The organism is Hanstruepera neustonica, assembly GCF_002895005.1.
Taxonomy (GTDB): domain Bacteria; phylum Bacteroidota; class Bacteroidia; order Flavobacteriales; family Flavobacteriaceae; genus Hanstruepera; species Hanstruepera neustonica.
In genome coordinates, this window is record NZ_POWF01000001.1 from 1 (window position 1) to 922,746 (window position 922,746).

The window sequence follows — 922,746 nt, forward strand, 5'->3', positions numbered from 1 at the left end:
TAGGTAGATAAAGAGAGAGGATTATCATTGTTGACGGAATCTAAAGTTCCAACGTATAACATAACCTTAATTCTCTCTTTTGTTCTTTCTGATTATATAATAAATTTAGTGATTTGTAAACTTAAGAAGTATAGCAACTTAAAAATCGCTTAAGATCATTTATAATTTTCGGCAAGTTTTTCCAACTCATGATACCAGTCCTCGCCAAACTTTCGAATGAGGGCTTGCTTCACAAATTTATAAACAGGAACCTGCAACTCTTTACCTAGCGTACAAGCATCACTACATATATGCCACTTTTCATAATTTACCGCCGAAAACTCTGAATAGTCCTTAACGCGTATTGGATACAAATGGCAGGAAACAGGTTTCTTCCAATCAATCTCTCCTTGGTTATAAGCCTCCTCAATAGCACATAATGCGGTTTTATTTTCATCAAAAATCACATAAGCACAATCAGCACCATCAATAAGTGGTGTTTCAAAATCGCCATTTTCAGTCGTAATAAAAACACCTTGTTCTTCAATTGCTTGTATACTCTCCTTACGAAGCAGCGGTTTTACTTTTGGATATATTTCCTGCAACTTATCGGTCTCACTTTTTTCCAATGGCGCACCAGCATCCCCATCAATACAGCAAGCGCCTTTGCACGCCGAAAGATTGCAGACAAAGTCTTTTTCAATAATATCCTCTGAAACGATTGTTTTTCCTAGTTGAAACATGTTGCAAAAATAGCCAAACTTTGCATTTAAAAACTATTGAAAATCATATATATTAGACTACTTTTGCCGAAAATTTAAAACCCATTGATTATGGCACTAGATATTAAAGAGATATTTACGGCATTTATGATACTATTTGCCGTAATTGATATTATAGGGAATATCCCCATTGTCATAGATTTAAGAAAAAAGGCCGGTCATATACAAAGTGAAAAAGCATCCATTATTGCCGGTGTTATCCTAATTCTGTTTTTGTTTTTAGGTCAGACTATTTTGAAGCTTATTGGTATTGGTGTAAACAGCTTTGCCGTAGCTGGTGCCTTTATCCTTTTCTTTATTGCTTTGGAAATGATTTTGGGCATTACACTTTACAAAGAAGATGAAAGCACTGCTATGACGGCTACTGTTTTTCCGTTGGCATTTCCGCTGATTGCTGGACCGGGAAGTTTAACAACTTTGTTATCTTTACGTGCAGAGTTTCGCGTTGAAAATATTATTGTAGCTGTTATTTTGAATGTTATCATTATTTATATAGTGCTCAAAACATCAGCGAAAATAGAGCGATTGATTGGTCAGAATGGCATCAATATCATTCGAAAGATATTTGGAGTTATCTTGTTAGCCATTGCCGTAAAACTTTTTGCACATAACATAAAAGCCTTATTTGTTTAGTCATGAAAATTATTTCAATTATCATTTCCGTTTTAGCTATTGTTCTTATTATTTACAATGCCACCATGATTAATTTAAATGAGCCGTTCCAAGGAAATAGTTTGACAGCTATAATTACCATATTGACTGCCTTATGTGCAATTTTGTTGCTTCAAATCCTCTTGATTTCCAAAAAAATTGAGGCTAAATCAAAAGGTAAGAAATAATGTTTGATGTTTTAATTATTGGTGGCGGTGCATCTGGTCTATCCTGTGCTTTAGTTTTAGGTTCTGCCAAAGACAAAGCTTTTGCTCAAGATAAAAAAATAGGCATTGTAACCCATCAAAAAGCATCTCATTTACAAACCGCCTTGTTTAACAATGTATTGGGGTTGTCGCCAGGTACAACAGGTGCATCTATTTTAGAAAGCGGCAAAGACCAATTACATGACTTATATCCACAAGTGGTACAAATCAATGGTGAAAAAGTATTAGAAATTATGCCACAAGGACACCAGTTTCAAATAACTACCAACAAAAATCAATACCAATCCAAAATTGTTGTTGTGGCGGCTGGATATACTAATATGTTACGAATAAAAGGTTTGGAACCATACATAAAACCTCATCCAAGAGCTAAAGCTGACAAGAACAGAATATGGTTGGAAAACAAAGACCATCTTATTACTGACGGATTGTATGTTACCGGAACTTTAGCCGGTTGGCGCAGTCAATTTGCCATGGCTTGTGGAAGTGGTGCGCATGTAGCTACAGATATTTTGACTCTTTGGAACGATGGTGAACACACCAAAGTTCATGACAAAGTACTCAATTAGTTTCCTGATCTAATTTGATTACCTCTTCAATCATAATGTCGCTTTGATTTAAAACCTCATCAAAGGCGCCATTACCATATAATTGCGAAGCTAAAGTTGCTTTGATATATTGTTTGACCTCGTCGTTGTAGGCCACAAAAGTAATATTGGCTTTGGTTTTAAAATTGAGATAGTCCTGGAATGCCAAAACCAAATCGTCACTCACAACAAATGATGAGATGAAATTTTCTCTCGAATAATCGTTATAAGCATCTCGATCTTTTTCAAGTTCCTCAAAAACAAAATTGCTAATGAACCCTCTGCGTTTTAGAAATGTTAGGGTTTCATTTTGCATGCTCATATCTAAAGGCACAAAAACATCTGGAATAATTCCTCCGCCACCATAAACGACTTTCCCTTTGGGTGTTGTAAATTTCAAAGAATCGGCCACCTGAATTTTTTCAGGATCCAAGAATTCCCCTCTATTCAATCTCTCAAAGTAATCATCATAATAATCCTTATTGCCATTTTCATAAGACCGTTGAATAGATCTACCTGTGGGTGTATAATAACGAGACACTGTTAATCGCACCGCACTACCATCTCCCAATTCCATTTCACGCTGTACCAAACCTTTACCATATGAACGACGACCAACAATAGTTCCTTGATCATTATCTTGCAAAGCCCCAGCAACAATTTCACTTGCTGAAGCCGAGTTTTCATCAATTAAGACATATACTTTAGCATCTTCAAAATCACCTTTTTTAGTCGCATAGCTTTTTTCAATTTTACCACGTTTGTTTTTGGTGAACAGAATCAACTTATCATCTTCCAGAAACTCATCAACAATCTGTTCGGCAACACTTAAAAATCCACCAGGATTTCCCCTTAAATCAAGCGCTAAATCCCGAACGCCTTGCTTCTTTAACTTTTTGAGTTCTTGTGAAAACTCTTTATACGTAGATTCAGCAAATCTGTTTATTTTAATGTACCCTAATGTTTCTGTCAACATGTATGCAGCATCTACACTTCTTATGGGAATATGGTCTCTTTTTACGGTAAACTTCAATACTTTAGACTCGCCTTTTCTAATAACACCCAATTCTACTTTAGAATCTATAGGGCCCTTTAATTTATTGACAACATCAGTATTGCTTAAATCTTTCCCAAAAATGGAGTCGCCATCAGCCGTGATAATACGATCGCCACCTTTGATGCCAGCCTTATCACTGGGGCTTCCTTCAATGGCTCTTATGACCGTAATGGTATCCTTGTAGGTGTAAAAACTAATGCCAATACCCACAAAATCACCTTTCATATTTTCAGAAACACGCTGCATGTCTTCTTTAGGGATATAAACAGAATGCGGATCTAAATTTTCAAGAATGCCATTAACAGTGACATCAACAATGCTATCGGTATTGACTTCATCAACATATTCATAATCGATATAGTCAATAAGCCTATTAAGTTTATCCTTTTTACTGTTCGATGAAAATAATCTATCTGAAGTATCTGAAAAATTCAATTTTCCACCAATAAAAATACCAGCTGCAACACCGATACCTAATAACAGTGGTAAATATTTTCTTTGAATTTTCATTGTGAATCTAGATCTTCAATTAATTTTAAATCAATTCCTGCTTTTTTAAGAAACCGCAAACCAGAATCATCTTTATAAGCCTTGCTGTAAACTACTCGGATTATTCCGGCTTGATGAATCAGCTTACTACATTCCTTGCATGGAGACAACGTGATATATAACGTCGCACCAATACAGGATTGCGTTGACGCTGCTACTTTTAATATGGCATTGGCTTCAGCATGCAAGACATACCATTTGGTATAGCCTTCGTCATCCTCACAAAAATTTTCAAAGCCAGTTGGCGTACCATTATAACCATCGGAAATAATCATTCTATCCTTTACAATTATCGCACCAACCTGTTTACGCTTACAATAGGAAAGCTTTCCCCATTCTGTTGCCATTCTTAAATATGCTCTATCATATTTAAGTTGTTTCTTTTCTTTCATATGCATGAATCCTTATAACGAATATAATGGGTTCGTATTTTAATTACAACCAGAAGATTGAAGATTTATGAAAACTTTAGGTTATCCTAAAAAATCACTGCCCAGAATCATAGGAATGACCAGTCCAACGACTATGGCCGAAACCACCATAATCCAGTCTCTTTTGGAAAATCTGAAAACGGTTTGCATGACATAGCCCAGAAACAAAACAATAAAGACAATAATAACTTGCGCTATTTCGATTCCCAAAGCAAACTCCAATAAGGTCACCAATTTATTGTCTGCCCTGCCAACTAAAATTTGGAACTCTCGCGCAAAACCTAAACCGTGTACGAGTCCAAAAAATAAGGTTGAAAAAAATAAAACACCCACGCGTTCTTTTTGGGCACCTTTACCCGCTGTAAAGACATTGAACAATGCCACAATCATAATAGTTACTGGAATCAAGAATTCAACCAACTGCCCATTAACACTCACTACATTATAAGCCGCTAAAACTAAAGACAAGGTGTGTCCCAATGTAAATAATGATACTAAGAGTAATACGCGTTTCCAGTCTTTAAATATATAGGGAACGGTTAATACGATGAGAAATAACACATGGTCATAGGCATTGATATCAAGAACATGATTAATGCCATACTCCACATGGAACCAAAAATTTTCAAGCATTGTTTATGTAGTTTTTAGGGTGAGCTCAAATATACAACATTAAACCAATTGATTGAACAATTAACAATTAATGAATATATTAGTAACAATATTTCCTTTAACAACCAAAAATGAAAACTCTAAACTCGCTCCTACTTACAATAGCCCTCTTTTTTAGCCTAAATAGTTTTGGACAAGAGGAAGAATCGGAAGGTTTTAAACATCATTCCATTTCGGTACTGTTGAGTCATTCCGTAGTTTTTGAGGGTGTTGAAAACGGTAGTAAAAAAGCCATTTCTTTACCCTCTTGGGCTTTGAATTACAATTACAGCTTTAATGAAAAATGGGCCATTGGGCTGCATAATGACATCATTATTGAAAATTTTAATATTGAAAAAACCAAAGACAGCGAAGTTATTGAAAGAAGCACACCTATTGCTTCCCTTCTTGTTGGAACTTACAAAATAACCAAAGGCATGGGCATTGAATTGGGAGGAGGTATGGAGTTTGAAAAGAATGAAAACTTTGTTCTTGCCAGAATTGGTGCTGAATATGGCATTGAAATTCCCAAACTCAATTTGGAAGTCTTAATAGGATTTGATTACGACATCATTTTTGATGCCTACAATAGTATAAATCTGGGAGTCGGTATTGCCAAACGGTTTTAAAATAAAAAAGGGAACAATATCTATTGTTCCCTTTGTACTCAAGGTGGGAATCGAACCCACACTTCCGAAGAAACTGGATTTTGAATCCAGCGCGTCTACCAATTCCGCCACTTGAGCGATTGAGATTGCAAAATTATAAAATAAAATAGTATTAGCAATTAAAAATACTAGCTTTTATGCTTTTGCAGTTGAAATAAATTCCTAAATTTGCACCTCGTTTAGCAAAACCGATTTAAATAGCTATCAAACAATAGATTATCAATGACCGTTGTAGATACACAAGCCAAAATTTTCACTTGTACACAAAGCAAGGTATTAGCTCAAAATATAGCTGATGCTTTTGGTATTAGTATGGGTAATGTGATCACCTCAACTTATAGTGATGGTGAATTTCAACCATCCTACGAAGAATCTATTCGTGGCGCGCGTGTCTTTATTATTGGTTCAACGCATCCTGGCCCTGAAAATTTAATGGAAATGCTATTGATGATTGATGCAGCAAAACGTGCTTCAGCCAGACATATCACAGCGGTTATGCCTTATTTTGGTTGGGCAAGACAGGACAGAAAAGATAAACCTAGAGTGCCAATTGCAGCTAAATTGGTTGCTAAAATGTTAGAAACTGCTGGAGCAACTAGGATAATCACCATGGATTTACATGCTGATCAAATTCAAGGGTTCTTCGAAAAACCCGTTGATCACTTGTTTGCATCAACCATCTTTTTACCTTATTTAAAAAGCTTAAATCTCGATAATTTAACGGTAGCCTCACCTGATATGGGTGGTTCAAAAAGAGCCTATGCTTATTCGAAAGCCTTGGAAAGCGATGTCGTGATTTGTTATAAGCAACGAGCCAAAGCCAATGTGATTTCACACATGGAATTAATTGGTGACGTAACTGGTAAAAATGTAGTTTTGGTAGACGATATGGTCGATACAGCTGGTACACTGACTAAAGCTGCGGATTTAATGATGGAACGTGGCGCTTTGAGTGTTCGTGCCATTTGTACACATCCTATTCTATCAGGTAGTGCCTATGAGCGTTTGGAAAACTCAAAACTAGAGGAATTAATTGTAACCGATTCTATTCCTTTAAAACAAGAAAGCAGCAAAATACGCGTATTGAGCTGTGCAGAACTATTTGCTGAAGTCATGCAAAATGTGCATTACAACAAGTCAATTAGTTCTAAATTTATCATGTAATTTTAATAATTAATTTAAATAAAAATGAAGTCAATTACAATCAACGGATCTCAAAGAGAAAGCGTGGGCAAAAAATCAACGAAAGCCTTACGTAATGCTGGACAGGTACCTTGCGTGTTATACGGAGGTGACAAACCAGTGCATTTCTCTGCTGATGAAATCGCATTTTCAAAACTGGTATATACGCCTAACGCGCATACAGTTGTGATTACTATGGATAATGGTGAAAGCTACAACGCTATCATGCAAGACATCCAATTCCACCCAGTAACTGATAGAATTCTACACATCGATTTCTACCAATTACACGAAGGAAAACCAATTACTATGGAAGTTCCTGTACACTTTGTAGGAAATTCAAAAGGTGTTAAAGCTGGTGGTGTTTTACGTAAGAACTCTCGTAGATTACGTGTTAAAGCTTTACCCAAAAACTTACCAGATTTCATTGAAGTAGATATTACTCCAATGAAAATTGGTAATAAATTATATGTTACTGCTTTAGAAAACGACCTTTACAAAATTATGCATACTGATAACACAGTTGTTTGTCAAATCAAGCGTGCAAGAGCTGCTATGGCACTTGCTACATTGGAAGATGATGAAGAAGAAACTGAAGAAGGTGCAGAAGGAACTGAAGCAACTGCTGAAGGTGCAGATGCACCAGCGGCTGAAGCTTCTGAAGCTCAAGAATAGATTTCATTCACATGAAATGACTAAAAAGCATTCTGATTATTCAGAGTGCTTTTTTTATTTTTACAAAAATTACAACCATGTGTCATTTCATTTGGAAGCTATTTAGAAAAGACAAAAACATCTCTCATATTGAAGAATCAGATCCCATGAAAAAGTTTTTGATAGTTGGATTAGGAAATATTGGTGAAAAGTATGCCAATACGAGGCATAATATTGGCTTCAAGATTTTAGATTTTCTAGCTGAAAAAGAAGACTTAAAATTCGAAACCCAAAAATTGGGTGATATTAGCACCTACAAATTTAAAGGCCGTACGTTTATTTTACTCAAGCCAAGCACTTATATGAATTTGAGTGGCAAAGCTGTTTTATACTGGCTAACAAAGGAGAAAATTCCAATGGAAAATTTATTGGTCATTACGGATGATTTAAACCTCCCGTTTGGCAGTATCCGGCTTAAGACCAAAGGTAGTGATGGTGGCCACAATGGTTTAAAGGATATTCAGGATAAATTACAAACCACCCAATATAATAGATTTCGATTTGGAATAAGCGATACTTTTAGTAAAGGTAGTCAAGTAGATTATGTATTAGGTGAATGGAATGAAGAGGAAAACAAAAATTTACCTGAAAGACTTGAAAAATCTCTTGAACTCATTAAGTCGTTTGGAACAGCCGGTGTAAACAATACCATGAACACTTTTAACGGAAAATAAAAAAGGGCGTTTAAAAACGCCCTTTTTTAAATATTCATCATTGAATTATTCAATAATTATCTTTCTGATGGTTTGTTTATCGCCATCATTTACCTTTACTAGATATACGCCCGACTGCGCATTATTGAGGTTTATAACTTCATTGAAATCTCCCGAATTACCAAATTGCTTGGTATATACTGAACGACCTCTAATATCAAAAACGGAAATATTGATATCATTATTTGAAAATGAATTTAGTTTAATGGTAAACGATCCGTTATTCGGATTTGGATAAAGTACAAACTCTTCGAAACTATTTTCATCAACTGATAATGGTGGCGCTGTACAGATTTCCAATGTCCATTCGCTTAACTGACCACCATCTTGATTAAATGCATCAACAATATGCAATGTCCAATCGCCAGCAGCATCTTCCCCATTAAAAGCCGAAAGAGCTTCTGTTGGAACATAAGTATTCCCATTACCAATGGGTGGCCCAGCGACACAAGGTATTGCTCCTGGAGACGCATCATCGTTAAAACCAAAATTAAAGTTGTCTAAATCATTACAAATACCTCCAACAAGCTCCACTTCAGTTCCAGCTGGGCTAATCAATGTGAAAGTCAAATCACTCACCCAAGTGTGAAGCCCTGTGATATTAATGACATTAACATCAGTTATTTCTCCACCTTCTGAAACATTTATAATGGAAGTGTATTCTAAACCAGCTCCAACAGGCGAAATTGAAACAGGTGTATCATTCGTTAACGAAGAACAGCTTGGACAGTTTTCTCCAGAGACAACAGAGATATAATCTGTTAAAGTAATCGTATCCGTACCAAACTCATTGGTAACTTCCAGTGTCACATCATAAGTGCCGTCTACACTATAAGTAATTGTAGGGTTCTGGTCATTGGATGTTGCTGGTGAACCGCCTTCAAAAGTCCAAGTCCATGACGTTGCTGCTGGAGCTGTTTCATCCATAAACATCACTGTATTTTCCGAGTCTAAACAAATTATAGTTACATCAGAACCAAATGCTGCAATTGGTGGGCCAGGTAAAGCCGGCAAAGTATAACCGCATGCTGTCAATCCAGCATGGATAGCATTAATTTGAGGGGTTGTGTAATTTAAATTCAGTGCTGCTTGATATACTGCATTGGCAGCATCATTTTGATTCGTTCCGCCATTAGTCATGCCTAAACCTTCATAGAAAATTTTATCCATTTCTTGTTGACCAATCTCATCCCAAACGGTCATTAAACAGGTCGCCCAAATTTGACCATCTGTGTGAATTTGACCAACTAAGCCTCCTGGATAAGACGCACCATAATCAGTAGTACGCCCAGGCCAGCACGGATTATGGCCGTCCCAATTAAATACATAATTCCAAGCGGCATCAGTTGAAGTCCAGTAGCCATTGGCAATACTTACACCTCTATTATAAGATTGTGCAACATAATCACCACAGCCTTCGCTCAATCCGTCTACTTGAGATAAACCACCACTTGTTACCCAATCATGTAATCCATGTCCCAATTCATGATGAATAACATCTGAATCTTCGGCATCATCAACACATCCTTCTCCAAAAGAGAGTCGGCCTGCCCCTCCTGTATAATATGAATTATCAGCTCCGCCAGCTCCATGAGGATCATATTGAACGCCTCCAGAATATTGATAAGGCATAACATCACAACCCAGTGTGTTATTGATGTAATTCATTAAATAGTCAATGTGATAGTAAACATTTACAGGCTCAAAACCTTGGTCTTGTCTATTAAAATTGAAATTAGGTGAATTTTGAGTAAATAGTCCTGTTGATGGTGAATCAAAATCAATAATCTCGGCACGTGGTCCAACCAAAGAGTAAGTACTTCCAGAAAGTGTGATGTCATTTAATGTCACACTAAATCTAGCGGCATCTAATGATGCGTTAGTAGCATCGTTACCATCTACATACTGTCCGCCGTAGGCAACGGTATTAGATGTCAAGGGGTCTGGATTAAAGACCATTCCTGTCCCGTTAACACGTCTTCTAAAATCTCTACTTTGATTGTGTTCACAATTTTCATCACAGTTTTCATCACAATCATGAGAACCAGTGTCATGGTCACATAAATAATGATTCTCATCTACAACTTTAAAAATCTCACCCGATTGAGCATCCACATACACGTGCCACTCCCCTAAAGGATCAGTTGCCGAAATAACTATCTCATATGCCAATCTTGTAATTTTCGAGTTCTTGTAAACCACTACCCTACTATCACTAAAGCTTATTGAGCTCACCACATTTAGGTAATTATTAGCTATTTGAAATGCAGTATTTACCGAAATACTTGGATTCAAATTACTTAATTGAACATCTGGTTGATAGGTATTCATAACATAAACCACCTCGTTTTCTGGTGAAATGGTAATGGTTACCTCATTTTTGTTTACAGGATAGTTTCCTAGATACTGTCTATACCTCACAACCGAACCCGCATCAGTGATTCTAGTTGCATGATGCCGTAAGTTTCCAAGCTCACTATTGGGAATTCCAAGTTTTTTGGATTCATGCTGTAAATAATACATAGCCATGGATTCTGGTGAACCTTGAGGTACCTCATAATTCAAGCCATAAAGTGCTACCGGAAAACCTGAAGCTAAATTATAACGGCCAGAGTTTCTAATTTCTGTTTCAATTTTTTCATCTACTTCAAGACTTAATTCAACAGAGCGCTTTGGCATCGGTTTTTGTGCTAATAAGGCTTGTGTAAAAGAAAAAATCAATGTGAAACACAATAGATTTCTACATAATTTAATTGAAAAGGTAGTTGTTTGCATTCGTGAATAGTATTAAGTTATTTTGAAAAGTTGAAATTAGTAAAATTGACAATATTATTCATTCCTAAGACAGGTTTTTTGTTAAAAAATCCGATTTATAGCTTAATAACGGTCAAATGATTAAAAAATAAGCATATAGAGACCTCATATCCTAGACTTTTTTGTATTTTTAGAGCTAAAATTTTCCTGAAATTAATAACTTAATAATTATGAAAAAAATTACTTTAATCAAACTACTATTTATACTCTTCTGTATTCCTGGTTTTTTGGTTGCTCAACAAAAAAATTCTTATGAAAAGTGTTTAACCGACGCTTATAATGCTGAAATGCTGCAAAACTACCCAAACATGATGGGTAGCGAGTCATTCAGACAGCAGCTAAACACAAAGATTGAGGAGTTAAGTAACTCGCCACAAAGACGCGTCGTTATTGAAATACCATTAGTTGTCCACGTTTTACATAATGGTGAACCAATAGGAACTGGAGCCAATATTTCAGATGCTCAAGTACTTTCTCAAGTTACTGTAATGAATGAAGACTTTAGACGTATAATGGGCACACCAGGTTACAATACTCATGCCGATGGTGCCGACGTTGAAGTTGAGTTCGTAATGGCCCAACGTACGCCAGATGGTTGTCCTACAAACGGTATTAATCGTGTTAATATTTGTCAGGATGGTACCAATAGTGCAGCTATAGACTCTTGGAAAGCACAAACTATTTGGGACCGTGATTTATACATGAACATGTGGTCATCTAAATATGTCGGTGACATGGCTGGTATATTAGGATTTGCGCAATTCCCAGGTGGTAGTGCTGCCACAGATGGTGTTAGTGCCGGTCATACTTATTTTGGAAGTTCAGATTATGATGATGGGACATTTCAATTAAGTCCTCCTTACGATAAAGGCCGAACCATGACACACGAAGTTGGACACTATTTAGGATTATTCCATACATTTCAAGGTGGTTGTAATGGTGGCGATCAGGTTGCCGATACACCAGCTGTTGACAACCCAAACTTTGGTTGTCCAACAGGACATGAGTCTTGCGGCACTATTGATATGATTGAAAACTATATGGATTATACCGATGACACTTGTATGAACATTTTTACAAATGGTCAAAAAGCTAGAGTCCAAGCTGTATTGGCTGGAGTTAGATCTGGGTTAGCGAGTTCAAATGGCGCTACGCCGCTACCTGATGTAAATGATGATGGTGCTATTGCCGTAGCCTCTGTAAATCCAGCAACTTGTGGTCCTGAATTTACGCCTTCAGTGAGAATAACCAATTATGGGACTGCAACCATGACATCAGCAACAATTAGTTATGATGTAGATGGCGGATCATCAGAAAATTACAACTGGTCAGGAAGTTTGGCAGCAGATTCTTCAGTGGATGTCGAATTACCAACTATTATGTCTACTGCAGGTGATCATACATTTAATGTTAGCATTTCCAATCCTGGTAATGCGCGTTCATGCAATGATAATGCTAGCACTTGTATTACCTTGAATGATTCACCAATGATAGCGGCAACAACGCAAGTTCATTTGGAATTGACTACAGATAATTATTGTGAGGAAACTTCATGGGAGTTCAGCAATCAGGATGGTGTTGTGTTGTATTCTGGCGGTCCTTATGTTCAAAATGTCCAAGATAATACCACATTTAATTATGACTTTGATGTCATGGACGGAGAATGTTACTCTTTTCAAATTTTTGATGCTTATGGTGATGGTATATGCTGTGATTTTGGAAATGGATCTTACCAACTAACAACTGATGATGATACAGTGCTAATATCTGGAGGTGAATTTGGAGATGATGAAAGATTGAGTTTAACAGCTCAATCCTTAAGTGTTGATGAGTTTACTATCAATAATATTAGCCTTTATCCTAACCCAACTTATGGTGTTTTAAATATTTCTGTCAGCAACAATGAATTGCCTGATTCTTATCATATTTATAACATGTTAGGTCAAACGGTTGCGACCAAACAAATTTCATCAAATGCGGATTTAAGCATTAATTCATCGCAATTAAGCAATGGTATGTATTTTGTTAAAATCATGAAAAATGATGCTTCAGTAACATTGCCATTTATTAAGGAATAAATTGAAAAAATGATAATTAAAAAGAGGATTGGTTTATTAATCAATCCTCTTTTTTAATTTTGTAGAAACAAATTTTAGATTTTGAAAATTATCAAATCGCTTGAAAAAGGCGAATCAAAACATAAATCCGTTGTGACAATAGGTACTTTTGATGGTGTGCATATTGGTCATCAAAAAATTGTAAAGAGGCTCATAAACACGGCCAAAAGTCATGATTTAAAATCTGTTATTCTTACTTTTTTTCCACATCCTAGAATGGTCATTCAAAAAGATGCCAACATTAAATTGTTGAATACCTTGAAAGAACGGGAAACCATTTTGGAAAACCTAGGGTTGGATATACTCTTCATTAAAAATTTTACTGTTGAATTTTCAAGGTTAACAGCGGAAGATTTTGTCAAAAACATCCTAGTTGACCAACTTCAGGCACAAAAAATCATCATTGGTTACGATCATCATTTTGGCAGAAACCGATCTGCAAATATTGATGACTTAAGAACATTTGGCGAGCACTATAATTTTGATGTAGAAGAAATTTCGGCACAAGATATTAATGATGTTTCTGTGAGTTCAACTAAAATTAGACATGCATTGCAAGAAGGAGATATCAAAACCGCCAATCTCTATTTGGGATATAATTATATGCTTACAGGAACTGTGGTCAAAGGAAGAGGGCTTGGTAAAGAACTGGAATTCCCAACAGCTAATTTACATATTGATGAGGACTACAAGCTCATTCCAAAACAAGGTGTTTACGTTGTAAGTTGTCTCTTTGAAGAAAAGCGATTATATGGTATGATGAATATTGGCACAAATCCAACCATTGACAATACCAATGACCTATCTATAGAAGTTCATTTTTTTGATTTCAACAAATCAATTTATAACAACATTATTCAAATTGACATTTTACACAGGTTGCGAGATGAAAAAAAGTTCGATTCTTTAGAATCCTTAAAAAATCAACTAAAACTTGACCGAAAAACAGCACTAGTATTTTTAGAATCCTATGAACATTAACCATTTTCTTTTTAAGCAAGTTGACAACAGTCCTTTGATTGTTTTTAGGATGATATTTGGCCTCTTGTGTTTTTTAGAATCTGTTGGAGCCATTTTAACTGGGTGGGTCAAAAAGACACTTATTGATCCTGAATTCACATTTACTTTTATTGGTTTTGAATGGTTACAGCCATTACCAGGTTATGGCATGTACATCTATTATATTATCATGGGTGTTTTTGGACTATTCATAATGTTAGGTTATAAGTACCGTTTTAGCGCCATTATGTTTACCATCATGTGGTTGGCTACCTACCTCATGCAAAAATCATCCTATAACAACCATTACTACCTATTAATTCTTTTGAGTGCTATTATGGCTATTTTACCAGCTGATAAATATGCCTCAATTGATGCAAAAAACAACCCAGCTAAAAAGAAAATTTCAATGCCCAATTGGTGTAAGGTTGTTATCATCCTTCAAATGTTCATTGTATATACTTATGGCTCCATTGCAAAGCTATATCCTGATTGGTTAGATTTGACCGTCATGGAAATCCTGATGAAAGGCAAGCAACATTATTATATTATTGGAGATTTACTGCAAGAAAATTGGATACATTATTTTTTGGCTTATGGCGGCATTTTGTATGATGGTTTAGTCATTCCATTATTGCTCTATAAACCAACACGAAAACTAGCTTTTGTAGCATCTATTTTTTTCCATTTGTTTAATTCCATCGTTTTTCAAGTTGGTATTTTTCCATATCTGTCATTGGCGTTTACCCTGTTCTTTTTTGATTCCAAAACCATAAACAGACTATTCTTAAAAAGCAAGCCTTATTATTCTGAAAACAAATTGGAAATTCCTAAATACAACAGCACCTTAATTGCTGCTTTTTCAGTTTATTTTATTATTCAGATTCTCTTACCAATAAGACATCATGTTATTCAGGATAATGTTTTATGGACCGAAGAAGGCCACAGAATGTCTTGGCGTATGATGTTACGGTCTAAATATGGTTACGTCAACTATTATGTAGTCGACAAAAAAACAAACAACACTACAGTAATCAATTTGAATGATTATTTAACTAAAAAGCAACAGAGACCTGCTAGTACAAAACCAGATGTTATTTGGCAATTCTCTCAACGGTTGAAAAAAGAATATGCCGCAAAAGGTCAAGACGTTTCAGTGTTTGTTGATTGCAAAATTAGTGTCAATGGTCGTCCATTTTCGCCACTTATTGACAAAGAAGTGGACTTGGCGGCTGAAGATTGGTCGGCATTTAAACATAGTCAATGGATTTTACCTTCAAAACTCGATTAAATATATAGGCAATTCCTTAAATTTGCTTCTTAATTCTTCGCAGCTATTTAAAGCGAAGAGGAACTTAAAATTTAGTGCATGTTACAAGTACCTTTTATTAGAGAGAACAAAGAATTCGTCATTGAACGCCTAGCGGTTAGGAACATGGATGCTTCGCAAATGGTAGCAGAAGTAATTGAATTGGATGAATCAAGAAGACAAATCCAAACGGAACTAGATAATACTTTGGCCGAAGCTAATGCGATTTCAAAAGAAATTGGCATGCTCTTTAAGAAAGGTGAAGTCGATAAAGCTAATGCTTTAAAAGCCAAAACCACCGATTTAAAGGAGTCTTCTAAAGACTTGTCTGAACAATTAGCAGCAAAAACGGATGCTCTAAATGAGTTATTATACAAAATACCAAATATCCCTCATGAGTCTGTTCCCAATGGAAATTCAGATGCCGATAATGAGGAGGTTTTTAGGGAAGGTGCTGTTCCAAAACTTCATGATGACGCTTTACCCCATTGGGAATTGGCTAAAAAATATGACATCATTGATTTTGAATTAGGTAACAAAATCACTGGTGCTGGCTTTCCTGTTTACAAAGGAAAAGGAGCCCGATTGCAACGTGCATTAATACAATACTTTTTAGATAAAAATACAGATGCTGGATACACCGAATATCAATTACCTCATTTAGTCAATGAGGCTTCAGGTTTTGGCACTGGTCAATTACCTGACAAAGAAGGGCAAATGTACCATGTCACGGAAGATAATTTATATTTAATTCCAACAGCCGAGGTACCAGGAACTAACATTTTTAGAGATGTTATTCTCAATGAAAATGAGTTGCCAATTGGTATTACAGGATATACACCTTGTTTTAGACGTGAAGCCGGGAGCTATGGAGCCCATGTTCGAGGTCTTAATAGATTACATCAATTTGATAAGGTTGAGATTATACGAATTGAACATCCTGATAATTCCTATAAGGCGTTGGACGGAATGATTGAACACGTTAAAAGCATTCTGAATGAACTTAATTTACCATACCGTATTTTAAGGCTTTGTGGTGGCGATGTAACATTCGCTTCTGCTCTCACTTATGACTTTGAAGTGTTTTCAACCGCTCAAGATCGTTGGTTAGAGATCTCTTCAGTTTCAAATTTTGAAACCTTTCAGGCCAATAGATTGAAATTACGTTTTAAAAATTCAAATGGCAAAAAAGAATTAGCGCACACCCTTAATGGCAGTTCTTTGGCTTTACCACGAGTACTCGCGGGTATTTTAGAAAACTATCAAACAGAAAAAGGCATTCTAATTCCTGAAGTTTTAATTCCTTATACAGGATTTTCTATAATTGATTAATTGTAGTCTTTTTCTTTCTTTTTTGTCTTGTTTTAAGCGTTAAAATCGTTGAAATGCAAAAAAACTGTGTTGTTTGACGATTTTTTCCTCATTTTCTTTGTTTATTAAAAAATAATTTAGATGTTAGTAGTCCCAAAACTAAAAACCTACTTAATTATGAAAAATCTTAAACGAATTTTTCTTCTAATGGCGCTAGCCTTTATAGCGAGTAAAGTTTTATTTTCAGATTTCGATTTTTCTGAAAAGACGACCATAAATCCTATAGCTTCAATAGCTTCCAAATAAAAACAATAACATAAAGATTGCCCCAATCAAGTAATTGAATCATGTTATAAATTAACAATGATTAATAGCACATTTTATCTGGTTGGTAAATGCCTGAAGAACCTTCAGGCATTTTTTTTTATAAAAACATTCACAATATCTCGTAGCCAGTTTTGTTATATTTACAAAAAGTAAGTGCATGAAAGCCCTATTCCTATTTCTTTTTTTAATATCAACCAGTCTCTTTTCTCAAGAAGATTTACTGGCAAAAGAATATTTCAAAAACGGGGAGTTTGAAAAAGCGTTAGCTTCATACCAAGCCTTATACAAAAAGACTCCCAACAACAACAATTACTTTGTTGCTTTGATTAAATCGCATCAACAATTGGAACAATTGGACGAGGCTGAAGCTTTATTAAAAAACCAGATTTCTAGAATTACATACCCTGCTTTATATGTTGAACTTGGCTATAACTACCAATTAAAAAACGATATTGAGCAAGCCAATATTAATTATAACAAGGCTATTTCTTTTGTTGATGATAATCCAAATTATGCTTTCTCCATTGGTAAATATTTTGAAGACCGATCGCTTTTAGAACGTGCAGTTGCCACCTATGAAAAAGCTATGTCGCTCAAAGCCGACCTAAACTTCAATTCGCAATTGGCCAAAATTTATGGTGAACAGGGTAATGTGGAGAAAATGTTTGAAAGCTACCTGAATTTCATTGAGTTTAATGATACATACATCAATTCGATCAAGCGCGCTTTTAATGAATTTATATCTGAAGACAGCGAGAATGAAAGCAACCAAATCCTCAAGAAAATATTGCTTAAAAAAATCCAGCATAATCCAGATTTAATGTGGAATGAGCTATTAAGTTGGTTATTTATTCAACAAAAAGATTACAAGAAAGCATTCGCCCAAGAAAAAGCAATTTTCAATAGAAAGCCTGAAAGTCTTAACAGAGTTGAAGAATTAGCCTTTATAGCTGTAAATGACGAGGAATATGATATAGCCCAAGAAATCTTTGTTTATATCACAGAAACTGCTCAAGACCCTGAAACGCAAATTGCCGCACATGATAATTTGCTTCAAATTGAAGCTAAAACAAGTAACGATTTGAATAGCCTTGAAAAAAAATACCTCTCACTATTTGACACTTTTGGCAGGTCATTGGGCACATTAAATTTACAAATTTCATATGCTCATTTTTTAGCATTTTATGTGCACGAACCTCAAAAAGCTAGTACATTCTTAAAATCATCTTTAGGTTTACCTCTAACTGCGCTGGAAGAAGGAAAGGTAAAGTTGGAATTAGCCGATATACTTGTGTTTGAAGAAAAGTTCAACGAAGCACTGATTTACTACTCGCAAATTCAACGTAATTTAAAAAACAGTACCTTATCACAAGAGGCTAGATATAAAGTAGCCAGAACCAGTTATTTTAAAGGTGATTTTAAATGGGCCGAATCGCAATTAAAAATTTTAAAGTCATCAACATCTCAACTAATTGCCAACGATGCGTTGGACCTCATGCTACTCATAACCGATAATAAATTTGAAGATTCAACCCAAACCGCATTAAAACTTTATGCTAAAGCCGATTTGTTAGCCTTTCAAAACAAAACAGATGACGCCATTCAGGTTTTAGATCAAGTATTAATTGAGCACAAAGGCACTACCATAGAAGATCAGGCTTTGTATAAACAAGGTAAATTGCTGGAATCAAAAAATGAATTCACTAAAGCTGAAACCAATTATCTAAACATCATCACAAACTATAAAGACGATTTATTGGCTGATGATGCTTACTTTGCTTTAGCTGAACTCTATGAAAAGCGATTGCAACAACCTGAAAAAGCCAAAGAATATTACGAGCAAATAATCTTCAACTATGAGGACAGTATTTATTATGTAGAGGCTCGTAAAAAGTATAGAATGTTACGTGGTGATGCCATCAATTAAATGATCATGATTATTGCCAAAACAAAACGGCTCATTATTTCAGAATTTAAAGTTGAGGATGCACCTTTTTTTCATCAACTTCTCAATACACCCAAATGGATTGCCTATATAGGAGATAGACATGTTAACACGATTGAAGATGCCAAAAAATATCTACTTGACAAAATAATTCCAGCTTATAACAAACAGGGCTTTGGCTTTTACAAACTTGCCCTTAAAGACAATGGTCTTGCAATTGGTACTGCTGGTTTAGTTACAAGACCGCGTTTGGATTTTCCAGACATAGGTTTTGCTTTACTCCCTGAATTTGAATCAAAAGGATTTGGTTATGAGTCATCAGTTGCTATTTTAGAGTTAGCCAAATCAAAATTTAATTTAAAAAAAGTTTTAGGTATTACTTTAGAGCATAATAAAAACTCGATCAAACTCTTGGAAAAACTTGGCCTTGAATTTGAAAAAAGGATAAAACCTTTTGAAGATGATGAGGAACTCCTGTTATTTGCAAAAGATTTAAGCTAATTTGTCATTCCTGCGAAGGCAGGAATCTATTATTTACAATATTATGATAATATATAACGTAACGGTAAACATTGACGAAAGTGTTCATGACGAATGGCTACATTGGATGAAGTCAGAACATATCCCTCAAGTATTGGCTACTGGAAAATTTAAGGAAGCCAAATTGACCCGTGTTTTGGTTGAAGAAGAAAAAGGTGGAGTTACCTACTCTACTCAATATAGAGCTTTCTCAAGAGAGTCTTTAGATGATTATTACAAATATGATGCTGAAACTTTGCGTAATGATGGATTGAAGCGATTTGCAGATAAAATGTTGGCTTTCAGAACTGAATTGGAAATCATTGATGAATTTACGGTAAACTTTGAATAATGTCAGTAAAAGCAAAAAAACATCTCGGACAGCATTTTTTAAAAGATGAAAATATTGCTCAAAAGATTGCCAATACATTATCTTTTAAAGGCTATAACCATGTATTGGAAATAGGTCCCGGAATGGGTGTTTTAACCAAATATTTGCTTGAAAAGGACGTTACAACACATGTTATAGAAATAGATACCGAATCTGTTGAATACCTTAAAGCAAACTATTTGAACCTTGCTAGTCGAATTATTGAACAAGACTTCTTAAAATATGATTTAACACAAGTTTTTAATGACGAACCCTTTGCCATAACTGGTAATTTCCCTTATAATATTTCATCACAAATTGTTTTTAAATTATTGGAAATGCGTGGTCAAATTCCAGAGTTTTCAGGTATGTTCCAAAAAGAAGTTGCCCAAAGAATTTGCTCCAAAGAGGGTAGCAAAGTATATGGTATCCTCTCGGTTTTAACACAAGCTTTTTATGATGCCACTTATCTGTTTACTGTTCCTCCATCTGTTTTCAATCCACCTCCAAAAGTTGATTCTGGCGTATTACTGTTAAAACGAAAAGAAAACTTCACACTCCCGTGTGATGAAACCCTATTTTTCAAAGTTGTAAAAACCAGCTTTCAACAACGTCGCAAAACGCTTCGTAACAGTTTAAAAACATTCAATTTGTCAGATAATTTAAAAGCAAATGTTATATTTGACAAAAGGCCAGAACAATTAAGCGTTTTAGAGTTTATTGAGCTGACTTCGCTTATTGAAAACGATTAAATTCCTTGGTAGAAGAAAACGAAAACATACAATTTCAATTGACCGACGAACTCATTGAAAAGGTTGAAATCCTAATCGAAGAACAAGACGATAAGGAACTAAAATCCCTTTTTAAGGAGTATCACTATGCCGATATAGCTGAAATTCTTGATGAACTTAATCAGGATGAAGCAGTCTATGTTATTAAGCTTTTAGATTCCGAAACCACTTCGGATGTTTTAATGGAGTTGGATGAGGATATTAGGGAAAAGGTCTTAAGAAATCTATCAGCCAAAGAAATTGCTGAAGAAATTGAGGAGCTCGACACCGATGATGCTGCCGATATGATTTCCGAACTTCCTGAAGAACGTCAAGAGGAAGTCATCTCAAATATTGAAGATGCCGAACACAAGGCAGAGATTAAAGAGCTGTTGGCCTATGATGAAGATACAGCTGGTGGTCTTATGGCCAAAGAGCTGGTAAAAGTTTATGAAACTTGGACCGTTGCTGGTTGTATGCGCAGAATACGAGGTCAGGCTAAAGACGTCACACGAGTTCATTCTATTTATGTGGTTGACAAAGAAGACAAACTCATAGGCAGGCTTTCACTAAAAGATTTGATTACAGCTAAAAGCGATCAAAAAATTGCAGAAATATCAAACTCCAACGTTGATTGGGTCCATGTAAAAGATGACGTTGAAGATGTAGCAAAAATTATGCAGAAATATGATTTGGAAGCTATTCCTGTGGTTGATGAAAACCAAACGCTTTTGGGTCGTATTACCATTGATGACATTGTCGATGTTATTAGAGAAGAGGCAGATAAAGACTACCAGTTAGCGGCTGGTATTTCACAAGATGTTGAAGCCGATGATAGTATTCTTGAATTAACCAAAGCACGATTGCCTTGGCTTGTTTTAGGTCTTTTTGGTGGATTGGGCAGTGTATTCATTATGAAAGGATTTGAACATATTATGTCTACTGTCCCGTCTCTATTTTTCTACACACCTTTAATTGCGGCCATGGCAGGAAATGTTGGTGTACAGTCCAGTGCCATTATTGTTCAAGGTTTGGCTAATGATAGCGTCAAAGGGAGTTTGCTAAACCGTCTGTTAAAGGAAATTGGTTTGAGTCTCATCAATGGGCTGGCCTTAGCCCTATTGGTAATACTATTTGGGTTTATTATTGGTCAAGACACTGTAGAAAGCGTTGCTATTGCTGTTTCTATGATGTCAGTTATTGTTGTAGCAGCCTTAATAGGAACGTTCGTGCCCATTATTCTGGATAAGCGTGGTATTGATCCAGCCATAGCAACTGGCCCTTTTATTACGACTAGTAATGACATTTTAGGTATTTACCTGTTCTTTGTTTTAGCAGGTCTGATAATTGGATTCTAACCATGAAAATTCTTCATTTAGATACAAATCATCCCTTATTATTAAATCAGTTACATGAATTAGGGTTTGAAAATACTGAAGACTATACATCTACCAAACATGAAATTGAATCAAAAATACACAACTACGATGGCATTATCATTCGCAGTCGATTTACCATTGATAAACAATTTTTGGATGCTGCCAAAAAGCTCAAGTTTATTGGTCGCGTTGGCGCTGGTTTAGAAAACATAGATTGCGTGTATGCAGAAAAAAAAGGTATTTATTTAATTTCTGCTCCAGAAGGCAACCGCAATGCCGTTGGAGAACATGCACTCGGTATGCTATTGTCATTGTTCAACAAACTCAACAAAGCCGATCAAGAAGTACGGCAAGGCAAATGGCTTCGTGAGGAAAATCGTGGTGTGGAGTTGGATGGAAAAACTGTTGGAATCATTGGATATGGTAATATGGGAAAAGCCTTTGCCAAAAAACTCCGTGGTTTCGATACCACAGTTTTATGTTACGATATTCAAGATAATGTGGGTGATGAAAACGCCCAACAAGTAACACTAGCCGAACTACAAAAACAATCCGACGTGGTTAGCTTACATACACCTCAAACCGCTTTAACCACTAATATGGTTAATACGGAATTTATTAATGGGTTTTCAAAACCGTTTTGGTTTATCAATACCGCACGAGGAAAAAGCGTTGTAACCTCTGATTTAGTTTCGGCCTTAAAATCCAGGAAAATTCTTGGTGCTGGATTAGATGTTTTGGAATACGAAAAGTCTTCTTTTGAAAGTGTCATGTCAAGCGCAGTCGAGACATCTCAACCTCTTAAATATTTAATTCAGGCAGAAAATGTCATATTAACTCCGCATGTGGCAGGATGGACAGTTGAAAGTCATAAAAAACTAGCTCAAACCATCGTTGATAAGATTAAAGCTAAATTTTGCTAACTTTCTAACATGAAAAAAACAATTGTTGTTTTTGGTTTATTCATTTTAGCATTACTCTCCCTCTTTCAATTGAGTAAATATTCTGTAGTTTCTGGTGACATGAAAATTGAAAATGCCATTGCCATTGTAGCTATTATCTTCTTTTTTATTGGAGTTTATATTCACAAAAAAAGTTTCTCTAAAATTGAAAAAGAACCAGAAGACATTGATATTACCAAAATCAAAGATCTAGATATCACTAAAAGAGAATATGAAGTTTTAAAATTTATTTCAGAAGGCTTATCGAATAAAGAGATTGGTGATAAATTATTTGTTTCCGAAAGCACTGTAAAAACGCATGTTTCCAATATTTTGGTAAAATTGAATGCCAAACGAAGAACACAGGCCGTTAAAATTGCCAAGCAATATCAAATTATTTAAATTCCTTATTTTAGACAAAAGTATGATGCTTTTGGTACTTTAGTATGACCTGTTTTTAAGGCAACCCAGCTACTTTTGACTATCATTTTAAATTAATTCAAATTATGAAAAAAACAGTTTTAAAGTTTGGAAGCTACGGTTTTTTAGTTGGTATTTCATTCTTCCTTTTGGTATTTTTACTAGGTGATAACCTTTCCTATTCCATTCAAGAAGTCATTGGTTATACCTCTATGATAGCCTCTCTATCATTTATCTATTTTGGCATCAAACACTATCGTGACAAAGTTAATAATGGAGTCGTTAGTTTAGGAAAAGCCATTTTAATAGGACTCCTTATTTCTGTTTTTGTTGGAATAGGTGTCGCTATAATTGATTATATCTACACAACTGTTATCAATCCTGATTTTGCGACAGAATATTTAGACAAAACTTTAGCAACTAAGAAAGAAACGCTCTCGCCTGAAGCATATGAAATTGAAAAATTGAAACTTACCGAACAAATGGAAGCCTATGGAGGTTCTGGATTTATGGCATTCATTATGTTTGCAACAGTTATTATGATAGGATTTGTAATATCGATAATTTCAGGGCTAATTCTTCAACGTAAACAATAAAAATTATATATATGACATTAGGAGCATTTTCAATGAGTTTAAGCGTCAAAGATATTCACGCTTCCAAAACGTTTTATGAACACCTAGGGTTTTCTGTTTTTGCAGGAGATATCGAAAAGAATTATCTTATCATGAAAAACGGCAATGCATTGATAGGATTATTTCAAGGCATGTTTGAGCAAAATATTTTGACCTTTAATCCCGGTTGGGATGAAAACGCCACGAAATTAGACTTTTTTGACGATGTCAGAGACATTCAAAAGCACCTCAAGGGGAATAGCATAAAATTGGAAAGAGAAGCAGATGAAAATACCTCTGGACCAGCAAGTATTGTTATGTTTGACCCAGATGGAAATACTATATTAATTGATCAACACGTATAATTATGCAATACAACGCAAAATCAGTAAACGATTATATAAGTCAAGTACCTGAAGACAGACAGGCTGCATTAAAGAAATTACATAAAACCATAAAGAGCAATTTACCTAAAGGCTTTGAAGAAGGTATACAATACAAAATGCCTGCTTTTTATGTACCACACAGCATCTATCCTGATGGCTACCATTGTACTCCTAGCGAACCATTACCATTCATGAGTTATGCTTCACAGAAAAACTCGATAAACTTATACCATAGCGGGATATACGCAAGTCCTGAACTGTATAATTGGTTTGTAAATGAATACCCCAAATACAGTAAGAGAAAATTGGATATGGGTAAAAGTTGTATTCGGTTTAAAAAAGTTGATGACATCCCCTTCGATTTAATTGCTGAATTATGTAAAAAAATGAGTGTTGATGAATGGATTGAGCTCTATGAAACTAACTTAAACAAGAAAAAATGAAAAATCGGGTAACTGGGATTGGTGGTCTATTTTTTAAAACCAAAGACCCAAAAGCAACCAAAGAATGGTACAAAAAACATTTAGGCTTCAACACCGATGATTACGGCTGCACATTTTGGTGGAAAGATAAAGCAGGTAATGATTGCTCGACACAATGGAGTCCGTTTTCTGAAGACACCAAATACTTTGAGCCTTCCAAAAAAGATTTTATGTTCAACTATCGTGTGGAGAATCTAAAGGAATTGTTAGAAATCTTAAAACAAGAAGGGGTGACAGTTGTTGGTGATATGGAAGAATATAGTTATGGGAAATTTGGTTGGATTTTAGACAACGACGGGAACAAAATTGAGCTATGGGAACCCGTTGATAAAGCGTTTCAGTAGTTTATTCTTCCTGCTGTTCAGATATCTTACGTTCTAATTCAGCCTGAAATTCCTCCATAACAGGTTTTACAGTACTTTCAGGCAAATCTGCTATTTTAATGTACATGAGGCCATCTACTGAATTATTAAATAGTGGATCCACATTAAAAGCAACCAACTTGGCATTTTGCTTAATATATTTTTTCAGCAAAACAGGTAACCTTAATGCACCTGGTTCCACTTCATCAATGATTTTGTCAAACTTGTTTAGATCGGCTTCGGCTTCATCAAACACAAAATCCTTATCGGCATCTTTTAACTGAACCTTGAATTCCTTTTTCGGATGTACATATTGAGCCACATATGGGTCATAGTAATGTGACTTCATAAACTCAATCATTAACGATTTTGAAAAATTGGTAAACTGGTTACTAATACTCACGCCGCCAATTAAGTATTTATGTTCTGGATAACGCAAGGTTGTATGAACAATACCTTTCCAAAGTAGGAATAATGGCATAGGTTTTTGTTGGTAATCCTTGATGATAAATGCACGTCCCATTTCTATGGACTGACTCATCATTTTATACAACTCGGGTTCAAACCTAAATAAGTCCTGCAAATAAAATCCATCGATTCCATACCTTGAGAATATTTCAGAACCCAAACCCATTCTATAGGCTCCAGCAATGAGATTTTGGTCACCATCCCATAAAAACATGTGATGATAATAGGTGTCAAAGGCATCTAAATCTATGGCTTCATTGGTTCCTTCTCCTACTTCTCTAAACGTAATTTCACGTAAGCGCCCAATTTCTTGAATAATGTTTGGGATTTTTTTTGCTGGTGCCAGAAACACCTCATAATTTTTACTTTGTAGTAAACGAAAATCACCTTCACGTAAGGCCTCTACCTCTTTAACCATTAATGCCTGGTCAACCTGTCCTACAATTCGCTTAGGAGGTTTAGGCAATTTTAAGGTCGATGAAATATTACTCAACAAATTCCCTTTTTCATCAAATGAGTTGGATAGCATATATGTTTTCTTTCTTAAAAATTCAGAAAACGATTCCAATGACTCATGTTCTTTTTGATCGGCAACAGAAATAGGTTTTCCTATTCTAACCTTAATAGTTCGTCGTTTTTGAGTCAGCAACTCTGAAGGTAATTTAGCAGTTCGGAATGTATCGCTGATTTTTGACAGTTTGTAAAACAGTTGACTGTTCTTTCCATGAAAATAAATTGGCACTATGGGCACTTCGGCTTTGTGAGCCAGTTTCATCGCAGCTTCTTCCCATGGCCTATCAACCAGCAGTTTTCCATCTTTATAAGTTGATACCTCTCCTGCAGGGAAAATCCCCAATGGATGTCCTTCACGTAAATGTAAAATGGCATTCTTAAAACCTGCAATACTAGATTTAGCATCTTTACGATCCTCAAAGGGATTCACAGGCATGATATAAGGTTTTAAGGGTTCTATTCTATGCAGCAGAAAGTTGGCAATAATCTTAAAATCCTTTCGTTGTTCCAACATCAATTTTAGGAGTAAAATACCATCAATCCCTCCTAAAGGATGATTGGAAACCGTAATATAAGCACCATCTTTAGGCAAACGTTTTAAATCCTCTTCGGGAATTTCAAATTTTATTTGAAACTCTTCCAAAATGGCATCCAAAAATTCAAGATCAGACAAATGCTTGGTTCGATTATAAATAGAGTTGAGAGTTGAAATCTTTAAGACTTTCATCAAAATCCACCCAAAAAATGTTCCTATAAAGCCATACTTATCCATCTGAATGGCAGCAGCAACTTCCTTGGCGGTAACTAATCCTTTTTTAGGTTGATTTGTCATGAATACAAATGTAGTTATTTTGTTTATTTAGTTACCATTTGCATAGTCTCTTGTGTTAATTGCTTCAATAGCACCTCTTTGTCTTTTTCCAATTTTTGAATGGCAGCTTCATTATAGTGCCTTATGGTATACAAAGACACGTCTTCGTAGCAATTTACTTTAAATTTCGCTTTTAAATGTTGAAGAAGCTTCTCCAAATTATTGTATCCATTATCAAAACAAACCGAAAAACTAATAGCCGAGTTTTGAATAACATCAACTTTCATTTTGTACATGTGTAACAAGTTGAATATGTCACTAATATTTTCCTCAACGATATAAGAAAAATCCAATGACGATAACGACACCAAAACTTGATTCTTTTTAAGGATGAAGCAGGGTATTTCAGGCTCAATACCTTCTCCTTTAGCAACCACAGTTCCATTATTTTGTGGGTTTAAAAACGATTTGACATGCAAAGGAATTTCCTTTCGTTGCAGTGGTTGCAACGTTTTTGGATGAATCACTGAAGCCCCGTAAAAGGCTAACTCTATCGCTTCACGATAAGATATTTTGTGTAATAATTGGGCGTTTTCAAAGTATCTAGGGTCTGCATTGAGAACACCTGGCACATCTTTCCAGATTGTCACGCTATCGGCATTAAGACAATAAGCAAAAATAGCAGCGGTATAATCACTACCCTCTCTCCCTAAAGTAGTTGTAAAGTTATTGGGATCACTACCCAAAAACCCTTGTGTAATATTCAAACTACTCTTTTTAAAATTTTCAGTAATAAGGCTTTGTGTCTTTTCCCAATCTACATTAGCTCTTCGATAATAATTATCAGTCTTGATGAACTCCCGAACATCCAACCAATTATTCTTTAAACCCATTTCATTTAAAAACTCACTTACAATGGTTGTAGAAACCAACTCACCAAACCCTATAGTTTGATCATAAACATAATTGTAATCTGGCGATTTATTGCGGTCAAAAAATGAAGCCAGTTCATCAAATAAACGAGATACTTTTTTGAAAACAGAATGATTTTCATTTTCAAACAAGTCCAATAAAATGGCATTATGATATTTTTTTACATCCTGAATAGAGCTCTGTAACGCCGATTTATTTTTGAAATAATTATCAATAATAGTTTCAATGGCATTGGTTGTTTTGCCCATGGCAGAAACTACAATCAGCGTTTTTGAATGTCCTGTTTCATTCAATACATTCAATAAATTTCTTACACCTTCAGCATCTTTAACTGATGCTCCACCAAATTTAAATACGCGCATATTACAGGTTTGATAAATACGTTTTTATTGCAGATTCGTTTAAGTGTACCACATCCCAATCACGTTTCACATCTGCTCCTTTTTCTTCATAAAATTTAATAGCGGGTTCGTTCCAATCCAATACTTCCCAACAGATGCGCTTTACGCATAGTTGATTACCATATTTTACAACTTCATCCAAAAGTAATGTCCCTAAACCATTGCCTCGCATGTTTTCACTGACTATCAAATCTTCCAAATGCAATACATTGCCTTTCCAAGTGGAGTATCTTGTATAAACCAAAGCCATTGCTTCAATACGCTCTTCAAACTCAGCAACAAAGCATTGAAAAAGCGGTTGTTCTCCAAACCCATCTTCTTCCAATTCTTTTAATGAAATTTCGACTTCATGAGGCTCTTTTTCAAAAACAGCAAGTTCGGTAATTAATTCCAAAACCCTAGCCATATCGCCTTTATGTGCCTTTCTTACCTTAAATTTCATTTGTAGATTTTACGTCAAAGATAGCTTTTTATCTGATATTTAAATTTCCGAAAACGTTGTAGTTTATCAAAAAATCCGATATTTGCACAAACATCAACATCCTGCATATTTATGTCTCAAAAAAATCAAACTTTAGGTGAATTTATCATTGAAAACCAGGCATCATTCAAATACACCTCAGGGGAGCTTTCCAGATTAATAAACTCTATCCGCCTAGCAGCTAAAGTTGTTAATCATGAAGTAAACAAAGCTGGTTTGGTGGACATTATTGGTGCTGCAGGTGAGACCAATATTCAAGGTGAAGACCAACAAAAGTTAGATGTTTATGCCAATGATAAGTTCATTCAAACCCTCACAAACCGAAATATAGTTTGTGGCATTGCCAGTGAAGAAGAGGATGATTTTATTTCTATAAACAGCCAGGATGAGAACAACAATAACAAGTATGTTGTTTTAATTGACCCATTGGATGGTTCATCTAATATAGATGTAAATGTATCTGTTGGAACTATTTTTTCAGTTTTTAGACGCGTCACCCCAGTGGGAACTCCAGTTACCATTGAAGACTTTTTGCAAAAAGGCAATCAACAGGTTGCAGCTGGTTATGTGGTTTACGGAACCTCAACCATGTTAGTCTATACAACGGGTGCAGGTGTGAATGGTTTTACCTTAAATCCAGCCATTGGCACTTTTTATTTATCACATCCTAATATGCAGTTTCCTGAAAACGGAAAAATTTACTCCGTAAATGAAGGTAATTACATCCATTTCCCTCAAGGCATTAAAAATTATATTAAATATTGCCAAATGGAAGAGGGTGACAGGCCCTACACGTCTCGCTATATTGGATCTTTAGTCTCTGATTTTCATAGAAATATGATTAAAGGCGGTATTTATTTATATCCAAAAAGTTCAAAGGATTCTAATGGTAAGCTTCGTTTATTGTATGAATGCAATCCTATGGCTTTTTTAGCAGAACAGGCTAATGGCAAAGCCAGTGATGGTTTCAACAGGATTTTGGATATTCAACCTGAAGAGCTTCACCAACGGGTACCTTTTATTTGTGGTAGCAGAAATATGGTTGAAAAAGCCGAAGAATTTATGAGAATGGCCCAATAAAAAAATGCGAATCATTGGATTCGCATTTTCAAACTTATGAATAGAACATTATTTGTTCATATTTCTTATCTCTTCAATAAAGGTATCTAAATCAACACCATTACTAACTAATATTAGTGCCTTATCTACTATATACTTCACGTTTTCAGGAGAGAAACCTAAACCAATACCTATTTTACGTAACACCATGCTTTCATGTTCACCGTGAATATGATCGACATGTACCATACGAGCCAAATCATATAGTCGTTCCAAACGTCTGTCATAAGATGTTGGCGGATTAATAGGGTGTGATTGGTAATCCTTTAAAATTTCCTTGTATGTAGTTTCACTGATATCTAAATTTCGTGCCAAACGGTCTAAAAACGCCTTCTCCTCATCAGTAATTATTCCATCATCCATAGCTACCCTAACAATCGCAGCAAAATGATCTTCATTACGTTTTTTAAACCCACTATCAAATAAATCTAAAATTGACATATATTCTTGTTTTGTAAAGTGGTGCAAACTTACATATTTTTCTTTTTTTCTAATAAGAAAAAAACCTTAAAATAAGTTCTCTCTGTCAATTTTTTAAAATTATTATCAACCAGAGTAAATATTACTTTAATAATAGTTTTAATCCCTAAACTAGGGAACAAAATTTTATATTTGCACAAAATAATTTGACTTGAGTAAAACAAACCTCTCGCAAGTATATAATCAGGCTTTGCAGATGCAAAATCTGCGACATGCTATTGCCAAAAATGAAAGTCGAACCCATATTAAAGGACTTGTAGGGTCTTCGGTTTCATTTGTTTTTACGGAACTTTTTAAACAAGCCGAAAAACCATTTTTACTCATATTTAATGACAAAGAAGAGGCTGCCTTTTATCTTAATGATATTGAATTATTATTAAATGACAAAGATGTCCTTTTTTATCCCGGAAGTTACAGACGTCCATATCAAATTGAAGAAACAGATAATGCTAATGTCCTGTTGAGGGCCGAAGTACTTAATCGCATAAATTCAAGAAAAAAACCGGCTATTATTGTAACCTATCCAGATGCCCTTTTTGAGAAGGTTGTTACGAGACGTGAGCTAGAAAAAAACACCTTAAAAATTTCTGTCAACGATCAATTATCTATTGATTTTGTGAATGAGGTCCTATTTGAATACAAGTTCAAACGTGTTGATTTTGTAACCGAACCAGGAGAGTTTTCCGTTCGTGGTGGAATTGTCGATGTATTCTCTTTTTCCCACGATGAGCCTTATCGTATTGAGTTTTTTGGCGATGAAGTTGATAGTATTCGAACATTTGATGTAGAGTCTCAACTGTCGACCAATCAAATCAAGAAAATTAGTATCATTCCAAATGTTGCCAACAAATTTTTGGAAGAAAGTCGTCAAAGCTTCTTAAAGTATATAGCTCAAAAAACAGTTGTCTTTACTAAAAATGCCGAACTACTATTTTCAAGAATAGATGATTTTTATGAAAAAGCAGAGGAAACTTTTAAAAGCCTTTCATCTGAAATAAAACATGCAGAACCTTCAGAATTATTTTGTAATTCCACGTTGTTAAAGCAACAACTAATGGACTTTAACTTGGTTGAATTTGGTCCTTCAAGTGTGTTGACAAATAATACAAATAGCCAACCAGTTGTATTCAATACAACACCACAACCGGCCTTTAATAAGCAATTCAGCCTACTAATTGAAGACCTTAATGTAAATCATGATAAAGGATTCACAAATTATATAGCTTGTGTTAGTGAGCAGCAGGCTAAACGTTTTCACGATATTTTTGATGATGTAGAAGAAAACGTTCATTATAAAACGATTGTTCTATCTCTTTTTCAGGGATTTGTAGATCATGATAATAAAATAACCTGCTATACAGACCATCAAATATTTGAACGATATCACAAATTTCATTTAAAAAATGGCTATGCCAAAAAGCAGGCTATCACTTTGCGTGAATTGACCAATTTGGAAATAGGTGATTATGTAACCCATATCGATCATGGTATTGGTAAGTTTGGTGGACTACAAAAAATTGATGTTGAAGGTAAAAAACAGGAGGCTATTAAATTGGTTTATGGTGAACGCGATGTTTTATATTTAAGCATCCACTCCCTACATAAAATCACCAAGTTTAATGGTAAGGACGGTAAGCCTCCAAAAGTTTATAAGTTAGGCAGTAAAGCATGGAAAAATCTTAAACAAAAAACCAAATCAAGAGTTAAAGAAATTGCCTTTAACCTGATAAAAGTTTACGCCAAACGAAAGTTGAAAAAAGGCTATCAGTACAATCCAGATAGTTATATGCAACATGAATTGGAAGCCTCTTTTTTATATGAAGATACTCCAGACCAAATTACATCGACAACCGATATTAAAGCCGATATGGAAAGTGAGCGCCCTATGGATCGCTTGGTTTGCGGTGATGTCGGTTTTGGTAAAACAGAGGTTGCCATCCGTGCTGCTTTTAAAGCCGTTGATAATGGTAAACAAGTGGCTGTGTTAGTGCCAACAACCATTTTAGCCTATCAACATTCCAGAACATTCAAGGAGCGACTAAAAGATTTTCCAGTAACAGTTGACTACCTCAACCGTTTTAGAACAGCCAAAGAAAAAAGAGAAATTCTTGAAAACCTGGAAAAAGGGACTATTGATATTATCATTGGAACCCATCAGTTAGTGAGTAAAAATGTGAGGTTTAAGGATCTGGGATTATTGATTGTTGATGAAGAACAAAAATTTGGGGTTGCAGTAAAAGAAAAACTCAAAACCATCAAAGAAAATGTTGATGTACTCACATTAACAGCCACACCTATTCCAAGGACTTTACAGTTTAGTCTCATGGCTGCTCGAGATCTTTCTGTTATTACCACACCTCCACCAAATCGCTATCCTATAGAAAGTCATGTCATCCGTTTTAGTGAAGAAACCATTCGAGATGCCATTACTTACGAGATTCAACGTGGCGGACAAGTTTTCTTTATACACAACCGCATAGAAAACATCAAGGAAGTTGCAGGCATGATTCAACGATTGGTACCAGATGCTAAAATTGGTATTGGACATGGTCAGATGGAAGGCAGAAAATTAGAGCATTTAATGTTAGCATTTATTAATGGAGAGTTTGATGTTTTGGTCAGTACAACCATTGTAGAAAGTGGTTTGGATGTTCCGAATGCCAATACTATTTTTATTAATAATGCCAATAATTTTGGCTTGAGTGATTTACATCAAATGCGTGGTCGTGTAGGACGAAGTAATAAAAAGGCGTTTTGTTATTTTATTACACCTGAATACTCTGCTATGACCAACGATGCCAGAAAGCGTATCACCGCTTTAGAACAATTTACTGAATTGGGCAGTGGTTTTAATATTGCCATGAAAGATTTGGAAATTCGTGGTGCTGGTGACTTATTAGGGGGAGAACAAAGTGGGTTCATCAATGATATTGGCTTTGACACCTATCAAAAAATATTAAACGAAGCTATTGAAGAACTTAAGGAAAATGAATTCAAGGATTTATATAAAGATGATGGTAAACCAAAAACCTATGTAAAAGACATAACCATTGACACGGACTTTGAGTTGTTATTCCCAGATGATTATGTCAATAACATTACTGAACGCCTAAATCTTTATACACAACTCAATAATGTTAAAACCGAAGAAGAACTAAGCGCTTTTGAAAGTGAACTCATTGACCGTTTTGGTGAATTACCGATACAAGTAGTTGATCTATTGAACAGCGTTAGAATAAAATGGCTAGCCACTAAAATGGGATTAGAAAAAGTGGTCATGAAAAAAGGCAAGCTTATTGGCTATTTTATTCATGACCAAAAAAGTGCTTTTTATCAAAGTCCGCAGTTCACCAAGGTTCTTCAATTTGTACAAACGCATTCCAATACTTGTAAAATGAAGGAAAAACAAACCAGAAATGGGCTTCGTTTATTATTGACTTTTGAAAATATACCGTCAGTTAAGAAAGCTTTAACGGCTTTAAAACCCATTATGGATTAGTTTTTGTTACATTCGATTAACATCCAATAGAAACATTTGGTATTATGAAAAAATGGCTTTTAATAATTTCGATTCTTCCCCAATTCCTTTTAGCACAACACAGTATCAGAGGCACATTTTCTCCTGCTGAAGAATTTACCTATGCTTTTCTTTATAAAAACACACCCACAGGTGCTGACTATATCGATCGCGCCAAGTTAAAATCCGACGGTTCATTCTCAATTGAAATGGACGAAAATTCAGAATCTGGAATTTATAGAATAGTTTATGCCACACCACCTGAAGACAATAATTTCAATTTTTTCTATGATGGTAAAGAGAATGTTGTTTTGAAATATGATTTAGAAACCGGGTTGACCTTTATTAGCTCCAATGACAATATGCTTTGGGATCGCTATTTATCGGATATCAGTAATATTAATGGACAAATAAGTGACTACTACACATCGGATAATCCTAATCAAAAAACCATTGAATCTATTTTCAAAAATTTAAGCGATACTCAATTAGCTTATGAAGAAGCCGCTAAAAATTCCCAAGTACTAGCGTTTATAAAAAGTAACAGAACCTATATCCCAAGCTCTTTTGAAAATATCAACACCTACTCCCAAAACCTAAAAGAGCACTACTTTGATAACATAGAATTTGATAATCTTTTATTACAATCCTCTGAATTCTTAACCGAACGAGTAATGGCATATATGTATGCTATGCCAGCTGATATCGATTCTTACAATCAGGCTATCGATGATATTGTTATTGCCATTGGAGATAATAGTGTTTCTAAAATGAACATCTTGGAAGCCATTTGGACAAATATGATGGGAGCTGGAAACGATGCAGTTGCCAATTACATTAGCGATTCCTATTTAATGTCATTGGCTATAAAAAACAACAATGAGTTACTCCTGGAAGTTTTACAAGAATATAAGAATACAGCTATTGGTAATAAAGCTGTAGATTTTGAATTCACTTATTTGGTTGATGACAAGCCTATTGAAACCAGCTTATATGAATTGACTGAATCAGATAGATACTTACTTATTTTTTGGAGCAGCACCTGTAGTCATTGTTTGGATGAATTGCCCAAAGTTAAAACATTGATGGATCAATATCCGGAAATTACTGTGATTGCTTATGGTCTTGAAAATAGTGTTAGAAACTGGAAGAAAACCATAGAAAGCTTCCCTAATTTCTTACACACATATGATTTAAGTAAGTGGGAAAGTCCTGTAATTAAAAATTATGCAGTACATGCAACGCCAAGTTTTTTTATACTGGATAAAAATAAAACCATTGTTGCTAAACCTAATGATGTTGAAGAATTACGGACGTTTTTAGAAAACTAAAAATGATAAAAGGCATTTTTTCGGTGTTCAATTTGATACTTCTCACCTTCTTTAACGATAGCAATAATATCAAACCGGACTTCGACCTCCAAATCATTTACGATAATATATTCGTCAACAGCTTTAACAAGATTTTTTATTTGTTTGGGCTTTACAAAATCTTGAGGGTCGCCGAAATTAACAGACGACCGGGCCTTTACTTCAACTATAGCTAGTATATCTTGTTGTTTAGCAATAATATCAACCTCTGCTTTATCAAAACGATAATTCCGTTCAACAATATCATAACCGTTTTGCACTAAGAAATCAACTGCCAATTGCTCCCCTTTTTTTCCTAATTCATTATGCTGCGCCACTATTTATTATTTGAATTATATGTTATAAATATAACCCTAAATAAACTAAAAAAGGCACATTCTAAATGTGCCTTTTTTACAAACTATGTAGATTATTCTATGTCGGTTGATTGTCTCCGTCTCCACCGCCATCATCGTCATCGTCATCATCGTCTGAAGATGTACAAGTTGATAAATCGAATTCAGAATACATCGCCCAGCTGTTACCTGAAAACTCGTTTCCTTCAGCCCAAGCCGTTTCACCTCCAGTAGGCCCTTGAACTTCAGCATGTGCTGCAAAACAATAATTGTCTCCTACTTCGGTAATTGGAATAATGTAAACGACTTCATGGTCGGTTGCAGAATAGGGTTCTGTAAACTCAAAGTGGCCAATCTGTGGATTGCCTGAACCATTTGTTGGAACCCAATCTTCGTCACACACACCAATACTTAAATGAGTGGTTCCTATGGTCCAATCGCCATTAGTGGTATAAGTTACCACCAAATTATCGCCAACTACATCAATAGTTACTGAACCCGCCGAATGATGCTGACCCGCTATTAATTGTGTATATACACAATGTTCACCATTATCACTGTCTGGTGCGTCATTAGATTGTACAATTTGAGTTTGCTTGGGTTTTGCCTTTTTTAATTGGTCATCTTCCAGTTGTTCATTGGTGCAGCCAACAAAAACTAAAAAGCATATAACCACAAGTGTAGTTAATTTTTTCATGATTTTGTAGATTTAGGGTTAAGTCTTGGAAAGGTAATAAGCTTTGCGGAGAACAGCACAAAAAAATCGCTGAACTACATAAAAAAACAATAAATTAAAGTATTTTCTTACGTTATTCGATGAATAACATTAATTGAATAGCCCTTTAGTCAAAAACTACAGTTGACATCTCACTGGTAACTTTTAACTGTACCCTTCTACCTAAAATCAAAGCCCGATTATCCTTTTCATGCCCTGCAGGCATATTAAATGCAATAGGGAATTTATATTCAGACAACGCATCCAAAATCAATTGTTCTACAGAACTTCCCCAAAGGGTTGTGTTTTTACGAAGTTTGCTCATATCGCCTACCAAAACACCTTTGCAGTTATCAAAATAACCTGCACGTTTTAAGCTTTGCAACATGCGATCAATATGGTATTTATACTCACCTATCTCTTCAATAAATAAGATTTTTCCAGAGGTATCTATACTGGTATTCGAGCCCAACATGGTATGCAACATGGTTAAATTGCCGCCAACCAATGGACCAGTAGCTTCACCTACTCGATTATAACTTGACCCTTCTAAAGTATACGTCAATGATTCTCCAAAAATGGCTTTTCTAAAGGTTTCTATGGATTCTGAAATGTCATTTAAATCATCTGTCAAACTGGTACACATTAACGCATGAATGCTCTCAAAACCAGCATTGTGGAATTGATTGTGCAAGGCTGTAATATCACTATAGCCTATTAACCATTTTGGATGTTCTTTGAATTTGGTAAAGTTTAATTTATCTAAAATACGCACCGTTCCATAACCTCCTCTCGCACACCAAATGGCTCTTATACTAGGGTCGTCCATAGCTTTCTGGAAGTCTTCACAGCGTTCAGCGTCCGTTCCCGCAAAATGGTTGTCTTGGCTAAAAACATGTTCTCCTACCAATGCATGCAAACCCCAGCTTTTAAGCAAATCAACAGCTTGTTGTACTTCCTGTTGTCTGTTTTTTAAAATGCCTGATGGCGCAACGATGGCAACTGTATCTCCTGCTTTTAAATAGGGTGGTCGTATCAAAGTTTCTTGTTTTAAGTTGTTAGAATCATCAACTCGTATTTGTTCTTTCTCTCCCAAAAAAAGAAGACAACATAAGCTAATTATTAAGGTGATTTTTGACATATTGTAAATGTACATTTTTTTTCAGAAACGCATGTAAATTGCGTACTTTTGTGGCTTCAGAAAACGATACAAGATGTCAAAACGATATACGATAACTGCAGCATTACCTTACACAAATGGCCCCATTCATATTGGGCATTTAGCCGGTGTATATGTGCCTGCCGATATTTACGCACGCTATTTAAGATTAACAGGTCATGATGTTGCCTTTATTTGTGGTAGTGATGAACATGGTGTACCAATCACCATTAAAGCAAAAAAAGAAGGTGTAACCCCTCAAGATATTGTTGATAAATACCATGCCATCATAAAAAAGTCATTTGAAGATTTTGGGGTATCTTTTGATAACTACTCGCGTACATCAGCTCAAATTCATCACGATACAGCCCAGGAGTTTTTTAAAACCTTGTATGATAAAGGTGAGTTTATTGAAGAGGTCACTGAACAGTTGTATGATGAAGAAGCCAACCAGTTTTTGGCCGATCGCTTTGTAACAGGAACCTGTCCTAAATGCGGTAATGAAGAAGCTTATGGCGACCAATGTGAAAAATGCGGAACCAGTCTGAATGCAACCGATTTGATTAACCCAAAATCAGCCATTACTGGAAACACGCCGACACTTAAAGAGACCAAGCACTGGTTTTTACCATTGGACAAGCATGAGGATTTCCTAAAAGAATGGATTTTAAAGGGTCATAAAAAAGATTGGAAACCCAATGTTTATGGACAAGTAAAATCTTGGATTGATGATGGTTTACGTCCACGTGCAGTAACACGCGATTTGGATTGGGGAATTCCTGTTCCTGTAGAAGGTGGTGAAGGCAAAGTACTTTATGTCTGGTTTGATGCACCCATTGGTTATATTTCGGCAACCAAAGAATGGGCTGAACGCGAAGGAAAAGACTGGGAACCCTACTGGAAAGACAAAGACACCAAGTTGGTTCACTTCATTGGAAAAGATAATATTGTATTTCACTGTATTATTTTCCCAAGCATGCTAAAAGCTGAAGGAACCTATATTTTACCAGATAATGTGCCTGCTAATGAATTTTTGAATTTAGAGGGTAATAAGTTGTCAACTTCAAAAAACTGGGCGGTTTGGTTACCAGAATATTTAGAGGATTTTCCTGATAAACAAGATGTATTGCGCTATGCCTTAACAGCCAATGCACCAGAAACCAAGGATAACGATTTTACCTGGAAAGATTTTCAAGCCCGAAACAATAATGAATTGGTGGCTATATTCGGAAACTTCATCAATCGGGTCGTGGTTTTAACCAACAAATACTACGATGGTGTTGTTCCACAACCATCAGATTATACAAGTGTAGACGAAGAAACACTTGCTGCTGTCAAAGCCTATCCAGACGTTATTGCCAGTTCTATAGAGCGTTACCGCTTTCGGGAAGCTAGTCAGGAACTCATGAATTTAGCTAGACTCGGAAATAAATATCTAGCCGATGAAGAACCGTGGAAAGTAATTAAAGAAGATGAAGCCCGAACCAAAACCATTATGTTTGTGGCATTACAAATTGCTTCAGCCTTGGCTACCTTGAGCGAGCCTCTTTTGCCATTTACTTCAGAAAAATTGAAATCTATACTTTGTCATTCCGCACTTGATGCGGAATCCACATGGAGTACTGTTGCATCAAAAGACATATTACTTCCTGCTAGCCATAAAATTGGTAAAGCAGAATTGCTCTTCAGTAAAATTGAAGATTCTGAAATTGAAAAACAATTAGACAAACTAGAAGCAAGCAAAAAAGCTAATGAAGCTGCCAATAAAGTGGCCGAACCTCAAAAAGAGGAAATTACCTTTGATGATTTTACCAAATTGGACTTGCGTGTAGGCACCATTGTTGAAGCCGAAAAAATGCCGAAAGCCAAAAAGCTTTTAGTCTTAAAAGTTGATACAGGTATTGACACAAGAACCATAGTTTCTGGTATTGCAGAAAGCTTTACAGCCGAAGAAGTTATAGGCAAAAAGGTAACTGTTTTAGTGAATTTAGCACCAAGAGCATTACGTGGCGTGGAAAGCCAAGGTATGATTTTAATGACTGAAAACGCTGAAGGCAAATTGGTGTTCGTAAATCCTGATGCTAATCAAGACGTTGCAAACGGTTTACAGATAAGTTAATGTCGATGTTTGATTATATTATTAAAAACACCAGCTTACCAGAAGTTGGTGTAAAAAACACCATTCAATTACTTAACGATGCCTGTACCATTCCGTTCATTTCACGTTACCGAAAAGAAGCCACAGGCAATCTAGACGAAGTTCAAATTGGCGAAATAGTTAAATTCAAAGAGCAATTTGAAACTTTAGAAAAACGCAAGGCCACTATTTTAAAAGCTTTGGAAGAGCAAGGTGTTCTAACTCCAGAACTTCAACAAAAAGTTGAATCTGCACCTGACCAAACAATATTGGAAGATCTTTATCTGCCTTATAAGAAAAGTCGTAAAACAAAAGCCGATACAGCACGAGAGCAATGTTTAGAACCCTTGGCAAAAATTATCATGAGTCAAAAAACTAATGATTTAGAATCAGTAGCTCATCGTTATATAAAAGGCGATTTAAATTCTGTTGATGATGCTTTGGAAGGTGCCAGACATATTATTGCCGAATGGATTAATGAACGTACCGATGTAAGAAACAATATTCGTTATCAATTAGAACGTTTTGCTACCATTACGACTAAAGTTGTTAAAAAGAGAGAAGCAGAAGACGAGGCTCAAAAATTTCGCGATTATTTTGATTGGAGTGAGTCCTTAAGTCATATTCCTTCACATCGCTTACTGGCTATTTTACGTGCCGAAAACGAAAGTTTTATTCGTGTGAAAATTGAAATTGATGATGATCGTGCTTTAGACAAAATATTTCAGCGTATTATAAAATCTAATAATGCGTGTTCCGACCAAATTGAAATTGCTATAAAAGATGCTTACAAGCGCTTGTTGTTACCGTCATTGAGTAATGAAGCACTTCAAAATGCTAAAGAAAAAGCCGATGAAGCCGCTATTACTGTTTTTGCTAAAAACCTGAAACAATTGTTGTTGGGTTCGCCATTAGGAGAAAAGCGGGTTTTGGCCATTGACCCTGGTTTTAGAACGGGCTGTAAAGTAGTTTGTTTAGATGCGCAAGGACAATTAAAACATAATGAAACTATTTATCCGCACCCACCAAAAAACGATAGCACAGGTGCGATAAAAAAAATAAGCACACTTGCCGAAGCTTATAAAATTGAAGCCATTGCTATTGGTAATGGAACTGCTTCGCGTGAAACAGAAGCACTCATCAGACGTATTCGCTTTAAAAATGATATACAAGTTTTTGTGGTAAGTGAGGCTGGTGCCAGTATTTATTCCGCTTCAAAAATTGCCAGAGATGAGTTTCCAAATTATGATGTTACCGTAAGAGGCGCTGTTTCTATTGGACGGCGTTTACAGGATCCCTTGGCTGAATTGGTGAAAATTGATGCGAAGTCCATTGGCATCGGACAGTATCAACATGATGTTGATCAAACCAAGTTAAAAACCCAACTCGATACTGTTGTTGAAAGTTGTGTGAATGCTGTTGGTGTCAATCTCAATACGGCCAGTAAAAGCTTGTTGAGTTATGTATCTGGAATTGGCCCTAAATTAGCAGAAAACATTGTGAATTATCGCGATGAGCATGGAGCGTTTTCTTCCAGAACCGAATTAAAAAATGTTCCGCGTTTAGGTGATAAAGCTTTTGAGCAAGGTTCAGCATTCTTAAGAATTAAAGATGCTCAAAACCCGTTGGATGATTCTGCTGTGCATCCTGAAAGTTATCATATTGTGAAATCCATCGCAAAAAACGAAGGGAAACGTGTGTCAGAACTTATTGGGAATTCAAGCATTTTAAAAAGCATTGATTTAAAAGTCTATTGTACGGATAGCACAGGATTACCGACACTTCAAGAAATTGTAAAAGAACTGGAAAAACCAGGTTTGGATATCAGAGAACAAGCCAAGGTGTTTACTTTTAATCAGAACATCAAAACCATCAACGATGTTCAGGAAGGACAATTACTTCCTGGTATTGTGAACAACATAACCAATTTTGGTGCTTTTGTTGATATTGGTATTAAAGAAAGTGGTCTAATTCATATATCTAATCTTTCTGATGGTTTTGTAAGCGATGTTAATGCGCATATTAGTTTGCATGAACAGGTGATTGTGAAAGTACTGGAAGTTGATATTCCAAGAAAACGCATTCAATTGAAACTACACAAATAGGGGTCTAATTTAAATTTATTCTATCCCCTGAATTCCTTAACTTTACGTAAAAAGGAAGATATTATGTTATCAAAAAAAATAGAAAAATCCCTAAACGATCAAATTAGAGTTGAAGCTGAATCGTCTCAAATCTATTTGGCTATGGCTTGCTGGGCTGAAGTGAAAGGACTTGAAGGTGTTGCTGGTTTTATGTACTCGCAGTCTGACGAAGAACGAGCGCACATGCTTAAACTAGTTAGATATGTAAACGAACGTGGCGGACATGCGCATGTGTCAGCATTAAAAGCGCCAAACGTCACCTTTATATCATTTAAAGAAATGTTTGAAAAGTTGTTTGAGCATGAAGTCATGGTATCAGAAAGCATTAATGAACTCGTTCATATTGCTTTACAGGAAAAAGATTATTCAACACACAACTTCCTTCAATGGTATGTTAGTGAACAAATTGAGGAAGAAGCCATGGCTCGCACTATTCTTGACAAAATAAACATGATTGGTAATGACAAAGGTGGTTTGTATTTATTTGATAGAGATATTCAGCAATTAACCGTTAGTACGGCAGCTTCAGACAACCCAGAATAATTTTAACAATTAAGTTTATTTAGAATTAATAAAAATAATTATTTTTGCCTTGTATTTCTCAAGTTAACATCCGTTGGGCAAAAAGAAAAAAGAAAAGAAACAGCAAAAAAAAGCTTTAAAAACCTTACACAAAGCAGGTATTATCAATGCCAATAAGGTAAAAAGCAAATGCTGTGAAAAGTATAAAAAAGGTGAACAGAAGCGTTGTGGTAAATGTCCTTGCTTCGATTTATTTCAGAAAGTAGCCTAAATTTTTACAAATCCTGAATTATAATTATTATTCTTAAGCCGAATTCCTACTGGCGTTAATATTTCCGAAAAGCGAACGAGTTACTAATTTTTCAAAAACCTCAATTTCTTCTTTGGCTTCCGGCTTTGCTTTTTGCAGTTCCTGAATTTTCTTGAGTGCATATTGTTGAATAGTTAACAACGGTAACACAATAGACTCGCGAACATCAATTGACGCCTTTCCGGCTGGTTCTTCTTCCATAAGAACCTTATACCCCGTCAGTTTGAGTATGAGGCGTTTTGAGGTTTCATATTCTGCATATATAATTTTCCAAAACTCCCCAAATTCTGGATCATCAGCCATATACTTGGTCAAATCAAAAAATGATTTGGATAAGGACATCATACTATTTTCAATTAAGGTTTTGAAAAAACTGGAACTCTGATACAATTGTTTTACTTTATCAAATGTTCCTGAATCTTCATAGTGTTTCAGTGCTGTACCAACGCCGAAAAACCCAGGAACGTTTTGTTTTAACTGGCTCCAACTTCCTACAAAGGGTATGGCTCTCAAATCAGAAAACACCAGTTCAGACGATTTTCCTCGTTTTGATGGACGACTCCCAATATTGGTTTTAGCATAATATTTTAAAGTACTCATACGCTCTAAATAGGGCAAGAACATGCTATGACTTTTGAAATCTGAATAGGCCTTGTAGCTTCTTTCAGCCAAATCATTAATTATTTTTCTATTTTCAGGTGACATGGCCAAATTACTTTCGTTCAGGCGATTGTAAATACCGGAACTAATTAATTGCTCCAAATTGTATTGTGAAGAATCCAACGTACCAAAATTGGAGCTAATGGTTTGCCCTTGAATGGTCAACTGCACCTCCTTATCTTCAATCGTAGGGCCTAGCGATGCATAAAACTGATGTGTCTTACCGCCACCACGAGCTGGTGGTCCTCCACGACCATCGAAGAAAATAACCGTTACGTCATACTTTCTAGATACTTCGGTCAGGCGTTCTTTAGCTCGATAGATACCCCAATTAGCCATAAGATAACCACCATCTTTAGTACCGTCCGAAAATCCTAACATGATAGTTTGTTTGTTACCACGCTTCTTTAAATGAGCAGCATAATTTGGATTTGTATACAACTCTTCCATCACTTGAGGCGCATTTTCCAAATCTTCAATAGTTTCAAATAAAGGCGCAATATCAACGGTTAAATCATCATGAAAGGCCACTAATTTAAGCATGGCAAACAATTGCATGACATTTAAAGTTGTTTGATTATTACTAATAATATATCGGTTTGCAGCGCGCTCACCATTGGTGTCTTGAATGGTTTTTATAACTTTAATTGTCTGTAACGTTTTTAAAACATCGTCATCATCAAAAAGGTTTAGGTCTATTTTGCCTTTAATTTTGGATAGCACTGCAACTTGTTCTTTTTGGGTAAGGTCATGGTAATTTTTCGGAAAAATATTACTACCATGAGCAATTAAGCTATCAACCATGCTGGTAAATACGGCATCATGCGCGCGACTATCCTGACGAATATCTAATGCAGCAAAATGAAACCCGAACAAATGCACTTTGTTGATGAGACTAGAGACATCAGAAACGAACAATGACTGATGTTTATCTATTAATTCCGTTTTTATCTCCTGAAGCTCTTCTTTAAATTTGGATAGCGTCAGGACATTATCCATATTGGAACCAAAGCTTATGGCATATAATTTTTGCTCTAATAAGGTAATACGATCTTCGATACCTTTAAAAGTCAAACGTCTTTTCAGTTTTCTGACATCACGATAGTAATTTTTTAAAATGGTTTGTTTTAATCTCGTCGCTACTTTTAGAGTAATCTCTGGTGTTACATAAGGATTACCATCACGATCGCCTCCTGGCCAAAAACCAATATTTATAATATCGTTTTCAATGAACTCGTCATCAAAAATATTTTGTTGGATGTAGTCAAAAATGCTTCCAAAGGACTTGTAAAATACTTTTTCCAAATACCATATTAAACTCACGGCCTCGTCATAAGGCGTTGGTTTTTTATGCTTAAAGAAAGGCGTTTTACCTAATTGAGCCAACAGGTCGTTTATTTTAAGTAAGTCATTTGTTTTTATAGCATTATCCAAATCGGTAATAATACCCAAAACAGCACCAGGATAAAACTGGGTTGGATGCGCTGTCAATACAATGCGAACCTTAAAAGCCTTAAGATAATTACGTAATTGTTCCATTTTACCTTCTGAAGCAGCCGTTTCCTTTAAACTTCGTAAGGTTCCAATACCATCCATGTTATTGACTATAGGAAAGGCAGCATCTTCAATGGCATCAAATAAAACCACTTGACGTTCGATATATTGGATAAATCGAAACAATAAATTAATTTGACTTTCAGCCGAACGTCTGGCTTGATATTTTTTAAAAAACGTTTCAACTATGGTCGTAGGATTATCTCCCTGTTTAAATCCCAATTCACACGTTTCATGAAAAAGTGGTAATAAAGCTCCAGTCTTCGTAACCGAATCGAACGGAAGCGTCATAAAAATACTATTGTATATCTGAAATTTAGACAGCACATTTTGCTTAAAACGAACTAATTTTGGTGACGTTGGCATGACCTTGTTTTTCATAAAAATACTAAAGGATTTTCAAAAATGTAAGGCTTCTCAAAAGATTTACGAATAATTCAACCATAAACTGTTTTAAATAAAAAAAGAGCCTTGATAAGGCTCTTTTTTTTGGAATGCTCTAGAAGTTTTACTTTCCTAACATGAGCAATTCACTGCAAATTATCTCGGTCATGTAGCGTTTATTACCATCTTTATCTTCCCAAGATCGATTTGTCAATTTCCCTTCTACAGCTATTTCCTGACCTTTGGTAATATAGTTTTCAACCACTTTTACCAACCCACCCTTCACAACGATATTATGCCTCGTTGCTTACTACTTTTGTTAGCCTTATTAATATTAAAACCACAAATTTCTGGTAATGTGCTTCTTTTTAAATCTTTTTATTTACTTTTGTTAACCATATGGTTAAACTTAATGGTTAAATTATGGCAAAACATAAAGACAATAAAACTGAAGAACAAATATTAGAAGCAGCACAAAAAATATTTCAATCTAAAGGAATGGATGGTGCCAGAATGCAAGAAATTGCCGACAAAGCAAGCATCAATAAGGCAATGTTACATTATTACTACAGAAGCAAGCAACTCTTGTTCGAGGCTGTATTTAAAAAGGCCTTCTCTTTATTAGCACCACAGCTCAATGCTATTCTTAATGATGACTCTTCATTAGAAGATAAAATCAAAAAGTTTACACACAATTATATTAGTTTTATTATAAAACACCCTTATTTGCCAAACTTCATTATTCAGGAACTTAATAGAAATCCAAAATTCATTGAGAAAATAAAGAAAAATGTTGCTTTTCCGAACATTGATAAATTTAAACTTCAAGTAAAAAATGAAGTGAAAACTGGCAATATTGTTCCAATAAATGCCGAACAATTGTTCATTAACATACTGTCCTTAAATATATTTCCTTTTGTAGCCTCTCCATTAATTAAAGCATTTACAAATGTTGATGACAAGGCGTACAAAATGTTATTGGAAGCTCGAAAGAAAGAAGTATCTGATTTCATTATTAATGCCATAAAAAAATAAGCTTATGAAAGCCATATATCTATTCGGACTCTTTTTTCTAACAACGATTTTTGGTTATACCCAAAACACCATTAGTCTAAATGAATGTTATGAAGGTTTGAAAACAAATTACCCTCTCGTTAAACAACGTGCTATTTTAGAGCAACAAAAGGAAGTTGAACTTTCGGCTATTAGAGCAAAGACATTGCCACAGCTTAATCTTAATGCCCAGGCGACCTATCAGAGTGATGTTACAGAGGTTCCTTTGCCAAACACTGGCATAGAACCCTTGAACAATGATCAATATCGAGCTACCCTTACGGCTAACCAATTGATTTTTAATGGCGGAAAAATTAAAGCGTCACAAGGTTTGCAAAATATTATTACCGACAGAAAGCAACAAGAGGTTGAAGTCAATGTGTATCAGCTAAAGCAGCGTGTAAACCAATTATATTTTTCAATTCTTTTGATTGATGAGCAAAGAGCATTGCTGAATATTAGGGAACAGCAATTGAACAGTAAGCTAAATGAAGTAAAATCGGGAATAAAAAATGGTGTGTTATTGCCTACTTCTGATAAAGTCATTGAAGCTGAATTGTTGAAAATTTTTCAACAAAATCAAGAAGCAACCAACAATAGATCAAAGTTGATTGCATCCATATCTTCATTGATTGGGTTGCCCATTTCAGTTGAAACGGTGTTTCAAAAGCCCTTGATTTCAATAAATGCAAGTTCAGAATTAAACAGACCAGAATTAGGATTGTACGGTCTGCAAAAACAAGAAATACAACAACAACAAAACATACTATCCAAATCATTGGTTCCTGAACTCAATGGTTTTGCAACCGGTGGTTATGGTAATCCGGGATTGAATATGTTGGAAAATGATTTTACCTCATACTACATCGTTGGTTTAAAGTTAAACTGGAATGTATTTGACTGGAATGGCAATAAAAAGCAAAGACAGGCACTGGATTATTCAAAAGAATTAATAAATAATCAAGAGGAGGTTTTTAAACTGAATACCAACACTGCTTTGAATGAGCAACTTAAAGAAATTGAAACGCTTGAAAGCAGCATTGAAATTGATGAACAGCTTATTGACTTACAACAGGAAGTTGTGAACACTTCGGAATCCCAACTAAAGAATGGCATAATCACCACCTCTGAATATATTACAGAACTCACCAAATTATACGAAGCAGAAAATTTATTCAACCAACATAAAACACAATTGGAATTAGCCAAAGCCAATTACAATACCCTAAAAGGAGACTCAAAATAAAAGAACAATGAAAAACATAAGAACAATACTAATTGCCCTAACCATAACAATGCTTTTATCCGCTTGCAATGACAACGATAGTAAAGCCGATGGCTATGGTAATTTTGAAGCTACTGAAATCACCATTTCGGCAGAAAATAATGGAAAGCTTATTCAGTTTAACTTAAACGAAGGTGATGTGCTACAAAAAGAACAGTTAATTGGTTATATAGACACCATCGCACTTACATTAAAACGGGAACAGTTACAGGTTTCAAAAGCAGTAATTGGTTCAAAATCTAAAGGTGTTTTATCACAAATTGCCGTTTTAAATTCAAAATTAAAAACAGCTAACACCAACAAAACTAGAGTAGAAAATTTAATAAAAGACAACGCAGGCACGCAAAAACAATTGGATGATGTGGTTGGTGAAATAGATGTGATTAAAAACCAAATAAGAAGTGTAGAAATACAGAATGCACCAGTTGTTAACGAGTTGAAATCTATTGATGTCCAAATCAAACAAGTTGATGACCAAATTCAAAAAAGCAAAATCATTAATCCAATAAACGGAACGGTTTTATCTAAATATGCTGAATCCAATGAGATTGTATCTTTTGGAAAACCACTCTATAAGATTGCCGATTTATCGACTATGGAACTACGGGTTTATGTAAGCGAAACCCAATTGGCGAATATTTCCATAGGGGAAAATGTAAGTGTCAAAATCGATGACCAAGATGGAATGAAAACCTATGACGGAAAAGTTAGCTGGATAGCCTCGGAAGCGGAATTTACCCCAAAAATTATTCAAACCAAAGAAGAACGTGTTGCCTTGGTCTATGCGGTAAAGGTGCAAGTAAAAAATGATGGTAGTTTAAAAATTGGAATGCCAGCTGAAATGTGGTTAAACACAAAATCAAATCAATAAATATTAAACTAGAAATTATGAATAAAATAATAATCATACTCATTGCAGCATCACTGCTTTTTACAGGTTGTAAAGACCAACCCAAAGAAAGTAATTCAACAAAGGAAAATGAAGCAGAACTTACGGAACAACATACTGAAAGAAAAGCATTTGGTAATGACTGGATGCAAGAAATAAAAATGAATAATGGGGTTAAATGGACTGCGAATCCTGAAACAAATGAAGGTGTAGTTAGAATGCAATCCGTATTAACAACTAGTAACCCAAAAGAACTGAAAGATTATCATATGGTTGCCAATGTACTGAATGATGAGAAAAACTTTGTTGTAAAAGAGTGTACTATGAAAGGACCTTCGCACGACAATCTGCACGTATGGTTGCACCCACTAATAGAAAAAATTGATGCCTTAAAAGAAGTGAAAACTTTGGAAGAAGCACAGGATATTTATAAGAGCATTGAGGAAAATGTAAATGCTTATGACTATTATTTCGAATAAATATGGGTATTTCTGTTTCCAACATAACAAAATCCTATGGTAAGGTAACCGCATTATCAGATATTTCTTTTGATGTAAAACCTGGTGAACTTTTTGGACTTATAGGACCTGATGGTGCAGGAAAAACTACGTTGTTCCGCATCCTAACTACCCTTTTGATAGCAGACAAAGGGCAAGCTACGGTAGCAGGTTATGATGTGCTTAAGGAGTACAAATCGATTAGAAACAGTGTTGGCTATATGCCTGGACGCTTCTCATTGTATCAAGATTTGACGGTAGAGGAAAACCTTAATTTCTTCGCTACCATATTTGGAACAACCATCGAGGAAAACTACGATTTGGTCAAGGATATTTATGTGCAAATAGAGCCCTTTAAAACACGGCGCGCTGGAAAACTTTCAGGTGGAATGAAGCAAAAACTGGCATTGAGCTGTGCGTTGATACACAAACCAAAAGTATTGTTTTTGGATGAACCTACCACTGGTGTGGACCCAGTGTCGAGAAAGGAGTTTTGGGAAATGCTTAAACGGTTACAGAAAAAAGACATCACCATTCTGGTATCTACCCCTTATATGGACGAAGCTGCTTTATGCGACCGTATTGCATTAATCCAAGATGGCAAAATCCTGCAAATTGATACACCAAACGCTATAGTCAGTCATTTCCCTAAACCTTTATATAATATTAGTGCTAATGATATGTATGGCCTTATTGAGAGTTTAACAAACTACAAACACACGTACAGTATTTTTCCTTTTGGGGAGTTTGTGCACTATACCGACAAGCGTGACACAATGGATATTGAACGTTTAAAAACCTATTTGGAGTCACAAAACCTTACAGATATTCACATAGAAAAAACACAACCTACCATAGAAGATACGTTTATGGAATTAGCGAAATAATGAAAAACAAAAACGTCATAGAAGTAGAAAATTTATCCAAACTGTTTGGTGATTTTGCTGCGGTAAACAGCATCAGTTTTCACGTTAAGGCTGGCGAAATATTTGGCTTTTTGGGAGCCAATGGCGCAGGCAAGACCACAGCGATAAAAATGCTGATTGGAATTTCCTCACCTACTTCGGGAAAGGCAACAATTGCTGGATTTGATGTATACAAAGAAGCCGAATCTATTAAAAAAAATATTGGCTATATGAGTCAAAAATTCGCCCTGTATGATGACTTGACCGTAAAAGAGAACATCACATTCTTTGGCGGAATTTATGGCCTATCTAAAAAACAAATTGACCGAAAAAGATGTGAATTGGTTGACGAGTTAGGGCTACAGGAAGTTGCAAACAGTCTTGTGAGTTCACTGCCCTTGGGATGGAAACAAAAATTGGCGTTTTCGGTTTCCTTGTTGCACGACCCCAAAATTGTTTTTTTAGATGAACCGACTGGAGGCGTAGACCCTATTACCCGACGTCAGTTTTGGGAAATGATATACAAAGCCGCTCACAACGGAACTACCATTTTTGTAACAACCCATTATATGGATGAAGCCGAATACTGCGACCGCGTTTCCATAATGGTCAATGGTAAAATTGAAGCCCTTGATACACCAAAAAAATTGAAAGCGCATTATAAAACGGACACAATGAACGATGTGTTTTTAAAACTAGCTAGAGGATGAAACGATTTGTAGGTTTTGTACGAAAAGAGTTTTATCACATATTCCGTGATAAACGTTCCCTGTTTATATTGTTTGGAATGCCAATAGCCCAAATTTTATTGTTTGGTTTTGCGATTACCAACGAAATCAACAATGTGAATATTGCCATTTTGGACCAAGCCAATGATGTGACATCAAAAGAAATCATCAATAAAATTGCAGCTTCAAAACACTTTAGCATTGTAGATATCATTCAAAAAGAATCATCGATAGAATCTATATTCAAAAAAGGTAAGGTAAAAGCCGTGCTTCAATTTGAAAACAACTTTGGGAACAACCTTATTAAAGAAAAACAGGCCAATGTACAGGTGCTAACCGATGCCACAGACCCTAATATGGCAAATACCATCAGTAATTATATTTCGGCCATACTTAAAAAGTATCAACAAGAACTAAACAAGAATACCACCATAGATTACCAAATTGTACCACAAAGCAGAATGGTTTATAACGCCGAATTGAAAAGCGTTTATATGTTTGTTCCTGGTGTGATGACGGTTATTTTGATGTTAGTTTCTGCAATGATGACATCCATTTCTATAACTAGGGAAAAAGAACAGGGTACTATGGAAATATTATTGGTCTCGCCTTTAAAACCCTTTCAGGTCATTATTGGCAAAGTGTTTCCATACATATTCCTATCGGTTATCAATGCCATTGTTATTGTGTTGTTGAGCATTTTCGTCTTTAATGTGCCCGTAAATGGCAGTTTGTTCCTTTTAGGAATTGAAAGTGTGCTGTTTATTATCACATCATTGGCGTTGGGGATTTTAATTTCAACCATATCGGCAACACAGCAAACCGCTATGATGATTTCCTTAATGGGCTTGATGTTGCCCACCATATTGCTTTCAGGATTTATTTTTCCTATAAGTAGTATGCCCTTACCGCTTCAGGTTATCAGTAACATTATACCTGCAAAATGGTTTATCATTATTGTAAAAGGGATTATGCTAAAGGGCATTGGGATTGGTTTCATTTTTAAAGAAACGGCCATTCTTGTTTTGATGACGTTATTGTTTATAGGTATAAGCGTGAAAAAATATAAAATCAGATTGGAGTAAGATGAGCATAATATTTTACATCATACGAAAAGAGTTTAAGCAAATCTTTAGAAATAAAGGAATGCTACCCATCATATTTATTTTGCCTGTACTGCAATTGATTATTTTATCCAATGCAGCGACCTACGAGATAAAAAACATACAATTTGGATATGTTGATGCTGATAACAGTAGCATATCAAGAAGGTTGATAGAGCAGTTTCAAGCTTCGACATATTTCAATGTTTCAGAAAGATTTTCTTCAGAAAAGGAAGCTTCACAAGCAATGCAGGAAGGTACAATAGATGCCTACTTGAATATACCAGTGCATTTTGAAAGGGATTTACAAAAAGACAAAACAAATGCAATAGGTGTGTTTGTTGATGCCATAGATGGTTCAGCAGCGGGAGTAATCAATGTTTACATCTCTCAAATCATACAGAGTTATAACAAGAATATTGCGATGGATTTGATACAGATTTCAGATTCTGTACAGAAACCAAATAGTATAGATAGTATTCCTTTATTCTGGTACAATCAGACCTTGAACTATAAAACATTCATGGTGCCTGGTATTTTGGTTTTGCTTGTTACAATGATTACCCTGTTTTTATCTGGAATGAACATTGTTAGGGAAAAAGAAATAGGCACCTTGGAACAAATCAATGTAACGCCTATAAAAAAGTATCAATTTATAATAGGCAAACTATTTCCATTTTGGGTTCTTGGTATGGGGCTTTTGACCATTGGTTTAATTCTAGCTAAAGTTATTTTTAATGTACCTATGATAGGAAACCTGGGGCTGCTCTATGCTTATACTTCGGTTTACATATTGGTGATTTTGGGAATGGGATTGTTCATCTCAAACTTCACCGATACACAGCAGCAAGCTATGTTTATTGCGTGGTTTTTTGTAGTGATATTCATATTGATGAGTGGATTGTTCACACCTATTGAAAGTATGCCAAAATGGGCACAGATACTTACGGAATTTAATCCTGTGAAGTATTTTGTGGAAATCATACGAATGGTAATGCTTAAAGGCTCTGGTTTTACCGATATCCTTCCTTTAGCCATAAAAACATTGGCCTATGCAATTCTAATGAACGGTTTGGCAGTTTGGAGTTATAAAAAAACAAGTTAAAACTTAATTAGAATAACAAATATAGAAACAACAAGATTTTTAAGAAATAGGATTTAAACAGACACGTAAGAACACAAAAAATAGAGGCTATCAAATGATAGCCTCTTAAAAGACTATTTTCCAAGCATTAGCAACTCATTTACAACAACTTCGGTTACATAATGTTTCTTACCATCATTATCATCCCAAGAGCGGTTAGTTAATTTGCCTTCAATAGCAATTTCTTTCCCTTTGGTAATATAATTTTCAACAACTTTCACAAGACCATTTTTTACTACTACTGGATGCCAGTAGGTACGCTCTATCTTGTTTCCTTGTTTGTCTTTATAGCTGTCATCTGTTGCTAAATTAAATCTTGCTATTTTACCACCATCTTCAAAAGTGATAATTTCTGGATCTTGTCCTAGTCTACCTATAAGTTGTACTTTATTTTTAAGTGAGTTCATAATTTTCAATTTTTAAAGGATTATGAATTCGTGGGTCATAGCCCATAAATTCGATTATTTTTTGAATGTTTTTTGGAGTAGGTTTGGTTTTACCATACTCCCATTTGTATATAGTTGATTCGTAAACGTCGAGCTCTAAAGACAATTCAAAAGCAGAATAGCAATGTGCCATTCGGTACTGCCTTATGTAGTCTCCAAAAGAGGCTGGATTTACGGGATAGCCCTTAGGCAGTGGCTTTGGGGCGGTTAATTCGATGTCGCAAATGGTCAACGACGTGGTGCCAGTAAGCGCGTTCAATTTTTTGACCATTTTTGTCCTTGTAGCTATCATCCGTAGCTATTGAGAATTTGGCCATTTTGTTACCATCTTCAAAATTTACTATTTCTGGGTCTTGTCCCAATCTACCAATCAACTGTACTTTGTTTCTAAGCGTGTTCATAATTTAAATTTTTAATGTTAAACAGTTAATATTATCGAGTTCTTATGTTTCGACATGGCAAAGATGCGACGGCTTGCAAATATTAGTCGGTAATTACATGTTTAAATTCGTTTGTAAATGTTTGTTGTCGTTTGTAAATGAATAATTTATTATATATTTAGGCATCTATATTACTGCTATGGTGAGACTTTTAAGCTATTTATATCCTATTACAAGAAAAGTGAAATCTGATACTAATGGTATGTTGGAAATTACTTGGTACAACGGAAAAAAACTGTTGAATTCAAAAAATGCCAATTATTCTTATGGTTCCTTACAGGAAATTTTAAAATTTGGTTTGGAGCAAATTGACATGACACGGATTAAATCGGTCTTGCTTTTGGGGATTGGTGGTGGTAGTGTCATTCAAACACTTCGTGATGATTTCAACTATCAAAATATTATTACCGCTGTAGATATTGATTCAGAAATCATTAAAATAGCTTTAGAAGAATTTAACCTGCAATCAGACAACAATTTGGAAATTGTTTGTGAGGATGCTCTGGAATTTGTACAAAAAAATTCCAATCAATTTGATTTAATAATTATTGATTTATTTATTGATACAGAAGTTCCAGAGCCATTTTATGAACCTTCCTTTTGGGAAGAAATTTTAAAAATAAAAACCACATCTGGGACAATACTTTTTAATGCTTCACTCGAAAAATCCATGACTAAAAAGTTGCAACAGGTCATTAGCTTTTTAAAATCGCGCGTTTATAAAGTTGATGTTTTTGAAGCCGTCAATAACACGAATACTGTCGTAATAACTAAATCCATATAATCTGTTAAATGGTATAATTATTATCTTTAAGCAATAATTTAAAGTATGAAAAAACAACTTTTATCTCTAGTCCTGCTTTTTTGCCTAACCATTGGCTATTCACAAATCACTGAAAAAATTACCCTAAACGATTCGGTTATTGGCTATTTAAAACAGACGGTTCAAAATACGCAACTACCAGGTATCAACTTTTCAATTATTGACAATAGAGGAAAGATTAAAAACTATTCTGAAGGTTTCTCGGATATTGAAGAACAGGTTCCATTAACCACTAGCCATTCATTTTTTTCTGGCAGTATTGGTAAGACCTACGCAGCTACATTAGTTTTTAAATTAGTTGAATCTGGGGATATTGACCTTAAAAAAGCTTATTTGGATTATTTCCCAGACACCGATTGGCTCAATAATCTTCCGAATATAGACGACATAACGGTAGAGATGTTGTTACAGCATACTTCTGGGTTGCCACGCTATGTCTTAAAACCTGAAATATGGAATACATTCCATGAGGATCCCAATAAGATCTGGTCTTATGAGGATAGATTATCCGTTATTTTTGAAGATGAACCTCTACATGAGGCTGGTAACGGATGGGCCTATTCAGATACCAACTATATACTACTAGGTATGCTTATTGAAAAGATAACTGGTGAGAATTACTACGATTTGGTCAAAAATCAGATTTTAAAACCACAACATCTCTCACACACCTACCCTTCCCTGCAACGAAAAATTACCAATTTGGCAATAGGTTATTCGCGCATGCCTCCTGCTTTTCAGGTTCCAAACAAGACCGTTACCGACAAAGAATACTTTATTAACCCACAATTTGAATGGACAGGTGGTGGCATGGCATCAACCACTGAAGATTTGGCAAAATGGGCCAAGCTCTATTATGAAGGTGTGCTGTTAAGTAAAAATAGTTTAGTAAATATAACTACTCCAAATCCTAATGGAAAATTGGTTGAAGGCACAAGTTCGTATGGCATGGGAAGCTTTATCTATCAAACCGATCATGGTGAAGCCTATGGACATACTGGGTTTATGCCTGGATTTAATTCTATTTTCATCTATTATCCAAAATATGGTATTGCAGCTGCCATGCAGATAAACTGCGATTATGCTGGTGGTGTCATCAATCTAAATGACTTTATGGATGATTTAATTGCTATTTCCCTAACAAAATAAATATTAGTGATATGCAAAAACAGTGTCTAGAATGTGGTGAAAAAATAGTAGGTAGAGTTGATAAAAAATTCTGTAGTGATGCTTGTCGTAACTCCTATAACAACCGAATAAACAAGGATAGCAAAAACCTCATCAGAAATACCAATAATCGACTTCGAAAAAACTACCGCATTCTGGAGGAATTAAATCCTGATAAAAAAACAAAAACGTCTCGAGCAAAATTGATAGAAAGAGGATTTGACTTTAACTACTTCACCAGTATCTACACCACCAAAGTTGGCACTGTATATTACTTTGTTTACGACCAAGGGTATTTACCATTGGAAAATGATTATTACGCTTTGGTTAAACGGGAGGATTGATTGTTTCACCCTCACTCTATGCTAAATAACCCCCAAATCAAATCCGCATAATAAACGTCTATGATATTTTCTTGATGAAAATCAATCTATTATTCATGATTATACAATGAATATCCATGAAAATATTTGTCGGCATAAACTTACGCATTTAGTTGAATGTTAGAATTTTAACATTTATATTTAAAATTTTAATTACAACTCATGAAGCAACTACTACTTTTTTCTACTTTTTTTATTGGAATTTCTTTAGGCTTTGGTCAACAGAGTAAAATTGATAGTTTAAAACAAAATCTATCTATAAATATCGATGATGGTGAAAAATTAAAAACTTATAAGGACTTATTTTTAGTAGTATTCAATAGCGACAATTTTCATGAATTAGATTCAACCTTAATTCAAAACATGAATGCCTTGTCTAAAAAAATGAACGATAAGGAAGCGGAAATTAAGAGTTATATGCTATTTGTTTCCCATTTTATGAGAAATGAAAACTTCGAAATAGCTGAAAATTATTCTAACCTCCTTGAGGTAAATATCGGTAGATTTGAAGACTTAAATTTATATTACCAAGTTCAAAACTTAAGAGGTAGAATGTATCATCACTTTATGAATTATGATGCTGCAATTGATATTTACCAAAAAGCTATTAGTAAATTTAATAAGCAGCCTAAAGGAGAAATAATTTTTGATTTATACTCAAATATAGCCAGTTCCTATAGGAATAACAATCAGCTTAATGAAGAAACTGACGCATTAATAAATGCAATAGAATTTTCTGACTCAAATTCAAATAAAGAAAATCAAGCATATTCACGTTATAGTTTAGCTTGGGCCTATTTGAATAGAGCAAATTATTCAAAAGCTATCGATTATTTTAAATCAGGTATTGATATTATTGAGAAAGAAAAGATAATAAAATATAGATATTTTCATAATGGACTAGGATTAGCCTATTCAAGATCAGGACAATTTGATTTAGCACTTAATCATTATTTAACTGCTCTTTCTTTTTTTAAAGATACAAAAAATGTTCGTTTTGAATTTGATACATTAAATAATATCTCTGCTTTATTTACAAGAATGAACAAGCCTTCTAAAGGAGAAGAATATGCTAGGTTAGCTCTTGAAATAGCTAATAATTTAAAACACCCAATAGCTATTTCAGCTGCTAAGCAAAATCTCGCAGCTTCATTAAAAGATTTAGGTAAATATAATGAAGCGGAGCAGTTGTTTCTCGAGTTATTAAAAGATACTTTAAGTTTTAAAAATAATGATATACACTTCAAAAATTCTCTATTCTTAAACCTCTCCGACATATATTACAATACTAATAATTATAAAGATTCTTATATCTTTTTAAAAAAGAATCTTGCTCTGTCAGACTCTATTAATAAACAAAACCTAGATTCAAAATTTTCAGATATAGAAACCAAATACCAAACTGAAAAAAAAGAAAAAGAAAACCTTCAACTCAAAGCTGATAATACTGAACAAGCATTACTTACCCAAAAAGCCAATGCCCGAAACTGGATATTAGGGTTAGGAATCTTACTATTGAGTGTTTCTGCATTCTTTATCTGGAGGCGATACAAAGCAGAAGCCAAAGCCAAACAAATCATTAGTGACCAAAAAGACGAAATAGAACAACAAAAAAACATGGTAGAGACCTTGCAAAAGGAGTTGCATCATCGTATGAAAAACAACCTCTCGTTTATAGATTTATTTATCAATCTTGCTAAAGGACGTTTTGAAGACAAAGCCTACCAAAACAAACTTAACGAACTTCAAAACCGTATGCGCAGTATGTTTGAAGTACACAAACAACTCTTTAAAAAGGATGATGTAACTTCTGTACAGGCAAAAAATTATATCGACACATTGGTTGAAAATGTGAAACAAGCTTATGAGAAAGACAGTGTAACTATTACCAATACAACTAATGAAAACGAAACGCTTTTAGCCAACATCTCTTTTCCTGTTGGGTTAATAGTAAATGAATTTGTTACCAACTCTTATAAATATGCTTTTGAAGACCAAAAAGAAGGCACCATACATATTGCCTTAACCTCTCAAGACAATGTATATAAACTAGTACTTAAAGATAATGGCAAAGGCTTACCAAAAGATTTTGATATTAATGCATTGGATTCTTTTGGCCTGGAAACCATTCAATTATTAATCAAAGAGTATGGTGGTACATTTACCATTGATGGTTCCAATGGTGTTGCTATGAACATAACCTTACCCAAAACTGCTGCATAAATGAAGACAAAAGCACACATTTTAGTTGTTGAAGACAAAGCACTCATCTACAAACGCCTTAAAATGATCTTGAAAGAGCATCATTATTCAGTTGATGATTACGCACCAAGTGTTGAAGAAGCTATTGGCAACATTAATAAAAAAAGACCTGATTTGGTGCTATTGGATATAGATTTACAAGGCGAACATAACGGTATTTACCTAGGTAACTTACTTAAAAAAGAATACAATATTCCATTTATCTATGTAACCGATTTGGATGACGACCAAACCTTTTACGAAAGCCTTCAAACCAAGCATGATGACTTTATCCCTAAAAAGGATATTAACCTTACCGAAGAAGAGCCTATTGTCATACAGACCAAACCTCATCTTGACAAGAAGCGACTCATTCGTTCCATACAAACCATTTTACAAAAGCAAACTGAAAACCAACAACCTTTAAGAGAGGGTATTATGGGGCTTATTGGTTATCTGGAAGATATAAAAGAATTAGATAAAAGCAGAGTAACTAGAGTGCCTGTAAAGTATGAGGACATTATCTTTTTTACTGTAAAACCATTTATAAATGAAAACGAAAAAGAAGAAACCTTAAGAGCCAATTATCTTTGGTTTAAAACCAGAAATGGCGAGTATTTTTTCTTAAAAACGTCGCTACGAGATATACAAAAAACCTTGCCTTATTATTTTGTGAGAATCAATGAAAGTTATATTGTAAACATTGCTCCAGATGTTCTAAAAGGTCGAATTAATGGTTCAAGACTATCTATACAAAACCAAGAATTCACAATAAAAAATACGTACAAAGAAGAAGTAAAATCACGATTGGAACACTTTTACTATTAGTAGGATAAAACCAATTTCCACTAGGTATCTTAAGATTATCACTATAATTTTTTATTAGTTATAAAGTGTTGCATTTTAGCATGAGAATCCTAAATCTTGTTAAGATGAAAAAACAATTACTCTATTTTTTTACTTTTTTTTATTCCCTTTATTCTTTGGCTCAAGTATATAATGGAGACCTAACAATAAGCAGTCAATCAGAAATAGATAGTTTTAACTATTCTGAAATTACAGGAACTCTAACCATTGAAGAAACTACCACTGGTGACATAATCAATTTAAACGGATTAAGTATACTTACTACCATTGATGGTGGGCTGTCAATTACAAACAATACATCATTAAGTTCTCTGAATGGTTTAGATAACCTCACATTTATAGGTTCAGGGCCTATTGATGCGCTTGGAAATGGAATAGGATTAAATATTGTAAACAATAATACTTTATCATCAATAGCATCTTTAACAAATGTAACTTCAATCGGAAGTAATTTAACTATAACCGATAATCAATCATTACTTAACCTACTGGGGTTAGAAGGTATAACCTCAATAAGCGGAAATATCAGTATTTCTAACAATACTAATTTGAATACTTTAAATGGGTTAAATAACCTTACATCAGTTAATCAAGGTTCGGGATTCTTTAGCGGTTACCTCACTGTAGAGAATAATAGCTCTATAACAACATTACAAGGTTTAGATAATTTAAGCTTTGTGCGCGGTAATTTGAGGGTGTTAAACAATAGCTCTCTCATTAATCTCAATGGTTTAAATTCATTAACCACAACTAGCGCTACAAGTGTTATCTCAATTGGTTCCAATAGTTCATTAACAACACTACAAGGAATACAAAATCTAACAGAAATAGGATCAATAAGTATATATAACAATAATTCATTAGTGTCACTAAATGGTCTTCAAGGTTTGGTTAATATTTCAGGTTCAATAGCAATATTGAGTAATTCTAATCTTTCTTCATTAGATGGCTTAAATAATTTAGCTTATGTGGGTGGCAGTTTAGAAATAGGGAATGCAGAGCAAAATGGCGGTTATCCTATACCAGGGAATGTATCACTTATGTCTCTAAATGCTTTAAGTAACCTTACTATTATTGGAGACAAGTTAACAATCACAGGATGTGATTCACTAATATCATTAGATGGACTAGAAAACATCCATACAATTCAGCAAGATGAATATTGGACTACTGAAACTCGATTACAAATAGGCAGTAATTTAACTGTTCAACAACATCCTACCTATGCTTATTATTATAATCCTCAGTTAACGGATTATTGCGGAATCCAACGTTTAATAACTCTAGGAGAAATTGCAATTCCTACTGATTTTATTATCAACAATAATGCATACAACCCAACACTTGCAGAAATAGAATCATTAAATTGTACATTACCAGATCCGTTGGAAACAGTTTTTAAATGGAGGACAGCAACTAACAATGGTGGTGTTTCAATAACCGAAACTATTAATGGTGTTACTGTTGCATTTATAGGAGATGATCTCTCAATTGTTGACGTTAGTGGTTATAGCCCTGGAGCTTATATTGGAGGAGGATATGACAACGTCATAAGAGCTTCAGTTACTTCTAGTGTCACTTTTATTTTTAGTGAAGCTGTAGATATTGTTTCTATTTTAACCTCAAGAAGTAATTATCCTGTAAACCATATTTTCACTCCTACTGGGGGAAGTAATAATGTAGTCACTACAACATCAACAGCTTATCCAAGCACAGTTAATTTAAATTGGGAAAATGTTACATCATTTACTGTCTCTACTGATGCAGCATCATTTGGATTTGATAATTTAAGAATTATTAATGACAACTCACTTTCAGTAAATGATTATGAGATTAATAATATAAAACTATACCCAAACCCAACCACAGACTACATAAAAATACAAAGCAATTTTGATATTAATTCAGTAGAAGTTTACTCGTTACACGGTCAAAAAGTGTTGCATGTTGAAAAGCAAAAAACAATAAATATCAGTTTATTACCAGAAGGTATTTACTTCTTAAAAGTAAAAACAAATAAAGGGGAAATTACAAAAAAGGTGGTTAAACGCTAGTTGTTTATTACTTGCTATTAATCAGTTTAAATTAAAATATATTACATTTTCATTTTGTTTTATATAAATCTATGAGTTTATTAACTTTATAATAAACTCTACACTATATGAAATATTTATTATCGCTAATATTAATGTGCTTTTATGGTTCTGTCTCTTGTCAGATAAACTTTATTGATATTACCCCTTTTGAATCTGAAAACAACCCAGTGTTAACTGGAAAAGTTGGCAAAGTTAGAATTGCAACGGATGATTTTGGAAATACACTTTTACTAACTTCTGGAATTATTTCAAATGAATCTGACCCACCAGCTTATCAAACCACTTTATACAACCTAAATACTTTAACAGAAATCAACACTCCATTATTAAATATTGTAAATGGTGATATGGAGTTTTTAGATGCCAATGCAGATGGTTGGTTAGATATTGTTATGTCTGGAGGTATAATTGGTGTAGGGAATAGTGCGAAAATCTATATAAATAATGGTAACAATACGTTTTACGAATCTACTCAATATATTAGACCACTTATAGTTGGGAATATTTCTATTGTTGATATTGATGATGATGGAGATGATGACATGTTTTTTGATGGTAGCCCAGGACCTCCATTTAATTTTTCAGATGCCTATATAAGTAATGGAAATGGTACTTTTAATAGAATTGAAGATTCTCCAATTGGAGCACCAAATTTTAAGAGAATAATGCACCCATCTACGTCACAAGAAGTTATTGCCTATGCTGGCAAAGACCATATTTACACTGTAGATGGAAATTTGACACCAACTATTCTTTATACTTATTGTGATTGCACTTTTGGGGATGCTAAATTAGGAGACTTAAACAATGATAGCTTTATTGATGTTGTAATTCCTGTTTACAATAGTGATAGTATAGAACTCAAATTCTATTTAGGGGCTTCTAATGGTGTTTTTACCGAAATAAACTCTGGTTTATCATGGGAAAAGGTAAATGTCCCTGAAAATGGAACAGATTTTAGTTATGAATTAGTGGACGTTGACCAAGATGCTGATTTAGATATTTTTACTACGTTTAAAAAGTTGCCTGAAACAGATGACCCAAATGAAGAACTACCAACTATGAGTGTTTTTGAAAACAATAATGGTACTTTTTCATTATCATTTAATTTTTCTGAAACACTTGAAAGTATTGCTATGGTTACTCATGATATTGACGCAGATTCAGATTTCGATCTTATCTTTATGGGAAAAATTATAGGTTCTAACCCCTGGGATTTGCAATTAAACGTTTTTGAAAATAACTCACAAACCTTATCAGCAATTGAAAACGTAGTAGAAACTATTAAAATTTACCCAAACCCAACCACTGACTTCATAAATATACAAGCCAATTTTGATATTACTACAATAGAAGTATACTCTTTTCAGGGTCAAAAAGTATTATCTGTTGAAAACCAAAAAACTATAAATATTCGTTCATTACCTAAAAGCATCTACTTTTTAAAATTAAAAACAGTTAGAGGAGCCTTCACAAAAAAAATCATTAAACAATAAACATTTATATTATGAAAACTTTTTTTAAATCAATAGTACTTAGTGCTTTTTTTCTTATGGTTGGAACCTCTAAAGTGTTTGGTCAATCATGCAGAGAAATAATTTCTAATGAATATGATGCCGATACAGATATTGAATATTCACAATTAATTGGAGGAATTATTTATGACGATAAAGCTAAAAGTGTTATGACAGGCATACAAGACATTGTAGCACTATACGCTGGAAAAACCATTGATGGCGAGTTGTTGGTTTACATGCAACATACAAGATATGTAGATAGCCATAAAACAAATGCTAGGGACAACTTGTCAATTGGCAAAGACAAGGAGGTAATTATTATAGGTAGCTTTGGAAAAATAACCTTAAATGCACTTAAAGATCAAAGTCCTACTTCTGAAGACAAAGCTATGAGCGGCTCAACAAAAAACAAAATATGTCAAGTATATCCAATTACAGCTGAAGACCTTGAAAAACTATGTTCTGGACTTATAAACACAGTCATTGTTAATTATGATACTGCACCTAAACTCATCAAAAAAATTAAAGAAAAAGACGCTAAAAAACATTTAAAATATTGGGCTTGCTCACCTAAAGAACTAAATAAATAATTGCTTTAGTATTATTTATAGTTGTAGTGTTTGCTATTAATTGAAAAAAAGGCCTCGAAAAAAATTACGAGGCCTTTTTTTCTGCTTATTTCCAGTTTTGTCCTTTTAGTTTTATAGCTGCTTTCAAAATGTCTTTTTGACTTATCTGTCCGACCAACTTGCCATTTTCAACTATTGGGAAGCGTCTAATTTTAGAGTCTAAAAACTTTTTGGCGGCATCAAATACGTTCATATTACCATCTATGGTTTCTACATGTTTTATCATGCGTTTTTCAACCGTGTCTTGTTCCATAGGCATGTTGTAATATCGACTATCACTTATTTGTTTAAGACAGTCACCTTCAGATATAATACCAACTAATTCGTTTTTGTCATTAACAACAGGACCTCCAGAGATTCTGTTATTAATTAGCGATTCAATAACCTCTTCCACAGATTGCTCTGGTTTAAATGTTATTAAATTGCGAGTCATATAATCACTCACCTTAAATGGCGCATCCAACGTAGAATTTTGTTGCTGCTTTCTTGCACCTTGAAAACTTTTTATACCCATGACGTTAGCTTTTTATTTTACTAAATATACTCATTTTGTAGCAGTAATCCTAAAGCCATAAAACAAGTTTAAAGTACCTTTAAAATTGTGTACATTTATATACAAACAAACTAAACAGTTGTTATGTTTAAAAAATTCATTGCTTTTTGCTTAATTGCCCTAGCTGTCTATTGGAGTTTTCGGGTTTTACTTCCAAGCCAAATCTCAAATTTAGACACCCCTGATTCTGAATTTTCAACTGACCGAGCACTAGTCCATTTGAAAGAGATTTCCAAAGCGCCGCATTATCTGGGAAATGAAGAACATACACGTGTTCGCGATTATATTATCACCCAATTGGAAAATTTGGGCTTGGAAACTGAAGTTCAAGAAGGATATTCCATGAGTCAATGGGGTAATCTATCAAAACCTAAAAATATTCTAGCAAGAATTAAAGGACATGATTCTGGTAAGGCCTTGTTATTGCTTACCCATTATGATAGCAATCCGCACTCATCATTGGGTGCCAGTGATGCGGGTTCTGGTGTAGTCACTATTATTGAAGGAATTCGAGCTTTTTTACATGTTGGCAAAGAGCCAAAAAATGATATTATCATTCTGATTTCTGATGGCGAAGAATTGGGACTCAACGGTGCCGATATTTTTGTCAATAAACATCCATGGGCAAAAGATGTGGGATTGGTTCTCAATTTTGAAGCCAGAGGCAGTGGTGGTCCAAGTTATATGCTTATTGAAACCAATCAAGGAAATGCTAACCTCATGAAAGATTTTGTAGCAGCTAACCCTGAATATCCTGTGGCCAATTCTTTAGCCTATAGTATTTATAAAATGCTTCCTAATGATACAGATTTAACGAGGTTTCGTGAAGATGGTGACATTGACGGTTTCAATTTTGCCTTTATTGATGATCATTTTGATTATCATGCTGCCATGGATTCTTATGAACGGCTCGATAGAAATACCCTAGAGCACCAAGGTTCGTATTTAATGCCGTTATTGAATTACTTTTCTGATGCCGATTTAGACAACCTAAAAAGCAATGACGATTACATTTATTTCAATGTGCCTTTATTTAAAACGGTTATCTATCCTTTCTCTTGGATTTTTCCAATGCTCACTCTAGCTATCATATTTTTTATTTTCCTAATTATTTATGGATTTAAAGAAGAGCGGCTTTTAGGCACCCAAATTGGTAAAGGTTTTATAGCTTTTTTAATCTCTTTGATTCTATCAGTACTAGTTGGATTTTTTCTTTGGAAACTTCTGTCGATACTATATCCACAATACTCGGAAATGTTGCATGGCTTTACCTATAATGGTCATAGTTATATCGCTGCATTTATTTGCTTATCGCTAGCTATTTCATTTTATATCTATCATAAGTTTTATCAACAGGAACATGTTGCCAGTTTATTAATAGCACCACTTTCTATTTGGTTGCTGATTTGTGTTGGTGTAGCCTTCAAGTTGAAAGGTGCTGGTTTTTTTATTATCCCGCTGCTTTTTGGCTTATTAAGCCTTCTAGTTTTAATTCGTCAAAAGCAACCCAATTTAATTTTAATGGCGCTTTTATCGTTTCCCGTCATCACTATTATGTCCCCACTTGCAAAAATGTTTCCTGTAGGCCTCGGACTTAAAATTTTGTTTGTTTCCTGTATGGTAGTTGTGCTTATTTTTGGTTTGCTGGTTCCCGTTTTTGGTTTTTTTAAACATAAAAACAGACTGTCCGCCTTATTCATGATTGGATCAATATGGTTTCTTGTTTCAGCGCATATCAATTCTAAATTCACTGAAGATTCACCAAAACCTAATAGCCTACTATACGTTTTAGACTCGAATAGCAATTCGGCTGTTTGGGCTACTTATGACAACTTATTGGATGATTGGACCAAAAGTAAACTTACCGATCAGCCTGAACCTGCTTTAGAACTCCAAAAAAATACTATTGGCAGCAAATACAAATCGGGTTTTACATTTCTTAAAGCTGCCCCTGTTTTTCAAATTTCTGAACCAAAAATTGAAATAACTCATGATACCATTGTTGATGGTTTTAGAAGACTTGCTGTTTGTTTTATATCAAACAGACATGCCGAGCGCATTGAAGTGTTTTCAGATTCAACATCTATTTTTAAACAAGCGACCATTAATGGTGTTGCTGCAAAAATAACCGATTCGACGAACACGGTTTTTAATGAGCGCTTTAATAATAGGCTCTTTAGTTATTATGTAGCTGACAATGAGCCATTGGATATGATTTTTACTGTTCCAATTAATCAAACAACCCACTTACAGTTTTATGAAGCAACCTATAATCTCGTTGGAAACTCGTTGCTTGGTGTCAAAAGCCGAAACAACAATATGATTCCTAAACCTTTTGTACTCAATGATGCCATTGTTATAAAAACAGCCTTGGATATAAAATAATTAGCATTGTTTTAAGAGTTTGGTTAGCTATTTTTTATAGTTTTGACCGATTATTAAAACTATAGTTATGAAACAATTGATTCTCATATTTGTTTGTGTTTTTTCTATACAACTTCAAGCACAAACCAATCAAGAACTCATAAGTCATTATGAGGCTTATTACAAACAAATGAAAAACCAAGGTGATGTACAAGGTGTTATCAATGCCTTGACTCATTTAAACATTTTAACGCCTAATCAAGCTAGACAAGATACATTGGCTATGATATACATGAGCGAAGGAAAATATGTTCAAGCATTAAACACCATAGGAATAGATCATAAAGTTGACGATTCAGATATTGCTGTTGAAGTTAAAGCTGTGTCATTAAAATCCTTGAATGAGTTTGAACGCTCGGCTATTCATTTTGAAGAGTTGTATAAAAGAAACCCAGAAGTTTCTGTGGCTTATGAATTAGCTGAGGTGTATTTACAAACCCAAAAGTTACCAGAGGCCATGAAATATACTGAAATTGGGTTGAGTAAATCTCAAGATAATATGGGTAAAACCTTCTATGAAACCCAACAACCTTATCAGGTACCCATTAAAGCTGCATTTATGTACTTAAAGGCCTTGATTAAATTCAATGAGAATAAAGCTGCAAATATCGATATGGCTGTTGATATCTTGGATGAAGCTTTAAAAATCGCCCCGAATTTCAATTTAGCACAGTTGAGCAAAAATGCGTTACTACAGCAAAAACAACAACCACCCAAACAAAACTAAACAATAAAAAAAGGGCAGTTTTTACTGCCCTTTTTTTTACTCGTTTATCTATCTAATTACCAAATTCTCACTCTATTTTCAGGAGCAATATACATACTATCGCCTTCTTTAATATTAAACGCTTCGTAGAAAGCATCAACATTCAATAAAGGTTGTACAGCACGATTCATTCCAGGAGAATGTGGGTCTGTTTTAATTCGAGTCTTTAGAGCATCGTCACGCATCTTAATTCTCCAAACGGTTGCCCAACTCATAAAAAATCGTTGTTCAGGTGTAAAACCATCAATGTTTTCTGGTCTGCCCTCCTTTTCAAAAGTCATTTGCAGCGCATCGTAAGCCGCTAAAACACCCCCTAAATCACCTATATTCTCTCCAAGGGTAAACTTCCCGTTAATGTGTACATCCGGTAATACCTCAATAGCACTGTACTGATCTGCCAGAGCAGAACCCAATGCTTCAAATTGTTCCAAGTCTTCATCAGTCCACCAATTATTCAGGTTCCCATCTTTGTCATATCGAGCACCTGAATCATCAAAACTATGAGAAATTTCATGACCAATTACAGCTCCAATTCCTCCATAATTTACCGCATCGTCCGCCTTAAAGTTGTAAAAAGGTGGTTGTAAAATAGCAGCAGGGAATACAATTTCATTGTAAGCAGGATTAAAATACGCATTGACAACTTGCGGTGCCATATACCATTCCGACTTATCAACCGGCTTGCCTAATTTATCAAGATCCTTTTTAAAGTTCCATTTATTGGCATTTAGTGCATTTTGCAAATACGATCCTCCTTCTTCTACACTGGTAATTTCTAAATCCGAATAATCTTTCCACTTATCTGGATAGGCAATCTTGATTTTTGTGGCACGTAATTTTTCAATAGCCTTTTGCTTAGTTTCTTCACTCATCCAATCTAGCTTATTGATTCTGTTTTCAAAAGCTAAAATGACATTTTTAATCATGTTTTCGGCTTTTGTCTTGGCTTCAGGTGGAAACATTTTATCAACGTATAACTTTCCTAAAGCTTCACCAATAGTTCCATTAAGAGAACCTAATGCACGCTCGTCTCTTGGGCGTTGCTTTTTGGCACCATTTAGTTCTTTTCCGTAAAATTCCCAATTGGCCTCCTCAATATCAGTACTCAAAGATCCTGCAGCATTTCTAAAAGCTTTCCATCTTAAATAAGCTTTCCAGTCATCAACATTCCCATCAGCTAATACTTCCTGCAATCTGTTGTAATACCCTAAATCCCCAATAATTACTGTATCAATTTCTTTAACACCAATGCCTTCAAAAAAGTTTTTCCAATCTACAGCTGGCACCATTTCCTGAACCTGGTTTATCGATCTTGGATTGTAACGCTTTCTGGCATCTCTTCGATCTACCTTATCCATTTTAGCTTCAGCCAAACGGGTTTCAAAGGCTAAAATTTGCTTGGCTTCTTCATTAGCTTGCACTTCATCATCACCTAAAAACTGTAACATTCTTGTAATATGCTCTACATACTTTTCCCGCTTTTCTTTAGAATCTTCATCATCTTTTACATAATAATCTCTATCAGGTAACCCAGTGCTTCCGCCGCCCAAAAATCCAACATTTCTATTGCTGTCTTTAGGGTCAGAGCTAACTCCAAAACCATATAAACCACCGCCTCCAATAGGCTCAACTTCTATCATATAGTTTTGTAAATCATCCAAATTCTTAATGGCGTTAATTTTAGCCAAATAAGGCTCTATTGGTTTTATACCTTGTTCATTTCTGCCCACTGTATCCATAATTGTTTGATAAAAATGGACTGCTTTTTCTTGGTCAGATCCAGGTAAAATTTGGATTTTCTCTATGTCTTTGTTGTCGGACATAGCCGCTTCCAAAATACTCAAAGCATCAGCATCTGTTTTCTTTCTCAATTCAGAAAAACTCCCCCAGTTTGATCGATCATCTGGAATTTCATTAGTGTCCAACCAATTACCATTAACATAGCGAAAAAAATCTTCATTTGGTTTTACGGAAGTATCCATATAGTCCAAATTAATTCCAGGAACCACTTCTTCCTCTACCAAAGCAGTTTCTTCTTTTGGTTCATTTTTACAAGCTATTACACTCAAAAATGTAACGGCACTTAAAAATGTGATTCTTTTAAAGTTAGTATTCATAAGTTTGTGTTTGTATTAATTGGTACAATTTACTATTATTTCAATTTTCGAATTTCCTACTTAACATATATTAACAAAAGATTAATAAAAAAACCGTTTAAAGTAAAGACTTAAAACGGTTTTTATATCTATTAAACACAGAAATTAGTTTGTCAATATCAACTTTTTAGTAGTAGTCGTATTCGAGGTATTTATTTCTAAAAAATAAACACCTGAAGCAAACGATCTTAAATCAAGTTGATAAGAATCAGAGCCTGAACTTAACTTGCGATTACTTAATATTTGTTTGCCTGAAATATCATAAACATTCAAATCAAATAATTCTGATGTCACAGTTTTAATGTTAAATATACCATTTGATGGATTAGGATAGATTACAAATGAGCTATCATTAAATTCTCCGGTACTTAAGGTTCCCCTGACAACAAAATCATCTACAATAGCGCCTTCAAAATTTACAGCCGCATCTGAATGGAACACGATTCTAAATTGAATATTAGTTTCTGAACTGAAGGCTGACAGGTCGTGAATGTATTCGGTCATAAAAGGATTTGTTCCCGTCCATTGTGCCCCAGGACAATTAAAACAAGTGTTGTTCTCTCCAGCAGTTGTATTACTGTTGTACCAATTAGGATCATTAGATGACCCTAAAATATTCCAAGTGTCTCCTGAATCGATTGAATACTCAACATATACAATATCCCAATCACGCTCCAATTGAAATGCCATAAAAAAGGATAGTTCTGGACTTGTAAGATTTGATAGGTCATAACAAGGTGAAACTAAATAACTCTTAATACCATCTCCATGATTACCTGACAAGTTTGTCCCGTATACTTTTGTTCCAGATTCAGTAGTATTTAAAACGGTACCTGTTGGTAAACCTCTTTGCCAGTATTGAGTAGATGTTCCTTCATCAATAACCAACATATCGTCTTCATTATTTTCAAAGGTGTTAACATTATTTGGAGTACCTGTTTCATTAGCATAAATATTAAACGTTGCCGAATCATTATTTACAATATAAGCGTCATTAACTATAGTCGTGTTGACACTAAAACTATGTACACCACTTCCTAATGAAAAACTTGGAATATCTATGGTTGCAGATTCACCTGAACTTATATTTCCAAACCAATCAAAACCAGAACTTACGCCGTCAATATAATAAGTAACAGCAACCGTATTGATTGGATTTAGTCCATTATTCTCAACCACAACCTGTGCAGCAACATTGGTTTCACAATCGATGGTAGAATTAATACCTGTAACTTCAACTAATTTAACATCATTATTTGCCAAAAGAATTGGAATACCTGATTGCCAAATACCTCTACCATATGTTGAAGCTGTTATAATGTTATCAAACACGTTAATTTCTAAATCTGTTACCGTAACATTTGGTAAATTATTGTTGAATAGTTCCCAAGTTAATGTCGAGTCATCATATCTATAAACCCCAAGACTTGTGGCCAAAAACAATGGATTCAAACTGTTGAGTCCTTGATGTTTGATACAGTTTTTTGTAACTCCTGGTAAACCAGATGAGATGTTTGTAAAATTTAATCCTCCATCAATTGATTTATAGACGTTAGATGCTGTCGTAACATAAACAATACTATTATCTGTATTGTTTACTTCAATAGAAGTAATATTGGATGGAAACGTTTCTATAGATGTAAACGTTATACCGCTATTTGTACTTTTTCGCAACGTCGCATTGGTAGCCACATAAATATTGTTAGGATCAATCTCATCTATTTCCAATCTATCAATATTAGTTCCGAAACTTGTGGAAATTGCAGACCAGTTTGAGCCTGTCAATTTATACAAACTAGAAAAGCCAGCATATAATTCACTGTTCTTGCTCATGGCTAATGGCGTTACCCAATTACCTTGCTCACCTGATGGACCTCCTACTTGACCATTTAAACTTGCTCCTGAAGTTGAGGATATGTTTAAACTCCCCCCAAATTGTACAAACCCATAATATATGTCAGAATTATTTGGGTCAATGGCAGTATCCATACCGTCCGCTCCATAGTAATTTTGCCACAGATTATTATTGTAGGCATGACCACCATTATCTTGAAGTCCTCCTACCATTTTAGACGATGTTTGTTTGGAAACAGCTATTTTATAAAACTGACCAATTTGCATCCCAGCTGTTAAATCGGTAAAATTAACTCCAGAATCTGCTGATTTATAAAAACCTCCATCAGTTCCTGCATATAGTTCACCATTATAAAAACGCAAAAAATGGATGTCGGCGTGCGTATAAGCATCAGAAAAAGGCGCATTCCAATAATTAAGTTTTTGAAAAGTCTGTCCACTATTCATGGTTCTCCATATATTCAATACGCCAACATAAACCTCATCTTCATTGGTATCAGAAACACTCATCGCCATATCATACCAAGCTTGGGTGCTTTCAAAAATATCACCTACCGAACCTTGATTAGCAACTAATGTAAAATCTTCACCTTGATTGGTTGATTTATATAATCCTTGAAAACTACTAGAACCACCGGCTGACAGCAAATAAACAACATTAGGATTATCAGGGGTAACATCAATAACGATACGTGATGAAGATGCCGGTAAACCATGACCTAAAATTATATCAAAGTTTTCTCCTCCATCAGTTGATTTAAAAAAATTACTTGATGAAACAGCATAGATTATATCTGGATTGATTGGATTTATTTTAATGTCACGAATATTTAAACCTGTTGTTCCATTGGAAGAACCACCAACATTTCTATTCCTCCAATCATTTCCACCGTCTGTAGTCTTATAAACGCCATTATTCGTTGCAACCCAAAGAATATTTGAATTTGTTGGGTGCATATAAATGTCGTTCATAGAACTAGGCGTATTTCCAGGATTTAAATCTGTGGTTGTCCAAGTATCTCCACCATCAGTAGATTTCATAACACCAACACTAAACGAGTCACTAGCATCATCATCGCCAGTGGCTATGTATATAATATCCGAATTACTATGATCTACAGCAATGCCTGAAACTCCAATTTGTGGCAAATTGTCGGTGGTAGTGGTCCAAGTAGCTCCTGAATCAGTTGACTTCCAAAGACCGCCTGCTGGCGCCCCAACATAATAGGTGTTAGGATTATTTGGATCGACCATAATGGCATTTACTCTACCTTGACCTGAAGACCAAGACCCAGTATTGGTGTGCGTAAATGGCCCTAAAGGTATCCAATTACTCTCATCAACTCTTCGGGTTCTTAATTGTGTGTCTTTTTGGGATTCCCAAGTTGCCCATAGTTCAGCAGAAGTTGGCAATGTTCCATCTTCTTTTACGAAATTTTCCCAGTAGTTTTTCCAACGCATGAACGGTTTAAAACCGCTTCCCTTAACATTAGGGTCTCTAGTTTCCCAATATGCGTCAAAGGCATCAACAATTTCTTGAAAAGTAACAGGGTTTGAACCTCTTCTTTCTTCAATGTTTAAATCCTTCATCCAAGGCGCATCCTGATTAAATTGGGCTTGTACAAATGAGATTGAAAGACCGAACACTAAAAATAAAATCTTTTTCATAGTAATGATTTTGACTTAAAAAGTTATAGTAAGAAAAAGATTGCTATTAATCTAATTCCTTAAAAATGACCATATTCAATGTGAATTTTGGTAGCCAAAAATAAAATAAAAATTCATTTTTGTGACGAAATTGGGTTATTTAATTTGGTCTTTGAATATTTTGAGATTCTTTTTCTAGCTTCTTGTTCATTTGCAAATTTAGATGGGAAAAAGCCGTCAAAAATTCCTGTAGGACTTCCAGCATCTGCTTTTTTTCAACATTTGAGAGATTAACTGTGCTTTCTAACTTAAAAACTTTTGTCTCCAAAGCAATAACTCTTGAAAAAACTTGAGGTGAATTTATGCTCTCTGGTATTGTGGTTTTTAATTCTTGCATCAATGTACTGACTATCTCATTATTATCCCTAAAAAAAGAAAAATTGGCGTTTTTGACATCCTTTACAATACGTTCCAGTTCATTGTATTTTTCCCAACCTCCAATCTCTTTCAGAACTTTAGCATCAGGTAAAAACTCTATAAATCTAATGTTGTCAACATCTTGTTTAGTAATTAATTCATATGATTTGCTTTCATCTTTAGCTGATGTTTGCTCCACCGAATCCTGACAAGCAAAAAGACAAATGATTAAAAAAACACTAATTATTTTCATGATGTTATTCCAATTATTCTGCAAATATATTGTAATTAATATGTTTTACTTTCAAATTAAACGAGTTACTCAAAATAAAGTATGGTATTTTAAGTTAAATTTGTGAACCCGTTATTATTTCTTATTAAATTTGACACTCTAAAACACGATACTTTTTTAAATGAATCCTAAAATCCTCATAATTGGTGCTTGTGGTCAAATAGGTTCTGAATTGACTCATAAACTTCGAAAAATTCACGGTGATGACCATGTTATTGCTAGTGATATCAACTATGGCAATTTAGATGTGGTTAATTCTGGGATTTTCGAGATTTTAGATGCCCAAGATTATTCTAGCATGAAAATATGTGTTGAAAAATATCAAATCAACACGGTGTATTTAATGGCTGCTATGTTAAGTGCAACAGGAGAAAAATATCCCATGAAGGCTTGGGATTTAAACATGGATTCACTTTTTAATGTGTTAAATCTCGCAAAAAACAAATTCATTCAAAAAGTATTTTGGCCTTCAAGTATTGCTGTTTTTGGACCTACAACCCCAAAAGAAAACACACCGCAATACACAGTAATGGAACCGACTACGGTTTATGGAATTACCAAACAGGTTGGTGAGCGCTGGTGCGAATATTATCATAATAAATATCAAGTAGATGTAAGAAGCATTCGCTATCCTGGAATTATTAGTTGGAAAACCTTACCAGGTGGTGGTACAACGGATTATGCTGTTGATATTTACCATAAGGCTTTAGCCGACAACCATTACGAATGTTTCTTATCTGAAAACACCGAACTTCCTATGATGTATATGGATGATGCCATTGATGCGACCATAAAAATCATGGATGCTTCACCAGAAAACTTAACTATTCGTTCGTCTTATAATTTGGCAGCCATTAGTTTTACGCCAAAAGATGTTGTAAAGTCCATTCAATCTCATCTTAAAGACTTTACCATTACCTATGAACCAGATTTCAGACAGGAAATTGCCGATTCTTGGCCAAAAAGTATTGATGATAACTATGCTAGAAGAGACTGGAATTGGCAACACAATTTTGATTTGGAGGCTATAACCAAACTAATGATTACCAATCTCAAGAAGCCCATAAACCAAGATTAGCATTTAAAAAAAAGGGCTTCAAAAATACGTAGTTCATCGTATGTTTATTGAATTAAAGTTGTTATATTTTGGCCTTAAAATCAATAATCTATTATCATGAAAAAATTATTACTTATTGCAATTCTTTTGGTTTCAACTACTATTCAAGCACAAAAATCAAAAGTCTTAGAGGGGGATTGGAAAAATCTTAAAGGAATTTCTGCTTACAATTTAGAATTTGAATATGAGAATCTTGAAATACCAAAGTATGATTCTGAAGAGGATTTCCTAAAAGATAAAATGGCTAAACGAGAAGAAAAAGAACCTGGCGCTGGAGAACGTTTCAAAAAAGCTTGGTTTGCTGACAGAGAAGAACACTACGAGCCTAAATTTGCTGAATCATTTAACAAAAGATGGGACGACAAAGAAGTTGTTGTTGGAAGAGACATGGCAAGTGCAGACTACACTATGAAAATTCAAACGACATTTTTATACCCTGGTTATAATGTTGGTGTTATGAGGCAAAACTCAAAAGTTGATGCTATAATTTCGGTTTATAAAAATGACGCTCCAGACACTATTTTGTTTTCAGTAAAATATACCAAAGCCGAAGGTAATGCTGCCTTTGGAAATGATTATGATTCTGGAGTAAGAGTTGGTGAAGCTTATGCAAAAATGGCAAAAACTTTTGCTAAAGAATTGAGCAAAAAAGCTAAATAATTTCTTTCAAGCTTAAAAACTCAAAAAATAAAAGCGAGTCCTTAAACAGACTCGCTTTGCTCTTTACCCATATTAATTAGATGTGCCATTGTTCTAACCACACGATCGTGTTTCTTAACAAATGGGTTAGATTGATCCCAAACATAACCTGCCAAGACAGCACATATTTGTTTTTTGACTTCAGGATTTTCGGGTCTATGGAAAAATAAAGTTTGTAAGTTTCCAGTATACCATTCCTTAACATATGTAGCAAAAACATCTACCCCTGCTTTAATGTAACCTTCATAATCTTCTTTCCAGTCAACTGATTCTCCTTGTAGTTCTTTGGCTATCAATTTGGAAGCCTTTAAGGCTGATTCCGTTGCAAAGGTTACACCAGATGAAAACACCGGATCTAGAAATTCAGCACTATTACCAGTAAGTACAAAGCCTTTTCCATAGAATTTTTTTACAGCTTTTGAATAATTTCTAATACTTTTAGGCTCAAAAAGCAGTGGTGCATCTTTAAAGCGCTCATAGTAATAATCTGAATGCTTCAACATGTCTATTAATCGTTCGGAAGAGGTGCCTTCGAAGGAATCTATAAATTCATTTTTACCTACAAAACCCAAACTGGTATTTCCATTTGAGAATGGGATGACCCAAAACCATGTATCCTTATCTAAAACATCAAAGGTAATTAAGGTGCCTTCTGTTCCTTCTGGTCTGTTTATGTCTTTAACATGTCCAAAAATAGAGGAGTGTTCTGGTATGGAGGATGGTTTGTCTAAATCCAATAATCTGGGCAAAACACGTCCATAACCACTAGAATCTACAATATATTTAGCATGCACATGATAGCTTGCTCCTGTTTCGTCTTTCACTTCAGTAACCGATGAACCATTTTCGGCAAATTGAACATCAACCACTTCATGCTCAAAGGAAATATCAACACCCCATTTCAATAGTTCATTGACCAACGCCGAATCAAAATCGGCTCTGGGCACTTGCCACGTCCAGTCCCAACCATCGGTATGTTTTTTGCTAAAATCAAAATTACAGACAATGTCACCTCTTAAAAATCGAGCTCCAGCTTTTACTTCAAAGTTTTCAGCTTTCAAACAATCCAAAAGGTCCACCTCTTCAAAATGATCCATACATCTTGGCAATAAACTTTCGCCAATTACAAACCTCGGAAATTTACTTTTTTCAACGACCTTGACATTAAGCCCTTTTTTGTGTAAATAAGCTGCCGCAACCGAACCAGATGGACCAGCTCCAATGATTAAAACGTCTATGTTTATATCCTGCATAGGTATAGTAGTATAAATTGATTAATTATTATAAATTTGCACTCCAACTAAACTGATTCATTTTCAGTTGTTCAAATATAATACTAAAAGCATACATGTTAAAATTTAAGGGCAAATTAGGAATCGATGATTTTTATAAAGTCATTTTTGAAAATCAGCCTATTCAAATTGAAGATGACGTAAAAGAACGCGTTGAAAAAAGTTTTAACTTTCTTAAGGAATTTTCTGAAAACAAAGTCATTTATGGAGTAAACACTGGGTTTGGTCCAATGGCTCAATACAAGATAAAAGATTCTGAACGGATTCAATTACAATATAATTTAATTAGAAGTCACGCTTCAGGAACTGGTCAGCCCATTGCACCAATATATGTAAAAGCTGCTATGCTAGCTAGATTGAACACGTTGTCTTTAGGACATTCAGGTGTTCATATTTCTGTTATTGAATTAATGGCAGAACTCATTAATAGAGACATTACACCGCTTATCTATGAACATGGAGGTGTTGGTGCTAGTGGTGATTTGGTTCAATTGGCACATCTAGCATTGGTACTTATTGGTGAAGGTGAAGTGTTCTACAAAGGAGAGCGCTTGGCTACCAAAACAGTTTTTGAAAAAGAAAACCTAAATCCAATTTCAGTTGAATTACGTGAGGGACTGGCTCTAATGAATGGTACATCGGTCATGACAGGTATTGGTATTGTAAATACCATTAAAACCCGAAGTTTATTGAATTGGATGACTTCCTGCTCCGCAGCCATTAATGAAATTGTCAAGGCTTACGATGACCATTTGTCTTTTGAATTAAATCAATCTAAAAAACATATTGGTCAGCGAAAAATTGCTGAATCCATGCGTGAACACCTCAAAGACAGTGGTCTAACAAGAAAACGTGAGCATCATTTGTACAGCAAGAATGAAGATGTTTCGGTTTTTAAAGAAAAGGTACAGGAATATTATTCACTGCGTTGTGTACCACAAATTTTAGGGCCTGTTTTAGACACCCTTAATTCCGTTGAAACTATTTTAATAGAAGAAGTTAACTCGGCTAACGACAATCCTATTGTTGATGTAGACAAAAAACATGTTTATCATGGTGGAAATTTCCATGGTGATTATGTATCGCTTGAAATGGATAAATTGAAAACCGTGGTCACTAAATTAAGTATGCTTTCTGAACGTCAATTGAACTATTTACTGAATGCGCGTTTGAATGACATGCTTCCTCCATTTGTCAACCTAGGAAAATTAGGATTGAATTTTGGTATGCAGGGAGTTCAATTTACGGCCACTTCTACAACAGCTGAAAACCAAACGCTTTCCAACCCCATGTACGTTCATAGTATTCCAAATAACAATGATAATCAAGACATTGTTAGTATGGGTACCAATGCTGCTTTAATGACCAAAAAGGTTATTGAAAACGCCCATGAAGTTTTGGCTATTGAATTAATAACTATTATTCAGGCTATTGAGTATTTAAAAGTTCAAGGGCAAGTTTCATCAAAAACTAAAGTCATGTATGATGAAATCCGAAATTTAGTCCCTATATTTACTAATGACGTTATTATGTATCCTTATGTTAACAAGGTCAAAGAGTATATAATGAATCATTAATATAAAACGCTATTAATCATGAGAAAAAATTGTCTGTTATTAATATTTCTAATATCGGTTTTAACAAGTTTTGCCCAAGAATTGGCTTTGGCTAAACAAGATGGTAAATTTGGTTACATCACAAAAACAGGGGAATGGCACATTCAACCAAAATATAAAGTTGCAAAAGACTTTTCTGGCGATTATGCCGAAGCGATGAACGACAAAAAGCAATGGGGTTTTATAAACCGTAAAGGCGAATGGGTTATTGAACCTTCATTTGACAAAACTAAAGAATTCAACTCTGGCATAGCTGTTGTTCTTAAAGATAAAAATTGGATCTATATCAATGCTAAAGGCGAGCAAGTGCTTACAAATATTTCATCAGATAAAATCTACGATTTTAATGAAGGTTTTGCTATTGTGCGTGAAGGAGATTATGTAGGTTTTATGAATACTGAAGGTAAAATAGTTGTTGAGCCAAAATTCCAAAAAGCTTTCAATTTTGAAAACGGATACGCTAAAGTTCGTGAAAACGATAAATGGGGACTAATTGACACTTCTGGAAACTACCATGTTAAAACAGAATATGATGGTATCAGCAATGTTTACAATGGTCAAATTGTTGCCAACAAAGGCGAGACTTACGGTTTAATTATTAATGGAGAATTCAAGGAAGTTTCTGGTGCTCAAAAAATATGGGACTTCTCTGTAAACGGTGAGAATACTTATGCTAAAATGAATGATAAAATAGGTTTTATCGACAATAAAGGTAATTGGATTGTACAGCCAACTTACGACAAAGTTCGTGGGTTTGTTAATGGATTAGCTCCAGTTTCTTCTGACAAAAATTGGGGTTATATCAACACATCTGGTGAGGTTATCATTCCGCTGAAATATAGAGATGCTGAAATTTTTAGTGAAGATGGATTAGCACCTGTAAAAGTTGATAAACTCTGGGGCTTCATTAATACTAAAGGCGAAATGGTTATAGAAGACAAATACGATATTACTGCTGGAGGTTTTTCAATATTTCAAAAAAACAATCCTAAAGGCTTTTTTGATGGATTGGCTCGAGTTAAAGACGGAAAAACGTGGGTTTATATAAATACCAAAGGTGAGGTTCTCAATAACATGACCTTTGAAAATTTAGAACTATTTAAATAAAAAATAAAAACAAACGTATGAAGTGTGCCCTAGTAACTGGTGGGTCAAGAGGTATTGGCAAAGCTATATGCATTCAATTAGCAAAAGATTCAGACTATCATATTTTAATAAATTACAATAGTAATAAAGAAGCTGCTTTAGAAACCTTGAAAAGTGTCGAGGCCGAAGGCAATACAGGAGAAGTCATACAGTTCAACGTATCAGACTCCGAATCGGTTAATAATGCTTTGAATAATTGGCAGGAAAATAATAAAGAGGCTACAGTAGAAGTTATCGTAAACAACGCTGGAATCACCAAAGACGGCTTGTTTATGTGGATGCCTAAAGAAGATTGGGACAATGTGATTAACACATCTTTAAACGGTTTTTACAACGTAACCAATAACCTCATTCAAAAATTGCTACGCAACCGTTACGGCCGAATCATTAATGTAGCTTCCGTTTCAGGAGTCAAGGGCACTGCAGGGCAAACCAATTATTCCGCTGCCAAAGGAGCCTTGGTAGCAGCAACCAAAGCATTAGCCCAAGAGGTGGCCAAACGAAAAATTACTGTAAATGCTATTGCACCTGGATTTATAAAATCTGATATGACTTCTGATTTAGATGAAGCCGAATTAAAAAACTTAATTCCTATCAATCGGTTTGGCGAGCCTGAAGAAGTTGCCCATGCTGTATCGTTTTTGGCATCTGAAAAAGCGTCTTATATTACGGGAGAAGTTATTAATATTAATGGAGGGATTTACTCATAATTAATTTATAAATGAATCGTGTTGTTATTACCGGAATGGGAATTTACTCTTGCATAGGTAAAAACCTTGAGGAAGTAAAAAACTCATTGTATGAAGGAAAATCTGGAATAAAAATTGACGAAGAACGGATACCATTTGGTTACCGATCGCCATTAACGGGTATGGTTGAAAGACCTAACTTGAAGAGTGATTTATCAAGAAGGCAACGCGTTAGCCTTGGTGAAGAAGGAGAGTATGCCTATGTGGCTACTATTGAAGCATTAAAAAATGCTAAAATTGATCAGGATTATATTGATGCAAATGAAGTTGGTATTTTATATGGGAATGATAGTACTGCGCAATCTGTTATAGAGTCCATAGACACTATAAGAGAAAAAAAGGACACCACTTTAGTGGGTTCTGGTGCTATTTTTAAAGGGATGAATTCATCAGTAACCATGAATTTGTCGACTATTTTTAGACTTACAGGCATAAATTTCACAATTAGCGCTGCCTGTGCCAGTGGTTCACATTCTATTGGAATGGCTTATCAACTAATTAAAAGTGGACTTCAAGATTGTGTGATTTGCGGTGGTGCTCAAGAAATCAATAAATTGGCTATGGGTAGTTTTGATGGTTTGGGAGTATTCTCTCTTAACACAGAAAATCCAGAACAAGCCTCAAGACCATTTGATTCATCTCGAGATGGTTTAGTGCCAAGTGGTGGCGCAGCTACGTTAATTTTGGAGTCTTATGATTCAGCAGTAAAAAGAGGCGCACCAATTTTAGGTGAAATTATTGGATATGGATTTTCATCAAATGGTGATCATATATCTACACCTAATGTTGAAGGCCCTTCGCGAGCTATGTTAAAAGCCATTAAGCAAGCCAACATTAATCCTTCGGATATATTCTATGTCAATGCGCATGCTACATCAACACCTGTTGGCGATGCCAACGAAGCTCGTGCCATCGTAAATGTATTTGGCGAAAATGGCCCTTACGTTAGTTCAACGAAATCCATGACTGGTCATGAATGTTGGATGGCTGGTGCCAGTGAAGTTATTTACTCCATGCTTATGATGCATCATGACTTTATTGCACCAAACATTAATCTTAAACAACCAGATGAAGCAGCTTCAAAATTAAATTTAGTCAGCAAAACGCTAGATAAAAAATTTGATGTATTTTTGTCAAATTCTTTTGGATTTGGGGGAACCAATTCTGCATTAATAATTAAAAAATAATAGAGAGGTGATGGTAAAAGAAGTTATTATTGAAAAGATAAACGACTTTCTTATTGATGAATTTGAAGTTGAGCAAGATGATATTGCACCTGAAGCTAACTTAAAAGATACGCTTGAACTTGACAGTTTGGACTTTGTGGATCTTGTTGTGGCCGTAGAATCTAATTTCGGTGTAAAACTAGTGGGTGAAGATTTTGTAAATGTCAAGACACTTCAGGACTTCTACGATCTTATTGAGAATAAATTAAGCTAAAATTACGCACATATATTTATGGCTGCTGAATGGCAAGGAAAATCTAGAGGTACAGTTCTAGGATACAAGATATTTGTATTTTTCATGAAGAACCTCGGACTTCGAGCAGCATATTTCATTCTTTATTTTGTAGCGGCCTATTTTTGCCTTTTTGCAATGGATAGTTCTAAAGCTATTTATTATTACTTCAGGCATCGATTGAAATATTCAAAATTACGAAGCCTTATAAGCATCTACAAAAGCTACTATGTTTTTGGTCAGACTATTATTGACAAAGTTGCCATTTCCTCCGGTCTACGAGACAAATTTACGTATGAGTTTGATGGTATAGATTTGATACGGGAAACCATCAGGCAAAAAAAAGGTGGTGTGCTCATTAGTGCGCATGTCGGGAACTTTGAAATAGCCGAATTCTTTTTTGGGGAATTGGAAGAAAAAACTTCTATTAGTCTACTCACAACTGATGTTGAACATACGGCAATTAAAGATTACATCGAGAGCGTTACCAGTGAGTCTAGTATTAATCTGATAATCATAAAAGAAGATTTATCGCACATTTTTGAAATTAATGCCGCTTTGGCAAGAAACGAAATTGTTTGTATCACTGGTGATCGTTATGTGAAAGGCTCGAAGTATTTATCGCAAAACCTTTTAGGGGAAGAAGCTCGTTTTCCTGCAGGTCCATTTCTATTGGCCTCACGATTAAATGTTCCTGTGCTATTTGTTTATGTTATGAAGGAAACAACAAGCCATTACCACCTTTATGCCAGAAAAGCCAAGGCAAAAAAACGGGATGCCAAAAAATTGCTTGAAGAATATACAGAAAGCGTATCTTGGATGTTGAAAAAATACCCACTTCAGTGGTTTAATTATTTCGACTTTTGGAATTCTAAAAACAAATAAATGAAATCGGTTTTAGTTATACATTATTCGCAATCAGGACAACTTACGGAAATCGTAAATAACATTACAAATCCTATTAAAAACAATAATACCGATGTTACTCATGTAACCATTAAAATGAAAGAACCTTTCCCATTTCCTTGGAAAAAGAAAGAGTTCTATGGTGCTTTTCCAGATACCTTTAAACAAATTCCTCAAGAAGTTGAAAATATCCCTGACCACGTTTTAAATAAAAACTACGATTTAATCATCTTGGGTTATAGCATTTGGTATTTAACCCCTTCATTGCCAACAACATCCTTTTTACATACGGAACAAGCCAAACAGCTTTTTAATAATAAGCCTGTTATCACAGTAATAGGTTGTAGAAATATGTGGATTATGGCGCAGGAAAAGATGAAGAAAAAACTCAAGTCTTTAAATGCAAACTTGGTAGGAAATATTGTTTTGGCTGATAGGCATATTAATCACATTAGTGTCATCACCATCGCACAATGGATGTTTTCAGGAAAGAAGGAACGTTTTTTAGGTATTTTTCCTAAACCTGGTGTTTCTCAAAAAGACATTGATGAGTCGGTGAAATTTGGCCCAATTATTTCCAAGCATTTACAAAAAAATGATTTTCAAAACCTTCAAAAAGAACTTTTAACAGAAAATGCAGTGAAAATAAAGCCTTTTTTAATTACTGTTGACAAACGTGCCAATGTGATATTCTCAAAATGGGCTAACTTTATACATGCCAAAGGCGATAAAAATACACCAAAAAGGCAGTTTTGGGTTAAAATCTTTAATTATTACCTATTATTTGTCATTTGGTTTATTGCACCTATAGTTTTTATCTTATTTTTGTTGACTTATTTACCTTTGTATGGTAAAATTAAAAGAGATAAAGTATATTACGCATCTGTTGCATTAAAATAGAAGGCACTGAAAATGAACGAAGTTTACATAACCAAAATATCGAAGTTTTTACCTAATCGCCCAATCAGTAATGATGAGATGGAAGATAAGCTTGGCACTATTAACGGTAAGACCTCCAAAGGTCGTCGTATTGTGTTACGTAACAACCAAATTAAAACGCGATATTATGCTATTGATGACAATGGAAACATCACTCATAACAATGCCCAACTGACAAAGGAAGCCGTAATGGGTTTATGTGATGACAATTTCAAAGCCGAAGATATTGAACTATTATCATGTGGCACTTCTAGTCCAGATCAAATTTTACCTTCCCATGCAGCCATGGTTCATGGTTTTTTAAAAAATGGTAATATTGAAATAAATTCAGCTTCAGGCGCTTGTTGTTCAGGAATGAATGCTCTAAAGTTTGGTTATCTATCGGTAAAATCAGGACAAACTCAAAATGCTGTCGCAACAGGATCGGAACGTACCTCTACTTGGATGAAGTCTGATACGTTTGAAGAGGAGTTGAAATATTTAGAAACACTTGAAGAAAATCCTATACTTGCTTTCAATAAAGATTTTTTAAGATGGATGCTTTCAGATGGTGCGGGAGCTTTTCTATTAGAAAATAAACCAAAGGGCGAACAACCTCTCAAGATTGAATGGATGGAGGGTTATTCTTATGCTTATGAAATAGATGCTTGTATGTATGCAGGTGCTGATAAATTGGATGATGGTTTCTTAAAACCTTGGAGTGAATACCCTTCTGACCAATGGAGTAAAAAATCGCTGTTTGCCATGAAACAAGATGTCAAACTGCTTGGTGAACACATATTGGTAAAGGGTGTTGATAGTCTAAAAAAGGCATTAACAAAACACAATTTAAAGCCTACCGATATTGACTATTATTTACCACATATTTCTTCCAACTTCTTTAAGGACAAACTCTATAAGGAAATGACCGAGCAAGGTGTTGAAATTCCTTGGGACAATTGGTTTATGAATTTAAGTAAAGTTGGTAATGTGGGTGCTGGATCTATTTACATCATGCTTGAAGAATTGGCTCATTCAGGTAAGTTAAAAAAAGGAGATAAAATATTGTTATCTGTTCCTGAAAGTGCTCGTTTTGCCTATTCCATAGCACTTGTAACTGTGTGTTAAAATGAAAGCCAACAATTTTCCAATTCTTGATATTTCAAATTTAATTCCTCAAAAAGTTCCTTTTGTTATGGTAGATTCCCTTCAGGATTTTACCAATGAAAAAGTAGTTTCAGCATTTAAAATAATTCCAAGTAATCTCTTTGTTGAAAACAATCATCTTGGTGAACCTGGACTAGTGGAAAATATGGCGCAAACTGTTGCATTACATACAGGTTATGACTATTTTTTAAAAGGCGAACAAGCACCAACAGGTTATATTGGATCCATAAAATCTGTAACGATTCATAAACTTCCAAGTATCAATGAGGTAATTCGAACTGAAGCGACTATTTTACATGAATTCATGGGAGTCACGATGGTTTCAGTGTCTGTTTTTAATGCTGAAGGTCAAGAAATTGCTTCGGGTGAAATGAAGACTGTAATTGCAGGCTAATGAATTACCAAGACATCGATATCACTAATTTTTTACCACATCGTAAACCGTTTTTAATGGTCGATAATGTATTGTCAATTGATGACAAGCATGTTTCCACATCTTTCACCATTAAAGATGATTGTATCTTTATTGATAATGGGGTTTTCAATGAAGCCGGGATGACTGAAAATGCTGCACAAACCTGTTCCTCTATAGTAGGTAAAGGTTATTTTCAAGATGATGATGTTCTAGGAGAGCGCACTAAATTAATAGGTTTTATTAGTGCTATAAAGACGCTTCAAATAAGTAGATGCCCTAAAGTAGGAACTACCATTGAAACCTATGCCAAAATTAATTCCAAATTAGCAACAGACCAATATGTTATGTGTTCCATAACGTGTTCAATATCTCAAAACCAAGAAGAATTATTATCTTGTGAAATGAATTTATTTATTCGTGAAATACATTAATTTTTATGAAGAAAAATGAAGTCCCTCAAGATAAAAGTAACTTAGAATCTGCGAATTTCAAAGAACTTTGTTATGCCGTTGATGAAAATGGTGAATACACTACTGTAAATAGTACCGGTTGGGATCCGAAAACCATTGCTTTGGACAATGCCATTGAAGAAATTAATGCTCGTGTTGCTGATGCAAAAAATCGCGTCCAAAACAATCAGACTAGTCCTATCGAATACTATATGGAACTGCACAAAATGGATATCAATATTTTAGCAAGCTATGTTGGTATTTGGAAATGGCGTGTAAAAAGACATTTTAAGCCTTCTGTATTTAAAAAACTATCTAATAAGATACTTCAAAAATACGCTGATATATTTGAGGTTAGCGTGGAACAACTTAAAAAATTAGAGCATGGAAATTAAATTTACACATCATCAGTCAGCTCATTGCGAAAATGGTGTGGTTTCAAATTTAATGAAGCACAATGGTTTCAATATCAGTGAACCTATGGTTTTTGGTATAGGTTCAGGTCTGTTGTTTTGCTACATCCCGCTATTAATGGTCAACCATGCTCCGGCTATCACCTATCGTGCCATGCCAGGTTTTATTTTCAAACGTTTTGCTAAGCGTGTTGGAATTAAAATTAAGCGTGAAAAATTTAAGGACCCTAAAAAAGCCAAAACCCGACTAGATGAAAATTTAAACAAAAATAACCCTGTTGGACTTCAAGTAGGTGTGTACAATCTGGCATACTTCCCAGATGAATATCGTTTTCATTTTAATGCCCACAATTTAGTGGTATATGGTAAACAAGATGACACTTATTTAATCAGTGATCCTGTGATGGAAGGTGTCACAACCCTAACCGACAAACAACTAGAAAAAGTGCGTTTTGCCAAAGGCGCATTTGCACCAAAAGGACACATATATTACCCAACCGATTTTCCAAAAGAATTGGAATTGGAATCGGCTATAAAAAAAGGGATCAAACAAACGTGTAGAGAAATGCTGGCTCCAATGCCCATTGTTGGTGTAAAGGGTATTCGCACCATTGCTAAACTCATTCGCAAATGGCCAAAAAAGAAAGGGGTTAAAGTAGCCAATCATTATTTAGGTCAAATAGTGAGAATGCAGGAGGAAATTGGAACCGGTGGCGGAGGCTTTCGATATATTTTTGCGGCGTTTTTACAAGAGTCCAGTAAAATTTTAAACAACGATAAACTAGCGGAACTTTCGAAAGAAATGACTCAAATTGGAGATTTATGGCGTGATTTTGCGGTTGATGCTTCAAGAATTTATAAAAATAGAGCGGCAAAAACCGATGGATACAATGATGTAGCAGACCAATTGGATATTATTGCTGATAAAGAAGAGATTTTCTTTAAAAAATTGAAGAAAGCCATATAAGATGATTCAAATTGAACAGATTTCTAAAAAATATAAAGGCTCTGATAATTTCTCGGTTAGTAATTTAGATTTGTTCATTCAAGAGAAGGAAATTTTTGGCCTTTTGGGTCCTAACGGTGCGGGTAAAACCACGCTCATTTCTATTCTTTGTTCTCTAATTAAACCTACATCCGGTAGCTTTTCTATAAATGGCCTTACCTATCAAAAACATAAGAACCAACTTAAACAGCTTATAGGTATTGTTCCCCAAGAATATGCACTTTATCCAACTTTAACGGCCTTTGAAAATTTGAAATACTTTGGCAGTATGTATGGACTTAAAGGCAAAAGCCTGGATAATAAAATTAATGCAGCCTTGGAACACTTGGGTCTATTGCCCTTTGCCAACAAGCCCATAGATACCTTTTCTGGTGGTATGAAACGGCGTGTCAATTTAATAGCCAGTATTTTACATGATCCTAAAGTTTTATTTTTAGATGAGCCAACCGTTGGTGTTGACGTTCAATCAAAAAATGTTATTATTGGATTCCTTCAAGATTTGAACAAAAAAGGAACCACCATAATCTATACGTCACATCACTTAAATGAGGCAGAATCTTTTTGTACACGAGTTGCCATAATAGACCACGGTAAAATCATTACGAAAGGTAAACCAGCCGAACTTATTAATGAACACCATGGCACACATAATTTAGAAGATGTGTTTTTAAGATTAACCGGTAAAGCTTTACGAGACCATGCATAAACTCTGGGCCTCGACATACAAGGAATTTCTGTTGCTTACCAGAGACATTGGTGGAATTGCTATTCTATTTATTATGCCCTTGGTTCTAATTATAACCATAACGCTTATTCAAGACAGCACATTCAAAACAGTATCTGATGTTAAAATTCCTATTCTATTAGTAAACAATGATAACGGAAGTGTTTCAGAAACCATTAAAAATGGTCTTTCAGAATCAAATGCATTTGAGGTCATTCTAAAATCCAATGAAAATGAAGCGAAGGAATTGGTGTTTTCAGGTAAATACCAAATGGCCATTATCATTCCCAAAGACTTATCTTCCGATTTAGATAAAAAAGTCAATCAAAACGTTGATGGAATCATTTCCAAATTTGGACTGGAGGAAGAAACGGAAATAGAACCTCTTGAGATTCCAAACAAAGAAGTCAAGCTTTACTTTGACCCAGCCACACAGGTATCGTTTAAATCTTCTGTGAAAAATGGTATTGATAAAATGATTTCGAAAATTGAAACGCAGACCATCTATAAGGCTTTTCAAGAACAAATCTCCGACGACCCATCAGAGGTTATTTTTGAAACTGATAATTTCATCACCTTTACAGAAATTTTACCCCAAGACGGCGATAAGGACATTATTCCAAATTCTGTACAACACAATGTGCCAGCTTGGACATTGTTCGCCATCTTCTTTATTATCGTACCGCTATCCATAAACATTGTTAAGGAAAAAAGCCAAGGGACTTTTGTAAGGTTGCGAACGAATCCTGTTTCATATGCAACTGTACTTGGCGGAAAAACAATTGTTTACCTCATTGTTTGCCTGATTCAATTTGTTTTAATGTTGCTTGTTGGAATCTATTTATTCCCAGCAATTGGATTACCAACATTGGATATTTCCGGGAGATTACCATTACTGTTTATTGTTGCAACTTTTGCTGGTTTGGCTGCAATTGGCCTAGGTTTATTATTGGGAACCATTGCAAAAACACAAGAACAATCGGCTCCCTTTGGTGCTACTTTTGTGGTTATTCTTGCTGCAATAGGTGGGGTTTGGGTTCCTGTATTTATTATGCCAAAGTTCATGCAGATTTTATCAAATATTTCTCCCATGAATTGGGGTCTAAATGCATTTTACGATGTATTTTTACGGAACGGTTCGTTACTGGACATCCTTCCCGAGTTGTTACTGCTACTCGCATTTTTTCTGGTAACTATTTTAATTGCTATTGCTTATAATGAAAAAAAGAACGCTGTCTAAACATAAAGAAATATCACATACTAGCCAGGTTCGCGTGCGCTTTGTAGAAACAGATCCTTTGGGTATTGTTTGGCATGGAAATTATATTCAGTATTTTGAAGATGGTAGAGAAGCCTTTGGAAGACAGCATGGCATATCCTATTTGGATCAAAAAGAATTTGGCTTTGCTACCCCTATTGTAAAATCAAGTACAGACCATAAGTTACCGCTACGCTATGGTGATGTAGCTACCATAAAAACAATTTACGTTGACAGCCCTGCGGCAAAAATGGTGTTTCGATATGAAATATACAATCAAAATGAGGAACTGGTTTGCACTGGCGAAACCGTTCAGGTTTTTGTCGATAATATTGGTGAAGGTGATTTGGCGCTTACTGCTCCTGAATTTTTTATGGATTGGAAAAAACGTGTTGGCTTGCTAGATGACTGATATCTACGTTTCACATAATAATACTCTATCATCATTAGGCTTTACTAGTGAATCTGTTGTGAAAAATATTCACAACGAGGTTTCTGGACTTCAATATATTGATGACCAAAGTATATTACCCGAACCTTTTTATACGTCATTAATTCCAACAGAAAAACTAAATCAAGAATTCAACCATTTAAATCCTCAAAAAACATATACCCGTTTGGAGAAGATGATGATAACATCATTAAGCAAGGTCATCGCTTCTTCAAACGTAGATTTAAATAATCGTGTTGGTCTAATTATTTCAACAACCAAAGGTAATATTGATGCTCTTGATAACAACAATCCGTTTCCTGAAGAACGTGCATATTTGAGTGAATTAGGAAAACAAATTAAAGATTTTTTTAATTTTAAGAATGATGCTATTGTTGTTTCAAATGCTTGCGTCTCCGGGATTTTAGCTGTTGCTATTGCCAAGAGATATATTGAACAAGGTGTTTACGATCATGTGTTTATTGCAAGTGGTGACGTAATTACCGAATTTATTCTTTCTGGATTTAATTCTTTTCAAGCATTAAGTAATGCGCCTTGCAGACCTTATGATGCTCATAGAACTGGAATCAATATTGGAGAGGTTTCTGCTAGTGTACTAGTGACAAAAGAGTCCAAAAATTTACCTGATGAAACTGTAAGAATAATAGGAGAAGGTTCTTGCAATGATGCCAACCATATTTCTGGTCCTTCAAGAACTGGTGAAGGTCTTTATAGAAGTATACAATCGGCTTTTTCTCAAACAACCATTTCAGTTAATAACATTGACTTTATTTCTGCTCATGGAACAGCCACGCTTTTTAATGACGAGATGGAAGCTTTGGCTTTTAATCGAATGGCATTGGGGCAAGTTCCCCTAAACAGTTTAAAAGGCTATTTTGGTCATAGTTTAGGAGCATCAGGATTAGTAGAGACTATTGTTGGTATGCATTCCTTGAAAAATAATACGTTATATAAATCTTTGGGTTTTGAATCCTTAGGAGTAACAAAACCTATTAATATTATAAAACAAACAACTGAAAAGACATTACAAACGTTTTTAAAAACAGCCTCTGGTTTTGGAGGCTGCAACACGGCCGTAATTTTTCAAAAAATTTATTGAAACTAATATGTCTACACAAAACCTAAAAGCCATAAATGCTCTAGAGGAAGCGCACAAAATTGCTTTTGCTCCATTTATATTTCAAACCGTGGTTTCTTTAAGAAAACTTGGTGTTTTTGACCTGATCTTCGAAAGTAGAAAAAAAGGTGGAATTACAAAGGAAGCCATTGCTGAAACATTGAGCTTAAGCGTGTATGGTGTTGGTGTGTTGTTAGAAATTGCTGAATCGTCCAATATTGTTGTACAAGATGATTCCGAGAGATTTAAGTTAACAACTATCGGTTATTTTTTAGCCTATAATGAGACTGTTAATGTCAATATCAACTTCGCAAATGAAGTTTGTTATAAAGGCATGTTTCATTTAGACGAGGCTATTAAAACAGGTAAACCAGAAGGTCTAAAAGAACTTGGTAACTGGAAAACGATTTATGAAGGCCTTTCGCAGCTGACCCCTTTAGAACAAAAATCGTGGTTCGAATTTGACCATCACTACTCGGATGATATCTTTGGAGACGCATTAAAAATCATATTTCAAAAGAATCGTAAATCCATTTTGGACATTGGTGCCAACACTGGAAAATTTACCATTCAATGTTGCAAACATAATGATACGGTCAATATGACTATGGTTGATCTTCCTGGCCAGTTAAACGTGGCGTTGAAAAACGTAGAAAAAGAAGGATTTCAAAACCGCGTAAAGGGCCATCAAATAGATTGGTTGTCCGAAAACCCTAAACTTCCTAGTGGCGCAGATACTTTTTGGCTTTGTCAATTTTTAGACTGTTTTTCTAAAGACGAGATTTTAAAGGTGCTTCAAACCTGTGTAGAAGTCATGGATGACAATGCCGAACTTATAATCGTCGAAACCTTTACTGACAGACAACGATTTCAAAGTGCTAAATTTATTTTAGAAGCAACATCCTTATATTTTACAGCTTTGGCTAATGGCAACTCAAAAATGTACAAAGCTGAAGAATTTATTGAAATTGCTGACAAAGCTGGTTTAAAACTCAATGACGATGTAGCATTGGGCGAATATCATACGTTGTTCACATTTACTAAAAAAGTTTCATGAACACTGATTTTTACATAAAATCTTACTGCAGAATAAAAGATAATACGGTTTCTTTAAATGATTCTGTTCTTTTTAATGATGCATCGAAATCATTTATAGATTTTATTAAATCGGCTTACAAAAATCAAAATACCAAGTATCCCAAATTTTTTAAAATGGATAACTTGAGTAAACTCGCTTTTTTGGCTGCTGATGTTTTACTGAAAAATGAAAATCTCAAATTGGAAAATGATAATAATATTGCTATTGTTTTTTCCAATAGGGCTTCTAGTTTAGATACCGATAGAAAACATCAAGAATCCATTCAAAATAAAGAAAGTTACTACCCTAGCCCAGCAGTATTTGTTTACACACTACCTAATATTTGTATCGGTGAGATAAGTATCAAATATAAACTGTATTCTGAAAATAGTTTTTTTATCTTTGACAACTTTAATGCTTCGCATTTACTAACGTACTCAAATAGTTTGTTATCAAGTAACAAAGCCCATGAAGTATTGTGCGGGTGGGTGGAATTTGATGGAGAAAATAATTACGAAGCCTTTTTATATTTAGTTTCAAAAACAGGAACTATAAAACATACTGAACAAAACATAATAACATTATATAATACATAATTATGGATGCTTTAAAACAAGAATTAAAAGAAAATATAATTGAGCAATTGAATTTAGAAGACATGTCTCCAGAGGATATTGCAAATGACGATATGCTTTTTGGTGATGGTTTAGGTTTAGATTCTATTGATGCACTGGAGTTAATTGTCATGTTGGATAAAAGTTATGGTATCAAATTAACTGACCCTAAAGAAGGTCGTGCGATTTTTGAATCGATTGATACTATGGCTGCTTATATCACAGAACACAGAACCAAATAAGTCGTTCATTTGAGTAAAGGGGTTGCTATAACTGGAATGGGAATTATTTCTGCCATTGGAAACAATGTGGCAGAAAACTACCATGCACTTATTAACGGTAATAAGGGGATTTCCCGTGTTAAAAAAATTAAAACGAACCATGTCAATGATATCATGGTTGGTGAAATTGCATTTACCAATAGTGAATTTGAACAACAACTCCATTTAAGTTCAGACAACAATTATTCAAGGACTGCTTTCCTTGGCGTTGTGGCCGCAAAGGAAGCTATTAAAAATGCCGGAATAACCGATATTAATGCTTACAAAACTGGATTGGTTTCAGCGACAAGTGTTGGTGGCATGGATATGACAGAACGCTATTTTTATGATTATCTTGAAAATAAAGCCACGCAAAAATATATCGAAGGACATCATGCTGGTGATTCTACACAAAAAATAGCAGAACAACTAGGCATTGAAAAAAGCTTGGTTACAACTATTAGTACTGCTTGTTCTTCGGCTGCTAATTCCATTATGCTTGGTGCGCGATTAATAAAATCAGGCTTATTGGATCGTGTAATTGTTGGAGGTGCCGACTGTTTATCAAAGTTTACAATCAATGGATTCAAGACGTTAATGATATTATCAGATACCTACAATACGCCTTTTGATGAAAACCGAAAAGGTTTGAATTTAGGTGAAGCTGCCGCTTTCTTGGTATTGGAATCTGATGCTGTCGTACAGGCAGAGAATAAAACTGTTTTGGCCTATGTAAAAGGTTACGGCAATGCCAATGATGCCTATCACCAAACAGCATCTTCAGATAATGGTGATGGCGCATTCCTAGCAATGGAAAAAGCATTAAAAGTAGCCGACTTTACTCCAGCTGATATTGATTACATCAATGCACATGGTACTGCAACTGGCAATAATGATTTATCAGAAGGTCGTGCTATCATTCGTGTTTTTGGAGAGCATGTTCCTGATTTCAGTTCTACTAAAGCCTACACAGGACACACACTAGCTGCGGCTGGAGCGATTGAAGCTGTGTATTCGGTTTTAGCACTTCAAAACAATGTAGTTTATCCCAATCTGAATTTTGAAACGCAGATGAAGGAATTTGATATGACACCACAACTTGAGTTAAAAGAAAAGCCTCTTAAAACAGTTATGTCCAATTCGTTTGGATTTGGTGGCAATTGTTCAACTGTTATATTTTCTAAAGAACAATAATGAAGCAAGTCTATATAAATAGTATTGGTTCCATTTCAGGTCAAAAGACATTTGACAATAATGAATTTTTGAATGACATTGTTGATTATGAAGACAACGTTATTTCTGTTATAGACCCTATTTATAAAGACTACATTCCTCCTGCTGCTGCAAGACGTATGGCAAAAGGTATTAAAATGGGTGTTGTAGCATCAAAAATAGCTTTACAAGATGCAGGTTTAGAAAATGTTGATGCCATTATAACTGGAACTGGAATGGGCTGTGTGCGTGATTCCGAAAAATTCGTGAGTGCCATAATTGATAATGACGAGCAATACCTAACCCCAACATCATTTATTCAGTCAACACATAATACCGTAGGTGGACAAATTGCATTGGAATTACAATGTAAAGGATATAATTTTACTTACGTACATGGAAGTAACTCATTTGAATCTGCGCTTTTGGATGCTAAACTTCAATTGGAAAATAACGAAGAACACAATATCCTTGTTGGAGGCGTTGATGAACTTGGAGATCATACCGTTACCATTCACAAACTCATCAACCATATAAAACCGCATGCAGTTAAAAGTTCTGAACTTTTAAAATCAAATTCGGTTGGAGCAGTTTTTGCAGAAGGTGCTAATTTCTTTGTATTGTCAAATGAAAAACAAGCCTCTTCTTATGCTGAAGTTACTGCAGTAAAACTCTTCAACACGCTCACAAAAGCTGAAATAACAAAAGCTGCTACTGATTTTTTAGCTGAAAACAACCTTGAGGTTTCAGATATTGATATTCTAATTCTGGGTAACAATGGCGACATTGAGCATGATGGTTATTATCATGAATTGCAATCAGGTCCATTCAAAAACACGCAACAGGTTTATTACAAACATCTCTGTGGTGAATTTAATACTGCATCGTCATTTGGTTTTTGGTTAGCTTCCAAAATTATAAAAACCCAATCTCTTCCAGAAAGTGTAAAGCTAAACAACATTAAACAGGCATCTTTTAAAACTATATTGTTGTACAACCAGTATCGTGGAGAAAACCATAGTTTCACCTTACTAAAACAATGCTGAATTTTAGGTCAGTAAATATCACAACAGGCATTCTTTTTGTATTATTTATTTGCTTACATTTCCTAATTAACATGTCTTTTTGGTGGCTTCTTCCAATCGGTCTGGCCTGGTTGGTTTTAACCATTTTGGGTTCAGGATTAATAGGTTGGAATTACCATTTAAAAACTCTAAACAACAATCCAAACGCCAATAATATTGCCATTACCTTTGATGATGGTCCAAACCCTGATTTCACACCTAAAGTTTTAAAGGTATTGGAAACGTACCGAGCAGAGGCAACATTTTTTTGTATTGGTAAGCACATAGAATCACATCCAGATATTATTAAAACCATTATTGAACATGGTCATACAATAGGTAATCATACCTATTCACATGCAAATAACTTTGGGTTTTTTAATACTCAAAAAGTAATTGCTGAATTACAAAAAACCAATACTATTGTCAAAAATGTGTTGGGTATAACCCCATGCCTATACCGTCCTGCCTTTGGCGTAACAAATCCCAAAATAAAAAGAGCAGTTAAACACTTACATTTAACTACTATTGGATGGAACAGACGCTCTTTTGATACTACCAACCTCAACGAAAATCAAATTTTTAATCGCATAACAAAAAACCTAAAAAAAGGCGATGTTATTTTGCTTCACGACACGAGTGAAAAAACAATCAGAGTTTTGGAACGGTTATTGTTATTTTTGCAAGAGAAAAACCTACAGTCTGTAACTGTAAATGATTTATTTAATGTTAAAGCCTATGCGTAAAATCTTTTTCATTCCATTTTTTTTGATTTCGGCAAATTTTTTTGCCCAATCCCCTATGAATAGTCAAGAGGCAGCCGCTTTAAAAACTTTGGTTAAAACCAGAGCAGCCACTACTAAAACTATTACAAGTGATTTTACCCAATCAAAGCATTTGGATTTTTTGGATAACGATGTTGTAACCAAAGGACAATTGGCATTCAAATCGCCAAATTTGATTAAGTGGAGTTACGTAGATCCTTTTAAGTATTCCGTTATCTTCAAAAATGAAACCTTATACATTAATGATGAAGGCAACAAAAGTAATATTGATATTGGTTCCAATCAGATGTTCAAACAACTAAATAAACTCATCATAAATAGTATTAAAGGTGATATGTTTGATGATGAGACGTTTTCAATCGAATACTTTAAAAACGATCATTCTAGTTTGGTTCAGTTTGCATCCAAAGACAAAAAGTTATCAAAATACATCAGTGCTTTTCATATAACCTTCAATAGTAATGGAGATGTTGAACAGGTGAAAATGATTGAACCTTCGGGTGATTATACCAAAATAGTTTTTTCCAACAGAGTGTTAAATAATTCGATTAATGAAGCTGTTTTTTCTAATTAGTTTCTCCTTATTGATATTGGGCTGTGGATCATACCCTAAAAAGCAGGGCTTCAAATTAGACACCACATCTCAAAGGACTCTAGTAAACCCGTATTTCTCCAATAATGAAATTGACTATGTTTACAAGGCTAAAATTGAGGTTTACGATAGACAGTTTGGCGGTCTGCTGATTATCAAAAAAATTAATGGGCTTGAGCATCGGGTTGCTTTTACCACTGAAATGGGCAATAAACTATTTGATTTTTCTTTTTCTCAAAATGATTTCAAAGTCAACTATATCGTTGATGACTTCGACAAAGGTTTGCTGATTAAAATTCTAAAACAAGATTTTAAAACCCTAATTACCGAATCCTTGAGCAATGAAATGTTCTATAAAAATAACTTTCAGAATGTTCATGAAACCACTTTATACAATAAAAAGCATTTTTACTTTTTTGACATTGGAAAACTTGTTAAAATTAACCGTGTAAAAGGCACAAAAGAAAAAGTATCTTTTATCTTTTCAGATATTAGTGATAGTATTGCAAAACAAATAGAAATAATACATTATAATATTCAACTTAAAATAACCCTGAAATCAATAAAATAATGAAGAAACTCGTGCTATTAATGGTAGTTGCTATGACAACGGCCACAACATTTTCACAAATAAAAGTGAGACCAGGTTTTAGAGCTGGTTTAAATGCCTCAAAAATTACCAATTTAGAAAATGTCAATAGAAAAGTTGGTGTCAACGCTTCCATGTTTGTCAATTTACATTTATCACGTTTTTATGAATTACAGCCTGAATTAACTTATTCTAATCAAGGTTGGTCGCGAGATAGTTATAGATTTACTGACCCTTATAATGATATAACATACAATGTAAACAGTGAGGATGTTAGCACACATTATATTGGTATCGCATTAACCAATAAATTTTTTATGTCACCTAAAATAGGGCTTCATGTATTGCTTGGTCCTGGTATGGAATTTAATGTTTCTGACAACTTACCATATGATACGATTACTCCAATTGATTTAACATTGTTTGCAGGTATTGGATATGAATTTCCATTTGGTCTTGGTTTGGAAGCCAGATACAAACAAGGTCTTATAGATGTCAGAGATGGTTATTATGACGATTATTATAATAATGGTTATTATGAAGGCGAATACTATAACGGAAAGAACAAATTGAATTCCGTTTTTCAGTTTAGTGTGTTTTACAAATTTGCTTGGTAATGTTGCTAGAAAATTTTTATACAGTTAATAATTTAGCAATTGCAGATGGTTCTGCAACTGCTAATATCACTATTAACAAAAATCATGAAGTCTTCAAAGGTCATTTCCCTGGAAATCCAGTAACGCCAGGGGTTTGTATGATGCAAATCATTAAGGAATTAACGGAACAGGCTGTCAATGAAAAACTCTTTATGCAGTCATCCAGCAATGTGAAATTTATGGCAATTATAAATCCTGAAGTAAATCCAGATCTTGATCTAACCTTAACAATTTCTGAAGAGGATGGACTTTTTAAGGTCAAGAATATCACCAAATTTGAAGATACGGTTGCCTTAAAACTTTCAACAACTTTTCGAAGAAAGTAATTCTGATGAAACCTATAATTTCCATATTGTTTTTGATATTATCTATGAGTTTTCAAGCTCAAGAGATGTCTATCGTTCGCGAAAGTTATAAGGTTGCGGCACAAGACAAAACACATTTGGAATCGTTTTACGACATGATGGAACCAATAACCAAAAGTGATCATGTTGCTCTTGTGGCCTATAAAGGAGCTGCTTTGGCATTGCAAGCCAAATATGCCAAAACCATAAAGGAAAAAAAAGATGGGTTTATAGATGGTGTGAGCTACATTGAGTATGCCATTGAAAAAGAACCCAATGCCATTGAACCACGATTTGTAAGATTAGGCATTCAAGAAAATGCGCCTAAAATTTTAAAATATCGTAATAATATTGAAGAAGACAAGGCATTTCTATTAAAACAATTTGAGCATATTGGATCAAAAAATCTCAAGGGGCATATTAATGATTATATTTTGCAGTCAAAATTGTTTACTGAAGAAGAAAAAGAAAGTATCAAAGAATAAGTCAACTGCACATTGGTTATTTACTTTTTTTGGCGGTAATTACTTTTAGGATGATGAAAAAAAGCAGTAATTTTGATTTTATAATTTGAAATGCTTGCTATTGCGTGCAAAACACCCTCATTCAACAAAAAATTATTGATTTAAAGGTATGTGTGCTTATTCCCACATACAATAACGAGCGCACCTTAAAACGTGTACTTGATGGTGTATTGGAAATTACCAATCAGGTTATTGTAGTCAACGATGGCGCAACTGATTCTACAGCACAAATACTCCAGCCCTATCAAAATATAACCCAAGTTCATTTTTCCGAAAATCAAGGGAAAGGGAAGGCTTTAAGGGAAGGCTTTAAAAAAGCTCAAAAACTTGGTTACGAATATGTCATCACAATAGATTCAGACGGTCAGCATTTTCCATCGGATATACCAAATTTTGTCAATGCTTTAGAAACTTCAGAAGACGAGGCACTTTTACTAATAGGTTCTCGTAATATGAAACAAGAAGGCGTGCCTAGCAAAAGCAGCTTTGGAAACAAATTTTCCAACTTTTGGTTTTGGTTTGAGACAGGTATCAAACTTGATGACACGCAATCGGGTTTTAGGTTGTATCCTCTTAAGGTTTTAAAAAATATAACTTTTTACACCTCAAAATTTGAATTTGAAATTGAAGTGATTGTAAAATCGGCTTGGCGTGGAGTTACTGTGAAAAACATCCCAATTCAAGTGCTGTACGACGAAAAAGAACGGGTATCGCATTTTAGACCATTTAAGGATTTTACACGTATCAGTATTTTAAATACCTGGTTGGTAATCGTTATGCTTTTTTATATCAAACCTCGAGATCTTTATAGAAAATTCAAACGCAAAGGAGTTAAACGCTTTTTCTTTGAAGATTTTTTGGGAAGTGGCGATTCGGCTAGAAAAAAAGCGCTCTCCATAGCATTGGGTGTTTTTATAGGTTTATCACCCTTTTGGGGATTTCACACGGTTATAGTCATTTTTTTGGCCATTTTCTTGAGATTGAATAAAGCCATTGCATTTGCCTTCTCCAATGTCAGTTTACCACCTTTTATTCCGTTTATTTTATATGCTAGTTTTGAGTTTGGTCAATATATTCTGAATGTTGATTATGGTTATTCAAAACAAGAACTTGTTGATAATTTTGATGTGCTTAATCATTTAAAAGCCTATATTATTGGAAGTTTCTCCTTGGCTGTGGTTTGTGCAACCGTTTTGGGGCTATGCGGTTATATATTTTTCTTAATTTTTGACAGAAAGCATGTTGTTTTAAAAAATGGGTGATTTTTTTTATCACATATACCAATCCATTCAATCCAAAAAGATTATTGGTATTGCTGTTTTTTTGACCATAATTTCCCTTTTGGGGTGGTTAGCCTCCCGAATAAGCTTTGAAGAAGACATTACCAAATTAATACCTACAACCAAAGAAAACTCGGATGCCCAACGTGTTTTAAAAACTGTCAATTTTGCTGATAAAATTATTGTAAACATCAAGCGTGAAGGTCAAGGTTCCGTTGATGATTTAACCGAATATGCTTCGCAGTTTATTGATAGCCTATCAAAGAATAGCAATAATTACTATACCAAAATTCAGGGTAAGGTTGAAGATGAAACCGTGTTGAACACGTTAGACTTTGTTTATAACAATTTACCCTTATTTCTGGAAGCTCAAGACTATGCTGAAATTGAAAACAAACTTCACAAAGACAGTATTGATAATATTACCAGAAACAATTATAAAACGCTTATTTCGCCATCGGGCTTTGTAACCAAGGAAACAATACTAAAAGATCCTTTGGGATTATCTGTTATGGCCTTAAAAAAGCTTCAGCAACTAACCTTTGGTAATTCGTTTTCCCTACATAATGGATTTTTATTAAGCCAAGACAAAAAGCATATTCTGTTATTTATCACACCAACCCATAAGTCTAGTGAAACTGCTGAAAACACGCTTTTTTCAGAACAACTTTACCTCTTACAAGATCAATTGAATTCTGAATTTAATGGTACTGTTTCCAGTGAATATTTTGGTGGTGCATTAATTGCTGTTGCCAATGCTAAACAGATTAAAGGTGATATCCAACTAACCGTTTCCATAGCCATGAGCATCCTCTTATTGATACTCATTGTTTTCTACAGAAAAATTACGTTGCCATTAATTTTGTTTATACCTACTGTTTTTGGTGGTTTATTGGCTGTAGCCCTATTATTTATTATTCGCACCAAAATCTCTGCAATTTCTCTTGGCATTGGTTCCGTTTTATTGGGAGTGACGTTGGATTATTCTCTACATGTACTAACTCACATCAGAAATAACAATGACACTAAAGCACTATACGAAGAAATCACCAAGCCCATATTAATGAGCAGTTTGACCACTGCCCTAGCTTTTTTATGTTTGTTATTCTTAAATTCTCAAGCCCTTCAGGATTTAGGCATTTTCGCTGCTATTAGCGTCCTGGGAGCATCATCGTTTGCGCTTGTTTTTATTCCACAAGTGTATAAATCTAATGGTAATCTTTCCAACAAAAAAACACTTATAGACAAAATAGCCCATATTGATTTACATAAAAAGCAATGGCTTATTATAACCGTGGTTATATTCTTCTGTATTAGTTTCTTTACCTACAATAAAGTTGGTTTTAACAATGATTTGTCGAAACTTAATTATGAGCCACCTGAAATGATGGAAGCTCAAAAAAGGTTGGATGCTTTAACCAATATCGCTTCTAAATCGGTTTATTTGGCAGCTTATTCTGAAAGTGAACAAGAGGCTATTCAGATTAATGATAGTATATACACCAAATTAACCGCCTTAAAGTCTCATCATGATATTGTTGACTTTAGCTCTATTGGTGCCATTATACAATCAGAAACAGAACAAGCCAAACATCTAAAGGTTTGGAATGATTTCTGGACCGACCAACGTAAAGAATCTCTACAAAAAAATCTCATTGAGAGTGGTCATATCTTGGGCTTCAAACCATCAACATTTCATACTTTTTATGAGCATTTGGATTCTGAATTCAGTCCGCTTTCTGTTTCCGATTTTTCGGCACTGGATGTGATTAATATTGATGATTACATTAATACTGAAAACAATTTTACCACTGTAACCTCCCTTGTCAAATTACAAAATGAAAAGACGGAGGACTTGGTCAATAGCTTTAAAGAAACCAATCAAACTTTGGTTATTGACCGTAAACAAATGAACGAAACCTTTTTGGGTAACCTGAAAAATGATTTTAATAGCTTGGTAGGCTATTCCTTAATTGTTGTTTTACTCATTCTATTCCTTTTTTATAGAAGCCTCTCACTTACTTTGGTAACTAGTATTCCCATTGCGCTAACTTGGTTGTTAACCATTGGTATTATGGGGCTTGTTGGAATTGAGTTTAATATTTTCAATATCATCATATCTACGTTTATTTTTGGTTTAGGAATAGATTATAGTATTTTCATTACCAATGGTTTGCTGAAAGCCTATCAAACCGGCGAACAGGTTATTGCAACCAATAAAACTTCCATAATTCTATCGGTAATTACAACCATTTTAGGTGTTGGTGTTTTGATTTTTGCTAAACATCCTGCATTATATACCATTTCGTTGGTATCTATAATTGGAATTCTTTCCGCTATGTTGATGGCTTTCACAATCCAACCATTATTGTTCAAATTATTTATTGGTAGTAAAAGTAAACGTCCAATATCCTTGCGCTTATTAATACATTCCTGTTTGTCATTTGGGTATTATGGTATTGGTGGTTTTGTGCTATCGATGTTGAGCCTTATTCTGATTCCATTAATTCCGATTAGCAAAAAAGTTAAAATGGCGTGGTTTCATAAAACCATTTCGGTATTCATGAAATCCGTTTTATATTCAAATCCTTTTGTTTCCAAAAAGATTATCAATACTCACAACGAGACATTTGAAAAGCAATGTATCATAATTGCTAACCACACATCATTTCTGGATATATTGGCGATGGGTATGTTGCATCCTAAAATCATATTTTTGGTAAACGATTGGGTTTATAAATCGCCCATTTTTGGCAAAGCGGTACAATTGGCAGGCTTTTATCCTGTTTCCAGTGGGATTGAAAATGGATTGGAGCATTTAAAGAAAAAAGTGGAACAAGGCTACTCGCTTATGGCTTTCCCCGAAGGAACTCGTTCCAATACCAATAAAATTAGGAGATTTCATAAAGGTGCTTTTTTCTTGGCCGAACAACTCAACCTAGATATCGTTCCGGTATTGATACATGGAAATTCTGAAGTGCTTCCTAAAGGTAGCTTTATAATTAAAGATGGCAGTATCACGCTTAAAATATTGGAAAGGATATCGACTTCCGATACTAGATATGGAACCACCTACAAAGAACGCACCAAGCAAATTAGTCAATATTTTAGATCAGAATTTAATTCCTTAAGAGAAAAGATAGAAAATGACACCTATTTTCATCCTATCGTTTTGGAGGATTTTAGATACAAAGGCGATCAGTTATATAAACATGTAAAACGCGACCTCAAAGAGCATGCTTCGGAATATAAATTCTTAATGGATACTATTGATGAGCAGGCAAATATCGTTCACCTCTCAAAAGATTGTGGCCAATTGGATTTTCTGTTATCTTTAGACAGCCCAGACCGAAAAATAACGACGTATATTGAAGATTCACTGGTTCGGGAAATTGTTGCCAATAGTTATATCAGTAATACACATTATAAAATAACGGTAGCCCAAACAAAAGCGGAATTATCATCAAATATTGGTGATACCTTAATTTTAAACACATCGGAAAACATTGAAAATTTATTCGATAGCTTGTTGACGGACACTTTTGAAAATATTATTTTGTTGCATGAAAGTCAGAGGTATTATTTGAATGTTTTAGAATCAAAATCATTCAATATTATTTCTAAAAACACTAATTATACTATTTTAAAAAATAAACACTAAATGAAAGCGCATTACGATGTTGTAATAATTGGAAGCGGATTGGGCGGATTGGTATCAGCCATTATTCTTGCCAAGGAAGGTTACAGTGTTTGTGTGCTTGAGAAAAATCAACAGTTTGGTGGTAATCTCCAGACCTTTGCAAGAGACAAAACCATATTTGACACAGGTGTTCACTATATTGGTGGTTTAAGCGAAGGTCAAAACCTGCATCAGTATTTTAAATATTTAGGTATCCTTGACGGGTTAAACCTAAAAAAGCTTGATGAAAACGGATTTGACATAATTACCTTTGAAGGTGACAACAAGGAATATAGACATGCACAGGGTTATGATAATTTTGAACGTGTTTTAATTGAAGAATTCCCTGATGAGGCTGAAGCTATTAAAACTTATTGCAAGAAATTAAGAGAGACTTGTAATAAATTCCCTCTTTACTCGCTTAAAAAAGGTAAGCCTTATTATGACGATACCGAAATTTTTCAATTACCCGCTAAAGGCTATATTGATTCACTAACTGATAATGTTAAACTCCGCGGTGTTCTGGCAGGCTCAAATTATTTGTATGCTGGTGATAGTGAACGAACTCCTTTTTATGTCCATGCTTTATCAGTTAACTCTTATATTGAAAGTGCTTACCGCTGTATTAATGGAGGTAGTCAAATTACCAAACAGCTCATTAAAAAACTCAAGGAGCATGGTGGTGAAACCTATAAACGCCACGAGGTTATTAAATTTGGATTTGATGAAGAAAGCAAAAAACTAACTTCTGCCATATGCACCAATGGAAAAGAAATTTTTGCTGATATGTTCATTTCCAATATTGAACCAAAATTAACCCTGAAATATGTTGGTGAAGATAAATTCAAAAAATCCTATACCAATCGAGTCAATCAAATTGAGAGTACTATTGCAGCCTTTAGTTTATATTTAGTTTTAAAGCCTAATTCTTTCAAATATCAAAATAGGAATTTTTATCATTTTAAGTATCCGGATCGTATTTGGGACGCACAAGATTATACTGAAGAATCTTGGCCAGAAGGTTATATGATGTCTATGGGTATTAAAAAAGATATGGATGAATATGGAGACAATATAACCGTTATGACCTATATGCGTTATGAAGAAATGACGCCTTGGATTGATACTTTTAATACAGCTGCCAATAAAAATGAGCGTGGTCAAACCTATGAAGATTTTAAAGCTGAAAAAGCCGAAAAGCTCATTGTAGAACTAGAGAAAAAGTTTCCAAATATTAGAGATTGTATCCAAGAGGTTTACACCTCAACGCCGCTTTCCTATAGAGATTATATTGCATCAAACAATGGATCGATGTATGGCTACGTGAAAGATGTCAATAGACCCATGCAATCGTTTATTTCACCTAAAACTAGAATACCTAATTTGATGTTTACTGGTCAAAGTATTAATATGCATGGTATTTTGGGTGTTACCATTAGTGCTATCATAACCTGTTCTGAAATTGTAGGAAAGGATTATTTATTGGATAAAATTTTAGAAGCCAATACCGAAGAAAAAATAATGTAATATGGCAGCTATTAAAACACAGCCCATAACTCGCATTGAGGAAATCTCTAAAGAAGATTTCATCAAGTATTATTACAAGCCTCAAATTCCAGTTTTAATTGAAGGCTTAACAAAAGATTGGCCTGCCTATAATAAATGGAACATAGAATATATTCAAAGCCTGGCTGGTGATCAAATTGTTCCGTTGTACAATAATGAACCAACAAAGGGAAAGCAAAAATCGGCGGAACCAACTACCGAAATGAAGCTCTTTGACTATTTAGAGCTCATTAAAACCAAACCAACCGATTTACGAATCTTCTTTTATGACCTTATGAAAAAGATGCCTGTATTGGCTGAAGATTTTGATTATCCAGATATAGGGCTCAAATTTTTTAAGCGATTACCCGTTATGTTCTTTGGAAGTAAAGGTTCCAAGGTATTGCCTCATTATGATATGGATTTGGCAGATTTAGTACATTTTCATTTTCATGGCAATAAAAAAGTGGTACTTTTTGCGCCTAGTCAAACGAAATATCTTTATAGAGTTCCCTATGCGGTACATAATGTAGAAGCTATTGATTTAGACAATCCTGATTTTGAAAAATATCCTGCATTAAAAAACCTTGAAGGCTTGGAAATTGAAATGAAACATGGCGATGCACTTTATATGCCGAGCGGTTATTGGCATTATATCACCTATTTAAACGGTGGTTTTTCCATGACGTTGCGTGCTTTTTCAAAAAAGCCACAAGTACTATTAAGAATGTTATACAATGTGTTTTTTATGAGGCATTTTGAGAATAAAATGCGAAAATGGAAAGGCCAAAAATGGATTGATTACAAAGACCAAAAGGCTGTTAGAAGAACCAACAAACTAGTTTCAAAATAATAGAATCATGTCTCTAAAAAAAAATGTTGTTGGTCTTTTTGTACTATGTATTCTTACTTCCTGTGGTGTTTCCAAATCATTGGAAGACGTTCCTGACGTTAGTCATTATAACCAAACCAAACCTGAAAGAATAGCGACTTCCGATTCCACCTATAAAACATCAAATGCCTTCATTACTGGAAATAAGTATGGCCAATGGGAATTGTTTGCTGCTGGAGATCCTTATCAAATTGGATTGCAATCAGGAGCCGTAAGTCAGGAACTTTTTGAAGAACAGGAACGCGCATTTTTGAGTAAGGTTGATGAAATTGTCCCCTCAAAGTTTAAACAATATTTACTCCGGAAAGTTGTGGCTTGGTATAATCGGAAAATGTACCAACATGTGCCGGAAGAATATAAAGCTGAAATTTTAGGCCTTTCTAAATATGCTGGTGATGACTATGACTATGTAGCCGATGATTATTTGAGAATGCTCTATTTACATAGCGCTCATGACATTGGTCATGCCTTACAGGATTTGGCATTGGTTGGCTGTTCTTCGTTTGCTGCTTGGGGAGAAAAAACAGAAGATGGGCATTTGATCATTGGACGGAATTTTGATTTTTATGCTGGCGATGCCTTTGCCAAAAACAAAATCATTGCTTTTATGCAGCCTACCAATGGTCATAAATTTATGTCCGTTACTTGGCCAGGAATGATTGGCGTTGTTTCAGGTATGAACGAAAAAGGATTGACAGTAACCATCAATGCTGGAAAATCGGATATTCCTTGGTCTGCAAAAACACCCATTTCCATCTTAACGCGTGAGATTCTGCAATATGCTGCAACAATTGATGAGGCTATTGAAATTGCCAAAAAGAGGCAGGTTTTTGTTTCCGAATCTATTTTCATTGGTAGTGCCGCAGATAATCGTGCTATAACTATTGAAGTGTCCCCTGAAAACTTTGGAATCTATCAAGTAGACAATTCCAATGAGTTGATTTGTTCCAATCATTTTCAAAGTGATGCCTATGCCAACGACAAAAATAACATCAAACATAAAGCTGAAAGCCATTCACAATATCGTTATGAGCGTATGGAGGAGCTAATAAATGACACTCCAAAGCTCACACCGAAAGTGGCCGTAGACATTTTAAGAAACACCAAAGGCTTGGATGACGAATCCATCGGTTATGGCAATGAAAAGGCATTGAATCAACTATTGGCACATCACGGTATAGTATTTAAACCCCATGAACGCCTGGTATGGGTTTCGGCAAATCCTTATCAATTAGGAGCCTTTGTGGCTTATGATCTCAATACAGTTTTTCAGGAAGCGCCAAAAAACAGTTCTGGAAAATCGCTTCACAATGAAGTCCTGACTATTGAAGCCGATCCATTTCTGTATACCCAAGCCTATAAAAACTATGAACGAAACCGAATTTTAAGTCGCGAGATTTCTAAAGCGATTAAAAATGAAGAAAACGTTACCCCTGAAACATTAAAAGAGTTTCAACAAACCAATCCTGACTATTGGGAGGTGTACTATATTATCGGTAAGTATAACTACGAGAAGAAGTACTACCGAGCCGCTTTAAATGCCTTTGAAATGGCAAAAACCAAAGAAATAACGACGATTCCAGATAGAGAACAAATTGATTTATATATTAAAAAAATTAAAAGACGATTGAACGAATGATTCCAGAAATAGAACTAGCGTCTAAAGAAACTATTAAAAGCTTTCAAGAAGATAAATTGCGTGATTTATTGGCTTATTTGAATAAAAATTCCGCGTATTATCAAGATGTTTTTAAAGCTCACAACATTGATGTTTCTAAAATTAAGAAACTGGAAGATTTAAGTCAGATTCCTGTTACAACAAAAGATGATTTACAACATCACAATGATGACTTTTTGTGTGTGCCCAAAGAAGATATCATTGATTATGTAACGACATCAGGAACATTAGGCGATCCTGTTATTTTTGCGCTTACTGATAACGATTTAAACCGTTTAGCCTACAACGAAGCCATTTCATTTGCCTGTTCCGGAGTTACCAAAACAGATGTCATGCAGTTAATGACTACTATTGACAGGCGCTTTATGGCCGGTCTTGCCTATTTTTTGGGTTCCAGAAAATTAGGCGCTGGTATCATTCGCGTGGGTGCTGGGATTCCTGAATTACAATGGGACTCTATTTTAAAATTTAAACCCACCTATTTAATAGCGGTACCGTCTTTCTTGCTGAAACTTATTGAATATGCCAAACAACATGATATTGATATCAATCAATCGGGTGTAAAAGGTGCCATTTGCATTGGTGAACCTTTGCGGAATCAAGACTTTACCTTAAATACATTGGCACAAAAAATTACGGATGACTGGAACATTGAGCTCTATTCAACCTATGCCTCAACTGAAATGAACACGGCCTTTAATGAGTGTGAAGCCCAACAAGGAGGCCACCATCATCCAGAACTTATTATAGCCGAAATTTTGGATGATGACAATAATCCCGTTGCCGATGGCGAAATTGGTGAATTGACCATCACCACCTTGGGTGTGGAAGGTATGCCGTTGTTACGTTTTAAAACAGGCGACATGGTAACAGCTCATACCGAAGCCTGCTCATGCGGCCGAAACACCATGCGCTTGGGTCCAGTGGTTGGTCGCAAAAAACAAATGATAAAGTATAAGGGCACAACCTTATACCCACCTGCCATGGATAATATTCTAAATGACTTTACTGAAGTTCAAGCCTATGTTATAGAAATATCTAAAAACGCTATTGGCACTGATGAAATTTGCATAAAAATAGCCTCAAAAAACCCAAATATTAAGTTGCTATCCAATATCAAGGACCACTTTCGGGCCAAGTTACGGGTTTCTCCTACCATTGAATTTCATGATAAGGAAACCATACAAAAATTACAATTTCCCGTTATGAGCCGAAAGCCAATTTTGTTGATTGATAAACGGAAACAGGATTAAAACCCTAAAAACTAATTCTAAATTAGAATATGTTGACATGAGAGACAAAAATAAGAATAGTTTTAGGCAAAATATTAGAGAGATTGATGAAGCTGTTTTAGATGCAATAAAGCTTATGTCTAAAGTTGATGATAAAGAGAGGCTCGATTCTCTTAAGTTAGGACTTTTATCTGACTTAATTGAAAAAACTATTTCACATTATTCAGTTGGAGATAGCAAAGAGATTGTTAGCCAAGCATTGTCTCAAACCATTGTTGCCTTTGTTCAAGGTTTTAAGTTTGATGATGGTTATGGAGATATGGATACTTTGATTTGGTTAGTTAGCTTGGCTATTTTATGTGATATTGACATTGAAAACTTTAAAAAAATTACTTCAATAATTCAAAGGGACAGTGTTAATGATAAACTATTGAATTTTCTTATTAAATCAAAAGACCCTGATTGGCTAGCTAACAGTAATAATTATATACAGGAACATCCTTATAAATCTATTGATAGTTTGTTAAATGAAACAAATGACAATGTAGCTGTTCAAAAAATAAAAGCATATTTAGATGTAGTGTGGTATAAAGGTCACGATGAATCCTATTGGCATGATAGCCATAAAGACTCTCTAAATTTATATTTTGGGTATTGGGCTTGGGAGGTTGCTGCTGTAGTTAAAATATTAGGTTTTAATGATGAAGAGCTCCAAGATCAAAAATACTATCCATATGATGCTGTACATTGGTAGAAAATAGTTTCATTATAAAAAATCCCCATCGAAAATTTATAGTTTCCCATAATTAACCGAAAACCATTGATTTTTGCTGTTATAGAGTTGTTAAATCCCTAAAATCTTACGAATAAATTTGTAATTTAAAGAAATTTTCAAATTATGAAATGGGGTCCATTTTGGTTTCTATGCTTGTTATTTGCAACATGCTTTAAAGTTCAAGCGCATCCTTCTTGGGGCATTGTTGTTGACGATAATGGCTGTATTTACTTTGCTGATGTCATGCACAATGGCGATGGTACGCTTTGGCGTTTAGATCCAAATTCTTTAGACCTTGAAGCTGTTTTTACCAACTTTCATGCGCATCAAATATATCTTAACAAAGACAATGAAATAATTGCTGGAATTGCCAAATGGCGAACTGGTGAAATTGAAGGCGAAGGCCATAATTATCTTTTCAAGTATGAGCAGAATGTCAAACAATTAGACACATTATTATTTACAGATGATTGGGATGAATATCATGGTCAAGTATTTGCTGTTTCTAATGACTTAAAACAGGTATATTTTGCATTTAACAAACAAATACATTTAAAAACTTTAAGTGGACAAACATCACCGTTGTTATCAAGAAAATTTGAACGAATTAGCACCTTAACCACCGATTCGGATGATAACCTTTGGATAACTGATTCAAAGTATAAAAATGGTGCCTTATTTAAATGGTCTGAAAAAGAAGGTTTAATTGAAATAGCCAACAATTTAATGCCTCAAAATCCCAAAAATCCTATTTTTAGCGAAACAAATCATCATTTATTTTATGGAATTTCTTTTGACAGTTCTGGCAATCCTCTGGTTACTGAAAATGCCAATCGAACCATTCTATCCATTAATAAAAATGATGAAGTGAAAACTGAATACACTTCCGAATTATATTGGAGCCCAACTGGTGTATACTATAAAGATGACCATTACTATATTATGGAAACAGGCTATAATAAAAAACACTTGGGTCCAAGAATTGTTATAGCTGATAAAAATTTTAAACCGTTACGGGTTTTGGAAATTGACTTTTCAAAAAACCAACTGAAAAACTAGATGGAAAAATCCAACGAAATAGCCAATAGGTTTAGAGAAGTCATTCTAAACGGAACTTGGATAGCCAATACCAATTTCCAAGATCAGCTTTCCAATGTCACTTGGCAACAAGCCCTAACAAAAGTAAGCTCATTAAATACCATAGCGCTTTTGGCTTTTCATATCAACTATTACATAGCTGGCGTTTTACATGTTTTTAAGGGTGGAAATCTTGAGATTCGAGATAAATACAGTTTTGATATGCCAGAGATCACTTCAGAAAAGGATTGGAATACTTTAAAGGAATCCCTGTTTCAAAATGCCGAAGCCTTTGCAAAATATGTTGAACAAATGAGTGATGAAAAACTAAACAGTGTATTTGTTGACCCTAAATATGGTACCTATCGCAGGAATATTGAAGCGCTTATTGAACATAGCTATTACCATTTGGGTCAAGTATCTTTAATCAAGAAAATGATTTTAGAAAAGACCAGCTAATACTACCTAATCACTTCTCTAACAATTCAAACTCAAAATTTACAGCGACTTCGTTAGATAGTTTATTACTGACAATTTTTGGGATATCTATTTTAAAATCGGATGCTAATACATTAAAGTTTCCCGTAAGTTTCAAGATATTGTCTAATTCCGTTAGGGTTACTTTAATATCCTTTAAATATTTAGAAACGCCGTGAAATGTTAAAGTTCCATCAATAGTATAAGTGCCTGATAATTTGTTACTCGAGAAGTTTTTGAATGTACCTTTAAATGTCGCTTTTGGATAGGTATTGGACTCGGCATAATTTTCATTAAAATGCTCTTCCATTAAAGCATTTTTTAACCGAAATCCTTTTACTAAAATCAACGCAGCAAACTCACCGTTTTCCGAGTTCAAGATGGCTGTTGTTGATGCATTGGTAGCTTTGACCTCCTCAAAAGAAGGGACGGAAGCTTCAAAAGTTACGCTTCCTGTTTTGGTCATATACTTGCTTTGAGCCTGTGTAAGTAATGCAAAACCCAAGAGCATAATACATACAATTTTTTTCATAGTTCTCTTTTTATTATTCTTCCTGAAGGCCTTCTGCTTCCCATAATATAACCGTATCGATTAAATTTTGGGGTAATCTGGGTCCTCCAAAAGGCATTAGAAATCCTAAATTATCGGATGATATTCTATCTATCAATCCTCTATTTTCAACAGCATCTCTGACGTTTTCGTAAGTAATGAGCGCCATTGGCGCGCCATTTTCTGGAGGGTTTGAATGACAACTAATGCAATTATTATCAATAATCGATTTTACATGGTCTACATATGTTACCGTATCATCAGGTAAAACTGTTTGCTCTATCAAGTCTTCCTCACTGACTGATGTACAGTTAAAAAGTGTCAAAACTCCTATTCCTATTGTGAAAATTATACTGTTTGGTTTCATACTATTTGATTAAAAAACACGACTTAAGTTAAATCCAAAATAAATATCACCTTCACTCCAATCACCAGTAGACTGACCAAGGAATGTACTAGTATTCATAGGCTGTGCATTGGTAAAATGCATTTGAAAAACGTGTCCACCCGTTTCCAAATCAATACCAATAGATAATGGATTTCTAAATGGTGAATTGGAAGCTCTATTTAAATGCCATCCATAATCAGCATTCAAAGACCAACGCTTACCTAACTTATAACGCCCACCAAAACCTAGTGCAAACTGCGAATTATCTTGATTGTTAATCATAACATAGTTATCGTGGAAAAACGTAGGTGCGATTTCTAAAGACAACTTTTCACTCATTTTTCTTGAAACCAATATTTGAGCAGTATATCCCAAACGATGTTTGAATTCCAATTTTGGTAAATTGTTTTTATCCAAAGCCGTGTTAATCAGAATAGAATTAAAGCCAACTACAGTAAACGGAAAGCCATTATTTTCTTGCCTTAAAATGCGATACTTGAGAGAGCCTTCATAAATCTTTTGATAGGAACTTCTAGAAATGCCTATGTTAAAGCCATCTGATATTCCATATATAAAATTTAGTCGCGTAACGGCATCATCTAAACCAAAAAACGTGTCAAACCCATTTTCAATACTTCCGAATCTATGAGCTACTACCAGCGTAAACTCCTTTTTGGCTACCAATTTGGTTGACTCAAAATTGACGATTTTTAATCCTTTGAAAGCTGCTGTTGTATAGGAGCTAACCACCGAATCAGAATCTATTTCATCAAGCAAATCTTCTTGAGCCCAGGAAACACTTATGGAAAAAACACATATTAGGAACCATAACGTTTTCATAACCTGATTGAAAATGAAATTTGACACGCAATTCATCACTATTGAATGATTAATCTTTTTGTAATGGTATTTTCTTCAAATTCCAAACGGATTAAATACATACCGGATCCTATTCCAGAAACATCAATATCTAATTCTTGATTTGAATTTGCGAGAGCTCTATTAAAAACCAATTTGCCTGTTAAATCAACTATCTTCAATTGGCCATTAGTAAACCCGTTTGGCAAACCAATCGTTAAATTGGTATTTACTGGATTCGGAGTTAACCTAACAGATGCACTGTTAAATTCATCAACACTTAAACCTTGCTGCACGGTAATAACACCAGACATGCTTCCTGCACCATGTACTCCGCAAAAATATGGATTGGTACCTTCAACCGTAAATGTATATGAATACGTCATCCCGTTTCCAGTAATCACACCACTATTAAAAGTTTCAGTACTTCCATTTTGATTTTGAACCGTGTGTGGTACATCATCCGTCCATGTCCATCTCACAGTATCGCCAACATCAATAGTCAAATCAGCTTCTGGACTGGTAAAGTTTCGCTCCCAAATAAGATCGTGGGTTGTTTGAGCTTGCATTCCAATTGTTAATACAATGGCAAGCATAAGTAATCTTGTCTTCATAATTTTTGGTTTTAATTAATTAATAATATGGCATTGGTCTAGTTTAACTTCTTTGAGTAAATCATCATAGCCCAAAAACCGTCCTTTTATTGATATGTTTTTTGCGTTTTGTAGTTTGGTATCTATTTTATCTGGAAATTGGCAAAACACCGAATTATCCAGTACAATCGCATGACTCTCTATTTGAGTAGCGGTGCCAGAAACTGTAATTGTCTTATCCAAATACTTAGATTCGGAATCTTCTGAATTAACTTGAAATTCCTCTAAAATTTTTTTGGAAGAAACTGAAAAAACAGATGCTTCAGACTGAATATCTCTATGATCTTGATACACATAATTATATCCTAGAACTCCAATAAGAATGAGTAATAATATGAAAATGCTCCACTTACGCATGAGTAATGTTTTTAAAAACTGCCCCAACTATGTTCCAAATTGGAGCAGTCAGCTATTAATCAATAATTTGGGGGCAAATAAAGTAGGCTGTATTATTTGTTTTTTTAATTACGTTCAAAAGTCAAGGTGTCAGTACCACCATTTCCGCCGCTAATATCACGTAATTGTATTCTATTATCCGTGTGAGAAACGATGTCCCAATCGTCGTTAAGGTCTTCAAAATCATTAGTGTCAGGAACATTGAACATGATATTAAAATCAATATCATCGTTGCTATCATCATTACTATTACTGTCCGTTACAGACCAGTTCCCAGATTCTGAATTGTTACCATTACTTGCTGAAAGAGCTCCGTTTGTACCAAACGTAAAATTGTAACCAGTAAAGTTGTTGGTTTCATCTTGTCCAGAATCAATGAAGCTTGTTATTCGCCAAGTTCCAGATTGAGCTTGAGTAACCACTTGTTGAATTACAACATTATTATTTGGAATAATATTACCGCCATCATCATCTGATGAACACGATGTTAATATTATTGATAAACCAAATATCAACATCACTCCGTTTAAAACTGCTTTTTTCATAATTTTTGCTTTTTAATTGATAATTATTCTAAGTTAATTGCAAGTGCTTTCATATCGCAATCTATCGTCATCTCCTACACGAAGATCTACTTTAGTTTCACCACTTGAGTCTTGTATTTCATGAAGTCCCCAATTATTATTACATAATGGTAATGTAGGTATATCTATAATAACCGTTATCTCATTTCCTGAACCTTCTGTTGACCAGGTTCCATAATAGTTGTTAGAATTATATACAGAAGTTATGGTTCCATCACTCAAAAAGTTAAAAACATAACCGTTGTAGGTATCATCAAAATCGTCACCATTTCGTTCTAGTTTATCTACAATCCAATTACTACAATTGATTAAAATATCTTCTAATTGATTCGTGGTACACCCGTTACAATCATCATCATTATAATCATAGTCATCATCTTCATCACAACTATCTGAAAAGGTATTAATTGTTGACTCCAGCTCCATTAAATTATTAACGGTTATTTGAGTCCCATCAAAAAGAACCATTGAAATTGGAAATGCAATTGCCACAATATCATTGCTGTCAATATTTTCAATAAACTCATACAGCTCGTAGTCATTTTGAAGGGATACAGTATTGATTAGCTCATTATTGGTATTAAAAACCGACGCTCCAATTGGGTATATAAAATCAAGACATTCAATATCATCATCAATAATATTCTCGCCATTACAATTAGAAGCGTAATTTGATAATTCCGAATAATCATTAATAATGACTTCCGTAAAATCTGTTAGAGTAATGGTTATCGGATAAGAAAAGAAAATGGTATCCACATCCGTATCCGATTCCTCAAAAATGATTTCAACAATATTCAGGTCGCTGTCATTGTTTATGACCAATTCCTGACCATTTACCGTAACTGTTACTGGCAATTGAATATTGAAACAATTGGCATAATCTAAAATATTGTCGTTAGACCCATCATTTAAAGCCGTAAATTTCATCAGGTTGGCCACATTTGAATTGGGTACCAAAGTGTTTTCTGGTGGAGATTCTATGCGCTCCAATTCTTCTTTTCTACAGCTGGTCAATAAAACCAAAGCTGACAAGACGAACATTAAATAAGATTTTAAAGGCTTCATATTCTTGATTTGTTATTTGTTAATAAAACAACTCTATATTTAAAACTCCTGAAAAAAATTTAAAAAAAATCAAAATCTGCGTTTAGTTCTTTTAAATCAGTCATTGTTTTTAATAAACTATTATAACGAGAGTAGGTTATCTGATATCGGTATTTATTAACTTTTTGATTGGGATTATAATTTATCAATGTTTGTAAATGCTCCAATTTTTCTTTGTAGAAAGCTATTTCTCTTGCTTTAACGATAGCTGTAAAATATAGAAAGGATTTAGTATTTGATTTTCGAGTTTGCAATGCTTATATATAAATTAATAGTTTAGTAGAAATGGTTCTTTTGTCCTAAAGAATTTACTAATACAACAATAACTATCTAAAATCTCCTGAAAAAAAATAAAAAAATCTATACATTAGGAGCGATTAAAACATTGTATGCCGAAAGAACTTCACGAAAATATATGTAGCGACACGGTTTTTGAACAGATTTATAATAAATATTCCAAAGACTTAAATGACTTTTTGTTCTACAAGTATGGTGCCGCCTTAAATCCGGCAGACAAAGCTCAAGATGCCTTTATAAAACTTTGGGACAATTGTAAAAAGGTAAGCTTTAGCAAAGCTAAATCATTCTTATTTACGGTAGCCAATAATTTAATGCTGAATGAAGCAAAGCATCAAAAAGTCGTTTTAAAATACCAAAAAATACTACCCAATAATACTACCCATGAAACACCTGAATTTTTATTGGAAAAAGAGCAATATTTAGAACGCTATAAAGCGGTACTGGAAAGTTTAAAAGAAGAGCAACGAATCGCTTTTTTATTGAATAAAGTTGAAGGGAAAAAACATAGTGAGATTGCCGATATGTTGGGAGTAACTCAAAAAGTGGTTGAATATAGAATTTACAGTGCTTTTAAAATTTTAAAAACCGAATTGGAAAATTTTTCAATAAAATAATCAGGAGAAATGTGGATTAAGTTGTTTAATAGTAAATGCGGATCATTTTATGGAAAATGAACAGTTAATAAAAAAATGGCTGAATAATGAATTAACCACTGAAGAAGAAGCAATCTTCAAGGGCTCTGCTGACTATTCTAAAAATCAAGCTATTATTGATGATGCACAAGCATTCAAAGCTTCAAACTTTTATCAATTAGAAGATTTTGCCAGTTTCAAAAAGCATTATAATGAGAACCAAAAAAAGAGCAAGCAATTAAATTGGAAATTACCTTTTTTAAGAATTGCGAGTGTTATTGTTATAGCATTATGTGTCTATTCTGTTTTTTATTTTAACAATACAACCCAAATAAAAACCCTAGCTGCTGAAAAGACGACTTTTGAACTTCCCGACGCCTCAAGCGTTACCTTAAACAGTGTTTCAGAAGTTTCCTTTATTAAACGTAACTGGGATTCCAATAGGTCATTGCATTTAAAAGGTGAAGCTTTCTTTAAAGTCTCTAAAGGGAAAACTTTTGATGTTATTACATCAGCAGGTACAGTTACAGTTGTTGGCACACAGTTTAATGTCAAACAGCGTCAAAATTTCTTTTATGTTGAATGTTATGAAGGTATTGTAAGTGTGACCTCTGACACGATTACCAGAAAGCTTCACGCTGGAGATTCATTTAAAATTTACAACGGTTCATTTTCTGAAGATCATTCCGATTTCATGGAGCCAAGGTGGATTGACAACTCCAGTACATTTCATGCCATTGCCTTAAAAGATGTACTCTCTGAATTGGAAAGACAATATAATTTAGAAATTACCCATCAAAACGTTGATATAGAAAAATTATTTACTGGTACCTTTACTCATAATAATTTAGAGCAAGCCCTTATTTCCATCACACAACCCATGAATTTAAACTATGAAGTAAATTCTTCCAATCGTGTTGTACTGTATGAAAATAAGGATTAAACTTTTTTTTATTGGTACCATAGTCTGCTTGCTACAGTCCTTTCAGGGTTTCGCACAAAATGAAACAGACACCATGTTATTGCACGATGTCCTTGAGGCAGCAGAAAAAAAATATGGAGTCCAGTTTAATTATGCCGAGGATGTAATAGCAGGCATTCATATTTCGCCACCTGCCGATGATTTATCTATTGAAGATTTAATCATTTTTTTAGAAACACAATCGAAACTAATCTTTTCAAGATTGAATGATTCTATTATATTGATAAAGCATCATCCTAAAAATCTACTTTGCGGCTATATCAAAAGTTCTATTGATAATTTGCCCATTCCATTAGCCACCCTTCAAAAAGGAACAAAAGGTATTGTAGCCGACAACAATGGCTATTTTGAAATTTCAGATTATAAACCAGATGATTCCTATGAAATTCGAGCTCTAGGCCATAAAAGCATGATCTTGAATTTACAGGATTATGATTTAAACAGTTGCTTTACCTTACTTCTAGAACCTGACATTCAAGCGTTATCTGAAATTTTCATTTCAAACTATATCACTAAAGGAATTAGCAAACTCAATAATGGGTCCTTTAATATTAATATTGAGGAGTTTGAAATTTTACCTGGTTTGATTGATGCCGATGTTCTAAATTCGGTTCAAGCATTTCCAGGCATCCTAAGTGTATCTGAAACAGTTTCTAACATTAACATCCGTGGCGGATCGCATGATCAAAATCTTATTTTATGGGACAATATCAAAATGTACCAGTCAGGTCATTTTTTTGGACTCATTTCCATGTATAATCCTCAAATAACACAAAACGTTTCATTATTTAAAAACGGAACCGATGTTGCTTTTTCTGATGGTGTTTCTGGAACCATCGCTATGTACACTGAAAAAAAATTGAATAAAACATTTAACGGCAGTATTGGTATCAATTTAATTGATGCCAATGGATTTGCCGATCTCCCTTTAGGCAAAAAATCGTCCTTGCAAATAGCCGCCAGAAAATCCATAAGTGATTTTACAAAAACCCCTGCTTACGATCAGTTTTTTAAACGTATTTCTCAAAATAATGAATTACAAAATGACATAAACTCTGATCAGGAATTTGATTTTTATGATGCATCCCTGCGATGGATTTATAAAATTAACGACAAAAATGAATTAAGGCTTAACTTTATCAATGTTTCCAATAATTTAGTATTCAACGAAAATGAAATTGTCAATACCGTCGAAACCTCACGGGAGAGCAGTGTTTCTCAAAGTAGTATAGCAGGTGGGTTACAATATTTACGAAAATGGAATTCTAAATTCAATACGACACTTGAAGTTTATGAAACAGATTATAAACTAGAATCCATTAACGCCAACATTACAGAATCACAACGCTTTTTACAAAAAAATCAGGTTTCTGAAACTAGTGTCAAATTAATAGCTGAGCAAAAACTTAACGAGAAATCTCATGCAACCTTTGGTTACCATTTTACCGAAACCGAAGTCACCAATTTAGATGATGTTGATGTTCCAAGATATAAATTACTAGTTTCTGAAGTATTGAGGGAGCATAGTGCGTTTGCCAAACTTAATTGGAAAACCTTAAATAAAAAAACACATGTGGATTTAGGGTTTCGGTATGCCTATTTAGATGAGTTTCAGAAACATATTCTGGAACCCAGGTTGAGTGTGACTCATAAGCTTTCAAATAGTTTGTCCATTGAAGCACTTGGCGAATTCAAGCACCAAAACACCTCCCAAATAATTAACTTTCAAAACGATTTTTTAGGGGTTGAAAAAAGACGTTGGCAATTAACAGATAATGACTCCATTCCAATAATAAAAAGCAAACAGTTATCACTAGGAATAAACTTTGATAATAATGACTTTTTGTTAAGTGTTGAGGGATACTATAAAAAAGTCAATGGTATAACCTCTCAAAGCCAAGGTTTTCAAAATGATTTTGAGTTTGCCAAAACATCAGGTAATTATGAAGTTTATGGCATTGACTTTTTGACAAGAAAGCGTTTTGATGCATTCAATTTATGGTTAAGTTACTCCTATATGGATAACAAATACCATTTTAAAGAGCTTTATGAAGATGGGTTTCCAAGTAATTTTGATATTACACATGCCATAACATTTGGGTCTTCCTATACAATAAATAAATTTAAATTGGCAGCAGGTTTGAATTGGCGAACCGGAAAGCCATTAACAGAACCCATTGATGGTAATGATGTTGTCAATAATACAATAAACTATGCCGCTCCTAATTCTTCATCATTGGAATCCTATTTTCGAGTAGATTTATCGGCACTTTACTATCTCGATATTGGGAAAAAATTAAAAGGCCAATTTGGAGCTTCAGTTTGGAATGTATTCGGAAAGGACAATGTCATCAATAGATACTACCGATTAAGCAACGTAAACCTTGTTGAGATAAACGAACTGTCTTTAGGTTTTGTTCCGAATGTATCCGCTAGAATTCTATTTTAAACTTACTTGAAATCACAACGTAGTACCTCTCAAAATAAGTTCTGTTTTTATTAAAACTTTCCGTTTTTTAGATTCTCTTTTTTCGAGACTATCAATTAACATATTAACTGTAGTGCTCCCTATTTTTAAAGGATGCTGTGATACGGTGGATAATTTAGGTTCAGAAAAAGGCAGAATATTGTTACCCGAAAACCCTATTATGGATATATTTTTAGGAACCTGTTTTCCAGATTTTAATGCCTTATGAAGTGCGATAACACCCGATGTATTATCTATAGCTATAACCCCATCAATATCCATGTTTTGCATCAACAAGGATTCAATTTTTTCTTCGTTGTCGTCATCCAAGTCATAGGACGCTACTATAGGATCATTAGTATAATGTTTTGATTCCGACAATGCATCTAAATATCCTTTAATTCTCAACTTGCCGACACTCAATTCGGATATATTACTTAATAAAGCAATCTTTTTTCTCCCTTCATTAAGCAAATGTTTGGTGGTTGTATAAGAGGACTCATAGTCATTAATAATTACCTGCATGCATCCCACGTCGTTCAGTACGCGATCAAACATAACAATTGGTATATTCTGTTTTACCAAGTTTTCAAAATGTTCTTTGCTGTCATTTGTTTGGGTCTCTTCGGCTACGGATACAATAAATCCATCTACGCTTCCGTGGGATAATACTTCAAGACTCTTTATTTCCTTTTCATTCGATTCGTTTGATAAGCATGTAATGATATTGTAACCTTTTTTTGAAGCTTCTTTTTCAATTCCGAACAACACTTGAGCAAAAAAGTGATTTAAAATATTTGGTATGATAACCCCTATAGTTTTAGTTGCACTTCTTTTGAGATTTAAAGCTAATTGATTAGGCTTATAATTATATAATTGGGCCAATTCTTTAACCCTCTCAATAGTTTCTGCGCCAATCTCATCACTATTATTTAGTGCTTTTGATACAGTCGAAACCGATACATTTAATTCTTGAGCTAATTGTTTTAAAGTGACCATAATTTTTAAAAAAAGGTGCGCTAAAAAACGCACCTTAAATTACCTAACTATTTACTAATTCACGAATAAATTACTGTTTAATTAGTTTAATACTTTTTGATCCATTAATAGTATTGATTGTTGCAAAGTATAGACCCGCTGGTAAACTTGAACCATCTATTATAGCTTCAGAAGCATTTGGATTTAAACTCATAGCTTGTCTTCCATGAATATCAAAAACCTCAATAGAATTGATTTCTTGATTATTGGTTTTCACATTCCAAACGTCTAGTGTTGGGTTAGGGTAAATACCTATTTCTGATATATTTAATTCAGGAGTACTTAAAGATTCAACTTCTGAAAAGTATACATTATCAATAAAAAAGTCGAATGTCCCTACTGGTTGACCAGAAAATATTAATTGTTGAATTGAATTTCTTGATGTTAACAAATTCGCTGAATTTGTAACCAACGATGGATTAGCAAAATCATCTAAATCAATATCCAAACTTACCCATTGTCCTTGTGCTATGTTATAAGCTAACTCCCCTTCAACTGTACCAGCATCTAAATCTACTAATTTAACTCTGAAAACTGTTGCATTAGGTGACCACACATCCACATGGAAAAAGTTCATAGATGTTGCATCAACTGCATCAGCTCCATAGAATTCTACACCAACGAAATCTGCATCAATGTACCTCTTACATTCCGAACCTGGCCCATCAACTTGAACATTATCTGTGTATGTACTGGTACTCCAAGCTGATCTCCATGAACTGACATTCACATCAGTTGTATATGTATTGCTGTACATATTAATAACTTGACTTTGCAAAGGAGTAGGTACTGGCGCTGCTACTGTAGGTTCGGTTGGTATACATGGAGCGCAATCTGGGCCACCACAATCAACTCCAGTCTCGTTACCATTCTGGATACCATCATCACATGTTGGCACACAAGGGTCGCAATCTGGACCACCACAATCAACTCCAGTTTCCATACCATTTTGGATACCATCATCACATGTTGGGATAACGCCAATTTGAACTATATTGTCAATATACCAAACTCCTCCATTTCCAGTTCCAACTGTTGTGCAAGAACCCCCTTCACATGAAGGATCGTAATTGGGCTGTATTACTAAAATAGGATATTGCTCCATACCTGTCAATCCAGGTTGATCACTAAAATCAAATGTCACATCTGTCCATACTCCAGCATTAGCAATAACAACATCTCTATTATAAGTTGGTTCACCGTTCAAACCGTTTTGAATTTGAAATCGAATACTTTGATTGGCTATCGGAGCCCATACTTGCATTGTAAATTCAGTACCGTTAGCTAAATTGATTAACGGCAATCCAGGAGTTTCGAAACCAATTCCTCCAAACCAATCTGCATTATCAGGTTTATTAATTTCAAGAACCCTCATAGTGGTATTAACACCAGACATATCAGGATTAACGATGTTGGCATATACAAGATTACCAAATTGAAATTGAGGTAGTTCACCACTATCTTCAAAATCATAAAGTGTAGTTTGTCCTACAACAATAGTGGTCGCAATTAAAAAGATTAAAAAAGTAATTTTTTTCATAGTTTAATATTTTAGTTGTTAATTATTCAAAAATCTAAAGTCAAAAAATGTAATTTATCAAAGATACCCTCTTAAAATTGTATTATTCGCATTTGTTACCGCTACAAAAAACATACAATCAAAAAAAAACTATATCTAGTTTAAAATCAATCCAGAATGCAGAATCAATAGGATGTTTCACGTATTCAGGTTTTTCATTAGATTTTTATATTTTTAGAATGTATAGGTCATGTTGTGGTGATTATATGATATGTTGGGTTAATTTTGTCTAAATGCTTTTAACTTTTATCTTAATACAACATTAAAAAAGCACTATGGCCATTTATAAGTTATTAAAATTTTAAGTTTTCGCTTTTATCCCAAAGTCCCCAATATGCACCAACATCTCCTTCATCCCCTACTTTCCAAGACTCATCAAACGATGAGAAGTAGAAAATGAGAATATCATTTTCTTTTGTCCAATTTATAGTGTCAATAAAATACTTCATAGCGGCTCTATCGCCTGCGACCGCACCTTTTAAACTTCCTCCTTCACTTGGCCAACCAGTCTCTGTAATTATGATTGGTTTCCCTTTTGCTGCATCCACAACTTGACCATACATAGCCTGCATATGACCTAAAGCATATTCTATAGGACAGCCTTCCCAATACGGATATAAATTGGTTAAAATAACATCTGAATGCTCAACCAATTCAGGGTGTCTTGAAAACTCATAATAAGCATCCACATATCCAACTGGAATATCCAGACCTGATAAAGCGTCTTTAACACGTCTTATATAAACTAGCAACTCTTCTAATGTTAAATCATTGCGATAAAGCACTTCATTACCTACAGCTGCCACATCAACATGACCAGCTCTAGCAAGTGTAATTAAGCCCTCAATTTCTTTTTCATTATCCTCCATGTTATCTCCTAACCAGGCTCCAACAAGCGTGTTCAAGCCATGTTTTTTGGCAGCAACTGGGACATGCTCATTTCCTTCAACACATGAAAATGATCGGATAGCCTCAACATACGGTTTTAAAATTTGTACACGACGATCAACCTGCTCAAAACTAATATCATCACCTGGTTGTTGTCCATCTTCATACATACTAAAGCATATGCCATGAAACCCATCATTAATGGTTTTTCGCCATAAATCTTTTAAGGCTTCAAGTGATAATTTTGACGCATCAATTCCTACAGTGTTTTTTTGACTATAGCCCTTGTATTTGTAATATGATTCTCTTCTATACGACATATATTTAATTCATTAAAATTTATAACTCACCCCGTCTTTCAACAAGTTGCGCTTTTATTTCTCTTGCTCTATCCTCAGTTAGACTATACTTCCACATGATCCAAATAGCTATTGCCGCTGTAACTGATGGAATAATAATATCCGCAATTCTTAAACTATGCATTGTTTCAGCTGTTTGGGTTTCGGCATCAGAAATAAAACCAACAAGCTTTAATACTAAACCTCCCAAAAATAAAGCGATGGATTGACCAATTTTCACCATCCACCAATATATAGCGCCAAAAGTACCTTCTTTTCTAGGCATGCCATTTTCTAATTCATCCAAGTCGCACACATCGGCAGTCATACTCATCATTAAGGTAAATAAACCTCCTAAACCAAAGGCTATAAACGGAATAGGTATGAAAATTAGCCATGGTGACCCTTGACTTGTATCAATACTAAACCAGGTCATGCCAACACTTTCCAAAAATGGATTTATGGCTTCAAACAAAGAAGCTACTCCAGTATTTAAAGATTCACCAAACCCTGTTTGGTTAAACTTTTCGTTTAAGCCATTGTCAAATCCCCACCATTTCATAATATATCCAATAATGGATATCACTGTTGAAATTATAAAGGCTTTTCGTTTTCCCCATTTATTGGCTATTGCTGAAATAATAGGAATTACAACAAACGCCGTAATAACAGCTGTTATGGTTGAAAACCAAGCTGGCCACGTACCTGCTTCTCCATAACTGCCATTGTACATGTAAAAAACAATAATATAAACGCTAAAAGCAGCTACCATTTGAAAGCCATTAAAAACCAAAAAAGTAGCTCCACATAGTTTCATAAAAGGTTTGTTTTTAGAAACTTGAATAATACTTTGCCATAGCTCTTTTAAGTTTTTAGCTAATGTCTTTAAATTGATGTCCTTTCTGTTTTTCATGTGAGCTGCATCAATTCCTCTACAAAAAATAGCTGGTAATACACCTAACACAACACAAACCAAACCAACAATGATTGATAAATGCCTGACTCCTATATCTTGAGATTCATAAATCTGTGGATCAGCAATAATGACCCAAAACCAAGGTACAATCATCCAAGCAATTTGTCCCATAGTGTTTGAAAATGCCATTAATCGTGTACGCTCATTATAATCTGAAGTCATTTCATATCCCAAACCAACCAAAGGTGTAGCATACATGGTATTACCTACCAAAAACAAAATAGACAAGATTAAGAAGTACCAAAAATTATAAACTTGAGAATTTTCAGGAGACATTTGCCAAGTTAAGGCAAACAATAAACCGCTTAAGATAGCGCCAATAAATATATAAGGTCTTCGTCTTCCCCATTTTGACTTTGTATTGTCTGAAATAAAGCCCATAATAGGATCGGTTATGGCATCGAAAAATCTGGGTAGAGCTCCTAAAATTCCAGCATAAAGCGGATCCATTCCAAAGGCAGTCAACAAAAAAAACATGAAGAAGCCTAATGCTCCAGGCAATAAATTCAAAACAAAATGTCCTGCACCAAATGCAGCTTTTTGTCCAATTGGTACTTTGTCTTTAGCAGCGGTTTTATAATGTGACATAACTTTTGGTTTTGATTTGTGTTTAGTATTTATCTATTACAATGGTTTGCAAAGCCTGTGGATTGATTTGTAAATTCACAAGATTACCATTTAATTCAAGCGTATAGTGTTTAGGTTTGGTTTCTGGATTAAAAACAACAAGTGCTAAAGATTGGTTAGGGTTTTCAACAGCGGTAACCAATAATGACTTATCTGAATTATCAATATGAATTACCTTTGCACCAGGCCTGATATATTTACTAAAATGTGCCATGACATAATACAATGGCGTGAAATAGACTTCATCTGCCTGTGGGTCTACAATAACTGGTGCAACACACCAATTTTCAAACCAATTTGGGCCTCCTTGTCTATCGAGAACCATATTCCAATCTACCCAGCCATCAACCCAATTGTTCAGGCACCCAATAATATCTCTGGCATAACGATTTACAGGAGCATACTTTGGGTGCAGGTATTTTTCATCTTCTGCTGCCCAATCCCAGCCCCAATCTGTGGCTTCTTTTTTCCAATACCAAGCATCATCTTTCCATTTTGGTACTTCGGAATCCACACAACCTTCTGTTTCAATTAAGAATTTGTTTGGTGCTTTTTGATGTGCATATTGCAAGGCTACTGGAAATACTTCATAGGTGCTTTCGTACCAATGAATGGCCGTTCCGTCAAAATATTTTGAAGATGCTTCTGTGGCATACATAACATCTACCCATTCTTTTAAACCAGCTCTATTTTGATCGTAACCTAAAATTTTCACATCTCTTTTCCCCTCTGCTTCTAATTTTGGTCCTAAATGATTCTGAACAAAATCTGTTTCTTCAGCTGGGTTAAAATGCATACTTTCCCAGTTATTACCATTACCATGTGGTTCATTTACTGGCGTAATTCCCCAAATATCAATTCCTTCAGCTTTATAGGCTTCTAAATACTTATTAAAATACAAAGCAAATGCGTCATAAAACTCTGGTAGTAATTTTCCGCCAACATATTTTTTATTGTCTTTCATCCAAGGCGGAGCAGTCCAAGGTGAGGCTATGATTTTAAACCCATCTTTTGAAGTGGCCATAGCGTCCTTTATCATAGGAATAAGATCTTCTCTATCTTCTTCAATAGAAAAATTAGTTAATTCTAAATCTCCTTCATCTGGTGCATAGGTGTAATTATTTAAAGAGAAATCGCACGAAGCTATATGGGTTCTCGTTAAAGAATAGCGTGCACCATCTTCAGAAAAATAGGCATCTAACACTTTTTTTCTATTAGCTTTACTGAGCTTGTTTAATAAATATGCTGAAGATTCTGTAAATGAACCTCCAAACCCAGTGATGGTTTGATATTTCTTTTCAGGGTTTATTTTTAATATGGCCGAAGAATCAGCGGTTTCAAAATCTTGGCGTTTGGTTAGTTTGTTTCCACTAGCGGAAGTTTCATAAACCTCAACTTTTAAAGTCTTATTTTGTTTTTCTTGATTACAACTAACCATAAACCCTAAAAAAAGACAAGCCATTATATAGCCTAGTGATTTCATATTCATTTGTTTTCATTTCTAGCGACTATCGATGAGCCATTAATTCTTCATGTGATGGCGGCACCAAAACATCAACCATTAACGATTTGTATTCACCGTTGTAGGTTTTTGAAATTGCATTGCCATTTCGGGTTAAACCTTTAAAAACACCTTTGTCTACCAACTCCCAAATGGGATATTTGGCTTGACCATCTATTGTAAATAGCCCAAAATGATTTTCAGATCCCTTTGGATTATGGGCATCTTTCCATTTTTCATTGAATGCTTCAAAATAAAAGCAGGAAATGTTATTGTTATTTGTCCATTCCCTTATTTGCCTGTAATAAAGCCCTTGTTTATACTCATCAGTGGCTTTAGAACCATTTGGTCCATAATGACCGTTAGACACGCTGGCCCAGCCTGTTTCTCCTATATGTATGGGTTTGGTTATGCCTAAACTTTTTACATAATTAGAAACACTATCATATTGTTTTTTTGAAAATTGAATAGCCCGTTTCATGGCTGCATTAATTTTTTCAATACTGGATAATTCTGTTTCATCTTCAGGAACTACCCAAAATTGTGGGTTATAATGCGTATTATGATATGGGTAAGTGTGCATTGAAATATAATCAACGGCTTCAATTAATTTATTTAAATCCTCATTATGATATTGGCTATCACCTCCTCCCCAAGATGCAAAATCATCGGAGCTTGTTATCCATAAATCTTTTGGAAGTTTATCTTCCTTTTTCAAGTCTTGTAAATGGGTAACCCATTTTAAAATGACATGAGGCTGCACATAGTAACTTGTTGCCCATTTTACCATGGCCTCATTACCTACAGCTATAATTTTCACTATATCAGGAAATGCATTTGCTAATTTTACGGCACGTTCAATTTCTCCTGCATTGTTGGGACTTTCTATATCGTGATTGGGAGCTTGATCTGTCCATGCATTTAAACAGTCTATCCAAGCACCTAGCATGACGTACATTTCAAAATTTGGGTCTTCAGATTTTAACTCTTTAATAGCCTTCAATACGTTAGGCGCATGATCTAGTTGTACGTTGTAGGTACGTAAAATTTTAATTCCCATGGCAGACAATAGTCTCATATCATTTTTAAGCTGCTTAATGGTTGGCTGACTATCTCTGGATATCTCTCTGTAACCACCATAGGATATTGCTAGATATTCTGGATTACCCAAAATATCTTTTGCTGTTAAGTTCTTCACTTTTTTCACAGGTACTGTATTGCTCTTTTTTGGGTTTGAATCATTACATGAAAACATAACTATTGATAAACAGAAATAGATGATATGTAATGATGTTATTTTCATTGGTTTTTATTCTTTTAAAGAAACTAGTATATAGTTTATTTCACCTTTTCTTTTAAAGACGCTCTCACTTGATTTTATATCCATAATTAGAGAATCAAAGACTTCTGATTTACCATTGTTTTTGACTACTTCAATAGAACTTTGACTAGATAGTTTATATACGATAGGCACTTGACAATAGGTGAAGCAAATAGATTTTTCATCGACAGGCAATTTTTTGATTTCGTTATTCAGTGCTGTGTAAACAAAGGTTTTAGGTTCTTTTAAGAATTCATTGCCTCTTAATAGTTTAGGGTTGAAGACTATTTTTCCGTTTTCCACAAAAACACCTAATTCACCAAAACGACATAGAATATCTTCTTTTACTTGACCTGTCATTCCGGGTTGTTGAGCGCCTTTCCCTAAAGGTGTATGCGAATATGGATCTGTTGGAAGGGCTCCATATAGTTTTGGCGATTTGTGAACACCAATACCTTCGTTAATTTCATAGTAATGGTCCAACAAGCCTCCAATAGTCACTTCACTCTCACCATCTTTGTACGCTTTCAAACTGGTTTCTTGAACTGCCAACAATAACTTTGATACCATGTGCCAGTAAATGGAACCAAGACCTTCATATCCAAAAAATGTTCCCGAACGTCCTGTAAACGCCTTATGATTAAACAGTTCTTCATAGGTGTTTAAAAGTAAGGTTCTGTCTTTTTTAACAAGTGCTTCATACTTTTGTGGTAACGCATCAAGAGCTTCCTTCAATCTATCTGCATTATTAAAGTTGCCATTAAAATGGTAACTATTTAAAACATCTTGTTGAATAATCTGCTTATTTCCATCCTTGAGTAATTGTTGCAACAATTGAGACTGCTCAACAGCTTGTTTAGGTAGCTTATTTTTTTCAAAAAATCCTGGAAGCTCCTTGTTTGGATATAATAAATAACTATACTGATCTGGCCTGAACAAAGCACTAGCTTTTAAGGCGTTTAAAACTTCTAACGATTGCTCTCCAGAAATATAACCTGAACTTAAAACAGCTACTTGTCCTTCCAGCATTTCTGGTAAATATGAAATTGCTATTTCAGAATCACCTTTAACAGTCATTAAATTGTAAGCGTGATAGAGTTTGTCTTCACGTTGATTGGCGTTGATAGAATGCTCAAGATAGGCATTGGATAAATCTAGAAACTGTGAAATACTAGCATTAGTTATGTTGCCTTTATTTCCTGAAAATCCGTTATCGTAAATTTTCAATCTAAAATCACTTCCGGCTTGACCTAGTCCATCTAGCACCAATTTTCTATCGCTATCTGAAAAACCAGTGTTTAGGTGATTTTTAAAATCATTAAAAGTGTTCAGTATTCCATCAAAAAACACTTTTAGTTCTTCTGAAACTTCAAAAGATTCGGTTTCAGTATTTGATACTATGTTTTCAAAAAAGCTAATGAATCGTCTCAAATAATATAGCGTAACCATAGAAACACCGTTTCCTACCAAGGCATTATTGGCATCGTTCCATTCCGGTCTTTGCGTATTCATCCAAATACCGCCTTCAGGTATAAAATTGGACAATTTTGCCAAAACAGTTGCCAAAAGCTTTTCCATTAAATTAGCCTTACAGATGTCTTTTGTTTTATCTCTCAACAAAGCGCCATCAGCTCCAAACTCTTCACGTAAGTGATGTATTTCGGCATCAAGTGCATCATTAAAAACAATGGTGTCTTTTGGGTTTTTTAACAAATCTGAATAAGCTTTTATCTTGTATGGTACGTTGGCATACACAAACATATTCTCATTAAAATAAGTAGCTAATTTATGTGGATAATGACTTTCTATAATTTCTAAAAACTTGAGGAGGTAAATAATTTGGTGGTCTCCCCAATAACCTATGTAAGACCATGGATCATCTGGCTCAATAGTTTCCCAATCAAAACCATCTTTTGTAACTCTGTAAGGATTGTACCCATCAAAGGTTGTTGCATTTAAGAATTTATGAATCATACCTTCAATAAATTCTGGATACGCATGTGCTAGGGCTTCCCAATTCTGAAAGATATCACGCCAATTGCCTTCGTAGTCTAAAATTTTGGAACCATCAACCTCACTTCTTGTGTTAATTGAAAACTGATTCCATGGACGACTTGGATCGCCATGTCTTCTACTGAATTTTAATGGTAAATATTCATAACAAAGCCTTTTAAAATCACTGTTATTATCAGCGTTTGCGAGACCTTTTAGGTGTTCCAGACTAAAGGTTTCTGGTAAACTATTTAATGCATGCGCCTTTTCTTTATAGACCTGTTTATTCGCTTTTTGTAAATATGGTATAACGTCGGTTTTTTCAATTTGATAGTTGTCGTCAAAAATACCTCCACGCATAATGTTGAATAAGGTATTTGAGAAATGACGCGCATTGCGCAACTTGTTTCTGCTTAATTGCATGGCATCAGATGCTCCTGCCAATTCTAACAAGTGCTTGGTACCTAAATCAACATTCTCTAAAACTTGAGCTCTTAAGTCAACCTCATTTTTTATTTTTTCAGAAATACCAACCACATCACTAATGCTTTGGTTAACATTGGCAACAAACAACCAATCTTGTTTCTGTCCTGGCTCCAAGTTAAGATCAGTAGAAATAAAATAGGCGCCTTTTTCGGCTTTTACATCGGTTTCATTTTGAATAGTTTCGCCTCTTCTAAATCTATCCAATTGTAAAGACGAAAGAAGATATTTTGGTTTTTCAAATCCTAAACTCCAAACGGTATTTGCCTTTAAGGCTTCGCTAGGTTCAGCCTTGTCAACTATTATGGCACTTAAAGCGAATATGCCGATTCCTGTTTCTTCTTGCAACTCACTACGCTTGTAGGCATCAACCAAATTACTGTAACTATTTTGTAGGTCTGACCCAACTCCGAAAGGAATTAAATTTTGAAGGCCATCTAAAACACCAATTTTCACAATAGCGCTTGAATGATTAACTAGCTTTGATTTTTTAATAAACCCAAACGTATTACTGGTACACCACTGATAGCTAAAAGTCAGTTCTAAATCATGGTTAATTTCTTCAAAAACCACTTTATTACCATATTGATTTTTGTAGACATTTCTTTGAATATTATAAATACCATAGTACTTGCTTGAAAAAGGCTCCCATACATGAACATTTCCGTTTTTATTGGCTTGCAGTATGGTTTTGCTTCCGGTGGTTTCAGCAGATTCTGTTATTTTATCATCCGTGTAATATGGAAACAAAGCATGATTGGCATCTTTTCTTCCTGCCGAAAGACCGCCATTACTTGATATAAACATCCAATGATTGGAATTACTGATGAGACTCATAAAAAATGGTCTCATTTTATCTGAATTGGAAATTTTATAATATACCTCACCTTCAAAATTTATTAATTCACCTGTAATCTCTTCTTCTTTAAAAGAAGCCTGATTATTGCCGATATAAATTTTGTTGGAATTCATGCTTGTTTTTCTTACTTCTAAATTTTGATTGTTAGTTAAAATTTTTGTTGTCATAGTAGTGTTTTAAACCTACTGAATTACTGCTAGTAGGTTAGATTGGTCATTATAAAATTTGGGTGTGCTTTAAAAGGTCGAGAGGTTTACCCGACCTTTAATTAAATATGTTAACGGGTTTTTTTATTGATACACTCGAACGTAGTCCACATACATAGTCTGTGGGAAAACCGTATTGTCGTTTGGAGGTCCTCCATAATTACCACCTACTGCAACATTCATGATTATGTAAAACGGTTGGTTATCAAAAATCCAAGGACCAGGAACATCCTCTGGTGTTATTTGATTGTACAACACATCATCTACATAAAAGTTAATGTATCCTTGACCCCATTCAATACCAAAGACATGGAAACCTGTATCAAACCTATCATTTACTAAATCGTAAGCTTTTGATATAGATTCTCCTGCTGAATATCCAGGTCCGTGTACTGTTCCATTTATAATAGTTGGTTCACTCCCTCGGTTTTCCATGATGTCAATCTCGCCACAGGCTGGCCATTCAACCACATCAGAATTTGAGCCTAACATCCAAAAGGCTGGCCACATACCTTGTCCCCATGGTAACTGAATGCGGGCTTCAAAACGTCCGTATTTTTTTTCAAATAAATCTTTAGTTTGAATTCTGGCCGAAGTAAAACCTGAACCTTCATAAGATTCCTCACGAGCAGTAATCATCAGCATACCATCTTGAACAGTAATATTTTCAGGTCTATCGGTATAATACTGTAGTTCATTGTTTCCCCAACCAGGTATTCCTTGTTCAGAACCATTGCCTATGTCGTAATTCCACTTACTGGTATCTATTGGTCCATCTGTATTAAACTCATCTTGCCATACCAGTTGATTTAAGGTAGTAACCGTTTGGGTGTCATCTGTAGAACAACCCAAAAACCCAACTAGGACAAATAGAATAATAATATATTTTGATTTTTTCATCTTTCTATGGTTTCTTTTTATTAGTCAATTACCTTCAAATCGTCATAATAGTAAGTGCTACCATCTCCAGCCAAACCTGGTACAAATTCAAAAAACACAACTATTCTAACATAATCTACAGAAGGATTATATAAACCACTAAAGTCCCACTCCAGTTCTTCCCATTCATTTAAAGTGGTTGTAGATGCATCCAATTCTATTCCAGCCGTATTATTCTGGTCTTCTAATCGAACACGGATAGGTATACCACTTTTAGGTGATAACACTTTCATTCTAAACTTTTGTGATGTTGAAAAGTCCATTGGTGAATCTAAATTCAAAAACGTCCCCGCAAAAAATTGAGCGCCAGGTGTTTTTATAGATCTCATTACCAATGACGTTGGGTTTATTCCGCCAGTCATTGGATTGGCTTCTATGGATGAGTCTGCACCTTCAAACCCTTCAAAATCATAAACCAAACTGGTAGATTGGAAACCGACAGGTAACGCCACTTCGGTTGCTGCAGAATCGTCAACTGGTGGTGTTGGGTCAACAACCTCTTTGTAATAATAAATGTTGTCTACATAAATATTTGATATGGTAGGGACATTAGCACTATTATTTGAAATAAAGAAAATTAATCCTAATTCTGATCTGCTTGCCAATCCTGTAAACTCTCCTAATGGAATATCATAGCTTCCCCAACCATTAGAAACTAAATCAGAAGCTGGGATTACTACCGAGCCCGAAGTTTCGTTTGCAGTTTGTACACCATTAATTAATTGTACTCTTAATTGGTCTCCTGGATCCAAGGCCTCGTTTACATTAATATCTACGTGCATGTGCGTCATTTCAGTAGCATTGACAGGAGCTACATTTAAGAATGTCCCAATACCTACAAAATTCAAATCGGTGTAGTTGATAACTTGGTCGCCATTTATATCAATTGGTGGTGCTCCTCCTTGAGTGGTTTGTCCATCACCATTAAAAAACCCGTTGTAATAGTCTACAGGTACATTGTCATAGGCATCACTAAAAACAGATATCACATTTTCAGGTGCTACGTCAGGAACTGGAGCCGTTTCAAATTCGCCCAAAGAAATAATAGTTAATGAACCTTCTGCATCTACACCATTAATTGATGCTGTAATCATTGCTGTACCCGAACCAACAACAGAAACAAAGCCAAATTCATCTACAGTTGCCACGCCAGGATTAGAAGAGGTAAAATCAAAATAGGATGGTGCTGCCAAAACGGTTTGGTCTTGTCCGTTTCCTAGATTAAAGGTTTGTGTTAAACCTGTTAGTGGTCTGTTTGCGCCAATAAATGTTTCTGACACAATATCTTGACCATTTAAAATTGCCGGTCTAGGTTGTGCCACAGTTCCTAATCTTTCAAACCTAATTTCATCTAACCAAATGGTATATCCAAAACCATTAGTGGCTTGTGTTCCTGCAGCATATCTAAATACACCTCGTTCTTCTACTAACTTTGAAGGGTCTGGAATGGGAACCACATACTTGTTCCAACCCGTTCCAATACTCACTCCAACAATAGATGCTTGGTATTTATTATCAATAAAATCTTCACCAAATCCTATGGCATCCAAGCTCACCCCTTGAGAAGCTTTGGCATAAAACGTTAAGGCATCAAAGCCTGTTAAATCTCTTCCCGCGCCATCAACTCTTAAAATAGCACCAGCATAGTTTCCTTCTGGATCATCTGCATTAGGCACACTAATTTCAATTGAGGTATTTCCTTTGTAAGTTTCTGTACCATCAAATGAGACAGCATCAGGTTTAGAACCGTTATAAGGGAAATAAAAATTACTTCCTAGAGCTATTGGTCCATCAGTAAAAACAGCTCCTTCTTTGGAAAACCCAGCTAAAACGGCATCATCGGATAAATCGCGTTCACAACCTGCCAAAACCAATAATACCAAGGTTAAAAGCAGTGTGTTTTTAAAATAATTGTATTTTATATTTTTCATAATCTTAATATTATTTGCCTATGTTAATATGAATATAGGTTCTAATTTCCCATTCATCGCCATCTGGAAAACCAACTGGACTTAAAATAGGTAAAGTTGAAAACCCTTCCACAGCTGCAGGAGCATATCTGTTAGAATATTGGTCTAGAGTACGGTATGTTCCTCTAATCCCTATTTGTGTGTTTGGGAGTATAAACCAATCTGGTTTGCCAAGGGTTGTAGATAAATCAAGCATCACTTGAACAGGGAATGTTAAGTTAAAATCGCGATGGTAATCATAAGGTCCCCAATCATTAAATTTTGATGAGTACACTAATTTCAATTTTTTATAAATAACCCTAACATCACCTCCATAGCGTTCTATTAATCTGGCGTCACTACCATTTGCTTGGGCATTTCCGAAATATAAGTTCGCTATTATCCCAAAATCTGAATGCATTTTAGAAACAATTCTAGTATTAGATTCCCATAGGTCTTCTGCTGGTGCAGCACCAGGGAATGCAAACGTTGTTCTTCCGTCAGGTAAAATACCAATTGCCGCATCTTGTGATGTAGGTAAATGACGGTAAACAAAACCCGTACTGAAAGCGAACTTGGCATCTTCTTGTCTGTCATTGTCCCACTGATACATCCAGGTACCTGGAGTAGGGTCAAAGGTCAAAAGTAACTCACCGCCTACTGTTTCTCTATTTGCTCTTACTGCAAACGGGTCATCCTGAATGTTTCTCAATCTTCCTGGTGCTCCAACATCTCCTGGCATTGGATCTACCAAGGGTTTTTGCCATAAGAAATTAGGAGCTACTTGCAAGTTTCCAAATGAATAGGTAAACCCTGTTAAAAAGTTGGTTTGGTTTCCACTGCCAGAATCCTTTAGTCTCCAACCTGTGAATGTTTGAGTGGCATCTGCTCCTCCATTAGCAACCAATCCCATAACGGCTCCTTGTGCATACCAGTTAAATCGCCCTTGAGAATAAGTGATTTTGGCTTTTCCTCCCCAATTATCTTTACCACTTATTTCATCTTCATAAACGGTATAGTTTCCTGGCTCACCTACAGCATATTGAAACTTACGTCCATTTAAAGGTTGACCTCCCCAAATTCCACCAATTTCAAGACCTACATTTCCTATTTTGGTTTTAGCATACAGGGATGCCCTTCTAGTCTGTGGTAATGGTACTGCAATAGATGATACTGCTTGAGGCGCATCATCAATATCATTATGAAAAACAGCAGCAACATCAAATTTACCTAAGGTTCTTTCATATTTTAAAAGAAATGCCGGGTTAGCTCCCCACCATAACTGTGGCCCAAAAGCGGCCTTTAGCCCTTTTAGAGATCCTTTGGCATCAATTTCCATACCTGAAATCTCACCATTATAAATGTCTAAATTTGGACCATAATTGGCTTCGGGATATAACCCAAAAAAGTCTCCCTCATATTGCCAATGATAGTGATTGGTTCTGTAAAACCCTCTTAAATCAAAGTTTTTGTGGTTCCATTCATACTCTGCACTATACACTTTTACGCGCTCAATATCTGAAAGTTCTAAATCACCATCAGTCGTATTTACAGCACGTCTTCTAGCTCTATTTTCGTAAAATATTTCATCAATTGGATTTTCTGCCACATTACCAACAATGTTCACATTCACTTCTGCCCGCATATTTGCTGTTGGATTGGCCTCAACACCTACATAAAAAGATTGCATATGATCAAACCCTAATTCATCTGGGTAAACAAGTTCATCTTCGCTGGCTTGATCAGGAGTGGTTATTAAACTTCCGCCAGTATTAAAGGTGGTGAATTCTGCTCTCAATTGACTGATTCCTAGTTTTTGAGAACTTTGTGATTGAAGTGCTGCCTTGTCTCCTCTGGCTCTTAAAACAGCATCCATTATTTGTATATTCTTGAAATAGTTATTAAGGAATTCTGGGGTCATTCCTTCATCATATGGGTTTAATTGGTGAGCTTCCTTAAGTGTGTAGTAAGCTGCACGTGGGTAAAGTTCATATAGTCCTCTTTCGCTTGTTGGGCCTTTAGCACAAATTCCAAACCACTCTTCATTCATGTTGTTTTCACCTGGTGCCAAATCATGAGGATAACCACCATTGGCCCATGAAGCATTGCTGTCATGCAGGTCAGCATTCTCTCTGTCATCAAAACCATATTTCCACCAACCATCGCTAAATTGAAAGGTGAAACCCCCAATTGAAATACCTGTTTTACCGAGACCTGCAGCATGTTCATAAATCTCTTTCCAATTTCCTAACATGTAGTAAGCCTGCATTTTTTGGTCTTCCTTCTTTTCTATTTCATTGAAGGCGTCTGCACCAAATTCTGTGAACAATAAAGGCATATCCAATTTTTCTTTGACTACATCGAACATATCCGTAAAGGAAACGCCTCGATACGTGTTTGTACCATAAATATCTACGTCTTTACATTCTTCGGCAATAATATCTATAAACAAAACATCTCCGTTACAAATTGCTACTGGGTGTGATGTGTCTGCTGCCTTCATGCGTTTGGCAGCTTCATTCATTAATCGGTACATAGGCCTTCCTCTTTTTTCACCTATATATTCCTTTTCCTTCTCATCATCTGGAAAATCTTCGGTTTCTGCACCTTGCCAAAACAAACCATAGTTGTTTTCATTACCAAGTAGGTACATGAGCAGACCTGGTGTGTTTTTGTATTCATTAACCAAAGCATCCACTTCAGATAAAAGGTGTTCTTGTGTTTTGGGATCGTCATAAATGGTTATAGGCGTCCAAACACCATCAAGGGTTAATCCGTAGCGTCCAAATGAATGGTTAAGCATGGTGTAAATGCCATACTTTTCATAAATATATTTAATCCATCTGGCTGGTACACCAGTGTATTGTCTAATTACATTTACGCCCATGTTTCTTAACAAGGACATTTCTGTGTCAAGACCTTCTTTAATAATGTCGTCTGGGTTTTCCCAAAATCTGGCATCTACGGTGTTTTTTCCAATGGGAATGTAATCCCAATTCATACCATTGACAATAAAGTCTTTACCGTTAACCATCAAACGCATTCCGGAAGCATCTTTTTTGACCGTGACCATGTTTTGCTGCGAAAAGCTAAAACAGGTAAAAAAGAAAAGAATTATTCCTGCTAGATTGTTTCTCATATTTTCAAGTTTTAGTTTGGCTAGTGGTATGAATTAATGGATTAAGAATTAGTTAGATTTTCATTACACCAAATACCACAATTGTAAATTTAACCTTTGATAATATGAATTTGGCAATTTCAACCCCAACAAAAAACATACATTTCAAAAAAAACACCCAAAAATTATCAAATCAATAACATTATCCCGTAAAAACAGCATAAATTGTAGTGTCTAGCATAAGGAATACAGGAAAAAATAAGTTCTCCTAATCACAAATGTTGTGGTAATGTATAGTTAAAAACAAAGATTGTTGTATATCTACAAATCCAAGATGTAGTCCGTTAAGCTAGTTTCATGCTCTAATTCCATTTTTTTACGCAAACGATATCGCTTTACTTCAACGCTTCTAACAGAAATATTTAACAAAGGTGCTATTTCCTTTGAAGAAAGATTCAGTCTTAAATAAGCACATAATCGAAGATCATTGTGTGTCAAGGATGGGTGCTTGGACTTCACTTTTTTTAAGAAATCTTTGTCAGCATTATTGAAGGCTTCTTCAAAAAACTCCCAATCGTTTGTATTGTTGATATTTCTATCAATCAATCTGATTACGGGATTTAGCTTCTTGTCAGTATTTATTTTCTTTAACTCTTCCTTAATATTATTTAAAAACTCGTTTTTCTTTATTAGACTCATTGTTGAAATTGCCAACTCACGATTTTTATTTTCAATATCTTGAGTTAAACTGTCATTCTTGAAATTAACTATTTGCTGTTGGTTTTCAAGTTCTTTCAGTTCCAGATCTTTTTGGGTTTGCTCCAGTATTTTCTTTCTTTGGTTTTTATAGTATGCCCTGTAAGTTAGATGGATTGTCAAAAGCATAATGATACCACTAATGGTGTAAATTGCTATAAACAGATTTGAAAGATACCATGGCTTTTTAATTTGAAAGTTAAATGAAGCTGTATTTATGGTTTCAACATTTCCAATTTTTCCTCTAACTTTAAAAATATAATCACCATGAGGCAAGTTTTCAAAAAAATGAAAATTTTCTGGAGACCAATCACTCCAGTTATTATTATATCCCTCTAAAAAATATTGATATCGCTTTTCAGAATATTTGAAGTATTCTGGAATACTAAATGAAAAATAAATATTATTGGTTTCATTATTAAATATTGATGATCCGTTAAGAGAAACTTTCTTCATTTCGGAATCAAGTGCACCAACTTCAACATGATTAATATGTATATTGAATTTATCGTCAGCCTTTAGTTTTGATAAATCAATTATTAAATAACCATTTGAAGTTCCTAGCAAATAATGGTTATCATATAAATAACTAATATTCTCATATCCATTCTTATCATTAATAAGTTTTTTAGGTAACGGAATCGTTATTAGCTCCGGAATATTACTAAATGAATCAAAATCAAGAAAGGCTAGATTGTGCTTTGAGAATCCCCATAATTTATTTTTTTCGTCTACAACAAGTTTACCAGATGTATACTCAATTTCATTATACAGTTTTGAAAAAATAGAATCTTTAAAAAATCCATCTTTTAAATTATCATATTTAAAGACACCACTTTGATTTGCATAGAAAACAGACTCTTTATATTGGATCAACCCGGAATTAAGATCTTTTTCAAAATCTGGTTCTTTGTCAACTTTTATAGTTTCCTTAAAAGTTGAATCCAATTCAATTTTAAAAACACCCTTATATTCATGACTTACAAAAACCTTACTGGCAATTAATTCAAAGTACCTGGAAGAAATATCGAATCCTTCAATTTTATTCCGAAAACGCCAATCACCATCTTCCCTTTCCAAGATATTTAGTCCGTCATAGGTTCCTTGAATCAATAGGTTTGGATTATCTTGAATTGATTTAACAGCCCATGTGCCTTGGGTGTTGGGAATCAAAACAGCTAGATTATTATCTTTAATAACAAACGTGCCTCGATCATGGCCACAGAATAACTCACCATTGATTTCCGACAAACCCCAAACTTGTCCATTTGTTTCTGGAATAAGTAAAAACTCTTCGTTACTAGCAATTCTCCTATAAAATAATCCTTGATTTGTCCCTAAATAAATATTATTGTTAAATACAATTGACGCATAAATAGTTCCTAATTTGCCTGAATAATCATAATATATCTCATAAGGCGAATTACTTTTTATAAAATTGATGCCGTTATCTAATCCAAGCCAAATATTATTATCAATATCTTCAATTATTGAAAGAACGGTATTATTTTGAAGCCCCCTAGTTTGATTAATATGGTAAAGGAATTTCCCGTCGTAGTCAAGAGCAATCAAGCCATCAGAAATGGTTCCTAGTAAAATAGTTTTGTCTTTTAATATATCAGCTGAATAGACTGTAATGCCCTTAAGGCTATCACTATATTCAATATCCCATAAACTGAAATCACCTTCATTGAAATAATAGAAACCTTTCCTTTCTGTTAAAACCAAATAACCGTTGTTATAATCAAACATATTTACAACTCTGGACTCCAAAATTTCAGGTGAATCAATAAATAATTCTGAAGTGCCATTTTCAATTTTAAAAATACCCTCTCCAAATACCTGATAGAAAACTTGGTCATCAATATTGTACATTTTAACAATGCCCGATTTTGGCTCCACAACATCAAAGCTTTCGTCTAGAGTATTGTATATGTATATTCTGTCCAGTGATTGAAATAATACCCAGTTTTTTATGTTAATGATTTTCCAAAATTCTTCATCCTCAATGATGCTTTCAAGTTTATTGGATAAAGATTTGTAGATTAATGTTCCTGTTTCGTCTTTAGCCCAATAGCCAAATTCCATGTAACTACCAGTATATACTCGGTCCCCAACAACATGAACAGATCTCATGACAGTTTCATTAGGTGTTTGATAAAAATTCCATGTAGCCCCGTTATACTCTAATAAACCTTTATTATTGGCTACATAAATATATTTGTTGGGTGATTGTGAAATATCCCAATTTTGATTATCAGCATCATATGCTTGAGGCGTAAAGCTTTCTATTGGTGGCAGTTCTTGAGCAAAAATATTCCCATACAATAGAAAAAATAGCATTAACACTATTTTAGATGAATATCCCATATCGTTACTTAAATCCTTTTATTTATACAATATACGAAGAATGTATAGTCAAAATTAAAAAAAATTAAACCTATACAGGTTACAATAATGAGCTAATAATCCTTTTGATGTCATTCAAAAAGTAAGACTGGAATTCTGGCGCAAAAGAAGATCAAATTCTTAATAGAATTGTAAACCTTTATATTAAAAACCAAAAAAGCCTCTACATTTCTGTAAAGGCTTTCTGTTGTTAAGCTCCCCCTCTTGGGCTCGAACCAAGGACCCTTTGATTAACAGTCAAATGCTCTAACCAACTGAGCTAAGGAGGAGTGTTATTCGCTTTTGCGAGCGCAAATATAAAGTATTTATTAGTTTCTACAAATATATTATTTAAAAAATCTCCCTAAAAATTAATTAAATATCGCTTTGTAAATATCGTTGCCATTGGCAAACAATACCAAAGCAATTAGTAGAATGAATCCAATTAACTGGGCATACTCCAAAAACTTATCACCAGGCTTTCTGCCAGAAATCATTTCATACAATAAAAACATGACGTGACCTCCATCCAAAGCTGGAATAGGCAATAGATTCAGAACACCCAACATAATCGATAAAAAGGCTGTAATGGCCCAAAAAGCTTTCCAGTTCCACTTCGCTGGGAACATATTGCCAATAGCTGCAAAACCACCAACTTGAGTGGCTCCTTTTTTAGTGAAAATATATTTAAACTGCGCCAAATAATCCTTAATAGTCCAATATCCTAACGACGTTCCTTTTACAATACTTTCTCCAAAGGAATACGATTTGTGATGTGACGCCACATAGTTTTCATCGGTTGCCGAAGTCATAATACCAATGGTGTTGTCTTCACTCGGAACAACATTCAATGAAATAGAGTCCGTTCCTCTCTCAACTAAAAGTTCAATAGACTTCCCTTGACTATCTTTAAGATTATAGCTTAAATCGGAGAAATATTGAGTAGGGTTACCATTGATACTAATAATGCGATCGGTTTCCAATAACCCAGCTTTATCTGCTGGCGAATCAGGAACTATTGAATCCAATCGAAATGGCATTCGTGGTGTCATGGCAGGTAAATCACCAGCTTCAAATAATTGGGTGCCTATATCTTCCGGAACAGTAAGTTCGGCTAATTCTCCAGAAGTTCTTTCGACGGTAATATTTGAAATATCTCTAAATAACAAATAGGCATTGATGTCGGTGACTTCATTAAAAGGTTTTCCATCCACAGATACTATCTTATCACCTTGTTGAAAGCCATATTGTTCCATGGTTTTAGTAACTCCAAAACCGTATTTTATATCGTCTTTGTTAGAGTATTCTGTTCCCCAAACAAAAAGAATCATCATATAAATGATAAATCCTAAAATAAAATTGACAATCACTCCGCCAAGCATGATAATCAATCTCTGCCAAGCTGGTTTTGTTCGAAATTCCCAAGGTTGTGGTGGTTGTGCCATTTGCTCCTTGTCCATGCTCTCATCAATCATTCCGGCTATTTTCACATAGCCTCCAAGAGGTAACCAACCAATACCATAAACGGTTTCGCCTATTTTCTTTTTGAATAATGAAAACTTGATGTCAAAAAACAAATAGAATTTCTCAACACGGGTTTTAAATGCCTTTGCAGGGATAAAGTGTCCTAACTCATGTAAGACTATAAGGATAGACAGACTTAAAAATAATTGAGCTGCCTTAATTAATATCACACTCATAAATTGCGGTTTCTTTTAAATAACGCACAAAAGTAGTGTTTTTATGTGCAACTATGAAAAGAGAAACATAATTGATTATTCTTTTACAACTCTTTTAACAATGACACCTTTATTGGTATATAATTTCAAGAAATATAGCCCATCACTCAAAGTATCAACCATAATAATGCTGGGACTATCCAGAGACAAAACTTTTTGCCCCAAAGTGTTATAAACTTCAACATTTGAAATGGTTACTTTTTCGGGTTTTTGAATAGTGATATAGGATTCCGTTGGATTTGGATAAATTATCAACGCTTGATCCAATTCATAATCTGAAATACTCAACGTTATATTATTGTTTTTGGAAATGATATCGAATTCAGGGTCAAACAATACATTACTGACCTCAAAATTTACCGTTTCCAAAAATGTTTCGCCATCGAATGAATTGTTCAAAACCAAATCCAGATTCTCGCCTCCAGTGCCAACCAATCGAATGGGTACTGGTGCTTCAAAAAAATCAACCGAAGCATCACTTTGTGTCTGATTAATTTGAATTAAAACCTGATTTCCGCTTGCTGGACTAACATCAATGGTATAGCTCGGGTATCCCTGATTATAAACCCAGTCGTTAAAAAATTCTGTCAAATCTTCACCTGAAGCTGCTTCCATTTTCGTCTGATAATCGGGAGTTTTGGCATAGGCAAAAGCCAGTTCTGGTGTTGCCAAATAATCTTGCATACCTTGATAAAATTGGGCATCACCAATTTTTTTTCGTAACATGTGCAACACCATGGCACCTTTGTTATAACTCAAACGGCTGCTGAAAATTCTATTCACACTGGTCGTATCGGCATCAGATAAATAAACAGCTCCTGATGGCGATGATGTTATTGAGCTAATACGTTGTTCTTTCCAATTTCTGAAAGCCCCATTGCCATCAAAATCTTCAATGACTAATCCTGATAAATAGGTAGCAAAACCTTCGTTTAACCAAATATCCTTCCAGCTGCCACAGGTAATTTTATTGCCAAACCATTGGTGAGCCAACTCATGGGCTATCAAACCACGGCTAAAACCTCCCATAAACGATACAGTCGTGTGTTCCATACCACCACCCCAACCAAATTGGGCATGACCATATTTTTCATTGGCATAAGGGTACTCTTCAAACAAGTTAGAGAATAAATTCATAATATCCACGGTGACAGGAGTGCTGGCTTGTGCCGACGCCAGGTTTTCTGGATATACATAATTTACAATTTCAAATGGATTACCATTATTTGGTACCGTATGAGAATACACTTCATAATTGGTAACGGCTATTGCGACTAGATACGCAGGTATAGGATAACGATGCTTATATCGGGTTGTCTTGCTATCACCATCTATTATTTGACTTAATTCCACACCATTGGAAACAGCTATGTATTCTTCATTCGAGGGATTTAAAGTTGGTGTCGTTAGATACACATCGATACTGTCAATTTTATCAATCAAATCTTGTTTACAGGGCCACCAACCTTTGGCTCCATAAGGCTCGGAGAGGGTCCATATAATGGGGTCACCACTATGTGTAGTTTGAGCAAATGAACCAAAACCAGAACTAATGGGATTGCCTGAATAACTGATGGTCAATGAGTCCAATACCCCTAAATTTTGAGTTTGCGGCAAGGTGATGACAACCTCATCATCCGCATTTTGAGAAAACGATAAGCTAGATCCGCGTTGCAATACTTCAGAAACAATCATATTATCTGTCAACTCAAAGGTAACTTGTGACAAGTTTTCCTTGGCTTCAAAATAGGTAGTAACTTGTCCGGAAATGGATGCCTGACTGGGATCGATATCAAATTCCAGACGATGGTATTTAATATCATAATTCCCAGTATTCATGTTTCTGGAATAGTTTTGCGACATACGTCTCATGGCCGCCTTGGCTTCCGCTTCTGAAATGCTTGTTAATTCCCGATCAAAATTTTGCGAAAAAGTAGTGCTGGTCCATAAAACAATGAGTAAAGTATATAATATTTTCATAGCTAACTATTTGGATTATACAAAAATACAATAATCATCACATCTTTAAGTAACCAATGTCACACATGCTAAAGAATTTATGTTGTAATTTTGCATCATAAAATATGACCATGCTTTCCTTTTTTAAAGACTATAAATATTTTGCTATAGTTTTTGCCATATTATCAATTATAATCATTTCCATTATTTTTAATATTCTGGATGTGGAAAAACCGCTTCCAGTTTACCAACCTGCAATGGTAAATTCGGAGTTGGTTGATACCTCTTTAATTGATGTCAGAAAATATCATAAAATCGCTGATTTTAGCCTGATAAACCAGAATGGAGAGACAATCACACAAGACGACTACAAAGACAAAATATACGTGGCCGATTTCTTCTTTACAACTTGTCAAACCATTTGCCCAATTATGACGGATCACATGTATTACATACAAAAGGAACTTAAAAATGATGCTGACGTGATGCTGCTTTCTCATTCCGTGACACCAGAAATTGACTCCGTAGCACAATTAAAAAAATATGCATTACGGAAAGGTGTTGATGACAGTAAATGGAATTTGGTGACAGGTGATAAAAAACAAATTTATGATTTGGCTCGTAAAAGCTATTTAGCTGTAAAGGATTATGAATTTGGCGGTCAATATGATATGATCCATACCGAAAACTTTATGCTCATTGATAAAAAGCGTCAAATCAGAGGTTTTTATGATGGCACCAATCCAAATGAAATTACCAGATTGATTGCCGATATAAAAAAGCTCAAAAAAGAATATGAATAGTTTTTAGTCAACTATTTTTTTACCCTGATATTTTACTTTATTTTTGCTTCTTTAAAATCAATCTAAATAAGCTTGCAGGTTACTTTAGCAGATATAAAGAGAGGCGAAAAAGGCATAATTACTGATGTCTCCTCCATCCACATTCCCTTAAAATTATTGGAAATGGGATGCTTGCCTGGCAATTCTGTGGAGCTTGTGCAAGTTGCTCCATTTGCCGATCCTATGTATTTAAACATTAACGGTAGCCACTTGGCCATACGAAAAGAAACGGCTATTCATATCTTAATTGAAATTTCCAATGGGTAAACAAATTAATGTCGCACTTATTGGAAACCCAAATACCGGAAAAACCTCTGTTTTTAATGCCCTCACAGGTTTAAATCAAAAAGTTGGCAATTATCCGGGTATTACTGTAGAAAAAAAAGAAGGTATTTGTAAGCTTCCACGAGGCGTCAAAGCCCATATCATTGATTTACCAGGGACTTATAGTCTTAACGCCTCCTCACTCGACGAGAACGTCGTTATCGAATTGCTATTAAATAAAAATGATAAGGATTTTCCTGATGTAGCTGTTGTGATAAGTGACGTGGAAAACCTTAAACGAAATCTACTATTATTTACGCAAATAAAGGATTTGGAAATCCCAAGCATATTGGTAATCAATATGGCCGACCGAATGGCTTACAAGGGGATTTCTTTAGATATTCCCTATTTGGAAAAGCAATTAGAAACCAAAATAGCCCTTATTAGCACTCGAAAAAACCAAGGCGTAAAAGAACTCAAGGAATTAATTGCCAATTATAAAGATCTATCTGTTAAGCCTTGTTTGAATGCTTCTGAAATTGACGTCGAATATTTCAATAACCTGCGAGAAACATTCCCAAATCAACTCCTTTATAAATTGTGGCTGGTTATTACCCAGGATGTCAATTTTGGTAAGACTGATAGAAATGAAATTGATGCCGTTGCCAACTTCAAAACCAAATCCAAAAGCGATTTAAAACGGTTGCAGCAAAAAGAGACGATTAAACGCTATCAATTTATAAATGACACCTTAAAAAAAGGGCAGAAAATTGATTTAAGTACTGCAAAGGACATACGTATTAAACTCGATAGGGTGTTAACCCACAAAGTCTGGGGCTATCTCATTTTTGGTGTTATTTTATTGACCATATTCCAAGCGATCTACGACTGGTCAAGCATCCCAATGGATTTTATTGACAGTTTATTTGCCTCATTAAGTGAATGGACCAAAAATGCATTGCCAGCTGGAGCTTTCACCAATTTAATAGCCGAAGGGATTATTCCTGGTTTAGGAGGTATTGTCATTTTTATTCCTCAAATCGCCTTCTTATTTCTCTTTATTTCAATTTTAGAAGAAAGCGGTTATATGAGTCGTGTTGTGTTTTTAATGGATCGCATCATGCGACGATTTGGTTTAAGCGGAAAAAGTGTCGTGCCACTGATTTCAGGGACTGCCTGTGCTATTCCAGCCATTATGGCAACCCGAAATATTGAAAGTTGGAAAGAACGGCTTATAACCATTTTGGTCACACCTTTCACAACATGTTCTGCCAGATTACCAGTTTATTTAATAATCATTGCGTTGGTTATACCAGAAGGGCGCATTTTAGGGTTAAGCTATCAAGCTTTGACTTTGATGCTTTTATATTTAATTGGATTTGGGACAGCTATCTTATCGGCTTACATTCTGAATAAGGTTTTAAAAATAAAAAGCAAGACGTTTTTTGTTGTAGAAATGCCTAATTATAAATTGCCTATGTTTAAAAACGTGGCTCTGACAGTTTTGGAAAAAACAAAGTCATTCGTATTTGGAGCCGGTAAGATTATTCTGGCTATTTCAGTTGTTCTGTGGTTTTTGGCATCTTATGGTCCTGGCGAAAACTTCAATAATGCTGAAACGATTATTACGAATGAATATGCTTCTCAAAATCTTTCTGATGACGAATTACAACAGCATATTGCATCCTATAAATTGGAACATTCCTTCATCGGAATTACAGGTCGCGCCATTGAACCTGTTATCAGTCCATTGGGATACGATTGGAAAATAGGCATTGCCATAGTTAGTTCCTTTGCTGCCCGTGAAGTGTTTGTAGGTACATTGGCAACCATTTACAGTGTTGGTAGTGATGAGGAGGAAACTATAAAAAACAGAATGGCCGGTGAAATTAACCCCATCTTAGGTGGCCCACTATTTAACTTTGCATCAGGAATTTCACTGTTACTCTTTTATGCTTTCGCCATGCAATGCATGAGTACTCTAGCAATAGTTAAACGTGAAACCAATACCTGGAAATGGCCCATATTGCAATTGGTTATTATGAGTAGTTTTGCCTATATAGTAGCCCTAATAGCTTATCAATTATTAAAATAATTGCCTATGACAACTATAATTCAAAATATTCTTGTGGTGGTTGCTTTAATAATTGCTGTGGTATTTCTCATTGGAAAATTCATCTATAGTCCTCAAAAAAAGACCTCCAAAAATTGCGACTCCAACGATTGTGGTTGTCATTAATAAAAAGTCCCATTTTAATTTTTTGTAAAAAACTATTTTTAAAATAGTTACACCACTTTAAATGTATTTTAAGTTCAAATTTGAATTAAAAAATCGCCATTAAACCCGATTTTAATTTAAAAATTGATTACCAGTACTTTAATTAAAAAAAGTAAAACTATTACTTAAATAGGAAAATTAATCTTCAACTACTAATTGCAGGGTATAATCTTCCTTTTTAATTTTTTCTCCAAAAATGGGATACGGCATGAGGTTAAATCCTTTAACTATTATGCGATCATCAGAAATCAAAACTGGCAATTCATTCATTAAATACGTCGTTGGGGTAATTTGGATGACTTTCTCCTCTATAAACTCATGTCCGTCATAAATAGCTACCAGAACTTTAGCTTCCCCTGCCCTAACGCAATTGACATTTTTAGGACACCTGGAATCATTGATGACATCCTTGAACTCAACACTTATATTTTTGGAAATTAATTGCTTCCCAAATTGCAATTTGGTAACAATTATTGGGGTTTCAACTTGTGTGCTATCTTGAGCAAAACTTGAACTAGCAAATAAAATTGTTATAAAAAGTGCCAAATGCTTCATGCTGTTTGTTTTGGTTAATCTGTACTGAAATCGTGCCAAAAAGTAAAATATTTTGCTCATTTACATGTTTTAACTATATTTGAATTTTATTTTAAGCTTACTTAAAAATATTTTAAAGTATTTATAAATGTCAACAGCAGTCGAGAATTTCATTAAAGCCATCTACAAAAATGATAAACATGATGGTAATGACACCAAACCTGGTAACATTGCTAAAAAATTAGGCATATCAAATGCGGCGGCAACCGATATGGCCAAAAAATTAGCATCCAAGGACCTTCTAAATTACGAAAAATACCAAGAGCTTCGACTTACAGAGAAAGGCTCTAAAATGGCATTAAATATCGTGAGGAAGCATAGGCTTTGGGAGTCTCTTTTATTTAAGCTGTTCGATATGTCCTTACATGAAATTCATCGTGAAGCTGAATTATTAGAACATCAAACATCCGATTTTTTGGCTAATAAGATAAGTGCCTATTTAGGCAATCCAAAGTTTGATCCGCATGGTGATCCCATACCCAATGAACATGGGGAAATCACAACAGTCGATAATTCCATTCAATTATCACAAACACAAGCAGGAAAATCGTACATCATTTCTCGATTGATGAGTGACGACAAAGAGTTTTTTGATTTTTGTGCGTTGCATGGGTTAAAATTTGGCAATAGAATTATGGTCACCAATCAATTCCAAAACAATAAAATGACCCAGATTTCAATTAATTATAATACGATCCTTTTAAATGAAGATTTCACAAACATCATCTATGTCAATGAAATCAATTAAGAACATATCATTATTCCTTTTATTGAACACTTCTACACTTTTGAATGCTCAAGAAAAGGAGAGTACCATCGAGACAGATCGGCCTGATATGACGGAAGCCTCCAGTACTGTTCCAAAAGGATTTTTGCAAATTGAAACGGGAGCTTTCTATGAAACTTTTAAACAAAATCAAGTCAAAACCCAAAGTTTTACTTATAACACAACATTATTGCGTTATGGAATATTCAATACTTTTGAACTGCGATTGGGTTGGGATATTCAAGAGATAACAACTACTGTTAATGGTAAAAAATTAAATCCAAACATTTCAGGATTAAATCCAATGTTGTTAGGCATGAAAGCTTATATAACAGAAGAAAAAGGATGGATTCCTGAAATTAGCCTAATAGGTCATATTCATTTGCCCTTTACTGCCAGTAAAGACTTCAAACCTGAAACCACCAGCGTAGATTTCAGGTTTTCGTGTTCACACAGCTTAAGTAAGTCATCTAGTCTTGGATATAATTTTGGTATTGCCTGGGAAGATGATGCTACAGAAGCAAGCTATATATACACATTAGCATACGGCCACAGTATTTCAGAAAAATTTGGTGTTTTTGCAGAACTTTATGGTGATTTACTTGAAGACAATAAAGCGAATCATTTATGGGATGCCGGAATAACCTATTTAGTTTCAAATGATTTTCAACTGGATATGTCTTTTGGAACAAGCATTACGGAAGGCCAGGATTTCTTTATCAGTGCTGGAGCCAGTTTTAGATTACCAATAATAAATAACTAGTATGAAAAACATCATAATAATATGCATTATCAGTTTGACATTTTCAGGTTGTAAAGACACCAATAAGCAAAATGACAAACTCAATGTAGTTACGACAACTTCCATGATTACCGATTTGGTTTCCAATATTGGAGGTGACGCTATAAATCTTCAAGGCCTGATGGGAAGCGGTGTTGACCCACATCTATACAAGGCAAGTGAAGGTGATGTTACTAAATTGGTAAACGCCGATTTAATTTTTTACAATGGGCTTCATCTGGAAGGCAAGTTGGTTGAAGTTTTTGAGAAAATGGAACATCAAGGGGTTAAAACCATTGCCATATCTGATACCTTGGACAAAAATACCTTGATTGGTTCTGAATATTTTGCATCAAATTATGATCCACATATTTGGTTTAATATTGAATATTGGGAACAGGTCACAACTTTTGTTGTGCATAAGCTGTCAGAAGCCATTCCATCAGAAAGCAGTGTTTTTGAAGAAAATGGGCAACAATATCTTGACAAATTAAAAGAGTTGAAAGAAGAGATTACCAACACTATTTCAAGTTTGCCAAAAGAAAAACGTATTCTGGTTACCGCACATGACGCCTTCAACTATTTTGGTAAATCTTTTGATTTTGAGGTAGTTGGACTACAAGGTCTTTCGACCGCAACAGAAGCTGGTGTTCAAGATGTACAAAAATTAGCTACCTTTATTATTGATAATCAGGTGAAGGCCATATTTGTCGAAAGCTCTGTTCCAAAGCGAACTATTGAAGCGCTTCAGGCAGCAGTAAAATCAAAAGGCCATGATGTTAAAATTGGTGGTACTTTATATTCGGATGCTTTAGGAAATGCTGGAACTGTTGAAGGTACCTATATCGGTATGTTTAAATACAATGTAAATACCATAGTTAACGCACTAAAATAATGCAAAAAATTGCTGTTCAAGTAGATGATTTAACTGTAGCTTATAACTACAAACCAGTCCTTTGGGATATTGATCTTGAAATTCCCGAAGGTGTGCTCATGGCCATTGTAGGACCTAATGGCGCTGGCAAATCGACACTTATTAAATCCATTTTAGGAATTTTGAAACCCATTGCAGGAAGTATCAGTATTTATGGGAAGCCTTACGAAAAGCAGCGCTCTCTTGTGGCTTATGTCCCCCAAAAGGGAAGTGTTGATTGGGATTTTCCAACAACCGCTTTAGATGTCGTTATGATGGGAACCTATGGTAGTTTAGGGTGGGTAAAACGTCCTGGTCAAAAAGAAAAGAAAGCTGCATTAGAAGCTCTCGAACAGGTTGGTATGTTACCATTTAAAAACAGACAAATAAGCCAGTTATCAGGTGGTCAGCAACAACGGATATTTTTAGCGCGCGCTTTAGTTCAGGATGCATCCATTTACTTTATGGACGAGCCCTTTCAAGGGGTTGATGCCACGACAGAAATTGCCATTATCAATATTTTAAAAGCCTTACGCAAAGCCAATAAAACAGTGGTTGTTGTGCATCATGATTTGCAAACGGTTCCGGAATACTTTGATTGGGTGACTTTTTTAAATGTAAAAAAAATAGCCACAGGACCTGTAAAGGATATTTTTAATGATGATAACCTAACGAAAACTTACGGCATTAACTATAAAGTCAGTATACAGAAATAATTCAATTTTTAAACTATAGACTTTCAAGAATACATAGAGCTCGTTTTTAACGATTACACATTACGAACAATCACCCTTGGTACAGCTATCCTTGGTGCCGTTACGGGGATGTTGGGAAGTTTTGCTGTTTTAAGGAAACAGAGTTTATTGGGAGATGCCATATCGCATGCTGCATTACCTGGAATAGCTATAGCCTTTTTGCTGACTGGTACTAAAGACAGCAATATTCTCTTGTTGGGGGCTTTAGGAAGTGGATTGATAGGAACCTTTTGGATTCGTGGTATCATTAATAAAACACACTTGAAATCAGATACCGCATTAGGGCTTATTTTATCTATTTTTTTTGGTTTTGGTATGTTATTATTGACATTTATTCAAAAACAGCCCAATGCTAACCAAGCAGGGCTTGATAAATATTTGTTTGGTCAGGCAGCAACATTGGTTGAAAGCGATGTGTGGCTAATGGCTTTGATAACGGGATTATGCCTATTGGTGCTAGTGCTATTTTGGAAAGAATTCAAAATCTTGTTATTTGATAAAGACTACGCCAATACACTAGGCTTTAATACCAAAACCATTGACATTCTGATAACGTCATTTATTGTTTTGGCTATTGTTCTAGGATTGCAAACTGTAGGTGTTGTTTTAATGAGTGCCATGTTGTTAGCCCCTGCCGCAGCTGCAAGACAGTGGACAAATAAATTGGGAACCATGGTCTTTTTAGCCGCCATTTTTGGAGCATTTTCCGGAGTGTTTGGCACAGCAATTAGTGCTACACAAAACAACTTATCTACTGGTCCAGTTATTGTTATTGTAGCTTCTGTATTTGTCATGTTTTCTTTTATTTTTTCACCTAATCGTGGCTTGTTATTCCGGCAAATTCGGTTTATCAAAAACCGTCGTGATTTAGAGCTCCATAAAACTTTAGCTTTTATGTATCATATTGCTAAAAGTCACGAGAATATTTCGCATCCGCACACCATCAAAATATTAAACGATTTCCAAGGGTATACTAAAAGCACCTTAAAAAAATTAGTAGATAAAAACTACGTGACGTTGCAAGGTAATATGTGGAGCTTGACTACCGAGGGATTTGATACGGCTGCTAATTTATACAATCAACAACTTAAAAAAGATGAGTAGCGCACAAATTGAAATACAAGTTATAGCCAGTTTGGTAGCAGTAGCATGTGCTATCCCTGGCACATTTTTGGTACTCCGGAAAATGGCCATGATTAGCGACGCTATCAGCCATTCTATATTGCCTGGTTTGGTTATTGGCTTCTTCATTACCCAAGACCTCAACTCCCCTATGTTAATATTATTAGCTGCAGTGACAGGTGTTTTAACGGTTGTTTTGGTCGAACAAATTCAGAAAACTGGGCTTGTTAAAGAGGATACAGCAATTGGTTTAGTGTTTCCAGCATTATTCAGTATTGGGGTAATTATGATTGCGAAAAATGCGAATGATGTGCATTTGGATGTTGATGCTGTTTTGCTTGGCGAACTCGCTTTTGCTCCTTTTGATAGACTCATTGTTTCTGGTGTGGATATTGGCCCTAAATCTTTATGGATTATTGGTGTGATACTTTTGATAACCATAGCATTACTTTTTGCTTTTTTTAAAGAATTAAAATTAAGCACCTTTGATGCTGGATTGGCCACATCATTAGGATTTTCTCCTGTAGTTATTCATTATGGATTAATGACTGTATCGTCAATAACTACGGTTGGTGCTTTTGATGCCGTTGGTGCTATATTAGTCGTTGCCTTGATGATTGCTCCAGCCGCAAGTGCCTATCTTTTGACAACTGACTTGAAAAAAATGCTGTTATTGTCAATTGTTTTCGGAGTTTTCAGCGCCATATCAGGTTATTGGGTTGCGCATTGGTTAGATGCCTCAATTGCTGGCTCTATAACCACCATGTTAGGCTTACTGTTTTTAATTGTTTATTTATTTGCGCCTAGTAAGGGCTTGATAGCCGTTATGTATCGCGAAAAGCAACAAAAAATTGAGGTATCACTCCTGACATTTTTATTACACCTAAAAAATCACACCGAAGAAAACGAGCGCCATGTCAATCATCTCCGAGAACATATTAATTGGCAAAAAATCCGTGCTAAAACGGTTGTAGATTTAGCATTAAAAAACAACATGATTACCATAGATAATCATATTGTTTCCTTAACTGAAAAAGGGGACGAGTTTACTTCTCAAGCCATAGACTACATCATTACCAATCAAGATACCCAAATTGAAGATATGAAAGATGACTTCTTTTTGTTTCGTGGTTAATTTACTTTTTGATAAAATTTCTTTTTACAATCCAGAAAACATCTGACTTAAAGAACTTTAATGAAGTGGGAACTACCTTATCTGATTTGTCCCTTGGAGACTTAACGATAAATCGTGCTTTCGAATTATTAAAATCAAGAGTATATTTCTCAACAATATCCGATTCTGAAACAAGGAAGGTTACTATTTGATTTTCCAATTTCCATTTTCCTTTTCCAAATGTATTCCGCTCTGGAGGAACACCGCCTTCATGCTTATCATATTCATGAAAAGTAAAAGTACCATCAGCATTTAAAATTAAAATGTCTTCAATTACCGCATTGCTAGTAGCTAATTTAAACTCATAGGTTCCTTCAATGGCAATATTTTGGGAGTATGCAGATATAACTACAAACGTAAAAAACAAGGATAGTAGAACTTTCATAATGTTGGTTTAGAGCATCGAAACTTCAAGAATTATGCCAACAGTTACTCTTGTATATCATTCCTGTCGTCTGCTTGAAGAGTATTTTCCACCATTTCAATATCCTGTTTTTTGTATGTGCTGGGATGGTCCATAATCCCCAACTGGGAATCAGGATTTTCTTTGGTATTAATAGATAGTTTAATGATAATATAAGCAATGACAAAAATGGCTATGGTTCCAACTAAATAGTACATATTAAAATCCTTTTTCTTTTTGTAATTGCTCGTAAGCCTGTTGCACCTGTCTGAATTTTTCTTCAGCGCCCTCTTGATGTTCCTTGCCCAAATGAATCACTCTGTCGGGATGGTATTTTTTAGCCATTTTTCGGTAAGCTGCTTTAATTTCAGTTACTGATGCATTTTTATCAATTTCAAGGATTTTGTAAGCATTATCAGTACTGTTATAAAACATCGCTTTAATACTTTCATAGTCTCTGGAACTTATTCCCAAATAACCTGAAATAGTATGAATCTGATTGACTTCAGATTGGGTAACATGACCATCTGCTTTAGCAATTCCGAATAAAAAATGGAGCAACTGCAAGCGCGATGGGTGATCCATCATTTGCCGAATTTGCATACAGACCTGACGAACAGGTATTTGCTGCTTATTGATGTTTTTGAACAATTTAAAGGCATGATTGGCACGTTCTTTACCATACATCTGTAAAAATTGTTGTCTTACAAAATCCAATTCACGTTGGTCTTGTTTACCATCAGCTTTGATGACTATAGAAGATAAAATCAGTAAGCTAACCTCAAAATCACCTGATTGGGTCCTGACGTTGCTTCTGTTGGAACCTTGTGTTCTCCTATATTGTTCCTGTCTAAAAATAGTTTCCTTTCCATTACCTGACATGGCATCAACTACACCACCCAATGCCATACCAATTATGGCACCTATTGGTCCACCAAACGACCAACCCAAAGCTGCTCCTATCCATTTAGAAAAACTCATTCTATCATAAATTTTATTTATCCGTAAATATACTATTTGTTAGTAGAAAGCTTATCGAGTTTGTTACACAATTGGTATCTTTGCACTACATTAAATTATAATCATAAAATTAAAATATATGTATCCAGCAGAATTAGTAAAACCTATGCGCGAAGATTTAACCAATGTAGGTTTTGAAGAATTACAAACTGCCGATGCCGTTGATAGTGCTCTGGCTAAATCAGGTACTACCCTAGTAGTTGTCAATTCGGTTTGTGGTTGTGCAGCAGCCAATGCCAGACCAGGTGCACGTATGAGCTTACAAAACTCAAAACGTCCTGACCATATTGTTACCGTATTTGCAGGAGTCGATAAAGAAGCGGTTGAAAAAGCTCGTGAATATATGGTACCATTTCCTCCAAGCTCGCCAAGTATGGCTTTGTTTAAAGATGGTGAATTGGTTCATATGTTGGAACGTCATCATATAGAAGGTCGGCCAGCAGAGCTTATTGCAGAAAATTTAATTGATGCCTATAACGAACATTGTTAAAAGCAACTAGTAAAAAATAAGACCACGATTTTATCGTGGTTTTTTTATGCTTTAGACTTATTGGTTAATTTTGTAGTTCTAAATTTAATTGACATGCGAAAATTGTTAGCATACCCGCTTACTGTTCTTTATGCAATTGTTTTCTTGCTAACACTTTTAATTTTTCATCCAATACAGTGGTTTTGTTTCAATGTTTTAGGCTATCAGGCTCACAAAATCAGTGTGGATTGGCTGCAGTTCTTTATCTTAAGATGCCTCAATGTATTAGGAACACGTTTTACGTTCCAAAATGATTTTAATATACCAACCAATAAACCTCTAATTATTGTCGCCAATCACCAGAGCATGTATGACATTCCACCTATAATTTGGTATATGCGTCAACATCATCCTAAATTCATAAGTAAAAAAGAACTAGGAAAAGGTATTCCAAGTGTCTCTTACAATCTGCGTCATGGCGGTTCTGTTTTAATTGATAGGAAAAACCCAAAACAATCGCTTCCTGCGATTATGAAATTTGGCGAGTATATTGAAAAAAACAAACGTGCTGCCGTTATTTTTCCAGAAGGGACCAGAAGTAAAAATGGCAATCCCAAACCCTTTCAAACCAAAGGTCTTGATATGTTATTCAAAAAAATTCCTTCGGCTGTAATAGTTCCTATAACAATCAATAACTCTTGGAAAATGTTACGTTATGGGAAGTTCCCTATGGGCATAGGGAATCATATCAAGTTTAAAGTACAACAACCTATTGTCTTGAATGATTATTCAGGTAATGACCTTGTAAAACATATTGAAAATCAAATTGTAAAAGACATTATTAATGAGTAGCACGGCAATTATAGAAAAAACTAAAGCTTTTGTAGAGGCTGAATTAGCAAATGCTGAAGGTGGACATGATTGGTTTCACATACAGAGGGTACATAGTAACGCCTTAAACATCTGTAAAACAGAATCTGTAAATGTTCTAGTGGTGGAATTGGCTGCTTTACTTCATGATATAGCCGATAGCAAATTTTACAATGGTGATGAAACTATTGGGCCCAAAAGGGCTAGGGAATTTTTATTTAATGAAAATGTGTCCTCGGAAGTTATTGAACACGTAGTAAACATTATTGCCAACATGTCTTACAGTAAATCTCTAGAAGGAAAAATACCATTTACGTCATTAGAGCTTCAGGTCGTTCAAGATGCTGATCGTTTAGACGCCTTGGGAGCTATTGGAATTGCTAGAGCTTTTAATTTTGGTGGTTTTAAAAATCGAGCACTTTATAATCCAGATATAAAACCTAATCTGAATATGAGTAAAGCAGAATATAAAACCTCTACGGCTCCAACCATCAATCATTTTTATGAGAAATTATTGTTGCTTAAGGACATGATGAACACGAAAACTGGTAAAGCACTCGCTGAAAAACGCCATAAATTCATGTTGCAATATCTTGAACAATTCTATACTGAATGGGATGGAAGACAATGACATAAAATACCATACCATTGAAGGTCTTCCAAAAAATGACTTATTAGATGAAATTCTATGTTTATATCAAGACATTTTTAGTGATGCTGATAGTAAATTCTTCATTGAGAGAATACAGCAAGAATTGAATGTGTTTTCTGTTTTAGCTTTTAACAATGGCAAACTCATTGGTTTTAAAATTGGTTATCCTAAAAACCAAGAAATATTTTACAGCTGGATTGGTGGTGTAAAAACCCAATATAGAAGCCAAGGAGTCGGAAAAACTCTGGCAGAACTTCAAGAAGTACATGCCAAACATTTCGGTTTTCAAAAACTTCAAACCAAATCTATGAACCGTTTTAAGCCCATGATGATATTAAACTTAAAAAATGGGTTTAACATTACTAAAGTTTACACAAACGAAAAAGGACAGACCAAAATTGTTTTTGAAAAAGACCTGATTTAAAATAGTTTTAACTGCCCTTCTTTATATTGTTCGTGAAGTGTTGTATTTAATTTTGGCATGGCTTTGTCCTTAAAGTATTTGTGCCTAGCCAATTTAATTAAATCATGAATCTGTTTCGCTATTTCGCCTTCTCCTCTCATACGCTTGCCAAACCGTGAATCGTTTAGTTTACCACCATGACAACTTTCAATTTGATGCAATACTTTATCAGCACGATCAGGCATGGCTTTTTTAATCCACTCTGTGAAAATTTCACCTATGGCACCATTTAACCTTACTAAAGTATGCGCAATGGACAAGGCTCCAGCCTCTTGTACTTTTTTTGCCATAGGCAAAATTTCATGACTGTTTATGGATGGTATTATTGGCGCCAACATCACATTAACGGGAATCCCATTTTCTGAGAGTACTTTAACAGTTTCTAAACGTTTTTTAATAGTAGCTGTTCTTGGTTCTAAAACACGTCTTGTTTCTTCGGATAATGACGTGATGGATATATTAACCGCAATTAAATTGTCATTTGCTAATGCTTTTAAAATATCTAAATCTCGAAGTATTAGTGCATTTTTGGTGATGATCCCCACTGGATGTTTATACTTTAAAAACACTTTCAAACATTCTCTGGTTATTTCAAACTGTTTTTCGGCTGGTTGATAACAGTCTGTGTTTCCTGACATCACTATGGGAAAGGCTTTCCAGTTTTTTCGCTTGATAAATGCTTCCAATAGTTTTGGCGCATCTTTTTTTACCAATATGCGTCTTTCAAAATCCAAGCCCGCACTATAACCCCAATATTCATGACTGTTTCTGGCATAGCAATACACACAGCCATGCTCGCAACCTTGATACATATTCATGGAATATCCCATGCCTACATCTGGACTGGTAACTTTATTGACTATAGTTTTTGGAAAAACAGGCAGGTATAAGGTTTTATTCTTGTCAGCTTGTTCACCCTCCTTGGCACAATACTCTAGAAAATCGTCACGGAGCTCGTGGCTTAATTCAAAAAAACGATTGGGTACATTGTGCTGCGCACCACGCCCTTTTAGGATAGACTTGGGATTCATTTAGCTAATAAATTGTGTGATTATAAAACCTGACACATTAAAATTAGCCATTTTTTAACCCAAAAAATGTTAAAGTAAATTTAGGTTATCAACAAAAAGCAAATGCAACTAATTATTTATATCTCTTAAAGGGTTTCCTTTCTCTTCAAGATATTTTTCTGCTATCAACCGTGAACCAATAACATTTAGATGATAAAAGTCTCTGTAAACTATTTGATTGTTTACTTCATAATCACATTTACCATCATCACACATAACATCTTTTAAATCAATAACTGTAACGGATGGAAATCTTCTTTTGATTTCATTTACAATATGTCTTTCTGCATTTTTGGAATATGGAATTAATAAATCCTCTTTCGGAAATTGAACGCCTATTTTGGTTTTATTCAATTTCATTTTATGAATATTCATTTCACTTGTCATGCCCAAATGATCTATAATCACAACCTTTTTTTTCAATGCTACCAATTCTTCTATGGCTTCAAGCATTCGATTATAATTTTCTGAATCAATTTTTATAGCGCTCCAAAATGCGGCTACACAAATAACATCTAATGTTTTGGCGTATTCAAACCGTTCGTTTGCAAAGTCATCGCCAAAATTATTTGGTAAATCTAAATTCCGCAATAAGGGATATCCTGGAACCGAGCTAACATTAAAATATAAATTGGCGTCTTTTGCTAAAACATCAAGAAAGAAACCCGTATGACAGGCAAAAGAATCGCCTATCAAAATACCATCAACCTTATTTTTGGTTGTCCCTATATTACATGCTTCAAAATTTCCAACTCTTAATTTATTATAACAGCCAGACCTTACCTCGTTTGGAAAGTTCTCTCGTTTATCAAACTCTGTTAGATTAGGGAACCTATTGGTAAATCCATCATTACCATCAATGACACCATAAATCAAACTAGCAATAATTAAGCTTGGTAATAAAATATATAATAAAGCCTTTGAAAATGTATATTTGAATTTATACCGAAAAGGTTGTTCAACAAACTTCCATGAAAAATACGATAACAATATTGTAGCTGCAATAATACTTAAAACCATAGATACTGTTAACTCATAACCCAAGTACTTCATAAAGACTATTATTGGCCAATGCCATAAATACATGGAGTAGGACAGCAGCCCTAAAAACACCATGCTCTTTAACTCCAATAAATTATTAACAACCCCTTTCGAATCCTTTTCTTTACCCGTCAAAATGACTAACACAGCACCTAAACAAGGCCAAAAGGCATTAAGACCTGGAAAAACACTCATTTTTGTTAGTACAATAGACGGTATAATCACTAATAAAATTCCTATAATTGAAATGATGTGATTTGTTGGTTTTGAAAATTTTGGAATTCGGTCCCACAATATGGCTAAAGTCCCCCCCATTAAAAGTTCAAAAAATCGAGCCGGCAATAAATAATAGGCCATTGACTTGTCCAATCCAGTCATATAGATAGATAACAGAGTAGTTCCTATCAAAAGCGCTATCACTGCATATGTTATATTCTTTACATTTAAAAAACGGTGAAGGATATACAGTAAAATAGGCCAAATGATATAATATTGCTCCTCAACAGACAAAGACCATGTGTGGAGCAATGGCATAAGTTCCGTGTTTCCAACAAAATAATTGTTGTTGGCAGACCATAAATAGAAGTTATTGGTGCTCAACATGGTATGTAAAACTGTTCGCGAATAACTTTCAAAGTCATCAGCAAACAAAAACAAATATGCTGGTATCGTTACTACTATTAAAACAAAAATCAAAACAGGTATAATCCTTTTGATTCTTCTTAAATAAAATTCTTTGAAAGAAAACGAGTTATTGGAAATTTGTTTGTTTATGGAGCTCGTTATCAAATAGCCTGAAATCACAAAGAATATATCAACACCAATAAACCCACCGGTAAATAATGTAGAATCTACATGATATAGTATTACTAGAAGTACCGAAATTGCCCTTAAACCGTCAATATCTGGGCGATAGGTGATAATTTTACTCATTTATTAATTTACTCTGAAATATTATACGCTTTACACACAGCATGACCTTAGACAAGAGATTCTAACTGAAAATGTGAAACTTAAAATCGGGCAAAAATAGTATTTTTCTGATTAAGAAATCAGTACGTCTTTTTAGACGGCTCAAAAGAGTTGATTTTTCCTGATATTGTAATCTAAACCAAAATGGGATATTAACAGACTTGACTTTGTAAATTAAAAAAACGAACTTCGTTAACGTCTGATATAGACAATTAAAAAAGTCCATATCAAGATAGTTAAACGAACTTGTAAATTACTCTCCTGGAAAATCAGCTTGGCGCTTTTCTAAAAAGGCTGTAGTACCTTCTTTGAAATCAGCAGTGCCAAAACAGTTTCCAAATTCTGAAATTTCAACATCAAAACCATTTATACCATCTTGATAATTGGCATTAACGGCTTTAATAGCGCCTTTAATGGCAACCGAGGAGTTGCGCATAATCTTACCAGCGATTTTTTCAGCCAATGGTATCATTTCTTCCTGTGAAGTCACATGATTTACCAATCCGTAACCATGAGCCGTTTGCGCATCAATCATTCCTGCAGTCATGACCATTTCCATAGCACGACCCTTGCCAACCAACTGCGGTAAACGCTGTGTACCGCCATAACCTGGAATAACCCCTAATGACACTTCGGGTAATCCCATTCTGGCATTGTCACTAGCCACTCTAAAATGACAGGCCATTGCCAATTCCAAACCACCGCCTAATGCAAAACCATTTACAGCAGCAATTACGGGTGTGCCCAAGTTCTCTACAAAATCGAATAACAATTCCTGACCTTTGGCGGCCAATTTGCCACCATTTTCAACATCAAAATCGGCAAATTCAGAAATATCAGCTCCTGCCACAAATGCTTTTTCACCACTTCCTGTTACAATAATAACCTTAACGGCCTTATCTGAATCAGCCGCTTTAAAGGCCTCATGCAATTCTTGAATGGTCGCTTTGTTCAGCGCATTTAATTTATTAGGTCGGTTAATGGTAATGTAGTTTATGCTGTTTTCGGTTTTCGATAAGATGTTTTCGTAAGTCATTTTTGATTTTGTTTTGGATTTCTGTCTTTGTAGAAACGATAATTATGCTATTCTTTAGGGAAGGTTACTTTAAATGTCGTGCCTACACCTTCTTGTGATGTAAAGGTAATATTTCCATTATAAGTTTCCACAATATTTTTTACCATGGCCAATCCGAGTCCCATGCCACTGGTTTTGGTGGTGAACTTGGGCTCAAATATTTTAGATTTGTTTTTCTCTGAAATACCTCTACCATTGTCGGAAACAATCACATTTACCATATCGCCTTCACTATTGACCTCAACGATTATCTGTGGTGTTTTATTGCTGTTTTCGGGAAATGCCTGAATACCATTTTTTACTAAATTGGTAACCACACGAATGAGCTGGGTTCTGTCGAACTTGGCAATAATTTGGTCATCACTTGCTTTAAAGATAATATAATCTTCATTAAAAATATCCAATGCCAACTTCACAATTTTAACCACATTTAAAGTTTCATTCTGTTGTGCAGGCATTTTGGCAAAATTTGAAAATGCCGAGGCAATGGAACTCATAGTGTCTATTTGCTGAATCAAGGTTTTACTGAACTCATCTACTTTTTTGGTAATATTCTCATCCGTTGGGTCAAACTTTCTTTGGAAACTCTGAACACTCAATCGCATGGGTGTTAGCGGATTTTTGATTTCATGAGCCACCTGTTTGGCCATTTCGCGCCAAGCTTGTTCACGCTCACTGGTTGCCAATTTTACAGCACTTTCTTCCAACTCATCAATCATGCTATTATAGGAGTTAATAAGCGCCTCAATTTCTTCACTTGAAGCTCCTATATCTATCTTCTCATTTCGTTTCTCGAAACGGGTCTTACTCATAAAATCACTAACAGTCTTAAGTGATTTGGTAATGTATTTTGAAAGAAAATAGGCCAATACCACCGCTATGATGAGCATAAGCACATACGCATAACTCAAACGTTCCAAGAATTCGTTAAGTTCCTTATTTAAAAAATCGTCGTCTTCTAAATAGTGTAAATTTAAGATGGCCAAAGGTTTAAATTTCTTATCCGTAATAATGGAATAGGACGATAAATAGCCTTCTTCATTCTCAATGGTTTTATTCACATATCTGTGATCCAAGGTATTGGAAACCGTATTTAAGATATTGGCATCCAAACATTTTGGAATGGAATCGGCTGCAAAACTAGCTTTGGACGATTTTATCAAACCACCCTCTAAATCATAGAGATTGATTTCCATATTATGAATAGTGGCAATCTCATAAATTTCGTCCTTAAAAATAAGTGGGACATTTTCAGTAGTGACAGGATAAGTAGTCTCCTTGATAGTATACTCAATACTTGAACGGATGTTCTCTTCCTTGCGCTCTAATCTATCCTGGTGATAATCTCGAGCTTCTTCATTGTATTGATAAATGGTAACACCCGCAATAAGTACTGAAGCTAGTAGTACCAGTAGAATCATGGCAATGAAAATGCGAAATCGTAAAGACAGTTTACCTAGTTTCATAACTGTTTTGTAGTTGCCTAAATATAGCAATAATCAAGCCAATACATTTTAAGCATCTGGATTTTTACTTCTGATGTTTTTGTAAATTTTAAATCCAAGCATCAGTAGCATTCCTAAAACGAAAATTCCAATAACACCAAAAATCCAATTAAATGCGCTTTTCAAAATCACCAAGAATACAACGGCAAACAAAATAAAGGTGGCACCTTCATTCCATAGTCTCATAAAATTAGACGATTTACAAACCTCATCACGCTGCAATTGTTTATAAAACTGATGGGTTTTTAAATGGTAAATAATCAATAAGACCACAAATCCTAATTTAACATGCATCCACGATTGCTGCAACCACGATGGCACTAAAATAAGTAACCAGACTGCAAAGGCTGTCGCTAAAATAGCCGATGGCCATGTTATGATATTCCATAAGCGTTTGGCCATAATCTTCAATTGTTTTCCTAAAATTTCTTTTTCGGGTGATGGTTTATGAAAGGCTTCAATTTGATAAACAAACAATCTTGGAATGTAAAATAATCCAGCAAACCAGGTAATGACAAAAATGAGGTGAAGGGATTTGATGTAGTTGTAGTACTCCATTAATCTTCAATGAATAAATAGTTTAACTGTTTATTATTAAATGCCGTGTTAAAGGCTTTTATTTCTTCTGAAACCAATACATTAAAAGCTTTTAATTGTTCTTCAATTTTTGCAGATAATTCATTTTTTACGGCAAGATCTTGATCTGTTGGTGCAAAATCTCCCATGCTAACCAAAGCATTTAAATGGCCTAATTTATTAGTTAAACGAATGGGGAAATTCAAAGGATCTTGGGCACTTTGATTTTTAGTTTGATATAGTGCTTTTTCAATTTCTGAAAATTGCTCACGTAGTGTCTTTGACTTTTCAATTAATTCTAGTACTTGCTCATCATCTTTATATTGCGATTCAAAGGCAGATAATTGCTTATCAATTTTACGAATCTTTTTTATGGTTTTATGAGACTCATCCAAGGTTTTGTTTACATCTGTAATAAAATCGAATTGTGCTTTCATATCCTCTAGGGAGCTTTCAGACCTGGGATCTGCTAAAATTGTAAAAGGTTTTGATAACACCTCATCATTAACTTTTAACTCTACTTTATAATTTCCAGGCACAGCTTGCGGACCAGATAAACTCGTCCACCATAAAATCATCCCATCTAATTTTTCGGCTCCATCATAAGTCATGTTCCAGTTAAACTGATTCATACCTTTTTTAACTTCTAACTTGTCTTCTTTTTTGTTTTTTGTACTAAACGTTTTAATGGTATCACCTTTCTGGCCGAAATAAGTTAAACTCACCTCATAATCTTCCTTGTAATCTTTCAAATTGAAATACGTCATTACACCTTTTGGGTGATTGGTTCCGGCTGTTTTACTGCCTGATCGTCCTGCGCCATCCATTCTGTAGGAGTCTTTTGGTTTAAACAAGAAATTATTATCTGTATTTGAACCATAAAGCTGATGTAAAACACTTAAATCATCAATTATCCAAAGACTTCTTCCTTGTGTAGCCACAATTAAATTATTATCCTTAATGGCTAAATCGGTTATAGGAACAATAGGTAAATTTAATTGAAACGGTTGCCAGTTTTTCCCATCATTAAACGAGATATACATGCCTGTTTCGGTTCCTGCGTATAACAGGCCTTTTTGTTTTGGATCTTCTCGGACAACTCTCGTGAAATGTTCAGGATCTATACCATTTGTGATTTTTGTCCACGACTTTCCGTAGTCGGTTGTTTTGTATAAATACGGTTGAAAATCGCCAGTTTTATATTTTGTTCCTGCCACATAACATGTGCCTTCGTCAAAGGCACTAGGTTCAATACTATTAATCATCATCCATTCAGGCATCCCTTTAGGTGTAATATTTTCCCAAGTTTCGCCTCCATTTTTGGTAATATGAATAAGACCATCATCACTACCAACCCAGATTAAACCTTCTTTCAAAGGCGATTCTTGAGCTGCAAAAATGGTACAATAATATTCCACTCCTGTGTTGTCTTGAGTGATTGGTCCTCCAGACGATTTCATTTTTTCAGGATCGCTTTTGGTTAAATCTGGACTAATAATCTTCCATGATTGGCCTTCGTTTTCTGTAACATGACCATACTGCGAAAACGTATATAACCTATCTGAATTATGTCTTGAAAATATAATTGGAAAATTCCACTGAAAACGATATTTCATCCCTTCAGCTCCATATCCCATAGGATTATCTGGCCAGACATTTATTGCTCTAACCGTTCCCTTTTTATGATTAACACGCGTTAAAAATCCGCCATAACTTCCACCATATACAATATCATTATCATCAGGGTCTATAGCGATATGTGCCGATTCTCCACCTGCAGTACTTTCCCAATCGTCTTCAGTAATAGACCAACCATCTGTTCTATGTGGAATTCTTACAGTAGAATTATCTTGCTGTGCTGCATAAATGCGATAAGGAAAATGATTGTCTGTAGTAACACGATAAAACTGTGAGGTTGGCTGATTATGATAGGTACTCCATGTTTCGCCGCCATCATAAGTTACCTGCGCACCGCCATCATCTCCAATTATCATGCGATTTGGATTTTCGGGTGCAATCCACAAATCATGATGATCACCATGTGGAGCATTATACATGTCGAAAGACTTTCCGCCATCTGTACTTTTGTGATAACGTACATTTAAAACATAAACCACATCAACATCCTTGGTGTCGGCATACACTCTTGTATAATACCATGCGCGCTGTCTTAATTTACGTTCGCTATTCACTTGATTCCAAGTTTCACCGCCATCATCACTCCGGTATAATCCACCTTTATCTTTGTTTTCAACCATGGCCCAAATACGCTGATTATTTACTGGAGACACAGTTACACCAATAATACCGAGGGTATCCTTTGGAAAACCTTCGTTCAAAGAAATCTCTTTCCAAGTTTCGCCTTTATCAGTGCTTTTCCATAACGCAGATCCTTCGCCTCCAGAACTTAAACTGTAAGGTGTACGTTGTACACGCCATGTTGACGCATATAAAATTCTTGGGTTTGTAGGGTCGACCAATAGATCAACTACACCAGCATGTTCATTTACAAACAAGGTCTTTCGCCATGTTTTTCCACCATCTTCACTTTTGTAAACACCGCGTTCAGAAGTCGGTTTATAGATATTTCCTAAAACACCTGCATAAACTACATTATGGTCACTTTGATCAATAGCAATTCGAGGAATATGTCTTGACTTTTCCAGTCCAGTCTGTTCCCAAGTTTTTCCAGCATCAACACTTTTCCATATCCCGTATCCTGAAGAGACATTGCCACGAACTGTTTTTTCTCCACCTCCAGCATACAACACATTTGGATCACTTTTCGAAACTGAAATAGCTCCTATACTTCCACCAAAAAAACCATCTGAAATATTTTCCCATGTACGTCCACCATCTGTTGTTTTCCATACTCCACCTCCTGTTGCTCCAAAATAAAATAAGTTTGGTTTATTGGGAACACCTGCTACAGCTGCACTTCTTCCACCGCGAAACGGTCCAAGCAAACGATACTCTAAAGCATCGTACTGCGATTCTTCAAATGTTTGCGCTTCAATATTAACAGGTACTAACAGTAGGCATAAAATAACTAATAACAATCGCATAATTTTTTTTGGTTTTGGTTAATGAGGACTAAAAATAAGGATTATTAAGCACTAATCTATTTCGATTATCAGGTTTCGTTTTATTTCTCTATTTAAGAAGTACGCCGTAACAATGGTTGCTAAAACATCGGCTAATGGGAATGACATCCAAACACCTAATTCACCATAAAATATTGGTAATATGAAAATGAGTGGAATAAAGAAAAACCCTTGTCGCGTTAATGTGAGCAGAAGAGCAGGTATTGCTTTACCCACAGCCTGAAAATAAGCTGCGCCAATAAGTTGAATCGCAATAATGGGAGTAGCTGCAAATACCCAACGCATGGCACTTGGTGTTTGAGCAATAACTTCTTTATTGGATGTAAACATTCGCGTAATGGTTTCCGGGAAAGTCATCAACAATACAAAAACAATCGTTGCCAGTACAACAGCATATTTTATAGCCGTATTTATGGTTACTCGCACCCTATCATACTTTTTGGCGCCATAGTTAAATCCTGCAATAGGCAAAAATCCTTGTGTTATACCAAATACAGGAAATAAAGCAAACATGAGCATCCTTCCAACAATCGCATAGGCCGTAACCGAAGTTTCTCCACCAAGCTCAAATAGAATGTTATTCATAAACAAATAGGTTATACTCACAACTGCCTGACGTGCCATGGTTACAAATCCCAATGAACTGATTTCTTTTACAATGGGAAAGTTTAGTCCAAAGTGATGCCATTTAATTTTTAGTTCAGAATTGTCTGATAAAAAGAACCAAAGGATAAAAGCAAAACACAACAAATAAGATCCCGTGGTTGCCCAAGCGGCACCAGCCATACCAAAATCCAAAACGTTAATAAAAAGATAGTCCAAAAGCAGATTCCCAACCGAAGGAATCATCATGGCATACATGGCAAATTTAGGCTTGCCTTCTGCCCTGATAACGGTATTCCCCATCATACACAGTGCTAAAAAAGGCACCCCATAGAGAACAATTTTATAATAGATTTTTGCCGGTTCAAAAATATTTCCCTTACCGCCAAATGCCGGAATAATATCATTGACATAATACAAGCCAAAGGCTATCATGGTTACTGTTAACAATAAGGTTAGGGTTAGCTGATTTCCAAATGTTTTTAGAGCTTTATTGTTATCATTGGCCCCTAATGCCCTTGAAATTATTGAAGACCCTCCAACACCTATACTCATTCCTAAAGCGGCAATAAAAAATGACACAGGAAGCACCACATTTATAGCAGCTATAGCGGTTGAGCCTATCCAGTTTCCTACGAAAATTGTATCCACTAGAATATTAAGCGACATGACCAAAATCCCAATAGAAGCTGGCACAGCTTGTTTAATCAACAGCTTTCCAATAGGCTCGATGCCTAAATCTACAGAAGTGGTTTTTTTCATTCAGATAAAATGGTTTCAGACATGGCCCATTCGTTAATCCATTCGGCTAATAAATTCACCCAGGCATCATCATCATTTAGACAGGGTATGGTTGTAAATTCACTCCCTCCCATTTCATGAAAAATCTCTTGACCTTCCATAGCAATCTCTTCAAGGGTTTCCAGACAATCACTCACAAATGCTGGCGTCACAATAGCCATATTCTTGACACCTTCCTTTCCTAACCTTTCTATTGTACGATCCGTATATGGTTGTAACCATGGGTCAAAACCTAATCGTGATTGAAAACTGGTTGAATAGGTGCCTTCTTGTAAATTGAGCTTTTCGGCGACCAAACGTGTTACCTCAAAACACTGATGTCGATAACAAAACTCATGGGCTTTTGACGGTGTTTTACAACAACTCCCATCAATTTTACAGTGCGATTTGGTCACATCGCTTTTACGAATATGACGTTCTGGAACACCATGGTAAGAAAACAATAAATGGTCAAAAGTTTTACCTTGAAGGTGGTGCCTAATCGAATTTGAAAGCACCTCAATATATTTTGGTTTATTGTAGAAAGCTGGTAAATCAGTCACTTCCAAATTAGGGAAATGCGACTTTCTAACTTCTTCTGCCAACACCAAAATAGTTTCTGTTGTGGCCATCGCAAATTGTGGATATAAGGGAATTAATAACACCTCATCAACACCTTTATCCACTAATTCTTGAAATCCTTTTTTTATGGTCATACTGCCATATCGCATCGCTAAAGCAACTGGAAAAGTAACTTGATTTTGAACTTTCGCTTTTAATCGCTCCGATATTACTATAAGCGGAGAGCCCTCATCCCACCATATTTTTTTGTATGCCGCTGCTGATGCTTTTGGACGTGTATTCAAAATAATACCTTTAACTAAAAGGTTTCTGGCCCAAAGTGGTACATCAATCACCCGCTCATCCATTAAAAACTCTCCGAGATATTTTTTGACATCTTTGGGATTGGGACTATCTGGCGAACCCAGATTTACTAATAATATTCCTTTCATTTAATTTTTACTTAAGAAAAATACCCTATGACGATAGGGACATAATATACTTTTTAGGTGTGGTTCCATATTTCTTTTTAAACGCAGCTATAAAATGGCTGGCTGTACTGTAACCTACACGTAAACCTACTTCATTAACATTGTGGTCACCTGACTCTAATAATTTTCTGGCCACTTCCATCTTATAATCAAACAAAAAACTGAACACAGAGTCTCCGTAAATTTCCTTAAATCCTTCTTTTAATTTTTTGAGACTTAACTGAATTTCATCAGCTAATTCCTGTAAAGTTGGTGGTTCTGCCATTCTTGATATAATAATATCTTTAGCTTTTCTGATTTTTATGACGTTGGCTTCGTCTGCCAAAAAAGGGCATTGTTCAACACTGCCTTCTTCAGTACGATTAAAAAACAAACTTAGTAATTCGTAAGCCTTGCCTTTAAAATATAGGTTCTTTATAGAGCTGTTAAGATTGAAGTTTATTAATTGATTAAGCACGATAGTCATAGAAGGTGTTATCGTGCCATCTTTATAATACTTTTTGTCACGGTTATCATCGCTTAAAAATGTAATATAGTCCGCTTCTTGTGAAAACAATCGATGAAATTTTGTTATTGAAATAACCAGTGAAACCAGCCACGAATTTGGACTGACATCTAAATGAATGGGTAAATCGCGTTGCGGATTATACAATAACAATGAGGTTTCTTCCTTTATAGACAAAGTATAAGTGCCCTGATTAAACTGAAAAGCACAATTACCTTTGACACAAAAATGAAACTGTATATAGCTACTATCAATATCGCGTTCAACAGTTTTTACTTTATCTTCCTCATTCTTAAAGGTTAACACGATGAAGCCGTCGTCAACTTCCGTTTCTTCAAAAGAACCTCTTGCGGTATTTTTTATTTGATTATTATCCAACATAAAATCTTTGTTATTTAGAATAATTCTAAACAAATAGTTTTGAATGTATTACTATACCTGCAAAAGTATGACATTTATCATATTATATTGAAAATAACAATCAAAAAACGACAAACGATACTAAAAGTTCTTTTGGCGTTATTTTTATAGCTATGAGCATTTTATTTTTGCTTGGTAAATTCCAAGTCAGGTGATGGAGCAATACAACATTTCAAAAGGGAGTTCCTTTTACGCCATTGGTTTGAGCTATAAAAAAGCTGATGCCGAAGTGCGTGGACACTTTAGTTTGGACCAACAAGGAAAGACAAATCTCTTGATTCAAGCTAAAAAAGAAGGCATTGAAAGCCTCGTTGTGGTGTCAACCTGTAACCGAACCGAAATTTACGGATTTGCCCAGCATCCATTTCAACTTATTAAATTGCTTTGTGACAATACCAAAGGTACGGTTGAAGAGTTTCAAAACGTTGCCTTTGTTTACAAAAACAAAGAAGCCATCTCTCATATTTTCAGGGTTGGCTCTGGTTTAGATAGTCAGATTTTAGGAGACTTCGAAATTATTGGGCAGTTAAAACAAGCGGCTATAGCATCCAAAAAAGAAAATCTTTTAAATGCCTTTCAAGAACGCTTGGTTAATGCCGTTATTCAGGCCAGTAGACGCATAAAAACTGAAACTCAAATCTCTAGTGGCGCCACATCTGTTTCCTTTGCTTCGGTGCAATATATATTGAATACAGTAAGTGATATTTCCAATAAAAACATCTTGCTATTTGGAACCGGAAAAATTGGTAGAGACACTTGTGAAAATCTGGTTAAGCATACCCAAAATTCAAAAATAACCTTAATAAACAGAACAAAAGATAAAGCTGAAGCCATTGCTGGTAAATTTGATTTAGTTGTTAAGGATTATGAAGATTTAAAAGATGAAATTCAAGCAGCTGATATTTTAATAGTTGCCACAGGAGCCCAAAATCCAACTGTTGACAAACATCTTATTCAAAACCATAAAGGACTTTTAATATTAGATCTTTCCATTCCAAAAAATGTGAATGGAAATGTAACGTCGTTACAGAATATTGAACTCATTCATCTAGATTTTTTGTCTAAAATTACTGATGATACGCTGGAAAAAAGAAAACAAGATATTCCTATAGCAGAACAGATTATTAATGAAGTAGAATCTGAATTTAATGCTTGGCTAGATACCCGTAAATTCGCACCAACTATCAAAGCCTTAAAAAACAAACTTCAAGATTTTAAATCGGCTGAACTGGATTTACAACGGAAAAAAATGGCTAACTTTAACGAAGAGCAAGCCGAAATTATTAGCAACAATATTATTCAAAAAATAACCAATCATTTTGCCCATCATTTAAAAGATGATGCCATTTCTACTGATAATAGCCTAGAGCTTATAAAAAAAGTGTTTCAATTAGAAGAAACTACCCATCATGTCTAGAACAATTCGAATAGGTACTCGCGATAGTGAGTTAGCCTTATACCAAGCTCAATTGGTTAAACAACAACTTGAAAATTTAGGCCATCAAACCCAATTGGTTCCCGTAAAATCTACGGGAGATATTGTTTTGGACAAACCGCTTTATGAGTTGGGGATTACCGGGATTTTTACGAAAACGCTTGACATAGCCATGCTCAATCATGACATTGACATTGCTGTACACTCGTTAAAAGATGTTCCAACTATATTACCAAAAGGTATTGTTCAGGCCGCTGTTCTAAAAAGAGGTAATGTTAGGGATACCCTTGTTTTTAAACATAATGAAGAGTTTTTAGGTGCCAAAGATGCGGTTATTGCGACAGGCAGTTTACGTCGTCGCGCCCAATGGTTAAACCGATATCCAACACATAAAGTTGAGAACTTAAGAGGCAATGTCAATTCACGCTTACAAAAATTAGAAGATAATGAGCATTGGAATGCCGCCATATTTGCAGCAGCAGGTATTGGGCGTATAGGACTTCGTCCTGAAAATGCCATTAATCTACACTGGATGATTCCAGCACCAGCGCAAGGCGCTATCATGGTTACAGCTCTAGAAGAAGATGAAGAAATAAAGGCTATCTGTTCAGAACTCAACCATGAGGAAACGGAGATATGCACCACTATAGAACGTGAGTTTTTAAACAATTTGGAAGGCGGTTGTACAGCGCCTATTGGTGCACTGGCTACTATTAAAGATGATGAAGTTCATTTTGAAGGCGTCCTATTAAGTAAAGACGGATCTAAAAAAATTGAGGTCAAACGATCAGAAAAATTAGGGAAGCACCAAAAGATTGCCCAATATTGCGCTGACTATATTCTTGAGCGAGGTGGAAAACGACTTATGGATAGTATCAAGCATTCTGATGTAAAAACAAAAATATACTCTACCAAAACCCTCACTGACGGTCAGTTGCAATTGTTTCATGAAAACATAGCTGTTGATAGTTCTGATTTTGTAAAAATCAGCTTAAATAGAATAAAGCCTCAAGTGGTTAGAAAGCCCATACAAAATGTTGTCATAACCAGTAAAAATGCTGTTGAGGCCTTACTGCATAATTTTTCAGCACCAGAATTGCAGTTTGAAAACATCTATTGTGTTGGTAGACGCACAAAACAACTAATTGAAAATCGTATAGGACCCGTCAAACATGCTGAAAAGAATGCCAAAAAGTTAGCAGAGTATTTAGTTGAATACATGGAAGGAACCGAAGTGACTTATTTTTGTAGTGACATCCGATTAGATGGCTTACCAAGCATTTTGGAAGACAATAATATATCAGTGGTTGAAGTTGAAGCCTATCAAACCAAACTTGACGCCATTAAACTCCCTAAAACTGTTGAAGGCGTTATGTTTTATAGCCCTTCAACCGTTCAAAGTTACAGACAGGAAAACAATGCCGAATTGATAGCCTTCTGCATAGGAGAAACAACAGCCAAAGAAGCCAAAAAACATTTCAAAGACATACGTGTTGCCAAAGTTCCAACTATTGAAAGTGTTATTGAATTGGTAAACGAACATTATATATAACAGCTGTCATTCCTGCTAAAGCAGGAATCCAGTAAAAGCCATAATAATTTAAAAAGATTCCTGCCTTCGCAGGAATGACAAAAATGATAAAAAACGATTTATTTTTAAGAGCCTTAAAAGGCGAAACGGTTGAAAGACCTCCTGTTTGGATGATGCGACAAGCTGGTCGCTATCTGCCGGAGTTTATGGAAATTAAAGCAAAATATGATTTCTTTACACGTTGCCAAACACCAGAATTAGCTAGTGAAATCACAGTACAACCTATCAGAAGGTATGGTATGGATGCGGCTATATTGTTTAGTGATATTTTGGTTATTCCTCAAGCCATGAACATTGAGGTCCAAATGAAGCCTAATTTTGGTCCCTATTTACCGAATCCTGTTCGCTCTCAAAAAGATGTGGACAACGTTATTGTTCCTGATGTTACGGTAGCGTTGGATTATGTTTACCAAGCTATAAAAGCTACCAAAGAAAAATTAAACGATGAGATTCCATTAATCGGTTTTGCAGGTTCACCTTGGACAATTTTATGTTATTGTGTTCAAGGGCAAGGCAGCAAAAACTTTGATAAAGCCAAAGAATTTTGCTTTACCAATCCTGTTGCAGCACATCAGTTATTGCAAAAAATCACTGACACTACTATTGCTTATTTAAAAGAAAAGGTGAAAGCAGGTTGTAATGCCGTTCAAATATTTGATTCTTGGGGAGGTATGCTCTCACCAACAGATTATCAAGAGTTTTCTTGGCAATATATCAATCAGATTATTGAAGCACTGCATGAGGATGCGCCTGTTATTGCGTTTGGAAAAGGTTGCTGGTTTGCACTAAATGAGATGTCAAAAAGCAAAGCATCAGCATTAGGGGTTGACTGGACCTGTTCGCCTAGAAATGCACGCTATTTAACTGGTGGAAATATCACATTGCAAGGAAATTTTGATCCAACACGATTGTTTTCTCCACCAGAAGAAATCAAGAAGATGGTAACCCAAATGATCCATGAGTTTGGTAAAGACAAATACATCGTAAACTTGGGTCATGGTATTCTACCTAACATTCCGTTAGACCATGCCAAAGCCTTTATTGATGCAGTAAAAGAATACGAAATTTAAGTTTTGATTGTTAGTTTCGATTCATATTATATAGATATCATTCAAGAAAAAGATGCCTGGTCTATTTGTGATTTTGTTGTTTCCAATGAGGATCGTTTAAAACGCTTTTTTCCACAAACCTTATATCAAAATTTAACACCTAATCTTGCCAAATCATTTGCAACAAAAAAAGTAAAGCAATTTTCAGCAAATGAAGAGCTCGTATACCTTCTAAAAGAAAAAAAGTCTCATCAATTAGTAGGAATAATTTATATCAAAGAACTTGATTGGGAAATAAAACAAGGTGAATTTGCATACTGTATTGGTTATCAATTTGAAGAAAAAGGAATAACCACTAAAGCTGTTAGACTGCTTTCTGAGTATGCATTCAAAACTTTAGGCCTCAAAACACTACAAATTATAGTAAACAAAAGCAATATCTCTAGTATCAAAGTAGCAACCAATAATAATTTCACTTGGAAAGAAACATTATTAAAAGAATACACACCCCCAGGTGAAGACACTCTTGATATGGAGTTATATGAATTATACCATGAAAGATAAATTCTATCAATATATACAAGATTTACAAGATACTATTACTTCTAAATTAGAATCTATTGATGGCTATGCTCAATTTCAAGAAGATATTTGGAAGCGCCCTGAAGGCGGTGGCGGAAGAACACGCGTGATCGAAAATGGTGATGTATTTGAAAAAGGTGGCGTCAATATTTCGGCAGTCCATGGCGAACTACCTGAAACCATGCGTAACCATTTTGGGGTTTCTGAAGCCAACTTTTTTGCCTGTGGGTTGAGTTTGGTTTTGCATCCCAAAAATCCATTTGTGCCTACTGTTCATGCTAATTGGCGCTACTTTGAAATGTATAATCAAAATGGTGATATTGTTGATCAATGGTTTGGTGGCGGACAGGATTTAACACCATATTACTTGTTTGAAGAGGACGCCAAACATTTTCATCAAGTTTGTAAAACGGCTTGTGACAACCACAATCCCGATTTTTACAAAACCTATAAGACTAGATGTGATGAATACTTTTACAATTCGCATCGAAATGAAGCTCGAGGCATTGGTGGTTTGTTTTTTGATTATTGCAAAACTTCCGATGTCATGTCAATGGAAAAATGGTTTAACTTTGTTAGAGAAGTTGGTGACAGTTTTTTAGAGGCTTATGTCCCTATCGTTGAAAAAAGAAAAGATTTACCCTTCACAAAAAAACAAAGAGATTGGCAGGAAATACGTCGCGGTCGTTATGTTGAATTCAATTTGGTTCATGATAAAGGCACCTTGTTTGGCTTAAAAACCAATGGTCGTATTGAAAGTATATTAATGAGTTTACCCCCACATGTACAATGGATTTATAATTATCAACCAAAATCAGGAAGTGAAGAAGCAAAACTTCTTGAAGTTTTAAAACAACCAAAATCATGGGTATAAAATATGTTGTTTTTGTTTTTGTATTGCTTTGTTGTAATGCTATTGTGTTTTCTCAAACAGAAAATGATTCCATTGTTTATGATATCCAAACAGAATACATTGAAAAATTCCCGAATAGAATAACTGCTAGACTGTTTTATGTAAACACTTCCAATTCATTAAAAGTGAATGACAGAAATTCTGATCTCTATTTTAATTTAACACCCAACAAACAAAACCGCATTGGTGCTTCAGTATCCTTTCGTTCCCTGACTATTTCGTATTCATTTGCACCTAATTTTTTAGCCGAAAATAAAGACAATGAGAATTCCAAGCTTTTCAATCTTGATTTTAGAAATTATTTTGGAAGACACTGGATGCAAACTTTAGACCTTTATCAAGCAAAAGGTTTTTACCTAGAAAACAGAGATATTAATTTATATTTTCCTAGAATTAAATCTTTTAAAATTGGTGGAGCTACTTCTTACATTTTCAATGAAAACTTCTCGTTTAGAGCCATTGCGAGTCAAGATGAAAAGCAATTAAAAAGCACGGGCAGTTTTATTCCAAGAATTGTCTATTATTATACCAAATTGAATATAAGAGGTGAAGACAACTCAACCGATACTGAACTACATACTTTTGATATCGTCTTTGCCCCTTCATATTACTATAATTTTGTGCCAACAAAAAACTTATTTATATCGGCTGGTGTTTCTGCAGGAATTGGGCTCAACTATTCTAAAAATGAAGACAACAACCATATTCAAGACGATGAATCATTAACATCATTGACGACTGAATTAAATTTTAGAGGCTCTCTTACCTATGATATTTCCAGTTTTTATCTCGGCACACATTACAATTATTTAATTCTAAACCACAATACAGATAGGTCGTCCTATGTAAATGACAACATCCCTTTCTTCCAAATTTTTGCAGGCTACCGTTTTAGAGCTCCTAAAAAACTGGTGAGAAAAGCTGATGATATAAACGAAAAAATAAAGTTGTAAAATCTAAATATGTATCCATTAAGAAGAAACAGACGCTTAAGAACCAAAGAATCCATAAGAAGTTTGGTTCGTGAAACCATTATTACACCAAATGATTTTTTGGTTCCTTTATTTGTGGTTGAAGGCAAAGGCGTAAAAGATGAAATTGCTTCTATGCCTAATTATTATCGGTACAGTTTAGATTTATTGGAACAAGAAGTAAAGGAACTTTGGAGACTTGGGTTAAAATCGGTTTTATTATTTGTTAAAGTGCCTGATAACTTAAAAGACAATAAAGGAACTGAAGCGCTAAATCCAAACGGATTGATGCAACGTGCCATAAAAACGGTCAAAAATGCCTGTCCTGATATGTTAGTCATGACTGATGTGGCTCTAGACCCTTATTCATCATATGGCCACGATGGTATCGTTGAAAATGGCCTTATTGCAAATGATGATACCGTTGCTGTTTTAGCGGAAATGAGTTTATTGCATGCCAAAGCTGGTGCTGATCTTGTAGCACCAAGTGATATGATGGATGGTCGCATTTTAAGTATCCGGGAAGCTTTAGAAGAGGAAGGGTATTACAATACGGGCATTATGAGTTATTCGGCTAAATATGCTTCTGCATTTTATGGACCTTTCCGTGATGCGCTCGATTCTGCTCCTGTTGATATGGCTAATGTCCCTAAAGATAAAAAAACGTATCAAATGGATCCTGCCAATCGTTTTGAAGCCATCCGAGAAACTGAAATGGATATTGATGAAGGCGCCGATATTGTGATGGTTAAACCTGGTTTGTGCTATTTAGATATTGTCCGAGAAATTAAAAACGAAGTAGATGTTCCTGTTGCTGTATATCAAGTTTCAGGTGAATACGCTATGGTAAAGGCCGCTGCCGAAAAAGGTTGGTTAGATCATGATGCCGTGATGTTAGAGCAAATTACCGCCATTAAACGTGCTGGTGCTGATATTATAGCATCATATTTTGCAAAGGATATTGTGAAATTGATTTCGTAAATTAGCTTCAACTTAATATCATTTTAATGAGTGCATTAATTTTCTGGGCAACTATTTCCATTTTCTTTTCTTTTTTATGTTCCATTCTCGAAGCTGTGCTTTTAAGTGTAACACCTACTTTTATCAATGTCAAAAAACAGGAAGGTAGAGCCTACGCTCAAACATTGGAGGAGCTTAAAAAGGATGTCGATAAACCTTTAATTTCTATTTTAACTCTTAATACCATCGCTCATACTTTGGGAGCCATGATGGTGGGTATTGAGGCTGAAAAATTACCTTATAAAATTGAAGTTTTTGGAATCAATACAGTTGGTGTCGTTTCGGCTATTATGACCTTGCTCATCTTAATTGCTTCAGAAATTATTCCCAAAACTATTGGTGCTACATACTGGAAACAGTTGGCTAATTTTACATCTAAAGCCCTAACCGTTTTAATATTCCCTTTAAGATGGACAGGGATTCTCTGGCTTTTGCAATTAACAACTAAACTTATTGGTGGCAAAGGCCATCATGGTAGTGTTTTGAGTCGTGAAGATTTTCACGCCATGACCAGTTTAGCCGAAGAAGAAGGTGTTTTTCATGAGTCTGAAAGTAAGGTCATAAAAAATATGCTGACCTTTAAAGAAGTTCAAGCCAAAGATGTCATGACTCCTAGAACGGTCATGTCCATCGAAGATGAAAACCAGACCATTGAGTCTTTTTTTAGGAAAAACGCCAATATCAAATTTTCTAGAATTCCTGTTTTTACTAATAATACTGATAATATTACAGGTCTTGTTTTAAAAGATGAAGTTTTTAAAGAAATGGCCTTTGGTAATGGCGATAAGCCTCTTACAGAAATTAAACGAAATATTATTGTTATTAACCGCACCATGCCAATTCCAAGATTGTTTGAGCAATTAGTGGAAAGTAAAAACCACCTAGCTTTGGTTGTAGATGAATATGGCGGTGTTAGTGGCTTGGTAACCATGGAAGATGTTATTGAAACTCTTTTGGGCATGGAAATCATGGATGAAAGTGATGATGTTCCTAATTTACAGCAACTGGCCAGAAGAAGTTGGGAAGCTCGTGCTAAACGTATAGGCTTAATAGAGGATGAAGATCCTGAAGACGAATTAAATGGATAGTTGTATCATAGCGTCACCACTAGGGTTCACGAGAATTATTGGTGATGATGATGGCATTGAATCTATTACTGTCTTGAATTCAGAAGAAATTGTTTCAGATGTTATCCCAGAAAGTTTAGAGGATTGCGTGTATCAACTTCATGAATATTTCAATGGTGAGCGTCAATCATTTGACATAAAATTAAATCCGCAAGGCACCCTTTTTCAAAAACAAGTTTGGGATGAACTATTGAATATTCCTTATGGTAAAACCATTTCATATTTAGAACTCACCAAAAAATTAGGTGACATAAAAGCCATTCGAGCCGTTGCTAATGCCAATGGTAAAAATCCGCTATGGATTGTGGTACCTTGTCATCGTGTTATTGGTAGTGATGGGAGCTTAACAGGATATGCTGGTGGATTACACAGAAAGCAATGGTTGTTGGAGCATGAAAGTCCATATAAACAACAATCGCTTTTTTAATAATCATTTTTACTATATTTAGTTTTCTAAAACTACTACATGAAATTTTTAAAAAAACTACTTAAATGGGTTGTTATTGTTTTTGCACTAATCGTTGCTGTACTTTACATTACGGATACTGATTACTTACTTAAAGCCGTTAGAACGATATACCTGAAAGGTTATACAACAGCTTATCTAGAAGATTATAAAGAATTTGATAATGCCATTATTGAAAATGGCACACCACAGCCTTGGCCAAACCACAAGGACTATAATTCGGTTGAAGAAACCGAAGCCTTAAAAAAAACCAACGTCCAAAATGGAACTATAGCCTATGTTATCATTAAAAATGATAGTATTTGGTTTGAAAACTATTATGACGGTTTCGGACCTAATTCAAAATCCAACTCATTTTCCATGGCAAAAAGCTATGTGTCTGCTATGCTGGGTAAAGCCATCATGGATGGTTATGTAAAAAATTTAGATCAACCTATTTGTGATTTTATACCAGAGTTTTGTGAAGACAAAAACGAAAAAGCTTCAAAAATAACCGTAGGTGATTTATCGTCCATGGCATCAGGAACCAATTGGGACGAACGTTACTATTCACCATTTTCAATCACCACACGAGCTTATTTTGATGACGACTTAGATAAAGTAATGTTAGGGTTAGATGTGGTACGAGAACCGGGAACTGGATACAAATATGCTAGTGGTGACACCCAAATGCTAGCCATGGTTTTAGAACGGGCAACTGGTAAAAAACTATATGATTACTTAACTGAAAGTTTTTGGAAACCTCTTGGATCTGAAAACGCTACATTGTGGCAAGTCGATAGCGAAGAACATGACATGGTAAAGGCCTATTGTTGTATAGCCAGTAACGCTAAAGATTTTGCAAGAATGGGGAAACTCTACAAGGATTATGGTAAATGGAATGGACAACAGCTATTGGATTCTGCATTTATTGCCAAATCTGTAACGCCTCGTTTTGAAGCTAGTCCAGAATATGGTTATGGCTGGTGGCTTAAAAAAATGAATGGAAAATCGTTTTTTATGATGCGTGGCCATTTAGGACAATATGTAATTGTTGAACCCAATGATAATGTGATTATTGTACGATTGGGTCACTCAAAAGGTCCGGGTGACGCTATTGCTACTTTTACACCAGATATCACGACTTATATCGAAGAGGCTTATAATATGTTAGAAAAAAATTAAACATGATTAGTAAATTAAATCTTGAAAACATTCTGTTTTTGGACATTGAAACGGTTCCAGAAACACAGCACTTTTCAGATTTAAACGAGACCAAACGAATGCTTTGGGAAGCCAAATCACAATATCAGCGTAAAGATGATTTTACCGCTGAAGAATTTTATGATCGTGCTGGTATTTGGGCCGAGTTTGGCAAAATAATATGTATTTCTGTAGGGTATTTTAAAATGCAAGGCGATATCAGAACATTTCGTGTCACCTCATTTTATGGTGATGAAATTAAAATTCTGAAAGACTTTAAAAACCTCCTTATAACGCATTTTAGCCAAAATAAACACTTGCTTTGTGCCCACAATGGTAAGGAGTTTGACTTTCCTTATATAGCCAGACGTATGATCATTCATAATTTGGAATTACCCTATAAACTGAACTTGTTTGGTAAAAAACCATGGGAAGTACCGCATCTCGACACATTAGAACTATGGAAATTTGGTGATTACAAAACATATACATCCTTAAAATTATTGACCAATGTCTTGGGAATACCTTCGCCAAAAGATGATATTGATGGCAGTGAAGTTTACCGTGTATTTTATGAAGAAAATAATATAGATCGCATAATTACATATTGCGAGAAAGATACGATAGCGGTTGCGCAAATATTTTTACGATTGCGAGGTGATGAATTACTCCACGAGAACGAAATAATTCAATTATAAAAAAAGTCCAGATTTTGAATCTGGACTTTTTTATTAATCAATGTTTATTTATTAGTTAATAATAATTTTCTGCGATTTACTGATGGAATCACTTTCCAACTGTATCACATATACGCCAGAAGCTACATTATCAGCATTTATTTCATTTAAAGTTGAACCTCCTTCCAGTGTCGAAGTTACAACTAATCTTCCTTGAATATCATAAACTTTAGCAACAGTAACTTCGTCCAGATGTCCTTTAATGACGATTGTTTTAGGATTGCTTTGAGTAAAAATAATCAGCGTATTAGAATCAAACTCTGGGTTTGACAACGTTTGTGATTCAAAATGTAAAAAATAACGTCCAAGTCCAGACAATGAACTTGATACAGAAAGTATATAGTCAGAATCGTTTAACAAGGTAAATGTATTCAAAACTGTATCTTCTAAATACAGATTAATGTTTTCCGGCAATGTATTACTTTCAATTCCAACCACTATTTGTTGTCCTTGAGCAGCATTGATTCCCAGAGGAAAAACAATATCTTGATTGAATTCATCATACCCAACCGATTGAATAGCTATGTCATTACCTTCATGCCCTTCTACTAATGCAGAATAAATAGCGAAATTTGGTGCTGTCCCGTTAAAAACAGTGGCATCATAACCAACATCCATGGCTCTTGTAGCGAAATCTGTAAAATAAAAATCAGTATAAAAGCTATCTGTATTATTTGACATTTGAAGTCTTAAATAAGCTAAATCATTTCTTTGACTATTTCTACCAGAAATAAAATCGTCGCTTGAGCCAATGGTACGACTACTTGGTGAAAATGAAACGGTTCCTCCCCCAACTTTAGAGGATACTAAAAATCCTTGCCCAGGAGTAATTAATGCATTCGGGTTTGCTAAAGCATAAGCTTGATTCCAAATGACCCATCCATCTGACGCATCGCCATCATATCCATAAACAGCTGCACTTGTAGCCAGTAATTCAGAAACATTATCATTTAAAAAATCTGAAAGTCTAATATAGGATGGGTAAGGATTCCCAACCAAATTCCATTCGGGATATACCGTTCCGGAATTAATAATTCCAACATTAACAACTCCGGTGTTTACCGTTCCGCTAAAAGTAAACGTGCTATTATTAGTTGATGCAGCTCTATAGCCCACTCCAGGATCTAGAGTAATGGCTGCTTCGGCCGGAACATTGGTGTCATAAGTCAAATAGGATTCTGTGACCTTATCAAATGGCCCAAAAAGTTTCTCTGATGGGTTAGATGGATTTGAAAATATATTAGCATTTAATGACGCAAAGTCTCCAAAAGTCTGACCTGTAACTGGTGCAGAAATTAAATCATTCCCACCTGAACTAGCATTAATATTAACGTGGCGCTTGTAAGACACATTTCCAGAAATACTACCATTTGTGATTAGGCTTGAATATTGATTTGATATCGAATTAAGCACCAAGCTACCATTATTGGTTAAATCTCCATTTAAAATTATGGATCCCGTTTCTAATACTTCTAAAGCTGCGCCTGAATTTACAGTTAAATTATTTAAGTCAACATCCGAACCAATATTGTAGGATCCATTGTAAATCAATGCATTGTCAGAACCTGTTAAATCAGAAGGCGCATTTGGAATCCAAACACTATCCATAAATAATAGGCCATCGTATTTCAAATTAATGGTATAATCTTCTACTTCTCCAAAATCAAAGGATTCGCAAGATGTTGGGACACCATTATACTTCATAGATACTCTCATTCTAGTGCTTTCTTCAAAAGCTATATCATCAGGCACCGTAAAGGTTCCACTAACTGGTGTATTTTGAGTAATTGGTTGCGACCAAACTAACTCGCCTGCATCATCAAAATCCCCATCATAATTGTAGTCTATCCAAACGGCATAACCTTCATTGTAAATCGTTCCAGTCCAAACTGGGGTTACGGTAATTGTGTATTGTGTGCCGCTTAATAAATCAGTACTGATACTTGTGAAATCAGAATAACCAACACTTGTTGTGCCAGTTCCGGATACATTATCAATACTCGCTAGTTGAACACGACCAATATACTCGTCTACTGTGCTATTACCATTTGAATCGCAATAAACAGGTATAATATCATCCAATATTTCTATATGGTCAATGGCCATATCGCTTCGAAAACCTCCTCCTGTAGTACCAATAAATCTAAATTTTACGTTGCTTCCAACATAACTGCTTAAATCGATAAAATGATTAAACCATTGATTTCCTTGATTACCGCTTAAGGTAAAAATATTGGTCCAATTGGATCCATCATCAACCGATATTTCCAAATCCAATGTTCCCATATTTGATCCATACATATGATAATAAAAAGAAAAATATGCTTCAGTAAGACCAGACAAGTCATAACATGGACTATTAAGAATAGCTGTAGCGTTTGGCCCTAAATTTCCGCCGCCATTAGAAGCCTCTGTATAAAAATAATTTCCTCCTCCCGTAATATCATCGGATGGACCGGTGTTACCAGACTGGGTACCATTAGCATCTAATGTCCAGTTACCATCATCGCCAGTAGCTTGGGTCCAATCCCCTATTCCAGCATCGAATGTTTCCAAATAGGGGTACGTGTTAATTATAGTTCCTGTACATTGCGGTGCTTGGTCCGTAGTAAACTGCCATATTGGTGACCAATTACCATTAGCACAGTTATTTATAGCTCTAACTCTCCAATAATAATCGGTATCATAAGATAGTCCAGAAAGCGATACCGAGGTATTAGTGAGCCCTGTTTGAGAGGACACCACATTAGATAATCCAGAGTCTGTTGCAACAACTAACTCATAAGAATCACTATTGGCAACAGCATTCCAACTTAAAGTGGGTGAAGTGCTCACTGCCAATTGTCCGTTGGCAGGTGCTATCAATGTAGTTGTACTTAATACACCTGGAGAAATAGTATAGCTTATGTCAAATGTTCTAGTAATTCCACCACCATCACCGGTAATTGTTATCATATAAGTACCAAAAGCAGCTGTTCCAGGGTCTAGAGTCAATATCGAACTACCTGTAGGGGTCACGGGATTCAATGAAAAGCTTTCAGAAGCACCTGAAGGTAAGCCTGTTGTAGATAGTGTAACAGGGGTGTTAAACCCTAAAAAAGACGTCAAATCTATTGTGTAGTCAGCTGTAGCAGGAGTACAAGACTCATTACTATCTGGTGACACCGCCATAGAGAATGTTGGTGTTGATAAATTAATTGTAAAATTTGCATTGGAAATATCGAAGAAAATATGGTTTGAACCTCTCACCATAATTCTATTTTGTGTCCCAGGGTTATTTGGAACAACTATGTCATGTGAACCATCATTTGCAACGCCAGTAGCCAATGTTATTGGATAGGTATCGCCTCCATCAGTTGATAGAAAGATATCCACATTAGCGGCATTAATACCATTTCCTGTCGTTCCAGCAACATTCCATGTTACAGTTTGTGTAGTCCCAGCATCCCAAGCAACATTAGTATTTGGCGCTGTTACAACAAAAGGACCAGCAGCAGTCGTGACATTAACAACCATATCATCACTTTCATTTGCACCACCTCCAGCAACGTTGTCTCTTACCGTTAATCTAAAATTTAATGCTCTACTCACATTTGGAACAGCCTCCCATTGCCATGATGTTGCTCCAGTTTTTACAGTCTCTAACCTTGGGAAATAACGCTTATTGTCTGTTACAGGCTCATAAGCTCGGAAAGCGACACCTGTAGTGGCTGTAGTACTTGGATAAGTTGTTGAGGCATTATTCTCATCCATTTGTTCCCACGAATAACTTAATACATCTCCTGCATCAGCATCTGTTGCGGTACCTTCTAACACAAAAGGGGTTGCTCTTGGTATGGTATAGTCTGACCCGGCATTTACGACTGGCACAGCGTTCCCTGTGTTGGTATTGGTTTGACAGCTGGTACTTTTTATATAATCCGTTACTTGCTCAATTGACACCGCATGAAAGTTTGGGTGAACATTAGCTTGAACATCGGTTGCTCCTGTAATACCGGCATAACTCATGATGGTAGAGCCACTTCCTGGTTCAACTTGGACATTGGTTCCTTCGTTTCCACCAAAGGTCCATGTATGATTGGCTCCGAACTGATGCCCCATCTCATGAGCCACATAATCTACATCAAAGAAATCTCCTTCTGGAACAGCAGCAGATGTCCAACCACTACCCTTTTGATTATTAACACATACGCAACCAATACATCCCGCATTTCCGTTATTCTGAAGGTTCGCGAATAAATGACCTATATCATAATTGGCTTCACCAATGACACTTGTTAATGTAGACTGAAGTTCACTATTATAACTTCCAGTTGTATTACCGTAAGGGTCGGTAGCAGTATTTGTATAAATGACATCATCTGTGTTTGCGATAAGCACCATGGTTACGTTAAAATCCACTTCAAATATACCATTCACCCGAGTCATCGTATTATTGATGGCTGCCAATGCCAATGGTTTAGTTCCGCCGTGATAGTTTGTATATTCGCCAGTAGCGGAAACAGCCAATCGATAGGTTCTTAAAATAGAATCATCGGCGTTGTTTCTAAATCCATTGTTGGAGTCATTTAACAGTCTATTAGCGCTTTCAACAACCGAGCACTCAAACGCATCATTATAATTTAGTTTATCTTTTCTTTTGAAAACGACATACTGTGATAAATCATCAGAAAACACTTCTATAAATGTTGCTGGTTTATTAGCAGAAATAATCATTCCTTGAAAGCCAAGAGGTGATATGCTAAATCTCAAAACCGCTGAAGGATCTTCAATTCCTTGACCTGCATAGGATCTGATTTCAGGGTATCTTGCTTGTAGTTCTGGACTAAAAACAGAAGCTTCTATTATTCGAAAATTTTCCAATTTCCCTTCAGAATTAGGGAATGTAAGAACAATATTTGAATTAAGACGATTACTCCCTCTTTTAGGAACATTCGTTAAACTTGCTTTTAAGCCTTCAACATCCAAAGTGAATATATTTGGATTTTGAATTTGTAGTTTTTCTGTATTAATTAATGCCGGTTTTGAAGTAACTGTTTCATTCCATAATTGCCGCTTTTGAGAATAGGCAATCGTCATGTTAACCAATACTAGTAATAGGAAAATTCTTTTCATATCTAATGCTTAAGGTATATTTTGGTGCAATAAATTTTAACTGCTAAAATAACTATTATTTTAATATATAAAATATTGATTTTAAATCTTTAGCGTAGAAATCTATTAGCACTTATTGTTTTATGAATTTTTTAATTGATAAATATTTTCCATTATTCAATTCAATAAAATATAATCCAGAACTCAATAATGATACATCAATACTACCTGTTGAATTTCCTGAAATCAGAACCTCCCCAGAAATATTTCTAATATGATAATTGAAAGCATCTACTTCTCCTATTTTCACTGTCAATATATTTGCAGTAACTGGATTTGGATATAGCTTCACATTTTCAAAATGGCTTGTATCTGTTCCTCTTGATTGTTGCACTTTTAAACTAGACTCATTCCTTCCTGTAATAGTAATTTGATCAACATAAATCTGTTCATTTTTTTTGGATGCCGCAGATTGGAATCTAAATCCAGCATTAGAAGCAAAATTGTATTGAGTTGATGAAATAACAACTGTCGCATTATTAAATGAATTGTTATTGTATCCAGAACCTACTATAAAATTAGCAGCTACTACCCAAGTGGATCCATCAAAATAGCTAAAAATTAAACTTTCGCCGTTATTAAGACCGTTGACATAAAAATAAAGATCTATCTCTATCTCCGAAAAAGGTGAGGTATCAATATTTGACAGCGTCATTGCCGAAGAAATCCCAGAATTATCTCGCAATCTCATGGAGTAACTGCCTTCGTAAGAATAGCTCGAAGATACCCTAGAACAATCATTTCCGCCTTCAACCCAACCGTCAAGGCCTGTTTCAAAATAACCTTGATTTAATATAACGTCACTTGGAGGACATATTGGGCAATAAGAACCTCCACAATCAACTCCTGTTTCATCACCGTTTTGAATACCGTCATTACATGTTGGCGCCGCTAATGTTGTTTCATTAACTGAATTACTAGCAGAGGAAGAATTCCCTGCTGCATCTCTAGCTACAACATAAAATGAGTAGGTGGTATTTTCACTCAAACCAGTAGCTAAATAAAAAGTTCCCCAAACGCTATCAATAAAAATTCCATCTTGATAAATATCGTAGCCATCAACTCCAATATTATCTGTGGATGCATTCCAAGATAAATCAGTAGTCGTTTCTGTAGTATTAGAAGCCGAAAGTCCAGTCGGTGTACTTGGTGCTACAGTATCTACAAATGCTTCTGTAGTTACATTCACTGTATTGCTAGCATTAGAAGCGTTCCCTGCTGCATCTCTGGCAATAACATAAAATGTGTAAGCAGTACTTGGACTTAATCCTGCAACCTGATATGTAGTACCACTTACATTTGCAATAAAACTTCCATCTTGATAAATATCGTAACCTGAAACTCCAACATTATCGGTGGCAACATCCCAACTCAAATCTGTTGTAAAGGAAGTAGTATTATTTGCTGTTAAATTTGTTGGTGCTGAAGGTGCTTGCGTATCTGGCGGGTCCAAGGTTGTGATATTCTCTGAATTACTTGCAGAGGAAGCGTTACCTGCTGTATCTCTAGCAATGACATAAAATGAATAACCCGTGCTTGGTGTTAACCCAGTAACCTGATACGACGTCCCTGATACGTTAGTGACAAAACCTCCATTTTGATACACATCATATCCAGTAACCCCAATATTATCGGTGGAAGCATTCCAAGTTAAATCGGTGCTCGTTTGAGTGGTGTTTGAAGCCGTTAAATTAGATGGCACACTAGGTGGTGTCACATCGGGTCCTGACAACATTCCCAAGATAATAACTTGGTCTATGTAAACCTGATCATTCTTTCTTTGAGCATCACACTGAATTCTAAATTGTGCGTTAGCCGGTAAATTGTATTGTGATGCATCCAATGTAAATGACGCCGAATAGAATGAGTTATTACTAAAATCAACTCCAGAAGTATATGTCGCCAATGTTGACCATGATGACCCATTATAGTATCGTAACCAAAAATCTTTGCCATTCTCCATACCGCTGGCATAATAATAGAAACTAATAGTCACCTCATCATAGGAACTTAAGTCAAAAGTTTGTGAAGTCATTGCTGAAGAAACTCCAGAACCATCTCTTAATCTAACCGAATAACTGCCTTCATAAGAATAAGACGTGGCTGTTCTCGAGCAATCATTTCCACCTTCTACCCAATCATCCATTCCCGTTTCAAAATAGCTAGCGCTAACTGTAACATCATTTGTTGTGGTGAAATAAATGGAATTGCTATAAGGTGACGAGCTAGAATTACAATTACTTCTTACCTGAACTTCATATTCGGTAGCTGTCACTAATCCTGATAGATTTACGGAATTAGTATTGGTGTTGATTGTATTCCAATTTGAAGATCCAACTGTTCGGTATCGGCAATCATAATTTGAGCTACTTGGGCTATCCCAACTTACGGTGGCTGAATCAGATTGGACATTGGATGCATTTAATCCTGATGGGGCTGTTGAAGCTAACGGATTCAACAATATATCACTAATAGTAACTGTTTGATAATTTGAAATACTTTGATTTGCTAACGTAAAGGATTGATAACAATCAGCTTCAAATAAGATATCATATGTTCCTGCAATGGTTGGTCTATAAAAATCCCCATAAGGTAATTCTGTTATTGTATGTGAATTGACTGCATCATGCCCTACCAGCGTAATTTTAGCCTCAATGGGATTATTGGTTGCGGCATCTCTCACAACACCTCGAAAACCATAAGTGCCTTGTTCTAAATAATCCAATAAAGCTTCACGGTTATAATTCCAATGATCATTTAATTGAGATGCTGGAATTGTTTTTGTATTGGATAATTCAATGGTTGTCTCTTTACATTGTTGATAGTAATTCATATAATCTTGTCTTCCCCCTTCAACGCGATACCAATCCGCACCGTTGGTTACGCCTGGAAAAACATAGTTGGTATACATGGCATCCATATAGCCATTAGGGCTGTTATTTTGACAATTTTCAGCATATTCTTGACTTATCAAAAAGAACCAGGCGTCATCTGGATGTCGTGTATATGTATTATCCCATGGATAATTGACAACTTCTGTACCACCGTGAAAATTGGCGGACAACACAAAATGATAATTATCTGCCAAAGCCATAAAATGTTGCGTCTCTAGTTCATAATTTGAATTTCCATCAGGATGCGCACCGCCAATATTATCTGGATAATTTCGGTTTAGATCCCATCCATTGTCATTAGCGCGTCTCGCATTAGCAACCGATGTGTTTGTAGGATCTCCATAATAAGTACCATCGGGATTGGCGCTTGGATTAATCCAAATTTCTGTAGTATCCAATAAATTCTTTACTCTTAAATGGTCAGGATGTCCGGTATCATTATAAACTGTCAATAAATAATTGATTAGCTCTAACATCATTGGGTATCCTGCAATTTCATCACCATGCATAGATGAGGTGTACATCATCCTAGGCTCTTGTTCATTCGTAGAAACATTGGCAGAAATCTTGGCAAATAACAATCTTTTGTTTCCACCTCCAACACCTTCTGTTGTTCCACCAATATCAACTATCTGACATAAACTTGGGTAAGTCGTTTCAAAATCCTGCATTTGTTGTGCATAATCTGAATAGGTGGGGTAAGCAGTTAATGGAAATACCAGGGTGGATACCAATCTTTGATTGGGAGGTACTACAACTTGATTAGACATGAGTTGTGGGCCAATGATGTTATCAGCATCTTCTACAAAATATTCAATACCACTTTCTTGAAAACGTCTAAACTGCTGGGTATTTGCCCAAGCATAAACTGTTTTAGATCTGGGATCATAATTCAAAATTGACAATTGGTTCGTCCAATTCTCAATTTCAGAGACATCATTAATTTTAAAACTAAAGTTAACTTCGCCTTTTTGACTTAAAAATTCTTCGGCTTTTGCTCTGGAGTTATTTTGTGAGAACACAAAAGACATACTAAACAAAAGAACAATAAGGGTAATTTTTGCTTTCATTATTTGGTTGGATTTATTCACTAAAATTAATGTTTTTATCAAAAAAAATTTTAACCCTCACAATGACTTGTTAACATGTTATGAAAAAAATATAGAAATGATTAATGCTTGCCGTCATTTGAATTTTATATATTTAAAATATGCCTATAACACCAATTTTAACCGTATCCGATTTATCAATTTCTTTCTTTAGCAATGGTATTGGAAAAGAAATTATCCACAATATTTCCTTTGACCTAAGCCCCAATGAAATTCTTGGAATTGTGGGAGAGTCAGGATCTGGAAAATCGGTATCATCACTGGCAATTCTTGGTTTACTTCCCAAAAAAATATCAAAAATTACTTCAGGAACAATTAATTTCAACGCTACAGACTTAACGAAATTAGCATCAAAAGAGCTTCAAGTAATTCGTGGGAATAACATCGCCATGATATTTCAGGAACCTATGAGTTCCCTTAACCCTTCTATGAGATGCGGAAAACAAGTAGCTGAAATTCTACTACAACATACCTCATTAAGCAAGGAAGATGTAAAAAACGAAACGCTACAACTATTTGAAAAAGTAAAACTTCCAGATCCAGCGCGTGTTTTTAAAGCGTATCCTCATGAAATATCAGGTGGACAAAAACAGCGTGTCATGATTGCCATGGCCATAGCCTGTAAGCCAAAAATTTTAATTGCAGATGAACCAACCACGGCATTGGATGTGACAGTTCAGAAAGAAATTATCTTGTTATTAAAGCAGCTTCAAAAAGATGAGGGCATGAGTATTATTTTTATTAGTCACGATTTGGCTCTTATCTCTGAAATTTCTGATAGGGTCTTGGTCATGTACCAAGGTAACATTGTCGAGCAAGGATTGGTTATTGAAATTTTTAAATCTCCAAACCATACTTATACAAAAGCATTGATTAATTCTAGACCAAACCTACAGGTCAGGTATAAAAGGCTTGCTACCATCAATGATTATATGAACGACACTGTTAACCATGACGTAATTACTACCAAAGAACGTCAAGAAACACATAAAAAATTATACTCCAAGCCGCCTCTTTTGGAGGTTATAAATCTTGAAAAGGAGTATATTTCAAAATCGGATTGGTTTTCGAGTCCTCATAGCTTTAAGGCTGTAAACAATGTTAATTTTAAACTTTACGAAGGTGAAACTCTGGGGCTTGTTGGTGAGTCTGGTTGTGGTAAATCAACTCTGTCTAATGCTATTTTACTTTTAGACAAAGCCACAAAAGGGCGTATTTTATATAAAGGAAATGACATTAGCAATCTATCAAAAGCCGCTACTCGTGAATTGCGAAAAGACATTCAAATTATTTTTCAAGATCCCTTTGCATCATTAAATCCCAGAATCCCTGTTGGAAAAGCGATTATGGAACCCATGATGGTTCATGGTATAGGCAAAAGCACATCTGAAAGAGAAACTCTGGTTTATGATTTACTCGACAAAGTAGGATTGGATTCTTCTGTTTTCAATAGATATCCGCATGAGTTTTCAGGGGGTCAAAGGCAGCGTATTGGAATTGCCAGAGCTATAGCACTTGAACCAAAATTAATTATTTGTGACGAATCCGTTTCGGCTTTGGATATTTCAGTTCAGGCTCAAGTTTTAAATTTACTCAGCGATTTGAAGGATAATTTTGGTTTTACCTATATTTTCATTTCTCATGATCTGGCAGTTGTAAAATACATGTCAGATAATTTAATTGTAATGAATAGTGGCAAGATAGAAGAAATGGATGATGCTGATATTATTTACGCTAACCCACAGAAAGATTATACCAAAAAACTCATTCATGCCATCCCAAAAGGTTTATAGCATAAACAACTTTTTAGTTAAATAAATTAAGCTTTTAAGGAATTGTTTGGTTCTATGAATTTTTGCACTCAAACCCATTTTATAAGTAGGTTGTTCAGGTAGATTTGAGGCAAAATTCATAACGTAGGTTTTATGGTAGATTTGGGTTTTTCTTCAAACTTAAATTATAATAGATTTGGGGAAATTATAATTCAAATTTTAAAAAAGTTGGTTAATCAGTTCATTAAATTTGGGACTGCTAATATGTAACTTATTTTTAATAAATACGCTTAAATACATAATTAATCGATAAAATGCATTAAATTTTAACATTTAACTTGTTTTAAAGTCTTTTTTCTTACATTTTTATAATAAAAAAAGCCGTGTTAAATGCACGGCTTTCCATTATATTATATAAATATGTTAATTGATACTAATTTTTAATAACCATTACAGGAATATCACCTTCAACAATTAAAGTCCCTTCTGTGGCTTTTTGGATGTCTTCAACAGAAACACCTGGTGCACGTTCCAATAATTTAAAACCTGAATTAGTAACTTCAAGAACTGCCAAATTGGTTACTATTTTTTTTACACAGCCAACACCAGTCAATGGTAAGGTGCATCTCTTCAATAATTTAGATTCACCAGCTTTGTTGGTATGCATCATAGCCACAATAATATTTTCGGCACTGGCTACCAAATCCATAGCGCCACCCATACCCTTCACCATGCGTCCTGGTATTTTCCAATTAGCAATATCACCATTTTCAGCAACTTCCATAGCACCTAAAATAGTTAGGTGAACATGCTGTCCGCGAATCATTGAAAAACTCATAGCCGAATCAAAAAAACTGGCTCCGGGCAAGGTAGTAATGGTTTGTTTTCCCGCATTGATAATATCAGCATCTTCTTCGCCTTCAAAAGGGAAAGGCCCCATTCCCAAAACACCATTTTCACTTTGAAACTCAACTTCTATATCATCTCGCACATAATTGGCAACTAACGTAGGAATACCGATTCCTAAATTTACATAATAACCGTCTTGAACCTCTTTTGCTATACGTTTAGCAATTCCATTTTTATCTAAAGCCATAATTAATCTCTTTTTCTTACTGTACGTTGCTCAATACGTTTCTCATACTTTTCGCCTTGGAAAATACGTTGCACAAAAATTCCTGGAATATGGATTTGATTAGGATCTAACTCGCCAACAGGCACCAACTCTTCAACTTCAGCAACCGTAATCTTTGCAGCACCACACATATTAGGGTTAAAGTTTCTGGCTGTTCCCTTAAAAATCAGGTTTCCTGCTGCATCTCCTTTCCAAGCTTTTACAAAGGCAAAGTCCGCTTTAAAAGCATGTTCCAAAACATACATCTTGCCATCAAATTCACGAGTTTCTTTCCCCTCAGCGACTTCTGTTCCAAAACCTGCTGGTGTATAAACAGCCGGAAATCCAGCTTGAGCTGCGCGACAGCGCTCGGCTAAAGTACCTTGTGGAATGAGTTCTACATCCAATTCACCACTTAACATTTGACGTTCAAATTCATCATTTTCACCCACATAAGATGATACCATTTTTTTTATTTGATGCTGGTGTAGCAGTAAGCCTAAACCAAAATCATCAACACCAGCATTGTTAGATATACAGGTCAATCCTTTAACACCCAATTTCACTAATGCTGCTATAGCATTTTCAGGAATACCGCTCAACCCAAAACCACCAAACATGCAGGTCATATCATTAGCTACTCCAGCTATGGCTTCTTGCACACCTGATACTTGTTTATTAATCATTTTTATTCATATTTTGAAGTCGAAAAATACAAAATAAAAAAGCCATTCGAAAGTGAATGGCATTAGATTTTTGAAATGTGAAATAACCTTAAAAATCTAGCTCATCAGGGACTTCTTCACTTGGCAAGTTGTCGCTTGCTTCTTGTTCATAAGTTTCACAATCTACCTCAATAGCAAGCTCTTTTGGTCTTTCAAATTCTGCTTTAGAAATATTAAGTGTATCATCTTCATAACAAGCCTTCATATATACTGCCCAGATAGGTAATGCCATGGCTGCACCTTGACCATAGGTTATAGATGAAAAGTGTGCAGCACGATCTTCTGCTCCCACCCAAACACCAGTAACTAAATTTGGTACCATACCCATGAACCAACCATCACTTTGGTTTTGCGTCGTTCCCGTTTTACCTGCAATTGGGTTTTTAAACTCATAAGGATAACCCGTGACTATTTCGCGGTAATCTGCTCGATAGGAATCGGCTCCTTTGGTGCGCAATCGCACACCAGAACCACCTTCTGTAACACCTTCCATCAACTTCACAGTTACATAGGCCGTTTCTTCACTAATAACATCACGAGATTCTGGAGTAAATTGATACAAAATAGTGCCATTTTTATCCTCAATATGGGTTACCATTACGGGTTTAGTGTAAACCCCTTTATTTGCGAACGTTGCATAAGCTGCAACCATTTCATAAACGTTTAAATCGGCAGTTCCCAAGGCAATAGAAGGTACTGGTGGAATATTGGATTCTACTCCTAACTTTTCTACCAAATCGATAACCGGTTGTGGACCTACCTTATCAATAAGCCTTGCCGTAATTGTGTTCACTGAATTGGCCAAGGCTGCTTTAAGAGTTAACTCGCCACCATAAACACCATCAGAATTTTTAGGTGTCCAAGGTTCCAAGGTTCCATGACGACCCGCTTCTATAGTAATTTGGGAACGCGGCATTTTATAACACGGTGATAAATGTAACTGATCAATAGCGGTTGCATAAACAAATGGCTTGAAAGTTGAACCCACTTGTCGCTTTCCTTGATTGACATGATCATACTGAAAATGCTTATAATTCATACCACCAACCCAAGCTTTTACATGGCCTGTTTTAGGGTCCATTGACATCATTCCTGGGTGTAGAAATGATTTATAATATCGCATGGAATCCATAGGCTTCATGATAGTGTCTATTTCACCCTTCCATGAAAAAACAGTCATATTAGTTGGTTTATCAAACGAAGCAATAATTTCCTCTTCAGATTTACCTTCTGTTTTCATGACTCGCCACCGCTCCGATTGACGCATTCCGCGTTTCATCAAGGCATCTATTTCACTATTGCTTAATTCCAGAAATGGTGCTGTTGGATTTCGGTCTGGTGTATTTTGATGATCAAATTCTGCTTGCAGTCGCGGCATGTGTTGTTGTACAGCATCTTCAGCATATTGCTGCATACGGGAGTCAATAGTTGTATAAACTTTTAAACCATCTCCATACAAGTTGTATTTTTCGCCATCAGGTTTTGGATTGTTTTTAATCCAGTCCTTCATGAATCCATCTAAATATGCCCGAAAGTAAGTTGCAATTCCGTCTCTATGAGATTGTGGTGAATAGCGCAAGCCCAGATCCAAAGCTTGAAGAGAATCTTTAGTTTCTTCAGAAATATAATCATACTTCTCCATCTGATAGAGCACTACATTTCTTCTATTTCGAGTACCAACTGGATTACGATGTTCTCTTGGATTATAAAGTGATGAATTTTTAAACATCCCTACCAACATAGCCGATTCTTTAATATCCAATTCATTAGGCTCTTTATCAAAATAAATACTAGCTGCCGAACGAATACCATCAGCATTATTGCCAAAATCATAAATATTAAAATACATAGCTATGATTTCCTCTTTGGTATATTGACGTTCCAAACGTATGGCAATAATCCACTCTTTAGCTTTTTGTAATACCCTTTCAATAATATTTGAAGAGCCTTCACCGTGAAATAACTGTTTGGCCAATTGTTGTGAAATAGTACTGGCTCCTCCTCCACTACCCAATTTGACTACTGCCCTCAAAGTTCCACGTGCATCAATTCCAGAGTGTTCAAAAAATCGTGCATCTTCAGTTGCGACCAAAGCATCAACTAAATGTTTTGGTAGTTCATCATACCCTACTGGTGTTCGGTTATCATTAAAATAAAACTTACCCAGCGTTTTTCCATCAGAAGATATAATTTCTGTAGCTAAATTTGTTTTGGGGTTTTCTAAAACCGTATGGTCAGGCATTTCGCCAAAAACGCCCCAAGATGCCAATAAAAAAATTAGCACAACAAATAAAATGCCACCTAAAAACAATTTCCAAAACCATCTTACATACCTCTGGAAATCTTGTGTTTGATTTGTTTGTTTCTTTTTAGCCATGAATTATTACTCTAATGGTTTTTCAATTCTAAAACCAACATCCGTTATGCCTTGCAAATTATCCATGCCATCTACCTTACCATTTTCGCGCATAGCCTGTTGGATTTTAATAGTGTACTGACCTGCTTCATTAAAAACAACACCTTCCTTATACCAGAGTTTATTTTCTTTTACATCGGTAAAACCTGTTCCTAGCAACTCACCATTTGGTTCTGCCATTTTATATTGCAGGGTATCCTTGATTGTTCTACCATGAGGAAAATTCATCTCGACAATCAAATATAAATTACTAAACTGGTAATCGTTATTGTTTCTTAAATTAACAAATAAATTATATGGATTTATGGTGTCTGGAGGGTTGATTTTAAAACTAACAACAGAATCTTTGTGCCATTCATTTGGCAATGATTTATAAACATCATAAACCCGATTAGAGTCACAAGAAAAGACCACCAAAAGGCATAACACAACAAATATTATATTATTTCGCATTATTTTTTTTGCTTTGAGGTTTGCGTCTTCTTTTGTTGCTTCTTTTATTTTTACGTTTATTTTTGTGTTTTGGACTATCAAAACGTGTTAAACTATCTTGACCAACAACGTTTTCAAATTCTGTTTTAGTATTTTCTATTAAGTCTGAAGCATATTCCTCGAGGCTAGTTACTTTCTTTTTTTGCTTGTTAAGGGCTATTATTTCATTGGCTTGATCGGTTGTGATTTTATGCCAATTCATCCACTCGCCCTCATAAGCATACCACATATGTCCTTTGAAAATATCTGTTTTTTGACAAACAGCAACTCCTTTTTCAGTTTGAAGTTTAATTTCTGTTTTAGGAAAATCTTTAAGCGCATCTAAATAGGTGTCCAACTCGTAGTTTAAACAACATTTTAGTTTGCCACATTGGCCAGCCAATTTTAATGGATTTAATGACAGCTGCTGGTATCTTGCGGCCGAAGTGCTAACCGAACGAAAATCAGTTAGCCAAGTTGAACAACATAATTCACGTCCACAGGAACCAATACCTCCCAGCCTGGATGCCTCCTGACGAAAACCAACCTGACGCATTTCAATTCTGGTCTTAAACTCTTTCGCAAAAAGTTTGATTAGTTCTCTGAAATCCACACGATCTTCAGCCGTATAATAGAATGTAGCCTTGCTGGCATCACCTTGAAATTCAATGTCCGATATCTTCATTTGAAGTTTTAGGTCAATAGCAAATTGTCTGGCTTTGACTTTCATAGGCTCCTCTCTATCCCTTGCATCGGACCAAATATTAATGTCCTTTTGCGAGGCCTTACGATAAATTTTAAATGCTTCAGGGTCATCTTCAGACAATTTTTTACGCTTCATTTGAACACGTACCAATTCACCCGTAAGTGTTACCATGCCAACGTCATGTCCATATTCGGCTTGCGTTGCTACGACATCGCCAATGCTTAATGTGAGGTTCTCGGTATTTTTATAGTATTGTTTTCTACCATTCTTAAAACGAACCTCCACCCAATTGAAAGGTTCAATTCCATCTGGTAGCGACATATTAGCCAACCAATCAAAAACCGTTAGTTTATTACAACTGTCCGTTCCGCATGTTCCATTGTTCTTACATCCTTTGGGTTGACCATCTTTCCCCGTTGCACACGTTCCACAAGCCATACATTTTTGGTATATATAGATTCTGAACACTAAAGTTCAGAAGATAATTAATATTGAAATTTAAAACGTAAAGATAAGATTATTCTAAAGACTTTAAAACGCAAAAGTTTAATTGAATTCTATTTCATAATTCAGTCTATTGGACAAGGTCTTTAGGGTGTCTTTTGATTTAAAAATATTTGAAAAAAGTGTGTTGCTCCAACCTATTTTCTTTGAAAAATCATTGAAAGTTTCCTGTTTCCAATTAAATCCTTCTTTCCAAAATTTTTGAGGAGAAACGTAACAAAAGGTATAGTCAAATATTAAGCTAGAATCGTTTAGGGCTTTTTTATCAGGAATATGATCTGGTGCCAAAAGCGTGATATTATTCTTTTTGCAGTTTTCTCTAATACAATTGATTAAGTCAGGATAGTCTTCTCGAAGGGAATCTAGGTCAAAATCATTGTACTCTGTATTTCCAATTTTTTGAATGGGCCTTATCTGAAGAATGTCAAAGCTTTCACCATTAAAATGCTTAAAGAAATCCTTCAGCTCATAGAAATTGTCCTTATTAAACGTATAATTGATACGAACCCTAAAGTTGTATTGAGCTTTTAGCTTTTGAAACGCCTTGAATGCGTTGTGGAACTTTTCATAACTCGCCTTTTTCATGAAGCTTTCATAGCTTTCTTTTGTCACACCATGAAGGGAAATAGTGAACTCATTTAAACCTGCTTTTAGCAAGCTTTCTATTTTTTCTTCATCCAACAAATTGGCATTAGTGGTCAATGATATGTAAGGAACTTTAAACGTCTTACCCAAAGTAACAATGTGTTCCAAGTTTTTGTATAACGTAGGCTCTGTACCACAACCTATTTGAAGTTTTAATGCTCTCTTAAAAATGGCATTGGCCACTTGATCAAGCTCTTCTTCTTTAAATTGACCTTTTAAAGTTTTAACATAATCTGCATCCGTAAAGTAACACATTTTGCAACGTAAGTTACAGGCCATAACGGGGTCAAGGTTTACAGCTAAATATCGCCTATTAAATTTATGTAACAGAAAAAGCCCCAGAAACTTAATTCTGTGGCTTTTTATTTTTCTATTTAACTGTAGCAGCTTGTAAATATCCATCTAGCTCTTTTTGTCCAATACCTCAAAGATGTTTCGTAAATCTTTTTTAAAAGGTAAATGATCTGCACGACCTTTTTTGAAAATATCATTGCTATTCCCTTGGCCTTTGCGTAAAGCTTTTTGCTCTTCATAAGGCAATCTGTTTATTTCCATACAGTTGGTTGAGCAACAATTCTCCATTTTTTCTTTACAACTATCACATTGAATGAATAACAAATGGCAGGCCTCATTGGCGCAATTGGTATGTAAATCCGCTGGCTCGCCACATTGATGGCACTGGGCAATGATATCATCAGAAATGCGTTCTGAACGCCTTTGATCAAAAACAAAATTTTTCCCAATGAATTTGTTCTCCAGTCCTTGTTCCTCAACTTGACGAGCATAATTGATGATGCCTCCTTCCAATTGAAAAACATTTTTAAAACCTTTATGCTTGTAATAGGCACTTGCTTTTTCACAACGGATGCCTCCTGTACAATACATAACCAACTTTTTATCCTCTTTGTGTTCTCGTAAATCTTCTTCAATAATATCCAATGATTCTCTAAAAGTATCCACATCAGGTGTAACCGCATTCTTAAAGTGTCCTATTTCACTTTCGTAGTGGTTTCGCATATCAACCAACACAACATCAGGATCTTCAATGAGCTCATTAAATTGTTCTGCTCCAACATGTATCCCTTTGTTGGTCACATCAAATGTTTCGTCATTCAATCCATCAGCGACAATCTTGTCGCGAACCTTTACTTTCAGTTTTAAAAAGGCAAAATTATCATGCTCAATAGCGACATTCAATCTCACATTTTCTAGAAATGAAATGGTGTCTAAATGTTCTTTGAAATCATTGAAGTTTTCTGCCGGAACTGATAATTGTGCATTGATACCTTCGGTAGCGATGTAAATTCTACCGAGCACATCCATTTTGTCCCAAGCAAGGAACATGTGATTTCTAAAAAGTTCAGGGTTTTTAATTTTGGCGTATTTATAGAAAGAGATCGTCAAGCGGTCTTTTCCCGCTTGCTCAATTAAGGCTGCTCTTTCTTTAGCGCTTAAGTTATTGTACAGTTGCATGCTATACGAATTTTTAAGGTTAAAGATTTATTTGCTGCAAAAGTACATATTTAATATGAATTCTGATTTTAATGACAGTCCATAAAAAAAGCGCTCTGATTTCAGAACGCTTTTAGTAGACTAACTCGTTATTAATATTTTTTCATTCTTCTAAATCAAAAAACATAATAAGAGCTAACCTCCATCGGCTTTACAGCTACTGTTTATAAATACAACAACTGAAACGCCTAATGCCTTGTTAATTAAAGTTTTCTTAATAAATTTCATCTGTACAATTTTTTAAATGTTAAAAAGAGCAGACAAAATTAATCGCACAAAATACGATTGATTTCATAGCAAAAGTTCCCCACTTTATATAGTAGATGCAAAAAGTGCAAAAAGGTTGCGTAAGATTATTGAAAAAATTAAAACTTATCGTAATTTAGCTGACCTATCTAATTAAAAATACAACAACAAATGAGCAGTGAAAAAGATGCAAAACTAAAAGCGTTAAAGCTAACTTTAGACAAGCTAGATAAGGCCTATGGCAAAGGAACAGTAATGAAAATGAGTGATCAGGCGGTGGTTGATGTTGATGCCATACCTTCTGGTTCTTTAGGTTTAGATATTGCACTGGGTGTAGGCGGTTATCCAAGGGGACGCGTTATAGAAATTTATGGTCCGGAATCTTCTGGTAAAACCACATTAACACTTCATGCCATTGCTGAAGCTCAAAAAGGCGGTGGTATTGCAGCTTTTATTGATGCCGAACACGCATTCGATAGGTTTTATGCTGAAAAATTAGGTGTTGATATAGACAACCTAATTATTTCGCAACCTGATAACGGTGAACAAGCATTGGAAATTGCTGATAATTTAATTCGCTCGGGAGCAATTGACATTGTCGTCATTGATTCTGTGGCAGCCCTAACCCCTAAAAGCGAAATTGAAGGTGAAATGGGTGATTCCAAAATGGGATTACATGCCAGATTAATGTCACAAGCCTTAAGAAAGTTAACTGCCTCCATTAGTAAAACAAATTGTACGGTTATTTTTATAAACCAATTGCGAGAAAAAATTGGGGTCATGTTTGGCAATCCTGAAACAACAACTGGTGGGAACGCCCTTAAATTTTATGCCTCTGTTAGAATAGACATTAGACGTTCTACCCAAATAAAAGAAACTGATGGGAATGTAACTGGTAATAAAACTCGTGTAAAAATTGTAAAAAACAAAGTAGCTCCACCATTCAAGACTGCGGAATTTGATATTATGTACGGCGAAGGTGTTTCCAAAGTTGGAGAAATATTGGATATTGCTGTTGATCTTGAAATTGTTAAAAAGAGTGGTTCTTGGTTTAGTTATGACGAAACAAAGTTGGGTCAAGGGCGAGATGCCGTAAAAGCCCTCATAAAAGACAATCCGGAGCTTATGGATGAGCTTGAAAGCAAAATTAGGGAGGCGCTAAAGTCCTCATAATCAAAAAAATCCCAAAAATTTGGGATTTTTTTTATTTTTTGACGCAACCTTTTTGCACTTTTTGCATCTATAGAGTGAACATGTGATTTAAACATTTAATAATACCATGAAAAAAATAGTTGTTTGTTTGTTGTTTTTATTGGCACTATCCTGTAGTATTGACGATGGAATGCAGGAAGTTTCATTTGTGATTTTGCCTGTTGAAAATGCCATTCTTCCAACAGAGTTTGAGCGTAATGAAACTTATGATATTTATCTTGAGTATTTACGACCCACATCATGCCACGGATTCAATGATATTTACTATATGAGTGAATCCAATGAAAGAACAGTTGCTATTGTGGCAAATTATTTTCAGGGGAATTATACTTGTACAGATATCGATGCCCTAACAGAAGCCTCATTTAGATTTAAGGCCACAACCGAAGATTCCTATGTCTTTAAATTTTGGCAAGGTGAAGATGAAAACGGAGAAGATCAATATTTGATTGTTGAGGTTCCTGTTATAGATTAAAGTTAGTGTTTAATTAATATTCATGTCATGTGAGTTTAAAACAACTCATAATTAATTGTAGTAAAAATGATACTAAAGCGCAAAGTGAACTATATCAACTCTTTTCGAGTAAATTGTTTTCGATATGCTTAAAGTACTCAAAAAACTATGCGGAGGCAGAGGACAATCTGCAAGATGCTTTTTTGACTATTTTCAATAAAATAAGTCAATATGATAACAAAGGTTCTTTTGAAGGTTGGTTAAAACGGATTACTATAAACACTGCTCTGCAGCGTTATAGAAATCAAGGTGTTTTTGAAATAATTAATGAAGAGTTAATTGAAGATGTTGAATTGGACATTGAAGATGATGATTTGACTATAGACTTTTTGTTAAACATTATTCAAGAGTTACCAGACCGTTATAGATTGGTGTTCAATTTATATGCACTTGATGGTTATTCACATAGTGAAATAGCCGAAATGTTGAATATTTCGTTGGGAACATCAAAATCAAATTTAGCAAGAGCTAGAAAGTTGTTAATAGAAAAAATTGAAATTTTTAAAGCGAGTTTAAATTCGCAATCATTGTAATGAGTGATAAAAAACATATCGATAGGATTTTTCAAGAAAAATTGAAAGATTTTGAAGTGTCTCCTAAACCAGAACTTTGGGATAACATTCAAAGCAAGTTAAATTTAGAGAAAGACGAGCCTAAAAAAATTATTCCAATATGGATGCGTATTGTTGGAATTGCTGCGCTATTGGCATTATTGTTTACTATAGGTTCATTTGTGTTCAACAGTGCTGATCTTATTTCAAGTGAGCCCAATCAAAATACTGTTGATACCAATTCACAAGAGCCCTTTAATGAGAATTCTCAAAACAGTCAAACTGATAAAGACAATCAATCAACAAAAAGTGGCAACGAAAACGACCATTCAGTTGAAGATAATTTAGATTCTCAATTAGCGCCTTCATTTTCTACAGACAAGGAATCTATTGCTAATTCTTCAAAAGAGTCTGTAGCTTCTGATATGGTTGATTATGAGGATGAGATAACAAATGATAGCCCAAGCACCAATTCAAACCAAAATGGTTCTAGTTTGAATTCGTTTTCTAAATCTGATGTTGCTGTTTCAAAATCTGAAGCGGGTAAAAACAATATTGAAAACTCATCAAATTCAACAGTCAATAATCATTCTGTGGAAATATCTCAATTAGAAAAATCATCCAAAAATGCTGTTGTTTCTAATTCAACCAACGCTACTGATAATTATCTTGACAAAGGAACTCAAGAAGCAACAGACAATAACCAGAAAAACAAAACCACATCTAATAATCTTGAAATATTAAATTCTAAAAATAACCCCCAAGTTTCTTCTAGTGTTAATAAAGCCAATTCGGCTGTAGCTCAATCTAATTCAAACCCTGAATTGGATAAAAATGCTGTTGAAAATGCTTTAGAATTGGAAAAAACTCAAGAAGCTGTCGTTTTTAACGCTATGGAAAATGACACACCTCATAATGAAAAAGAAAAAGAGGACAATCAAAAAGTTGGTGATTCGCTTGCAGCAAGCGAATTGCCATCTATTGAGGAAGAAATTGCTCAACTAGACAACATTAGTGAAAAAGAAGAAGAAAAAGAAGAATTGGTAAACAGGTGGCAAGTTGCTGCTAATATTGCTCCTGTTTACTATAATTCTCTAGGTAAAGGATCGCACATTGATGAGCAATTTGTATCAAATTCTAAAAGCGGTGAAGTAAATACTAGTTATGGCGTAAATGTCAGTTATGCCTTAAGTAAGAAACTGTCTGTAAGATCTGGCGTTAATTCACTTAATTTAAGTTATGATACTGACAATGTTATTTTATATGAAACTCCAAATAGCAACACCAATAATCCTAATACTAATCCATTAAGAAATATCAATTTAGCGCCTCAAAGTCAGTCTTTAAATGCCTTTAGTGCCGACAATTTAGGCGTTCAACAGGTGTTTGATGAATTATACAATGCTGCCATAAGCCAAAGATTGAGTTATTATGAAGTTCCTGTTGAATTGGAATATAAACTAGTCAATAATCGTTTTGGATTTAATATCATTGGCGGTGTTAGTACGTTCTTTTTAGATGGCAATGAAGTCTATTCAGAATTTGAAGAATACAAGACCTATATTGGTGAAGCCAATAATGTGAACAACGTGAGTTTTAGTACCAATTTAGGTATTGGTATCAACTATAAATTTTCTGAAACATTTAAATTTAATTTGGAGCCTACCTTCAAATATCAATTGAATGGATTTGAAAATACCTCTGGTAATTTTAGACCCTACATAATAGGTGTTTATACTGGATTTAGTTATAAATTTTAGTTTTTTAGTTGGTTAGATTGGTTGTTTTTTCAACGCTCTTTGAAAAAGCAATGATGAACAAAAAACCGCTCTGTGCCAAGAGCGGTTTTTTATTTTTGGCCATTTTGCAATGTGTTAAGTATAATCGTTCGCACTTGAGAATTCAACTTTTTGGTGTCTTCAATTTTAAAGCCTTTAGTTTCAATGAACTCTTTCCCAATAACGCGCATTTTACCGGGTCCTCCGCTAAAGAAAGTATAAGAAAAGCGTTGTTTGTTATCCAAAAAAATAAAAGGTGCTATAGGAATTTGATGATTAATGGCTAACCTAAAAGCACCATCTTTAAAATCATCTAAAATAATGGATTCATCTGGCACACCACCTTCTGGAAAAATACAGATACTTAAACCTTGTTTTAAACGTCTTTGAGCTCTCAAAAAAACGGCTTTTCTGCTTTTTTCTGAACTTCTATCAACTAAAATACAAGTGCGTTTGTAAAAAAACCCAAATAGTGGAATCTTGGCCAATTCTTTTTTACCAACAAAAACAAAAGGGTTTTTGGTAACCACAAGCATCAACATGATATCGGCCATAGAAGTATGATTGGCAACAAACATATAACTTGCATTCTTTTGTGTTTTTTGCTCTTGCTTGATACTGATTTTGAATCCCATTCCTATTAAAATAAAATAAGCCCAAAATCGCGCAAGTTTGAAGAAGAATGGATACCATGACTCTTTAAGTATCGAAATGAACAATAAAGGAAACAAAATAATTATGGGTAACGCCACCAAAATATAGAACCAAATACGATATAAAATCCAGAATAGATACTTGAATACAATCATAAGGTTCAAAACTACTTAAATAAATTGAGCTATTATACTAAAAAAATTACCTTTGCTTTAGGTTTAATCAATAACAAGACATGCTGCTGTGGCATTAAATATCTATGGCTAGAATTTTAACAGGAATACAAAGTACAGGCACTCCACATTTAGGTAATATTTTAGGGGCTATTATGCCCGCAATTGAAATGGCGAATAATCCTGAAAATGATTCGTTTTTGTTTATTGCTAATTTGCACACACTCACGCAAATTAAAAATGCCGAAGAATTACGACACAATACCTATTCGGTTGCCGCTACCTGGTTAGCTTTTGGTTTAGACATTGATAAAACCGTGTTTTACAGACAAAGTGATATACCTCAAGTTACTGAATTGGCCTGGTATTTAAGTTGTTTTTTTCCATATCAACGGTTAACACTGGCACATAGTTTTAAGGATAAAGCGGATAGATTGGAAGATGTAAATTCGGGTTTATTTAATTACCCGATGTTAATGGCCGCAGATATTTTATTGTACGATGCCAATATTATTCCGGTAGGTAAAGACCAATTACAGCATATTGAAATGACTCGTGATGTTGCATCCCGTTTTCATGCCAAAATGGGTGAAACTTTCGTATTGCCTGAAGGCAAAATACAGGAAAACACCATGCTTATTCCAGGTACCGATGGTGAAAAGATGAGTAAAAGTCGTGGAAACATCATCAATATCTTTTTAGACGACAAGAAACTGCGCAAGCAAATCATGTCTATAATGACAGATAGTACCCCTTTAGAAGATCCTAAAGATTGGAAAACCTGTAATTGTTTTGCTTTATACAGCATTCTAGCTTCTGTTGAAGATGTTGCAAAAATGAAAGCCAATTACGAAGCTGGTGGTTATGGTTACGGTCATGCTAAACAGGCGCTTTTTGAATTAATTGTTGAAAAATTTGCTGAACCTCGCGAACGCTATAATCATTATATGGCAAACCTAAACGAAATAGATAAGGCCTTACATGTTGGGGCTCAAAAAGCAAAGCTTGTGGCTGATGATGTTCTAAACCGTGTTCGTGAAAAAGTTGGGTATTAAATAGCGTAAATAAAAGAGCTTTTTTACCTTTCAGAACCATTGTCTATTTCGCTTCGGTGTTCTTTTACCTAAAACAATATGTATTACGAAAGACATCGTTATTTGCCAAATAGAAAAGATAACAATATTCTTCTCGAAAACTTTAAAGTATGGAATTAAATATCCGACTACTAACAATAATATAATTGAAAGAGTTATATAAACCTTTTTAGTTTTAAAGTTACCATAATTAAATATAAAAGAATAAAGTATAAGAAGAGAAACTGGAGCTATAATATATGCTGAAATTAAAAGTGATAAAACATTGGCTAAATCCTGATTAATTAAACTCATATCACTTGAAAACAAGCCAAAACTCAAAAAAGCTATTAGAAAAGAGAGAAATGAAAAAAGAACACACAAAACAACCCCAAGAACTTTATTTATTTTGATAGTTTGAAAATTTGACAAACCCATAATTAACCCAAACGTAATAGTTGTGTATTCTAAATTTGACTTTAGTAAGAACACGCAACCTACGCAAATGAGTGACGATAATATTATTCGATATTCTGTTTTATTAATCATATTGAAAATGCCAAAGAAATTAATAATCAGCGTTTAAATAACCTCAAAATATTTACCTGGTAAGGGTCTAACAACACCGTTTAGTTCCATATTTAATAATAAACTGGCTACCTTAAAAATGGGCAATCTACATTCGAGTGCAATGATGTCCAGTTGTTGTTTGTCAGCTTTTAAATAATTATAAATGATTTTTTCTTCATCGGTTAATTCAACGAACAATTGCTTTTGAACAGTAGGTTTCTCTTTATTATCCAACTCCCAGTTCAACATATATGGAATATCCAATGGACTTGATAATAAGTGTGCCTTTTGAAACTTAATCAGATTATTACACCCTACGCTTTGCTTGTCAGTTGTACGCCCAGGAACAGCAAACACATCACGATTGTAAGAATTGGCAATATCAGCAGTAACCAAACTACCTCCTTTTTCTGCTGATTCGATTACGATGGTTGCTTCACTTAAGCCAGCAATGATGCGGTTACGTTTTAAAAAATTATTCCTGTCAAAGGCATCACTGCTCCAAAAATCGGTAAAAAAACCTCCATGCTTTTTAATATCAGCAACGTATTTTTTATGAACTTTGGGATATATCTGATTCAATCCATGTGCAAGACAGCCAATAGTTTGCAAATTATGTTTTAGAGCTGCTTTTTGAGCTGTAATATCTGTTCCATAGGCAAAACCAGAAACTATAACTGGATTAAAAACAGACAAATCTTCAACCAGCGTGTTACAAAAATCAATTCCAGAAGTGGTGATTTTCCGTGTACCAACAATACTAATTATGTGTTGGTTTTTTAGTTTTATATTTCCAGATTGAAACATTAAAATAGGACTATCTATACAATGCTTTAATCGCTCTGGATATTCAGAGTCCGTGAAATAAAGACAAGTGATGTCATTGTCTTTAATAAACAATAACTCATCTTCAGCTGCAGTAAAATGCTCCTTGTTAAATAAATCGCTTATAACAATGGTTCCAATACCGTCAATTTTTAATAGGTTTTGCTTTTTTTCTTTAAAAACAGCTTCAACCGAACCGCAGTGATTAATCAGTTTTTTAGCCGTTATATCACCAATGTTCGGGACATGTTGTAAAGCCAGAATGTGAATGAGTTCGTTGTCCGTCATTATTAAACAGTTGATTTAGAAAATACAAGAAAAGAAATTTTAAGATGTTAATAAATAGTCTGAACCTAATTTTGTCCGCCTTCAAAATTTTTTAACTTTGTTTTAATGCAATTAGAGCCTTACATAAGCGATTTACTGTACCGATACGAATGTGTGACTATTCCTGATTTCGGATCGTTTTTAACCCGTAGAGTTTCAGCAACAATTCACGAATCTACACATACGTTCTATCCGCCAAAAAAAATCCTATCGTTTAATGAACAAATTCAAAAAAACGATGGCCTTTTGGCGCATTATATTGCTGATGTTGAAAAAATACCATACGAAGAAGCAACCAAAAAAGTTCAAAAGCGTGTTAAGTATTTAAAATCCTTTTTAATTGAAGGCGAAACGGTCGATTTTCACAATATTGGCAGTCTCTCATTAAACCAAGAAGGCAAAATACTTTTTGAACCGTCATATCATTTAAACTATTTAACGGATGCTTTTGGTTTATCTCAATTTGTATCTGAAGATGTCAAGCGTGAAAGTTACAAAGAAACCGTTGAAGAAATCGAAAAAGTTGTTCCAATTGCTGTAACTCCTGAACGACGTCATTCTTCAAGCTTAAATACCAAGCGTCCTTACTTAAAATATGCTGCGGTAGCACTCATTGCCTTAACCATTGGCGGTCTAGGAGCATCAAAATTTTATGTAGATAATATCAATGAGCACAATCAATTGGCTCAAGAACATGCCAATGAGCAATTAGAACATAAAATCCAAGAAGCTACCTTTGTTATTGATAATCCACTACCTGCTGTTACACTCAACGTTACGAAACAATCAGGCAATTACCACATTATTGCTGGGGCCTTTAGAATTGAAGAAAACAGTGATAAGAAAGTAAGCCAATTAAAGGAACAAGGTTTTAAGGCTCGAAAAATAGGCGTCAATAAATATGGCCTTCATGAAGTGGTTTATGCCAGTTATGAAGACCGCTTGGAAGCTTTAGAGGCCTTGCGAACTATTAAACGTACGCACAATTCAGATGCTTGGCTTTTAGTTAAGGAACTTGACTAGCCTTTAAATAGCATTATTATAACATTATTGCTATAATCATATCCCTTTTTCAACGTACCTTTGCACTTCATTAAAACAGTGGATGATGACAGCAAAAACACCCGAGCAAACAAAAACTATTATGACTGACTTGGTTTTACCAAGTGAGACCAACCCTTTGAATAATTTATTTGGAGGTGAGCTTTTGGCTAGAATGGATCGTTGTGCCAGTATTGCTGCAAGGCGTCATAGTCGTCGTATTGTGGTCACAGCTTCTGTAAACCATGTGGCATTTAATCGTTCTGTGCCTCTAGGAAGTGTTGTAACGGTTGAAGCGAAAGTATCCCGAGCTTTTAAAACTTCTATGGAAGTCTTTTTGGATGTTTGGATTGAGGACCGCGAATCTGGATTGCGCACTAAAGCTAATGAGGCCATCTACACATTTGTAGCTGTGGATGAAACGGGACGACCTGTTGAAATTCCTGAAATTACTCCTGAAACCGATTTGGAAAAAGAACGCTATGCAGCGGCTTTAAGACGCAAACAATTAAGTTTGGTTCTTGCTGGTAAAATGAAGCCTAAAGATGCCACGGAGTTAAAGGCACTGTTTGAGTAATATAATATTTAAGCACAGCCTAAATTTTGAATATCGTCAATGACCCATTTTTTGTTAATTTTTTTTACAAAAACTCGATAACTGCATCCACAAAGTTTACCACAATAAAAACCTACATGCAAAAAACCATAGGTTTTTTCTTTATTAAAATAAATTTGATACAAGTTAAGTTCACCTGAAAATTTATGTAAATGCCTTTGCTCTTTATTAGGATATTTTTCCCAATCAGCATTTTTTAGTCCCTCTAAAGATTCTCTGAAATCGGACTTATATTTCAAATCATATCCAACTGGCATTTCAATGTTTGAAACATCAATTTTAAATGATGATTTAATACATTGCGTATCAAAATTTATATTATTATGCCTAGATATAAGTTTGTCTTTTTTAGAATATTTAGCAACAGTATCAGAAACAATAACTGTTAATGGAGCAAAATCTGTAGTATCTAGATAAACTTTATGGTTTTCAACAGCTTGACGAAACGCTTCATCCATTTCTTCCTTATCTTTATACTTCCTTGTATGTTCATTGTTAGCGGCTCCTTGTATGTAAGGAGGTGGCGGCGGAACAAACATTTTCCTATGATCCTTAAAAGTTTTATCAACCAATTTAGGAAAAATATCTTGATAGACTTGTTGTTCTAGTATAGACCCTTCTTCAAATTTGTTTGAGCATGATAAAAGAATAAATAGAACAAAAAAACATGATAAATAGTCCTTCATAGATTTGGTTCTATTATTACATCCTATAAATCCATTCTGCGGGATTTACGGTTTTGGTTTCTTTGAAAATAGAGAAGTTTAAAATGGTTTCGCCACTGGACGGATTTGTAAATACTTGCCCAATGGTTTCTTTGGTAGAAACTTTATCGCCTTTTTTGACATAAATTTTAGCCATATTGGAATAGGCCGTGATATAGTTACCATGCTGAATTAAAACTGTTGGATTCCCATTTTTTGAGGTAATGATTCGCATAACCTCACCATTAAAAATGGCGCGAACATCTGCATTTTTTTCAGTGGCAATACGCACGCCATTACTTTGAATAGTCACATTTTTTACAACTGGATGCGGTTGTTTTCCATACCGAACCTTGACCACACCTTTTTCAACGGGCCAAAGTAATTTGCCTTTATTGGACACAAAGTCTTTAGCCAATGCTTTGGCTTCGGGTGTTAATGCAAAACCACTTGAAGCGGTTGTTGCTTTACCCGCTTTTTTGTTTGAAGCTGCAATGGCTTCACGGATAATTTTCTCTATTTCACGATCAATTTTTTCTGCTTCGCGTTGTTTAGCACGTATTTGTGCTGTGTAGTTACTTAAATTCTTATTTATGGCAGCCATCAATTCACGTTGTTGCCCCAGCTCTTTCTCCAGCTCCCGCTGTGCCACACGATTCTCCTCAATAAGTTTTTGCTTATCGGCTTTTTGTCGTAATAAATCGGTGTTGATTTCTTGCAATTCAGCTGTTTTAATCTTTATCGCTTCGCCTTGTTCTTTTTGGTAATTAGCATACTGATTTAAATACTGAATGCGTTTATAAGCTTGCTTGAAATTGGTGGAAGACAATAAGAACATGACCCGACTTTGTTCACTTTTACTCTTATAGGATTTGACAATCATTTTAGCATAATTATCCTTGAGTGTTGCCAATTCATCACGCAATTCTGTTATTTTATTTTGATTGTCGTTTATTTCACGTGTTAATAAATTCGCCTGCTGATTAGTAACTAATATTAAATTCTTTCGCACACTTACTCGGTAGTTTAAGTCCTCTATAAGCGTGGTTTGAGACTTTTTCTTGTTCTTATCTTTAAAAAGCAATTCATTGATCTGCTTGATCTCGTTTCGCAACTCATTGCGCCTTTCTTCCAGTTCCAACTGCTTTTTGCTTTGTGAAAAACAAAGTGAGGTCATTAGACTAAAAATGACCAAAAAAAGAATATGTGTTTTAGATGTGCGCATAAATTACTTAAGAATTATTTCATCAAAACCAGAAGGGATTTTAAAGGGATAACGTAAATCTTCATTTAAACTTACCGATTTAAATGCCATTTCTATAATAGTTTCTTGATCTCCTTCTAAAGCAATTATTTTCATGTTTTCAGGTAAGCTTTGTTTATTGACTTCTTGATAGTTTAAATAATCTATTTCTAAAAAACGAGATTCTGTAGCTTGTGACAATTGTTGAGAATCCATTTTGAAATGAGACGGGTTGATGATGTAAAACAATTCGAATAAACTTAATTGATTTTTTGGTTGAAACAAATAGGCATCATTATGGATGGACATATCATAAGTAGCCTTGTCCAAGTCAAATATAGCATTCCCAAGCAACAAGTTTTGTAATTTTTTAAAATCTAATTCTGTGCCCAATATATCACTTAAATAACTGTAGTCTCCATCAAAATAAGTATTGTCCAATTTGTTATAAAAACTAACTTTATTGGGTGTGATTTTAGCTCGAATTAAATTTAATGCCGAATTTATCCAAATTACCTCATCTTTCAGCATTCTTAAGGTTACGGTATGTGATTGTGATTTGTTCTCTTGCGTGTAAACCACTTTTACTTTGGACTGAAGTGTCTTAAAATTAGCCGATTTTTTAGCATTGGCCTTAATAACTTCTTTTGATGATAATCCGAGGTTTTTTTCACCACTAGTCAATCCTTTAGAAGACTTGCATCCTACTAAAACAATAAAAAAGGCTAAAAAAACAGCAGCAATATTAATACGCATGTTCATTAATTTGAGGATTCTAATTGTTTTGCTTTATCACTAAACGTTTTTGCTTTAACAGTATTGTTAAGTTGCGTATATGCTATACTGATTTGTTGGTAAAAGTCCGCTTCCATTTCTGGGTCTTCGATAATATAATCTAATCCTGTTTCTAAAGCTTCCAAAGCTTCTTTTGGTTTTTTTAATTCATTTAATGCAACACCATGAATCAAATAGAACAATGGCTGCGACGGGAATTTTTCCAATGTTTCACGGCTCATGGATTCTGCTTCTGTATAGTTCTTCAAATCTAAATGAAGTAGCAGCACATTTCGTAAAATACCAAAGTTATCACCATCCAATTTAAGGGCTTTTTGATAATAATTAAGGGCTTTATCCTTTTCTTCTTTTTTGAGGAAATATTGTGCTAATTCCAAATAGGATGTTCCATTATTGTCATCTGTTATAATGGTAGTCGTTTCTACAAGATCATCTTCGTATTCGGGGTTTTCTGAAACAAATTTTACAAAATCAGCCAATACCATCATTTTTGCATCCGGTCTGATTCGTGTACTCTTAAGTACTATCTTCATAGATTCAATGGCTTTTTCTGCATCCTGATCATCTAAATAAAACTTATAAAGTGCTAAATGAACTAATTGGGAGTTTGGCTTTATTTCCAATAATTTTTTGGCAGTTTCAAAGGCCTTTTCCTTTTCATTGTTTTCGCTGTACCTATAAATTAGAGCCAAATAGTTTGATTCTTCATCGGGATTATCCTCTACTCGATCCTCCAGATTTTCAATTTGTTCTTTTTTTCTACCGGTAGCTTCATAAATTTGGTTTCTTATAATATCCCTTGTCATTGAAAGGCCTAATTCTGCATCCATTTCATCTAAAACCTCTAACGCTTCATCATACTTTTTTGTTTTCACATACAAGGTCGCCAAGTCTTCTTTGTAGTCCGGATGGTACTTAACTAGTTGTTTTACCGTTTTTATGGCATTATCATAATCATCTTGTTGGGCATATACATCGTACAACTCATCCAGATACCATTCATTGTCTGGCTCTATTTTAACTGCCTTCTTCAGGGCGTCTTCAGCTTCGCCAAAATTTTTGAGTTTGTTATAATTTTTACCCAATTCATAATAGAAAACCGACTGTGAATCGTCTATCTCAATACACTTTAACAAGGCTGTTACAGCTCGGTCATAATTTTCAATACCTTTTTGTTTCAATGCTTCAAAAAAATACTCCTGCTCTCGGTCTTCTACTTCACCTAGGTCATCATCAGGTGTTTTGTTGTAATCTATTTGGGCAAAGTGGATTTGTGGGACCAATAAAAGTCCTATAAAAAAGATAAAAATGTAGGTTTTACGTTTCATATATGAGGTTATTCTTCATAATCAAGAACAACAATTCAAAATTTATTCCAAAACAGAATAATCACCAATACTAACTTTCGAAAAGTTACCATCAAATTGTACGTGATTTCCAATCATGGCTTCGTCTAAATTAGCATTTTTAATTGTTGTGTGGCTTTGAATTAAGCTATTTTTAACGGTTGAAGACTCAACAATTGTGTCATCACCTATTGATACATATGGCCCAACGGTTGAATCCTTTAAAACAACATTCTTGCCAATATAGCAAGGCTGTACAATTTTAGAATTTTCAATTCTTAAGCTAGCATCTATTAACGCTTCACTATCCTCTTGAAGAAATCCAAGCATTCTGGCATTGGTCTCAATAGTAACTGCTTTGTTTCCGCAATCCATCCATTCATCTACTTGACCTGTTTTAAAAATCTTCCCTTTTGCCATCATGCCTTTAATACCGTCATTGATTTGATATTCGCCACCATTGACAATATTGTTGTCTAAAACATGTTGTAATTCATTCTTTAAAACGCCAACATCCTTAAAGTAGTATATCCCTATAACTGCCAAATCACTGACGAAGAATTTTGGTTTTTCGACCAATTCGGTTATTTCATTTTTATCATTTAGATTAACAACACCGTAAGCTTCTGGCTTATCAACTTGTTTAACCCAAATTACGGCATCGGCATCTTCATCAAGATTAAAATCCGCTCTTATCAACGTATCGGCATACGCAATAACTGCAGGGCCTGACAACGACTCTTTAGCGCACATAATGGCATGACCTGTACCTAAAGGTTGATCTTGTCTATAAATTGTAGGCTTTGCGCCAAGTGAATTGGCCAAATTGTTGAGACTTTCCACAACATCATCGCCAAAAAAAGCGGGATCCCCTAAAACAAAGGCAATCTCTTCAATGGGTTGATTAATAACTTTAGCTATGTCTTTTACCAATCTGTGAACAATTGGTTCACCTGCAACAGGAATTAACGGTTTTGGAACGGTTAAACTATGAGGTCTTAATCTAGATCCTCGTCCTGCCATGGGTACTATAATTTTCATAATTTTGTTTATTTTATTTTGTTCCTGTACTACCAAAACCGCCTTCTCCTCGCGCTGTTTCGGATAAATTCTCAACTTCTTGCCATTCTGCTCGTTCGTGTTTGGCAATTACCAATTGGGCAATGCGCTCACCATTATTTATGACAAAATCTTCATTAGATAAATTAACCAGTATAACACCTACTTCACCTCTATAATCAGCATCTATAGTGCCTAGTGCATTTAAAACTGTGATTCCCTTTTTTGCCGCCAATCCGCTACGCGGTCTAACTTGTGCCTCAATACCAACTGGTAATTCTATAAACAGACCTGTGCCAACAATGCTTCTCTCTAATGGTTTCAGGATTCTGGGTTCTGAAAGGTTGGCGCGCAAATCCATTCCTGCAGATGCTATAGTCTCATAATGCGGTAACTCGTGATTAGATTTATTAATGATTTTAATTTTCATGGTTTTCTATTTCTGATTGTAATAAATTGATAATTGACCCCATTTCTTCTTGTAAAGCTGGACCTTCTGTAAAGATATCTCTCATATAGCTGTAAATATATACCACTAAATTTTCATATTTATCTGACTCAATTAATTGAATCATTTCCTGCTTGTATTCCATTTGTTCAATTTTGGAACTTTTGTCAATATTATGAGCAATTGAAAAATTGATTTTTGAATTATCGATTTGAAAAGGATAAAGATTTCTTTGAGTAAACGACATAACATTTGTTTCTTCTTCCCTATAATCATTTAATAAATCTTGAAATCTGGCAATTTTAAGTTTTAATGAATCATTGGAAATCAGTTCAATTTTCCCCGAATTAATAACCGAATTATAAATGCCTTGAAACGGATTAAAGGTGTAATTAGTGCCAATGCTACGATTCAGGCTTCTTAAGCTGTCCAAAGATAATTCTCTTAGATTAGAAGCCAACATGGTTTCAATTCCCTTTTTTCGGTTTAAATGAAATTTATAGGCTCTATCAAAATTATTAAGGTTTTCATTAAACTCTTTAAGAAGGCTTTTAAGTACTTTTAATTCCTCTTTTTTCAATTCACGGTTGTTGTTCCAGTTACTCACTTGAAGTGCCAACAGAATACCAATCATCACTAAAATAATCTCGCCAACAGCATACTTTAAATAACGACCTGTCTGGTTCTCATTGATAAGTTCTTTGCGTATTTTATTGAAGAATTTAATCACGTGTTTCTATTATCTAGTTAAGAGTTGTTTGATTTGATTCTTTTCAGAAAAACCTACAATAATCAAAAATACAATTAAGAGTGAAATGCCCACAGTGTAATTGTATCTAAATTGATAAAAACTAACAAATGAAAACACCGTGGAAACTAAAAGGTATAGGCTTATTTTCTTGAGATTATATGGAATAGGATAATATTTTTTTCCGAAATAATAAGATAAAAGCATCATGCTTGCATAAGCTGACAAGGTTGCAATTGCAGAAGCTTTGAAACTCAAAGTTTTTATAAAAAGTATGTTTATTGCTAAAGTTATAAGTGCTCCAACTACAGAAATATAAGCTCCGAATTTTGTTCTATCAGTGATTTTATACCATACTGATAAATTGTGATATATCCCTAAACAGAAGTTGGCTAACAGAATTATTGGGACTACCCACATGGCTTCCCAATAGGCTTCACTTCTAACAATAAAAGGTTTAATTAAATCGGCAAAAACAACTACGCTCAAGAAAATGACAGAACCTGCAGCCACAAAAAACTCTAAAATTCGAGCATAGTTTTTTTGAGGGTTTTCTGAATTGGCATGGCTGAAAAAAAATGGTTCTATACCCAGTCGATAAGCTGTAGCAAAAAGTGTCATAAACAACGCTAATTTGTAACAGGCTGAATACATCCCGATGTGGGTATCCGCAATATTATTTGGCAACAGTTCTTTTAATAAAATACGATCAAATGTTTCATTTATTGAAAAAGCTACGCCTGCAATAAGTACTGGGTAAGCATAACGCATCATACTTTTCCAAAGCTTGCTGTCAAAGGTAAATTTGACCTTAACATAAAAAGAAGCCATTAATAGCAACGTTAATGCGCTGGCTATTAAGTTTGCAATGAAAATGTAACTTATTTCAAAATTTGGCTTGTAAATATTTCCGAAAATATTGCTTTCGCTAGCTAAATCTTGTAATGCCAATAAAAAGAACAGATTGAGTCCAAGATTTACAGCTACATTAAGAATTTTAATGACCGCATAACGCATGGGTTGTTGCGTGGCTCGCAACCAAGCAAATGGAATAATAACCAAGGCATCCAACAAAAGAATCCAAATAACAAGTTTGATATATTTCACATGAATATCAATAAAATTAGCTATCTGATTTTGAAACATCATAGCCACTATAAAGAAGCCTAAAGAGGAAATTATCAATGATACGGTAGACGTTCCAACAACCCTTTCCTTGTCTTGCTCTTTATTATAATAACGGAAAAAAGCTGTTTCCATTCCATAGGCTAAAATAACGTTGAATAAAACAAACCATGAAAAAATGACGTTTACTTGACCATATTCTGCTACAGATGATAGCACTCCTTGAGTGGTGTATAAAGGCACCAACAAAAAGCTCAACATTCTTGGTAGTACAGTTGCCAAACCGTAAATAAATGTTTGCTTAAAAAGTCTTTTTAATGCGGCCAAAAGCTATTGTTTATTCTGCTAAAAGTACGTTTTTAGTTAACGTAAACCAAAGAGATTGGTTATTCTTCATTAGGTGGAACTCGAGGATAGTATTCTGCTTGTTTTTCAATCAGATTTTTAACCTTGAAATACTTGACCTCATTTTTTTCAATATAACTCAAAACACATTCCGTTAACTCCAGTTTATAGGGAAATATATTTCCGTATTCATCAAGTTTGTTACCACTCATATTGAGGTCGGGCTTTCTATTCAATGCTGTTTCAAATGATGCTATATAACCCATTTTTCCTTGTTCCAGTTTAGCCTTTAATCCTCTAAAAAAAGCACTGTCAAAAACTACATGCTTTTTGTTTTCCTTTACTGGCAAATACAAGTGATATCCTGATCCACCTCCTTGAACACCAGCTACCCATTTTTGAAAGAAGACATCGCCCAAAACAAAGGACGGTTTGTCTTCTAATTTGACTATTCCTTGTTGCGCTTTAGCTTTAGAACTCGAACATTGAGTGATGGTAATTGTCGCAAAAACTAAACTGAACGAATAGAGTATGACGTACTTGATTTTCATGGTGTTACATAATAGAATTATAAATATACAATTTCAAAATTAATGTTAGAAAAATCTAATTTGTTATAAAGTCAGATAAAGTAATATATTTGTTAAGATTCATTATTGAATAGATCAAAGCCTGAATTTACCGTTTCCTGTTTTATTCACCCGAAATTTTATAAATGATTTCTCATAAACATAAATGTATTTTTATTCATATTGCAAAATGTGCAGGATCAACTGTTGAAAATGCTTTTGGTGTTGATATTGCCGATCAAAGCCAAAACAATCATAAGAATTTTTTTGGTTGGGATGACAAAAACAAACTTTACTTGCAACATGCTACTCCACAAGAACTATTATCTTATGGCTTAATTGATGAAAATACATGGAATAACTACTATAAATTTGTTATTGTTCGTAATTCTTGGGATAAATCTATTTCTGACTATTTCTGGATGTTAAGAAAAGAGTTTTTAAAAGGAAGCTTTATTAAATATTTAAATCGATCAGGGAAATTCAAAAAAAAACTAACCGACAATTCCAACAGTGAGTATCGTGGAGATCACTTAACTAAACAAATTGATTACTTTAAATTAAATGGCAAATTTATTAAATACGATAAAGTTCTGTTTTTTGATCAATTAAAAACAGGGTTACCCGAAGTTGCTAAAGATTTAAGTTTGCCTATAGATTTTTTTGACAAAAAAATAAACGCTAATCCTGAAAAAAAACACTACTCAAAATATTATTCTTACAGAATGATAAAGAAAGTAAAGAAAATTTACGGGCAAGATATCAAGTTTTTTGGATTTAAATTTGATGATAAAAGAAGCTTCAAAGAAAAAGTTCTCCTCTTTTTAAAACTAAAAAACCCCACAAACATGTGAGGTTTTTTAAAGTCTTTTGTTTTATGCCCTAATTGTTCAAGGCTTCGGCACCACCAACGATTTCAAGAATTTCATTAGTAATGGCTGCCTGACGTGCTTTGTTATAAGTTAATTTCAATTGATCTCTCAATTCTGTTGCATTATCGGTTGCTTTGTGCATAGCTGTCATACGTGCACCGTGCTCACTGGCAAATGAATCTCTGATAGCTTTAAATAATTGTGTCTTTAAAGATTTAGGAATTAATTGCTCCACAATCTCCAATTTTGAAGGTTCAAAGATGTAATCTAAATTAACATTAGCATCGCTTTCAATTGGCACAATTGGTAAAAATTGTTCAGTGATAACTTCTTGAGTGGCTGCATTTTTGAACTTGTTGTAAACCACTTCAATTTTATCAAACTCTCCTGCAACAAATTTATCCATCAACATTTCAGCAATTTCGGCAACATTATCAAAACTCAAATCATCAAAAACAGCACTATTGTTAGAGATAACCTTGTTAGTCTTTTTAAATGCATCATTGGCTTTTTTACCAATAGTTACATAAGAAACCTCTTGGTTGGCATACTTGTTTGATGACAACCTACTAACTTCTTTAATAATATTGGAGTTAAAAGCACCTGCCAAACCTCTATTTGACGTAATCGCAACAATTAAAACCTTGTTGACCTCACGTTGTTCAGAAAATTTGCTTCCAGAGTCTGCATCTAAAGTAGCACTCAAACTTTGTAAAAGCTCGGTTAACTTATCTGCATAAGGACGCATGGCAGTGATAGCATCTTGTGCCTTTTTCAATTTAGCAGCTGATACCATTTTCATGGCACTGGTAATCTGCATGGTTGAAGACACCGATGATATTCTGTTACGTATTTCTTTTAAATTTGCCATATTTAGTCTTTAGTTATTAGTGGTTAGTCTATAGTCTTGTTGACTAACGACTAAAGTCTAGTTATGCTCTATATTTTGCTGATAATTCTTTAGCTACAGTCATTAAAGTATCTGTAACTTCATCAGTTAATTTACCTGCTTTAAGAGTTGCTAAAGCGTCACTGTGCTTCGCCTTTAAAAACTCAATAAAATCACGCTCAAATTCCTTTACTTTCTCAACAGGAACGTCTCTTAACAAGTTTTTAGAACCTGCATAAATAATCGCAATTTGATCTTCAACTGTATATGGATCGTTTTGAGCTTGTTTTAAAATCTCAACGTTACGCTTACCTTTTTCAATAACATTTAAAGTAGCTGAATCTAAATCAGAACCAAACTTCGCAAATGCTTCCAATTCACGGAATTGAGCTTGATCTAATTTTAATGTACCCGCAACTTTTTTCATGGATTTAATTTGAGCGTTACCACCAACACGAGATACAGAAATACCTACGTTAATTGCTGGACGAACACCCGAGTTAAACAAATCACCATCCAAGAAAATCTGACCATCCGTAATAGAAATTACGTTTGTTGGGATATACGCTGATACGTCACCCGCTTGCGTTTCAATGATTGGTAAAGCTGTTAACGAACCACCACCTTTAACCATTGGCTTTAAGGTTTCTGGTAAATCGTTCATTTCTTTTGCAATAGCATCGTCATTAATAACCTTTGCAGAACGCTCTAATAAACGTGAATGTAAGTAGAAAACGTCTCCAGGATACGCCTCACGTCCTGGTGGACGACGTAATAATAAGGATACCTCACGATATGCAACCGCTTGCTTTGATAAATCATCATAAATGATTAACGCTGGACGACCAGTATCTCTAAAATACTCCCCAATTGCAGCACCTGCCATAGGCGCATATACTTGCATTGGGGCTGGATCAGAAGCATTGGCTGCTACAATAGTTGTATAAGCTAAAGCACCTTTTTCTTCCAATGTTTTGGCGATGTTAGCCACTGTAGATGCTTTTTGTCCTACAGCAACATATATACAATATACAGGTTCACCTGCATCATAAAATTCTTTTTGATTTAAGATGGTATCAATACAAACTGTTGTCTTACCAGTTTGACGGTCACCAATTACCAACTCACGCTGACCTCTACCTACAGGAATCATCGCGTCGATTGACTTAATACCTGTTTGTAGTGGTTCAGTTACAGGCTCACGATAGATAACACCAGGTGCTTTACGCTCTAATGGCATTTCATAAGTTTCACCAGAGATAGGTCCTTTACCATCAATTGGGTTTCCAAGTGTATCAACCACACGACCAACAATACCTTCACCTACATTGATAGATGCAATAAGATTGGTTCGCTTAACAGTAGATCCTTCTTTAACGCCTTTAGAATCCCCTAATAATACAATACCAACATTGTCTTCTTCAAGGTTCAATACAATTCCTTCTAAACCGCCTTCAAACTCTACTAACTCACCGTATTGAGCATTTGATAGTCCGTAAGCACGTACAATACCATCACCAACAGTTAATACTGTTCCTACTTCGTCTAATGAAGCCCCTGCTTCAAAACCTGAAAGTTGTTGTTTTAAGATTGCTGATATTTCAGCTGGTTTTACTTCTGCCATCTTTATTTAGATATTAGATGTTAGATGTTAGATGTTAGACACCTATTCTAACAATTTTTAATTTAATTTCCTATTTTAATATTTACTCCAGAGCCACTATTATTGTCGCTCTCCTTAATAATAATTGTTGAATTATTTAATCTATCAGAATAAGGTGTTCCAAGCTTTTCAATCAGCCTATCTATTCTTTCATCATTCAAAGAACCATCTTCATTTACTACTTTAGCATTGAATAAGTCTGAAATAATACCTTTATAAGTTCTTCCCCTTATTTCATATTTCAAATCTTTTCCTAAAAAAATCACTTCATTATATGTTAGGTTTCCATCTGGATTAGATTGGGTTCTAGCTTCTTCTCCGGGAACTTTCACTAATTTTATAAAAATAATTTCTTCTTCACTAGAATTATACAGTGAACAAATACCATCAAACATACCACAATCTTGGTAGGTCAACCATTGTTCTCCATCAACTAAAACATTACCTTTTTTAAGCTTAACTTTTTGCGCCAACACATTAGTTGAAGACGTTAAAATAAGCATTACGATAACAGCTTTAATTAACTTCATAATAATTAGTTTAACGCAAATTCTCTTTTTAACTTATTCAATTTATTGGCAATACTTGCGTTGTACTGAATATCACCAACACGTAAAATGAAACCACCTAAAATGCTTTCATCTATTATGTTTTTTACTTCAACCTGTTTGCCTGTAAGCTCTTTAACTTTAGCAAGTACCTTAACCTTTAAATCATCGGTCAATGGAACTGCAGTTGTTACTGTGGCTATTTGAGTTCCTTGCAATTCGTCGAATAGGCGATTGTAATTCACTGCTACAGCTTCTAATAAGGAAATTCGCTTATTAGCAATTAAGGTATCTATTAACTTTCCTGTAAGCGCATTAGTATTATTAAACACTTGCATCAACACCGATTTCTTAACAGAAGACCTCACAACAGGACTTTGAAGCATGTCACGTAAGTCTTTATTTTCTGCAACAGTCAATGCAACCGCTTTCATATCCGCGTTTACAGCTTCGGCATTATTCTGCTCCGATGCCAAACTCAATATTGCCTTTGCATAACGTATTGCTGCTCTTGTACCTGCCATTTGGTATTAGTTTAAAATTGCTTCACCCAACATGGATTCAACTAACTGAATTTGTTTGTCTTTGTTAGACAACTCTTCACGAACAACCTTTTCAGCAATCTCTAAAGATAATGTTGCTACGTGGTTCTTTAATTCAGACATGGCTGCTTTTTTCTCACTTTCAATAGCTGCCTGGGCTTGTTCAATGATTTTATTTGCTTGAGACTGCGCCTCGTCTTTGGCATCCGCTATCATTTTAGTCTTGATATCTCTAGCTTCTTTTAACAACGCTTCACGTTCTGCACGTGCTTCGTTAAGTATACGCTCGTTGTCAGCATGTAAGTTTTCCATTTCCTTGCGAGCGTTTTCAGCTGAAGCTAAAGCTTTTTTAATACCTTCTTCTCTGTCTTCAACAGCGCCAAGAATAGGTTTCCATGCAAATTTTCTTAAAATGAAAAGCAAACACAAAAATGTTATTGCTGTCCAAAATACCAATCCGAATCCAGGTGTAATTAAATCCATTTCTTTTTTGTTTTAAATAACTTAAATTTTAAAATATTGAGGCAACCAACCGTTACCTCAATATTTAAGTAATCATTAAACGATTAACGCTGCTACAACGCCGAATAACGCTACCGCTTCTACGAAGGCTGCTAAAATTAATGCAGAAGATTGAATCTTACCGTGCATTTCTGGTTGACGTGCCATAGCTTCCATAGCAGATCCACCAATTTTACCAATACCTACACCAGCTCCAATAGCTGCTAAACCAGCTCCAATAGCTGCAATTCCAGTAATAGTCATAATAATAAAATTTAAATTAATTAATGATGCTCTTCTTCGGTTGCCATACCAAAATATAATGCTGACAACACCGTAAATATATATGCTTGTATTGCTGTAACAACTATTTCAATAATCCCAATGAATAATGAGAATGCCACTGAAACTGGAGCAACCGCAACTGTTTTAAAAATAAAAATTAAAGACATTAACGCTAAAATGATAATGTGTCCTGCTGTAATGTTAGCGAACAAACGAATCATAAGTGAAATTGGCTTTGTGAAAATACCTATCAATTCAATAGGCATTAAAAATATCTTCATCGGAACAGGAACTCCTGGCATCCAAAATATATGTTTCCAATAGTTTTTGTTTCCGCTAAACGTTGTAATAATAAATGTAAAAAGTGCTAATGTCATGGTAAAAGCAATATTACCACTTAAGTTTGCACCATTAAGAATTGGTATTAAACCAAATATGTTGTTTATCCATATAAAGAAAAATACAGTAAGCAAATACGGCATGTATCTTCTATATTTCTTTTCGCCTATCATAGGTTTTGCAATTTCATCTCTTACAAAAACCACTAATGGTTCTATGAAACCAGCAATTCCAGTTGGCACATTATCTTCAGACTTTCTATAGCGTCTTGCAGTACCAATAAAAATTAGCAACAACACCAAAATAGACACCCACATCATAAACACGTTTCGCGTAATAGAAAAATCAAGAGGCGTAACTGCATTGGTTGGGTGGTGTTCTGCATCAAATTCAACAGCATCTTCACCAGCATTTAATTGGTAAATTTTTTCATGAGATTTAACGAATTTCATACCATTCTTTTCTACAATAGTATGACCAGTATCATCATGATGAAATTCGCTAGACATAAATGTTACCAATCCATTGTCAGTCCAAAGTATAATAGGAAGGGGAATTGAGATGTCTTTTTGGTTCTCTTTTCCTTCATGTAAAGTAATGATGTGGAATTCATGTGCATCCTTAACGTGATGCATGATCATGTCCTTTGCATTAAATTCTTTATCTTCTTGAGTATCTGAATTTTCATTGGCAAAACCACTCAATGATGTTGCTAAAAACAATGCAGATAAAATGGCGCTTTTAAAGGTGTTTAATGTCATTATATTTTGCTTAAAAATACCTTGCTTTAAATTCCGTGCAAATGTACGTACATTATATTAATTGTCAAACAATAATTTCATGATTATTTTTTGAGCAAATTTCAGCAAAAAAGAACGTCTTATTAAGGGCGTTTGTTCAGGAATTTGGTGAGCGAAAAAACTTCAAAAAACAAATACAAAAAGTATGGGATAAAAAAGTTGAACACATCGGGTTGTTTATTATCCATTTCGGACAATAATAAAGGCAATAAAAACAAAATAGCTAAAACCATTTTTAAAAAAGTACTCATCATAAAGGTGTTAAAAATATCTGTTTTCCCTTTTGAGTATTTATAATTGATGATGGTATAAAGTGCAGTCGTAATGATAAAATGAAAAACATAAACTTGCCAAATTGGGAAGAAAAATGTTATGCCCTCAGCAAAATGAGATAGTAAATAAGTATGCGCGCCATACAAAATGAGTGTAAAAATCACATTTTGTATTAAAAAAGACATTTGTCTGCTATTGAATGATTGTGCCATTAATTGTCGTCTTTTGAGTTTGCAATAATACGTCTTATTACAAAAACAATAGCCAATATTACTGAAGATAATGATAGAATTATAGCGTAGAGATTGTGTTCGTTGGGAAATTTATCGTCCAATTTAACGCCTATAAAACTGCCAATCCCAATAATAGCAAACATTTGAATGGCTATGCTGGAATATTTAGCATAGGTGTTAAGCTGTTTGCCCTTGTTGTTTTGGCTTTGATTCTTGGAGTTCACCTTTATTAAACTCTTTTACGGCACCCTTCATGGTGCAATTAACATTAAATGTGGCACCAGGTTCAACCGCTAACTTGCCCAGAACCACTTCACCTTCAATGTGGGCTGTAGATTTTAAAGTCAACGTTCCTGAAAGTGTTAACTTGCCAGAAAACTTTCCCTCAAAATAAGCATCGGTTCCAACAAGAGTTCCTTTTACAAAACCTGATTTTCCTACAACTATTTTTCCTGGTGAACGTAGGTTGCCTTCTACATTTCCATCAATTCTAAAATCGCCATCACTCACCAAATCACCAATTACTTTAGTTCCTTGCGCAATAATATTCTGGTTAGAAGTGCTTTCCGTAGGTAGTCTATCTTTTTTGTTTTCTGAAAACATAACTTTTGGTTTAAAATAATTATTCTATACTCAAGTACTCATCCATATTCTTATGAACCTGAATGATTTTGTAGTTGGTTGATGAAGCTGCAAAATGCTGATGAATTATTTTATTCTTTTTCCGTTCTTCTAATGCACTAGCATAGCCCATTGCACCTTCTTTGCTTGTGAGTCCATGCACAACAACAAATGTTGTGTTTGGATTATAAACATCTACAGACAACGATAAATCAAAGACATTAACGGTTTCTATTTCCTTTTGAAGTTTTTCGGTAAAGTCTTTTATTTCATCTTCGGATGGTTCATTGAAATAATACACGATTTTAAAATTCTGTTCATCAGGATTGTCCACAAACTCTTTAGGGCTTAATTTTGGAAATAGCTCGTCAGTAATTACTTTAGCTTGAGCACCCTCCGGTGTATTGGCATAAGTGTAGGCAATGTACCCAATAGCTTTACTGTATTCCTCAAATCCATACAAGCGCCCCATAGCGTTTGCCTTCAGGAGTTCTAATTTAGGGACTATTTTTTCACCTTCAAAAATTGTTATGAATTTGTTGGTTTCATCAACAACAACTTGATATTCCTGATCTTCCAGTTTTTTGTACAGGCGGTTATAAACATGTTCAGGATTGCTATCGTCTTGAGCCAAAGCTGACTCTGGATTTAAGAGTATAGCCGCATACCGTGAATCTGGATAGTTTGTAATAATATCATTTTTGATGTTTGCTGCTTGATTGTCATATCCTTGTAAATCGTATATTTTATATAAATTATACTTAGATGGAAGAATTAATTTCTCATCAGGCTCCATACCTAAAAGCGTTTGGAATTTATCTTTTGACAAATCGTACTCCTTGAATTTCTCTTTATAGATTAGCCCTAACTGATAATAAGCTAAATTTCTTTCGGCTTTGATACTATCTATTTTCACTTGTTCGCTTGGAATTTGAGCCATATAAAATTCTGGATCAAAAAGCTCACTATCTTCTTCTGTTTTGGCTAATTCCAATGCTTGATTTCCTTTGGAAGATTTCATTAAACTACCCCATCGCCAATTGTCTTGAAGCTCTCTATCGCCCCAAATCTTTCTAAATTGATTTTTTCCGTAGGAAATAGTGGATGTATTATAAAAATAAAAAGTCGGCACGCCTCCAGGATTTGGCCCGCCAACTGGTCTAACGCCTCCAGAAGATCTGCTATCCGTATTACCAAAAGACTTACCATTTGCTTGTGCTCCTTTTTGAGAATCTGTTTTAACACCAAATGAATTACTGGTTTTGGCAGTAATTAAACCCTGATTTCGTTCAGCCAATTCCTGTCTTTCCTTCTCTTCTTCTGCTGCTTTCTTTAAAGCTTCTGTATATTCTGAAAAATAAGCATTTCTCTCTGTTTCAGACATGGCGGCCAATCTCAAAATACTATCGTTTCTGAAAGCCATATCTTCATAAAGAATTACATCATCAAGATTGTCTCTTTTACGTTTAATAACACGATAGGGCTTGCTATTTTCCACCATATTGAACATGGTACTGTCGTAATATGCTCCAGCTATTCTATATTCTGTATAATCAAAAAAGATATCCCCTAAAATTTCATAATTTTTAGAAACCAGTATCTGATCTGATGAGTTCGTTCTCAATGATTTGTTGTAGTATTCAACGGCCAAAGAATCAGATGCGTTTTTTAAATGATATTCACCAATTTGATGATAAATTTTGCCCAAAAACGGCCTGTTTTCTCGGTTCTCTTCTAACTCATGAAGTAACTCGAGCAGTGCAACTTTATCCTCATTGTCAAAGTCGAAGTTTTTAGCTTTTCCAACATATGCGGCAATCAAATAAGCTCTTGGTGTTTTTCTGTTTAATTCAATGACCTTGTCGAAAGCTAAATTAGCGCTGTCTTTATGGTTCAATCTATTGTATAATTGCCCTTGAATAAATCTATAACGCCCTCTTTCATCATGACTTTTGGTTGCCTTCGCCGCAGTTTCCAGTCGCCAAACAGCACTGTCTAACGCTTTGATATTGATATAGGCTTGAGCCATCATGGAAGTGGCGTCTGCTAAATCCTGACCCTCCAGTTCTTCCTGAAACATCAAGGTTTTAAGGTTTTTGATTGCCAATTCATTATTGTCCAATCGAATGTTTGTTTTTTCACGCCAAATTCTAGCATGATTTATATTATCACTGGCTGGATATTTATATAAAATATAGTTAAATGCTTGTAATGCTGGCACGAAACGTTGATCGAAATAACGTGCTTTGCCCAACAGCAAATAAGCCTCGTCAATTTGTGGGTTTTTTTCCTTCCCGTTGATGTTCATGCCATGCTTTTGAACAGCCTTAATAGCTTTCTCCTCAGCACGTTCAAAATTTTCATTTCTAGATTGACCGGGCAGCATGACCTCTTCAGAAATCTGCATGCGCTCTATTGGTAAAATCTCCCAATAGTTATCATCATAAGATTCATTGACTGTTCTTCTTCCTTCCTCTAATGCCAGATAACCATTATAAAGCGTGTTGTATTCCGCTGTTACTGCATGGTAATTTCGACTTAAAAAACTGTCTTTTTTACGTGAGCAACTTACGAATACAAGAGTGGAAAGTACTATTCCTGCAATAATTTTGAAAGATGTTTTCAACGTTGGCGTGTTTAACCTTATTAACTATAAACTGCTATTATTATTATGCAGAAAGGTAAAAATAAGCATCTTTTTGAATTATAGCATATTTTTAAAGGACTTTTACTTGATATTAAGGATAACACCGTTAAACAGCAAAAAGGTTCCGGTAGAAAGGTTTATTGAACGGCTTCACCAGAAAAGTGGGCTTCCAACTCTTTTAATGTTTCTGCGCTCGTTCTTAAATCTTTGACGATTTCGCCTTTTTCCAAAACTACAATGCGCTCACAAACATCGGTTACATGCAGCAAGTCATGGCTGGATATTAAAACCGTGATTCCTTTTGTTTCTGCTAAATTTTTGATAATACCTTTTAGTCTAATTTGAGTTGTTGGATCCAGATTTGCAAAGGGTTCGTCCAAAATAATGACTTCAGGATTTCCAATTAAAGCAGCCACAATACCGGCTTTTTTCTGATTTCCTTTGCTTAAATCACGAAGGTATTTTTTCTGACCTAGAATTTCACCATGGAAAAAGTCCTGAAATTGACTAACAAGTTTATCAACATCCGCCTTATTCTGTCCGCGTAATTCGCCTATGAAGTAAAAATACTCTTCGGCAGTTAGGTAGCCGATTAAAAAGCTTTCATCAATAAAAGCTGAAGTAAATGGCTTCCAGTCTTCACTTTCATGCACCAAAACGTTATTGTTTTTTATATGTCCCGTAGTTGGTTGAATGAGGTCCAGCAACAAACTAAAATAAGTTGTTTTGCCCGCGCCATTATTGCCAACCAAACCGAAACTTTGGCCTTTGGGTATATCTAAATGATCAATATTTAAAACAAGATTGTTATTGTATTTTTTTGAGAGGTTCGAGGTTATTATCATAATTTAATTTTTTTCTTTATAAGCTGCTAAAGTTTTATACTTTTCGGATTTGTAGATTTTTTCTATTATTTGAAATACTTTATTTTTAAATAAAAAGCCAAGTAATCCAAATATTGCAACCAACAGAAATCCTAAAACTTCGCCATGCAAAAAATGCCCTAAAGCATATATGACCATTGGTAACAATAATTTTGGAATTGTAAGAAGAAGTGTCTTAACATTAAAGGCTTTTTTGTCTCCAAATGCTTTTTTGTTTGATGTTAGATCTATAGGTGTTTTTATGTAGGCTCCACCCCAAAGAACAATATGGGAATTAACTCCCAAATTGTAAATAGCGCCAACGACTACAGCTGCATAAGCCTGCCATCCAAAATATAAGTAAAATGATGCTAAAATGGTGGTAACAATAGTAGCAATTACCATCAGAAACCATTTAGATTCTAAATATTCACGATATCTGATATTTTGACTCATCATTAATGGATAATAAGCACTATCCCAACTTGGAACAAATTGACCAAAACTGAACAGAAAGCCTCCCGACACAAATATTCCAGCGAATATCCTCCAAAAAGGACCGTCGTATGCTTCAATAGATCCCGTGAAAAACAAAAGACCATAAAAAATAAAAATAACACTCATCAGGACGGTTGTTTTAGATCGCTTGTTTCTTTTTATTAGCCTAATATCATTTTTGAGAAAGGTCGAAACACTTCCAAAACGGTCTAACCAAATCATGTTGTCCGTTTCGGCTATAGCTACTTTTTTGGCCAACCCAGCATCCAGATAGAAATTTTTTCTGAAATATCTGAAAGCCATCTTATAAAGAATGAATGCAAAAACTAAAGTAATTATTGACAAATAAGGCGTGTCATAAAACTCCTGAAAAATAGGAGCTGAATAAATTGTTATATCAAAAACATTGTAATAAATAGATGCTCCTAGAGCAATTAAAATAATAGCTACTGAATAGAAAACTGCATCTTTGTTGTTTACAAAAATATTTATGAAGTTATTACAATAAAAGAGGCCTAAAATTGCCAAATGCCAACCAAGAACATTTATAAAAGGGTGGCCTTCAAATATCAAGACAATTGAAAAAGGAATAAAAAAGAAGGCATGTACAACGTTAAAAAATGAAATCATAGTTTTATTGATTCCAAAGGATACAACCTGATTTTTCGTAAGAGGTAAATATAATAATGGCTTAATATTTAGTATGGGCATTTTTTGTAAAAAATAGCGCATAACCAAATCAGCTAGCAGATAAAAAATCAAACCCCTGTTTATGACCTTTAACGGATTAACCTTTATTTTTTCTTCTATAATATAATAGGCAAAAACTCCTAATGCCAAAAAGTATAATATCGCAAAAAACGCCCCTACAAACATTAAGATTTTTAGAATGAGATTCGTTTTAAATGATGCGGAACATATAAAGGATTTCCACTCTAAGTTTATAAACTGTTTTACCATAGTTTTAAGTTGGGATTTATTTATTAGTAATATTAAAGCACTTTTTGTTACAATCCAAACTACATTGCTAGTACTATTTCTTATTTTTGTCCAAAATAACATTTAGATGTCTCAATTCCATACACTCAAAATAAAAGAAATTCAAAGAGAAACCGAAAAAGCCGTTACCATCAGCTTTGAGGTACCCGAAAATTTAAAAGAAACTTTCCGTTTTAAAGCGGGTCAATATATCACTCTTAAAACATTTATTGACGGTCATGAGGTAAGGCGTGATTATTCTTTATGTGTCCCACCTAAAAGCAACGAACTAAAAGTTGCTGTAAAGGAAGTTACAGATGGTACTTTTTCCTCCTATGCCAACAAGGAATTAAAAGCTGGGGATTCATTGGACGTAGCGCCACCAAAAGGGCGTTTTATTTTTGAGCCTAACGATAAAAAAACCAAGAATATAGCCCTTTTTGCAGCTGGCAGTGGTATTACACCTATTTTAAGTATCGTTAGATGCGCTCTAGAGGAAGAGGTGCAAAGCAAAATTATTTTGGTCTATGGTAATAAATCTACCAAAGACACGATGTTTCTTAAAGAGCTTTTGGAATTACAACATCAATTTAAAGACCGATTTGCCATTCAGTTTGTGTTCAGTCAAGCCGATGAGGATGAAGCCATTTTTGGAAGAATCGAAAAAAGCACCGTCAATTTTGTGATGAAAAACAAGTACAAGCATATAGATGTTGATGCCTATTATTTGTGTGGGCCTGAAGGCATGATTCATGCTGTTAAAGATGTACTAACCGAACACCAAGTGGCTCAAGACCGTATTTATTACGAATTGTTTAAAGCTGCAAAATCTGATGAAACGACCTCAACAAATGGCGTTGCTGATGGAAATACTAAAATTACGGTAATTGTAGATGACGAAGAAACTTCATTTGAAATGTCACAAAAACAAACGATTCTTGAAGCGGCTTTGGACGAGGATTTAGACGCGCCTTATTCCTGTCAAGGAGGCATTTGTAGCAGTTGCTTGGCTAGAATAAAAGAAGGCGAAGCGACTATGAGACAAAATAACATTCTGACTGATAACGAAGTGGCCGAAGGTTTGATTTTAACATGCCAAGCTCATCCTACAACCCCAACTATTGTGGTGGATTATGACGATATTTAAACACTAAAGTAAATTAAATTCTTCTAGTATGAGGGCTAATCCGATTATAATAAGCCCAATGCCAGTAGTTCTAATTTTAAATGTAAGACCTCCTTGTTCTGATAGTTTTTCTTGATAATATTTAATCACAAAAAAACCTAAAGCAATTAATAATAGTCCTAAAACAATGTTCAAATAATCCATCAAACTTTAATAAATTTATTTAAATCAAACTCCTTACTTTTTCAACTATCGTTTCTACCGAAATGCTTCCTGCCGGTTGTTTGTAGTCTTCAGGGAATTTATTGCCGTAGATGGATGTGGGAATCTTTGGATATTGGTTTCTATCGGCCAACAAACAATACGATTCTGGTTGGTTAAAAGGTGCGAAACCCGCATATGGATGCGTAACACCCCAAATGGTAATGGTCTTTACACCCATCATGGCGGCCAAATGTGCATTGCCAGAATCCATGGACAACATAACATCTAAATTGGAAATCACGTCCAACTCTTCATCTAAAGTTAGTTGACCAGATAAATTAACAATGCCTTTTTCTTTGGATTCAAAATAGCTTAAAATCTGTGTTTCCTTTTTGCCTCCACCGAACAGCAAAACATGATACTCTAAAGATAATTTTTCAATGACTTGCTGCATTTGTTCCAAAGGGTACATTTTACTTTCGTGAGCTGCAAATGGCGCAATGCCAATACGTTTTTTATTCGGAGTCCCAATAAGTTTTAAACAGTTTTCACTTAAGGGCGCTGGTTTGGGAAGCGTAGGATTACTTAAATCAATAGGATATCCAAACGCTTTAAAAACATCCGCATAGCGTTGATGCGTAGTTTTCAGCTGTTCGAATATTTTACCTTTCACTAGCGCTTTTTTTTCTTTCCGCCCTTTGTGAATTGTAACTACTTTTCGGATTCCTAACATGGGTTTTAGAACTTTACTTCGCAATACTTTGTGTAAATCGGCAACAGCATCAAATTGTTGTTTTTTAAGTGCCTTAGCTAATTTGTAGAGTCCAAATAATCCTTTGTGATTGCCTTTTACATCGGCTGGAAAAACCGTGACATTTTCTAAATCTCTAAAAAAGGGAGCAAAGAATTTTCTAGTTAGAATGGTAATTTTTAAATGAGGATATTGATTTGTTAGCGCCCTTAAAACAGGAACTGTCATGGCAACGTCACCCATAGCTGATAACCTAATGACCAATATGTGGGTGGGTTTTGACATAGTATTTCAAAAAAGGATTCCTGCGACTAGTAGGAGGTATTACTTCTGCGAACGTAAAACAGGATTCAATTCGTCGTCATTGTACATTTTCATTTGCTTGTAAACTTTCATGTACTTATCGCCATTTTCAATATCGTCTAATAAAGTATCAATAGCAGTAGATAAATCAACTCGTTGTTCCAACAAAACATCCAATTTTTTTTGACAAGCTTCTCTATGAGATTCTGAAGCATCCTCTCGAGTCGCCTCTTCATTCATGTGATAGATCTTCAAAGCTAAAATAGATAGCCTATCTATTCCCCAAGCTGGACTTTCAGTATTAATAGTCGCATTGACTTTAGGAGTGACATCTTTATATTTTTCCAAAAAATAACTGTCAATGTATTCTACCATATCCGTACGGTCTTGATTAGAAGCATCTATTTGACGCTTTAATTTTAAGGCAGCAACAGGATCTATTTGCGGATCACGAATAATATCTTCATAATGCCATTGTACCGTATCAATCCAGCACTTTCTATATAACAAATGCTCCAGTAAATTGGAATCTTTGTCATATGGGTTTGTAAATGCTTGGTCTACAGTATTTATAATATGGTATTTCTCAATTACCTCCTGAAAAATTTTATTAGCCTTTTCTGTGAACATGATATCGTAATTTAAAACGCAAATATAAACCTATTTATTAACTTTACCTCTCACATAAAAACCAAAACAATCATGCATGTTCATAATCTTTCGGAGCAAAATTCTATTCTAAACACCTTCATTGCCGAAATGAGAAACATTAGTGTACAAAAGGATAGTATGCGATTTAGAAGAAATATAGAACGTGCTGGTGAAATATTGGGTTACGAATTAAGCAAGACACTCGATTATCAATCTTCTGAAATAACGACACCTTTGGGAACGGCAAAAGAAAACCTTCCCAACAATGATATTGTTTTATGTTCGGTTTTGAGAGCGGGAGTGCCAATACACAATGGTCTGCTCAATTATTTTGATAAAGCTGAAAATGCCTTTATTTCAGCTTACAGACATCATAAGCATAACCCTGAAAGTTTTGAAATTATTGTTGAGTATTTAGCTTGCCCAAACCTAGAAGGCAAAACATTAATTCTAGCAGATCCAATGTTGGCAACAGGACAATCAATGGTAGCGACTTTTGAGGCATTAAAGCCATTCGGTACTCCAAAAAATATTCATTTGGTTAGTGTTATTGGCGCCAAAGCAGGTGTTGATTATTTATCAAAACACTTTACAAAAGACACCCATTTATGGATAGCTGCTATTGATGACACATTAAATGATAGGGGATACATTGTCCCTGGTTTGGGTGATGCAGGTGATTTGGCTTTTGGCGAAAAACTACAGCATTAACGATACAAAGGGAGCTATAATTAAAATCCAAATTAGTACTTCTCGAAACCATTTCTCCTTGATCAACTCAATATAATTGGCCACAATAATAGATAATGGAGCAATTAAAAATAAAAAGTCTGCGCCTGATTTATTGGGTTTTAAAATAATTATTGCTAAAGCAATAAACGCTGCAATAAGTATTAAAATATAAGAGGCTTTATAGTTTTTGGATTTAGATTTTAGATTTTTCAAATAGAATAACAGTGACCACAAGAAATAAGTAAAATAAACAGTGGCTGCAATTATTATTTGGTTAGAGTTTAAAGTGCTAAAATCAAAACTAATCTCTGGCACGTAATAACCTATGGGCATAATGGGCTGATTCAATACAAGTGCCAAAGAAAACCCTATTATGAATACTGTTAATATCCCCAAAAATGGAACTATCCAGTTTTTAACATCCGAAATCTTATAAATAAACAATGCAGCAAAAATTAAAATATAGAACAACGAAGCCCAAAAACTCAAGAGGGTTGCCAACGTTATCCAAAAAGCTGCATCAAACAATTTCTTTTTTAAATATTTTTTAGATCTAATACTGATTATTCTGCGCAATGCAAACAATATAAAAAGATTCGCAATTAACACTTGATATTCCAAAAAAGCTTGGGGAATCTGAATAATTAACAAACAAAAGAGTAATAAATGGTAACTGTTCTTCTTTGTTAGGTTATTCTTACCAATCAAAAAATCAAAAATAAATAATGAGAAAAAGCACACAACAAACAATAACATTTGCTTTAGAAAGCCTGAAAGGCTAACTTCATAACCAGAAGATAAAATAACCGTTGACACAAAAACAATGAGTAATGCCAACACAATTATTACAAAGTGAATAGGTTTTGCTTTACTAAAAAACTTGGCAATCATCTATTTTGTTGAAACTTAATTTAGCAATAACCCTTCCTGATTCAAAGATTAAATACTAATATTCTGTTTGAATTATAAAATTTAAAATGAAAATATGTAATTTTGTGCAATAAATATATTGATAATACTTTGTTTGCTCAATTAGAGCCCTAAAATTTTATATATGAAAGATTTCTTTTACGCTATTCAAGACTTGTTCGTTAATGTATTATTTGCACCTTTTGATGCCTTAAGAGCGTTAGAACTTGATAATTGGTTTGCTGCAAATATCATGTCTTGGATGTTTATGTTGATAGGTTTTGTTGCTTTTACTTATTGGATGATCCAATTAAAAAAGTTTAACGATAACAATGAAGAAGATAAGAGTATTACTTCTCACTCATATCTATAGATCAAAACCAATATCTTTACGATAATACATCTTATCAAAATGTAGTTTCTCAATATTTTGATAAGATTTTTTTATAGCCTCTTGATAGGTTTTACCATAACTGGTTATAGCCATAACGCGTCCGCCTGATGTGACTATTTTATTATCATCACTTAATGTGGCTCCGGCGTGAAAGACTATAGAATCTTGCACTTGATCTAAACCAGTAATTTCCTTCCCCTTTTCGTAAGCCTCTGGATAACCTCCTGAAACCATCATGATAGTTGTAGCTGCACGTTCATCAATTTCAATATCAATTTCGTGTAGTGTTTGGTTTGATATGGCGTTAAAAATTTCAACCAAATCATTTTTAAGTCTTGGTAACACGACTTCCGTTTCTGGATCTCCCATTCTCACATTATACTCAATGACTTTTGGCTCGTTGCCAACTTTTATTAGGCCAATGAAAATAAATCCTTTATACGGTAAATTATCTTTCTTTAATCCATCAATAGTAGGTTTTACAATACGTTCCTCAATTTTATTTAAAAATTCTGGAGTTGCAAATGGCACAGGAGAAATAGCTCCCATACCACCAGTGTTCAATCCCGTATCACCTTCTCCAATGCGCTTATAATCTTTAGCTGTTGGTAAAATTTTATAGCTCTTACCATCAGTTAAAACAAAACAACTTAACTCAATGCCATTCAAAAACTCCTCAATCACAACACGACTACTAGCAGCTCCAAATTTTGAATCTACCAACATATTTCGTAATTCAGTTTTGGCTTCTTCCAAATCATTCAAAATTAAAACCCCTTTTCCTGCTGCCAAGCCATCTGCTTTTAAAACATAAGGTGGGTTTAAAGATTCTAAAAAGGCACATCCATTCTCAACCATATCTTTATCAAATGCTTGATAAGCCGCGGTTGGAATACTATGGCGCATCATAAATTCTTTGGCAAACTGCTTGCTTCCCTCTAATTCGGCTGCGGCTTTTTGAGGTCCTATAACCGGAATGTGTTTTAATTCAAAATCATTTAAAAAGAAATCATGAATACCAAGTACTAGTGGGTCTTCAGGGCCAACAACGACCATGTTTATTTCGTTGGATAGAACTGTCGATTTTATAGCTGGAAAATCCGTTACCTTTAGGTCGATATTAGTCGCTATTTTAGCGGTTCCAGAATTACCAGGAGCAACAAATAGATTTTTACAAATTGTACTTTGGGCTATTTTCCAAGCAAAAGTATGTTCCCTTCCACCGGAACCAAGTATTAGAATATTCATGTTGTTGTTGTTTGGCGCAAAAATAATTGCTTTTGCGGTTAAAAAATAATTAGTTTTGAAAAAAGTATTTGATGTCCATATATAAATCATTTTTAAACAGTATTCTATTGCCTTTCGGTGATATGCTAACAGGTGGATACTATTTAAAATATCTTAACGAATGGAAAAAATACGATACACTTTCCGAAGAAGAATTAATTGCTTTACAAAGTGACCGTTTGAAAGAAATCCTGCATTACGCTCAAGAGCACGTACCATATTATAAAAATATTCATGGTTCAATAATTTCCGATTTTCCAATTTTAACAAAATCAATCTTAAGAGATCAATCTTCGAATCTAGTGTCTGATGAATTCAATATTCAGACTTTAGACAAGCATCATAGTAGTGGTAGTTCAGGCTTACAGTCTTTTACCTATATGTCCAAAGAACATACCTTTTACTTACGAGCATTACAAACGCATTGGTGGACTTGGAGTGGATATCAGGTCGGAGACAATTTGTTGCAATTTGGAATTTCTCAAAAACGAACACTATTAAAAAAACTAAAGGACATATTTTATAGATGCACTTATGTTAAAGCTTTTGGTTTATCCGAAACCGAACTAAAAACCATTCTATTTAAAATGTCCAAAAAGAAACGGGTTTTTGTTGCTGGCTATCCATCCGTAATTAATCAATTGGCTAAAACTGCAATAAAAAATCAGGTAAAATCCAATATTGTTGGTGTCATTTGTTTTGGAGATAAGCTCTTTGATAATTATTATGATAATATAATTGAAGCCTTTGGTTCAAGTTGTAAAATTATAGACACTTATGGTTGTGCTGAAGGACTGCTTATGGCGTGCAAAAGTGATTTAGATTATTACTATACCATGTCTCCACATGTTTATTTGGAAATTGTAGATGATAATGGTAAAGACGTTCCAGATGGAACTATGGGTCATGTTTTAGTTACTTCGCTCACAAACAAAGCCATGCCTTTGATACGCTATAAACTTGGAGATTTAGCTATCAAGATGGAAAACAATAAATACCCCAGCAATAGGCCTTTTAAGTATCCTCTTTTAAAAAAAGTGGTTGGAAGAGAGACCGATATTGTTAAAACTACGAAAGGAATTACCCTCAACATTCACAGTTTTACTGGTGTTTTAGAATATTTCCAAGAAATTAAACAATATAGGATAATTCAAAACAATTTAGAAAGTATTGAAATTGAATATATTGTTGATAAGAACTACAATTTTAATGTTGGCATTTTGGAGAAAATCAAAAACAAACTCAATGCTCTAACAAAAAATTGTCTTACCATAAATTTTGTCGAAGTCACTGAAATACCCTCCACAAAATCAGGAAAACCTCAAATCATAGAATCCAATTTGAAATCTATATAAATGAAAGATCTTCTGATTATAACAAATTATTTTCCTCCAGAAACAGGTGCTGCTTCCAATAGGATATTTCATTTAGCTTCAGGTTTGAAAAAGAACAACTTTAATGTTTCAGTTTTAACGCCTTTACCCAATTACCCAAATGGTAGAATCTTCGAAGATTTTCGTGGAAAATTTAGCTCATCATCCAATGAAAATGGTATTATAGTAAAGCGTCTTTGGATTTTTGCCAGTAACTCAAAGAACCCATTACTGCGTTTATTAGCCATGCTTTCTTATAGTTTTAGCTTGGTTTGGTATTTTCTTTGGAATAAGATTCCAAAAACGGTTATTGTTCAGTCTCCGCCTTTATTAGTAGCGTTCACTTGTGTGTTGTTTTTAAAATCAAAAAATAGAAAATTAATTCTCAATGTCAGCGATCTTTGGCCACTTGCAGGATATGAATTAGGGGTTTTTAAAAAGAATTATGGTTATAAATTACTTGAGAAAATTGAAAGACATAATTATAAAAAAGCCGATTTAATTTTAGGGCAAAGTGAAGAAATATTAAGTCATGTAACCGCTCTTATTCCCGACAAACAAACCTTTTTATATAGGAATTATCCAGATTTTGAAACTCCTCCAAATCTTTTTAAGGTGTCTGAAGGCCAAAAAATCAAACTTGTTTATGCAGGATTGCTAGGTATCGCTCAAGGAATTTATAAACTTTGTCAAGAATTAAACTATGATTCTATTGAATTTCATATTTATGGTGCTGGTGCAGAAAAGGAAAAAATAGAATTGTTCGTTAACGAAAATAAAAGCCTCCCTATTTTCTATCATGGAGAAGTAACCCGAAAACAGCTACATAAAGAGTTATTGGATTATGATCTCGTTATAATTCCATTGCTAAACAGAATTTATGGTTCTGTGCCTTCAAAGATTTTTGAATATGCCAAATTGGGAATGCCTATGTTGTATTTTGGTGGCGGCGAAGGTGAAGATATTATTAAGAAATATCAATTGGGTTGGATTGCTGAATCTGGAAATTATTCAGAGCTTAACAAGCAATTGGGAAGTATTACGAAAAAAGATTTATCTATTGATTTGAGAAAACGTATACTTGAAACTTCATCCGAAATTTTTAATTTTGAAAATCAGTTGAATAAGTTAAAAGAAGTCATTTAATAAGCTTTTTCTTCTCCTTTTATTGTGTTTATAAAAGTTTGTATTATTATTTTTAAATCTAATAAAAGCGACCAGTTTTCAATATAAAAAATGTCGTATTTGACTCTTCCGATAATATCCTTATCTGTTTCAACCTCACCCCTAAAGCCACTTATTTGAGCTAATCCAGTAATGCCTGGCTTCACAAAATGTCTAACCATAAACTTATCTATTTTTTTTGCATACATATTGGTGTGACTGACCATATGAGGTCTCGGGCCCACTACTGACATATCGCCAAATAAGACATTGTAAAATTGAGGTAATTCATCAATACTAGTTTTTCTAATAAACTTACCAATTTTTGTCACTCGCTGGTCACCTCTTGTAGCTTGATATAAGTGCGCATCTTTGTTAGGAGTCATTGATCTAAATTTATAGCAGTCAAATTCCTTATAATTAAATCCGTTTCTGGATTGTTTAAAAAACACAGGGCCTTTGGATTCTAGTTTAATGAAAATTGCCACAATAGGCGTCAACCAAGAAAGAATAAAAATGATAACAAAAGAGGAGAATAAAATATCAAATGCCCTTTTAAAAAACTGATTTACCGAATCCTCTAGAGGAATATCCCTTAATGATAGAATAGGTATATAGTCATAATATTCATATTTCAATTTTTTAGAGTATATATCCTTATTATCAGGTAAAAACTTCAGAATTTTGAGATTATTGTCTGCAAAACTAATTACCTTATCCATTTGACTATTTGATAATTCTGAAATTGAACAATATATCTCATCGATTCTTTCTTTTAGGATGAATTGAAAACATTCATTCAAATCAAATGAATTCTTGTCCTTTAAATTGAATGTTTTTTTGTGTTTGTAACCATATTCTGGATTTTGGTTAAAAAAATTCTCCAAAGCAGTTGTTTGCTTGTTTCTTCCCAATATTACTGTTACTCGGTAGTTGCCTCCTAAAGCGGTTCTATATTTTTGAAGAAGATAATAGAGGGAAAACTTAAATAAACTAATAAACGTAAAAGCTGTTAGTACGTATTTCAGAACAGTGTAGGGGTGAATATTTAATTCATGATTTAGTCCAGAAAAGGCAAACACAAACATTCCAAACAACGCCATCTGCCTAAAAATCAATGCTACAATAGTGATTTCTCGCGTATATCTATATACTTCATAAAAATTTGAGAAAAGAGATAATATAATCCAAGAAATGATTGTTATAGGTACAAATATGATTGGGTCAACTGCTTTTAAGAAAAATAATATTGCCAATGTGTTTAGAATGCTCAAATCAATTAAATACGAAATGAGCCTTAAATAACCCGAATAACCTCCTTGGCCAAATCTATGCATTTATCTCTTAATGTGGTTTGAAAAGTCTTTGTGTTCACTTTTTCTCAACTCTTCCTCTGACAGCCCTTTAAAATAATCAAAGGTTTTTTTCATGCCTTCTTCCCGATCAACTTTAGGTGACCAATCCAAAAGCTTTTTTGCAAGCGATATATCAGGTTGGCGCTGCATAGGATCGTCTTTAGGCAAATCTTTAAATACAACTTTTTGGTCGGTGCCAGTAAGTTTAATTATTTCAAAAGCAAAATCCTTAATCGATATTTCATTTGGATTACCAATATTTACAGGATAAGAATAATCGCTAAACATCAATCTAAAAATTCCTTCAACTTGATCATCTACATAACAAAAAGAACGTGTTTGGGATCCATCTCCAAAAATGGTTAAATCCTCTCCACGCAAAGCTTGTCCCATAAAAGCAGGAATAACCCTGCCGTCATTGAGCCGCATTCTAGGGCCATAAGTATTGAATATTCTAACGATTCTTGTTTCTAAACCATGAAACCTATGATAAGCCATGGTGATAGACTCCTGAAAACGTTTGGCTTCATCATAAACGCCTCTTGGACCAATGGTATTAACATTGCCATAATAGCTTTCGCTTTGAGGATGAACTAATGGGTCTCCATAAACTTCAGAAGTTGAAGCAATTAGTATTCTAGCATTTTTAGCTTTAGCTAAACCCAATAAATTGTGCGTACCCAACGAACCTACTTTTAAAGTTTGTATTGGGATTTTCAAATAGTCTATGGGGCTTGCCGGCGAAGCAAAATGTAATATGTAATCTAGTTCACCATCGATTGAAACAAAGTTTGTTACATCATGATTAATGAACTCGAAATTAGGGTTTTCTAACAAATGATCGATGTTTTTATGATCCCCTGTTATAAAATTATCCATTCCTATTACATAAAATCCTTCAGCTATAAATCTATCGCATAAATGTGATCCTAAAAATCCTGCTGCTCCTGTAATTAAAACTCTTTTCATATTAAGGTCTTCCTATTGAATAATAATCCAATCCATATTCTGCTGGATCTTTAGAATCATAAAGATTCCTGCCATCAAAAATCACTTTATGATTTAGTTTTTCTTTTATTTTATCAAATCTTGGCGTCCTAAATATACTCCATTCTGTACAGATTATTAGTGCATCTGCGTCTTCAAGTGCCTTGTACATATCTGTTGAAAATTCAATTTTATCTCCTAGTTTTCTTTTCACATTTGGCATAGCTTCTGGGTCGAAAGCTTTAATCTTGGCACCTGCATCAAGCAATTCATTGATTATATATAAAGAAGGTGCTTCCCTGATATCGTCAGTTTCCGGTTTAAACGCCAATCCCCAGACTGCAAATGTTTTGTCTTTAACATCATTATTAAAAAATGCATTAATTCTAGGTACCAAAATGGTTTTTTGATTTTGGTTTACATTAATTACCGCATCTAATATCTTAAAATCATAGTTCGAGTCCTTTCCTGATTTATGCAAGGCCTTAACATCTTTTGGAAAACAGGAACCGCCATATCCAATACCTGGAAACAAGAATCTTTTCCCTATTCTGGAATCGGTTCCCATACCAATTCTTACTTTATCTACATCGGCTCCTACTTTATCACAGAAGTTAGCTATTTCGTTCATGAAAGTAATTTTTGTGGCCAAAAATGCATTGGCCGCATATTTTGTGAGCTCCGCAGACCTTTCATCCATGATAATTATCGGATTTCCGGACCTAACAAAAGGCTTATATAGCGTCTGCATAATATCTATTGCTCTTTGAGATGAGGCTCCAACAACAATACGTTCAGGTTTTAAGAAATCATCAACCGCAAATCCTTCTCTTAAAAATTCAGGATTAGAAACAACATCAAAGTCAACCGAGCTATTTTCGGCAATTGCTTCCTTTACTTTATCAGATGTTCCAACTGGAACGGTGCTTTTATCAACTATAACCTTATACTCGGTCATTAATTTTCCTATGTCTTTAGCAACACCAAGAATATATTTAAGATCGGCAGATCCATCTTCGTCTTCTGGTGTAGGAAGAGCCAAAAAAATAACCTCACCATGGTCAAGACCCTCTTGAAGTGATGTGGTAAACTTTAGCCTATTGGCCTTAATGTTTCTTTCAAACAAAACATCCAAATGTGGCTCATAAATTGGAACCTCTCCGTTTTGCATTTTTTTTACCTTCTGTTCGTCAATGTCAACACAAAGTACTTCATTGCCAGTTTCGGCCAAACATGTACCAGTAACCAAGCCTACATAGCCTGTTCCTATAACAGATATTTTCATATTATGAATTTAATTTTTTGTAAAAATAGAAAACCATTTCAAGATTATGTCGTAAATATAATACTTGTTACAATGTATTTTGAATAATTAAGCCTAACTTTGTCATAAATCAGGTATCGAGTAAATGAATGAAAACATATAAGATTATAGAGTTTTTCTTGTCAAAAATTAAAAAAGAAAAACACACTTTATCTTACCCCTTTTCATTACGGGAGTTCTTAACGATTATGTCATCAAAAGGCACCTCTGCCATTCGAGGGGTTTTTCTAATTAAGCCATTTTTAAAAAAGTCTAAAGGAATTGTTTTTGCCGAAAGTGGTGCAAGAATACAATTTGGGCATAAGATTAAAGCTGGTAGTGGTCTAAATTTAATGAAAAACTCTTTGATTAATGCATTAAGTTATGACGGTGTTACAATTGGTGATAATTTCACGTTAGGTAAGTACGCTGTTATAGAATGTACTGGTGTATTAAGAAACGTTGGAAGTTCTTTAAAAATTGGAAACAATGTTGGTATCAATCATTATTGTTTTATTGGTGTAAGAGGTGATATTGAAATTGGTGATAATGTTATTTTTGGTCCTAGAGTCAATATTTTTTCAGAAAATCATAATTTTGAAGACATTGATGTACCCATAAAAAACCAAGGCGTTACAAAAGGAAAAACCATAGTTGGTAATGATGTTTGGATTGGAGCCAATGTATCCATTATGTCTGGAGTAAAAATTGGAGATGGCTGTGTTATAGCTGCTGGAGCAGTTGTTACCAAGGACATCCCTGCGTTTTCAATCATTGGGGGTGTACCTGCAAAAATTATAAAAAATAGAAAAGAAAATTATGAGTAAAGCTAAATTACCTACGGATGTTTCCATTATTACAACTTACAGATGCAATATGGCCTGTAAGATGTGTGATATTTGGAGAAACCCAACAGATAAAAACAAGGAAATTACTGCCGAAGATTTAGAACGCTTACCTAATTTTAAATTCACTAACATTACTGGTGGTGAGCCCTTTATGCGTAAAGATATAGAGGATATCATTGAAGTTATGTACCGCAAAAGTGATCGTGTGGTTATTTCTACCGCAGGTTGGCATACCAACAAAATTGTGAAAATGGCAGAACGCTTTCCAAATATTGGTGTCCGTGTGAGTTTGGAAGGGATGCAAGAAATTAACAACGACCTTCGTGGACGCGAAACAGGCTTTCAACGTGGACTTAAAACTCTCAAGGATTTGCGTGCCATGGGTATTAAGGATGTTGGTTTTGGAATGACGGTTTCTAACTATAATTCACATGATTTATTGAATCTTTATGATTTAAGTAACGAACTTAAAATGGAGTTTGCTACGGCAACATTTCACAACTCTTTTTACTTTCATAAAGACGACAACTTTGTAACCAACAAAGATGTGGTTATTGAAAACTTTGAAAAGCTTATTGATAAGCTGCTACAATCTAACAATCCGAAAAGCTGGTACAGAGCCTTCTTTAATTTAGGTCTTATTAACTACATAAAAGGCGGTAAACGTATGTTGCCTTGTGAAGCAGGAACAGTAAATTTCTTTATAGAACCTTATGGTGATGTTTACCCTTGTAATGGACTAGAAGAAAAATACTGGAAAGAAAGTATGGGTAATATTCGAGACTTTGATTCTTTTGAAGACTTATGGTACAGTGAACAGGCCGAAAAAGTACGTGGATTGGTAAGAACCTGCCCTAAAAACTGTTGGATGGTGGGTACTGCAGCTCCTGTAATGAAAAAATACATACAACACCCAACCAAATGGGTGGTAAAAAACAAAATTAAAAGCATGCTAGGCAAACCTGTTTGCAAGGACCACATACCACATTACGATGTTGGTCAAGATCCTCTGCAAGGTGATTTGAGGGTTCCTGAAAAATCCAAATAAAACATTGTTGCTTTTAATTTTTTAGAAATTATTGAATTAACATGAGGATAACTGTCCTTGGCACACGTGGTATTCCCAGTATATTGGGTGGTGTTGAAACACATTGCGAACACTTGTACCCACGCATTGTTGAAGAGGGACATCGGGTAACCATTATCACCCGAAAACCTTATGTGGCTGACTCATCCATAACAACTTACAAAGGGATAAAGCTTAAACATTTATATGCTCCCAAGCTAAAATCTGTTGAAGCTATTACCCACACCTTGCTAGGCGTTTTTTACGCAGCTATAAAAAGACCTGATATTCTACATATTCATGCTGTAGGTCCAATGATTTTAACTCCTGTAGCTAGATTATTTGGGTTAAAAGTTGTTGTGACCAACCATGGTCCTGACTATGACAGACAAAAGTGGGGCAAACTTGCCAAGGCCATGCTTAAAATGGGTGAACGGTTAGGAACAAGATTTGCAAATCAAGTAATTGTTATTTCTAATGTTATCAAATCCATTTTAAAGGAAAAATACCATCGTAATGATTGTAATCTAATATATAATGGTGTTATCATTCCCCAGATAACTACCCGAACGAATTATATTTCAAGCCTGGGATTAGAACCTGATAACTATATCATTGCTGTGGGCCGATTTGTTGAAGAAAAAGGATTTCACGATCTCATAGATGCCTATATTAGGAGTAACATTCAACAGAAATTGGTTTTAGTTGGTGATGCAGATCATGAAACTAAATACAGCCAATCTCTAAAGGAAAAGAGCATTGCTAATAATATTGTTCTAACGGGTTTTATAAAAGGAGCGGAACTCAATGAGGTCTTTTCTCATGCCAAACTGTTTGTAATGCCTTCCTATCATGAAGGGCTTCCTATAGCCCTACTGGAGGCATTAAGTTATAATTTAAATGTGTTGGTGAGCGATATCCCGGCAAATCTTGAAGTGAATTTACCAAATGAAAATTATTTCAAAACAGGTGATGTAGAGGAATTGAGCTCCAAACTTCGTTCAAAGCTAAATGACAATCTTATAAAAAGAGATTATTCACAACTTCTTCAAGCAAAATACAATTGGGATATAATTGCCAAAGATGTTATTAGAGTTTACGAAAAGGTACTCTAAAATAAACTTTTACAACTGACCTATAATTGATATCAACCGGAATATCAATTCTTCAAAGTCATCATTTAAATCAAAATAGGCCTCTGTATCTTGGTCTTTTTTTAACCTTGCTAAAACTTCATGAGTTTCTTCTTTTAGGTTTTCTCTTGTTAGAGAATCATCTGAAACAGATTCAAATTTAGCCTCTAGAGCTTCGACTTCTTCAGTATATATGTTAATAATATCCATGTGTAAATTTTTAAACCTTAAACAAAGAACAAAAATAAAATATTCTAAAAACTAATCAGGTTCTTTTTTATAAAAGCATGTTCCAGATTATTGGCCTCTTTGGATGATGAAGAACATCCATGGCCATCGCATGGATCTATATATATGTTTTTGTTTTTGTTTTTTATTGAATTAAACAGCTTAACAGTAGTCTCTTTTGGAGTAATAGTATCCGTTTCTTGAGTTCTCATAAATACTGGCACATTAATATTATCAGCAAAATTTAATGCATCAAAATAAGATAATGTTTCGTGGAGCTCTTCCAACTTCCATTCTTTCATTTTAGCTTCGTGAATCCAAATTTTCATTGGCCATTTGGTTTTATCATAGTTCAACATATCGGTTAGAAAAGGAAAATTAGAAATACACATTGTTACTTTAGGGTTTAATGCTGTTGCCGCAATCGCCAATGCGCCTCCTTGGCTACCTCCTTTAACAATAATATTACCATCTCCTTCAGGAATGGTATGAGCATAATCTACAATTTTTACAGCATCCAAATAGGCGCCTTTGTAAATAAAGGTATTCTTATCTTCTAATCCTTTGGTCAAATATCCCTTAAATTTTATTTTATCCGTACTTAATCCTTGACCTCTTATATCTACAACAATATTAATATGGTCCTTTTGAGAGAGAAACCATTTTTTTGAAGGTTCATCTTTATTTGGATTGCCTTTTCCAAATCCAAAAAAATTAATAAATACAGGATATTTTCCGGGTTTTTTTGGAATAGATACCCAAGCATAAATAGTGATATCTTGATAGGATTCTATAGCCTTTAATGAAAGTTCCTTGCTGCCTAAAACGGTGTCTTTTATAGTCCTAACTTCTATTTCATTCCCAAGTTCACTTACAGATGTCTTCCAGAACTCATCAAAATCCGCAGGTTTTTGTACTGGTTTATAACAAGAAGAAATATTAAATAAAATAAAGAATAGTAAGAGCTTAAATAGTTTCATTCGTTTTAAAGCTTTCGGTTAACAATAAGGGAATTAATACAGCATAGATTTGTACCCCATACTGCCTATCCAAAATACATTCCACCGTAGAAAATAAAAAAATAATTATAAAAATAACATGAGCAAATTTGCTTTGTAATTTCAGATTTTTTAGATAAATCATAAATGCTATTAAAAGGATTACAATTCCAAAAATGCCGTTTGTAAGATAAAACTCTATAGGTTGACTATGCGGATTAAATCCGTAGGTTCCTAAAGCGGCTTCTGAATAATTTTCTGCAAAATAAACATCCTTTTTATCCTTATAAAAATCGCCAATCCCTATTCCAAAATAATAACTTTGAGTTTTATCAACCGCTTCAAAAGTATTACTCCAAAGTTTTAATCTTGGCGATTTGTCATAATCCAGACTTCTTTGAAATTTGTTCAAAACACTTTTGTTAAATAACAAAAAGGTGGAAGATAATATAGCGATAGCAATAAATGATAAGACAAATTGTTTTCGTGAAAAATGAGAGTACAAATAAAAACAAGCCGCCAAAAAATAGGAAATGTAAACTATTCGTGATGTGGTTAACACAATTGCAAGAGTAAATAATAATACAACCAACCATTTAAATAGCTTGTTAGAAATAATTTGATACTCAAGAACCGATAGGAGAGCAATTAAAACTAATACCCCAAAATAAGGGTGTTGTATGATTGTAATGAAATGGACAAAATCAGTTTTAAATAAAATATCCTGATCAAAATACTTTACACCATTATAAAATGTCACACCACAAGCAATCAGAGAGGCAACAACCAATAATTTAAATCCATTTATAATCTGGGGTTTTTCGATTTTAAGGCTTAATAACATGAAAGGAACTACGATAATAGGTAGTCTTAAATTTAGATATCTTAACCCACTGATAATGGCTTCAGAATTAAAAAAGGAAATTACAGTTAACAAATACGGCACTACGCAAACCATGTATAATTTCCAATTAATTGCCTTCAAAGTGATTTCACCATTAAGATATCCAATTACAAAGAATGCCCCAGCTATACCCAAGAGAATATTCGATAAAGCAAATGAAAAAAATGCCATGCTTAAATAGAGCATCAAAGTGACAAAAACGGCCTCGTTGAGGTTTATATTTTTTATAGTTTTGCCGACTGCTTTCACTTTTCTAACAGTTTTTTATAAACCTTCAAAATTTTCTTTATATGTATGTCCTTGGATAAATACTTAGAATAGTATTCCAAAATATTTTTCTTCATTTCTGATGTGGTAATTTTATCTATTTCTAGTAATTTAGTTTTTGCCTCCTCAAAATTAGAGAAATCTAACAGCCATCCTGTTTTACCATCATCAATTAAATCTTTAAACCCACTATGATTTGAACCTATTACAGGAGTGTTAAGTGCAAAGGATTCAATAATAGTCATTGGGCAATTTTCGAACCATTTTGAGGGTTGAATCACATATTTTGCCTCCTCTACAAAACCAAAAAGTTCTGAACCATATTTCGGACCTACAAATTCAATATTATCAATAGATTTAATTTTCATTGCAACCTCATCCTCTAATGGACCTTTTCCAATTAAAACCAACCTAAATTGAGTATCCTTAAATAATTCAATAAGTTCGAGAACACCTTTTTCTTCTGAAATCCTGCCAAAGTACAAATAATAATTTTTGCTATTCACACCGCTGTTTGGATCAACAATATCAGTAAAATTAGGTATTACAGTAATGTCTTTCTTTATGCGTTTTTTAACTAGTTCTGCCAAAAAATTACTTGGGCTAATGTAAAAATCAATATGTTTTTCATAATATCCCAAAGAATGATACAACATGCTCTCTGCTGCTCCAATAGTGCTTTTAAGAATAGAGCCATCAAAACACTTATCTTTTATACAGTTAAAAAAAGAGCCTTCTACACACTTTGTACAAACTTCATTTCTTTGAAAATTGAAAAGCCTGTGATAGGGGCATATCATCTGACTATCATGTATAGTCTGAACAATTGGGATTCGTCGTTTCTTTATTTCAGGAAGAATACTTGGAGATAGTTGAAAATTATAATTGTGTATATGAACAATATCGGGTTTAAAAGCGTCTAAAACTTTTCCTATTTTTTTTCTGTTGCTACTTGAATATATTGTTCCGGCAATAGATTTAACTTTAGCTATTGCTCCTTGTTTATTATAATCAACCGTGTCAGCCAAAAGTTCTTTAGGAAAATCATTCACATCATTATCATCAGCATGCATCCCCCAATATTTGACCTCAATGTTATTGTCTTTTAAGGCTTTGGAAAGTTGGAACATATAAGTTTCTGCTCCACCAACTGTTTTAAGAAATTTATTTATTTGTAATACTTTCACGAGAATTGACAGTGTTCATTACCAACGCAAAATAAGCAAACATCACCACAGCTCTTTGTTGAGAAAATATGGAGTCAGATGTACTGTCTATTAATAACAGTAATAGTCCCAAAATTAAGCTCAAATGAGTAAAATAAGATGTATTGGCGATATTTGATTTTACATTATTTAAAAATAGCATTAAATAATTATAAACTATAAAAAACATACTGATTAAACCAAAATATCCAAATTGCCCCAATACCATGGGCCAATATTGATCGGCTACAAAATTCCAATAGGATCTTTTTATGCCATATACATTACTGATACCATACAAATCATAAACCCATGAGTAATACGCACCCGAATAGTACGAAGAAAAGGTTCCAAATCCGGTACCTAAAGGAAAATAATCAAAGCCAATAATAAAACTATAATATAAAATCACTGCACGAGACCAGGCCTCATCAATGTTTTCAAAAGAAAAATACAATTTAATTTTTTCTCTAAATAGAAATGCTAATACTGTTAATAACAATGCAATTGACCATAAAAAAACTGGTTTTGGTGTTTTAATTAGTTTTTTCCCTTGGAATAATAATATTATAACGAAAAAGACAAAGCCAAAATATTTGACTCTTAATGATAAAGCTCCAATGAATAACACAAAAAACAACAAACCAAGTCGTTGTTTTTGATATTTAGATAAAAGTAGAAGAAAAATAAATGAAAACGCGAAAGCATATCTCGAGGTATGCTTGAAAAACAATTCTATGGATTGAATACTAAACCTGTTTTCTCTGGGATAAATTTCAAATGCAATATCTAGAACAATAATAAAAACGAGAATATAAAATGCCTTTTGGGCGTAACTAGTGATTTTATCTAATACTGTACTAGATGACATTGAGTCGCTCAAAAATCGAATTGCAAAATAAACAACAAAAGCTTTTGTCACGTTAATGGCATCTGCAAATATTGCGACAGCATTTGTGCAATACCCTTTATAACAAGTATAGGCATTTGAAAGAAATCCGATAAATATAATTAGGATAAGCGACAGTATAATAAAATATTCTTTTCTAAATAACCTAAACCTCTGTTTGATGATTATTTGATAACTAATTACAAAGAAAGACAGCAATCCTAGAAACTCATCAAAAAAACCAAGTAGCCTTGAGAAGGCGTCATACAAGAAAACTAAAAATAAAATAGCAAATATTAATATGCTTTCTATTAGACTTGACTTTTTTATTTTCAGAACCATCTGTTATTGTTGTTTTCCAAATCAATTATTATGCTCTGGCATATCACCCACTTTTATAGTCTTTGTAGCTTCACCTTTTCTTAAAGCTCTCCAAAAAGCTATTCTCACTTTTATTAATTCAATAAGTCTCTTGGGTAATCCAATCGCCAAATCAATACCCGTCCAAATGAAGGTTAATAGCTTTCTGTCATTCTTTATCAGATCATAATTATAATCTATAAGTGAATGTCCGGCCATAGCTTGATAAATTAGTTGTTCTTTTTTTGTCAAATTACGTTTCCATTTATCAGTATTTTTATTGTCTATTGCCTTAAAAATTAGCTCTGAATGATGCTTTCCAATATATTTATTACTAGAAAGATGAAAGTCTATCATTGATTGTTCAAAATCAATTTTTAAAAAATCGCTAATTTCCTTGAGATGAAATTCTGGTTTTTGAACCAAATCTTCATATCTAATCAAATAAATTTTGTCTTTAGGTATTTTTCTTAATGAACGTTCTACTAAACCATGTTTTATCTTCCAGTCTAATGCCATTACCGCTGGATGCGATTTTGATGGGTCCATTTTACGCCAACTGTAAAATACATCTCTCCCATCCCTTACTATATGAATAAATTTTGCTTTTGGAAACAAATCATAAAGTAATTCCATTGAGCCAAAAAACAAACTTTTATCTCCCCATTTTTTCTTCTGTTCATGTTGAGCATAGGAAGAATATATGATTTCCATCAATTCTTTGACTGTTATGGATTTCTTTTCTGAAATAGCATTTAAAATATCTTTTTTGTCGAAATTCCATAATTGGAATTGTTCATTCTCTCTTAAATATGAAACTAATTTCTCTTTTTTTTTGCCTCTAATTTTCCGATTTACCCAACTTCTTTTTAGTATAGGTTTCAAGAAACTAGCCTCTTCTGGAATTGCTATTTCAGAATGTGCATTTAACAATAATCGCAAAAGTGTTGTTCCAGACCTCTGAACTCCAACTATAAAAAAAGGGATGTTATTGTTGCTTTCTATTTCCAATTTTCGAGATTTCGATTCAATAATTTTTCTAATTTGACAATATCCTCTTTAAAAAAAGAATTTAAAAGTTTTTTTTCCTCTAAAAACTTAATGTTATCATTTTTTGTTAAAGACCCTGCTTTTTTGGGTTTAGTATTCCAGTTTAAAAAAGCTAACTTTAAGTTTGTTCGTTTATGAACAGGTAAAATTGGATCAATAAATCTATCAATAAAAAACTTCTTAATATTGCTTTGGTTATATAATAAATTATGCATCCATTTATGCTTTACTTCTCCTGTCACATTAACTTTCTTAAGCTCTGCTTTAAATTGTTCATCAACTTCCAAAAACCTAAAAATACTTTGCAATACATTATACGGGTTCTCTTGCAAATCTTCATAAAATAATACCAGAACTTGATCTTTTTCGAATATTGAAAAAATATATTCTAACTGCTCTGCATATAACCCATGTGCCTTGTAGGTAAAGTTGTTTTTCTCTCTTTGACTTCCATTTGCTCTGTCTTTCTCTTTATACAATGCTTCCTTAAAAGAAAGTCTTTCTAAATTTAACTTTTTAAAATAATTGTAAGCTGAAATAGCTCTATCTGTCGGGTTTCGAAGTACGCAAATTAATTTTGCCTTGGGATTAAAAGAATATATGTTTTTTATTGCCTCTGGGTAAAACATATAATTCACATAGCCCTGAAGAATGATTTTTTGAAAATTGTATCCTTCTCTGTAATATTCTTTCTGAAAAGCCATGATTTCCTTTTTTGAATGATTGTTTTCTAAAAAAAAGGGATGGTCTTTTAAAGAACTTGGACCACAAATTTCAGGGTGTTGTGACATCCAATAATATAGCGAAGAAGTGGCAGCTTTTTGTGCTCCAATAATAAATGTATTCGGTTTTACCATATATCTTTAATGGAATGAAAAATAACTTTTAATTTTTAGTTTTTTCTTCAAATAAAAAGCCCCTGCTAAATTCCAAAAAGCAATACTAATCACAGTTGATATTGCAGCGCCTAAAGCCCCATAAACAGGGGTCAGTAAAAAATTTAACACTAAATTAATTATAAGCGCAATAAAAACAATGTTTTGATATTTTTTTTGATAACCTGTCATTTGCAAAATTATCCCAACGGACCCTGAAAACGAATTTACTACCTGACCAATGCATAAAATAATTAAAACTAGACTACCAGACACAAACGCATCGCCGAAGGTGCCTAAAATAAATCGATGAAAAATCAAAATTACAATTACTATTACGGTTGTTATAATAAAATTAAGTTTTGTAGAAAAGCGTATTAAATTTTCAAACTTATTCTTTTCATTGAGTTTATAATAAGTTGCTATTTTAGGGGCAAGGATAGAATTAATGGCCTGAAGTGAAAAACTTGTAATCATAGCAATTTTCAAAGCAACATTATAAACCCCTATCGTCTCATCTGATGCATATATTCCTAATACTAATGTGTCAGACCATCCTAGAAATACTATAATGGCACCAGAAAACATCATTGGAATAGCATCTTTAATAAAAATCCAAGAATTTGAATTCGTTTTAAATCTTATATTCTCAAATTCTCTCATTACCAAATAGAAGCTATAAACTGCTAAAAAAAGAACACCAAAAAAATGCGCCCTTATAGCATTTAAGCTATCATTTGATTGATAGATTAATAATATAAAGATTACAAGTGAAAACAAAAACCTCCCTGGGTTATTGAAAAAGGCAAATAAATTGTTCTTTTTAATAGATCTAAAAAACCCTGCACAAATCAAAACGACGGACCAAAAAGGAATGGTTAAGCACACCCAAAAAATATATGGGATTAATTGGGGCTTACCAAACAAGTCAACACAAATAAGATTTTTAAAACCAAACAAAGTAATGGAAATTAGTGACGAGAAAATTATTGCCTTGAACAAAACTTTTAAAAATATTCCGGAATCAAAACTATTTTCCTCCAACGAGAAAAATGGTATCAAATTCATATCAATCCCCAATCGACCAAAAATACTCAAGCACATTAATAATGTAAAGCTTAATGAAACTAAACCATTAACTTCTGCTCCATATTCATGAGCGATAATATAAGTAAAAATATATCCAGCTATTATTCCTAAAACACGAAGTAGTAAAAAGTTAAATCCTTTGTCAACAATTTCTTTAAAGTCTTTGTCGAGTAGATTTTTATAGAAATTATAAAGTGTTTTGATAACCCTTTGAATTAAAATATTTAATTACCTTCTTTTTGTAATAGCTTATTAATAAGTATTCTTTTAGCAGATATTACGGGGTTGTGCTTATTGTCAACCTTCTTGGTTTCAATAGTAAAATTGTCTTTTTTGAATGAAACAAACTTGTTATAGCGCATAAACTCATCAAAATTATTAGCATCAACAACTATCGATTTTTGACCATACTTGAAGGTAATAAAATTAAATTCAACCTCCTTCTCTTTCTTGCCAAGATTAATTAGAATAAAATTTGAGATGTTTTTGTTACCAAAATTTGCCTTGAGTTTTTCAAATCCTGTTGAGGGCGGAATAGCTTCTACTATTTGAATATTTTTTTTCTGAAATTCGTCTACCTCAATATTATTTACCAATACCTTAAAATCATCTTCAACCGATGTTTTTAACTCAAGAACAATTTCAAAATCTTCTTTTGTTTCTAATTTTTGAGGCTCAATTTCTGGAGCCTTATTGTTTCTAGCACAAGAAAATAGCACCAATGTTATTATAAAGACTGTGATTCTATTCATAATCATAAATTATACAATCATTCCAGCCGCAACAGTTTCATTAGTGGCATCATCAACGAGAATGATACTTCCTGTTGTTCTGTTTTCTCTGTATGAATCAACCATTAGGGGCTTTGTGGTACGAATTTTAACTTTTGAAATATCATTCATACCCAATTCCTTATCGTCCATATTTCTCTCTAGGGTATTGATGTCATATTTATACACCACTTCTTTTATCATAGCCTTTTGTTCATTTGAAGTGTGTTTGATAGTATATTTTGCTCTTGGTTTAGCAGAATCGTTGTGCAACCAACACAGCATGACTTCCAAATCTTGAGAAGCTTCAGGCTTGTTATTCGATCTCACAATCATATCGCCTCTACTGATGTCAATATCATCCTCTAAAGTTATAGAAACAGACATTGGTGCAAAAGCCTCTTCCAATTCGCCATCTAAAGTATCTATTGATTTTATTTTAGAGTTAAATCCAGATGGCATAATTGTGACCTCATCGCCCTTTCTAAAGACGCCACTAGCAACTCTTCCGGCATAGCCCCTATAATCAATAAATCCGTCACGTTGAGGTCTTAAAACGGTTTGTACAGGGAAGCGCGCATCCACCTTGTTGATGTCGCTACTAATATGCATGGTCTCTAAAGTGTGTAATAGCGGTGCTCCTTGATACCAATCCATGTTTTGCGAACGATTAACCACATTATCTCCTAATAACGCACTAATAGGAATGAAACGTACATCCTTTACCAACATTTTAGATGAAAACTCTTCAAACTGTTCAATGACTTTATTATAAGCTTCTTCAGAAAAATTTACTAAATCCATTTTGTTAATACAAACGATTACATGCGGTATCTGAAGCAATGATGCTATAAAAGAATGTCTTCTAGTTTGTTCTATAACGCCATGTCTGGCATCAACTAAAATAATTGCTGCATTAGCTGTTGAAGCCCCTGTTACCATGTTGCGAGTATATTGAATATGGCCAGGCGTATCAGCAATTATGAATTTTCTTTTAGGAGTTGTAAAATATCTATAAGCCACATCAATGGTAATGCCTTGTTCGCGTTCATCCCTTAACCCATCAGTAAAAAGTGCCAAATCAACACCTTCGTGTCCTTTTTTCTTACTAGTGTTTTCTATTGCCTGTAATTGGTCCTCAAAAATTGATTTCGAATCATATAATAAGCGTCCTATGAGTGTACTTTTTCCATCATCTACACTTCCTGCAGTAGTAAAACGTAATAATTGATTGTTATCTAACATGATAATTTTAAATGAGATACTGAATCCTTCGAAACTTCGGTACAGTATTACAATTAATAAATTTGATTAAAAATACCCTTGTCGCTTTCTGTCTTCCATCGCAGATTCCGAGCGCTTGTCATCGCTACGGTTACCACGTTCTGTTTGACGCATACCAGAAACTTCATCAGCTATCTTTTCCAAAGTATCGGCATCAGATTCAATACCACCTGTAATGGTAATATCGCCTAAAGTTCTGAAGCGAATTTTTTTGGTGACTATTTCTTCGTGATCTTCTAAAACGAGAAACTCGGAATTCGGAATCCAAGATTCTTGGCGCCAAACCACCTCGCGCTCATGAGCAAAATACAATGATGGAATCGCTATATTCTCTCTTTTGATGTAATTCCAAACATCCATTTCGGTCCAATTACTTATTGGGAAAGCCCTAAAATGTTCGCCCTCAAAATGTTTGCCGTTGAAAATATTCCACAATTCTGGTCGTTGATTTTTAGGATCCCATTGCCCGAAATCATCCCTATGCGAAAAAAAGCGTTCTTTGGCTCTTGCTTTTTCTTCATCACGACGTCCACCGCCAATAGCACAATCTATTTTATTGGCTTCAATGGCATCTAATAACGTTGTAATTTGTAAAGCATTTCTTGTGGCATTTTTACCGCGTTCTTCCGCAACACGACCTTCATCAATAGATTCCTGAACAGAACCCACAATTAATTGAACACCTAATTCCTTGATGATATCGTCCCGAAACTGGATAGTTTCTGGGAAATTATGGCCTGTATCCACATGCATTAAAGGAAATGGTATTTTTGCTGGATAAAAAGCTTTTTTAGCCAAGTGTGTTACCAATATGGAATCCTTTCCTCCAGAAAATAAAATTACAGGGTTATCAAATTGTGCCCATACTTCTCGCAAGACAAAAATGGCCTCGCTTTCTAATTCGTCTAAATAATTTAAATAATACTTACTCATTTTCGAGCTGTAATTTTGGTCTTATGTAATCTAATATCTGCTTTACGGCTTGTTCAACAGATACGTCTTCTGTTTTGATTTCAATATCCGGATTTTCAGGTGCCTCATAAGGGGCTGAAATTCCAGTCATGTTTTTTATTTCACCAGCACGAGCTTTCTTATATAAACCCTTTACATCGCGGCGCTCACATTCTTCTACGCTGGTGTTGATATAAATCTCAACAAAGTTAACATCTTTGACGATACTTTTAATGTTATCTCGGTCTTTTTTGTAAGGTGACACAAAGGCTGCTAAGGTGACAATACCTGCATCAACCATTAGATTAGCCACTTCAGCAATTCGTCTGATGTTTTCCGTTCTGTCTTTTGGTGTAAACGTTAAATCATTATTGATGCCTTTTCTAATATTATCGCCATCCAAAGTATAGGTGTTTATTCCTTGTTTAAACAATTCCTGCTCAACAACATTGGCTATTGTTGATTTTCCAGACCCAGAAAGGCCTGTAAACCATAACAAAAAAGAATTGTGATTTTTTGCCTTCTGTCTATCTTCTTTTGAAATTTGATAATCGTGAGGAATAATATTGTCTTTCATGATTTCTATTTATTTCTGTCTGATAGGCCATAATTAATTCTATACCAAACACGTTCATGCAGATAATACAATAGCATTTTTGTTATCACTTCTGCCAGACCTATTTTAAGACCTGTCAACGGATTTCCCGTTACTATCCATGCCAATGTCATAGTATCTATGGTTCCAACCAATCGCCATGTAACTGTTTTGGCTATATGCCTTTTGTTACTTTCTAAAACTTTTCCGTCTTTGGTCAAATTCACCCTAAACCACAATCGTTCATGGAGATAATATAATAACATTTTTGTGATGACCTCATAAACACCTATTTGAAGACCTATAAAGGGATCGCCAGAAAGAATCCATGACAAAACAATAGTGTCCAGTGTTCCAACCAATCGCCAAGTAATAGTTTTTGCAATATGCCTTTTATGCGAAGCTGCTGCCATACCTATTTACTCACAAGAAAATAACTATTTAATAAATTTTCTTTGTTATAGCTTAAAGATTTGTTGGTTTCTTTCGAAATGACCTGTATGCCAACTGCATTGCAAATGGCATGACCAGCAGCGGTGTCCCATTCCATCGTTGGGGCGTACCTTGGGTAAACATCTGCGTTTCCTTCAGCCACTAGACAGAACTTTAATGAGCTGCCTTTAGAAACTATTTCAACTGACTTACCAGAATTTTTTATTTGATCTATAAAATCTAAAGTTTCTTGATTCATGTGTGAACGACTTCCAACTACTTGAATCGTTTCCGATTTCGAGTTTTTGGGCTGTAATGTATTAGAATTTTTAAAAACTTCATCAATACTTGAGTCATGAGAGTTTAACTCCGCTTTATAGGCTTTGCCTTCGCTAACAACAGCATAATACAAAATCTTACTTGCTGGCACATAAATCACTCCCATTATAGGAGCGCCTTTTTTCACATAGGCAATGTTAACGGTGAACTCACCATTTCTTTTTATAAACTCTTTGGTGCCATCAACAGGGTCAACAACCCAGCAATCATTCCATTGTTTTCTTTCACTGTAATCTATTTGCTTGTTTTCTTCACTAATAATTGGAATGTCAGTTTTTATTAAATAAGAATTAATAACATCATTTGCATTTTTATCGGCTTCAGTTAGAGGTGATTTATCATCCTTTAATTCTACATTAAAAGTTGTATCGTAAACCTGCATGATTGCTTTTCCTGCTTTTAGTGCCGCTTCGATGGCTATTGTTAAGTTTTTTTTATTCATTTAGTTTTGATATGGCTTTTGTTAAGCTTGTTTTCCAATTTTCTATATTAAATCCTAATGTGTTTTCAATCTTACTGGTGTCCATGACACTATAACTTGGTCTTTTGGCATCAGTCTTAAAATCAGTTGAAGGGATGGGCTTTACATTAATATTTCTTCCTGCCAACTCAAATATTTTTTTGGCAAAACCATACCATGATGTTTCTCCTTTATTGCAAAAATGGTAAAGTCCATAATCGTCTATGTTATTTTTTATAATGTACATAACAACATCGGCCAGGTCTTTGGCATATGTTGGTGATCCTATTTGGTCATCAACAACGCTAATCTCACTCCTGGTTTCGGATAGTTTCAACATGGTTTTCATAAAATTTCTTCTATGCTCCGAATACAGCCAACTGGTTCTAATTACATAATGTTCTTTTAGGGTTTCGCTAATTTTCTGCTCTCCTTTTAATTTGGAAAGTCCGTAAACATTTATGGGATTTGTGATATCTGTTTCTTTGTAGGGTACTTTTTTGCTTCCGTCAAAAACAAAATCAGTTGAAATATGGATTAGTTTTATGTTGTTGTTATTGCAAGCTATTGCCAAATTTTCTGCCCCCTTCTCATTGACCTCAAATGCTTTTTGTTGCTCTGATTCCGCTAGGTCAACATTTGTATAAGCTGCACAGTTAATGCACCAGTCTATATTGTTTTGGCCAAAAAAACTATTTGTTTTTTCAGAATTGGTAATATCGAGTTTGGAATGGTCGGCAAAAATAAAGTTAATTTCAGGATAATTGGTTTCAAGATCTCTAATGCATTCTCCTAATTGACCTCCGGATCCTGAAACTAAAACTGTTTTCATAGAGTTTGGTTGAAATTTATATCAGTTAATTGATTTCGGCTAACTTTAAAACAGGTAATTCTAAATCTTTGTCTGAAATTATTAGGCTTTCTTTAGGCAACTTCCAATCAATATTTAAATTAGGATCATTAAACAAAATTCCTCTTTCCGAAAGTTTATCATAATAATTATCACACTTGTAAGAAAAAATAGCGGTTTCGCTCAAAACAACAAAACCATGAGCAAATCCTCTAGGTACAAAAAACTGCTTTTTGTTTTCTTCTGACAACAAAACAGATACGTGCTCACCAAAAGTAGCTGAATTCTCTCTAATATCAACTGCTACATCAAGTACACTCCCTTTTATGACCCTCACTAATTTAGCTTGAGCATGATTCCCGATTTGATAATGCAATCCTCTTAAAACACCCTTTGTTGAAAATGATTCATTATCTTGAACAAAGTTGACATCAAGCCCTGTGAGGTCATAAAATTTTTCTTTGTTAAAAGATTCAAAAAAATAACCCCTTTTATCTTCAAAAATTTTAGGCTCAATTTCAAAAGAGCCTTTTAGTTTTGTTTCTTTAATATTCATTTTCTTGAATTCAATAATCCTAAAAGATTTTTGCCATAACCACTTTTAAGTAAAGGCGTGGCTAAATCTTTAAATTGTTCTGGTGTAATATAACCCATTTCAAATGCAGCCGCCTCAATTGATCCTATTTTGAGGCCTTGCCGCTCTTCAATTACTTCAATAAATTGAGAAGCTTGCATGAGAGATTGAAATGTTCCCGTGTCAAGCCAGGCTGTTCCTCTATCTAATATACTTACACTTAATTTACCTTGCGATAAATAAGCCTTGTTTACATCGGTTATTTCAAGTTCTCCCCTATGACTTGGTTTAATATTCTTGGCAATTTCAACAACAGAATTATCATAAAAATAGATACCTGGAACAGCAAAATTGGATTTAGGTTTTTTGGGTTTTTCTTCAATTGATATGGCTTGTCCCTCTTTATCAAACTCGACAACTCCGTACCGTTCAGGATCATGGACCCGGTAGGCATAAATAATTCCACCTATTGGATCGTTATTGCTTTGTAAAAGTTTTGCAAGTCCTGTTCCGTAAAAAATATTATCGCCTAATATTAATGCTACTTTTTCATTACCAATGAAGTCAGCCCCAATAATAAATGCTTCTGCAAGCCCATTTGGGTTTTCTTGCACAGCAAATTCAAACTGACAGCCATATTTGCTTCCATCCCCTAATAAGTCCTTGAACAAGGGTAAATCCTTTGGTGTTGATATAATTAAAATCTCACGGATTCCAGAATACATAAGTGTTGAAAGCGGATAATAAATCATAGGTTTATCATAAATAGGCATCAACTGCTTACTTATAGATAACGTTAACGGGTGTAGCCTTGTTCCTGATCCTCCTGCTAGTATAATTCCTTTCATTCTTTGTATTGTTTTTCATAATAGGACTGGTAGGCACCAGAAGTTACGTTCTCTAGCCAATCTTTGTTTTCTAAATACCAGTCAATTGTTTTTGACAATCCTTGTTCGAACGTAACCGAAGGCTCCCAACCTAATTCCTTGTTTATTTTGTTGGCGTCTATCGCATATCGTAAATCATGCCCTGGCCTATCTTTAACGTAAGTTATCAATTTCTCTGAAGTTCCATTTTTTCGGTTTAACTTGACATCCATTTGTTGACAAAGCAATTTTACTAAATTAATGTTCTTCCACTCATTAAACCCGCCAATATTATAAGTTTCTGCATTTTCTCCTTTATGAAAAACCAAGTCTATTGCTTGAGCATGGTCTTGAACATACAGCCAATCTCTGGTATAGTTTCCATCTCCATAGACAGGAAGTGGTTTATTGTTCAAAATATTGTTAATGAACAGCGGTATTAGTTTTTCGGGAAATTGATTCTCCCCATAGTTGTTGGAACAATTAGAAATAACATATGGAATCCCATATGTTTCTCCATAGGCTCTAACAAAGTGGTCCGAGCTTGCTTTGGATGCAGAATAAGGAGAGTTAGGGTCATAGGGAGTAGTTTCTTTAAATAATCCTGTCTCCCCTAAAGTTCCATAAACCTCATCAGTGCTTATGTGATAAAATCTTTTATCGGCAAAATTGTCTTTCCATAAATTTTTAAAGGCATTCAGTAAAACCATAGTTCCAATCACATTAGTTTTTACAAACGCCAAAGGATCTGTAATGGATCTATCCACATGAGATTCGGCTGCTAAATGAATAACCCCATCAAACCTATATTGGTCAAACAATTTATTGATTTCTGATTCGTTTGTAATATCTGTTTTTAGAAAAGTATAATTTGCGCTTTTTTCAACATCTTTGAGATTCTCAAGATTCCCCGCATAGGTTAAAGAGTCTAAATTGTAGATGTGATAATCTGGATAACTATTTAAAAATAATCTTACAACATGAGAGCCAATAAAACCCGCTCCTCCGGTTATTAAAATTGATTTTTTATGCTTCATATTGAACGACAAATCGAACTAGTTTTCTTGTTAAATAAATAATACACAACAACACAAATCCAAGTGCTGGCAAAACAACTTTATATCTTTGATACCATTCCAAATCTATTTTACCTACTTGTTGAAAACTTGATATTACATCAAAAAACACATCTTCCTCAACTTTTTGTTTATCAAGTTCTTTAAGTTCGTTTCTCAATCTAATTTCAGTATTTAAAAGTTCAAACTCCCTAGTTTGTGTTTTGTCCTTGTTTAAGGTTAGTCCCTCTCCGCCAATTGTTATTTCGGTTGGAGCTGTTCTGGACTCTTCTTCAAGCACCTTTATGTAGACATCTTGCAAAGAAGCCACTTCTTCCAACTGCTGCATTATGTTTTGTTTCTGAATGGTTATAAGAGAATCTCTTTTTTTCATCTTTTTTTCAGAATATTTGTTTGTAAAAGACCCGTTCAAGCCTTCTTCTAGCTTTGGGAAAATATCTTTTTTTGATGAATAAACTTTTATTTCAAATAAATCTCCAGCATATATGCTTCGGTTTTCAATGAAATCTTCAAAAGTTATTTTTACTGCTCTAGTGCTATCAATTGATTTTAAAAAGTTTTCGTATTGTATTAATCTCTCATTTTCGGTTTCTGGCCCAGGGCTTATTTCAAAACTTGAGATTTGCTCAACTTCATCTTCTTGTAAATTAAAAACATTGGAAAGTATCCCATATTCTTCATTTTCAATCAAAGCATTGTAGTAATCTATGGTGTTAACCAACTGATATTTTGAATCAAAATACGGTTTAACCAACATGCTTGAAGAATATAGTTTGGGCTTAAATTTATCTAATGCGTACCCTAGAATACCTGCAATCAATATGGTTATTACAATAATCTTAAAATTTACAATGATCGGTTTAATAGTAAATATCACTAAAGAGAAAAGACTCTTTAATATTGAATAAACAAACTTAATTAAGCGATCAAAAGCTTTGCCTATCATTTTAAATAGCTGGCCTAAATCTACCTCATCATTGGTATTTAGGGGTTGTTTGTTATCGTTCATATATGAGTTAGTTGTTAAATATTTGTTGTAATATTTTCCTGGTTATTAAGTATGTGGGTTTCACACCTGAAGTGCCTAGTCCTCCTGATGCCAATGTGCTTCCTGTTTCTAGTGGGTTATCACTGGCGTAGTAAGCATAACGTACTTTAACGTTTGGATTAATAGCTTTCCTGATTTTCGAAGCGGCCTGAATCGCCTTTTGATAATGGGCCCCTTCCATTTCAAGACCAATGACGCTCCAGGTTGAATTGAAAAAGAATTTCAAAATATCTTTATTCTGTAATGAAGTTCCTAAAACTGTAATCATGGCTCCTTCGTATACATTAACACCATTTCCTTCTAAATCTGCTTTCTGTAATTCATTTTTAAAAGGGTAGTTGTCTGCTGTGCCTTCAAATATATGTGCGGTGGGTATCATAATATCTCCTTTGCCTCCCTCTAAAATTCCAGCTTTACCCATGATGGAAATGGAAGAAACATTTAAAGAAATATTCTTGTTGCCTGATTTAACTGGCTTTAAAAGCTCGTCAATAGTTTCATATGCTTGTTCCCCAAAAGCGTAGTCCATTACTAAAATAACCGGTTGTTGATCTTTCTTAGGTTTAGATTTGTTTGTTTCCAGCCCTAGATTGGAAACATCTATCCTGTTAGCATCAAATATCTGAACGTCAATATTTGTTCCAGATGAATCTGGGATATAAATCATTCCATTCTGCAACGCTTCTTTGGTTACTTTATTGCGTAATGTTTCATTTTCTTTTTTGCTCAAATCTTCATACGCTCCAAAAATGCCTTTTTTGGCAATAATCGCCTTCAGAGGGTTCACGGCAAACAATGTGTTCATAACACTATGCATATTTGCACTGATAACATGTATGGGCCTGTCAATTAGATTATTCTTTAAAAGGGTGTTTTTTATATTGTCTGCCCAAATTTCACCATGAATATGATGTCCTAAACGCTCTCTTAAAACAGGGCTGAATGTAACGGTTCTTTTATTGTTGTTAACAATTTCTTCAATGGCTAGTTTACCCAACCAATAAACAATGTGTAACAGTCTTTCGGGTTGATCTTTTAAACTAAACTGATTATAAACTTGACTCAATTCATTAAAAGTTCTTCCAAGAATATTCGCTGTATGAGTTATTGCTACTTCTCGCTCATTTTGTGTTAATTTAGTTTTTGATAGAACAGCTTTCTCTAGTTTAACCCAATCTCTTGTTGTATTACCATTTTCATCAATGAGTACTCTTTTACTTATTTTATGCGACTCAATGAACAAAAAAGTTAAATGGGTTAAAATATCATAGATTTCGGATCGACCTCGAGTAATTTCAATGTTCATTTGTTCCTCATCAATACGATAGCAATTTCGGCGTCTTTTAGGTGGTATTATGGCTTTAAAGTGTGAATTACTGTAGCCCTCATCACTGGTCAAATTAATAAATGTACATTCTTCAATACCTTGTGGTAATCTATCAATAACATACAACAGTCCGTCTAGTTCCGCTTTATCATCCGCAATAGAGCCATAAATTTCTGGCCGTAAAAGTAATAAAGCCTCACGAAGTGTCTCTCCCGAAACACCCATAGGTTTATAAAAGCCTCTATTAAACAAATGCCTCATGGTAATATACATTCTTTCAATGGCATTCGAGCTTTCTTGGGCTCTCGTTCTAGCATGAAGTTTCTTATTACTCATAGAAAAATTTTAGTCCCCAAATATACTATTATTTAGTCAAACCAAGCGCCAGCAATTGGTCTGCTATTTTTCGATCATTCGATAATCTTGGAAGCTTGTTTTGTCCTCCCAATTTACCAATGGATTTCATGTATTCCTGAAAACCATTTTCCGTTACTTGAGTAATTTTTAAAGGTCTTAAAACGTGTCCAGAAATTAAATCAAAATAATAGCTGTTTTGGTTCTGTAATGCTTGATCAATTCTTAGCTCCAAATCTTGTATATGGTGCATATCACCATCAAACTCAATAAACCATTCGTGGTATGGTAGCCCTTCATCAGGATTAATTTGTGGGGCAACAGTAAATTCAGAAACTTGAATATTGGTGTTCTTTAATCCTTCTTTCAGAGCCTCTTCCACTTCCTTACCAATAACATGTTCTCCAAAAGCAGAAATGAAATGCTTGATACGTCCTGAAACAACAATTCTATATGGTTCTGTAGATGTAAACTGAACCGTATCACCAATATTATATGCCCAAAGACCTGCATTAGTTGAAATAATCATGACATAATTTTCTCCGATAACAACATCTTTAATCGTTGACCGTTTTGGGTTATCATCAAAAAACTCATCTGCTTTTATAAATTCATAAAATATTCCTGAATCTAACTGGAGCAACATCCCTTTATCTCCTTGCTTGTCCTGAAACGCAAAAAAACCTTCGCTTGCTGGATAAAGCTCAATGCTGTCCACCTTTCTTCCAATTAAACTTTCAAACTTGGCTCTATAAGGGTCATAATTCACGCCGCCAAAAATGAATAAATTAAAATTCTTGAAAACATCACCAACTTTTTTTCCAGTACGTTCCTTAATTTTTTCAAAATACATTTGTACCCATGATGGAATTCCAGAAATAATAGTCATGTTTTCATTTAGGGTCTCATTCACAATAGCATTAACCTTTTCGTCCCAGTCTTCAATACAATTGGTTTCCCAAGATGGCATTCTGTTTTTTTGAAGATATTTGGGCACGTAATGGGCTACTATTCCTGATAATCGACCCAATTGAATGCCATTTTTCTCATCAAGTATTGGACTGCCTTGTAAAAAAATCATCTTGCCATCAACAAACTTACTGTTGCCTGTTTCGGCAATATACATTAGTATGGCATTTCTGGCAGCACTAATGTGATAAGGCATACTATCATTGGTGATAGGAATATATTTGGACCCTGATGTGGTACCTGCTGTTTTAGCAAAATATATGGGTTTATCCTTCCATAAAATATCTTTTTTGCCAGCGACTACCAAATCTATATAACCCCTTAATGCCTCATAATCCCTTACAGGCACTCGTTTAATGAAGTCGTCATGTGTTTTGATGTTTTCAAAGTCATGGTCTTTACCGAATTGTGTGTGCTTAGCTTCTTGAATAAGCATTTCAAACACCTTATTTTGAGTCTCAATTGGATTTGATGCCCATTTGTTTATTTGTTTGGACACACGTTTTGCAAATGGTTTTGCTAGAACAGATTTAAGTGAAAACATTAATTAAAATCTATGAAATTTGTTGGATTAATTGGGTAGCCATTACTCCAAAGTTCAAAATGTAGATGTGGTCCCGTTGTCAATTCTCCAGTATTACCGGTTGTGGCAATAACTTCTCCTGCCAAAACTAAATCGCCTTGTGATTTTGTTAAAAGTGCATTATGCTTATAAACTGATATCAAGCCTTGACTATGTTCCAATATCATCACGTATCCTGCTTCAGTGGTCCACTCTGCAAAAATTACTGTTCCATCTGCTGTTGCCTTTACAGGCGTATCACTTTCAGTTACAATATCAACTGCAAAATGTTTTTCTTTGGCGTCGTATTCTTGAGAAATAGAACCTTTAACTGGCGGAAACAAAATAAAGCTAGAACTTAATTTAGCTGATTCAAACAAGTTATACTTGTCTTCCTTTTTTACTTTTTCGCGTAAAATAGAATCTTCTCTAATGGGTGTTAAATTGATGTTTTTAGCTTCAATTTTGGTGGCTTCAATTATGGAATCTCTATTGAAATCAACCGTGCTTACCTCGCCATAAAGAACTTTTTTTATGGAAGAAAAATACTGTTCGTTTACAGCAATGACTTGTTGTAAAGAATCTGTTTTATAATTTAATTCCGTAGCACGTTTTTTTAATTCAGTAGATGAATAGCCTGGAATATATTCTCTCAAGGGTGTGAACGCTATTAGAATGGTTGTTGCAACAATCAGGAAAATGGAAAGCAAGGACATTAAAACAAAAACGTTAAGCCTGGTTAGTTTAAGTGACAAGCGTTCCTCAAAAGTGTCCTCGTTTAAAATGACCAAACGATATTTGTTCAGTAATTTTTTAGTAAACTTTTTTGGCTTCTTTTTGGTTTTGCTCATAAGTCTTACAAAATTAAATAAAATTATGTCATCACTTGTTTCACTTAACACTAAAGTTAGGGATTAAACGCTGTTATTAAAGTTTAATTATTAACTTTGTAGCATAAATATTTAAGCAATGATTTCATTAAGTATATTTTTAGCCCCTGGACCATGGCAAATAGTTTTAATTGTTGTGGTTGTATTGTTGTTGTTTGGTGGTAAAAAAATCCCTGAACTAATGCGTGGTTTAGGAAGTGGTATCAAGGAATTTAAGGATGCCAGTAAAGAAGACGATAAAGACAAAAAGGAATAACTTTTTTAAACAAAAAGCCCAACTTTAAAAGTTGGGCTTTTTTTATGCTCAATAATCCAGCTATTTGAATTTAATGGATTTAATAATAGATTCCAATTCAAACATATAATCCCTTTTTTCAACTGATGGTGCAAATGCAAAACCTTCTACTACCAGTTGCCTGTTGTTTTCTGGGTCATTGATAATGTAATTCACGAATGGGCCAGACATAAACGCGTTTTTAACATCCCAAAGTCCTTTAGTTTCAAACGCTTCTTTATCGTCAATTTGGGTTTTGGATAAAAATGGTGTATAGGCGTTTTCTGTTGCCATGTAGGAGCCATCCACTGGTCCAGGAATATGCACTTGACCAACAGAATCCCTGATTTTAATAATTTGATTAATCAAACTGTCGTTTTCAACAATGCTGCCATAAGACAATTCATAAAGCATCAGGTTTGTTGTACCGGTTGTAATATCCTTTCTGATCCAATAAAAATTATTGTCTTCCTTGGCAATTCTATAAACTGATGGAAATTCAATATCTATTCCCAGTTTTTCTTTTATGTCGTTATTCTTATGTAAAGATTGTTTAGTCCGTCTTTGGCGTTCTTTTATTTCTTCGTTTTTAAACGATTCAACCATCCTTTGTGCATTATCATGAATCTGGTTGATAATATCTTCATTGGTTTTTCCCATTACTACAATGAGTCGTTGGGGTTTTGCAAAAACATTTTTGGCTATCTTAACATCAGCCTGATCTCCTTTTTCAATTTTTAAAACAATCCTACTTCTGGTTGCAAAACCTGAAAAGACCGATGGTGGTATCTGACTTAAAATAAAGAGTGGCTCATCTTGATTCAGTCCGTGAACAGGTGCAGCAAAAACATCTCTAATGGCTTCGCCAACATTCCCTTCCCACAATTCGTGATCTACTACTACAGATAAATTATTGATATTTCCTGATGACTCCGATAATAATTTAATGTTTTTTTTATTTCCATCCTGGCATGAGACTACCATTACAAGAACCATAATAACAAATAAAATTTTTCGCATAATCTAGTTTTTAAGAAGAAGCTATCCCTTGGATACTTTAAGCTTCATTCCTGGTTTTAAATTGTTACCACTAATATCGTTCCATTCTCGAATATTTTGGACAGAAACTCCTGGAAATTTTTGAGATATGCTCCAAAGTGAGTCGCCACTTTTAACTGTGTAGATTTTTGAATCACCCTTAGGGACTGATTTTGAGACTGTTGAAGAAGATGATTGGTTAACTGCAACGGGGGTTCTTGGATAAATAGTTAACCGTTGACCTATTTGTAAATTGTTGCTTCGCAAGCCATTCCATTGCTTAATTTGACTAACCCTTACTCCATATTGTCTAGCAATTTTCCCTAAATAATCTCCTGATCTAACACGATATCGAATTTTACTGTCGCTATCAAAAAATTGTGGTAATGGTTTTTCCCTTGCGTCAAATTCAGCTTGGGCAGAAGCATAAATGGCCTCTTCATTATTAACAAACAAACCTATTGCCGTTCGCGGTAATCTCAATGAATAATTCTCTCCTTTTATGTATGGAATAATGTCTAGTTTGTATGATGGATTCAAAAATTGCAGTTCTTCCATATTAACTCCAGTAGCTTCGGATACCTGATCCAAGGTTATCATTTGCTTAACCACAATAGTATCTGTTTCTATATGGTGAAATTTAGGCTTTTCATAAACCAAGCCATGTTCTTCAGCATATTCAAAAATATACATGGTAGCCAAGAACGCTGGCAAATAACCTGCGGTTTCCCTTGGTAAATTATGACGTATATTCCAATAGTTTTGGTATCCACCAGATCGTCTAATGGCTTTTGATACATTTCCTGGTCCAGAGTTATACGCAGCCAGTGCCAAATCCCAATCACCAAAAATAGTATACAAAGATGCCAGGTATTTAGCCGCAGCAGTGGTAGATTTAATGGGGTCTGAACGCTCGTCAACATAACTACTTACATTCAGACCATAATATTTTCCCGTAGTAAACATAAACTGCCAGAGACCTGTTGCGCCTACTCGAGATCTAGCCCTAGGTTTTAATGCGGATTCTACAATTGCTAGATATTTAACTTCTAATGGCACATCATTGTTATCCAATTCCCTTTCAAACATGGGGAAATAAAAATGGCTCAAACCAATCATTCTTTCAAAATATTGTCTCCTATTTTTTAAAAATGACTTTATAACACTTTCCAATGATGGATTGTATTCAATATTAAACGGAGTTTTTGCATTTAATAAGGCCAATCGGGCTTTTAACGTGTCTGTTGGAAGGTCTGGATAGTACACTTCGTTATACTCTAATTCTGAAACCGTATTATAAATGGTGTCAAAAAGTGCATTACTATACAATTCTTCTAGCCATTTTTGATCGAGTTGCGCTGCTAGTTCATGGTCTTCAAGTACACGTGATTTTAATGAATCAGGAGTTATGGCTATGTTTTTTTGATTGAAGTTTTTACCGTCAACTATACTATCTGCCGAAAATTCTTTTTTTGGAATTAATTTATCTTGGGCAACACCCTTACCAGATATGGTGTCTTGAGCCACAAGACCGTTAGATATAATTAAGAAGAGACTGATGAATGTAGGTAAACGCATGGTTATAATTTTATAAACCTTTAAAACGAATTTGCATTTGTTTTCTTATAAAAAATCAATTTAAGATGGTTTAACTCAATTTGAGACTGAAATAAATATACTAAATTATTCCAATATCGCAGCAATTCCAGGAAGGGTCTTCCCTTCGAGGCTTTCTAACATGGCGCCTCCTCCAGTGCTCACATAGCTTACCTTATCTTCAAAATCGAATTGTTTTACTGCGGCTACTGAATCGCCGCCGCCTACTAAAGAAAACGCACCGTTTGCAGTGGCCTCAGCAATGGCGTGCCCTAATGCTATAGTGCCTTTGGCAAAATTTGGCATTTCAAAAACTCCCAAAGGACCATTCCATAGAATAGTTTTAGAATCCTTAATTACTTTGGCAAACAATGCTTCAGTATGTGGTCCAACATCAAGACCCATCCAACCATCAGGGATTTTATCCACATCACAGGTATTTGTTTGGGCTTCATTGCTGAAACTGTCAGCAACAATAGCATCAACAGGCAAGTGTACCTCAACATTTTTTTCTTTAGCCTTTTTTAAAATATCTCTTGCTAAATCCAATTTATCGTCTTCAACCAGTGAATTTCCAATTGCACCTCCCAGCGCTTTAATAAAAGTAAAGGTCATTCCTCCTCCAATTATTAAATGATTTATTTTATCCAAAATATTGTCAATAATGGTGATTTTTGAAGATACTTTAGCGCCTCCTAATACAGCACAAACCGGTTTCTCTCCAGATTCCATCACTTTTTTAATACTTTCTATTTCTTGCTCGAGTAAGTAACCAAAACATTTATTGTTCGGAAAGAATTGTGCAATAATCGTTGTTGAGGCATGAGCTCTATGGGCCGTTCCAAAGGCATCATTTACATAAATATCACCTAATTCTGAAAGCTGTTTCGCAAACGCAACATCACCAGCAGTTTCTTCATCGTGAAATCTTAAATTTTCTAACAATAAGATTTCACCAGGTTTTAAATTATTAACAGCTTCTTTTGCTATTTCGCCCACACAATCTTCAGCAAATTTAATTTCTACACCTAAAACATCTTCAGCTTTATTAATGATGTGCTTTAATGAATACTTTTCTTCTTTACCTTTCGGTCTGCCCAAATGAGACATTAAAACACAACTGCCACCATCTTCCAAAATCTTAATAATAGTCGGTTTGGCTGATTTAATTCTGGTGTCATCGGTAACGTTGAAGTTATCATCTAATGGAACGTTAAAATCTACGCGAATAATGGCCTTTTTATTATTAAAGTTGAAGTCGTTGAGGGTTTTCATAGTTTCATTAATTTGATTGACAAATATAATTTTTTCAATTCACAAAAACAGCAGTAAATCTGTTATCTTTACCACATGTTATTCAGTGAAATTCTTGGTCAAGAACACATAAAAGCCCATTTAATTCAAAGTGTTAACAATGGTCGTGTTCCACATGCACAACTATTTGTGGGTCCTGAAGGAAGTGGAACGTTACCAATGGCAATTGCTTATGCTCAATATCTTTTGTGTCAAAATACCGGTAATGACAATACTGGCGGAAATGAGGCCTGCAATCTAAAGTTTAAAAACCTGACACATCCTGATTTACATTTTGCTTTTCCCGTGGCTACTAATGGTATCGTAAAAAAGCACCCTGTTTCCAATAATTTTTTAACTGATTGGCGTGAATTGTTGAATGAACAGCCTTATGGGAACTTGTTTGACTGGTACAAAAAAATTGATATCGAGAAAAAACAAGGACAAATTGGTGTTGATGAAGCCCAAGAAATTGTAAAATCATTATCCCTAAAATCTTATGAGGGTGGTTATAAGGTTATGATTATATGGATGGCTGAAAAAATCAATACACAAGCGGCCAACAAGCTATTAAAACTCATTGAAGAACCACCAAATAAGACTGTTTTCATTCTGATTGCTGAAGATGAAGAACAAATTATCAATACTATTTTATCGAGATGTCAAATATTACATTTTCCACCGCTTGCTGAAGAAATTATCAAGCAGTCGCTCATCAAGAAATACTCACTAACCGAGGATATTGCCGGAAAAATAGCCCATGAAGCAAATGGCAACTATAATAAGGCTTGTGATTTGGTTTACCATGATACCGAAGACACTCAATTTGAAGAATGGTTTGTTTTTTGGATTCGGAGCGCATTTAAAGCAAAAGGCAATAAAAGCGCCATACATGATTTAATCTCCTGGAGTGAGGATATTGCTAAAACTGGTAGGGAAACCCAAAAACAATATTTACAGTTTTGTATAAACTTTTTCAGGCAGGCGCTGTTAATCAATTACAATGCGCAAGATTTAGTTTACATAGAAACCAAGATAGATGATTTTAAATTAGAAAAATTTGCGCCTTTTGTCCATGGGAATAACATCTTGGATATTTCAGAAGAATTACAGGATGCTATTTATCATATAGAGCGTAATGGGAATTCAAAAATTATTCTCACGGATCTTTCCATAAAATTGACACGTTTACTGCATAAAAAAGCCAGTTAAAAACTGGCTTATAAATTCTGGAATTTTGTTTGTTATTTCTTGATGTAAGCATCATTCAGTCCATTCAAAATAACTTCAGAAATATTGTTTTCTTCCACACCATATAAAACACTTGAGGCGCCATCACTAGTTCCAAGTATATAAGTATAGTTGTTGTCCTTTCCGTATTTTTTAACGAAGGTTTTAACTTTAGAAATTAATGAATCTATTTCTGTTTGACTTTGACTCGCAATTTGCTGCTCCTCCACCTGAAACTGTTGTTGAAGCATTTGTTGCTTTTGCATTAGTAAATCATATTCAGCTTGGGCGTCATTTTGTGAGATTGTTTTAGCCTTTAGCTGAAATGCTTGAAATTCCAACTGCAATGCTTTGCTCACGCTATCGCGTTTTTTATTATATTTTTCAATTTTAGATTTATATTTGGTTTCAATATCCTTACGTTCTTGATATTCATTTATTACATAACTATTATCTACAAATGCAATTTTATCTTGATTACAAGATGCCATTAAAATTACCAGGATAAGTCCAAAAAATAAGTTTTTCATAATGTTAAAATTTTCAGGAGGCAAATGTAAAAAGTTATTTGAACAAATTAATCGGACAGCAAAAAATTTAACTATAATCAATCTTTATAAACATTGTTATGTTTTATAATTAAAAACTATTAAAAATCAATCTGTTTAAGCCTGTTTTTAGAGTGTTTTGCGAATCGGCAATACATTTTATCGCTTCTAGGCAAATCTCTCATTAAAATGCGTGAATTTTGATTTTAGGTGTTTTTTAAGATATAAATGTGCGATGAGTATTGTTTAGTGAACAGTCCTTCTGCATTTGAATACAAACCAATAAAAAATGCTTTGAATAAATTCATACTTCCTGTTTTAAACTTTTCTGACAAAAGACTCACATAAAAAGAATCAAAAAACATAGGTTTTGTATCAATCAATTCTATATTCACATTGCCAAACAATTTTGAAACAGCCTTTTTGGAAAAATGCCAAAGGTGTCTGGGAACATCATAAGCCGCCCAAAAAGATTTATAATGTTTAGCATCATAACTTTTAAAGTTAGGAACAGCTACAACGACAATTCCGTTTGGCTTCAACAAACTTTTTATTTGATTTATATAATTTTCTAAATCTGAAACATGTTCTAAAACATGCCACAAGGTAATAACATCAAATTTATGATCAATCTTAAATAGAGTTTCAGAATCAAATACATGGTTATTAGTTTTATCATTGGCTATTGCCCTTGCCTTTTCATTAGGCTCTATGCCATAAATATTCCAACCGTTTTCAAAGGCTTTGTTTAAAAAATCACCCGTACCACAGCCAATATCCAATAATTCTTTATCATTTCCTTGATTAAACTTGTTGATGAGTCTAACCTTTTTTCTTAATGCAAATTGACGAACAACATGATAAGTTTTTTCAAACAAGTTTCTTTTGGAATCCGTATGTGAAATATACTCCTCACTTTGATAATAACGATTCAAATTATTTTCTTCTGGCTTTGGATATGTTTCCAACATATCATATTCCGCATTGTATAACAATTGAAATGATTCTCCAGAAACTGAATAATCCAACAACTCTAAAAACAAGTTTTTATCTTTCATTTTGGAATTGTTCCACGTGAAACACTAACGGCCCATATATACTAAAAGAACTGAAACATCACTGGGAGAAACGCCGCTAATTCGTGAAGCTTGTGATATGGTTACAGGTTGAATTTTACTTAATTTCTCCCTGGCTTCCATACTCATGGACTTTAGTTTAGAATAGTCAAAATCCTTCGGGATTTTGATGTTTTCCAGCCTATGCAATTTATCTGCATTATTTTTTTCTTTTTCTATGTAACCAGAATATTTAACCTGAATTTCTGTCTGTTCAATAATTTCTCCATCTAATTCATTATCCAATATGTAATCATTAACAGATTGGACTTTGCGCATATCATCAATGGTAATATTCGGTCTAGCAAATATTCTAAACATCTTATCCGATTGCTTCATTAGTGATGAGTCATTCGCTTCCAAAATGGGATTTATCTCTTCTGGCTTTACACTTGTTTCTCTAAAAAATTCAACAAAATCAGAAGAAGCTTTTTGCTTTTCTTCCATACGCCTCACACGTTTTTCAGATGCTAAACCAATTTCAAAACCTTTAGGCGTGAGCCTAAAATCAGCATTGTCTTGGCGTAAAAGTGTTCTATATTCAGCACGAGAAGTAAACATACGATAGGGTTCTTCTGTGCCTTTGGTAATCAAATCATCGATTAACACCCCAATATAAGCCTCGCTTCTAGATAAAGTAAATGCTTCTTTTTCTTGAATTTTCAAACTAGCATTGATCCCTGCAATCAAACCTTGAGATGCTGCCTCTTCATAACCTGTTGTGCCATTAATTTGACCAGCAAAGTACAAACCATCAATGAGCTTAGTCTCAAGCGTATGTTGTAACTGGGTAGGTGGAAAATAATCATATTCAATAGCATAACCTGGTCTAAAAAACTTAACATTTTCAAAACCTGACACCGATCGTAATGCTTTAAATTGAACATCTTCCGGTAAGGATGTAGAGAAACCATTTACATAAACCTCAACCGTATTCCAACCCTCAGGTTCTACAAATAATTGATGCCTGTCTTTATCTGCAAACCGATTAATTTTGTCTTCAATAGAAGGGCAATATCTTGGGCCTAAACTTTTGATTCGACCGTTAAACATAGGCGATCTATCAAATCCTTCACGTAATAAATCGTGTACCTCAGGACTGGTATATGTCATATAACATGACCGTTGTTCCATAAGCGGTTTGGTTACATCTAAAAAGGAGAATTTTTGCGGGTCATCATCACCTGGTTGTTCAACCATTTTAGAGTAATCCAAAGATCGACCGTCTACTCTAGGTGGTGTTCCTGTTTTCATTCTGCCTGAATCAAAACCCAATTCAACTAATTGTTCCGTAATTCCTGTTGCAGCCTTTTCTCCAGCTCTACCTCCTCCAAAATTTTTATCTCCAATGTGGATTAAACCATTTAAAAAGGTGCCATTAGTTAACACGACAGATTTACCCCTAACCTCTATTCCTAAAGATGTTTTCACACCCACAACTTTATGGTTCTCGATTAATAAACCAGAAACCATTTCTTGATAAAAATCCAAATTAGGTGTCTTCTCTAGCAACAAACGCCAATCTTCAGCGAAACGCATTCTATCACTTTGAACACGTGGACTCCACATAGCAGGTCCTTTGGATTTATTCAGCATTTTAAATTGAATAGCCGATGTGTCGCTTACAATACCGCTATAGCCACCTAAAGCATCTATCTCCCTAACGATTTGACCTTTAGCTATTCCTCCCATTGCTGGGTTGCAGGACATTTGGGCAATGTTTTGCAGGTTCATAGTTATGAGCAATGTCTTACTACCCATATTAGCGGCAGCAGCAGCAGCTTCACTACCGGCATGACCAGCACCTACAACAATAACATCATAAACATCATTAAACATAACTATCCATTTATATTACTTTGTTCCACGTGGAACAAAATCCATTTTTTTTAAGTGTGCAAATATACGATGAATTACTGAATTTCAGACAAAAGCCCTAAGTAGTGATTTTCCTTTGAGCGCATTAAAGATGCTTGATTTTCTGTTTTGTCTTTATAGCCACAATAATGTAACACGCCATGAATCATGACTCGGTGTAATTCGTTATCAAATGTTACATTAAAATCATTTGCGTTATCAGCAACTCGTTCAGTTGAAATATAAATATCCCCTTGTAATATTTTTCCTACCGTGTAATCAAAGCTTATGATGTCTGTAAGTGTATCGTGGTCCAAAAACTCCACATTAATCCTATGTAGGTAATCATCATTGCAAAAGATATAATTTATTTCACCCAATTTAAATCCTTCTGCCTTTATTGCTAAAGTAACCCACTTAATCAGTAGCTCTTGATTATGTAAACTAAAATCATTTTCGAAATTAAAGCTAATCATCCTTTTGCTTAAAGTATTCCTGTACTTTCTTTTTATAAACCGGCTGCAAAGGTAATGTCTCTCGGTTTAATATTTCGGTAGTATTAAAATATTCTTTAGCTTTTGGTATTTGATTGGTAGAATTGTTTTTAAAGTTTTCCTGATTCGTTTTGGATTGTCGTTTAGTATCTTGCCCTTGTTGAAACGTAGCGTTTTCCAATTTTAATAATTGGTGCTGTAAATTCATCATTTTCTGAAGCGTTTGATTGGTAAACCCTTTATTTAATAAATCCAACTCTATTTCTTCCATTTGTCTTAAAAGCCCATTGCCAACTCCAGTTTTACCTTCTTTGGCCAATTTGTCCTCGAGGGCTTGTCTAATTTGTTGCTGTTGTTGGTATATTCTAAATAGTTCGCCGTTCAGTTCTTCAGATCCCTCTCCTTGACCCAATTTATTGCCTTCTTGACCTTCACTGCCCTCTTGTCCACCTTGTGACTGTTTGCCTTGTTCCCCTTCCTTATCACCATCTTCGCCCTCTTTACCTTTCTCACCTTCATTCGGTTTGCCAGACTCGCTTTTTTTCATCCCCTCTTGCATTTGCTTATTCAACTCTTCTTGGCTCATGATAATATCTGGCAAGCCTGGTTCGGGTTGACCGCCACTCCCCATGCCACTTCCTTGCATCTGCATTTGCATGCTATTTAATATGTCGCTTAAGAAATCAGCTAAATTATTCGCGGCGGTTAAGGTGTATTGTTGGTTAGCAACACCTTGATATAGTCGGTTTTCAGAAAACTGATCCAACGATTTGTCAATATTAAAAAACACCTCTGAAATTTCCTTGTTAATGCGTTCGGAAATTTTAGGTTGCCGTAATGACAAGGCAAATAAGCTATCGTCAATATGGGAAAAATGTTCCTTTAAACTATTTTGTTTTACCAAATAGCCAGCATATTTGTTATGATTTACCTCAATACTTTTAAATTGATTCATCAAGTTTTCTTGGTCAAAAGAAAATAACACCAAATTGTCCAGAATTTGCCGAAGCATTTCCATGTCTTCTTGCATCTGTTCGGCGCCACCCATTTGCATAGCCATCTGCATTTGCTCACTCATCTGTTTCATTTTTTGGGCTGCTTGCTTCTGTTTCTTTTTGGCGTTTTGCTGATTCTGACTAGGAGATTGTTCTTGGTTGTCACCTTTCTCCTTGTTTTCTTCTTGAGCGTCCTGTTCTTCCTGTTTTTCAAGTTGCTCTGTTGCCTCTTTTTGGTCTTCCTGTATAGCTTCTTCCTGTTTTTTGTCTTGAGGCAAATCAATAGGTTGTTTGAGCTCTTTGTTCTCTTTTTGGAGTTCGTCTAATTGCTCTTGAAAGTCATCAAAATTTTTGTTCAACTCCTCTTGAGACTCTGAGTTGTTTTTGTCTTTGTCTTCTTCTGATAGTTTGTCCTGCTCTTCAGCTAATTTATCTAACTCTTGTTGAAGCTTTTCGAGTTTTTTAGACACATAATAGCGTTTTGTGAGTTCTAAAAGTTGCTCCAAGCTTCTTTTTTGGTTCTTGTTCTGCTTGGCTAATTTTTCAAGTTTGTCGGTTAGCTCTTCTTTGTTTATTTTTTCTTGAAGTTTTTCAAGCTCCTCCAATAACTTCTCATCTTCTTTGAGTTGTTGTTCATTTTCTTCAAGTCGTTCTTTCAGGTCTTCTTTAAATTGGTCTTGTTCCAGATTATCCCTTTGAAACTCTTCTAAATTTTCTTTTAATTTTTTATTGAAGTTTTGCATCATTTCTTCCTGCTGTTTCTGCCTTTGGAGGAAATTCTCAAGCTTCTTTTTATCATTAAAATTAAGTTCCGACTTTTCTTTTTGAGTTTTAGAAAATTCCTCTAACTCCTTCTCCCTGTCTTCAATTTTTTCTAAAGATTTGTTTAAATCATCAATTGTTTCGTTTTGTTGTTCCAACTGTTTTTGTTCTTCCTCATCTTTGGTGAGTTTTCGGTAATAATAAACACTGCTCTTGGTGCTTTTAAAGTTGCTTAAGGCATCATTATCAAAAACTTGAAAAAATAACTCATAACCCTCACCTTCCTGTAGTTGCAAATCATTTGGAAATGCCGAGATAAATTCGCTAATATTAGACTTGGCAATAGGAATATCTACCTTTTTGATTTCATCACTATTGCTAATAGGATAATAGACTAATTGCAGCTTGCTTAAACCATAATCATCGGATGCTTGTCCATAAAAATAGAGGCTCTGCTGGTCAATACTGTCCATCTGCATTTCAATATTCAATTCAGGATAGCTGTCTTTGATTACCTCAATGCTAAATGAGAGTTTTTCATAATCCTTCAGTAGCTTATTACTGGTGCTAATAGCGTAATCCATATTAGCGTAAACACTTTTTGACGCAGCATATTTGCCTAATCCATCAGTTTGGAAGTTTAAAGTGTCTTTAGCTACTAGTGTCACGTTATCAGTTGCCTTGGTGTGCAATTGCCAGGTTATTTTCGTTCCTTGCGGTATTGTAGCATTACCAGTACCTTTTAATATATCTTGAGATTTCTTTATGTAATTTGGATAGTCCAAAACCATTTCAAAGTCCAATATCTCGGGTACTTCGGCAACTGTGAGCGTATATGTTTTAGACCGAACGTCATTGGCTGACAACTCAAAATTGATACTGCTTTTGGGTCTTGTAAAAACAAATTCGAATTCCCCTATTGCTTTTTGTTGTAAAAAATAAGTCTCACCATTGTAGCTTATTTTAGCGTTTTCAGGAATTTTTGTGCCTGCCGTCCTGACCGATAAAGTAAAATCTTCGTTTTCCGTAGTTGTCAAACTATCATTTACAACAAAAAACTGAAAAGGAGCTGGTGGTTCATAGGCGGTTTTATAATCAACAACACGCTTGTAGCTGTCGCTAAACCAATTAAATTTGCCCGAAACCAAAGAGATTACTATGATTAGTATTGGAATGGCGGCATATTTTAGATACTTACGGTTTTGTTTGAAATTAATAGCAAATTGAAACGGCACGGGCTGTAGCTCCACAGATTTTTGATCAATACTAGCTAACAACAACTCGGATTCTGTATTGCTTTGATTGAGTTGCAGCACATTAAGTAATTTATCATTAACCTCAGGAAAATGTTTTCCAATTATTTTGGAAGCTTCAATATAGTCTATGCCTTTTTTAAACTTAAATAATTGCGCTAACGGGAATAGAATAAACTTTACAAATAAGGCGGTTTCAACAGCGATAAATACCCAGAACAATAGCGTTCTTAAACTCGGGCTTAGCCAAAAAATATATTCTACAAATAAGGTAAATAAAAAGTACAACAACCCAATAGCTACAAATAAAATACCGCCTTTTATGAGTTCATTGGTGTAGTACCTCCTAATAAAAGACTCTAACTTTTCGGTTATGTTGTCAAAATTTGCCACGCTGCTATCTAATTAACTTACTAATCTACAATTTTATTTTAATGTACAATTCCTTATTTTTATAAGGTTGTGTTAATTTAGAGGAAACTGGCACATTTATAGATTAAAAATGAAAGATTTAAAATATTTAGCCGCACTTTCCATTCCTGTTACAGCGGTTATTGGTTTGCTATATCAAGGGTTTTGGATGTTTTTGACACCCGTTTACTCGTTTGTTATTATTCCTATTTTGGAACTCTTATTGCCCCAGAACAACCTTAATTATTCTGAAACTGAAATAGCGGATAAAAAACTAAACAAATTGTTTGACTGGATGTTGTATTTAAATCTTCCCATTGTATATTTTATATTAATTTGGTCTTTGATGACGGTGAAATCCTCACCTTTGGAAACTTACGAATTTATTGGGTTGACATTGAGTTTAGGAATGGTATTAGGCACCAATGGTATCAATGTCGCTCATGAACTGGGACATAGACAAACTACCAACGAGCGCTTTATTGGTAAAGCATTACTCCTGCCCTCATTATACATGCATTTTTATATTGAACACAACTATGGGCATCATTTACATGCGGCTACCAAAGAAGATCCTGCCACGGCACGATACAATCAAAATGTTTATTCTTTTTGGTTAACATCTACCATCGGGCAATATGCAAGTGCCTGGCGCATTCAAATGAAATTACTTAAAAACAACAATCAATCCTTCTTTTTAGTTCAAAATGATATGCTTTGGTATACTGTTTTCCAGTTTTCATATTTAATTACCGTATTTATACTTTTTGGAAGTGTTGGTCTTTTGTTTGTTGTTACGGCAGCTGTTACAGGGTTTTTACTGTTGGAAACCGTCAATTACATCGAACACTACGGATTATTGCGACTCAAAACAGAATCTGGTCGCTATGAACGTGTAAAACTAGTTCATTCATGGAATTCGAACCATGTGGTTGGCCGAATAGTCCTGTATGAACTAACCAGACATAGTGATCATCATTATAAAACATCTAAAAAATATCAAATTTTGGAATGCTCTGAAGAAAGCCCACAAATGCCTTTTGGTTATCCTACCTCAATGGTCTTGGCGCTTATACCGCCACTATGGTTTAAAATTATGAATAAACGGGTTCCTAAAGAAATGATTTTAACCTGAAAGCCTACTAAAAACTAATTAAGATTTTATCTTTGCGCAAAATATTTTTGCATGAGTCAGCCTATAAGAGTGCGTTTCGCACCAAGTCCAACCGGACCTTTACATATTGGTGGTGTTCGCACTGCTTTATTCAATTATTTGTTTGCTAAAAAACATCAAGGAACCTTTGTGCTTCGTATTGAAGATACCGATCAAACCCGCTATGTTGAAGGAGCTGAAGACTATATTGTTGAATCCTTGAATTGGTGTAATATTCCTTTTGATGAAGGGCCTGGTAAAGAAGGCTCGTTTGGGCCATATCGACAAAGTGAGCGTAAACATTTATACAAACAATATGCCGATGAGTTGGTAGCAAAAGGAAAGGCTTATTATGCTTTTGATACTGCCGAACAATTGGATGCGCACAGAAAAGATCATGAAGAACAAGGGAAAACCTTTATTTATAATTGGCATAATCGTGAGAAAGGGCGTTTGGTTAACTCGCTAGTACTTTCTAAAGAAGAAACCCAAACCAAACTAGATGCTGGTGAGGATTACGTAATTCGATTTTTGTCTCCTCAAGACGAAACCCTGCATTTAAAAGATATTGTTCGTGGTGATATCCAAATTGATACGAACATTTTAGATGACAAGGTCCTGTTCAAAAGCGATGGTATGCCCACCTATCACTTGGCCAATATTGTGGATGATCATTTAATGGAAATTACACATGTTATCCGTGGTGAGGAATGGCTACCGTCTTTAGCCTTGCACTATCAACTCTATGAAGCCTTTGGATGGCAAGCGCCTGAATTTGCACATCTTCCGCTAATTTTAAAGCCAACAGGCAAGGGCAAGTTAAGCAAGCGTGATGGTGATAAATTAGGCTTCCCCGTATTTCCGTTGGCTTACAAAGACCATAAAACAGGTGATATTAGTCGTGGCTATCGCGAGGATGGTTATTTTCCTGAAGCGGTAATAAATTTTTTAGCATTATTGGGCTGGAATCCTGGAACCGAGCAAGAGATTTTCAGTCTTGAGGAACTCATCCAGACATTCGATTTGGAAAAAGTCAATAAATCTGGAGCGCGTTTCGACCCAGACAAAACCAAATGGTTTAACCATCATTATATGCAAGAACAACATGATGATGTTTTGGCTAAAGATTTTAAAGCCATTCAGCCGGAATTGGAAACTATTGATGTAAACTATGTTTCTTTAGTTGTCGGGCTTATAAAAGAACGTGCTAACTTAATAACCGATTTTTGGGAATTAAGTTACTTCTTTTTCGAAACACCAACCGAACTAGATGAAAAAGCCGTTAAAAAAGCTTGGAAGGATGATTCGTCTGAAGTCATGTCACAAGTTTTAAGTCTTGTTGATTCTGTTGCTGACTTTACTGTTGAAAACCTTCAAACAATCATAAAAGGCTGGATAACTGAAAACAATATTGGCTTTGGTAAAGTTATGATGCCTTTACGATTAGCTTTGGTGGGTGATCTCAAAGGCCCTGATGTGTTTGAAATTATGTTCTTGATTGGAAAAGATGAAACCAAACGCCGCATTGAGAATTTGGTGAATACGTTGTCATAAAAAAGAGCCATAATGGCTCTTTTTAGTTTAATATTATTTCTAAATCGAAATCATTAACGAAAACACAAACATCGATTGGTTGCCTTTAAACTTACTGATATTATTACCGACATTCAGATTGTTATCATTCAGTTTATTAAACGTATTTAAAAACCCATAGATATAGGCTGCTTTTATTCTAAAGTGACTGATTCCCGCAGACAACCCAACGGTACCGTCAATGTTAAACTTTGATATGTCTGAAATGTCTTTAGCTAATAGTCCGCTGGATTCGTAATTCTTTATTACGTATATCTCTTTATCATCATCTTTCAGCTCCATGTCTCCATTGTATTGTAACATCGGGCCTATATCAAAAGTTAGATAAGGACCAATTATCTTAACATGCATGAGCAATGAGATTTGCGCTGTAAAAATTTTATAGTCAATAAACTCTTCACTTGTTAGTAAGGGCGATCTGGCGGCAATACCCACATTGTTTTCAGCTATTTGAATCATATAACTCATGTTGTACCACTTGTGCGGTAAATCAACTGTTGCCGATCCGGCAATGGCCCAACCATTACCCGCTTTGGTTTCAAAATTATCTGTTTGAAAATCGAATTGGGTTAAGCCTCCCGAAATTCCAATCCCATTTACAATAGGAACGGTACCATGAGGTCTTCGTCTTTGTGCGTTGATATTTGTAACAAAAGTGGTTGTGAAGGCTACTAATAAAATAAGTCGTATAAATTGCATGCTATTCATATGTGATTGCAACAAATATAACTTAAATTAGTAGAACTTATTTTTAACATTTAAAAACAATTAAACATGTCTCCAGTATTTCTTATTCCTTTTCTATTAATTGTATTTCTCCTATTAATATCATTTTTTACTGTGAAGCAACAATCTGCTGCCATCATTGAACGCTTTGGTCGTTTTCAAAGTATCCGTCATTCTGGTCTACAAATGAAAATTCCACTAATAGATCGTGTTGCTGGGCGATTGAGTTTAAAAATTCAACAATTGGATGTGATTATTGAAACTAAAACTTTGGATGATGTATTTGTACGTCTAAAAGTTTCTGTTCAATACATGGTTATAAAGGAGAAGGTTTATGATGCTTTTTATAAGCTCGATTATCCGCATGATCAAATTACCAGTTATGTGTTTGACGTAGTTCGTGCCGAAGTGCCTAAAATGAAGTTGGATGATGTGTTTGTGAAAAAGGATGATATCGCTATAGCGGTCAAAGCTGAATTAAACGATGCCATGTTGGAATATGGTTTTGATATTATTAAAACCCTTGTTACGGATATTGACCCTGACTCTCAAGTAAAAGCAGCTATGAATCGGATTAATGCATCGGAGCGTGAAAAAATAGCGGCCCAATACGAAGGGGATGCCGCCAGAATTCTGATTGTTGAGAAAGCCAAAGCCGAAGCTGAAAGTAAGCGCTTACAAGGTCAGGGAATAGCAGACCAAAGACGTGAAATTGCACGTGGTTTGGAAGAGTCGGTTGAAGTGTTAAACCGTGTGGGTATCAATTCTCAAGAAGCATCTGCGTTAATAGTCGTTACACAACATTATGACACCCTTCAATCCCTTGGAGAAGAAACCAATAGTAACCTTATTTTATTGCCTAACGCACCACAAGCCGGCAGCAATATGCTGAATGATATGGTAGCTAGTTTTGCGGCCAGCAATCAAATAGGTGAAGCTATGAAAGAAGCCCGAAATAAAAAGAAAGAATAAAACTTATAAAAGGCCTCAACTTTAGTTTGAGGCTTTTTTAATGCTTGCTTATCAGTTGTTTTAGGCTCTCCAGGTAATCCTCAAGTTCTTTTCGGTCCACCTTTGGGTGTTCCATATTGGGTATAGTTATGGGGTTTTCATCTAAATATTGATATACTTCAGGGTAATTTGTTTCAATATCCCGAATTAACCTAGCTATTTCGGTGAGTAACTCTTGTGTGCTTTTCATATTCCTTATCCTATAAACAATTAAAATACTGAAAACTAAAGGGATATCAAAGTTTCCTCCTGTTAAATAAATAGTAAATTACTTAAAGGGGTGTCGTTCCTGCCACTCTGTCGAAGGGTTCATAAACTGGAAAATATATTTTAAAAGAGTGTTCAGTAACCAATTAGTGTGTTTTAAGTACATTACCATTTTTAGGGGTTTGGCTCCTATGGAACTTTTAATTTCCATGGCTGTTCTGGCATAGACTATGTGTTTAAATTTATTTTCTATACCATATTGAGCCATATCATACAACATGTTAAGATATAACTGGTTTTTATACTGATACGCGGTATCATATCCCAAAAAATACGTTTCCAAATATGGTTGGTTTAAAATAAGGGAATAAAAACCTATGAGCTCATTCTTAAAATAATAACCATAAACCTTGAATTGGTCCCCAAGTTGTTTTTTGTAAATCAGGAAATGGTCCTGTGGTAGAATAAACGTATTAATTCTGGCATTGTCCGATACATTCTTATACAGCTCATACATGCTTTTTGATTGCTCTTGAATAGCATTTATATCCAATTCCCGTTTTATTATCTGTCTAGACTTCTTTCTTGCTGTTTTATAACGGTCTCGGTATTTTTTATGAAGATTTCCAATATATTCGTCAAACGTTTTCCAGTGGCTTCGTACATCCATAATCATATTGGGCTGTACCGAAACTTTAGTAAGACCAAAATTTGACAAAACAGTGCTGTAATCATGAATGGTTTCATTGAGAAAATAGTCTTTCATCAATACTGCCCTGATTTTTTTGCCGTGTTTTGATCTAATGTGTGTTTTCAAATCGTTTAAAGCTTCAAACAAACACTTCAAGAAAGTATCGTAAGGCATTTTCTGGGTATCAAAATAAATACCGTGCTGCCCAGTGTGTGTGATATTTCCAACCACCAAAATATTACCTTTTAAAATCCTGGAAATGACATTTTTAAAACGTTCCTGAAAACAGGAGTCCTTATGATTTCTGAAAATATCATTGAGATAAAGTTGTACCCGCTGAACTAGCGCTATTCCAATTAATACATCATCGTTGTAAAACCCGATGTAATATGAGGAAATGTTGTTAGGTGAAGCCTTTTCTAAAGCTTGTAAATAGTTTCTTTGGAGATAAATATCATGAGGCCCAAGCGAGTCCCAATCATTTGGCAATTTATCCGAAGTATCAAATATTTTAAATTTTATCAAAATAGCATGAAAAAAGACTGATTGGTACAATCAGTCTTTAGGTTTATGATTTCATTACAAAATTATTGCCATCCACAAACAATACCGCCCATGATTGCCAATGTGACAATCCAATAACCGCTATTGATAAAGATGTATTTAGCGCCTTTGCGTTCAAACAGAGCATTGGTTCCAATAATGGGTAAGGCGATAAAAATCCCAGCAATTGTACCGTGCAAAGCACCATGTTTAAATGTTCTAAATGCATTACCATAATCTGCCATAAAAGCATCATAAGATGGCAGGGCCTGGCTTGGGTCACCTCCTACCATTCCCATGGCTCCCGTTTGATGAATAGTAATAAATTGGAGTGCAAACGCCAATAAAAAGGCAAACAATAATGCCAAGCCAAATATCTTGGCCATGTTACCGCCTTTAATTTGCTCTTCAGTCATTTCTGCCGCTTTCATCCAGGCAGTTCCGAATACTTTAGGATTATACCAAACAAAACCGATTACCAAAGCTGAAACTGCAGCCGTAATTAATGCTAAAAAATTAATTTCCATATTGTTGTTATTTAGTTAGTTATAGTATAAATATAGTTATAAAAATGATTTGTGTTCTTTTTGTACAAAAAAACCTCGAACAATTCGAGGTTTTAGGTTCTACTCTATTTTTAATACTTAGATGGTTTTTGCTTCACCAACCAATAAATCGTTTGAGTCTTCAAGAGCATTTTCAATAAATTCATTAATAGCTTCATTCCGCTCCAAACCATTATCGAGCAGTACTTTTAATGTTAGCATTGCCGCAATACGTGTTCCAACTTTTTTAGCAGCTGTTCCAAATAAGGGTTCCAATTCATCATAAGAAACCTCTTTTGCCAGTTCCTGAATTTCGGCTTTAACTTTAGCTTGCTTGTCTTCAGGATAATTGGTGTATTTCTTCCCTAATTGCTGAATGACATTAATGGCTTTTCGTTGTTGCTGACCTTGATTTTTTTGCTGATTTTGGTTGACTTGTGGTTTTGGCTTTTGTTTAGCCCAAGAGTCCCTTAAACCTACTGTTTTATTAAAAATCAAGTGATTTGGAGTGGAATCATCATCAACGTTAAAATAACCTAATCGCTGAAACTGAAATCGCTCACCTGGCTTTGCGTCCAGTAAACTGGGCTCTACAAAAGCCTCAATGATTTTGAGTGAATTCGGATTGAGAAATTCCATAAAGTCTCTATCTTCATAAGTGTCTGGGGCTTCATCCATGAACAATCTGTCGTATTCACGAACCTCAACTTTTACTGCGTGTTCTGCTGACACCCAATGTAAGGTTCCTTTTACTTTCTTTGAAGTATCTTCGGAATACGTACATTGTATTTCAACTATATTTCCGTGGTCATCTTTTACCACATGGTTTGCTTGAATGATATAGGCATTTTTTAAACGTACCTCACCCCCTAGTTTCAGTCTGAAAAATTTATTACTGGCTTCTTCTTTGAAATCATCTTTTTCAATATAAATTTCCCTTGAAAACGGTACTTTTCTGTATCCTGCGCTTTCATCTTCCTGATTATTTTCGGCTTCCATCCACTCAACCTTACCTTCCGGATAATTGGTGATAACAACCTTTACGGGATCTAAAACAGCCATAACACGAAGGGCTGTCTTATTAAGATCTTCTCGAATACAGAATTCCAACAAGGACACGTCAATGACATTGTCGCGCTTGGCAACTCCAACTTTTTCAATAAAGTTCCTAATGGATTCTGGGGTATATCCACGGCGTCTTAAACCAGAAATGGTAGGCATTCTAGGATCGTCCCAGCCATTTACAACACCATCTTGAACCAATTTTAACAACTTACGCTTGCTCATAATGGTATAACTCAAGTTCAACCGTGCGAACTCACGTTGTTTTGGGAGCAATGGCAGTGTTTCTGGTTGGTATTTATATACTTGCTCCTTAAACCAGTCGTAAAGCTCTCTGTGGGGCTTAAATTCAAGGGAACACAAACTGTGTGAGATTTGTTCTATATAATCACTTTCACCATGCGTCCAGTCATACATCGGGTAAATACACCAATTGTTACCAGTGCGGTGATGTGATTTTTTTAAGATACGGTACATAATGGGGTCGCGCATCAACATATTGGGATGCTGCATATCTATTTTTGCACGAAGCACATGAGAACCTTCATCAAACTCTCCATTTTTCATGCGTTCAAACAGGTCTAAATTTTCAGCAACTGAACGGTTACGATAAGGTCCATCAACACCTGGTTGTGTAGGTGTGCCCTTTTGCTCGGCCATAGCTTCACTGGATTGAGAATCTACATAAGCTTTATCTTCTTTAATCAGCATGACAGCCCAGTCGTACAATTGTTGAAAATAATCAGACGAGTATAGTTCGTTAGCCCATTTATAACCTAGCCAAGACACATCATTTTTTATAGCATCTACATACTCTTGCTCTTCTTTAGCTGGATTAGTGTCATCAAAACGCAGGTTAACCGGAGCATTATATTTTTCACCTAAACCAAAACTAATTCCAATGGCCTTGGTATGCCCAATATGTAAGTAGCCATTAGGTTCTGGTGGGAAACGAAAACGCAATTTGGATTTGTCTAATCCATTAGCTAAATCATCCTCTATGATATGCTCAATAAAATTGAGTGATTTTGTTTCTTCTGACATAAATTTATCCATCTAAATTAAGACGCACAAAATTAGTCAATTTTAGCGTAATTGTAACAACTGGTTGATTTTTGATACCAATTAATAAAACCATTAAATATGCAACACAGAAACTACGAATGTCCAAAATGCCACAATAGAACCTATCAAGTCGATCAGATGCAGGCAACTGGTGGTTTGTTTACGAAATTGTTTAATATTCAAAACAAACGATTTACATCGGTAACTTGTGAACGCTGTACGTACACAGAATTTTACAAATCCAAAACAAGCGCCATTAGTAATATATTTGACTTTTTTACCAACTAGTCTTTAGAATTAAATTTCTTGCAAAATTCACTCATTGTGACAAAAGGAGTTTTATTTTTGTCCTATGGGAATAATTAAAATTGAAAACATTCGAATATTTGCCAATCATGGTTGTTTGAGTGAAGAAACCAAAATTGGAAGTGATTATCTCGTGGATTTAGAGATTAAAGCGAATTTACAGCCTTCTGCGGGTACCGATTTGTTAAGCGATACTGTTGACTACGTGTTTTTAAACCGTGTGATACGCGAAGAAATGTTAAAACCATCTCATTTACTGGAAACGGTTGCCAGACGTATATTGGACAGGGTTTTTACTGAAGACAAGCTAGTCCAAAAGGCAACGGTGAGTATCAGTAAATTAAACCCTCCAATTGGCGGTGATGTGGAGATGGTAACGATAAAAATGACCGACAAACGAAAAAACTATCAGTAAATAGTGTAAAAAACATATTTTTTTTACATTTGCTGTCGAACAAGGTGTCGTGGCCGAGTGGCTAGGCAGTGGTCTGCAACACCATCTACAGCGGTTCGAATCCGCTCGACACCTCGAGAAAGAGTTACTTTTTTAGTAGCTCTTTTTTTATTACTAATTTTTAAAAAAAATTAATTAAAGATAACAACACCATCTGCAGCTATTTCAATGTAATACGCTGACACCTCTAAAAACCTTCAACAAAAGTTGATGGTTTTTTATTTTTAACTTTTAAGAAGATTTATTCAGCGGTTCTAAATATTAAACGTGACACCTCGAGAAAGAGTTACTTTTTTAGTAACCCTTTTTTATTTCTAATTTTTAAGAAAAATTAATTAAAGAAAACAACACTATCTACAGCTATGTCAATGTAATATGCTGACTCCTTTAAAAACCTTCAATCTTAATTGGATATTATTATTACTAATTGAATACTAATCCAAAGGACTTATCTGTTCCAATCTATCCTTAATCATTTCCTTTTCTTTTGGGAAAAAACCTTGAATCAGTAACAAGACTCCAAAACCAAGAATAACCAGCGCCACAATCTTTTTGGTTTTAAAAATACGTCTTGGTGTAAGTTTGTTTTTGAGGGTTTTGGCTGCAGCCATTTTTAAAAGATCTACAAGAAAATAAACAGCTAATATCGTTGCTAAAAATACCCAAAGTTCACTGTTGGTTTCTGTCAAGGAATTGCCGATCACTATGAATCCCAACCAACCTAACAGAACGCCGACATTTATAAAGTTTAATAAAAACCCTTTAATAAACAGTTTGCCTAATTTCTTCTTGATTTCAACTGTGTGGTATTCTCGGACTATTTCTCTAAAGGATTTAGAGGTTTTGATAAATGAAATAAATCCATAAACCGCTAAAAGAACGCCTCCAAATATTAAAAAATTAGGGTCATCTTTAATCTTATCCAACAGCTTGCTGGTGCTGTAAAATGCAACAACTATGAAGAACATGTCTGCCACAATAACTCCCAAATCAAAAATTAATGCACTCTTAAACCCTTTGGTAGCACTAGTTTCCAGTAATACAAAAAAAACTGGTCCTATGGTAAAAGCCAGAATAATCCCGAAGGGAATAGCCGCTAAAATGGCGTCAAGCATAAGTGGATAGCATTTCCACAAATTTATAAAAAAGGAATGTATTTAATTCTTTCTGATTATTTTACCACCTAAAACGGTGTTTTCATCAACTGTTTCAGGGTTTCCGTAGATGTAAACATTACCTCCTGCCCTAACCTTGGCAATCACTTCTTTAGTAGCATAAACATCCGCTTCACCAGCCGCTTTAATGGTTACTTCGGTCTTTTCGGTGTGAAGTTCTTTACCCTTGTACTGGCCGCCTGTATTGATGTCAATGTTTTGATTTTTAGAGTTACCTGATGTGTGAATAACGCCTCCAGATATCGCTTTGACATTTAAAAAGGTCATGTCTTTAACTTGAATTCTGATGGAGCCGCCTTCTTGTGCTCGTAAATCTATTTCAAATTGCTCAAAAACGTCATTAGATCCAATAAAAGTCCCTTCATTAGCATCAATAATATCAATGTTTTTGTAGTATACTTTTACTTCTGTTTCAGCTCCATTGAAAATCTTATCTAATGTCATTCTAATTTTCAGCAGTCCATTTTTGATAACAAAAACAACATCTTCTGTATTCTTACCTGAAACAACGACTTTATTTTCATCAGATTTTATGAGCTCTACTTCTATCCTATCATACACTTTTAGTTCTCTAAAATCTCCTAAATTCTTCTCGGTTTGTGAATATAATACGGTTGAAAATACTATTAGTATTAAAGCAACATACTTCATGTTTAAAAAAATTAATCGTTATACTTTCCTAATAAATTAAAATCTAAATGTTTTTTAACTAAATCTGTGTTTTTAACAGTAACAACGACCTCATCACCTAATTGATACATGTTTTTCGTGTTTCTGCCTATCAAAGCATATTCGCTTTCATCAAATTCATAATGGTCATCTGTAATATCACGAACTCTAACCATTCCCTCACATTTATTATCTATGATTTCAACATAAATTCCCCAATCGGTCACACCTGAAATAACACCAACAAACTCTTCATCTTGATGATCCTGCATAAATTTAATCTGCATGTATTTGATAGAATCACGTTCAGCTTTTGTGGCTAAATATTCCATGTTACTGGAATGCACACACCTATCTTCATAAACCTCTTCATTAGCGGATTTTTCACCATCTAAATACCGTTGCAACAATCGATGTGCCATGACATCCGGATAACGCCTGATAGGTGATGTGAAATGGCTGTAATAGTCAAATGCTAGACCATAATGCCCAATATTATGAGTTGTATACTCTGCTTTGCTCATACTTCTGATAGCTAGAGTATCAACTAAATTTTGCTCTTTTTTACCAACAACATCCTTTAATAAATTATTCAATGAAGCAGTCGTTGACTTCTTATCCTTAAAATTAAGTTTGTAACCAAAACGTCCTACGATGTTTTGAAGTGCTGCTAACTTACTATCGTCAGGCTCGTCATGAACACGATATACAAAGGTTTTTGGAGGTTTTTGCTTACCTACAAATTCAGCTACTTTTCGATTAGCTAATAACATAAATTCTTCAATTAACTTATTAGCATCTTGAGATGTTTTAAAATAGACGCCTGTTGGATTGTTATCTTCATCTAAATTAAATTTAACCTCTACTTTATCAAAAGAAATAGCCCCAGATCGCATACGTTTGGTACGCATTTTTTTAGCTAATTCATCCATTTTTAATATAGCATCTGCAATATGTTGATCTGTATGATATTCCTTACCTGATAAGGAGACCTCTTTCGGGATTACATTAGTTTTACTTTCTATCACACTTTGGGCTTCTTCATAAGCAAATCGTGCATCACTGTAAGTTACTGTTCTACCGAACCATTGGTCTTTTACTTCAGCTTTTTCATCTAGATGAAAAACTGCCGAAAACGTATATTTTTCTTCATGTGGCCGCAGCGAGCAGGCATTGTTCGATAAAATTTCTGGTAACATGGGTACAACCCTATCCACCAAATACACCGATGTAGCCCGTTCGTAAGCTTCATCATCTAAAACGGTATTAGGTTTAACATAATGCGACACATCAGCAATATGGATACCTATTTCATAAAGACCATTTTCTAAAATTTGAAATGATAAGGCATCGTCAAAATCTTTAGCGTCTTTGGGATCTATGGTAAATGTTAAAACGTCTCGCATATCACGACGTTTAGCTATTTCCTCTTTGGTGATGGATGTATCTAACTTATTAGCAAATTCTTCAACCTCATAAGGAAATTCATAAGGCAAGCCGTATTCCGCTAAAATAGAATGTATTTCGGTATTATGTTCTCCTGGTTTTCCTAAAACCTTTAACACACGTCCACTGGGTGAGTCTTGATTTTCTGGCCATTCATCCAATGAAACCAAAACCTTATCACCTTCTTCAGCTTTGTTGATTTTATTAATGGGTACAAAAATATCCTTATACATTTTTGTACTGTCAGGAATCACAAAAGCATAATTATCATGCACCTGTATTACCCCAACATAATCATTTTTAGCGCGTTTTAATACCCGAGTAATTTCTCCTTCTCTTCTACCGCGTTTTAAGCGTTTATAAACATAAAATTCGACTTCATCACCATCTAAAGCGCGGTTGATATTATTGGATGCAATATGAATATCGTCCTCAAATTCATCACTGATAACATAACCAGATCCCTTATGTGATAAGTCTAAAATTCCAGTATGATAATCAGCAGTTGGTATAGCTTTAAATTTGCCACGCTCAACTTCTTCAATTTCTTTTTTAGCCTTTAATTGCTGTAGTTTTTTTATAATTTGATTACGACTACTGGCGTCATTAACACCCAATTTTGCCGCAATTTGTTTATAGTTGAAGGATTTGTTTCGTTCTTTTTTTAATATACTTAAGATTGTATTCGTTAGGTTGGAAATCTTGTTTTTAGATGATCTCCTTTTTTTCTTTCTTGTCATGTAATTCTTTTCATATTCTGGTTCCTAAAGTTCGGAACACTTTCATTTTTAATTTAATACTAAAGGCGAAGTAATTTGTATTAAACAATTACAAAGCTACGGTTAATTAATTAAATTAATATGTTTATAAAGTTAATTATTTGATAACTAACTCATTATTCAATAATAAGTTTTTTGGAAGCTTTTCCTTTATTGGTTATTATTTCAACCACATAAACTCCTGATGATAAACTACTTATATTAACTATAGATTTAGTTGTTGTTGTAACTAATTGTCCTAAATCATTATAAATAGCTACTCCTTTCAATTCTAAATGTTGTGGGATTTCAATTGTAAAACTCGTTGTGGCTGGATTGGGAAATAAATTAAACTCAATAAGATTGTTTTCATCTACTGATAAAGCTGCACTTAAATCATAAGTAATTACTTTACCTGAATTTTCATAATTAGTGTCATCATATTGATAACCAACTCCCAGTATACTTCCATCTGGTGATAAAGCAAAACTATACCCTACATAAACATCACTATTATCTCCTTGAATTTGTTCTCCTAATAAAACCCAATCATTATTAATATATCTATATAAATCAATATATCCCATATTAAATAAATTAAAATTATGATGAGGTGCTCCAATTGCAAGAATATTTCCATCATCAGAAATAGAAATGTTTGATCCTAATAAGTCACCTGCAGCTAAACCAAAAATGCTTGAACCTTTTTGTACCCAATTATCATTAATATTATGATATACTCTTACTTGTCCAGCATTTGATGCAATAACATTACTTTGATTAATAGCAATTACAATTGTTTGTGCATCTGGAGTTATCTGTATTTTAGAACCTATTCTTTCTCCAAATATTTCTTCATTGATAATACCAGTCTCTTCCCAATCATCATTATTGTATTCAAAAATTTTAATATAACTAGGATTTCCACTATTACTTGGATTAGAACATGCCAGTACATTACCATCTTCAGATAATGCCGTGTCTAAACCAAATCTTCCATAAAGATCAGAACCTTGTAACAACGAACCCTTGTTTTCCCAGGTATCATTGATAAAAGTAAAAACTCTAACATATCCTGAAAATGTTCCATTTTCCCCATTATATTGATTAGCTCCTGCAGCTAAAGTACTTCCATCACTAGATAGTGATATATTAAAAGCAAAAATTTCTCCTATAGTTAGAGGAAGAATTTCTTGACCTATTTGTATCCATGTATCATTTATAAACTCATAAACTTTAATACTACCTGATTCTAAAATAGTTGTGCTATTTCCTGTTGTTCCTACTGCAATTCTTTGTCCATCTGACGATATAGCAACTCTTATACCTTGTAAATTTCCATTTGCATGGCCATTTAATGTTTGACCTATTTGTGACCAACTATTATTATTAAATTCATAAACTCTTACATATCCAGTAATAGAACCACTAGCATCTTTATTATCTGCTACAACCATTCTATTGTTATCAGAAGAAAAGGCTAAATCTGTACCAAAAAATTGTCTATTAGAATTACCAAATAATGTTTGTCCAAATTGAATTTGGCAGAATACTACAGAAGGACATAAAAAACATATAACAACATATTTACCCATACACTAAAATTATACATTTTAAAATTAAGAAAATAGAATCTAAACCAAACTTATACTTATCCACATTAAATACTATAATAATTATTTCTTTTTGAAATTTTAAAAAAATATTAATGATTATAATGGCGTGTTAATAGCTTCAATAACTTTTTTAAAATATATTTTGAAAACACACAGTTTACATTTTATTGATAATTAATTAACATTCAAAATAAGCTTAACTTGTTCATTTTTAATCTCATTTTAAATACTATTAACAGCTGTTTATATTGTTTGTTAATAACCAATTTTTAATAAAAACTATTTATATGGGTGTTGATAAACGTTAAAATAGATGCTCAAAAATTAGCTAAAAAAATAGGTTTAATTTTTTGGTAAATACATTCGCATTTTTGATTGCAATTTTTATTCAATTTTTAAAATATATCTGTTAGAAAATGATAAATAGATATTAACATGTTATGAGTCTATATAGACTGTTTTATAAACACGTTAAATTTTACGATTTAAAATTAGGCATTTTGTACCTTTACCGCATCATATCAACACTACAACAAAATGAAAATATCTATAGGTAACGATCACGCAGGAACCGATTATAAATTTGCTATTATCAAGCATTTAGAATCAAAAGGAATTCAAGTCACTAATTATGGAACGGATTCCAGTGACAGTGTGGATTATCCGGATTTTGTACATCCTGTAGCTCAAGATGTCAATGATAATAAAGTGGATTTTGGTATTTTAATTTGCGGTAGTGCCAATGGTGTGGCCATGACTGCTAACAAATATCAACATGTACGTGCTGGTATATGTTGGATGAACGAAATAACAGAGCTAACCAGACAACATAACAATGCTAATATTATTTGTATTCCTGCGAGATATACGGCTATTCCTCAAGCTATAAAAATGGTTGATACCTTTTTAGAAACAAAATTTGAGGGTGGACGTCATCAAAAACGCGTGGATAAAATCCCGCTATCCTGTTAAATGGGTCATTCGCATTCACATAATCATTCGCATTCCAATATGAAGGATAGAAATCTCATTATTTCTATTCTTTTAAATATACTCATAACTTCTGCTCAAGTCATTGGTGGAATTATTTCTGGAAGTTTAGCCTTATTAAGTGATGCCCTTCATAATTTTAGTGATGTAATATCTTTAGTAGTTAGTTATGTAGCCTCTAAATTATCGAGACAAAAAGCTTCTATTCACAGAACCTTTGGTTATAAACGAGCTGAAATCCTTGCAGCTTTTATAAATGCTTCAACACTAGTAATTGTAGGTGTTTTATTGATAATCGAGGCTGTAAAACGTTTTCAAAATCCGCAAGAAATAGAATCGAATTTAGTAATATGGCTTTCTGTTATTGCTATACTAGCTAACGGATTTAGTGTGTTGTTGTTAAAAAAAGATGCTGATTCCAATTTGAATATGAAATCTGCTTATTTGCATCTATTTACTGATATGCTAGCTAGTATTGCTGTTTTAATAGGTGGTTTGTTGATGAAATATTATCAGGTTTTTTGGGTAGATAGCGTGTTAACATTTCTTATTGCCCTTTATTTGGTATGGGTTGGATACGATCTATTAAAAAAGTCTACCAAAATTTTAATGCTTTTTACTCCAGAGCAAGTGGATATAAAAGCTGTTTTAAGAGCGGTTCATAAAATACCCAAAGTCAACAAGCTTCATCATGTTCATGTTTGGTGTTTAAATGATGATGAATTGCATTTAGAAGCCCATTTAGATTTATCTGAAAATATATCTATTGATGAATTCAATAATGTTTTAAAACAAATAGAAGATGTATTACATGCTGAATTTGACATCAATCACATAACCATTCAACCAGAATTTAATAAGAAAGATTCCAAAGATGTTATTGTACAGGATTAAATAAAGAAAAGCATGCTTGACATACTTACTAAAAATTTTTCGGAGTTAAATACAAGTGAACTCTATGATTTATTGCAATTACGTTCTGAAGTGTTTGTGGTGGAACAGGATTGTGTATATCAGGATATCGATGGAAAGGACCAGAAAGCCTTACATATTTTAGGTTATAAAAATAATAATCTGGTCGCTTACACACGCGTTTTTAAACCAGGTGATTATTTTAATGTAGCTAGTATTGGTAGAGTAGTGGTGAAAGAAAATGAACGCCAGCATCAATATGGTTATGAAATCATGAAGGCTTCCATTAAAGCAGTAAATGTCTTTTTTAATACAACCGAAATAAAAATTTCAGCACAAACGTATTTGAAGAAATTTTACAATAATTTAGGATTTAAAGAAATAGGAGAGGAGTACCTGGAAGATGGGATTCCACATGTAGCCATGATTAAATATTAATCTTTACCGACATACGTCACTAAAATTTCAACCCGTCTATCAAATTTAGGATCACCTCCTAACGGAAATTTTCGGCGCATTCCCACGTACTTCATTCGACTTTTATCAACCCCTTTTTTGGCTAAATAATCATAAATATATTTTGCTCGGGTAACCGACAAATTACGCTTGTTTGTTTGACGATCCATGGCATCACGGCCATTTTGCGTGCAACACACGTGACCTTGTATGGTGAAGTATATATCCTCGCGTTCCAGGAGGGTTTCTGCAATTTTTTCTAGTGTTTTTTTAGATTCTGGGAGCAGGATACTATATCCTGTTTTAAATAAAATATTTTCCAATAGAAATTTATCACCAGCTTTTATATCACCCTTGATAGCCTCCGAAAATTCTTTTTTTTCTGGTTTTTCAATTTCAGCTTCTGTTCTGGGAGGAGAATACGGTTGAACCCTAATTTCTACTTTTCGATTTAAACCTCTTAATTTAGCTATATTCTTTTCTTTTACGAGTTCCAATAGCACTTCACCTTTTCCATCAACGTTAGTAATTTTTGATTCGTCAAATTCGTTATTGGAAAAAATTTCTTTAATGGAGTTTGCGCGGTATTGGGATAAAAGCAGGTTATAGGAATCACTACCACGATCATCACAAAAACCATAAATAGATATCTTTTCTATATCAAGAGATTCAATTTCTGATAGAAAAAGCATCAACCTACTTTCTTCAGTAGGCAGAACCACATATTGGTCGGTTTCAAAAAACACAATATGGGTGCGCTCTCTTTCAGCATCTGTTTGCGAAAAGAGCATCATATTACTACATAATAATATGAAGAGCGCTATTAATCTATTCATAGTAGGTAATGAAAATGAACTTAAATATACTTAATTTAAGTAATCTTTATAAACGGAAGGTTTTGATAAAATTTCAGTCGCTTTTTTTATCTCAAGATTATGACCTTTGTAGTAATCATACAAACCTTCTCTATAAACATAACGTTTTACTATCTCATCAGTTAGTAACGATAAAATTTCGTCTTTATTTTCATTGATAGCCAATTCTTTGGAATTGTTTAAATTAGTTACCAACGCGTTATAATCATTTTGAATATTGTCATCTAAATCTTCTTTAGCAGCTTTTTCCATGACCTTATTCAGTGCTTTTTCAGTTTCGGTAACAAATGTAAAATCATTGCTTTTTAAATACTGTTTAAAATCATTAAAGTCAGCATTTGTCAGTTCAAAATTACTAACATCAGCTTGTTGGTGCTTGTAATAATAGTCGGTAGCGTAATCGAAAATTAAAAAGTCATATTGAATTGCTTTAGTAATAGCTGAATTTTTGGTGACTGCTAAAGCTTCATCTGGAAAAACACCTCCGCCATCAAATACTTTCCGGCCGTTTTTGGTTTTAAATTCATTGTATTTGTCTTTTTCTATACGGACCGCATTGCCTTTTTCATCTCTGTTCCAATAGTCTAATGCCTGGATGCATCTACCGGATGGTGTGTAATATCTTGATATGGTAATTTTTAGCTGTGTACCATAAGTTAAAGGTTTAGGGCGCTGTACAAGTCCCTTTCCAAAGCTTCTGGAACCAACAATGACCGCTCTATCTAAATCCTGTAAAGCACCTGAAACAATTTCACTAGCCGAAGCACTACTGCCATTAATTAGAACAACAAGCGGGATTTCGGTATCAAGAGGATCACTTTGAGTGTAATAAGTACGGTTGAACTTTTTAACTTTAGATTTAGTTGAAACCACCAATTGACCTTTAGGAACAAATAAGTTTACAATTTTGACGGCTTCCAATAGAAGTCCGCCTGGGTTACCTCTCAGGTCCAAAATAATGCGTTCAGCACCTTGAGCTTTCAAATCTTTTACAGCATAGCCTGTTTGGGAAGACGCTTTGTTATTAAACTTATCTAAAACAATATATCCTGTTTTATCATCAACCATTGAAAAATGTGGTACGGCATCAATTTCCACTTCAGAACGTGTAATACTGGCAGTATATTCTTTTCCTTGGCGCAAGTAGGTTACATCTACTTTACTTCCAGAGGAACCTTTTAGGAGGTCGCCTGCATCATCTTTGTAATTGGCAATTACCGTATTACCGATTTTTATAATTTCATCACCAGCTTTTAAGCCAGCTTTATCGGCAGGATAATCTTTGTATGGTTCAATAATGACCAACTTGTCCTTCATGGTTCTAACATTGGCTCCAATACCCGTGTAATCTCCTGTTCTCCGAATTTTTTCAGCTTCGACATCTTGCTCGTTATAAAATTGGGTATAAGGATCCAAATCATTCAACATGCTTTTGATAGCCGTATCCATTAATTCAGCTGGATTGGTATCGTCAACATAATTCATATTAACCTCTTTATATAAGGTGGTGAATATTTCTATTTGCTTGGCTATCTCAAAAAAATCGTTTTGAAAAGCGGTACCAGTCAGAAATATAACAAGCGCTAAAAAAGGAATGATAATGCGCTTTTTAAGTAATTTTTTCATCATGAATTTTTTTTGGATTCCATTTCAACAAACTTCTTAAACAGTTTGTTCATGGATTGTTCAACTTCAACATAAGTGGGTTTATCATTACCAATGTACAAAATCATAAACGCATATTGTGTTGTAATGTTGTTAAAATAGGCAGTTTTGTTCAATCGGTACGCTTCTCGAAGCAATCGTTTGATTCGATTTCTGTCAACCGCTTTTTTAAAATGACGTTTTGAAACAGAAACACCTGTTTTGGCAATGACATTATCATCAAGTTCCGTTTCTAAATAAACCATACGCAGCGGATAAGCCGAAACCGACTGGCCTTCAGTAAAAAGCTGATCGATGCGTTTTTTGCCTTTGAGCTTTTCTTTATGTGAATAAGGTGCTTTCATAAACTGCTGCGTGCGTAAAAATAGTAATATCTAGGCAAGCATGCGATATGTCTCTATGACATAAATCATATTTTTTAATGCCAATAGGCTGTAAATTACCAAAATATTATTCTTAAATTATTGTCGGTATGGGTAATTTAAATGTCACGCGACTTGTAACAAGAGAAGAAAAATCAGCATTTATTGATCAACTTACTAGAGATTTGGAGGCTCTGGAAATGATGTTAGAAAAGGGGTTGATTGAAAAAGAGCCCATTAGAATTGGCGCTGAACAAGAATTTTGTGTGGTTGATAGGGATTTTTTTCCATGCAATAACTCACTCGATTTATTAGCAGAAATAGAGGACAATCATTTTACTACAGAGATTGGTAGTTTCAATTTAGAAATTAATCTGGATCCATTTGAATTAAAAAACGATTGTTTTTCAAAATTACATGAGCAATTAGTTACACTTTTAGAGAAAGCAAAGGCAGTTTGTGATAAACACGACTCTAAAATTGTTTTAACGGGAATTTTACCAACTTTTTCATTGAAGCACATTTCCGAAGACTACATGACGAAAGTACAACGCTATCAGGTATTAAATGAAGCCATAAAAGATTCTAGAAAGCAAGATTTTAGTATCCATATTAAAGGCACTGATGAACTTAACCTCTTGCATGATTCAGTTATGCTTGAAGCTTGTAATACCAGTTTTCAAACACATTTACAGATTCACCCGGATAATTTTGTTGATGATTATAATTGGGCTCAAGCTATTTCGGGACCTGTTTTAAGTATTTGCGCTAATTCACCATTGTTGTTTGGCAAAGAGCTTTGGAATGAAACACGTATTGCGTTGTTTACCCAAAGTGTGGACACACGGTCAAATTCATTTTTACTTAATGAAAAACAATCACGTGTTAGTTTCGGATCTGATTGGGAAACAGGAAGCGTGGTTGACATTTTTAGGGACAGTATTTCAAGATTTAGGAGCCTAGTTACTTCGGAGTATGATAAGGATAGTGTGGATATGGTAGAGTCGGGAGAAATCCCAAAATTAAAAGCATTGAGTTTACATAACGGAACGGTTTATAGATGGAATAGGGTTTGTTATGGAGTAGGAGACGGTAAACCACATTTGCGCATAGAAAATCGCTACCTTCCATCTGGACCCACCACAAGTGATGAAATTGCCAATATGATGTTTTGGGTTGGTCTCATGTTAGGAAAGCCTAAATCATTAAGAGAAATTCATAATAAATGGTGTTTTAAAGACGTGAAATCGAATTTTTTTAATGCTGCTCGATATGGCATGGGAACACAATTTATTTGGGACAACGAGTATATTTCAAGTCATAAGTTGTTATTGGATATTTTGTTACCAATGGCTTACAAAGGACTTTATAAAGCAGGAATTACCCCAAAGGATGCAGAGAAATATTTAACAATTATAGAAAACCGGATTAAATCACATTGTGGCTCACAATGGATGATTAAAAGTTATAGAGTACTTCAAAATAAATACAAACCATTTGCTGCGGCACAGGCTTTGGTTGCTGGTATGTATGAAAAACAAGAAAAGGATTACCCGGTTGGGAGTTGGAGTATATTGGATTATAATTCCTTAAGCGACTTCAAAACTAGCAGAAAGGTAAAGCATGTTATGAGTACCAATATATTTTCTGTTGAGCAAAGTGATAGTTTGAAATTGGTATTAAATATTATGATGTGGAAAAATATCCATCATATGCCAGTCATAAATGATAAACAAGAATTAATTGGATTACTGTCATGGAACGATGTTGAAAGTTACATAAGCGATGAAAACATAAACAATATCACTATTGATTCCATCATGCGAAAGCACATAATAACAGCAACAGAGTGGATGACTCTGGAAGAAGCTCAATCATTGATGACAAAAAACAAGATTAATAGTCTTCCTGTTTTGAAAAACAACAAATTAATTGGAATAGTTACTTCAAAAGACATTTAGATATAATATGATAGAAGTATATAGCGAAGCGCTGGATAAAACAATTAGAACAGGTAGAGTAATAGGTAAAATAAACGGCCATAAAAAAGGGCCTACCATGGTTTTTTTTGGTGGTGTTCATGGTAATGAGACAGCTGGTGTTTTCGCATTGCATAAAGTTTTTAATCATATAAACCCTAAAGAAATCTCAGGGACGCTTTATGCAATAACAGGAAATATTTCGGCTTTAGAGGCAAATAAGCGTTATGTGAATAACGATTTAAATAGACTTTGGAAAGAAGCCTCTATTGAAGAAATAAAAAGTAAAACCATTGTTAATTCAGATGAGGCCGAATTGTTAGAAATATTTGATCTTATTCAGGATATTTTAAACAAAGATTCAGGCCCTTTTTACTTTATTGATTTTCATACCACATCAAGTAAAACAATTCCTTTTATCACAATTAATGATGCCCTAATCAACAGAAAGTTTGCAAAGCAATTTCCTGTTCCTGTTGTTTTAGGTATTGAGGAATATTTAGAGGGTCCTTTGTTAAGTTACATTAATGAACTTGGCTACGTGTCGTTGGGTTTTGAGTCCGGACAACATACTGATAAGGAAGCCATCATTAATTGTGAGTCATTTATCTATTTGTCATTAGCTTTTTCAAAAGCCATGTCATCAGAATCCATTGTTGGATTTCCCATTTACTACAAACAACTTCAGGATCAGAGTTATAGTATTCATGAAACATTTGAAATTACGCATTTGCATTCCATAAAACCAGATGACAATTTTATAATGGCTCCAGGATTCAAAAGCTTTCAAATAATAACTAAAAACATGTTATTAGCCCATGATTCAAATGGGGAAATCCGGTCTCGATATAATGCCCGTATTTTCATGCCTTTATATCAAAAAATGGGAAAAGAAGGGTTTTTTATTATTCAGAAAATTAAACCAGTTTTTTTAAAGCTTTCCGAAATTTTGAGACGCCTAAAATTTGACGGTGTATTAGTATTATTACCCGGGGTTTCATGGCAAGACAAACGAAAAAAAGTACTTCAGGTTAACTTGAAAATAGCCAGGTTTTTTGCTAAATCATTTTTTCATTTATTGGGTTACAGAAGTCAAACCGTTGAAAAAAATTATTTGATGTTATTTAATCGAGAACGAACCTCGTTAAAAAGCATGTACAAACATGAATTATGGTATAAAAAAAGCCACTAGTCAAAGTGGCTTTATTGAATATTTTTGAAGCGCGTTTAGTTCATTGTGAATTTTCGCTTCCCAAGTATTTATTTCTTTTTGAGACTCCCAACCGCTATTTGTTGCTTTTCTAAATTCAGACTGATATGCTCTGCAGGCCTTAAGCAAAACATTATATTCATACTGATACGCCGAAAACCTTCTTTCTTTTTCAGTTTTCATTTCCTCAAATTTTTTTCGAATTTTTCGGGCAAATAATTCAGCAATATCAAACGTTAGTTGTTCGAACTTTAATAAGTCAGCCTCATAATCGGGATGAAAATGGGATTCATTCATGTGAAACTCTGCAACCACAGTCAAATCTTTATAACCTTGTATATAATCGTTTCTATCAACAACAACTTCTAAAGGATAGAATTCAATTTTATATGCTGTGAAAGTGTAACTGTCATTAATGTCACGTTCTTTTTGAAAATCGCTTATATCAAGTTTGCAACCTTCTTGCCACTGAATAATATTCTCACTAGTCACAGATTTATCTTGAGATCTAACTAGATTAAAAATCAAACAAAAAACGAAAAGCAATTTTTTGGGCATTATTTTTCCAATTTGTTATTATCTCGATTAATGTCTGCCATCCAATTTTTTGGATCTATTTCTACAGCTTTTACCTCTTTAGAAACCTCAAAGGAGTAATTAGGATTGGCCCATGCCCAATCATCTATTATGGTTGCGGATGTTGGTTTTTCACCGCGCATCATCTGTAACGGGATGTAATAGTCTTCAGAGGTTCCATCGGTATAGGTAACCCTAACATCTAAAGGCATTGGCATTAAACCAATGCGTTCTAAAGACACAGTTTTGCCTTCAACATTTGAAACGGCATAATCAATGGTATTGGTAGTTTGTGTAAAATCAATTAAATACCAATCCAATTCAAAATTAGTTACTTTTTCAGCTGAACGAATAATATCAATAGGTCTTGGATGTTTAAATGCAAAATCGTTGAAGTATTTTTTGATGGTTTTCTTTAAATTTTCTTCACCAATTACATAACCTAATTGTGCTAAAAAGACTTCTCCCTTGCTGTAGGCTGAAATACCATAAGCTTGGTTGAACTCATATCTATCAGCATGGGTAGACAGTGGTTGTTCCTTTCCGGATTTAGCCAAATAAAGATAGCCTCTATACGCATTTACAGTAGGGTTTTCTTTGCCTTCAGCCATAATATCGTTCATAGCATAATCACTGATGTAACTTGTAAACCCTTCGTCCATCCATTCGTGTTTAGCCTCATTTGTTGCCAACAAAAACTGGAACCAGGTATGAGCCATTTCATGAGCTGTGACACCAACCAGACTTCCAAATGAGCGGTCGCCAGTAATTAAAGTACACATAGCATATTCCATGCCGCCATCACCACCCTGAATAACAGAGTATTGGTCATAAGGATACTTTCCAATGTTTTCACTGAAATATTGCATGAGCTCTACGGTTTTAGGCTGAAGTTTTTTCCAGTTTTCTTTCTTTTCATCATTCAAGGTGCTTTTGTAATAAAAATGAAGCAAAGGACCATCAGGAACTTGCATGGTATCATGAATATATTCAGGATCAGCAGCCCAAGTAAAGTCATGAACATTAGGCGCAACAAAATGCAAGGTTTTTTTATCCCCTTTTGATTTCACATTATCTTGAAGGTAGCCAGTTCCTCCCACAACATAATCTTTATCTATGGTCAATTTCACATCAAAATCACCCCAAACACCGTGGAATTCACGACCTATGTATGGGTCGGCATGCCAGCCTTCAAAGTCATATTCGGCTAATTTAGGATACCATTGTGTCATTGACAGCGCAACACCTTCTTTATTGTTTCGTCCTGAACGGCGAATTTGAATAGGCACTTGGGCATCAAAATCCATATCAAATGTTACTGATTCTCCGGATTGAATAGGCTTTGCCAACTCAACCTCTAAAACAGTCCCAACGGTTTCGTGTTTTAAGACAGTTCCATTTTGTTTTAAGGAATTGACTTTAATAAAACCAATTTCATTGGGCTGAAGTTTATTAATTCTATCACCAACACGACCGTCAGGATCAGCAATGGTTCTCGAGCGGACGTCCATTTCACTACCCGGTTGGAAGGCATTGAAATATAAATGATAATAGACACGGTTAAGAACATCAGGTGAGTTGTTGGTATAGACTAAAGTTTGCTTCCCCTTATATTGATAGGATTCAACATCCATGTCAATTTCCATTTTATAGTCAACGTGTTGTTGCCAATAACAATCTGTATTGGAAGCAGAAGTGTTTTGGGCAATAATATCACCGCTACCAGCACAGGAAAGGATGAAAACAGCGGCCAAGGCCGAAAAAAGAATATTTTTCATTGATGAATTGTGTTTAAAAAAAATCCTATCGTTTGAGGATAGGATTTTTAAAGTTTTTTAAATGTTTATTTTGTTTGGCTAGCCATAATTAATGCGTTGTAGGCATTAACCATTTTAGCTGATTTTGTTAAATCGGCAAATGGCCTAACATCAGAAGGTTCACCACCAACAACAACATTTGTTTTAACTGGTAGTCCCGAATCTAAAATAATTTGTTTTACTTGGGCAGCCGATAGTTTTGGATAATAAGAACGAATCAATGCAGCTACACCAGCAACGGCAGGAGCTGCCATAGAAGTTCCTCCTTTAGTGGCATATTCATTTTCAGGAGTTGTAGAATACACTTTAGCTCCTGGAGCAAAAACATCTACATTATATTTCCCATAATTTGAAAAACCAGCAATCATACCTGACCCGTATTTTGGCTCTAAAGCCCCAACTGTAATAAAGGTGTTAGACACTTCTGGCCCTGTTCCAATAGCATCATTTGGAAAGACATCTTTTTTGTCAATGTCAATACCTTCATTTCCAGCAGCATTGATAAAAAGCACATCGTTATCGCCTGCGTAAGCAATAGCATCTCTCACCCAATCACTATGAGGCGAGTAGTACTTTCCAAAACTTCCGTTTATTACTTTTGCACCGTTATCAACAGCATAACGAATAGCTAATGCTATATCTTTGTCATATTCGTCACCATTTGGAACTGCTCTTAAACTCATAATTTGAACATTGTTTGCCACACCGTTTATGCCCTTACCATTATTACGTTCAGCGGCTATAATACCAGCAACATGAGTCCCATGGCTTTCTCCTTTTTCAGAAGGCAAAACATTACCATTTCCATAGCCAACATCCGAAAGGTCATCAGGGTCATCACCTGTTTTTCTTCCTTTTAAGTCTTTGTTTAGGTTTGCATTCAATTGATCGGTGTAGTATTCAACACCACCTTTAACAGCTTCTAGAACTGCCTCTGAATTATCAAAACCCCTTGCGTACATACTTTGAAGCATTCCCACAGCTTGCGTTACCGCGGCATCATCTGTTTTAATGGCAGCAACATCTTCTTTGGTGTAATCTTTTTTGTTCAAATGATTAGCAACGGTTTCATCAGCACTTTTCACCATTTCATAAATTTGATCGTAGCGCTGTTTGTTATTAATGGCTTCTTGATATTTTTCTTCATATTCAGCAACTGCTGCATCATATTGAGGGTTGGTTTTATCACCCTTAACTATAATTCTAACAAACTCCAATTGCTCATCATAGGCATCTCCTAAAAAATTCCAACCATGAATGTCATCTACGTAACCATTTTTATCATCATCTATCCCATTTCCAGGAATTTCATCTTCATTAGTCCAAACAACTCCATCTAAATCTTCATGTTCGATATCAATACCAGAATCGATTACAGCAACAATAACAGTCTTTCCTTTCTTATCCTTAATTATTTCTTGGTAAGCTTTGTCAACGCTCATTCCCGGTATAGTGTCCTTAACAAGGTCTAAATGACCCCAAGTGTGTTTTTCATTTTCTGTTAATTCAGACTCTTTAAGCGGTGTGTTATCAATATTTTCAATAGGTGTTGATATCACTGCTGCCCCACCACCACAACTTGTTAACACTACAGCTGTTAAGGAGGCCAATAAAAATGGTTTAATTAATTTCATGTTTAATTCTAATTATATTAAGTTAAAAACTTCATTACAGTTGAATACTTCTTGTAAACGCACGCCTTTTTCGGTATTTTTTACTGTAATAATTTCATTATGTGCATCGTGTTCCAAAAATAAGTAATAATTATTATTCACGGCCATTTGCAGGAACTTTTCTTTTTCATCTAATGTCAATAGAGGCCTAGTATCGTAGCCCATTACAAAAGGAATTGGTAAATGTCCTGCTGTTGGCAATAAGTCTGCCATAAAACAAATGGTTTTACCATTGTAATTTATCATGGGAATCATTTGTTTATCGGTATGACCATTTGCGAAAAAAATATCAAAACCAAGAGCGCTATTCTTCAACACATCTAGTTCTGGAAGACCAGTAAAGTTCAATTGGCCACTTTCTTCCATCGGTAAAATATTTTCTTTTAAAAATGATGCTTTTTCCCTTTTGTTGGGTTGGGTGGCCCATTTCCAATGGTCTTTATTGCTCCAAAATCTAGCATTCTTAAAAGCAGGCTCATAACCTGTTCTATCCTTATTCCATTGAATACTACCACCACAGTGATCAAAATGTAAATGGGTCATAAAGACATCGGTTATATCATGTCTATGGAAACCATACTTTTTTAGAGATTTATCTATGGTGTCATTGCCCCAAAGATAATAGTAGCCAAAGAATTTATCACTTTGTTTATCACCCATTCCAGTATCTATTAAGATCAGGCGATTACCATATTCAATAAGTAAACATCTTGCAGCGATATCAATCATGTTATTGGCGTCAGCAGGATTGGTTCGTTGCCAAAGGGATTTTGGAACCACGCCAAACATAGCACCACCATCAAGTTTAAAATTTCCAGCGTTTATAGGATATAAATTCATAGTCTTGCAAATTAATAAAAGTGTTAATATTAAAGAAATGAATGTTAAATCAATAACTTCATTTTAACATTTAGACAAAATTGTAATTATTTAGTATTTTCACAAAAATTAAAAGATATGATAGAATTAGCTGGAATAATCATTTTAGGAATTTTAGCACAATGGGTTGCTTGGCGACTAAAAATACCAGCAATTTTGCCTTTGATTTTAATTGGGCTTTTGGTTGGTCCTATTGCGGCTGAATTTTTATCAGAAGATGGTACAAAATGGATTGAACCTATTTGGAATGGAGAAAAAGGTCTATTTCCTGGTGACGGTTTATATTACTTTGTATCATTAGCAATTAGTGTAATCCTTTTTGAGGGAGGTTTGACATTAAAGCGTGATGAAATTAGAAATGTTGGTCCGGTAATTACGAAATTAATCACTCTTGGATCTGTAATAACCTTTTTTGGAGGAGCCATTGTTGCCCATTATGTTTTCTACTTAAGTTGGGAAGTTTGTTTTTTATTTTCAGCCCTTATAATAGTCACTGGTCCGACAGTAATAACACCTATTTTACGAAATATTCCGCTGAAAAAAGACGTGTCGGCTGTTTTAAAATGGGAAGGCATTTTAATTGATCCAATAGGCGCACTGGTTGCGGTTTTAGTCTTTGAATTTATAAGTGTTGGTGGCGATAGTGGTTTTACTAAAACGGCATTTATAGAATTTGGAAAGATTATTCTTTTTGGAACAACCTTCGGATTTACCTTTGCCCATGCCTTAAAGTTTGTCATAAACAGAAATCTCATTCCGCATTATTTATTGAATGTGGTTTCATTATCAACGGTACTATTGGTTTTTGTTGAGTCTGATGTATTTGCGCATGAATCTGGTTTATTAGCCGTTGTTGTCATGGGCATGGTATTAGGTAACAGCCAACTTCAAAACCGAAAAGAATTACTTTATTTTAAAGAGTCATTAAGTGTCTTGTTGATTTCAATATTGTTCATTTTGTTAGCGGCCAATATTAGTGTTGATGACTTGATGCTTTTATATAATTGGAATACGGCAGTTTTATTTGCCATTGTGGTTTTTATAATAAGACCTTTGGCTGTTTTTTTAAGCACCACGGGTTCAAAATTGAAGACAAACGAAAAAACGTTCATTAGCTGGGTTGGTCCAAGAGGTATTGTAGCTGCAGGAATCGCATCGCTTTTTGGAACCAAACTTATTAAACAAGGTGTTGAAGGGGCCGAATATATCACGCCTTTGGTGTTCATGATTGTTTTGGGAACAGTATTGTTAAATGCTACAACGGCTCGATTTGTAGCCAAAATTTTGGGCGTTTTCTTAACAAAAAGTGAAGGTATTTTAATTATTGGAGCTTCTAAATTTGCTCGTGTTATAGGTCATTATTTGGAATCCAATGGAAGACATGTGGTTCTCATTGACAGTAATCAAACTAATATCAATAAATCTTTAGAGCTCGGGCTTGAGGCATTGAATGTCAACATATACTCTGAAACTCTTACAGATAATATTGAATTGAGTGATGTTGGTTATTTAATGGCTATGACAGCTAATTCCGATATTAACAAATATGCTATCAATAAGTTTAGCAAACAATTTGGTGAGAACGGTAGCTTTAGATTGGTTACTCGAGACGAAATGAAAAATAGTGAGGACAATCCAAAGGAAGGCCTATTTTCTCATACAGACGATTTTATAAAACTAACAGAGGTAACCCGTAAAAATCCGCTTATCAACGAAATACCGATTAGGGATAAGGATCACTACGATAGGTTAATAGAAATAACCAACAACGACGACGATATTGTCCCACTATTCGTGAAAGACAAAGAAGGGGAGCTTCACATTATTTCGTCCTATAATAAGGATACCAATAAGATCAATGATAACTGCAGTCTGGTTTACCTTGGAAAACTATTAAACAGTGATGAAGACAACAATTAGTCGTTCAGTTTTAAAACAGCCATAAATGCTTGTTGCGGTATTTCAACATTACCCACTTGACGCATTTTCTTTTTACCCTTTTTCTGTTTTTCCAATAGCTTTCGTTTTCTGGAGATATCACCACCGTAACACTTGGCAGTGACATCTTTACGTAAAGCTTTGATAGTTTCTCTTGAAATAATTTTTGCACCAATAGCTGCCTGTATAGGTATATCAAATTGTTGACGCGGAATCAATTCTTTTAATTTCTCGCACATCTTTTTACCAATATTGTAAGCATTATCAGCATGTATTAATGCTGAAAGGGCGTCAACTTGTTGTGAATTCAATAAAATATCAACTCGAACCAATTTTGAAGCTCGCATGCCGATTGGAGAATAGTCAAAAGACGCATAACCTTTGGAAACAGTTTTCAACCTATCGTAAAAATCAAATACTATTTCAGCTAGAGGCATATCAAAACTCAATTCAACGCGTTCAGGTGTAAGATAGGTTTGGTTTTTTATTTGACCGCGCTTTTCAATGCATAAGCTCATGACCGAACCAACAAAATCTGCCTTGGTAATAATTGTTGCTTTGATATAAGGCTCCTCAACACGGTTCAAGGTTGAAGGATCGGGCAAATCCGTTGGATTGTTGACAATAATAATATCATCAGGATTTTTATTTGTAAATGCATGGTAAGACACGTTAGGTACAGTCGTAATGACCGTCATGTCGAATTCACGCTCCAAACGTTCTTGAATAATTTCCAGGTGTAGCATGCCTAAAAATCCACAACGAAAACCAAAACCTAGTGCAGCTGAACTTTCTGGTTGAAAAACCAAAGAGGCATCATTCAACTGAAGCTTTTCCATGGATGCTCTTAAATCCTCATAATCCTCTGTGTCAACTGGATAAATTCCAGCAAACACCATGGGTTTTACATCTTCAAATCCACTTATGGCATTTTTAGTAGGCTCTTTAGCATCCGTAATCGTATCACCAACTTTAACTTCTTTGGCTTCCTTAATTCCAGTAATTAGGTAGCCAACGTCTCCAGCCTTAATCTCATTTTTTGGAAGCTGTTTTAATTTCAAGGTTCCAACTTCATCAGCATAATAACTTTTTCCAGTAGCAATAAATTTAATATGCTGTCCTTTTTTAATGGAACCATTTATAACCCTGAAGTAGGTTTCAACACCACGGAATGGATTGTAAACAGAATCAAAAATCAGCGCTTGAAGTGGCTCATCAACATTGCCTTTTGGGGCTGGAACACGTTCAATAATAGCCGTTAATATGTCTTCAATACCCAAACCAGTTTTGGCACTGGCAGGTATGACTTCTGAAGGGTCGCAACCTAACAAATCTACAATATCATCGGTTACTTCTTCGGGATTAGCGCTTGGCAAATCTATTTTGTTAAGCACGGGAATAATTTCCAAGTCATTTTCCAATGCCAAATATAAATTTGAGATAGTTTGTGCCTGAATACTCTGCGCGGCATCAACAATCAGCAAAGCACCCTCACAAGCAGCAATAGAACGCGATACTTCATAGGAAAAATCAACATGCCCTGGAGTATCAATTAAGTTTAATACATATTGCTCGCCATTGTGCATATAATCCATTTGAATCGCATGTGATTTAATGGTAATACCACGCTCACGCTCCAAGTCCATATTATCCAATAATTGGTCCTGCTTTTCACGGTCAGTTACGGAACCTGTAAAGTCCAACAAACGGTCGGCCAAGGTACTTTTCCCATGATCAATATGCGCAATGATGCAAAAATTTCTAATGTTCTTCATAATCTGCTACCAAGCATAAACTGTAAATAGTTTGCAAATATAATTGTTTTATTATGCTTTAAATATTTCTAACCAACAATATTGCAGTATTTTGATTTACGGTAAATCCGTAAACAAAAGTTTAAAACTATTTTTATATTGCATTTCCAAACTAACTCGATGAATCTTAAAATAAAAATTTGCTTACTCATTATAAGCGTCTTAGCTGGTGCGTCAGCTTTTAGTCAAGATTTTTCTGTTTCGGGATTTGTTATTGATACACAAGGTAATCCCATTTCTTTTGCCAATATAGTCCTGTTATCCAAAACCGATTCAACAGCAATCAAAGGAACTACTTCTAATGACAAGGGTTTTTTCCTTATAGAGCATATTGATCCAAACAGTTATTTATTAAGAACGAGTTTTATTGGCTATGGAGAACATGATAAAAATATTACCATTGAAAACACTAGCTTAGATGTTGGGGATATTATTCTTCAGGAGTCAGCTGAATCATTAGATGAAATTTCGATTATTGCAAAAAAGCCAACAATCAAAAAGGAGGCAGATCGATTGGTGTTTAATGTAGAAAATACCGCATTAAGCGAGGGAAATGTTTTGGAAGTTGTTAGAAGCACACCGGGAGTTCTTGTTTTAGATGGATCTATTTCCGTAAAAAATACGACACCCACTGTCTATATCAACGACAGAAAAGTTCAGTTATCTAGTAATGAACTTATGAACTTATTAGAGGGATCACCAGCCAACAGTATAAAGTCTGTTGAGGTTATTACTAATCCTGGCGCAAAATATGATGCTTCTGATGGTATTGTAATTAACATTGTGATGGGGCGAAACCTTATTGCTGGTTATCGAGGTACCATTTTCACCAATTATACGCAAGGGTTTTACCCTAGATATAATGCTGGAATCACCAATTTTTATAAAAACAATAAAATAAATGTATTTGCAAGTTATAGCTATAATAACGATAAAATAGGCCGCGTGAGTGATGAACAGGTGAATTTTATTGACAACAACGATGCCATTTACGAGCGTTGGGATTCTGATTTCGACAGAGTAACCAAATCGCAAACCCATACCATAAATACCAATTTTGACTATTTTATTAATGACAATAACACCTTAAGCTTTTCATCTAATTTGTTGTTTCTCCCGAAATTTGATTATGTCATTAATGGCCAAACAAATGTTTTTGACCCCAATTATAATAGGCTCTATAATTTTGATAATGTGAATAATTCTAGTGATGACAAATACAATTTGGGTTTTGATTTGGATTATGTAAGTCATTTCAATAATGACAGTAAATTGTCTCTAAATGTCCACTTAACCACTTATGATTATAATAGAGACCAGAAAGTTAATAGTAATTACTATTTTAATGATAGTAATTTGAATTTCTCCAATGCCTTTGAAACGACTTCTAAACAAAACACCTTAATCAATACCGCTCAAGCAGATTATAGTTTACCAATATCAGAAAACACTGGGTCGTTATCGTTTGGCGCAAAAGGCTCTTTTGTGAATACCGATAGTGAAATCAATCAGTTTGACATAGAAAATGGTAATACGATTTTTGATCCCAATAACTCAAATGCTTTTGACTACAAGGAAAGCGTCATTGGGGCTTATGCAGAATTTGAAAAGAGTTGGGAAAAGTTTGATTTGAGTTTGGGTTTACGGGTTGAACAGTCTAATATTGAAGGCAAATCTTTAGTAACTAACAACACCTTAACCCAAGATTATTTTAACTGGTTTCCAACGGCAAATGTTAGTTATCAAGCTTCTGAAAAAATGAATTTTTATTCCAATTACAAAAGAAGTATCGAAAGACCAGACTACCAGTCTTTGAATCCATTTAGGTTTTACTTGAATGATAACACCATTGTAACTGGGAATCCTAATTTACAGCCAGCAATAACGGACTATGTTGAATTTGGCATCTCATTAAACAGTCGGTTTTTTGTACAGACTTATTACAAAAACACCGACGCCAGTTTTATGGAGCTTCCTTTGCAAGACAACGATAATAATTTGTTGATTTATACACCCACCAACTTAAGCACGACCATTGAATATGGATTTGACTTTTACACCTTTTTCGATATCACTCAAAAATGGAATGTCTATTTTGTGACATCTGTTTATAATATTGAGGAGGAAGCAACTATCAATAACAACGTACTTAATAGAGATCGATGGTCTAATTATACTGAATTGAGCAATGCTTGGTCATTTTTAAAAGACAATAGCCTATCTGCTAATTTATCGCTGATTTTCATGGGCAAAAACCAACAAGGTTTTCAGGTTGTTGACGGAAGGTTGTTCAGTGAATTATCAATAAAGAAAACTATTTTTAAAGATCGTGGTGCAATAACTTTATCTGCAGGTGATTTGTTTAATAAGCAGGACTTTAAAGTCACCACCAAGTACTTGAGGCAGGATAACTCTAGGTTTTTAAATCAGGATAATAGATTTATAAAACTAGGCTTCAGCTACAAATTTGGAAACACAGGTTTGGAAACCAACCAAAGAAGCAAAGATAAAGCCGAACGAGACCGATTGGAAAAATCAGGCAATTAGTCTTGCCATTCCGCAATGAACAAATTGGTATCGTGGCCGCCACCGTTGTTTCGGTTTGAGGAGAATATCAACTTTTTTCCATCGTTAGAAAACACCGGAAACGCATCGAACGTTTCACTATGGGTAACACGCTCCAAGTTCTTTCCATCAATATCAATTAAATATAAATTAAACGGGAAGCCTCTTTCGGATTCAAAATTTGATGAAAACAGTATTTTTTCTCCACTAGGGTGAAAAAATGGACTCCAGTTGGCATTTCCTAAATTGGTTAATTGACGTAAATCACTACCATCAGCATTGCAGATATATAATTCCATTTCAGTTGGTTGAACCAATCCTTCGGCTAATAATTCTTTATATTCTTTGATTTCTTCTTCTGTTTTTGGTCTTGATGAGCGAAAGATAATTTTTGTTCCATCAGGCGAAAAGAAGGCACCACCATCATATCCTAGTTCAAAAGTAATTTGTTTTACATCACTCCCATCCAGATTCATAGTGTATAGATCAATATCACCGTTTCGAGTTGAGGTAAATACAATTTTATCACCTTTTGGCGATACTGTCGGTTCTGCATCATAACCTTCTTCATTGGTCAGCTGAGCCGTAATATTGCCTTGTAAATCCGCAACAAAAATGTCGTAGGTATCATAAATAGGCCAAATATATTTACCGTTTTTTCGCAAAGGTGTTTCTGGGCACTCATCTCCCCCTAAATGAGTCGAGGCGTATATAATATGTTCATTATCAGGCAAGAAATAGGCACATGTTGTACGGCCTTTGCCAGTACTTACCATTGGAGGCATATGATCTTCAAAGACATCATCAGCTTGCATTAAAAACATCTGATCACAACTCACATTCCAGCCAGTATTATTGGATTGAAAAACAATTTGTTTATCATCAAAGCTCCAGTAGGCTTCAGCATTATCACCACCAAATGTAATTTGCTTGATGGATTTAAAGTGTTTTTCTTCAGGATATATCAAAGAGTCAACCCATTTTGTAGCGCCGGAATTAGCATCGGCTGTTTTTGAGTTATCGGTCTTACAAGAAACGGTAATTAATAAAATAAAAATATAAAAATAAGTTCTCATGCGTTTTCCTTGTCAAAAAGTGGCAATTATTCTGTAATTTCGCCAAAAATAAGATTATTAACATGAAGAAAATATCGCTATTGGTACTTTTTATAACGCTATTAGGTTGTAAAAAAGACTATAAACCAGAAAATAAGATTAAGGAAGATGTTACTTTTTTAGCAGACGACAAACTTGAAGGTCGTCAAACAGGAACAGCTGGCGAGCAGGAAGCCGCGGCTTATATTGCCAAACGCTTTAAAGAATTGGGTTTGCAGCCCAGTGGCACTTCAGACTACTATCAGGCATTTAGCTTTAAACCTAAAACAGATCCTCATAGCGAGGTGTCGTTTACAACCATGGCAGAAGATGGTACTATAACAGGAACCAATGTTTTAGGATATATTGATAATAAGGCCGATAACACCATAATTATAGGCGCACATTATGATCATTTAGGTTATGGTGGTGACGGATCATTGTACAAAGGCGAAAAAGCCATCCACAACGGAGCAGATGATAACGCCAGTGGTGTTGCCGTTATGCTGAATTTAGCGAGTAAACTAAAAGAAACCAATACAGCTAATAATTATTTGTTTATGGCTTTTTCAGGTGAAGAAATGGGTTTGTTGGGGTCTAATTACTTTGTTAAAAACCCAACCATTGACACCAAGGCGGTGAGTTATATGATAAATATGGATATGGTGGGTAGACTCAAACAGGATAGTACTCTAGCGGTTTATGGTACTGGAACGTCGCCTATTTTTAAACAGGTTTTAAATTCACACAATGACAAGTTTAAACTTATAGAAAAAGAATCAGGTGTGGGGCCAAGTGACCACACATCATTTTATTTAGCCGATATTCCAGTAATGCATTTCTTTACTGGTCAGCACGAAGATTATCATAAACCTAGTGATGATTCTGATAAGTTGAATTATGAAGGAATGGAAACCATTTCAAATTATATTTTTGAAATTATCACTGATTTGAATGATAATGGCAAATTAGCTTTCAGAAAAACAAAAAATGAAAGTGAAGAAACGCCACGTTTTAAAGTTGGTTTAGGAGTTGTACCTGATTACATGTTTGATGGAAAAGGTATGCGCATTGATGGTGTGAGCGAAGATAAGCCGGCTCAAAAAGCGGGTTTACAAAAAGGTGATATTGTTATTAAATTAGGTGATAGTGCCATTGTAGACATGATGAGTTACATGCGTGCACTTTCTGTATTTAAGGAAGGTGATTCTACAAATGTACGCGTGGAACGAAAAGGAGATACTTTGGATATAGATTTAAAATTTTAAGAGCTTGGTTAAAATCGGTGACATAGAGCTTCCTGATTTTCCTTTGCTATTGGCGCCAATGGAAGACGTTAGCGATCCACCGTTCCGTGCATTGTGCAAGGAGCAAGGTGCCGATGTGGTGTATACTGAATTTGTATCCAGTGAAGGGTTAATTCGCAATGCTGCAAAGAGCGTGATGAAGTTGGATATCTACGAGAAAGAACGCCCTGTTGGCATCCAAATATTTGGCGCAAATTTAGATAGCATGCTCCAAACCATTGACATTGTTGAAAAGTCCAACCCAGATATTATAGACATTAACTTTGGTTGTCCAGTAAAAAAAGTAGTTAGCAAAGGCGCAGGAGCAGGTATTTTGAAGGATGTTTGCTTGATGGAACAACTCACAGCAGAAATGGTAAAACGAACCAATCTTCCAGTGACCGTAAAAACGCGTCTAGGATGGGATCACGACTCCATTAAAATTGTTGAGGTTGCCGAACGGTTGCAAGATGTGGGCTGTAAGGCCATTGCCATACATGGAAGAACTCGAGCTCAAATGTACAAAGGCAATGCCGACTGGAAACCAATTGCCGAAGTGAAAAACAACCCAAGAATGCACATCCCTGTTTTTGGTAATGGTGATGTTGATTGCCCAGAGCGAGCCATGGAAATGCGAGACAGTTATGGATTGGATGGCTGTATGATTGGTCGAGCCACAATTGGAAACCCATGGTTTTTTAAACAGGTGAAACATTTTTTTAAAACAGGCGAACACTTATCACCCATCTCACTTCAAGAACGTGTTGAAGCAGCCAGAAGACACCTACAAATGGCCATTGATTGGAAAGGTGAAAAGTTAGGGGTTTTTGAAACCAGAAGGCATTACACCAACTATTTTAAAGGTATTCCAAACTTTAAGGAATATAGAATGCAAATGGTTACAAGTGACGATTCAAAAGATGTCTTTCAGGCATTTGATGATGTACTTGCAAATTTTTCTGACTATCAATTTGCCTGACTATAAACCAAACTTTTAGTAATTCTTGAGGAGGCTATTTTTGAGGCACCGACACCAAGTATAGAAATTGTTATAAAAACGATAACAACGTTCTCAATTTTGATGGCCATAGGATAGGGAAGGGAGGGTGTCAACATAACTAATCCAAAAGTTTCTTGTAACCAAACTAATATCAGCCCTAAAATCAAGCCTATAAATCCACCAAAAACAGCCATCATACTGCCTTGTAAAAAGAAAATCTTTTTAATATCTGACAGTGTAGCCCCTAAATTATTTAGGGTATGTAATGTTTTCTTTTTATCAAGAATCATCATGATGATGGATCCTATTACATTAAAAAGTGCAATAATAAGGATCAAAGTGAAAATTAAGTAAACTGCTAAATTTTCTGTGTTGAGCATTTTATGGAGTGCATCATTTAATTCCGATTTGTTCTTTAAAACAATTTTGTCTCCCAAAATACTCAGGATTTTCGCTCTGACTTCGGCTTCATTACCTGGGTCTTTTAATCTAAATTCAATGGCAGAAACTTGATCTTCATTGTACCCTGTCAGATGTTGTGCCATTTCAATTGGCATAAATACGTATTTGTCATTCAATGTTTCGTTTACATCAAAGACACCAACATTTATCGCCTTTACGGAATTAAAGGCTGTTTGAATATCGGTTATTTGACCCTTTCCAGGTTTAGGAATATACAAATCAACTGTTTTACCATAGTCTATAACACCAATTGATAAGCGATTGGAAATACCCCAACCAACTACTATTTGATTGGATTGTTCTGAAAACCAACTTCCAAGAGGTACAATGGAATCAACGGCATTTACCAATTGATAATTAGAATCGACACCCTTAACAAATGCATCAGGATAGCTCTTTTCTTCATAAGAAATTAAAACACGTTCTTCAACAACTTTTGAAAAGTCAAGAATATTGTCGTCAGTCTTGAGGGCATTTAGTTCAGAGGGGGTTATATTAAAGGATTTACCAACTGCAGATTCCGCCTTCAAGTCAGGGTCAATCAATGAAGTAAATTCCAGGGTGAAATCTTTAAGTCCGGCAAAACCAGATAGTACGACAAAAAGGGACAATGCGCCAATAATAACACTGATAGCGGCAATGATAGTAATAAAATTTATAGCATTGTTACTGCTTTTTGAAAGCAAATATCGTTTGGCTATATATAAGGAAAAATTCAATTATGATTTTTTGCGTTTATCCAAAAGATCAGGATCTGTTATAGGATTGTCTGTTCCTTTTAATGATTTTTCAATATTATCAATATACTCCAAAGAGTCGTCAACAAAAAACTCTAATTGCGGCATTCTTCGCAACTGATTTTTGGTTCTTTGTGCCAGCTCATGCCTTATTTTAGAAGCATTTGAACGTATCCCTTCAATTAACTCTTTGGCTTTGTTGTTTGGAAAAATGCTTAAATATACCTTGCCAATTGATAAGTCAACGGTTACCGAAACTTTCGAAACAGAAATTAAAACACCCTGCATTCCACCTTGAGTAGCCGCCTTTTGTAAAATATCGACTAGATCACGCTGTAAAACAGATGCTATTTTTTTTTGCCTTTGACTTTCTTCCATAATAAGTTTCAATTTTAAGAAACGATGATACAAAAGTAACGGATATTTGAAGATTATCTTACTTTTACCATCAAAATTAGTAACTTAACAATTCATGAATAAAATTGAACATATAGGTATTGCGGTAAAAGATATTAAAAAGTCTAACGATTTATTTAGCAAGTTGTTTGGTAAGGCACATTATAAAATTGAAGAGGTGACCAGTGAAGGCGTGAACACTTCTTTTTTCCAGGTTGGTGAAAATAAAATCGAGCTTCTAGAAGCCACCAATCCAGATAGCCCTATTGCAAAATTTATTGAAAAGCGCGGTGAAGGCATACACCATATCGCTTTTGATGTCGATGATATTGAAGCTGAAATTTTAAGATTACAAGGTGAAGGTTTTACTGTGTTAAACAAAACCCCTAAAAAGGGAGCTGATAATAAGTTAGTAGCTTTTTTACATCCAAAATCCACAAACGGTGTTCTCGTGGAGTTATGTCAGGATATAAAGGACTAAAAATGCTTGTAGGGTTTTAAAATATGTAGTAATATTGCACACTCTTTTTAGGAAAAGAGTCATTAGCTTCTCGCTAATTAGGTCCTATAACTCAGTTGGTTAGAGTATCTGACTCATAATCAGAAAGTCCCTGGTTCGAGCCCAGGTGGGACCACAAAAAAAATGACCCTTCAAAACTTTGGAGGGTCATTTTGTTTTTAGAATTTTAAAAAAACCAAGTTTTAAAATTTTTCGTATGTGTTTTTAAATAGCAACAAAACAATTAGTTAAATCAATTGGACAGCAATTTTTTTCTTTTATTTATGACAAAAAAACATATATTTGGCATTTCAAAATGCTATTGAAATTAGGATTATCTGAAAAGAGCTTTTTGTCGAGTTTTTTTGTTATTTAAAGATGATATAAAGCATTTTTATTTTGTTAAATGGCTTTTTTTTATACATTTACGGACTGATGAAAGTACAAAACAGAAAAATAGTTGCCTCAATCTTATTTTTGCTAATAAGTTTTGTATGCGTGGCCCAAACTGGCCCACCTCCACCACAACCACCTCCTCCGCCAGGTTTACCGATTGATGGCGGTGTTATATTCACATTAATTGCCGGCTTATTTTATGGGGTATTCAGGTCTTTGAGATCTAAATAATTAGAGATCCTATTTATTATCCAGAAAGAGCCTTTTTACATATTTTCCTATTACATCAAACTCCAGATTGACCTCGTCTGTTGGCTTAAGATACTTGAAAGTAGTGTGTTCAAATGTATAAGGAATTATAGCAACACTGAACGCGTTCTTTTGTGAGTTGACAACTGTTAGACTAACTCCATTTATGGTAATAGATCCTTTTTCAATGGTTATATTATGTAAGCGATCATCATACGAAAATGTAAAAATCCAACTTCCATCTGCTTCCTCAACACTTTCGCAAATGGCTGTTTGGTCTACATGACCTTGAACAATATGTCCGTCTAACCTATCGGTTAATTTCATGCCACGCTCTAAATTTACCGGATCACCTAATTTAAGTTTGCCAATGGTCGTTTTTTGCAATGTTTCTTCAATAGCGGTTACCGTGTAACGATTACCCTCTACGGAAACAACTGTTAGGCAAACACCATTATGGGACACGCTTTGGTCTATTTTAAGCTCCTGGGCGATATTTGATTCGATGGTTACATGTAAATTAGACTGTTCCTTTTTCAACATTCTAACTACACCTATTGTTTCAATAATTCCTGTAAACATCTATATGGATTATTTGGTTAAATTTGCTTCAACAAAATTACAAACTTAAGTCACAATATAAATGAAGAAAGAGGAAAATGTTATCGTAGGAATATCCATAGGCGATTTGAATGGTATAGGAGGCGAGGTAGTCCTGAAAACGCTAGAGGACAGTCGTACCTTGGAGTTTTTTACTCCAGTAATTTTTGCGTCGGTTAAAACCATTTCTTTTTTAAAAAATCATTTTAATTTCAATGTGTCTTTTAATGGTATAAATAAGTTAACAGATATTGTTCACGGCAAAATTAATGTGTTTAATGCCTGGCATGATAAGGTTGATATTAATTTTGGAGAGGAAAATCCTAAAATGGGCGAGCTGGCTATTAAATCATTGGAAGAGGCCACTAAAGCATTAAAATCTGATGCCATAGATGTTTTGGTTACCGCGCCAATCAATAAACACAATATTCAATCAGATAAGTTTAAATTTCCTGGCCATACAGACTTTCTCAATAAAGAACTAGAAGGGGAAAGCCTCATGTTTATGGTTTCTAATGGTTTAAAAGTAGGGCTTTTGACGGACCATGTTCCCGTTAAGGACATTTCTAAAAACATTACCAAGGCACTTATTGACAAAAAAATCAATACGGTTTATTCTACACTACAAATGGATTTCAATATCAGACGTCCAAAAATTGCCGTCTTGGGTATTAATCCGCACACGGGAGACAATGGTGTTATTGGAAAAGAAGATGACACGGTACTTAGGCCAGCACTCAAAGAGTTAGTTGATTCAGGTAAGCTAGTTTATGGACCCTATGCCGCGGATAGTTTTTTTGGTTCGGGTAATTATAAAAACTTTGACGCTATTATTGCCGCCTACCATGATCAAGGACTCATTCCTTTTAAAACCTTATCGTTTGGTAAAGGGGTTAATTACACAGCGGGACTTTCTAAAATTCGCACTTCGCCAGACCACGGAACGGCTTATGAAATAGCTGGAAAAGGGGAGGCTAATGAAAGCTCCTTTAGAGAAGCCATTTATTTGGCCATTAAACTTTATAGAAACAGGTTGGAAAACAGCATCTTAAATGAAAACCCACTAAAAAAGGGTCAAAAAAAGATATAAACAAAAAAATGTTTATAACCGTCATAAGGTAAATAATATTTTATATATTTGCAGGCTCAAAATAGATGGAGAATGAAGGAATTGAAAACATTTACAATCCCTTTTGTTGGGTTAAAAGAAGGAAAACATCAATTTGAGTTTAAAATAGACAAGGCGTTCTTTGATTTTTTTGATTATCAAGATTTTAACGATGCTTCAGTTGAGGTAGTTTTAGAGCTAAATAAAAAAACGACATTGATGGAGTTGAATTTTCAAATTTCTGGATTTGTCAACGTTTATTGTGATTTAACTAATGAGCCCTACGATCAAAAAATCTCAAGTGATTTTGATTTGGTGGTAAAGTTTGGAGATGAATTCAATGATGAAGAAATAGACTTATTGATTTTGCCTCATGGAGCCTACGAAGTAAACATTCAACAGTATATCTATGAGCTTATTGTTTTGGCAGTACCTAGTAAGAGAATTCACCCAGGGGTTGCAGACGGATCATTAGGTTCAGAAATTCTTGATAAATTAGAAGAATTAAGTCCTCAAAAAGAAACATTGAATAATTCGGGCAAAGAAACAGACCCGAGATGGAATACTTTAAAGAAACTATTAACGGATAAAGAAGAATAAAAATGGCACATCCTAAAAGAAAAATCTCTAAAACGAGAAGAGATAAAAGAAGAACACACTATAAGGCAACAGCCCCTCAAATTGCTACGTGTCCTACTACTGGAGAAGCACACTTGTACCACAGAGCTCATTGGCACGAAGGAAAACTTTATTACAGAGGTCAAGTATTGATTGACAACTCTGAAGAAGTAGAAAACTTGGCATAGTTACTATGCATGCATATAATAAAACGCTCATTTATGAGCGTTTTTTTTATGATAAATTTTTATAGAAAGCAAAAACCACTTAATTTGCATAAAATTAGACTAAAACTAGCTGATTTTGTCAATTTTTGAACGAAATCAGTATTTTTTATACGGTTTTAGTTAAATAGTTATAACGGTATGAGTAAAATCTCAGCAGCCATAACAGCTGTAGGTGCATATGTACCAGATTATGTGTTGACCAACCAAATACTTGAGACAATGGTTGACACCAATGACGAGTGGATAACCACACGCACAGGAATTAAAGAAAGAAGAATTCTCAAAGAAGAAGGAAAAGGCACATCTTTTCTTGCCATAAATGCCGCCAAAGATCTTATTAATAAAAAAGGATTAAACCCCAAAGAGATAGATTTAGTGATTGTTGCTACTGCAACACCCGATATGAAAGCTGCTGCTACGTCTGCTTACACAGCAACTCAAATAGGAGCTACGAATGCATTTTCATTTGATTTAGAGGCAGCGTGTTCAAGTTTCTTATATGGCATGTCTGTGGCTGCTAGATATATTGAATCAGGTAAATACAAAAAAGTCTTACTAATAGGAGCCGATAAGATGTCTTCAATGATTAACTATGAAGATAGAGCGACCTGTATTATTTTTGGAGATGGCGCAGGCGCTGTTCTTTTCGAACCAAATGAAGAAGGATATGGCTTACAAGATGAGTACTTGAGAAGTGATGGTTCTGGAAGGGAGTTTTTACAAGCAACTTACGGAGGGTCCTCTTATCAAATTACGCCCGAAGCTCTTGAAAAAGGGGGGCAATATGTTTTTCAAGACGGAAAAACCGTGTTTAAAAATGCTGTATTCAATATGGCTGATGTATCTGAAAAAATATTAGAAAGAAACAATCTTACTAATGAAGATATCGCATGGCTAGTGCCTCATCAAGCAAACAAGCGTATTATTGACGCTACGGCCAGTAGAATAAATCTAGATCCAGAAAAGGTTATGATGAATATCCATAAATATGGAAACACAACTTCAGCGACATTACCTTTACTGCTTAACGATTATGAATCTCAATTAAACAAGGGCGATAAGTTAATTTTTGCCGCATTTGGCGGTGGATTTACCTGGGGCTCTATATATTTAACATGGGCATATAACTCCTAACTAACAAACTAACTATTTTAAAAATTGAATAATTATGGATTTAAAGGATATTCAAAATTTAATAAAATTTGTAGCTAAATCTGGAGCTAGCGAAGTCAAGCTAGAAACAGAGGATGTCAAAATTACCATTAAAACAGGTGGTGATGACAAAGAAACAACTACTTATGTGCAACAAGTACCAGTCAGCGCGCCAGTACCACAAGCTCCTCCAGTAGCAGCAGCGCCTGCACCTGCTGCAGCCGCTCCTGAAGCAGCATCACCTGTAGCAGCAGATGACTCAAAGTACATTACAGTAAAGTCTCCTATAATTGGGACATTGTATAGAAAACCATCTCCAGACAAACCAGTTTTTGTTGAAGTTGGACAAACAATTAAAGAGGGAGATGTTCTGTGTATTATAGAAGCGATGAAGCTATTTAATGAAATTGAATCCGAAGTTTCTGGTAAAATAGTTAAAATACTTGTCGATGATTCATCGCCTGTTGAATTTGATCAACCATTATTTTTGGTTGATCCTTCATAACCTTTTAAAGATTCCAATTCTCTTCCCATATTAATGGGACTCAAAAATCCAAAAACTTGGAGTTTGGAGTTTGGAATTTGAAATTTTTAATCAAGCAAGTTATGTTTAAAAAAATATTAATTGCCAATAGAGGAGAAATAGCACTTCGTGTTATTAGAACCTGTAAAGAAATGGGCATCAAAACGGTTGCCGTTTATTCAACAGCAGACGCTGACAGCCTTCATGTTAAGTTTGCCGATGAAGCTGTATGTATAGGGCCTGCGCCAAGTAGTGAATCATATTTAAAAATATCCAATGTTATTGCGGCTGCAGAGATAACCAACGCTGATGCTATTCATCCCGGATATGGATTTTTATCTGAAAATGCCAAATTTTCAAAGATTTGTGAAGAGCATGGTATAAAGTTTATTGGCGCTTCTGAAGAAATGATCTCCAAAATGGGAGACAAAGCTACTGCAAAAGCCACCATGAAAGCTGCTGGTGTTCCTTGCGTACCAGGAAGTGAAGGCATCATTGCTGATTTTGAAGAATGTGAGAAGCTAGCAAAAGAAGTTGGCTATCCTGTGATGCTTAAAGCAACAGCAGGTGGAGGTGGAAAAGGAATGCGTGCCGTTTGGAAGCCAGAAAATTTGAAAGCAGCTTGGGATTCCGCCAGACAAGAATCTAAAGCAGCTTTTGGCAATGATGATATGTATATGGAAAAACTCATAGAAGAGCCAAGACATATTGAAATACAAATTGTAGGAGATTCTACTGGAAAGGCTTGTCATTTGTCAGAAAGAGATTGTTCTATACAAAGAAGACATCAAAAGTTGACAGAAGAAGTGCCATCTCCTTTTATGACGGATAAGCTTCGTGATAAAATGGGTAAAGCAGCTGTTAAGGCAGCCGAATTCATTAAATATGAAGGAGCAGGAACTATTGAGTTTCTAGTTGATAAGCATAGGAATTTTTATTTTATGGAAATGAATACCCGTATTCAAGTGGAGCACCCAATAACCGAGCAAGTTATTGATTTCGACTTAATACGTGAGCAAATATTGGTAGCAGCAGGTGTACCGATTTCTGGAAAGAACTACACGCCTAATTTGCATTCCATAGAATGTAGAATCAACGCCGAGGATCCGTTTAATGATTTTAGACCATCTCCTGGCCGAATTACAACTCTTCATGCACCTGGTGGCCACGGTGTCAGATTAGACACGCATGTTTATGCGGGCTATATGATACCACCCAATTATGATTCCATGATAGCAAAACTAATTACAACTGCCCAAACAAGGGAAGAAGCTATCAATAAAATGAAGCGTGCATTGGATGAATTTGTCATTGAAGGCATTAAAACTACCATTCCGTTCCATAGGCAATTAATGGAAAACCCTGATTATTTAGCGGGTAATTATACAACAAAATTTATGGAAGATTTTGTTATTGAAAAACCAGTTGAAAATTAAAAAATAGCCTCTAATTTAGAGGCTATTTTCATATATTAAAATTCCCTGAAACAGAATTTATTATTTGCGGAACCTCTCCAATATTAAAACTAAACTCCAAACGGTAAAGCCCTTCTTTAATTCCTTTTACTGAAAGGGATCCTTTGTTAATTCTATAGTAACCTGTTTGGCCTCTGCAAAAACAAAGCCTTGCAAACAAAGCTTTGGTTATTTCAAGTTCAGAATCATTAATATCCAATTCAGGTTTATTTGGTTCGAGCTCTAGATAAATAATTTCTCTGTAACCGCTATCAGCTGTGTTTGGAATTTCATTTCTTTTGTATTCAAATTTTACAACCATTTTATTAGAGTCGATAATATCCGGATACAATTGGCCTAGACCATCAAATTTTAAATCAATAGACTTATTTTTCAGCACTTCAAAAGAACAAGTGCCATCATTCGGACAAAGGGATTCTAATTTTTCTGATACGTTGGTTTGCTGTCCTGATTTACATGCAAAAAATAAAGTACAAAACACAACAATTAAATGGGTTTTCATGTAAACAAATATAAATCTTTTTACAATAGACTTTATTTCTTTGTTATTTTGAAGATAAGGTGTTAATTTTATAGGATAAATTAATTTAAACATTTTTCGCTATGAGAAATTACTACACAAAGTTAAGTTTAACTATTCTATTGACTTTGGTCTTTTCTGTTTTTGGCTTTTCACAAAACAGACAATCTATGTGGACAAAAGTCACAAAAAATCAACTAAACAGTGATAATTTGGTTTTCAGAAAGTCTACTCCAACCGCAGCAGACTTCTACCAGTTAGATATTGCTCAATTAAATCAGTTGTTAAGAGGAGCCCCTCAAAGAGATAACAGCTTGTCATCTAATGTAATAGTTGATTTTCCAAATTCAAATGGTTCATTCGACTCTTATAGAGTATACGAAGCATCTATTCTGGCAAATGAGCTTCAGGCTCAATATCCAAATATTAGATCTTATGTTGGGCAGAGTGTTGAAAATCCAGAAACCATTATACGCTTCAGTGTTACCCCTCAAGGGTTGCACACAATGACATTATCTTCTGAAACAGGCAGTGAGTTTATTGATCCTTATACTAGAGATGCTAACTCATATATTGTTTATTCTAAAAGAGATTTACCTTTTGGCGATAGAAATTATGTTTGTGAGTTTGATGATGATGGAATCGTGGAAGATATTGACATTGATTTCGAAGCCGAAAGAAATGCCAATGATGGTCAGATGAGAAACTTTAGATTAGCATTGGCCTGTACAATTGAATATGCAGAGTTTCATTGGACAGCAGCAGGTTTAACTGCTGGCGACACCGTAGCCGCAAGAAAAGATGCTGTTTTAGCTGCTATGGTGGTAACCATGACAAGAGTTAATGGTCTTTATGAAAAAGAACTTTCAATAACCATGACCATTATACCGAATAATTTAGATATTATTAATATTACCTCGGACACCTACACTAATAATGATGGTGCTACAATGTTAAATCAAAACCAAGTAGCTGTTGATGCTACTATAGGTAGTGCTAATTATGATATTGGCCATGTATTCAGTACTGGTGGTGGAGGTATCGCTCAATTGAACTCCCCATGTGTTTTTGGAAGTAAGGCACGTGGTGTTACTGGCTTACCAAATCCAGTTGGTGATGGTTTTGATATAGATTTCGTAGCACATGAAATGGGTCATCAATTTGGTTCTCCACATACGTTTAATGGAGATACTGGTAATTGCGCAGGAGGGAACAGGTCATCTGCAAACGCTTATGAGCCAGGAAGTGGTACAACTATAATGGCCTATGCAGGTATTTGTGCACCTCAAAATGTTCAGGGTAATAGTGATGATTATTTTCACCAGATTAGTTTACAGAGAATTTGGGCTAATGTTTCCGCTGGAAACAGTCAATGTGGCGCTCAAACCTCAACAGGAAATGCGGCCCCAACAGCTGAAGCAGGAGCGTCATACACCATTCCAATTTCGACTCCGTACATGCTTACAGCTTCTTCAACGGATGGAGAAACAACGGATACTCACACCTATACGTGGGAACAATGGGATTTAGGACCATCTGGAGTTCCAACGGAGACAACTGCATCAGGCCCACTTGTGCGTTCTTTTCAAGGCACAACCAATCCGACTAGATATATTCCTAATATTCCAGATTTGTTACAATCAGGAGGTTCAACTACTTGGGAGAGATTAGCTTCAATATCAAGAGCCATTAACTTTAGGGTTACTGTAAGAGATAATGATGTTCGAGGTGGCCAAACAGCTACAGATATTATGACTGCGACTACATCAACATCTTCAGGACCATTTGTTGTAACATCTCAAAGTTCACCAGTAACTTGGTCTGGAGGCAATACAGAGACTATTACATGGAATGTTGCTGGAACCAATGCTGGAGCAGTAAATACGCCTAATGTTGATATTCTCTTATCCACTAATGGAGGAGGAACGTTTGATACTGTATTAGCAACTGCTGTACCAAATAATGGATCTGCCGATATAATTGTTCCAGATGTTTTGGCTGAAAACTGTGTTGTTATGGTCAAAGGAAATGGAAATATTTTCTTCAATATTACTACAGGTAGAATAGCAATAGGCTACAATATTACAGCTGGAGACGTTTGCGAAACATATACATTTAACTTAAATGAAACGTTACCAACCTCTGCAACTGTTTTTGAACAAATTCCAGTAAGCGTAACAGATAGTGGTATCATAACTGATGTCAATGTTAAATATGACATATCTTCAACTGCTTTAAATCAGTTACACATGGCTATCATTAGTGCTGATGGCACAAGAGCGTATTTGTATCCTGCAGGGCCGTGTGCAACAGGATCGAATATGCAGGTAACTTGGGATCAAGAGTCAACTGAATCAGTTGTTTGTGGAACGAATCCAGTTACAGGAACAGCTATGCCAGTTCCAATTACCAATCCAGAGCCTTTAAGCAATATATATGGAGAAGAAATGAATGGAACTTGGGTACTCATGGCGGCCAACATCGGAACATCAAACATGGTATTTAATTTTGCTGATGTAGAGATTTGTAAATCTGGGTTTGTAGCTGTATTAGCACCAGAAAGAATTACACAATCTACAGTTGAGGTTGATGTCGTTTCAACAGCTACAGTTGATAATACCCATTTAGAAGTAGCTAGTCCAAATACTGTAAACGCTTCTAATATTGAGTTTACACTAACGGTGTTGCCAACCGAAGGAACATTGTACTTGAATGGTTCATCATTGGCACTAAACGATACTTTTACTCAAGCCGATATTAATAATGGAAATGTAACATATACAACAACATCAGATGTTGATGCTACGGATGGATTTAGAGTAGATGTTGACGACAACAACGGAGGAACATTGCCTAATTTATTAGTAAACATCCAGATAGTTGATGGGTTAAGTGTTGACGAGTTTGGTTTTGATGTTTTTAACATCTATCCTAACCCAACAAATGGAGAGGTTACAATTGAATTGAGCTCACATGAAGATGTTACTATTGGATTGTATGATATTAGAGGTAGAAAAGTTTATAACAATGAGTTTAAAAATACAACAGCATTCAATAAAACCATTGATTTAAGTTCTGCTTCAACAGGAGTTTATATGCTGCAAGTTACTAGTGGCACTAGAACTGCCACCAAAAAACTTATTATTAAATAATAGTCTTTTAACCAATAAAATTAAAGCCCCTAATTGGGGCTTTTTTTATTACATTTATTAAAATTCATATGCAAATGAAATTCTCTTATTGGGAAATCAAATCTTGGTTTAGTAATGTTGATTTTACCATAGTAGGAAGTGGTATAGTTGGATTAAGTTGTGCTCTGGAATTGAAGTCAGCTTATCCATTTTCTAAAATTGTCGTTTTAGAACGTGGTATTTTACCTCAAGGCGCCAGTACTAAAAATGCTGGGTTTGCATGTTTTGGAAGTATCAGTGAGATTTTAGAAGATTTAAAATCGCATACAGAAGAAGAAGTTTTTGAATTAGTAAAAGAGCGAAAAGAGGGTTTAGACAAACTGCGATGCAATTTATCAGATTCGAAAATTGATTTTAAACAGTATGGCGGGTATGAATTATTTTCAAATGACAATTATGATGGATATGATGAATCATTAGGTAAATTGGAAGAGATTAATAAATTACTAAAGCCTATTTTTCATGGTGATGTTTTTAGAAAAGAGTCGAATGTTTTTAATTTCGGGAACATACAAAACAGCTTAATTTTCAATCAATACGAAGGACAAATTGATACAGGTAGAATGATGGAAGCCTTACTATTAAAAGTACAGGCAAATGGCGTTAAAATTCTTAATAGTATAACTGTTGAAAGTTTTGAGGAGTCAATAGGCGGTGTTGATATTGATACAAATTACTTACAGTTTAGGACACACAAACTATTTATTGCAACAAACGGATTTTCTCAACAACTCTTAAACGAATCAGTTAAACCGGCTAGAGCACAGGTTTTAATAACTAAACCTATCGAAAATCTTAACATAAAAGGCACTTTTCATTTGAATAAAGGGTATTATTATTTTCGCAACATAGACAACAGAGTATTATTAGGAGGCGGTAGAAATTTGGATTTAAAAGGAGAAGAAACCATTGAGTTTGACGAAACAAAACTTATTCAGGATAAACTGGAAGCACTTTTAAAAGAAACTATTCTTCCTCACCAGTCTTTTGAAATTGATCATAGATGGAGTGGGATTATGGGTGTTGGAATTCAAAAAAAACCCATTGTTAAGCAAATTAGTAATCATGTTTTTTGCGGAATTAGGCTCGGAGGTATGGGTGTAGCAATTGGAAGTAATGTTGGCACACAAATGGCACAATTATTATCATCATAAATGAAAAAGCTGTTTAAGATTTTATGGAGAATTCTATTCGGATTGTTCCTGTTTTCCATTTTATTAGTATTAATATATAAATGGCTACCAGTACCTATTACACCATTAATGGTTATTCGGGCTTATGAACAAAATCAAGACCATAAAGAAATTGTTTTAAAACATGATTGGGTTCCTCTTGAAGAGATTTCACAGAAATTACAGCTAGCCGTTATTTGTAGCGAGGATCAGAACTTTTTAAAACATAATGGGTTCGACATAAATGCCATTGAAAAAGCCATTGAAAACAACAAAAAAGGGAAGCGCATCAGAGGAGGAAGTACCATAAGCCAACAAACGGCTAAAAACGTTTTTTTATGGCCTCAACGCAGTTGGTTTCGAAAGGCCTTGGAAACATATTTTACTTTTTTAATTGAATTAATTTGGGGCAAAGAACGGATAATGGAAGTTTACCTCAATAGTATCGAAATGGGTAATGGTATATATGGAGCTGAAGCGGCTTCTCAATTTTGGTATAAAAAATCAGTAAAAAATCTTTCTAATCAAGAAGCGGCATCAATAGCTGCAATTTTGCCTAACCCCTTAAAGTATAGGGCAAATCCGGCAACGACATATATTCAGTCTCGAAAGAATTGGATTATTAAACAAATGTCTAATCACGGCAAACTTTTATATAATAAATAACTCTAACCTGTATTAAGTCTCATTAGTTTGACTTCTAAACACCTCAAAATTTACAATTGAATTTTCTGGTAATTCAGAATCATGCTCAAAAAAAATAGATTCTTTGTTGAATACAGCCTCAATTAAATAATATTTCCCACGAAAAAAACTTTGTTTCACAATGGCCTGTAGGGAAGCGTTTTTTGAAACACGTATCTCGTGGGCATAAACAATCCCATATGAGTCTAAAATATTGAACTCATTAAAAAAGGATGCAATGATTGGTAATTTTGGGTTCTTGAATAGATTCTTGGGAGTGTTATTAGCAATAATTTGTTTGTCAAGAAGAACTAAAACCCGATCTGAATATCCGAGCACGTCTTCTTTATCATGGGTAGCAACAATACAGGTAATGTTTTTTTTCTTAAAATAATTGAATACTTTACGCCTTAAAGTATGCTTTTTGAAGTTATCAATATGACTGAAAGGTTCATCTAATAAGATTAGTTTTGGATCTTTTGCTATAGCTCTAGCAAGTGCAACACGTTGTTTTTGTCCACCACTTAATAATTTTACCTTGGTTTGTGAGACATCCAACAATTCAACGACTTCCAAAAGCTCTTTAATTCTTTCTTTTTTTTCTTTTGGAAAAAAATTTGACAAATAATGACCAACGTTTTCTTCGACACTTGTGTAGGGCATCAAATCAAATTCTTGTGACAAGTATTTAATAAAATCATAACCTGTAACAAGATTAAATTTTGGACCAAGTATTTCTGTATCATTCCAAAATATTTGCCCATCGTTTAGATCAAATTCACCATATATAAGTTTTAATAGGGAGCTTTTTCCAGAGCCGCTTGCGCCAATAATAGAAACATGTTCCCCAGCCTCTACTTTAAAAGAAAGCTCTCTCAATATGGAATCATGATTATAGGCAAATGTTAGGTTTTTAACTTGTAGCATATTGCAAAAATAAGGCAAAAAAAATTCGCCCAATAAAGGGCGAATCTAATATGGAATAACGTAAAAATTACTCTTTTATAAACTTTCGATTTATTGCACGTCCTTCATTTTCTAAACGGATAACATATATACCAGTATTTAGATTGGAAACATCAAGTGAGTTTTGCTCTAATTTAGTATTAAGAACACGCTTGCCATTTAGGTCAAATACTGTAGCAATTCTACCATTTAAATTAACAGCAGAATCAAAATTAATGGTGTTTTTAACAGGATTTGGATAAATGGTCAAACCAGTCAATTCGTAATCATCAACGGTGAGTGATTGTCCTTCGATAATAATGATACTTTCATTAATGTCAGGATTTTCTATATTGTCAATAATTCCAGAAGGCCAATAAATAACGATATTATCAATAACAGTTTCAGTTCCCAAACCAAAATGAGTATTTAGAGAACTCATAAAACGAAATCCTTCACCACTCCTTACATCCCTAATTTGAATTCCTGAAGGTGTATGAACTTCAATTCTGGCACCAATTCCATTGATATTACTTTCAGTACCTACAGTCGTCAATGTTATCCAATTATTATCGTTGCCTTCATTTTTGTAGAATGTATTGCCATTAAATGCATCGATAAAACCATCATTATCTAAATCACCAAAAGCTCCATTGGAGACTTGATTTGTGAAAACAGAAAACGTCATATCACCATTTCCGAATAATATATGACCATTTGATGCAATATCGAGATTACCATCATTATCAAAATCATAAGTAGCGTTTTCAATTCCCGTTGCAGTAAGAGTAGGTACTCCTGAAGCAGCAGTGACATCAACAAACACGCCATCATTATTTTGCATTAATTTGTGTGTTCCTGAAGAGGCGCCAACAAAAACATCCATATCACCATCATTATCAAAATCACCCCAAGCAGACGACCAAGTTTGCATTGGATCAGCCAAACCTATGCCTGCAGCTAATTCAGTATAGGTTCCATCTCCATTGTTTTTATGCATTTGATTGGTTCTTCTGGCTTCTTCACCACCGCATTTAGCGATAAACATATCAAGATTACGATCATTGTCATAATCAATCCAAATGGAGCCGTAGTTACCACCAGAAGGATAATCGCCTAGGTTTGCGGGTGCATCAGCAGTTACATTTGATTGGTAAAACGTTAAGTTTCCAGAACCATCATTTATATAATATACATTTGGTGCTACATCATGACAAACAAAAGCATCTAAATGCCCGTCATTATTAATGTCGGCAAAGTTTGACCGTTGAGAAAACACATATTCAGATCCTGATACTTCAGTAAATGTAAAATCTCCATTAGAGCGCATGAAGGTTACACCACTTCCGCTACCATATAATAAATCAGTAAATCCATCAGCATTGTAATCGCCAGCAGCAAGACTCCAACCTGGCGTAAAATCAGCAGCTGAAGTTGTAATATTGGTTTCGGTGAATCCACCTGCACCATCTTGAAGATGAATATTGACATTAGTAGCAGTAATTGAGACAACATCATCCAGATAATCGCCATTCATGTCAACAACTGCTCTAAAGGTTCCTGTAACAGGAATATTGCTGGTTGTAAAAGTTACTGGTGCTGGATCTGGTCCTGGTGGTGGGTCACCTTCGTAAATTTCAAAATCAAAACCTCCAGCATTCCATCTATCGTCGAAAACTATATAATAAGTTTCTCCACCAGTAACATCCAAAGAAGCAATAGACAAGTATCCATTACCAATGTTACCACTGTCATCATCACCACCCACACAAACTAATGCATCACAGGTTCCGCTGTAGATGTGAACACGTGTATCACCTCCAGAGTTTTGCTGTAATTCAGTGGTTACCGTTAAATATGTGTCTTCTGTTGGGGTATATCTATACCATTCTCCAGCCGTTACATTAGTGCCGTTTCCAACACAAAACTCGGGAGGCATGTCACCATTTATTGCATCCACGGTGAAAAGCCCAGGCCCAGTTATGGGAGTGTCGGCATCAGCTTCTGCACAGGAATTTGAATTGGTTTGTGAATAGTTAAGTAGAGTAGAAAATAGGGTTAATAGGAGTAATAATTTTTTCATATTCGCTATTAATTTGATTAATTAATTAAATATAGGGGCACTAATGTACTAAAATATTATTAACATATCATGTAAGTCACTGATTTTTTTGACAATAACAAAAAGCCTAAATTAAACTTTGTCTAAAGGATATTTAGTTTAAAAAAAGTATAGCCAAATTACAATTTAATGAGCTTCCTTGTAATTAATTGTCCATTTGATTCAATGCGCAATAAATAAATACCACTTTGAAGGCTTGAAACATCAATCGTATTATTTTCTATTCGTCCATTTAAAATACGTTTGCCGTTCAAATCGAATATAGTTGCTATTTTTGGTGACAAATCCTGATTTGTTTTAAAATATAAGTTGTCTCTAACAGGATTTGGATAGATGACAAGATTTGAAAGGGTTAAATCTTCGACACTTAAAGAATGATCTCCCTCCACAATTGTTAATGATTGATTTATAGCTGGATTGTCAATTTGATCTATAAAACCAGAAGGCCATCTAACTATAATTTTAATAATAGAAGTTTCCGAACCCAATCCAACATGGGTGTTTAAACTACTCATAAAGGCAAAGCCTGAACCACTTTTTACATCTCTAATTTGCATTCCGGAGCTTGTGTAAACTTCCACTCGGGCTCCAATACCATTGATGTTACTAGTCGTTCCTACAGTATGAATTTTGATCCAATTATGGCTAGTTCCACCATTAAAATGAACGGTGCCAACGCCATTAGATTGAGTTACGACATCGATAAATCCATCATCATTTAAGTCGCCAAACGAACCATTAACATATGGAAATGGGTTCTCTATCGTGTAAAAAGTCAAATCGCCATTTCCAAACAAAATATTACCGTTTGAGGCAATATCTAAATTCCCATCGTTATCAAAATCATAAGCTAAATTTTCGTGTCCAGTTGTAGATAGGTCAGTTACATTCGAACTAACAGTTACATCAGTGAAAACCCCTGTAGTATTGACATCATTTCTCATGAATTTATGAGTTCCAGTACTGGCTCCAACAAAAACATCCATATCACCATCATTGTCAAAATCACCCCAAGCAGAAGACCATGTTTGCATAGGATCATCAAGTCCTAAAGATGCAGCAACTTCTGTATAGCTTCCGTCTCCGTTATTTCGTAACATTTGATTTTTTCTACGTTCGGTTTCCCCACCACATTTTGCAATAAACATATCCAAATCGCCGTCATTGTCATAATCAATCCAAATAGAACCATAATTTCCACCTGAAGCATAATCGCCCAATCCACCTTGATTGAATGTTAAATTTCCGGCACCATCATTTATATAGTATACGTTTGGAGCAACATCATGACAGACAAAAGCATCTAAATGACCATCATTATTGATATCCGCAAAGTTAGAACGTTGAGAAAACACATATTCAGAGCCAGAAGATTCGATAAAGCTTGTGACGTCGTCAAATGGATTACCGTTATTGAGGTTCCCGACATTAACTTCAGCTTTCATAAATGTCACACCGCTCCCATTTCCATACAGTAAATCGGTATAGCCATTTCTATCATAATCCCCAGCACCAATACTCCATGAAGGTGCAAAATCAGCGTCAGGAGTATCAATATCGACACTTGTAAAACCACCACCGCTATTTTGGAATTGCACATTAATAGATGATGTTGAATAAGACCCTACTGTTACGATATCGTCCAAAAAGTCTCCATTCATATCTACAACCGCCCAATTAATTTGATTAATACCTAAAGAAGTAAAATTTTGAGTTGAAAACGTAATAGGAGATGGTTGTGGAGGAGCAATATTATTAATTGACAGGCAAAAAGCCACATCGGATAACGCAGTTCCTTCAAAATCATAAATTTGAATAATTAAATCATCACCTAAATTCCAACCACTTAATGTTTCATTTGAAAAAGTAGTAGCGCAATCATAAGCAACTGTTCCATCAGTATTCCAAATAACTATTCCTGGGTTTCCAGGAGCTTGTGAAGAAAATGACAATCCTAAAGAAGTAGCAGTCCAAGAAAAAAACTGGTCTAATCCAGAAGCACTACAATTACCTTGTAAATTGCTGTCAGTTGTTCCATCTGTAGAAAAAGGCAGGTTAAATGTAGGAGTCGCACAACCTGTTCCTTCTGGCGATGGTGTAATAGGTATGGCTCCTGCCAATGTATCGTTTCCTGGTTGAGCATGCATTTGGAATGTAGCCAAACAGATAATTATCGAAAAAAGTAGTTTTGTTTTCATAGTATTATTTAGAATATTATTCACATCTATCAGGAAGAGAATTCATCCACTCACGGATTAATTCAACGCCTTCAACATGTTGTAAGGTTCTACCCAAAAGGGGCATTCTATATTGTTCTTCGATGGAGCTTATTCTGAACATAACAACAGAAGCATCAGCATCTCCAGGATTCATAATGAATGGATATTCAGCACCAATGTTAGTATCTGGCTCTACACAAACACCCATATTGGTCAAATCATCATTTGTGTTGAAACCAAATCGCATGGGTCTGTATTCACAATAACTTTGTTCAGCATGACAATGAGCACAGTTAATATCAATGTAGGAACGAACCCTTAAATCCAGTGGTTCACTGGTATCATCCCAAGCTACAGTAGTTTCAATATCATCTGGATAAGTGTCTTCTAAATACCCGAAGTCCACCCACTTTTGCAATTGGTTCATAGAACCATTTTCATACGGATAATCCTTGTTAAGATTTTGAGGTTTTGGCCCAATGGGTTGTGGCTCACCAAATTTATTATGGCAAGTAAAGCACTCTGCTCGAGATGGAATTCTATAATTAACACTTTTTGTTTCAGAATTTTCAATCCAATCAAAACTCACAAAACTACCATCATTAGTAAAAAAGGCTTCGGTTTGCGTATCGTTCCAAACATATTTTGCAAATTCCCAACCTTCAGGTGTAACGTACATTAATCGTGTTTCAATAATTTTTGTGTTACCAGAAGGCAAGACATTATCATAATAGAAATTCTTTATTAAAAATGTACCAACAGGGAAATTTAATGGCGTATAATCATTTTCATAAACCGCGCGAGAACCATTTGGCATCCAAACAAATCGTTTTTTATGAGCATAGTCAGTAAACAAAGGCGAATTAATATCATAAGGAATAACACCAAAAACTGGATTTAAGTCTTTTAAATCACCTTCAAAGAAATTATACTCCGAAAGGGTATCAAAAGGAAAATTATCAGGGTCATAATTTACTGGCGTTACTAGTCTGACATTTACAGTCACAGTAGAACTTGCACAATTTTGGGAGTTGTTACAAATGGTATATTGAAAGGTGTCGTTTCCAGAAAAAATACCATTAGGTGTGTAGCGTATGGTATCATCGCTTGGGTTATTAGGTGTTCCATTGGTTAAAACTTCAAACGTAGCGTTTGAGGTCGTCGAAACGGAAAGTGTTCCTTGGCTAGGCACATTTAAGTCATTAGCAAGAACATCAATTTCTACGGATGTATTTTGAAAAACTTCACTTGAATCAGGATTAGCAGTAATGACTAAAGGGGAATAATTAGCGTCATCATCACTACAAGAAAAAAAAACCAAAATCAAGCCTAGTAAGCGTAAGGATGTCAAGTAATTTTTCATCATTTGTGGTAAAAATTTGGATAGTAAATATAATTACAAAGCTGAAACCTAGATAATTAATTAGTTATAATACACTTTTTTTTAGATAACAAGACTAAAAAAACCCTGACAATCAGCACTAATTAAACAATTAAGAAAACAAAAACCCTACTCAAAATCTTAAAAAAAATTAAACTAAACTATTCTTTATTAAGTATTCAGCAATTTGAACGGTATTTGTTGCAGCTCCCTTTCTCAAATTATCACTCACAATCCACATATTTAAAGAGTTAGGCTGTGAGCCATCTCTTCTGATTCTGCCAACAAAAACATCATCTTTTCCATGAGCATAAATGGGCATGGGATAGATGTTTACATCGGGATTGTCTTGAAGCACCACACCAGAAGTATTGTTTAATAACTGTCGCACCTCATTAATGTCAAAATCATTTTCAAACTCAACATTAACAGACTCACTATGTCCTCCAGCAGTAGGTATTCTTACCGCAGTAGCAGTTACTGCTATAGACCTATCATCCAGTATTTTTTGAGTTTCACGAACCAATTTCATCTCTTCTTTGGTGTACCCATTTTCTTCAAAAACATCACAATGAGGTAAGGCATTTTGATGAATAGGATACGGATAAGCCATTTCACCTTTAACACCAGCCAATTCATTTTCTAGTTGTTTAACAGCTTTTACGCCAGTTCCAGAAATAGATTGATAGGTTGAAACAACAATTCGTTTGATGGTGTATTTTTTATGTAATGGTGCTAGCACCATAACCATTTGAATGGTAGAACAGTTAGGGTTTGCAATTATTTTGTCGCTTTTGGTTAAAGCTTGGGCATTAATTTCGGGAACTACTAATTTTTTATCTAAATCCATGCGCCATGCAGATGAATTATCGATAACCGTGGTGCCTACTTCGGCAAATTTAGGAGCCCATTCTAAAGATGTGCTTCCTCCGGCAGAAAATAATGCAATTTCAGGCTTTAGAGACACGGCAGTTTCCAAATTAACCACGTGATAGGTTTTACCTTTAAAATCAATAGGTTTTCCTACTGATTTTTCAGATGCAACTGGAATTAATTCTGTAACTGGGAAATCACGTTCTTCAAGAACCTTTAACATAACCTCGCCGACCATTCCTGTCGCGCCTACAACTGCTATTTTCATAAACCTAATTTGTTACAAAAATAATTAATTCTTGATGTTTTGGATTTAAAATAACACAAAAAAACCACTTCATAATTGAAGTGGTTTAAAGGTTAGAATATATAGTGTAGCGACTATTTTTTTAATAAATCTCTAATTTCTTGAAGCAATTCGTTATCCGAAGGCCCAGCTGGTGCTTCTGGAGCAGGCTCTTCTTTCTTCTTCATACGGTTTATTCCTTTAATGAGCATAAACATAACGAAGGCTACAATAATAAAGTCAATGACATTAGTCAAAAAATCACCATACAAAACAGCTACTTCACCAACAACCTCTCCAGCCTCATTAGCTGTTCCTTCGGTGATAACATATTTTAAATCTTTAAAATCAGTATTAAAGATTAACCCAACAAGGGGCGATACAATACCTCCTGTAAATGATGCAACAACCTTGTTAAAAGCAGCACCCATTACAAAGGCAACAGCGATGTCAACTAAATTGCCTTTCATGGCAAATTCCTTGAATTCTTTAAGCATAATGTTAGTTTTTAGTTAATGTTACAAAAACTAATTTAGCAAAAAGATTCCTACAAACAATCATTCACAAGTATTTATTTTAAATAAACACGTTTGACGCGTTGCGAGATTCCAGTGATTATTTCATAAGAAATACTTTGGGTAGTTTGGGAAAATGAAACTGCCGAAGGCGATTTTCCAAACAAAACGACCTCATCACCTTCTTGGCAGGGAATATCCGTTATATCTACCATGAGCATATCCATACAAACATTACCTATAATTGGAGCCTTGTGGTCACGAACAGTCACAAACCCTTTTTGGTTACCATATTGTCTCCCAATACCATCCGCATGACCTATTGGTATGGTGGCCGATCTCATAGGTTTTGAAGCTCTGAAGGCTCTATTGTATCCAACACTTTCACCAGCATCTAGTTGATGAATTTGGGATATGATAGATTTTAAAGTCGCAATTGGCTTTAATTGGGTGTCAATTTTATCAGAATTTCCAAAACCATAGAGTCCGATTCCGGTTCTTACCATATCAAAATGAGCATGGGGATAATTCATGATTCCTGAAGTATTGCATAGATGATAGATGGGCTTATAGTCCAAGTAAGGCTCAATATTTGAAATAATTTCCTTGAAAGCTTTTATTTGGTTTTCTGAAAACGCCTTTTCATCTATATCCTCACTAGCTGCTAAATGCGAAAAAACGGATTTCACCTTTAAGCTATCAGAATTATTAATTTTAGTCATCACAGATTCGACATCTGGAGATTTAAAACCTAAACGGTTTAATCCGGTGTTGAATTTCAGATGTATGGGATAATCCTGTAGTTTTTCCTTTGTAACTAATTCTAAAAAAGTATCCAAAACAAAAAAACTATAAATACTGGGCTCAAGGCAATAATCTATGAGTGTTTTAAAATTCACAGATTGTGGATGAAGCACAAGAATGGGCAATTTTATCCCAGCTTCTCTCAAAGCAACACCTTCTTTTACGTAAGCTACTGCCAGATAATCTACAGCCAGATTCTCAAGGCATTTAGCAACCTCAATAGAATCACTACCGTAGGCAAAGGCTTTAACAACTGCTAAAATTTTAGTGTCCGGTAAAAGTTTGGATTTAATGAAATGGAAATTGTGTTTTAAAGCTTTTAGGTCAATCTCTAAAACCGTTTCATGCACTTTTGCCATTCTTGTTGTTGGTTTGAATTTCTTCTGCATCATTAACCTTCATGTTGCGTACTTTATCACGAAGCATGGACTTATAAAATGCTGCTCGACTTAAGGGTTCATATTCGTCAACCTCGCCAAGCAATACTAAATCATCGCTTTTAGCTTTTCGGTAGCTATATTGTGCTAAATTTCCTGTTTTGGTACAAATAGCGTGGACTTTGGTCACATATTCAGCAGTAGCCATTAAATTGGGCATAGGCCCAAAAGGATTGCCTTTAAAATCCATGTCCAAACCAGCAACAATGACTCTGACCCCTTTATTAGCCAAATCATTACAAACACGTACAATTTCATCGTCAAAAAACTGGGCCTCATCAATCCCTACGACGTCACAACCATCAGCCAGAATTGGAATATTGGCAGCTGCAGGAACAGGCGTTGACCGAATTTCATTTTCATCGTGCGAAACCACTTTGTCCTCATCATATCGCACATCAATGGAAGGTTTAAAAATCTCCACTTTCTGTCTAGCAAATTGGGCGCGTTTTAGCCTGCGAATCAATTCTTCTGTCTTTCCAGAGAACATAGATCCACAAATGACCTCAATCCAACCAAATTGTTCTTTATGATTTACGGTATTTTCGAGAAACATTTTGTAATTTTAACACTAAAACAAACTTATTGTTCGTTTTGTATAAAGGTGGCGTAAATTTATTAAAAATCAAAAGCATTAATCTGTTTTAAATATAAAAAATTATGAAGAAGAAGCTCGAAGCCGAGTTAATGAGTATAGCACATAGAATACTTAAACTAAAAGGCCAAGATGATATAGATAAAATGCATCAAGAAGTAGCAGCGCTTTATGAAAAGCTCACCGTTTTGAAGTTTGCTAAAGAAAACCTTGAAGATGAGTTACCGACGATTGGTAATGACTCGTCATTTTTTGAGATGTTGGATGTTGCTTTTAACAATAAGGTTAGTGACAATATCGAGTTTGAAGACAAAATTTATGTCAACCTAGATGATTCCGAACATGAGGAAATTATGGAGCCAGCCATTGAAAAAATTAAGGATATGGTAGCCCAAATGCCTCAAGAAGCACAGGTGGTTGATGCCATTTTTGAAAAAGCTGGAACCAAAACACAGATACATAAGAATAATTTAGATGATCTTACGGCTGATTTTTTTGAAGAACCTGTATTTGAACCTGTTGATAAAGCTAAACAAGAAGGAAAAAAGTCCCTTAACGACAAATTAAAGAAAGGTCTAAACATAGGTTTAAATGATAAGATTGCTTTTATAAAGCATCTTTTTGAAGGAAAATCAGAAGATTATGATCGTGTACTTTCACAAATTAATACCATTAACTCCTTTGAAGATGTCAAAGCCTTTATCCAAAATATGGTAAAACCTGATTATGGCAATTGGAAGGGGAAAGAGGATTATGAAATCCGTTTTATGGAAATCATAGAAAGTAAATACGACGCGTAATTATCTAGTAATTTAAGTACACCCAACCCACAATTGGTTTTTCATTTCCAACTTCAAGAATATAGTAATAGGTTCCCACAGGAAGGGCTTTACCTGAATTGTGTAGCAATCCTTGATTAGGTTTGCCATCCCATAAATTATCGTAGTTTTCCTGTTGAAAAACCAATACACCATAACGATTAAAAACTTTTAGACGGTTGGTTTCGTAGTCATCCAAACAAGGTATTTCAAAATAATCGTTAATGCCATCGTTATTAGGCGTGAAAACTTCAGGGACTTCCAAGCAATCAACAGGTGCATTTGGACTCTGAATAACTTCCAACTGGGCCAAAACTTCAGAAGTGTCAATATTATTCTGATTCGTAAAATTGGTGTGGTTGTTTATGTATATTCCAGGAATAGCAGAAGTAACCGTTACCGAAAATGTGCAGTCAGAAGCACTTTGCGGAATATTTAAATTAGTAATACCTACAAAGTTATCACCAATATCGCCAACGAAAGTTCCTGTACTACCATTGCTATTAACCCAAACAGGTTGCGATGTCAATACGAGTCCGTTGGGTAAATTATCGGTAAAGGAAATATTGCTTTCGGTCTCTCCGGAATCTACACTATATACGGTGAAGGTTAAAGTACTTTCTTCATGTGTGTAAATGACATCTGGGTCAAACCATTTTTCCAATGTTGGCGCCAATACCTGTACACTACTGATTGAAATATTGGTTTCTGGCGTGAGTTCTTCGTTGTTTATTGGGCTCGGAATAGCTTCCGCAGTATTAACAAAGGCACCACCAATATTAGGCGCTTCAACAGGAATAAAAACCCTTACTGTTGAACCAATATCCATTTGTGGAATGATTCCCGAAATAGTATTTCCAGAAACATTGAATGATGTAATACACGTTGCGTTACCGGAAGTCACTTGGCAGGTAGGTGTTCCGGTAATAGTAAATCTGTCGTCTAAAGTATCAATAAATTCGGCATCGATAATTTCATCACTTGTGTTGCTGTTAGTGATATCAATTATCCAATTAAATGGCTGATTGACAAAAACCGTAGGGAATTCAGGAAATGTTTGAACTACTAAATCTACACAAGGCGCAAAATAAGTTGTAGCCAGTGAACCCACTTCCGTATTATCAGATTGTGGACCAACAGCAACTAGCGATACTTTATTGGTTCCTTTTATTTCACCTAATAAACATTCAGGCATCCAATTGATTTCAACGTGAAAAGTTACAGAACTCATACCAGGAAGTGCCCATTGATCTTCTTCCAAAATCTCCCAAAACACATCAGGATCACCATTTCCGTCAGATATACCATCTAGTGTAACGCCTATATTCGCATGTTCAATATCAAAGCAAGAAGCACTTCCGGTTGTAGATACACAGGTTACGGACTCAAGTACCGCTTCGGGAATATTGGAAGTTGCATCAAGCTCATAGTAATCACTCAATACAATGTTGGTGTCAACAGCACTTTCATTCGAAACTACAATTTCATAAGTTATGGTAGTGTCCCAAGCCGTCGTATTGTTCGGAGAGCCTCCTTCAGGTAATTGAGGTGCTATTTGCGTTTTAGTAACTTGTAGCTCCACAACTTCGCATTGTGGCACATCCATGGGTAAATCGATATTGTCGAAATCGGTATTATTACTCTGGAAATTATCTTCAATATTAGACGATTCAATACTAACGTTGCTTCTTGCAATGCCATTAATATTGCCAATGACACATTCAGGTTCTATAAAATGGATGGTGGTCCTAACAGTCAAAATTTCACCAACAGGCATATTAAAAACATTACAAACCCAATATTGCCCAGCGTTGGCGAAAGTCGTCGTGTTACAAGGTATTGTTGATTCACTTTCAATGCACTCTATGGATGTAATCTGCCAAAGCACATTGTTAGAGGTGTTTCTAAAACTGGCTATTACATCAGCATCCAAAGGGCCATTGTTACAAATGGTTGTTTCATAGACTATCGATTCGCCCCAATTGACCAAATCACCAACGGTAGGAGAAATTTGAATGGTTTCAATACACACATCGGTTTCTTGACAGAGCTCTGCTTCAATCAAAATGCTTTCAACATCATTGGATTCGTTGGATGATTCGTTGGCATGATCCAATGCTATTTCAATATGACTAGTAACTTCCAATGTCGCAGGATCTAATATACATTCGGGTTCTAAAAACTCATAAACCATTTCAAATGTCAATGTACTATTAGGTTGAAATTCATGATTTATAAGAAATTCATAAACCCTTGTTGGAGTGGCCGCAAAAATAGTTGTTGGAGTTGGGTTAACATTAAAATCATTATAGCAATTAGAACCATTGGTTGCATTAATACAGCTCATAGAAACCAACTGAACAATAGGCAATCCATTTACTGCCAAGGAATTCAATTCCATAATCCCAGAAAAACCTACCAATGGATAAACGATATCACTGTTGTTGGTAATGGTCACATGATAAGTAATGGTATCACCCCAGTTGCTAATTGGCGTTCCAGAAGCTGGCGCAATTTGCTCATGCGATACGGTAAAGTCAACTATGATATCAGTGATGTCTATGGAGATAATGGAAATATTATTTCCCTCATTGGTGTCAGTCACAGTATCGGGCGGTGTAATGGTCACTGTTGTAGCAATACCACCAACTTCAGGAGGTGCTCGCAATACTACTTTCACCTGGAGACTTGCAGCTGCTGGAAAATTGGCTATAGTTCCAGATATTTGATTGCCTGCCACAGCAAAATCCGTTATTAGTGTGGTGCCACCTGTTGGGTTCTGGCTCGCATACGAAATGATTGTTGCGCCTGCATTAATAGTTTGATTAAAAACGGCATTTTGAACGGCATTACCAGAATTGGTGATCGTTACCAGATATTGGAATTCTTCGTAAATATGCGCTTGTGAAATATCGCCACCAGATAAATCCTGCGCCTCCACCGAAATAGCTAAATCCGTCGTTTGACTAAACCCAATCCCAATGCAAAAGCAGATAAAAAATAGTACCAGGATTTTATTTTGCATAGATTGGTTTTTAGTTAGATGCACAAATAGTCAAAAGGTTGCGTCAATATAGTTTAAAAGTATGTAAATTTGAGAGGAAACCCGCACATTATGAAACTTTATATTGTTCCCACACCTATTGGTAATTTAAAGGACATGACCTTTAGGGCTATTGAGGTTTTAAAGGAAGTCGATTTGATTTTGGCTGAAGACACACGAACATCAGGCAAACTCCTCAAGCACTTTGAGATTAACACGCCTTCGCAGTCCCACCACATGCACAATGAACACAAAACAGTGGAAGGATTAATAAATAAATTAAAAAGCGGAACGACAATAGCTCTAATTAGTGATGCTGGCACACCAGCTATTTCTGATCCTGGGTTTTTATTAACACGTGCTTGTGTAGAAAACGATATTGATGTAGAATGTTTGCCAGGCGCAACAGCTTTTGTTCCCGCGTTGGTTAATAGCGGATTGCCTAATGACAAATTTGTATTTGAAGGGTTTTTACCCATAAAAAAAGGAAGGCAAACACGCTTAAACTTGTTGGCAGAAGAAACCCGAACCATGATTTTTTATGAATCTCCTCATAAGCTTTTAAAAACACTCGCACATTTTTGTGAGTATTTTGGAGATGATAGACCAGTTTCGGTATCTCGTGAATTAACCAAGCTTTACGAAGAAACCATTCGCGGCTCTGTCAAAGAGGTGCTGGATTATTATACCAATAAACCACCTAAAGGCGAAATTGTGATTGTGGTTGGAGGGAAAAAGTGATTATATGAAAAGGACTTTCATTTTAATATTGATTTTGATTTCCTGCAAAGGTTCTCAAATTGACCATGAATTAAAATCTAACCAAGTTGATTTATTTAAGGAGATTAGGGCTAAAGTTTATAAGATAGACTCAATTGAAAATTATTATCTAGTTTACGCCTCAAAAGATAACTATAATTATAAAATTGTTTCTAAAATGGTATCCAATGAGGATTGCAATCAAGTCAAGCTAGATTCCATGTACTCTTTTAAAATCAGGAGCTTAATATTGCCTGAACCTAAAACAAACAAAAATTCAAATTATTCAAAACCAGTCAATTATGATGATTTTCAAAAATGTGTTTACATGGAGGATTTTACAAAAATTTGTACTGAAGTTCGAATTAAAGACATATTAATTTCCAAAAATCTCATAGGTCTTTGCCACAGAAAAATCCAATAGTATTCTAACCATGCTTCCCTTTTTCCCAGCCATGCTTACCTAAATACTGTTCGCCACTTTCTACAGCACCCTCTTCAATGCTGGTACCCATACTATCGTTCCAACGGTTTAAATAACCAAACAATGAAATCACACCCAGCATTTCAACAATTTCACCTTCATCCCAATGTTCATATAACCGTTTTTGAATTGACGCATCAACCGCATTTGGGACTTGACTGGCTGCCAGACTAAAATCCAAAGCTGCACGTTCGGCTTCAGAAAAAGCAGAATGGGTACGGTATTCCCAAATATTATCCAGCTGCTCTTGTTCAGCACCATAGCGCTCCGCAGCACGAATAGCATGCGCTTGACAATAGCGACAACCCGTGGCATTGCTACTGACCCAGGCAATCATGCGTTTTAGCGCAGAGGTCACACGACCTTCATTGGCCATAACGGCTTTGTTGAGGTTTATGAATGCCTTGGAAATGGCTGGTCTCCGTTGCATGGTGAGCACGGAATTTGGACAAAACCCAAGCGTTTCATTGAAGAATTCAGCTAACGCTTTGGTCTCTAAATCATGCTCGGGTGATAATGGCGTTACTAGTGGCATAGTCTATTTTTTATTGGTATTTTTGATATCATACAATAAATATCTTTTGTCTAAATTTTAAGTTGTTAAATTCAGTGTTTTAAGATATTCATTGTGTCCTATTTAATGAAATATGATACATCACAATAAACGAAAAATCTATAGCAATGGCAACAAATAAAGTCACCACACATTGGAAAGGCAATATGCTTTTTGAATCAGACAATCCAAGCGGTAAAACATTACTAATCGATACTTCAGAAGAGCATGGCGGACATAATTCTGGTTTGCGTCCTAAAGCCATGATGTTGTCAGCCCTTGCAGGTTGTTCGGGATTGGATGTGGTATCTATTTTGGATAAAATGAAAGTGAAAATATCCGATTTTAGAATGGATACCTATGGCGAATTGACCGAGGAACACCCAAAATATTACCACACAGTTACAGTTGAGTATCATTTTTATGGCGATGAATTGGATGAGAAAAAAATTCAAAAAGCGGTTGATTTGTCCATTGAAAAGTATTGCGGTGTCATGGAAATGTTTCGAAAGTTTGCCAATGTAAAAACTACCATTCACTATCACAATAAATAGTATGCGCTGGACGCTTAAACCTAAACCAGACCCGGAAAAAGTGAAGGTTCTCAAAGAAGCTTTAAAGGTTGATGATATTGTGGCTACGCTCTTATTGCAACGTGGTATTGAAACCTATGAGGACGCCAAAACCTTTTTTCGGCCTAGTTTAAATGACTTACATGACCCATTTTTAATGCAGGATATGAATAAAGCCGTTTCGCGCATTGAGCATGCTTTGGAGAATGGCGAAAATATTTTGGTTTATGGAGACTATGATGTAGATGGCACCACAGCAGTAGCTTTAATGAGTTCCTATCTAAAAACGAGAACATCAAATGTAGCTACTTATATTCCTGATCGTTATGGCGAAGGTTATGGCGTATCCTATCAAGGCATTGATTTTGCAGATGATAATGGGTTCACCCTTATTATTGCTTTAGATTGTGGTGTTAAGGCTATAGACAAAGTAGCTTATGCACAAGAAAAAGGTATCGATTTTATTATTTGCGACCACCACAGACCAGGCAATCAATTACCAAATGCGGTTGCGGTTTTGGATCCCAAGCGTGAGGATTGTGAATATCCTTATAAAGAACTTTGTGGCTGCGGTGTTGGGTTTAAACTTATTCAAGCATTAGCATCTAGACGAGGCCAATCGGTTGAAGATTTAGTTGCATATTTAGATTTGGTAGCTACAGCTATTGGTGCAGATATCGTTACTATTACAGGTGAAAATCGCGTCTTGGCGTATTTTGGATTGCAAGTGATTAATGGTAATCCGCGTCCAGGTATCAAAGCCATTATAGCCGAAGTTAAAAAGGAAGAATTGACCATTACGGATGTGGTTTTTATTGTGGCACCCAGAATTAATGCAGCAGGGCGTATGAAACATGGTAATCATGCCGTAACTCTATTAACCGAAACCGATTTTAATACTGCGGCTGCTTATGCTGTTGAAATAGACACTTTTAACACCGATAGACGTGAAACAGATAGACAAATTACAGAAGAAGCTCTTCAGCAAATTGAAGAACAAAAAGAACAGGAACGTTTTACTACTGTTGTTTACCATGAAACTTGGCATAAAGGTGTTATTGGTATTGTGGCTTCTCGATTAACCGAAACCTATTACAGGCCCACCTTGGTATTTACTAAAAGCGGAAACAAATTAGCGGCTTCGGCACGTTCAGTGTCTGGTTTTGATGTGTATAATGCTTTAGAAGCCTGTAGCGAACATATCGAACAGTTTGGCGGGCATAAATATGCGGCTGGATTGACCTTGAAGGAAGAAAATTATGAAGCTTTTAAACAAGCTTTTGAAGACGTGGTTTCAAAAACCATTGACACGAAATTACTGACACCTGAAATTAAGGTTGATTTATCCATTGAATTATCTGAAATTGATGCGAAGCTTTGGCGTATCATTAAACAATTTGCACCTTTCGGCCCTGGGAATATGACACCCGTTTTTATGAGCGAGAATCTTCGTGATACGGGTTATGGAAAATGCGTAGGTGAAGACGAATCCCATTTACGTGTTACTGCAACCGATGGTAATCAGCAGATTGTAGGTATTGGTTTTGGTCTAGGCGATAAATATGATTTGATTTCGGATAGAAAACCGTTTAAAGCGGTCTATACTATCGATGAAAATCATTGGAATGGAACCGTATCACTGCAATTGAAATTACGTGATTTAAAATGATGAATAATCGGGTTTTCATATTCGTTATCCTGTGCTTTCAACTCGCCTTTTCACAAAACCTGGTTTTAAACCCCAGTTTTGAGGAACATAAAACATGTCCGAGACTCATTGGAGGGTTTAATCACAATGCTCTAGATTGGAGCACGCCAAATTTTGGCTCAACCGATTATTTTAATGCCTGTAGTCAGGAGGTTGGTGAAACAAATTTTTTTGGAAAGCAAAGTGCAAGAACAGGAAAGGGCTTTGCCGGGATGTATGTTATGGCACCTGATAACTATCGAGAATATGTTCAAGGGCAATTGTCAAAGCCCTTACTTATTGGTAAGACGTACACCATGACGTTTTACATCAGTTTGGCCGAAAACTGTAGTCATGCCATTCGAGATTTGGGTGTTTTGTTTTTAAAAGAACCTTTTAAACAGAATTCTGATAAACTATTGAATCTAAATGAGGTTTTAAATGAAGTTTCTGATAGTTATTTTGTGTTGATTAATAGTCAAAGTCATTATATAGAAAAAACAGGATGGGAAAAAATAACGTTTGAATATACAGCCAAGGGATTCGAATCAAATTTTATTATTGGAAACTTCGATAAGAACAGTAAAGTTTCCAAAATAAAGATGCGCAGTACAAAAGACCCAGATGCTTCCTATTACTATATTGATGATGTTAGTATCGAGTCATTATATTCCGAAACAGTATCTTATTCAAAATCACAAACTATCGAAAACGATCAAGTATTGCAGAATGACAAAGTGTATACTTTACAGAATGTTCTTTTCGATTTTGACAAACATGAATTATTGGAATCCTCAAAAGCAGAATTAAATCAGCTTTATAAATATCTAAATGCTAATAAGCGTTTACAGATTGAAATTTATGGTCATACCGACGATGTTGGTACTCAAAAACGGAATGATGAACTGTCCTTGTTACGCGCCAAGGAAGTTGCTTTGTTTTTAATATCAAAGGGCTTAAGGCCAGAACGCATTACGGCAACAGGATACGGCAACAAATTTCCAGTTGCCAACAACGACACCCAAGAAGGTCGCGCTCTCAATAGGCGCGTGGAATTTAAATTAATTTTTAAATAATCTATGCAGAAAAATGACCCTTACGCAGCATTACGAATCAAAGAATTCAACATCTTTTTGGTTTTGCGTTTTGCATTGGTTTTGGCCTGGTCCATGCAATTTGTTGTAATTGAATGGCAAGTCTATGCATTAACGGAAGATCCTCTAGCTCTAGGGATTATTGGTCTTTGTGAATTTTTACCTGCGTTTTTATTAGCACCATTTGCGGGTCATATTGTCGATAAAAAAGAAAAGCGTGACCTTTTTAGACTCTGTATTGCATTATTTTCATTGATAAGTTTCGGTCTTTTTTGGTTGACGTCAGAAACCATTGAATCGTCATGGAGCACCAAAACTATTTTATATTGTATTTATGGTCTGGTGTTTTTTGGAGGGGTATTACGATCTTTTTTTGGACCAACTATCTTTTCGCTTATTGCCTTATTGGTTCCTAAACGCGTGTATCCAAATGCAGCCACATGGAGTAGCAGTACCTGGAAAGGCGCCAATGTATTTGGTGCACTCTTAGGCGGTTTTTTAATTGCCTGGATAGGTGTTCACATTACATTGGGCATCATATTTTTATTGGTCCTGTTAGCCTTGTTTTTGGTTTTTCAAATAAAACAGAAACCTATTTTAAACAAAGAAGTTTATGAATCTGTAAGAGATAGTTTAGAAGCTGGAATACGATTTGTATTTAATGACAAAGTCATTTTAGGCGCACTAACTTTAGATATGATTGCCGTGTTATTTGGTGGTGCTGTAGCCATTTTTGCGGTGTTTGCAAAAGATATCTTGGATGCAGGCCCCAAAGGATTTGGGATACTTAATGCCGCGCTTTCATCCGGAAGCATCATTACCATGTTGGCAACTACCTATATTCCCATTACCAAAAATACTGGAAAAAAATTACTGATTTCGATTTTTGGATTTGGTGTCTGTATGATCATCTTTGGAGCCTCAAAACTTATGTGGTTAAGTGTTTTAGCCTTGTTCTTTTCCGGTGTTTTTGATGGCATTTCTATGGTTGTTCGACAAACCATTCTACAACTCAAAACACCTGATGATATGAGAGGCCGTGTAGGAGCTGTTAACTCTATGTTTGTTGGATCTTCTAACGAACTTGGAGCACTGGAAAGTGGGATTGCCGCTAGATTGTTTGGAGCGCCAATGGCAGTGATGTTAGGTGGCACAGTAACGTTGGTGGTTGTGACAATTATGGGCGCTAAAAACAAACCACTAAGGGATTTGGATTTGACTAAAGATATTGAGGAACATGAAAAAGAAGAAGTTTAAAACTTCTTCAACTCAAAATTTTCACCATCAAAAACACCATAGGTATAGTAATTTATCCAATCACCCAAATTGATATATATTGATGTTTGGTTAAGGTCTATTTCAAGCGGTAAATGTCTGTGACCAAATACAAAATAATCACGGTGTTTATCTTCTAATTTGCGTTTGCAGTATTGCACTAACCACTCATTATCCTCACCTAAAAACTTGGCATCTTCATCACCAGAAATTAACTTGTTTTTTACAGATAAATGCTGTGCAAGTCTGACTCCCAAATCAGGATGCAACCATCTAAATAACCATTTACTAAACGGATTGGTAAAAACCCTTTTCATACGTTTATAACCCTTATCGCCAGGACCCAATCCATCACCGTGACCAATAAAAAAAGTTTTGTCGTTAAAGGTGTATTCTTGAGGATTATGGTAAACAGGAATATTGAGTTCTTCTTCAAAATAACCATTCATCCATAAATCGTGATTTCCTACAAAGTAATATATAGGTATTCCAGAATCTGTGATCTCGGCTAATTTACCAAGAGTTCGTGTAAAGCCTTTAGGAACCACTTTTTTGTATTCAAACCAAAAATCAAATAAATCGCCCATAAGGAAAATAGCAGCAGCATCGTGTTTTACGTCATCTAACCAAGCCACGAACTTTTGCTCTCTGGGCCTAGACGCTTCTAGAGTGGGAGCTCCCAGGTGATTGTCTGATGCGAAGTATATTTTTTTTCCTTGAGGGATATTCATATAGTAAATATATACAAATTCCTGCGGAGGCAGGAATCTATTTTGGCTGTTTTTGTAACAAGTGTTGAGTAGTTCTTATTTTTTGATTTGCTGAAGTGTCTATAAGGAATAACCATATGAAACATTGACTAATCAAAAGATCCCTTTTTTCAAAGGGATGTATTGTCACTTGCATACCATTCGGCGAAACTGGTTTCCGTTTCTTGCAGCTTTAATGAGTGTAACGTAATATGTTCAGGCAAATGCTTCTTAATTTTTTTTGCAAAATCTATTACCATCATTTCACTGGTGGGTTGGTAATTAACTAAAAGCACATTGTGACCTCGGTCTTCTAATTCTTTAGCCAACTCAACATGAGGCGTATTTTTATTAAACACTGTGGCATGGTCAAAAACATCGACTATTTCGGATTTAACAATTTTTTTTAAATCACCAAAATCAATGACCATGCCATGCTTGACATGATTGGTGTCGTCAATAGGTTTGCCAATTACCGTAACCGATAATTTATAACTGTGACCATGGACATTTTTGCACTTACCGTCATAGCCATAAAGCGCGTGACCGGTTTCGAAAGAAAATTGTTTGGTGATTCGAATTGTACCCATAATACTATTTTTCAATGCAAAGATAATTGTTTTGCTGAAGCAATTGATTTTTAGATTACATTTGCGGGCTTTTTAAAAAATTAGCGACCTATGGATCAACTGTTTGAAGCAATCGATTTCGTTGAAAATCCACTTTATGAAAGTATTATCAGCGATATTTCAACATATAAATATAGTATTGTTGAACATTTTTTTACGGATGACGAAGTTGCTATTTTGAGACAGTCTTTATTGATGAAACATGAAGAAGACCAATTTAAAAAAGCGGCTATTGGCAATCGTGTTAATGAAAACATTATAAAATCCATTCGAGGCGATATGATTTTATGGATGGATGAAACCAAAGCAGATTCTAGCGAAAGGCTTTTTTTTAATAAAATCAATAATTTAATCGCTTATTTAAATAAAACCTGCTTTATGGGAATCCTGCAAAAAGAATTCCATTATGCCTTATATCCAGAAGGCACTTTTTATAAACGACATATTGATACCTTTCAAAATGATGATAGACGGAAATTATCATTTGTTTGCTATTTAAATGAGGATGGTTGGCTTCCCGAAAACGGTGGTGAACTGGTATTATATTTAAATGATAATGGACAGGAAACTGAAAAGGTCATTTATCCCTTGCCTGGGCGTGTCGTAATTTTTGAAAGTCAAATTATCGAACACGAAGTTAAACCTGTTAAAACAGAACGCATGAGTATAACAGGATGGCTTAAAACGCGTTAATTAGCGACGTTTATTGCGATTGTAAACGTAAATGATAATCAGTACTACAGCAAGTACCAAAAATAGCATATTTCCTCCCATATTAATCGTTGTTTAAATTTTTCTTATTGTATCTGTAAATAGCATAAGCAATAGCAACTAAAACCACAAAGGGTAAAAAGGATCCGATAAACACACCTATTTCATAGGAACTATCAGGCGCTTCCTTTATTTTTTCTTCAATATTGACCTGTTGCAAGGTTGTTAAAAGCAAAAACATCATACATTAATTAGTATTTCAAATTTAACTGTTTTGAGAGAGCGGTAAAAATTCTTTTCTAAATTTTATGATTAACGGAAGCCCTCTGGCTATAATCCATAGGGTAAATGCAATAAAAATAGCATAGAGTTTGTAGTCCAGATAATCTAGCCAAAACAATATAGGCACAAAAACCAAAAAGGTGGAAAATAATAACACGTTTCGAAGCATTTTCATTTTACCCAATCCTTTAAACATGCCATCAAATATAAAAGCCAAGGCACATAAGGGTTGCATGGCAAGTACCAACCAAAATACTTTGTAGAACTCGGCTAACACAGCTTCATCTTTTGTAAAAAGTGTTCCAACAGGATAATATATTAGGGCACCGATTGCACCCATAATTATTCCGACGATGATACCATATCTAATAAGTTTATTGCTTAATTCCATGAGCTTTCTAAAATCTTTGGCCCCAAAAAGTTTTCCAGATAATATATTACCAGCACTGGCGTATCCATCAATTATAAAAGCGCCTAAAAACCACAAGTTAATAGCTATAGTATAAGCAGCTATATATTCCTTCCCATAACTGGTTGAAAAAGCACTAGCATAGTATAGTGTTACATTAAGTGCTAATGTGCGCACAAACAAGTTGGCAATCATCAATAAAAATCGTTTAATCTCTTTATTGAAAGGCAAACTAAACCGCAAAGGAATATCGGTTTTTGTCAACAAATAATAAGTTGAAACTAGAGCCATTAGTAGTTGGGCTATAACACTGGCATAGGCTGCGCCTTTGATGTTCATGGCTGGAATAAACCCTTCAACTCCAAAAACCAAAACAAAATCCAGAATAATGTTTGCTGATGCGCCTAAAATGGCAATGATCATCGGATAAAAGGTGTTTTGAAGCCCTCTAAAGGTTCCAAATACAGCAATAGTGAACAATGTAAATGGGAAACCAAATACCCGAATTCTATAATAGTCCACACTGTAATTCAGAATCAAATTGGAAGCATTATAGAGTTTGAAGATGGGTTCTGCAAGAGGGTAAGTGATTAAAATAATGAGGATGCTTAAAGATGTAATAATAAATATGGCTTGGGCAGGCAGGTCTTTTACCTTGTCTAAATTGTCGGCGCCAACATATTGAGAAACGATAGAAGAAATAGCACTGCGCGTTTGGCCTAATACCCAAATAAGCATGGAAATAAAAGCACCAACAATTCCAACGGCAGCAAGAGATTCGGTTGCATCTACAGGCATATTTCCAACAATGGCAGTATCGGTTATAGAAAGAATAGGCTCTGAAACTCCTGAAATTAAAGCAGGAATAGCCAGTTTGTTAATATGTTTTAAAGTTATAGGCGTACTCACAGAACTAGTTCATAACAATAAAAAGGATGTTCACTTTGATTAGGGAAATAAACAGAACCCAATTTTTTATAACCACGAAGTTCGTAAAACTTTTGGTTTCTTTTGTTCTGTGAAAACGTGTCTAATCTTATAGAGGTATAGTTGTTTTTTATGGCAAAATCTTCGGCAAAATCCATTAAACGTTGTGCAAATCCTTGACCTTGAAATTCAGGAATGATAGCTAAACGGTGAATATATAAGTTATGCTTGTTCTCTGTCAACCATTTAATTGGAACATATTCGGAATCCATTAAAGTCGAAATAGTGATACAACCAACAATGTTATTGTTTTTTTCCAAAGCATATAATTCCCCTCTTTGAATATCAATAAGAAAAGCAGATTTGTTTGGATAGGAATCATTCCATTGTAAAATTCCTTGACCTATCATGTGTTGGGCACAAGCTCTGGTAACCGTTAAAATTCTATCAATATCTTTTTCCGTTGCTTTCCGAATCATATATTATATTTACTTTTGCATAAATTTTTTAGTAAAGTTAGTTCTAAATATTGATTATGAAGAATATTTTGGTTCCAGTTGGGTCATCTAAAAATGCAGTAAGTCATTTGCAATATGCCGTTGATTTTGCTAGGGCATTTGGGGCAAAACTATATGTTGTTCAAATTTATAATGTCTATACAAAGGCAGGAACCATGATTAAGGTTGATCATATTTTGGAACGCGAAAGCCTTGAGTTCTTGAAGTCACATGTATCCAAAGTTGACACCAAAAACGTTGAGGTTGTTGTCAAAACTTTTAAAGGGAAATTAGTAGACACCTTGGAATTAGTTTGCCAGTCTTTGGACATTGATTTAATCATGATTGAGCCTAGAACCAATTCCGTGAACGAAGAAGTATATTTAGGAAAGACTTCAGGTAAGATTATCAAGCAGACCAATATTCCGGCTTTAATAGTTCCGGAAGGGTTAAAATTCAAACCAATCGTGTATATATTAATGGCGTTAAAATCTGCCGTAATGAGAAAAGAAGGCGCTTTAATTCCTTTAATATCGATTAAAAATCAGTTTAAATCAATAGTGAATCTATTATTGGTAAAAACGCCATTTTACAGTGAAGGCGATTTTGATGTGTCTCCTGATTTGGCAAAATTGATAACTAAAACCACTGAGAGCGAAAATGCCACGACGTTTCAAGGTGTTTTAGAACACTATAAAGATAATGATCCTGATTTGTTGTGTGTAGTGCGAAGAAAAAGAGGATTTTTCACCAAACTTTGGGAAAATAATACGATATTGAAAAAAGATTTTCACAGTAGCACATTACCTGTTCTTGTGTTGAGTGGATTGAAGTAATGGGGCATTAGCTCAGTTGGCTAGAGCGCTACGCTGGCAGCGTAGAGGCCATCGGTTCGAATCCGATATGCTCCACATCAAGCAGAAAATACCACACGAATGTGTGGTGTTTTTGTTTTCGATAAAAGCGAAAAATTTTTTCAGGTTTTTATCGAAAACAATAATGTTCTTTTTTAAAGAATATTTTCTATTTGCAGTATTGAAGCCCAAGGAAAACTTTGCTAATCCGATATGCTCCACATAAAAAAACCGTTCTTTTGGGAACGGTTTTTTATAACAATTGTTTTTTCAAATCGGAAACAGAATTCACATTATTGAGATCTTTATTGTCAATTTCATACAGATCAGCAAAGGTAGTAAAGGTTGTTTTGTCAAATCGGGTTCTAATGCTGCCTTTAGGATAGAAACGCCGTTTTTTGGTAAAGTCTTCTTTTGAAATCCAACCACAAACCGTGAGTACTTGTTTGGTTTTATGATAACTGCAAAAAATATAAATGTCGGTTTTAAAATATTCCTGAAGTTTTAGAAAATTATTGGTGTAACCCTGTTTAACTGATGTTGTTCTTCCCATGGTTTTGACATCAATGCTTTTATTGGCGAAAGTTAAATCAACACCGCCATCAAACCCAGAAGAACCATCAACATAACCCTTATCAAAAAACGTCATAACTACAGATTGCCCAATTATACCCGTAAGTTGTTGTTCTTTGGTTCCATTTGCCGTAAAACGTTTACCAAAATCATGGTTGGAAACCATGTTTTTACAATGCTCAATTAGCTTTTGATCAACAGATACTGTAAACATAATTTGTTACTTGATTTCTTTCTCCAAAAAGGGAATTTCCGGATTACAGATTTCAATGATTAACTTTTTAAGCTCGCTATAAAAATCATTTAAAATGGATTCGTCTATAAACTCTATTTTTTTGGCGTAGGCTCCTGATCTATCTTTTTTTGCAAATTTCAAGAATCCAGAATTTAGATTTTTAAAGGAAATAATGCCTGCTTCAACAGGTTCACTGAAGTTTTTGCTTATATCCATCATCAAGGCATAAGATAGCACTTGGAATGACTTGCTATACTTATCGTAGTCAGTTGTGATGTCTTGCCAATCAATGATTTCCACCTTGTTTTTGTCAACCCTACCTGATTTATAATCGATAATTCTAACTATACCATTTCTTTTGTCAACACGGTCAACAGTTCCTTTTAGAAATACAGGGAAATCCAGTTCAAGAATATCCAATTGTATTTTGTTTTCCGCTTCAACAGCCAATATTTCAATAGTGTTGCCATTTTTTAAATCGGTTAATTCCAAATCCAAGAAATTTGAAATATAGCGTTTGGCTATTTCAAATATGATTAAGTTTTTGCCCGCTTTTATATCACCTTCTTTGTAGAGTTTTTGAAAGTGTATTTCAACCGTGTTGTCAACAGAATGCTTCATATTTTGAAGATCATCACTGGTAATTTGTTGACCAACAAATGGTTTGTAAAAATCTTCAAGAGTATTATGGATAACTGTTCCCAAGGTATTAGATGCAATAGTTTCTTCGACATCGTCCTGCTCTTTTATTTTCAATATTTTTTGTAAATAAAAATCGATGGGGTTTCTGATATAGTTTGTAAGTGAAGAAGGCGAAAACCCTTGAGCCGCATAGCTTTGCAAAGTGTTTATAATATCTGATGTTTTTCCTATTTCAATAGGCTTGTTTTCTACTAAAGGAACTTTTGGAACAACGATTTCATGTTTGATATCGTGAATACCTTCTAATTCCATTTGGGCTATAAATCGACTTTTCTCACCACTTGAAAATGTATCTACTTCTGTATTGTAAAGTATATAGACTTTTTTAGCCCGTTGTATCAGTCGATAAAAGTGGTAGGCGTAAATAGCATCTTTTTCTTTATAGGTAGGCAGTTCATTGTCGAGTTTGACATCAAAAGGAATAAAAGAGTTTTGGGTTTTACCTGCCGGCAGAATACCCTCATTCACTGAAGATATTATGACCGTTTCAAAATCTAAAGTTCGAGATTCAAGCATTCCCATGATTTGCAATCCACTTAATGGCTCACCTTTAAAGTCCAATTTCTCTAGACTCAACAATTCATTAAATACCAGATATAATGATGCTGTACCAGTTAGATAACCATATTTGCTATTTAATGTTTCAAGCTCATTGAAAAGTGTATTCAAGTGAAACAGATATTCCAATGCCAAAACATGCTTTTTCTTGTCAGTATTTAAGGACTCTTTTATTTTTAAAATCAAAGTTTGACAGTGATCCAAGGCTTTATCAATATTATCATCCCAATTATCAAATAATAATTCAAAAAGACCGCTGTATTGAGGAGCAATGACTGTTAGCTTTGATTTTGTGAGATAGATTAAATTGTTTTCTGTAATAGCATTTTTAATGACATAAAGATCGTTTTTGTCTTCTCTTTGTAATAGAGGAGCTATATAAGTATGGGATAATATATTGATGACATCTTTATAGTAGAATGATTTTGAAGAACTTTTATGAATTAAAAAAAGATTTTGAAAAAGGTTCGTTAAAGGAATGCTTTTTAGAGGGAGCCCCATTGTTATATTTAGGGCAGTTATTGATTTAGGTATGGAGTTTAGAATGGGAGCCAACAAAGATTCCTCTCCCAGAACAATCGCTGTTTTATTCAGAGAGACATCGTAATTTTGGATTGTTTTTAAGATTGTAGATATGTGTTTTGATTGCCCTACGTTTTTTGGAACACCTATCACATAAATATCTTTTTGTTTTTTATAATTGTTAGACAACCACTTAAATTCATTGTTTTTATAAAACTTCCAGTTTGTTATATGCTTGCGAGCAAAAAATCCAGCATCATGGTTTTGATTTTTATAAAAAGTTTCATCAATATCCCAATAAATATCAGCCATATTGTTTTGCAGTAACTCCTGCATGATGATTTCTTCTGATGTATTTAATGCATTAAAGCCTATGAATAGATGTTTTTTTGAAGCATGGCTGTCCATATAATTTTGAATGTTCTCAACAGCTTCTCTATAAATAAGGCCTTGATAGCCCATCCCTTTGCTTAATAATTCTTTAGTTAAATGATTGTAATAATTTTTAAGTTTTTTCCAAAAAGCCAGATAATTACTGACAAGTTTAGTTGGATTATTATCCAAAGACCAATGATTAATTTCTTGAATCGCACTGAGATAGTCAAAGATGTCATCTTCGGCAATTTGGTAACGGTCTATTTCATTAAAGTCTTGCAAAAGAATTTGCGCCCATTTTGAGAAAGTCTCAAAATTATCTTGACTATCAATAGGGGTCAAAGCTTTGTATGTACTGTAGAACTCAAATAGTAACTCTATATTTGAAATGGGTTTTAATTGTGATAGATTTTCAACAAATTCTTCGATACTGTAGATTTCAGGGGAAAATAAAGGACCAGAGGAGTAATTTGAAATCTCGTGTTTTAGAAACACCCCAGCGCGCTTACTAGGCATAATAAATGTGAGATTGGATAAATCGGAATCGTTTAAATCGTTTAAAACATCATTTAAAAAGGAAGTCATTTTATAAAAATAAAAAACGCCTCGAAATTTCGAGGCGTTTTTTTATATAATTAAGAGTTTATAAAAGAATTACTTGATTAAGTTAATCTCAACTCTTCTGTTGTTAGCTCTACCAGCTTTAGTTTTGTTAGAATCAATTGGTTTTGATTCACCAAAACCTTGGTGCTCTAATCTATTAGAAGCAATTCCTTTAGTGATAAGGTAATTCATTACAGAACTAGCTCTCTCTTGAGAAAGTCTTTGGTTGTTAGCTTCGCTACCTACACTATCAGTATGTCCATCAATTGTAAATCTTGCATTAGGATATTCTTTTAAGATGTCAACAATATTTTGTAACACCTCTTCTGATTGTTCCTTGATAGTAGATTTACCAGTGTCAAATAAGATTGTTTTAGCATATGCGTTAAGAGCTTTCTTAACAGCTTCAGTTACTTCAGGACATCCATTGTTGGCAACAGTACCAACTAAATCTGGACATTGATCATCTTTATCAACAACACCGTCTCCATCTCTATCTGGCCAAGGACAACCATTGTTGGCAGCAGGACCAGCCTCATTTGGACATTCATCATCTTTATCAGCGACACCATCACCATCAGAATCTGGACAACCGTTTAATTCTTTAGGACCAGCTTCAGTTGGACAAGCATCATCTTTATCAGCTATACCATCACCATCAGAATCTGGACAACCATTAAATTCAGCCGGACCAGCTTCTTGTGGACAAGAATCTTTTGCATCTTCAATACCATCACCGTCAGAATCTGGACAACCATTAAATTCAGCTAATCCCCATTCTTCTGGACAAGCATCATCTTTATCGTAGATACCATCTTCGTCAGTATCTTTTCCACCAAATTTAACTGTTATACCAGCAGTGTGTTGGAAGTGTGTATCTAAATAGTCTTCGAAAGCATGCTTGTATGAAGTTTGAGCAGTAAGACCAATATTTTCGGTCAACCAGAAGTTGATACCAAAAGTACCATTTAATGTTCCAGCACCGATGTCATCAACCCAAGTATAACCACCACCTACGCCTAAATAAGGCTCAACACATTTAGAATTTAGGATGCTTGCAAAGCTATACTTTACAATACCATCTAATCCAAAGTAAGTAACGTCATTATATCTACTACGGTCATCACCGAACTTATCTATTTTGTTAATAGAAGCTGTTGCCCCTACAGAAAACCCGCTGTTAATGTAACGAGCAGCTGAAACAGATGACAAAGAAGGCAAGATGTTATAGTGATCACCTGCATTAAAAAATTCATCAAAATAACCTCCAAGTGGAGCGTCTTCACCTGTTGGATAGAAATCAACCGCATTGATACCAAAACTGATAGCCCAAGGGTTGTTCTCATCTTGTGCGTACGTGTTGCTGAAACCTAAAACAAGCAACATAGCGAACAATAATCTGCTAAGATTTTTCATATTCAAAAATTTAATTTTTAAGTGTTAATTGTAAGCAAAAGTAAGTTGTTAAATATTATTAACAAAGACAAATATAGAAAAATATTGGAAAAATTACCTAAAATGTCAATGTTTGTCAGAAAAAATTATATTATTTCAAGTGTTTTTCCAACTTTGATGAATGCAGAAATGGCTTTGTCTAAATGTTCTTTGGTGTGAGCTGCTGACAACTGTACACGAATTCTAGCTTTTTCTTTTGGAACAACAGGGAAAAAGAAGCCAATGACATAAATACCTTCGGCCAGTAACATATTGGCCATGGTTTGTGATAATTTGGCATCATAGAGCATGATTGGAACAATTGCTGAATCACCATCAACTATATCAAAACCAGCTTTTTTGATTCCAGATTTGAAATATTCTGTGTTCCAGGCTAATTTATCTCTTAAGGTCGTATCGTTCTTTAGCATGTCAAAAACTTTGATAGACGCACCCACGATGGCAGGAGCTAAAGAGTTGGAGAATAAATAGGGTCTAGAGCGTTGTCTTAAAATTTCAATAATTTCCTTTTTTCCTGTAGTATAGCCACCCATAGCGCCACCAAGCGCTTTTCCTAGTGTTCCAGTAATAATGTCTATTCTGTCTAAAACGCCTTTTTCTTCAAGTGTTCCCCTTCCTGTTTCACCTATAAAACCAGCCGCATGACATTCATCAATCATGACCATAGCATCATACTTTTCAGCTAGATCACAAATTTTGTCTAAAGGCGCCACTAAACCGTCCATAGAAAATACACCATCAGTTACAACAATCTTAAATCGGGCACCATTTTTATTGGCTTCTATCAATTGCTTTTCCAAGTCTTCCATGTCGTTGTTTGCATACCGATATCGCGCGGCTTTGCAAAGTCGTACGCCATCAATTATAGAGGCATGATTCAAAGAATCGGATATAATGGCATCTTCCGGTCCCAACAATGGCTCAAATACACCACCATTAGCATCAAATGCGGCAGCGTAAAGTATGGTGTCTTCTGTGCTGTAAAAGTCTGCTATTTTTTGCTCAAGTTCTTTATGAATATCCTGCGTCCCACAGATGAACCTAACAGAAGACATACCAAAACCATGAGTATCCATAACATCTTTGGCAGCTTGAATGACTTCGGGATGTGATGACAACCCTAAATAGTTGTTTGCACAAAAATTCAACACGGTTTCTCCAGTGTTGAGGGTTATTTCGGCCCCTTGAGCCGATGTAATAATGCGTTCAGTTTTATAAAGGCCATTATCTTTAATGGTTTGTAATTCGTTTTTAAGATGATCTTGAATGGTTCCGTACATTGATTTAAATATTTTTTACAAATTTAAAATTCTTTTATTTGAATATCATTGTTTATGTAGATGAGAATTTTTTTTGAGACATTGAAGCCCATATCGTTTAAAACCTTCTCATAATTTAACAATTGCAATTCGTGTTTTTTGTTGGGGTTACCAGATTTATAATCAATTAAATAGACAGTATTGTCAGGAAAAACTACTAACTTATCTGGTCTAATTATTAAGTTGTTTTTAGCTATAATGTCCCGCTCATTATAGATTTTATTTTTTGGATCGAAACAGGCTTCCAATTTAGGATTGGAGACTAATTTTAACACCAAGGGTTTGAGTTCGACAGCTTGTGTTTTGCTAATTTTTCCGGACCTTAAATAATCACTAAACGCAAATTCAACATCTTCTTTTGAAGTGATATGAGACATAATATCATGAAACAAGTTGCCCTTTTCAATGGCGTCTTTTTGCTCTGTGTCCCAAAGGTATCCAGAATTGGTGGCAATCAAAATATTGTTGTCATTTTTGGAGACACTCACAAACTCTTGCGCAAAAACAAAGTTATTTTTACTATTTTCTGAAAATTCTTTTGTTGCCTTTTCACCAAAGATGTAGGTCGAGGTTTGATCATTCCATAGCTTTTGATTTTGTAAATACGAAATAAAAAATCCCGAAAATGTATTATTGTTTACGGCTCCTTTTGAGCTTATATCTTTCTTTGAAATAATGTACAATTGCTCAATTGGCCTTGTTAAAGCCACATATAATAAGTTTATGTTGTCCAATTCCAATTCCGATTGATGTTTGTTAAAAATATCCAATCCCTGTTCTCCAAAGTTTTCAAAAGCAATGCTGTAATTAAGCAATGCATACGAAAAGCCATTATATGTTTTTGGGTCAAGCGGGAACCATTCAACGGGATTTATTTCCCGATAAATATTTAAATCGGCATAAGGAAAGATGACGATTGGAAACTCCAAACCTTTGGATTTGTGAATGGTCATGATCTGAACAGCGTCATAGCCTTCAGGAGCGATAATACTCAATTTGTCAGATTGGTTCTCGAAATATTCCAAAAAGCTTTGTAAATCGGCTTTTTGTCTATTTGAAAATTCTAAAACCACATCCATAAAATATTGAACATAAGCATCTGATTTTTCAACTAAACGGAATGATCTCACAATAGTTTCAACTAAATCATAAAGTGATAGATGCGGTAATTCATCAAAATTAATTTGACAATCAATAGACTCTAAACTTTTGAACAGAATCTTCAAATCCAGATTAATGTGTTCCTTTAAGAAATCATGTTTGTTTTCAATATTAAAAATAACAATCAAACTATTTAAAAGGTCCGCTTTTATTTCAAGATTATTAGGTTGGGATAAAAGCTTTAACAGCGCGACTATGAATCTAACTTTTATTGAATTATTTATCAGCAATGTTTCAGATGACATAATCTTTATGCCCGAAGCGTTTAAAAATTCCGCAAGTGAAAGTCCCTCTTTTTTCTTTCTTACCAAAACACAAATGTCATTTAAAGCATAGCCTTGGTCCAGACAGTCCAGAATTTTATCAAGTGTTTTTTGAGCATATATCAGGTCTTTGTCATCCGAAGAATTGATCTCCAAAAAATCCAAACTCACATAACCAGTATTATTTGAACTGGATTGTTGATTGGAGTTCTTGTAGAGTTCCCTATGAACATGATCACTAAAAAAATTTTCAGAGAGATATTCAAAAAAGCGATTGTTGAATTCAACAATGGTTTCACTACTTCTAAAGTTTGCTTCAAGCGAAATAATTTGAGGGTCTACAAAAAATGGATTTTTAGTCTTGTTGAATAGATCCATGAATTGCTCGGCTTTACCACCTCGCCATCGATAGATGGCTTGTTTGGCATCTCCTACAATCATGGCGCTGCCTTTTTCGGAAGACAATGCGTTGTCCATGAGAGGAATTAAATTTTCCCATTGCAATTGGGAGGTATCCTGAAATTCATCAATAAAATAATGCTTGAAACGCTCTCCAGATCTTTCATATATGAATGGGGTAGGTTGATCTTTTATTTCCTTACTGATTAACGAATTAAACTCTGAAATAAGAATGACATTCTGTTCAATCTTAATTTCTTCAAGTTCCTTCTGAATTTCATTCAATACAGACAAGGGAGTAATATTTTTGTAAAGCGCTTGTAAAAACTTGATTCTAAAAACTAATGTTTTAGTATCAATATAGGCTTCAGCCAATTGGGGCTGAATAGACTCAATTATTGAAGCAACATCTTCAGATACTCTTGTAGGATATAATTTATTACCTTCAATTAAATCTGTTTGCCAGGCAGTACTAAAGTTAATGTCAAAGTTTTTAGATGTGAGGTTTTCGAAATGCCTTGGTAAATATTTGCCTTTGAAATCTTCTGAAACAAGACCAGCTTCCGAGATTAATGTTAATATGACATTGGCTTTTTCAACAATGGTGTTTTCAATGATCTTCAAGTCTCTTTTGGTATTGCTTTTTAGAGTTTTAAAATCATCCAGTGTTTTATCCTTTAAGGTTTTTAAATAATAAATGTCATTTTCATTTAAAAGCAGTTTAGAGATAGCATACAAATCTTTCGAAATATCCCAACTTTTATCATCATCAGCTTTTTCAAGAGCATAATCCACTAAAACTTTAGTTAGTTTATCATTGGATCCAGCTTTAGAAATGAGCCTGTCAACCGCTTCGAGTAAAAGAGAATTGGTGTCCAATTCAACTTCAAAATTCAAAGGGAGTTTCAAATCATAGGCAAAGGTCTTGATTAGTTTGTGCACAAATCCATCGATCGTTGAAATATCAAAAGCCGCATAATTATGGATTATGGCATCTAAAATAAGAGCGCTTTTATCTCTTAAGTCAGATTTAGGAATATCCAACTCTTGGCAGATTTGTTCAAACATGGGGTTTGTGTCAGATTCATCAGATTGTTTTGAAAAGGAAACCAAGGCATCGATGACTCTGCTTTTCATTTCAGCCGAAGCTTTATTGGTAAATGTTATGGCAAGAATGTTCTTGAAGGCCGAAGGGTTTTGGGACTTAAATAGAACTTTTAAATACTCTTTGACCAAAGTAAATGTTTTACCACTTCCAGCCGAAGCATTATATATTAAAAAAGAACTCGGGTTGGCCATCAATCTAATTTTAACACAAGATAAAAACTATCGATGATTTCATAGGTATTTATTATTTTTTATTGCGTGTTATAATGCGTAAATTTGATGAAAATTAAGTTAAACAATTAAAAACAAAAATATTATGGCTTTCGAATTACCGAAATTAAAATATGCTTATGATGCTTTAGAGCCTCATATAGACGCTCGAACAATGGAAATACATCACTCAAAACACCATGCAGGTTATACTTCCAAATTGAATGCCGCAATTGAAGGAACTGATTTAGAAGGCAAAACCATTGAAAATATTCTAACTAATTTAGACATGACCAATATGGGCGTAAGAAATAATGGCGGCGGATTTTATAACCACTCGTTATTTTGGGATGTTATGAATCCTGAAGATAGAGGGTATTTGTCTGGAGACCTTAAAGATGCCATTGAAGCTGAATTTGGTTCTAAAGATGCTTTTGTAGAAGCTTTTAGCAATGCTGCTGCTACACAGTTTGGTTCCGGATGGGCTTGGCTTTGTGTTCACAAAGGCGGAAAAGTTGAAGTATGTTCAACACCAAATCAAGATAATCCATTGATGCCTGGAATAGGTTGTGGTGGAACACCAATTTTAGGATTAGATGTTTGGGAACACGCCTATTATCTTAACTACCAAAACAGAAGACCAGATTACATAGACGCATTTTTTAAAGTGATTAACTGGAATGAAGTTGAAAGACGCTATGCAGAATCCAAATAAGAATTGAATAATCGACATATCAAAAAAAGCGGGCTCATTGAGCCCGCTTTGTTGTTGTTGTATATATGATAATTAATCTTTTTTTCAAATGAAAAAAGGTGAACAGAAGTCCACCTTTTTTGCCCCAAATCTACCATAAACTTAACCTACTTATGTTATGGTGACACAAATATAACATTGGTTTTGACTAACAATAAAAATTATTAGACAAACGACTTATAAATTGGGCTAAAATAATCTAAATGAGTTTTTTAATGAATAAAAGATGTATTCGGGGGTGAATAAAAATAAAAAAAGCCGAACCAAAGTTCAGCTTTTTTTGCCCCAAATCTACCATGAACTTAACCTACTTATGTTATGGTGACACTAATGTAATTTTTATTTAATTAGAACTTGTTAAAAAATAGATGAAATGCATTTTTATTAGATAAAGCGCATATTTTTTCAGATAAAATGCAGATTTACAATCTTTTAATAGGCTCTTTCCTTGTTTCCTTCGTAAAAGTTAATAAATGCTCTATTCACCACGCGATTTCCTCCAATAGTTGGATAATTACCCGTGAAATACCAATCACCTAAATTTTTAGGACATGCTAGGTGTAAGTTATCTACTGATTGGAAAATTGTTTCCACCTCGGCATTAACCGAATCATCAGATATTAATTGGGCAATTTTAGCCGATATCTCATCATCAGTAAATTGCGCATATAGATCCTTTACAAAATTGTGAACGTCCTTATCCTCCAAATCAACTTGTGCTTTACACTTTTCATAGACCTCTTGAACCATTTGGTATTTATTGTTCTCTTCTAAAAGCTCCAACATGGCTCTAAAAGCAATTAAATCCTCTAGCCTGGCCATATCAATACCGTAGCAGTCAGGATAGCGTATTTGAGGCGCAGATGAGACAACAACAATTTTTTTAGGATGTAGTCTATCCATCATTTTAATAATACTCTTTTTTAAGGTTGTCCCTCTCACAATACTATCATCAATGATGACTAAATTGTCATTGGGCTTGATGACACCATATGTTACATCATATACGTGAGCTACTAAATCATCACGACTACTATCTTCCGTAATGAAAGTCCTTAACTTGACATCCTTGATGGCTATTTTTTCTATTCGAGGTCTTTCAGATAATATATCTGTCACAGTTTCGGCAGACAGACCGCCTTTTCCATTCAATATGGCTTGCGTTTTTTTCTGGTTCAGATGATCTTCAACAGTTTCTATCATCCCAAAGAATGATGTTTCAGCAGTATTTGGAATGTATGAGAATACGGTATTTTGAGTGTCGTTTTCAATCGACTCTAATACTTTTGGCATTAATAATTTTCCAAGCATTTTACGTTCTTGGTAAATTTCAGCATCACTTCCTCTTGAAAAATAGATACGCTCAAATGAACAAGCTTTGCGTTCCAGAGGCTCGATAATTTTTTTGATGGATACCTCACCAGATTTTTTGGTAATGATAGCATGACCTGGCTCCAATTCTTTAACAGCATCAAAATCTACATTGAAAACTGTTTGAATAACAGGTCTTTCAGACGCAACCACAACTACTTCATCATCTTTATAATAATATGCTGGACGTATTCCGGCTGGATCGCGCAAGACAAATGAATCGCCATGCCCCAAAAGGCCGGCCATGGCGTAGCCACCATCCCAGTTTTTGGAAGATTTCTTTAGAATCTTGGCAATGTTCAAACGTTCTGCGATTAATGGTGAACACTCACTTTTACTATAGCCTTCCTTCTTCAGTTTCTTGTAGATTTTCAAAACCGCATCGTCTAAAAAATGACCAATTTTTTCCATGATGGTAATGGTATCAGCTTTTTCTTTTGGGTGCTGACCAAGTTGTACCAAACCATCAAATAATTGATTGACATTAGTCATATTAAAATTTCCCGCCACTATCAGGTTTCTGTGCATCCAATTGTTTTGTCTTAAAAACGGATGTACACTTTCCACACTATTTTTTCCAAATGTGCCATAGCGAACATGACCCAATAAAACTTCTCCTATGTAAGGGATGTGCTTTTTTTGAAGCGCAACATCATCAACGTATTCAGGATGTTCGGTAAAGTCTTTATTGATACGCTCATTTATTTGTGAAAATATATCTTGAATAGGCTGTTGGGCTATAGAACGGACCCGACTGATGTAGCGCTCTCCTGGTTTGGTATCTAATTTAATACTGGCAAATCCTGCACCATCTTGACCACGATTGTGCTGTTTCTCCATCATGAGATACATTTTGTTTACTCCGTAAAAAGCACTACCATATTTTTCCTTGTAGTACTCTAAAGGTTTTAGAAGTCTGATTTGTGCAATACCACATTCGTGTTTTAAAGCGTCACTCATTGGGTTATTTATATAATTAAAAACGCGCTCAAAATGGAGCGCGCTTGTTTATGTTAATTCAATATCGAATTGTGTTAAATCTCTAAATTGTTGCAAGCGTTTATGCACTTCATGAGGGTTTAAATTAACCATGCGTTCAGTTCCAAATTTTTCAACACAAAATGATGCCAAAGTAGATCCGTAGATTACCGCATTTTTCATATTCTCAAAACTTAAATCACCAGATTTAGCCAAATATCCTGCAAACCCTCCAGCAAAAGTGTCTCCTGCACCAGTTGGGTCAAACACCTCTTCCAATGGTAAAGCGGGCGCATAAAACACATTATCATCATGAAATAATAGTGCACCATGCTCCCCTTTTTTAATAACCACATATTGTGGCCCCATTTCATGAATCTTTCGTGCAGCAACAACCAGAGAATACTCGCCGGTTAATTGTCTGGCTTCCTCATCATTAATGGTGATAACATTTACTTTTTTTATAACATTTTGTAACTCATCCATAGCACAGTCCATCCAAAAATTCATGGTGTCCAAAATGACCATTTTAGGTTTCTTGATCATTTGATCCAGAACACTCATTTGGACGTTGGGATGTAAATTTCCTAACATAACCACTTCGGCGTCTTTATAATCAACAGGAACTATGGGATTAAAGTCGGCTAATACATTAAGTTCGGTAGCCAAGGTATCGCGTGTATTCATATCGTTATGATACCTACCACTCCAGAAAAAAGTCTTCCCTTTTTTTACAATTTCAACACCAGAAATATCAATCCCTTTATTTGATAACAAATCAAGATACTCTTGAGGGAAATCACCACCCACAACCGATACTGCAGCAGCATCTACATGAAATTGTGAGGCCGCAAGACCAATAAAAGTGGCTGCGCCACCAAGGATTTTATCAGTTTTTCCAAATGGGGTTTCAATGGCATCAAAGGCAACGGTTCCCACAATAACTAACTTACTCATAAATGTCTTTCGAATTTTGCTGCAAATATAAGGTTTTTAGTTACTAATAGCCGAATTTATTTCCTTCCAAAATCTGCAGGAATTTCACCCCAAGCTTTGGTTTCCCATTTTACAATGGTTGTTGCATAATTATTGGTTTTTAGCCAAGTAATAGCACGATCAACTAAATCAAAAAGTGGTTTGTTTTTTTCAGAACGCTCTAGTTTGGTGTTAGCTGTTTTCTTTTTTACCCAGCTGATGGCTGTTTTGGAATCGGTGTAGATGATTCGATTACTGTTCTGTTTTTTAAGAAATGCCAATGCGTGTACGATTGCCAAAAACTCACCAATGTTATTAGTGCCTTCTTCAAAGGGTCCTTGGTGAAACAACCGTTTTTTTGTTTTGGTGTCAACACCTTGGTATTCCATTTTACCTGGATTGCCACTTACGGCAGCATCAACAGCTATGGAGTTGTAATTGGGCTGCCCTATTTTTTTCAGTAGTTCATCAGAGAGTTCACTAACAAACTTTTTGCTTTTACCTATGTAGTCTTTATAATTGCCTTTGTAGGCTTTTTTGGCCGCTTCAAAGGTTGCAAACGATTTATATTGCGCACCTTCGAAGTCTTTTATTTGTGCTTTGCAGTCATCCCAGCTCTCAAAAACACCAGTGTGATGCCCTTTCCATACGGTATAGTATTTTTTCTTTTTTTTAGACATTCTATGTTAAAGATGCTGAACTTGATTCAGCATAACAATTAGTTATTTAATAACCTCTCAACTACCTGTGGGAAATGTTCCATTTCCAATTCGTGGATTTTTGATGCGACATCTTCAGCCGAGTCAGAAGGAGTAACCTTGCAAGTAGCTTGAAAAATAATAGCGCCTTCATCATAATGCTCATTAACGTAATGTATGGTAATACCAGTTTCGGTTTCGTTGTTAGCTACAACCGCTTCATGGACATACATACCATACATGCCTTTACCACCATATTTTGGTAATAAGGCTGGATGAATATTGATGACTTTATTTGGGAATTCATTTAAAATACGCTCTGGGAACTTCCATAAAAAGCCCGCCAAAACAATAATATCTGGTTTTGAAGCTTTTAAGATATTTAACACATCATCGGTTTCAGAAAAAGCAACTCTATTAAATGATAAAGCGCTTACTTTCAGTTTTTTACAGCGTTCTAATACTTTGGCATGGGGATTGTTAGTAAGCACTTGAATAACAGACACCTGTTCTCTGTTTTGAAAAAACTTAATTAAATTTTCAGCATTAGTACCACTTCCGGACGCAAAAATTACAATTCGCTTCATTTACAGATAATAGTGTTAAGATTGTTCACGCAAAAAAAAGAATAATAATTAACAATTAGAAGGCAAAAAGCATTTACTTCAATCGAATTTTAGTAAATTACAAGCACATTTTTAAACTAAAGGTGTGTAATAAAAATAAAGTTTTTTATTTTTGCCAACTAATTAAAACTTAAAATTAAAAGATTATGTCAGACATTGCATCAAGAGTAAAAGCGATTATCGTAGACAAATTAGGTGTTGATGAAAACGAAGTTGTAACTGAAGCTAGCTTCACTAACGATTTAGGAGCAGATTCATTAGACACTGTAGAATTAATTATGGAGTTCGAAAAAGAATTCGATATCCAAATTCCAGATGATCAAGCTGAAAATATTGCAACAGTTGGTCAAGCTATTTCATACATAGAAGAAGCTAAATAAGAACAGACTTTATGGCACTTAAGCGAGTTGTAGTTACAGGTCTTGGCGCTTTAACACCTATTGGGAACACCAAAGATGAATATTGGGATGCTCTGATTAGTGGGAAAAGTGGTGCGGCTCCGATAACATATTTTGATACTGAAAAGTTCAAGACAAAATTCGCTTGCGAATTAAAAAACTTTAACGCAACCGATTTTCTTGATCGAAAAGAGGCCCGTAAAATGGATAAGTTTACGCAGTATGCTATGGTAGCTTCCGATGAGGCTATTGCTGATGCGAAACTAAACCTTGATGAGGTAAACAAATTACGGGTTGGCGTTATTTGGGGAGCAGGAATAGGAGGTCTTGAGACATTTCAGGATGAAGTTTTAAACTTTGCTGCTGGTGATGGGACTCCTAGATTCAACCCGTTCTTTATCCCAAAAATGATTGCAGATATTGCACCAGGAAACATTTCCATTAAGCATGGATTTATGGGTCCTAATTACACAACGGTATCTGCATGTGCTTCTTCTGCCAACGCTATGATTGATGCATTAAACTATATTCGTTTAGGGCATTGTGATGTCGTAGTTACTGGTGGAAGTGAAGCAGCAGTAACCATTGCAGGTATGGGTGGTTTTAATGCTATGCATGCACTTTCTACGAGAAATGAAAGCCCTGAAACAGCTTCTAGGCCGTTTGACGCAACCAGAGATGGTTTCGTTTTAGGCGAAGGAGCAGGCGCCATCATTCTTGAGGATTATGAACACGCAAAAGCAAGAGGAGCTAAAATTTATGCCGAAGTCATTGGAGGCGGTTTGTCTTCTGATGCCTATCACATGACGGCTCCACATCCAGATGGCATTGGTGTTATTGCTGTTATGAAAAATTGTTTGGAAAACGCTGGTATAGACCCTAAAGAGGTTGATCATATTAATACGCACGGAACGTCAACACCACTTGGTGATGTAGCCGAGCTTAAAGCAATCTCTGAAGTGTTTGGTGACCATGCCAAAAACATCAATATTAATTCAACCAAGTCCATGACTGGACATTTATTGGGAGCTGCTGGAGCCATTGAGTCCATTGCTTCTATTTTAGCAATTGAACATGGTGTGGTTCCGCCAACCATAAATCACACAACCGTTGATGAAAATATTGATCCTGAATTAAACCTAACATTAAATAAAGCACAAAAACGCGATGTTAAAGTGGCCATGAGCAACACGTTTGGTTTTGGTGGACACAATGCCTGCGTACTGTTCAAGAAAATAGATTAAACATCGAATGAAACACATTCGTAACATACTAAATTCCCGTTCAAAAAACGACGGGAATTTTTTTGTGTCCATCCAGAAAATTTTGGGATTCAAGCCAAAGAATATTAAATTCTACAAAACGGCTTTTACACATCGCTCCATGAATATCAAGGATAGTCAAGGTCATCCTATTAACTATGAGCGTTTGGAGTTTTTGGGCGACGCCATGTTGGGTTCGGTTATTGCCTCTCATTTGTTTACGGAAGTTCCCAGTGGTGATGAAGGGTATTTGACCAAAATGCGTTCTAAAATTGTGAGTCGGGAGCATTTAAACGAATTGGGGAAAGACCTGAATCTGGTTGATTTAGTTGAAAGCAAAATCCCAAAAGGTCAGTTTGGCGACAATATTTATGGGAATTTATTTGAAGCACTTATAGGTGCTATATTTTTGGATAGAGGCTATAAGTATTGTGAAAAATTCATCTACAAAAAAGTTATTATCCCTTATGTGGATATTGAAAAACTGGAAGGCAAGGTTATCAGTTACAAGAGTTTGCTCATAGAATGGTGTCAAAAAGAGAAGAAAACATTTGACTACAATGTTTATGAAGACACTGGCAATGATGATATTAGACATTTTTCAGTGAAACTCTCCATAAACGATAAAATTGTTTCAAAAGCACGAGCCACCTCAAAAAAGAAAGCTGAAGAAAAAGCATCCAAACGTGCCTTTTTTGTGTTTCAAAACCAAATTTCAAAAGCCATTTAAAGTCCCTTGTGTCAAACAGGGAATTATTAACGCAAACTATAACGTTTTCGTAATAGTAGACTGCTAAAATTAATTTAAAGGCTATATTATTCCCCGTTTTAAGTACTATATTTACAATTATTAATAGCAATCTATGGCCGTTCAAAAACTAGTTCTGGATGATTTTTTAGATATCCATGATTATGGATTGATAGGAATTCATTGCTCTATTGAAGATTACAGGCTAGCTTATTTTCTGAATCAATACTTAAACATCAATCTTTCAAGGAAATCGCAAGATTTAGATTTTAGTAAGCAAGTTCAGTATCCAATTTTTGAATGGGAAGACGAAAAGAAACAAATTATTTGGAATTTAGTATCCAATAGTTGCAAAGTAGAGAGTCAAACAATTAACCAAACAGAATCCCTTTTTAGTAATCCACAAGCGACTACTAAAACACATTATCTTATTTCGGAATACAAGAAAGTCAACTATTTTTTGAAAATTAGTGAGGAGGATATCAATAAAACCAAATTGAAGCTTGTTCTAAATAAAATCTTGAGCATTCCTCAAATTGTGACGGCCTACAATGTAAATCCTGAAGAACTAAAGTCTAGAAACAACTTAATATTTTATTAATGCCAAAGAGAAAGAAAACCAAAATCGTAGCTACATTAGGTCCAGCGACCAGTACAAAAGAAGTGCTAAAGGGCATGCTTGATGAAGGCGCCAATGTGTTTAGAATCAATTTTTCACATGCCGATTATGAAGATGTCAAACAGCGCATTGCTATGATTCGTGAGTTAAATGAAGAGTTTGATTACAATGCTGCTATTTTAGCCGATTTACAAGGGCCCAAATTGCGTGTGGGAACCATGAAAGGTGAAGTTGTAGTCAATGAAGGTGACGAAATTGTTTTTGCAACTGGCAAACGTTTTGAAGGAACCAAAAAGCGCGTTTATATGACGTATGATCGCTTTCCTCAAGATGCTAAACCAGGTGAAAAGATATTATTGGATGATGGAAAACTCATTTTTGAGGTGGTTTCTACTGATAAGAAAAGTGAAGTGAAAGCACGTGTCCTACAAGGAGGGCCTTTACGATCCAAAAAGGGGGTGAATCTGCCCAATACCAATATTTCACAGCCCGCACTAACTGAAAAGGATATTGAAGATGCGCTTTTTGCCATCGAACAACAAGTTGATTGGATTGCCTTATCTTTTGTCCGTCATGCTGAAGATTTAATGCAGTTAGAGGAATTAATACAAAAACATAGCGATTATAAAATCCCTATTATTGCCAAAATAGAAAAGCCTGAAGCCGTAGAAAATATTGATAAAATTGTGGCCTATTGTGATGGTTTGATGGTAGCCAGAGGCGATTTGGGTGTGGAGATTCCTGCTGAAGAAGTGCCATTAATTCAAAAAAAGTTAGTCTTACGGGCCAAACAAGCACGCATTCCAGTTATCATTGCTACTCAAATGATGGAAACCATGATTTCCAGTTTAACACCAACACGTGCTGAAGTCAATGATGTCGCGAATTCTGTGATGGATGGTGCGGACGCGGTGATGCTTTCTGGAGAAACATCCGTGGGAAGTTATCCTATACAAGTGATTAAGCAGATGTCCAATATTATTAAGAGCGTTGAGGATTCGTCTTTAATACAAGTACCGCAGATACCACCACACATCAGAACCAAACGCTACATAACCAAGTCCATTTGTTACCATGCCGCCAACATGGCCAACGAAATTGATGCTAGTGCTATTTCCACTTTAACCAATAGTGGTTATACGGCATTTCAAATTTCTGCCTGGCGACCCAATGCCCACATTTTAGTTTTTACTTCTAACAAACGTATTTTAACCCAACTCAATTTGCTTTGGGGCGTGAAAGCGTTTTACTACGATAAGTTTGTGAGTACCGATGAGACCATTGAAGATGTGAATGCTATTGCCTGTAAAAAAGGCTACTTGGAAGTAGGCGACATGCTGATTAGTTTGGCGGCGATGCCAATTCAGGACAAAGGGATGGTAAACACTTTACGCGTTACGGAGATTACAAGTTGCAGTTTTTAGGGAATAATCTATGTTTAGATTTTATTGGCAGTTTAAAAAAATAGACTACTTTTTAACAAAGCCCATCTACTAAAACTCAAACTGCAATTGCACACTCACTTCTTTTTGGGGTTCTGTTTGTTTTGGTTTTTTTTCAGTGTTAAGGTTTGAGAGCGAAATACCTAAAAGCCTCACGGAGTTTTGCAACTTTTCTTGATATAGCAGGTCCTTTGCGGTTTCTAGAATAATGCTTTTATCGCTTATAAAATAGGGTAAGGTTTTGCTACGGGTTTGCAGCGTGAAATCACTGTATTTAATTTTTAAGGTCACCGTTTTTCCAGCAACGGTACTTTTATGTAAACGTCTGGACACTTCTTCAGCAATATGGTCCAATTTTTCCAACATAAAAACTTCGGAAGAAAGATTTTCACTAAAGGTGCGTTCTGCAGCCAATGATTTTCGTGTACGATTTGGTTTGACGTCACTGGTATGAATACCACGAACTACATAATAATAGTACCTACCTGATTTGCCAAAATGCTCATCAAGGTATTCCAAAGATTTGCTTTTTAAATCCTTGCCTGTAAAGATTCCTTTTTGGTACATGCGTTCAGCGGTCACTTTGCCAACACCATAAAATTTTCGAATGTCTAATTCCTCTAAAAATTGAAGCACCTCTTCTGGATTAACCGTTTTTTGTCCGTTAGGTTTGTTGTAGTCACTGGCTACTTTAGCTATAAACTTATTAATCGAAATACCAGCCGATGCTGTTAATCCGACATCTTTAAAAATGCGTTCACGTATTTCTTTGGCAATAAGTGTTGCGCTGGGATTTCCTTTCTTGTTTTTAGTGACGTCCAAATAGGCTTCGTCTAAAGAAAGTGGTTCTACCAAATCGGTATAATCATAAAAAATCTTACGAATTTTTTTAGATATGTCATGATATCTATCAAAACGTGGCCTTACAAAGAATAATTCTGGGCACAAGCGTCTGGCTTTGACGCCACTCATGGCACTTCGCACACCAAATTTACGAGCTTCATAACTAGCTGCACTTACTACGCCTCGTTTACTACTCCCGCCAACAGCAATGGGTTTACCCTTTAATTCAGGATTGTCCATCTGCTCTACAGAAGCATAAAAGGCATCCATATCCACATGAATAATTTTTCTAATTGGTAAATCGTTTGGCATGATGTAAATTTAGACATTAAATGTCTTTTATTTTTATGATAGAGATTGAACGTAAATTTTTAGTGACATCAAAAGCTTACACATCAGAAGCTCAAAACACTACCCGTATTATCCAAGGGTTTTTAAATACAGATCCCGAACGAACAGTTAGGGTACGTTTAAAGGGTCAGCAAGGATTTATAACCGTAAAAGGAAAATCAACGGAAGATGGACTATCTCGTTTTGAATGGGAAAAAGAAATTTCAGAAACTGATGCCCAAAACCTATTGAAACTTTGTGAAGATGGTGTCATCGATAAAATGCGTTATGAGATTATCTGTGGAAACCATACTTTTGAAGTCGATGAATTTTTTGGAGATAACAGTGGATTAGTAGTAGCCGAAATAGAATTGAATTATCAAACTGAAATTTTTAAAAAACCTTTGTGGCTGGGAGAAGAAGTCACTGGACAAGTTAAATATTACAATGCACAATTAAGCAAACAACCTTTTAATACTTGGTAACTATGAAACAAATATTGTTGATAACACTATTACTTTTTGCATTTAGTTGTAAAGAAGATAAACCAACTGATTTAAAAACAGAAACTATTATTAAAACGGATACAGTTTTTGTTGAAACCTTTAAAGGGGAACCGATAAAATCAGCCAAAGCACTTAAAGCTGAACTTACAGAAAAGGGTTATCAAACCTTTGACTATGTAGATGAAAAAACTCAAGACACTGTCTTAATGCAGCAATATTTTATAGCGTTTTTAAAATCAGGTCCAATTCGCTCTCAAAATGAAGAGGAAGCTACCAAACTTCAAAACGAACATTTGGCTCATTTAGGGCGCATGTACGAAGAAGGTTATGCTGATATTTCTGGCCCTTTTGGTGATGATGGTGAGATTCGTGGGATCACTATTTACAACGTGCCAACGTTAAAAATGGCAGATAGTTTAGCCAATATGGACCCAATGGTAAAAGCTGGTCGTTTAGTAATCGAAATACACCCATGGTGGGCAGCGAAAGGGTTTCCTTTGCGGTAATTATTCCGAAATTGTAAAACTTCGTTTAGCTTCATTGCCAAATTCGTCTACCACAGTAATTAGGTGTTTTCCTTTTTTTGGGATAATAGCCAATTCATGAATGTCTTTAGTGCTTCCCAAATAATTATCATTAATGTACCAGAACACCGTAGTTTCAGGTTTAGAATGTGCGATTTGGAGCACTAAATCGTTTGTTGTGCCGTCAAAATCCTTTGGCAGAAAAATGCTGTTGTTTTCCTTCGGATAAATAAATGCCATTGAAATGCTGTTTTCACCCAAACAGTAACTTCTAAATTTGGGTAACGGTTTATAAAACGGATTTTTGGTTTTGTAATAATAAGCCATCAAAGGGGGTAATACAAACCACGATTTATGCGTGATATTGCTCATACTTTCGCAGGAAGAATTCACTTGAAACGTTTCGCTTTTATCCAAATGCACTAACACATGATAAGGGCAAGGTTGTGTTTTTAATCCGCTAATTTGAATGAATTTATTTTCAGTATCATCACAATTTGGCGATGCTCGATGACCACTTTTTTTACAGATAGTAACCTCTTGCATTTCATCAAAAGGTTTTGCAAACCAGTCGCTATTGGGCAATACATCAAACACGTCAAATAAAATAGGAGCTGCTGCTTGTACTCCAACCAAACCTGGTCTGCCTTCGCCATCGGCATTTCCTACCCAGATACCAACGACGCAATCCTTTGTTGTACCAATAGCCCAAGCGTCACGAAAGCCAAAACTCGTTCCTGTTTTCCAAGCAATTTGTTTTGAGCCATCAAAAAACTCCCAACTTTCTTCACCTTCCGGTCGGTTGACTTCTTTTAAACTTTCGTAAGTGAGATAAATGGAGCCTGCATCAAACAGTGTTTTTTCACTGGTTTTTTTTCCGAAGTCAACCGTTTCCGAAGCTAAAAATGTAGGTTCACAAAATTCGTTGGAATAATATTCACTCGACGTTTCAGAAAAATGATTTAGGGTTGAAGATAATGCCGCGTAGCTTTTGCATAAATCCCAAAGGTTGCTTTCGGCACCACCAAGAATAAGCGATAAACCGTAATGATTGGCGTTGTATTTTAAATCTTTTAGCTGAAGTGTTTTTAAGTAATGATGAAATCGATCCAACCCAAACTCTTGAAGCATCCTCACCGAGGGTACGTTCAACGAACGCGACAAAGCTCTACTTGCTGGTATGGCACCATCGTAAGTTTTGTTGTAATTCTCGGGATTGTAACTCCCAAATTGGGTAGGTACATCGGCAACTAAAGTATTAGGTAAAATATCGCCAGCATCAAGCATTGCAGCATATAAAAAGGGTTTTAAAATACTACCTGTACTTCTAGGTTTGTCAATAATATCCACATCTTTTTGATGGGATTTATCGGTAGGCGTATTGCCCACATAAGCCAAAACCTGTCTGGTTTTTACATCTAAAACCAAAACGGCTGCATTGTAAATTTCATTCTGACTTAATTGATTGTAATGTCTTTTTACAATACGATTAACCTGCTGCTGCAATGGTGCGTTGATGGTTGTTCTTATGTGTTTACCGGAATAATTTTGAGCCACTTTTTGCAACAAATGAGGTGCGATTTGAGGTAACGAATACGGTTTTTGTGGTAAACTTTCTGCAATTGATAGATTATAAGTTAACGAATCAATAATTTGGTTTTGAAGCAGTTTTGTTAAAAGACGGTTGCGTTTTTTAAGTAAGCGATCTTGGTTTTTCCCTGGATAAATCAAACTTGGTGCATTAGGTAAAACCGCTAATGTGGCACTTTCAGCCCAAGAGAGCTCGTTGGCATTTCTGTTAAAATAGCGCCACGAAGCAGCATCCAACCCAACTACGTTGCCACCAAAAGGTGCATTGCTGCTATAATAAGAAAGAATTTTATCTTTTGAAATTCGTAATTCCAAGCGTGTAGCCAGAATAATTTCAATGGCTTTTTCAAAATAGGTTCGATTTTCACCTTTTCTGGATAAACGGATGACTTGTTGCGAAATGGTGCTTCCACCGCGTTTTATACCATCAGATTTTAGATTTTTGCGTAAAGCTTTAAAAATGGAAACCGGATTAAAACCAGGATGTTTGTAGAAATATTCATCCTCAAACTGAATAATACAGGTTTTGAATTTCTCTGGAATACTATCGTTATGAGGAAATCGCCATTGACCGTCTTTGGCAATTTGAGCTCCTAGTAATTCGTCGTTTTTACTGGTTATAACCGTTGCAGTTGGATCTTTAAACAATTGTTTAGGTAAACAGAAATAGTAGGCAACCAGTAACACAAAAAGCACTACTGACTTTATTTTGTTGTTTTTTATGTAAGATAAAAGGCGTTTCAAATCAAGTGCTAGATTTTGTCATTCTGCGCTGCGACACAGAATCTATTTTATTTGGATTCCGCATCAAGTGCGGAATGACAGCTTTGGTTATATTTCTCCAAACTCATACTCACGTTCTACTTTGCAAATTTTCACATTGTACCAACTGTACCAATCTAGCCTACCTTTTTGTTGCGCTACTAAATGTTCGGTATGCTGTTTCCAGTTTTTTATAGCTTCCAGACTTTCCCAATAACTCACTGTAATTCCAACGCCTGCATTGAGCGCAGTCGAAGTGTCGTTTCTGGCACTATCCATGCCTAAAAAACCGTCTTGTGTTTTTGCAAGTGTCTCCATTTTATTGGCCATTTCAGTGTAACCTTCAATAGTTTCTTTTTGAGTTGAAGTGAAAATGACGGCGTAATAGGGTTTAAAATATTTTTTCATAAACTAATTTTCAACAGTTATCCATTGCCCTTTAGTTCTCACTAAATATCCATTATCATACATCGCTTCGGCTTGAATTCCCGGTAAATAATAGGTTCCTAAATAGGAAGCATTCAGCATGACGTTAAAGGTTTTGGTGTCATGTTTTCCTTTTTTGTTTAAATCGAAATAGAAATTCACACGGTCATCTCTTATGTCGGTATAACGTGCTTGACTTGTAGTCGTATCACCAAAATCGGTAAAACGTGTATTGACGATTTCCCAACCTGAAGGAAAAATTTGTGTTAATGCCACATCATTCACGTTTTCGTTTTTAAGATTACTTACACGAACGGTTGCCACAAAATCCTGTCCTTGTTGTAGCTTTGAAATGTCAATTAGGTTGCCTTTTAAATCTTTGTATTGCACTGAAATACTTAAACCGCGTTGTTCTGCAATTTCTTCACCTAAAGGTAATTTCCCAGAGTTCAGCACACGTACATATACCACATTGTCAATGTTGTTGGTTAATGACATGGCGTTCTTTTCATCTAAAACGTTCAATTCACGTTGTGCAATAGCACTTTTAGAATTGATGGTTTCGGTTTTTCCGTTTATAGTGTAAGTTACATTCAAAGCCTTTCCGCCATTGGCTTCTACCATTTTTGCCATAGCTAATAAACTATAGGCTGTGGTTTGTGTGCTCATCCAACGATTTCCAGACAATTCTTTGGCCATATATTGTGCCAATTCACGTTGTTTTGGGTTTTTGGTCAAGACCATAGTTTCTAAAGCCATGGCCCTATTTCTATCTACCGAACCGTAAGTGTAATAGTTGTATTGAGGTGGTTGAAAATCAATATTGGCACGTTGTGAAATGCTTTCACTCGCTTCTTTTTGACCTGCTAAAGCATAAGCAGCAGCTAAACGCCATTTGGCTTCATTAGAAATTTCAGAAAACTCACGCAAACGGTTCATTGCTGCCAAATCTGGTTCTCCAGCTAAAGCTAAAGTATACAATCTGTAAGCTTGTGCTAAATCGGAATTATAGGTTCTATAACTTGGTCGCCAATCTCTGGCAGCTTGTTTTTGATAGTTTAACCAATTGCTCTTGAAGGTTAATGGCAACGCATATCCTTTCTTTTCGGCTTCCAACATAAAATGTCCAGCATAACTGGTGCTCCAATCGTTGGTTGTGTTTTCTCCCATCCAATAACTCATTCCGCCATTGGGCTGCTGAAAATGGGCTAGTTTTTTAATCCCATTTTCAATATTGGATTGAATGTTTTGCTTTTTATCATAAGTTAAATCGAAAATATCACTTAAGAATAACTGCGGAAATACAGCTGAAGTAGTTTGCTCCAAACATCCATGAGGATATTGAATTAAATATTGTAGTCTGCGCGTGAAATCCATTGGTGGCAAGGTTGAAAATTCTACCATTGCGCTGTTGGTTCCTGGAATGCCAAAGGTTGAAAACTCTAATGTTTGTGTTGCATTGGCTTCTAAAGATTTGTCGATTGATTTTGAAGTGATTGGATTTGGATTCATCACATCCAACTCAACTTTATAAGTCGATTTCTCACCATTCCCTGTGGCGATGACTTCAACCGTGTTAATGCCTTTTGCTTTGCTTACATCGAGTTCAAAATACGCCATTTTCTCATCTGGTTTTGCAAAAGCTATAGTTTTGGTTCGTTCGCCAACTACAGAGATGCCATTGCTTAACTTCAAACTAATATTGACGTTTTTTACTTTGTTTTCCATCGCAAAAACAGTCACAGGAAGGGTTACTTTTTCGCCAGGGCTTAATTTCCGCGGAAGCGATGCCAACACCATCAACGGTTTTTTCACCTGAACCGATTTGTCGGTGCTTCCGTAAGCTTCTTTGGTATTGTCTCCAGCAACCACCATAGTACGCACTGAACCAATATAATTTGGTAGTTTTATAGTATGTGTTTTGTTCTCACCTGCTTTCAATTCAAAAGGTCCTAAATAGGTTACAACTGGTTTAAAACGATTGGCTTTTTTGTTTTTTCCTGCCAAAGCACTGCCATCTCCACCAATAGCAAATACTCGGTCGATGCTACCAGAATATGCGCCAATAACATCGTCGAAAATATCCCAAGTTTTTACGCCCAAAGCTTCGCGTTTGTAAAATTCATCCCAAGCATTTGGGGTTTTAAAACGCGTTAAGTCGAGCAAACCTTCTTCCACCATCGCAATAGTGTAAGTCATAGATTTGTTGTTTTTTTCTGAAACCGAAACTTTAAATTCCTGTTCTGGTTTCAACACATCAGGCATTTTTAGTTGTGGTTCCAGTTTTGTGCTTGGGTCTTCAACCATAATAGGAATAACGCCATATAAACGTATGGGTAAATCGTTTGCCGAAATAGCGTGTGGTTGCAACAGTGAAATATTGATGAATACATTAGGAGCCATTTCTGAAGTTATAGGAATATCAACAACCGTTTCACCTTGTTGGGTTTTTACCCATTTGTAATCCAGAACTTCTGTGCCGTTTTCTATGCTCACCAAAGCACGGCCTTCGTTACCCGAATTGAAGGTAATTTTAGCCGTTTCACCCACATTGTATTGTACTTTATCGGCTGAAAACACTAACATTTTGGCGGCTTCTTTATCGTTTGATGGTGCTTTTTGCCACCAGTTTTTGTAGAAATAAGCGGTTTGACCTGTGGCGTGACCACTTTTTGGGTCAACCACTCTAATGAGATAACGACCACGTTCATCGTCTGGAATTTTTATGCTGAATGAGCCTTTTCCGTTGGCATCGGTATTTACTTTGGTGTCTAAATACGGTCTGTGGTAGGTGCTCGACACGTAACTCGATAGGTTGTCGTAAGAGGAATTCCACCACCAACGCCATTCAATTTTATAGACTTTTACTTCAAGATTGTTACGCTTAATAGGTTTACCATCTTTATCAACCACAACCACATCAAAGGTTTGGTTTTCATCTGTAAAAAACGAACCGTAAGCATTTCCTTTAGGTGATTTCAATCCAACAAACGATTCGTAAGGTGCGTATTGTTTGGTAAAAGCATCTATTGAAAAATCGCCGCCATTTTCAAAAGCACGCACCAAAAATTGTACGTTCAGCATACCTGGAGCATTTTTACCAACTTCCAATTTTTTGCTAATGTTTGCTAAACCTTCGGCATTTACATTGCCTTCAAACACATTTATTTCCTCGGTGTTGAATTCACGAGTTGGGTCAATGAAAACGTAACCGTTGTAATTTTTAAAGCCAGAATATGATGTGCTGAATTTTGCCTTGACTTCAGCTTTTAAGTTTTTGCCAGCAGCTCCATGAAGCCATTTCACATCCAAAGTTCCGTTTAATGGCTTGTTGCTGGTTAAAATATCGTTTTCAAAATCGACTTTAAGTTTTAATCGGTTGGGTTTTACGGTTTCAATTTTCAATCCTTTGTGAAAGGTTGCACCGCCTACAGAAACTTTAGCGTTGTAATTTCCTGTTTTATCTTCGGTTGATGTTGGTACAGTAAAGGTGTAAAAATTGTTAAGGTTATCTGCAGTGATGTTTTTGTAAACTAATTTGCCGTTAGGGTCTGTAATTTCCAATTTTATTGGATGGCCTTTTGGGAGTTTATTGGCAATATCATTTAGCATAAAGGTTAAATGCAGGGTGTCTCCAGGTCGCCACACACCACGTTCGCCATAAATATAGCCTTTAAGTCCGCGTTGTAATTTGTTTCCAGAAACATCAAATTTGCTTAACGACAACGAATTGCCATCAGCTAATTTTACATAGGTTTTATTAGCACCTTTGGTGACAATGGCAAATGACGCGTGTTTTTCGGAATCAATAGTTACGAGTCCGTCTTTGTCGGTAAATAAAGATGCGATTTCTTGTTGTTGAAAGTTATAAAGCGTTACTGATGCATTGGCTTCAGGATTGGTGTTTAGAATGTTTGTAACTGCAAAGTAATACGAATTGTTTGTACTCTGTTTGGCTATAACGCCTAAATTTGAAGCTAATAAGTTTTGAGAAACAATACGGTTTTCGTTGTAATACGCTTTGTGGCAAGGGTTTTCGCGTTCGTTCCAATTGTAAGTGTAATTTCGGTACCTGTACGTGAGGTTGTCCCAATATTCTTGCTCTTTTAACTCTTCATCTTCAGTAAGCGTTTCGTTGTAATCGCCTTCGTAATAATAGTCTTCTGCGTAGTAGTAATCGTCGTATTCATCATCTTCTGTGTTTGTAACCGATGTATTAGCAGAGCAATCATAAAGTGAATAATCTTTATTGAAGCTCAATTCCACTCGATAAATTGCTCCTGGATCTGCCTTAAAATAGTTGGATAAATCGATGCTGTAGGCTTTCCATTTTCCAGTATTTTCGGCAGCAGTTTGCAGTTGAATGGTTTGTTTTGCAATGCGACGACCAACTTTTTTAATATTGTATTGGTTGTTGCTATTAAGGTTATTATCTTGAAGGAATTGCAGAATATTGTCTTCAAAAATTTTGATGATGCGTACATCAACAGCACTTAAATTAACAGCTTCAAAATTAAATTTTAATTCTTGAGAATTAGGTAAAATGGTTCCGTTGTTAATTAGGCGAACCTGTGGTTTTAATTCTTCAAATGCAATACTTTCAGAAAACGGTTTTTTAAGTTTATAGCCTTCTTTGTTTAAAATACCTTGAAACACATCAACTTGAATATTGCCAACTAATTTTGTGTCTGGATAGACTTTTAAGAGATTACCATCAACAATATATTTTGGGGTTTTTACATTTTGAATGGTGACCAATCCGTCAAAATTTTGCTGTTTTTTTAAAGGATCGGAAAAGTTAATGGTTAAATATTGTTCTGGAGATTGAATAACATCAACATCAACAATGGTGAAGTTGTTGATGCCAGGAATAAGCACTTTATTTTCCCCTTTATTGTCTGCTTTTATAGGCTTTCCATTCCATTTTACCAAAATGTCGCTGTCTTCAATTTTTCGGTTGATACTATCAATTTTAAACTCAAAAACTTTAGCATGCTCACTAGCCTCATTAAAAACGATAGAGAGATTTTCTCCGCTTTGCGAAGCTTCAACCAATTTTTTGGCATCTTCTAAAGCAATCACATCTGCCGAACGTAAAACAGATTCTAAATACTGCCATTCCTTACTGTAAGACTGCAGGTTGTTGGTAACAACACTAAAATTTGGTGTTATGGTTTTAAACTGAAAGGTATAATCTTCAAACCCTTTTGGAATGTTATTGTAAATCTTGTCTAGTTTTACCGAAACCGTATATTCTGTTGCAGGCTCTAAAGGTTCATCTGGAGTAAAAATTAATGTATGCTTGTTGGCAACTGTTAACTTACCCTGTACATAAGGTGAAATAGAGATGATGCCATCAGTAATTTCCTGCCCCATTTCCCAACCATCAACTTCGTTTGCTAAATTAATATGAATGGGATCTGAAACCGAGGTCAAACCAGATGATGTATAACTAATGTAGTCTCTAAACTTAAATAGATTATCGGTTTCAACTTCTTCTTTTTTACATGATGTGGCTATTACAAATATTGCTGCAATAACCAATAGCTTTTTAAATGGCATAGATTGATGGTTTTAAAAATTGAACTTAAAAAAAAGAAGTGTAGGTAATTCCTTATGAATTAATTACGCTCAATTTTTGATTTTTAGTCTTCACTAAATGTTAAATTGTTCATAAAAGTTAAAATTAATATAATACACGAAAACGATTGCGTTATAATTATGATCCAATAATAGCATGTATTCTGCCCTTTTTTACGATGTTTCCTTATTTTTGTTAGGTGCATAAAGTTAACACATACAGAAGTGTTTTAATAAGCTTGATTATTTTTTTCTACACGAATTTTGGGTATGCCCAATTAAGTTTTTGTAGTGGAAATTCAGGAGAACCAATTTACTTTGATGATTTTGGGTCAGGATCAGTGAATGGACCTGCGCTCCCAGTTGGAACAACTTCATACACTTATACCGATTCAGAGCCCAATGATGGATTTTACACCATTTCCAGCAACACCAATTGGTTCGATTGGCATGACACACAAGATCATACACCAGGTGACTTTAATGGAAGAAGTTTGATTGTCAATGCTGATTTTACCGCGGGAGAATTTTATAGAACGACAATTACAGATTTATGTGGAAGTACCACTTATCAGTTTTCGGCCTGGGTTATAAATCTTTTGCAACCAAACGGATTTTGTGAGTCTGGGATACCTATTAATGTCAAGTTTGAAATTTGGGATAGTACCGATTCTATCTTGCTGGCATCTGGAGATACCGGTGACATTGAAGAGACAAGTTCCCCGATTTGGGAAGAGTATGGTTTGGTTTTTCGGACAAGTATAGGTCAATCATCTGTTATTTTAAAGATGATCAATAATGGAAATGGAGGGTGTGGAAACGATTTAGCAATTGATGATATTGTTTTTAAAACCTGTGGTGATTATATATCAATTGCAGACAATTTTTCTAACACCAGTGTTTTATTGTGCAGTTCTGATACGCCATACAGTTCAACATTACAGGCAATTCCAGATTTTTCAGTTTTTGACACGCATTTTTATCAATGGCAACAAAGTAATGACGGAGTCAATTGGACTGATATTGCAGGAGAAACAAATGACACCTATCAAACACCACTTATTAATTCAACTACTTATTATCGTGTTATTGTGGCAGAAGATGCCATTAATTTAGCAAATGATTTGTGTAATGTGATTTCTGATGTTTTCACAATTGAAATAGTAACAAATCCAAATCCTCCTTTGAGTAATGGTGATATTATCGTTTGTGATGGAGAGTCTGAAACTTTATCAGTATCAGTTCCGAATGGCGAAACTGTGAATTGGTATGACAGCAGTAGTGCAGGTAACTTAATTGCGGAAGACGCCCTTACATTAGAAACTTCTGTTTCGGGGACATATTATGCAGAGGCTGTATCGGAAAATGGACTTTGTAGTTCAACATCAAGAACACCTGTAACTTATACCATTAGTTTGCCGCCAACAGTAATTGATGAAAGTTTAATTTTTTGTGAAGGTGAGAATATTACGTTGCATGCGAATGTCTTAAATGCTACTTATTTTTGGAACACTGGAGAAACATCAGAATCCATTATTGTAAATCAAGAAGGTAATTATACTGTAACTATAACTAATTCTGACGGATGTTCAAGTGTTAAAACATTCTCATTAAGTCAAATAAACTTACCTGTAATTGAAACTATTCGTTCGGAAGGGGATTCAATATTTATAACTATGCTAAATTCAGGAGATTATGAATATTCTTTAGATGGCAATAGCTATCAATCTAGTCCTGTTTTTACTAATATTCCTGGAGATTATTATAACATTCACGTTAGAGAATATAATGGTTGTGGTATTACAAATATGGTATATCTACATTTTAAAGTGCCGCTCTTTATGACGCCCAATGACGATGGTTTTAATGACACCTTTGATTTAAAAGGGATAGAATCATATCAATTCTCTGAAGTGTACATTTACGATAGATATGGAAAACTGTTGAAAAGTTCCAAAAACCAACCTTTCTCATGGGATGGAACATTCAATAACATAAAATTACCAACTGCTGATTATTGGTATTTAATAAAAATAGAAGACAAAGTTTTTCAAGGACACTTTACTCTTAAGCGTTAAGTTAGTCCTTAAAGATACCAACGTAAAGTTCACCTTTATCATTCATACTAGCCCTATACATGCCTGCTGTATTGAATTCCATAACTATATTTCCATATTTATCAACGGCAATGATACCACCATCACCACCGAGTTCAGGCACTTTTTTATGAATGACCTCTTTCGCGGCATCTTTTAAACTTAATCCTTTGTATTCCATTAAGGCTGAAATATCGTGGGCCACCATAGCGCGAATAAAAAATTCGCCCCAGCCTGTACTAGACACAGCACAGGAATTATTGTTTGCATAAGTTCCTGCGCCAATAATGGGTGCATCCCCAACACGCCCCCAACGTTTGTTGGTCATGCCTCCAGTAGATGTACCTGCGGCTAGATTACCATTTTTGTCAATAGCAACACAGCCAACAGTCCCAAATTTTGAATCATTGATGGTAGCATCATAAAAGGCAGTTTTATCATTTAACTGGTTTTGGGCCTCATGTTTTTTCACGCGTAGAAGCGATTGAAATCGATTCTCTGTGAAGAAGTAACTCGAGTCAACTTATTTCCAAACCCTGTTCTTGAGCAAATGTTTCAGCGCCTTTTCCGGTAAGCATCACATGTGGTGAATTTTCCATGACGGCACGAGCCAAATTGATAGGGTTCTTAACCGTTTTTGTTCCTGCAGAAGCACCAGCATTCAGGGTTTTACCTTCCATAATGGAAGCATCCAATTCATTGGTTTCAGCATTGGTAAATACAGCACCTTTTCCTGCATTGAAAAGAGGAGAGTCTTCTAATACATTAATTGTTTTTTCAACAGCATCCAGACTGCTGCCTCCATTTTTCAGGACATCATACCCAACACGAATGGCCTCTTCTAGTTTTGCCTGATAAGCTGATTCCATTTCTGATGTCATGTTTTCCTTCAGAATCGTACCAGCCCCTCCATGAATGGCTATTGAAAATTCAGCTTTACGAAGTTGTAATGTATCTGTTTTGGGATTGTTTTTTTGGGATATGGCTTTTAATTCTTCTTCATTTTTACAGTTAAGAAAGATGAAGCATAGAGATATTAAAAAGATGACATTTTTCATGAAAAAGATTAATTAAATGAGTGCATTAAAGTTACTAGTTTTAAGATTAGGGTCAGAGGCAAAAACAACAAATTATTAGTATCTTCGCATAAAAATTTAATAATTCTTAAAAAATAAACGTATATGGAAGCAGTTGCTACCGATTTTGGAATACAAAAGGCACTTGAACAGTTGGGTGTAAATGAAATTAATGAAGGAACATCGACAGGGTCAAATAATTTTTCTAATGGTGATATAATTGAGAGTTTTTCTCCTGTGGATGGAAAACTTATAGCTAAAGTTAAATCAACCACTAAAGAGGATTATGAAAAAGCCATGCAAGCAGCAACTTCAGCATTTAAAACTTGGAGGCTTATGCCTGCGCCACAACGTGGGGAGATTATACGCCAGTTTGGAGATAAATTACGCGAGAAAAAAGAGGCTTTAGGTAAACTCGTATCCTATGAAATGGGTAAGAGTTACCAAGAAGGGTTAGGTGAAGTACAGGAAATGATTGATATCTGTGATTTTGCAGTTGGGTTATCCCGTCAATTACATGGTTTGACCATGCATTCTGAAAGACCAGGGCACAGAATGTATGAGCAGTATCATCCACTTGGAGTTGTTGGAATCATTTCAGCATTTAATTTTCCAGTAGCTGTTTGGTCTTGGAATACGGCATTAGCTTGGATTTGTGGGGATGTATGTATTTGGAAACCAAGTGAAAAAGCACCACTTTGCGGTGTCGCTTGTCAAAATATTGCTGCTGAAGTTTTCAAGAATAACAATTTACCAGAGGGTATTTCCTGCTTGATTAATGGTGATTATAGAGTGGGTGAATTGATGACTAAAGACACTCGAGTACCTTTAGTATCAGCAACTGGGTCAACTAGAATGGGCAAAATTGTGGCACAAGAAGTTGCAGGACGTTTAGGTAAAAGTTTATTGGAGTTAGGTGGAAATAATGCTATTATCGTGACACCTGATGCGGATATTAAAATGACCGTTATTGGAGCTGTTTTTGGAGCCGTGGGAACTTGTGGCCAACGCTGTACTTCAACGAGACGTTTAATTATTCATGATTCTATATACGATAAAGTCAAAGACGCTATTGTGGATGCATACGGGCAATTACGCATAGGAAATCCATTGGACGAAAGCAATCATGTAGGGCCATTAATTGATACCGATGCCGTGGGCATGTACCAAAACGCTCTGACGCAAGTTGTTGAAGAAGGCGGAAATATTGTTGTTGAAGGTGGTGTGCTTTCAGGAGAAGGCTACGAAAGTGGATGTTATGTTAAGCCTGCCATTGCCGAAGCAGAACCTCATTTCAATATTGTACAGCACGAAACATTTGCACCAGTTTTATACTTATTGAAATATTCAGGTGACGTTGAAAATGCTATTGATATTCAGAATAATGTGGCTCAAGGCTTATCATCAGCTATTATGACGAATAATTTACGTGAAGCCGAGCGTTTTTTAAGTCATGCAGGTAGTGACTGTGGTATTGCAAATGTCAATATTGGGACATCAGGAGCTGAAATTGGAGGAGCCTTTGGAGGTGAAAAAGAAACTGGCGGTGGTCGTGAGTCTGGATCAGATGCTTGGAAAATTTACATGCGTCGTCAAACAAACACCATTAATTATACAACCGAATTGCCTCTGGCTCAAGGTATTAAATTTGACTTGTAAACATATTTTTCGATGATTATAAAAAGCCGTATTAATTTTAATGCGGCTTTTTTATTGAGCTTACCATTCAATTTTTCCATTTCTTTTAGTTTGGCATGTTTTTTTTTAATATCTTAATTGTCACTAACTTAAAACAACCATCTAATGAGCAACAAAACACAATATCTTCTGGGTATTTTGTTCACTATCATTTTAGGCTCAATTCTCTATTATTATTTCTGTTGTAAAGAATGTATGGCAAATGCCAATACAGATGAAACAGAAAAAATCATGGCAGAACCAGTTGACAACTCAACTAAAATGGCCTTTATAGTTAAGGATCAACAAGGAAGCCTTGATGTTGAACGAAACGAACATTTTAATTTTAAGGAATCGTATTTTACTATTCTAGAACCACTTTCCAATTCGGTCAATAATGCGGTAGTTGAAGTTAAGAATTATATGCTTCAGGATTCGTTAAAAATCCTTCATATTACAGGGTATTATAAGTCAAGTGAAACGAATAACTCGGCGTTCCCAAATTTAGGTTTAGCTCGAGCAAATGCCGTAAAGAACTATTTCGTTTCAACTGGAGTATCGTCTAAAAATATTGACACCTATGGCGAGCTTAATGACGATATGATTCCTGATAATGAATACATTTATTATGGGCCTATTGGATTTTCAATGTCTACCCATGATGCTGTTGATACATCACGGATGGAAGCCATTCAATCTTTAGGAGAAAGCATAAAGGAGAATCCATTGGTACTTTATTTTGAAACTGGTGCGTCAACCTTAAACTTAACAGCAGAGCAACGAGAAAAAGTAGCTAATATTTCAAGGTACATTGATAAAATTCACGAAGCACAGATACATGTTATAGGTCATACCGATAATACGGGTGATGCATTTAGTAATATGAAACTCGGTCAAAAACGAGCCGACTTTGTAAAACGCTATTTAATGGGCAATGCTATTTCTGAAAGTCAAATTGAAACCCTCTCTAAAGGTCAAGAAGAGCCTATCACAACTAACGCCACTGATGAAGGACGACAAAAAAACAGACGCGTTGTAGTAACAATTAACTAACAAAAAAAAGAAATTATGAATTGGTGTATTTTTATTCCATTAGCAGTTGGTGCCATATGCGCGCTACTAGGGTATTTATTAGGTAAACTTCTCAAAAAGGAAGCAAATAGTCAAGTTGATGTCGATGTTTGGAAAAATAAAGTAGCTAGGCTTGAGGCCGATTTGAAAGCTTGTCAGGCTTCTAAAGAAATAATTCCATTTAATGCTGCTGAAGCGGCAGCCATATTTGGTAAAAAAGTAAAAGAAAATGATTTAACGATTATTGAAGGTATTGGACCCAAAATAGCCGAATTATTTCACGATAAAAACATTGTGACCTGGAAAGCCCTATCTGAATGTAGTGTTGAAAAATGTCAAAGCGTATTGGATTTTGGAGGCGAACGTTTTAAGATCCATAATCCGGGCACTTGGCCAGAGCAGGCTAAAATGGCTTATGAAGGTCATTGGAAAAAACTATTTGATTGGCAGGAAGAACTTGATGGTGGTAGATAATTGACCTCAACAGTGATTTAAAAACCCATTACCCAAATGTAATGGGTTTGTTGTTTTTAATAATACGTTCTTGTAGGAATTGACAAATAAAAAAGCCTTGAATGAAGTAGAATCTACCGTCATGGTCAAGGCTGATTTGGATATTGATTAATAGCAATACAAAGGTAAATAAAATACTGCCGAAGAATTTGAATATTACATAATTGGTATGAAAAACCACATAGTTGGTACTGTTTTTTGTGTGACTTACATCATTAGCTATATTTAACTTTTCTCAAAATTCTGATAGTTTGTTTGTATAGTTGATAAACATCGGAATTATATGCTTTTAATAGAGGCTTAATTTCTGTTAATTTCTCGATAGCTATATCAAAACCATTTAAATAACAAATAAGGTAAGTAGCAGGAAGATTATTCAAATCGTTTATTTCCCGTTTTGTTAGTGAGAGCCCTTTATTTAATTTTTCCAGAATGGCGTTATTGGCATTAAAAATATGATGCAATATTTTTCTATCAAATTGTGGTGGCTCGAATATCAATGTGGTGTCTATACTGTAATTGACATTTTCAAAAAAACTGATAATGGTTTCTTCTAAAGGATAATATTTGAATGAATCCTGTAGGCCAAGTTTAACATATTCAACGATTTTAAAAGTATTATCGTCATAATAAATGGACACCTCATCAAGAGCCGAGTAAAACAGCCTTACTTGTTCATTAATAAGTTCAATATCCACACGGGAATAAAAGGTTTCGTTTTTTACTTGTTTTTTCTGACCAGCCCAACACATCACAAAAAACTCTTTAAAGACTTTATAGTGTGGCTCATAATCTTTTCGGGTTTGCATAAAATCGAAAACACCATCAAGAGTATGCTCAATATTATTTTGTGCATGAGTTTCAATGGCAGCAACAATTTTGGAATTAACATCCTTGATCTCTATGTCAAAGACTTTAGGCATACTTATACTGCCATCCCTGAAAAACACGGATCCGCCATAGTATTTCCAAATATTTTTACGCAACGAAGTAATTTTATCGTTTGGTCTAATAGTTACCAATCCTACAACCTTGTTATCTGGTAAATGTGGGAAAGAAATATTTTCATATTGGACTATAGGAGGATTGGTTAAATAAGCATTGATGAGGTTTTGAATTTTACTGTCATCAAAAAAATCAACTCCTATAATTTTATTGTCCTCATCTTCTACACCAATAACAATGTAGGAATTGTTTTTTGGGTTGCTATTGGAAAGGGCACAAATATGTTTTAAAAATTTGGCTTTGCCTTCCTTAAAACCGATATCAATTTTACGCTTTTTGTCATAAAAACTATTCTCATCGTTGTGAGCTAATAAGTTTTTAATAAGTAAGCGTTTATTGATCATGGCAAATTCTTACTAAATAGAGGTGTTTTCAAAAATCACATTTCTTTTTTAACAATAGTACTGCTCGCTTGTGCGGTGCAAAACATTAAAACATCGGCAATATTTACGTGTGCAGGTCTAGAAACGGCGAAATAAATAACATCTGCTACGTCTTCAGGCTGCAATGCTTTGTAGCCTTTATAGACGTCATCTGCTTTAGCATCTCCCTTAAAACGAACTTTAGAAAACTCCGTTTCAACCAACCCTGGATTGATAGCAGACACTTTGATACCATAAGGGTTCAAATCTATTCGCATACCTTCGGTTATAGCCAAAACAGCATGTTTACTAGCGCAATACACATTCCCTTTTGGATAGACTTCTTTTCCAGCCGATGAACCAATATTGATAATATGCCCAGTTTGTCTTTCAATCATTTGAGGCATTATGGCTTTACTGACGTATAACAAACCTTTTACATTAATGTCCATCATGGCATCCCAGTCGGATATATCACCATCTTGAATGGGATCCAGACCATGTGCATTACCTGCATTGTTTATCAAAATATCAATATTCTTAAAAGTTTCGGGAATTGAATTAATGGCCTTTATGGTAGCCTCTCTATCTCTAACATCAAAATTTAGAGTGTAAACGGCTACTTTTTCTTGTAAGGTTTTTGCAATGTCATCCAATCGGTCTTGGCGTCTTCCGCAGAGCACCAGATTTATACCTTGTTCGGCGAATTTATAAGTAGTGGCGCGTCCAATACCACTTGTTGCGCCTGTTATCAAAGCTGTTTTGTTAGTCATTTGTTTTTAATTTTAGGGGACTTTATGCCCTTGTGAAGCCACCAATAGTTTAAACCAATCTTCTAATTCCAAATCAATATTTCCCGCTTTACCAGCATTAGCAATACGCTCTTTATTGGTCGTACCAATGACTGGAGAAATATTTGATGGATGTCTTAAAATCCAATTAAGCAAGAGTTGATCTTTAGTTGCCCCATATTTTTCACATAATCTATTTAGTTCTTGTTGTATCCTATCAACTTGTTCATCATTATTTTTAAAAACAGAACCCAAAGGAGACCAAGCCATAGGCTTGATATTGTTAACCATCATATAATCCAAAGTGCCATCATGCATTCCTTGATGCGATGTCAGGGAGAATTCAATTTGATTAACGTCTATTTTATGATGTTTAGAAACGAGTTCCATTTGACTTGATGTAAAATTGGAAACACCAAAATCACGAATCTTCCCCGATGATTTTAATATAGAAACAGCTTCTGCTATTTCTTCCGGATCCATTAGTGGGCTAGGTCTATGAAGTAATAACAAGTCGAGGTAGTCCGTTTTTAAGTTTTGTAAGGAAGTGTCAACAGACCAGATTATATAATCTTTGCTGTAATCGTAATGTTTAACAGTGTTTTTTCTGTTATTGCTCAAGTATTGAATACCACATTTAGAAATTAACTGAATGTGTTCTCTCCGAATTCCAGAGTCTTTAAAAGCCTGACCAAAGTCTGCTTCAGTGGTGTAAGCACCATAAATATCAGCATGATCAAATGTGGTAATTTGCTGTTCTATACAATGATGCATTAATTCCACCATGGTGTTTTTGGTAAGTTGTTTTCCCCAACTTCCCCAAGTCATAGTTCCTGCAATGATTTTAGAGTAAGGCATAATAGGTTAAAATTCACCATAAATGTACTTATAACAACTTGAAAAATAGAATGCATTCTTAAATAATTAGTATTTAACAAAAAATTAGTATTCTTTACCAGCGTGATTTAAATATCGGTTTTTCAGGTTGTTATATTGTATACGCTGTATGTTTTAGGTTAGAAGGTATGTGATAAAAATATGAGCAACATCTGAATAAGACCTTGAAGCCGTAAATAATATTGAACCAAAATATTTAATATATATGATTACGTTAAAACAGTTTAAGTTAGCAATACTTTCAATTTTTGCAATAACATTATTTAATTGTAGTAGTGATGAAGACACATCCTCTAATCAAGGAACATCAACTATTTCGGTTAAAATGATGGATAGACCAGGTGATTACGAACACGTTTTTGTTGAAGTTGTTGATGTAATGGTCAAAGTTAATGATGCTAGTGAAGATGATAACTGGACAAGTTTGGAAGCGATAAACACCGGAGTATATGATTTGTTGGAATTGACAGGAGGCATCAATGTTTTGTTAGTTGATGATTTTGTTGTACCATCCGGGACATTAAACCAAATACGTTTGGTATTGGGTGATGACAATTCGGTTGTTATTGATGGTGAAACCTTTCCTCTAAATACGCCAAGTGCCCAACAATCAGGATTAAAAATTCAAGTCAATGAAACATTGGCACCAAATATAGCTTACACATTCTTGTTGGATTTTGATGTTGATGAATCTATTGTAGAGGCAGGCAATTCGGGTAATATTAATTTACGACCCGTTATAAGAGCTAGTGTTGAAGCCAATACTGGGGCAATAAGCGGAAGCATAACACCTATTGAAGTTCAAACAGAAATTACTGCAACAAATGGTATGGATACCGTTTCAGCCTATGCCGACGTTGATGGGAATTTTGTCTTGGTGGGTTTGCCTCAAGGGGCTTACACAGTAACGATAACTCCAGATCCTTTATCAGGATTACCAATCCAGGTTTTAGATAATGTAGAAGTTGCCGTTGGAGCAACCACAGAATTAGGAATTATTCCATTAGAGTAAAAATCAATTTTTTGACTTAAGAGCAGCACTATTCAGTGCTGCTCTTGTTTTTTTAACCAATTGTTAACAGCATGGAAGCAAAAATTTTAACAATTTAGCCGTGCTAAAATAAACCCTTATCAGAATAGCATTATAAAACTTAAAAACATGATGGAAGAAACGAGTACAATTGATATTAAGGCAATTAATGAGAAAATAGAGAAAGAAAGTGCTTTTGTTGATTTACTAACGTTGGAAATGAACAAGGTCATTGTTGGTCAAAAGCACATGGTGGAACGCCTGCTTATTGGCCTATTGGGGCAAGGGCATATTTTATTGGAAGGTGTTCCTGGACTAGCTAAAACGTTAGCTATCAACACGCTATCGCAAGCAGTTGACGGTTCATTCAGCAGAATTCAGTTCACACCAGATTTGCTTCCTGCCGATGTTGTGGGAACCTTAATTTATAATATTAAGCAGAACGATTTCACAATTAAGAAAGGACCTATATTTGCCAATTTTGTACTGGCAGATGAGATCAATAGAGCACCAGCTAAAGTACAATCTGCTTTGTTGGAAGCCATGCAAGAAAAACAGGTGACCATTGGTGATGAGACTTTTGTTTTAGACAAACCATTTTTAGTTATGGCTACCCAAAACCCTGTTGAGCAAGAGGGAACTTACCCGTTACCTGAAGCACAAGTTGACCGATTTATGTTAAAAACGGTTATCGATTATCCAAAGCAGGATGAAGAGCAATTAATTATCAGAGCCAATCTAAAAGGGGCTTTTGAAAAAGTAAACCCGGTTGTTTCTATTACACAAATCTTGAATGCTCAAAAAGCAGTACGTGAAGTCTATATGGACGAAAAGATTGAAAAATATATTCTCGATATCGTTTTTGCAACTAGATACCCTGAAAAATATAAGCTTTCAGATTTAAAACCATTAATATCATTTGGGGCGTCGCCTCGTGGTAGCATAAACTTGGCAAATGCTGCTAAATGTTATGCATTTATTAAGCGCAGAGGCTATGTGATTCCCGAAGATGTCCGCGCCGTAGTACACGATGTGTTGAGGCACAGAATTGGAATTACCTACGAAGCTGAAGCTGAAAATGTCACATCTGAAGATATCATCAATAAGATTGTAAACGAGATTGAAGTACCATAAGATTTAAGGTTTAAGAAAGGCGAATACTGATTTAAGAAATCGTAGATCAAAAATCTATAATCGTAAATTGAAAGATGGATACTAAAGAGCTACTAAAGAAAGTACGGAAAATAGAGATCAAGACACGTCGTTTGTCTGATCATATTTTTGGAGGAGAGTACCACTCCACCTTTAAAGGGCGTGGTATGACTTTTTCTGAAGTTCGACAGTATCAATATGGTGATGATGTTCGAAATATAGATTGGAATGTTACAGCCAGAACCAATGAGCCACACATAAAAGTTTTTGAGGAAGAGCGCGAACTCACCATGATGCTGATGGTTGATGTTTCGGGTTCTGAATTTTTTGGGACAGCTTCACAATTCAAAAATGAGGTAGTTACCGAAATTGCAGCTACGTTAGCTTTTTCAGCAACACAAAACAATGACAAGATTGGATTAATCTTGTTTTCTGATGAGATAGAACTTTATATTCCTCCCAAAAAGGGACGCTCTCATGTGTTACGAATTATTCGAGAACTTATAGAGTTTGAGCCTAAAAGCAAGCAAACTAACATTGCCGAAGCGTTAAAGTTTCTATCAAACGTTATGAAAAAGAAGGCTATTGTTTTTGTGCTATCCGATTTTATAGCGGATGATTATCAGCACACCTTGAAAATAGCATCTGGACGCCATGATGTTACTGGAATACGAGTTTATGATAAGCATGAAGAGTCTATTCCAAATTTAGGCATGGTTCAAATGCAAGACGAAGAAACTGGTGAGTATATGTTGGTCAATACGGCTTCAAAAAAAGTTCGCATGAATTATGGCAGATACTACAGTGAGAAAGTGGACTATTTTAAAGATAGCTTTTCAAAATCAGGTGCCGGAACTATTGATTGCCGAGTAGATGAAAGCTATGTAAAAAAATTATTGGGTTATTTCAAAAGACGCGGATAAGAGTAGATGATGAGTTACGAATTGAAAAATACAATTTTAAAAAGGAAACAATTAAGACGTGTTGTCTGTACTCTTTGCTGTTTTCTGTTTTCTGTTGTTTCCTTTAGTCAAGTCAAGTCATCTATCGATACAACCAACATCAAAATTGGCGAACAAATAACCTATAAAATTGAGGTAGATAGTGATTCTACTAATCTAGTTGTATTTCCCGAAGGACAGACCTTCATGCCTCTAGAAGTTATCGATTCTTACGACATTGATACAACCAAACTTGACGCTAAAATCAATTTAATCAAAAAATACGGATTGACGCAATTCGATTCAGGGGCCTACACCATTCCAAGACAAAAAATAGTCATTGGAGACAAAACGTTTTTTACAGACTCGTTAAGAGTTACAGTCAACAATATTATTGTTGATACTACCAAACAAGGATTATACGGCATCAAACCCATTATTCAGGTTGAAAAAGGTAAAAGCAATTGGTTTCGAAATCTATTAATTGTTTTAATTGCCATTGGGATAATAGCCTTTTTGATTTATTGGTTTGTTTGGCGTAAAAAACCATTAACCGAAGAAGAAAAAATTGCCTTATTGCCACCTTACGATAGAGCCAAGCTAGCCTTAAAACAGTTAGATGAAAGCAATTATCTGGAACAAGATGAATTCAAAGCCTATTATTCTGAATTGACATTGGCCATCAGAAAATATTTGGACGAAAAAGTTTATGACCATGCGTTAGAAAGCACAACCGATGAATTAATTTCTAGACTAAAGCTTTTGAAAGATGGTAATCAAATAGATTTGAGCCAAGAAACCATCAAAAATTTGGAGAGTATTTTTAAACGTGCAGATTTGGTAAAGTTTGCAAAATCAGTTCCAGACAAGGAATTGGCCAAGTTAGACAGAAATACTATTGATGTAGAGATTGATCATGTAAAAGAGGTGTTGCCGGAGCCTAGTGAGGAAGAAAAATTACTGAATCAACAGTATAAAGAAGCTCAAGAACGAAAGAGAAAGCGACGAAAGATGGTTATTACCATCCTTATAATTATTGGACTTTTGGCGGCAACTTTTGTTGGATTTGGTATCAAGTATGGTTTTAAATATGTTACAGACAAACTATTAAGTAACGACAGTTTGGAATTGTTGGAAGGTGAATGGGTCAATAGTGCTTATGGAGTTCCGCCAATTACCATTTCAACACCTCAAGTTTTAAAACGAATTGAAGTTGATAGTCTCAATATTGTTGCTGGGCCAGTTAATTTTACAGAGTTTAAATATGGTGACGTTTTAGATGACTTAAGCATCAGCTTAACAACAGCGATCATAAAAGATCACAAAGCTGATGAACCTATTGATTTGGCTCAGGTTTCAGAAAAGGCCATTGAAGAGTTAGAAAAAAGTGGTATTGAAAACATTTTTGTGAAAACCGATAAGTTCGTAACACCAAACAGTGCCGAGGGTTTAAAAACTTTTGGTTCGGCTAGTTTTCCTTATCCAAATTCAGATAAGTTTGTTGATGGGGAATATGTCCTATTACATTTTACAGCCGAGAACATCATTCAGCAAATCGCTATTACCTATCATAGTGGCGATGAATATGCCGAAGAAATTGTAGCAAGAATTTTAAATTCAGTTGAACTTAAACCAGCAGCAGAATGATATTTGAAGGAATTGAGTTTTTGAATAAAGAGTTCTTTTGGTTGCTATTAATACTGCCAGTAGCAATCCTTTGGTATATTTTCAAGTTTCAAAAGCAAACGGCTGAATTAAAAATATCAAGTCTTAAAGGGTTTAAGGCCACACCTTCTATTTTACCAAAGTTCAGACACGTTTTGTTTCTAATGCGTTTATTAGCCTTGGCTGCCTTAATTACAGCTTTGGCAAGACCAAGAACGGTTGATGTGAGCACCAAAACCAAAACCACTAGAGGTATCGATATTGTGATGGCCATTGACGTTTCTGCCAGTATGTTGGCAAGGGATTTAAAACCCAATAGGCTGGAAGCCTTAAAAGAGGTTGCTTCAGAATTTATTAAAGGAAGGCCTAATGACAGAATTGGTCTTGTGGAATATGCTGGAGAAAGTTATACCAAAACACCTATTACAAGTGACAAAGCCATTGTCCTGCGATCATTGGACGATATAAAGTACAATACCATTATTGAAGGCGGAACGGCTATTGGCATGGGATTGGCGACATCTGTTAATCGTTTGAAAGACAGTAAGGCTAAAAGTAAAGTAATTATCCTTTTGACAGATGGTGTCAATAATACAGGATTCATAGACCCTAAAATTGCAAGCGAATTAGCCGTTGAATATGGTATAAAAACCTATACTATTGGCTTGGGAACAAATGGTATGGCCTTGTCTCCCATAGGGATTAAACCTAATGGACAGTTTCAGTATGGACGTGTTCAGGTTGAAATTGACGAAGAGTTATTAAAAGAAATAGCAACTGCAACAGGAGGCAAGTATTTTAGAGCGACAGATAATAAAAAACTGGCTGAAATTTATGATGAAATCAACAAATTAGAGAAAACTGAAATTGAGGAATTCAAGTTTTATAATTACGAGGAAAAATTCAGACCACTTGTCATTTTAGCTGGGCTGTTGTTGGCTCTTGAATTATTGTTACGAGTGACTATTTTCAGAAGTTTTGTATAAAGGATGTATCAATTAGAAGAAAAAATATGGTTTTGGATTTTAGCAGCGATACCTGTAATATGGCTGTTTTATACGATACTCCATATTTGGAAAAAACGTGTGCAAAACAAATTTGCTGACAAATCCCTTTTAAAAAGATTAAGCCCAAATCAATCTGTTTTTAAAACCGTATTGAAGCTTGTTGTTGTGAGTTTAGCTATTGGAGCCATGGCATTGGCGTTGGTAAATCCGAAAATAGGAACCAAGTTAGAAACAGTTAAAAGAGAAGGGGTTGATATTGTTTTTGCGGTTGATGTTTCCAAAAGTATGTTAGCTGAAGATATTGCGCCCAACCGATTGGAAAAATCTAAACAACTGGTTACCCAAATCATTAATAATCTAGCGAGTGACCGTGTTGGAATCATTGCCTATGCTGGCAAGGCATTTCCGCAGTTACCTATTACAACAGATTATGCTTCGGCTAAAATGTTCTTACAAAGCATGAATACCGATATGTTATCTTCTCAAGGAACAGCCATAAACGAGGCTATTGAATTAGCAAAAACGTATTATGATGATGAAGAACAGACCAATCGTGTGTTGATCATCATTTCAGATGGTGAAGACCACAGTGATGTATCTGCAAACATAGCGGAAGAAGCCAGTGAAGAAGGTATTAGAATATTCACTATTGGTGTTGGAGATGAAAAAGGAGGTCCCATACCTATCAAAAGAAATGGTGTAGTATTAAACTACAAGAAAGATCAAAATGGCGAAACCGTCATCACCAAGTTGAATGAAAAAACCTTGATGGACATCGCCGAAGAAGCCAATGGCGTTTACATAAATGGCCGAAATACAAATGAAGTCGTGGAATCCATCAGGGATATTTTGAACAGTATGGACAAAAAGGAGTTTGAGGCCAAGCAATTTGCAGATTTTAAGGATCAATTTCAATGGTTTTTAGGATTGGCAATATTCTTGTTGTTTATGGATATTTTCCTATTGGAACGAAAAACAGCATGGTTAAAGAAATTGAACTTATTTAATGAAAATCTGTGATAATGGAATTTTATAAATTTTTTAACTCACTAAAAACCAGTTGTTTTATAATTTAGTCTATTGTATGAGGCATATTATATTTTACATATTATTGATTTCAACATTCTTTGGGTTTTCCCAAGAAGAGAACAAGAAGGCAGTTAAAACACTTGAGCAAGCCAAAGATTTAGTTTATGAAGGCAATGAACTAGCACTCAATGAAGACTATATAAATGCCGAAATGGAATACAGAAAAGCTATTTCAAAAGAGCCTAGTTTAGCGGTTGGAAATTATAATTTGGCGAATGCTTATTATGAAAAAGGAAGCTTTGATGAAGCACTTTACCGATTACAACAAGCTGCTAAAACGGCCGTTTCAAAAGAGGAAAAGCATAAAGCCTATCATAATATTGGTAATGTGTTGATGCAAAACAAGAAGTGTAAAGAAGCAACTGAAGCATTCAAAAATGCCCTTCGAAACAATCCAGCCGATGAAGAAACGCGCTATAACTATGCGTTAGCAAAGCAATGTGCAGAAGAGCAACAAGAACAGCAAGATCAACAAGACGAAAATAAAGATCAGAACGACCAAAACGACGAGAACAAAGATCAAGACGACAAACAGGAGGATCAAAAGGAAAACGAAGACGAAAACAAGGAAGATCAAAAAGATCAAGGGGATCAGGATCAGAAAGAAGGTGACGATCAGAAAGATGAAAAAGGCGATCCAAAAGATGAACAGGAAAAAGATGGCAATCAAGAAAACCAGGACAAAGAACAACAAAAGCCTCAACCAAAACCAGGACAATTGTCTCCTCAACAAATAAAAAATTTATTGGAGGCCATGAATAACCAAGAAGAAAAAGTTCAAGAAAAGATAAATGCAGAAAAAACAAAAGGAGTTAAAGTCAGATCGGAAAAAGATTGGTAATACCTTGAATTTTCAAAATCATCAGAAACTCATTTTGAATTAGAATTATGAAACCAATAAAACATTTTCTCGTACTCATGTTGTTGCTTGTAACATCTGTTACTAGCGCTCAAGTTACTTTTGAAGCAAAAGTCAGCAAAAAGAAATTGGGTATCAACGAACGACTTCGTGTTGATTTTGAAATGAACAAGGATGGAGACAACTTCAATCCTCCAGACTTTGCAAATTTCATGGTAGTTGGAGGTCCTAACCAATCAGTCAGTAATTCCTGGATAAACGGAAAGCGTTCCTACTCAAAAACATACAGTTATTTTTTGGCACCCAAACGACAAGGGACTTTTACCATTACACAAGCTACTATAGAGATAGAAGGTGAGGTATATAAAACTACACCAATTCAAATAACAGTTACAGCGGCCGTTGACAAACCAAAAGATGGTAACAATGCCGACTATATCGCCTCGGAGAATATTCACCTAGTTGCCGAAGTTTCCAAAACAAATCCGTACTTAAACGAAGCGATTACAGTTGTTTATAAACTTTATGTATCGCCCAACACAGGAGTCAGTAATTGGCGCGAAATAGACAATCCCAAGTACAGCGATTTTTGGAGTCAGAATATTGATATTAAAGGACTAAAGGTTCAAAATGGCACTTATAGAGGAGAAGATTACCGGTATGTGGTTTTAAGAAAAACAGTACTATACCCTCAAAAAACGGGTAAGTTAGAAATAGAACCATTAAGCTTGGACATAACGGTTGATGTACCCACTAACAGACGCGATATTTTTGGAGCCAGATTAATGAATCAAGTTCATAAAACGGTATCAGCAGGCAATAGAACGATCAACGTGAAGCCTCTGCCAGAAAAAGGAAAACCAGCCGATTTTACAGGTGCGGTTGGCGATTTTTATTTTAAGGTGACCACTTCAAAATATGAGTTAAACGCATCGGAATCGCTTCAAGCAAAAGTTGAGGTATCTGGTAAAGGAAATTTAAAATTATTTGAATTACCAAAATTAAACCTGCCAAGTTCATTAGAAGTTTATGAACCTGAACACTCTGAAAATGTTCGAACCAATTTGGACGGTATGCAGGGTAGCATTTCAGACAGCTATACGGTTGTACCCCAATATAAAGGTAAATATCCTATTCCCAGTATTTCGTTTTCATATTTCGATTTAAAAACAGAATCATACAAGACCGTTAATTCCAATGAAATAGTCGTTGATGTTTTAGAAGGTCCAACTAGTAATGTTGGAGAGGACATTACTTCAGCTAATGGTAACAAACAACGGGTTGTATTGAGTAATAATCAGTTTGCTTTTGTAAAGACCAATACAGACTTTGTTTCCACAAAACCAAAGCACTTTTTTAAATCTATGGCATTCTGGTCGGCCATGGTTTTGCCATTTTTAGCAATTCCATTGGTTATTGTTTTCAAAAAACAACAGGAAAAAAGACAAGCAGATGTCTTTGGCAATAGAATTAGAAAAGCTGATAAGTTGGCTAAAAAGTACTTGGGTGAGGCCAAAAGAGAATTGGGTATTAAAGAATCTTTTTACATAGCTTTAGAAAAAGCACTACACAATTATCTTAAAGCCAAGTTACATATAGAAACCAGTGATTTCACAAAGGAGAGAATTTCTGATTTGTTGATTTCAAAAGGAGTTGATTCCGAAACGGTATCTCATTTTAATGCTCTTTTGGAAAGCTGCGAATTAGCAAGGTACACACCAATTAATCATGTTGAAATGCAAAAGGATTATGATTTGGCAGCAAAAACGATTACAATTATAGATAAAGAAGTTAAATAAAGAATGATGAAGAAGTTTTTGATTTTAACGTTTTTAATAATTGGCGTAAGTGGTTTTGCCCAAAATATGGCCTTGTTTGAGGAAGGTAATGAACTTTATAATGATGGGAAGTATCAAGAGGCTATTGAAAAGTATGAAGCTATATTAGATAGTGACGTGCATTCGGCTGAATTATATTTTAATTTAGGCAATGCACATTATAAACTGAATCATATTGCTCCCAGTATTTATTACTACGAAAAAGCATTGTTGTTAAGCCCAACAGATAAAGAGATTCAAAACAATCTCAATTTTGCTGAAAACATGACCTTGGATGATATTGATGTTGTTCCTGAAGTAGGCATTTCCAAAGTCATAAACAAGGTATCCAATGGCTTGAGTTTTGATATGTGGGCTTATATATCTGTAATACTTGTTATAAATTTTGTTTTGTTATTTATTAACTATTTGATGTCAAAAAATTCTCAAAGCAAAAGAATGTCTTTCACTTTCAGTTTGGTCTGTTTGTTTTTAGCTTTTGCCGCTTTAACTTCAGCATTCAACAAGTATAACTTGGATAAAAGTAATAACCCAGCTATTGTATTTGCGCAAGAGAGTAGAGTTAAAAATGAACCAAATCTGCGATCTGAAGAAGCGTTTAGATTACATGAAGGCACCAAAGTTCAGGTTTTGGATACTGTTGATAGTTGGAAAAAGATCAAGCTTTCTGATGGTAAAACGGGGTGGATTCCATCACAAGATATCAAGTTGTTAAATAGGTTTTAAAGTTTATTTAACAAATCTAAATTTTTAAATAGTATCTTTGTTTAAATGAGGAAAAAAACTATATCAACCATACTATCCATTTTATTCGTGGCATTTATCACAGCGCCAACGATTATTATTGCAGTGGATAATACGGTTGACGTTTCAATTTTCTACAGTATTACCGAAGAAGAAAACGAAAACATAAAACTTCCTTTTCCAGACAATAGCTTCAAAGGTTTAGAAAGTCTGGTGAGTCTTGACTCTGAAGAAAACTCAGGATATTATTTTAAAAACTATCCTAAACCACATCTCAATTTGATTTCTCCGCCTCCAGAGGCACACATATTATAATTCTAGATTCAAATTTGGGTTTTCCCCATAATTTACTATTTAACTTTGTTGACCAATTAGGTTGACTTTAACTTTTTATAATATGTTTAAGTATATTAAAAGTGACATACCAGCGAGTATTGTCGTGTTTTTTGTTGCCTTACCATTGTGTTTAGGTATTGCTCTTGCCAGTGGAGCGCCATTGTTTTCAGGATTAATTGCCGGTATTATTGGTGGAATTGTTGTTGGTGGTTTAAGTGGCTCTAATATAGGAGTTAGTGGGCCAGCGGCAGGATTGGCTGCAATCGTATTAACCGCCATAGGCACATTAGGAGGCTATCAAAACTTTTTAGTTGCTGTTGTTTTAGGAGGTGTCATTCAATTGTTGTTAGGAGTGCTAAAAGCTGGTATCATTGGATATTATTTTCCGTCATCTGTAATTAAAGGCATGCTTACTGGAATAGGCATCATCATTATACTTAAACAAATTCCACATTTCTTTGGTTATGATGCTGAACCCGAAGGTGCTGACAGTTTCATTGAAACTTCAGGAGAAAATACGTTTTCAGCCATATTGCATATTTTCGATAATCTCATTTTAGGGTCTATGGTTATTGGTATTGTTGGATTGGGAATCATGCTGTTTTGGGATAATATATTAGCTAAAAAATCTAAATTTTTTAAAATAATTCAAGGCCCATTAGTCGCTGTGGTACTAGGAATTATTTTCTACATATTGACCAAATCTCATGAAACATTATCAATATCCCAATCGCACTTGGTGAGTGTTCCCGTGCCTGAAGATGCTTCATCATTTTTAGCGCAGTTTAGCTTTCCTAACTTTAGCGTGATTACGAGCCCAGATGTTTGGATTGTTGCTTTTACAATTGCTTTAGTAGCTAGTTTAGAGACCTTATTGTGCGTTGAGGCTACTGATAAGTTGGATCCGCATAAAAATGTAACTCCAACAAACAGAGAACTTTTAGCCCAAGGAACAGGGAATATTCTATCGGGATTAATAGGTGGATTACCAATTACTCAAGTTATTGTAAGAAGTTCTGCTAATATTCAATCAGGTGGGCGCACTAAATTATCCGCCATTGTTCATGGCTTTCTGTTGTTAATTTCGGTTATTTTAATTCCGACATTATTAAACATGATACCGCTATCGGTTCTGGCCGCCATTTTATTGGTCGTGGGTTATAAATTAGCCAAGCCACAATTATTCAAACAAATGTACAAATTGGGGTGGAAGCAATTTGTTCCTTTCATCGTAACGGTTGTAGGTATTGTATTCACTGATCTATTGATAGGTATTAGTCTGGGATTAGCTGTTGGTATCGTCGTCATACTTTTAAAGAGTTATCAAAATTCTCACTTTTTACACATTGAAGATAAAAGTAATGGTAAGCATAAAATAAAAATGACACTTGCGGAAGAGGTAACATTCTTCAATAAAGGAGCCATTCTTAATGAATTAAATAGCTTACCAGTGGATACCAATTTGGAATTGGATGTGAGAAACACCAGATATTTAGACAATGACATTATTGAGATTTTGGATGATTTTGCGTTTAAAGCAAAAGAACGTAATATCAATATAAAATTGGTTTCAGAACGCGGTGTCATAGAAAATCCTGAAAGTTTTATAGAGTTCTTCAAGTTGGAGCCTAAAATTGCAAAATAGAGTTAACAGTAAAATAAATATTAATAAAATTCTTGGAGAATCTAATTTCCAAAATGAAGTAAACACAGAAATTTAAAAACACAATTATGAAAGCGCATACAAGAGAAACTCAAGCAACCATGACACCTAAAAAGTCCTTACAATTTTTAAAGGAAGGAAATTTAAGGTTTCAGCAGAACCTAAAAGCCAATAGGAATTTATTGGAACAAGTCAATGATACCAGCGATGGCCAATTTCCATTCGCTACGATTTTGAGTTGTATTGACTCTAGAGTATCAGCAGAACTTGTTTTTGATCAAGGTTTGGGTGATATTTTCAGTGTTCGTATTGCCGGGAATTTTGTTAATGAAGACATACTGGGAAGTATGGAGTTTGCCTGCAAATTGGCAGGTACCAAGTTAATAGTTGTATTAGGACATACCAGTTGCGGTGCAGTCAAAGGTGCTTGCGACGATGCCAAATTAGGAAACTTAACAACAATGTTGAGTAAAATTAAACCAGCAGTAAACGCCGTTACAGAACCACAGGATGCTACTTTAAGAAACTCTAAAAACTTGGAATTTGTTGATAACGTTTCAGCTAAAAATGTTCAATTAACCATCGATAGAATTTTAAAAGAGAGTGATGTTTTAGCCGAAATGCAAAATAATGGAGAGATCATGATTATTGGTGCTATGTATGATATTAATACAGGTGAAGTAACCTTTTACGAATAGTAATAAATTAGTTATTGAAAAGAAAAGTTTTAAGCAGTGTTAGCCTTGTTGGTAACACTGCTTTTTTTATGTTAAATTGAGAATGAACAACATTAAGTTTCTTTTTGTAGATTTACTGAAGTAGCTCAAAATCTAATAGAATAGGTGAAAACAAAAAATGAACTCTAATAATATCTCAAGTGGATTTAAACAAGGTTTTTGATAACAACAAAAAATGGATCCAGGAAAAACTGGATGTCAATAGTACTTATTTTGATGATTTGGGTAAAGGGCAGAGCCCAGACTTGTTATACATTGGTTGTTCAGATAGTCGGGTTACGGCTGAAGAACTTATGGGTGCAGAGCCTGGAGAAGTATTTGTACACCGTAATATCGCCAATATGGTTATTAGCATTGACTTGAATGTGATGTCTGTAGTCAATTATGCTGTTGACCATTTAAAGGTAAATCATGTGGTTGTCTGTGGTCACTATGCCTGTGGAGGCGTCAAAGCAGCCATGCAATCGGCCGATTTGGGAATTCTTAATCCTTGGTTGCGTAACATTCGCGATGTTTACAGAATCCATAGGAAAGAGCTAAATGCCATTGAGGATGAGGACAAGCGCTATGATAGATTGGTAGAACTCAACGTTAAAGAACAATGTGTCAATCTAATAAAAACAGCTGCCGTTCAAAAAGCCTATAGAGATAGAGGTTTAAAAGTACATGGCTGGGTGTTTGATGTACACACAGGAAAATTGATAGACCTAAAAATAGATTTTGAAGGCTATCTTAAAGATATCATGGAAATCTATCATCTAGATTAAAAATCAGCAGTAAAAATATACTAATGACTTACTTCTGAAGAATTTTCTGTGTTTTCTTCAGTCAATTCAGCCTTAATCAATGTTGGAAATAATAAAGGCGCTAATGACTTTACAGGCTCATAGAGTACGGAATCTTTGGTGTGTTCTTCATCAACAAATGTGATCGTACTGTTCATTTTTTCAAAAATAATAAGCAAAACACTCAAGATCAGTCCAATTTTAAGTAAACCAAAAACACCTCCTAATAATTTGTTCAAAAAGCCTAAAGCTGCGAAATCAGCCAATTTAGTCAAGGCTTTGCCTGCTAAAGCCACAACCAAAACAATGACAATAAATGTTATGGCAAATGCCGTGATGTTGATGGTTTTTTCATCCCATGCTACATGGTCCATTAAAATATTGGCTAGGTAATAACTAAAGTGAATGGCTCCATAAACACCAGCAATTAAGGCAGCCAAAGATGCAATTTCAACAAAAAGACCCCTTAAAAGCCCTCTTACCAGTCCAAAACCGAGTAAAACAATTAAAACAATATCTACAATAGCCATAACTTATAGAATTTCAACAAATATAAAGTAATGCTATATTACTTCTTTTGTAACTTTGTTTTTTTAAAATTATTATGTCAAGAGACCTCGAATTAAAACAACGATGGGAATTGGTAGTGGAAAAACTGTCCAATCAATTTGCTGATGGAGAGACTTTGGATTTGGATGCTATCATCTATCTTATTGGTGTGCAGGAATTAGGTCAGTTCAATAGAAAATTCAAGAAAGATCATAAACTGGATTTGATGCACATAGCCATTTGTCGCCTTTTAGAGCCTTATGGGTACTATGAATTTGATTATTATGACGATGATAAATGGCCTCATTACAAAGTAAAAGCGCAGTTGCCCAATCTAAAGGCGGGCGAACAAAGCATCTTGATGAAAGAAGCTATTGTAAACTATTTCTTGACATCAGAGTATATAGAATAAGATTTACTAAATTTGCAGGCGTTATTAGGATATCATGATAGATAAGTTAAAAGAATTAATTGCTGAAGCCGAAGCGTTTAGTGCGCAGACAAAAGAAGAAGTTGAAGCTTTCCGAATCAAGTATTTAGGAAAAAAGGGGCTATTAAACGACTATTTTAAAGAATTTAAAAACGTTGCTAACGACCAGAAGAAAGAATTTGGTCAAGTGATTAATACTCTAAAGAAAACAGCTGAAGACAAGGTAAATACCTTAAAGGAAGAACTAGAGAGCATGGAAGAAGTTAAAGGTATTTATGGTGACTTATCACGTCCTGGAGAGCCAATTGAGATTGGCGCCAGACACCCTATTTCAATTGTTAAAAATCAAATTATTGATATCTTTTCGCGAATAGGATTTAATGTGAGTGAAGGTCCAGAAATTGAAGACGACTGGCACAATTTTACAGCGTTGAATTTGCCCGAATACCATCCAGCGCGTGATATGCAGGACACGTTTTTTATTCAAACCAACCCAGATATATTATTGCGTACGCACACGAGTTCAGTTCAGGTACGTTATATGGAAAACAACAAACCACCTATTCGTACCATTTCCCCTGGTCGCGTATACAGAAATGAAGCTATTTCAGCACGTTCCCATTGCTTTTTCCACCAAGTAGAAGGATTATATATTGATAAAGATGTGAGCTTTGCCGATTTAAAGCAAACGCTGCAATACTTCACCACTGAAATGTTTGGGAAGAGCAAAATACGTTTACGTCCGTCGTATTTTCCATTTACAGAACCTAGTGCAGAAGTAGATGTGTATTGGGGATTGGAAACAGAAACCGATTATCGTATTACAAAAGGAACAGGTTGGTTAGAAATTATGGGTTGTGGTATGGTTGATCCCAATGTTTTGGAAAACTGCGGTATTGATTCTAAAACCTATTCTGGTTTTGCCTTTGGTATGGGTATTGATCGTATTGCCATGTTATTGCATCAAATAGGTGATATTCGTTTGTTGAGTGAGAATGATGTGCGTTTTTTAGAGCAATTTAAGTCGGCACTATAAACCGCATGAAAAAAGACATCCAAATTCCAAAAGTTACCGACGTTTATGTAGCTGTAGTTAACGAGTTCAACAAAGAACACCAGACGCAGGATTGGAATGCCTATATCATCAACAACAAGGATGTAGATTTAGATACCGTTTTAATTGCCACCAAAGGTTATAGTGAAGATAAAATAACGCCTGTTATACGTCATACCATCAAAATGCTGCCGGCCAGAAGCTATGCCAAAATAGAATACTTACAAGAAGCGGTTTTAAAACTCAACAACGAGTTTAAAGTCACTTTTTTTGAAGGCAATACCATGTATGATAAAACCTACTTGTTTAGAAAAAATACCATTAACAAAAATGCCCTGCAAACCATACCATTAATGCAGGAAAAAGGGGTGTTGGTGAAGTAATTACTGATTTTTGAACTAAAAATCAAAGGCAACTTGATTTATGAGACAAATTGCCTTTTGTAAAACCAATAGAGTTTTAAAAAATTATTCCACTGGTTTTAATGGTGAGTGATGTTCATGAACCATTTTCCACCCATCCTTGGTTTTAACAAACAATAAGGTGATTTGATCATTTACAATCACTAAATCTTCACCAAATTTTAAATGAAAATCTGAATGAAAAGTTAGGTTTGCTACATCACCATATACAGCTATTTTTAAATCTTTGGCATCAAATTTTATAACTTCAGAGACTGAACCAAACACACTTCTTTCATGAGCTTCGTTTGCAATATCTCCATTACGTGGCTCTCCATTTTTAAATTCAGTGAACTTTGGGCCATATGCATGAAATGAAATGAGTTTATCTAAATCTTTATCCTTTATGCTCTGTGCAATAGCACCAAAAGTTTCCATAACTTCTTGTTTAGCTGCTGGAAATTCATCATTTATTAAGTCCACTTGTGCATGGCAGTTAGCAATGAATAATCCTAATGTTATAAATAGCGAGAACGTTAAATTTGCTTTCATAATGTACTGTTTTGATTAAATTAGTTTAGTAAAATTCATCAAAATCAAATACAAAGGACTTTCAGAAAAGTTCAAAAAATATTCTAAAACGTCCAAATAATTTAATCAAATATTAGGAACAGAATGAGTCGTTCGAAATTGGTGGGGAGAAATATCGTAATGTTTTTTAAAGGACTGAATATAATGTGATGAATTTACAAAACCGCATTCATAGCATACTTGATTAATATTTAAATCACTTTCAACAAGAAGTCGCTTGGAATATTCAAGACGCTTTATTTTAATCCATTTTGAAGGTGTAGTATTGAATTTGTTTTTAAAATCTCTCTTAAAGGCTGAAAGACTTCTACCACATAATTTTGCAAACTCTTCGACCTTTAGATTATACAAGAAATTTTTTGACATGATTTCTTCAATATCAATTTTTGTTCTATAAGTTTTTAAATTGGAGTTTTGAAACTCTTGTTGGTCTGGGCGAATACCTGTTATAAACTCTTCTATTTCTGCTAAAATGGGAAATGTATCGCCTGTCCAGAACAAGTGATCTTGACCTTCAAACTCAACCAATTTAGAATTTGTAATACGTTCAGCTATATATCTACCTTCTTCTACTCGGATTTCAATATCACCTTTTCTAAACAGCAAAAGAGTGGGGACTTTTATTGAGGTCAATTCATCTGTTACATCAATAAATGTACATTGTTTATGTAGAATCAAAGCCGCTTTTGGACTTCCCCCTGAACGCAGATAACTAGCAAGCCAATCCATGAACTTTGTGTCATGTGCAAGGGATGGTACAAGTGTTCGAAGTTCATCTAGATTACCATGAGCCCAATTTTCCTCGATTAATTTATTTGAAATTTCTCGCTCTGCATCTGTTGGTGCCCAAGGATAGTCTTCGGAATATCTTCTTTTGGCAAATATTCCAAATCCAATGACCCCTAAAGTCTTTTCTGGATAGTATAATGAGAATAATAAACTAACTGAACCACCTTCTGAATGACTGAATAGAAATGCTTTTTCACAATTCGTTGCTTTCATGACTGCGTTTATATCATCCATTCGTTCTTCCATCGTGGAATATTCGTCTGTGCGATCCGATAGTCCTGTACCCCTTTTATCAAACAATATTAACCTTGAAAACAAAGTGAGTCGGGTTAGAAAACCTGCAAGTCTTGGTTCAGACCACATCATATCAATATTGGAAACCCACCCAGGTATATATATAATATCAACGGGACCATTTCCAACTACTTGATAAGCTATATTAAACTCACCGCTTTTTGTATAATTAGTTCTTGGCTTCATAATAATCAACTTACTTATACCAGAGGAATAAGAAATCGGAACTAATTGATGACAATTTCAACTAAATCAATCCAACTTCTCAGTTAGCTTTTTAAATACCTTTTTGGCATCCTTTCCATCATAAAGGATATCATAAACCGCATTAATAATAGGCAATCGGGTTTTCTTTTTGTTCTTTTCGTTGAGTAAATGGGCACTTTTGGTAGCATAATAGCCTTCGGCTACCATATTCATTTCCATCATGGCACTTTTTACGGTATAGCCTTTACCTATCATATTACCAAACATACGGTTTCTAGAAAACACCGAGTAACCCGTAACCAGTAAGTCACCCAAATAAGCCGAGTTGTTAATGTTACGTTTCATTTTGTGCATTTTCTTAATAAAACGCTTCATTTCGCGTATGGCGTTGCTCATCAAAACACTCTGAAAATTATCACCATATCCCAAGCCATGGGCAATTCCGGCAGCAATAGCATAAATATTTTTAAGCATCACGGCATATTCAGTACCAATGATATCGTCGCTTATTTTGGTCTTTATATAGTCGCTGGATAGGTTTTTAGCAATAGCTTTAGCCTTGTTGGCATCTGCACATGAAATAGTGAGGTATGATAAACGCTCCAAGGCGACTTCCTCGGCATGGCAAGGACCTGCAATAACAGCGATGTTTTCAAAAGGAATGTTATAAATGTCATGGAAGTGTTCACCAACCAATAAGCCCGATTCTGGAATAATACCCTTTACGGCTGAAACGACAATCTTACCTGTAATGTCAACGGTTAGTTTTTCTAGTTCACTGTGCATAAAAGCCGAGGGAATCACAAATATTAACACATCGGCATAGGTTGCCATTTCGTTTATATCATTGCTCAACTTAAGTTGATCCACTTTAAACTCTACCGAACTCAAATAACTTGGGTTGTGGTACTCTTTTAAAATGTGTTCTTTAGTATAAACACTACGCATGTACCAACCAACTTCCTCTAAATTTTCCGATAACATTTTGACGATTGCTGTTGCCCAGCTTCCTGCTCCAAATACCGCGTACTTTAAAGGTTTATCCATGAATTTTAAATTAATATTCAAGTCAAAAATACATAAAAAAAGCCGCTTTAGAAACTATCCTACAGAAGAAGCATTTTGATTTTGGCACGTGTTTTGAATTCTGTAAATCAATAACGTTAAAATGAAAGCTTATGAAGACTTTAAAACTACTTTTGGTATTTGCAGTATCGGCAACACTATTTACGTCTTGCTATACAGAAGAGATAATAGTTGATGGATATAATCCGCAACCAACGTCTTCAATTTCTTTGAATCAGTTATTAAATTCTTATGAGTTGTGGTACGTTGATATTAATGAAACTCTAGGATATGGTGAAACACCATTTTTACAAATGGCCTTTACAGTATCGTTTAGAAATGGAAACGTGTTCGCTAACAATAATTTGGTGGGTATTGGTAGTCAAGGTAACGGCTACGGTATTCAAATTGGCACTTATGATGCCTACAACATGATTTTGGATGTGTACCATATTATTGATGGATATCAAACATTTGATGTATATCAAATTAATAACAATACTATTGAACTCTATAACCCAAACAATGATACCTCATACTTTTTGGTCGGGTATCAGCGTGCGACTTTTGATTATGATTTTGTGTTTTATGATAACATTCACTATTTCTTGCAGGAGTACCGTGCATGGGAAAAAACCTATACCAGTGCTACTGGAACCGTAAATGATTTTGATTACGAAAACTATTTACAGTTTTTGGCTGGAGGTAATGATTCGGAGTTTAGAAGCTCGCAGGATGTGAATGTTGGTAACATAAACAACATTTATTGGGATTATACAGGTGTTTATGGTGTGAACAATATTCCTGGTAATATGTATATGAAGACGTTGACGCTGGACTATGATTATTTTGGAAATGAACATTTTGAATTAACAGTTCTGAACGATGCCAAAATAGAACTTTACCATATTTCTTCGCAGACTACATATGAGTTTACAGGACGTGGTTACATACAATTTATGCGTGATGCAGCAGGAAAGGAAACCAAGAAGCCTAAAATGCGGAAGTTTAAAGCCGAACGTCAAGATAACCCAAGAGAAAATAATAGGGTTTAAAAAAAATTTAAAATAATATGTGACCTTTGGTTAAGAGTTGTGTCAAAATATGTAGAATGAAGAATTGACGATGAATTCATTTTAAAAATTCTAGTTTAGAATAACGATTTTTGGTTGGTTGAAACTGTCTGCGAAACCTAGTAACAGGCAGTTTCTCATTTTAAAAGGCTATTAATCAATAGGAATTCCAAAAGAATTTTTTGAACTTTACAATAATTAATAACAAAACAAACAAAGAGAATTATGGGATTATTTTCATTTATTAAAGATGCAGGAGCCAAAATTTTTGGAATAGGTAAAACTACTGCTGAAGAAGCTGCCGAAGCAGCAGCAGATGCGGCAGCGGCAAAACTACGTAGAGAAGAGGCTGCAGCCAGCCGGTTAGAAGAAACCGTTAGTGATTTACAACTACAGGTTGAGAATTTAGACATCAAAATTGTTGATGATATGGCTACAGTTACTGGAATGGCATATGATCAAGCCACAAAAGAAAAAGTAGTTTTAGTTGTAGGGAACTCTAATGGTATTGCTACAGTTGATGATCAAATGACGGTAGAGCATACAGAACCTGAAGCACAGTTTCATACAGTTGTGAGTGGTGATACGTTAGGGAAAATAGCCAAAACCTATTATGGTAACGCTATGAAGTATCCTGTGATTTTTGAAGCTAATAAACCTATGTTGAAAGATCCAGATTTAATTTATCCTGGTCAAGTGTTACGTATTCCTGCGTTAGACTAATAAATACTTATTATAAAAATGAAGCCAGCTGAAAAGTTGGCTTTTTTTATTTATAAAAATTCATTTCATCCACATATTCCCATACATGTTCAGGGAGCATAGGCCTAATAATTTGGCCCGCTTTAATAGCTTTTCGAACGAACGTAGACGATAACTGAATAATAGGTGCATCAATATGGTGAATGCGATTGTGATTATCAAATTGAGTCTCTACAGCTCCATCAGATATTCTGGGATACACGTAAATATCATGGTGTTCTAATATGAGTTCATAGTTTTTCCATTTATGAAAACTCTTCAAATTATCTTCTCCCATGATGAGAGAAAACTCATAGTCAGGATGTTTTTCCTGCAAATATGTTAAGGTATTGATGGTATAATTTGGTTGAGGTAAGTTGAATTCAATATCGCTGGGTTTTAAACGCACATAATCTTTTGTGGCTCTATAGACCATTTCCAGCCTTTGATAATTATCCAGCAAAGATTGTTTTTTCTTAAACGGACTTTGAGGTGTAACGACCAACCAAATCTGATCTAAATCGCTATTTTCAGCCAAATGGTTGGCAATAATTAAATGACCAACATGAATGGGATTAAAGGTTCCAAAGTAAAGGCCAATTTTCATAGTACTTTAACTATTTATAAATTCAGAAACTAGGGTTTCAGCTTCCTTTAATGCTTTATCTAGGTTATCATTTTCAATAATCACATCAAAAAGTGGTGCAGTCGCTAATTCAGCTGATGCCTTGGCGATTCGCATATTGATTTTATCAGCACTTTCTGTTTTACGTTTTTTAAGTCTGATTTTTAACTCATCAATGCTCGGCGGCTTTACAAAGACAGCTAGTGTCTCACTGGGAAATTTACGTTTGATGCGTAATCCTCCTGACACGTCAATATCAAAAATAACATGTTTGCCATGAGACCAAATGCGCTCAACTTCGGTTTTTAAAGTACCGTAAAAATTGTCTCTGTAGACTTCTTCCCATTCCAAAAACGCATCGTTTTTAATTTTGTTTTTGAATTCCTTTGAACTTAAAAAGTAATAATCCTTGCCATCAACTTCCTCACCGCGTTTTTCACGGGATGTTGCAGAAATAGAGAATTCCAGATTAAGATCGTCAATTCCCAATAAATGTCTGACTATGGTCGTTTTACCTGAACCTGATGGTGCTGAAAATACAATTAACTTACCTTTCTTCATATTTACAACACGTTCAATAATTGTTCCTTAATTTTTTCAAGCTCATCTTTCATTTGAACTACTAATTTTTGCATGGGCGCATAATTACTTTTAGAACCTATGGTATTGATTTCTCGTCCAATTTCTTGTCCAATAAATCCGAGTTTTTTACCGTTGGAATCTGCAGAGTCCAATGATTTTATGAAATAGTCGAGATGGTTTTTAAGGCGTACTTTTTCTTCGGTGATATCAAATTTTTCAATATAATACACCAATTCTTGTTCGAATCGATTTTCATCAACCTTTTCCTTAAGCTCTTCTATTCCTTTACGCAGGCGCTCACGAACAGCCACGATACGTTCAGGGTCCATAGTGATAACTGCATCTAAAAGTTCATTGATATTTTGTATGCGATTTCTAAAGTCGGTTTCTAGCGCCTTACCTTCATCCAAGCGATAATTGTCTATACGTTTTAAGGCATCAAGCACACCTTCGGAAATGACCTTCCATTCGTCTTCATCAATATCATCTCGTTCGGTATTCAGTGCATCAGGAAATCTCACAGCCATTTTTAACAATTCGGTCTCATCACCATTTACAACCTCTTTAAGCTGTTTGATGTATTGTTGGACTACTGGTTTGTTCAATTGAGTTGAGGTTTCTTCCCCTGTCATTTCCACATAAATTGAAAAATCAATTTTACCACGTTCCAACTGATTACCAATAAGTTTCCGAAGACTTAATTCTTTTTCACGATACACAGAAGGCATTCGTGCATTCAAATCCAGGTTTTTACTATTTAGTGATTTAATCTCTATGGTTATCTTTTTGGTAGGTAACTGTAAAACAGATTTACCATATCCTGTCATTGAATGTATCATAAGCTTATTTAAAGTCCTACAAAGGTAACCAAAACTGTATGTTTTGAAAACAGATTTCCGTTTAATGCATTATGACCTATTAATTGTATTTTTGAAACCTAAAAAATAAAGAATGTTTACAAAAGAATTTGAAATACGTTGGAATGATTTGGATGCTAATATGCATTTGGCAAATGCTTCCTATATGAATTTTATGAGTCATACACGTATGGCTTTTTTTGAAGAATTTGGGTTTTCTCTAAATGAAATAGCCAAACATGAACTCGCTCCTATCGTTTTTAATGAGCACATTTATTATTTTAAGGAAGCGCATATTGGTGATCCCATTACCGTTGGTTTGGAGGTCACAGGTTTGAGTGAGGATGGTATGTTTTTTAGTATTGAGCACAATTTTTATGACAAAGAAGGAAAGAATATTGCCCATTGTGAAATGCTTGGTGCATGGATGAATTTTAAGACTAGAAAATTGACAAAATTGAATGAAGAACTTATGGCTTGTGCCAAACAGTTTCCAAAATCAAAAGATTTTAAGGTTTTAACAAAAGAAGACACACGCAAAAACCAAAAAAGACCGATAGACTTAACTTTTTAGTGCTGGTTTTTTTGTTACCAAGTATACACCAATAAAGATTAACAAAGCAGCAATGAGCTTAATGCCATTTATAGTGTCACTTCCCATAATAATGGCAAATATTCCAGCTATAACGGGTTGTATGTACAAAAACGTACTGACTGTTGAAGCTTTTAATTGTCTTAACGCTAACGGGTTTAAAAGGTAAGTGGCAAATGTTGCCCCAAGGATGACAAAAGCAACAGAGAAAATAATATATGGAGGGAATGATGTCCATACAACTTCAGAAAGTTCTCCATAGCCGAAAGGGGTCACCATAATTAGCCCAAATAAAAACAGCCAACGAATAAATGTAAAAGGATGGTATTTGTCAGTAATTTTCTTAATGAGGATTAAATAGATACTGTATGAAACAGCATTAATAAACACTAAAGTATTTCCTAATAATATATTGTCCCCAGCTTGGGTAGATCTGCCGTAAATACTCAACACAATTGCACCTGAAAACCCTAACAATATCCCGATAAATTTTAAATGGGTGATGCGTTCCTTGAGGAAAACAGCCGATAAGACCAACACAACAATGGGCACAACTGTCATGATTACCGAAGCATGTATAGGTGTCGTAAATTCAAAGCCTTTAAAGAAAGTAAGCATGTTTAAGGCTATACCAAAAATCGATGCAATGAAAAACTTAAAATAATCCTTTCGATCAATTTTTTCGGTTGGGGTGAATAAACTCAATATCCAAAAAAGAATGGTTGCCCCAATAATTCGTAAAAGGATAAAACCATAGGGTTTTATGTAACCATCGTCAATGACATCATTTGCAAATGTGAAAGTCAGTCCATAAATAACTTGAACCATAAAGGCAGCAAATAATGCAAAAAGACGGTTATTTCCCACTTAAGGCGTTTTTAACTTGTTCGACCGTTTTTTTGGAGTTGCCTATGAATATTTGATTGTCAATGATAATGACAGGACGACTTAAAAAGGTATAATGATCCAAGATATAATGTTTGTAATCGGCCTCTTTTAGGTCGGCATTTTTTAAATCCATTTCCTTGTACAACTTAGCACGTTTACTAAAAAGGGATTCATAACTACCCGAAATTTGTTGCATTTCCTCTACCTGTTTAACTGTTATAGGCTCTGTTTTGATGTCCTGTAATTCAAAATCTTCTGGTAGATTCAAATCTTTCAAAATACGAATGCAGGTACTGCATGTTTTAAGATAGTATACTTTTTTCATATCACATTAATATGGTGCAAAGTAAATCCATTTTAAAAGAATTTTGGTTAATTTTAAGCAAAAATAAACTATGGATTGGGCGTTTGATGTTTCGATTAAGAATAGAAAATTATTGGAATCTATTCTAGATAATTATACTTTACAACAACTCAATAAAATACCTGATGGGTTTAGCAATAACCTGATATGGAATATTGCACACACCATCGTCACACAGCAGTTACTGGTTTATAGATTATCTGGGTTGCCTTGCATTGTTTCTGAAGAGCTGATTGAACTATTTAAAAAAGGAACCAAACCTGAAAGGGATTTATCTCAAGCTGAAGTTGATGCCATTAAAAATTTGTTATTTTCTACCATAGAAAAAACGAAAGAAGACTACAACAACAAGGTGTTTCAACAATTCAATGAATATACTGTCACAACCAAAAGCACATTAACAAATGTGGAGGAAGCCATCGACTTTAACTGTTATCACGAAGGCATACATTTAGGTATTATATTATCCTTAAGGAAGTTTGTTTAATTACTTGTAGGCTAATAGCGCATCTATTTCATCATAGGCCATGTGAATTTCAGTAATGCCTGAAGAATAAGGTGCAATTTCATAGGTGTTATAAAATAATATAAGGCCATCGTCATCAAATCCTATATTCGCTGGAAGGGTGAAATTATCAGGATCAAAATAATCTTCTTTTTTGTCAGCTATCTCTTTATTAAAATGATTTTTGGCCAATTCTTCAAAAGCAGAAAAATTAGAAAACAAATCGTTATTGGAAATGATGTCTCCCGTGAGCGTATCAAAATTTAAAAACCTAATTGTTAAAATACCATGGGCTCCTCCAGTATTCAAATAACTCGTTATGGCAATGGATATTAAAGACTCCGATTGATAGGAAACTTCACCATCAATTTGAGCTTCCCAAACCATGGGGCTTTCTGGAAATTCATTTTTAAATTTTATATACTCATTGTTGAAATTAGTGATGCTTTCTTCAACAGATTTTGAATTAACCGGTTCCGGGTCGCCAATTTGCAAAGAAGCTATGATTGACTCGTTTATTTTAGAATTTATTTTTTCAGATACAGAGTTATTGCCTTTTGCTTTAGGAACAAATATTTCAACCAGATTGTTTTCAGGGGTAGTCATGTTTACTTCATTAAATAAAGTTGAAGATTTTTCTTCAGCACATGAAAGGTTCAGTAATGAGTAAGTTGATAGTATAATTACAATTAAAAAACTTCGCATAATGACTTCCTGTTAATCTTCTATTAAAGATAGTTATTGCATTTGAATAGACCGAATTAAAATATAACTTTGTGCAAAAGAACAATTATTTATGAAATTTAATACAAAAACAATACATGGTGGCCAGAAACATGACCCAGCTTATGGTGCTGTCATGCCACCTATCTATCAAACATCAACTTACGCGCAAAGCACACCTGGAGGGCACAAAGGGTTTGAATATTCCAGAACGCATAATCCAACAAGGCAAGCTTTGGAAAATGCCTTCGCAAGTATTGAAAATGGTAACTATGGATTGGCGTTTGGTTCTGGATTGGCAGCCATTGATGCAGTTATTAAGTTGCTAGAACCTGGTGATGAGGTTGTTTCGACCAATGATTTATATGGTGGTTCCTATAGATTGTTTACTTCAATTTTTAAAAAGTTCGGTATCAAGTTTCATTTTGTAGGCATGGAAAATGCGCATAATATTGAAAACTATATTAACAGCAATACCAAACTCATCTGGGTGGAAACGCCAACCAATCCCATGATGAATATTATTGATATAAAAGCCTGTTCTCAAATAGCTAAAAAGCACAATCTGTTGTTGGCTGTTGATAATACATTTGCAACACCATATTTGCAACAACCACTAGACTTGGGCGCTGATATAGTTATGCATTCAGCAACCAAGTATTTAGGGGGACACAGTGATGTGGTTATGGGAGCCCTAGTGGTCAAAGATAAAGACTTGGCTGACAAATTATATTTTATTCAAAATGCCAGTGGAGCTGTTTGTGGTCCACAAGATAGTTTTTTGGTTTTAAGAGGCATAAAAACATTACATATCCGAATGCAACGTCATTGTGAAAACGGTAGAGCTATTGCTGAATACTTGAATTCCCATCCAAAAGTTGAAAAGGTCTATTGGCCAGGTTTTGAAAACCATCCCAATCATAACGTCGCAAAAGAGCAAATGAACGATTTTGGAGGCATGATTTCATTTACAACCAAAGGGAATAATTTTGAAGAAGCGATCAAAATTGTTGAAAAGCTTAAAATATTTACATTGGCAGAATCATTGGGTGGTGTCGAATCCTTGGCGGGACATCCAGCGAGTATGACACATGCCAGTATTCCTAAAGAAGAACGTGAAAAAACAGGTGTTGTAGATTCACTCATTCGTTTGAGTGTTGGAATTGAAGATATACACGATTTAATTGCCGATTTAAAACAAGCAATTGGATAGTATTGTTCTAATTAAAAGAACCAAACAAAAAAGCCCTAGAAAATTTTCTAGGGCTTTTTTGTTTATTTTCAGATGTTAATCTAGATAATAGATATAGCCAAAATTCAGCCAAACCAGCCAATCATTATGTTTGTTAGAACTTAATTGATGATTCAAACCATCAATCCAATCACTAAAGTAGTATTGCCATCTTAAATCCAACATTAAGTCGGACAATTTGGTCAATTTATATCGCGCGCCAATACTGGTAACCACAGACCATGTACTTCCTGAATCAGGGTTAATTGATCCTGGTTCCCAATGGCTCCAAAAGTTGTTGGGATCTGCAATGGTTTGAGTTCCATATGTTGTAGAAGCTTTAGGGTTGTATGAAGTATAGTGTGCTCCTAAACTTACAAAAGGTGCAATTCTATAACTGAAAGCTTGAAAAGAGCGGATACTCAAAGGAAAATATTCCAATTGCATACCAATATCAAAGTTATTGGCTTCACCTTTGTGTTTTCTCAACCTTTCGGCATTATCCGATGTTCCAGCTTGCCACTGACCAAAATGGTCTAGTTTAGTAGTGTTATAAGAAATTTCACTTCGCAATTTAAAATGGTCGTTAAAATAGGTGTCTGTAGAGTAACAATTACAATCTGCTCTGTAGGCAAAATTTATGTAGTGAATCAAACCAATTCCAATACCAGAATTACCAAAATTTGTTTCATCGTTATTTCTAACACCAAAGTCTGATCTAAATTGAACGGGACCTACAATAGCACCAATTTCATGAGAAAACCCTAGTTGAGAAAATCCCATTTGCATTCCTGCAAAAAAGATTAAGATTATGGTTAATTTTTTCAAATTGAACATAGTATTACTTTCAATAATTTAGAGCAAACGGTTAACAAATATAAAAAAACGACTTTACCTACCAAATTAATTATTGAAATCCAGCAAGATATGAGACAAATTAACGAATAAATAATTATTACCAACCATATTACGAAAAATAAAAAAAAGACATTTCTTTTTTAAAGATAATGTATATTTGTGCCCATAAAATTTCACAATATTTTTATATTTCTTAAAACTCAAGAAAATGAAGGAAAAAATTAATGCTTTTCTAGATTCTGTAAAATTAAAAGATAACCATGAACCAGAATTTTTACAAGCTGTTCATGAAGTTGCAGAAACTGTGATACCGTTTATTGAAAACAACCCTCAATATAAAGGAAAAATGTTATTGGAACGCATGGTTGAACCAGAGCGAACAATAATCTTTAGAGTACCATGGATAGATGATGAAGGAAATACTCAAGTTAACAGAGGTTTTAGAGTTGAATTTAATTCAGCCATAGGGCCCTACAAAGGAGGACTACGTTTTCATCCATCAGTAAACTTGAGCATACTTAAATTTTTAGGGTTTGAACAGGTATTTAAAAACTCATTAACTACGTTGCCAATGGGTGGTGGAAAAGGAGGAAGTGATTTTAATCCTAAAGGAAAGAGTGATAATGAAGTTATGCGATTCTGTCAATCATTTATGACGGAATTATTTAGACATATAGGTGCTAATACGGATGTTCCAGCCGGGGATATAGGTGTAGGTGCCAGAGAGATTGGCTATATGTTTGGTCAGTACAAACGATTGAGAAATGAGTTTACGGGAGTATTAACCGGAAAAGGATTGTCATATGGAGGATCATTGATTAGACCTGAAGCGACTGGTTATGGATGTGTTTACTTTGCCAAAAATATGCTTGCTACAAAAGGAGATTCTTTTGAAGGTAAGACTGTAGTGATTTCAGGTTCTGGGAATGTTGCACAATTTGCTTGCGAAAAAGCTACCCAATTAGGAGCTAAAGTTGTTACCATGTCTGATTCTTCTGGGTATGTGCATGATCCAGAAGGAATTGATGAAGATAAATTAGCCTTTATAATGGACCTTAAAAATGTTAAACGCGGAAGAATTAGCGAGTATGCAGATAAGTATTCATCAGCGACATTTTTTGAAGGACAAAGACCATGGTCTGTTAATTGCGATATAGCATTACCATGTGCAACACAAAATGAGTTAAATGGAGACGAGGCAAAAACGTTAATCTCAAACAATGTGATTGCAGTCGCAGAGGGAGCCAATATGCCTACAACTCCAGAAGCCATTGAAGCTTTCCAAAAAGCTAAAGTATTGTTTTCACCTGGAAAAGCATCTAATGCTGGAGGTGTTGCAACTTCAGGTTTAGAAATGAGCCAAAACTCATTGCGATATAATTGGACTCGTGAGGAAGTTGATGCCAAGCTCAACCAAATCATGAATGATATTCATGAATCTTGTGTTACCTATGGTAAAGAAGAAGATGGCTACATCGATTATGTTAAAGGAGCCAATATTGCAGGTTTTGTTAAGGTTGCAGATGCTATGATTGCTCAAGGAGTGGTCTAGAACACAAATATTTTTTTCATATGAAGCTTTCTATTAATTTAGAAAGCTTTTTTGTTTTAAAAAGTATGAAATACCATATTTACTCGTTAGTATTAAATATATTTGAATCTTGAATATTAGTTTATGGTTAGAGATGCAGTTCTATTTGTAATTTTAATAAGTACCTTTTTTAGTTACTCCCAAGATTTCTCGTCTCAATGGCAAGGACATTTTTCTTACTTGAACATCAAAGATGTATCTCAAGGGAATGATAAGCTATATGCTGCTGCTGAAAATGCAATTTTTATTTATGATACCCAAACTCAAGAAACAACAACTTTATCAACGATAAACGGGTTGTCAGGTGAAACTATTTCACAAATACATTACAGCGAAGCTTATGAACTATTAGTGATTGGTTATGAAAATGGCTTAATGGAAATAGTTTTTGACAACGATGACAATGTTTTAACGATAGTAGATATACTTGAAAAACCAACTATACCACCTACTGACAAAAATATTAATCACTTTAATGAATATGAAGGGTTAATTTATATTTCAACTGATTATGGTATTTCGGTTTATGATTTGGCGCGATTAGAATTTGGAGACACCTATTTTATGGGTGATGGTGGAGCACAAATAACTGTTAGACAAACAACTGTCCACGAAGGCTATATTTATGCAGCTTGTATAAATGCCAACGGTATAAAAAAAGCCTTGGTTACTAGTGACGATTTAGTAGATTTTGAAGAATGGCAAAGAATCAGAAATGGTAATTACCTAACAATAGAATCTTTTGAATTTAAGATTTTTACTACTAGGGATAATATGCGAATTTTTGAGGGTATTAATGATGTCTTTTCAGTTTTATTTGCCTATGATGATCAGCCTATTGATTTGCGGGTGGTTGATAATTACTTGGTTCTAGCAACAGAAAACGACGTTTTTGTTTATGATGTTGATTTCAATTTGATTGCTCAAGTTCAAATTCCAGATCCATTTGTTACCAGTATTACTTCAGCCACATTAGTTGGTGAACACATTTATATTGGCACTACCGACTTTGGAGTTCTTAAAACGGAAATTTTTAACCCATTGGAATTTGAGGAGCTTCATCCTGATGGGCCATTATTAAATAACTCATTTAGTATTGACGCTTCACCAAATAATCTTTGGGTGACTTTTGGAGAATACACTTTAACCTATAATTGGTTCCCAAGAAGAAGTAGAGGCATTAGTCATTTAAAAGAAGGGGAATGGATAAATACCCCTTATGAAAATGTATTGGATGCTGTAAATTTGAATAAAACATCAGTAAATCCCTTTAACCCCGCTCAAGTTTTTATTAGTTCTTTTGGAGACGGATTGTTGGAAGTTAGTAACGAAATACCAACTACTTTATATGATAATAGTAATAGTGGTTTAGAACCAGAGAATGAACCTACAGACGATTTTTATCCTGTTATTCGTCAATGTGCTTCAACTTTTGACAGAAGTGGTATCTTATGGACTATGACCGCAAGAGTAGATAAGCCCCTAAAGTCTTTTGATCCAGGGAGCAATCAATGGCAGCGATATGATTTTTTGAGTCTTATTCAAGATGGAGAAAATGAATGGGGCTATGGTGATATCATTGTTGATGACAATGGAACAAAATGGATTGGGGGTTATAATTTTGGGCTTATAGGTTTTAATGAAAATAATACAGGGGTAAAGCTTAAAAGTTTGATGGGTGAAGAACAAAATATGCCAGCAAATTTTGTTACTGGTTTAGCTTTAGATAGAAGAAATCAAATGTGGATTGGAACTAATCAGGGTTTAAGGGTACTGTACAACACATCCAATTTTTTTTCAGAGGAAAATGTTCAAGCTCAACAAATTATAATTTTGGAAGAAGGGGTTCCTAAAGAGTTATTATTCCAACAATTTGTTTCGGATATTGAAGTTGATGGGTCTAATAACAAATGGATAGCAACAATAGCATCAGGGCTTTTTTATTTTTCTTCAGATGGGCAACAAACCTTATATCATTTCACCAAAGAAAATTCACCTTTACCGTCAAATAATGTGGTAGATGTGTCTATTGACGGAGCAAGCGGGACAGTGTACATAGCAACTGATAAAGGCTTGGTTTCATTTAAAGCAGGTGGTCTGGAAACTCAAGATACTTTGCAAAATGCATACGTTTACCCAAATCCTGTTAGACCCACGTTTGACATAGCCAACAAGAAAGTTAAAATTAATGGCATATCTGAAAATGTCAATATTAAAATTACGGATATTGAAGGTAATTTAGTTGCCGAAGCGCAATCAAAAACCAATTTGAGATTTAGAGGATATAATTTGGAAATTGATGGAGGTGTAGCTTTTTGGAATGGAAAAAATCTCATGAACGATATTGTTGCTTCTGGAGTCTATTTAGTTATGCTTTCAGATTTAGATACGTTCGAGACAAAAGTCCTAAAAGTAATGGTTGTTAGATAATGTTGGGTACTAATAAAGCCATTGTACTTTCCAAAATAAAATATCGAGAAAATGATATCATTGTAAAATGCTATACACTTAAACGAGGTGTTGTTAGTTACCTAATTAGAAACGCTTTTAAGAGTAAGAATCATAAAACAATTGCTTATTATCAGCCTCTTTCACAGTTATTCATTGATGAAAAATATAAGCAAAATCAATCCTTGCACTATATTACTGAAGTCAAATCAAGTTTTGTTTACAAAACGCTTCATACAAATGTTCTAAAAAGCTCTGTAACAATTTTTATTGCTGAAATTTTAGCAACAGTTTTAAAAGAAGAAGAGCAAAATAATACTTTGTTTGAATATATAGAATTATCACTTCAATGGCTAGATACGGAAACAGATTTTTCAAATTTTCACCTTTTATTTCTACTGGAACTTACCAAATATTTGGGCTTTTATCCAGAAAGTAAGTATGATGACAAATCGATTTTCAATCTACAATCAGGTGCTTTTGAAATTAGTCTTATAGATAAATATTCAATTTCCGAACAAAATAATACTGTTTTAAAAAGGCTATTGGGCATGAAATTTGATGAGTTAAATCAGTTGCAGTTGAATGTTTTTCAAAGAAGAAATTTTTTAAATATGCTATTGCTTTATTATGAATTGCATTTGGGATATTTTAAAAAGCCTAAATCATTGGAAGTATTCAGTCAACTTTTTAACTAACCACTAACCAATTAAGAATTATAGAAATGAAATCAAGATTCCTATTTCTATTGTTTGCTATTTTATGTTTCATTAATACTTTTTCCCAAAATGTTTTGGTTTTGGATAAAGATTCAAAGCATCCTCTTGCTGGAGTTATTATCTCAGGTGATAATGAAACAATACAGACTAATATTGACGGCGAAGCTTCTTTAAACTTGTTTCAGGATGATGAAATGTTGATATTTCAGAACAAATCTTACAATAATATTCAGATTTCTAAATCTGAAGTTTTAAGAACCAATAATATTATTTACTTAACCAGTAGAGTTGATCTGGATGAAGTTGTTATTTCGGCATCAAAATTTGAACAAAGCTCAAGGGATATTCCACAAAAAATTGTAAATATTTCAGCAAAGGATATTCATTTTATTAACCCCCAAACAAGTGCTGATCTTTTGGAAAATACTGGAAATATATTTATTCAAAAAAGTCAATTAGGAGGCGGAAGCCCATTGATAAGGGGTTTTTCAACCAACAGGTTGTTAATTACTGTTGATGGAGTCAGAATGAACAATGCAATATTTAGATCTGGAAACCTTCAAAATGTTATTTCAATAGATCCCTTCACTATTCAAAATACTGAAATTACGCTTGGAGCTGGATCAGTGGTCTATGGTAGTGATGCCATTGGTGGCGTTATGAGTTTTTACACAAAAAAACCACAACTCTCATATAAGGATGATCTATATTTCAAGACTAATGCATTGGCGAGGTTTGCTTCTGCAAATTTTGAAAAAACGGGTCATGTTGATTTAAATTTTGGATTTAAAAAATGGGCATTTTTAAGCAGTTTTAGCTATAGCGATTACGATGATTTACGAATGGGTAAACATGGCCCAGACGAATATTTAAGACCTGAATTTGTTGAAACTATTAATGGTATAGATGCGGTTGTTGTAAACGACAATCCATTGGTACAGACTCCTACAGGTTTCAATCAATATAACCTGATGCAAAAAGTACGTTATGAGCCCAAAGAAGATTTAAGTTTAGATTTAGGATTATATTTTTCAAGAACATCAAATTTTTCAAGGTATGATAGGCTTCTACGATACAGAGGAGACGTTCTTCGTTCAGCCGAATGGTATTATGGCCCGCAACAATGGTTTATGAGTAGTCTTCAATATACCAAATTACGCAGCAGTTCTAATTTATATGATAAAGTGCAGACAACTTTGGCTTATCAAAACTTTAAGGAGAGCAGGCATGATAGAAACTTTCAATCGGAAATAGAGAATATTAGGGAAGAATCTGTCAATGCATTATCATTCAATATGGATTTAGAAAAACGCATAAGCCAAAAAACGGAGTTGTTTTATGGCTTGGAATATGTTTACAATTTAGTCAATTCAATTGGGCAAGAAAAAGACATCTACACTAATATTACTACTCCAACGGTTTCAAGATACCCTGATGATTCCAATTGGCAATCAGCAGCTATTTATACAAGTTTAAAATACAAGCCAAGCAACAAGTTTATTTTACAATCGGGCTTACGATACAATCAAGTTTTTGCGAGTGCTAATTTTACAGAAAACAATCAGTACTTAAACTTACCTTTTGATTCTACTAAAATCAATTCGGGAGCCCTTACTGGAACGGCAGGAATAAGTTGGCTACCAAATAAAACTATTCAATGGAAATTGAACGCTTCAACTGCTTTTAGGGCACCAAATATTGATGATATAGGTAAAGTCTTTGATTCCGAACCTGGATCTGTAGTTGTGCCTAATGACAATTTAAACCCTGAATATGCTTACGGCGGAGAATTAGGTTTACTGCTGAATTTTAATGACACCTTTATTTTGGATTTGGCAACATATTATACGTTTTTAGACAATGCTCTTGTAAGAAGAGATTACGCAATAAATGGCGAAACAGAAATTATGTATGATGGTGAGTTAAGTAATATTCAGGCCATTCAGAATGCTTCAAAAGCATGGATATATGGTTTTGAAGTAGGATTGAAAGTGAATTTCTCTCAAAACGTTAAGTTAACATCCCAATATAATATAATTGGAGGTTCAGAGGAGGACAATGGTATTGAAATACCTGTGAGACATGTAGCTCCAAATTTTGGTAATACACATTTAATTTTTAATAAAAATCGAATACGTATCGATGGATTTGTTGATTACAATGGTGAATTATCAAATAATCAATTGGCACCTTCTGAAGCCGAAAAGGATTATCTATATGCCAAAGATGCCGATGGCAACCCTTATTCTCCATCATGGTATACATTGAATTTAAGAACCCAATACGAATTGAAAGAATACTTAAGCATTACATTGGGATTAGAGAATATAACTGATCAACGTTATAGAAAATATTCTTCGGGTATAGCCTCACCTGGAAGAAATTTTATTGTGTCTTTGAGTTATTCTTTATAAAAAAAATCCCTCAAATTCTAGAGGGATTTTTATTTTCAATATATGTTCAAAAGCTATTTCTTAATGGCTTTCTTAATGATAACTTGATTGTTGGATAAAGTTATTTTGGCGATATAGGTTGAACTACTTAAGCCAGACAAATTGTAAGTTTCAGAATTATTTTTGCCTTTCAGATTGTAAACCGTTCTTCCTGTCAAATCAATAATTTCAACGTTTTTAATTGATAGGTTATTTGAATCAATTGAAAATCTAACATCATCATTATCTAGTTCAATAATGCTAATGGTATTTTGATTTGTAACGATTTCATCAATGGATAAGGCATTGGATCTAAATACGATTTCAAAACGATCATTAAAAGTGCCTTCTTCTGATATAAAGGTGTAAGGGCGAATTCTCAAATCATATGTAATTCCCAAAAGGTGGTCTTTTAAGTAAATCGGTTGTGATGTTGAGTCAAACATACCATCAACAGCAGCTATGGCAATAGTGTAATTTCCACGAGCATGACTTTTGTAGCCTAGTGGAATAACATCTGAATCATTAAAAGGAAGACCAAGACCTTGAATAACAAAAGCATTATTTTCAATTAAAGAATAAAAATTCAAATTGTCAGCAATAGCATCAAACATCCGATCTCTATCTTGTGTTGCGTTTTGAGCATAGCCAATTAAAATCCGATTTGTAGGCTGATTTTCTGGAACGAAGTCTAACCAAACCCTGTGCTTTTCTAAATCTCTGTAATTAGTGGTTCTGGTTTGGGAACTAGATTTATAAAATTGAGAGTTATCATGACCGACACCTCTCATAGAGTTATTGAATACTATATTACTTCCGGATGGTGCTGTATCTAACATATTGACCATAAAACTTTGACCCGAAGCAATGTATAAATCACCAGGACCACTTGAGGCGCCCATTCCATTGTAGGTCAAATAGTCACTTTCAGTATAATTAGACCCAAAATCATAATAAAAAGGATCACCAATAGCTGTACTTGGCGGATTTCCATGCGTCCAAAGATTGACAAATCCGTCTAATACGCTGCTGTTTTCATCCAAAAAAGTATAAGCGTCAATAGCCGAAGGATAAGGATTTCCTAATAAATTCCATTGATCATCATTTCCCGGAATGGCTCCTCGAGTAACCTGTAAAGCAGGCGTTAAACCATTATGCGGAACACCATTTTCAAAAATTGCCGTAAAGTTTAAATCACCTGGCGTAACAGGAGAAGTTTGACCACTGGGTACCCTAATGATATAACCTAGACCTTTTACCATGGTTTCACCAGCTGCAGGAACCCAGTTGCCATAAGTACCATTATCATTCATGTTAACTGGATCCCACTTATAAATACGATTTGTTGGAGAACTTGGTGATACATTATTGACATTCATATTGGTTATTGGTGAGGACCAATATACATAGTCTTGAGCATCAACAGAAGCAGATCGTTCTACACGAATATTACCAGTATTAATACCTGAATCATCACCTTGCACTAAAGACCCATTATTTTCAATTAGAAATAATGTGCCATTTTGAGTGAAGTCATTATGAACATAAATATAACGACCATCTGAAATTGTCACGGTATTGGTTGGGTCAACAACTAAATCACCTTTTACATACAAATTGTTTGACGTGCTCGTATTAAAATCATTATCAATGGTCACATCATAAAATTCTTCTGTATTAGTTGGAACATTGTTATTGATTACTTGCGGACCATCTAATGGGTCTCCTGTAAATACTACGTGACCATTACCTTCATCGAAAGCATTAACATTTACGTCATTAGTCCAATCTCCATATAAATAAATAAGACTTCCAGGTGTTCCAATGCCATCATGGTTCATATCTAAAGCACCTGTTCCTTGAATAGTAACATCTCGAACATACAATATATCCAAATCTGAATCTATGTTTAGTTTTTCATCACTAATGGTTAAATCTTGACAATCAGCCACATAACCATATTTAAAGGCATTGGGTGAATTGTGATCAATATCACAATAGGTTGTAGATGCATTATCGATGGTTACATTGGTGTTTCGTTTAGGAACCGAAAAGTTTTCCCAGTTTTTACAGTCAAACCAATCAGTACTAACCCCTCCAATCCAATGCCCAGCGACATTAGCAGAACCTGTAACCGTATAAGAACTTCCACAAATAGAGGATATATCATCGCCATCTTGACCAGAACTAGCACTTTGAATAGTCCAATTACTAGCCACATCAGTTATATCTGCTAAAAGAGCATAATGAGTACCAGATATCATGCCACTATTGTGATAACCGTAAAAACGCGTAGAAGATGTTGGTCCAGTTTCTAAATATACACATTCAATATCAGGATGAATTCTGGACACTCTCGTGCCGCCCGCATTTCCTGCAACCGAAAAGGACTGAAAGCTTCCTTTTGTTTGCAAGCCACCTAAAACAACACCCGTAAATGTTCTAAAATTATCAGGTTGCGTGTCTCCAGTATCTGGACCATCGGCTTCTGTTTGAACATTAGAAAATGTTCCCTGCATTAACCAAATAGCATCTGGACTAGTTGTACTAATATTACCAGCAATATTGTCATTATTATGTGCAGCATTATCCAATATTATAAAATCTGACGTGGCATCAACACCATTAATAGTAATGGAGGAGATATAAGCAGGGAAGCTATTTGTTTCAATACAGATTATAGAGCCTTTTGGAATATCGGAACAACCATTGTATTGCAAAGTAGCGTAAGGGGGTTCACCCGCTTCGTCAAAATCATCATTACAATCATACCATCTTCCAGTAGTAATATTTGCAGGTGCATTATATTCATATAGGAGGTTTGCCATTGTAAATTCTGTACCAACACCAATGTCAACCATATTTAAAATAGAAAACCTGTCATCTCCACCACCTATGTAGCTATCAAACCCAACAAACACCAAATCACCAGGTATAAATGTTGTTGGACCAGAGCCTCCTGAACTGGCAGCAGTAGCTAAAGAGGTTATTCCAGAGCTCCACGATGTTCCGATTCTAGTAAATATTTTAAAGTGATATGTTACACCGTTAGTAAGGCCCGTAATAGTTTCAGGAGGTGTTGTTCCTTTAAAAACAACTTTCCCAGATAATAAATTTGATCCAGTACCAATAAAATTAGGATCAGCTGTGTAGGCGGATCCGTCACCAGATGGAGATCCAGCAGCAACTGGATTTGTTGCGCGCGCTACGATTAAAACCTCTTCGTAACATGTGGGTAGGGCCCAGGTGAGCGCAATATCACCACAGCTATTGTAGCTTGAAAATGATGAGACATTATTTACGCTGAAATTAAAAGTTACTGAAGTTGAAACACCCGAACTCCATATGCTTCCAACCCTTGAGTAAATTGTAAAATGATAGGTGTTTCCATCAGAAAGACCTGTAATTGTCGTATTCGTTCCAGCACCTTCATATACATCAAACTGACCAGCTGAAAGCGCCGTCCCTGAACCAAATATTGGATTGTCCGTGTAAGCAGATCCGTCTCCAGTAGGAATTGCTGTAACTGCAGATCCATTACGACCAACAATTAAAACCTCATCTGCACAAGCTGGGGCATCCCAAGCTAAATCAATACCGGTACATCCGCTAGTTGCTGCAAAAGAAGCCGTGTCGTCTGGAGAACTACACGAAAAACATGTCCAGCTTAAATTATTAATTAGCGTTCTGTTTCCACTATTTCTTAATTCTAAATCGATAAATCCGGAAACATTGACTGTCGTACTGAAGGTCGTTGAGTTGGTATCACTTACTGTTATGTCTCCACCATATTGCACGCCGTTTATCCAAACTTGCAATGTGGAGTTGCCTGTATAGATTCTAGCATAATCAAAGGTTATAACACCACAACCATTTGGGAAAGAGGTCACATTTGTAAGTGATCCATTTCTTAACATAACTGCTTCTTGGCCATTAAGATCTTGATCGGTTCTTGAATCCGTTGCATTCCAATCAATCCCATCATCACCAGTCCAAGTTTCAGCACCATATGTACCACTATTTCCTGAATTGACAAATGACTCACTAGCACAAGGACCAGCAAAAACATCCCATTGAGCGTAAAGTGTTATATCAGAAGAGAAATTATATAAGGCACTATCGGCATACGTTGTGCCACTACCATCAGCAGCGGTATTCCAACTGTTAAAAGTAAAACCAGAATTAGTGAAAGAGTTGCTATCCAGATTTGTAGGGACACAATTTGTTTGGGGTGGCATACTACCTGTTCCGCCATTACTATCAAAGGTTACAGTGTTTCCAATTGGGGACCATTGTGCATATAATGTGGTGTCAGAAGTAATATTAAATGTATTTCCTCCTGTGTAGCTACTACCAGTACCATCAGCTACTGTATTCCAACCGTTAAAAGTATTGCAAGTATTAGTAAAAGTATTTCCTAAAACCGTAACGGAGTCACCTGAATTATAAGTGTTGGCATCAACCGGAGTTGTTCCGCCATCACTGCCATTTCCATCATAAGTTACAGAATAGGTTGGCGTGCCTCCAGCTTCAGTAATAACAATATTGTCAAGAAATACACCTTCACCATTAGAGGTTAAATTGATAAATTGTAATCGAATATCAAGTGTTGAGTTTCCAGATAATGTTATTGAAGAACTGCTAAATGTTGTAAATGCTGAAGTAGATAATTCCTGTCCAACATCGCCATCACCATCAAAACCTAAATCAATTGCAGCTGTCGAATTAAAAGCATCACCGTCAGGAATACTTTGTACCCACAAAAGATTTTGATAACCACCGCCATCAACAGAATATGTTATTAATAATTCATCTGTTGTATCCCATTGAGCAGCATTAGCATAAGATAAATCAATTGAAAACGTAAAAGCAATTGACCCGTTAACATCAATTTGATCTATATCTATAAATGGGTTACCAGAAATGTCTTCAGCTACCCAATAATATGTAGAGTTCCCATTAACAGCTGTATTGGTTCGGTTAAAAGTGTCTGTATTCCCGGTACCAAAAGTTGTTGAAGGCGTGTAACCAGCATTGGCTGTTTCAAAGTCAATTGTTGTTACCTGCCCAAACCCAAATAATATAGCGCACAAAAAAGCGATAGATACGAGGGAGTATTTCTTAATCATACGGATAATTAATTTTAATGCTCTTAAGCAGCCTACAAATATACAGTAAAAGATATATAAAACAATGACTTACAGTTTCTTACTTGTTAACAAATTGTTACTATATTGTATGCATGATTCAAGGTAAAACTTATACTCTAGAAGAAGCCAAGCGTGTGCTTGAAAACTATTGTGTATATCAAGAACGATGTCATAAAGAGGTTCGGGATAAGTTGGGGAAAATGCGCATGATTCCGGATGCCATTGATTTGGTAATTGTACACTTATTGGAACATGATTTTTTAAATGAAACCAGATTTGCCAAAACTTTTGTTTCTGGAAAATTTAGAGTTAAAAAATGGGGAAGAAACCGAATAAAAAGAGAGTTAAAATTACGTGAAATTAGTAACTATAATATTGACTTGGCCATAAATGAAATTTCAGATTTTGATTATTTGCGAGCGTTTCATGAATTAGCAGATAAAAAAATAGACAGTACTAAAGAAAAAAGTTTACTAAAGAAAAAAAAGAAAGTAGCAGATTATTTATTTTACAGGGGCTGGGAAAGTCATCTGATTTATGACAAACTAAATTCCATAAACCAATAAGCACCCAAAAGGGTGCTTATTGGTTTATGTTTTATAAAAGTTACAAATTGAAAACAGCACCAACATTCACAGAAAACTGATTATGTATTTTCTCCGCTGGAGCCAATGGGTCTGAATTATATCTAGCAATAGGGAATAATGCTTCGGTAAATACACCAAAACCAGAAGAAAAGAAATAACGTGCTCCCAAGTGACCACCAAAGTTCTTTAAACTGAAGCTTAAACCAGGATATAAATCAAAATTTTCGTCAATATTTAAGACATTTCCTATGTTGGCATTAAAGCGGGCCTTTAAATCAAATCGGTCCATAAAACTGGCTTTTTCTTGAATATTGATAAAGCCAAAATTAATATCATCCTTTAATTCGCTAGCAATTCCTAAAGCATAGGTTGATGAAATACCAATAGAAATGTTTTCCCCAAGACCATAATCAAAACTCATGTTTAAGCCTGTTGCATTATTCTGAAAATTAGCACCAACCTGTAGTTTTTGATCACCTTTACCTGAAAAGGCCTGGCCGTTTGCAAAAGAAACTGTAAATACTAAAAGTATAAAAAATAGGTTTTTCATTTATTCTTAATTTTAGTTGACAAAGATACTATAAAATGTTTTTATGGGTATTTAAAACAGCTTGCTCATTTTTCCACTCTATCCATTTTTGACCCTTTATTCGGCGCATTAAATTATCGAAATTTCTCATAATAAAAATGTTATAAATGGCTTTCGCTAGATGTTTTGGGTTTTTAGCAATAGCGCGCAAACTCATTGAAAAACCTGGCGTAATATACTTCATGTAATGCCAATAGCCTTCTGGCATAAAAAGTGCCTCGCCATGTGACAGGGTTGTTTTGTAACCCTTGGCTCTGCTCAAAGCAGGCCACTTTTTTAAGTCAGGATCAGAAAAATCAATATCCTCACGCGTAATCAATGAATGGGGAACTTGATACAAAAAATCATTTTGTTCTTGATCAAATAGAATAACCTCTTTTGTCCCTTCAAAATGAAAATGAAAGATATTGGCTAAATCAATATCATAGTGCATAAACGTATGCGAGTCTTTACCTCCAAAGAACAACATGGGAAGCCCTTTCATAAATTTTAGTCCTAAATCAGGACACCTATAATCTTTTTGTAATTCAGGGACTTCCTTTAAAATGTTCCAAAGGAATATACGGTATTTTGTAGGTTCATTTTTTAGTAAATCAATGTAATTACCCATTTTCATATGAGCATGGGCTTCATTAAAACCGTCTTTATAATCAACTGGGCGATCGTCGTAAAGCGGAACTATTTTATCGCCAGCAACCGTTTTCATGTATTCAAGATTCCAAAGCGTATATGCAGGCCATTCTTTAGTAAGCTGTTCAATAACAACAGGTTTTTGAGGCTTTAAGTAAGACCTAATAAAATCTGATTTATCAATAGATTTTACACGCGGAATATCTTGAAGGTTTAATGACAAGGCGTTTTTGATATTAAAAGAATCACATGTGAATAAAACCTACCTTAAAGATTTGGCTTTTTCTTTAGCTGATTCATTTCGTTCAATGGTGTGATCTGGTCTTGACCATTTTGGTTTTTCTCCCAACGATTGAAATTGAGAGTCTGCGGCCTCAACCGTTTGAGGTTGCATTTTCTTAATAAACGGCTTTTGAGGGTTTAGCCCCAACAATTTAAACATTTCCATATCCTCATTCACATCAGGATTAGGCGTAGTTAATAATTTATCACCAGCAAAAATGGAATTTGCTCCAGAAAAGAAGCACATGGCTTGTCCTTCACGACTCATTTCAGTGCGACCTGCGCTTAATCTCACTTGTGTTTCGGGCATGACTATTCGAGTGGTTGCCACCATGCGAACCATATCCCATATAGAAACAGGTTTTTGGTCTTCTAATGGTGTTCCTTCCACTGCGACAAGGGCATTAATGGGAACCGATTCAGGTTGCGGATTCAATGTTGCAAGCGCGACCAACATTCCTGCTCGGTCTTCTTCTTTTTCACCCATACCAATAATTCCACCAGAACATACAGTTACATTGGTTTTCCGCACGTTGTCGATAGTTTCCAATCGGTCTTCAAAACCACGTGTAGAAATAACTTCTTTATAGTATTCTTCTGAAGAATCTAGGTTATGGTTGTAGGCATATAAACCGGCTTCAGCCAATCGCTGTGCTTGATTTTCAGTTAACATTCCAAGCGTACAGCAAACTTCCATGTCTAATTTATTGATGGTTCGAACCATTTCCAATACTTCATCAAATTCAGCACCATCCTTCACATTTCTCCATGCAGCTCCCATACAAACCCGAGAACTTCCTGATGCTTTGGCTCGTAAAGCTTGTGCCTTTACCTGCTGTAAGGACATTAAGTCGTTACCTTCTATATTAGTATGATAACGAGCTGCTTGTGGGCAATAGCCGCAATCTTCAGGACAGCCACCTGTTTTTATGGATAACAAGGTTGAAACTTGTACCGTGTTTGGATCATGATATTTACGATGAATTGTGGCGGCATCGTAAAGCAATTCCATTAACGGTTTATTGTAAATATCTAAAATTTCTTCTTTAGTCCAATTGTGTTTTGTATCGCTCATAGGTCATTTTTGAATAGTGTAAAAGTAGAAAATTCCGCTGCTACTGCGGAATTTTCATTCTATTATTTGTTATCTGAATTATCAACATCCTTTTTATCAGGCTCTTTATTATTTTCAGGTTTTTTACCTTTTAAATATTCAGGTAATTCCATTCCTGCCATATCGAACATTTCTTGTAACGGAGGCACAGACTTATACATACCTGACAAAAAATTAGCTGTTGAAGACTTACCATCTTTGCCTTGACCATTTTCCCATACCGTAACCTTATCAATTTTTATATTCTTAATAGCTTCAGATTGCATTTTAACCAATTCCGGTAGTTTATCTGCAATTAATAATAGAACGGCATCTTTTGAATTGTTACCTGCCGCCTTTACTATTTGATCAAGACCTGCCGCTTGTTTGGTTAAAACTTCATATAATCCTTGAGCCTCTGCTTGAGCTTTAAATAAAATCGCATCTGCTTCACCTTTTGCACGACGTCTGATTTGTTCGGCTTCAGCCTCGGCATCAATTTCGACTTTCTTTTTATCAATTTCAGCAGGTACAATAATATCAGCCATTTGTGATGAACGCTCACGTTCAGCTCTAGCAGTTTCAGCCTCTTTTTCAGCAGCATATGATTCTTCTAAAGCTTTAGCTGTTTGAACCTTTTCTGCAGCAATTGCAACGCGTTCGGCTTCAGCTTCACGTTGACGTCTCAATGAATCGGAATTAGCAACAGCAATTTTTGCCGTATTCTCTCCTTCAACTGCTTGAGCATTTGCGGCGGCTACTTGAGTACGTTCATCTTGTAAAGCATTGGCTTCTCCAATTGAACCATCTCTGTTTTTTTCAGCAACAGATTTACGAGCTGCATTAATAGCGTGGGCAGCAGCTTCCTTACCTAAAGCTTCAATATATCCCGATTCGTCAACAATATCAGTAATGTTAACGTTAATCAACTTTAAACCAACTTTTTTTAATTCTGATTCAACACTTTGGGAAATGTTTGTTAAAAACTTATCTCTGTCAGAATTAATTTCTTCAATATCCATGGAAGCAACAACCAAACGTAATTGACCAAAAATAATTTCTTTAGCTAATTCCTGAATATCTGGTAAACCTAATCCTAACAAACGTTCAGCAGCATTTTGCATAACGCCAGGTTCTGTGGAAACACCAATTGTGAAGCGAGATGGAACGTTAACTCGAATGTTTTGTTTACTTAATGCGTTTACTAAATTGACCTCTATAGAAATAGGCGTTAAATCTAAAAACTCATAATCTTGAATGACAGGTAAAATAAACGCTGCACCACCGTGAATACATTTAGCAGATTGTCCACCACCTACTTTACCATAAACCACAAGAATTCGATCAGAAGGACAACGTTTGTAACGCCGAATGAGGACAATAAAGAAAATGAAGATGAATAGCACGCCGAAAATGACAGCCATCGGGAAACCTAAATTGAAGGCCTCTTGGGTAATTAGTAACATAAGTATTATTTATTTAATGGTTCTACAATTAATATTCCGTTATCAGTGACATCCTTTACCTTAATTACGGTTCCTGATTTTAATTCTATGTCGGAATCAGATAACGCTTCGAGCTCACGAAGCGCCCCCTGAATCCTAACATGGGCCTTACCCATTTTTGACCGATTGGCACCAATATTTAAATAGACTTCACCAACAGCTCCTTTGGCATTATTAAAATCTAAAGTGCCACTATCATTTAGTTTTCTCATATAGAAAAACATAGCAGCCATGATTATCATCATGATTAAACCGCAAACTAAAGATATTATTATAGTCATTGGTTTTGACATTCCAGCATCTATACATGCAATTCCACTCCATCCAAAAATGGTAAAAAAACCAACTAAATTTTTGAAAGTGATAAATTGAAATCCAATTCCCGTATCACCGTCAATTTCCATATCGACATCGCCAATATCATCCGCGTCGCCTCCTATAAAAGTTAAGATTAACGTGACAACAAAGATTAATGAGCCAATTAAGGCAATAATCCAATAAATTTTAGGAAAGAGTTCCAAATTTGAAAACCATTCTAACATTGTGTTGAAAATTTAAAGTTTATGAAATATATGACCTTTAAAGTTGTCATACAATAAATTATTTAGAAAGTAAAATGCTCACCGCATTTCCACCAAAACCTACAGCATTAACTAAAACTTTTTTAATGTGTTTTGTTGGAGTATTATCTAAATAAGGCATTGAAATAAATTGCTGATGCTTAAGCATAAGAATTGCCATTTCAATGTTTAACATACCTGAAGCTCCTAGGGTATGTCCAATCTTCCATTTATTAGTAGTCAACAATGGAATTTTGTTACAGAACATTTTTTTTATGGCATTAAATTCAGCCAAGTCGCCTTTTAATGTGCCAGGCGTGTGAGTGACAATCACATCAATTTCTTCCGGTTTTACGGCGCCTAACGCCATTTTCATGGAACGCTGAAAGCAATCGGCATTTGTTGATAACGACGCATTGTGCTCCAAAATTTCGGTTGCATAACCAACACCAATGATATTTGCTAATGCTTTTTCTGAATTATTCTCAAGGCAAGCTACTGATGCACCTTCTCCAAGAATCATTGAATTCTGTTTTTTATCAAAATCCAATGCTTTGCAGGGGTATTTAGAGGATTTATTTTTATTATAGATTTTCAATGCTTGCATTTGGGCAATGGTAAAATTGGTTAATGGCGCTTCGCTGCCACCTACCAAAAACTTGTTGCACATGCCCGATTGTATCCATGCTATACCATTTAACATGGCATGAAGTGCCGAAGAACACGTAATTGAATGACTAATTTCAGGACCTTTAGTCTGTAAATCGTGAGCGACCCATGAGGAAATATTCCCTAAAGTACTATTGGGTGAAGTTAAAGGTTTGGCCTTGCCAGTTTTTAAAAACGCTTCATGATGTTCTTCAAATAATTGTGTTGCTCCACGGGAAGACCCAATATTTATTCCATAGTTGTCGGTAGACTTCCATTGTGCATGCAGAATAGCTTTTCGTGAAGTATAAATAGCAAATAACGTCGTGTCATCCAATCCCTTGTATTTTGAATCAGATTGACGTAACCTCTCTAAAGCATCCTTTGTGGCTTCTGGGAGTTTGGCCACTAAAACCTTTCCTTTTTCAGAAAAACAATGATTATCATTTTGATAACTAGACCAGCTCTCGTGAAGAGATTCACCCAAAGGCGATATCGAATAAATACCAGTAATGGAAATGGGTTTTTTCAAATGACAGATTTTGATACAAATTTAGAGGATTTCTAATGCACCCTGAATGCTTTTGTAAACTTTTTCCAGTTCAGAATCTGAAATTACATAAGGAGCCAAAATATAAATGGTATTTCCAAGAGGCCTTAAAAACACACCATGATTCATGAAATGTTGAAAGAGTTTATCTCGCAAACCACCATACCGGGACATTTCAATATTGAGGTCCAAAGCATATATAACTCCCAACTGTCTGGTTGACTCAACTTTAGGATGTGACTTTATTTTAGAATCAAACCGTCTGTGAGATTCAATAATACGCTGAATATTTTTTTGGATAACGTGAGATTGTAACAATTCAATACCTGCCAAAGCAGCCGAGCATGCTAAAGGATTTGCCGAATATGTATGCCCATGAAACAAGCCTTTTTTTAAATCATCACTATAAAATGCATCGTATATTTTTTGTGAACACGATGTAATGGCCATTGGTAATAATCCTGCTGTTAGCGCCTTGCTCAAACACATAATATCTGGCTTGATTTGCATGTAATCTGAAGCAAAATATCTTCCGGTTTTGCCAAAACCGGTCATGACTTCATCAGCAACTGTAATAATATTCTTATTCTGGCAAAACTCTAAAATGGTTTGCAACCCTTCTGCATGATGCATTTTCATGGCTGCAGCACCTTGAACCAAAGGTTCGTAAACAAAACCAGCAACCGAATGAGATTCGTGAATGCGCTTTAGTAATTTTAAAATAGCATTCGTGTTTTTTCCGTTGGGAGTTGGAATACGTTTAACATCAATAAAGAAATCTTCAAAAGGGCCGTTGTAAACGGAAAGTCCTGAAACGCTCATAGCGCCAAATGTATCACCATGAAAACCATTCTCAAAGGCAACCAGTGTTTGCCGTTTGTCACCTTTGTTGAAATGATATTGTAGAGCCATTTTAATACCAATTTCAACAGCTGTTGAGCCATTGTCGCTAAAGAAAATTTTATTTTGATTTTCAGGAAGTATCCCAACTAATGCTTCAGATAGTTTAACGGCAGGTTCATGGGTAAATCCGCTAAACACCACCTGATCTAATCGTTGCATTTGTTCTGAAACCCTGGTTGTAATATACGGATTGCAATGTCCATACATACAGGTATACCAAGAGGCAATGGCGTCAATGTACTGATTGCCATTTTCATCATATAAGGAGCACCCTTCTGCTTTTGTGATAGCAATAGTATCTGGGTGTGTTTTGTGCTGGGTTAATGGATGCCAGAGGTGTTTTTTGTCGCGATCTGCTAAACTCATAGTTTTTCTAATTCGGGTTTAAATAATTTAGCATATTCTTTCACGACATTTTCATCAAAATACGGTTCTTTTTCAATACGTCCAATCACTGGCACATTAGTCATTTTAGAGATAATAGCTTCCGTTGTCGGATGTTCATTACCGCTATAAAGCAAGGACAAATGAAATCCTTTTTCTTTTAACAAATTCACTGTTAAAAGTGTATGATTAATGCTCCCTAGATAGTGCCTGGAAACTACAATAACTTTATAATCAGGTTGTATTAAATCTAATATGGTTTGGGTATTGTTTATGGGAACTAATAAACCACCAGCACCTTCAATAACTAACCTATTTTTGGTTTTGGGTTCTTTTATATCGCTTAATTTTATCTGGATATTATCAATTTCAGCTGCTGCATGCGGACTCATAGGGGTTTGAAGTGCAAAGCTGTTGGGATGAAATTTTGATTTGGCATTGGAAACTAATCGGCTTACTTTTTTAGTATCACAAATATCCAAGTCACCTGCCTGAATGGGTTTCCAATAGTCTGCTTCCAAAGCTTCCGTTATAATAGCCGAAGCGATGGTTTTACCAACATCGGTGGATATTCCTGTAATGAAATAGTTACTCATGCTACAAAAGTAGCGAACAACTGCAAGACTTCCGAGATTTCTTCTTTAGAATTAAAACTGTGAATACAAAAACGCAAACGTTCCTGTCCGTTTGGTACCGTAGGCGATAAAATAGGTTTGACACTATACCCACTATCATTTATTTTTTTTGCAAGTTTTTTGACCAAATCATTACCAGGAACAATAGCACATTGAATAGCCGAATGACTTTTTATAAAATATAATTCTAATGATTTGTTACGTAATTCATCTCTAAAATGATGAATGTTCTCATGTAGCTTTTTTATGTCTTCGGTTTTTATCAATTCCAAGTAAGCTGAATTGATAGTCGCTATTGAATGCGGTGGGAGAGCTGTTGTGTAAATCAGGCTTCTTGAAAAATTTACCAAATAGGATTTAAGCTGTTCACTACCTAAAATGGCGGCACCATGAGTACCTAAAGCTTTTCCAAAAGTTACAATTCTTGCAAATAGTTGTCGCTCTAGTCCCAATTCTTGAATAAGCCCTTTTCCCTGGTCACCAAAGACGCCTATGGCATGTGCTTCGTCTACTACCAAATGGGCATGATAATTTGTGCAGAGCTGGACCAATGTTTCCAAATCCGGAGAGTCGCCATCCATAGAGAAAACGGACTCTGTAACAACATATATGGAAATACTGGAATCCAAAATCGTATCTGAATGACGTTTCAGTAGGGAATCTAAATCACTTAAATCGTTATGTGCAAATTTATAGGCATTAGCATGACTCATACTAATGCCATCGCGAATGGAGGCGTGTATATATTCGTCGTATAAAATAATGTCATGTCGTTGTGGAACACTTGAGAAAAACCCTATGTTGGCATCATATCCCGAGTTGAATATTAAGGCTGCTTCTGACTTATGGAATTCACACAATACGGTTTCAGCTAAATGATATAAGTTGTGATTGCCTGACAACAATCTAGATCCTGTAGACCCGTTTTGTTTCATGTTGTGGCCAACTAAATAATCATGTGACTGATTGAAAATAGCCTCTGATTTTGAAAAACCTAAATAGTCATTAGAAGAAAAATCTATTAGTAAATCGGTATTAGAAAGTTCTCTAAAAGCATTATCAGTTTTTCGCTTTTGAAGTTTGTCCAATAGTTTTTTGGGGAATGTTTTCATTGTTCAAATATAGATATATAACTAATAAGAACGTGTCTAAAACAAGGTGTCTTTTTGCACAGGTTCTATGATGTAAGGTTGGTTGGTATCAATACCTTTTTTATAGAAATCGCGACTTACAGGATGTGCTTTAAATGCTTTTGTAGTAATCCCTGTGACCATGATTTCGTTGATTTCTTGATTGGTCATACCATCATCGAGCCAATCTTCAAAAAAGTTTGGATCTAAAATTAAGGGCATTCGTTTACCCTTATTATGAATCTCCATAAAAAATGGGTTGGCTTCCGTTGTGAGAATGGTGGTTGTTAAGGTCTTTGAGTCTAGCTCATTATATAGTCCAGCAAATAAAAATATATCACCTTCAGGGAATGCGTCCGATGGTTGATAGCAGAAATATGGAATGGCTTGACCGTTTTCATGATGTGGCTCAAAAAAGCCATCTGCAAGAATCAGGCATCGTTTACTTTCAGCGCTTTCAGCATATGATGACTTTTCAAAAATGCTCTCGCTTCGAGCATTAAGGGTATTGCTTTTTTTTCTAAACCCTTCTGGATTATGAATAGACCAACTTGGAATTAAACCCCATTCAGCATCAACAATGTGCTCTGGTTTATCCATGGTAATGATTTGCAAGTTTCCGTGTGTAAAACCATTAAGATGAAAGTAGGGTTCAAAGGTAGATTCTTTTGAAAATGTTGCGGGAATTTGTCTTAAAATTCGTTGTTCAATTTTCTCTCTTTGTTTTCTTAAAGCGGTTGAATAGCACATAGTTCTAAATTAGTAAAAATAATTTATTGCCTCCTGTTTGCTAGCAATGGAGGTGGTTCTCCTGTAAACGGATTCCACCTGCTAATGGTTTTGGCTTCCATGCCAGCAGCATTTATTACAGCTCTATCACCATAACGCTCCCGCATTTTATCAATGGCAACACTCAAATTTAGGTATTTCTCATCATCTTCAAACAAATTAACTTGGTGACCGCCTTCTACCAAATGACTGAACTTAACACCAACCAAGCGAACTAAAAGTCTACGATGGTAAAGTTTTTTATATAAATCTAAAACCACGGGAATAATATTATGGTCCATAGAGCTATAGGGAATACGCTGTTGTTGTGTGTAAGTTTGAAAATCAGAATAACGTATTTTGAATGTAATACAGGCGGTTAGTTTATTACCACGACGTAATTGATAGGCTAAATTCTCTGCCATAGCAATGATAATTCCCTTTAATTTAGAGACATCGGTTGTGTCTCTGTTGAACGTTCGCTCGGTTGAAATTGACTTACGCTCATGATATTGTACTACAGGACTATTGTCAATACCGTTGGCTTTTTTCCAGATAGATAATCCGTTTTTGCCTAAAACTTTATGCATAAGCTCCATAGGCATCTCTTGCACTGTTTTTATACGTTTCACACCCAAATCGCACAATGCCTTATAGGTTACGTTACCAACCATGGGTATTTTCTTTACAGATAATGGCGCTAAAAATGGTTTTTCGGTTCCCGAAAGAATACGTATTTCATTATTAGGTTTGGCTTCGCCTGTGGCTATTTTAGAAACAGTTTTATTAAGAGACAGTCCAAATGAAATAGGTAATCCGGTTTCTTTAATAATACGTTGCCGTAATTCTGAAGCTAGTTTATGGCAGCCAAAAAACTTATCCATTCCTGTTAGGTCAATATAAAATTCGTCAACCGATGTTTTTTCGTAAAGAGGGACGCTTTCTTTAATGATATCAGTAACGCTTTGAGAAAATTTGGTGTATACTCCAGAGTTTCCCCTTAAAATAATGGCCTCTGGACATAGCTGTTTAGCCATACGCATGGGCATGGCCGAGTGTATCCCAAATTTTCTGGCTTCGTAGCTACAAGAAGCTACAACACCACGATCACTTGTGCCGCCTATAAGCACAGGTTTTCCATTAAGCCGACTGTCTAGTAGGCGTTCGCAAGACACAAAAAAAGTGTCTAAATCCATGTGTACAATAGAGCGATTATGAGCCATGTAGCTTAAGATCTTTAAAGCTTTTTTTGTTTTGAAATGTTGGGTTTAAAGAATTTACAGCATAACGCGGATCTTCAATCACCGCTTTACGCTCCATAGATGACACTTCTATGTTTACACAATCGAAATCTTCTAGAACTTTTCCTGTGATAGTGTAAACACCTTGCCCTCTAAAAGGGAATTTAGCAGCTATAGGAGGGAAATGAACAGTATCAATAAAATAGCCATCACGGTCCAAAAAGGTACCAAAGAACATACGTTTTCCATCGGAGGTTCCTGTGTTTTTGGTGGTAACTAAATAACCTTCTATAGTAATAGTTTTGTTTCTATAGAACAGAAGCTGATTTGCTCGAAGTGGATTTAATGATGGATATTCCAACAAATCAAACGGATTACATAGTGGAAAACCGAGTAATTCAATTTCATCAAAGGCATTTTCTAAATCAGTACTTGTAAGCTGCGGCGTTTTATAATGAATTCTTTCCGTTTTAAATAGTGTTACAATATGTTCTTGGACAACAGTTTTACTAATTTTTAAATGGGCTTCCCACAATAACTCACGTTTGTTAATTCCTGTAAAACGGAAAGCATCAATTTTAATAAGAATAGCTATTTGCTCAACTGAAATGGGTACACGATTAATAAAGTCATCTAAACTATCAAACAAACCATGTTGTTCTCTTTCTTTTACCAGGCGTTTGATAGTTTTCTTTTCTAAAGCATGCAAAAACATGAAACCTAGATAAATAGTTTTTCCTTCTATTATTGTTTGACTATAGCTTTTGTTGACGCAAGGCGCTTCAATAATGCCACCATGCATCCTAGCTTCATGCACATATAATTCAGTTCTATAAAACCCTCCAAAATTATTGATGGTTGCCACCATGTATTCTAATGGGAAATAGGCTTTTAAGAATAAGCTTTGATAACTTTCTACAGCATAAGATGCGGAATGCCCTTTGGCAAATGCATAGCCCGCAAAACTTTCAATTTGTCGCCAAACATCTGTAGTGAGGTCGTCTGGTTTGCCATCGTTTTTACAGTTGTCAAAGAATTGTTTTTTTACTTTCAGAAACTCTTCTCTAGATCGAAACTTACCAGACATACCGCGACGCAACATGTCAGCTTCACCTAAAGTTAGACCGCCAAAGTAATGCGCTACTTTAATAACATCTTCTTGATAGACCATAACACCATAGGTCTCTGGCATGATATCTAATAATACTGGATGCGCATCTTTACGACGTTCAGGATGTCTATAGCGCATAATGTATTCGCGCATCATTCCTGATTTGGCAACACCAGGCCGAATAACAGAACTTGCAGCTACCAAACCCAGATAATTATCCACCTGTAGTTTTTTGAGAAGCATACGCATAGCAGGAGACTCCACATAAAAACAACCTATGGCTTTGGCGTTTCGTAAAAGGTTTTTGATTTTTTCGTCTTGTTTGAAACGCTTAATATCGTGAATATCTATAGGCTCTTTTTTAGGATGATTGTATTTTACGATATCTACAGTGTCTTTTATTTTACCGAGTCCGCGCTGGCTCAATATGTCAAATTTATAAAGTCCGATATCTTCAGCTACTACCATATCAAACTGTGTGGTTGCAAAGCCTTTGGGAGGCATAAATGTTGCACCATAGTAATGAATAGGTTTTTCTGAAATAATTATACCTCCGGCATGAATACCTAAATAGTTTGGAAAACCATTAATGTAAGTGCTGTATTTTAGGACTAATTGCGATAGTCTATCCAGTTGATCAAAATTATATTTTCCACTAGAAAGGATGTCAATTTCAGATTTTGGTAATCCAAATACTTTCCCAAGTTCACGAACAGAAGCTTTATACTTAAATGTGTTATATACAGTGATAAGGGCCGTATTCTTGAAACGCTTAAAAATAAATTCAGTAATATCATCTCTATCTGTCCACGAAAAATCAATATCAAAGTCAGGCGGATTTTTCCTGTAGAGATTAATAAAACGCTCAAAATATAAATCGAGTTCTACAGGATCTACATCAGTAATGCGTAATAAATAAGCAATAATGCTATTGGCACCACTTCCGCGACCAACATAAAAGTAACCTTTGCTGCGTGCATACTTTAATATTTTCCAATTGATGAGAAAATAAGGAACGAATCCTTTTTCTTTAATGATGTTAAGTTCTTTTTCTATGCGATTAAAAATTCGTGTACCAGGTTTTCTATAACGGTAGTACAGACCTTGATAGGTGAGTTTTTCTAAAAGTCTATAATCCAGTAATTCGTTATTAGTATATGATTTTTGATTGTTTGGGATGTTTTGTGAAAAATCAAATTCAATAGTGCAATCTTTTAAAAGCGATGAGGTGTTTTTTATGAGTTCAGGAAATTCAATATAGATGTTTTTCAAATCCTCGAAAGGTAGCATAACATCCGTTTCTTCGCCTTGCTCCTTTTTTGGGAGTTTACTCAAAAGGGTATTATTGTCGATAGCGCGTAATAAACGATGTGTGTTAAACCCTTTTTTGTTTTGAAAGGAAACAGTTTGAAGAATAACAAGTTTGCTTCTAAAATTGTTCCATTCAGAAAATTTAAGATGGTTAAGATCTTGCGGTTTTATACCCAGAAATTCGTGAGATTTTAGATGGTATTTTTTGTTATGCTGATAAGGATATATTACAAATGTATCCTCCAATTGAGGCGCTTGTTCAGGAATTTCTAATTCGGAATTGTGTAGAAATTTTGATAAATATGAGTTAATATTATAAAACCCATTATTGTTTTTGGCAATTAAGACAAACCGTTGGGATGTTTTATTCCTGAAATCGACACCAAGCACAGGCTTCACTTGATACTTTTTTGAAAGCCTTACAAAATCTAAACAAGCAGAAGTGTTATTAATATCTGTTAATGCCAGAGTTTGTATACCATTTTCTGATGCAATTGCAAGTAATTGTTCAGGCTTTATGGTGCCATAACGTAAGCTATAATATGTGTGACAATTGAGGTACATAAGTTTAACAAAAATAAACTACAAAATGTAGTTATTGTTGCTTATATTTGTAGTAAATAATGTTAAAACGAAATGAAGCATATCCAATCAAATATTAGGCATTTGCGCATGCTCAAAAAATTATCACAAGAACGCTTTGCTGATGATTTAGGGTGGTCGCGTTCTATGGTTGGATCTTATGAAGAAGGGCGATCTGAACCGCCAATAGATAGGTTAATAGACTTATCCAACTATTTTAATATTCCGATAGATATTTTAGTTAGAAACGATTTAAGGTTGGCAAAGGATACATCGTTTATTGAAGTAGGTGGTAAACGGGTTTTGTTTCCAGTAACTGTAAATGAAGACAATGAAGACCTTATTGAAATTATTCCCGCCAAAGCATCAGCAGGTTATTTAAATGGTTATGATGATCCAGAGTATATTGAGCAACTACAAAAGATAAAATTACCTTTTTTACCAACAGGAACACATCGCGCATTTCCTATTAAGGGAGATTCTATGTTACCAGTAAAGGATGGTTCTTTTGTTGTCGCAAAGTTCGTAGAAGATATTATGGATGTACGAGATGGTAGAACTTACGTTGTTTTAACTAAAAATGATGGTTTAGTTTATAAGCGATTATATAATCAGGTAAAATCGAATAATACACTATTGTTATCAAGTGATAATAAAGCCTATCAGGCTTACGAAGTGAAAATCGAAGATATATTGGAGTTATGGGAATTTACATGTTGTATAAACACACAGGAATACGATGAAAAGGAACTGAAATTAAGCAATATTATGGAAATGTTCCGAGGATTGAAAGTAGAGCTGGAGTCCATAAAAACTATTAATTAAAAATACTATATTACAGTCATCAAACTAACTATTACAATGACTGAACAACAAAACTACAAACAAGCACTGTACACTCTGGTTACAGTGTTTTTCTTTTGGGGATTTATAGCTGCATCCAATGGGGTTTTTATTCCATTTTGCAAAACTTATTTTGAAATTGATCAATTCCAATCACAACTAGTAGACTTTGCTTTCTATGGCGCTTATTATTTTGGAGCTCTTTTCCTCTTTGTAGCATCCAATACTAAAGGAAAGGATATTATGAACAGTTGGGGCTATAAAAACGGCATTATTTACGGCCTATTATTGAGTGCTTTAGGAGCTGTAGTGATGTTTCCTGCCATAGAGGGAGCGCAACCAGGTGAATCTAATATCTTTTATTATGTATTAGGTGCTCTGTTTATTGTTGGTCTCGGATTTTCATTACAGCAAACAGCTGCTAATCCCTTTGCCATTGCATTGGGGGATCCAGAAAAAGGAGCCCATCGTCTTAACTTGGCTGGTGGTGTCAACTCTTTTGGTACAACCATTGGCCCAATAGTAATTGCATTAATTTTGTTTGGATCTACCCCGAAGTCAGGAGCAGAATTAAAAGAAATGATCGCTAATCAGACGATTACATTGTCAACAGTTCAATATTTATATTTAGCTGTTGGTGGCTTATTTTTGGCGGCAGCGGCCTTATTTTACTTTTCTAAAAAATTGCCACAAGCTAAAGCCAATCCTGAAATTATTAAATCGCCTAAAGCCGTTGGCGCCTTGAGTATGATGACCTTGTTATTGGTAATTTGCTTTTATTTTATTTTTGATCAGTATAAAGGAACACCCGATAATGATTTTATATTAAAATTATCTGTTATAGGTTTAATAGTAGTTGTAGGGGTTTTGCTCCTATCTAATATCTTGGCCAAGAAAAATCAAGAAGGCTGGGGCGCTATGCGCTATCCTCAATTGGTTTTAGGTATGCTGGCTATTTTTACCTACGTAGGTGTTGAGGTAACTATCCAAAGTAATTTAGGTGAATTATTAAAGTATGTTACGGAAACCATTAATGGCATAGATTATAATGCTTTAGGTATGCCAGCAATGAGTGACTCGCAAATAGCCCCTTTAATTTCCTTGTATTGGGGAGGTCTTATGATAGGACGTTGGGCAGGTGCTATTGCCGTTTTTAATCCAGCTGACAAGTGGAAAACATGGCTATATATTATTGTGCCTTATGTAGCTTTTGGAGTGGTGTTATTTGTGAATTATGTATCGGGTTTTGATGTGAGTAGTTTGTTTTTATTTGCTATTTGTATAGCTATTCAAATTGGCGGGTTCTTTTTAGGCAAGGAAAAACCAGCGTTAACTTTAAAAATATTTGGTTTTCTAGGTGTTTTGGCTATGTTGATTGGCTTATTCTCAACCGGGAAATTAGCATTGTTCGCCTTTATTAGTGGTGGCTTATTTTGCTCAATTATGTGGCCTTGTATTTTTGCTTTGAGCATTCAGGGATTAGGGAAATACACATCTCAAGGGTCATCATTCTTAATCATGATGATTTTGGGTGGAGCTATTATACCGCCAATACAAGGAAAGTTGGCAGATGTGATTGGTATTCACCCCTCATATTGGGTAGCCGTGGTATGCTTTTTATATTTGGTATTCTTTGCCCAACGTGTACAGGGCATTTTAAGAAATCAAACAGTATAAAAAAAGCCTTCCAGTATTATTTGGAAGGCTTTTTTTCTAAAACAGAATCTTTCTGTAAACAATCTTGTCATTACTCAAGGTGATTTTTAACAATAAAATCCTATTCGATTTATTGATAGAATCTATTTGGAATGATGTATTGTTAATATTTTCAGCGTTAGATATTTTTCTGCCTAAAACATCATAAATAGTAATACTCTTTATGTTCTCATTTTGGGATTCAATTTGGATTTTATCCTTACCAGTTATGGTGATTCCATTGGTAATAATCTCAAATTCTTCTGAAGACAGAGCTGCATCATTAAATTTTAGTACAAATCGGTTATTGACTTCTTCGGCTTCTGAATAGAATATATAAGGTGTTTCAGATATGTTATTTATGGTATTTAAGTGTAAGTCGTGTAAATAAATATCTTGACTATTAAACAAACCTTCAGCGGCATGTATAGATATATAATAATTCCCGTCATTGGGAATGTTGACACCAACAGGTATAATGTTGTCAACGGAAAATGGTAAACCGAACGCCTGAATGGCCATTTTATCAGCTTCAATAAAAGTATATATTTTTTGAGCGCCACCTTCCACCATTGTAACGGCATCATAAAGTCTGTCCTTTAAATCTGTAGCTTCATTTATATATGCAATGAGTGTTCTTTCAGAAAAACCATCTTCATCCGATAAGTTTAACCACAATCTATCCAATTCTTCTGTTCGTGATGTTCTGTAAAACTGATTATTGGCATAAGAGATATCACGAAGTGAATTATTAAAAGTTAGATTATCAGTCAAAGTAGAACCATCTTTCATAAGAACCATAAAACCTTGACCACCAGCAATCAAACCGTTAAAACCATTAGGCCCACTAACGGTTCCTGTACCATTATGAACAATGTAATCAGAAGGCGAATAACTGGTAGTAAAATCGCCATAAAACGAATCGGCATTGGATGAACTTGGGAGTGTTCCATGAGTCCATATTCTAACAGCACCTTCAATTACTGAACTATTTAAATTTAGAAAATCTAAAGCACTGATGGCTGATGGGTATGGATTTCCAACTAAATTCCAATTGTCATCAAATCTTGTAATGGTGGCAGAATTATTACCGGTGTAATCCGCACCTGTATAACTGCCACGCGATATGGGTAGCGTTATCACACCATTGTTGGGTTTACCATTAAGGAATTCGGCAGTAAAGTCTTGTGCTGTTGATGTATAATTACTTGGACCTCTAACGATATAGCCTTTACCGGGAGTCATCAGTTCAGAAGGCGTGTTTATCCAATTACCCTGACCACCGTTGGAATTCACAATAGTAGGATTCCATGTATACAATAATGTCGTTGGTGTATTGGGAGATATAGCCGCCACATCAAAACCTTCGATTGGTGACGACCAATAGACGTAATCAAGTTGTCTAATTGAAGCTGTTCGCTTATAATTAATCGCTCCAGTATTGACCGCATTATCATTTACCTGAATTAATGATCCGTTGTTTTCAATAGTTACTGTTCCGTTATTTGTTAGTTCATTATCAATAGATACATAATCAGAGTCATTAATAATTAACGTTCTACCAGAATTAACAAGTAAAGTACAGCACTCAAAGCTTCCATGAATATTGGTGTCATAATTTCCATCAATAGTTACACTTTTGCTTAATGATGGTGTTCCATTACTCCAGGAAGTTCCATTCCAGGTAGTTGTTGAACATCCAAGCGCCGTAAATTTAATATCATCTATAGCCAAGTCAGATTCAAAACCATTACCAGTAATTCCTCTAACTCTTATCTTAATAGTTTTACCGACATATGCTGATAGGTCTGCAGTCATATCATTCCATGAATTCCCAACATTACCCAAAATAGGCGTAACGAAATCTTCTTGCCAAGATCCACTGTCAAAAATATCAATATGCAAACTCCCCATATTGCCACCATACATGTGGTAGCCAACAGAAAAGATATAAGATTGATCAATAATTATACAGTCACTTTCTAAAATGGCAGTATTAATATTACAACTTCCTGAAGCCTCCAGATAAGCGTAGTTTCCTGCGCTAGTTCCTAGGTTGTAGTCTACGGAAGGCCCAGTATTTGAAGAAGGCGTTCCATTTTCATCTATTCGCCAATCAATATCGTCGTCAGTCCCGTTAGTTAAATTTGTCCAAAAACCTGAAAGACCACAAACTGTTGTCCCACAATTATTGGTCGTGGCACATAATGATTCACTTTCAAAATCCTCATTAAAATTAGAAGCCACTGTGCCGTTGCCAATATTAATATAAGCTGTTTTAGTTTCAGTATCAGAACCATAAGCATTGCTTACAGTTAATTCAATGGTGTAATTTCCAGCACTACTGAAGATTATTTCAGGATTTTGAGAGGTCGACGTTGTACTATTAATATAAGAAAATGTACCTGGGGTAATTGTCCAGGCCCATGACGTCGGACTGTAGTCCGAATTATCCGTCAATATAAATTCATTTCCGACACAGCCACTCGTTGAACTTGCTTTAAAGCAAGCAATAGGAGCAACATTTCCAGGGTCTTTTAAATCACTAATCCATAATCCTTGTCCATAAGTTGCAGCGTATATTTTTCCCTTACAATCAGTGCCATAATGAATTTCTAATTCAGTGATTTCTAAATTTGCTAGTCCTGTAGAATAAGATACCCAGTCAGACATATTACTATCTTTATAATATACGCCAACATCCATTCCTACATACATGGCATCAACAGGACTTGATTGATCAATTACAATGGTGTTTAATGAAAGATTTGGTAATGTTCCAGCAATATTAGTCCAATTGACACCACCATCTGTGGATTCATAAATGTCATTATTTAAGGCAATAAACACATGTGTTGGATCATTTGGATCTATTTCTATATCTAAAGGTTCGTTCGATACAGGTAGATTAGCAGATAAATCAGTCCAGGTAGGAGAACCTGATGTAGCATTAATTGAGCGTCGAAAACTATTATCGTAACGGGATACATAAACAACATCGCTATTTGATGGAGCAATAGCAATATCGCGAATATTGCTTGTACCACCGAAACTTGAAATTTGAGTCCAAGTTGTACCCGTTCTAACGGCGTCATTACGCCAAATATTATCAAAACCTGCAAACATTCTGTTCGGATCGTTGGGATCCAATTTATAGGGTGTTACCCAACCACCGGTTTCACCAATAGTATTAGCAATACTACCAAATGTTGTGCCGCCATTTGTAGAGCGTCTAATGTCACCATAGTATAGCGCGCCATACATATAATTATCATCAGTAGGGTCAATAATGCACTCCATGCCATCACCACCTATTTCTGTGGTAAAAGTAGACCTATTACATATGGCTGTTCCATTATCCTGATAACCATTAATAATTAATTCTTCCGACATTTGAGAGACACCTATCTTATAAATTTGTGCGATGGCTAAACCACTGCTTATATCATTCCAATTAGTACCACCATTTGAAGAATAATAGACACCACCGTCATTCCCGCTATAAATTACATTTGTATGTGGTGAAAATTCCAAGGCATGTTGATCGGCATGAACACCATCTATGGAACCACTAACACCTACCCAATAAGAGGTACAATTCATTGTGGAACCACCATCGGTTGATTTCCACAAATTCACGCCACCAGTATATATGGTATTAGCATCCGAAGGATCAGCAGCTATTACTAAATCATACCATGCTTGACTACCTGTACCACCATTAGTAGCATACCCTAAAATATTAGGCGTTGTAGTTCTTGTCGAGAAGGATGTTCCACTATTTGTTGAACGATAAATACCAACAAGTCCACTACCGTCACCCGCTAAAAGATATACCCAGTCTGGCTGATTGGCTGATACAGCCAAAGCAATGCGTTGCACAGATCCGGGAACACCACTAGTTATTTGGGTCCAATTAACTCCGCCATCAGTTGATTTATGAAATTGGGTGCCAGAAGCGTAAACGATATTTGAATTTCCAGGATGAAACGCTATATCCTTAGCATTTTGACCAATATTAGTAGCACTCCAGCTAGCACCACCATTAGTTGTTCGATAAATGCGACTTCCAGATGTTGAAGCAACCATTATGTTTGAATCGGAAGGATCCATGATTATTTCATAAACGGTACGATTACCCATTCCAGAATTTCTTGAAGTCCAACTATTACCACCATCGGTACTACGCCAAACACCATAACCAGGTGCATCGCCTGCATCTCTATCACCAGTACCTATATATATAATATCTGGATTCGTTGGATCAATAACAATACTGGATACTCCTAAACGAGTCAAACCATTAAGATGATCAGTCCAGCTTCCACCATTATCAGTAGATTTCCAAAAGCCTCCGGAAGGCGCTCCAGCATATATAGTATTAGGATCTGTTGGATGAAAAGCAATGCAATTAACCCGTCCATTACCATTTAATTGACCAGTACCATTATTTGGGAGACTAACTGGGCCTACAATTTCCCAATTTCCAGAACCTGTTGAATAGCGTTGCGATTCATTTTGACGACTTCGATAACGCTCAATTTCTTCTAAAACATGACCATCAGGAGGGAAATTTCCATTTTTATCAATGCGACTTTCCCAGTAATATTCCCATCTTTTAAACTGCTTTATACCCTTGCCTTTGGGGAGTTCATTGGGGTTGACGACATTGTTTTTATAGTAAAGCTCGAAATCTGACTGAATTTCATAAAAATTGGCATTCCTATCGAATATCATTTGTTGCCATTTGTCTTGAGAATAAGACAAGGTTGTAAGTATTATGAATACAAAAAGTAGTATTTTTTTCATTGAAATCAAGATTTGGGATTTTGATAACGGGATAAATATAGAGAAAAAAAATATGCCTTTCAACATTGAAAGGCATATTAATTATTTCATTTATAACTATTTAAGCAGTTAATCTGCTAAAATAATGACTTTATTGTCTTTCATTTCAAGAGTTCCTGAATTGATTTTTAAGGTCAATATCTTGTCATTATCAAGATGTGGAACAATACTAGCGTGTAACTCATCGAAAACCAAATGACTTTGAGTATGTGTATGAATTTTAATAGTTCCTTCTTTTAAAAGCGACACAATAGGTGCGTGATCTTTTAACATTTCGAATTCACCATTAACACCAGGCACAAGAACAGAATCCACTTCTGAACTGAATAATGTTGCTTCCGGTGATACAATTTCTAAATACATAGTCTTATTTGTTAACTAATTTTAAGCTTCCGCCAACATTTTTTCACCAGCTTCAATAGCTTCTTCTATCGTTCCTTTCAGGTTGAAAGCAGCTTCTGGTAAGTGGTCTAACTCGCCATCCATAATCATGTTAAAACCTTTAATGGTTTCCTTAATATCAACTAACACTCCTGGAATACCAGTAAATTGTTCTGCTACGTGGAATGGTTGTGATAAGAAACGTTGAACGCGACGTGCACGAGATACAGCCATCTTATCTTCTTCAGATAATTCTTCCATACCAAGAATCGCAATGATATCTTGTAATTCTTTATAACGTTGTAATAACTCTTTTACTCTTTGAGCGCAGTCATAATGCTCTTTTCCTAAAATATCAGCGGTTAAGATTCTAGAAGTAGAATCTAAAGGGTCAACCGCAGGATAAATACCTAACTCGGCAATTTTACGCGATAATACGGTTGTTGCATCCAAGTGGGCAAATGTTGTTGCAGGAGCAGGGTCCGTTAAATCATCCGCAGGTACGTAAACCGCTTGTACCGATGTAATAGATCCTTTTTTAGTTGACGTAATACGCTCTTGCATAGCACCCATTTCAGTTGCTAATGTAGGTTGGTAACCTACTGCAGAAGGCATACGACCTAAAAGTGCCGATACTTCAGAACCAGCTTGTGTAAAACGGAAGATGTTATCTACGAAGAAAAGAACGTCTTTTCCTTGTCCGTCTCCAGCACCGTCACGGAAATATTCTGCTATTGTTAATCCTGAAAGTGCCACACGAGCGCGAGCTCCAGGAGGCTCATTCATCTGTCCAAATACGAAGGTTGCTTTAGATTCTTTCATTTTAGATTTATCAACTTTAGATAAATCCCATCCGCCTGCTTCCATAGAATGCATAAAGTCGTCACCATAACGGATAATACCTGATTCTAACATTTCACGAAGTAAGTCATTACCTTCACGGGTTCTTTCACCAACACCAGCAAATACAGATAAACCACCGTGTCCTTTTGCAATGTTGTTAATCAACTCCTGAATCAATACGGTTTTACCAACACCAGCACCACCAAATAATCCAATCTTACCACCTTTTGCATAAGGCTCAATAAGGTCAATTACTTTAATACCTGTAAAAAGCACTTCAGTAGACGTTGATAAATCTTCAAATTTAGGAGCCGATCTGTGGATTGGTAATCCAGCATCTCCAGCTTTAGGTAAGTTACCAATTCCATCAATGGCATCTCCAATTACATTGAATAAACGACCATAAACATCTTCGCCGATTGGCATTTGAATTGGAGCACCAGTTGCAACAACTTCAGTTCCTCTACTCAAACCATCAGAAGAATCCATAGCGATAGTACGTACAGTGTCTTCACCAATGTGAGATTGTACCTCTAAAACTAAAACAGAACCATCAGGTCTTTTAATTTCTAATGAATCATAAATCTTTGGAAGTTCAGCACCAGCACCGAATTCAACGTCGATAACTGGACCTACTATTTGTGCAACTTTACCTGTAACTTTTGACATTACTTATGTGTTTATTGTTTTGCTAAAATTTTAATATGAAAAACACCTCGTTTTTCGCGCTGCAAAGATATTATTTTAATTTAAAAACAACAGTAATTTTTTTGGCTTTTTTGCGCATAAAAAAACGCCTTCAAATTGAAGACGTTTTACCAATATATTTTGGTTATTTTATTGAAGCGTAGGCGAGTAATTAGTTGGATATTGACCAATATCAACTAAATTGCCTGATGCTTCAAAATTTGAACCGTAAGTAGCATCAATAGCTTTCATAAATTCATTAGCAGCAACAGCATATCCTCTAGAAGTCAAGTGCACACCGTCAAGAGAAAACATACCACCTGTTACTAAATCAGAGGTCAAAACAAAATTTCCTGAAGCTATTCCTGTACTATTTAATTCTGACAACAAAGCATTGGCATCAACAAAAGCAAGACCAGCTTGATTCGCAGCAGCTTGAATGGTTGCATTAAAACCATCAACAGCAGTGCGAATTTCAGCCTGTTCTTCTGGTGTTAAAACCCATCTATCCTCTAAAGGAATTTGAGTCCCATAACCTTCAGGTATCAAAGATGATAATGTCAATACAAATAAGTCATCGCTGGTTGATTGTCTATAACTTGGTAATCCTAATCCTGATAAATCTGTTAAATCTTCATCAACTAGTACCATAGAATTGTTGTCGTCTTCAGAAAATACTATGGTTCTCATTTCAGCTTCTTCAGCAGAAATCAATCCTCCAGCCAAAGCTAATTGCAATCCGCCATTATATTGGGCGTATCCTGCATTTAATGCACCCGCTGTTGCAGCATCTAGAGGCACTGGGTTGTAAGGAACTGTAGTAAAATGAGTAATATCGGTAACATAAGGAATGTTGGCTACCACACCTTTAGCTCCTTGAGAAGTTAAGGTTGTTATTAAAGTTGAAATTGCAAAATCAAAAGTAGGCTGATCTGTTATTGGACTTGTACCATCACCACCAGATAAAGCATATCCTAATACATCGTTATTACCTATCCACAAAGAGAAGAATGTAGGCTGTTGTGCCATTGAAAGCTCCAACACACTAGCATTAGGAGTTGATCCTGTCATTCGAACAAAGTAAGGATTGGCATTAGGAAGGTTCATAATATTACCATAGCCAGGTGCAATTAAGTGAAAACTTCTTGCTCCAGGCACACCCATGTTGTTAAATGGCCCTGTAGGATTATTCAAAGCAATATCAGTAGTTACTGTTACAGGTCCTATGACAGCTTCTAGAGGCAAGGGAGCACCTCCAGTAGTAACTAACCTAGGGTTAAAATTAGGAATTCTATTACCAGCTAATGCTAAACCTCCAAAATTATCATTCATTAATGGCTGCGTAAATGCACCACCTCCCGTCATTGAGAATTTTTGTGCTAATATATTTGGGAATGAGTTTTCTTGAGTGGCAATAAACAGTGCTCCATCAGAAAATCCAGATGTTAGAGAGTTTCCTAGAGATACATACTTTGAAAAATCGGCTTCACCAGCAGTTAAAGGCGGTAGGTTTTCGATTGGTAATGAAGAGTCATCATCACTTTCACAGGCCGTAAAACTCAATAGGACTGCAAGAAGCCAAACATATTTTGTGTTTAAAATTATCTTTTTCATGATCTTATAAGTTGTTTATTACAATTGATGCATAATACATGGATCCAATATATCCAGTTCCAATAGCCGTGAAGTACTCATCGCCCATGATATTGGTTGCACCAACTTTAATTAATGATTTTAGTTTAGGAATCGTATAGCTTAATTGAGCATCCAATGTATGATAAGATGGAATATCGCCATCCGCAAATGTGGCTTGCCAGAAATAACTATCACTCCATCTCCATGCTACGTTAAAGCCAAAGTTTTTAAATACATCGGTATTACCAAAACTTACTTTTACTTTGTGTTCTGGGGTGTTAAAACTGGTCCTAAAGTCAGGGTCTGCCGCCTGGTCAAAATCTTGTTTGGCATAGGTATAGTTAGCACCGAGGTCAAAATCGCCAAATACTTTCGTGGTCAAACCAATAGAACCTCCATAAGAATTAACATCAGCATCAGAGTTAGTATAAGTTTGATACACAGCAACATCCCCATTTTGAAGTGCAGCTAGAGACAAGCCACCATCTCCAGCGGTACCATAAAGCGGAACGATTACACGTTCATTAGAAATAAAATCTTTATAAGAATTATAGTACACACTTGCATCAACAATCAGTCTATTAAATTTTCCGCGGTATCCAACCTCAAAGGAAGCCACCTGCTCTGGCTTAACAATATCTATATTTGAAACGACAGGCGCTCCATTTTCAACAGAACTAAAAGAATAAGTAGGACCATATGCTGCTGCTCCAGTTAGAGTAACTGAAGATGGCTGGCCTAACATTTGACCGCTGGCACTAACAGAGTACGTACGTACATCACGATCTAAATTAGCTTCAGCTGAACCAATTAACACATATGGACCGGCATTTAATCCAATAAATAAATCTTGCGTTGTTGGATTCCTAAAACCTGTTTGATAAGATGCTCTAATATTATGGTTTTCATTAACTGTAAAACCAGCCGATAATCTTGGCGAGAAGAACCCGTCAAATAATTCTGATTTATCATAACGAATAGAACCAGTTAGTTTTAAGTCTAAACTTTCAGATAATTCTAAATCTTTTTGAATTTGCGTGTAGATACCATATTCAGAATATTCAATTGATCCATTGGCATCTGTATAAATGGTTCCAGAAGAATTTAAGCTATATTGTCTGAAAGAACCACCAACTTGAATTTCAGCCCAATCAATTAAATGGCTAAAATTATAATTAGCATCTGAATGGTAATATTTAGAGGCATCTTGGAATTTTGAACCAGTAGCAATATCAGGATCATTTATACTTCTATTAAACGCAGCTTGAAACTGTGGTGTTCCAGGCAAATAACGTCCAGATTCAGCAGCAGCTCTTGCTAAAGCATGAGCTTGCTCCTCTGTTGCACCTCCAAGTGTCGCACCAGCATATGTGCCAATATAATCACCAAACCAATCCGCGTCACTTTTCCATGCTCTGTTAATTTGTATTCCAGTAACAGTCATATCATAAGAATCACCAGCCTTATCTGCCACAACGTAACCTCTTACAAAGAAGTTATCGTTTCGAACTTCAATTTTATGTTGTTGTTGAGTAAATCCGTCAATGTAATACCGGTTGGAGCCTTGATAAATGGTTGAGCCAGTACCTATTTTTCCAACATACTGTATTTCAAAATCGTTGGCCCAAGGTCTAAAATATAATCCCCAATCTGCTTTGATGCTCTCTGCATTATAATCAGTTAAGTCACTCTCATTGTATCCTGTTCTACTAACAACGACGTCAGGAATTATTCCTAATCCACCTGATAATCCTCTAATGTTAGCAGCAACTTCATCTCCGAAAACATTATAACCATCGTAATCCAAACTAGCACGAGTTGCACCAGTGCCAGGCTTACCAGCATAATTATTAGCAACCCAATCTGTGCCTCGTAGCCAACCAAAATTCACTTTTGCTGCAAAATGATCTGTAAACTTATGGGCCATTCTAATACCAACATCTGTGTAGCTATTATCACCACCTGCATCTTGTGAAGTGATACCTTGTTTTATTGATCCGCTGATGCCTTGAAAATCAAAAGGATTTTTGCTTCGCATGAACAAAATACCATTAAAGGCATTAGCGCCGTAAAGCGCTGAAGCCGCTCCAGGTAACAATTCCACACTCTGAACATCTGTTTCAACCATACCAACTAGATTTCCAATTGGAAAATTTAGTGCAGGCGTTGAGTTGTCCATTCCATCAACTAATTGCATAAAGCGGTTGTTAGCAAAGGTGGCAAAACCTCTCGTGTTAATAGACTTAAATGTTAAACTATTCGTATTGACATCAACACCTTTTAAGTTTTCAAGCCCATCATAGAAATCAGCAGAAGCTGTATTTTTAATTTCTTTGAGTCCGAAGCGTTCAACTGTAACAGGTGATTCAAAAATACGTTCAGGTGTTCTTGACGCTGAAATAACGACTTCGTCTAAAGCGGTGCCTTCAGTTAAAACTAGTTTTAAAGCTTCCGTAGTTGACGTAACCTCTAATGTTGCAGTTTCAAATCCGACACTACTAGCTTGAATACTAAAAGGGGGTGATAAATCTGTAGTAATTGTAAATCCACCGTCAAAGTCTGTAATGTTACCGGTTGACGTTTCAACAATGATGACATTAGCTCCGGGAACAGGTTGTTCATTATCATCCACAACTGTCCCTGAAATTGTTGTTTGTGCAAAAGAGATTGTGCCACAAAGCAACAATAAAATTGAAAGAATTGATCTCATTTTTTAGTTTTAGTTAATTATTATGATAGCAATATAGATAAAACTACGAAAACTGAATGAGATTTTCCTAAAAAATTATGCGCGCATAATATAAATTAACAAAATAACCTTGTCAAAAATGATAAATTTGTAATAGTCGAAATTATTCTACGGTTACAGATTTTGCCAAATTTCGAGGTTGATCAACATTTTTGCCAAGCATAACTGCAATATGATAAGAGAGTAATTGAAGCGGAATAGTTGTCAATAAAGGTGATAATGGTTCAAGAGTTTCAGGAACTTCAATAATGTGATCTGCTAGTTCTTTAACATGAATATCCCCTTCTGTAACAATTCCGATGATTTTTCCTTTTCGAGACTTTATTTCTTGAATATTACTAACAACTTTTTCATAATGACCTTTTTTGGTAGCAACGACTACTACGGGCATTTGTTCATCAATAAGTGCTATTGGACCATGCTTCATTTCAGCAGCAGGATAGCCTTCAGCATGAATGTAAGATATTTCTTTAAGTTTAAGCGCGCCTTCAAGAGCTACGGGGAAGTTATAGCCACGACCTAAATACAAACAGTTTCTGGCGTCTTTGTAGATATCTGCTACTTGTTTGATATGTTCATCTGACTTAAGAGCTTTTGCAACTTTTTCTGGAATTAACTCTAGTTCTTGTAAATGATAGCGATAATCGGAATTTGAGATGGATCCTTTAGCTTTCGCTAATTTAAGAGCAATAAGCGTCAAGACAGTAATTTGGGTCGTAAACGCTTTGGTTGATGCAACACCTATTTCGGGGCCAGCATGAGTATAAGCACCAGCATTGGTCTCTCTGGCAATGGACGAACCAACAACATTACAAACACCAAAAACAAATGCGCCATTTGCCTTTGCTAATTTTATAGCAGCTAAAGTATCTGCGGTTTCTCCAGATTGAGATATGGCAATAACAACATCATTGGAAGTGATTACTGGATTGCGGTATCTAAATTCAGAAGCATACTCGACTTCAACAGGAATTCTGGCTAAATCCTCAAAAATATATTCAGCAACTAGACCAGCATGCCAAGATGTTCCACAAGCAACTACTATAATACGATTGGCATTCAAAAATTTTTCGATGTTGTCATCGATACCAGCCATTCGGATGATACCTTCTTTAACTAAAAGACGACCTCTGTAAGTATCTTTGATGGCATTTGGTTGTTCATGGATCTCTTTTAACATGAAATGCTCGAACCCACCTTTCTCAATTTGTTCAAGATTCATTTGTAGTTCTTGAACATAAGGGTCAACCAAAGTATCATCTTTAATTTTTCTAATTTTAATCCCCTTATTGACCCTGATAATGGCCATTTCCTCATCTTCTAGATAGACTGCATTTTTAGTGTATTCTATGAATGGAGAAGCATCACTTGCAATAAAAAATTCATCATCACCAATACCAACAGCCAAGGGGCTTCCGAGCCTAGCAATAACTATTTCATCCGGTTTATTTTTGTCAAAAACAGCTATGGAGTAAGCGCCAACAACTTGGTTTAGAGCAATTTGAACAGCTTTTCCAAGCTTAACATTTTCTTTTAATTTAACATCTTCAATTAAGTTTATCAATACTTCCGTATCTGTGTCAGATTTGAAAGTATAACCTCTGGTAATTAATTCCTTTTTCAGGGAATCGTAATTCTCGATGATTCCATTGTGAATAATTACTAAATTTCCTGAATTTGAGTAGTGTGGATGAGCATTGATATCATTAGGCACACCATGTGTGGCCCAACGTGTATGGCCAATACCTAGATTGGCATTGGTTGAAATTTCTGAAGACACACGATTTTCTAAATCTAGGACCTTTCCTTTAGTTTTAGAAACCTTTAAGTCGGTACCATCAAATAATGCAATGCCCGCACTATCGTAGCCTCGGTACTCCAATCGCTTTAACCCTTCTATGATTATCGGATATGCTTCTCTATGTCCTATATAACCTACTATGCCACACATAAATTTTAATTGTTTGGTTCTGTAAAATAAATTTCAAATAGCACTTTTTTATCTGTTGGAACATTTGGATTGGTTCCATATAACGCAGTTCCTCTGGGAGATAATACGGCACCAGTCGGTACATATTCATTGTTAGAATTTAATACATCTGCCTTTTGAATATCATTAACATTTGTAGACACATATAAACCTAGGCTAACATTTGTTGAATCACGTATTAAAATGTTATTAAGATGTTCGGTTAACCGTAGTTTGTATTTAACCCCGCGATTATCATCATCTCTTTCTAGTATTCTAGAAAACAAGACTTTAGAATTTAACGGTGTGGTATTGTTTGTTGAAGTATCAAAGAAATAATCTACAATTGGGACATTGTTTGCCAAATCATATAAAATAACACGGTCAGGTTCTTGACCATTCAGTTCATTCTGATTTACATAAAAAGTGATATTAGCCTCATTTAATAGCCAACTTTCTTTTTTACTCTTAAAATAATCAAGTGAATTGACAGGGTTACCTTCTTCATCTAATGTTTCGCCACTAAATAAATTTATTACTGTCATTGAGCCCTCACCTCCTTTAAGGTATAACGTTTCATCACCGTCTACCATATTAGCATTAGCATCGGCATCTTGTATTATGGTATTAGAAGGATCGTTTTCTAGTACATTTAAAATATTACCACTAAAGTTCATTCTAAAAAACCTATCGTCCCGCACTTCAACATCTTCACCAGTTTCAGGATCGATTTCAATACTTAAAAGTGAGCTATAATACACAAGAATATAAGCTTGGGAAATGTTTAGCATGGACATAATACCATTATCAACCTCACCTTCTTCAGCCTTAAAGTAAATCCCTCTAAAGTAACTTTTGAAGTTATTTTGATTACTTAATTCTGGTTTTGATTCTGGGTCTGAATCTCCAAAGAAAAACAAAGCATCCCAGAAATTATTGGTGTTCAGTAATTCAACATGTAATCCAGGCGCAGCCGTTTGTTCATCTGTAATATTCAATTCATTACTGCTTGGCACAAAGTCTTCATTATAATATAGTAATTCACCTATATGGCTATCAAAATCTATAGTTTGGTTTGAGTTGCTGTAATATCTTTGCGATTGTTCTAAATTGGTTTCCGGGTCAAAATCCCTTAAAAAATAGGTGTTCTCATAAACAGATAATTTCATGTTACCATTTCCAAACACAGAATCCAATTTATACAAATTGTTCCCTTCTGCATCTGTTCCAACATTTTTTGAATAATAAGGAACAACCAATATAACTGAATCAATTTCAGGACTATCGCCAAAATTGAAATCAAAGGAAGTAGGAACTACTTGACTGACAACGCTTGCAGTTGTTTTCCCATAAATATCACTGTAAATTCCAAGCAGATTAGATGAAAGCCCATTAGTCTGAACAGGATTCAACTTTTTGTTGTAAGCTATAATTGGGAAAGATTTTGAATTGTTTTCAAAATTCTTAATACCTTCAATATCACTTTCTATGGAGGTGAAATCTCTATCACAAGCAGTAAATGCCAAACCAATTATTACCAAAAGCACAAAAGGCGAATATAGATTCAATAATTTTTTCATAATATTTTTTTGAGACACTGTTTTCTTAACCTAACACTTGCGTGTTGTAAAACTCGGTGTAGGCTTCACTAAAGTCATCTTTAGAGTGGAAATCTAAAACAGGTTTTTTTGAATTTTGTAAATAATTTGTTAATTCTTCTGGGAGCTCTTCAGATCCGATAATTAAAGCATCAGAGTGGTTAATGGCAACTTTCATTAAATTATTATAGGTAGGCTTGTCTAGCACAGATATAGCCTGGTCGTCAATATTATCGAATTTAATTTTGCTATGCATATCTGTATTTAACGTGCCATCAAAGCTTTGATTGTAAATGGATGTAACAATTTTGCTTTCATTGAATAAAGGCTCATCTTTATAATATTCTTTTAGATATAAAGGCAATAATGAAGCCAACCACCCATGGACATGAATGATATCTGGAGACCAATTCAATTTTTTAACGGTTTCAATTACACCTTTAGCAAAGAAAATAGCTCTTTCGTCGTTATCAGGAAACAAGTTGCCATCTTCATCAGTTAGAGTTGCTTTTCTTTTGAAGTACTCATCATTATCGATAAAATAAACTTGAATACGTTCTTTAGGAATTGAAGCAACTTTTATAATGAGAGGCATGTCAAGATCATTGATTACCAAATTAATACCGGAAAGCCGTATAACCTCATGCAGTTGGTGTCTTCTTTCATTGATATTGCCATATCTAGGCATAAAAATTCGAATTTGCCCACCAAGTTGGTTAACCATTCTAGGGGCTTCAAACGACATAGAAGAAATTTCGGTTTCAGGTAAATAAGGTACTACTTCAGATGATACATACAATATCCTCTTATCTTTCATATAACTTTGCTTTTGAAGATTCAAAATAAAAAACACGCAAAAGTACAAAAATTTATGCTAATTGCCCGTAAAATATTAAGTTTGCACGCGTTAATTTTTTATTAAGGTGATGGTTTTTACTAAAAAAGAAGAAATTCAAAAATATTTAACGAGACTAAAATCAAAAGGGCAATCAGTTGGTTTTGTGCCTACTATGGGTGCTTTACATCAAGGTCATGTTTCTTTGGTTCAAAAAGCACTTGAAGACAATGATATTGTGGTAGTTAGTATTTTTGTAAATCCTACCCAATTTGACAACCGAGAGGATCTTGATAAATATCCAAGAACGCTTGAGAGAGACACAAAACTTTTAAATAGTGTTTCAACTCATATTCTAGTTTATGCGCCAACAGTCAATGATATTTATGACAATCGAATAGAATCCGAAAAATTCTCATTTGGTGGTTTGGAATTTGAAATGGAAGGCAAATTTCGAGCTGGACATTTTGACGGAGTTGGAACTATTGTAAAACGCCTGTTTGAAATTGTCAAACCTCAAAACGCTTATTTTGGGGAGAAAGATTTTCAACAATTAGCCATTATCAAAGCAATGGTTAAAATTCATAGGCTTCCAGTTAGAATAATTGGTTGTCCCATTTTTAGAGAGTTAAATGGTTTAGCAATGAGTTCACGCAATGAGCGTCTAAAACCTGAATATAAAAAGGTAGCGCCATTTATCTACAAAACTTTAAAATCTGCCAAAAAACAGTTTGGCACAAAAAGTGCTAAACAAGTTACAGAATGGGTTGAAGAACAATTTGCTAAACATGAGCTATTGAAATTGGAATATTTTATAATTGCTGATGTGGAAACGCTAAAACCTGTAAAAAGAAAATCAAAAAACAAATTGTATAGAGCCTTTATAGCTGTCTATGCAGATGATATTAGACTTATAGATAATATCGCTTTAAATTAATTATCTTTGCCGCATGCAAATACAAGTAGTAAAATCAAAGATTCACAGAGTAAAATGCACAGGTGCAGACCTTAATTATATAGGGAGTATAACCATTGATGAAGATCTTATGGATGCAGCCAATATTATTCAAGGTGAAAAAGTTCAGATTGTCAACAATGATAATGGTGAACGATTGGAAACATACTGTATTCCAGGACCAAGAAATAGTGGCGAAATTACGCTCAATGGTGCTGCTGCTCGAAAAGTATCGGTAGGTGATACATTGATTTTAATTACTTATGCTTTTATGGATTTAGAAGAAGCTAAAGAATTCAAGCCATCATTGGTTTTTCCGGATGAAGCTACCAATAAGCTAATTTAAATTTGAACCCAAAAATAAAGAAGATATTAAAAATTGTACTCCCGATTCTATTGGGAGTTTTTTTAATATGGTATTCCTTGTCTAAAGTTTCCTTTTCAGAATTGTTGGTTTATTTTAAAAAGGCTGATTATTTCTGGATTGTCTTAGGAATGTTTTTTGGCCTGCTTAGTCATTTGTCGCGGGCATACCGATGGCGGTTTCAGTTAGAACCAATGGGTTATCATATTAAATTGCCAAACAGTATTATGGCGGTTTTTTCAGCATATCTCATAAATTACACGGTACCTCGTGCTGGAGAAGTAGCAAGAGCATCTATTTTAACAACTTATGAGGGTGTACCCTTTGAAAAAGGTTTTGGAACCATTGTCTCCGAACGTGTAGCTGATTTGATAGCGATGTCGGTAATCATTTTAGTAACACTTTTTCTGCAGTTTGACTTTATCAGTTCATTTTTAATTGAATCTTTCCATCCCAAAGTTATTTTCACAGGAGTTGCAGCATTAGTGTTATTATTTTTGTTTTTTCTATTCTATGTTAAAAAAAGCACATCTAAAATAGCAGTTAAGATAAAGACCTTCTTTTTGGGCTTAACCGAAGGCGTTTTGAGTGTCTTCAATATGAATAAGAAATGGCCTTTTGTTTTCCATACACTATTTATATGGGCCATGTATGTGCTGATGTTTTATGTAACTACTTTTTCAGTATCAGAACTTGACGGTATTCCTTTTGGAGCAGTTTTGATTGGATTCATTTCAGCCAGCTTTAGTATAGCTGCCACTAATGGCGGTATTGGATCTTATCCAATAGCAGTTTATGCAGCGTTTACCATTTTTAATATTCCAGAAGACCCTAGTATTGCTTTCGGTTGGATAGTATGGACTTCACAAACACTGCTATTGATGATGCTGGGAGGAATATCTTTATTGTTTTTGCCAGTTTACAATAATAAAGATCAATAAATTATACTGAAAAGCTCCATTATTTTTCTTTTAGACTTTAGTGTTTATTTCATAACTTGCCGTAAATATTTATTTTTTTCCAAATGAAAAAACTTATCTTTTTTTTGACCTTTTTTTGCTTGCTGCAAACCATAAATTCTCAAGTCATTTATGAGCCATTTCAATCTTCTAAATTAGGTGAAACAAGAGATTTGAAAATACTGTTACCAAGAGGCTATAGCCCAGATGATAAGACAGAATACCCATTAGTAATTGTTTTGGATGGTGATTACCTTTTTGAACCTGTTATTGGTAACATAGATTATCAATCCTATTGGGATGATATGCCAGAATGTGTGGTAGTTGGAGTCAAACAATCAGACACTAGAGAACTGGATTTTTCCTACAGCGATGAAACATTTTTTCCTTCTCATGAAGGTGCTAGTTTTTTTGAATTCATTGGTATGGAGCTCATACCTTATATTGAAGACACATACAATGTCTCAAAATTTAGAGTGGTAGTTGGCCATGATTTGAGTGCCAATTTCTTGAATTATTATCTGTTTAAAGAGTATCCTGTTTTTAGAGCCTATATTTCTTTAAGTCCCGATTTGGCGCCACAAATGGACACGCGATTACAGGAAAAGTTACCACTTCTACAAGAAGACACATTTTATTATTTAGCAACTGCGGATGATGATGTTCAAGCCCTTCATTCAAAAATTGTTGCTGCAAACAATCTTTTAAAAGACATAGATAATCCAAAACTTCATTACCGATTTGATAATTTCGCAGATGCCAATCATTATTCATTGGTTGGATTGGGTATTCCTAAAGCAATTAATGAAATCTTTACACTTTATAAACCAATAAATAGATTGGAATACAAAGAAAAGGTATTGACCTATGAAGAAGGACCTTATGCCTATTTAGAAAAAAAATATGAGGATATTAAGTCGTTTTACGGATTTGAGAAAAAGCCAATAGAAAACGATTTTAGGGCAGTAGCCGCAGCAGCAAAAAAACTTAATGATATGGAATCATTGGAAAGTCTCTCAAAATTGGCGCGTAAAGAATATCCTGAATCCATGATAAGCGCTTATTACACAGGTATGTATTTTGAAGAAAAAGGCAATATCAAAAAAGCATTGCAATATTATAATAGTGGACTTTTGTTAACGCCTTCCGAATTCATAGATAAAGATATGCTACTAGATAAAACCTATGAACTACAAGAATAAATAAGAAAAAGCCTACAAATAAATACGCTTTATCGAATAAATTTGCGTTTTAAGGATTAATTAGTACTTTTATAGCCCAAATCTTAACCTACTAATTATGAAAAGAGCAGTACTTATCACGCTGTTTTTAACTTTTAGCGTCTCTTTGTTTACACAAACGACTATTAAGGATTTTAAATCAAGAAAGTTAAATTCCACACGACAATTAAAAATCAAACTTCCAAAAGATTATGATGCATCTTCAATGGTCAAGTATCCGTTGATTATTGTTTTCGATGGCGATTATCTATTTGGTCCAGTAGTTGGGCAAACCCAATTCCAAACATATTTTGATGAAATGCCTGGCTGTATTGTCGTGGGTATTTCTCAAGGTAGAGATAGAACTTATGATAGTTTAACCGATGAGGTTACTGGATTGCCGTTTGAGTCTGGAGCTCGATTTTTTGAATTTGTGGGACAGGAGCTTATTCCATATTTAGACGAAAAATATAATACAAGTAAATTTCGCGTGGCAGTTGGTCATAATATTATGGGAAATTTCATCAACTCGTTTATGATGAAAGATTTGCCTTTGTTTCATGCTTATGTTAACTTAAGTCCCGATTTAGTGGGTTCTATGGGAGACAACATTGCCAATCGATTAGAGTGGGTTAAAGATGACGTATTTTATTATATGGTTACCAGCTCCGATGATAAAAGACAACTTCGAGAAGAAATTTTAAAAACTCATGAAAAAATCAAAGCCATCAATAATTCTAATCTAACCTACTATTTCGATGACTTTGAAGGGGAATCACATTATACTTTAGTTACTGGAGCTGTTTCAAAAGCATTTGATAAGATCTTTGAAATGTATAAGCCACTTCATGAAAAGGAATTGAAGGAAAAAGTATTGCCTTATGAAGGGACATTGGATGATTATTTAGTTTCACGATATGATCGTATTGAAGAACTTTTTGGAATTGTGAAGCCTATTTCGGAAGAAGAATTTCAAAAGGTCGTGGCAGTTGCCGATGAACGTGAGGATATCGAATCCCTTGAAAAATTAGGTAAATTGGCTAACAAAGAACTTCCAAAATCACTTTTAGGGAATTATTATTTGGCTATTCATGCTGAAAAAATTGGTAAGCCTAAAAAAGCAGTTAAGTTTTATGAAGATGCTCTGTTGTTAGACGATGCTCAAACCATCAATAAGGAGCTGATACAAACAAATATGGATACCCTAATGGCTGAACTGACCAAAGATGATAAAAAAGAAGAGAAATTAGAGGGTGAGGTTTTAGCGGAATCAGATTAATAAATCTATTTATTAACGACTTGTTTTTATCATAGAATTATAAGTATTTTAGCCTAAATTTTTATCCATTGGCTAAAGTAAAAACCACCTTTTATTGTCAAAATTGCGGCACCCAATATGCCAAATGGCAAGGGCAGTGCAATGCCTGTAAAGAATGGAATACTATAGCCGAAGAAATTCTTCAAAAGCCTGAAAAAAGTGATTGGAAACCTTCGGCTTCTTCTACAAAAAGAGCTTCAAAGCCTTTATTGATTAATGAAATTGACGCCTCGCAAGATGCCAGAATGCAAACTGATGATGGTGAATTTAATCGAGTTTTAGGCGGCGGCATTGTTCCAGGTTCATTAACATTATTAGGCGGTGAACCAGGTATTGGTAAAAGTACTTTGCTATTGCAAATTGCCTTAAAATTACCATATAAAACACTTTACGTTTCAGGAGAAGAAAGCCAGAAACAAATTAAAATGCGCGCTGAACGCATTAACCCAAACAACAATAACTGTTACATTCTTACTGAAACCAAAACTCAAAATATTTTCAAACAAATTGAGGATTTGGAACCAGATATTGTGGTGATTGATTCCATTCAAACACTACATAGTGATTACATAGAATCATCTTCAGGAAGTATTTCTCAGATAAAAGAGTGTACAACAGAATTTATCAAGTTTGCCAAAGAAACGGCAACACCTGTTGTGTTAATTGGCCACATCACTAAAGATGGTAATATCGCAGGGCCTAAGATTTTGGAACACATGGTCGATACGGTTTTACAATTTGAAGGAGACCGCAATCATGTGTTTAGAATTTTACGCGCCAATAAAAATCGCTTTGGTTCCACCAACGAATTGGGTATTTACGAGATGCAAGGTTCTGGTTTACGCGAAGTCTCCAATCCGAGTGAGATTTTAATCTCAAAAAAAGATGAGGAATTATCCGGTAATGCCATTGCGGCAACTTTAGAAGGTATGCGGCCCTTAATGATTGAGGTTCAGGCTTTGGTCAGTACAGCCGTATATGGAACACCACAACGGAGTGCTACGGGGTTTAATGCCAAACGATTAAATATGTTACTGGCAGTATTAGAGAAACGAGCAGGATTTCGTCTGGGTGCTAAAGATGTCTTTCTGAATATCACTGGAGGCATCACGGTTGATGATCCAGCAATAGATTTAGCCGTAGTAGCAGCAATTTTATCGTCTAATGAAGATGAAGCTTTACAGCGCGATTACTGCTTTGCAGCAGAGGTAGGTCTTTCTGGGGAGATTCGTCCCGTGCAACGTGTGGAACAACGTATTCTTGAGGCTGAAAAACTTGGCTTTTCTATCATTTTTGTGTCTAAATACAACAAGATTTCACTAAAAAATACTGCTATTAAAATTCAATTGGTTTCCAAGATTGAAGATTTAGTAGGGTTTATTGTTTAAAAACCTAGAAACCAATGTCTATTTTCTCAAAAATCATTAATTTCGCACCTCGAAACGAATTAATGGTATAATGAGTAAGAAATTCCCTGAATATAAAGGTCTTGACTTACCAAAAGTTGCTCAAGAAATCAGCAATTATTGGCAAGAAAATAGCATATTTGAGAAAAGTGTAACCACTCGAGAGGATGCCAAGCCTTTTGTATTTTTTGAAGGCCCACCTTCTGCAAATGGTTTACCTGGCGTACACCACGTTTTAGCACGTGCTATCAAAGATATTTTTCCACGTTACAAAACCATGAAAGGTTACCAAGTAAAGCGTAAAGCTGGTTGGGATACTCACGGATTACCTATTGAATTAGGTGTGGAAAAAGAATTGGGAATTACAAAAGAAGATATTGGTAAAACCATTTCGGTTGAAGATTACAACGCCGCATGCCGTAAAGCGGTTATGCGTTATACCGATGTTTGGAATGACCTGACACAAAAAATGGGCTATTGGGTTGATATGGATGATCCATATATAACCTACGAACCGAAATACATGGAATCGGTTTGGTGGTTACTAAAACAGATATACAATAAAAGTTTGTTGTATAAAGGTTATACCATTCAACCATACTCTCCAAAAGCAGGTACTGGATTAAGTTCGCATGAGTTGAACCAACCAGGTACCTATCAAGATGTAACAGATACTACGGTTGTTGCCCAGTTTAAAGCCAATGAAGCATCGCTTCCAGACTTTTTACAAAACGAAGGTACTATCTATTTCCTGGCTTGGACAACCACGCCATGGACGCTTCCAAGTAATACAGCCTTAACGGTTGGTCCAAAAATTGACTACGTTTTAGTTGAAACCTATAACCAATATACGTTTGAACCAATCAATGTGGTGTTGGCTAAACCTTTGGTAAATAATCAATTTGATGGCAAATTTAAACATGTAGAATCAAAACCTGAATTATTAGAGTATAAATCTGGAGATAAAAAGATACCATACTACGTTGTAAAAGAATTTAAAGGGAAAGATTTAGTTGGTATTACGTATGAGCAATTATTGCCTTACGCATTGCCAAATGACAATCCTGAAAACGCGTTTAGAGTCATCGCTGGAGATTTCGTGACCACTGAAGACGGAACAGGAATTGTTCACACAGCGCCAACCTTTGGTGCCGATGATGCTTTGGTAGCTAAACAAGCCAATCCAGAAGTACCACCAATGTTGGTAAAAGATGAAAATGGAAACTTGGTGCCTTTAGTAGATTTACAAGGTAAATTTCGTCCAGAAATGGGTGAGTTTGCAGGTAAATATGTAAAAAACGAATATTACAATGATGGCGAAGCACCTGAAAAATCGGTTGATGTTGAAATTGCCATCAAGTTAAAGGAAGAAAACAAAGCCTTCAAGGTTGAAAAGTATAAACACAGCTACCCTAACTGTTGGAGAACTGATAAACCTATTCTTTACTATCCGTTAGATTCTTGGTTTATTAAAGTAACCGATGTTAAGGACAGAATGTTTGAATTGAATGAGACCATAAACTGGAAACCAAAAGCAACTGGAACTGGTCGTTTTGGAAACTGGCTTGCCAATGCTAATGATTGGAACTTATCACGCTCGCGTTATTGGGGAATTCCGTTACCAATTTGGAGAACCGAAGATGGTAAAGAAGAAATCTGTATTGGTTCGGTTGCCGAATTAAAAACTGAAATGGCAAAAGCGGTTTCAGCAGGCGTTCTTGAAAAAGATATTTTTGCAGATTTCGAATTAGGTAATAATTCCGAAGAAAACTATTCCAAGTTAGATTTACATAAAAACATTGTTGATGAAATTGTACTAGTGTCACCATCAGGACAACCAATGAAGCGTGAAAGCGACTTAATTGATGTTTGGTTTGATTCAGGCTCTATGCCTTATGCACAATGGCATTATCCGTTTGAAAATAAAGAAAAGATAGATAAGCACGAATCATTTCCAGCCGATTTTATCGCAGAAGGTGTTGATCAAACGCGTGGTTGGTTCTACACACTTCACGCAATCGGAACAATGGTGTTTGATTCTGTGGCTTACAAAAATGTGGTTTCTAACGGACTTGTTTTGGACAAAAACGGACAAAAAATGTCTAAACGTTTAGGTAATGCTACAGATCCTTTTGAAACCTTATCAACTTATGGTGCAGATGCCACACGTTGGTACATGATTTCTAACGCAAACCCTTGGGATAACCTAAAATTTGATGTAGATGGCATTGAGGAAGTAAAACGTAAATTCTTCGGAACACTTTACAATACCTATTCATTCTTTAGTTTATATACCAATTTAGATACATTCAATTATAGTGAAGCAGATATTCCATTAGAAGAACGCCCAGAGTTAGATCGTTGGATTCTATCTGAATTGCACACCCTTATCAAGAAGGTAGACGAATTTTATGCCGAATACGAACCCACAAAAGCAGCAAGAGCTATATCAGACTTTACCCAAGAATATTTAAGTAACTGGTATGTGCGTTTAAGTAGAAGACGTTTCTGGAAAGGCGATTATCAAACCGATAAAATTTCGGCCTATCAAACGCTTTATACCTGTATGGTAACCATAGCAAAATTAGGCGCACCTATAGCACCATTTTACATGGATAAGCTTTACCAAGACTTAACACAAGTAACACAAAAAGAAAACTTTGAAAGTGTACATTTGGCAGAGTTTCCAAAATATGACGAAAGCTTTATAGACAAGAGTTTGGAGCGTAAAATGGAGAATGCCCAAACAATATCATCGCTAGTATTGTCGTTAAGAGCCAAGGAGAAAATTAAAGTGCGCCAACCACTACAAAAAATTATGATTCCAATTGACAGTGAACAACAAAAGGAAGAAATTTTAGCGGTTGCTAATTTAATTAAGCACGAGGTTAATGTCAAGGAAATTGAGCTTTTGGAAGACGCGTCGGATATTTTAGTCAAGCAAATTAAGCCTAACTTTAAAACGCTAGGACCACGATTTGGTAAGGATATGAAGCTGATAGCGGCTCAAGTCAATAGCTTTACAGCCGATGACATTAAAAAAATCGAGCAAAAAGGAGTTTTAGACGTTGAAATTAATGGAAAAAGTATTACTTTAGAACTTGAAGATGTAGAGATTTCATCTCAAGACATTGAGGGTTGGTTAGTTGCTAACGAAGGCGCATTAACCGTTGCTCTCGATGTTACTATCTCCGATGATTTACGAAAGGAAGGGATTGCACGTGAGCTTGTAAACCGTATTCAAAATTTGCGTAAAGATTCAGGATTTGAAGTCACAGATAGAATTGATGTTCAACTTCAAAAGGAGGATAGTATTGTTAAAGCTGTAAACTCTAATATGGATTATATTAAAGCAGAAACTTTAACTGAGGAACTAGAAATTATGGACCAAATAAATAATGGTATTGAAATTGCCTTTGACGATATAAATACCAAATTATTTATTCAAAAACATTAAGATTATGGCAGTAGATGCAAACGTAAGATATTCAGATAAGGATTTAGCTGAATTCAAAGCCTTAATTCAAGAGAAAATTGAAAAGGCAAAACATGATTTAGAGCTTATAAAAAGTGCTTATATGAATGACCTGAATAATGGAACTGATGATACATCACCAACGTTCAAGGCTTTTGAAGAAGGCAGTGAAACCATGAGTAAGGAAGCAAATTCACAATTAGCTATTAGACAAGAGAAGTTTATTCGTGATTTGAAAAATGCTTTAATACGTATTGAAAATAAAACCTATGGTGTTTGCCGAGTTACAGGAAAACTTATAAACAAAGAGCGATTAAAGCTGGTGCCTCATGCAACCTTAAGTATTGAAGCTAAGAATATGCAATAATCTGTCATTATTAATTAAGAATAATCAAACGCTTCAATATATTATTGAAGCGTTTTTAATTTATGAAATCAACAATCTTAGTAGCGCTTTTTTTGATATTTGGCTGTCAATTGTTAGCGCAAAAAACAATTGAACGAGAATTTCAAGCAAATAACATTGAAGCAATTAATTTAGACGGTACAGGCAGTTTTAAGATTTATGTTGAGTCTACTGAAGTAAATACTATTGATGTAACCGTTGAGGTTGAAGGCGAGTATAGTGAGCAAATGATATTGCTAACCGAAATCAAAAATAATGAATTGAAAATAGCAACAGAATATCAGCCATTATTTACAGTTCCAGACAATAAATTAAGTGCTCATAAAGTAATGTCCATAGTTTTATATTTAAAGTTACCTAAAGGGTTGAATGTTGTTATTTCAAGTGATATTGGTTCGGTGTTTGTCAATGGGCATTTTGGCCAACTCACTACGGAATTGAATCGAGGTCATTTTGTGGCTGAAAATTTTTCAGGTTCGGCTCTAATTAATACTATTGATGGAAATATCGCTATTGAATCAAATTATGCAAAAGTGAATTTAGATACCAAAAACGGTCAAGTTTCTCAAGAAAAACTCGTGCTGGGAACTAATAATCTATCACTTCACTCCATTAACGGAAACATTAGCATAACTAAAACAAAATAATAGTCCTATTTTTGCCCGAAATAAATTGGAGCATGTCCCTAAAGAAATCCATACTTTTTATATTCATTGTTTTATTAATTGATCAATTGAGTAAAATTTACATCAAGACACACTTTGTGCTTAATGAAGATTTTGAAGTGTTCTCGTGGTTCAAAATTTATTTTATTGAGAATGACGGCATGGCTTGGGGTACAAAAATCAGTGATTTTGCCTCATTTATAAACGATAGAACAGCCAAAGTCTGTTTAACTGTTTTTAGGATTATTGCCATTTGTGGTATTGGTTATTGGTTGTATGATGCTACAAAAAAACAAAGTTCTCGCATACTTATTTTTGCTGTGGCCTTGATCTTTGCTGGGGCACTTGGTAATATTATCGATTCTGTTTTTTACGGGGTCTTGTTCGGAGATAGTTATGGTCAAGTAGCTTCTTTCTTGCCCAAAGAAGGAGGATACGATGGTTTTCTTCATGGTAAGGTAGTTGACATGCTATATTTTCCACTTTGGAAAGGTTATTTACCTGAATGGGTTCCATTTTATGGAGGACAATATTTTACGTTTTTTGACCCTGTTTTTAATATTGCAGATGTTGCCATAAGCACAGGTTTTGGATTGCTTATTGTTTTTAACAAAAGGGCATTTAAGAAATAATTTAGAAAGAATAAATTTTTTCTGGCGTCACACAGAAATCCAAAGCCATATCATTTTCAAAAACATCCTTAATGGTTGTTTCCGCTTCAAAGAATGACAAGCCTATTTTAATGATTTCTGGGTTGCATTCTGATAGAAATTTATCATAAAATCCTTTACCATAACCAACTCTATGACCTTTTTTGTCAAAAGCTAAAAGCGGTACAAAAACAACTTCTATTTGGTTATTTGGGATTTGAATACCGTCAACAGGTTCTGGAATATTCAGCGTGTTCTTTTTAATAATGGTAGCATCGGTCAATAAAAAATGGGTCATGTTACCAGAACCGAAATCACTTTTAGAAACAATAATATTCTTATCCTTTCCTGAAAGGATATTCAAGATAAAATCAGTGTTCACCTCTTGCTGTTCCTCTATGGTCAAAAAAATATGATAAAATGATTTATCCCAAATGTCCAATTCCAAAAGTCTATTTGCTATTTGTAGGCTTAAATTGTCAATAGTTTCTGAACTTAAAGCCTGTCGCTTTGATTTGTAGATTTTTCGAAGTTCAGATTTGGTCATTTTAATTTCGTGGTAATGTGGAATAAGGCATCTCCCTGATAGACAATGGGCGATTCGTTAACATTGATAATATAACCTGAATTAGTAGCCTTAACGAAATGATTGAATTTGCCATAAGGATCTGTAATATTTCCAATGACATCCCCTTTGGTTACTTTGGAATTTATGGTGATGGAAGCTTTAAACATACCAGAAAAATTAGCACGTTGCCAGCGACTATCTAAAATATAAACCGGTGGTTTTTTGGGTTTTGAAGCCTTGAATTTTGATGAAAGCATGCCCAAATGATTCAATACACGTTTGGCACCGTTTACACCCGTATTGGTAACTTTTTCATCTATATGAAAGGATTTGCCTCCTTCAAATAACAAAATGGGTTTTCCCAATTTATAACATGTATTTCTGAAAGACTTTTTGATATTTTTTGAATACAAAACAAATGGCGCGCCAAATGTTTCGGCAATGGCATCAAGTGTTAAACTATTTTTGACGATTCTTATTTGAGGGGCATTGAAACGACCAGAACCTCCCGTATGGAAATCCATAATAAAATCGACATCTGGAATGACTTCATTAACTAGTTTATAGGCAACCCGACTTGCCAAAGAACCTCTTTTAATACCCGGAAATACGCGATTTAAATCGCGGCCATCAGGAAACTCACGATTTAAATTAATAAATCCAAATACGTTAATGATTGGAATACAGATTATGGTTCCTGTTTTGGGTTTGTTGATACCCTTGGCAATAATTTGCCTTACAATTTCAACACCGTTTACTTCATCTCCATGAATTCCAGCAGTAAACAACACAACAGGGCCTGGTTTTTTAGACCGTTCAATAATAACGGGTACATCCACACTGGAAGAGGTGTGTAAATTGGCAACACCAAAAGTTAACTCCCGGCTTTCACCAGCTTTAATTTCCTTGCCAAGAATCGTTATTATTTTTTTTTGTTTAAAAGTCATTATTTATTTCGTTCAATAAATGTGATTATAGCTTTGGCAATATTTTTACCGGTAGCACCTTCTATGCCTTCCAAACCAGGTGTCGAGTTCACTTCTAAAAGTAATGGCCCTCTTGCGGACTGTAGCATGTCAACACCACACACAGGTAATTTAAGAGCTCTCGAAGCTTTCATAGCTAGTTTTAATTCAGCATCGTTTAATTTTATAATTTCTGCTTTACCTCCGCGATGTAAATTAGATCTAAATTCACCTTCTTTTCCTTGTCGTTTCATGGCGCCCACAACATGTCCGTCTACCACCAAAGCCCTGATATCAGCGCCTTTGGCTTCTTTAATAAATTCTTGCACAATGACTCGAGCCTGAAGTCCGTTAAATGCTTCGAGTACGGATTCAGCAGCATTTTTTGTTTCAGCTAAAACGACTCCCAATCCTTGCGTACCTTCAAGTAATTTTATAATTACTGGTGTACCTCCAACATGTTCGATAACTTCTTCAACATCACGAGAATAATTTGTAAAAACCGTCTTGGGCATTCCAATCCCAGCTTTACTCAATCGTTGTAAACTACGCAGTTTATCACGAGAACGCTGAATGGCATCTGATGTGACGATAGTGAATACATTCATCATTTCGAACTGTCTGACAACAGCACAACCATAGAAGGTTACTGATGCGCCTATGCGAGGGATAATGGCATCCACATAGTCCAAATAACGGTCTTTATAGTAAATAGTTGGTTTTTCTTTTTCAATGATAATATCACACTTCAAAGGATCAATGACTTCAACTTTATGGCCTCTGTTTACACCTTCCTCTATAAGTCTCTGAGTGGAATATAAATGGGAGTTTCTAGAAAGAATAACTATGTTCATGCTTAATTGAGTTAAATGATACGTCGTGCTTATCGACATCAACTAAAAACTTTTTACTTAAAAATTGTCTGCCAATAAGAACAGGAAACTTCATATCATCTCTAGTGCTTAAAGTTAAGTTAATCTTGTACGTTTTACCAAAAAATACGACTTCAGATTTTATTTTAAATCTATTTTCTTTATAACCATTACTACTTTTCACATCTGTTTTTGAATAGGTGTCAAAAATAATTTCAATACTATTAAAGTTTGAGTGGCCTTCACTGTGAAAGGTACAAAACAACATATTGTCTTTCTCAACAATATGGGAACAGTGGATTGCTGACGTATAAGCACCAGTGTCAATCTTGACATCTATACCAAATAAATCCAATTTTGGGAAGTCTACTTTATCAGTTCTTCCAAGGGTTTGCTTTTGCATTTTATGTTTTAAAAAAAGTGGCGCAAGGTAGTAAAATAGTCGTTTCAAAATTTACTTTTTATAATAATTTTTGGACTTAATTAGTCAGCTTATTTTGAGGCACGAACATTAAAAATAATTACCTTTGAGGGAATGAGCCACACAGCTTTAGAAATCCAACTAAAAACCTTGCCTAATCTACCAGGTGTATACCAATATTTTGATGTTAACGGGAAGATTCTTTATGTTGGAAAAGCCAAGAATTTAAAAAAACGGGTCACTTCATATTTCACAAAAAATCACGATTACGGGAAAACCAAAGTTCTTGTCAAAAAAATAGCTGATATTAAACATATTGTTGTTGAGACTGAAACGGATGCGCTTTTGCTTGAAAATAACTTAATTAAAAAGCATCAACCACGGTATAATGTCATGCTTAAAGATGACAAGTCCTACCCTTGGATCTGTATAAAAAAGGAGCGATTCCCTCGAGTATTTTCAACAAGAAGAGTTATAAAGGATGGTTCGGAATATTTTGGGCCTTACACGAGCATGAAAACAGTATCAACGCTACTCGATTTGATTAGAGGTCTGTTTATGCTTCGAACCTGTAATTACGATTTGTCTCAAGATAAAATTGAAGCAGGAAAATATAAGGTGTGCTTGGAATATCATTTAGGGAACTGTAAAGGACCCTGCGAAGGCTATGAAACGGAAGAAAGTTATCATGGTAACATTGAATCTATTAGAGAGATATTAAAAGGAAATTTCAAATCATCGCTTTCACATTTTAAAACCCAAATGAAGACACTCGCCGAAGACATGCAATTTGAGGAAGCACAAAAAATAAAGGAAAAAATAGACGTTCTGGAAAACTATCAGGCCAAATCGACAGTCGTGAACCCTAAAATAAGCAATGTTGATGTTTTTACAATTGTAAGTGATGAAAGTTATGGGTATGTAAATTTTTTACAGTTATCATACGGTTCAATTATTCGATCACATACTCTAGAGATTAAGAAAAAACTCCAGGAATCTGATAAAGAGTTATTGGAATTGGCCATTACAGAAATAAGACAACGATTTCATTCTAAATCCAAAGAAATTTACGTACCATTTAAAGTTGAATTGGGTGAAAATATCAAAGTTACTATTCCAAAGCTAGGTGATAAAAAACATATTCTGGAATTGTCTTTACGTAATGCCAAATACTTTAGGCTGGAACAATTGAAACAAGTTAAAATTGTTGATCCAGACCGTCATACAAATAGAATAATGGCTCAAATGAAAGCCGACTTACGATTAACTGAAGAGCCACGTCACATTGAATGTTTTGATAACTCCAATATCCAAGGGACCAATCCTGTTGCGGCGTGTGTTGTTTTTAAAAACGGGAAACCGAGTAAAAAGGATTATAGGCATTTTAATATAAAAACTGTTGAAGGTCCGGATGATTTTGCATCAATGGAAGAAGTTGTTTTTAGGCGTTACAAACGTATGTTGGGTGAAAAACAATCTTTGCCGCAACTAATTATTATTGATGGCGGTAAAGGACAATTGTCTTCAGCTTTAAAGAGTTTGGAGGCATTGGATTTAAGAGGGAAAATTGCCATCATCGGAATTGCCAAGCGTTTGGAAGAATTATTTTATCCAGATGACCCAATTCCATTATATTTAGATAAGAAAAGTGAAACACTTAAAATTATTCAGCAATTACGTAATGAAGCTCATCGTTTTGGGATCGAGCATCACCGAAACCGACGAAGCAAAAGTGCTTTAAACACAGAATTGGAAACGATTCCAGGAATTGGCGAGAAAACAATTGTTGAATTGTTAAAGGTTTTCAAATCTGCCAAACGCATTGCCAACCTAAAACTAGATGAACTAGAAGATGTTGTTGGCAAGTCAAGAGCAGAAAAAATTTATAAGTACTATCATAACCAATGAAATATTTTCTAATAACCATATTGTTATTATTAAGCTGGAACGTTAAGTCACAAGACACAATCCAATCAGATAACCAAAAAGATTTGAAAATTGGTTTGGTTTTAAGTGGTGGAGGCGCTAAAGGGCTTGCGCATATTGGTGTATTAAAGGTAATTGATAGCCTGGGAATCCAAATAGATTATATTGCAGGAACTAGTATGGGAGCTATTGTAGGATCGCTTTACGCTTCTGGTTATTCAGGTAAAGACATAGACTCCATTTTTGAAGATGTTGATTTTGATAAAATCATCAATGATAATTTGCCTCGAGCAGCAAAAACATTTTATGAACGTGATAATTCAGAAAAATACGCCGTAACCCTTCCTTTTGATAAGTTTAAGTTAAAACTACCTTCTGCTTTATCAAGAGGGCAAAATACGTTGAGCTTACTTTCTAAATTAACCCTTCATGTTTGTGATATAAATGATTTTAGCAAATTACCCATTCCATTTTTTTGCATTGCAACCAATGTGGAAACTGGAAAGGCAGTCATATTGGACAAAGGAAGCTTATCACAGGCAATTACGGCTAGTGGTGCTTTCCCTTCCCTGTTTCAGCCTGTGATTATTGACGATCAAATTCTTATAGATGGTGGTGTTGTCAACAACTATCCAATAGACGAATTAAAAGCGAAAGGTATGGATGTTATTATTGGAGTTGACGTCCAGGACGATTTGGCCACAAGGGAAGAATTGAAATCAGCTCCTAATATCTTACTGCAAATCAATAATTATAGAACCATTAATGATATGAAGGAAAAGTCTAAAAAGACAGATGTTTATATCAAACCCGATATAACAGATTATACGGTAATTTCCTTTAGTGATGGTGAGAAAATAATTGAAAACGGGACTTTGGCAGCCATTAAGAAACGAGATGCTTTAGAAAAAATAGCATCAATGCAAACACAAAAGAAGAAAACATTTGAGCCTATAAAACCCATTGACAGTGTTCAAATAAATGCAATTGTAATTAATGGAAACGATAAGTACACGCGAGCTTATGTACTGGGTAAATTAAAATTTAAACAGGATGAAAAAATAAAGTATTCTAGTCTTGTTGAAGGTGTTAACAATCTAGCAGCAACCAATAATTTTGAAAGTGTTGTGCATCAATTAAGATCTTCTCAAAATAAAAACGGATATGATTTATTTTTTGATTTGAAGGAAAGCCCTAAACGGACCTTTTTAAAATTCGGTATCCATTATGATGACTTATATAAAAGTGCTGCACTGATCAATATTACAAGAAAACGCCTCTTATTTAATAACGATGTAGCCTCACTCGATTTTGTTTTGGGCGATAACATTCGATATAATTTTGAGTATTACATTGACAAAGGATTTTATTGGAGTATTGGTTTAGTGTCTAGATTTAATCAATTTCAAAAAAACATTCCTGCTTCCGCGCTCTTATCAGAAGAGGATTTAATAAATATAAATGTCAATAAGCTAGATGTTGAGCTTAATGATTTGACCAATCAATTTTACCTTCAGACTTTATTCAGAAAAGATTTTGCCCTTACTCTTGGAGCGGAACATAAACGCCTTAAAATTTTATCGGAAACCATTATAACCCAAAATAACAATGATGAAACCATTTTTGAGAATAGTGATTATTTGAGCTTGTTTGGAAAATTAAAATTCGATACTTACGACAATAAATATTTTCCCAACGAAGGAATATTTTTTGATGGTGATTTTCACCTATATCTCTATTCATCAGACTTTAATAATAACTTCTCGGAATATTCTATTGCCAAGGCAACAATTGGTTACTCAAAAAGTTTCGGGAATTTTTCTGCAAATTTAACTACGCAAGGCGGATTTACTATTGGAGAGGATACATCGCCATATTTAAATTTTGTTTTAGGAGGCTATGGACAGAACTTAATAAATAATTTTACGTCATTTTACGGATATGACTATTTGTCCATTCCAGGGGATAGTTTTGTGAAAGGGGTTATCACATTTGATTATGAATTATTCAAAAAGCATCACGTTAACTTTGCAGCTAATTATGCGAATGTTGCTGATAACATTTTTGATTCTGGCGAGTGGATAACCACTCCAGATTTTTCTGGGTATGCATTAGGATATTCCTTTGAAACATTTTTAGGCCCAATAGAAGCAAAATATACTTGGTCTCCTGAGGTAAAAACTGGGATATGGTTTTTTAATTTAGGGTTTTGGTTTTAAATAATTTCGGCAATTTTTACGATATTTGTTAACCATGAAACATTTTTGGATAGGCTTACTAGAATATCTACATTTTCTAATCAAGAGAAACCCGGAATAATTGGGATGATTGTCGTTTCTGCTTAAGCAGAAATCCTATTAATTTCGTATCTTTAAGACTTTAATAATTAAGTTTTTATAAAAAGATAATTTCCATCATTTATTTAAATTTTAAACAATGCCTTTTTATCATAAATTGGGTAAAATCCCACACAAAAGACACACACAGTTCAAAAAGCCAGATGGCAGCTTGTACTATGAGCAATTATTTGGCACTATTGGTTTTGATGGTATGTCGACCAATATGTATCACGAGCACAGACCAACGCAGGTTAAAGAAATAAGAAAGCAATATCATGTTGCACCTAAAATAGCCAAGGCGAACCATATACAATCCTATAGATTTCACGGGTTTAAAGTTCCCCAAATAGACGATTATCTGGAAAGCAGAAAAACAGTATTGACCAATAGCGATTGTAACATTATCTTGGCTGCACCCAAACAATCGACTAAAGATTATTTTTACAAAAACACGGATGCCGATGAACTTATTTTTATTCATCGCGGTGCCGGGAAGCTTCGTACACATTTAGGAAACCTTGATTTCAAGTATGGCGATTATTTATTAATTCCTAGAGGCATCATTTATAAAATCGATTTTGATTCAGAAGACAATCGTTTGTTTATTGTGGAGTCACGGAGACCGATTTACACACCCAAACGCTACAGAAATTGGTTTGGACAGTTGTTGGAACATTCCCCATTCTGCGAACGAGATTTAAGGCAGCCACAAGAATTGGAAACTCACAATGAAAAGGGAGATTTCGTGATGAAAGTTAAAAAGCAAGATGATATTTTTGAAATGGTTTATGCCTCACATCCATTTGATGTAGTTGGGTATGACGGGTATAACTATCCTTATGCCTTTTCAATCCATGATTTTGAACCCATAACGGGTCGTGTGCATCAACCACCTCCAGTTCATCAAACTTTTGAGACTGATGCATTTGTCGTGTGTAGTTTTGTGCCTAGACTATATGACTATCATCCAGAAGCTATACCTGCACCTTACAATCATAGCAACATTGATAGTGATGAGGTATTATATTATGTAGATGGTGATTTTATGAGCCGCAATGATATTGATGCTGGTCATATTTCGTTGCATCCAGCAGGAATCCCACATGGACCGCACCCAGGAGCGACTGAAAGGAGCATTGGAAAAGTAAAAACTGATGAATTGGCTGTTATGGTTGATACATTTAAACCGTTACAAATTACCGAAGACGCATTAAAAATAGCTGACGAAGATTATTTTAAATCTTGGTTGGAATAACAAAAAACATTAAAAAATGGGAAAAAATATAGAATCAGTAAACTACGGATTAGAGAAAATATTTGAAGGTGCAGAAGATTTCTTACCATTATTGGGAACTGACTACGTCGAATTTTATGTAGGGAACGCTAAACAAGCAGCACATTTTTACAAAACGGCTTTTGGCTTTCAGTCCTATGCTTATAAAGGTTTGGAGACAGGAAGTCGAGAAACGGTGTCTTATGTGTTAAAGCAAGATAAGATACGCTTGGTATTGACCACGCCACTAAACTCAAAACACCCGATCAATGAGCATATTGTAAAACACGGAGATGGCGTTAAAGTTGTTGCCCTTTGGGTAGAAGACGCCCGAAACGCTTGGGAGGAAACGACTTCCCGTGGGGCAAAATCATTTATGGAACCAACGGTTGAAAAAGACGAGTATGGTGAAGTAGTCCGAGCTGGAATTTACACCTATGGTGAAACCGTCCACATGTTTGTCGAGCGCAAAAACTATAATGGGCAGTTTATGCCCGGATTTGTAAAATGGGAATCAGATTATAATCCAACACCAGTTGGTTTAAAATTCATTGACCACATGGTTGGCAATGTTGGTTGGGGCGAAATGAATACTTGGGTTAAATGGTACGAAGATGTTATGGGTTTTGTAAATTTCTTGTCTTTTGACGATAAGCAAATCCATACCGAGTATTCAGCATTAATGAGTAAAGTTATGAGTAATGGGAATGGCCGTATTAAATTTCCAATTAATGAGCCTGCTGAAGGAAAGAAAAAATCGCAAATTGAAGAATATTTGGATTTCTATGAAGGTCCAGGTGTGCAACACATTGCAGTAGCAACGGACGATATTATTTCGACAGTTTCAGATTTACGCTCTCGCGGTGTCGAATTTTTATCGACTCCTCCTGAAGAATATTATAGAGCTGTTCCTGGCAGATTGGAAGAATTTAGTCACGAGCTTCGAGAAGACATAGAAACCTTGAAAGGTTTGGGAATTATGATTGATGCTGATGAGGAAGGCTATTTATTGCAAATTTTCACAAAACCAGTGGAAGATAGACCTACTTTGTTCTTTGAGATTATTCAGCGAATGGGAGCCAGAGGTTTTGGCGCAGGAAACTTTAAAGCCTTGTTTGAATCTATTGAGAGAGAACAGGAAAAGCGAGGAACATTATAACAAAAGTTTAACTAAATAATTATTAAAAACTCTATCAATCATGTTGATAGAGTTTTTTTGTTTTATACTTTTGGAATAGTAATTGTAATGTTAAAAAAGTTACGATTACTTATATAAAAACAAATGAAGAAGAAAAGTCTACTGTTTATTACTGCATTTTTCAGCTTGAGCTTCCTGATAGCCCAAGATGAAAGTTCTTATGGTGTTGGTGAATGGTTTCGATTTGAGATGAGTTACAGCGGCTGGATGAAAGCTGGCGAAGCAACGCTAACAGTCAATGAAGGGTATTATAAATCTAAACCGGTTTATCATATAGTAGGCAAGGGTTGGACTACAGGAGCCGTTAGTTGGTTCTTCAAAGTTGAAGATCGATATGAAAGCTTTATTGACAAGCGCAATAATAAACCTTACCGTTTTATAAGAGATATTGATGAAGGTGGCCACACCAAAAACATTGAAATTGAGTTTGATCAAGGAAAAAATAAGGCACATGTTCACAATATAAAGCATAATAAAAAATCAGTTCATGATACCGAACCTAATATTCAGGATATGGTGTCGACTTTTTACTATTTGCGAAATAATCTTGATGTAGAAAACCTGAAAGTGAATGATGAAGTTTCTGTCAATATGTTTTTTGATGAGGAAAACTATGGATTCAAACTAAAATATCTTGGTGAAGAAATTATTAAGACTGAATTCGGAAAAGTTCATTCTCTTAAATTCAGACCCTATGTTATGGCAGGTCGTGTCTTCAAGGAAGAAGAAAGTTTGACACTTTGGGTATCAAATGACAAAAATAAAATACCTTTACGGGTAAAGGCCGATTTAGCCGTTGGTTCGCTCAGGGCCGATTTGGATGCTTTTAAAGGGCTCAAACATCCTTTCAAAATAGTTGTAGATAATTAGTAAAATAATGGCAAACCATTTAACCGACCAATTAAAAGAAAAATTTGATAAGATAGGGCAAGATTTAGACACCCACCTAGAAGGGTTGCTTTACAGTAAACCTATTAATTACTGGGATTATATTCAAACAGATGCCCTTCTGGATCTTCAAACACAACGTTCTACGCTTCCGGATGAAATGGTATTTATCATGTATCATCAAATCAATGAATTGTTGTTTAAAATGATTCTTTGGGAAATAGAGCAGGTTGCCAAAAATAAACAGCTTACTGCAGATTTCTTCTCTTCAAAATTGATGCGGATTAGTCGCTATTTTGATATGTTGACTTCCTCCTTTAACATTATGAGGGAAGGTATGGAAGTTGAACAATACAATAAGTTCAGAAATACCCTGACGCCTGCAAGTGGATTTCAAAGTGCCCAATACCGTAAAATTGAATTCTCATCAACAGAACTCATTAATTTAATCGATAACCGTTTTCGAGAAACAATTGATAGAAATACATCTTTTGATCACGCCTTTGAACATTTATATTGGCAGGCAGCTGGTAAAGATTATAAAACAGGGAAGAAAAGTTATTTATTAACAGTTTTCGAGGAGCGATACAAAGATGAATTTATTAGATTTGCGAAATTCTATAACACAAATAATCTTTGGACAAAGTTTAAACAACTTCCAGAGGATGTTAAAGAAGACAAGATGTTGATTGATGCCATGAGACATTATGACCACACGGTTAATATTAAATGGGTAATGGCACATTACAATACAGCAAATCATTATTTAAACATTGGTGGCAAAACAGCCGAAGCAACAGGAGGAAGTGAATGGGTAAAATACATGCATCCAAAATATCAAAGACGAATATTTTTTCCAGATTTATGGACCAAACAAGAATTAGCAGATTGGGGAAAGAATGTATAATACTTTTTGTTATTGCCTTATCGCTGTTTAACTGTAAAAGTGACAAAGTAAAACAAGAAAAGGTAGAAGAGTTAGCTGTTATTGAGCCTCAAGAGATTTATGAATTTGGGTTCAACCTAAACGACTATATTGTTAAAAGAGATACCATTAGAAAAGGGGATAGTTTTGGTATCATTATGGAACGAAATAAAATAGGCTATCCCAAAATTTTTCAAATATCTGAAATAGCTAAAGACAGCTTTGATATTCGAAAATTACAGATTGGTAAACCGTACACAATTCTTTGCACAAAAGACACGCTTCAAGAACCTAAATGTTTTATTTACCAACCAAATAAGGAAGAATATGTTGTCATCAATTTTCATGACTCCATTCATGCTTATACCAGCAGAAAACCAATAAAATACGTAGAGAAAGTCGCAACTGGAACCATTGACAGCAATATTTCCGTGACTATGGAGGATCTTGGTCTCAGCCCTAGATTAGCTTATAAAATGGCAGATGAAATTTACGCTTGGACTATTGATTTTAGACGTTTACAACCGGGTGACAGATTTAAAGTAATCTATACGGATAAGTATATTGACGACAGTATTTATGCAGGTGTTCATAATATTAAAGCTGCTTTTTTTGAACATAACAAAGAGGCGTTTTACGCATTTCAATTTGAAACAGATTCAGTAAAAGGAATCAAAGATTATTTTAATGAAGAAGCAAAAAACCTGCGAAGGGCCTTTTTAAAAATGCCTGTACAGTTTGGTAGATTATCTTCTCGTTATAATTTAAAAAGACGTATAGCCTATTACGGCAATAAAATTAGACCTCACAAAGGAACAGATTTCGCAGCTCCTGTTGGTACTGAAATTATGGCAACGGCAAATGGTACTGTAACTAAATCAGCCTACACTCGAGGCAATGGAAACTATGTAAAAATACGCCACAACAATACCTATGAAACCCAATATTTACATATGAAAAAACAGAATGTTAAAGTTGGACAGTATGTAAAACAAGGCGATGTTATAGGTTGGGTAGGAATGACAGGTAATACAGGTGGACCACATGTGTGTTATCGTTTTTGGAAAAACGGAAAACAAGTAGATCCTTTTAGGGAAAAATTACCTGAAGCCGAACCAATTTCAGATAGCTTAAAAGTAAGATATTTAGAATATATCCAACCTATAAAAGAGCAGTTAGACGCCATTGGTTTCGACGATAATTTAGAAATGGATATACCTTCAAATACTGAAATTACCGATTTACAATAGTTTATGGCTTTACCAAAAATAAATCCAACCACAACAAAAGCTTGGAAAAAACTTCAAGAACATGTTCGTAAAATCGAAGATGTCCATTTGAAAGAGTTATTTGCTTCAGATAGTAAACGTGCAGATAATTTTTCGATTAATTGGCAAGATTTTTATGTTGATTATTCCAAGAATCGTATAACCAATGAGACCAAGGAATTACTTTTGGAACTAGCTTCAGAAGTTCATTTGGAAGAGGCTATCAAAAGTTGTTTTTTAGGTGAGGTTATCAATGAAACGGAACAAAGAGCTGTTTTACATACTGCTTTAAGAGCTTCAATAAATGATAAGGTTTATGTTGAAGGAGAAAATGTGATTCCTGAAGTTTTTAGGGTAAAGGGGCGAATTAAAGATTTCACGAATGAGGTAGTTGGTGGTATATTAAAGGGTCACACGGGAAAATCATTTACTGATGTTGTCAATATTGGTATTGGTGGTTCAGATTTGGGTCCTGCGATGGTTGTTGATTCTCTTCAGTTTTATAAGAATCATTTAAACACCCATTTTGTAAGTAATGTGGATGGCGATCATGTGAACGAGGTAATAAAAAAACTGAATCCTGAAACAACCCTGTTTGTAATAGTTTCTAAAACATTCACAACCCAAGAGACTTTATCCAATGCCACAACCATTAGAGAATGGTTTTTAGAAAGCTTCCCAGATGATGCTATCGCAAAACATTTTGTGGCAGTTTCAACTAATATTGATAAGGTAAAAGCATTTGGGATAGATGAGAATAATATTTTTCCTATGTGGGACTGGGTTGGCGGAAGGTTTTCGCTTTGGTCTGCTGTTGGTCTGACCATAAGTTTGTCATTAGGCTATGATAATTATGAACAATTATTGCTTGGTGCCCACAAAATGGATCAGCATTTTAAAGAAGAACCTTTTGAAAATAACATTCCTGTGCAACTAGCTTTGTTGAGTGTGTGGTATAATAACTTTTTCAAAGCCGAAAGCGAAGCCATTATTCCCTATTCACAATACTTAAACCAATTTGCTACCTACTTACAACAGGGAATTATGGAAAGCAATGGTAAGAGTGTTGACAGAAATGGAGATCAAGTAACCTATCAAACGGGAACCATTATTTGGGGAGAGCCAGGTACCAATTCACAGCATGCCTTTTTTCAACTAATCCACCAAGGAACCAAATTGATTCCAGCAGATTTTATTGGATTTGCAAAATCACTACACGGTAATCAAGAGCATCAGGACAAGCTAATATCTAATTTTATTGCCCAAACAGAAGCCCTTATGAACGGTAAAACCTATGATGAGGTTTTAAAAGAACTTTCTGATAGTGGTCTTTCTCAAGAAGAGATTTCTAAAATAGCTCCCTTTAAAGTTTTTAATGGCAATAAACCAACCAATACTATTTTTATTGAAAAACTAACTCCTGAAAGTCTTGGTAAGTTAATAGCCATGTATGAGCATAAAATATTTGTTCAAGGAATAATTTGGAATATTTTCAGTTTTGACCAATTTGGTGTTGAATTAGGGAAGCAACTGGCCAAAAGTATCCTTCAGGATATAAAAAATAACAGATTTACCAATCACGATACTTCCACTACCAATATTTTAAACTTTTACAAAAAAAATAGCTAAAAAATTGTTGAAAAACTTGTTAATAGCTTTATTTTTTAACAAATCCTCAATAGATATTATTCAATATCTTCATTACAGCCTAAAATTCTTAACGATATCGTAATATTTGTCCGACATATTAGACTAATTTTGCCAAAAATTTAAAATCAAATCTTTTTAATACAATGAAAAAAATTACAAGATTATTATTTTTATCAGTAGCAATTTTGTTTACTGGTTTTGCAATGGCACAGAGTACTGTGACAGGTACCGTTATGGACGGTGAAATGAATTCACCACTTCCTGCGGCAAACATCGTTGAAAAAGGTACAACTAATGGCGTGTCTTCAGATTTCGATGGAAATTTTACTATTACAACTGAAATGACTTCAGGTGAGTTAGTTATTTCTTACGTTGGTTATGGTAAGGTTACTGTATCTTTTGATGGAAACACTAATTTGGGAGCGATCACTTTAACTGGTGACAATACACTTGAAGAGATTGTAATCATTGGATCAGGAGTTATCGATTTGGCGGAAGACAGAAAAACACCTATTGCAGTTTCTACAATCAGGGCTTCCGAAATTCAAGAGAAGGCAGGTAATTTTGATTTACCAGTTTTATTAAAGTCAACACCTTCAGTTCAAACTGTACAAGCAGGTGGTTTTGGTGATGGTCAAATGTTTTTAAGAGGTTTTGATCAAACTAACACGGCTTTTCTATTGAATGGTCAACCAATCAACGGTATGGAAGACGGTAAAATGTACTGGTCTAACTGGCAAGGTGTTACTGAAGTGGCTAATGCTATTCAAGTACAGCGTGGTTTAGGTGCTTCAAAATTAGCCATTTCTTCCGTTGGAGGAACAGTAAACATTGTAACAAAAACTATTGATAGAAGAGCAGGTGGATTTGTTCAGCAAATGGTAGGTAATGATAATTATTTGAAATCTACTGCCTATTTTTCAACAGGTGTTGGTGAGAAAGGATGGTCTTTTTCAGGTTTGTTAGGTCACTGGCAAGGGGATGGTTATGTTGACTATACCCAAGGTCAAGGACAAACCTATTTTTTATCAGTTGGTTATCAGCCAAATGAGAAACATTCTTTAAATTTTTTGTTAACCGGTGCACCACAATGGCATGCTGCAGCAGGAAGCGGCTCAATTCGTTCTTTTGTTGAAAATGAAAGAGGAAGACGTTACAATTCATGGAATTTTGAAGGTATAGATAGCCCTAACACATTACATGGTGGTAATAGCGTTTATCCTGGAGGTAGAAATATTTATCACAAACCAGTTGCCAATTTGAGCTGGGATTGGAATATTAACGATAAATCTTCTTTATCAACTGTATTATACGGTTCAATGGGTAGAGGTAGTTTTGCACAATCTATTACAGATAGAAATACAGGTGAGTTATTGTATGCTAGAGGATCTAATAATAACCACAACTGGTATGGATTGGTTACAAATTATAACAATCAACTTACAGAAAACTTAAACTTCAACATTGGTGCTGATATGCGTTTTTATAATGGTATCCATTTTAGAGATATTAGAGAGTTTATTTCTATTGATTCTGTATCTAATAGTTCAGGTTATAGTGGTGGTGAAACATATTTCTTAACTGAAGCAGGAGGAATTAACCCATGGGAAGTTTTTTTTGATCCAAACACAGACCACTTACAACGTTTTGGATATGATTATGAAGAGCAAATTAACTATCAAGGAATATTTGGACAGTTAGAATATGCTAAAAATAATTTCTCTGCATTTTTCCAAGGTGCTCTTTCTAATCAATCTCATGTAAGAACGGAGTTTTTAAATACGTCTACTCCTGGTCAAGGTGAAGATTCTGAAAAAGTAAACAATATTGGGTTTAACCTTAAAGCAGGAGGATCTTATCAAATTGGTGATATGCATAAGGTTTTCGTAAATGCCGGATATTACTCGCGTCAGCCTTTCCATGATACATTGTTTCAAAATAACAGAGGAGGAAATGAGTTATTACAACCTGAAGTTGAAAATGAAGAAATTACTGGTTTTGAAGCAGGCTATCAATTTAATGGAGGTAGAGCCATTTCAGCAAACTTAAACGTATACCATACAACTTGGGACAACAGAACTTTGGTTAATAATAATGGTGAAAACGGAGATGATTTCATAAGTTTCCAAACGTTAGGAGTAAAACAAGTACATTATGGAGTTGAACTAGAGGTTATGACACGTCCATTGGATAATTTAAGACTTAATGGATTCTTGTCTTTAGGTGAGTGGCAATTTAAAGATAATGCGAACCAAAGAACATTTGATAATGATGGAAATCAAATTGGATCTGATGAAGAGATTGTTATTGACGGATTTGATGTTGGTGGAGCGGCACAAGTTACAGCTGGAGTTAATGGTAGTTTTGAGTTCTGCAAAAACACAAGTATAGATGGTGCTTGGAATTGGTATAATGATTTATTCTCAACGGGTTCTTTAGAAGAAGCACCTGTATCAATGCCATCATATGATACTGTTGATTTAGGATTTTCATATAAATTGTTGGTTGGAGAAGGAACAAATTCAATTCAATTCAGATTAAACGTTAACAACGTTTTTGATGAAGTATATTTAGAATCTGTTAATGGTAATCTTCAGGCTTCATCTAACCCTGCAGATAATTACAAGGGTGTAAACATGGATAATACTGGACGTTTTGGCTATGGTAGAACTTGGAATACAAGTATCCGTTTCAACTTCTAACATAAATTTTTGACAACATTAAAAACCTCTTCAATCTGAAGAGGTTTTTTTATAGGTATTAATCACTACATTTGTTATACACTATAAAACTAAACATTATGTATAGAACCGTTCAAATATTACACTCATATTGGGCATATTTGGTGCTTTTAATTTTAGTACTAGCCACTTTTAATGCCTTAATCAAAGCTTTTGGAAATAAAGAGTATGAGGCAAAAGATTTTCGCATATCACTTTTTACTTTAATTGTGTCGCACATTCAATTGCTCTTGGGTATTATATTGTTTTTTGCAGCAGATTACTTGTCCCTGATAAAAGACATGGGAATGGGTGAGATAATGAAAAATAGTACGCTACGCTCTAACATCATAGAACATCCCATTACTATGATTTTAGCAATTGTTTTAATCACAATGGGTTATTCAAAACATAAAAAGAAATTGACATCAAAAGCTAAATTAAAAACCATTGCTATTTTCTACACACTCGCTTTGATTTTAGTTTTGGCTAAAATACCATGGAATACTTGGTTCAATTAATAAAAAATTACAATAAAAAAAGACCAGATTTTACTGGTCTTTTTTTATGGAGTTTAAGAAGAATCAATTTTAGTCTTGAACTTCTTTTATAATATATACATAAACAGGGAAATGATCACTGAATCCATCAGTAAAACCACCATCTGCAAAGCTTCTTAAAGGATATCCTTTATATCGGCCCTCCTTATTTACTAAATAATTTTTATTATAGATACCAGCTTGATAATATCTCCATGATGAATAATCTTTTTCTAAAAAAGGCTGTGTAAACATGATTTGATCAAATAAACTCCAAGCGTCCCTATACGCGGTTGTACCTAAGCCATCTTTTTTAAACATACTATAGTAGGGATTATAGATTCCTTTAAAACCTACTTTATCCTTATCTTTATCAGCCTTTAAAACATCTTTAACGCTGGCATTGGTTGGGTCGTCGTTTAAATCGCCCATTGTGAATATTTTAGCATAGGGGTCTAATGATTGCAAAGAATCTATGATACGTTTATTTAATTTAGCAGCAGCTACTCGTTTTGGTCTACTTCTAGCTTCACCACCACGTCTAGATGGCCAGTGATTAACAATAAGATGAATCATTTCACCTTCTAATTTCCCACTAACCAAAAGTTGGTCACGAGTATGTACACGCTCTCTGGTATCATCATCATAAATTTTTAATTCATGAGAACTAGTGTGTAATGGTGTGAAAAATTGTTTTTGATATAACAAAGCTACATCAATTCCTCGACCGTCAGGAGAGTCATAATGAACAATCCCGTAATCTTTTTCCAAAAGCAAGGGGTCATTAACTACATCTTCTAACACTTCACGGTTTTCAACCTCTGAAACACCCAAAAGAACAGGAGAATTGTGCGAGGCTTCAAAACCTATATCGGCAATTACACGAGCCATATTATGTACTTTTCTTTTATATATATCACCTGTTTTGATTTTCATTTCCATAATGGGGCTAGCCTCATCGTTTTTTGTTGGATCATTGATGGTGTCAAATAGGTTTTCTAAATTATAAAATGCCACTGTATGTATTTTAAATTTCTTTTTTTCTTGGCCATGCATATTAACTAATCCAAGCATTAAAAAGACAGTTGCTAAAAGCGTAATTTTTTTCATTGAGTTAAGAATGTTATGTTTTTGTTATGATATTACAAATCTTACGCCAAAAGTAGATATTTATTATAAATAATGTAAATTTGCACGCTTTAATTAATCATTATTTAACGCGCAATCAATTTATTAACTACAATTTCTAGTATGAAAAAACACTTTTTTATTTTCTTATTTGGAATTTTTTCAACACTTACTATATACGCTCAAGAAGCAATAGTAAAGGGAAGCATCACTGAGGCAGTTTCCTATGAACCAATTCCAGAAGTAACAGTAACTATTGAAGGAACCGAATTAAATGTAATAACTGATGAATCTGGAGAATTCCAGTTTTTGGAAACCGTTCCTTTGGGAGAACAAGTATTGGTTATATCAAAATCTGGTTATATTTCCAAAAGGTACCCAATAGTTGTTAACCAAGGTCAAACATTGAACATAACGGACATGACATTGGAAAAAGTTGTTGACAGTGCCGATTTGTTTACTATTACCTTATCTGACGATGAGCTAAACGATGACGGAGCTGGTTTAGACAACATATCTGGATTATTACAATCATCTCAAGACGTTTTTCAACGTACTGCAGCCTTTGAATTTAGTTCATCCTTTTTTAGAGTTAGGGGTCTAGATTCTGAAAACGGTTCTATATTGATTAATGGTATCGAAATGAATAAAACTTTTGATGGTAGACCACAATGGAGTGATTGGGGTGGATTGAATGATGTTCTTCGTAATCAAGAATTAACAACAGGTCTTCAACCTTCCAATTATAATTTTGGAGGAGTTTTAGGGACTACTAACATGGTTGTTAGAGCTTCTAAATACAGAGAAGGTGGACGTGTTACATTTTCTGCCTCTAACAGAAGTTACACTAATCGTGTTATGGCAAGTTACGCTTCAGGGTTGTTAGATGGTGGATGGTCATATGCTATTATGGCTGGAAGACGTTGGGGTAAAGAAGGTTATCAAGAAGCCACACTATATGATTCCAATTCATTTTTTGCGTCTGTTGAAAAACAATTGGGAGAAAAACATAGTTTAAATTTCACATCTATTTATACACCCAACCGAAGAGGTAAATCTTCACCTAATACTCAAGAAGTTTATGATTTGAAAGGTATTCGATATAATGAATATTGGGGATGGTACGATGGTGATAAGCGTAATTCCAGAATCAAGGAGATTGAAGAGCCTATTCTAATGTTAAACCACTATTGGGATATTAGCAGCAAAACTAAATTGAACACCAATGTTGGGTATCAGTTTGGTAAAATAGGTAATAGCCGTTTAGATTGGAACGGAACGGATTTAGTTGACGGTTTTCCTGAAGGCGGTGGAGCGAATCCGAGTCCAACTTACTACCAGAAGTTACCAAGTTACTTTATAAGAAATTATCCCGACGATTTAGGAAGAGCTTACAGGGCACAACAACAATTCTTAAATGATGGTCAAATTAATTGGAATGAATTGTATTATGCAAACATAAGTAATGCCTCAAGAGGTGGTAATGCTGTATATGCTTTATACGAGGACAGAAATGACGATTCTCAATTAACAGTAAATTCTATTTTAACATCTGAAATCAATGAGAATATTATAATAAATGCTGCGGTAAATTATAAGTACTTAAAATCTGAAAATTTTGCAGAAATCATTGATTTGTTTGGTGCAGGTTCCTATTTGGATGTTGATGCGTTTGCTACGGATATAGAATACGATGAAAATGGCAATGCTACGAATTTAGGAAGTATTCAAAACGACATGTTGAACCCAAATAGATTGGCTGGTGAAGGTGATAAATTTAAATATAACTACAACTTTTATGCGAATATCTTTTCAGGATATGCTCAAGCACAGTTTAAATATAACAAAGTAGATTTTTATTTAGCAGGTAGTTATACAAACACCACATACCAACGAGAAGGATTATATCAAAATGGAGGATTTCCTGATAACTCATTAGGAAAAGGTAAGGAAGTAAAATTTACTGGTTTAGGTGCTAAAGGTGGTTTAACTTATAAAATATCTGGTAAGCATTTAATTGATGTCAATGGAGGCTATTTGACTAAAGCGCCAACATTAAGAAACACGTTTTCAAATTCCAGAGAGAATCATGATGTCGTTGGTGATAGAAATGGCTTGGGAATAACTGAAGAAAAGATTTTGTCAACAGATATTAGCTATATTTATCGTTCACCAATTGTAAAAGCTAAATTAACAGGGTACTATACTAAAATAGAGGATGCCAACGAAATCTCTTTTTACTATGCTGATGGTGTTGGTGGTGACAATGCTGTTTTTGTGCAGGAGGTTTTACAAGGAATTGATAAGAAACACATTGGTGCGGAATTGGGAATTGAAGTTCAAGTGATACCAACCTTAAAGTTAAAGGGTGTTGCTTCTGTAGGTCAGTTTACTTATGACAACAATCCGAATTTATATCTAACAACTGAACCAAATGTCGAATCTCAAATCGCAGGATTTTCAAATGGATACAGAGACTACGGTGTATCTAATTTAAAAGATTACAAAATAGCAGGTGGCCCACAACAGGCATACTCATTTGGATTTGAATATCGTGATCCTGATTACTGGTGGTTTGGAGCAACAGTTAATTATTTCACTAATACATATGTTGATGTGAATCCGTTAACAAGAACAACTAATTTCACTACAGATGCAGACGGAAATGTATTTAATGATTATGATGAAAATATAGCTCGTGAATTATTAAAGCAAGAGGAATTTGATGAGTATTTTACTGTAAATCTTACAGGTGGTAAATCTTGGAAAATAGGAGATTATTACATCGGACTATTTGCAAGTGTCAACAATCTTTTGGACGAAGTATATAAAACAGGTGGTTTTGAACAAGGTCGTAATGCCAATTATAGACAGTTGCGAGATGATCAAGCTCTTAATACTCCTGTATTTGGATCAAAATATTGGTACGCTCGAGGCGCCACTTATTTCGTAAACCTTAACTTTAGATTCTAAAAAAATTATGAAAAATATAATATCAAAAACAATGAAAACAATTAAAAATTTATTCGTGCTAAGTGTATTGTCACTTGCATTCGTCATGTCATCCTGTGTTAGTGATGACGATTATAGCTTACCAAATATATCAATACAAGAACCTAATATCCCTCAAGATAAGATAACAACATTTTTAGCTGTTTATCAAAGATTTGAACAAGCTCAAAATGATGGTGATCCTACTGCTATTATTCCTTCAGATGAAGAATTATATATTGAAGGATATGTTATATCTAGTGACCAAGGAGGCAATTTTTTTGAAGAGCTAATCATTCAGAATAAAATTGATGATAGTGATTCTTCTGAAGACCCAAGACTTGGCTTAAGAATTTCTATTAATGTTAATAGTTTATATAACACCTATCAGATTGGTAGAAAGGTTTATGTGAAATTGACTGGGTTAACTATTGGAGAATCCAATGGAGTATTAGTCATTGGTAAAGGAGAAAGTAGTCAAATTGAACAAATTGAAGCAACTGAATATTCTGAAGACTGCATGTGTTTAGTACCATTTACTGATATTATTATAAGAGGTACTGAAATTGCTGAAATTAGTCCAAAAGTGACAACAATTGAAGGTTTGTCTGAAGCTGATGAAAACACCTTAATTCAATTAAACGATGCGCAATTTCACAGAAGCCAATTGGGGATGACTTTTGCAGGTGAAGCTAGTGATGAATTTGATGGGTTTAGAACGTTGGAGAGTTGTGCAACCAATAACACAATTCCATTACAAACCAGTACTTTTGCTGATTTTAAATCGCTTCAAGTAGATCAAGGACGTGGTACTATCCAAGGTATTTACAGCCGTGATTTTGGTGATGATTTCAGCGTGTTGGTTATCAACTCTAGAGCAGACATTAATTTTGATAGTGACGAAAGATGTGATCCAAATGTATTAGAGTGTGGTGGCAGTATTGGTACAGCGCAAACAATATTCTCTCAAGATATGGAGTCTGTTTCTAACATTTCAGATTTGGAAGCTCAAGGATGGGAGCAAGTATTGGTAGCAGGTAGCGAGCAATTTATTATTGGAAGTTTTAGCGGCAATAATTATGCTCAAATTTCTGGATTTAGCTCTGGTGAAAGTGTCATGGAAACTTGGTTAGTCACCCCAGATATTAACCTTGACGGGACTACCGATGAGGCATTAACTTTTGATTTGGAGGTAGCATTTTCTAATGGTGTTATCTTGAGTGTATTAATTACAGATAATTACACAGGTGATGTTACGACTACCGAATGGACTGAAGTTGATGTGACAATCCCAAATACGCCATCAAGCGGTTTTGGAGGATTTAACAATGTAGGTGATATTAGTATAGACTGTTTGGAAGGAAATGTTAGAGTTGCTTTCAAATATTTGGGTTCTGACCCTTCTGCTACTACAAGGTATCATATTGACAATTTGGAAGTAACGGGTAATTAATCTGGAATTTCAAATAAAAACAAAAAGCCCACTATTTAGTGGGCTTTTTGTTTAATTTAATTGCAATAATATATATACTGGGAAATGGTCACTGTAACCACCTTTGTATTTTTTACCAACGTAGGTTCTAAAAGGCGACCCTTTGTAACGACCATGAAATTGTTTCAAAAAATCTACATTGAATATTTTAGCACGATTAAACGATAACTTGCCTTTAGCGGTTTCAAAATAATTAGTACTGATTAGAATTTGATCAAATAAATTCCATTCAAATTCATGAACGGTTGTTCCTTGCTTGTTTGTCAACAAGGTGGTCATAGGGTTATATAAGTCATTGGAATGGATTAAGTGTTTAATGCTCTCGCTGTTAGGATCATCATTAAAGTCACCCATGACGATAATTTTAGCTTCTGGATTATCAGACTTGATTGTTTGGATAACCTCACTAGCTTTTTCTGAAGCCAACATGCGTTTGGGCTCCGTTTCCAATTCACCATCATGTCTAGATGGCCAGTGATTGACCATGATATAGGTTCGTTCACCATATAAAAAACCAGTTACCAATAAAATATCTCTGGTGTAATCTACAGTACCATCAGCATCATAAATATTGACTGGAAACACTTCAGAGACCTCGACTTCGAATACTGTTGTATCATATAAAAAAGCCACATCAATACCTCGTTCATCAGGAGAATCAAAATGAACGTAGTCATAATTTAAATCCCTCAAATGGTTTGAGGCCAATAAATCATCTAATACCAAATTGTTTTCTACTTCGGCAAGCCCTATGATAGCGGGGTTGGTTCCAGTTTCCTCTTTTCCAATATTTGAAATAGCTAAACCCAATTTTCGTAATTTATTATGATATCTTTTAGGAGTCCATCGCTTCACAGAATCTGGAAGAAAATCGTTATCATTTGTTAAATAATCATCATAAATGTCAAATAAGTTTTCAAGATTGTAAAATGCTACGGCAAAAAGGTTGCTTGAATTAGTGTGAGATTTTTCCATTTACATCTAAATTAATAAATTAAATACAAGAATTGAGTTATTTACCATAGATTAGATATTATCATTGTAACTTTGTAGTATATTTTGGTTTATGATAGAAAAGAAAGACATAGAGTTAGAAAAAGCCGTTTTAATTGGGGTAATTACCAGAGAACAGGATGAAGACAAGTCTAAAGAATATTTAGATGAGCTGGAATTTTTGACTTATACAGCCGGTGGAGAAGTGGTTAAAAGATTTACCCAAAAAATGGATATGCCCAATTCCAAAACGTTTATTGGAAAAGGAAAGATGCAAGATGTCCAACAGTTTATTGAGGAAAATGATGTAGGTACAGCTATTTTTGATGATGAATTATCACCTGCTCAAGAGCGGAATATCAGTAAGATTCTGAACTGTAAAGTTTTGGATAGAACCAATTTGATTCTGGATATTTTTGCACAACGTGCTCAAACAAGTTATGCTAGAACTCAAGTTGAGTTGGCGCAATGTGAATATTTATTGCCGCGTTTAAAAGGTATGTGGACTCACCTTGAAAGACAAAAAGGAGGTATTGGTATGAGAGGTCCTGGTGAAACTGAAATAGAAACGGATAGACGTATAGTGCGCGATAAAATAGCGTTGCTTAAAGAGAAAATAAAGACCATTGATAAGCAAATGGCTGTGCAACGAGGTAATCGTGGTAAAATGGTTCGTGTAGCACTTGTAGGATATACCAATGTTGGTAAATCCACTTTAATGAACACCATTAGTAAAAGTGAAGTTTTTGCTGAAAACAAACTCTTCGCAACATTGGATACAACTGTACGAAAAGTTGTGATTCAAAATTTGCCATTTTTATTGACAGATACCGTTGGGTTTATTAGAAAACTGCCAACACAATTGGTTGAGAGTTTTAAAAGCACTTTGGATGAAGTTCGTGAGGCGGATTTGCTGTTGCATGTAGTTGATATTTCGCATCCTAATTTTGAAGAGCACATAGAGTCTGTCAATAAAATTTTGGGAGAAATAGATAGTAGCGATAAACCAACGATCATGGTTTTCAATAAGATTGATGCTTATGAAGCTGAACCTTATGATGATACCGATTTAATGTCGGAACGCACAAAGGCAAACTATAGTTTACAGGAATGGAAAAAAACATGGATGAATAAAATAGGGAATAATGCATTGTTTATTTCAGCTTTAAATAAACAAAATTTAGAAGATTTTAAAAAGCGTGTTTATGATGAGGTTAGAGAGATCCATATCACTCGCTTCCCATATAATCACTTCCTTTATCCAGATTACGAAGAAGAACAATAAAAAAGCACCCATTGGGTGCTTTTTTATTAATATTATTTTAATCTTTTTTAAAAAGAATAACTTAAACCAAATGTTGTATACACTTGTAGCTCGTTGTCAACATTATCAAAGGTTGGTTCAGGCTGAATTCCAGCTGGATCCCAATTGTTGGTTGCAAAATTAAGAGCTTCTTGCTTGTTATCTCTTAAACCTAGCTCAAAACCAAGACCTATACCTTTCCAAACAGTATAACTCAATGAGTTTATCCAAGTCCAATTTGATAAGTCCGAACTCTCATAACTTTGAAACATTGAAAGATTTGAGTTGAATTTTAAATCACCAATAGATTTAGCATAATTCGCCACAATTTTAGCTCCCAAAGACGATTCAAAAATGGCATCGTTGTCAGCAAAAACAAAGTTGTAGTTAAGTGGATGAACAACCACTACCAAACCGTCTAAAGGTGTCCAAGTAACACCTAAACCTAAATCTAAATATCCAGGATCATTGAAATTGTTGATAAGCGTTGTTCTATACTCACCCAATGTAGATACTGCTAAATTTTTGGCAATTTTATAACCAAATAATGATGTTATATTAAATACATCACTGGCCTCTCTAAAGTCTTTATTGTCCGTTGGGTCGTCTTTATCGTCGTACTTTACCCAACTTAAATTGATATTCCCTGTATTGTACCAAAAATATTTTTCACGATCTAATTTAGCAAAAGGGTTTACAGTAAAGGTAATGTTACCAGCTGAATTGTTTGGTGAACCCTGACCGTACCAATTGTTGAATTCAGAAAAACTAGCACCAATAGTACCAAATGCACCAAATTTCCAACCAGGAAATTCATCTATTTGCTTTTTTAAGTCATCAACGCGCCCTTGAATGGCTTTAATAGAATCTTCCTTGATTGATTTTTCTTCTTTCAATTCTTCAATGGTTTGCGAAAATGAGGCTGTCGCAATCAGCATTAAACAAAATGTAAAAATTTTTTTCATAAGAATAAAAATGGATTAATTATAGTGTGTCTATAATTAGATTAATAACGGAACAAAAATACTATTTTCTTTTAAATAAAGGCACATTTGAACAAGCTTCACCAAACATAATTGATTTTACAACAGGTTTTAGTTTGTTGGTAATCATGCTGTAAGCTTTAAGGGGTACTGGTTTTTTGGAGCAACCTTTGATGATTATGGGCTTATCAGAAAAGTCTGAAATATCTAAATTGGCAATAATGCTTTGATAAAGCGCTGTTTCTAAATCTTCCAAATTTCCTGTAATATTATATTTAGTGTAAGGCTCAAGTGCTATAGAGACTATCATAAAAGCCCATGCAGGTATAATGGCATCAGATGAACATGTTATGGCAACGTATTTATCTTGATATTGTGACCAATCATGTTGCTCAACATGCGAGCGGAAATCTTTTTCCTTAAGAACAATTTCTTCAAATAACCAGTCTTTAATATCAAAGAGTACACGTTCACCTTCAGGGTAGTAGTCTTCCAAATCGAACGTGATTAATTTGCTGTTAGCTACACGATTTATAATGTCATCTGCCATAATCTAAAGCATACCGAGTTCTAATTTGGCTTCTTCACTCATTAAATCCTGACTCCATGGTGGATCAAAAGTAATTTCTACTTCAGCCGATTTAACGTCATTTAAGGACTTTACTTTTTCCTCAACTTCCATTGGCAAGGTTTCAGCAACTGGACAATTAGGTGTTGTTAGGGTCATTAATATTTTGACATCGTAATCCTCATTGACAAAAACATCATAAATAAGTCCTAATTCGTATATATCAACAGGTATTTCAGGGTCGTAAATAGTTTTAAGTACCTTAACTATTTTTTCGCCTAATGCATTGGTATCTATTGTGGTTTCCATTTTAATTTAATTGCGTTTGATATGCTATGGCATACATTTTTAATTGCTTTATCATGCTGACTAACCCATTGGCTCGCGTTGGTGATAAATGCTCTTTTAGCCCAATTTTATCAATAAAATCCATATTGGCTTCAATGATATCTTTTGGATGTTGATTAGAGAATACTCTAATCAGAATAGCGATGATGCCTTTTGTGATTATTGCATCACTATCGGCTGTAAAAACGACCCTGTCACCATCCAAATCAGCATGTACCCAAACTTTACTTTGGCATCCTTTTATAATATAATCTTCTGTTTTGTATTGCTCATCAATGAGGGGCAATGTTTTTCCCAAGTCAATCATGTATTGATAACGTTCTTCCCAGTCTTCAAACATTGAAAATTCATCAATGATATCATTTTGTATTTCTTGGATTGTCATGAGTTTTATTTTATGCAAAAATACACATAACTATCCTTTCTCTACCAACTTCTTCATAGATAATACTTTGTTGACGATATCTTCTATTGATTTAGGTGGATTCCCATGATCAAAAACAGCTGTTTTATATACTTTCCCTTGAAGTCCAATTTCTAAAGTAGCTCCTGGAGCTGCATCATATTGATTGGTTTTCGTTGGTGGTTCAAGGTTAGGTAACATGGCAACATCAATTTTTTGAACTAAATTGATTAAATCATCCCATTCTTTTGATGGACAATTAACTTGATTTATGTTTTTGAGATTATAATCATTCGAGAAGTTTATTGCGTTTTGATTGATCCAAATCTTTTCAAAAAATCCGCGTGTTGCCGCTTGATAAGTGATGGTCATATTATTTTCTAAAGATGCTTTAAAAACTTCCGTGTTATCTGTTTTTAATATGAGTTGACCATTTGAATTTTCGAATGAATTAACAAGACCTAGAAGTCTTAAGAATTCTGTTTCAACCGCATTTCTATCGTTTGAACAAGCCATTTTTGTTGAAGCCAGTGGACCTATTTTAAGCATGTTCCCTTCGGTTTCATAGCTCCCAGAAAAGCGGTTACAACCAGAATATCCTGAAATGGCTTTTATGCTATCATTAAACGTAATAGTTAAGTCTGTTAATGGTAATTTTGAACCATTCATTTGATGAATCATAAATTGGCCATTAAGGGTTTTTTGCGAATCCTTATCCATGGTCGTTACATTTTTTGAATGACCACAGGCAGATATGGAAATAAGAGTTAAAAGTATAGTATAATATTTCATAATATGTTATTTGACTTTTAACATAATAATACAAAAAAGACGCCAAAGTTGGCGTCTTTTATATTTTGTATGGAAATAAATTTAGTTTCCAGCTAAAGAAGCTCTTGCTCCACCAGCTTCAAACAAGGCTCTCATTCGAGCATTTTGACCATTGGTGAACATATACATACAATCATCATACACATAATCCATATAGTTCATGGTCATGTCATTAGAACGACAATTAACTGTTGGATAAGAAGGGCATCCATAGTTTGGTCCATCAGATGTTGGTGTGTCAGCTACAAAATCATCTCTTCTGCAATTTCCATCACCCCAAATGTGACGCAAGTTTAACCAGTGACCAACTTCATGAGTACCGGTTCTTCCGTCGCCATAAACACCGCCTGCTGCATTATTCCCAAAATAATCAGTTCCTATTACAACACCATCAGTAGCGCTTGGTCCACCAGGGAATTGAGCATAACCTAAAATACCACCACCTATTTCGCATACCCAAATATTTAAATATGTAGAAGGATCAGTCACATCAATACCACCTTGACCACTGTCTTTCATAGCATCATTTGTTCCCCATGAAGATCGGGTATTTACTACTCTGTTAACTTGAGCCAGTGTGAAGGATATACCACAGTTTGCTACATCTCCTGCAAACTCTGCAGGCACACCATTAGTATTTGGATTGTTATCATTATAATCCTCATTCAGGATAGCAATTTGAGAATTAATTTGTTGGGTACTCACTTGACCTGAAAATTGCTCTATAATATTCACAACTACAGGAATGGTTACAGGATCTGTAAAACCTGGATCTGGATCACCACCACCATCATTTCCACCGCCATTACCATTGCCATTACCTGCACCATCTGGTTTTTTAGCTGCAATGGATTTTCTGGTTTGATACTCAATATCAAACATGGTTTGTTCTAAATCTGGATTTTCATTTAATAATCTGTTTAGATTTACCATTGAATAACAGGATTTTGATTTGCCTTCAGCTATCCTTGCGGCTTCATCGATGTCAGCGTCTGTATAGACGTAGAAATCACTCATATCAATTTTTGATTGGTCATCATTGGTTGAAATCGAGTTTTGATCATCGTTACATGATGCAAATAGTAGAGCTAGAGCAGCCATACCCAAAAGTGTTTTTTTCATAATAATGTAAAATTTGGTTTAAAATATTGCCGAATATATAATTCTTTAAGAATAAATTAACGTAATTATTAAAAAAAAATGAATTTTTCGATGAAATGCATTTAGGATTTTAGCACAAAAAAACACCCGAAGGGTGTTAATAAAATGATTTTCAAAAAGTTAGATTTAGGAAAGCATCATTTGAGCCTTTTTGACACCTTCAACCAAACTATCAACTTCGGTTTTGGTATTGTAAAATGCAAAAGAAGCTCTAACAGTCCCAGGAATTTTATAGTAGTCCATAATAGGTTGCGCGCAATGATGACCTGTTCGAACCGCTATACCCATTTTATCTAAAATAGTCCCTACATCATACGGATGGATTCCTTCAAGATTAAAAGAAATAACCGATGTTTTATGCTTGGAAGTTCCGTAGATTTTTAAACCATTGATTTTCAAAAGTTGTTGTGTGGCATACTCAAGTAGCTCATGTTCATAGCTGGCGATGTTGTTAAAACCAATGCTGTTCATATAGTCAATTGCGGCACCAAAGGCAATACCACCACAAATATTGGGTGTTCCAGCCTCAAATTTATGTGGTAAATCGGCATAGGTTGTTTTCTCAAAGGTGACTTCAGCAATCATTTCGCCACCACCTTGATAAGGCGGTAATTTGTTCAACCATGCTTCTTTTCCATACAAGATGCCTACGCCAGTTGGGCCACACATTTTATGAGCAGAAGCTACATAAAAATCAACATCCAGATCTTGAACATCTGGTTTAATATGTGGACAAGCTTGGGCACCATCAACTAATACAGCAGCATCAACGGCATGCGCTTTTTGTATGATTTCCTCAATGGGGTTAATGGTTCCTAAAGCATTGGATATATGATTGACAAAAACCAATTGAGTGTTTGGTGATAGGAGATTGTCAAATTCAGACATTACTAGTTCACCTTCTTCATTCATTGGAATGACTTTTAGAACTGCTCCAGTTCTTTCACAAAGCATTTGCCAAGGCACAATATTACTGTGGTGTTCTAAAGCCGAAACTACAATCTCATCTCCAGATTTTAAAAATGAAGAAAATCCATTGGCCACTAAATTGATACCGTGGGTTGTCCCTGAAGTGAAAATAATTTCATGCGCTTTTTTGACATTGAAATGCTTTTGGATGGTTTGCCTTGCCGCTTCGTATTTGTCTGTTGCTTCTTGACTTAATGTATGAACGCCTCTGTGAATATTAGCATTGTAGTTTGAATAATAATCTACAATACAATCAATAACGTGTTGTGGTGTTTGAGAAGTAGCTGCATTGTCTAAATAGACCAAAGGTTTACCATTTACTTTTCTTGAAAGTATGGGGAAGTCTTTACGAATACGCTCTAAATTAAACATACATTATAAATCAAACCCAATTCTGACTCCTAATTTGTTGGCTATAATTTTGGTAATACGTTGCTTGATTTCAGGAATTTTAACGGAACTTAACACGTTATTACTAAACGCATACATCAATAAGGCTTTAGCTTCTTTTTCTGGAATACCTCTTGAACGCAAATAAAACATAGCACTTTCATCCAGCTGACCAATGGTGCATCCATGTGAACACTTCACGTCATCAGCAAAAATTTCTAGTTGAGGTTTGGTATTAATAGAGGCCTTGTCACTTACCAAAATATTATTATTGGATTGAAAAGCATTTGTTTTTTGCGCTTCCTTATTGACGATAACGCGTCCATTAAAGACACCTGTGGCACTATCACCAAAAATACCTTTGTAATCTTGATGGCTTTCACAATTCGGTTCAATATGATGTACTAACGTATTGTGATCAACGTGTTGTTTATTCCCAATGATAGTCACCCCTTTTAAGGTCGAATCGATACGTTCGCCGTTTTGAAAAAAGTTTAGGTTATTACGGGTAAGTTTACCACCAAATGAAAATGTATGAACCGAACAGTGGCTTTCTTGCTTCTGGTTGATAAAAGTATTGTCAATTAAAGAAGCCGATTCTTTGTCGTTTTGAACTTTGTAATAATCCACGATAGCACGTTTGGCGGCAAAAACTTCGGTTACCGAATTAGTCAAAACTGGGTTTTCAGTCAAACTTTGGTGACGCTCAATTATTTGAACATGCGAATTTTCACCAACAACAATTAGATTACGAGGCTGCAACATTAATGCGGCTTCATTACCAGTTGAAAAATGGACAATTTGAATGGGTTTTTCAACAAGCTTGTTTTTTGGGATATTGATATAGGCACCTTCACTAGAAAACGCCGTATTTAACGATGTTAAACTATCTGTTGTGGCAACTTTGTTGAAATAATTCTCAATGATCAAACGATATTTTGGTTTAGAAAGTGCCGCTGACATGAGGCAAACATCCATACCATCATGTGTGGTTTCGGATAAATGGGAAGAATATTTTCCGTCTATAAATATAATTTTGTAGCTATCAATATCATGAATGAGATATTGCTTGATATCCTTATATTCAATCGCATTGTCTCGTTTAGGAAATAAACTGTAGTTGTGCTTCAATAAACTGTTAAGCGACGTGTATTTCCAAGCCTCTTCTTTTTTACTGGGGAAACCCTTTTGCTCAAAAATCTTAATAGCTTCATTTCTGATATCATGAAGTGGCGAATTATCGTCCAGATGATCCTCGAAAGCTAAATATGAAGAAACTATTTTGTCTTTTAAATCCATTTGCTCAATTTAAGCGTTCACTTCTTCTTTTATCCAATCGTAACCTTTTTCTTCTAATTCGTGGGCCAGTTCTTTAGGACCTGATTTTACGATACGGCCATTGTGAAGGACATGTACAAAATCAGGGACTATATAATCCAATAATCGCTGATAGTGCGTAATCACGATTACGGCATTGTCCTTACTTTTTAGTTTATTAACACCATTAGCAACAATTCTTAAAGCATCAATATCTAATCCTGAATCCGTTTCATCAAGTATGGCCAATTTTGGTTCCAACATAGCCATTTGAAATATCTCATTTCGTTTTTTTTCACCACCTGAAAAACCTTCATTTAAGGAACGAGATAAAAATTTTCTATCAATTTCCAGTAATTCAGATTTTTCACGAATCAGTTTTAACATTTCGTTAGCTGGCATGTCATCAAGTCCTTTTGCCTTACGCGTTTCATTGATAGCCGTTTTAATGAAATTGGTTACAGAAACTCCTGGAATCTCTACAGGATACTGAAACGATAAAAAGATGCCTTTGTGGGCACGTTCTTCAGCCGCTAAATCATCAATATTTTCGCCTTCCAAAAGGATTTCACCCTCTTCAACATCATATTCCTCTTTACCTGCAATAACAGATGCCAAGGTACTTTTTCCAGAACCATTAGGTCCCATAATAGCATGTACCTCACCAGGTTTAACCTCTAGATTAATACCTCTTAATATCGCTTTATCTTCAACACTTGCGTGTAGGTTATTTATCTTTAACATAGTTTATTTTGATTCCAATTTTACAACGTTATTACTTTCAGGGTCACTGGCAGTAATATCAACAATTTCTTTTATTTCAACTCGGTATGGCCAACCCTCTTCATTTTCTGGTTTTGGTGTTATTTTGCCTCTTACCACAACTGTCACATAATCCGTTGGGTCCTTTTTGTACTTTTTAGCCTTGTCATCCAATTCGTGCATTTTCTCATCAATAACTACAGCATACACTTCACGATGCGTTTGTAAAACAGCGGCATCGGCGTAATAAACAAAATCGCCTTTGAGCATAGTAAGGCCATCACTTTGCTTTTCAGTTCTTTCTGGGCTGTCGGTATCAATTTTTTCAGTAGCTGGATTTGTGTTTTCTTCTTTAGAATCGTTTTTACAGCTGCTTAAAACGATAACACTTAACAATAACAAGAGTACTTTTTTCATTGTTTATAATTTTTTATCCTACAGATCCTTCTAAACTTATTTCCAATAATTTTTGTGCTTCCACAGCAAACTCCATAGGAAGCTTGTTTAACACTTCCTTACTAAACCCGTTTACTATCAATGCAATGGCTTTTTCAGTATCGATACCACGTTGGTTACAGTAAAATATTTGATCTTCACCTATCTTACTGGTTGTCGCCTCGTGCTCTATTTTCGCTGATTTGTTCTTCGCTTCAATGTATGGGAATGTGTGTGCACCACATTCATTACCCATCAATAAACTATCACATTGTGAAAAGTTACGAGCGTTTTCGGCTCTTGAACTCACTTGTACCAAACCACGATAACTGTTTTGAGATTTTCCTGCTGAAATACCTTTAGAAATAATGGTTGATTTGGTATTATTACCCAAATGAATCATTTTAGTGCCCGTGTCAGCTTGTTGGTAATTATTAGTAACAGCTATTGAGTAAAATTCACCTACTGAATTATCACCTTTTAACACACAGCTTGGATACTTCCAAGTTACAGCAGACCCTGTTTCGACTTGTGTCCAAGAAATCTTGGCGTTTTTTTCGCACAATCCACGTTTAGTTACAAAGTTGTAAACACCACCTTTACCTTCGGCATTTCCAGGATACCAATTTTGAACCGTCGAGTATTTTATTTCAGCGTCATCCAACGCAATCAATTCAACTACAGCTGCGTGCAACTGATTCTCATCACGCATGGGAGCTGTACAGCCCTCTAAATAACTCACATAACTTCCCTCATCAGCGATGACTAATGTTCTTTCGAATTGACCTGTTCCAGCTTGGTTAATTCTGAAGTAAGTAGATAATTCCATAGGGCATCTAACGCCTTTTGGAATGTAGCAAAAAGAACCATCACTAAAGACAGCAGAATTGAGAGCTGCGTAGAAATTGTCTTTTTGAGGAACCACCGTTCCAATATATTTTTTCACCAATTCAGGATGCTCCTTGATAGCTTCTGAAATACTCATAAAAATGATGCCTTTTTCAGCAAGCGTCTTTTTAAATGTTGTAGCGACTGAAACCGAATCAACCACAACATCCATAGCAACTCCTGCCAATTTCTTTTGCTCATCCAATGAAATACCCAACTTGTCAAAAGTGGCTAAAAGCTCCGGATCAACCTCATCTAAACTATCATATTTTGGTTTGCTGTTTGGAGCAGAATAGTAAGAAATAGCTTGAAAATCTGGTTTTTGATAATGAACATTGGCCCATTCAGGCTCAACCATTTCTTTCCAGATTTTAAAAGATTCAAGCCGCCACTCAGTCATCCATTCGGGCTCTTCTTTCTTTTTGGAAATAGCGCGAACAATATCCTCATTTAAGCCTACTGGGAATGTTTCAGACTGTATGTCTGTGTAAAAACCATATTCGTATTCCTTGGTTTTTAATTCTTCCCTTAAATCATCTTCGGTATACTTCGACATAATTTCTTTTCAAATATTATAATGAAAACGATTCGCCACAACCACAAGTACGATTAGCGTTAGGATTGTTGAACACAAAACCAGTTCCGTTTAGGCCTCCTGAATATTCCAGAGTAGTACCAATTAGATACAAAAAGCTTTTCTTGTCAACAATAATTTTAACGCCGTTATCTTCAAAAACTTTATCGCCTTCTTGTTGTTCTTTATCAAACTTGAGATCATAAGATAAACCAGAACAACCGCCACTTTTAACGCCTACACGAATATAATCCGTAGCAGCATTAAATCCGTCCTCGGTCATCAACTGAATAACCTTGTTTTTAGCTGTTTCAGATACTTTTATCATTTTCTTTAATTAGAATTTATCTAAATAGAGTGCAAATATACGATTTAAGTCATGGATTACCATATAACCTAACATTATATTATTAAATGGTTTGATAGCTTTTGGCTATTAATTTTGAAAGTCTGGATTGTTGATAAACGACGGGTCAGAAAGTGACAGTAAAAATGCTTTTAAGTCAGCTTTGTCCTGATCTGTTAATTGTACACCACCTTCATCTACTTTTTTCATGAGAGGATCAATAGTTGGGGAGTCTTGGAGACCTTCGCTATAGTGATTGATAACTTCGTCAAGTGTACTAAAACGGCCATCATGCATGTAAGGAGCTGTATAAGCTAAATTTCGAAGTGAAGGGGAGCGGAACTTACCATTGTCGGCAGGGTCACCAGTGACTTCTCCTAAACCTAAATCATCAAATGTGGCATCTAAACCATTGTTATGAAACTGATTGTCAGTCCATAAAGGATTATTTGGGTTTCCATGACAGTGGAAACAATCGCCTCGATTTTCATCCATAAATACATTGAGCCCATTTTCTTCTGCAGGAGTCAACTCGGCTAAACCAAGGAGGTATCTATCAAATTTAGAATTTGCCGAAATAAGTGTTCGTTCAAATTGAGCTATGGCTTTGGTTGCTTTTTCTTTAGTTATTGAGCCATTTCCAAAAGCACTGTTGAACATCGAAGGATATTCAGGATGTTCTTGTAAACGCTGAACAACAACTTCCCAAGTATTATGCATTTCAATAGGATTGGTTACGGGTTCCAATGCTTGGTGTTCTAAACTAAATTCCCGACCATCCCAAAAGAATAGTTCATCATAATTCCAAGCCAAATTAAATAATGGCATAGAGTTCCTAACACCGGGAATACCATCAATACCAATACTAAATCTAGGAATATCAGTAAAAGCATTTTGAGGTCTATGACAGCTGGCACATGCTTGGGTATTATTAGCAGAGAGAATAGGGTCAAAAAATAATTTTTTTCCTAATGCAATACCCTCAATTGTTTGAGGATTGTCTGATGGGATCACAGGATTCAGAATATTATCTGAAAAAATTTGAGGAATATCAAGGGGAGCTTGGGTTGGTTGATTCACATATCCAGTAGTATCATCATCCTTTCCACATGCAGTGGCTAAAAATGCGAGCGCGACAATAATATGTTTATCAAGTAACTTCAAAATTACTGGGTTATACTTCCAATTGAAAATACACTAAGTACATTTTCCTGCATCATTTTTTGCGCATCATAATTAGGCATTAAAGGTGTATCTAACACGTTCAAATCCCAAGTGTTCGGATTTTTAAAGAATTCTGAAATATTCATTTTAACCTCGATATTGGCATTGTTTGTAATGGTAATTGGTGTGGAAAGTTGAATAAGCGCAAAATTTTGTTCAAAAACACCATCACTCACACGTGCAGTCCCATTATGATAATTGAATGGAGAAGGAGCCGTTGTATCAACATTGTACATGCCATCAAATTGTAAAAAATGATATCCACCTCCCAACATGGCTGGCCAATTCCAAGAAGCACTATTGAGATCTAAATAAGCACCGTCTACATTATCTGCTTCATTAAAACCCCAAATAAATCTCAATGTATAATTTCCAATTGGAATGCTATTGTTTGTGGGTGTGAAATTATAAGTCGTTTCGTCTTCCAAATCAGTGAATTTGTAGCCATCAAATAAATAACTATCACCATTGTCATTTACAAGTTCAAATCGAGATATCAAATACCGGATTCTTGTCATGCTAATCTCCTCACCATGTTCATTGGTAACTATTTCAGTCTGCAAATTGGAACTGTTAATGAGAGTTCCATCCCAATCGTGAGTAAAACTAAAACTCACATTGGACATGTTAACTAGCGATAAATTGTCATCTTTGTCTTCACTGCAATTTAAAATAAGCAGAAGCATGACAATTAAGGAAAATATCTTTTTCATGATTTTATTTTGTCTTAACTATTAATAAATCGGTAAATCCTTTGTTTTCTTCAATATCACCATCCGAACTGCTGGACTCACCAACCGCAACTACGGTGTTATTTTCTAATTCGGTAGCATCGTAACAAAAATCAATTTCCGAACCACCTACGGTTTTTTGCCATAGTAAATTGCCGGTGTCATCAATTTTTAAAACCCAAGAATCATTTTGTCCATTATTATTTGTGACATCACCGTCAGTACTTCTTGAGCTACCAGAAATGATGAAGTTGGAATTTACTTTCTGAATGGATCGAGCAACATCAAAACTTGACCCACCAAAAGTTTTTTCCCAAATTATATCACCATTGGGTGAAATTTTTATCAGCCATAAATCTGCAGCACCATTATTATGTGATACATTTTGGTCGTTACTTCGGGTATCTCCAACAATTAAAAAATTACCATCTCCAGAATGAGCTATACCTCTTGCCTCATCAATTTGAGAGCCTCCATAAGAGCGTTCCCAAATAAGAGTGCCATTTTCAGAAATTTTGATAACCCAAAAATCATAAGTCCCCAAGTTGCCAGAAATATCGACATCATCGCTATCAGAAGATCCCACTAGAATATATCCGTTATCTGAAGTTTGAACGGCATCAAAAGGTGTATCTGTATATGTGCCACCATAATATTTACTCCATTCCCTGTTTCCATTGGCGTCTAATTTTAGGGCCCAATAATCACCGCCAGCATGTCTGGCACTTGCAACTCTGGTATTTCCCTCACCTCCTGAAGCTGTAACATCCAAAACACCTGTAATAAAGTAGCCGCCATCATTAGATTGCAGTAAAGTATATCCTATATCAGAACCAGCATAACCATAAGATTTTTGCCATATTAGGTCGCCATTGGAACTTAATTTGGCTATCCAGTAATCTTGAGCTCCGGCATTTTCGCTTATATCTAAATCATTACTGGATGTATATCCCAAGATGGCATAGCCGCCATCTTGTGTTTGGATAATAGTATTTCCACGGTCATCATCAGTACCTCCAAAGGTTTTAGACCATTGTATATTATGCTCGCTGTCAAATTTTAAGACCCAAAAATCAAAACTTTCATTGTTTTTATCAGTAATATCACCATCAGCACTTTGGGAATAACCTAAAATAACATAACCACCATCGCTAGTTTTGGCAATTGATTGAGCACTTTCATTCTTTGTGCCGCCATAGGTTTTTGCCAATTGGAGATTAGGTTCAGGCAAAATTATTTGACCATTATCATCTTTTGAGCAAGAAGATATTATTAGGCATAAAACTCCAAAAAATAATATTTTGAATTGAATTTTCATATTTATTACGTCCCACTTTTTCGAATTATAAATAATCCTCTATTAATATCACTGATAATAATATTACCACTTTCAAAATAAGGATAGACATTCCAAGCACCGCTAAAGTTGGTAGAATTGTTTTCTGGATACGTGTCAAAAAAACCTACTTTAGAAACCGAATTATTCTCAATATTACTAATATCATAAATTGTTACACCTGCTGTGTAGTTTGCTTGATAATATAAATTGTCTTTTACATAACCATTATGATCAATTGCTTGAGAGGTGCCAAAAAAATCGGTAAAATAAATCGGATTGTCCAAATCGGTAAAATCGAAGATTAAGGTTCGGGTATTACTGCCATAGTTTACTTCATCTAGTTCATCTCCTAAAATAAAGTAATTCATGTCACTTGTAAACCAACCTTGGTGCGTATAACCAATATTGGAATAATTGACAGTTGAAATTTCAATTGGATTTGATTTATCTGTGACATCAAACAACCCTACTTCAAAAACATTACTACCAATTAAAATTTCCTTACCTATATAATCAGTATCGGGTCCATTATAAGTTACTACTTGTGCATCATGTGAGTAACCTGAAAACCCTCCAGCCGCAAAAGGATTTAGGGGGTCTTGGATATTGATAAAATGAGGGCCTCCAGAGAAAGTATTAGATCCTACTGCGTAAGCATAGCCCGATTCTTCATTAATTACGATATTATGGGCATTCCCAAAACCAGTATAATGAGCATCTGCAGTGAATTCCTGTGGTGCCGAAGAAACATCTCTTAAATGCGTGAGATCGAATATTTGCATCCCATGATCTTGGGCTTCACTGACTATAAAGGCGTAGTCATTATAAACTTTAATATCTCGCCATGTACTTGCGCCGGTTGCTGTATTCAATGTGCCCAAAAAAATGGGGTTTTCCGCATTGGTTATATCAACAAATGATGTTCCTCTAGTTGTGCAAATTAAAGCATATTCCTTTCCAGTTGATGAATCGGTCCATCCCCAAGAGTCATTTCCCGCTAAACCAACACCACCAAATGTAGTAAGCGGCAGATGGGCAATTAAGTCATAATTATTACATGGATAAGGGCCTGCATAACCATTTGAACAAGTACTATTTTGAGGGTTTGAAGGCATATTGCTTGAAACATCATCACTTGAACATCCAATTATTACCCCTAAAACAATTACTAATATGGATAATATTTTTATTTTCATTATTAACTATTGAGTTGGTCGCACAATAAAAAGTCCCCTTTCAATATCACTAATAATTATATTACCACTTTGGAAATATGGATACACACTCCAAGCACCATTGAAACTAGTATTGTTGTTTTCTGGATGCGTGTCAAAATAAGCAATTTCATTCATAGAATTCCCGTCAACACCAGATATATCAATAACACGTAGTCCAGCAGTATAGTTGGCTAGATAATAGGAATTACCTTTGACATAGCCATTGTGGTCAATAGCTGCTGAAGGACCAATGTAATCCATTTTAAAGGTCGGATTGTCTAAATCTGTAAAATCAAAAACAATAGTTCTTGTGTTATTTCCGAATCCCAACTCATCGGTTTCATCTCCTAAAATGAAATAGCGCATATCTTCCGTAAACCATCCTTGATGCGTATAGCCAACGTTGTTATAACTAATGGTGGCAATTTCAATAGGGTTTCCTTTATCTGTAATATCAGCAATTACAACTTCATTTTCATTGCTACCAACTATAATTTCTCTTCCAGCATAATCTGAATCGGGACCATTATAGGTTACAACTTGGGCGTCATGAGCATACCCAAAGAACCCACCTTCTCCAATAGGGTTTAACGGATTTTGAATATTTATAAACAAAGGACCACCTCCATAAGTACCACTTCGACTAGATCCAACTGCATAGGCATATCCAGAATTTTCGTTAATTACAATATTGTGGGCACTTCCAAAGCCTGAATATAAAGCATCAGATGTAAAGTTTTCAGGTGGATTGGTAACACTTCGTAATCGGGTTAAATCAAAAACCTGCATACCATGAGCGCCAACATTGTCAGCAACTATAAATGCATAATTATTATACACTTTTACATCTCTCCAATAACTCGTACTGGTAGCTGTATCAAGCCTTCCTAGAAAGATTGGATTTGTTGGATCTGAAACATCTACAAAAGCAGTGCTGTTTGTCATGGCAACCAAAGCATACTCTTTCCCAGTAGTGGTGTCCGTCCATCCCCAAATATCACTGCCTTCAGGATTTCCCAAATTATTTGCTAGAACCGAAACAGGAATATGTCCCATTAAATCATAACCGTCGCACGGATATGGCCCAGCCATTCCATCTATACATGGGAACATTGGGGTTAAATCTGGATTGTCCTGACAGGCATTACCAATACCATCACCATCATCGTCAATTTGATCGGGATTTGGAATTAGAGGGCAATTATCTTCATCATCTGGAATGCCGTCATTATCAGTATCTAGATCATTCGTAGTATCACAGCTGTCACCTATCCCATCATTATCAACATCACTTTGGTTTGGATTTGAAATAGAAGGGCAATTATCTTGTGCGTCTGGAATACCATCATTGTCAGAGTCTACTACAACTATTGGATCGACAGGTTCGTCATCACAACTTTGTAATACAACTAAACCAATGATTAAAAAGTAAAAGGTTAGAATTTTTAATGAAATCCTTAATTCGTTTTTCATAGCTATTTATTTGAGCAATAATTTTTTTGTTATTGTTGAATTTATTCTAATTACATATATACCTCTTTCATAAGATGCTGTTGGTATAACGAATTTATTGAGATTGATATTATGTTTTTCAAATACCTTTTTGCCTAGTATATTATAGATTTCTATTGCATGGACGCCCTGACCTTTTGATGCCGAAACAATAGTAGAGGTTTTAGCAGGATTTGGTGATAATAAAAACTCATTGTTTAAATAAGGGGCATCAACTCCTAGCGTACCGCTTTTCCTTACTACAAATAACCCACGATCTATGTCACTTATGATAATATTTCCACTTTCAAAATATGGGTAAACACTCCAAGCACCATCAAAACCAGTGTTATCATTTTCAGGGTGTGTGTCAAAATAACCTATTTCAGTCATGGAGTTCGTGTCTGAAGCAATATTTGAAATGTCTAAGACCCTTAAACCTCCTCTATAATTTGCCAAGTAGAACCTATCGCCTTTAACATAACCATTATGATCAATTGCGGTAGATGGACCAAAATAAGTTGAGGACAAAATAGGGTTGTCTAAATCCTGCACATCAAAAACCAAGGTGCGTGTATTCATGCCAAAAGACTGTTCGTCTGTTTCATCACCCATGATAAAATAACGATGATCTTCTGTGAACCAACCTTGATGGGCATAACCGGGTTGTGGATAGGTAATTTCAGAAATCTTCACCACGTTACTCTTATCAGTGACATCTAAAAAGACCAACTTATCATTATTAGTGAAGCTACCGTTACTTGCAACTAAAATTTCTCTTCCAACGTAAGTTGATATAGTTGTCGTATTTGGGTCGGGACTAGTATCAGGACCATTGTAAGTAATTACTTGGGCATCATGAGTGTAACCGCTATCTGTGTAATTACCTATTGTTGTCGGGGAAATTGGGTCTGAAATATCAACAAATATCGGTCCACCACCATTTGCTGAATTACATCCTACGAGGTAGGCAACTGCCTCGCTTTCATTAATAATGATATTGTGACAACTTCCAATTTGTATTCCTGTACCATCGCCTGAATAGGTTTTTATTCTATCGGGATACTCGGCTTCTTCAAAAGTTAAATCGCTGTCAATGCCATCTCTTAAAATGGTTAAATCAAAAATTTGCATACCATGAGCACCAACATTATCGGCAATAATAAAAGCATAATTGTTGTAGACTTTTACATCTCTCCAGAAACTTGTTGAGGTATTGGTATCCAATCTTCCCAAAAAAATAGGGTTAACAGCATTGCTAATATCAACAAATGCAGTACTATTAGTTGTTGCAACTATGGCGTATTCTTTGCCGTTTAATGGGTCAGTCCAGCCCCAAGTATCACTGCCTTCAGGATTCCCTTGGGTATTGGCAAGTACAGAAATTGGAATATGAGAGATTAAATCATAATCATTGCAAGGAAACGAATCTCCCTCAGAAACTGAAGCAAAACCACTTTCACATGGCATCTGGCCAAATCCGTAACTTATGCAAACAATAATTGAGCTTATTGTTTTTAATTTTTTAAACATCAGGTTAAGTGTGATTAAATAAGCCCAACAAAATTAACAGAATAATAGAGATTAGAGCCCTTTTTTTGTTTTTTTTATGTTAAAATGACATTGTAAATGACTATTATACAACATTTAAGTTCAGGAATATCCTAAATATAATTTTGAGCTTCTTATTTTTGCAGCATGATAGAAGACAAAAACCAACAGCGAACATCATTAAGTGATATTGGAGAATTTGGCTTAATAGATCAATTAACCAAAAATTTTAAGATTAGTCAAAAATCATCTGTAAAAGGAATTGGAGATGATGCAGCCATTTTAAATTTTGACCAAAAGCAAGTTGTTGTATCAACAGATTTATTGGTTGAAGGCGTGCATTTCGATTTGAGCTATATGCCCTTAAAACATTTAGGTTATAAAGCTATCATGGTCAATTTATCTGATATCTATGCTATGAATGCCATGGCCACACAAGTAACGGTGTCTATTGCAGTATCAAATAGGTTCCCATTAGAAGCTCTAGAGGAATTATATGCAGGAGTTGAAACTGCATCTCAAATTTATAATGTTGACGTTGTTGGGGGTGATACGACTTCTTCAACATCGGGATTGATTATTTCGGTTACGGCTATTGGAGAGGTTGAAAAGGGAGATGAAGTATTAAGAAGTGGTGCTAAACCAAACGATTTATTAGTTGTAACTGGAGATTTAGGTGCTGCTTACATGGGACTTCAAATTTTGGAACGAGAAAAAGAGGTTTTTAAAGTTAACCCCAATAATCAACCTGATTTAGAACCTTATACTTATATTGTTGAAAGGCAGTTAAAACCGGAATCAAGAAAAGATATTGTGATGTTGTTGAAAGATTTAGAGGTTAAGCCTACATCTATGATTGATATTAGTGATGGTTTGTCATCCGAGATTTTGCATATCTGTAAACAAAGTGGTGTTGGGTGTGATGTGTACGAAAATAAAATTCCATTGGACCCACAAGTTATTTCCACATGCGAAGAATTTAATATTGATAGTACTACGGTAGCACTGAATGGTGGTGAAGATTATGAATTATTGTTTACAATTTCACAAGATGATTATCCTAAAATAAAGGCAAATCCTAATTTTAGCATTATCGGGCATATTAAAGAACCAAGTGCAGGCATCCATCTGGTTACTCGCGCTGACACAAGAATTCCTATGAAAGCTCAAGGATGGAAGAGTTTTGAAGATTAAGCAGGAATTCTTAAATCTGAATTTAAGAATTGTCTGTTTTGTAATCGCATTAATCTTCTGGTGTACATTTGCTCTAAAATAGAATTGATCTCACGATATTTAGGAGTTAAGATCGTTAAATTTCCATTACCGTTCGTAGTCAGTTCTTTTTTGCAATGAGAACAGGTGTACTCTTTAACATGACCGGTAACTTTTCTTGATACTTCAAAATCATGACCAAAAACGGAACAGTACAATCTCGGCAATAAGGCTGGTTTTATGGTAGCTGTTTTCATAAGTATTTGATTTGGAGGAATAAAGCTAGCAAAAAAAACAAAAATATCGACAAAAGTTATATTAATTCGATGAAATGCACAATATTTTGTAAGAAAAGTTTTTCATTTTCAATATAACTCATGTGTCCACCATCAAATTCTATGTATTGAGAATCCGTTGTTTCAGCTTCCTTTCTAATAATATCTGGCTGTATTACAGTGTCTTTGAGACCGATGATAAATAATTTTTTGAATTGGGCATTTTTTAGAACATGTTCCCTGTTTTTTCTGATTTTCATGCCCTCCAAAGCGGCAATAATACCTTGGAGCGGTGTTTTTAAGGCTTCTTGCTTAACTATCTCAATGTCACTCTTAAGCTTTTCACGGTTATTTTCGGCAAATAAGTTGGTAACGGCCATGCTTACAAATGCTTTATAATTTTGTTTGACTGCTTTAATAGCACGATCTCTATTAATTTTCCGTTCGTTACTATCAGATTGCGAAGTTGAATTTGCCAGGCATAATCCTAAAAATTTTTCCGGGAATTTTTCTGCCATAGCCAAGGCAACGTAACCACCCATGGAATGCCCAATTAGGATGGCTTTTTCAATTTTCAAGTTATCTAATACGGTATTAACAACTTCAGCCATATCTTCCATTGTATGGATATAACCCAAACAACCTGTTTGTCCATGACCTAAAAGATCTATAGCAACTACGCGATTATTTTTAGATAGGTGTGGTATAATGTTTTTCCACATAACAGTATTTTCCAAAAAACCATGTAATAAAACTACAGGTATTCCATTACCTTCATCCGAGTAAAAAACCGATATTCCTTTGTAATCTAAAATCATAAATAAACTATCTTGTGCAAAGATAATTTATGAAATGAATAATAAGAAAACCATTTTCATTATTGGATTTGCCCTTTTCGCTAGTTTTTTTGGAGCAGGAAATTTGATTCTGCCACCACAATTGGGTTTTAATTCTGGACCAGATTGGTGGTTGGTTGCTGTAGGTTTTGTGATTTCGGCGACAATCATTCCCTTGTTAGCACTTTTAGGTCATGCCAAATTACAGGGCACCATGATGGATTTTGGAAATAAGGTCTCACCTGTTTTTAGTTTGATTTTCTGTTTATGTGTTTACACAATAGCTATTACACTTCCAATACCTAGAACCGCAGCAGTAACTCATGAAATGGCCATTGAACCATTTTTTAACACAAGTTCGTTGCTGACCAGTAGCTTGTATTTTGGAATTGCTTTTGTGTTTGTTATGAAACGCGATAGTATATTGAGTATTCTTGGAAAGTTTTTAACACCATTAATTGTTCTCATTCTTTTAACGATTATTGTCATTGGGATTTTTACAGCACCAGGTCATATGAATCCATCTGTATTGGAGTCTTCAGCTTTAGTGGCAGGTCTATTGGAAGGTTATCAAACCTATGATGCTTTGGGTGGAATCTTAATTGGTGGAGTCATTATTATTTCATTAAATATTGAAGGCGGCATTTCTTTTGAAGATAAAAAAGCTATCATAATTAAATCTGGATTGGTAGCTGCAGCAGGATTATTTATTATTTACACAGGCATGATAGCGGTTGGTGCTTTACATAATTCAGAATTTGATTCATCAATTTCAAGGTCTGAATTGCTGTCAGGGTTAAGCTTAAAAACCTTGGGTCATGTTGGAAATATGCTTTTAAGTGTTTTGATAGCTTTAGCTTGTTTTACTACAGCAGTGAGTGTTATCGTGGGTACTGCCGACTTTTTTAGTGGGTTATTCAAGAATTTCAAAAAAGCATATTTAATAACCGCGTTAGTTTCATGCTTGTTAGGTGTTTTTGTAGGACAAATGGATGTTAGTTATATCATTGATGTTGCGTTACCAGTTTTAATGTTTATTTATCCATTGACCATAGTACTGATTCTGCTAAACCTCTTTCCAGAACGGTATATTGGTAAAACGGTTTTTAGAGCGGTTGTTTTGGTAACCATCCTTTTCAGTATTCCAGATTTTTTAGGATTTTTAATTGAGTCAGTATCGCTTAATAAAATAAAAAGTCTAATTCCATTGGCTAATGAAAATCTAGGTTGGGTTTTACCGGCAATACTGACGTTTGTTTTGGTAAATACCATAAAAAAACCTCATTTAAGTAAGATAAATGAGGTTTAAATTATAGATGGATTCATTTTAAGAATTCATAATGTCTTCAATTTCATCGGCTTCAATAGGAATACTGCCCATTAAATTGAATGGTTCGCCATTTTCTTGAATAACGACATCATCTTCTAATCGAATGCCAAAACCTTCATCTGGAATATAAATACCAGGTTCAACAGTAAAAACCATATTGGCTTGCATAGGTTCCGTTAGAATACCGTAATCATGAGTGTCCAAACCAATGTGATGACTCGTCCCGTGCATAAAGTATTTTTTATAGGCAGGCCAATCGGGATTTTCGTTTTGAACATCGGCTTTATCCAATAAGCCCAATCCTAATAATTCAGAGGTCATTAATTTACCAACTTCAACATGGTAATCGGCCCAAAGTGTGCCAGGAACCAACATTTTAGTCGCCTCATTTTTGACACGATTTACAGCATTGTAAACAGCTTTTTGTCTTTCAGAATACTTTCCTGAAACAGGAATTGTACGAGTTAAATCGCTAGAATAATTAGCATATTCGGCACCAACATCTAATAATATTAATTCACCAGCTTGACATTGTTGATTGTTTTGTATGTAATGAAGCACATTTGCATTATTTCCTGAAGCTACAATGGGCGTATAAGCGAATCCCTTTGAACGATTTCTTAAAAATTCATGCATGAGTTCAGCTTCAATTTCATATTCCCAAATACCGGGTTTTATGAAGTTTAGTAATCTGCGTATACCCTTTTCAGTAATGTTGCAGGCTTTTTGCATCAAGTCAATTTCAATTGGGTCTTTTACAGATCGTAATCGTTGCAAAATAGGATTGCTTTTTGCAACCTGATGCGCAGGATAACGTTCTTTGAGCCATTTTGTAAAACGGTCTTCGCGAGTTTCTGTTTCAACATTTGCACGATAATGTTCATTGGTATTAATATAAACCGTATCACATTGTGTCATGAGTTCAAACATGATTTTTTCCATGTCTTTGAGCCAATACACGGTTTTAATGCCACTAGTCTTCAATGCTGCCTCTTTAGTCAGTTTTTCACCTTCCCAAACAGCTATATGATCGTTAGTTTCTTTTAAAAATAAAATTTCACGATGGTTAGCTTTAGGACAATCAGGAAATATGACCAAGACACTTTCTTCTTGATCAACACCACTTAAATAAAAGATATCACGATGTTGTTGAAAGGGCATCGTACTATCGGCACTAATGGGATAAATATCGTTGGAATTAAACACTGCCAGACTGTTGGATTTCATTTTGGAGGCAAAGTTCTTTCGGTTTTTTATGAATAACTGACTATCTATAGGTTGATACTTCATTTTATATGAATTTTATTTCTCAAAGCTACGTATTTCAAGAGTGTTTAGAAAGATATCAATCTACTTTTGTTAAACTTTAACAACAAATTTTGATGCTGTTGCTGTAATGGTTATTTTTCAAAATAAATTCTAACCAACAATCCATGAAATCTAGATTTCTTTTCAGTCTATTTATCTTAATGTCTTTTTCCGTTTTTAGTCAACAGCCGGCAACTTCAGCCGATTTGGTTGAAAATGCTCTTTTGAAAAAACAAGAGAACCAAAACAATTCTTTGGTTAAAAATATCCCTTTTAAAAATGTCGGTCCAACGGTCATGAGTGGTCGTGTGGTCGATATTGATGTGAACCCCAATGACCCAACAGAGTTTTATGTGGGTTATGCTTCTGGAGGTGTATGGCACACTACGAATAATGGGTCATCCTTTACGCCAATTTTAGATTCTTCCAACACTCAAAATGTGGGTGACATTGCTGTTGATTGGAACAATCGAACCATTTGGGTTGGAACAGGAGAAAACAATTCATCACGTTCCAGCTATGCAGGCATAGGTATTTTAAAATCGGTTGACAATGGCAAGTCTTGGGAAAATATGGGTTTAAAGGATTCGCATCATATTGGACGCATTTTAATCAATCCCAAGAATCCGGATGAGGTCGTTGTTGGTGCTACCGGTCACTTGTACTCTCCAAATGATGAACGAGGCATTTTTAAAACTGTTGATGGAGGAAAAACTTGGAATAGAACCTTGTTTGTAAATTCAGAAACAGGCATTATTGATGTGCAACAAGTACCGGATAATTTTAATACGCTATTTGCGGCAGCTTGGACACGAGATAGAAAAGCCTGGAATTTTACAGGAAATGGAAATGGATCTGCAATTTATAAAAGTACCGATGCTGGCAATACATGGCAAAAAATATCAACTGAAAAAAGTGGTTTTCCTGTTGGTGAAGGTGTGGGTAGAATAGGATTAGCAGTTTTTGACGAAAATATAGTTTATGCTCTACATGACAACCAGTTTAATAGACCAAAAGACGATTCAAAAGAGGAATCACGCGGACTGAAAAAAGAGGATTTTAAAACCATGAGCGTTGATGCTTTTTTAAAATTGGAGGATAAAAAGCTCAACAATTTTTTAAAGACCAATAACTTTCAAGAAAAGTATCGTGCCGAAAATGTCAAACAAATGGTTCGAAGTGGTAATGTCAAACCCATGGATTTGGCAACCTATTTAGAGGATGCTAATGCGATGTTGTTTGATACACCGGTCATAGGTGCGGAAGTGTATAAAAGCACCGATGGTGGTAAAACATGGACCAAGACCCATGACAATTATTTGGATGGTGTGTATTTTAGCTATGGCTATTATTTTGGTGAAATTAGAGTAGATGCAAAAAATGCCGATGCCATTTATGTTTTGGGAGTTCCTATTATAAAATCCAAAGATAGCGGAAAAACATTTACATCTATTAGTGCTGAAAATGTGCATGCGGATCATCAAGCCCTTTGGGTAAACCCAAACCGGTCAGGTCATTTAATTGATGGTAATGATGGCGGTTTAAATATGAGTTATGACGATGGTGAGAATTGGGAAAAGCTCAATGTTAATTCTGTTGGGCAGTTTTACGCGATTAATGTTGATAATCAAAAACCGTATCATATTTATGGAGGCTTACAGGATAACGGTGTGTGGGTAGGCTCTCACCGAGCTTCAATAGATAAAAGTTGGCAACAAAGTGGCGAAAACCCTTGGAAAAGTATCATGGGTGGTGACGGTATGCAAATTCAAATCGATAGCAGAAACCACAATATAGTTTACACAGGCTATCAATTCGGTAATTACTTTCGTATTAACCGTGAAACAGATGAACAAACTTATATTCAACCTAAGCATGAATTAGGTGAAAGCCCATACCGATTCAATTGGCAAACACCCATTTTATTGTCAACTCACAATCAGGATATATTGTATCTAGGAGGTAATAAATTAATGCGCTCTATGAATCAAGGAACAGACTGGCAAGCCATAAGCCCAGATTTGACAACAGGAGGAAAAAAAGGAAATGTAGCCTATGGCAGCTTAACAAGCATTAGTGAATCTCCTTTTCAGTTTGGATTAATTTATGTTGGTAGTGATGATGGCTATGTTCATATTACCAAAAATGGTGGCGGAAGTTGGGCTAAAATTTCAGACACCTTTCCAAAAGATTTATGGGTTAGTCGTGTGATAGCTTCGCATCATAAAAAGGAGCGTGTATTTGTAACTTTGAATGGCTACCGTTGGGATGATTTCAAAACCTATATTTATGTTTCTGAAGATTACGGACAGACATGGAAAAGTATCGCTTCTAATATCCCTCCATCGCCTGTGAATGTAATAAAAGAAGATCCGAAAAACGAAAATGTTCTATATGTGGGTACAGATAATGGAGCTTATGTATCGTTCAATAAAGGAGAATCTTGGGAAGCTTTCTCAAACGGATTACCTAGTGTTGCTGTTCATGATATGGTCATTCACCCAGCAGCTAACGACCTGATATTAGGAACTCACGGAAGAAGCATTTATTCAGCTAATATTGAGCCTTTGCAGGGTGGAATGATCACTGAATCCATAAAAATATATAAGATTGATGAGGTCAGACATTCGTCTCGTTGGGGCAGTTCCTGGAGTCAATTTTTTGACCCTTTTGAACCATCGGTAGAGATCAAATTATTTGTTGACAAAACTGGGAGTCAAACAATTAAAGTCCTATCAGAACGTGGCCTTGAGTTAAATCAAATTCAAGCGAATTTGGATAAAGGCTTTAATTATTTGGAATATGATTTGACGATTTCCGAAAAAGGAAGAAAAGCTTTGATGAAAGAAAACAAAGAACTGGATATTCCAAAGGCCCAAAATGATAAATATTATTTACCAAAAGGTAGTTACACAATTGAACTGAATGGTGAAAAAGCAACACTGGAAGTAAAATAATTGAGCAGATTTCTCAAACCGTCACCATGTCTGTTTAAAATCATTCTAAATATGTAATTTAAGTTGAAGGCTTTTGTCTAGATATGATTTGTGGCGTATCTTTGTTGGGATAAAAATAAACTTCAACAATGAGCGGAATTTTGAATTCTTCGATTGGAAGAAAATTTGCCATGGCACTTTCGGCATTCTTCCTAATGATTTTTTTATTGCAACATTTTGTTATCAACTCTTTATCAGTCATTAATCCTGATTCTTTCAATGAGGTTTCCCATTTTATGGGGACTAATTGGTTGATACAATATATCATGCAACCAGTATTGATTTTTGGTGTTATTTTCCATTTTATAATGGGATTCATACTAGAAATTAGAAACAAGAAAGCTAGAAATATTAGTTATGCCAAAAATAATGGTGGCGCTAACTCAACTTGGATGAGCCGAAACATGATCTACAGCGGATTATTCATTCTAATATTTCTGGTGATTCACTTTATTGATTTTTGGATTCCAGAGATTAATACCAAGTATATTCAAGGTGATATGTCTGGGCTATTAGCTGACGGAGAAGGTTACAGATATTATGAAGAATTGACTCATAAATTTGTACCTATCTGGCGTGTAGCATTTTACTGCCTAGGGTTTGTGTTTTTGGCACTTCATCTATTACATGGATTTATGTCGGCTTTCCAATCGGTTGGAGCTAACAATAAATATACTCAAGGTTTAAAAGGTTTTGGAAAAGCGTATGCAATAATCATCCCTTTAGGGTTCATCTTTATTGCGTTGTTCCATCATTTTAATCACTAAAAATTCATCTAAATATGGCTTTAGATTCTAAAATACCAAAAGGACCACTTGCTGATAAGTGGACTAATCATAAAAACAATATTAATCTGGTAAACCCAGCCAACAAGCGTCTTATAGATGTTATTGTTGTTGGTACAGGTTTAGCAGGAGGCTCTGCAGCGGCTACATTAGCTGAATTAGGCTATAACGTAAAAGCTTTTTGCTTCCAAGATTCACCGCGACGTGCACACTCCATTGCAGCACAAGGTGGAATTAATGCTGCCAAAAATTATCAAGGTGATGGTGATTCAACCTATCGTTTATTTTACGACACCGTAAAAGGCGGTGACTACCGTTCAAGAGAAGCTAACGTGTATCGCTTGGCAGAAGTTTCAGCCAATATCATTGATCAATGTGTGGCTCAAGGTGTTCCTTTCGCTCGCGAGTATGGTGGATTGTTAGATAACCGCTCATTTGGTGGTGTATTAGTGTCGCGTACGTTTTATGCGGCTGGGCAAACAGGTCAGCAATTATTATTAGGAGCTTATTCTGCTTTGAATCGTCAAATTGGTCGTGGAAAGGTAAAAATGTATAACCGTCACGAAATGTTAGACGTGGTCGTTGTCGATGGTAAAGCCCGCGGAATCATTGCCAGAAATCTAGTAACAGGTGAAATTGAAAGACATTCAGCTCATGCTGTGGTTTTGGGAACTGGAGGATATGGCAACGTATTCTTTTTGTCAACCAATGCCATGGGAAGTAATGTAACCGCTGCTTGGAAAGCCCATAAACGCGGTGCTTATTTTGCTAATCCATGTTACACCCAAATTCATCCAACCTGTATTCCGGTTTCAGGTGACCATCAATCCAAATTAACTTTGATGTCTGAATCATTACGTAATGATGGTCGTATTTGGGTGCCAAAACACATAAAAGATGTTGAAGCTATTCGTGCAGGTAAATTAAAACCAACAGATTTAGCTGAAGAAGATAGAGATTATTATTTAGAGCGTCGTTATCCAGCCTTTGGTAACTTGGTGCCTCGTGACGTGGCATCACGTGCAGCCAAAGAACGTTGTGATGCTGGTTATGGTGTGAATGCCACAGGTGAAGCTGTGTATTTAGATTTTGCTTCGGCTATTAAACGTTATGGAAAGGAGCAGGCACACATTAAGGGACTAGATGAAAATGATGCAGCTTTAGTAAAACAGTTAGGTCAAGACGTTGTTCGTACCAAGTATGGAAATTTATTCCAGATGTATGAAAAAATTGTTGACCAAAATCCATACGAAACACCTATGATGATTTATCCAGCCGTTCATTATACCATGGGTGGTATTTGGGTAGATTACAACTTACAAACCACAGTACCTGGACTATATTGTATTGGTGAAGCCAACTTCTCCGATCATGGTGCAAACCGATTAGGGGCTTCAGCACTGATGCAAGGTTTAGCCGATGGTTATTTTGTGTTGCCTTACACAATTGGTGATTATTTAGCACATGATATTCGTACAGGACCAATTTCTACAGACTCAAAAGAATTTGATGAAGCCGAGAAAAGTGTCCGTGAGAATATCGAGCATCTCATCAACAATAATGGAACGCATTCTGTTGACCATTTCCACAAGAAACTTGGAAAGATTATGTGGAACAAATGTGGTATGGCTAGAAATGAACAAGGCTTAAAAGAAGCTATTACTGAAATAGCCGAATTGCGTGCAGAATTCTGGAAAGACGTAAAAGTTCCAGGCACCAATGACGAGTTTAATGAGGAATTGGCCAAAGCTTTACGTGTGGCTGACTTCTTGGAATTAGGCGAATTGTTTGCTAAAGATGCCTTGTTAAGAGAAGAATCGGCAGGTGGTCATTTCAGGGAAGAATACCAAACTGAAGAAGGTGAAGCCAAGCGAAGAAAGGAATTCCAATATGTGGCTGCTTGGGAATATAAAGGTGAACCAAAAGATGCGGTATTGCACAAGGAAGATTTGGTTTACGAAAACATAGAAGTAAAAGAAAGAAGTTATAAATAAAAGGAGAGCTATGAATTTAACGTTGAAAATTTGGCGTCAAAAAAACGCTAATGATAAAGGTAAAATGGTCGATTATCCTATTAGTGATATATCACCAGATATGTCTTTCCTTGAAATGTTAGACGTATTAAACGAACAACTGATTAATAAAGGTGAAGAGCCTGTAGCATTTGATCACGATTGCCGTGAAGGTATTTGTGGTATGTGTTCATTATACATCAATGGTGAAGCCCATGGTCCAGATAGAGGTGTTACAACCTGTCAATTGCACATGCGCATGTTTAACGATGGTGATACCATTTATATTGAACCATTTAGAGCAGCTGCATTTCCTGTAATTAAGGATTTAGTAGTAGATAGAAGTGCTTTTGATCGTATTCAACATGCTGGTGGGTTTATTTCTGTAAATACTTCTGGAAATACCATTGATGCCAACGCCATTCCAGTGAATAAACATGATGCTGATGATGCCTTTGCTGCTGCAACCTGTATTGGCTGTGGAGCCTGTGTAGCAAGTTGTAAAAACTCCAGTGCGATGTTATTTGTAGGAGCTAAAGTATCGCAATTTGCGTTGTTACCACAAGGTCAAGTAGAGGCTACAGATCGTGTATTGAACATGGTTAAACAAATGGATGAAGAAGGTTTTGGTAACTGTACCAATACTGGAGCTTGCGAGGTGGAATGTCCAAAAGGTATTTCATTAGAAAACATCGCGCGTATGAATCGCGAATATTTAAAGGCAAGCTTAAAAGGGTAAAACTTTAACAAATTAATAGATAAAAATCCCAAGATTTATCTTGGGATTTTTTGTTTCTTTACTTTAGTAATATACTTTAAATGAATAACTGGATTACCTTATTTCTGGTGCTGATTTTAGGCAGTGCGACTGGTTGTAATGCGCAAAAAAAAGAATTATACACTACAACTCCAATAACCTTTCTATTTAATACAGATTCTTTATTGCATCATGTTAAAATATTGTCTTCGGATACTTTTGAAGGACGACGTACAGGAACTATGGGTGCTTTAAAAGCAAAGGACTATATTGTTTCGGAGCTTCAAAAACGAAAGGTTGAACCGTTGGTTGCTAATTATGAACAGGCATTCTCATTTTCATCACGTCAAAAAGACTACCAAGGCATCAATATTTTAGGTCTAATTGAAGGAACAGATTTTAAAGACAATTATATTGTCATCAGTGCACACTATGATCATGAAGGTATAAAAAATGGTCAGATTTATAATGGTGCCGATGATGACGCATCAGGTGTTAGTGCGCTGCTCGCTTTTGCTGAATATTTTCAAAAACATCCCCCAAAACACTCGGTAATTTTAGCCTTTTTTGATGCCGAAGAATTAGGGCTTCAGGGGTCACGTTACTATGTGGATAATACGATAGTACCAATTGGAAACATTAAGTTGAACTTGAATTTGGATATGGTGAGTAGAAATGACCAGAATGAATTATATATCACTGGTGCCCGAGATAATGAAGCTATTCAAAATGCCATTCAAAACCAGAATGCTTCAAATGATTTTGAGTTTCTAATGGGTCATGATGGAAAAGATGGGAAACAAAATTGGACCTATTCATCAGATCATGGATCTTTTTTCAGAAAAGGTATTCCATTTCTTTATTTTGGAGTTGAAGACCATAAAGATTATCACACACCAACCGATGATTACGAGAATATCCACCCTGAATTTTATAAATTAGCGGTTCAAAGCATCATCTCACTTTTTGTTGAAATAGACTCATTGGAGCTCTAGCTATAAAACACATTTCATGCAAAACCCGCAAGATTTTTATTCTGAACAATTAAACCACTACCAAAAAATTGTCAAGGATTTAAACAAACAACTTATTAGGTTAAGTACGCTACGTGTTTTGGTTTTTGTGTTGACAGTCCTTGGAATTTACTTCACCTATCCTAATTGGGTTTTAGTGGCCATCATAGCTGTTTTAGGGATTGGTATTTTTCTGGCTTTGTTATCCAGATATACAAATGTAAAATACAATCGTGATTTAAATAAGGCTTTGGTTACTATCAATGAAGAAGAGTTGCTTATAGCTTCCGGAGACTTTCATCACAGACCCAATGGTAATGCATTTCAAGATCCGAAGCATTTTTATAGCTTGGACATAGATTTGTTTGGAAAAGGGTCCTTTTTTCAATTCATCAACAGAACAACTATACCTGAAGGAACTCATCTGTTAGCCAATCTTCTAAAAGCAAATACTATTGACGGTATTGAGGAAAGACAAGAGGCTATCAAAGAACTGGCTCAAAAACCAACATGGCGACAACACTATTCAGCCGCTTCAAGTTTGGTTCAAGTTGAAACGTCTGCAGACGATATTATTACATGGTTAAAAAACCATAAACCATTTTTACCACAAATCATGCGTTGGCTACCTATGGCTTTTGGGGTGGCTTCCATCATATTATTTATTCTTTCGGTATTCCAAGTTATATCGCCCAATTTAGTTGGTTATTGGCTGTTGTTGGGCTTTGCCATCACCGGAAAATATCTCAAAAAAATTAATAGTTTGGCTTCTAATACCGATAAGGTTAAAGACACGTTCAAGCAATACGCTACCTTGTTGGATAGCATCGAGCAAGAATCATTTACTTCAGAATTACTGCTCGAAAAGCAACAACAAATAGAATCTCATCACCAAAAGGCATCCACTATTTTTAAACAGTTTTCAAGACATTTGGATGCGTTGGATAATAGAAATAATATGATTGGAGCTATTTTGGGTAATGGTTTTTTTCTAACCGATTTAAAACATAGTTACAGAATAGAGCAGTGGATTACAGAGCACCAGCAAACTGTTGCCAAATGGTTTGAGGTGGTTTCCTTTTTTGATGCGTTTAACTCCTTGGGGAATTATGTGTTTAATCACCCAGAATATGTGTTTCCAGAAATAGTTGATACCAAACAAGCCATTTCAGCAAAGGAATTGGGTCATCCCTTGTTGGATAAAACCAAACGGGTTAATAGCGACCTACAGATTGACAACCAAGAATTCTTTATTGTAACAGGTGCTAATATGGCTGGTAAGAGTACATTTTTGCGGACCGTTTCCTTACACATTGTTATGGCCAATGTGGGTTTACCGGTTTGTGCCAAATCCAGTCAGTACCATCCTATCAAATTGATAACGAGTATGCGAACCAGCGATTCATTGACTGATGATAGCAGCTATTTCTTTTCAGAATTAACACGTTTGAAATTTATTGTAGACGAAATAGCCAAAGAGCCTTACTTTATTGTATTGGATGAAATTTTAAAAGGAACCAACTCAACCGACAAAGCCATTGGCTCCAAAAAGTTTGTAGAGAAACTAGTCGCTTCAAATGCTACAGGTATTATTGCAACTCACGATTTGAGTCTATGCGACATTGAAAGCCAATTAGAGCCTGTTAAGAACTACTATTTTGATGCGCAAATTGTTAATGATGAACTCTTTTTTGACTACAAGTTTAAAAAAGGTGTTTGCCAAAACATGAATGCCAGTTTCTTGTTAAAGAAGATGGAGATTGTTTAAAATTCCTGTGAAAACAGGAATCTTTTTATTTTATTCTATAATTTTTATCTGTATAGCAGAAGCACCCTTCATACTAAAACTGTTATTTGCAATTTTGTAGACTATATCAAATACAAATCCAACATCATCTATTTTTAGGTTATCAATCAGTTCTTTGGCTTCATCGGACATATAGGAGCCATTGACTTTTACCATGTCTAAATCAGGAAATTTCATTTTAAATCCTAAAACAACGAAATTTAAATCATAAGTAAAATCTTCAATTTTGATACCGATTTTCCCATCTCTTAACTGCTCTTTGGTTAATTCAATTATAAAACGACTACCATGACCAATGCCGTCTAGAGTTCCTATAGGAGTTCCTATATTTTTAATACGTAATGTTTTTATAGCAGTAACAATCTCTCCATTTGGAAGTTTGCCGCGTAGTTCAATATCAACGGTTAACCCAGAACCAGGATGCATTATGTAGTTCCCATAATTATCCACTTTTTTTAATCCAGGAGCCGATGCTTCAAAGGAAACAGTTCCAGGCATACTTAATGTTAAGGGATTGCTCACTCCTCTGTAAACCACATTCATGTTGTTGACTTCAACAACAGCTTTGGGTGGTTCTTGTGAAAAACAACCAAGACTAAAGAATACTATTAAAAAAAGTAAACCGTATTTCATGCTTGTATTATTCTTTTTTTGAGACAATTTCAATAACTATAGATTTGGGAGGTTTTATGTTACTTTCCTCTAATAATTTTATGTCAAAAATTGTGATATAATCTCCTACAGGAGTCATTTTAAGATAGTTTTTACCCAATCCATTTAATTGATTCCCATGAAGTGATATTGAAGGATGTTTTCTAAACTTTATTTTAAAAGATCTTATTTTAGGTGGGATTTCATCAACAGATAACCCAAAACAACTATCTGGAATGGGTTTTTGTAAGAATGCCTCTTTTGTTAATGTCACTTCACAGTTGGTAATCTCTTCTTGGGCAAATACGTTTAAACTTAAAAATAATAGCACAGCAAATAAGGAAAGTTTCATAACGGATGGTTTAGCTAATCTAATAACTAAAAATACCGTTTTTTATTTTGTTAAGTATATCGAGAAACTATTCGACATGAGACTTAATCATCTCAATCATTTCTTTGGCATTGTCATCATCCGGTTTTAGGCTTAAAACCTTGTAATAGTTTTTTAAAGCCATATCGTAGTTCTTGGTTTCAAAATAGGCTTCACCCAAGCTGTCATACACATTGTACTTGTAAGGAAAAATTCGCGTGTTCAAATCAAAAACATATAAAGCTTTGTCATATTCTTGGGCGCGTAAATACACATAACCTAAAGTATTCAACTCCCGACTACCTTTTACAAATTCGGCAAATCTGGGGACAAGGATATCATGTTCCAATTGTAAACTATCAATTGATTTTTCGGACAGTAAATAGTTCAAATAGTTAGCAGCCATATAGTTTGGTGTGTATTTATTGTCCGTAACAATATTTAACATATCGCGTTCCAAAGTTTCCATAGGGTGTTCTACAATACGATTGACTTCCAGACCATTTTTATAGAAAATAAAGGTGGGTACCCTGTGAATGTTCAAGCCCTGTTCTTCATGGTTTGGGGCTTGTTTGTAGGCTTCCGGTTTGTTGTCTACGGCAATGACCTCTAATTGGCTGTCTGGAAATTTAGCCTTATCCAGAATGTGGTAAAACCTCGGGACTTCTTTTTTGCTATCACCACACCAAGTGCCCAAAAACACTTTTATGGTGTATTGATTAAGTGATTCCTTGAGTTTGGATACCACCTGTTTGTTGACAAGGTAGTCATCGTAATTGGGTTCAAACCATGCGTTAAAAGGCGCTTGTTGCAGACCGATTTTGTCAATTTTGCCCAATAATTTGGGATTGCCTTTGTCGTCAGTAACGGTTTGATTAATAGTTTGAGAAAAAGTGATTTGGGAACAAAAAAGGATGACTAAAGTTAGTGCTATTCGTTTCATGATTGATGATTTTTAATCAAAAATAGAAGCTTAACAACTTGCTTGCCAATAATTTGTATTTTCAACCCAAATAGGTGTACAAACGTTTTATTTTACAATACCAATGGTTGTTTGTTGCGTTATTTCTGCCTTTTGTACATTATGTTTGACCAACTAAAGAATTCTGTTTACTTTTCATTTCAATATGAATATCTTAAAAAAAAATAGCTCTCAAATATTGGTGCATATCCTGTTTTGGATATTGTTCATCATGGTATCTTTATTTGTTTTTTCGCCATATTACTGGCGCGAAAACCCCTTTCTACAGTACATATCCATTCTGGTGGTCATTGTTTATGTCAACAATTTGATTTTACTGCCCTATTTTGTCAAGAAGAAAATGTACGCTTGGTATGTTTTTGTTATTGCCTTGATTTCCTTTTTGGCCACGCAATTGTACTGTTATGAATTTGCCCAATGCGGTTGCTCCATTATGAAATGCTTGAGTGATTATTTATGGCAAACCTTGGTACCACTTATTTTCTTCTCCTTTGTTTGGGTGTTATACCGATTTATTGATAAGCAAGAAGAAGTAGAGCAAATAAAGAAGGAACATTTGGAAATGGAATTGAAGTTTTTAAAATCACAGATTAATCCACATGTGCTGTTCAATAACCTGAATACCATTTATTCCTATGCTTTAGAAAAACCAAATGAAACACCAGAATTGATTTTAAGGCTTTCCGATAATTTAAAGCATGTATTGTACGAAAGTAATGCCAAAAAAATTCCATTGCACAAGGAGATTCAGTTTATTGACAATTACATGACCTTTCAAGAATTGCGAACTGAAGGAGTGAATACCATTGTTTATAACAAGAGCATTGAAAATGAAAACAATCAAATAGCGCCATTATTACTAATTACCATAATTGAAAATGCCTTTAAGCACAGTTCTTTGAACAGTGAAATTCTGGTCTCAATTATTGAAAAAAATGGTGTTTTAGAATGTGTTTGCGAAAATGATTTTACAGAAAAAGATCATGACTTGGCTGAATTTAAAATAGGACTTCAAAACTTGGAAAAGCGTTTGGAGTTGTTATATAAAGATCATTTTGAGTTTACCATTACACAGGATAGTAAATTCAAAGTGTATTTAAAACTGAATTTAGTATGACCTGTATCATTATAGAAGACGAAATACCTGCGCAAAACATTCTTAAGAATTTCTTGAAGAAGTTACCTGATATGGAATTAATAGCAACTTTTAAAGCCGCTATTGAAGCCAATAATTTTTTAAAAAGCGAAACGGTTGATGTGGTATTTTTAGACATCAATTTGCCGGATATTTCTGGAATTGATTTTATTAAAACCGTCAAAAATCCACCAGCAATTATTATGACTACTGCTTATCCGGATTATGCAGTAAGCAGTTTTGAGTTAGACACCATTGTAGATTATTTGGTAAAGCCTTTCTCGTTTGACCGTTTTTTAAAAGCTATTAATAAAGCCAAAGACAGACTGGAAGTTTCTAATAAAACAACTGCTGATGAATCTGAAGTATTGTTTTTAAATGTTGACAAAACCCTTCATAAAATTGTATTGGATGATTTGGTCTATATAGAATCCGACAGAAATTATATTACGGTTGTTACCACCAAACAAAAACTCTCCTATATTGACTCGCTAAAAAATTGGAATGAAAAATTACCGAGTAATCAGTTTATTCAAACCCACAAGAGCTACATCATAAACCGAAAGTTTGTCGATAAAATTTCTGGAAATGAAATCTATGTAAATAGTAACCGCTTACCTATTGGCAGAACCTATAAGCAGGAATTGTTAAGGAAATTGCATATTGTATAAAAAAGCCTCATTTATTTGAGGCTTTTTTTCTTAAGGTTAAGAGACTTATTTTTTAGGATGCACCAGATCCATTTCTTCAATTAGATGTTTGGCACCTGCATATTTATCAACGATAAACAACACATAACGTAAATCAACCATAATGTTTCGGCAAATTTCTGGATCATAATTCATATCGCTCATAGTACCTTCCCATACACGGTCAAAATTCAATCCAACCAAATTACCGTGGGCATCAATTGCAGGACTACCAGAATTGCCACCAGTCGTGTGATTGGTTCCTAAAAAGCAAACTGGTACTTTACCATTGGCATCAGCATATTGCCCATAATCTTTGGCTTCATACAAATCGATTAACTTTTGAGGCACGTCAAACTCATAATCGCCTGGCACATATTTTTCAATGACACCCTCTAAATGACTTACCGGTTGATAATACACAGCATCTCTAGGATGGTAACCTCGCACTTGCCCATAAGTAACACGCAAGGTGCTATTGGCATCTGGGAAATAACGTGCATTTGGTAAGGCCTTCATTAAAGCCGTCATGTATTCAGTTTGTAAGGCTGTAATGGGTTCATTCTTTTGCTCAAATTCTGGGTTGATACTGGTGTAGAACTCCTCTATGATTGGTTTGGCGTAAATATACGCGGCATCATTATTTAAGTTATTTATCACATCTTCAGCTGAACCGTCAAACAATTTTAAGGCGCTATCTAAATTGGTGAAGGCTGTTTTATCATAAATAGTTGGGTCAATATTATTCTTACTATATAATGGCATTACGGCTTCAAAAACACCCTTATCAACTTGCACATCATAGTTCTTGTGGATGCCTTTCAACAAGTTGGTGATGTAATCACGATTCTTTTCTAAATTATCCGAACTCTGCTTCAACGATTGCTCAACTTGATAGGCTCTGAATGTCATTTGCATCAATTCATTGGTTACTAAAAATACCTCAATGAAATTTCGACGTCTAATGTTGACATCAGCAAAATCCTTATAAAGTTTGTCAAATTCTGGTAAAATATGACCGTACTTATCTTCCAGGCCTTTTTCTTTTAGAGCTTTAGTAAACGTAGCCTCAAATTCTTGACGTTCGGCAACTGCATTACTTTTTTGAATTCCTAAATTTTCACCAATCCATTTTTTCCAGGCATTGGCAATACGTGCTTGTTTGGATGCATACTTGATACGTACTTCATCATTGGCTTTCATTCGGGCATCAATCACTTTTAAAGCTGCTTCTCGAATAGCAATGTTGCTAGGGTTATAGTCTTTAGTAATATGTTCAATTGCTACGGCTGGTAGGTATTCATCTGTACGCCCTGGAAAACCAAACACCATGGTAAAATCGCCTTCTTCAACACCATCTAATGAAACTGGTAAATAATGCTTTGGTTTATAAGGTACATTGTCTTCACTAAATTTTGCTGGTCTATTGTCTTTATCAGCATAAATTCGAAACATCGAAAAATCGCCTGTATGTCTTGGGAATACCCAGTTATCAGTATCACTACCAAACTTCCCAATACTGCTTGGTGGTGCGCCAACCAAGCGAATATCTTCAAAACGCTCGGTTACAAATAAGAAATATTGATTACCTTTATAAAAGGATTTGACTTTAGTGTCTTGCCAAGCCTCTTTTTGTACTTGAGCTTGTAGGCTATTACTATTTTTGTCAATAGCAGATTGCTTTTCCTTTTCAGTCATGGTATCTGTAACACCGGCCAATACTTGACTGGTAACATCCTCAATACGTACAATGAATTCAATGTATAAACCTTCGTTTGGTAATTCTTCTTCCAAACTCATGGCCCAAAAACCATCTTTCAAATAATCATTTTCTAATGAAGAATGTGATTGAATTTGACTAAATCCACAGTGATGGTTGGTTAAAACCAAGCCTTTAGGTGAAATCACTTCACTGGTGCAACCACCATTAAAATGACCAATAGCATCTTTTAAACTGGATTGGTTAACCGAGTAAATATCTTCGGCTGTTAACTTGCTTCCCAAGGCTTTCATTTCGTTTTCATTCATACCTTCCAAAAGTGAAGGAATCCACATACCACCTTGTTGGGCTGAAACCTGAAGCGTGATAAAAAGTAATAGTAATCTGAATAATTTCATGGTGTCATTTTTTAGAATCTTTCAAAGATAACAAGTTCTCGTAATAAAATTGTATATAGAAGTTGTTACCTTTACGTTTATGATGCATATTTCAAAATTACCGCAGGTTGGGACGACTATTTTTAGTGTTATGAGTGCTTTGGCAAATAAGCACGACGCGATTAATCTATCACAAGGATTTCCCAATTTTAAAAGTGATCAGAAGTTGATAGACCTAGTTAACCAGGCTATGAATTCAGGCTATAACCAATATGCACCCATGCCTGGAAATTTACAGTTGCGTCAAGCTATTGCCAAAAAGTATGAACGATTGTACGAAACTAGTTATCATCCAGAAACAGAAATTACCGTTACAGCTGGAGCTACTCAGGCTATTTTCACAATTATCTCAACTTTTATAAAACAGGATGATGAAGTTATTATTTTTAAACCAGCTTATGATTGTTATGAACCCGCTGTTGATCTTTATGGTGGAATCGTAAAGTCTATTCAATTAAGTGCGCCAAATTATCAAGTAGATTGGGACTTGGTTAAAAAAACCATTACCAAAAAAACGAAATTGATTATCATCAACACACCTCACAATCCGAGCGGAACCATATTGAAAGATACAGATATGTACAAACTTCAGGAGCTGACGGAAAACACAGACATCATAGTATTAAGTGATGAGGTTTATGAACATATTATTTTTGATGGGTTACGACACGAAAGTGCCTGTAGATATCCCGATTTAAAAACACGCAGTTTTGTGGTGGCATCCTTTGGTAAAACCTTTCATAACACGGGTTGGAAAATGGGTTATTGTTGTGCGCCAAAGGAGTTGATGGATGAGTTTAAAAAAGTACACCAATTCAATGTATTTGCAGTGAACCATCCTATGCAAAAAGGTCTAGCAGATTATTTGGAAGAACCTAGCCATTATTTGGATTTACCTAATTTTTTCCAAGAAAAACGAGACTATTTTTTACGCTTGATTAAAGATTCCAGATTTCAAATAAACCCTTCACAAGGCACCTATTTCCAGGTGCTGGATTTTTCTGAAATCACTGATGAGCATGATGTCGATTTTGCCAAACAGTTAACGATTGAAAACAAGATAGCATCCATACCAATGTCGGTTTTCAATGAAGCAGGAAAAGATGACAAAGTCTTACGTTTTTGTTTCGCAAAAACCCATGAAACATTAGAGCAAGCAGCCAGTATTTTAAATAACATTTAACTCTTAAATTTTTGTAAATCGCGAGACTTTTTACAATTTAATGTGTCTTAAATGATGAAAGGAAAATGATTTTTAAATTATGAAAAAAAGACAGCTAATATTTCTAACAATATCTTTAATTGTGTTATCTTGTGGTAGTTCCGAAAAGGTTATCATGAATGATGGAACAGTTTATAAAGTTGAAGGCAATAGCTTTTATAAAAAAGGAAAAGACGTATCCGAAAATCTATCAGAAACTGAAAAAGAGAAGATATTAAACACGTTGAATGAAAGGCTAGAATACGAAAAAGCAGCCCAAGAAAGACAAGAGGAACTGGAAGAGCAAAGAGAGGAGTTGGAAAAAGCCCAAGAGGAAGCTGAAGCTAAACAAAAAGCACTGGAAGAAGAATTGGAAGAAAAGAAGGAAGCTAGAGAAGCTTTTTTCGATGCCAAGGAGGAATTGGAGAAGCAACAAAAAAAATACAAGCGTCTTCATAAAAGCGGCAAACTTTCACCAAATGACGAAGAAAAATGGGCAAAAAAACTCAAGGGTTTAAAACAAGAACTCAACAAAGCCGAAAACAAAATTAAAAATCAATAATCAGCTTGCAAGACCAACTAAAAACAGCCTTCATCCAAACTGATTTGGTTTGGGAAGACCCCAAAGCTAATAGAAAAAATTTCAAAGCGAAATTTGACTTGTTGCCAGAAGATGTGGATCTGGTCATTTTACCAGAAATGTTTTCAACAGGTTTTACTATGAATGCTCAAGCAGTTGCTGAAAGCATGAATGGTAAGACGGTTACTTGGATGTTAGAAAAAGCCCAAAAACATCAATTTGCTATTGTTGGTAGTTTGATTATTGAAGAAAACGGTCATTATTTGAATCGGTTAGTTTTTGCTTTCCCAGATGGCACTTTCAATACTTACGATAAACGTCATACGTTTTCTTTGGCAGGTGAAGACAAAGTATTTACGGCAGGGACAAAAAAAGTAATTATTGGTTATAAAGGCTGGAAAATTTGCCCACAGATTTGTTATGATTTAAGATTCCCAGTGTGGGCAAGAAATGTTGAGGATTATGACTTGTTGTTGTATGTTGCTAATTGGCCTAAACCGCGCATTGCAGCTTGGGATGCCCTTTTAAAAGCAAGGGCTATCGAGAATATGAGTTACTGCATTGGGGTAAATAGAATAGGTCAGGATGGTAAAGAAAATGAATACTGTGGTCATTCCGCTATTTACGATGTTTTAGGAAATAATATCACACCATTGAGACCTAATAAAGAACAGATAGAAATGACTGTACTTGAGAAAAAGCATATTGTTTACTACCGTGATAAACTCAAGTTTTTGGATGATAAAGATGCCTTTACAATAGTGTAAACTCAACTATAAGATCAAAATTAGAGCGTATTTCTTGTATTTTGGGATAGTAACTCACGCGTTCTGGTTGGCGCTTTTCAAGAAAGTTACCTGGGTCATACTTGCCATTTTTATTCGTATCAAAAATAACCCTCAAGTAAAGATCTCCAGTTTCCAAATGTCTAAAGTCTAAAGGTTCAGGCTTGGTACTATATAATTCACTTTTTACTTCACCTTTGTCTGTAACCAATTGCACAATAATAGGATATTCAGCATTTTTTAAAATAACCCTTACATTACCATAATCGGCATACGTTTTAGTGCTCAAACTATAGCTCAATGTGTCATTGGTATCACCAAAAAAATCAGTAAATGCCTCTGGAAGTATCTGAATTCGATAACGATCACTTTCTTTTTTCTCAAAATCAAAAGAATAAGTATTTGAAAGGGAATCCAACTTGGTAGTGAAACTTACCGGAAGGGAATCCTTATCCATAATGGTGACTTTTTCAGTATCAAAACTAACAAAGGGTACTGAACCCGTAATTTTGAAGTTATCATTAAAATTCAAAGTTCCTGTAGGTGATGCTGAAACTGTAAGAGTATCCCGTTTTTGTTCACTAATTTTAACTGTAAAATCTTCGCTGTAGTCCTGATTGGCTACTTGAAAAATTAGTGAGTCCACCTCTAGTCTCGGCTTATACCAATAGTTTAGTGTATCAGTTTTTGGGTCTTTGGTTATTCGGTATTCAAATTCATTAGGGACTCCAGAGGTAATATCTATTTTGAAATCGGTGTTAGGTCCTTCGAAACCAAAACCTATTTTTTCACCAGATAATAAACGAGGTCTAATAATTTTAGAGTCTAGTTCTTCTTTAAATAATTTTAAAGTAAAAGAGCTATCTGTGGGAACCGTTATGTAAGAACTGTGAAATGCAATTTTATCTGACTTTGGTTGAAATTTATAATCTTGGTTTTCATCTTTTAAGGCGACCATTAAGTATTTACCAGCTTTCAAATTTTCGAGAGTAAAGGTGGTTGTACTATCTAGCGTATTGGTTATATATCTAGGGCGTTCGTTGAATACTATTGAATCATTCAAGGTAGAGTCGACTTCATAAAGCATGACCGAAACAAAATCTTCGGGCTTTCGTAATGTAGCACTGACAATTTCACCAGAAACGGTCAAAGAGTCTATATAGCTACCTGTTGAGAATACATATTTGTAGTAAGGGAATGGGTTTTCTTCATTGTTGTCAACAATACTATTGCCAAAATTAAAAGCATAGGTGGTATTTGAAGTTAATGTATCAATTATCCTAATTTTTATGTATTTGCTGGCATTACCTAATGGCGTTATTTCTGGCATCGGATCCATAGGTGGCGAAATAATCAATTGCCGTTGCAGGTTTTTGATTTTAATATATTCGTCAAATTGGATTTTAATTTCGTCACCTTGAAAATTTGTAGATAGATTTTCAGGCTCTGACCTTGTAATACTTGGTGGCGTAGTATCTTTTAAACCACCACTTGGCCTTCCTCGGTTAGCGCAATTGGATATTGTGAGTATTATTGCAATTACAAAAATCAGGTTTGAAACTATTTTGCGCATGTAGTCTTGATATTTGTGCAAAGAAACAACATATTTATCATTATAAAAACCTTAAGATGTTACTGCCATAGTTGCTAAACTAATTTTAACATTTTGGGCCTTGTGTAAAACATGCACGCACGATTCAACGGTTGCTCCAGTTGTTACAATATCATCAACCAATAAAATGTGTTTGTTTTCTATTTTTTGTAGGTTTTCGGCTTTAAAAATTTCAGAAGCGTTTAACCATCTGGCTATACGATTTTTATGTACTTGAGAATTGGTGTTGGTTGCCTTTATAAGCACATCATCTTGATATTTGGCATCGAGTGCCTTGGCAATTTGTTCACCAAATTTAGCAACTTGATTGTATCCTCTTTTTGACAATTTTTTTCTGTGTAATGGAACAGGTATGACTAAATCAATGTTTTGATAGCCAAGAACCGATTTTAATTCTTCACCCAACCAGTCACCCAAAAACAACCCTATTTCTTCAAACCCTTTGTATTTTAAATTGTGAATTAATTTTTGAGTAATACCTCTTTTTTCAAACCAAAACAAAGCAGTCGCATTTTCGAGCTTACACCGTCCATAAAAAATATTCAAAACACTCTTGTCATCATTGAAATGACAATTGGTTACCGGTAGATCATGCCGACATTTTGTACAAATATATTGCTCGTTATCTCTCAAAAGAAGATTGCACGTGTAGCAAACTTTTGGGTAAAAAATATTGATCAATGATTGAAGCATTCGTAAATGTTTTAACATAAAGATATTATAAGTTTTTGAATAGAACATGTGCTATTCGAACAGCAAAAAAGAACTTCAACAATTTTTTTATCATTTTATCGATAAAAATCCGCCAACACAATCTTAATATTTAGATTCGTAGGATAAAATTAATTAAGATGATAGTTAACCCTCAATTATTTAACTACAGATTAATTATTGGTACTTTGGTAATAGCCATTGTTGTATTAGGGTCGTACAGCTTTTCTAGTTACAACACACTTAAAAACCATGCGCAGTTTGTTAAGCAAGAGGTCAATCTTGTTCAAAATGAATTATCAGATATGATTGCGCTTTATGATGAGGTTAGTGTTGATAACAATGAATTAGCGTCACAGTTACAGCAATCAAAAGCAAGAATGCATGTTATTATGGATTCTTTAAGAGCTGCGAAAGCCAATTTTCCTTTAATATCTAAGTATAAAAGTGAGATAGTAGCTTTAAATCAAGAAAGAATTAACTTGTTTAAGCAAATTCAAACCATTCAAAATCAAAAAGACGCACTAGCCCAAGAGGCAGAGCATGCTTCTAAAAAATTAGACATGCAAGCGAACCAATTGACTATGTTGGCTGAAGAAAACCAAAAGCTGACAAGTATAGTTAATGAAGTCACTGCACTTAAGTTGAGTAATATTGATGTGTCAGCTATCATTACGAATAGAAGCACATACGATATTGAAACTGAAAATGCTCATGAAGCCGATAATTTTGAAGTGTGCTTCACAGTTCAGCAGAATGCCTTTACTCCAGAAGGCAATAAAGATATTTACGTTCAAATTTTAGGTCCAGATGCTAATGTGGTGTCAGATAGAGGCGCTGTAACATTTGGTGATTCTGAACTTATTTTTAGTGGTAAAACTTCTGTGAATTACAGAAATCAAAATTTGGATGTTTGTACTAAAATAAATGTCAATCAAAAACAAAAATTAAAGAAAGGAAATTATCTAATTTCAGTTTTCCATGATGATTTTAAGTTAGGATCATCAGAAATAATACTTAATTAACTAACCAATTTTATTTCTCAAGAAACCGTTCCATTAATTGGAGCGGTTTTTTATTTTTGCACTATGACAAACAACGATGATCAATTTAAGAAAGTAATCTCTCACGCGAAAGAGTATGGTTACGTGTTTCAAAGTAGTGAAATCTACGATGGTTTAAGTGCAGTTTACGATTATGCACAAAACGGAGCTGAATTAAAGAAAAATATTCGGGATTATTGGTGGAAAGCCATGGTGCAAATGCATGACAATATTGTAGGTATTGATGCAGCTATTTTTATGCATCCTACAACTTGGAAAGCTTCCGGTCATGTAGATGCCTTTAATGACCCGTTAATAGATAATAAAGACTCCAAAAAACGCTATCGTGCTGATGTTTTAATTGAAGATTATTGTGCAAAGCTTGAAGCTAAAATCGATAAAGAAGTTGCTAAAGCTGAAAAGCGATTTGGTGACGCTTTTGATAAAGAAACGTTTGTTTCAACCAACCCACGTGTGTTGGGCTATCAAGAGAAAATTGATAGTATTCTTTCTAGAATGGGCAAGTCTTTAGAAAAAGAAGACTTGGCTGATGTAAAGGCTTTGATTGAAGAATTGGAAATAGCAGATCCTTTAACAGGTTCCAGAAACTGGACTGATGTTAAGCAATTTAACCTCATGTTTGGCACCAAGTTAGGCGCCAGTGCAGAACATGCTATGGATTTATATTTGCGGCCAGAAACCGCTCAAGGTATTTTTGTTAATTTCTTAAATGTTCAAAAAACAGGACGTATGAAAATTCCGTTTGGCATTGCCCAAACAGGAAAAGCTTTTAGAAATGAAATTGTAGCTAGACAATTCATTTTTAGAATGCGAGAATTTGAACAAATGGAAATGCAATACTTTATTAAACCTGGTACGCAAAAAGAATGGTTTGATTACTGGAAAGAAACTCGATTAAAATGGCATAAATCTTTGGGAATGGGCGAAGAAAATTACCGTTTTCATGACCATGAAAAATTAGCACATTATGCCGATGCTGCTACTGATATAGAATTTAAATTTCCATTTGGATTTAAGGAATTGGAGGGGATTCACTCTCGTACCGATTTCGATTTAAAGCAACACGAAGAATTTTCAGGAAAGAAACTACAATATTTTGACCACGAAGAAAACGCAAGTTACACACCTTATGTCTTAGAAACATCCATCGGTTTGGACCGTATGTTCTTGGCTGTATTTTCCAATGCACTGGTTGAAGAGGAATTAGAGAACAATACAACCAGAACGGTTTTAAAATTGCCTGCAGTTTTAGCACCAACTAAAGCAGCTATTTTCCCATTGGTTAAGAAAGACGGTTTACCAGAAATAGCTAAACAAATTGTTGACGATTTAAAATGGGATTTCAATGTTTTCTATGATGAAAAAGATGCCGTTGGTAAACGCTATCGTCGTCAAGATGCTGTTGGTACACCATTTTGTATAACAGTTGACCATGATACGTTAGAAGATAACACCGTAACTATTCGACACAGAGACACCATGGATCAAAAGCGTGTAAAAATAGAAGAACTTAGAGACATCATTAAAAGAGAAGTAGATGTCAAGGAATGGTTGATGAGGATGTAATAACTTCCTGATTTAAATAAAATTGAAATAAAAAACTCCCAAGTATACTTGGGAGTTTTTTATTAATGTCCATGTCCGCCTTCACTATCATTAGAAAGCATACTAGTTCCCTTTGTTATTATTTTTTCTGATTTGAGCTTATCTGAATTTAGAATTTCAATAAAGTCTTCAGATTCCATTCCAGTTGCGACTTCTGTTTTACTAAATATATAGTTTTCTGAAGTTTTTTCATTTAGGACAAATATGTAGTAATAATCACCCGATTTGATAACGGCTTCTTTTGGAAGCCCCATGCTCTTTAAATCATTTACATGGATGGCTGCTTCTACAAACATACCTACAATAAAGTTTTCATCGTCATTATCAATATGACCATGAACCTGAACACGCCTTGAGGTTTCGTCAATAGTAGTGCCTACTAAATGCACGTCAGCCGTATAAGTTTTGTTAGAAGCTTCAGGTATTTTAAAGGTGATTTTTTGTCCCTTTTTTATTTTCATGATGTCTTTTTCAAAAACAGACAATTCTAAATGTATATGATCAATATCCACGATTTCCATAATAACATCACTGGCATCAACATAGGTGCCGTTACTCACTTTAACGGATGTTACAGAACCTGATATGGGTGCATAGATATTGATGGTTGAGGTGAAGTTACCATTCAAAACAGTATTTGGATTGATGTTGAGCATTTGTAATTTCTTTTTTAATCCATTGTATTGGGCTAAACTACTTTTATAGGTGCTTTCAGCTTTGAGGTAATTTTTTTCAGAGGTTATTTGTTCATCAAATAATGTTTTTTGACGTGTAAATTCATTTTTTAAATAATTTAACTGCTCCGCAACTTCCAAAAATTGTTGTTGTAAAGCCACGTATTCGGTATTTTCCATAGTTACCAAAAGCTGCCCTTTTTTAACTTGGTCACCAACTAATAAGGGTGTTTTGGTAATGTAACCTCCCATGAAAGTTGTAACACGTGACTTATTATGAGGTGGCACATCAATCATACCGTTAACCACAACCGTTTCGGTGAAATCGTGTTCAGCAATAGATCCCAATTGCATGTTTTCGCCTTCAAATTGCGCCTGTGTTAATATTATTTGGTCATGGTGTTCCTGATTATCGACTATAGCAGGTTCTTCCTTTTCTGAATTCCCGCAGCTCCAAAGTGCTAGAGCTATCAATGTTATATATAGTTTTTTCATGATTTTATGTTATAAAGTTAAGTGATTGATGATAATTACCGTTTGATTGTATTTGTTTAAGTTATCAAGATAGTCCAGTTCAATATCCTTTGCAGTCTCAATACTTTGAATGTATTGAAAGAAATCAATTTCCCCTTCCTTAAAGGTTCTGGAGGCCGTTTTTATGATTTCTTCTGAAAGTGTTTTGCCTTGGGTTTCATAATAGATAATAGATTCTTCATGTTCTTTAAGTTTGGCTAACAGAACCTGATACTCTTTTTGAATAGTAGTTTTGTAGTCTTCTTCTTGAGAACTTATAATCTCCTCGGCAATTTTTGAAGTTTTTATTCTGGATGCATTTCCAGAAAAGAACAGTGGAATTTTTAATCCAAGTTGATAGCCTTGAATATTATCGTTCAAGCCGCTATTGGTCCCGACAAAATATTCTGCTGAAATATCAGGCAGCAATTGCTGTTTTTCTTTTTGTTTTAAGGCTTGATAGTAAATTTTAGATTCTTCATAAAAACCTAAACCTGGATTATTCTCTAATGAAAAACTCTGTAATTCAACTTTGTCCAAAGGTTGATCAACTATTTGAAGCGTATCTACCTGAACAACCTGTTTTAGGTTTTCTGTGGCAGATAATACATCATGTTGTGCCTTTTTATAACTTGTTTGAATTTGTTTAGCCTTTGATTGGGCTGTAATCATTTCCAGATAATTGGTTTCACCTAATTCAAAACGGCGTTTGGCATTTTTTGAGAAAGTACTATACAAGCTGTCCAGGTATTTATAAGTTTGAGCCTTGTTTTTAACGTATTGCAGTTGGTAGTAATTGGCATAAATACGCTCTTTTAATTTTTGAAGTGCCATATTATGCTGTGACTGTTGCACATTATAGGCCGCTTGATTCACTTTCTTATCAGCAAAGTACAGAGTTGGAAATTTGAAATCTTGCGAGATACCAAATACATTCAATGGTTTATTATTGACAGCTAAATTGTTTTCGTCATAGCTGTAAAAAATATTGGTTTTATCAAAATCAAAAGCACTTCCAATCCGTGCTTGGGCTTCATCAACTTTCAGTAATGAGGCTTCAATGCCTTTGTTGTTTTCGATAGCTAAACCAATGGTTTCTTCAACAGTAAGTGGATTTTGTTGTGAAAATCCACTGAATGCAATTAATAGTGCAATTATTGTGGGTATATTTTTTTTCTTCATTTTAATGGATTTTTTCTCTTCCAACCAAGCATATAAAACGGGTAATACCACTAGCGTTAATATGGTGGCAGTAACTAAACCACCTATCACCACAGTGGCAAGCGGGCGTTGCACTTCAGCACCAGCATTGGTAGAAACAGCCATGGGTAAAAACCCTAGAGCCGCTGCAGAAGCTGTTAATAACACGGGTCTTAAACGTTCCGTGGCACCTTGCTTGATGAGTTGTTCAATGCTTTCAAAACCATTATGTTTGAGTTCTTTGAAATGCTCAATGAGTACAATACCATTTAAAACGGCAATACCAAACAAAGCAATGAATCCAACACCAGCCGAAATGCTAAAGGGTAAATCACGAATCCAAAGTAAAAGTACTCCACCAACTGCTGCTAAAGGAATCGCTGAATAAACCATAAGCGCGTCTTTTACCGAGTTAAAAGCAAAGTATAATAAAACAAAAATGAGTACCAATGCCACAGGAACGGCAACCATTAGTCGGTTTTTGGCACTTTGTAAATTTTCAAATTGTCCACCATAGGTTATGCTATAACCAACAGGGAGTTGAATTTTATCATTGATTAAAGCCTGAACATCATTAACAACGGACTGTAAATCCCGATTTCTTACGTTAATACCAATAACTATGCGGCGTTTGGTGTCGTCTCGAGAAATTTGTGCTGGCCCTGTTGAATAGGAAATATCGGCCAATTCGTTTAAGGGTATTTTACCGCCGTTTGGCAAATCTACATACAGGTTTTGCAAGTCTGATAGCTTTTGCCTGTGATCACTATCTAATCTGATGGCTAAATCGAAACGCTTTTCACCTTCAAAAATGCTACCTATCACATCGCCTGCAAATCCCATAGAAATGATTTGGTTTAAATCGGCTATGTTAAGACCATAACGGGCAATTTTGTTTCTGTTAAAGGTTACACTCATTTGAGGTAGTCCTTCTACTTTCTCTACAATTATATCTGAAGCACCATCAACATTGGCAATAACCATTTTTATTTCTTCGGCTTTACTGGCCAAAACTGATAAATCCTCTCCAAAGATTTTAATGGCTACATCTGCACGCACACCTGTAATGAGCTCATTGAAGCGCATTTCAATGGGCTGGGTAAATTCAACCTCCATTCCAGGAATTACTGTAAGAGCTTCTTTAAATTTTTCAGCTAATTCATCTTTGCTTTCAGAAGAAACCCATTCGTCTTTGGGTTTGAGTTTAATAATGACATCACTTTGTTCCATGGACATTGGGTCAGTTGGTACTTCAGCGGCACCAATTCTACTGACAACTTGATCGACTTCAGGAAAATTGTTCAATAAAATGGATTCGATTTTTGTGGTTATCTCAATGGTTTTTCCCAATGATGTGCCCGTTTTTAAAACAGGCTGAATAACAAAGTCGCCTTCGTCCAATGTGGGTACAAATTCGCCACCCATTCGATTAAAAATGCCAATACTTAAAACTAGTAATACCAATGAAGCGCCTATGACTAATTTTTTATGGTTTAAGCTCCAATGTAAAGATGGCTGATACCAATTATTTATGGTATTCATTAGCCTTGCAGACAAGTTTCTTTTACTAGTCTTACTGGGCTTTAAGAATAATGATGAGACAACTGGAACGTAGGTTAAACAAAATAACATGGCACCAATTAAAGCAAAGCTGAAAGTCATAGCCATGGGTTTAAACATTTTCCCTTCAATACCACTTAATGACAAAATAGGGATAAAGACAATAAGAATAATGAGTTGACCGAAAATGGCAGAATTCATCATTTTTGAGGCACTTTTTAAGGTAATGCCATCAACCGTTTCTTTTGATAAGTTTTTTAGTTTGGCACTTTGGGCGGTAATTTGAAACGCTATAAACTCCACAATTATAACAGCACCATCAATAATAATCCCAAAGTCAATAGCGCCTAAACTCATCAGGTTGGCATCAACACCAAAGAGATTCATTAAAGAAATGGCAAACAATAAACTTAATGGAATAACTGATGCCACAATGAGTCCTGAACGCCAATTGCCCAAGAGTAACACGACTACAAAAATGACGATTAAGGAGCCTAAAATTAAATTTTCAGAAACAGTAAATGTGGTCTTATTAATAAGTTCACTACGCTCCAAAAAGCCATTAATATAAACCCCTTTTGGCAATGTTTGCTGTATTTCGGCTACACGGTCTTTTACGGCATCAATAATTTTTTTGGAGTTACCGCCTTTAAGCATCATGATTTGCCCTAATACTTTTTCGCCTTCACCATTTCCGGTAATGGCACCAAAACGGGTGGCATGACCAAAGCCTACTTTGGCAACATCTTTTATGTAAATAGGAACGCCATCATTCTTTACAACAATGTTTTCAATATCCTTTAAAGAAGCAACCAATCCTTCGCCACGTATAAAATAGGCTTTGTCGGTTTTTTCAATATAGCCGCCACCGGCAACACTGTTGTTTTTTTCTAAAGCCAGATAGATATCGCCAATGGAGATATTCATGGCTGTTAGCTTCAATGGATTAATAGCGACTTCATATTGCTTTAAAAAGCCACCCCAAGTATTCACTTCAACCACTCCTGGAATGCCAGATAGTTGGCGTTTCACGATCCAATCTTGAATGGTGCGTAAATCGGTTATGGAGTAGTCATCTTTATATGCTGGTTTAACATCCAGAATGTATTGATAAATTTCACCCAAGCCAGTAGTAATCGGTCCCATTTCAGGCGAACCAAAACCTTCAGGTATTTTTTCGGAAGCCGATTTTATTTTTTCAGCAATTAGCTGTCGTGGTAAATAGGTGCCCAAATCATCATCAAAGACGATGGTAACCACAGAAAGACCAAATTTTGAAACTGATCGAATTTCCTGTACGCCGGGTAAATTGGCCATTTCCAATTCTACCGGATAGGTAATAAATTGTTCCACATCTTGCGTTGCCAAGTTGCGAGATGTGGTGATAACCTGCACCTGATTATTGGTAATATCTGGTACAGCGCCAATTGAAATTCTGGTTAAGGAGAAAAATCCAAAACCTATTATAAAGACTATAAATAAGAGAATAATAAGCTTATTCTTTAAACTAAATTTTATGATGTTTTCTAACATAATTCATTTGAATGTAGTGATTGCCAATCAAGGATTGCCTTAATCGAAAAATAAAAGTTGGTAAATGAATTAAGCGAACTTGGGTGGTTGAAAAACAGATGGTTTTTCAAATAAAGAAACAGATTCTTTATAAAAGAAGTTAAAAGGAATTTCTAAAAAGGGTTCATAAAATAAGGGGTAATCTATGGTGTTCAGTGTGAAAACCACATTAGCATGAACGCAGGCTTTATGATGATCCTTAAACGGCAGCTTTTCATGATCTGAATGATCGGCTTTTGGATGATAAGTACTATCGCCATAATGCTCGGCAAGAAACTCAAAAAAGGAATCACCATACTGTTCTTGGTGATATTGGGCGTGTTCTAAAAGTATGTTAAAACGGGAAACATCCTCAAAGCTAAAATTAAAACTTTGAAAAAGTATTAGAAATGAAAATGTTATGCTAAACAACTTGCCCATTGATACAAAGCTACAAAAAAATATATGGTAATGTGTAACTTGGGTTACAAGAGACTATAAATAGGTTATTAAATTCGAAAAGTCTTTATATCATGAATAAATGCATTAGCTAATTGAAAAGTTTGGTTGGCTCATTCTAATTAATAATAGTTTAATTTATTTTAGATATTTGAACTGATAATTTTGGTTGAATATGAAATACTATTTTCTTCTTTTCTTTTGGCTCTTCATGGGTCCTGCCTATTCTCAACAAAATTTAGATACTATTTATGGTAATCCTAAATCGGTTAGAGAGAAAGTAGAGTTTTTAAATGAGAAAAAACAAAATTATAAGTTTATGCAAAATGACGGGGATTATGGTCATGCAACAATTTTCACACCTAAAGGGATAAAAAGTAGATTCCATTTATACTGGTATAATTATCACTGGGTTTTTTATGTTAACTATTTTAAGGAGTTCCTAGAGAATGGTCTGCCCAAAAATGAGAGATGGTATAATAAAGATGGTAGTTTAGAAAGGGAATTCAAATATACTTATGATAAGAAAAACAATTTAATTGAAGAAAAAGAAGTTTATTTTGAAGGTGTTTTCTTTGAAACAAGACTTCATTATAATCACTTAAATAAACTTATTGCTAGTAGTTATTATTCCAGTGATGAACCTAATGAATTTAGCCATTGGTACTATATTCGAGATAAAAGAAATAATATTATTGAAACTAGAACGGTCGATATAGAGGGTGAAGATTATACTATTGTAAATGAATTGAACCAAGAAGGAAAAGTAGTCAGAGTTATAAGAAAGTATATCCCAAATTGGCGAAAAATTGAAGTACTCCAAAAAGATTTGACATATAAAAGAAGTGTTTTACATGAATATGATTATGATGAAAAAGGGAATAAAATACTAGAATTGAATTACAATGAGGAAGCAGCTAGAGTTTATTCCAAGAAAATTTTTAAATATGACAGTTTAAACAATTTGATAGAGACTACAGCGTTTTTCAGACCAAGTGACACAACTAAATATAGAACTACTAAATATGTTTATAATAAAGACGGGCTAAATACATTTAAGGAAGAATTATCATCAGAAGAAGAATCAGAATATGAGTCTCAACGAATTTTTTATAATGAAGATGGTTTGATAATCAAGAATATTCTTAATGAAAAAAGCCTAAAAACAGTACTAACTTTCAAATACCAATTCGATAAAAAAGGAAACTGGACCGAAATAACAAAAATTGTAAATGGAGAACCCTTATATGTATGGACAAGGGATATAAAATATTATTAAAAATAAGCCTTTAACTGCACATTTCCCGTATGAATCACTTTACTGGTTTCAGATTTTCTACCGTAATAGGTCAGGTTTAAATCTAAATAGCGGGTAATTTTTTTCTGTGCCAACACACTCCAGGTATAGTTTTTGCCAGGTTGCAATCCTTCCATCATTTGGTAAGCTACGGCTGTATTGGCACTACCCGAAAAATCATTGGTAAAATAATTAAATTCTCCACTAATAGCGGACTTTTGAAAATTGGCAAAAGTAAACGAAGCACCGTATTTCTGCTGCTTCAGGGTTTCAAAATTACTGATGGTATTCTCTTTTGAAGCATACTGAAAAAACACATCAAAACGGGTGTTGTCGTTTAAGAGGTAGGACAATTTAGGATTAAAGTTGGTTTCGTCAATATCAAAATTCTTGCTGGCGTAATTTTCACTAATGCTAATGTTGTTGTTAAAATTGGATTCCAAATTCAGTAACCAACTCGTGGCAAATTTATGTGTAAATAACAGCTTATGGCTTTTCAACTTACTTTCAATAAAACCAAATGACAAGGTGTTTTTGGTTGCATTATTTAAATAGGTATAAGAGGTTGTGTACCGTTGTTTACCACGATTAAAAAATAGCACACTCCTAAAGTTTTGCTGTAATGCCAATTGATTAGCTTGGTCACCACTAAAGGGATTCAGGTTAAAAGTATTGCCTTGTCGCTTTTCCTTTCGGTCAATTAAGAATGAAGTCTGACTATGAAAATGAGCCAATACTTTTAAAAAGCCATTATCAGAATTAGCCCATTGTTGTGGATTTAAAGTCAGTAATTGACTAAATCGGTTTTGATGGGTTTTGATAAAAACTTGGTTTGGTAATAATACACGAATATAGTCGGCTTCATCTTGAAATTGCGCTATTTCAAATTCTTCCAATTCCTGAATGCCATTGTTATTATAGTCTATCCATGTATAAATTCCTGTGCCAGATTCCACTTCAACATAGGTAAAATCCTGTTGTGGTAAAGTACCTGAATTGGTTTCAAAGATGGTATTCCAATAAATAAACTGGTCCCAAAAACGTTGGCCATAAATTAAGCGGGAGTTTAATGATTGTTCATTCTCTTTATTCGGGTCAACATCTTTCAATACGCGATAATTAGCATAGATGGATAAATTGGTTTTGGCGTTTTGAATAATTCGTGAATCCAAATAAATGGTGTTGGATGTGTTTACTTTTTGAAGCGTGTTATTTCTAATACTATCATTTGTTCGGTATTTGTAACCGACTTCAGTAAAAATTTTAGTGCTATCACCAATACCGGCAAATATTTCATAGGATTGGAATCGCTGACTTAAAGGCGTGTAAGTATTGGTCGCTCTTTCTTTTTGTTCATTATCCTCCAAACCAATTCGCGTTCCAGCCCAAGCCTTGTTAAAGCTGTATGTTATCTGATTATACGAGCGTAAAAAGGTTGACGTAGAGGTGCTCGCAGTTGCGGATAAAAAGCTGGAGTTAGAATTAATTTGCCATTTGTTCAAGTTGAAATTAACACCAATTAAATGTCGATTACCATTAAAATTATCGGTATAGTTGAGGTGTTCAAATTGGTAATTGGCCATTCCTTTTTTATGATGAAATAAGCTTAAACCAGATTTAAAAATCAACTGATTTCCAAAATTGGTAATATTCTGTGAGCCCGTTTCTAACCCTAAATTCCAATCCCGATTGAATTCGGCATTGTAGATACGTTGAATGGTTCTGAAATTTTCATTGATATAATCGGTATCGATATTAGCAGATACATTCCAAAGACTGTCATTTTTTACTATGGCCTGATTCACTTTCAGCTTGGCTGCATAGCCATCGTTGTCGTCATCATTGATACTTGAAAACAAGTTCAAATCGTTCTTGCTTCCTGCCAATTCAAAACCAATGTTTGTTTTGTTGGTTGGAGTGTAAAATCCATTTACAATGGCCAATTGAAGTTTGGTTGGTGCTATGAGTTGAATGATTGGTTCGTAATTTCCTTGCGGGATTCCCGCTATGGGCTCTACATATTCATAAATGGTTGAAATGGCGTCAATAGAGCTCACCACATAATTTCCCTGATTGTCACCGACCAATGAAAACGTCACACTAAAAAGCGTGTCATCTGGATTGTTAGAAAACACAAAGACTTCAACGCCGTTAATAATTTCTTTTTTGTATAAAATACGATTTTCATTGTAAGCTTCAGGCATGCTGGAAGGCGCGACCATTTGACTTTTGTCATCGCCAGCTTCTGCTAGAATTTGAACTTGCTCTTCTGATAGATTTTGCTGTAGCGGATTATTTTTAGAGTCATTTTCACTGTAGATGCTCACACCCAATTTGAGCTTGTCACTCGTATAATGACCACCTCCAAAAACTACCAAACGAGAGTAATTGCGCTCACTGAATTGATAATCAACAGTAATACGCATTTCGGATGTAATTGGGAAAGTTGGATTGAAAATAATTTCACCTGCATTGTAGTCTATAATGTAATCTTTGTTTTCACCGCGTTCCAATGCTATGCCATTGACGTAGACGGTTTCACTTCCAGACACGATAAGAACATATAGTTCTTCATTAGGGCCTCGTAACTTATAAGGGCCTTGATTGCCTTCTTGAGCAATAAATTGACTGGTGGTAAATTGACCGCGAACCAAGGCGCCAGCAGCAAATAAATTGGTTGTAGATTCTGAATGATTTAATCGCGCATTGATTGATAGTCCTTGGACCCGCTTACTAAAATTTCCAAAATAAGAATTGTTATTTTCCAAGTCCACATCACCAGCACGAATTTTCCAATTATCACTAAAGAGTTCTATAAATACTTGATCAAATTCATCCAGTCGTTGCGAATAGCCACTTTCTTGAAGCGGGATATTGGCATCTTGAATAGAGGCACGTAAGGATACTTTGTCGCTTAACTTACCAGTGACTTGTAAATCGAGTTCGCTGTTCAATACAGAATTCTGGTTGTTGCCAATCACAATGCCACGTGAAATACTTCCGGTAGTTGTTAAGCCATCAAATGGCGTAAAATTTGATTTTTCGCTGGGTTGAGATAATTTATATAATCTCTGCTGATTCGTTGTATTGGCAAGTATGACGTCATCTTCCAATTGCCTGTAAGTTTTGGTTAAAAAATCAGGATAACTTAAATAATTGATAATAATAGAGTCCGTTGGAAGTGGTTTTGTTAGCGTCAAAGTGGCTTTAGCAAAATCAATTTCATAAAACGAGGTATCAACAAATGAGCTGTCTTTGGTTTTAATTGAAAAAAAACTGGAATTGATACTCACGGAGTCAATGACAATAGTATCGGAAACCGCAACTTTTTTGCTTTTATAATTAGAGTTTTGATCTTGTGCTAAAGCACAAAAACCAATAAGAAACAGTAAAAGCGTTGCAGTTAATTTCATTTGATACTTAAACTACTTTATGACCAAAATATTTTGTTAATAGTTTTTGTTAAAAGCACTTTAAATTAATAGTGTAAAAGTAACGCATTATTTATTTTAGCTGAAATTCTAAATGACTTAAGATGAAAATCATTTCTTATAATGTTAACGGTATTCGTGCAGCTTTAAATAAAGGATTTATTGATTGGTTAAAAAATGCCAATCCTGATGTTGTTTGTTTACAGGAAATAAAAGCATTAAAAGAACAATTAGACTTAAGTATTTTTGAAGAAGCTGGTTATCAATATCAATATTGGTTTAGCGCCCAAAAAAAAGGATATAGCGGTGTTGCCATTTTAAGTAAAATTGAACCCAATCATGTCGAATATGGTACAGGCATTGAGTCTATGGATTTAGAAGGGCGGAATCTGCGAGTGGATTTTGATGGTGTTTCAGTAATGAGCCTGTATTTGCCTTCAGGAACCAATGATGCCAGATTGGACCACAAATTGGAATATATGGATATGTTTCAGAACTACATTAACGACTTAAAACAAGATATTCCAAATTTGATTATTTGTGGAGATTATAATATTTGTCATGAAGAAATTGATATTCATAATCCTAAAATGAAAGGTGTTTCGGGGTTCCTTCCAGTTGAACGTGAATGGATTGGAAATTTCATAAGGAGCGGCTTTATTGATGGATTTAGATACCTGCATCCTGACAAGCAGCAATACAGTTGGTGGAGTTATCGTGCAAACGCTAGAGCTAATAACAAAGGATGGCGATTAGATTATACCATGGTAGCAAAACCTTTACAAGAAAAAATTCAAAGAGCCGTTATACTCTCGGAGGCAGTGCATAGTGATCACTGTCCGGTGTTATTGGAAATAAGTAATTAACAGATTAATAGCAAAATAGATGAAGAAGTTTTTTTTAAGTACACTTGTAATTGTTCTTATTACATCATGTGTATCACCAAAAGTTTATAAAGATTTAGAAAGTAAATACAATACATTAAAAGATCAAAACAGAGAACTTTCTGCTGAAAATGATGCGCTTTTAAACGCAAAAAATAAAGCTTTAAATGAATTGGAAAGTTTACAAAAGGATTATGATGATGCCATTGCACAGCGTGACAAACTCCAAAGAGATTATCAGGCTACGAAGACTAATCTAGATAATCTAAAGGCTTCCTATGATGCTCTTGAGAAAAACAGTTCGGCTTCAATTGCTGAAAATGCTCAAAAAAACCGTGAGTTATTAGCACAACTTGAAGCAAAAGAGCAAGCACTTGCTACCGAGAATGCCCGTTTGGAAAAATTGAAAAAAGAATTAGAAGAACGCTCAAATAGGGTAGCAGAATTGGAGAGTGTTATTTCTGCAAAGGATGCAGATATGAAACGACTAAAAGATGCCATTTCTAGTGCTTTAACTGATTTTGAGGGCAAAGGTTTAACCGTAGAACAACGTGGTGGTAAGGTCTATGTGTCTATGGAAAACAAGTTGCTATTTGAATCGGGTAGTTGGGCAGTTGGGTCCACTGGTAGACAGGCTGTCAAACAATTAGGGTCCGTGTTAGCGGACAATCCTGAAATTGCTATTTTAATTGAAGGTCATACGGATAATGTTCCCTACAAAGGTAATGGCCAATTAAGTGGTAATTGGGATTTATCTACAAAAAGAGCCACGGCTATCGTTAATATTTTAAGAGAAAACCCATCCATAAACCCTGAAAACTTAACCGCTGCCGGAAGAGGTGAATATGCACCAGTGGCATCCAATGAAACATCTGAAGGTAAGGCTAAAAATAGACGTATTGAGGTCATTTTAACACCAAAATTGGATGAAATCACCAAACTATTGAATGATATGTAGACTTTGCCTAAAGCAGCACTTTTAAATTTTTATGGAATACACCAAGTTACCACACACCGATATAGAAGTTAGTAAAATTTGTCTAGGAACTATGACATGGGGAAACCAAAACACCGAGTCAGAAGGTCATGAACAAATGGATTATGCACTTTCACAAGGCGTCAATTTTTTTGATACGGCAGAATTATACCCTGTGCCAGCAACAGCAGAAACATATTCCAGAACTGAAAAAATAATTGGTAATTGGTTTCAGAAAACAGGCAATCGGGATAAGGTAGTTTTGGCAACAAAAATAGCTGGTCCTGGAGATTATACGGCACATATTCGCACCAATGGGTTTAGTCCTTCCGCTCTTAAAGATGCCGTTAATAATAGTTTAAAGCGTTTAAAAACCGATTATATTGATCTCTACCAATTACATTGGCCTGAAAGACAAACCAATACTTTTGGTGTTCGAGACTATAAGCATAACCCAAATGATAAGTGGGAAGATAATTTTAATGAAATTTTACATACCCTTGATGAAATCATAAAGGCAGGTAAAATCAGGCATATAGGCCTTTCTAACGAAAAAGCTTGGGGAACCATGCGGTATTTGGAGGAGTCAAAAATTAATCAGTTACCTCGTATGAAAACCATTCAAAACGCCTACTCTTTATTAAATCGTGTTTTTGAAGGCGATATGGCTGAAATTTCTATCAGAGAACAAATCGGATTGTTGGCCTATTCTCCAATGGCGTTTGGAGTTTTGTCTGGAAAGTATGTCACGGGTACTGCTGCTGACAATGCACGTCTAAAGTTGTTTCCGAGATTTTCACGTTACAGTAGTGAGCAGTCAACAAAAGCCACTAAAAAATATATGGAATTAGCTGCTGAAAATAATATGTCTCTTGCTCAAATGGCATTGGCTTTTGTAACGCAACAACCTTTTGTGACTAGTAATATTATTGGCGCTACAAACATGAGTCAACTCAAGGAAAATATTGATAGTATCCATGTAAATCTCACCGAGAAAATATTAGAATCTATTGATGAAATACATAAAATGATTCCTAATCCTGCACCTTAATTAGAGGAAAACACCATAAAATCCGACAAACAGTATTACCAACTTTTGGTCCCGCCAATTCAACGAATAAAAAAGTAGTTTGTCATATAGTTGCTATGTAAACAATCATTTTCATTAATTTTAGGGTCCTGTATTTTACGGTCCCAGTGAAATATTGTTAGCCTACTGCATTATTAGTCATTAAACCTAACATTAATAACGATGAAAAAACTTACTTTTTCCATCTTATTTGCGCTTATTTCATTTAGTGGATTTTCTCAAATAGGATTAACTGAAAATTTCGATGGCGGATTGACACTACCAACTGGTTGGACGTCTGATGCCGGAGATTATTTTGGAGCTGTAGTTCAAGTTTGTCAAGGATTCTCGCAACGGGTGAACCTCTTTGACGCTAATACTGAAGCCCACCTCACCTCGCCTAATATTGTAGGCTCTTCAAATGGTAGCGATCTTACCATTACATTTGATTATAAAATAGTCGATTGGTCTGCTGCCGTTGATGCTACGCCACCGGGTTGGGGTGAATTACGAGTTCAATATTCAACAAATAATGGTGGTGTTTGGAACACCATTGAAACAATTAATGATGATAACCATATTACATCCAGTGATTGCTTCAACTTTAGTACAGTTGTACCTGCAGCAAGTTTGCCAGCGGGTTCAGATTTTAAATTACGTTTCGATGCGTCTTGGTTAGAAGGTACTTATTACATATATATTGATAATGTGACAGCAACACAAGTTGTTGTAGACCCTCCTTCATGTGTTAATTTAATTACGCCTGCCAATGGAGCAAATGGGGTAGGAATCAATACTAATTTAGAGTGGAGTGCCGCTACGGGAATTCCAACTGGATATACGTTGTCTGTTGGTACCGCTCCTGGAGGAACGGATGTAGTGGACAATGAAGATGTTGGATTGTCTACATCTTATACTTTTGGTGCACCCTTGGAATACTCAACGACATATTATGTTTCTGTTTTAGGTTATAATGCCAACGGTCCAGCGGAAGAATGTGAAGAGTTCACATTTACAACAGGAGCCGATCCAAATGCACCAGTCGATTGTGCAGCTGGAACACCAATAAATACAGTCTACTGCTATGGTAATAATGAAACCCAAACTTGGAACTTCCAAAGTTCCGATGGAGGGCCTCTAAATGTATTTTTCAATGCAGGACAAATGGAAGGATGTTGTGATGAAGTTACTATCTATGACGGTACTGACAATACAGGAACTGTATTGTACGATGATAATAACGGTGGTGATATGACAGGTGTTTCTGTTAACTCAACCACTGGTTTTATTTTTATAGAGATTGATAGTGATGGTTCTGTAAGTTGTGAAGCAAATGGTTATGTACCTCTGAATTTTGATGTGTCTTGTATTGATACAACTGCAGTTCCTAATTGTAATTCAGTATTGACAACACCAGCTAATGGAGCTGTTGATGTAGACAATAATACAGATATTACATGGAGTGCAGCTTCTGTTATCGTAACTGGATATACGATTTCTATAGGAACTACTCCTGGCGGAACAGATGTTTTGGACAATTTTGATAATGGTCCTGCTACAACTTATGACCCAGGAACATTGGCATACGAAACTACTTATTATGTAACTATTGTTCCATACAACGATAATGGTCCTGCTATTAATTGCAACGAGCAAAGCTTTACCATTATGGACGATCCAAATCAAATTTTAGATTGTACAAATGGAGAAACTATAAATACAACATATTGCTATAGCAATAATGACAATATGGTATTTAACTATGCCAGTAATGATGGTTCACCACTTTCTGTGGTTTTCAATTCAGGTTACATTGAAGCAGGTTGGGATGACTTAATCGTGACAGATTCTGATGGAACCATTTTATTTCAAGGTGACAATGGCGGGAATTTAGCGGGATTAGTATTTGTTTCTTCAGGTAATTCAATTGCAGTTGCTGTTGATTCAGATGGTGTTGTAAGTTGTGAAAGTACAGGTAATGCACAATGGGACTTCACTGTTTCGTGTGTTGATACATCTGCACTTCCAAACTGTAATGCGTCGTTAACAGGTGCCGTAGCTAATGGATCAGGAGATGTTGATGAAAATGAAGATTTAACATGGAGTCCTGCAACTGTATTCGTTACGGGATATGTTATCAATATGGGAACTACTCCAGGTGGAACAGATGTATTAGATGGTGTTGATGTAGGTAACGTTTTAACCTATGACCCTGGTACATTAGAATTTGAAACGACCTATTATGTAACCATTATTCCTTATAATGAAAATGGTAGTGCTGAAGATTGTACTGAAGAGAGCTTTACTGTAGAAAATGATCCAAATCAAATTGTGGATTGTGCTTCAGGAGAAGTTGTCAATACAACATTCTGTTATGAAAACAACAGTGGTGGCGCTGGAGCTAATGTTTGGGTAGATGTTTTTAGTTTCCAAAGTTCAGATGGCTCACCGTTAGCAATTTCATTCAACTCTGGAAATATGGAGAACGGATTTGATACAATCCGTATTACCGATTCAGATGGTAGTATAATTTTTGAAGGACAAGGTGAACTTTCAGGCTTGTCATTCTTTACAACAGGAGATTCTTTAACAGTATGGTACGAGTCTGATGGTTCTGTAAGTTGTTCATCAGGAAGTAGACCTGAATGGAATTTTGACGTAGCTTGTTTTGACCCAACAGCAGTTCCTAATTGTAACGCTACAGTCACAGCACCAGCTGATGGAGCTATAGATGTAGACATTGATGCTGACCTAACTTGGAGTCCAGCCTCTATAGTCGTAACAGGATATATCATTAATATGGGTACAACACCAGGAGGAACAGATGTTTTAGATGGAGTTGATGTTGGAGATGTTTTAACATATGACCCTGGTACTTTAGAAAATGCAACAGAGTATTATGTTACCGTAATACCTTATAACGATAATGGACAGGCTGATACTGATTGTATTGAGTCAACGTTTAGAACGGTATGTATTCCACAAGTCGTAACTTTTAATGCAGTGGGTGATTGTGAAACAGATCCAGATAACCCTGAGTTTGTTTTAGAAGTTAATGTTGAGGATTTAAGTGGAGCGGCTTCAATTATTATTACAGATGATCAAGGAAGTCCTTCTCAAACTGCAAGTTCTACTGGAGTTATTACCATGGGGCCTTATGCAGCCAATACAGTGGTAACTATCACAACTATAAAGTCTGATGATGATACGTGTGATGTTGTAAGTAGTCCAATTACTTTCATTTGTCCTCCGCCACCAAACCCATGTTCTATTGTGTATGCTGGTGAGGATGCTGCGGTGGATTGTGATGAAAACACATCTACTGATTTGACAGCTGTTTATCACTTATTTGGCCAAGACACCAATAATTACACCATTAATGAATTAAGTGCTTGTCCGTTGCCAACAACAGTTGGAGGAACACCAACAAGTTTAGATATTGATGATAGATGGTCAGAAGTTATTGATTTAGGTTTTGAATTCTGTTTCTTTGGTGAAATCTATGATGAAATTCTTATTGGATCTAATGGTGTATTAAGTTTTGAATTGGAAAATGCTGGTGGTTTCAATAACTGGAATATTGATCCGGGTGATACTCTTCCTAATAATGACAATACAAGTTTAACGCAAGCCAATATCTTTGGTGTAGCTCATGATATAGATCCTTCTGTATCAGGTGAAATTAATTATCTAGTAATTGGATCAGCTCCTTATAGAATGTTTGTGGTGAATTATGTTGATGTCGCTCATTTCAGCGGCGCTTGTAATCAAACATTATTCTCTAGTTCACAAATTATATTATATGAGTCTTCAAATAACATTGATATCAATGTGTTTGAAAAACCAATTTGTGCTTCATGGAATGATGGAAATGCTGTAATAGGTGTTCAAAATATCGACGACACTGTAGCCTTTACTCCGGCTGGAAGAAATACAGGCGTTTGGGAAGTAACTCCAGATGCACCAGAATCTTACAGATTTGCACCTTACGAGGATACGCCAAGTTTTGTATTCGAGTGGTTCGATGGAACTACTTCATTAGGTAATTCAGAGACGATTACTGTATCGCCAACTGAAACTACAACCTATACAGCCACGGTGACTTATGATTTGTGTACTGGTGGAACAGCTACTGTTGTAGATGAAGTAACCGTTACAGTGAGTGGATCAGGTGGTGAAGCTTCATTTACAATGGAGCCATCATGTAATGGCGCTACTGCCACTATCACAGGTGATGAAGGTGGAATCTTTAGCTTTGATCCAGAACCAACTGATGATGCTGAAATAAATGCAGATACAGGTGAAATTACAAATGGTACGCCTGGAGAAACTTATACCGTTGTGTATACAATTTCCGGGGAATGTGGGTCAACAGCAACAGAATCTGTTACCTTGTTACCAGCTGAAGATGCTTCATTTGAGTTAACTGCAACTTGTGATGGCGCAACAGCTACTGTAACTGGAGATACAGGTGGGACTTTCACATTTAATCCAGAACCGGGAGATGATGCTCAAATTAATGCTGAAACTGGGGAGGTAACTAATGGTACTGCTGGATCAATATATACTGTTGAATATACAACAGCTGGTGATTGTGCTTCAAGCAGCACACAAGATGTAACAGTATTAGATTCTGAAGATGCTTCTTTCACTTTGGAAGCAACCTGTGATGGTGCTACGGCAACAATTACGGGAGATGCTGGAGGTACATTTGCATTTAATCCAGAACCAGGAGATGATGCACAAATCGATCCTAGTTCAGGTGATATAACCAATGCTACTCCAGGGGCAACTTATACTGTTGAGTATACTACAAGTGGCGATTGCCCTGCAACTAGTTCTGAATCTGTAACAATTTTACCACCTGAAGACGCTTCATTTACATTAGAAGCAACCTGTGATGGTGCTACAGCAACAATTACAGGTGATGCAGGTGGAACATTTGCATTCAATCCAGAACCAGGTGATGGTGCAGAAGTTGATCCTAATGGAAATATTATTGGTGGAACACCAGGAGCAACTTATACTATTGAATACACAACATCAGGACCATGTCCAGCAACTAGTATGCAATCTGTAACAGTATTATCAGCTGAAGATGCGTCGTTTACTTTAGAGGCAACATGTGATGGTGCTACGGCAACAATAACAGGAGATTTAGGTGGAACATTTGCATTCAATCCTGAGCCAGGTGATGGTGCGGTAATTGATTCTAATGGTAATATTTCTGGTGGAACGCCAGGAGCTACTTATACTGTTGAATACACCACATCAGGACCATGTCCAGCAAATAGTACACAATCTGTAACAGTATTACCTGCCGAAGATGCTTCGTTTACATTAGAGGCAACTTGTGATGGGGCTACGGCAACAATAACAGGAGATGTAGGTGGAACATTTGCATTCAATCCAGAACCAGGTGATGGTGCTGAGATTGGTTCAGATGGAACAATTAGCAATGGTACACCGGGTGCAACTTATACGGTTGAATATACCACTTCTGGACCATGTCCAGCAAGTAGCATGCAATCTGTAACGGTATTACCAGCTGAAGATGCATCATTTACGTTGGATTCAACTTGTAATGAAGCTACCGCTACTGTGACCGGAGATGCGGGAGGAACATTTGCATTTAACCCAGAACCAGGTGATGGTGCACAAATTGATTCAGAAACAGGAGCCATCACTAATGGAACTCTAGGAAATACATATACGGTTGAGTACACAACTTCTGGACCATGTCCGGCTAGTTCAACTCAAACAATTACACTTGAAGATAACAATCCTCCAGTAGCTATTGCGCAGGATATTACTGTTCAGTTAGACGAAACGGGTAATGTTTCAATTTCAGTTGAAGATATCAATAATGGGTCATCAGATGATTGTGGTATTGAGACTATGACTATTGACATAGACTCTTTCACCTGTGAAAATGTTGGAGACAATACCGTAACATTGACGGTTACTGACGTTGGAGGAAATGTTTCAACGGCAACAGCAACTGTTACAGTGGAAGATAATGTCATGCCAGATGTGGTGTGTAACAATATTACTGTTTCATTAGATTCTACAGGAAACTATATGTTGTCTTCTGAAGATATCGATGCTATTGGAGCTGGAAGTAGTGATGCTTGTGGAATAGAATCCATGACTGTTTCACCTCAAGCTTTTACGTGTGATGAGATCGGTGATAATTTAGTGACCCTAACTGTCATTGATGTTAATGGAAATGAGAATTCTTGTGAGGCAACAGTAACTGTTGAAGGTATAGTTCCTGAAGTTACTGTTACTGAGGAGCCATTATCGGTATTCTGTCAAGGAGTTATTTTAACAGCTGAAAGCAATGTTGAGGTTACCTATGAATGGACAACTGGTGAAGACACTCAAAGTATTACTGTTGTTGACAATGGTGTTTACGGTGTAACGGTTACTTCTGAAACAGGTTGTACTACGTATGTTGAGTATGAAGTTACTAGTATCATTGAAGGAACACCGTTATCAGAATATGCTATTTATGCAACCAATGAAGTATTTCTTCATGGAAACAATTCAGTACAGTCTGGAGGAGTTGGAGTTGGTAGTAGTTCGGGTGAAATAAAATTACACCAAGATAGTCATATTGCAGAATTTGGACAGGCAACTACATTTACATTAAATCAGGGTAGTACTATTGGAGAAGAGATTAATGAATCAGCCAACCCAATTATACCTGGATTTGTATACAACACATTATCTACTAACAGTAGTGAATCTGTTACCATTGGTAATGGTGATACTCAAGTATTAGATGGTGAAGTTTACGATGAGGTTTGGGTTAGAAACGGAGCAACTGTAGTTTTCTCTCAATCAAATGTTTTTGTGAATAGAATTAAAACAAGTGAAGGTGCGATTATTGAGTTCAGTGGTTGTGCAAATGTTTATATAAACGACAGATTTATGCTAGCCCAAAGCGGAACAATCAATTCAAATGGAAATAATGTCACGTTCTATGTAGATAACAATGTTGATATAGAAAAAGGGTCTCATGTAAATGCTGTGATTTTTGCTACTAGACAAATCCTTGCCAAAGGTTCGAATGTTAATAGCAATAATCCTGATCCAACTTATATGACAGGATTGTTTATTGCAGAAAAAGTACATGGCCTTAACAATGTCATTTGGAATGCAGCTGATATTTGTGATCCATGTCCTGTTTACGAAGACTTATCTCCACAATATAGAGAGAGTCAGTTTGATGTTGTGGCATGGCCAAACCCATCAAACACAACATTTGATATGAGGTTAAGATCACAAGATGTAAACAATGATGCCGTAGTTTATGTGTATGATATGAGTAACAAATTAGTTCATACAGCAACATTTGGGCCAGATGAAAAGTATACTTTTGGTTCAGAATTAGAAGGAGGAGTTTACATTGTGAAAGTAAAACAAGCCAAAAACTCTAAAGTTATCCGATTGATCAAATATTAAAAAAAGGATAATTGATAAAAAAAGGTCTGATTTAAATCAGACCTTTTTTTGTTTTCACGCAATTCATTTTAACGAGGAAAAATTACCGTTAATCTATTAAAAATTTGTTTGAATTTTCGTTACAGAAATTTTCATAATTTTAGGGATTAAATTTTTTATAATTTAATTAATAACCGTTGTTTTTGTTCATTTCGATGTGACCATAAACATAGCGATTTACAACAATTTACTAACCTTGATTAATAGCAATGAAGAACATTACCTTATCAATTTTATTTGGATTTATATCTCTTTGTGGGTTTTCTCAAATAGGATTAACAGAAAATTTCGATGGTGGATTAGTCTTACCAGCTGGATGGACATCGGATCCTGGAGATTATTTTGGAACAGTTATAGAAGTCTGCCAAGGATTTTCGCAGCGAGTAAACCTGTTTGATTCCAATACTACTGCGCATTTAACATCACCTAACATAGTGGGGTCTTCTAATGGAAGCGATTTGACCATTAGTTTTGACTATAAAATAGTCGATTGGTCTCAAGCAGTTGATGCCACACCTCCAGGTTGGGGCGAGATGCTAGTTCAATATTCTACCAATGATGGTGGGGTTTGGAATACTGTAGAAACAATTAATGATGGTAATCATATTACTTCAAATGAATGTGCAAATGTAACAGCCACAGTTCCAGCTGCTAATTTGCCAGTAGGTTCTGATTTTAAATTGCGTATTGAAGGTAATTGGACTGCTGGAACCTTCTACATTTATTTAGATAATATTACTGCAACTCAAGTAGTTGTCGATCCACCTTCGTGTGTGAACTTAATAACACCTGCCAATGGTGCTAATGGTGTTGGAATCAATACCAATTTGGAATGGAGTGTTGCCACTGGAATTCCTACAGGATATGTGCTTTCAGTAGGTACCATACCTGGAGGAACAGATATTGTTGACAATGAGGATGTTGGTTTGTCAACGTCTTATACGTTTGGGTCGCCATTAGAATACGCAACTACATATTATGTAACCGTGTCTCCTTATAATGCTAACGGCCCAGCCCAGGGTTGTACAGAATTTACTTTTATGACAGGAGCCGATCCTAATGCACCAGTCGATTGTGCTGCTGGAACACCAATTAATACAGTCTACTGTTATGGTAACAACGAAAGTCAAACCTGGAATTTTCAAAGTTCTGATGGTGGTCCAATGAACGTATTTTTCAATGCGGGTCAAATGGAGGGCTGCTGTGACCAAGTTACAATTTATGATGGTACTGATAATACTGGTACAGTTTTGTATGATGGTAACAATGGAGGTGATATGACAGGTGTTTCTGTTAATTCAACCACAGGATTTATTTTTATTGAAATTGATAGTGATGGTTCAGTAAGCTGTCAGGCAAATGGTTATGTACCATTGAATTTTGATGTGTCTTGTATTGATTTAACTGCGGTTCCTAATTGTAATTCTGTCTTAATCACACCTCCAAATGGAGCGGTTGATGTAAATGAAAATACAGATATCACATGGAGTGCAGCGTCTGTTATTGTAACGGGATATACGATTTCCATTGGTACTACTCCTGGCGGAACAGATATTTTAGACAATTTTGATAATGGCCCTGCAACAACTTACGATCCTGGAACTTTAGATTATGAAACTACTTATTATGTAACCATTGTCCCATATAATGACAATGGTCCTGCTATAAATTGTAATGAGCAGAGTTTTATTACCAGAGATGATCCTAATCAAATATTAGATTGTGCCAACGGAGATGTAGTTAACACGACATATTGCTATGGACAAAATGATACTATGGTATTTAATTATGCTAGTAATGATGGATCACAGCTTTCGGTGGTTTTCAATTCAGGATGGATTGAAGCTGGTTGGGATGAATTAATTGTAACCGACTCAGATGGTACTGTTATATTCCAAGGAGACAATGGAGGAGATTTAACGGGGCTTTCATTTTTATCTTCAGGAGACTCCATAGCTGTTGCTGTCGATTCAGATGGTTCTGTGAGTTGTGGTAGCACCGGTAATGCACAATGGGATTTTACCGTTTCATGTTTTGATGCTACTGCTGTTCCAAATTGTAATGCTTCGCTTACGGGAGAAGTAGCCAACGGAACGGTTGATGTTAATGAAAATGAAGATTTAACTTGGAGTGCTGCTTCAGTACTTGTTACAGGTTATATTATTAATATGGGAACGACTCCAGGAGGCACCGATGTTTTGGATGGTGTTGATGTTGGTAATGTTTTGACCTATGATCCAGGAGTATTAGAATTTTCAACAACATACTACGTAACTATCATTCCTTATAACGATAATGGTAATGCTGTTGGTTGTACTGAAGAAAGTTTTACTATTAGGGATGATCCAAATCAAATAGTAGATTGCTCTATTGGTCAAGTAATCAATACAACTTATTGCTACGCTGCCAATGACACCATGGAATTTAATTTTGCTAGTAGTGATGGTTCTCAATTAGTAGTGTTTTTTAATGCTGGTTGGATAGAAGCTGGTTGGGATGAGCTTATTGTTACAGATTCTGATGGAACAATTATTTTTCAAGGAGATAATGGAGGTGATTTGACAGGATTGATTTTTATTTCTTCAGGTGATTCAATTACTATCGGAGTAGATTCAGACGGAGTGATTAGTTGTGCGGGATCAGCTAATGCTCCTTGGGATTTTGATGTTACCTGTTTTGATGCAACAGCGGTACCAAATTGTGATGCAACTATTGTAACACCAGCTAATTTAGCCATAGATGTCCCAATTGATACGGATATCACCTGGACAGCAGCGTCTATTTTTGTAACGGGTTATACTATATCAATAGGTACAACACCTGGAGGAACAGATGTTGTTGACAATTTAGATATTGGAAATGTTTTGACGTATGATCCAGGTATTTTGACAAATGCGACTAACTATTATGTCACGATTATACCATATAATGATAATGGACCGGCAGATACTGGTTGTACCGAATCAACTTTTAAAACCATATGTATTCCACAAGTTGTAACATTTAATGCGGTAGGAGATTGTGAAACAGATCCAGATAACCCTGATTTCGTTATTGAGGTCAATATTACCGATTTAAGTGGGTCGGCTTCAATTATTGTATCAGATGATCAAGGAAGTGCTGCTCAAACCGCCAACTCTGTTGGAATTGTGACCATGGGTCCATATGCTGCAAATACAGTAGTTACTATTACGACTATTAAATCAGATGATGACACATGTGATGTGATAAGTAGCCCAATTACATTTATTTGTCCACCACCACCAAATCCATGTTCAATTATATATGCAGGTGAAGATGAGACAATTGGTTGTGAAGAATCAACAGACATATCTGCTGCCTACCATTTGTTCGGTCAAGATACTAATACATATATAATTAATGGATTGGATTCATGCCCATTACCTACAACGGTGGGTGGAACACCAACAAGTCTAGATATTGATGACCGTTGGTCTGAAGTACTTGATATTGGATTTGAATTTTGCTTCTTTGGAGAAACCTATACTCAAATATTAGTTGGGTCTAATGGTGTCTTAAGCTTTGAATTGGAGAATGCCGATACAGGTAATGGTTGGGCAATGGCTGCAGGTGATTTATTACCTAATAATACCAATCCAACTTTAGCAGAAGGTAATATTTTTGGAGTTGGCCATGACATTGACCCAAGTGTTTGTGGAGACATCAATTATTTAGTAATTGGATCGGCACCTTATAGAATGTTTGTGGTTAATTATACGAATGTTTGTCATTTCAGCTGCAACGAATTACAGTCAAGTAGTCAAATCATTTTATATGAATCCTCAAATAATATTGATGTTAATGTATTTGATAAACCAACTTGTAATGGTTGGAATGGTGGAAGAGCTGTAATTGGGGTTCAAAATATAGCAGGAACAGTTGCATTTACACCTCCTGGAAGAAATACAGGTGTTTGGACTGCAACTGATGAGTCTTGGCGATTTGCACCATCAGAAGGAACGCCAAATTACACATTTGAGTGGTTTGAGGGTACAACATCTTTAGGGAATTCGGAAACAATTTCTGTAGCTCCAACTGTTACAACTACCTATACGGCAACAGTTACGTATGAATTGTGTACAGGTGGAACAGCAACATTAACTGATGATGTTACTGTAAATGTTAATGGGTCTAATGAAGATGCCTCTTTTGATGTTGAAGCTACTTGTGATGGAGCTATAGCTACTATTACAGGTGATTTGGGAGGGACATTTAACGTAATGCCGGCTGCTACTATAGACACCTCAACAGGAACTGTTACCGATGCTATTCCAGGAGAAACATATACAATTGAATATACAACAAGTGGAAATTGCCCTCAAGTTTCAAGTCAGACTTTTACGGTACTCCCAGAAGAAGATGCTTCATTTACATTGACACCTGCTTGTGGTGGAGCTATTGCTGATATTTTAGGAGATTTAGGAGGAACATTTTCATTTAATGAGACACCAAATGATGGTGCAGAAATAGATTCTGTAACTGGAGAGATAACAGGAGGTAGTCTTTCAGCTACTACTTATTCCGTTGCCTACACTACTTCTGGTGATTGCCCTATGACAAGTATTGAGACAATTTTATCAGAGTCGTGCCTTAATGTTATTCCCCAAGTAATCACGCCAAATGATGATGGCTATAACGATTCTTTTGATTTAAGTGGATATAATGTTAGTAGTCTTGAGGTATTCAACAGAAATGGTGTAAAAGTTTTCAGTAAAACAAATGGTTATACCAATGAATTTAATGGTGTTGCTGATAATGGAGATGAGTTGCCTGTTGGTACTTACTTCTATGTCATGAAATATCAAGGCGGTAAAGAACGAACTTCATGGGTTTATATTAATAAGTAAAACAACACAACCAAGATTAAATGATGAAAAAACTATATATAATTTTAGTATTTGTATTGTCTGTGTCCTTTTTACAGGCGCAACAAGACCCTCAGTATACACAGTATATGTATAATATGAATGTTGTTAACCCAGCTTATGCAGGTTCGTTTGAAGGTATTGCTGTTGGAGCTCTTTATAGAAGTCAATGGGTAGGTTTAGAAGGTGCCCCAAATACAGGGACTTTGGCTATCCATTCTCCTGTTGGAAGAAGAGTGGGACTTGGATTCTCTTTTATTAATGATGAAATTGGTCCTGTAAGGGAAAATAATGCCTATGCGGATTTCTCTTATACATTGCCACTAGGAAATGAAAATAAGCTTGCTTTGGGTGTTAAAGCGGGTGCTACATTCCATAAAATTGGCTTGATAGGACTGGCTGTAATTGATGCAAATGACCCGTTTTTGCAAGAAAATGTAGATGCTGTTACACCAAATGTTGGAGCAGGTGTTTACTTCTACAGGCCAGATAAGTACTATATCTCCTTATCTATGCCAAATATGCTTAATTCGGTTCATTTAGATGCTACAAATGGCACAAAAGTCGGTTCTGAAACGCAGCATTTATTTGCAGCAGCTGGATATGTGTTTAGCTTGTCTGATAACTTTGCCTTAAAGCCTCATGGATTGCTAAAAGTTGCCTTTGATGCACCTGTTAGTTTCGACTTAAATGCCAATTTGTTCATGTATAATATTGTTGAAGTGGGTGTTGGTTATCGATTGGAAGATTCATTCAGTGGTATGATTAACTTTATGGTTGCTCCTAATTTAAGAATAGGGTATGCTTATGATAGTATTAGGTCAGATTTAAACATAGCGACTAGTTCATCACATGAGATATTTATAAACTTTGATTTCAGTTTTACGAAAAAGGTATCTCGTTCACCTCGTTATTTCTAATCACTTAAGCTTAAACATTATGAAAAACTTTAAAATATTTATAACACTAGTATTATTGGGTAGCTTAAGTATAACTGCTCAAAACAAGCAAACTCAAGCAGCCGACAAACATTTTTCAAGATTTGAATTTATTCAAGCAATTGACAGCTATATGAAATTGGTTGAAGATGGTAAAGCTGATGAATATGTCTATGCTCAATTAGCCGAAGCGAACTATAATATTTTTAATACCACAGAAGCTGAAAGATGGTATGCGAAAACACTAGAAACTTCTCAAGATTCTGAAACCATTTATAAATACTCACAAATGCTTAAGGCAAACGGAAAGTATGAGGAATCAAGTAAATGGATGCAAAAGTTTGCTGATGCTAACCCTAAAGATGATAGAGCTATCGCATTCAAATCCAATCCTGATTTCGTAACAGGAATTTTAGAAGGAGAGAAAAAATACGATATTAAAGCGTTGCCTTTTAATTCAGAAGAATCTGATTTTGGTGGAACTGTCGCTAATGATATGGTGTACTTTGCATCAGCTAGAAATAAAGCTAGACGAAACTATGGTTGGAATGAAGAACCGTTTTTAGATGTTTACAGTGTGTCTTTAACTTTGGATGAGTCAGATCAAGAAGGGGAATTGGTAAATGGTGCCATTAACACCAGACACCATGAAGGCACCGTGACTTTTAGTCCAGATGGAAATACCATGTACTTTTCTCGGGAAAGTTTTTTTGAAGGTGATTATGAAAAGGATCAGACCAACAAAAATAAATTGAGTGTATTTTACCTTTACAAAGCGACAAATGATGGGGATAAGTGGAGTAATGTTGAGCCTTTGAATAGTATTAATAATCGCAATTATAATGTGAGCGCTCCTGCTATGAGTGCCGATGGGAAAACACTATATTTTCATTCTGATATGCCAGGAGGACATGGTTTATTTGATTTGTACAAGGTTTCTGTTAACAGCGATGGAACAGTTGGAGAGCCAGAAAATTTAGGAGATACTATTAATACAGAAGGGAATGACAGATTTCCATTTGAAGCAAGTAATGGAACGTTGTATTTTTCTTCAGATGGACATTTAGGTCTTGGTGGATTGGATGTTTTTTATGTGTCTGAATCTGGTAAAGTTGAAAATGCAGGAACACCAATTAATAGTAATTCTGATGATTTTGCATTTACTATAGATGAAGAAACAGGCGAAGGCTATGTCTCTTCCAACAGACCTGGAGGAAAAGGGAACGATGATATTTATGGTGTTAAAAGATTAGAACCTTGTGATGTTATGGTCATAACGACTGTTATGGATAGCGAATCGGGAGACCCATTGTCTAATGTAAGTGTTGTGATAAAAGATTCTAATGATCGTATTTTATCATCTCAAACTTCAGATGATAAAGGACAGGTTACTTATCAAGTTACTTGCGATAAGCCATTGGAAATTTCAGGCACATTACCAGATTATGAAGGAAACACCTTGAGTTTTGCTGGTAGCAAGGATGAAGAAGTCAATTTACAATTGGAATTAAAACCAATTGATAAGATAATTGTAGAAGATCGTGTGGTGTTAAATCCAATTTTGTTTGATTTTGATAAATCCAATATTACCTCACAAGGTGCTTTTGAGTTAGATAAATTGGTAGCTATCATGAACAAGTACCCAGATATGATAATTTTAGCTGAATCGCATACCGATTCTAGAGGTAGTAATAAGTATAATGAGGAACTATCTGATAGAAGAGCTAAATCTACGGTTCAATATGTAATTTCAAAAGGTATTGATGCCAGTAGAATCTCTGGTGTTGGTAAAGGCGAGAATGAACTTAAAGTTGATTGCGGTTCTAAATGTACTGAAGAGGAACACCAAATGAACAGACGTTCAGAGTTTATTATTGTAAGCGGTGGACCAAATCAAGAATAAAAAATTAAGCTTAAAATAAGACATAAAAAAAGCCTTACGATATCGTAAGGCTTTTTTATTATTTAATTTGATTACCATCTTTGTCAAAAAAGTGGTATTCTAAATATGTGTAAGCATCTCTAGGTAAAATTTTCACCCATTTTTTATGTTCAAAAAACCATTTTGAACGGATTGATGGAAAGCCTTTGGTTAAAAAGGCTGCTATAAAAGGATGTGTGTTTAAGGTCAGCTTTTTATAGTCTTTTTTAATTAATTGTTCAAGATCATGAGTTATTTTGGGCACAATTCCTATTGGTGCCTCTACCTCTGTACCATTAAGGTCATTAGGGTTTTCCTCACGCGTTTTAATGTTCATTTCTTGGCGAACACGCTGTCTTGTAATCTGTACTAAACCAAATTTACTTGGTGGTAGTATTTTGTGTTTGGCTCTATCATCCTTCATTTCATCACGAAGAAAATTATAAAGCGTTTTTCTGTTTTCAGCTCTGGTCATATCAATAAAGTCTATAACTATGATGCCTCCCATATCCCTCAAGCGCAATTGCCTGGCGATTTCAGCGGCGGCTATCATATTGACTTCTAATGCTGTGTCCTCTTGAGTTTTGGCTTTATTGGAACGGTTACCACTGTTAACATCTACGACATGAAGTGCTTCAGTGTGTTCGATAACCAAATAAGCTCCTTTTGCCATTGAAACGGTTTTGCCGAATGACGTTTTAATCTGTCTTTCAACACCAAATTTTTCAAAAATGGGCACATTAGATTGATATAACTTAACTATAGATTCTTTTTTTGGTGCAATTTCTTGCACATAATCTTTAATTTGAATGTAAAGTGCTTCGTCATCCACATGAATATTGGTGAAGGAATCATTGAATATATCTCGTAATATTGACGAGGCTTTATTCAATTCTCCTAAAACTTTGCTGGGATGATGTGCTCTGTCTAGTTTTTTACACATTGCGGTCCAACGACCTAACAAATTTTGTAAATCTCTATCCAATTCTGCAACTTTCTTGCCTTCTGCAACGGTACGAACAATAACACCAAAGCCTTGCGGTGTAATACTCCTTACAAGGCGTTTTAAGCGATCTTTTTCCTCTTTATCTTCTATCTTCTGTGAAATAGAAATTCTATCGGAAAAAGGCACTAAAACAATATATCGACCAGCTATTGAAAGCTCGGAACTAATTCTAGGTCCTTTAGTAGATATTGGCTCTTTTACTATTTGTACCAAGATAGATTGATTGGACTTTAAGACATCATTTATCTTACCGTCTTTATCAATATCTTTTTCAAATGGGAAATTCTTTAAAGAATAATCTTTTAGTCTACCTGTGCTTACACGTTTTGTGAATTTTAAAAGGGAAGGAAGTTTAGGCCCTAGATCGTGATAATGTAAAAAGGCATCTTTTTCATAGCCTACATTTACAAAAGCAGCATTTAAGCCCGGAACAGCTTTTCTTATTTTGGCTATAAACACATCACCAACAGAAAAATTGTTTCCTCCTTCATCTTTTTGTAATTCAATTAGTCTTCCATCTTTTAATAAGGCAAAATCAACGTTATCAGAATCAGATCGAATAATCAATTCTTTATCCATTTAGTTAATTTTTATCCATCACGACAAAGCGCGACAGATGGATTAATACTAATTCTTCACAGGATTTTTAATCCATAGAGTCACTCATTTCGCAAGGTAATACGAAACTGAAACTCACTATCAAAGAACGTTTTGATTTTAAAACCAAAAAAGTAGTTTGCCAACTACTTTTTCAGTTTATTTTTTCTTTTTGTGACGATTAGCGCGTCTTCTCTTTTTACGCTTATGCGTCGCTACCTTGTGTCTTTTTCTCTTTTTACCACTTGGCATAAATGTCTTCTTTTAAGGTTAATTAATAAATGTTTTTATTTAACGTCTACATTAGTTTTTACACCTTCAACAAAAACTTTTGCAGGTTTAAATGCTGGAATATTGTGAGCTGGAATCTTGATGGTAGTATTTTTTGAAATGTTTCTACCTGTTTTTTCCGCTCTAGTTTTAATGATAAAGCTTCCAAATCCTCTTAAATAAACGTTATCACCGCTCTCTAAAGAAGTTTTTACTTCATCCATAAATGTTTCAACAGTTGCCTGTACATCTCCTTTTTCAATTCCTAATTTTTCTGAAATTTTTGCTACTAAATCAGCCTTCGTCATTTTAAATATTTTTTGTGTTACTATTAATCTTTTAAAGGGTTGCAAATATAGGAATTTAATATTCAATATTTCAAACCTAATTCATTAAAATTTAAGAATATAAACGATTATTTTTGCATTTAGTATATACTCTAAATGCATATTACAAAAATTTTAACATCTTGGTATTCAGATAATAAGCGCGAATTGCCTTGGCGCAACACTAAAAACCCATATTTCATTTGGTTATCGGAAATAATCTTGCAGCAAACACAAGTTAAGCAAGGATTACCATATTATAAAGCATTTATAAAGCAGTATCCAACGGTATTTCATCTGGCTAAAGCTTCTGAAGAGGCTGTTTTAAAATTATGGCAAGGTTTAGGCTATTATTCACGAGCAAGAAATCTTCACGCTACTGCTAAGTTCATTGCCCATGAACTGAATGGTGAGTTTCCTAAAGATTATAATGGACTGATAAAATTAAAAGGCGTTGGAGATTATACGGCAAGTGCCATTGCATCAATATGCTATAACGAGGCAACAGCTGTCGTGGACGGTAATGTGTTTAGAGTACTATCTAGATTTTACGGCATCCAAACTCCTATTAATAGTACACCAGGAAAAAAAGAGTTCAAAGAACGGGCACAACAAATCATTGACAAAAAAAACCCAGCTGAATTCAATCAAGCGATTATGGAGTTTGGCGCTGTTCAATGCAAACCCAATAGCCCTGATTGTTCCATATGCCCTTTACAGTTAAAATGTTTTGCATTCCATACAGGAAAAATAAAAGACTTGCCTCAAAAAATCAAAGCAGCCAAGCCTATAAAAAGACACCTTAATTATATTGTCTATATGTCGGATTCCCATACAACTGTTCTAGAAAAAAGAGTTGGTAAGGGCATATGGCAAAATCTATATCAGTTTCCATTAATTGAATCTGACAAGGAGTTACAACCCAAAGAATTCAAGAAACAGCTTAATGTCAATCATAAAAGTATAGTATTGTTTAACGAGAACCCGATTGTGCATAAGCTCTCTCATCAACATTTGTATACCAAGTTTTGGATTGTAAAAGTGACAAGTTTATCTGAAAACGCCATTCCAATAAATAAAATCAATGACTTTGCAACCCCCATATTAATTAAAAACTTTATTGATGACTTCAATTTTTAAAGTGAAAGTTACTCCAGTCATATTTTTTTCTTAAATTTAAGATTATGAATTGCAAAAGCGTAATTTTGCACAATAAAATCATATAAAATGTCAGGAACACTAAATAAAGTTATGCTTATTGGGCATCTGGGAGATGAAGTTAAAATGCACTATTTTGAAGGAGGTGGATGCATTGGGAGGTTTCCGTTGGCTACAAACGAAACCTATACCAATAAACAAACTAATGAGCGTGTTACCAATACGGAATGGCATAACATTGTGGTCAGAAATAAAGCGGCCGAAATTTTTGAAAAGTATGTAAGTAAAGGCGATAAAGTATATATTGAGGGTAGAATAAAAACGAGAAAATGGCAGGATGAAAATGGAAATGACAGATACTCTACAGAAATTCAATGTACAGATTTCACCTTCTTAACTACCAAGAACGAAAGTGCTACTGGTTCTAATACCCAACAAGGCAATCAAGCCAATCCTGTTGGTCATAAAGCAGAGCCTATCAATCACAAACCTGAAGTTGATTTACCAGAAGACGATTTACCGTTCTAAATTGTTTAATTAAAACCCAAGCTATTGGATCCTGAACCCCCGAGTTTTTTAGCGCTTCTAATAACAATAGAATATTCTTTAATATTTGGTTTTGTACTGCTCTTTGTACTACTTATTTGTTCTGCCTTAATTTCTGGTGCCGAAGTTGCCTTGTTCTCGCTTACCCGATCAGACATTGAGGATAATCTAGATGAAAAAAACACGGCACTTTCAATTATCTCAAAGTTACTTGATAGACCAAAGAAATTATTGGCCACCATTCTTGTTGCCAATAACTTTATTAACATAGGTATTGTTATATTGTTTGCCTATTTGGGCAATTTTATTTTTGAAGGGATTGAAAATTATATTGTTAAATTCTTATTGGAAGTTGTTGTTGTAACCTTCTTGATTTTATTGTTTGGTGAAATACTTCCTAAAATATATGCCAGTAGAAATAAATTAAAGTTTGCCATCTTCATGGCTTATCCATTAAGGGTACTTGATGTTATTTTTTCACCCTTAAGCCTTCCAATGCGAAGTGTCACGATTTTTATTCACGGTAAACTGGGTAAACAAAAATCTAATTTAAGTGTTGATCAATTATCTCAAGCACTTGAATTAACGAGTGAAGACGATACCACCATGGAAGAACAGAAAATATTACAGGGTATCGTGTCATTTGGTAATACAGACACCAAACAGGTTATGAGGCCTCGAATTGATATTTTTGCATTGAACATAAACCTGAAATATTTAGAAGTTATACCAGAAATTATAGCAAATGGATATTCACGAATCCCTGTTTATGAAGATAGTATTGATACTATTAAAGGAATTCTTTACGTTAAAGACTTACTGCCTTACATAGATCGGAAACAGTTTGATTGGACAACATTAATGCGCGAACCATTTTTTGTTCCCGAAAACAAAAAATTAGATGACTTGATGGCTGAATTTCAAGAAAAGAAAGTGCATCTAGCCGTTGTTGTTGATGAATATGGTGGAACATCAGGACTCATTTCGTTGGAAGACATCATTGAAGAAATTGTAGGTGATATTAGTGATGAATTTGATGATGAAGATTTAATTTATTCCAAACTTGATGATAAGAATTATGTTTTCGAAGGGAAAACTGCTCTAAAGGATTTTTATAAAATTGTCAAATTGGAAGAGGGTGCTATATTTGAAGAAAATAAGGGTGAAGCCGAAACATTGGCTGGGTTTGTTCTAGAGATTTCAAAAAGTTTTCCAAAACAAGGCAGTAAAATAATTTTTGAAGATTTCGTTTTTACAGTAGAGGCTTTAGACAATAAACGTATAACAAGATTAAAAATCACATTACCATAATTTAAATGAAGCAACTGGCGTTTGTAACTTTAATTTTTTTAATATGTTTTTCTTGCGGTAACGATACCATGCCAAAACCGAATGCTTATTTGCGTTTAGACTATCCTGAAGCAGATTACAAAATTTTTGACCCTGGCTTTCCATTTACTTTTGAAAAAAATGAGTTGGCAACTGAAATTAGAGCACGTATTCTAACAGCTGATTCTGCTAGTTTAGGAATTGATATTATTTATCCATCATTAAAAGGGACTATTTATTTAACCTACAAAAAAGTAAATAGCAGTGAAGATAAGCTTAAAAGTCTATTGCGTGATGCCCAAAGTTTTACACAAGAACATACTCAAAAGGCTGATGAAATAACTGAGCAGATATACCAAAATAATGAACACAAAGTATATGGAATGTTCTATGAAGTAGGTGGTAATGCCGCATCGCAGTCTCAATTTTATGTAACAGATAGCATCAATCATTTCTTAACAGGATCTTTGTATTTCTACGCAAAACCTAATTATGATTCTATTTTACCAGCTGCCAATTACTTGCAGAAGGATATTCAAAAAATCATGGAAACTGTGAGATGGAAATAAAAAAGGCTTTCATAATTGAAAGCCTTTTTTATCTCATGTTGATGCTCTATTTAAGCTTTTGCTTTATCAGCACAACAGGCCATTTTGCAATCTTTGGCACAGGCTGTTTTTTCTGCTTCAGTTTTATTGGCACAGCAAGCTTTCTGGCAATCCTTATCACAAGCTTTCTTATCGCCATCAAAACTTTCAACGGTTTTCATATCCTTTACAGAATACATGTCACCAGATTTTTTAACAACTTCCTCTAAAGTTTCCGTAGTCACTTTAGCCTCGTCATACTCAACCATGGCTAATTTTTTTTCAAAATCTACTTTGGCAGATTTCACACCTTCCAACTTTGCCATTTTCTTTTCAATAGTTTTGGCGCATCCCATGGCACAAGTCATACCTTCAATTGTAAATTCTGCTTTTGCGTAGGTAGCATTTGGGTCTAATTCTGCAACAGCATCATTAGTTGTTTCAATAGCTTCATTTTCTACCGTCACCACTTCAGGAGTTGCATCATTTTTACAACCAGTAAAAATTGCAGCAATAGACAATATAGCTATAACATTTTTTAATCTTTTCATTTGAATTACGTATTAAGTTCTGAACAAATTTAATAAATATTGTTTTTTATTGCATTAAAATTCAAAACTTTGTGATTTTTTATCGATGAAGCAAATAAACGTCAAGTGGCTGTATTTAATTGTGCTTTCCCTCATCTGGGGCACATCCTTTATTCTTATTAAAAAATCCTTGTTAGGGTTAAGTCCCTTTCAATTGGGTGCATTGCGTACAATTATTACAGGCATGTTTTTATTGGTTGCTGGTTTTTCAACATTAAAGACTATCGATAAAAGTCAATGGAAATGGGTTGCCCTTTCAGGGTTTTTAGGCTCGTTTTTTCCAGCTTTTTTATTTGCTATAGCTGAAACTGAAATTGACAGTGCTGTCGCTTCCATATTAAACTCGCTTGTACCTTTGAATACCATTTTATTAGGCTTTGCAGTTTTTAAAATAACCTCAACCAAGCGACAAGTTTTGGGCGTTATCATTGGGTTTATTGGAACTACCATCTTGATATTAAAGGGTGCTGAATTAAACCCGGAACAAAATTATTTATTTGCTGGTTTTGTAATTGTATCGACTATCATGTATGCCGCCAACGTAAATATAATTAAACGCTACTTACAAAATGTGAAGCCTTTGGCCATTGCTGCTGGAAATTATGCCATTATTGGAATTCCAGCTATAGTTGTATTATTTTTCAGTGGGTTTTTTAAACAGGTAGTTTTGCAAAGTCCTATGTTAAAACAATCTATTTTATACGTCACTATTTTATCCTTCTTCGGTACGGCTCTAGCAAAAGTGTTGTTCAATAAATTAGTGCAAATTTCATCACCAGTATTTGCATCGTCTGTAACGTATGTCATGCCTATTGTTGCACTTACTTGGGGAGTATTGGATGGTGAAGGATTCAGCTTTTTGCAAGGTTTGGCAACTATCATTATTTTAATAGGAGTTTATTTATCACATAGACCCAAAAAATAAAAGCTTGAAGTTTCCTCCAAGCTTTTATTAATTTATAAATACATTTTAATTAGTCAAAATCAGCATCTTCTACACCTTCATTGACTTTTATTTCTTTCACAATAAAATCGAACTTACGTGGACCTGCAGTCTGTGAAATTTTGAACGGGAATCTGATACCCGCGACTTCCTTGTAATCAGAATAGAAAATGGAAGTTGAACCCATTTCAGAGCTTCGATCTTCTTTAACTTTCAAGCCAGTATCTACACTGTAGTAAGCTGTTAATTCATCCGATACTTTCACTTTGTAAGCCTTTTCACCATCTACATCTTCAATTTTATCCAATGTCACACCTTGGCTTAAATAATTTACTTCAGGGAAAGGAGAGGATTGTCTTTGTGCTTTAGTAATTTCATCTTCAGTCATTTCAGAACGTTGTCCTTGCTGAACTTTATAACCAGCATTACCGTCTAAAACTTGTTTTTGAACTGAAGTTCCCATGGCGGTAATCTCTTGCATTAATTGGTTTTTAGATGTTTTTTTCATTTCTAAATTCATCATCATGCCAGGTTGTAATTCTGCTTCGGCCATAATAAGTACCGAGTTTACGTTATCCAGTTTTTCACGACCACCAATGGCATCAATGTAGGCTTGTAACACCTTGTTAGGAGTAATATCCGATGGCATCTCTATGTCATAGTTCGGTTTTTCAGTAGCATTGGCGTATTTGTCAAAATACTTGATTGGAATTTTTGTCTTTTCAAGATTTTCAAGAACGTCACTACCATTGCCAATAATAACGATTCTGGCATTATCTGGCTTCATGTACTTTTTAGCGACACGCGTAACATCTTCAATAGTTACATCGTTAATTTTCTGAAGATAGGTTGTATAAAAATCCTCTGGCAAATCGTTTAATTTAATATTTAAAGCATAATTAGCGATGGTTTGTGGTCGCTCTAATGCCATAACAAAGTTACCAGTGTATTTAGCTTTTACATCACGTAATGTTTCTGCTGAAACAGGTTCGGCATTGATGCGTTTGATTTCTTTTAATGCTTCAACTACAGCACTATCTGTAACTGCGTTTCTAACTTTTGCTGTTGCATTGAAACGAGAGATTCCATAACGGTTAGCACTTAAGCTTGAATAGGCGCCATAGGTGTAGCCATGTTCTTCACGAAGGTTTCTAAACAGATAGCCTTCACCGCCACCACCTAGTATTTCATTGGCAATTAAAGCGGCATGATAATCCTCATCCTTCATTTTTAAATCCACATTATTGGTGATTGAAATGTTGGATTGCGTAGCTCCTGGAACATCAACAAAGTTGATTTGAGTGTAAGGAACATTTGGATTTGGAGGTGTAATAGGTGCATCAATAGAAACATCGCGAGTCCAATTGCTAAAATATTTCTTTACTTGCTTTTCAACAGTTTTGAAATCGACATCGCCCACAACGACTAAATAAGAGTTTGATGGATTCATATACGTCGAGCGATAGGATTTGATATCACTGAACTTAATATTGTTTATCGTCTCTTCAGTTGTGAATTCGCCATACGCATTTTGAGTTCCATAAGACAATGCACTACCCACACGACCTGCAATGGCATCTGGGTTTTTTTCATTGTTCTTTAAACTTTCAATTAACTTGACTTTTTCTTTTTCAAATTCTTCTTCTGTCAATAATGGATTAATGACAGCATCTGCCATTAATTCTAAAATACGTTCGGAGTATTTGGATAAACAACTGGCAAAACCACCACTAAATCCTAAATTAAAATTTGCTCCTAAATAATCTATTTCTTCATTAAATGCATCTTTTGGGATACTAGTGGTTCCATTACCGAGCATAGACCCTAGAACACTGGTAACACCTGCAATATTTCCTTCAACAATAGGTTTGTTGTCAATTCGTAATGAATAAGATACTCTTGGTAATTTGTGATTTTCAACAACCAAAACTTTCAAGCCATTTTTAAGCTCAAATTCACCAGGTTCTTCTAATGTAATTTTTGGCGCTGGCCCAGCTTTTGGTTGTTTAGAACGGTCTATCTGTGCATTCATTCCCATTGCTACAAAAAACAATGCAACAAATGCTACTAACTTTATATTGGTATTGTATGTTTTCATTTTATTGGTCATCATTTTTTGGTAAATATTCTATTTCCACACGTTGATTGGTGTTTAAGTATTTTTGTGCCACGGCCTGAATTTCTTCTCTGGTAATGGATCTGTAAATGTCAATTTCAGTGTTTATTAGGTTGACATCACCATAAAGCAGATAATATGTTGCTAATGAACTTGCAATTCCTGCAATACTTGAGTTAGAGTTTACAAACTGGTTCTCAAATTGATTAAGCAGTTTTGTGTGATCGCGCTCCGAAATTAGTTCGGTTTGCATTTTAACAATCTCCTCATCCATTTCTTCCAATAATGTCGCTAATGGCACATCGCCAAGTGGAATGGCAAAAAGTGCAAAAATATTATAATCAACTTGTCCCAAATTTACTGCTTGAACGGTCAAGGCTTGTTTTTGTTCGTCAACCATTTTTTTATAAAGTACCGAACTTTTTCCACCACTTAAATAAGTTGAGATCATATCCAATATTCGAGCATCACGAGTTGCAAAACCTGGCGTTCTATAGGCAGCAATTATTGCAGGAGCTTGAATATTCTTATCATATGCTTTGGTTTTGATTGTTTCAGTAATAGGCTCTTCTTTAGGGAAGGTTCTATTTACTTCTGGGCCTCTTTTCACTTCGCTAAAGTAATCTCTAACCAGTTTTTTTGTATTATCAATGTCAATATCTCCTGCAACAACTAAAACCGCATTATTAGGGACATAGTACGTTTTAAAGAAAGCCATAAATTCTTCTAGTGTTGCCGCATCTAAATGCTCCATTTCACCTATGTTGGTGTCTTTGTAAGGATGTACTTTGAACAAATTCTCTCCCAAGACCTTAAGAATTTGCCCGTAAGGTCTATTGTCATAGCTTTGACGTTTTTCTTCTTTTACTACCTCATTTTGAGTGTCCACACCAACTTGATCTATCACAGGATGTAACATACGTTCTGATTCTAGCCACAAGCCTAATTCCATTTTGTTTGATGGAAATATCTCATAATAATAAGTTCTGTCTTGAGAGGTGTTCGCATTAAAAGTACCGCCATTTGCAGGAATAATTTTCATGAATTCTCCACGACCAATATTCTCGGAACCTTCAAAAAGTAAATGTTCAAAGAAGTGAGCAAATCCTGTACGGTTACGGTCACCATCTTTGCCGCCTACATTATACATAACTGATGTTGCCACTACAGGCGCAGTGTTATCCTGATGGAGAATGACATGCAGGCCATTTTCAAGATCAAATTCTTCAAATTTAACCTCTTGTGCGTTTGCGGTTACTATTGCTAGTAAAAACGCAGTAAGAGTTAATAAGTGTTTTTTCATTGTGAGTGTAATTTATCTGGTTAACGAATGTCCTGTAAGTATAATTTTACATTAAAAAGTTACAGGACATCAAAAATAATAAATGATTAGCGTTTTAAATGTTAATTCAAGAAAATTCATTTGAAATTATTTTTTCTAACAAATTTTCACGAAATTTAAATGAAACCAAAACAAACAATTATGAAAAAAGTAGCACTTCCTGTACGTTTTGGATTAATTATGGGTGGTATTCTTATCGCTTATTTTTTAATCTTGGCTATGTTTCACAAACATACTAACCCTGTCTTTAGTTTTTTGAACGCGTTTATCACCGTTTTTGGAGTTTATGAAACGGTTCGTTATTATAAATTGGAGCAAGGTGAGGAATTTACATATGCCAACGGAATTACTGCTGCAATAATTTCAGGGTTTATTGCTACAACAGTATTTTCTATTTTTTTCTTGTTTTACATAACCGAAATTGATCCGGATTTTGTTTCCAGTTTGTTAAAAACCATTGATTTTAATTCAAGTGTGAGTGTTGGCATAATGACCTTTACGGTTGCGGTCATGGGCTTGGCAACCACGGTTATTTCTGCGTTAACTGTGATGCAATATTTCAAAAAAAGCTGGAATATTTCTTAATTTCAAGAAAACGTTTGTAGTTTAATTATTTAGGAGTATATTTGCACTCATTTTTTGAATAAATAAATAATTAATAAAAACGTTACGCTATGTACGCAATTGTAGAGATAGCAGGGCATCAATTTAAAGTTGAGAAAGACCAAAAAGTTTTTGTTAACCGTTTAGCTACAGAAGAAGGTAAGAAAGTTTCTTTCGACAACGTTCTTTTAATTGGCGATGGTGACAATGTAACTGTAGGCGCCCCAGCTATAGGCGGAGCTCAAGTAGGAGCAAAAGTCTTAAAGCACCTAAAGGGTGATAAAGTGATAGTTTTCAAAAAGAAAAGACGTAAGGGTTACCGTGTAAAAAACGGTCACAGACAAGCCTTAACTGAAATTCAAATTGAAAGCATTGTAGCTTCGGGAGCCAAAAAGGCTGCCAAAGCAGAAAGCGAAGGAGCTAAGCCAGCTGCTAAAGCTGAAAAAGCTGCTCCAGTAAAAGAAGCTCCAAAAGCTGAAGCAAAACCAGCTAAAAAAGAAGAAACAACTCAAGATTTAAGCAGTTTAACAGTTGCTGAATTAAGAGAGATGGCTAAAGCAAAAGAAATTACAGGATATTCTTCAATGAAGAAAGCCGAGTTAATTGAAGCTTTAAGTTAATTTAAAATATAAAATCGAAATAAAATGGCACATAAAAAAGGAGTCGGAAGTTCGAAAAACGGTAGAGAATCAGAATCGAAACGATTAGGCGTTAAGATTTTTGGTGGTCAAGCTGCCGTTGCAGGTAACATCATTGTAAGACAAAGAGGTACTGCGCACAATCCAGGTGAAAATGTTTACGCTGGTAAAGATCATACATTACATGCTAAAGTAGATGGCATTGTAAAATTTGAAAAGAAAAAAGATAATAAGTCTTATGTTTCTGTAGTGCCTTTTGAGGCTTAAGAAATATTTTCTTGATAATATTAAAACCCTTTCTGCTTACAGAAAGGGTTTTTTATTGCCAGTTGTTTCTGCCGGTTTCTATATAAATTAAAACATCCTTAATACAGGTGTCTAAATCGGTTAGGATTTCTTTGCTCCAAAATCTGAATATTGTAAAGCCTAATGTCTCCAGTTGACGGTTCACTTCCCTGTCACGTTGCATATTGCGTTCAATCTTTGGCAACCAAAATTTGCGATTACTTTTTATGGATAGTTTACGTTCTTGCCAATTGTAACCATGCCAAAACTCACCATCAATAAATATGGCGAGTTTGTATTTCTTTATGGAAATGTCAGGTTTGCCAGGAAGTTGTTTGCTGTCCACACGATACCTCACGCCCTTTGCCCAAAGCGCTTTACGAAACAAGAGTTCAGGTTTGGTGTTTTTGCCACGAATCTTGCTCATGATTTTTGAGCGTTTTTTTGTGGTGTAAAAACCAGCAGATTCCTCAAAACGAGGGACTTTTATTTTGGGTTCTTGGTATTCCATTTAAATAAAAACGTCAGTTCGAGTGAAATTCTTGTAAAGAATTTTGTATCGAGAGCAGTTAATATAATCAATTTAACTTCTCGATACAATTTCAATAAATTGAAATTACTCGAAGTGACGTAGTAATAAACAAAAACCCTCACATTTCTGTAAGGGTTTTGTTATTGTTTATAGGATTCCTGCCTTCGCAGGAATGACAATTAGTATCTGTAGTATTCTGGCTTGTAAGGGCCTTCAACTTTTACCCCAATATATTCTGCTTGGTCTTGTTTCAATTCGGTTAACTCAACACCAATTTTTTCAAGGTGTAATTTTGCTACTTTTTCATCCAAATGCTTTGGTAACATGTAAACTTTGTTTTCGTAAGCATCTTTGTTATTCCAAAGTTCTATTTGAGCCAAGGTTTGGTTTGTAAACGAGTTACTCATTACAAAACTTGGGTGTCCTGTTGCGCAACCTAAATTGACTAAACGACCTTGAGCCAAGATAATAACGTCTTTTCCATTTACGTTATACTTGTCAACTTGTGGCTTAATCTCGTCTTTAGTATGACCGTGGTTTTTGTTTAACCAGGCCATGTCAATTTCATTATCAAAGTGTCCAATATTACAAACTATGGTTTTGTCTTTCATGGCTTCAAAATGCTCACCACGAACAATATCTTTATTTCCGGTAGTTGTGATAACCACATCAGCATTGCCAACGACAGTTTCCAACTTCTTCACCTCAAAACCATCCATAGCAGCTTGTAATGCACAAATTGGGTCAATTTCAGTAACGGTTACAATACTTCCAGCACCTTTAAATGAAGCGGCTGTACCTTTACCAACATCACCATAACCACAAACAACCACGCGTTTTCCGGCAAGCATCACATCAGTTGCACGACGAATAGCATCAACAGCACTTTCTCGGCATCCGTATTTGTTATCAAATTTAGATTTCGTAACAGAATCGTTTACGTTTATCGCAGGCATAGGCAAGGTGCCTTTTTCCATACGCTCATATAAACGGTGAACACCAGTAGTCGTTTCTTCAGACAAACCATTAATTCCAGAAACTAATTCTGGGTATTTATCCAAGACCATGTTGGTTAAATCGCCACCATCATCCAAAATCATGTTTAGGGGTTTTCTATCCTCACCAAAGAAAAGTGTTTGCTCAATACACCAATCAAATTCTTCTTCGGTCATATTTTTCCAAGCGTAAACGGCTGTTCCAGCATCAGCAATAGCAGCGGCAGCTTGATCTTGAGTCGAAAATATGTTACAAGAACTCCAAGTAACTTCTGCACCAAGAGCTTGCAATGTTTCGATTAACACAGCTGTTTGAATAGTCATGTGTAAGCATCCTGCTATACGTGCACCTTTGAGAGGTTGTGAGTCTTTGTACTCTTCTCTTAAGCTCATTAATCCTGGCATTTCAGCTTCAGCCAATTCAATCTCTTTACGTCCCCATGCCGCTAACGACATATCTTTTACCTTATACGGTACGTAGGCAACAGTTTTTGTGTTCATATTGTTATATTTGTCTTTGTATTTATTTGCGACTGCAAAGATAACTAATAACTTTCAGAATATTAAATGCCTCTATATAAAACCCTTACTCCCAATCCGCAAACTACTGTTAAAATCTGGAAGATTACAGAATCTTATGATGATTTACTAAAACCCGTTACCCTAAAACCAGAAAATATGGAACGTGTTTTAGGCATGAAAAGTGAGTTGCATCAACGTGGTTTTTTGAGTGTGCGCCATTTATTGGCAGAATTTGGTTATCAGGATTCGGATTTGTTTTACGATGAAAATGGCAAACCTCATTTAAAGGATGGTAAACACATTTCCATAACGCATTCGTTTACCTTTTCGGGCGTTGTAGTCAGTGACTGCGAAGTTGGTATTGATATTGAAAAGCAACGAGAAAAAATTGGAAGGATTGCACATAAATTCATGGATTACGAATCGCAGTATCTAGACTCGAATGATAAAGAATATGTTAGAAAATTAACGGTTATCTGGTGCGTGAAAGAGTCGCTTTACAAACTGTTTGCCACTCCCGGTTTGAGCTTTTTACAGCACACTATGGTCATTCCGTTTATGATTCACGATGAGGAAACCGTTGCCTGGATTGATTATGATAATAAAAAATATCGTTATAATACCACGTTTCTAGAATTTGAAGGATTCTCTTGTGCCATTGCCTTGCCATCATAAATGAAACATATTTATAATAACATATTACAGTCTGTTTCCGTTGGGAAAAAGTTATTGGCAGTTCTTATTGATCCTGATAAATTTCACTTAAGTAATACTGAAATCTTTATCAAAAAGGTCAATGAATCGATAGCTACCCATATTTTTGTCGGAGGTAGTGAAGTTGATGATAAAGCCACTGAAGTTCTAGTAAACGCTTTAAAAAAATATACGCATTTACCTATTGTATTATTTCCAGGGGATGTCACACAAATTACCGATAAGGCTGATGCATTGTTGTTTCTATCCTTGATTTCAGGAAGAAATCCAGAGTATTTAATTGGCAAGCATATACAGTCTGTTTCCAAATTAGAAGTAACCAATCTCGAAATCATTCCAACAGGTTACATATTAATTGAAAACGGAAAGGAAACTGCTGTTCAACGTGTAACTGACACCAAACCATTGCCAAGAGAGCATGTTGACTATATTGCAGATACGGCGAAAGCTGGTGAATTATTGGGAATGAAACTTATTTATTTGGAGGCTGGAAGTGGTGCTATACATCCTGTAACGACCGAAATCATTACCCTAGTAAAAGGCAAATTGCGAGTTCCATTAATTGTTGGTGGCGGTATTAGAACGAAGCTACAAATTGAAAATGCTTACAAAGCGGGAGCAGATTTAGTCGTCATAGGAACGGCATTTGAAGAAGACGAATCATTTTTTGACAGCTTAAAAAAGAAAACATGAAAATTTCAGTAGAATTAACATTGACACCATTACATGACGATTATGAACCAGCCATTATTCATTTTATAAAAAAATTGCGATCCTCAAATTTAAAAGTATTGGAGAATCCGTTGAGCACTCAAGTTTATGGCGATTATGATGAAGTTATGCAAACATTAACAACGGAAATAAAAGAGGCTTTTGAACTGATTGACCGTGGCTTACTGTATATGAAAATTGTCAAATCTGACCGACATAACTATGAACCCCATTTTTGATTTTTTTTTCGGACAGTATCAAGGATATGATACAATAGATATTGTTCTGGAAATTATTGCGGTTGTTTTTGGGTTTTTGTCGGTTTGGTATTCCAAACAAAACAAAATTTGGGTATTCCCTACTGGTATGATCAGCACACTTATTTTTGTGTATTTGCTCTTTAAGTGGGAATTGTTGGGCGATATGATGATTAATGGGTATTACTTTATCATGAGTATTTACGGCTGGTATGTTTGGACACGAAAAGTTGATGATACACATGTAACGCCCGTTTCTACAACCACCAAAAAAGAAAAAATTGGGAGTATTGGCATCTTTTTAGCAACATTATTATTTGTTTTCTTTGTCTATCAAACCTTTGACAAATGGAACGGTTTGGAAGCCTATATTGACACATTAACAACGGCTATTTTCTTTGTAGGGATGTGGCTTATGGCCCGACGTAAAATTGAAAACTGGATATTCTGGATAATTGGTGATATCATTTCAGTACCTTTATATTTCTATAAAGGATTCACCTTTACAAGCCTTCAGTATTTAGGTTTTACAATTATTGCCATATTTGGATATTTAGCATGGAAGAAGCACTTAAACAACGAGATAGCGACTGCATAAAAATAGTCTTGTTTGGTCCAGAATCTACGGGTAAAACGGTTCTAGCCAAAGCATTGGCAGGGCATTATCAAACACTTTGGGTGCCAGAATATTCCAGAATTTTGGCAGAAAAAAAGAAAATGAGTAATGAGTTTCTAACGGAAGATGATGTCATGACCATTGCAAAAGGACAAATGGATTTAGAAAATGAGTTAACGCAACAAGTAAAAAATCTATTGATTTGCGATACCGATTTATTGGAGACAAAGGTTTACAGCGAGTCTTATTATAACGGCTATTGTCCAAAGTCACTGAACAAATATGCTGTTCAAAATTCATATAATCTGTATTTTTTGACTAATATTGATGTGCCTTGGGAAACTGATGGTATTCGAGATAAGCCAAATGACAGACAAGAAATGTTTGAAGTGTTTCAGAGAACTTTAATAGACCACAAAAAACCATATGTTTTGCTCTCGGGAACTTTTCAAGATCGTTTAAAAACAGCTATCGAGCATATTGATAAATTATTGAAATAATGACATATGAGTTTTTCTGATAAAGACAAAAAACAAATTGAAAATAAAGGACTGACAATTAATCAAGTCTACAATCAAATTGAAATATTTAAAACGGGATTACCCTTTTCAAATTTGGTTTCCGCTGCTACAATTGATCATGGAATTTTAAGATTGAACGATCATGAGATCAATCATTACATTGAATTATTTGAGCAAGAAAAAGACCATAAATCCATTCTAAAGTTTGTTCCAGCTTCTGGTGCAGCAACTCGGATGTTTAAGTTTCTATTTACTTTTTTGGAATCATACAGTGTCGAAACCGAGAGTATCAATGCTTATATCAATCATAACGACAACAAGGATTTGTATATCTTTTTTGTAGGATTGGAAAAATTCCCGTTTTATTATGAAGTTAAGGATAAACTGAATAGTTTATATCCCAATTATGACGAATTAAGTGTCAGCCAACAATCGCAGTTGTTTGTAAAGGCCATGTTGGATCCTACTATGTTGGATTATGGTAATTATCCTAAAGGGTTGTTGCCATTTCATGAGTATAAAAACCGGATTATTTCAACGGCATTTGAAGAGCATTTGTTTGAATCGGCTTTATATTCATCCACTAATGCAAAAACGAAATTGCATTTTACAATTTCCGAACAGCATAAAGATAAGTTTACTGAAGAATTTTCTCGAATTGAAAAAAAGGTTGAAACCAAAACCAATTCATTGTTTGATATTTCATTTTCTTATCAAAAAGAATCTACTGATACCATTGCTGTAACTCCAAAGGATAAGCCTTTTAGAAATGATGATGGAAGCTTGTTATTCAGGCCGTCTGGTCATGGTGCACTTATTGAAAATTTAAACGATTTAGATGCCGATATCATTTTTGTTAAAAACATTGACAACGTGGTGGTTTATAAGTACAAGGATGATGTGGCAAAATACAAAAAGTTACTCGCTGGAAAATTAATTGAAATACAAAATCAGACTTTTAAGTATTTAGAAAAACTGGATGAGGGAAATTTAAGTTTTGATGAAATTGTTGAAATAGCCGAGTTTTTAACAAACAAGATGAGTGTTAGGATTTCACCTGAATTTGAAAAGTATGCTGAAAAGTATCAAATTGAATATTTAAAGGAAAAGCTAAACCGACCCATTCGTGTTTGTGGCATGGTCAAAAATGAAGGAGAACCTGGTGGAGGTCCTTTTTGGGTTAAAGATGAAAGTGCTAATATATCATTGCAAATTGTAGAAGCTGCCCAAATAAATAAAAAAAATAAACATCAAAAGGACATTCTTAATAACGCCACCCACTTTAATCCAGTTGATTTAGTCTGTGGTGTTAGAAACTATAAAGGTCAAAAGTTTGATATTACCAAATATGTCGATCACAAAGCCGCTTTTATCACCAAAAAAACAACTATGGGTAAGGATTTAAAAGCTTTGGAGTTACCAGGATTATGGAATGGGAGCATGGCAAATTGGAACACCATTTTTGTTGAAGTACCCTTAATCACGTTTAATCCTGTGAAGACGGTTAACGATTTACTTAAAGCACCGCATCAAATAAAGTAACATGTTTGATGAATCCCTGCTTTTATCTGAATTGGAATTCAAAGCTGTTCGAAGTTCTGGGGCTGGTGGTCAGCATGTCAATAAAGTATCGTCAAAAGTGGTTTTGAGTTTTGATTTAATAAATTCCCAGGTTTTTAAAGATGAACAAAAGGAACGGCTATTAACTAATTTGAAAAACCGATTGACCAGCAATGGCATTTTGATTTTGCAAAGTGATGAAAGCCGAAGCCAGCATAAAAACAAAGAGACGGTCATTAAAAGATTCGTAGAAATCATCAATGGTGGACTAAAAGTTGCTAAAAAACGAAAAAAAACGGCAGTTCCTAAAGCTGTGAAATTAAAACGTTTATCCAAAAAGCGACAACAATCAGACAAAAAAGCCAACAGAAAACCACCGGAGCTTCCATAAAATATGAAGTTAATTTTATGGATAATCATTAATTGTTAGCTACCTTTGTGGCGTTCTCAAAAAAGGGGTGCCAAATTACGGCTGAGATCATACCCAATGAACCTAGAACAGGTAATGCTGTTTAGGGACTGTGAATATTAAAACTGTATCCGGAACTGTTTAGATATTCCATTTAAAATCAATTATTAAACAAGAATAATGACCTCTTTTTATTCGGCAAAAATTATTTTATCGAATGAAAAATTTATTCACATTTTTAGCACTAATTGTAGTGTCTACAAGTGCGTTTTCACAGGAAGAACCAGTTGTTCAACCTAAAGACTCCACTGAACTGGAAGTGTTAAATGAAGTTATGGTAAGCGCTGTGCGTGTCAAAGCAACATCTCCCATTACTCATTCCAACCTCACAAAAGAAGAGATTGCCGAACGTAATTTAGGGCAGGATATACCCATTCTGTTAAATTATTTACCTTCGGTGGTCACAACTTCTGATGCAGGCGCAGGTGTTGGTTATACAGGTATTCGCGTACGTGGTATCAATGCACAATCAACAAATGTCACCATCAACGGAATTCCTTATAATGATGCTGAATCATTAGGAACTTTTTGGGTAAATTTAGGGGATTTTGCTTCATCAGTTGAAAGCTTACAGTTACAACGAGGCGTTGGAACATCATCAAATGGATCTGGAGCTTTTGGTGCCAGTATCAATGTATTGACTGATGCGATTTCTGAAAATTCCTATGCCGAATTTGCTAATTCCTTTGGTAGTTTTAATACCAGAAAGCATACTCTAAAATTTAGTACGGGTTTGCTTAAAGACCATTTTGAAGTAGCTGGAAGACTATCGGCAATTAAATCAGATGGTTATATCGATCGTGCTGAATCCGATTTAAAATCTTATTTCCTTCAAGGCTCTTATGTTGATGATAACCGTGTTATAAAGGCCATCACCTTTGCTGGTAAGGAAAGAACGTATCAATCATGGAATGGCCTGGAAGATTTAGAAAAGTTGGAAAACGATAGAACCTATAATACAGCTGGCGAGTATACTGATGCAAGCGGTAATATTCAGTTCTATGAAAATGAAGTAGATAATTACCAGCAAGACCATTATCAATTACACTGGAATGAGCGCTATAACAATTATTGGTCTACAAACTTGGCACTGAACTATACCTATGGGCGAGGCTATTTTGAGCAATTTAGGGAAGATGAAAGTTTGGCTAGTTATGGTTTAGAAGATGTTGTAGTTGGAAATGAAACAGTTTCTGAAACCGATTTGGTACGCAGACGTTGGTTGGATAATGACTTTTATGTTATTAACGCCAATGCAAACTTTCAAAAGGATCAGATAGATGCCATTTTTGGAGGATCCTATAGCTTTTATGATGGTGACCACTTTGGTGAGATTATATGGGCACAATTTGCCAGTAATAGTATGAATACCGATAGATACTACAATGGTAACGGCAAGAAAACGGATATTAATTTTTTTGGAAAGGGCAATTATAGACTCAATGATAAAATAAGCCTTTTTGCCGATTTGCAATTACGATTGGTAGATTACAAAACTACCGGACTCACCTCGGATAGAATACCGTTATTGGTTGATGAAAATTATACATTTTTTAATCCAAAAGCGGGTATCACTTATACGATAAACGCTAGTAGTAGCTTGTACTTTTCTTATGCTAGAGCGAACAGAGAACCTAATAGGGATGACTTCGAAAACAATGCGACTGTAAAACCGGAACAGTTAAATGATTTTGAATTGGGTTGGCGTCTAAAAAAGGATAAGTTCAGATTGAATGCCAATACTTACTTTATGTTATACAACGAGCAGTTAGTGTTAACTGGAAATATCGATAATGTGGGTAATCCTATCCGAACTAATAGTGGCGAAAGTTATAGATTGGGACTCGAATTGGATGCCGCTATTCAACTGGGAAACAAATTTGCCATTCAGCCTAATCTGACGATTAGCACTAATAAAAATAAGGAAATGATCACATCAATTGATGGTGAATTGGTGAATTTGGGCAAAACAGATATTTCTTTTTCACCTAATCTGATAGTCGGAAATGCTGTGGTTTTTCAACCGATTTCAAATTTACAAATGAGTTTGTTAAGTAAGTATGTTGGTGAGCAATACATGAGTAATACGGAAGCTGAAGCCTCGATATTAGACAGTTATTTTGTAAACGATTTTAGTATCAACTACGAGTTGTCATTTCAACAAAATGAAGGAAAGAAACCGTTTTTGGATGCTATTGTGTTTTCAGGATTGGTGAATAATATCTTTAACGAGAAATATGAATCCAATGGCTATTATTATACCTATGATGACACGTGGTCTAATCCGCCAGAAGTAACCACCATCGAAGGCGCTGGTTTTTACCCACAGGCAACAACCAATTTCTTGTTGGGAATGACTTTGAAGTTTTAAACAACAAAAAAGCGACCTCACTTGGTCGCTTTTTTTTTAGTTATTCCAAACCCGGATTATATCCCCAGTTTTTTCAACAAAATAGCGTTTTAAACCATAAATTCCAGTAGTCCCTTCTTGTGGTTGCCCTGTTAAAATATCGTATGTTTTAGAATCGTCACAATCACAAGTGGCCAAAACACCTTCAACCGTCAAAGTTGAACAATTACGTAGAGCGTGATTAGGGTCGGTTAATTCAAAAGCACTAAAATTATTGTTCCCAGCGTTATATACAACCACACCATTTACACCATAATTGGAAGGTGTAATATAGTGGTTGCCAGCAAAACGAAGATCGGAATATTGTGGTAATGATAGATTAATAAGTTCACCAGTATCAAAAGCAATATCTGGGATGTATTGATTGTTTTGTATAATATTATCATCATTTTTATTACATGACGATAGTGTCAAACAAAGAATTAACACCAAAGCAATTTTTTTCATAGTATTCAATTTTCGGTTGCAATTTACGACAAAAAGCGTTCAGCTTTAAATATTTTGTATATTTGTCATGTTATCTCGTGTAAGCGGGATTTTTTTATTATAAAACGATGAAGTTATGAGTAAAGTATCTTATTACACAGCAGAAGGGTTAAAAAAACTACGAGACGAGTTAAAACAATTAAAAGATATAGAGCGCCCACGCGCATCGCAAGCTATTGCCGAAGCGCGAGATAAGGGTGATTTAAGTGAAAATGCCGAATATGATGCTGCTAAAGAAGCACAAGGTCTTTTGGAAATGAAAATTTCTAAATTGGAAGAAACCTTGGCTGGTGCTAGATTGATTGATGAATCACAATTGGACACTTCCAAAGTGTTGGTATTATCAACAGTTAAAATTAAAAACCAAACCAATGGAATGGAAATGACCTACACGCTAGTTGCCGATGGTGAAGCTGATTTAGCTTCTGGAAAGATTTCTGTCAATTCACCTATTGGAAAAGGCTTGTTAGGGAAATCGGTTGGTGAAGTTGCCGAGGTCAAAGTGCCAAACGGCGTCATGAAATTTGACATCCTGGAAATCTCCAGATAAAATTCCTGCAAAAGCAGGAATCTTTTATAGTTAAAAAACGATATGGTAAACTAGCATATCGTTTTTTGTTTTTATGGAAAACCTTAAAGACATCGTGTTTTTCATCGAAAATATACAAATACTTGCATGTACGTATTTTACTAAAGGAAATAAATGGGTATATTTGAGATACTAGCAACTTAATTGCTTTGTTATGAAAAAGCTTACAATCATATTGGCATTGATTATTGTTGCCTGTAGTTCAGATGATAATAATGTTGTGCCACAGGGAAATAACGAACCTCAAGAAGATACCTTGATTGGGACTTGGAAATTAATTGCGTTAAACATACCTATTCAAAGTACAGGTGAAACCCAATGGCAATCTGTACCAGATTGGTATAGTCATTCTTATTCATTTAATGCTGATTTTACGGTAACACGAACGGGTTATGACTGTGAAGGTACTTATGAAAATGATCCTGCTAATTATTTAGTAAGAACCTTTGACTGTCCTGGATTTCAAAATCCAGATGTTCAAGAATTTAATATATCTTTTGATAATCATAATTTAATATTAAGACCTCCAGGCAGTTGTGATGAATCAGGTGCTTGCGCTTCTAAATATGAGAAAGTAATAATGAATTAAACCTTAATAATATTTATTTTTTATAAAGATTCCTGTGATGCAGGAATCTTTTTATATTTACAGAAACCTTACAGTATGGCATCTATCTTCACAAAAATTATTAGCGGCGAAATCCCATGTTATAAAATAGCGGAAACCGACAAGTTTTTTGCTTTTTTAGATATTAATCCCAATGCTAAAGGCCATACGTTGTGTATCCCAAAACAAGAAGTTGATAAGTTGTTTGATTTAGATGATGATACCTATTTGGAATTGATGGCTTTTTCAAAATTAGTGGCTCGCGCCATTGCCAAGGCTGTCCCTTGTAAACGAGTGGGCATGACCGTTATAGGATTGGAAGTACCTCATGCACACGTGCATTTAATTCCACTAAACTCTATGGAAGATGCACGCTTTATTAGTAAACAAAAACTATCTGATGAGGATTTCAAAGAAATTGCATCTGCAATACGAGCCCAATTATAAATGATCCTTTAAAAGGAATAAAGCAACTCCTGCAATAATTAAGGCAATAGCAATGCCTATCAATATCCAAGCCTTTTTATTTAATTTAAATGATGCTTTTTTAGGGACAAAAGCCCGTTGGTGATATTTAAAGACGCGCTCAATATCGTCAGTCCAACTAATTGGGTAAATGGTGGTATTACAAGTTTTACAAGAGAGCACATGACTGGTTTCCGTTGTGAGGGATTTGTAAAAATGGGTTTCAATAAATTTTTGCTTGAACGTCAAACGTAATCCGTCATTACTGTAACATTCCGGGCAGTTATTTTTTAGTGCAACTTCTTTGATGGTGATAAAACTTTCTTTCATGATGAAACCGATTTTAATTCAATTTGCATAGTAGTCCCTTTATTGGGTTCGGAATGCAATACCTTAATTTTACCACCATGAAATTCTTCAATGATACGTTTGGCTAATGAAAGTCCCAATCCCCAACCACGTTTTTTGGTGGTAAAACCGGGCTCGAAAATCGTCCTGAACTGTTTTTTTGAAAGGCCTTTCCCAGTATCACTTACTTGAATTTTCACAGTCTCTTCCAGTTGCTGTATGGAAATAGAGAGCTTTCCTTTACCTTTCATAGCATCAATGGCGTTTTTCACCAAATTCTCAATAGTCCAACTGTACAATTGCTTATTCAGTTGAACAAAAATAGCTTCACCTGGAGCTTGTAATTCAAAATCTATAAGGTCTGAAGAACGCGCTTTTAAATAATCGTAGGAGTCTATGGTTTCTTGCACAATGTCAGCTTTTTCAAGTGTTGGTAAAGACCCTATTTTACTGAAACGCTCGGTAATGGTTTGTAATCGGCTAATATCCTTCTCAATTTCGACGATGTAATCAGGATTGATATTTTCTGTTTTTAAAATTTCAGTCCATCCAATCAAGGATGATAGCGGAGTGCCTATCTGATGGGCTGTTTCTTTAGCCATGCCAGACCAAAGTTTGTTTTGCGTTGCAATTTTTGAACTACGGTAAAAGAAATATACCACGGCACCGAATAGAAAAATGATTAATAAAAGTGCTAAAGGATAATATTTTAGTTTATTTATCAATGGTGAATTACCATAATAAAGTTTGCCTAAATTCACATTGGAGTTTAATTCTGAATCAAAATAGGCAAGTTCAATAGGTTTGTTTTCTTCTTTGAATTTATTGACCAGTTTAGTAACATAACCTTTATTATCAAGCATGGTACTATCAATATTGCGCCAAAACCCAACTTCATTTTGTTCATTAACCACAATCATGGGATTGTCATTTTTCGTATCAAAAAAAACTTTTGAAGAAACTGGATTGATATTGTCCGTTAAAAAATTTTGCTGAATATCACTTTGTGCAGCAGCCCAAATATCCATTTTTTTGCGCTGTTCTTCTTTGAAATGCTGAAAAAACACATAAGTGTTCCAGAGTATTAATGATATTATTCCAAAGGACGCAATAACAATAATCCAACGCGTAATATTACGATGTTTCGAAAAAATCATAGAGTCATTTACAAACGGTAATATAATGTAAATCTGTTAATAATATTGTGTGAGATGGCAACCAAATCATTTTTAGTTCATTATCAGATTAATTACATTTGTGCAAATTAAAAATAATTCATGACATCATTCGAACCCAAAGAGCTTTCAACAGGCAAATTACACAGTTATTTGTTGTGTGCTGTTGCACCCAGACCAATTGCTTTTGCCAGTACGATTGATAAGGAAGGTAACCCGAATTTATCTCCTTTTAGTTTCTTTAATGTGTTCAGTGCCAATCCGCCAATCATGATATTTTCACCAGCAAGGCGTGTTAGGGATAATACCACGAAACATACTTTGGAAAATGTTTTAGAAACCAAGGAAGTGGTTATCAATGTTGTGAATTTTGATATGGTACACCAAATGTCTTTGAGCAGTACGGAATATCCAGAAAATATCAATGAATTTGAGAAAGCTGGGTTGCAAATGCAAAAGTCCGATATGGTCAAACCATTTCGTGTAGCAGAATCACCCATTCAAATTGAATGCAAAGTCAATGAAGTCATCTCTTTAGGACATGAAGGAGGTGCAGGGAATTTAGTGATATGCGAGGTTGTTAAAATGCATATTGATGATGAGGTTTTGGATGAGAATGGCCATATTGTACAAGAGACGTTAGATTTAGTGGCGCGTGCTGGCGGAAGTTATTATAGCCGAGCTAAAAATGGGTTTTTTGAAATACCCAAGCCATTGTCAACATTGGGGATTGGCGTTGACAGTATGCCCGAACACATTAAAAACAGCATGATTTTAACTGGAAATGATTTAGGCATGCTAGGAAATGTTGAATCGCTTCCCAGTGAGGAATCAGTTCGGGAATTTGTAGCATCGGTTAGTGAACGCTATCCCAATATTTCAGAAGCTACACATAGAGAAAAACATAAATTGGCACATAACTACTTAAGTTTTGGTGATGTAGAAAGTGCCTGGAAAATATTATTATCATAACACAGAAAATTAGAATAGAAAATGGAAGTACAAGGGAGAATTAAATTAATTGGAGACACACAAACTTTCGGTGCAAACGGATTTAGAAAAAGAGAAGTGGTCGTAACAACTGAAGAACAGTATCCACAACATATCTTGATTGAGTTTGTTCAGGATAAAACAGACTTGCTAAACAATTTTCAAGTAGGGCAACAAGTAAAAGTCAATATCAATTTACGTGGTAGGGAATGGGTGAATCCTCAAGGTGAGACCAAATATTTTAACTCTATTCAAGGATGGCGCATTGAAGCGTTACAAGCGGAATCATCTAACACTGAAATGCCTCCTGTTCCACCAGTTGAAGCATTTGAGCCAGCAAATGATTTAAATGAAGACGATCATGACGATCTTCCTTTTTAAAAAAATAAAGACTTATAAAATGTCAATCCCAACTTTTGAAGTTGGGATTTTTTTATATAAAAAAGCCTTGAATGAACAAGGCTTTAGTTTTGTGGTTTTAGATTTGACCTTTATAAACAAACTCAAAAAAAGCAATGATGAACAAAATTTATTGCACAAAGGCCACTGTAAAGATGGTGAAAAAAGTTGTATTTTCAAAAACTATAGAGGTATAAGAACTGCAACTAGGGGATTCAATGAATTCATTTTAAATGACTTATGCATATTTTAGGAACTGAAATAGCTTTCCCAAACCCACGTTTAACCGATGAAAATGGACTATTGGCTATCGGTGGCGACCTATCGGTTGAGCGGTTGCTGATTGCTTATAAAATGGGCATTTTTCCATGGTTTAATGATGACGAACCTATTTTGTGGTGGTCTCCCGACCCGCGTTTTGTGTTGTTTCCAGGTAAACTAAAAGTTTCAAAAAGTATGAAGCAGGTACTTCGAAATTCAGATTTTGAGGTAACAGTTAATCAAGAATTTGAAGAAGTCATTTCAGAATGTTCTAAAATAAAGCGAAATGGTCAAGGTGGAACTTGGATTACTTCTGGCATGATAGAAGCTTATTCAGAACTACATCACATGGGTTTTGCCAAATCAGTAGAAGTATGGTTGGAGGGTAAATTGGTTGGAGGTCTTTATGGTGTTGATTTGGGCAATGGCGTTTTTTGTGGTGAAAGTATGTTTTCAAAGGTTGCCAATGCCAGTAAAGTAGGATTTATAACTTATATACAAAATACCAGCTACGGCCTTATTGACTGTCAAGTTTATACAAACCATTTGGCGAGTCTGGGTGCTGAAGATATTTCTAGGGAAGATTTTTTAAAGCATCTGTAGTTAGACTTCATCATACCTGAAACATGTCACCTCGTGGTCATTCACCATACCAGTTGCCTGCATGTGTGCATAAACAACGGTACTACCAACAAATTTAAAACCGCGTTTTTTTAAATCTTTGCTCAAAGCATCGGAAATAGCAGTTGTTGCAGGTGCATTTTTGTGGTTTTTTAGGTTGTTTTTTATGGGTTTATGGTCAACAAATCCCCAGATGTATTTAGAAAAGGAACCAAACTCCTCCTGAATTTTCATAAAAGCTTGAGCATTGCTCACAGTGGCATTGATTTTTAATTTGTTGCGAATGATTCCCGCATCTTGCAACAAGCTGTCGATTTTAGGTTGTTGGTAAGAGGCTATTTTTTGGTAGTCAAAATTATCAAACGCCTTTCTAAAGTTTTCGCGCTTTCTTAAAATCGTAATCCAGCTTAATCCGGCTTGAAAGGTTTCCAGAATTAAAAACTCAAATAAGGTCTCATCATCATAAACTGGAACGCCCCATTCTTGATCATGGTATGCTTCGTATAAGTCATCTCCAACACACCAGCCACATCTGTGTTTTGTCATTTTGTAAGGTTTAAAGATTCTTTCTACTAATGTAACAACTGTCACGCAAACGGCGGTAGAATAAATGTATTTTTGTTTAAAATAATTATATGGAAATCACCCACGATAAGGACATTCAAACGATTATAGATAATAGTTTAAAAACAGCCATAAACTATAAGGACTACAAGGAATTGGTCAAAAATATGGTTGACAATAAATTGACTACTGGGAATGACAAATCAGAAGCTATGGTTAATTATACGATGCTGAATGATCGTCGAATGAAACGCTGGGATAAAACGGTAAAAGTTTCTGAAGAGTCTAAAAAACGTTTAGAAGGATTTGATAAACAAGTTACTTGGTTAGTCATTACCGAAAGCTGGTGTGGTGATGCGGCACATGTTATTCCTGTTTTAAACAAAATTGCAGAGCTCAATCAAAATATTGATTTAAAATTGGTAATGCGAGACGACAATTACGACCTTATGAATCAATTTTTAACCAATGGCGGCAGGGCCATTCCAAAACTAATTATGTTGGATAATAAGACCAAAGATGTTTTAGGAACTTATGGACCTAGACCAAGTCAAGCAACAAAACTGGTTAATGATTTTAAGAAAGTACACGGAAAACTAACCCCTGAATTTAAGGAGGACCTTCAACGATGGTACAATGCTAATAAAGGCCAGACTGCCATTGAGGACTTATTGCAACTGTTGGGAGTTTAATTTTTTCCTTCAAAGTAAAACGTAATGGATCCTAATTGCGATTTTTTTGAAGCATCAGCACTAAATCGGGCATCTTTAGCGTAATCAATGGCATGATCGTGTAGGCAGACATTGTTTGTAGATGCTGCTTCATTTATTGAAGCATTAGTAACCTTTCCTACTGCATTAACAGTTATGTTGACAACTACTTTACCGCCCGTTTCGCATAGGTAAATGGGTGTTGGTAAATATCTATGTGTTCTATTTACCAACGAATAATGCATCGAACTTTTTTTGTTTACGGACTGCTGACTTAAATTACTTTGCTGTTTTTTTAGCACCGAGTTTACATTGTCAAATGAGGATAAAACCTCATCGTCTATTTCAGGCTGCGAAGTGGTGGTTTCATTTGTACCATTGTTGTCTTCTCCTTGATTTTCAGAAGGTGTATATTCATAATCTTTTGGAGGTGCAATAGGTTGATAAGCTTGAGCAAACCGTTTGTAGTTTTCGGTTTCGTTGTAGGCTTTATTGGTTTCTGCTGCCTGTTTTTCAGCGGCTTCTTTTGCTAATGCTTCTTCTTGAAGTTCTTCTTCAGTCTTTGGTTCAACTAAATAATAGCTTTCCGTTATAAGGTCTTCCTGTTGTTTTAGCTGAAACGTAAACATACCCATAACCATCGTTCCCGAAATTAGGGCCGTTATCAACATAGCTTTATGTTTATCGGTTAAATTCAAAGATTTTAATTAGGCTAATCAAGCATGTTTCAATCTAATATACGGAAAAAAGGCTTATTTGGTCGTTAAGCTTTTTATAAAGACCTCTGGAGAAAGGGCATTCGCAACATCAAAAGAACCGATTTTGGTTCGTCTTAAAACAGATAAATGAGCACCTGAATTCAGTGCTTTGCCAAAATCATGAGCCAAAGAACGAATATACGTGCCTTTACTGCAAATCACTCTAAAATCAAGATTATTGCCATCAATCTTGGTAATTTCAAATTCGGAAATAGTAACTGTTCGGGACTGTATTTCAACGTCTTCACCAGCTCGCGCAAATTCATACAATCGTTTACCATCTTTTTTGATAGCTGAAAAAACGGGTGGATATTGTTCAATATCCCCAATAAATTGTTGGGTGGTTTGATGAATCAGTTCTTCAGTAATATGATCCGTTGGAAAAGTATGATCGATTTCTGTTTCTAAATCATAGGAAGGCGTGGTGTTCCCAATGACAAAGGTTCCTGTATATTCCTTGTCCTGACCTTGAAAAGTGTTGATTTGTTTGGTCATTTTTCCCGTACAAATCACCAGAAGACCGGTAGCCAAGGGGTCTAAAGTACCTGCGTGACCAACCTTTATTTTTTTGATGTTAAACGTATGTCGTATTTCCCATCGTAACTTATTGACAACCTGAAATGATGTCCAATTCAAGGGTTTGTCAATCAGTAGGACTTCGCCATTAAGAAAATCTTCAGCAGTTTTCATATCGTTAATTTACCCAGGCATAGATTATAGCAGCCAGACCAACAATGATACAATAAGCCGCAAAATAGGAGAGTTTACTTTTCTTAACAAGGGCTATCATCCAGGTACATGCAAATAAACCAGCTACAAAAGCGGCTATAAAACCGATACTCAATGATGTAAAATTGGAACTTTCATAGGTCAGTTCGCCACTTAAAATATCCTTCGCAATTTTGCCAAATATCAATGGAATAACCATTAAAAATGAAAAACGTGCAGCACGCGATTTATCATTGCCAAGCAATACAGATGTTGAAATGGTAGCGCCCGAACGTGAAATACCTGGTAGCATGGCTATGGCTTGAGAAATCCCAATAACAAAGGCATTGCCAAAACTCACTTTTTTAAAGGTATCCTTGGCTTTGTCTGCCAGTAGTAATAAAATAGCCGTTACGAGTAACATGAATCCAACCAACATAATATTCCCTCCAAATAGGCTTTCCAATTGCTCTTCAAAAAATAACCCGACAATGACGGCAGGTATCATGGAAAGGGCTATTTTTGCAGCAAATTGTAGGTCTTCATTCCATTGGAATTTTAAAATCCCTTTTAACAATAACCAGAGATCCTTTCTAAAAACAACCATAGTGCTTAATGCCGTAGCAAAATGAAGAACTACAGTAAATAATAAGCTTTCCTTCGGAATGGATGCATCACCCAAAATGGCCTTGCCTAATTCTAAATGACCGCTAGAAGAAACTGGTAAAAATTCAGTAAGTCCTTGAATAACACCTAAAATAATTGAATCTGAAATATCCATAGGGCAAAAATATCAAAATGCACTTATCAAAGTGTCCAATGAAGTAAATAAGTGTTATTTTTTATCAGGATTCAAAAGAATGGCATAAACCTCAATCCCAAAACCTATGAGAACTAAAGCAGGAGCCAAACGAATGCGACGCCAACTAAAAATATCGGGATTAAACACATTAGGGTCGTCGCTGCCACCTCCAGACATTAAAATAAAGCCCAACGCTATAAAAGCCAATCCAATCAACATGAATTTATAATTCTTTTTCCCAAATATAAATTCTGCTCTTGCTGCTTCTTTTCGTTTTTGTTCGCCCATAATCAATTTTTTAATCCTCCGTAGCTGTATCAGAGGAGGAAAATTCTGTAAAAATAATATCGTCACCAACTGCCAATTGCGCAATGTGTTCTGATGTTCCTAACCATAATTTAGGTAAGTGCAAAGTAACCCTTTTATTTAAAACTTTTGCGTTAAGAGAATCTAAATTTAATCCGCGTTCTAATCCACGGTTAATATAATAGTGGTCACCATGGCTGTCACTAAATACAATGTCGTAGGACGTCCCTTCACTAATCTTAATAATGGTTTCTGTTTCGACTACACAGCTTTCGGGTTGTGGGTCTTGAATTATTAGAGATTTTATACCAAAAAAACTAATAATTCCCAAAAGTATTATCGAAATAAAAATGAATAGAACGGATTTTTTCATTTGAAGAAAATGTTGGTTATACCATTTTAACGAGGGATAAGTAAAATTAGTATTAACTAAAAATTAAAATCAGGGTTCTATATTTCGTATTTTATGTGTCACTAGTCAACAATTAGATTCTTTTTTGCATTTTTCTAATCACTAATCACTAATCACTAATCACTAATCACTAATAATACAACTGATCCGTCTTTAAATTCAAAAACCGTTGTGTGGCAATAAACGTGCTAATCCAGGTAATAACAATACCCAACATAAAAATACCCGCAAACAATGCAACAATGAGTACCGTATTGTTCAGTAAGTTGAGTTCAGGGAATGTTTTGTTGACGTAATAGAACACAATAGCCATACCTATCATGGCTAAAATTGCGCCGATAACACCCAAGCGTACACTCTTCCAAACAAAGGGTCTACGTATAAACTGCTTCGTAGCGCCTACCATTTGCATGGTTTTGATGGTAAAACGTTTGGAATATACAGATAGCCTTATGGAACTATTAATAAGCAGCACCGCAATAACCGTAAATAAGGCACTAATGACCAAAATCCAAAAGCTGATTCTCTTAACGTTATTATTCATTAAAGTGACTAAATCATTATCATACCGCACTTCATCTACAAAGCTTTTGGTCAATGCCTCTTCCGATATGGCCTGCAATTGGGTTTCATTCACATAATCGGCTTTAACATGCACATCTATGGAATTTTGTAAGGGATTATAACCCAAAAACTCCATAAAATCCTCCCCATTTTCAGCTTTCATAGACTCCGCAGCTTGTTCTTTAGAAACAAATTCCGTGGATTTAACGTATTCAGAAAGCGCTAAACTCTTCTCCAATTGTTTAATCTCAACATCTTTGGCAGAATCTTTCAAGTAAATAGTAACGACTACCTGTTCTTTAAAATGATCTGAAACCTTTTTGGCATTTATTACCAGCATTCCTAGTAAACCCAATAGGAATAATACGAGACCAATACTCAAAACAACTGAAAAATAGGATGAAATTAAGCGGCGTTTTTGATACCTGTCAAATGATGAGCTCATAGAGATGTTTGTTAATGACGTAAAAATATAAAAGAAATCTATTCTGTTAAGGATTACAACGTTTAAACTTTCAACATTGTTATAATAAGCTTAAATTTGCGCTTTTATAAGCGGAAAAACAGGACGATGAAATACAATTTCAACGAGATAGAAGCCAAATGGCAAAAGTATTGGACAGACAACCAAACCTTTAAAGCGGACAACCATTCAGACAAACCTAAATATTACGTATTGGATATGTTTCCATATCCAAGTGGTGCCGGACTGCATGTTGGGCATCCGTTAGGGTATATTGCTTCCGATATTTATGCACGTTTTAAACGCCATAAAGGGTTTAACGTTTTGCATCCACAAGGCTATGATAGCTTTGGATTACCAGCGGAACAGTATGCTATTCAAACTGGTCAGCATCCTGCCATTACCACTGAAGAAAATATTAAAACCTATCGCAGACAGTTAGATCAAATCGGGTTTTCATTCGATTGGTCTCGTGAAATTCGTACCAGTGACCCGAGTTATTACAAATGGACCCAGTGGATTTTCATTCAACTGTTCAACTCATGGTATAATTTTGATAGTGATAAAGCCGAAAACATTGAGACGCTAATTTCTGTTTTCGAAAAAGAAGGAAATGCTAACGTGAATGGGGCTTGTGATGATGATGTAGTTGATTTTACTGCGGAAGAATGGAATGGTTTGTCTTCTGAAAAACAACAAGAAATTTTATTGCAATACCGATTAACCTATTTAGCAGAAACCGAAGTCAATTGGTGTCCTGCTTTAGGAACGGTTTTAGCAAACGATGAGATTGTCAATGGCGTTTCAGAACGTGGCGGACATCCTGTGGTTAGAAAGAAAATGACCCAATGGTCTATGCGTATATCGGCTTATGCTGAACGCTTATTACAAGGATTGGAAACCATCGATTGGACAGATTCTCTAAAGGAGAGCCAACGCAATTGGATTGGTAAATCGGTTGGAGCCTCTGTGACTTTCAAGGTTAATAATCATGATGCTGTAATTGATGTCTTCACCACACGTCCTGATACTATTTTTGGTGTGTCTTTTATGACTTTGGCACCAGAGCATGAATTAGTGGCGAAAATCACAACGGACGAACAAAAGGCTGAAGTAGAAGCCTACATTGAAGCAACGGCTAAACGCAGCGAACGCGATAGAATGGCCGATGTTAAAACTATTTCTGGTGTGTTTACCGGTGCTTTTGCCGAGCATCCCTTTACTAAAGAACCCATTCCCATCTGGATTGGCGATTATGTTTTGGCAAGCTACGGAACAGGAGCTGTAATGGCCGTGCCATGTGGTGACCAGCGTGATTATGATTTTGCCAAGCATTTCAATATTCCAATCCCAAATATTTTTGAAGGTGTTGACATTTCTGAAGAAGCCTTTTCGGATAAGGAAAATACGGTGATTGCTAACAGCGATTTCCTTAATGGTTTGAATTACAAAAAAGCAACCAAACGAGCTATTTTTGAACTGGAGCAAATAGGTCAAGGTAAAGGCAAAACCAATTACCGTTTGCGTGATGCCGTATTTTCGCGCCAGCGTTATTGGGGCGAACCATTCCCAGTGTATTATGTTAATGGCATGCCGCAGATGATTGATGCCAAGCATTTACCCATTACCTTACCAGAAGTAGAAAAATACTTACCAACCGAAACTGGCGAACCACCTCTAGGTAATGCCACCACTTGGGCTTGGGATACAAAAAACAATAAAGTAGTTTCTAATGAGATGCTGAAACAAGTTCAGCATGACAGCAAGAGTTCTGTCTCGTCGAGCGGAGTCGAGACGTCTCAGCACAATGGTGTATATCCTTTAGAGTTAAACACCATGCCAGGTTGGGCAGGCAGTAGCCAGTATTTTAACCGTTATATGGACCCACATAATGACACCGAAATCTTCTCGCAGGAAGCGGTGAATTACTGGCAGCAAGTAGATTTATATATTGGTGGCAGTGAGCACGCAACTGGGCACCTATTATACGCACGTTTTTGGCAAAAATTTATGTATGATTTAGGCTTGGTACCTGTAGATGAGTTTGCTAAAAAACTCATTAACCAGGGTATGATTTTAGGGACGAGTGCTTTTGTTTATGAATTTATGCCAAATTATTCTCCAAACTTTGTTTTTCAACATAATAAAGTATTTGTTTCTTCTAAAATTTTTATTGAAAATGCAGGCAATGAGTTTATTCAGGAAGAAATTTTCAAAACAATTTTTAACGAATTGTATTCTAATTATTCTAGCGAGGAAAGAATTGAGATTAGAAGGTTGATCGATAAAGAAGAAATAGGTATTGGTTATTTGACAAGGCATGTTGATGTATCATTAGTCAATTCTTCCGATGAATTGAATATTGATGCTTTCAAGAATTGGCGTCCAGAATTTGAGGAAGCAATATTCATTAGTGAAGAAGGCGAAGTAATTTCGAGAAAAGGTGGAATTTATAAAGTAGGTCGCGACGTCGAAAAAATGTCTAAATCTAAATACAACGTCGTTAATCCAGACCAGATTTGTGAAGACTATGGAGCAGACTCTTTACGTTTGTATGAAATGTTTTTAGGACCTTTGGAACAGTACAAACCTTGGAATACTGCTGGTATTACAGGTGTGCATGGGTTCCTAAAAAAACTCTGGAAATTGTATGTTGATGACAATGGTATTAAGGTTACAGATGCGGAGCCATCAAAAGATAGTTTAAAAACGTTACACAAAACCATTAAAAAAGTAGAAGAGGATATTGAGAATTTCTCCTTTAACACGTCTGTATCTACCTTTATGATTGCCGTTAATGAGTTAACGGCTCAAAAATGTACTTGTCGTGACATTTTAGAACCCTTGATAGTATTAATTTCACCGTATGCACCACACATAGCAGAAGAATTATGGAGTCAGTTAGGTCATAGTGAGTCTATTTCAACAGCGCCATTCCCAAAATTTGAGGAGAAATATTTGGTAGAAAGTAGTAAAAACTACCCGATTTCCTTTAACGGTAAAATGCGTTTTACGTTAGAGCTATCCTTGGATATGAGTAAGGAGGATATTGAAAAAACCGTATTGGCACACGATAAAACACAAGAACAATTACAAGGTAGAACACCTAAAAAAGTGATTGTAGTGCCTGGTAAAATAGTAAACATAGTAGGATAGTACTGTCATTCCTGCGTGTCACATTGAGTAAGCCTGTGTTGAGCTTGTCGAAACATCGAAATGAAGGCAGGAATCTTTTGGCTAAAAGGATTAAATTTAGAATTAAGCATGAAAAAAATACTCATAATTCTATTGACTCTAGCTTGTTTCAGCTTGTCAGCCCAAACCGACTCGTTACAATTCCCACAAGACTTCTACGGTATTTACAAAGGCGATTTACAGATTACGAATCCGCGAGGGAAGCAAACCATTCAAATGGAGTTTCATTTAAATCCAACCGACTCCATTGGGAAATATCAATATATGTTGGTGTATATTATGGATGGGAATCGTCAGGAACGTCATTATAATTTGTTAGAAAAAGATGTTGCCAAAGGCGAGTACATTGTAGATGAAAACAACGGTATTTTATTGGACGCCAAATTAATGGGTAACACCCTGTTCTGCATGTTTGAAGTTCAGGGCAACATCCTGACAACTACCGAGCGTTTTTATAAAGACAGCATGGATTTTGAAATCACCTTTGCCAGTAAAGCCCAGCAAACCACATCAGGAACAGCAGGTGAAGATGCTACAGAAGTCATTTCCTATCCCATTTCAGTACTGCAAAAAGCCCATTTAATGAAGCAATAAACTGACAAAATATCTTAACGAATATTTGGCGCATTATTTGCTATATTACAACTAAATTTACAGTTTAAAACAGAACATAATGATTGGATATTATATACTTATTGGTGGAATTGCTTTAGTGAGTTGGTTGGTTAGTAATCAATTAAAGCAAAAATTTAAAAAATATTCCCAGGTACATTTACGAAATGGCATGAGCGGTAAAGAAATTGCTGAAAAAATGCTGTCAGATAACGGCATTTATGATGTTGAGGTCATTTCAACACCAGGGCAATTAACAGACCATTATAACCCAAAAAACAAAACGGTTAATTTAAGTGAGTCAGTTTACAGTCAGCGTAACGCAGCAGCAGCAGCTGTGGCTGCCCATGAATGTGGTCACGCGGTGCAACATGCCCAAGCCTATAGCGCTTTGCAAATGCGTTCAGCGCTAGTTCCAGTAGTTTCAGTAACTTCAGGTATGTCACAATGGTTGGTGATTGGTGGTTTGATATTGGGTGCCGCAGCTGGTATGGGAATGGGCTTCTGGATAGCCGTTGCAGGCTTGATATTTATGGGTTTTGCTACACTGTTTAGCTTTATTACATTACCAGTAGAATACGATGCCAGTAACCGTGCTTTGGCATGGTTAAAAAATAAAAACATGCTTTCCCAAGAAGAATATTCAGGTGCTGAAGATGCTTTAAAATGGGCCGCAAGGACGTATTTAGTAGCAGCTATTGGTGCTTTGGCATCCTTGTTATATTGGGCGCTTCAAATTTTCGGAGGTAGAGACTAAAAAATAAAAAACAAGATATTTAAGTCGGATTCATACAATCCGACTTTTTTTTTGCTTAAATTTCATGAATAAATACTAACTAACACAATTAAATTTATGGAAAATCAAGTTCAAGAGCCATTATTATTAAGCGAAGTGTCAGATGCAGAGCGCGTGGCATTTTATAAAAAAACCTATGCACATGTAGCTGGAGGCGTATTAATTTTTATTCTTTTTGAATATTTATTATTACAAAGTGAAACGATTGTCAACTTTATGTTGTCTATGGTTGATGGGATAAAATGGTTGATTATGCTAGGTGGTTTTATGTTTATAACCAATTATGCAGAACGCATGACTATGAAAACTACCGATAAGAATACACAATATTTAGCTTATACCTTGTACATTTTTGCTGAAGCCTTAATTTTTGTGCCACTTATTTATGTTGCTGCATTTTACATGGATTCTGGACCTGAAATTTTAAATCAGGCTGCCATAGTTACTTTGGCATTGTTCACGGGTTTGTCTGCAGTTGTTTTTGTGACAAAAAAAGATTTTTCATTTATAAAAACCAGTTTGACCATTGGGTTTTTTATAGCCATCGGGTTGATTATAGCAGGAACCTTATTTGGTTTTAATTTAGGCCTATGGTTTTCTGTAGGCATGTGTTTGTTGGCAGGTGGCTCCATTCTATATCAAACATCAAACTTGGTAAATAAATATTCAACAGACGATTATATACCAGCTTCATTAGGGTTGTTCGCATCCTTAATGCTGTTGTTTTGGTATGTGTTATCAATCTTTTTGTCAAGAGATTAATAAAACTAATAATATTGAAAAGCCCTACCAATTTGGTAGGGCTTTTTTATGGGCAATTTATACCATATTTATGTCAACTATATACCCAGTATATGCCGACTTTATACCGAGCTTAATTCAGGTTATATCCATACCAACATCATGTCAACACCTTATATCTTAAGGTTGTACAGAGGGTGTCGGGAATTGATAGTTATAAAGATATCTGCCTATCTATCTGTTGAGCTAATGAAATAAAGGTTTCTGTTCGCGAAACACCCGGTATGGATTGAATGTTTTTATTGAGTAATTGCATGAGATGCTCATTGTCCTTACAGAGTATTTTGATAAAAATGCTCCAGTTTCCAGTGGTGTAATGGCATTCTAAAACTTCAGGTATTTTTTTCAATTGCTTAACCGCATCGGGATTACTCATGGCCTTATCTAAATAAATACCGATGAATGCCATAGTAGTATAACCCAAAACCTTCGGATTAATCACAAATTTAGAACCAGAAATTATACCTGATTTTTCCAATTTGCGCAACCGCTGATGGATGGCAGCTCCAGAAATACCAACCTGTCTAGCAATTTCCAAAACAGGCGTTCTGGCATCTGCCATAAGGGCGCGTAAAATGGTTTTGTCTATGCCATCAATTTCAATATTCTGATTAATCAGTTTCATCAAGTTTTGCTAGCACTATAAATTTAAGGGATTATATCCTAAATAGGGCACTTCCGTTTCCTTAAATGCTATGCCATAATTTTCCAATTCTTTTAAAATGGGTTCGTAAACCTCTTTGGTAATTGGCATTTGAACACCTGGTGTGGTGATCTTTTCATTTAAAATGGCCAATGTAGCAATCGCTACAGGTAAACCAACTGTTTTTGCCATGGCTGTATAGGTTTGATCCTCGCCAATAGTTACCATGGTAGAATCTATTTGATGTTTTTTACCATCTAGTTCATACCCAAATTTATGGTACATGACAATCATGTCTTTTTCATGAGCGTCTAAAGTCCATTTTTCCATCAATATTTTTTGTAAAATCTCGGCAGGCGTGGCGTTTTTTAGATTTACCATTTTCTTACTACTGAAAATATCAAGTTCAATTAATTTATCCCAAACAATATCATCTTGATCTATTTTCAAAGCATGTCTAAATTTGAGTTCCACTGAATCTGTTGGGCTGTATGGTAAAAAGGCATTTACAAAATCACGATAACTCATGTTTTCACTGTCTTCGATAGTGTACTCATCATCGGTCATCCCCAATTGAACAAACATGTTCCATGCGCGACTAAATCCAACACGCCTCATGGTTCCACGATATAAGGTTTTGGCATTATCCAATCCATAAGCCGATTGGTATTTTAAGGAGTCTCTATTGGCATAAGCTTCAAAACGGCCATAACCTTCAACATCTAAAAACTCGGTCCGTCTAAACAATCTATTGTATGGGATGTATTTATAGGTGCCTTCTTGTAAAAATTTGGCAGCACCACCTTGTCCAGCAACAACAACGTTTCTAGGATTCCAAGTGAACTTATAATGCCACAAGTTGTTGTCACTCTCCGGAGCAACCAAACCGCCAGTAAAGGACTCAAACAGGATGACTTTGCCGCCTTTACTACGAATACGGTCAATAACTTGCATGGCACTCATATGGTCAATACCAGGATCAACACCAATTTCATTCATAAAAATCAGGCCTTTGTCTCGCGCAGCTTTATCCAGTTTATGCATCTCTTCACTGATGTAAGAGGCTGTAACCATGTTTTTATTAAAGGCTACACAATCTTTAGCAACTTCAATGTGAAATCTAGCTGGTAGCATGGAAACTACAATATCACAGTTTTGTATCGCACTTTGTCTAGATTGTCTGTCATGAATATCAAGCATAATAGCTTGAGCATTATCGTGTTCGTTTGTGAGTTTTTTGGCATGAGAAAAATTAACATCCCCAACAATCACAATCAGATTTTCAGATTCTGATTTTTCTAATAAGTATTTTATAAGATATGATGCCGATTTGCCAGCACCAATAACTAATATCTTTCGCATAATGGTATTTCTTCAGTATTTTTGTGTCCACGAATGTAACAAATACTAACTGTTATTAAAACTCAATTATTAAATTAATATGAACAAAAAAGTTATCATAACGGCATTGATTCTGGGTGCTACAGCAATTGTTTTAGGGGCCTTTGCAGCCCATGGCCTAAAGTCAGAAATCAATGAGGAATCTATCAGGGTTTTTGAAACGGGTGTGCGTTATCAAATGTACCATGCTTTGTTCTTATTGTTTGTAGGCTCTTCGCAATTCATAAGTTCTAAAGCCAAACAACTGGTGCTATATTTAGTAATAATTGGTGTTCTTTTGTTTTCAGGCTCTATTTATGGTTTAGCAACCAATAGTCTGTCAGCTTTTGATTTTAAAACTATTGGTTTTATTACGCCAATAGGCGGAGTTTTGTTAATTTCTGCATGGTTGGTATTGTTAATAAAGTTTTTGAAAAACAAAGTTGATATTTCAGAAAATTAGATGGGTATTTTAATATAATGTTTAATTTTGTACCCTAAAACAACACAATTTATTATGGTAGATCATACCCAAGCATCGAAAACGATTTCGTTAGAGCAATACGGAATAAAAAATGCTAAAGTTCAGTATCAATTATCTTCAGAAGAATTACAGAATATTACAATAGAAAAAGGACAAGGCGTTGAAGCGTCATCTGGCGCATTGGCTGTAAATACAGGCGAGTTTACAGGACGTTCTCCTCAAGATAGATTTATTGTAAAAGATGATATTACTAAAGACCGTGTATGGTGGGGTAACATTAATATTCCATTTGATTCAGATGCATTTGCAAAACTTTATGATAAAGTCGTTGGTTATCTATCTGAAAAAGAGGTATTTGTTAGAGATTGTTATGCTTGTGCCGATGAAAATTACCGATTGAATATTCGTGTTATTAATGAATACCCTTGGAGCAATATGTTTGCTTACAACATGTTCTTGCGTCCAGAGACATCAGAATTAGAAAATTTTTCTCCAGAATGGACAATTGTCAATGCTCCTGGTTTTATGGCAAACCCTGAAGTTGATGGCACCCGTCAACATAATTTTGCTATTTTGGATTTCACTAGAAAAATTGCTTTAATTGGTGGTACAGGATATACTGGAGAAATTAAAAAAGGAATTTTTTCTGCATTAAACTTCATATTACCAGTATTTAAAAATACGTTACCAATGCACTGTAGTGCTAATGTTGGTGAAGACGGAGATACTGCCATCTTTTTTGGTTTGTCTGGAACAGGTAAAACAACGCTGTCTGCAGACCCTAGTAGAAAGTTAATTGGTGATGATGAACATGGTTGGACTAATGAAAATACCGTGTTTAATTTTGAAGGAGGATGTTATGCTAAAGCCATTAACTTGACAGAAGAAAACGAACCAGACATCTATAGAGCTATCAAAAAAGGGGCTATTCTGGAAAATGTTATAATGGATGAAAATGGTGTTGTAGATTTCACAGATACGTCCATTACGCAAAACACCCGTGTTAGTTATCCTATATTTCATATTGATAATATTCAAGTACCTTCAATAGGTCAGAACCCAAAAAATATATTTTTCTTAACTGCTGATGCTTTTGGTGTTTTACCTCCTATTTCTAAATTAACGCCAGGGCAGGCAGCTTACCATTTTATTTCCGGATATACAGCTAAAGTTGCTGGTACCGAAGCTGGAATTGATGAGCCTGTACCGAGTTTTTCAGCTTGTTTTGGGGCACCGTTTATGCCATTGCACCCAACAAAGTATGCCGAAATGTTAAGTGCTAAAATGAAAGAAACTGGTGTCAATGTTTGGTTGGTCAATACGGGATGGACAGGAGGTCCTTACGGTGTTGGAAGTCGAATTAAATTAAAATATACTAGAGCCATGATTAGTGCTGCGCTTAATGGGGATTTAGATGAGGTTTCATATGAAACATATCATTCGCACTCAGTATTTGGATTACTACAGCCTAGACATTGCCCAGGTGTACCTTCAGAGGTATTAAGTTCCAGAAGAACTTGGGATAATGATGAAGGTTATTATAAAGCAGCTTATAAATTATCAGAATCATTTAGAGCTAATTTCAAGAAGTTTGAGGAGTTTGCTAACGACGAAATTCTAGCTGGAGCGCCTAACTTGAAGCCAGAATAGGGTTAATTTGAGGGTTTTTTAGACGTAATGCACGTTTTTGACTTGTTTGTGTAAAACAAATGTAGTAATTTTATCTATTGAATATAGAACCTCAATACTATGAAAAAAACTACTTATCTATTGGCAATACTTATTGCTTTTCAAACATTAACTTTTGCGCAATATACGGCTATACCCGATGCTAATTTTGAGCAAGCTCTAATTACATTTGGATATGATTCTGAAGGTACTTTGGATGGCCAAATCTTGACTGCTGATGCCAATGGAGCTTCTGGTTCTCTAGCTTTTGCGGGACAGAATATATCAGACATAACAGGCATTGAAGCGTTCATCAATATTGATGGGCTCAATATGTCTTATAACCCTATTAATGTAGGTGTTGATTTGACCTCAAACACATTATTAACGAGTGTTAATTTTGAGGAATGCAACAGCTTGCCTAGCTTGACAATTACGAATTTAACAGCGCTTCAAGTTCTCAATATTTTTGGAACTGCTATTACCACGCTTGATGTGTCAACCAATACAGCCCTAGCTGATATTACGGCTAGAAACGGTAGCTTGACAAGTTTAGATTTATCAGCTAATACTAATATTGTTGCGGTTAACGTAAGAAATTGTAATCTATCAAGCTTGGATATGCGTAATGGAAATAACGCAAATGTCACAAGCTTTAATTCTGATTTCAATAGTGGGCTTACCTGTATTTTTGTTGATGATTCCGCTGAACCTAATTTAGGGACTTGGTCAATTGACGCAGGAAGTAATTTTGTTGAAAACGAAGCTGAATGTGCGACATTGAGCACTACAACGTTTAAAGCAATTGCATTTGATTTATACCCAAATCCAGCAACCGATAGAATTAATATTAGATCCAAAGCTCAAAATGCCTTTTTGGAGATTTTTAATATTACTGGAAAACAAGTTGTGTCTAAAAATTTAGGCTTTGGTGATAATACGATCAACATATCTCAACTTAAATCAGGAGTCTATTTGGTTAGATTAATTTCTGAAAGCAACATTGAAACGAAGAAGCTAATTATTAACTAGATTTCGAATAAATATTACAGAAATAAAAAAGCCCAACTCGAAGAGATGGGCTTTTTTAATCTATAAAGTGTAATTATTTTTTCTTGTTGTTTTCTATGATATATTTTTCAAGAGCCATAGTCATAGAAGGCGTTTCTGGTGTTGGCGCAGCAATATCAACTCTTAATCCACGAGATTCAACGGCCTTAATGGTTGTGTTTCCAAAAACAGCAATACGTGTATCGTTTTGTTTGAAATCTGGGAAGTTGTGAAATAAAGAGTCAATTCCTGATGGGCTAAAAAACACCAAAATATCGTAATATACATCAGCTAAATCTGATAAATCACTGATTACGGTTCTATAAAAAACGGCTTCTTTCCAATCAACATTCAGTGAGTTCATCGTTTCTGGAACTTCAGGCTTCAATTTATCAGTTGTAGGTAAAAGAAAATTTTCTCCTTTATACTTTTTGATTAAAGGTGATAAATCAGCAAAAGTACGTTTGCCGACATAAATTTTACGTTTTCTGTAAACCACATATTTTTGTAAGTAGTAGGCAACGGCTTCAGACTGGCAGAAATATTTCATGGTGTCTGGTACCTTAAAACGCATTTCTTCAGCAACTCTGAAAAAATGGTCAACGGCATTTCTACTTGTTAGTATAATCGCAGTGTATTTTGTTAAATCAACTTTTTGCTGTCTTATCTCCTTTGCATCAACTCCCTCAACATGAATAAATGGCCTAAAGTCAATTTTAACTTTTTGCTTTTCTTGAAGATCAAAATATGGCGAATTTTCTATTTTAGGTTCTGGTTGAGATACTAAAATTGTTTTCACTTTCATAAATAAAGTTCTTTTTTTAAAGCCCTAAACATCTACTATAACGCTAACTATAATAACGTAAGGTGCGATTTCAAGTGCGCAAAGATACAAAATAAAATAAAACATGTTTTGTTTTATCAAATTTTGATACACCTTTAATGTGGTTAAAAGGCCTATTATAAAAACAAGAAGAATGATGGCTAAAATACTGTAAATAATTACGGGACTGCTGTCAATACTATAGATTAATAATGCATTTAGGGGCAATAGCAGAATACCTACAAAATTTTTATAGCTTATTTTCTGGAACAAATAATTATCTATTAAAAAATCAATATCAAACACACTGCCAATAAGCCGTTCTATTAAGATTTTCATGGTTATAAAAATAGCCACTGCCAAAAACAATTTTAACAATAGCGTCAATGACAATGAGACACTTCCAAAAAGGGTTTCAAAGGATAAAATACCAAATATGGTAAATGTGAAAACAAAATTGATAAATAACAAGGCATCAAAAACATCAAAAAACTTCTGATCTCTGGAGTATATTTTTAGGTATTTGGAATTCCCCAATACAAATACAAAGTCATCAAAACGTTTGGCAAACAATGCCTTTGAAATGGCGATCAAGATAAGGCCAATAACAATACTTACTGTAAATAAATCATTTGATATTAAAGGGCGTAGCATATTGTAAAATTATTATAAATAATGACATGGTCAGAAAATATTTTAAGGAATATTTAAAAAAAAGTATGCGTCAAAAGGTTACATTTGCTAAAAATTAAAAGCCTTTAATGCAGGATGCCATTGTTATAATCCCAACTTTCAATGAGATTGAAAATATTGAAGCCATTATTAGGGCTGTGTTTTCTCAAAAAAAAGCTTTTGATATACTCGTAGTGGATGACAATTCACCTGACCTTACAGCACTAAAGGTTAAGGAACTACAAACAGAATTTACTGGTCGTTTGCATTTATTGCAAAGAAAAGATAAAACGGGTTTAGGAACCGCATATATAGCAGGTTTTAAATGGTGTTTGGAACGTGATTATGAATATGTTTTTGAGATGGATGCCGACTTTTCACATAACCCAAATGATTTGATTAAGCTCTATAATGCTTGTAAAAATGATCATGCCGATATGTCTATTGGTTCGCGTTACGTAAAAGGAATCAATGTTGTAAATTGGCCCATGAGTAGGATTTTATTATCTTTTTTTGCTTCAAAATATGTCAGGCTAATTACTCAAATGAAGATTCATGACACTACTGCTGGCTTTGTTTGTTATAAAAAAAAGGTTCTAGAAGCTATAGATTTGGATAAGATCAAGTTTGTGGGATATGCCTTTCAGATTGAAATGAAGTTCAAAGCGTATTTGAAAAACTTCAAAATAGTCGAAATACCGGTTATTTTTACTGATCGGACTAAAGGGAAATCTAAAATGAGCGGTGGTATAATTTCTGAAGCGATATTTGGTGTGATAAGTATGAAGTTGAACAGTTTAATAAATAAGAGATAGGTATGGACTTAAATCGTTTAATTATAAAAAACGGTCTTGTAGTAAATGAAGGCAGTACACAACAGTTCGATATTTATATTGAAGGTGAGGTGATAAAGGAGATAGGACCTGCTTTAAATAAAGAGGGTGTCAGGGTTATTGATGCTTCGGGAAAATATGTCATTCCTGGTGTTATTGATGATCAAGTCCATTTCCGGGAACCAGGACTTACTCACAAGGCAGATATTGAAAGTGAATCAAAAGCGGCAATTGCAGGAGGCATAACATCTTTTATTGAAATGCCCAATACCAATCCTCAAACAACTACTATTGAAAAGCTTCATGAAAAGTTTGAAATAGCGGCAAATAAATCATTTGCTAATTACTCCTTTATGTTTGGAGGTACCAATGATAACCTATCTGAAATTTTGAAAGTCAATACAAAAGGGGTAGCTGGTTTAAAACTGTTTCTGGGATCTTCTACTGGTAATATGCTGGTTGATAATCCTGTAACGCTTGAAAAGATCTTTTCAAGTACCAATATGGTCATTTCAGTTCACTGTGAGGATGAAGCTACCATTCGCAAAAACACTCAAAAGTATATGGATTTATACGGAGATAATATTCCTCTTAAATACCATCCAAAAATAAGAAGCGAGGAAGCCTGTTATTTATCGTCTTCAAAAGCCATAGAATTGGCAAAAAAAACTGGAGCAAGATTACATGTTTTTCATTTATCAACAGGCAAGGAAACCCATTTGTTTACTAACAAAATACCACTGAAAGATAAAAAAATCACAGCCGAAGTCTGCGTACATCACTTATGGTTCTCGGATGTGGATTATGAAGAAAAAGGTACGCGAATTAAGTGGAACCCAGCAGTAAAGACAGCACAAGATAGAGATGAGCTTTGGAAGGCTTTGTTGGACGATAGAATTGATGTTATTGCCACAGACCATGCACCACATACCATTGATGAAAAAAATAATCCATACACGAAAGCGCCTTCTGGTGGGCCATTGGTACAACATGCATTAGTTGCACTGCTTGAGGCTTATCATCAAGGGAAGATCACAATCGAAAAACTCGTTGAGAAAATGTGCCATAATCCAGCGATTCTGTTTGAGGTTGAAAAACGCGGATACATAAAAGAGGGATACTTCGCCGATTTGGTTATTGTAGATACTAACAGTCCTTGGACCGTAAACTCAGAAAACATTTTGTACAAATGTGGTTGGTCTCCATTTGAGGGTACCACATTCCGTTCAAGAATTACTCATACCATTTTAAATGGTCATATTGCATACATTAATAATGAAGTTAGTAAGGAGAAAGCTGCTAAAAGGTTAACATTTAATAGATGAAAAAGGCATTGATATTTTCTACAGGTATTTTAATGGTCATCTTTTCTTGTAAGGATAATATGGAGCCAACAAAACCTGAAAATTTAATCTCACAGGATGAAATGGTCAATATTTTAATTGATTTATCATTAGTGTCCTCTGCGAAGGGATTAAATAAGAAAATATTAGAGAATAATGGGATTACACCTGATAGATATGTATTTGAGAAACACAAAATAGATAGTATTCAGTTTGCTGAAAGTAATGCTTATTATGCTTATTTCATTGATGATTATTCCAACATTTATGTTCGAGTGAAGGACAGTTTGGAAAAGCTCAAAATGAAATATGTTAGATTGGAACAAGCTGAAAACAAAAAAGGAAATGACGCCAAAGCTGACAAAGCAAAGAGGGTTAAAAGAGATACCTTAAGAAAAAAACAAAATGACAGCTTACTTCAACCGCCAACTTTTGAAGAAAACTAATTAGTAATCTTTTAAAAACTGTTGGGTGACTTTTTCAATACTCTTTTCAAATGGTATAAACTTGTAGCTCAAGACTTCTTTAATTTTAGTATTCTCATAGATAACGCTATTAAATAGAGAAGCAACCATTTGCTTGACTAGAACACGACGTTTACCTGTAATTTTATTTTTGAGCCAGTCCAATCGCCAAGCAATTGCCAATAACCAGGGTTTGGCTTCTTTTTTCGGCTGTTCAACATTTAGATGATTAGCAATGGTATTTAAAAACGTTTGATAGGAGATATTTTCAGCCACAAGAACAAACCGTTCATTTTCGATGCTGCTGTTTAACAGGCTTATCATAATATTCACAACATCCAATACATCAATAACGCCAATACTTCCTTCGGTATAATATGGTATTTTGTTATAGACTTTTTTAATAATGTTGCCGCTGCCATGAGACCATATGCCGCCACCAATGATAACACCTGGATTTACTATCACAGCAGGTAAACCTTCTTGAGTACCACGCCATACTTCCATTTCGGCTCCATACTTGGTGATAGCATAAACACTGTTATCGGCATCCGCATTCCAAGTAGTATTTTCGTTAATGATATTATTCTTGTTGGATTCCCCCAAAGCTGCAATGGAACTAACATAACACAGTTTTTTCACCTTATTGGAAATGCATAAGTTGACGATGTTTGCGGTGCCTTCAATATTAGTTCGTCTCAAAAGGTGGTACTTATCTGGTTCAAAGGATACAAAGGCCGCACAATGATAGACGTAGGTTATGCCATCAAAAACGTCCATTAATTTAGGAACATCCAATAAATCGCAATCAATCCAATCAATTTTATCATACAGTGCATCAACATGATCAGTATAATAGGAAAAAACCTTTTTAACAATGGAAAGTTTTTTTGGCCGTCTATAAATTGCCCTCACGGAATCGTTGGCATTAACCAATTGGTACAATAAGTGTGAGCCGACCAAACCTGTTCCTCCTGTGACTAGTATCATACAAGCAAAATAAAGAATTATTCATTAAGACACGGTAATTATACATTGATTTTTATCTTTGCCAAGATTTAAACTTCATTTATCAAATTATGACAAATGCATTTGTAGAAGAGCTTCGTTGGAGGGGCATGTTACATGATATTATGCCTGGAACTGAAGAACAACTCAATAAAGAGATGACGACAGCCTATATTGGTTTTGACCCAACTTCAGATTCATTGCACATTGGTAGCTTGGTGCCTATTATCCTATTAGTGCATTTGGAAAAGGCCGGTCATAAACCTATTGCATTGGTTGGTGGCGCAACAGGAATGATTGGAGATCCATCTGGCAAGAGTGATGAGCGAAATTTATTGGATGAAGAAACTTTGAATCATAATGTAAACGGAATTAAAAATGTGCTATCGCGATTTTTAAACTTTGAATCTAAAGAACCGAATGCACCTGTTTTAGTCAACAATTATGATTGGATGAAGGACTTCACCTTTATAGATTTTGCCAGAGATGTTGGTAAACGAATTACCGTTAATTACATGATGGCAAAAGACTCTGTAAAAAAGCGATTGTCGGGTGAGGAAGGTAGTGCAGGTATGTCATTCACTGAATTTACATACCAATTAATTCAAGGATATGATTTTTACCACTTGTATAAAACCCATAATTGCATGCTGCAAATGGGTGGGAGTGATCAATGGGGAAATATCACGACTGGAACAGAGTTGGTAAGGCGCATGAATGTTGGTGAAGAAGCTAAAGCATATGCCATGACGTGTCCCTTGATAACAAAGGCTGATGGCTCAAAATTTGGTAAAAGTGAAGGAGGAAATATCTGGTTGGATGCCGACAAAACTTCGGTTTACAAATTTTATCAGTTTTGGCTCAATACGTCGGATGTAGACGCTGAAAAATATATCAAGATTTTTACCTTTTTAGATAAAGAAACCATTAACGGATTAATTTCTGATCATCAAGAGGAACCCCATTTGAGATTGCTTCAAAAAAGATTGGCTGAAGAAGTAACCACCTTTGTGCATTCAAAAGATGATTTTGAGAATGCTGAAAAAGCATCAAACATCTTGTTCAGCAAGACATTCAAAGAAGATATTAAAACCTTGGATGAGAAAACATTTTTGGATGTTTTTGAAGGTGTGCCTCTAGCTGAAATTTCACGTTCCGATTATAATAATGGGTTGGATATGATTGGAGCACTTTCGGCTCAAACAAATTTTCTGACATCTAATAGTGATGCTAGAAGAGCCCTCAAAGAAAATTCTATTTCTGTTAATAAGGAGAAAGTGAATGAAAATTACCAATTAGGAGATTCAGACTTGATTAACAATCGTTATATCATTATCAATAAGGGGAAGAAAAACACTTACATAATTAAAGTGATATAAAGACAAAACGCCCGGATATCCGGGCGTTTTCCATTAACCAATCAGCTAAAAAAAATCTTTCTTTTTCTAGCTATCGTTTGGTCGAAATATGTTCTTGCAACTTACAAGGCCATTAAGTTACAGCCTCTAATATCTGAATTATCAAACCGACCAATAATTTCAAAAGAACCATTCTGATTTAAAGAACCTAAATCCTGTGTTGCAATAAATGAACACGAGTTGATATTGGCTAAATCGATAACATTAATGCCGCCGGTTTTATTGATTTTTTGAATACTAAGGGCATCTTCTGGATCTCGGATTAAAACTTTCATCCAAGGCGGACATTCGAAAATGCCATTTCCTTTGGAATAGGCTTGACTCAATAATTCTGTCATACCATATTCACTATGGATTGAATCAACCCCAAAACCAGATTTTAAAATAGTATGCAACTCATCTCGAACAAGCTCCTTGCGTCTTCCTTTCATGCCGCCAGTTTCCATGATGATTGTGTTTTTTAAATCGAACGGATAGTTTTCAACTAAATCTAAAAGCGCATAAGATACACCAATTAGTATGGTTTTTTTACCACTGCTGTCCAATGCCATTAATTTCGTTTTTAATTGGTCATAGTCATTTAAATAAAATCCGCTATGATTATTGTTTGAAGCCTTAATGAGATAGTCAACCATGTAAACCAATGAAGAGCCTTCACGTTCTAAATAAGATGGCAAAAGAGCCAGGATTGTATAATCCTCTATTTGACCATAAAACTGTTTGAAACCCTCATTAAAACTGTTTTCATAGAGAGGCAAGTCCGTAATGCAATGCTTGCTTGTTATAGAACCCGTGGTCCCCGAACTGGTGAAAATTTTTTCTATAGGTTTGTGAGAACTTATAATTTGCTTGGTCTTAAAAAATTCGATTGGCAAAAAGGGGATATCATTGACAGCATTCACTTCGCTTGGATGTTTGTAAAGCAAATCACAAAAAGACCTGTAAACAATATTATTTTCAAATTGATACTCAAAGATTTTTAAGGCTAGTGTTTCAAAAGCTTCCTCTGATGTTATATTAAAAATAGCCTTGGGATCAATCATGGTGTAAAAATATGCAAAAAAAAAGCGCTACCTATTAGGTAGCGCTTATATATTGAAAAGTGTTTAATTACTTAATTACTAATTTTTTAGTAATTGAATTACCGTTTTGAGAAATGCGCATCATGTAGATGCCAGTCTTCAAACTTGAAACATCAACACGTTTATTTGATACGTTGGTATTGATAACTTGTTTACCTAAAATATCAAAGATAGCAACCGAAATATCATTATTGTCAGTTGATGTAATGTTCACAAACCCATTGGTTACAGGGTTAGGATAAACATTGAATTGTGCAGCATTAAATGAATCCACAGAAAGTGTAAAATCATTAGCTGATCCTGGAGTTCCTAAATCACCACCACCAAAAGGTGAAGATCCTTCACCCCAATTAGCACCTATATCATTGTCATCAGCATTAAAGGCTGTTAATGACAATTCCATACTGATTCCAGTAGGATCTGGAAAATCAGTTCCTCCATCCCAAATAACTGTATCAATCATGGTTCCACTACATTCAATTATTAATCCATCGGCTCCATTCCCTAAAGAAATACCAGCATATTCATAGTCAACTGGAACACCGCCATTGGTTCCCATATCTGCATTGATTCCAAAAACGGCATATCCGTTTGCAGGAACTATCAAAGCACTAATTACAAATTCTTCACCAGCTGAAGCATCATCTTTAATTATCCAACCTTGCATATTTATGGGAGCTCCAGTAGTATTATAAACTTCAAACCATTCACCTTCAGAATCATTAACAACATTAGGGTTTTGCATAATTTCGGTTATAATGATATCGCCGTAGCTACCACAAACAACACCACCAACACATGCAGGGCTTGTTATGCTTCTTGTGAAATCACAGCTACTGTCAGATATATCACCGGTAAAAGTAATCGTGAAATTTGTTCCTTCATCAACTCCAGTAATAGTAATTGTGCCATCAGTAACACTACTCGGATCATCACCTCCTACTGAACCAAAACCTTCGGTGTCGATAATATATGTGGAAGTTCCTCCACCTGTATATTCTATAGATACTGTGTAAGTGTCAACACCAGCAGTTTCGGTGTCACAAGTTGTAGTGATTGTCCCAACCTGTAAATCACAAGGGAATTCTACAGAGAATGTTACAGTTTGCTCGACTGCAGGCATAATAGGAGTATGAGAATTATCAACTAATTGCATAAAAACAGTATAAGACTCACCGTCAACAACAGTTATTGATTCTGGGTCTGTATTGTATTTCATCGGTTGGGAAACGCCATTTAAAGTCCAGTGAATGTGTCCATCAATTCCAGCACCAGGATTACCAATTACAAAATTCTGAACATCTATTGATACATCAACATTTGTTGTTCCAGAAGCAAAGGCAGTGCCATCTACAGGCGATGTAATCGTTAAAACAGGGTCAGAAGAACAACCAACATACGACCCTAGGTTATCCCAACCAGAGTCTATATCAGTTACTATCCATTCTGAATCATTCGCATCTGTACCAGCAGAGGAAGCCCAATCATTGTTTGGTCCACAAACTGATGTTTTTCTAGTTAAAGTGTGATTGGCAGTTGCAGCAGTAACACCAGCAACGTCCCATCCAGAACCAGGATCACCATCAAAATCTCCTAACCAATCTAGTACTGTAAATCCAGTCATTTCACCTGCATCAACAGTTCCATTGGTATTGGCATCGTTCCAAGTACCGTCATTTGCAACTAGAGCAAAACCGTCATCACCATTACTTAAAAAGTTAAAAGTCATATCTGCAGCCGCAAGTATTGTAGCGTCAGCACTTCCGTGAGCAATTACAAAAACATCACCATCAGCTAAAATAAAACCTGAAGGGAAGGTGTTCCAAAATTCGTATTCGCCAACAACAGTAGGATCATTTGATACATTAGGAAAAGCATAATCGTCAAGATTGACGTCAGAACCAGTTCCATTGTAGATTTCTAGAAATTTGTTGTTACTTGAACCTTCTCCATACATACTGAAATATAAATCAGAGGTTTGAGCAAATGATATTGCAGTTAAAAGGCAAGTAAAAAGTAAAAAGTAAATTTTTTTCATAATTGTTTTAAATAAAATTAGGTAAACAAATATATGCAGAAATTAGGTTTTTTTCTAATTTAAAAGGGAGTAAGAAGCTTTTTTACAATAAGTTAATATTAATAAAGACTACTTAACTATTAGTTTACGCGTGGCACTAACAGCATTTTCAGTAACTTTTATGATGTAGACACCCGGCTTTAATTTGGAAATATTTAGTTCTTTACTTTGAAGGGTGGCAGATATAACTTCTTTTCCTAAAACATTGTAAATAACAACATCTTTAGTAAAGTTATTTTTAGTAACAATGTAGAGTTTACCATTGGTAGTAGGATTGGGATAAATGGACAATCCATCAATGTTAGAGGTTTGGGAAGAAACATTTTTTTCAACAACAGATTGTGCGTTCGTTTCGTGAAGAAACAAACTAACTAAAAAAACAAAAATGAATAAAGTAATTTTTTTGCTCATAAATAATACCTAATCAATTACAAGTTACTAATTATCTTCAATTTGTATGCCAAAATTAATGTTAAATTAGATTTGATACTTTTTAAATTAATGGAATTGTAAGGTTAAAGTTACCTAAATGTTATTTATCCAATAGGATGGGTTTAAAGTCTGTTATTAATTTTATCTTTACGTTTTGTATATCACTTTAAAATGAAGAAAAAAGATATTAAAATACTGCTTGTAGATGATGAACCAGACATCTTGGAGATAGTTGGTTACAATTTGTCAGCTGAAGGGTATCAAATTATTACGGCTTCTGATGGTGTTGAAGCGGTAAAAAAAGCAAAAAAAGAACGACCTCACTTAATTGTAATGGATGTTATGATGCCTGAAATGGATGGTATTGAAGCATGTGAGCAAATCAGAAAAGTGCCTGAATTAAGTGATACGATTATTACGTTTTTAACCGCTAGAGGGGAAGACTATTCTCAAGTGGCTGGATTTGATGCAGGAGCAGACGATTACATAACCAAACCAATAAAACCAAAGGTGCTGGTTAGCAAAGTAAAAGCCCTGTTAAGAAGACTAAAGGAAGAAGAGACATCAGATTCTGTTATGAAGATTGGATCTTTGGTGATTAATAGAGACGAATACAAGATCACCTTGAAAGGTCAAGAAATTATTTTACCAAGAAAAGAATTTGAATTGTTATCTTTATTGGCATCAAAGCCTGGTAAAGTTTTTAAACGCGAAGATATTTTAGATAAAGTCTGGGGCAATGAAGTTGTAGTTGGTGGTCGTACAATTGATGTACACATTAGAAAACTTCGGGAAAAAATTGGAGATAAATCGTTTAAAACTGTTAAAGGTGTGGGCTATAAGTTTATTGATTGATGCAGAAACTAAAGAAAACCTATAAGTTTGCGATTAAAACATCGCTTTATCTGACCATGCTATTAACACTCCTTTTGAGTGTTTTTTTATACTATACCAATGCACTCTCGTGGTTGGTTTTACCATTTATAGTGATTTTTTATATACTATCCTTTATAACCATTCAATATCGTGTTGAGCGATTTATTTACAGACGGGTCAAAAAAATATACGATGATCTAACACTCTTGGAGGCAACTACTTTAAGGAATCAGCCCATAACAACAGATATGGCAACCCTTACCAAAGAAATTGATAAATATGCCAAGGATAAAAAATTGGAAATAGAAACTTTAAAGGTCAGGGAAGAGTATAGAAAAGAATTTTTAGGGAATGTATCACACGAGTTGAAAACCCCTTTATTTACCGTTCAAGGCTATTTGCTTACCCTATTGGATGGCGCTGTTGAAGACAAGAAAATCCGAACCAAATATCTTAATCGCGCCAATAAGGGCGTTGAAAGATTGATATACATTGTCAAAGATTTGGATATGATTACGAAGTTGGAGGTTGGGGATTTGAGTTTAAATAAAGAGGTTTTTGATATTGTGGAACTCATCCAAAGTGTTTTCGATTTATTGGAAATGAAAGCTGCTAAAAAGAAGATAACCTTGACCTTTGATATGGATTATCCCGAACCCATCATGGTTCATGCAGATAGGGAGCGTATTCAGCAGGTTTTGACCAATTTGATTGTAAACTCTATTAAATATGGAAGGGAAAAAGGAACTACAGAGGTCAGTATTGAAAACTTAATAAAAAATAAAGTTATAGTTCGCGTAACGGATAATGGTGAGGGCATAGCCAGTGAGCATATCAAACGAATTTTTGAAAGATTCTATCGTGTTGATAAAAGTGGTTCTCGCAAAGAAGGAGGTTCTGGTTTAGGTTTGTCCATTGTAAAGCATATCATTGAGGCTCATGATGAACGTATTTATATTGAAAGTGAGGTAGACGTCGGTAGTGAGTTTTCATTCAGTATGGAAAAGGCTGAATAAGTTCTTATAATTAATGTCATATTGAAAGGTATCCAAACCTCTAAAATCCTTTCCTAGTTCTAATTTATTTAAGGAAAATTCGTCTTGGGAGCATGATGGCACGATTCTATTTTTGTGTAGTGTTTTAGCCAAATATTCCTGTTCAAACTGACCAGGTGTTGGTATGAAAAACGCCTGTTTACCTAATTTGGCTAAATCCATAATGGTGGTATATCCAGATCTTGAAATAACCAGATTGCTTTCATTTATAGCTGTTTCCAATATATCGCTAGTCAAATAGTTATAATAAGTAATGTGGTTTCTGATGTCTTTTTTTATGTCGCCATCTACCAAGCCTTTTACAAACAATACCTTTCCTGAATAATGAGAAAGTTCACTGGAAAGCTTCTCCTCCAATAATGTTCGTTGAGGTTCCGGACCAGACAATAAAACCATAATATCATAAACAATTGGAGTTTCAAGTTTGTTGAACCTACTAATTGGGCCAATGTATTTTAATTTAACATCTATTGATTCTACATGACCCAACTTACTACTTAAATTAGGTTTATCTCTGTTATCGGGCACCCAGCACTCATCAAATTTCTTGATGATCTTTTGGTGCATTTTGGTGCTAAACCATGTTGTACTACCACTCAGAACCTGCAATTGATGCGTCATAAATACACAGGGAATATTTTTGTTAAACACTCCAAAACGATTATCAGAAATAATACCCGCAATATTATGATTCGCTATGATATTGGCAGTAGCTTGTCTTTCTGCCTTAATATTCTTGAGAATCTTCGGAGAGTCCTTGAGGATTTTATATTTAAATCTACTGCCCTTCTTGGAATAGGTTATATTGTATGATGGTAACGACAAACACAGTAGGTCAGGGAATTCTCGTTTTAGTAATTCCAAAGCAACACCATCACTCGCTATAACAGGCTCAAAATGGTTTTCTTCGAGAGCTTTTATAATGGGGATGCAACGCGTGGCATGACCTAATCCCCAATTCAAAGGGGCTACTAAAATTCGCTTTTTTTCAGACATTAAAAACAAAGGTAAGCATATATTCGCTTCAACATATTTCCGTAATTTTACCGAAAGTTTTTCAAATTATTAAATAAGTAGTGGGAAGTAAAAATAAGCTGAAACGATTCAAAGAAAACGAGACTTTTAATAACGTGGTCCAACCAACGCGAGATATGTTGGTAAATCAAAAGTTTGAATTGAAAGGTAATTGGAATCGTGATTTTTTTAAAAATGAGAATCCTATTGTGCTGGAGTTAGGTTGTGGTAAAGGTGAATATTCCGTGGCATTAGCTAAAAAGTATCCTGAAAAAAATTTTATTGGGGTTGATATTAAAGGGGCTCGATTTTGGCGTGGTGCTAAAACAGCTATTGAGGAAGGTATTGCCAATGTTGGATTTTTAAGAACGCAAATTGAACTCATTGATTGGGCGTTTAATAAACATGAAGTTGATGAAATTTGGATAACCTTCCCTGATCCACAAATAAAATACAAGCGTACAAAGCATCGCATGACCAATTCCGAGTTTTTAAAGCGTTACAAAACCATTCTTAAACCAGATGGTATCGTAAATCTTAAAACAGATAGTGAGTTCATGCATGGGTATACATTAGGGCTATTACATGGCGAAGGTCATGAGGTACTATATGCTAATCATAATGTATATAAGCAGGAAGGGAGCCCGGAAGAAGTGACGGGTATTCAAACGTTTTATGAGAGTCAATATTTAGAACAAAACAAACCAATTACGTATATTAGGTTTAAAATCAAAGATTCTTGAATATCACCGTTGTTTTTTTAGCTGGATTTATTGCAACGTTTTTGGCAACATTGCCTCCCGGTTTATTAAATATGACGGCTGCTAAAATTAGTTTAAAAGACGGTCATACACGAGGTATTATGTTCTCTTTAGGAGCATGCCTTGTCATCATCTTTCAAGCGCTTATTGCAACTGTTTTTGCGCGTTATTTAAATAAACACCCTGATGTTATTGATGTATTACAACGTGTGGCCTTTGTTATTTTTGTGCTGATTAGTATCTATTTTTTGTTGATTGCAAAAACCAACGAGAAGAAAGAAACGCATGTTGATATCAAAAGTAAATCTAGTCGATTTTTCCAAGGAATTTTTATGTCTAGCATCAATGTGTTTCCAATACCTTTTCAGGCTTATATTGCCATTACCATAGCATCATTTGGTTGGTTGGAGTTTGATAATTCTGGTATTACGGCTTATGTTGCAGGTGCTACTTCTGGAGCTTTTGTGGCATTATATATTTACATGTTCTTTTTTGAAAAAATAAAAGGCACTAAAATCACATCTCAAAAAGGCATGAATTATCTCATTGGAATCATCACGGGAGTTATTGCTATCGTTACCTTCATTAATATTTTAAAGGAAATTTAATGAACCCAGAAACCTTAAATTTTTTTGAGAAAGTTTACGAAGTAGCTCGCCTGATTCCTTATGGTCGTGTTACTAGCTATGGCGCTATTGCCAAATATTTAGCGGCTCCCAGAAGTGCTAGAATGGTGGGTTATGCCATGAATGGTTCTATGGGAAAGGATGTTCCAGCACATAGAGTGGTCAATCGAAACGGCTTATTAACTGGGAAGAATCATTTTGATGGCACCAACCTCATGCAACAACTATTAGAAAGTGAAGGCATAACCGTTATCAATAGCCAAATACAGGATTTTGATGTGGTCTTTTGGGATCCTCAAAAGGAACTGCGTTAATCTTTTATAACTTTTCTAACTGTTTCACCAAGAGCTGTCTGCAACTTCACAAAATAAGTTCCGGTTGTGAGGTTTTCAGTGGATATGGTCATATTGTTTTTAGCTCCCACAATAGCAATCTCTTGAATCATTCTTCCCGAAATATCAAAAATGGTCACATGTTCGATAGGCTGTTTTGATTCTAAATTCAAAATATTGGTCGTTGGATTTGGATATAATACCACGCTATTATCGGCAATTCCAAACTCATCAACACTTAAGGCAGCCACGGTTGTGGTGGCTTCATCTGTAATGATGGGGAAGTTATAATCAAAGTATATTTCGGCATTATTGTCAAAGGAATCTCCCAACACCAAAGTCTCGAGCGTTTTGATTTTAAAGGCTACATAGCCATCGTTGTTGGTATCGTCAAAAGGCAGGTTGATATCTTCAAATATAAACTCAATATAATGCTCGTTACCTTGATCTTTTACACGGGCAAAATAATCATGACTGGCGTGCAATGGTACCAAGGTTGACAGGTCATACTTGGTAATATCAATATCATCCTTTACAACGATGTTCACGGCACTGGCTGTTCCCGTATTTTCAAAACGAATCATATAGTCCACATACTTGCCGACTTCTTCAGGTGTAATATAATCGCCTTGTAAACAGGTTTTATCATTCGGGTCATAGGAGTTTACGACTGTTTGGTTAAAGACAGCTATATTGTCATCAGGAGTTTCATCAGTTTCAGAATGGTTAACCGAAGCCTCAAAGACCAAGACATCATCACCATTAACAGGTGGCGTATCAGTTGGCGCGTTAATGCCCATAGTAAATGGAATCTCGCGCACTTCAAAAGGTGTCAAATCACTAAAGTTCCACGACAGCGAACCACTGGCTTGACTATCCGGAACAGGATTGGCGGCAACAAAATCCATGAGGTCATCCTGAAATATCAAACCCACATTGCCTGATAAGGTCGTTGTTCCCTTGTTTTTATAAACCAGTTTATAGTTTGTGTCAAAACCTGGTCTGGCGACCTCTATAGGTAGCACCGCAACTTCCAAATCGTTATAAGTACCATTGGCTGTTACACAAAAATCCTGAACATAAGGACTGGTGTCAGACGGAAAATTGACCGTAATACTACTCGGCGACACTGAAAAATATTCTGGGCTTTCAAGTGTTGGTGTGATAGTATGAGATCCTTCGGCAACAGGAATAAAATAATTGCCTGAATCGTTAGCAAAAATATTTGCGGTTTCAGAGCTGTTGGTAATTGATAAGTTAAGATGGGTAAAATTGATATCATCTACATCACATCCATTATCATTTAGATCAAATTGGACAGTACCCTCAATTGCATAATAGTCTCCGCCAGGAACAAACGTGCAATAGGTGTTTACATGGCAATTCGTGTAACCATTTTGTGCTACAATATTTTGAATTAGTGCCAATTCATTATAAGGATAATCATAATAATCGGCTTCATTGTCTGTACAGATGTAAATTAAGTCAGGATTATTCTGAATATTGAAAACCGTTTCGACGCCAGGAGCTATTTCAATAACTGAATTTACATAACCGTTTTTCACATTTAAGTAAACAAGTTGATTATTTGAACAGTTAATATCTTCAATTTGGGAATTACTAATGTCTAATTCAGTAAGAGAATTGAAGCTACAATAAAGTGAATTTAAAGATGGATGCATTATCTCTAATTCACTTAATTGATTATTAGAACACCCTAGTGAGGTTAAATTTTGATTAATACTGATATCTAATTCGAAAAGTAAATTGTTAGAGCACCCTAAAACCTCTAACAAAACATTAGAACTTAAATCTATTATAGGAATTTGATTGTTATTAAAAACTAAAGTTTCTAACATAGCGTTTTGACTGACATCTAGTTCAGTTAGTTGATTGTCACTTATATATAAACTTTGTAGAGAAATTAAGGTTGATGTGTCAATTGATGTAAGAATATTATTATTACATTCAATTGAATTCAGATTTTCAAGTCCATCAATTTCTAAAGAGATTAATTGATTATTGTTACATTTTAAACTTAAAAGATTAGGTGATAGGCTTGAGTCTAAAGTTGTTATTTGATTACTATTACATTCTAGGTAATTCAAATTAGTTAAAGCACTAATATCTAATGCGCTTAAAGAATTATTGTTACATTTTAATACAGTTAAATTGGTTAATGTACTTACATCCAAAGCTGTCAAAAGATTGTTAGAGCAATGTAATTGATTGAGATTTGTCAAAGCGCTAACATCTATTGAAGTTAGGTCGTTTAAATTGCAATTTAAAACGTTCAAATTGTTTAAACTGCTCAAATCTATTGAGGTTAAATCATTACCTACACAATTCAAAGATTCAAGACCAGGATTTAAGGTAATTGATGTTATATCGTTATAAGAACAATCGAGATGAGTCAAACTTGGTAAAGCACTCACATCAATTTCCGTAAGTAGATTATCAAAAATAACAAACTCTTCCAAATTTATAAAGTACTCTATTCCTACAACTGAACTAATAGAATTTCGGGCAATAAGCACAAAATTTAATGATGTTACAGATTGAGCTTCAGACACTTGAATTTCGTCATCATTATTGGAGTCCACACCACTATTTAACAATGCTTGTTTAAAATTGGGATCGGGAAAGTCAATTATCTGCGCTTTTAGGGAAAAAGAGAATAACAGGGCAGCGATAAAAATGTAAAGTTTTTTCATGTGATTGATTAATAAGCAATTAAATATACATATTAAAAATTAGAGATTGATAGCTAACATAAATTCGGGCATCAATCATTTCAATCAAACCGTTTCAAAATCTAAACAATTCACTGTATATTTGCACTTTAGAATAAATCTAAATTAGAATTCTGTGAAATTAAACAAACAAGATATATTAAAAGCCCTTGAATCCATTTCGGTACCAGGTGAAGGTCAGAATATGGTGGAGAGTGGTGCTGTAAAGAATGTAGTGACTTTTGGTGATGAGGTGGTAATCGATATTACCATAGCAAACCCTAGCTTGCAAGCCAAAAAGAAAACCGAGGTGGATATCATGAAAACCATTCATGATTTGGTATATGAAAAAGCCAAAATCACTGTCAATGTTAAGGTTGATGCCCCTACCAAGTCGGCACCTAATGTCATTAAAGGGAAGGCTATACCAGGTATTCAAAACATAATCGCCATAGCTTCAGGTAAAGGCGGTGTAGGCAAGTCTACGGTTACAGCCAATTTGGCCGTTACCTTGGCCAAGATGGGTTTTAAAGTGGGTATTTTAGATGCGGATATTTATGGACCATCGGTTCCTATTATGTTTGATGTCGAACATGAACGACCACTGGCCATCAATGTAGATGGTAAATCTAAAATGAAACCCATAGAAAATTATGGTGTTAAGGTGTTATCCATCGGGTTTTTTACCCAACCCAATCAAGCAGTTGTTTGGCGTGGGCCTATGGCTGCCAAAGCCTTAAACCAAATGATTTTTGATGCACACTGGGGAGAGCTGGATTTTATGCTTATTGATTTACCTCCTGGAACAGGTGATATTCATTTAAGCATTATGCAGTCCTTACCAATTACAGGTGCGGTGGTTGTGAGTACGCCTCAAAATGTGGCATTAGCCGATGCCAAAAAAGGGGTGGCTATGTTTCAGCAGGAAAGTATCAATGTGCCAGTTCTGGGTATCATAGAAAATATGGCCTATTTTACACCAGAAGAATTGCCAGACAATAAATACTATATCTTTGGACAAGAAGGGGCTAAAAATTTAGCTGAAGATTTACAGGTGCCGTTTTTAGGCCAGTTACCTTTGGTGCAGAGTATACGTGAAGCGGGAGATGTTGGTAGACCAGCGGCTTTACAAACAGCAACTGTTTTAGAGCAGGCTTTTGAAACTTTAACACAGAACGTGGTTCAGGAAGTGGTTAGACGCAATGACAACTTACCACCAACTGAAGCTATAAAAATTACGACGATGGCTGGTTGTTCAGCAGTTAAAAAATAAACCATGAATACAGAAGAGTTAAAACTGAATATAGAAAAGGCACTGGATGAAATCCGGCCGTTTTTGCAAAGTGATGGTGGTGATATTTCCTTATTGTCCATTGAAGACGACAATAAGTTAGTAAAAGTACAACTTCAAGGAGCTTGCGTGGGTTGCAGTGTGAACCAAATGACACTCAAATCTGGGGTAGAAATGACCATCAAAAAGTACGCTCCACAAATAGAACAGGTTATTAACGTAGAATCTTAAAAATTAAGATGTAATGTGACTTTTGTCACATTCAATTAATAATGGAAGTAATAACTTTGTTTATCCAAAAATTCAATTCATGATTAAAACTGATATTCTTATCATTGGAGCTGGTCCAACAGGACTTTTTACTGTTTTTGAAGCTGGACTGCTCAAGTTAAAATGCCATTTAATTGATGCATTACCGCAACCCGGTGGTCAATGCTCTGAAATATATCCCAAAAAACCGATTTACGATATTCCAGCCTATCCTGAAATTCTAGCTGGTGACTTAACCGATAAGTTACTGGAACAATGTAAGCAGTTTGAGCCTGGTTTTACGTTAGGTGAACGTGCTGAAACCATAGAAAAGCAAGAGGATGGAACTTTTATAGTCACAACCAACAAAGGGACACAACACCATGCACCTGTGGTTGCCATTGCAGGTGGTTTGGGCAGCTTTGAGCCACGCAAACCTTTAATTCACAATATTGCTGACTTTGAGGATAAAGGTGTGGAGTATATGATCAAAGAACCTGATATGTATCGCGGTAAAAAAGTCGTGATTGCAGGAGGTGGTGACTCGGCATTGGATTGGAGTATCTTTTTAAGTGATGTGGCCAGCGAAGTAACCCTTATTCATAGAAGAAATGAATTCCGTGGGCATTTGGATTCCGTTGAAAAGGCACAAGAGCTCAAAAATCAAGGAAAAATCAATTTAATCACACCAGCCGAAGTTACAGGCATAGTGGGAGATCATCATGTGAAGGCTGTAGTGGTTTCTCAAGCGGAACACATTCAAAAGGAGTTTGAGATTGAATGTGATCATTTTATACCCTTATTTGGGTTATCACCGAAATTAGGACCAATTGCCAATTGGGGATTAGAAATAGAAAAAAATGCCATTAAGGTTAATAACGCCTTGGACTACCAAACCAATATCCCTGGTATTTTTGCTGTAGGCGATGTCAATACCTATCCTGGTAAATTAAAATTGATTTTATGTGGTTTCCATGAAGCAACTTTGATGTGTCAGGCTGCTTATCAAATCATCAATCCAGGAAAAAAATATGTCTTGAAATATACGACTGTGAGTGGTGTAGATGGTTTTGATGGTACGCGAAAAGAGGCTCCTAAAGCCGTTGTAAAAGCGATTGACTAATGGAACAGGATGTTACCTTAAAAATCACGGATAGAGATGGTGTGGCCCACGAAGTTCTGGCTCCAACCGATATGGCTATGAACCTTATGGAAGTCGTACGAAGCTATGAGCTGGCTCCTGAAGGAACCATCGGCATTTGTGGTGGCATGGCTATGTGTGCCTCATGTCAATGCTATGTTTTGTCAGACCATGAACTTCCCGAAATGCAGGATGACGAAGAAGCTATGTTGAGTGAGGCCTTTTACGTAAAGGACAATTCGCGTTTAGGTTGCCAGATTCAGATTACCCCTGAATTGGATGGTTTGGAAGTTGAGCTAGCACCGGAAAGCTAATCCGTTTTATAATCAATCAATTTTTGAGGTCCTTCCAGAAGAACTCGTACGATTTTAAGTGTCCCATCATCCGTAGTGGCAATTTGCCATTTAATTAGTGAGATTTCACCGTTTTCAATTTCTATTCCCGTAATACTTCTGGGGTGCACACAACTACCATCGTTAAAGAAGGCAATATCTCCAGGCTCCGGAAAACGCGGTCTATGAGTATGGCCTACAATGGTGATTAAGTTATTATTATCAATAATCCATTTTTTGATGCGTCGTTCAACTTTAATAAGCTCCTTATAATTTTTTGCAGGACTGGTTGGGTCGGCAATGCCCATAACATTTAATGGCTTCCATAAAATGCGAACCATAAACCGACTTAATTTCCAAAAAGTATAATTCCACCAATCGCCTTGGTGACCATGTGTTAGAAATAGTTCTTGATTCGTTTGTTGGTGTTTAAAAATTAAGCCCTCATGGTATACTATATTTGAAAAGAGAGCTTCGTCCTTACCCGAAATTGGTTCAAAGTAAGTTGATAGATGTTTTTCGACGTAAGAAGTGTCTTTATAAACCATATCATGATTGCCATAGAGCATATGCAACCTATTATTATCATGAAAAGATTTTAGTAATAAATAAACATTTTTATGGGCTTCAAAAATGGATTTAAAGGTTAAATTCTCCCAAAGTTCATCACCATCACCTAATTCACAGTAAGTAAACCCTTCAGCATAATAGTGTTTTAAAGCGTGAAAGTAAATATTGCGGTTATTGGCAAAATCATCTGCAAAGCTGTTGTCACCTCTGTGACAATCACTGAAAAATATAAACTTACTAGTATTGTCAAAGTTTATAACTTTGGCCTCTTTATAAGCTTTGTCTAGTCGTTTTTTAGATGAAAACATAAAGTAAATCTAAATAAAAAAAGCGAACCTAAATTAGATTCGCTTTTATAAGTTTTTTATTTATTGAGGAGCTTTATTTAAAGGCATTTAAACCGGTAATGTCTAAACCTGTAATCAACAAGTGAATATCGTGGGTACCTTCATACGTAATCACACTTTCCAGGTTCATGGAATGGCGCATAATGCTGTATTCTCCTGTTATGCCCATGCCGCCTAACATTTGTCGCGCTTCACGAGCTATGTTAATGGCCATATCAACATTGTTCCGTTTTGCCATAGAGATTTGAGCTGAAGTAGCTTTACCCTCATTACGTAAAACACCTAATCGCCACGTTAATAATTGGGCTTTTGTTAATTCAGTAATCATTTCAGCCAATTTCTTTTGTTGAAGTTGAAATTGACCAATAGGCTTTCCAAATTGAATACGCTCTTTACTGTAGCGTAATGCCGTATCATAACAGTCCATAGCGGCTCCGATGGCTCCCCAGGCAATACCATAACGAGCAGAATCCAAACAACCAAGAGGTGCGCCTAATCCAGATTTATTGGGTAATAAGTTTTCTTTTGGAACTTTGACATTATCAAAAATCAACTCACCAGTAGCACTGGCACGAAGGGACCATTTGTTATGCGTTTCAGGTGTAGAAAAACCTTCCATACCACGTTCTACAATTAAACCATGGATGCGACCTTCTTCATTCTTTGCCCATACAACAGCTACTTGTGCAAAAGGGGCATTACTAATCCACATTTTGGCACCATTCAATAAGTAATGGTCACCCATATCCTTAAAGTTGGTAACCATGCCTCCAGGATTGGATCCGTGATCAGGCTCTGTTAACCCAAAACAACCCATCCATTCACCACTTGCTAATTTTGGCAAGTACTTTTGGCGTTGCTCTTCGTTTCCATACTTCCAAATTGGATACATGACTAATGATGACTGCACAGAAGCTGTACTACGAACGCCAGAGTCACCTCGTTCTATTTCCTGCATGATTAAGCCATAAGAAATTTGATCTAATCCAGCACCACCATATTCAACTGGGATATAAGGGCCAAAAGCACCAATTTCAGCAAGACCACCAATAATTTGATTTGGGAATTCTGCTTTTTGTGCGTATTCTTCAATAATTGGTGAAACGTCACGCTTTACCCATTCTCTTGCGGCATCACGCACTAATTTATGTTCTTCAGAAAGCAACTCGTCAAGATTGTAATAATCAGGTGCTTCAAATAAGTCTGGCTTCATGTTTTGTTCAATTTTTAAGTCTCGCCAAATTTAACCAAATACATATAAAAAGGGGAAACATTTTATCAGAAATATTTTAATCGTACATTTAACGAGCCTCATTTTTAATAATTATTAAAATAACGTCATTCAGCTATCAAAAATGGGGAAACCTCCACCTAAAATTGGTTTAATAACCGCAACATCCATTGTCATCGGAAATATGATCGGTGTTGGAATTTTTATATTACCAGCCGCTTTATCGAAATATGGAAGTATAAGTTTACTGGGATGGGTTTTTACTACCATTGGTGCGTTGATTCTAGCTAAAATTTTCAGTAATTTTAGTAAAATAGTCAAAAAGAGTGGTGGTCCTTATGCCTATCCGAAATCAGCATTTGGTGACTTCATCGGTTTTTTAATAGCTTGGGGATACTGGTTGTCTTGTTGGATTGGTAATGCGGCATTAACAGTTGCCATAATAGGCGCCCTAAGTTTCTTTTATCCCATACTTGAAACAAATGCCTTGTATAAAGTAATCATTGGTCTGGGATTAATTTGGTTTTTCACTTGGATTAATACGAGAGGAATTAAAGAGTCGGGTAAAGTTCAGGTGATTACTACCATACTCAAGTTGACACCATTATTATTTGTTATTCTGGTAGGTGTATTCTTTTTCAGGCTTGAAAATTTCCCTCAATTTAATTTAACATCAGAAAGTGATTTTGAAACCTTTCCCATGGTGGCAGCTCTAACCCTTTATGCCTTTCTTGGTCTTGAGTGTGCTACCATTCCATCACAAAGTATTAAAGATCCTGAAAAAACAATTCCCAGAGCAACCATGATGGGAACCTTAATTACGGCAAGTGTTTATATTTTGGGAACGGTTGTCTTGTTTGGGATTTTACCAATAGATAGACTGCAAACTTCGGCAGCCCCTTTTGCTGAAGCTGCCAGAATTATTGCTGGTGATTTCGGTGGTTATTTTGTAGCTATTGGAGTTATTATTTCGGGTATAGGTGTCTTAAATGGTTGGATTATGGTAACGGGACAAGTACCATTGGCGACTGCTAAAGATGGTTTGTTTCCTCGCGTATTTGGTAAAGAAAATAAGAAAGGAGCTCCAGCATTAGGGCTTATTATTGGTAGTTTATTGACAACAGCTGTGCTTTTAATGAATTTATCAGAAGGGTTGGTCAATCAATTTAAGTTTATTGTTGATATTGTGGTCTTTGTCGCTTTAGTGCCATATCTATTCACTGCAGCGGCATATATCTTAATTCTAATCGAGAAAAAAGTTCATGTTCATAGTTGGGTGAAAACGTTTGTTCTCGGGAGTTTAGGCTTTTTATATTCGTTATGGGCGATTTTTGGGTCGGGTCAAGAAACCGTTTTTTATGGTTTTATTCTGTTAATGTTGGGTATTCCCTTTTACGTTTTAATGAAATGGAATAAACGATTTGATTGATAAAGAACTTACATTTTAATGTAAAAATCTTTTGTAAGGTCAATATACGCTTTGGTGTATTGATGGCGATCTGTCTCAATAATCAGGATGTTTGTTTCTATTTTGGTTTTAGTAAATGAGAATTCAATCAAGCTTCTTTTTATTTCAGAATTAGGATTGCCTTTAACAAGTAAAATAGTGTTTGGGAATAGGCCTTGCTTTGAAGCCAATTCAATGAAATTGTGTTCTTCTTTATGAGGAATAATGACACAAAACTGGCCACTTTCGGATAATAGTTTTGAAACATTTACAATCAAATGTTCAAAAGGCATGGCTTCTTGAAATCTAGCAATATCACGTTGGTTATTTTGTGTTTTGTAGTCTTCTGAATAAAATGGTGGGTTACAGATTATCAAGTCATACTTATCTTCAATCTCTTCGGTAAACTCATCAAGTGAAGCATGATAACAGAATAGCCTATCAGACCAATTGGATTGTTCAAAATTATCGACACATTGCTCGTAAGCTTTATCGTCAATTTCAATGGCATCAATTATTCCGGCTTGGCTGCGTTGCGCCATCATGAGTGATAAAACACCTGTGCCAGCACCTATGTCCAAAATTGAAAAAGGACTACGTTTTAAGGAGGTCCAACTACCTAACAAAACGCTATCAGTTCCGATTTTCATGGCACATTGGTCTTGTTTAACAGTAAATTGTTTAAACTTGAACTCAGACATCACTATGCTAAATATAGGTCTATCAATCCTTCAGGTGTATCGACTAATATTTCCTTTTTGACTTTGTCAACCTGAACAATGAATTCATCATTCATTGGGATTAAAATTTCCTTACCACCATGGTCAATTTCAAACAAGGCTTGAGCTGTAGAATCATTAACAGATTTTATAACACCAATATTTCCGCGAGATTTGTCAATTACCTTGAAGCCTATAATTTCGTGGAAATAAAATTTGTCACCTTCAAGTTTCGGTAAAAACTCCAAAGGCAAATAGACATCACACTTGATAAGTGCGTTAGCATCAGCTTCCGCATCGACATCTTCAAATTTTACACGTAACAGATCTGATTTGTGTAATTGGGAGGATTCAATAAAAAAAGGCACGAGATTATTCCTTAAATCAACGAATAATGCATCAATATTTTCATAGAGTTCAGGTTCGTCAGTATCTAATTTTATGAGTAACTCTCCTTTAAAACTATATTTTTTAACAATCTTCCCGAGATAAAAACAATCTTCTTTTTTCATATGGCTCAAACAAAAAACCCAGACCGAAAAGTCTGGGTTCAAAGGTATAAAATAAAATTTTCTACTCTTCTTCGTTTGAAGCTTCTGCTTCAACTTCAGGAGCTTCTTCTGTTGCTTCTTCGGCAACTTCTTCTTCTACAGGAGCATTGGCAGCAATTCTGGCTTCATTAGCAGCTTTTTCTGCTTCAATGGCTTTTGCTTTTGCTTCTGCTTCAGCTTTTGCTAAACCTTCAGTTTTAGCTTCAACTTTACCAGCTTTTTCTTCTAACCAAGCATTGAATTTTTCTTCAGCTTGCTCTTCGGTTAAAGCACCTTTTCTGACACCACCTGCTAAATGATTTTTCAATAAAGCACCTTTGTAAGATAGGATAGCTCTGGCTGTGTCGGTTGGCTGCGCACCATCCTGTAACCATTTAACGGCACCATCAACATCCAATTCAATGGTAGCTGGGTTCGTATTTGGATTGTAAGCACCTATTTTCTCTAGGTATTTACCATCTCTCTTTGCTCGTGCATCTGCTGCTACGATCCAGTAATAAGGTTTTCCTTTTTTACCGTGTCTTTGTAATCTAATTTTAACTGACATAAAAATTAATTAGTGAGGTTCACGACCTCGATTATTAATAAGGGCGCAAAGATACTATATTTTTTTTGATTTTTAAATAGTTACAAGAAATTCTATCTTTTTTCGTTTTTTATATTATTTTTGAGATTCTAAATAGGTCAGATTATGAAGAGAGTAACTGTTTTATTGTTGATCCTAATGACGGTTTTAAGCTGTAGTGATGAAATAAAATTCAATACCCCAGCAGTCCAAGGGAAAAAGGATGGCGATTTTTGGCGAGCTGTTTATTATGATGCAAGTTATAACGAAGCTGGTAGAGTTGTTTTAATTGGAGGTAGTGGAAATGAAGAGCTTAAATTCACTGTTCCTAATCTTGAGTTAGGGGCCAAATGGTTAGGAAGAGGGAGTTCTAGTAAAGCAGAGTTTGAAGATTCTGACGGTGTGTTTTATTCAACCAATAGGTTACCTGATCCGGAACTTTCTTTCTATCCACCTGACGGAGAGATTGAAATTACCCAAGTGACAGCAACTTCAGTTTCTGGACGTTTTTGGTTCAATGCTTTTTCAAATTCTGGAATGGAAACCGTTAATTTTAGTCAAGGTGTTTTTTTTGACATTCCCTTAAATAATTTAGAAGGAGGATTAATGTCCTGTGATGAAGTTGTTGCTGAAGCTCAAGCGGCAGAAGAACTATATAATAATACTGATCCTGGAAGCACTCAATATACGGAAGTCTGTTTGGCATATAAAGAAGCTTTGGAACAACAAATAGCTACTTGTGGTGGTGGTGGAGCAAATAGCCCTCTTCAAATCATTATTAACGGATTGGGAGATTGTCAATAATCTTTCAATTGAATTAAAAAATTAACAAACGCGGCTATTGAGCCGCGTTTTTTGTTAAATTATCTTAAAGATTCCAAGATTTTACCCTAAAAACTTGACAAGTACATGTTTGTCTCTTATACTATTAATGCAGATGTGAAACAATACGCATCTTTAAAGAACCTATTGAAATTTAAATGTAAAAGATTATGAAGTATTCAAAAGAAATTTCAAACAAACTAAACGAATTATTAATCAAGAATTATGATGCAGAAAAGGGATACCTTAATGCTATGGATAATGTAGATTCTTCAACCTTAAAAATGTTCTTCAAACGTCGAGCATCTGAAAGAAGCGAATTCGCCAAAGAGTTACGAACAGAAATTCTACGTTATGGCGAAATTCCTGAAGATTCAGGAAGCTTCAAAGGTACTGTACACAGAAATTGGATGAGCCTTAAAACGTTATTTTCATCTAACGATGAAGAAGCTATTTTAGAAGAGGCCATTCGAGGTGAAGAAAAAAATCTTGAGGAATATAAAGATATTCTTAAGGATAGAACTTTACCACCAAGTATCGATTCTATATTGATCAAGCAAAAAAACGCTATTCAAGCAGCTATCAATACAGAGAAAGTTCATGAAGAATTAGTATCATAAATCTATAATTAGATTTATTAAAAGTGCGGCTTTTAAGCCGCACTTTTTGTTTACAACTGTTTATAACTTTCGTTCGAAAAACTAATAATTATTCCTAATTTTAACCTTCTTATTTTTCAAGAAAAATCAGCTTTATGTACTTAATTTTTGATACAGAAACAACTGGATTGCCAAAGCGTTGGGATGCACCTATTTCGGATACCGATAATTGGCCTAGAGCCATTCAAATTGCTTGGCAGCTGCATGACGAAATGGGTCGTTGTATAGATCATCAGGATTATTTAATAAAGCCCGATGGTTTTAATATTCCGTTTGATGCCGAAAAAATTCATGGTATTTCAACCGAGTTGGCAGAAGAAAAAGGTATGCCGTTATCAGAAGTTCTTGAAAAATTTAATGAAGCCTTAAATAAAACCAAGTTTATTGTTGGTCAAAACGTTGGGTTTGACATCAACATCATGGGTGCTGAATTTTTCAGAGGTGATGTTGCAAATAAATTGCAGGAATTACCAGTGCTCGATACCTGTACCGAACACACTGCTGAACTCTGTCAGATCCCTGGTGGTAGAGGCGGTAAGTTTAAACTGCCAACGTTAACCGAGCTTCATGAATTTTTGTTTGATACGCCCTTTGCGGAAGCCCATAACGCTACTGCCGATGTTGAGGCTACAACACGTTGTTTTTTCGAGCTAATCCGACGAGAAGAATATACTCTTGAACAATTGGATGTTCAGCCAGATTATTTTCAGAAATTTTCAGCAGCCAATCCGCAGGAAATTGAACTCATCGGTTTAAAGCACATCAATCTTCAAAGAGAAAGTGCTAAAATTCGTGAGCGCATTCAAAGGCAGCAAACCGATACGATTTCCACAGAGGAAATAAAACAAAATATATCTGATTTAGCTGACGTTGATTTTGTGCATTTGCATAATCATTCTCAATTTTCAATACTACAATCTACCATTAGTATTCCAAAACTGGTGGCATCTGCAGCTAAACATGGCATGTCTGCCGTTGCATTAACGGACCATGCGAATATGATGGGTGCCTTCCACTTTGTAAAAGCAACTAATAATCATAACAAATCGGTTGAAGAGAAGAATAAGGCAGCTATTGAAAAGGGTGAGCAACCAACTGCAAAAAAAATAAAACCAATTATTGGCTGTGAGTTTTTTGTTTGTGAAAATCATTTGGACAAAAACCGAAAAGATAATGGCTATCAAGTAGTCCTAATAGCCAAAACAAAAAAAGGCTATCACAATATGGCCAAGTTGTCCTCTATTGCCTACACGCAGGGATTTTATTATGTGCCACGAATTGACAAGGAGCTTATCAAGCAATATAAGGAAGATATATTGGTGCTAACCGGTAACCTTTATGGCGAAGTTCCCAGTAAGGTCTTGAATGTTGGAGAAATTCAAGCCGAAGAAGCTCTTTTGTGGTGGAAACAAGAGTTTGGGGATGATTTGTACATTGAAATTATGCGCCACAATCAAGAAGATGAAAACCGGGTAAACCAAGTCTTGATTGAGTTTTCAAAAAAACATAACATTAAGTTAGTTGCCACTAACAACACGTATTATACTGAAAAAGAAGAAGCCAACGCGCATGATATTCTACTATGTGTAAAAGATGGTGAAAAGCAAGCCACACCGATTGGTCGTGGACGTGGTTATCGTTATGGATTACCAAATCAGGAGTACTATTTTAAGTCTTCTGAAGAGATGAAAGCGCTCTTTAAGGATATTCCTGAAGCCATTTTAAATATTCAGGAGTTGGTTGATAAGGTAGAATCCTATGAACTGGCACGTGAAGTTTTGCTTCCAAAGTTTGATATTCCTGATGAGTTTAAGCACCCTGAAGATTTGAACGATGGTGGTAAACGTGGAGAAAATGCCTTTTTAAGACATTTAACTTATGAAGGCGCTAAAAAGCGCTATGGTGAAATTACGAATGACATCAAAGAACGCCTTGATTTTGAGCTTGAAGTTATAGAAAAAACAGGATATCCAGGCTATTTCCTGATTGTTGAAGATTTTATTCGAGAAGCCAGAAATATGGATGTCTCGGTTGGTCCAGGGCGTGGTTCGGCAGCAGGATCTGTGGTAGCATATTGTTTATGGATTACCAATATTGACCCTATTAAGTACGATTTACTTTTTGAGCGCTTCTTGAATCCTGATCGTGTGAGCATGCCTGATATTGATATTGATTTTGATGATGAAGGTCGCGGTCGCGTTATGGATTACGTAATTAAAAAATATGGTAGTAGTCAGGTAGCACAAATTATAACCTACGGAACCATGGCAGCCAAGTCTTCAATTCGGGATACGGCTCGGGTGTTAGATTTACCGTTATTTGATGCTGATAGAATTGCCAAATTAATTCCAACCATGTCCAAATTAGGAAAGATTTTTGGTTTAGACGAAAAGGAATTAAGCAAAAAGTTTAGAGCTGAAGATTTAGAAAAGGTTAACCAACTCCTCAATATTTCAGATGGAGAAGATTTAGAGGCTGAAACCGTAAATCAAGCGCGCGTTTTGGAAGGTTCGGTTCGTAATACAGGCATTCATGCCTGTGGTGTGATTATTACACCTGATGATATAACCAATTTTGTTCCAGTTTCAACAGCCAAAGATTCTGAACTTTATGTCACGCAATTTGACAACTCGGTTGTTGAGGATGCTGGTTTGTTGAAAATGGATTTCTTGGGATTAAAAACCTTGACGCTGATTAAGGATACTGTGAAAATTGTAAAAGCTAAACATGGTATCGAACTGGATCCTGATAATTTTCCATTGGATGATGAAAAAACTTATGAATTGTTCCAACGTGGTGAAACAGTAGGTGTGTTCCAGTACGAATCTCCTGGAATGCAAAAACACATGAAGGATTTAAAACCAACGGTTTTTGATGACCTTATTGCCATGAATGCCTTGTATCGTCCAGGACCTATGGAGTACATCCCAAGCTTTATTGCACGTAAGCATGGACGTGAAGACATTGTTTACGATTTACCTGCCATGGAAGAATACTTAAAGGAGACCTATGGTATTACAGTCTATCAAGAGCAGGTGATGTTATTGTCTCAAAAGTTGGCAAGTTTTACCAAAGGTGAAGCGGATGTTTTACGTAAAGCCATGGGTAAAAAAATATTTGCTTTACTGGAAAAACTCAAGCCCAAATTTTTAGATGGTGGTGAAGCCAATGGTCACCCACGTGATGTTTTGGAGAAAATCTGGAAAGACTGGGAGGCTTTCGCGAGTTATGCCTTTAACAAGTCGCACTCTACGTGTTATGCTTGGATTGCTTATCAGACAGCATATCTTAAAGCCCACTATCCTGCGGAATACATGGCAGCTGTGTTGTCCAATAATATGAATGATATCAAGCAGGTGACTTTCTTTATGGAGGAGTGTAAGCGTATGAAATTAAACGTTCTTGGGCCAGACATTAATGAAAGTTATTATAAGTTTTCAGTAAACCAGGATAATGCTGTGCGTTTTGGCATGGGTGCCATCAAGGGTGTTGGACATGGAGCCGTTAAAACCATTGTAGAAAATCGGAAACAAGAAGGGAATTATAAATCCATTTTCGACTTTGCCAAGCGCATTGATTTGCGTGCGGCTAATAAAAAAGCTTTTGAAAATTTAGCATTGGCTGGAGGATTCGATTGTTTTAAAACAACACACAGGGCACAGTATTTTCATGATGATGGTGATGGTATTACCTTTTTGGAAAAAGCCATTAAATATGGTGCCAAACATCAAGAAAATGAGAATTCTGCACAAGTCAGCCTGTTTGGAGAGTCCAGTGATGTGCAAATAGCAGAACCTCAAGTCCCACCATGTGAAGAATGGGGAACTATGGAGAAGTTGGCTCGCGAAAAGGAGGTTGTTGGTATTTATATCTCTGGTCATCCATTGGATGATTTTAAAATTGAAATGAAAACATTCTGTAATGCTACAATTGGCTTATTTAATAACTTGGAGCCTTATGTCAATAGGGAGTTAACATTTGGTGGTGTCGTAACCGATGTTCAGCATCGTGTGAGTAAACAGGGTAAAGGTTGGGCATTGTTCACCGTGGAAGATTATACCGATAGCTATGAATTTCGAATATTTGGTGAAGAATATTTGAAGTTCAGGCACTTCCTGTTAAAAAATTCATTCGTGTATATAAAAGTGTTTGTTAGAGAAGGATGGACCAATAGAGAAACTGGCAAAAAGAGTGATCCGAGACTTCAGTTTAATAATTTTCAATTGTTGCATGATGTAATGGATACTTATGCTAAAAAGCTTTCAGTTCAATTGAATATCAATGATTTGATAGAGTCTAGAATAGAAACCCTAAAGGAATTGTTTACCATGCATAGAGGTGATCATGCGCTCAATTTTGTGATTTATGATAATGATGAACAAATTAAATTAAGTATGCCAAGCCGCAAACAAAAGGTCAAAATATCTCAAGAGTTATTGGATGAATTAGAGAATAATGAGGTGTATTATAAGTTAAATTAATGTTTTGAAGTTTTTGAGTAGGCTCATTATAACACCAAACAATAAAACTATAGTTAAAACAAATTGTCAGTGTGTAAGCTTTCGCATTTTTTTTGACTAATTTTGCATAGAAAATTGAAGTAAAACAGATTTAAAAAATAAATTATGGCATTAGAAATAACAGATGCAACGTTTGAAGAAACAGTATTAAAAAGTGACAAGCCAGTAATGGTAGATTTTTGGGCTGCTTGGTGTGGTCCATGTAGAATGGTTGGTCCAATCATTGATGAGATTAGTAACGAGTATGAAGGTAAAGCCGTTGTTGGTAAGGTTGATGTAGATGCTAATCAAGAGTTTGCTGCTAAATATGGTGTACGAAATATTCCAACAGTTTTAGTTTTTCAAAACGGAGAAGTTGTAGGTCGTCAGGTAGGTGTAGCTCAAAAAAGTGCTTACACGGAAGCTATCGACTCGCTTTTATAAAATACTTTCTAAAAGAAATGATAAAAGGTTTGCCCAAACGGCAAACCTTTTTTAGTTTAGACACCAATGGATTTACAACAGGAACTCAATAAAGCAGGTGGATTCAAAAATCTAGAGCTACTGGCAAAGCAGGTAGTTGAGGGTTTTATTGCAGGTATGCATAAAAGTCCATTTCACGGGTTTTCTTCAGAATTTGCCGAACACAAAATCTATAATCAAGGTGAGAGCACGAAGCACATTGATTGGAAACTATTTGCTAAAACTGATAAGTTGTTTACCAAGCGGTATGATGAGGAAACCAACCTTCGTTGTCACTTGATTATTGACAATAGTAGTTCCATGCATTATCCTAAATTATCGAGTTTTAGTTTGGATAGTTTAAACAAAATAGCATTTTCAGCTTTGGCGTCCGCCTCTCTAATGCACATTTTAAAAAAGCAACGTGATGCTGTGGGTTTAAGCATTTATAGTGATAATTACGATTACTATGCTCCCGAGAAAGGCAGTGAACGACACCACCAAATGCTGTTACATCAATTAAGTGATATGGTTGTCAATCAGCCTATAAATAAAAATACAGATACCTACACCTATTTACATCAAATAGCTGAAAAGATTAAAAGACGTTCCTTGATTTTCTTTTTTACCGATATGTTTCAGACATCTGAAAGTCAGACTAAATTATTTGAGGCTCTACGGCATTTGAAGTTCAATAAGCATGAAGTGGTTTTGTTTCATGTGTTTGATAAGAAAAAGGAACAGCAATTTGAGTTTAGCAATACCCCGAAACGATTTGTGGATGTTGAAACAGGGGAGCATATCAATCTGTATGCGGAGAATATTAAGGAAAATTATGAAAATGCCGTTACAGCATATTTTAATGATATCAAACTAAAATGTACCCAGTACAGAATAAAATATGTAGAAGCGGACATCAATAAAAATTTTAATCATATTTTGACTACCTATATGATTGAGCGGCAAAAGTTTTTGTAGGAAACTTTAAAATAATTTTAAAAAAGGTTTGACTTATAAAAAAAGCCGTGTATATTTGCATCCGCAATTAAGCAACGGTCTGGTAGTTCAGTTGGTTAGAATGTCGCCCTGTCACGGCGAAGGTCGCGGGTTCGAGTCCCGTCCAGACCGCAAAATTGCTTAAGCTCCTAAACTTGGAGCTTTTTTTAGCAATAAAATTTAGTTGTGTTGTTTCTGACAATTTTGTCAGAATGTAGTGAGATTCCTTATTTAATTAGGGGCTTACCGATGGAAAGCTTTCCTTTTTTCTTCTTGAAAATAGGGATGCTTTTTTGTTTTGGAGCTGATTTCAAGAACAATTAAAATGTAAGAAAAATCCGTTATATGTGTATTTTATCGACATAAAAAGTATTTCATCGATTATTTAATACAATCACATTACCTAAATCTATATTTACAGACCTTCAAATAAGTCCCTAAATCGAATTATTCAGCTTATTTTAGGTAAATTAATCCATTTTAGACATAATTTTGTCTGTTTCCCTCATGTTATAAATATTGATTTAAAGCCTTTTGGCATTTAAATATTTAAGGTTAATAATCCATTCTTCCCTCGACAGCGATTTTTAATTTAAAAATCAATTTAATAGTAAAAAATTAATAGCAAACTGTTGTTTAACCCTAAATCAACTAACATGAAAACCTTAAAAATTACTTTGATGGCAGCCATTTTTTGTACAACCCTTACTGGATTAAGTATTAAAAGTGACGTGCCTACCACTGAACCTAAACAAGAAAAAGTAACATCACAAGAAGATTTTTCTTATGCCTTTGCAGTTAAAAGGCATGTTAAGAGAGGAGAGGTTCCTTCAAACGGATAATTTCTTGCCATATTATATGATTCTCATGAGCCTCTACTTGTTGTAGGGGTTCATTTGTTGTATATAATTTTATAGGCATTATCATTATTGCACTAAAATTTGATACATTTGAGAACATAGCTAACGATTATGTTCCCAAAAAAACTATTTTTTTTATTTTTTTTCCTCTCTTTTTGGACTCTTGACGCACAAGAGTCCAAAACAATTTCTGTTCTAGATAGCCTTTTTTATTATCGGTCTTTAGCTGAAGATCAATCGCAAGATTTGGATTATCGTATCAAAAGTGTTAAGCGAGCTATTCACTTTGCCAATATATCCAAACGAGATACGTCAATATTGAAAACCAAACGTTTATTGGCAACCCTCTACTTAAATAAGATTAGTAGAAATGAGATGGGTGTTGATTCTTTATATACCTTAAATCATCAAAACCTCAAATTAGCAAAAAAACTAAAAGATACAGTTGCTCTTGGGTATATAAGTAATGTTTTAGCATATTGCTCGAGGAAAAAGTTTTATGCAGACAGCGCTTATTTTTATTACTATAATACATCAAAGTATTTTGAATCTCAAAATATGCTGGATCAGCAAGCTGACGCCATTTATTATATGGCCGATATCCAATTTGAAGAGCGCGATTATGTGGGCTGTGAGAATACAGCAGCAAGAGCCATTAAGCTCTATGAAGAAATGCCTCAAACCGAAACTACACTTGATAATCTTTGGGGTTTATATAACCTAATTGCTATTTCGGCTGACGAACTAAAACTATTTGATCAAGCGATTGAATATCATTATAAGGCATTGTCTTTTAGTGATAAAATGGAAGATAACTATCTCTATACTTTATATTCCAATAGTAATATTGCCCTTATTTACAAAGAATTAAAACAGTATGATAAAGCTTTAAAAATCTATCAAGATTTGTTTGAAAATAAGTCTCTTTTGATGGAGGAACCCAATAATTATGCCCTGATTCTGGGTGACTATGCGCATTTAAAACATTTAATGGGGAACTATCCGGATTCTGAAATAAAAAGTATGCTTCATGAGGCCTATAAAATTAGCGATAGTATTAACAGCAAATCCGGAATAATGTCAGTTGCTTTAAATGCTTCTGAATACTATTTAGACAAAAATGAACTAGACTCTGCTAAATATTTTTCCGCGATAGCTTATAATCTAGGTAAAAAGTCTTCTACGCATGATGTCGTGTTAAATGCATTAAAACTAAAATCAAAAATTGATACCACTGATACCTCTTATTTGAATGAATATGTCAAATTAAGTGATAGTTTGGTCAACAAGGAACGCGCCATTAGAAATAAGTTCGCGCGAATTGAATTGGAAACAGATCAATTGGAGTTAAAAAATCAGCAAATAACACGCGAACGTATGTGGCTGTTGATTTTATCCGCTGGGTTATTGATAACATTAGTGTTGTTATATATCATTATTTCTCAACGTGCCAAAAACAAGGAGTTGAAGTTGGTTCAGCAACAACAGGAAGCCAATGAAGAGATTTATAACCTCATGCTGTCACAACAAGACAAGATTGATGAAGCCCGATCCATTGAAAAGAAACGCATATCTGAAGAATTACATGATGGCATTTTAGGACGATTATTCGGAACACGATTGAGTCTGGATAGTTTAAATTTAAGCACCAGTGAAGAAGCTATAAAAAGCAGAGAAGGCTACATCGTTGAGTTAAAAAACATTGAACAGGAAATTAGAAAGGTGTCCCATGAATTAAATACAGAATTTGTTTCAGGTTCTGGGTATGAAGATATTATTGCCACATTAATTGAAACCCAGTCGGATGCCTATGGTTTCAAGAGCGATATCAGTATTGAAGGGGATATTGTTTGGGAAGATGTACCGAATAAAACAAAAATTCACATCTACAGAATTATTCAGGAGTCGTTGCAAAATATTTATAAACATGCCCATGCTACCCATGTAGAGATTAGTTTTAAACTAAAAAATAATGTAATTTGCTTGTTCATTACAGATAATGGTTCCGGCTTTGATGTCAATAAAGCCAAAAAAGGTATTGGTATTAAAAACATGAATTCCAGAGTAAAGGAAATTCAAGGAGACTTGGAAATTACTTCAGAAAAAGATGTAGGAACCAGCATTTTAATTAAAATCCCAATCTAACCGAATAAAAAGTAACACCGCATGGAAGAAACGATTCGTATACTCATGACTGATGATCACCCAATTATTATTGAAGGGTATCAAAACACACTGTTGGCAACTAAAAAAGACAATCAAAAGTTATTGATTGATATCGCTAATAATTGTGATGAATCGGTGAAGTTTATGCAACGTGCTGTTGATTCGAACAAGCCTTATGATGTATTGTTTATGGATATTAGTTTGCCACCATCGGCTGATGGGAAATTTAATTCAGGCGAAGATTTGGCAAAATATGCCAGAAAAGTAATGCCTGAAGCTAAAATTGTTATGCTCACCATGTTTAATGAGAACTATCGTGTTCATAACCTAATTAAAAATATCGATCCGGAAGGCTTCTTAATAAAAAGTGATTTAACTTCAAGTGAATTGGCCAGTGCCTTTCAAGCCGTACTCAATAATCCGCCATTTTATAGCGGAACTGTGAATAGTATAGTCAGAAGATCCATTACCAATGATATTGATATTGATGATATTGACAGGAAAATTTTGTATTTACTATCTCAAGGTATCCGAACCAAAAGTTTAAAGGATCATATCGATATGTCCATGAGTGCTATTGAAAAACGTAAAAAACAACTAAAATTACTTTTTGATGTGCAGGATGGTAATGACGAGACACTTCTTGATGAAGCTAGGAGGAAAGGTTTCATCTAAAAATTCTTTCAAAAAATGTTAAAATTGGATATTTCTGTATATTCTTGAGGATGTGTAAAGTCTATCTATCACTAACTTTTACGGTTTTTCCGTAACAAGTCTACGGTTTTTCCGCAACAGAAATAGGTTTATTATACATACATTTGATATATCAACGACAGATTTGATGAATCCCTCAAAAAATTTGTTGATAATAGCATTTACACAGACCTCGTGGTTTTCAAACTAACCGAAAATCATGAGGTTTCTTCTTTTAAAAGGAAAAAATACTGCTTTTATAGTCCCAAACGGTAGATATAAAAAAGCCAAGATAGATAACAGCCACTAGGAATTTAATGAAGGTTCCGGTAAGAAAACCCAGCAATGAGCCGAATGCAGCTCTCATAGCCGTTTTAGAGTCAGATTTATTGATTAGTTCGCCGACCAAAGCGCCAATAAAGGGCCAAACTATTATACCTAAAGGACCAAGAACAGGAAAAAAAATGGCTACCAGTAAACCTATGGTTGTTCCAATCATACCATATTTACTGCCTCCAAACTTTTTGGTTCCCATAGCTGGAATAATGTAGTCCAAAGCAAAAACCAAAAGGGCAATCACTAATGTAATTCCCAAAAACACCCAGTTGTCTGCAACAGCATTTGTTAGATAAAGCAGTAATAAGCCTATCCAGCTTAAGGGAGGGCCAGGTAAAACAGGTAAAAAACTACCTAAAATACCGGCTAACATAAAAAGAAACCCAATACAGGTTAAAAAAATATCCATATGTTTTTGTTTGTATGACGAAGATAACTAAAGAATGTTACAAGATTTAATATTGTTGATGGTTGATATTTTTAATAGTGTCCTGATAATTTCCTAAAAAATTGTACTTTTCGGTTTCATAACTAACTATGAAAAAAGGCTATTTAATTATTGCTTTTATTGTTTTAACGTCTTGCAACTACTTTGACGTAAAAAAAACATCTTCGGAAGCTATTTTAAATGAAGAACTCAAAACATTTAATTGGAGTGAGGTAGATGAATATCCGACGTTTGCAATATGCGAGAAAGAAACAACTAAAGAAGGCAAGAAAGCATGTTTTCAAAATACATTGACCCAAGCAATCACCAAAAATATACAAACGGACACTATAGTTGTTTCCCAAAATCTAAATGATACGTTGATAATCAAGTTTCAAATTTCAGAGAAAGGCAAAATGTCCATTCAAGATTTTAAAGTAGACTCAATAACATTATCCGAGATACCCAATATCAAGAAGTTAGTAAATGCAAGTTTAGATTCCTTACCTCAAATTTATCCAGCCATAAAACGTGGGCAGCAGGTAAAAACAGCTTTTACACTTCCTATTGTTATTCAAGCTAATTAAAAACGAATTGCTAGTTTGCGCATGAGGCGCAGAATTTCAGCATATAACCAAACCAGAGTAACCAGTAATCCCCAAGTGGCCAGCCACTCTTTTTCTTTTGGTGCTTTATTTTTATGGCGTTCTATATAGTCAAAATCCAACAATAGCGATAATGAGGCAAAAATAGCAGCAACAATATTAAAGGCTATAGCCCACCACGATGTTCCCCAAATAAAAACCTTGATGCCAAAAAAGCCTAAAATCCAAGAAATAATATAGGTTACAAAAATACTGGCGCAAGCTGTCACAATAATACTTCGTAACTTTTTGGTAACCACAATCAAACGGGTTTGATATAAAATCAGCATGACCAAAAATGTTACGATGGTAACTCCAATGGCTTGATAAGGCATATCAGGAAATTCAGCTTGAATATAACTGCTGAAACCACCTAAAAAGCAACCTTTAGCTATAGCGTAAAGCGGGACAAGAAATTTTGCCCAATGTTGTCTTACTGAAATAATAATACTAATAACAATGGCTGCAAGCATACCACCTGTTGTAAACCATTTTACTGGATAACCATTGCTATGTAATTTCCATATAGCAGCAGTAATGCCTGCAATAATAAAGATAGAGACTAATGACTTTATCAGGATACCCGTAACAGTCATGGTTTTGACAGATCCGTTATTGTCTTCCCAAAAATAGTCTGAAAATGCAGGGTTTGAAGTTTTGTCTAAACGCACTATAAATTAATCTTGTAGCCTATAGCAAAATCTATTGGGAAATTATCGCTATTATCAATAAAAACAGCATAAATGTCATGATATGCCAATGTTATAAAGCTGTTTTTTGTGATTTTAATGTCTGCACCTATTCCTAAAATAAAAGGGACTTGAACTCCAGTGCTGGAAATATCTTCTGAAATAAGAGCTCCTGGATTGGTTACATCAGGATAATAAACTGTTCCTTCAGCATGTCCATAGGTTACAATTTTTAAATTACCATAAAAATTAAAGGTCTCCTTATTTATAACTCTAAACCGATAGCCAATCGCCAATTGGGTAGATGAATATTCAAAATCATCATGTTCCAATGCATGTCTTAAATGAAAGAACAAAGCGTGGCGGGATAAATTATTTTCTTCAAAAATTTCAAACTCCAATCCGAAAAAAGGTCCTGATTGATTACTAGGGTTTTGTGCAAAAGGATGATTGGTCAACCCGCCAAAAGCACCTAAACGGGATTGTATTTTGGCACGACCCTCATAATTATAGTTTAAATCAGAAGTTGCATTATAGGTATTCAAATACTCTTTGAGACTAAATAAGGTCAAGTTTACTTTGTCGGCATTTAATCCATAATCTTGAGTTAAGTTATTTAAAACGGTTTTATATTCCTCTTGATACCTATTCGTTTCTTCACTTTTAGTATTGACTAATTCCTGAATATTTCCATCTTTAGTTCTTATGAAATATCGGTATTTGCCATCAAAAATGTTCCACAATAAATCTAGATTGCCGTCAACTTCTGTTTTTAGTTCTAAACTTTCATTATTGATGGTATAGGTGTTTTGAGTAAAACCTGAAATACTTATAACAATAAACCCGATCACTAGAAATAACTTTTTCATTTTTTCATTTTTTGGATACTTGTAAAACTATAAAAATTAAACGACATGTTGTATATCATTTAGCTATTTGTGAAATGACCTATTCTTCCATTTATAACCTTTAAATGTTGCCAAAAAAGCAACCAATGACACAAAAAATGGATACAAGGAACTAGATAAAACAAAAGTTAAAACAGGAACTTTTTGATCAAAGAATTCACTTGATTTATGAATAAGTATATAGTCTACTACCATTTTTAAAATGATTGCGAGACCTAGGGTTGTCAAATTTACCTCAATTGTCAGGACTAGTAGAGCCAGAATGATCAGTAAATAATTTGCAAGCAATACAATTAAGCCTGTAACAAGCGAAAAGAGGTTTTTGTAACTAGAAGCCTTTGAAGCCCAGCGAATGCGTTGGGAAATTAGACCGCTCCAGTTGGATGGTGGTTTTGTGGTTACTATGGCATTTTTTGATTTAAGATAAGCTACACGACTAGGGTTTTCTTTCACGGCCTTTTGCAATAGGAATACATCATCACCACTGGCTATATTTAAATCACTTTCAAATCCGTTAAGTTTCTGAAAAAAAGACTTTGTATAAGCGAGATTGGCACCATTGGCCATAAAGGGTTTTTTGATGCCAAAACTACCAATGGTAGTTCCCATCAAACTCATAAAATCCAAATTTTGAAAGTGCTCTAAAAAAGATTTTGGTTCTTGAAATTTAACTGGTCCAGTAATGAGAAAATGGTCTTGATTTTGAATAAAATTATCAAATGCTTTTAACCAAGTTTTGGGTAGCAGGCAATCGGCATCAGTGGTCAAAATCCAGTCATGTTTGGAATAGGAAATGGCTGTTTTTATGGCATCTTTCTTTGGTGATTTTGTGTCCACAACATTTTTTAAAACGATCCAGTCTAAAGGATAGTCAATAAGATGATTTTTAATAATCGAAACGGAATCATCGGTTGAGTTGTCATCAACAAAAATAATTTCAAAATGGGTTTTAGGATATTCTAACCGTTTAATGGAATCAATGATTTCTTTGAGGTTTTCGGCTTCGTTTCTAAAGGGAATAACAATCGAGAAATTAGTTTGGGGTTCGGTTGATATCGATTCAAATTGCTTGACTTTATCAAACCCAAAAACAAAGCTCCCAATAAGAATGAGATAACAACCTAATATGATGAACGTACCAATAATCATACTGTTTGTTTAGGGAGTTTGAATTTTAAAACGTACATAGCACCTAACAGACTTGGCAAAACAACATTTAGTATCCACATAAGCGTCACCACACTTAAAATGCTCAAGTTGCTTATTTTGATTACAGAAAACAGGTAAACAGCCACACTGCCTTTGAGAACAACATCAAAAATAGCAAGTGTTGGAATAATGGATGCTAGAAGATACATAGTTGTAATAATTGTCATGGCATCAACATAGTCCAAGGTTAATCCAAACATTTTAAGTAGAAAGTAAAATTGAAAGGAAAAAATTAAATATCGAATGATTGAAAACAATAACCCCTTGAAATAAATATACCATGGAATTGAGGTATAAAATATTTTGGCCGTCGACATGGAAATGCCTCTTATGGAAAAGTTACTTTTTTTCAATCCTATAATGGGAAATATGACAATTATGAAAATGACAACACCAATTCTAAACACTTTATAATACTCAATGTCCAAAGAATATTTTGAAAAATACAAGTAACAACCCAAAAAGCCAAATAATACGGTAGTAGCCATTTGCATAAAGTTCCCTAATAAATTTAGTGCTAATATCTTTTTAGTGTCACTCCTGGAATAATACATGGCTTTGACTCCGTATTCACCAATTCGATTTGGTGTAAATAAGGATGCGGTTAATGACCCAAGACTTTGTTCCAGTGAATTTAAAAAAGATATTTTTTTAAAAAACGACACTAAATGTTGCCATTTTAAAATTTCAAAAAACCAATTAAAAATGCTTAAAATCACTAAAAAAACGATGTTTTTTGCGGTAAAAGCGTCATTTTTTGATAAAAACTGGCCAAAAACTTGAAAATCTAACTCGTGGTTGGTTGTCAACTTGTGATAGATAAAATAAAAAGCACCAACAACTATACTTAATTTAATAAGTACAAAAAAGAATTGTTTAGTTTTGTAAGGAACGGCTCCAAACATATACTTGAGGTCGCAGTTAAATTTTTACAAAATAAAACATAAAAGTTATATGAAGTCATTTTTTGCCAATTATAGATTTTACTGCTTAATCATCGGGTTTTTATTCATTGTAGTTGATAGCTTTGGACAGAGCGAGGCCAGTAGATGGAAAGGGCAATTTGCTATTGGAATTAATAGTCCTAGCTCAAGTGGATTTGTACCTGGCTTTGAAGCCAAGCCAATCAATTTTCCAACAATTAATCTTGGTGTACAGCGTATGTTTAGACCACAATATGGCGTAAAATTGGATTATGGCTTTAATCGAATAGCTAACAATGGCGATTCCCCGTATTTTAAAATAAACTACAGCAGAATCAACGCGCAGTTTGTTTATGATGCTACAACTTTAATGACTTTTTTGCCAACGCATATAGGGATTGTAGGACATGCTGGTCCTGGTATGTCTTTTATAAAGCCATTAAGTGATTACGCGGACAATAAGAATATATTTTTCAATGTCATGGCAGGGATTGAGTTTCATTATGCCATAACACGAACGTTTTCAGCTTATTTAGACACGTCTTATATATTTGGTTTTGGAGGAGATTTTGATCCAGTGACAGAAGGCTACGGTTCCTTTAACGGGAATTTGTTAACGGTTACTGTGGGTGTTTCCATTTCTTTAAGCGGTTGCTATTTTTGTGAATAATGAGCAAAGAAAAAATTATTTTAGGAATTGATCCTGGCACAACCATCATGGGTTTTGGTCTCATAAAAGTTGTAGGCAAAACGATGTCGTTTATGCAGCTTAATGAATTGGACCTGAAAAAATATGATGATCATTATTTAAAGTTGAAGCTTATTTTCGAACGCACCATTGAACTCATTGAAACCCATCATCCAGACGAAATTGCTATTGAAGCACCTTTTTTCGGTAAGAATGTCCAAAGTATGTTGAAATTAGGCCGTGCGCAAGGTGTTGCCATGGCAGCTGGATTGTCTCGTGAAGTGCCCATTACAGAATATTCGCCAAAAAAAATTAAAATGGCTATTACTGGAAATGGTAATGCGAGTAAGGATCAAGTAGCCAAAATGCTGCAAAGTTTGTTGCAATTAAAAGAACTACCAAAAAACTTGGATGCCACCGATGGTCTGGCTGCTGCGGTATGCCATTTCTATAACCAAGGACGTGTTAGTGTTGGTAAAAGTTATTCAGGTTGGGCTAGTTTTGTTAAGCAAAATGAAGACAGGGTAAAGAAATAGATTACATGGAAAATTTTACAACATGTAAAAACTGCCATTCAAAAATTGACAGCAAGTTTTGCCCAAACTGTGGTCAAAAAGCATCTGTTGCAAAAGTCACTTTTACTGAAACTTTTCAAGATGTTATCAATGCTATGTTCTCTATTGATGCACCTCTTTGGGTGACCATCAAAGCTTTAATTTTAAATCCTGGACAACTTTTTAGAAATTATCTTTCCGGTAAGCGCAAGACCTACTACAAACCAGTTGCTTTTTTTATACTAACAACGGTCGTTTTTGTTTTGGTCAAGGCTCTTTTAAACTATGATCCAATGGAAAATGTTGTTCAAGCTGATAGCGAATCTATTGAAACTGGTTTATTGAACAAAGCTGGTGTTTTTATGGCCAACAACATCAATAACATCATTTTTACGTTTGTGTTTTCCTTTGCATTAATGCTAAAACTCTTCTTTTATAGACTGTATTCTCTAGCTGAATATTTAGCGGTTTCATTCTATATGGCAGCGTTTTACATAATTTTAACAACAGTATCGATATTCGTTATTAAGTTTGGGGATTCTCAACTCAAGATGATACCATTCGTACTCATGTTACTATATGTTGTTTATGCTTTAATATCCTTTTTTCAAAAGAAAAGCCTGTTAGTTATTGTAAAGATTCTGTTAGTTTATTTCTTTGGAATTTTACTCTACATAATTTTTGGCTTTGGTATATCTTTTTTAATAGTTTGGCTAAAATCTAATTAATGGCAGGCATCTATATACATATCCCTTTTTGTAAACAAGCCTGTTATTACTGTGATTTTCATTTTTCAACATCTCTAAAAAAGAAAGCTGACATGATTTCTGCTTTGCAAAATGAATTGTTTTTAAGAAAAGATGAATTGCGAAATCAGTTTGTAGAGACCATTTACTTTGGAGGAGGAACACCTAGTTTGTTAACCAATGAAGAAATTCAAGAAATTATCAATTCGGTTTATAATAATTATCAAGTAGTTGAAGAACCTGAAATTACACTAGAGTCGAACCCTGATGATTTAATTCAAAGTGAATTGTCACCTCGAGCGGAGTCGAGAGGTCTTTTTGAAAGTTATAAAGAGATAGGTATTAACCGCTTGAGCATTGGTATCCAATCGTTTTTTGAACAGGATTTAAAATTGATGAATCGTGCACACAATGCCCAAGAGGCTAAAAATTGCTTAAAGGAAGCCACAAAGCATTTCAACAACATATCAATAGATTTAATCTACGGTATTCCTAACGCAACTAATGAGCAATGGCTAAAAAATATTGATATAGGATTGTCGTATGGTATTCCGCACATCTCCTGCTATGCTTTAACGGTTGAGCCCGAAACAGCTTTAGAGAGTTTCATTAAAAAAGGAATTGTACAAGATGTTGACGATGAGGTAGCTCAAGAACAATTTCATTTGTTGACTAACAAATTGGAAACCGAAGGTTTTATACATTATGAACTTTCAAACTTTGGTAAACCCAATTTTTTTAGCAAAAATAACACAGCCTATTGGCAAGGGAAAATCTATTTGGGCATTGGGCCATCGGCACATTCTTTTAATGGTAAGCAACGTGGTTGGAATGTTCGTAACAATACAAAATATATTAAGGCTTTACAAGACAATAAACTTGCCATAGAATGGGAAAGTTTAACCACAACCGATTCTTATAACGAGTATATTATGACTGGTTTACGAACCATTTGGGGCGTATCACTTACAAAAGTTGAAACAGAATTTGGAATTTCCTATAAAAAGTATTTATTACAACAAGCCCAACGCCATATTGACCAACAATTGTTATATATTCAAAACGATGTACTTTTAGTTACTTCAGAGGGTAAATTTTTAACTGACGGCATAGCGTCTGACCTTTTTAAACTTAATTTATAATGCTAGCAACCATACATACGAATTCCAGAAACTATAAAATTGACCTATCAAAACCATTAGATATTTCCATTCCACTTAAGGCATCAAAATCCAATTTAAACGCTTGGTATATTGATGAGCCCAAAATTGATCCCGTTCAAGATGGCGAATGGATTGCGAGTGTTTCCAAAGGAGCTAGTGTGAATTTTAATAATATTCAGTTTAATCCACACGCTCATGGTACGCATACAGAATGTGTAGGGCATATTACCGAAACAGTACATTCGGTAAATAAGAGTCTTAAACAGTTTTTCTTTTTGGCTGAATTGGTAACAGTTGCACCAGAATTAATTGATGATGATTTTGTGATTTCCAAAAAGCAGCTGCAATTTGCTTTTGGAAATAAAAAACGAGATGCCATCATTATCAGAACCATACCCAATACCACTGAAAAAAAATCCAAGCAATATTCAAACACAAATTGGCCTTTTTTACAGGAGGATGCCGTAAATTTTTTAGTTAAAATGGGGATTAAACATTTACTGATTGATTTGCCAAGTGTTGATAAGGAAAAAGATGAAGGTGCTCTAAAAGCCCACAAGGCATTTTGGAATGTAAATGGAAAAATCAGAAAGGATTCTACCATAACCGAGTTTATTTTTGTACCGAATAAAGTAGTAGATGGAACTTATTTCTTAAACTTACAAATAGCACCTTTTGAAAATGATGCTTCACCAAGTAAACCAGTCCTTTACCAACTTTTAGAATAACATGAAAAATTTATTAAAACTAGAAGAATTTGCCATGTTTGGTTTGGGTATTCTTGCCTTTAATCAATTACATTATCCCTGGTGGTGGTTTTTGGTGTTGCTGTTAACACCTGATATAGGGATGTTGGGCTATTTAATCAATTCTAAAGTTGGAGCGTTTACCTATAATTTATGTCATCATAAGGGATTGGCAATAATCATTTATATAATTGGAGTTGCTTACAATAATGACCTAATACAATTAATTGGAATAATGGTATTTTCTCATGCTTCTCTGGATCGGATTTTTGGTTATGGATTAAAATATAACTCCTCATTTCAAAACACACATTTAGGAAAAGTTGGAAAGCATAATTAAAATTTCTAAAGATAAATCAAAACTTCAGGTTGAGGTTATTCATGATTTTTTAAAGACCACATATTGGGCTAAAGGAAGGACTATTAGCGAGGTCCAAAAAACCGTTGATAGTTCCTTGTGTTTTGGAGTCTATTTAGATGACAAACAAATAGGATTTGCGAGAATCGTAACCGATTATGTTGTATTTGTATATCTTATGGATGTGTTCATTTTACCTGAATTTCACGGTAAAGGCTATTCCAAACAGCTCATGGCATCTATCATAAATGACCCGTTGTTAAAGACCTGTAAAGTTTGGATGCTGAAAACATCGGATGCGCATGGTTTGTATAAACAATTTGGTTTCACAGAATTAAAACATCCTGAAAAAGTCATGGAACGATTATTATTATAGCGTATTGGATTAAATGATATAATCATGAACATTGAACAATTACGAAACTACTGTCTATCAAAACAACAAGTAACAGAGCATTTTCCTTTTGATGAGGATGTATTGGTGTTTAAGGTTGCTGGTAAAATGTTTTTATTAACTTCGTTAAAGAGCTGGGAAGAAAATCAGCAGGCCATCAATTTAAAGTGTGATCCAGATTATGCTTTGGAGTTGCGAGAGCAATATGAAAGCATTGAGCCTGGTTACCACATGAGCAAAAAGCACTGGAACACTGTTAGGCTTTTTGATGGAGATTTAGATATGCTTTTTGTCAAGCAAATGATTGATGATTCTTATGACTTGATCGTAAAATCGTTGCCAAAAAAGATTCAAAACGAATTTTTGTAATTAAAAAAGCCATTTCTACATAATTGAGAAACGGCTTTTAACACTAAAAAACTAACCACTCATCAATTTTGCCATCCACCTCCTAGATGTCTATACATAGAGACTCTAGCTAAAAGCTGGTTCTTTTTGGTCTCAACCAAATCCATTTTAGATTCCAAAGCATCTCTTTGGGTCAATAAAACTTCCATATAATCTGCTCTTGCAGATTTAAATAGTTTATTGGTAATATCAATAGATTTGGTCAAGGCTTCTACCTGTTGATCTTTCAGATTATAACTTTTCTGAAGGTTTTCAATATTTGATAGTTCATTGGCTACTTCTATGTAAGCGTTTAAAATGGTTTTTTCATATTCGAATACGGCTTGAACTTGCCTAGCGTTTGCATTGTTATATTCAGCTTTTATAGCATTTCTGTTTATCAATGGCGCCACCATATCTCCTACTAAATTATAAATTAACGATTCTGGGGAAGCCGTCAAATACTTCAAGTTAAACGCTTCGAATCCAACCCCTGCCTTTATGGTAAATGAAGGGTAGAAATTGGCTTTGGCCACCTTAATATCCAACTTGGCTGCTTCCAGCTCGTATTCAGCCTGCCTGATATCCGGACGATTAGACAGCAATTGAGAAGGAATTCCTGTATACATAGTATCTAGTTCCCTTTCAATAAATTCTTCCGAACGACGGTTCACATGTTGTGGTGTTCTCCCTAAAAGAAAATTGATTTTGTTCTCAATTTCAACAATCTCCTGCATAACGGCATAACGTTCACTTTGGTTCTTGAAAACTTCAGCTTGAAGACGTTGTACGCCTAATTCAGTGGCCCTTGCAGCCTGTTTTTGTAGCTGAATGGTTTTCAATCCATTATTTTGAAGTTTTAAGTTTTGCTCTATGATGGCCAATTTGTTATCCAATGCCTGAAGCTCATAATAGGAGCTGGCGATTTCAGAAATTAAATTGGTAACCAAAAAGTTTTTGCCTTCAACTGTTGACAAGTATTCCATGACAGCTTCTTTTTTTGAATTCCGAAGTTTTTTCCAAACATCTAATTCCCAAGATGCAAAAACACCTACACCATAATTTGGCAAAGGCTCTGGAAATTCTTCTCCTGGTCTGATGTCGGTATTGGCATCATTTGCACCTTGACTGGTATAGCGACCAACTTTTTCTACTTCGGCAGCTGCACCAACATTTACAAAAGGTAAATACTCACCTTTTCGCGCTTGTATTTCATTTTCAGACATATTCACCTTTTGCAGGATGATATTTAACTCTTGATTGTTGACCAATGCCGAATCAATAAGTGTAATCAAGTCGGCATCATTAAAAAAGGCTTTCCAATTTAAATCCACAGTATTCAAGGAGTCTGTTATAACCGTTTCTTGATACCCCTCCGGTAAAACGGTGTTGGCTTCTTTCAAGTCTTTGGAAGGGGCACAACTGTTTAGAATTAGGGCTGCAAGAATGCATGCAGACCCTAATCTAAAAGTTTTATTATTGAATTTATAGTTATTCATTGTCTTTACGTTTCATCAATTTCTTTAATTGTTTGTTCATGGCTTTCAACCTTGCTCGAATACTGCCATCACCTTCACTAGTTCGCATAAATTCTTCGGAAATAGGCTCATGAACTTGATCTTTTATGAGACTTCGGCCTTCCGCCATTTTAGCAAATACATAGTATAATCCTGGAATGACGATCACTCCGAATATTGTCCCTAAAAGCATACCGCCAAGAGCTGAACCACCAATGGTTCTATTTCCAATGGCGCCAGCGCCTGTAGCAACTACCAATGGAATTAAACCGGCAATAAAGGCAAATGAAGTCATGAGTATGGGTCTGAATCGCATTTTAGAACCTTCAATGGCGGCATCTAAAACCGAGGCGCCTTGCCTGTGTTTCTGAACTGCAAATTCAACTATCAACACGGCATTTTTACCAAGTAATCCCACGAGCATAATAACACCAATTTGTGCATAAACATCATTGGATAACCCCATTAATTTTAACAATAGGAAGGAACCAAACACACCAACTGGAAGCGAGAGTAGCACAGCAAATGGTAAAAGGAAACTTTCGTATTGGGCAGCCAACACAAAATAAACAAAGATGAGAACAATCCCGAAAATCACGATGGCATCATTCCCTCTGTTTGCCTCATCATATGATAACCCCTCCCAAGCAATATCATAGCCTCTCGGTAATTTTTCTTTGGCTACTTCTTGAATGGCTTTGATGGCATCGGCGCTGGTAAATCCTTTAGCAGGTAAACCACGAATGGCAGCTGAATTATATAGGTTGTAACGGGTGATCTCATTGGGACCCAAACGCTTTTCCATTTTCATAAATGCAGAATACGGAACCATTTCGCCTTCTTCATTTTTAACATATAGTTTCTCCAAATCTGTTGGTTGACTCCTATATTCCGGTGCAGCTTGGGTGTAAACTTTGAAAAAGCGACCAAACTTAATAAAGCCCTGCTCATAGGTACTACCTATCAAAATGTTGAGGTTTTCCATGGCTCTGCCAATAGAAACTCCTTTTTGCATAGCTGCTTTATTATTGATTATCAATTCGTATTGAGGATAATTGGCGGCAAAAAATGTAAATAAACCGCTCAACTCTTTACGTTTGCCTAATTCTTCTAAAAAAGAATTGTTGATGCGTTCAAACTCATGATAGTCAGTGGAGTTGGTTTTATCCAATAAACGCAAAGAAAATCCGCCTGATGAACCAAAGCCTGGAACAGCAGGTGGTTCAAAATATTCAATAATGGCGCCAAGGTCTTTCGATTCTTCTTCCAGTTCTTCCATAATTTCATGAACGGAGTGTTCTCGTTTAGACCATGGTTTTAGGTTTATTAAGCAAGTTCCTGCATTGGATCCACGACCTTCGGTCATAATCTCGTAACCTGCCAATGACGAAACCGATTCTACACCATCAATTTCTTCACAAATGGCTTGAAGTTTTCTGGCAACTTCATTGGTGCGTTCTAAAGTAGCACCAGGAGGTGTTTGAATAATGGCATAAATCATACCTTGGTCTTCGCTTGGGATAAATCCAGCAGGTAATACTTTATTGGTTGTGTAGATTCCTACACAAAAGGCGATTAAAAGTCCAAAAGTAACTACTCGTCTGTCTACAATATATTTCAAGAAACCAACATAACGCCCAGTAAGTTTTTCAAACCCGTTATTAAACCAATCAATAAATCGGTTTATAGGGGATTTTTTTCGAGCGATACCATGATTGTTTTTTAATAGCATGGCACACAATACGGGTGTCAATGTCAAGGCTACAATCGCTGATATAATAATCGAACCTGCCATGGTTATTGAAAACTGTCTGTAGAAAACACCAACTGGACCAGACATAAATGAAATGGGAATAAAAACCGAAACCATAACCAATGTTATGGCAATAATGGCACCACCAATTTCGCCTAAAACAGCCTGCGATGCCTTATAAGGCAATAGATGTTCTTCTTCCATTTTTACGTGAACTGCTTCTACAACAACAATGGCATTATCAACCACAATACCAATAGCCAATACTAGAGCAAAGAGCGTAATTAGGTTTATGGAAAGACCAAAAATCTGCATGATAAAGAAAGCTCCGATTAAGGACACAGGTACAGCGATTATAGGAATAAGCGTCGAACGCCAATCACCTAAAAATAGAAACACAACTATGGCCACAAGAATGAAAGCATCTCTCAAGGTATGGAGTACTTGTTCTATGGAAGCGTCCAAAAAGTTTGAAACGTCATAACTGATTTTATATTCAACACCTGGTGGAAGCTCCTCTTTAAGTTCGTCGAGTTTTTGTTTAACATCGTTTATAACATCACTACCGTTACTCCCAAAAGTTTGCTTGAGTACAATGGATGCTGAAGGTTTCCCATCTAAATTGGAATAAATATCAAAGAATTCACTTCCCAATTCAACATCGGCAATATCGCCTAATGAAATAATTTCACCTTCTGAATTGGCCTTGACGATAATATCCTTGTATTCAGCGGCTGTGCTATATCGATCTCTGTAAGTCAAAACATACTCCAATGCTTGAGATTTTTTCCCTGAACTACGACCAATTCGCCCTGGTCTTGCTAAAATACTTTGGTCCTCCATAGCTTCAAGGACTTCTTCGGCTGAAATATTATAGGCTCGCATACGGTCTGGTTTTAACCATACACGCATAGCGAACTTACGGCTACCTAGAATTTGAGCACTGGCTATCCCATTTATTCGCTGTATTTCGGGAACTATTCGCGTATAGGCGTAATTGTACAGAAACTTTTCATCATCGTTTTTATTTTTACTGTACAGGTTTACATACATCAACATACTTGGTTGTACTGGTGTGATGATAACACCTTCACGTTGTACTAATTCAGGTAATAAGGGCATAACTTGATCTACCCTCGTTTTTACCCTGACTACGGCATCGTTGGGGTCTGTCCCAGGTTCAAAGATGACACGAAGGGTCCCTTCACCAGCACTAGTGGCATCAGAAGCAATATAACGCATGCCTTGAACACCATTAATAGCTGTTTCCAATGGAATAAGGGTAGACTTAACCAAAACATCGGCACTAGAGCCAGGATATGCTATAAAAATATTGACCGTTGTAGGTGCAATTTGCGGAAATTGCGAAATCGGTAATTGTTTGATTGCCAATAAACCGGTAAAGACGATGATTACTGAAATAACAATGGCCAATACAGGTCTATGAATAAACTTTTTAAACATGTTGCTAATTTTTTATAATTGTTATTCGGCGTACATTTCAAGACTATTCAATACTTCGTTAGCATCTTCTATCTCGTATTTTATTTCTTGTCCATCTTTGACCAATCTGATGCCTTCCAGCAATATGTTATCGTTTTCATTTAAGCCACTTTCAACAACAAATAAATGGGAAAGTTCTGCGCCAACTTTGATTTCTCGTTGTCTGACAATGTTATCTTGGTCTATAACAAATACATAACGTTTGTCTAGAACTTCAAATGTTGATTTTTGAGGAATAAGTAATGCATGTTCCAGTGGAATGGTCATTAGAATATTTCCTGTTTCACCGTGTCTTAAAATACTATCTGGGTTTGGAAAAGTAGCCCTGAAGGCAATATTTCCAGTTTCGTTGTTGAATTCACCTTCAATGGTTTCTACTATACCTTGCTGATTGAATACCTTATTGTTTGCCAAAAGCAGATTGACCTTTTGGTTTTTGTTCTGATCAGCATTCATAATATAATCCAGATATTCAGCTTCAGGTACATTAAAATAAACCCACATTTTACTATTATCTGAAAGTGTTGTGAGTAGTTCACCTTCATCCAACATACTGCCTTCTCTAACATGAAAGTGGTCAATAATGCCATCAAAAGGGGCTTTTATATCAGTAAAGCCTAAATGAGTTTCAGCGAGCACAACTTCAGCTTTAGCTTTGTCAAAATTGGCTTTTGCAAGAGCCAGTTCATTTGGTGAGACAACCTCATTATCTGCCAATAATTTGGTGTTGTCGTATTCGATAGATGCGGCATTGCTTTCGGCTTTAGCCTTGAGTAATTCGGCTTGATAAATGTTGGGCATAATTTGAAATAAAGGCTGGCCTTTTTTAACAGACTGACCTTCATCAACAGATATGTTTTGTAGGTAGCCTTTTTCCATAGCGCGCAATTCTATGTGTCGAATAGAATGTACTTGAGCCACATATTCTTTTGTTATGGAAGTGTCTCTGAAAACAGGATTAGTTACCTGAAATGTACGTTCTTCATGTTTTTCTTCCTTGTGAGAATTACAGCCAATGTTTAAAACTATGGCTAAAAGTCCCATGATAATTGGGATTTTTTTCATAATAAAATGAATTTTTGATGATTAAAATGATAAGTGGTTTGACCGCGTTGTAAATCAACACAGACATATAAAAAAAGAAATGAGAGATAATTACAGGAATTAGATAGGAAATTGTTTATCTACCTGTAAAGAGATATCAAATTCTAAAGACTTCGAATTTGATGTAGCGTTTATAAGAAAATGCCTTTGAAGGTTTATGGCAACCTAAAGAGAGTTCCTCAAATTCAAATAGATTGTTTTTGAAGAAACTATGTAAGAATATAGTAGACACATCATCACTGAATTTTGATGATTGACTTTTTTCAAATCCATCAATTTCTTCATTTTCAGTGAGTTCGGCAAATACCTTTTTAAACTTCAAAAAGGCATGAGTTGAGGAATGAAGAAATTGTGCACTACTCGATAATGAAGCAACATTAGTATTTAACAACTCATTGTAAGAAACAGAATCATTATGCTGACTAGAATGAGCGTGCAACTGCATCAAGCCGCCTAGAATGACAACGAGTGTTAATACATATATTAGAAATGCCTTTTTCATTTTCGGGTACAAAAGTATTTTGACGAATTATTCCTTACAAGTTTTTTGTGTAAAATTTATCTTAAAGGTTTGTTTTTAAACAAATAATGTTTTTGCAGTTACTCATTTTTAAGTGTAATATTGCACAAAATTATTTTATGAGTGTCTTACAAATGCTTCAAGAGCGAAGTAACAATGCCTGCGAATTGTGTTCATCTACACATGATTTACATCAATATACCATTCCGCCATCATTAAATGAAAATGTTGCCAATGATCTATTAGTCTGTAAAACCTGTTTAGATCAAATAAATGGTGTAACTGAAATGGACCCAAATCACTGGCGTTGTCTTAACGATAGTATGTGGAGTGAACACGTGGCTGTCCAAATTATGGCTTGGCGTATGTTGCAACGACTTCGTCATGAAGGCTGGCCAAAGGATTTGTTGGATATGATGTATTTGGATGATGAGGCACTGGCTTTAGCCAGAGCAACGGGAGAAGATAAAGATGAATCTGAAAAAATTATTCATAGAGACATTAATGGTGTGGTATTGGAGAATGGCGATTCTGTTGTACTCGTTAAAGACCTAAAAGTAAAGGGTTCCAGTATGGTGGCCAAACAAGGCACTGCTGTAAGAAATATTCGTTTGGATCATGAAAACGCCGAATATATTGAAGGTAAAGTTGATGGTCAGCAAATAGTCATTATCACCAAATATGTAAAGAAGACCTAAAGCTATTGCTTGTCTTTGTCATTTTTCTGCTTTAGAAACGAAAACCCAAAGGGAATCATAATCAATAAGAACAAAAACTTACCTGTTATTAAACCGTAAATGGTAATAACTGCTGCAAGTACCATTAGGATATTTTGAGTTTTAGTAGACATGAGGTTACTTGTTTTTGATTTTTGAGGGACTTGTTTTCTTAATGGCTTTAAATTGCCTATTAAAATGAGATATGTTATTAAAGCCACATAATTCGGCTATTTCCGTAATAGATAAATCGGTGTCACTTTGTAAAAGTTTCTGGGCTTGCTCGATTCGTAATTCATTTAAGAACTGAATGTACGTTTTGTTCGTGCGCTTTTTAAAATATTTGCAAAAGGCATTTTTGGTCATGTTGGCTATTTCAGAAATACTATCTAAACTAATGTTGTTTTTGTAGTTATTCATGGTGTATTCTACAACATCTTGCATGCGTTTACCTTCATTATCCGAATATGTCTTTTCATATATAAATGATGACAGGCTTTTATAGCCTGCTGAAGATGCTAACTTCATAATTTCCAGAAGCAATATAAACTGTTCAATTTTAGATGTTTTTTCAAACATCAAAAATCGTTCTTGGACAGGCCTTATGTTGGTTGTGAGTTTGAACCCTTGTTTACAACGTTTAAAAAATGGTTTGGTTTGTGATAGTTCGGGTAACTCAAAAAAAGTTTTTCCAAAGGCGTCTTTTGTAAAGAATATAGATAGCATATGTGATTGTTTAGTTGAAGGTTCACTTTTAAACACATGAGGCAAATTTCCGCCAATGACAATAATATCGCCACTTTTATAATGTGTAATGGTATCGCCTACAACTAGAGCGCCTTCGCCAACCAGAATATAGCTAATTTGTATGTCTTCATGCTGATGTAATTTGTCATAAAAAACCACTTCTTTGTCTATTTGAAAGACAAACGCATGGGTTTCTGGTTTTGGAATCTTAAATGGAAGGACTTTCATGTCTGCACAATAATAATCTAAAATATAAAATAATACTTATTTTATGGATAATATAGTATTGATTTTGGATAAATATGCATTAAGCTAAAATGGTTTTATAGGTTAATTTTATATCAATAAAATATACTAAAAATGAATGTTCAATGGAAAGGCGTCATGCCTGCTGTAACTACCAAATTCACGAAAAATGATGAATTGGATTTAAACATGTTTGAAGTAAATATTAAGGCACAGCTCCATGCTGGAGTTCACGGTATTGTTTTGGGTGGAACGCTGGGCGAGGCCAGTACGTTATTGGATGAAGAAAAACGGGAACTCACTCGGTTTACGGTGTCTTTAGTTAAAAATAAAATACCCGTTTTGGTAAATATAGCCGAACAATCAACCAAACAAGCCATAGCAGCTGCTCAAAAAGCCGAAGCCGATGGTGCGCATGGTTTAATGATGTTGCCACCAATGAGATACAAGTCAGGGGATTTGGAAACCATGACATATTTTAAAACTGTTGCCAATAGCACGTCCTTGCCAATCATGGTTTACAATAATCCAGTAGATTACAATGTTGAGGTAACTTTAGATATGTTTGAAGAGCTTTTAAAATGCGATAATATCCAGGCTGTCAAGGAATCAACTCGTGACATTTCAAATGTGACGCGTATAAAAAACCGATTCGGAGACCGATTAAAGATTATGACAGGAGTAGATACGCTAGGTTTGGAGAGTTTGCTCATGGGAGCCGATGGTTGGATAGCTGGTTTAGTTTGTGCTTTTCCACAAGAAACCGTAGCTATTTATGAATTACATAAAGTTGGAAAAATACAAGAGGCCCTTGAGATTTACCGTTGGTTTTTACCATTGCTAGAGTTGGATATAAATCCTAAATTAGTACAGAACATCAAACTGGCGGAGGTTTACACTGGAATAGGAACAGAACATGTAAGAGCACCACGGTTGCCATTATCGGGGCAAGAAAGAAACCACGTCATAAAGATCATAGAGAGAGGCCTGAAAAACAAGCCTGTACTACCAGACTATAAAAATTTATAATTATAAAAATAGCTTTAAATGATAACTGGAAAAAATTATGTAGGGAATAAGCAATCAGCAAAAGGAGACAAGACTTTTAAAACTTTTAATCCACAAACCAATTCGGAAAACCAAGCTGTTTTTACCGAAGCAACACCAGAAGAAATTGACGAGGCTGTCAATTTAGCAACAAATGCTTTCAAAACATATCGTAATATTTCAAAGGATAGGAAATCAAAGTTTTTAAACACCATTGCAGATAATATTATGGCTTTGGGCGATGAGTTAATACAAACCTATTGTGAAGAGTCTGGCTTGCCTGAAGGTCGCGCTAAAGGAGAGCGTGGAAGAACTGTAGGTCAACTACGCATGTTTGCCGACTTGGTTAAAGAGGGGTCATGGGTCGAGGCTTCTATTGACACAGCTATTCCAGATCGTGAACCAACACCAAAACCCGATTTGAGAAAAATGTCTATTCCATTGGGGCCTGTTGTGGTATTTGGTGCCAGTAATTTCCCATTGGCTTATTCAACAGCAGGAGGCGATACTGCTGCTGCATTAGCAGCTGGCTGCCCCGTGTTGGTTAAATCTCATCCTATGCATGCCGGAACGGGTGAATGGGTTGCCAAGGTTGTCATTGAAGCTGCTGAAGAAACAGGAATGCCTAACGGTGTTTTTTCTAATTTAAACAGTAGTGGTATTGCAGTTGGGGAACAATTAGTAAAGCATGCAGGTGTAAAAGCTGTTGGTTTTACGGGTAGCATTGCTGGAGGGAGGGCCTTGTATAATTTAGCAGCCCAACGCGATGAACCCATTCCTGTTTTTGCCGAAATGGGCAGTATCAATCCAGTAGTCATTTTGCCCGAGGCTTTAAAAAGTAGGAATCAATCCATAGCAAAAACATATGCTAATTCGATTACTTTAGGAACAGGTCAGTTTTGTACCAATCCAGGGTTGATTTTAGGGATTAAAAGTAAGGAGCTATCCAATTTTGTTCAGAATTTATCTGATGAAATCGTAAAAGTTGAACCGACGTGTATGTTGCACCCTAATATAATTGGTGCCTATGAAAGCAAGAAAGAAAAAGCCATTGCACAGCAAAATTTATCGGTCGTGGTTAATTATGAGTATGACATCAAAACAAATTACGCTAGACAAACAGTCACTACCGTAGAAGGTAAAACGTTTTTAAACAATGCAACATTACATCAGGAGGTTTTTGGACCGTATTCTATGGTGGTTCAATGTGATGATACCGACCAACTATATCAAATTATTTCTAATTTGGAAGGACAGTTAACAGGGACAATCATTGCTGAAAATGATGAGGCTACAGAATATTCTGATATTGTGTCGGCTTTACAAAACCGTGTAGGAAGATTGATTTATAATGGCGTTCCAACAGGTGTTGAGGTTTGTCCGTCCATGACCCATGGTGGGCCATACCCAGCATCAACTGATAGTCGGTTTACGGCTGTTGGAATTCATTCCATTAAACGCTGGGTAAGACCATTTAGTTATCAGGATTGGCCAAATGACTTATTACCAAAAGAACTAAAAAATGAAAATCCATTGGGGATTTTGAGATTGGTAAACAATACACAAACCAGAGATCGTATTACACAATGAAAGGAACTTTTGTCTGTATAGATGCGCATACCTGCGGAAATCCAGTAAGGGTAATCACAGAAGGGATTCCGAACCTTATTGGACATAACATGAGTGAAAAGCGCCAACACTTTCTCAAGGAATATGATTGGATAAGAAAAGGTTTAATGTTTGAGCCTCGCGGACACGATATGATGAGCGGTAGTATGCTATTTCCGCCACATGATCCTGAAAATGACTTTGCTATTTTATTCGTTGAAACATCTGGCTGTTTACCAATGTGTGGTCATGGAACCATTGGCACCATTACAGTGGCTATTGAAGAAGGGTTGGTGAAACCTAAAGTGCCAGGGAAAATCAAAATGGAAGCTCCTGCTGGTTTGGTAGAAATTGAATACCAAAAAACCAATGGCAAAGTGGATTGGGTAAAACTGACTAATGTTAAAAGTTATTTGGCCGCCGAAAACCTTTCCATTCAATCACCAGATTTGGGAGAGTTAGTTTTTGATGTGGCTTATGGTGGTAATTTTTACGCCATTGTTGATCCTCAAAAGAACTTTTCCGGCATTCATAATCATTCTGCTTCCGAGATTATTCAATTCTCACAAACATTGAGACAATTAATCAACAATACGTTTCCAAATAGATTTGTTCACCCAGAGAATGATACCATTAAGGATGTTTCACATATTTTGTGGACAGGAAATCCGATTGATCCGAGTTCAACAGGTAGAAATGCGGTTTTTTATGGCGATAAGGCCATAGATAGAAGCCCTTGTGGAACTGGAACATCAGCGCGAATGGCACAACTGTTTGCCAAAGAGAAATTAAAATTGGGTGAAGATTTTATCCATGAAAGCTTTATTGGAAGTAAGTTTATTGGCAGAGTGGAAGCAGAAACCCAAATTGATGGAAACAAAGCCATTATCCCAAGCATCAAAGGTTGGGCAAAAATTTATGGTCGTAATACCATAACAATAGATACAGAAGATGATCCGTATGCACTAGGTTTTCAAGTCATTTAATATGGGAAAGAGCGTTATTATAATTGGAGGTGGCATCATAGGATTATGTTCGGCTTATTACTTAAGAAAAGAAGGACATCATGTAACTGTTGTTGATCAATCTGCTATGGTTGATGGTGCCAGCTATGTTAATGCAGGGTATTTGTCTCCCAGTCATATTATTCCCTTAACAGCTCCTGGTGTTATGAAAAAAGGCTTGAAGTGGATGTTCAATCCTAAAAGCCCCTTGTACATAAAACCCAGTCTAAATCCAGATTTTTTAAAATGGGTTTTGGCTTTTAACAGATCCTGTAATAGTAAACATGTTGAAAAATCAATACCTGCCATTAAGAGAATTACATTATTATCCCAAGAATTATACGATGCCATAAAAGCCGATGAGTTTTTTTCATTTCATCTTGAAAAGAAAGGTATGCTGATGCTATGTCAAACTGAAAAGATTTTAGAGGAAGAGATTAAGACAGCCAAAATTGCACAATCAGAGGGATTGGATGCCTATGAAATTAGCCAAGCTGAATTACGAAAACTGGAACCTCATACAAATATTAACACCCTTGGTGCTGTATTGTATGAGTGTGATTCCCATTCTACACCTCAAGAGTTTATGAATGAGATGAAATCTTGGTTAAGAAATCATGATGTGTCCATACTGCAAAATGAAAAGGTGATTGACCTTGCAGTAAATAATCAAACCATTAAGTCCGTTGTTACTGAAAAGCAAGAATTAAAAGCTGATGAGTTCGTCTTGGCAGCTGGTTCATGGAGTCACATCTTAAGTAAAAAATTAGATATTAATCTGCTGTTGCAAGCAGGAAAGGGCTATCGTATAAACACCTTTGAGAAAACAAACATAACCAGACCAGCTATTTTAACGGAAGCTAAAGTAGCGGTTACTCCCATGAATGGTTTTACGCGTTTTGCTGGCACGATGGAAATAGCAGGTATCAATAACAAGATTAATCCTGTGCGTGTTGATGCTATTGCTGAAGCCGTGAATAAATACTATCCCGATATTAGGTTCAATGATGAAGAAAAGAGAGAAGCGGCTTCTGGATTACGCCCAGTTTCTGCTGATGGTTTACCATACATTGGAAAGTCTTCAAAATGCAACAATTTAACGATAGCAACAGGGCATGCCATGATGGGTTGGAGTATGGGTCCAGCAACTGGAAAATTAGTTTCTGAAATTATTTCAGAAAAAACCCGCTCAATGAATTTGGAACTATTTAATCCAGATCGAAAATTTTGAAGGGAAATGAAGTTAGGAGGTTTTTCCTCGATTAATTAAGCCTGCTTTTTACGATTGTCCGAAACTTTTACATTTGGTCGAATAGATGGTAAAGTATTCATTTTCAGTTGTATATTTATACCATTCCCTCACTGATTATTAGCACATTTTTTATTGATTAACGTTTAAACCATGTGTTTATGAACCTAAAAATTACACACTACAATAACTTTTTTGATGTCAAGGGAATATTGGACAAGCATTCCGTTCAAAAATTTCAAAATGAAATTAATGAGGCCTTTGAAAAATTACAATCTATTACAATTAGTCTGGAAGGGCTTGAAAGTATTGATAAATATGGCGTGATGGCTTTGGCTAAATTGCATAATGAGTCGTTATCAAAACACAAGCAATTATCCATTATCGGTTCAGGATGTAAAGATCTTTATAACCATTTTAAAACGAATGACGCAGCCTAATTAGGTTGACATGTCGGCAATGATTTTCCACTGACCATCTATTTTCTTAAAGATGATGATGAACTCGCCTTGAGCGTCTCCAACTGTTCGTTTGAGGTGATACTCACCCATGATGTAATATGATCCCGTTTCAATAGGAGATATCGCGTTAAGCTTAAAGGTTAATTGTCCAGTTTGCTCCTTAGAGGTGTAATTTTTTTTATAATTGTCCAAAGTCTGTTGCCAGCCTTTTGTAATGTAACCACGGCTATAAAATTGCAAGGAATCTGATTTCCAATAGCCTTGCATAAAGCCTTCAATATCATAATTGTTCCAAGCATCCTGCTGCTCTTGCATCACTTTTCTGATGGCAATTTCATCGGCAGATTGTGAAAATACAATAGTTGAAAAAGATAATGATAAAATGACTAGTAGTGATCTCATAAGAAAACGAATTGAATAGTTTTCCTAAAAATACTAACTAATTGTCAAAGCGCATTCTTTTGGTGTTTAAAAAAAGCATCGGCTTGTAGTTGCATAAGCTCTCTTGCTTTTTTTCGCTTGTAAGTGTATAGCTCATCTTCTTCAGCAATATCATTGTAGATTTTGTTATTGATGGCCATATCGGTTTTAAGCAGAATCTCACGCTCATTAACCTTTTGTTCAACCCAAGTTTTAACGGCTGTTTCGGCATCTTCCAATTTGTAATCATATTCGCCTTTCGGTGATAACAATTTGGCAAAAATAGGAGAGGTTTCAATAGCTAGAAACAACAGGAAAATAAAAAACGATGGTAACCACGGCAGTTTGTCCAAAGCATTGACTCGAGCCATTAAGCCGTCAAAACCATCAATGATTGGCTGTGTGTTGGAAACTTGAGCATTATAATCCGTTTTTAATTGAGCAATTTGGGTTTCAGCTTCCTGAATTTTGGTTTTGTTCTCTTCTTTAAGCTGATTGAGTTCAGCTAAAGCTGCATCATGTTTTTCACGCTTTTCTTTATAAACAGGTCCTTTTCCAAGCAACTTGGTTCCTGCTGTACCTTCAGCTTCAGAAATATAGGTGTCGTAAAGGGCATTGACTTCAGCTTCTTTGGTGTCAATTTGCTGCTGTAAGGATTGAATATTATTTTCTAAAGCTTCCACTCCAGGATCAAATTGTTTCGCTAATTCGCTTTTGTTATCCAATGTCATTTGATTTTTTTCCGTTAGTAACACCTGATTGATTTCCTTTTCAAATATTTTGAGTTCTAAAGGTTTTGAAATAACCACGGCAATAATAATGGCTAAAATAATTCGAGGTGAAGCTTGAATAAGCTCATCCAAAACATTGTTTCGCTTTTTAATGGTTGAAACAATAAACCGATCAAGATTAAAAATGAGCAAGCCCCAAACAAAGCCAAAAAAGATAGCGGCCAAAAGATTATCGAAAACGGTGTAAAGTGCATAACTCGCTGCAATAAAAGCCATAACAGCAGTAAAGAAAACGGTAGCGCCAATGCCTGCGTATTTGTTTTGTTCGCCAATGGAACAGTTGTCCAAAATATTGGTATCAGATCCTGAACAAATGATAAAAAATTGCTTTAACATGATTGATGAAGTTTTGATTGATGAAATATTAGAACGTAAAAGTTATATAAATGTTACAAAAAAGCCTCGATATTTCGAGGCTTTAACATTTTAATGTGTTTGATAAATTATTTATTCTTGATTTTAATGGGCTCTTTTGATAAATAGACTTTTGGATTTTTAGAGTCCGAATTTTTAGTTGAAATATTCATGCTTTTATCGGTTTTTAATATTTCAATAGCCTTATCGGAACTTATTTGTTTGCCTTCATAATAAAACGTAGCACCTTTTTTTGCCATGTCAATAACATGATCCAATGGTGATTTTGGTGGAGGTGGTGGCGGCGGAACTTCAACGATTTCTGATTTTGGTGGTGGAGGCGGTAAAGGCTCTCGCTCACTTACTTTTCCATTTTCAACTTTGTACTTTTTATAATATTCCTCACTTATTTTTTGATATTTTTCTTTTTGCTCTTTTGTAGCATTTGCAGGAACAGGCGGTGGTGGAGGTGGTATTGCCACTACTTCAACATTCTTTGGACCTTTAGGGGTTTCAGGGGCCTTTACTTCTCTGGCTTTACCATTTTCAACAATTATTTGTTTGTCAGAATTATTTCTAACCTTATAATATGGCTCCTTATTTTTTAAAGGTTTTTCTGGCTCTGGTGGAGGAGGCGGAAAGTTGGGAAATGGCTCTGCGGATTTTCGTTGTTCTTCTGTCATCAAATCGTATAAATATTTAAGACGCTTCATGTCAGAAAGTTTTATGGTATAACTGTCACCTTTTTGAGAATTATAGTATTTAGCCAATTTGTTGTATTCAGCTATTTGTTCTTTAGAGGCACCTTTTTGTTGTTCAATTTTCTTTTCAATGGCAAAAGGTGTATTCCCTTTTTCTCTAATGATCTCTTGGTTAAAAGTTACAATACGGTGAAAGCCATATTTAATAAAATTGTTGTAAATAAACCAAACTTCTTCATCTGAAACAGGTTTACCACTATTTACATGAACATTTATGATGCGATTTCGTATTTCTGGAGAAATATCTTGATGCAGCTGGTTTAAGATGGATACAAAAGTTGCTTTAGTGGCACTGCTGCCAGCAATTTTATATGTCCCATTTTCAAGAACATCAATATCAATACTTCTTGCTGTGTGACTTATTTCTGAAGAATTTGAAGCCATGGTCTTTTCAACAATTTTGTTTGTGCTAAAACTGTAGATTAGAATCGCTAATAAAGGTAGTAGCACTAAACTCCTAACCCAAATAATGTGTTTTGATGTGTGTGTTTTCATAACTGTAAAACGTTTTTTGATTGATGAATAATTAATGGCATTTGCCAATTGTGGTTCGTGATCATTTGATGAGAATGCCAATAAGGTATTTTGATAATTTTTAAGCTCAAAGCCTTGGTTGATAACGGCTTGATCGGCTAAAAATTCATGATTGAGCTTGATGTCTTTTTTAATGAAATAGAGTAGCGGATTAAACCAAAACACAATTTGAAAAACCTCAATAAACAAAATGTCTAAAGCGTGTTTTTCTCTAGCATGTGTTTCTTCATGAAATAGTACTTCTTGAGGAATTTCATGAGCTTCATATTTGGTTTTATTAAAGAAAATATAATTTAAAAAGGTGTGTGGCTGAACCGAATCGTGCAATAAAACATAAATAACCGAATGGTTTTTAAATTTTGGATTGTGTTTAATACGTTTAAGAATGTTACATAAGTTCATACCGAAGCGAATTGTAAAAACCAAAACACCAATACTGTAAATAGTCCACAAAATCATTGACCAAGAGTTTACAGGTTCTTCAAATAGTTGTTCTGGAACATAAGGAGGTGTGGCTATTTCAGAATTGTAAGCAGGTATTTCCAAAGGAGCCACTTCAACGTAAGTTGTAAATGTTATCAGCGGAATAATAGCCGATATAATTAAAGTTCCCAACAAATAGCCACGTTTGAATTGATGGAAGCTTTCCTTTTCCAAGAACAACTTGTAGAACAGCATAAAAACAGCCAAGCAGGCACTGAATTTTAGAATGTAAAGTATCATGGTTATCTGCTTTTAATTTCGTTGTCAATCAATTTTTTTAACTCTTCCAATTCGGATTTAGACAAATTGGTTTCTTTGGTAAAAAAAGATGCAAATTGCGAAGCACTGTCATTAAAAAAATCTTTTATCAGTCCGTTTACATGTTTTGAGAAATAGGTTTTCTTTTTAACCAACGGATAGTATTCACGAGATTTCCCAAAGGTTGTGTAAGCAACAAAACCTTTGTCTGCCATACGTTTTAAAAGGGTAGCCACAGTCGTGGGAGCAGGTTTGGGTTCTGGGTAGGCATCTAATAGATCTTTCATAAAGGCTTTTTCCAGTTTCCATAAGTGGTTCATTAAATCTTCTTCTGATTTTGATAATTGCATTTTTCTACAAATTTAGAATATGTTCTACAAACATAGAATAAAAAATTGTATTCTACAAATGTAGAGATAGAAAAGATTAAAAAAATCCGCTCAACAGGAGCGGATTGTATTCTATTTAGAAAGTTCAGTAAAATATTTGTAGAACAATGGTATGGTTTCAATGCCTTTAAAGTAATTCCAAATACCATAATGTTCGTTTGGTGAATGGATGGCGTCGCTATCCAAACCAAAGCCCATTAAAATGGTTTTGCTTTTTAACTCTTGCTCGAAAAGTGCAACAATTGGAATACTACCACCACTTCGCTGCGGGATGGGTTTCTTTCCAAACGATTCCTCGTAAGCTTTACTAGCGGCTTGATAGCCAATACTATCAATAGGTGTGACATAACCTTGACCGCCATGATGTGGTTTGACTTTAACCTTGACACCTTCAGGAGCAATGCTTTCAAAATGCGTTTTAAATAATTGAGTGATTTCTTCCCAATCTTGGTGAGGTACTAAACGCATAGATATTTTAGCAAAGGCTTTACTGGCAATAACGGTTTTGGCACCCTCACCAATGTAGCCTCCCCAAATACCGTTAACATCTAACGTAGGACGGATGGAGTTTCGTTCATTGGTTGTATAGCCTTTTTCACCATACACATCATCAATATCCAAGGATTTCTTATAAGAATCCAAAGAGAAAGGTGCTTTTGCCATTTCGTTACGTTCTTCTTTTGATAATTCTTCTACTTTATCATAAAACCCAGGAATGGTAATGTGGTTGTTCTCATCATGAAGTGAGGCAATCATTTTTGTTAATACATTTATAGGGTTTGCCACAGCACCTCCATACAACCCAGAATGCAAGTCACGATTGGGGCCTGTTACTTCGACTTCCACATAACTTAAGCCACGTAAACCAGTTGTGATACTTGGTACGTCTTTGGCAATCATGCCTGTATCTGAAATAAGAATGACGTCATTTTTTAACTTTTCACGATTGTTTTTTACGAAAGTAGAAAGGTTAACACTCCCAACTTCTTCCTCACCTTCAATCATAAATTTGACATTACAAGGCAATTGATTGGTGGAAGTCATAAATTCCAGAGCCTTTACATGCATATACATTTGGCCTTTATCATCACAGGCACCACGTGCAAAAATAGCACCGTCAGGGTGTAATTCAGTTTTTTTGATAATGGGCTCAAAAGGCGGCGATGTCCATAATTCCAAAGGATCAGCTGGTTGTACATCATAGTGCCCATAAACTAAAATAGTGGGTAATTTAGCATCAATAATTTTTTCTCCATAAACTATAGGATAGCCATCAGTTTGGCAAATTTCCACGTTATCACAACCTGCATTTTCTAAACTGGCTTTGACAGCATTGGCTGTTTTAAGCATATCATTTTTATAAGCCGAGTCTGCACTTATAGAAGGTAATTTAAGTAACTCGATAAGCTCGTTTAAAAAGCGTTCTTGGTTTTTGTTTACGTAGTCTTTAATATTATCCATAATCTATTTTTCAATTTCTCCAAAAGTACAAAAGACAGAGAACTTTTTTGCAGTAGATAGATTTGAATATTCAAACTATTGTTTATATTTGCATCCCATTTATTGGGAAATCTAATGCGGGCGTGGTGGAATTGGTAGACACGCTAGACTTAGGATCTAGTGCCGCGAGGTGTGGGAGTTCGAGTCTCCCCGCCCGCACGAAAAAAAGCTTCTTGAAAACAAGAAGCTTTTTCTGTAATTGACAATTGCTATTAATCAATTATATACTCAGATTTTCATAAGTTTAGTGGTAAAATGACTTCCTGAGTTGTTCGTTGCTTTTATAAAGTATATACCTTGTTTTAATCCTGATGTTTCAAATGTGTGACCCGCAATATAGCTACCTTGGAAAGCTTTAACTAATTTGCCGGTTGTGTCAAATATCTCAACAGATTTTACATTTGAATTAACAGAAAAATGATTGGTTGTTGGGTTTGGGAATAATCTTGTAGTTTTGAAATTTAAGTTGTCCTCAAGTCCTAATGTCATCGCATAAGTATATTGCGTTGATGGTTTCCAAAAGATATCAGCATTGCTAAATCCGTTCCAATCGTCGGCAAAATAAATGGCATATCCAGTAATATTCGTATTATTTAAAGTTATGTTGAATTCTTCAGTACCATCGTTGATAGATACAATCATAGTAGTCTCGGTATTAAGGGTAAACTCAAACTTAAAATCGTTGTAATCTGCAGATCCGTTTATAGATGATGTATTTACAGTGCCTCCATTTGAAACCACTTCCCAGGGATCGAAAGCACCACCATTGCCATTTAAATTGACTTGAACCGCATAGTTGTTTTGCCGGTCGTCCCAACTCAATGTTGAAGTTGGGCTTGACAACAGTGCTATACCAATTTGACCAAAAGCTTGCGTAGCTGCAACTGTTATGGTAAAACTATCGCCAATAGCCATAATACTTGGCGTGCCACCAGTTAAACCGTTCTCGGTAAAGGTTTTCCAAGCTACAGACTGTTTGGCACCACCACCATTTGCCCACATGCCAAGTTCGTCAGCCCCATTATCAAAATGACCACCACTATCAAAAAAGATGGCATCGTAATTCGCAACTCTTTGTGGATATTGAATGGTCGTTTGGGCAAAAACACCCACAGCAAATAAGCAAAATGCCAGTACGTAAAGATTATTCATAACTATATAATTCTTTAGTTAATAATCAGTTGTTTGGTTACAGAGCTATTATTGGCGTCTATTTTAACAAGGTAAAGACCATTTGAAATTTTTGAAACATCAAATTCATGATTAGTATCAAATTGCCCTTTTTCCTGATAAATTAGTTTTCCCGTTGTATCATAAATAGTAATAGTATCTATAGGTTGATTAATTTTAAAGGTGTCCTGAGTTGGATTTGGATATAGCTGTAAATTGCTTACATTCTCCATACTATCAACACTCAATGTAGTTGATGCATTTCCATAAATTCTGAATTCACCAGGTGGAATATTGAACGGAGCTGTTGTATTACTCACATTTATGGAAGAACTACCAGTATCATCCATCAAATCATACCACGTACCTGTATAGGGAAAATCTGGTACAATATTCTGTGCAACGACATCAAAATTTGCAAGAATGACTACATTTTTAAGTTCTGTACTTGGAAGCGCATCGTCCCAAATAAAAATACGAGGCGTTAAATCTCCTGAATCTATAGAGTAATTACCTTCAAATACGGCCTCTTGGATTTTTAGTGCATTCAATCGTGCCCAATCACTATAGACTTGTGCTCGAGATGGATCATTAGGCCAATCGTTAACCCATTGCGGTTGCGGCTTGGTGTCAAGTTTACAATCGCCATCTGTTCCACCTGGTTCATTGACGGTTCCGTTGTTACAAGTAAAAATGGAATTTTCCATACCCAATTCTCCAAAATGCCAAATCATTTTAGGCCCCGGAATAGTTAGAGTTACAGCGCCAAGTGCAGACATCCTATTTAAAGCTGTGTTTAAGTCTCTAACATCATAACCACCTGAACTATTTCCAAATTGAACATTTCTATACATTAAACGCTCCTCATCATGACTTTCAGCATATCCTACTAGTCTAGGAGCTGAAAAGCCTCTTGACTCATGCCCCATTCTATTAATATTGGAATTTGTGGAGTATCCCATTGTTAATTGGTTGTATTGGGAATTCATAATACCCCACATCATTATACCTTTTCCTTCTCCAATTCTGTAGTTGGCCCATTGTTGTTCTTCACCGTCTTGACCGAGATGTTCAAAAATAACATAATGGTCTGGGTCTAAACTCCAGGAATAATCGGCATATTGTTTCAGTATGTCAACGCGATCTTGTTGGTAGGAGTTTGTACAGCCTTCATCACTTCCAGAACAATTTTGCGTAAACCCTTTGGTTAAATCCCAGCGGAAACCATCAATATGAAACTCTTCTATCCAATGCTGAACGACACGTTGTACATAATTTTGTGTCATGGGTTGCTGGTGATTAAAATCGTTCCCAACATTATAGCTGTGTCGAGCAGTTTGGTTAAAGTATGGATTTTCACTACTAGGTCCACCCCAGCCATCACCGTCAGGATCGTCCATCCACATGCGCACCATTGGGTTTCTACCAAAAGCATGATTTAGCGCAATATCCAAAATAACAGCAATGCCATTTTGATGACAGGTGTCAACGAACTCTTTGAACTTGTCTTCGGTGCCATAAAACTTATCTAATGCCATGTGGAAAGCCGTGTTATAACCCCAGCTTTCATTGCCTTCATACTCCATGACTGGCATTAATTCAATAGCATTGACATTTAATTCTTTGAAATAATCAATTTTGTCAATTAAGTCCTGATAATTTCTGTCACCATCAAAATCTCTAATTAATACTTCGTATATAACAAGGTCTTCTTTTTTGGGTTTGGTAAAGTTTGTTACTTGCCAATTATATTCGGTTTGTCCTGTTTGAAGCACCGTGACTTCACGTTCTTGACCAGCAGGATAGGCTGGTAAGTTAGGATAAGATGAAGTTGGAATCCAAGGGTCATCGAAAGGTGATAGCACCAATGTTGAGTAAGGATCAGCGGTTTTGACTTCATTAGGTGAATTACTCACAGGGCTGTTATCATATATCCAATATTGATAAGTATTAATCTCACCAGGAGTCAACCCAGTAACTTCTAACCAAAATTTAGAACTCGAAGGGTCTTTTTTCATTAAGTGAGAGCTGTACGGATTCCAGTTATTAAAACTTCCGGCTAGATAGACAAAGTCCTTATTGGGAGCATCTACTACTAAAGTCGCTTTTGTTGCGTCTGAATCATTGTAGTTAATACCATCAACAAGACCCGCAGGCAATGCTTCAAGGGTTAAACTGGCAATGACCACTTCAAAAGTGGCTTCTCCTGATTCAGTTGATCCAAAAGGCGTTCCAACCACCCTCATAGTGCCAGATTCAGTTACATTGGTAATTGTTGTACCATAATTTGGAAAACCAGTTCCAGTAGCTACAGAATTATTATTTAAAAAAACCTCAAAATTACCAACTTCGGTGTTACCCCCAGAAATCATATAAGCACTAATTGGGACATTACCACCAGATTCTATAATAACAGTATCTGAAGTTGGGTTATTTAGGATGAGAGTGACAATACCAACATAGAATAATTCGTCTTGAGATTGTTGCGAACCATCATCACTTTTAACAAGCATACCTATTTGCCCAATACCAGTATCATTGAAAAATGAAGTAGGTGTCAAGGTAAAGGTATAAGTGCCATCATTGTTATTGGTAAACTTTTGGACTTCATTTGAGTTTGTCCAATCTCCGTTTGTTGGAGAATCACCAACTTGATTTCCATTGGTATCAAAATACCATGACCATAAATAAATATCTTCACCGTCAGTACTTCCCCAAATGGAAGCATCTAAATTCGATACTGTAATGGTAATCTCCTCATTTTCTTCGAATGCCGAGGGAGAAATATCGAATACAACATCGTCTTGTGTTTGTGCAGATAAAACTACTAAAAAGAATAAAAATGGAATAGAAAGTAATTTATGTTTCATAGCTTTTTAATGAAAAAAGGCTATGGATTTCCTCCATAGCCCTTTAAGAAATTATTGTAAGGTTATTGTTTTGTTAACAGTATCCATAGTTAAGGTATAAGTTCCAGGTGTTCCTACAAATCTGAAATTATTATCACCATCAAGAGCATCTTCAAATAAAGGATCGATGGTGTAACCTTCACCTACATAATAAGGGAAATTTCTACCTGAACCCCAATCGCCTTCAGCAGTAAAGAATCTAAAAGCATCATTGGCAAAAGTAACCTCTGCTGAATAGATTCCTGCACCTGTACATGGGAATACTACTGGAGTATCCCAACCCCAACCAGCATCAGGAACACCAGCACCAACCAACCAAAGTTGGTCAAACTCACAAGTTGTTTGTGGCGGACCTAAAGTAATGGTTTGATTAACTGTATCAACTGTTAAGAAATATTGACCGGTAGTTCCAATGAATGCAAAATTACTATCACCATCCATGGCATTGGTAAAGTTAGGATCTATAGTATAACCTTGATCAGAATAATAAGGGAAATTTCTACCTGAACCCCAATCACCTTCAGCTGTAAAGAATCTGAAGTTGTTATCGGCACCCCCATTATTTTGTAGATTCACATTGCCTGAATAAACACCATTTCCTGTACAGGGTAATTGAACAGGTGAATCCCAACCCCAACCAGCATCAGGAACACCAGCTCCTACTAACCAAAGTTGGTCAAACTCGCAATTTGGTCCAACAATAGGAGGGCCTAATGTAATAGTTTTATTTTCCATGTCTATTTCAAGGAAATATTCACCAGCAGTACCAACAAATTGGAAATTACTATCACCGTCATTGGCATTTACTAAATTGGCATCAATTGTAAATCCTCTGGACTCATACCATGGGTAGTTGAAACTCACAGGGTTCCAATCCATTTGAGCAAAGAATCTAAAGTTTCCGCCATTATCTGGTGATAAGTTCACATTGCTTGAATATACTGATCCTTGAAGTAAAAGTTCTACTGGTGAATCCCAGCCCCAACCAGCATCAGGTAATCCTGCTCCAACACCATATATCACTGGTAATAGCGCAGTTTCATAAGGTGTAACAGTTATGGTAATAAAATCTGAAATACGTTCTAAATCACCACTAGCTGTTTCAATAACAGATCGAACCCTAACGTCCAATGTTCCAGCCATATCAACAGCAAGTCCAAGGTTTAATGCGGCGTCATTTAGTTCTCCATGAGTGGTATCATCCATTCTTTCAGAAGTATTTCCAATATTTTCAACAACAGCAAAATCAGTTCCAGCCACAGCTACTTCTAGACTATAATTAATAATTACTGGTGTTTCATCAGAAAAATCTGGATCATCCCAAGTTACACTTAATGCAGTTTCATCTTCAGTAACATCCGACAAAACAACTGCGAAACTGTTATCAGGACTTGTGATTATAGGGTTTTCTTCTGGATATGAGCTTATTACAAGTGTTATGACGTCTGTATATTCACCTCCAGCATTAACTCTAAAGTATAATGATGTTTCTTCAAAAGCAGGCACTTCATAATCTAATAATATGGCATTCAAGCTTTCAACTGTTAATGAAAAAGTATTGCTTGATGAAGAACCAATAGTAACTGTTTCAGTGAATTCCTCATTAGAAGACATTTCTATTGTATAGTTACTTGAATTTGTTACATTATCTTCCCAAACAATTGTAAGCGCAACATTTTGCTCATTTTGATTATCCAAAAATAAGGTAGCACCACTATTTGGTGATACAATAGTAAAAGAGTCATCAGGTGCAACAAATCCAAAATCATTTTCATCATTACAACTAATCACCACAAAAAGTAGTGTTAAAAGGTATATGGTTTTTAATAAATTTTTCATAGCAAATTAGTTTAATGTTAGAGAGTAAGTATATTCTCTTGGGTTTGATAAATCTAAAACTATGGTATAATTACCAGATTCAGGAACACCAATATTATCTCCGCTGAATTCCATAGTTCCATCAGCTCCGGTATCACCTAAATTAATGGTCCATTCGTCGTTTACTCTAAATTTCAATCCGTTATCTGGAGCACTTTGAGCTACTAAGTCCATTGTAATTCTTAAAGTCTGTGTTTCAGGGTCGTAGATCATATCGGTATCACTATCCCAGCCGGTTGGTGTAGCATTACCAATTACGCCCCAGCTATGTGCTTCAGCCGAATAAGTTAGAGCATCTGTATCAGCCTTAACTAAATAATATCCTGCAGTAGCAGTACAGTTAACTTCGTCATCAACTACTAGTACACCATTGAAATTACCATCATCTCCCCAATCTGTATTTCCCCATTCAAATACACCAGTTTGGTTTGGTGCTAAAAACTTATATTCACCATCTAGCCAAACATAGCCTTCATAATCCGTTTCACCAAAAGCTGAAGCTGCAAGTACTGGAACTGGAGGATCAGTAGCATCTGGAGCCCAACCTTGATGGTTTCCTGGTACAGCAATTTTAGGTAAATCCGTGGTAAATGGTGTTACGGATATAGTAACTGGATCTGAATATTGCGGTAGTCTACTCGGGTCACCTACGGTAGATTTAATTCTAACATCCACATTGCTAGAAGTAAAAGGTGGTAATCCTAGAGAACTAACTGCTCCGTTAAAATCAGCAATACTCATTGTAAAGTATGTGTCACGAATTGTTGCTAGTGTTCTAGCGTCATCAAAATTTGCGCCACCAGTAGCAATTTCAATGGAATAATCCATACCAGTTGGGGTACCATAGCTCGAATGGTCCCAACTAAAGGTAATAGCGATATTAGTCTGTTCTTCAAATGGATTTAAAACAAACTCCTGACCATTTGTTGGTGTATTTATAACACTGGCACTTTCTGCAGCAACGATTAACTTTTCATCGTCATCTGAACATGACCCTAAAAACAATGCTAATGCAAAAAGCCATGTTATTTTAAGTATATTTTTCATTTCCTTCATTTTTTTATTAATAACCTGGATTTTGTTGAAGATTTGGATTGGCACTTAAAGCTTGTTCAGGTATCGGGAACAAGTTGTAATGTGCAGGAATAGAAGCCCCATTTTGAACATTACCTTTCCAAGGCCATAAATAACTACTGCCTGTAAACATTCCAAAACGGATTAAATCTGTTCTTCTATGTCCTTCAAAATTTAGTTCACGACCTCTTTCGTCGATAATAAAATCTAAAGTCAACTCATTCATTGAGATCGGATCTGCTGAAGAACGAGTTCTTACGTTATTTACCAACGTTAACGCTTTATTCATATCGGCACCTGCAGCACCCCTTAAAGCACATTCCGCATACATCAGATTCGCATCTGCAAGTCTGTATAATGGAAAATCAGTACTTGAAAAAGATGTTGTGGTATTCGATGAACTATTAAATTCAGTATTTCGAAATTTAATGGATGGATAGCCATCTGTCCATTCCCTGTAGTCTGTCATGACATAGTTATGTCCAGATGTCCAAAACAAAGCTGCTCGAGCATCATTTGATGTTCCTAAATCTCCAAACAACCCATACCATGCTGATGTTGCTCTGTGACCTTGCCAACCTTCAGCAGCACCAAATTCAGATAATGTCATGGTATCTGAACTCAAACTACCATTAACAATATAAGTTGTATTACCAAAACTTTGACTGTTTACAGCATCTGCAATTAACGGAAAAATAATTTCTGGAGAGACATCGTTGTCAGCAGAAAAATTCTCTAAAAAGTTTGGTGCTAATTGATAGCCGCCTTCATCAATAACGATATTCAAATAAGTTAGCGCTTCAGAGTATCGATTTTCACCAATGTATACTTCGGCATTCATGTATAATTTAGCTAACAGCATCGCAGCGACATATTTGTTAGCACGACCATAACCATTATCTTCTGACATGCTGGATTGTATTTCTAGCATTTCAGCTTCAACAAATTCAAAAAGTTGTCTTCTATTAGATTCTGGAAGTGGATCCGTTTGATTTAGGTTTTCTTCTGTAACCAATACACCTTTACCAAAAGCATCAATCAAATAGAAATATGCTAATGATCTTAAAAAACGGGCTTCCAATAAAGCTTCTCCAGTATCAGGAAGATTACTAGTGTTCAAAATACTAATAAGGTTATTACATTGCGGGATGGTATAATAAGCTCGGTTATATAAATATCTAAAGAACTTATTGTTGGCATCCCAACTTGATGTTGTAGTCAATTGATCTAAACCATCATCTCCCCATCTGTTTTTCATGGCATCTGCAGTAAAGTCTTGCAGATTAATAATTCCTCTTAAGAAAGGCGATTCTCCAGGATCATCACTAATATCTGAACTTCCAGGGCCATCAGGTCCAGAAAGCGCAAAGGATGCATATAATCTAGAGACAATACCTTCAACGGCATTTGGGTCAGTTGCCAAAAGTTCCTCTAGTGATAGTTCTACTTTTGGTTCCGTATCTAAATCAGCTGTACATGACACGAGTGTCAAAAACATTATTCCTATTATAAAAATTATTTTTTTCATAGTCTATTTTTTTAAAAGTCAAAATTAACGCCCAATGTGAACGTTGTTGGTCTTGGATAAAAATCTCGGTCGATACCTCCAAAATTTTGAGGATCTATACCGTCATAATCTGTAATGATAAATGGATTTGAAACGGCTCCATACATTCTAACATTGCCATTTTTAATCATATTGTCAAAAGTGTAACCTAAAACAATATTATTACATCTTAAAAAGGTGGCATCCTCTATGAAGTAATCTGAAAATTGAATATTTCCATTTACGTTTTCAAATGCAGGATCTGCAGCACCATTATAAAAATTCAATACGTTAGTAATACTATTGTTATTGGCAGGTACTGCGGCTTCAGTAAACCCGTAGTTCATTTTACTGAAATTATAAATATTTCCTCCTACTTGTCCGACAAATACGGTAGTGAAATCCCATTTTTTATAGGAGATATCCATACCAAAACCATATGTCCAGTTAGGAGCTATTTGAACGTGATATCTATCATCATCATTAATAATATTATCACCATTCAAATCAGCAAATGCACCAGGTATTACATTCCCATTACTGTCATATAACTGTTTAAACACATAAGCGCTTTGCGCTTGTTGCCCAACAACATCACTTAATAAAAAAGAGCCTGTGCCTCTTAAACTTCCACCTCTATTGATATCTGCTTGTCCACCTATATCAGTAATCTCGTTATATACATAACTTAAATTACCATTTAAAGATACGGATAAATCATCAGTTTGAATAGCGTTAAGATTTAAATTTAGCTCAAAACCTCTACCTTCTGACTCACCAACATTTTTAACGAAGGTGTCAGAAAACCCCTGTCCTGGAGGTACGTTCACACGAGCCAATAAATCTTTTGTCTCTCTTTTGAAGATATCAAATGAACCTGCAATTAAATCGTTTTTAAAGAAACTAAAATCAACTCCTAGGTTGTATGTTGTTGTTTTTTCCCAAGTTAAATCTGGGTTATAAGGTAAGGCAGAATATAATCCAGCACCAGGTAAATATTGACTGTTCGGGCTACCAGGCGTAAATAAAGGGGTTGTTGGATAATAACCCACCACTTGTGAGATATCATTTTGTCCTGTTTTACCCCATCCAAATCTAATTTTAAAATCGTTTACAAAATTAACATTATTCATAAACTCTTCACTCGATACCTTCCAAGCAAATGCAGCTGCAGGGAAAAAGCCCCAAGCATTTGAATCCCAAACATCATCAAGTACAAACAAAGAGGAGGCATCAGCTCTAACAGAAAATGTAAATAGGTATCGATCTAATATATCAATATTAGTTCTTCCGAAGAAGGATTGTAAGTTGTATTCATTGTAATAACGGTTATTCGGATTAGCAGGATCAAAAATCAATTCTCTTAATCCAACTTGATCATCATCATCTGGCGTATTAGGGTCGTCTACATGATAACGATATTCCCTTTTTGTGCCATCATTTTTAAAATTCTGATAAGAATAACCAGCTTGAACATCAATTTTAGTTACGAATTTATCGTCATATAGTTTGGTGTATTGCAGAAAAGCATCCATTGTGGTGTTGGTGATATCTTGATTTTCAGCATAATTTTCGCCAGGATTGAACAAATAATTACCATCAACATCAAACTGATAAGTGGCAGCTGCATTATTAAAAAATCTTTCAGTAATCTTCGCTTTTGAAGCATCCAAACCTAAATTTACGACCGCTCTCAAACCAGGAAGGAAATTCAGAGAATAATCTAATTCCAAATTACCTAAAAAACGGGTTGCGCGTTCTGGGCGTTCACGCTGCTCCAACAGTGCTAATGGATTCCATTGTCCATCCAAAATTAAACGGTTTCCATCTTGAGCAGTATTAAAATAATAACCTCCAAATCGATTATCAGGTGCGTTATTATAAACTGGTTTTGTGGGATCAAAAACTAAAGAACCACCTAGCGCACCACCAGTATCTACTGAATTCTTATCTGCATAGGTTGCTTTAGCATTTAATGTAACTTTTAAATCGTCATCAAAAAATCGGGGGGAAAGATTAATGGATGCTGTTACTCTTTCGTAATCATCTGTTTTTACAATACCTTCAGCATTGGTATAACCTATAGACCCTCTAAAAGGCAATACATCAAATAAATTAGCTCTAGCGCTAAAATTAGTGTTTGACGTGAAAGCCGATCTCAAAACACTATCTCTCCAATCCGTATCATAAATGGCACGTGGACCATTAGGTGTATCAATAATTTGGGATATAGGTTCATTAGTTTGTACAGATCCAATTGGCACCCCTAATTTATCAACTAAATCCGGATGATATTCTTGAATGAATCTGACATAGGTAGCACTATCCATCATATCCAATCCTTCACCAGCACTATTGACCGAAATATCGGTTGAGAAATTAAATTGTGGCGCTCCAGATGTTCCTTTTTTAGTGGTTATAATAATGACACCATTAGACGCCCTAGCCCCATAAATGGCAGTAGCAGAGGCATCTTTTAAAATAGAAAAACTTTCTACATCATTTGGGTTTACCAATGACAATGGATTGCTTACTCCAGCAGCATTGATATTGGAAAGTGGTACACCATCAATAACAATTAAAGGATTATTGTTAGCACTTAAAGATGAACCTCCTCTAATTCTAATATTTGGAGCAGAATCTGGTTGACCACCAGAATTGGTAATCCTAACACCAGCAATCTTACCGGTTAATAATTGATCCGTTGAGACAATGTTTCCTTTGTTGAAGTCTTCATCGGTTACAAGTGATACAGAACCAGTAGCATCTTCTTTTTTAACAGTTCCATACCCAATAACAACAACTTCGTCTAATTGAGCAGCGTCTTCATCGAGCGCTACATTAAGATTTGATTCGCCGTTGTAAGTGATTTCTTTAGTAACATATCCTAAATAGGAGAATACTAATACATCTCCATTGCTTACCTCAATTTGATAAATTCCATCAAAGTCCGTTGAGGTTCCAGTAGTTGTGCCTTTAATTATAACATTAACCCCTGGTAAAGGCAACGAAGAAGATTGTTCAGTTACTGTTCCAGTTACAAGATTTTGACCAAACATGAATGTTGGTAAAATAAATAACAAAAACAATACACTATTAATTGTTGTTTTCATATAAAGCTTTTGAATTAGTCTTAATTATATTCGTTATATTTCCACTTCTCGATGTTAAATCTATGTAAATATTATGTAAAAAAATGGCGTGAGATTGCGATATTCGTAGCGAAAACGTTTTCGTGTTAACAACTTTTTAAGAAATTTGTTATTTAAGACAGAAAAACACTTCAAAATACTAATTTGCCCTTATATTTATTGGATAAAATGACTATATGAAAAGAAAGATTACATTAAAGCAAATTGCCCGCGAATTGGATGTGTCAATTTCTACTGTTTCGAAGGCCTTAAGAAACAGTTCTGAAATTAGTGAAGATACTCGGGAAAAAGTACAAGCTTTTGCCAAATTGTATAATTACCGCCCTAACAACATTGCTCTAAGTCTAAAGAACCGAAAAACAAAAACCATAGGAATTATAATACCTGAAATTGTCCATCATTTCTTTTCGAAAGTAATTAGTGGTATTGAGCTTGTGGCTAATAAGAAGGGTTATAACGTAATTGTAGGGCTTTCAAATGAATCATTTGATAAGGAGGTCATTAACATGGAAATGCTTGCTAATGGTAGTATAGATGGTTTTATATTATCCATTGCTAAAGAAACTTTGTTGCAGCAGGATTATCATCATTTTAACGAAACCATTAGCCAAGGTATGCCTATTGTCATGTTTGATCGTATTGTGAACGATATAAAGTGCGATAAAGTAATTGTTGATGATGTAAAAGGTGCAAAAAAAGCGGTGGCCAAACTCATAGAAAATGGCTGTAAACAAATTGCAATTATCACAACTAAAGATTATGTGAGTGTTGGTAGATTAAGGACTCAAGGCTATCTGGAAGCTTTAGAGGATCATAAAATTCACCCTAAAGCTAGCTTAATTTTAAAAGTTGATGACAAACTGGTTTCCGAGGATTATTTGGATGTACTTGAGAATGAAATAGAACAACTTTTTAAACAAAACAAAAAACTTGATGGAGTTTTTGCAGTTAACGAACTGTATGCTATAACCGCAATGAAGGTGGCACGCAAATTTGGAAAACATATCCCAAATGATGTTCAAGTTATTGGTTTTACTGATGGTGTATTGTCTAAACATGCTACACCAAGCCTTACAACTGTTAGTCAACATGGTCAAAAAATAGGCGAAAAAGCTGCTGAATTGTTGATTCACAAGCTAGAGCATGAAGAGGAAGAGGAGCGTTTTCAAACTGTAATTATTGAGACAGACTTGATCGAACGAGACTCTACAAAATAAATTTTAACATAGCATATTTAAAAACTTTTATATATTTACAACCGAATCAAAACTTATATTTTCACTTCTCACCATAAGTTTTGATAAGTAAATAGCTTGTCAAAATAGTATTAATTTCAATTGTACTATTATGAAAAAGCGTACCCTTGGTTTTTGGGAAATTTGGAACATGAGTTTCGGTTTTCTAGGAATTCAATTTGGTTTTGCACTTCAAGGAGGCTTTATGTCTCGTATTTTTCAAACACTTGGCGCTGAAAAAGACGCGATTCCATTATTATGGATTGCCGCTCCGCTTACAGGTCTATTAGTGCAGCCCATCATAGGTTATTTAAGTGATAGAACATGGCATCCTAAATTGGGAAGGCGCCGACCTTATTTCTTAATCGGAGCTATATTGAGTTCCCTAGCCTTGTTTTTTGTGCCGCATTCACCAGCACTTTGGGTCGCAGCCGGATTCTTATGGATACTAGATGCTTCCATAAATATTTCAATGGAGCCATTTAGGGCATTAGTGGCTGATAAACTACCTCAATCACAACGGTCCTATGGGTTTGTAGTTCAAACCTTAATTATTGGAATTGGTACTTGGGTAGCAAGTAACCTGCCTTGGATGGTTTCACAATTGGGAGTTAGTAATTCAGCGGAATCAGGAGTAGTTCCTATGTCGGTCAAAGTGGCTTTTGCCATAGGTGCTTTTGTTTTTCTTGTGAGTATACTCTACACCATTTTTACGACTCCAGAATATCCGCCAGAAGACATGGAGGAATTTGAGCGTGAAAAAGCTAGAAAAAATCAGTTTATTCCAGATATTTTAAACAACATTGGCAGTATGCCATTAACCATGAAAAAGTTGGGAGTAATTCAATTTTTTTCGTGGTTTGCGTTTTTTACTATGTGGAGTTTGGCCAATCCGGCTCTTACGGAACATGTGTTTAAAACACCTGTGCCTATAGAATCTGATTTTGATATGACTATTGTTTCCCAAGCCGAAGCATTTAATGTTGCCAATACCGCATTTCAAGAATCATCAAATGCTGTGGGTTCAGCCATGGGTGTGTATGGATTGTCTTCAATGGCATTTGCACTATTATTGACTTTTTACACTTCTAAAAGACGCATTAACAGAAAGTTTGTTCACATGGTTTCATTAATGTTAGGTGGTCTTGGGTTTTTATTAATGAATTACTCTACACCTGAAAACTTAAAGTATTGCTTTATTCTCATAGGTTTTGCTTGGGGCAGTATCTTATCTATGCCTTACGCCATGCTTTCAAGTTCTGTTGACCCTAAAAAAATGGGTGTCATTATGGGGATTTTCAACATGTTTATTGTCATTCCGCAAATCATTGCAGCGTTAGGCGGTATCAATTATGTATCTAGTTTACTGGGTGATGAGGCTATAAATGCTATGACTGTTGCTGGAATTAGTTTGATAATTGCAGGACTTTGTAACCTATTGATTACAAATAAAAATGCCATAACCTATCAACCTGAAGAAATATAAATAATGTCAAAAAAAGGATTCATATTTGATTTGGATGGCGTCATAGTTGATACGGCCAAATATCACTATCTGGCTTGGAAAAAACTAGCTGAAAGTATTGGTGTCAACTTTACTGAAAGAGAAAACGAGCAACTTAAAGGTGTGAGTCGTGTGAAATCTCTGGAAAAAATTTTGGAATGGGGAAATAAATCCATTTCTGAAGATGATTTTATGAAGTTGATGGCCATAAAAAATGACGATTATCTTACCTACATCAATAAAATGGATAAACAGGAAATTCTTCCAGATGTAGAACGGGTTTTAAACTTACTAATTCAAAACAACCAAGGAATAGCGCTGGGCTCGGCTAGTAAGAATGCCAAAACTATCCTAAAAAAAGTGAGCCTAATCCATAATTTTGATGCCATTGTTGATGGCAATGATGTTGTTAAGGGTAAACCAAACCCTGAAGTGTTTTTAAAAGCTGCAAAAGATTTAAAAGTGAAACCAAATCAATGTATCGTTTTTGAAGATTCAGTAGCAGGCATTCAAGCAGCAAATGCAGCTGATATGATTAGCATAGGTATTGGTGAAGCAGAAATCCTTCATGAAGCAGATTTCGTTTTTAAGGATTTCACTGAAATGGAAAATAGTTTCCTTATCGAATTAATAAATGAGTAGAATATATAGAGGTTCAAGCCTAGCCTCTAATAAAAATAAAGAATGAATTTAGATTATATCATACCAAATGAATGGTCCATAATAGAGGAAGGGTTTAACCCAGATCATGTTAAATCTTCCGAAAGTATTTTTAGTATTGGCAATGGTGCCATGGGTCAACGTGCAAATTTTGAAGAGCATTATTCTGGTGCAACTTTTCAAGGAAGCTATATTGCAGGTGTTTATTATCCTGATAAAACCCGTGTGGGTTGGTGGAAAAATGGCTACCCAGAATATTTCGCAAAAGTACTCAATGCACCCAGTTGGATAGGCATTCACATTACCATTAATAATGAAAAACTAGATTTATTCACTTGCAAGAATGTTGCTGATTTTAAACGCGAACTCAACATGAAAGAAGGTTGGTTATCTAGGTCGTTTACAGCAACACTTAAAAATGATATTCAAATACAGGTTGAAGCCAAACGCTTTTTAAGTTTGGATTTAGATGAGCTTGGAGCCATTGAGTATAATATAACACCAGTTAATGCTGATGCTACAATTACGTTTCAACCATATATTGACGCAGGTATTAGAAATGAAGACACCAACTGGGAAGATAAATTTTGGGATACTTTAAATGTTAGCCATGAAAACCATCAAGCGTTTATTCAGGCCAAAACCATGAAAACCCACTTTTATACCTGTACCTTCATGGAGTCCCAATTATTAATTGACGGGAAGTCTGTATTAATAGAACCTATCATAACAGCTGATGCCAATTCCGCTTCGTTTAGTTATGAATACAAGGTAAAAAAGGGAGAAACCTATACCATAAATAAATTTGGTGGTTACACAGTTGACAGGAACCATGATAAGAACCAATTGATTCCTGCAGCAAAAGCGGTTTTAAAAAAAGCTACCAAATTAGGGTTTAAAACTTTGTTGGAAAATCAAAAAGCAGCTTGGCAAAACATTTGGAATTTGGCAGATATAACTATTAAAGGTGATGTTAAAGCCCAACAAGGTATTCGTTTTAATATTTTTCAACTCAATCAAACCTATTTAGGAAAGGATTCTCGATTAAATATTGGGCCAAAAGGCTTTACGGGTGAAAAGTATGGTGGAAGTACCTACTGGGATACTGAAGCTTACTGTATTCCCTTTTACATGGCTACAAAAGATCAAAACGTGGCCAAAACACTACTGGAATATCGTTACAATCATTTAGATAAAGCCATAGAAAATGCCCAAAAGTTAGGGTTTAAAAATGGTGCAGCACTGTATCCAATGGTTACTATGAATGGTGAGGAATGCCATAACGAATGGGAAATAACCTTTGAAGAAATACATAGAAATGGAGCCATAGCATATGCCATTTACAATTACCATCGTTTCACGGGAGATTACTCCTACATTCCTGAAAAAGGATTGGAGGTTTTAATAGGAATTGCTAGGTTTTGGCATCAACGCGCTAATTTTTCATCGGTTAAACAACAATATGTTATTTTAGGAGTCACTGGTCCTAATGAATATGAAAATAATGTCAATAATAATTGGTACACCAATTATATGGCTAAATGGTGTATAGATTATGCTCTTGAAAATATTCAAAAAATAGAATCTGAATATACGACTGATTTCACTCGAATAATGAACAAAACCAAATTGTCAAAAGCAGAAATGCAAGAGTGGCAGGCGGTTTCAACTAACATGTATTTTCCAGAGTCCAAAGAGCATGAGGTATACTTGCAGCAAGATGGCTTTTTAGATAAAGAATTAATTACTGTTAAAGATTTAGATAAATCACAACGACCTATTAACCAAAAATGGTCATGGGATAGAATTTTGCGTTCACCATATATCAAACAAGCCGATGTCTTACAAGGGTTTTACTTTTTTGAAGACCATTTTACCCAAGAGGAATTAGAAAAGCATTTTGATTTTTACGAACCATTTACAGTTCATGAAAGTTCCTTATCGCCATGTGTCCACAGCATTCAAGCTGCAAAATTGGGACGCATGGAACAAGCGTATCAGTTTTATTTAAGAACCTCTCGATTGGATTTAGATGATTACAATCATGAGGTTGAAGAAGGACTACATATTACGTCAATGGCTGGAACCTGGATGAGTATTGTTGAAGGTTTTGGAGGTATGCGTGTTAGGGATAATATGTTAACGTTCAAACCTCAAATACCAAAACAATGGGAGGCATTTTCATTTAAAATCAATTTTAGAAATCAAATCCTTAAAGTGAATGTATGCCAAAACCAAACCCATTTTGAATTGGAAGGTGATAGAGATTTACAGATTTTAGTCCATGATAAACGGGTAACCATATCACCCAATAACTTGATAACCGTTTAAATGAAAATCGCAGTCACATATCTTTTGCTCTTTTTTGTTCTTTGTATTACGTCATGCAAAGAAGATGTTGCTAGTACAGATACAAATAAGGATGTACCTATTTCAAATACATCATTGAACCATGTTGAACCACCTCATTGGTGGACTGGTATGAAAAACAACCAGTTGCAACTTCTGGTTAATCATACTAAAATAGGTGATTTTGAACCAAAGATAACTTATGATGGTGTCAGTATTGAAGCAGTTCATCAAGCAGATAGCCCCAACTATCTATTTGTGGATTTACTAATTTCTGAATCAGCACAACCAGGAAAATTCGATGTGGTTTTTACAAATGTCAATAATGAAAAACTAACACATACCTATGAATTAAAAAGTAGAGATAAAAAAGCAGAAGATTACATTGGTTTTGATAGTCGTGACGCTATTTATTTAATTACTCCAGACCGCTTTGCCAATGGTGACACAACTAATGATGTTAATGATAATTTACGCGAAAAAATTATAAATCGAAAAGATGATTATGGTCGTCATGGTGGTGACATTAAAGGTATTACGAGTCATTTAGATTACATAGACAATCTGGGTTTTACGGCTATTTGGCCAACACCAATGTTGATAAATGATATGCCACAAGCGTCTTATCATGGCTATGCTATTACCGATTTTTATCAAGTTGATCCACGCTTTGGAACATTAAGTGAATACAAGGAATTAGCCTCAAAACTTAAGGAAAAGGATATGAAGCTGATTATGGACATGGTGGCTAATCATTGCGGTAGTAAACACTGGTGGATGGAAGATTTGCCCTTTAAGGATTGGGTGAATCAACAAGAAGCGCTAGAAGCAGATAAACCCTTGAATAATTCCAACCATCGTAGAACGGTAAATCAAGATTTATATGCATCAAAAAGGGATAAAAAAGAAATGAATGAAGGCTGGTTTGTAAGGGCTATGCCAGATTTGAATCAGCGTAATCCATTCATGGCCAAATATATTATCCAAAATAATATTTGGTGGATAGAAACCCTACAACTCAATGGTATCAGACAAGATACCTATCCTTACCCTGATAAGAATTTTATGAGTGATTGGGCAGGCGCTATCATGAACGAATATCCTAATTTTTCAATTGTTGGAGAAGAATGGAGCACCAATCCATTATTGGTAGCCTATTGGCAAGATGGGCATCACAATAAAGATGGTTATCAATCCAATTTGAGGTCAACTATGGATTTTCCCATGCAAAAAGCCATTGTTGATGCCCTAAATGAAAACGAATCTTGGAACGAAGGTTTAGTAAAAATTTATGAAGGCTTGGCCAATGATTTTGCTTACACCAGTCCAAAGGATATTATGGTTTTTCCTGACAATCATGATATGAGTAGAATATTTACCCAATTAAAAGGGGATGTTTCAAATACACAAATGGCTTTAGGTTTAATAGCCACCTTACCCAGAATTCCTCAAGTTTATTACGGAACAGAAATTTTAATGAATGATTTTGAAAAACCTGGAGACCATGGCCTATTGCGAGGCGATTTTCCAGGTGGTTGGGAAACCGATTCCATTAATGCTTTTAAAGCTCAAGGCTTAAATGAGAATCAGTTGAAAATGCAACAATTTATCTCAAAAATTTTTAAGTACAGAAAAAATAGTCCAGCTATTCAAGAGGGTAAAACCATTCATTTTGCACCATTTATGGGAACGTATTTCTTGTTCAGAAATTTTGGTAATGAAACCCTTGTTTTGATTTTAAACAAAAATGAAAACCCTATAACAGTCGACTTAAAACGCTATGATGAGTTGGGATTAAACGGTAATCAATTAATCAATATTGTTTCAGATGAACAGGTTACTTGGTCCGATTCTTTAACCCTTAATTCGCGTGGAATTACCTTACTAACAACCAAAAAATAAACCAAAAGATGATAAAATGGCAATGGTTATTCGTGTTGTTGATTGCAAATGTTATTTCTGCACAAGTCACTATAGTTGTTGACCATGTTCCTGACGCAACACCTGCAGACGCCAATATGTACATTTCTGGAAATTTTGAAGGTTGGTCTGGAGGTCAAGAACCCTATAAATTACAGAAAAAAGATAATTCATATAGTATCACTTTACCCAAAACATCTGAAAGTATCTTGTTTAAGTTTACTTTGGGTTCATGGCAAACCGTTGAATGTGATACCAAAGGATCAAGTATAGATAATCGCTCTTATGCATTTAAACATATAGCGGATACCTTGCATGTTAAAATTGAAGGTTGGAGCCATCTTTTTGATTCAAAAGCTGTATCAACGGCTAAAAAAAATGTCACGATTATTTCTGAAAACTTTAAAATTCCACAACTCCAAAGAGAACGACGTGTTTGGATTTATTTACCACCAAATTACAAATCTGCCAAAAAATCCTTTCCTGTGGTGTATATGCACGACGCTCAAAATGTCTTTGATAAAACAACGTCCTATTCAGGTGAGTGGGAGGTTGATGAAACATTAAATAAATTATTCAGAGAAAAAAACCTTGAGTTAATTGTTGTTGCAATTGATAATGGAGGAGACAAACGTTTGGATGAATATTCGCCTTTCAAAAATCCAAAGTATGGTGGTGGCGAAGGGGATGCCTATCTAGATTTCATGGTTAATACGCTAAAACCCTATATTGACAGTCATTACAACACCTTAACTGATAAAAAGCACACAGGAATCATTGGGAGTTCAATGGGAGGCTTGATCTCTCATTATGCGGCTTTAAAGTATCCTGATGTTTTTGGGAAAATAGGAGTGTATTCTCCAGCCTTTTGGTTTGCACCAGAAATTGAAAATTATTCAAAAACTCATGGAAATCTAAAAGACACCAAAATGTATTTTTTGGCTGGTGGAAAAGAAGGTGAAAATGTCCGTTTTAATGAAATCAATCAAACGGTTCGAGATATGAACCAAATGGTTGAACTGTTAAAAAATCAAGGGTTTCCAGCTGAAAACATAACATCTAAAGTAGTACCAGAAGGTAAGCATAACGAAACCCTATGGCGCGAAAATTTTGAAGAAACCATCTCTTGGTTGTTTTCCGAAAAACTTAAAGAAAGAAAATTTATAAGTGCTACACTTATTGAAAATAATAAATTACAAATTGAGGTTTCAGATGGGAAGTATATCTCTAAATTTTACTCACCAAAAATTGTAGAAACGACCTTTCTTCCAAAGGGTGAAAATTTTAACCCAAAATCTCATGCTGTAGTTTTAAGTCCGCAAACTGTTGAGTTGATCCCAATCGTCGAGAAAAACAAATCTATTTTTTCATCAGAAGGTATCACCGTTGTTGTTCAAAAAGAACCTTTTAAAATTTCCTATTTGTATGAGGGTATCGAGTTGATTTCAGAAAAAAACGGTTACTATAAAACCGATGATTTTGAAAATATTGACTTTAATCTAACCGATAATGAAATACTCTATGGTGGTGGCGCTAGAGCTTTAGGGATGAATCGTCGAGGTCATCGTTTACAATTATATAATAAAGCGCATTACGGCTATGAAACCACTAGTGAGTTAATGAACTTCACGTTGCCCATGGTGTTGTCGTCAAAACAATACATGTTACATTTTGATAATGCACCTATTGGCTATTTAGATTTAGACAGCAGAGCAGATAATACACTAACTTACGAAACCATTTCTGGGCGTAAAACCTATCAGGTTATTGTCGGAAATTCTTGGTATGACATCATTGATAATTATACTAACTTAAGTGGAAAACAACCTATGTTGCCACGTTGGGCTTTAGGAAATTTTTCAAGCAGATTTGGCTATCATTCTCAAAAGCAAACATTAAAAACCATTGAAGCCTTTAGAGAAGAAAGCATTCCCGTTGATGCAATTATTCTTGATTTGTATTGGTTTGGAAAAGAGGTTATGGGAACCATGGGTAATTTAGAGTTTGATAGAGATTCCTTTCCAAATCCAAAACAAATGATTAAGACCTTGCACGACAACAATGTTGAAACCATCTTGATTACAGAACCCTTTATTTTAACAACCTCTAAACGTTGGGATGAAGCGGTTACGAACAATGCTTTGGCAAAAGATAGTCTAGGAAATCCAGCAACCTATGATTTTTTCTTTGGAAATACGGGTTTGGTAGATGTGTATAGCCAATCAGGTTATACATGGTTTAAAAACATAAATAAAGATTTGTTAAGTCTGGGTGTTACTGGAATTTGGGGTGATTTAGGTGAGCCAGAAGTGCATCCTTCACGATTAATTCATGCAACTGGAACGGCAGACGAAGTCCATAATATTTATGGTCATGATTGGGCTAAATTGGTTCAAGAAGCTTTTAAAGAAGCATCTCCAAACCAAAGGCCTTTTATTCTCATGCGTGCAGGTTATTCAGGCTCTCAAAGATATGGCTTGGTGCCTTGGTCTGGTGATGTTAATCGGACTTGGGGCGGATTGCAAAGTCAGCCCGAAATTGCCTTACAAATGGGTATGCAAGGTTTAGCCTATATGCATAGTGATTTAGGTGGTTTTGCCGGAGCAAACCTAGACGATGAGCTATATGTGCGTTGGTTGCAATATGGCGTGTTTCAGCCTATTTATAGACCTCATGCGCAGGAAGATGTGCCTAGTGAACCAATTTACAGGAGTGAAAAAGCCAAGGCTTTGGCAAAACAAGCCATTGAGTTGCGCTATAAATTTTTGCCTTATAACTATAACCTTATGTTTGAAAACAATCAAACAGGAACACCTTTAATGCGACCATTATTTTTTGAAGAACCAGAGAACCAGAAATTGTTGAATTATTCTGAAACCTATCTTTGGGGATCACATATTTTGGTGGCGCCAATTCTAGAAGCCGGACAAAAGCTCAAGTCTGTTTATTTTCCAAAGACATCAAATTGGTTCAATTTTTATACAGATGAAATAATTCAAGGCGGAAAAACACGTGATATACAAACCCAAGAACATACTATTCCAACGTTTGTAAGAGGTGGAAGTTTTATTCCGCTGGCTAGATCCTTGCAATCCACCAAGGAATATGATGGAAACACGTTTGAATTACACTATTATTTTGATGAGACTATCACTGATGAAGTAGAATATACCTTATATAATGACGATGGTCAAATGCCCAATACTTTTGAAAATGGCGCTTATGAACTCATGGAATTTGAGGCCGAACTAGAAAATCAAGAGTTGGAAATTGAATTTGAAGCAGAAAATGGTCAAAACTTTTTAGCAACTCAAAAAAGCATTAACTTGATAATTCATAACATTCAAAAAGAACCCAAAAAAGTAAAAATTGATGGGAAAAAGATAAATGTTATCTATAATCCAAATAAAAAAACAGTAAACATTCCTGTAGTTTGGAATACCAAAAACGAAAAGACAATTACACTAAAACTAAACCCATAAACAATGAAAAAATTAATAGCACTTTTACTAACCGTGGGTGTTTTTACATCATGCAAGACAGATAAAAAGGAAACTATGCCACAAGAGGAAGACCAAATCGTTGAGGTTTTTCCTGATATATCTCCAGATATTGAAGAGCATGCCGTTATTTACGAAGCCAACATTCGTCAATATTCACCCGAAGGAACTTTTGATGCCTTTACCAAGGATATTCCAGTTTTAAAAGATTTAGGTGTCAAAATTATTTGGGTGATGCCAATCAATAAGATTTCGGAAGTTAAACGAAAAGCAACTGGTGATACCTTTACTAGTGACATTGAAGATGAAGAAGAACGTAAAAAATACTTGGGTAGCTATTATTCGGTTTCAGATTATCGTTCTATAAATCCTGAATTTGGAACTTTAGAGGATTTTCAAGAATTGGTTGATACGGCTCACGAGAACGGTATTTATGTTATTGTGGATTGGGTGCCAAATCACACAGGTTGGGATCATCCTTGGATAACGGAACATCCTGAATATTATACTCAAAATGAGGCAGGTGAAATTATTGATCCTATCAATCCAGATACAGGGGAATCTTGGGGCTGGACAGATGTGGCTGATTTAAACTATGATAATCAAGATATGCGAAATGCCATGATTGCCGACATGAAATACTGGGTAGAAGATGTCAATATTGATGGATATAGAATGGACGTTGCGCACAAAGTACCAGTTGATTTCTTTAAGCGAGCCATAGACACTCTAAAATCGGTTAAACCGGTTTTTATGTTGGCAGAAGCCGAACAACCTGATTTATTGCAAAACGGATTTGATATGCATTACGGTTGGGAAGCGCACCATATTTTTAATGATATAGCTAAAGGGCATAAGACAGTGAAGGCTTTAGATGATTATTTGGTAAAAATTGATTCTACCCTTCAAAATGATGACATTTATATGTACTTTGTAACCAATCATGATGAAAACTCTTGGGCTGGAACTTTAAAAGAGCGTATGCCAGAAAACAAAGAGATTTTTACAGCATTAAGCTACACTATTCCTGGCATGCCTTTAATTTATTCTGGTCAGGAATATGATATGGAGCATCGTTTAAAATTCTTTGAGAAAGATTCTATTCCAAAAACCAAAGGGGATTATTTTGAACTTTTGAAGAAATTAGGAAACTTAAAAAACAACAACACAGCCTTAAATGGTGGAAAACAAGCCGCATCTTATCAAAGATTTAATGCTGACAATGATAAGGTGTTGGTATTCAAACGTGAAAAAGCTGGAGATGAAATCGTGTTTATTGGAAATTTCACTTCGGAACCTCAAAACATAACACCTGAAATAACAGGCGATTTTAACGATTATATATCAAATCAACCCATGAAATTAGAAGGTGTTGAAATGGTTTTACAACCTTGGGAGTATAAAATTTTAGTTAAATAATATATGCGAAATGTACTGTTTATTCTTTTTGGAGTTGTTCTGCTCTTTGGCTGCAGTAATAAAACAATAACATATTATAAAGTAAATTCTCCAGATAGGAACTTGGTTCTCAATTTTAATCTGAATCAAAAAGGTGAACCATTTTATACGGTTGCATTTAACAATAAAATAGTTATTGACACCTCATATTTAGGGTTTGATTTTATAGATGCTAAATCCTTAAAAAGCGATTTTAAAATCGTAAACTTTAATTTTTCAACTTTTAACGAAACTTGGCAAATGCCTTGGGGCGAACAAACAGATGTTGTAAACCATTACAAGGAATTGAAAGTTGAATTACAAGAAACCACAGAATCAAACAGAAAATTAAATATTGTTTTTAAGGTTTACAATGATGGTATAGGATTCCGTTATGAATTTCCAGAACAACCTTATTTTAAAGAAGCCCTAATTACAGAAGAAAACACCGAATTCAATTTAACAGAAGACTATAAAACCTTTTGGATTCCTGGTGATTGGGATATTTATGAACATCTGTATAGTACCACCAAATTATCAGAAGTTAATGCTTTAAAGTATGTAGGCCATGTTAATTTGGCGCAAACCTATATTCCTAATAATGCGGTTAACACACCTGTTACTATGGTAGGCAATGATGGTGTACATTTAAGTTTTCATGAAGCAGCTTTGGTTGATTATTCAGGAATGACTTTAGAGGTGGATACTAAAAATTTAAACTTAAAAAGTGTACTGGTTGGCAGTAAGAATTCAGACTATAAAGTTAAACGCACGCTGCCGTTCCATACACCTTGGCGCACGGTTCAAATTTCGAATAGCGCAGCAGATTTAATAGAATCAAAACTCATTGTCAACCTCAATGAACCTAACACACTTGAAGATATATCTTGGTTTAAGCCTATGAAGTACACTGGTGTGTGGTGGGAAATGCATTTAGGCAAATCATCTTGGGATTATGGCATGGAAATGGTTGATGGCGAATGGAAGGATACCGGAAAAGCACATGGTCGTCATGGTGCAACAACAGAAAACGTTAAGCAATTCATTGATTTTTCAGCACAAAATAATATTGGTGGTGTTTTGGTGGAAGGGTGGAACACAGGTTGGGAACGTTGGATTGGCTTTGAAGATCGAGAAGGTGTTTTTGATTTTGTAACCACTTATCCTGATTACGATTTGGAGGAAGTGGTGAAATACGCTAAGGCTAAAGGCGTTGAAATTATCATGCACCATGAAACATCTGCAGCAACAGAAACATATACTAAACAGCAGGATACAGCATTTGCATTGATGCAAAGTTTGGGTATTCATTCTGTAAAAACTGGTTATGTAGGTAAGATTTTGCCTAAAGGAGAATACCATCATGGCCAATACATGGTCAATCATTACAATAAAACGGTTGAAAAAGCAGCGCAATACCAAGTTGCCATTAATGCTCATGAACCCATAAAAGCTACAGGATTACGCAGAACCTATCCAAATACCATATCACGAGAAGGATTGCGAGGACAGGAGTTTAATGCTTGGGCTGAAGATGGTGGCAATCCTCCAGAACATTTGCCTATTGTGGCTTTCACACGTATGTTAGCTGGACCTATTGACTTTACACCAGGTATTTTTAATATTAAGTTTGATGACTATAAACCCAATAATCAGGTAAATACCACATTGGCACAGCAATTGGCTTTGTATGTGGTTATTTATAGTCCCATTCAAATGGCTGCAGATTTAGTCGAGCATTATGAAGTCAATCCAGTACCTTTACAGTTTATACGAGACGTTGGAGTCAATTGGCAAGAAACCAAAGTACTCAATGGTGAAGTAGGTGATTTTGTGACCATAGCCCGAAAAGAACGCATCACAGGGAATTGGTTTGTAGGAGGTATTACTGATGAAAATGCCAGAACACTGGATATTGATTTTGGGTTTTTAGACACAGATGAAACCTATCAAGCTATAATTTATAAAGATGGTCAGAATGCCCATTGGAATGACAATCCATTGGATTTGGAAATTGAGACATTGCAAATAACAAAAGATACGAAGTTATCCATACCTCTGGCTGAAGGTGGTGGATTTGCCATGAGTATAATCAAGTAAGTAAAAGCTCCTTTTGGAGTTTTTGCTTTTTTATGATTGAACGACTTTCAAAACAAAGTTGCATTACAAACGTTTATATGTTATTTTTAGGTAAAACCTTCGACCAATAACACACTTTAATTTTTAATATAAAACAGAAAGAAAATAGCTTATGCTAACATGGAAAGATGTTATCAGTTTTTCCGTTAATGGAAACCCGAAACCAGATAATAGAATAGAAAAGACAGCTCAAGAATGGCGTGAAATTCTCACTGATGAACAATTTCGAATCACTCGAAAAAAAGGAACAGAAATGGCTGGCACAGGAGCTTTCTGCACCAGTTATGAAGCCGGAAAATATAACTGTGTGTGTTGTAACACACCACTTTTTGATTCTACCATTAAGTATAGTTCAGGTACAGGTTGGCCAAGTTTTACGCAACCTATCAAAGAAAATGCCGTTAAATATGAAAAAGATTCCTCATTTGGAATGGTACGTGTAGAAATTATGTGCAACACCTGCGATTCGCACTTGGGGCATATATTTCCCGATGGACCAGAACCCAGTGGTTTACGGTATTGTGTAAATTCAGAATCTTTAACCTTGCAACGAGAGGAGCTTAAAAATGAGTAAAAATGTTAATGAAACAGCAACTTTTGGAGGTGGTTGTTTTTGGTGTACAGAGGCTGTTTTTCAGGAGGTCAATGGAGTATTGCAAGTAGTATCAGGTTATTCAGGCGGTAATGTGCCTGGACATCCAACCTATCGGGAGATTTGTTCAGGATTAACAGGTCATGCCGAAGTCGTTCAAGTGACATTTGATCCCAACATCATTTCTTACGAAGATATTTTGGTGATTTTTATGACCACTCATGATCCTACAACATTGAACCGCCAAGGAGCAGATGTTGGAACACAATATCGTTCGGTAATTTTTTATCATAATGAGGAACAAAAGCAAATTGCCGAAAATGTTTTAAGGCATCTTCAAGAGTATTATGATAAGCCTATTGTTACTGAAATAAGTCCGTTTCAAGCGTTTTATGAAGCCGAACAGGAACATCAGGATTTTTACAAAAACAATCCTGACTATGGATATTGTACCTTTGTAATCAATCCAAAATTGGCCAAGTTAAAACAATTACATGCCAACAAACTGAAATCATGAGATTACATTTAAAACAAACCTTTACAAACAATCTTCCGGCTGATCCTAATTTGGATAATACAAGAAGACAAGTTTTGGAGGCTTGTTTTTCCTATGTTGACCCTCAAAAAACTTCAAATCCTGAAATGCTTCATGTGTCCCCAGAAGTTTTACAGGATTTGGGTTTTAATAACGCTGACAGTGAAACTGAAGCCTTTTTAAAGGTTTTTACAGGTAATGAAGTTCCCGAAAATTCAAAACCCTATGCCATGTGTTATGGAGGTCATCAGTTTGGACAATGGGCTGGACAATTAGGTGATGGTCGAGCCATTAATTTGGGAGAGATTGAGCACAGTAATAAATCTTGGATTTTACAACTTAAAGGAGCCGGTGAAACACCGTATTCACGTTCAGCTGATGGTTTGGCAGTATTGCGTTCTTCCATTCGCGAGTATTTATGCAGTGAAGCTATGTATCACTTGGGCGTACCCACAACCCGAGCATTGTCTTTGGCTTCTACGGGAGATCAAGTTTTGCGTGATATTATGTACAATGGTAATCCGGCTTATGAAAAAGGTGCCATAGTTACACGAGTAGCACCATCATTTTTACGTTTTGGTAATTACGAGATATTTGCCGCCAGACAAGATAAAATTACCTTGAAGAAATTAGTTGATTATACCATTATTCAACATTTTCAACATTTAGGCAAACCTTCAAAAGACACCTATGTCAAATTCTTTGCTGAAGTATCTAAAAGTACATTGGACATGATTGTGCATTGGCAACGTGTAGGTTTTGTACATGGTGTGATGAATACTGATAATATGTCTATACTAGGATTGACTATTGATTATGGGCCTTATGGCTGGTTGGAAGGCTTTGATTTTGGTTGGACACCCAACACCACTGATGCACAGCACAAACGCTATCGTTATGGCAACCAACCCAAGATAGGTTTGTGGAATTTGTATCAACTGGCCAATGCCTTGTATCCTTTGGTGGAAGAAGCAGAAGCTTTTGAAAGCATTTTAAATCAATACAAAACAGATTTTGATATCCAGTCATTGGAAATGATGCGGTCAAAATTGGGACTTCAAAAGCCAGATACTACCGATAAATTATTAATTCAGGATTTGGAAGGTACACTTCAACTTACTGAAACCGATATGACGATTTTTTTTAGAAATTTAGCCAACTTTAAAAGAGAAAACCCTCTAGGTGGATTGGATATAGTAGAACAGGCGTTTTATAATTTAACGGAAGTGTCTTCTGAAATTAGAAATCAATGGAATGAGTGGTTTGTTACTTATGCAGAACGACTAAAGCAAGAACAGCTTTCGGATGATGAAAGAAGACAAAAAATGAATTTGGTTAATCCCAAATATGTGTTGCGAAATTATATGGCTCAATTGGCTATTGATGATGCCAATAAAGGTGATTATGGTTTAATTGACGAACTTTTTAAATTACTCAAAAACCCTTATGATGAACAACCTAAATACGAAAAATGGTTTGCCAAACGTCCAGAATGGGCAAGGCATAAAGTAGGTTGTTCTATGTTATCTTGTAGTTCTTAATATATTTGTAATAGAAAACTTATAGTTATGACTTCAGTTAATGACTTGTTGAATATCTTACATTTAGATAGAGAGGACGATAACACTTTCATAGGAGCCAGTAAAACAGTGGGAAGTCCCAATGTATTTGGTGGTCAGGTTTTGGCGCAAGCCTTAAATGCAGCCTATAGAACCATAAACAACGGTCGTGTATTGCATTCAATGCATTCCTATTTTTTAGAGGCTGGAAATTTAGATCTACCCATAGAATACCAAGTTGGTGTGATGCGTGATGGCGGTAGTTTTTCGGTTCGACGTGTGACAGCAAGTCAAAAAGGGAATACCATTTTTATACTTTCGGCTTCATTTCATAAAAATGAGAAGGGTCATGAGCATCAAATACAAATGGATGCTGATGTAAAAATGCCTGAAGATTTGATGAGTTGGACAGATTTGCTAAATACTTATGGCTCTCTATTGCCAAAAAAAACAAAAACGTTTTTGGAAATACCCAGACCTGTTGAGTTTAAGCCAACACACATTAACAATCCATTAGAGCAAAAAGATTTACCACCTGTTTCAGATGTTTGGTTTAAATTAAAAGGCGATGTGACTTCACTAGATTTAGCAATAAGTCAACAAATATTGACCTATATTTCAGACTACAATATTCTCTCTGTGGCCTTACAGCCTCATGCCAGTAAGGCGCATTGGGGAAACACCCAAACAGCTAGCTTGGATCATTCCATGTGGTACTTTCGTGATTTTGATTTTACCGATTGGCTCTTGTTTTCTTTAGAATCGCCGAGTACTTCAAATGCCAGAGGGTTTGCAAAAGGGAATATTTTCACAAGAGATGGTAAACTTGTCGCTTCGGTTGCACAAGAAGGACTCATGCGACCCATGAACTCATAACCATGTATAAGATTTTAAATATAGGTCATCGTGGTGCCAAAGGTCATATTGCCGAAAACACGATAGAATCCATTGAAAAAGCGTTAGAATTTCAAGTGGATGGTATTGAGATAGACGTGCATGTATGTGCTTCAGGTGAATTGGTGGTTTTTCATGATTTTACGTTAGATAGAATGACCAATGGTTCGGGAGAAGTATCTAAACACACGCTTTCAGAATTACAAAAACTAAAAGTTGAACATGAATACACTATTCCAACTTTAGAAAACGTCTTGAATTTTATTGATGCCAAATGCCTGTTGAATATTGAATTAAAAGGAAAGGATACAGCCATAAAAATATGTGAAGTCATAAAAAACTGTATTGAAAATTCTAATTGGGATTATAGCGATTTTATAGTGTCCAGTTTTCAGCATCACGAGTTGGAAACGGTTTTTAAGACCAATCAAAACATACCACTGGCTGTTTTGACAAAAGCCAGTGTCATGGAAGCCATGGAGTTTGCCAAAACGATTAAAGCAAAAACTATCCATCCTAACGTGGCATTACTTACTCAAGAGAATGTAAAACTTGCGCAAAATCAAGGATTCTCAGTGAATACTTGGACCATAAATGACAAAAAAACCATTGCCAGAATGAAACGTTACGGAGTCAATGGTATCATTTCCGATTATCCTGATAGCCTATGAAAGATTACGATGTTATCATAATTGGTGGAGGAGCAGCAGGTTTTTTTGCGGCTATCAACATAGCGGAATTCAATCCAGATTTAAAAATCTGTATTCTTGAAAAAAATAAAGAAGGTCTTCAAAAGGTAAAAATATCAGGAGGGGGACGTTGTAATGTGACACATGCAGAGTTTGTTCCACAGGATTTGGTTCAACACTATCCAAGAGGTGAGAAGGAACTATTAGGACCATTTCACCAGTTTATGACAGGTGATACGATAGCTTGGTTTGAAAAGCGAGGCGTGCCTTTAAAGATTGAAGATGATGGGCGCATGTTTCCAATAACGGATTCCTCACAAACCATAATCGATTGTTTTATAAATGAAGCCATAAAACATCAAGTGGACATTTATTACGGTCAAAACGTCGCTGAAATAAAACCCCTTGAGGATAATTCTGGTTTTCAAATAGAAACGAAATCTGATACGTTTCATAGCGAAAAATTACTTGTAGCCACTGGAAGTAGTGTCAAATTCTGGAAGCTTTTAAAAAATTTAGGCCATACTATTATTGAGCCTGTGCCTTCACTTTTCACATTCAACATTAACGATGAACGAATTAAAGATATTCCTGGAGTTGTCGTTGCGGATGTAGATATAAAGGTTTTAAATACAAATTTAGAGTCAGAAGGTCCGTTATTAATAACCCATTGGGGAATGAGTGCGCCAGCTATTTTAAAGCTATCTGCTTTTGGTGCTTTAGAATTGGCAGAGATGAACTATAAATTTCAAATTGAAGTCAATTTCATTAATAGAACTTTTGAAGACGTTCTAGACAATTTGAAAGTTTTCAAACAAGAATTTGCCAAGAAAACCGTCTTTAAATCTGCTCAATTTGACTTGCCAAAGCGTCTATGGCAACAATTGGTTTTAGCTTCCAAAATTAATCAAGATGAACGATGGGCAGATATCAATAAACAGCAATTGGAAGATTTGGCAAAACAACTTACTCAAGCAATTTTTAATGTTGATGGAAAAAGTACGTTTAAGGAAGAATTTGTTACGGCTGGTGGAGTGGACCTAAAGGAAATTGATTTCAAAACCTTTGAAAGCAAAATGCACCCTAATTTGTATTTTGCTGGTGAAGTTTTAAATATTGATGCGGTTACTGGCGGTTTCAACTTTCAAAATGCATGGACAGGAGCATACATAGCATCTAAAGCAATTTCAGAAACTAGTCCCCTCTAAAAAGAGGGGATTAGGGGTGTGTTGGCATTAAAATGAATGTTATGAAGATTTATTATAACCCTAAACTTAAAGAATTAGCAAGGAAACTTCGAAATAACTCTACAAAATCAGAGGTTAAACTTTGGTCTTTTTAACGTAAAAATCAAATGTATGGTTATGATTTTCACAGACAAAAGCCAATTGATGAGTATATAGTTGATTTCTTTTGTAATAAATTACAACTTGCTATAGAATGTGATGGATATTCTCATGAAATACTAGAGACATATGAAAAAGATGTCAAAAAAACCAAACGATTAAACACTTTAAGGATTCATGTTTTGCGTTTTTCAGATTTTCAAATCATGAATGATATCGAAAATGTTTTGAGAGCAATTGAGGATTATATTCTTAAATTTGAAGAAAACAGTAATACACCTCCCTCAATCCCTCCTTTTTAGGAGGGAAGTTAAATTATGATAACTTACATCGTTTTATTAAAAGGCATTAATGTTGGCGGTCACAAAAAAGTACCTATGGCCGAATTGCGTCAACTGCTCTCGAATTCTGGATTTACAAACGTCAGAACCTATATTCAAAGTGGAAATATTATCTTACAGTCTAATGAAAAAAATCAACAACAAGTTGAAGTAACTATTTCTAAAGCGATTCTCAAACATTTTGGTTTTGAAGTGTCAGTTTTGGCCAAAACACGAACTGAACTTAAACGTATTTTTGATCAATCACCGTTTCCTGAAGAAAAAAAGAAAGCCAGTTATTTTATGATGTTACACGATATGCCAGATTCTGAAAAGGTTCGCGAAGCTTCCCAAAAAGTGTATGAAGGAGAAGACTATCAGATCATAGAGGATTGTATCTATTATTTTCATGATAAAGGATTGAGTAAGGCAAAATTTAATGTCAATTTTTTTGAACGTAAATTTCAAACATTCGCAACCGCAAGAAATTACAATACCATGATAAAGTTGTTATCTTTGTCCGAAGATTAGCCAAATCATGACTGAACACGATTTTATCCCGAAACCGTATACTGTTTTAAAGCAAGCCGGTAAAGTTGCCTGGGAATCTCCAAGCAATATCGCACTAGTGAAATACTGGGGAAAAAAGAAGCATCAAATACCTGAAAACCCATCCATTAGTTTTACGCTTAACAGTTGTAAAACAATCACAACAGTTTCTTATACCCCAAAGGAAGACAACACTGATTTTTCGTTTGAAGTGTATTTGGATGGCTCAAGAAAAGATGATTTTAAGCCTAAAATTCAGACATTCTTTGAACGCGTTGAGTCGTATTTGCCTTTTTTAAGGTTATTTCATTTCAAAATTGAAACCCAAAATACTTTTCCGCATAGTTCTGGCATTGCATCTTCAGCTTCTGGTATGAGTGCTTTGGCCCTTTGTTTAATGAGCATTGAGAAAAAGCTTAATGTCATTCAGAGCGACAGTGAAGAATCTAAAGACTTCTTCAACAAAAAAGCATCGTTTTTAGCACGTTTAGGTTCAGGTTCGGCATGTAGAAGTATTGAAGGCGATTTGATTGTTTGGGGGAAAACAGAAAGTATTAAAGATAGTAACGATTTGTTTGGAGTGAAATATCCGTATGAGGTTCACAATAATTTTAAGCAGTACCAAGACACTATTTTGTTGGTTGATAAAGGAGAAAAACAAGTCAGTAGTACTGTTGGGCATAATTTGATGCATGGACACCCTTATGCTAAAAACCGATTTCAGCAAGCTCATGATAATTTAGCTAACTTAAATCCTATACTCGCTTCGGGCGATTTGAATGCGTTTATAGCTTTGATTGAAAGTGAGGCATTGACACTTCACGCCATGATGATGACGAGTATGCCTTATTTTATTTTGATGAAACCCAATACTTTGGAAATCATAAACAGAATATGGGAGTTTAGAAAAGCATCAGGTTTACATATTGGTTTTACGCTCGATGCTGGCGCTAATGTTCATGTGCTATATCCTAAACAGGAGTCTGTAAAAATATTGGAATTTATTAAGAACGAGTTAGTTGCATATTGTAAAAATGGGGAATATATTTGCGACCAAATTGGATTTGGCGCAAACCAAATTGAATAATAAGTCGTATATTTGATAAAGTAATTGCTCTAAATTATGAAAGGACCGCTCTTTTATTCAAAAATTCTACTTTTTGGTGAGTATGGAATCATCAAGGATTCCAAAGGATTATCGATTCCATATAACTTTTATAATGGCGCTTTAAAGGTCTCCAACAAGGATACTGAACAAGCCAAAAAATCAAATGCCAATTTAACCCGCTTTGCCGATTACTTGGAAACACTGGATGATAGCAACTTGGTTAAGTTTGACTTAAAAGCCTTACGAAGTGATCTGGCCAAAGGGATGTATTTTGATTCATCCATTCCTCAAGGATATGGTGTGGGTAGTAGTGGCGCTTTGGTTGCTGCTATTTATGATAAATATGCTCAAGATAAGATTACGGTTCTTGAAAATTTAACACGAGAAAAATTACTAAAGCTGAAAGCCATTTTTTCTGAAATGGAATCTTTTTTTCATGGAAAATCTTCAGGATTAGATCCTTTGAATAGTTATTTAAGTATTCCGATTTTAATCAATTCCAAAGATAATATTGAGGCAACTGGTATTCCATCGCAGAAATTGGATGGCAAAGGTGCTGTCTTTTTATTGGATAGTGGTGTGGTTGGTGAAACCGCTCCTATGGTCAGTATTTTCATGGAGAATATGAAACAGGAAGGTTTCCGCAGTATGCTAAAGGACCAATTTATTAAGCATACGGATGCTTGTGTAGACGACTTTTTGAAAGGCGATGTGAAATCTCTATTTAAAAACACCAAACAATTGTCTAAAGTGGTTCTCAACCATTTCAAGCCCATGATTCCTAAACAGTTTCATGAGCTTTGGAAGAAAGGTATCGAGACCAATGAGTATTACTTGAAACTTTGCGGCTCTGGTGGTGGCGGTTACATTTTAGGGTTTACTGAAAACATCGAAAAGGCCAAAGAATCCCTGAAAGATTATAAATTAGAGGTTGTATATAACTTCTAAAACTTCCCAACATGTTATCTCGTAGACAAAAACACATTCTACTAAAGTTTTTTAGTATGTTTTCTGTCGTGAGAGGATACAACATTCTCATCATTATTGTAGCACAATATCTAGCAGCTGTGTTTATTCTGGCACATAACAAGCCGTTGCGATCCGTGCTACTGGATTTAAATCTCTTTATGTTGGTTTTGGCATCAGCAGCTACGGTAGCAGCAGGATATATTATCAACAATTTTTATGATTCCGAGAAGGATTTAATTAATAGGCCGCAAAAGTCCATGCTAGATCGATTGGTGAGTCAAAACACTAAATTGTCATTCTATTTTGTACTGAATTTTATAGCGGTTATACTGGCAAGTTATGTGTCGTTTCGAGCAGTAATATTCTTTTCGGCTTATATTTTTGCCATTTGGTTTTATTCGCACAAGCTTAAAAAAATGCCTTTCGTAGGTAATTTAACATCGGCTATTTTAACCATTACGCCATTTTTTATCATCTTCATTTATTACAAAAATTTCGAAACGGTCATTTTCGTGCATGCGATGTTTTTGTTTTTAATTATTTCGATGCGGGAATTGACCAAAGATCTTGAAAATATAACAGGTGATTTGGTTCAAAACTATCATACTATTCCAGTAGTCTATGGTGAACGCGTTTCAAAAACCATGTTGGCCATTCTTGGAGCTCTTACACTGATCCCTGCATTTTTACTTATCTATAAATTTCAGGTTGGAAGAATGTCTTATTTCTTCTATTTGAGTGTGATTTTATTGGTAGTTTTTCAGTTTTTGCTCTGGAAGTCAAATAACAAGACGCACTATTTGGCACTCCATAACATTTTGAAGTTTATCATTATAGCAGGCGTTGCATCAATTCCATTGATTGATACCAATTTGATACTAAAACATCTGTAATGAATCGTCATTTTAAAATCTATTAATTATTTTCGTTTAGTATTAAAATATTTTATGAATATACTTATTGAAGACAAAACCGCTTTACTTCCTGTAAAAAAGTATGGTGGCACGGAACGTATTATTTGGGGACTAGGAAAGGAACTTTCAAAAATGGGGCATAAGGTCTATTTTCTTGCAAAGGAAGGTTCTAAAAGTGATTTTGCAGAAGTTATATTTTACGATGCCAATAAATCATTACAAGAACAAATACCTGAAGCGGTTGATGTCGTTCATTTATTCAATACATTGGAACATTTAGACAAGCCCAGTTTATTTACTATGGAAGGTAATCCAGCTCCTGGGGCTCCTAATCATATAAATATGGTGTTTGTTTCCAGAAATCATGCTAAACGTTATGGGTCTGAAAGCTTTGTTTATAATGGCATTGACTGGAATGATTACCCCAAACCCAATTTAGACATGCCAAGAAAAGATGTGCATTTTCTGGCAAAAGCATCATGGAAGATTAAAAACCTGTTTGGTGCTGCAAAAATAGCTCTAAAGTCAGGGAATAAACTTCATGTTATGGGTGGTGAGAGATGGACCTATCCAAACTTTAAAAGAGGTTTCAAGTATATGTTGAGCCCAAAACTCATTTTCCATGGAATGGTTGAAAATGATGTGAAAATGAAAATAGCAGAACAATCTAAAGCTCTATTGTTTCCCGTAGTTTGGCATGAACCTTTTGGTATTGCCATTACTGAAAGTATGTATGCAGGCTGTGCTGTTTTTGGAACAAAAAACGGATCATTAGCGGAACTGATTACACCAGAAGTTGGCGTTACAGCCAATAGTGTAGATGAATTGGTTGAGGCTGTCAAAACATTTGACTATAATCCAAAACGTTGTCATGAGTATGCCTTAAAATATTTTAATTCTAAAGTGATGACGGAATCATACCTAAAACTATATCACAAAGTGATTTCTGGGGAGAATTTAAATGACAAGATGCCAGAATATATTCCTTCAGAAAATATTGTTCCTGAATTTAAATAATTAATAGGCAATACTTTGCTTATCTTTGCAAGCAAATTACTTTATAATGAGCAGAAAGCAAGGAACAGGTGGCAAAAAGCGACCTTCAGGAAGAGGACAAAGACATAATCAAGATTTTAGGTCTGGTAGAGATAGTGGGAATGCAAGTGGTAAAAGCTTGGCTCGTGGCAATGCGCCCATGAAAAAGAAAAGTACTCCGCAAAAAGCAGAAGATTCTGATAACATTCGATTAAATAAATACATAGCCAATTCAGGTATTTGCTCACGTCGTGAAGCCGATGAGCACATTGCCATTGGTTTGGTAACGGTTAATGGCCAAGTGGTTACCGAAATGGGTTACAAGGTAAAGATTGATGACGATGTTCGTTATGACGGCAGACGCATAAACCCAGAGAAAAAGGCCTATGTATTGTTGAATAAACCGAAGGGTTTTGCGACGACTACCAGTGAAGGTAAAGGCAGAACCGTTATGGATTTGGTAGCCAATGCCACCAATGCCAGAATAAAACCAATTGGGCGATTGGGACGAAACTCTACAGGCTTATTATTGTTTACCAATGATGAAACTGTGGTTAAAAAATTCACCAATTCAAAAAATGGTGTATCACGTTTGTTTCAGGTGGAGTTGGATAAAAACTTGAAATTTGAAGACCTTAAAAGCATTCAAGAAGGTTTTAAAATAGATGGTAAATTGATAGCTGTTGAAGAGATTAGCTACATTGACGGTCAAAGTAAAAATCAAATTGGACTCAAAATCAAAAACACTGGAAACACCATTATCCGGACTATTTTTGATCATTTTAAGTATGATATCATTAAAATTGACTGTGTGGCTATTGGCCATTTAACCAAAAAAGATATCCCACGTGGTCACTGGAAACATTTGACCGAGCAAGAGGTTAATACTTTGAGGATGTTGTAGTTTATAGATTAACGTGTAAGTAAATAGAAGTTCATTTAGCTTTTATAATGGATTGATTTTCAGAATTAAGGAAATTTTATAGATTAAATTTTCCAATGAAGCTTTCATAATCTTCTCCAGAAGGGTAATAATAAAGAGCAAAAATAATTTTCGTTTGCCTTTCAATCTCGATTTGTTTATTTTTTCTATGAACTTTTATACTTTTACTAATACATTTAAGAAGGTCGGACTTTAACTTACTATTATCAAATTCTTTTAATGGTTTAATATTTTTTATTGACAAATCATTATTTATTGTCAATTCATATAATGCGAAAGGTTCATTCTTAACTTCAATCCCTCTGAATTCCTTCAAACAGCCATTTGTTGCGGTAATTTGTAATTTAAATTCATTTTTTGGATCTATATTTTTTTGTTTAATAAACTCTAATAATTCTATTTTCTGTTCAATTGATCTCGAATATCCTTTTTGGGCATTTGGATATCTATCAGAATTAAATTTTCTATCAATTTGTTTGGCACCAGAACAATATCCAAAGCTAAGTATTCCATTTTCATCTTTTTTTGCAAAAATTAACCAAGTAGTGTTTTCGGGTGTAAAAAAACCACAACTACTGTTAAGTGCACTATAAATTTTTAATTTGGATAAATTTTCTCCTTTGAAAATGTCAATAATTTCAATCTCAATGTTATGAAAACTATTATTTTCATCATCTGCAGTTACTTTAAGAATTTTTGCTTTTGCAATAAAATCCGAACTTTCAATTCTGTCGATTAAAGGAACAGTTCGGCATACACATGCATAAACTTGTTGAATGCAAATTATAAATAAAATCGTAAGTATGTTTTTCATAATTTTTATGTCATTTCTATAATAAGTCTAGTTATTTGTTCATCCCTTCACCTCAAACGTATAGGTAGAAATATATTCCTCACCAATCATCAGATGGACATCATAAAACCCAGTGTTATTAAATTGGTGTTCTAGAGTGAGTTTTTGGTCTGTGATTTGGATGTTTTTCGGTGTTACCTGCCTGTTGTTAGTACCGTTGTCAATTAGTAATCGAATGGAATTATTGGAAACAGGCTTTTTTAACGTGTAAGAAAACGCAATGGTTTCATGCTTCTTTATGGTGTTATGAAACATTTTGGGTTTATTGTGCGTTTCAAGGCTTTTGTAGGCATTACCATAAACAATGGGTGCTTCTAAAAATTCATTAAAGGTTGGCGCTTTGTCATCCAATAACAGCCATTTGGTATCTTTTGGATAATGATTAATGGCAAATAGTGTTGGGTTTGATAGAAAATAGCCATCGTTATATTGAAAGATAAAATTACCGGTTTCAGGATTCTGTATGCCACTGGCCCAAGTTGGGTCGCACAAATACCATTTGCCGTCTAGCTTTACAGCATTCCAGGTGTGGTTTGGAGCGTCGCGGTCACTTATCAGATTGGTGCTTGTTTTTCCATAGCCATGTACAATCTCACAAGGAATGTTTGCCAATGAAGCCAGTTCTTGAACCATATAGGCGTAACCTGTGCAAATAGTCTTTTTATGTTTTATAAGTTTTCGGAACACATCCTTTTTTAACTCACTGTTCCAGTTTTGAGTTTTCAGGCTGTCTGATTGAAACCGTTGACGCTTACGCTTGTTCTTTGAGTATTGACTGTAGTCATTTTTTATATTAGTGCATACCCAATAATAAATGGCTCTGAAACGTTCGGCATCGGTTGTTAAACCTGTTGTTAACTTATTGGACAATTCCTGCAAATCATACAAGTCTGCACCCTGATATGCCAAAGCCAAGCTGTCCGCTTTCTGGAAGTCAATATGACTAAAATCAGATTGCTGGGCTTGGATTTGGCACGCTATTAAAATAAGACTTGTATATAAGAATTGCTTCATAGAAATGATTATTCTATTTTTTGCGTTTGCTTTTGTAAGGTTTGTTGCTATGTAAGGCTCCTAAAATTTCAATGGTTTCAGAGTCTAATTGAACCTTTACAAAAGGTGCATCTTTGTTAATCGTAACTTCCTGTGGATGATAGCCCAGATGACTAAAAACCAATACATCATTTTCCTTTAGTGCTTCAGGAAATGTAAACATACCCTTCTTATCGGAAATAGTTCTGGTTTCCGTACCTTTTAGTGTTATGGTTACTTGGTCTACTGGTCCATTTTCGTCACTGACAATACCATTGATAGTTAATCCATTGTTGTTTTGTGCTTGCATGGAATTCGAAAAACTGAATGCCAGCATCACCAAAATAAAAGAGCTAATTATTTTTTTTACGGATTTGGTATTCAAATCAAATGGCCAGTGATACTGTTTTTTTAAGGCTGATTGTTGCTCTGTTTGAACCTTTTTTTGTTCTTGAGTTCCTGTTGTCATTGTTTTTGTTGTTTTCATAACTTGTGATTTTTACTCAAATCTATTGCTAATTACCTAAATAATATAATGACATTGAGGTAGGACGTTCATTATTTGAGTGAAAAGAGCGTTTCAATGAGTAAAAACATCATTGGATTAATTAGGTGAAAAGATACTGAATTTCAGGACTTCAAAATAATTTTAAAAAAAAACTGAAAATGTGTGCTGTGTTAAAAAAAAAATTACATTTGCAGCATATTTAGCTGAACAAATTGAACCCTGTTTATACGTTCGGGCTTTTGAAAATTAGGAAGTCATATTCAAAAGCAGCTTATCGATTGAGCAACCGAATTTTAGAGCTAACTTCCGCTTTCTACATCGTAATGAGCCAACATTTGTTTGGTTTTATCCCTACGACCCATCCTCAAATTCAAGTTTGATTTATTGATATTTAATGATATCTTAATACCGAAGAATATTTTCGGTTTTACCTTTAAATTTCAAATAGAGAATTAATGAATACTAAATACATAGATCTGGTAAATCAAACATTTGATTTTCCTCAAGATGAATTTAAACTTGAAAACAAAACACTGCAATTCCATGATATTGATTTAATGGAATTGGTGGAGCAATATGGCGTACCTTTGAAGTTCACCTATTTGCCACAAATATCCAATAACATCAATCGCGCTAAAAAATGGTTTGGTGATGCCATAAAAAAACATAAGTACAAAGGCAAATACAACTATTGTTACTGTACTAAAAGTTCGCACTTTAAACATGTTCTGGATGAAGCCTTAAAGAATGATATTCATATTGAAACGTCATCGGCTTTTGATATTGATATTGTTGAAAATCTAAAAGCGGAAGGTAAGATTACCGATAAAACGTATGTTATTAGCAATGGTTTTAAGCGTTCACAATATGTTACCAACATTGCGAGACTGATCAATAACGGACATAAAAACGCTATTCCAATTATTGATAACTATGAAGAAATCGATTTACTTTCTGAAGAGATTAAGGGCAAGTTTAATGTTGGTATTCGTATTGCATCTGAAGAAGAACCCAAATTTGAATTTTATACATCGCGTCTGGGAATAGGTTATAAAAACATTGTGCCTTTTTATAAGAATCAAATTCAAAATAATAAAAAAGTTGAACTTAAAATGTTACACTTTTTTATCAATACGGGAATTCGGGATAACGCTTATTACTGGAATGAATTATCCAAATGTTTAAAGGTGTACACCAGCTTAAAAAAGATCTGTCCGACCCTGGATAGCTTGAACATTGGTGGTGGATTCCCTATTAAAAATTCATTGGCATTTGAATTTGATTATGAGTATATGGTTGATGAAATTATCAATCAAATCAAATTAGCTTGCGAAATCGAGGAGGTCGCTGTGCCAAACATCTTTACCGAATTCGGTAGTTTTACCGTTGGAGAAAGTGGTGGTGCCATTTATGAGGTGTTGTATCAGAAACAACAAAACGATCGTGAGAAATGGAATATGATCAATTCATCTTTCATCACAACGTTGCCAGATACTTGGGCTATTAACAAGCGATTTATCATGCTACCCATCAACCGTTGGTATGACAGTTATGAGCGTGTGCTTTTAGGTGGTTTAACCTGCGACAGTGATGATTATTACAATAGCGAGCAGCACATGAACGCTATTTATTTACCAAAATACAATAAGGAAAAACCATTATACATAGGCTTCTTCAACACAGGAGCTTATCAGGAAACTATTGGCGGATTTGGAGGCCTGCAGCACTGTTTGATTCCATCGCCAAAGCATATTTTAATTAATAAAGATGCTGATGGAAACATCAGCACAAAACTATTTAGTGAACAACAAAAAAGTGAAGACTTACTTAAAATTTTAGGTTACAATGAGTAATAAAACGTATGCCGGAATAGAAGACCAATATTCCAAATTAGACAATTCAAAAATTGTACTGATTCCAGTGCCTTACGATGGTACGAGTACTTGGCAAAAAGGAGCTGATAAAGGTCCTGAAGCTTTTTTAAATGCTTCTGAAAATATGGAACTATATGATATTGAAACCCGAACAGAGGTTTACAAACAGGGCGTTTATCTGGCTGATCCAGTTACAGAAAACGAATCTCCTGAAAGTATGGTAGATGCCGTTCATGATATCACAAAAAAATATATCAAAAAGAATAAGTTCGTAACCATTTTTGGAGGTGAACACTCGATTTCCATCGGAACCATTAGAGCATTCAATGAATGTTATGATAATCTGACGGTATTGCAATTGGACGCGCATGCCGATTTGCGTAAAGAATACCATGGTAGTAAATGCAATCATGCCTGTGCTGTTTACGAAGCTAGCCAGACAACCAACTTGATTCAAGTTGGCATTCGCAGTATGGATATCATTGAAACAACGGTTATGGATGAGGATAAAACCTTCTTCGCTCATGATATGGCGGTAGATGATAACTGGATGGATTCCGCTATCGATTTAATGACTGATAATGTTTTTATTACCATTGATTTAGATGCTTTCGATCCGTCTATCATGCCGAGTACGGGAACACCAGAACCGGGTGGTTTATTATGGTATGAAACCATGGAATTTTTAAGACAAGTATTTGAAGAAAAAAACGTGGTTGGGTTTGATATTGTGGAATTGTGTCCTAATCCAAAAGAAAAATCATCAGACTTTTTAGCGGCTAAATTATATTATAAAATGCTGTCTTATAAGTTTATGCTTGATGAGGTGGATGATGATTTTGACAATAATTTTAATGAATCTAAAATAGGTATTAATAAATTTTCTAAATTTAATGACGAGGATGGCAACTAAAGGACACATATCACAATTTATAGAAAAGTATTACTTACATTTTAATGCAGCGGCTTTGGTTGATGCAGCCAAGGCTTATGAAGATCAATTGAATTCTGGTGCTAAAATGTTGGTGTCCTTGGCTGGTGCTATGAGTACAGCCGAATTAGGTAAGATTTTTGCCGAAATGATTCGCCAAGATAAAGTGCATATCGTGTCTTGTACAGGGGCTAATCTCGAAGAAGATATCATGAACCTGGTAGCACATTCGCATTATAAACGTGTGCCTAATTACCGTGATTTAACACCACAGGAAGAATGGGATTTGTTGGAGAAAGGCTTAAATCGTGTAACCGATACCTGTATTCCAGAAGAAGAAGCCTTTAGAAGACTACAAAAACATATTTTCAATATTTGGAAAGAAGCCGAAGATAAAGGCGAGCGCTATTTACCGCATGAGTTTATGTATAAAATGTTGCTTTCAGGAGTTTTAGAAGAATACTATGAAATAGATTTGAAAAATTCTTGGATGTATGCAGCAGCTGAAAAAAATCTGCCCATTGTTTGCCCGGGTTGGGAAGACAGTACTATGGGGAATATTTTTGCAAGCTATGTTTTGAAAGGCGAATTAAAGGCCAGTACCATGAAATCGGGTATTGAGTATATGACATTTTTAGCCGATTGGTACACTGATAATTCTGAAAAAGGTATTGGGTTCTTTCAAATAGGAGGTGGTATTGCTGGTGATTTCCCAATTTGTGTGGTGCCGATGTTGTATCAGGATATGGAACGTTCTGATACACCTTTCTGGAGTTACTTCTGTCAAATCAGTGATTCAACAACTAGTTATGGATCCTATTCCGGAGCTGTTCCCAACGAAAAGATAACCTGGGGTAAATTAGATATTAACACACCAAAATTTATAATAGAGAGTGATGCCACTATTGTAGCACCGCTAATTTTTGCCTACTTATTAGATATGTAATTATGAACAAAAGAGACAATCTAAAACGTGTCATTGTTGACTTTAAAAAACTAACTCCCGAAATCTTGGCCTTATTGGTTGAAAAATACCCAGATGGCTATGATGACGAACAAATTATTTCATTTAGGAATGCCAATAATGAAATTGTTGATGCTGTTGAGGTAACAACCAGCGACACCAAATATTTGGTAAAAGTGAGTACCAAGTTAGCTGTAACTATGGAAAATTATGATGAAGATGATTATGAAGACTTTGATGATGATGATCCAGAAGCAGTTCAAGATCCAGAGTTGGATGTTGAGGATGACATGGCTAATGAAGAGGAGGACGACGAAGATTAATTTAGTGTAGTCATGAGAACAGCTGTTTTTAAGTCTTACAAAAACGGGTATTACACGTTTTGGTTTGAAAATGGAGATGAATTGGTTTTTGAAGAGGTGCATCCTCGCGTTTTAAAGCAATTCGATTTAAAAAATGATAAAAGTTTAAGGGACCAGGAATTCCGTATTACGTTTGTGGAAGTTTACGAGGATGATGACGAAGACTTGGTGATTTATAGAGTTGAAAGTTTAAAACCTGTATAATTCAGTCATTATGGATACATCATTTCATATGTCCCTACCATGCCGTAGCATTAAGGACACCAAAAGTTTCTATGTTGATAGCATAGGGGCTTCTTTGGGAAGGCACACACAAAGTTGGGTAGATATTAATTTATTTGGTCACCAAATAACATTTACCAAAGCAGGTAAGTTTGATTTTAATAACCCCAATTATGTGTTCGAAGGACATATTTTACCGTCTTTTCATTTTGGTGTTATTGTCGACAGTATCGCTTGGAAGAAAATTTATAATAATCTTAAGGACGCAGGTTTGGAATTGGTTACCAAAGCCACCTTTTTGGAAGGTAAAATGGGTCAGCATTCATCATTTTTTATTCAGGACCCGAATGGTTACATGCTAGAATTTAAAAGCTTTAAAAAACCAAACGAAGCGTTCAAAACCTAAAAACATGTATCACGTTGTCGCTTATCAAGTAGCAGACACCATCAATATTAAACAGTGTAAGGAGCAACTGCCTTGGCAATTGCTCTTTCAGGATAGTGATGAGTTGTACTTCAAAAAGTCCGACGATCAATTTCTGTATATTTTCCATTATGGGATGGTTAGTTTTTTTAACATGTCGTCCCAAGAAATTGATTTGGTGCTACAAGATATTAAGCCATTCTTTCGCAATGCCATATCAGAAAAGCATGCTGAAGATATCCAAGTGGAAATTGTTCCAAACACCCTTAAAGTTACCTTTGAAAAGGTGATTCTGCCAACATTGAGTTCCGAGATGGTGCGGTTGGTAATGCTAAATGCCTCACAATCGGTGGCGTTGAATAACTATTCCGAGATTACCGAAAACCTGTTAATTGAAACCAATGAGCATACCTTATTTTTGGAGAAAAAGGGGAAACTGGATATTTCGGGTAATAAACTTAAGCGCTTCATTGGTAAGATATTGAACATCAAAAACAAGATTTCCGAGAACCTCTATATTTTTGATTCACCTGATATTACCTGGGAAGATGAACAGTTGAACAAACTGAATCTGGACCTTAAACAAACATTCGATCTTAAGGATCGTTATCATCTTATTCATGATAGAATTGATATTATCAAAGAGAACCTGGAACTGTTCAAGGATATTATGGACCACAAGGAAAGCAGTAAGCTGGAGTGGATTATCATCATCCTTATTTTGGTTGAGGTTGTGGACCTGTTTATTGCTAAACTGTTCTTTTAACTACAGAATTTTCTTTAGCTCGTCGTAGTATTGTTTCGTAATGTGCAAACCGTTGTGACCACCTTCACGAATAGGATGTAAGCTAATGTTGTTAGGCTGAATTTGTTGCAACTTTTTAGCGTTGGTATCCGGATGGATTAAAAAGTCACGAGTGCCGTAGTAAATGTTTATAGGGCAGGTAACCGATTTAATAAACTCGTAGGTTGGAATATCATACTTGATTAAAAACTCGGGAATCGGCGGTGCAATTTCTTCTGTGATGAGTATTTTCCAAGAGTAATAAGGGGCATTTAATATGAGCATCTTGGGTTTATTTCTAGAAGCCACATAGGTAGCTAGTCCAGAGCCTAACGAATAGCCCAATATGATAATCTGGTCTTCATTATAGCGTTGTTTTACAAACTCGTAGACCTTTTCTGAGTCGTTTAGTAGGTCTTGAGTGTTGCAATACTCACCATCACTTTTTCCATAATTACGGTAATCAAAAAACAGGATATCATAACCGTTATCCAAATACAATGGTGCGCGCATGCCCCATTCGTGTATGGCTCCTGCGTTACCATGGTAGTATACAATGACACCTTTGGAAGGCTGTTCTGTTTTAAACAACAAAGCATTGAGATTGACGTCTTCTGTCACGGGAATGTCCAGTTCTTCAAAGTCTTGTTCAAAGGTGTAGACATAGTTTTTGTCCAAATGCTTGGGATTGAAAAAGAAGCGTTCCTGTTTAAAGTACATAAATACCAAAGACAGGATATACAACAACACCAGGGTGGCGATGATGCGCAGGAGTCTTCTAAAGAGCTTTGGAAAATTAATTGTCAAGTGCCTTATTTGTTTTTAAGTCCCACAAAAATACTATAAAAACCACCACATATTCAAATGCGATGATCCAGAGGTTTTCTTGGTAGTCGTTTTGGCTGTATGCCAGATAGCTTAACACAATCATGAAGCTCCAAGCCAATGGGAATTTGCATTGAGTGAAAACTGACAGCATGAGCAAGGTTGTGAGATACCAAGGATGTACCGTGGTAGCCAAAGCCAGATAGCCTGCCAATGCCCAAAGCATACTTAAAATGAGTTGTGGCATGCTGTTGTTTTTTCTAGCGAAGGTTAGGTAAAGTACCCAGCCAAGAACCGCTATGGCAAGCACCTTTCCAATGAGGGCGATTTGGTTGTAACCCGATACCCAAAAGCCTATTTCACGGAGGAGGTAATACACACTGGCATTAAACTCGAAGTTTTGAAACCATAAGGCAATGGTCTCGGTGTAGTTGGTTAGGAATTGTGGGTTGTAGAAGGGTAGGAATGATACTAGTGTTAACGCAAAAACTATTATGTAAAAAATGACTAGTTTAAGAAAACTATTAGGTCTCGACTTACTATGCAAAGTATCTTCGTTCAAAATATATTTTGAACTCGATAATGCTCGACCTGACAGGAAAAGGGTGTTTTTGTCTGTGTTGTCACCTCGAGCGGAGTCGAGAGGTCTTGAGGGCATAAACCAATTGTATAATAAAGGCAAGAACAACAAGGGAATTAACTTGACCGATATCGAACAGGCGAATAGTATGGCTGCCCATTGCCATTGGTTTTTGTGTAGCAGATAGAGACTCCTTACCAGAAAAAAGACCATGACGCCCTCAAAATGTAAATTGCCTGTGAGTTCTATAATAATAAACGGATTGAGGAGATACCAATAGATATGATGTGTTGGTAGGTTACATGCCTTTAGCAACTTTTTACCATAAACCAGAGTACCTAAATCTGCCAAAATTATAATGAGGCGTAACACGATGGCTGAACCGATCATACTTTTACCTGCCAACAGACCCGCCATGACAAAGCAGAGTTGGTTTAAAGGTGGGTAGTTGGTAAAGTGCCCAGCACTCAAACTGCCCATGCCATTAATGAGTTCTTGGGTTTGTGCTACTGGTAACAAACCTTGGTCCAACAGGCCTTGTGGTGTGTAGAGGTAGGGATTAAACCCTTCCAGTAGCATGCGACCATCCCAGATAAAGCGGTAAAAGTCTTGTGAGAGGTTGGGGATTGCCAAAATAAACAGTGCCCGAAAGCCAAATGCCAAGCCTGTGAGCCATTTTGCGTGGTTTTTTAATAAGGCTACCAACCTATAAAATGCCCAAAACAACCCAGCGTACAGCAGGACTAATTTTAGGCTTTGGGTACGCTGTAATGTATAGGCAAACAGGCTATATAGAATTATGGATGCCAGTATATAACCCCCAAGCCAGGTGTTTTGTTTGATAGCCCATTTGTTTTGCATGGGCTAAATATAACCTATAATTGCCTGAAAACGGGCTGAACCCTGCACCTGACTGCGGTTTTTTATAAATCTAGCACGCTATAACCACGCTATAACCACGCCATAAGCACGCTATAACCATACTATAACCATGCTATAACCCTAACTTTGGAAAGCTGTTTATTGAACGGTGTGTGATTGCTGCCCCTGATATGCCCCTGATATGCTGTTGATACGCCTTTGATAGGGCTTAACTAGGGCTTAACTAGGGCTTACCTATGGCTTAAACACGGGTGAACCTAATTGGAGCTGGGGCTATGACCTTAATTTTGTACGATAATGATTACGTATAAGTACGTATAGGATGTGAGTTTGAAAATGATTAGATTTGGGAATAAAAGCCATTGTGTTTATCTAGTAGTTGTGGCAATTAAAAGAATAAATGAGTGCATACCGAGTCATAGACCGAATTCAGATTGAACCACATATATTATTCATCAGGATTGAGCCAACTGATTTTAAATTAACACTTAGAGATGTTTTTGAATCATTGTCTGACAAGGCTTGGATTAGCGATTTTGATAAAAAGTACATACAAGATTATTTTCAAGTCAGAGCAGACGAAACAATCAATTATATAGCGGCCAACATAATTAAACAATCAGATGATAAAATCACAAGTGATACAGGTGAACTTGTAGTTTCTGAATTATCTAGATTAGCAGTAATAAATGAATTGAAATATTTAGACATCCCACTAGCAGAGATTATAAAGAGTAAGGCGGTTGGAAATGATGGGTTTGATTTTTTCTCCAAGAACTTGGATAAAGTAATCTTGTTCGGTGAGGCCAAATTTAAATCAAATCAAAATGCATATGGTTCAGCTTTTGAACAAATTGAAAGGTTTGAAAGGATAAAACAAGATGTGTCTGACATTAAAGAAATAAAGGAATTCTGTTGTGAAGATTCACTTAATAATCACTCGGATGGAAAAAAAGGATTTATAGCATCCTTTGCTAGTAAGTTGACATCAACAATAAATATTGTAAACGGAATTAAAAGAAACACTCATTACAATATTCTCAAAAAACATCAAGAAATAATCTGTATTGCAGTTAACGTATGAATAATGCAATAAGAAAAATAATTAATAACGAGAATATTGGAGATTTGGTCTCTTTTGTCTTGGACCGAATTTATAAGAATGGGCCCGTGTCTACAACTGACATGGAAATTCTTTCATATTTAAAACTTTATAAACTTGAAGAATTCAAAGTTCATCAGGAAAGAGTTTTAAACTACATGGGAGTATTTTACAAAGATGTTGAGCCTCAATCACTAAAGGAAGTTTTATTCCGGCAGTATAGAATGCATATTATTGAAAATTTTCAGCATACATATACACCTGTACAAGCCAGTATAATTAGTGAAATTGAATCGAATAAATGTTTTAGTTTTTCAGCACCAACGAGTACAGGGAAGTCATATGTTTTTATGAATCTTATTCAGGAAAGTACAAATGATATTGTCATTGTAGTACCTTCTAGAGCACTTATTAATGAGTACTATCACAAACTCAATAATCTAATTGATAATAAGGCTGTTAACATTTTAACATTTATTGACAAAATTAATACCAAGCATACAGAACGGAGTATATTCATAGTTACACCAGAAAGATGCAGAGAGTTGTTTAAATTTAAAGAGCAATATCGAGTAAACACATTTCTATTTGATGAAGCCCAATTGAGTAATGAAGACTCAAAACGAGGGTTATATTTTGACAGTATCGTAAGAAGGGCTCAAAAAGCATTTCCGGACGCAAAATTTGTCTTTGCACATCCATTTGTTGCAAATCCTGATTCTCAAATAAAGAAGAATCACTTTCAATTAGATTCATCAAAGTCAATACAGTTCAAGCAAAAGAATGTAGGACAATTATATCTCTGTTCAGATGATGATTGGAATTTCTATCATTTCGGCATTGAAAAGTCAATAATGGGTAATAATAAAGAAAAATGCAACTTTGACCCAATTGAAAGAACAATAAGAAGTAATGGTTCTGTGCTTTTTTATGTTTCTAAAAGCAAGATATACAATAAAGGGTTCCTTAATCAATTTGACAGATATATCAACTTATGTACTGAAATTGAGGGTGAAAAAATCGATTCCTACATTGACCAATTAAAAGAATATACAGGTGGAGACACGATAGCAAATAAAAATTATTACTCTCAATTATTAGCTTTGCTAAAAAGGGGTATAGTAATACACCATGGATCCTTGCCTCTTCAAACAAGGTTGATTCTTGAAAAGTTTACTCAAGACGGTCTATGCAAAATTTGCTTTGCAACATCAACATTGGAACAAGGAGTAAATATGCCGTTTGATATTGTTTTCCTAGATAGATTAGAAAGAAGCAAACCTCTATCAGTAAAAAATCTTATTGGGCGTGCAGGAAGATCAACCACTTTGAATGAATTTGATTTTGGCTACGTCATTATAAATTCACCCTCAAAAATGGCCGCATTTAGAAGTGTTATTGAACAAGATGAGATATTGGATGAAGAATCTTCTCTTGAAAAGTCTGAACTGAAAGATGATGATTACAACGATTTTAAAGAGGCAATATTAAATGACACTTACTCTGATGAATTCAACTTATCTGAAAAAGACATAGAGAAACTAACATCTGAATCAACGGAAGAAGTAATTAGAAAAATTCTTGATACAGTTTTTGATAATAATCAAATCGTATCCTTGAGTACGTTAAACCAAGACTTGAGAAATAGGTTGGAACTCTACTCCTATTTTCGATTATTGTATGCTATCTATTTAAATCGACCACTAGGTGATGGAGAAGGTAATGTGTTGGATACAGCAATTAAAATTATGCTTTGGAAAGTCCACGGGAAGACTTTTAAAAACATTTGTTGGTTTCGTTACTCGCATGCAAGCAAAACCAATGAGAGAGCGAACATAGAGAGGCTTGGAAGAAATACCAGCCAAATAACAGCAAACTTCATCACAGGCTACCACCCTATTCCAGATAAAAACCATAATGTCTACAGTCTTTTTCCACAAGGGACAAGAGCAATAGATGTGGATTATGATCTCATAATGACAGATACATATGACTTTATCGACAAGCTAATTAGTTTCAAATTAACAGATGTTTTTTATACTTCATTTATAAAATATTATCAAAAAGCAGATGACCCACGTGCTGAAAAGATTGCCAAGTTTATTAAATATGGGACTGATAATGAAAGACATATTTGGATGCTACGGTACGGAATGTCATTTGAGGACATTGAAAAATTAGAAAAACATATCCTTTCCATTAATGCTGAGGAAATCATTTTTAAAAAGTCAATTTTTGAAGTATCTAAAGAAGAAAGAGAATCAATTGAAAGATTTATTAGAATACAAAATGAATAATAAACTGCAACAAAAATAGATGCAAAGCATAGTGAGGTTGTGTTTTCGTAAGCCACTACATTTTATTTATCAAACCCTTGTAAACACCGACTTTAAAAACACATACCCAAAGCCTAAAAACAACATCAGGTGAAAGGGGAAGAGTCCAAAATCACCAGAGCCTACCACAAAAGCCGAGTACATACCAAAGGCAAAGTAGCCCATAAGCAGGCCTTCTAAAACCACTTGAAATGAGACCGTGTTTTTAAGGTATTTGTTGTTTTTAAGGTATTTGTTGTTTTTATAAGAATCTTGCACCGTATTGATATTGAATTTAGGCGTCCGTATAAACTCGCTACGCTTACCTAAATGGCCTTCCAGAACCGCTATGGTATTGTGCAAGGAAAAGCCCATAGCCACCGAGAAAAAGGTGAAGAACATCCCTATGTATTTTATGAAATCCTTCAGCGTGTTTCCATAGATACGCCGGTAGACTACCCAATAGCAGGCAAAGAAAATCATGGAACTTAACACGAAAACACTCATAACACTGAAATAGGGTTTGAGGCTTGGGTGCTGGTTTTTGATATATAGTATGGGGATGCTCAATATGGCCACAATCAGCACATTTAAAAATAGGGTGCTGTTGAGCAAGTGAAATAGACTATGTATTTTGGTTTTTGGGGATAGCTGTTTGCTTTTTAATACATTGAATATGGTTTTTTGGAAGTTTTCGGCACCGCCTTTGTTCCATCGGAACTGTTGCGATTTGGCTGCACTGATGGCTACAGGCAGTTCGGCTGGTGTTTCAACATGTTCCAAGTATTTGAATTTCCAGTTCTTTAATTGGGCGCGGTAGCTTAAGTCCAGATCTTCGGTGAGGGTATCGGCTTGCCAATTGCCGGCATCCAGAATGCAGGTCTTTCGCCAGACGCCTGCGGTTCCGTTGAAGTTTATAAAGTGCCCTTGGCTGTTTCGGCCGGTTTGTTCCAAGGTGAAATGAGCATCCAATGCAAAGGCCTGCACTTTGGTGAGCAGGGAGTAATCGCGATTGAGGTGTCCCCAACGGGTTTGTACCACACCAATTTGGCTATTCTTAAAATAGGGAATGGTCTGTTGTAGCCAGTTGGGTTTGGGTAGGAAATCGGCATCAAAAATGGCGATGAATTCACCTTTAGCGGTTTTCAAACCTTCCTTGAGTGCGCCAGCTTTAAACCCGTTACGGTTGGAGCGTGTGATGTGTTTTATATCCAAACCGGTTGCCTGTAATTGTTTAACCAGTTGCCTAGTGGTTTCCAAGGATTCGTCGGTGGAGTCGTCCAGTACCTGTATTTCCAGTTTTTCTTTTGGATATGCTATTTGAGCGATGTTGTTGAGCAGACGCTCCATGACATAGAGCTCGTTGTACACTGGTAGTTGGATGGTGACTAATGGCACTTCGTTAGGATTGGCTAAATCGAATTGTGGTGCTTGGTCTGTTTTTTTGGAAGCTCGTAAATAATTGGTGAGCAGGTTTAGCTGTGCCAAGGCATAGGCAAAAATGACTAAAATAGCCAAGGTGTAAATGCTTATGACGATGCCTTCCCAAATCATTTTGTGAATCCGTATTTAAAAATCCAACCCAATATTTTAATACCTGCCATAACAGCCCCTTTCACCGTGCCTGATACTTTGGACACGCCAATTCGGTTGCGGTAGCGCACTGGAATTTCGGTATAGGTTAGCTTGTGTTTTAGGGCTTTTAATTGCATTTCTACCGTCCAGCCATAGGTTTTGTCTACCATGTTTAAAGCCAACAGCTTGTCGTACTTAATGGCTCGGAAAGGGCCCAAGTCGGTATAGGTTGCTCCAAACAGGATGCGCATGAGGGTTGTTGCTAACCAATTGCCAAAAATCTGCGGGCCTGTCATAGAACCCTTTTCTCGTAGTCGTTTGTTGCGCGCACCTATTACAAAATCGATGTTGTTTTCGGTGATGGGTTGGATGAGTTTGGTGAGTTCTTGGGGATAATCGGAGTAATCGCCATCCAAAAACACCACAATGTCTGGTTGGGAGGGTTGCTTTGCTAGATAATCCATACCTTTTAAACAGGCATGGCCATAGCCTTTTTGTGGTTCTGTTAAAACCGTAGCACCAGCTCGTTTGGCGTTGATCTCTGTATTATCGGTAGAGCCGTTGCTGACTACAATCACTTCATGCACAGTATCAGGAATATCCTTAATGACCTGTGTGATGGCGTCGGCTTCATTGAATGCCGGAATGATGACAGAAATACTGGGCATGAAAATTTTTTGCTGATGCAAAAATACGATTGTTTAGGCTTTCGTGCTATTCGCCAGACTGATTTTGTATCTCCATTTGACGATATTCTTCTTGTTGGGCTGGTACAATGTGCTTATCGAAATACCAAGACGACCATTTTTCCAACGTTAGGAAGATACCCACACCCAAAACTGCGGTAATGATGGTTACCAAAATGATGTTTTTGCGTTTGCGTTTCGGGTCAATGGAACATTGATTTTGCTTTTTGCGATAGAGGTAAATACCATAGATACCAATGAGTACGGCAGCACCACGAAGTATCCAAGAGCCCACACCAACGGAACCATCTTCGGCGTAAAAGAAATCGGCAAAGGAAATGGCATAGATACCACCCATGAGGCCAAACATAAACAGCACTGCTGGTGCGACACAGCAAATAATGCCTGCGATTCCAGCCGATGCGGCGAACTTCAATGCCCATTTGAATATATTGGGTTCTTTTTCTTGGGTTTGATTGATACTGTTGCTCATATTCCGTTTTTGGTTTTAGTCGTGCAATTTCTAAAACCTTATGGATTCTGGCTTAATTTATAATAATTTTAAGACTTAATTGGCGCTGTCCATGATTTTAAAGTCCTTGATCGCCTGATTGGGTTCAATGATGTTGTAGCCTTTCCAGAATTCAGGGTCGTATTTTGGAAGGTAGGTTGGTGTGACATCGGGTACTTCGTTAAAGGCATTGAAATCGGCATCAGTAATTGGGTCAGATTCAAAAACAATGAGTTCGCGTTTGTCAATATTCTTGACGATAAAGTGAATATCACCAGTCACTTCGTTTTGTTTGCGTCGGCCTTTAACGTGTTTGTTTTTTTCGATAATCTTGATGGGTCTTTTAATACCCACACGCTGACCAAAAGAAGCATCCGCATACTTTAAGGTATATTTGTCATTATCATTTTTTTGGTAGATGATGGTGCCTTCCTTTAAATATTCGTTTAAGGAAATACCCAACAACCCAAACTTACGTAATGGCTTGACGTTTTTATAATCGACACGTACCACGGCAAAATCTTGTGTATTGACATACATTATGCCTTCAAAATCGGCTCCACGCTTTGGCTTGAAACTGATAGTGTAAACAAACTCGTTGTTAAGGTAGGCGAAATCGTGTAGTTCGAAGTCATATTTTCTGGACTTTTCCAGAAAGTTGAGATCGGTATCTTCGGCCAAGAAGCCGTCGTTTTCAAAATTGTGAATGGTGTGTTTGCGCCATTTTAGGAAGTTTTCCTTGCGTTTTGCTTCCTGCTCTTGTTTTTGAGCAATGAATTCAGCCGTTTCTTCATCCACTTTTTCCTCTTCAAAAAAGGTAGAGTCTATTTCTTCTTTCGTACCAAACCAACCCGATTTGATTTTGAAATAGGAGTCGCGTTTCACATGTTTTTTGATAATCTGGTTAAAACGGTCTTCATAGTTTTCAAAGGTGACTTCGTTTTTCTTGTCGTATAAACGTGAGGCCTTTAGGATATCCATTTTTTGTGGCTGCCCGCTTTCGATTTTACCATATAATTCGCCCAGTATTTCGGTGTGATTGTCGGTGTTTCTTGGAATGGCCGACACAACACTATCCATAAAGGCCTGGTTGAATTCTGGGATGGTTGATTTTTTGATATTGACATCTGTTTTGAGCATTTCGGTGTAATAGGATTCGCGGTAGAATAGCTTACGTTTGGTATAGCCAAAATCGTAATTGGTTTCAAGCCCTTCCTTGACACGTTCCAAAATCTCATCGATGGTGTAGTTTTTATTGGTCAGGAAGACTTCGCTTAAGTCAATGGCCTTTGTTTGCAACTGAATGATACTATCGGTAAAGGTTTTGATGGCAATGCGCTTTTCTTCATAGCCCAAGCAGTTGATGAACAGGGAATCGGATTCTGTGATTTTTTTGTCAATGGTAATATTAAAATCGCCATTATCGTTGGAGATAACCCCTGTACGGTCGTCTATGGCAATGGTTGCAAAGGGAATGGGTTTTTGGGTTGTGGAATCTATCAATTTAGCAGAAACGCTGTGTTGTGAAAATGTGGCTGTTGTTACAAGTACTGTAACGATTAAAGCCATGCTGGTTAGTTTCATCTGTTTGTTTATTTTGATTTCGAAAGTATTCTTTTAAAAAGGATTGATAATCACTTTTAAAAGTTTCTTAAGTCAATTTTATCTTATATTTAACAGACGAGCGAACCAGGGGTTTTGTTACTTGGCAATATGCTTTTTGTAATAGCTGTAGAGCTCCTCTGCGGAAGCACCGAACCATTTTTTAACGTAGATAGCCCAAAAATGGTATTGCAATTTCCAGACACCGTGTTTTTCATAAAGCCTTGCCGATGTTATCAGTTTTTCGTTGATGACAACGAATTCCTTTCTGGCGTAAAGTTCGTTAATCAAGATATTGTCTTCATATATAATATAAGATTCATCATAGCCGCCAATTTCTTCAAACAAAGCTTTGGTAATAAACTGACTTTGGTCGCCACCTCTGCAGGCACGCCATGAGAATTGTGTGAGCCAGCTTGCCAAACGTAACCACCAATGGTTGCTGTCAAACTGTAATCGGAAGCAACCTGCTTGATGACCATTAGTAACCTGATTAATGATGAGCTGGTCAAAGTTTTTAGGTGGAAATGAATCGGCGTGCAGGAAATAGAGAATGTTTCCAGATGCGTGTTTGGCACCCAGATTCATTTGCTTGGCGCGCCCTTTTGGGGCGTTTAATAGCGTAATTTTACTTTTGAATGTATTCGATAGACTTGTATTAGGTCTCGACTTGCTTTGCAAGGTATCTTCGTTCAAAATATATTTTGAACTCGATAATGCTCGACCTGACAGGAAGTTTTCAACTTTTTCTAGCGTTCCGTCTGTGCTGCCGCCATCTACTAGGGTGATTTCGGATATGTTTTCTACTGAAGTATTGGTGTTTAGGAGATTTAATAATGGGATGATGTTGTCAGCTTCATTAAGTATGGGAATAATTATGGAGAGTTGGTTTTTCATTTGGTAAAAGTTGAAGCAACCTATTCTTTGTTAGAGATTACCACGTCACTTCGTTCCTCGTAATGACAGGATAAACTGTGCTTTATATATGGATTAGCTCCGCTGAATCTTCGATTTCCTGCCTACGCAGGAATGACAAAGTAAGTTAGTCATTTAAATCCCAATTGTATTCCAGATAACTGATTTTGGCATCATCAGAAATGGGCACTGCTGAATATTGGTTGAGAAAATCAATCAGCGAACCCTGTTGTTTAAAATCTTTGGTAAACCATTTAAAGATTTTAGATAGCTCCAATTGATTGCTCCTTATAATGTTCTTGGAATTATCATTTACAAAGGTCTTTGTAGCATTGGTTAGTTGCTCTTCCAATTTATTGGTAACATAAGCTTCATTAAGCAACTTTGGACAGGATTCCGAAGCGCAAACAATGGCAAAATGTATACGTGGTTCGTCCATTTTGCGTAAGATATCATGTTCAATTTGGTTTAAGGAAAGCATCTGGCCATTGAATGAATAATACTTTTGATCCCAAGGGTCTTTGATGTCCTTAATACTTTTTACTGGGTAGTTCCGAAGGATTAAATCAATGGTCAAGGCGTTGTAAGCGTTTATCCAGTAAGCTAAAGTTTCGTTTTTGGACCAGTTTTTATTTGGAGTATTATTGTTTAGTTGCTGGATGTAGGCCTTCAATTCAGTATCATCCGCCAATATGTTTTTATAATCCACTTGCCCAGTTATGGATACGTGTTTTTGTAGGAAGCTTGTCCATAGATTATGATCCATCGATTGTGCTTTGGTGGATACTACAGAAACCAAAAGAAAGCAAGTAATTAAAAACAAATTTCGAATCATCATATTCATTTATCCATTGAGTTCAATAATTATTCCAAATGGAATAAGCCCTTAAAGTTGTTTAATCAATTTTTTGAAAAGCGTTATCATTTGTGGTTCTGCCTTTCCAGCCATTTCTATGATTTCTGTGATGTCAACCGGCTGTAAGTTGTCAGGGTCACATTCGTCAGTCAACACCGAAACTGCAGCAGCCTTTAAACCTAAATGGTTGGCCACAATAATTTCAGGTACGGTACTCATGCCTACGGCATCGGCACCAATGATCTTTAACATGCGGTATTCGGCCTTGGTTTCTAATTGAGGTCCAACAACCGATGCATACACGCCTTTATGAAGCGTGATGCCATGTTCCTTGGCGATGGATTCAAATTTGGAATTGATTATAGTGTCATAGGGTTCGCTCATATCGGTGAAGCGTTCGCCTAAAAATTCCACACCTTTAAAAGCCAAAGGCGAGCTGCCTTGAAGATTGATATGGTCTGTAATGAGCATCAGTTCTCCTTTTTTAAAGTTCAGGTTGATGGCGCCAGAGGCATTGGAAACCAAAAGTGTTTTGATGCCCAGTTTTTCCATAATCCGAACCGGATAGGTCACATCTTGCAGTGTATAACCTTCATATACATGGAAGCGTCCTTGCATGATGACGGCTTTTTTACCTTCAATAATTCCGTAAATGAGTTTACCTTTATGGAATTCGACGGTAGCAGTTGGAAAGTTTGGGATATGGTTGTAGCTCACTTCATGAAGGATTTCGACTTCTTCCAATAGTTTTCCCAATCCTGTTCCTAGGATGATGCCAATTTCAGGGTTTTCAAAGCCTTTACTTTGTAAATATTCGGTTGTTTCCGTTATGAATTTTATCATGTAAATATATCTTATAAATGGATGAATTTTTTAAATCTTCCAAGGTGTCAATATCATTAAGCGTTTCTAACAAACCTACTGAAATAGATTGAGATTCTAACACGTTCATCGTTTCTTCGAAAACTCTTGATGTACTCCAAGGCATGTTTTTGAAAAGGTTTTCATGAAGCTGTTTCATGCCAACCAGATAATAGCCGCCATCTTCAGCAGGACCAAAAACGGTATCGGACGTTTTCAATACTTCAAAGGATTTGTTTATGAGTTCTTCTGATATATCAGGCAAATCCGAGCCTATGAGTACGATGTTTTGATAGCCTTTTTCAAAACCATCTTTAAAGGCGTTTTTCATGCGTTCGCCTAAATCATGCCCTTGTTGAATGGTTTTGAAATCATGGTGCCATCCTGTTTTTTCATTGGTATCTGAAAAATAGATGTGTTTGTCAATAGCTATCTGATTAGTGGCTTGCTCTGTTTTAGATACGAGCATTTTATAAACTTCAAAAGCGGCATCGTTACCTATGTCTTTTGCCAGGCGCGTTTTTACCTTGCCCAACACGCTGTTTTTTACAAACACAATCAGTAACTCCTTACTCATAGACGCAGTCTCCTTTTTTTAGCCACTTACTCCATTCTTTTGAAAACCCGTGAACTTTGGTGGTTTCACCATTATCATCAAAAACGGTGTAATCAGCATTTTTCCATTCGAAGATGCCTCCATATAGATTATAGACCTGTTTATATCCCGCCTTTTGAAGTTTTTCCGCAATATCTTCCGAACGAATACCCAATGAGCAATACACCACAATGGTTTGGTTTTTATCAGGTATTTTGGTCTGTACTTGCTCCAAATCGAAATTATTATAACCCACGTACATAGCGTTATTTATGTGGCTCACTTCAAATTCTGGGCGTTCTCGAGCGTCCAATATTACTGCTTGTGTTTTCGGCATGGCTAGTTCCTGAACACTTATATAAGGCACCGCATTGGTGTTGTGTTTTTTTAGCAATTCAGACAACGACTCTTGGGAATAGCCAGTAACTATACCAAAGACGATTAGGACCATATTTAGGATATGTCGTTTCATCAGGTAACACTTCCTTGACAGCTACTACCAGCACCAGCGGTACAGCCATAACAGTGCTGCGAAATGACAATATTTCTACCTTCAAGAAGGGATTCGTTGAATTCAGAAATGTGTTTGGCCTGACTGTTTACGGGTAATTGTAGCATTTGGTTAAAATCACAATCATATAAGAATCCGTCCCAGCTTACCGATAAGGTATTGGTACACATGACGTTTTTGACAGCTTCAGGGTTATATGCTTCAACCAGTGCGTACATATAATCTTCATAATTTTCGGATGCAATTAAGTAATCCAAAAATCGACTGACGGGTAAATTGGTTAGTGCAAACAAATTATGAAAATGAATCCCGAAATCATCCAATAACGATTTTTTAAAATCTTTTTCCAATGCTGCTTGATTCCCTGGCAGAAAGGCGCCAGAGGGATTGTAAACTAAATCTAAGCGCAAGTCACTTTCAGGCATACCATAACCTATGGCATTCAAAACTTGAAGTGCCTGGATAGATTTGTCGAAAACACCATCACCACGTTGCTTATCGGTTTTGCCTTTAGTCCAATGTGGCATGGAGCTCACGACATGGATATTATGTTTTTTGAAAAATTCTGGTAAATCATGATATTTTTTATTAGCTCTAATGATGGTCAAATTGGAGCGCACAATAAAATCCTTAATGCCTGCCTTGGCTGCTTCTTCCACAAACCATCGGAAATTGGGATTCATTTCTGGAGCACCACCCGTTAAATCTAATGAATGAGCTTTGGTTTGTTTTATCACATCCAAGCATTGTAGCATGGTTTCTTTGGTCATAATTTCCTTCCGATCAGGTCCAGCATCTACATGGCAATGCGCACAAACTTGATTGCACATGTAACCTACATTAATTTGAAGGATTTCCAGCTTCCTGGCTTTCAATGGAAATTGTTGGCTTTCGGCCAGCTTGTTTTTGAATTTAGGCAATTCATCGGCTTCAAAAATACCATTGGATAAAATTTCCAGTTGTCGGTTACTTTCGGCTAATTCACTATTTCTTTTATGGAGGGATTGGAGCATTTATAAATCCAGTTTATTGACTTTATTCATCATTTGGACACCATGAACCAACGAGGCGCCTCCACGAATGGCACCAGCTACATGTAGTGCTTCCATCATTTCGGCTTTGGTAATGCCACGTTGTAATCCATCGCCCGTGTAGGCATCGATACAATATGGACATTGAATAGTATGGGCAACTGCCAGCGCAATCAGGGACTTTTCCCGTTCGGTTAAATGGCCTTCCTTAAAAACAGCATTGTAATAATCGAAGAATTTAGAGCCCAATTCCTCATTCCAATCAGATATTTTTCCAAATTTTTTAAGATCGGCTGGGTCGTAATAGGTTTTTTGCATGGTTTATTTTTTTGAAAATGGAATATACGGTTTTAAGTCGAAGCTATGAATTAAAGATTACAGAAAATATGAAGTTTCAATTCTTGAAAAAACGAAAAATGGTATATTGCAAATAATATAAACTATTGTTATGGATTACTTTCATATAGCCACTGTTCTGGTGGTCATATCGGCTATTTTTGGTTATGTTAATGTGCGGTTTTTAAAGCTGCCAAATACGATAGGACTCATGCTGATAACCATTGTTTTTACCTTGGCAGTTTTTGCTTTGAGCGCCGTAGATACAACCTTACTTAATGCAGAACGCTACATTATTACCCAAATAGATTTTAAGGAAATCCTTCTGGATGTCATGTTGAGTTTTATGCTGTTTGCGGGAGCCTTGCATACCAATTTCGAGCAGTTACGGGTGCAACGTTGGCCAGTTTTAGTTTTTGCTACAATAGGAGTTTTGACATCCACTTTTTTGGTTGGCTATGGTATGTATTTTTTATTGCCAATTTTTGGATTGCCAGTAGAATTGGTTTATTGTCTCTTGTTTGGTGCTTTGATTTCACCTACTGATCCCATTGCTGTTTTGGGTATTCTAAAAAATGTAGGTGCTCCTAAAAAGTTGGAGACTAAAATTGTTGGGGAGTCCTTATTTAACGATGGTGTGGGCGTTGTCGTATTTCTGACCATTTTTAAAATAGCCCAATTGGGCAGTGGCGAAATTCAAGTGTCTGAAATTCTTGAGCTCTTTGTCGTTGAGGTTATTGGCGGTATTGCATTGGGACTGGCTGTTGGATGGGTTACCTATCGTTTAATGAGATCTATTGATGATTATGATATTGAAGTTATTATAACATTAGCTGCTGTTATGGGAGGAACTGTTGTTGCTCAATTATATCACTTATCGGCACCATTAGCTATGGTAACGGCTGGATTGGTTATTGGAAACGATACGGTAAGAAATTCAGCCATGTCAGAAATAACCGAAAGTTATGTGGATAAATTTTGGGAACTGGTCGATATTTTGTTGAACACCATTTTGTTCGTGTTGATAGGTATGGAGATTTTGGTTTTAACCTTTGAAACCAATTATATGTTTGCGGGACTTGTAGCTATTCCTATTGTGTTAATTTGTCGCTATTTGTCGTTATTGTTACCTGTTAAGTTTTTTGAAAAGGGTCTGGACTTTGCTCCAAAAACGAATCTTATTATGACCTGGGGCGGATTACGCGGTGGGATATCCATTGCCTTGGCTCTAGGATTGACACTGGATATGCACCGGGACTTATTTTTAGTTGTTACCTATATCATTGTTATATTTTCCATTTTAGTTCAAGGTTTATCTTTGGGTAATTTGGTCAAGCGATTTACACCAACCATTAATTAAAAATTATGATTCAAGAACTAACCCAGAACTATGCCCATCTTTTTGAAAAAGAGCTTTTAAATGAGATTAGTCAGGTTGGAACCTACAAGGATATTCCAGAAGGCCATAAAATGATTGAGATTGGTGAGTACGTCCGTTCGATGCCTTTGTTGATTTCTGGAGCTATCAAGATATTACGAGAAGACCATGATGGCGATGAGCTATTACTTTATTTTTTGGAAAAAGGTGATACCTGTGCCATGACCTTAACCTGTTGCTTGGGTCAAAAGAAAAGTGAGATTCGCGCTATTGCTGAAACGGATGCCAAACTCATCATGATTCCCATAGAAAAGATGGAAGAGTGGTCAGCTAAATATAAAAGTTGGCGGAATTTTGTGTTTGAAAGCTATCATAATAGACTCAATGAGCTATTGGAAACCATTGATAGTATTGCCTTTTTAAAAATGGATGAGCGCTTGTTGAAATATCTTAATGAAAAAGCCCGGATTTCAAACGATAATATTATCAACAGTACGCATCAAGAAATAGCTTACGAGTTACATACATCGCGGGTGGTTATTTCACGACTTCTTAAAAAGTTAGAGAATTTAGGAAAGGTGGAGTTGCACAGAAATCATATTGTGATAAAGAACATCAACTAGTCATTGTAACTGTTGTTACTGATAACTTTTGACAGCATGAGTACTTTTGCATCCAAAGTTATAATTACTAAAATATGGAACTACTGGAAATTTTTGGATATATCAGCGCTTTGATCATTGGCATTTCACTTGGCTTGATTGGAGGCGGAGGTTCTATTTTGGCAGTTCCTGTATTGGCCTATTTATTTATGGTTAATGAAAAAGTAGCCACAGCCTATTCGCTGTTTATTGTAGGATTTAGTGCGTTAATTGGTGGCGTTAAGCAGCATTTCAAAGGATATGTGGATTGGCGTACAGCAGTTGTTTTTGGCTTGCCTGCCATTGTGGGTGTTACTTTGGTAAGACATTATTTGGTGCCTGCATTACCTGATGTGTTGTTTGAAGTAAACGATTTTGAATTCACAAGACGTATGGCCATGTTTGGGCTTTTCGCGCTACTCATGTTTCCAGCAGCGTTTTCCATGCTAAAAAAACGTGAGGATAAAGTAGTTGATAAAGCGGTCAAGTACAATTACCCGTTAATTTTGCTGGAAGGTTTGATTGTTGGGGCTATAACAGGATTGATTGGCGCAGGTGGTGGGTTTTTAATCATTCCAGCGCTAGTGATTCTCGCTAATGTCAAAATGAAGGTTGCTGTTGGAACCTCATTGATTATTATAGCCTTTAAGTCCTTGTTAGGATTCTTTTTGGGAGATGCCATGACTATGGAAATTGACTGGACATTTCTTATGACATTTACTGGTATATCCTTAATTGGTATCTTTATTGGTAGTTATTTAGGAAATTTTATTGATGGTAATAAGTTGAAAAAAGGATTTGGATACTTTATTTTTGTTATGGCCATATTTATTTTTTACATGGAATTTTTTGTAAAATAGGATTGTAACTTAAGTTACTGCTTGATTGATAATCAAATCGTAAATTTGTAAAATTAAAATTTAGAAAGATGAAGATAGAACAAATATATACTGGATGTTTAGCACAAGGCGCATACTACATAGAGAGTGAAGGTGAAGTGGCTATTATTGATCCATTGCGAGAAGTAAAGCCTTACATTGAAAGAGCCAAGAAAGCTAACGCTAAAATTAAATATATTTTTGAAACCCATTTTCATGCTGATTTTGTCAGTGGGCATGTTACCCTATCAAAAGAGACAGGCGCTCCAATCATTTATGGACCAACAGCTAATCCCTCGTTTGATGCCCACATAGCTAAAGACCAGGAGGAATTTAAACTTGGAAACATTACCATTGTAGCCGTGCACACACCAGGACATACTATGGAGAGTACAACCTATTTGCTACGTGATGAAAATGGTAAAGATCATGCTATTTTTAGTGGCGACACATTGTTTTTAGGGGATGTTGGGCGACCAGATTTAGCTCAAAAAGCAGCTGATATGACTCAAGAAGAATTGGCTGGTATGCTCTATGATAGTTTGCGAAGCAAAATTATGCCATTAGCCGATGACGTTATTGTTTATCCTGCTCATGGCGCAGGATCGGCATGTGGTAAAAATATGATGAAGGAAACAGTAGACACGCTCGGTAATCAAAAAAACATGAATTATGCCTTACGAGCCAATATGACTAAACAGGAATTTATTGATGAGGTAACCGAAGGTTTGCAAGCCCCACCAAAATATTTTCCTTTGAATGTTAAAATGAACAAAGAAGGTTATGATGATATTGATGAGGTATTAAAGCGTGGCACACAAGCTTTAACTCCTGATGCCTTTGAAGCTGCTGCCAATGAGACAGAAGCCGTGGTATTGGATGTACGTCATCAAAGTGAGTTTGTGAAAGGCCATATTCCAAGATCCATTTTTATAGGTATAGATGGTGGTTTTGCTCCATGGGTTGGCGCATTGATAGCCGATGTAAAACAGCCGATTTTATTGGTGACTCCTGAAGGTAGAGAGGAAGAAACTATCACTAGATTATCGCGTGTAGGTTTTGACAATACTTTGGGATATTTAAAGGGTGGTTTTGAAGCATGGAAAGCGGCTTCTAAAGAATACGATACCATTTCATCCATTTCGGCAGATGTCTTTAAAGAAAAATTAGCGGATTCGAATATCCCAGTGTTTGATGTTCGAAAAAAAGGTGAATATGCCAGCGAGCATGTAAAAGATGCGCATTTAACACCTTTGGACTTCTTGAATGATCATTTGAGTGAGTTTCCAGAAAATGAGACTTTCTATGTGCATTGCGCTGGTGGTTATCGTAGTGTGATAGCAGCATCCATTTTAAAAAGTCGCGGTATTCATAATTTAGTAGATGTTGCAGGTGGTTTTGGTGCTATTAAAAAAGCAGGAATCCCAGTAACAGATTATGTTTGCCCTTCGACATTAAAATAGTTTGACAACTAAATTAGGTATTTGAAAGAGCGGCATTGCCGCTCTTTTTTTAGTAACAAATGTTACGGACAGGCTTACTTCAAAGTTGTAATTTTACACTTGAAATTAATGTTAAACATGAAACAAATAATAATCATTATGTCAATAATATCCATGTTATTCGGAACAACCAGTCAAGATTCTGCCATTAAGGTTTTGGCTCCAACAGAATATAAAACGCAAATTGAAAAAGGAAAAGTACAATTGGTGGACGTCAGAACACCAAACGAATACCAATCGGGTCACATTAAAAATGCCCAAAATATTGATTTTAACGCGCCGTCTTTCGCTAGTCAATTTGAAAAATTAGATAAAGAAAAGCCCGTTTATGTTTATTGCCGAAGTGGCATGCGTAGTGCTCAAGCATCCAAAAAATTGGTAGCTATGGGTTTCAAGGAAATTTACGATCTTAGAGGTGGTTATTTAAATTGGAAATAACATGAATGCAGCTATTGTAATCCAAAACTTGAAATGTGGCGGTTGTGCCAACACCGTTAAGAATAAGCTATCTGAAATTGAAGGGCTTCAAGACATTCATGTTGATATTGACAACAGTGTTGTAGCGTTCCAATATAGTCTAGAGGAACAGTTAACTAAAGCAAAAGACCGATTGAAAGCCATTGGCTACCCAGAACAAAATGCGGCAAATTCCATGATTACAAAAGCTAAATCATACATCAGTTGTGCAACCGGTAAAATGGCAAAATCATGATTTTGAGAACCTCCTTTGTTTTGGTATTTCTTGTTTTGATGGTAGGTTGTAAAAACAACAACCATAATAGCGGATATACTGAAATCGAATCCATTAAGAATTCTGAAGAGCATCCTGGCAAAAAACTCATGGAGACCAATTGTTATGTGTGCCATAGTCCAACAGCTAGTGAGCAGAGCCGAATAGCACCTCCCATGATAGCTGTCAAGAAGCATTATTTAACAAATGGTATTTCAAAAAAAGACTTTATAAAAAGTATTCAGGATTTTATGAAAAATCCAAATGCTGACGACGCCAAGATGATTGGTGCCGTGAAACGATTTGGTGTTATGCCAAAAGCCAATTATCCAGAGGCAACCATTACCCAAATTGCTGATTACATTTATGACAATGATATTGAGCAACCCGAGTGGTTTGAAGAACATTTTAAACAAGGTCACGGTCAGGGTAAAGGCCAAGGCAAGGGAAATGGCCATCATGGTCAGATGATGGACAAACAACAAGCCACAGTTGACGATTCAGATTTAAGCTTTGAAGAACGCGGATTGAAATACGCTTTGGGAACGAAGGCTGAATTGGGAAAAAACTTAATGGGCACTATTCAGAAAAAAGGTACTTTGGAAGCCATTACCTTTTGCAACGAAGTGGCCTATCCGTTGACGGATAGTATGGCCGTAGTTTATAATGCGACTATCAAACGCGTATCTGACAAACCCAGAAATCCAGACAACGCAGCAAATTCAAAAGAGAAATACTATATTAGAAAGTTTCAGAAAACCCTAGCTGAAAACCAAGAACCGCAAGCTATTATTGAAGAAGGGACGGACACTGTAAACTTTTATTATCCTATAACGACTAACAGCATGTGCTTGCAATGTCATGGAAAGAATATTGAACCCGAAGTTTATAATACTATTAAGCGCCTATATCCACAGGATTTGGCAACGGGTTATGGTGAAAATGAAGTGCGAGGCATGTGGAGCATATCATTTAATAAGTAAATTTTGTTATGAGTAGCTTTTCTAATTTAATAAATCAAGACAAACCTGTACTCGTGGACTTTTTTGCAGAATGGTGTGGCCCTTGTAAAATGATGGCACCAATTCTCAAAGAGGTAAAGGATGCACTGGGTGAATCAGTTTCTATTTTAAAGGTAGATGTGGATAAAAACCAAACATTGGCTGCGCAAATGCAGGTAAGAGGTGTGCCTACTTTGGTATTATATAAAAAGGGCAAACAACTTTGGCGGCAATCTGGAGTCGTTCAAAAAAACGATTTAATTTCCCTGATACAATCACATGCCTGATTTGAATTTATCTGAAGAATTTTGGGATAATCGCTATAAAACCCATGATACGGGTTGGGATATCGGTCATGTTTCTACACCGTTAAAAACCTATATTGATCAACTACAGAATAAAGCGCTCAAAATCCTGATTCCAGGCGCTGGTAATGCCTATGAAGCCGAGTATCTCCTTCGCGATGGTTTTCAAAATGTTCATGTCGTTGACTTATCAAGTACGGCTTTGAGTAATCTAAAGGCTCGTGTCCCTGAATTTCCTGAAGAGCAACTATATCATACTAACTTCTTTGACTTGAATGAGACTTTTGATTTAATATTGGAGCAAACATTTTTTTGTGCCATTAATCCGGATTTGAGAATGGCTTATTCAGAAAAAATGGTTGAGCTTTTAGAAACAAATGGTAAACTGGTAGGCTTGTTGTTCAATGATACTTTGAACACGGATAGACCGCCATTTGGAGGCTCAAAAAAAGAATATCTATTTTATTTTGAACCCTATTTTTATATTGATGTTTTCCAGGAATGCTACAATTCCATCGAAAGTAGAGCCGGTCGCGAGTTATTTATCAAGTTGCTGAAGAAATAAGACTTACTTCTTTTTCTTAAAAAAGCCGTGGGTTAATTGTCCCCAAAAATTTTGAGGCATGTTTTCATCGCCTTTATATCCCAACTTAATGCTTCCACTGTCTTCAGGAACATAGTTGGTTTTGAAAATATAATCCCATAAACTTAAGCTGATACCAAAGTTTACCCCATATTGCCTATTATCTGGTAAACTGTAAGCATGATGGTACAAATGCATGACAGGATTATTAAATATATATTTTAGGGGTCCCCAAGTAATTTTAATATTCGAGTGGTTAAAATGACCAATTGTAATAGCCATAAAATGGACAATGTAAGCCTGTTCGGGTTCAAAACCACCTAAAATCATGACACCAAAAACTTTTAAGGGTTTGTACAGGATGTTTTCCATCCAGTGGTAGCGTAAATGGGCTGCAAATCCCATTTCTTTTACACTATGGTGAACTTGATGAAAACGCCATAACACTTCAATACGATGTAGCATAACGTGGGTAAACCATTGCACAAAATCCAAAACGATAAAAAACACCAACAACTGGAGCCACATTGGCCAAATTGAAATATCAATAATAGCGAGACTTTTCATAGAAATCCCCACATTACTGAAAGCTAGCTCTAAAACACTGTAAATACCCGTAATGATAATGGCGAAAATGAAAAAATTGAAGAACATGTAAAAGGTATCCAGCCAAAAGTCTTTTCTAAAAATAGCTTGCTCTCGACGCCAAGGAAAGACAATTTCCAGTAGCCATACCACTAAAGAAATGACAATTAACCCCCAAAAGTAATTAGTATACCAAGGCACTTGAAACGTTATGGAATTCCAAGTCCAATTCAGCGTTCCTGTGAAGGCATTTATAAAAACTTCAATATATTCCCACATAGAAAGTTGTTGTTTTACAAAGTTACGGACAATTCGTAAAATGATTTCATACAAAATTGCACTAAATAACTGTTAAAGTCAGTAACTAATGTTACGAAATGTGGCTGGTAGCATCAATTTTCTTTTTCTTTGTAAAAATTTTTTGAAATGGATTTAATAAATGAACCTTGGCCATGGTATGTGTCCGGTCCCATGATTGCTTTTATCATGTTTTTGTTGATTATGGTTGATAAACGGTTTGGAATGTCTTCAAACTTAAGAACCATGTGTAGTATGGTGGGAGCTGGAAAGTCAGCAACTTTTTTTGATTTTGACTGGAAGTCCCAACGCTGGAATTTAGTTGTTGTTGTAGGTGCTGTTATTGGTGGTTTTATAGCTTCAAATTTTATGACACCTAATGAAGCCGTTGCTATTAATGCAGATACCATCACCAATTTGAGAGCATTAGGTTTTAACAGTGCAGGTGAGGCTTACTTGCCCACCGAGTTATTCAGTAATGCCGTTTTTTCAGATTTTAAAGCCTTGGCAATTTTAATTATTGGCGGATTTTTGGTTGGCTTTGGTGCACGCTATGCCGGAGGCTGTACTTCCGGTCATGCCATTTCAGGTTTGAGTAATTTGCAATTACCATCATTGATTGCTGTTGTTGGCTTTTTTATTGGTGGATTATTGATGGTTCATGTGTTATTCCCACTAATATTTTAAGAGATGAAAACGATTGTTTATTTAGTCATAGGAATTCTATTTGGCATTACCATGTTTAAGTCGGAAGCAGCATCTTGGTTTCGAATTTATGAAATGTTTCAATTTCAGGCATTCCATATGTATGGCATTATTGGGTCGGCACTAGTATTAGGTGTTTTAATGACTTATTCTATAAAACGATTTAATATCAAATCATTTTATAAAAATGCTATTCATTTTGAAGCCAAAGAGAAAAGTTTTTACCGTTATATGATTGGTGGCATTCTGTTTGGTTTGGGTTGGGCTTTAGCTGGTGCCTGCCCAGGGCCTATGTACACCTTGGTGGGCGCGGGATTTATGCCTATGATTCTAGTGGTTTTTGCTGCTGTTGTTGGCACCTTTGTGTATGGTTTGTTGAAAGATAAATTACCACATTAAATAATTTTGTAAGGAGTTAAACAAACAAAGGACTGAATCAGGAAAATGATCTTATGAAGTCTTTATCACTCTTGTTTGCCTTATTCTTATCACTTACATTATTTGCACAAGTTCCTGAAAAAGCAGCCGATATTAGTCCCTTGCTAATTGGTGAAAGTATACCCAATGCCAAATTGTTGGATGTAAATGGTCGCGATGTTTCTCTACATAAAGTCATTAAAGAAAAACCCACTGTGTTGGTTTTCTATAGAGGCGGTTGGTGTCCGTATTGTAATGAGCAATTAGCAGCGTTGGGAGAAGCAGATCAGGAAATCATTGATTTAGGCTATCAAATTGTGGCCGTGAGCCCTGACCATGTTGCGTCGTTGAAACCAACGATTGATACCGAAGGTTTGAATTATCAAGTATATGCCGATCCTCAAGCAAAGTTTATTCAAGAAATGGGTATTGGATTTCAAACACCCGGTATGGCAAAACTGTATATTGCCAAGAAAACCAAAATGGACGCCACGGATATATTACCTGTTCCTGCTGTTTTTATATTAAATACATCTGGTGAAATCTTGTTTGAGTATATCAATCCAAATTATAAAATACGATTGAGTTCAGAGCTTTTGTTAGCCAATTTAAAAGCTTTAAAACCTAAAAATTAGACGATTATTTTGCATATAAAACCAAAAAACCCGAACAATTTGTTCGGGTTTTTAGCGGTGGTGCCTCCAGTACCACTTTTTGGTGTAATCCATTTTAATCTATTTGACCTGATTTTACTTTTAACCCTTATATGTATTGATTTTATTGGGTTTTTAAAGTATTTATAGTAATTTTGAATTAACAATGATTCAACAAGATGTTGTCCCCATTGTTGTCCCTTTTTAAAAATACGAACTTAAATACTTTATGAGTAAATCAATTCAGTCAACTTCAGGAACGGTTAAATATAGATTAAAGGATGTTAGCTCAAAAGGAGAAACATCTATTTTTTTGGACTATAGTTTTGGGCGCAATAATCGAATAAAATTTGCGACAGGTTACAAGGTCAAACCAAAAAATTGGGATAATTCAAATCAACGGATAAGAGCGGTTTCTACAATTGCCAATAGAGAGAAAGTAAACACTGATTTACTGAAATATTCTTCTGATTTTATTACAGCTGTTTCAGGGCTTAATGAAGATGATAAGCAAGATAAAACAATATTGAAGTCTCTACTGTCCAAAATCATCAGAAAAGAAGTTGATGGAGAAAAAAAGAAAATCACGACATTTTTCGATTATGCTGATGATTACATAGCTAATAAAGAAAGCCAATCCAAAGACATAAAAGCGGTTAAATTAAGCCCTATAACCGTAAGAGCTTACAAGCAAACAGTAAACAGACTTAAAGAGTTTAATAAAAGGAAAAGCTATGGATTAGACTTTAATAATATTGACCTAAAGTTCTACTATAAATTTATTTCTTATTTAGAGGAATATGGTTATTCTGTCAATACCATTGGTAAACACATCAAAAACCTTACAACTATACTTAACAGTGCTACAGAGGACGGCTATAACAGTAATTTGAAGTATAAGAGTAGGGAGTTTAAGCCAGTATCAGAGGAAACGGTTTCAATTTACCTAACAGAAAAGGAAATAGATGCACTTTATAACGTAGATTTGTCCAAAACACCCTATTGGGAGTTGGCAAGAGATATTTTTCTGATTGGCTACTACACTGGTCAGAGGGTTTCTGATTATAATGGGATTAAGCCTGAACAGATTAAAACGTTTGATGGTCGTGAAGTGTTCGAGTTTGTCCAACAAAAGACAAATAAAAAAGTGTACGTTCCAGTACATCACAGAGTAAGAGAAATAATGAACAAAAGGCATAATGGTAATCCACCAAGAAAGTTGAATGACCCTGATATTAATGAGTATATTAAAAAGGCTGGTAGGAAAGCTAAAATTGAAGAGCCAATAACTATTACCAAAACGGTATCAGGTAAAAAAGAATCAGAACCCGTCCCTAAACATAACCTAATAGTGTCACATACTGCAAGACGCTCATTTTGCACCAACGCTTATTTGTCTAAAATGCCTGTAATTGATATTATGGCAATTAGTGGACATTCAACTGAACGAGAATTTTATAAATACATACGCATAACCCCACAAGAGAGAGCTGTAAAAATTGCTGACAGCTCATTCTTTAATAACTAAACAACCCAAATTATATGAACTATAACGATGCTTTCGCTATTGATGACGTTTCTTTTTTAGAACGAAAGAAAGAAACTGGATACTCTCCTGAAAAATATGAATTAAAGAATCACGATTATCATAAACCTAAATTGGTTGATGATTTTTACCTAAAATACTTCACAAGGGAGTTGTTGTTTGAAATTGATGTTTTGGAGGTAAAGGAGTTTTTAGAATATCATTATTTCAATTGTAAAACCACAAGTTTGTATTTAGATATACTTGAATGTAAGATTTTACCTAAAATAGATGGATTAATTGATAATGCACAACCCATGATTGAGGTTGGCGGACATTATGATACTAAATTAAATGATGGTTTTATAGAGAAAGATGGTAAAATTGATAATCCAAATTATGATTATGGGTTAATGTTGCATCAAATAGCTTTTGGTAATCTTCAGGCTGATATCAAAAAAAGAGCTGAAATAATCAATGAATTTCTTGAACGTATTCAATTGCCTAAAGCAGACTTAAATGTTCTTATATGGAAAGGTAAACCATCTCATTTAGCTTACATTATTTCCAAATTTGTTGAGGAAGGATATTTTGAACCACCACTGAAGAAAGATGGGGATGTTAACATCGCAGAATTATCAAGGCAGATACTCAATTCTTTCAAATTCATTCCTGAAACGCCATCAATTGATTCGATTAGGCGTTATTCAAGTATTGATGATGATAGGTATCAAGATGCAGATAGAAAGTTCACAAAATCAGGGTTTTGTGTTCCAAATTCCAAAATAGTGGGTTGAGTACCGGTACATAGTGGTACATTAAAAACTTGTGTTCGAGGCTAACTTTGCAAATGATTAATAGCAAATAGCCCCATATGAATCACATTCAGACCCATATTTATCAAATGACTCCTAATGAGTTAAAAGACGACATTATAAAAGAAGTTCGTCAATCACTTAAGGAGTTTTATGAAATGAACAAGACTGCTAAACCCGAAAACGAGGAGCTGCTGACTGTTCAAGAAACAATGGATTTGCTTAAATGCTCCAAGCAAGCCCTGCACAACTGGCGAAAAAATGGCATTCTTCCAAGTTATCGCATGGGTAATCGTGTTTACTACAAAAAGAGCGAAATCTATTCCAAACTTATTAAACAAGAATCTCATGATGAATAATAATGGATTTATTATGCTCAAACGGGATATTATGGAATGGGAATGGTATCAAGACTTAAACACATACAAAGTGTTTATGCATTGTCTTATCAAGGTCAATTACAGTCCAAAGAAATGGCAAGGTATTTTAATTGATAAAGGTGAGTTTATAACATCGCATGGAAGTTTAGCTCATGAAACTGGTTTAACAGTTAGTATGGTGAGGACTTCATTGAAAAAATTGGAAAATACAGGCTATATCAGTATTACAACTGCAAATTATACAAAAATACGTGTTCTAAACCTGAATGAGTTTGTTTCAGAATCTAATCAAAATCAAGTTGACAGGGTTGAAAACCATTCAAATACTGCGTCATTACTGCAAAAGTCTGTGGATGATAAAGAGATGTTAGCAGACCAATCACAAGCTATTGACAAGACATTGGCTGACCAATCGCATACTGTTGACAGACCATTAGCAACAACTAATACTAATAATAATACTATAAAAAGAAGAAAAAAGATATTTAGAGAGAATGTTTTTGCTCACACTAATTATAATTCAAAAATATTAAAATCTTTTCATGACTATTGGAGCGAATTAGACCCCAATGGTACAAAAATGCGATTTGAAAGCCAGCGATTTTTTGAAATCGAAAAAAGGCTGGAAAAATGGATAAATAACGAGCGTAATTATAACCATGATAAAAAAGAAAAACCCCGATTAATTAAAAACCGTTATCCTAAAAGTTATGAGATTAAATAGTACTGTAAGCGTTAAAGAAGTGTTGGGTGAAATTACCAATCCAACAATACAAAATATTAAACCAATCAACAATAATGTTCCAAGCGCATCATTGCCCTCTAAACAACAATTATGGATCGCATTTATTGAACACTTTGAAAGATTGTATAACAAACCTTTTATTAAAGATGAAATGTTTATAAACAACATAAAAACACTTTTTTATTATTTCTTACAAGACAATAGTTTCTTTGAATGTGAAAATTTAAGAAAGGATATAAGTAAGCCTGATTTCAGAAAAGGGTTGCTTGTTGTTGGTGGTACTGGTGTTGGTAAAACTATGAGTTTTAATGTTTTTGAAAGTATGTTTAGAGGGTTTAAGCCCTTAACATTTAAAGGATATTCATCTACAGAGCTTGTAAGACTATATGAAACTTTAAAAACCCCCATTGATAAAGAACATTTTTTTCAAAGTATGGAATATAAAAAAGGCATGTTTATAGACGATATGGATGCTGAAAGACTTGCCAGCAATTATGGTCATACTGATGTTGTAAAAGATGTATTAAACATAAGATATGATAAAAGGTTGTTAACATATGCTACTTGCAATTATTCAGATGAATCGAACAGTATTGAAAAAACATTGGATTCATTAGGAGAAAGATATGGGCATCGAATATATGATAGATTGTTTGAAATGTTCAACGTCATTGAGTTTAATGGAATGAGCATTAGAGATAAATATTAAAAAGCTAATGTTAGTAAGAATGTTTTTTAATGCCTATTTGATAAAAACCAAAAACTCCCTTCCACACAGATAGACCATTTAAGCGCTACAAGTCATGTGTTAAGGGAGTTTTAAACCCATCTCATAAACAATGCGGAAAAACCATTAACACTGAGTTATGAGAATTCTTTAATAACTTTTTAGTTATGCATCACTAATATAAGAATTAATCATTATAAAATCATTAGATATACTATTATGTTGGATTACTTTTCTTTGTTACTGTCCCTTTGGTAAAAATGCTTGTTAAACTCATCTTCTTCCACACCCAAAGGAAACAATACATAATACCACAAACAATTTAGATAGTATCTAATTATCCTAAACCATCTTGGTAATTTGCTTTTTGCCATAATTTGTGGAGATTGTAGATTTCCATTAAAGATATTGAATTATCAACATTTTTGGTTACAGCTGTACTCAAATTGGTTACAGGTGTAGTCAATAGCAAGGGTGGTGCAAGGGTAGTTACATTGGAAATGCAAGGGTCATGCAAGGGTCATGCAAGGGTCATGCAAGGGTCGTGCAAGGGTGGTGGCAAGGGTGGTAGCAAGGGTGGGTTTTAGATGACATTTGTAGTCAAAAATGACTGCACGACTGCCAAATTTGACACTTTTATGATAATCCGTAAACGATAGACCAAAAAGATTTTTATTTTTAGGCTAACTAAAAAGCTATTAATTACCTATGTCCGAAGAACAAAAGAAGTTACTCGAAGCCCAATTATGGAATATTGCCAACGAATTACGTGGCAAAATGGATGCGGATGAGTTTCGAGATTATATACTGGGCTTTATATTCTATAAGTACCTTTCTGAAAAACAATACCTATATGCCAACTCCTTGTTGGAAACCGAAGCTGTTAAGGATTACCTGAACGTTTCCGATGAAGACGCTTTTGAAGATGTTGAGGTGATTGAAGAATTGTTAACCCAAGTATATCAGTTCAGCAGATTGTATTGGAAATCCTTACGCCAACAAAATGTACCAATTACCATAAAATATCCCGAAATGGTAGCCCAAATAGCACCTCGTTTCGAAAACGGTGTTCCAGAGGACGCTAAAGATACGTTGTGGTTTTTATAAATACTTTGCAACACCATTGCATTAAAATATTTTTATCTTTGTCTCAATGAAAGTTTTAGCACTCATATTATCTATTTATATCTTTGCGCTCAATTTAGTGCCTTGTGAAGATAATGGTATACCAGATAATGAGGTTAAAACCGAAATTTCTCAAGCGTTAGACAACGACCATCAACATCAAGGAGCAGATCTATGCTCACCATTTTGCCAATGCCATTGTTGTCATATTCACGTGATACATTTTAAGGTTGTAGATTACAGTGTATCTAATACTGTTATTCCAACACAACTTTTCTATTATTTTGATGGTCTTGAAAAAGACTTCAATACTACCCTTTTACAACCACCACAGGTTTAATGAATACCTGCGTATGCAGGTATCTTATAAATTCAAGTAACCCATTTTTGTAATAGGTTGCTTATCTCTATTTATAAATTCATTATAACCATTCTTATGATTAATAAAATCATTGATTTTTCAATCAATAATAAATTCATTATTGGTTTGCTAACGCTTACCATTATTGGAGCAGGTATCTGGAGTATGACAAAAGTACCCATAGATGCCGTTCCGGATATTACCAACAACCAAGTTCAGGTAATAACGCAATCCCCAAATTTAGGTACAGAAGATATTGAGCAAATAGTTACCTATCCTGTTGAGGTGGCAATGAGTAATTTGCCCAATGTGGAAGAAATTCGCTCAATTTCACGCTTTGGTCTGTCAGTAGTAACCATTGTATTTGATGATGATATGGGTACATATCTTCCGAGACAATTGGTTGCTGAAAAACTCAACGAAGTAAAAGAACAAATTCCTGCGGGTTTTGGAGAACCTACAATGGGACCTATTTCCACAGGTCTTGGAGAGATATACCAATACACATTAAAAGTAAAACCAGAATATCAAGATAAATATTCCATTTCGGATGTGCGTACAATGCAAGACTGGATTGTACAACGTCAAATGGCAATGGTTCCTGGTGTTGTCGAGGTCAACGCTATTGGAGGTAAAATAAAACAATATGAAGTTGCTGTAGACCCTAACGAGCTTAAATCTATTGGGATTACCATTACAGATGTATTTGAAGCCCTCGAAGCCAATAACCAAAATACGGGTGGTGCTTATATCGAAAAAAACCATCAGGCTAATTTTATACGAGGGGAAGGATTGGCAAGAAGTTTAGACGATATTAAAAAAATTGCGGTTAAAACCATTAATAATGTGCCTATAACCATTGGCGATATAGCAATAGTTCAATTTGGTTCAGCCATTCGTTACGGAGCATTAACACAAGACGGCGAAGGAGAAGTTGTCGGTGGCTTGGTAATGATGCTTAAAGGAGCAAATTCAAATGATGTGATTGCCAATGTTAAAGAGAGAATGGTTGAAATACAAAAATCGTTACCAGAAGGTGTTGTTATCGAACCACTTTTAGACAGAAGTAAGTTAATTGGGGAAACCACTTCAACAGTAGCTACCAATCTTATTGAAGGGGCTTTAATCGTTATTTTCGTCCTCATTTTCTTGTTGGGTAATTGGCGAGGTGGTTTAATTGTAGCATCAACTATTCCACTATCGTTACTGTTTGCATTTATTTTAATGAATGTATTCAACGTATGGGCAAACCTGATGAGTTTAGGAGCTATAGATTTCGGAATTATTGTAGATGGTGCAGTAATTATTGTGGAGTCTACTGTATTTCTTATCGCTTCCCAAGTACTTAAAAAGAAAAAAATAACAAACAAGGAGCGTGATGAGGTTGCTGCATCGGCTTCCAAAAAAATGATGAATGCAGCCTTTTTCGGTCAGCTTATTATCCTTATTGTGTTTCTTCCCATTTTAGCCTTACAAGGTATTGAAGGGAAAATGTTCAAACCAATGGCATTGACCTTTATTTTCGCAATGATTGGAGCTATGGTTTTGTGTCTTACCTACGTACCAATGATGTCTGCTTTAGTATTGAGAACACCAAAAAATGATAAATTATCTTATGGTGATAAATTTGTGCATTGGGTTGAAAATAAGTACAAACCTTTATTGGAAAAAGCCCTTTTAAAAGGCAAATTAATTACAGGGATTGCAGTGGCTCTATTTGCTGTAACAGTCTTTATGTTTACCCGAATGGGAGGTGAATTTATCCCACAACTCGATGAAGGCGATATTGCATTCCACGCCATTTTAAAACCAGGTAGTTCACTATCTGAAACAGTAGAAACCACTACCAAAATTGAGCAGATTGTAAAGGCAAAATTTCCCGAAGTTGAAAAAATAGTTAGTCGAATTGGTGTTGCAGAAATACCAACCGACCCAATGCCTATGGATTTAGCAGATGTATTTGTAATCCTAAAACCTAAAAATGAATGGACTACGGTAGAGACAAAAGATGAGCTTATTGAAGCAATGAAAGAAGCTGTTGAAATTATCCCTGGAGTCAATTATGAATTTACCCAACCCATAGAAATGCGTTTTAATGAGTTGCTTGAAGGGGTGCGTGAAGATATTGCCATTAAGTTGTACGGCGAAGACATCGAGGTCTTATCCCAAAAGGCAGAGGAAATCACTAAAATAATTGCAGGAACACCGGGTATTGGTGATATGAAAGCCGAAGCCACAACAGGCTTACCACAAATGACCATAACCTACAATAGAGATAAGTTGGCGCAATACGGGCTGCAAATCAACACACTTAACAAAATGGTGCAATCGGCATTTGCCGGAGGAAATGCAGGCGTTATTTTTGAAGGCGAAAAACGGTTTGATTTGGTAGTTCGTTTAAACCAACACAATCGTAAGGATATATCAGATATTCAAAATCTGTTTATCAATTTGCCTTCTGGGGCACAAATTCCACTTCGTGAAGTAGCGGATATATCTTATAAAGCAGGGCCTATGCAAATAAGTAGGGACAATACCAACCGCAGAACCTATGTAGGTATCAATGTAAGAGGACGTGATGTAAAATCGTTGGTGGGTGAAATCAAAACCAAATTAGATGCACAATTGGAATTGCCTTCTGGTTACTTCATTCGATATGGTGGTGCTTTTGAAAATTTAGAACGTGCCAGTAACCGCTTACAAACCGTAGTGCCTATTGCCTTACTACTTATTTTCGTACTGATATACTTTGCTTTAAAATCAGTACCACAAACCTTAATGATATACATTGCTATTCCAATGGCAACCATTGGTGGTGTGGTGGCTTTATGGTTGCGTGATATGCCATTTAGCATTTCGGCAGGTGTTGGTTTTATTGTATTATTTGGGGTTGCCGTGTTAAACGGCTTGGTTATGATAAGTGGCCTAAATGAATTGAAAGAAGAAGGTGTCACCAATTTAAAAGAAAGGATTTTGGAAGGTACAAAGCGAAGAATACGCCCTATTATGCTAACAGCATTTACAGATGTGTTGGGCTTTTTACCAATGGCTGTTTCAGCATCGGCAGGTGCAGAAGTTCAGCGTCCGTTGGCAACGGTAGTTATTGGTGGTTTATTGACTTCAACATTACTCACCTTATTTGTATTGCCTATTTTATATCATTGGGTTGAGAATAAATCGTTTAGGTTAAAACCAAACAAAAAAATAGTGAGTGCAACCGCAGTACTGGTTTTAATGTTGGTGTTTTCAACTCGAAGTAATGCACAACAAATCACGGATACCTTGCCTAAAATTTCGTTGAACGAAGCTGTTGCTTTATCTAAAAAGAACTATCCGCTATTGAAACAAAAACAATTGGAAGTTACCAAACAAGAAAACCTAAAATCTACGGCATACGATTTTGGTTCTACTCAAATCTTTACAGGAGGTGAAGAAGTCAAAGATGGAACAGGAATCTACACAACGGTCGGTGTTGGACAATCAAATATGGATGTGTTTGGAATCGGAGCAAAACGAAAACTGCAACAACAACGCATTGAGTTGTCTCAAAAAGCATTGCAATTATCTGAATTGGAGGTAGAACTGGAAGTGAAAAAAGCGTGGGCAAAATGTTATCAGTCTATGAGAAACTTTCAGTTGTACAAAGAGCTTGATTCTATCTATGGTAATTTTGAACAAGCAGTTACGCTGAACTTTGAAGTGGAAGCCATTTCTAAATTGGAGTATTCAGCGGCAAAAAATCAAGTGTTTCAAATTCAAAATAAAAAAGTACAGGCATACAGAGATTACCTCATAGCCATACAACAGTTAAATCTTTGGTTATTTGAAGACGAAATTTATACTGTATCAGAAGAATTGGAAAACATTGCAACGATTGAAACTGATAGCTTATCAACAAATGAACATCCAATGGTTACTGTTTCAGAAAATCAATTGAATGTCGCCGAAGCAGAATTGAGAGCGGCAAAAGCCGATAATTTACCGAAATTGAACCTTCAGGGTGGTTTACAAAAAGTTAATGGTAATTCAGGTTTTTATACCTATCAAGCAGGAATTTCCATTCCATTCCTGTCAGGTTCAAACAAGGCCCGAATTAAATCAGCAAAAATTGACAATGCTATTGCAGAAAGTAATTTGCTATTCAAAAAACAAGAATTACAATCACAATATGCACAAGCAAAAGAAAATTATTTAAAATGGAAACTGTCTTGGGAATTTTACGAAACACAAGTATTACCGTTAACCAAAGACCAAAAATCAGGAGCGTTGTTGGCGTATAAGGAAGGAGAAATAGATTATACCACCTTTACACAATTGGTAAAAGAAGCCGTACAGTCAGAACTGGAAGCTCAAAACGCTTTAATCAATTATTTAGAAAGTGCATTTCAATTACAATATTTCAATCAATAACATTATGAAAAAAACAGCATACAAATACATCGCAGTCATTTTTGCAGCACTTTTTATGGTGTCTTGTGGCAATAAAAAAGACCATTCAGAAAATGATGGACATTCTTACGATAAAACAGAACAAACCAGTGAAAATGAAGAACACCACGAAGAAGGCGAAGTAACGCTTAATCAGCAACAGTTTGATGCCTTAAAAATGAAAATAGACACCTTGGGCTTACGCAATATGAGTGGCTATGTTGAGGCAAACGGCACATTGGAAGTACCACCACAAAACGAAGCTGCTATTACTTCTGTAGTAGGTGCCAATGTAACATCCATAAAAGTAATTGAAGGCGATAAAGTTGAAAGAGGTCAGGTAGTGGCTTATTTGTCACATCCAAATATTATAGCCTTACAGACCGATTACCTAAACGCTTATAGCAATAGCGAACTTTTAAAGAAAAATTACGAACGCCAAAAAAAATTATACGATGCAGGAGTAGGATCTGGTGCTAATTTCCAAAAAGCAGAAGCAGAATACAAAGGTTCAACGGCATTAGTAAATGGTTTGGCAGCTCAATTAAGTATTTTAAATATTAATACAGCATCAGTTCGTAATGGGAGTATCGCTCAACAAATTCCACTACGAAGCCCCATTGAAGGATTTGTGCAAAAAGTAGAGGTTAAAACAGGACAATATGTAGAACCACAGACTGAACTGTTCGAGATTGTAAACACACACCACGTGCACGCAGATTTAATGGTGTTTGAAAAAGATGTCTATAAAGTAAAACAAGGGCAAAAGGTAACTTTTAGTGTGCAATCCATACCAGATGCAGAACTTACGGCCGAGATTTACTCGGTAAGCAAAACCTTTGAAGACAACCCTAAAGCGGTTCACGTGCACGCCGAAATAGAAAATAAATCAGGTAATCTCATTCCAGGTATGTACATTCAAGGAAGAATACAAACCGATAGTACATTAACAAAGGCATTGCCCGAAAGTGCCATTGTAAAAGATGGCGATAGATTTTTTGTTTTTACGGTAGAAAAAGAAGGTGAAACTTGGGCTTTTAAGCCTGTAGAAGTAATAACTGGTGAAAAAGATGGAGTTTGGATTGCAGTTACTTTTTCAGAAGAAGTATCTGCTAAAACCAAGTTTGCTTACAATAATGCGTATTACCTTATAGCAGAAATGAAAAAAGGAGAAGCAGAACACGCTCATTAATTATGGAAACAATAGAACAATTATTAGAGTCAAAAGATATTCGCGTTACAGCAATGCGGTTGCTTATTTATAAGTTTCTTGCAGAAAAAGAAGTAGCGGTAACCTTGAGCGATATTGAGAATGCGTTTGAAAAGGCCGACAGGACAACGCTTTACAGAACAATAAAAACCTTTGAAGAAAAGGATATTGTACATCAAATAGACGATGGTACAGGCATCACTAAATATGCCTTATGCGAACAAGGATGCAGTTGCAATATTAAAACAGATTTACACTTACACTTTCATTGTACTAATTGTGGAGAAACAGTTTGTTTAACAGACCACAAAATACCTCAAATCAAGGTTCCTGAAGGTTTTATTTCCGAAAATGTAAACTTGGTAGTTAAAGGTATTTGCGATAAATGTAGCGGTTAATAATGCACTTCTGTTGCATCCCTTTTTTACGGAACTTTGAATTTAAGACAAATAAAAAATGAAAAAAAAGAAAATAAATCTACGAGACTTAAAGCCTGATTCTGATAACGGGCATAGTCACGATGATGGTCACAATCACGGTAAAAGTTCAAGTCAATTTAAAGCATACATTCCTGCCGTTATAAGTTTTACAATGCTTATTATTGGAATAGTATTAGACTATTTTGATGTTTCTTTTTTTAAGGATTGGCTTCGTATAATTTGGTACGGCATAGCATATCTACCTGTTGGTTTTCCGGTAGTTAAAGAAGGTTGGGAAAGCATAAAAAAGGGCGATGTGTTTACAGAGTTCTTTTTAATGTCTATAGCAACTATTGGGGCATTTATAATAGGGGAATATCCCGAAGGCGTTGCGGTGATGTTATTTTATGCAGTGGGCGAACTCTTTCAAAATGCAGCAGTCAATAGAGCTAAAGGAAACATTAAGGCCTTATTGGATGTAAGACCAAAGGAAGCCAATGTTTTTCGAGATGGTGATTATATAAGCGTATCGCCCGAAAGTGTCGAAATAGGCGAAAAAATCCAAATTCGTGTAGGTGAAAAAATACCATTGGATGGTATGCTGCTATCTGAAAAAGCATCTTTAAATACCGCAGCGTTAACAGGCGAAAGTAAACCTGACACCATAAATAAAAAGTCAAAAGTATATGCAGGAAGCATTAATCTGCAAAGTGTGATTGAAGTGGAAGTCACCAGCAAGTTTGAAGACAGTTCCATAGCGAGAATATTGGATTTGGTACAAAACGCCACAGCAAGAAAGTCCAAAACCGAATTGTTTATCAGGAAGTTTGCCCGTATTTACACACCAATTGTAGTGTTTTTAGCAATAGGTGTTACGTTTCTACCGTACTTTTTTGTAGAGGATTATGTGTTTAGGGATTGGTTGTACAGAGCATTGATTTTCTTGGTAATATCCTGTCCTTGTGCGTTGGTAATTTCTATTCCGTTAGGTTACTTTGGTGGATTGGGTGCAGCTTCAAAAAATGGTATTCTGTTTAAAGGAGCTTCCTTTTTGGATGCTATGACCAAGATAAACACCTTGGTAATGGACAAAACAGGCACGGTTACCAAAGGAGTTTTCAAAATCAAAAACATAAAGACTTTCGATTGGGATGAAAAAGAATTTATGAACTATTTAATGGCAATGGAAGAGCAATCCACTCATCCCATTGCTAAAGCTATTATGGAATACCAGAAAGGAACCAACAATTTTGAAGCAAATAAGGTTTCTGAAGTTGCAGGAAAAGGGTTAAAAGGTATGGTAAAAGGTAAAGAAGTTTTGGTTGGAAATAAAGCGTTAATGGTGTCCAATAATATAGAAGTACCTAATGAAACTGAATCTATTGTAGAATCTATTGTCTTGGTAGCTATTGATACTATTTTTGCAGGTTATGTGGTAATTGCGGACGAATTAAAGGAGGATGCTAAAGAAACCATATCAAGTTTACATAGGGTAGGGATTAAAAAAATAATGATGCTTTCAGGCGATAAAGATTCCATAACCCAACAAGTGGCAAAGGATTTAAATATAGAAAATGCCAAGGGAGGTTTATTGCCAGAGGATAAATTAAATGAAGTTGAAACATTAAAGAAAAATCCAGAAAATAAAGTAGCCTTCATTGGTGATGGTATCAATGATGCACCCGTTTTGGCAGCAAGTGATTTAGGTATAGCAATGGGCGGATTAGGTAGCGATGTAGCCATAGAAACAGCCGATGTTATCATTCAAACCGACCAACCTTCAAAAGTAGTGAGAGCTATTAAAATAGGCAGTTCCACTCGAAAAATTGTATGGCAGAATATCATTTTGGCTTTTGGTATTAAAGTAATTGTACTGATTTTGGGAGCAGGAGGTTTGGCAACAATGTGGGAAGCTGTATTTGCAGACGTAGGCGTGGCTTTATTAGCAATTCTAAATGCGGTAAGGTTACAGAAAATGAAATGGAGTTGAGCATTAAACTTCTGTTAATTAAATGAGTATTTGTTAAAATTTCGTAACTTCGCAATTACAATGAAGCAAGTATTCCATAAAATATTGTCCTTGTCAATGGCAATTGTAGTGTTGTTTTCAACACTTTCATTTACAATTAATATGCATTATTGTGGTGGTACTTTAGTAGAAACAGCACTGTTTCAAAAAGCTAAAGGTTGCGGAATGGAAATGGGCAACCCTTCAACTGAAAGCTGTTCAATTACAAAGAAAAATTGTTGTGACGATAAGCAATTATCTATTGAGGGTCAAGATGAGTTACAACTAACTGTTGACAAAATTACATTTGAGCAACAACTATTTATTGCTTCATTTGTTTACACTTATATTAACCTTTTTGAAGGGTTAGAAAAAAACGTTTCTTCTTACGAAGAATACAAACCGCCACTCGTCATAAGGCGCATCTACAAGATTGACGAGACCTATTTAATTTGATTCTTAAACTTTAGACTGTGTTATCCTATGGCTTTATGTCAAAAGGATAATTTGCTGTATTCGGTGTTGTCCTAACGCCAATGTCTAACTGTTTAATTATCAAAACCAATGCTAAACAAAAGCATCAAATTCTTAATAGAAAATAAACTCGTAGCAGTTTTATTACTTGTCCTTTTCATAGGTTGGGGTACTGTAAATGCACCTTTTAATTGGGATACAGGTTTTTTACCAAGTAATCCTGTAGCGGTCGATGCTATTCCAGATATAGGTGAAAACCAACAAATTGTATTTACCAAATGGGATGGTCGTTCACCACAAGATATTGAAGACCAAATTACCTATCCATTAACCACATCATTGTTGGGTATTCCTGGAGTAAAAACCATACGCAGCTCGTCTATGTTTGGCTTTTCAAGTATCTATATCATTTTTGAAGAAGACATAGAGTTTTACTGGAGTAGAAGTCGTATTCTCGAAAAACTCAATTCATTACCAAGTGGTTTATTACCAGAGGGTGTTAATCCTGCGTTGGGTCCAGATGCTACAGGATTAGGCCAAATATTTTGGTACACACTCGAAGGTCGTGACGAAAACGGAAATGTAACGGGTGGTTGGGATTTGCACGAATTACGAAGCATACAAGATTACTATGTAAAATATGCCTTGTCTTCTGCAAGTGGTGTTTCCGAGGTTGCATCTATTGGTGGTTACGTGCAAGAATACCAAGTGGATGTAAACCCAGAACTAATGCGACAATATAATATTGGTTTGCACCATATTGTAAAAGCAGTTAAAGAAAGTAACCGAGATATTGGAGCACAAACATTAGAAATCAATCAAGCCGAATATCTGGTACGTGGTTTGGGTTATGTGAAATCCATAGCAGACATCGAAAATGCAGTTATAACTTCAGAAGATTACACAGCTATCAAAATTAAAGATGTGGCAAAAGTGTCTTTAGGTCCTGCAACAAGACGTGGAATTTTAGACAAAGAAGGTGCAGAAGTGGTTGGTGGTGTTGTAGTAGCACGTTATGGCGCTAACCCAATGGAAGTGATTAATAATGTAAAAGCCAAAATAAACGAATTAAGCGCAGGACTACCTACAAAAACGTTGGCAGATGGTAGAACATCACAAGTAACTATAGTACCATTTTACGACCGTACAGAATTGATTCAAGAAACATTGGGTACACTCAATGAAGCCTTAACTTTAGAAATACTCATTACCATTTTGGTCATTATCATAATGGTATTTAATCTTCGTGCTTCCGTATTGATTTCAGGGCTATTACCTGTTGCGGTGTTAATGGTATTTATAGCAATGAAGCTCTTTGGTGTCGATGCCAATATTGTTGCTTTATCTGGAATCGCAATTGCAATTGGTACAATGGTAGATGTTGGTGTCATACTTTCAGAAAACATCGTAAGGCATTTAGACGAAAACGAAAACAAATTACCAATAAACACAGTCGTTTACAACGCAACAGCAGAAGTATCTGGTGCAATCGTAACCGCAGTAATGACAACCATTATCAGTTTTATTCCTGTATTTACAATGATTGGTGCAGAAGGAAAACTATTTAGGCCATTAGCATTTACTAAAACCTTTGCATTAACAGCTTCGATAATTGTAGCCTTATTTCTAATACCACCATTTGCAGCCTTTTTATTCCGAAAAAAGAGCACTCAAAAACATTTTAAGTATGCTTTAAACGGTGTTTTAATAGTATTGGGAATAGCTGCTATATTTTTCGGGTATTGGTTAGGAATCATACTCATCGCTTTTGGTGTGACTGCTTTACTAAATCTTCAAAACAAGATTTCAGATAAAAAGGGAAATTTTGCCAACATCATCATTTCGGCTTCGGCAATCGTATTCTTATTAGCAGAATATTGGCGACCGTTAGGTGTAAACGAAAGTATCTTCTTAAACATCATTTTTGTAGCTATTATTTGTTTTGGTTTATTGGGTGTATTTTCATTATTCATTAAATACTACACACGTATTTTAAGATGGTGTTTAGACAATAAATTATTCTTCCTTTCAATTCCAACGGCAATCGTCATAGCTGGATTTTTCATAATGAAGAATACAGGCAAAGAGTTTATGCCATCATTAAATGAAGGCTCTTTTCTATTAATGCCTACCTCAATGCCACATTCTGGAGTAGAAGAAAACAAAAGAGTTTTACAACAATTGGATATGGCTGTTGCCAGTATTCCAGAGATTGAAACCGTAGTTGGTAAGGCAGGAAGAACGGAATCGGCTTTAGATCCTGCGCCATTATCAATGTATGAAAATATCATTCAATACAAACCTGAATATATGCTGAATGATAAAGGAGAACGTCAGCGTTTCAAAGTCAATGAAGATGGATTATATGAATTAAAAGATGGTCGTTTTATTGCAAATCCAAATAACTCTGAAAATGTCACCTTGAGCGGAGTCGAAAGGTCTCAATTAATCCCAGACTATGATGGCGAGTTTTACAGAAACTGGCGACCAGAAATACAATCACCAGACGATATTTGGAACGAAATTGTAAAAGTCACCAAATTACCAGGTGTCACATCAGCACCAAAATTACAACCTATTGAAACACGATTGGTAATGCTACAAACAGGTATGCGAGCACCAATGGGAATCAAAATAAAAGGACAAGATTTAAAAGAAATTGAAGCTTTTGGAATGCAGTTAGAAACCATTTTAAAAGAAGCTGAAAGTGTAAAGGATGAAGCCGTTTTTGCAGACCGTATTGTAGGTAAACCGTATTTACTAATTGATATTGACAGAGAAAAAATTGCACGTTATGGTGTAAGTATTGAAGAGGTGCAAAACGTATTAAAAGTAGCTGTTGGTGGTATGTCATTAACTCAAACCGTTGAGGGTCGTGAGCGTTATGGCGTTCGTGTACGTTATCCAAGAGAATTACGAGCAAACCCAACCGACTTACAACAAATTTACGTGCCTGTTGAAAAAGGTAGTCCTGTACCTTTAAGCGAATTGGCAACCATTCGTTATGAGCAAGGTCCACAAGTGATTAAAAGTGAAGATACCTTTTTAGTGGGTTACGTGTTGTTTGATAAACTAGATGGTTATGCAGAAGTCAATGTAGTTGAAAATGCGCAGGCAATGATTCAAAGCAAGATTGATGCAGGTGAATTAATAGTCCCAAAAGGCATTAATTATCAATTTACAGGAACTTACGAAAACCAATTACGTGCCGAAAAAACCTTATCGGTAGTTGTACCATTAGCATTGGCTATCATCTTTTTAATTCTGTACTTCCAATTCCGTTCGGTGGGTACATCATTAATGGTTTTTACAGGTATTGCAGTAGCATTTGCAGGTGGCTTTTTAATGATATGGTTATACGGACAATCGTGGTTTTTAAACTTCAGTGTCTTTGGCGAAAACCTACGTGATTTATTCCAAATGCACACCATTAATTTAAGTGTGGCCGTTTGGGTAGGCTTCATTGCACTTTTTGGTATAGCAACCGATGACGGAGTAGTAATGGCAACCTACTTAACGCAAACATTCGATAGAAATTTACCGGAAACTAAAAAGGAAATTAGAGCATCTATTGTAGAAGCAGGTGAAAAACGTATTAGACCGTGTTTAATGACTACTGCAACAACCATTTTAGCACTCTTGCCTGTACTTACATCAACAGGAAGAGGTAGTGATATTATGATTCCTATGGCAATACCGAGTTTCGGAGGAATGTTAATCGCTTTAATCACCTTATTTGTTGTGCCAGTTTTATATAGCTGGAAAGCCGAAGTTCAACTTAAAAGAGCATCAAAATGAAATATAAATCAATACACATAAAAATCGTCTTGGCTCTTGGCTCTTGTTTCTTGAGTCTTTTTGGAAACGCACAACAATTAGAAACACTTATAGATGAAGCCTTAACAAACAATCCAGAAATTCAAAAATTTGAGTTACAATACAAAAGAGCTTCCGAAAAAGTAAACGAAATAAATACCATTCCTAATACCGAATTTGGTGTCGGTTACTTTGTAAGTGAACCGGAAACCAGAACAGGTGCACAACGCTTTAAGGTATCTGCTAAACAAATGTTACCGTGGTTTGGGACTATTACATCGAGAGAAGACTATGTGAGTTCATTGGCAGATGCTAAATACGAAGACATTGTTATTGCAAAGCGAAAACTAATGGCTTCGGTATCACAATCCTATTATAATCTATACGCCAACAAAGCAAAGCAAGAGGTCTTAACTGAAAACATTAAACTATTAGAAACTTATGAGACGTTAGCACTAACATCTGTTGAGGTTGGTAAAGCATCCGCAGTAGACGTGTTGCGATTGCAAATGCGTCAAAACGAAATGCAACAATTAAAAGAGGTGTTGCAACAACAATTTTTAGCAGAACAAACTAACTTCAATAATCTATTGAATAGAAATAATGATGTTACCGTGAATGTGATAGATAGTTTAATGATACCTTCAGAAGACTTTGATATGAATTCTGAAAATTTAGCATTACATCCTGAATTACTAAAATATGATAAACTCTATCAATCCATAGAGCAATCTGAATTATTGAATCAAAAAGAAAGCAGTCCTATGATTGGTTTCGGGTTAGATTATATCAATGTTTCCAAAAGACCAAATATGGATTTTACTGATAACGGTAAGGATATTGTAATGCCAATGGTTTCGGTATCTATCCCAATTTTCAATAAGAAATATAAATCCCAAACCAAACAAAATGAGTTGCAACAACAGGAAATTACGGCTCAAAAACAGGAACGTTTAAATGCATTGGAAACGCTTTTAGACAAAGCGATTAACGAACGCATTTCTGCAAGAATAAGTTATGCTACCCAAACCAAAAACCTACAGCAAGCCAAAGATGCAGAAGACATTTTAATCAAAAGCTATGAAACAGGAACGATAGATTTTAATGATGTTTTGGATATTCAAGAACTACAACTAAAGTTTCAAATCAATCAAATAGAGTCTATTAAGACCTACTATGTGCAAAGTACAATCATTAATTATTTAATTCAGTAAACTATGAAAAATAATAGTAAACTAATTGGCACAGGAATGTTAACTGCTATAACTGCTTCTCTATGTTGTATTACCCCTGTTTTAGCTCTTATTGCAGGAACAAGTGGAATTGCTTCAGCATTTTCTTGGATAGAACCCTTTAGACCTTATCTAATTGGGTTAACAGTTTTTGTATTAGGATTTGCTTGGTATCAAAAACTAAAACCTCAAAAAGAAATTGACTGTGAATGTGAAACGGACGAAAAACCAAAATTCATACAATCAAAGAGGTTTTTAGGAATTGTTACTGTATTTGCAATTGTAATGTTGGCTTTCCCATACTATTCAGGAATTTTTTACACAAATACAGAAAAACAAATAACCGTAGTTTATAAATCAGACATTAAAACAACTGAATTTAAAATCGACGGAATGACCTGCGCCAGTTGCGAAGCACACGTAAACCACGAAGTTAATAAACTCAACGGTATTGTAAACTCAAAAGCATCCTACGAAAAAGGTAACGCTATCATTGAATTTGACAAAACCAAAACCAATGAATTAGAGATTGAGAAAGCAATTAATTCTACAGGTTATAAAGTAACTGATAAAAAATAAAATTGATGCAACCTATATTAAAATCAGAAATCACTTGTCCAAACTGCGGACATAAAAAAGTGGAAGAAATGCCAACAAATGCTTGTCAATTCTTTTATGAGTGTAAAAATTGCAAAACGGTTTTGAAACCAAAGGAAGGCGATTGTTGTGTTTATTGTTCTTATGGAACTGTCCCTTGTCCGCCAATTCAGAATAATAAAAATTGTTGTTAAAATGAAACATACATATCATATACACGGAATGACTTGCAACGGTTGTCGCAGTCACGTTGAAGAAACGCTCTCTAAAGTGGAAGGTGTTTTAAAAGCAACGGTCAATTTAGAAAAGGCTGAAGCTACCATCGAAATGGAATCGCATATTCCTATAGAAAAGTTTCAAGAAGCCTTAAAAAAGGATGGTGGTACATATAGCATTCATAAACAAGGTGAACACCATCAGCATTCAGAAGCTAAAAAGGAAAAGCAACCTAAAGGTACAGGCACATTTTATTGTCCTATGCATTGCGAAGGCGATAAAACTTATGATAAACCAGGCGATTGTCCTGTTTGCGGAATGGATTTGGTGGAAGAACAAAATCTATCAGCAACTTCAAAGGAACAATGGACGTGTCCGATGCATCCAGAAATTGTCAAAGACGAAGCAGGTTCGTGTCCTATTTGTGGGATGGATTTAGTGCCAATGGAAGCAGATAGTTCAGCAGAAGAAAAAACGTATAAAAAGCTATTAAAGAAATTTTGGATTGCCACAGCATTTACCTTGCCCATTTTCTTAATGGCTATGAGCGAAATGCTCAATAACAATCCGTTGTACGATATAATGGAACAGAAATATTGGAACTGGATTCAGTTTGCATTATCAATTCCAGTAGTGTTTTATGCCACTTGGATGTTCTTTGAGCGTGCTTATAGAAGCATAAAAACGTGGAATCTCAATATGTTTACACTTATTGGAATCGGTGCAGGTGTGGCTTGGTTATTTAGTGTATTTGGGATGTTGTTTCCAGATGTATTTCCTGAACAATTTAAAACTGAATCAGGCGCAGTTCACGTCTATTTTGAAGCAGCAACAGTTATTCTAACGTTAGTGCTTTTAGGTCAGTTGTTAGAAGCTCGTGCCCATAGTAAAACCAATTCGGCAGTAAAAGAACTGTTGAAATTAGCACCAAATAAAGCTATAAAAATAGTAGATGGTGAAGAAGTTGAAGTCAGTATTGACGAGATAGAACTTAATGATATTCTAAAAGTAAAACCAGGAGATAAAATTCCTGTAGATGGTATGATAACTGAAGGTGAAACAACCATTGACGAATCTATGATTACAGGCGAACCTATTCCTGTAAACAAATCTCAAGAAGATAAAGTAAGTAGCGGAACCATTAATGGGAATCAAACCTTTTTAATGAAAGCCGAAAAGGTAGGAAGTGATACATTACTCTCGCAAATCATTCATATGGTTAATGATGCCAGTAGAAGTCGTGCACCTATTCAAAATTTAGCAGATAAAGTTTCAGGCTATTTTGTGCCAGTTGTAGTTCTTATTTCTATTATCACATTTATTGTATGGTCTATTTGGGGTCCAGAACCTGCATACGTCTATGCGTTGGTCAATGCAATTGCAGTTCTCATCATTGCTTGTCCTTGTGCTTTAGGTTTAGCAACACCAATGTCTGTAATGGTTGGTGTGGGTAAAGGTGCTCAAAATGGTGTATTGATTAAAAATGCTGAAGCTCTTGAAAAAATGGATAAGGTAAATACGCTTATCGTTGACAAGACAGGAACAATTACCGAAGGAAAACCAACAGTTGAAACCGTTGGTGCTTTTAATGCTGCTTTAAGCGAAAAAGAAGTGTTACAATACATCGTTTCATTAAATACCAATAGCGAACATCCTTTGGCAGAAGCGACAGTTAAATATGGCAAAGAACACAACACAGAAATTTTAAAGTCCGAAGATTTTAGTGCAGTCACAGGAAAAGGTGTTGAAGCGACAATAAAAGATAAAAAAGTAACATTAGGTAATCCTAAAATGATGGAATATGCTAAAGCAGATGTTACATCGACAATGAAAGACGAAGCTAAATCTTACCAAAAACAGGGTAAAACAGTTTCTTATTTGTCAATAGATGAAACCGTCGTTGGATATGTAGTTATAGGCGATAAGATAAAAGAAACAAGTGCTAAAGCCATTAAAGCACTTCAAGATAAAGGCATTGATGTTATAATGCTTACAGGCGATAATCACGATACTGCAAAAGCAGTAGCATCAGAACTTAATCTCGCAGATTTTAAAGCCAGTATGCTACCAGAAGATAAACTCAAAGAAGTAGAGAAACTGCAAGAAAAAGGGAAAGTGGTTGCTATGGCAGGTGATGGTATTAATGATGCACCAGCATTGGCAAAAAGTGATGTAGGTATTGCAATGGGAACAGGAACAGATGTAGCGATAGAAAGTGCTATGATAACTTTAGTAAAAGGCGATTTACACGGTATTGTAAAAGCAAAAAATTTGAGTAATGCTGTAATGAAGAACATTAAGCAAAACCTATTTTTTGCACTTATCTACAACACTTTAGGTGTACCTATTGCAGCAGGTGTGTTGTTTCCATTCTTCGGAATACTACTCTCGCCAATGATAGCAGCTTTAGCAATGAGTTTTAGCTCGGTTTCGGTAATAGGTAACGCATTACGATTAAGAACAAAAAACATTTAATTATATGCAGAAAACAGTTTTCAAAATATCAAAAATGGATTGTCCTTCTGAAGAAAATCTAATTAAGATGAAGCTATCTGATATAGATGGTATCAAACAACTTGATTTTAATTTAGAAGAAAGAATCTTAACACTATATCATAATTCAAATGTAAATGAAATTGGTAATGCCTTAAATGAATTAAAATTAAATGAAAGTTTAATCAGTTCAGAAGATACAGACACAATTATTACTGAATCTACAAGGAGTCAATCCAAACTGTTGTGGACAGTTCTAATCATCAATTTTGCATTTTTTATTATCGAAATGAGTACAGGACTTATTTCAAAATCAATGGGATTAGTTGCTGATAGTTTAGATATGTTGGCAGATTCATTTGTTTACGGATTGAGTTTAATAGCGGTTGGTGGTACAGTTTTAAAAAAGAAACGGATTGCAAAATATGCAGGCTATTTTCAGATAACACTTGCAATTATCGGAATCGTTGAGGTAATACGTAGATTTTTAGGCTATGAAGCTTTACCTGTATTTTCAACAATGATTATAGTTTCAGTATTTGCTTTGATTGCAAATGGCATTTGCTTGTACCTCTTACAAAAATCTAAAAGTCAAGAAGCACATATGCGTGCCAGTATGATTTTTACCTCTAACGATATTATAATAAATCTTGGCGTAATTACAGCAGGCGTTTTAGTCAATTGGCTGCATTCTGGTATTCCAGATTTAATTATAGGAATCATTGTATTTGGATTGGTGATACAAGGTGCATTCAGGATATTAAAATTAAGTAAGTAAAAAGTTTAACTATAAAATCAAAAAATATGGAAAATTCAAAAGAACACTCAAACAAAGGAAATTACAAAACCTTCTTTATAATGTTGGCTTGCTCATTTGTAGCAATGTACATAACGATGTATTTAAACACCTATTCCATAGACCACGTATGGTTTAGTCTAACACGATTCTATATGACGTGTTTAGGGATTTCAACAATGGCAGTAATAATGTGGTTTTTTATGCGAAAAATGTATAATGATAAAAAGAAGAATATCGCAATACTCGCAAGTAGTTTCATTCTGTTTGTTGGTGCATTAGGGTTGGTAAGAACACAAGCACCCATTATTGGTGATGTCCTTTGGATGAAAGCAATGATACCACATCATTCTATCGCTATTTTAACAAGTGAGAGAGCAGATATTCAAGACCCAGAAGTTAAAAAATTAGCAGAAGACATTATAAAAGCACAACGTAAAGAAATAGAAGAAATGAAAGCAATGATAAAACGATTAGAGAATGAAAAATAATAAAATAGTCATATATATTGGCATACTCGTAGTAGGTGTGTTATTGGGTTGGTTGCTTTTTGGTGGCTCGACAAATGAAGAAACAGACCATAATCACGATGCGGTTGCAGCAACCAATCAAATGTGGACGTGTTCTATGCATCCACAAATTATGCAACCAGAACCAGGCGATTGTCCTATTTGTGGTATGGATTTAATTCCTGCGGAAAGCGGAAGTGATGGCTTAATGGCAGACCAATTTAAACTAACAGAAAATGCGATGGCATTAGCCAATATTCAAACAACTGTTGTAGGCAAGGGAAATGTTGAAGGCAACACCATAAAGTTATCTGGTAAAATTGCTGAAAACGAAGAAGCCAATGCAGTACAGGTAAGTTATTTCGCTGGAAGAATTGAACGTTTGAATGTGAGTTTTACAGGCGAAGAAGTTCGTAAAGGTCAATTATTGGCAACCATTTATTCGCCAGAACTCTATGCAGCACAACAAGAATTAATCACAGCAGCTTCTTTAAAAGAATCTCAACCTGCTTTATACAAAGCAGTCCGTAATAAATTGAAATTATGGAAACTCTCTGAAAATCAAATCAACCAGATTGAAGAAACAGGAAAAGTAAAAGAAAACTTTCCTGTTTATGCAACCGTTTCGGGTACTGTTACAGAAAAATTGGTAGAGCAAGGCGATTACATCAAACAAGGACAACCCTTATTAAAAATTGCCAATCTCAACACAGTTTGGGGAAACTTTGATGTGTATGAAAATCAGATTGACCGCTTTAAAAAAGGACAGGAAGTGATGATAACAACCAATGCTTATCCTAATAAAGAGTTTAAAGGTAAAGTAGATTTCATTGACCCAGTTTTAAACACGAAAACAAGAACTGTAACCTTACGTGTTGTTTTAAGCAATAAGGACGATGTATTTAAACCAGGAATGTTTGTAACCGCAAATATTGAAGGCAGTACAGCTAAAAATGATGAAGTATTATCAATTCCTGCATCTTCTGTATTATGGACAGGTGAACGTTCTGTGGTGTACCTTAAAACAAATCCAGACCAACCTATTTTTGAAATGCGTGAAATTAAATTAGGCAATCAAATTGGTAATGAATATGAAGTTGTAGAAGGTTTATTTGTTGGAAATGAAATAGTGACTAACGGAACATTTACGGTTGATGCAGCAGCACAATTACAAGGCAAAAAGTCTATGATGAATAAAGATGGTGGTAAAGTAATGACTGGACACGAAGGTCATTTAGGTATGGATAACAATGCATCTAACAAAGAAAGTGACCACACTAATATGAATGAGCGTTTGGAAGTATCAGAGAAATTTCAAGAGCAGTTAAATAGTGTTTACAATGCGTATATCAATTTAAAAGATGCTTTAGTAAAAGAAGATTCAATAAGTACTTCAGCAAACGCAACAACTTTATTAAATAAATTGAACAAAGTAGATATGAAATTGTTGTCAGATAATAAGGCGCATAACCATTGGATGTCATTAGAAGGCGAAATAAAATCTTCTGCAACTTCAATTTCTGAAACGTCCGATATAAAATCACAAAGAGACCATTTTAAACATTTATCATCACATCTAATCAATGCTGTACAACTATTTGGTATCAATGAAAAGGTCTATGTAGAATTTTGTCCAATGGCAGATAACAATAATGGTGCTTATTGGTTAAGCAAAGAAGAAAAAGTAATCAATCCATATTTTGGCGAAGCAATGCTAACCTGTGGTGAAGTAAAACAAGTAATAGAATAATAAATCAAGTAATAACAATTAAATTTTAAACAATGAATTTTTCAAAGAAAAATCACGAACACAAAAACAAAAATGTAATCGACGTGAGTAAAAAAGTAATTTTAAGTGTAGCTGTAATTGCAGCATTAGGTTTAACAAGTTGTAAAAACGAAACCAAAAAAGAAACAGAAACCACAACTACTGAAATGTCAAAAGATATGGCAATGACAGACCTGTCTTTTGGTGTAAGAGGAAATTGCGGAATGTGTAAAAACACTATCGAAAAAGCAGCTAACGGTGTTGAAGGTGTTGCAAGTGCTAATTGGGATGTCGATAAAAAGAAGATTGATGTGTCTTTTGATGATACAAAAACCGATGCAATGGCAATCCATAAAGCAATCGCAGCTTCAGGGTATGATACCGAAAAAGTAATGGGAGATAAAGAAGCCTACAATAATTTACCTGGTTGTTGTAAATATGATCATGAAATGGCAATGAATCAAGCTGGCGAAATGAAAAGTGATGACCATTCAAATCACGACCATTAAGAAAATAATTAAAGAGTCTTTTTCATAAGGCTCTTTTTTTTTGTTCAATTTTTAAATAACAGGTTGTCCCTGTTGTTGTCCCCTTAAAACTAAAAAACCCTGAAAAACAACGTTTTACAGGGTTTAAAAGTGGTGCCTCCAGGAATCGAACCAGGGACACAAGGATTTTCAGTCCTTTGCTCTACCAACTGAGCTAAGGCACCAGTTGCATTAATGCGGATGCAAATATAAGTTGTTTTTATTATCCTCCAAAAGAAAAATTATAAAAAATCGTTTTGTAATTTTGCCGTTTTTAATAGCGCTATGAATTTAGTTGTTGATATAGGAAATACGTTTGCCAAGTTCGCTGTTTTTCAAAATGATGACCTTGTTTTTAAAACAAGCTTTGAATTAGAGTCTTTTATTAAAGAACTCAATCATGTACTTGAAAAATACAATTCCATTAGCCATTGTATTATTTCGTCTGTAGGTAAACTCCATGATGAAGGCAGTCAGTATTTAAATAACAAACTGCCTGTTTTGGAGCTTAATTCTAATACTCCTTTGCCGTTCAATAATGCATACCAAACACCTAAGACACTTGGCGTAGATAGATTAGCATTAGTATCGGCTGCCGTAAAAAACTATCCAAAATCAAATGTATTGGTTATAGATGCTGGAACTTGTATAACCTATGATATGGTAACAGCTAACAACCAGTATCTGGGTGGTGGGATATCTCCTGGAATTGACATGCGATATAAGTCGCTTAACAATCTTACAGCCAACTTACCGTTATTAAAACCAACAGCTCCTGAAAATTTGGTTGGAAATACTACTAATGAGGCTATTCACTCTGGAGTTATGAACGGTGTAATTCACGAAATTGACGGGCTAATTAGTGATTACAAGCAGGAATTCGAAGATTTAACAGTTATTTTAACAGGAGGAAACGCTAATTTTTTGTCTAAACAATTAAAAAGTAGCATATTTGCGAACTCTAATTTCCTGTTAGAGGGCTTAAACTATATTTTACAATTTAATTCAAAAGAATGATTAAAAAACTTGTATTAGTTTTCATCGCTTTTTCTGCCATACAAATTTATGCCCAAAATGGTACAGCGTCACCTTACTCTTTTTACGGAATCGGTAGTTTAAAATTCAAAGGTACGGTTGAGAACAGAAGTATGGGTGGTTTAAGCATTTATACAGATAGTATCCATATTAATTTAAGAAACCCGGCTTCTTATGCAGGCAAGAATCTAGCTTTATATGCTAATGAAAGCAGACCAGTGAAGTTTTCTGTAGCAGGGTCCCATTCAAATTTAAAATTGAGTAGTAATTCAGGGGAGGATAGATTGTCTTCTTCTACATTCGATTATTTATCGCTTGCAATTCCTGTAGGAAGGCTAGGTGTGGGTGTTGGATTGATACCGTACACATCGGTAGGGTATAAATTGGAGACATTAAATGATGCCAATCAACTCAATGAGCGTTTCAGTGGTAAAGGAGGTTTGAATAGAACTTACTTATCATTGGGTTATTTAATAAATGACAACTTTAGTGTTGGAGTTGATTTGAGTTACAATTTCGGTAACATTCAAAACAGTACGATTGTATTTGATTACAATACTGATGGTGAATTAGTACAGTACCAGTCTCGTGAAAATAACCGTTCAGATTTAAGTGGTTTGAGTTTGAATTTAGGATTAACTTACAGAGCGATGATATCTGATAGGCTTGAATTAAAGTCTGGTTTTACCTATACTCCTGAAACCAATCTGCGTTCTAGAAATGAACGATCATTTAATACTATTGTAATCAATTCGACAACGAATCAAGAATTCATTGTGAACACTATTGAAGCCAATTTAGCAGCGCAAGGGTTAGATGAAACTAATTTTTTGTTGCCTTCCAAATTTTCATTGGGAGCAGGTATCGGACAGCCTCGAATTTGGTTTGTGGGTGCTGAATATACTTTTCAAAACACCAAAAATTTTGTAAATGAACTTCATGGCTCTAATGGTACTGTTTATACCAATAGTTCTAGTATTGCTCTTGGAGGCTTTTTCGTTCCTAAATACAACTCTTTTACAAGTTACTTCAGTCGTATGGTTTACAGAGCAGGATTGCGTTTTGAAGATACGGGTTTAAACATTAATAATACAGGCATTAACGAGTTTGGCATATCTTTTGGAGTAGGATTACCAATAGGTAGCGCCAGAGACTTTTTCTCGAATGCCAACCTAGGTTTTGAAATAGGAAAACGTGGAACAACTAAAAACAATTTAATACAAGAGAATTTTATTAATTTCAATTTGAGTTTGTCCTTAAACGACAGATGGTTCCAAAAAAGAAGATATGATTAAACACTATAAATTTGATATTATGAAAACGAAAATTACATGGTTAACGCTTGTGCTGGTTTTTTTGGCCTTTAATAGTGTTAATGCACAACAAGATGAAGAGTGTATGACAAACTTGTCTATTTTCTCTGAATATGCAAAAGCTAAAAATTATGATGCCGCTTTTGAGCCTTGGATGAAAGTTAGAAACAAGTGTCCAAAATTAAACTTGAACATTTATTCTGCTGGTGAGGATATATTAGAACATAAAATTGATAAATCTAATGGAGCTGAAAAAGTAGCTTTCATAAATGATTTGAAAAAACTATGGGAAGAGCGTGCTATGCATTTTGCCAATAAAACCAAAAAGGGCGAATACGGTGCTAAATCTTGCCAATTGCTATATGATAATAGGGAGTTGTTGAATTTGACCGATGAAGAACTTTATGATTGTTTTGATGCTGCTTACAAAGCAGACCCAGAAACTTTTACAAATCCAAAATCATTATACACCTATTTTTCTTTAATGGTGGACTTATATGATGCTGGTAAAAAATCGGCAGCAGAACTTTTTAACAAATATGATGATGTAACCGAAAAAGTTGAAACAGAAGTTGGTAACTTCTCTGAAGATTTAAATAAATTGGTTGCTAAAGAAGATGCTGGAACGGCTTTAACTAGTAAAGAAGAAAGATATAAAAGATATTACGAAAGCTATTTGAATGCTTACGATCAAATTTCAAGTAGTATAGATAAAAAATTAGGAGATCGTGCTAATTGCGAAAACTTAATTCCATTATATACTAAAGACTTTGAAGCAAACAAAAATGATGCGGTGTGGTTACAACGTGCTGCTGGAAAAATGTCAGAAAAGGAATGTACAGACGATCCTTTATTCTTTAAGTTAGTAAATGCTTACCATGCCTTGAGCCCTTCAGCTAATTCAGCATACTATTTAGGTATTCTAAAAGATAAAGAAGGTAAATCAAATGAAGCTGTTAAGTTTTATGAGCAAGCTATTAGTTTAGAAACTGATAATTTCAAGAAAGCTAAATTGAATGAGAAAATTGGCGATAAATTAAGAAAGCGTGGAAGTTATGGCAGTGCCAGAAGTTATTATGATAAAGCATTACAACTTAACCCGTCAAATGGTCGTCCACACTTGAAAATTGCTGACATGTACAACAGAAGTGCTAATGATTGTGGTGACAACAATTTTAACAAGCGTGCCGTATTCTGGTTAGCTGCAGCCGAAGCTGAAAAAGCAGGTCGTGTAGATCCTACATTAAAAAGTTCTGCGTCTCAATCAGCTGCAAGTTACCGTGCCAAAGCACCGCAGAAAAGTGAAATTTTCAGCGAAGATATGTCTGGAAAGTCTATCAGCATTGGATGTTGGATTGGTAGAACCATTACAGTTCCTAAAATCTAATGTTTAGAACACAATATCAAATATATTTTAGCATAGTCATGGCATTAGCCATGACTATGTTTTTTTCATGCAAAAGCAATTTAGATGAGGTCAACAAAATTGGTATTTCAGAAAATGAACCCATTGGTATTGCTGAAAATATCAATTTAAAATATACCGATTCTGGTCGTGTAACGGCTAACTTGTTGAGTCCTATAATGCTTGATTTTTCCAATAGGGATTTTGCATACAATGAATTTCCCGACGGTGCACACCTGATATTGTTTGATGAAAACAATGAACAAAGTACCGTTACTGCCGATTATGCCATAGTTTATGATAAAACAGGCATCATTGATATGCAAGGCAACGTTATTTTGGCCTCTGCTCAAAAAGATACATTGTTTGCTGAACAATTGTATTATGACCAAGGGCGCGAATGGTTATTTACCAATAAACCTGTGACATTTAGAAGAGGTCAAGACGTTATTAACGGCAAAGGTTTTGATTCTGACGCTAAATTTAATCAAGCGGAAGTCCTAGAAATAGATGGTGTCATTACACTAGATGAATAACTTATTTATCAGCCTCCTTTTTAGTATCTTTACATTAAATTTTAAACCTCCTATTAATGAAAATCTATAAGTTTTTCCATTATGCCTATTTAATTTTTGCGGTACTATTTATTATTGATGCCATTCAAAATTGGGATAGAGGCTCAAGAACATACATTTCATTGGGCTTGGCAGCTCTGGCAATTTTTGTATTTTTCTTCAGAAGAAAGTTTATGAAACGTTACGAAAACAAAAAGTAACTGGAGCTTATGTCTGCGGAAGTTCTCATTATTATTTCTTCACTAATTCTTTCGGCTTTTTTTTCAGGAATGGAAATAGCCTATGTGTCTTCGAACAAGATTCACATAGAAATTGAAAAAAAGCAAAAAGGGCTTTTAGCCAAAATCCTATCTAGGTTAACGGAAAGCCCATCAAAATTTATTGCAACCATGCTCATTGGTAATAATATCGCATTGGTTGTTTATGGATTTTTTATGGGTGATGTTTTAGTCAATTGGTTTCAATCCATGTTGCCTTCATCTTACAGTGTAGTTAATTATTTATTGATTGATTTGAGTCTTTTGACCCAAACCATTATTTCCACACTTATTATCTTGATTACGGCGGAATTTCTACCAAAGGTATTTTTTCAAATTTATGCTAATTCACTTTTAAAAATACTAGCGTTACCAGCCTATATTTTTTATATACTCTTTACCTGGATTTCCGATTTTGTTATTTGGATTTCGGATTTCGTATTGAAAAAGTTCTTTAAAACAGATGGCGATCAAGTACAATTGGCTTTTACGAAGGTAGAATTGGGAAATTATATCAGTGAGCAAATGGAGAGCGTAGAGGCTCATGATGATATGGATACCGAAATTCAGATTTTTCAAAATGCTTTAGAATTTTCCGAAGTAAAAGCACGTGAAGTCATGGTGCCCAGAACTGAAATTATAGCCGTTGAGGTTAAAGAATCTATTAAAGCTATGAATGCCTTGTTTACGGAAACGGGTATTTCTAAAATGGTGGTTTACAAAGAAAACATTGATGATATTTTGGGTTACGTGCATTCTTTTGAGTTATTTAAAAAACCTAAGAATATCAAGTCGGTTATCATGCCTGTGGAATTTGTTCCGGAAACCATGTTGATTAAGGATATTTTGAACGTGCTTATAAAAAAACGCAAAAGTATAGCTGTGGTTTTGGATGAATATGGCGGTACTTCAGGTATTATGACGGTTGAAGATATTGTTGAAGAGCTCTTTGGGGAAATTGAAGATGAACACGATACTGTCGTTCTCAAAGAGGAACAAATAGATGACTATAACTATGTGTTTTCGGCTAGATTAGAAGTGGATTATCTTAACGAAACCTATAAATTAGACTTGCCTGAGAGCGAAAATTATGAAACCTTAGGAGGACTCATTGTAGACAGAACTGAAGGAATTCCGGAGCACAACGAAGTGGTGACTTTGGATGATTTTCAATTCACAATCTTGGAGGTCTCTAACACTAAAATTGACCTCGTTAAACTAAAAATTCTGCAAGAGGACTAATTTCCTGAATATTATATCAATTAAAGATATAATCTACTTTTATTATTAAATAGAAAATGGTATTTTCGCGCACTATATCGTAAAAAATTTAAATGACAGATGGCAGTTTTAAATAAAATTAGACAACGTTCACTTTTTTTAATATTAATAATCGCGTTAGCATTATTTTCATTTGTATTATCTGATTTGTTCAGAAACAGCGATGCACTTTCAGCTAAATCGCAAAATGTTGTTGCAACCATTAACGGGAAAGACATCACCCGCGAAGATTTTTTAAGCAAGGTTGAGGCTGTTCAAAGACAGTTAGGACCTAACGGAACAGCTACACAAGCCATGAACCGTGTTTGGGATCAGGAAGTTAGAAAAGCCGTTATGGAAACGCAGTATGAAGCCTTGGGTATTACCGTTGAGCAAGATCAAATGCGTGACCTTTTAAAAACAACATTGGCTAACAATCCAGATTTTCAAAACGAAGCCGGATTATTTGATGAAGCTAAATTGTCAGAATACATTCAAAGTTTAAAAACCAGTTCGGAAGTAGCTTACCAACAATGGGTTGACTATGAGCAATCATTGGCTAATAATGCTCTGCAGACTAACTACATGAACATGGTTAAAGCTGGTATGATTGGTACCTTGGCTGAAGGAAAATTAGCTTATCATTTAGAAGGTGATAAGGTTGATTTGAGATTTGTTCAAATTCCTTTTTCCTCAATTCCTGATAGTACCATTACCGTTACTAAATCGGAAATAGCCAAGTATGTAGAAGAAAACAAAGAACAATACGAAGTAGAGGCTTCAAGAGATATCCAGTTTGTTGAATTCAAAGAAGTAGCCTCTGTAGAAGATGAAGCTGAAATTGAAAAATCTGTAGCAGCATTTAAAGAAGGAAAAGTGGAATATAATAATGGTAGAACAGATACCATTAAACCATTTGCTCAAGTTAAAGAGCATGCAAACTACATCAACTTTATTGCTGGTTCAGACATTAAGTTTGATAACCGATATGTTAAGAAAAACCAGTTGCCAACTGCATTTGCAGATAGTATTTATAATCTTAACGTAGGTGAAGTATTTGGCCCATATAAAGACAACGGACACTTCAAATTATCTAAAGTTGTAGCAGATATTCAAATGCCAGATTCAGTTAAAGCCAGACATATATTAATTCCTTTTGTAGGATCGCGTTCTGCAACGGATTCTACAACACAAAACGAAGTGCAAGCTAAAGCAACTGCTGATAGTTTGATGCGTATTGTTAAGGCTGATACAACAAAATTTAAGGGGCTTTTAGACTTTTCAGCTGATAAAGTGAGCAACGAAAATGATGGTGTTTTAGATTGGTATACTTACAATGCCATGGTTCCAGAATTTAGAGATTATACGTTTGAAAATGAAGTAGGTGACATAGGTGTTGTTAAATCGGCTTTCGGATTCCATGTTATTGAAATATTAGGACAAAAGAACAAGCAACGTGCTATTAAAGTGGGCACTATTGCCAGAAAGATTGAACCATCTGAAGAAACAGTGAATGCTGTTTTTAGAGATGCCTCTAATTTTGAGATTGCTTTAGAAAAAGGAGATTTCCAAACCTTGGCTGAAGAGAATGAATATGTTGTTAGACCGGTTAATACAATCAAGGAATTGGATGAGAATATTCCTGGTTTAGGCAGTCAGCGTGCGATGGTAAGATGGGCTTTTGAAGATGAAACAGAAGTAGGTGAATTCAAACGATTCAATGTGCCTGGCGGCTATGCCATTGTACAATTAGTGGCTAAAAATAAAGCTGGTTTAATGAATACGGAAGAAGCTTCTATCACCGCTTTACCAGCTATCAGAAAGCAAAAGAAAGCAGAACAGATTAAGTCTCGAATCACAGCCACTACGGTTGAGGATTTAGCAAAAGCTGAAAATTTAACGGCAAGAACCTCATTGGCACTAACTATGAAGAATCCAACACTTTCAGGAGTTGGTAGAGAGCCATTGGTTATTGGTACAGCTTTTGGAATGGAGCAAGATGAAACTTCAGGTTTGATTGAAGGCGAAACCGGTATTTTTATGATTAAGGTGGTGAAAAAAGAATTGGCTACAGAAATGGATAATTACCAAGGATTTGCCAATCAAGTGCAAACAGCAAAAGTAAATGCTGTGAACACGAGATTGTACAATGCTTTAAAAGAAGCAGCCGAGATTGAGGATAACAGAGCTAAAACAGTGCAATAGTTATCCATTCTATATAACTTAAAAAAAGCCTTTCTGAAAAGAAAGGCTTTTTGTTTTCATGACCTTTCCTTAACTTGTAACAAGAGCAAAATAAAAAAATGAGAAATATAATTTACTTAATAATCTTATTTTCATTGATTGTAAATTCCTGTATAGCGCAAACTATTGTTAATTTAAATGCTTTTAACCAAGGAGATAATTCTGGTAAGTATTTTAAAGATATCGACAATAATTTCAATCCTTTTTTAGGAACATGGGAATGGCAAAATGGAAATCAAATTTTTAGAGTAGAACTTTGGAAAGTTGAAATGAAGGAAAATAAAAATGGTAATGAACCATCTTTTTATCTTGATGAAATTCAGGGACATTTTGAAATGGTTGAGTCTGGGGTACAAGGTCAACAATTAGAAACTAATATCTATACTTCAAATAAAAATGTAGGTGATAAGGACTATTATTGGCCTCCTGTCATTAACTTAAGTTCAATTGATGGAACTTCATGTGGTGGAATAATTATAGATAATATAGCTGTCAATAATGAATATTGGTATGGTCTAAAAGGTAAACTCATCATTGAATTAATTGATGGAACCAATCCTTTAAAAGCCAATTGGAAGGTAACTTTATTGGAAGGGATTTATGGCATTGATCAACCTACAGAATTTATCATTCCAAGCAATATAGTTTTGACGAAAGCGGACTAGAATGAAATGTTAGCACTAATATTTCAATTACATAATTAAGATGTTATCTTATATAATGTTCAATTATGATAATAGCATTTTTTGAAAAGGAATAACCGTTTCAAACCCTTTAGCTTGAAAGTAGGCTGAAGGGTTTTCGGTTGCGGTTGCTAAAATAAAGTCGCCACCCCAAGCACCGAGACTTTTAATGGCGCCTTGAAAATCATTAAACAGTCTATTTTTAATGGGTTCTTGTTTTAGAATAGTACCCATGATTTCTTCATGTTGGGCAACCAAATCATTGAATTCTGATAAATTATTGCAGTTAATAATGCTTTCTGTAATCTTGTTTACAGAACTTATTGCTTCTGGCTTGTAAAATATGTTTTTTCGATAAGTCTCAATGGCATCTCGGCTATTTTGTTTTTTGTTCAAATACACAAAATAGAGATTGTCTTTAAAGTTTGGGTTAAAATCTACTTTTTGAATGTCTTGACCATCTTTTTTCAAACTATAGACAATCGGGTTGTTATTTGAAGCGCAAGCAATATCGTAGCCACTGCCACCAAAGGTTAATTTTAATAATTGGTAAGGGTCTATTTGCGCCCAAATGGCAAGGTTATTAATTAAGGTTGATGAGGATCCCAATCCCCAATCTTTAGGAAAGGTTAGTTTAGTTTCTACCGAGCAGCCTGCATTTAAAAAATCAGGATTTAATTGTATGGCAGCCTTTAAAATTTGAATGAGTCGTTTTTCAAAATCTGTGTTAGAATCATCTGAAGAAAGATTATTCAGTTTAATATTTGTTTCAAACCAGATATCCTCGTTATGGTCATAACTTTTCCAATGGAGACTATTGGAATTATTCGATTCAATAGTTAAATGTTGGCCATATTTGGTTGGTAAGGCCAAAGCTTTAGCACCATCTAAAACCAGATATTCACCAGTTAATAATAGTTTGCCGTTGCTGTAAAAGTTACTTTTCGACACGTCGTAAAATGTTTAAAGCATCCACAACAGCACTATGGGAAACTGTTTGGGTTTTAAAATGCTCAATAAGTTGCTCTTTTTCAGAGTTAGTCGCTTCGAACTGATTGAGAATATTCATCAAATGCATTTTCATGTGGCCTTCTTGAATTCCTGTTGTAATCAATGAACGCAACGCGCCAAAATTTTGGGCCAGACCAGCTACCGAAACAATACCCATAAGCTCTTTTGCTGAAGGTTTATGAAGCAACTCTAAAGATAATTTAACCAGAGGATGCAAACCAGTCAGTCCTCCAACCGTACCTAGTGCCAAAGGAATTTCAATCCAAAACCTAAAAATGTCGTTCTCAATGGAAGCATGCGTTAAGCTGCTATATTGACCATTTCTGGAGGCATAAGCATGAACGCCTGCTTCAACAGCTCTAAAGTCATTACCTGTAGCCAAAACGACGGCATCAATACCATTCATAATGCCCTTATTGTGAGTAACAGAGCGATAGGGCTCTACTTCAGCAATCTTGACAGCTTGTATAAACTTTTTGGCAAAGGTTCTAGGGTTTATTTTATCGTCATCACTCAAATCATCCACAGGACAGGAAACTTCCGCTCTCACCAAACAATTCGGAACATAATTGGAGAGAATGCTCATGACAATGTCTATATTTTTTTCTGCATCAGAAAAATCAGCATAGGCTTTGGCTTCCGTTTTAAAGGTTTTGGCAAATTGTTCCAAACAGGAGTTAATGAAGTTGGCACCCATGGCATCCTGTGTTTCAAAGGTAGCATGAAGCTGATAGTAATTGGGAATATCAGCAGTTTTGTCTTTGAGTTCAATATCTAAAATACCACCACCACGTTTTTCCATATTCTTGGTAATGGGTTTGCTATCACTAATGAGTTTGGGTTTTACCTGGCTGAAAAAATGTTGTAATTTTTCAAAATCACCAGAATACATAAAATGGACCTGACCAATTTTGGTTGTTGAGATGATGGTGGTTTTGAAGCCACCACGATCGAGCCAAAATTTAGCTGCTTTACTAGCCGCAGCAACCACAGAACTTTCTTCAATGGCCATTGGAATGGTGTGTAATTTGCCATTGATTAAGAAATTGGGAGCAACACCAAGCGGTAAATAGTAATTGGTAATCGTATTTTCAATAAACTCATCATGAAGTTGTTGCAGCTTGTCGTTAGAATTCCAGTATTGTTTGATAATGTTTTTTGCATTCGTATTTTGTGCAAAATACGTATCGACTATCCAATCAATTTTTTTGGATTTTGATAGTTTAGAAAAGCCAGAAATAGGTTTGCCCATGACAATAAAATTGAAAAAACAAAGATACTATTATTGTGTGAGTTCTGTTGTGAATGGCTATTTAACTGTTAATAATTACGGTTTTTTGCTTAATTTTTAGTAAACTTGGCATTATTTTATCAATACCATATCTTAAATGAAATTTTATACCTATTTCGTCCTTTTAAGTTACGTGGCTACTTCACTTGGTAATTCAATAATAAAAACTAACTAACACAAAAACTATGGCAGATCAATTAGACCATTTTAAAGAAGAACCTCAATTACTAGGGCATCCTAAAGGATTATTCTATTTGTTTTTTGCGGAACTATGGGAGCGTTTTAGTTTCTATGGGATGCGAGCACTGCTCACGCTATATATGGTTGATGTTGTCTTTGAAGCCCTATCAAATAGAGATTATGCCGCAGCAGCTGTTTATGCGTCTTATGGTTCCTTGGTTTATGCTTCCACCGTTATTGGAGGTAAGATATCCGATAGTATTTTAGGGATGCGACATTCCATATTTTTGGGAGGTATATTGATGGCTATCGGTCATTTTGTTTTGGCTATTGAAAATGATATAGCGTTTTATTTGGCTTTAGCCTTTATTGTTGTTGGAAACGGCTTTTTTAAACCTAATATTTCAACGTTTGTTGGTTCTCTTTACAAAGAAGGTGACCCTCGAAAAGACTCTGGATTCACCATATTTTATATGGGTATTAACATTGGTGCATTTGTTTCTCCTTTATTGTGTGGCTGGTTAGGGAGCGAGTACGGCTGGCATTATGGGTTTGCCCTTGCAGGATTTGGAATGATGTTAGGGCTTATTTTCTTTTGGAGCGGGATTAAAAAGAATGTTTTTGGAGATAGAGGTATGCCAACCAATACCGAGGTTTACAGTAATGTTAAGTTTGGGTTGAAAAACAGTCAGTTGGTTACGGTACTTGCTTTTTTATCGGTGCCATTAATTGCTTTTTTATTATCGTCATATCAACCAGTTTATGGAGATCAAAATATTGTAAATGTTATCTTTAAAGGGATTGGGATTGTTGTTTTGGCCTATCTTATTTATGAAATGGCGAGGGCTACTGTTGTTGAACGCAAAAAGCTTATTGTAGCAGTCTTCCTTACTTTATTTATGACTATTTTTTGGGGATTTCATGAACTTTCAGGTAGTGTCATTACATTATTTGCCTCAAGAAATGTAAATCTGTCTTATATTAATGCAGCTCAAACAAACTCAATTAATGCCTTATATATTATCGTTTTAGCTGTGCCAATATCCCTCTTATGGCAATATTTATCTAAAAAGAAAATAAATCCAAGAACACCTTATAAATTTGCTATTGGTTTGGCTTTTGCTGCCATTAGTTTTTATGTGTTAGCTATTAGTGCGGAAAGCGCTGATGACAACGGGAGAGTACCATTTTCATTTTTAATGATTATGTATTTTATCCTGTCTGTTGGGGAATTATTTATGTCGCCTGTTGGGCTGTCTAAAATGACAGATTTAGCACCTGCAAGATTAATTGCCTTTATTATGGGCGTATGGTTTTTGTCATCTGCATTTGCATTCCAAATTGTTGGATTCATTGGAAAAGAGCTTGCTGTAGAAAGTACTGATAAGAATGTAGGAGGATTTGATTCTTTAGGAATTTATACCGATGGATTCCATCTCATTGCCATGTATGCTGGAGGTGCAGCCATCATTACCTTAATTCTGGCCCCAATTTTAAAGCGTTTAATGGGTAACGTACACTAATAGAAATTAACTAAACTAACTATATATGAATACGGATATTGAAAATTTATTTAAGGATAAGGTCATAGGGCATCCTGCTGGATTGTTTGTGTTATTTTTTACGGAAATGTGGGAGCGTTTTTCGTTCTATGGGATGCGGATATTATTGGTTTTATTCTTGACGGCTCCAATTTTAAGTGACAACCCAGGTTGGGAATGGCCCAGAGAACATGCATTAGCCCTAATTGGAACCTATGCCTCGTTGTTATATTTAACACCAATTATAGGAGGATGGATAGCCGATAAAATTACGGGTTATCGCATAGCAGTTGTTATAGGCTGTGTAATCATGACTTTAGGACATGCTTCCATGGCTTTAGAAACAACCATGTCCTTTTATTTAGGGTTGGCTTTGTTGGTTATTGGAACAGGATTTTTCAAGCCTAACATCACTTCTATCATTTCAACTATGTATAAGGGTAAAGAATCTAAAAAAGATGGTGCCTATACCATTTTCTACATGGGTGTAAATGCTGGAGCGTTTTTCGGTATGATGCTTTGTGGTTATTTAGCTGAAAATTTTGGATGGTCTTATGGATTTGGATTGGCAGGAATTTTTATGTTATTAGGTATGCTGCAATTCTGGTTAGCTGGTAGTCTATTTGGAAGTATTGGAGCGAAACCAACAAAAGTTCATGAAGTAGAGTTGCCACAGAATATTAATGAAGAGGCTCCTAAAGAACATGATGCAGAATCTGATGAAAAGTTAAATCCCTTTACCATGTTCGATAAGGTTCTTATTGTACTTTCTTCAATAGGAGGGTTGTTATACTTGTTCAACGATCCCATGGAAAAAATAGGCAATATCAATATGTTGCCATTTGAATTGGGTGGCTTAAGTGGTTCCAATGTAGTTGTTTTAGCAGCATTAGTGTTGTTTTTAGTGTTATTGGTTACGCGTATTGCCAGATATATTCCTGTTGTGAGAGATCGTATTATTGCGGTTTCTATTTTTGGTGTGTTTACGGTGTTTTTCTTTGCGTTTTTCGAGCAATCTCTTGGTTCAATGACATTATTTGCTCGCGATTATACCGATCGAATGTTGGTTGGAAATTCAGCTATGGTATTTAAGGTTATTGATGCCTTATTAACGACCGTTCCATTGATTATCATTACCTGGGTACTTATTTTATTGGCTAAAAAGACATTTTCAAGAATTGGTTTATCAAATATTATTTTGGCAATAGCATTTATTGGTTTGTGGATTTTGGTACTTTATAGACTGAATGATAAGTTTTCACAAGAAGGAAATGAGGTAGAAGCTACCTGGTTCGGAATCTTGAATTCTTTCTTTATTATCACGCTGGCACCACTCTTCTCAAGATGGTGGGAAAGTAAGTATAACCCAAGTGCTGCCATGAAATATGGGATTGGTTTAATTCTTTTGGGATTAGGTTTTGCCTTTTTATCTTATGGAGCCGGCGAAATACCTTCAGGTGCTAAAACGGCTTCTGTAAGTATGGTGTTTTTAATTATGGCTTATTTATTCCATACTATGGGGGAATTATGTATTTCGCCTGTAGGGTTATCGTATTTAAGTAAATTAGTTCCCGCCCGAATGATAGGGTTTATGTTTGGTATTTGGTATCTGGCCATTGCTGTTGGTCAAAAAGCTGCTGGTACCATGGGAGGTATGATTGATAAGATTTCGGAAGAGTATTCCATGAGTACCTTCTTTTTAATATTTACATTGGTACCAATTGGAGCTGGTTTTGTAGCCATTGTATTAAATCCATTATTAAAACGTTTAATGCACGGTGTTCGTTAATCGAAAAAATCGTTAAAATATCCTCAAAACACGTCATTCTTGACGTGTTTTTTATATTTTAGGAACGGTTTTTGAAAGTTTCCTTTCTAAATCCGACAATTAATAAAACAGAAACATGAAAAGAGTATTCCTATTAGCAACCGTATTGTTTTTTGCAGTTCAGGTTCATGCACAAGAAATAAATTGGGTGTCTTTGGAAGAGGCTGTTGCCCTTCAAAAAAAGAACCCTAAAAAAATAATGATGGATGTTTATACCAACTGGTGTGGTCCCTGTAAAATGTTAGATAAAAACACCTTCCATAATAAAGATGTGGTGGATTATGTCAACAAAAACTATTATGCAGTCAAGTTTAATGCCGAAGGTGATGAAACCATCACGTTCAACGGACAAACGTTTAACAATCCACAATACGATCCAGCTAAGGCCAATAGACGAAACAGTGTTCACGAATTGGCAAGGCATTTTAGCATAAGATCTTATCCTACTATTGTGTTTTTAGGAGAATCAGCAGAGTATTTAACTCCAGTAATTGGCTACAAGACACCAAGACAACTGGAATTATATTTAAAGTTGTTTAAAAATGACGACCATAAGGACTTTAAATCTCAAGATGATTTTACAGCCTACTATAATGCCTTTAAACCTGAATTTTCTGAATAGGAAAATATCACTTAACAATATAAGCTCCCTTTTCACCGGTATAGTGAAAAGGGAGTTTTCTTTTTTTACAGGTTTGTTCCCATCGATTGATATAGGATTTGTAGTTGCTACCATCGGCAATGATACAAATAGGATTTAGACTATCGATTAATCGTGTTAGATTAATTTTTGGAGAGTTTCTCAATAGGATATAGTCAGGATTAAAACGTAAGTTTTGATAAATACCTAGACTGTCAATAATCAATAGCTTTTTGTTTTTAAATTGATAGACGTTTTTTAAGGTATCATATTCCGTTTTTTGAATGAAGTTGCCAACTTCATAGTTGGCGATAATCGGGTTATTCTTTAAAATAGTGCTATCTAAATTATGGCAAATATTCAAATGGTTTCCATTTTTGATACCTACAAGGCTAAATCTGCTTTTATGAAAAACAACCATTTCATCATGTGACTCCACTTGCCATTTGTTATAAGTTAATAGTATTTGAAAGATCAAAATAGAGATTAGTACAGCAGATAAATTTTTATAGTGTTTCGATTTAAAATAGTTAATGATAGTTAAAATCATAACATACAACCCGATAGCCAAAAACCAATTCATGGGAATATCTTTAAACAAAAAAGCTTCTTGGTGGGCAACCCACTTAAAAAGAGAATTCATGGCATGAATGATAAAACCGTAAATATCGAATAGGATGTTTTGGGGTGTGTTCAATACAGCTAAAAGGATGATAAAGAAACCAAAACCTAGAATAAATCCCAAAATAGGAATGATTAAGACATTTGAAATAAAGAACAAACTTGGAAATTGATGAAAGTAAAATAGACTTAACGGAAGAATACCAATTTGAGCTGCAAACGATACAGCAAGTAACTCCCAAATTTTGTTGGGCACTTTATAGTTAAATCGTAACAAAGGCTTCAGCATCGGGTAAATTATCACAATACCTATTACTGCTAAATAACTCAATTGAAAACCAACCTCAAACAAGAAAAATGGATTAATAAGTAGTAACAAAAAAGCTGAAATGGCCAGTGTGTTCATAGTATTGTGAGGCCGTTTTAGGTTCATGCCAAATGCAAATACACTGAACATAGTTGTGGCTCTTAAGATAGAAGGAGATAATCCAGCAATTAACGCAAAGCTCCACAAGAGTATTAAAATGAATGTCGTCTTGAAGGCTAAACCATATTTGAACCTTCTTAAAAAACCAAATAAATAATTTAGCATTATTAAGATAATGCCAATATGTAAACCGGAAATAGCTAAAATATGAATGGCTCCAGCATTGGCGTAATCTTCATAAAGGTTTTTGCTAATATCTTGTCGGTAGCCCAGCAACAGCGCTTTAATTACTGCTAGTTCTTCGGGCCTAAAGTTGTAATTTTCTAATTTGGTAATTATGGACTGCCTGATAGTATTTGCAAAACCAAGAACACTGGGGTTAGTAGTTTTTAGAACTGTTAAGCTATTATGATCACTATTAATCTGTGCATGGATGTTTTTGTTTTCCAAATAAGCTTTATAATTAAATTGAAAAGGATTTAAAGGCGGTTTTAAGGCTTGTAATTTTGAGCTTATTAAAATTTGATGGTCAACTGGTAATTTTGAATTCGTCAAATCTTTTGAAATATTGAGTTGTACTTTACCATGGACTAAACCAGAATCTATTTGAATGATATTTGCAATGTACCGGTCGTGATAGGTTGTTGGTTTTAGCTGTTCTCTAATGCTTAAAATTATTTGAGAATCATTTGGGTTCTCATAATCATAGAAATGATTATAGTGTTTTTTTTGATTTTGTTGATTGTGAAAGTTTACGATCAATATACCTATTGAAATAGTAGTGAGTAGAGCAAACAAACCAAACCATACAGTCTTTTTGAATTTGTTTTTGGAAATAATATAATTAACTAAAGTAGCCAAGAGTAGGACACATGAAGTCACCATCGTTTCAGAAAACGTAAAACTTGTTTTCGAACCAATAATAATGCCTACGATGAGGCAGAGTGTCAGTTTTACTATAGGGAAATCAAGTAACTTCATAACAGGAAGTTACAAAAAATTCTTACAAAATGCGCCTAGCTTGTACAAAGGCAAAATACCAATACTTTTCCGATAAAAGAGATGTTATCACACCTTTACTGGTTGTAGAATGTATAAAAGCCACATAGCCGGGTCTGGCTTCCGTAACAATGCCAACGTGATTGACATTGCGACTATTTTTTTTGGTTGCAAAAAACAGTAAGTCACCTTTTTGAACTTCTTTTACATCCACCCAGTCACCTGTAACTGCAAGCTGTGATGTCGTTCTTGGTAATGCAATAGCCTCCTTTTGATATGCAGTGGTTACCAATCCAGAACAATCCATGCCCTTTTTAGTCGTGCCACCATATTTGTATTTAACACCTTCAAAAGTTTCGGCATAGTCTACAATAGCATTTACTTTATTATTGTAATCCGAACTCCTGCCTTCATAGGTTGAAACCGTTTGATGCGATTTTCTGGTGGAAGATTTAGCCGTCTTTTTCGATTTGCAAGACGAAAGAACCAATAAGCAACAAAGTATCAGGGCTATTTTTTGCATGCATCGAAAATAAACAATTTTGTTATTAAAAAAATAATAACCTTTGAAAAACTTGATTTGTCTTACATACAAAATCTCTTATTTTTAACACTCAATTTAAAATAATCTATGAATGTAGTTGATTTGTTTTCTGGATGTGGTGGATTGGCATTAGGCTTTAAATGGGCTGGTTGTAACACGCTTTTGGCCAGTGATGTGGATGAAAATTGTGAAAAAACGTATACACATAATTTTCCCAATGTACCGTTTTTAAAAGGTGATTTACGAACTATTACAACCAAACAGATAAAAAATCAAATAAGTGACTCTGTTGATATGGTTATTGGTGGGCCACCATGTCAAGGTTTTTCGTTAGCCAATAAAAATAGAAACAAAGTCAAGGATGACCCAAGAAATGAATTGTTCTATGAGTTTGTAAGAGTTGTTACCGATTTGCAGCCCAAAGCCTTTGTAATGGAAAATGTGCGAGGACTACTGTCCATGCAAAAAGGGAAGGTCATTCAGTTAATGAAGGAAGAATTTGAAAATGCTGGTTTGGGTTACCAAGTTGATTTCAAAGTACTGTTGGCTTCTGATTATGGTGTTCCCCAAAACAGACAACGGGTCATCATGATGGGAATTAGAAAAGATTTAGATGTAAAGCCGGAATTTCCAACAAAAACCTACGCAAAACCTATTACCGTATGGGAAGCTATTTCAGACTTGCCTCAAATACAAGCTTCTGAAGGCGAGGAAAAAATGAGCTATGAAAGTGAGCCTCAAAACACCTATCAAGAGCTCATGAGGAAATCATCGGCATCCGTTTTCAATCATGTGGCCATGCGTCATACCAAGCGTTTAATAGAACGCTTTAAAGTTATTAAGGCTGGACAATCATTAGCACATGTGCCACAACAACACGCGGCCGTGAAACGTGGTAAGCCAACCGAAAAATCAAAAATTGTCTTCTCTCAAAACAATCAACGGTTACATGCTGATAAGCCAGCTCCAACCATAGCGGCGTCGTTTCAAAGTAATTTTATTCACCCGTATCTAAATCGAAATTTTACGGCTAGGGAAGGTGCGCGAATGCAATCATTTCCAGATGATTTTGTTTTTCAGGGCATGCGAACCAAAATGAGCTGGGAAAAGGGTTTGAGTCAATATCAACAAATAGGCAATGCCGTTCCGCCACTGATGGGTTATGCCATTGCGAGTAAAATAATGGATCTTTTGAATGGGTCAGAAACAATTTTAGAAAAACAGCAACTTTTTAAGCAGGCTGAAGCTATTGGCTGATAGACTCATAAATGAGTTTGGCTGTTTTGGCACTGGCTCCCTTGCCACCCAGTTTTTTCTCCAGTTCATAGTACGACATAAAAAACTTGGTGCGTTCATAACTATCTAATATGCGATCTAGTTCTGCTTTTAAACGCTTTGAATTGAAGTCATCTTGTATCAATTCCGTTACGACTTCCTGATCCATAATCAAATTGACTAAAGAAATATATTTTATGTGTTTTACAAGGCGTTTGCCAATTTGATAGGACAACCAACTACCTTTATAGCATACTACTTCTGGCACTTTGAAAAGCGCAGTTTCTAATGTTGCTGTACCTGATGTTACCAATGCGGCTGAAGACACACTCAATAAATCATAAGTTCTGTTTGAAACAAAATGAACATTGGCATTCTTGATGAACTGCTGGTAAAAACTGTAATCCTGACTTGGTGCACCAGCAATCACAAATTGGTAATTAGGGTAATTATTGACCACACTCAACATGACAGAAAGCATTTTTTTAATTTCTTGCTTTCGGCTTCCTGGAAGTAAGGCGATTATAGGTTTTTCGTTTAGTTCATAATCTGCTCTAAATGTATATTCATCCACTTGGGTTCTATTGGCTATGGCATCAATTAGTGGGTGACCTACAAATTCAACAGGATAGTTGTGTTTGTTTTCGTAAAAATCTTTTTCAAATGGCAGAATAACGTACATGTTGTCAACATCTCGTTTTATGTCCTTAATCCGGTTTTCCTTCCAGGCCCAAATTTGTGGCGAGATATAATAATGGGTTTTAAAACCTTTTTGTTTTGCCCATTTGGCAATCCGAAGATTGAAACCCGGGTAATCAATGAATATGATTACATCAGGATTGTACTCCTCAATATCCTTTTTGCAAAACGCTAAATTTCGGGTGATGGTTCGAAGATTCATAATCACTTCAGCAAAACCCATAAACGCTAAATCCTTGTAATGCTTAATTAGATTGTTGGAAACCTCCTGCATTAAATCGCCACCCCAAAATCTAAATTCAGCATTTACATCTTCTTTGAGTAAAGCCTTCATTAAGTTGGAACCATGTAAATCACCTGACGCTTCTCCAGCAATAATGTAGTATTTCATCTATAATTACATGAATTTAGTAACAAAGGTAAAAATAGCAACAATAACAGTTGCCAACAAAACACCCCTAGCACGATAATCTTGCTTTTTTTTAATAAAAACAAAAAAGGCCAATAAGTTTAAAATAGCACCTAAACTTATTAATTTACCAAGAAAACCTTCAGATGAGGCAGATTTCAACACAGAAATAAAACCTTCGCCATTACCCAATATTAAGGTGGCCAGATAAAGACCGATAACATTGGCAATGAGACCTACGAGTAACCCTTTAAATACTTCTTGCTTAATCATCGAAATTCCATGTGTTTAATTGTTGAATACAGTGATGAGCTGTTAAATCAAATTGAACTGGTACAACAGAAACATAACTATTTGTTAAAGCCCATTCATCAGTATCTTCACCATGATCTAAATTAACAAATTTCCCCGTTAACCAATAATAATCTTTTCCTTGAGGGGTTTTTCGTTTATCAAATTCTTCTTCCCAGTTTGCACGTGCCTGACGACAAATTTTAATGCCTTTTATCATTGATTTTTTCAAGTTAGGTATGTTGACGTTTAAGACCACATCTTTAGGCATGCCGTTTTTTAATACGTTTTTAGCTATTTGCTTTACAAATGATTCCGAAGCTTCAAAATCAGCATTGTAATTATAATCCAATAACGAAAAGCCAATAGCAGGAATGCCTTCAATTCCAGCCTCCAAAGCTGCACTCATGGTTCCAGAATAAATCACATTAATTGAAGAGTTAGACCCATGATTGATACCAGAGACACATAAATCAGGTCTTCTGTCCAGTATTTCATTGACTGCCAATTTAACACAATCAGCTGGTGTGCCAGAGCAGCTATATTCCGGTTGGTCACCAGAATCAATATGAACACGTTCTAAATGCAATGTGGAATTGATGGTGATGGCATGACCCATGGCGCTTTGAGGGCTATCCGGTGCTACCACAACAACGTTACCTAATTCTTTCATAACTTTAATCAATGTTCTAATTCCTGGAGCGGTAATGCCATCGTCGTTAGTGACTAGTATTAAAGGCTTTTTGGACATATTTGTTTCTTAATAGTTGTTGTGCTAAAATACACAAATTCGAGTGCTTTCAGATATTATTTAGTGTTTAACAAAAAATTAGTACCATTTGATTATATTGGCATAGTTTTTTCTTTAATTTAGTGAAAAATATATGATGTTTATTTTAAGAATTATGAAAAGGAATTATAATATTTTGATACTAATGCTTCTTCTGGCATTTGCATCATGCAGCTTTACCACGAAAACATTTAGTGACCCTAATAAAGATAAGCTTTTAATACAGGTTATAACCTACGTCTTGGAAAGAGGTCACTTTGACCCCAAGGACATGGACGATGCCTTTTCAGCGGAAGTATATTCTGACTATTTAGACCAGATAGATCCTTTGAAACAATATTTCTACCAGTCTGATATCAAGGAGTTTGAAAAATACAAAACAGAAATTGATGACCAATTAAAGGCTCTGGATATTTCATTTTTCAATTTAACTCATGATAGACTCATGCAACGTATTGAAGAAGCCAAAGTGATTTATCGAGAAGTGTTGGCTCAACCCTTTGATTACACCATTGATGAAACGTTCGATTCTGATTATGAATCTTTAGATTTTGTAAGCAACAAAAAAGAAATGAAAGAACGTTGGAGACAGCGTCTAAAATATACCAATTTGGCCAACTATGATGACTTGATTTATGCTCAGGAAAATGCGGAAAATAATGCTGAAAATGCGGAGCCAGTTGAACCAAAATCGTTGGATGAAATTGAAGCAGAGTCCAGAAAGGAAACCTTAAAAACAATCGATATTTATTATAACGATTACATTGATGACATGGAACGCAAAGATTGGTTTGTAGTTTACATCAATGCCATTACTCAAGAATTTGACCCACATACTACCTATTTTGCACCAGAGGATAAAGAAGTTTTTAATCAAGGTATTTCTGGTCAATTGGAAGGAATTGGTGCCAGACTTCAAAAACGTATGGATAATATCAAAATTGTTGAACTGATTTCTGGAGGTCCTGCCTGGAGAGGGAAAGAATTAGAGGTTGGAGATATAATTTTAAAAGTAAAGCAAGAAGATGAAGAAGCTCCAGTGAGTATTGTTGGTATGCGAATTGACGATGCTATTAAACTCATCAAAGGTCCAAAAGGAACAAATGTGTATTTAACCGTAAAAAAAGTTGATGGTACAATTGAAGAAATTAAGATTACCAGAGATATTGTAGAATTAGAGGAAACGCATGCTAAATCGTCTATTGTGACTAAAAACGAAAAGAAATTTGGCATTATTAATCTGCCTAAATTCTATGCCGATTTTGAACATTATGATAAGTTAAATGCCGCAGCAGATGTCAAATTAGAGATTGAACGGCTTAAAGATCAAGGTATGGAAGGATTGGTACTTGATTTAAGAGGCAATGGTGGTGGATCCTTGACAACAGTTGTTGAAATGGCTGGCTTGTTTATCGAACAAGGGCCAGTTGTTCAGGTACGTTCTACAGATGAGCCCAAAGAAGTATTAAAGGATACAGATAAATCCATTACTTGGGATGGGCCTTTAGTTATATTGGTTAATGAGTTTTCGGCATCAGCTTCAGAGATTTTAGCGGCTGCCATGCAGGATTACAAGCGTGCTATAATAATCGGAAGTAAGCAAACATATGGAAAAGGAACCGTACAATCATTTTTCGATTTAAATCGTATGATTCGTAACAATAAGGATGGTGATTTGGGAGCACTAAAAGTGACGCGACAAAAATACTACAGAATCAACGGTGGATCTGTGCAGTTAGAAGGTGTGAAAAGTGATGTAGTTGTTCCAGACCGATACAGTTTTATTGATATTGGTGAAAAGGATCAAGAAAATCCATTGAGTTGGGATGAAATTGACGCTGCTGAATTTTCATTTTGGGATGGGTATTTTGATTATGATACGACCATTAAAAAAAGTAATGAAAGAATGCGTAATAATCCACAACTGAAATTAATTGAAGAAAACGCAAAATGGGTGAAGGAACGTATGGATGAGAAGCAATACTCATTAAATTATGAAAAATACAAGGCTAAATTAGATTTGAATGAAGAAGAGGCTAAACAGTTTGATGAAATTTCAAATTATGAAACCAATTTGACATTTGAATCATTGCCCTATGAATTACGATTATTTGAGCAGGATACCGTTTTAAAAGATAAGCGTATTCGCTGGCACGAAAGTTTGAGTAAGGATGTATATGTTGAAGAAGCCTTACATGTTCTTGAGGATTTAAAAGCATCTTATACCATAAAGAAAGTGGCAACCATCAAGGACTAATGTTTTTATGAGTCAGCCAACAAGCTCATTAAGTAAACTAGCGCTCCAGAAATTCAAAAGAAATTTCTGGGGCGTTTTTAGTTTTGTGTTTATTGTAATCATTGGCTTGATTTCCATATTTGCCTACATTTTAGCCCCTGATAATTCACAGCACGCTAATCAGATGCACTTGGCAATACATTCTCAAAAGCCAGGATTCACAGTTGATATGCTTGTGATTCCTGAATCAAAAAAAAGTGAACAAGCTTTAATGAACAAGCTTTTTTTTGGTTATCAAAATTCTGATACTGAAATCCCCGTTGCAGAACATGTGCTGGAAAACAACCAATTAACCTACACGGAGTATGCCGCCGATAATTTGAAAGGGTTGACTAAAACCATCGATTTGAGTATTTATGCTGAAAATTCCACGAAACCGTTTGTTGAAGAACGAACATTTATGTTTGGAACGGATAAATACGGAAGAGACTTGTTGAGTAGGGTGCTGGTTGGTGCTAGAATTTCATTTTTTATAGGCTTTATTGCGGTATTTATATCACTGGTTGTAGGTATCCTAATGGGGAGTTTGGCTGGTTACTTTGGCGGTAAGGTTGATGCTGTTATAATGTGGATTATTAATGTATCATGGTCTATACCAACCTTACTTTTAGTCATTGCTATTACGCTGGCTTTGGGTAAGGGCTTTTGGCAAGTATTTATTGCCGTTGGATTGACTATGTGGGTTGAAGTGGCTAGAGTAGTGAGAGGGCAGGTTATTAGTGTTAAGGAAATGCAATATGTTACGGCTGCCAGAGCTTTGGGTTTCAATGATTACAGAATTATAACCAAACACATCCTCCCAAATATTATGGCACCTGTCATTGTTATCTCGGCAGCTAATTTTGCTGCTGCTATTTTAATTGAAAGCGGTTTGAGTTTCCTGGGTATTGGTGCACAGCCACCTATGTCAAGTTGGGGAGCAATGATAAAAGATCATTATAATTATATTATTCTTGGTAAGCCCTATCTGGCGTTAATACCCGGATTTTGTATTATGAGCTTGGTTATGGCGTTTATGCTTATGGGTAATGCTCTACGAGATGCTCTGGATGTGAGAAGTTAATTTAATCCTTTGTCTCAAAAAACAAGTTCCAATTTTCAGGCAATAAGTGTTGAGCCATCCAATCAGCACGGTATTCACCATTTCTGATTAATGTCTGACCATTTGGTTTTATAAGAGCTCTAGATCCACACATCGTAGGATTTGTAAATATTCTTTCTCTAAAAAAATTATTTTTATCAATAAAAAAATACTCCCCTTTTTTATTTGGATTATTATGTAGTGTCATATTTCTCTCATATAAAACAAGGTATATAATATTTTCTTTTTCGAGTTTTTTTCTAATGGGATTAGTAAAATCTTTTCTTTCTGAAATTTCAATTTTACTCCAATTATTATCCCAACGTGAAGTGCAGAGATCGTCGGTGTAATAATATTCCAATAGAATAGTTTTATTCTCTTGAATTTGCCTATTAATTATCTTTTCAACTTGCTCTTTAGCTTCTTGATAGGCAAAAAAGGTAATCATGTAAAGGTCTTTTTTTAGAGTAGCATATCGCTTATTGTCTTTGCCAATTGAGTCCCATCTACTCAAGAGCAACTCACTATCAAGCCATTTTTTTCTGAATTTAGTCTCATTGACCTTATTGCCTTTTTCATCAAGATGTATTATTTCTTGCCCAAAAGCTGAATCAATACCAAAAGATATAAAAACTATAAATGGTAATATTTTCATATTTTGAAATTATTATTTACGGAATCAATGTAATCCAAAACATCATCCTTACCAATGGATTTTGAAGATGATGTCACGAAATAATTTGGCATGTCTTCCCAAGTTTCCAGTAGTTTGGTTTTGTAATTTTCTACATGACGGGTTATGGCATTTGGTTTTAATTTGTCGGCTTTTGTGAAAATTATGGAGAATGGGATGCCATTTTCGCCTAACCATTGCATAAATTCTAAATCTATGGGTTGCGCATCATGTCTAATATCTACCAAAACAAAGGCAGATACCAATTGCTCTCTTAAACTAAAATATTGTGTTATAAATTTTTGAAATGTTTTTTTGGCACTTTTGGATACGCGCGCATAGCCATAACCAGGTAAGTCTACTAAATACCAGTTTTTATTGATTAAAAAATGATTAATTAGTTGCGTCTTTCCGGGTCTTCCAGATGTTTTGGCCAAACTTTTTCTATTGGTCAGCATATTGATTAATGATGATTTGCCAACATTACTCCTGCCAATAAAGGCATATTCTGGCAGTAAATTTTTTGGGCATTTCATCACATCAGAATTACTCATTATAAATTCTGCCGATTTAATTTCCATGACTAATAAATTGGGTTTAGAAATTTCTTTTGGTTAACCAGGAATCAAGAATTTCATTGAATTCATCAGGATGTTCCATCATGGCCGCATGCCCACATTTGTCTATCCAGAACAATTCAGAATCTGGCAAAAGTTCATCGAATTCTTCAGCAACTTCTGGTGGTGTTACGGTATCATTCTTGCCCCAAATGATACATGTAGGTGTTTGCATATTGGGTAGGTCTTTAGCCATATTATGCCTGATGGCACTTTTAGCAATAGCCAAGGTCTTTATAAGTTTATTTCTGTCATTGACAGTTTCAAAAACTTCGTCAACTATCTCTTTGGTGGCCACTGCAGGATCATAAAACACATCTTGAGCTTTCTTTTTTATAACCTCATAATCACTTCGCTTCGTATAGCCACCACCCATGGCACTTTCGTATAATCCAGAACTACCAGTTATTATAAGGGCTTTGACTTTTTGCGGGTATAGCTTGGTATGATATAGACCAATATGCCCACCCAAAGAATTGCCTAATAAAATAACTTCCTGAAAGCCTTTGAATTCAATAAAATCATGAAGGTATTTCGCAAAGCTTTTTACATTGGTTTTCAAAAGTGACATGCTGTAAATAGGTAATTCTGGTATTATGACACGATACCCTTTTTTACTAAAATAATTGGTGACAGAATCAAAATTGCTTAAACCACCCATAAGGCCGTGAAGAACAATAATTGGAGTCCCTTCGCCAACTTCAATATAACTGTAACTTTTTTCTTTTTTTAATCTGTGCGCCATTATTTGGTTTAGCTGTTCTTTAAGGCAAATATAGTCAATTCATTCACAATATATGGATAAATATTAGCGCCTGGCAAAAGCCAATTCTTTAAAATATTAACATTGATATTGGGACTATGGAGATCTTATGTTAACTCTCTGAAATTAAGCTTTTAAGATGTTTTTGACAAAATTTCAAATCGCAAAAAATATGCTGTTAATCGAAAAATTATCAACAAAGTGGTAAAATGTGGTAAAATGTGGTATAATTTTCAATATATTTGAAACTTAATCCCTAGAATTAGAAAATAGCGGTTTGAACTCATTAATAGGAACATACGAATGCAAGGTGGACTCAAAAGGTCGATTGATGTTGCCTGCTGCTTTAAAAAAGCAGTTGTCACCCGTGCTTCAAAATGGGTTTGTTCTCAAACGAGCAGTATTTCAACCGTGTTTAGAGTTGTACCCTATGACGGAATGGGAATCTCTCATGCAAAAAGTTAATAAACTCAACCGTTTTAAGAAAAAGAACAATGATTTCATCCGTCGATTTACTGCTGGAGTGAAAATGATTGAAGTTGATTCTACAGGGCGATTATTGATTCCAAAAGATTTGGTGGTGTTTGCAAATATTTCGAAAGAAATAGTGGTGTCTTCAGCCATTAACATTGTTGAGATTTGGGATAAAACAAAATATGAACAGGCTATTGATGATGCTACAGGCGATTTTGCTGATTTAGCTGAAGAAGTAATGGGACAAGATGACGATGACCATGGAATATCATAATCCCGTTTTACTCAAGGAAACAGTTGATGGCTTAAATATAGTTGAAGATGGGGTTTATGTTGATGTCACTTTTGGTGGCGGCGGACATAGTCGGGAGATCTTAAAAAGATTGGGAAAAAATGGCAGACTATATGCATTTGACCAAGACCCAGACGCTCTTTTAAATACAATTGATGATGATCGTTTTACGCTTATTCATGAAAACTTCAGATACCTGAAACGGTTTTTAAGGTTTTATGGTGTCAAAGAAGTGCATGGGATTTTGGCTGATTTTGGTGTGTCCTCACATCAGTTTGATGTAGCAGAACGCGGTTTTTCAACCCGATTTGAAGCCGATTTGGACATGCGAATGAATCAAAATGATGCGCTTTCAGCTTTTCATGTTGTTAATGAATATGATGAAGATCAATTGAGGCAGTTGTTGTGGCAATATGGTGAATTGCGTCAAGCACCAGCTATGGCAAGGGTGATTGTTGAAAATAGGAATACTGGTTTCATAAAAACCAGTGATCAGCTAAAAGAGGTTTTGAAGCCATTTTTGAATCATAAAAAAGAAAATAAAGTGTTAGCTCAAATTTTTCAGGCCATACGAATAGAGGTGAATCAAGAAATTGATGTTTTAAAAGAATTCTTGATACAAACACCAGAGGTTCTTAAAAAAGGTGGGCGATTAAGTGTGATTTCATATCACTCGCTAGAAGACCGACTGGTAAAACGATTTATTAGAAATGGACTATTTGAAGGAGAGCCAGAAAGGGATGTGTATGGAAATTATGAGGTGCCATTCAAAAAAGTAGGTGGGTTAATTGTTCCAACATCTGAAGAAATTAAAAATAACAACCGTGCACGAAGTGCCAAATTAAGAATAGCTGAAAAGTTATAATGAAAAAGGGATTATATAGCATTTTAAAAGGAACATTTTTAGTCAGTGATGACGCTTTTAAAAATTGGAGAATGATCTTGTTTTTGTCGGCGCTGGCTATAATCATGATTGCAAGTTCGCATAGCGCAGATAAAAAAGTACATGAAATTGCACGTTTAAATAATGAGGCTAAAGAAATGCGATCAGCTTTTGTTGATGGTCGTAAAAAGCTCATGGAATTAAAAAAGGAGACAGTTGTGGAAAGGAAGATGAAGGAAATGGGATTAGCTATATCAGAAATACCGCCCACAAAAATTAAAGTTAAATCACAAAATTGAGTTCAACTTGGCAGTAAACGAGAAGAACATATTGAACCGATTGTATTTTATAGCAGGATGTATGTTCATCTTCGCCTTAGCTGTAATCTTTAAACTGTTAAGTATTCAATTTTTACAGGGTGATAAATATCGCAGTTTAGCCGAAGAGCGAACTATAAAAAATGTGGTTATTCCTGCCAATCGTGGTAATGTATATTCTGCCAATGGAAATCTTTTGGCTACTTCAATTCCAAAATACGATATCCGGATTGATGCCATGACACCATCTTCGACAACTTTTGAAAAATATTTAAAACCACTTTGTGATTCACTATCAGCTTTTTCAGGTAAACCTTCGTCTTATTATGAACGATCGATTCGAAAAGCACGAGCCAATAAAAATAGATACCTGTTATTGAGTCGAAACATTGGTTATTCAGAATATATCCGAGTTAGAAACTTTCCATTATTAAATCAAGGAGCCTTTAAAGGCGGATTAATTGTAGAGCAAAATACTAAACGAGAGCACCCAATGGGTGGAATTGCACAGCGTTCCATTGGGTATGAACGATCAGATGAAGATGGCAATGTCACTAGAGCAGGATTGGATGGTGCTTTTGGGACTAAATATTTGAGAGGGAAAGATGGCCACCGATTAAAACAAAGAATCGGAAAAGGGCAATGGAAACCCATAGCTGATTACAACCAAGTTGAACCAAAAGATGGCTATGATATTTATACAACAATTAGTGTCAACATTCAGGATATTGCCCATCATGCCTTGTTGCAACAATTGGAATATTATGAAGCGGAACATGGTTGTGTTGTAGTTATGGAAGTTGCAACTGGTGAGGTAAGAGCTATTTCTAATCTGGGAAGAACCGAGAAGGGAACCTATTATGAAAAATTGAATTATGCTGTTGGGGAATCTCATGAGCCAGGATCTACTTTCAAGGTGATGTCGTTGATGGCAGCATTGGAAGATAAAGTTATTGATACGTCAACAATTGTGGACACAAAAAGAGGGCGTAAAATGTTTTATGGTCGATATCTAACTGATTCTCACCGCGGTGGTTACGGTAAAATATCCGCGGCTCGAGCATTAGAGGTCTCTTCAAATATTGGTTTAGCTACAATTATTGATGATAACTATGCCAATTCACCTGAAAAATTTCTAAATAGATTAAAAAGTTGGAAGTTGGATCAGCCTCTGGGATTGCCAATTATCGGAGAGGGCATGCCAGTAATTTATGCACCTGGACATAAAAATTGGAGTAAAAACGCATTGCCTTCGATGTCCTATGGTTATAATTTAGAGTTGACACCGTTGCAAACTTTAACCTTTTACAATGCCATTGCCAACAATGGTGTCATGGTAAAACCACGATTTATCAGAGAGGTCAAGGAGTTGGATAGGCAAATTGAAAGTTTTGATCGGGAGATTATGAACAATAAAATTTGTTCAGATAAAACACTCAAAGAAATTCAAGCTATTCTTAAAAATGTTGTGGTGAGAGGTACAGGTAAGTCTTTGTATTCCCCTTATTTTTCAATCGCAGGTAAAACAGGAACGGCGAAAACCGAATATTGGATGCCTGATTGGGAAAAGAATAGACGATATGTGTCGTCTTTTGCGGGTTATTTTCCAGCCGAGAACCCAAAATATTCCTGTATAGTTGTTATTCATAAGCCTAGTGTTGTAAAAGGTTATTACGGAGCTGATGTAACAGGACCTGTATTCAAAAGAATTGCTCAAAAAATATTTACGGATACGCCTTTGATTGATGAGGTGGAATCCTTGGAAATCCAACATGCTGCTATTGATAAGGAGTATGAACGCTATTATGATATTTCTGAAAAGCATAAAACGATCATGCCTAATGTTGTTGGATTGCCAACCATGGATGCCGTTGCCATACTTGAAAATATGGGTCTTAAGGTCAGAACTCAAGGTGTTGGTGAAGTAAAATCACAGTCTATAACTAAAGGCGATAAAATTAAACGGAATCAAACAGTAATAATAAACGCATCATGATGACTTTAAAAGATATTTTATACAAAGTTACTTTGAATGCTGTTGCTGGTTCAACAAATGTTCCGGTCAATAAAATTGAGTTTGATTCCAGGAAAGTATCAAAAAACGATGTCTTTGTGGCCATTGTAGGGACCCAGTCAAACGGACACGATTTTATTGAAAAGGCTTTGTCTAATGGTTGTACCGCAGTTATCTGTGAAAAACTACCAATAAAATTAGAACCAGAAGTAACTTATGTGGAGGTCGAAAACTCTTCAAGTGCTTTGGCAATTATGGCGTCAAATTATTACGGTACGCCTTCTGATAATTTACGATTGGTAGGTGTCACGGGAACTAATGGCAAAACAACAATTGCTACGCTCCTGTATCAGTTATTCAAAAGAGCAGGCTACAAAGTAGGGTTACTATCAACTGTAAGAATTATGGTTGATGATATTGAATACAAAGCAACACATACAACACCTGATTCATTGACAATTAATAAGTATTTAATGGAGATGAGCGAAGTTGGTGTTGAATATTGTTTTATGGAGGTTAGTTCTCATGGAATACATCAAAAACGAACCGAAGGGCTGAAGTTTGAAGGGGGTATTTTTACCAACCTTTCTCACGATCATTTAGATTATCATAAAAGTTTTGCCGAATACCGAGATGTTAAAAAGTCGTTTTTTGATGGGTTGTCTGAAAAAGCTTTTGCTTTGGTCAATATTGATGACAAGAATGGACTTGTCATGCTTCAAAATACCAAAGCCAGAAAATTCACCTATGCTCTTAAAAGTTATGGAGATTATAACGCTCAAATTCTTGAAAATCAATTTGGCGGACTACTGCTTAAAATAAATGACAGTGAAGTCTGGACAAGATTGATTGGAAACTTTAACGCTTATAATGTTCTTGCTATTTACGCAACAGCCGAATTACTTGGTCTGGAAAAAGTTGAGATTTTAAGGCTTATTAGTGAGTTAGAAAGTGTCTCAGGGCGCTTTCAGTATTTGATTTCTGATGATAAAATTACAGCTATTGTGGACTATGCTCATACACCAGATGCCTTAAAAAATGTCCTTGAAACTATTAACAGTATTCGTACAAAGAATGAAGAGCTTATAACAGTTGTTGGTTGTGGTGGAGATCGAGATAAAACGAAACGGCCTAAAATGGGGCATATCGCTTCTGCCTTGAGTACCAAGGTGATTTTCACCAGCGATAATCCAAGAAGTGAAAATCCTGAAACAATTATTAGTGAGATAGAAGCCGGTGTGGAACCTCAAAATTTCAAAAAAACCATTTCCATAACCGATAGAAAACAGGCTATTAAAACAGCCTGCCAAATGGCTAATAGTAATGATATTATCCTAATAGCTGGAAAAGGTCATGAAACCTATCAGGAAATAAGGGGAGAGCGATTTGATTTTGATGATTTTAAAATAGTGAAAGAATTTTTAAAGCAATTACAGAAATAAAGACCATATGTTGTATTACCTATTTGAATATCTAGAAAAACAGTACCAATTTCCTGGAGCATCATTATTTGGGTTTATAACCTTTAGAGCTGCTATGGCTATCATACTGTCGTTGCTGATATCGACCATTTTTGGGAAACGCATCATCAAGTTTCTAAGAAGACAACAAGTTGGTGAAACCATACGGGATTTAGGTCTAGAAGGGCAAGTTGAAAAAGCAGGAACCCCAACAATGGGAGGAATCATTATCATTTTAGCAACGCTTATCCCTGTTTTGTTATTGGCAAAACTTGAAAATATTTATGTCATCCTATTAATAGTCACAACTGTTTGGATGGGAACCATTGGCTTTATTGACGATTACATTAAAAAGTTTAAAAATGATAAGGAAGGCTTGAAAGGGAGGTTTAAGGTATTAGGTCAGGTTGGTCTAGGAATCATTGTTGGAGCAACACTATTCTTTAGTAATGATGTAACTATTAAAGAAGAACTGCCTATTGAGGAACAAAGAGTTTTGCTTGCTGAAAATCCAGATTTACCGGCTGCTAAATTGTTTGATGTAGAAGAAAAATCTACAAAAACCACTATCCCTTTTGTTAAAAATAATGAGTTTGATTACTCCGACTTAATCACTTGGATTAGCCCAAATTTAAAGCAATATGCTTGGGTTATTTTCATTTTGGTGAGCATTTTTATTATAACCGCTGTTTCAAACGGCGCCAACTTGACTGACGGTATAGATGGACTTGCTGCTGGTACATCGGCCATTATCGTATTGACTTTAGGAATATTTGCTTGGGTTTCAGGTAATATCATTTTCTCTCAATATTTGAACATCATGTATATACCTAGAGTTGAAGAAATTACCATTTACATAGCTGCATTTGTAGGAGCATTAATTGGGTTTTTATGGTATAACACCTATCCAGCTCAAGTTTTTATGGGAGATACAGGAAGTTTGACCATTGGCGGCATTATAGCAGTGATAGCTATAGCAGTCAGGAAGGAATGGTTGATACCTGTATTGTGCGGCATTTTTCTGGCCGAAAATTTATCGGTGGTCATGCAGGTCAGTTGGTTTAAATATACCAGAAAAAAATATGGTGAAGGAAGGCGCATTTTTAAAATGTCGCCACTACATCATCACTATCAAAAATCAGGATATCATGAAAGTAAAATTGTTACCAGATTCTGGATTGTCGGGATACTGTTAGCCATTATTTCTATTGTGACATTGAAAATTAGATAGCATGAAAAGGCTTGTGGTTTTAGGTGGAGGAGAAAGCGGTGTTGGAACTGCTTTATTAGGTAAGGCCAAAGGATATGAAGTTTTTGTTTCCGATAAGGGGAAAATTAAACCAAAATATCAAGACGTTCTTGAAAATAATGAGATTGATTGGGAAGACGAAAAGCATACGGAATCCAAAATTTTGAATGCAGATTTAGTAATGAAAAGCCCTGGTATTCCGCCAAAGGTGGATTTGGTCCAGAGATTAATAGCAGCCAACATTCCCGTGATTTCCGAAATAGAATTTGCATCAAAATATACCGATGCTACTATTGTGGGAATCACTGGGAGTAACGGCAAAACTACCACGGCATCATTGACCTATCATATTCTTAAGCAGCAACTGTCAGTAGGTTTAGGAGGTAATATAGGCACCAGTTTTGCAAAACAAGTTTTAGAAGATGATTTTGAGAATTACGTATTGGAAATCAGCAGTTTTCAATTGGATGATTGTAAGGATTTTAAACCACATATAGCGGTAATTACAAACATCACACCAGATCATTTAGATAGATACGATTATAAATTTGAAAACTACATAGCCTCCAAATTTAGGATTGCTATGAATCAAGATTCAAATGACTATCTAATTTATGATGGGGATGACCCTGTTATATCAAATTGGTTAGAGCTGCACCCAATTCAATCAACTTTATTGCCTTTTTCATTGGTTCAAACTTTTGAAAATGGTGCTTTTTTAGAAAATGAAAACATAAAAATAACAATTGATAACAACCAGATAATTATGCCAACAAAGGATTTAGCATTAGAAGGAAAACACAATATTAAAAATGCCATGGCAGCTTCTACAGTTGCTCACTTATTAAAAATTAGAAAACAGACTATTAGAGAGAGCTTGGAAAATTTTCACGGTGTGGAGCATCGGTTAGAACATGTATTGAAAATCAACAAAGTTCAGTATATCAATGACTCAAAAGCAACTAATGTCAATGCAACCTATTATGCTTTGGAAAGCATGGAAGCGCCAACTGTTTGGATTGTGGGTGGCCAAGATAAAGGTAACGACTACACTGAATTGTTTCCCTTTGTCAATGAAAAAGTAAAGGCCATTATCTGTTTGGGTGTTGATAATCAAAAATTACTTGAGAATTTTTCATCAATGGTTGATATTATTGTGGAAACACAATACATGAGTGAGGCAGTTAAAATAGCTTATAAAATTGCAAAATCAGGTGACAATGTTTTACTCTCACCAGCCTGTGCAAGTTTCGATTTGTTTGAAAACTATGAAGACCGAGGAAGACAGTTTAAAGATGCTGTAAGAAACCTATAGGATTTATATGCAAGCAGTATTTAAAAACATTAAAGGTGATCGGTTAATTTGGGCAATAGCGGCATTATTGGCTATTTTCTCGTTTTTGCCTGTTTATAGTGCTGCCAGTAATCTAGCTTACATTGGAGGTAACGGGAATACATTTACCTACTTCGTTAAGCACTTAATGCACTTGTTTTTAGGTTTTGCCATTATGTATGGGGTTCATAAAATACCCTATAGGTATTTTAAAGGGTTATCCATGATTATGATGCCAGTGGTGATCGTACTACTGGTTATAACCATGCTGCAAGGAACAACTATAGAAGGGGCAAATGCTAGTAGATGGATTCAAATACCTATTGTGAACATGTCTTTTCAAACATCGACTTTTGCATTTGTGGTTTTAATGGTTTATGTGGCAAGATATATGTCTAAAGTAAAGGATAAGGACATCACATTTAAAGAATCCATATTGCCGCTTTGGATTCCTGTTTTCTTGGTTTTGGTGCTGATTTTGCCTGCCAATTTCTCAACTGCTGCGATCATGTTTTTAATGGTGATTGTGCTAGTTTTCTTAGGAGGTTATCCGATTAAGTATTTAGGAATCATTATTGGTTCAGGAATTATTGGATTGGTGTTTTTTGTACTTATAGCAAAAGCATTTCCGGATGTTATGCCCAATAGAATTGACACATGGATGAGTCGAATTGAAAACTTCTCATCTGATGAAGTAACTGAAGCTGACTATCAAATCGAAAAAGCTAAAATAGCCATTGCTTCAGGAGGTGTCAGAGGCGTGGGTCCAGGTAAGAGTAAGCAGAAAAACTTTTTGCCGCAATCATCTTCTGATTTCATATTTGCAATTATAGTCGAAGAATACGGGTTGTTAGGAGGTTTTACATTAATGATTTTCTATTTGTGGCTTTTGTTTAGAATAGTTATTGCCTCTCAAAAATCAGATACCATATTTGGCAAGTTATTGGTATTGGGTGTTGGACTTCCTATAGTGTTTCAAGCATTGATAAACATGGCTGTTGCTGTGGAGCTGTTTCCTGTTACTGGTCAAACGTTACCGTTAATTAGTAGTGGTGGAACATCTATTTGGATGACGTGTTTAGCCATTGGAATCATATTGAGTGTCAGTGCCAAAAGAGAAGAGCTAAAAGAGCAGGAATTGGACAATGAAAATCCGTTAGAAATTTTATCTGAAACGATTTAATGAGTAACTACAAAATCATATTATCAGGAGGTGGAACAGGAGGTCACATCTATCCGGCTATTGCTATTGCCAATGAATTAAAATCCCGTCATCAAAATGCTGAATTTTTATTTGTTGGAGCCAAAGATCGTATGGAAATGGATAAAGTTCCTCAAGCAGGTTATGATATTGTTGGATTATGGATTTCAGGCATACAAAGAAAACTAACCCTTAAAAACTTGAGCTTTCCTTTTAAGCTGTTGAGTAGTTTATATAAGGCTAGAAAAGTTGTAAAACGATTTAAGCCTGACGTTGTTATTGGAACTGGAGGGTTTGCGAGTGGGCCTTTATTACAAGTGGCAACTTCAAAAGGGATTCCGTCATTAATTCAAGAACAAAATTCTTATCCTGGTATAACCAACAAGTTGCTGTCTAAAAAAGCCAATACCATTTGTGTGGCTTATGATGGTTTGGAACGCTTTTTTCCTAAGGATAAAATCATAAAAACTGGGAATCCTGTAAGGCAAGATCTGTTGGATATTGAAAATAAAAGGCAGGATGCATTTGCCTTATTCGGTTTAGAAAAAGAGAAGAGAACATTGCTGGTGTTAGGAGGAAGTTTAGGGTCTAGACGGATTAATGAATTGATTGAAAAGGAACTGGACTATTTGCTGACGCATAATATTCAGATTATTTGGCAGTGTGGTAAGCTATACTACGACCAGTATAAAATTTATGGTCATACCAAGCATATTCAGGTGCACGCTTTTATAAATGACATGGCATGCGCCTATGCAACTGCTGATATCATTATTTCAAGAGCAGGTGCCAGTTCGGTATCTGAATTATGTATCGTTGGTAAGCCAGTTATTTTTATTCCGTCTCCAAATGTAGCTGAAGATCATCAAGCCAAAAATGCTCAAGCGATTGTTGATGAAGATGCTGCAGTATTGATAAGAGAGGCAGATTTGGAAGTTGATTTTCAAAATAAGTTTACCCAATTAATGGTATCGCCTGAAAGACAGAAGCAATTAGGACAAAATATAAGAAAATTAGCCTTGGTTAATGCAACGAGTCAAATAGCTGATGAAGTTGATAAATTATTGAAAGTAAAAAAATGAATCTAGAAACCATTGATAATGTTTATTTTATTGGGATTGGAGGTATTGGCATGAGTGCTCTTGCTCGGTATTTTCATGCTAATAAAAAACAGGTTTCTGGATACGATAAAACCAAATCAGATATAACAGATTCATTGATAGGTTTGGGTATGTCCGTACATTTTGAGGATGCTGTAAATAATATTGAATCCACATTTTTAGATCCAAGTAAAACTTTAGTTGTCTATACACCTGCCATTCCAAAAAACCACGCGGAATTGGCGTATTTCAATGAAAATGGATTTAAGGTTATGAAACGTGCAGCAGTTTTAGGCCTCATTACTGAAAACACGCAATGTTTGGCAGTAGCAGGAACCCACGGAAAAACAACAACAACCAGTATTTTGGGGCACCTGCTAAATGCATGTGATGTTCCAGTTACGGCATTTTTAGGGGGTATCAGTGAAAATTACCAATCTAATTTAATTATCAATGGCACAGAAGTGACTGTTGTCGAAGCCGATGAATTCGATCGGTCATTTTTGACCCTCTCTCCTGATTTTGCTTGTATCACATCAATGGATGCTGATCATTTAGATATTTACGGTGATGCCGAAGAGTTACAAAAGTCTTTTAAAGAATTCGCAAATAAAATAAAACAAAATGGTAAACTATTTGTTAAGAGTGGATTGCCAATAAATGGAATTACCTATGGAATTGAAGACGATTCCGATTATTCCATTGTCAATTTAAAAATAGAAAATGGAGTTTATGTTTTTGATGTCAAAACACCAAAAACAACTCTTGAAAAATTCAAATTTAACCTACCTGGTAGACATAATCTGTCGAATGCATTAATAGCCTTGGCGATGGCTGCAGAGTTTGGTTGCCCTCACCAGCAGCTCGCCAAAGCTTTAGCATCTTATAAAGGGGTTAAAAGACGTTTTTCTTATCACATAAAAAATGATGATGTGGTGTACATTGATGATTATGCCCATCATCCCGAAGAAATTAATGCGGTACACCAAGCTGTAAGGGAAATGTATCCAACTAAAAAAGTTTTAGCTGTATTTCAACCGCATTTGTATAGTAGAACTCGGGATTTTGTTGAAGAATTTGCAGAGAGTCTTTCAAAGTTTGACGAAGTCATTTTATTGGATATTTATCCAGCAAGAGAACTGCCTATTCCGGGAGTGACTTCACAATGGTTGTTAGATAAAATTAAAAATTCCAATAAGCAATTAGTTAAAAAAGCAAATTTAATCTCTAAAATTAAAGAAAGTACAGCAAATGTCGTACTTACAATTGGAGCTGGAGATATTGGTGATGAAGTAAAACATATAAAACAAGCACTATTGCATGCGAGTTAATTGGAACTACATAAAAATGATTGTTATACTACTGTTGGTGGTAGTGTTGTATGCGTTTTCAAGTGCCAAAAATAGTAAACGAAAAGTATCGGAAACCGAGATAATTTTTAAAGGCGAGGAAAATCTTTTTATCACGCATGAGGCTGTTAGTAAATTGTTAATACAAAATCAAGCAGGTGTTAAGAATGTCCCTAAAGAAATTTTAGATTTGAATCAATTGGAGACTGCCCTAAATTTAAATCCAATGATTCGTTCAGCTGAAGTGTTTGTTGGGGTTAACGGCAAATTGACAGCTGAAATAGAACAAAAAAAACCTATCGCGCGAGTGCAAAACTCGTCGCCCTTTTATATAGACGACCAAGGAAGTTTTATGCCTTTGTCAACAAATTATACTGCTAGAGTACCAATTGTTGCGGGACATGTAGATAAAAATAACTTGCAGAATGTCTATAAAATGGCAAGAAAAGTTGAAGAGGATATTTTTTTAAAGAAACACGTGACAACAATTAATCAAGATTCTGATGGAAATATCTCGTTACGATTGAGACAATGCAATTTTGAGGTGTTTGTTGGTAGTTTAAAACAATTAGATAAAAAAATAAATAATCTAAAAGTGTTTTATAAAAAAGCAACCAAAGAAAATTTAATGGATAAATATAGTAGGATTAATCTACAATTTGATAGTCAAGTGATAGGCACTAAATCTTAAACTATGGAAGGAAATATTGCAATAGGATTAGATATTGGAACCACTAAAATAGTGGCCATGATAGGTCGAAAGAATGAGTATGGTAAAGTTGAGATTTTAGGTATTGGAAAATCAAAAAGTCTTGGTGTCCATAGAGGCGTTGTGAATAATATAACACAGACTATCCAATCTATTCAATTAGCGGTTCAGGAAGCCGAGTTGGCATCCGAGATGAAAATAGAAGATGTAACCGTTGGTATTGCTGGTCAACATATAAGAAGTTTACAACACAGTGATTATATCACACGCCCAAATTCTGATTTGGTTATTGATGAAGATGATATTGATAGGCTCATCAATCAAGTTCACAAATTGGTCATGTTACCAGGCGAAGAAATTATTCATGTGCTTCCTCAAGAATATAAAGTCGATGGTCAAGCAGAAATAAAAGAGCCTATAGGTATGTATGGCGGTCGATTGGAGGCTAACTTTCACGTTGTGGTTGGACAGGTATCATCCATTAGAAATATAGGTCGTTGTGTTCAAAGTGCTGGTTTGAATTTGGAAGGAATCACATTAGAGCCTTTGGCTTCTTCGAATGCAGTATTAAGTCAAGAAGAAAAAGAAGCTGGTGTTGCGCTAATCGATATTGGAGGCGGAACAACAGATTTGGCCATATTTAGAGATGGTATCATTCGTCATACGGCTGTTATTCCGTTTGGCGGTAATGTTATAACGGAAGATATCAAGGAAGGTTGTTCTATTATAGAAAAGCAAGCTGAACTATTAAAAATTAAGTTTGGATCAGCTTGGCCAGGAGAAAACAAAGAAAATGAAATTGTGTCTATACCTGGATTGAGAGGTAGAGAGCCCAAGGAAATAACTTTAAAGAACCTTTCTAAAATTATTCATGCTCGGGTAGTTGAAATTATTGAACAGGTTTATGTTGAAATTAAAAATTACGGGCACGAAGAACAAAAGAAAAAATTAATCGCTGGTATTGTTTTAACAGGAGGCGGAAGCCAACTTAAACATTTAAAACAGTTGGTTGAATATATTACCGGAATGGATACCCGAATTGGATTTCCAAATGAGCATTTGGCTGGTGATAGTGATGATGAAGTTACCAGTCCGTTATATGCCACGGCTGTAGGGTTGGTAATGGACGGATTGAAAAGACAAGAACGTAAGAAAGTGGAGGCAGCCTATGTAGAGGCCGTGAATGAACAAGAGTCCAACGAAAACGTAGAAAGCGAAGACGTCATTGAAGCCCCAAAACCAGAAAGACGATCATTTTTAGACAAATTAACTGATCGCGTAAAAGATTTTTTAGATAACGCAGAATAGTCAATAGACAATTAAAAAAAAATAAAAATTAAATAAACGTAATTCATGAGCAGCAACAAGGAATTCGAACCAAGTATTTCATTTGATTTACCAAAGAATCAATCAAATGTTATCAAAGTTATTGGAGTTGGTGGCGGTGGTAGTAATGCCATTAATCACATGTTCCAGCAAGGCATCAAAGGAGTTGATTTTGTTATCTGTAATACAGATGCACAAGCTCTTCAAAACAGTGGTGTGCCAAATAAGATTCAATTGGGTGTCAACCTGACGGAAGGACTGGGAGCAGGTGCTAACCCTGATGTTGGGGAAAAAGCCGCTGTAGAAAGTTTTGAAGACATTCAAGGAATGTTAGATACCAACACCAAAATGGTATTTATAACTGCAGGAATGGGTGGTGGTACTGGCACAGGTGCTGCACCTATCATTGCAAAAATGGCTAAAGATTTAGATATCCTTACGGTGGGAATTGTTACTATGCCATTTCAGTTTGAGGGTAAAATGCGTAACCAACAAGCTCAAATTGGTATCGAAAAACTTCGTGATGTTGTAGATTCTTTGGTTGTAATAAACAATAATAAACTTCGTGAGGTCTATGGAAACCTAGGCTTTAAAGCCGGATTCTCAAAAGCAGATGAGGTATTATCAACTGCTGCTAGAGGTATTGCTGAAGTCATTACGCATCACTATACTCAAAATATCGATTTACGTGATGCCAAAACGGTTTTAAGCAATAGTGGGACTGCCATTATGGGTTCTTCTACAGCTTCCGGTCAAGACCGTGCAAAAGAAGCTATTAGAAAGGCTTTGGATTCACCGTTATTGAATGATAATAAAATTACAGGTGCTAAAAACGTATTGCTGCTAATAGTATCTGGATCACAAGAAATTACTATTGATGAAATAGGTGAAATAAATGATCACATTCAAGATGAAGCAGGTCATGGAGCCAATATTATCATGGGTGTAGGTGAAGATGAGGCTTTAGAAGAATCTATTGCAGTAACTATTATTGCTACAGGATTTGATATGGATCAACAGGATGAAATATCCAATACAGAGGCTAAAAAGGTGATTCATGCTTTAGAGGATGATCAATCAATGGAACAGGACCTATCTAGAAAAATGCGCGAGCCTGCCATTATTACACCAAATATTGAGTTAGAAGAAAGGCAAGAGAATCCAGTAGTAAAGCATACTTTAGATTTAGATGAATTGGATGAAGTGGACGAGACTACATCTAAAACAAATCATATAGAAAATGATTTGATTGCCACAACCGATGAAATCAAAAATATTGATGTTGTTTATGATGAGTTTTTAACCGAGGTCCAAGAAGATGACTTCGTAATAACTGAAATGAATACCAAGATTGAGGTTGAAGATGTTGTTGATGAATCGGAAGAAGAACAACAAATCACATTGACATTTGATTTACCTATTAGTGAATCTGCTTCAATTGAAAATAAAGGTGATGATATGGTAGTCCACGAATTAGAGGAAAATATTAAAAAGCTTCCTGTAAAAGACTACATAGAGCTCATAACCGTTACGGAATCTAATGAAGAAGGTGAAGTGCGTTATGCACTTGACGACTATATTGAATTGGAGTCCAATATGAATCAAACCCAAGCAGAACCGCAGGTAAAAGAAAAAATTGAAATAGAGGATTCTGAAGTGGTATTTGAAAAAAAGGTGGTTGAATCAAAAGTCAAAGAAGAAGAAAAGCAGGAAGAAGAGTTTGATCCTATGAATAGTCCTATTTCAGAAATGCTTAAAGAACGAGCTGAAGAAAGACGTCGTAAGATGAAGGATTTCAATTATAAGTTTAACAACGCCAAGATTGATGATATCGAGAAGGTGCCTGCTTATAAAAGACAAGGGGTTGATTTAGATGATTCAAAACCGTCATCAGAATCAAACAGGTCTAGCACCAGTTTGAGTTTAGATGATAATGATGATATCCAATTGAGGAACAATAATTCGTTTTTGCACGACAACGTAGATTAATAGCAAATTAAGTTTAGTGTTTAAACTTCATTGAAAGCCCGAGAAACTTCTTAAGTAATTTTCGGGTTTTCTTTTTATCTTCGCAACAAATTTAAAGTAGTATGAGTTTACAGGATGATGTTATGACTGCCATGAAAGAGGCAATGAAAACTAAAAATCAAACAGCTTTAACAGCATTACGAGCAATTAAATCTGCAATTTTGTTAGCAAAAACAGAAACGGGAGCACAAACAGATTTAACCGAAGAACAAGAGCTTAAAATATTACAAAAGCAGGTTAAACAGCGTAAGGATAGTGCTGCCATTTTTATTGAACAAGGTAGAGAAGATTTAGCTGCACCGGAATTGGCTGAAGCTGAAGTAATAAGTCAGTTTTTACCGGAAGCATTGTCTGAAGAGGAGATAGAAGGTGTTGTGGTAGCTACAATTGATAGTATAGGTGCTGAAGGGATGAAAGATATGGGTAGAGTGATGGGTATTGTCAGCAAAGAGCTGGCAGGTCAAGCCGATGGAAAAACCATTTCAAATATTGTTAAAGCCAAACTTTCACAATAATAAAATAGGCTGCGTAGTTCAACTGGATACCTGCCTGCCGGCAGGCAGGGAATATCAGATTTCGGTTTATGGACAAGTATTTTAAATACGTATTGAGTAGTGAAGTTGATGGTAGATTGTACAAAGGGCATACAGATAATTTGGATAACCGAATAATAGAACATAATGTAGGAAAAACTAAATCCACTAAAGGTTACTTGCCATGGGAGCTGGTTTATTTCGAAACGTTTGAAACTAGAGAAGAATCTATAGAAAGAGAGAAATATTTTAAAACAGGTGTTGGTCGGCAATTCCTAAAACAAAAATTAAAAATAAAGTGAAGGCTGCGTAGTTCAATTGGATAGAATATCAGATTTCGGCTCTGAGGGTTGGGGGTTCGAATCCCTCCGCGGTCACTAATAATTGTCAAAATAAAAAATGCCAAGTTTACTTGAGCATTTTTTTTGTTTAGACAATATCCAAAAAGGGATGTCTTTTGGAAAATATATATTCAAAACACACTATTTTGATTTCATTTAAACTGTGTGGTAAACATTTCGGATAAATTCGTATATTTCATTCCCTCTTTTTTATTATTCCCTCATAATTTTAATAGCCACAGCAACGTTACTAGTTTATGTTATACCAAAACCTGTTGTTAATTCAAGATAACGCAATGATCAGTAAGGTCATTCTCGGGTCTTTATTTGCCATACTTTTTTACATGATGTTCCATTATGCATTTAAAATGTATGAAATGACCTATGTCATGAAGAAAAAAAAACCATTGTATAGGCATGGTTTGGGAATAATGAGAACCTTATCCAAAGACCAAAAGTCATTACTGAAAAATGAGTTTTCATTTTTCAACAAATTACATGATAAGGAACAGCGCTATTTTGAGCATCGAGTAGCCTCTTTTATTAAGGATAAAACATTTATAGGTAGAGAGGGTTTGGCTGTTACAGACCAAATGAAAGTGCTTATTTCAGCTACAGCAGTTATGCTTACTTTTGGGTTTAGGGATTTTTATATTGGGTTGGTTGGTAAAATATTTATTTATCCTGATGAATTTTTTTCCAATGTCAATGGTGCATATCATAAAGGAGAATTAAATCCCAAATTAGGAGCATTGGTGTTTTCTTGGAAGCATTTTTTAGAAGGTTATGATATTGAAAATGATAATTTAAATTTGGGAATTCATGAGTTTGCTCATGCCATTCATATCAACAGTATGAAGGAACGTGATGTGAGCTCTACTATTTTTTCTGATTCGTTTAGGGAGCTAACTGATTTATTATCTAATGAAAAATCTTTAAGAGAACGATTAATAGCATCACAGTATTTTCGTGAATATGCGTTTACGAACCAATATGAGTTTATAGCAGTAATTATTGAGACTTTTATTGAAACGCCTGTTGAATTCAGAAACCAATTCCCACATATTTATCATAAAACCAAGCAGATGCTTAATTTTAATTTTGCTGGATATTAAATGGTGTACATGACTTTTATCATACTTTTTGGTAGTTAAGATTCATAATTTTAAAGGTGAATTTAAAACTTCAAGTCATGAAAAAAAGAACACCAATTTCAGAAATAATGACTAAAAAAGTCATTACCCTAAATACTACAGATGATTTAGAAACCGCCGAGCGTTTGTTTAAAAAATACCATATCAGACATATACCTGTGGTTAGTGGTAACCACATTAAAGGCATGTTAAGCTATACTGATTTGTTGCGCATAAGTTTTGCTGATGCTATTGATGAAGATGAAGATACAGTGGACACTATAGTTTACAATATGTTTACGATTGAACAGGTTATGGCCAAAAATTTAATTAGTGTTTCTTCAAGTGCAACAATAAAAGAAGTCGCAGAAATATTATCTAAAAGAGAATTTCATGCGTTGCCAGTAGAAGATAATGGTGAGTTAGTTGGTATTGTAACGACTACAGATTTAATAAACTATCTTTTAGAACAATATTAAATAAAAGAGCTCCAACATGGAGCTTTTTTTATGAGTTAGCAAGTGTTTTTAATTGCTTAATTGTTTCTGTTGGATCAGGGTTTTTGAAAACATGACTTCCAGCGACGAATACATCTGCGCCAGCATCAACTAATTGTTTAATATTTTTATCAGTAACACCGCCATCAACTTCAATTCGAGTATCTAGACCGCGCTCATCAATCATTTTACGAAGTTTAGTTATCCTATGATAAGTTATGTCCTCAAATTTTTGACCGCCAAAACCTGGATTTATAGACATTAATAACACCATATAGCATTTTGGTAAAATATCTTCCAATACCGAAACAGGTGTTGTTAAATTTAAAACTACACCAGCCTTACACCCTGCATCTTCAATTTGGGTTAAAGTTCTATGTAAATGAATCGTTGATTCATAATGCACGGTAATAATATCGGCGCCTACTTTAGCAAACTCCTCAATATAGCGTTCAGGTTTTTCAATCATTAAATGCACATCCAAAGGTTTGGTTGCGTGTTTTTTAATGGCTTGAATAACTGGCATACCATAAGAAATATTGGGTACAAAATGGCCATCCATGACATCAATATGGAACCAGTCGGCTTCACTGTTATTAACCATTTCCGTATCACGTTGTAGATTGCCAAAATCGGCAGCTAGCATGGAGGGTGCTATTAATTTAGAACTCATTTTTAGTGTGTTGTTTGTTTGCGCAAAAATAGTGCAAAAAAGTGAACCCTCGGTAATCAGCCGAGGGTTCTTTCATCAATCAAAAAACGAACAGTTATGTTTTGTAACTGTTTGTTACGGTTATTTAGTCGTAATTAGCTTACTAACCTAAATATGTTTTCAATATTTTACTTCTAGACGTATGTTTTAATCTACGAATAGCTTTTTCTTTAATTTGTCTGACACGTTCGCGTGTTAAATCGAAGGTTTCACCAATTTCTTCCAAAGTCATTGGGTGTTGGTTTCCTAAACCAAAATATAAGCGAATAACATCAGCCTCACGAGGTGTTAATGTTTCTAGGGCACGTTCAATTTCTGTACGTAAAGATTCGTGCAATAATTCCTTGTCTGGATTAGGTGATTCACCAGAATTCAATACATCGTATAAGTTAGAATCTTCACCTTCAACCAAAGGCGCATCCATACTCACATGACGACCAGAATTCTTCATGGATTCTTTAACATCATTAATGGTCATATCCAATTCCTTGGCGATTTCTTCAGCACTTGGTGGACGCTCATGAGCCTGCTCTAAAAATGCAAAAGTCTTATTGATTTTGTTGATAGAACCAATTTTGTTCAATGGTAAACGTACAATTCGCGATTGTTCTGCCAGTGCCTGTAGAATAGATTGACGAATCCACCATACAGCATACGAAATGAATTTGAAACCACGTGTTTCATCAAAACGTTGCGCGGCTTTAATTAAGCCTAAATTACCTTCATTAATTAAGTCAGGTAAGGTTAAACCTTGGTTTTGGTATTGCTTTGCTACCGATACAACGAAACGTAAGTTAGCCTTTGTAAGCTTTTCTAGAGCTATTTGATCTCCAGCTTTGATACGCTGTGCTAATTCTACTTCTTCGTCTGCGGTAATTAAGTCAACTTTTCCAATTTCTTGAAGATATTTGTCTAACGAAGCAGTTTCCCTGTTGGTAACCTGCTTGGTAATTTTAAGTTGTCTCATGTAAAGAATTTAGTGTTTAAATTGTTTGGAACATAAGGGTTCCATATAGTTATACGTATAAACAGAAGATTTTGTTACAAAAAGATGAAAAAACTTTAAAGAATTTGCGATATTCAGCTGCCTTTGGTATTAATTTATTGAAATGTAGTATCTTGTCATTAGATTTAACCTTAAAAAATTTATCATGAAGAAACTACTTATTCTATTTTTTGCACTAGGTGTGATGCCTGTTATGGGGCAAAATATAACACCGTTAAATCAATCTGCTGGCAAATCGATGTTAGAAGTATTGGCAGATGATCAAGTACAGATTTTAACCTCTAGACTAAATTTAAACGAAAAGCAACAAGCACAAGTTTCTGCATTAGTTCTAAAAAGTCTGAAAAGTGCAAAATTTCAAAAGCTATTAGGGGTAAAAGGTGAAGGATCGCTTTCAAATGCTGATAGTATCGGAACCCAATCTGAAAAAATTCAAAACACCTTGCTTTTGGACAAAGATTTTCAAAAAGACATGAGTTCTGTTTTAGACGACAAACAAATGGAAACTATGAAAGACTATATGCCTAAATAGTATTAACAAATAGAAAATAAAAATCCCACCAAATTTGGTGGGATTTTTTTTATCTGAAAAATCAGAATTAATCGTCATTTCTGTTTTCTCTTGGCTTACGATCATCACGACGGTTGTCACGTCCTCGATTATCGCGCCCGCGATTGTTGTTGCCTCCACGGTTATTGTCACGTTTCGGTCTATCTTGCCATCCTTCTGGTTTTGGTAAAATAGCTTTGCGAGATACCTTTTCCTTTTTGGTTCTTGGGTCAATACCAAAGTATTTTACATCAAATACATCTCCCATGTTAACCACGTCTGACACATTCTCTGTACGTTCCCAAGCTAATTCACTAACATGTAAAAGCACTTCATTTCCAGGTGCTTCCGTATATTCAACAACAGCACCAAAATCAAGCATTTTGATAACTTTCACCTCATAAATGCTACCAACTTCAGGTTTGAATTTCAAGGAATCAATTTTGGCTAATACCGCATCTATGCCTTCTTGATCAGTACCAAGAATCTCAACAATACCTTCTTCAGTAACTGGATCTTCATTGATAACAATGGTGGTTTTGGTTTCTTTTTGTAATTCTTGAATCACTTTTCCACCAGGTCCAATAAATGCTCCAATGAGTTCATTTGGTAAAATGGCTGTAACCATTTTAGGTGCATGTGGCTTAACATCTGCGTTAGGTACCGCAATAGTATCGGTTAATTTTTCAAGAATGTGTAAACGACCATCTCGTGCTTGTTTTAGGGCTTTAACCAAAATCTCATAAGACAATCCTTTAACTTTGATATCCATTTGACAAGCCGTAATACCATCGGCAGTTCCTGTTACCTTAAAGTCCATATCACCTAAATGATCTTCATCACCTAATATATCTGATAAAACAGCATATTTGTCACCTTCAGAAATTAATCCCATGGCAATACCTGAAACAGGTTTTTTCAATTGGACACCAGCATCCATTAATGCCATAGTACCTGAACAAACGGTTGCCATAGACGATGAACCATTAGATTCCAATACTTCTGAAACGACACGCACAGTATACGGACAATCTTCTGGAACCATACCTTTTAAGGCACGTTGTGCCAAGTTTCCATGACCAACCTCACGACGCGATGTTCCTCTAATGGGTCTTGCCTCACCAGTTGAAAATGGTGGGAAATTATAATGAAGATAAAAACGTTCTTCACCTTCAAAAGATGGCATATCAATTTGGTTGGCTTCTCTACTTGTTCCTAACGTTACAGTTGCCAATGCTTGCGTTTCACCACGAGTAAAGATAGCTGAACCATGAGTAGAAGGTAAATAATCAACCTCACACCAAATTGGTCTGATATCGGTTGTTTTACGACCATCTAATCGTAGACCTTCATTCAACGTTAAATCACGGACAGCGGCTTTTTCAGCTTTTCCGTAGTATTTGGATACTAATCCACCGATATCTTCTAATTCTTCTTCAGAAAAAGAAGCCATGATTTCATCTTTTATTTCTGCAAAAGCCGCACCTCTTTCATGTTTAGATGATCCTGCTTTAGCAACAGCATATACTTTATCATATGCCATATCATGAATTTTCTTTGCCAAATCTTCATCTTCACGTTCTGGCTCATATTCACGTGTTTCTTTTTTTCCAACAGCTTCAGCAAGTCTTACTTGAGCAGCGCATTGTACTTTAATGGCTTCATGGGCAGCTTTAATGGCTTCAGTCATTTCTTCTTCAGAAATTTCATCCATTTCACCTTCCACCATCATAACAGAATCGGCAGAAGCACCAATAACCATATCAATATCACTCTCTGCTAATTGTGCAAAGGAAGGATTAATGATAAACTCACCATTAATACGACCAACACGCACTTCTGAAATTGGACATTCAAAAGGAAAATCGGATAATTGGATTGCGGCCGAAGCAGCCAAACCAGCCATAGCATCTGGCATCACATTTTCATCATGAGACATTAATTGAATCATGACTTGTGTTTCACTGTGATAATCTTTTGGGAATAATGGACGTAAAACGCGATCTACAAGTCGCATAGTCAATACTTCACCATCACTTGGTCTTGCTTCTCTTTTGAAGAACCCACCAGGGTAACGTCCTGCAGCAGCAAATTTTTCTCTGTAATCTACCGTTAGTGGTAAAAAGTCTACATCACTTTGTTTGTAATTGGAAACGACTGTACATAAAAGCATACAGTTTCCAGATTGCACAACAACAGAACCATGTGCCTGCTTTGCTAATTTTCCGGTTTCAATAGAAATCTCTCTACCGTCACCAAGGTCAATGACCTCTCTAAATACTTTTGGAATCATAAATTTTAATTCTAATATCTATACACTTAAGCATATAGATTTTGTTAAACAATGGTCGTTGTGTTGTTGTGTAGTTGTTGTTTGACCAATGAAAAACCCATTTGTTTCAAGATTACTACTTGAAAACTAGCTTCTTATTTACGATTGTTAGACTCTTTCGTATGAGTGTTATTTAAACAAAAAAGAGGCGCGAAGCCTCTTATTTGTGATTATTTTCTTAATCCTAATTCTTTAACAATGGCACGATATCTCATGATATCCTTTTTAGTTAAGTAATCTAGTAAAGCACGACGCTTACCTACTAACTTTACCAAAGAACGCTCGGTATTGAAATCTTTACGATTGTTTTTTAAGTGTTCTGTTAAGTGATTAATTCTGTGCGTAAATAACGCAATTTGACCTTCTGCAGAACCTGTATCGTTTTTACCGTTACCGTACTTTGAGAAAATCTCTTCTTTTACTTCTTTAGTTAAATACATGCTAATATTTTTGTAAATGATTGTTATGTATATGAAAGGTTTTCTTTCAAGCGGCAAATATAGTAATTTTTAGCCATTTGCAAGTTTTCCTAAAGAATAATTATTTCCCCAAAAAAATAATTTTCATTAAACCTTTGCGTTATAATAACGTCTTAACATTATATTAACTATAAAAAAGTAATGATGAAAACATTAAAAGTAACAAAGGTGGTTTTAGCTCTTGTGGTTTTAGGGCTGACATTTACCGCGTGCACCGAGAATGATTCTACGGACGTTGTGCCACAAGAACAGGGTGTGTCTGAAATGATGCAAGCCGCTGAAATGGATGAAGTTTCAGCAGCATTAGAAGATTTTATTATTGAAACTTACGAAAATCAGGAAGCTGATGAAACTCGTGGAACTAATAATTCATTTGCTAAAATGCCGGATTGCGTAACTCGGACGTTAGTAATGCAACAAAACTTCAGAGAATTGACTATTGACTTTGCCGAAAGTGGCTGTATGATTCGTGGCCATTTATATAGAGGTCAAATTGTAATTACTTGGGAACGTGACCCTCAAGCTCAACAGGTTAGTTTGGACTATGTGTTAAATGATTTTTATTTTGATGCTAAAAACGTCATTGGAAATAACTCAATCTTAAGGGTTTTGTCCAATGAAAATGGTAATCCACAGTTTACACATACAGTAGATATTACCGTTATTTGGCCTAATGGAGTTGAAGCATCTCGTGATGGGCAAATAGTAAGGGAATGGATTGAAGGATTCGGCAGTGGTGTGTTTACAGATAATGTTTTTGAAGTTACAGGATACTGGAATGCTACGTTTAGAAACGGTTACAGTCATGCTTATGAAGTGGTTTTGCCGTTACGTAGAGAGGTTACTTGTTATCATTTTGTAGGAGGCTCACTAGATGTTGAAAGAACCTTTTTTGGAGGCGTATTAGATTATGGAGATGGAGCTTGTGATAATCAAGCTACTTTTACTTTTAATAATGGCGAAACAATCGATATTATTTTGAGATAATAGAATAAAAATTTATCATAAGAAAAAAGCGACCAATCGGTCGCTTTTTTTATTCTCTTAAAGGTTGATTGGTTATTAAATCAATATATAAATTTACTTTCTTTTTCAGGTCTTTTCTATGGGATATGAAATCCAAAAAGCCATGCTCCAACAAGAATTCAGATGTTTGAAAGCCTTCAGGTAGCTCCTGACCCGTGGTGTCACGTACAACTCGTGGACCAGCAAAGCCAATTAAAGCACCAGGTTCAGCAATATTGATGTCTCCTAACATGGCAAATGATGCCGTAGTACCTCCTGTAGTTGGGTCAGTACACAGAGAAATATATGGAATACCTGCATCAGCCAATTGCGCTAACTTAACAGAGGTTTTAGCCAACTGCATTAAAGACAAAGCCGCTTCCATCATACGTGCCCCTCCAGATTTAGAGATAATCATGAAAGGTATTTTTTTCTTTAAAGAATAATCAGCAGCTCGTGCAATTTTTTCGCCCACAACACTTCCCATGGAACCGCCAATAAAACTAAAATCCATACAAGCGACAACCAAATCTTTTCCTTTAGATTTTCCAACGGCTGTTCTTACAGCGTCCTTAAGTTTGGTCTTTTCTTGGGCAGCTTTTAGTCGATCTGGATATTTTTTAGTATCCTCAAACTTTAGAGGGTCTTTAGATTCTAATTTGATATCTAGTTCCTTGAATTTATTATCATCAAAAAGGATACTGAAGTATTCATTACTACCAATTCGGACATGGTATCCATCTTCAGGGCTTACAAAGTAGTTTTGTTCCAATTCTTTGGCGTCAACTATTTTGCCAGTAGGTGATTTGTACCACAGTCCTTTGGGTGTGTCTTTCTTTTCTTCTGTTGACGTTTGAATCCCCTTTTCTTTTCTTTTAAACCAAGACATACAATGCTTATTTTAAAGTTAGTTAGCGTGCAAAGTTATAAAGTATTTACATTATTAAGGTCTTCAAAAGCCTTTTTTAACCTTTCAACAAACGTGTTTTCACCTTTACGAAGCCAAACACGTGGGTCATAATACTTTTTGTTCGGAACATCATCACCTTCAGGATTTCCAATCTGCGATTGTAAATAAGCTTCATGTTCTTTCATATAATCACGTACACCACTCATAAAAGCATATTGCATATCCGTATCAATATTCATTTTAATAACACCATAACCTATAGCTTCACGAATTTCTTCAACTGAAGAACCTGAACCTCCATGAAACACAAAATCAATGTGATTATGACCAACATTAAATTTTTGACTCACGTATTCTTGAGAGTTTTTAAGGATTTTTGGAGTAAGCTTCACATTTCCTGGTTTGTAAACTCCATGGACATTACCAAATGCTGCAGCAATGGTAAACTGATTGCTAATTTTACTTAATTCTTCAAAGGCATAGGCAACTTCTTCAGGTTGGGTGTAGAGTTTGGAATCATCCACATCGGTATTGTCAACACCATCTTCTTCGCCACCAGTTATTCCTAACTCAATCTCTAAAGTCATGCCCATCTTGCTCATTCTTGATAGGTATTGTTTACAGATTTCAATATTTTCTTCAAGAGGTTCTTCGCTCAAATCAATCATGTGCGAACTGTATAGTGGTTTTCCAGTTTCTGCATAATGTTTTTCACTGGCATCTAAAAGACCATCAATCCAAGGTAAGAGTTTTTTTGCGCAATGATCTGTGTGTAAAATTACAGGAACACCATAAGCTTCTGCTAAAAGATGCACATGTTTAGCACCTGCAATAGAACCCGCTATGGCAGCTTTTTGATTGTCATTACTTAATCCTTTTCCTGCATTAAAAACGCCACCGCCATTTGAAAACTGAATAATTACAGGCGCATTAAGATCCCTAGCAGTTTCTAATACACCATTGATACTATTTGATCCAACAACGTTAACGGCAGGCAGCGCAAAACCTTTTTCTTTGGCCAGTTTAAAAATAGCTTGAACTTCATTTCCAGTTGCAACTCCTGGTTTTATATTATGAGACATATTTTAAAAATTTAGATAAACAAAAATAATAAAATTAAACGGCTAAAAGGGGTAATTGATACCTATATTGTAAACAGCACTTTTGAAGTTGTAATCATTAAACCATCTATTGGCGTTTTGGTAAGAAGGATCATAGGTTTTAAAACCAGTATCAAAACGAAAAACTACAAACCCGAAATCATATCTTAAGCCAAACCCTGAACCGAGTGCTATATCTTTCAATGAGCTAAAACTATCGAAGGTGGCATTTTCATCTTCAACATTATCCAATACATTCCAGATATTCCCAGCATCAGCAAAAAAGGCTCCATAAAAATCTTCAAAAATATTAAATCGATATTCTAGGTTTAAAGCAATTTTTAAATTAGCCTCGTTAAATTCGTCATTGCTGTCCGAACTACCAGGCCCTAAACTATAAGCTGTCCAAGCTCTATTATCATTGGTTCCTCCAGCAAAAAAACTTTTAGAAAAAGGAATACTGTTTGAGTTTCCGTAGGGAATTGCAATACCAAAGAAGGTTCGGAAAGCTAAAACTTTTTTTCTGCCAAAATCCCAATGCTTAATATAATCCAACTCTGGTTTTATATATTGAGAGTAGGCAACATTAAAAATTTCATAGTTGCCATTGTCATTTTTTTCTAAATCAAAAACGCTGGAAGCTAAAGACAATACATTGCCAGCAGATTCTAGCTTGACCCTGAAAATTGAAAAATTTTCATCAAATAAACTGGTTCTATTATCTCGTACATAATTAAAACTAGAAGATATAATCAGGTTATTTTCGGTTAGTCTTGTTTGTCTCTCATCTATATTGTTGATGGTTTGAATGTCATCTGGGCTTAAACCTGAAGGAGGATTATTGCTCAAGGCTTCGCTAATAAATTGATTGGCTTGATCTGGTATTCCTAATTCTTCATCAGGACCAACGTATCCAATATCTTGTGCAATATCATTCAAGGTATTAAAAGAGGTGCTGTAAACGTTAAAATAGTTATCCGGATTAAGATTTCTAACATACTGTGAACTTAATAAATCAAATCTATTGGTTACTTTGTCATTTGGACGCCATTTATAATTTATGGCACCAGTAAACGTTCGTTTGTCCAAACCAATATTAGTTTGGTTTGAAGTTGAGAGACTGATTCGTGTACTTGGTGACATGCTTTTTGGTATGATTTTCTCCGTATTTAGTGGAAAAAATATTCTTGGTATGGTTAACTTGAGATCCCCTCCCCATTCTTGAATATCAAAAAAACGATCTTCATCATTTGCGGCGTCCTTAGATGCTCCAATACTTCCGAAAGCCGTTAATTCAAGTGTTTCGGCTCCACCAAAAACGTTTCTCATTAATACAGATGGGTTGAATGACAATCCAATTTGTTGGATATTGCTTTGAGAAACTTCGGCGCTAAAACTAAGACCAAACTTCTTGAGAGGAGTTAGATATACATTGGCAGTGAGTGTTGTATCGGCATTTTCAATGTATTCAATATTTGGATACTTGAATGTTCTCAATTCAGAAATGTGTCGGTATGACATGGTTCGATCATTATCTCTAAAAACCGAACCAGGTTTTATAAAAACAGCATCAGTTAAGGCTTTTGGTTTAAACCGAAGTTTATCATTACTAAATAAATCATAGCCTTCATAACTAGCAGAATCTATTATGGCTTTATTCCTTTTTCTATATGAATAATCAGTAAATATGTTAACATTCTTAATTTTGTAAATGTTAAAAGGAACTCTTTTAGACGAATCCTCCGTTTTTACTAATCGATTTTGGATTTGTAGATCAACTTTGACTTTTTTGTTAGTTTCAACCGTATCCATTTCAAAAAAGACATAATCTTCACTGAAATGATAAACGCCGTGATTTCTAAAATAGGTTGTTAGTCTATCTTTTTCAAGCTCAAATGTGGCTGTTTCATATTGTTTGTTAAGTTTTATGTGTGACTTGCTTGTTGATTGGGTGTAAAGCGAATCAATGATTGGAGAATCAATTTTGGTTGAAAGCGAATCTACTATATAGGGCTCCCCAGTTGTAATGTAATAATCAACTGTCGCTTTCCGATTATCATCCTTATTTATTTTAGATGAAGCTTTCGCATTAAACCAGCCATGGTGAAAATAGTAAGCCTCCAAGCGGTTAACTGATCGTTCAATTTTTTTATCATCAATTAACACAGGTGCTTCCCCTGTTTTTTTTAACCAGTTATTGAAGCCAATACGAGATTCTACATACTTGTCTAATTGCTTTTTAGATAAGAATCGTTCTAATCGTTCTCTTTTTTTTGGTTTTTTATCAATATTGGAATTGACAATGGAATCAATATTGGGTCTGGCAGTATTGTAAATGTATAACCTAAAAGGGATGCCTAATAGATTTCTGTTTTCTTTTTGGTATAACAGATTATTGATGGTTTCTGTTTTATTAACTTTGTCATTAACGTAAACTGTATTTTTTACCAATAAATGTTCGTCTTCAGCAACACGTTTTATTGAATTACATGATGCAAATAGCAATACAATGATAATATTTAATACTATTTTTGGAGCGCCTTTTTTCAAGTGCTTATCATTTATATTTAAAGTTGATTAATAAATATTACGTATTACTCTGTTTTGTTGCAAACTGTACCGAATATTGAATTCAAAAGTACATTTTTTATGTGACAAATGTTATCAAATAATATAACCATAAAACGGAATACACAATAATGACTAATTCGCGTTAAGTTCTTAAAATACTAATAAAGAATCATGCTTTCAAAAAATCAGATAAAATTAATAACTAGTCTAAAAAACAAAAAGTTTAGACAGGAACATCAACTTTTTGTTGTTGAAGGCATTAAAACTATTACAGAATTTTTGAACTCAAATTACGAGTTAGAACAATTGTTCACTGTAAGCTCCTTCAATATTGATGCCAAAAAAGAAACGATTATTTCTGAAAGCGATTTGAAAAAAATTAGCTTTTTGAAATCTCCCAATCAAGCACTAGGAGTTTTTAAAATACCAAGAGGCAAGCCCGTTGATATAAATCAATTGATAGTTGCCTTAGATGCTGTTAGAGATCCTGGTAATTTAGGAACGATAATTAGATTGTGTGATTGGTTTGGTATTTCAGAATTAGTGTGTAGCGAAACGACCGTTGACTGTTATAATCCAAAAGTCATTCAAGCCTCCATGGGTTCTTTAACCCGAGTAAATGTTTCATATAAAAATCTTGAAATATTCATAGATGAAGTAAAATTGCCGACTTTTGGAGCATACATGGATGGCAAAAATGTTTATCAAACAAGGCTGCCTAAAACTGGGATTTTAATCATGGGTAATGAGGCCAATGGTATTTCTAAAAGTTTAGAAAAAAAGATATCACACAAAATCAGTATCCCAAGATTTGGGGAACTACAAAAAACAGAAAGCTTGAATGTGGCCACTGCTACAGCCATTTTGTTAAGTGAATTTAAAAGAACTGTGTTTTATTGAAACGTAAAGTTTATAAAAACACCTCTCGTTTTCATGCTTGTCACATTTCCAGTCCATGGACTATTTGGGTCCATATCACGTACCAATTCATCATTAATAGCAAAAACGCCTCTTATAGATGGGGTAAACTTGAAGTAGTATAAGTAAAAGTCAATTCCGAAACCTACTTCATAAAAATACATGTTCCTTTTAGTTCTAAATTGGCCAGCACTATTATCATCAGGGTTTTTTTCGTTGCTAGACAAATTTAAAGCCGTTGAAACACCACCTACAATAAAGGGCTTAAAATTATTTAATCGTTTAGTGGAGAATTTTACCAGCAGAGGAACATGAATGTATGTAGACTTAACCTCTCTAGTTAAATCTGATTCTTTAAAATCGTCGTAACCTTCAAAATAACTTTCGTCATACTCTAAAGTTCTCGTTGAGATATATAATCCAGGCTCTAACCGGAGGTCTATATATTCATGAATTCGCATATTTCCTATAAGTCCAACGTTAAAACCAGTTCCTTTTTGAACAAGAATGTCTGCACGATCTCTTTCATAGTCAAAATTAAAATCATAACTATTAAACCCAAGAAAATAACCATAACTCAAAAACTTCTTATCCTCATTATCTAAATTTCTAATTTTTTCTTTTGAGAATAGTTGAGCAGAAACCGATTGAAAGGTTAAAATAAATACGAGTAGAACAAATATATTCTTCATAGTTTTATTTAGATGACGTATAAATGGTAGCCACACCAAAAGTTTGTGGTAAATCATTAACATTAATAAACCCAATTTTACGTAAAATATTGTTTAAAGCCTCACCAAAAGGAAATACAGAAGCTGATTCGTATAAATATTTATAAGCGCTTTTATCTTTTGAGAAGATTTTACCAATAACTGGCAAAATATTTTTTGTATAAAAGTTATAGCCTTGTTTGTAAGGAGTTTTTGTGGGCATTGAAGTTTCTAAAATAACAAAGACACCTCCAGGCTTTAAAACCCGATATATTTCAGTAAGACCCTTTTCAAGGGTTTCAAAGTTACGAACACCAAAGGCAACCGTAATGGCATCAAAATAATTGTCTTCAAAAGGCATATTTTCTGAATCTCCTAACACCATTTCTATGGTATTTTCCAATTCTTTTTTCAAGACTTTTTGTTTGCCAATCTCCAGCATACCACTACTGATGTCCAATCCCACAATTCTTTTAGCCTTGGTTTCAGCTAAATTAATAGCCAAATCACCTGTTCCAGTAGCAATATCCAAAACGGTTTGTGGGTTGGAAGCTTTTACAATAGCAACGACCTTTTTTCTCCAAGATACGTCAATACCAAATGAAATGACACGATTTAGCCCGTCGTAATTTTCAGAAATGTTATCGAACATTTGGGTTACCTGTTCCTTTTTACCCAAGTTACTGTCTTTATATGGTTTTACTTTTGACAAATTCTGAATTTTTTTAGGCAAATATAAACTATTAGCAAAGGATTAAGCAACTAGTTAGTAATTTATTATAAAGCCCTAAATAATATGGCAATAGTAATTTTTACTTTATATTTGTATAGCTTTTTAGTAAAACTACACATGAAACCGAAACTAATTAAATTATTGTAATGCAATGCGAGATTATTGTGTATTTAGTTATTTGAGGTTACATCTAACCTTATAAAAACAATAAAAGTTAGTAGATGAAAATAATTATTGCTGGTGCTGGTGAAGTGGGATTTCATTTAGCAAAATTATTGTCTTACGAATCACAAGAAATAACCCTAATAGATACTAATAAAGATAGTTTGCTTTATGCAGATAATCATTTGGATATCAAAGTTATTAAAGGAGATGCTACCTCTATATCCATTTTAAAGGATGCACGCGTTGAGTCCAGTGACTTGGTTATAGCCGTAACCTCATCAGAAACCACCAATATTACTGTTTGCGTTTTAGCAAAACAACTGGGAGCAAAACGGACCATTGCTAGAATTTCCAATACCGAATTTATTAATCATAAAGATGAGGTTGGTTTTACCAAATTTGGAATTGATGAGTTAATTTCTCCTGAAGCATTGGCAGCATCTGAAATTAGATTATTACTAGATCAATCAGCTTTTAGTGATACCTACGCTTTTGAAGGTGGCGCCTTAACTATGGTTGGATTTGATTTGTCCAGAACAATGGCTTTTGCTGGTAAAACTGTTAAGGAGGCGGCTCAAATATTTCCGGAGATACATTTTGTGCCAATAGCTATTCAACGTTTTGGAACGCAGTTTACGATTATTCCAAGAGGAGACACGCAACTGAAAGAGGGCGACCATGTTGTTTTTATTACTTCGGAAGGTGGTGCAGAAGAGCTTTGCAGAATTACTGGTAAAGCCAATACTGATATCAAGAATGTCATGATTTTAGGTGGTAGTAAAATTGGTTATAAAACGGCTCGCGATTTAGCTAATAGTAAATTCAATGTTAAGTTAATTGAAAAAGATAAGACACGTGCATTTGATATAGCCGATGAATTACCCAATGTATTAGTTATCAACGGAGATGGAAGAAATGTTGATTTACTGGAAGAAGAAAATATAGCAGATATGGATGCCTTTATTGCTGTTACTGGTAATAGTGAAATTAATATCATGTCGAGTTTAGTGGCAAAATCTAAAAATGTCAATAAAACCATTTCACTAGTAGAGAACATGGACTATTTTGAGTTGTCCCAATCCATAGGAATAGATACACTTATCAATAAAAAGCTTTTGGCAGCCAATAATATTTTTAGATATGTTAGACGAGGTGATGTGGTTGCCATGACCAAGCTTAACAACATGAATGCCGAACTTTTGGAATTTAAAGTGAAATCAACTTCGAAAATTTGCAATAAACTCATCAAGGATGCTGGTTTTCCAAGATCGGCTATTATAGGAGGCGTTATACGAGATAATATTGGCTATATAGCCTTGGGTGATTTTATGATTCAGGAAGGCGATAAAGTGGTTATTTGTGGTCTCCCGCGTTCTATTGAAGAGGTTGAAAGACTGTTCTTGTAAAATATGAAACTCAACAACAAAATTATTTTTCATTTTTTAGGACTACTGTTGTTGTTCAATGGAGGATTTATGCTGTTATCGGCATTGATTAGCCTTATTTATCAAGATGGTGTCACGCTTAAAATTCTTCTTGCTGGAATTGTGACTATTATAGCTGGAGGTATTGTGATGTTTAGAACTAAAGATCACAAAAAGGAGATGAACAAGCGGGAAGGTTATATTGTGGTTACTTTTGGTTGGATAATCATGACCTTATCAGGAACGCTACCCTATATTTTTACCAACACGATTCCGGAATTCACGAATGCCTTTTTTGAAACGATGTCTGGTTATACGACTACTGGTGCCTCCATACTCAATGACATTGAAGCAGTTCCAAATGGTGTTCTTTTTTGGAGAAGTACTACACATTGGATAGGCGGTATGGGGATAATTGTTTTGGCTATTGCCATTTTACCATTATTGGGCATAGGTGGCATGCAGTTATTTGCTGCTGAAGCACCAGGTCCCAATGCCGACAAGCTGCATCCCAGAATAACGGATACGGCCAAGAGATTATGGTTGATTTATTTTGGCTATACCGTTGCTGAAACCTTATTGTTAAAATTGGCAGGGATGACCTTTTTTGACGCGATTAATCATGCTATGTGCACCTTGTCAACAGGCGGATTCTCCACCAAAAATGCCAGTATTGCTCATTGGAATCACCAACCAATCATTCAGTACATCATTATTGTTTTCATGTTTTTAGCAGGAACCAATTTTGTTTTAAGTTATTTCGCATTCAAAGGTAAAATTCAAAAGGTGATAAAGGATGAAGAGTTTAAGCTCTACTTCATTTTTGTATCCATATTCACGGTGATTGCAGCCTTGATTATTTATTTCAAAGCAGATCCATCAATTTCTTCTGTAGCGCATCCGATGGTTTGGGGAGAAGGGGAAAGTGCTTTTAGGCATGCCCTTTTTCAAGTATTAGCTATAATTACCACCACAGGTTTTGTTAGTGCAGATTATACGTTATGGTCTCCATTTTTGGTAGTTTTCTTTTTTGGATTGATGTTTTTGGGAGGTTCAGCAGGAAGTACATCTGGAGGTGTCAAAGTTGTTCGTCACCTTATTATGATTAAAAATGGATTCATGGAATTTAAAAGGTCATTACATCCCAATGCCATTATACCAGTTCGTTACAATACTAAAGCTGTTACAGGTGATATTGTTTTTAATGTTCTAGCATTTTTTATTTTATATATGCTTTCCTTTATTGTTGGGGCTTTGGTGTTCTCTATGTTTGGAATTAACTTCGAATCTTCAGTTGGTTTGGCGGCTTCCAGTTTAGGTAATGTTGGACCTGCACTAGGAGATTTTGGGCCAGTTAACAATTATGCTGCATTACCTGCTATGGGAAAATGGTGGAGTGCATTTTTAATGCTCATTGGCCGATTGGAATTATTCACGGTCTTAATACTACTAACCCCGTTTTTCTGGCGTAACAGATAGAAATCCAACAATTTGTAATTTCGTTTTGTAACATTTTAATTGGTTGCTCGTCTATCTTATATAACCAATTAAAAATATTAAAAATGGAATTATTAGTTACTACTGAAGATTTAGACCCGTTTCCTAAACAAAGTTTATCTATTCACAATAAGCCAATGGGCTTGTTAACTTCAAATTATAAGTCTGTGGTAAACTCAAACTACAGAAATTTAGACGAAAAATCACTTTTTGTTAAAAGACAATCAATAAAAGGTTGCTTTTATAATACCAATTGTGCCGCAGAAGTTACTTTAAAGGTTTCGTTATTTCTAGTTATCTTCTTGATTATGTATTTATAGTACCTGGCTGCTGAACTCTATGCCAATGTAACTTTTTTTAAATTTTATCTACTTATATAGTATAAGCACTTAATTGGAACTTTACTGTGTGTTTAATAATATATTCAAAGCACGACATGTTTATAGAGAATTCAACATGTATTTGTTGATTTAACTTTTCAATATTTAATGGATAATTATTTAAATTGATTAATATGAGTTTTGGTGTTGTTCAATCAGCTATAACTGCTATAAAAAATAATAAAGGCTTGTTATCACAACGAGATAAGCTGAAAAACACTTTATCTTCTGTTAATAATAAGAAAGTTGAGTTTAAAAAAACCAAAGCTTCACCGCAGGTCTTACGAGAAATAAGAGAACGTTTACGTCAAGAGCAGCAAGATAGAAAACGTAAAATTATTACCATATTTAGTGTGATAATGAGTGTTGTACTTTCTTTGTTTTTCTACTTCTTTTAAATTTGCTAGCTTACGGCTTCCTTAATACGTTTTATGGCTTCAATGATTTGCTCTTGACTGGCTGCATAAGAAATACGAATACAATCTGGATTTCCAAAGGCATCTCCAGTTACTGTAGCTACCAGGGCTTCTTCCAATAAGTAAAGTGAGAAATCGTTAGCATTGTTAATAGTTTTTCCCCTTAAGGTTTTTCCGAAGAAAGCTGAAATATTAGGAAATACATAAAAAGCACCTTCAGGTGTATTGTTTATAAAACCAGGAACATCTTCTAAAAGTTTTAGAACCAAATCACGTCGTGTTTTAAATTCGCTAATCATATAATCCACTCGCGACGGTGATTCGTTTAGTGCGGTTATCACTGCACGTTGCGCAATACAGTTGGCGCCACTAGTAACTTGTCCTTGCATTTTATTGCAAGCTCTGGCAATCACTTCTGGAGCTCCAATGTAACCAATGCGCCATCCAGTCATGGCAAAAGCTTTTGATACACCATTAACGGTTATAGTTCTATCGTACATGTCTTCAAATTGAGCCATGCTCGCATGTCCATTTTCTGTGAAGTTTATATGCTCATATATTTCATCAGAAACCACATAAATATGAGGGTGTTTTTGAAGAACATCAGCCAAAGCACGCAATTCTTCCTGACTATATAATGAGCCACTTGGATTGCAAGGCGAACTATACCAGATCATTTTTGTTTTGGGTGTAATGGCTGCTTCCAATTGTTCGGCAGTCATTTTAAAATCACTAGCAATAGTGGTTTCGACTTCAACGGGAATACCTTCGGCAAGCTTCACAATATCCGAGTAACTAACCCAATATGGACATGGGAGTATCACTTCGTCACCTGGGTTGAGCATCACTTGAGCTATATTGTATAAAGCTTGTTTGGCACCTGTTGAAACGACTATTTGCGGCAACGAGTAATCAAGATTGTTATCGCGCTTGAATTTGGTAATTATGGCTTCTTTAAGCTCAACATAACCATCTACTGGCGAGTAAGAATTATAGTCTTCATTAATGGCTTTTATAGCAGCTTCTTTAATGTAATCAGGTGTGTTAAAATCGGGTTCACCCAAACTTAAACCTATAATGTCCTTTCCCTCAGCTCTTAATTCTCGAGCTTTTGCTGCCATAGCTAATGTGGCAGAAGTAGACATATTCAAAACTCTTTCTGAAAGTATCCCCATTAATATTGATGTGATTGATTAGGCCTGCAGTGTAACTGGTCTCATTCCCATTTCTTTCAGATGTTTGAAATGGGCTATTACAGCCTTACGGGTTGTTTTGTATTCGTTGTAAGGTAAATTAAACTCTTTAGCCGTTTCTTTAACTATTTTAGATATTTTGGTATAGTGAATATGGCTAATATGCGGAAATATATGGTGCTCGACCTGATGATTCAAACCACCTGTAAACCAATTCACAATACGATTTTTAGTTGAAAAATTAACGGTTGTTTTTAGTTGGTGCACAGCCCAAGAATTTTTCATGGTGCCACATTCTTCAGGTAATGGCATTTCGGCATCTTCCATAACGTGAGCCAACTGAAAAACCACACTTAAAATAAGTCCGGCTGTGTAATGCATAATAAAGAAACCAATAAGTATTTTCCACCAAGCAATATCTAAAAACAGCATTGGAATCACAATCCATATACCCACATAAATTAGTTTTGAGATTACCAATTTACTCCAGTTCCAAACTGGGTTTGGAAATTTCCCGTAGGACAATTTACGTTGCATATAACGCTTCATTTGCTGCCAATCTGTGGTTATTGCCCAATTAATTGTCAATAGTCCATAAAGTAACACAGAATAATAGTGCTGGAATTTATGATGCCATTTCCATTCAGAATGTTCTGTAAAACGCAAAATTCTACCTGCCTCTAAATCCTCATCATGTCCATGGATATTGGTATAGGTGTGATGAAGTACATTGTGCTGTACTTTCCAATTGTAGACGTTGCCGGCCAGAATATAAATACTACTTCCCATGAGTCGGTTAATCCATTCTTTGTTAGAGTAGGATCCGTGATTGCCATCATGCATCACATTCATACCAACTCCAGCCATACCAATTCCCATAACAATTGTTAATAGTAATTGAGCCCAACCAGGAATATTAAGTGTTAGAATTAAAAAGTAAGGTGCTAAAAATAATGAAAACATAACTATGGTCTTTAACCATAGTTTCCAGTTTCCAGTACGTTTGATGTTATTGTCTTTAAAGTAGGCATTAACACGTTTGTTCAATGTTCTGAAGAATTTTGCAGAATCCGTTCTTGAAAAAGATAGTGTTTGTTTTGTCATGCTGTTGCTATTAAATCAAATTTGGTTCTAAACCAAGTTATCTTATGTTGCCAAAGATAACTAATATAGGTCTGCTCTAACATAAAGTTTTCATAAAAATATGCACAAAAAATGGTTACTTTTGTTGAAAATTCAATGAAATGGAGCTTATTCTTAAATATTTTCCAAATTTAACTGATGATCAGATCGTTAAATTCAGAAAATTAGAGTCATTATATCAAGATTGGAACCTAAAAATTAATGTCGTTTCTCGTAAGGATATTGATGAATTATATCTTCGTCACGTGTTACACTCATTGGCTATTCCAAAGGTAATTCAATTTAAGGATGGAACTAAAATTATGGATGTAGGAACAGGTGGTGGTTTTCCTGGAATTCCATTGGCGATATTATTCCCTGAATGCTCATTTCATTTAGTTGATAGTATAGCCAAAAAACTGAAGGTTGTTGAGGAGGTTGTAGAGGGATTGGGTCTGGAAAATGTCAAAACAACCCACACTCGTGTTGAAGATATTAATGATACCTACGATTTTATTGTCAGTCGAGCAGTTGCAGCCATGCCAACTTTCGTACATTGGATAAAAGGGAAAGTAGCAAAAAAGCAAAACAATGAGCTCAAAAATGGTATATTATATTTAAAGGGCGGTGATCTGACCGAAGAATTACAAGATTATAAAACTGCCCAAATCTATAACATTTCCGATTTTTATTCAGAAGATTTTTTTGAAACCAAAAAAGTGGTGCATCTACCTATAAAATTTAAGGTCTAAAAATATCTTAATTGTTTACAATAATTCTTGTTTTAAGCGAATAGTTTTCTTGTGTTTGGACGTGTAAAACATACAATCCTGATGCCAGATTAACATTGATATTACTACGATTGGACAAATCCATTCTGTTGTTGAAAACGAGTTTGCCAGTCATGTCGGTTATCGATAATGAAGAATTGGGATAGTTTTTATCGCTTAATAGAATCAACTCATTTGAAATAGGGTTTTGTAGTATTTTGATACTGTTTATTGCTATTAAATTCTCATTATTACCTAATGTCTCTCCTCTAATCTCCTCAAGCGCAAAAGCAACATTGCCTTCGGTTAAAGTAACGTGAGGCTCATTGATTGTGGGTATGAATGTGTTGGCAAATGGCGAATCATTCGCGTTTGGAATAGAATACCAATCTGTATTAGTATCAATTGCCAAACCACTTAATGTAGGTATGAAGTCGAAATATTGCGAGTTCAGATTATTGACAAATTCTGTAATTAATGGGTTGGTGCCGTCATCAAAGGCGTATAAATCAAATTGTCCTCCAGGTGCACTATCAAGTCCATCAGAATCACTGGTTGATTCAGATGTTGCCATGTATTCAAAACCAGTAACCCAAGTGATGATAACGAATGCCTGCCCAATAAAATTTGTAACTTCAATATTTTGACCTGCTTCTGGCGTAAAGTGAACATCCATGATGGCTCTGGTGTTAAAACCGCTAACCACTCCTGTATTAAACGTATGATTAATTAATTCCATGCCAGGGATTCCTGTTAATTCTCCTGTACCACTACCATTGGTTATAGAAACATTTCGAACATTTTGAGGAAAACCTAACCCATCTAATTCCATTTGAAAGCTATCTCTAAAATTAGGTGCACCCTTGGGAGTAGGGGTGGAACCATCTTGATTAACACCTCCTGAATCTACATGACCTAAATAATGATCAATAAGCATTTGCTTGGCAGCAGGACTATTCAAAAGCCCAGAAACTAATGGTTCGGCATCCGAAATACCAGGATCTCCATTGACCATATAATTAAATAAATATTGAAGACCTATGGGGACATTGGCCCCTAAATGAGGGGAATCAAACGAAATATATAAACGCGTATCGTGATCGATACTCTGGCTTTCCATATAGGCCAAAGCATAGCGAGAAATCAGTCCGCCCATGCTTGGTCCAATAACCACATTGGCTTCTGCGCCCATAACTTTATTGGCATTGATAGTATTGATTAATTCAACTAAAATAAATGCATTTCTTTGAATAAAATCAGCACCTCCTTTAATCACTGTCGTGCCATCAGTAGGACTAAAATATTCTTCTGGGAAATTTAATACCACTAAATCATATCCTTCATCTCTTACTATATCACCTAAATTTTCTCCAGAACCACCATAGTTTAAAAGACTGTACATAGAGTCAATATCTCTAGTATCGTTTGGATCAAAACCGTCAACAAAGAAAATGGGTTTATCAAGTACGCCATCTATGTTGTCATAGAAAATTTTATATTCTCCGGAACCCAATAGGGGTTCAGATTCTCCAAACCCTTGGTACGGAATAGTAGCATCGATTGAAGAAAGCGCGCTAACCTCGCCTGGTGTTTGAGCAAATAATGTTGAGGATATAGTTAAAAGAAACAGGAAAGTAATTTTTTTCATGGCATCACAATTGATTATTTAAAAAAGCACATTAATATACAAAAAAGAATTGTGATTTTTAACTAATAAAAAACCCTCAAGATATTTCTTGAGGGTTTTAAGTATTTGATTATTCAAGAGTTATCCTAAAAATGGATATCTGTAATCAGTTGGTGTCACAAAGGTTTCTTTTATCATTCTAGGCGATACCCAACGTAGTAAGTTTTGTGCACTTCCAGCTTTATCGTTTGTTCCAGATGCTCTAGCACCACCAAACGGTTGTTGACCCACAACGGCTCCTGTAGGTTTGTCATTGATATAGAAGTTGCCGGCACTGTTTTGCAATGCTTTTGTGGCTTCGTCAATGGCATAACGTTCCGTAGCTAAAATAGCACCAGTTAATGCATATTCGCTGGTTTCATCAACCAATTTTAGTGTTTCAGAATATTTATCAGCATCATAAACATAAATAGTAATCACAGGACCAAATAACTCTGTGCACATGGTTGTGTATTTTGGATTAGTAGTTATTATTACTGTTGGCTCAATAAAATACCCTTTTGATTTATCGTAATTCCCGCCAGCAATGATTTCAGCATCTGCATCAGCCTTGGCTGTGTCAATATACTTCGCCAATTTATCAAATGATCCTTCATGGATAACAGCAGTAATGAAATTGCTCATGTCTTCAGGTGAGCCCATTTTGAATGAATTGATGTCTTCAATAACGTAATTTTTAACATCTTCCCAAATGTTATTTGGAATGTAAGCACGAGATGCGGCACTACATTTTTGACCTTGAAATTCAAAGGCGCCTCGAGATATGGCTGTTGCTACTTGTTTCGCATTAGCCGATTTGTGAGCAACTATAAAATCTTTACCTCCTGTTTCACCAACAATTCGTGGATACGTTTTATAGTTGTGAATGTTATTACCTATTTTTTTCCATAACTCTTTAAATATGAACGTTGAACCTGTAAAGTGCAATCCAGAGAAATCGGGACTGGCCATAACGGTATCGGTAATCATAACAGGGTCACCAAAAACAACATTGATAACACCATCTGGTACTCCAGCTTCCTTAAATACATCCATAATGACTTTAGCTGAATATATCTGGCTATCACTTGGCTTCCAAACAACCACATTGCCCATAAGCGCCATACAAGATGGTAAGTTTCCTGCAATGGCTGTAAAATTGAAAGGTGTGACGGCATAAGTAAAGCCTTCTAGCGGGCGATATTCAATTCTGTTCCAAGCGTCACTCGTGCTTTCAGGTTGTTCAGCATAGATATCCGTCATAAACTGAACATTAAAACGTAAAAAATCTATTAATTCGCAAGCCGAATCGATTTCAGCTTGGTGAATAGTCTTAGATTGGGCAATCATGGTAGCGGCATTAATCTTGGCTCTATATGGTCCAGCAATTAATTCGGCAGCTTTCAAGAAAATACCTGCACGTTGCTCCCATGGCAATTGAGACCAGGTTTTTCTGGCTTCAAGAGCTGTAGCTATGGCTTCTTCTACATGATTTTTTTCTGCTATATGATAAGTTCCAACAACATGTTTATGATCATGAGGTGGTGACATGGTTCTTGTTTTTCCAGTTGTAACATCCTGTCCATTGATGTACATTGGTACATCTATCTTGCTATTAAACATCTCTTTATATGCTTTCAATACGGCATCTCTTTCAGGTGAGCCTGGAGCATATGTCTTTACAGGTTCGTTTACTGCAATTGGTACATTAAAGAATCCTTTTCCCATGGGTATTTTGATTTTTAAGTTATATAAAATTCGAGGTGCAAAGGTACGATTTTTTTAGCTATTTTTTAGGTAGAAAGCCTCTTAAAAGCACGTTAAAAGTTTGGTTTTTTTTGTAAGTTGCTGGCATTATAGTTGACTATAGGGTTTATGTGTACAGTAACATTGGTTCCATTACAAAATGATGATTTTGTGCTTATTTCTAACAGAGATGAAGCGCCTTCAAGAGTATCAATAGCTCCAGAGTTTTATACTTATAAAAACAAACAACTTCTGTTTCCGAAGGATATACAATCTAATGGAACATGGATTGGTTTAAGTGAGCAAAATCGACTGATTTGTTTACTTAATGGCGGATTTGAAATTCATGAGAGAAAAGCAGAATACAGACAAAGTAGAGGAATTGTTGTCAAGGATTTGTTGTTTTGTGATGCTATTCAAGATGCTATTGAGGACTATGAATTAATGGACATAGAGCCATTTACTATGGTCATTGTAGACTGGAATGATGTTTTGGATTTTTACGAATTGGTGTGGGATGGTAACCAAAAGCATTTTAAGTCATTGGAAAAGCTACCACATATTTGGTCTTCATCCACATTGTATAATGAAGGTATGCGTCAAGAACGCCGAAATTGGTTTCAAGAATTTCAGCAATTCAACATTTTAAATCCAGAATCATTATTTGATTTCCATCAAACTGCTGGAAAAGGAAATATAGATTACGGAGTAATCATGGACCGTAAATTTGTTAAAACGACGAGTATAACTCGCGTGCATAAAGATCAGGAACAAGTGTTTATGGATTATAAAGATTTAAAAACCAATCAACATACCACAAAGTCCCTGAACACATTTTCTCGCAAGAAATGAATAACACAGGAATAATTTTGACATTAGCCTATCCGGAAACTATAGTCATGCATGCTGACGAGTGGTATTCACCTTATTTAAAGTATGTAGGTATTGGAAATAAGACGCATGTTCGCGCTGGTCATGCAGCTTTGGTTTTAATAAACAAGGAAACAGGAGAACTGGAGTATCACGATTTTGGAAGATATATCACTCCAGAACCCAATGGCCGCGTTCGCGGAAAGGACACGGATAATGAATTAGATTTTCCAATTATTGCAAAAATATCCAACCATAAGATTGCTAACTTAAAAGAGATATTGGAGTTTTTGGCAACAAATCCCAAGTTAACACATGGTGATGGTACATTGTATGCTAGTGCGTGTCAAAATGTGAATTATGATTTAGCTAGAGCGCATATCACCAATATGCAGAATAAACATTTTATACAATATGCAGCATTTGTTAAAGATGCTTGCAATTGTGCACGATTTGTGACAGATTCACTAATCGCTTCGGTTACAAATGAGTCAATAAAACGAAAATTAATCAGATCAAAATGGTTTACACCTAGTACTGTTGGAAATGTTGTTTTAGCCGATACTGAAAACTATGTATATCAGGTTGATGATTCTGGAAACATTCAAAAATTTAATTCAACAGTTGGAAAATTAAACCGGCAGTTATTCCTTGACAAACTAAAAGATCATATTCCCAATGAAATTGGTACGAGACTTCCAAAATCGGTTGGTTTTTTGGAGGCGCATGCGCAATGGTTATCGGGTATTGCTGCTGGCGCTTGGTTTGAGCTTCATAAAAATGAGTTGGGACATGAATATGTTTTTAGACGTATTTCACCCTATGGTAATATTGATGTAGAAGCTGTTTTTGAAGTTGAAGACCAATCTTTCAATTATCATGACCCTTACCAATTTGTTCATTACTCAAACTGTCAATTTTTTCATATTGAGCAACTAGGTAAAGTATATCGATTTAATAAAAAGAATTAATTGAGAGCAAAAGGGGCGCTTAATTTGAAACTAGGTATGGCTACCTTAAATTTTTGAGTAGTAGCTAGATTAACCATGCTATAAAATCCATACATGGCGCCAAAAGGAGAAGTTAACAAGCTACCAGAAGTGTAGGTGTGTGATTCACCTGGTTTCAAAACAGGCTTTTTGCCAATAACACCTTCCCCGGAAACCAATTCTTTGTTGTTTAAAGCATCAAGGATAATCCATTCTCTGGCATAGAGTTGCACGGAGTCTTTGCTTTGATTTTCAATGGTTACTTTGTAGCCATAGGCAAACTGTATTTTATAATTTTTATAAAATGTGCCTTCAAAATTCGTTTCAACCGAAATTTTAATGCCTTTAGTTATTTGCTGAACCATGCTATTATGAGAGTTCAAAGGGTTTAGAGAGTAGCTAATGTAAGAAAAATTGAGCTATAATAAAAAAAATGGGCAATTAGTCGATTAAATACCTTTTTAATTAGATATATCAACCGAATTGCCTTGTCCAACCCCGATAATACGGTCATAGCGACCGCCCAAATCACGATAATAAACAACGACTTTATAATCATTTTCAGTCTGCCAAAAGTTGCCACCAATAGCACCTTCATCCAACTTGCCAGTAGCGTTGTTTACAACCACATATTTATAATTGTAAAAACCTTGTTTTAATAATATGGGGACCTCGTAAATACTATGCTTGTCATTGTATGTCATTTTAGTGCTTTCATCAATGGCGTAATTATTAAAATTACCATACACGTGAACGGATTGGTTATTTGGCAATTTGTTCATGAGCAAAGAAAAATGTATCCAAGCATAGTCAGCTTCTATGTATGGTTTTTCGACATCGATAGCGGTTATCAAAAAGTTGCCGTTTATATCAGGGTTGTAGGTATAGGGTCTGTTTCTTCTAGCCACATTTGTAAACAAATAATTATTATATAAGTCGCCTAATTCAATAAATTGAATGTTTGAATTGGCACCACGTATATCTTTATTTTCGAAGAAAAAGTATTCGTTTCCAGCAAAGAAACTGGTTTCCGTGTTGTACTTAGAAATGAGTTCATTACCAATACTGTATTGGGGTTTTACATTGTAAATGGCGGTATTTAAATTGTTATTTTGGATAATCACCGTATTCACGGTTTGGGTTGGATTACTCAATAACATACTGTTAGAATTGATTACAATGTCTACACTTTGCTTCTCTTCAATGAACTTGACATCACGTGAACGTTTGATGGCAACACCAACGCCTACACCGCTTTCATTAACCATAAATTTTCTAGAAAAAACAAGTTCGTCTAGATCGTTAAACACCTTAACCATATAATTCCCTGATACTTTGAGCCCTCTGGTACGTTCATTGGGTAAGCGTAACATATAATGCGAGTATATTTGATATGTGTTGAACGAATTCTCATAAAAGCGAATTCGTTGATTATCGTAACCGCTTAAAAATTCCGTTCGCATCAGTTGTGATGGTGTCCAATCATAATTAAAATGTTCTATTTTATAATAAAAATCATCCTCATTGCCATTGAGGACATCAAACTCCAATAACAGGTTTTCTCCCAACCTTAAAATGGGTAGTTGACTTTCATTAGTTTGACCTTGAAATGTTATGGTTTTAATGTAGTCTGGAGGGTTTAATTCCTGTTCTACTTGAGAATGGGTAATTTGGAAACTAAAAATAAAACCTAAAAGGGATAGCAAACGATATGACATGTAGTGTTATTTTGAAAGATAAAGATAATCAAAATTTATGCCTAAATCATTTATCTTATTTAGAACAAATATAAATAACAAATCAAATGAATCTCTAGTATATTTTCGTAGAGAAATTCGTAAATTTGCACGGATTTTTCGAGTTGATTGAAAATCACATTTATATTTTACTATTAACAAATAGATTTATAAGTATGTCAAACGACATTAAGATTAAAAAAGGTCTAGACATCAAACTTAAAGGTGCAGCTGAAAAAGCGACTGAAAATGCGATAATTAGCAATACTTGCACCATTAGACCTGAAGACTTTCACGGAGTTACTCCAAAATTAATTGCCAAAGTTGGTGCCAAATTAAAAGCAGGTGAAACCATATTCTATAACAAGGATGTTGAAGATATGAAGTTTGTCTCTCCTGTTTCGGGTGAAGTTGTTGAAGTAAACCGTGGTGAAAGAAGACGCATCATGTCTATCAAAATTCAAGCTGATAAAGACCAGCAATATCAGGACAAAGGTAAATTTGGTTTGGATTCTGCTGATGGAAATGCTGTTAAGGAGCATTTATTAGCTTCAGGTTGCTGGCCGTTTATTAAACAACGCCCATATGATGTTATAGCGAACCCAAGTAAATCGCCAAAGGCTATTTTTATATCAGGTTATGCTAGTGCACCATTGGCTGCAGATTTAGATTACGTACTTCAAGGAAAAGAAACCGAATTACAAGCAGCTATTACAGCTCTAGGTAAAATGACCGAAGGTCAAATTCATGTTTCTGTGGGTAAAAATGCTAATTCGCCTTTAGCAGGTTTGAATGGTATTACCTTGCACACAGTATCTGGACCACATCCTTCGGGAAATGTAGGTACCCTAATTAATAGAGTAGACCCAATTAATAAGGGTGAAGTTGTTTGGACTGTGAACGCTCAAGATTTAGTAATTATTGGTGAACTTTTATTAACTGGTAAATTCAATGCAGAACGTATTGTGGCTTTGGTGGGTTCTTCTGTAAAAAAACCTCGTTATTTTAAAACTAAAATAGGTAGTGAAGTCGCTACTATGGTTTATGACAACGGTGTAGATAAAGACAGTAATGACCGTATTATTTCAGGTAATGTATTGACGGGTAAACAAGTGAAGCCAGATGGTGCCTTGGACTACTATAACAATACCATTACGGTTATTCCTGAAGGCGATGATTATGAATTTTTTGGATGGAATAAACCTGTTTTCAATAAAATATCCACTTCAAGAGCGTTGACCTTCTCATGGTTGACACCAAATAAAAAATATGAATTGGATACCAATACTAATGGAGAACACAGAGCATTTGTACTAACAGGAAATTATGAAGAAGTATTTCCTCTAGACATTTACCCATTACAAATTTTAAAAGCTTGTATGTATAATGATTTAGATGAAATGGAAGCTTTAGGAATGTATGAAGTTGCTCCTGAAGATTTTGCGCTAACAGAATTTATATGTGTGTCAAAACAACCACATCAAGATATCATTAGAAAAGGTTTGGACGTAATGATTAAAGAAATAGGATAGTAGCTATGGGTTTAAAAAGTACATTACATAATTTAAAAGAGAAATATAAAGGTACCAAAATGGCTCCTGCATTTAATGCCATTCATACCTTTTTATATTTGCCTAATGAGACCACACATAACGGTACTCATATTAAGGCAGCAGATGACTTAAAGCGTACAATGAATACGGTTATCATGGCTATGGTGCCGTGTTTAATTTTTGGTATGTTCAATGCTGGATATCAACATTATGCGGCTTTTGGAACTCCAGTAGAATTTTTATCATGGGATGCCTTCTACATTGGTTTAATTAAGGTTTTACCATTGGTAATTGTATCGTATGGTGTTGGTTTGGCTATAGAGTTTTTATTTGCCGTTATCAAAAAGCATGAGGTTGAAGAAGGATATTTGGTCACTGGTATGTTAGTACCATTAATTGTGCCAGTTGATACACCATTATGGATGTTGGCTGTTGCTGTGGCATTTGGTGTTGTCATTGGAAAAGAAGTGTTTGGTGGTACAGGAATGAATATTCTGAATCCAGCTTTAACTATTCGTGCATTCTTATTCTTTGCCTATCCAACTTGGATGTCAGGTGATAAAGTTTGGGTGCATGGTGCGGTAGAGCGTGCCAATAAAATAGCAGAAGGTGCCAATTTGGATGCTATTTCTGGTGAAACCATATTAGGTGGTTTGGCTCAAGGAAAAGATTTAGGCTATTCCGTAGCTGATATGTTTTTCGGATTTATTCCAGGTTCAGTTGGTGAAACATCAACCATACTTATCCTATTAGGAGGTCTATTCCTAATTTTTACCAAAATAGGAAGTTGGAGAATCATGTTGTCATCAGTAATGGGAGCTTTAGCTATGGGGTTAATTTTCAATGGTGTTGTTGATGCTGGTTGGATTACCGAAAGTAGCAAGTTTTATGGTTTGATGAGTACTGTTTGGTGGCACCATTTAATTATTGGTGGTTTTGCCTTTGGTACGGTGTTCATGGCTACTGATCCTGTAACGGCCTCTCAAACAAATAAAGGAAAATGGATCTATGGGTTTTTAATAGGCTTTATTTCTATATTAATTAGAGTATTTAACCCAGCTTATCCAGAGGGTGTGATGTTGGCAATTCTATTAATGAATGTATTCGCACCAACCATTGACCACTATGTCGTTCAAGGGAATGTTAAAAAACGTATGAAGCGTTTAAAAGTTAAAACCGCGTAAGTTATGAGTAACAAAACAGATAGTAACGTATATACTATATTATTTGCCATAGGTATGGTAGTGGTAGTTGGGACTTTGCTAGCATTTACAGCAGCGTCGTTAAAACCCAATATTGCTGAAAATGTCAGGTTGGAGAAACAACAGAACATTCTTTACGCCATGGGTGTGAATGAAAACGATGAAAGCTCGGCTGTTTTTGTTGATAAAGCGCAAGCACCAGAGTTATTTAAACAATACATCACAAAACAATTGGTGATTCAAGGTGATGATATTTCTGAAGATGACGAAGCTTACTTAATAGATATTAAAAAGCAAAAAGCTATCGGTAAAGATGATCCATCAAAAAGAAAATTACCGCTTTTTGTAGGTGAAAAGGATGGTAAAACCTATTACGTCGCACCAATCTATGGAAAGGGATTATGGGATGCCATTTGGGGTTATGTTTCTATGGATGAGAATATGGTGGTTCAAGGTGCCTACTTTGACCACAAGGGTGAAACACCTGGTTTAGGAGCAAATATCAAGGAGCGTTTCTTTATGGATGATTTCATAGGCGAACATTTATTAGGTGACAATGGAACCTTTAAAGGTATTGACGTTGCCAAAGGCAATGCCGATCCTAAAAACGAGAACAAAACCGATAATGAGGTGGATGCCATAGCAGGAGCCACAATTACAGGAAATGGCGTAACTGCTATGATTAAAAGTGACTTAAAGCTTTACAAACCTTATTTCGATAACTTAAAAAACAATTAATTTATGGGCTTACTTTCTAAAAAAGACGCAAAGTTAATAACAGACCCATTAGCAGATAATAATCCAATTACCATTCAAGTATTGGGTATTTGTTCTGCATTGGCAATTACAGCAGAGCTTAAAGCCTCTATTGTAATGGCAATTTCAGTATTGTTTGTATTGGGAGTTGGTAACGTCGTAATTTCATTAATGCGAAATATTATTCCTTCAAAAATTAGAATTATCGTGCAGCTTACGGTTGTAGCAGCATTAGTAATTATAGTGGATCAGGTACTTAAGGCATTTGCTTATGAGTTGAGTAAAACACTTTCGGTTTTCGTTGGACTTATTATTACCAACTGTATTATTATGGGACGTTTTGAAGCCTTTGCTTTAGGAAACGGACCTTGGAAATCATTCCTTGATGGTATTGGTAATGCCCTAGGTTATGGTGTTATTTTAATTATAGTTGGATTCTTCAGAGAACTTTTAGGTTCAGGAACACTATTAGGGTTTAAAGTTTTAGGAGACCCAATTGAAAAAACAGGATTGTATGCCATAGGATATGAAAACAATGGTTTTATGCTATTGTCACCAATGGCATTAATTGTTGTTGGAATCATTATTTGGGTACAACGTAGTAGAAATAAAGAACTAATAGAAGACTAAACAGATATAGATTTTTCTGAACTGGTTTCAGAGTATCAACAAAATATAGAATATGGAACATATAGAATTATTTTTCAAATCAATATTTATAGACAACATGGTATTTGCTACATTCTTGGGAATGTGTTCTTACCTTGCTGTTTCTAAAAAAGTAAGTACAGCTGTTGGTCTAGGTGCAGCAGTTATTTTTGTTTTAGCTGTTACAGTTCCTGTAAACTGGTTATTGGATCAGTATATCTTGCAACCAGGAGCCTTAAAATGGTTAGGCGCAGAATATGCTGATTACGACTTGAGCTTCCTGTCTTTTATCATGTTCATTGCAACTATTGCAACTATGGTGCAATTGGTTGAAATAGTGGTTGAAAAATTTTCCCCATCATTATATAATTCACTGGGTATTTTCTTGCCACTTATAGCAGTAAACTGTGCCATACTTGGTGGTTCTTTGTTTATGCAATCACGTGAAATTGAAACCATTGGTTTGGCCTTTAATTATGGATTTTCTTCAGGTATTGGTTGGTTCTTGGCTATTTTGGCAATTGCCGCCATTCGTGAAAAAATCCGTTATTCTAACGTGCCAGCACCTTTAAGAGGATTAGGAATTACCTTTATCATTACGGGCTTAATGGCTATTGGCTTTATGAGCTTTGGTGGGATGTTAACTGGAGGAGATGACGAAGGGAAAGAAGAAACACAGACTGCTAAAGTTGAGCAGGTAAATGAGAATGAAGACAACAAATTAGCTGAAAACACGACTACAATAAACGAGTAACATGATATTAGCAGTAGGTACATTAGGAACAATTTTGGCAACAGTAGCCGCCTTTTTATTGGTAACTATACTTTTGGTGGCGTTGTTATTATTTGTAAAACAAAAATTATCACCATCTGGTCCTGTAAAGATCAAGATTAATGGTGAAAAGGAAATAGAGGTAGCCTCTGGCGGAACATTATTGTCAACCCTAGGTAACCAAAAGATTTTCTTGCCTTCAGCTTGTGGAGGTGGTGGGACCTGTATACAATGTGAGTGTCACGTTTTAGAAGGTGGTGGTGAAGCACTTCCAACAGAAACACCTCATTTTACACGTAAAGAATTACAACATGGTGCACGCTTGGCATGTCAAGTTAAGGTCAAGCAGGACATGGAAATTACTATTCCTGAAGAAGTTTTCGGTATTAAAAAGTGGGAGGCAGAAGTTGTTAGAAATTATAACGTGGCCTCTTTCATTAAAGAGTTTGTAGTTCGTATTCCAGAAGATATGAATTACAAAGCTGGTGGATATATTCAAATTGAAATTCCACCATGTACTGTAAAATATGAAGATATTGATATCACTGCACACCCAGAAGAGCATGAAACACCAGATAAGTTTCAGGCTGAATGGGATAAATTTAATTTGTGGCCTTTGGTCATGAAAAATGACGAAACGGTTGAGCGTGCTTATTCTATGGCCTCTTACCCAGCAGAAGGGCGTGATATTATGTTGAACGTGCGTATTGCTACGCCACCATGGGATCGTAATAAAAACGGTTGGATGGATGTCAATCCTGGAATAGCATCTTCTTACATATTTAACCAAAAGCCGGGTGATAAAGTAGTTATTTCTGGTCCTTATGGCGAGTTCTTTATTAATGAGTCTGAAGCTGAAATGCTTTATGTAGGTGGTGGAGCAGGTATGGCGCCAATGCGTTCGCATTTATACCATTTGTTCAAAACCCTAAAGACAGGTCGTAAGGTAACCTATTGGTATGGTGGACGTTCTAAGCGTGAACTTTTCTATATTGAACACTTTAGAGCATTAGAGCGTGATTTTCCGAACTTTAAATTCTACTTGGCGTTATCTGAACCTTTGGAAGAAGATAACTGGAAAGTGAAAAAAGATATTAATGATGAATCAGGTGATGGTTTTGTTGGATTTATCCATAATTGTGTGATCGATAATTATTTGAATCACCATGAAACCCCAGAAGATATTGAATTATATTTCTGTGGACCGCCATTAATGAATCAAGCTGTTCAAAAAATGGGTGAGGATTTCGGAATCCCAGATGAGCATATTAGATTTGATGATTTTGGAGGATAGATTTTATAATCTTATATAAGAATAAAACCCAACGCGAAAGTGTTGGGTTTTTTATTTTAATTTAAAACGAGGTCTTTCTTCTTTGGTTGATAGGCAAATAGTTTTGAGCAATCCATAACATTTGGAATATGATCTAATTCACAAAGTATTTCAATAACGCTTGAAAGCCCTTTAAATAGGTTTTCCGAGTTTGTAGGATTACTTGGTTTGTTATGACTATGATGAATAGGTAAAACATAGCCACAACCTTTTAAAAAGGCTTGTTCTATTTGTAATAATTCCATTGGTGAATATCCATTAAATCGCTTACCCAATTTTTGGTTCACCAATCCAACATAGTTAAGTTTCAAAGAGCCATGATCATCAGAAAGATGCTTCCAAAAATCTTGATTGTTCAAAATATTTCCAACAGCACATTGCTTACAATCTTCTGGATGGAGTGTATTATTGTGAAACGCAGTGTATAGTTTTTTAACGGCAGATTCAAATCTTTTGGAAGTTGTCATGGCTTTTAAATTTCAATAAAAGTTACAAAAAATATTTTTTTGCGATTTGACCCAAACTTCAATTTTTGATTTTGAGTCTTTTGTCAATCTGTTTTAAAAGATCTGCGGCTAACTCTTTTTGAATTAGAATTCGTTCAACAACTCGACTTTTTCGGGTATAATCTGCAAATAATCTATTGCGATATGTATTTGAAAGAATAAATTCGATAATCTCAGCTCTAGTTTCTTCATCCAGATGATTGATATGATTTAATTCAGTGTTTTCATCTAGAACAGAGAGGTCAATGCTATTTATAGTTAAAAAGGCACTGTCATTCATGTCAATGGTCTGTTCTTTATCCCATTCAATGTATTCGCCATAAATTTTATATTCAACGGTATAATACAAATTAATCGTATTAAATAGTTCTCGATATTCTTTTGCTTCTGTGAAACCAGTATTAAGCAATTTGGAGTATGTTGAATTATTGATTTGATAAATACGCATCGAGTGGTGCACTCTCAATATATTATAGAGTGAATCGGAATTAATGGATTCAAACGCATTGATTTTTAGAATAGCTTGATCTTTTTTTATGGTATTAGTAGCACGCTTTATGGCTTTGTTGAATATAATGGTGTCATTAATTAAATCTTTTTTAAAATCTTCTAAATAGCTAATGGTTAATACTTTGTTGTTTTGCTTTTGTTTCCAATTATTAATTTGAAGAGCAATTAGAATACCGATGACGACCAATATGATTTCACCAACAGCATATTTTAAATATTTAGTGGATTTATTTTCCATGACTAATGATTTACGAATATTGCGGAAGATTTTTAGCATAATATTAGTTTTCTACTTCCTGCAAGTAAGCCTCCAGTTTTTGTATAAATTCTGAAATTTGGGTATTAAACTCAGTTACTTGATTCAATGCGTTCAGCATAAATCTTTGCGATAATTCAATATTTGGTTTAATATCATCATTTTTTATTAGCTCTAGATAGCTACGCATCGTACTGTCATTGGTAATGGATTTTAGTTCTTCAGAATATTTAAGGTAAAGTGGTATGGCATATTGTTCTCCCATCCTGTTAGAAAGTTCTATGGCAGTGGCCACATATTCATATTTAGCATAGTAGCGTTTTAAATATTTTTCAATGGAGTCGTTTTTGATAATATCAACGGCATCAGAATTGTTCACTATAATATGGGATTGATAGGCTAATCTTGATCCAAATAAGGTGGAATTTTCTTTATGCTTTAATTTTGAAATGGAATCGACCAAAGCAGAATCATACATTTTTAAAACCAATTCTTGAAGAGAGTCGGTTTGTTTCAAAAAATTAGCCCTAGACCCAAAGAAAATAGAATCTGCACGAGCATCTTCCAGAAGTTGCTTTATTTGACTGATTTCTGCTTGTTTTGCCAGTCTGTTATTGTTCCAGTTATTTATTTGAAGAGCGATTAAAATCCCAATCACTACCAAAATTATTTCACCAATGGCGTATTTAAAGTATTTACGGGTTTTGCTTTCGCTCATAAGGTTATAGCGTATGCTTCTAAAGAACTTTATCATTTCAATAGATATTAACTAGTTTAATACAGAATGTTGTCTAATATCCTATCTAGATTACGTTCCATCATTTTAAAGTCGCAGTCGCTAAAGAAAATTTCATAAATTTCTCTTCTAAGTTGAGCCAGCTCCATGTTGGTAAATTCATGATGGTGAATATTGTCATCAATTTTCTCAAGGCGCTCATCATCATTATCATTTGAAAATACCTTGTAGATCTTGTTAAAGGTTTCTTCATCTACTTTCGACTTAATTAAATTAATTTCATCTTCAGTTTCCACTGAATCAGCATTAGCACACAGAAGTAAAATATAAATTTGCAACTCTGTTTTAGAAAATTTGTTTGTACTCATAATTTGTAATTGTTATTAAAATAATAATGCAGTTTTGAAATGGTTTCTAACCTAATTTCCCATGGCCATCAATGTCTTTAACTAAATGTGTTTCTAAAGAAAACAAAGCTTTTTGAAGTTGTTTTTAGATTGGGGTTAACTTTTTCATTCCAATTGTTAATTTGTAAATCTGTTAAAATCCCAATCACTACAAGAAGTATTTCACCAAAAGCATATTTAAAGTATTTGCTGACCTTCCCTTCATTGAGAAGTGTTTTTATAAAATTTTTAAAGAATTTAATCATATTTAAATCAGCTTAATAAATTATAGGTTATAAGTAACTGGTTATTTTCTTTCCATTTTATCCATCCTTTTCCAGTTGTTTCAAATTCATTGTTAAGCAGAAGTACGTACATCCAGCTTTGTTTAACTTTCAAGGGTTTCATAAAGCTATGGTTTGTATTAACGAATCCGGCACCATCCAATGGTTTAACATGCACTTTTTGAGAATTTTGACCTATAAACTCAACACTATTTACACTTAATAAAAATTCAGGCCAATACTTAAAAACTCCAGATTGTTTATCAATGTATGCTGTTTGCAAGGTTGAAGTATTGACAATGACTTCCAAAAAATCTTCACTAACCGAAACGACCTTAAAATATAGCATATCATAATCTAACTTTAAATGGTCTGGAACCAACCAAGGTGGTGCTGTAGCTATATTAAAGCTTCCATATTCGCTTTTTTTAAATGTAATACTATCAGTTGGTATGTGTTCCATTAGTGACTTTTCCAAATTCAAGTTTCCATAGAAATACAAGGCTTTGTTTTCAAACATATTGGGTGAAAACATACCAAAACCCATGATGGTTTTTTTTTGACTTTTTTTGTGAGTATCTAAAAGCATAGTCATTAGCTTGGCTTCTGTTGCTGTTGGTTTTGTAGGCGTGTTTTGTTGTTGTGTTTCTCTTTCTTGTTGTGTTTTGGTGTAGAATTTCCAGATGAAGTATCCAAGAGATAAAACAACAATTACTCCCAAAACTTTATTGATTGTCAAAATGGTATTTCTGGAAGATTGATAAGCTAGAAAAAAAGCTAAAAGTAAGGCAAAAAAAGAACTGATAATACCATAACCTAAAACAATAGCACCGCCAGCCAACACTTGATCTTTAGCAGCGTCAGTGACCCCAGCATAGATAACTCCCAAGAAAAAGAAAGCAATAACAACTAAAAGATACAGCAGAAGACTATAGGGCTTGAAAAGACTTTTCATTACTTTTTAAAATTTAAGCAAGAAAATTCTAAAGGTAGCTTTGGTTGGTGCTTTTAAAGTTAAACAATTTTTAATTCTTCTTTATTCAAAATATTAAGTATTAATTTTGCCATATGAAAAAGGCGCTTACAGAGCAGGAATTGCATAATTTGGCTATGAATCATGTTGGTAAAGAGTTGGAACAACGAGGATTTGAATTTGTAGCCATTAATAGTAAGTTAAAAAAGCATCCACAGTTTGTTTGTATAGATAAGAATAGTCAGTATTATTTTGTGTTGGTAAGAGCTGTTATATTACCCGATAATCCTAATAATTACGATGTGGTTTGGATGGAAACTTTCAAAAAGCATGCCCGGGAAAAAGATGCCAAAGTATTATATGCAGGTGTAGGTCTTGGAAATCCTGAAGGTGAAGATTTACCAATTTATTTAAATGAGGAATATCTTATTGAATACAATGGTATTCAGGTAATTGAAACTCATTTAAATTAGTTGTTGTTACTTCAAGATTATAAACTCACAGCGTCGGTTTATGGCATGTTCATCTTCAGTGCAATTTTCACCGCAATTTACCAATGGTTGACTTTCACCAAATCCTTTAGATAATAGTCTTTTTCTATCAATACCATTAGATACTAAATACTCTAATGTGGAGCGTGCTCTATTGTTTGATAGCTTTAAGTTATATTCTTCGCTACTTCTAGAATCTGTATGGGCTCCTAATTGAATTTCCATACGAGGATACTTTTTTAATAAGTCAACCAGTACATCCAAGGTTTTGGCAGCTTGTGGTTTGATATCCCACTTGTCTAAATCAAAATAGATGTTTTCCAATTCAATGTAAATGTAACCATCAATTTTGGTAACGACAATTTCTTCGGCGTCATCATAAGATTCAATTTCTAACTCAATATTTAGTTCAATTTTACCTTCGTCTGAGGTGTTGAAATCTTCTGAAGTTGGGATGTAAAAATCACGATATCCTTCAATTTTATATTTTTTGTTGGGTTCTGTTTCAAAAACATATTTTCCGTTTTCATCTACATATGTTTCACCTGCAATGCTGCCATCTTCATTATAAAGTGTAATTTTTGTTCCTGGTAAAATGGCTTTGGTGTTTTTGTCACGTACTTCTCCTTCAACTAAATAGGTTCTTATGTTTTCTTCACGTTGAAAAGCATAAATTTTATCTGAACCATCTCTATTGGAAGAGAAATAACCTTTTTGAAATGAACCCTTCAACACAAATCCAAAATCATCCATACCTGAATTTAGCGTACTCCCTAAATTTTGAGGAGTTGAATTTCCTTCGTCCTTTAAATGAACCATGAAAATATCTAAACCACCAAGTCCTTCTAATCCATCAGAAGCATAGTATAATACATTATCTTTTGAAACAAAGGGAAATTGTTCACGGTGTTTAGTATTAATGGATTCTCCCATATTTATAGGTTCGCTGTAGTTATCACCATTAATGTCAACATAAAAAATATCAAAAGAACCATAAGATCCTGGCATATCACTGGAAAAATAAAGCCTGTTGTTATCCTCATCCAGAAATGGATGCTGCGTTGAGTAAGTATCATCTGTAAAGGGAAGTGGTTCCACATTTGTCCAAGTACTATCAACTAATTCAGCTCGATAAATTTTAACCACAGCATATTTATATTCACCTATTTTAACCTGCTTGTTGTGGGTTCTAGAGAAGTACATGGTTTTACCATCATTGGTAAATGTGGCATTACTTTCATGAGTGTCACTATTTATATCTTCGGAAAAAGGCTCAATAGACACAAAATCGATATCATTACTCACAGATGCTTTATAAAGGTCCAGATACGGTTTTTCATTCCATTTATAGCTTGGGCTTTCAGAGTTCCTTAGTGAAGCGAATACAACATCGTTACCCAGAAACGAAACACCAAAATCACCAACTGATGATCCTGTATTTACTGATTTTACAGTATAATCATAAGGTACAGTTCTAGTTAATTTATCAATAAAATTTTGGGTATTTACTTCCTCGCCAAGATAGGCTTCCAGTATTTGGTCGGCATTTTCATAATCATTTAGGCCTTTCAAGGTGTGAGCATATCTGAAGAAAACCTCTTTGTCTAAACTGTCTTTATATTTTGAATACAATTCACTATATGTACTTTTAGCCTTTTCGATTTCTGAATTGAAATAATAGCAATCAGCCAAATTGGTAAGTACTTCTTGATTGGGCTCTAGTTCTTCATAAAGTGAAGCAGCTTCAACATAAGCTTTGTTATCAAAAAGTCTATTGGCCAGTTTTAGCTTTCTTGATTGCCCAAAACTAACACTGGTAATTATTAACAAGCTTAATATAATCGTGTTACGCTTCATAGTTTTAAAAGAATCTTGGTGATTTATCATAACCATTTCCTAGTTTTCCAATATCAAATAATATGATGATTTCATGAGAACCTGAATTAAATCTTCCCAAATTTGATAGGGTATAATCATAAGCATATCCAACTCGTAAAGGATCAATGATTCGAAAATTTGCCAAGGCACTAACAGAATCATCAAATCTATAACCTACACCCAATTCGAATTTATCGTTGATTAAAACATTGGTTGTAATATCAAGAGATATAGGAGCACCTGTAACAGCCTTTGCCATAAATGCAGGTTTTAATTTTAAGTTATCATTTAAATTAAAAACATAACCACTTGTTAAAAAAAAGTGCATTTCTTCAGAACCAGATGTTACAATACCACTGTCATTATCTAAATGTTCTGACTTCAATAAATTGGGTACAGATAAGCCCAAATAAAACTGGTCATTAAAGTAAAATGCTCCAATTCCTATGTTTGGAAAGGTTCGGTTTAAATTATTTTCAAATGCCCTATCGGGTAGTGGGTCTGAATAAACAAAACCATTGAAATCCGTGCTAAAAAATGTGGCTCCAGCTTTTACTCCAAATGATATTTTAGAATTTTCGTTAACTGGAATAGCATAAGCGAAATCCGCAAAAACATTTGTCTCTTTGACAACATCACCAATTTGATCATGAACAATCGATATGCCACCTTCCATTCTTCTACCTAAAACGCCATGGGCAAAAAATGATCCTGTAGTTGGGCCACCAACTGAACCGACCCACTGTGCGCGATAGAGAACACCAAGATTAATAAGATTTGGATTGTCAGTTGCATATCCAGGATTAATTACACTCATATTGTACATATACTGTGTAAATTGAGCATCTTGCTGAGAATAGGATGCCATTCCTGAAAGAATCAAGATTAGAATAAAGGTATATTTTAAAATATGTTTAGTCATAATGTATTAATCAACTATCTACTTAAATAAACTCTCCCCTGAATTGGGTCTCGGTTTCCATCATTAAACTTTAAAATATAGAAATAGACACCTACTGGTAACTTTGAGTTGCCCAGTGTAATTCCTTTATCAGAATAGCCATTCCAGTTTGGGACATTTCTATTGCCCTTATAGAGTATATTTCCGTAACGATTATAAATCTCCAAGGTAAAATTTGGATAAAGGTCTCTCAAGTTTACAATATTAAAGTCATCATTTATACCGTCATCATTTGGAGAAAACCCATCTGGAATAATAATATCATCAGGACAGTCATTAAGTAATACGGTAACTTCCAATCTGGGTATACTCTCACAACCTTCTGCTGTCAATGTAGATGCATAATAGGTCTGACCATTAATTAGTAATGTTGAATTATCATATGCATTTCCATTACTTGGAGCATCATACCATGTGATTGGACTATTTCCTATAATATTTGCAGATAAATGAGAAATTGTGGGTTCATCTTGTTCACAAAATATGTATCCTTCTTGAATAATTTCTGGCGTGACATTCTCAAATACTATAAAATCAGCTGATGCGACTGAAGTTATATCAGCACTACACATAGAATTTGTTGGTATTAAGGAAATAATTGTTAGGGTTGTAGTACCAATATTAGACAAGATACTTTCTGGAATACTAAATTGTGAATTACCGGCTGAAAACACAACATCAACTGAATTGGACGAATTATTTGCATTGGTTAATGTATAAACAAGTGTATAATTGCCATCTTGTAAAAAATCAGCACCTGAAAGATTTACAACGTTTGGAAGCCCTAAACAAATGTTACCAACTGCAATTTGCAGGCCCGTAGCATCAGCATTCAATTCAATGGTCACAGAGATTTCGGATGAATCTCTTTGATTACATGAGTTGGGTCCAACACTATACGTATAGACACCAGGCGCATCCACTGTGGGATCGAATAGACCAGTACCAGAGGCTAGAGCAGGGCTCCATATACCACCTGAATCGGGGTTGCCAGTTATATAATTAAAAAGGTCTTGAGGGCCATCGTTAGAACATATGACCGCCGATCCATCATCTCCAGCATTAGGTTCCGGCACAACAGTCACAGTCACTGTAGCCGAAGCATCAGGACAAGGCGGTGTACCCGCTACGGTATAGGTATAGATACCAGGTGCATCCACAGCAGGGTCGAACAGGCCAGTACCAGATGCCAGTGCAGGGCTCCAGGTTCCACCGGAATCAGGAGTACCAGCAAGAGCAGTAAAGAGATCCTGTGTAGCATCATTATTACAAATGTCAATAGATCCGTTGGTTCCAGCATTGGGCTCTGGTACAACGGTTACAGTCACGGTGGCCGAAGCATCAGGACAAGGCGGTGTACCCGCTACGGTATAGGTATAGACACCAGGTGCATCCACAGCAGGATCGAACAGACCAGTACCAGATGCCAGTGCTGGGCTCCAAGTTCCACCGGAATCAGGTGTGCCTCCAAGAGCAGTAAAGAGATCCTGTGTAGCATCATTATTACAAATGTCAATAGATCCGTTGGTTCCAGCATTAGGTTCCGGTAAGACAGCCACAGTCACTGTAGCCGAAGCATCAGGACAAGGCGGCGTACCCGCTACGGTATAGGTATAGACACCAGGTGCATCCACAGCCGGGTCGAACAGGCCAGTGCCAGATGCCAGTGCAGGGTTCCAGGTTCCACCGGAATCAGGTGTGCCTCCTAATATGGTAAAAAGATCTTGAACGGTTGTGTCACTAGCACAAATATTAATGGAGCTGCTGGTTCCAGCATTAGGTTCCGGCACAACAGTCACAGTCACGGTAGCCGAAGCATCAGGACAGGGCGGTGTACCCGCTACGGTATAGGTATAGATACCAGGTGCATCCACAGCAGGGTCGAACAGGCCAGTACCAGAGGCCAAAGCGGGGCTCCAAGTTCCACCTGAATCAGGAGTACCACCGAGAGCAGTAAAGAGATCCTGTGTAGCATCATTATTACAAATATCAATGGATCCGTTGGTTCCAGCATTAGGTTCCGGCACAACGGTAACAGTCACGGTAGCCGAAGCATCAGGACAAGGCGGTGTACCCGCTACGGTATAGGTATAGACACCAGGTGCATCCACAGTAGGGTCGAACAGGCCAGTTCCAGAGCCCAGAGCGGGGCTCCAAGTTCCACCGGAATCAGGCGTACCGCCTAATATGGTAAAAAGATCTTGAACGGTTGTGTCACTAGCACAAATATCAATGGAGCTGCTGGTTCCAGCATTGGGCTCTGGTACAACGGTTACAGTCACGGTGGCCGAAGCATCAGGACAAGGCGTCGTACCCGCTACGGTATAGGTATAGACACCAGGCGCATCCACTGTGGGATCGAATAGACCAGTACCGGAAGCCAGTGCAGGGCTCCAAGTTCCACCGGAATCAGGAGTACCAGCAAGAGCAGTAAAGAGATCCTGTGTAGCATCATTATTACAAATGTCAATAGATCCGTTGGTTCCAGCATTGGGCTCTGGTACAACGGTTACAGTCACGGTGGCCGAAGCATCAGGACAAGGCGGTGTACCCGCTACGGTATAGGTATAGACACCAGGTGCATCCACAGCAGGATCGAACAGACCAGTACCAGATGCCAGTGCTGGGCTCCAAGTTCCACCGGAATCAGGTGTGCCTCCAAGAGCAGTAAAGAGATCCTGTGTAGCATCATTATTACAAATGTCAATAGATCCGTTGGTTCCAGCATTAGGTTCCGGTAAGACAGCCACAGTCACTGTAGCCGAAGCATCAGGACAAGGCGGCGTACCCGCTACGGTATAGGTATAGACACCAGGTGCATCCACAGCCGGGTCGAACAGGCCAGTGCCAGATGCCAGTGCAGGGTTCCAGGTTCCACCGGAATCAGGTGTGCCTCCTAATATGGTAAAAAGATCTTGAACGGTTGTGTCACTAGCACAAATATTAATGGAGCTGCTGGTTCCAGCATTAGGTTCCGGCACAACAGTCACAGTCACGGTAGCCGAAGCATCAGGACAGGGCGGTGTACCCGCTACGGTATAGGTATAGATACCAGGTGCATCCACAGCAGGGTCGAACAGGCCAGTACCAGAGGCCAAAGCGGGGCTCCAAGTTCCACCTGAATCAGGAGTACCACCGAGAGCAGTAAAGAGATCCTGTGTAGCATCATTATTACAAATATCAATGGATCCGTTGGTTCCAGCATTAGGTTCCGGCACAACGGTAACAGTCACGGTAGCCGAAGCATCAGGACAAGGCGGTGTACCCGCTACGGTATAGGTATAGACACCAGGTGCATCCACAGTAGGGTCGAACAGGCCAGTTCCAGAGCCCAGAGCGGGGCTCCAAGTTCCACCGGAATCAGGCGTACCGCCTAATATGGTAAAAAGATCTTGAACGGTTGTGTCACTAGCACAAATATCAATGGAGCTGCTGGTTCCAGCATTGGGCTCTGGTACAACGGTTACAGTCACGGTGGCCGAAGCATCAGGACAGGGCGTCGTACCCGCTACGGTATAGGTATAGACACCAGGCGCATCCACTGTGGGATCGAATAGACCAGTACCGGAAGCCAGTGCAGGGCTCCAAGTTCCACCGGAATCAGGAGTACCACCAAGAGCAGTAAAGAGATCCTGTGTAGTATCATTATTACAAATGTCAATAGATCCGTTGGTTCCAGCATTGGGCTCTGGTACAACGGTTACAGTCACAGAAGTCGAGGCATCAGGACAAGGCGGTGTACCAGCTACGGTATAGGTATAGACACCAGGTGCATCCACAGCAGGATCGAACAGGCCAGTACCAGAGGCCAGTACGGGACTCCAAGTTCCACCGGAATCAGGTGTGCCTCCAAGAGCAGTAAAGAGATCCTGTGTAGCATCATTGTTACAGATATCAATAGATCCATTGGTTCCAGCGTTTGGCAATGGAGATATGTTCACTGTAACTGTTGAATTAGTAGGTGAACAGGTATTGCCTGGATCTACAGTGTAAGTAAAAACATAAGGACTCCCAGCTGTTGTCATCATGGTAATATCAACAGTTCCGGTACTCCCATTTGTTGTAGCAAAAGGACCACTCCATGTACCTGATAAGTCGGGAGTGCCAGAAAGTTCATCAATTAAATCAATAGTTATAATGGTATTTACTTCTGATTCACAAATATTAGTGAAACCATTTGAGCCTGAATTTCCTGGATCATCAATAATGACTGTTACCTCAAACCTATCGTTACTTTCACATGGTGGGTCAGTTGATGTTGCAAAATAGTTTTCACCATCAATTAGTAAAGTGGAAGGGTCTAATGGAATAACAGAGGTGTTCGTGGCATACCAATTATCGGCTCCTGAAGCAATCAAATCTCCAACAGTGGGCGGGTTTTCTGAACAAAATGTTTGAATTGGGTTCCCAGTTGGGACAGGCACTACTCCTATAACCGCTAAAACCGACAATCTGGAAGTTCGACATCCGGTATCGGGATTTTCTTGATCTGCATAATATATGGTGTTATCGGTTAAGACCGTAGTAGGAGCTAAAGGGCTACCGCCAGAAGGCACATTATACCATTGAACATTATTTCCAATAGCAGTTAAATCAGAAATTGTGGCATCATTTGGGTCATCCACACAGACACCTTGAAAATTTAGACCAAAAGGAGCACCATAAATTGTGACATCCACACGTTCTCTAATGCCACAACTACCAGAGTTATCATCGGCATAATAATCTTCACCATCAACGAGACCAGCTGTACTAGATAGTGGTGTTGTAGAACTTGGAGTGTCATACCAGACAATACCGCTTCCATTGTCAATAGCTAATAAATCAGCAACCGTTGGATCGTCAATATCACAGAAGGATTGCGTTGCGCTACTAACAGTAGGGCATTGGGCAAAACTGTTGATAAAAAAAACGATAAATAAATACGTCAAAAGGGTCTGACGTTTTAAAAGAATGGTTTGGTTAGTCCTAGCAAGTAATCTTTTCAACATATTGATTCTCACGAAAAAGTTTTAGTTGGTTAATTAGTTGAATCTTCGCTTTTAAATTCGTTAACAATAACAATGTCATTTATTTTTCTTCCTGATTCTTGGTTCTTATAATTAAATTCCAAAGCGGTATGAGCTGTTTTTTCTTTATCAAATATATTTGAATAACCATTGGCCTGACATAACCGTAACAAGGTGTCGAATGTAATATCAAACCCCTCTAAAACAGTTGTGGACGGCTTTTGACCATTTTTTGATGTATAATTTGAATTAAACCGATTAACAGATGTTGAATTAATGTAAGTCACATCAGGGTATAACATTTTTAAAATGGTAAATCTTTTGATTGAAATATCCTCTTTACTAGGAATGAGGTTTTTTTCCAAAACAGCTAATTGAATTTTATAGTTTGATAATTCACGCAATAACGTATTGGTTGTGTTCAAAAAAACGCCATTTTTATCACTATCAATAATCACATAATTTAATTTCGATTTATCTAGAAGATTACTTAACTCTCTACTGGAATAATTTCCATTTTTTCGTGTTTCAATTATTTTAGCTTCTTTGGCATTTGTAATAATAAAATTTTTGCTAGCCTCTCGATCATGGTCGCTAATTACTATAATATTTCCTTGATGTGTTTTTAGGTAATCTAGCATTTTTAGTTTTTGAATTTCTACGGAAGGATAGGCCTCAATAATATTATCTAGATTATTATTGTTAGAAGCATTATACGCTGTAATTACTGGAATTTTTTTGTCGCTTGCAGCAGAAATTAACCAATCAATATTATCACTATAGGAAGGAGCAAAAACAACATCATAACCATCTAGTGAACTATTTTGTGATCTGATGTTTGAAGGCGTAACAGTGGTTTCAATATCTATTTCTATGATTTCACTTTTTATTCCAACACCCAATTTTTGTAGGGAATCCATAGCTATTTTAGCACCTTGGTAGAAATCTAGATTGCGATTAAAAGCGACATTGGTAAACTGTTTAGAAGTGTGAGCATTGTTAAATTCATTTTCGTTAAATGGCATAACAAAAAGAATTTTCTTTTGGGCATTTTTATCTAATGTTTTAGTAAGATTGGCATATTCATTTTTTGAAGTTTGTTCCTGAAATTCTTCTTCAATAGGATTTGTTTGAAGAGTTTCTACTGATCTCGGCATTTTTATAACTGTACCAGCCAGGACAGATTTCTCTAATTGGGGATTTAAATCTACAAAGTCTTCCATACTCATATTAGCCTGCTTGGATAAACTATAGAGTGTTTCTTTGGGTTTTATGGTGTAGTTTTCGTAAACAATAGGATTTTCTGTTACGGATTCTGTTTTTTCCTCTTCCGTGTTTTCTGGGTTTAATGGTTCTTTTTCAGTAATGATTTCAGAGGTTTCTTCAACAATGCTTTTGTCTGTTTCAATGGTTTCTTGATTACTATCAGCAATCATTTCTGTTGAAGGGATTGCTATGTTAGTATCATATTTTAAAATACCTAACTGCGGATTCGCCGATTTTATTTCCTGAATAGTAACTTGATATTTTTTTGATAGACCATAAAGTGTCTCTCCTTTTTGAACATAATGAGATTTGTAGGTGGTATTTTGATTGTTGATTGTTGCAGGCGGTTGAATATTTGAAGAACGAATGGACAAGTAATGGCCAGCCTGTAAACCATTTTTAATATGTGGGTTTTGTTTTTCTAATTCCGCAATGGTTATCCCATATTTTTTGGATAACCCATATTTGGTTTCACCTTTTAGAACATGATGGGATATTGACTGAAATTGGTTACTGGTTTGGATTTGGGTATTAGCTGAATTTTGTTGAGCATTAGAAGGGATGATTAAAATCTCATCTACATAAATGACTTTTGCAGAACTTGGGTTTAATTTTATAATGTCTTGAGGTGATACATTATAGATTCTTGACAATTGATAAACCGTTTCTCCCTTTTTTACACGATGCTCTTTGGTCAGTTGTTGGGCGTTTCCCAATTGGAAACAAAACAATGAAGTCAATAAAAAAGAAAAAAGAACTTTCATAGATGTCCCATTATTTTAAATCATAGTGATTAATAGATAAAATTAGTAAAAAAACACTCCTAATATTAGGAATCATAGGTTGTTGTCAACATTTTATTAACAATTCAAAAAGTTGCTAGGTGTCATTCTTTTGTAGTAATTTTACGCGATCAATTTATCTTCCAATGCAACATCCTATTTTTAAGACTTTTGCCTTTTTAATTATAATTCTTTCAGTAGTTTCATGTAAAACTGATAAGAAATTTCAAAACACCAAATTATCAGGTGCTGTGTTTGGTACTTCCTATTCAGCCATTTATGATGTTGAAACTGATTTTTCAGAACAATTTGATAGCATTTTTAAAGTCATCAATAAATCCATGTCAACGTATCAGAAAGACTCTGATATCTCAAAATGGAACCGAAATGAAAGTAATGAAATTGATGCACACTTTATTGAAGTTTACAATGCATCCAAGCGAATTTATGAACAAACCAACGGTGTTTTTGATCCTACCATTGGAACTATTGTGAATGCTCTGGGTTTTGGACCTGAAGAAAAAATGAATGAACTGGATAGTTTAAAAGTTGATAGTCTGATGCAATTTGTGGGTTTTGATAAGTTGTTTCTGGCTGATCGATTTTTAATCAAAAAACATAAAAGCACTTATATGGATTTTAATGCTATTGCCAAGGGTTATGGTGTTGATGTCATTGCCAATTTTTTAGAATCTAAAAACAGTGACAATTATTTGGTTGAAATAGGTGGTGAAATTCGTTCAAAAGGTAAAAATCTGGAAAAAGATGCACCATGGAAAGTCGGTATTGATAACCCCAACTTTGATGGTTCTCAATCGGTAATCAAAGCTATAACCTTAACCGATGATGCCATGGCAACCTCTGGTACCTATCGAAAATTTAAAGTTGATGAAAATGGCAATCGGTATGCGCACATTATTGATGCGAAAACGGGTTACCCAAGTAAAACCAATATCTTAAGTGTATCAGTACTCGCGCCAAATTGTATGACTGCTGATGGTTTTGCGACAGCCTTTCAAGCCATGGGTATTGAAAAAATTGACGAATTTCTGAAAACACATCCCGAATTAAAGGTATTCATTATTTATGAAAGTGACAATGGAGACTTGATGACTCAAGCCTTTAACGGATTTCCGGAATCCTAAAAGTGACTTTTTAAAATACTAGTGTCATAAATATGATGCTATTAATCAAAACTAAAAGTTGGACTGGACGAAAGTTTAGTTCAGCTTTTTACTTTCTTACTAGTGGTATAATTTCACCTTTGGCTAAACAATAGCGGTCTATTTCTTCAGTCGTTAGTTTAGTGGTGTAGTCCACTTCTTCAACTTTAAATCCGCTTTTGCGTAACCGATCAAAGTAATCTCTACCGTATACACGAACATGGTCATACTGACCAAAAATTTTAGCCCGTTCTTTTTTGTCGGTAATGCTATTGTCTTCAAATGTTTTATCCCGTGTTAAATCCTGTGGAATTTGGAAAATGCCCCAACCGCCTGGTTTTAAAACACGGTGTAATTCTTGCATGGCTTTTGTGTCGTCTGGGATGTGTTCCAAAACATGATTACATAAAATCACGTCAAAACAGTTGTCTTCAAATGGCAAGTTGCAGATATCAGCTTTGACATCAGCTAATGGTGAGTTTAAATCCGTAGTGGTGTAGTCTAAATTTTTGAGTTTCCGAAACCGTTTGTAAAAGGCTTGTTCAGGGGCAAAATGAAGCACCTTCAGATTGTCGGTAAAAAAGTTGGTTTCATTTTGTAAATACAACCAGAGCAATCGGTGGCGTTCTAGAGAGAGTGTTGAAGGCGATAACACGTTATTTCGTTGCTTGCCATAACCATAGGGTAAAAAGGTTTTAAAACTTTTACCGTCAATAGGATCGGTGAAATCGTTGCCCTTTAAAAAAAAAGCCAGAATAGGACGCGCTACATAACTTAACCGAATTAGAATCGGTCTGGGGATGGTATTTAAGATTATTTTAAAGAGTTTTTTCATTTATTCAGTAACCTCACATATACATCTAAAAGTGGTAAAATCGTTGGCGTCTTCTAAAGGTTTATGATTACCCCAATTAGTCCAATAGACGAGACCATTCGAGATAAACTCTGAAAGATTATCTTTTATTAAAATGACCTTTTTCTTTTTCTTTTTATTTCCCTTTCTATATGCTAAAAAGGGGATGCCTTCGATATTAGATTTAATACCTTTTGAATAACCAAAATTATCTACAGCCATTTCGAGTTCTTGAGAAGTAGGTAATCTGTAGGTTACGAGTTTTGGTAATGATTGACGTTCTTCCTCTGTTTTAGATTTCATGGCATAATTCAACATAACGGCTTTAGAACGCCATTTGCAATAAGAAATAGCTTCAGATTTGCTAACACTAATTACGGGAAAATACTGAAATTTAGGATGCTCCAAATAATAATCTTTTTTTATTGTCGATTCAATCCAAACTAACTGGTTGATAGTATCAATTTCTCTTTTTCCAATTATTGACTCGGCATTTAAGCCAAACGAATTAGAATTTTCAAGAATGCTATCCAATTTTTTTTCGGATAATTTTTCTTGATATCTTAAATATTCACGAAACATTAGGTTGTCAACTGGTGCAACATCTAGGTAAAGATTATCAGAAAGGTAAATGGTACCTGGTGGATTTTGGCCTTGTAGACCAAAAGAGATAAAAAAAGAAAATAATAAAATGAATAGTTTCATATTAAAGCACTAAAGCCTTTTGTCTAAATTCATCTTCCTCATTGCTTTCAATACCCAAGGCTTCATAGATGTAGGCAAATGTTGATAGCAATTCGGGTTTGCCATCCACGATGGCAACATCATGTTCAAAATGAGCAGAAGGTTTGTTATCTAAAGTGGTAATGGTCCAACCGTCACGATGCTGTTTTATTCTATGGGTTCCCATATTTATCATAGGTTCAATGGCTACTACCATTCCTTCAATAAATTTTTTACCGCGACCACGTTTGCCATAGTTTGGCATTTCTGGGTCTTCATGCATTTTACGACCAATTCCGTGACCTACCAGTTCGCGAACGACTCCATAGCCGTGAGCTTCGCAATAGTTTTGAATGGCATAGCCCACATCACCAACACGATTACCAATTTTAAATTCTCTAATCCCAACATATAAGGATTCTTTGGTAACATCTAAAAGCTTTTGTGTTTCAGAATCGATTTCACCAACTGGGAAGGTATAAGCATGGTCACCATAAAATCCATTTTTAATGGCACCGCAATCAATGGAGATAATATCACCTTCCTTCAAAGGGTCATTAGTTGGAAATCCATGAACTACTTGTGAGTTTGGACTCATGCATAAGGTGTTCGGAAAATTGTATAGCCCTAAAAAACCTGGAATGGCATCTTGCTCTCGTATATATTCTTCTGCCATTTTATCAAGTTGCAAGGTTGTAATTCCTGGTTTAACCTCTTTTGCGAGCATACCAAGTGTTTTTGATACCACCAGAGCACTTTCGCGCATTAATTCAATTTCTTCTTTGGTCTTTACAATAATCATAATTAAAAAAATATGTGCAAAGATACTTAAAATTAACAAGCTATTTTGAGTTCCTAAAACATGACATATAACAGTTTTTAGTTGATTCTTTTTTATGACCTTTGTGCAATAATATCAATGTTATGTACAAATCTGTTAGTGCCGATGAGGCCGTTAAAATTATCAAGTCGAATGATAAAATATATTTACAGGCTGCCGCTGCTGCTCCACAAGTATTAATTCGTGCTTTGACTGCCAGACATGAAGAACTGCGAAATGTAGAAATTTGCCAGCTTCATACGGAAGGTGAAGCACCTTATGCCAACCCAGATTATAAAGACAGTTTTCATGTGAATTCATTCTTTATTGGTAAAAATGTTAGGCATACCTTAAAAGCAGGCAATGGCTCCTATACACCTGTTTTTTTAAGTGAATTACCATTATTGTTTAAACGAAACATTATTGATTTACAGGCAGCATTTATCCACGTGTCTGTTCCAGACCATCATGGCTACTGTTCGTTAGGAGTATCTGTTGAGGCCACTTTGGCGGCTATTGATAATGCAGATTATGTGATTGCTCAAGTGAATGAGCAAATGCCGAGAACTCACGGTGCTGGAATTATTCATATTTCAGAAATTGATGCTTTTGTAGATTGTAATGAGGCATTACCTGTACACAACATGTCTGAACCATCAGAAATTGAAGATAAGATTGGAGCTTACGTGGCTGGACTTATAGAAGATAAGAGTACTTTGCAAATGGGCATCGGTAATATTCCCAATGCCGTACTCTCAAAACTATTCAACCATAAGGGTTTAGGTTTACACACCGAAATGTTTTCTGATGGTGTAATAGATTTGATACTAAAAGACGTTATAAATGGAAATTACAAGGAAATTAATCGAGGACGTGCATTAACCACATTTTTAATGGGATCCAAACGTTTATATGATTACGTGGATGATAACCCATTTATTGAGATGCGCGCTTCAAACTATACCAATGATGTTTCTATCATCAAACAAAATCCAAGAATGGTTGCTATAAACTCGGCTATTGAAGTTGATGTAACAGGTCAGGTGTGTGCTGATTCAATTGGTGCCAGAATGTACTCCGGTGTAGGAGGTCAAATGGATTTTATCAGGGGAGCTTCCTTAAGTGAAGACGGAAAGGCTATTATAGCGCTGCCTTCAACAACCAAATCAGGTATCAGTCGTATAGTTCCGACTTTAAAAACAGGAGCTGGAGTAGTTACTACTCGTTCTCATGTTCATTATGTCATTACAGAATATGGCATTGCCAATCTGTATGGAAAGACAATAAAACAGAGGGTGAAACAACTGATTAATATTGCACATCCTGATCATCAGGAAATGCTTGACAGAGAATACTATAATTTAATTAATGGGTAGGTCTATTATTTGAAAAATGAAAAGAACCCTTTCTTTTTAGGCATTTTTAAGGGTTGATATTTCGGATTCGTTAGCATTTGATAGACTTCTCCCCAACCAATAAAACCACCAATATTCCGGTCGTCTATGAATAAATCGGCATGAATTTTACGGCTTTTGCTATAATCAAATTGCTCTTCAGGAAAGCTTTTATTAACGGCGTAAAATTCAATGCCATTTTTCTTGCAAAACTCAACCGCTTCATCCAATCTAACACCATTTCGATATGTCCACAAAATTAATCGATGCCCATCTTTTTGAAGTCGTTCCAAAGTTTCAAAGGCAAACATCATAGGTCTGCCTATATTAGGGTAGGCATCCTCTACGATTGTACCGTCAAAATCAACTGCTATAATGAGCTTTTTATTAAAATCCATAATCAATAGTATACAAAATACGAATAAAACTTAAACTAAACTGTTTTGAGTCATAGTACTAGGTTTGTCAATGCCCATTAATTTCAAAATAGTAGGTGCTATATCGCCTAAAATACCATCATTAATGTGCTTTAGTTCGTTGTCAATTAAAATTATAGGAACAGGGTTGGTTGTGTGTGCAGTATGCGGCGAGCCATCAAGATTTATCATAGTTTCACAGTTGCCGTGGTCAGCTATTAAAATAGTGGTGTAGTTATTTTCTAAAGCTGCAGTTACCACATCCTTGACACAACTATCCACGGCTTCACAAGCTTTAATGGCGGCTTCCATAACGCCTGTGTGCCCAACCATATCGCCATTAGCAAAGTTCAAACAAACAAAGTCTACCTCTTTTTTGTTTAATTCAGGAATTAACGCATCTCGTAATTCATAGGCACTCATTTCAGGCTTTAAATCGTAAGTCGCTACTTTTGGTGAGTTCCGTAATATTCTGGTTTCGCCTTCAAAGGGCTCTTCTCGACCTCCAGAGAAGAAAAAGGTAACATGCGGGTATTTTTCAGTTTCAGCGATTCGAATCTGTTTTTTATGGTTTTTGGCCAAAACGTCACCAAGGGTGTCTAACAAATTATCTTTTTTGAAAACGACATGTATATTCTGAAAAGATTCATCATATTTGGTCATGGTAACATAGTACAAGTTCAATTTGTGCATATTCTGTTCATGGAAATCTTTTTGCGTGAGGGCTTCGGTTAATTCTCTTCCGCGATCCGTTCTAAAATTGAAAAATATAACAACATCGTCATTTTTAATAGTTGTAACCGGTTCTGAATTTTGATTAGTACAAATGATAGGCTTTATAAATTCATCGGTTATACTCTCATCATAACTATCTTGAATCGATTTTAAAGGATTTGAAGTTTTAGTACCAACACCATTCACCATAGCATCATAAGCCAGTTTGATGCGTTCCCATCTATTATCGCGATCCATAGCGTAATATCTACCCGTAATGGAGGCCAATTTGGTTGGAGTTTTTTCTATGTGCTCTAATAATTCTGTCATGAAACCATATCCGGATTTAGGATCTACATCACGACCATCAGTAAACGCATGAACATAGGATTTTTGAATACCATGCTCATTGGCAACATCAATTAAACCTAATAAATGATTAATATGCGAATGAACACCACCATCACTTACCAGTCCTAAAAAATGGATAGGTTTGTCGTTGCTTTTGGCATATTCAATGGCATCAACCAGCGCAGTTTCATTTTGAAGTGTTTTATTCTTTACAGCTAAATTTATTTTTACCAGATCTTGATATACTATACGTCCAGCACCCAAATTCATATGACCGACTTCACTATTTCCCATTTGCCCTTCAGGCAGTCCAACATGCAATCCATCAGTTCTTAAGGTTGCATTGGGGTATTTAAGATAAAGGGAATCAATAAATGGTGTTTGGGCATTGTCAATGGCAGAAACTTTTGGGTCTGGAGATTTTCCCCAGCCATCTAAAATCATCAAAATGACTTTTTTATTCATGGTTTTTGACTTTAAAACCCAAAGATAAAAGTTTAAAATTCTTTAAGGATGCTTGTTTAGTAAAAACTGATAATAAATAGTGGTTTGGTAAAATATTGTATTGGAACATGAGATTTAATATGAAATTAACAAATTTGAATTCAATAAGTTAAATAAATGTTATTTGTAATTTTTATGTGTAACAGTTTCATTTTTATATCGTCTCTTTAGTATATCAAAAAATATTTCATTAATCAAAAATCATTCATCATGAAAAAAACAATCGTCTTATCGGCAATCGCATTGAGCTTATCTTTAGCATCAGTCAATGCAAAAACAAATTTTGAAACTTTAACAGATTTTGATTCTGTAGCCCTTTTTGAAACAAGTCCGTTTCATATGTCAATAGTCAAAGGAGATCTTGAGACTGTTCAAAAACTCATTAAATTAGGAGCTGACGTCAACAAAAAATGGAATGGATTGACTCCAGCCATGTATGCAGCAAAATTTAATCGAGTAGATATTTTAGAGGTGCTTATTAATAATGGTGCCAATTTAAAATCTAAATGTGATAAAGGTCACACAGCAGCTGAATATGCCGAATTATCTAATGCGGCTGAAGCACAAACTGTTATTGAAAACGAATTGAAAAAAAAGAAGTAATGTGAATTACTTTTTTATGGTTGGTTAGTAAGAAAAAAGCTCTGCATTTGCAGAGCTTTTTTTATTGAGTTTGATACTTTTTTATAGATTCCCTTATTTTTTCAATTCGGTTTTCAGGGTCTGGATGGGTACTTTGAAATTCAGGAACCCGATTGGGTCCCGCGGCTTGTTTTAGAATTTCCATTACACCAATCATTTCTTCAGGATCATAACCAGCTTTAATCATGAATTTCACACCCAAATCATCACTTTCTAATTCATCGTCACGACCATTTGATAAAAGGGTATTTTGCCCTATGCCATTGACAAATTCACCCATATCTGCACCCACCGAAGCTCCCATGGTTACTGTTTTCCAAAAATTCGCTTCACTGATACGTTCATTAGAGTGCTTGCCTAATACGTGTCCAATTTCATGACCCAAAACACCAGCTAGTTGATCTTCGTTTTCCAATTTGGAAAATAGTGCGTAAGTAATAAACACCTGTCCTCCTGGCAATGCAAAGGCGTTAATCGTTCGGTCATCGGCCAATAAATGGAAATCATATTTATAGGGTGTTTGCTTTGCAATACTATTATCAACTAATTTGTTACCAACTTGATCAACAAATGCCTGATAATTGTTATTTGGGTGAAGCCCACCATGTTGTTGAGCCATTTGAGGGGCACTTTGTAGGCCTATAGCTATTTCTTGTTCAGGAGAGAGCGTAATTGTTTGGGTTCTTCCAGTATAGGGGTTTTCTTCTTGCTGGCTGCATTTTCGCAAATAGGCAAAGGCGACAATGGCTATTCCGAAGAATAATCTGATTTTAAAATTTCTACTTCTCATGGAGGATGGATTTAGAACTTCAATTTACAAAAGTTTACATATAAATTTAAATTAACTTTTTGCTCATGACATAATGTAAGCCAATATTTTTTATTTCAAATGGCTCACCAAAAATCTGGAAACCGTTTTCGGTGTAAAAATTCACTGCTATTTGTCTGGCATTACACCAAATTTGGTCACATGTATTTTTTAACAGTTTTTCGCCTTCAGAAAGTATGAGTTCACCAAGCCCCTTTTTTTGATACTCATGCAAAACAGCCATACCACGTAATTGATATTGTTCATTTTCTGAAAAAAGAGCATTTGAATTTTTTAAGTAGGAAGCGACTCCCACTAAAGTGTTTTTGAAAAATAGTCCTACATGAAATGTATTCTCATCGTGATCGCCATCAAACGCACAATCAGATAGTGGTCTACCAGCTCTCAATACTGGGTGCCTGACAGAATAGGTTTCTTCTGCAGTTATTTTTTTTAGTTGATAATACGGATTAATTGTTTTGTAGAGTTTTGCCTGCATATTGTCATAAATAGCTTCGTTGATAAATACCATACCACATTTTTCAATAACTTTATGTGAGGCTGTATTGTTAATATGAGCATGGGCATAAATTTCTTTTAATTTGAGTGTTTCAAAACCATAATTAATACATGCCATAGCACTTTCTGCGGCATAACCTTGATTCCAGTGTTTTCTAAAGAATCTGTAACCAACTTCAACTAACTTTTCATTTGGATGAAATTTTAAACCACACCAACCAATAAATTCATGGGTTGATTTTAAGCATACAGCCCAACGGCCCATACCATGGAGTTGATATTGGTTGTAATTTGAAATGAATGACTTGGCGTCTTCAACCGACTGAAAGGCAGAATCACCAGTGTATTTAACGACTTCAGAATCAGCATTCAGGTCATAGAAATACTTCGCATCTTCAATAATAAACTCGCGCAGACTTAGTCTATTGGTTTCAAATACTGACTTTTTCAAGGTATGTTAGTTTAGATTATTGATAGATGATCCAGATTCAACTTCATAAGGCTCTTTGTTATATTCAAAAATTCGGGTTTGATTTTGTCCCTTGAGCCTAATATTTCCATCTATGACCTCAATCCAATTGCCCTCACGTAAACCAACAACAGGTTGAGTATTAAAGTGATGGAATTCATTAATTCTTGTTTCTCGAGTTTCTCCCATATGTTTATTATTGAGAATAGGGTCTAAATAATGTGGGTTGATGTTAAACGGAACTATAGAAAGCGCTTTAAAACTTGGAGGATAGACAATGGGCATATCATTTGTTGTGTTTATGGTCAAACCGCAAATGTTACTACCAGCACTGGTGCCGAGATATGGAATGCCACTTTCAACAACCTCTTTAAGGGGCTGTATCAAATCAAATTTATATAATTGATTGATTAAGACGAATGTATTACCTCCACCAGTAAATAGGGCTTCAGCATTTCTAATGGCTTCCATGGGTGATTCAAATTCATGCAAACCAATAGTCTTTTTACCCAATTCATTAAACGCTTTTCTTACTTTTTCGGTATATTCATTATGTGATATACCACTTGGTCGGGCATAAGGAATGAATGTGATAGTAGAACAATCAGCAAAGAACACGGCTAATTCCTCCATAAGATATTCTAAATAACCTGAACCATAAATTGTTGAGGTACTGGCCAGAATTAATTTTTTCATCAATAAACTTTTTCGTAAATTTAAGTAAACATTGGTTTTAACAAAAGTTTATGCTCCTTTTGGAATATAATTAAGAATTGATGTCTTTTCTTTAACCTTAAAAACGAATCAACTTGAAGCAATATATACTTTTAACCGCAATTTTAGTTTCAACATTTTCATTATTTGCACAGGATATCAATCGTGTGGAGGTCAATGGTAAAATAATTGCCCAAAATGATGTTGAAGGAGTCACTATTTTTAATTCTTCATCGAATAAAGGCACAACAGCAGATGAAAATGGTGATTTTAAAATAGAAGTAGCGTTAAATGATATAATTGAAGTATCAGCATTGCAGTATGTGTCTGTTGAAGTTCAAGTCACCCAAGATGTTGTAGATTCTAGAATCTTAAGATTGTTTCTAGTTGAGGAACTTAATAAATTAAGCGAAGTCATATTGTTGCCTTCCTTACTTACTGGTGAAATTCATGTTGATATTGATAGTACACAACCTCAAAGGTATATTGAGATGCATTTTGGGGATCTTCGTGACATGGAATTTGCACAGGATCGATATTCCGAAGTGCGGAATGTGATTACCAGTGAAGGTCAATTTTATAATGGTGTTGATTTTGCACGGATCTTTGGACTTAACAAGTTGTTCAAAAGAAAAGATAAAACACCAACTGCTGCTGAATTGGACTCAAAATATACTGATGTATTGGCTGCTAAATATTCACAAGCATTCATCAGTGGAAATTTTAATATTCCTCAAGAACGAGTTTCAGAATTCATTGCCTATGTCAATGCTAAAAATTTTGACGAGACCTTACTTCAAGATGGTAACGAAATGAAACTCATTGAATACCTAAATGGACAAAGCGAGCTTTTCCTAAAATCAAATAATGGAAAAGAATAGTCTATTATTTTTTAGTGTTTTTCTGTTTTTTTCAAGTATTGGTTTTTCCCAAACTATAGATTTATTAGGTAAGGTTCAAAGTGAATCAGATGTTGAAAATGTACATGTCATTAATAAATCGGCTCAACGTTTCACAACAACTAATAAATATGGTGAATTTAAGATATCTGTTTCTTTGAATGATACACTCGTTTTTAGCTCAATTCAGCATAAACTATTATCGGTTTTGATTGACCAGGAAATTATTGAGGACAAAACCTTGGTGGTCTTCTTGGAAGAACAAGTGAATGAATTAGATCAAGTGGTGGTAGGAAAAGTGCTGACAGGCGATATTATGTCTGACGTTGGAAATGTAGAAGGGGAGCCTATGACATCAAAAAAAGCAGGAATACCCAGTTATCAAGGAAAGCCCAAAACGCAAAGTGAGCGTAGATTGACAGAAGCGACAACTGGAGCGGGAATTATACCACTAAACCCAATACTAAATGGTATTTCAGGCAGAACCAAAGAGTTGAAACAGCGCATATTACTTGAAGAGAAAGAAACATTGATGTATAGTATTAAAGCCAGACTATCTGAAGATTTATTTAGTTTGGAACCACTCCATGATGATTTTATTATGGAATATTTCTATTTTGTTTCTGAAGCTGAAGATTTTTTGGAGCGATGTAAAAGTAAAACCGATATTTTAATTCTTGAATATTTGTTGGTTAAGTTGAAAGCGTATAAAAAGAATAAATATGACAATAAGAATTAATTTAATTTGTGGAATACTTTTTGACATCCAATTACTATTACTTTTGTTTAAAAATTATTGAGATGACTCATTTTAAGAAATTATTTTTAGTGCTAATTTTACCTGTTTTGGCATTTACTACTGCTCACAAATATTATGTAAGTGTTACCCAAATTGAGTATGTAAAAGAAAAGAAATCGGTGCAAATAATATCCAGAATCTTTATTGACGATTTTGAAAAACTATTACGGGAACGCTATGATCCAAATGTAACCTTGTCCAGTGAAAATGAACCTGCCAAAGTGGACTTCTACATTGAAAAATATTTAGCTGAAAAATTTCAAATTAAAATCAATGGTAGTAAGTCCACGGTGAATTTTATTGGTAAAGAGTATGAGGCGGACATTGTTTATTGCTATTTGGAAATAGAAAATGTGTCAAGTATTTCTTCATTTGAGGTAACTAACCAAGTTCTATTTGATTTATACAGTGAACAACAAAATATTGTACGTACCAATATCAATGATAAAAACAAGAGCTTTATACTTATCAAGGAAAATGATAAAGGTTTGTTAAACTTTTAGTAAACGACAAATTACCTTTAAAAAATCGTTAATTTTCGCTTCAATTTTGTAACCAATATTAACGATGAAAAAATTAAAATATCTTTTCTTATCTGCACTGTTCATTTCGGTTGGAGCATTCTCTCAAGAAGATGAACAAAAGCCAGAGCGTAAGCCAGGTCATACAAACAACAATAAGTTTAAACAATTGTATGATGAGTTCTCAACACCTAACATGTATCGGACTGCTTCGGGTGCACCTGGACCAGCTTATTATCAGCAACAAGCCGATTATAAAATGGATTTGGTTTTAGATGATGATAAAGCCAAAATTTCAGGTTTTGAAACAATTACTTATACCAATAATTCACCAGACCAGTTAAAATATCTTTGGGTGCAATTAGATCAAAATATGCGTGCTAAAGATTCACAATCACCGTTAATTCAAGGTAGTGGTGTGGCACCAGCACAACAGGTGGGATCATTTGCTTCGTCTTACATGACCGAAGGTTTTGATGGTGGTTTTAAAATTGAGGAGGTAAAAGATGTTAATGGAAAGGATTTACCTCATATGATCAACAGAACTATGATGCGAGTTGAATTACCAAAGCCATTGAGCACAGGAGAAAAATTTTCCTTCTCAATTAAGTGGTGGTATAACATCAATGATTATGTCAATATGGGTGGCCGTTCAGGTTACGAATATTTTCCTGAAGATGGTAATAGAAATTATATCATAGCTCAATTTTATCCAAGAATGGCCGTCTATAATGATGTTGAAGGTTGGCAAAATTCTCAATTCTGGGGACGTGATGAATTTGCTTTACCCTTTGGAAACTTTGAAGTCAATATTACAGTGCCATCAGACCACATTATGGATGCTACAGGAAAACTTATGAATAGAAAAGAAGTTTTCTCAAAAGAGATGATGAATCGTTATGAGCAAGCTAAAAAATCCTATGATAAACCCGTAATGATTGTAACACAAGCTGAAGCTGAAAAAGCTGAAAAAAGTCGTGCTACAGGAACAAAAACTTGGAAATTTTATGCTGAAAATGTGCGTGACTTTGGGTTTGCAACTTCAAGAAAATACATTTGGGATATGATGGCTGTTAAAATTGGTGGAAAAGACGTTATGGCAGTTTCCATGTATCCAAAAGAAGGAAATCCTTTATGGGAAGAATGGTCAACTTATGCGGTTGCCAGTACCTTAAAATCATATTCTAGAATGACTTTTGATTACCCTTATCATAAAGCTATTTCGGTTCATGCCAAAAACCAAGGAATGGAATATCCAATGATTTGTTTTAACTATGGACGTCCTGATAAAGATGGTAACTACAGTGATAGAACAAAATATGGAATGATTAGTGTTATTATACATGAAGTTGGTCACAACTTCTTTCCAATGATTGTGAATAGTGATGAGCGCCAATGGACATGGATGGACGAAGGATTAAATACATTTGTACAATACGTTGCGGAACAAGATTTCGGTGAGTGGTATCCAGCTGCTTTGTCTGAAGGCGACGATAAATACCCATCAAGAAGAGGTCCTGCAGCTAATATTGTTCCTTACATGGGGGGTGATCAAGATTTTATTGCACCTATTATGACCAAAGGATTAAATACCCATCAGTTTGGGAATAATGCTTACGGAAAACCTGGCACTGCTTTAAATATATTACGTGAAACGGTTATGGGGCGTGAATTATTTGACTATGCCTTTAGAGAATATGCGAATCGTTGGATGTTTAAACACCCAACACCAGAAGATTTCTTCAGAACTATGGAAGATGCATCAGCATTCGATTTAGATTGGTTTTGGAGAGGTTGGTTCTACACTACAGATTACGTTGATATGGGTGTTAAAGAGGTGAAGAAGTATTATGTGTCAGGTGAACCTAACGAATATGTTAAAAATATTGTGAAGCAACGTGGTATGAAATTGAGCGACTTACCTCCATTGGTTTACATGGTAGAGGAAGGTAGTGAAGAATACAAGGAAAGCATGAAGAATGGGACACTTTTGGAAAATTCACCAACATTGAATGAATACATTATGGATAACTTTTCTGAAGAAGAGCGTAAAAATATCAAACAGCCTAAATATTTTTACAATGTAACCTTTGAAAAACCAGGCGGTTTGGTAATGCCTATCATAGTAGAGTATACATATGCCGATGGTACAACTAAAACCGAAAAGTATCCTGCCCAGATCTGGCGATTAAATGATAAAGAAGTAAGTAAGGCGGTTGCTTCAGATAAGGAAATAGTTAAAATCACATTGGATCCAAATTTAGAAACCGCAGATATTGATACTTCTAATAACTCTTGGCCTAAAGAGGTTAAACAAAGTCAGTTTGACCAATTTAAGAATGAAGTAAAGAATTAACCAAAAATAATTTCTTTTAAGCCGACTTTTAGAAGTCGGCTTTTTTTATTCGTATCATACAACTCACTATATTTGCAAAGTGATACAGCAAGTGACATTATTATTCATTGGAACAACCGAAATTGTTTTTATACTATTTGTGGTGGTCATGTTATTTGGTGCGGATAAAATCCCAGATATTGCAAGAGGTTTAGGTAAAGGCATGCGCATGTTACGAGATGCTTCCAATGATATTAAAACCGAAATTACCAAGAGTGCTGAAGCCAACGGATTAGATACAGGTGTTACTAAAGATGTCCAAGATGAATTGAATAAAGTCAAGGATGATCTTGAAGATTTTACAGGTTCTGTAAGGAGGAAACTATAATACCTATCTCATTTACTGCATTTTAACTGTTTTTTTTGCTTAGTTCATTCAGTTAACGAAAAAACGAAACTTTTTGTCTTATTTATTGTTGAGATAGTTTGATTTGATAAATATTGCAGTACCAAATCAACTATTACAGAGATGAAAAGTAACCTACTATTCTGCTTTTTCTTTGTTATTTCTTTATCATTTTCCCAAAGTGAAAGAGAGGTAATAAATCGAATTGATCAAATAAATACCCAAGCACTTTACAATTATAATAACAATGAAATCAATAAAGCTTTTGATGGTTTTAATAAAGCTTTAAAGTTGTCTGATTCTATCAGTGACTATTATGGTTATGCTGTTGCTAATTTTAATTTAGGTGCAATTTATAGTTATATGCATGAATATGATGATGCTCAATGGTGTTATGATAAGATGCTTGAATCTTCATTTAAAATTCACGATAATTATTTAATATCTAATTCCTATATAAGTTTAGCGAAACTTAATGAGAAACGTGGTCAAACCAATGAGGTTATACCAAACTTGGAACATGCGTTAGCATATGCACAAAAAGCTGATGTTAGGGATCAGGATAATAATGACAGACAGAATAATGTCCTTTATGATATTAGAATGTATTTGAGTGCTGTCTATTTGAAAAAAAATGATCTCAATTCAGCCCTGTTGTATTTATTAAGAGCAGAAAATAACCTGAATAAACTACCTTATGATTCTTATACCATTGCTTCTTTTAATTATGCCTATGGAAACTATTTTGCTAAAAAAGAATTGTATAGCAAAGCAAATGATAAATATCTTGAAGCAATCCAATATCTAAAAAGTGTACATAGAAGTTTTGGTATTAACTATTTGTTTAGTGAAATATATAAAGATTTATCAATGTCATTTGCCCAATTGGAAAACAGTGAATCAGCCTATAATTATTTAGTTCTGCATAATAATTATCGTGAGCAATTCATAAATGAGGAAAAGGTTAAACAAGAGAATATAGCCAAGTCTAAATTTTATTTAGCTGAATACAAGCAAATTGCCGAACGTGCTAATGCAGAAAGGATAGTTCAAGAGCAAATAACTCAAAAGATAAAGAATATTAACATTGCTATTTTTGTTACCATTATTGTATTAGCTATATCATTGATAATGATGTATCGAAATTATCTCTCCAAACGTAAATTGAATCACATATTAGAAGCTCAAAATAAACAACTGGAAATTGCTAAAGAGCAAGCCGAAAAGTCCTCACAGTTAAAAACAAAGTTCATATCTAATGTAACTCATGAGTTAAGAACTCCTCTATATGGTGTTGTAGGAATTACATCTTTGTTATTAAAACGAAATGATTTAAGTGAACGCGATAGTAAGTTCTTAAAGTCGTTAAAGTATTCAGGTGATTATTTATTAAATCTGATAAATGATATTCTTCAGATAGGAAAAATAGAATCACAAAAAATAGAATTAAAAAATGTCACGGTTGATATCCGAGAATTAATGGCTAATATTATTGATTCTTTCGAATATAAACTACAAGAAACAAACAATGCTATAAAGGTTCATGTTGATGATAATTTGCCTAAATATGTAAAATGTGATAGTGTTAGGTTGTCTCAAGTTTTAATTAATTTAATTGGTAACAGTATCAAGTTCACAAAAAACGACACAACTCATGTCAAAATTAAAGTTAAAGAAATTTCAAGTAATAATGTACAATTACATTTTTCTGTAAAGGATAATGGACCTGGCATTCCAAAAGAAAAGCATAGTAGTATTTTCGAGAATTTTTTACAATTAGATGAAAACAATAATGTCAATTATAATGGTACGGGACTGGGATTGCCGATAACAAAAAATTTAATTGAGCTGTTTGGTAGCACTATTGAACTAGATAGTGATGTTGGTAAGGGGTCGACATTTGGATTTGAAGTAGCTTTTGAAATTGACCATGATTACTCTGAAAGTCATTTAGCTCAAAAAACAAAATCTAAAACGGTTTCACTTAATGGCGATTACAAGATATTGGTAGCAGAGGATAACAAAATCAACCAGATAGTTACTCAAAATATTCTTGAGAAAGGAAATTTTCAATGCGATATTGCCAAAAATGGATTGGAAGCTGTAAAAGCTATGCAGATAAATCAATATGACTTAATATTAATGGATATCAATATGCCGTTAATGGATGGTAATGAGGCCACAAGAGAAATACGTAAAACCAATTCTCAAATACCTATTATAGCTTTAACGGCTGCCGATATTGAAGAAGTTAAAAAGGATTACAAGACAATAGGCTATAATGATATTATTACCAAGCCATTTGATAATTCTCATTTTTATCAAACGATACTAGCTAATATCCAAAAGAGCAAAAAGATTACAGATGAAAAAGCACCATTAGTGAAAGTATCTTGATAATGCTACAGTTTTCGACTAATAGTTAGCCCATCACGTATAGGTAAAATTACAGTTTCTATTCTTGGATCATCTTTTAACACTTTATTGTATTCAATAAGTGCAGGCGTGGAGGTATCTTCTTTTTTGAATTCTGTATCCAAAATCTTCCCGCTCCACAGAACATTATCAGATAAAATAATACCACCTGGATTTAATTTATCTATTATAATGTTAAAATAATTCAGGTAATTATCCTTATCCGCATCAATAAACACCAAGTCAAAGGTTTTGTTAAGATTTGGAATGATATCCAAGGCGTTTCCTAGATGTTGTTGTATTTGCTCACCAAAACCTGATCTGTCAAAATATTTTCGCTGAAAATCCAACAATTCCTCATTGATATCGATAGTGTCAATACTACCATCTTTTTGTAGACCTTCAGCTAAACATAACGCTGAATAACCAGTATAAGTACCTATTTCTAGAATATGTTTAGGATTTACAAGTTTAGAAATTAAGCTCAATACACGCCCTTGATAATGGCCGCTTAACATTCTGGGCTGCAATATTTTCTGATAGGTTTCCCTACTTAACTCCTGTAATAATTGCGGTTCGTTCTCCGAATGCCTAACTATGTAGTCGTCTAAATCTTCCGAAAGGAAATGCATTACCCGATAATTTTATCAACTAATTGTTGTTTGCTTTTTTCATCATCACCGAACAACCATTGTAAAACATTATCTTCCCACATAGCATCTTTTTCAGATTCTGTGATAATTTCACGTTCAATAGCTAAATCCAATATTTTTCCTGGATAGGATGATTGTGATAAACTCTCCATTTCTCCTAGTGGATAAGGGTCATCTAAACCAATAAGGACTTGTTTAGAAGTTTGGTTTTTAATTAAGAGCCCTAAAGAGCCGGTATCATGAACTAAGGTGTCAAAGAATATGTTTTTGTGACCTACCGCTTTTCTAGGGTGTACTTTACCTTCAAATAAGTCGTGGCGTCCATCAAATCCTTGAATTCGTCTTCCTAGATTTATTTGGGCTAGTTGTCCACCATGGGCAAAACAAACGCGCATATTGGGATACTTTTGGTAATAGCCATTGAGCGTCAAGAAATGGTAGGCATCGGCACATTGGGCTAACATCCAAATTAAGTGAAAACGCCAAGCCGTGTTTTCAAGCTTTATAAATTTTTCACCATCATAAGGGTGAATTTCTACGGCTAAATTATATTTATTAGCCAACTCAAAAATAGGTTCATTTTCTTCATCAAAAATACAACGCCAGGTTCCAATGGTATCCATATAATGCGTAGGTAAGCAAAGCAATCGCATACCTAATTCTTCTACACAACGTTCAATTTCCCAACAAGCACCACGCACAAAGCCAGGATGTACCACAAAACCACAAGTAAACTTACTGGGATTTTCGTCTTGTATTCTAGCATTAAAGTCATTTTGGAAACGCAAGGCTTGTTTCATTTCTTCCAAACGCAGCCCATTACCATATAATTGCGATAAATTTAATACAACCGCATGGTCAATTTTGAAGCGTTCCATCCAAGCCAATTTTTCATTTAAAAAGAAACTGGAATCTGTAATTGGCCTATTCCAATCTTTTTGTAGCATGAACTTTCTATCCTTATCGACCCAAAAAATCCCCTTGTCTTTCATGAACTGAGGAATCTCCTCTGGATAAGGCAGTAAATGGGAATGACCGTTTATGCGTAACTTACGTCTCTCTTTCATAGTGTTTCCTAATTAAATTAGGGTGCATTAATCTTCTAATTGAACCTTTTTGGGTGGTTGCATCACTTCACCACAATTTGGACAAGTTCGTTTTTCTGCATCACCATAATAAGCATCAAAAATTTTAGGCATATCAGTTTCTATATTGTCCAATGTGAAATCCTCTTCATATAATTTTGTGGTACAGTTTTCACAAAACCATAGCAAAGCGTCCTGAACACCTTTTTCGCGCGGATATTCAATAACCAAGCCAACCGTATTAGCTCCTCGTTGAGGAGAATGTGGTACTTTTGGCGGCAACAAAAATATCTCGCCTTCTTTTATATGAATATCTTTAGGCGTGCCTTTATCAATGACCTTTAAAACAATATCACCTTCTACTTGGTAGAAAAATTCAGGGGTTTCATTATAATGATAATCTTTTCTGCTGTTTGGGCCACCAACAACCATGACAATAAAATCACCATCCTTCCATACCACTTTGTTGCCAACGGGAGGCTTTAGTAAATGACGATTTTCTTCAATCCAAGCTTTAAAATTTATAGGGGAGACTAATGAACTCATAATATTGTGTTTTTATTTAAAAGGAATTCCATAAAGTTACAAAGATTTTGTTCTTCCACCATCAACAGGTAAATTAATTCCATTTATATAGCTGGCACATTCACTGGCTAAAAATGTAATGGCATAAGCAAGTTCTTCGGGCTTTGCAAAACGTTTGGCAGGAACAGCCTGCTTCATGGCATTCGCAGCTTCATCTTCAGTTTTTCCTGTTTTGGCTGATTTGTTTTTTATTATTTCTGTAAGTCGTTCTGTTCCAGTAGCTCCAGGTAGAACATTATTAACTGTAATACCAAATTGTCCTAACTCGTTTGCTAATGTTTTACTCCAGTTGGCAACTGCTCCTCTGATGGTATTACTCACGCCTAGGCCATCTAACGGTTGCTTGACTGAAGTAGATACCACATTGATAATTCTGCCATAGCCTTGATCTTTCATGTAAGGAACAACCGCTTGTGCTAAAACATGATTGCACTTTAAATGCTGTGTAAAAGCTTTTTCAAATTCCTCAAGCTTCGCATCAAACACGGGACCACCAGCAGGTCCACCTGTGTTATTCACAAGAATATGGAAGCCGTGATTTTTTGATATGTAATTGGAAACTTTTTGCTGAAGCTCCATAGGATTGGAAAAATCAGCAATTATGTAATTGTGTTTTTCAGCGTAAGGCATTTCAGTTAGAACGTTTTGAAGTTTTTCTTCATTTCTGGCTAAAAGAGTTACAATAGCGCCTTCTTCTGCTAAAGCAATCGCAGTAGCTTTTCCAATGCCAGCGGTACTTCCGCAAACAAGGGCGTTTTTATTATATAAGTTTAAGTTCATTCTTTATTAATATTTTATACATACATTTTTAGGTTCAGTAAAGAAGCGTAAGGCTTCAAAACCACCCTCACGACCAACTCCTGAAGCTTTCATGCCGCCAAAAGGTGTACGTAAATCTCGCATTAACCAAGTGTTTACCCATACAATTCCCGCTTGTATGTGGTTACTCATGCGCATAGTACGTTTTAAGTCATTAGTCCATAAGGTCGCTGATAAACCGTATTGTACTTTATTTGCCATTTGCAGGACTTCATCTTCTGTTTTAAAAGGCATAATAGTTACTACAGGGCCAAAAATTTCTTCTTGATTGACACGGCATTCATCAGTAGAAACCTCAATGACTGTTGGCTCTAAATAGTAACCATTTTCATAACCTTCGATAGTAACTTCATTACCACCACACAAAACAGTACCACCTTCTGCTTTAGCAATGTCAATATAGTTTTTTACTTTTTCTAAATGTGGTTTTGAAACCAAAGCACCAATATTGGTTGTACTTTCTGAAGGATGCCCTACGTGTAGTTGTTTTACTTTTTCTACAAAGTCTTTTTTAAAGGTTTCATAAATGGATTGCTCTACAAAAATGCGACTACCACATAAACAAATTTGACCTTGATTTGCAAAAGAAGAACGGACGGTTGTATTCAACATCTCGTTATAATCGCAATCGGCGAAAATGATATTAGGATTTTTACCTCCTAATTCCAACGATAATTTTTTGAACATAGGCGCCGCCGTTTTGGCAATGTGTGCACCAGTTGCTGTACCTCCAGTAAATGAAATGGCCTTAATATCTGGATGTTCAATAATGGCTTGACCAGTTGTAGTTCCTAACCCATGAACGATATTTAAAACGCCTTTAGGCAAACCAGCTTCGTTGCAAATGTCGCCAAGCATGTAAGCGGTCATTGGAGTCACTTCACTAGGTTTAGCTATGACACAATTACCAGCTGCAAGTGCTGGAGCAATTTTCCAAGTAAATAAATAGAGAGGTAGATTCCAAGGTGAAATACAACCAACAACTCCTATAGGTTGACGCAAGGTGTAATTGATGGCATTCAATCCAATACTTTCATGGCTTTCACTAGCAAATTGGGTAATGGCATTGCCAAAAAAACGAAAATTACTAGAAGCTCGAGGAATATCTATAGCTTTTGCCAAACTAATGGGTTTACCATTGTCCTGACTTTCGGCAGTAGCTAGTTTATCTAATTTGGTTTCAATTAATTCTGAAATTTTAAGTAGGATACGACTGCGTTCTTCCAAGGTGGTTTGTGACCAGTTAGGGAAAGCTGATTTAGCAGCTATATAGGCATTTTCAACGTCTTCTTTGCACGAGTTAGGAATTTGCCCGTAAACGTCACCATTGGAAGGGTCGTAATTGTCAATCCAGTTGTTTTGAATTGGATTATGAAAACCACCGTTTATATAATTTTGAATGTTCATGACTGCTTTTTGTATGCCATAACTTTAATTTCCACCACCAAGTCAGGATGCGGTAATTGATGTACTGCTACCGTCGTTCTGGTTGGTCCGTTTTCCTTATCAAAGAATTCAGCGTAAGCTTTGTTATATCCTGCAAAGTCATTCATGTTCACTAAAAAAGATGTGACATCAACCACGTCTTTTAATGATGCACCAACAGTTTGTAAATTTTTATCAATATTCTGAAGTACCTCGCGAGTTTGTACTTCGGCATTCAGCCTTTTGGTTCCCATCTCATCGATAATGTCTACACCGGCTATAGTATTATCTGATCTTCGAGAGCTGGTGCCTGATACAAATATAAAATCGCCTACCACTTTTACATGTGGGTAGGCGCCTCGTGGGGTTACTTTTGTTCCTTTACTCATAAATTATGATTTCAAACCGGCAATCCTGTCGTCCTGAAGGATATTTTCGGTTTCTGTTTTTACTTTTTCTAAATTCGATCTTAAATCATCATCAATTTTCAATGTGCCATCTGCAAGCATATTCAAAATGGCTTTATCTTGTGCACGTCCTCTTACCATGGCATCTCGGTAACCTATATCTTCATTAAATGTTACTAAAGAGTATTTGGAAGAATACTCATTAGGGAATGTTTTTTCAAAGGCCATTTCCAAGTTACGTTTTTCTCTAAAGTTCGTATGATTGACATGGCCCTTCATTTCGTAGAAATTATCTATGGCCAAATCGGCAATCGCATCGGTATCTTTTTTACGGTTCTTTTCATAGACCTTAAAAATGGTCTCCCAGTCCGTATGTCCTTCATCTAAAACCTTATCAAATTCTACAACATCCTCAAACGAGGCATTCATCCCTTGACCATAAAAGGGCACAATAGCATGCGCAGCGTCGCCCATTAATAAGGTATTACCTTTGAAGTGCCAAGGAGAGCATTTTACAGTACCCAGAGGTGCTGTTGGATTCTCAAAGAAGTCATCAACCAGGTTAGGCATAAGCTCTAAAGCATCCTTGAAGTATTTTTCAAAGAATTCCAATACACGCTCTTTGGTTGTTAAGTTATTGAAATTGTATTCTCCTTCGTCAAAGCTTAAAAACAATGTAACCGTAAAGCTGCCATCTAAATTAGGTAAAGCTATGAGCATAAAGGCTTCGCGACCCCAAATATGAAGCGCGTTTTTATAAGTCTTAAAACCACCACTTTCATCAGGTAGAATGCTTAATTCCTTATAACCATGACTTAACCAATCCTGTGAAAAACTAAATAAGAACTTCTTTTCTAAATAATAGCTTTTACGAAGTGCCGAACCAGCGCCATCGGTACCAATAATTACATCAGCATCTTCAACGAACTCTTTATTGGTATCGTAATCCTTGAACGTAGCAGTTGTTTTCTCAAAATCAACCGCTTTACATTTCTTATTAAAGTGAATGGTTACGTTTTCGTGTTTTTCAGCTTCATCCAAAAGCAAGGCATTTAAGCCACCTCGTGATATGGAATTTATGTATTCGTGATCACGACCGCTGTAAGGAGCCAAAGTTGTGTTGCCTTCTAAATCATGTAACATCCGTCCATTCATTGGAATACAAAGTGGTTCTACTTTATCTTGAATGCCGACCATTTTCATAGCTTTTATGCCACGATCGGAGAAAGCCAAATTGATGGAACGTCCTGCTGAAATATCGACTTTACGTAAATCCGGACGCATTTCGTATACGCTTACATTATAACCTCGTTGGCCTAATCGTAGTGCTAGGAGAGAGCCGCAAAGCCCAGCGCCAATTATGAGTACGTTTTGTTGTTTATCTTTCATTTTTTTGGATTCCGCATCAAGTGCGGAATGACAAGTTTAATTTAATATCTTTTTTAACCTCTCAACCATATTATAGACATCCTGATAGGAATTGTATAACGGCACTGGCGCACAGCGAATAACATCGGGTTCGCGCCAATCTGATATGACACCTGAAGCCGTCAATTTATCAAATAGAGCCTTATCAGCATTCTTTACCTGAATGGAGAGTTGGCAACCGCGCTCTTCAGGGTTTTCTGGTGTTATTATTCTAATGGTGTCTTCTCCTAATTGCTTTAATAGAAACTCAAAATAACCCGTAAGCTTCCTTGATTTGGCTTGGAGTTTTTCCATACCAACTTCGTTAAATATGTCTAAAGACGCACGAATTGCAGCCAATGATAAAATAGGAGGGTTGCTTAATTGCCAGCCTTCAGCACCAGGTAACTGGTCAAACTCGTGGCGCATGTTAAATCGGGTTTGTTTGTTGTGGCTCCACCAGCCAGTAAATCGGTTTAAGGTTTTGTCATGGGCATGACGCTCATGTACAAAGGCGCCAGCTAAACTTCCTGGACCGGAGTTCAAATATTTATAAGTACACCAAACAGCAAAATCGGCTCCAGAGTCGTTAAGATTCAGTTGGACATTTCCAGCGCCATGGGCACAATCGAAACCAACCATGCAACCATGTTTATGGCCAAGCGCTGTAATACGTTTCATGTCAAAAAACTGTCCGGTGTAATAATTGGTATTGCCAATCATAATGAGGGCAATTTCATCACCATGTTGTTCAAGAATGTTCTCAAGATCTTCATAATGATAGAGTTCTTCACCTTTTCTGGGTTTCCATAAAATTAAACCCGCTTTGTCATCAAACCCATGATGACGTAATTGAGACTCCACCGCATATTTGTCGCTTGGAAACGCATCCGCCTCAATCACTATTTTATAACGCTGGGCTGTAGGTTTGTAAAAACTCACCATCATAAAATGCAAATTAGCCGTCAGCGTATTCATGGTAATCACTTCAATAGGTTTAGCACCAACCACTTTAGCCATACTGTCCGTTAAGAATTCGTGGTATGGTAACCATGGATTTTTAGCTTCTGTGTGACCTTCTACGCCCAAATGGGCCCAATCCTCCAATTCTTGATTGATATAGGATTTAGTTGTTTTAGGCTGTAAACCAAGCGAATTGCCACAGAGGTAAATAATATCATTTCCATGGGTGTCTTTAGGAATATGAAATTGGCTTCTGTAACTTGCTAATTCGTCATTTTGGTCCAGTTCTTTTGCAAAATCTAAACCAGTTTTATAAATGGACAATGTGTGTGAGTTTTCAGTTTCCAACAAAAATAAGAATTATAAGTTTAGAAATGAAGATGCCTTAAAGAGATAATTTATTCAGGCTTTTTGTATCTTTAGAAAAAGTAACGACTATGGGAAAAACAAAAGAATATAGTAATGGCGAAACCACCATTGTTTGGGAAGCCGATAAGTGTATACACTCGGCTATTTGTGTCAAAGGATTGCCAGATGTTTTTCAGCCAAAAGACCGACCGTGGATTAAAATTGATGCGGCACCTACTGAAGCATTGGTGAATCAAGTTAAGCAATGTCCGTCCGGAGCCTTAAGTTATTATATGAATGATGCATCTGATGCTTCTTCAGAAGTATTGGAAACGAAGGTGGAAGTCATGGAAAATGGTCCCTTATTGGTTTATGGAACCTTGCAGGTAACTCATAAAGATGGCAAGCAAGAAACTAAAAACAAAACCACGGCTTTTTGCCGATGTGGTGCTTCACACAACAAACCGTATTGCGACGGCACACATGTTAAAAATGATTTTAGAGGATAAAAAAAACAGGCTTCGATTAGTATTGGAAGCCTGTTTTTGAATATATATAGACGCTTGCAGCGGGATATTTATAATATATATACGGTTGGAAATTGGGATTTGGATTTTTGTGTTTCTAAAAAAAGCTTACAAAGTTGAAACTTACTAATGATTTTCCTTCAGTACCTCTGGCATTTTACGTTTAAATTTATTTAATCTAGGAATCGATACATTTTGCACATAAGGGTTTTCAGGGTGTAAGCGTTCGTAGTCCTGGTGATAGTCTTCAGCCTTCCAGAATTTTTGAAACGGATAGATTTCGGCAGCAACGGGTTCACCCAATTTTTTTTCTAATGCTGTTTTCTTTTTAAGTATACTATTTTTTTGTGCTTTATTTTGGTAGAAAATAATAGAACGGTATTGTGAGCCAATATCGGGTCCCTGACCATTAACCTGTGTGGGATCTTGTGAGGCAAAATACACGTCAATCAAGGTTTCAAAACTTACTATCTTAGGATCATAGATGACCTCTACTGCTTCAGCGTGACCTGTGCGACCTGTGTTACTGTCTTCGTATGTTGGGTTTTTAGTATGGCCACCTGCATAACCAGAAATAGCTTCGTCCACACCTTTGACGCTCTCATAAACGGCTTCCACACACCAAAAACAGCCACTGGCAAAATAAGCTCTAGCTTTGCCATTTTGTAAGGGAACCTCAATAGGTTCGGCATTAATAACGGCTTGTTGTTTTGGATTGACTTGTGCTGAATGGTTGCAACTTAAAAGCAGTGCCAAAAATAAAAGTGGGAGTAAAGGTTTCATATGTTTTGTTTTTTTCTTTTTAATAGACGTATGAATTTACAAAACCTTAAACCTAATTTTGTGAAAGTTTTCATAATAAAAAAACCCAGACGGTTGGTCTGGGTTCATATATTCTGTTGGAAATGGATTATAATTTAGAAAATAGCTTATCCATTTTTTCTTTTTCTTCTTCGGCTAAAGCGGCATCAACCAAAATACGTCCACTGTGCTCATCCGTAATGATTTTTTTGCGAGAAGCAATTTCCATTTGAACCTGCGGTGGAATCGTAAAGAACGAACCTCCAGAAGCACCTCTTTCAATTGGAACAACGGCTAGTCCATTTTTTACATTTGTGCGGATTCTAGTGTAAGCCGCAACTAAACGCTCTTCAATAGAATCTTTATAATCATCAGACTTTTTAAGTAATGCCTCTTCCTCCTTTTCAGTTTCGGCTAAAATAGCATCTAATTCACCTTTTTTATGCTTTAAGTGGTTTTGACGCTCTTTTAAACGATCTTTAGTTTCAGCAATAACTTCTTTCTTTTGCTCAATTTGAGCTTTATATTCTTTGATGTTTTTTTCAGCTAATTGAATTTCCAATTCTTGGTATTCAATTTCTTTTGAAATAGAGTTGAATTCTCTATTGTTACGAACATTTTTTTGTTGTTCGTTGTATTTTTTAATTAATGCTTTGGCTTCTTCAATAAGATTCTTTTTAGAGTTGATATCATTATTGATGACTTCCAAACTTGCTTCTAATTTTTCAAATCTGGTATTTAATCCAGCAACTTCATCTTCCAAATCACGAACTTCTAAAGGAAGTTCTCCACGAACGTTTCTAATTTCATCGATACGTGAATCGATAAGCTGTAAATCGTATAAGGCTCTTAAGCGCTCTTCTACAGTTACTTCTTTCTTTTTTGCCATACTTTAAAAATACTTAACAGGATTGGTATTAGTCCTTGATAAAACGACTGCAAAATTAGTAATTTTTTTTGTAAGATAAGCTACTAAAAAGTTTTTTGTGAACTGCTCACTTTCGTAATGACCAATATCAGCCAAGATTATCTTGTTTTCTGCTTGGAAAAAGTCGTGATATTTTAAATCGGCCGTAATAAATATTTGAGCACCAGCACGTTTGGCTGCTGAAATAGCAAAGCTCCCAGAACCTCCTAAAACAGCAACTTTTTTAATAGGTTGTTCAGTAAGCGCAGAATGTCTAATGCAACCTGTTTTCATGATGCTTTTGAGTGATGTTAAAAAGTCTTCGGCAGACATAGGATTGTTCAATTCACCAACCATACCCATTCCAATATTCTGATTGGTGTTTTCTAATGTAATAACTTCATAAGCAACTTCTTCGTAAGAATGATTTTTGAATAAGGCTTTCAAAACTTTTGATTCCAGGTGCTTGGCAAAAGTCACAGATATTTGTGTTTCGGGTTCTTGATGTTGTTGTAGTTTTTTTCCTTTTGTAGGATTTGACTCGTCATTTCCTTTGTAGGTTCCTGTGCCATCAACATTAAAACTGCACTCATCATAATTTCCTATTCCACCAGCTCCAGCGTCAAAAAGGGCTTGACGCAATAGCGCTGCTTCCTTAATAGGAGCATAGGTAGTTAATTTCTTGATGGTTTGCTGTTGTGGGATTAATATGTTACGATTTATTAAACCCAATTGCTCACAAATAATGCCATTGACACCTAACTTAGCATTATCCAATGCAGTATGTATAGCAAAAATGCTAACGTTGTTTTGAATAGCTTTAAGAACGGTGCGTTCGACGTAGTTACTACCAGTCAGTTTTTTTAAACCTTTGAAAATAATGGGATGAAAACTCACAATCAGATTGCAATTGTTGTCAATGGCTTCATCCACTACAGCTTCGAGCGTATCTAATGTCACCAAAACACCAGTTAATGGCTGGTTTGAATCTCCAACGAGTAAACCGGTATTGTCAAAATCTTCGGAATAGGCTTGTGGAGCTAATTTTTCTAAATGATTGATAACGTCTTGAATTATCATATATCTTGAATTGATTTGAAACAAAGATAAAATTTTTTCAACCACAAGATTAAAAGTCTCACTCTTCATATCAACCCAATTACAAAAAATAATCTTTACTTTGTTTTTAAATCGAACGCGTATTTACCGAATGAAATTTTTAAGAATCATATTGTTTCCTGTTGTCCCATTTTACTTTGTTGTGACTTGGTTGCGGAACAAGTTTTATGATTGGGGCTTAAAGGAATCGAAATCTTATGATTTTCCAGTAGTTTGCGTGGGTAACTTAAGTACTGGCGGCACTGGAAAGACACCTATGGTTGAGTATTTAATCAGGCTGTTAAAAGATGATTATGTGTTGGCTACGTTGAGTAGAGGCTATAAACGGGAGACCAAGGGATTTGTTTTGGCTTCTGAAGCTGAAACAGCCAATACAATAGGAGATGAACCTTTTCAGTTTTATTATAAGTATCAAGATCAGGTACATGTGGCTGTTGATGAGAATAGGCAAGAGGGTATTACGATATTGAGGCAGCTTGAAAATAAGCCTAATTTGATTATTCTGGATGATGCTTTTCAGCATCGAAAAGTCAAAGCAAGCGTCAATATCTTGCTGACAGCTTATAACAACCTTTATACTGATGATATTGTTTTACCTTCAGGTGATTTAAGGGAACCGAGATCAGGAGCAAAACGTGCGCAAATGATTGTCGTTACTAAATGTCCGGATTCAATTACTAAAGCTGTAAGGCAGCAGATAATTTCAAGAATTAATCCTAAAAGTCATCAAACCGTTTATTTTAGTTCTATTATGTATTCAGACACGGTTTGTAGTGCAACAGAATCCAAACCGCTTTCTCAAGTGGATAATTTTACCTTGGTAACAGGTATTGCGAATCCGAAACCATTATTAGAGTTTTTAGATAACCAAGGTAAAACTTATGAACACATTGGTTTTAAGGATCATTATAATTTTACTGAAGAGGATATCAAAAAACTTCAGGAAAAAGAACAGATATTAACAACTGAAAAAGATTACATGCGTTTGATGAACCATGAATCATTGATCAATAAGTTATATTACTTACCCATAGAGACCAAAGTGCACAATTCTGGAAGCTTTAACAAGCGAATTAAGGAATTGATAGAAATGTCTTAAGCGGATTCGGTTTTACCTCCAATAAGAGCCTCGTAGAGTTTTTTCTCGAAATCTTCTTGCTTAAACGGTTTAGAGATGATATCGGTAAATCCGGCCTCTTCAAATTCATGCATTTTGTCTTCAAGAGTCACAGCAGTTAAGGCAAAAATAGTAATGGTTTTATCGAATCCACGGATTAGTTTAGTAGCTTCAAGACCGCTTATTCCAGGCATATGAATATCCATTAAAATGACATCGTATGTTGTTTCTTTGGCTTTGCTAACTGCTTCTTCACCATTGTCAACGATTTCACAATTAAGCTTCATTTTATTCAAAATCTTTTTAGTAATCATTTGATTGATTTTGTTGTCTTCAACTACTAATATTTTGATATTGCTTAATTCCAATTCGTCTATTTTATCGAAATACTCGGTTTTTTGTGGCTTGGCAACTGCTTCAGCGTATTTTAGAGGTAATTCAAAAGTGAATTTAGAACCTTTGCCTAATTCACTGTCAAGATATATCTTTCCTTTAAGGATTTCAATCAATCCTTTTACAATTGATAAACCTAAACCAGTACCGCCATATTTCCTATTTATTTGAATGGATCCTTGAGCAAAGCTTTCAAATAGCATTTCTTGCTTTTCCTTGCTTATCCCGATACCATTATCTTCAATCTCAAAACGGAGGACATAATTATCATCTTCCTGTTGCAACTTATTTACTCTAACCCAAATGTCACCATCTTTAGTAAATTTAATGGAATTACCGATAAGGTTAATTAAAATTTGAGAAATTTTAAGCTGGTCCGCATTAAATGTTTCGGGCAAGCCACTTTCGTATTCAAAATGCATTTGAATATTGTTGTCCAATGCCGAATTGTTCAAGGCAGCAATGACATTTGTGATTTTCTTCTTCAGATTGAAGTTTTCAGGTTCAATATCCACTTTATTGGCTTCAATTTTATTGATTTGAAGGATATCATTAATAAAAGTTAATAGATATTCGCCAGAGAATTTTAATGACTTTAAATGTTGAATTTGGTTTGGTTTTGGGTCTTCATCTAGTAACATATTAGTTAAGCCTGTCACAGCATATAGCGGAGTCCGTAATTCATGTGTTACTGTTGACAAGAAATTGGCTTTGGTTTTAGAGGCTAATTCAGCCTTTTCTTTAGCAATGATTAATTCGCCATTTTTCTTGTGCAACATATTGTTGGTCTTCAACCTAATATTGTTGTTTTTGTACAAAGAAAGTGTCAAAAGCGATAAAATGGTAATTAAAGCTATACTTAAAATGGTCGTTAACTGACTCAAACTATTGGCTTCTATCTGTTCCTCCAAATCGGCTTCTTGTTGTTTTTGTAACTCGATTTGATTATTCATCATGACTTGCATGCGCTTTTCAGGAGACAAATTTTCACGCTTTATCTCCAATAAGGAGTCAGATAGTTTCATATGCTTTTTTAAGTAGTCATTGGAATCCTTATAGTTTCCAGTTATCTGGTAAATATCAGATAAGACTAAATAGCCATTAGATAAAACGGCATTGAAATCATAATCTTGAGCTATTTTAAGTCCATCAAAGACCATTTTAAGACCTGTATCGTTTTGGCCTAATTTAACAAGGGTATAACCATTATAGATCAAGGCGCTACTCTTTATTTTACTTAAATCGTAACGATTTGCCAATGAAACTGATTTTTCCAATAAGTTTTTGGCTTTTTGATTATTTCCAAGTTCTAAATGTGTTTGCCCTTCTAAGAACAAGACTTCTGCAACAAATTCATTCAAGCCTTCTTGTTCGAAAAGTGATTGTGAAGAAATATAAAAATCCAAGGCCTTTTGAAAATCTCTTTTACTGAAATAAACATTGCCAAGAACTTTGTAAGTCTCAGCTAAATTAATATCATCTTTGGCTAATCGTTGAATTTCGGTAGCTTTAATTAGATTAACTAAAGCTTTTTTAGGTTCTTCAATAATATATTGAAGTTTCCCAATTTTGGAGTAAATGATACCAGTGCTTTTTTTATTATCTATTTGTTCAGCCAATATCAAAGCATCTTCAAGCTTCTTTTCAGCTTCAAAATAATCACTGTTTTCTATGTCTTTTTGTGCCTGATCAACCTTGTAATCAATGTTGTTTTGAATCATTTCCGGGTCATCACTAATACTAGTTTGTGATAGCACACTGATACTAAACATCATTATAATAGCACTTATATACTTAGTAATCTGGGACATTTTTTCTATTACTATTATCGACAAATATAATTATTTATTCGATAAAAGTGACATTTTTATCGATAAATTGCAAATTAAATCAATAATTCTTTGCGAATATCCAGTTTCATTATCATACCAGCCTATGATTTTTACCATATTTCCGATTACTGAAGTCATTTGTGAATCCAAAATGCAAGAATGGGTGTTTCCAACAATATCAATGGATACTATAGGGTCTTCGGTATACGCTAATATATTTTTTAAATAAGTATTTGAAGCATCTTTAAACGCTTGATTTATAGTGTCTATTGAAGCTTCTTTTTTAACATTAAACGTGATGTCAGTTAAAGATCCATTGGCTACAGGTACTCTAATGCCGCAACCTCCAATAACTTCTGAAAGATCCGGAAATATCTTTGTGAGTGCTTTGGCAGCTCCGGTTGTTGTTGGAACTATGGATTGACCAGCTGCACGAGCACGTCTTAAATCTTTATGCGGTTGATCGTGTAAACTTTGGTCTGTAGTATAGGAATGAACAGTTGTTATATAAGCTTGTTTTACACCACAAAGTTTGTTGATGACATCAATCATAGGAGCAGCATTGTTGGTGGTACAAGATGCATTGGACAAGATTTGTTCCGTTCCATTAATAATCTGGTCATTTACACCCATTACAATGGTTTTAATGTCATCTTCCAGCGGAGGGACACTCAATATAACGCGTTTTGCACCATTTTGAATATGAAAATCCAAAATTTCAGACGTTTTAAATTTCCCAGTTGATTCTACTACAAAATCTACGTTTAAAGAGGACCAATCAATATCTTTAGGATGATTATGGTTCGAAAGAACTATCTTTTTGCCTTCGACAATAATATGGTTTGTGCCATATGAGATATCATGATTAAAAATACCATGAATACTATCATACTTCAACAAATGGCTCAAGGTTTTGGAATCAGCTAGATCGTTTACAGCAACAATTTCAATATTATCGTTGTTATGTAATAATCTGAAAAGTCTACGGCCAATTCTGCCAAAACCGTTTATGCCAACACGTACCATTGCTAGTTAATGTGCTTTTGAGCTTTATATGAAGAACGTACTAAAGCACTACTTTCAACATGTCTAAAACCTAAATCTAAACCAATTTGTTTGTATTCTTCAAACTGATCAGGCATGATAAATCGTTTGACAGGTAAGTGTTTTTTACTTGGCTGTAAATACTGTCCAATGGTCACGACATCCACATCATGTTCCTTTAGATCGTGGAGTGTTTCGATGACTTCTTCTCTCGTTTCACCAAGACCTAACATAATGCCTGATTTTGTGCGTCTTTGTCCTTGTTGCTTTAAGTACTTTAAAACACCCAAGCTGCGATCGTATTTTGCTTGAATTCGAACCTCTCTCGTCAGTCTACGGACTGTTTCAATGTTATGGGATACGACTTCAGGTGCTACTTCAATGATTCTGTCTATATGTTGTTCAATACCCTGAAAATCTGGAATTAGTGTTTCTAGGGTAGTTTCAGGATTCATTCGTCTCACTGCTTTCACAGTTTCGGCCCACATAATACTACCCATATCTTTTAAATCATCACGATCCACACTGGTTAAAACAGCATGTTTAATTTTCATAATTTTAATGGATCGTGCCACTTTTTCTGGTTCATCCCAATCAACAGATTCAGGTCTACCAGTTTTAACACCACAAAAACCACAAGAACGCGTACAAACATTACCCAATATCATAAATGTTGCTGTGCCTTCACCCCAACATTCACCCATATTTGGGCAACTACCGGAAGTACAGATGGTGTTCAGTTTATATTTGTCAACCAATCCACGTAGTTCGGTATACTTTTTACCTGTTGGTAGCTTAACACGAAGCCATTTGGGCTTGGGTTCTCGACCAGGAAGTATGTTTGAATCAATTTTAGATTCCATAAGTGTATTTTTCTTGTGCAAAGATATGAAGTTAAGTTGTAAGCGTGAAGTTAAATTGCTTTAGGGGATAATTTTGAAGATATGCTTTTCAACAATTTTAAACTTTCTGTCAATATGTTTTTTACCTTCTTTATATTCAGCCCCCCATTTATTTTGAATATTTATTTTGCTAAGACGATTCATATAGTCAAAGTGTTTTTTATATAAATATTTTTTTCCTAAATATTTAAAGTGTAATAGTTTGAATTCAATAAGAAAATCTTCTGCTTTTTTATCATAAAATTCAGGTGAACATGAATGAGCACCGTAGTCATAATTAATGTGTTTGACCTTTTTGGGATTGAAAATTATGGTTTTGTCAAAACGATAATTCCTTAGACCATGTTTTACTTGGTCTAATAAAGAAACCTTGTTGTTTTTTGGAAACTTTTTGGAGAACATTTCATAGCCTACGACACTACAAATGGCAGGTCTGTACTTTTCCAATAGTTTCAATGAATTATCCATATCTTGAGAATACAGAAATTCATCCATATCACAAACAATAACATAATCGGCATCACTGTTTTTCCAACAGTTGTTTCTGATTTCAGTTAGGATATCTTCTCGATAAGAATTTTCAGCACCAAAGTTTTTTATTTTAACATTAGGATATTCCTTTTTTACGATTTCAATAGAATTATCCGTGCTGTTATTATTTAAAATGGTTATATCGGAACAAAATTTAGAATAATAGTTAATGGTATGTCTAATCATTAATGATTCATTAAAACATAAAATGAATGCGCTAATTTTCATAGTTAGTGGTTGTTTTTCTTAATAATTTCAGACAATAGTTTTTTGGCGCGAAGGAGCTTTACTTTAACGTTGTTTATGGGTTCATCTAATTTATGTGAAATCTCTTTATAGCTCAATTCCTGAAAGTATCTTAAATTAATGACTTCTTGATAATGGGGTTTCAATTTTTTGATATCACGAAGCAATTTAGCCAAATTTTGATCCGTGATAAGCTTGTCTTCAGGAGAAGGTGACTCATCCAGTACGTCGTAATACTCATCGTCGTGCGTATCAGTGATACTTTGTGAAATGGAATTCTTTTCCTTTCTAACTAAATCTATATGAATGTTTTTTGAGATGGTAATAAGCCAGGTCTTAAACTTATAATCGCTATTGTAAGTATGAATCTTGTCAAAGGCTTTTGAAAACGCTTGAATAGTGATATCTTCAGCATCATTTTCATTTTGTGTTCGCTTTAATTGAAATCCGTAAACATCGTCCCAAAATGTATCCAACAAAAAGTTAAATGCTTTTTGGTTATTTTGTTTGGCTTGGTTTATGGCTTCTTCTATTTCCAATGTTTTGGTTTTGAGAAAAGATTGGATATAAATATAGTTAATTGCATGGCAACTAGAAAGAAATCCAAAATAGGAATTAGTAATATAAGATCAGTTTCCTGAAGTTTTTTTGTAGCGTTAAAGAATGTAATGTATTGAATCAAAAACCTAAAGGCTATCAACGCTACAACTATTTTCCATTGAAATAAAAATATTAGCAGGGTCAGTGCAAGCAACCAAAAGCTTGCTTGTGACATGTAGTAAAGTGATAATACGATTTTATGTGTGGTCTTGTAATACTTGGCAGTGGTGATATGTCTTTTTTTCTGGACAATCCAACTACTAAAGGTCTTTTTTGGAACTGATACTGTAAAACTTTCAGGTGTTAAACTTATTGCCGTGTTTTTTGCATTTGCAACCTGATTAACGAACAAATCATCATCACCAGATTTGATGTGCATATGAGTCATAAAACCATTTGCGTTAAAAAAGGTCTCTTTGGTATAGGCTAAATTTCTCCCTACTCCCATATAAGGTAATCCCATTTTGGCAAATGAAATATACTGCATGGCTGTTAAAACAGTTTCAAATCTAATTAGCTTATTAAGAAAGGAGTTTTTGATTTTTTTGTAAGCCCCATAACCTAACACAATAGTTTTTCCTTTGTCAAAGTGCGAACACATTTCTTTAATCCAATACTGTGATTTAGGTTCACAATCGGCATCAGTAAAAAGGAGATACTGATGTTTGGCTGCTTTAATCCCTAAAGTCAGGGCATATTTTTTGTTGGCCCAAAAGGCTTCATTGTTTTTGACATCAACAATTTTTATATTGTTGTGTTTAAGGGCAAAATCTTCCATGACTAATAATGTATCATCATATGATGCATCATTAATCAACACAATTTCGAACTCTGGATAGTCTTGATTGATGATTGATGGGAGAAATTTCCTTAAGTTTTCTTCTTCATTCTTGGCACAAAGAATAACAGAAACCTTCACGTTTTCTTTTGATAGTGTTTCTTGCTTATAGAAGGCTATTTTACCAAAAACAAAAATGAAGTAGAATAATTGAAAGCAAACAAATAATACAAACGTGTAAAAAAGTATGCTTAACACCAAAGGTTATTGTTTAAGAGTGTTGAGGTTCATTACAATTATCAAATTGGTCTGGTGTTTTCCCGCAAAAGCCACACGCCTCTCCTTCTTTATTAAGCATAGGATTTTGGCTAGCACAAGTTCCGGCAAATTTACCATCTTTTTTAGCCCAAATTTTGATAGCAATTCCTGCAATTGCCAATCCTAGTAAAACTAATGTTATTAAAAGAAGTTTCATGAAAATTTTTTTGCAAAGATAAGGGTTTTTCAAAAAAAAGCCTTGCTTTTCAATTGAAAAGCAAGGCTTAAAAACTTAAGTATTTTAAATTTATTTGATTTTGTTCAAAGATATTTCAGCAACTGCGTTTTCAAGAGTTGCATTGGCGTTACCACCTTTAGGCTCTATGGTTATACTCAATGCCAAAGCATCTTCGGTATAAGGTATTTCGCGTAATTGTCTATCGGTTTCGCTTAAAATCCCTAGACTAACCATTTTGTCTTCAACTTCTGCCCAAATTTGATAACATTGTTCTTCCGGTAATTGCGGCAATGATACCACATCAATCATCGATGTTTTTTCTTTTGGGTTTATATATGCCACGGTTTTTAAGTTTTTCGCTCTATAATTTCCGTTTATGATATATTTCTCGGTTTCTGGATTGTTTAACTGTTTAAATTGCTTCATGATTTCATCCAAACGCTGATTGTTTTTGGCTATGTCATCACGTAAATCAAAAATTTCATCAACAACTACCTGATTTTCATGTGATAGTTTTTGGTTCAAATCGTAAAACTTATAAGCTGTACCTGCAAATATTAATGCCGCAATACTGGCCGCAATACTATATTTATACCATTTTCTTCTTTGAGAAGTAACTGGCATGGTAATAACAGGTTTTTCATCCAATTCATCTAAAATAGCATCCAAAATGCCTTTAGGAGCCTCAATAGCATTACTTTTAGCAACAATTTCCAAATTGTCCTGCAATTCATTGTAGGCTTTTCTAATTTCCGGATATTCCGAAATATAAGATTCTACCATTTCAGTTTCAGCTGAAGTAGTTTCGCCCAAAAGATATTTTTCTAATAGGCCAGAATTCAATATTGTAGTTATTTTACCATTCATGACTGTTTTAATTCTGGGTCGTATATTTTTTTCAATTCACGAAGCCCAATTTTTAACCTCGATTTTATAGTGCCGAGTGGAATCTCCAATTCATCACTGGCTTCTTGCTGTGTCATGCCCTCAAAAAAGAGTGCATTAATAACTATTTGATACTTTTCGTCAAGTGTTTCCAGGTGTTTTTTGATATCTAGAACATCTTGATTAATACTATCAGCAGTTAATCTATATACGGTTGAAGTTTCAATTTGGATTTCCTTACTGTTTTTATTGTTGTAAGATCGGACCTTATCGATAGCAGTATTGTAAGCAATTCGATATAACCATGTAAATAGTTTGGCTTTCGAAGCGTCATAAGATTTGGCTTTTTTCCAAACTTTAATAAAAGTTTCCTGCAGGGCATCTTGGGCAAGATCCTGATCTGTCAAAACTTTTGATATCACACCATATAGTGAATCGGCATAATTCTCATATAACAGCGAAATAGCCCTTTTGTCACTTTTAGCTAGTAAGCTAACGATTTGTTTTTCAATTGGAGTACTCAAGTGTTAAGTAGGGTGTTTAGTTAGTGTAACTGTTATTAACGCCAAAAACTATAAATTCGTATAATTAAATAATGTTGACTTCAGCCTCAATTTGAATACCAAAGATACGCATAATTGTATTTTGAATGAGTTTTGCCAAGTTTAAGATATCATTTCCTGAAGCATTGCCATAATTAACCAAAACTAAAGCTTGGTTTTTGTGAACACCATAGTCTCCAAACGTTTTTCCTTTAAAACCTGCTTTTTCAATTAACCATCCGGCTGGTATCTTTGTTTCATTTTTGGAAACAGGGTATCCTGGAATATCTTCAAAAAGGACTTTGAGGTTTTGGTAAACTTCATTTGTGATTACAGGGTTTTTGAAAAAACTACCACTATTTCCAATTTTTTTTGGATCAGGTAATTTACTCTGGCGTATGGCAATTACAGCATTTGATACATCGAGAATTGTTGGATTTGTAATTTGCATATTATCCAATTCGCTTTGAATAGCCCCATAAGCAGTATGTAATGTATGACGATTTTTTGTTAGTTTAAATGTCACGCTGCAAATAACATATTGGCCTTTGGCTTCTTGCTTAAAAATAGAGTTTCTGTAATCAAAGAGGCATTCAGCGTTTGTAAACGTTTTTAATTCAAGTGTTTCAATATTTAAGGCTTCACATGAAATAAAACTATCTTTGAGTTCAACACCATAAGCACCAATATTTTGTATAGGTGCCGAGCCAACATTTCCTGGAATTAGAGATAGGTTTTCTAATCCGCCGAAATCATTACCCAAGCACCAACAAACAAACTCGTGCCAGTTTTCACCAGCATTAGCCGTAACCAAAACACTATTGCTGTCTTCCGATGAAATAGAAATACCTTTAATGTTTATGTGAATAACTAAAGAATTGATATCCTGAGTAAGCAACATGTTACTACCACCACCCAAAATGAATTTTTCAGAATATTCTTGAAGGCTCAACACTTCAGATAACTCATCAATAGATGTTACTGAAACAAAGTATTTGGCTTTAGCATCTATGCCAAACGTATTATAGGATTTTAAAGATATGTTCTGTTGAATTTGCACTAATCTTTGTAGATTTTGAGAGCTTCCTTCAAAATGTTAACGGCTTTTATCAAACTTTCTTTTTGCAGGACATAAGCAATTCTTATTTGATTTAAGCCAACATTTGGAGATGAATAAAACCCAGCAGCAGGAGCTACCATAACGGTTTCACCATTTACATCAAAGCTTTCTAATAGCCATTGTGCAAAATCATCCGCATTTTTAACAGGAAGTTCTACGATACAATAAAAGGCGCCTTTTGGTTTAGCTACCTTGACACCATCTATTTTTTCAAGTTCGGCAATGAGTAAATTTCTTCTTTCAACATATTCCGTTATCACTTCGTCAAAATAACTTTGAGGTGTTTGCAGGGCGGCTTCACTGGCAATTTGTGCTAACGTAGGTGGACTTAATCTGGCTTGGGCAAATTTCAACGCTGTTGAAATAACTTGCTTGTTTCTAGAAACCAAACAGCCAATTCTAGCACCACACATACTGTAACGTTTAGAAACAGAATCAATCATAATAGCATGGTCTTTTAAGTCCTCTTCCTGCATAATGGAATAATGTGTAACACCATCATAGGTGAATTCTCTGTAAACTTCATCAGCAATTAGAAACAAATCATGTTTTTTTACAATTTGCGCCAATTTTTTTATTTCATCTTTAGAATACAAATAACCTGTCGGATTACCTGGGTTACAAATTAATATTGCCTTGGTTTTAGGCGTAATGAGTTTCTCAAATTCTTCAATAGGAGGTAGCGCAAAGTTATCTTCAATTTTTGATATTACCGGAACAATGTTAACACCTGAAGCCGTTGAGAAACCATTATAATTTGCATAAAATGGTTCAGGAATGATAATCTCGTCATCAATATCCATAATACTACCAAAAGCAAAGAGAAGTGCTTCGCTACCACCAGTTGTAACAATTATATCTTCTTTTGTGACATGGATATCATGTTTGCCATAGTAATCAGCAATTTTTTGGCGATATTCATCCGAACCTTCAGACCGTGTATAGGCTAAAATATCAAGGGAATTTATTTTTACAGCATCCAAAGCCACTTCAGGAGTTTTTATGTCTGGTTGACCAATATTTAAATGGTAAACCGTTTTTCCTTTTTTATAGGCCATCTCGGCATATGGAACTAATTTCCTTATAGGTGATTGGGGCATGGACTCCCCTTTTTGCGATATTCTAGGCATGTTATTTAATTTGGCGATAAAGGTCTTAAAAATAATCTTATTTTTTTTGTTAAAAACACCTATTTTATCTCCATTATCAAGTTTTTTTCGTAATTTAAATTATCTATAGTTAGAAAAAAGATGCGTTTTTCCAAATTAATATTAGCGATTTATTGCCTGCTATGGACCTGCTCTGTCTTTTCTCAAGACAGTAAATTTTATATTCAAGGAAATGCGTCCTCCGATAAAATTGATTTCCAACTCATTAATAATCTTATAATCCTTCCTGTTGTTGTAAACGATGTTGAGCTATCATTCATTTTAGATAGTGGTGTTACCAAACCGATATTATTTAACATTCTGGACGGTTTTGAAGTTTTAAATAAGCAATCTCAAGAAACAATTTTTCTTAAAGGCCTAGGAGAAGGTGAAGTGGTGGAGGCTGTTAAATCCGAAAACAATATCATGCAAATTGGTGATGCCATAAAATTTAACCAAACCATTTTTGCAGTTTATAATACAGGTCTTGACTATTCACCTAAACTTGGTATTCCCATACATGGCATAATTGGCTATGATTTATTTAAAGATTTTGTTGTTGAAATTAACTATTCAAGGAAACATATTAAGTTAACAAAGCATGATAGTTATAAGAAGAAGTTGTGCAACAAATGTGAAAAACACGATTTACGGTTTTATAATAATAAACCTTATCTAAATGCAGTAGTTACTATTGAAGAAAAAGAAATTCCCATAAATGTTTTAATAGATACTGGAGCTAGTGATGCTCTTTGGCTGTTTGAAGATGAATCTAAAGATATTGTTTCAACCGATAACTATTTTGAAGATTTTTTGGGTTATGGATTGAGTGGTAGCTTGTATGGAAAACGCTCAAAAGTTGATGTGTTAGCAATTGGATCTTATGAATTTAGTGAATCTTTAGTTGCTTTTCCTGTAGGCGCTTCAATTGAAACCCTCAAACGTATTAAAGACAGAAATGGTACTATTGGTGCAGAAATTTTAAAACGATTCCATGTCATTTTTGACTATAAGAATTCACATGTTATTTTTAGAAAGAACGCATCTTTTAATAAAGATTTTAATTACAACAAAAGCGGAATTGACCTCGAACATAATGGTTTTAGAGTAGTGAAAGATTATTACTACACTTTGGATAATGGTAGACTGCAATTTAATACTGATGTGACAGAGCATATTACTAATATACCATCATCTGAAAATTACAGATTAAATGTAAAGCCAGCATTTGAGGTTGTGAAAATACGCGAAAATAGTCCTGCAAAAAAAATTGGCATTGAATTAGGTGATATAATTTTGGAGGTCAATGGTAAGGATGTAAAAGATCATACACTTCAAGAAGTCATTGAAATATTTAGTGGGAAGGACGGTAAAAAAATTAGATTATTAATTGAAAGACAACAAAAAATCTTTGAATATACTTTTCGTCTTAAAGACATGCTGAATTAAAAAAGCCTTGATGTTCATCAAGGC

825 protein-coding genes, 9 tRNA genes and 3 pseudogenes are annotated in these 922,746 nt (G+C 35.2%); 450 read left to right on the forward strand and 387 right to left on the reverse strand.

Annotation, left to right across the window (positions count from 1 at the left end; genetic code table 11):
* Positions 1-155 precede the first annotated feature (155 nt).
* Positions 156-722, reverse strand: a complete 567-nt coding sequence (locus C1T31_RS00005) for a DUF3109 family protein (protein ID WP_103050422.1) — start codon at positions 720-722, stop codon at positions 156-158.
* Between the two features lie 90 nt (positions 723-812).
* On the opposite strand from C1T31_RS00005, the gene C1T31_RS00010 reads away from it, so the two are divergent.
* The 3 genes from C1T31_RS00010 to C1T31_RS00020 are packed head-to-tail and all read left to right on the forward strand — an operon-like array spanning position 813 to position 2,208.
* A complete protein-coding gene (locus C1T31_RS00010) occupies positions 813-1,394 on the forward strand; it encodes a MarC family protein (protein ID WP_103050423.1) in 582 nt (193 codons plus the stop codon).
* Positions 1,395-1,396: 2 nt separating this feature from the next.
* Positions 1,397-1,600, forward strand: coding sequence for a hypothetical protein (locus tag C1T31_RS00015; RefSeq protein WP_103050424.1), 204 nt, complete (start codon positions 1,397-1,399; stop codon positions 1,598-1,600).
* Positions 1,600-2,208 carry an FAD-dependent oxidoreductase gene (locus tag C1T31_RS00020; protein ID WP_103050425.1) on the forward strand — a complete coding sequence of 203 codons (609 nt, stop codon included), beginning with the start codon at positions 1,600-1,602 and terminating at the stop codon, positions 2,206-2,208. The genes C1T31_RS00015 and C1T31_RS00020 overlap by 1 nt, the downstream gene beginning before the upstream one ends.
* Here C1T31_RS00020 and C1T31_RS00025 read toward each other — a convergent pair.
* From C1T31_RS00025 to C1T31_RS00035, 3 genes are all read right to left on the reverse strand, one after another.
* Positions 2,201-3,793, reverse strand: a complete 1,593-nt coding sequence (locus C1T31_RS00025) for a S41 family peptidase (RefSeq protein ID WP_103050426.1) — start codon at positions 3,791-3,793, stop codon at positions 2,201-2,203. The two genes, C1T31_RS00020 and C1T31_RS00025, sit on opposite strands and share 8 nt — an antisense overlap.
* On the reverse strand, positions 3,790-4,224 hold the full coding sequence (locus C1T31_RS00030; protein WP_103050427.1) for a deoxycytidylate deaminase: 435 nt from the start codon (positions 4,222-4,224) through the stop codon (positions 3,790-3,792). The genes C1T31_RS00025 and C1T31_RS00030 overlap by 4 nt, the downstream gene beginning before the upstream one ends.
* An 81-nt stretch (positions 4,225-4,305) precedes the next feature.
* The gene (locus C1T31_RS00035) at positions 4,306-4,896 is read right to left on the reverse strand and encodes a HupE/UreJ family protein (protein ID WP_103050428.1); all 591 of its coding nucleotides are present in this window, start codon (positions 4,894-4,896) and stop codon (positions 4,306-4,308) included.
* A 110-nt stretch (positions 4,897-5,006) separates the two neighbouring features.
* Here C1T31_RS00035 and C1T31_RS00040 point away from each other — a divergent pair, with 110 nt between their 5' ends.
* Positions 5,007-5,543 (forward strand): hypothetical protein, encoded by a 537-nt coding sequence (locus C1T31_RS00040; RefSeq protein ID WP_103050429.1) that lies wholly within the window; start codon positions 5,007-5,009, stop codon positions 5,541-5,543.
* A 35-nt stretch (positions 5,544-5,578) separates the two neighbouring features.
* Here the strand turns inward: C1T31_RS00040 and C1T31_RS00045 are convergent.
* Positions 5,579-5,660 (reverse strand) — tRNA-Leu (locus C1T31_RS00045).
* A 144-nt stretch (positions 5,661-5,804) separates the two neighbouring features.
* Here C1T31_RS00045 and C1T31_RS00050 point away from each other — a divergent pair.
* The 3 genes from C1T31_RS00050 (at position 5,805) to pth (ending at position 8,152) form a co-directional block, all read left to right on the forward strand.
* A complete protein-coding gene (locus C1T31_RS00050) occupies positions 5,805-6,746 on the forward strand; it encodes a ribose-phosphate pyrophosphokinase (protein WP_103050430.1) in 942 nt (313 codons plus the stop codon).
* 24 nt (positions 6,747-6,770) lie between these two features.
* Positions 6,771-7,439 carry a 50S ribosomal protein L25/general stress protein Ctc gene (locus C1T31_RS00055; RefSeq protein ID WP_103050431.1) on the forward strand — a complete coding sequence of 223 codons (669 nt, stop codon included), beginning with the start codon at positions 6,771-6,773 and terminating at the stop codon, positions 7,437-7,439.
* A 146-nt stretch (positions 7,440-7,585) separates the two neighbouring features.
* Positions 7,586-8,152, forward strand: coding sequence for an aminoacyl-tRNA hydrolase (gene pth / locus C1T31_RS00060; RefSeq protein WP_394338502.1), 567 nt, complete (start codon positions 7,586-7,588; stop codon positions 8,150-8,152).
* A 45-nt stretch (positions 8,153-8,197) separates the two neighbouring features.
* Here pth and C1T31_RS00065 read toward each other — a convergent pair whose 3' ends face one another.
* Positions 8,198-10,870, reverse strand: coding sequence for a T9SS type A sorting domain-containing protein (locus C1T31_RS00065; protein WP_165780050.1), 2,673 nt, complete (start codon positions 10,868-10,870; stop codon positions 8,198-8,200).
* A gap of 305 nt (positions 10,871-11,175) precedes the next feature.
* On the opposite strand from C1T31_RS00065, the gene C1T31_RS00070 reads away from it, so the two are divergent.
* From C1T31_RS00070 to C1T31_RS00140, 16 genes are all read left to right on the forward strand, one after another.
* Positions 11,176-13,083 (forward strand): M43 family zinc metalloprotease, encoded by a 1,908-nt coding sequence (locus C1T31_RS00070; RefSeq protein ID WP_103050434.1) that lies wholly within the window; start codon positions 11,176-11,178, stop codon positions 13,081-13,083.
* Between the two features lie 81 nt (positions 13,084-13,164).
* Complete coding sequence (locus C1T31_RS00075) at positions 13,165-14,103, forward strand: bifunctional riboflavin kinase/FAD synthetase (protein WP_103050435.1); 939 nt, start codon at positions 13,165-13,167, stop codon at positions 14,101-14,103.
* On the forward strand, positions 14,093-15,412 hold the full coding sequence (locus C1T31_RS00080; RefSeq protein WP_103050436.1) for an HTTM domain-containing protein: 1,320 nt from the start codon (positions 14,093-14,095) through the stop codon (positions 15,410-15,412). The genes C1T31_RS00075 and C1T31_RS00080 overlap by 11 nt, the downstream gene beginning before the upstream one ends.
* Before the next feature lie 78 nt (positions 15,413-15,490).
* The gene (gene serS / locus C1T31_RS00085) at positions 15,491-16,762 is read left to right on the forward strand and encodes a serine--tRNA ligase (protein ID WP_103050437.1); all 1,272 of its coding nucleotides are present in this window, start codon (positions 15,491-15,493) and stop codon (positions 16,760-16,762) included.
* A 156-nt stretch (positions 16,763-16,918) separates the two neighbouring features.
* Positions 16,919-17,047, forward strand: coding sequence for a hypothetical protein (locus tag C1T31_RS14195; protein WP_262496204.1), 129 nt, complete (start codon positions 16,919-16,921; stop codon positions 17,045-17,047).
* A gap of 178 nt (positions 17,048-17,225) precedes the next feature.
* Positions 17,226-18,995 carry a tetratricopeptide repeat protein gene (locus tag C1T31_RS00090; RefSeq protein ID WP_103050438.1) on the forward strand — a complete coding sequence of 590 codons (1,770 nt, stop codon included), beginning with the start codon at positions 17,226-17,228 and terminating at the stop codon, positions 18,993-18,995.
* Positions 18,996-19,001: 6 nt separating this feature from the next.
* Entirely contained in the window at positions 19,002-19,514 is a 513-nt protein-coding gene (locus C1T31_RS00095; RefSeq protein ID WP_103051261.1) for a GNAT family N-acetyltransferase, read from the forward strand.
* A gap of 43 nt (positions 19,515-19,557) precedes the next feature.
* Positions 19,558-19,884 carry a DUF4286 family protein gene (locus tag C1T31_RS00100; protein WP_103050439.1) on the forward strand — a complete coding sequence of 109 codons (327 nt, stop codon included), beginning with the start codon at positions 19,558-19,560 and terminating at the stop codon, positions 19,882-19,884.
* Positions 19,884-20,654, forward strand: coding sequence for a 16S rRNA (adenine(1518)-N(6)/adenine(1519)-N(6))-dimethyltransferase RsmA (gene rsmA, locus C1T31_RS00105; protein WP_103050440.1), 771 nt, complete (start codon positions 19,884-19,886; stop codon positions 20,652-20,654). Before C1T31_RS00100 ends, rsmA begins: the two co-directional genes overlap by 1 nt.
* Positions 20,655-20,680: 26 nt before the next feature.
* The gene (mgtE, locus tag C1T31_RS00110; RefSeq protein WP_103051262.1) at positions 20,681-22,030 is read left to right on the forward strand and encodes a magnesium transporter; all 1,350 of its coding nucleotides are present in this window, start codon (positions 20,681-20,683) and stop codon (positions 22,028-22,030) included.
* 2 nt (positions 22,031-22,032) lie between these two features.
* On the forward strand, positions 22,033-22,974 hold the full coding sequence (locus tag C1T31_RS00115; RefSeq protein ID WP_103050441.1) for a 2-hydroxyacid dehydrogenase: 942 nt from the start codon (positions 22,033-22,035) through the stop codon (positions 22,972-22,974).
* A gap of 9 nt (positions 22,975-22,983) precedes the next feature.
* Complete coding sequence (locus C1T31_RS14215) at positions 22,984-23,394, forward strand: response regulator transcription factor (RefSeq protein WP_103050442.1); 411 nt, start codon at positions 22,984-22,986, stop codon at positions 23,392-23,394.
* A gap of 104 nt (positions 23,395-23,498) precedes the next feature.
* A complete protein-coding gene (locus C1T31_RS00125; RefSeq protein WP_103050443.1) occupies positions 23,499-24,008 on the forward strand; it encodes a DUF4199 domain-containing protein in 510 nt (169 codons plus the stop codon).
* An 11-nt stretch (positions 24,009-24,019) separates the two neighbouring features.
* The gene (locus C1T31_RS00130) at positions 24,020-24,391 is read left to right on the forward strand and encodes a VOC family protein (protein ID WP_103050444.1); all 372 of its coding nucleotides are present in this window, start codon (positions 24,020-24,022) and stop codon (positions 24,389-24,391) included.
* A 2-nt stretch (positions 24,392-24,393) separates the two neighbouring features.
* Positions 24,394-24,855 (forward strand): iron chaperone, encoded by a 462-nt coding sequence (locus tag C1T31_RS00135; RefSeq protein ID WP_103050445.1) that lies wholly within the window; start codon positions 24,394-24,396, stop codon positions 24,853-24,855.
* Positions 24,852-25,238 (forward strand): VOC family protein, encoded by a 387-nt coding sequence (locus tag C1T31_RS00140; protein WP_103050446.1) that lies wholly within the window; start codon positions 24,852-24,854, stop codon positions 25,236-25,238. Before C1T31_RS00135 ends, C1T31_RS00140 begins: the two co-directional genes overlap by 4 nt.
* Before the next feature lies 1 nt (position 25,239).
* Here the strand turns inward: C1T31_RS00140 and C1T31_RS00145 are convergent, their stop codons facing one another.
* The 3 genes from C1T31_RS00145 to C1T31_RS00155 are packed head-to-tail and all read right to left on the reverse strand — an operon-like array spanning position 25,240 to position 28,824.
* Complete coding sequence (locus C1T31_RS00145) at positions 25,240-27,069, reverse strand: GNAT family N-acyltransferase (protein WP_103050447.1); 1,830 nt, start codon at positions 27,067-27,069, stop codon at positions 25,240-25,242.
* A gap of 23 nt (positions 27,070-27,092) precedes the next feature.
* Positions 27,093-28,343 (reverse strand): aspartate kinase, encoded by a 1,251-nt coding sequence (locus C1T31_RS00150; RefSeq protein ID WP_103050448.1) that lies wholly within the window; start codon positions 28,341-28,343, stop codon positions 27,093-27,095.
* 1 nt (position 28,344) lies between these two features.
* Positions 28,345-28,824, reverse strand: a complete 480-nt coding sequence (locus tag C1T31_RS00155) for a GNAT family N-acetyltransferase (RefSeq protein ID WP_103050449.1) — start codon at positions 28,822-28,824, stop codon at positions 28,345-28,347.
* Positions 28,825-28,935: 111 nt separating this feature from the next.
* On the opposite strand from C1T31_RS00155, the gene fbp reads away from it, so the two are divergent.
* Complete coding sequence (fbp, locus tag C1T31_RS00160; protein WP_103050450.1) at positions 28,936-29,943, forward strand: class 1 fructose-bisphosphatase; 1,008 nt, start codon at positions 28,936-28,938, stop codon at positions 29,941-29,943.
* 48 nt (positions 29,944-29,991) lie between these two features.
* Here fbp and C1T31_RS00165 read toward each other — a convergent pair whose 3' ends face one another.
* Positions 29,992-30,423 carry a fructose 1,6-bisphosphatase gene (locus C1T31_RS00165; protein ID WP_103050451.1) on the reverse strand — a complete coding sequence of 144 codons (432 nt, stop codon included), beginning with the start codon at positions 30,421-30,423 and terminating at the stop codon, positions 29,992-29,994.
* Between the two features lie 190 nt (positions 30,424-30,613).
* On the opposite strand from C1T31_RS00165, the gene mfd reads away from it, so the two are divergent.
* Both mfd and C1T31_RS00175 read left to right on the forward strand, forming a co-directional pair.
* Complete coding sequence (gene mfd, locus C1T31_RS00170) at positions 30,614-33,961, forward strand: transcription-repair coupling factor (RefSeq protein WP_103050452.1); 3,348 nt, start codon at positions 30,614-30,616, stop codon at positions 33,959-33,961.
* A gap of 44 nt (positions 33,962-34,005) precedes the next feature.
* Positions 34,006-35,310: a TlpA family protein disulfide reductase gene (locus tag C1T31_RS00175; protein ID WP_103050453.1), complete on the forward strand. Its 1,305-nt coding sequence runs from the start codon at positions 34,006-34,008 to the stop codon at positions 35,308-35,310.
* Here C1T31_RS00175 and C1T31_RS00180 read toward each other — a convergent pair.
* The 3 genes from C1T31_RS00180 to C1T31_RS00190 form a co-directional block, all read right to left on the reverse strand.
* Entirely contained in the window at positions 35,307-35,666 is a 360-nt protein-coding gene (locus C1T31_RS00180) for a YraN family protein (protein WP_103050454.1), read from the reverse strand. The genes C1T31_RS00175 and C1T31_RS00180 overlap by 4 nt on opposite strands.
* A gap of 97 nt (positions 35,667-35,763) precedes the next feature.
* Positions 35,764-36,381, reverse strand: coding sequence for a hypothetical protein (locus tag C1T31_RS00185; protein WP_103050455.1), 618 nt, complete (start codon positions 36,379-36,381; stop codon positions 35,764-35,766).
* Positions 36,382-36,526: 145 nt separating this feature from the next.
* On the reverse strand, positions 36,527-37,540 hold the full coding sequence (locus C1T31_RS00190; RefSeq protein WP_103051263.1) for a S66 peptidase family protein: 1,014 nt from the start codon (positions 37,538-37,540) through the stop codon (positions 36,527-36,529).
* 73 nt (positions 37,541-37,613) lie between these two features.
* On the opposite strand from C1T31_RS00190, the gene metG reads away from it, so the two are divergent.
* The 4 genes from metG to C1T31_RS14010 all read left to right on the forward strand — a co-directional run bounded on the left by metG (position 37,614) and on the right by C1T31_RS14010 (position 42,632).
* Positions 37,614-39,677, forward strand: a complete 2,064-nt coding sequence (gene metG / locus C1T31_RS00195) for a methionine--tRNA ligase (protein WP_103050456.1) — start codon at positions 37,614-37,616, stop codon at positions 39,675-39,677.
* A 5-nt stretch (positions 39,678-39,682) separates the two neighbouring features.
* The gene (locus C1T31_RS00200) at positions 39,683-41,800 is read left to right on the forward strand and encodes a Tex family protein (protein WP_103051264.1); all 2,118 of its coding nucleotides are present in this window, start codon (positions 39,683-39,685) and stop codon (positions 41,798-41,800) included.
* Positions 41,801-41,863: 63 nt separating this feature from the next.
* Positions 41,864-42,382, forward strand: a complete 519-nt coding sequence (locus C1T31_RS00205) for a ferritin (protein WP_103050457.1) — start codon at positions 41,864-41,866, stop codon at positions 42,380-42,382.
* Positions 42,383-42,455: 73 nt separating this feature from the next.
* Positions 42,456-42,632 (forward strand): hypothetical protein, encoded by a 177-nt coding sequence (locus tag C1T31_RS14010; RefSeq protein ID WP_165780052.1) that lies wholly within the window; start codon positions 42,456-42,458, stop codon positions 42,630-42,632.
* A 33-nt stretch (positions 42,633-42,665) separates the two neighbouring features.
* Here the strand turns inward: C1T31_RS14010 and C1T31_RS00210 are convergent, their stop codons facing one another.
* Together C1T31_RS00210 and C1T31_RS00215 are read right to left on the reverse strand one after the other, a co-directional pair.
* Entirely contained in the window at positions 42,666-45,251 is a 2,586-nt protein-coding gene (locus tag C1T31_RS00210; protein ID WP_103051265.1) for a phosphoenolpyruvate carboxylase, read from the reverse strand.
* 142 nt (positions 45,252-45,393) lie between these two features.
* Positions 45,394-45,567: pseudogene (locus C1T31_RS00215) on the reverse strand (single-stranded DNA-binding protein); the annotation flags it as partial.
* 125 nt (positions 45,568-45,692) lie between these two features.
* On the opposite strand from C1T31_RS00215, the gene C1T31_RS00220 reads away from it, so the two are divergent.
* The 8 genes from C1T31_RS00220 to C1T31_RS00255 are packed head-to-tail and all read left to right on the forward strand — an operon-like array spanning position 45,693 to position 52,834.
* On the forward strand, positions 45,693-46,304 hold the full coding sequence (locus C1T31_RS00220; RefSeq protein WP_103050459.1) for a TetR/AcrR family transcriptional regulator: 612 nt from the start codon (positions 45,693-45,695) through the stop codon (positions 46,302-46,304).
* Positions 46,305-46,308: 4 nt separating this feature from the next.
* Positions 46,309-47,568 (forward strand): TolC family protein, encoded by a 1,260-nt coding sequence (locus tag C1T31_RS00225; protein WP_103050460.1) that lies wholly within the window; start codon positions 46,309-46,311, stop codon positions 47,566-47,568.
* Between the two features lie 7 nt (positions 47,569-47,575).
* A complete protein-coding gene (locus tag C1T31_RS00230; RefSeq protein WP_103050461.1) occupies positions 47,576-48,478 on the forward strand; it encodes an HlyD family secretion protein in 903 nt (300 codons plus the stop codon).
* Positions 48,479-48,495: 17 nt separating this feature from the next.
* Positions 48,496-48,975, forward strand: coding sequence for a hypothetical protein (locus C1T31_RS00235; protein WP_103051266.1), 480 nt, complete (start codon positions 48,496-48,498; stop codon positions 48,973-48,975).
* Between the two features lie 2 nt (positions 48,976-48,977).
* Positions 48,978-49,880 (forward strand): ABC transporter ATP-binding protein, encoded by a 903-nt coding sequence (locus C1T31_RS00240; RefSeq protein ID WP_103050462.1) that lies wholly within the window; start codon positions 48,978-48,980, stop codon positions 49,878-49,880.
* Positions 49,880-50,608 carry an ABC transporter ATP-binding protein gene (locus tag C1T31_RS00245; RefSeq protein WP_103050463.1) on the forward strand — a complete coding sequence of 243 codons (729 nt, stop codon included), beginning with the start codon at positions 49,880-49,882 and terminating at the stop codon, positions 50,606-50,608. The genes C1T31_RS00240 and C1T31_RS00245 overlap by 1 nt, the downstream gene beginning before the upstream one ends.
* A complete protein-coding gene (locus tag C1T31_RS00250; RefSeq protein WP_103050464.1) occupies positions 50,605-51,711 on the forward strand; it encodes an ABC transporter permease in 1,107 nt (368 codons plus the stop codon). The genes C1T31_RS00245 and C1T31_RS00250 overlap by 4 nt, the downstream gene beginning before the upstream one ends.
* Position 51,712: 1 nt before the next feature.
* On the forward strand, positions 51,713-52,834 hold the full coding sequence (locus C1T31_RS00255; RefSeq protein ID WP_103050465.1) for an ABC transporter permease: 1,122 nt from the start codon (positions 51,713-51,715) through the stop codon (positions 52,832-52,834).
* 113 nt (positions 52,835-52,947) lie between these two features.
* Here C1T31_RS00255 and C1T31_RS00260 read toward each other — a convergent pair whose 3' ends face one another.
* Genes C1T31_RS00260 through C1T31_RS00270 form a run of 3 tightly spaced genes read right to left on the reverse strand, consistent with a single transcriptional unit; the run spans position 52,948 to position 53,720 of the window.
* Positions 52,948-53,280, reverse strand: coding sequence for a single-stranded DNA-binding protein (locus C1T31_RS00260; protein WP_103050466.1), 333 nt, complete (start codon positions 53,278-53,280; stop codon positions 52,948-52,950).
* On the reverse strand, positions 53,267-53,590 hold the full coding sequence (locus C1T31_RS14200; RefSeq protein ID WP_262496205.1) for a helix-turn-helix domain-containing protein: 324 nt from the start codon (positions 53,588-53,590) through the stop codon (positions 53,267-53,269). Before C1T31_RS14200 ends, C1T31_RS00260 begins: the two co-directional genes overlap by 14 nt.
* Positions 53,505-53,720 carry a single-stranded DNA-binding protein gene (locus C1T31_RS00270; RefSeq protein WP_103050468.1) on the reverse strand — a complete coding sequence of 72 codons (216 nt, stop codon included), beginning with the start codon at positions 53,718-53,720 and terminating at the stop codon, positions 53,505-53,507. The genes C1T31_RS14200 and C1T31_RS00270 overlap by 86 nt, the downstream gene beginning before the upstream one ends.
* A gap of 178 nt (positions 53,721-53,898) precedes the next feature.
* Here C1T31_RS00270 and C1T31_RS00275 point away from each other — a divergent pair, with 178 nt between their 5' ends.
* The 8 genes from C1T31_RS00275 (at position 53,899) to C1T31_RS00310 (ending at position 63,443) form a co-directional block, all read left to right on the forward strand.
* On the forward strand, positions 53,899-54,543 hold the full coding sequence (locus tag C1T31_RS00275; RefSeq protein WP_103050469.1) for a spermidine synthase: 645 nt from the start codon (positions 53,899-53,901) through the stop codon (positions 54,541-54,543).
* A 45-nt stretch (positions 54,544-54,588) separates the two neighbouring features.
* A complete protein-coding gene (locus C1T31_RS00280) occupies positions 54,589-55,731 on the forward strand; it encodes a serine hydrolase domain-containing protein (protein ID WP_103050470.1) in 1,143 nt (380 codons plus the stop codon).
* 11 nt (positions 55,732-55,742) lie between these two features.
* On the forward strand, positions 55,743-56,093 hold the full coding sequence (locus C1T31_RS00285; RefSeq protein WP_103050471.1) for a hypothetical protein: 351 nt from the start codon (positions 55,743-55,745) through the stop codon (positions 56,091-56,093).
* 201 nt (positions 56,094-56,294) lie between these two features.
* Positions 56,295-58,355, forward strand: coding sequence for a tetratricopeptide repeat-containing sensor histidine kinase (locus tag C1T31_RS00290; RefSeq protein ID WP_103050472.1), 2,061 nt, complete (start codon positions 56,295-56,297; stop codon positions 58,353-58,355).
* Positions 58,356-59,201 (forward strand): response regulator transcription factor, encoded by an 846-nt coding sequence (locus C1T31_RS00295; protein WP_103050473.1) that lies wholly within the window; start codon positions 58,356-58,358, stop codon positions 59,199-59,201. It begins immediately after the preceding gene.
* 155 nt (positions 59,202-59,356) lie between these two features.
* Positions 59,357-61,294: a T9SS type A sorting domain-containing protein gene (locus C1T31_RS00300; protein ID WP_207764251.1), complete on the forward strand. Its 1,938-nt coding sequence runs from the start codon at positions 59,357-59,359 to the stop codon at positions 61,292-61,294.
* Between the two features lie 107 nt (positions 61,295-61,401).
* On the forward strand, positions 61,402-62,832 hold the full coding sequence (locus C1T31_RS00305; protein ID WP_103050475.1) for a T9SS type A sorting domain-containing protein: 1,431 nt from the start codon (positions 61,402-61,404) through the stop codon (positions 62,830-62,832).
* Between the two features lie 11 nt (positions 62,833-62,843).
* Positions 62,844-63,443, forward strand: a complete 600-nt coding sequence (locus tag C1T31_RS00310) for a hypothetical protein (RefSeq protein WP_103050476.1) — start codon at positions 62,844-62,846, stop codon at positions 63,441-63,443.
* A gap of 85 nt (positions 63,444-63,528) precedes the next feature.
* On the opposite strand, the gene C1T31_RS00315 is transcribed toward C1T31_RS00310, so the two are convergent.
* Positions 63,529-63,996, reverse strand: coding sequence for a CBS domain-containing protein (locus tag C1T31_RS00315; RefSeq protein ID WP_103050477.1), 468 nt, complete (start codon positions 63,994-63,996; stop codon positions 63,529-63,531).
* Positions 63,997-64,119: 123 nt separating this feature from the next.
* Here C1T31_RS00315 and C1T31_RS00320 point away from each other — a divergent pair, with 123 nt between their 5' ends.
* Positions 64,120-66,420, forward strand: a complete 2,301-nt coding sequence (locus tag C1T31_RS00320; protein WP_103050478.1) for a M28 family peptidase — start codon at positions 64,120-64,122, stop codon at positions 66,418-66,420.
* Between the two features lie 67 nt (positions 66,421-66,487).
* On the forward strand, positions 66,488-67,186 hold the full coding sequence (locus C1T31_RS00325) for a tetratricopeptide repeat protein (protein WP_103050479.1): 699 nt from the start codon (positions 66,488-66,490) through the stop codon (positions 67,184-67,186).
* A 56-nt stretch (positions 67,187-67,242) separates the two neighbouring features.
* On the opposite strand, the gene C1T31_RS00330 is transcribed toward C1T31_RS00325, so the two are convergent.
* The 3 genes from C1T31_RS00330 to C1T31_RS00340 form a co-directional block, all read right to left on the reverse strand.
* Complete coding sequence (locus C1T31_RS00330) at positions 67,243-69,342, reverse strand: M13 family metallopeptidase (protein WP_103050480.1); 2,100 nt, start codon at positions 69,340-69,342, stop codon at positions 67,243-67,245.
* A gap of 144 nt (positions 69,343-69,486) precedes the next feature.
* Positions 69,487-72,903 (reverse strand): T9SS type A sorting domain-containing protein, encoded by a 3,417-nt coding sequence (locus C1T31_RS00335; RefSeq protein WP_103050481.1) that lies wholly within the window; start codon positions 72,901-72,903, stop codon positions 69,487-69,489.
* Positions 72,904-73,042: 139 nt separating this feature from the next.
* Positions 73,043-73,552 (reverse strand): hypothetical protein, encoded by a 510-nt coding sequence (locus tag C1T31_RS00340; protein ID WP_103050482.1) that lies wholly within the window; start codon positions 73,550-73,552, stop codon positions 73,043-73,045.
* A gap of 160 nt (positions 73,553-73,712) precedes the next feature.
* Here C1T31_RS00340 and C1T31_RS00345 point away from each other — a divergent pair, with 160 nt between their 5' ends.
* Positions 73,713-74,669, forward strand: a complete 957-nt coding sequence (locus C1T31_RS00345) for an NAD-dependent epimerase/dehydratase family protein (protein WP_103050483.1) — start codon at positions 73,713-73,715, stop codon at positions 74,667-74,669.
* A 96-nt stretch (positions 74,670-74,765) separates the two neighbouring features.
* The gene (locus tag C1T31_RS00350) at positions 74,766-75,368 is read left to right on the forward strand and encodes a hypothetical protein (RefSeq protein ID WP_103050484.1); all 603 of its coding nucleotides are present in this window, start codon (positions 74,766-74,768) and stop codon (positions 75,366-75,368) included.
* Positions 75,369-75,409: 41 nt separating this feature from the next.
* On the opposite strand, the gene C1T31_RS00355 is transcribed toward C1T31_RS00350, so the two are convergent.
* Positions 75,410-76,660: an NAD(P)/FAD-dependent oxidoreductase gene (locus C1T31_RS00355; protein ID WP_103050485.1), complete on the reverse strand. Its 1,251-nt coding sequence runs from the start codon at positions 76,658-76,660 to the stop codon at positions 75,410-75,412.
* A 95-nt stretch (positions 76,661-76,755) separates the two neighbouring features.
* Here C1T31_RS00355 and C1T31_RS00360 point away from each other — a divergent pair, with 95 nt between their 5' ends.
* The 36 genes from C1T31_RS00360 to C1T31_RS00535 all read left to right on the forward strand — a co-directional run bounded on the left by C1T31_RS00360 (position 76,756) and on the right by C1T31_RS00535 (position 110,827).
* Positions 76,756-78,276, forward strand: coding sequence for an HAL/PAL/TAL family ammonia-lyase (locus C1T31_RS00360; RefSeq protein ID WP_103050486.1), 1,521 nt, complete (start codon positions 76,756-76,758; stop codon positions 78,274-78,276).
* 18 nt (positions 78,277-78,294) lie between these two features.
* Complete coding sequence (locus tag C1T31_RS00365) at positions 78,295-79,422, forward strand: WG repeat-containing protein (protein ID WP_103050487.1); 1,128 nt, start codon at positions 78,295-78,297, stop codon at positions 79,420-79,422.
* 17 nt (positions 79,423-79,439) lie between these two features.
* On the forward strand, positions 79,440-80,171 hold the full coding sequence (gene fabG, locus C1T31_RS00370; protein WP_103050488.1) for a 3-oxoacyl-ACP reductase FabG: 732 nt from the start codon (positions 79,440-79,442) through the stop codon (positions 80,169-80,171).
* An 11-nt stretch (positions 80,172-80,182) separates the two neighbouring features.
* Positions 80,183-81,397: a beta-ketoacyl-[acyl-carrier-protein] synthase family protein gene (locus C1T31_RS00375; protein ID WP_103050489.1), complete on the forward strand. Its 1,215-nt coding sequence runs from the start codon at positions 80,183-80,185 to the stop codon at positions 81,395-81,397.
* 10 nt (positions 81,398-81,407) lie between these two features.
* The gene (locus C1T31_RS00380) at positions 81,408-81,650 is read left to right on the forward strand and encodes an acyl carrier protein (protein ID WP_103050490.1); all 243 of its coding nucleotides are present in this window, start codon (positions 81,408-81,410) and stop codon (positions 81,648-81,650) included.
* A gap of 18 nt (positions 81,651-81,668) precedes the next feature.
* Positions 81,669-82,553 (forward strand): LpxL/LpxP family acyltransferase, encoded by an 885-nt coding sequence (locus C1T31_RS00385; RefSeq protein WP_103050491.1) that lies wholly within the window; start codon positions 81,669-81,671, stop codon positions 82,551-82,553.
* The gene (locus C1T31_RS00390; RefSeq protein ID WP_103050492.1) at positions 82,554-83,474 is read left to right on the forward strand and encodes a flavodoxin family protein; all 921 of its coding nucleotides are present in this window, start codon (positions 82,554-82,556) and stop codon (positions 83,472-83,474) included.
* 12 nt (positions 83,475-83,486) lie between these two features.
* Positions 83,487-84,620 carry a beta-ketoacyl-ACP synthase III gene (locus tag C1T31_RS00395; protein WP_103050493.1) on the forward strand — a complete coding sequence of 378 codons (1,134 nt, stop codon included), beginning with the start codon at positions 83,487-83,489 and terminating at the stop codon, positions 84,618-84,620.
* Between the two features lies 1 nt (position 84,621).
* Positions 84,622-85,053: a hypothetical protein gene (locus C1T31_RS00400; protein ID WP_103050494.1), complete on the forward strand. Its 432-nt coding sequence runs from the start codon at positions 84,622-84,624 to the stop codon at positions 85,051-85,053.
* Positions 85,053-85,505 carry an ABC transporter permease gene (locus C1T31_RS00405; RefSeq protein ID WP_103050495.1) on the forward strand — a complete coding sequence of 151 codons (453 nt, stop codon included), beginning with the start codon at positions 85,053-85,055 and terminating at the stop codon, positions 85,503-85,505. The genes C1T31_RS00400 and C1T31_RS00405 overlap by 1 nt, the downstream gene beginning before the upstream one ends.
* Before the next feature lie 5 nt (positions 85,506-85,510).
* The gene (locus C1T31_RS00410) at positions 85,511-85,918 is read left to right on the forward strand and encodes a hypothetical protein (protein ID WP_103050496.1); all 408 of its coding nucleotides are present in this window, start codon (positions 85,511-85,513) and stop codon (positions 85,916-85,918) included.
* Positions 85,908-86,903, forward strand: coding sequence for a BtrH N-terminal domain-containing protein (locus C1T31_RS00415; protein ID WP_103050497.1), 996 nt, complete (start codon positions 85,908-85,910; stop codon positions 86,901-86,903). Before C1T31_RS00410 ends, C1T31_RS00415 begins: the two co-directional genes overlap by 11 nt.
* Position 86,904: 1 nt before the next feature.
* Positions 86,905-87,648, forward strand: coding sequence for an ABC transporter ATP-binding protein (locus C1T31_RS00420; RefSeq protein ID WP_103050498.1), 744 nt, complete (start codon positions 86,905-86,907; stop codon positions 87,646-87,648).
* Positions 87,641-88,906 (forward strand): ABC transporter permease, encoded by a 1,266-nt coding sequence (locus C1T31_RS00425; protein ID WP_103050499.1) that lies wholly within the window; start codon positions 87,641-87,643, stop codon positions 88,904-88,906. The genes C1T31_RS00420 and C1T31_RS00425 overlap by 8 nt, the downstream gene beginning before the upstream one ends.
* Positions 88,884-89,336 (forward strand): acyl-CoA thioesterase, encoded by a 453-nt coding sequence (locus tag C1T31_RS00430; protein ID WP_103050500.1) that lies wholly within the window; start codon positions 88,884-88,886, stop codon positions 89,334-89,336. Before C1T31_RS00425 ends, C1T31_RS00430 begins: the two co-directional genes overlap by 23 nt.
* Positions 89,329-90,474 (forward strand): beta-ketoacyl-[acyl-carrier-protein] synthase family protein, encoded by a 1,146-nt coding sequence (locus tag C1T31_RS00435; protein WP_103050501.1) that lies wholly within the window; start codon positions 89,329-89,331, stop codon positions 90,472-90,474. Before C1T31_RS00430 ends, C1T31_RS00435 begins: the two co-directional genes overlap by 8 nt.
* Positions 90,475-90,481: 7 nt before the next feature.
* A complete protein-coding gene (locus C1T31_RS00440; protein WP_103050502.1) occupies positions 90,482-91,549 on the forward strand; it encodes a class I SAM-dependent methyltransferase in 1,068 nt (355 codons plus the stop codon).
* The gene (locus tag C1T31_RS00445; protein WP_103050503.1) at positions 91,546-92,166 is read left to right on the forward strand and encodes a 3-oxoacyl-ACP synthase; all 621 of its coding nucleotides are present in this window, start codon (positions 91,546-91,548) and stop codon (positions 92,164-92,166) included. The genes C1T31_RS00440 and C1T31_RS00445 overlap by 4 nt, the downstream gene beginning before the upstream one ends.
* Before the next feature lie 2 nt (positions 92,167-92,168).
* Positions 92,169-92,426, forward strand: a complete 258-nt coding sequence (locus tag C1T31_RS00450; protein ID WP_103050504.1) for a phosphopantetheine-binding protein — start codon at positions 92,169-92,171, stop codon at positions 92,424-92,426.
* A gap of 9 nt (positions 92,427-92,435) precedes the next feature.
* The gene (locus tag C1T31_RS00455) at positions 92,436-93,638 is read left to right on the forward strand and encodes a beta-ketoacyl-[acyl-carrier-protein] synthase family protein (RefSeq protein ID WP_103050505.1); all 1,203 of its coding nucleotides are present in this window, start codon (positions 92,436-92,438) and stop codon (positions 93,636-93,638) included.
* Positions 93,638-94,702 (forward strand): beta-ketoacyl synthase N-terminal-like domain-containing protein, encoded by a 1,065-nt coding sequence (locus tag C1T31_RS00460; protein WP_103050506.1) that lies wholly within the window; start codon positions 93,638-93,640, stop codon positions 94,700-94,702. The genes C1T31_RS00455 and C1T31_RS00460 overlap by 1 nt, the downstream gene beginning before the upstream one ends.
* A gap of 71 nt (positions 94,703-94,773) precedes the next feature.
* Positions 94,774-95,466, forward strand: a complete 693-nt coding sequence (locus C1T31_RS00465) for a polysaccharide deacetylase family protein (RefSeq protein WP_243398862.1) — start codon at positions 94,774-94,776, stop codon at positions 95,464-95,466.
* Complete coding sequence (locus tag C1T31_RS00470; protein ID WP_165780054.1) at positions 95,459-96,079, forward strand: LolA family protein; 621 nt, start codon at positions 95,459-95,461, stop codon at positions 96,077-96,079. The genes C1T31_RS00465 and C1T31_RS00470 overlap by 8 nt, the downstream gene beginning before the upstream one ends.
* On the forward strand, positions 96,057-96,668 hold the full coding sequence (locus C1T31_RS00475; protein WP_103050508.1) for a hypothetical protein: 612 nt from the start codon (positions 96,057-96,059) through the stop codon (positions 96,666-96,668). The genes C1T31_RS00470 and C1T31_RS00475 overlap by 23 nt, the downstream gene beginning before the upstream one ends.
* Positions 96,668-97,303 carry a porin family protein gene (locus tag C1T31_RS00480; RefSeq protein ID WP_103050509.1) on the forward strand — a complete coding sequence of 212 codons (636 nt, stop codon included), beginning with the start codon at positions 96,668-96,670 and terminating at the stop codon, positions 97,301-97,303. Before C1T31_RS00475 ends, C1T31_RS00480 begins: the two co-directional genes overlap by 1 nt.
* Positions 97,303-97,668 (forward strand): hotdog family protein, encoded by a 366-nt coding sequence (locus tag C1T31_RS00485; RefSeq protein ID WP_103050510.1) that lies wholly within the window; start codon positions 97,303-97,305, stop codon positions 97,666-97,668. Before C1T31_RS00480 ends, C1T31_RS00485 begins: the two co-directional genes overlap by 1 nt.
* Positions 97,669-97,673: 5 nt before the next feature.
* On the forward strand, positions 97,674-98,171 hold the full coding sequence (locus C1T31_RS00490) for a hypothetical protein (protein ID WP_243398863.1): 498 nt from the start codon (positions 97,674-97,676) through the stop codon (positions 98,169-98,171).
* A 104-nt stretch (positions 98,172-98,275) separates the two neighbouring features.
* Complete coding sequence (locus tag C1T31_RS00495; protein WP_103050511.1) at positions 98,276-99,472, forward strand: DUF2062 domain-containing protein; 1,197 nt, start codon at positions 98,276-98,278, stop codon at positions 99,470-99,472.
* Positions 99,465-103,151: a 1-acyl-sn-glycerol-3-phosphate acyltransferase gene (locus tag C1T31_RS00500; protein ID WP_103050512.1), complete on the forward strand. Its 3,687-nt coding sequence runs from the start codon at positions 99,465-99,467 to the stop codon at positions 103,149-103,151. The genes C1T31_RS00495 and C1T31_RS00500 overlap by 8 nt, the downstream gene beginning before the upstream one ends.
* Positions 103,152-104,696: a phytoene desaturase family protein gene (locus C1T31_RS00505; RefSeq protein ID WP_103050513.1), complete on the forward strand. Its 1,545-nt coding sequence runs from the start codon at positions 103,152-103,154 to the stop codon at positions 104,694-104,696.
* 1 nt (position 104,697) lies between these two features.
* Positions 104,698-105,567 (forward strand): cupin-like domain-containing protein, encoded by an 870-nt coding sequence (locus tag C1T31_RS00510; protein WP_103050514.1) that lies wholly within the window; start codon positions 104,698-104,700, stop codon positions 105,565-105,567.
* Between the two features lie 7 nt (positions 105,568-105,574).
* A complete protein-coding gene (locus tag C1T31_RS00515) occupies positions 105,575-107,245 on the forward strand; it encodes a C45 family autoproteolytic acyltransferase/hydolase (protein ID WP_103050515.1) in 1,671 nt (556 codons plus the stop codon).
* A complete protein-coding gene (locus tag C1T31_RS00520; protein ID WP_103050516.1) occupies positions 107,242-108,537 on the forward strand; it encodes a phenylacetate--CoA ligase family protein in 1,296 nt (431 codons plus the stop codon). Before C1T31_RS00515 ends, C1T31_RS00520 begins: the two co-directional genes overlap by 4 nt.
* A gap of 37 nt (positions 108,538-108,574) precedes the next feature.
* A complete protein-coding gene (locus tag C1T31_RS00525; RefSeq protein ID WP_123912608.1) occupies positions 108,575-109,270 on the forward strand; it encodes a PoNe immunity protein domain-containing protein in 696 nt (231 codons plus the stop codon).
* Positions 109,271-109,414: 144 nt separating this feature from the next.
* Positions 109,415-110,350 (forward strand): NHL repeat-containing protein, encoded by a 936-nt coding sequence (locus C1T31_RS00530; protein ID WP_103050518.1) that lies wholly within the window; start codon positions 109,415-109,417, stop codon positions 110,348-110,350.
* A complete protein-coding gene (locus tag C1T31_RS00535) occupies positions 110,351-110,827 on the forward strand; it encodes a DinB family protein (RefSeq protein ID WP_103050519.1) in 477 nt (158 codons plus the stop codon).
* Between the two features lie 10 nt (positions 110,828-110,837).
* Here C1T31_RS00535 and C1T31_RS00540 read toward each other — a convergent pair whose 3' ends face one another.
* The 7 genes from C1T31_RS00540 to C1T31_RS00570 form a co-directional block, all read right to left on the reverse strand.
* Positions 110,838-111,377 (reverse strand): YceI family protein, encoded by a 540-nt coding sequence (locus tag C1T31_RS00540; protein ID WP_103050520.1) that lies wholly within the window; start codon positions 111,375-111,377, stop codon positions 110,838-110,840.
* A gap of 13 nt (positions 111,378-111,390) precedes the next feature.
* Positions 111,391-111,762, reverse strand: coding sequence for a hypothetical protein (locus C1T31_RS00545; protein ID WP_103050521.1), 372 nt, complete (start codon positions 111,760-111,762; stop codon positions 111,391-111,393).
* A 9-nt stretch (positions 111,763-111,771) separates the two neighbouring features.
* Positions 111,772-112,623 (reverse strand): DUF5777 family beta-barrel protein, encoded by an 852-nt coding sequence (locus tag C1T31_RS00550; protein ID WP_103050522.1) that lies wholly within the window; start codon positions 112,621-112,623, stop codon positions 111,772-111,774.
* A gap of 38 nt (positions 112,624-112,661) precedes the next feature.
* Positions 112,662-113,255 (reverse strand): T9SS type A sorting domain-containing protein, encoded by a 594-nt coding sequence (locus C1T31_RS00555; protein WP_103050523.1) that lies wholly within the window; start codon positions 113,253-113,255, stop codon positions 112,662-112,664.
* Positions 113,256-113,270: 15 nt separating this feature from the next.
* Positions 113,271-113,651, reverse strand: coding sequence for an OB-fold protein (locus tag C1T31_RS00560; protein ID WP_103050524.1), 381 nt, complete (start codon positions 113,649-113,651; stop codon positions 113,271-113,273).
* 104 nt (positions 113,652-113,755) lie between these two features.
* Entirely contained in the window at positions 113,756-114,235 is a 480-nt protein-coding gene (locus C1T31_RS00565) for a hypothetical protein (RefSeq protein WP_243398864.1), read from the reverse strand.
* Between the two features lie 33 nt (positions 114,236-114,268).
* Positions 114,269-115,318, reverse strand: a complete 1,050-nt coding sequence (locus tag C1T31_RS00570; RefSeq protein WP_243398865.1) for a hypothetical protein — start codon at positions 115,316-115,318, stop codon at positions 114,269-114,271.
* A gap of 452 nt (positions 115,319-115,770) precedes the next feature.
* Between C1T31_RS00570 and C1T31_RS00580 the strand changes: the two genes are divergently transcribed.
* The 3 genes from C1T31_RS00580 to C1T31_RS00590 are packed head-to-tail and all read left to right on the forward strand — an operon-like array spanning position 115,771 to position 119,744.
* A complete protein-coding gene (locus C1T31_RS00580) occupies positions 115,771-116,295 on the forward strand; it encodes an RNA polymerase sigma factor (protein WP_103050527.1) in 525 nt (174 codons plus the stop codon).
* 49 nt (positions 116,296-116,344) lie between these two features.
* Positions 116,345-117,256, forward strand: a complete 912-nt coding sequence (locus C1T31_RS00585) for a FecR family protein (RefSeq protein WP_103050528.1) — start codon at positions 116,345-116,347, stop codon at positions 117,254-117,256.
* Positions 117,240-119,744, forward strand: a complete 2,505-nt coding sequence (locus C1T31_RS00590; RefSeq protein WP_243398866.1) for a TonB-dependent receptor — start codon at positions 117,240-117,242, stop codon at positions 119,742-119,744. Before C1T31_RS00585 ends, C1T31_RS00590 begins: the two co-directional genes overlap by 17 nt.
* A 12-nt stretch (positions 119,745-119,756) precedes the next feature.
* Here C1T31_RS00590 and C1T31_RS00595 read toward each other — a convergent pair whose 3' ends face one another.
* The 14 genes from C1T31_RS00595 to C1T31_RS00660 all read right to left on the reverse strand — a co-directional run bounded on the left by C1T31_RS00595 (position 119,757) and on the right by C1T31_RS00660 (position 144,439).
* Entirely contained in the window at positions 119,757-120,761 is a 1,005-nt protein-coding gene (locus tag C1T31_RS00595; RefSeq protein ID WP_103050529.1) for a LacI family DNA-binding transcriptional regulator, read from the reverse strand.
* A gap of 70 nt (positions 120,762-120,831) precedes the next feature.
* Positions 120,832-122,340: a T9SS type A sorting domain-containing protein gene (locus C1T31_RS00600; RefSeq protein ID WP_103050530.1), complete on the reverse strand. Its 1,509-nt coding sequence runs from the start codon at positions 122,338-122,340 to the stop codon at positions 120,832-120,834.
* A gap of 332 nt (positions 122,341-122,672) precedes the next feature.
* Complete coding sequence (locus C1T31_RS00605; RefSeq protein ID WP_103050531.1) at positions 122,673-123,587, reverse strand: glycoside hydrolase family 17 protein; 915 nt, start codon at positions 123,585-123,587, stop codon at positions 122,673-122,675.
* 19 nt (positions 123,588-123,606) lie between these two features.
* Positions 123,607-125,169, reverse strand: coding sequence for an MFS transporter (locus C1T31_RS00610; RefSeq protein WP_103050532.1), 1,563 nt, complete (start codon positions 125,167-125,169; stop codon positions 123,607-123,609).
* Positions 125,170-125,191: 22 nt separating this feature from the next.
* Positions 125,192-126,691, reverse strand: a complete 1,500-nt coding sequence (locus tag C1T31_RS00615) for a glycoside hydrolase family 30 protein (RefSeq protein WP_103051271.1) — start codon at positions 126,689-126,691, stop codon at positions 125,192-125,194.
* Between the two features lie 25 nt (positions 126,692-126,716).
* Positions 126,717-128,012: a glycosyl hydrolase family 17 protein gene (locus C1T31_RS00620; RefSeq protein WP_103050533.1), complete on the reverse strand. Its 1,296-nt coding sequence runs from the start codon at positions 128,010-128,012 to the stop codon at positions 126,717-126,719.
* A 6-nt stretch (positions 128,013-128,018) separates the two neighbouring features.
* Positions 128,019-131,477, reverse strand: coding sequence for a hypothetical protein (locus C1T31_RS00625; RefSeq protein WP_103051272.1), 3,459 nt, complete (start codon positions 131,475-131,477; stop codon positions 128,019-128,021).
* A 177-nt stretch (positions 131,478-131,654) separates the two neighbouring features.
* The gene (locus C1T31_RS00630; protein ID WP_103050534.1) at positions 131,655-132,470 is read right to left on the reverse strand and encodes a glycoside hydrolase family 16 protein; all 816 of its coding nucleotides are present in this window, start codon (positions 132,468-132,470) and stop codon (positions 131,655-131,657) included.
* Positions 132,471-132,490: 20 nt separating this feature from the next.
* Positions 132,491-134,440 (reverse strand): Ig-like domain-containing protein, encoded by a 1,950-nt coding sequence (locus tag C1T31_RS00635; protein WP_207764252.1) that lies wholly within the window; start codon positions 134,438-134,440, stop codon positions 132,491-132,493.
* 10 nt (positions 134,441-134,450) lie between these two features.
* Complete coding sequence (locus tag C1T31_RS00640) at positions 134,451-137,597, reverse strand: glycoside hydrolase family 2 TIM barrel-domain containing protein (RefSeq protein ID WP_103050535.1); 3,147 nt, start codon at positions 137,595-137,597, stop codon at positions 134,451-134,453.
* A gap of 300 nt (positions 137,598-137,897) precedes the next feature.
* Positions 137,898-140,675, reverse strand: a complete 2,778-nt coding sequence (locus tag C1T31_RS00645) for a helix-turn-helix and ligand-binding sensor domain-containing protein (protein WP_243398867.1) — start codon at positions 140,673-140,675, stop codon at positions 137,898-137,900.
* A gap of 261 nt (positions 140,676-140,936) precedes the next feature.
* Positions 140,937-141,010, reverse strand: a tRNA-Asn gene (locus tag C1T31_RS00650).
* A gap of 81 nt (positions 141,011-141,091) precedes the next feature.
* A complete protein-coding gene (gene rseP, locus C1T31_RS00655) occupies positions 141,092-142,420 on the reverse strand; it encodes an RIP metalloprotease RseP (RefSeq protein WP_103050537.1) in 1,329 nt (442 codons plus the stop codon).
* A 75-nt stretch (positions 142,421-142,495) separates the two neighbouring features.
* Entirely contained in the window at positions 142,496-144,439 is a 1,944-nt protein-coding gene (locus C1T31_RS00660; protein ID WP_103050538.1) for a M1 family aminopeptidase, read from the reverse strand.
* Positions 144,440-144,549: 110 nt separating this feature from the next.
* Here C1T31_RS00660 and C1T31_RS00665 point away from each other — a divergent pair, with 110 nt between their 5' ends.
* The 4 genes from C1T31_RS00665 (at position 144,550) to C1T31_RS00680 (ending at position 147,763) form a co-directional block, all read left to right on the forward strand.
* Positions 144,550-145,221, forward strand: coding sequence for an SCO family protein (locus C1T31_RS00665; protein WP_103051273.1), 672 nt, complete (start codon positions 144,550-144,552; stop codon positions 145,219-145,221).
* A 72-nt stretch (positions 145,222-145,293) separates the two neighbouring features.
* On the forward strand, positions 145,294-145,527 hold the full coding sequence (locus tag C1T31_RS00670; protein ID WP_103050539.1) for a FeoA family protein: 234 nt from the start codon (positions 145,294-145,296) through the stop codon (positions 145,525-145,527).
* A complete protein-coding gene (gene feoB, locus C1T31_RS00675; RefSeq protein ID WP_103050540.1) occupies positions 145,520-147,619 on the forward strand; it encodes a ferrous iron transport protein B in 2,100 nt (699 codons plus the stop codon). The genes C1T31_RS00670 and feoB overlap by 8 nt, the downstream gene beginning before the upstream one ends.
* 6 nt (positions 147,620-147,625) lie before the next feature.
* Positions 147,626-147,763: a FeoB-associated Cys-rich membrane protein gene (locus tag C1T31_RS00680; protein ID WP_103050541.1), complete on the forward strand. Its 138-nt coding sequence runs from the start codon at positions 147,626-147,628 to the stop codon at positions 147,761-147,763.
* A 177-nt stretch (positions 147,764-147,940) separates the two neighbouring features.
* Here C1T31_RS00680 and C1T31_RS00685 read toward each other — a convergent pair whose 3' ends face one another.
* The gene (locus tag C1T31_RS00685; protein ID WP_123912609.1) at positions 147,941-148,417 is read right to left on the reverse strand and encodes a hypothetical protein; all 477 of its coding nucleotides are present in this window, start codon (positions 148,415-148,417) and stop codon (positions 147,941-147,943) included.
* Positions 148,418-148,484: 67 nt separating this feature from the next.
* On the opposite strand from C1T31_RS00685, the gene C1T31_RS00690 reads away from it, so the two are divergent.
* From C1T31_RS00690 to C1T31_RS00715, 6 genes are read left to right on the forward strand one after another with little or no spacing between them, the layout of a single operon-like run.
* On the forward strand, positions 148,485-149,144 hold the full coding sequence (locus tag C1T31_RS00690) for a metal-dependent transcriptional regulator (protein ID WP_103050543.1): 660 nt from the start codon (positions 148,485-148,487) through the stop codon (positions 149,142-149,144).
* Positions 149,131-149,925 carry a transporter gene (locus C1T31_RS00695; RefSeq protein WP_103050544.1) on the forward strand — a complete coding sequence of 265 codons (795 nt, stop codon included), beginning with the start codon at positions 149,131-149,133 and terminating at the stop codon, positions 149,923-149,925. The genes C1T31_RS00690 and C1T31_RS00695 overlap by 14 nt, the downstream gene beginning before the upstream one ends.
* Position 149,926: 1 nt before the next feature.
* On the forward strand, positions 149,927-150,838 hold the full coding sequence (locus tag C1T31_RS00700) for a metal ABC transporter solute-binding protein, Zn/Mn family (RefSeq protein WP_103050545.1): 912 nt from the start codon (positions 149,927-149,929) through the stop codon (positions 150,836-150,838).
* Positions 150,838-151,572 carry a metal ABC transporter ATP-binding protein gene (locus C1T31_RS00705; protein WP_103050546.1) on the forward strand — a complete coding sequence of 245 codons (735 nt, stop codon included), beginning with the start codon at positions 150,838-150,840 and terminating at the stop codon, positions 151,570-151,572. Before C1T31_RS00700 ends, C1T31_RS00705 begins: the two co-directional genes overlap by 1 nt.
* 15 nt (positions 151,573-151,587) lie before the next feature.
* Complete coding sequence (locus C1T31_RS00710) at positions 151,588-152,715, forward strand: metal ABC transporter permease (RefSeq protein WP_103050547.1); 1,128 nt, start codon at positions 151,588-151,590, stop codon at positions 152,713-152,715.
* Entirely contained in the window at positions 152,708-153,868 is a 1,161-nt protein-coding gene (locus C1T31_RS00715) for a metal ABC transporter permease (protein WP_103050548.1), read from the forward strand. The genes C1T31_RS00710 and C1T31_RS00715 overlap by 8 nt, the downstream gene beginning before the upstream one ends.
* A gap of 1 nt (position 153,869) precedes the next feature.
* On the opposite strand, the gene C1T31_RS00720 is transcribed toward C1T31_RS00715, so the two are convergent.
* From C1T31_RS00720 to C1T31_RS00730, 3 genes are read right to left on the reverse strand one after another with little or no spacing between them, the layout of a single operon-like run.
* Positions 153,870-154,292, reverse strand: a complete 423-nt coding sequence (locus C1T31_RS00720; protein WP_103050549.1) for a hypothetical protein — start codon at positions 154,290-154,292, stop codon at positions 153,870-153,872.
* A gap of 44 nt (positions 154,293-154,336) precedes the next feature.
* The gene (locus tag C1T31_RS00725; protein WP_103050550.1) at positions 154,337-154,528 is read right to left on the reverse strand and encodes a hypothetical protein; all 192 of its coding nucleotides are present in this window, start codon (positions 154,526-154,528) and stop codon (positions 154,337-154,339) included.
* Position 154,529: 1 nt separating this feature from the next.
* On the reverse strand, positions 154,530-155,291 hold the full coding sequence (locus tag C1T31_RS00730; RefSeq protein ID WP_103050551.1) for a TerB family tellurite resistance protein: 762 nt from the start codon (positions 155,289-155,291) through the stop codon (positions 154,530-154,532).
* Between the two features lie 118 nt (positions 155,292-155,409).
* Between C1T31_RS00730 and C1T31_RS00735 the strand changes: the two genes are divergently transcribed.
* The 4 genes from C1T31_RS00735 to C1T31_RS00750 all read left to right on the forward strand — a co-directional run bounded on the left by C1T31_RS00735 (position 155,410) and on the right by C1T31_RS00750 (position 157,745).
* Positions 155,410-155,820 (forward strand): BrxA/BrxB family bacilliredoxin, encoded by a 411-nt coding sequence (locus C1T31_RS00735; RefSeq protein ID WP_103050552.1) that lies wholly within the window; start codon positions 155,410-155,412, stop codon positions 155,818-155,820.
* A gap of 93 nt (positions 155,821-155,913) precedes the next feature.
* Complete coding sequence (locus C1T31_RS00740; protein WP_103050553.1) at positions 155,914-156,651, forward strand: lysophospholipid acyltransferase family protein; 738 nt, start codon at positions 155,914-155,916, stop codon at positions 156,649-156,651.
* The gene (locus C1T31_RS00745) at positions 156,644-157,300 is read left to right on the forward strand and encodes an HD domain-containing protein (RefSeq protein ID WP_103050554.1); all 657 of its coding nucleotides are present in this window, start codon (positions 156,644-156,646) and stop codon (positions 157,298-157,300) included. The genes C1T31_RS00740 and C1T31_RS00745 overlap by 8 nt, the downstream gene beginning before the upstream one ends.
* Positions 157,263-157,745: a GNAT family N-acetyltransferase gene (locus C1T31_RS00750; protein ID WP_165780055.1), complete on the forward strand. Its 483-nt coding sequence runs from the start codon at positions 157,263-157,265 to the stop codon at positions 157,743-157,745. Before C1T31_RS00745 ends, C1T31_RS00750 begins: the two co-directional genes overlap by 38 nt.
* Here C1T31_RS00750 and C1T31_RS00755 read toward each other — a convergent pair.
* From C1T31_RS00755 to C1T31_RS00795, 9 genes are all read right to left on the reverse strand, one after another.
* Positions 157,742-158,815 (reverse strand): PA0069 family radical SAM protein, encoded by a 1,074-nt coding sequence (locus C1T31_RS00755; RefSeq protein WP_103050556.1) that lies wholly within the window; start codon positions 158,813-158,815, stop codon positions 157,742-157,744. The two genes, C1T31_RS00750 and C1T31_RS00755, sit on opposite strands and share 4 nt — an antisense overlap.
* Before the next feature lie 108 nt (positions 158,816-158,923).
* On the reverse strand, positions 158,924-160,828 hold the full coding sequence (locus tag C1T31_RS00760; protein ID WP_103050557.1) for an acyltransferase family protein: 1,905 nt from the start codon (positions 160,826-160,828) through the stop codon (positions 158,924-158,926).
* 292 nt (positions 160,829-161,120) lie between these two features.
* Entirely contained in the window at positions 161,121-161,903 is a 783-nt protein-coding gene (locus tag C1T31_RS00765) for an enoyl-CoA hydratase/isomerase family protein (RefSeq protein WP_103050558.1), read from the reverse strand.
* A 47-nt stretch (positions 161,904-161,950) separates the two neighbouring features.
* Positions 161,951-163,408 (reverse strand): sensor histidine kinase, encoded by a 1,458-nt coding sequence (locus C1T31_RS00770; protein ID WP_103050559.1) that lies wholly within the window; start codon positions 163,406-163,408, stop codon positions 161,951-161,953.
* A 48-nt stretch (positions 163,409-163,456) separates the two neighbouring features.
* The gene (locus C1T31_RS00775; RefSeq protein WP_103050560.1) at positions 163,457-164,005 is read right to left on the reverse strand and encodes a CopD family protein; all 549 of its coding nucleotides are present in this window, start codon (positions 164,003-164,005) and stop codon (positions 163,457-163,459) included.
* Complete coding sequence (locus C1T31_RS00780; protein WP_103050561.1) at positions 164,005-167,088, reverse strand: VPS10 domain-containing protein; 3,084 nt, start codon at positions 167,086-167,088, stop codon at positions 164,005-164,007. The genes C1T31_RS00775 and C1T31_RS00780 overlap by 1 nt, the downstream gene beginning before the upstream one ends.
* A gap of 51 nt (positions 167,089-167,139) precedes the next feature.
* The gene (locus C1T31_RS00785; protein ID WP_103050562.1) at positions 167,140-168,492 is read right to left on the reverse strand and encodes an MATE family efflux transporter; all 1,353 of its coding nucleotides are present in this window, start codon (positions 168,490-168,492) and stop codon (positions 167,140-167,142) included.
* A complete protein-coding gene (hemH, locus tag C1T31_RS00790) occupies positions 168,489-169,523 on the reverse strand; it encodes a ferrochelatase (protein WP_103050563.1) in 1,035 nt (344 codons plus the stop codon). The genes C1T31_RS00785 and hemH overlap by 4 nt, the downstream gene beginning before the upstream one ends.
* A 25-nt stretch (positions 169,524-169,548) precedes the next feature.
* Entirely contained in the window at positions 169,549-170,448 is a 900-nt protein-coding gene (locus C1T31_RS00795) for an AraC family transcriptional regulator (RefSeq protein ID WP_103050564.1), read from the reverse strand.
* 193 nt (positions 170,449-170,641) lie between these two features.
* Here C1T31_RS00795 and hemA point away from each other — a divergent pair, with 193 nt between their 5' ends.
* The 11 genes from hemA (at position 170,642) to C1T31_RS00850 (ending at position 181,521) form a co-directional block, all read left to right on the forward strand.
* Positions 170,642-171,904, forward strand: coding sequence for a glutamyl-tRNA reductase (gene hemA / locus C1T31_RS00800; protein WP_103050565.1), 1,263 nt, complete (start codon positions 170,642-170,644; stop codon positions 171,902-171,904).
* The gene (gene hemC, locus C1T31_RS00805; RefSeq protein WP_103050566.1) at positions 171,897-173,474 is read left to right on the forward strand and encodes a hydroxymethylbilane synthase; all 1,578 of its coding nucleotides are present in this window, start codon (positions 171,897-171,899) and stop codon (positions 173,472-173,474) included. The genes hemA and hemC overlap by 8 nt, the downstream gene beginning before the upstream one ends.
* Positions 173,475-173,557: 83 nt before the next feature.
* Positions 173,558-174,583, forward strand: coding sequence for a uroporphyrinogen decarboxylase (gene hemE, locus C1T31_RS00810; RefSeq protein ID WP_103051274.1), 1,026 nt, complete (start codon positions 173,558-173,560; stop codon positions 174,581-174,583).
* A gap of 3 nt (positions 174,584-174,586) precedes the next feature.
* Complete coding sequence (locus C1T31_RS00815; RefSeq protein WP_103050567.1) at positions 174,587-175,126, forward strand: GNAT family N-acetyltransferase; 540 nt, start codon at positions 174,587-174,589, stop codon at positions 175,124-175,126.
* Complete coding sequence (gene hemF / locus C1T31_RS00820) at positions 175,116-176,018, forward strand: oxygen-dependent coproporphyrinogen oxidase (RefSeq protein WP_103051275.1); 903 nt, start codon at positions 175,116-175,118, stop codon at positions 176,016-176,018. Before C1T31_RS00815 ends, hemF begins: the two co-directional genes overlap by 11 nt.
* Positions 176,009-177,010: a DUF4421 domain-containing protein gene (locus C1T31_RS00825; protein ID WP_103050568.1), complete on the forward strand. Its 1,002-nt coding sequence runs from the start codon at positions 176,009-176,011 to the stop codon at positions 177,008-177,010. Before hemF ends, C1T31_RS00825 begins: the two co-directional genes overlap by 10 nt.
* A gap of 9 nt (positions 177,011-177,019) precedes the next feature.
* Complete coding sequence (gene hemB / locus C1T31_RS00830; RefSeq protein ID WP_103050569.1) at positions 177,020-178,009, forward strand: porphobilinogen synthase; 990 nt, start codon at positions 177,020-177,022, stop codon at positions 178,007-178,009.
* A 26-nt stretch (positions 178,010-178,035) separates the two neighbouring features.
* Positions 178,036-179,136 (forward strand): CNNM domain-containing protein, encoded by a 1,101-nt coding sequence (locus tag C1T31_RS00835; protein ID WP_103050570.1) that lies wholly within the window; start codon positions 178,036-178,038, stop codon positions 179,134-179,136.
* Entirely contained in the window at positions 179,129-179,602 is a 474-nt protein-coding gene (locus C1T31_RS00840) for a methylated-DNA--[protein]-cysteine S-methyltransferase (protein ID WP_103050571.1), read from the forward strand. Before C1T31_RS00835 ends, C1T31_RS00840 begins: the two co-directional genes overlap by 8 nt.
* A gap of 39 nt (positions 179,603-179,641) precedes the next feature.
* Entirely contained in the window at positions 179,642-180,805 is a 1,164-nt protein-coding gene (locus C1T31_RS00845; protein ID WP_103050572.1) for a serine hydrolase domain-containing protein, read from the forward strand.
* A 2-nt stretch (positions 180,806-180,807) separates the two neighbouring features.
* On the forward strand, positions 180,808-181,521 hold the full coding sequence (locus C1T31_RS00850) for a 3'-5' exonuclease (protein WP_103050573.1): 714 nt from the start codon (positions 180,808-180,810) through the stop codon (positions 181,519-181,521).
* A gap of 51 nt (positions 181,522-181,572) precedes the next feature.
* Here the strand turns inward: C1T31_RS00850 and C1T31_RS00855 are convergent, their stop codons facing one another.
* Both C1T31_RS00855 and C1T31_RS00860 read right to left on the reverse strand, forming a co-directional pair.
* On the reverse strand, positions 181,573-186,675 hold the full coding sequence (locus tag C1T31_RS00855) for a reprolysin-like metallopeptidase (protein ID WP_103050574.1): 5,103 nt from the start codon (positions 186,673-186,675) through the stop codon (positions 181,573-181,575).
* A gap of 112 nt (positions 186,676-186,787) precedes the next feature.
* Positions 186,788-190,678, reverse strand: coding sequence for a M14 family zinc carboxypeptidase (locus C1T31_RS00860; protein WP_103050575.1), 3,891 nt, complete (start codon positions 190,676-190,678; stop codon positions 186,788-186,790).
* Positions 190,679-190,818: 140 nt separating this feature from the next.
* Between C1T31_RS00860 and C1T31_RS00865 the strand changes: the two genes are divergently transcribed.
* Positions 190,819-192,510, forward strand: coding sequence for an ABC transporter ATP-binding protein (locus C1T31_RS00865; RefSeq protein WP_103050576.1), 1,692 nt, complete (start codon positions 190,819-190,821; stop codon positions 192,508-192,510).
* Between the two features lie 412 nt (positions 192,511-192,922).
* Here the strand turns inward: C1T31_RS00865 and C1T31_RS00870 are convergent, their stop codons facing one another.
* From C1T31_RS00870 to trhO, 7 genes are all read right to left on the reverse strand, one after another.
* Positions 192,923-193,585, reverse strand: a complete 663-nt coding sequence (locus C1T31_RS00870) for a 3-oxoacid CoA-transferase subunit B (RefSeq protein WP_103050577.1) — start codon at positions 193,583-193,585, stop codon at positions 192,923-192,925.
* 2 nt (positions 193,586-193,587) lie between these two features.
* On the reverse strand, positions 193,588-194,289 hold the full coding sequence (locus C1T31_RS00875) for a CoA transferase subunit A (protein WP_103050578.1): 702 nt from the start codon (positions 194,287-194,289) through the stop codon (positions 193,588-193,590).
* Between the two features lie 88 nt (positions 194,290-194,377).
* Positions 194,378-196,705 (reverse strand): penicillin-binding protein 1A, encoded by a 2,328-nt coding sequence (locus tag C1T31_RS00880; protein WP_103050579.1) that lies wholly within the window; start codon positions 196,703-196,705, stop codon positions 194,378-194,380.
* A gap of 6 nt (positions 196,706-196,711) precedes the next feature.
* Positions 196,712-197,197 carry a gliding motility lipoprotein GldH gene (locus C1T31_RS00885; protein ID WP_103051276.1) on the reverse strand — a complete coding sequence of 162 codons (486 nt, stop codon included), beginning with the start codon at positions 197,195-197,197 and terminating at the stop codon, positions 196,712-196,714.
* Positions 197,187-198,359, reverse strand: coding sequence for a PSP1 domain-containing protein (locus C1T31_RS00890; RefSeq protein ID WP_103050580.1), 1,173 nt, complete (start codon positions 198,357-198,359; stop codon positions 197,187-197,189). The genes C1T31_RS00885 and C1T31_RS00890 overlap by 11 nt, the downstream gene beginning before the upstream one ends.
* Before the next feature lie 108 nt (positions 198,360-198,467).
* Positions 198,468-199,349, reverse strand: coding sequence for a radical SAM protein (locus tag C1T31_RS00895; protein WP_243398868.1), 882 nt, complete (start codon positions 199,347-199,349; stop codon positions 198,468-198,470).
* Positions 199,350-199,472: 123 nt separating this feature from the next.
* The gene (gene trhO, locus C1T31_RS00900; RefSeq protein ID WP_103050582.1) at positions 199,473-200,543 is read right to left on the reverse strand and encodes an oxygen-dependent tRNA uridine(34) hydroxylase TrhO; all 1,071 of its coding nucleotides are present in this window, start codon (positions 200,541-200,543) and stop codon (positions 199,473-199,475) included.
* A gap of 456 nt (positions 200,544-200,999) precedes the next feature.
* Here trhO and recA point away from each other — a divergent pair, with 456 nt between their 5' ends.
* From recA to C1T31_RS00920, 4 genes are all read left to right on the forward strand, one after another.
* Positions 201,000-202,001, forward strand: a complete 1,002-nt coding sequence (gene recA, locus C1T31_RS00905; RefSeq protein ID WP_103050583.1) for a recombinase RecA — start codon at positions 201,000-201,002, stop codon at positions 201,999-202,001.
* Positions 202,002-202,107: 106 nt separating this feature from the next.
* Positions 202,108-202,515 carry a hypothetical protein gene (locus C1T31_RS00910; protein WP_103050584.1) on the forward strand — a complete coding sequence of 136 codons (408 nt, stop codon included), beginning with the start codon at positions 202,108-202,110 and terminating at the stop codon, positions 202,513-202,515.
* Positions 202,516-202,544: 29 nt separating this feature from the next.
* Positions 202,545-203,087 carry an RNA polymerase sigma factor gene (locus C1T31_RS00915; RefSeq protein WP_103050585.1) on the forward strand — a complete coding sequence of 181 codons (543 nt, stop codon included), beginning with the start codon at positions 202,545-202,547 and terminating at the stop codon, positions 203,085-203,087.
* Complete coding sequence (locus C1T31_RS00920) at positions 203,087-204,865, forward strand: hypothetical protein (protein WP_103050586.1); 1,779 nt, start codon at positions 203,087-203,089, stop codon at positions 204,863-204,865. Before C1T31_RS00915 ends, C1T31_RS00920 begins: the two co-directional genes overlap by 1 nt.
* A gap of 89 nt (positions 204,866-204,954) precedes the next feature.
* On the opposite strand, the gene C1T31_RS00925 is transcribed toward C1T31_RS00920, so the two are convergent.
* Complete coding sequence (locus C1T31_RS00925) at positions 204,955-205,692, reverse strand: lysophospholipid acyltransferase family protein (protein ID WP_103050587.1); 738 nt, start codon at positions 205,690-205,692, stop codon at positions 204,955-204,957.
* Positions 205,693-205,796: 104 nt separating this feature from the next.
* Here C1T31_RS00925 and trpS point away from each other — a divergent pair, with 104 nt between their 5' ends.
* Positions 205,797-206,765: a tryptophan--tRNA ligase gene (gene trpS / locus C1T31_RS00930; RefSeq protein ID WP_103050588.1), complete on the forward strand. Its 969-nt coding sequence runs from the start codon at positions 205,797-205,799 to the stop codon at positions 206,763-206,765.
* A 600-nt stretch (positions 206,766-207,365) separates the two neighbouring features.
* Here the strand turns inward: trpS and dprA are convergent.
* A complete protein-coding gene (gene dprA, locus C1T31_RS00940) occupies positions 207,366-208,466 on the reverse strand; it encodes a DNA-processing protein DprA (protein WP_103050590.1) in 1,101 nt (366 codons plus the stop codon).
* 105 nt (positions 208,467-208,571) lie between these two features.
* On the opposite strand from dprA, the gene C1T31_RS00945 reads away from it, so the two are divergent.
* Positions 208,572-209,528 (forward strand): HU domain-containing protein, encoded by a 957-nt coding sequence (locus C1T31_RS00945; protein ID WP_103050591.1) that lies wholly within the window; start codon positions 208,572-208,574, stop codon positions 209,526-209,528.
* 85 nt (positions 209,529-209,613) lie between these two features.
* Positions 209,614-210,123, forward strand: a complete 510-nt coding sequence (locus C1T31_RS00950) for an acyl-CoA thioesterase (RefSeq protein ID WP_103050592.1) — start codon at positions 209,614-209,616, stop codon at positions 210,121-210,123.
* Positions 210,124-210,131: 8 nt separating this feature from the next.
* Here C1T31_RS00950 and C1T31_RS00955 read toward each other — a convergent pair whose 3' ends face one another.
* From C1T31_RS00955 to C1T31_RS00995, 9 genes are read right to left on the reverse strand one after another with little or no spacing between them, the layout of a single operon-like run.
* Positions 210,132-210,848 (reverse strand): hypothetical protein, encoded by a 717-nt coding sequence (locus C1T31_RS00955; protein ID WP_103050593.1) that lies wholly within the window; start codon positions 210,846-210,848, stop codon positions 210,132-210,134.
* A gap of 16 nt (positions 210,849-210,864) precedes the next feature.
* Positions 210,865-212,043 carry a murein hydrolase activator EnvC family protein gene (locus C1T31_RS00960; protein ID WP_243398869.1) on the reverse strand — a complete coding sequence of 393 codons (1,179 nt, stop codon included), beginning with the start codon at positions 212,041-212,043 and terminating at the stop codon, positions 210,865-210,867.
* 51 nt (positions 212,044-212,094) lie between these two features.
* Positions 212,095-212,865 carry a DUF4292 domain-containing protein gene (locus tag C1T31_RS00965; protein ID WP_243398870.1) on the reverse strand — a complete coding sequence of 257 codons (771 nt, stop codon included), beginning with the start codon at positions 212,863-212,865 and terminating at the stop codon, positions 212,095-212,097.
* Between the two features lie 5 nt (positions 212,866-212,870).
* On the reverse strand, positions 212,871-214,232 hold the full coding sequence (locus C1T31_RS00970; protein ID WP_103050596.1) for a tetratricopeptide repeat protein: 1,362 nt from the start codon (positions 214,230-214,232) through the stop codon (positions 212,871-212,873).
* Between the two features lie 42 nt (positions 214,233-214,274).
* Positions 214,275-215,291 (reverse strand): sugar phosphate nucleotidyltransferase, encoded by a 1,017-nt coding sequence (locus C1T31_RS00975; RefSeq protein ID WP_103050597.1) that lies wholly within the window; start codon positions 215,289-215,291, stop codon positions 214,275-214,277.
* Positions 215,292-215,304: 13 nt separating this feature from the next.
* Positions 215,305-215,739 (reverse strand): dUTP diphosphatase, encoded by a 435-nt coding sequence (gene dut, locus C1T31_RS00980; protein WP_103050598.1) that lies wholly within the window; start codon positions 215,737-215,739, stop codon positions 215,305-215,307.
* The gene (locus C1T31_RS00985; RefSeq protein ID WP_103050599.1) at positions 215,729-216,487 is read right to left on the reverse strand and encodes a DUF6090 family protein; all 759 of its coding nucleotides are present in this window, start codon (positions 216,485-216,487) and stop codon (positions 215,729-215,731) included. Before C1T31_RS00985 ends, dut begins: the two co-directional genes overlap by 11 nt.
* Positions 216,488-216,496: 9 nt before the next feature.
* Positions 216,497-217,957: an oligosaccharide flippase family protein gene (locus C1T31_RS00990; protein WP_103050600.1), complete on the reverse strand. Its 1,461-nt coding sequence runs from the start codon at positions 217,955-217,957 to the stop codon at positions 216,497-216,499.
* Between the two features lie 59 nt (positions 217,958-218,016).
* A complete protein-coding gene (locus C1T31_RS00995; protein ID WP_103050601.1) occupies positions 218,017-218,526 on the reverse strand; it encodes a hypothetical protein in 510 nt (169 codons plus the stop codon).
* Positions 218,527-218,690: 164 nt separating this feature from the next.
* Between C1T31_RS00995 and C1T31_RS01000 the strand changes: the two genes are divergently transcribed.
* Positions 218,691-219,398, forward strand: coding sequence for a sulfotransferase family 2 domain-containing protein (locus C1T31_RS01000; protein WP_103050602.1), 708 nt, complete (start codon positions 218,691-218,693; stop codon positions 219,396-219,398).
* Positions 219,399-219,426: 28 nt separating this feature from the next.
* On the opposite strand, the gene atpG is transcribed toward C1T31_RS01000, so the two are convergent.
* The 13 genes from atpG to C1T31_RS01065 form a co-directional block, all read right to left on the reverse strand.
* Positions 219,427-220,287 carry an ATP synthase F1 subunit gamma gene (gene atpG, locus C1T31_RS01005; RefSeq protein ID WP_103050603.1) on the reverse strand — a complete coding sequence of 287 codons (861 nt, stop codon included), beginning with the start codon at positions 220,285-220,287 and terminating at the stop codon, positions 219,427-219,429.
* Positions 220,288-220,348: 61 nt separating this feature from the next.
* Positions 220,349-221,929 (reverse strand): F0F1 ATP synthase subunit alpha, encoded by a 1,581-nt coding sequence (gene atpA / locus C1T31_RS01010; RefSeq protein ID WP_103050604.1) that lies wholly within the window; start codon positions 221,927-221,929, stop codon positions 220,349-220,351.
* Positions 221,930-221,991: 62 nt separating this feature from the next.
* The gene (locus C1T31_RS01015; protein WP_103050605.1) at positions 221,992-222,498 is read right to left on the reverse strand and encodes a hypothetical protein; all 507 of its coding nucleotides are present in this window, start codon (positions 222,496-222,498) and stop codon (positions 221,992-221,994) included.
* A 5-nt stretch (positions 222,499-222,503) separates the two neighbouring features.
* A complete protein-coding gene (gene atpH, locus C1T31_RS01020) occupies positions 222,504-223,040 on the reverse strand; it encodes an ATP synthase F1 subunit delta (RefSeq protein WP_103050606.1) in 537 nt (178 codons plus the stop codon).
* Between the two features lie 6 nt (positions 223,041-223,046).
* The gene (locus tag C1T31_RS01025) at positions 223,047-223,541 is read right to left on the reverse strand and encodes a F0F1 ATP synthase subunit B (protein WP_103050607.1); all 495 of its coding nucleotides are present in this window, start codon (positions 223,539-223,541) and stop codon (positions 223,047-223,049) included.
* A gap of 75 nt (positions 223,542-223,616) precedes the next feature.
* Positions 223,617-223,823, reverse strand: coding sequence for an ATP synthase F0 subunit C (atpE, locus tag C1T31_RS01030; RefSeq protein ID WP_103050608.1), 207 nt, complete (start codon positions 223,821-223,823; stop codon positions 223,617-223,619).
* Positions 223,824-223,843: 20 nt separating this feature from the next.
* Complete coding sequence (atpB, locus tag C1T31_RS01035) at positions 223,844-224,944, reverse strand: F0F1 ATP synthase subunit A (RefSeq protein WP_103050609.1); 1,101 nt, start codon at positions 224,942-224,944, stop codon at positions 223,844-223,846.
* Positions 224,945-225,066: 122 nt separating this feature from the next.
* The gene (locus C1T31_RS01040; RefSeq protein WP_103050610.1) at positions 225,067-225,468 is read right to left on the reverse strand and encodes a hypothetical protein; all 402 of its coding nucleotides are present in this window, start codon (positions 225,466-225,468) and stop codon (positions 225,067-225,069) included.
* Positions 225,468-225,713 carry an AtpZ/AtpI family protein gene (locus tag C1T31_RS01045; protein ID WP_123912610.1) on the reverse strand — a complete coding sequence of 82 codons (246 nt, stop codon included), beginning with the start codon at positions 225,711-225,713 and terminating at the stop codon, positions 225,468-225,470. Before C1T31_RS01045 ends, C1T31_RS01040 begins: the two co-directional genes overlap by 1 nt.
* The gene (locus C1T31_RS01050; protein WP_103050612.1) at positions 225,667-226,092 is read right to left on the reverse strand and encodes a bactofilin family protein; all 426 of its coding nucleotides are present in this window, start codon (positions 226,090-226,092) and stop codon (positions 225,667-225,669) included. The genes C1T31_RS01045 and C1T31_RS01050 overlap by 47 nt, the downstream gene beginning before the upstream one ends.
* A 19-nt stretch (positions 226,093-226,111) precedes the next feature.
* Positions 226,112-228,736, reverse strand: a complete 2,625-nt coding sequence (porW, locus tag C1T31_RS01055) for a type IX secretion system periplasmic lipoprotein PorW/SprE (RefSeq protein ID WP_165780056.1) — start codon at positions 228,734-228,736, stop codon at positions 226,112-226,114.
* A gap of 158 nt (positions 228,737-228,894) precedes the next feature.
* Positions 228,895-229,602: an ABC transporter ATP-binding protein gene (locus C1T31_RS01060; RefSeq protein ID WP_103050613.1), complete on the reverse strand. Its 708-nt coding sequence runs from the start codon at positions 229,600-229,602 to the stop codon at positions 228,895-228,897.
* A 3-nt stretch (positions 229,603-229,605) separates the two neighbouring features.
* Positions 229,606-231,180: a DUF5687 family protein gene (locus C1T31_RS01065; protein WP_317047279.1), complete on the reverse strand. Its 1,575-nt coding sequence runs from the start codon at positions 231,178-231,180 to the stop codon at positions 229,606-229,608.
* A gap of 4 nt (positions 231,181-231,184) precedes the next feature.
* Here C1T31_RS01065 and C1T31_RS01070 point away from each other — a divergent pair, with 4 nt between their 5' ends.
* Positions 231,185-232,243, forward strand: a complete 1,059-nt coding sequence (locus C1T31_RS01070) for a ferredoxin--NADP reductase (protein WP_103050614.1) — start codon at positions 231,185-231,187, stop codon at positions 232,241-232,243.
* Positions 232,244-232,445: 202 nt separating this feature from the next.
* Here the strand turns inward: C1T31_RS01070 and C1T31_RS01080 are convergent, their stop codons facing one another.
* Both C1T31_RS01080 and C1T31_RS01085 read right to left on the reverse strand, forming a co-directional pair.
* On the reverse strand, positions 232,446-233,462 hold the full coding sequence (locus C1T31_RS01080) for a glycosyltransferase family 9 protein (RefSeq protein WP_243398871.1): 1,017 nt from the start codon (positions 233,460-233,462) through the stop codon (positions 232,446-232,448).
* Positions 233,463-233,501: 39 nt separating this feature from the next.
* The gene (locus tag C1T31_RS01085; protein ID WP_103050616.1) at positions 233,502-234,110 is read right to left on the reverse strand and encodes a DUF4254 domain-containing protein; all 609 of its coding nucleotides are present in this window, start codon (positions 234,108-234,110) and stop codon (positions 233,502-233,504) included.
* Between the two features lie 72 nt (positions 234,111-234,182).
* On the opposite strand from C1T31_RS01085, the gene upp reads away from it, so the two are divergent.
* The gene (upp, locus tag C1T31_RS01090) at positions 234,183-234,842 is read left to right on the forward strand and encodes a uracil phosphoribosyltransferase (RefSeq protein ID WP_103050617.1); all 660 of its coding nucleotides are present in this window, start codon (positions 234,183-234,185) and stop codon (positions 234,840-234,842) included.
* On the opposite strand, the gene C1T31_RS01095 is transcribed toward upp, so the two are convergent.
* Positions 234,831-235,754 (reverse strand): DUF6427 family protein, encoded by a 924-nt coding sequence (locus tag C1T31_RS01095; RefSeq protein ID WP_103050618.1) that lies wholly within the window; start codon positions 235,752-235,754, stop codon positions 234,831-234,833. The genes upp and C1T31_RS01095 overlap by 12 nt on opposite strands.
* A gap of 163 nt (positions 235,755-235,917) precedes the next feature.
* Here C1T31_RS01095 and C1T31_RS01100 point away from each other — a divergent pair, with 163 nt between their 5' ends.
* On the forward strand, positions 235,918-236,145 hold the full coding sequence (locus C1T31_RS01100; RefSeq protein ID WP_103050619.1) for a DUF6341 family protein: 228 nt from the start codon (positions 235,918-235,920) through the stop codon (positions 236,143-236,145).
* On the opposite strand, the gene purD is transcribed toward C1T31_RS01100, so the two are convergent.
* Positions 236,140-237,414, reverse strand: a complete 1,275-nt coding sequence (gene purD / locus C1T31_RS01105; RefSeq protein WP_103051280.1) for a phosphoribosylamine--glycine ligase — start codon at positions 237,412-237,414, stop codon at positions 236,140-236,142. The two genes, C1T31_RS01100 and purD, sit on opposite strands and share 6 nt — an antisense overlap.
* A 71-nt stretch (positions 237,415-237,485) precedes the next feature.
* Between purD and C1T31_RS01110 the strand changes: the two genes are divergently transcribed.
* Both C1T31_RS01110 and C1T31_RS01115 read left to right on the forward strand, forming a co-directional pair.
* A complete protein-coding gene (locus C1T31_RS01110; protein WP_103050620.1) occupies positions 237,486-238,808 on the forward strand; it encodes an AMP-binding protein in 1,323 nt (440 codons plus the stop codon).
* The gene (locus C1T31_RS01115) at positions 238,809-239,972 is read left to right on the forward strand and encodes a glycosyltransferase family 4 protein (protein ID WP_103050621.1); all 1,164 of its coding nucleotides are present in this window, start codon (positions 238,809-238,811) and stop codon (positions 239,970-239,972) included.
* On the opposite strand, the gene C1T31_RS01120 is transcribed toward C1T31_RS01115, so the two are convergent.
* The 3 genes from C1T31_RS01120 to C1T31_RS01130 are packed head-to-tail and all read right to left on the reverse strand — an operon-like array spanning position 239,969 to position 243,617.
* On the reverse strand, positions 239,969-241,327 hold the full coding sequence (locus tag C1T31_RS01120) for an exopolysaccharide biosynthesis polyprenyl glycosylphosphotransferase (RefSeq protein WP_103050622.1): 1,359 nt from the start codon (positions 241,325-241,327) through the stop codon (positions 239,969-239,971). The two genes, C1T31_RS01115 and C1T31_RS01120, sit on opposite strands and share 4 nt — an antisense overlap.
* The gene (locus tag C1T31_RS01125) at positions 241,328-242,314 is read right to left on the reverse strand and encodes a UDP-glucuronic acid decarboxylase family protein (protein ID WP_103050623.1); all 987 of its coding nucleotides are present in this window, start codon (positions 242,312-242,314) and stop codon (positions 241,328-241,330) included. It abuts the gene before it with no gap.
* A gap of 1 nt (position 242,315) precedes the next feature.
* Positions 242,316-243,617, reverse strand: coding sequence for a UDP-glucose dehydrogenase family protein (locus C1T31_RS01130; RefSeq protein ID WP_103050624.1), 1,302 nt, complete (start codon positions 243,615-243,617; stop codon positions 242,316-242,318).
* 656 nt (positions 243,618-244,273) lie between these two features.
* Between C1T31_RS01130 and C1T31_RS14230 the strand changes: the two are divergent.
* The 3 genes and pseudogenes from C1T31_RS14230 to C1T31_RS01145 form a co-directional block, all read left to right on the forward strand.
* Positions 244,274-244,453 (forward strand): annotated as a pseudogene (locus C1T31_RS14230) (DapH/DapD/GlmU-related protein); the annotation flags it as partial.
* A gap of 1 nt (position 244,454) precedes the next feature.
* Positions 244,455-245,531 carry a radical SAM protein gene (locus C1T31_RS01140; protein WP_103050626.1) on the forward strand — a complete coding sequence of 359 codons (1,077 nt, stop codon included), beginning with the start codon at positions 244,455-244,457 and terminating at the stop codon, positions 245,529-245,531.
* Positions 245,532-245,572: 41 nt separating this feature from the next.
* Positions 245,573-246,664 (forward strand): glycosyltransferase family 4 protein, encoded by a 1,092-nt coding sequence (locus tag C1T31_RS01145; protein ID WP_103050627.1) that lies wholly within the window; start codon positions 245,573-245,575, stop codon positions 246,662-246,664.
* A 9-nt stretch (positions 246,665-246,673) separates the two neighbouring features.
* On the opposite strand, the gene C1T31_RS01150 is transcribed toward C1T31_RS01145, so the two are convergent.
* The 22 genes from C1T31_RS01150 to C1T31_RS01255 form a co-directional block, all read right to left on the reverse strand.
* Entirely contained in the window at positions 246,674-246,892 is a 219-nt protein-coding gene (locus C1T31_RS01150; RefSeq protein ID WP_103050628.1) for a hypothetical protein, read from the reverse strand.
* Positions 246,893-246,936: 44 nt separating this feature from the next.
* The gene (locus C1T31_RS01155; protein WP_103050629.1) at positions 246,937-247,890 is read right to left on the reverse strand and encodes an acetylxylan esterase; all 954 of its coding nucleotides are present in this window, start codon (positions 247,888-247,890) and stop codon (positions 246,937-246,939) included.
* Positions 247,877-248,983, reverse strand: a complete 1,107-nt coding sequence (locus C1T31_RS01160; RefSeq protein ID WP_165780057.1) for an O-antigen ligase family protein — start codon at positions 248,981-248,983, stop codon at positions 247,877-247,879. The genes C1T31_RS01155 and C1T31_RS01160 overlap by 14 nt, the downstream gene beginning before the upstream one ends.
* A 74-nt stretch (positions 248,984-249,057) precedes the next feature.
* Positions 249,058-250,266, reverse strand: a complete 1,209-nt coding sequence (locus C1T31_RS01165) for a glycosyltransferase family 4 protein (protein WP_103050631.1) — start codon at positions 250,264-250,266, stop codon at positions 249,058-249,060.
* Complete coding sequence (locus C1T31_RS01170) at positions 250,244-251,155, reverse strand: hypothetical protein (protein ID WP_103050632.1); 912 nt, start codon at positions 251,153-251,155, stop codon at positions 250,244-250,246. The genes C1T31_RS01165 and C1T31_RS01170 overlap by 23 nt, the downstream gene beginning before the upstream one ends.
* 381 nt (positions 251,156-251,536) lie before the next feature.
* The gene (locus C1T31_RS01175; RefSeq protein WP_165780058.1) at positions 251,537-252,544 is read right to left on the reverse strand and encodes a sulfotransferase family protein; all 1,008 of its coding nucleotides are present in this window, start codon (positions 252,542-252,544) and stop codon (positions 251,537-251,539) included.
* A complete protein-coding gene (locus C1T31_RS01180; RefSeq protein WP_103050634.1) occupies positions 252,535-253,440 on the reverse strand; it encodes a sulfotransferase family protein in 906 nt (301 codons plus the stop codon). Before C1T31_RS01180 ends, C1T31_RS01175 begins: the two co-directional genes overlap by 10 nt.
* Before the next feature lie 6 nt (positions 253,441-253,446).
* On the reverse strand, positions 253,447-254,769 hold the full coding sequence (locus tag C1T31_RS01185; RefSeq protein ID WP_103050635.1) for a flippase: 1,323 nt from the start codon (positions 254,767-254,769) through the stop codon (positions 253,447-253,449).
* Between the two features lie 2 nt (positions 254,770-254,771).
* Complete coding sequence (locus tag C1T31_RS01190) at positions 254,772-255,299, reverse strand: hypothetical protein (RefSeq protein ID WP_123912611.1); 528 nt, start codon at positions 255,297-255,299, stop codon at positions 254,772-254,774.
* 9 nt (positions 255,300-255,308) lie between these two features.
* Positions 255,309-256,562, reverse strand: coding sequence for a sulfate adenylyltransferase subunit CysN (gene cysN / locus C1T31_RS01195; RefSeq protein WP_103050637.1), 1,254 nt, complete (start codon positions 256,560-256,562; stop codon positions 255,309-255,311).
* 66 nt (positions 256,563-256,628) lie between these two features.
* Entirely contained in the window at positions 256,629-257,534 is a 906-nt protein-coding gene (gene cysD, locus C1T31_RS01200) for a sulfate adenylyltransferase subunit CysD (RefSeq protein ID WP_103050638.1), read from the reverse strand.
* The gene (gene cysC / locus C1T31_RS01205) at positions 257,527-258,129 is read right to left on the reverse strand and encodes an adenylyl-sulfate kinase (protein ID WP_103050639.1); all 603 of its coding nucleotides are present in this window, start codon (positions 258,127-258,129) and stop codon (positions 257,527-257,529) included. Before cysC ends, cysD begins: the two co-directional genes overlap by 8 nt.
* Before the next feature lie 5 nt (positions 258,130-258,134).
* Complete coding sequence (locus C1T31_RS01210; protein ID WP_103050640.1) at positions 258,135-258,560, reverse strand: DUF2061 domain-containing protein; 426 nt, start codon at positions 258,558-258,560, stop codon at positions 258,135-258,137.
* Positions 258,561-258,562: 2 nt separating this feature from the next.
* On the reverse strand, positions 258,563-259,360 hold the full coding sequence (cysQ, locus tag C1T31_RS01215) for a 3'(2'),5'-bisphosphate nucleotidase CysQ (RefSeq protein WP_103050641.1): 798 nt from the start codon (positions 259,358-259,360) through the stop codon (positions 258,563-258,565).
* A complete protein-coding gene (gene rfbD / locus C1T31_RS01220) occupies positions 259,353-260,210 on the reverse strand; it encodes a dTDP-4-dehydrorhamnose reductase (protein ID WP_103050642.1) in 858 nt (285 codons plus the stop codon). Before rfbD ends, cysQ begins: the two co-directional genes overlap by 8 nt.
* 25 nt (positions 260,211-260,235) lie before the next feature.
* A complete protein-coding gene (gene rfbC, locus C1T31_RS01225) occupies positions 260,236-260,784 on the reverse strand; it encodes a dTDP-4-dehydrorhamnose 3,5-epimerase (protein WP_103050643.1) in 549 nt (182 codons plus the stop codon).
* The gene (gene rfbA / locus C1T31_RS01230; protein ID WP_103050644.1) at positions 260,781-261,650 is read right to left on the reverse strand and encodes a glucose-1-phosphate thymidylyltransferase RfbA; all 870 of its coding nucleotides are present in this window, start codon (positions 261,648-261,650) and stop codon (positions 260,781-260,783) included. The genes rfbC and rfbA overlap by 4 nt, the downstream gene beginning before the upstream one ends.
* The gene (gene rfbB / locus C1T31_RS01235; protein WP_103050645.1) at positions 261,647-262,705 is read right to left on the reverse strand and encodes a dTDP-glucose 4,6-dehydratase; all 1,059 of its coding nucleotides are present in this window, start codon (positions 262,703-262,705) and stop codon (positions 261,647-261,649) included. The genes rfbA and rfbB overlap by 4 nt, the downstream gene beginning before the upstream one ends.
* Positions 262,695-263,753, reverse strand: coding sequence for a hypothetical protein (locus tag C1T31_RS01240; RefSeq protein WP_103050646.1), 1,059 nt, complete (start codon positions 263,751-263,753; stop codon positions 262,695-262,697). Before C1T31_RS01240 ends, rfbB begins: the two co-directional genes overlap by 11 nt.
* Before the next feature lie 7 nt (positions 263,754-263,760).
* A complete protein-coding gene (locus C1T31_RS01245; protein ID WP_103050647.1) occupies positions 263,761-265,455 on the reverse strand; it encodes a DUF6909 family protein in 1,695 nt (564 codons plus the stop codon).
* A gap of 28 nt (positions 265,456-265,483) precedes the next feature.
* Positions 265,484-266,986 (reverse strand): GH3 family domain-containing protein, encoded by a 1,503-nt coding sequence (locus C1T31_RS01250; RefSeq protein ID WP_103050648.1) that lies wholly within the window; start codon positions 266,984-266,986, stop codon positions 265,484-265,486.
* Positions 266,986-267,855, reverse strand: a complete 870-nt coding sequence (locus C1T31_RS01255; RefSeq protein ID WP_103050649.1) for a M23 family metallopeptidase — start codon at positions 267,853-267,855, stop codon at positions 266,986-266,988. The genes C1T31_RS01250 and C1T31_RS01255 overlap by 1 nt, the downstream gene beginning before the upstream one ends.
* A 118-nt stretch (positions 267,856-267,973) precedes the next feature.
* Here C1T31_RS01255 and tatA point away from each other — a divergent pair, with 118 nt between their 5' ends.
* The gene (gene tatA / locus C1T31_RS01260; protein ID WP_103050650.1) at positions 267,974-268,150 is read left to right on the forward strand and encodes a twin-arginine translocase TatA/TatE family subunit; all 177 of its coding nucleotides are present in this window, start codon (positions 267,974-267,976) and stop codon (positions 268,148-268,150) included.
* Positions 268,151-268,210: 60 nt separating this feature from the next.
* Here tatA and C1T31_RS01265 read toward each other — a convergent pair whose 3' ends face one another.
* The 3 genes from C1T31_RS01265 to C1T31_RS01275 form a co-directional block, all read right to left on the reverse strand.
* Positions 268,211-269,188, reverse strand: a complete 978-nt coding sequence (locus C1T31_RS01265) for a DUF4837 family protein (RefSeq protein WP_103050651.1) — start codon at positions 269,186-269,188, stop codon at positions 268,211-268,213.
* A 21-nt stretch (positions 269,189-269,209) separates the two neighbouring features.
* Positions 269,210-270,784 carry a LysM peptidoglycan-binding domain-containing protein gene (locus C1T31_RS01270; protein WP_103050652.1) on the reverse strand — a complete coding sequence of 525 codons (1,575 nt, stop codon included), beginning with the start codon at positions 270,782-270,784 and terminating at the stop codon, positions 269,210-269,212.
* Between the two features lie 105 nt (positions 270,785-270,889).
* Positions 270,890-272,077 carry a phosphoglycerate kinase gene (locus C1T31_RS01275; protein WP_103050653.1) on the reverse strand — a complete coding sequence of 396 codons (1,188 nt, stop codon included), beginning with the start codon at positions 272,075-272,077 and terminating at the stop codon, positions 270,890-270,892.
* A gap of 75 nt (positions 272,078-272,152) precedes the next feature.
* Between C1T31_RS01275 and C1T31_RS01280 the strand changes: the two genes are divergently transcribed.
* Complete coding sequence (locus tag C1T31_RS01280) at positions 272,153-273,307, forward strand: DNA polymerase III subunit (protein ID WP_103050654.1); 1,155 nt, start codon at positions 272,153-272,155, stop codon at positions 273,305-273,307.
* 32 nt (positions 273,308-273,339) lie between these two features.
* On the opposite strand, the gene C1T31_RS01285 is transcribed toward C1T31_RS01280, so the two are convergent.
* The 5 genes from C1T31_RS01285 to C1T31_RS01305 all read right to left on the reverse strand — a co-directional run bounded on the left by C1T31_RS01285 (position 273,340) and on the right by C1T31_RS01305 (position 280,742).
* A complete protein-coding gene (locus C1T31_RS01285) occupies positions 273,340-273,855 on the reverse strand; it encodes an OmpH family outer membrane protein (RefSeq protein WP_103051281.1) in 516 nt (171 codons plus the stop codon).
* A gap of 224 nt (positions 273,856-274,079) precedes the next feature.
* On the reverse strand, positions 274,080-274,931 hold the full coding sequence (locus tag C1T31_RS01290; RefSeq protein WP_103050655.1) for a class I SAM-dependent methyltransferase: 852 nt from the start codon (positions 274,929-274,931) through the stop codon (positions 274,080-274,082).
* Positions 274,932-274,955: 24 nt separating this feature from the next.
* Positions 274,956-276,827 (reverse strand): tRNA uridine-5-carboxymethylaminomethyl(34) synthesis enzyme MnmG, encoded by a 1,872-nt coding sequence (gene mnmG / locus C1T31_RS01295; RefSeq protein WP_103050656.1) that lies wholly within the window; start codon positions 276,825-276,827, stop codon positions 274,956-274,958.
* Between the two features lie 74 nt (positions 276,828-276,901).
* The gene (gene ybeY, locus C1T31_RS01300) at positions 276,902-277,321 is read right to left on the reverse strand and encodes an rRNA maturation RNase YbeY (protein ID WP_103050657.1); all 420 of its coding nucleotides are present in this window, start codon (positions 277,319-277,321) and stop codon (positions 276,902-276,904) included.
* Positions 277,314-280,742 (reverse strand): DUF4175 family protein, encoded by a 3,429-nt coding sequence (locus C1T31_RS01305; protein ID WP_103050658.1) that lies wholly within the window; start codon positions 280,740-280,742, stop codon positions 277,314-277,316. Before C1T31_RS01305 ends, ybeY begins: the two co-directional genes overlap by 8 nt.
* Before the next feature lie 109 nt (positions 280,743-280,851).
* Between C1T31_RS01305 and C1T31_RS01310 the strand changes: the two genes are divergently transcribed.
* Both C1T31_RS01310 and gltX read left to right on the forward strand, forming a co-directional pair.
* Positions 280,852-281,895, forward strand: a complete 1,044-nt coding sequence (locus C1T31_RS01310) for an alkane 1-monooxygenase (protein WP_103050659.1) — start codon at positions 280,852-280,854, stop codon at positions 281,893-281,895.
* 51 nt (positions 281,896-281,946) lie between these two features.
* Complete coding sequence (gene gltX, locus C1T31_RS01315; RefSeq protein ID WP_103050660.1) at positions 281,947-283,467, forward strand: glutamate--tRNA ligase; 1,521 nt, start codon at positions 281,947-281,949, stop codon at positions 283,465-283,467.
* Positions 283,468-283,506: 39 nt separating this feature from the next.
* Here gltX and C1T31_RS01320 read toward each other — a convergent pair whose 3' ends face one another.
* On the reverse strand, positions 283,507-284,205 hold the full coding sequence (locus C1T31_RS01320; protein ID WP_103050661.1) for a hypothetical protein: 699 nt from the start codon (positions 284,203-284,205) through the stop codon (positions 283,507-283,509).
* Positions 284,206-284,280: 75 nt separating this feature from the next.
* Here C1T31_RS01320 and C1T31_RS01325 point away from each other — a divergent pair, with 75 nt between their 5' ends.
* Entirely contained in the window at positions 284,281-285,204 is a 924-nt protein-coding gene (locus C1T31_RS01325; RefSeq protein WP_103050662.1) for an SPFH domain-containing protein, read from the forward strand.
* Positions 285,205-285,241: 37 nt separating this feature from the next.
* On the opposite strand, the gene C1T31_RS01330 is transcribed toward C1T31_RS01325, so the two are convergent.
* From C1T31_RS01330 to C1T31_RS01345, 4 genes are all read right to left on the reverse strand, one after another.
* A complete protein-coding gene (locus C1T31_RS01330) occupies positions 285,242-285,433 on the reverse strand; it encodes a hypothetical protein (protein ID WP_103050663.1) in 192 nt (63 codons plus the stop codon).
* 78 nt (positions 285,434-285,511) lie between these two features.
* Complete coding sequence (locus tag C1T31_RS01335; RefSeq protein ID WP_243398872.1) at positions 285,512-286,696, reverse strand: GNAT family N-acetyltransferase; 1,185 nt, start codon at positions 286,694-286,696, stop codon at positions 285,512-285,514.
* Positions 286,697-286,728: 32 nt separating this feature from the next.
* On the reverse strand, positions 286,729-287,211 hold the full coding sequence (locus C1T31_RS01340) for a DUF1761 domain-containing protein (protein WP_103050664.1): 483 nt from the start codon (positions 287,209-287,211) through the stop codon (positions 286,729-286,731).
* Positions 287,212-287,328: 117 nt separating this feature from the next.
* Positions 287,329-289,335, reverse strand: coding sequence for a glutamine--tRNA ligase/YqeY domain fusion protein (locus C1T31_RS01345; RefSeq protein WP_103051283.1), 2,007 nt, complete (start codon positions 289,333-289,335; stop codon positions 287,329-287,331).
* A 99-nt stretch (positions 289,336-289,434) separates the two neighbouring features.
* On the opposite strand from C1T31_RS01345, the gene C1T31_RS01350 reads away from it, so the two are divergent.
* The 3 genes from C1T31_RS01350 (at position 289,435) to C1T31_RS01360 (ending at position 290,191) form a co-directional block, all read left to right on the forward strand.
* On the forward strand, positions 289,435-289,644 hold the full coding sequence (locus tag C1T31_RS01350) for a zinc ribbon domain-containing protein (protein ID WP_103050665.1): 210 nt from the start codon (positions 289,435-289,437) through the stop codon (positions 289,642-289,644).
* A gap of 64 nt (positions 289,645-289,708) precedes the next feature.
* Positions 289,709-290,077, forward strand: coding sequence for a dihydroneopterin aldolase (gene folB / locus C1T31_RS01355; protein WP_103050666.1), 369 nt, complete (start codon positions 289,709-289,711; stop codon positions 290,075-290,077).
* Between the two features lie 43 nt (positions 290,078-290,120).
* A tRNA-Cys gene (locus tag C1T31_RS01360) sits at positions 290,121-290,191 on the forward strand.
* Between the two features lie 359 nt (positions 290,192-290,550).
* Here the strand turns inward: C1T31_RS01360 and C1T31_RS01365 are convergent.
* From C1T31_RS01365 to C1T31_RS01380, 4 genes are all read right to left on the reverse strand, one after another.
* Positions 290,551-291,231 carry a LysE family translocator gene (locus C1T31_RS01365; RefSeq protein WP_103050667.1) on the reverse strand — a complete coding sequence of 227 codons (681 nt, stop codon included), beginning with the start codon at positions 291,229-291,231 and terminating at the stop codon, positions 290,551-290,553.
* Between the two features lie 42 nt (positions 291,232-291,273).
* Positions 291,274-291,942: a head GIN domain-containing protein gene (locus tag C1T31_RS01370; protein ID WP_103050668.1), complete on the reverse strand. Its 669-nt coding sequence runs from the start codon at positions 291,940-291,942 to the stop codon at positions 291,274-291,276.
* 11 nt (positions 291,943-291,953) lie between these two features.
* Positions 291,954-294,146, reverse strand: coding sequence for a ribonuclease R (gene rnr, locus C1T31_RS01375; RefSeq protein ID WP_103050669.1), 2,193 nt, complete (start codon positions 294,144-294,146; stop codon positions 291,954-291,956).
* A 155-nt stretch (positions 294,147-294,301) separates the two neighbouring features.
* Positions 294,302-295,759 (reverse strand): T9SS type A sorting domain-containing protein, encoded by a 1,458-nt coding sequence (locus C1T31_RS01380; RefSeq protein ID WP_103050670.1) that lies wholly within the window; start codon positions 295,757-295,759, stop codon positions 294,302-294,304.
* A gap of 558 nt (positions 295,760-296,317) precedes the next feature.
* On the opposite strand from C1T31_RS01380, the gene rpiB reads away from it, so the two are divergent.
* From rpiB to C1T31_RS01395, 3 genes are read left to right on the forward strand one after another with little or no spacing between them, the layout of a single operon-like run.
* Positions 296,318-296,752, forward strand: coding sequence for a ribose 5-phosphate isomerase B (gene rpiB / locus C1T31_RS01385; protein ID WP_103050671.1), 435 nt, complete (start codon positions 296,318-296,320; stop codon positions 296,750-296,752).
* Positions 296,753-297,664 (forward strand): cation diffusion facilitator family transporter, encoded by a 912-nt coding sequence (locus C1T31_RS01390; protein ID WP_103050672.1) that lies wholly within the window; start codon positions 296,753-296,755, stop codon positions 297,662-297,664.
* Positions 297,665-297,676: 12 nt separating this feature from the next.
* A complete protein-coding gene (locus tag C1T31_RS01395; protein WP_103050673.1) occupies positions 297,677-298,120 on the forward strand; it encodes a GNAT family N-acetyltransferase in 444 nt (147 codons plus the stop codon).
* On the opposite strand, the gene C1T31_RS01400 is transcribed toward C1T31_RS01395, so the two are convergent.
* The 3 genes from C1T31_RS01400 to rnpA are packed head-to-tail and all read right to left on the reverse strand — an operon-like array spanning position 298,117 to position 301,022.
* Positions 298,117-298,974: an OmpA family protein gene (locus tag C1T31_RS01400; RefSeq protein ID WP_103050674.1), complete on the reverse strand. Its 858-nt coding sequence runs from the start codon at positions 298,972-298,974 to the stop codon at positions 298,117-298,119. The two genes, C1T31_RS01395 and C1T31_RS01400, sit on opposite strands and share 4 nt — an antisense overlap.
* 30 nt (positions 298,975-299,004) lie before the next feature.
* Complete coding sequence (locus C1T31_RS01405; RefSeq protein WP_103050675.1) at positions 299,005-300,639, reverse strand: S41 family peptidase; 1,635 nt, start codon at positions 300,637-300,639, stop codon at positions 299,005-299,007.
* The gene (rnpA, locus tag C1T31_RS01410; protein WP_103050676.1) at positions 300,639-301,022 is read right to left on the reverse strand and encodes a ribonuclease P protein component; all 384 of its coding nucleotides are present in this window, start codon (positions 301,020-301,022) and stop codon (positions 300,639-300,641) included. Before rnpA ends, C1T31_RS01405 begins: the two co-directional genes overlap by 1 nt.
* Positions 301,023-301,150: 128 nt before the next feature.
* Here rnpA and C1T31_RS01415 point away from each other — a divergent pair, with 128 nt between their 5' ends.
* Both C1T31_RS01415 and C1T31_RS01420 read left to right on the forward strand, forming a co-directional pair.
* Positions 301,151-303,001, forward strand: a complete 1,851-nt coding sequence (locus C1T31_RS01415; RefSeq protein WP_103050677.1) for a CBS domain-containing protein — start codon at positions 301,151-301,153, stop codon at positions 302,999-303,001.
* Positions 303,002-303,008: 7 nt separating this feature from the next.
* Positions 303,009-304,211 carry a succinylglutamate desuccinylase/aspartoacylase family protein gene (locus C1T31_RS01420; protein ID WP_103050678.1) on the forward strand — a complete coding sequence of 401 codons (1,203 nt, stop codon included), beginning with the start codon at positions 303,009-303,011 and terminating at the stop codon, positions 304,209-304,211.
* Here the strand turns inward: C1T31_RS01420 and C1T31_RS01425 are convergent, their stop codons facing one another.
* From C1T31_RS01425 to C1T31_RS01440, 4 genes are all read right to left on the reverse strand, one after another.
* Complete coding sequence (locus tag C1T31_RS01425; RefSeq protein ID WP_123912612.1) at positions 304,212-304,721, reverse strand: hypothetical protein; 510 nt, start codon at positions 304,719-304,721, stop codon at positions 304,212-304,214.
* 65 nt (positions 304,722-304,786) lie between these two features.
* On the reverse strand, positions 304,787-306,583 hold the full coding sequence (locus C1T31_RS01430) for a M1 family metallopeptidase (protein WP_103050680.1): 1,797 nt from the start codon (positions 306,581-306,583) through the stop codon (positions 304,787-304,789).
* Between the two features lie 65 nt (positions 306,584-306,648).
* Entirely contained in the window at positions 306,649-308,256 is a 1,608-nt protein-coding gene (locus C1T31_RS01435; protein ID WP_103050681.1) for a S8 family peptidase, read from the reverse strand.
* A 12-nt stretch (positions 308,257-308,268) separates the two neighbouring features.
* On the reverse strand, positions 308,269-309,135 hold the full coding sequence (locus tag C1T31_RS01440) for an MBL fold metallo-hydrolase (RefSeq protein ID WP_103050682.1): 867 nt from the start codon (positions 309,133-309,135) through the stop codon (positions 308,269-308,271).
* 117 nt (positions 309,136-309,252) lie between these two features.
* Between C1T31_RS01440 and C1T31_RS01445 the strand changes: the two genes are divergently transcribed.
* Positions 309,253-311,094 carry a cation:proton antiporter gene (locus C1T31_RS01445; RefSeq protein ID WP_103050683.1) on the forward strand — a complete coding sequence of 614 codons (1,842 nt, stop codon included), beginning with the start codon at positions 309,253-309,255 and terminating at the stop codon, positions 311,092-311,094.
* On the opposite strand, the gene lepA is transcribed toward C1T31_RS01445, so the two are convergent.
* Entirely contained in the window at positions 311,091-312,887 is a 1,797-nt protein-coding gene (lepA, locus tag C1T31_RS01450) for a translation elongation factor 4 (protein WP_103050684.1), read from the reverse strand. The two genes, C1T31_RS01445 and lepA, sit on opposite strands and share 4 nt — an antisense overlap.
* A gap of 159 nt (positions 312,888-313,046) precedes the next feature.
* Here lepA and C1T31_RS01455 point away from each other — a divergent pair, with 159 nt between their 5' ends.
* Complete coding sequence (locus tag C1T31_RS01455) at positions 313,047-315,473, forward strand: TonB-dependent receptor domain-containing protein (RefSeq protein WP_103050685.1); 2,427 nt, start codon at positions 313,047-313,049, stop codon at positions 315,471-315,473.
* Here C1T31_RS01455 and C1T31_RS01460 read toward each other — a convergent pair.
* Complete coding sequence (locus C1T31_RS01460; RefSeq protein WP_103050686.1) at positions 315,470-316,567, reverse strand: TolB family protein; 1,098 nt, start codon at positions 316,565-316,567, stop codon at positions 315,470-315,472. The genes C1T31_RS01455 and C1T31_RS01460 overlap by 4 nt on opposite strands.
* 62 nt (positions 316,568-316,629) lie before the next feature.
* On the opposite strand from C1T31_RS01460, the gene C1T31_RS01465 reads away from it, so the two are divergent.
* Positions 316,630-317,853: a M28 family peptidase gene (locus tag C1T31_RS01465; RefSeq protein WP_103050687.1), complete on the forward strand. Its 1,224-nt coding sequence runs from the start codon at positions 316,630-316,632 to the stop codon at positions 317,851-317,853.
* 4 nt (positions 317,854-317,857) lie between these two features.
* On the forward strand, positions 317,858-318,850 hold the full coding sequence (dusB, locus tag C1T31_RS01470) for a tRNA dihydrouridine synthase DusB (RefSeq protein WP_103050688.1): 993 nt from the start codon (positions 317,858-317,860) through the stop codon (positions 318,848-318,850).
* Here dusB and C1T31_RS01475 read toward each other — a convergent pair.
* Complete coding sequence (locus C1T31_RS01475; RefSeq protein WP_103050689.1) at positions 318,838-320,052, reverse strand: ABC transporter permease; 1,215 nt, start codon at positions 320,050-320,052, stop codon at positions 318,838-318,840. The two genes, dusB and C1T31_RS01475, sit on opposite strands and share 13 nt — an antisense overlap.
* Positions 320,053-320,448: a 30S ribosome-binding factor RbfA gene (gene rbfA / locus C1T31_RS01480; RefSeq protein WP_103050690.1), complete on the reverse strand. Its 396-nt coding sequence runs from the start codon at positions 320,446-320,448 to the stop codon at positions 320,053-320,055.
* Between the two features lie 94 nt (positions 320,449-320,542).
* Between rbfA and mce the strand changes: the two genes are divergently transcribed.
* The 3 genes from mce (at position 320,543) to C1T31_RS14235 (ending at position 321,592) form a co-directional block, all read left to right on the forward strand.
* A complete protein-coding gene (gene mce, locus C1T31_RS01485) occupies positions 320,543-320,947 on the forward strand; it encodes a methylmalonyl-CoA epimerase (RefSeq protein WP_103050691.1) in 405 nt (134 codons plus the stop codon).
* 80 nt (positions 320,948-321,027) lie between these two features.
* Positions 321,028-321,101: transfer RNA gene (locus C1T31_RS01490), tRNA-Ile, on the forward strand.
* 299 nt (positions 321,102-321,400) lie between these two features.
* Positions 321,401-321,592 carry a PID-CTERM protein-sorting domain-containing protein gene (locus C1T31_RS14235; RefSeq protein WP_103050692.1) on the forward strand — a complete coding sequence of 64 codons (192 nt, stop codon included), beginning with the start codon at positions 321,401-321,403 and terminating at the stop codon, positions 321,590-321,592.
* 9 nt (positions 321,593-321,601) lie between these two features.
* Here C1T31_RS14235 and C1T31_RS01500 read toward each other — a convergent pair whose 3' ends face one another.
* Entirely contained in the window at positions 321,602-322,192 is a 591-nt protein-coding gene (locus C1T31_RS01500) for a riboflavin synthase (protein WP_103050693.1), read from the reverse strand.
* Between the two features lie 61 nt (positions 322,193-322,253).
* Between C1T31_RS01500 and pdxA the strand changes: the two genes are divergently transcribed.
* From pdxA to accC, 6 genes are all read left to right on the forward strand, one after another.
* Positions 322,254-323,300: a 4-hydroxythreonine-4-phosphate dehydrogenase PdxA gene (gene pdxA, locus C1T31_RS01505; protein ID WP_103050694.1), complete on the forward strand. Its 1,047-nt coding sequence runs from the start codon at positions 322,254-322,256 to the stop codon at positions 323,298-323,300.
* Between the two features lie 72 nt (positions 323,301-323,372).
* Positions 323,373-323,918: a YceD family protein gene (locus C1T31_RS01510; RefSeq protein WP_103050695.1), complete on the forward strand. Its 546-nt coding sequence runs from the start codon at positions 323,373-323,375 to the stop codon at positions 323,916-323,918.
* Positions 323,919-323,920: 2 nt separating this feature from the next.
* Positions 323,921-324,124, forward strand: a complete 204-nt coding sequence (gene rpmF / locus C1T31_RS01515; RefSeq protein WP_103050696.1) for a 50S ribosomal protein L32 — start codon at positions 323,921-323,923, stop codon at positions 324,122-324,124.
* Between the two features lie 177 nt (positions 324,125-324,301).
* Positions 324,302-325,297, forward strand: coding sequence for a beta-ketoacyl-ACP synthase III (locus C1T31_RS01520; protein WP_103050697.1), 996 nt, complete (start codon positions 324,302-324,304; stop codon positions 325,295-325,297).
* A gap of 34 nt (positions 325,298-325,331) precedes the next feature.
* Entirely contained in the window at positions 325,332-325,820 is a 489-nt protein-coding gene (gene accB, locus C1T31_RS01525; protein WP_103050698.1) for an acetyl-CoA carboxylase biotin carboxyl carrier protein, read from the forward strand.
* A 101-nt stretch (positions 325,821-325,921) separates the two neighbouring features.
* Positions 325,922-327,274: an acetyl-CoA carboxylase biotin carboxylase subunit gene (accC, locus tag C1T31_RS01530; protein ID WP_103050699.1), complete on the forward strand. Its 1,353-nt coding sequence runs from the start codon at positions 325,922-325,924 to the stop codon at positions 327,272-327,274.
* 28 nt (positions 327,275-327,302) lie between these two features.
* On the opposite strand, the gene C1T31_RS01535 is transcribed toward accC, so the two are convergent.
* On the reverse strand, positions 327,303-327,908 hold the full coding sequence (locus C1T31_RS01535) for a hypothetical protein (RefSeq protein ID WP_103050700.1): 606 nt from the start codon (positions 327,906-327,908) through the stop codon (positions 327,303-327,305).
* Between the two features lie 8 nt (positions 327,909-327,916).
* Between C1T31_RS01535 and C1T31_RS01540 the strand changes: the two genes are divergently transcribed.
* The 3 genes from C1T31_RS01540 (at position 327,917) to mtgA (ending at position 332,862) form a co-directional block, all read left to right on the forward strand.
* The gene (locus C1T31_RS01540; RefSeq protein ID WP_103050701.1) at positions 327,917-330,985 is read left to right on the forward strand and encodes a reprolysin-like metallopeptidase; all 3,069 of its coding nucleotides are present in this window, start codon (positions 327,917-327,919) and stop codon (positions 330,983-330,985) included.
* Positions 330,986-331,059: 74 nt separating this feature from the next.
* Positions 331,060-332,178: an NAD(P)/FAD-dependent oxidoreductase gene (locus C1T31_RS01545; protein ID WP_103051284.1), complete on the forward strand. Its 1,119-nt coding sequence runs from the start codon at positions 331,060-331,062 to the stop codon at positions 332,176-332,178.
* Positions 332,179-332,862 carry a monofunctional biosynthetic peptidoglycan transglycosylase gene (mtgA, locus tag C1T31_RS01550; RefSeq protein ID WP_103050702.1) on the forward strand — a complete coding sequence of 228 codons (684 nt, stop codon included), beginning with the start codon at positions 332,179-332,181 and terminating at the stop codon, positions 332,860-332,862. It abuts the gene before it with no gap.
* 12 nt (positions 332,863-332,874) lie between these two features.
* Here the strand turns inward: mtgA and C1T31_RS01555 are convergent, their stop codons facing one another.
* The 8 genes from C1T31_RS01555 to C1T31_RS01590 all read right to left on the reverse strand — a co-directional run bounded on the left by C1T31_RS01555 (position 332,875) and on the right by C1T31_RS01590 (position 343,018).
* Positions 332,875-333,807, reverse strand: coding sequence for an ABC transporter ATP-binding protein (locus tag C1T31_RS01555; protein ID WP_103050703.1), 933 nt, complete (start codon positions 333,805-333,807; stop codon positions 332,875-332,877).
* Positions 333,808-333,874: 67 nt separating this feature from the next.
* Positions 333,875-335,908 (reverse strand): FG-GAP-like repeat-containing protein, encoded by a 2,034-nt coding sequence (locus C1T31_RS01560; protein ID WP_243398873.1) that lies wholly within the window; start codon positions 335,906-335,908, stop codon positions 333,875-333,877.
* 158 nt (positions 335,909-336,066) lie between these two features.
* On the reverse strand, positions 336,067-338,145 hold the full coding sequence (locus tag C1T31_RS01565) for an FG-GAP-like repeat-containing protein (RefSeq protein WP_103050704.1): 2,079 nt from the start codon (positions 338,143-338,145) through the stop codon (positions 336,067-336,069).
* Between the two features lie 16 nt (positions 338,146-338,161).
* Positions 338,162-339,532, reverse strand: a complete 1,371-nt coding sequence (locus C1T31_RS01570; protein WP_243398874.1) for an Ig-like domain-containing protein — start codon at positions 339,530-339,532, stop codon at positions 338,162-338,164.
* Positions 339,533-339,698: 166 nt separating this feature from the next.
* On the reverse strand, positions 339,699-340,688 hold the full coding sequence (locus tag C1T31_RS01575) for an aspartate-semialdehyde dehydrogenase (protein WP_103050705.1): 990 nt from the start codon (positions 340,686-340,688) through the stop codon (positions 339,699-339,701).
* 113 nt (positions 340,689-340,801) lie between these two features.
* Positions 340,802-341,203: a large-conductance mechanosensitive channel protein MscL gene (gene mscL / locus C1T31_RS01580; RefSeq protein ID WP_103050706.1), complete on the reverse strand. Its 402-nt coding sequence runs from the start codon at positions 341,201-341,203 to the stop codon at positions 340,802-340,804.
* A gap of 74 nt (positions 341,204-341,277) precedes the next feature.
* Entirely contained in the window at positions 341,278-342,384 is a 1,107-nt protein-coding gene (gene alr / locus C1T31_RS01585; RefSeq protein WP_103051287.1) for an alanine racemase, read from the reverse strand.
* Entirely contained in the window at positions 342,368-343,018 is a 651-nt protein-coding gene (locus tag C1T31_RS01590) for a thymidine kinase (RefSeq protein WP_103050707.1), read from the reverse strand. The genes alr and C1T31_RS01590 overlap by 17 nt, the downstream gene beginning before the upstream one ends.
* Before the next feature lie 104 nt (positions 343,019-343,122).
* Between C1T31_RS01590 and C1T31_RS01595 the strand changes: the two genes are divergently transcribed.
* On the forward strand, positions 343,123-343,857 hold the full coding sequence (locus C1T31_RS01595; protein WP_103050708.1) for a hypothetical protein: 735 nt from the start codon (positions 343,123-343,125) through the stop codon (positions 343,855-343,857).
* A 4-nt stretch (positions 343,858-343,861) separates the two neighbouring features.
* On the opposite strand, the gene C1T31_RS01600 is transcribed toward C1T31_RS01595, so the two are convergent.
* Positions 343,862-346,900 (reverse strand): gliding motility-associated C-terminal domain-containing protein, encoded by a 3,039-nt coding sequence (locus tag C1T31_RS01600; RefSeq protein WP_103050709.1) that lies wholly within the window; start codon positions 346,898-346,900, stop codon positions 343,862-343,864.
* 87 nt (positions 346,901-346,987) lie between these two features.
* Between C1T31_RS01600 and rsmI the strand changes: the two genes are divergently transcribed.
* Both rsmI and C1T31_RS01610 read left to right on the forward strand, forming a co-directional pair.
* Positions 346,988-347,659 (forward strand): 16S rRNA (cytidine(1402)-2'-O)-methyltransferase, encoded by a 672-nt coding sequence (rsmI, locus tag C1T31_RS01605; protein WP_103051288.1) that lies wholly within the window; start codon positions 346,988-346,990, stop codon positions 347,657-347,659.
* Between the two features lie 4 nt (positions 347,660-347,663).
* The gene (locus C1T31_RS01610; RefSeq protein WP_103050710.1) at positions 347,664-348,101 is read left to right on the forward strand and encodes a hypothetical protein; all 438 of its coding nucleotides are present in this window, start codon (positions 347,664-347,666) and stop codon (positions 348,099-348,101) included.
* A 4-nt stretch (positions 348,102-348,105) separates the two neighbouring features.
* Here the strand turns inward: C1T31_RS01610 and C1T31_RS01615 are convergent, their stop codons facing one another.
* Entirely contained in the window at positions 348,106-348,696 is a 591-nt protein-coding gene (locus C1T31_RS01615) for a carboxymuconolactone decarboxylase family protein (protein WP_103050711.1), read from the reverse strand.
* 146 nt (positions 348,697-348,842) lie between these two features.
* Between C1T31_RS01615 and C1T31_RS01620 the strand changes: the two genes are divergently transcribed.
* From C1T31_RS01620 to C1T31_RS01635, 4 genes are read left to right on the forward strand one after another with little or no spacing between them, the layout of a single operon-like run.
* The gene (locus C1T31_RS01620) at positions 348,843-349,268 is read left to right on the forward strand and encodes an OsmC family protein (RefSeq protein WP_103050712.1); all 426 of its coding nucleotides are present in this window, start codon (positions 348,843-348,845) and stop codon (positions 349,266-349,268) included.
* A gap of 1 nt (position 349,269) precedes the next feature.
* A complete protein-coding gene (gene recJ / locus C1T31_RS01625; RefSeq protein ID WP_103050713.1) occupies positions 349,270-350,955 on the forward strand; it encodes a single-stranded-DNA-specific exonuclease RecJ in 1,686 nt (561 codons plus the stop codon).
* Positions 350,952-352,049 (forward strand): OmpA family protein, encoded by a 1,098-nt coding sequence (locus C1T31_RS01630; RefSeq protein WP_103050714.1) that lies wholly within the window; start codon positions 350,952-350,954, stop codon positions 352,047-352,049. Before recJ ends, C1T31_RS01630 begins: the two co-directional genes overlap by 4 nt.
* 3 nt (positions 352,050-352,052) lie before the next feature.
* Positions 352,053-353,324, forward strand: a complete 1,272-nt coding sequence (locus C1T31_RS01635; RefSeq protein ID WP_103050715.1) for an MFS transporter — start codon at positions 352,053-352,055, stop codon at positions 353,322-353,324.
* Here C1T31_RS01635 and C1T31_RS01640 read toward each other — a convergent pair.
* Positions 353,321-354,073, reverse strand: a complete 753-nt coding sequence (locus C1T31_RS01640) for a UDP-2,3-diacylglucosamine diphosphatase (protein WP_103050716.1) — start codon at positions 354,071-354,073, stop codon at positions 353,321-353,323. The genes C1T31_RS01635 and C1T31_RS01640 overlap by 4 nt on opposite strands.
* Positions 354,074-354,222: 149 nt before the next feature.
* Positions 354,223-354,681 carry a 6-pyruvoyl trahydropterin synthase family protein gene (locus C1T31_RS01645; RefSeq protein ID WP_103050717.1) on the reverse strand — a complete coding sequence of 153 codons (459 nt, stop codon included), beginning with the start codon at positions 354,679-354,681 and terminating at the stop codon, positions 354,223-354,225.
* A 90-nt stretch (positions 354,682-354,771) separates the two neighbouring features.
* On the opposite strand from C1T31_RS01645, the gene C1T31_RS01650 reads away from it, so the two are divergent.
* Positions 354,772-355,413 (forward strand): 2OG-Fe(II) oxygenase, encoded by a 642-nt coding sequence (locus tag C1T31_RS01650; protein WP_103050718.1) that lies wholly within the window; start codon positions 354,772-354,774, stop codon positions 355,411-355,413.
* A gap of 82 nt (positions 355,414-355,495) precedes the next feature.
* Here C1T31_RS01650 and C1T31_RS13985 read toward each other — a convergent pair whose 3' ends face one another.
* Genes C1T31_RS13985 through C1T31_RS01660 form a run of 3 tightly spaced genes read right to left on the reverse strand, consistent with a single transcriptional unit; the run spans position 355,496 to position 357,528 of the window.
* Positions 355,496-355,675: a hypothetical protein gene (locus C1T31_RS13985; protein WP_123912613.1), complete on the reverse strand. Its 180-nt coding sequence runs from the start codon at positions 355,673-355,675 to the stop codon at positions 355,496-355,498.
* A gap of 21 nt (positions 355,676-355,696) precedes the next feature.
* The gene (locus tag C1T31_RS01655) at positions 355,697-357,031 is read right to left on the reverse strand and encodes an MATE family efflux transporter (protein ID WP_103050719.1); all 1,335 of its coding nucleotides are present in this window, start codon (positions 357,029-357,031) and stop codon (positions 355,697-355,699) included.
* Entirely contained in the window at positions 357,028-357,528 is a 501-nt protein-coding gene (locus C1T31_RS01660) for a GNAT family N-acetyltransferase (protein ID WP_103050720.1), read from the reverse strand. The genes C1T31_RS01655 and C1T31_RS01660 overlap by 4 nt, the downstream gene beginning before the upstream one ends.
* Positions 357,529-357,584: 56 nt before the next feature.
* Here C1T31_RS01660 and C1T31_RS01665 point away from each other — a divergent pair, with 56 nt between their 5' ends.
* Together C1T31_RS01665 and C1T31_RS01670 are read left to right on the forward strand one after the other, a co-directional pair.
* The gene (locus C1T31_RS01665; RefSeq protein ID WP_103050721.1) at positions 357,585-358,382 is read left to right on the forward strand and encodes a universal stress protein; all 798 of its coding nucleotides are present in this window, start codon (positions 357,585-357,587) and stop codon (positions 358,380-358,382) included.
* Between the two features lies 1 nt (position 358,383).
* Positions 358,384-358,457: transfer RNA gene (locus C1T31_RS01670), tRNA-Ala, on the forward strand.
* A gap of 196 nt (positions 358,458-358,653) precedes the next feature.
* Here the strand turns inward: C1T31_RS01670 and C1T31_RS01675 are convergent.
* The 5 genes from C1T31_RS01675 to C1T31_RS01695 form a co-directional block, all read right to left on the reverse strand.
* The gene (locus C1T31_RS01675) at positions 358,654-359,187 is read right to left on the reverse strand and encodes a glycosyltransferase family protein (protein ID WP_103050722.1); all 534 of its coding nucleotides are present in this window, start codon (positions 359,185-359,187) and stop codon (positions 358,654-358,656) included.
* Between the two features lie 6 nt (positions 359,188-359,193).
* Positions 359,194-361,950, reverse strand: a complete 2,757-nt coding sequence (locus C1T31_RS01680; protein WP_103050723.1) for a PD-(D/E)XK nuclease family protein — start codon at positions 361,948-361,950, stop codon at positions 359,194-359,196.
* A 69-nt stretch (positions 361,951-362,019) separates the two neighbouring features.
* Positions 362,020-363,384, reverse strand: coding sequence for an OmpA family protein (locus tag C1T31_RS01685; RefSeq protein WP_103050724.1), 1,365 nt, complete (start codon positions 363,382-363,384; stop codon positions 362,020-362,022).
* A 125-nt stretch (positions 363,385-363,509) separates the two neighbouring features.
* Positions 363,510-364,703, reverse strand: coding sequence for a glycine C-acetyltransferase (kbl, locus tag C1T31_RS01690; RefSeq protein ID WP_103050725.1), 1,194 nt, complete (start codon positions 364,701-364,703; stop codon positions 363,510-363,512).
* Positions 364,704-364,726: 23 nt separating this feature from the next.
* On the reverse strand, positions 364,727-367,864 hold the full coding sequence (locus tag C1T31_RS01695) for a UvrD-helicase domain-containing protein (protein WP_103050726.1): 3,138 nt from the start codon (positions 367,862-367,864) through the stop codon (positions 364,727-364,729).
* Between the two features lie 124 nt (positions 367,865-367,988).
* Here C1T31_RS01695 and C1T31_RS01700 point away from each other — a divergent pair, with 124 nt between their 5' ends.
* On the forward strand, positions 367,989-368,597 hold the full coding sequence (locus C1T31_RS01700; protein ID WP_103050727.1) for a superoxide dismutase: 609 nt from the start codon (positions 367,989-367,991) through the stop codon (positions 368,595-368,597).
* A 471-nt stretch (positions 368,598-369,068) separates the two neighbouring features.
* Here C1T31_RS01700 and C1T31_RS01705 read toward each other — a convergent pair whose 3' ends face one another.
* From C1T31_RS01705 to purN, 4 genes are read right to left on the reverse strand one after another with little or no spacing between them, the layout of a single operon-like run.
* Positions 369,069-370,967 (reverse strand): amidophosphoribosyltransferase, encoded by a 1,899-nt coding sequence (locus C1T31_RS01705; protein ID WP_103050728.1) that lies wholly within the window; start codon positions 370,965-370,967, stop codon positions 369,069-369,071.
* A gap of 48 nt (positions 370,968-371,015) precedes the next feature.
* On the reverse strand, positions 371,016-371,942 hold the full coding sequence (locus C1T31_RS01710; protein ID WP_103050729.1) for a PfkB family carbohydrate kinase: 927 nt from the start codon (positions 371,940-371,942) through the stop codon (positions 371,016-371,018).
* Between the two features lie 56 nt (positions 371,943-371,998).
* Positions 371,999-372,640, reverse strand: coding sequence for a ribonuclease H1 domain-containing protein (locus C1T31_RS01715; protein WP_103050730.1), 642 nt, complete (start codon positions 372,638-372,640; stop codon positions 371,999-372,001).
* A 38-nt stretch (positions 372,641-372,678) separates the two neighbouring features.
* Positions 372,679-373,245, reverse strand: coding sequence for a phosphoribosylglycinamide formyltransferase (gene purN, locus C1T31_RS01720; RefSeq protein ID WP_103050731.1), 567 nt, complete (start codon positions 373,243-373,245; stop codon positions 372,679-372,681).
* 185 nt (positions 373,246-373,430) lie between these two features.
* Between purN and C1T31_RS01725 the strand changes: the two genes are divergently transcribed.
* The 5 genes from C1T31_RS01725 to pyk all read left to right on the forward strand — a co-directional run bounded on the left by C1T31_RS01725 (position 373,431) and on the right by pyk (position 377,735).
* A complete protein-coding gene (locus C1T31_RS01725; protein ID WP_008269813.1) occupies positions 373,431-373,664 on the forward strand; it encodes an acyl carrier protein in 234 nt (77 codons plus the stop codon).
* An 11-nt stretch (positions 373,665-373,675) separates the two neighbouring features.
* A complete protein-coding gene (gene fabF, locus C1T31_RS01730; protein ID WP_103050732.1) occupies positions 373,676-374,926 on the forward strand; it encodes a beta-ketoacyl-ACP synthase II in 1,251 nt (416 codons plus the stop codon).
* 7 nt (positions 374,927-374,933) lie between these two features.
* Complete coding sequence (rnc, locus tag C1T31_RS01735; protein WP_103050733.1) at positions 374,934-375,674, forward strand: ribonuclease III; 741 nt, start codon at positions 374,934-374,936, stop codon at positions 375,672-375,674.
* Positions 375,675-375,807: 133 nt separating this feature from the next.
* The gene (locus tag C1T31_RS01740) at positions 375,808-376,293 is read left to right on the forward strand and encodes an IPExxxVDY family protein (RefSeq protein WP_103050734.1); all 486 of its coding nucleotides are present in this window, start codon (positions 375,808-375,810) and stop codon (positions 376,291-376,293) included.
* Positions 376,293-377,735 carry a pyruvate kinase gene (gene pyk, locus C1T31_RS01745; RefSeq protein ID WP_103050735.1) on the forward strand — a complete coding sequence of 481 codons (1,443 nt, stop codon included), beginning with the start codon at positions 376,293-376,295 and terminating at the stop codon, positions 377,733-377,735. Before C1T31_RS01740 ends, pyk begins: the two co-directional genes overlap by 1 nt.
* A 69-nt stretch (positions 377,736-377,804) precedes the next feature.
* Here pyk and dinB (C1T31_RS01750) read toward each other — a convergent pair whose 3' ends face one another.
* On the reverse strand, positions 377,805-378,908 hold the full coding sequence (dinB, locus tag C1T31_RS01750; protein WP_103050736.1) for a DNA polymerase IV: 1,104 nt from the start codon (positions 378,906-378,908) through the stop codon (positions 377,805-377,807).
* A 35-nt stretch (positions 378,909-378,943) separates the two neighbouring features.
* On the opposite strand from dinB (C1T31_RS01750), the gene C1T31_RS01755 reads away from it, so the two are divergent.
* Both C1T31_RS01755 and C1T31_RS01760 read left to right on the forward strand, forming a co-directional pair.
* Entirely contained in the window at positions 378,944-379,411 is a 468-nt protein-coding gene (locus C1T31_RS01755; protein ID WP_103051289.1) for a CYTH domain-containing protein, read from the forward strand.
* Between the two features lie 2 nt (positions 379,412-379,413).
* Complete coding sequence (locus C1T31_RS01760; RefSeq protein ID WP_103050737.1) at positions 379,414-379,938, forward strand: YciI family protein; 525 nt, start codon at positions 379,414-379,416, stop codon at positions 379,936-379,938.
* On the opposite strand, the gene pbpC is transcribed toward C1T31_RS01760, so the two are convergent.
* From pbpC to C1T31_RS01775, 3 genes are all read right to left on the reverse strand, one after another.
* Positions 379,939-382,290, reverse strand: coding sequence for a penicillin-binding protein 1C (gene pbpC / locus C1T31_RS01765; RefSeq protein ID WP_103050738.1), 2,352 nt, complete (start codon positions 382,288-382,290; stop codon positions 379,939-379,941).
* Between the two features lie 87 nt (positions 382,291-382,377).
* Complete coding sequence (locus C1T31_RS01770) at positions 382,378-382,716, reverse strand: antibiotic biosynthesis monooxygenase family protein (RefSeq protein WP_103050739.1); 339 nt, start codon at positions 382,714-382,716, stop codon at positions 382,378-382,380.
* Positions 382,717-382,719: 3 nt separating this feature from the next.
* Positions 382,720-388,296, reverse strand: a complete 5,577-nt coding sequence (locus tag C1T31_RS01775; RefSeq protein ID WP_103050740.1) for an alpha-2-macroglobulin family protein — start codon at positions 388,294-388,296, stop codon at positions 382,720-382,722.
* A 257-nt stretch (positions 388,297-388,553) separates the two neighbouring features.
* Between C1T31_RS01775 and C1T31_RS01780 the strand changes: the two genes are divergently transcribed.
* Positions 388,554-390,392, forward strand: a complete 1,839-nt coding sequence (locus C1T31_RS01780; RefSeq protein WP_123912614.1) for a T9SS type B sorting domain-containing protein — start codon at positions 388,554-388,556, stop codon at positions 390,390-390,392.
* Position 390,393: 1 nt separating this feature from the next.
* On the opposite strand, the pseudogene C1T31_RS01785 reads toward C1T31_RS01780, so the two are convergent.
* A pseudogene (locus C1T31_RS01785) lies at positions 390,394-391,468 on the reverse strand (isoaspartyl peptidase/L-asparaginase family protein).
* A gap of 123 nt (positions 391,469-391,591) precedes the next feature.
* On the opposite strand from C1T31_RS01785, the gene amaB reads away from it, so the two are divergent.
* The 3 genes from amaB to C1T31_RS01800 all read left to right on the forward strand — a co-directional run bounded on the left by amaB (position 391,592) and on the right by C1T31_RS01800 (position 394,708).
* Positions 391,592-393,145, forward strand: coding sequence for an L-piperidine-6-carboxylate dehydrogenase (gene amaB / locus C1T31_RS01790; protein WP_103050742.1), 1,554 nt, complete (start codon positions 391,592-391,594; stop codon positions 393,143-393,145).
* A gap of 144 nt (positions 393,146-393,289) precedes the next feature.
* A complete protein-coding gene (locus C1T31_RS01795) occupies positions 393,290-394,216 on the forward strand; it encodes an OmpA family protein (protein ID WP_103050743.1) in 927 nt (308 codons plus the stop codon).
* 15 nt (positions 394,217-394,231) lie between these two features.
* Positions 394,232-394,708, forward strand: a complete 477-nt coding sequence (locus C1T31_RS01800; protein WP_103050744.1) for a hypothetical protein — start codon at positions 394,232-394,234, stop codon at positions 394,706-394,708.
* 254 nt (positions 394,709-394,962) lie between these two features.
* Here the strand turns inward: C1T31_RS01800 and C1T31_RS01805 are convergent, their stop codons facing one another.
* From C1T31_RS01805 to C1T31_RS01815, 3 genes are read right to left on the reverse strand one after another with little or no spacing between them, the layout of a single operon-like run.
* Positions 394,963-396,096 carry an ATP-binding protein gene (locus tag C1T31_RS01805; RefSeq protein ID WP_103050745.1) on the reverse strand — a complete coding sequence of 378 codons (1,134 nt, stop codon included), beginning with the start codon at positions 396,094-396,096 and terminating at the stop codon, positions 394,963-394,965.
* Between the two features lie 35 nt (positions 396,097-396,131).
* Positions 396,132-396,887: an SDR family NAD(P)-dependent oxidoreductase gene (locus C1T31_RS01810; RefSeq protein WP_103050746.1), complete on the reverse strand. Its 756-nt coding sequence runs from the start codon at positions 396,885-396,887 to the stop codon at positions 396,132-396,134.
* 12 nt (positions 396,888-396,899) lie between these two features.
* Positions 396,900-397,763, reverse strand: coding sequence for an aldo/keto reductase (locus C1T31_RS01815; protein WP_103050747.1), 864 nt, complete (start codon positions 397,761-397,763; stop codon positions 396,900-396,902).
* A 244-nt stretch (positions 397,764-398,007) separates the two neighbouring features.
* On the opposite strand from C1T31_RS01815, the gene C1T31_RS01820 reads away from it, so the two are divergent.
* The 13 genes from C1T31_RS01820 to C1T31_RS01880 all read left to right on the forward strand — a co-directional run bounded on the left by C1T31_RS01820 (position 398,008) and on the right by C1T31_RS01880 (position 411,630).
* Entirely contained in the window at positions 398,008-398,814 is an 807-nt protein-coding gene (locus C1T31_RS01820; RefSeq protein WP_103050748.1) for a DUF4382 domain-containing protein, read from the forward strand.
* Positions 398,815-398,964: 150 nt separating this feature from the next.
* On the forward strand, positions 398,965-399,966 hold the full coding sequence (locus C1T31_RS01825) for an AAA family ATPase (protein ID WP_103051290.1): 1,002 nt from the start codon (positions 398,965-398,967) through the stop codon (positions 399,964-399,966).
* A gap of 74 nt (positions 399,967-400,040) precedes the next feature.
* The gene (locus tag C1T31_RS01830; protein ID WP_103050749.1) at positions 400,041-400,907 is read left to right on the forward strand and encodes a DUF58 domain-containing protein; all 867 of its coding nucleotides are present in this window, start codon (positions 400,041-400,043) and stop codon (positions 400,905-400,907) included.
* A gap of 9 nt (positions 400,908-400,916) precedes the next feature.
* Positions 400,917-402,572, forward strand: a complete 1,656-nt coding sequence (locus C1T31_RS01835) for a BatD family protein (RefSeq protein ID WP_103051291.1) — start codon at positions 400,917-400,919, stop codon at positions 402,570-402,572.
* Positions 402,569-403,576 carry a vWA domain-containing protein gene (locus C1T31_RS01840; protein ID WP_394338497.1) on the forward strand — a complete coding sequence of 336 codons (1,008 nt, stop codon included), beginning with the start codon at positions 402,569-402,571 and terminating at the stop codon, positions 403,574-403,576. Before C1T31_RS01835 ends, C1T31_RS01840 begins: the two co-directional genes overlap by 4 nt.
* Positions 403,577-403,579: 3 nt before the next feature.
* Positions 403,580-404,617, forward strand: coding sequence for a vWA domain-containing protein (locus C1T31_RS01845; RefSeq protein WP_103050750.1), 1,038 nt, complete (start codon positions 403,580-403,582; stop codon positions 404,615-404,617).
* 64 nt (positions 404,618-404,681) lie between these two features.
* Positions 404,682-405,527: an aerotolerance regulator BatC gene (locus tag C1T31_RS01850; RefSeq protein ID WP_103050751.1), complete on the forward strand. Its 846-nt coding sequence runs from the start codon at positions 404,682-404,684 to the stop codon at positions 405,525-405,527.
* A 47-nt stretch (positions 405,528-405,574) separates the two neighbouring features.
* Positions 405,575-407,344, forward strand: a complete 1,770-nt coding sequence (locus C1T31_RS01855) for a BatD family protein (RefSeq protein WP_103050752.1) — start codon at positions 405,575-405,577, stop codon at positions 407,342-407,344.
* Positions 407,345-407,347: 3 nt separating this feature from the next.
* On the forward strand, positions 407,348-408,109 hold the full coding sequence (locus tag C1T31_RS01860; protein ID WP_317047280.1) for a tetratricopeptide repeat protein: 762 nt from the start codon (positions 407,348-407,350) through the stop codon (positions 408,107-408,109).
* A 45-nt stretch (positions 408,110-408,154) separates the two neighbouring features.
* Positions 408,155-408,442, forward strand: coding sequence for a hypothetical protein (locus tag C1T31_RS01865; RefSeq protein WP_243398876.1), 288 nt, complete (start codon positions 408,155-408,157; stop codon positions 408,440-408,442).
* Positions 408,443-408,524: 82 nt separating this feature from the next.
* Positions 408,525-410,108, forward strand: a complete 1,584-nt coding sequence (locus tag C1T31_RS01870; RefSeq protein ID WP_103050754.1) for a SulP family inorganic anion transporter — start codon at positions 408,525-408,527, stop codon at positions 410,106-410,108.
* 86 nt (positions 410,109-410,194) lie between these two features.
* Positions 410,195-410,824, forward strand: coding sequence for a carbonic anhydrase family protein (locus C1T31_RS01875; RefSeq protein WP_103050755.1), 630 nt, complete (start codon positions 410,195-410,197; stop codon positions 410,822-410,824).
* Between the two features lie 179 nt (positions 410,825-411,003).
* Complete coding sequence (locus C1T31_RS01880; protein WP_103050756.1) at positions 411,004-411,630, forward strand: carbonic anhydrase; 627 nt, start codon at positions 411,004-411,006, stop codon at positions 411,628-411,630.
* 20 nt (positions 411,631-411,650) lie between these two features.
* Here C1T31_RS01880 and C1T31_RS01885 read toward each other — a convergent pair whose 3' ends face one another.
* Positions 411,651-412,178, reverse strand: coding sequence for a CvpA family protein (locus tag C1T31_RS01885; RefSeq protein WP_103050757.1), 528 nt, complete (start codon positions 412,176-412,178; stop codon positions 411,651-411,653).
* 74 nt (positions 412,179-412,252) lie between these two features.
* Between C1T31_RS01885 and C1T31_RS01890 the strand changes: the two genes are divergently transcribed.
* From C1T31_RS01890 to C1T31_RS01900, 3 genes are read left to right on the forward strand one after another with little or no spacing between them, the layout of a single operon-like run.
* Positions 412,253-412,609: a hypothetical protein gene (locus C1T31_RS01890; RefSeq protein WP_103050758.1), complete on the forward strand. Its 357-nt coding sequence runs from the start codon at positions 412,253-412,255 to the stop codon at positions 412,607-412,609.
* 34 nt (positions 412,610-412,643) lie between these two features.
* Positions 412,644-413,663 carry a phenylalanine--tRNA ligase subunit alpha gene (gene pheS / locus C1T31_RS01895; protein ID WP_103050759.1) on the forward strand — a complete coding sequence of 340 codons (1,020 nt, stop codon included), beginning with the start codon at positions 412,644-412,646 and terminating at the stop codon, positions 413,661-413,663.
* A 5-nt stretch (positions 413,664-413,668) separates the two neighbouring features.
* The gene (locus tag C1T31_RS01900) at positions 413,669-414,064 is read left to right on the forward strand and encodes a hypothetical protein (protein WP_103050760.1); all 396 of its coding nucleotides are present in this window, start codon (positions 413,669-413,671) and stop codon (positions 414,062-414,064) included.
* Positions 414,065-414,148: 84 nt separating this feature from the next.
* Here the strand turns inward: C1T31_RS01900 and C1T31_RS01905 are convergent, their stop codons facing one another.
* The 3 genes from C1T31_RS01905 to C1T31_RS01915 form a co-directional block, all read right to left on the reverse strand.
* Positions 414,149-414,634 (reverse strand): YybH family protein, encoded by a 486-nt coding sequence (locus tag C1T31_RS01905; protein WP_103050761.1) that lies wholly within the window; start codon positions 414,632-414,634, stop codon positions 414,149-414,151.
* A gap of 105 nt (positions 414,635-414,739) precedes the next feature.
* A complete protein-coding gene (locus C1T31_RS01910; RefSeq protein WP_103050762.1) occupies positions 414,740-415,942 on the reverse strand; it encodes an AraC family transcriptional regulator in 1,203 nt (400 codons plus the stop codon).
* A 66-nt stretch (positions 415,943-416,008) separates the two neighbouring features.
* Positions 416,009-417,010 (reverse strand): NAD(P)H-dependent glycerol-3-phosphate dehydrogenase, encoded by a 1,002-nt coding sequence (locus C1T31_RS01915; protein ID WP_103050763.1) that lies wholly within the window; start codon positions 417,008-417,010, stop codon positions 416,009-416,011.
* Between the two features lie 131 nt (positions 417,011-417,141).
* On the opposite strand from C1T31_RS01915, the gene C1T31_RS01920 reads away from it, so the two are divergent.
* Both C1T31_RS01920 and lysM read left to right on the forward strand, forming a co-directional pair.
* Positions 417,142-418,083 carry a nicotinic acid mononucleotide adenyltransferase gene (locus C1T31_RS01920; protein WP_103050764.1) on the forward strand — a complete coding sequence of 314 codons (942 nt, stop codon included), beginning with the start codon at positions 417,142-417,144 and terminating at the stop codon, positions 418,081-418,083.
* Positions 418,084-418,326: 243 nt separating this feature from the next.
* Positions 418,327-418,824, forward strand: coding sequence for a peptidoglycan-binding protein LysM (lysM, locus tag C1T31_RS01925; protein WP_103050765.1), 498 nt, complete (start codon positions 418,327-418,329; stop codon positions 418,822-418,824).
* A 46-nt stretch (positions 418,825-418,870) separates the two neighbouring features.
* Here the strand turns inward: lysM and nadD are convergent, their stop codons facing one another.
* Genes nadD through C1T31_RS01940 form a run of 3 tightly spaced genes read right to left on the reverse strand, consistent with a single transcriptional unit; the run spans position 418,871 to position 420,888 of the window.
* Positions 418,871-419,449, reverse strand: coding sequence for a nicotinate (nicotinamide) nucleotide adenylyltransferase (gene nadD / locus C1T31_RS01930; RefSeq protein WP_103050766.1), 579 nt, complete (start codon positions 419,447-419,449; stop codon positions 418,871-418,873).
* 6 nt (positions 419,450-419,455) lie between these two features.
* The gene (gene gmk, locus C1T31_RS01935; protein ID WP_103050767.1) at positions 419,456-420,028 is read right to left on the reverse strand and encodes a guanylate kinase; all 573 of its coding nucleotides are present in this window, start codon (positions 420,026-420,028) and stop codon (positions 419,456-419,458) included.
* 2 nt (positions 420,029-420,030) lie between these two features.
* Positions 420,031-420,888, reverse strand: a complete 858-nt coding sequence (locus tag C1T31_RS01940) for a YicC/YloC family endoribonuclease (RefSeq protein WP_103050768.1) — start codon at positions 420,886-420,888, stop codon at positions 420,031-420,033.
* A 112-nt stretch (positions 420,889-421,000) separates the two neighbouring features.
* Here C1T31_RS01940 and C1T31_RS01945 point away from each other — a divergent pair, with 112 nt between their 5' ends.
* On the forward strand, positions 421,001-421,480 hold the full coding sequence (locus C1T31_RS01945) for an acyl-CoA thioesterase (protein WP_103050769.1): 480 nt from the start codon (positions 421,001-421,003) through the stop codon (positions 421,478-421,480).
* Here C1T31_RS01945 and C1T31_RS01950 read toward each other — a convergent pair.
* Together C1T31_RS01950 and C1T31_RS01955 are read right to left on the reverse strand one after the other, a co-directional pair.
* Positions 421,469-422,365, reverse strand: a complete 897-nt coding sequence (locus C1T31_RS01950) for a DMT family transporter (RefSeq protein WP_103050770.1) — start codon at positions 422,363-422,365, stop codon at positions 421,469-421,471. The genes C1T31_RS01945 and C1T31_RS01950 overlap by 12 nt on opposite strands.
* A complete protein-coding gene (locus C1T31_RS01955; protein ID WP_103050771.1) occupies positions 422,355-422,711 on the reverse strand; it encodes an arsenate reductase family protein in 357 nt (118 codons plus the stop codon). The genes C1T31_RS01950 and C1T31_RS01955 overlap by 11 nt, the downstream gene beginning before the upstream one ends.
* 70 nt (positions 422,712-422,781) lie before the next feature.
* Between C1T31_RS01955 and C1T31_RS01960 the strand changes: the two genes are divergently transcribed.
* Positions 422,782-423,237, forward strand: a complete 456-nt coding sequence (locus tag C1T31_RS01960) for a DinB family protein (RefSeq protein ID WP_103050772.1) — start codon at positions 422,782-422,784, stop codon at positions 423,235-423,237.
* Here C1T31_RS01960 and C1T31_RS01965 read toward each other — a convergent pair whose 3' ends face one another.
* Complete coding sequence (locus tag C1T31_RS01965) at positions 423,238-423,960, reverse strand: DUF3298 and DUF4163 domain-containing protein (protein WP_103050773.1); 723 nt, start codon at positions 423,958-423,960, stop codon at positions 423,238-423,240. It lies immediately after the preceding gene.
* 91 nt (positions 423,961-424,051) lie between these two features.
* Between C1T31_RS01965 and C1T31_RS01970 the strand changes: the two genes are divergently transcribed.
* Positions 424,052-425,191 carry a cystathionine gamma-synthase gene (locus C1T31_RS01970; protein ID WP_103050774.1) on the forward strand — a complete coding sequence of 380 codons (1,140 nt, stop codon included), beginning with the start codon at positions 424,052-424,054 and terminating at the stop codon, positions 425,189-425,191.
* A gap of 75 nt (positions 425,192-425,266) precedes the next feature.
* Here C1T31_RS01970 and C1T31_RS01975 read toward each other — a convergent pair whose 3' ends face one another.
* The gene (locus C1T31_RS01975) at positions 425,267-425,998 is read right to left on the reverse strand and encodes a THC0290_0291 family protein (protein WP_449404439.1); all 732 of its coding nucleotides are present in this window, start codon (positions 425,996-425,998) and stop codon (positions 425,267-425,269) included.
* A gap of 277 nt (positions 425,999-426,275) precedes the next feature.
* On the opposite strand from C1T31_RS01975, the gene gdhA reads away from it, so the two are divergent.
* The 4 genes from gdhA (at position 426,276) to C1T31_RS01995 (ending at position 433,239) form a co-directional block, all read left to right on the forward strand.
* The gene (gene gdhA, locus C1T31_RS01980; protein ID WP_103050776.1) at positions 426,276-427,619 is read left to right on the forward strand and encodes an NADP-specific glutamate dehydrogenase; all 1,344 of its coding nucleotides are present in this window, start codon (positions 426,276-426,278) and stop codon (positions 427,617-427,619) included.
* Positions 427,620-427,742: 123 nt separating this feature from the next.
* On the forward strand, positions 427,743-430,088 hold the full coding sequence (porZ, locus tag C1T31_RS01985; protein ID WP_103050777.1) for a type IX secretion system anionic LPS delivery protein PorZ: 2,346 nt from the start codon (positions 427,743-427,745) through the stop codon (positions 430,086-430,088).
* The gene (gene recO, locus C1T31_RS01990; protein WP_103050778.1) at positions 430,088-430,804 is read left to right on the forward strand and encodes a DNA repair protein RecO; all 717 of its coding nucleotides are present in this window, start codon (positions 430,088-430,090) and stop codon (positions 430,802-430,804) included. The genes porZ and recO overlap by 1 nt, the downstream gene beginning before the upstream one ends.
* Positions 430,805-430,830: 26 nt before the next feature.
* Complete coding sequence (locus C1T31_RS01995; protein ID WP_103050779.1) at positions 430,831-433,239, forward strand: TonB-dependent receptor plug domain-containing protein; 2,409 nt, start codon at positions 430,831-430,833, stop codon at positions 433,237-433,239.
* A gap of 53 nt (positions 433,240-433,292) precedes the next feature.
* Here the strand turns inward: C1T31_RS01995 and C1T31_RS02000 are convergent, their stop codons facing one another.
* Complete coding sequence (locus tag C1T31_RS02000) at positions 433,293-438,386, reverse strand: InlB B-repeat-containing protein (RefSeq protein ID WP_103050780.1); 5,094 nt, start codon at positions 438,384-438,386, stop codon at positions 433,293-433,295.
* Positions 438,387-438,499: 113 nt separating this feature from the next.
* On the opposite strand from C1T31_RS02000, the gene C1T31_RS02005 reads away from it, so the two are divergent.
* Positions 438,500-438,973, forward strand: coding sequence for a regulatory protein RecX (locus C1T31_RS02005; RefSeq protein ID WP_103050781.1), 474 nt, complete (start codon positions 438,500-438,502; stop codon positions 438,971-438,973).
* 40 nt (positions 438,974-439,013) lie between these two features.
* Here C1T31_RS02005 and C1T31_RS02010 read toward each other — a convergent pair whose 3' ends face one another.
* The 12 genes from C1T31_RS02010 to C1T31_RS02065 form a co-directional block, all read right to left on the reverse strand.
* Positions 439,014-439,544: a DUF6646 family protein gene (locus tag C1T31_RS02010; RefSeq protein WP_103050782.1), complete on the reverse strand. Its 531-nt coding sequence runs from the start codon at positions 439,542-439,544 to the stop codon at positions 439,014-439,016.
* Between the two features lie 28 nt (positions 439,545-439,572).
* Positions 439,573-440,436 carry a cupin-like domain-containing protein gene (locus tag C1T31_RS02015; protein WP_103050783.1) on the reverse strand — a complete coding sequence of 288 codons (864 nt, stop codon included), beginning with the start codon at positions 440,434-440,436 and terminating at the stop codon, positions 439,573-439,575.
* A gap of 39 nt (positions 440,437-440,475) precedes the next feature.
* The gene (gene bioB, locus C1T31_RS02020) at positions 440,476-441,570 is read right to left on the reverse strand and encodes a biotin synthase BioB (protein ID WP_103050784.1); all 1,095 of its coding nucleotides are present in this window, start codon (positions 441,568-441,570) and stop codon (positions 440,476-440,478) included.
* A 62-nt stretch (positions 441,571-441,632) separates the two neighbouring features.
* A complete protein-coding gene (locus C1T31_RS02025; protein ID WP_207764253.1) occupies positions 441,633-443,054 on the reverse strand; it encodes a flotillin family protein in 1,422 nt (473 codons plus the stop codon).
* Positions 443,055-443,059: 5 nt separating this feature from the next.
* Positions 443,060-443,635, reverse strand: a complete 576-nt coding sequence (locus C1T31_RS02030; protein ID WP_103050785.1) for a hypothetical protein — start codon at positions 443,633-443,635, stop codon at positions 443,060-443,062.
* Positions 443,636-443,693: 58 nt separating this feature from the next.
* Positions 443,694-444,833, reverse strand: coding sequence for a beta-ketoacyl synthase N-terminal-like domain-containing protein (locus C1T31_RS02035; RefSeq protein ID WP_103050786.1), 1,140 nt, complete (start codon positions 444,831-444,833; stop codon positions 443,694-443,696).
* Between the two features lie 21 nt (positions 444,834-444,854).
* Positions 444,855-446,120, reverse strand: coding sequence for an adenosylmethionine--8-amino-7-oxononanoate transaminase (gene bioA, locus C1T31_RS02040; protein ID WP_103050787.1), 1,266 nt, complete (start codon positions 446,118-446,120; stop codon positions 444,855-444,857).
* Positions 446,117-446,734, reverse strand: a complete 618-nt coding sequence (gene bioD / locus C1T31_RS02045) for a dethiobiotin synthase (RefSeq protein ID WP_103050788.1) — start codon at positions 446,732-446,734, stop codon at positions 446,117-446,119. Before bioD ends, bioA begins: the two co-directional genes overlap by 4 nt.
* Positions 446,731-447,885 carry an aminotransferase class I/II-fold pyridoxal phosphate-dependent enzyme gene (locus C1T31_RS02050; protein WP_103050789.1) on the reverse strand — a complete coding sequence of 385 codons (1,155 nt, stop codon included), beginning with the start codon at positions 447,883-447,885 and terminating at the stop codon, positions 446,731-446,733. Before C1T31_RS02050 ends, bioD begins: the two co-directional genes overlap by 4 nt.
* Before the next feature lie 36 nt (positions 447,886-447,921).
* Positions 447,922-448,653 carry an SOS response-associated peptidase gene (locus tag C1T31_RS02055; RefSeq protein WP_103050790.1) on the reverse strand — a complete coding sequence of 244 codons (732 nt, stop codon included), beginning with the start codon at positions 448,651-448,653 and terminating at the stop codon, positions 447,922-447,924.
* A gap of 23 nt (positions 448,654-448,676) precedes the next feature.
* On the reverse strand, positions 448,677-449,894 hold the full coding sequence (gene dinB, locus C1T31_RS02060) for a DNA polymerase IV (protein ID WP_103050791.1): 1,218 nt from the start codon (positions 449,892-449,894) through the stop codon (positions 448,677-448,679).
* The gene (locus C1T31_RS02065) at positions 449,884-452,898 is read right to left on the reverse strand and encodes a DNA polymerase III subunit alpha (RefSeq protein ID WP_103050792.1); all 3,015 of its coding nucleotides are present in this window, start codon (positions 452,896-452,898) and stop codon (positions 449,884-449,886) included. The genes dinB (C1T31_RS02060) and C1T31_RS02065 overlap by 11 nt, the downstream gene beginning before the upstream one ends.
* 72 nt (positions 452,899-452,970) lie before the next feature.
* On the opposite strand from C1T31_RS02065, the gene C1T31_RS02070 reads away from it, so the two are divergent.
* Positions 452,971-453,741 carry an XRE family transcriptional regulator gene (locus C1T31_RS02070; protein WP_103050793.1) on the forward strand — a complete coding sequence of 257 codons (771 nt, stop codon included), beginning with the start codon at positions 452,971-452,973 and terminating at the stop codon, positions 453,739-453,741.
* Positions 453,742-453,777: 36 nt separating this feature from the next.
* Positions 453,778-455,436, forward strand: coding sequence for an MFS transporter (locus C1T31_RS02075; protein ID WP_103050794.1), 1,659 nt, complete (start codon positions 453,778-453,780; stop codon positions 455,434-455,436).
* A gap of 36 nt (positions 455,437-455,472) precedes the next feature.
* Here the strand turns inward: C1T31_RS02075 and C1T31_RS02080 are convergent, their stop codons facing one another.
* The 8 genes from C1T31_RS02080 to C1T31_RS02115 form a co-directional block, all read right to left on the reverse strand.
* The gene (locus tag C1T31_RS02080) at positions 455,473-460,263 is read right to left on the reverse strand and encodes a VPS10 domain-containing protein (RefSeq protein ID WP_165780059.1); all 4,791 of its coding nucleotides are present in this window, start codon (positions 460,261-460,263) and stop codon (positions 455,473-455,475) included.
* 108 nt (positions 460,264-460,371) lie between these two features.
* The gene (locus tag C1T31_RS02085) at positions 460,372-460,665 is read right to left on the reverse strand and encodes a F0F1 ATP synthase subunit epsilon (protein ID WP_103050796.1); all 294 of its coding nucleotides are present in this window, start codon (positions 460,663-460,665) and stop codon (positions 460,372-460,374) included.
* A gap of 21 nt (positions 460,666-460,686) precedes the next feature.
* A complete protein-coding gene (gene atpD, locus C1T31_RS02090) occupies positions 460,687-462,195 on the reverse strand; it encodes a F0F1 ATP synthase subunit beta (RefSeq protein ID WP_103050797.1) in 1,509 nt (502 codons plus the stop codon).
* Positions 462,196-462,363: 168 nt separating this feature from the next.
* Positions 462,364-463,827 carry an SGNH/GDSL hydrolase family protein gene (locus C1T31_RS02095; protein ID WP_103050798.1) on the reverse strand — a complete coding sequence of 488 codons (1,464 nt, stop codon included), beginning with the start codon at positions 463,825-463,827 and terminating at the stop codon, positions 462,364-462,366.
* Positions 463,828-463,831: 4 nt separating this feature from the next.
* On the reverse strand, positions 463,832-466,558 hold the full coding sequence (locus C1T31_RS02100; RefSeq protein ID WP_103050799.1) for a TonB-dependent receptor: 2,727 nt from the start codon (positions 466,556-466,558) through the stop codon (positions 463,832-463,834).
* 142 nt (positions 466,559-466,700) lie between these two features.
* Positions 466,701-468,548, reverse strand: a complete 1,848-nt coding sequence (gene glmS / locus C1T31_RS02105; protein ID WP_103050800.1) for a glutamine--fructose-6-phosphate transaminase (isomerizing) — start codon at positions 468,546-468,548, stop codon at positions 466,701-466,703.
* 5 nt (positions 468,549-468,553) lie between these two features.
* Positions 468,554-470,146 carry a DUF4270 domain-containing protein gene (locus C1T31_RS02110; RefSeq protein WP_123912615.1) on the reverse strand — a complete coding sequence of 531 codons (1,593 nt, stop codon included), beginning with the start codon at positions 470,144-470,146 and terminating at the stop codon, positions 468,554-468,556.
* Between the two features lie 25 nt (positions 470,147-470,171).
* Positions 470,172-470,981 (reverse strand): glycogen/starch synthase, encoded by an 810-nt coding sequence (locus tag C1T31_RS02115; protein ID WP_103050802.1) that lies wholly within the window; start codon positions 470,979-470,981, stop codon positions 470,172-470,174.
* 106 nt (positions 470,982-471,087) lie between these two features.
* Here C1T31_RS02115 and panC point away from each other — a divergent pair, with 106 nt between their 5' ends.
* From panC to C1T31_RS02165, 10 genes are all read left to right on the forward strand, one after another.
* Entirely contained in the window at positions 471,088-471,936 is an 849-nt protein-coding gene (gene panC / locus C1T31_RS02120; RefSeq protein ID WP_103050803.1) for a pantoate--beta-alanine ligase, read from the forward strand.
* Positions 471,937-471,949: 13 nt separating this feature from the next.
* A complete protein-coding gene (panD, locus tag C1T31_RS02125) occupies positions 471,950-472,300 on the forward strand; it encodes an aspartate 1-decarboxylase (protein ID WP_103050804.1) in 351 nt (116 codons plus the stop codon).
* A 2-nt stretch (positions 472,301-472,302) separates the two neighbouring features.
* Entirely contained in the window at positions 472,303-473,259 is a 957-nt protein-coding gene (locus C1T31_RS02130) for a lysylphosphatidylglycerol synthase transmembrane domain-containing protein (RefSeq protein WP_103050805.1), read from the forward strand.
* A 119-nt stretch (positions 473,260-473,378) separates the two neighbouring features.
* Positions 473,379-474,479: an alpha/beta hydrolase gene (locus tag C1T31_RS02135; RefSeq protein ID WP_243398877.1), complete on the forward strand. Its 1,101-nt coding sequence runs from the start codon at positions 473,379-473,381 to the stop codon at positions 474,477-474,479.
* 97 nt (positions 474,480-474,576) lie between these two features.
* A complete protein-coding gene (locus C1T31_RS02140) occupies positions 474,577-475,776 on the forward strand; it encodes an alpha/beta hydrolase (protein WP_103050807.1) in 1,200 nt (399 codons plus the stop codon).
* Positions 475,777-475,844: 68 nt separating this feature from the next.
* Complete coding sequence (gene radA, locus C1T31_RS02145; protein ID WP_103050808.1) at positions 475,845-477,203, forward strand: DNA repair protein RadA; 1,359 nt, start codon at positions 475,845-475,847, stop codon at positions 477,201-477,203.
* Between the two features lie 70 nt (positions 477,204-477,273).
* Entirely contained in the window at positions 477,274-480,678 is a 3,405-nt protein-coding gene (gene ileS / locus C1T31_RS02150; protein WP_103050809.1) for an isoleucine--tRNA ligase, read from the forward strand.
* A 4-nt stretch (positions 480,679-480,682) separates the two neighbouring features.
* Positions 480,683-481,063, forward strand: a complete 381-nt coding sequence (locus C1T31_RS02155; RefSeq protein WP_103050810.1) for a TraR/DksA family transcriptional regulator — start codon at positions 480,683-480,685, stop codon at positions 481,061-481,063.
* Between the two features lie 62 nt (positions 481,064-481,125).
* Complete coding sequence (locus C1T31_RS02160; protein ID WP_103050811.1) at positions 481,126-481,749, forward strand: DUF4097 family beta strand repeat-containing protein; 624 nt, start codon at positions 481,126-481,128, stop codon at positions 481,747-481,749.
* A 32-nt stretch (positions 481,750-481,781) separates the two neighbouring features.
* Complete coding sequence (locus C1T31_RS02165) at positions 481,782-482,399, forward strand: lipoprotein signal peptidase (protein ID WP_103050812.1); 618 nt, start codon at positions 481,782-481,784, stop codon at positions 482,397-482,399.
* Between the two features lies 1 nt (position 482,400).
* Here the strand turns inward: C1T31_RS02165 and C1T31_RS02170 are convergent, their stop codons facing one another.
* From C1T31_RS02170 to C1T31_RS02185, 4 genes are read right to left on the reverse strand one after another with little or no spacing between them, the layout of a single operon-like run.
* Positions 482,401-482,964: a 5-formyltetrahydrofolate cyclo-ligase gene (locus C1T31_RS02170; RefSeq protein ID WP_103050813.1), complete on the reverse strand. Its 564-nt coding sequence runs from the start codon at positions 482,962-482,964 to the stop codon at positions 482,401-482,403.
* Positions 482,961-483,932 carry a succinylglutamate desuccinylase/aspartoacylase family protein gene (locus C1T31_RS02175; RefSeq protein WP_103050814.1) on the reverse strand — a complete coding sequence of 324 codons (972 nt, stop codon included), beginning with the start codon at positions 483,930-483,932 and terminating at the stop codon, positions 482,961-482,963. The genes C1T31_RS02170 and C1T31_RS02175 overlap by 4 nt, the downstream gene beginning before the upstream one ends.
* Positions 483,932-484,804 (reverse strand): 30S ribosomal protein S6--L-glutamate ligase, encoded by an 873-nt coding sequence (gene rimK, locus C1T31_RS02180; protein WP_103050815.1) that lies wholly within the window; start codon positions 484,802-484,804, stop codon positions 483,932-483,934. Before rimK ends, C1T31_RS02175 begins: the two co-directional genes overlap by 1 nt.
* On the reverse strand, positions 484,782-485,225 hold the full coding sequence (locus tag C1T31_RS02185; RefSeq protein ID WP_103050816.1) for an ATP-dependent zinc protease family protein: 444 nt from the start codon (positions 485,223-485,225) through the stop codon (positions 484,782-484,784). Before C1T31_RS02185 ends, rimK begins: the two co-directional genes overlap by 23 nt.
* A 132-nt stretch (positions 485,226-485,357) precedes the next feature.
* Between C1T31_RS02185 and uvrC the strand changes: the two genes are divergently transcribed.
* The 10 genes from uvrC to C1T31_RS02235 all read left to right on the forward strand — a co-directional run bounded on the left by uvrC (position 485,358) and on the right by C1T31_RS02235 (position 499,951).
* Positions 485,358-487,151: an excinuclease ABC subunit UvrC gene (gene uvrC / locus C1T31_RS02190; RefSeq protein WP_103050817.1), complete on the forward strand. Its 1,794-nt coding sequence runs from the start codon at positions 485,358-485,360 to the stop codon at positions 487,149-487,151.
* Positions 487,148-489,388 carry a patatin-like phospholipase family protein gene (locus tag C1T31_RS02195; RefSeq protein ID WP_103050818.1) on the forward strand — a complete coding sequence of 747 codons (2,241 nt, stop codon included), beginning with the start codon at positions 487,148-487,150 and terminating at the stop codon, positions 489,386-489,388. Before uvrC ends, C1T31_RS02195 begins: the two co-directional genes overlap by 4 nt.
* A 217-nt stretch (positions 489,389-489,605) precedes the next feature.
* Complete coding sequence (locus C1T31_RS02200; protein WP_103050819.1) at positions 489,606-490,763, forward strand: homogentisate 1,2-dioxygenase; 1,158 nt, start codon at positions 489,606-489,608, stop codon at positions 490,761-490,763.
* 16 nt (positions 490,764-490,779) lie between these two features.
* Entirely contained in the window at positions 490,780-491,940 is a 1,161-nt protein-coding gene (gene hppD, locus C1T31_RS02205) for a 4-hydroxyphenylpyruvate dioxygenase (RefSeq protein WP_103050820.1), read from the forward strand.
* A 123-nt stretch (positions 491,941-492,063) separates the two neighbouring features.
* Positions 492,064-492,849, forward strand: coding sequence for a DUF3108 domain-containing protein (locus C1T31_RS02210; RefSeq protein ID WP_103050821.1), 786 nt, complete (start codon positions 492,064-492,066; stop codon positions 492,847-492,849).
* Between the two features lie 7 nt (positions 492,850-492,856).
* The gene (locus C1T31_RS02215) at positions 492,857-493,774 is read left to right on the forward strand and encodes a tryptophan 2,3-dioxygenase family protein (RefSeq protein WP_103050822.1); all 918 of its coding nucleotides are present in this window, start codon (positions 492,857-492,859) and stop codon (positions 493,772-493,774) included.
* The gene (locus C1T31_RS02220) at positions 493,732-495,042 is read left to right on the forward strand and encodes a M23 family metallopeptidase (RefSeq protein WP_103050823.1); all 1,311 of its coding nucleotides are present in this window, start codon (positions 493,732-493,734) and stop codon (positions 495,040-495,042) included. Before C1T31_RS02215 ends, C1T31_RS02220 begins: the two co-directional genes overlap by 43 nt.
* Before the next feature lie 3 nt (positions 495,043-495,045).
* Positions 495,046-496,689 (forward strand): glucose-6-phosphate isomerase, encoded by a 1,644-nt coding sequence (pgi, locus tag C1T31_RS02225; RefSeq protein WP_103050824.1) that lies wholly within the window; start codon positions 495,046-495,048, stop codon positions 496,687-496,689.
* 164 nt (positions 496,690-496,853) lie between these two features.
* Positions 496,854-499,412 carry a TonB-dependent receptor gene (locus C1T31_RS02230; RefSeq protein ID WP_103050825.1) on the forward strand — a complete coding sequence of 853 codons (2,559 nt, stop codon included), beginning with the start codon at positions 496,854-496,856 and terminating at the stop codon, positions 499,410-499,412.
* Positions 499,413-499,510: 98 nt separating this feature from the next.
* Entirely contained in the window at positions 499,511-499,951 is a 441-nt protein-coding gene (locus tag C1T31_RS02235; RefSeq protein ID WP_103050826.1) for a hypothetical protein, read from the forward strand.
* A gap of 69 nt (positions 499,952-500,020) precedes the next feature.
* Here the strand turns inward: C1T31_RS02235 and C1T31_RS02240 are convergent, their stop codons facing one another.
* Entirely contained in the window at positions 500,021-501,079 is a 1,059-nt protein-coding gene (locus C1T31_RS02240; RefSeq protein ID WP_243398878.1) for an endonuclease/exonuclease/phosphatase family protein, read from the reverse strand.
* A gap of 141 nt (positions 501,080-501,220) precedes the next feature.
* Here C1T31_RS02240 and C1T31_RS02245 point away from each other — a divergent pair, with 141 nt between their 5' ends.
* Together C1T31_RS02245 and C1T31_RS02250 are read left to right on the forward strand one after the other, a co-directional pair.
* A complete protein-coding gene (locus C1T31_RS02245; RefSeq protein WP_103050827.1) occupies positions 501,221-504,070 on the forward strand; it encodes a carboxypeptidase regulatory-like domain-containing protein in 2,850 nt (949 codons plus the stop codon).
* Between the two features lie 31 nt (positions 504,071-504,101).
* Positions 504,102-505,541 (forward strand): DUF5689 domain-containing protein, encoded by a 1,440-nt coding sequence (locus tag C1T31_RS02250; protein WP_123912616.1) that lies wholly within the window; start codon positions 504,102-504,104, stop codon positions 505,539-505,541.
* A gap of 51 nt (positions 505,542-505,592) precedes the next feature.
* Here the strand turns inward: C1T31_RS02250 and C1T31_RS02255 are convergent, their stop codons facing one another.
* Positions 505,593-506,555, reverse strand: a complete 963-nt coding sequence (locus tag C1T31_RS02255; RefSeq protein ID WP_103050829.1) for an endonuclease/exonuclease/phosphatase family protein — start codon at positions 506,553-506,555, stop codon at positions 505,593-505,595.
* Positions 506,556-506,646: 91 nt separating this feature from the next.
* On the opposite strand from C1T31_RS02255, the gene hflX reads away from it, so the two are divergent.
* A complete protein-coding gene (gene hflX, locus C1T31_RS02260) occupies positions 506,647-507,858 on the forward strand; it encodes a GTPase HflX (protein ID WP_103050830.1) in 1,212 nt (403 codons plus the stop codon).
* 47 nt (positions 507,859-507,905) lie between these two features.
* Here hflX and C1T31_RS02265 read toward each other — a convergent pair whose 3' ends face one another.
* The 18 genes from C1T31_RS02265 to C1T31_RS02350 form a co-directional block, all read right to left on the reverse strand.
* Positions 507,906-508,841, reverse strand: coding sequence for a DUF3078 domain-containing protein (locus C1T31_RS02265; RefSeq protein WP_103050831.1), 936 nt, complete (start codon positions 508,839-508,841; stop codon positions 507,906-507,908).
* 61 nt (positions 508,842-508,902) lie between these two features.
* Entirely contained in the window at positions 508,903-509,409 is a 507-nt protein-coding gene (locus tag C1T31_RS02270; RefSeq protein WP_103050832.1) for a DUF2480 family protein, read from the reverse strand.
* Between the two features lie 3 nt (positions 509,410-509,412).
* Positions 509,413-509,736: an SUF system Fe-S cluster assembly protein gene (locus C1T31_RS02275; RefSeq protein ID WP_103050833.1), complete on the reverse strand. Its 324-nt coding sequence runs from the start codon at positions 509,734-509,736 to the stop codon at positions 509,413-509,415.
* A gap of 1 nt (position 509,737) precedes the next feature.
* Complete coding sequence (locus C1T31_RS02280) at positions 509,738-510,160, reverse strand: SufE family protein (RefSeq protein WP_103050834.1); 423 nt, start codon at positions 510,158-510,160, stop codon at positions 509,738-509,740.
* A gap of 30 nt (positions 510,161-510,190) precedes the next feature.
* Positions 510,191-510,970 carry an META domain-containing protein gene (locus C1T31_RS02285; RefSeq protein ID WP_103050835.1) on the reverse strand — a complete coding sequence of 260 codons (780 nt, stop codon included), beginning with the start codon at positions 510,968-510,970 and terminating at the stop codon, positions 510,191-510,193.
* 81 nt (positions 510,971-511,051) lie between these two features.
* A complete protein-coding gene (locus tag C1T31_RS02290) occupies positions 511,052-512,131 on the reverse strand; it encodes a zinc metalloprotease (protein ID WP_103050836.1) in 1,080 nt (359 codons plus the stop codon).
* Between the two features lie 165 nt (positions 512,132-512,296).
* Positions 512,297-513,511, reverse strand: coding sequence for an aminotransferase class V-fold PLP-dependent enzyme (locus C1T31_RS02295; protein WP_103050837.1), 1,215 nt, complete (start codon positions 513,509-513,511; stop codon positions 512,297-512,299).
* 3 nt (positions 513,512-513,514) lie between these two features.
* The gene (gene sufD, locus C1T31_RS02300) at positions 513,515-514,828 is read right to left on the reverse strand and encodes a Fe-S cluster assembly protein SufD (RefSeq protein WP_103050838.1); all 1,314 of its coding nucleotides are present in this window, start codon (positions 514,826-514,828) and stop codon (positions 513,515-513,517) included.
* Positions 514,829-514,837: 9 nt separating this feature from the next.
* On the reverse strand, positions 514,838-515,590 hold the full coding sequence (gene sufC, locus C1T31_RS02305) for a Fe-S cluster assembly ATPase SufC (protein WP_103050839.1): 753 nt from the start codon (positions 515,588-515,590) through the stop codon (positions 514,838-514,840).
* A gap of 3 nt (positions 515,591-515,593) precedes the next feature.
* The gene (locus C1T31_RS02310) at positions 515,594-516,025 is read right to left on the reverse strand and encodes a hypothetical protein (protein ID WP_103050840.1); all 432 of its coding nucleotides are present in this window, start codon (positions 516,023-516,025) and stop codon (positions 515,594-515,596) included.
* Positions 516,026-516,038: 13 nt separating this feature from the next.
* Complete coding sequence (gene sufB / locus C1T31_RS02315; protein WP_103050841.1) at positions 516,039-517,487, reverse strand: Fe-S cluster assembly protein SufB; 1,449 nt, start codon at positions 517,485-517,487, stop codon at positions 516,039-516,041.
* A 16-nt stretch (positions 517,488-517,503) separates the two neighbouring features.
* A complete protein-coding gene (locus C1T31_RS02320) occupies positions 517,504-517,833 on the reverse strand; it encodes a HesB/IscA family protein (RefSeq protein WP_103050842.1) in 330 nt (109 codons plus the stop codon).
* Positions 517,834-517,941: 108 nt separating this feature from the next.
* On the reverse strand, positions 517,942-519,015 hold the full coding sequence (locus C1T31_RS02325) for a cytochrome-c peroxidase (RefSeq protein WP_243398879.1): 1,074 nt from the start codon (positions 519,013-519,015) through the stop codon (positions 517,942-517,944).
* Between the two features lie 2 nt (positions 519,016-519,017).
* A complete protein-coding gene (locus C1T31_RS02330) occupies positions 519,018-519,788 on the reverse strand; it encodes an MbnP family protein (protein WP_103050843.1) in 771 nt (256 codons plus the stop codon).
* 4 nt (positions 519,789-519,792) lie between these two features.
* Complete coding sequence (locus C1T31_RS02335) at positions 519,793-521,124, reverse strand: hypothetical protein (protein ID WP_103050844.1); 1,332 nt, start codon at positions 521,122-521,124, stop codon at positions 519,793-519,795.
* A gap of 5 nt (positions 521,125-521,129) precedes the next feature.
* On the reverse strand, positions 521,130-522,341 hold the full coding sequence (locus tag C1T31_RS02340) for a choice-of-anchor B family protein (RefSeq protein ID WP_103050845.1): 1,212 nt from the start codon (positions 522,339-522,341) through the stop codon (positions 521,130-521,132).
* A gap of 6 nt (positions 522,342-522,347) precedes the next feature.
* Positions 522,348-523,835, reverse strand: a complete 1,488-nt coding sequence (locus C1T31_RS02345; protein WP_103050846.1) for a choice-of-anchor B family protein — start codon at positions 523,833-523,835, stop codon at positions 522,348-522,350.
* Positions 523,836-523,841: 6 nt separating this feature from the next.
* Positions 523,842-525,386: a choice-of-anchor B family protein gene (locus C1T31_RS02350; protein WP_103050847.1), complete on the reverse strand. Its 1,545-nt coding sequence runs from the start codon at positions 525,384-525,386 to the stop codon at positions 523,842-523,844.
* A 165-nt stretch (positions 525,387-525,551) separates the two neighbouring features.
* Between C1T31_RS02350 and thiL the strand changes: the two genes are divergently transcribed.
* The gene (thiL, locus tag C1T31_RS02355; RefSeq protein WP_103050848.1) at positions 525,552-526,598 is read left to right on the forward strand and encodes a thiamine-phosphate kinase; all 1,047 of its coding nucleotides are present in this window, start codon (positions 525,552-525,554) and stop codon (positions 526,596-526,598) included.
* On the opposite strand, the gene C1T31_RS02360 is transcribed toward thiL, so the two are convergent.
* Both C1T31_RS02360 and C1T31_RS02365 read right to left on the reverse strand, forming a co-directional pair.
* On the reverse strand, positions 526,595-526,873 hold the full coding sequence (locus tag C1T31_RS02360; RefSeq protein ID WP_103050849.1) for a hypothetical protein: 279 nt from the start codon (positions 526,871-526,873) through the stop codon (positions 526,595-526,597). The genes thiL and C1T31_RS02360 overlap by 4 nt on opposite strands.
* A 56-nt stretch (positions 526,874-526,929) precedes the next feature.
* A complete protein-coding gene (locus tag C1T31_RS02365; RefSeq protein WP_103050850.1) occupies positions 526,930-527,709 on the reverse strand; it encodes an alpha/beta fold hydrolase in 780 nt (259 codons plus the stop codon).
* A 34-nt stretch (positions 527,710-527,743) separates the two neighbouring features.
* On the opposite strand from C1T31_RS02365, the gene brnQ reads away from it, so the two are divergent.
* Positions 527,744-529,036, forward strand: a complete 1,293-nt coding sequence (gene brnQ / locus C1T31_RS02370; RefSeq protein WP_103050851.1) for a branched-chain amino acid transport system II carrier protein — start codon at positions 527,744-527,746, stop codon at positions 529,034-529,036.
* Positions 529,037-529,054: 18 nt separating this feature from the next.
* Here the strand turns inward: brnQ and C1T31_RS02375 are convergent, their stop codons facing one another.
* On the reverse strand, positions 529,055-530,347 hold the full coding sequence (locus C1T31_RS02375; RefSeq protein WP_103050852.1) for an aminopeptidase P family protein: 1,293 nt from the start codon (positions 530,345-530,347) through the stop codon (positions 529,055-529,057).
* Between the two features lie 143 nt (positions 530,348-530,490).
* Between C1T31_RS02375 and C1T31_RS02380 the strand changes: the two genes are divergently transcribed.
* The 6 genes from C1T31_RS02380 to C1T31_RS02405 all read left to right on the forward strand — a co-directional run bounded on the left by C1T31_RS02380 (position 530,491) and on the right by C1T31_RS02405 (position 539,696).
* Positions 530,491-533,322 carry a WD40/YVTN/BNR-like repeat-containing protein gene (locus tag C1T31_RS02380; RefSeq protein ID WP_103050853.1) on the forward strand — a complete coding sequence of 944 codons (2,832 nt, stop codon included), beginning with the start codon at positions 530,491-530,493 and terminating at the stop codon, positions 533,320-533,322.
* Between the two features lie 128 nt (positions 533,323-533,450).
* Entirely contained in the window at positions 533,451-534,128 is a 678-nt protein-coding gene (locus C1T31_RS02385) for a succinate dehydrogenase cytochrome b subunit (protein ID WP_103050854.1), read from the forward strand.
* A 14-nt stretch (positions 534,129-534,142) separates the two neighbouring features.
* A complete protein-coding gene (locus C1T31_RS02390) occupies positions 534,143-536,140 on the forward strand; it encodes a fumarate reductase/succinate dehydrogenase flavoprotein subunit (protein ID WP_103050855.1) in 1,998 nt (665 codons plus the stop codon).
* 10 nt (positions 536,141-536,150) lie between these two features.
* Positions 536,151-536,897 carry a succinate dehydrogenase/fumarate reductase iron-sulfur subunit gene (locus C1T31_RS02395; protein WP_103050856.1) on the forward strand — a complete coding sequence of 249 codons (747 nt, stop codon included), beginning with the start codon at positions 536,151-536,153 and terminating at the stop codon, positions 536,895-536,897.
* An 80-nt stretch (positions 536,898-536,977) separates the two neighbouring features.
* Positions 536,978-537,910: a M28 family peptidase gene (locus C1T31_RS02400; protein WP_103050857.1), complete on the forward strand. Its 933-nt coding sequence runs from the start codon at positions 536,978-536,980 to the stop codon at positions 537,908-537,910.
* 16 nt (positions 537,911-537,926) lie between these two features.
* Positions 537,927-539,696, forward strand: coding sequence for a MutS-related protein (locus C1T31_RS02405; RefSeq protein ID WP_103050858.1), 1,770 nt, complete (start codon positions 537,927-537,929; stop codon positions 539,694-539,696).
* Positions 539,697-539,726: 30 nt separating this feature from the next.
* Here the strand turns inward: C1T31_RS02405 and C1T31_RS02410 are convergent, their stop codons facing one another.
* The 3 genes from C1T31_RS02410 to C1T31_RS02420 all read right to left on the reverse strand — a co-directional run bounded on the left by C1T31_RS02410 (position 539,727) and on the right by C1T31_RS02420 (position 541,699).
* Positions 539,727-540,368, reverse strand: a complete 642-nt coding sequence (locus C1T31_RS02410; RefSeq protein WP_103050859.1) for a GldM family protein — start codon at positions 540,366-540,368, stop codon at positions 539,727-539,729.
* Positions 540,369-540,375: 7 nt separating this feature from the next.
* Positions 540,376-540,738, reverse strand: a complete 363-nt coding sequence (locus C1T31_RS02415) for a hypothetical protein (RefSeq protein WP_103050860.1) — start codon at positions 540,736-540,738, stop codon at positions 540,376-540,378.
* Between the two features lie 67 nt (positions 540,739-540,805).
* Entirely contained in the window at positions 540,806-541,699 is an 894-nt protein-coding gene (locus C1T31_RS02420; protein WP_103050861.1) for a thioredoxin family protein, read from the reverse strand.
* 184 nt (positions 541,700-541,883) lie between these two features.
* Here C1T31_RS02420 and C1T31_RS02425 point away from each other — a divergent pair, with 184 nt between their 5' ends.
* Positions 541,884-542,855: a sensor histidine kinase gene (locus C1T31_RS02425; RefSeq protein WP_103050862.1), complete on the forward strand. Its 972-nt coding sequence runs from the start codon at positions 541,884-541,886 to the stop codon at positions 542,853-542,855.
* Positions 542,852-543,544, forward strand: coding sequence for a LytR/AlgR family response regulator transcription factor (locus C1T31_RS02430; protein ID WP_103050863.1), 693 nt, complete (start codon positions 542,852-542,854; stop codon positions 543,542-543,544). Before C1T31_RS02425 ends, C1T31_RS02430 begins: the two co-directional genes overlap by 4 nt.
* Positions 543,545-543,589: 45 nt before the next feature.
* Here the strand turns inward: C1T31_RS02430 and C1T31_RS02435 are convergent, their stop codons facing one another.
* Positions 543,590-545,680 carry a S46 family peptidase gene (locus C1T31_RS02435; protein ID WP_103050864.1) on the reverse strand — a complete coding sequence of 697 codons (2,091 nt, stop codon included), beginning with the start codon at positions 545,678-545,680 and terminating at the stop codon, positions 543,590-543,592.
* A gap of 79 nt (positions 545,681-545,759) precedes the next feature.
* Between C1T31_RS02435 and C1T31_RS02440 the strand changes: the two genes are divergently transcribed.
* From C1T31_RS02440 to C1T31_RS02450, 3 genes are all read left to right on the forward strand, one after another.
* The gene (locus tag C1T31_RS02440) at positions 545,760-546,902 is read left to right on the forward strand and encodes a methionine aminotransferase (RefSeq protein WP_103050865.1); all 1,143 of its coding nucleotides are present in this window, start codon (positions 545,760-545,762) and stop codon (positions 546,900-546,902) included.
* Positions 546,903-546,981: 79 nt separating this feature from the next.
* On the forward strand, positions 546,982-547,482 hold the full coding sequence (locus C1T31_RS02445) for a hypothetical protein (protein ID WP_103050866.1): 501 nt from the start codon (positions 546,982-546,984) through the stop codon (positions 547,480-547,482).
* 5 nt (positions 547,483-547,487) lie between these two features.
* A complete protein-coding gene (locus C1T31_RS02450; protein WP_103050867.1) occupies positions 547,488-548,267 on the forward strand; it encodes an amidohydrolase in 780 nt (259 codons plus the stop codon).
* On the opposite strand, the gene C1T31_RS02455 is transcribed toward C1T31_RS02450, so the two are convergent.
* Positions 548,254-549,858, reverse strand: a complete 1,605-nt coding sequence (locus tag C1T31_RS02455; RefSeq protein WP_103050868.1) for an Ig-like domain-containing protein — start codon at positions 549,856-549,858, stop codon at positions 548,254-548,256. The genes C1T31_RS02450 and C1T31_RS02455 overlap by 14 nt on opposite strands.
* Positions 549,859-549,909: 51 nt before the next feature.
* Positions 549,910-550,398, reverse strand: a complete 489-nt coding sequence (locus C1T31_RS02460; protein WP_317047284.1) for a ComF family protein — start codon at positions 550,396-550,398, stop codon at positions 549,910-549,912.
* Between the two features lie 350 nt (positions 550,399-550,748).
* Between C1T31_RS02460 and C1T31_RS02465 the strand changes: the two genes are divergently transcribed.
* Complete coding sequence (locus C1T31_RS02465; RefSeq protein WP_103050869.1) at positions 550,749-551,633, forward strand: hypothetical protein; 885 nt, start codon at positions 550,749-550,751, stop codon at positions 551,631-551,633.
* Positions 551,634-551,696: 63 nt separating this feature from the next.
* A complete protein-coding gene (locus C1T31_RS02470; RefSeq protein WP_103050870.1) occupies positions 551,697-553,238 on the forward strand; it encodes a glycine--tRNA ligase in 1,542 nt (513 codons plus the stop codon).
* A gap of 62 nt (positions 553,239-553,300) precedes the next feature.
* Here the strand turns inward: C1T31_RS02470 and C1T31_RS02475 are convergent, their stop codons facing one another.
* The 3 genes from C1T31_RS02475 to C1T31_RS02485 all read right to left on the reverse strand — a co-directional run bounded on the left by C1T31_RS02475 (position 553,301) and on the right by C1T31_RS02485 (position 559,216).
* The gene (locus tag C1T31_RS02475) at positions 553,301-554,446 is read right to left on the reverse strand and encodes an efflux RND transporter periplasmic adaptor subunit (RefSeq protein ID WP_103050871.1); all 1,146 of its coding nucleotides are present in this window, start codon (positions 554,444-554,446) and stop codon (positions 553,301-553,303) included.
* 9 nt (positions 554,447-554,455) lie between these two features.
* Positions 554,456-558,757 carry a CusA/CzcA family heavy metal efflux RND transporter gene (locus C1T31_RS02480; RefSeq protein WP_103050872.1) on the reverse strand — a complete coding sequence of 1,434 codons (4,302 nt, stop codon included), beginning with the start codon at positions 558,755-558,757 and terminating at the stop codon, positions 554,456-554,458.
* 69 nt (positions 558,758-558,826) lie between these two features.
* Positions 558,827-559,216, reverse strand: coding sequence for a hypothetical protein (locus tag C1T31_RS02485; protein ID WP_103050873.1), 390 nt, complete (start codon positions 559,214-559,216; stop codon positions 558,827-558,829).
* A gap of 193 nt (positions 559,217-559,409) precedes the next feature.
* Here C1T31_RS02485 and C1T31_RS02490 point away from each other — a divergent pair, with 193 nt between their 5' ends.
* Positions 559,410-560,513 (forward strand): hypothetical protein, encoded by a 1,104-nt coding sequence (locus C1T31_RS02490; protein WP_123912617.1) that lies wholly within the window; start codon positions 559,410-559,412, stop codon positions 560,511-560,513.
* On the opposite strand, the gene C1T31_RS02495 is transcribed toward C1T31_RS02490, so the two are convergent.
* Positions 560,510-563,944 carry a hypothetical protein gene (locus tag C1T31_RS02495; protein ID WP_103050875.1) on the reverse strand — a complete coding sequence of 1,145 codons (3,435 nt, stop codon included), beginning with the start codon at positions 563,942-563,944 and terminating at the stop codon, positions 560,510-560,512. The genes C1T31_RS02490 and C1T31_RS02495 overlap by 4 nt on opposite strands.
* Before the next feature lie 122 nt (positions 563,945-564,066).
* On the opposite strand from C1T31_RS02495, the gene C1T31_RS02500 reads away from it, so the two are divergent.
* The 7 genes from C1T31_RS02500 to C1T31_RS02530 all read left to right on the forward strand — a co-directional run bounded on the left by C1T31_RS02500 (position 564,067) and on the right by C1T31_RS02530 (position 582,127).
* Positions 564,067-564,828 (forward strand): exodeoxyribonuclease III, encoded by a 762-nt coding sequence (locus C1T31_RS02500; RefSeq protein WP_103050876.1) that lies wholly within the window; start codon positions 564,067-564,069, stop codon positions 564,826-564,828.
* A gap of 19 nt (positions 564,829-564,847) precedes the next feature.
* Positions 564,848-565,804: an OmpA family protein gene (locus tag C1T31_RS02505; RefSeq protein ID WP_103050877.1), complete on the forward strand. Its 957-nt coding sequence runs from the start codon at positions 564,848-564,850 to the stop codon at positions 565,802-565,804.
* A 31-nt stretch (positions 565,805-565,835) separates the two neighbouring features.
* Complete coding sequence (locus C1T31_RS02510) at positions 565,836-566,873, forward strand: NADP(H)-dependent aldo-keto reductase (RefSeq protein WP_103050878.1); 1,038 nt, start codon at positions 565,836-565,838, stop codon at positions 566,871-566,873.
* A 201-nt stretch (positions 566,874-567,074) separates the two neighbouring features.
* Positions 567,075-574,361 (forward strand): T9SS type A sorting domain-containing protein, encoded by a 7,287-nt coding sequence (locus C1T31_RS02515; protein WP_103050879.1) that lies wholly within the window; start codon positions 567,075-567,077, stop codon positions 574,359-574,361.
* A gap of 248 nt (positions 574,362-574,609) precedes the next feature.
* A complete protein-coding gene (locus C1T31_RS02520; RefSeq protein WP_103050880.1) occupies positions 574,610-579,268 on the forward strand; it encodes a gliding motility-associated C-terminal domain-containing protein in 4,659 nt (1,552 codons plus the stop codon).
* Positions 579,269-579,291: 23 nt separating this feature from the next.
* Positions 579,292-580,206 carry a PorP/SprF family type IX secretion system membrane protein gene (locus tag C1T31_RS02525; RefSeq protein WP_103051298.1) on the forward strand — a complete coding sequence of 305 codons (915 nt, stop codon included), beginning with the start codon at positions 579,292-579,294 and terminating at the stop codon, positions 580,204-580,206.
* Between the two features lie 19 nt (positions 580,207-580,225).
* Complete coding sequence (locus C1T31_RS02530; RefSeq protein ID WP_103050881.1) at positions 580,226-582,127, forward strand: OmpA family protein; 1,902 nt, start codon at positions 580,226-580,228, stop codon at positions 582,125-582,127.
* Between the two features lie 58 nt (positions 582,128-582,185).
* On the opposite strand, the gene C1T31_RS02535 is transcribed toward C1T31_RS02530, so the two are convergent.
* Both C1T31_RS02535 and C1T31_RS02540 read right to left on the reverse strand, forming a co-directional pair.
* Positions 582,186-583,730: an Rne/Rng family ribonuclease gene (locus C1T31_RS02535; RefSeq protein WP_103050882.1), complete on the reverse strand. Its 1,545-nt coding sequence runs from the start codon at positions 583,728-583,730 to the stop codon at positions 582,186-582,188.
* 305 nt (positions 583,731-584,035) lie between these two features.
* Positions 584,036-584,326: an HU family DNA-binding protein gene (locus tag C1T31_RS02540; RefSeq protein WP_044626974.1), complete on the reverse strand. Its 291-nt coding sequence runs from the start codon at positions 584,324-584,326 to the stop codon at positions 584,036-584,038.
* A 135-nt stretch (positions 584,327-584,461) separates the two neighbouring features.
* On the opposite strand from C1T31_RS02540, the gene mutY reads away from it, so the two are divergent.
* The 4 genes from mutY to gldD all read left to right on the forward strand — a co-directional run bounded on the left by mutY (position 584,462) and on the right by gldD (position 587,946).
* Positions 584,462-585,484 (forward strand): A/G-specific adenine glycosylase, encoded by a 1,023-nt coding sequence (gene mutY / locus C1T31_RS02545; protein ID WP_103050883.1) that lies wholly within the window; start codon positions 584,462-584,464, stop codon positions 585,482-585,484.
* Positions 585,485-585,571: 87 nt separating this feature from the next.
* Positions 585,572-586,030 carry a single-stranded DNA-binding protein gene (locus tag C1T31_RS02550; RefSeq protein ID WP_103050884.1) on the forward strand — a complete coding sequence of 153 codons (459 nt, stop codon included), beginning with the start codon at positions 585,572-585,574 and terminating at the stop codon, positions 586,028-586,030.
* Positions 586,031-586,054: 24 nt separating this feature from the next.
* A complete protein-coding gene (locus tag C1T31_RS02555; RefSeq protein WP_103050885.1) occupies positions 586,055-587,359 on the forward strand; it encodes a gliding motility-associated protein GldE in 1,305 nt (434 codons plus the stop codon).
* Between the two features lie 5 nt (positions 587,360-587,364).
* On the forward strand, positions 587,365-587,946 hold the full coding sequence (gene gldD, locus C1T31_RS02560) for a gliding motility lipoprotein GldD (RefSeq protein WP_103050886.1): 582 nt from the start codon (positions 587,365-587,367) through the stop codon (positions 587,944-587,946).
* A 50-nt stretch (positions 587,947-587,996) separates the two neighbouring features.
* Here the strand turns inward: gldD and C1T31_RS02565 are convergent, their stop codons facing one another.
* Positions 587,997-588,515: a heavy-metal-associated domain-containing protein gene (locus tag C1T31_RS02565; RefSeq protein ID WP_103050887.1), complete on the reverse strand. Its 519-nt coding sequence runs from the start codon at positions 588,513-588,515 to the stop codon at positions 587,997-587,999.
* Between the two features lie 85 nt (positions 588,516-588,600).
* Here C1T31_RS02565 and C1T31_RS02570 point away from each other — a divergent pair, with 85 nt between their 5' ends.
* Positions 588,601-589,479 (forward strand): DMT family transporter, encoded by an 879-nt coding sequence (locus C1T31_RS02570; protein WP_103050888.1) that lies wholly within the window; start codon positions 588,601-588,603, stop codon positions 589,477-589,479.
* A 49-nt stretch (positions 589,480-589,528) separates the two neighbouring features.
* On the opposite strand, the gene C1T31_RS02575 is transcribed toward C1T31_RS02570, so the two are convergent.
* Together C1T31_RS02575 and C1T31_RS02580 are read right to left on the reverse strand one after the other, a co-directional pair.
* A complete protein-coding gene (locus C1T31_RS02575; RefSeq protein WP_243398880.1) occupies positions 589,529-591,610 on the reverse strand; it encodes a M16 family metallopeptidase in 2,082 nt (693 codons plus the stop codon).
* The gene (locus C1T31_RS02580) at positions 591,597-592,916 is read right to left on the reverse strand and encodes a M16 family metallopeptidase (RefSeq protein ID WP_103050889.1); all 1,320 of its coding nucleotides are present in this window, start codon (positions 592,914-592,916) and stop codon (positions 591,597-591,599) included. The genes C1T31_RS02575 and C1T31_RS02580 overlap by 14 nt, the downstream gene beginning before the upstream one ends.
* Before the next feature lie 180 nt (positions 592,917-593,096).
* Between C1T31_RS02580 and C1T31_RS02585 the strand changes: the two genes are divergently transcribed.
* From C1T31_RS02585 to rpmA, 3 genes are all read left to right on the forward strand, one after another.
* On the forward strand, positions 593,097-593,540 hold the full coding sequence (locus C1T31_RS02585; protein WP_103051300.1) for a DUF4199 domain-containing protein: 444 nt from the start codon (positions 593,097-593,099) through the stop codon (positions 593,538-593,540).
* Between the two features lie 89 nt (positions 593,541-593,629).
* Entirely contained in the window at positions 593,630-594,178 is a 549-nt protein-coding gene (rplU, locus tag C1T31_RS02590; protein WP_103050890.1) for a 50S ribosomal protein L21, read from the forward strand.
* Positions 594,179-594,202: 24 nt separating this feature from the next.
* Positions 594,203-594,463, forward strand: a complete 261-nt coding sequence (gene rpmA / locus C1T31_RS02595; RefSeq protein ID WP_103050891.1) for a 50S ribosomal protein L27 — start codon at positions 594,203-594,205, stop codon at positions 594,461-594,463.
* Between the two features lie 52 nt (positions 594,464-594,515).
* Here the strand turns inward: rpmA and C1T31_RS02600 are convergent, their stop codons facing one another.
* Entirely contained in the window at positions 594,516-594,992 is a 477-nt protein-coding gene (locus C1T31_RS02600) for a very short patch repair endonuclease (protein ID WP_103050892.1), read from the reverse strand.
* A gap of 200 nt (positions 594,993-595,192) precedes the next feature.
* Entirely contained in the window at positions 595,193-596,509 is a 1,317-nt protein-coding gene (gene ahcY / locus C1T31_RS02605; protein WP_103050893.1) for an adenosylhomocysteinase, read from the reverse strand.
* A 66-nt stretch (positions 596,510-596,575) separates the two neighbouring features.
* Here ahcY and C1T31_RS02610 point away from each other — a divergent pair, with 66 nt between their 5' ends.
* From C1T31_RS02610 to C1T31_RS02645, 8 genes are all read left to right on the forward strand, one after another.
* Positions 596,576-597,205 carry a 4'-phosphopantetheinyl transferase family protein gene (locus C1T31_RS02610; RefSeq protein ID WP_103050894.1) on the forward strand — a complete coding sequence of 210 codons (630 nt, stop codon included), beginning with the start codon at positions 596,576-596,578 and terminating at the stop codon, positions 597,203-597,205.
* A complete protein-coding gene (locus tag C1T31_RS02615) occupies positions 597,206-597,937 on the forward strand; it encodes a geranylgeranylglyceryl/heptaprenylglyceryl phosphate synthase (protein ID WP_103050895.1) in 732 nt (243 codons plus the stop codon).
* Positions 597,934-598,194, forward strand: a complete 261-nt coding sequence (locus C1T31_RS02620) for a thiamine-binding protein (RefSeq protein WP_103050896.1) — start codon at positions 597,934-597,936, stop codon at positions 598,192-598,194. The genes C1T31_RS02615 and C1T31_RS02620 overlap by 4 nt, the downstream gene beginning before the upstream one ends.
* Positions 598,178-598,810, forward strand: a complete 633-nt coding sequence (pnuC, locus tag C1T31_RS02625) for a nicotinamide riboside transporter PnuC (RefSeq protein WP_103050897.1) — start codon at positions 598,178-598,180, stop codon at positions 598,808-598,810. The genes C1T31_RS02620 and pnuC overlap by 17 nt, the downstream gene beginning before the upstream one ends.
* A complete protein-coding gene (locus tag C1T31_RS02630) occupies positions 598,771-599,328 on the forward strand; it encodes an AAA family ATPase (protein ID WP_103050898.1) in 558 nt (185 codons plus the stop codon). The genes pnuC and C1T31_RS02630 overlap by 40 nt, the downstream gene beginning before the upstream one ends.
* Positions 599,329-599,334: 6 nt before the next feature.
* Positions 599,335-600,891 (forward strand): DUF4301 family protein, encoded by a 1,557-nt coding sequence (locus C1T31_RS02635; RefSeq protein WP_103050899.1) that lies wholly within the window; start codon positions 599,335-599,337, stop codon positions 600,889-600,891.
* A gap of 1 nt (position 600,892) precedes the next feature.
* Positions 600,893-601,300: an alternative ribosome rescue aminoacyl-tRNA hydrolase ArfB gene (gene arfB, locus C1T31_RS02640; RefSeq protein WP_103050900.1), complete on the forward strand. Its 408-nt coding sequence runs from the start codon at positions 600,893-600,895 to the stop codon at positions 601,298-601,300.
* 235 nt (positions 601,301-601,535) lie between these two features.
* Positions 601,536-603,749: a TonB-dependent receptor gene (locus C1T31_RS02645; protein ID WP_103050901.1), complete on the forward strand. Its 2,214-nt coding sequence runs from the start codon at positions 601,536-601,538 to the stop codon at positions 603,747-603,749.
* A gap of 36 nt (positions 603,750-603,785) precedes the next feature.
* On the opposite strand, the gene C1T31_RS02650 is transcribed toward C1T31_RS02645, so the two are convergent.
* Entirely contained in the window at positions 603,786-604,235 is a 450-nt protein-coding gene (locus C1T31_RS02650; RefSeq protein ID WP_103050902.1) for a hypothetical protein, read from the reverse strand.
* Between the two features lie 115 nt (positions 604,236-604,350).
* On the opposite strand from C1T31_RS02650, the gene greA reads away from it, so the two are divergent.
* The 3 genes from greA to C1T31_RS02665 all read left to right on the forward strand — a co-directional run bounded on the left by greA (position 604,351) and on the right by C1T31_RS02665 (position 605,917).
* The gene (greA, locus tag C1T31_RS02655) at positions 604,351-604,824 is read left to right on the forward strand and encodes a transcription elongation factor GreA (RefSeq protein ID WP_103050903.1); all 474 of its coding nucleotides are present in this window, start codon (positions 604,351-604,353) and stop codon (positions 604,822-604,824) included.
* A 193-nt stretch (positions 604,825-605,017) separates the two neighbouring features.
* Complete coding sequence (locus C1T31_RS02660) at positions 605,018-605,452, forward strand: hypothetical protein (RefSeq protein ID WP_103050904.1); 435 nt, start codon at positions 605,018-605,020, stop codon at positions 605,450-605,452.
* 75 nt (positions 605,453-605,527) lie between these two features.
* On the forward strand, positions 605,528-605,917 hold the full coding sequence (locus C1T31_RS02665) for an HIT family protein (protein WP_103050905.1): 390 nt from the start codon (positions 605,528-605,530) through the stop codon (positions 605,915-605,917).
* Here C1T31_RS02665 and C1T31_RS02670 read toward each other — a convergent pair.
* The gene (locus tag C1T31_RS02670; RefSeq protein ID WP_103050906.1) at positions 605,912-606,265 is read right to left on the reverse strand and encodes a hypothetical protein; all 354 of its coding nucleotides are present in this window, start codon (positions 606,263-606,265) and stop codon (positions 605,912-605,914) included. The genes C1T31_RS02665 and C1T31_RS02670 overlap by 6 nt on opposite strands.
* Positions 606,262-607,440, reverse strand: coding sequence for a sensor histidine kinase (locus C1T31_RS02675; RefSeq protein ID WP_103050907.1), 1,179 nt, complete (start codon positions 607,438-607,440; stop codon positions 606,262-606,264). The genes C1T31_RS02670 and C1T31_RS02675 overlap by 4 nt, the downstream gene beginning before the upstream one ends.
* 120 nt (positions 607,441-607,560) lie before the next feature.
* Between C1T31_RS02675 and C1T31_RS02680 the strand changes: the two genes are divergently transcribed.
* The 3 genes from C1T31_RS02680 to aat all read left to right on the forward strand — a co-directional run bounded on the left by C1T31_RS02680 (position 607,561) and on the right by aat (position 609,711).
* Positions 607,561-608,430, forward strand: coding sequence for a flavin reductase family protein (locus C1T31_RS02680; RefSeq protein ID WP_103050908.1), 870 nt, complete (start codon positions 607,561-607,563; stop codon positions 608,428-608,430).
* 21 nt (positions 608,431-608,451) lie between these two features.
* On the forward strand, positions 608,452-608,829 hold the full coding sequence (locus tag C1T31_RS02685) for a DUF3127 domain-containing protein (protein ID WP_103050909.1): 378 nt from the start codon (positions 608,452-608,454) through the stop codon (positions 608,827-608,829).
* A gap of 258 nt (positions 608,830-609,087) precedes the next feature.
* Positions 609,088-609,711, forward strand: coding sequence for a leucyl/phenylalanyl-tRNA--protein transferase (gene aat / locus C1T31_RS02695; protein ID WP_103050911.1), 624 nt, complete (start codon positions 609,088-609,090; stop codon positions 609,709-609,711).
* Here the strand turns inward: aat and C1T31_RS02700 are convergent, their stop codons facing one another.
* A complete protein-coding gene (locus C1T31_RS02700; protein ID WP_103050912.1) occupies positions 609,712-610,275 on the reverse strand; it encodes a DNA-3-methyladenine glycosylase I in 564 nt (187 codons plus the stop codon).
* An 89-nt stretch (positions 610,276-610,364) separates the two neighbouring features.
* On the opposite strand from C1T31_RS02700, the gene C1T31_RS02705 reads away from it, so the two are divergent.
* On the forward strand, positions 610,365-610,985 hold the full coding sequence (locus C1T31_RS02705; protein ID WP_103050913.1) for a thioredoxin family protein: 621 nt from the start codon (positions 610,365-610,367) through the stop codon (positions 610,983-610,985).
* Here the strand turns inward: C1T31_RS02705 and C1T31_RS02710 are convergent.
* The 6 genes from C1T31_RS02710 to C1T31_RS02735 form a co-directional block, all read right to left on the reverse strand.
* On the reverse strand, positions 610,982-611,701 hold the full coding sequence (locus tag C1T31_RS02710) for an energy transducer TonB family protein (protein WP_243398881.1): 720 nt from the start codon (positions 611,699-611,701) through the stop codon (positions 610,982-610,984). The genes C1T31_RS02705 and C1T31_RS02710 overlap by 4 nt on opposite strands.
* Positions 611,702-611,755: 54 nt before the next feature.
* Entirely contained in the window at positions 611,756-612,451 is a 696-nt protein-coding gene (gene truB, locus C1T31_RS02715) for a tRNA pseudouridine(55) synthase TruB (RefSeq protein WP_103050914.1), read from the reverse strand.
* Positions 612,452-612,455: 4 nt separating this feature from the next.
* Positions 612,456-613,250 (reverse strand): undecaprenyl-diphosphate phosphatase, encoded by a 795-nt coding sequence (locus tag C1T31_RS02720; protein WP_103050915.1) that lies wholly within the window; start codon positions 613,248-613,250, stop codon positions 612,456-612,458.
* A 54-nt stretch (positions 613,251-613,304) separates the two neighbouring features.
* Positions 613,305-613,559 (reverse strand): DUF3098 domain-containing protein, encoded by a 255-nt coding sequence (locus C1T31_RS02725; protein ID WP_103051302.1) that lies wholly within the window; start codon positions 613,557-613,559, stop codon positions 613,305-613,307.
* 10 nt (positions 613,560-613,569) lie between these two features.
* The gene (locus tag C1T31_RS02730) at positions 613,570-613,950 is read right to left on the reverse strand and encodes a hypothetical protein (protein ID WP_103050916.1); all 381 of its coding nucleotides are present in this window, start codon (positions 613,948-613,950) and stop codon (positions 613,570-613,572) included.
* 169 nt (positions 613,951-614,119) lie between these two features.
* Positions 614,120-614,998, reverse strand: a complete 879-nt coding sequence (locus C1T31_RS02735; protein ID WP_103050917.1) for a cell division protein FtsX — start codon at positions 614,996-614,998, stop codon at positions 614,120-614,122.
* 126 nt (positions 614,999-615,124) lie between these two features.
* Here C1T31_RS02735 and C1T31_RS02740 point away from each other — a divergent pair, with 126 nt between their 5' ends.
* The 4 genes from C1T31_RS02740 (at position 615,125) to C1T31_RS02755 (ending at position 620,381) form a co-directional block, all read left to right on the forward strand.
* On the forward strand, positions 615,125-618,172 hold the full coding sequence (locus tag C1T31_RS02740) for a leucine--tRNA ligase (RefSeq protein WP_103050918.1): 3,048 nt from the start codon (positions 615,125-615,127) through the stop codon (positions 618,170-618,172).
* 108 nt (positions 618,173-618,280) lie between these two features.
* Positions 618,281-618,805, forward strand: coding sequence for a hypothetical protein (locus C1T31_RS02745; RefSeq protein WP_123912618.1), 525 nt, complete (start codon positions 618,281-618,283; stop codon positions 618,803-618,805).
* A 79-nt stretch (positions 618,806-618,884) separates the two neighbouring features.
* The gene (locus C1T31_RS02750; RefSeq protein ID WP_103050920.1) at positions 618,885-619,580 is read left to right on the forward strand and encodes a zinc metallopeptidase; all 696 of its coding nucleotides are present in this window, start codon (positions 618,885-618,887) and stop codon (positions 619,578-619,580) included.
* Positions 619,581-619,676: 96 nt separating this feature from the next.
* Positions 619,677-620,381, forward strand: a complete 705-nt coding sequence (locus C1T31_RS02755; RefSeq protein WP_103050921.1) for a Bax inhibitor-1/YccA family protein — start codon at positions 619,677-619,679, stop codon at positions 620,379-620,381.
* Positions 620,382-620,574: 193 nt separating this feature from the next.
* Here the strand turns inward: C1T31_RS02755 and C1T31_RS02760 are convergent, their stop codons facing one another.
* The gene (locus C1T31_RS02760) at positions 620,575-621,045 is read right to left on the reverse strand and encodes an Lrp/AsnC family transcriptional regulator (RefSeq protein WP_103050922.1); all 471 of its coding nucleotides are present in this window, start codon (positions 621,043-621,045) and stop codon (positions 620,575-620,577) included.
* A 15-nt stretch (positions 621,046-621,060) separates the two neighbouring features.
* Positions 621,061-622,425, reverse strand: coding sequence for a saccharopine dehydrogenase family protein (locus C1T31_RS02765; protein ID WP_103050923.1), 1,365 nt, complete (start codon positions 622,423-622,425; stop codon positions 621,061-621,063).
* Between the two features lie 79 nt (positions 622,426-622,504).
* On the opposite strand from C1T31_RS02765, the gene C1T31_RS02770 reads away from it, so the two are divergent.
* From C1T31_RS02770 to C1T31_RS02780, 3 genes are all read left to right on the forward strand, one after another.
* The gene (locus tag C1T31_RS02770) at positions 622,505-622,906 is read left to right on the forward strand and encodes a DUF423 domain-containing protein (protein ID WP_103050924.1); all 402 of its coding nucleotides are present in this window, start codon (positions 622,505-622,507) and stop codon (positions 622,904-622,906) included.
* A 54-nt stretch (positions 622,907-622,960) separates the two neighbouring features.
* Positions 622,961-624,577, forward strand: coding sequence for a phosphoenolpyruvate carboxykinase (ATP) (gene pckA / locus C1T31_RS02775; protein ID WP_103050925.1), 1,617 nt, complete (start codon positions 622,961-622,963; stop codon positions 624,575-624,577).
* A gap of 99 nt (positions 624,578-624,676) precedes the next feature.
* Positions 624,677-625,627 carry a T9SS type A sorting domain-containing protein gene (locus tag C1T31_RS02780; RefSeq protein WP_103050926.1) on the forward strand — a complete coding sequence of 317 codons (951 nt, stop codon included), beginning with the start codon at positions 624,677-624,679 and terminating at the stop codon, positions 625,625-625,627.
* 73 nt (positions 625,628-625,700) lie between these two features.
* On the opposite strand, the gene C1T31_RS02785 is transcribed toward C1T31_RS02780, so the two are convergent.
* A complete protein-coding gene (locus tag C1T31_RS02785; protein ID WP_103050927.1) occupies positions 625,701-626,450 on the reverse strand; it encodes a uroporphyrinogen-III synthase in 750 nt (249 codons plus the stop codon).
* Positions 626,451-626,474: 24 nt separating this feature from the next.
* Positions 626,475-627,122: a DUF4271 domain-containing protein gene (locus tag C1T31_RS02790; protein WP_103050928.1), complete on the reverse strand. Its 648-nt coding sequence runs from the start codon at positions 627,120-627,122 to the stop codon at positions 626,475-626,477.
* 107 nt (positions 627,123-627,229) lie between these two features.
* On the opposite strand from C1T31_RS02790, the gene C1T31_RS02795 reads away from it, so the two are divergent.
* From C1T31_RS02795 to C1T31_RS02805, 3 genes are read left to right on the forward strand one after another with little or no spacing between them, the layout of a single operon-like run.
* Complete coding sequence (locus tag C1T31_RS02795) at positions 627,230-627,955, forward strand: polyprenol monophosphomannose synthase (RefSeq protein ID WP_103050929.1); 726 nt, start codon at positions 627,230-627,232, stop codon at positions 627,953-627,955.
* A gap of 2 nt (positions 627,956-627,957) precedes the next feature.
* Positions 627,958-629,298 (forward strand): dihydroorotase, encoded by a 1,341-nt coding sequence (locus C1T31_RS02800; protein ID WP_103050930.1) that lies wholly within the window; start codon positions 627,958-627,960, stop codon positions 629,296-629,298.
* Positions 629,295-629,762, forward strand: coding sequence for a DUF4296 domain-containing protein (locus tag C1T31_RS02805; RefSeq protein WP_103050931.1), 468 nt, complete (start codon positions 629,295-629,297; stop codon positions 629,760-629,762). The genes C1T31_RS02800 and C1T31_RS02805 overlap by 4 nt, the downstream gene beginning before the upstream one ends.
* Here the strand turns inward: C1T31_RS02805 and C1T31_RS02810 are convergent, their stop codons facing one another.
* A complete protein-coding gene (locus C1T31_RS02810) occupies positions 629,763-630,770 on the reverse strand; it encodes an NAD-dependent epimerase/dehydratase family protein (protein WP_103050932.1) in 1,008 nt (335 codons plus the stop codon).
* An 89-nt stretch (positions 630,771-630,859) separates the two neighbouring features.
* Between C1T31_RS02810 and tyrS the strand changes: the two genes are divergently transcribed.
* A complete protein-coding gene (tyrS, locus tag C1T31_RS02815; RefSeq protein ID WP_103050933.1) occupies positions 630,860-632,167 on the forward strand; it encodes a tyrosine--tRNA ligase in 1,308 nt (435 codons plus the stop codon).
* Between the two features lie 101 nt (positions 632,168-632,268).
* On the opposite strand, the gene C1T31_RS02820 is transcribed toward tyrS, so the two are convergent.
* From C1T31_RS02820 to C1T31_RS02830, 3 genes are all read right to left on the reverse strand, one after another.
* A complete protein-coding gene (locus C1T31_RS02820; RefSeq protein WP_103050934.1) occupies positions 632,269-633,249 on the reverse strand; it encodes a LuxE/PaaK family acyltransferase in 981 nt (326 codons plus the stop codon).
* A gap of 67 nt (positions 633,250-633,316) precedes the next feature.
* On the reverse strand, positions 633,317-635,326 hold the full coding sequence (locus C1T31_RS02825) for a lamin tail domain-containing protein (RefSeq protein ID WP_103050935.1): 2,010 nt from the start codon (positions 635,324-635,326) through the stop codon (positions 633,317-633,319).
* Between the two features lie 108 nt (positions 635,327-635,434).
* Positions 635,435-635,776 (reverse strand): T9SS type A sorting domain-containing protein, encoded by a 342-nt coding sequence (locus C1T31_RS02830; RefSeq protein WP_103050936.1) that lies wholly within the window; start codon positions 635,774-635,776, stop codon positions 635,435-635,437.
* Between the two features lie 192 nt (positions 635,777-635,968).
* On the opposite strand from C1T31_RS02830, the gene C1T31_RS02835 reads away from it, so the two are divergent.
* Both C1T31_RS02835 and C1T31_RS02840 read left to right on the forward strand, forming a co-directional pair.
* Complete coding sequence (locus C1T31_RS02835) at positions 635,969-636,652, forward strand: response regulator transcription factor (RefSeq protein ID WP_103050937.1); 684 nt, start codon at positions 635,969-635,971, stop codon at positions 636,650-636,652.
* Positions 636,652-637,689 carry a sensor histidine kinase gene (locus C1T31_RS02840; protein ID WP_103050938.1) on the forward strand — a complete coding sequence of 346 codons (1,038 nt, stop codon included), beginning with the start codon at positions 636,652-636,654 and terminating at the stop codon, positions 637,687-637,689. Before C1T31_RS02835 ends, C1T31_RS02840 begins: the two co-directional genes overlap by 1 nt.
* On the opposite strand, the gene C1T31_RS02845 is transcribed toward C1T31_RS02840, so the two are convergent.
* Positions 637,663-638,724 (reverse strand): glycosyltransferase, encoded by a 1,062-nt coding sequence (locus tag C1T31_RS02845; protein WP_103050939.1) that lies wholly within the window; start codon positions 638,722-638,724, stop codon positions 637,663-637,665. The genes C1T31_RS02840 and C1T31_RS02845 overlap by 27 nt on opposite strands.
* Before the next feature lie 80 nt (positions 638,725-638,804).
* On the opposite strand from C1T31_RS02845, the gene trmB reads away from it, so the two are divergent.
* From trmB to C1T31_RS02860, 3 genes are read left to right on the forward strand one after another with little or no spacing between them, the layout of a single operon-like run.
* Positions 638,805-639,485: a tRNA (guanosine(46)-N7)-methyltransferase TrmB gene (trmB, locus tag C1T31_RS02850; RefSeq protein WP_103050940.1), complete on the forward strand. Its 681-nt coding sequence runs from the start codon at positions 638,805-638,807 to the stop codon at positions 639,483-639,485.
* A complete protein-coding gene (locus C1T31_RS02855) occupies positions 639,482-640,111 on the forward strand; it encodes a LysE family transporter (protein WP_103050941.1) in 630 nt (209 codons plus the stop codon). Before trmB ends, C1T31_RS02855 begins: the two co-directional genes overlap by 4 nt.
* Positions 640,111-640,443, forward strand: a complete 333-nt coding sequence (locus tag C1T31_RS02860; protein ID WP_103050942.1) for an MGMT family protein — start codon at positions 640,111-640,113, stop codon at positions 640,441-640,443. The genes C1T31_RS02855 and C1T31_RS02860 overlap by 1 nt, the downstream gene beginning before the upstream one ends.
* On the opposite strand, the gene C1T31_RS02865 is transcribed toward C1T31_RS02860, so the two are convergent.
* The gene (locus C1T31_RS02865; protein WP_103050943.1) at positions 640,440-643,175 is read right to left on the reverse strand and encodes a T9SS type A sorting domain-containing protein; all 2,736 of its coding nucleotides are present in this window, start codon (positions 643,173-643,175) and stop codon (positions 640,440-640,442) included. The two genes, C1T31_RS02860 and C1T31_RS02865, sit on opposite strands and share 4 nt — an antisense overlap.
* Before the next feature lie 154 nt (positions 643,176-643,329).
* Here C1T31_RS02865 and C1T31_RS02870 point away from each other — a divergent pair, with 154 nt between their 5' ends.
* From C1T31_RS02870 to C1T31_RS02885, 4 genes are all read left to right on the forward strand, one after another.
* Entirely contained in the window at positions 643,330-644,466 is a 1,137-nt protein-coding gene (locus tag C1T31_RS02870) for an Mrp/NBP35 family ATP-binding protein (protein WP_103050944.1), read from the forward strand.
* A gap of 3 nt (positions 644,467-644,469) precedes the next feature.
* The gene (locus C1T31_RS02875) at positions 644,470-644,715 is read left to right on the forward strand and encodes a NifU family protein (protein WP_103050945.1); all 246 of its coding nucleotides are present in this window, start codon (positions 644,470-644,472) and stop codon (positions 644,713-644,715) included.
* 79 nt (positions 644,716-644,794) lie between these two features.
* Positions 644,795-645,856, forward strand: a complete 1,062-nt coding sequence (locus C1T31_RS02880) for an NAD(P)/FAD-dependent oxidoreductase (protein ID WP_103050946.1) — start codon at positions 644,795-644,797, stop codon at positions 645,854-645,856.
* Positions 645,856-646,188 carry a 2Fe-2S iron-sulfur cluster-binding family protein gene (locus C1T31_RS02885; protein WP_103050947.1) on the forward strand — a complete coding sequence of 111 codons (333 nt, stop codon included), beginning with the start codon at positions 645,856-645,858 and terminating at the stop codon, positions 646,186-646,188. The genes C1T31_RS02880 and C1T31_RS02885 overlap by 1 nt, the downstream gene beginning before the upstream one ends.
* On the opposite strand, the gene C1T31_RS02890 is transcribed toward C1T31_RS02885, so the two are convergent.
* Together C1T31_RS02890 and C1T31_RS02895 are read right to left on the reverse strand one after the other, a co-directional pair.
* Positions 646,185-647,084 carry a metallophosphoesterase family protein gene (locus C1T31_RS02890; protein ID WP_103050948.1) on the reverse strand — a complete coding sequence of 300 codons (900 nt, stop codon included), beginning with the start codon at positions 647,082-647,084 and terminating at the stop codon, positions 646,185-646,187. The genes C1T31_RS02885 and C1T31_RS02890 overlap by 4 nt on opposite strands.
* A 73-nt stretch (positions 647,085-647,157) precedes the next feature.
* On the reverse strand, positions 647,158-648,336 hold the full coding sequence (locus C1T31_RS02895; protein ID WP_103050949.1) for an acyl-CoA dehydrogenase family protein: 1,179 nt from the start codon (positions 648,334-648,336) through the stop codon (positions 647,158-647,160).
* Between the two features lie 142 nt (positions 648,337-648,478).
* Here C1T31_RS02895 and C1T31_RS02900 point away from each other — a divergent pair, with 142 nt between their 5' ends.
* Positions 648,479-649,783 carry an amino acid permease gene (locus C1T31_RS02900; protein ID WP_103050950.1) on the forward strand — a complete coding sequence of 435 codons (1,305 nt, stop codon included), beginning with the start codon at positions 648,479-648,481 and terminating at the stop codon, positions 649,781-649,783.
* Positions 649,784-649,791: 8 nt separating this feature from the next.
* Here C1T31_RS02900 and C1T31_RS02905 read toward each other — a convergent pair whose 3' ends face one another.
* The 3 genes from C1T31_RS02905 to C1T31_RS02915 all read right to left on the reverse strand — a co-directional run bounded on the left by C1T31_RS02905 (position 649,792) and on the right by C1T31_RS02915 (position 651,618).
* On the reverse strand, positions 649,792-650,451 hold the full coding sequence (locus C1T31_RS02905) for a tRNA1(Val) (adenine(37)-N6)-methyltransferase (protein WP_243398882.1): 660 nt from the start codon (positions 650,449-650,451) through the stop codon (positions 649,792-649,794).
* A 53-nt stretch (positions 650,452-650,504) separates the two neighbouring features.
* Positions 650,505-651,032: a ribosome maturation factor RimM gene (gene rimM, locus C1T31_RS02910; RefSeq protein ID WP_103050952.1), complete on the reverse strand. Its 528-nt coding sequence runs from the start codon at positions 651,030-651,032 to the stop codon at positions 650,505-650,507.
* 61 nt (positions 651,033-651,093) lie between these two features.
* A complete protein-coding gene (locus C1T31_RS02915) occupies positions 651,094-651,618 on the reverse strand; it encodes a 30S ribosomal protein S16 (RefSeq protein WP_103050953.1) in 525 nt (174 codons plus the stop codon).
* Between the two features lie 144 nt (positions 651,619-651,762).
* On the opposite strand from C1T31_RS02915, the gene C1T31_RS02920 reads away from it, so the two are divergent.
* The 9 genes from C1T31_RS02920 (at position 651,763) to C1T31_RS02960 (ending at position 662,775) form a co-directional block, all read left to right on the forward strand.
* Complete coding sequence (locus C1T31_RS02920) at positions 651,763-652,440, forward strand: DUF6252 family protein (protein ID WP_103050954.1); 678 nt, start codon at positions 651,763-651,765, stop codon at positions 652,438-652,440.
* Between the two features lie 188 nt (positions 652,441-652,628).
* Positions 652,629-653,078, forward strand: coding sequence for a ferritin-like domain-containing protein (locus C1T31_RS02925; RefSeq protein WP_103050955.1), 450 nt, complete (start codon positions 652,629-652,631; stop codon positions 653,076-653,078).
* Positions 653,079-653,212: 134 nt separating this feature from the next.
* Positions 653,213-657,598 (forward strand): DNA polymerase III subunit alpha, encoded by a 4,386-nt coding sequence (gene dnaE / locus C1T31_RS02930; protein ID WP_103050956.1) that lies wholly within the window; start codon positions 653,213-653,215, stop codon positions 657,596-657,598.
* A 144-nt stretch (positions 657,599-657,742) separates the two neighbouring features.
* Entirely contained in the window at positions 657,743-658,060 is a 318-nt protein-coding gene (gene trxA, locus C1T31_RS02935; protein ID WP_103050957.1) for a thioredoxin, read from the forward strand.
* A 66-nt stretch (positions 658,061-658,126) separates the two neighbouring features.
* Positions 658,127-659,056: a DUF58 domain-containing protein gene (locus C1T31_RS02940; RefSeq protein ID WP_103050958.1), complete on the forward strand. Its 930-nt coding sequence runs from the start codon at positions 658,127-658,129 to the stop codon at positions 659,054-659,056.
* Positions 659,057-659,132: 76 nt separating this feature from the next.
* Positions 659,133-659,206 (forward strand) — tRNA-Asp (locus tag C1T31_RS02945).
* A gap of 524 nt (positions 659,207-659,730) precedes the next feature.
* Positions 659,731-659,916, forward strand: a complete 186-nt coding sequence (locus C1T31_RS02950) for a hypothetical protein (RefSeq protein WP_103050959.1) — start codon at positions 659,731-659,733, stop codon at positions 659,914-659,916.
* Between the two features lie 264 nt (positions 659,917-660,180).
* Complete coding sequence (locus C1T31_RS02955; protein ID WP_243398883.1) at positions 660,181-662,079, forward strand: tetratricopeptide repeat-containing sensor histidine kinase; 1,899 nt, start codon at positions 660,181-660,183, stop codon at positions 662,077-662,079.
* Positions 662,080-662,100: 21 nt separating this feature from the next.
* Positions 662,101-662,775 carry a response regulator gene (locus C1T31_RS02960; protein ID WP_103050961.1) on the forward strand — a complete coding sequence of 225 codons (675 nt, stop codon included), beginning with the start codon at positions 662,101-662,103 and terminating at the stop codon, positions 662,773-662,775.
* 253 nt (positions 662,776-663,028) lie between these two features.
* Here C1T31_RS02960 and C1T31_RS02965 read toward each other — a convergent pair whose 3' ends face one another.
* Positions 663,029-663,538, reverse strand: a complete 510-nt coding sequence (locus tag C1T31_RS02965) for a DUF456 domain-containing protein (RefSeq protein ID WP_103050962.1) — start codon at positions 663,536-663,538, stop codon at positions 663,029-663,031.
* A gap of 128 nt (positions 663,539-663,666) precedes the next feature.
* On the opposite strand from C1T31_RS02965, the gene C1T31_RS02970 reads away from it, so the two are divergent.
* A complete protein-coding gene (locus C1T31_RS02970; protein ID WP_103050963.1) occupies positions 663,667-664,143 on the forward strand; it encodes an energy transducer TonB in 477 nt (158 codons plus the stop codon).
* Here the strand turns inward: C1T31_RS02970 and C1T31_RS02975 are convergent.
* The 4 genes from C1T31_RS02975 to C1T31_RS02990 all read right to left on the reverse strand — a co-directional run bounded on the left by C1T31_RS02975 (position 664,140) and on the right by C1T31_RS02990 (position 667,911).
* Positions 664,140-664,871, reverse strand: coding sequence for a Bax inhibitor-1/YccA family protein (locus C1T31_RS02975; RefSeq protein ID WP_243398884.1), 732 nt, complete (start codon positions 664,869-664,871; stop codon positions 664,140-664,142). The genes C1T31_RS02970 and C1T31_RS02975 overlap by 4 nt on opposite strands.
* Complete coding sequence (locus C1T31_RS02980; RefSeq protein WP_103050965.1) at positions 664,871-665,758, reverse strand: hypothetical protein; 888 nt, start codon at positions 665,756-665,758, stop codon at positions 664,871-664,873. Before C1T31_RS02980 ends, C1T31_RS02975 begins: the two co-directional genes overlap by 1 nt.
* 63 nt (positions 665,759-665,821) lie before the next feature.
* Positions 665,822-666,946, reverse strand: coding sequence for a glycosyltransferase family 2 protein (locus C1T31_RS02985; RefSeq protein WP_103050966.1), 1,125 nt, complete (start codon positions 666,944-666,946; stop codon positions 665,822-665,824).
* Positions 666,943-667,911 carry a lysylphosphatidylglycerol synthase domain-containing protein gene (locus C1T31_RS02990; protein WP_103050967.1) on the reverse strand — a complete coding sequence of 323 codons (969 nt, stop codon included), beginning with the start codon at positions 667,909-667,911 and terminating at the stop codon, positions 666,943-666,945. Before C1T31_RS02990 ends, C1T31_RS02985 begins: the two co-directional genes overlap by 4 nt.
* 49 nt (positions 667,912-667,960) lie before the next feature.
* Between C1T31_RS02990 and C1T31_RS02995 the strand changes: the two genes are divergently transcribed.
* The 8 genes from C1T31_RS02995 to C1T31_RS03030 are packed head-to-tail and all read left to right on the forward strand — an operon-like array spanning position 667,961 to position 672,947.
* Entirely contained in the window at positions 667,961-668,599 is a 639-nt protein-coding gene (locus C1T31_RS02995; RefSeq protein WP_103050968.1) for a cell envelope biogenesis protein OmpA, read from the forward strand.
* Entirely contained in the window at positions 668,599-669,153 is a 555-nt protein-coding gene (gene ruvC, locus C1T31_RS03000; RefSeq protein WP_103050969.1) for a crossover junction endodeoxyribonuclease RuvC, read from the forward strand. The genes C1T31_RS02995 and ruvC overlap by 1 nt, the downstream gene beginning before the upstream one ends.
* Positions 669,154-669,158: 5 nt before the next feature.
* Entirely contained in the window at positions 669,159-669,899 is a 741-nt protein-coding gene (locus C1T31_RS03005) for a DUF3667 domain-containing protein (RefSeq protein WP_103050970.1), read from the forward strand.
* Positions 669,899-671,059: a radical SAM family heme chaperone HemW gene (gene hemW, locus C1T31_RS03010; RefSeq protein ID WP_103050971.1), complete on the forward strand. Its 1,161-nt coding sequence runs from the start codon at positions 669,899-669,901 to the stop codon at positions 671,057-671,059. The genes C1T31_RS03005 and hemW overlap by 1 nt, the downstream gene beginning before the upstream one ends.
* On the forward strand, positions 671,059-671,808 hold the full coding sequence (locus C1T31_RS03015; RefSeq protein WP_103050972.1) for a cyclase family protein: 750 nt from the start codon (positions 671,059-671,061) through the stop codon (positions 671,806-671,808). The genes hemW and C1T31_RS03015 overlap by 1 nt, the downstream gene beginning before the upstream one ends.
* A 1-nt stretch (position 671,809) precedes the next feature.
* Positions 671,810-672,166 (forward strand): DUF4260 domain-containing protein, encoded by a 357-nt coding sequence (locus C1T31_RS03020; protein ID WP_103050973.1) that lies wholly within the window; start codon positions 671,810-671,812, stop codon positions 672,164-672,166.
* Positions 672,150-672,560: a GNAT family N-acetyltransferase gene (locus tag C1T31_RS03025; protein ID WP_317047286.1), complete on the forward strand. Its 411-nt coding sequence runs from the start codon at positions 672,150-672,152 to the stop codon at positions 672,558-672,560. The genes C1T31_RS03020 and C1T31_RS03025 overlap by 17 nt, the downstream gene beginning before the upstream one ends.
* 24 nt (positions 672,561-672,584) lie before the next feature.
* Positions 672,585-672,947, forward strand: a complete 363-nt coding sequence (locus C1T31_RS03030) for an MmcQ/YjbR family DNA-binding protein (protein ID WP_103050974.1) — start codon at positions 672,585-672,587, stop codon at positions 672,945-672,947.
* 62 nt (positions 672,948-673,009) lie between these two features.
* Here the strand turns inward: C1T31_RS03030 and C1T31_RS03035 are convergent, their stop codons facing one another.
* From C1T31_RS03035 to C1T31_RS03050, 4 genes are all read right to left on the reverse strand, one after another.
* Positions 673,010-674,464 (reverse strand): TolC family protein, encoded by a 1,455-nt coding sequence (locus tag C1T31_RS03035; protein WP_103050975.1) that lies wholly within the window; start codon positions 674,462-674,464, stop codon positions 673,010-673,012.
* Positions 674,457-677,699 carry an efflux RND transporter permease subunit gene (locus C1T31_RS03040; protein WP_103050976.1) on the reverse strand — a complete coding sequence of 1,081 codons (3,243 nt, stop codon included), beginning with the start codon at positions 677,697-677,699 and terminating at the stop codon, positions 674,457-674,459. The genes C1T31_RS03035 and C1T31_RS03040 overlap by 8 nt, the downstream gene beginning before the upstream one ends.
* A gap of 21 nt (positions 677,700-677,720) precedes the next feature.
* On the reverse strand, positions 677,721-678,803 hold the full coding sequence (locus C1T31_RS03045) for an efflux RND transporter periplasmic adaptor subunit (RefSeq protein WP_103050977.1): 1,083 nt from the start codon (positions 678,801-678,803) through the stop codon (positions 677,721-677,723).
* Positions 678,804-678,939: 136 nt separating this feature from the next.
* The gene (locus C1T31_RS03050; protein WP_103050978.1) at positions 678,940-679,344 is read right to left on the reverse strand and encodes a hypothetical protein; all 405 of its coding nucleotides are present in this window, start codon (positions 679,342-679,344) and stop codon (positions 678,940-678,942) included.
* 137 nt (positions 679,345-679,481) lie between these two features.
* Here C1T31_RS03050 and C1T31_RS03055 point away from each other — a divergent pair, with 137 nt between their 5' ends.
* A complete protein-coding gene (locus tag C1T31_RS03055) occupies positions 679,482-680,060 on the forward strand; it encodes a PhnA domain-containing protein (RefSeq protein WP_103051304.1) in 579 nt (192 codons plus the stop codon).
* 2 nt (positions 680,061-680,062) lie between these two features.
* On the opposite strand, the gene C1T31_RS14020 is transcribed toward C1T31_RS03055, so the two are convergent.
* Both C1T31_RS14020 and C1T31_RS03060 read right to left on the reverse strand, forming a co-directional pair.
* Positions 680,063-680,212, reverse strand: a complete 150-nt coding sequence (locus tag C1T31_RS14020) for a hypothetical protein (RefSeq protein WP_165780060.1) — start codon at positions 680,210-680,212, stop codon at positions 680,063-680,065.
* Positions 680,213-680,216: 4 nt separating this feature from the next.
* On the reverse strand, positions 680,217-681,053 hold the full coding sequence (locus C1T31_RS03060; RefSeq protein ID WP_103050979.1) for an AraC family transcriptional regulator: 837 nt from the start codon (positions 681,051-681,053) through the stop codon (positions 680,217-680,219).
* Between the two features lie 132 nt (positions 681,054-681,185).
* Here C1T31_RS03060 and C1T31_RS03065 point away from each other — a divergent pair, with 132 nt between their 5' ends.
* The 5 genes from C1T31_RS03065 to C1T31_RS03085 all read left to right on the forward strand — a co-directional run bounded on the left by C1T31_RS03065 (position 681,186) and on the right by C1T31_RS03085 (position 686,419).
* Positions 681,186-682,100, forward strand: a complete 915-nt coding sequence (locus C1T31_RS03065; RefSeq protein ID WP_103050980.1) for a dihydrodipicolinate synthase family protein — start codon at positions 681,186-681,188, stop codon at positions 682,098-682,100.
* Positions 682,101-682,118: 18 nt separating this feature from the next.
* Complete coding sequence (locus tag C1T31_RS03070) at positions 682,119-683,708, forward strand: aldehyde dehydrogenase (NADP(+)) (protein ID WP_103050981.1); 1,590 nt, start codon at positions 682,119-682,121, stop codon at positions 683,706-683,708.
* On the forward strand, positions 683,705-684,712 hold the full coding sequence (locus C1T31_RS03075; RefSeq protein WP_103050982.1) for a 4-hydroxyproline epimerase: 1,008 nt from the start codon (positions 683,705-683,707) through the stop codon (positions 684,710-684,712). Before C1T31_RS03070 ends, C1T31_RS03075 begins: the two co-directional genes overlap by 4 nt.
* A 1-nt stretch (position 684,713) precedes the next feature.
* A complete protein-coding gene (locus tag C1T31_RS03080) occupies positions 684,714-685,961 on the forward strand; it encodes an NAD(P)/FAD-dependent oxidoreductase (protein ID WP_103050983.1) in 1,248 nt (415 codons plus the stop codon).
* Between the two features lie 179 nt (positions 685,962-686,140).
* Positions 686,141-686,419 (forward strand): STAS domain-containing protein, encoded by a 279-nt coding sequence (locus C1T31_RS03085; protein ID WP_103050984.1) that lies wholly within the window; start codon positions 686,141-686,143, stop codon positions 686,417-686,419.
* Here C1T31_RS03085 and C1T31_RS03090 read toward each other — a convergent pair whose 3' ends face one another.
* The 5 genes from C1T31_RS03090 to C1T31_RS03110 all read right to left on the reverse strand — a co-directional run bounded on the left by C1T31_RS03090 (position 686,420) and on the right by C1T31_RS03110 (position 691,891).
* Positions 686,420-686,842: a YybH family protein gene (locus C1T31_RS03090; protein WP_103050985.1), complete on the reverse strand. Its 423-nt coding sequence runs from the start codon at positions 686,840-686,842 to the stop codon at positions 686,420-686,422.
* A 44-nt stretch (positions 686,843-686,886) separates the two neighbouring features.
* The gene (locus C1T31_RS03095) at positions 686,887-687,987 is read right to left on the reverse strand and encodes a DUF4407 domain-containing protein (RefSeq protein ID WP_103050986.1); all 1,101 of its coding nucleotides are present in this window, start codon (positions 687,985-687,987) and stop codon (positions 686,887-686,889) included.
* A 107-nt stretch (positions 687,988-688,094) separates the two neighbouring features.
* Complete coding sequence (locus C1T31_RS03100) at positions 688,095-690,023, reverse strand: M56 family metallopeptidase (RefSeq protein WP_103050987.1); 1,929 nt, start codon at positions 690,021-690,023, stop codon at positions 688,095-688,097.
* A gap of 2 nt (positions 690,024-690,025) precedes the next feature.
* Complete coding sequence (locus C1T31_RS03105) at positions 690,026-690,391, reverse strand: BlaI/MecI/CopY family transcriptional regulator (protein ID WP_103050988.1); 366 nt, start codon at positions 690,389-690,391, stop codon at positions 690,026-690,028.
* 111 nt (positions 690,392-690,502) lie between these two features.
* Entirely contained in the window at positions 690,503-691,891 is a 1,389-nt protein-coding gene (locus tag C1T31_RS03110) for a dipeptidase (RefSeq protein WP_103050989.1), read from the reverse strand.
* 116 nt (positions 691,892-692,007) lie between these two features.
* On the opposite strand from C1T31_RS03110, the gene C1T31_RS03115 reads away from it, so the two are divergent.
* Positions 692,008-692,089: transfer RNA gene (locus tag C1T31_RS03115), tRNA-Leu, on the forward strand.
* A gap of 69 nt (positions 692,090-692,158) precedes the next feature.
* Here C1T31_RS03115 and C1T31_RS03120 read toward each other — a convergent pair.
* Genes C1T31_RS03120 through C1T31_RS03145 form a run of 6 tightly spaced genes read right to left on the reverse strand, consistent with a single transcriptional unit; the run spans position 692,159 to position 703,620 of the window.
* Positions 692,159-693,082: a T9SS type A sorting domain-containing protein gene (locus tag C1T31_RS03120; RefSeq protein WP_103050990.1), complete on the reverse strand. Its 924-nt coding sequence runs from the start codon at positions 693,080-693,082 to the stop codon at positions 692,159-692,161.
* Positions 693,083-693,096: 14 nt separating this feature from the next.
* Complete coding sequence (locus C1T31_RS03125; RefSeq protein ID WP_103050991.1) at positions 693,097-695,970, reverse strand: alpha-amylase family glycosyl hydrolase; 2,874 nt, start codon at positions 695,968-695,970, stop codon at positions 693,097-693,099.
* Between the two features lie 51 nt (positions 695,971-696,021).
* The gene (locus C1T31_RS03130; RefSeq protein WP_103050992.1) at positions 696,022-697,848 is read right to left on the reverse strand and encodes a SusE domain-containing protein; all 1,827 of its coding nucleotides are present in this window, start codon (positions 697,846-697,848) and stop codon (positions 696,022-696,024) included.
* Positions 697,849-697,854: 6 nt separating this feature from the next.
* On the reverse strand, positions 697,855-698,934 hold the full coding sequence (locus C1T31_RS03135; RefSeq protein ID WP_103051305.1) for a SusE domain-containing protein: 1,080 nt from the start codon (positions 698,932-698,934) through the stop codon (positions 697,855-697,857).
* A gap of 16 nt (positions 698,935-698,950) precedes the next feature.
* On the reverse strand, positions 698,951-700,489 hold the full coding sequence (locus C1T31_RS03140; RefSeq protein ID WP_103050993.1) for a RagB/SusD family nutrient uptake outer membrane protein: 1,539 nt from the start codon (positions 700,487-700,489) through the stop codon (positions 698,951-698,953).
* Positions 700,490-700,500: 11 nt separating this feature from the next.
* Complete coding sequence (locus tag C1T31_RS03145; protein ID WP_103050994.1) at positions 700,501-703,620, reverse strand: SusC/RagA family TonB-linked outer membrane protein; 3,120 nt, start codon at positions 703,618-703,620, stop codon at positions 700,501-700,503.
* 215 nt (positions 703,621-703,835) lie between these two features.
* Between C1T31_RS03145 and C1T31_RS03150 the strand changes: the two genes are divergently transcribed.
* The 21 genes from C1T31_RS03150 (at position 703,836) to C1T31_RS03250 (ending at position 729,817) form a co-directional block, all read left to right on the forward strand.
* Entirely contained in the window at positions 703,836-704,876 is a 1,041-nt protein-coding gene (locus C1T31_RS03150; protein ID WP_103050995.1) for a LacI family DNA-binding transcriptional regulator, read from the forward strand.
* 130 nt (positions 704,877-705,006) lie between these two features.
* Positions 705,007-706,380, forward strand: a complete 1,374-nt coding sequence (locus C1T31_RS03155; RefSeq protein ID WP_103050996.1) for an MFS transporter — start codon at positions 705,007-705,009, stop codon at positions 706,378-706,380.
* 3 nt (positions 706,381-706,383) lie between these two features.
* On the forward strand, positions 706,384-707,040 hold the full coding sequence (gene pgmB, locus C1T31_RS03160) for a beta-phosphoglucomutase (protein ID WP_103050997.1): 657 nt from the start codon (positions 706,384-706,386) through the stop codon (positions 707,038-707,040).
* Between the two features lie 42 nt (positions 707,041-707,082).
* Complete coding sequence (locus C1T31_RS03165; RefSeq protein ID WP_103050998.1) at positions 707,083-709,389, forward strand: glycoside hydrolase family 65 protein; 2,307 nt, start codon at positions 707,083-707,085, stop codon at positions 709,387-709,389.
* Positions 709,390-711,309 carry a glycoside hydrolase family 13 protein gene (locus C1T31_RS03170; RefSeq protein WP_103050999.1) on the forward strand — a complete coding sequence of 640 codons (1,920 nt, stop codon included), beginning with the start codon at positions 709,390-709,392 and terminating at the stop codon, positions 711,307-711,309.
* 8 nt (positions 711,310-711,317) lie between these two features.
* Positions 711,318-714,809, forward strand: a complete 3,492-nt coding sequence (locus tag C1T31_RS03175; protein ID WP_103051000.1) for a TIM-barrel domain-containing protein — start codon at positions 711,318-711,320, stop codon at positions 714,807-714,809.
* 3 nt (positions 714,810-714,812) lie between these two features.
* The gene (locus C1T31_RS03180) at positions 714,813-716,246 is read left to right on the forward strand and encodes an alpha-amylase family glycosyl hydrolase (protein WP_103051001.1); all 1,434 of its coding nucleotides are present in this window, start codon (positions 714,813-714,815) and stop codon (positions 716,244-716,246) included.
* Positions 716,247-716,249: 3 nt separating this feature from the next.
* Complete coding sequence (locus C1T31_RS03185) at positions 716,250-718,364, forward strand: glycoside hydrolase family 97 protein (protein WP_103051002.1); 2,115 nt, start codon at positions 716,250-716,252, stop codon at positions 718,362-718,364.
* Between the two features lie 151 nt (positions 718,365-718,515).
* Positions 718,516-718,977, forward strand: a complete 462-nt coding sequence (gene msrB / locus C1T31_RS03190; protein WP_103051003.1) for a peptide-methionine (R)-S-oxide reductase MsrB — start codon at positions 718,516-718,518, stop codon at positions 718,975-718,977.
* Complete coding sequence (gene msrA / locus C1T31_RS03195) at positions 718,970-719,512, forward strand: peptide-methionine (S)-S-oxide reductase MsrA (RefSeq protein WP_103051004.1); 543 nt, start codon at positions 718,970-718,972, stop codon at positions 719,510-719,512. The genes msrB and msrA (C1T31_RS03195) overlap by 8 nt, the downstream gene beginning before the upstream one ends.
* The gene (locus C1T31_RS03200) at positions 719,509-721,071 is read left to right on the forward strand and encodes a protein adenylyltransferase SelO (RefSeq protein ID WP_103051005.1); all 1,563 of its coding nucleotides are present in this window, start codon (positions 719,509-719,511) and stop codon (positions 721,069-721,071) included. Before msrA (C1T31_RS03195) ends, C1T31_RS03200 begins: the two co-directional genes overlap by 4 nt.
* 27 nt (positions 721,072-721,098) lie before the next feature.
* On the forward strand, positions 721,099-721,965 hold the full coding sequence (locus tag C1T31_RS03205) for an acyl-CoA thioesterase (RefSeq protein WP_103051006.1): 867 nt from the start codon (positions 721,099-721,101) through the stop codon (positions 721,963-721,965).
* A 2-nt stretch (positions 721,966-721,967) separates the two neighbouring features.
* Positions 721,968-722,654, forward strand: coding sequence for a glycerophosphodiester phosphodiesterase (locus C1T31_RS03210; protein ID WP_103051007.1), 687 nt, complete (start codon positions 721,968-721,970; stop codon positions 722,652-722,654).
* A complete protein-coding gene (locus C1T31_RS03215; RefSeq protein WP_103051008.1) occupies positions 722,651-723,880 on the forward strand; it encodes a BaiN/RdsA family NAD(P)/FAD-dependent oxidoreductase in 1,230 nt (409 codons plus the stop codon). Before C1T31_RS03210 ends, C1T31_RS03215 begins: the two co-directional genes overlap by 4 nt.
* A 146-nt stretch (positions 723,881-724,026) precedes the next feature.
* A complete protein-coding gene (locus C1T31_RS03220; protein ID WP_243398885.1) occupies positions 724,027-724,320 on the forward strand; it encodes an endonuclease domain-containing protein in 294 nt (97 codons plus the stop codon).
* A gap of 15 nt (positions 724,321-724,335) precedes the next feature.
* Positions 724,336-724,869: a DUF1697 domain-containing protein gene (locus tag C1T31_RS03225; protein ID WP_103051009.1), complete on the forward strand. Its 534-nt coding sequence runs from the start codon at positions 724,336-724,338 to the stop codon at positions 724,867-724,869.
* 7 nt (positions 724,870-724,876) lie between these two features.
* The gene (locus tag C1T31_RS03230) at positions 724,877-725,974 is read left to right on the forward strand and encodes a diphosphomevalonate/mevalonate 3,5-bisphosphate decarboxylase family protein (protein ID WP_103051010.1); all 1,098 of its coding nucleotides are present in this window, start codon (positions 724,877-724,879) and stop codon (positions 725,972-725,974) included.
* A 36-nt stretch (positions 725,975-726,010) separates the two neighbouring features.
* Positions 726,011-726,943, forward strand: a complete 933-nt coding sequence (locus C1T31_RS03235; protein ID WP_103051011.1) for a mevalonate kinase family protein — start codon at positions 726,011-726,013, stop codon at positions 726,941-726,943.
* Positions 726,944-726,954: 11 nt separating this feature from the next.
* On the forward strand, positions 726,955-727,857 hold the full coding sequence (locus C1T31_RS03240; protein ID WP_103051012.1) for a geranylgeranylglycerol-phosphate geranylgeranyltransferase: 903 nt from the start codon (positions 726,955-726,957) through the stop codon (positions 727,855-727,857).
* A gap of 54 nt (positions 727,858-727,911) precedes the next feature.
* Positions 727,912-728,895 carry a glycosyltransferase gene (locus C1T31_RS03245; RefSeq protein WP_103051013.1) on the forward strand — a complete coding sequence of 328 codons (984 nt, stop codon included), beginning with the start codon at positions 727,912-727,914 and terminating at the stop codon, positions 728,893-728,895.
* A gap of 46 nt (positions 728,896-728,941) precedes the next feature.
* The gene (locus C1T31_RS03250; protein ID WP_103051014.1) at positions 728,942-729,817 is read left to right on the forward strand and encodes a pseudouridine synthase; all 876 of its coding nucleotides are present in this window, start codon (positions 728,942-728,944) and stop codon (positions 729,815-729,817) included.
* Positions 729,818-729,893: 76 nt separating this feature from the next.
* Here the strand turns inward: C1T31_RS03250 and C1T31_RS03255 are convergent, their stop codons facing one another.
* The 3 genes from C1T31_RS03255 to C1T31_RS03265 are packed head-to-tail and all read right to left on the reverse strand — an operon-like array spanning position 729,894 to position 732,228.
* Positions 729,894-730,670, reverse strand: a complete 777-nt coding sequence (locus C1T31_RS03255) for a hypothetical protein (RefSeq protein WP_103051015.1) — start codon at positions 730,668-730,670, stop codon at positions 729,894-729,896.
* Between the two features lie 39 nt (positions 730,671-730,709).
* Positions 730,710-731,723 (reverse strand): transglutaminase domain-containing protein, encoded by a 1,014-nt coding sequence (locus C1T31_RS03260; protein ID WP_103051016.1) that lies wholly within the window; start codon positions 731,721-731,723, stop codon positions 730,710-730,712.
* Positions 731,724-731,736: 13 nt separating this feature from the next.
* Entirely contained in the window at positions 731,737-732,228 is a 492-nt protein-coding gene (locus tag C1T31_RS03265) for a carboxypeptidase-like regulatory domain-containing protein (protein WP_103051017.1), read from the reverse strand.
* 476 nt (positions 732,229-732,704) lie between these two features.
* On the opposite strand from C1T31_RS03265, the gene C1T31_RS03270 reads away from it, so the two are divergent.
* From C1T31_RS03270 to C1T31_RS03300, 7 genes are read left to right on the forward strand one after another with little or no spacing between them, the layout of a single operon-like run.
* A complete protein-coding gene (locus tag C1T31_RS03270; RefSeq protein WP_103051018.1) occupies positions 732,705-734,102 on the forward strand; it encodes a type III PLP-dependent enzyme domain-containing protein in 1,398 nt (465 codons plus the stop codon).
* The gene (gene speB / locus C1T31_RS03275) at positions 734,095-735,036 is read left to right on the forward strand and encodes an agmatinase (protein ID WP_103051019.1); all 942 of its coding nucleotides are present in this window, start codon (positions 734,095-734,097) and stop codon (positions 735,034-735,036) included. Before C1T31_RS03270 ends, speB begins: the two co-directional genes overlap by 8 nt.
* The gene (locus tag C1T31_RS03280) at positions 735,026-736,000 is read left to right on the forward strand and encodes a deoxyhypusine synthase family protein (RefSeq protein ID WP_103051020.1); all 975 of its coding nucleotides are present in this window, start codon (positions 735,026-735,028) and stop codon (positions 735,998-736,000) included. Before speB ends, C1T31_RS03280 begins: the two co-directional genes overlap by 11 nt.
* Positions 736,001-736,002: 2 nt before the next feature.
* Positions 736,003-736,341, forward strand: coding sequence for a hypothetical protein (locus C1T31_RS03285; protein ID WP_103051021.1), 339 nt, complete (start codon positions 736,003-736,005; stop codon positions 736,339-736,341).
* Between the two features lie 12 nt (positions 736,342-736,353).
* Positions 736,354-736,584 (forward strand): hypothetical protein, encoded by a 231-nt coding sequence (locus C1T31_RS03290; RefSeq protein ID WP_103051022.1) that lies wholly within the window; start codon positions 736,354-736,356, stop codon positions 736,582-736,584.
* Positions 736,585-736,594: 10 nt separating this feature from the next.
* Positions 736,595-737,008, forward strand: a complete 414-nt coding sequence (locus C1T31_RS03295) for a VOC family protein (protein ID WP_103051023.1) — start codon at positions 736,595-736,597, stop codon at positions 737,006-737,008.
* A gap of 4 nt (positions 737,009-737,012) precedes the next feature.
* Positions 737,013-737,792, forward strand: a complete 780-nt coding sequence (locus C1T31_RS03300; protein WP_103051024.1) for an RMD1 family protein — start codon at positions 737,013-737,015, stop codon at positions 737,790-737,792.
* Here C1T31_RS03300 and C1T31_RS03305 read toward each other — a convergent pair whose 3' ends face one another.
* Both C1T31_RS03305 and C1T31_RS03310 read right to left on the reverse strand, forming a co-directional pair.
* Entirely contained in the window at positions 737,793-738,617 is an 825-nt protein-coding gene (locus C1T31_RS03305) for an alpha/beta hydrolase (protein ID WP_243398886.1), read from the reverse strand.
* The gene (locus C1T31_RS03310) at positions 738,607-740,076 is read right to left on the reverse strand and encodes a mannosyltransferase (protein WP_103051026.1); all 1,470 of its coding nucleotides are present in this window, start codon (positions 740,074-740,076) and stop codon (positions 738,607-738,609) included. The genes C1T31_RS03305 and C1T31_RS03310 overlap by 11 nt, the downstream gene beginning before the upstream one ends.
* A gap of 421 nt (positions 740,077-740,497) precedes the next feature.
* Here C1T31_RS03310 and C1T31_RS03315 point away from each other — a divergent pair, with 421 nt between their 5' ends.
* Both C1T31_RS03315 and C1T31_RS03320 read left to right on the forward strand, forming a co-directional pair.
* Positions 740,498-741,181: a hypothetical protein gene (locus tag C1T31_RS03315; RefSeq protein ID WP_103051027.1), complete on the forward strand. Its 684-nt coding sequence runs from the start codon at positions 740,498-740,500 to the stop codon at positions 741,179-741,181.
* A gap of 44 nt (positions 741,182-741,225) precedes the next feature.
* Positions 741,226-743,496, forward strand: coding sequence for a DEAD/DEAH box helicase (locus C1T31_RS03320; RefSeq protein WP_243398887.1), 2,271 nt, complete (start codon positions 741,226-741,228; stop codon positions 743,494-743,496).
* Positions 743,497-743,565: 69 nt separating this feature from the next.
* Here C1T31_RS03320 and C1T31_RS03325 read toward each other — a convergent pair whose 3' ends face one another.
* From C1T31_RS03325 to C1T31_RS03375, 11 genes are all read right to left on the reverse strand, one after another.
* Complete coding sequence (locus C1T31_RS03325; RefSeq protein WP_103051029.1) at positions 743,566-745,068, reverse strand: cellulose synthase family protein; 1,503 nt, start codon at positions 745,066-745,068, stop codon at positions 743,566-743,568.
* Positions 745,065-745,757 (reverse strand): glycosyltransferase family 2 protein, encoded by a 693-nt coding sequence (locus C1T31_RS03330; RefSeq protein ID WP_103051030.1) that lies wholly within the window; start codon positions 745,755-745,757, stop codon positions 745,065-745,067. Before C1T31_RS03330 ends, C1T31_RS03325 begins: the two co-directional genes overlap by 4 nt.
* Positions 745,758-745,803: 46 nt before the next feature.
* The gene (locus C1T31_RS03335) at positions 745,804-746,268 is read right to left on the reverse strand and encodes a hypothetical protein (protein ID WP_103051031.1); all 465 of its coding nucleotides are present in this window, start codon (positions 746,266-746,268) and stop codon (positions 745,804-745,806) included.
* A 75-nt stretch (positions 746,269-746,343) separates the two neighbouring features.
* Complete coding sequence (locus C1T31_RS03340; protein WP_103051032.1) at positions 746,344-747,870, reverse strand: carboxypeptidase-like regulatory domain-containing protein; 1,527 nt, start codon at positions 747,868-747,870, stop codon at positions 746,344-746,346.
* A 117-nt stretch (positions 747,871-747,987) separates the two neighbouring features.
* On the reverse strand, positions 747,988-748,785 hold the full coding sequence (locus tag C1T31_RS03345; RefSeq protein ID WP_103051033.1) for a TIGR04283 family arsenosugar biosynthesis glycosyltransferase: 798 nt from the start codon (positions 748,783-748,785) through the stop codon (positions 747,988-747,990).
* Between the two features lie 145 nt (positions 748,786-748,930).
* Positions 748,931-749,569, reverse strand: coding sequence for a DUF547 domain-containing protein (locus C1T31_RS03350; RefSeq protein WP_243398888.1), 639 nt, complete (start codon positions 749,567-749,569; stop codon positions 748,931-748,933).
* 120 nt (positions 749,570-749,689) lie between these two features.
* Complete coding sequence (locus tag C1T31_RS03355; protein ID WP_103051034.1) at positions 749,690-750,502, reverse strand: purine-nucleoside phosphorylase; 813 nt, start codon at positions 750,500-750,502, stop codon at positions 749,690-749,692.
* Positions 750,459-751,097 (reverse strand): TIGR04282 family arsenosugar biosynthesis glycosyltransferase, encoded by a 639-nt coding sequence (locus C1T31_RS03360; RefSeq protein WP_103051035.1) that lies wholly within the window; start codon positions 751,095-751,097, stop codon positions 750,459-750,461. Before C1T31_RS03360 ends, C1T31_RS03355 begins: the two co-directional genes overlap by 44 nt.
* Entirely contained in the window at positions 751,090-751,566 is a 477-nt protein-coding gene (locus C1T31_RS03365; protein ID WP_243398889.1) for a rhodanese-like domain-containing protein, read from the reverse strand. The genes C1T31_RS03360 and C1T31_RS03365 overlap by 8 nt, the downstream gene beginning before the upstream one ends.
* Before the next feature lie 20 nt (positions 751,567-751,586).
* Positions 751,587-752,639, reverse strand: a complete 1,053-nt coding sequence (gene arsS / locus C1T31_RS03370) for an arsenosugar biosynthesis radical SAM (seleno)protein ArsS (protein WP_103051037.1) — start codon at positions 752,637-752,639, stop codon at positions 751,587-751,589.
* Positions 752,640-752,975, reverse strand: coding sequence for an arsenosugar biosynthesis-associated peroxidase-like protein (locus C1T31_RS03375; protein ID WP_103051038.1), 336 nt, complete (start codon positions 752,973-752,975; stop codon positions 752,640-752,642).
* Between the two features lie 130 nt (positions 752,976-753,105).
* On the opposite strand from C1T31_RS03375, the gene C1T31_RS03380 reads away from it, so the two are divergent.
* The 9 genes from C1T31_RS03380 (at position 753,106) to C1T31_RS03420 (ending at position 759,993) form a co-directional block, all read left to right on the forward strand.
* Entirely contained in the window at positions 753,106-754,353 is a 1,248-nt protein-coding gene (locus tag C1T31_RS03380) for a cation:proton antiporter (protein WP_103051039.1), read from the forward strand.
* A 5-nt stretch (positions 754,354-754,358) separates the two neighbouring features.
* Entirely contained in the window at positions 754,359-754,994 is a 636-nt protein-coding gene (locus C1T31_RS03385) for a Crp/Fnr family transcriptional regulator (RefSeq protein WP_103051040.1), read from the forward strand.
* 74 nt (positions 754,995-755,068) lie between these two features.
* Complete coding sequence (locus tag C1T31_RS03390) at positions 755,069-755,872, forward strand: sulfite exporter TauE/SafE family protein (protein WP_103051041.1); 804 nt, start codon at positions 755,069-755,071, stop codon at positions 755,870-755,872.
* 68 nt (positions 755,873-755,940) lie between these two features.
* Entirely contained in the window at positions 755,941-757,353 is a 1,413-nt protein-coding gene (locus C1T31_RS03395) for an MBL fold metallo-hydrolase (protein ID WP_103051042.1), read from the forward strand.
* Positions 757,354-757,470: 117 nt separating this feature from the next.
* Positions 757,471-757,830 (forward strand): rhodanese-like domain-containing protein, encoded by a 360-nt coding sequence (locus C1T31_RS03400; protein WP_243398890.1) that lies wholly within the window; start codon positions 757,471-757,473, stop codon positions 757,828-757,830.
* A 1-nt stretch (position 757,831) separates the two neighbouring features.
* Positions 757,832-758,104 carry a heavy-metal-associated domain-containing protein gene (locus C1T31_RS03405; protein WP_103051043.1) on the forward strand — a complete coding sequence of 91 codons (273 nt, stop codon included), beginning with the start codon at positions 757,832-757,834 and terminating at the stop codon, positions 758,102-758,104.
* The gene (locus C1T31_RS03410; RefSeq protein ID WP_103051044.1) at positions 758,101-759,105 is read left to right on the forward strand and encodes a c-type heme family protein; all 1,005 of its coding nucleotides are present in this window, start codon (positions 758,101-758,103) and stop codon (positions 759,103-759,105) included. The genes C1T31_RS03405 and C1T31_RS03410 overlap by 4 nt, the downstream gene beginning before the upstream one ends.
* A gap of 8 nt (positions 759,106-759,113) precedes the next feature.
* Entirely contained in the window at positions 759,114-759,410 is a 297-nt protein-coding gene (trxA, locus tag C1T31_RS03415) for a thioredoxin (RefSeq protein WP_103051045.1), read from the forward strand.
* A 1-nt stretch (position 759,411) separates the two neighbouring features.
* Positions 759,412-759,993, forward strand: a complete 582-nt coding sequence (locus tag C1T31_RS03420; protein ID WP_103051308.1) for a methyltransferase domain-containing protein — start codon at positions 759,412-759,414, stop codon at positions 759,991-759,993.
* Positions 759,994-759,996: 3 nt separating this feature from the next.
* On the opposite strand, the gene C1T31_RS03425 is transcribed toward C1T31_RS03420, so the two are convergent.
* Positions 759,997-760,875, reverse strand: coding sequence for a sterol desaturase family protein (locus C1T31_RS03425; RefSeq protein WP_103051046.1), 879 nt, complete (start codon positions 760,873-760,875; stop codon positions 759,997-759,999).
* A gap of 147 nt (positions 760,876-761,022) precedes the next feature.
* Here C1T31_RS03425 and C1T31_RS03430 point away from each other — a divergent pair, with 147 nt between their 5' ends.
* From C1T31_RS03430 to C1T31_RS03545, 25 genes are all read left to right on the forward strand, one after another.
* On the forward strand, positions 761,023-761,580 hold the full coding sequence (locus tag C1T31_RS03430) for a YeeE/YedE family protein (RefSeq protein WP_103051047.1): 558 nt from the start codon (positions 761,023-761,025) through the stop codon (positions 761,578-761,580).
* Between the two features lie 3 nt (positions 761,581-761,583).
* On the forward strand, positions 761,584-761,997 hold the full coding sequence (locus C1T31_RS03435; protein WP_103051048.1) for a DUF6691 family protein: 414 nt from the start codon (positions 761,584-761,586) through the stop codon (positions 761,995-761,997).
* A 53-nt stretch (positions 761,998-762,050) separates the two neighbouring features.
* Positions 762,051-762,650, forward strand: coding sequence for a peroxiredoxin-like family protein (locus C1T31_RS03440; protein WP_103051049.1), 600 nt, complete (start codon positions 762,051-762,053; stop codon positions 762,648-762,650).
* Positions 762,651-762,897: 247 nt separating this feature from the next.
* Positions 762,898-764,196 carry a tyrosine-type recombinase/integrase gene (locus C1T31_RS03445; protein WP_103051050.1) on the forward strand — a complete coding sequence of 433 codons (1,299 nt, stop codon included), beginning with the start codon at positions 762,898-762,900 and terminating at the stop codon, positions 764,194-764,196.
* 14 nt (positions 764,197-764,210) lie between these two features.
* Positions 764,211-764,990 carry a hypothetical protein gene (locus tag C1T31_RS03450; RefSeq protein WP_103051051.1) on the forward strand — a complete coding sequence of 260 codons (780 nt, stop codon included), beginning with the start codon at positions 764,211-764,213 and terminating at the stop codon, positions 764,988-764,990.
* Positions 764,991-765,067: 77 nt separating this feature from the next.
* Positions 765,068-765,367: a helix-turn-helix domain-containing protein gene (locus C1T31_RS03455; protein WP_103051052.1), complete on the forward strand. Its 300-nt coding sequence runs from the start codon at positions 765,068-765,070 to the stop codon at positions 765,365-765,367.
* A complete protein-coding gene (locus C1T31_RS03460) occupies positions 765,357-766,112 on the forward strand; it encodes a hypothetical protein (protein WP_123912619.1) in 756 nt (251 codons plus the stop codon). Before C1T31_RS03455 ends, C1T31_RS03460 begins: the two co-directional genes overlap by 11 nt.
* On the forward strand, positions 766,099-766,842 hold the full coding sequence (locus C1T31_RS03465) for a P-loop NTPase family protein (protein ID WP_103051054.1): 744 nt from the start codon (positions 766,099-766,101) through the stop codon (positions 766,840-766,842). The genes C1T31_RS03460 and C1T31_RS03465 overlap by 14 nt, the downstream gene beginning before the upstream one ends.
* Before the next feature lie 443 nt (positions 766,843-767,285).
* Positions 767,286-767,447, forward strand: coding sequence for a hypothetical protein (locus C1T31_RS14025; protein ID WP_165780061.1), 162 nt, complete (start codon positions 767,286-767,288; stop codon positions 767,445-767,447).
* A gap of 121 nt (positions 767,448-767,568) precedes the next feature.
* Positions 767,569-767,967, forward strand: coding sequence for a type I restriction-modification system subunit M N-terminal domain-containing protein (locus C1T31_RS14205; protein WP_103051055.1), 399 nt, complete (start codon positions 767,569-767,571; stop codon positions 767,965-767,967).
* A gap of 46 nt (positions 767,968-768,013) precedes the next feature.
* Positions 768,014-768,325 (forward strand): DUF6660 family protein, encoded by a 312-nt coding sequence (locus C1T31_RS03475; RefSeq protein WP_103051056.1) that lies wholly within the window; start codon positions 768,014-768,016, stop codon positions 768,323-768,325.
* A 96-nt stretch (positions 768,326-768,421) separates the two neighbouring features.
* On the forward strand, positions 768,422-772,756 hold the full coding sequence (locus C1T31_RS03480) for a CusA/CzcA family heavy metal efflux RND transporter (RefSeq protein ID WP_103051057.1): 4,335 nt from the start codon (positions 768,422-768,424) through the stop codon (positions 772,754-772,756).
* Positions 772,757-772,760: 4 nt separating this feature from the next.
* On the forward strand, positions 772,761-773,966 hold the full coding sequence (locus C1T31_RS03485; protein WP_103051309.1) for an efflux RND transporter periplasmic adaptor subunit: 1,206 nt from the start codon (positions 772,761-772,763) through the stop codon (positions 773,964-773,966).
* A gap of 2 nt (positions 773,967-773,968) precedes the next feature.
* Positions 773,969-774,382: a Fur family transcriptional regulator gene (locus C1T31_RS03490; RefSeq protein ID WP_103051058.1), complete on the forward strand. Its 414-nt coding sequence runs from the start codon at positions 773,969-773,971 to the stop codon at positions 774,380-774,382.
* 58 nt (positions 774,383-774,440) lie between these two features.
* The gene (locus C1T31_RS03495) at positions 774,441-776,393 is read left to right on the forward strand and encodes a heavy metal translocating P-type ATPase (protein WP_103051059.1); all 1,953 of its coding nucleotides are present in this window, start codon (positions 774,441-774,443) and stop codon (positions 776,391-776,393) included.
* A gap of 60 nt (positions 776,394-776,453) precedes the next feature.
* The gene (locus C1T31_RS03500; RefSeq protein WP_103051060.1) at positions 776,454-776,867 is read left to right on the forward strand and encodes an HYC_CC_PP family protein; all 414 of its coding nucleotides are present in this window, start codon (positions 776,454-776,456) and stop codon (positions 776,865-776,867) included.
* 108 nt (positions 776,868-776,975) lie between these two features.
* A complete protein-coding gene (locus C1T31_RS03505; protein WP_103051061.1) occupies positions 776,976-780,683 on the forward strand; it encodes an efflux RND transporter permease subunit in 3,708 nt (1,235 codons plus the stop codon).
* Positions 780,680-781,915 (forward strand): TolC family protein, encoded by a 1,236-nt coding sequence (locus C1T31_RS03510; RefSeq protein WP_103051062.1) that lies wholly within the window; start codon positions 780,680-780,682, stop codon positions 781,913-781,915. The genes C1T31_RS03505 and C1T31_RS03510 overlap by 4 nt, the downstream gene beginning before the upstream one ends.
* Before the next feature lie 3 nt (positions 781,916-781,918).
* Positions 781,919-782,512 carry a mercuric transport protein MerTP gene (gene merTP, locus C1T31_RS03515; protein ID WP_103051063.1) on the forward strand — a complete coding sequence of 198 codons (594 nt, stop codon included), beginning with the start codon at positions 781,919-781,921 and terminating at the stop codon, positions 782,510-782,512.
* 5 nt (positions 782,513-782,517) lie between these two features.
* Positions 782,518-782,724 carry a GDCCVxC domain-containing (seleno)protein gene (locus C1T31_RS14170; protein ID WP_103051064.1) on the forward strand — a complete coding sequence of 69 codons (207 nt, stop codon included), beginning with the start codon at positions 782,518-782,520 and terminating at the stop codon, positions 782,722-782,724.
* A gap of 1 nt (position 782,725) precedes the next feature.
* Positions 782,726-785,221 (forward strand): heavy metal translocating P-type ATPase, encoded by a 2,496-nt coding sequence (locus C1T31_RS03525; protein WP_103051065.1) that lies wholly within the window; start codon positions 782,726-782,728, stop codon positions 785,219-785,221.
* Between the two features lie 4 nt (positions 785,222-785,225).
* Positions 785,226-786,017, forward strand: coding sequence for a cation transporter (locus C1T31_RS03530; protein ID WP_027879802.1), 792 nt, complete (start codon positions 785,226-785,228; stop codon positions 786,015-786,017).
* A 26-nt stretch (positions 786,018-786,043) separates the two neighbouring features.
* Complete coding sequence (locus C1T31_RS03535) at positions 786,044-786,526, forward strand: DUF305 domain-containing protein (RefSeq protein ID WP_036122983.1); 483 nt, start codon at positions 786,044-786,046, stop codon at positions 786,524-786,526.
* The gene (locus C1T31_RS03540) at positions 786,516-788,294 is read left to right on the forward strand and encodes an efflux RND transporter periplasmic adaptor subunit (RefSeq protein WP_103051066.1); all 1,779 of its coding nucleotides are present in this window, start codon (positions 786,516-786,518) and stop codon (positions 788,292-788,294) included. Before C1T31_RS03535 ends, C1T31_RS03540 begins: the two co-directional genes overlap by 11 nt.
* A gap of 32 nt (positions 788,295-788,326) precedes the next feature.
* Complete coding sequence (locus C1T31_RS03545) at positions 788,327-788,821, forward strand: heavy-metal-associated domain-containing protein (RefSeq protein WP_103051067.1); 495 nt, start codon at positions 788,327-788,329, stop codon at positions 788,819-788,821.
* 130 nt (positions 788,822-788,951) lie between these two features.
* Here C1T31_RS03545 and C1T31_RS03550 read toward each other — a convergent pair.
* A tRNA-Phe gene (locus C1T31_RS03550) sits at positions 788,952-789,024 on the reverse strand.
* Positions 789,025-789,124: 100 nt separating this feature from the next.
* On the opposite strand from C1T31_RS03550, the gene C1T31_RS03555 reads away from it, so the two are divergent.
* The 8 genes from C1T31_RS03555 to C1T31_RS03590 all read left to right on the forward strand — a co-directional run bounded on the left by C1T31_RS03555 (position 789,125) and on the right by C1T31_RS03590 (position 797,593).
* Positions 789,125-789,856, forward strand: coding sequence for a type III pantothenate kinase (locus C1T31_RS03555; RefSeq protein ID WP_103051068.1), 732 nt, complete (start codon positions 789,125-789,127; stop codon positions 789,854-789,856).
* Positions 789,853-791,169 carry a hypothetical protein gene (locus tag C1T31_RS03560; protein ID WP_103051069.1) on the forward strand — a complete coding sequence of 439 codons (1,317 nt, stop codon included), beginning with the start codon at positions 789,853-789,855 and terminating at the stop codon, positions 791,167-791,169. The genes C1T31_RS03555 and C1T31_RS03560 overlap by 4 nt, the downstream gene beginning before the upstream one ends.
* A gap of 19 nt (positions 791,170-791,188) precedes the next feature.
* A complete protein-coding gene (locus C1T31_RS03565) occupies positions 791,189-792,574 on the forward strand; it encodes a tetratricopeptide repeat protein (protein ID WP_103051310.1) in 1,386 nt (461 codons plus the stop codon).
* Complete coding sequence (lptC, locus tag C1T31_RS03570; RefSeq protein WP_103051070.1) at positions 792,574-793,128, forward strand: LPS export ABC transporter periplasmic protein LptC; 555 nt, start codon at positions 792,574-792,576, stop codon at positions 793,126-793,128. The genes C1T31_RS03565 and lptC overlap by 1 nt, the downstream gene beginning before the upstream one ends.
* A gap of 56 nt (positions 793,129-793,184) precedes the next feature.
* Positions 793,185-793,367: a hypothetical protein gene (locus tag C1T31_RS03575; RefSeq protein WP_103051071.1), complete on the forward strand. Its 183-nt coding sequence runs from the start codon at positions 793,185-793,187 to the stop codon at positions 793,365-793,367.
* 9 nt (positions 793,368-793,376) lie between these two features.
* Complete coding sequence (locus C1T31_RS03580) at positions 793,377-794,666, forward strand: hemolysin family protein (protein ID WP_103051072.1); 1,290 nt, start codon at positions 793,377-793,379, stop codon at positions 794,664-794,666.
* A gap of 99 nt (positions 794,667-794,765) precedes the next feature.
* Positions 794,766-796,889: a peptidylprolyl isomerase gene (locus C1T31_RS03585; RefSeq protein ID WP_103051073.1), complete on the forward strand. Its 2,124-nt coding sequence runs from the start codon at positions 794,766-794,768 to the stop codon at positions 796,887-796,889.
* 98 nt (positions 796,890-796,987) lie between these two features.
* Entirely contained in the window at positions 796,988-797,593 is a 606-nt protein-coding gene (locus tag C1T31_RS03590) for a DUF6705 family protein (RefSeq protein ID WP_123912620.1), read from the forward strand.
* Between the two features lie 63 nt (positions 797,594-797,656).
* Here the strand turns inward: C1T31_RS03590 and C1T31_RS03595 are convergent, their stop codons facing one another.
* On the reverse strand, positions 797,657-798,562 hold the full coding sequence (locus C1T31_RS03595; protein WP_103051075.1) for a GYDIA family GHMP kinase: 906 nt from the start codon (positions 798,560-798,562) through the stop codon (positions 797,657-797,659).
* Positions 798,549-799,874: a hydroxymethylglutaryl-CoA reductase, degradative gene (locus tag C1T31_RS03600; protein WP_103051076.1), complete on the reverse strand. Its 1,326-nt coding sequence runs from the start codon at positions 799,872-799,874 to the stop codon at positions 798,549-798,551. Before C1T31_RS03600 ends, C1T31_RS03595 begins: the two co-directional genes overlap by 14 nt.
* Positions 799,875-800,098: 224 nt before the next feature.
* Here C1T31_RS03600 and C1T31_RS03605 point away from each other — a divergent pair, with 224 nt between their 5' ends.
* The 3 genes from C1T31_RS03605 to C1T31_RS03615 all read left to right on the forward strand — a co-directional run bounded on the left by C1T31_RS03605 (position 800,099) and on the right by C1T31_RS03615 (position 804,084).
* Complete coding sequence (locus C1T31_RS03605; RefSeq protein WP_103051077.1) at positions 800,099-801,616, forward strand: peptide MFS transporter; 1,518 nt, start codon at positions 800,099-800,101, stop codon at positions 801,614-801,616.
* A 25-nt stretch (positions 801,617-801,641) separates the two neighbouring features.
* The gene (locus C1T31_RS03610; RefSeq protein ID WP_103051078.1) at positions 801,642-803,423 is read left to right on the forward strand and encodes a peptide MFS transporter; all 1,782 of its coding nucleotides are present in this window, start codon (positions 801,642-801,644) and stop codon (positions 803,421-803,423) included.
* A 115-nt stretch (positions 803,424-803,538) separates the two neighbouring features.
* Positions 803,539-804,084 (forward strand): thioredoxin family protein, encoded by a 546-nt coding sequence (locus tag C1T31_RS03615; protein WP_103051079.1) that lies wholly within the window; start codon positions 803,539-803,541, stop codon positions 804,082-804,084.
* Between the two features lie 7 nt (positions 804,085-804,091).
* Here C1T31_RS03615 and C1T31_RS03620 read toward each other — a convergent pair whose 3' ends face one another.
* Both C1T31_RS03620 and C1T31_RS03625 read right to left on the reverse strand, forming a co-directional pair.
* Positions 804,092-806,131 carry a ComEC/Rec2 family competence protein gene (locus C1T31_RS03620; protein ID WP_103051080.1) on the reverse strand — a complete coding sequence of 680 codons (2,040 nt, stop codon included), beginning with the start codon at positions 806,129-806,131 and terminating at the stop codon, positions 804,092-804,094.
* A 22-nt stretch (positions 806,132-806,153) separates the two neighbouring features.
* Positions 806,154-806,672 (reverse strand): C40 family peptidase, encoded by a 519-nt coding sequence (locus C1T31_RS03625; protein ID WP_103051081.1) that lies wholly within the window; start codon positions 806,670-806,672, stop codon positions 806,154-806,156.
* A 108-nt stretch (positions 806,673-806,780) separates the two neighbouring features.
* On the opposite strand from C1T31_RS03625, the gene C1T31_RS03630 reads away from it, so the two are divergent.
* Positions 806,781-807,950: a DNA cytosine methyltransferase gene (locus C1T31_RS03630; protein ID WP_103051082.1), complete on the forward strand. Its 1,170-nt coding sequence runs from the start codon at positions 806,781-806,783 to the stop codon at positions 807,948-807,950.
* Here the strand turns inward: C1T31_RS03630 and lpxB are convergent.
* The 3 genes from lpxB to surE are packed head-to-tail and all read right to left on the reverse strand — an operon-like array spanning position 807,940 to position 810,118.
* Complete coding sequence (gene lpxB, locus C1T31_RS03635) at positions 807,940-809,058, reverse strand: lipid-A-disaccharide synthase (protein ID WP_103051083.1); 1,119 nt, start codon at positions 809,056-809,058, stop codon at positions 807,940-807,942. The genes C1T31_RS03630 and lpxB overlap by 11 nt on opposite strands.
* Before the next feature lie 6 nt (positions 809,059-809,064).
* The gene (locus C1T31_RS03640; RefSeq protein ID WP_103051084.1) at positions 809,065-809,349 is read right to left on the reverse strand and encodes a hypothetical protein; all 285 of its coding nucleotides are present in this window, start codon (positions 809,347-809,349) and stop codon (positions 809,065-809,067) included.
* Complete coding sequence (gene surE / locus C1T31_RS03645) at positions 809,342-810,118, reverse strand: 5'/3'-nucleotidase SurE (protein WP_103051085.1); 777 nt, start codon at positions 810,116-810,118, stop codon at positions 809,342-809,344. The genes C1T31_RS03640 and surE overlap by 8 nt, the downstream gene beginning before the upstream one ends.
* Before the next feature lie 154 nt (positions 810,119-810,272).
* Between surE and C1T31_RS03650 the strand changes: the two genes are divergently transcribed.
* Together C1T31_RS03650 and C1T31_RS03655 are read left to right on the forward strand one after the other, a co-directional pair.
* Positions 810,273-812,414, forward strand: a complete 2,142-nt coding sequence (locus C1T31_RS03650; protein ID WP_103051311.1) for a carboxy terminal-processing peptidase — start codon at positions 810,273-810,275, stop codon at positions 812,412-812,414.
* 7 nt (positions 812,415-812,421) lie between these two features.
* Positions 812,422-813,516, forward strand: a complete 1,095-nt coding sequence (locus C1T31_RS03655) for an ABC transporter permease (protein ID WP_103051086.1) — start codon at positions 812,422-812,424, stop codon at positions 813,514-813,516.
* A gap of 1 nt (position 813,517) precedes the next feature.
* Here C1T31_RS03655 and C1T31_RS03660 read toward each other — a convergent pair whose 3' ends face one another.
* The 3 genes from C1T31_RS03660 to C1T31_RS03670 are packed head-to-tail and all read right to left on the reverse strand — an operon-like array spanning position 813,518 to position 815,569.
* Positions 813,518-814,189 carry a hypothetical protein gene (locus C1T31_RS03660; protein ID WP_103051087.1) on the reverse strand — a complete coding sequence of 224 codons (672 nt, stop codon included), beginning with the start codon at positions 814,187-814,189 and terminating at the stop codon, positions 813,518-813,520.
* Positions 814,186-814,788 (reverse strand): ribosome biogenesis GTP-binding protein YihA/YsxC, encoded by a 603-nt coding sequence (gene yihA, locus C1T31_RS03665; RefSeq protein ID WP_103051088.1) that lies wholly within the window; start codon positions 814,786-814,788, stop codon positions 814,186-814,188. The genes C1T31_RS03660 and yihA overlap by 4 nt, the downstream gene beginning before the upstream one ends.
* A gap of 16 nt (positions 814,789-814,804) precedes the next feature.
* Complete coding sequence (locus C1T31_RS03670; RefSeq protein ID WP_103051089.1) at positions 814,805-815,569, reverse strand: alpha/beta fold hydrolase; 765 nt, start codon at positions 815,567-815,569, stop codon at positions 814,805-814,807.
* Positions 815,570-815,864: 295 nt separating this feature from the next.
* On the opposite strand from C1T31_RS03670, the gene mraZ reads away from it, so the two are divergent.
* From mraZ to C1T31_RS03760, 18 genes are all read left to right on the forward strand, one after another.
* Positions 815,865-816,335: a division/cell wall cluster transcriptional repressor MraZ gene (gene mraZ, locus C1T31_RS03675; RefSeq protein ID WP_103051090.1), complete on the forward strand. Its 471-nt coding sequence runs from the start codon at positions 815,865-815,867 to the stop codon at positions 816,333-816,335.
* Positions 816,322-817,218 carry a 16S rRNA (cytosine(1402)-N(4))-methyltransferase RsmH gene (gene rsmH, locus C1T31_RS03680; protein ID WP_103051312.1) on the forward strand — a complete coding sequence of 299 codons (897 nt, stop codon included), beginning with the start codon at positions 816,322-816,324 and terminating at the stop codon, positions 817,216-817,218. Before mraZ ends, rsmH begins: the two co-directional genes overlap by 14 nt.
* The gene (locus C1T31_RS03685; protein WP_103051091.1) at positions 817,218-817,535 is read left to right on the forward strand and encodes an FtsL-like putative cell division protein; all 318 of its coding nucleotides are present in this window, start codon (positions 817,218-817,220) and stop codon (positions 817,533-817,535) included. Before rsmH ends, C1T31_RS03685 begins: the two co-directional genes overlap by 1 nt.
* A 61-nt stretch (positions 817,536-817,596) precedes the next feature.
* The gene (locus C1T31_RS03690) at positions 817,597-819,549 is read left to right on the forward strand and encodes a penicillin-binding protein (RefSeq protein ID WP_103051092.1); all 1,953 of its coding nucleotides are present in this window, start codon (positions 817,597-817,599) and stop codon (positions 819,547-819,549) included.
* Positions 819,546-821,009: a UDP-N-acetylmuramoyl-L-alanyl-D-glutamate--2,6-diaminopimelate ligase gene (locus C1T31_RS03695; RefSeq protein ID WP_103051093.1), complete on the forward strand. Its 1,464-nt coding sequence runs from the start codon at positions 819,546-819,548 to the stop codon at positions 821,007-821,009. Before C1T31_RS03690 ends, C1T31_RS03695 begins: the two co-directional genes overlap by 4 nt.
* Before the next feature lie 7 nt (positions 821,010-821,016).
* Positions 821,017-822,258, forward strand: coding sequence for a phospho-N-acetylmuramoyl-pentapeptide-transferase (gene mraY, locus C1T31_RS03700; RefSeq protein ID WP_103051094.1), 1,242 nt, complete (start codon positions 821,017-821,019; stop codon positions 822,256-822,258).
* A 1-nt stretch (position 822,259) separates the two neighbouring features.
* Positions 822,260-823,591, forward strand: coding sequence for a UDP-N-acetylmuramoyl-L-alanine--D-glutamate ligase (murD, locus tag C1T31_RS03705; RefSeq protein WP_103051095.1), 1,332 nt, complete (start codon positions 822,260-822,262; stop codon positions 823,589-823,591).
* A gap of 7 nt (positions 823,592-823,598) precedes the next feature.
* Positions 823,599-824,792 carry an FtsW/RodA/SpoVE family cell cycle protein gene (locus tag C1T31_RS03710; RefSeq protein WP_103051096.1) on the forward strand — a complete coding sequence of 398 codons (1,194 nt, stop codon included), beginning with the start codon at positions 823,599-823,601 and terminating at the stop codon, positions 824,790-824,792.
* Positions 824,792-825,892 carry an undecaprenyldiphospho-muramoylpentapeptide beta-N-acetylglucosaminyltransferase gene (gene murG / locus C1T31_RS03715; protein WP_103051097.1) on the forward strand — a complete coding sequence of 367 codons (1,101 nt, stop codon included), beginning with the start codon at positions 824,792-824,794 and terminating at the stop codon, positions 825,890-825,892. Before C1T31_RS03710 ends, murG begins: the two co-directional genes overlap by 1 nt.
* Positions 825,889-827,241: a UDP-N-acetylmuramate--L-alanine ligase gene (murC, locus tag C1T31_RS03720; RefSeq protein WP_103051098.1), complete on the forward strand. Its 1,353-nt coding sequence runs from the start codon at positions 825,889-825,891 to the stop codon at positions 827,239-827,241. The genes murG and murC overlap by 4 nt, the downstream gene beginning before the upstream one ends.
* Positions 827,242-827,257: 16 nt before the next feature.
* Positions 827,258-827,950, forward strand: a complete 693-nt coding sequence (locus tag C1T31_RS03725) for a cell division protein FtsQ/DivIB (protein ID WP_243398891.1) — start codon at positions 827,258-827,260, stop codon at positions 827,948-827,950.
* 3 nt (positions 827,951-827,953) lie between these two features.
* Complete coding sequence (gene ftsA, locus C1T31_RS03730; RefSeq protein WP_103051100.1) at positions 827,954-829,276, forward strand: cell division protein FtsA; 1,323 nt, start codon at positions 827,954-827,956, stop codon at positions 829,274-829,276.
* Between the two features lie 45 nt (positions 829,277-829,321).
* Positions 829,322-831,283 carry a cell division protein FtsZ gene (ftsZ, locus tag C1T31_RS03735; RefSeq protein ID WP_103051101.1) on the forward strand — a complete coding sequence of 654 codons (1,962 nt, stop codon included), beginning with the start codon at positions 829,322-829,324 and terminating at the stop codon, positions 831,281-831,283.
* 101 nt (positions 831,284-831,384) lie between these two features.
* A complete protein-coding gene (locus tag C1T31_RS03740) occupies positions 831,385-831,837 on the forward strand; it encodes a GatB/YqeY domain-containing protein (RefSeq protein WP_103051102.1) in 453 nt (150 codons plus the stop codon).
* A 68-nt stretch (positions 831,838-831,905) separates the two neighbouring features.
* Positions 831,906-832,157: a GIY-YIG nuclease family protein gene (locus tag C1T31_RS03745; protein ID WP_103051103.1), complete on the forward strand. Its 252-nt coding sequence runs from the start codon at positions 831,906-831,908 to the stop codon at positions 832,155-832,157.
* A gap of 1 nt (position 832,158) precedes the next feature.
* Positions 832,159-832,232: transfer RNA gene (locus C1T31_RS03750), tRNA-Arg, on the forward strand.
* A gap of 353 nt (positions 832,233-832,585) precedes the next feature.
* Positions 832,586-833,311, forward strand: coding sequence for a zinc-dependent peptidase (locus tag C1T31_RS03755; protein WP_243398892.1), 726 nt, complete (start codon positions 832,586-832,588; stop codon positions 833,309-833,311).
* Between the two features lie 77 nt (positions 833,312-833,388).
* Positions 833,389-833,808, forward strand: coding sequence for a CBS domain-containing protein (locus C1T31_RS03760; RefSeq protein WP_103051314.1), 420 nt, complete (start codon positions 833,389-833,391; stop codon positions 833,806-833,808).
* Positions 833,809-833,836: 28 nt separating this feature from the next.
* Here the strand turns inward: C1T31_RS03760 and rpe are convergent, their stop codons facing one another.
* Entirely contained in the window at positions 833,837-834,499 is a 663-nt protein-coding gene (rpe, locus tag C1T31_RS03765) for a ribulose-phosphate 3-epimerase (RefSeq protein ID WP_103051104.1), read from the reverse strand.
* 142 nt (positions 834,500-834,641) lie between these two features.
* Positions 834,642-835,505 carry a sigma-70 family RNA polymerase sigma factor gene (locus tag C1T31_RS03770; RefSeq protein ID WP_036121481.1) on the reverse strand — a complete coding sequence of 288 codons (864 nt, stop codon included), beginning with the start codon at positions 835,503-835,505 and terminating at the stop codon, positions 834,642-834,644.
* A 184-nt stretch (positions 835,506-835,689) separates the two neighbouring features.
* On the opposite strand from C1T31_RS03770, the gene C1T31_RS03775 reads away from it, so the two are divergent.
* Positions 835,690-836,076: a hypothetical protein gene (locus tag C1T31_RS03775; protein WP_103051105.1), complete on the forward strand. Its 387-nt coding sequence runs from the start codon at positions 835,690-835,692 to the stop codon at positions 836,074-836,076.
* A gap of 67 nt (positions 836,077-836,143) precedes the next feature.
* On the opposite strand, the gene C1T31_RS03780 is transcribed toward C1T31_RS03775, so the two are convergent.
* Positions 836,144-838,387 (reverse strand): polyribonucleotide nucleotidyltransferase, encoded by a 2,244-nt coding sequence (locus C1T31_RS03780; protein WP_103051106.1) that lies wholly within the window; start codon positions 838,385-838,387, stop codon positions 836,144-836,146.
* Positions 838,388-838,596: 209 nt separating this feature from the next.
* Positions 838,597-838,866, reverse strand: a complete 270-nt coding sequence (gene rpsO / locus C1T31_RS03785; protein WP_103051107.1) for a 30S ribosomal protein S15 — start codon at positions 838,864-838,866, stop codon at positions 838,597-838,599.
* A gap of 180 nt (positions 838,867-839,046) precedes the next feature.
* Between rpsO and C1T31_RS03790 the strand changes: the two genes are divergently transcribed.
* Positions 839,047-839,892 (forward strand): hypothetical protein, encoded by an 846-nt coding sequence (locus C1T31_RS03790; RefSeq protein ID WP_243398893.1) that lies wholly within the window; start codon positions 839,047-839,049, stop codon positions 839,890-839,892.
* A 49-nt stretch (positions 839,893-839,941) separates the two neighbouring features.
* Here C1T31_RS03790 and accD read toward each other — a convergent pair whose 3' ends face one another.
* From accD to tamL, 3 genes are read right to left on the reverse strand one after another with little or no spacing between them, the layout of a single operon-like run.
* Positions 839,942-840,799 carry an acetyl-CoA carboxylase, carboxyltransferase subunit beta gene (gene accD, locus C1T31_RS03795; RefSeq protein ID WP_103051109.1) on the reverse strand — a complete coding sequence of 286 codons (858 nt, stop codon included), beginning with the start codon at positions 840,797-840,799 and terminating at the stop codon, positions 839,942-839,944.
* 35 nt (positions 840,800-840,834) lie between these two features.
* Complete coding sequence (gene fbaA / locus C1T31_RS03800) at positions 840,835-841,902, reverse strand: class II fructose-bisphosphate aldolase (RefSeq protein WP_103051110.1); 1,068 nt, start codon at positions 841,900-841,902, stop codon at positions 840,835-840,837.
* 42 nt (positions 841,903-841,944) lie between these two features.
* The gene (gene tamL / locus C1T31_RS03805) at positions 841,945-844,470 is read right to left on the reverse strand and encodes a translocation and assembly module lipoprotein TamL (protein ID WP_103051111.1); all 2,526 of its coding nucleotides are present in this window, start codon (positions 844,468-844,470) and stop codon (positions 841,945-841,947) included.
* Positions 844,471-844,662: 192 nt separating this feature from the next.
* Between tamL and C1T31_RS03810 the strand changes: the two genes are divergently transcribed.
* Entirely contained in the window at positions 844,663-845,391 is a 729-nt protein-coding gene (locus tag C1T31_RS03810) for a TrmH family RNA methyltransferase (protein WP_103051112.1), read from the forward strand.
* On the opposite strand, the gene porT is transcribed toward C1T31_RS03810, so the two are convergent.
* Positions 845,385-846,101: a type IX secretion/gliding motility protein PorT/SprT gene (gene porT, locus C1T31_RS03815; protein ID WP_103051113.1), complete on the reverse strand. Its 717-nt coding sequence runs from the start codon at positions 846,099-846,101 to the stop codon at positions 845,385-845,387. The genes C1T31_RS03810 and porT overlap by 7 nt on opposite strands.
* 4 nt (positions 846,102-846,105) lie before the next feature.
* A complete protein-coding gene (gene ubiE / locus C1T31_RS03820; RefSeq protein WP_103051315.1) occupies positions 846,106-846,831 on the reverse strand; it encodes a bifunctional demethylmenaquinone methyltransferase/2-methoxy-6-polyprenyl-1,4-benzoquinol methylase UbiE in 726 nt (241 codons plus the stop codon).
* Positions 846,832-847,073: 242 nt separating this feature from the next.
* On the opposite strand from ubiE, the gene trkA reads away from it, so the two are divergent.
* The 4 genes from trkA (at position 847,074) to C1T31_RS03840 (ending at position 850,716) form a co-directional block, all read left to right on the forward strand.
* The gene (gene trkA / locus C1T31_RS03825) at positions 847,074-848,423 is read left to right on the forward strand and encodes a Trk system potassium transporter TrkA (RefSeq protein WP_103051114.1); all 1,350 of its coding nucleotides are present in this window, start codon (positions 847,074-847,076) and stop codon (positions 848,421-848,423) included.
* A 3-nt stretch (positions 848,424-848,426) separates the two neighbouring features.
* Positions 848,427-849,920, forward strand: coding sequence for a TrkH family potassium uptake protein (locus C1T31_RS03830; RefSeq protein ID WP_103051115.1), 1,494 nt, complete (start codon positions 848,427-848,429; stop codon positions 849,918-849,920).
* A gap of 83 nt (positions 849,921-850,003) precedes the next feature.
* Positions 850,004-850,258: a hypothetical protein gene (locus C1T31_RS03835; RefSeq protein WP_103051116.1), complete on the forward strand. Its 255-nt coding sequence runs from the start codon at positions 850,004-850,006 to the stop codon at positions 850,256-850,258.
* A gap of 194 nt (positions 850,259-850,452) precedes the next feature.
* The gene (locus tag C1T31_RS03840; RefSeq protein ID WP_103051117.1) at positions 850,453-850,716 is read left to right on the forward strand and encodes a hypothetical protein; all 264 of its coding nucleotides are present in this window, start codon (positions 850,453-850,455) and stop codon (positions 850,714-850,716) included.
* A gap of 5 nt (positions 850,717-850,721) precedes the next feature.
* On the opposite strand, the gene C1T31_RS03845 is transcribed toward C1T31_RS03840, so the two are convergent.
* Positions 850,722-851,909, reverse strand: a complete 1,188-nt coding sequence (locus C1T31_RS03845; RefSeq protein WP_103051118.1) for a pyridoxal phosphate-dependent aminotransferase — start codon at positions 851,907-851,909, stop codon at positions 850,722-850,724.
* Positions 851,910-851,927: 18 nt separating this feature from the next.
* On the reverse strand, positions 851,928-853,031 hold the full coding sequence (locus tag C1T31_RS03850; RefSeq protein ID WP_103051119.1) for a fatty acid desaturase family protein: 1,104 nt from the start codon (positions 853,029-853,031) through the stop codon (positions 851,928-851,930).
* A 140-nt stretch (positions 853,032-853,171) separates the two neighbouring features.
* Here C1T31_RS03850 and rsmG point away from each other — a divergent pair, with 140 nt between their 5' ends.
* Positions 853,172-853,801: a 16S rRNA (guanine(527)-N(7))-methyltransferase RsmG gene (gene rsmG, locus C1T31_RS03855; RefSeq protein ID WP_103051120.1), complete on the forward strand. Its 630-nt coding sequence runs from the start codon at positions 853,172-853,174 to the stop codon at positions 853,799-853,801.
* A gap of 7 nt (positions 853,802-853,808) precedes the next feature.
* Here rsmG and C1T31_RS03860 read toward each other — a convergent pair whose 3' ends face one another.
* The gene (locus C1T31_RS03860; protein ID WP_103051121.1) at positions 853,809-855,467 is read right to left on the reverse strand and encodes a T9SS type A sorting domain-containing protein; all 1,659 of its coding nucleotides are present in this window, start codon (positions 855,465-855,467) and stop codon (positions 853,809-853,811) included.
* 120 nt (positions 855,468-855,587) lie between these two features.
* Complete coding sequence (pruA, locus tag C1T31_RS03865; RefSeq protein WP_103051122.1) at positions 855,588-857,213, reverse strand: L-glutamate gamma-semialdehyde dehydrogenase; 1,626 nt, start codon at positions 857,211-857,213, stop codon at positions 855,588-855,590.
* Positions 857,214-857,360: 147 nt separating this feature from the next.
* Here pruA and C1T31_RS03870 point away from each other — a divergent pair, with 147 nt between their 5' ends.
* The gene (locus tag C1T31_RS03870; RefSeq protein WP_103051123.1) at positions 857,361-858,083 is read left to right on the forward strand and encodes an NRDE family protein; all 723 of its coding nucleotides are present in this window, start codon (positions 857,361-857,363) and stop codon (positions 858,081-858,083) included.
* Entirely contained in the window at positions 858,080-859,072 is a 993-nt protein-coding gene (locus tag C1T31_RS03875) for a DUF6695 family protein (protein WP_103051124.1), read from the forward strand. The genes C1T31_RS03870 and C1T31_RS03875 overlap by 4 nt, the downstream gene beginning before the upstream one ends.
* On the opposite strand, the gene apaG is transcribed toward C1T31_RS03875, so the two are convergent.
* Complete coding sequence (apaG, locus tag C1T31_RS03880) at positions 859,069-859,455, reverse strand: Co2+/Mg2+ efflux protein ApaG (RefSeq protein ID WP_103051125.1); 387 nt, start codon at positions 859,453-859,455, stop codon at positions 859,069-859,071. The genes C1T31_RS03875 and apaG overlap by 4 nt on opposite strands.
* 96 nt (positions 859,456-859,551) lie before the next feature.
* A complete protein-coding gene (locus C1T31_RS03885) occupies positions 859,552-860,808 on the reverse strand; it encodes a type IX secretion system plug protein (RefSeq protein WP_103051126.1) in 1,257 nt (418 codons plus the stop codon).
* Between the two features lie 194 nt (positions 860,809-861,002).
* On the opposite strand from C1T31_RS03885, the gene C1T31_RS03890 reads away from it, so the two are divergent.
* The 6 genes from C1T31_RS03890 to nqrF are packed head-to-tail and all read left to right on the forward strand — an operon-like array spanning position 861,003 to position 867,051.
* Positions 861,003-862,358 (forward strand): Na(+)-translocating NADH-quinone reductase subunit A, encoded by a 1,356-nt coding sequence (locus C1T31_RS03890; RefSeq protein WP_103051127.1) that lies wholly within the window; start codon positions 861,003-861,005, stop codon positions 862,356-862,358.
* A gap of 5 nt (positions 862,359-862,363) precedes the next feature.
* Complete coding sequence (locus tag C1T31_RS03895) at positions 862,364-863,563, forward strand: NADH:ubiquinone reductase (Na(+)-transporting) subunit B (RefSeq protein ID WP_103051128.1); 1,200 nt, start codon at positions 862,364-862,366, stop codon at positions 863,561-863,563.
* 3 nt (positions 863,564-863,566) lie between these two features.
* Entirely contained in the window at positions 863,567-864,319 is a 753-nt protein-coding gene (locus tag C1T31_RS03900; protein ID WP_103051129.1) for a Na(+)-translocating NADH-quinone reductase subunit C, read from the forward strand.
* 3 nt (positions 864,320-864,322) lie between these two features.
* The gene (locus C1T31_RS03905) at positions 864,323-864,967 is read left to right on the forward strand and encodes an NADH:ubiquinone reductase (Na(+)-transporting) subunit D (RefSeq protein WP_103051130.1); all 645 of its coding nucleotides are present in this window, start codon (positions 864,323-864,325) and stop codon (positions 864,965-864,967) included.
* 52 nt (positions 864,968-865,019) lie between these two features.
* A complete protein-coding gene (gene nqrE / locus C1T31_RS03910) occupies positions 865,020-865,739 on the forward strand; it encodes an NADH:ubiquinone reductase (Na(+)-transporting) subunit E (RefSeq protein ID WP_103051131.1) in 720 nt (239 codons plus the stop codon).
* A 1-nt stretch (position 865,740) separates the two neighbouring features.
* Positions 865,741-867,051, forward strand: a complete 1,311-nt coding sequence (gene nqrF, locus C1T31_RS03915; protein WP_103051132.1) for an NADH:ubiquinone reductase (Na(+)-transporting) subunit F — start codon at positions 865,741-865,743, stop codon at positions 867,049-867,051.
* Between the two features lie 56 nt (positions 867,052-867,107).
* Here nqrF and C1T31_RS03920 read toward each other — a convergent pair whose 3' ends face one another.
* The 6 genes from C1T31_RS03920 to C1T31_RS03945 form a co-directional block, all read right to left on the reverse strand.
* Positions 867,108-867,557, reverse strand: a complete 450-nt coding sequence (locus C1T31_RS03920) for a Na(+)-translocating NADH-quinone reductase subunit F (protein WP_103051133.1) — start codon at positions 867,555-867,557, stop codon at positions 867,108-867,110.
* 58 nt (positions 867,558-867,615) lie between these two features.
* Positions 867,616-868,383 (reverse strand): DUF6090 family protein, encoded by a 768-nt coding sequence (locus C1T31_RS03925; RefSeq protein ID WP_103051134.1) that lies wholly within the window; start codon positions 868,381-868,383, stop codon positions 867,616-867,618.
* 4 nt (positions 868,384-868,387) lie between these two features.
* A complete protein-coding gene (locus C1T31_RS03930) occupies positions 868,388-869,116 on the reverse strand; it encodes a DUF6090 family protein (protein WP_103051135.1) in 729 nt (242 codons plus the stop codon).
* 20 nt (positions 869,117-869,136) lie between these two features.
* Positions 869,137-869,466 (reverse strand): hypothetical protein, encoded by a 330-nt coding sequence (locus C1T31_RS03935; RefSeq protein ID WP_103051136.1) that lies wholly within the window; start codon positions 869,464-869,466, stop codon positions 869,137-869,139.
* Between the two features lie 77 nt (positions 869,467-869,543).
* A complete protein-coding gene (locus tag C1T31_RS03940) occupies positions 869,544-869,750 on the reverse strand; it encodes a hypothetical protein (protein WP_103051137.1) in 207 nt (68 codons plus the stop codon).
* Positions 869,751-869,757: 7 nt separating this feature from the next.
* Complete coding sequence (locus C1T31_RS03945) at positions 869,758-870,723, reverse strand: hypothetical protein (protein WP_103051138.1); 966 nt, start codon at positions 870,721-870,723, stop codon at positions 869,758-869,760.
* Positions 870,724-870,836: 113 nt separating this feature from the next.
* Between C1T31_RS03945 and C1T31_RS03950 the strand changes: the two genes are divergently transcribed.
* Entirely contained in the window at positions 870,837-871,214 is a 378-nt protein-coding gene (locus tag C1T31_RS03950; protein ID WP_103051139.1) for a Na(+)-translocating NADH-quinone reductase subunit F, read from the forward strand.
* 6 nt (positions 871,215-871,220) lie between these two features.
* On the opposite strand, the gene C1T31_RS03955 is transcribed toward C1T31_RS03950, so the two are convergent.
* The 4 genes from C1T31_RS03955 to C1T31_RS03970 all read right to left on the reverse strand — a co-directional run bounded on the left by C1T31_RS03955 (position 871,221) and on the right by C1T31_RS03970 (position 881,110).
* Complete coding sequence (locus C1T31_RS03955; RefSeq protein WP_103051316.1) at positions 871,221-873,089, reverse strand: OmpA family protein; 1,869 nt, start codon at positions 873,087-873,089, stop codon at positions 871,221-871,223.
* A 4-nt stretch (positions 873,090-873,093) separates the two neighbouring features.
* Positions 873,094-874,032 carry a PorP/SprF family type IX secretion system membrane protein gene (locus C1T31_RS03960; RefSeq protein ID WP_103051140.1) on the reverse strand — a complete coding sequence of 313 codons (939 nt, stop codon included), beginning with the start codon at positions 874,030-874,032 and terminating at the stop codon, positions 873,094-873,096.
* Positions 874,033-874,046: 14 nt separating this feature from the next.
* Entirely contained in the window at positions 874,047-879,002 is a 4,956-nt protein-coding gene (locus C1T31_RS03965) for a T9SS type B sorting domain-containing protein (RefSeq protein ID WP_165780062.1), read from the reverse strand.
* A gap of 89 nt (positions 879,003-879,091) precedes the next feature.
* Positions 879,092-881,110, reverse strand: a complete 2,019-nt coding sequence (locus C1T31_RS03970; RefSeq protein WP_103051142.1) for a muramidase family protein — start codon at positions 881,108-881,110, stop codon at positions 879,092-879,094.
* Between the two features lie 164 nt (positions 881,111-881,274).
* On the opposite strand from C1T31_RS03970, the gene C1T31_RS03975 reads away from it, so the two are divergent.
* Positions 881,275-882,273, forward strand: a complete 999-nt coding sequence (locus tag C1T31_RS03975) for an FAD:protein FMN transferase (RefSeq protein WP_103051143.1) — start codon at positions 881,275-881,277, stop codon at positions 882,271-882,273.
* Between the two features lie 88 nt (positions 882,274-882,361).
* Here C1T31_RS03975 and C1T31_RS03980 read toward each other — a convergent pair whose 3' ends face one another.
* The 3 genes from C1T31_RS03980 to map are packed head-to-tail and all read right to left on the reverse strand — an operon-like array spanning position 882,362 to position 884,669.
* Positions 882,362-883,126 carry a class I SAM-dependent methyltransferase gene (locus C1T31_RS03980; protein ID WP_103051144.1) on the reverse strand — a complete coding sequence of 255 codons (765 nt, stop codon included), beginning with the start codon at positions 883,124-883,126 and terminating at the stop codon, positions 882,362-882,364.
* The gene (locus C1T31_RS03985) at positions 883,127-883,849 is read right to left on the reverse strand and encodes an SUMF1/EgtB/PvdO family nonheme iron enzyme (RefSeq protein ID WP_103051145.1); all 723 of its coding nucleotides are present in this window, start codon (positions 883,847-883,849) and stop codon (positions 883,127-883,129) included.
* Position 883,850: 1 nt separating this feature from the next.
* A complete protein-coding gene (gene map, locus C1T31_RS03990) occupies positions 883,851-884,669 on the reverse strand; it encodes a type I methionyl aminopeptidase (protein ID WP_103051146.1) in 819 nt (272 codons plus the stop codon).
* Between the two features lie 122 nt (positions 884,670-884,791).
* Between map and C1T31_RS03995 the strand changes: the two genes are divergently transcribed.
* The gene (locus C1T31_RS03995; protein WP_103051147.1) at positions 884,792-886,063 is read left to right on the forward strand and encodes an acetyl-CoA hydrolase/transferase family protein; all 1,272 of its coding nucleotides are present in this window, start codon (positions 884,792-884,794) and stop codon (positions 886,061-886,063) included.
* A 5-nt stretch (positions 886,064-886,068) separates the two neighbouring features.
* Here C1T31_RS03995 and C1T31_RS04000 read toward each other — a convergent pair whose 3' ends face one another.
* Positions 886,069-886,479: a BT0820 family HAD-type phosphatase gene (locus C1T31_RS04000; RefSeq protein ID WP_103051148.1), complete on the reverse strand. Its 411-nt coding sequence runs from the start codon at positions 886,477-886,479 to the stop codon at positions 886,069-886,071.
* 30 nt (positions 886,480-886,509) lie between these two features.
* Positions 886,510-888,027 carry a 2,3-bisphosphoglycerate-independent phosphoglycerate mutase gene (gene gpmI / locus C1T31_RS04005; RefSeq protein ID WP_103051149.1) on the reverse strand — a complete coding sequence of 506 codons (1,518 nt, stop codon included), beginning with the start codon at positions 888,025-888,027 and terminating at the stop codon, positions 886,510-886,512.
* A gap of 249 nt (positions 888,028-888,276) precedes the next feature.
* On the opposite strand from gpmI, the gene C1T31_RS04010 reads away from it, so the two are divergent.
* Positions 888,277-888,669, forward strand: a complete 393-nt coding sequence (locus tag C1T31_RS04010) for an ankyrin repeat domain-containing protein (RefSeq protein ID WP_103051150.1) — start codon at positions 888,277-888,279, stop codon at positions 888,667-888,669.
* Positions 888,670-888,730: 61 nt separating this feature from the next.
* On the opposite strand, the gene C1T31_RS04015 is transcribed toward C1T31_RS04010, so the two are convergent.
* From C1T31_RS04015 to pepE, 3 genes are read right to left on the reverse strand one after another with little or no spacing between them, the layout of a single operon-like run.
* Entirely contained in the window at positions 888,731-889,498 is a 768-nt protein-coding gene (locus tag C1T31_RS04015; protein WP_103051151.1) for a M48 family metalloprotease, read from the reverse strand.
* A gap of 46 nt (positions 889,499-889,544) precedes the next feature.
* Positions 889,545-890,486, reverse strand: a complete 942-nt coding sequence (locus tag C1T31_RS14175; protein ID WP_103051152.1) for a GNAT family N-acetyltransferase — start codon at positions 890,484-890,486, stop codon at positions 889,545-889,547.
* A 6-nt stretch (positions 890,487-890,492) separates the two neighbouring features.
* Entirely contained in the window at positions 890,493-891,200 is a 708-nt protein-coding gene (pepE, locus tag C1T31_RS04025; protein ID WP_103051153.1) for a dipeptidase PepE, read from the reverse strand.
* Positions 891,201-891,313: 113 nt separating this feature from the next.
* On the opposite strand from pepE, the gene C1T31_RS04030 reads away from it, so the two are divergent.
* From C1T31_RS04030 to C1T31_RS04055, 6 genes are all read left to right on the forward strand, one after another.
* Positions 891,314-892,099, forward strand: coding sequence for a carboxypeptidase-like regulatory domain-containing protein (locus C1T31_RS04030; protein WP_103051154.1), 786 nt, complete (start codon positions 891,314-891,316; stop codon positions 892,097-892,099).
* The gene (locus tag C1T31_RS04035) at positions 892,086-892,856 is read left to right on the forward strand and encodes a peptidase associated/transthyretin-like domain-containing protein (protein WP_165780063.1); all 771 of its coding nucleotides are present in this window, start codon (positions 892,086-892,088) and stop codon (positions 892,854-892,856) included. The genes C1T31_RS04030 and C1T31_RS04035 overlap by 14 nt, the downstream gene beginning before the upstream one ends.
* A 62-nt stretch (positions 892,857-892,918) precedes the next feature.
* Positions 892,919-893,419, forward strand: a complete 501-nt coding sequence (locus tag C1T31_RS04040; protein ID WP_103051155.1) for a DUF6702 family protein — start codon at positions 892,919-892,921, stop codon at positions 893,417-893,419.
* A gap of 64 nt (positions 893,420-893,483) precedes the next feature.
* On the forward strand, positions 893,484-895,793 hold the full coding sequence (locus tag C1T31_RS04045; RefSeq protein ID WP_103051156.1) for a M1 family metallopeptidase: 2,310 nt from the start codon (positions 893,484-893,486) through the stop codon (positions 895,791-895,793).
* Positions 895,794-895,875: 82 nt separating this feature from the next.
* On the forward strand, positions 895,876-896,160 hold the full coding sequence (locus C1T31_RS04050; RefSeq protein ID WP_262496210.1) for a Sec-independent protein translocase subunit TatA/TatB: 285 nt from the start codon (positions 895,876-895,878) through the stop codon (positions 896,158-896,160).
* A 141-nt stretch (positions 896,161-896,301) separates the two neighbouring features.
* Entirely contained in the window at positions 896,302-898,575 is a 2,274-nt protein-coding gene (locus C1T31_RS04055; RefSeq protein ID WP_103051158.1) for an ATP-binding protein, read from the forward strand.
* A gap of 5 nt (positions 898,576-898,580) precedes the next feature.
* Here C1T31_RS04055 and C1T31_RS04060 read toward each other — a convergent pair whose 3' ends face one another.
* From C1T31_RS04060 to kynU, 8 genes are read right to left on the reverse strand one after another with little or no spacing between them, the layout of a single operon-like run.
* Positions 898,581-899,225: an O-methyltransferase gene (locus C1T31_RS04060; RefSeq protein ID WP_103051159.1), complete on the reverse strand. Its 645-nt coding sequence runs from the start codon at positions 899,223-899,225 to the stop codon at positions 898,581-898,583.
* Entirely contained in the window at positions 899,225-900,313 is a 1,089-nt protein-coding gene (locus C1T31_RS04065; RefSeq protein WP_103051160.1) for an amidohydrolase family protein, read from the reverse strand. Before C1T31_RS04065 ends, C1T31_RS04060 begins: the two co-directional genes overlap by 1 nt.
* Before the next feature lie 27 nt (positions 900,314-900,340).
* Entirely contained in the window at positions 900,341-900,877 is a 537-nt protein-coding gene (locus C1T31_RS04070) for a 3-hydroxyanthranilate 3,4-dioxygenase (protein ID WP_103051161.1), read from the reverse strand.
* Between the two features lie 36 nt (positions 900,878-900,913).
* Positions 900,914-901,696: an SDR family oxidoreductase gene (locus C1T31_RS04075; RefSeq protein WP_103051162.1), complete on the reverse strand. Its 783-nt coding sequence runs from the start codon at positions 901,694-901,696 to the stop codon at positions 900,914-900,916.
* A gap of 6 nt (positions 901,697-901,702) precedes the next feature.
* A complete protein-coding gene (locus tag C1T31_RS04080; RefSeq protein ID WP_103051163.1) occupies positions 901,703-903,142 on the reverse strand; it encodes an aldehyde dehydrogenase in 1,440 nt (479 codons plus the stop codon).
* Positions 903,139-903,549, reverse strand: a complete 411-nt coding sequence (locus C1T31_RS04085; protein WP_103051164.1) for a RidA family protein — start codon at positions 903,547-903,549, stop codon at positions 903,139-903,141. The genes C1T31_RS04080 and C1T31_RS04085 overlap by 4 nt, the downstream gene beginning before the upstream one ends.
* Before the next feature lie 3 nt (positions 903,550-903,552).
* On the reverse strand, positions 903,553-904,956 hold the full coding sequence (locus C1T31_RS04090) for an FAD-dependent oxidoreductase (RefSeq protein ID WP_103051165.1): 1,404 nt from the start codon (positions 904,954-904,956) through the stop codon (positions 903,553-903,555).
* 36 nt (positions 904,957-904,992) lie between these two features.
* On the reverse strand, positions 904,993-906,261 hold the full coding sequence (kynU, locus tag C1T31_RS04095) for a kynureninase (protein ID WP_207764254.1): 1,269 nt from the start codon (positions 906,259-906,261) through the stop codon (positions 904,993-904,995).
* 113 nt (positions 906,262-906,374) lie between these two features.
* On the opposite strand from kynU, the gene C1T31_RS04100 reads away from it, so the two are divergent.
* Positions 906,375-906,794, forward strand: coding sequence for a (4Fe-4S)-binding protein (locus C1T31_RS04100; RefSeq protein WP_103051166.1), 420 nt, complete (start codon positions 906,375-906,377; stop codon positions 906,792-906,794).
* Positions 906,795-906,938: 144 nt separating this feature from the next.
* Here the strand turns inward: C1T31_RS04100 and msrA (C1T31_RS04105) are convergent, their stop codons facing one another.
* From msrA (C1T31_RS04105) to C1T31_RS04115, 3 genes are all read right to left on the reverse strand, one after another.
* On the reverse strand, positions 906,939-907,595 hold the full coding sequence (msrA, locus tag C1T31_RS04105) for a peptide-methionine (S)-S-oxide reductase MsrA (protein WP_103051167.1): 657 nt from the start codon (positions 907,593-907,595) through the stop codon (positions 906,939-906,941).
* 127 nt (positions 907,596-907,722) lie between these two features.
* Entirely contained in the window at positions 907,723-908,502 is a 780-nt protein-coding gene (locus C1T31_RS04110; RefSeq protein ID WP_103051168.1) for a zinc ribbon domain-containing protein, read from the reverse strand.
* A gap of 3 nt (positions 908,503-908,505) precedes the next feature.
* Complete coding sequence (locus C1T31_RS04115; protein WP_103051319.1) at positions 908,506-909,600, reverse strand: Nif3-like dinuclear metal center hexameric protein; 1,095 nt, start codon at positions 909,598-909,600, stop codon at positions 908,506-908,508.
* Between the two features lie 130 nt (positions 909,601-909,730).
* Here C1T31_RS04115 and lpxK point away from each other — a divergent pair, with 130 nt between their 5' ends.
* Complete coding sequence (lpxK, locus tag C1T31_RS04120; protein WP_103051169.1) at positions 909,731-910,738, forward strand: tetraacyldisaccharide 4'-kinase; 1,008 nt, start codon at positions 909,731-909,733, stop codon at positions 910,736-910,738.
* Here lpxK and C1T31_RS04125 read toward each other — a convergent pair.
* From C1T31_RS04125 to C1T31_RS04175, 11 genes are all read right to left on the reverse strand, one after another.
* Positions 910,735-912,960 carry an ATP-binding protein gene (locus tag C1T31_RS04125; RefSeq protein WP_165780064.1) on the reverse strand — a complete coding sequence of 742 codons (2,226 nt, stop codon included), beginning with the start codon at positions 912,958-912,960 and terminating at the stop codon, positions 910,735-910,737. The genes lpxK and C1T31_RS04125 overlap by 4 nt on opposite strands.
* 30 nt (positions 912,961-912,990) lie before the next feature.
* Positions 912,991-914,007, reverse strand: coding sequence for a type I glyceraldehyde-3-phosphate dehydrogenase (gap, locus tag C1T31_RS04130; protein WP_103051170.1), 1,017 nt, complete (start codon positions 914,005-914,007; stop codon positions 912,991-912,993).
* Between the two features lie 2 nt (positions 914,008-914,009).
* Complete coding sequence (gene lipA, locus C1T31_RS04135; protein ID WP_103051171.1) at positions 914,010-914,888, reverse strand: lipoyl synthase; 879 nt, start codon at positions 914,886-914,888, stop codon at positions 914,010-914,012.
* Between the two features lie 60 nt (positions 914,889-914,948).
* Positions 914,949-915,686, reverse strand: coding sequence for a glycosyltransferase family 2 protein (locus tag C1T31_RS04140; RefSeq protein WP_103051172.1), 738 nt, complete (start codon positions 915,684-915,686; stop codon positions 914,949-914,951).
* Positions 915,687-915,688: 2 nt separating this feature from the next.
* On the reverse strand, positions 915,689-916,243 hold the full coding sequence (locus C1T31_RS04145; protein WP_103051173.1) for an RNA polymerase sigma factor: 555 nt from the start codon (positions 916,241-916,243) through the stop codon (positions 915,689-915,691).
* Entirely contained in the window at positions 916,234-917,340 is a 1,107-nt protein-coding gene (locus C1T31_RS04150; protein WP_103051321.1) for a glycosyltransferase, read from the reverse strand. The genes C1T31_RS04145 and C1T31_RS04150 overlap by 10 nt, the downstream gene beginning before the upstream one ends.
* A gap of 13 nt (positions 917,341-917,353) precedes the next feature.
* A complete protein-coding gene (locus C1T31_RS04155; protein WP_103051174.1) occupies positions 917,354-917,557 on the reverse strand; it encodes a membrane or secreted protein in 204 nt (67 codons plus the stop codon).
* A 90-nt stretch (positions 917,558-917,647) separates the two neighbouring features.
* Complete coding sequence (locus C1T31_RS04160) at positions 917,648-918,445, reverse strand: anti-sigma factor (RefSeq protein ID WP_103051175.1); 798 nt, start codon at positions 918,443-918,445, stop codon at positions 917,648-917,650.
* Complete coding sequence (locus C1T31_RS04165) at positions 918,442-918,987, reverse strand: RNA polymerase sigma factor (protein WP_103051176.1); 546 nt, start codon at positions 918,985-918,987, stop codon at positions 918,442-918,444. Before C1T31_RS04165 ends, C1T31_RS04160 begins: the two co-directional genes overlap by 4 nt.
* Before the next feature lie 64 nt (positions 918,988-919,051).
* A complete protein-coding gene (gene murB / locus C1T31_RS04170; protein WP_103051177.1) occupies positions 919,052-920,065 on the reverse strand; it encodes a UDP-N-acetylmuramate dehydrogenase in 1,014 nt (337 codons plus the stop codon).
* The gene (locus C1T31_RS04175; protein WP_103051178.1) at positions 920,065-921,255 is read right to left on the reverse strand and encodes a pyridoxal phosphate-dependent aminotransferase; all 1,191 of its coding nucleotides are present in this window, start codon (positions 921,253-921,255) and stop codon (positions 920,065-920,067) included. Before C1T31_RS04175 ends, murB begins: the two co-directional genes overlap by 1 nt.
* A gap of 120 nt (positions 921,256-921,375) precedes the next feature.
* Between C1T31_RS04175 and C1T31_RS04180 the strand changes: the two genes are divergently transcribed.
* Positions 921,376-922,722 (forward strand): PDZ domain-containing protein, encoded by a 1,347-nt coding sequence (locus C1T31_RS04180; RefSeq protein WP_103051179.1) that lies wholly within the window; start codon positions 921,376-921,378, stop codon positions 922,720-922,722.
* Positions 922,723-922,746 lie beyond the last annotated feature (24 nt).

Excerpts from the sequence above, each read along its gene's own strand:
- C1T31_RS00005 (WP_103050422.1), bottom strand. The coding sequence starts at position 722 with ATGTTTCAACTAGGAAAAACAATCGTTTCAGAGGATATTATTGAAAAA.
- C1T31_RS00010 (WP_103050423.1), top strand. The coding sequence starts at position 813 with ATGGCACTAGATATTAAAGAGATATTTACGGCATTTATGATACTATTT.
- C1T31_RS00015 (WP_103050424.1), top strand. The coding sequence starts at position 1,397 with ATGAAAATTATTTCAATTATCATTTCCGTTTTAGCTATTGTTCTTATT.
- C1T31_RS00020 (WP_103050425.1), top strand. The coding sequence starts at position 1,600 with ATGTTTGATGTTTTAATTATTGGTGGCGGTGCATCTGGTCTATCCTGT.
- C1T31_RS00025 (WP_103050426.1), bottom strand. The coding sequence starts at position 3,793 with ATGAAAATTCAAAGAAAATATTTACCACTGTTATTAGGTATCGGTGTT.
- C1T31_RS00030 (WP_103050427.1), bottom strand. The coding sequence starts at position 4,224 with ATGAAAGAAAAGAAACAACTTAAATATGATAGAGCATATTTAAGAATG.
- C1T31_RS00035 (WP_103050428.1), bottom strand. The coding sequence starts at position 4,896 with ATGCTTGAAAATTTTTGGTTCCATGTGGAGTATGGCATTAATCATGTT.
- C1T31_RS00040 (WP_103050429.1), top strand. The coding sequence starts at position 5,007 with ATGAAAACTCTAAACTCGCTCCTACTTACAATAGCCCTCTTTTTTAGC.
- C1T31_RS00050 (WP_103050430.1), top strand. The coding sequence starts at position 5,805 with ATGACCGTTGTAGATACACAAGCCAAAATTTTCACTTGTACACAAAGC.
- C1T31_RS00055 (WP_103050431.1), top strand. The coding sequence starts at position 6,771 with ATGAAGTCAATTACAATCAACGGATCTCAAAGAGAAAGCGTGGGCAAA.
- pth (WP_394338502.1), top strand. The coding sequence starts at position 7,586 with ATGAAAAAGTTTTTGATAGTTGGATTAGGAAATATTGGTGAAAAGTAT.
- C1T31_RS00065 (WP_165780050.1), bottom strand. The coding sequence starts at position 10,870 with ATGCCAAAGCGCTCTGTTGAATTAAGTCTTGAAGTAGATGAAAAAATT.
- C1T31_RS00070 (WP_103050434.1), top strand. The coding sequence starts at position 11,176 with ATGAAAAAAATTACTTTAATCAAACTACTATTTATACTCTTCTGTATT.
- C1T31_RS00080 (WP_103050436.1), top strand. The coding sequence starts at position 14,093 with ATGAACATTAACCATTTTCTTTTTAAGCAAGTTGACAACAGTCCTTTG.
- serS (WP_103050437.1), top strand. The coding sequence starts at position 15,491 with ATGTTACAAGTACCTTTTATTAGAGAGAACAAAGAATTCGTCATTGAA.
- C1T31_RS14195 (WP_262496204.1), top strand. The coding sequence starts at position 16,919 with ATGAAAAATCTTAAACGAATTTTTCTTCTAATGGCGCTAGCCTTTATA.
- C1T31_RS00090 (WP_103050438.1), top strand. The coding sequence starts at position 17,226 with ATGAAAGCCCTATTCCTATTTCTTTTTTTAATATCAACCAGTCTCTTT.
- C1T31_RS00095 (WP_103051261.1), top strand. The coding sequence starts at position 19,002 with ATGATTATTGCCAAAACAAAACGGCTCATTATTTCAGAATTTAAAGTT.
- C1T31_RS00100 (WP_103050439.1), top strand. The coding sequence starts at position 19,558 with ATGATAATATATAACGTAACGGTAAACATTGACGAAAGTGTTCATGAC.
- rsmA (WP_103050440.1), top strand. The coding sequence starts at position 19,884 with ATGTCAGTAAAAGCAAAAAAACATCTCGGACAGCATTTTTTAAAAGAT.
- C1T31_RS00115 (WP_103050441.1), top strand. The coding sequence starts at position 22,033 with ATGAAAATTCTTCATTTAGATACAAATCATCCCTTATTATTAAATCAG.
- C1T31_RS14215 (WP_103050442.1), top strand. The coding sequence starts at position 22,984 with ATGAAAAAAACAATTGTTGTTTTTGGTTTATTCATTTTAGCATTACTC.
- C1T31_RS00125 (WP_103050443.1), top strand. The coding sequence starts at position 23,499 with ATGAAAAAAACAGTTTTAAAGTTTGGAAGCTACGGTTTTTTAGTTGGT.
- C1T31_RS00130 (WP_103050444.1), top strand. The coding sequence starts at position 24,020 with ATGACATTAGGAGCATTTTCAATGAGTTTAAGCGTCAAAGATATTCAC.
- C1T31_RS00135 (WP_103050445.1), top strand. The coding sequence starts at position 24,394 with ATGCAATACAACGCAAAATCAGTAAACGATTATATAAGTCAAGTACCT.
- C1T31_RS00140 (WP_103050446.1), top strand. The coding sequence starts at position 24,852 with ATGAAAAATCGGGTAACTGGGATTGGTGGTCTATTTTTTAAAACCAAA.
- C1T31_RS00145 (WP_103050447.1), bottom strand. The coding sequence starts at position 27,069 with ATGACAAATCAACCTAAAAAAGGATTAGTTACCGCCAAGGAAGTTGCT.
- C1T31_RS00150 (WP_103050448.1), bottom strand. The coding sequence starts at position 28,343 with ATGCGCGTATTTAAATTTGGTGGAGCATCAGTTAAAGATGCTGAAGGT.
- C1T31_RS00155 (WP_103050449.1), bottom strand. The coding sequence starts at position 28,824 with ATGAAATTTAAGGTAAGAAAGGCACATAAAGGCGATATGGCTAGGGTT.
- fbp (WP_103050450.1), top strand. The coding sequence starts at position 28,936 with ATGTCTCAAAAAAATCAAACTTTAGGTGAATTTATCATTGAAAACCAG.
- C1T31_RS00165 (WP_103050451.1), bottom strand. The coding sequence starts at position 30,423 with ATGTCAATTTTAGATTTATTTGATAGTGGGTTTAAAAAACGTAATGAA.
- C1T31_RS00175 (WP_103050453.1), top strand. The coding sequence starts at position 34,006 with ATGAAAAAATGGCTTTTAATAATTTCGATTCTTCCCCAATTCCTTTTA.
- C1T31_RS00185 (WP_103050455.1), bottom strand. The coding sequence starts at position 36,381 with ATGAAAAAATTAACTACACTTGTGGTTATATGCTTTTTAGTTTTTGTT.
- C1T31_RS00190 (WP_103051263.1), bottom strand. The coding sequence starts at position 37,540 with ATGTCAAAAATCACCTTAATAATTAGCTTATGTTGTCTTCTTTTTTTG.
- metG (WP_103050456.1), top strand. The coding sequence starts at position 37,614 with ATGTCAAAACGATATACGATAACTGCAGCATTACCTTACACAAATGGC.
- C1T31_RS00200 (WP_103051264.1), top strand. The coding sequence starts at position 39,683 with ATGTTTGATTATATTATTAAAAACACCAGCTTACCAGAAGTTGGTGTA.
- C1T31_RS00205 (WP_103050457.1), top strand. The coding sequence starts at position 41,864 with ATGTTATCAAAAAAAATAGAAAAATCCCTAAACGATCAAATTAGAGTT.
- C1T31_RS00210 (WP_103051265.1), bottom strand. The coding sequence starts at position 45,251 with ATGCCAACGTCACCAAAATTAGTTCGTTTTAAGCAAAATGTGCTGTCT.
- C1T31_RS00220 (WP_103050459.1), top strand. The coding sequence starts at position 45,693 with ATGGCAAAACATAAAGACAATAAAACTGAAGAACAAATATTAGAAGCA.
- C1T31_RS00225 (WP_103050460.1), top strand. The coding sequence starts at position 46,309 with ATGAAAGCCATATATCTATTCGGACTCTTTTTTCTAACAACGATTTTT.
- C1T31_RS00230 (WP_103050461.1), top strand. The coding sequence starts at position 47,576 with ATGAAAAACATAAGAACAATACTAATTGCCCTAACCATAACAATGCTT.
- C1T31_RS00235 (WP_103051266.1), top strand. The coding sequence starts at position 48,496 with ATGAATAAAATAATAATCATACTCATTGCAGCATCACTGCTTTTTACA.
- C1T31_RS00240 (WP_103050462.1), top strand. The coding sequence starts at position 48,978 with ATGGGTATTTCTGTTTCCAACATAACAAAATCCTATGGTAAGGTAACC.
- C1T31_RS00245 (WP_103050463.1), top strand. The coding sequence starts at position 49,880 with ATGAAAAACAAAAACGTCATAGAAGTAGAAAATTTATCCAAACTGTTT.
- C1T31_RS00250 (WP_103050464.1), top strand. The coding sequence starts at position 50,605 with ATGAAACGATTTGTAGGTTTTGTACGAAAAGAGTTTTATCACATATTC.
- C1T31_RS00255 (WP_103050465.1), top strand. The coding sequence starts at position 51,713 with ATGAGCATAATATTTTACATCATACGAAAAGAGTTTAAGCAAATCTTT.
- C1T31_RS00260 (WP_103050466.1), bottom strand. The coding sequence starts at position 53,280 with ATGAACTCACTTAAAAATAAAGTACAACTTATAGGTAGACTAGGACAA.
- C1T31_RS14200 (WP_262496205.1), bottom strand. The coding sequence starts at position 53,590 with ATGGTCAAAAAATTGAACGCGCTTACTGGCACCACGTCGTTGACCATT.
- C1T31_RS00270 (WP_103050468.1), bottom strand. The coding sequence starts at position 53,720 with ATGAACACGCTTAGAAACAAAGTACAGTTGATTGGTAGATTGGGACAA.
- C1T31_RS00275 (WP_103050469.1), top strand. The coding sequence starts at position 53,899 with ATGGTGAGACTTTTAAGCTATTTATATCCTATTACAAGAAAAGTGAAA.
- C1T31_RS00280 (WP_103050470.1), top strand. The coding sequence starts at position 54,589 with ATGAAAAAACAACTTTTATCTCTAGTCCTGCTTTTTTGCCTAACCATT.
- C1T31_RS00285 (WP_103050471.1), top strand. The coding sequence starts at position 55,743 with ATGCAAAAACAGTGTCTAGAATGTGGTGAAAAAATAGTAGGTAGAGTT.
- C1T31_RS00290 (WP_103050472.1), top strand. The coding sequence starts at position 56,295 with ATGAAGCAACTACTACTTTTTTCTACTTTTTTTATTGGAATTTCTTTA.
- C1T31_RS00295 (WP_103050473.1), top strand. The coding sequence starts at position 58,356 with ATGAAGACAAAAGCACACATTTTAGTTGTTGAAGACAAAGCACTCATC.
- C1T31_RS00305 (WP_103050475.1), top strand. The coding sequence starts at position 61,402 with ATGAAATATTTATTATCGCTAATATTAATGTGCTTTTATGGTTCTGTC.
- C1T31_RS00310 (WP_103050476.1), top strand. The coding sequence starts at position 62,844 with ATGAAAACTTTTTTTAAATCAATAGTACTTAGTGCTTTTTTTCTTATG.
- C1T31_RS00315 (WP_103050477.1), bottom strand. The coding sequence starts at position 63,996 with ATGGGTATAAAAAGTTTTCAAGGTGCAAGAAAGCAGCAACAAAATTCT.
- C1T31_RS00320 (WP_103050478.1), top strand. The coding sequence starts at position 64,120 with ATGTTTAAAAAATTCATTGCTTTTTGCTTAATTGCCCTAGCTGTCTAT.
- C1T31_RS00325 (WP_103050479.1), top strand. The coding sequence starts at position 66,488 with ATGAAACAATTGATTCTCATATTTGTTTGTGTTTTTTCTATACAACTT.
- C1T31_RS00330 (WP_103050480.1), bottom strand. The coding sequence starts at position 69,342 with ATGAATACTAACTTTAAAAGAATCACATTTTTAAGTGCCGTTACATTT.
- C1T31_RS00335 (WP_103050481.1), bottom strand. The coding sequence starts at position 72,903 with ATGAAAAAGATTTTATTTTTAGTGTTCGGTCTTTCAATCTCATTTGTA.
- C1T31_RS00340 (WP_103050482.1), bottom strand. The coding sequence starts at position 73,552 with ATGAAAATAATTAGTGTTTTTTTAATCATTTGTCTTTTTGCTTGTCAG.
- C1T31_RS00345 (WP_103050483.1), top strand. The coding sequence starts at position 73,713 with ATGAATCCTAAAATCCTCATAATTGGTGCTTGTGGTCAAATAGGTTCT.
- C1T31_RS00350 (WP_103050484.1), top strand. The coding sequence starts at position 74,766 with ATGAAAAAATTATTACTTATTGCAATTCTTTTGGTTTCAACTACTATT.
- C1T31_RS00355 (WP_103050485.1), bottom strand. The coding sequence starts at position 76,660 with ATGCAGGATATAAACATAGACGTTTTAATCATTGGAGCTGGTCCATCT.
- C1T31_RS00360 (WP_103050486.1), top strand. The coding sequence starts at position 76,756 with ATGTTAAAATTTAAGGGCAAATTAGGAATCGATGATTTTTATAAAGTC.
- C1T31_RS00365 (WP_103050487.1), top strand. The coding sequence starts at position 78,295 with ATGAGAAAAAATTGTCTGTTATTAATATTTCTAATATCGGTTTTAACA.
- fabG (WP_103050488.1), top strand. The coding sequence starts at position 79,440 with ATGAAGTGTGCCCTAGTAACTGGTGGGTCAAGAGGTATTGGCAAAGCT.
- C1T31_RS00375 (WP_103050489.1), top strand. The coding sequence starts at position 80,183 with ATGAATCGTGTTGTTATTACCGGAATGGGAATTTACTCTTGCATAGGT.
- C1T31_RS00380 (WP_103050490.1), top strand. The coding sequence starts at position 81,408 with ATGGTAAAAGAAGTTATTATTGAAAAGATAAACGACTTTCTTATTGAT.
- C1T31_RS00385 (WP_103050491.1), top strand. The coding sequence starts at position 81,669 with ATGGCTGCTGAATGGCAAGGAAAATCTAGAGGTACAGTTCTAGGATAC.
- C1T31_RS00390 (WP_103050492.1), top strand. The coding sequence starts at position 82,554 with ATGAAATCGGTTTTAGTTATACATTATTCGCAATCAGGACAACTTACG.
- C1T31_RS00395 (WP_103050493.1), top strand. The coding sequence starts at position 83,487 with ATGAACGAAGTTTACATAACCAAAATATCGAAGTTTTTACCTAATCGC.
- C1T31_RS00400 (WP_103050494.1), top strand. The coding sequence starts at position 84,622 with ATGAAAGCCAACAATTTTCCAATTCTTGATATTTCAAATTTAATTCCT.
- C1T31_RS00405 (WP_103050495.1), top strand. The coding sequence starts at position 85,053 with ATGAATTACCAAGACATCGATATCACTAATTTTTTACCACATCGTAAA.
- C1T31_RS00410 (WP_103050496.1), top strand. The coding sequence starts at position 85,511 with ATGAAGAAAAATGAAGTCCCTCAAGATAAAAGTAACTTAGAATCTGCG.
- C1T31_RS00415 (WP_103050497.1), top strand. The coding sequence starts at position 85,908 with ATGGAAATTAAATTTACACATCATCAGTCAGCTCATTGCGAAAATGGT.
- C1T31_RS00420 (WP_103050498.1), top strand. The coding sequence starts at position 86,905 with ATGATTCAAATTGAACAGATTTCTAAAAAATATAAAGGCTCTGATAAT.
- C1T31_RS00425 (WP_103050499.1), top strand. The coding sequence starts at position 87,641 with ATGCATAAACTCTGGGCCTCGACATACAAGGAATTTCTGTTGCTTACC.
- C1T31_RS00430 (WP_103050500.1), top strand. The coding sequence starts at position 88,884 with ATGAAAAAAAGAACGCTGTCTAAACATAAAGAAATATCACATACTAGC.
- C1T31_RS00435 (WP_103050501.1), top strand. The coding sequence starts at position 89,329 with ATGACTGATATCTACGTTTCACATAATAATACTCTATCATCATTAGGC.
- C1T31_RS00440 (WP_103050502.1), top strand. The coding sequence starts at position 90,482 with ATGTCTACACAAAACCTAAAAGCCATAAATGCTCTAGAGGAAGCGCAC.
- C1T31_RS00445 (WP_103050503.1), top strand. The coding sequence starts at position 91,546 with ATGAACACTGATTTTTACATAAAATCTTACTGCAGAATAAAAGATAAT.
- C1T31_RS00450 (WP_103050504.1), top strand. The coding sequence starts at position 92,169 with ATGGATGCTTTAAAACAAGAATTAAAAGAAAATATAATTGAGCAATTG.
- C1T31_RS00460 (WP_103050506.1), top strand. The coding sequence starts at position 93,638 with ATGAAGCAAGTCTATATAAATAGTATTGGTTCCATTTCAGGTCAAAAG.
- C1T31_RS00465 (WP_243398862.1), top strand. The coding sequence starts at position 94,774 with ATGTCTTTTTGGTGGCTTCTTCCAATCGGTCTGGCCTGGTTGGTTTTA.
- C1T31_RS00470 (WP_165780054.1), top strand. The coding sequence starts at position 95,459 with ATGCGTAAAATCTTTTTCATTCCATTTTTTTTGATTTCGGCAAATTTT.
- C1T31_RS00475 (WP_103050508.1), top strand. The coding sequence starts at position 96,057 with ATGAAGCTGTTTTTTCTAATTAGTTTCTCCTTATTGATATTGGGCTGT.
- C1T31_RS00480 (WP_103050509.1), top strand. The coding sequence starts at position 96,668 with ATGAAGAAACTCGTGCTATTAATGGTAGTTGCTATGACAACGGCCACA.
- C1T31_RS00485 (WP_103050510.1), top strand. The coding sequence starts at position 97,303 with ATGTTGCTAGAAAATTTTTATACAGTTAATAATTTAGCAATTGCAGAT.
- C1T31_RS00490 (WP_243398863.1), top strand. The coding sequence starts at position 97,674 with ATGAAACCTATAATTTCCATATTGTTTTTGATATTATCTATGAGTTTT.
- C1T31_RS00500 (WP_103050512.1), top strand. The coding sequence starts at position 99,465 with ATGGGTGATTTTTTTTATCACATATACCAATCCATTCAATCCAAAAAG.
- C1T31_RS00505 (WP_103050513.1), top strand. The coding sequence starts at position 103,152 with ATGAAAGCGCATTACGATGTTGTAATAATTGGAAGCGGATTGGGCGGA.
- C1T31_RS00510 (WP_103050514.1), top strand. The coding sequence starts at position 104,698 with ATGGCAGCTATTAAAACACAGCCCATAACTCGCATTGAGGAAATCTCT.
- C1T31_RS00515 (WP_103050515.1), top strand. The coding sequence starts at position 105,575 with ATGTCTCTAAAAAAAAATGTTGTTGGTCTTTTTGTACTATGTATTCTT.
- C1T31_RS00520 (WP_103050516.1), top strand. The coding sequence starts at position 107,242 with ATGATTCCAGAAATAGAACTAGCGTCTAAAGAAACTATTAAAAGCTTT.
- C1T31_RS00525 (WP_123912608.1), top strand. The coding sequence starts at position 108,575 with ATGAGAGACAAAAATAAGAATAGTTTTAGGCAAAATATTAGAGAGATT.
- C1T31_RS00530 (WP_103050518.1), top strand. The coding sequence starts at position 109,415 with ATGAAATGGGGTCCATTTTGGTTTCTATGCTTGTTATTTGCAACATGC.
- C1T31_RS00535 (WP_103050519.1), top strand. The coding sequence starts at position 110,351 with ATGGAAAAATCCAACGAAATAGCCAATAGGTTTAGAGAAGTCATTCTA.
- C1T31_RS00540 (WP_103050520.1), bottom strand. The coding sequence starts at position 111,377 with ATGAAAAAAATTGTATGTATTATGCTCTTGGGTTTTGCATTACTTACA.
- C1T31_RS00545 (WP_103050521.1), bottom strand. The coding sequence starts at position 111,762 with ATGAAACCAAACAGTATAATTTTCACAATAGGAATAGGAGTTTTGACA.
- C1T31_RS00550 (WP_103050522.1), bottom strand. The coding sequence starts at position 112,623 with ATGAAAACGTTATGGTTCCTAATATGTGTTTTTTCCATAAGTGTTTCC.
- C1T31_RS00555 (WP_103050523.1), bottom strand. The coding sequence starts at position 113,255 with ATGAAGACAAGATTACTTATGCTTGCCATTGTATTAACAATTGGAATG.
- C1T31_RS00560 (WP_103050524.1), bottom strand. The coding sequence starts at position 113,651 with ATGCGTAAGTGGAGCATTTTCATATTATTACTCATTCTTATTGGAGTT.
- C1T31_RS00565 (WP_243398864.1), bottom strand. The coding sequence starts at position 114,235 with ATGAAAAAAGCAGTTTTAAACGGAGTGATGTTGATATTTGGTTTATCA.
- C1T31_RS00570 (WP_243398865.1), bottom strand. The coding sequence starts at position 115,318 with ATGTTCGTCTTGTCAGCTTTGGTTTTATTGACCAGCTGTAGAAAAGAA.
- C1T31_RS00580 (WP_103050527.1), top strand. The coding sequence starts at position 115,771 with ATGCCGAAAGAACTTCACGAAAATATATGTAGCGACACGGTTTTTGAA.
- C1T31_RS00585 (WP_103050528.1), top strand. The coding sequence starts at position 116,345 with ATGGAAAATGAACAGTTAATAAAAAAATGGCTGAATAATGAATTAACC.
- C1T31_RS00590 (WP_243398866.1), top strand. The coding sequence starts at position 117,240 with ATGAAAATAAGGATTAAACTTTTTTTTATTGGTACCATAGTCTGCTTG.
- C1T31_RS00595 (WP_103050529.1), bottom strand. The coding sequence starts at position 120,761 with ATGGTCACTTTAAAACAATTAGCTCAAGAATTAAATGTATCGGTTTCG.
- C1T31_RS00600 (WP_103050530.1), bottom strand. The coding sequence starts at position 122,340 with ATGAAAAAAATTACTTTTTTAATCTTTTTAATTGCGACCACTATTGTT.
- C1T31_RS00605 (WP_103050531.1), bottom strand. The coding sequence starts at position 123,587 with ATGTCGTATAGAAGAGAATCATATTACAAATACAAGGGCTATAGTCAA.
- C1T31_RS00610 (WP_103050532.1), bottom strand. The coding sequence starts at position 125,169 with ATGTCACATTATAAAACCGCTGCTAAAGACAAAGTACCAATTGGACAA.
- C1T31_RS00615 (WP_103051271.1), bottom strand. The coding sequence starts at position 126,691 with ATGAAATCACTAGGCTATATAATGGCTTGTCTTTTTTTAGGGTTTATG.
- C1T31_RS00620 (WP_103050533.1), bottom strand. The coding sequence starts at position 128,012 with ATGAAAATAACATCATTACATATCATCTATTTCTGTTTATCAATAGTT.
- C1T31_RS00625 (WP_103051272.1), bottom strand. The coding sequence starts at position 131,477 with ATGAATTCCAACAAAATTTATATCGGCAATAATCAGGCTTCTTTTAAA.
- C1T31_RS00630 (WP_103050534.1), bottom strand. The coding sequence starts at position 132,470 with ATGAAAAAATCAAAATATATTATTATTCTATTTGTCCTAGTTGGGTTT.
- C1T31_RS00635 (WP_207764252.1), bottom strand. The coding sequence starts at position 134,440 with ATGAAAAATATAAAATACAATTATTTTAAAAACACACTGCTTTTAACC.
- C1T31_RS00640 (WP_103050535.1), bottom strand. The coding sequence starts at position 137,597 with ATGAGAAACAATCTAGCAGGAATAATTCTTTTCTTTTTTACCTGTTTT.
- C1T31_RS00645 (WP_243398867.1), bottom strand. The coding sequence starts at position 140,675 with ATGCTATTTTTTCTATTGTATGGGAATATTTTTGCTCAAGAACTGCCA.
- rseP (WP_103050537.1), bottom strand. The coding sequence starts at position 142,420 with ATGAGTGTGATATTAATTAAGGCAGCTCAATTATTTTTAAGTCTGTCT.
- C1T31_RS00660 (WP_103050538.1), bottom strand. The coding sequence starts at position 144,439 with ATGAAAATATTATATACTTTACTCATTGTTTTATGGACCAGCACTACT.
- C1T31_RS00665 (WP_103051273.1), top strand. The coding sequence starts at position 144,550 with ATGCTTTCCTTTTTTAAAGACTATAAATATTTTGCTATAGTTTTTGCC.
- feoB (WP_103050540.1), top strand. The coding sequence starts at position 145,520 with ATGGGTAAACAAATTAATGTCGCACTTATTGGAAACCCAAATACCGGA.
- C1T31_RS00680 (WP_103050541.1), top strand. The coding sequence starts at position 147,626 with ATGACAACTATAATTCAAAATATTCTTGTGGTGGTTGCTTTAATAATT.
- C1T31_RS00685 (WP_123912609.1), bottom strand. The coding sequence starts at position 148,417 with ATGAGCAAAATATTTTACTTTTTGGCACGATTTCAGTACAGATTAACC.
- C1T31_RS00690 (WP_103050543.1), top strand. The coding sequence starts at position 148,485 with ATGTCAACAGCAGTCGAGAATTTCATTAAAGCCATCTACAAAAATGAT.
- C1T31_RS00695 (WP_103050544.1), top strand. The coding sequence starts at position 149,131 with ATGAAATCAATTAAGAACATATCATTATTCCTTTTATTGAACACTTCT.
- C1T31_RS00700 (WP_103050545.1), top strand. The coding sequence starts at position 149,927 with ATGAAAAACATCATAATAATATGCATTATCAGTTTGACATTTTCAGGT.
- C1T31_RS00705 (WP_103050546.1), top strand. The coding sequence starts at position 150,838 with ATGCAAAAAATTGCTGTTCAAGTAGATGATTTAACTGTAGCTTATAAC.
- C1T31_RS00715 (WP_103050548.1), top strand. The coding sequence starts at position 152,708 with ATGAGTAGCGCACAAATTGAAATACAAGTTATAGCCAGTTTGGTAGCA.
- C1T31_RS00720 (WP_103050549.1), bottom strand. The coding sequence starts at position 154,292 with ATGAAAGTTCTACTATCCTTGTTTTTTACGTTTGTAGTTATATCTGCA.
- C1T31_RS00725 (WP_103050550.1), bottom strand. The coding sequence starts at position 154,528 with ATGTACTATTTAGTTGGAACCATAGCCATTTTTGTCATTGCTTATATT.
- C1T31_RS00730 (WP_103050551.1), bottom strand. The coding sequence starts at position 155,291 with ATGAGTTTTTCTAAATGGATAGGAGCAGCTTTGGGTTGGTCGTTTGGT.
- C1T31_RS00735 (WP_103050552.1), top strand. The coding sequence starts at position 155,410 with ATGTATCCAGCAGAATTAGTAAAACCTATGCGCGAAGATTTAACCAAT.
- C1T31_RS00740 (WP_103050553.1), top strand. The coding sequence starts at position 155,914 with ATGCGAAAATTGTTAGCATACCCGCTTACTGTTCTTTATGCAATTGTT.
- C1T31_RS00745 (WP_103050554.1), top strand. The coding sequence starts at position 156,644 with ATGAGTAGCACGGCAATTATAGAAAAAACTAAAGCTTTTGTAGAGGCT.
- C1T31_RS00755 (WP_103050556.1), bottom strand. The coding sequence starts at position 158,815 with ATGAATCCCAAGTCTATCCTAAAAGGGCGTGGTGCGCAGCACAATGTA.
- C1T31_RS00760 (WP_103050557.1), bottom strand. The coding sequence starts at position 160,828 with ATGAGTAAAATTATCACCTATCGCCCAGATATTGACGGTTTAAGGGCA.
- C1T31_RS00765 (WP_103050558.1), bottom strand. The coding sequence starts at position 161,903 with ATGACTTACGAAAACATCTTATCGAAAACCGAAAACAGCATAAACTAC.
- C1T31_RS00770 (WP_103050559.1), bottom strand. The coding sequence starts at position 163,408 with ATGAAACTAGGTAAACTGTCTTTACGATTTCGCATTTTCATTGCCATG.
- C1T31_RS00775 (WP_103050560.1), bottom strand. The coding sequence starts at position 164,005 with ATGGAGTACTACAACTACATCAAATCCCTTCACCTCATTTTTGTCATT.
- C1T31_RS00780 (WP_103050561.1), bottom strand. The coding sequence starts at position 167,088 with ATGCGATTGTTATTAGTTATTTTATGCCTACTGTTAGTACCTGTTAAT.
- C1T31_RS00785 (WP_103050562.1), bottom strand. The coding sequence starts at position 168,492 with ATGAAAAAAACCACTTCTGTAGATTTAGGCATCGAGCCTATTGGAAAG.
- hemH (WP_103050563.1), bottom strand. The coding sequence starts at position 169,523 with ATGAAAGGAATATTATTAGTAAATCTGGGTTCGCCAGATAGTCCCAAT.
- C1T31_RS00795 (WP_103050564.1), bottom strand. The coding sequence starts at position 170,448 with ATGTTGGATAATAATCAAATAAAAAATACCGCAAGAGGTTCTTTTGAA.
- hemA (WP_103050565.1), top strand. The coding sequence starts at position 170,642 with ATGGAGCAATACAACATTTCAAAAGGGAGTTCCTTTTACGCCATTGGT.
- hemC (WP_103050566.1), top strand. The coding sequence starts at position 171,897 with ATGTCTAGAACAATTCGAATAGGTACTCGCGATAGTGAGTTAGCCTTA.
- hemE (WP_103051274.1), top strand. The coding sequence starts at position 173,558 with ATGATAAAAAACGATTTATTTTTAAGAGCCTTAAAAGGCGAAACGGTT.
- hemF (WP_103051275.1), top strand. The coding sequence starts at position 175,116 with ATGAAAGATAAATTCTATCAATATATACAAGATTTACAAGATACTATT.
- C1T31_RS00825 (WP_103050568.1), top strand. The coding sequence starts at position 176,009 with ATGGGTATAAAATATGTTGTTTTTGTTTTTGTATTGCTTTGTTGTAAT.
- hemB (WP_103050569.1), top strand. The coding sequence starts at position 177,020 with ATGTATCCATTAAGAAGAAACAGACGCTTAAGAACCAAAGAATCCATA.
- C1T31_RS00835 (WP_103050570.1), top strand. The coding sequence starts at position 178,036 with ATGAGTGCATTAATTTTCTGGGCAACTATTTCCATTTTCTTTTCTTTT.
- C1T31_RS00840 (WP_103050571.1), top strand. The coding sequence starts at position 179,129 with ATGGATAGTTGTATCATAGCGTCACCACTAGGGTTCACGAGAATTATT.
- C1T31_RS00845 (WP_103050572.1), top strand. The coding sequence starts at position 179,642 with ATGAAATTTTTAAAAAAACTACTTAAATGGGTTGTTATTGTTTTTGCA.
- C1T31_RS00850 (WP_103050573.1), top strand. The coding sequence starts at position 180,808 with ATGATTAGTAAATTAAATCTTGAAAACATTCTGTTTTTGGACATTGAA.
- C1T31_RS00855 (WP_103050574.1), bottom strand. The coding sequence starts at position 186,675 with ATGAAAAGAATTTTCCTATTACTAGTATTGGTTAACATGACGATTGCC.
- C1T31_RS00860 (WP_103050575.1), bottom strand. The coding sequence starts at position 190,678 with ATGAAAGCAAAAATTACCCTTATTGTTCTTTTGTTTAGTATGTCTTTT.
- C1T31_RS00865 (WP_103050576.1), top strand. The coding sequence starts at position 190,819 with ATGCCTATAACACCAATTTTAACCGTATCCGATTTATCAATTTCTTTC.
- C1T31_RS00870 (WP_103050577.1), bottom strand. The coding sequence starts at position 193,585 with ATGGCTTTAGATAAAAATGGAATTGCTAAACGTATAGCAAAAGAGGTT.
- C1T31_RS00875 (WP_103050578.1), bottom strand. The coding sequence starts at position 194,289 with ATGATTAATAAACAAGTATCAGGTGTGCAAGAAGCCATAGCTGGAGTA.
- C1T31_RS00880 (WP_103050579.1), bottom strand. The coding sequence starts at position 196,705 with ATGGCTAAAAAGAAACAAACAAATCAAACACAAGATTTCCAGAGGTAT.
- C1T31_RS00885 (WP_103051276.1), bottom strand. The coding sequence starts at position 197,197 with ATGCGAAATAATATAATATTTGTTGTGTTATGCCTTTTGGTGGTCTTT.
- C1T31_RS00890 (WP_103050580.1), bottom strand. The coding sequence starts at position 198,359 with ATGGCTTGTGGAACGTGTGCAACGGGGAAAGATGGTCAACCCAAAGGA.
- C1T31_RS00895 (WP_243398868.1), bottom strand. The coding sequence starts at position 199,349 with ATGGCCTGTAACTTACGTTGCAAAATGTGTTACTTTACGGATGCAGAT.
- trhO (WP_103050582.1), bottom strand. The coding sequence starts at position 200,543 with ATGCAACTGTACAATAACTTAAGCGCTAAAGAAAGAGCAGCCTTAATT.
- recA (WP_103050583.1), top strand. The coding sequence starts at position 201,000 with ATGAGCAGTGAAAAAGATGCAAAACTAAAAGCGTTAAAGCTAACTTTA.
- C1T31_RS00910 (WP_103050584.1), top strand. The coding sequence starts at position 202,108 with ATGAAAAAAATAGTTGTTTGTTTGTTGTTTTTATTGGCACTATCCTGT.
- C1T31_RS00920 (WP_103050586.1), top strand. The coding sequence starts at position 203,087 with ATGAGTGATAAAAAACATATCGATAGGATTTTTCAAGAAAAATTGAAA.
- C1T31_RS00925 (WP_103050587.1), bottom strand. The coding sequence starts at position 205,692 with ATGATTGTATTCAAGTATCTATTCTGGATTTTATATCGTATTTGGTTC.
- trpS (WP_103050588.1), top strand. The coding sequence starts at position 205,797 with ATGGCTAGAATTTTAACAGGAATACAAAGTACAGGCACTCCACATTTA.
- dprA (WP_103050590.1), bottom strand. The coding sequence starts at position 208,466 with ATGACGGACAACGAACTCATTCACATTCTGGCTTTACAACATGTCCCG.
- C1T31_RS00945 (WP_103050591.1), top strand. The coding sequence starts at position 208,572 with ATGCAATTAGAGCCTTACATAAGCGATTTACTGTACCGATACGAATGT.
- C1T31_RS00950 (WP_103050592.1), top strand. The coding sequence starts at position 209,614 with ATGACAGCAAAAACACCCGAGCAAACAAAAACTATTATGACTGACTTG.
- C1T31_RS00955 (WP_103050593.1), bottom strand. The coding sequence starts at position 210,848 with ATGAAGGACTATTTATCATGTTTTTTTGTTCTATTTATTCTTTTATCA.
- C1T31_RS00960 (WP_243398869.1), bottom strand. The coding sequence starts at position 212,043 with ATGACCTCACTTTGTTTTTCACAAAGCAAAAAGCAGTTGGAACTGGAA.
- C1T31_RS00965 (WP_243398870.1), bottom strand. The coding sequence starts at position 212,865 with ATGCGTATTAATATTGCTGCTGTTTTTTTAGCCTTTTTTATTGTTTTA.
- C1T31_RS00970 (WP_103050596.1), bottom strand. The coding sequence starts at position 214,232 with ATGAAACGTAAAACCTACATTTTTATCTTTTTTATAGGACTTTTATTG.
- C1T31_RS00975 (WP_103050597.1), bottom strand. The coding sequence starts at position 215,291 with ATGAAAATTATAGTACCCATGGCAGGACGAGGATCTAGATTAAGACCT.
- dut (WP_103050598.1), bottom strand. The coding sequence starts at position 215,739 with ATGAAAATTAAAATCATTAATAAATCTAATCACGAGTTACCGCATTAT.
- C1T31_RS00995 (WP_103050601.1), bottom strand. The coding sequence starts at position 218,526 with ATGAAAATCAAGTACGTCATACTCTATTCGTTCAGTTTAGTTTTTGCG.
- C1T31_RS01000 (WP_103050602.1), top strand. The coding sequence starts at position 218,691 with ATGATTTCTCATAAACATAAATGTATTTTTATTCATATTGCAAAATGT.
- atpG (WP_103050603.1), bottom strand. The coding sequence starts at position 220,287 with ATGGCAAATTTAAAAGAAATACGTAACAGAATATCATCGGTGTCTTCA.
- atpA (WP_103050604.1), bottom strand. The coding sequence starts at position 221,929 with ATGGCAGAAGTAAAACCAGCTGAAATATCAGCAATCTTAAAACAACAA.
- C1T31_RS01015 (WP_103050605.1), bottom strand. The coding sequence starts at position 222,498 with ATGAAGTTAATTAAAGCTGTTATCGTAATGCTTATTTTAACGTCTTCA.
- atpH (WP_103050606.1), bottom strand. The coding sequence starts at position 223,040 with ATGGCAGGTACAAGAGCAGCAATACGTTATGCAAAGGCAATATTGAGT.
- C1T31_RS01025 (WP_103050607.1), bottom strand. The coding sequence starts at position 223,541 with ATGGATTTAATTACACCTGGATTCGGATTGGTATTTTGGACAGCAATA.
- atpE (WP_103050608.1), bottom strand. The coding sequence starts at position 223,823 with ATGACTATTACTGGAATTGCAGCTATTGGAGCTGGTTTAGCAGCTATT.
- atpB (WP_103050609.1), bottom strand. The coding sequence starts at position 224,944 with ATGACATTAAACACCTTTAAAAGCGCCATTTTATCTGCATTGTTTTTA.
- C1T31_RS01040 (WP_103050610.1), bottom strand. The coding sequence starts at position 225,468 with ATGGCACAATCATTCAATAGCAGACAAATGTCTTTTTTAATACAAAAT.
- C1T31_RS01050 (WP_103050612.1), bottom strand. The coding sequence starts at position 226,092 with ATGTTTTCAGAAAACAAAAAAGATAGACTACCTACGGAAAGCACTTCT.
- C1T31_RS01060 (WP_103050613.1), bottom strand. The coding sequence starts at position 229,602 with ATGATAATAACCTCGAACCTCTCAAAAAAATACAATAACAATCTTGTT.
- C1T31_RS01065 (WP_317047279.1), bottom strand. The coding sequence starts at position 231,180 with ATGTTATTTTGGACAAAAATAAGAAATAGTACTAGCAATGTAGTTTGG.
- C1T31_RS01070 (WP_103050614.1), top strand. The coding sequence starts at position 231,185 with ATGTCTCAATTCCATACACTCAAAATAAAAGAAATTCAAAGAGAAACC.
- C1T31_RS01080 (WP_243398871.1), bottom strand. The coding sequence starts at position 233,462 with ATGTCAAAACCCACCCACATATTGGTCATTAGGTTATCAGCTATGGGT.
- C1T31_RS01085 (WP_103050616.1), bottom strand. The coding sequence starts at position 234,110 with ATGTTCACAGAAAAGGCTAATAAAATTTTTCAGGAGGTAATTGAGAAA.
- upp (WP_103050617.1), top strand. The coding sequence starts at position 234,183 with ATGCATGTTCATAATCTTTCGGAGCAAAATTCTATTCTAAACACCTTC.
- C1T31_RS01095 (WP_103050618.1), bottom strand. The coding sequence starts at position 235,754 with ATGATTGCCAAGTTTTTTAGTAAAGCAAAACCTATTCACTTTGTAATA.
- C1T31_RS01100 (WP_103050619.1), top strand. The coding sequence starts at position 235,918 with ATGAAAGATTTCTTTTACGCTATTCAAGACTTGTTCGTTAATGTATTA.
- purD (WP_103051280.1), bottom strand. The coding sequence starts at position 237,414 with ATGAATATTCTAATACTTGGTTCCGGTGGAAGGGAACATACTTTTGCT.
- C1T31_RS01110 (WP_103050620.1), top strand. The coding sequence starts at position 237,486 with ATGTCCATATATAAATCATTTTTAAACAGTATTCTATTGCCTTTCGGT.
- C1T31_RS01115 (WP_103050621.1), top strand. The coding sequence starts at position 238,809 with ATGAAAGATCTTCTGATTATAACAAATTATTTTCCTCCAGAAACAGGT.
- C1T31_RS01120 (WP_103050622.1), bottom strand. The coding sequence starts at position 241,327 with ATGCATAGATTTGGCCAAGGAGGTTATTCGGGTTATTTAAGGCTCATT.
- C1T31_RS01125 (WP_103050623.1), bottom strand. The coding sequence starts at position 242,314 with ATGAAAAGAGTTTTAATTACAGGAGCAGCAGGATTTTTAGGATCACAT.
- C1T31_RS01130 (WP_103050624.1), bottom strand. The coding sequence starts at position 243,617 with ATGAAAATATCTGTTATAGGAACAGGCTATGTAGGCTTGGTTACTGGT.
- C1T31_RS01140 (WP_103050626.1), top strand. The coding sequence starts at position 244,455 with ATGAGTAAAGCTAAATTACCTACGGATGTTTCCATTATTACAACTTAC.
- C1T31_RS01145 (WP_103050627.1), top strand. The coding sequence starts at position 245,573 with ATGAGGATAACTGTCCTTGGCACACGTGGTATTCCCAGTATATTGGGT.
- C1T31_RS01150 (WP_103050628.1), bottom strand. The coding sequence starts at position 246,892 with ATGGATATTATTAACATATATACTGAAGAAGTCGAAGCTCTAGAGGCT.
- C1T31_RS01155 (WP_103050629.1), bottom strand. The coding sequence starts at position 247,890 with ATGAAACTATTTAAGCTCTTACTATTCTTTATTTTATTTAATATTTCT.
- C1T31_RS01160 (WP_165780057.1), bottom strand. The coding sequence starts at position 248,983 with ATGGCATTTTTTTCATTTGCTTTATCGAATATTCTCTTGGGTATAGCT.
- C1T31_RS01170 (WP_103050632.1), bottom strand. The coding sequence starts at position 251,155 with ATGTCATCTAGTACAGTATTAGATAAAATCACTAGTTACGCCCAAAAG.
- C1T31_RS01180 (WP_103050634.1), bottom strand. The coding sequence starts at position 253,440 with ATGGTAAAACCGAATACATTTATTATTGGAGCACAAAAAGCTGCCACT.
- C1T31_RS01190 (WP_123912611.1), bottom strand. The coding sequence starts at position 255,299 with ATGAATAGAATCACAGTCTTTATAATAACATTGGTGCTATTTTCTTGT.
- cysN (WP_103050637.1), bottom strand. The coding sequence starts at position 256,562 with ATGTTAGATAACAATCAATTATTACGTTTTACTACTGCAGGAAGTGTA.
- cysD (WP_103050638.1), bottom strand. The coding sequence starts at position 257,534 with ATGAGTAAGTATTATTTAAATTATTTAGACGAATTAGAAAGCGAGGCC.
- cysC (WP_103050639.1), bottom strand. The coding sequence starts at position 258,129 with ATGAAAGACAATATTATTCCTCACGATTATCAAATTTCAAAAGAAGAT.
- C1T31_RS01210 (WP_103050640.1), bottom strand. The coding sequence starts at position 258,560 with ATGGCAGCAGCTTCGCATAAAAGGCATATTGCAAAAACTATTACTTGG.
- cysQ (WP_103050641.1), bottom strand. The coding sequence starts at position 259,360 with ATGAATAAAAAAAACTTAACAATAGCCATCGAAGCGGCACTAAAAGCA.
- rfbD (WP_103050642.1), bottom strand. The coding sequence starts at position 260,210 with ATGAAAACAGTTTTAGTTTCAGGATCCGGAGGTCAATTAGGAGAATGC.
- rfbC (WP_103050643.1), bottom strand. The coding sequence starts at position 260,784 with ATGAATATTAAAGAAACAAAACTAAAAGGCTCTTTTGAAATTGAGCCT.
- rfbA (WP_103050644.1), bottom strand. The coding sequence starts at position 261,650 with ATGAAAGGAATTATACTAGCAGGAGGATCAGGAACAAGGCTACACCCG.
- rfbB (WP_103050645.1), bottom strand. The coding sequence starts at position 262,705 with ATGAAGCATAAAAAATCAATTTTAATAACCGGAGGAGCGGGTTTTATT.
- C1T31_RS01240 (WP_103050646.1), bottom strand. The coding sequence starts at position 263,753 with ATGAACGATAACAAACAACCCCTAAATACCAATGATGAGGTAGATTTA.
- C1T31_RS01245 (WP_103050647.1), bottom strand. The coding sequence starts at position 265,455 with ATGAGTAATAAGAAACTTCATGCTAGAACGAGAGCCCAAGAAAGCTCG.
- C1T31_RS01250 (WP_103050648.1), bottom strand. The coding sequence starts at position 266,986 with ATGTTTTCACTTAAATCTGTTCTAGCAAAACCATTTGCAAAACGTGTG.
- C1T31_RS01255 (WP_103050649.1), bottom strand. The coding sequence starts at position 267,855 with ATGAGCAAAACCAAAAAGAAGCCAAAAAAGTTTACTAAAAAATTACTG.
- tatA (WP_103050650.1), top strand. The coding sequence starts at position 267,974 with ATGATTTCATTAAGTATATTTTTAGCCCCTGGACCATGGCAAATAGTT.
- C1T31_RS01265 (WP_103050651.1), bottom strand. The coding sequence starts at position 269,188 with ATGCGAAAAATTTTATTTGTTATTATGGTTCTTGTAATGGTAGTCTCA.
- C1T31_RS01270 (WP_103050652.1), bottom strand. The coding sequence starts at position 270,784 with ATGCGTTTACCTACATTCATCAGTCTCTTCTTAATTATATCTAACGGT.
- C1T31_RS01275 (WP_103050653.1), bottom strand. The coding sequence starts at position 272,077 with ATGAAAACCCTCAACGACTTCAACTTTAATAATAAAAAGGCCATTATT.
- C1T31_RS01280 (WP_103050654.1), top strand. The coding sequence starts at position 272,153 with ATGTTATTCAGTGAAATTCTTGGTCAAGAACACATAAAAGCCCATTTA.
- C1T31_RS01285 (WP_103051281.1), bottom strand. The coding sequence starts at position 273,855 with ATGAAAAACTTATTTTTTGGACTTATCCTGGTAATTTTAATGGCATCT.
- C1T31_RS01290 (WP_103050655.1), bottom strand. The coding sequence starts at position 274,931 with ATGAAAGATAAAAACTTGTTTTTAGAGTTGTTGGATTATTCAGTTTCT.
- mnmG (WP_103050656.1), bottom strand. The coding sequence starts at position 276,827 with ATGTTTAATGATGTTTATGATGTTATTGTTGTAGGTGCTGGTCATGCC.
- ybeY (WP_103050657.1), bottom strand. The coding sequence starts at position 277,321 with ATGATTAGCTTTAATTTCGAAAATGATTTTAGTTTACATAATCAAGAG.
- C1T31_RS01310 (WP_103050659.1), top strand. The coding sequence starts at position 280,852 with ATGAAAGATTTAAAATATTTAGCCGCACTTTCCATTCCTGTTACAGCG.
- gltX (WP_103050660.1), top strand. The coding sequence starts at position 281,947 with ATGAGTCAGCCTATAAGAGTGCGTTTCGCACCAAGTCCAACCGGACCT.
- C1T31_RS01320 (WP_103050661.1), bottom strand. The coding sequence starts at position 284,205 with ATGCAATTTATACGACTTATTTTATTAGTAGCCTTCACAACCACTTTT.
- C1T31_RS01325 (WP_103050662.1), top strand. The coding sequence starts at position 284,281 with ATGTCTCCAGTATTTCTTATTCCTTTTCTATTAATTGTATTTCTCCTA.
- C1T31_RS01330 (WP_103050663.1), bottom strand. The coding sequence starts at position 285,433 with ATGAAAAGCACACAAGAGTTACTCACCGAAATAGCTAGGTTAATTCGG.
- C1T31_RS01340 (WP_103050664.1), bottom strand. The coding sequence starts at position 287,211 with ATGGAAATTAATTTTTTAGCATTAATTACGGCTGCAGTTTCAGCTTTG.
- C1T31_RS01345 (WP_103051283.1), bottom strand. The coding sequence starts at position 289,335 with ATGTCAGAAGAAACAAAATCACTCAATTTTATTGAGCATATCATAGAG.
- C1T31_RS01350 (WP_103050665.1), top strand. The coding sequence starts at position 289,435 with ATGCAACACAGAAACTACGAATGTCCAAAATGCCACAATAGAACCTAT.
- folB (WP_103050666.1), top strand. The coding sequence starts at position 289,709 with ATGGGAATAATTAAAATTGAAAACATTCGAATATTTGCCAATCATGGT.
- C1T31_RS01365 (WP_103050667.1), bottom strand. The coding sequence starts at position 291,231 with ATGCTTGACGCCATTTTAGCGGCTATTCCCTTCGGGATTATTCTGGCT.
- C1T31_RS01370 (WP_103050668.1), bottom strand. The coding sequence starts at position 291,942 with ATGAAGTATGTTGCTTTAATACTAATAGTATTTTCAACCGTATTATAT.
- rnr (WP_103050669.1), bottom strand. The coding sequence starts at position 294,146 with ATGACAAGAAAGAAAAAAAGGAGATCATCTAAAAACAAGATTTCCAAC.
- C1T31_RS01380 (WP_103050670.1), bottom strand. The coding sequence starts at position 295,759 with ATGGGTAAATATGTTGTTATATGTTTTTTATGTCCTTCTGTAGTATTC.
- rpiB (WP_103050671.1), top strand. The coding sequence starts at position 296,318 with ATGAAAATATCTATAGGTAACGATCACGCAGGAACCGATTATAAATTT.
- C1T31_RS01390 (WP_103050672.1), top strand. The coding sequence starts at position 296,753 with ATGGGTCATTCGCATTCACATAATCATTCGCATTCCAATATGAAGGAT.
- C1T31_RS01395 (WP_103050673.1), top strand. The coding sequence starts at position 297,677 with ATGCTTGACATACTTACTAAAAATTTTTCGGAGTTAAATACAAGTGAA.
- C1T31_RS01400 (WP_103050674.1), bottom strand. The coding sequence starts at position 298,974 with ATGAATAGATTAATAGCGCTCTTCATATTATTATGTAGTAATATGATG.
- C1T31_RS01405 (WP_103050675.1), bottom strand. The coding sequence starts at position 300,639 with ATGAAAAAATTACTTAAAAAGCGCATTATCATTCCTTTTTTAGCGCTT.
- rnpA (WP_103050676.1), bottom strand. The coding sequence starts at position 301,022 with ATGAAAGCACCTTATTCACATAAAGAAAAGCTCAAAGGCAAAAAACGC.
- C1T31_RS01415 (WP_103050677.1), top strand. The coding sequence starts at position 301,151 with ATGGGTAATTTAAATGTCACGCGACTTGTAACAAGAGAAGAAAAATCA.
- C1T31_RS01420 (WP_103050678.1), top strand. The coding sequence starts at position 303,009 with ATGATAGAAGTATATAGCGAAGCGCTGGATAAAACAATTAGAACAGGT.
- C1T31_RS01430 (WP_103050680.1), bottom strand. The coding sequence starts at position 306,583 with ATGAAAAATATTCTTTTTTCGGCCTTGGCCGCTGTTTTCATCCTTTCC.
- C1T31_RS01435 (WP_103050681.1), bottom strand. The coding sequence starts at position 308,256 with ATGAAATTAATTAAACCATTTTTATTGGCCTCCTTAACAGCTGTAGTG.
- C1T31_RS01440 (WP_103050682.1), bottom strand. The coding sequence starts at position 309,135 with ATGAATTTATATCCTATAAACGCTGGAAATTTTAAACTTGATGGTGGT.
- C1T31_RS01445 (WP_103050683.1), top strand. The coding sequence starts at position 309,253 with ATGATAGAATTAGCTGGAATAATCATTTTAGGAATTTTAGCACAATGG.
- lepA (WP_103050684.1), bottom strand. The coding sequence starts at position 312,887 with ATGAAGAACATTAGAAATTTTTGCATCATTGCGCATATTGATCATGGG.
- C1T31_RS01455 (WP_103050685.1), top strand. The coding sequence starts at position 313,047 with ATGAATCTTAAAATAAAAATTTGCTTACTCATTATAAGCGTCTTAGCT.
- C1T31_RS01460 (WP_103050686.1), bottom strand. The coding sequence starts at position 316,567 with ATGAGAACTTATTTTTATATTTTTATTTTATTAATTACCGTTTCTTGT.
- C1T31_RS01465 (WP_103050687.1), top strand. The coding sequence starts at position 316,630 with ATGAAGAAAATATCGCTATTGGTACTTTTTATAACGCTATTAGGTTGT.
- rbfA (WP_103050690.1), bottom strand. The coding sequence starts at position 320,448 with ATGGAAGAAAGTCAAAGGCAAAAAAAAATAGCATCTGTTTTACAGCGT.
- mce (WP_103050691.1), top strand. The coding sequence starts at position 320,543 with ATGAATAAAATTGAACATATAGGTATTGCGGTAAAAGATATTAAAAAG.
- C1T31_RS14235 (WP_103050692.1), top strand. The coding sequence starts at position 321,401 with ATGAAAGTACAAAACAGAAAAATAGTTGCCTCAATCTTATTTTTGCTA.
- C1T31_RS01500 (WP_103050693.1), bottom strand. The coding sequence starts at position 322,192 with ATGTTTACAGGAATTATTGAAACAATAGGTGTAGTTAGAATGTTGAAA.
- pdxA (WP_103050694.1), top strand. The coding sequence starts at position 322,254 with ATGAAGAAAGAGGAAAATGTTATCGTAGGAATATCCATAGGCGATTTG.
- C1T31_RS01510 (WP_103050695.1), top strand. The coding sequence starts at position 323,373 with ATGAAGGAATTGAAAACATTTACAATCCCTTTTGTTGGGTTAAAAGAA.
- rpmF (WP_103050696.1), top strand. The coding sequence starts at position 323,921 with ATGGCACATCCTAAAAGAAAAATCTCTAAAACGAGAAGAGATAAAAGA.
- C1T31_RS01520 (WP_103050697.1), top strand. The coding sequence starts at position 324,302 with ATGAGTAAAATCTCAGCAGCCATAACAGCTGTAGGTGCATATGTACCA.
- accB (WP_103050698.1), top strand. The coding sequence starts at position 325,332 with ATGGATTTAAAGGATATTCAAAATTTAATAAAATTTGTAGCTAAATCT.
- accC (WP_103050699.1), top strand. The coding sequence starts at position 325,922 with ATGTTTAAAAAAATATTAATTGCCAATAGAGGAGAAATAGCACTTCGT.
- C1T31_RS01535 (WP_103050700.1), bottom strand. The coding sequence starts at position 327,908 with ATGTTTAAATTAATTTATCCTATAAAATTAACACCTTATCTTCAAAAT.
- C1T31_RS01540 (WP_103050701.1), top strand. The coding sequence starts at position 327,917 with ATGAGAAATTACTACACAAAGTTAAGTTTAACTATTCTATTGACTTTG.
- C1T31_RS01545 (WP_103051284.1), top strand. The coding sequence starts at position 331,060 with ATGAAATTCTCTTATTGGGAAATCAAATCTTGGTTTAGTAATGTTGAT.
- mtgA (WP_103050702.1), top strand. The coding sequence starts at position 332,179 with ATGAAAAAGCTGTTTAAGATTTTATGGAGAATTCTATTCGGATTGTTC.
- C1T31_RS01555 (WP_103050703.1), bottom strand. The coding sequence starts at position 333,807 with ATGCTACAAGTTAAAAACCTAACATTTGCCTATAATCATGATTCCATA.
- C1T31_RS01560 (WP_243398873.1), bottom strand. The coding sequence starts at position 335,908 with ATGAAAAAATTATTACTCCTATTAACCCTATTTTCTACTCTACTTAAC.
- C1T31_RS01565 (WP_103050704.1), bottom strand. The coding sequence starts at position 338,145 with ATGAAAACAAAACTACTTTTTTCGATAATTATCTGTTTGGCTACATTC.
- C1T31_RS01570 (WP_243398874.1), bottom strand. The coding sequence starts at position 339,532 with ATGATGAAAAATTACTTGACATCCTTACGCTTACTAGGCTTGATTTTG.
- C1T31_RS01575 (WP_103050705.1), bottom strand. The coding sequence starts at position 340,688 with ATGAAAATAGCAGTTGTAGGCGCGACAGGAATGGTCGGCGAGGTTATG.
- mscL (WP_103050706.1), bottom strand. The coding sequence starts at position 341,203 with ATGCTTAAAGAATTCAAGGAATTTGCCATGAAAGGCAATTTAGTTGAC.
- alr (WP_103051287.1), bottom strand. The coding sequence starts at position 342,384 with ATGGCAAAAGTGCATGAAACGGTTTTAGAGATTGACCTAAAAGCTTTA.
- C1T31_RS01590 (WP_103050707.1), bottom strand. The coding sequence starts at position 343,018 with ATGTTTCTCGAAAATACCGTAAATCATAAAGAACAATTTGGTTGGATT.
- C1T31_RS01595 (WP_103050708.1), top strand. The coding sequence starts at position 343,123 with ATGAAGAAGAAGCTCGAAGCCGAGTTAATGAGTATAGCACATAGAATA.
- C1T31_RS01600 (WP_103050709.1), bottom strand. The coding sequence starts at position 346,900 with ATGCAAAATAAAATCCTGGTACTATTTTTTATCTGCTTTTGCATTGGG.
- C1T31_RS01610 (WP_103050710.1), top strand. The coding sequence starts at position 347,664 with ATGAAAAGGACTTTCATTTTAATATTGATTTTGATTTCCTGCAAAGGT.
- C1T31_RS01615 (WP_103050711.1), bottom strand. The coding sequence starts at position 348,696 with ATGCCACTAGTAACGCCATTATCACCCGAGCATGATTTAGAGACCAAA.
- C1T31_RS01620 (WP_103050712.1), top strand. The coding sequence starts at position 348,843 with ATGGCAACAAATAAAGTCACCACACATTGGAAAGGCAATATGCTTTTT.
- recJ (WP_103050713.1), top strand. The coding sequence starts at position 349,270 with ATGCGCTGGACGCTTAAACCTAAACCAGACCCGGAAAAAGTGAAGGTT.
- C1T31_RS01630 (WP_103050714.1), top strand. The coding sequence starts at position 350,952 with ATGATGAATAATCGGGTTTTCATATTCGTTATCCTGTGCTTTCAACTC.
- C1T31_RS01635 (WP_103050715.1), top strand. The coding sequence starts at position 352,053 with ATGCAGAAAAATGACCCTTACGCAGCATTACGAATCAAAGAATTCAAC.
- C1T31_RS01640 (WP_103050716.1), bottom strand. The coding sequence starts at position 354,073 with ATGAATATCCCTCAAGGAAAAAAAATATACTTCGCATCAGACAATCAC.
- C1T31_RS01645 (WP_103050717.1), bottom strand. The coding sequence starts at position 354,681 with ATGGGTACAATTCGAATCACCAAACAATTTTCTTTCGAAACCGGTCAC.
- C1T31_RS01650 (WP_103050718.1), top strand. The coding sequence starts at position 354,772 with ATGGATCAACTGTTTGAAGCAATCGATTTCGTTGAAAATCCACTTTAT.
- C1T31_RS13985 (WP_123912613.1), bottom strand. The coding sequence starts at position 355,675 with ATGATGTTTTTGCTTTTAACAACCTTGCAACAGGTCAATATTGAAGAA.
- C1T31_RS01660 (WP_103050720.1), bottom strand. The coding sequence starts at position 357,528 with ATGATTCGGAAAGCAACGGAAAAAGATATTGATAGAATTTTAACGGTT.
- C1T31_RS01665 (WP_103050721.1), top strand. The coding sequence starts at position 357,585 with ATGAAGAATATTTTGGTTCCAGTTGGGTCATCTAAAAATGCAGTAAGT.
- C1T31_RS01675 (WP_103050722.1), bottom strand. The coding sequence starts at position 359,187 with ATGTTTACAGTATCTGTTGATCAAAAGCTAATTGAGCATTGTAAAAAC.
- C1T31_RS01680 (WP_103050723.1), bottom strand. The coding sequence starts at position 361,950 with ATGACTTCCTTTTTAAATGATGTTTTAAACGATTTAAACGATTCCGAT.
- C1T31_RS01685 (WP_103050724.1), bottom strand. The coding sequence starts at position 363,384 with ATGAAAAATCTTAGCAGATTATTGTTCGCTATGTTGCTTGTTTTAGGT.
- kbl (WP_103050725.1), bottom strand. The coding sequence starts at position 364,703 with ATGTACGGAACCATTCAAGATCATCTTAAAAACGAATTACAAACCATT.
- C1T31_RS01695 (WP_103050726.1), bottom strand. The coding sequence starts at position 367,864 with ATGGCCAACCCGAGTTCTTTTTTAATATATAATGCTTCGGCTGGAAGT.
- C1T31_RS01700 (WP_103050727.1), top strand. The coding sequence starts at position 367,989 with ATGGCTTTCGAATTACCGAAATTAAAATATGCTTATGATGCTTTAGAG.
- C1T31_RS01705 (WP_103050728.1), bottom strand. The coding sequence starts at position 370,967 with ATGAGTGACGCTTTAAAACACGAATGTGGTATTGCACAAATCAGACTT.
- C1T31_RS01710 (WP_103050729.1), bottom strand. The coding sequence starts at position 371,942 with ATGAGTAAGTTAGTTATTGTGGGAACCGTTGCCTTTGATGCCATTGAA.
- C1T31_RS01715 (WP_103050730.1), bottom strand. The coding sequence starts at position 372,640 with ATGTCTAAAAAAAAGAAAAAATACTATACCGTATGGAAAGGGCATCAC.
- purN (WP_103050731.1), bottom strand. The coding sequence starts at position 373,245 with ATGAAGCGAATTGTAATTTTTGCGTCCGGAAGTGGTACTAATGCTGAA.
- C1T31_RS01725 (WP_008269813.1), top strand. The coding sequence starts at position 373,431 with ATGTCAGACATTGCATCAAGAGTAAAAGCGATTATCGTAGACAAATTA.
- fabF (WP_103050732.1), top strand. The coding sequence starts at position 373,676 with ATGGCACTTAAGCGAGTTGTAGTTACAGGTCTTGGCGCTTTAACACCT.
- rnc (WP_103050733.1), top strand. The coding sequence starts at position 374,934 with ATGAAACACATTCGTAACATACTAAATTCCCGTTCAAAAAACGACGGG.
- C1T31_RS01740 (WP_103050734.1), top strand. The coding sequence starts at position 375,808 with ATGGCCGTTCAAAAACTAGTTCTGGATGATTTTTTAGATATCCATGAT.
- pyk (WP_103050735.1), top strand. The coding sequence starts at position 376,293 with ATGCCAAAGAGAAAGAAAACCAAAATCGTAGCTACATTAGGTCCAGCG.
- dinB (WP_103050736.1), bottom strand. The coding sequence starts at position 378,908 with ATGCCAAACGATTTACCAATTAGAAAAATTATTCATGTGGATATGGAT.
- C1T31_RS01755 (WP_103051289.1), top strand. The coding sequence starts at position 378,944 with ATGATAGAGATTGAACGTAAATTTTTAGTGACATCAAAAGCTTACACA.
- C1T31_RS01760 (WP_103050737.1), top strand. The coding sequence starts at position 379,414 with ATGAAACAAATATTGTTGATAACACTATTACTTTTTGCATTTAGTTGT.
- C1T31_RS01770 (WP_103050739.1), bottom strand. The coding sequence starts at position 382,716 with ATGAAAAAATATTTTAAACCCTATTACGCCGTCATTTTCACTTCAACT.
- C1T31_RS01775 (WP_103050740.1), bottom strand. The coding sequence starts at position 388,296 with ATGCCATTTAAAAAGCTATTGGTTATTGCAGCAATATTTGTAATAGCC.
- amaB (WP_103050742.1), top strand. The coding sequence starts at position 391,592 with ATGGAAGCAGTTGCTACCGATTTTGGAATACAAAAGGCACTTGAACAG.
- C1T31_RS01795 (WP_103050743.1), top strand. The coding sequence starts at position 393,290 with ATGAGCAACAAAACACAATATCTTCTGGGTATTTTGTTCACTATCATT.
- C1T31_RS01800 (WP_103050744.1), top strand. The coding sequence starts at position 394,232 with ATGAATTGGTGTATTTTTATTCCATTAGCAGTTGGTGCCATATGCGCG.
- C1T31_RS01805 (WP_103050745.1), bottom strand. The coding sequence starts at position 396,096 with ATGATCAATAAACGCTTACTTATTAAAAACTTATTAGCTCACAACGAT.
- C1T31_RS01810 (WP_103050746.1), bottom strand. The coding sequence starts at position 396,887 with ATGACTAACAAAACAGCTTTGATAACAGGCGCAACAAGTGGTATTGGA.
- C1T31_RS01815 (WP_103050747.1), bottom strand. The coding sequence starts at position 397,763 with ATGCCTTACTCTAAAATCATTGCAGGAACTATGACTTGGGGAAGTTGG.
- C1T31_RS01820 (WP_103050748.1), top strand. The coding sequence starts at position 398,008 with ATGATTACGTTAAAACAGTTTAAGTTAGCAATACTTTCAATTTTTGCA.
- C1T31_RS01825 (WP_103051290.1), top strand. The coding sequence starts at position 398,965 with ATGGAAGAAACGAGTACAATTGATATTAAGGCAATTAATGAGAAAATA.
- C1T31_RS01830 (WP_103050749.1), top strand. The coding sequence starts at position 400,041 with ATGGATACTAAAGAGCTACTAAAGAAAGTACGGAAAATAGAGATCAAG.
- C1T31_RS01835 (WP_103051291.1), top strand. The coding sequence starts at position 400,917 with ATGAGTTACGAATTGAAAAATACAATTTTAAAAAGGAAACAATTAAGA.
- C1T31_RS01840 (WP_394338497.1), top strand. The coding sequence starts at position 402,569 with ATGATATTTGAAGGAATTGAGTTTTTGAATAAAGAGTTCTTTTGGTTG.
- C1T31_RS01845 (WP_103050750.1), top strand. The coding sequence starts at position 403,580 with ATGTATCAATTAGAAGAAAAAATATGGTTTTGGATTTTAGCAGCGATA.
- C1T31_RS01850 (WP_103050751.1), top strand. The coding sequence starts at position 404,682 with ATGAGGCATATTATATTTTACATATTATTGATTTCAACATTCTTTGGG.
- C1T31_RS01855 (WP_103050752.1), top strand. The coding sequence starts at position 405,575 with ATGAAACCAATAAAACATTTTCTCGTACTCATGTTGTTGCTTGTAACA.
- C1T31_RS01860 (WP_317047280.1), top strand. The coding sequence starts at position 407,348 with ATGATGAAGAAGTTTTTGATTTTAACGTTTTTAATAATTGGCGTAAGT.
- C1T31_RS01865 (WP_243398876.1), top strand. The coding sequence starts at position 408,155 with ATGAGGAAAAAAACTATATCAACCATACTATCCATTTTATTCGTGGCA.
- C1T31_RS01870 (WP_103050754.1), top strand. The coding sequence starts at position 408,525 with ATGTTTAAGTATATTAAAAGTGACATACCAGCGAGTATTGTCGTGTTT.
- C1T31_RS01875 (WP_103050755.1), top strand. The coding sequence starts at position 410,195 with ATGAAAGCGCATACAAGAGAAACTCAAGCAACCATGACACCTAAAAAG.
- C1T31_RS01885 (WP_103050757.1), bottom strand. The coding sequence starts at position 412,178 with ATGGCTATTGTAGATATTGTTTTAATTGTTTTACTCGGTTTTGGACTG.
- C1T31_RS01890 (WP_103050758.1), top strand. The coding sequence starts at position 412,253 with ATGTCAAGAGACCTCGAATTAAAACAACGATGGGAATTGGTAGTGGAA.
- pheS (WP_103050759.1), top strand. The coding sequence starts at position 412,644 with ATGATAGATAAGTTAAAAGAATTAATTGCTGAAGCCGAAGCGTTTAGT.
- C1T31_RS01900 (WP_103050760.1), top strand. The coding sequence starts at position 413,669 with ATGAAAAAAGACATCCAAATTCCAAAAGTTACCGACGTTTATGTAGCT.
- C1T31_RS01905 (WP_103050761.1), bottom strand. The coding sequence starts at position 414,634 with ATGAAAGCAAATTTAACGTTCTCGCTATTTATAACATTAGGATTATTC.
- C1T31_RS01910 (WP_103050762.1), bottom strand. The coding sequence starts at position 415,942 with ATGAAGCCAAGAACTAATTATACAAAAAGCGGTGAGTTTAATATAGCT.
- C1T31_RS01915 (WP_103050763.1), bottom strand. The coding sequence starts at position 417,010 with ATGGATAAACCTTTAAAGTACGCGGTATTTGGAGCAGGAAGCTGGGCA.
- C1T31_RS01920 (WP_103050764.1), top strand. The coding sequence starts at position 417,142 with ATGAAGACTTTAAAACTACTTTTGGTATTTGCAGTATCGGCAACACTA.
- lysM (WP_103050765.1), top strand. The coding sequence starts at position 418,327 with ATGGGATTATTTTCATTTATTAAAGATGCAGGAGCCAAAATTTTTGGA.
- nadD (WP_103050766.1), bottom strand. The coding sequence starts at position 419,449 with ATGAAAATTGGCCTTTACTTTGGAACCTTTAATCCCATTCATGTTGGT.
- gmk (WP_103050767.1), bottom strand. The coding sequence starts at position 420,028 with ATGAAGAAAGGTAAGTTAATTGTATTTTCAGCACCATCAGGTTCAGGT.
- C1T31_RS01940 (WP_103050768.1), bottom strand. The coding sequence starts at position 420,888 with ATGATACATTCAATGACAGGATATGGTAAATCTGTTTTACAGTTACCT.
- C1T31_RS01945 (WP_103050769.1), top strand. The coding sequence starts at position 421,001 with ATGTTTACAAAAGAATTTGAAATACGTTGGAATGATTTGGATGCTAAT.
- C1T31_RS01955 (WP_103050771.1), bottom strand. The coding sequence starts at position 422,711 with ATGAAAAAAGTATACTATCTTAAAACATGCAGTACCTGCATTCGTATT.
- C1T31_RS01960 (WP_103050772.1), top strand. The coding sequence starts at position 422,782 with ATGGATTGGGCGTTTGATGTTTCGATTAAGAATAGAAAATTATTGGAA.
- C1T31_RS01965 (WP_103050773.1), bottom strand. The coding sequence starts at position 423,960 with ATGCGAAGTTTTTTAATTGTAATTATACTATCAACTTACTCATTACTG.
- C1T31_RS01970 (WP_103050774.1), top strand. The coding sequence starts at position 424,052 with ATGAAATTTAATACAAAAACAATACATGGTGGCCAGAAACATGACCCA.
- C1T31_RS01975 (WP_449404439.1), bottom strand. The coding sequence starts at position 425,998 with ATGCAAATGGGATTTTCTCAACTAGGGTTTTCTCATGAAATTGGTGCT.
- gdhA (WP_103050776.1), top strand. The coding sequence starts at position 426,276 with ATGAAGGAAAAAATTAATGCTTTTCTAGATTCTGTAAAATTAAAAGAT.
- porZ (WP_103050777.1), top strand. The coding sequence starts at position 427,743 with ATGGTTAGAGATGCAGTTCTATTTGTAATTTTAATAAGTACCTTTTTT.
- recO (WP_103050778.1), top strand. The coding sequence starts at position 430,088 with ATGTTGGGTACTAATAAAGCCATTGTACTTTCCAAAATAAAATATCGA.
- C1T31_RS01995 (WP_103050779.1), top strand. The coding sequence starts at position 430,831 with ATGAAATCAAGATTCCTATTTCTATTGTTTGCTATTTTATGTTTCATT.
- C1T31_RS02000 (WP_103050780.1), bottom strand. The coding sequence starts at position 438,386 with ATGATTAAGAAATACTCCCTCGTATCTATCGCTTTTTTGTGCGCTATA.
- C1T31_RS02005 (WP_103050781.1), top strand. The coding sequence starts at position 438,500 with ATGATTCAAGGTAAAACTTATACTCTAGAAGAAGCCAAGCGTGTGCTT.
- C1T31_RS02010 (WP_103050782.1), bottom strand. The coding sequence starts at position 439,544 with ATGAAAAACCTATTTTTTATACTTTTAGTATTTACAGTTTCTTTTGCA.
- bioB (WP_103050784.1), bottom strand. The coding sequence starts at position 441,570 with ATGAGCGATACAAAACACAATTGGACTAAAGAAGAAATTTTAGATATT.
- C1T31_RS02025 (WP_207764253.1), bottom strand. The coding sequence starts at position 443,054 with ATGTTACTAATTACCCAAGAGGCCTTCAATTTAGGTTTCCCGATGGCT.
- C1T31_RS02030 (WP_103050785.1), bottom strand. The coding sequence starts at position 443,635 with ATGTTAGAATGGTTTTCAAATTTGGAACTCTTTCCTAAAATTTATTGG.
- bioA (WP_103050787.1), bottom strand. The coding sequence starts at position 446,120 with ATGAGTTTAGCAGATCGCGACAAAAAACACCTCTGGCATCCATTAACC.
- bioD (WP_103050788.1), bottom strand. The coding sequence starts at position 446,734 with ATGAGTAACTATTTCATTACAGGAATATCCACCGATGTTGGTAAAACC.
- C1T31_RS02050 (WP_103050789.1), bottom strand. The coding sequence starts at position 447,885 with ATGAAAACATTCCCCAAAAAACTATTGGACAAACTTCAAAAGCGAAAA.
- C1T31_RS02055 (WP_103050790.1), bottom strand. The coding sequence starts at position 448,653 with ATGTGCTATTCAACCGCTTTAAGAAAACAAAGAGAGAAAATTGAACAA.
- dinB (WP_103050791.1), bottom strand. The coding sequence starts at position 449,894 with ATGGCTCATAATCGCTCTATTGTACACATGGATTTAGACACTTTTTTT.
- C1T31_RS02065 (WP_103050792.1), bottom strand. The coding sequence starts at position 452,898 with ATGTACCTCAATTGTCACACATATTATAGCTTACGTTATGGCACCATA.
- C1T31_RS02070 (WP_103050793.1), top strand. The coding sequence starts at position 452,971 with ATGAAGCATATCCAATCAAATATTAGGCATTTGCGCATGCTCAAAAAA.
- C1T31_RS02075 (WP_103050794.1), top strand. The coding sequence starts at position 453,778 with ATGACTGAACAACAAAACTACAAACAAGCACTGTACACTCTGGTTACA.
- C1T31_RS02080 (WP_165780059.1), bottom strand. The coding sequence starts at position 460,263 with ATGAAAAAAATACTACTTTTTGTATTCATAATACTTACAACCTTGTCT.
- C1T31_RS02085 (WP_103050796.1), bottom strand. The coding sequence starts at position 460,665 with ATGTATTTAGAAATTGTATCACCGGAAGCAACATTATTCAGTTCAGAA.
- atpD (WP_103050797.1), bottom strand. The coding sequence starts at position 462,195 with ATGTCAAAAGTTACAGGTAAAGTTGCACAAATAGTAGGTCCAGTTATC.
- C1T31_RS02095 (WP_103050798.1), bottom strand. The coding sequence starts at position 463,827 with ATGAAAAAGATAATTTTAAACACAAAATATGTTTGGCTTCTTGCAGTC.
- C1T31_RS02100 (WP_103050799.1), bottom strand. The coding sequence starts at position 466,558 with ATGAGATCAATTCTTTCAATTTTATTGTTGCTTTGTGGCACAATCTCT.
- glmS (WP_103050800.1), bottom strand. The coding sequence starts at position 468,548 with ATGTGTGGCATAGTAGGTTATATAGGACATAGAGAAGCATATCCGATA.
- C1T31_RS02110 (WP_123912615.1), bottom strand. The coding sequence starts at position 470,146 with ATGAAAAAATTATTGAATCTATATTCGCCTTTTGTGCTTTTGGTAATA.
- C1T31_RS02115 (WP_103050802.1), bottom strand. The coding sequence starts at position 470,981 with ATGAAAGATAAGAGGATATTGTATGTATCATCTGAAGTAGTACCTTAT.
- panD (WP_103050804.1), top strand. The coding sequence starts at position 471,950 with ATGCAAATACAAGTAGTAAAATCAAAGATTCACAGAGTAAAATGCACA.
- C1T31_RS02140 (WP_103050807.1), top strand. The coding sequence starts at position 474,577 with ATGAAAAGAGCAGTACTTATCACGCTGTTTTTAACTTTTAGCGTCTCT.
- ileS (WP_103050809.1), top strand. The coding sequence starts at position 477,274 with ATGAGTAAGAAATTCCCTGAATATAAAGGTCTTGACTTACCAAAAGTT.
- C1T31_RS02155 (WP_103050810.1), top strand. The coding sequence starts at position 480,683 with ATGGCAGTAGATGCAAACGTAAGATATTCAGATAAGGATTTAGCTGAA.
- C1T31_RS02160 (WP_103050811.1), top strand. The coding sequence starts at position 481,126 with ATGAAATCAACAATCTTAGTAGCGCTTTTTTTGATATTTGGCTGTCAA.
- C1T31_RS02165 (WP_103050812.1), top strand. The coding sequence starts at position 481,782 with ATGTCCCTAAAGAAATCCATACTTTTTATATTCATTGTTTTATTAATT.
- C1T31_RS02170 (WP_103050813.1), bottom strand. The coding sequence starts at position 482,964 with ATGACCAAATCTGAACTTCGAAAAATCTACAAATCAAAGCGACAGGCT.
- C1T31_RS02175 (WP_103050814.1), bottom strand. The coding sequence starts at position 483,932 with ATGACTTTTAAACAAAAAAAAATAATAACGATTCTTGGCAAGGAAATT.
- rimK (WP_103050815.1), bottom strand. The coding sequence starts at position 484,804 with ATGAACATAGTTATTCTTTCTAGAAACTCCCATTTATATTCCACTCAG.
- C1T31_RS02185 (WP_103050816.1), bottom strand. The coding sequence starts at position 485,225 with ATGCAAAAGCAAACCCTTGGAAGAACTGATAAAGTAGACTTCCCAAAA.
- uvrC (WP_103050817.1), top strand. The coding sequence starts at position 485,358 with ATGAGCCACACAGCTTTAGAAATCCAACTAAAAACCTTGCCTAATCTA.
- C1T31_RS02195 (WP_103050818.1), top strand. The coding sequence starts at position 487,148 with ATGAAATATTTTCTAATAACCATATTGTTATTATTAAGCTGGAACGTT.
- C1T31_RS02200 (WP_103050819.1), top strand. The coding sequence starts at position 489,606 with ATGCCTTTTTATCATAAATTGGGTAAAATCCCACACAAAAGACACACA.
- hppD (WP_103050820.1), top strand. The coding sequence starts at position 490,780 with ATGGGAAAAAATATAGAATCAGTAAACTACGGATTAGAGAAAATATTT.
- C1T31_RS02210 (WP_103050821.1), top strand. The coding sequence starts at position 492,064 with ATGAAGAAGAAAAGTCTACTGTTTATTACTGCATTTTTCAGCTTGAGC.
- C1T31_RS02215 (WP_103050822.1), top strand. The coding sequence starts at position 492,857 with ATGGCAAACCATTTAACCGACCAATTAAAAGAAAAATTTGATAAGATA.
- C1T31_RS02220 (WP_103050823.1), top strand. The coding sequence starts at position 493,732 with ATGGACCAAACAAGAATTAGCAGATTGGGGAAAGAATGTATAATACTT.
- pgi (WP_103050824.1), top strand. The coding sequence starts at position 495,046 with ATGGCTTTACCAAAAATAAATCCAACCACAACAAAAGCTTGGAAAAAA.
- C1T31_RS02230 (WP_103050825.1), top strand. The coding sequence starts at position 496,854 with ATGAAAAAAATTACAAGATTATTATTTTTATCAGTAGCAATTTTGTTT.
- C1T31_RS02235 (WP_103050826.1), top strand. The coding sequence starts at position 499,511 with ATGTATAGAACCGTTCAAATATTACACTCATATTGGGCATATTTGGTG.
- C1T31_RS02240 (WP_243398878.1), bottom strand. The coding sequence starts at position 501,079 with ATGAAAAAAATTACGCTTTTAGCAACTGTCTTTTTAATGCTTGGATTA.
- C1T31_RS02245 (WP_103050827.1), top strand. The coding sequence starts at position 501,221 with ATGAAAAAACACTTTTTTATTTTCTTATTTGGAATTTTTTCAACACTT.
- C1T31_RS02250 (WP_123912616.1), top strand. The coding sequence starts at position 504,102 with ATGAAAACAATTAAAAATTTATTCGTGCTAAGTGTATTGTCACTTGCA.
- C1T31_RS02255 (WP_103050829.1), bottom strand. The coding sequence starts at position 506,555 with ATGGAAAAATCTCACACTAATTCAAGCAACCTTTTTGCCGTAGCATTT.
- hflX (WP_103050830.1), top strand. The coding sequence starts at position 506,647 with ATGATAGAAAAGAAAGACATAGAGTTAGAAAAAGCCGTTTTAATTGGG.
- C1T31_RS02265 (WP_103050831.1), bottom strand. The coding sequence starts at position 508,841 with ATGAAAAAAATTTTTACATTTTGTTTAATGCTGATTGCGACAGCCTCA.
- C1T31_RS02270 (WP_103050832.1), bottom strand. The coding sequence starts at position 509,409 with ATGGCAGATGACATTATAAATCGTGTAGCTAACAGCAAATTAATCACG.
- C1T31_RS02275 (WP_103050833.1), bottom strand. The coding sequence starts at position 509,736 with ATGGAAACCACAATAGATACCAATGCATTAGGCGAAAAAATAGTTAAG.
- C1T31_RS02280 (WP_103050834.1), bottom strand. The coding sequence starts at position 510,160 with ATGACAATCCAAGAAATACAAAATGATATCATTGATGAATTTTCAATG.
- C1T31_RS02285 (WP_103050835.1), bottom strand. The coding sequence starts at position 510,970 with ATGAAATATTATACTATACTTTTAACTCTTATTTCCATATCTGCCTGT.
- C1T31_RS02290 (WP_103050836.1), bottom strand. The coding sequence starts at position 512,131 with ATGAAAAAAACACTTTTGGGTATGGCTGCTCTAGCTCTACTATTTGCA.
- C1T31_RS02295 (WP_103050837.1), bottom strand. The coding sequence starts at position 513,511 with ATGTTTAATTTAGAGCGTATTCGTAAAGACTTCCCCATACTTTCAAGA.
- sufD (WP_103050838.1), bottom strand. The coding sequence starts at position 514,828 with ATGGATTTAAAAGACAAAATAGTTTCTTCATATTTAGCTTTCGAGGAT.
- sufC (WP_103050839.1), bottom strand. The coding sequence starts at position 515,590 with ATGTTAAAGATAAATAACCTACACGCAAGTGTTGAAGATAAAGCGATA.
- C1T31_RS02310 (WP_103050840.1), bottom strand. The coding sequence starts at position 516,025 with ATGAAAAAAGTACTCTTGTTATTGTTAAGTGTTATCGTTTTAAGCAGC.
- sufB (WP_103050841.1), bottom strand. The coding sequence starts at position 517,487 with ATGTCGAAGTATACCGAAGATGATTTAAGGGAAGAATTAAAAACCAAG.
- C1T31_RS02320 (WP_103050842.1), bottom strand. The coding sequence starts at position 517,833 with ATGATAAAAGTATCTGAAACAGCTAAAAACAAGGTTATTCAGTTGATG.
- C1T31_RS02330 (WP_103050843.1), bottom strand. The coding sequence starts at position 519,788 with ATGAAAAAGATATTTTCCTTAATTGTCATGCTTCTGCTTATTTTAAAT.
- C1T31_RS02335 (WP_103050844.1), bottom strand. The coding sequence starts at position 521,124 with ATGAAAATTCAATTCAAAATATTATTTTTTGGAGTTTTATGCCTAATA.
- C1T31_RS02340 (WP_103050845.1), bottom strand. The coding sequence starts at position 522,341 with ATGAAAATAAAAATATTATCCATATTAGTAATTGTTTTAGGGGTAATA.
- C1T31_RS02345 (WP_103050846.1), bottom strand. The coding sequence starts at position 523,835 with ATGAAAAACGAATTAAGGATTTCATTAAAAATTCTAACCTTTTACTTT.
- C1T31_RS02350 (WP_103050847.1), bottom strand. The coding sequence starts at position 525,386 with ATGTTTAAAAAATTAAAAACAATAAGCTCAATTATTGTTTGCATAAGT.
- thiL (WP_103050848.1), top strand. The coding sequence starts at position 525,552 with ATGATAGAAGACAAAAACCAACAGCGAACATCATTAAGTGATATTGGA.
- C1T31_RS02360 (WP_103050849.1), bottom strand. The coding sequence starts at position 526,873 with ATGAAAACAGCTACCATAAAACCAGCCTTATTGCCGAGATTGTACTGT.
- C1T31_RS02365 (WP_103050850.1), bottom strand. The coding sequence starts at position 527,709 with ATGATTTTAGATTACAAAGGAATATCGGTTTTTTACTCGGATGAAGGT.
- brnQ (WP_103050851.1), top strand. The coding sequence starts at position 527,744 with ATGAATAATAAGAAAACCATTTTCATTATTGGATTTGCCCTTTTCGCT.
- C1T31_RS02375 (WP_103050852.1), bottom strand. The coding sequence starts at position 530,347 with ATGAAGTATCAACCTATAGATAGTCAGTTATTCATAAAAAACCGAAAG.
- C1T31_RS02380 (WP_103050853.1), top strand. The coding sequence starts at position 530,491 with ATGAAATCTAGATTTCTTTTCAGTCTATTTATCTTAATGTCTTTTTCC.
- C1T31_RS02385 (WP_103050854.1), top strand. The coding sequence starts at position 533,451 with ATGAGCGGAATTTTGAATTCTTCGATTGGAAGAAAATTTGCCATGGCA.
- C1T31_RS02390 (WP_103050855.1), top strand. The coding sequence starts at position 534,143 with ATGGCTTTAGATTCTAAAATACCAAAAGGACCACTTGCTGATAAGTGG.
- C1T31_RS02395 (WP_103050856.1), top strand. The coding sequence starts at position 536,151 with ATGAATTTAACGTTGAAAATTTGGCGTCAAAAAAACGCTAATGATAAA.
- C1T31_RS02400 (WP_103050857.1), top strand. The coding sequence starts at position 536,978 with ATGAATAACTGGATTACCTTATTTCTGGTGCTGATTTTAGGCAGTGCG.
- C1T31_RS02405 (WP_103050858.1), top strand. The coding sequence starts at position 537,927 with ATGCAAAACCCGCAAGATTTTTATTCTGAACAATTAAACCACTACCAA.
- C1T31_RS02410 (WP_103050859.1), bottom strand. The coding sequence starts at position 540,368 with ATGAAATACGGTTTACTTTTTTTAATAGTATTCTTTAGTCTTGGTTGT.
- C1T31_RS02415 (WP_103050860.1), bottom strand. The coding sequence starts at position 540,738 with ATGAAACTTTCCTTATTTGCTGTGCTATTATTTTTAAGTTTAAACGTA.
- C1T31_RS02420 (WP_103050861.1), bottom strand. The coding sequence starts at position 541,699 with ATGAAACGAATAGCACTAACTTTAGTCATCCTTTTTTGTTCCCAAATC.
- C1T31_RS02425 (WP_103050862.1), top strand. The coding sequence starts at position 541,884 with ATGAATATCTTAAAAAAAAATAGCTCTCAAATATTGGTGCATATCCTG.
- C1T31_RS02430 (WP_103050863.1), top strand. The coding sequence starts at position 542,852 with ATGACCTGTATCATTATAGAAGACGAAATACCTGCGCAAAACATTCTT.
- C1T31_RS02435 (WP_103050864.1), bottom strand. The coding sequence starts at position 545,680 with ATGAAATTATTCAGATTACTATTACTTTTTATCACGCTTCAGGTTTCA.
- C1T31_RS02440 (WP_103050865.1), top strand. The coding sequence starts at position 545,760 with ATGATGCATATTTCAAAATTACCGCAGGTTGGGACGACTATTTTTAGT.
- C1T31_RS02445 (WP_103050866.1), top strand. The coding sequence starts at position 546,982 with ATGAAAAAAAGACAGCTAATATTTCTAACAATATCTTTAATTGTGTTA.
- C1T31_RS02455 (WP_103050868.1), bottom strand. The coding sequence starts at position 549,858 with ATGCGCAAAATAGTTTCAAACCTGATTTTTGTAATTGCAATAATACTC.
- C1T31_RS02465 (WP_103050869.1), top strand. The coding sequence starts at position 550,749 with ATGATAGTTAACCCTCAATTATTTAACTACAGATTAATTATTGGTACT.
- C1T31_RS02470 (WP_103050870.1), top strand. The coding sequence starts at position 551,697 with ATGACAAACAACGATGATCAATTTAAGAAAGTAATCTCTCACGCGAAA.
- C1T31_RS02475 (WP_103050871.1), bottom strand. The coding sequence starts at position 554,446 with ATGAAAAAACTATATATAACATTGATAGCTCTAGCACTTTGGAGCTGC.
- C1T31_RS02480 (WP_103050872.1), bottom strand. The coding sequence starts at position 558,757 with ATGTTAGAAAACATCATAAAATTTAGTTTAAAGAATAAGCTTATTATT.
- C1T31_RS02485 (WP_103050873.1), bottom strand. The coding sequence starts at position 559,216 with ATGGGCAAGTTGTTTAGCATAACATTTTCATTTCTAATACTTTTTCAA.
- C1T31_RS02490 (WP_123912617.1), top strand. The coding sequence starts at position 559,410 with ATGAAATACTATTTTCTTCTTTTCTTTTGGCTCTTCATGGGTCCTGCC.
- C1T31_RS02495 (WP_103050875.1), bottom strand. The coding sequence starts at position 563,944 with ATGAAATTAACTGCAACGCTTTTACTGTTTCTTATTGGTTTTTGTGCT.
- C1T31_RS02500 (WP_103050876.1), top strand. The coding sequence starts at position 564,067 with ATGAAAATCATTTCTTATAATGTTAACGGTATTCGTGCAGCTTTAAAT.
- C1T31_RS02505 (WP_103050877.1), top strand. The coding sequence starts at position 564,848 with ATGAAGAAGTTTTTTTTAAGTACACTTGTAATTGTTCTTATTACATCA.
- C1T31_RS02510 (WP_103050878.1), top strand. The coding sequence starts at position 565,836 with ATGGAATACACCAAGTTACCACACACCGATATAGAAGTTAGTAAAATT.
- C1T31_RS02515 (WP_103050879.1), top strand. The coding sequence starts at position 567,075 with ATGAAAAAACTTACTTTTTCCATCTTATTTGCGCTTATTTCATTTAGT.
- C1T31_RS02520 (WP_103050880.1), top strand. The coding sequence starts at position 574,610 with ATGAAGAACATTACCTTATCAATTTTATTTGGATTTATATCTCTTTGT.
- C1T31_RS02525 (WP_103051298.1), top strand. The coding sequence starts at position 579,292 with ATGAAAAAACTATATATAATTTTAGTATTTGTATTGTCTGTGTCCTTT.
- C1T31_RS02530 (WP_103050881.1), top strand. The coding sequence starts at position 580,226 with ATGAAAAACTTTAAAATATTTATAACACTAGTATTATTGGGTAGCTTA.
- C1T31_RS02535 (WP_103050882.1), bottom strand. The coding sequence starts at position 583,730 with ATGGATAAAGAATTGATTATTCGATCTGATTCTGATAACGTTGATTTT.
- C1T31_RS02540 (WP_044626974.1), bottom strand. The coding sequence starts at position 584,326 with ATGACGAAGGCTGATTTAGTAGCAAAAATTTCAGAAAAATTAGGAATT.
- mutY (WP_103050883.1), top strand. The coding sequence starts at position 584,462 with ATGCATATTACAAAAATTTTAACATCTTGGTATTCAGATAATAAGCGC.
- C1T31_RS02550 (WP_103050884.1), top strand. The coding sequence starts at position 585,572 with ATGTCAGGAACACTAAATAAAGTTATGCTTATTGGGCATCTGGGAGAT.
- gldD (WP_103050886.1), top strand. The coding sequence starts at position 587,365 with ATGAAGCAACTGGCGTTTGTAACTTTAATTTTTTTAATATGTTTTTCT.
- C1T31_RS02565 (WP_103050887.1), bottom strand. The coding sequence starts at position 588,515 with ATGAAAAGATTAAAAAATGTTATAGCTATATTGTCTATTGCTGCAATT.
- C1T31_RS02570 (WP_103050888.1), top strand. The coding sequence starts at position 588,601 with ATGAAGCAAATAAACGTCAAGTGGCTGTATTTAATTGTGCTTTCCCTC.
- C1T31_RS02575 (WP_243398880.1), bottom strand. The coding sequence starts at position 591,610 with ATGATGACCAATAAAATGAAAACATACAATACCAATATAAAGTTAGTA.
- C1T31_RS02580 (WP_103050889.1), bottom strand. The coding sequence starts at position 592,916 with ATGAAAAAACACTTATTAACTCTTACTGCGTTTTTACTAGCAATAGTA.
- C1T31_RS02585 (WP_103051300.1), top strand. The coding sequence starts at position 593,097 with ATGAAAAAAGTAGCACTTCCTGTACGTTTTGGATTAATTATGGGTGGT.
- rplU (WP_103050890.1), top strand. The coding sequence starts at position 593,630 with ATGTACGCAATTGTAGAGATAGCAGGGCATCAATTTAAAGTTGAGAAA.
- rpmA (WP_103050891.1), top strand. The coding sequence starts at position 594,203 with ATGGCACATAAAAAAGGAGTCGGAAGTTCGAAAAACGGTAGAGAATCA.
- C1T31_RS02600 (WP_103050892.1), bottom strand. The coding sequence starts at position 594,992 with ATGGAATACCAAGAACCCAAAATAAAAGTCCCTCGTTTTGAGGAATCT.
- ahcY (WP_103050893.1), bottom strand. The coding sequence starts at position 596,509 with ATGAACACAAAAACTGTTGCCTACGTACCGTATAAGGTAAAAGATATG.
- C1T31_RS02610 (WP_103050894.1), top strand. The coding sequence starts at position 596,576 with ATGCCTCTATATAAAACCCTTACTCCCAATCCGCAAACTACTGTTAAA.
- C1T31_RS02615 (WP_103050895.1), top strand. The coding sequence starts at position 597,206 with ATGAAACATATTTATAATAACATATTACAGTCTGTTTCCGTTGGGAAA.
- C1T31_RS02620 (WP_103050896.1), top strand. The coding sequence starts at position 597,934 with ATGAAAATTTCAGTAGAATTAACATTGACACCATTACATGACGATTAT.
- pnuC (WP_103050897.1), top strand. The coding sequence starts at position 598,178 with ATGAACCCCATTTTTGATTTTTTTTTCGGACAGTATCAAGGATATGAT.
- C1T31_RS02630 (WP_103050898.1), top strand. The coding sequence starts at position 598,771 with ATGGAAGAAGCACTTAAACAACGAGATAGCGACTGCATAAAAATAGTC.
- C1T31_RS02635 (WP_103050899.1), top strand. The coding sequence starts at position 599,335 with ATGAGTTTTTCTGATAAAGACAAAAAACAAATTGAAAATAAAGGACTG.
- arfB (WP_103050900.1), top strand. The coding sequence starts at position 600,893 with ATGTTTGATGAATCCCTGCTTTTATCTGAATTGGAATTCAAAGCTGTT.
- C1T31_RS02645 (WP_103050901.1), top strand. The coding sequence starts at position 601,536 with ATGAAAAATTTATTCACATTTTTAGCACTAATTGTAGTGTCTACAAGT.
- C1T31_RS02650 (WP_103050902.1), bottom strand. The coding sequence starts at position 604,235 with ATGAAAAAAATTGCTTTGGTGTTAATTCTTTGTTTGACACTATCGTCA.
- greA (WP_103050903.1), top strand. The coding sequence starts at position 604,351 with ATGAGTAAAGTATCTTATTACACAGCAGAAGGGTTAAAAAAACTACGA.
- C1T31_RS02660 (WP_103050904.1), top strand. The coding sequence starts at position 605,018 with ATGAAAAAGCTTACAATCATATTGGCATTGATTATTGTTGCCTGTAGT.
- C1T31_RS02665 (WP_103050905.1), top strand. The coding sequence starts at position 605,528 with ATGGCATCTATCTTCACAAAAATTATTAGCGGCGAAATCCCATGTTAT.
- C1T31_RS02670 (WP_103050906.1), bottom strand. The coding sequence starts at position 606,265 with ATGAAAGAAAGTTTTATCACCATCAAAGAAGTTGCACTAAAAAATAAC.
- C1T31_RS02675 (WP_103050907.1), bottom strand. The coding sequence starts at position 607,440 with ATGATTTTTTCGAAACATCGTAATATTACGCGTTGGATTATTGTTATT.
- C1T31_RS02680 (WP_103050908.1), top strand. The coding sequence starts at position 607,561 with ATGACATCATTCGAACCCAAAGAGCTTTCAACAGGCAAATTACACAGT.
- C1T31_RS02685 (WP_103050909.1), top strand. The coding sequence starts at position 608,452 with ATGGAAGTACAAGGGAGAATTAAATTAATTGGAGACACACAAACTTTC.
- aat (WP_103050911.1), top strand. The coding sequence starts at position 609,088 with ATGCATATTTTAGGAACTGAAATAGCTTTCCCAAACCCACGTTTAACC.
- C1T31_RS02700 (WP_103050912.1), bottom strand. The coding sequence starts at position 610,275 with ATGACAAAACACAGATGTGGCTGGTGTGTTGGAGATGACTTATACGAA.
- C1T31_RS02705 (WP_103050913.1), top strand. The coding sequence starts at position 610,365 with ATGGAAATCACCCACGATAAGGACATTCAAACGATTATAGATAATAGT.
- truB (WP_103050914.1), bottom strand. The coding sequence starts at position 612,451 with ATGAAAACTGCTGAAGATTTTCTTAATGGCGAAGTCCTACTGATTGAC.
- C1T31_RS02720 (WP_103050915.1), bottom strand. The coding sequence starts at position 613,250 with ATGGATATTTCAGATTCAATTATTTTAGGTGTTATTCAAGGACTTACT.
- C1T31_RS02725 (WP_103051302.1), bottom strand. The coding sequence starts at position 613,559 with ATGGGCGAACAAAAACGAAAAGAAGCAGCAAGAGCAGAATTTATATTT.
- C1T31_RS02730 (WP_103050916.1), bottom strand. The coding sequence starts at position 613,950 with ATGAAAAAATCCGTTCTATTCATTTTTATTTCGATAATACTTTTGGGA.
- C1T31_RS02735 (WP_103050917.1), bottom strand. The coding sequence starts at position 614,998 with ATGAGCTCATCATTTGACAGGTATCAAAAACGCCGCTTAATTTCATCC.
- C1T31_RS02740 (WP_103050918.1), top strand. The coding sequence starts at position 615,125 with ATGAAATACAATTTCAACGAGATAGAAGCCAAATGGCAAAAGTATTGG.
- C1T31_RS02745 (WP_123912618.1), top strand. The coding sequence starts at position 618,281 with ATGAAAAAAATACTCATAATTCTATTGACTCTAGCTTGTTTCAGCTTG.
- C1T31_RS02750 (WP_103050920.1), top strand. The coding sequence starts at position 618,885 with ATGATTGGATATTATATACTTATTGGTGGAATTGCTTTAGTGAGTTGG.
- C1T31_RS02755 (WP_103050921.1), top strand. The coding sequence starts at position 619,677 with ATGGAAAATCAAGTTCAAGAGCCATTATTATTAAGCGAAGTGTCAGAT.
- C1T31_RS02760 (WP_103050922.1), bottom strand. The coding sequence starts at position 621,045 with ATGAAACTGATTAATCAGAATATTGAAATTGATGGCATAGACAAAACC.
- C1T31_RS02765 (WP_103050923.1), bottom strand. The coding sequence starts at position 622,425 with ATGCGAAAGATATTAGTTATTGGTGCTGGCAAATCGGCATCATATCTT.
- C1T31_RS02770 (WP_103050924.1), top strand. The coding sequence starts at position 622,505 with ATGAACAAAAAAGTTATCATAACGGCATTGATTCTGGGTGCTACAGCA.
- pckA (WP_103050925.1), top strand. The coding sequence starts at position 622,961 with ATGGTAGATCATACCCAAGCATCGAAAACGATTTCGTTAGAGCAATAC.
- C1T31_RS02780 (WP_103050926.1), top strand. The coding sequence starts at position 624,677 with ATGAAAAAAACTACTTATCTATTGGCAATACTTATTGCTTTTCAAACA.
- C1T31_RS02785 (WP_103050927.1), bottom strand. The coding sequence starts at position 626,450 with ATGAAAGTGAAAACAATTTTAGTATCTCAACCAGAACCTAAAATAGAA.
- C1T31_RS02790 (WP_103050928.1), bottom strand. The coding sequence starts at position 627,122 with ATGCTACGCCCTTTAATATCAAATGATTTATTTACAGTAAGTATTGTT.
- C1T31_RS02795 (WP_103050929.1), top strand. The coding sequence starts at position 627,230 with ATGCAGGATGCCATTGTTATAATCCCAACTTTCAATGAGATTGAAAAT.
- C1T31_RS02800 (WP_103050930.1), top strand. The coding sequence starts at position 627,958 with ATGGACTTAAATCGTTTAATTATAAAAAACGGTCTTGTAGTAAATGAA.
- C1T31_RS02805 (WP_103050931.1), top strand. The coding sequence starts at position 629,295 with ATGAAAAAGGCATTGATATTTTCTACAGGTATTTTAATGGTCATCTTT.
- C1T31_RS02810 (WP_103050932.1), bottom strand. The coding sequence starts at position 630,770 with ATGATACTAGTCACAGGAGGAACAGGTTTGGTCGGCTCACACTTATTG.
- tyrS (WP_103050933.1), top strand. The coding sequence starts at position 630,860 with ATGACAAATGCATTTGTAGAAGAGCTTCGTTGGAGGGGCATGTTACAT.
- C1T31_RS02820 (WP_103050934.1), bottom strand. The coding sequence starts at position 633,249 with ATGATTGATCCCAAGGCTATTTTTAATATAACATCAGAGGAAGCTTTT.
- C1T31_RS02825 (WP_103050935.1), bottom strand. The coding sequence starts at position 635,326 with ATGAAAAAAATTTACTTTTTACTTTTTACTTGCCTTTTAACTGCAATA.
- C1T31_RS02830 (WP_103050936.1), bottom strand. The coding sequence starts at position 635,776 with ATGAGCAAAAAAATTACTTTATTCATTTTTGTTTTTTTAGTTAGTTTG.
- C1T31_RS02835 (WP_103050937.1), top strand. The coding sequence starts at position 635,969 with ATGAAGAAAAAAGATATTAAAATACTGCTTGTAGATGATGAACCAGAC.
- C1T31_RS02840 (WP_103050938.1), top strand. The coding sequence starts at position 636,652 with ATGCAGAAACTAAAGAAAACCTATAAGTTTGCGATTAAAACATCGCTT.
- C1T31_RS02845 (WP_103050939.1), bottom strand. The coding sequence starts at position 638,724 with ATGTCTGAAAAAAAGCGAATTTTAGTAGCCCCTTTGAATTGGGGATTA.
- C1T31_RS02860 (WP_103050942.1), top strand. The coding sequence starts at position 640,111 with ATGAACCCAGAAACCTTAAATTTTTTTGAGAAAGTTTACGAAGTAGCT.
- C1T31_RS02865 (WP_103050943.1), bottom strand. The coding sequence starts at position 643,175 with ATGAAAAAACTTTACATTTTTATCGCTGCCCTGTTATTCTCTTTTTCC.
- C1T31_RS02875 (WP_103050945.1), top strand. The coding sequence starts at position 644,470 with ATGAATACAGAAGAGTTAAAACTGAATATAGAAAAGGCACTGGATGAA.
- C1T31_RS02880 (WP_103050946.1), top strand. The coding sequence starts at position 644,795 with ATGATTAAAACTGATATTCTTATCATTGGAGCTGGTCCAACAGGACTT.
- C1T31_RS02885 (WP_103050947.1), top strand. The coding sequence starts at position 645,856 with ATGGAACAGGATGTTACCTTAAAAATCACGGATAGAGATGGTGTGGCC.
- C1T31_RS02890 (WP_103050948.1), bottom strand. The coding sequence starts at position 647,084 with ATGTTTTCATCTAAAAAACGACTAGACAAAGCTTATAAAGAGGCCAAA.
- C1T31_RS02895 (WP_103050949.1), bottom strand. The coding sequence starts at position 648,336 with ATGAAGCCAGACTTATTTGAAGCACCTGATTATTACAATCTTGACGAG.
- C1T31_RS02900 (WP_103050950.1), top strand. The coding sequence starts at position 648,479 with ATGGGGAAACCTCCACCTAAAATTGGTTTAATAACCGCAACATCCATT.
- C1T31_RS02905 (WP_243398882.1), bottom strand. The coding sequence starts at position 650,451 with ATGAAAATCGGAACTGATAGCGTTTTGTTAGGTAGTTGGACCTCCTTA.
- rimM (WP_103050952.1), bottom strand. The coding sequence starts at position 651,032 with ATGAAAAAAGAAGATTGTTTTTATCTCGGGAAGATTGTTAAAAAATAT.
- C1T31_RS02915 (WP_103050953.1), bottom strand. The coding sequence starts at position 651,618 with ATGTCAGTTAAAATTAGATTACAAAGACACGGTAAAAAAGGAAAACCT.
- C1T31_RS02920 (WP_103050954.1), top strand. The coding sequence starts at position 651,763 with ATGAAGAGAGTAACTGTTTTATTGTTGATCCTAATGACGGTTTTAAGC.
- C1T31_RS02925 (WP_103050955.1), top strand. The coding sequence starts at position 652,629 with ATGAAGTATTCAAAAGAAATTTCAAACAAACTAAACGAATTATTAATC.
- dnaE (WP_103050956.1), top strand. The coding sequence starts at position 653,213 with ATGTACTTAATTTTTGATACAGAAACAACTGGATTGCCAAAGCGTTGG.
- trxA (WP_103050957.1), top strand. The coding sequence starts at position 657,743 with ATGGCATTAGAAATAACAGATGCAACGTTTGAAGAAACAGTATTAAAA.
- C1T31_RS02940 (WP_103050958.1), top strand. The coding sequence starts at position 658,127 with ATGGATTTACAACAGGAACTCAATAAAGCAGGTGGATTCAAAAATCTA.
- C1T31_RS02950 (WP_103050959.1), top strand. The coding sequence starts at position 659,731 with ATGAAAACCTTAAAAATTACTTTGATGGCAGCCATTTTTTGTACAACC.
- C1T31_RS02960 (WP_103050961.1), top strand. The coding sequence starts at position 662,101 with ATGGAAGAAACGATTCGTATACTCATGACTGATGATCACCCAATTATT.
- C1T31_RS02965 (WP_103050962.1), bottom strand. The coding sequence starts at position 663,538 with ATGGATATTTTTTTAACCTGTATTGGGTTTCTTTTTATGTTAGCCGGT.
- C1T31_RS02970 (WP_103050963.1), top strand. The coding sequence starts at position 663,667 with ATGAAAAAAGGCTATTTAATTATTGCTTTTATTGTTTTAACGTCTTGC.
- C1T31_RS02980 (WP_103050965.1), bottom strand. The coding sequence starts at position 665,758 with ATGAAAAAGTTATTTCTAGTGATCGGGTTTATTGTTATAAGTATTTCA.
- C1T31_RS02985 (WP_103050966.1), bottom strand. The coding sequence starts at position 666,946 with ATGATTATTGGTACGTTCATCATATTAGGTTGTTATCTCATTCTTATT.
- C1T31_RS02990 (WP_103050967.1), bottom strand. The coding sequence starts at position 667,911 with ATGTTTGGAGCCGTTCCTTACAAAACTAAACAATTCTTTTTTGTACTT.
- C1T31_RS02995 (WP_103050968.1), top strand. The coding sequence starts at position 667,961 with ATGAAGTCATTTTTTGCCAATTATAGATTTTACTGCTTAATCATCGGG.
- ruvC (WP_103050969.1), top strand. The coding sequence starts at position 668,599 with ATGAGCAAAGAAAAAATTATTTTAGGAATTGATCCTGGCACAACCATC.
- C1T31_RS03005 (WP_103050970.1), top strand. The coding sequence starts at position 669,159 with ATGGAAAATTTTACAACATGTAAAAACTGCCATTCAAAAATTGACAGC.
- hemW (WP_103050971.1), top strand. The coding sequence starts at position 669,899 with ATGGCAGGCATCTATATACATATCCCTTTTTGTAAACAAGCCTGTTAT.
- C1T31_RS03015 (WP_103050972.1), top strand. The coding sequence starts at position 671,059 with ATGCTAGCAACCATACATACGAATTCCAGAAACTATAAAATTGACCTA.
- C1T31_RS03020 (WP_103050973.1), top strand. The coding sequence starts at position 671,810 with ATGAAAAATTTATTAAAACTAGAAGAATTTGCCATGTTTGGTTTGGGT.
- C1T31_RS03030 (WP_103050974.1), top strand. The coding sequence starts at position 672,585 with ATGAACATTGAACAATTACGAAACTACTGTCTATCAAAACAACAAGTA.
- C1T31_RS03035 (WP_103050975.1), bottom strand. The coding sequence starts at position 674,464 with ATGAATAACTATAAATTCAATAATAAAACTTTTAGATTAGGGTCTGCA.
- C1T31_RS03040 (WP_103050976.1), bottom strand. The coding sequence starts at position 677,699 with ATGTTTAAAAAGTTTATTCATAGACCTGTATTGGCCATTGTTATTTCA.
- C1T31_RS03045 (WP_103050977.1), bottom strand. The coding sequence starts at position 678,803 with ATGAAAAAAATCCCAATTATCATGGGACTTTTAGCCATAGTTTTAAAC.
- C1T31_RS03050 (WP_103050978.1), bottom strand. The coding sequence starts at position 679,344 with ATGAAAAAGGCATTTCTAATATATGTATTAACACTCGTTGTCATTCTA.
- C1T31_RS03055 (WP_103051304.1), top strand. The coding sequence starts at position 679,482 with ATGAGTGTCTTACAAATGCTTCAAGAGCGAAGTAACAATGCCTGCGAA.
- C1T31_RS14020 (WP_165780060.1), bottom strand. The coding sequence starts at position 680,212 with ATGTCTACTAAAACTCAAAATATCCTAATGGTACTTGCAGCAGTTATT.
- C1T31_RS03060 (WP_103050979.1), bottom strand. The coding sequence starts at position 681,053 with ATGAAAGTCCTTCCATTTAAGATTCCAAAACCAGAAACCCATGCGTTT.
- C1T31_RS03065 (WP_103050980.1), top strand. The coding sequence starts at position 681,186 with ATGAATGTTCAATGGAAAGGCGTCATGCCTGCTGTAACTACCAAATTC.
- C1T31_RS03070 (WP_103050981.1), top strand. The coding sequence starts at position 682,119 with ATGATAACTGGAAAAAATTATGTAGGGAATAAGCAATCAGCAAAAGGA.
- C1T31_RS03075 (WP_103050982.1), top strand. The coding sequence starts at position 683,705 with ATGAAAGGAACTTTTGTCTGTATAGATGCGCATACCTGCGGAAATCCA.
- C1T31_RS03080 (WP_103050983.1), top strand. The coding sequence starts at position 684,714 with ATGGGAAAGAGCGTTATTATAATTGGAGGTGGCATCATAGGATTATGT.
- C1T31_RS03085 (WP_103050984.1), top strand. The coding sequence starts at position 686,141 with ATGAACCTAAAAATTACACACTACAATAACTTTTTTGATGTCAAGGGA.
- C1T31_RS03090 (WP_103050985.1), bottom strand. The coding sequence starts at position 686,842 with ATGAGATCACTACTAGTCATTTTATCATTATCTTTTTCAACTATTGTA.
- C1T31_RS03095 (WP_103050986.1), bottom strand. The coding sequence starts at position 687,987 with ATGTTAAAGCAATTTTTTATCATTTGTTCAGGATCTGATACCAATATT.
- C1T31_RS03100 (WP_103050987.1), bottom strand. The coding sequence starts at position 690,023 with ATGATACTTTACATTCTAAAATTCAGTGCCTGCTTGGCTGTTTTTATG.
- C1T31_RS03105 (WP_103050988.1), bottom strand. The coding sequence starts at position 690,391 with ATGCAATTATCAAAATCAGAAGAAGATTTAATGAACCACTTATGGAAA.
- C1T31_RS03110 (WP_103050989.1), bottom strand. The coding sequence starts at position 691,891 with ATGGATAATATTAAAGACTACGTAAACAAAAACCAAGAACGCTTTTTA.
- C1T31_RS03120 (WP_103050990.1), bottom strand. The coding sequence starts at position 693,082 with ATGAATAATCTTTACGTACTGGCATTTTGCTTATTTGCTGTGGGTGTT.
- C1T31_RS03125 (WP_103050991.1), bottom strand. The coding sequence starts at position 695,970 with ATGAAACATAAATTACTTTCTATTCCATTTTTATTCTTTTTAGTAGTT.
- C1T31_RS03130 (WP_103050992.1), bottom strand. The coding sequence starts at position 697,848 with ATGAAAAATTTATTAAAAACCATATACCTTTTAACACTACTTTTTGTG.
- C1T31_RS03135 (WP_103051305.1), bottom strand. The coding sequence starts at position 698,934 with ATGAAAAATATACTTAAAATAACATGGCTTTTTGCATTAGCATTGTTT.
- C1T31_RS03140 (WP_103050993.1), bottom strand. The coding sequence starts at position 700,489 with ATGAAAAAAATAATTTTTATAATAGGAATAATGTTTTTGACACTCGTG.
- C1T31_RS03145 (WP_103050994.1), bottom strand. The coding sequence starts at position 703,620 with ATGAAAACAACAATTAATAGTGTATTGTTTTTGTTATTTATTTTACCA.
- C1T31_RS03150 (WP_103050995.1), top strand. The coding sequence starts at position 703,836 with ATGAAAAGAAAGATTACATTAAAGCAAATTGCCCGCGAATTGGATGTG.
- C1T31_RS03155 (WP_103050996.1), top strand. The coding sequence starts at position 705,007 with ATGAAAAAGCGTACCCTTGGTTTTTGGGAAATTTGGAACATGAGTTTC.
- pgmB (WP_103050997.1), top strand. The coding sequence starts at position 706,384 with ATGTCAAAAAAAGGATTCATATTTGATTTGGATGGCGTCATAGTTGAT.
- C1T31_RS03165 (WP_103050998.1), top strand. The coding sequence starts at position 707,083 with ATGAATTTAGATTATATCATACCAAATGAATGGTCCATAATAGAGGAA.
- C1T31_RS03170 (WP_103050999.1), top strand. The coding sequence starts at position 709,390 with ATGAAAATCGCAGTCACATATCTTTTGCTCTTTTTTGTTCTTTGTATT.
- C1T31_RS03175 (WP_103051000.1), top strand. The coding sequence starts at position 711,318 with ATGATAAAATGGCAATGGTTATTCGTGTTGTTGATTGCAAATGTTATT.
- C1T31_RS03180 (WP_103051001.1), top strand. The coding sequence starts at position 714,813 with ATGAAAAAATTAATAGCACTTTTACTAACCGTGGGTGTTTTTACATCA.
- C1T31_RS03185 (WP_103051002.1), top strand. The coding sequence starts at position 716,250 with ATGCGAAATGTACTGTTTATTCTTTTTGGAGTTGTTCTGCTCTTTGGC.
- msrB (WP_103051003.1), top strand. The coding sequence starts at position 718,516 with ATGCTAACATGGAAAGATGTTATCAGTTTTTCCGTTAATGGAAACCCG.
- msrA (WP_103051004.1), top strand. The coding sequence starts at position 718,970 with ATGAGTAAAAATGTTAATGAAACAGCAACTTTTGGAGGTGGTTGTTTT.
- C1T31_RS03200 (WP_103051005.1), top strand. The coding sequence starts at position 719,509 with ATGAGATTACATTTAAAACAAACCTTTACAAACAATCTTCCGGCTGAT.
- C1T31_RS03205 (WP_103051006.1), top strand. The coding sequence starts at position 721,099 with ATGACTTCAGTTAATGACTTGTTGAATATCTTACATTTAGATAGAGAG.
- C1T31_RS03210 (WP_103051007.1), top strand. The coding sequence starts at position 721,968 with ATGTATAAGATTTTAAATATAGGTCATCGTGGTGCCAAAGGTCATATT.
- C1T31_RS03215 (WP_103051008.1), top strand. The coding sequence starts at position 722,651 with ATGAAAGATTACGATGTTATCATAATTGGTGGAGGAGCAGCAGGTTTT.
- C1T31_RS03220 (WP_243398885.1), top strand. The coding sequence starts at position 724,027 with ATGTATGGTTATGATTTTCACAGACAAAAGCCAATTGATGAGTATATA.
- C1T31_RS03225 (WP_103051009.1), top strand. The coding sequence starts at position 724,336 with ATGATAACTTACATCGTTTTATTAAAAGGCATTAATGTTGGCGGTCAC.
- C1T31_RS03230 (WP_103051010.1), top strand. The coding sequence starts at position 724,877 with ATGACTGAACACGATTTTATCCCGAAACCGTATACTGTTTTAAAGCAA.
- C1T31_RS03235 (WP_103051011.1), top strand. The coding sequence starts at position 726,011 with ATGAAAGGACCGCTCTTTTATTCAAAAATTCTACTTTTTGGTGAGTAT.
- C1T31_RS03240 (WP_103051012.1), top strand. The coding sequence starts at position 726,955 with ATGTTATCTCGTAGACAAAAACACATTCTACTAAAGTTTTTTAGTATG.
- C1T31_RS03245 (WP_103051013.1), top strand. The coding sequence starts at position 727,912 with ATGAATATACTTATTGAAGACAAAACCGCTTTACTTCCTGTAAAAAAG.
- C1T31_RS03250 (WP_103051014.1), top strand. The coding sequence starts at position 728,942 with ATGAGCAGAAAGCAAGGAACAGGTGGCAAAAAGCGACCTTCAGGAAGA.
- C1T31_RS03255 (WP_103051015.1), bottom strand. The coding sequence starts at position 730,670 with ATGAAAAACATACTTACGATTTTATTTATAATTTGCATTCAACAAGTT.
- C1T31_RS03260 (WP_103051016.1), bottom strand. The coding sequence starts at position 731,723 with ATGAAGCAATTCTTATATACAAGTCTTATTTTAATAGCGTGCCAAATC.
- C1T31_RS03265 (WP_103051017.1), bottom strand. The coding sequence starts at position 732,228 with ATGAAAACAACAAAAACAATGACAACAGGAACTCAAGAACAAAAAAAG.
- C1T31_RS03270 (WP_103051018.1), top strand. The coding sequence starts at position 732,705 with ATGAATACTAAATACATAGATCTGGTAAATCAAACATTTGATTTTCCT.
- speB (WP_103051019.1), top strand. The coding sequence starts at position 734,095 with ATGAGTAATAAAACGTATGCCGGAATAGAAGACCAATATTCCAAATTA.
- C1T31_RS03280 (WP_103051020.1), top strand. The coding sequence starts at position 735,026 with ATGGCAACTAAAGGACACATATCACAATTTATAGAAAAGTATTACTTA.
- C1T31_RS03285 (WP_103051021.1), top strand. The coding sequence starts at position 736,003 with ATGAACAAAAGAGACAATCTAAAACGTGTCATTGTTGACTTTAAAAAA.
- C1T31_RS03290 (WP_103051022.1), top strand. The coding sequence starts at position 736,354 with ATGAGAACAGCTGTTTTTAAGTCTTACAAAAACGGGTATTACACGTTT.
- C1T31_RS03295 (WP_103051023.1), top strand. The coding sequence starts at position 736,595 with ATGGATACATCATTTCATATGTCCCTACCATGCCGTAGCATTAAGGAC.
- C1T31_RS03300 (WP_103051024.1), top strand. The coding sequence starts at position 737,013 with ATGTATCACGTTGTCGCTTATCAAGTAGCAGACACCATCAATATTAAA.
- C1T31_RS03310 (WP_103051026.1), bottom strand. The coding sequence starts at position 740,076 with ATGCAAAACAAATGGGCTATCAAACAAAACACCTGGCTTGGGGGTTAT.
- C1T31_RS03315 (WP_103051027.1), top strand. The coding sequence starts at position 740,498 with ATGAGTGCATACCGAGTCATAGACCGAATTCAGATTGAACCACATATA.
- C1T31_RS03325 (WP_103051029.1), bottom strand. The coding sequence starts at position 745,068 with ATGATTTGGGAAGGCATCGTCATAAGCATTTACACCTTGGCTATTTTA.
- C1T31_RS03330 (WP_103051030.1), bottom strand. The coding sequence starts at position 745,757 with ATGCCCAGTATTTCTGTCATCATTCCGGCATTCAATGAAGCCGACGCC.
- C1T31_RS03335 (WP_103051031.1), bottom strand. The coding sequence starts at position 746,268 with ATGAGCAACAGTATCAATCAAACCCAAGAAAAAGAACCCAATATATTC.
- C1T31_RS03340 (WP_103051032.1), bottom strand. The coding sequence starts at position 747,870 with ATGAAACTAACCAGCATGGCTTTAATCGTTACAGTACTTGTAACAACA.
- C1T31_RS03345 (WP_103051033.1), bottom strand. The coding sequence starts at position 748,785 with ATGAAAAACCAACTCTCCATAATTATTCCCATACTTAATGAAGCTGAC.
- C1T31_RS03350 (WP_243398888.1), bottom strand. The coding sequence starts at position 749,569 with ATGGATCATAATCTATGGACAAGCTTCCTACAAAAACACGTATCCATA.
- C1T31_RS03355 (WP_103051034.1), bottom strand. The coding sequence starts at position 750,502 with ATGATAAAATTCATAACGGAAACAACCGAATATTTACAAAGTAAAGGC.
- C1T31_RS03360 (WP_103051035.1), bottom strand. The coding sequence starts at position 751,097 with ATGAGTAAGGAGTTACTGATTGTGTTTGTAAAAAACAGCGTGTTGGGC.
- C1T31_RS03365 (WP_243398889.1), bottom strand. The coding sequence starts at position 751,566 with ATGGTCCTAATCGTCTTTGGTATAGTTACTGGCTATTCCCAAGAGTCG.
- arsS (WP_103051037.1), bottom strand. The coding sequence starts at position 752,639 with ATGCTCCAATCCCTCCATAAAAGAAATAGTGAATTAGCCGAAAGTAAC.
- C1T31_RS03375 (WP_103051038.1), bottom strand. The coding sequence starts at position 752,975 with ATGCAAAAAACCTATTACGACCCAGCCGATCTTAAAAAATTTGGAAAA.
- C1T31_RS03380 (WP_103051039.1), top strand. The coding sequence starts at position 753,106 with ATGGATTACTTTCATATAGCCACTGTTCTGGTGGTCATATCGGCTATT.
- C1T31_RS03385 (WP_103051040.1), top strand. The coding sequence starts at position 754,359 with ATGATTCAAGAACTAACCCAGAACTATGCCCATCTTTTTGAAAAAGAG.
- C1T31_RS03390 (WP_103051041.1), top strand. The coding sequence starts at position 755,069 with ATGGAACTACTGGAAATTTTTGGATATATCAGCGCTTTGATCATTGGC.
- C1T31_RS03395 (WP_103051042.1), top strand. The coding sequence starts at position 755,941 with ATGAAGATAGAACAAATATATACTGGATGTTTAGCACAAGGCGCATAC.
- C1T31_RS03400 (WP_243398890.1), top strand. The coding sequence starts at position 757,471 with ATGAAACAAATAATAATCATTATGTCAATAATATCCATGTTATTCGGA.
- C1T31_RS03405 (WP_103051043.1), top strand. The coding sequence starts at position 757,832 with ATGAATGCAGCTATTGTAATCCAAAACTTGAAATGTGGCGGTTGTGCC.
- C1T31_RS03410 (WP_103051044.1), top strand. The coding sequence starts at position 758,101 with ATGATTTTGAGAACCTCCTTTGTTTTGGTATTTCTTGTTTTGATGGTA.
- trxA (WP_103051045.1), top strand. The coding sequence starts at position 759,114 with ATGAGTAGCTTTTCTAATTTAATAAATCAAGACAAACCTGTACTCGTG.
- C1T31_RS03425 (WP_103051046.1), bottom strand. The coding sequence starts at position 760,875 with ATGTGGGAATATATTGAAGTTTTTATAAATGCCTTCACAGGAACGCTG.
- C1T31_RS03430 (WP_103051047.1), top strand. The coding sequence starts at position 761,023 with ATGGATTTAATAAATGAACCTTGGCCATGGTATGTGTCCGGTCCCATG.
- C1T31_RS03435 (WP_103051048.1), top strand. The coding sequence starts at position 761,584 with ATGAAAACGATTGTTTATTTAGTCATAGGAATTCTATTTGGCATTACC.
- C1T31_RS03440 (WP_103051049.1), top strand. The coding sequence starts at position 762,051 with ATGAAGTCTTTATCACTCTTGTTTGCCTTATTCTTATCACTTACATTA.
- C1T31_RS03445 (WP_103051050.1), top strand. The coding sequence starts at position 762,898 with ATGAGTAAATCAATTCAGTCAACTTCAGGAACGGTTAAATATAGATTA.
- C1T31_RS03450 (WP_103051051.1), top strand. The coding sequence starts at position 764,211 with ATGAACTATAACGATGCTTTCGCTATTGATGACGTTTCTTTTTTAGAA.
- C1T31_RS03455 (WP_103051052.1), top strand. The coding sequence starts at position 765,068 with ATGAATCACATTCAGACCCATATTTATCAAATGACTCCTAATGAGTTA.
- C1T31_RS03460 (WP_123912619.1), top strand. The coding sequence starts at position 765,357 with ATGATGAATAATAATGGATTTATTATGCTCAAACGGGATATTATGGAA.
- C1T31_RS03465 (WP_103051054.1), top strand. The coding sequence starts at position 766,099 with ATGAGATTAAATAGTACTGTAAGCGTTAAAGAAGTGTTGGGTGAAATT.
- C1T31_RS14205 (WP_103051055.1), top strand. The coding sequence starts at position 767,569 with ATGTCCGAAGAACAAAAGAAGTTACTCGAAGCCCAATTATGGAATATT.
- C1T31_RS03475 (WP_103051056.1), top strand. The coding sequence starts at position 768,014 with ATGAAAGTTTTAGCACTCATATTATCTATTTATATCTTTGCGCTCAAT.
- C1T31_RS03480 (WP_103051057.1), top strand. The coding sequence starts at position 768,422 with ATGATTAATAAAATCATTGATTTTTCAATCAATAATAAATTCATTATT.
- C1T31_RS03485 (WP_103051309.1), top strand. The coding sequence starts at position 772,761 with ATGAAAAAAACAGCATACAAATACATCGCAGTCATTTTTGCAGCACTT.
- C1T31_RS03490 (WP_103051058.1), top strand. The coding sequence starts at position 773,969 with ATGGAAACAATAGAACAATTATTAGAGTCAAAAGATATTCGCGTTACA.
- C1T31_RS03495 (WP_103051059.1), top strand. The coding sequence starts at position 774,441 with ATGAAAAAAAAGAAAATAAATCTACGAGACTTAAAGCCTGATTCTGAT.
- C1T31_RS03500 (WP_103051060.1), top strand. The coding sequence starts at position 776,454 with ATGAAGCAAGTATTCCATAAAATATTGTCCTTGTCAATGGCAATTGTA.
- C1T31_RS03505 (WP_103051061.1), top strand. The coding sequence starts at position 776,976 with ATGCTAAACAAAAGCATCAAATTCTTAATAGAAAATAAACTCGTAGCA.
- C1T31_RS03510 (WP_103051062.1), top strand. The coding sequence starts at position 780,680 with ATGAAATATAAATCAATACACATAAAAATCGTCTTGGCTCTTGGCTCT.
- merTP (WP_103051063.1), top strand. The coding sequence starts at position 781,919 with ATGAAAAATAATAGTAAACTAATTGGCACAGGAATGTTAACTGCTATA.
- C1T31_RS14170 (WP_103051064.1), top strand. The coding sequence starts at position 782,518 with ATGCAACCTATATTAAAATCAGAAATCACTTGTCCAAACTGCGGACAT.
- C1T31_RS03525 (WP_103051065.1), top strand. The coding sequence starts at position 782,726 with ATGAAACATACATATCATATACACGGAATGACTTGCAACGGTTGTCGC.
- C1T31_RS03530 (WP_027879802.1), top strand. The coding sequence starts at position 785,226 with ATGCAGAAAACAGTTTTCAAAATATCAAAAATGGATTGTCCTTCTGAA.
- C1T31_RS03535 (WP_036122983.1), top strand. The coding sequence starts at position 786,044 with ATGGAAAATTCAAAAGAACACTCAAACAAAGGAAATTACAAAACCTTC.
- C1T31_RS03540 (WP_103051066.1), top strand. The coding sequence starts at position 786,516 with ATGAAAAATAATAAAATAGTCATATATATTGGCATACTCGTAGTAGGT.
- C1T31_RS03545 (WP_103051067.1), top strand. The coding sequence starts at position 788,327 with ATGAATTTTTCAAAGAAAAATCACGAACACAAAAACAAAAATGTAATC.
- C1T31_RS03555 (WP_103051068.1), top strand. The coding sequence starts at position 789,125 with ATGAATTTAGTTGTTGATATAGGAAATACGTTTGCCAAGTTCGCTGTT.
- C1T31_RS03560 (WP_103051069.1), top strand. The coding sequence starts at position 789,853 with ATGATTAAAAAACTTGTATTAGTTTTCATCGCTTTTTCTGCCATACAA.
- C1T31_RS03565 (WP_103051310.1), top strand. The coding sequence starts at position 791,189 with ATGAAAACGAAAATTACATGGTTAACGCTTGTGCTGGTTTTTTTGGCC.
- lptC (WP_103051070.1), top strand. The coding sequence starts at position 792,574 with ATGTTTAGAACACAATATCAAATATATTTTAGCATAGTCATGGCATTA.
- C1T31_RS03575 (WP_103051071.1), top strand. The coding sequence starts at position 793,185 with ATGAAAATCTATAAGTTTTTCCATTATGCCTATTTAATTTTTGCGGTA.
- C1T31_RS03580 (WP_103051072.1), top strand. The coding sequence starts at position 793,377 with ATGTCTGCGGAAGTTCTCATTATTATTTCTTCACTAATTCTTTCGGCT.
- C1T31_RS03585 (WP_103051073.1), top strand. The coding sequence starts at position 794,766 with ATGGCAGTTTTAAATAAAATTAGACAACGTTCACTTTTTTTAATATTA.
- C1T31_RS03590 (WP_123912620.1), top strand. The coding sequence starts at position 796,988 with ATGAGAAATATAATTTACTTAATAATCTTATTTTCATTGATTGTAAAT.
- C1T31_RS03600 (WP_103051076.1), bottom strand. The coding sequence starts at position 799,874 with ATGGGCAAACCTATTTCTGGCTTTTCTAAACTATCAAAATCCAAAAAA.
- C1T31_RS03605 (WP_103051077.1), top strand. The coding sequence starts at position 800,099 with ATGGCAGATCAATTAGACCATTTTAAAGAAGAACCTCAATTACTAGGG.
- C1T31_RS03610 (WP_103051078.1), top strand. The coding sequence starts at position 801,642 with ATGAATACGGATATTGAAAATTTATTTAAGGATAAGGTCATAGGGCAT.
- C1T31_RS03615 (WP_103051079.1), top strand. The coding sequence starts at position 803,539 with ATGAAAAGAGTATTCCTATTAGCAACCGTATTGTTTTTTGCAGTTCAG.
- C1T31_RS03620 (WP_103051080.1), bottom strand. The coding sequence starts at position 806,131 with ATGAAGTTACTTGATTTCCCTATAGTAAAACTGACACTCTGCCTCATC.
- C1T31_RS03625 (WP_103051081.1), bottom strand. The coding sequence starts at position 806,672 with ATGCAAAAAATAGCCCTGATACTTTGTTGCTTATTGGTTCTTTCGTCT.
- C1T31_RS03630 (WP_103051082.1), top strand. The coding sequence starts at position 806,781 with ATGAATGTAGTTGATTTGTTTTCTGGATGTGGTGGATTGGCATTAGGC.
- lpxB (WP_103051083.1), bottom strand. The coding sequence starts at position 809,058 with ATGAAATACTACATTATTGCTGGAGAAGCGTCAGGTGATTTACATGGT.
- C1T31_RS03640 (WP_103051084.1), bottom strand. The coding sequence starts at position 809,349 with ATGATTAAGCAAGAAGTATTTAAAGGGTTACTCGTAGGTCTCATTGCC.
- surE (WP_103051085.1), bottom strand. The coding sequence starts at position 810,118 with ATGTCCAAAAAGCCTTTAATACTAGTCACTAACGACGATGGCATTACC.
- C1T31_RS03650 (WP_103051311.1), top strand. The coding sequence starts at position 810,273 with ATGAAAAGGAATTATAATATTTTGATACTAATGCTTCTTCTGGCATTT.
- C1T31_RS03655 (WP_103051086.1), top strand. The coding sequence starts at position 812,422 with ATGAGTCAGCCAACAAGCTCATTAAGTAAACTAGCGCTCCAGAAATTC.
- C1T31_RS03660 (WP_103051087.1), bottom strand. The coding sequence starts at position 814,189 with ATGAAAATATTACCATTTATAGTTTTTATATCTTTTGGTATTGATTCA.
- yihA (WP_103051088.1), bottom strand. The coding sequence starts at position 814,788 with ATGGAAATTAAATCGGCAGAATTTATAATGAGTAATTCTGATGTGATG.
- C1T31_RS03670 (WP_103051089.1), bottom strand. The coding sequence starts at position 815,569 with ATGGCGCACAGATTAAAAAAAGAAAAAAGTTACAGTTATATTGAAGTT.
- rsmH (WP_103051312.1), top strand. The coding sequence starts at position 816,322 with ATGGAATATCATAATCCCGTTTTACTCAAGGAAACAGTTGATGGCTTA.
- C1T31_RS03685 (WP_103051091.1), top strand. The coding sequence starts at position 817,218 with ATGAAAAAGGGATTATATAGCATTTTAAAAGGAACATTTTTAGTCAGT.
- C1T31_RS03690 (WP_103051092.1), top strand. The coding sequence starts at position 817,597 with ATGTTCATCTTCGCCTTAGCTGTAATCTTTAAACTGTTAAGTATTCAA.
- C1T31_RS03695 (WP_103051093.1), top strand. The coding sequence starts at position 819,546 with ATGATGACTTTAAAAGATATTTTATACAAAGTTACTTTGAATGCTGTT.
- mraY (WP_103051094.1), top strand. The coding sequence starts at position 821,017 with ATGTTGTATTACCTATTTGAATATCTAGAAAAACAGTACCAATTTCCT.
- murD (WP_103051095.1), top strand. The coding sequence starts at position 822,260 with ATGAAAAGGCTTGTGGTTTTAGGTGGAGGAGAAAGCGGTGTTGGAACT.
- C1T31_RS03710 (WP_103051096.1), top strand. The coding sequence starts at position 823,599 with ATGCAAGCAGTATTTAAAAACATTAAAGGTGATCGGTTAATTTGGGCA.
- murG (WP_103051097.1), top strand. The coding sequence starts at position 824,792 with ATGAGTAACTACAAAATCATATTATCAGGAGGTGGAACAGGAGGTCAC.
- murC (WP_103051098.1), top strand. The coding sequence starts at position 825,889 with ATGAATCTAGAAACCATTGATAATGTTTATTTTATTGGGATTGGAGGT.
- C1T31_RS03725 (WP_243398891.1), top strand. The coding sequence starts at position 827,258 with ATGATTGTTATACTACTGTTGGTGGTAGTGTTGTATGCGTTTTCAAGT.
- ftsA (WP_103051100.1), top strand. The coding sequence starts at position 827,954 with ATGGAAGGAAATATTGCAATAGGATTAGATATTGGAACCACTAAAATA.
- ftsZ (WP_103051101.1), top strand. The coding sequence starts at position 829,322 with ATGAGCAGCAACAAGGAATTCGAACCAAGTATTTCATTTGATTTACCA.
- C1T31_RS03740 (WP_103051102.1), top strand. The coding sequence starts at position 831,385 with ATGAGTTTACAGGATGATGTTATGACTGCCATGAAAGAGGCAATGAAA.
- C1T31_RS03745 (WP_103051103.1), top strand. The coding sequence starts at position 831,906 with ATGGACAAGTATTTTAAATACGTATTGAGTAGTGAAGTTGATGGTAGA.
- C1T31_RS03755 (WP_243398892.1), top strand. The coding sequence starts at position 832,586 with ATGAAGAAAAAAAAACCATTGTATAGGCATGGTTTGGGAATAATGAGA.
- C1T31_RS03760 (WP_103051314.1), top strand. The coding sequence starts at position 833,389 with ATGAAAAAAAGAACACCAATTTCAGAAATAATGACTAAAAAAGTCATT.
- rpe (WP_103051104.1), bottom strand. The coding sequence starts at position 834,499 with ATGAGTTCTAAATTAATAGCACCCTCCATGCTAGCTGCCGATTTTGGC.
- C1T31_RS03770 (WP_036121481.1), bottom strand. The coding sequence starts at position 835,505 with ATGAGACAACTTAAAATTACCAAGCAGGTTACCAACAGGGAAACTGCT.
- C1T31_RS03775 (WP_103051105.1), top strand. The coding sequence starts at position 835,690 with ATGAAGAAACTACTTATTCTATTTTTTGCACTAGGTGTGATGCCTGTT.
- C1T31_RS03780 (WP_103051106.1), bottom strand. The coding sequence starts at position 838,387 with ATGATTCCAAAAGTATTTAGAGAGGTCATTGACCTTGGTGACGGTAGA.
- rpsO (WP_103051107.1), bottom strand. The coding sequence starts at position 838,866 with ATGTATTTAACTAAAGAAGTAAAAGAAGAGATTTTCTCAAAGTACGGT.
- C1T31_RS03790 (WP_243398893.1), top strand. The coding sequence starts at position 839,047 with ATGATGAAAACATTAAAAGTAACAAAGGTGGTTTTAGCTCTTGTGGTT.
- accD (WP_103051109.1), bottom strand. The coding sequence starts at position 840,799 with ATGTCTTGGTTTAAAAGAAAAGAAAAGGGGATTCAAACGTCAACAGAA.
- fbaA (WP_103051110.1), bottom strand. The coding sequence starts at position 841,902 with ATGTCTCATAATATAAAACCAGGAGTTGCAACTGGAAATGAAGTTCAA.
- C1T31_RS03810 (WP_103051112.1), top strand. The coding sequence starts at position 844,663 with ATGCTTTCAAAAAATCAGATAAAATTAATAACTAGTCTAAAAAACAAA.
- porT (WP_103051113.1), bottom strand. The coding sequence starts at position 846,101 with ATGAAGAATATATTTGTTCTACTCGTATTTATTTTAACCTTTCAATCG.
- trkA (WP_103051114.1), top strand. The coding sequence starts at position 847,074 with ATGAAAATAATTATTGCTGGTGCTGGTGAAGTGGGATTTCATTTAGCA.
- C1T31_RS03830 (WP_103051115.1), top strand. The coding sequence starts at position 848,427 with ATGAAACTCAACAACAAAATTATTTTTCATTTTTTAGGACTACTGTTG.
- C1T31_RS03835 (WP_103051116.1), top strand. The coding sequence starts at position 850,004 with ATGGAATTATTAGTTACTACTGAAGATTTAGACCCGTTTCCTAAACAA.
- C1T31_RS03840 (WP_103051117.1), top strand. The coding sequence starts at position 850,453 with ATGAGTTTTGGTGTTGTTCAATCAGCTATAACTGCTATAAAAAATAAT.
- C1T31_RS03845 (WP_103051118.1), bottom strand. The coding sequence starts at position 851,909 with ATGGGGATACTTTCAGAAAGAGTTTTGAATATGTCTACTTCTGCCACA.
- C1T31_RS03850 (WP_103051119.1), bottom strand. The coding sequence starts at position 853,031 with ATGACAAAACAAACACTATCTTTTTCAAGAACGGATTCTGCAAAATTC.
- rsmG (WP_103051120.1), top strand. The coding sequence starts at position 853,172 with ATGGAGCTTATTCTTAAATATTTTCCAAATTTAACTGATGATCAGATC.
- C1T31_RS03860 (WP_103051121.1), bottom strand. The coding sequence starts at position 855,467 with ATGAAAAAAATTACTTTCCTGTTTCTTTTAACTATATCCTCAACATTA.
- pruA (WP_103051122.1), bottom strand. The coding sequence starts at position 857,213 with ATGGGAAAAGGATTCTTTAATGTACCAATTGCAGTAAACGAACCTGTA.
- C1T31_RS03870 (WP_103051123.1), top strand. The coding sequence starts at position 857,361 with ATGTGTACAGTAACATTGGTTCCATTACAAAATGATGATTTTGTGCTT.
- C1T31_RS03875 (WP_103051124.1), top strand. The coding sequence starts at position 858,080 with ATGAATAACACAGGAATAATTTTGACATTAGCCTATCCGGAAACTATA.
- apaG (WP_103051125.1), bottom strand. The coding sequence starts at position 859,455 with ATGGTTCAGCAAATAACTAAAGGCATTAAAATTTCGGTTGAAACGAAT.
- C1T31_RS03885 (WP_103051126.1), bottom strand. The coding sequence starts at position 860,808 with ATGTCATATCGTTTGCTATCCCTTTTAGGTTTTATTTTTAGTTTCCAA.
- C1T31_RS03890 (WP_103051127.1), top strand. The coding sequence starts at position 861,003 with ATGTCAAACGACATTAAGATTAAAAAAGGTCTAGACATCAAACTTAAA.
- C1T31_RS03895 (WP_103051128.1), top strand. The coding sequence starts at position 862,364 with ATGGGTTTAAAAAGTACATTACATAATTTAAAAGAGAAATATAAAGGT.
- C1T31_RS03900 (WP_103051129.1), top strand. The coding sequence starts at position 863,567 with ATGAGTAACAAAACAGATAGTAACGTATATACTATATTATTTGCCATA.
- C1T31_RS03905 (WP_103051130.1), top strand. The coding sequence starts at position 864,323 with ATGGGCTTACTTTCTAAAAAAGACGCAAAGTTAATAACAGACCCATTA.
- nqrE (WP_103051131.1), top strand. The coding sequence starts at position 865,020 with ATGGAACATATAGAATTATTTTTCAAATCAATATTTATAGACAACATG.
- nqrF (WP_103051132.1), top strand. The coding sequence starts at position 865,741 with ATGATATTAGCAGTAGGTACATTAGGAACAATTTTGGCAACAGTAGCC.
- C1T31_RS03920 (WP_103051133.1), bottom strand. The coding sequence starts at position 867,557 with ATGACAACTTCCAAAAGATTTGAATCTGCCGTTAAAAAACTATACACT.
- C1T31_RS03925 (WP_103051134.1), bottom strand. The coding sequence starts at position 868,383 with ATGCTAAAAATCTTCCGCAATATTCGTAAATCATTAGTCATGGAAAAT.
- C1T31_RS03930 (WP_103051135.1), bottom strand. The coding sequence starts at position 869,116 with ATGATAAAGTTCTTTAGAAGCATACGCTATAACCTTATGAGCGAAAGC.
- C1T31_RS03935 (WP_103051136.1), bottom strand. The coding sequence starts at position 869,466 with ATGAGTACAAACAAATTTTCTAAAACAGAGTTGCAAATTTATATTTTA.
- C1T31_RS03940 (WP_103051137.1), bottom strand. The coding sequence starts at position 869,750 with ATGATTAAATTCTTTAAAAATTTTATAAAAACACTTCTCAATGAAGGG.
- C1T31_RS03945 (WP_103051138.1), bottom strand. The coding sequence starts at position 870,723 with ATGAAAAGTCTTTTCAAGCCCTATAGTCTTCTGCTGTATCTTTTAGTT.
- C1T31_RS03950 (WP_103051139.1), top strand. The coding sequence starts at position 870,837 with ATGAAAAAGGCGCTTACAGAGCAGGAATTGCATAATTTGGCTATGAAT.
- C1T31_RS03955 (WP_103051316.1), bottom strand. The coding sequence starts at position 873,089 with ATGAAGCGTAACACGATTATATTAAGCTTGTTAATAATTACCAGTGTT.
- C1T31_RS03960 (WP_103051140.1), bottom strand. The coding sequence starts at position 874,032 with ATGACTAAACATATTTTAAAATATACCTTTATTCTAATCTTGATTCTT.
- C1T31_RS03970 (WP_103051142.1), bottom strand. The coding sequence starts at position 881,110 with ATGAAAGTTCTTTTTTCTTTTTTATTGACTTCATTGTTTTGTTTCCAA.
- C1T31_RS03975 (WP_103051143.1), top strand. The coding sequence starts at position 881,275 with ATGCAACATCCTATTTTTAAGACTTTTGCCTTTTTAATTATAATTCTT.
- C1T31_RS03980 (WP_103051144.1), bottom strand. The coding sequence starts at position 883,126 with ATGAAAAAACTCTTTAAAATAATCTTAAATACCATCCCCAGACCGATT.
- C1T31_RS03985 (WP_103051145.1), bottom strand. The coding sequence starts at position 883,849 with ATGAAACTATTCATTTTATTATTTTCTTTTTTTATCTCTTTTGGTCTA.
- map (WP_103051146.1), bottom strand. The coding sequence starts at position 884,669 with ATGATTATTGTAAAGACCAAAGAAGAAATTGAATTAATGCGCGAAAGT.
- C1T31_RS03995 (WP_103051147.1), top strand. The coding sequence starts at position 884,792 with ATGTACAAATCTGTTAGTGCCGATGAGGCCGTTAAAATTATCAAGTCG.
- C1T31_RS04000 (WP_103051148.1), bottom strand. The coding sequence starts at position 886,479 with ATGGATTTTAATAAAAAGCTCATTATAGCAGTTGATTTTGACGGTACA.
- gpmI (WP_103051149.1), bottom strand. The coding sequence starts at position 888,027 with ATGAATAAAAAAGTCATTTTGATGATTTTAGATGGCTGGGGAAAATCT.
- C1T31_RS04010 (WP_103051150.1), top strand. The coding sequence starts at position 888,277 with ATGAAAAAAACAATCGTCTTATCGGCAATCGCATTGAGCTTATCTTTA.
- C1T31_RS04015 (WP_103051151.1), bottom strand. The coding sequence starts at position 889,498 with ATGAGAAGTAGAAATTTTAAAATCAGATTATTCTTCGGAATAGCCATT.
- pepE (WP_103051153.1), bottom strand. The coding sequence starts at position 891,200 with ATGAAAAAATTAATTCTGGCCAGTACCTCAACAATTTATGGTTCAGGT.
- C1T31_RS04035 (WP_165780063.1), top strand. The coding sequence starts at position 892,086 with ATGGAAAAGAATAGTCTATTATTTTTTAGTGTTTTTCTGTTTTTTTCA.
- C1T31_RS04040 (WP_103051155.1), top strand. The coding sequence starts at position 892,919 with ATGACTCATTTTAAGAAATTATTTTTAGTGCTAATTTTACCTGTTTTG.
- C1T31_RS04045 (WP_103051156.1), top strand. The coding sequence starts at position 893,484 with ATGAAAAAATTAAAATATCTTTTCTTATCTGCACTGTTCATTTCGGTT.
- C1T31_RS04055 (WP_103051158.1), top strand. The coding sequence starts at position 896,302 with ATGAAAAGTAACCTACTATTCTGCTTTTTCTTTGTTATTTCTTTATCA.
- C1T31_RS04060 (WP_103051159.1), bottom strand. The coding sequence starts at position 899,225 with ATGCATTTCCTTTCGGAAGATTTAGACGACTACATAGTTAGGCATTCG.
- C1T31_RS04065 (WP_103051160.1), bottom strand. The coding sequence starts at position 900,313 with ATGAAAGAGAGACGTAAGTTACGCATAAACGGTCATTCCCATTTACTG.
- C1T31_RS04070 (WP_103051161.1), bottom strand. The coding sequence starts at position 900,877 with ATGAGTTCATTAGTCTCCCCTATAAATTTTAAAGCTTGGATTGAAGAA.
- C1T31_RS04075 (WP_103051162.1), bottom strand. The coding sequence starts at position 901,696 with ATGAACTTAAACTTATATAATAAAAACGCCCTTGTTTGCGGAAGTACC.
- C1T31_RS04080 (WP_103051163.1), bottom strand. The coding sequence starts at position 903,142 with ATGAACATTCAAAATTATATAAACGGTGGTTTTCATAATCCAATTCAA.
- C1T31_RS04085 (WP_103051164.1), bottom strand. The coding sequence starts at position 903,549 with ATGAGTAAAGGAACAAAAGTAACCCCACGAGGCGCCTACCCACATGTA.
- C1T31_RS04090 (WP_103051165.1), bottom strand. The coding sequence starts at position 904,956 with ATGAAAGATAAACAACAAAACGTACTCATAATTGGCGCTGGGCTTTGC.
- C1T31_RS04100 (WP_103051166.1), top strand. The coding sequence starts at position 906,375 with ATGGGAAAAACAAAAGAATATAGTAATGGCGAAACCACCATTGTTTGG.
- msrA (WP_103051167.1), bottom strand. The coding sequence starts at position 907,595 with ATGAAACCTTTACTCCCACTTTTATTTTTGGCACTGCTTTTAAGTTGC.
- C1T31_RS04110 (WP_103051168.1), bottom strand. The coding sequence starts at position 908,502 with ATGGCAAAAAAGAAAGAAGTAACTGTAGAAGAGCGCTTAAGAGCCTTA.
- C1T31_RS04115 (WP_103051319.1), bottom strand. The coding sequence starts at position 909,600 with ATGATAATTCAAGACGTTATCAATCATTTAGAAAAATTAGCTCCACAA.
- lpxK (WP_103051169.1), top strand. The coding sequence starts at position 909,731 with ATGAAATTTTTAAGAATCATATTGTTTCCTGTTGTCCCATTTTACTTT.
- C1T31_RS04125 (WP_165780064.1), bottom strand. The coding sequence starts at position 912,960 with ATGTCCCAGATTACTAAGTATATAAGTGCTATTATAATGATGTTTAGT.
- gap (WP_103051170.1), bottom strand. The coding sequence starts at position 914,007 with ATGGTACGTGTTGGCATAAACGGTTTTGGCAGAATTGGCCGTAGACTT.
- lipA (WP_103051171.1), bottom strand. The coding sequence starts at position 914,888 with ATGGAATCTAAAATTGATTCAAACATACTTCCTGGTCGAGAACCCAAG.
- C1T31_RS04140 (WP_103051172.1), bottom strand. The coding sequence starts at position 915,686 with ATGAAAATTAGCGCATTCATTTTATGTTTTAATGAATCATTAATGATT.
- C1T31_RS04155 (WP_103051174.1), bottom strand. The coding sequence starts at position 917,557 with ATGAAACTTCTTTTAATAACATTAGTTTTACTAGGATTGGCAATTGCA.
- C1T31_RS04160 (WP_103051175.1), bottom strand. The coding sequence starts at position 918,445 with ATGAATGGTAAAATAACTACAATATTGAATTCTGGCCTATTAGAAAAA.
- C1T31_RS04175 (WP_103051178.1), bottom strand. The coding sequence starts at position 921,255 with ATGCCTAGAATATCGCAAAAAGGGGAGTCCATGCCCCAATCACCTATA.
- C1T31_RS04180 (WP_103051179.1), top strand. The coding sequence starts at position 921,376 with ATGCGTTTTTCCAAATTAATATTAGCGATTTATTGCCTGCTATGGACC.